Source organism: Actimicrobium sp. CCC2.4, assembly GCF_034347385.1.
GTDB lineage: Bacteria > Pseudomonadota > Gammaproteobacteria > Burkholderiales > Burkholderiaceae_D > Actimicrobium.
Map to the genome: position 1 here is coordinate 2238477 of NZ_CP133777.1, position 922746 is coordinate 3161222.

788 protein-coding genes, 10 tRNA genes, 3 rRNA genes, 11 pseudogenes and 2 riboswitches (2 of these 814 running past the window's edge) are annotated in these 922746 nt (G+C 59.4%); of the genes and pseudogenes, 383 read left to right on the top strand and 429 right to left on the bottom strand.

Annotated features, from left to right (window positions below; genetic code table 11):
* Window positions 1–6, bottom strand: partial view of a hypothetical protein gene (locus RHM62_RS10470; RefSeq protein ID WP_009666822.1) — the 5' end (the start) only. 243 nt of this gene lie to the left of the window's left edge; only the first 6 of its 249 coding nucleotides appear in the window; the start codon lies at window positions 4–6; its stop codon lies beyond the left edge, outside the window.
* A gap of 42 nt (window positions 7–48) precedes the next feature.
* Here RHM62_RS10470 and RHM62_RS10475 point away from each other — a divergent pair, with 42 nt between their 5' ends.
* On the top strand, window positions 49–765 hold the full coding sequence (locus tag RHM62_RS10475; protein ID WP_322122051.1) for a glutathione S-transferase: 717 nt from the start codon (window positions 49–51) through the stop codon (window positions 763–765).
* Window positions 766–827: 62 nt separating this feature from the next.
* Window positions 828–2066, top strand: coding sequence for an ArgE/DapE family deacylase (locus RHM62_RS10480; protein WP_322122052.1), 1239 nt, complete (start codon window positions 828–830; stop codon window positions 2064–2066).
* 108 nt (window positions 2067–2174) lie between these two features.
* On the opposite strand, the gene RHM62_RS10485 is transcribed toward RHM62_RS10480, so the two are convergent.
* The 8 genes from RHM62_RS10485 to RHM62_RS10520 all read right to left on the bottom strand — a co-directional run bounded on the left by RHM62_RS10485 (window position 2175) and on the right by RHM62_RS10520 (window position 15932).
* Window positions 2175–4151, bottom strand: a complete 1977-nt coding sequence (locus RHM62_RS10485) for a response regulator (RefSeq protein ID WP_322122053.1) — start codon at window positions 4149–4151, stop codon at window positions 2175–2177.
* The gene (locus RHM62_RS10490; RefSeq protein WP_322122054.1) at window positions 4148–4288 is read right to left on the bottom strand and encodes a hypothetical protein; all 141 of its coding nucleotides are present in this window, start codon (window positions 4286–4288) and stop codon (window positions 4148–4150) included. The genes RHM62_RS10485 and RHM62_RS10490 overlap by 4 nt, the downstream gene beginning before the upstream one ends.
* Entirely contained in the window at window positions 4285–6663 is a 2379-nt protein-coding gene (locus RHM62_RS10495; protein WP_322122055.1) for an ATP-binding protein, read from the bottom strand. The genes RHM62_RS10490 and RHM62_RS10495 overlap by 4 nt, the downstream gene beginning before the upstream one ends.
* Window positions 6660–7151 carry a hypothetical protein gene (locus RHM62_RS10500; protein ID WP_322122056.1) on the bottom strand — a complete coding sequence of 164 codons (492 nt, stop codon included), beginning with the start codon at window positions 7149–7151 and terminating at the stop codon, window positions 6660–6662. Before RHM62_RS10500 ends, RHM62_RS10495 begins: the two co-directional genes overlap by 4 nt.
* A 117-nt stretch (window positions 7152–7268) precedes the next feature.
* Window positions 7269–8678 (bottom strand): hypothetical protein, encoded by a 1410-nt coding sequence (locus tag RHM62_RS10505; RefSeq protein WP_322122057.1) that lies wholly within the window; start codon window positions 8676–8678, stop codon window positions 7269–7271.
* A gap of 1063 nt (window positions 8679–9741) precedes the next feature.
* On the bottom strand, window positions 9742–10101 hold the full coding sequence (locus RHM62_RS10510; RefSeq protein WP_322122058.1) for a hypothetical protein: 360 nt from the start codon (window positions 10099–10101) through the stop codon (window positions 9742–9744).
* The gene (locus RHM62_RS10515; RefSeq protein ID WP_322122059.1) at window positions 10095–14732 is read right to left on the bottom strand and encodes an RHS repeat-associated core domain-containing protein; all 4638 of its coding nucleotides are present in this window, start codon (window positions 14730–14732) and stop codon (window positions 10095–10097) included. The genes RHM62_RS10510 and RHM62_RS10515 overlap by 7 nt, the downstream gene beginning before the upstream one ends.
* Before the next feature lie 9 nt (window positions 14733–14741).
* Window positions 14742–15932, bottom strand: a complete 1191-nt coding sequence (locus tag RHM62_RS10520; RefSeq protein ID WP_322122060.1) for an OmpA family protein — start codon at window positions 15930–15932, stop codon at window positions 14742–14744.
* A gap of 432 nt (window positions 15933–16364) precedes the next feature.
* Here RHM62_RS10520 and RHM62_RS10525 point away from each other — a divergent pair, with 432 nt between their 5' ends.
* From RHM62_RS10525 to RHM62_RS10545, 5 genes are all read left to right on the top strand, one after another.
* Window positions 16365–16607, top strand: a complete 243-nt coding sequence (locus RHM62_RS10525; protein ID WP_322122061.1) for a hypothetical protein — start codon at window positions 16365–16367, stop codon at window positions 16605–16607.
* A 194-nt stretch (window positions 16608–16801) separates the two neighbouring features.
* Window positions 16802–17287, top strand: coding sequence for a hypothetical protein (locus tag RHM62_RS10530; protein WP_322122062.1), 486 nt, complete (start codon window positions 16802–16804; stop codon window positions 17285–17287).
* A gap of 121 nt (window positions 17288–17408) precedes the next feature.
* Window positions 17409–17663: a hypothetical protein gene (locus RHM62_RS10535; RefSeq protein WP_322122063.1), complete on the top strand. Its 255-nt coding sequence runs from the start codon at window positions 17409–17411 to the stop codon at window positions 17661–17663.
* 560 nt (window positions 17664–18223) lie between these two features.
* A complete protein-coding gene (locus tag RHM62_RS10540) occupies window positions 18224–18640 on the top strand; it encodes a hypothetical protein (RefSeq protein ID WP_322122064.1) in 417 nt (138 codons plus the stop codon).
* Complete coding sequence (locus RHM62_RS10545) at window positions 18550–19512, top strand: site-specific integrase (protein ID WP_322125383.1); 963 nt, start codon at window positions 18550–18552, stop codon at window positions 19510–19512. The genes RHM62_RS10540 and RHM62_RS10545 overlap by 91 nt, the downstream gene beginning before the upstream one ends.
* A gap of 70 nt (window positions 19513–19582) precedes the next feature.
* On the opposite strand, the gene RHM62_RS10550 is transcribed toward RHM62_RS10545, so the two are convergent.
* Window positions 19583–19658, bottom strand: a tRNA-Asn gene (locus tag RHM62_RS10550).
* 122 nt (window positions 19659–19780) lie between these two features.
* The gene (locus RHM62_RS10555; RefSeq protein WP_322122065.1) at window positions 19781–20995 is read right to left on the bottom strand and encodes an amino acid aminotransferase; all 1215 of its coding nucleotides are present in this window, start codon (window positions 20993–20995) and stop codon (window positions 19781–19783) included.
* A gap of 117 nt (window positions 20996–21112) precedes the next feature.
* On the opposite strand from RHM62_RS10555, the gene uvrB reads away from it, so the two are divergent.
* From uvrB to RHM62_RS10610, 11 genes are all read left to right on the top strand, one after another.
* Window positions 21113–23206, top strand: a complete 2094-nt coding sequence (gene uvrB / locus RHM62_RS10560) for an excinuclease ABC subunit UvrB (protein WP_322122066.1) — start codon at window positions 21113–21115, stop codon at window positions 23204–23206.
* A 1-nt stretch (window position 23207) separates the two neighbouring features.
* A complete protein-coding gene (locus RHM62_RS10565; protein ID WP_322122067.1) occupies window positions 23208–23993 on the top strand; it encodes a uracil-DNA glycosylase in 786 nt (261 codons plus the stop codon).
* Window positions 23994–24092: 99 nt separating this feature from the next.
* Window positions 24093–24566, top strand: a complete 474-nt coding sequence (gene iscR, locus RHM62_RS10570; protein ID WP_322122068.1) for a Fe-S cluster assembly transcriptional regulator IscR — start codon at window positions 24093–24095, stop codon at window positions 24564–24566.
* Between the two features lie 15 nt (window positions 24567–24581).
* Entirely contained in the window at window positions 24582–25835 is a 1254-nt protein-coding gene (locus RHM62_RS10575; RefSeq protein ID WP_322122069.1) for an IscS subfamily cysteine desulfurase, read from the top strand.
* Between the two features lie 55 nt (window positions 25836–25890).
* A complete protein-coding gene (gene iscU / locus RHM62_RS10580; protein ID WP_009665433.1) occupies window positions 25891–26298 on the top strand; it encodes a Fe-S cluster assembly scaffold IscU in 408 nt (135 codons plus the stop codon).
* A gap of 26 nt (window positions 26299–26324) precedes the next feature.
* Window positions 26325–26648 carry an iron-sulfur cluster assembly protein IscA gene (gene iscA, locus RHM62_RS10585; protein WP_322122070.1) on the top strand — a complete coding sequence of 108 codons (324 nt, stop codon included), beginning with the start codon at window positions 26325–26327 and terminating at the stop codon, window positions 26646–26648.
* A 91-nt stretch (window positions 26649–26739) separates the two neighbouring features.
* Window positions 26740–27255 carry a Fe-S protein assembly co-chaperone HscB gene (gene hscB / locus RHM62_RS10590; RefSeq protein WP_322122071.1) on the top strand — a complete coding sequence of 172 codons (516 nt, stop codon included), beginning with the start codon at window positions 26740–26742 and terminating at the stop codon, window positions 27253–27255.
* A gap of 66 nt (window positions 27256–27321) precedes the next feature.
* On the top strand, window positions 27322–29187 hold the full coding sequence (hscA, locus tag RHM62_RS10595; RefSeq protein WP_322122072.1) for a Fe-S protein assembly chaperone HscA: 1866 nt from the start codon (window positions 27322–27324) through the stop codon (window positions 29185–29187).
* 30 nt (window positions 29188–29217) lie between these two features.
* Window positions 29218–29556 carry an ISC system 2Fe-2S type ferredoxin gene (fdx, locus tag RHM62_RS10600; RefSeq protein ID WP_009665437.1) on the top strand — a complete coding sequence of 113 codons (339 nt, stop codon included), beginning with the start codon at window positions 29218–29220 and terminating at the stop codon, window positions 29554–29556.
* A 21-nt stretch (window positions 29557–29577) separates the two neighbouring features.
* Window positions 29578–29772, top strand: coding sequence for a Fe-S cluster assembly protein IscX (gene iscX / locus RHM62_RS10605; protein ID WP_322122073.1), 195 nt, complete (start codon window positions 29578–29580; stop codon window positions 29770–29772).
* A 102-nt stretch (window positions 29773–29874) separates the two neighbouring features.
* Window positions 29875–31056 carry a nitronate monooxygenase family protein gene (locus RHM62_RS10610; RefSeq protein WP_322122074.1) on the top strand — a complete coding sequence of 394 codons (1182 nt, stop codon included), beginning with the start codon at window positions 29875–29877 and terminating at the stop codon, window positions 31054–31056.
* Between the two features lie 36 nt (window positions 31057–31092).
* On the opposite strand, the gene fabI is transcribed toward RHM62_RS10610, so the two are convergent.
* The 11 genes from fabI to katG form a co-directional block, all read right to left on the bottom strand.
* Complete coding sequence (fabI, locus tag RHM62_RS10615) at window positions 31093–31878, bottom strand: enoyl-ACP reductase FabI (RefSeq protein ID WP_322122075.1); 786 nt, start codon at window positions 31876–31878, stop codon at window positions 31093–31095.
* Between the two features lie 71 nt (window positions 31879–31949).
* A complete protein-coding gene (locus RHM62_RS10620) occupies window positions 31950–32387 on the bottom strand; it encodes a universal stress protein (protein WP_322122076.1) in 438 nt (145 codons plus the stop codon).
* 205 nt (window positions 32388–32592) lie between these two features.
* Window positions 32593–33219, bottom strand: a complete 627-nt coding sequence (locus RHM62_RS10625) for a glycine zipper 2TM domain-containing protein (RefSeq protein WP_322122077.1) — start codon at window positions 33217–33219, stop codon at window positions 32593–32595.
* A 156-nt stretch (window positions 33220–33375) separates the two neighbouring features.
* Window positions 33376–34908: a lysine--tRNA ligase gene (gene lysS, locus RHM62_RS10630; RefSeq protein ID WP_322122078.1), complete on the bottom strand. Its 1533-nt coding sequence runs from the start codon at window positions 34906–34908 to the stop codon at window positions 33376–33378.
* A gap of 26 nt (window positions 34909–34934) precedes the next feature.
* Window positions 34935–36039 (bottom strand): peptide chain release factor 2 gene (prfB, locus tag RHM62_RS10635; protein ID WP_322122079.1). Its coding sequence is split into 2 segments (ribosomal slippage): window positions 34935–35957 and window positions 35959–36039, totalling 1104 coding nucleotides; the frame shifts between segments, so codons are not numbered across the junction.
* 57 nt (window positions 36040–36096) lie between these two features.
* Window positions 36097–37416, bottom strand: a complete 1320-nt coding sequence (locus RHM62_RS10640) for a TAXI family TRAP transporter solute-binding subunit (RefSeq protein ID WP_322122080.1) — start codon at window positions 37414–37416, stop codon at window positions 36097–36099.
* 44 nt (window positions 37417–37460) lie between these two features.
* Window positions 37461–37715 carry a hypothetical protein gene (locus RHM62_RS10645; RefSeq protein WP_322122081.1) on the bottom strand — a complete coding sequence of 85 codons (255 nt, stop codon included), beginning with the start codon at window positions 37713–37715 and terminating at the stop codon, window positions 37461–37463.
* Between the two features lie 222 nt (window positions 37716–37937).
* Complete coding sequence (locus RHM62_RS10650) at window positions 37938–40268, bottom strand: hypothetical protein (RefSeq protein ID WP_322122082.1); 2331 nt, start codon at window positions 40266–40268, stop codon at window positions 37938–37940.
* Window positions 40269–40503: 235 nt separating this feature from the next.
* Window positions 40504–42198 (bottom strand): single-stranded-DNA-specific exonuclease RecJ, encoded by a 1695-nt coding sequence (recJ, locus tag RHM62_RS10655; RefSeq protein ID WP_322122083.1) that lies wholly within the window; start codon window positions 42196–42198, stop codon window positions 40504–40506.
* Window positions 42195–43235 carry a hypothetical protein gene (locus RHM62_RS10660; protein WP_322122084.1) on the bottom strand — a complete coding sequence of 347 codons (1041 nt, stop codon included), beginning with the start codon at window positions 43233–43235 and terminating at the stop codon, window positions 42195–42197. Before RHM62_RS10660 ends, recJ begins: the two co-directional genes overlap by 4 nt.
* 204 nt (window positions 43236–43439) lie before the next feature.
* Window positions 43440–45638, bottom strand: coding sequence for a catalase/peroxidase HPI (gene katG / locus RHM62_RS10665; protein WP_322122085.1), 2199 nt, complete (start codon window positions 45636–45638; stop codon window positions 43440–43442).
* Window positions 45639–45893: 255 nt separating this feature from the next.
* Between katG and RHM62_RS10670 the strand changes: the two genes are divergently transcribed.
* The 10 genes from RHM62_RS10670 to ftsB all read left to right on the top strand — a co-directional run bounded on the left by RHM62_RS10670 (window position 45894) and on the right by ftsB (window position 57182).
* On the top strand, window positions 45894–47159 hold the full coding sequence (locus RHM62_RS10670) for a lipoprotein-releasing ABC transporter permease subunit (protein WP_322122086.1): 1266 nt from the start codon (window positions 45894–45896) through the stop codon (window positions 47157–47159).
* Window positions 47152–47850 (top strand): lipoprotein-releasing ABC transporter ATP-binding protein LolD, encoded by a 699-nt coding sequence (gene lolD / locus RHM62_RS10675; protein WP_322122087.1) that lies wholly within the window; start codon window positions 47152–47154, stop codon window positions 47848–47850. The genes RHM62_RS10670 and lolD overlap by 8 nt, the downstream gene beginning before the upstream one ends.
* Before the next feature lie 12 nt (window positions 47851–47862).
* Entirely contained in the window at window positions 47863–48660 is a 798-nt protein-coding gene (locus RHM62_RS10680) for a TatD family hydrolase (RefSeq protein WP_322122088.1), read from the top strand.
* A 6-nt stretch (window positions 48661–48666) separates the two neighbouring features.
* Window positions 48667–51093, top strand: a complete 2427-nt coding sequence (locus RHM62_RS10685; protein WP_322122089.1) for a DNA internalization-related competence protein ComEC/Rec2 — start codon at window positions 48667–48669, stop codon at window positions 51091–51093.
* 13 nt (window positions 51094–51106) lie between these two features.
* Window positions 51107–51910: an alpha/beta hydrolase gene (locus tag RHM62_RS10690; protein WP_322122090.1), complete on the top strand. Its 804-nt coding sequence runs from the start codon at window positions 51107–51109 to the stop codon at window positions 51908–51910.
* The gene (locus RHM62_RS10695) at window positions 51907–52821 is read left to right on the top strand and encodes a lipid A deacylase LpxR family protein (protein WP_322122091.1); all 915 of its coding nucleotides are present in this window, start codon (window positions 51907–51909) and stop codon (window positions 52819–52821) included. Before RHM62_RS10690 ends, RHM62_RS10695 begins: the two co-directional genes overlap by 4 nt.
* Before the next feature lie 107 nt (window positions 52822–52928).
* The gene (locus RHM62_RS10700; RefSeq protein WP_322122092.1) at window positions 52929–54593 is read left to right on the top strand and encodes a CTP synthase; all 1665 of its coding nucleotides are present in this window, start codon (window positions 52929–52931) and stop codon (window positions 54591–54593) included.
* Entirely contained in the window at window positions 54590–55444 is an 855-nt protein-coding gene (gene kdsA / locus RHM62_RS10705) for a 3-deoxy-8-phosphooctulonate synthase (RefSeq protein ID WP_322122093.1), read from the top strand. The genes RHM62_RS10700 and kdsA overlap by 4 nt, the downstream gene beginning before the upstream one ends.
* A 46-nt stretch (window positions 55445–55490) precedes the next feature.
* Window positions 55491–56777: a phosphopyruvate hydratase gene (gene eno, locus RHM62_RS10710; protein ID WP_322122094.1), complete on the top strand. Its 1287-nt coding sequence runs from the start codon at window positions 55491–55493 to the stop codon at window positions 56775–56777.
* A 57-nt stretch (window positions 56778–56834) separates the two neighbouring features.
* Window positions 56835–57182 carry a cell division protein FtsB gene (gene ftsB / locus RHM62_RS10715; protein ID WP_322122095.1) on the top strand — a complete coding sequence of 116 codons (348 nt, stop codon included), beginning with the start codon at window positions 56835–56837 and terminating at the stop codon, window positions 57180–57182.
* Window positions 57183–57226: 44 nt separating this feature from the next.
* On the opposite strand, the gene RHM62_RS10720 is transcribed toward ftsB, so the two are convergent.
* The 6 genes from RHM62_RS10720 to RHM62_RS10745 all read right to left on the bottom strand — a co-directional run bounded on the left by RHM62_RS10720 (window position 57227) and on the right by RHM62_RS10745 (window position 67036).
* Complete coding sequence (locus RHM62_RS10720; protein WP_322122096.1) at window positions 57227–59191, bottom strand: ATP-binding protein; 1965 nt, start codon at window positions 59189–59191, stop codon at window positions 57227–57229.
* Window positions 59188–60150 (bottom strand): diguanylate cyclase domain-containing protein, encoded by a 963-nt coding sequence (locus tag RHM62_RS10725; protein ID WP_322122097.1) that lies wholly within the window; start codon window positions 60148–60150, stop codon window positions 59188–59190. The genes RHM62_RS10720 and RHM62_RS10725 overlap by 4 nt, the downstream gene beginning before the upstream one ends.
* Before the next feature lie 165 nt (window positions 60151–60315).
* Window positions 60316–63825 carry an EAL domain-containing protein gene (locus RHM62_RS10730; RefSeq protein WP_322122098.1) on the bottom strand — a complete coding sequence of 1170 codons (3510 nt, stop codon included), beginning with the start codon at window positions 63823–63825 and terminating at the stop codon, window positions 60316–60318.
* A gap of 1 nt (window position 63826) precedes the next feature.
* Window positions 63827–64885 carry an AI-2E family transporter gene (locus RHM62_RS10735; RefSeq protein ID WP_322122099.1) on the bottom strand — a complete coding sequence of 353 codons (1059 nt, stop codon included), beginning with the start codon at window positions 64883–64885 and terminating at the stop codon, window positions 63827–63829.
* A gap of 73 nt (window positions 64886–64958) precedes the next feature.
* The gene (locus RHM62_RS10740) at window positions 64959–66371 is read right to left on the bottom strand and encodes an MATE family efflux transporter (protein ID WP_322122100.1); all 1413 of its coding nucleotides are present in this window, start codon (window positions 66369–66371) and stop codon (window positions 64959–64961) included.
* Between the two features lie 56 nt (window positions 66372–66427).
* Window positions 66428–67036: a tRNA-uridine aminocarboxypropyltransferase gene (locus RHM62_RS10745; protein WP_322122101.1), complete on the bottom strand. Its 609-nt coding sequence runs from the start codon at window positions 67034–67036 to the stop codon at window positions 66428–66430.
* A gap of 30 nt (window positions 67037–67066) precedes the next feature.
* Here RHM62_RS10745 and RHM62_RS10750 point away from each other — a divergent pair, with 30 nt between their 5' ends.
* A complete protein-coding gene (locus RHM62_RS10750) occupies window positions 67067–68257 on the top strand; it encodes a DUF2863 family protein (RefSeq protein ID WP_322122102.1) in 1191 nt (396 codons plus the stop codon).
* Between the two features lie 149 nt (window positions 68258–68406).
* Here the strand turns inward: RHM62_RS10750 and RHM62_RS10755 are convergent, their stop codons facing one another.
* Genes RHM62_RS10755 through RHM62_RS10770 form a run of 4 tightly spaced genes read right to left on the bottom strand, consistent with a single transcriptional unit; the run spans window position 68407 to window position 70277 of the window.
* Entirely contained in the window at window positions 68407–68868 is a 462-nt protein-coding gene (locus RHM62_RS10755; protein ID WP_322122103.1) for a DMT family transporter, read from the bottom strand.
* 4 nt (window positions 68869–68872) lie between these two features.
* Window positions 68873–69352, bottom strand: coding sequence for an HAD domain-containing protein (locus tag RHM62_RS10760; protein WP_322122104.1), 480 nt, complete (start codon window positions 69350–69352; stop codon window positions 68873–68875).
* On the bottom strand, window positions 69349–69945 hold the full coding sequence (locus tag RHM62_RS10765) for a gamma-glutamylcyclotransferase (RefSeq protein ID WP_322122105.1): 597 nt from the start codon (window positions 69943–69945) through the stop codon (window positions 69349–69351). The genes RHM62_RS10760 and RHM62_RS10765 overlap by 4 nt, the downstream gene beginning before the upstream one ends.
* Before the next feature lie 14 nt (window positions 69946–69959).
* Window positions 69960–70277 (bottom strand): alkylphosphonate utilization protein, encoded by a 318-nt coding sequence (locus RHM62_RS10770; RefSeq protein WP_416172252.1) that lies wholly within the window; start codon window positions 70275–70277, stop codon window positions 69960–69962.
* Between the two features lie 51 nt (window positions 70278–70328).
* Here RHM62_RS10770 and RHM62_RS10775 point away from each other — a divergent pair, with 51 nt between their 5' ends.
* Window positions 70329–71345, top strand: a complete 1017-nt coding sequence (locus RHM62_RS10775; protein WP_322122106.1) for a Fe(3+) ABC transporter substrate-binding protein — start codon at window positions 70329–70331, stop codon at window positions 71343–71345.
* 139 nt (window positions 71346–71484) lie between these two features.
* On the opposite strand, the gene RHM62_RS10780 is transcribed toward RHM62_RS10775, so the two are convergent.
* The gene (locus RHM62_RS10780; RefSeq protein ID WP_322122107.1) at window positions 71485–71874 is read right to left on the bottom strand and encodes a YkvA family protein; all 390 of its coding nucleotides are present in this window, start codon (window positions 71872–71874) and stop codon (window positions 71485–71487) included.
* A 132-nt stretch (window positions 71875–72006) separates the two neighbouring features.
* Window positions 72007–73674: an iron ABC transporter permease gene (locus RHM62_RS10785; RefSeq protein WP_322122108.1), complete on the bottom strand. Its 1668-nt coding sequence runs from the start codon at window positions 73672–73674 to the stop codon at window positions 72007–72009.
* Between the two features lie 68 nt (window positions 73675–73742).
* Here RHM62_RS10785 and RHM62_RS10790 point away from each other — a divergent pair, with 68 nt between their 5' ends.
* On the top strand, window positions 73743–74810 hold the full coding sequence (locus RHM62_RS10790) for an ABC transporter ATP-binding protein (protein ID WP_322122109.1): 1068 nt from the start codon (window positions 73743–73745) through the stop codon (window positions 74808–74810).
* 15 nt (window positions 74811–74825) lie between these two features.
* Here the strand turns inward: RHM62_RS10790 and RHM62_RS10795 are convergent, their stop codons facing one another.
* Genes RHM62_RS10795 through RHM62_RS10805 form a run of 3 tightly spaced genes read right to left on the bottom strand, consistent with a single transcriptional unit; the run spans window position 74826 to window position 78404 of the window.
* A complete protein-coding gene (locus RHM62_RS10795; protein ID WP_322122110.1) occupies window positions 74826–76445 on the bottom strand; it encodes an ATP-dependent DNA ligase in 1620 nt (539 codons plus the stop codon).
* Window positions 76438–77460: a ligase-associated DNA damage response exonuclease gene (locus tag RHM62_RS10800; protein WP_322122111.1), complete on the bottom strand. Its 1023-nt coding sequence runs from the start codon at window positions 77458–77460 to the stop codon at window positions 76438–76440. Before RHM62_RS10800 ends, RHM62_RS10795 begins: the two co-directional genes overlap by 8 nt.
* Before the next feature lie 59 nt (window positions 77461–77519).
* Window positions 77520–78404, bottom strand: coding sequence for an EamA family transporter (locus tag RHM62_RS10805; protein WP_322122112.1), 885 nt, complete (start codon window positions 78402–78404; stop codon window positions 77520–77522).
* A 233-nt stretch (window positions 78405–78637) separates the two neighbouring features.
* Here RHM62_RS10805 and RHM62_RS10810 point away from each other — a divergent pair, with 233 nt between their 5' ends.
* Window positions 78638–80185, top strand: coding sequence for an HDOD domain-containing protein (locus RHM62_RS10810; RefSeq protein ID WP_322122113.1), 1548 nt, complete (start codon window positions 78638–78640; stop codon window positions 80183–80185).
* Between the two features lie 19 nt (window positions 80186–80204).
* Here RHM62_RS10810 and RHM62_RS10815 read toward each other — a convergent pair whose 3' ends face one another.
* Window positions 80205–81221, bottom strand: a complete 1017-nt coding sequence (locus RHM62_RS10815; RefSeq protein WP_322122114.1) for a serine/threonine-protein kinase — start codon at window positions 81219–81221, stop codon at window positions 80205–80207.
* Window positions 81222–81248: 27 nt separating this feature from the next.
* Entirely contained in the window at window positions 81249–82451 is a 1203-nt protein-coding gene (locus tag RHM62_RS10820) for a GNAT family N-acetyltransferase (RefSeq protein ID WP_322122115.1), read from the bottom strand.
* A 124-nt stretch (window positions 82452–82575) separates the two neighbouring features.
* Between RHM62_RS10820 and RHM62_RS10825 the strand changes: the two genes are divergently transcribed.
* Together RHM62_RS10825 and RHM62_RS10830 are read left to right on the top strand one after the other, a co-directional pair.
* Window positions 82576–84189 (top strand): NAD+ synthase, encoded by a 1614-nt coding sequence (locus RHM62_RS10825; protein WP_322122116.1) that lies wholly within the window; start codon window positions 82576–82578, stop codon window positions 84187–84189.
* Between the two features lie 57 nt (window positions 84190–84246).
* Window positions 84247–84585 (top strand): P-II family nitrogen regulator, encoded by a 339-nt coding sequence (locus RHM62_RS10830; RefSeq protein WP_322122117.1) that lies wholly within the window; start codon window positions 84247–84249, stop codon window positions 84583–84585.
* Window positions 84586–84627: 42 nt separating this feature from the next.
* On the opposite strand, the gene cls is transcribed toward RHM62_RS10830, so the two are convergent.
* Window positions 84628–86013 (bottom strand): cardiolipin synthase, encoded by a 1386-nt coding sequence (cls, locus tag RHM62_RS10835; RefSeq protein ID WP_322125384.1) that lies wholly within the window; start codon window positions 86011–86013, stop codon window positions 84628–84630.
* A 166-nt stretch (window positions 86014–86179) separates the two neighbouring features.
* Here cls and RHM62_RS10840 point away from each other — a divergent pair, with 166 nt between their 5' ends.
* Entirely contained in the window at window positions 86180–87085 is a 906-nt protein-coding gene (locus RHM62_RS10840; RefSeq protein WP_322125385.1) for a methyltransferase domain-containing protein, read from the top strand.
* A gap of 10 nt (window positions 87086–87095) precedes the next feature.
* Here the strand turns inward: RHM62_RS10840 and mnmH are convergent, their stop codons facing one another.
* Both mnmH and RHM62_RS10850 read right to left on the bottom strand, forming a co-directional pair.
* Window positions 87096–88154: a tRNA 2-selenouridine(34) synthase MnmH gene (mnmH, locus tag RHM62_RS10845; protein ID WP_322122118.1), complete on the bottom strand. Its 1059-nt coding sequence runs from the start codon at window positions 88152–88154 to the stop codon at window positions 87096–87098.
* Between the two features lie 4 nt (window positions 88155–88158).
* Window positions 88159–88809 (bottom strand): arylesterase, encoded by a 651-nt coding sequence (locus tag RHM62_RS10850; RefSeq protein WP_416172253.1) that lies wholly within the window; start codon window positions 88807–88809, stop codon window positions 88159–88161.
* Window positions 88810–88825: 16 nt separating this feature from the next.
* Here RHM62_RS10850 and RHM62_RS10855 point away from each other — a divergent pair, with 16 nt between their 5' ends.
* On the top strand, window positions 88826–89536 hold the full coding sequence (locus tag RHM62_RS10855) for an ABC transporter ATP-binding protein (RefSeq protein ID WP_322125387.1): 711 nt from the start codon (window positions 88826–88828) through the stop codon (window positions 89534–89536).
* Here the strand turns inward: RHM62_RS10855 and RHM62_RS10860 are convergent.
* The 7 genes from RHM62_RS10860 to RHM62_RS10890 form a co-directional block, all read right to left on the bottom strand.
* A complete protein-coding gene (locus tag RHM62_RS10860) occupies window positions 89493–91025 on the bottom strand; it encodes an NAD(P)H-hydrate dehydratase (protein WP_322122119.1) in 1533 nt (510 codons plus the stop codon). The genes RHM62_RS10855 and RHM62_RS10860 overlap by 44 nt on opposite strands.
* A 3-nt stretch (window positions 91026–91028) precedes the next feature.
* The gene (locus tag RHM62_RS10865) at window positions 91029–92273 is read right to left on the bottom strand and encodes a D-amino acid dehydrogenase (protein ID WP_322122120.1); all 1245 of its coding nucleotides are present in this window, start codon (window positions 92271–92273) and stop codon (window positions 91029–91031) included.
* 31 nt (window positions 92274–92304) lie between these two features.
* On the bottom strand, window positions 92305–94338 hold the full coding sequence (locus tag RHM62_RS10870) for a site-specific recombinase (RefSeq protein WP_322122121.1): 2034 nt from the start codon (window positions 94336–94338) through the stop codon (window positions 92305–92307).
* A gap of 131 nt (window positions 94339–94469) precedes the next feature.
* Entirely contained in the window at window positions 94470–95153 is a 684-nt protein-coding gene (locus RHM62_RS10875; RefSeq protein ID WP_322125388.1) for an OmpA family protein, read from the bottom strand.
* A gap of 47 nt (window positions 95154–95200) precedes the next feature.
* Entirely contained in the window at window positions 95201–95686 is a 486-nt protein-coding gene (locus RHM62_RS10880; protein WP_322122122.1) for a pyridoxamine 5'-phosphate oxidase family protein, read from the bottom strand.
* Window positions 95687–95721: 35 nt separating this feature from the next.
* Window positions 95722–96267 carry a ferritin-like domain-containing protein gene (locus RHM62_RS10885; RefSeq protein ID WP_322122123.1) on the bottom strand — a complete coding sequence of 182 codons (546 nt, stop codon included), beginning with the start codon at window positions 96265–96267 and terminating at the stop codon, window positions 95722–95724.
* A 143-nt stretch (window positions 96268–96410) separates the two neighbouring features.
* Window positions 96411–96560 carry a lmo0937 family membrane protein gene (locus RHM62_RS10890; protein WP_322122124.1) on the bottom strand — a complete coding sequence of 50 codons (150 nt, stop codon included), beginning with the start codon at window positions 96558–96560 and terminating at the stop codon, window positions 96411–96413.
* A gap of 446 nt (window positions 96561–97006) precedes the next feature.
* Here RHM62_RS10890 and RHM62_RS10895 point away from each other — a divergent pair, with 446 nt between their 5' ends.
* Both RHM62_RS10895 and RHM62_RS10900 read left to right on the top strand, forming a co-directional pair.
* Window positions 97007–97318 (top strand): BON domain-containing protein, encoded by a 312-nt coding sequence (locus tag RHM62_RS10895; RefSeq protein WP_322122125.1) that lies wholly within the window; start codon window positions 97007–97009, stop codon window positions 97316–97318.
* A gap of 102 nt (window positions 97319–97420) precedes the next feature.
* Window positions 97421–98581 carry an AI-2E family transporter gene (locus RHM62_RS10900; RefSeq protein WP_416172327.1) on the top strand — a complete coding sequence of 387 codons (1161 nt, stop codon included), beginning with the start codon at window positions 97421–97423 and terminating at the stop codon, window positions 98579–98581.
* Between the two features lie 56 nt (window positions 98582–98637).
* Here RHM62_RS10900 and RHM62_RS10905 read toward each other — a convergent pair whose 3' ends face one another.
* From RHM62_RS10905 to RHM62_RS10930, 6 genes are all read right to left on the bottom strand, one after another.
* Complete coding sequence (locus RHM62_RS10905; RefSeq protein ID WP_322122126.1) at window positions 98638–99981, bottom strand: DUF3422 domain-containing protein; 1344 nt, start codon at window positions 99979–99981, stop codon at window positions 98638–98640.
* Between the two features lie 103 nt (window positions 99982–100084).
* Window positions 100085–101038, bottom strand: a complete 954-nt coding sequence (locus RHM62_RS10910; RefSeq protein WP_322122127.1) for a chemotaxis protein — start codon at window positions 101036–101038, stop codon at window positions 100085–100087.
* Between the two features lie 69 nt (window positions 101039–101107).
* A complete protein-coding gene (locus RHM62_RS10915) occupies window positions 101108–101800 on the bottom strand; it encodes a glutathione binding-like protein (protein ID WP_322122128.1) in 693 nt (230 codons plus the stop codon).
* A gap of 113 nt (window positions 101801–101913) precedes the next feature.
* Window positions 101914–103176, bottom strand: a complete 1263-nt coding sequence (locus tag RHM62_RS10920) for an acyl-CoA dehydrogenase family protein (RefSeq protein ID WP_322122129.1) — start codon at window positions 103174–103176, stop codon at window positions 101914–101916.
* 43 nt (window positions 103177–103219) lie between these two features.
* Window positions 103220–104278, bottom strand: a complete 1059-nt coding sequence (locus RHM62_RS10925) for a phosphotransferase (RefSeq protein ID WP_322122130.1) — start codon at window positions 104276–104278, stop codon at window positions 103220–103222.
* A 96-nt stretch (window positions 104279–104374) separates the two neighbouring features.
* Window positions 104375–105154: an oxepin-CoA hydrolase, alternative type gene (locus RHM62_RS10930; protein WP_322122131.1), complete on the bottom strand. Its 780-nt coding sequence runs from the start codon at window positions 105152–105154 to the stop codon at window positions 104375–104377.
* Window positions 105155–105561: 407 nt separating this feature from the next.
* On the opposite strand from RHM62_RS10930, the gene RHM62_RS10935 reads away from it, so the two are divergent.
* Both RHM62_RS10935 and RHM62_RS10940 read left to right on the top strand, forming a co-directional pair.
* Window positions 105562–107385, top strand: coding sequence for a hypothetical protein (locus tag RHM62_RS10935; RefSeq protein ID WP_322122132.1), 1824 nt, complete (start codon window positions 105562–105564; stop codon window positions 107383–107385).
* Window positions 107386–107416: 31 nt separating this feature from the next.
* The gene (locus tag RHM62_RS10940; protein WP_322122133.1) at window positions 107417–108073 is read left to right on the top strand and encodes a glutathione S-transferase; all 657 of its coding nucleotides are present in this window, start codon (window positions 107417–107419) and stop codon (window positions 108071–108073) included.
* Window position 108074: 1 nt separating this feature from the next.
* On the opposite strand, the gene RHM62_RS10945 is transcribed toward RHM62_RS10940, so the two are convergent.
* Window positions 108075–109211 (bottom strand): HD-GYP domain-containing protein, encoded by a 1137-nt coding sequence (locus RHM62_RS10945; RefSeq protein WP_322122134.1) that lies wholly within the window; start codon window positions 109209–109211, stop codon window positions 108075–108077.
* Between the two features lie 132 nt (window positions 109212–109343).
* Window positions 109344–109817 carry a putative toxin-antitoxin system toxin component, PIN family gene (locus tag RHM62_RS10950; RefSeq protein ID WP_322122135.1) on the bottom strand — a complete coding sequence of 158 codons (474 nt, stop codon included), beginning with the start codon at window positions 109815–109817 and terminating at the stop codon, window positions 109344–109346.
* Between the two features lie 33 nt (window positions 109818–109850).
* Between RHM62_RS10950 and yaaA the strand changes: the two genes are divergently transcribed.
* Window positions 109851–110627 (top strand): peroxide stress protein YaaA, encoded by a 777-nt coding sequence (gene yaaA, locus RHM62_RS10955; protein WP_322122136.1) that lies wholly within the window; start codon window positions 109851–109853, stop codon window positions 110625–110627.
* A gap of 37 nt (window positions 110628–110664) precedes the next feature.
* On the opposite strand, the gene RHM62_RS10960 is transcribed toward yaaA, so the two are convergent.
* The gene (locus RHM62_RS10960) at window positions 110665–111462 is read right to left on the bottom strand and encodes an outer membrane protein assembly factor BamD (RefSeq protein ID WP_322122137.1); all 798 of its coding nucleotides are present in this window, start codon (window positions 111460–111462) and stop codon (window positions 110665–110667) included.
* A gap of 109 nt (window positions 111463–111571) precedes the next feature.
* Here RHM62_RS10960 and RHM62_RS10965 point away from each other — a divergent pair, with 109 nt between their 5' ends.
* Both RHM62_RS10965 and pgeF read left to right on the top strand, forming a co-directional pair.
* Complete coding sequence (locus tag RHM62_RS10965; protein ID WP_322122138.1) at window positions 111572–112639, top strand: RluA family pseudouridine synthase; 1068 nt, start codon at window positions 111572–111574, stop codon at window positions 112637–112639.
* 4 nt (window positions 112640–112643) lie between these two features.
* Window positions 112644–113399, top strand: coding sequence for a peptidoglycan editing factor PgeF (pgeF, locus tag RHM62_RS10970; RefSeq protein ID WP_322122139.1), 756 nt, complete (start codon window positions 112644–112646; stop codon window positions 113397–113399).
* 7 nt (window positions 113400–113406) lie between these two features.
* Here the strand turns inward: pgeF and RHM62_RS10975 are convergent, their stop codons facing one another.
* Window positions 113407–113640 (bottom strand): hypothetical protein, encoded by a 234-nt coding sequence (locus tag RHM62_RS10975; protein ID WP_322122140.1) that lies wholly within the window; start codon window positions 113638–113640, stop codon window positions 113407–113409.
* A gap of 56 nt (window positions 113641–113696) precedes the next feature.
* Between RHM62_RS10975 and phaC the strand changes: the two genes are divergently transcribed.
* From phaC to RHM62_RS11000, 5 genes are all read left to right on the top strand, one after another.
* Window positions 113697–115415 (top strand): class I poly(R)-hydroxyalkanoic acid synthase, encoded by a 1719-nt coding sequence (phaC, locus tag RHM62_RS10980; RefSeq protein WP_322122141.1) that lies wholly within the window; start codon window positions 113697–113699, stop codon window positions 115413–115415.
* Between the two features lie 15 nt (window positions 115416–115430).
* Entirely contained in the window at window positions 115431–116171 is a 741-nt protein-coding gene (gene phbB / locus RHM62_RS10985; protein WP_322122142.1) for an acetoacetyl-CoA reductase, read from the top strand.
* A gap of 178 nt (window positions 116172–116349) precedes the next feature.
* A complete protein-coding gene (phaR, locus tag RHM62_RS10990; RefSeq protein WP_322122143.1) occupies window positions 116350–116910 on the top strand; it encodes a polyhydroxyalkanoate synthesis repressor PhaR in 561 nt (186 codons plus the stop codon).
* An 86-nt stretch (window positions 116911–116996) separates the two neighbouring features.
* Complete coding sequence (gene rimO, locus RHM62_RS10995) at window positions 116997–118388, top strand: 30S ribosomal protein S12 methylthiotransferase RimO (protein WP_322122144.1); 1392 nt, start codon at window positions 116997–116999, stop codon at window positions 118386–118388.
* Between the two features lie 26 nt (window positions 118389–118414).
* The gene (locus RHM62_RS11000; protein ID WP_322122145.1) at window positions 118415–119587 is read left to right on the top strand and encodes a cystathionine beta-lyase; all 1173 of its coding nucleotides are present in this window, start codon (window positions 118415–118417) and stop codon (window positions 119585–119587) included.
* A gap of 17 nt (window positions 119588–119604) precedes the next feature.
* On the opposite strand, the gene RHM62_RS11005 is transcribed toward RHM62_RS11000, so the two are convergent.
* Together RHM62_RS11005 and RHM62_RS11010 are read right to left on the bottom strand one after the other, a co-directional pair.
* Window positions 119605–119967, bottom strand: a complete 363-nt coding sequence (locus RHM62_RS11005) for a hypothetical protein (protein ID WP_322122146.1) — start codon at window positions 119965–119967, stop codon at window positions 119605–119607.
* Between the two features lie 68 nt (window positions 119968–120035).
* The gene (locus RHM62_RS11010) at window positions 120036–121043 is read right to left on the bottom strand and encodes an AraC family transcriptional regulator (RefSeq protein ID WP_322122147.1); all 1008 of its coding nucleotides are present in this window, start codon (window positions 121041–121043) and stop codon (window positions 120036–120038) included.
* Between the two features lie 189 nt (window positions 121044–121232).
* Between RHM62_RS11010 and icmF the strand changes: the two genes are divergently transcribed.
* Window positions 121233–124511: a fused isobutyryl-CoA mutase/GTPase IcmF gene (gene icmF / locus RHM62_RS11015; protein WP_322122148.1), complete on the top strand. Its 3279-nt coding sequence runs from the start codon at window positions 121233–121235 to the stop codon at window positions 124509–124511.
* A gap of 233 nt (window positions 124512–124744) precedes the next feature.
* Here icmF and RHM62_RS11020 read toward each other — a convergent pair whose 3' ends face one another.
* Together RHM62_RS11020 and RHM62_RS11025 are read right to left on the bottom strand one after the other, a co-directional pair.
* On the bottom strand, window positions 124745–125146 hold the full coding sequence (locus RHM62_RS11020; RefSeq protein WP_322122149.1) for a type II toxin-antitoxin system VapC family toxin: 402 nt from the start codon (window positions 125144–125146) through the stop codon (window positions 124745–124747).
* On the bottom strand, window positions 125143–125382 hold the full coding sequence (locus RHM62_RS11025) for a type II toxin-antitoxin system Phd/YefM family antitoxin (protein ID WP_322122150.1): 240 nt from the start codon (window positions 125380–125382) through the stop codon (window positions 125143–125145). Before RHM62_RS11025 ends, RHM62_RS11020 begins: the two co-directional genes overlap by 4 nt.
* Before the next feature lie 337 nt (window positions 125383–125719).
* On the opposite strand from RHM62_RS11025, the gene RHM62_RS11030 reads away from it, so the two are divergent.
* The 3 genes from RHM62_RS11030 (at window position 125720) to RHM62_RS11040 (ending at window position 128829) form a co-directional block, all read left to right on the top strand.
* The gene (locus RHM62_RS11030) at window positions 125720–126907 is read left to right on the top strand and encodes an acyl-CoA dehydrogenase family protein (protein WP_322122151.1); all 1188 of its coding nucleotides are present in this window, start codon (window positions 125720–125722) and stop codon (window positions 126905–126907) included.
* Window positions 126904–127572, top strand: coding sequence for a histidine phosphatase family protein (locus RHM62_RS11035; RefSeq protein WP_322122152.1), 669 nt, complete (start codon window positions 126904–126906; stop codon window positions 127570–127572). The genes RHM62_RS11030 and RHM62_RS11035 overlap by 4 nt, the downstream gene beginning before the upstream one ends.
* Before the next feature lie 72 nt (window positions 127573–127644).
* Window positions 127645–128829, top strand: a complete 1185-nt coding sequence (locus tag RHM62_RS11040; protein WP_322122153.1) for an acetyl-CoA C-acyltransferase family protein — start codon at window positions 127645–127647, stop codon at window positions 128827–128829.
* Window positions 128830–128962: 133 nt separating this feature from the next.
* Here RHM62_RS11040 and RHM62_RS11045 read toward each other — a convergent pair whose 3' ends face one another.
* The 3 genes from RHM62_RS11045 to mfd form a co-directional block, all read right to left on the bottom strand.
* On the bottom strand, window positions 128963–131020 hold the full coding sequence (locus RHM62_RS11045; protein WP_322122154.1) for a hypothetical protein: 2058 nt from the start codon (window positions 131018–131020) through the stop codon (window positions 128963–128965).
* Between the two features lie 88 nt (window positions 131021–131108).
* A complete protein-coding gene (gene serB / locus RHM62_RS11050) occupies window positions 131109–131951 on the bottom strand; it encodes a phosphoserine phosphatase SerB (protein ID WP_322122155.1) in 843 nt (280 codons plus the stop codon).
* A gap of 34 nt (window positions 131952–131985) precedes the next feature.
* On the bottom strand, window positions 131986–135432 hold the full coding sequence (gene mfd, locus RHM62_RS11055) for a transcription-repair coupling factor (protein ID WP_322122156.1): 3447 nt from the start codon (window positions 135430–135432) through the stop codon (window positions 131986–131988).
* 145 nt (window positions 135433–135577) lie between these two features.
* Here mfd and ispD point away from each other — a divergent pair, with 145 nt between their 5' ends.
* Both ispD and ispF read left to right on the top strand, forming a co-directional pair.
* Window positions 135578–136291 carry a 2-C-methyl-D-erythritol 4-phosphate cytidylyltransferase gene (ispD, locus tag RHM62_RS11060; protein WP_322125390.1) on the top strand — a complete coding sequence of 238 codons (714 nt, stop codon included), beginning with the start codon at window positions 135578–135580 and terminating at the stop codon, window positions 136289–136291.
* Window positions 136288–136779 (top strand): 2-C-methyl-D-erythritol 2,4-cyclodiphosphate synthase, encoded by a 492-nt coding sequence (gene ispF, locus RHM62_RS11065; protein ID WP_322122157.1) that lies wholly within the window; start codon window positions 136288–136290, stop codon window positions 136777–136779. Before ispD ends, ispF begins: the two co-directional genes overlap by 4 nt.
* A 304-nt stretch (window positions 136780–137083) precedes the next feature.
* Here ispF and hepT read toward each other — a convergent pair whose 3' ends face one another.
* From hepT to ompR, 6 genes are all read right to left on the bottom strand, one after another.
* Window positions 137084–137512, bottom strand: a complete 429-nt coding sequence (gene hepT, locus RHM62_RS11070; protein ID WP_322122158.1) for a type VII toxin-antitoxin system HepT family RNase toxin — start codon at window positions 137510–137512, stop codon at window positions 137084–137086.
* A complete protein-coding gene (mntA, locus tag RHM62_RS11075; protein ID WP_322125391.1) occupies window positions 137472–137915 on the bottom strand; it encodes a type VII toxin-antitoxin system MntA family adenylyltransferase antitoxin in 444 nt (147 codons plus the stop codon). Before mntA ends, hepT begins: the two co-directional genes overlap by 41 nt.
* 81 nt (window positions 137916–137996) lie before the next feature.
* The gene (locus tag RHM62_RS11080; protein ID WP_322122159.1) at window positions 137997–139154 is read right to left on the bottom strand and encodes an iron-containing alcohol dehydrogenase; all 1158 of its coding nucleotides are present in this window, start codon (window positions 139152–139154) and stop codon (window positions 137997–137999) included.
* 72 nt (window positions 139155–139226) lie between these two features.
* Window positions 139227–139790 carry an MSMEG_1061 family FMN-dependent PPOX-type flavoprotein gene (locus tag RHM62_RS11085; RefSeq protein WP_322122160.1) on the bottom strand — a complete coding sequence of 188 codons (564 nt, stop codon included), beginning with the start codon at window positions 139788–139790 and terminating at the stop codon, window positions 139227–139229.
* A 38-nt stretch (window positions 139791–139828) separates the two neighbouring features.
* Window positions 139829–141190, bottom strand: coding sequence for a sensor histidine kinase (locus RHM62_RS11090; RefSeq protein ID WP_322122161.1), 1362 nt, complete (start codon window positions 141188–141190; stop codon window positions 139829–139831).
* Between the two features lie 7 nt (window positions 141191–141197).
* Window positions 141198–141959, bottom strand: coding sequence for a two-component system response regulator OmpR (gene ompR, locus RHM62_RS11095; protein ID WP_322122162.1), 762 nt, complete (start codon window positions 141957–141959; stop codon window positions 141198–141200).
* Window positions 141960–142120: 161 nt separating this feature from the next.
* Here ompR and RHM62_RS11100 point away from each other — a divergent pair, with 161 nt between their 5' ends.
* From RHM62_RS11100 to RHM62_RS11110, 3 genes are read left to right on the top strand one after another with little or no spacing between them, the layout of a single operon-like run.
* Window positions 142121–142408: a hypothetical protein gene (locus RHM62_RS11100; RefSeq protein WP_322122163.1), complete on the top strand. Its 288-nt coding sequence runs from the start codon at window positions 142121–142123 to the stop codon at window positions 142406–142408.
* A gap of 49 nt (window positions 142409–142457) precedes the next feature.
* Window positions 142458–143933: a DUF1800 domain-containing protein gene (locus RHM62_RS11105; protein WP_322122164.1), complete on the top strand. Its 1476-nt coding sequence runs from the start codon at window positions 142458–142460 to the stop codon at window positions 143931–143933.
* A gap of 20 nt (window positions 143934–143953) precedes the next feature.
* On the top strand, window positions 143954–145123 hold the full coding sequence (locus RHM62_RS11110; RefSeq protein ID WP_416172254.1) for a DUF1501 domain-containing protein: 1170 nt from the start codon (window positions 143954–143956) through the stop codon (window positions 145121–145123).
* Here the strand turns inward: RHM62_RS11110 and RHM62_RS11115 are convergent.
* Genes RHM62_RS11115 through RHM62_RS11125 form a run of 3 tightly spaced genes read right to left on the bottom strand, consistent with a single transcriptional unit; the run spans window position 145094 to window position 146859 of the window.
* Window positions 145094–145612, bottom strand: a complete 519-nt coding sequence (locus RHM62_RS11115; RefSeq protein WP_322122165.1) for a hypothetical protein — start codon at window positions 145610–145612, stop codon at window positions 145094–145096. The genes RHM62_RS11110 and RHM62_RS11115 overlap by 30 nt on opposite strands.
* Complete coding sequence (gene arfB, locus RHM62_RS11120; protein ID WP_322122166.1) at window positions 145609–146025, bottom strand: alternative ribosome rescue aminoacyl-tRNA hydrolase ArfB; 417 nt, start codon at window positions 146023–146025, stop codon at window positions 145609–145611. Before arfB ends, RHM62_RS11115 begins: the two co-directional genes overlap by 4 nt.
* A gap of 24 nt (window positions 146026–146049) precedes the next feature.
* Window positions 146050–146859, bottom strand: coding sequence for a Rossmann-like and DUF2520 domain-containing protein (locus RHM62_RS11125; protein WP_322125393.1), 810 nt, complete (start codon window positions 146857–146859; stop codon window positions 146050–146052).
* Between the two features lie 331 nt (window positions 146860–147190).
* Between RHM62_RS11125 and RHM62_RS11130 the strand changes: the two genes are divergently transcribed.
* Window positions 147191–147436, top strand: coding sequence for a hypothetical protein (locus RHM62_RS11130; protein WP_322122167.1), 246 nt, complete (start codon window positions 147191–147193; stop codon window positions 147434–147436).
* 146 nt (window positions 147437–147582) lie between these two features.
* Window positions 147583–148050 carry a hypothetical protein gene (locus tag RHM62_RS11135; protein ID WP_322122168.1) on the top strand — a complete coding sequence of 156 codons (468 nt, stop codon included), beginning with the start codon at window positions 147583–147585 and terminating at the stop codon, window positions 148048–148050.
* A gap of 328 nt (window positions 148051–148378) precedes the next feature.
* On the opposite strand, the gene RHM62_RS11140 is transcribed toward RHM62_RS11135, so the two are convergent.
* From RHM62_RS11140 to dapC, 8 genes are all read right to left on the bottom strand, one after another.
* On the bottom strand, window positions 148379–149431 hold the full coding sequence (locus tag RHM62_RS11140) for a CaiB/BaiF CoA-transferase family protein (protein WP_322122169.1): 1053 nt from the start codon (window positions 149429–149431) through the stop codon (window positions 148379–148381).
* Between the two features lie 2 nt (window positions 149432–149433).
* The gene (gene abc-f, locus RHM62_RS11145; protein WP_322122170.1) at window positions 149434–151419 is read right to left on the bottom strand and encodes a ribosomal protection-like ABC-F family protein; all 1986 of its coding nucleotides are present in this window, start codon (window positions 151417–151419) and stop codon (window positions 149434–149436) included.
* A 109-nt stretch (window positions 151420–151528) separates the two neighbouring features.
* On the bottom strand, window positions 151529–152407 hold the full coding sequence (gene prmB / locus RHM62_RS11150) for a 50S ribosomal protein L3 N(5)-glutamine methyltransferase (protein WP_322122171.1): 879 nt from the start codon (window positions 152405–152407) through the stop codon (window positions 151529–151531).
* 72 nt (window positions 152408–152479) lie between these two features.
* A complete protein-coding gene (gene dapE / locus RHM62_RS11155; RefSeq protein ID WP_322122172.1) occupies window positions 152480–153607 on the bottom strand; it encodes a succinyl-diaminopimelate desuccinylase in 1128 nt (375 codons plus the stop codon).
* Window positions 153608–153611: 4 nt separating this feature from the next.
* A complete protein-coding gene (locus tag RHM62_RS11160) occupies window positions 153612–153965 on the bottom strand; it encodes an ArsC family reductase (RefSeq protein WP_322122173.1) in 354 nt (117 codons plus the stop codon).
* A complete protein-coding gene (locus RHM62_RS11165) occupies window positions 153962–155098 on the bottom strand; it encodes a PilT/PilU family type 4a pilus ATPase (RefSeq protein ID WP_322122174.1) in 1137 nt (378 codons plus the stop codon). Before RHM62_RS11165 ends, RHM62_RS11160 begins: the two co-directional genes overlap by 4 nt.
* Before the next feature lie 29 nt (window positions 155099–155127).
* Window positions 155128–155952 carry a 2,3,4,5-tetrahydropyridine-2,6-dicarboxylate N-succinyltransferase gene (gene dapD / locus RHM62_RS11170; protein ID WP_322122175.1) on the bottom strand — a complete coding sequence of 275 codons (825 nt, stop codon included), beginning with the start codon at window positions 155950–155952 and terminating at the stop codon, window positions 155128–155130.
* A gap of 47 nt (window positions 155953–155999) precedes the next feature.
* Window positions 156000–157199, bottom strand: a complete 1200-nt coding sequence (dapC, locus tag RHM62_RS11175; protein WP_322122176.1) for a succinyldiaminopimelate transaminase — start codon at window positions 157197–157199, stop codon at window positions 156000–156002.
* Window positions 157200–157400: 201 nt separating this feature from the next.
* On the opposite strand from dapC, the gene smc reads away from it, so the two are divergent.
* Together smc and RHM62_RS11185 are read left to right on the top strand one after the other, a co-directional pair.
* On the top strand, window positions 157401–160931 hold the full coding sequence (smc, locus tag RHM62_RS11180; RefSeq protein WP_322122177.1) for a chromosome segregation protein SMC: 3531 nt from the start codon (window positions 157401–157403) through the stop codon (window positions 160929–160931).
* Between the two features lie 94 nt (window positions 160932–161025).
* Window positions 161026–161337: a PsiF family protein gene (locus RHM62_RS11185; RefSeq protein WP_322122178.1), complete on the top strand. Its 312-nt coding sequence runs from the start codon at window positions 161026–161028 to the stop codon at window positions 161335–161337.
* A gap of 90 nt (window positions 161338–161427) precedes the next feature.
* On the opposite strand, the gene RHM62_RS11190 is transcribed toward RHM62_RS11185, so the two are convergent.
* From RHM62_RS11190 to RHM62_RS11200, 3 genes are all read right to left on the bottom strand, one after another.
* Window positions 161428–162738 carry a serine hydrolase domain-containing protein gene (locus RHM62_RS11190; protein WP_322122179.1) on the bottom strand — a complete coding sequence of 437 codons (1311 nt, stop codon included), beginning with the start codon at window positions 162736–162738 and terminating at the stop codon, window positions 161428–161430.
* 139 nt (window positions 162739–162877) lie between these two features.
* Window positions 162878–163765 (bottom strand): transglutaminase family protein, encoded by an 888-nt coding sequence (locus RHM62_RS11195; RefSeq protein WP_322122180.1) that lies wholly within the window; start codon window positions 163763–163765, stop codon window positions 162878–162880.
* Window positions 163762–166278, bottom strand: coding sequence for a circularly permuted type 2 ATP-grasp protein (locus RHM62_RS11200; RefSeq protein ID WP_322122181.1), 2517 nt, complete (start codon window positions 166276–166278; stop codon window positions 163762–163764). Before RHM62_RS11200 ends, RHM62_RS11195 begins: the two co-directional genes overlap by 4 nt.
* Window positions 166279–166490: 212 nt before the next feature.
* On the opposite strand from RHM62_RS11200, the gene RHM62_RS11205 reads away from it, so the two are divergent.
* The gene (locus RHM62_RS11205) at window positions 166491–167357 is read left to right on the top strand and encodes a transglutaminase family protein (RefSeq protein ID WP_322122182.1); all 867 of its coding nucleotides are present in this window, start codon (window positions 166491–166493) and stop codon (window positions 167355–167357) included.
* Here RHM62_RS11205 and RHM62_RS11210 read toward each other — a convergent pair.
* Window positions 167330–169417, bottom strand: coding sequence for a DUF1631 family protein (locus RHM62_RS11210; RefSeq protein ID WP_322122183.1), 2088 nt, complete (start codon window positions 169415–169417; stop codon window positions 167330–167332). The genes RHM62_RS11205 and RHM62_RS11210 overlap by 28 nt on opposite strands.
* Before the next feature lie 188 nt (window positions 169418–169605).
* Here RHM62_RS11210 and pnuC point away from each other — a divergent pair, with 188 nt between their 5' ends.
* The 3 genes from pnuC (at window position 169606) to RHM62_RS11225 (ending at window position 172716) form a co-directional block, all read left to right on the top strand.
* Window positions 169606–170190, top strand: a complete 585-nt coding sequence (gene pnuC, locus RHM62_RS11215; protein ID WP_322122184.1) for a nicotinamide riboside transporter PnuC — start codon at window positions 169606–169608, stop codon at window positions 170188–170190.
* Window positions 170187–170708 (top strand): ATP-binding protein, encoded by a 522-nt coding sequence (locus tag RHM62_RS11220; protein WP_322122185.1) that lies wholly within the window; start codon window positions 170187–170189, stop codon window positions 170706–170708. Before pnuC ends, RHM62_RS11220 begins: the two co-directional genes overlap by 4 nt.
* Before the next feature lie 229 nt (window positions 170709–170937).
* Window positions 170938–172716: a putative bifunctional diguanylate cyclase/phosphodiesterase gene (locus RHM62_RS11225; RefSeq protein ID WP_322122186.1), complete on the top strand. Its 1779-nt coding sequence runs from the start codon at window positions 170938–170940 to the stop codon at window positions 172714–172716.
* Window positions 172717–172800: 84 nt separating this feature from the next.
* Here the strand turns inward: RHM62_RS11225 and RHM62_RS11230 are convergent, their stop codons facing one another.
* A complete protein-coding gene (locus RHM62_RS11230) occupies window positions 172801–173439 on the bottom strand; it encodes an NAD(P)H-dependent oxidoreductase (RefSeq protein WP_322122187.1) in 639 nt (212 codons plus the stop codon).
* A gap of 156 nt (window positions 173440–173595) precedes the next feature.
* Here RHM62_RS11230 and RHM62_RS11235 point away from each other — a divergent pair, with 156 nt between their 5' ends.
* A complete protein-coding gene (locus RHM62_RS11235; protein ID WP_322122188.1) occupies window positions 173596–175095 on the top strand; it encodes a lyase family protein in 1500 nt (499 codons plus the stop codon).
* A 10-nt stretch (window positions 175096–175105) separates the two neighbouring features.
* Here the strand turns inward: RHM62_RS11235 and RHM62_RS11240 are convergent, their stop codons facing one another.
* Window positions 175106–177202, bottom strand: coding sequence for a TonB-dependent siderophore receptor (locus tag RHM62_RS11240; RefSeq protein ID WP_322122189.1), 2097 nt, complete (start codon window positions 177200–177202; stop codon window positions 175106–175108).
* Between the two features lie 55 nt (window positions 177203–177257).
* Window positions 177258–177366: riboswitch (TPP riboswitch) on the bottom strand.
* 202 nt (window positions 177367–177568) lie between these two features.
* Here RHM62_RS11240 and RHM62_RS11245 point away from each other — a divergent pair.
* Genes RHM62_RS11245 through RHM62_RS11255 form a run of 3 tightly spaced genes read left to right on the top strand, consistent with a single transcriptional unit; the run spans window position 177569 to window position 182768 of the window.
* Window positions 177569–178999 carry a PAS domain S-box protein gene (locus tag RHM62_RS11245; RefSeq protein WP_322122190.1) on the top strand — a complete coding sequence of 477 codons (1431 nt, stop codon included), beginning with the start codon at window positions 177569–177571 and terminating at the stop codon, window positions 178997–178999.
* 3 nt (window positions 179000–179002) lie between these two features.
* Window positions 179003–179428, top strand: coding sequence for a response regulator (locus RHM62_RS11250; RefSeq protein WP_322122191.1), 426 nt, complete (start codon window positions 179003–179005; stop codon window positions 179426–179428).
* A complete protein-coding gene (locus RHM62_RS11255) occupies window positions 179406–182768 on the top strand; it encodes an EAL domain-containing protein (protein WP_322122192.1) in 3363 nt (1120 codons plus the stop codon). The genes RHM62_RS11250 and RHM62_RS11255 overlap by 23 nt, the downstream gene beginning before the upstream one ends.
* Before the next feature lie 120 nt (window positions 182769–182888).
* Here RHM62_RS11255 and RHM62_RS11260 read toward each other — a convergent pair whose 3' ends face one another.
* The 5 genes and pseudogenes from RHM62_RS11260 to RHM62_RS11280 form a co-directional block, all read right to left on the bottom strand.
* A complete protein-coding gene (locus RHM62_RS11260) occupies window positions 182889–183596 on the bottom strand; it encodes an MIP/aquaporin family protein (protein ID WP_322122193.1) in 708 nt (235 codons plus the stop codon).
* A gap of 85 nt (window positions 183597–183681) precedes the next feature.
* A complete protein-coding gene (glpK, locus tag RHM62_RS11265) occupies window positions 183682–185196 on the bottom strand; it encodes a glycerol kinase GlpK (protein WP_322122194.1) in 1515 nt (504 codons plus the stop codon).
* 483 nt (window positions 185197–185679) lie between these two features.
* Window positions 185680–186222, bottom strand: coding sequence for a TolC family protein (locus tag RHM62_RS11270; RefSeq protein ID WP_322122195.1), 543 nt, complete (start codon window positions 186220–186222; stop codon window positions 185680–185682).
* 49 nt (window positions 186223–186271) lie between these two features.
* Window positions 186272–186466 (bottom strand): annotated as a pseudogene (locus tag RHM62_RS11275) (efflux RND transporter permease subunit); the annotation flags it as partial.
* The gene (locus RHM62_RS11280) at window positions 186466–187581 is read right to left on the bottom strand and encodes an efflux RND transporter periplasmic adaptor subunit (RefSeq protein WP_322122197.1); all 1116 of its coding nucleotides are present in this window, start codon (window positions 187579–187581) and stop codon (window positions 186466–186468) included. The gene RHM62_RS11280 and the pseudogene RHM62_RS11275, both read right to left, overlap by 1 nt.
* Window positions 187582–187775: 194 nt before the next feature.
* On the opposite strand from RHM62_RS11280, the gene RHM62_RS11285 reads away from it, so the two are divergent.
* Window positions 187776–188036: a hypothetical protein gene (locus RHM62_RS11285; protein ID WP_322122198.1), complete on the top strand. Its 261-nt coding sequence runs from the start codon at window positions 187776–187778 to the stop codon at window positions 188034–188036.
* A gap of 103 nt (window positions 188037–188139) precedes the next feature.
* Here the strand turns inward: RHM62_RS11285 and RHM62_RS11290 are convergent, their stop codons facing one another.
* Window positions 188140–189993 carry a hypothetical protein gene (locus RHM62_RS11290; protein ID WP_322122199.1) on the bottom strand — a complete coding sequence of 618 codons (1854 nt, stop codon included), beginning with the start codon at window positions 189991–189993 and terminating at the stop codon, window positions 188140–188142.
* A gap of 493 nt (window positions 189994–190486) precedes the next feature.
* Between RHM62_RS11290 and RHM62_RS11295 the strand changes: the two genes are divergently transcribed.
* The 11 genes from RHM62_RS11295 to RHM62_RS11345 all read left to right on the top strand — a co-directional run bounded on the left by RHM62_RS11295 (window position 190487) and on the right by RHM62_RS11345 (window position 202676).
* Window positions 190487–190723, top strand: coding sequence for a helix-turn-helix transcriptional regulator (locus tag RHM62_RS11295; protein WP_322122200.1), 237 nt, complete (start codon window positions 190487–190489; stop codon window positions 190721–190723).
* 2 nt (window positions 190724–190725) lie between these two features.
* A complete protein-coding gene (locus tag RHM62_RS11300) occupies window positions 190726–192204 on the top strand; it encodes a HipA domain-containing protein (RefSeq protein ID WP_322122201.1) in 1479 nt (492 codons plus the stop codon).
* Between the two features lie 220 nt (window positions 192205–192424).
* Window positions 192425–192955 (top strand): REP-associated tyrosine transposase, encoded by a 531-nt coding sequence (locus RHM62_RS11305; protein WP_322122202.1) that lies wholly within the window; start codon window positions 192425–192427, stop codon window positions 192953–192955.
* A 127-nt stretch (window positions 192956–193082) separates the two neighbouring features.
* Window positions 193083–194435 (top strand): GMC family oxidoreductase, encoded by a 1353-nt coding sequence (locus RHM62_RS11310; protein WP_322122203.1) that lies wholly within the window; start codon window positions 193083–193085, stop codon window positions 194433–194435.
* A gap of 116 nt (window positions 194436–194551) precedes the next feature.
* Window positions 194552–195241 (top strand): VIT family protein, encoded by a 690-nt coding sequence (locus tag RHM62_RS11315; RefSeq protein ID WP_322122204.1) that lies wholly within the window; start codon window positions 194552–194554, stop codon window positions 195239–195241.
* A gap of 179 nt (window positions 195242–195420) precedes the next feature.
* Entirely contained in the window at window positions 195421–196581 is a 1161-nt protein-coding gene (gene nhaA, locus RHM62_RS11320) for a Na+/H+ antiporter NhaA (RefSeq protein ID WP_322122205.1), read from the top strand.
* A 2-nt stretch (window positions 196582–196583) separates the two neighbouring features.
* Window positions 196584–198056, top strand: coding sequence for an ATP-binding protein (locus tag RHM62_RS11325; RefSeq protein ID WP_322122206.1), 1473 nt, complete (start codon window positions 196584–196586; stop codon window positions 198054–198056).
* Between the two features lie 6 nt (window positions 198057–198062).
* Window positions 198063–198734: a response regulator transcription factor gene (locus RHM62_RS11330; RefSeq protein WP_322122207.1), complete on the top strand. Its 672-nt coding sequence runs from the start codon at window positions 198063–198065 to the stop codon at window positions 198732–198734.
* Between the two features lie 267 nt (window positions 198735–199001).
* On the top strand, window positions 199002–200168 hold the full coding sequence (locus RHM62_RS11335) for a sensor histidine kinase (protein WP_322122208.1): 1167 nt from the start codon (window positions 199002–199004) through the stop codon (window positions 200166–200168).
* Window positions 200152–200619 (top strand): response regulator, encoded by a 468-nt coding sequence (locus RHM62_RS11340; RefSeq protein ID WP_322122209.1) that lies wholly within the window; start codon window positions 200152–200154, stop codon window positions 200617–200619. The genes RHM62_RS11335 and RHM62_RS11340 overlap by 17 nt, the downstream gene beginning before the upstream one ends.
* Entirely contained in the window at window positions 200616–202676 is a 2061-nt protein-coding gene (locus RHM62_RS11345; protein WP_322122210.1) for a putative bifunctional diguanylate cyclase/phosphodiesterase, read from the top strand. The genes RHM62_RS11340 and RHM62_RS11345 overlap by 4 nt, the downstream gene beginning before the upstream one ends.
* 323 nt (window positions 202677–202999) lie before the next feature.
* On the opposite strand, the gene RHM62_RS11350 is transcribed toward RHM62_RS11345, so the two are convergent.
* The 14 genes from RHM62_RS11350 to RHM62_RS11415 form a co-directional block, all read right to left on the bottom strand.
* Window positions 203000–204064 (bottom strand): alcohol dehydrogenase family protein, encoded by a 1065-nt coding sequence (locus RHM62_RS11350; RefSeq protein WP_322122211.1) that lies wholly within the window; start codon window positions 204062–204064, stop codon window positions 203000–203002.
* 185 nt (window positions 204065–204249) lie between these two features.
* Window positions 204250–205005: a GntR family transcriptional regulator gene (locus tag RHM62_RS11355; protein ID WP_322122212.1), complete on the bottom strand. Its 756-nt coding sequence runs from the start codon at window positions 205003–205005 to the stop codon at window positions 204250–204252.
* A gap of 20 nt (window positions 205006–205025) precedes the next feature.
* Window positions 205026–206636, bottom strand: a complete 1611-nt coding sequence (locus tag RHM62_RS11360; RefSeq protein ID WP_322122213.1) for a gamma-glutamyltransferase family protein — start codon at window positions 206634–206636, stop codon at window positions 205026–205028.
* Between the two features lie 23 nt (window positions 206637–206659).
* Complete coding sequence (locus RHM62_RS11365) at window positions 206660–207622, bottom strand: oligopeptide/dipeptide ABC transporter ATP-binding protein (protein ID WP_322122214.1); 963 nt, start codon at window positions 207620–207622, stop codon at window positions 206660–206662.
* Window positions 207623–207654: 32 nt separating this feature from the next.
* Window positions 207655–208629: an ABC transporter ATP-binding protein gene (locus tag RHM62_RS11370; protein ID WP_322122215.1), complete on the bottom strand. Its 975-nt coding sequence runs from the start codon at window positions 208627–208629 to the stop codon at window positions 207655–207657.
* Between the two features lie 2 nt (window positions 208630–208631).
* A complete protein-coding gene (locus RHM62_RS11375; RefSeq protein WP_322122216.1) occupies window positions 208632–209510 on the bottom strand; it encodes an ABC transporter permease in 879 nt (292 codons plus the stop codon).
* 10 nt (window positions 209511–209520) lie between these two features.
* Window positions 209521–210459, bottom strand: coding sequence for an ABC transporter permease (locus tag RHM62_RS11380; RefSeq protein ID WP_322122217.1), 939 nt, complete (start codon window positions 210457–210459; stop codon window positions 209521–209523).
* A 7-nt stretch (window positions 210460–210466) separates the two neighbouring features.
* Complete coding sequence (locus RHM62_RS11385) at window positions 210467–211954, bottom strand: ABC transporter substrate-binding protein (protein ID WP_322122218.1); 1488 nt, start codon at window positions 211952–211954, stop codon at window positions 210467–210469.
* Window positions 211955–212406: 452 nt separating this feature from the next.
* A complete protein-coding gene (locus tag RHM62_RS11390; RefSeq protein ID WP_322122219.1) occupies window positions 212407–215712 on the bottom strand; it encodes a DEAD/DEAH box helicase in 3306 nt (1101 codons plus the stop codon).
* Window positions 215713–215800: 88 nt separating this feature from the next.
* On the bottom strand, window positions 215801–215989 hold the full coding sequence (locus tag RHM62_RS11395) for a hypothetical protein (RefSeq protein WP_322122220.1): 189 nt from the start codon (window positions 215987–215989) through the stop codon (window positions 215801–215803).
* On the bottom strand, window positions 215986–216993 hold the full coding sequence (locus tag RHM62_RS11400) for an HD domain-containing phosphohydrolase (RefSeq protein ID WP_322122221.1): 1008 nt from the start codon (window positions 216991–216993) through the stop codon (window positions 215986–215988). The genes RHM62_RS11395 and RHM62_RS11400 overlap by 4 nt, the downstream gene beginning before the upstream one ends.
* A 2-nt stretch (window positions 216994–216995) precedes the next feature.
* Window positions 216996–218813, bottom strand: coding sequence for a response regulator (locus RHM62_RS11405; RefSeq protein ID WP_322122222.1), 1818 nt, complete (start codon window positions 218811–218813; stop codon window positions 216996–216998).
* Entirely contained in the window at window positions 218810–221806 is a 2997-nt protein-coding gene (locus tag RHM62_RS11410; protein WP_322122223.1) for a hybrid sensor histidine kinase/response regulator, read from the bottom strand. Before RHM62_RS11410 ends, RHM62_RS11405 begins: the two co-directional genes overlap by 4 nt.
* A gap of 47 nt (window positions 221807–221853) precedes the next feature.
* Window positions 221854–222603, bottom strand: coding sequence for a cache domain-containing protein (locus RHM62_RS11415; RefSeq protein ID WP_322122224.1), 750 nt, complete (start codon window positions 222601–222603; stop codon window positions 221854–221856).
* A gap of 307 nt (window positions 222604–222910) precedes the next feature.
* Between RHM62_RS11415 and RHM62_RS11420 the strand changes: the two genes are divergently transcribed.
* The gene (locus RHM62_RS11420; RefSeq protein WP_322122225.1) at window positions 222911–223072 is read left to right on the top strand and encodes a hypothetical protein; all 162 of its coding nucleotides are present in this window, start codon (window positions 222911–222913) and stop codon (window positions 223070–223072) included.
* Window positions 223069–224388, top strand: a complete 1320-nt coding sequence (locus tag RHM62_RS11425; RefSeq protein ID WP_322122226.1) for an AarF/ABC1/UbiB kinase family protein — start codon at window positions 223069–223071, stop codon at window positions 224386–224388. The genes RHM62_RS11420 and RHM62_RS11425 overlap by 4 nt, the downstream gene beginning before the upstream one ends.
* A gap of 125 nt (window positions 224389–224513) precedes the next feature.
* Here RHM62_RS11425 and RHM62_RS11430 read toward each other — a convergent pair whose 3' ends face one another.
* The 4 genes from RHM62_RS11430 to RHM62_RS11445 all read right to left on the bottom strand — a co-directional run bounded on the left by RHM62_RS11430 (window position 224514) and on the right by RHM62_RS11445 (window position 230875).
* On the bottom strand, window positions 224514–225392 hold the full coding sequence (locus RHM62_RS11430) for a phosphate/phosphite/phosphonate ABC transporter substrate-binding protein (RefSeq protein WP_322122227.1): 879 nt from the start codon (window positions 225390–225392) through the stop codon (window positions 224514–224516).
* The gene (locus RHM62_RS11435) at window positions 225382–227751 is read right to left on the bottom strand and encodes a putative bifunctional diguanylate cyclase/phosphodiesterase (protein WP_322122228.1); all 2370 of its coding nucleotides are present in this window, start codon (window positions 227749–227751) and stop codon (window positions 225382–225384) included. The genes RHM62_RS11430 and RHM62_RS11435 overlap by 11 nt, the downstream gene beginning before the upstream one ends.
* 63 nt (window positions 227752–227814) lie before the next feature.
* Window positions 227815–229137, bottom strand: coding sequence for a nitrate/sulfonate/bicarbonate ABC transporter ATP-binding protein (locus RHM62_RS11440; RefSeq protein WP_416172255.1), 1323 nt, complete (start codon window positions 229135–229137; stop codon window positions 227815–227817).
* A 4-nt stretch (window positions 229138–229141) separates the two neighbouring features.
* Complete coding sequence (locus RHM62_RS11445) at window positions 229142–230875, bottom strand: ABC transporter permease subunit (RefSeq protein WP_322122229.1); 1734 nt, start codon at window positions 230873–230875, stop codon at window positions 229142–229144.
* Window positions 230876–231164: 289 nt separating this feature from the next.
* Between RHM62_RS11445 and RHM62_RS11450 the strand changes: the two genes are divergently transcribed.
* Window positions 231165–232286: an alkene reductase gene (locus RHM62_RS11450; protein ID WP_322122230.1), complete on the top strand. Its 1122-nt coding sequence runs from the start codon at window positions 231165–231167 to the stop codon at window positions 232284–232286.
* 346 nt (window positions 232287–232632) lie between these two features.
* Here RHM62_RS11450 and RHM62_RS11455 read toward each other — a convergent pair whose 3' ends face one another.
* The 5 genes from RHM62_RS11455 to proV all read right to left on the bottom strand — a co-directional run bounded on the left by RHM62_RS11455 (window position 232633) and on the right by proV (window position 239363).
* A complete protein-coding gene (locus RHM62_RS11455; protein WP_322122231.1) occupies window positions 232633–234594 on the bottom strand; it encodes a PhoX family protein in 1962 nt (653 codons plus the stop codon).
* A 219-nt stretch (window positions 234595–234813) separates the two neighbouring features.
* Window positions 234814–235791 carry a porin gene (locus tag RHM62_RS11460; RefSeq protein ID WP_322122232.1) on the bottom strand — a complete coding sequence of 326 codons (978 nt, stop codon included), beginning with the start codon at window positions 235789–235791 and terminating at the stop codon, window positions 234814–234816.
* A 17-nt stretch (window positions 235792–235808) separates the two neighbouring features.
* Window positions 235809–236771 (bottom strand): glycine betaine/L-proline ABC transporter substrate-binding protein ProX, encoded by a 963-nt coding sequence (proX, locus tag RHM62_RS11465; RefSeq protein ID WP_322125395.1) that lies wholly within the window; start codon window positions 236769–236771, stop codon window positions 235809–235811.
* A 115-nt stretch (window positions 236772–236886) separates the two neighbouring features.
* Window positions 236887–238125, bottom strand: a complete 1239-nt coding sequence (gene proW / locus RHM62_RS11470; RefSeq protein ID WP_322122233.1) for a glycine betaine/L-proline ABC transporter permease ProW — start codon at window positions 238123–238125, stop codon at window positions 236887–236889.
* A gap of 23 nt (window positions 238126–238148) precedes the next feature.
* Window positions 238149–239363, bottom strand: a complete 1215-nt coding sequence (proV, locus tag RHM62_RS11475; RefSeq protein WP_322122234.1) for a glycine betaine/L-proline ABC transporter ATP-binding protein ProV — start codon at window positions 239361–239363, stop codon at window positions 238149–238151.
* A gap of 513 nt (window positions 239364–239876) precedes the next feature.
* Between proV and RHM62_RS11480 the strand changes: the two genes are divergently transcribed.
* From RHM62_RS11480 to RHM62_RS11495, 4 genes are all read left to right on the top strand, one after another.
* The gene (locus RHM62_RS11480) at window positions 239877–241271 is read left to right on the top strand and encodes a chloride channel protein (RefSeq protein WP_322122235.1); all 1395 of its coding nucleotides are present in this window, start codon (window positions 239877–239879) and stop codon (window positions 241269–241271) included.
* A 327-nt stretch (window positions 241272–241598) separates the two neighbouring features.
* Window positions 241599–242048, top strand: a complete 450-nt coding sequence (locus tag RHM62_RS11485; protein ID WP_322122236.1) for an Hsp20/alpha crystallin family protein — start codon at window positions 241599–241601, stop codon at window positions 242046–242048.
* A 144-nt stretch (window positions 242049–242192) separates the two neighbouring features.
* The gene (locus RHM62_RS11490) at window positions 242193–243011 is read left to right on the top strand and encodes an ABC transporter substrate-binding protein (RefSeq protein WP_322122237.1); all 819 of its coding nucleotides are present in this window, start codon (window positions 242193–242195) and stop codon (window positions 243009–243011) included.
* The gene (locus tag RHM62_RS11495; RefSeq protein ID WP_322122238.1) at window positions 243008–244519 is read left to right on the top strand and encodes a cobyric acid synthase; all 1512 of its coding nucleotides are present in this window, start codon (window positions 243008–243010) and stop codon (window positions 244517–244519) included. The genes RHM62_RS11490 and RHM62_RS11495 overlap by 4 nt, the downstream gene beginning before the upstream one ends.
* A 12-nt stretch (window positions 244520–244531) precedes the next feature.
* Here RHM62_RS11495 and RHM62_RS11500 read toward each other — a convergent pair whose 3' ends face one another.
* From RHM62_RS11500 to RHM62_RS11520, 5 genes and pseudogenes are all read right to left on the bottom strand, one after another.
* Complete coding sequence (locus RHM62_RS11500) at window positions 244532–245863, bottom strand: leucine-rich repeat-containing protein kinase family protein (protein WP_322122239.1); 1332 nt, start codon at window positions 245861–245863, stop codon at window positions 244532–244534.
* A 68-nt stretch (window positions 245864–245931) separates the two neighbouring features.
* Window positions 245932–247014, bottom strand: coding sequence for an ACR3 family arsenite efflux transporter (gene arsB / locus RHM62_RS11505; protein WP_322122240.1), 1083 nt, complete (start codon window positions 247012–247014; stop codon window positions 245932–245934).
* Between the two features lie 646 nt (window positions 247015–247660).
* Complete coding sequence (locus RHM62_RS11510) at window positions 247661–250141, bottom strand: G8 domain-containing protein (protein WP_322122241.1); 2481 nt, start codon at window positions 250139–250141, stop codon at window positions 247661–247663.
* A gap of 168 nt (window positions 250142–250309) precedes the next feature.
* Window positions 250310–250627 (bottom strand): annotated as a pseudogene (locus RHM62_RS11515) (ATP-binding protein).
* 13 nt (window positions 250628–250640) lie between these two features.
* On the bottom strand, window positions 250641–250766 hold the full coding sequence (locus tag RHM62_RS11520) for a hypothetical protein (protein ID WP_322125452.1): 126 nt from the start codon (window positions 250764–250766) through the stop codon (window positions 250641–250643).
* A gap of 488 nt (window positions 250767–251254) precedes the next feature.
* Between RHM62_RS11520 and RHM62_RS11525 the strand changes: the two genes are divergently transcribed.
* Together RHM62_RS11525 and RHM62_RS11530 are read left to right on the top strand one after the other, a co-directional pair.
* Window positions 251255–252781: a cryptochrome/deoxyribodipyrimidine photo-lyase family protein gene (locus RHM62_RS11525; protein WP_322122242.1), complete on the top strand. Its 1527-nt coding sequence runs from the start codon at window positions 251255–251257 to the stop codon at window positions 252779–252781.
* A 329-nt stretch (window positions 252782–253110) separates the two neighbouring features.
* Window positions 253111–253941, top strand: coding sequence for an outer membrane protein (locus RHM62_RS11530; protein ID WP_322122243.1), 831 nt, complete (start codon window positions 253111–253113; stop codon window positions 253939–253941).
* Between the two features lie 158 nt (window positions 253942–254099).
* Here the strand turns inward: RHM62_RS11530 and RHM62_RS11535 are convergent, their stop codons facing one another.
* Window positions 254100–255173 carry a DNA-binding protein gene (locus RHM62_RS11535; RefSeq protein ID WP_322122244.1) on the bottom strand — a complete coding sequence of 358 codons (1074 nt, stop codon included), beginning with the start codon at window positions 255171–255173 and terminating at the stop codon, window positions 254100–254102.
* 186 nt (window positions 255174–255359) lie between these two features.
* On the opposite strand from RHM62_RS11535, the gene RHM62_RS11540 reads away from it, so the two are divergent.
* Window positions 255360–256352, top strand: coding sequence for a tyrosine-type recombinase/integrase (locus RHM62_RS11540; protein WP_416172328.1), 993 nt, complete (start codon window positions 255360–255362; stop codon window positions 256350–256352).
* Window positions 256353–256361: 9 nt separating this feature from the next.
* Here the strand turns inward: RHM62_RS11540 and RHM62_RS11545 are convergent, their stop codons facing one another.
* Window positions 256362–257672, bottom strand: coding sequence for a voltage-gated chloride channel family protein (locus RHM62_RS11545; RefSeq protein ID WP_322122246.1), 1311 nt, complete (start codon window positions 257670–257672; stop codon window positions 256362–256364).
* Window positions 257673–258043: 371 nt separating this feature from the next.
* Here RHM62_RS11545 and RHM62_RS11550 point away from each other — a divergent pair, with 371 nt between their 5' ends.
* The 3 genes from RHM62_RS11550 to RHM62_RS11560 are packed head-to-tail and all read left to right on the top strand — an operon-like array spanning window position 258044 to window position 263981.
* Window positions 258044–259222 carry an OmpA family protein gene (locus tag RHM62_RS11550; RefSeq protein WP_322122247.1) on the top strand — a complete coding sequence of 393 codons (1179 nt, stop codon included), beginning with the start codon at window positions 258044–258046 and terminating at the stop codon, window positions 259220–259222.
* An 11-nt stretch (window positions 259223–259233) separates the two neighbouring features.
* On the top strand, window positions 259234–263745 hold the full coding sequence (locus RHM62_RS11555; protein WP_322122248.1) for an RHS repeat-associated core domain-containing protein: 4512 nt from the start codon (window positions 259234–259236) through the stop codon (window positions 263743–263745).
* Window positions 263742–263981, top strand: a complete 240-nt coding sequence (locus RHM62_RS11560; RefSeq protein WP_322122249.1) for a hypothetical protein — start codon at window positions 263742–263744, stop codon at window positions 263979–263981. Before RHM62_RS11555 ends, RHM62_RS11560 begins: the two co-directional genes overlap by 4 nt.
* Window positions 263982–264066: 85 nt before the next feature.
* Here RHM62_RS11560 and RHM62_RS11565 read toward each other — a convergent pair whose 3' ends face one another.
* Entirely contained in the window at window positions 264067–265719 is a 1653-nt protein-coding gene (locus tag RHM62_RS11565) for a P-loop ATPase, Sll1717 family (RefSeq protein ID WP_322122250.1), read from the bottom strand.
* A 371-nt stretch (window positions 265720–266090) separates the two neighbouring features.
* Between RHM62_RS11565 and RHM62_RS11570 the strand changes: the two genes are divergently transcribed.
* The 4 genes from RHM62_RS11570 to RHM62_RS11585 all read left to right on the top strand — a co-directional run bounded on the left by RHM62_RS11570 (window position 266091) and on the right by RHM62_RS11585 (window position 268696).
* Window positions 266091–266972: an RHS repeat-associated core domain-containing protein gene (locus RHM62_RS11570; RefSeq protein WP_322122251.1), complete on the top strand. Its 882-nt coding sequence runs from the start codon at window positions 266091–266093 to the stop codon at window positions 266970–266972.
* A gap of 170 nt (window positions 266973–267142) precedes the next feature.
* On the top strand, window positions 267143–267382 hold the full coding sequence (locus tag RHM62_RS11575) for a hypothetical protein (RefSeq protein WP_322122252.1): 240 nt from the start codon (window positions 267143–267145) through the stop codon (window positions 267380–267382).
* A 230-nt stretch (window positions 267383–267612) separates the two neighbouring features.
* On the top strand, window positions 267613–267909 hold the full coding sequence (locus RHM62_RS11580) for a hypothetical protein (RefSeq protein ID WP_322122253.1): 297 nt from the start codon (window positions 267613–267615) through the stop codon (window positions 267907–267909).
* A gap of 298 nt (window positions 267910–268207) precedes the next feature.
* Window positions 268208–268696, top strand: a complete 489-nt coding sequence (locus RHM62_RS11585; RefSeq protein ID WP_322122254.1) for a hypothetical protein — start codon at window positions 268208–268210, stop codon at window positions 268694–268696.
* A gap of 249 nt (window positions 268697–268945) precedes the next feature.
* Here RHM62_RS11585 and RHM62_RS11590 read toward each other — a convergent pair whose 3' ends face one another.
* Complete coding sequence (locus tag RHM62_RS11590; RefSeq protein WP_322122255.1) at window positions 268946–270550, bottom strand: ABC transporter substrate-binding protein; 1605 nt, start codon at window positions 270548–270550, stop codon at window positions 268946–268948.
* A gap of 221 nt (window positions 270551–270771) precedes the next feature.
* Here RHM62_RS11590 and RHM62_RS11595 point away from each other — a divergent pair, with 221 nt between their 5' ends.
* A complete protein-coding gene (locus tag RHM62_RS11595) occupies window positions 270772–271692 on the top strand; it encodes a DUF3014 domain-containing protein (RefSeq protein ID WP_322122256.1) in 921 nt (306 codons plus the stop codon).
* A 67-nt stretch (window positions 271693–271759) separates the two neighbouring features.
* Here RHM62_RS11595 and RHM62_RS11600 read toward each other — a convergent pair whose 3' ends face one another.
* The 8 genes and pseudogenes from RHM62_RS11600 to RHM62_RS11635 all read right to left on the bottom strand — a co-directional run bounded on the left by RHM62_RS11600 (window position 271760) and on the right by RHM62_RS11635 (window position 282959).
* Window positions 271760–272332, bottom strand: coding sequence for a manganese efflux pump MntP family protein (locus tag RHM62_RS11600; RefSeq protein WP_322122257.1), 573 nt, complete (start codon window positions 272330–272332; stop codon window positions 271760–271762).
* A 12-nt stretch (window positions 272333–272344) separates the two neighbouring features.
* Window positions 272345–272515, bottom strand: a riboswitch (yybP-ykoY riboswitch).
* Between the two features lie 46 nt (window positions 272516–272561).
* Window positions 272562–273653: pseudogene (locus RHM62_RS11605) on the bottom strand (PDDEXK nuclease domain-containing protein).
* Between the two features lie 147 nt (window positions 273654–273800).
* Complete coding sequence (locus tag RHM62_RS11610) at window positions 273801–275228, bottom strand: hypothetical protein (RefSeq protein WP_322122258.1); 1428 nt, start codon at window positions 275226–275228, stop codon at window positions 273801–273803.
* A 1-nt stretch (window position 275229) separates the two neighbouring features.
* Window positions 275230–276444 (bottom strand): RimK family alpha-L-glutamate ligase, encoded by a 1215-nt coding sequence (locus RHM62_RS11615; RefSeq protein ID WP_322122259.1) that lies wholly within the window; start codon window positions 276442–276444, stop codon window positions 275230–275232.
* 6 nt (window positions 276445–276450) lie between these two features.
* A complete protein-coding gene (locus tag RHM62_RS11620) occupies window positions 276451–277878 on the bottom strand; it encodes a pyridoxal phosphate-dependent decarboxylase family protein (protein WP_322122260.1) in 1428 nt (475 codons plus the stop codon).
* Between the two features lie 125 nt (window positions 277879–278003).
* The gene (locus tag RHM62_RS11625) at window positions 278004–279305 is read right to left on the bottom strand and encodes an HD domain-containing phosphohydrolase (protein ID WP_322122261.1); all 1302 of its coding nucleotides are present in this window, start codon (window positions 279303–279305) and stop codon (window positions 278004–278006) included.
* A gap of 13 nt (window positions 279306–279318) precedes the next feature.
* Window positions 279319–280713 (bottom strand): ATP-binding protein, encoded by a 1395-nt coding sequence (locus tag RHM62_RS11630; RefSeq protein ID WP_322122262.1) that lies wholly within the window; start codon window positions 280711–280713, stop codon window positions 279319–279321.
* A gap of 8 nt (window positions 280714–280721) precedes the next feature.
* On the bottom strand, window positions 280722–282959 hold the full coding sequence (locus RHM62_RS11635; protein WP_322122263.1) for an EAL domain-containing protein: 2238 nt from the start codon (window positions 282957–282959) through the stop codon (window positions 280722–280724).
* 548 nt (window positions 282960–283507) lie between these two features.
* Between RHM62_RS11635 and RHM62_RS11640 the strand changes: the two genes are divergently transcribed.
* A complete protein-coding gene (locus RHM62_RS11640) occupies window positions 283508–285811 on the top strand; it encodes a diguanylate cyclase domain-containing protein (protein WP_322122264.1) in 2304 nt (767 codons plus the stop codon).
* Here the strand turns inward: RHM62_RS11640 and phnF are convergent.
* The 8 genes and pseudogenes from phnF to RHM62_RS11680 all read right to left on the bottom strand — a co-directional run bounded on the left by phnF (window position 285808) and on the right by RHM62_RS11680 (window position 293941).
* A complete protein-coding gene (gene phnF, locus RHM62_RS11645; RefSeq protein ID WP_322122265.1) occupies window positions 285808–286542 on the bottom strand; it encodes a phosphonate metabolism transcriptional regulator PhnF in 735 nt (244 codons plus the stop codon). The genes RHM62_RS11640 and phnF overlap by 4 nt on opposite strands.
* On the bottom strand, window positions 286539–287648 hold the full coding sequence (locus RHM62_RS11650; RefSeq protein ID WP_322122266.1) for a TIGR03364 family FAD-dependent oxidoreductase: 1110 nt from the start codon (window positions 287646–287648) through the stop codon (window positions 286539–286541). The genes phnF and RHM62_RS11650 overlap by 4 nt, the downstream gene beginning before the upstream one ends.
* Window positions 287645–288490, bottom strand: coding sequence for a phosphonoacetaldehyde hydrolase (gene phnX, locus RHM62_RS11655; RefSeq protein WP_322125396.1), 846 nt, complete (start codon window positions 288488–288490; stop codon window positions 287645–287647). Before phnX ends, RHM62_RS11650 begins: the two co-directional genes overlap by 4 nt.
* A pseudogene (locus RHM62_RS11660) lies at window positions 288482–289573 on the bottom strand (2-aminoethylphosphonate--pyruvate transaminase); the annotation flags it as partial. The pseudogene RHM62_RS11660 and the gene phnX, both read right to left, overlap by 9 nt.
* Before the next feature lie 26 nt (window positions 289574–289599).
* Window positions 289600–291267, bottom strand: coding sequence for a putative 2-aminoethylphosphonate ABC transporter permease subunit (locus RHM62_RS11665; RefSeq protein ID WP_322122267.1), 1668 nt, complete (start codon window positions 291265–291267; stop codon window positions 289600–289602).
* Window positions 291264–292334, bottom strand: coding sequence for a putative 2-aminoethylphosphonate ABC transporter ATP-binding protein (locus RHM62_RS11670; RefSeq protein WP_322122268.1), 1071 nt, complete (start codon window positions 292332–292334; stop codon window positions 291264–291266). The genes RHM62_RS11665 and RHM62_RS11670 overlap by 4 nt, the downstream gene beginning before the upstream one ends.
* Window positions 292331–292891, bottom strand: coding sequence for an HD domain-containing protein (locus RHM62_RS11675; RefSeq protein ID WP_322125397.1), 561 nt, complete (start codon window positions 292889–292891; stop codon window positions 292331–292333). Before RHM62_RS11675 ends, RHM62_RS11670 begins: the two co-directional genes overlap by 4 nt.
* Window positions 292892–292912: 21 nt before the next feature.
* Complete coding sequence (locus tag RHM62_RS11680) at window positions 292913–293941, bottom strand: putative 2-aminoethylphosphonate ABC transporter substrate-binding protein (protein ID WP_322125398.1); 1029 nt, start codon at window positions 293939–293941, stop codon at window positions 292913–292915.
* A gap of 193 nt (window positions 293942–294134) precedes the next feature.
* Between RHM62_RS11680 and RHM62_RS11685 the strand changes: the two genes are divergently transcribed.
* The 6 genes from RHM62_RS11685 to RHM62_RS11715 all read left to right on the top strand — a co-directional run bounded on the left by RHM62_RS11685 (window position 294135) and on the right by RHM62_RS11715 (window position 299203).
* Window positions 294135–294530 carry a hypothetical protein gene (locus tag RHM62_RS11685; protein ID WP_322122269.1) on the top strand — a complete coding sequence of 132 codons (396 nt, stop codon included), beginning with the start codon at window positions 294135–294137 and terminating at the stop codon, window positions 294528–294530.
* Entirely contained in the window at window positions 294530–295111 is a 582-nt protein-coding gene (locus tag RHM62_RS11690; protein ID WP_322122270.1) for a GNAT family protein, read from the top strand. Before RHM62_RS11685 ends, RHM62_RS11690 begins: the two co-directional genes overlap by 1 nt.
* A gap of 424 nt (window positions 295112–295535) precedes the next feature.
* On the top strand, window positions 295536–296327 hold the full coding sequence (locus RHM62_RS11700) for a hypothetical protein (protein ID WP_322122271.1): 792 nt from the start codon (window positions 295536–295538) through the stop codon (window positions 296325–296327).
* A 47-nt stretch (window positions 296328–296374) separates the two neighbouring features.
* On the top strand, window positions 296375–297133 hold the full coding sequence (locus RHM62_RS11705; RefSeq protein ID WP_322122272.1) for a hypothetical protein: 759 nt from the start codon (window positions 296375–296377) through the stop codon (window positions 297131–297133).
* A 25-nt stretch (window positions 297134–297158) separates the two neighbouring features.
* On the top strand, window positions 297159–297824 hold the full coding sequence (locus RHM62_RS11710) for a response regulator (RefSeq protein WP_322122273.1): 666 nt from the start codon (window positions 297159–297161) through the stop codon (window positions 297822–297824).
* On the top strand, window positions 297800–299203 hold the full coding sequence (locus RHM62_RS11715) for a sensor histidine kinase (protein ID WP_322122274.1): 1404 nt from the start codon (window positions 297800–297802) through the stop codon (window positions 299201–299203). The genes RHM62_RS11710 and RHM62_RS11715 overlap by 25 nt, the downstream gene beginning before the upstream one ends.
* A 57-nt stretch (window positions 299204–299260) precedes the next feature.
* Here RHM62_RS11715 and RHM62_RS11720 read toward each other — a convergent pair whose 3' ends face one another.
* From RHM62_RS11720 to RHM62_RS11730, 3 genes are all read right to left on the bottom strand, one after another.
* The gene (locus tag RHM62_RS11720; protein ID WP_322122275.1) at window positions 299261–299506 is read right to left on the bottom strand and encodes an SHOCT domain-containing protein; all 246 of its coding nucleotides are present in this window, start codon (window positions 299504–299506) and stop codon (window positions 299261–299263) included.
* Between the two features lie 449 nt (window positions 299507–299955).
* Window positions 299956–300321: a copper-binding protein gene (locus RHM62_RS11725; RefSeq protein ID WP_322122276.1), complete on the bottom strand. Its 366-nt coding sequence runs from the start codon at window positions 300319–300321 to the stop codon at window positions 299956–299958.
* A gap of 167 nt (window positions 300322–300488) precedes the next feature.
* Window positions 300489–300818 (bottom strand): DUF4148 domain-containing protein, encoded by a 330-nt coding sequence (locus RHM62_RS11730; RefSeq protein ID WP_322122277.1) that lies wholly within the window; start codon window positions 300816–300818, stop codon window positions 300489–300491.
* A gap of 873 nt (window positions 300819–301691) precedes the next feature.
* On the opposite strand from RHM62_RS11730, the gene RHM62_RS11735 reads away from it, so the two are divergent.
* The 3 genes from RHM62_RS11735 to gfa (RHM62_RS11745) all read left to right on the top strand — a co-directional run bounded on the left by RHM62_RS11735 (window position 301692) and on the right by gfa (RHM62_RS11745) (window position 305307).
* Complete coding sequence (locus tag RHM62_RS11735) at window positions 301692–303614, top strand: AAA domain-containing protein (protein WP_322122278.1); 1923 nt, start codon at window positions 301692–301694, stop codon at window positions 303612–303614.
* Window positions 303615–304128: 514 nt separating this feature from the next.
* Window positions 304129–304389: a chorismate mutase gene (locus RHM62_RS11740; RefSeq protein ID WP_322122279.1), complete on the top strand. Its 261-nt coding sequence runs from the start codon at window positions 304129–304131 to the stop codon at window positions 304387–304389.
* A 360-nt stretch (window positions 304390–304749) separates the two neighbouring features.
* Window positions 304750–305307 (top strand): S-(hydroxymethyl)glutathione synthase, encoded by a 558-nt coding sequence (gene gfa, locus RHM62_RS11745; RefSeq protein ID WP_322122280.1) that lies wholly within the window; start codon window positions 304750–304752, stop codon window positions 305305–305307.
* Between the two features lie 7 nt (window positions 305308–305314).
* On the opposite strand, the gene RHM62_RS11750 is transcribed toward gfa (RHM62_RS11745), so the two are convergent.
* A complete protein-coding gene (locus tag RHM62_RS11750) occupies window positions 305315–305929 on the bottom strand; it encodes a glutathione S-transferase family protein (RefSeq protein WP_322122281.1) in 615 nt (204 codons plus the stop codon).
* Window positions 305930–306246: 317 nt separating this feature from the next.
* On the opposite strand from RHM62_RS11750, the gene RHM62_RS11755 reads away from it, so the two are divergent.
* Window positions 306247–306783 (top strand): FxDxF family PEP-CTERM protein, encoded by a 537-nt coding sequence (locus tag RHM62_RS11755; RefSeq protein ID WP_322122282.1) that lies wholly within the window; start codon window positions 306247–306249, stop codon window positions 306781–306783.
* A 76-nt stretch (window positions 306784–306859) separates the two neighbouring features.
* On the opposite strand, the gene RHM62_RS11760 is transcribed toward RHM62_RS11755, so the two are convergent.
* From RHM62_RS11760 to RHM62_RS11775, 4 genes are all read right to left on the bottom strand, one after another.
* The gene (locus tag RHM62_RS11760; RefSeq protein ID WP_322122283.1) at window positions 306860–308074 is read right to left on the bottom strand and encodes a YeeE/YedE family protein; all 1215 of its coding nucleotides are present in this window, start codon (window positions 308072–308074) and stop codon (window positions 306860–306862) included.
* Between the two features lie 34 nt (window positions 308075–308108).
* Complete coding sequence (locus RHM62_RS11765; protein ID WP_322122284.1) at window positions 308109–310427, bottom strand: xanthine dehydrogenase family protein molybdopterin-binding subunit; 2319 nt, start codon at window positions 310425–310427, stop codon at window positions 308109–308111.
* Entirely contained in the window at window positions 310424–310888 is a 465-nt protein-coding gene (locus RHM62_RS11770; RefSeq protein WP_322122285.1) for a (2Fe-2S)-binding protein, read from the bottom strand. The genes RHM62_RS11765 and RHM62_RS11770 overlap by 4 nt, the downstream gene beginning before the upstream one ends.
* 201 nt (window positions 310889–311089) lie before the next feature.
* Window positions 311090–316108, bottom strand: a complete 5019-nt coding sequence (locus RHM62_RS11775; protein ID WP_322122286.1) for a diguanylate cyclase — start codon at window positions 316106–316108, stop codon at window positions 311090–311092.
* Window positions 316109–316376: 268 nt separating this feature from the next.
* On the opposite strand from RHM62_RS11775, the gene RHM62_RS11780 reads away from it, so the two are divergent.
* Window positions 316377–318455, top strand: a complete 2079-nt coding sequence (locus tag RHM62_RS11780) for a beta strand repeat-containing protein (protein WP_322122287.1) — start codon at window positions 316377–316379, stop codon at window positions 318453–318455.
* A gap of 16 nt (window positions 318456–318471) precedes the next feature.
* Here the strand turns inward: RHM62_RS11780 and RHM62_RS11785 are convergent, their stop codons facing one another.
* Window positions 318472–319914: a sensor histidine kinase gene (locus tag RHM62_RS11785; protein WP_322122288.1), complete on the bottom strand. Its 1443-nt coding sequence runs from the start codon at window positions 319912–319914 to the stop codon at window positions 318472–318474.
* Entirely contained in the window at window positions 319901–320596 is a 696-nt protein-coding gene (locus RHM62_RS11790) for a response regulator (RefSeq protein ID WP_322122289.1), read from the bottom strand. Before RHM62_RS11790 ends, RHM62_RS11785 begins: the two co-directional genes overlap by 14 nt.
* 214 nt (window positions 320597–320810) lie before the next feature.
* On the opposite strand from RHM62_RS11790, the gene RHM62_RS11795 reads away from it, so the two are divergent.
* The 4 genes from RHM62_RS11795 (at window position 320811) to RHM62_RS11810 (ending at window position 325763) form a co-directional block, all read left to right on the top strand.
* Window positions 320811–321725, top strand: coding sequence for a Bug family tripartite tricarboxylate transporter substrate binding protein (locus RHM62_RS11795; protein ID WP_322125399.1), 915 nt, complete (start codon window positions 320811–320813; stop codon window positions 321723–321725).
* Window positions 321726–321750: 25 nt separating this feature from the next.
* Window positions 321751–322839, top strand: a complete 1089-nt coding sequence (locus tag RHM62_RS11800; RefSeq protein ID WP_322122290.1) for an ABC transporter substrate-binding protein — start codon at window positions 321751–321753, stop codon at window positions 322837–322839.
* A 65-nt stretch (window positions 322840–322904) separates the two neighbouring features.
* Window positions 322905–324665, top strand: a complete 1761-nt coding sequence (locus RHM62_RS11805; RefSeq protein ID WP_322122291.1) for an iron ABC transporter permease — start codon at window positions 322905–322907, stop codon at window positions 324663–324665.
* Window positions 324666–324689: 24 nt separating this feature from the next.
* Window positions 324690–325763 (top strand): ABC transporter ATP-binding protein, encoded by a 1074-nt coding sequence (locus RHM62_RS11810; RefSeq protein ID WP_322122292.1) that lies wholly within the window; start codon window positions 324690–324692, stop codon window positions 325761–325763.
* Between the two features lie 183 nt (window positions 325764–325946).
* On the opposite strand, the gene RHM62_RS11815 is transcribed toward RHM62_RS11810, so the two are convergent.
* The 8 genes from RHM62_RS11815 to RHM62_RS11850 form a co-directional block, all read right to left on the bottom strand.
* Window positions 325947–326381, bottom strand: coding sequence for an EamA family transporter (locus RHM62_RS11815; RefSeq protein ID WP_009665860.1), 435 nt, complete (start codon window positions 326379–326381; stop codon window positions 325947–325949).
* Window positions 326382–326578: 197 nt separating this feature from the next.
* On the bottom strand, window positions 326579–327157 hold the full coding sequence (locus RHM62_RS11820; protein ID WP_322122293.1) for a hypothetical protein: 579 nt from the start codon (window positions 327155–327157) through the stop codon (window positions 326579–326581).
* Complete coding sequence (locus RHM62_RS11825) at window positions 327154–327813, bottom strand: SCO family protein (RefSeq protein WP_322122294.1); 660 nt, start codon at window positions 327811–327813, stop codon at window positions 327154–327156. The genes RHM62_RS11820 and RHM62_RS11825 overlap by 4 nt, the downstream gene beginning before the upstream one ends.
* Window positions 327788–328396 (bottom strand): cytochrome c, encoded by a 609-nt coding sequence (locus RHM62_RS11830; protein ID WP_322122295.1) that lies wholly within the window; start codon window positions 328394–328396, stop codon window positions 327788–327790. Before RHM62_RS11830 ends, RHM62_RS11825 begins: the two co-directional genes overlap by 26 nt.
* On the bottom strand, window positions 328393–329034 hold the full coding sequence (locus RHM62_RS11835) for a cbb3-type cytochrome c oxidase subunit II (protein ID WP_322122296.1): 642 nt from the start codon (window positions 329032–329034) through the stop codon (window positions 328393–328395). The genes RHM62_RS11830 and RHM62_RS11835 overlap by 4 nt, the downstream gene beginning before the upstream one ends.
* Window positions 329031–330683 (bottom strand): cbb3-type cytochrome c oxidase subunit I, encoded by a 1653-nt coding sequence (locus RHM62_RS11840; protein ID WP_322122297.1) that lies wholly within the window; start codon window positions 330681–330683, stop codon window positions 329031–329033. Before RHM62_RS11840 ends, RHM62_RS11835 begins: the two co-directional genes overlap by 4 nt.
* 179 nt (window positions 330684–330862) lie before the next feature.
* Window positions 330863–331663: a sulfite exporter TauE/SafE family protein gene (locus RHM62_RS11845; RefSeq protein ID WP_322122298.1), complete on the bottom strand. Its 801-nt coding sequence runs from the start codon at window positions 331661–331663 to the stop codon at window positions 330863–330865.
* Window positions 331660–331788: a hypothetical protein gene (locus RHM62_RS11850; protein ID WP_322122299.1), complete on the bottom strand. Its 129-nt coding sequence runs from the start codon at window positions 331786–331788 to the stop codon at window positions 331660–331662. The genes RHM62_RS11845 and RHM62_RS11850 overlap by 4 nt, the downstream gene beginning before the upstream one ends.
* Window positions 331789–331974: 186 nt before the next feature.
* Here RHM62_RS11850 and RHM62_RS11855 point away from each other — a divergent pair, with 186 nt between their 5' ends.
* From RHM62_RS11855 to RHM62_RS11865, 3 genes are all read left to right on the top strand, one after another.
* Entirely contained in the window at window positions 331975–333288 is a 1314-nt protein-coding gene (locus RHM62_RS11855) for a sigma-54 interaction domain-containing protein (RefSeq protein WP_322122300.1), read from the top strand.
* An 84-nt stretch (window positions 333289–333372) separates the two neighbouring features.
* Entirely contained in the window at window positions 333373–333753 is a 381-nt protein-coding gene (locus tag RHM62_RS11860) for a rhodanese-like domain-containing protein (RefSeq protein WP_322122301.1), read from the top strand.
* A 66-nt stretch (window positions 333754–333819) separates the two neighbouring features.
* On the top strand, window positions 333820–334638 hold the full coding sequence (locus tag RHM62_RS11865) for a TlpA disulfide reductase family protein (protein ID WP_322122302.1): 819 nt from the start codon (window positions 333820–333822) through the stop codon (window positions 334636–334638).
* 48 nt (window positions 334639–334686) lie between these two features.
* Here the strand turns inward: RHM62_RS11865 and RHM62_RS11870 are convergent, their stop codons facing one another.
* Entirely contained in the window at window positions 334687–335574 is an 888-nt protein-coding gene (locus RHM62_RS11870; protein ID WP_322122303.1) for an MBL fold metallo-hydrolase, read from the bottom strand.
* A 303-nt stretch (window positions 335575–335877) separates the two neighbouring features.
* On the opposite strand from RHM62_RS11870, the gene corA reads away from it, so the two are divergent.
* Window positions 335878–336843 carry a magnesium/cobalt transporter CorA gene (corA, locus tag RHM62_RS11875; RefSeq protein ID WP_322122304.1) on the top strand — a complete coding sequence of 322 codons (966 nt, stop codon included), beginning with the start codon at window positions 335878–335880 and terminating at the stop codon, window positions 336841–336843.
* A gap of 108 nt (window positions 336844–336951) precedes the next feature.
* Here the strand turns inward: corA and RHM62_RS11880 are convergent, their stop codons facing one another.
* Window positions 336952–337710 carry an RNA methyltransferase gene (locus tag RHM62_RS11880; protein WP_322122305.1) on the bottom strand — a complete coding sequence of 253 codons (759 nt, stop codon included), beginning with the start codon at window positions 337708–337710 and terminating at the stop codon, window positions 336952–336954.
* A 115-nt stretch (window positions 337711–337825) separates the two neighbouring features.
* Here RHM62_RS11880 and RHM62_RS11885 point away from each other — a divergent pair, with 115 nt between their 5' ends.
* The 3 genes from RHM62_RS11885 (at window position 337826) to RHM62_RS11895 (ending at window position 343362) form a co-directional block, all read left to right on the top strand.
* Window positions 337826–338620, top strand: coding sequence for an inositol monophosphatase family protein (locus tag RHM62_RS11885; RefSeq protein ID WP_322122306.1), 795 nt, complete (start codon window positions 337826–337828; stop codon window positions 338618–338620).
* 177 nt (window positions 338621–338797) lie between these two features.
* Window positions 338798–340138 carry a DEAD/DEAH box helicase gene (locus RHM62_RS11890; protein WP_322122307.1) on the top strand — a complete coding sequence of 447 codons (1341 nt, stop codon included), beginning with the start codon at window positions 338798–338800 and terminating at the stop codon, window positions 340136–340138.
* A gap of 209 nt (window positions 340139–340347) precedes the next feature.
* Window positions 340348–343362, top strand: coding sequence for a PAS domain S-box protein (locus tag RHM62_RS11895; protein WP_322122308.1), 3015 nt, complete (start codon window positions 340348–340350; stop codon window positions 343360–343362).
* Here RHM62_RS11895 and RHM62_RS11900 read toward each other — a convergent pair.
* From RHM62_RS11900 to RHM62_RS11955, 12 genes are all read right to left on the bottom strand, one after another.
* The gene (locus RHM62_RS11900; protein WP_322122309.1) at window positions 343347–344270 is read right to left on the bottom strand and encodes a radical SAM protein; all 924 of its coding nucleotides are present in this window, start codon (window positions 344268–344270) and stop codon (window positions 343347–343349) included. The two genes, RHM62_RS11895 and RHM62_RS11900, sit on opposite strands and share 16 nt — an antisense overlap.
* A gap of 30 nt (window positions 344271–344300) precedes the next feature.
* Window positions 344301–345173: a hypothetical protein gene (locus RHM62_RS11905; protein ID WP_322122310.1), complete on the bottom strand. Its 873-nt coding sequence runs from the start codon at window positions 345171–345173 to the stop codon at window positions 344301–344303.
* Window positions 345170–346186, bottom strand: coding sequence for a methyltransferase (locus RHM62_RS11910; protein ID WP_322122311.1), 1017 nt, complete (start codon window positions 346184–346186; stop codon window positions 345170–345172). Before RHM62_RS11910 ends, RHM62_RS11905 begins: the two co-directional genes overlap by 4 nt.
* Window positions 346183–346743 (bottom strand): hypothetical protein, encoded by a 561-nt coding sequence (locus RHM62_RS11915; RefSeq protein ID WP_322122312.1) that lies wholly within the window; start codon window positions 346741–346743, stop codon window positions 346183–346185. The genes RHM62_RS11910 and RHM62_RS11915 overlap by 4 nt, the downstream gene beginning before the upstream one ends.
* Entirely contained in the window at window positions 346743–347576 is an 834-nt protein-coding gene (locus RHM62_RS11920) for an efflux RND transporter periplasmic adaptor subunit (protein ID WP_322122313.1), read from the bottom strand. The genes RHM62_RS11915 and RHM62_RS11920 overlap by 1 nt, the downstream gene beginning before the upstream one ends.
* Before the next feature lie 46 nt (window positions 347577–347622).
* Window positions 347623–349605 carry a preprotein translocase subunit SecA gene (locus tag RHM62_RS11925; RefSeq protein WP_322122314.1) on the bottom strand — a complete coding sequence of 661 codons (1983 nt, stop codon included), beginning with the start codon at window positions 349603–349605 and terminating at the stop codon, window positions 347623–347625.
* Window positions 349598–351745, bottom strand: a complete 2148-nt coding sequence (locus RHM62_RS11930) for an HlyD family efflux transporter periplasmic adaptor subunit (protein ID WP_322122315.1) — start codon at window positions 351743–351745, stop codon at window positions 349598–349600. Before RHM62_RS11930 ends, RHM62_RS11925 begins: the two co-directional genes overlap by 8 nt.
* Before the next feature lie 10 nt (window positions 351746–351755).
* Window positions 351756–353582: an HlyD family efflux transporter periplasmic adaptor subunit gene (locus RHM62_RS11935; RefSeq protein ID WP_322122316.1), complete on the bottom strand. Its 1827-nt coding sequence runs from the start codon at window positions 353580–353582 to the stop codon at window positions 351756–351758.
* Window positions 353583–353599: 17 nt separating this feature from the next.
* On the bottom strand, window positions 353600–353845 hold the full coding sequence (locus RHM62_RS11940; RefSeq protein WP_322122317.1) for a hypothetical protein: 246 nt from the start codon (window positions 353843–353845) through the stop codon (window positions 353600–353602).
* Window positions 353842–380676: a DUF4347 domain-containing protein gene (locus RHM62_RS11945; RefSeq protein ID WP_322122318.1), complete on the bottom strand. Its 26835-nt coding sequence runs from the start codon at window positions 380674–380676 to the stop codon at window positions 353842–353844. The genes RHM62_RS11940 and RHM62_RS11945 overlap by 4 nt, the downstream gene beginning before the upstream one ends.
* Window positions 380677–380759: 83 nt before the next feature.
* Window positions 380760–381365, bottom strand: a complete 606-nt coding sequence (locus tag RHM62_RS11950; RefSeq protein ID WP_322125400.1) for a TolC family protein — start codon at window positions 381363–381365, stop codon at window positions 380760–380762.
* Window positions 381302–382108, bottom strand: a complete 807-nt coding sequence (locus RHM62_RS11955) for a TolC family protein (RefSeq protein WP_322122319.1) — start codon at window positions 382106–382108, stop codon at window positions 381302–381304. The genes RHM62_RS11950 and RHM62_RS11955 overlap by 64 nt, the downstream gene beginning before the upstream one ends.
* Window positions 382109–382340: 232 nt before the next feature.
* On the opposite strand from RHM62_RS11955, the gene RHM62_RS11960 reads away from it, so the two are divergent.
* Window positions 382341–383324, top strand: a complete 984-nt coding sequence (locus tag RHM62_RS11960; RefSeq protein WP_322122320.1) for a hypothetical protein — start codon at window positions 382341–382343, stop codon at window positions 383322–383324.
* A gap of 10 nt (window positions 383325–383334) precedes the next feature.
* Here the strand turns inward: RHM62_RS11960 and RHM62_RS11965 are convergent, their stop codons facing one another.
* Window positions 383335–384108, bottom strand: a complete 774-nt coding sequence (locus tag RHM62_RS11965) for a SapC family protein (RefSeq protein WP_322122321.1) — start codon at window positions 384106–384108, stop codon at window positions 383335–383337.
* 242 nt (window positions 384109–384350) lie between these two features.
* Here RHM62_RS11965 and mutS point away from each other — a divergent pair, with 242 nt between their 5' ends.
* Window positions 384351–387020, top strand: coding sequence for a DNA mismatch repair protein MutS (mutS, locus tag RHM62_RS11970; RefSeq protein WP_322122322.1), 2670 nt, complete (start codon window positions 384351–384353; stop codon window positions 387018–387020).
* Window positions 387017–387925: a hypothetical protein gene (locus tag RHM62_RS11975; protein WP_322122323.1), complete on the top strand. Its 909-nt coding sequence runs from the start codon at window positions 387017–387019 to the stop codon at window positions 387923–387925. Before mutS ends, RHM62_RS11975 begins: the two co-directional genes overlap by 4 nt.
* A 27-nt stretch (window positions 387926–387952) precedes the next feature.
* On the opposite strand, the gene RHM62_RS11980 is transcribed toward RHM62_RS11975, so the two are convergent.
* Window positions 387953–388489: an FKBP-type peptidyl-prolyl cis-trans isomerase gene (locus tag RHM62_RS11980; protein ID WP_009665549.1), complete on the bottom strand. Its 537-nt coding sequence runs from the start codon at window positions 388487–388489 to the stop codon at window positions 387953–387955.
* 124 nt (window positions 388490–388613) lie between these two features.
* Between RHM62_RS11980 and RHM62_RS11985 the strand changes: the two genes are divergently transcribed.
* Together RHM62_RS11985 and RHM62_RS11990 are read left to right on the top strand one after the other, a co-directional pair.
* Entirely contained in the window at window positions 388614–389738 is a 1125-nt protein-coding gene (locus RHM62_RS11985) for a cupin domain-containing protein (protein WP_322122324.1), read from the top strand.
* Between the two features lie 247 nt (window positions 389739–389985).
* Window positions 389986–390213: a hypothetical protein gene (locus RHM62_RS11990; RefSeq protein ID WP_322122325.1), complete on the top strand. Its 228-nt coding sequence runs from the start codon at window positions 389986–389988 to the stop codon at window positions 390211–390213.
* Window positions 390214–390271: 58 nt separating this feature from the next.
* On the opposite strand, the gene RHM62_RS11995 is transcribed toward RHM62_RS11990, so the two are convergent.
* The 10 genes from RHM62_RS11995 to RHM62_RS12040 all read right to left on the bottom strand — a co-directional run bounded on the left by RHM62_RS11995 (window position 390272) and on the right by RHM62_RS12040 (window position 399212).
* A complete protein-coding gene (locus tag RHM62_RS11995) occupies window positions 390272–391048 on the bottom strand; it encodes an MBL fold metallo-hydrolase (protein ID WP_322122326.1) in 777 nt (258 codons plus the stop codon).
* Between the two features lie 26 nt (window positions 391049–391074).
* Window positions 391075–392241, bottom strand: a complete 1167-nt coding sequence (bamC, locus tag RHM62_RS12000) for an outer membrane protein assembly factor BamC (RefSeq protein ID WP_322122327.1) — start codon at window positions 392239–392241, stop codon at window positions 391075–391077.
* Window positions 392242–392308: 67 nt separating this feature from the next.
* Entirely contained in the window at window positions 392309–393187 is an 879-nt protein-coding gene (gene dapA, locus RHM62_RS12005; protein ID WP_322122328.1) for a 4-hydroxy-tetrahydrodipicolinate synthase, read from the bottom strand.
* 89 nt (window positions 393188–393276) lie between these two features.
* The gene (locus RHM62_RS12010; protein ID WP_322122329.1) at window positions 393277–393846 is read right to left on the bottom strand and encodes a class I SAM-dependent methyltransferase; all 570 of its coding nucleotides are present in this window, start codon (window positions 393844–393846) and stop codon (window positions 393277–393279) included.
* The gene (locus RHM62_RS12015; protein WP_322122330.1) at window positions 393846–395048 is read right to left on the bottom strand and encodes a tryptophan--tRNA ligase; all 1203 of its coding nucleotides are present in this window, start codon (window positions 395046–395048) and stop codon (window positions 393846–393848) included. Before RHM62_RS12015 ends, RHM62_RS12010 begins: the two co-directional genes overlap by 1 nt.
* A 6-nt stretch (window positions 395049–395054) precedes the next feature.
* The gene (locus tag RHM62_RS12020) at window positions 395055–395717 is read right to left on the bottom strand and encodes a site-2 protease family protein (protein WP_322122331.1); all 663 of its coding nucleotides are present in this window, start codon (window positions 395715–395717) and stop codon (window positions 395055–395057) included.
* A gap of 77 nt (window positions 395718–395794) precedes the next feature.
* A complete protein-coding gene (locus tag RHM62_RS12025) occupies window positions 395795–396418 on the bottom strand; it encodes an L-threonylcarbamoyladenylate synthase (RefSeq protein ID WP_322122332.1) in 624 nt (207 codons plus the stop codon).
* Between the two features lie 49 nt (window positions 396419–396467).
* A complete protein-coding gene (gene htpX / locus RHM62_RS12030) occupies window positions 396468–397343 on the bottom strand; it encodes a protease HtpX (RefSeq protein WP_322122333.1) in 876 nt (291 codons plus the stop codon).
* A gap of 61 nt (window positions 397344–397404) precedes the next feature.
* Complete coding sequence (locus tag RHM62_RS12035; protein ID WP_322122334.1) at window positions 397405–398253, bottom strand: 3',5'-nucleoside bisphosphate phosphatase; 849 nt, start codon at window positions 398251–398253, stop codon at window positions 397405–397407.
* A gap of 83 nt (window positions 398254–398336) precedes the next feature.
* A complete protein-coding gene (locus RHM62_RS12040; RefSeq protein WP_322122335.1) occupies window positions 398337–399212 on the bottom strand; it encodes an alpha/beta hydrolase in 876 nt (291 codons plus the stop codon).
* An 83-nt stretch (window positions 399213–399295) separates the two neighbouring features.
* Between RHM62_RS12040 and RHM62_RS12045 the strand changes: the two genes are divergently transcribed.
* From RHM62_RS12045 to hslO, 3 genes are read left to right on the top strand one after another with little or no spacing between them, the layout of a single operon-like run.
* The gene (locus tag RHM62_RS12045; protein ID WP_322122336.1) at window positions 399296–400978 is read left to right on the top strand and encodes an acyl-CoA synthetase; all 1683 of its coding nucleotides are present in this window, start codon (window positions 399296–399298) and stop codon (window positions 400976–400978) included.
* A 56-nt stretch (window positions 400979–401034) separates the two neighbouring features.
* On the top strand, window positions 401035–401562 hold the full coding sequence (locus RHM62_RS12050; protein WP_322122337.1) for a gamma carbonic anhydrase family protein: 528 nt from the start codon (window positions 401035–401037) through the stop codon (window positions 401560–401562).
* Entirely contained in the window at window positions 401559–402491 is a 933-nt protein-coding gene (gene hslO / locus RHM62_RS12055; RefSeq protein ID WP_322122338.1) for an Hsp33 family molecular chaperone HslO, read from the top strand. The genes RHM62_RS12050 and hslO overlap by 4 nt, the downstream gene beginning before the upstream one ends.
* Window positions 402492–402607: 116 nt before the next feature.
* On the opposite strand, the gene RHM62_RS12060 is transcribed toward hslO, so the two are convergent.
* The 3 genes from RHM62_RS12060 to RHM62_RS12070 form a co-directional block, all read right to left on the bottom strand.
* Window positions 402608–403717, bottom strand: a complete 1110-nt coding sequence (locus RHM62_RS12060; RefSeq protein ID WP_322122339.1) for a hypothetical protein — start codon at window positions 403715–403717, stop codon at window positions 402608–402610.
* Between the two features lie 81 nt (window positions 403718–403798).
* On the bottom strand, window positions 403799–406042 hold the full coding sequence (locus RHM62_RS12065) for a hypothetical protein (RefSeq protein ID WP_322122340.1): 2244 nt from the start codon (window positions 406040–406042) through the stop codon (window positions 403799–403801).
* Window positions 406043–406312: 270 nt separating this feature from the next.
* On the bottom strand, window positions 406313–407449 hold the full coding sequence (locus RHM62_RS12070; RefSeq protein ID WP_322122341.1) for an alpha-hydroxy acid oxidase: 1137 nt from the start codon (window positions 407447–407449) through the stop codon (window positions 406313–406315).
* Window positions 407450–407594: 145 nt separating this feature from the next.
* On the opposite strand from RHM62_RS12070, the gene RHM62_RS12075 reads away from it, so the two are divergent.
* On the top strand, window positions 407595–408608 hold the full coding sequence (locus tag RHM62_RS12075; RefSeq protein WP_322122342.1) for a DUF6352 family protein: 1014 nt from the start codon (window positions 407595–407597) through the stop codon (window positions 408606–408608).
* Between the two features lie 21 nt (window positions 408609–408629).
* On the opposite strand, the gene RHM62_RS12080 is transcribed toward RHM62_RS12075, so the two are convergent.
* From RHM62_RS12080 to RHM62_RS12170, 19 genes and pseudogenes are all read right to left on the bottom strand, one after another.
* On the bottom strand, window positions 408630–410090 hold the full coding sequence (locus tag RHM62_RS12080; RefSeq protein ID WP_322122343.1) for a DUF1501 domain-containing protein: 1461 nt from the start codon (window positions 410088–410090) through the stop codon (window positions 408630–408632).
* Window positions 410091–410103: 13 nt separating this feature from the next.
* Window positions 410104–411831: pseudogene (locus tag RHM62_RS12085) on the bottom strand (DUF1800 domain-containing protein).
* A 171-nt stretch (window positions 411832–412002) separates the two neighbouring features.
* On the bottom strand, window positions 412003–412971 hold the full coding sequence (locus RHM62_RS12090) for a bile acid:sodium symporter family protein (RefSeq protein WP_322125401.1): 969 nt from the start codon (window positions 412969–412971) through the stop codon (window positions 412003–412005).
* A gap of 17 nt (window positions 412972–412988) precedes the next feature.
* Entirely contained in the window at window positions 412989–414584 is a 1596-nt protein-coding gene (locus RHM62_RS12095) for a gamma-glutamyltransferase family protein (RefSeq protein WP_322122344.1), read from the bottom strand.
* 47 nt (window positions 414585–414631) lie between these two features.
* On the bottom strand, window positions 414632–415312 hold the full coding sequence (locus RHM62_RS12100) for a GntR family transcriptional regulator (protein ID WP_322122345.1): 681 nt from the start codon (window positions 415310–415312) through the stop codon (window positions 414632–414634).
* On the bottom strand, window positions 415309–416277 hold the full coding sequence (locus RHM62_RS12105; protein ID WP_322122346.1) for an ABC transporter ATP-binding protein: 969 nt from the start codon (window positions 416275–416277) through the stop codon (window positions 415309–415311). The genes RHM62_RS12100 and RHM62_RS12105 overlap by 4 nt, the downstream gene beginning before the upstream one ends.
* Window positions 416274–417326, bottom strand: a complete 1053-nt coding sequence (locus RHM62_RS12110) for an oligopeptide/dipeptide ABC transporter ATP-binding protein (protein ID WP_322122347.1) — start codon at window positions 417324–417326, stop codon at window positions 416274–416276. The genes RHM62_RS12105 and RHM62_RS12110 overlap by 4 nt, the downstream gene beginning before the upstream one ends.
* The gene (locus RHM62_RS12115) at window positions 417323–418219 is read right to left on the bottom strand and encodes an ABC transporter permease (RefSeq protein WP_322122348.1); all 897 of its coding nucleotides are present in this window, start codon (window positions 418217–418219) and stop codon (window positions 417323–417325) included. The genes RHM62_RS12110 and RHM62_RS12115 overlap by 4 nt, the downstream gene beginning before the upstream one ends.
* The gene (locus tag RHM62_RS12120) at window positions 418220–419173 is read right to left on the bottom strand and encodes an ABC transporter permease (protein WP_322122349.1); all 954 of its coding nucleotides are present in this window, start codon (window positions 419171–419173) and stop codon (window positions 418220–418222) included.
* 68 nt (window positions 419174–419241) lie between these two features.
* Window positions 419242–420873, bottom strand: a complete 1632-nt coding sequence (locus tag RHM62_RS12125; RefSeq protein ID WP_322122350.1) for an ABC transporter substrate-binding protein — start codon at window positions 420871–420873, stop codon at window positions 419242–419244.
* A gap of 256 nt (window positions 420874–421129) precedes the next feature.
* Complete coding sequence (locus RHM62_RS12130) at window positions 421130–421864, bottom strand: glutaredoxin family protein (RefSeq protein ID WP_322122351.1); 735 nt, start codon at window positions 421862–421864, stop codon at window positions 421130–421132.
* 14 nt (window positions 421865–421878) lie between these two features.
* Window positions 421879–422265 carry a DUF192 domain-containing protein gene (locus tag RHM62_RS12135; RefSeq protein WP_322122352.1) on the bottom strand — a complete coding sequence of 129 codons (387 nt, stop codon included), beginning with the start codon at window positions 422263–422265 and terminating at the stop codon, window positions 421879–421881.
* On the bottom strand, window positions 422262–422444 hold the full coding sequence (locus RHM62_RS12140) for a hypothetical protein (RefSeq protein ID WP_322122353.1): 183 nt from the start codon (window positions 422442–422444) through the stop codon (window positions 422262–422264). The genes RHM62_RS12135 and RHM62_RS12140 overlap by 4 nt, the downstream gene beginning before the upstream one ends.
* Entirely contained in the window at window positions 422441–423169 is a 729-nt protein-coding gene (locus RHM62_RS12145; RefSeq protein WP_322122354.1) for a hypothetical protein, read from the bottom strand. The genes RHM62_RS12140 and RHM62_RS12145 overlap by 4 nt, the downstream gene beginning before the upstream one ends.
* Window positions 423170–423183: 14 nt before the next feature.
* A complete protein-coding gene (locus tag RHM62_RS12150; RefSeq protein WP_322122355.1) occupies window positions 423184–423999 on the bottom strand; it encodes a hypothetical protein in 816 nt (271 codons plus the stop codon).
* Complete coding sequence (locus tag RHM62_RS12155; protein ID WP_322122356.1) at window positions 423996–424790, bottom strand: hypothetical protein; 795 nt, start codon at window positions 424788–424790, stop codon at window positions 423996–423998. The genes RHM62_RS12150 and RHM62_RS12155 overlap by 4 nt, the downstream gene beginning before the upstream one ends.
* Window positions 424791–424853: 63 nt before the next feature.
* The gene (locus RHM62_RS12160) at window positions 424854–426293 is read right to left on the bottom strand and encodes a pilus assembly protein TadG-related protein (protein ID WP_322122357.1); all 1440 of its coding nucleotides are present in this window, start codon (window positions 426291–426293) and stop codon (window positions 424854–424856) included.
* A gap of 227 nt (window positions 426294–426520) precedes the next feature.
* Window positions 426521–428257 (bottom strand): ABC transporter ATP-binding protein, encoded by a 1737-nt coding sequence (locus RHM62_RS12165; RefSeq protein ID WP_322122358.1) that lies wholly within the window; start codon window positions 428255–428257, stop codon window positions 426521–426523.
* A complete protein-coding gene (locus tag RHM62_RS12170; RefSeq protein ID WP_322122359.1) occupies window positions 428247–429989 on the bottom strand; it encodes an ABC transporter transmembrane domain-containing protein in 1743 nt (580 codons plus the stop codon). Before RHM62_RS12170 ends, RHM62_RS12165 begins: the two co-directional genes overlap by 11 nt.
* Window positions 429990–430288: 299 nt before the next feature.
* On the opposite strand from RHM62_RS12170, the gene RHM62_RS12175 reads away from it, so the two are divergent.
* From RHM62_RS12175 to RHM62_RS12185, 3 genes are all read left to right on the top strand, one after another.
* Window positions 430289–432133 (top strand): hypothetical protein, encoded by a 1845-nt coding sequence (locus RHM62_RS12175; protein ID WP_322122360.1) that lies wholly within the window; start codon window positions 430289–430291, stop codon window positions 432131–432133.
* A 336-nt stretch (window positions 432134–432469) separates the two neighbouring features.
* A complete protein-coding gene (locus RHM62_RS12180) occupies window positions 432470–432772 on the top strand; it encodes a DUF1778 domain-containing protein (RefSeq protein WP_322122361.1) in 303 nt (100 codons plus the stop codon).
* Between the two features lie 35 nt (window positions 432773–432807).
* Entirely contained in the window at window positions 432808–433017 is a 210-nt protein-coding gene (locus RHM62_RS12185; protein WP_322122362.1) for a hypothetical protein, read from the top strand.
* A gap of 38 nt (window positions 433018–433055) precedes the next feature.
* Here the strand turns inward: RHM62_RS12185 and RHM62_RS12190 are convergent, their stop codons facing one another.
* Both RHM62_RS12190 and RHM62_RS12195 read right to left on the bottom strand, forming a co-directional pair.
* Window positions 433056–433241 carry a hypothetical protein gene (locus RHM62_RS12190; protein WP_322122363.1) on the bottom strand — a complete coding sequence of 62 codons (186 nt, stop codon included), beginning with the start codon at window positions 433239–433241 and terminating at the stop codon, window positions 433056–433058.
* Window positions 433242–433342: 101 nt separating this feature from the next.
* Window positions 433343–433501, bottom strand: a complete 159-nt coding sequence (locus RHM62_RS12195) for a DUF3047 domain-containing protein (protein WP_322125402.1) — start codon at window positions 433499–433501, stop codon at window positions 433343–433345.
* A 188-nt stretch (window positions 433502–433689) separates the two neighbouring features.
* Here RHM62_RS12195 and RHM62_RS12200 point away from each other — a divergent pair, with 188 nt between their 5' ends.
* Window positions 433690–434685 carry a hypothetical protein gene (locus RHM62_RS12200; RefSeq protein ID WP_322122364.1) on the top strand — a complete coding sequence of 332 codons (996 nt, stop codon included), beginning with the start codon at window positions 433690–433692 and terminating at the stop codon, window positions 434683–434685.
* 53 nt (window positions 434686–434738) lie between these two features.
* Here the strand turns inward: RHM62_RS12200 and RHM62_RS12205 are convergent, their stop codons facing one another.
* Both RHM62_RS12205 and RHM62_RS12210 read right to left on the bottom strand, forming a co-directional pair.
* Window positions 434739–435449 (bottom strand): DUF3047 domain-containing protein, encoded by a 711-nt coding sequence (locus RHM62_RS12205; RefSeq protein WP_322122365.1) that lies wholly within the window; start codon window positions 435447–435449, stop codon window positions 434739–434741.
* Window positions 435449–436837 (bottom strand): 3'-5' exonuclease family protein, encoded by a 1389-nt coding sequence (locus tag RHM62_RS12210; protein ID WP_322122366.1) that lies wholly within the window; start codon window positions 436835–436837, stop codon window positions 435449–435451. The genes RHM62_RS12205 and RHM62_RS12210 overlap by 1 nt, the downstream gene beginning before the upstream one ends.
* A 195-nt stretch (window positions 436838–437032) precedes the next feature.
* Between RHM62_RS12210 and imuA the strand changes: the two genes are divergently transcribed.
* Window positions 437033–437830, top strand: a complete 798-nt coding sequence (gene imuA, locus RHM62_RS12215; protein WP_322122367.1) for a translesion DNA synthesis-associated protein ImuA — start codon at window positions 437033–437035, stop codon at window positions 437828–437830.
* Entirely contained in the window at window positions 437766–439232 is a 1467-nt protein-coding gene (locus RHM62_RS12220) for a DNA polymerase Y family protein (RefSeq protein ID WP_322122368.1), read from the top strand. The genes imuA and RHM62_RS12220 overlap by 65 nt, the downstream gene beginning before the upstream one ends.
* 100 nt (window positions 439233–439332) lie before the next feature.
* Here RHM62_RS12220 and RHM62_RS12225 read toward each other — a convergent pair whose 3' ends face one another.
* Both RHM62_RS12225 and fliE read right to left on the bottom strand, forming a co-directional pair.
* On the bottom strand, window positions 439333–440403 hold the full coding sequence (locus RHM62_RS12225; RefSeq protein WP_322125403.1) for a porin: 1071 nt from the start codon (window positions 440401–440403) through the stop codon (window positions 439333–439335).
* A gap of 457 nt (window positions 440404–440860) precedes the next feature.
* Window positions 440861–441205: a flagellar hook-basal body complex protein FliE gene (gene fliE, locus RHM62_RS12230; protein WP_322122369.1), complete on the bottom strand. Its 345-nt coding sequence runs from the start codon at window positions 441203–441205 to the stop codon at window positions 440861–440863.
* A gap of 246 nt (window positions 441206–441451) precedes the next feature.
* On the opposite strand from fliE, the gene fliF reads away from it, so the two are divergent.
* The 14 genes from fliF to RHM62_RS12300 all read left to right on the top strand — a co-directional run bounded on the left by fliF (window position 441452) and on the right by RHM62_RS12300 (window position 452678).
* Window positions 441452–443134, top strand: coding sequence for a flagellar basal-body MS-ring/collar protein FliF (fliF, locus tag RHM62_RS12235; RefSeq protein WP_322122370.1), 1683 nt, complete (start codon window positions 441452–441454; stop codon window positions 443132–443134).
* Window positions 443127–444122 (top strand): flagellar motor switch protein FliG, encoded by a 996-nt coding sequence (gene fliG, locus RHM62_RS12240; protein ID WP_322122371.1) that lies wholly within the window; start codon window positions 443127–443129, stop codon window positions 444120–444122. The genes fliF and fliG overlap by 8 nt, the downstream gene beginning before the upstream one ends.
* Window positions 444115–444774: a flagellar assembly protein FliH gene (locus RHM62_RS12245; protein WP_322122372.1), complete on the top strand. Its 660-nt coding sequence runs from the start codon at window positions 444115–444117 to the stop codon at window positions 444772–444774. Before fliG ends, RHM62_RS12245 begins: the two co-directional genes overlap by 8 nt.
* Window positions 444775–444776: 2 nt before the next feature.
* Complete coding sequence (gene fliI, locus RHM62_RS12250; protein WP_322122373.1) at window positions 444777–446177, top strand: flagellar protein export ATPase FliI; 1401 nt, start codon at window positions 444777–444779, stop codon at window positions 446175–446177.
* Window positions 446178–446206: 29 nt separating this feature from the next.
* A complete protein-coding gene (gene fliJ, locus RHM62_RS12255; RefSeq protein WP_322122374.1) occupies window positions 446207–446647 on the top strand; it encodes a flagellar export protein FliJ in 441 nt (146 codons plus the stop codon).
* A gap of 18 nt (window positions 446648–446665) precedes the next feature.
* Window positions 446666–447826 carry a flagellar hook-length control protein FliK gene (locus tag RHM62_RS12260; protein WP_322122375.1) on the top strand — a complete coding sequence of 387 codons (1161 nt, stop codon included), beginning with the start codon at window positions 446666–446668 and terminating at the stop codon, window positions 447824–447826.
* A gap of 196 nt (window positions 447827–448022) precedes the next feature.
* On the top strand, window positions 448023–448535 hold the full coding sequence (gene fliL, locus RHM62_RS12265; RefSeq protein WP_322122376.1) for a flagellar basal body-associated protein FliL: 513 nt from the start codon (window positions 448023–448025) through the stop codon (window positions 448533–448535).
* A gap of 6 nt (window positions 448536–448541) precedes the next feature.
* The gene (fliM, locus tag RHM62_RS12270) at window positions 448542–449543 is read left to right on the top strand and encodes a flagellar motor switch protein FliM (protein ID WP_322122377.1); all 1002 of its coding nucleotides are present in this window, start codon (window positions 448542–448544) and stop codon (window positions 449541–449543) included.
* Window positions 449536–449949 (top strand): flagellar motor switch protein FliN, encoded by a 414-nt coding sequence (fliN, locus tag RHM62_RS12275; RefSeq protein WP_322122378.1) that lies wholly within the window; start codon window positions 449536–449538, stop codon window positions 449947–449949. Before fliM ends, fliN begins: the two co-directional genes overlap by 8 nt.
* Window positions 449946–450440 (top strand): flagellar biosynthetic protein FliO, encoded by a 495-nt coding sequence (fliO, locus tag RHM62_RS12280; RefSeq protein ID WP_322122379.1) that lies wholly within the window; start codon window positions 449946–449948, stop codon window positions 450438–450440. The genes fliN and fliO overlap by 4 nt, the downstream gene beginning before the upstream one ends.
* The gene (gene fliP / locus RHM62_RS12285) at window positions 450430–451185 is read left to right on the top strand and encodes a flagellar type III secretion system pore protein FliP (RefSeq protein WP_322122380.1); all 756 of its coding nucleotides are present in this window, start codon (window positions 450430–450432) and stop codon (window positions 451183–451185) included. Before fliO ends, fliP begins: the two co-directional genes overlap by 11 nt.
* Window positions 451186–451194: 9 nt before the next feature.
* On the top strand, window positions 451195–451464 hold the full coding sequence (gene fliQ / locus RHM62_RS12290) for a flagellar biosynthesis protein FliQ (protein ID WP_322122381.1): 270 nt from the start codon (window positions 451195–451197) through the stop codon (window positions 451462–451464).
* An 18-nt stretch (window positions 451465–451482) separates the two neighbouring features.
* Window positions 451483–452259, top strand: a complete 777-nt coding sequence (gene fliR, locus RHM62_RS12295; RefSeq protein WP_322122382.1) for a flagellar biosynthetic protein FliR — start codon at window positions 451483–451485, stop codon at window positions 452257–452259.
* 17 nt (window positions 452260–452276) lie between these two features.
* A complete protein-coding gene (locus RHM62_RS12300) occupies window positions 452277–452678 on the top strand; it encodes a hypothetical protein (protein WP_322122383.1) in 402 nt (133 codons plus the stop codon).
* Window positions 452679–452692: 14 nt separating this feature from the next.
* On the opposite strand, the gene flgL is transcribed toward RHM62_RS12300, so the two are convergent.
* The 11 genes from flgL to flgB form a co-directional block, all read right to left on the bottom strand.
* The gene (gene flgL / locus RHM62_RS12305; protein WP_322122384.1) at window positions 452693–453925 is read right to left on the bottom strand and encodes a flagellar hook-associated protein FlgL; all 1233 of its coding nucleotides are present in this window, start codon (window positions 453923–453925) and stop codon (window positions 452693–452695) included.
* Between the two features lie 11 nt (window positions 453926–453936).
* On the bottom strand, window positions 453937–455871 hold the full coding sequence (flgK, locus tag RHM62_RS12310) for a flagellar hook-associated protein FlgK (RefSeq protein WP_322122385.1): 1935 nt from the start codon (window positions 455869–455871) through the stop codon (window positions 453937–453939).
* A gap of 69 nt (window positions 455872–455940) precedes the next feature.
* Complete coding sequence (flgJ, locus tag RHM62_RS12315; RefSeq protein WP_322122386.1) at window positions 455941–456849, bottom strand: flagellar assembly peptidoglycan hydrolase FlgJ; 909 nt, start codon at window positions 456847–456849, stop codon at window positions 455941–455943.
* Window positions 456850–456860: 11 nt separating this feature from the next.
* Window positions 456861–457967 (bottom strand): flagellar basal body P-ring protein FlgI, encoded by a 1107-nt coding sequence (locus RHM62_RS12320; RefSeq protein ID WP_322125404.1) that lies wholly within the window; start codon window positions 457965–457967, stop codon window positions 456861–456863.
* A gap of 22 nt (window positions 457968–457989) precedes the next feature.
* On the bottom strand, window positions 457990–458658 hold the full coding sequence (locus RHM62_RS12325) for a flagellar basal body L-ring protein FlgH (protein WP_416172329.1): 669 nt from the start codon (window positions 458656–458658) through the stop codon (window positions 457990–457992).
* Between the two features lie 25 nt (window positions 458659–458683).
* Entirely contained in the window at window positions 458684–459466 is a 783-nt protein-coding gene (flgG, locus tag RHM62_RS12330) for a flagellar basal-body rod protein FlgG (RefSeq protein WP_322122388.1), read from the bottom strand.
* A 179-nt stretch (window positions 459467–459645) separates the two neighbouring features.
* Window positions 459646–460383 carry a flagellar basal-body rod protein FlgF gene (gene flgF / locus RHM62_RS12335; protein WP_322122389.1) on the bottom strand — a complete coding sequence of 246 codons (738 nt, stop codon included), beginning with the start codon at window positions 460381–460383 and terminating at the stop codon, window positions 459646–459648.
* A 25-nt stretch (window positions 460384–460408) separates the two neighbouring features.
* Window positions 460409–461632, bottom strand: a complete 1224-nt coding sequence (gene flgE / locus RHM62_RS12340; RefSeq protein ID WP_322122390.1) for a flagellar hook protein FlgE — start codon at window positions 461630–461632, stop codon at window positions 460409–460411.
* 33 nt (window positions 461633–461665) lie between these two features.
* Window positions 461666–462340 carry a flagellar hook assembly protein FlgD gene (locus RHM62_RS12345; protein WP_322122391.1) on the bottom strand — a complete coding sequence of 225 codons (675 nt, stop codon included), beginning with the start codon at window positions 462338–462340 and terminating at the stop codon, window positions 461666–461668.
* 17 nt (window positions 462341–462357) lie between these two features.
* Window positions 462358–462765 carry a flagellar basal body rod protein FlgC gene (flgC, locus tag RHM62_RS12350; RefSeq protein WP_322122392.1) on the bottom strand — a complete coding sequence of 136 codons (408 nt, stop codon included), beginning with the start codon at window positions 462763–462765 and terminating at the stop codon, window positions 462358–462360.
* A gap of 5 nt (window positions 462766–462770) precedes the next feature.
* The gene (gene flgB / locus RHM62_RS12355; RefSeq protein WP_322122393.1) at window positions 462771–463223 is read right to left on the bottom strand and encodes a flagellar basal body rod protein FlgB; all 453 of its coding nucleotides are present in this window, start codon (window positions 463221–463223) and stop codon (window positions 462771–462773) included.
* Between the two features lie 171 nt (window positions 463224–463394).
* Between flgB and flgA the strand changes: the two genes are divergently transcribed.
* The 3 genes from flgA (at window position 463395) to RHM62_RS12370 (ending at window position 464964) form a co-directional block, all read left to right on the top strand.
* Window positions 463395–464087 (top strand): flagellar basal body P-ring formation chaperone FlgA, encoded by a 693-nt coding sequence (gene flgA / locus RHM62_RS12360; RefSeq protein WP_322122394.1) that lies wholly within the window; start codon window positions 463395–463397, stop codon window positions 464085–464087.
* Between the two features lie 107 nt (window positions 464088–464194).
* Complete coding sequence (flgM, locus tag RHM62_RS12365; protein WP_322122395.1) at window positions 464195–464494, top strand: flagellar biosynthesis anti-sigma factor FlgM; 300 nt, start codon at window positions 464195–464197, stop codon at window positions 464492–464494.
* 2 nt (window positions 464495–464496) lie between these two features.
* On the top strand, window positions 464497–464964 hold the full coding sequence (locus RHM62_RS12370) for a flagellar protein FlgN (protein ID WP_322122396.1): 468 nt from the start codon (window positions 464497–464499) through the stop codon (window positions 464962–464964).
* Window positions 464965–465022: 58 nt separating this feature from the next.
* Here RHM62_RS12370 and RHM62_RS12375 read toward each other — a convergent pair whose 3' ends face one another.
* Together RHM62_RS12375 and RHM62_RS12380 are read right to left on the bottom strand one after the other, a co-directional pair.
* Window positions 465023–465598, bottom strand: a complete 576-nt coding sequence (locus RHM62_RS12375) for a c-type cytochrome (protein ID WP_322122397.1) — start codon at window positions 465596–465598, stop codon at window positions 465023–465025.
* Between the two features lie 78 nt (window positions 465599–465676).
* Window positions 465677–467401, bottom strand: a complete 1725-nt coding sequence (locus RHM62_RS12380) for a pyrroloquinoline quinone-dependent dehydrogenase (RefSeq protein ID WP_322122398.1) — start codon at window positions 467399–467401, stop codon at window positions 465677–465679.
* 312 nt (window positions 467402–467713) lie between these two features.
* On the opposite strand from RHM62_RS12380, the gene RHM62_RS12385 reads away from it, so the two are divergent.
* Together RHM62_RS12385 and RHM62_RS12390 are read left to right on the top strand one after the other, a co-directional pair.
* Window positions 467714–468367, top strand: a complete 654-nt coding sequence (locus tag RHM62_RS12385) for an ankyrin repeat domain-containing protein (protein WP_322122399.1) — start codon at window positions 467714–467716, stop codon at window positions 468365–468367.
* Window positions 468368–468550: 183 nt separating this feature from the next.
* On the top strand, window positions 468551–468853 hold the full coding sequence (locus RHM62_RS12390) for a hypothetical protein (protein WP_322122400.1): 303 nt from the start codon (window positions 468551–468553) through the stop codon (window positions 468851–468853).
* A 132-nt stretch (window positions 468854–468985) separates the two neighbouring features.
* Here the strand turns inward: RHM62_RS12390 and RHM62_RS12395 are convergent, their stop codons facing one another.
* Complete coding sequence (locus RHM62_RS12395; protein WP_322125405.1) at window positions 468986–469510, bottom strand: PaaI family thioesterase; 525 nt, start codon at window positions 469508–469510, stop codon at window positions 468986–468988.
* A gap of 130 nt (window positions 469511–469640) precedes the next feature.
* Between RHM62_RS12395 and RHM62_RS12400 the strand changes: the two genes are divergently transcribed.
* The 4 genes from RHM62_RS12400 to RHM62_RS12415 all read left to right on the top strand — a co-directional run bounded on the left by RHM62_RS12400 (window position 469641) and on the right by RHM62_RS12415 (window position 472296).
* On the top strand, window positions 469641–470099 hold the full coding sequence (locus tag RHM62_RS12400) for a MarR family winged helix-turn-helix transcriptional regulator (protein ID WP_322122401.1): 459 nt from the start codon (window positions 469641–469643) through the stop codon (window positions 470097–470099).
* On the top strand, window positions 470083–471306 hold the full coding sequence (locus RHM62_RS12405; RefSeq protein ID WP_322122402.1) for an MFS transporter: 1224 nt from the start codon (window positions 470083–470085) through the stop codon (window positions 471304–471306). The genes RHM62_RS12400 and RHM62_RS12405 overlap by 17 nt, the downstream gene beginning before the upstream one ends.
* Window positions 471307–471406: 100 nt before the next feature.
* Window positions 471407–471721, top strand: a complete 315-nt coding sequence (locus RHM62_RS12410) for a hypothetical protein (RefSeq protein ID WP_322122403.1) — start codon at window positions 471407–471409, stop codon at window positions 471719–471721.
* Between the two features lie 167 nt (window positions 471722–471888).
* Window positions 471889–472296 (top strand): hypothetical protein, encoded by a 408-nt coding sequence (locus tag RHM62_RS12415; RefSeq protein WP_322122404.1) that lies wholly within the window; start codon window positions 471889–471891, stop codon window positions 472294–472296.
* Window positions 472297–472321: 25 nt separating this feature from the next.
* On the opposite strand, the gene RHM62_RS12420 is transcribed toward RHM62_RS12415, so the two are convergent.
* From RHM62_RS12420 to RHM62_RS12430, 3 genes are all read right to left on the bottom strand, one after another.
* Window positions 472322–472771 carry a YXWGXW repeat-containing protein gene (locus RHM62_RS12420; RefSeq protein ID WP_322122405.1) on the bottom strand — a complete coding sequence of 150 codons (450 nt, stop codon included), beginning with the start codon at window positions 472769–472771 and terminating at the stop codon, window positions 472322–472324.
* Between the two features lie 86 nt (window positions 472772–472857).
* Entirely contained in the window at window positions 472858–473517 is a 660-nt protein-coding gene (locus RHM62_RS12425) for an amino acid ABC transporter permease (protein ID WP_322122406.1), read from the bottom strand.
* Window positions 473518–473596: 79 nt separating this feature from the next.
* The gene (locus RHM62_RS12430; RefSeq protein ID WP_322122407.1) at window positions 473597–474403 is read right to left on the bottom strand and encodes a transporter substrate-binding domain-containing protein; all 807 of its coding nucleotides are present in this window, start codon (window positions 474401–474403) and stop codon (window positions 473597–473599) included.
* Between the two features lie 278 nt (window positions 474404–474681).
* Between RHM62_RS12430 and RHM62_RS12435 the strand changes: the two genes are divergently transcribed.
* The 6 genes from RHM62_RS12435 (at window position 474682) to RHM62_RS12460 (ending at window position 484103) form a co-directional block, all read left to right on the top strand.
* Complete coding sequence (locus RHM62_RS12435) at window positions 474682–475956, top strand: porin (protein ID WP_322122408.1); 1275 nt, start codon at window positions 474682–474684, stop codon at window positions 475954–475956.
* Window positions 475956–476399, top strand: a complete 444-nt coding sequence (locus tag RHM62_RS12440) for a phosphate ABC transporter substrate-binding protein (RefSeq protein WP_322122409.1) — start codon at window positions 475956–475958, stop codon at window positions 476397–476399. Before RHM62_RS12435 ends, RHM62_RS12440 begins: the two co-directional genes overlap by 1 nt.
* On the top strand, window positions 476396–479149 hold the full coding sequence (locus RHM62_RS12445) for an EAL domain-containing protein (protein WP_322122410.1): 2754 nt from the start codon (window positions 476396–476398) through the stop codon (window positions 479147–479149). Before RHM62_RS12440 ends, RHM62_RS12445 begins: the two co-directional genes overlap by 4 nt.
* A gap of 296 nt (window positions 479150–479445) precedes the next feature.
* The gene (locus RHM62_RS12450) at window positions 479446–480669 is read left to right on the top strand and encodes an NEL-type E3 ubiquitin ligase domain-containing protein (protein ID WP_322122411.1); all 1224 of its coding nucleotides are present in this window, start codon (window positions 479446–479448) and stop codon (window positions 480667–480669) included.
* 2 nt (window positions 480670–480671) lie between these two features.
* A complete protein-coding gene (locus RHM62_RS12455) occupies window positions 480672–482969 on the top strand; it encodes a hypothetical protein (protein ID WP_322122412.1) in 2298 nt (765 codons plus the stop codon).
* 141 nt (window positions 482970–483110) lie between these two features.
* Complete coding sequence (locus RHM62_RS12460; RefSeq protein WP_322122413.1) at window positions 483111–484103, top strand: hypothetical protein; 993 nt, start codon at window positions 483111–483113, stop codon at window positions 484101–484103.
* Window positions 484104–484114: 11 nt separating this feature from the next.
* Here RHM62_RS12460 and RHM62_RS12465 read toward each other — a convergent pair whose 3' ends face one another.
* Window positions 484115–485173 carry a DMT family transporter gene (locus tag RHM62_RS12465; RefSeq protein ID WP_322122414.1) on the bottom strand — a complete coding sequence of 353 codons (1059 nt, stop codon included), beginning with the start codon at window positions 485171–485173 and terminating at the stop codon, window positions 484115–484117.
* A gap of 168 nt (window positions 485174–485341) precedes the next feature.
* Here RHM62_RS12465 and RHM62_RS12470 point away from each other — a divergent pair, with 168 nt between their 5' ends.
* Window positions 485342–488605, top strand: a complete 3264-nt coding sequence (locus RHM62_RS12470) for a hypothetical protein (protein ID WP_322122415.1) — start codon at window positions 485342–485344, stop codon at window positions 488603–488605.
* Window positions 488606–488665: 60 nt separating this feature from the next.
* The gene (locus RHM62_RS12475; RefSeq protein ID WP_322122416.1) at window positions 488666–489589 is read left to right on the top strand and encodes a cupin-like domain-containing protein; all 924 of its coding nucleotides are present in this window, start codon (window positions 488666–488668) and stop codon (window positions 489587–489589) included.
* Here the strand turns inward: RHM62_RS12475 and RHM62_RS12480 are convergent.
* The gene (locus RHM62_RS12480; protein ID WP_322122417.1) at window positions 489577–491304 is read right to left on the bottom strand and encodes an alkaline phosphatase D family protein; all 1728 of its coding nucleotides are present in this window, start codon (window positions 491302–491304) and stop codon (window positions 489577–489579) included. The two genes, RHM62_RS12475 and RHM62_RS12480, sit on opposite strands and share 13 nt — an antisense overlap.
* A 100-nt stretch (window positions 491305–491404) precedes the next feature.
* On the bottom strand, window positions 491405–492307 hold the full coding sequence (locus tag RHM62_RS12485; RefSeq protein WP_322122418.1) for a LysR family transcriptional regulator: 903 nt from the start codon (window positions 492305–492307) through the stop codon (window positions 491405–491407).
* A 98-nt stretch (window positions 492308–492405) separates the two neighbouring features.
* Here RHM62_RS12485 and RHM62_RS12490 point away from each other — a divergent pair, with 98 nt between their 5' ends.
* The 3 genes from RHM62_RS12490 to RHM62_RS12500 are packed head-to-tail and all read left to right on the top strand — an operon-like array spanning window position 492406 to window position 497358.
* Complete coding sequence (locus RHM62_RS12490; RefSeq protein ID WP_322122419.1) at window positions 492406–493965, top strand: NADH-quinone oxidoreductase subunit L; 1560 nt, start codon at window positions 492406–492408, stop codon at window positions 493963–493965.
* A gap of 22 nt (window positions 493966–493987) precedes the next feature.
* Entirely contained in the window at window positions 493988–496516 is a 2529-nt protein-coding gene (locus tag RHM62_RS12495; protein WP_322122420.1) for a DUF2309 domain-containing protein, read from the top strand.
* On the top strand, window positions 496516–497358 hold the full coding sequence (locus RHM62_RS12500) for a DUF6671 family protein (RefSeq protein WP_322122421.1): 843 nt from the start codon (window positions 496516–496518) through the stop codon (window positions 497356–497358). Before RHM62_RS12495 ends, RHM62_RS12500 begins: the two co-directional genes overlap by 1 nt.
* Before the next feature lie 22 nt (window positions 497359–497380).
* On the opposite strand, the gene RHM62_RS12505 is transcribed toward RHM62_RS12500, so the two are convergent.
* The 5 genes from RHM62_RS12505 to RHM62_RS12525 form a co-directional block, all read right to left on the bottom strand.
* Complete coding sequence (locus tag RHM62_RS12505) at window positions 497381–497716, bottom strand: hypothetical protein (protein WP_322122422.1); 336 nt, start codon at window positions 497714–497716, stop codon at window positions 497381–497383.
* 130 nt (window positions 497717–497846) lie between these two features.
* The gene (locus tag RHM62_RS12510; RefSeq protein WP_322122423.1) at window positions 497847–498362 is read right to left on the bottom strand and encodes a YgjP-like metallopeptidase domain-containing protein; all 516 of its coding nucleotides are present in this window, start codon (window positions 498360–498362) and stop codon (window positions 497847–497849) included.
* A gap of 59 nt (window positions 498363–498421) precedes the next feature.
* Window positions 498422–498997, bottom strand: coding sequence for a YceI family protein (locus tag RHM62_RS12515; protein ID WP_322122424.1), 576 nt, complete (start codon window positions 498995–498997; stop codon window positions 498422–498424).
* Between the two features lie 32 nt (window positions 498998–499029).
* Complete coding sequence (locus RHM62_RS12520; protein WP_322122425.1) at window positions 499030–499584, bottom strand: YceI family protein; 555 nt, start codon at window positions 499582–499584, stop codon at window positions 499030–499032.
* A 50-nt stretch (window positions 499585–499634) separates the two neighbouring features.
* Window positions 499635–500177, bottom strand: a complete 543-nt coding sequence (locus tag RHM62_RS12525; RefSeq protein ID WP_322122426.1) for a cytochrome b — start codon at window positions 500175–500177, stop codon at window positions 499635–499637.
* Window positions 500178–500390: 213 nt separating this feature from the next.
* Here RHM62_RS12525 and RHM62_RS12530 point away from each other — a divergent pair, with 213 nt between their 5' ends.
* The 19 genes and pseudogenes from RHM62_RS12530 to RHM62_RS12615 all read left to right on the top strand — a co-directional run bounded on the left by RHM62_RS12530 (window position 500391) and on the right by RHM62_RS12615 (window position 519120).
* The gene (locus tag RHM62_RS12530) at window positions 500391–502142 is read left to right on the top strand and encodes an IlvD/Edd family dehydratase (protein WP_322122427.1); all 1752 of its coding nucleotides are present in this window, start codon (window positions 500391–500393) and stop codon (window positions 502140–502142) included.
* Window positions 502143–502295: 153 nt separating this feature from the next.
* Window positions 502296–502355, top strand: a pseudogene (locus RHM62_RS19060) (hypothetical protein); the annotation flags it as partial.
* Between the two features lie 116 nt (window positions 502356–502471).
* Entirely contained in the window at window positions 502472–502915 is a 444-nt protein-coding gene (locus RHM62_RS12535; protein ID WP_416172256.1) for a GntR family transcriptional regulator, read from the top strand.
* Between the two features lie 39 nt (window positions 502916–502954).
* Entirely contained in the window at window positions 502955–503869 is a 915-nt protein-coding gene (locus tag RHM62_RS12540) for an amidohydrolase family protein (RefSeq protein WP_322122428.1), read from the top strand.
* Between the two features lie 135 nt (window positions 503870–504004).
* Complete coding sequence (locus tag RHM62_RS12545) at window positions 504005–505261, top strand: MFS transporter (protein ID WP_322122429.1); 1257 nt, start codon at window positions 504005–504007, stop codon at window positions 505259–505261.
* Window positions 505262–505413: 152 nt separating this feature from the next.
* Window positions 505414–506580 (top strand): NAD(P)/FAD-dependent oxidoreductase, encoded by a 1167-nt coding sequence (locus tag RHM62_RS12550; protein WP_322122430.1) that lies wholly within the window; start codon window positions 505414–505416, stop codon window positions 506578–506580.
* A gap of 84 nt (window positions 506581–506664) precedes the next feature.
* Window positions 506665–507738 (top strand): flavin monoamine oxidase family protein, encoded by a 1074-nt coding sequence (locus RHM62_RS12555; RefSeq protein ID WP_322125406.1) that lies wholly within the window; start codon window positions 506665–506667, stop codon window positions 507736–507738.
* Window positions 507739–507970: 232 nt separating this feature from the next.
* Entirely contained in the window at window positions 507971–508984 is a 1014-nt protein-coding gene (locus RHM62_RS12560) for a MoxR family ATPase (protein ID WP_322122431.1), read from the top strand.
* Window positions 508981–509865: an MxaS protein gene (locus tag RHM62_RS12565; RefSeq protein ID WP_322122432.1), complete on the top strand. Its 885-nt coding sequence runs from the start codon at window positions 508981–508983 to the stop codon at window positions 509863–509865. The genes RHM62_RS12560 and RHM62_RS12565 overlap by 4 nt, the downstream gene beginning before the upstream one ends.
* On the top strand, window positions 509862–510728 hold the full coding sequence (locus tag RHM62_RS12570; RefSeq protein ID WP_322122433.1) for a calcium incorporation protein MxaA: 867 nt from the start codon (window positions 509862–509864) through the stop codon (window positions 510726–510728). Before RHM62_RS12565 ends, RHM62_RS12570 begins: the two co-directional genes overlap by 4 nt.
* Entirely contained in the window at window positions 510725–511741 is a 1017-nt protein-coding gene (locus RHM62_RS12575) for a vWA domain-containing protein (RefSeq protein ID WP_322122434.1), read from the top strand. Before RHM62_RS12570 ends, RHM62_RS12575 begins: the two co-directional genes overlap by 4 nt.
* Entirely contained in the window at window positions 511738–512316 is a 579-nt protein-coding gene (locus RHM62_RS12580) for a hypothetical protein (RefSeq protein ID WP_322122435.1), read from the top strand. The genes RHM62_RS12575 and RHM62_RS12580 overlap by 4 nt, the downstream gene beginning before the upstream one ends.
* Window positions 512313–513224 (top strand): vWA domain-containing protein, encoded by a 912-nt coding sequence (locus RHM62_RS12585; protein ID WP_322122436.1) that lies wholly within the window; start codon window positions 512313–512315, stop codon window positions 513222–513224. Before RHM62_RS12580 ends, RHM62_RS12585 begins: the two co-directional genes overlap by 4 nt.
* Window positions 513225–513326: 102 nt before the next feature.
* Entirely contained in the window at window positions 513327–513683 is a 357-nt protein-coding gene (locus tag RHM62_RS12590) for a hypothetical protein (protein ID WP_322122437.1), read from the top strand.
* Window positions 513684–513947: 264 nt separating this feature from the next.
* Window positions 513948–515777: a methanol/ethanol family PQQ-dependent dehydrogenase gene (locus RHM62_RS12595; protein ID WP_322122438.1), complete on the top strand. Its 1830-nt coding sequence runs from the start codon at window positions 513948–513950 to the stop codon at window positions 515775–515777.
* Window positions 515778–515854: 77 nt separating this feature from the next.
* The gene (locus RHM62_RS12600) at window positions 515855–516292 is read left to right on the top strand and encodes a cytochrome c (RefSeq protein ID WP_322122439.1); all 438 of its coding nucleotides are present in this window, start codon (window positions 515855–515857) and stop codon (window positions 516290–516292) included.
* A gap of 108 nt (window positions 516293–516400) precedes the next feature.
* Entirely contained in the window at window positions 516401–517261 is an 861-nt protein-coding gene (locus RHM62_RS12605) for a quinoprotein dehydrogenase-associated putative ABC transporter substrate-binding protein (RefSeq protein WP_322122440.1), read from the top strand.
* A gap of 45 nt (window positions 517262–517306) precedes the next feature.
* Window positions 517307–518020 carry a hypothetical protein gene (locus RHM62_RS12610; RefSeq protein WP_322122441.1) on the top strand — a complete coding sequence of 238 codons (714 nt, stop codon included), beginning with the start codon at window positions 517307–517309 and terminating at the stop codon, window positions 518018–518020.
* A 128-nt stretch (window positions 518021–518148) separates the two neighbouring features.
* Window positions 518149–519120, top strand: coding sequence for an ATP-grasp domain-containing protein (locus tag RHM62_RS12615; protein WP_322122442.1), 972 nt, complete (start codon window positions 518149–518151; stop codon window positions 519118–519120).
* Window positions 519121–519143: 23 nt separating this feature from the next.
* Here RHM62_RS12615 and RHM62_RS12620 read toward each other — a convergent pair whose 3' ends face one another.
* Entirely contained in the window at window positions 519144–521129 is a 1986-nt protein-coding gene (locus tag RHM62_RS12620) for a sigma-54-dependent Fis family transcriptional regulator (protein ID WP_322122443.1), read from the bottom strand.
* A gap of 314 nt (window positions 521130–521443) precedes the next feature.
* Here RHM62_RS12620 and RHM62_RS12625 point away from each other — a divergent pair, with 314 nt between their 5' ends.
* A complete protein-coding gene (locus RHM62_RS12625; protein ID WP_322122444.1) occupies window positions 521444–522553 on the top strand; it encodes an S-(hydroxymethyl)glutathione dehydrogenase/class III alcohol dehydrogenase in 1110 nt (369 codons plus the stop codon).
* 230 nt (window positions 522554–522783) lie between these two features.
* Window positions 522784–523341 (top strand): S-(hydroxymethyl)glutathione synthase, encoded by a 558-nt coding sequence (gene gfa / locus RHM62_RS12630; RefSeq protein WP_322122445.1) that lies wholly within the window; start codon window positions 522784–522786, stop codon window positions 523339–523341.
* 182 nt (window positions 523342–523523) lie between these two features.
* On the opposite strand, the gene RHM62_RS12635 is transcribed toward gfa (RHM62_RS12630), so the two are convergent.
* From RHM62_RS12635 to RHM62_RS12655, 5 genes are all read right to left on the bottom strand, one after another.
* Window positions 523524–524387, bottom strand: coding sequence for an amino acid ABC transporter substrate-binding protein (locus RHM62_RS12635; protein ID WP_416172257.1), 864 nt, complete (start codon window positions 524385–524387; stop codon window positions 523524–523526).
* A 431-nt stretch (window positions 524388–524818) separates the two neighbouring features.
* Complete coding sequence (gene def, locus RHM62_RS12640; RefSeq protein WP_322122447.1) at window positions 524819–525355, bottom strand: peptide deformylase; 537 nt, start codon at window positions 525353–525355, stop codon at window positions 524819–524821.
* Window positions 525352–526227 (bottom strand): UTP--glucose-1-phosphate uridylyltransferase GalU, encoded by an 876-nt coding sequence (gene galU, locus RHM62_RS12645; protein WP_322125407.1) that lies wholly within the window; start codon window positions 526225–526227, stop codon window positions 525352–525354. Before galU ends, def begins: the two co-directional genes overlap by 4 nt.
* The gene (gene ligA / locus RHM62_RS12650; RefSeq protein WP_322122448.1) at window positions 526220–528259 is read right to left on the bottom strand and encodes an NAD-dependent DNA ligase LigA; all 2040 of its coding nucleotides are present in this window, start codon (window positions 528257–528259) and stop codon (window positions 526220–526222) included. The genes galU and ligA overlap by 8 nt, the downstream gene beginning before the upstream one ends.
* Window positions 528260–528261: 2 nt before the next feature.
* Window positions 528262–529362 carry a cell division protein ZipA C-terminal FtsZ-binding domain-containing protein gene (locus tag RHM62_RS12655; protein WP_322122449.1) on the bottom strand — a complete coding sequence of 367 codons (1101 nt, stop codon included), beginning with the start codon at window positions 529360–529362 and terminating at the stop codon, window positions 528262–528264.
* Between the two features lie 448 nt (window positions 529363–529810).
* On the opposite strand from RHM62_RS12655, the gene RHM62_RS12660 reads away from it, so the two are divergent.
* The 11 genes from RHM62_RS12660 (at window position 529811) to RHM62_RS12710 (ending at window position 545696) form a co-directional block, all read left to right on the top strand.
* A complete protein-coding gene (locus RHM62_RS12660; protein WP_322122450.1) occupies window positions 529811–530602 on the top strand; it encodes a hypothetical protein in 792 nt (263 codons plus the stop codon).
* Between the two features lie 16 nt (window positions 530603–530618).
* Window positions 530619–532334, top strand: coding sequence for a GspE/PulE family protein (locus RHM62_RS12665; RefSeq protein ID WP_322122451.1), 1716 nt, complete (start codon window positions 530619–530621; stop codon window positions 532332–532334).
* 1 nt (window position 532335) lies between these two features.
* Entirely contained in the window at window positions 532336–533586 is a 1251-nt protein-coding gene (locus RHM62_RS12670; RefSeq protein ID WP_322122452.1) for a type II secretion system F family protein, read from the top strand.
* Between the two features lie 12 nt (window positions 533587–533598).
* On the top strand, window positions 533599–534522 hold the full coding sequence (locus RHM62_RS12675) for a hypothetical protein (protein ID WP_322122453.1): 924 nt from the start codon (window positions 533599–533601) through the stop codon (window positions 534520–534522).
* The gene (locus RHM62_RS12680; protein WP_322122454.1) at window positions 534523–535095 is read left to right on the top strand and encodes a hypothetical protein; all 573 of its coding nucleotides are present in this window, start codon (window positions 534523–534525) and stop codon (window positions 535093–535095) included. It abuts the gene before it with no gap.
* A 34-nt stretch (window positions 535096–535129) separates the two neighbouring features.
* Window positions 535130–535957, top strand: coding sequence for a peptidylprolyl isomerase (locus tag RHM62_RS12685; RefSeq protein WP_322122455.1), 828 nt, complete (start codon window positions 535130–535132; stop codon window positions 535955–535957).
* A 52-nt stretch (window positions 535958–536009) separates the two neighbouring features.
* A complete protein-coding gene (locus tag RHM62_RS12690) occupies window positions 536010–536633 on the top strand; it encodes a hypothetical protein (protein WP_322122456.1) in 624 nt (207 codons plus the stop codon).
* Window positions 536634–536639: 6 nt separating this feature from the next.
* Window positions 536640–537071 (top strand): hemerythrin domain-containing protein, encoded by a 432-nt coding sequence (locus RHM62_RS12695; RefSeq protein ID WP_322122457.1) that lies wholly within the window; start codon window positions 536640–536642, stop codon window positions 537069–537071.
* An 11-nt stretch (window positions 537072–537082) separates the two neighbouring features.
* Entirely contained in the window at window positions 537083–537610 is a 528-nt protein-coding gene (locus tag RHM62_RS12700) for a hypothetical protein (RefSeq protein ID WP_322122458.1), read from the top strand.
* 40 nt (window positions 537611–537650) lie between these two features.
* Entirely contained in the window at window positions 537651–543968 is a 6318-nt protein-coding gene (locus RHM62_RS12705; protein WP_322122459.1) for a tail fiber domain-containing protein, read from the top strand.
* A gap of 81 nt (window positions 543969–544049) precedes the next feature.
* Entirely contained in the window at window positions 544050–545696 is a 1647-nt protein-coding gene (locus RHM62_RS12710) for a hypothetical protein (protein WP_322122460.1), read from the top strand.
* A 167-nt stretch (window positions 545697–545863) separates the two neighbouring features.
* On the opposite strand, the gene RHM62_RS12715 is transcribed toward RHM62_RS12710, so the two are convergent.
* From RHM62_RS12715 to RHM62_RS12755, 9 genes are all read right to left on the bottom strand, one after another.
* Window positions 545864–547342 (bottom strand): DUF3943 domain-containing protein, encoded by a 1479-nt coding sequence (locus RHM62_RS12715; protein ID WP_322122461.1) that lies wholly within the window; start codon window positions 547340–547342, stop codon window positions 545864–545866.
* Between the two features lie 157 nt (window positions 547343–547499).
* Complete coding sequence (locus RHM62_RS12720) at window positions 547500–549227, bottom strand: alkaline phosphatase D family protein (protein ID WP_322122462.1); 1728 nt, start codon at window positions 549225–549227, stop codon at window positions 547500–547502.
* Window positions 549228–549362: 135 nt separating this feature from the next.
* Window positions 549363–549695 (bottom strand): thioredoxin family protein, encoded by a 333-nt coding sequence (locus tag RHM62_RS12725; protein ID WP_322122463.1) that lies wholly within the window; start codon window positions 549693–549695, stop codon window positions 549363–549365.
* Entirely contained in the window at window positions 549682–550746 is a 1065-nt protein-coding gene (locus tag RHM62_RS12730) for an AI-2E family transporter (protein ID WP_322122464.1), read from the bottom strand. The genes RHM62_RS12725 and RHM62_RS12730 overlap by 14 nt, the downstream gene beginning before the upstream one ends.
* Window positions 550747–550793: 47 nt before the next feature.
* The gene (locus RHM62_RS12735) at window positions 550794–551441 is read right to left on the bottom strand and encodes a DUF1345 domain-containing protein (RefSeq protein ID WP_322122465.1); all 648 of its coding nucleotides are present in this window, start codon (window positions 551439–551441) and stop codon (window positions 550794–550796) included.
* 147 nt (window positions 551442–551588) lie between these two features.
* The gene (locus tag RHM62_RS12740) at window positions 551589–552383 is read right to left on the bottom strand and encodes an SDR family oxidoreductase (protein ID WP_322122466.1); all 795 of its coding nucleotides are present in this window, start codon (window positions 552381–552383) and stop codon (window positions 551589–551591) included.
* Window positions 552384–552477: 94 nt separating this feature from the next.
* Window positions 552478–553068, bottom strand: a complete 591-nt coding sequence (locus tag RHM62_RS12745; RefSeq protein ID WP_322122467.1) for a histidine phosphatase family protein — start codon at window positions 553066–553068, stop codon at window positions 552478–552480.
* 99 nt (window positions 553069–553167) lie between these two features.
* Window positions 553168–554898 carry a methyl-accepting chemotaxis protein gene (locus RHM62_RS12750; protein WP_322122468.1) on the bottom strand — a complete coding sequence of 577 codons (1731 nt, stop codon included), beginning with the start codon at window positions 554896–554898 and terminating at the stop codon, window positions 553168–553170.
* A 401-nt stretch (window positions 554899–555299) separates the two neighbouring features.
* A complete protein-coding gene (locus RHM62_RS12755) occupies window positions 555300–555572 on the bottom strand; it encodes a WGR domain-containing protein (RefSeq protein ID WP_322122469.1) in 273 nt (90 codons plus the stop codon).
* Between the two features lie 274 nt (window positions 555573–555846).
* Here RHM62_RS12755 and RHM62_RS12760 point away from each other — a divergent pair, with 274 nt between their 5' ends.
* The 7 genes from RHM62_RS12760 (at window position 555847) to RHM62_RS12790 (ending at window position 565109) form a co-directional block, all read left to right on the top strand.
* Window positions 555847–556620 carry a DNA/RNA non-specific endonuclease gene (locus RHM62_RS12760; protein ID WP_322122470.1) on the top strand — a complete coding sequence of 258 codons (774 nt, stop codon included), beginning with the start codon at window positions 555847–555849 and terminating at the stop codon, window positions 556618–556620.
* Window positions 556617–556979, top strand: coding sequence for a translation initiation factor Sui1 (locus RHM62_RS12765; protein WP_322122471.1), 363 nt, complete (start codon window positions 556617–556619; stop codon window positions 556977–556979). The genes RHM62_RS12760 and RHM62_RS12765 overlap by 4 nt, the downstream gene beginning before the upstream one ends.
* A gap of 114 nt (window positions 556980–557093) precedes the next feature.
* Complete coding sequence (locus tag RHM62_RS12770; protein WP_322122472.1) at window positions 557094–559268, top strand: carboxy terminal-processing peptidase; 2175 nt, start codon at window positions 557094–557096, stop codon at window positions 559266–559268.
* A 166-nt stretch (window positions 559269–559434) separates the two neighbouring features.
* The gene (locus tag RHM62_RS12775) at window positions 559435–562113 is read left to right on the top strand and encodes a M1 family metallopeptidase (RefSeq protein ID WP_322122473.1); all 2679 of its coding nucleotides are present in this window, start codon (window positions 559435–559437) and stop codon (window positions 562111–562113) included.
* Window positions 562114–562221: 108 nt separating this feature from the next.
* Window positions 562222–562767 (top strand): pyridoxamine 5'-phosphate oxidase family protein, encoded by a 546-nt coding sequence (locus RHM62_RS12780; RefSeq protein ID WP_322122474.1) that lies wholly within the window; start codon window positions 562222–562224, stop codon window positions 562765–562767.
* A 92-nt stretch (window positions 562768–562859) separates the two neighbouring features.
* Window positions 562860–563906 (top strand): NAD(P)-dependent alcohol dehydrogenase, encoded by a 1047-nt coding sequence (locus tag RHM62_RS12785; RefSeq protein ID WP_322122475.1) that lies wholly within the window; start codon window positions 562860–562862, stop codon window positions 563904–563906.
* Between the two features lie 195 nt (window positions 563907–564101).
* Window positions 564102–565109 (top strand): NAD(P)-dependent alcohol dehydrogenase, encoded by a 1008-nt coding sequence (locus tag RHM62_RS12790; RefSeq protein ID WP_322122476.1) that lies wholly within the window; start codon window positions 564102–564104, stop codon window positions 565107–565109.
* An 83-nt stretch (window positions 565110–565192) separates the two neighbouring features.
* On the opposite strand, the gene RHM62_RS12795 is transcribed toward RHM62_RS12790, so the two are convergent.
* The 6 genes from RHM62_RS12795 to RHM62_RS12820 all read right to left on the bottom strand — a co-directional run bounded on the left by RHM62_RS12795 (window position 565193) and on the right by RHM62_RS12820 (window position 572668).
* Window positions 565193–566908, bottom strand: a complete 1716-nt coding sequence (locus tag RHM62_RS12795) for an L-lactate permease (protein WP_322122477.1) — start codon at window positions 566906–566908, stop codon at window positions 565193–565195.
* 373 nt (window positions 566909–567281) lie between these two features.
* Window positions 567282–567394, bottom strand: a 5S ribosomal RNA gene (rrf, locus tag RHM62_RS12800).
* A gap of 178 nt (window positions 567395–567572) precedes the next feature.
* A 23S ribosomal RNA gene (locus tag RHM62_RS12805) occupies window positions 567573–570458 on the bottom strand.
* A 346-nt stretch (window positions 570459–570804) separates the two neighbouring features.
* Window positions 570805–570879: transfer RNA gene (locus RHM62_RS12810), tRNA-Ala, on the bottom strand.
* 34 nt (window positions 570880–570913) lie between these two features.
* A tRNA-Ile gene (locus tag RHM62_RS12815) sits at window positions 570914–570990 on the bottom strand.
* Window positions 570991–571135: 145 nt separating this feature from the next.
* Window positions 571136–572668, bottom strand: a 16S ribosomal RNA gene (locus tag RHM62_RS12820).
* Together the 16S, 23S and 5S rRNA genes with 2 tRNA genes alongside form the textbook arrangement of a ribosomal RNA operon.
* A gap of 756 nt (window positions 572669–573424) precedes the next feature.
* Here RHM62_RS12820 and RHM62_RS12825 point away from each other — a divergent pair.
* Together RHM62_RS12825 and RHM62_RS12830 are read left to right on the top strand one after the other, a co-directional pair.
* Window positions 573425–573727, top strand: coding sequence for a hypothetical protein (locus tag RHM62_RS12825; RefSeq protein ID WP_322122478.1), 303 nt, complete (start codon window positions 573425–573427; stop codon window positions 573725–573727).
* Window positions 573728–573988: 261 nt separating this feature from the next.
* Complete coding sequence (locus tag RHM62_RS12830; RefSeq protein WP_322122479.1) at window positions 573989–574435, top strand: GFA family protein; 447 nt, start codon at window positions 573989–573991, stop codon at window positions 574433–574435.
* 32 nt (window positions 574436–574467) lie between these two features.
* Here the strand turns inward: RHM62_RS12830 and RHM62_RS12835 are convergent, their stop codons facing one another.
* From RHM62_RS12835 to hemC, 10 genes are all read right to left on the bottom strand, one after another.
* Window positions 574468–574716: a hypothetical protein gene (locus tag RHM62_RS12835; protein ID WP_009665305.1), complete on the bottom strand. Its 249-nt coding sequence runs from the start codon at window positions 574714–574716 to the stop codon at window positions 574468–574470.
* Window positions 574717–575063: 347 nt separating this feature from the next.
* Entirely contained in the window at window positions 575064–575717 is a 654-nt protein-coding gene (locus RHM62_RS12840; protein ID WP_322122480.1) for a hypothetical protein, read from the bottom strand.
* Window positions 575714–576646 carry an MlaD family protein gene (locus RHM62_RS12845; protein ID WP_322122481.1) on the bottom strand — a complete coding sequence of 311 codons (933 nt, stop codon included), beginning with the start codon at window positions 576644–576646 and terminating at the stop codon, window positions 575714–575716. The genes RHM62_RS12840 and RHM62_RS12845 overlap by 4 nt, the downstream gene beginning before the upstream one ends.
* A gap of 19 nt (window positions 576647–576665) precedes the next feature.
* Window positions 576666–577442: an MlaE family ABC transporter permease gene (locus RHM62_RS12850; protein WP_322122482.1), complete on the bottom strand. Its 777-nt coding sequence runs from the start codon at window positions 577440–577442 to the stop codon at window positions 576666–576668.
* Window positions 577443–577560: 118 nt separating this feature from the next.
* The gene (locus tag RHM62_RS12855; RefSeq protein WP_322122483.1) at window positions 577561–577950 is read right to left on the bottom strand and encodes a collagen-like protein; all 390 of its coding nucleotides are present in this window, start codon (window positions 577948–577950) and stop codon (window positions 577561–577563) included.
* A 455-nt stretch (window positions 577951–578405) separates the two neighbouring features.
* A complete protein-coding gene (gene ppa / locus RHM62_RS12860) occupies window positions 578406–578954 on the bottom strand; it encodes an inorganic diphosphatase (RefSeq protein WP_322122484.1) in 549 nt (182 codons plus the stop codon).
* Between the two features lie 50 nt (window positions 578955–579004).
* Entirely contained in the window at window positions 579005–580234 is a 1230-nt protein-coding gene (locus RHM62_RS12865; protein WP_322122485.1) for a heme biosynthesis HemY N-terminal domain-containing protein, read from the bottom strand.
* Complete coding sequence (locus tag RHM62_RS12870; protein WP_322122486.1) at window positions 580234–581346, bottom strand: uroporphyrinogen-III C-methyltransferase; 1113 nt, start codon at window positions 581344–581346, stop codon at window positions 580234–580236. The genes RHM62_RS12865 and RHM62_RS12870 overlap by 1 nt, the downstream gene beginning before the upstream one ends.
* 32 nt (window positions 581347–581378) lie before the next feature.
* Window positions 581379–582149, bottom strand: a complete 771-nt coding sequence (locus RHM62_RS12875; protein WP_322122487.1) for a uroporphyrinogen-III synthase — start codon at window positions 582147–582149, stop codon at window positions 581379–581381.
* On the bottom strand, window positions 582149–583093 hold the full coding sequence (gene hemC, locus RHM62_RS12880; RefSeq protein ID WP_322122488.1) for a hydroxymethylbilane synthase: 945 nt from the start codon (window positions 583091–583093) through the stop codon (window positions 582149–582151). The genes RHM62_RS12875 and hemC overlap by 1 nt, the downstream gene beginning before the upstream one ends.
* A 181-nt stretch (window positions 583094–583274) precedes the next feature.
* Here hemC and ppc point away from each other — a divergent pair, with 181 nt between their 5' ends.
* The 4 genes from ppc (at window position 583275) to RHM62_RS12900 (ending at window position 589851) form a co-directional block, all read left to right on the top strand.
* Complete coding sequence (gene ppc / locus RHM62_RS12885; RefSeq protein ID WP_322125408.1) at window positions 583275–586109, top strand: phosphoenolpyruvate carboxylase; 2835 nt, start codon at window positions 583275–583277, stop codon at window positions 586107–586109.
* A gap of 440 nt (window positions 586110–586549) precedes the next feature.
* A complete protein-coding gene (locus tag RHM62_RS12890; RefSeq protein ID WP_322122489.1) occupies window positions 586550–587875 on the top strand; it encodes a hybrid sensor histidine kinase/response regulator in 1326 nt (441 codons plus the stop codon).
* Between the two features lie 108 nt (window positions 587876–587983).
* The gene (locus RHM62_RS12895; RefSeq protein ID WP_322122490.1) at window positions 587984–588403 is read left to right on the top strand and encodes a hypothetical protein; all 420 of its coding nucleotides are present in this window, start codon (window positions 587984–587986) and stop codon (window positions 588401–588403) included.
* On the top strand, window positions 588400–589851 hold the full coding sequence (locus tag RHM62_RS12900) for an ATPase domain-containing protein (RefSeq protein ID WP_322122491.1): 1452 nt from the start codon (window positions 588400–588402) through the stop codon (window positions 589849–589851). The genes RHM62_RS12895 and RHM62_RS12900 overlap by 4 nt, the downstream gene beginning before the upstream one ends.
* A gap of 38 nt (window positions 589852–589889) precedes the next feature.
* Here the strand turns inward: RHM62_RS12900 and RHM62_RS12905 are convergent, their stop codons facing one another.
* Window positions 589890–590702 (bottom strand): LytTR family DNA-binding domain-containing protein, encoded by an 813-nt coding sequence (locus RHM62_RS12905; protein ID WP_322122492.1) that lies wholly within the window; start codon window positions 590700–590702, stop codon window positions 589890–589892.
* Window positions 590699–591763, bottom strand: coding sequence for a sensor histidine kinase (locus RHM62_RS12910; protein WP_322122493.1), 1065 nt, complete (start codon window positions 591761–591763; stop codon window positions 590699–590701). Before RHM62_RS12910 ends, RHM62_RS12905 begins: the two co-directional genes overlap by 4 nt.
* Before the next feature lie 81 nt (window positions 591764–591844).
* Here RHM62_RS12910 and argH point away from each other — a divergent pair, with 81 nt between their 5' ends.
* From argH to RHM62_RS12950, 8 genes are all read left to right on the top strand, one after another.
* Window positions 591845–593242 carry an argininosuccinate lyase gene (gene argH / locus RHM62_RS12915; protein WP_322122494.1) on the top strand — a complete coding sequence of 466 codons (1398 nt, stop codon included), beginning with the start codon at window positions 591845–591847 and terminating at the stop codon, window positions 593240–593242.
* A 184-nt stretch (window positions 593243–593426) separates the two neighbouring features.
* Window positions 593427–594923 carry a DUF4331 domain-containing protein gene (locus tag RHM62_RS12920; protein ID WP_322122495.1) on the top strand — a complete coding sequence of 499 codons (1497 nt, stop codon included), beginning with the start codon at window positions 593427–593429 and terminating at the stop codon, window positions 594921–594923.
* 40 nt (window positions 594924–594963) lie between these two features.
* Window positions 594964–595203: a hypothetical protein gene (locus RHM62_RS12925; RefSeq protein WP_322122496.1), complete on the top strand. Its 240-nt coding sequence runs from the start codon at window positions 594964–594966 to the stop codon at window positions 595201–595203.
* 232 nt (window positions 595204–595435) lie between these two features.
* Window positions 595436–596593, top strand: coding sequence for an ABC transporter substrate-binding protein (locus RHM62_RS12930; protein WP_322122497.1), 1158 nt, complete (start codon window positions 595436–595438; stop codon window positions 596591–596593).
* A 99-nt stretch (window positions 596594–596692) separates the two neighbouring features.
* Entirely contained in the window at window positions 596693–597574 is an 882-nt protein-coding gene (locus tag RHM62_RS12935) for a branched-chain amino acid ABC transporter permease (RefSeq protein ID WP_322122498.1), read from the top strand.
* A 4-nt stretch (window positions 597575–597578) separates the two neighbouring features.
* Window positions 597579–598445, top strand: a complete 867-nt coding sequence (locus tag RHM62_RS12940; protein WP_322125409.1) for a branched-chain amino acid ABC transporter permease — start codon at window positions 597579–597581, stop codon at window positions 598443–598445.
* Window positions 598445–599203, top strand: coding sequence for an ABC transporter ATP-binding protein (locus RHM62_RS12945; protein ID WP_322122499.1), 759 nt, complete (start codon window positions 598445–598447; stop codon window positions 599201–599203). Before RHM62_RS12940 ends, RHM62_RS12945 begins: the two co-directional genes overlap by 1 nt.
* Window positions 599200–599913: an ABC transporter ATP-binding protein gene (locus tag RHM62_RS12950; protein ID WP_322122500.1), complete on the top strand. Its 714-nt coding sequence runs from the start codon at window positions 599200–599202 to the stop codon at window positions 599911–599913. The genes RHM62_RS12945 and RHM62_RS12950 overlap by 4 nt, the downstream gene beginning before the upstream one ends.
* Before the next feature lie 159 nt (window positions 599914–600072).
* Here RHM62_RS12950 and serA read toward each other — a convergent pair whose 3' ends face one another.
* From serA to RHM62_RS12970, 4 genes are all read right to left on the bottom strand, one after another.
* Window positions 600073–601305, bottom strand: coding sequence for a phosphoglycerate dehydrogenase (serA, locus tag RHM62_RS12955; RefSeq protein WP_322122501.1), 1233 nt, complete (start codon window positions 601303–601305; stop codon window positions 600073–600075).
* A 31-nt stretch (window positions 601306–601336) separates the two neighbouring features.
* The gene (locus RHM62_RS12960) at window positions 601337–601579 is read right to left on the bottom strand and encodes a hypothetical protein (protein WP_322122502.1); all 243 of its coding nucleotides are present in this window, start codon (window positions 601577–601579) and stop codon (window positions 601337–601339) included.
* Window positions 601576–604308 carry an aconitate hydratase AcnA gene (acnA, locus tag RHM62_RS12965; RefSeq protein ID WP_322122503.1) on the bottom strand — a complete coding sequence of 911 codons (2733 nt, stop codon included), beginning with the start codon at window positions 604306–604308 and terminating at the stop codon, window positions 601576–601578. Before acnA ends, RHM62_RS12960 begins: the two co-directional genes overlap by 4 nt.
* Window positions 604309–604561: 253 nt before the next feature.
* Window positions 604562–604993, bottom strand: a complete 432-nt coding sequence (locus RHM62_RS12970) for a helix-turn-helix domain-containing protein (RefSeq protein WP_322122504.1) — start codon at window positions 604991–604993, stop codon at window positions 604562–604564.
* Window positions 604994–605310: 317 nt separating this feature from the next.
* Here RHM62_RS12970 and RHM62_RS12975 point away from each other — a divergent pair, with 317 nt between their 5' ends.
* From RHM62_RS12975 to RHM62_RS13015, 9 genes are all read left to right on the top strand, one after another.
* The gene (locus tag RHM62_RS12975; protein ID WP_322122505.1) at window positions 605311–606018 is read left to right on the top strand and encodes a response regulator transcription factor; all 708 of its coding nucleotides are present in this window, start codon (window positions 605311–605313) and stop codon (window positions 606016–606018) included.
* Window positions 606019–606488: 470 nt separating this feature from the next.
* Complete coding sequence (locus RHM62_RS19065) at window positions 606489–607181, top strand: methyl-accepting chemotaxis protein (RefSeq protein ID WP_416172330.1); 693 nt, start codon at window positions 606489–606491, stop codon at window positions 607179–607181.
* Between the two features lie 8 nt (window positions 607182–607189).
* The gene (locus RHM62_RS12985) at window positions 607190–607558 is read left to right on the top strand and encodes a response regulator (RefSeq protein ID WP_322122507.1); all 369 of its coding nucleotides are present in this window, start codon (window positions 607190–607192) and stop codon (window positions 607556–607558) included.
* Window positions 607555–607878, top strand: a complete 324-nt coding sequence (locus tag RHM62_RS12990; RefSeq protein WP_322122508.1) for an STAS domain-containing protein — start codon at window positions 607555–607557, stop codon at window positions 607876–607878. The genes RHM62_RS12985 and RHM62_RS12990 overlap by 4 nt, the downstream gene beginning before the upstream one ends.
* Complete coding sequence (locus tag RHM62_RS12995) at window positions 607875–610022, top strand: chemotaxis protein CheA (protein WP_322122509.1); 2148 nt, start codon at window positions 607875–607877, stop codon at window positions 610020–610022. The genes RHM62_RS12990 and RHM62_RS12995 overlap by 4 nt, the downstream gene beginning before the upstream one ends.
* Before the next feature lie 49 nt (window positions 610023–610071).
* Window positions 610072–611727 carry a methyl-accepting chemotaxis protein gene (locus RHM62_RS13000; protein ID WP_322122510.1) on the top strand — a complete coding sequence of 552 codons (1656 nt, stop codon included), beginning with the start codon at window positions 610072–610074 and terminating at the stop codon, window positions 611725–611727.
* A gap of 11 nt (window positions 611728–611738) precedes the next feature.
* On the top strand, window positions 611739–612314 hold the full coding sequence (locus tag RHM62_RS13005) for a chemotaxis protein CheW (protein WP_322122511.1): 576 nt from the start codon (window positions 611739–611741) through the stop codon (window positions 612312–612314).
* Between the two features lie 6 nt (window positions 612315–612320).
* Window positions 612321–613127: a protein-glutamate O-methyltransferase CheR gene (locus RHM62_RS13010; RefSeq protein WP_322122512.1), complete on the top strand. Its 807-nt coding sequence runs from the start codon at window positions 612321–612323 to the stop codon at window positions 613125–613127.
* Window positions 613128–613161: 34 nt separating this feature from the next.
* Window positions 613162–614211 carry a chemotaxis response regulator protein-glutamate methylesterase gene (locus RHM62_RS13015; protein ID WP_322122513.1) on the top strand — a complete coding sequence of 350 codons (1050 nt, stop codon included), beginning with the start codon at window positions 613162–613164 and terminating at the stop codon, window positions 614209–614211.
* A gap of 12 nt (window positions 614212–614223) precedes the next feature.
* Here RHM62_RS13015 and pmbA read toward each other — a convergent pair whose 3' ends face one another.
* Window positions 614224–615588: a metalloprotease PmbA gene (gene pmbA / locus RHM62_RS13020; RefSeq protein WP_322122514.1), complete on the bottom strand. Its 1365-nt coding sequence runs from the start codon at window positions 615586–615588 to the stop codon at window positions 614224–614226.
* Window positions 615589–615669: 81 nt separating this feature from the next.
* On the opposite strand from pmbA, the gene yjgA reads away from it, so the two are divergent.
* The 5 genes from yjgA to RHM62_RS13045 all read left to right on the top strand — a co-directional run bounded on the left by yjgA (window position 615670) and on the right by RHM62_RS13045 (window position 619216).
* Window positions 615670–616254, top strand: a complete 585-nt coding sequence (gene yjgA / locus RHM62_RS13025) for a ribosome biogenesis factor YjgA (protein ID WP_322122515.1) — start codon at window positions 615670–615672, stop codon at window positions 616252–616254.
* Window positions 616232–616855, top strand: a complete 624-nt coding sequence (gene mog / locus RHM62_RS13030) for a molybdopterin adenylyltransferase (protein ID WP_322125410.1) — start codon at window positions 616232–616234, stop codon at window positions 616853–616855. The genes yjgA and mog overlap by 23 nt, the downstream gene beginning before the upstream one ends.
* Window positions 616856–616874: 19 nt before the next feature.
* Window positions 616875–617552 (top strand): alpha/beta hydrolase, encoded by a 678-nt coding sequence (locus RHM62_RS13035; RefSeq protein WP_322122516.1) that lies wholly within the window; start codon window positions 616875–616877, stop codon window positions 617550–617552.
* A gap of 37 nt (window positions 617553–617589) precedes the next feature.
* Window positions 617590–618681 (top strand): HAMP domain-containing sensor histidine kinase, encoded by a 1092-nt coding sequence (locus tag RHM62_RS13040; RefSeq protein WP_322122517.1) that lies wholly within the window; start codon window positions 617590–617592, stop codon window positions 618679–618681.
* Window positions 618682–618781: 100 nt separating this feature from the next.
* A complete protein-coding gene (locus tag RHM62_RS13045) occupies window positions 618782–619216 on the top strand; it encodes a hypothetical protein (protein WP_322122518.1) in 435 nt (144 codons plus the stop codon).
* A gap of 26 nt (window positions 619217–619242) precedes the next feature.
* Here RHM62_RS13045 and purU read toward each other — a convergent pair whose 3' ends face one another.
* Both purU and RHM62_RS13055 read right to left on the bottom strand, forming a co-directional pair.
* A complete protein-coding gene (purU, locus tag RHM62_RS13050) occupies window positions 619243–620112 on the bottom strand; it encodes a formyltetrahydrofolate deformylase (RefSeq protein ID WP_322122519.1) in 870 nt (289 codons plus the stop codon).
* Window positions 620113–620385: 273 nt separating this feature from the next.
* Window positions 620386–620949, bottom strand: coding sequence for a polymer-forming cytoskeletal protein (locus tag RHM62_RS13055; protein ID WP_322122520.1), 564 nt, complete (start codon window positions 620947–620949; stop codon window positions 620386–620388).
* A gap of 313 nt (window positions 620950–621262) precedes the next feature.
* Between RHM62_RS13055 and RHM62_RS13060 the strand changes: the two genes are divergently transcribed.
* Window positions 621263–622309, top strand: coding sequence for an NADP-dependent oxidoreductase (locus RHM62_RS13060; RefSeq protein ID WP_322122521.1), 1047 nt, complete (start codon window positions 621263–621265; stop codon window positions 622307–622309).
* A 23-nt stretch (window positions 622310–622332) separates the two neighbouring features.
* On the opposite strand, the gene RHM62_RS13065 is transcribed toward RHM62_RS13060, so the two are convergent.
* From RHM62_RS13065 to RHM62_RS13075, 3 genes are all read right to left on the bottom strand, one after another.
* Window positions 622333–623151, bottom strand: a complete 819-nt coding sequence (locus RHM62_RS13065; protein WP_322122522.1) for a DUF4198 domain-containing protein — start codon at window positions 623149–623151, stop codon at window positions 622333–622335.
* 112 nt (window positions 623152–623263) lie between these two features.
* Complete coding sequence (locus tag RHM62_RS13070; protein ID WP_322125411.1) at window positions 623264–624628, bottom strand: sensor histidine kinase; 1365 nt, start codon at window positions 624626–624628, stop codon at window positions 623264–623266.
* Window positions 624628–625296, bottom strand: a complete 669-nt coding sequence (locus RHM62_RS13075) for a response regulator transcription factor (RefSeq protein WP_322122523.1) — start codon at window positions 625294–625296, stop codon at window positions 624628–624630. The genes RHM62_RS13070 and RHM62_RS13075 overlap by 1 nt, the downstream gene beginning before the upstream one ends.
* A gap of 140 nt (window positions 625297–625436) precedes the next feature.
* Here RHM62_RS13075 and RHM62_RS13080 point away from each other — a divergent pair, with 140 nt between their 5' ends.
* From RHM62_RS13080 to RHM62_RS13105, 6 genes are all read left to right on the top strand, one after another.
* A complete protein-coding gene (locus RHM62_RS13080) occupies window positions 625437–625805 on the top strand; it encodes a hypothetical protein (protein ID WP_322122524.1) in 369 nt (122 codons plus the stop codon).
* A gap of 11 nt (window positions 625806–625816) precedes the next feature.
* A complete protein-coding gene (locus tag RHM62_RS13085; RefSeq protein ID WP_322122525.1) occupies window positions 625817–627094 on the top strand; it encodes a TolC family protein in 1278 nt (425 codons plus the stop codon).
* Window positions 627091–628248: an efflux RND transporter periplasmic adaptor subunit gene (locus tag RHM62_RS13090; protein ID WP_322122526.1), complete on the top strand. Its 1158-nt coding sequence runs from the start codon at window positions 627091–627093 to the stop codon at window positions 628246–628248. The genes RHM62_RS13085 and RHM62_RS13090 overlap by 4 nt, the downstream gene beginning before the upstream one ends.
* Window positions 628238–631351 carry a CusA/CzcA family heavy metal efflux RND transporter gene (locus tag RHM62_RS13095; RefSeq protein WP_322122527.1) on the top strand — a complete coding sequence of 1038 codons (3114 nt, stop codon included), beginning with the start codon at window positions 628238–628240 and terminating at the stop codon, window positions 631349–631351. The genes RHM62_RS13090 and RHM62_RS13095 overlap by 11 nt, the downstream gene beginning before the upstream one ends.
* A 60-nt stretch (window positions 631352–631411) precedes the next feature.
* Entirely contained in the window at window positions 631412–631858 is a 447-nt protein-coding gene (locus RHM62_RS13100; protein ID WP_322122528.1) for an Rrf2 family transcriptional regulator, read from the top strand.
* A gap of 79 nt (window positions 631859–631937) precedes the next feature.
* Complete coding sequence (locus tag RHM62_RS13105) at window positions 631938–633128, top strand: globin domain-containing protein (protein ID WP_322122529.1); 1191 nt, start codon at window positions 631938–631940, stop codon at window positions 633126–633128.
* 110 nt (window positions 633129–633238) lie between these two features.
* Here RHM62_RS13105 and RHM62_RS13110 read toward each other — a convergent pair whose 3' ends face one another.
* The gene (locus RHM62_RS13110; RefSeq protein WP_322122530.1) at window positions 633239–633814 is read right to left on the bottom strand and encodes an elongation factor P; all 576 of its coding nucleotides are present in this window, start codon (window positions 633812–633814) and stop codon (window positions 633239–633241) included.
* 89 nt (window positions 633815–633903) lie between these two features.
* A complete protein-coding gene (gene earP / locus RHM62_RS13115; RefSeq protein ID WP_322122531.1) occupies window positions 633904–635109 on the bottom strand; it encodes an elongation factor P maturation arginine rhamnosyltransferase EarP in 1206 nt (401 codons plus the stop codon).
* 113 nt (window positions 635110–635222) lie between these two features.
* Here earP and RHM62_RS13120 point away from each other — a divergent pair, with 113 nt between their 5' ends.
* A complete protein-coding gene (locus RHM62_RS13120) occupies window positions 635223–636068 on the top strand; it encodes an SAM-dependent methyltransferase (protein ID WP_322122532.1) in 846 nt (281 codons plus the stop codon).
* Here the strand turns inward: RHM62_RS13120 and RHM62_RS13125 are convergent, their stop codons facing one another.
* Both RHM62_RS13125 and RHM62_RS13130 read right to left on the bottom strand, forming a co-directional pair.
* Complete coding sequence (locus RHM62_RS13125; RefSeq protein ID WP_322122533.1) at window positions 636069–638768, bottom strand: diguanylate cyclase domain-containing protein; 2700 nt, start codon at window positions 638766–638768, stop codon at window positions 636069–636071.
* Between the two features lie 281 nt (window positions 638769–639049).
* A complete protein-coding gene (locus RHM62_RS13130) occupies window positions 639050–639949 on the bottom strand; it encodes a recombination-associated protein RdgC (RefSeq protein WP_322122534.1) in 900 nt (299 codons plus the stop codon).
* A 195-nt stretch (window positions 639950–640144) separates the two neighbouring features.
* Here RHM62_RS13130 and minC point away from each other — a divergent pair, with 195 nt between their 5' ends.
* The 7 genes from minC (at window position 640145) to RHM62_RS13165 (ending at window position 645527) form a co-directional block, all read left to right on the top strand.
* A complete protein-coding gene (minC, locus tag RHM62_RS13135; protein WP_322122535.1) occupies window positions 640145–640876 on the top strand; it encodes a septum site-determining protein MinC in 732 nt (243 codons plus the stop codon).
* Window positions 640877–640905: 29 nt separating this feature from the next.
* Window positions 640906–641721: a septum site-determining protein MinD gene (gene minD, locus RHM62_RS13140; protein ID WP_009664616.1), complete on the top strand. Its 816-nt coding sequence runs from the start codon at window positions 640906–640908 to the stop codon at window positions 641719–641721.
* Window positions 641722–641973 carry a cell division topological specificity factor MinE gene (minE, locus tag RHM62_RS13145; RefSeq protein ID WP_009664615.1) on the top strand — a complete coding sequence of 84 codons (252 nt, stop codon included), beginning with the start codon at window positions 641722–641724 and terminating at the stop codon, window positions 641971–641973.
* Between the two features lie 427 nt (window positions 641974–642400).
* Window positions 642401–643390, top strand: coding sequence for a porin (locus RHM62_RS13150; RefSeq protein WP_322122536.1), 990 nt, complete (start codon window positions 642401–642403; stop codon window positions 643388–643390).
* 108 nt (window positions 643391–643498) lie between these two features.
* Window positions 643499–644323: a DUF429 domain-containing protein gene (locus tag RHM62_RS13155; RefSeq protein ID WP_322122537.1), complete on the top strand. Its 825-nt coding sequence runs from the start codon at window positions 643499–643501 to the stop codon at window positions 644321–644323.
* 39 nt (window positions 644324–644362) lie between these two features.
* Complete coding sequence (locus RHM62_RS13160; RefSeq protein WP_322122538.1) at window positions 644363–645349, top strand: 2-dehydropantoate 2-reductase; 987 nt, start codon at window positions 644363–644365, stop codon at window positions 645347–645349.
* 19 nt (window positions 645350–645368) lie between these two features.
* On the top strand, window positions 645369–645527 hold the full coding sequence (locus RHM62_RS13165; protein WP_322122539.1) for a hypothetical protein: 159 nt from the start codon (window positions 645369–645371) through the stop codon (window positions 645525–645527).
* A 75-nt stretch (window positions 645528–645602) separates the two neighbouring features.
* On the opposite strand, the gene RHM62_RS13170 is transcribed toward RHM62_RS13165, so the two are convergent.
* Both RHM62_RS13170 and folE read right to left on the bottom strand, forming a co-directional pair.
* The gene (locus RHM62_RS13170) at window positions 645603–646028 is read right to left on the bottom strand and encodes a BLUF domain-containing protein (RefSeq protein WP_322122540.1); all 426 of its coding nucleotides are present in this window, start codon (window positions 646026–646028) and stop codon (window positions 645603–645605) included.
* Between the two features lie 13 nt (window positions 646029–646041).
* Window positions 646042–646761, bottom strand: coding sequence for a GTP cyclohydrolase I (gene folE, locus RHM62_RS13175; protein WP_322122541.1), 720 nt, complete (start codon window positions 646759–646761; stop codon window positions 646042–646044).
* Window positions 646762–647205: 444 nt separating this feature from the next.
* Here folE and RHM62_RS13180 point away from each other — a divergent pair, with 444 nt between their 5' ends.
* On the top strand, window positions 647206–652005 hold the full coding sequence (locus RHM62_RS13180; RefSeq protein WP_322122542.1) for a hypothetical protein: 4800 nt from the start codon (window positions 647206–647208) through the stop codon (window positions 652003–652005).
* A 113-nt stretch (window positions 652006–652118) separates the two neighbouring features.
* On the opposite strand, the gene sctU is transcribed toward RHM62_RS13180, so the two are convergent.
* The 14 genes from sctU to RHM62_RS13250 all read right to left on the bottom strand — a co-directional run bounded on the left by sctU (window position 652119) and on the right by RHM62_RS13250 (window position 664289).
* A complete protein-coding gene (sctU, locus tag RHM62_RS13185) occupies window positions 652119–653216 on the bottom strand; it encodes a type III secretion system export apparatus subunit SctU (RefSeq protein WP_322122543.1) in 1098 nt (365 codons plus the stop codon).
* Window positions 653213–654016, bottom strand: a complete 804-nt coding sequence (gene sctT / locus RHM62_RS13190; RefSeq protein WP_322122544.1) for a type III secretion system export apparatus subunit SctT — start codon at window positions 654014–654016, stop codon at window positions 653213–653215. The genes sctU and sctT overlap by 4 nt, the downstream gene beginning before the upstream one ends.
* Window positions 654017–654031: 15 nt before the next feature.
* The gene (gene sctS, locus RHM62_RS13195; RefSeq protein WP_322122545.1) at window positions 654032–654295 is read right to left on the bottom strand and encodes a type III secretion system export apparatus subunit SctS; all 264 of its coding nucleotides are present in this window, start codon (window positions 654293–654295) and stop codon (window positions 654032–654034) included.
* A gap of 43 nt (window positions 654296–654338) precedes the next feature.
* The gene (sctR, locus tag RHM62_RS13200) at window positions 654339–654992 is read right to left on the bottom strand and encodes a type III secretion system export apparatus subunit SctR (protein ID WP_322122546.1); all 654 of its coding nucleotides are present in this window, start codon (window positions 654990–654992) and stop codon (window positions 654339–654341) included.
* A 2-nt stretch (window positions 654993–654994) separates the two neighbouring features.
* Window positions 654995–656281 (bottom strand): FliM/FliN family flagellar motor switch protein, encoded by a 1287-nt coding sequence (locus RHM62_RS13205; protein WP_322122547.1) that lies wholly within the window; start codon window positions 656279–656281, stop codon window positions 654995–654997.
* A 24-nt stretch (window positions 656282–656305) separates the two neighbouring features.
* Window positions 656306–656869: a hypothetical protein gene (locus tag RHM62_RS13210; protein WP_322122548.1), complete on the bottom strand. Its 564-nt coding sequence runs from the start codon at window positions 656867–656869 to the stop codon at window positions 656306–656308.
* A gap of 3 nt (window positions 656870–656872) precedes the next feature.
* Window positions 656873–657367, bottom strand: a complete 495-nt coding sequence (locus RHM62_RS13215) for a hypothetical protein (protein ID WP_322122549.1) — start codon at window positions 657365–657367, stop codon at window positions 656873–656875.
* A 2-nt stretch (window positions 657368–657369) separates the two neighbouring features.
* On the bottom strand, window positions 657370–658752 hold the full coding sequence (locus RHM62_RS13220) for a FliI/YscN family ATPase (protein WP_322122550.1): 1383 nt from the start codon (window positions 658750–658752) through the stop codon (window positions 657370–657372).
* Window positions 658749–659897: an FHA domain-containing protein gene (locus RHM62_RS13225; RefSeq protein WP_322122551.1), complete on the bottom strand. Its 1149-nt coding sequence runs from the start codon at window positions 659895–659897 to the stop codon at window positions 658749–658751. The genes RHM62_RS13220 and RHM62_RS13225 overlap by 4 nt, the downstream gene beginning before the upstream one ends.
* A gap of 64 nt (window positions 659898–659961) precedes the next feature.
* Window positions 659962–662058 (bottom strand): type III secretion system export apparatus subunit SctV, encoded by a 2097-nt coding sequence (gene sctV, locus RHM62_RS13230; protein ID WP_322122552.1) that lies wholly within the window; start codon window positions 662056–662058, stop codon window positions 659962–659964.
* A complete protein-coding gene (locus RHM62_RS13235) occupies window positions 662051–662359 on the bottom strand; it encodes a hypothetical protein (protein ID WP_322122553.1) in 309 nt (102 codons plus the stop codon). The genes sctV and RHM62_RS13235 overlap by 8 nt, the downstream gene beginning before the upstream one ends.
* The gene (locus RHM62_RS13240) at window positions 662356–662787 is read right to left on the bottom strand and encodes a hypothetical protein (protein WP_322122554.1); all 432 of its coding nucleotides are present in this window, start codon (window positions 662785–662787) and stop codon (window positions 662356–662358) included. Before RHM62_RS13240 ends, RHM62_RS13235 begins: the two co-directional genes overlap by 4 nt.
* Window positions 662784–663146 (bottom strand): hypothetical protein, encoded by a 363-nt coding sequence (locus RHM62_RS13245; protein ID WP_322122555.1) that lies wholly within the window; start codon window positions 663144–663146, stop codon window positions 662784–662786. The genes RHM62_RS13240 and RHM62_RS13245 overlap by 4 nt, the downstream gene beginning before the upstream one ends.
* A 21-nt stretch (window positions 663147–663167) precedes the next feature.
* Window positions 663168–664289: a hypothetical protein gene (locus RHM62_RS13250; protein ID WP_322122556.1), complete on the bottom strand. Its 1122-nt coding sequence runs from the start codon at window positions 664287–664289 to the stop codon at window positions 663168–663170.
* Window positions 664290–664502: 213 nt separating this feature from the next.
* Between RHM62_RS13250 and RHM62_RS13255 the strand changes: the two genes are divergently transcribed.
* From RHM62_RS13255 to RHM62_RS13270, 4 genes are all read left to right on the top strand, one after another.
* Window positions 664503–665072 carry an RNA polymerase sigma factor gene (locus tag RHM62_RS13255; protein WP_322122557.1) on the top strand — a complete coding sequence of 190 codons (570 nt, stop codon included), beginning with the start codon at window positions 664503–664505 and terminating at the stop codon, window positions 665070–665072.
* A gap of 251 nt (window positions 665073–665323) precedes the next feature.
* Complete coding sequence (locus RHM62_RS13260; RefSeq protein ID WP_322122558.1) at window positions 665324–665896, top strand: RNA polymerase sigma factor; 573 nt, start codon at window positions 665324–665326, stop codon at window positions 665894–665896.
* Between the two features lie 162 nt (window positions 665897–666058).
* Window positions 666059–666148, top strand: a tRNA-Ser gene (locus RHM62_RS13265).
* Window positions 666121–666363 carry a hypothetical protein gene (locus RHM62_RS13270; protein WP_322122559.1) on the top strand — a complete coding sequence of 81 codons (243 nt, stop codon included), beginning with the start codon at window positions 666121–666123 and terminating at the stop codon, window positions 666361–666363. Before RHM62_RS13265 ends, RHM62_RS13270 begins: the two co-directional genes overlap by 28 nt.
* A 157-nt stretch (window positions 666364–666520) precedes the next feature.
* Here the strand turns inward: RHM62_RS13270 and RHM62_RS13275 are convergent.
* A tRNA-Leu gene (locus RHM62_RS13275) sits at window positions 666521–666610 on the bottom strand.
* A gap of 136 nt (window positions 666611–666746) precedes the next feature.
* A complete protein-coding gene (locus RHM62_RS13280; protein WP_322122560.1) occupies window positions 666747–667553 on the bottom strand; it encodes a hypothetical protein in 807 nt (268 codons plus the stop codon).
* A 209-nt stretch (window positions 667554–667762) separates the two neighbouring features.
* Between RHM62_RS13280 and RHM62_RS13285 the strand changes: the two genes are divergently transcribed.
* Both RHM62_RS13285 and RHM62_RS13290 read left to right on the top strand, forming a co-directional pair.
* Complete coding sequence (locus RHM62_RS13285) at window positions 667763–668449, top strand: haloacid dehalogenase type II (protein WP_322122561.1); 687 nt, start codon at window positions 667763–667765, stop codon at window positions 668447–668449.
* A gap of 81 nt (window positions 668450–668530) precedes the next feature.
* On the top strand, window positions 668531–670750 hold the full coding sequence (locus tag RHM62_RS13290) for a malate synthase G (RefSeq protein WP_322122562.1): 2220 nt from the start codon (window positions 668531–668533) through the stop codon (window positions 670748–670750).
* 65 nt (window positions 670751–670815) lie between these two features.
* Here RHM62_RS13290 and RHM62_RS13295 read toward each other — a convergent pair whose 3' ends face one another.
* On the bottom strand, window positions 670816–672102 hold the full coding sequence (locus RHM62_RS13295; protein WP_322122563.1) for an O-acetylhomoserine aminocarboxypropyltransferase/cysteine synthase family protein: 1287 nt from the start codon (window positions 672100–672102) through the stop codon (window positions 670816–670818).
* A gap of 470 nt (window positions 672103–672572) precedes the next feature.
* On the opposite strand from RHM62_RS13295, the gene RHM62_RS13300 reads away from it, so the two are divergent.
* Window positions 672573–673505 carry an EamA family transporter gene (locus RHM62_RS13300; protein ID WP_322122564.1) on the top strand — a complete coding sequence of 311 codons (933 nt, stop codon included), beginning with the start codon at window positions 672573–672575 and terminating at the stop codon, window positions 673503–673505.
* A 3-nt stretch (window positions 673506–673508) separates the two neighbouring features.
* On the opposite strand, the gene RHM62_RS13305 is transcribed toward RHM62_RS13300, so the two are convergent.
* From RHM62_RS13305 to RHM62_RS13315, 3 genes are all read right to left on the bottom strand, one after another.
* Window positions 673509–674957, bottom strand: coding sequence for a Do family serine endopeptidase (locus tag RHM62_RS13305; RefSeq protein ID WP_322122565.1), 1449 nt, complete (start codon window positions 674955–674957; stop codon window positions 673509–673511).
* Window positions 674958–675024: 67 nt separating this feature from the next.
* Window positions 675025–676380 (bottom strand): ATP-binding protein, encoded by a 1356-nt coding sequence (locus tag RHM62_RS13310; protein WP_322122566.1) that lies wholly within the window; start codon window positions 676378–676380, stop codon window positions 675025–675027.
* Window positions 676377–677039 carry a response regulator gene (locus RHM62_RS13315; protein WP_322122567.1) on the bottom strand — a complete coding sequence of 221 codons (663 nt, stop codon included), beginning with the start codon at window positions 677037–677039 and terminating at the stop codon, window positions 676377–676379. Before RHM62_RS13315 ends, RHM62_RS13310 begins: the two co-directional genes overlap by 4 nt.
* Window positions 677040–677234: 195 nt before the next feature.
* On the opposite strand from RHM62_RS13315, the gene RHM62_RS13320 reads away from it, so the two are divergent.
* Window positions 677235–678296 carry a hypothetical protein gene (locus RHM62_RS13320; RefSeq protein WP_322122568.1) on the top strand — a complete coding sequence of 354 codons (1062 nt, stop codon included), beginning with the start codon at window positions 677235–677237 and terminating at the stop codon, window positions 678294–678296.
* 97 nt (window positions 678297–678393) lie between these two features.
* Here the strand turns inward: RHM62_RS13320 and RHM62_RS13325 are convergent, their stop codons facing one another.
* Entirely contained in the window at window positions 678394–678744 is a 351-nt protein-coding gene (locus RHM62_RS13325) for a YnfA family protein (protein ID WP_322122569.1), read from the bottom strand.
* Between the two features lie 184 nt (window positions 678745–678928).
* Here RHM62_RS13325 and RHM62_RS13330 point away from each other — a divergent pair, with 184 nt between their 5' ends.
* Window positions 678929–679570 carry a glutathione S-transferase family protein gene (locus tag RHM62_RS13330; protein ID WP_322122570.1) on the top strand — a complete coding sequence of 214 codons (642 nt, stop codon included), beginning with the start codon at window positions 678929–678931 and terminating at the stop codon, window positions 679568–679570.
* A 24-nt stretch (window positions 679571–679594) separates the two neighbouring features.
* Here the strand turns inward: RHM62_RS13330 and RHM62_RS19070 are convergent, their stop codons facing one another.
* From RHM62_RS19070 to RHM62_RS13340, 3 genes and pseudogenes are all read right to left on the bottom strand, one after another.
* Window positions 679595–680413, bottom strand: a complete 819-nt coding sequence (locus RHM62_RS19070) for an ATP-binding protein (RefSeq protein ID WP_416172331.1) — start codon at window positions 680411–680413, stop codon at window positions 679595–679597.
* 147 nt (window positions 680414–680560) lie between these two features.
* Window positions 680561–681964 (bottom strand): annotated as a pseudogene (locus RHM62_RS19075) (MHYT domain-containing protein); the annotation flags it as partial.
* Between the two features lie 433 nt (window positions 681965–682397).
* A pseudogene (locus RHM62_RS13340) lies at window positions 682398–682736 on the bottom strand (GntP family permease); the annotation flags it as partial.
* A 243-nt stretch (window positions 682737–682979) separates the two neighbouring features.
* On the opposite strand from RHM62_RS13340, the gene RHM62_RS13345 reads away from it, so the two are divergent.
* The 9 genes from RHM62_RS13345 (at window position 682980) to RHM62_RS13385 (ending at window position 691556) form a co-directional block, all read left to right on the top strand.
* Entirely contained in the window at window positions 682980–683708 is a 729-nt protein-coding gene (locus RHM62_RS13345) for a hypothetical protein (RefSeq protein ID WP_322122572.1), read from the top strand.
* Between the two features lie 635 nt (window positions 683709–684343).
* On the top strand, window positions 684344–685834 hold the full coding sequence (locus RHM62_RS13350; protein ID WP_322122573.1) for a flagellin: 1491 nt from the start codon (window positions 684344–684346) through the stop codon (window positions 685832–685834).
* Between the two features lie 100 nt (window positions 685835–685934).
* Entirely contained in the window at window positions 685935–686318 is a 384-nt protein-coding gene (locus RHM62_RS13355) for a flagellar protein FlaG (RefSeq protein ID WP_322122574.1), read from the top strand.
* A gap of 21 nt (window positions 686319–686339) precedes the next feature.
* Window positions 686340–688679, top strand: a complete 2340-nt coding sequence (gene fliD / locus RHM62_RS13360; protein WP_322122575.1) for a flagellar filament capping protein FliD — start codon at window positions 686340–686342, stop codon at window positions 688677–688679.
* 12 nt (window positions 688680–688691) lie between these two features.
* Complete coding sequence (fliS, locus tag RHM62_RS13365; RefSeq protein ID WP_322122576.1) at window positions 688692–689168, top strand: flagellar export chaperone FliS; 477 nt, start codon at window positions 688692–688694, stop codon at window positions 689166–689168.
* Window positions 689169–689174: 6 nt separating this feature from the next.
* Window positions 689175–689510, top strand: a complete 336-nt coding sequence (locus RHM62_RS13370; RefSeq protein WP_322122577.1) for a flagellar protein FliT — start codon at window positions 689175–689177, stop codon at window positions 689508–689510.
* Between the two features lie 2 nt (window positions 689511–689512).
* Complete coding sequence (locus RHM62_RS13375; protein WP_322122578.1) at window positions 689513–690466, top strand: flagellar hook-length control protein FliK; 954 nt, start codon at window positions 689513–689515, stop codon at window positions 690464–690466.
* Window positions 690466–690759 carry an EscU/YscU/HrcU family type III secretion system export apparatus switch protein gene (locus RHM62_RS13380; RefSeq protein WP_322122579.1) on the top strand — a complete coding sequence of 98 codons (294 nt, stop codon included), beginning with the start codon at window positions 690466–690468 and terminating at the stop codon, window positions 690757–690759. Before RHM62_RS13375 ends, RHM62_RS13380 begins: the two co-directional genes overlap by 1 nt.
* 29 nt (window positions 690760–690788) lie before the next feature.
* A complete protein-coding gene (locus RHM62_RS13385) occupies window positions 690789–691556 on the top strand; it encodes a flagellar brake protein (protein WP_322122580.1) in 768 nt (255 codons plus the stop codon).
* Between the two features lie 116 nt (window positions 691557–691672).
* On the opposite strand, the gene RHM62_RS13390 is transcribed toward RHM62_RS13385, so the two are convergent.
* The gene (locus RHM62_RS13390) at window positions 691673–692311 is read right to left on the bottom strand and encodes a CDP-alcohol phosphatidyltransferase family protein (protein ID WP_322122581.1); all 639 of its coding nucleotides are present in this window, start codon (window positions 692309–692311) and stop codon (window positions 691673–691675) included.
* A 16-nt stretch (window positions 692312–692327) separates the two neighbouring features.
* Window positions 692328–692708, bottom strand: a complete 381-nt coding sequence (locus RHM62_RS13395; RefSeq protein ID WP_322122582.1) for a hypothetical protein — start codon at window positions 692706–692708, stop codon at window positions 692328–692330.
* Window positions 692709–692985: 277 nt separating this feature from the next.
* On the opposite strand from RHM62_RS13395, the gene RHM62_RS13400 reads away from it, so the two are divergent.
* Entirely contained in the window at window positions 692986–693351 is a 366-nt protein-coding gene (locus tag RHM62_RS13400) for a hypothetical protein (RefSeq protein WP_009666570.1), read from the top strand.
* Between the two features lie 5 nt (window positions 693352–693356).
* Here the strand turns inward: RHM62_RS13400 and RHM62_RS13405 are convergent, their stop codons facing one another.
* A complete protein-coding gene (locus RHM62_RS13405) occupies window positions 693357–693983 on the bottom strand; it encodes an SAM-dependent methyltransferase (protein ID WP_322122583.1) in 627 nt (208 codons plus the stop codon).
* Between the two features lie 148 nt (window positions 693984–694131).
* Between RHM62_RS13405 and RHM62_RS13410 the strand changes: the two genes are divergently transcribed.
* The 5 genes from RHM62_RS13410 to RHM62_RS13430 all read left to right on the top strand — a co-directional run bounded on the left by RHM62_RS13410 (window position 694132) and on the right by RHM62_RS13430 (window position 701847).
* The gene (locus RHM62_RS13410) at window positions 694132–696777 is read left to right on the top strand and encodes a bifunctional acetate--CoA ligase family protein/GNAT family N-acetyltransferase (protein WP_322122584.1); all 2646 of its coding nucleotides are present in this window, start codon (window positions 694132–694134) and stop codon (window positions 696775–696777) included.
* 83 nt (window positions 696778–696860) lie between these two features.
* Window positions 696861–697286 carry an OsmC family protein gene (locus tag RHM62_RS13415; RefSeq protein ID WP_322122585.1) on the top strand — a complete coding sequence of 142 codons (426 nt, stop codon included), beginning with the start codon at window positions 696861–696863 and terminating at the stop codon, window positions 697284–697286.
* A gap of 113 nt (window positions 697287–697399) precedes the next feature.
* Entirely contained in the window at window positions 697400–697909 is a 510-nt protein-coding gene (locus RHM62_RS13420; protein ID WP_322122586.1) for a hypothetical protein, read from the top strand.
* A 2-nt stretch (window positions 697910–697911) separates the two neighbouring features.
* Window positions 697912–700179, top strand: coding sequence for an ATP-dependent DNA helicase (locus RHM62_RS13425; RefSeq protein ID WP_322122587.1), 2268 nt, complete (start codon window positions 697912–697914; stop codon window positions 700177–700179).
* A gap of 129 nt (window positions 700180–700308) precedes the next feature.
* Window positions 700309–701847, top strand: coding sequence for a class I SAM-dependent methyltransferase (locus tag RHM62_RS13430; protein WP_322122588.1), 1539 nt, complete (start codon window positions 700309–700311; stop codon window positions 701845–701847).
* A 51-nt stretch (window positions 701848–701898) separates the two neighbouring features.
* Here RHM62_RS13430 and RHM62_RS13435 read toward each other — a convergent pair whose 3' ends face one another.
* The 7 genes from RHM62_RS13435 to RHM62_RS13465 form a co-directional block, all read right to left on the bottom strand.
* Window positions 701899–702399, bottom strand: a complete 501-nt coding sequence (locus tag RHM62_RS13435; RefSeq protein WP_322122589.1) for a hypothetical protein — start codon at window positions 702397–702399, stop codon at window positions 701899–701901.
* Between the two features lie 135 nt (window positions 702400–702534).
* Window positions 702535–703761 (bottom strand): hypothetical protein, encoded by a 1227-nt coding sequence (locus tag RHM62_RS13440; protein WP_322122590.1) that lies wholly within the window; start codon window positions 703759–703761, stop codon window positions 702535–702537.
* A gap of 4 nt (window positions 703762–703765) precedes the next feature.
* Entirely contained in the window at window positions 703766–704521 is a 756-nt protein-coding gene (locus RHM62_RS13445) for a hypothetical protein (protein ID WP_322122591.1), read from the bottom strand.
* 72 nt (window positions 704522–704593) lie between these two features.
* Window positions 704594–705121 (bottom strand): hypothetical protein, encoded by a 528-nt coding sequence (locus RHM62_RS13450; protein WP_009666559.1) that lies wholly within the window; start codon window positions 705119–705121, stop codon window positions 704594–704596.
* Window positions 705118–705396 (bottom strand): DnaJ domain-containing protein, encoded by a 279-nt coding sequence (locus RHM62_RS13455; protein WP_322122592.1) that lies wholly within the window; start codon window positions 705394–705396, stop codon window positions 705118–705120. The genes RHM62_RS13450 and RHM62_RS13455 overlap by 4 nt, the downstream gene beginning before the upstream one ends.
* A 183-nt stretch (window positions 705397–705579) precedes the next feature.
* Window positions 705580–707682, bottom strand: coding sequence for an NHL repeat-containing protein (locus RHM62_RS13460; protein WP_322122593.1), 2103 nt, complete (start codon window positions 707680–707682; stop codon window positions 705580–705582).
* A gap of 182 nt (window positions 707683–707864) precedes the next feature.
* A complete protein-coding gene (locus tag RHM62_RS13465) occupies window positions 707865–710039 on the bottom strand; it encodes an NHL repeat-containing protein (protein WP_322122594.1) in 2175 nt (724 codons plus the stop codon).
* Window positions 710040–710446: 407 nt separating this feature from the next.
* Here RHM62_RS13465 and putP point away from each other — a divergent pair, with 407 nt between their 5' ends.
* Window positions 710447–711931: a sodium/proline symporter PutP gene (gene putP, locus RHM62_RS13470; protein ID WP_322122595.1), complete on the top strand. Its 1485-nt coding sequence runs from the start codon at window positions 710447–710449 to the stop codon at window positions 711929–711931.
* Between the two features lie 24 nt (window positions 711932–711955).
* On the opposite strand, the gene RHM62_RS13475 is transcribed toward putP, so the two are convergent.
* From RHM62_RS13475 to RHM62_RS13485, 3 genes are all read right to left on the bottom strand, one after another.
* Window positions 711956–712558: a hypothetical protein gene (locus tag RHM62_RS13475; RefSeq protein WP_322122596.1), complete on the bottom strand. Its 603-nt coding sequence runs from the start codon at window positions 712556–712558 to the stop codon at window positions 711956–711958.
* Between the two features lie 226 nt (window positions 712559–712784).
* Window positions 712785–716798, bottom strand: a complete 4014-nt coding sequence (gene purL, locus RHM62_RS13480; RefSeq protein WP_322122597.1) for a phosphoribosylformylglycinamidine synthase — start codon at window positions 716796–716798, stop codon at window positions 712785–712787.
* Window positions 716799–717337: 539 nt separating this feature from the next.
* Complete coding sequence (locus RHM62_RS13485; protein WP_322122598.1) at window positions 717338–717880, bottom strand: hypothetical protein; 543 nt, start codon at window positions 717878–717880, stop codon at window positions 717338–717340.
* Between the two features lies 1 nt (window position 717881).
* Here RHM62_RS13485 and RHM62_RS13490 point away from each other — a divergent pair, with 1 nt between their 5' ends.
* Window positions 717882–718106 (top strand): hypothetical protein, encoded by a 225-nt coding sequence (locus RHM62_RS13490; protein WP_322122599.1) that lies wholly within the window; start codon window positions 717882–717884, stop codon window positions 718104–718106.
* A gap of 118 nt (window positions 718107–718224) precedes the next feature.
* On the opposite strand, the gene RHM62_RS13495 is transcribed toward RHM62_RS13490, so the two are convergent.
* Genes RHM62_RS13495 through RHM62_RS13515 form a run of 5 tightly spaced genes read right to left on the bottom strand, consistent with a single transcriptional unit; the run spans window position 718225 to window position 724148 of the window.
* Window positions 718225–719262 carry an HD-GYP domain-containing protein gene (locus tag RHM62_RS13495; protein ID WP_322122600.1) on the bottom strand — a complete coding sequence of 346 codons (1038 nt, stop codon included), beginning with the start codon at window positions 719260–719262 and terminating at the stop codon, window positions 718225–718227.
* On the bottom strand, window positions 719259–722255 hold the full coding sequence (locus RHM62_RS13500; protein WP_322122601.1) for a response regulator: 2997 nt from the start codon (window positions 722253–722255) through the stop codon (window positions 719259–719261). The genes RHM62_RS13495 and RHM62_RS13500 overlap by 4 nt, the downstream gene beginning before the upstream one ends.
* Before the next feature lie 6 nt (window positions 722256–722261).
* Window positions 722262–723095, bottom strand: a complete 834-nt coding sequence (locus RHM62_RS13505) for an ABC transporter substrate-binding protein (protein WP_322122602.1) — start codon at window positions 723093–723095, stop codon at window positions 722262–722264.
* A gap of 1 nt (window position 723096) precedes the next feature.
* Window positions 723097–723744: a protein phosphatase CheZ gene (locus RHM62_RS13510; RefSeq protein ID WP_322122603.1), complete on the bottom strand. Its 648-nt coding sequence runs from the start codon at window positions 723742–723744 to the stop codon at window positions 723097–723099.
* Window positions 723741–724148: a response regulator gene (locus RHM62_RS13515; RefSeq protein ID WP_322125412.1), complete on the bottom strand. Its 408-nt coding sequence runs from the start codon at window positions 724146–724148 to the stop codon at window positions 723741–723743. The genes RHM62_RS13510 and RHM62_RS13515 overlap by 4 nt, the downstream gene beginning before the upstream one ends.
* Window positions 724149–724554: 406 nt before the next feature.
* Here RHM62_RS13515 and RHM62_RS13520 point away from each other — a divergent pair, with 406 nt between their 5' ends.
* From RHM62_RS13520 to RHM62_RS13635, 24 genes are all read left to right on the top strand, one after another.
* Entirely contained in the window at window positions 724555–724719 is a 165-nt protein-coding gene (locus tag RHM62_RS13520; protein ID WP_322122604.1) for a hypothetical protein, read from the top strand.
* 285 nt (window positions 724720–725004) lie between these two features.
* On the top strand, window positions 725005–726924 hold the full coding sequence (locus RHM62_RS13525; protein ID WP_322122605.1) for a methyl-accepting chemotaxis protein: 1920 nt from the start codon (window positions 725005–725007) through the stop codon (window positions 726922–726924).
* Between the two features lie 11 nt (window positions 726925–726935).
* Window positions 726936–728522, top strand: a complete 1587-nt coding sequence (locus tag RHM62_RS13530; protein WP_322122606.1) for a chemotaxis protein CheW — start codon at window positions 726936–726938, stop codon at window positions 728520–728522.
* A gap of 19 nt (window positions 728523–728541) precedes the next feature.
* Complete coding sequence (gene cheB / locus RHM62_RS13535; RefSeq protein ID WP_322122607.1) at window positions 728542–729585, top strand: chemotaxis-specific protein-glutamate methyltransferase CheB; 1044 nt, start codon at window positions 728542–728544, stop codon at window positions 729583–729585.
* A 13-nt stretch (window positions 729586–729598) separates the two neighbouring features.
* Window positions 729599–730222, top strand: coding sequence for a HEAT repeat domain-containing protein (locus RHM62_RS13540; protein WP_322122608.1), 624 nt, complete (start codon window positions 729599–729601; stop codon window positions 730220–730222).
* 7 nt (window positions 730223–730229) lie between these two features.
* A complete protein-coding gene (locus RHM62_RS13545; protein WP_322122609.1) occupies window positions 730230–731072 on the top strand; it encodes a protein-glutamate O-methyltransferase CheR in 843 nt (280 codons plus the stop codon).
* On the top strand, window positions 731069–731443 hold the full coding sequence (locus RHM62_RS13550) for a response regulator (RefSeq protein WP_322122610.1): 375 nt from the start codon (window positions 731069–731071) through the stop codon (window positions 731441–731443). The genes RHM62_RS13545 and RHM62_RS13550 overlap by 4 nt, the downstream gene beginning before the upstream one ends.
* Entirely contained in the window at window positions 731440–734052 is a 2613-nt protein-coding gene (locus RHM62_RS13555; protein ID WP_322122611.1) for a chemotaxis protein CheA, read from the top strand. Before RHM62_RS13550 ends, RHM62_RS13555 begins: the two co-directional genes overlap by 4 nt.
* Complete coding sequence (locus tag RHM62_RS13560) at window positions 734052–734288, top strand: hypothetical protein (RefSeq protein WP_009666376.1); 237 nt, start codon at window positions 734052–734054, stop codon at window positions 734286–734288. Before RHM62_RS13555 ends, RHM62_RS13560 begins: the two co-directional genes overlap by 1 nt.
* 27 nt (window positions 734289–734315) lie before the next feature.
* The gene (locus RHM62_RS13565) at window positions 734316–734690 is read left to right on the top strand and encodes a response regulator (protein WP_322122612.1); all 375 of its coding nucleotides are present in this window, start codon (window positions 734316–734318) and stop codon (window positions 734688–734690) included.
* Entirely contained in the window at window positions 734687–735928 is a 1242-nt protein-coding gene (locus RHM62_RS13570) for a methyl-accepting chemotaxis protein (RefSeq protein WP_322122613.1), read from the top strand. The genes RHM62_RS13565 and RHM62_RS13570 overlap by 4 nt, the downstream gene beginning before the upstream one ends.
* Before the next feature lie 9 nt (window positions 735929–735937).
* Window positions 735938–736333 carry a hypothetical protein gene (locus tag RHM62_RS13575; RefSeq protein ID WP_322122614.1) on the top strand — a complete coding sequence of 132 codons (396 nt, stop codon included), beginning with the start codon at window positions 735938–735940 and terminating at the stop codon, window positions 736331–736333.
* Between the two features lie 419 nt (window positions 736334–736752).
* Window positions 736753–737631 carry an STAS domain-containing protein gene (locus RHM62_RS13580; protein WP_322122615.1) on the top strand — a complete coding sequence of 293 codons (879 nt, stop codon included), beginning with the start codon at window positions 736753–736755 and terminating at the stop codon, window positions 737629–737631.
* Entirely contained in the window at window positions 737628–738029 is a 402-nt protein-coding gene (locus RHM62_RS13585; protein WP_322122616.1) for an STAS domain-containing protein, read from the top strand. The genes RHM62_RS13580 and RHM62_RS13585 overlap by 4 nt, the downstream gene beginning before the upstream one ends.
* Complete coding sequence (locus RHM62_RS13590; RefSeq protein ID WP_322122617.1) at window positions 738013–738435, top strand: anti-sigma regulatory factor; 423 nt, start codon at window positions 738013–738015, stop codon at window positions 738433–738435. Before RHM62_RS13585 ends, RHM62_RS13590 begins: the two co-directional genes overlap by 17 nt.
* On the top strand, window positions 738435–738827 hold the full coding sequence (locus RHM62_RS13595; RefSeq protein ID WP_322125413.1) for an anti-sigma regulatory factor: 393 nt from the start codon (window positions 738435–738437) through the stop codon (window positions 738825–738827). Before RHM62_RS13590 ends, RHM62_RS13595 begins: the two co-directional genes overlap by 1 nt.
* Window positions 738818–739417: a SpoIIE family protein phosphatase gene (locus RHM62_RS13600; protein ID WP_322122618.1), complete on the top strand. Its 600-nt coding sequence runs from the start codon at window positions 738818–738820 to the stop codon at window positions 739415–739417. The genes RHM62_RS13595 and RHM62_RS13600 overlap by 10 nt, the downstream gene beginning before the upstream one ends.
* Window positions 739414–740463, top strand: coding sequence for a sensor histidine kinase (locus RHM62_RS13605; protein WP_322122619.1), 1050 nt, complete (start codon window positions 739414–739416; stop codon window positions 740461–740463). Before RHM62_RS13600 ends, RHM62_RS13605 begins: the two co-directional genes overlap by 4 nt.
* 25 nt (window positions 740464–740488) lie before the next feature.
* A complete protein-coding gene (locus tag RHM62_RS13610; protein ID WP_322122620.1) occupies window positions 740489–740857 on the top strand; it encodes a response regulator in 369 nt (122 codons plus the stop codon).
* A complete protein-coding gene (locus RHM62_RS13615) occupies window positions 740854–741663 on the top strand; it encodes a ParA family protein (protein WP_322122621.1) in 810 nt (269 codons plus the stop codon). Before RHM62_RS13610 ends, RHM62_RS13615 begins: the two co-directional genes overlap by 4 nt.
* Before the next feature lie 214 nt (window positions 741664–741877).
* Window positions 741878–742489, top strand: a complete 612-nt coding sequence (locus tag RHM62_RS13620) for a response regulator (protein ID WP_322122622.1) — start codon at window positions 741878–741880, stop codon at window positions 742487–742489.
* Window positions 742490–742511: 22 nt separating this feature from the next.
* Window positions 742512–744140, top strand: a complete 1629-nt coding sequence (locus RHM62_RS13625) for an ATP-binding protein (protein ID WP_322122623.1) — start codon at window positions 742512–742514, stop codon at window positions 744138–744140.
* Window positions 744141–744174: 34 nt separating this feature from the next.
* Window positions 744175–744570 (top strand): Hpt domain-containing protein, encoded by a 396-nt coding sequence (locus RHM62_RS13630; RefSeq protein ID WP_322122624.1) that lies wholly within the window; start codon window positions 744175–744177, stop codon window positions 744568–744570.
* The gene (locus RHM62_RS13635) at window positions 744570–746768 is read left to right on the top strand and encodes a hybrid sensor histidine kinase/response regulator (protein WP_322122625.1); all 2199 of its coding nucleotides are present in this window, start codon (window positions 744570–744572) and stop codon (window positions 746766–746768) included. The genes RHM62_RS13630 and RHM62_RS13635 overlap by 1 nt, the downstream gene beginning before the upstream one ends.
* 28 nt (window positions 746769–746796) lie before the next feature.
* On the opposite strand, the gene RHM62_RS13640 is transcribed toward RHM62_RS13635, so the two are convergent.
* From RHM62_RS13640 to RHM62_RS13655, 4 genes are all read right to left on the bottom strand, one after another.
* Complete coding sequence (locus RHM62_RS13640) at window positions 746797–747252, bottom strand: MaoC family dehydratase (protein WP_322122626.1); 456 nt, start codon at window positions 747250–747252, stop codon at window positions 746797–746799.
* An 18-nt stretch (window positions 747253–747270) separates the two neighbouring features.
* Window positions 747271–747729 (bottom strand): MaoC family dehydratase, encoded by a 459-nt coding sequence (locus tag RHM62_RS13645; RefSeq protein WP_322122627.1) that lies wholly within the window; start codon window positions 747727–747729, stop codon window positions 747271–747273.
* Between the two features lie 144 nt (window positions 747730–747873).
* Window positions 747874–749013 carry an acyl-CoA dehydrogenase family protein gene (locus tag RHM62_RS13650; RefSeq protein WP_322122628.1) on the bottom strand — a complete coding sequence of 380 codons (1140 nt, stop codon included), beginning with the start codon at window positions 749011–749013 and terminating at the stop codon, window positions 747874–747876.
* A gap of 7 nt (window positions 749014–749020) precedes the next feature.
* Window positions 749021–750217 carry an acyl-CoA dehydrogenase family protein gene (locus RHM62_RS13655; protein WP_322122629.1) on the bottom strand — a complete coding sequence of 399 codons (1197 nt, stop codon included), beginning with the start codon at window positions 750215–750217 and terminating at the stop codon, window positions 749021–749023.
* Between the two features lie 284 nt (window positions 750218–750501).
* On the opposite strand from RHM62_RS13655, the gene RHM62_RS13660 reads away from it, so the two are divergent.
* Together RHM62_RS13660 and RHM62_RS13665 are read left to right on the top strand one after the other, a co-directional pair.
* Window positions 750502–751563: a PEP-CTERM sorting domain-containing protein gene (locus RHM62_RS13660; RefSeq protein WP_322122630.1), complete on the top strand. Its 1062-nt coding sequence runs from the start codon at window positions 750502–750504 to the stop codon at window positions 751561–751563.
* Window positions 751564–751639: 76 nt separating this feature from the next.
* Window positions 751640–753145: a glycine betaine ABC transporter substrate-binding protein gene (locus tag RHM62_RS13665; RefSeq protein WP_322122631.1), complete on the top strand. Its 1506-nt coding sequence runs from the start codon at window positions 751640–751642 to the stop codon at window positions 753143–753145.
* Window positions 753146–753175: 30 nt separating this feature from the next.
* Here RHM62_RS13665 and RHM62_RS13670 read toward each other — a convergent pair whose 3' ends face one another.
* A complete protein-coding gene (locus RHM62_RS13670) occupies window positions 753176–754366 on the bottom strand; it encodes an ATP-binding protein (RefSeq protein ID WP_322122632.1) in 1191 nt (396 codons plus the stop codon).
* A gap of 630 nt (window positions 754367–754996) precedes the next feature.
* On the opposite strand from RHM62_RS13670, the gene gshA reads away from it, so the two are divergent.
* Window positions 754997–756592 carry a glutamate--cysteine ligase gene (gene gshA / locus RHM62_RS13675; RefSeq protein WP_322122633.1) on the top strand — a complete coding sequence of 532 codons (1596 nt, stop codon included), beginning with the start codon at window positions 754997–754999 and terminating at the stop codon, window positions 756590–756592.
* A 54-nt stretch (window positions 756593–756646) separates the two neighbouring features.
* Here gshA and RHM62_RS13680 read toward each other — a convergent pair whose 3' ends face one another.
* Complete coding sequence (locus tag RHM62_RS13680) at window positions 756647–757510, bottom strand: acyl-CoA thioesterase II (protein ID WP_322122634.1); 864 nt, start codon at window positions 757508–757510, stop codon at window positions 756647–756649.
* Window positions 757511–757716: 206 nt separating this feature from the next.
* Between RHM62_RS13680 and RHM62_RS13685 the strand changes: the two genes are divergently transcribed.
* From RHM62_RS13685 to RHM62_RS13695, 4 genes are all read left to right on the top strand, one after another.
* A complete protein-coding gene (locus tag RHM62_RS13685; protein WP_322122635.1) occupies window positions 757717–759198 on the top strand; it encodes an HD-GYP domain-containing protein in 1482 nt (493 codons plus the stop codon).
* On the top strand, window positions 759198–760502 hold the full coding sequence (locus RHM62_RS13690; protein ID WP_322122636.1) for an EAL domain-containing protein: 1305 nt from the start codon (window positions 759198–759200) through the stop codon (window positions 760500–760502). Before RHM62_RS13685 ends, RHM62_RS13690 begins: the two co-directional genes overlap by 1 nt.
* A gap of 207 nt (window positions 760503–760709) precedes the next feature.
* Window positions 760710–761570, top strand: a complete 861-nt coding sequence (locus RHM62_RS19080) for a hypothetical protein (protein ID WP_416172259.1) — start codon at window positions 760710–760712, stop codon at window positions 761568–761570.
* A 55-nt stretch (window positions 761571–761625) separates the two neighbouring features.
* Complete coding sequence (locus tag RHM62_RS13695; RefSeq protein ID WP_416172260.1) at window positions 761626–762324, top strand: methyl-accepting chemotaxis protein; 699 nt, start codon at window positions 761626–761628, stop codon at window positions 762322–762324.
* A gap of 303 nt (window positions 762325–762627) precedes the next feature.
* On the opposite strand, the gene RHM62_RS13700 is transcribed toward RHM62_RS13695, so the two are convergent.
* Window positions 762628–763164: a DUF2058 domain-containing protein gene (locus RHM62_RS13700; RefSeq protein WP_322122637.1), complete on the bottom strand. Its 537-nt coding sequence runs from the start codon at window positions 763162–763164 to the stop codon at window positions 762628–762630.
* Window positions 763165–763634: 470 nt separating this feature from the next.
* Between RHM62_RS13700 and RHM62_RS13705 the strand changes: the two genes are divergently transcribed.
* Complete coding sequence (locus RHM62_RS13705; protein ID WP_322122638.1) at window positions 763635–765215, top strand: isocitrate lyase; 1581 nt, start codon at window positions 763635–763637, stop codon at window positions 765213–765215.
* Between the two features lie 173 nt (window positions 765216–765388).
* Here RHM62_RS13705 and RHM62_RS13710 read toward each other — a convergent pair whose 3' ends face one another.
* Window positions 765389–765691 carry a DUF6172 family protein gene (locus tag RHM62_RS13710; protein ID WP_009665356.1) on the bottom strand — a complete coding sequence of 101 codons (303 nt, stop codon included), beginning with the start codon at window positions 765689–765691 and terminating at the stop codon, window positions 765389–765391.
* Window positions 765692–765769: 78 nt separating this feature from the next.
* Here RHM62_RS13710 and RHM62_RS13715 point away from each other — a divergent pair, with 78 nt between their 5' ends.
* From RHM62_RS13715 to RHM62_RS13725, 3 genes are read left to right on the top strand one after another with little or no spacing between them, the layout of a single operon-like run.
* Window positions 765770–766375 (top strand): 3'-5' exonuclease, encoded by a 606-nt coding sequence (locus tag RHM62_RS13715; RefSeq protein WP_322122639.1) that lies wholly within the window; start codon window positions 765770–765772, stop codon window positions 766373–766375.
* Window positions 766375–767142 (top strand): 2-keto-4-pentenoate hydratase, encoded by a 768-nt coding sequence (locus tag RHM62_RS13720; RefSeq protein WP_322122640.1) that lies wholly within the window; start codon window positions 766375–766377, stop codon window positions 767140–767142. The genes RHM62_RS13715 and RHM62_RS13720 overlap by 1 nt, the downstream gene beginning before the upstream one ends.
* The gene (locus RHM62_RS13725; protein WP_322122641.1) at window positions 767135–769609 is read left to right on the top strand and encodes a DEAD/DEAH box helicase; all 2475 of its coding nucleotides are present in this window, start codon (window positions 767135–767137) and stop codon (window positions 769607–769609) included. The genes RHM62_RS13720 and RHM62_RS13725 overlap by 8 nt, the downstream gene beginning before the upstream one ends.
* A 12-nt stretch (window positions 769610–769621) precedes the next feature.
* Here RHM62_RS13725 and RHM62_RS13730 read toward each other — a convergent pair whose 3' ends face one another.
* The 6 genes from RHM62_RS13730 to RHM62_RS13755 form a co-directional block, all read right to left on the bottom strand.
* Window positions 769622–770422: an HDOD domain-containing protein gene (locus tag RHM62_RS13730; protein WP_322122642.1), complete on the bottom strand. Its 801-nt coding sequence runs from the start codon at window positions 770420–770422 to the stop codon at window positions 769622–769624.
* A 185-nt stretch (window positions 770423–770607) separates the two neighbouring features.
* The gene (locus tag RHM62_RS13735) at window positions 770608–772191 is read right to left on the bottom strand and encodes a GGDEF domain-containing protein (protein WP_322122643.1); all 1584 of its coding nucleotides are present in this window, start codon (window positions 772189–772191) and stop codon (window positions 770608–770610) included.
* A gap of 123 nt (window positions 772192–772314) precedes the next feature.
* Window positions 772315–772962, bottom strand: a complete 648-nt coding sequence (locus RHM62_RS13740; RefSeq protein WP_322122644.1) for a response regulator transcription factor — start codon at window positions 772960–772962, stop codon at window positions 772315–772317.
* 4 nt (window positions 772963–772966) lie between these two features.
* Window positions 772967–774460 (bottom strand): histidine kinase, encoded by a 1494-nt coding sequence (locus RHM62_RS13745; RefSeq protein WP_322122645.1) that lies wholly within the window; start codon window positions 774458–774460, stop codon window positions 772967–772969.
* Between the two features lies 1 nt (window position 774461).
* Window positions 774462–776858 carry a putative bifunctional diguanylate cyclase/phosphodiesterase gene (locus RHM62_RS13750; RefSeq protein ID WP_322122646.1) on the bottom strand — a complete coding sequence of 799 codons (2397 nt, stop codon included), beginning with the start codon at window positions 776856–776858 and terminating at the stop codon, window positions 774462–774464.
* 1 nt (window position 776859) lies between these two features.
* Window positions 776860–777471 carry a methylamine utilization protein gene (locus RHM62_RS13755; RefSeq protein ID WP_322122647.1) on the bottom strand — a complete coding sequence of 204 codons (612 nt, stop codon included), beginning with the start codon at window positions 777469–777471 and terminating at the stop codon, window positions 776860–776862.
* A 417-nt stretch (window positions 777472–777888) separates the two neighbouring features.
* On the opposite strand from RHM62_RS13755, the gene RHM62_RS13760 reads away from it, so the two are divergent.
* Window positions 777889–777965, top strand: a tRNA-Arg gene (locus RHM62_RS13760).
* Window positions 777966–779179: 1214 nt separating this feature from the next.
* Here RHM62_RS13760 and RHM62_RS13765 read toward each other — a convergent pair.
* The 3 genes from RHM62_RS13765 to RHM62_RS13775 all read right to left on the bottom strand — a co-directional run bounded on the left by RHM62_RS13765 (window position 779180) and on the right by RHM62_RS13775 (window position 780870).
* Window positions 779180–779536, bottom strand: a complete 357-nt coding sequence (locus tag RHM62_RS13765; protein ID WP_322122648.1) for an MGMT family protein — start codon at window positions 779534–779536, stop codon at window positions 779180–779182.
* The gene (locus tag RHM62_RS13770) at window positions 779533–780168 is read right to left on the bottom strand and encodes a LysE family transporter (protein ID WP_322122649.1); all 636 of its coding nucleotides are present in this window, start codon (window positions 780166–780168) and stop codon (window positions 779533–779535) included. The genes RHM62_RS13765 and RHM62_RS13770 overlap by 4 nt, the downstream gene beginning before the upstream one ends.
* Before the next feature lie 174 nt (window positions 780169–780342).
* Entirely contained in the window at window positions 780343–780870 is a 528-nt protein-coding gene (locus RHM62_RS13775) for a pyridoxamine 5'-phosphate oxidase family protein (protein WP_322125414.1), read from the bottom strand.
* Between the two features lie 580 nt (window positions 780871–781450).
* On the opposite strand from RHM62_RS13775, the gene RHM62_RS13780 reads away from it, so the two are divergent.
* Window positions 781451–783003, top strand: a protein-coding gene (locus RHM62_RS13780; RefSeq protein ID WP_322122650.1) for an IS3 family transposase whose coding sequence is annotated in 2 segments (ribosomal slippage) — window positions 781451–781913 and window positions 781913–783003 — 1554 coding nt in all. Because the reading frame shifts where the segments join, the coding sequence is not laid out codon by codon here.
* Between the two features lie 524 nt (window positions 783004–783527).
* On the opposite strand, the gene RHM62_RS13785 is transcribed toward RHM62_RS13780, so the two are convergent.
* The 39 genes and pseudogenes from RHM62_RS13785 to RHM62_RS13970 form a co-directional block, all read right to left on the bottom strand.
* A complete protein-coding gene (locus RHM62_RS13785) occupies window positions 783528–783983 on the bottom strand; it encodes a hypothetical protein (RefSeq protein WP_322122651.1) in 456 nt (151 codons plus the stop codon).
* Complete coding sequence (locus RHM62_RS13790; protein ID WP_322122652.1) at window positions 783980–784462, bottom strand: glycoside hydrolase family 104 protein; 483 nt, start codon at window positions 784460–784462, stop codon at window positions 783980–783982. The genes RHM62_RS13785 and RHM62_RS13790 overlap by 4 nt, the downstream gene beginning before the upstream one ends.
* Entirely contained in the window at window positions 784459–784887 is a 429-nt protein-coding gene (locus RHM62_RS13795; RefSeq protein ID WP_322122653.1) for a hypothetical protein, read from the bottom strand. Before RHM62_RS13795 ends, RHM62_RS13790 begins: the two co-directional genes overlap by 4 nt.
* A 47-nt stretch (window positions 784888–784934) precedes the next feature.
* Entirely contained in the window at window positions 784935–785219 is a 285-nt protein-coding gene (locus tag RHM62_RS13800) for a hypothetical protein (RefSeq protein WP_322122654.1), read from the bottom strand.
* Window positions 785207–785779, bottom strand: a complete 573-nt coding sequence (locus tag RHM62_RS13805; RefSeq protein WP_322122655.1) for a hypothetical protein — start codon at window positions 785777–785779, stop codon at window positions 785207–785209. The genes RHM62_RS13800 and RHM62_RS13805 overlap by 13 nt, the downstream gene beginning before the upstream one ends.
* The gene (locus RHM62_RS13810; protein WP_322122656.1) at window positions 785776–789171 is read right to left on the bottom strand and encodes a hypothetical protein; all 3396 of its coding nucleotides are present in this window, start codon (window positions 789169–789171) and stop codon (window positions 785776–785778) included. Before RHM62_RS13810 ends, RHM62_RS13805 begins: the two co-directional genes overlap by 4 nt.
* Window positions 789147–789506 carry a DUF6950 family protein gene (locus RHM62_RS13815; protein ID WP_322122657.1) on the bottom strand — a complete coding sequence of 120 codons (360 nt, stop codon included), beginning with the start codon at window positions 789504–789506 and terminating at the stop codon, window positions 789147–789149. Before RHM62_RS13815 ends, RHM62_RS13810 begins: the two co-directional genes overlap by 25 nt.
* A complete protein-coding gene (locus RHM62_RS13820; protein ID WP_322122658.1) occupies window positions 789507–790082 on the bottom strand; it encodes a hypothetical protein in 576 nt (191 codons plus the stop codon).
* The gene (locus tag RHM62_RS13825; RefSeq protein ID WP_322122659.1) at window positions 790079–790690 is read right to left on the bottom strand and encodes a hypothetical protein; all 612 of its coding nucleotides are present in this window, start codon (window positions 790688–790690) and stop codon (window positions 790079–790081) included. Before RHM62_RS13825 ends, RHM62_RS13820 begins: the two co-directional genes overlap by 4 nt.
* The gene (locus RHM62_RS13830) at window positions 790687–793857 is read right to left on the bottom strand and encodes a tape measure protein (protein ID WP_322122660.1); all 3171 of its coding nucleotides are present in this window, start codon (window positions 793855–793857) and stop codon (window positions 790687–790689) included. The genes RHM62_RS13825 and RHM62_RS13830 overlap by 4 nt, the downstream gene beginning before the upstream one ends.
* 69 nt (window positions 793858–793926) lie before the next feature.
* Entirely contained in the window at window positions 793927–794265 is a 339-nt protein-coding gene (locus RHM62_RS13835) for a hypothetical protein (RefSeq protein ID WP_322122661.1), read from the bottom strand.
* Between the two features lie 75 nt (window positions 794266–794340).
* Window positions 794341–794535, bottom strand: a complete 195-nt coding sequence (locus RHM62_RS13840) for a hypothetical protein (protein ID WP_322122662.1) — start codon at window positions 794533–794535, stop codon at window positions 794341–794343.
* A gap of 125 nt (window positions 794536–794660) precedes the next feature.
* On the bottom strand, window positions 794661–795356 hold the full coding sequence (locus RHM62_RS13845; protein WP_322122663.1) for a hypothetical protein: 696 nt from the start codon (window positions 795354–795356) through the stop codon (window positions 794661–794663).
* 176 nt (window positions 795357–795532) lie between these two features.
* Complete coding sequence (locus RHM62_RS13850) at window positions 795533–795865, bottom strand: hypothetical protein (RefSeq protein ID WP_322122664.1); 333 nt, start codon at window positions 795863–795865, stop codon at window positions 795533–795535.
* 80 nt (window positions 795866–795945) lie between these two features.
* Window positions 795946–796362: a hypothetical protein gene (locus tag RHM62_RS13855; RefSeq protein ID WP_322122665.1), complete on the bottom strand. Its 417-nt coding sequence runs from the start codon at window positions 796360–796362 to the stop codon at window positions 795946–795948.
* Window positions 796363–796469: 107 nt separating this feature from the next.
* Window positions 796470–796913, bottom strand: coding sequence for a hypothetical protein (locus tag RHM62_RS13860; protein WP_322122666.1), 444 nt, complete (start codon window positions 796911–796913; stop codon window positions 796470–796472).
* Between the two features lie 75 nt (window positions 796914–796988).
* Window positions 796989–797393, bottom strand: coding sequence for a tail completion protein gp17 (gene gp17 / locus RHM62_RS13865; RefSeq protein ID WP_322122667.1), 405 nt, complete (start codon window positions 797391–797393; stop codon window positions 796989–796991).
* On the bottom strand, window positions 797390–797884 hold the full coding sequence (locus tag RHM62_RS13870; RefSeq protein ID WP_322122668.1) for an HK97-gp10 family putative phage morphogenesis protein: 495 nt from the start codon (window positions 797882–797884) through the stop codon (window positions 797390–797392). The genes gp17 and RHM62_RS13870 overlap by 4 nt, the downstream gene beginning before the upstream one ends.
* Complete coding sequence (locus tag RHM62_RS13875) at window positions 797884–798228, bottom strand: phage head closure protein (protein WP_322122669.1); 345 nt, start codon at window positions 798226–798228, stop codon at window positions 797884–797886. Before RHM62_RS13875 ends, RHM62_RS13870 begins: the two co-directional genes overlap by 1 nt.
* The gene (locus RHM62_RS13880) at window positions 798228–798551 is read right to left on the bottom strand and encodes a head-tail connector protein (protein ID WP_322122670.1); all 324 of its coding nucleotides are present in this window, start codon (window positions 798549–798551) and stop codon (window positions 798228–798230) included. Before RHM62_RS13880 ends, RHM62_RS13875 begins: the two co-directional genes overlap by 1 nt.
* Window positions 798551–798721, bottom strand: a complete 171-nt coding sequence (locus RHM62_RS13885; RefSeq protein ID WP_322122671.1) for a hypothetical protein — start codon at window positions 798719–798721, stop codon at window positions 798551–798553. Before RHM62_RS13885 ends, RHM62_RS13880 begins: the two co-directional genes overlap by 1 nt.
* A gap of 47 nt (window positions 798722–798768) precedes the next feature.
* Window positions 798769–799971: a phage major capsid protein gene (locus tag RHM62_RS13890; RefSeq protein ID WP_322122672.1), complete on the bottom strand. Its 1203-nt coding sequence runs from the start codon at window positions 799969–799971 to the stop codon at window positions 798769–798771.
* 83 nt (window positions 799972–800054) lie between these two features.
* The gene (locus tag RHM62_RS13895; protein ID WP_322122673.1) at window positions 800055–800780 is read right to left on the bottom strand and encodes a head maturation protease, ClpP-related; all 726 of its coding nucleotides are present in this window, start codon (window positions 800778–800780) and stop codon (window positions 800055–800057) included.
* Window positions 800777–802033 (bottom strand): phage portal protein, encoded by a 1257-nt coding sequence (locus RHM62_RS13900; protein ID WP_322122674.1) that lies wholly within the window; start codon window positions 802031–802033, stop codon window positions 800777–800779. Before RHM62_RS13900 ends, RHM62_RS13895 begins: the two co-directional genes overlap by 4 nt.
* Window positions 802030–803751: a terminase large subunit gene (locus tag RHM62_RS13905; RefSeq protein ID WP_322122675.1), complete on the bottom strand. Its 1722-nt coding sequence runs from the start codon at window positions 803749–803751 to the stop codon at window positions 802030–802032. Before RHM62_RS13905 ends, RHM62_RS13900 begins: the two co-directional genes overlap by 4 nt.
* Window positions 803708–804175, bottom strand: a complete 468-nt coding sequence (locus RHM62_RS13910; RefSeq protein WP_322122676.1) for a phage terminase small subunit P27 family — start codon at window positions 804173–804175, stop codon at window positions 803708–803710. Before RHM62_RS13910 ends, RHM62_RS13905 begins: the two co-directional genes overlap by 44 nt.
* A gap of 101 nt (window positions 804176–804276) precedes the next feature.
* Window positions 804277–804507, bottom strand: a complete 231-nt coding sequence (locus RHM62_RS13915) for an HNH endonuclease signature motif containing protein (RefSeq protein ID WP_322122677.1) — start codon at window positions 804505–804507, stop codon at window positions 804277–804279.
* A gap of 445 nt (window positions 804508–804952) precedes the next feature.
* Complete coding sequence (locus RHM62_RS13920) at window positions 804953–805405, bottom strand: hypothetical protein (protein WP_322122678.1); 453 nt, start codon at window positions 805403–805405, stop codon at window positions 804953–804955.
* A gap of 190 nt (window positions 805406–805595) precedes the next feature.
* A complete protein-coding gene (locus tag RHM62_RS13925) occupies window positions 805596–806276 on the bottom strand; it encodes a hypothetical protein (protein WP_322122679.1) in 681 nt (226 codons plus the stop codon).
* A 196-nt stretch (window positions 806277–806472) separates the two neighbouring features.
* Window positions 806473–806967, bottom strand: a complete 495-nt coding sequence (locus RHM62_RS13930) for a hypothetical protein (protein ID WP_322122680.1) — start codon at window positions 806965–806967, stop codon at window positions 806473–806475.
* On the bottom strand, window positions 806943–807143 hold the full coding sequence (locus tag RHM62_RS13935; protein ID WP_322122681.1) for a hypothetical protein: 201 nt from the start codon (window positions 807141–807143) through the stop codon (window positions 806943–806945). The genes RHM62_RS13930 and RHM62_RS13935 overlap by 25 nt, the downstream gene beginning before the upstream one ends.
* Window positions 807140–807871, bottom strand: coding sequence for a replication protein P (locus RHM62_RS13940; RefSeq protein ID WP_322122682.1), 732 nt, complete (start codon window positions 807869–807871; stop codon window positions 807140–807142). Before RHM62_RS13940 ends, RHM62_RS13935 begins: the two co-directional genes overlap by 4 nt.
* Complete coding sequence (locus tag RHM62_RS13945) at window positions 807828–808649, bottom strand: hypothetical protein (protein WP_322122683.1); 822 nt, start codon at window positions 808647–808649, stop codon at window positions 807828–807830. The genes RHM62_RS13940 and RHM62_RS13945 overlap by 44 nt, the downstream gene beginning before the upstream one ends.
* Window positions 808649–808837, bottom strand: coding sequence for a recombination protein NinG (locus tag RHM62_RS19085; RefSeq protein WP_416172261.1), 189 nt, complete (start codon window positions 808835–808837; stop codon window positions 808649–808651). Before RHM62_RS19085 ends, RHM62_RS13945 begins: the two co-directional genes overlap by 1 nt.
* Window positions 808798–809244, bottom strand: a pseudogene (locus tag RHM62_RS13950) (recombination protein NinG); the annotation flags it as partial. The gene RHM62_RS19085 and the pseudogene RHM62_RS13950, both read right to left, overlap by 40 nt.
* Entirely contained in the window at window positions 809241–809687 is a 447-nt protein-coding gene (locus tag RHM62_RS13955) for a recombinase (RefSeq protein ID WP_322122685.1), read from the bottom strand. The gene RHM62_RS13955 and the pseudogene RHM62_RS13950, both read right to left, overlap by 4 nt.
* Entirely contained in the window at window positions 809672–809992 is a 321-nt protein-coding gene (locus tag RHM62_RS13960) for a hypothetical protein (protein WP_322122686.1), read from the bottom strand. Before RHM62_RS13960 ends, RHM62_RS13955 begins: the two co-directional genes overlap by 16 nt.
* Complete coding sequence (locus tag RHM62_RS13965) at window positions 809989–810351, bottom strand: XRE family transcriptional regulator (protein WP_322122687.1); 363 nt, start codon at window positions 810349–810351, stop codon at window positions 809989–809991. Before RHM62_RS13965 ends, RHM62_RS13960 begins: the two co-directional genes overlap by 4 nt.
* A 93-nt stretch (window positions 810352–810444) precedes the next feature.
* Window positions 810445–810678, bottom strand: coding sequence for a hypothetical protein (locus RHM62_RS13970; protein ID WP_322122688.1), 234 nt, complete (start codon window positions 810676–810678; stop codon window positions 810445–810447).
* A gap of 82 nt (window positions 810679–810760) precedes the next feature.
* Here RHM62_RS13970 and RHM62_RS13975 point away from each other — a divergent pair, with 82 nt between their 5' ends.
* From RHM62_RS13975 to RHM62_RS14065, 20 genes and pseudogenes are all read left to right on the top strand, one after another.
* A complete protein-coding gene (locus RHM62_RS13975; protein WP_322122689.1) occupies window positions 810761–811561 on the top strand; it encodes a LexA family transcriptional regulator in 801 nt (266 codons plus the stop codon).
* Between the two features lie 315 nt (window positions 811562–811876).
* On the top strand, window positions 811877–812185 hold the full coding sequence (locus RHM62_RS13980; RefSeq protein ID WP_322122690.1) for a hypothetical protein: 309 nt from the start codon (window positions 811877–811879) through the stop codon (window positions 812183–812185).
* Window positions 812182–812742 (top strand): hypothetical protein, encoded by a 561-nt coding sequence (locus RHM62_RS13985; RefSeq protein WP_322122691.1) that lies wholly within the window; start codon window positions 812182–812184, stop codon window positions 812740–812742. Before RHM62_RS13980 ends, RHM62_RS13985 begins: the two co-directional genes overlap by 4 nt.
* A gap of 155 nt (window positions 812743–812897) precedes the next feature.
* Window positions 812898–813896 (top strand): P63C domain-containing protein, encoded by a 999-nt coding sequence (locus RHM62_RS13990; RefSeq protein WP_322122692.1) that lies wholly within the window; start codon window positions 812898–812900, stop codon window positions 813894–813896.
* 269 nt (window positions 813897–814165) lie between these two features.
* On the top strand, window positions 814166–814396 hold the full coding sequence (locus tag RHM62_RS13995; RefSeq protein ID WP_322122693.1) for a hypothetical protein: 231 nt from the start codon (window positions 814166–814168) through the stop codon (window positions 814394–814396).
* Window positions 814397–814421: 25 nt separating this feature from the next.
* Entirely contained in the window at window positions 814422–814679 is a 258-nt protein-coding gene (locus RHM62_RS14000; RefSeq protein ID WP_322122694.1) for a hypothetical protein, read from the top strand.
* A complete protein-coding gene (locus RHM62_RS14005) occupies window positions 814676–814822 on the top strand; it encodes a hypothetical protein (RefSeq protein ID WP_322122695.1) in 147 nt (48 codons plus the stop codon). Before RHM62_RS14000 ends, RHM62_RS14005 begins: the two co-directional genes overlap by 4 nt.
* A gap of 51 nt (window positions 814823–814873) precedes the next feature.
* Window positions 814874–815665 (top strand): recombinase RecT, encoded by a 792-nt coding sequence (locus RHM62_RS14010; RefSeq protein WP_322122696.1) that lies wholly within the window; start codon window positions 814874–814876, stop codon window positions 815663–815665.
* Window positions 815658–816305, top strand: coding sequence for a lambda exonuclease family protein (locus RHM62_RS14015; RefSeq protein ID WP_322122697.1), 648 nt, complete (start codon window positions 815658–815660; stop codon window positions 816303–816305). The genes RHM62_RS14010 and RHM62_RS14015 overlap by 8 nt, the downstream gene beginning before the upstream one ends.
* Window positions 816302–817366: a hypothetical protein gene (locus RHM62_RS14020; RefSeq protein WP_322122698.1), complete on the top strand. Its 1065-nt coding sequence runs from the start codon at window positions 816302–816304 to the stop codon at window positions 817364–817366. The genes RHM62_RS14015 and RHM62_RS14020 overlap by 4 nt, the downstream gene beginning before the upstream one ends.
* 27 nt (window positions 817367–817393) lie before the next feature.
* Window positions 817394–818293 (top strand): annotated as a pseudogene (locus tag RHM62_RS14025) (recombination-associated protein RdgC); the annotation flags it as partial.
* Window positions 818276–818530: a DNA translocase FtsK gene (locus RHM62_RS14030; RefSeq protein WP_322125415.1), complete on the top strand. Its 255-nt coding sequence runs from the start codon at window positions 818276–818278 to the stop codon at window positions 818528–818530. The pseudogene RHM62_RS14025 and the gene RHM62_RS14030, both read left to right, overlap by 18 nt.
* Window positions 818527–818811, top strand: coding sequence for a hypothetical protein (locus RHM62_RS14035; protein ID WP_322122699.1), 285 nt, complete (start codon window positions 818527–818529; stop codon window positions 818809–818811). The genes RHM62_RS14030 and RHM62_RS14035 overlap by 4 nt, the downstream gene beginning before the upstream one ends.
* A complete protein-coding gene (locus tag RHM62_RS14040) occupies window positions 818808–819554 on the top strand; it encodes a DNA cytosine methyltransferase (RefSeq protein ID WP_322122700.1) in 747 nt (248 codons plus the stop codon). Before RHM62_RS14035 ends, RHM62_RS14040 begins: the two co-directional genes overlap by 4 nt.
* A 10-nt stretch (window positions 819555–819564) precedes the next feature.
* On the top strand, window positions 819565–819723 hold the full coding sequence (locus RHM62_RS14045; protein ID WP_322122701.1) for a DNA cytosine methyltransferase: 159 nt from the start codon (window positions 819565–819567) through the stop codon (window positions 819721–819723).
* A gap of 240 nt (window positions 819724–819963) precedes the next feature.
* A complete protein-coding gene (locus tag RHM62_RS14050) occupies window positions 819964–820464 on the top strand; it encodes a hypothetical protein (RefSeq protein WP_322122702.1) in 501 nt (166 codons plus the stop codon).
* A gap of 105 nt (window positions 820465–820569) precedes the next feature.
* Window positions 820570–820926 carry a Lar family restriction alleviation protein gene (locus RHM62_RS14055; protein WP_322122703.1) on the top strand — a complete coding sequence of 119 codons (357 nt, stop codon included), beginning with the start codon at window positions 820570–820572 and terminating at the stop codon, window positions 820924–820926.
* Window positions 820923–821273 (top strand): hypothetical protein, encoded by a 351-nt coding sequence (locus tag RHM62_RS14060; RefSeq protein WP_322122704.1) that lies wholly within the window; start codon window positions 820923–820925, stop codon window positions 821271–821273. The genes RHM62_RS14055 and RHM62_RS14060 overlap by 4 nt, the downstream gene beginning before the upstream one ends.
* A 47-nt stretch (window positions 821274–821320) precedes the next feature.
* A pseudogene (locus RHM62_RS19090) lies at window positions 821321–821365 on the top strand (hypothetical protein); the annotation flags it as partial.
* A 56-nt stretch (window positions 821366–821421) separates the two neighbouring features.
* Entirely contained in the window at window positions 821422–822369 is a 948-nt protein-coding gene (locus tag RHM62_RS14065) for a site-specific integrase (protein WP_322122705.1), read from the top strand.
* 93 nt (window positions 822370–822462) lie between these two features.
* Here the strand turns inward: RHM62_RS14065 and RHM62_RS14070 are convergent.
* A tRNA-Ser gene (locus RHM62_RS14070) sits at window positions 822463–822552 on the bottom strand.
* Between the two features lie 180 nt (window positions 822553–822732).
* Between RHM62_RS14070 and RHM62_RS14075 the strand changes: the two genes are divergently transcribed.
* Together RHM62_RS14075 and RHM62_RS14080 are read left to right on the top strand one after the other, a co-directional pair.
* Window positions 822733–823158 (top strand): response regulator, encoded by a 426-nt coding sequence (locus tag RHM62_RS14075; RefSeq protein ID WP_322122706.1) that lies wholly within the window; start codon window positions 822733–822735, stop codon window positions 823156–823158.
* 7 nt (window positions 823159–823165) lie between these two features.
* Window positions 823166–823585, top strand: a complete 420-nt coding sequence (locus RHM62_RS14080; protein ID WP_322122707.1) for a DUF2177 family protein — start codon at window positions 823166–823168, stop codon at window positions 823583–823585.
* A gap of 93 nt (window positions 823586–823678) precedes the next feature.
* Here RHM62_RS14080 and RHM62_RS14085 read toward each other — a convergent pair whose 3' ends face one another.
* Window positions 823679–824278, bottom strand: a complete 600-nt coding sequence (locus RHM62_RS14085) for a porin family protein (RefSeq protein ID WP_322122708.1) — start codon at window positions 824276–824278, stop codon at window positions 823679–823681.
* Between the two features lie 281 nt (window positions 824279–824559).
* Here RHM62_RS14085 and RHM62_RS14090 point away from each other — a divergent pair, with 281 nt between their 5' ends.
* Window positions 824560–825291, top strand: a complete 732-nt coding sequence (locus RHM62_RS14090; RefSeq protein ID WP_322122709.1) for an SDR family oxidoreductase — start codon at window positions 824560–824562, stop codon at window positions 825289–825291.
* A 65-nt stretch (window positions 825292–825356) separates the two neighbouring features.
* On the opposite strand, the gene serS is transcribed toward RHM62_RS14090, so the two are convergent.
* The 4 genes from serS to RHM62_RS14110 all read right to left on the bottom strand — a co-directional run bounded on the left by serS (window position 825357) and on the right by RHM62_RS14110 (window position 831054).
* Window positions 825357–826652: a serine--tRNA ligase gene (gene serS, locus RHM62_RS14095; protein ID WP_322122710.1), complete on the bottom strand. Its 1296-nt coding sequence runs from the start codon at window positions 826650–826652 to the stop codon at window positions 825357–825359.
* A 61-nt stretch (window positions 826653–826713) separates the two neighbouring features.
* Entirely contained in the window at window positions 826714–828009 is a 1296-nt protein-coding gene (locus tag RHM62_RS14100) for a replication-associated recombination protein A (protein ID WP_322122711.1), read from the bottom strand.
* Window positions 828010–828030: 21 nt separating this feature from the next.
* Window positions 828031–828711 carry an outer membrane lipoprotein chaperone LolA gene (lolA, locus tag RHM62_RS14105; protein ID WP_322122712.1) on the bottom strand — a complete coding sequence of 227 codons (681 nt, stop codon included), beginning with the start codon at window positions 828709–828711 and terminating at the stop codon, window positions 828031–828033.
* Window positions 828712–828717: 6 nt separating this feature from the next.
* Window positions 828718–831054 (bottom strand): DNA translocase FtsK, encoded by a 2337-nt coding sequence (locus tag RHM62_RS14110; protein WP_322122713.1) that lies wholly within the window; start codon window positions 831052–831054, stop codon window positions 828718–828720.
* 239 nt (window positions 831055–831293) lie between these two features.
* Here RHM62_RS14110 and trxB point away from each other — a divergent pair, with 239 nt between their 5' ends.
* Both trxB and RHM62_RS14120 read left to right on the top strand, forming a co-directional pair.
* On the top strand, window positions 831294–832250 hold the full coding sequence (trxB, locus tag RHM62_RS14115; protein ID WP_322122714.1) for a thioredoxin-disulfide reductase: 957 nt from the start codon (window positions 831294–831296) through the stop codon (window positions 832248–832250).
* Window positions 832251–832277: 27 nt separating this feature from the next.
* On the top strand, window positions 832278–832922 hold the full coding sequence (locus RHM62_RS14120) for a Smr/MutS family protein (RefSeq protein WP_322122715.1): 645 nt from the start codon (window positions 832278–832280) through the stop codon (window positions 832920–832922).
* Window positions 832923–833067: 145 nt separating this feature from the next.
* Here RHM62_RS14120 and RHM62_RS14125 read toward each other — a convergent pair whose 3' ends face one another.
* A complete protein-coding gene (locus RHM62_RS14125) occupies window positions 833068–834276 on the bottom strand; it encodes an ABC transporter substrate-binding protein (RefSeq protein WP_322122716.1) in 1209 nt (402 codons plus the stop codon).
* 289 nt (window positions 834277–834565) lie between these two features.
* Here RHM62_RS14125 and RHM62_RS14130 point away from each other — a divergent pair, with 289 nt between their 5' ends.
* The 5 genes from RHM62_RS14130 (at window position 834566) to RHM62_RS14150 (ending at window position 838303) form a co-directional block, all read left to right on the top strand.
* Complete coding sequence (locus RHM62_RS14130; RefSeq protein WP_322122717.1) at window positions 834566–835162, top strand: hypothetical protein; 597 nt, start codon at window positions 834566–834568, stop codon at window positions 835160–835162.
* A gap of 80 nt (window positions 835163–835242) precedes the next feature.
* The gene (locus RHM62_RS14135) at window positions 835243–835908 is read left to right on the top strand and encodes a hypothetical protein (protein ID WP_322122718.1); all 666 of its coding nucleotides are present in this window, start codon (window positions 835243–835245) and stop codon (window positions 835906–835908) included.
* An 18-nt stretch (window positions 835909–835926) separates the two neighbouring features.
* A complete protein-coding gene (locus RHM62_RS14140; protein WP_322122719.1) occupies window positions 835927–836358 on the top strand; it encodes a MauE/DoxX family redox-associated membrane protein in 432 nt (143 codons plus the stop codon).
* A complete protein-coding gene (locus tag RHM62_RS14145; protein WP_322122720.1) occupies window positions 836355–837314 on the top strand; it encodes a hypothetical protein in 960 nt (319 codons plus the stop codon). The genes RHM62_RS14140 and RHM62_RS14145 overlap by 4 nt, the downstream gene beginning before the upstream one ends.
* Window positions 837269–838303, top strand: coding sequence for a prenyltransferase/squalene oxidase repeat-containing protein (locus RHM62_RS14150; protein ID WP_322122721.1), 1035 nt, complete (start codon window positions 837269–837271; stop codon window positions 838301–838303). The genes RHM62_RS14145 and RHM62_RS14150 overlap by 46 nt, the downstream gene beginning before the upstream one ends.
* A 167-nt stretch (window positions 838304–838470) precedes the next feature.
* Here the strand turns inward: RHM62_RS14150 and RHM62_RS14155 are convergent, their stop codons facing one another.
* The 7 genes from RHM62_RS14155 to RHM62_RS14185 form a co-directional block, all read right to left on the bottom strand.
* Window positions 838471–839172, bottom strand: coding sequence for an ABC transporter ATP-binding protein (locus RHM62_RS14155; RefSeq protein ID WP_322122722.1), 702 nt, complete (start codon window positions 839170–839172; stop codon window positions 838471–838473).
* Window positions 839169–839936: an ABC transporter ATP-binding protein gene (locus RHM62_RS14160; protein ID WP_322122723.1), complete on the bottom strand. Its 768-nt coding sequence runs from the start codon at window positions 839934–839936 to the stop codon at window positions 839169–839171. The genes RHM62_RS14155 and RHM62_RS14160 overlap by 4 nt, the downstream gene beginning before the upstream one ends.
* Entirely contained in the window at window positions 839933–841210 is a 1278-nt protein-coding gene (locus RHM62_RS14165; RefSeq protein WP_322122724.1) for a branched-chain amino acid ABC transporter permease, read from the bottom strand. The genes RHM62_RS14160 and RHM62_RS14165 overlap by 4 nt, the downstream gene beginning before the upstream one ends.
* A complete protein-coding gene (locus RHM62_RS14170) occupies window positions 841207–842211 on the bottom strand; it encodes a branched-chain amino acid ABC transporter permease (protein ID WP_416172263.1) in 1005 nt (334 codons plus the stop codon). Before RHM62_RS14170 ends, RHM62_RS14165 begins: the two co-directional genes overlap by 4 nt.
* A 132-nt stretch (window positions 842212–842343) precedes the next feature.
* Complete coding sequence (locus RHM62_RS14175) at window positions 842344–843594, bottom strand: branched-chain amino acid ABC transporter substrate-binding protein (RefSeq protein WP_322122726.1); 1251 nt, start codon at window positions 843592–843594, stop codon at window positions 842344–842346.
* Window positions 843595–843660: 66 nt separating this feature from the next.
* Window positions 843661–845313, bottom strand: a complete 1653-nt coding sequence (locus RHM62_RS14180) for a 3-(methylthio)propionyl-CoA ligase (protein ID WP_322122727.1) — start codon at window positions 845311–845313, stop codon at window positions 843661–843663.
* A 108-nt stretch (window positions 845314–845421) separates the two neighbouring features.
* Window positions 845422–846177, bottom strand: a complete 756-nt coding sequence (locus RHM62_RS14185; protein WP_416172264.1) for a class II aldolase/adducin family protein — start codon at window positions 846175–846177, stop codon at window positions 845422–845424.
* Window positions 846178–846315: 138 nt separating this feature from the next.
* On the opposite strand from RHM62_RS14185, the gene RHM62_RS14190 reads away from it, so the two are divergent.
* The 7 genes from RHM62_RS14190 to RHM62_RS14220 all read left to right on the top strand — a co-directional run bounded on the left by RHM62_RS14190 (window position 846316) and on the right by RHM62_RS14220 (window position 854943).
* The gene (locus RHM62_RS14190) at window positions 846316–847518 is read left to right on the top strand and encodes a serine hydrolase domain-containing protein (protein WP_322122729.1); all 1203 of its coding nucleotides are present in this window, start codon (window positions 846316–846318) and stop codon (window positions 847516–847518) included.
* 40 nt (window positions 847519–847558) lie between these two features.
* Window positions 847559–849040, top strand: a complete 1482-nt coding sequence (locus tag RHM62_RS14195; RefSeq protein ID WP_322122730.1) for a protein adenylyltransferase SelO — start codon at window positions 847559–847561, stop codon at window positions 849038–849040.
* The gene (gene msrB, locus RHM62_RS14200) at window positions 849037–849459 is read left to right on the top strand and encodes a peptide-methionine (R)-S-oxide reductase MsrB (protein WP_322122731.1); all 423 of its coding nucleotides are present in this window, start codon (window positions 849037–849039) and stop codon (window positions 849457–849459) included. The genes RHM62_RS14195 and msrB overlap by 4 nt, the downstream gene beginning before the upstream one ends.
* A complete protein-coding gene (locus RHM62_RS14205) occupies window positions 849456–850076 on the top strand; it encodes a septation protein A (RefSeq protein ID WP_322122732.1) in 621 nt (206 codons plus the stop codon). Before msrB ends, RHM62_RS14205 begins: the two co-directional genes overlap by 4 nt.
* Window positions 850073–850354, top strand: coding sequence for a BolA family protein (locus RHM62_RS14210; protein WP_322122733.1), 282 nt, complete (start codon window positions 850073–850075; stop codon window positions 850352–850354). The genes RHM62_RS14205 and RHM62_RS14210 overlap by 4 nt, the downstream gene beginning before the upstream one ends.
* Before the next feature lie 48 nt (window positions 850355–850402).
* Complete coding sequence (locus tag RHM62_RS14215) at window positions 850403–851179, top strand: peptidylprolyl isomerase (protein WP_322122734.1); 777 nt, start codon at window positions 850403–850405, stop codon at window positions 851177–851179.
* Window positions 851180–851574: 395 nt separating this feature from the next.
* Entirely contained in the window at window positions 851575–854943 is a 3369-nt protein-coding gene (locus tag RHM62_RS14220; protein WP_322122735.1) for an NEL-type E3 ubiquitin ligase domain-containing protein, read from the top strand.
* 42 nt (window positions 854944–854985) lie between these two features.
* Here the strand turns inward: RHM62_RS14220 and RHM62_RS14225 are convergent, their stop codons facing one another.
* Window positions 854986–855906 carry a LysR family transcriptional regulator gene (locus tag RHM62_RS14225; RefSeq protein ID WP_322125416.1) on the bottom strand — a complete coding sequence of 307 codons (921 nt, stop codon included), beginning with the start codon at window positions 855904–855906 and terminating at the stop codon, window positions 854986–854988.
* A 100-nt stretch (window positions 855907–856006) separates the two neighbouring features.
* Between RHM62_RS14225 and metE the strand changes: the two genes are divergently transcribed.
* Complete coding sequence (gene metE, locus RHM62_RS14230; RefSeq protein WP_322122736.1) at window positions 856007–858280, top strand: 5-methyltetrahydropteroyltriglutamate--homocysteine S-methyltransferase; 2274 nt, start codon at window positions 856007–856009, stop codon at window positions 858278–858280.
* A 7-nt stretch (window positions 858281–858287) separates the two neighbouring features.
* Here the strand turns inward: metE and RHM62_RS14235 are convergent, their stop codons facing one another.
* Window positions 858288–859133 carry an SEL1-like repeat protein gene (locus RHM62_RS14235; RefSeq protein ID WP_322122737.1) on the bottom strand — a complete coding sequence of 282 codons (846 nt, stop codon included), beginning with the start codon at window positions 859131–859133 and terminating at the stop codon, window positions 858288–858290.
* Window positions 859134–859236: 103 nt separating this feature from the next.
* Window positions 859237–860973 (bottom strand): methyl-accepting chemotaxis protein, encoded by a 1737-nt coding sequence (locus RHM62_RS14240; protein WP_322122738.1) that lies wholly within the window; start codon window positions 860971–860973, stop codon window positions 859237–859239.
* Between the two features lie 407 nt (window positions 860974–861380).
* Here RHM62_RS14240 and RHM62_RS14245 point away from each other — a divergent pair, with 407 nt between their 5' ends.
* Window positions 861381–863090: a methyl-accepting chemotaxis protein gene (locus tag RHM62_RS14245; protein ID WP_322122739.1), complete on the top strand. Its 1710-nt coding sequence runs from the start codon at window positions 861381–861383 to the stop codon at window positions 863088–863090.
* Between the two features lie 51 nt (window positions 863091–863141).
* Here RHM62_RS14245 and RHM62_RS14250 read toward each other — a convergent pair whose 3' ends face one another.
* On the bottom strand, window positions 863142–865766 hold the full coding sequence (locus RHM62_RS14250; RefSeq protein ID WP_322122740.1) for a chemotaxis protein CheW: 2625 nt from the start codon (window positions 865764–865766) through the stop codon (window positions 863142–863144).
* Between the two features lie 305 nt (window positions 865767–866071).
* Between RHM62_RS14250 and RHM62_RS14255 the strand changes: the two genes are divergently transcribed.
* Together RHM62_RS14255 and RHM62_RS14260 are read left to right on the top strand one after the other, a co-directional pair.
* The gene (locus tag RHM62_RS14255) at window positions 866072–869191 is read left to right on the top strand and encodes an error-prone DNA polymerase (protein WP_322122741.1); all 3120 of its coding nucleotides are present in this window, start codon (window positions 866072–866074) and stop codon (window positions 869189–869191) included.
* Window positions 869192–869315: 124 nt separating this feature from the next.
* Entirely contained in the window at window positions 869316–869987 is a 672-nt protein-coding gene (locus RHM62_RS14260; RefSeq protein WP_322122742.1) for a carboxymuconolactone decarboxylase family protein, read from the top strand.
* Window positions 869988–870119: 132 nt separating this feature from the next.
* Here the strand turns inward: RHM62_RS14260 and hpaR are convergent, their stop codons facing one another.
* Window positions 870120–870626, bottom strand: coding sequence for a homoprotocatechuate degradation operon regulator HpaR (gene hpaR / locus RHM62_RS14265; RefSeq protein ID WP_322122743.1), 507 nt, complete (start codon window positions 870624–870626; stop codon window positions 870120–870122).
* A gap of 137 nt (window positions 870627–870763) precedes the next feature.
* Between hpaR and RHM62_RS14270 the strand changes: the two genes are divergently transcribed.
* Both RHM62_RS14270 and RHM62_RS14275 read left to right on the top strand, forming a co-directional pair.
* A complete protein-coding gene (locus RHM62_RS14270; protein ID WP_322122744.1) occupies window positions 870764–871705 on the top strand; it encodes a bestrophin family protein in 942 nt (313 codons plus the stop codon).
* A 12-nt stretch (window positions 871706–871717) separates the two neighbouring features.
* A complete protein-coding gene (locus tag RHM62_RS14275; RefSeq protein WP_322122745.1) occupies window positions 871718–873250 on the top strand; it encodes an acetyl-CoA hydrolase/transferase family protein in 1533 nt (510 codons plus the stop codon).
* Window positions 873251–873258: 8 nt separating this feature from the next.
* Here RHM62_RS14275 and RHM62_RS14280 read toward each other — a convergent pair whose 3' ends face one another.
* Window positions 873259–873573, bottom strand: coding sequence for an EthD family reductase (locus RHM62_RS14280; RefSeq protein ID WP_322122746.1), 315 nt, complete (start codon window positions 873571–873573; stop codon window positions 873259–873261).
* Between the two features lie 146 nt (window positions 873574–873719).
* Here RHM62_RS14280 and RHM62_RS14285 point away from each other — a divergent pair, with 146 nt between their 5' ends.
* The 5 genes from RHM62_RS14285 to RHM62_RS14305 all read left to right on the top strand — a co-directional run bounded on the left by RHM62_RS14285 (window position 873720) and on the right by RHM62_RS14305 (window position 879085).
* The gene (locus RHM62_RS14285; RefSeq protein WP_322122747.1) at window positions 873720–874406 is read left to right on the top strand and encodes a glutathione S-transferase family protein; all 687 of its coding nucleotides are present in this window, start codon (window positions 873720–873722) and stop codon (window positions 874404–874406) included.
* Window positions 874407–874435: 29 nt separating this feature from the next.
* A complete protein-coding gene (locus RHM62_RS14290) occupies window positions 874436–875752 on the top strand; it encodes a phospholipase D-like domain-containing protein (RefSeq protein WP_322122748.1) in 1317 nt (438 codons plus the stop codon).
* 60 nt (window positions 875753–875812) lie between these two features.
* Window positions 875813–876751, top strand: a complete 939-nt coding sequence (locus RHM62_RS14295; RefSeq protein ID WP_322122749.1) for a cation diffusion facilitator family transporter — start codon at window positions 875813–875815, stop codon at window positions 876749–876751.
* Complete coding sequence (gene ltaE, locus RHM62_RS14300; protein ID WP_322122750.1) at window positions 876748–877770, top strand: low-specificity L-threonine aldolase; 1023 nt, start codon at window positions 876748–876750, stop codon at window positions 877768–877770. The genes RHM62_RS14295 and ltaE overlap by 4 nt, the downstream gene beginning before the upstream one ends.
* 238 nt (window positions 877771–878008) lie before the next feature.
* Window positions 878009–879085, top strand: a complete 1077-nt coding sequence (locus tag RHM62_RS14305) for a hypothetical protein (protein WP_322122751.1) — start codon at window positions 878009–878011, stop codon at window positions 879083–879085.
* 5 nt (window positions 879086–879090) lie between these two features.
* Here RHM62_RS14305 and RHM62_RS14310 read toward each other — a convergent pair whose 3' ends face one another.
* The 10 genes from RHM62_RS14310 to RHM62_RS14355 all read right to left on the bottom strand — a co-directional run bounded on the left by RHM62_RS14310 (window position 879091) and on the right by RHM62_RS14355 (window position 892329).
* Complete coding sequence (locus RHM62_RS14310; RefSeq protein ID WP_322122752.1) at window positions 879091–881019, bottom strand: SurA N-terminal domain-containing protein; 1929 nt, start codon at window positions 881017–881019, stop codon at window positions 879091–879093.
* A 204-nt stretch (window positions 881020–881223) separates the two neighbouring features.
* A tRNA-Asp gene (locus tag RHM62_RS14315) sits at window positions 881224–881300 on the bottom strand.
* An 82-nt stretch (window positions 881301–881382) separates the two neighbouring features.
* Window positions 881383–881458 (bottom strand) — tRNA-Val (locus RHM62_RS14320).
* A 257-nt stretch (window positions 881459–881715) separates the two neighbouring features.
* Complete coding sequence (lon, locus tag RHM62_RS14325; protein ID WP_322122753.1) at window positions 881716–884127, bottom strand: endopeptidase La; 2412 nt, start codon at window positions 884125–884127, stop codon at window positions 881716–881718.
* A gap of 228 nt (window positions 884128–884355) precedes the next feature.
* Window positions 884356–885624, bottom strand: coding sequence for an ATP-dependent Clp protease ATP-binding subunit ClpX (gene clpX / locus RHM62_RS14330; RefSeq protein WP_322122754.1), 1269 nt, complete (start codon window positions 885622–885624; stop codon window positions 884356–884358).
* A gap of 163 nt (window positions 885625–885787) precedes the next feature.
* Window positions 885788–886408 carry an ATP-dependent Clp endopeptidase proteolytic subunit ClpP gene (gene clpP, locus RHM62_RS14335; RefSeq protein ID WP_322122755.1) on the bottom strand — a complete coding sequence of 207 codons (621 nt, stop codon included), beginning with the start codon at window positions 886406–886408 and terminating at the stop codon, window positions 885788–885790.
* A 38-nt stretch (window positions 886409–886446) separates the two neighbouring features.
* Window positions 886447–887799: a trigger factor gene (gene tig, locus RHM62_RS14340; protein ID WP_322122756.1), complete on the bottom strand. Its 1353-nt coding sequence runs from the start codon at window positions 887797–887799 to the stop codon at window positions 886447–886449.
* Window positions 887800–887831: 32 nt separating this feature from the next.
* Window positions 887832–887918: transfer RNA gene (locus tag RHM62_RS14345), tRNA-Leu, on the bottom strand.
* Window positions 887919–888091: 173 nt separating this feature from the next.
* A complete protein-coding gene (locus tag RHM62_RS14350) occupies window positions 888092–891181 on the bottom strand; it encodes an efflux RND transporter permease subunit (RefSeq protein WP_322122757.1) in 3090 nt (1029 codons plus the stop codon).
* Complete coding sequence (locus tag RHM62_RS14355; RefSeq protein WP_322122758.1) at window positions 891178–892329, bottom strand: efflux RND transporter periplasmic adaptor subunit; 1152 nt, start codon at window positions 892327–892329, stop codon at window positions 891178–891180. Before RHM62_RS14355 ends, RHM62_RS14350 begins: the two co-directional genes overlap by 4 nt.
* Window positions 892330–892500: 171 nt before the next feature.
* Between RHM62_RS14355 and hpnC the strand changes: the two genes are divergently transcribed.
* The 10 genes from hpnC to RHM62_RS14405 all read left to right on the top strand — a co-directional run bounded on the left by hpnC (window position 892501) and on the right by RHM62_RS14405 (window position 904501).
* Window positions 892501–893310, top strand: a complete 810-nt coding sequence (hpnC, locus tag RHM62_RS14360; protein WP_322122759.1) for a squalene synthase HpnC — start codon at window positions 892501–892503, stop codon at window positions 893308–893310.
* 82 nt (window positions 893311–893392) lie between these two features.
* Window positions 893393–894226: a presqualene diphosphate synthase HpnD gene (hpnD, locus tag RHM62_RS14365; RefSeq protein WP_322122760.1), complete on the top strand. Its 834-nt coding sequence runs from the start codon at window positions 893393–893395 to the stop codon at window positions 894224–894226.
* Window positions 894223–895542, top strand: a complete 1320-nt coding sequence (hpnE, locus tag RHM62_RS14370; protein WP_322122761.1) for a hydroxysqualene dehydroxylase HpnE — start codon at window positions 894223–894225, stop codon at window positions 895540–895542. Before hpnD ends, hpnE begins: the two co-directional genes overlap by 4 nt.
* A gap of 220 nt (window positions 895543–895762) precedes the next feature.
* The gene (locus RHM62_RS14375) at window positions 895763–897340 is read left to right on the top strand and encodes a glycosyltransferase family 2 protein (protein ID WP_322122762.1); all 1578 of its coding nucleotides are present in this window, start codon (window positions 895763–895765) and stop codon (window positions 897338–897340) included.
* Window positions 897341–897342: 2 nt separating this feature from the next.
* A complete protein-coding gene (locus tag RHM62_RS14380; protein ID WP_322122763.1) occupies window positions 897343–898371 on the top strand; it encodes a polymer-forming cytoskeletal protein in 1029 nt (342 codons plus the stop codon).
* On the top strand, window positions 898368–899345 hold the full coding sequence (locus RHM62_RS14385) for a hypothetical protein (RefSeq protein ID WP_322122764.1): 978 nt from the start codon (window positions 898368–898370) through the stop codon (window positions 899343–899345). Before RHM62_RS14380 ends, RHM62_RS14385 begins: the two co-directional genes overlap by 4 nt.
* 276 nt (window positions 899346–899621) lie before the next feature.
* A complete protein-coding gene (gene wecB, locus RHM62_RS14390; protein WP_322122765.1) occupies window positions 899622–900797 on the top strand; it encodes a non-hydrolyzing UDP-N-acetylglucosamine 2-epimerase in 1176 nt (391 codons plus the stop codon).
* Window positions 900787–901608 carry a YaiO family outer membrane beta-barrel protein gene (locus tag RHM62_RS14395; protein ID WP_322122766.1) on the top strand — a complete coding sequence of 274 codons (822 nt, stop codon included), beginning with the start codon at window positions 900787–900789 and terminating at the stop codon, window positions 901606–901608. Before wecB ends, RHM62_RS14395 begins: the two co-directional genes overlap by 11 nt.
* A 5-nt stretch (window positions 901609–901613) precedes the next feature.
* Entirely contained in the window at window positions 901614–902453 is an 840-nt protein-coding gene (locus RHM62_RS14400; RefSeq protein WP_322122767.1) for a hypothetical protein, read from the top strand.
* Window positions 902454–902656: 203 nt separating this feature from the next.
* Window positions 902657–904501 (top strand): polysaccharide deacetylase family protein, encoded by a 1845-nt coding sequence (locus RHM62_RS14405; RefSeq protein WP_322122768.1) that lies wholly within the window; start codon window positions 902657–902659, stop codon window positions 904499–904501.
* Between the two features lie 81 nt (window positions 904502–904582).
* On the opposite strand, the gene radA is transcribed toward RHM62_RS14405, so the two are convergent.
* Together radA and alr are read right to left on the bottom strand one after the other, a co-directional pair.
* Window positions 904583–905965: a DNA repair protein RadA gene (gene radA, locus RHM62_RS14410; protein ID WP_322122769.1), complete on the bottom strand. Its 1383-nt coding sequence runs from the start codon at window positions 905963–905965 to the stop codon at window positions 904583–904585.
* A gap of 20 nt (window positions 905966–905985) precedes the next feature.
* The gene (gene alr, locus RHM62_RS14415) at window positions 905986–907071 is read right to left on the bottom strand and encodes an alanine racemase (RefSeq protein WP_322122770.1); all 1086 of its coding nucleotides are present in this window, start codon (window positions 907069–907071) and stop codon (window positions 905986–905988) included.
* A gap of 179 nt (window positions 907072–907250) precedes the next feature.
* Between alr and lplT the strand changes: the two genes are divergently transcribed.
* Window positions 907251–908513, top strand: a complete 1263-nt coding sequence (gene lplT, locus RHM62_RS14420) for a lysophospholipid transporter LplT (protein WP_322122771.1) — start codon at window positions 907251–907253, stop codon at window positions 908511–908513.
* Window positions 908514–908517: 4 nt separating this feature from the next.
* On the opposite strand, the gene RHM62_RS14425 is transcribed toward lplT, so the two are convergent.
* The 4 genes from RHM62_RS14425 to tsaB are packed head-to-tail and all read right to left on the bottom strand — an operon-like array spanning window position 908518 to window position 911531.
* Window positions 908518–909489 carry a DUF1853 family protein gene (locus RHM62_RS14425; RefSeq protein ID WP_322122772.1) on the bottom strand — a complete coding sequence of 324 codons (972 nt, stop codon included), beginning with the start codon at window positions 909487–909489 and terminating at the stop codon, window positions 908518–908520.
* Entirely contained in the window at window positions 909461–910336 is an 876-nt protein-coding gene (locus tag RHM62_RS14430; RefSeq protein WP_322122773.1) for a uracil-DNA glycosylase, read from the bottom strand. The genes RHM62_RS14425 and RHM62_RS14430 overlap by 29 nt, the downstream gene beginning before the upstream one ends.
* The gene (gene rimI / locus RHM62_RS14435; RefSeq protein WP_322122774.1) at window positions 910333–910824 is read right to left on the bottom strand and encodes a ribosomal protein S18-alanine N-acetyltransferase; all 492 of its coding nucleotides are present in this window, start codon (window positions 910822–910824) and stop codon (window positions 910333–910335) included. The genes RHM62_RS14430 and rimI overlap by 4 nt, the downstream gene beginning before the upstream one ends.
* Window positions 910821–911531, bottom strand: coding sequence for a tRNA (adenosine(37)-N6)-threonylcarbamoyltransferase complex dimerization subunit type 1 TsaB (gene tsaB, locus RHM62_RS14440; RefSeq protein ID WP_322125417.1), 711 nt, complete (start codon window positions 911529–911531; stop codon window positions 910821–910823). Before tsaB ends, rimI begins: the two co-directional genes overlap by 4 nt.
* Before the next feature lie 127 nt (window positions 911532–911658).
* On the opposite strand from tsaB, the gene RHM62_RS14445 reads away from it, so the two are divergent.
* Entirely contained in the window at window positions 911659–912075 is a 417-nt protein-coding gene (locus RHM62_RS14445; protein WP_322122775.1) for a thioredoxin family protein, read from the top strand.
* Here the strand turns inward: RHM62_RS14445 and RHM62_RS14450 are convergent, their stop codons facing one another.
* Window positions 912076–914334 carry a xanthine dehydrogenase family protein molybdopterin-binding subunit gene (locus RHM62_RS14450; RefSeq protein WP_322122776.1) on the bottom strand — a complete coding sequence of 753 codons (2259 nt, stop codon included), beginning with the start codon at window positions 914332–914334 and terminating at the stop codon, window positions 912076–912078.
* Between the two features lie 123 nt (window positions 914335–914457).
* On the opposite strand from RHM62_RS14450, the gene RHM62_RS14455 reads away from it, so the two are divergent.
* Complete coding sequence (locus RHM62_RS14455) at window positions 914458–914964, top strand: DUF1993 domain-containing protein (protein WP_322122777.1); 507 nt, start codon at window positions 914458–914460, stop codon at window positions 914962–914964.
* 73 nt (window positions 914965–915037) lie between these two features.
* Here the strand turns inward: RHM62_RS14455 and RHM62_RS14460 are convergent, their stop codons facing one another.
* Window positions 915038–916036 (bottom strand): CapA family protein, encoded by a 999-nt coding sequence (locus RHM62_RS14460; RefSeq protein ID WP_322122778.1) that lies wholly within the window; start codon window positions 916034–916036, stop codon window positions 915038–915040.
* Complete coding sequence (locus RHM62_RS14465; protein ID WP_322122779.1) at window positions 916033–916392, bottom strand: hypothetical protein; 360 nt, start codon at window positions 916390–916392, stop codon at window positions 916033–916035. The genes RHM62_RS14460 and RHM62_RS14465 overlap by 4 nt, the downstream gene beginning before the upstream one ends.
* Before the next feature lie 252 nt (window positions 916393–916644).
* Here RHM62_RS14465 and RHM62_RS14470 point away from each other — a divergent pair, with 252 nt between their 5' ends.
* Complete coding sequence (locus RHM62_RS14470; protein ID WP_322122780.1) at window positions 916645–917643, top strand: restriction endonuclease; 999 nt, start codon at window positions 916645–916647, stop codon at window positions 917641–917643.
* Between the two features lie 56 nt (window positions 917644–917699).
* Complete coding sequence (locus RHM62_RS14475) at window positions 917700–918299, top strand: MarC family protein (RefSeq protein ID WP_009666853.1); 600 nt, start codon at window positions 917700–917702, stop codon at window positions 918297–918299.
* On the opposite strand, the gene nhaR is transcribed toward RHM62_RS14475, so the two are convergent.
* Window positions 918281–919207: a transcriptional activator NhaR gene (gene nhaR, locus RHM62_RS14480; RefSeq protein WP_322122781.1), complete on the bottom strand. Its 927-nt coding sequence runs from the start codon at window positions 919205–919207 to the stop codon at window positions 918281–918283. The genes RHM62_RS14475 and nhaR overlap by 19 nt on opposite strands.
* A gap of 125 nt (window positions 919208–919332) precedes the next feature.
* On the opposite strand from nhaR, the gene RHM62_RS14485 reads away from it, so the two are divergent.
* From RHM62_RS14485 to RHM62_RS14495, 3 genes are all read left to right on the top strand, one after another.
* The gene (locus tag RHM62_RS14485; protein ID WP_322122782.1) at window positions 919333–920025 is read left to right on the top strand and encodes a Bax inhibitor-1/YccA family protein; all 693 of its coding nucleotides are present in this window, start codon (window positions 919333–919335) and stop codon (window positions 920023–920025) included.
* Between the two features lie 30 nt (window positions 920026–920055).
* The gene (locus RHM62_RS14490; protein ID WP_322122783.1) at window positions 920056–920829 is read left to right on the top strand and encodes a TerC family protein; all 774 of its coding nucleotides are present in this window, start codon (window positions 920056–920058) and stop codon (window positions 920827–920829) included.
* Between the two features lie 122 nt (window positions 920830–920951).
* Window positions 920952–921869, top strand: a complete 918-nt coding sequence (locus tag RHM62_RS14495) for a LysR family transcriptional regulator (RefSeq protein WP_322122784.1) — start codon at window positions 920952–920954, stop codon at window positions 921867–921869.
* Window positions 921870–921944: 75 nt separating this feature from the next.
* Here the strand turns inward: RHM62_RS14495 and RHM62_RS14500 are convergent, their stop codons facing one another.
* Window positions 921945–922673 carry an ABC transporter ATP-binding protein gene (locus RHM62_RS14500; protein ID WP_322122785.1) on the bottom strand — a complete coding sequence of 243 codons (729 nt, stop codon included), beginning with the start codon at window positions 922671–922673 and terminating at the stop codon, window positions 921945–921947.
* 1 nt (window position 922674) lies between these two features.
* Window positions 922675–922746 carry the end of a branched-chain amino acid ABC transporter ATP-binding protein/permease gene (locus RHM62_RS14505; protein ID WP_322122786.1) on the bottom strand. Its footprint extends 1893 nt past the window's final position, so 72 of the gene's 1965 nt are visible here — the last part of the coding sequence; the start codon falls outside the window, past its right edge; its stop codon occupies window positions 922675–922677.

Here is a 922746-nt window from a genome sequence, read left to right on the forward strand (position 1 = left end):
TTCCATGGAATGCTCATGCAGGAATTGAAAACACGAAGGATACAAGACATGCAGATCGAACTCTACTACTGGCCCGACATCCAGGGCCGCGGCGAATTCATCCGGCTGGTACTCGAAGCGGCCGATGCCGACTACATCGATGTGGCGCGCGGCGAAGAGGGCATGACGCAGCTGCTCGAGACTTTGCAAAGTACCGCCATCACCCATCCGCCCTTTGCGCCGCCGTTCATCCGCGTTGATGGCGCGGTCATCGCGCAGGTCGCAAGTATCCTGCAGGCGCTCGGAGCGCAACTGGAGCTGGTGCCGTCCGACGAGGCCGGCCGGGCCTGGGTGCATCAATGCCAACTGACCATTGCCGACTTCGTCGGCGAAGTCCATGACACCCATCATCCGGTCGGCGGCAGTGCGTATTACGAGGATCAGAAACCGGAGGCGCTGCGTCGTTCGACTGAATTCCGGCGCGAACGGCTGAGCAAATTCCTGCACTACTTCGAGAGCATCCTCGAGCGCAATCCGGCCGGCGACACCTGGCTGGTAGGGGATACGCTGACCTATGTCGACCTGTCGATGTTCCAGATGCTGGCCGGACTGGGCTATGCCTTTCCGAAGGCGATGGCGCGGGTCGGTGCCGAGGTGCCGCGCCTGCTGGCATTGCAGCAGCGGGTTGCGCAGGTGCCCACCGTGGCGCGCTATCTGCGCTCGAAAAGACGGCTGGCTTTTAATAATGATGATATCTGGCGGCATTACCCGGAGCTCGATGATTGAGGTAGGGTGCGGGGGAACCGATTGATTTCTTCCACTGCCTGATTACCGGATACGGACATTGCATGACAACACCACCTCCTGACCACAGCCAAGCCCTCGATGCCTGGATCGATCAGCACTTCGACGACGAAGTCCGCTTCCTGCAAGCGCTGGTGCGTATCCCGACCGACACGCCGCCCGGCGACAACGCCCCGCATGCCGAACACACCGCCGGCCTGCTGCAGGGTTTCGGTTTCGAGGTCGAACAGTATCCGGTACCTCAGGCCGAGGTCGTTGCCGTCGGCATGGCCTCGATCACCAACCTGATCGTGCGGCGTCGCTACGGCGACGGCAAGACCATCGCCCTCAATGCTCACGGTGACGTGGTGCCGCCGGGCGAGGGCTGGAGCGTCGGTCCGTATGACGGCACCGTCATCGATGGCAAGCTGTATGGCCGTGCCTCGGCGGTCAGCAAGAGCGACTTCGCCAGTTACACCTTCGCGATGCGGGCACTCGATGCGTTGGGCGTGGCGTTCAACGGCAGCGTCGAACTGCACTTTACGTACGACGAAGAATTCGGCGGCGAGCTCGGCCCCGGCTATCTGTTGCGTCACCAGCTGACCCGCCCCGATTACCTGATCGCCGCCGGTTTCAGCTACCAGGTTATCAACGCGCACAACGGTTGCCTGCAGATGGAAGTGACGGTGCACGGCAAGATGGCGCATGCGGCGATTCCCGACTCCGGCATCGATGCACTGCAAGGTGCGAATACGATTCTCACTGCCCTGTACGCGCAGAACCAGCGCTACAAGGCGATTCGTTCAGGGGTCACCGGGATCACCCATCCCTACCTCAATGTCGGCCGCATCGAAGGAGGGACCAATACCAACGTCGTACCGGGCAAGGTCGTGTTCAAGCTCGATCGCCGCATGATCCCCGAAGAAAATCCGGTCGAAGTCGAAGCCGACGTGCGTGGCGTGATCGCTGAAGCTGCTGCCTCGGTGCCCGGCATCCAGGTCGACATCAAGCGTCTGCTGCTGGCCGAGGCGTGGCAGCCGCAGTCGGGCAATGCTGGGTTAGTCGACGCGTTACAGCGGCATGGCGAAGCCGTTTTTGGCGAACCGATCCCGACCTCGGGGACGCCGCTGTATACCGATGTCCGGCTGTACGGCGCAGCCGGTATTCCGGCTGCGATTTATGGTGCTGGACCGCGCACGGTGCTGGAGTCGAACGCCAAGCGTGCAGATGAACATCTGGTGCTTGATGACTTGCGACGTGCCACCAAGGTTATTGCGCGTACGTTGGCGGAGCTGTTGGGCTGACGCAATCCGTCAGACGATGTACCACCGGCTGGACATGGCTTCGATGCATTCAATCACGCTGGTATTTTTCGATCTGTCACTGGCGATATTACGCTTACTGTATTGCGCTCACTGTATTGCATTCAGTAGTTCCAGCAGTCTGGACAGATCAGCCGGCTTCTCAATGTGGTGGTTAAATCCTGCTAAACGCGACCTTTCGCAGTCTTGAGGTTGTCCATAACCACTGATTGCGACCAGGAGCGCTTTGGATGTTCTAAGGTCATCGCGTAGCCTTCTGGCTAACTCGTATCCGTCTATCCCCGGCAAACCGATATCGAGAAAAAATGCTTGTGGCGGGTTGGGGGTATCAGCAAATGCCAGATGAAGAGCCTGTTCGCCTGTATAGCCCACTGATACCGTGTGACCTTCCAACTCCAGCAATATTGCCAACGTGGTCGCTGCATCGATGTTGTCATCCACCAGCACAACATGTTTTCCCCTTAGGTTGCCGGCCACTGCAGTGACTGCCTTGTCCGTAGCCACTGGCGCATAGTCAAATAAGGGAAGAGTCACCACAAAGGTGCTACCCGTTGATGGACCATCGCTGTGTGCCGTTACGGTACCGCCCATCAAACCAACCAGACGTTTCACCAGCGACAAGCCCAGCCCCAAACCACCGTCCATGCGATCTGACGTTCGATGGGCCTGCGTAAAAATATCAAATACATGTGGCAACAGGCTCTCGCTCATACCGATGCCGTTATCGCGCACCGTCGCACAGACACGGTTTCCATCGATGGAGAGTTCAACGCCAATTTCACCGTTTTTCGGTGTGTATTTGGTGGCATTCGTAAAAATATTCGCAAAGACTTGAACCAGCCGAACCCGATCACCGACGACATACATCGCATTGCCAGTCATGTGAATGGAGAGCTTGTGTTCCTTTTTATCTATCAATGAGCGTACCTGCTCGATCGCGTTTGCCACGATATCGTTGAGATCAAGCACGTCGTGATTCAGCGTGACCAGGCCTTTGTTGATGCGCGATACATCGAGTAAATCATCCACCAGGCAAGTCATGTGTTCGGCTTGCCGGGACACGATGGCACTGACTTCACGCAGCGTTATCGGGTCAATGCCCGCTCGCTGCAACACGCTGGCGGCCATGGTAATCGGGGCCAGCGGATTACGTAGCTCGTGTGCCAGCATAGCCAGAAACTCATCTTTACGACTATCCTGATCGCGCAGTGTTTGCGCCAGCTTCAACAGTTTCCGCTCTGACTCCTTGCGCTGCGTGATGTCATTGCGGATGAGAACAAGCTTTCTTGCGGTCGGCTCACCGATGTTGAACGCGCGCACCTCAATATCCCGCGACTCTGCGGGTATGGTGCTTTCGAAATGGGCCGGAAAGCCAGTCGACCAAACCTGATCATAGATGTTGAACCAGTCCTCGGAATCATTCGGCAGTATCTGCCGCAAGGTTTTTCCGGCCACGCTAGATACACCGTAACTTGCCGCGAAAGCCGGATTTGTTGCCACGCAGCGAAAGTCCAACGCCGTGCCCGGTTGGTTCTCGATTTTTTCCAGTACACACATGCAATCGCTGATGGAGTCGAACAGATTGCGATAGCGTCCCTCCGACTCGCTGAGGGCACGCACCTCGACACTGCGCTGCGTCATCAAGTCGAAGCGCTCTATCGCGTTTTCAATGGCGCGCGTAATGCTCTCCGGGGTGGTCCAGCTCTTGCCAATATAGTCTTGGGCCCCGGCACGCAAAAGTTTGCCGCCAACTGTGCTGTCCACGCTGTTCCAGCCAGTGATGACCACTACCGGGCAAGGAGGCAGTGTATTTTCAGCGCACAGCTCCAGCAGCACTCTGTGCGCATCGATATCGGGCAGATTGAAGTCGAGCAGGATGCAATCAAACGGCAGCTTGTCAGGCGCCGCATGTCGCGCATCGGCGATCAACTTCAGTCCTTTCAAGCCGAGTTCGGCATCGGTGAATCGATAGCGCCGCTCCGACCCGCGCAGCAGCATTTGCCGCAGATTGGCGCGGTCGTCAGCGCTGTCGTCGATGATCAGAATGTGACAGGCTTTGCTGCTCATTGTGTGAATTCCCGTCCGGAGGGTAATAGCGTCCCCGTCAACCCGCAGATGACGATCGTTGTCGAGGGTTGCAGGCGCGTGTCATGGCGATCGACGTTGCCATCGTCGGCAACCAACATCTGTCCAGACTGGCTCATAAAGTTATCCTGCCCTTCTTCAACCCATCGTCGGTAAAACAGGGCAGGGTGAAATAAAAAGTACTGCCGCCATGTGGAACTGAATCCAGCCAGATGTCGCCGCCGTGGCGGCTGACCACTTTCTTGACTACCGTCAGCCCGGCACCGACACCGCCACCGAATTCGTCGCTCCCGTGCAGGCGCTTGAACATACGGAAAATTTGTTCGAAGTGGCGTTCTTCGATACCTATGCCATCGTCGCGCACAAAATAGATGGAATGCCCGTCGGCTGTCGCTGGCGCTTTCGGTCGATGATTGATTTCATCGACAGTGATGAAGCCGATCTCGATGCGCGGCACCTTTTTTTGAGTGTACTTTAGCGCGTTGCTAATGAGGTTACTGAACACTTCCCGTACTCTGATCATGTCGCACAGCGCCGTCGGCAACGGCCGCGTGAAAACGACCTGGCAGGTTTTTTCATTGGGCCGTACGCCGACCATCTCGAGTGCTTCATTTACCACTTCGTTCAGATCTGTCGGCGCGAATTCCAGCGACGTGCGGCCGACGCGCGAGTAATGCAGCAGCGAGTCAAGCAGACTGTCCATGCGCAGTGTGAGTCGCATCAAACTCTCCAGCCGCTGACGGTGCTCGCTGCCCCATCCCTCCATATTTTCCATTAACTGGTGCGCGTAGCGGTGTATGCCACGCAGCGGCTCTTTCAGATCATGCGAGGCGACATACGCGAACGCATCAAGCTCTTCATTGCTACTCGTCAGATCGACATTCAAATCGGCTATCTGCTCGCCAGATGAGATGACGAGGTCCATGATCAGTAGCCGTAATCGCAAGGCGCAATCGACTTCCAGCTCCGACCACGGCCGCGAGCGCGCACGGACCGATTCGACAAACACCTCAAACGAGCGACGCGGGGTCAGGCGCATGCCGTGCGGTCCGGGCACCAGTGGCTTGTCGTCCGGGTTACCGGCCCAGTTGACCTTGCGTATCGTCTCGGTACGAAACCACATGATCAAATCCTGTCGGGTGCGCGAAATCTGCACCGCCAGCAAGCCGCTAGCGACGTCGACGAATTGGGCTGCAGGCGGATAGGCACGACTCAGCTGGTCAGTCACATAGGCCGGCCGGGTGAGCGAATCGAACTCCGGACGTTGGTTGATCCAGTCCGATAAGGCGTCGAGCTGCGTCTCGTCCGGCGTCTTTCCGGCGCACCACCAGCGGTTCATGTGATAGAGCGCCGCACCCTCGACGTCCATCGCATCACGCAGCGAAGGCTGTCGGTCCGATAACGCCAGCAGATCGCCTTCCCGCGCCGCTTTCATCACTAATTTCTGATGGATCTCCTCGACCTTCAAGCGGTAAGTCATTTGGTCGATGGAGTCACTGGACTTGAGCTGCAAGGACGCTACCTGCGCCAGTAGCTCGCAGGCGCCGCGCACCTGGTGCGGAAAAGTAGTTGGTGACTGGTTGTGGCAGGCGATCAGGCCCCACAGCTCGCCGTCGATTAGGATCGGCATCGTTAGCGATGCGGCCACCTTCATATTGGCGAGGTATTCGGTGTACATCACTGACGCACCGCGCAAGGTACAGTGCGTCATATCCAGCGGCTGGCCGCTATCCGGCTCGGCCAACGGCACCATTTCCACCAGCGCGCCAGCGGCGTCTGGTACCGGGCGAATCCAGATGCGCTTGTACAAATCGCGCGCCTGCCTGGGAATATCGGCTTCCGGATAGTGCAACCCCAACCAGGGTGCAAGCTCATCGAGCTTGCTCTCAGCCACCACCTCGCCGTGCATGTCTGCATGAAAACGATAGACCATCACACGGTCTAGCCCTGTAATAGCGCGCACTTCGTGCGCAATCCGGTCGCAGTAGTTAAGGAGTCCTGTGATGTTTTGCAGCCTACTGACTGCCGCTCGCACCAGCGCAAAAAAATCACCGTCCGGGTGTACCAGATGACTGACGCTGCGTCCGGTTGCCTCACACTCAAGCACAACGACGCCGTTGGTGGTGTGTACGCTGACGTCGAGCGGAGGCACGCTGCCATTCGCCGCTAACGTAAAAGCAAACAAGGCGTTACGTTCGATAGAACCCGTCGCCAGCATTTCCAGCAAGCGTGCCTCCTGCCGCACATCGAGCAGGGAACGTAATGGCTGGCCAAGAAGTTGTTCAGGGGATTTTCCAAGGAAGTCAGCACTATTTTCGCTGACCTGCAGGATCGTCAAGTCCGCGCGGCGTACCGTCAGCAAAACCCCGTGCGCCTGAATGCAGCCGGGCGCCTGAACTGGCTCGGTTTCGCACACAGTCAAACTGGTGCCATGGCGCTTGATACTGTAGGGACCGCCTGCCCGCGGCAGCATTGTGTCGGCAGCGCTACTCATCGGTGGGCCGGACGTGCCGGGTGGTCGGTTCCGACTTTTTGCATTCTGCGCACGTGTTTGATGATGATCTCGCTCCTTGATGCGGCATCTTTGATCACGTAGTGGCAGCGCAAGAGCGACGCCCCGTTGATCAACGGCGGTAAATGATGACGACGCGGCAGGGCAGCGATGGTCGTCCCGGTATCAGCCGATACCAGCAGGTTCTGATTAAGCTGCCAGTAGCTGGCAATTGACATGTCCGGATCGCGTAAATGCAATCGGGGTTTTAGTGCTGGATGCCGACGTTCCGTCGGTGCTTTAAGAACTCTCAACATATTGATTGCCTGAACATTAACCTGTGAGATTGTCATCGGATATTGTGCTGGCCGTGTGTTTTTTATATCAACGTTGGTCTGTTTTGTACAAAAAACTGATAACCGGGCAGAAACTGGAGCGGCGGCCGTCGTTGACTTGGACGGATAAAAAAAATCGATGACAGTAACGCGCATCTATTTGAGTTTTGCTGCACTTCAGTTTGAAGACCGCATTGCCTTGAAAAATAGATCCAAATCGACCAACCGGTAGTCTACATGACTGACACGCTGGTTCGGCAGCTGCGACAGAATCTACAAATCTGTAAACACCTCCGGAGCAGACACCGTACGGTGATGACCGGCATTGTTGAATAAATCCACGCGCAGTAACGTTGAGCACTTTACATCGGGGAACGAGCACAGGTGACGATGTGCATTGATTTTTATGGAGGTCTTTTGATGACAAGCTACCTTCGGCGAAATCGCCGCGAACGCTGCGGGATGGAGTGGATGCAAAACGGAGCTGTTCCCGGCGAGGTACCCATGTTGGGCAGGGTGGTGTTTGTGTTCACGATTGTGTTTCCCAATAAAGCGGACGTTGGTGGGGCTGGCGGATTCCAGGATGCGGTTTTGTCTGGCAATGGTGTCGTCGGTGGTGATTGCATTCGTCGAAGGAGGTGGTGCTGGGGGTGCTTGTGCCGGTTCCGGAGGTGCTTCAGCGACCAACTGGGTATCGCCTTTGCCTTCAAGGATTTCGGCCGAACGGGCTGCATCCGCGATGGCCAAGGTGTCGTCGTCGCCATGCAGTAGTGCCGTTACGTCACAGGGCGCCTCAATGGCGATGAGCCATTGGGCCACGCGCACGGGCCGGCCATCGTCGTCGATGCGGGTAATCTCGGTGAGTTTCTTGGTGAAATAGAACGGCGTGCGCTTGTCGTCGAGGAAGCCGGAAATACGCCCACCGCGCAGAAATGCCATGGTCTGAAAGGTCTGCATCGCGGTGTTCATCGCATAAAAACTGTTCGTTGGCAGCTCGAACGCATCTGCCGACGGGATGCCCGGGACGAAGAAGACGAAGCGACCGGACAGCTTGCATTGCCGGTGCTGGTATTCCGGGCAATGTTCGGGGTCGCAGAGGCCGCCATTGTCTGCGCGCGGAATCGCCTTGCGTCCGCCGAAAATGCGGATGACGCGCTTGCTGTCGGGATCCCTGGGCACTGGTGCATACGTCATGCAGTGCCGCACTTGCCCATCGGGCGAGTATTGCGACCAGTAGCGCCGGTCATTCGCACCCCACGCAACAAACCCGTGCGGCATCACGGTGTGCCAGTCATCCGACGGAAAAATGGCAGGAAAGCGATACAGGCGTCGGATGCCGTCACCCCGTTCTTCACCGAATGCGTCGAGCAGTTGTGCCGCGGTAGCCGGATTGGGAAAGTCACCTGGTCGCACCGTGAAATAAGGCACGTTCTTCGGCACCAGGGGCACCGTCAGATTGGGAACGGCCTGCGTGATGTCGCACGCGATGTCGTCGAAAGAACGGTTGGTTTGCACACCATGTTCATACAACGATTTGGCGCGCGGTTTGGCGGCTGCGTTTTTGGTGAGGACCTTGATGCCGGCGCGGATTTTACCGGCGGTGCGCAGGGCGGTGGTGCGTTGCCCGAGAAGGGATGGCGGCTGACTGGTAGCGCCGCTAACCGTGATGTTGGGGGTTGCCATGGTTGGCTCCTGTGGGGTGGGTATGGTTACAGGATGCCTGGGGAGGTGTGTTGTTCAAGGGGGCTGGTACAAGATTGGTGAACGTGAAACCGAAGCCGACTGCCGACGGTGTCAAAGCTTCAAACGTGATTCGGGGACGGAGTCGCGAACTGCCGCGGGTGATCAAACAGGTCGTAGTCCTAGCGCTTCGTTGCTGGTGGGGATGCAGTTCGGTCAGATTGTTTCAGAGAATGCCAGGGAGGTATGGCTGAGGCAGTTTAATGCGTGGAAGTGAACGCGGATGTTTGAGCCCATTGATTAGCTAGGCGTTATCGATGTTTAGTGGAAACGGAATGGAGCTCACGGATGTCTGCTCATACGAACCAAGCGAGCATTTTTCGCAAGAATAGAAAATGCATCCGCGAGAATTTTTTTCTGATCAGATTTCGTATTTAGTTAGCTTTGCTAAAACTGTAAAAAAAGTAGCAGTAATTTATATGCAATAACCGGCATAACATGCTCCTAGAGCATATAAAAACCATCCAACAATCCAAGTTGAAAATAAAAGCGCTAATGCAATTATCAACATAAAAGTACGCTTCTCTGGAAAGATTGTTAGAGAAATAAAAATTGGTGAGAGGCTGGATAGCCCGATAATTGCCCACGGGTGAAGATAAATCCATTCAAGTAAATCAGATGATAATTTCGTAGGTCGTGCAAGAGCTAACGTATATGTTGCAAAAAAAACTAAAATAAATGGGCTTGCTATGAAAAGAGTTGTGATTAATATGGGCGTAACTTTTCTTGTTAATTTCATTTTATAAACACGCAATCAATTAAAAATTTCATTGATCTACTAGTAGTTGTCAGGGTTCGCTGGAGTTCAGCTGTTTAAAGTATTCAATTAAAAAGATAAGTCAGTCTATATAGTTCATCAAAAGTATTCCGTAACTCCCCTCCAGCATAGACCTAAAAAAATTTTAATAATCAATTCACGGCGCATACTTTTAGGTGTTAAAAAAATGGACTGTTTGATGAAATTGTATTGCCTATCCTATTAATGATCACAGACGGGTGATGCTGTTTAGTCTCCAGACTCTATGCGCTCTGCTTCACTTTCTCTCCGATGCTTGCCGATAATCAAATAAGCTGCAGTAGCTCCGATTAACCAGTACTGAATGACGCCCGCCATCCCTAAAAGAAGCCACTCGGCTATTCTGCGTGATACTGCTCCGAACGGCCCCACCCACTCCAAAAATGGATGAAATATCAAATAGAAAAGCCAAGTAAGGGGAAAGCCAAAAAACGCTAGCACTAACTGAGGTTCACTATCATTTCGTACGAAAGCGTTTGCGAGAGAGATAAAAAAAATAACCAGATAGAAAACTGAAGAAATCGCACCCCAATTTACAAGGCGCAAAGATTTAAATGATAAATTCACCATGGTGCCGCCGGTAATTTAGTTACTTGTTTGCCGAACCATGAAGCGATTGTTAAGTCCGTATTCATCCAATTTGGCCAAGCCGAGCTCGCTGAAGAAATGCCGATGACCCCACCAGCCTTTAGAGCACTGTTGGATGCGTTTGTGCAGTTTGTTGATGTCGTTCCGTTCGGAAATGCAGACCATCTTGGGAGTCCTCTAGCCACCGCGGCAGCGGCATCAAATGCGTTATCGTCCAACACGGTAACTTGATAAACAGAATCCGGCAATCTTCCCTCCGCGGCAACGGTATCAAGCCAGGACTTAGTCGTGTTGGCACCTTCAATGCCATGAGGAGTCGGGAATTGGCTAGTGATCGTAGTGCCATTCATCTCACCCACAAAAACATGCCCGACCGAACCACTTGGGATCTGTGAAGTCCACACAGCAACGATTACATCGCGTAATCCCAGTGGATCCACGAATGACAATGGATTTCCACCTACGTAGCTGTAAGTATTAAAACCACCTTTCAATCCAATCGGATCACTCGTCAAATACCGCCCCACCAGCGGATCGTAATCCCGATGCAGGTTGTAATGCTTGTCCGTTTCGACATCAAAGTGCTGACCGGGCAACCTCAAATTCAGCATGATTTTTTCTGTCGACACCTTGGCTTTGCCGAACGCGGAGTAACTGGCTTGCCAGACCGGATGCTGCTGCGCATCGGTGACTAATTGCGGCGTGCCAAGATGGTCGGTGTGGATTGCGTAGACCTGGCTATCGGTGGACTTGTCATGCAAGCCGAGCCAGCGTCGGAGGGTGGCGAGGAGGCCGGTTTCGGCAGGCGTGTTGCCATACGCAAGCTTTGCCACCGGCATCTGGTCGACGTACAGATACTGCGCAGTGATGCGACCTGCCTCGTCGGCTTCGGCGTCGAGTCGATTGCCCTGATAGAGGAAATACGTGGTGTGGGCGATACCTTCTGCATTGGTCACGGTCTTGCTGACGCGCTCGCCGTGGGCGTTGTAGGCGTAACGAGCGACGATTTTTTTGCCGTCGCTGACCTGCTGCAGGCGGCCTATGACGTCGTACACGTAGGACTTGTCGCCGATGGTTGTCGGGTTGCCTGCCGGGTCATACGTGTAGGCGGTGCGTTTGTCAGCGTCTCTGATGCCGACTAGACGGTTACTGGCGGGCTGATAGGTGAGCGCTTGATCCGTGTTTTCCGACAGACGGTTGCCGACGGCGTCGTGGCGCCATGCGACCTGCTCGGTCGGCGTGTTCACCTTGCTCAGCCGATCCTGATGGTCGTAATCGTATTGTTCACTCTCCGGTGCTGCCTGGCCGATCCGGGTGCGGGCAATGGCGGTGATGCGACCGATGACGTCGTAGTCAAGGCGCTGGGCGTAGAGCAGATTGCGCAGTTGCTGGCCGGTGGCGCGGTCCTTGGCACTGGCCGCTGCCTTGTCGTTGGCGGCCTGCGCGTCAGGCAGCAAGGTCAACAGTGCCTGTGTGACAGGATTGCCTTGTGCAGGCACACCCACTTTCAGCGCGACCAGCCGCCCGGTAATGGGATTGCGCTCGTAGCGCGTCCTCACGCCATTGCCATGCGTGAAGCCAGCCAGTCCGGTGAACGGATGCAATTCGATATCGGTCGCGAGCGCTCGAGTGAACTTGCCGTCGGCGCTGACCAGGTCGATGCGTTGCGGTCGACTGGCCGGGCCGTAGGTGATACGGACCGTTTCACCCGAGGCGAGCGTGGTTGCCTCCAACCGGTTCAGTGCGTCGTAGCGATAGCGGGTTGTGAAAGCCAGCGCCGGCTTGTCGCGTTCGATGGCACGGGTGAGATGATCAGTTCTTTCGACGACATGGCCGTTGGCGTCGTAATGCAATGTGGTGATTTGCTGCGGATCGGTCACGGCAATCAGGCGGTTGCCCTGATAGCGGTAAGTGATTCGCTGCTCCGTCGGCTGGCCACTGCTGTCATGGCCGCTGACACGGCGGGTAATCATCTGGCCGGCCATGTCCCACGTGAGGTCAGTGCGGTTGCCGTTGGCGTCAACGCGGGCAATCAGGCGATCGGCGGCATCGTACTGCGCAATTTGCCGGCCACTGTCGGGACTGTCGATGACCAGCGTGCGACCGAAGTCGTCGGTCAGGTTGCTGGTTGTTGCACCATTGGCGGCGATGAGGCTACTGAGCGCGGACGTGTCTTGCAGGTAGGTCGCGCGCGTGATCGCGGCAAGGTCGGTGCCGGCGTTCTGGGTCACCGCCGTCATCCGGCCGATCGGGTCGTAGGCGAATGCCGTAGTGCGTTGCAGGGCATCGGTACTGGTCGCCAGCTGGCCGGTCGCTTCTGCATAGGCGTACTGCGTGACGGCACCGGCCGGATCGGTCTGTTGGGTCAGGCGGTTGCGGACATCGTACTGGTAGGAAGTGCTGGCATCGAGCGGCGCATTGATCGCACTGCTATGCAGTAGCGTCGTCAGCAACCGGCTTTCGCTGTCGAGTGTTCGGTCAATGCGATGGCCATCCTGGTCGGTCAGGCCAATTGGCCGGCCTGCCTGGTCGGCGCGGACGGCCAGCCAGCTGCCATCGGGGCGGGTCAGGCGTTGCGGGTGTCCCTGTGCGTCATAGGTAATGTGGGTGATCAGCCGGGTTGACTTGGTGCTGTCTTCGTCCTTGTTGCGTGCGAACCAGGGGCGCCAACTGCTTTGGTCTGCCTGCCGTGCCGGGCTGTCTGCGCGCTCCCGCACGATGCGGACCGGCTGACCTTGCAGGTTGCTGGTGATGACCGTACGTTGCGCCGGATTGCTGCCATCACCGGATTCGATGACGGTGGGGCGGCCGGTTTCCTCGTCGCGCGTTACGCGGGTAAGGCGGTTACCGGGGGCGACGGTGTCGGTCAGGAAGCTGCCACGCATGTCGTAGTGAAACAGGGTGATGTCAGAGTCAGCGGGTGTGCCGGCCGGTCCGTTGGCCAGTGGGCCATCGACTTGCACCAGCAGGCTGCGGCGGTTGATGCGGTCGTAGCGGTAATTTGTCTTGCGGGTGATTGGCTGCGGAGTAACGCTGTCGATGGCTGGAGCCCAGCCGGTTTCGGTCACCGAGAGCGGCTGGCCGACGTCGTTATAGGCGATGTCCGTGATTGCTTCGCGACCCGGCACCATGCTCGGACGGGCTACCCGAACCGGTGCCGGCAGCGCGCCCGGTGCGTATTCATACCGCACCTGTGCCCGCGCCGGTCCTGCCGCGCCATTCCGATAAGTGCGTTCGCTGATCGCGAGCGGCCGGCCGTAATAATCGCGCTGTGTCTGCGTCGTACGTACCGGCATGCCTTGGTCATCGAGCTGGGTCGCGGTGATTTCGCGCGCCAGCGCGTCATAGCTGAAGCGGACATTGGTGGGACTGCACAAGCGGCAGCCGGGACCGCGGGATTCCAGGATGCGGTTTTCTCCGGCGATGCTGGCGTGCTGGTAGACGGTGGTCTGGCCGAGGCTGTTGGTCAGCACGGTGGTACCGGCGGCCGGGTAGGCGAGCGTGACGCGGTCGACATCGTTGGCATGTGTGGTCAGGATGGCGCGGCCGTCTGCTTGATAGCCGAAGGTGGACAGGCGCTGGGTGACGACCTGACCGTTAGTTTTGCCGACGACGCTGATGCCGGTCAGGCGGGTCGGATGCTGCGGGTCTTCGTAATGGTACTGGCGTGCGATGGGGCCATCCGGTGCAGTGGATGGATTTCGCGAAGCGTCCGGTTTGGCCGCTTTATCGCGGACCTTGTCATCCCCACCCGGAAAGTCGACACCCACCAGATTGGCCGCCAGCATGATCGGGGCGACCGTCGCGCCTGCTGGCAGGGTGCTGCCGTAGTGGTAACGGAAGCGGCCGACCGGGCTGTCAATATTCTCCACGCCGGAAAATTGCGTCTTGCTGCGCGTCTTCCGGTCCGGCCGATGCAGGCGCAGTTGCCGGTTCTGCGGATCGGTCACCTGCATGAGCTGGCCGTCGCCGTCATAGAGCAGGCTGACGAACTCCCCGCCTGGCGCGACGATCTGGATCAGATTGCCACTACTGTCGAACATATAGGCCGTGCCATCGGTGCGGTGCCAGAGGTATTCGTCGCCATCGCGCGGTGTCCGGCGGATCGTCACAGTGCCGTTGGCCGGATCGGCCGGCTGGCACAGCGCACGGTTGAGCGGGTCGCGACCAAACATCAGGCGCGTGCCGTCGGCCATCACAATCTGAATGCTGTTGCCGATGGCGAATAGCGCCGTTTCGTAAGACAGTTTCCAGCCGCGTCCGACCAGGCCGTTGGGGGCACCCGGAATGCTGTAGGCGCTGTTGTAGTGCCGGACGATTTCCAGACCGAACACCCCGGGCAGGGCGGCCATATCCACTTCCCGCTGGTATTTGTTACCCGTGATCAGGTTGATCGGATTGCCCGCGCCAGCGCAGTTAATACTCGGGTCCCCGGTCTGTTTTTTTGTGCACTCGATGACGCCCGGGGCGCCGGTGCCGGGCGCGGCCGTGGATTGCTGGGCATGCAGTGGTGAGGCTGATACGAGCAGCAGTGCGAGGAGCAGGGCGTAACGGCGAACGGAAGAAGGGATCGGCATGGTCGGGTGTCGGTCAGGGTCAGGGACGGTGGTCATGGTTGTCGATCACGGAATCAGCGTGACTTCAACGCGGCGGTTATCGGCGAGGCAGGCTTGCAGTGCTGCACCGGTCTTGCCGCTGCACTGCGCCAGTTCCACTTTCAGATTTGTCGCACCGGCACCGGTCGCGGTGATCGGCCGGTCGGTGAGTCCATGCGCGATCAGGTATTGCCTGACCGTTTGCGCCCGTGCTTGCGACAGCGCCAGATTCTCGGCGGCGCTGCCGATCTGGTCGGTGTAGCCGGTGATGGCGACGGCGGCATAGTTGCCGGCCCGGGCACTGACGATCAAGGCATCGAGCTGCTGCATGCCGGCGGCCGTCAATGTTGACTGGCCGAACGCAAAGTTGATGTCGCCGGGCAGGGTGGTGGTGACTGGTACCGTCTTGGGACACACCTCGCAATAGCCGTTCGGACAGAGACCGCCCGGATCCGTTGGCGTAGGTGCCGGATCGGACGGCGGTTGGGTACACAAAGCGGTCGCACAGGCGGACGGCGGGCTGGTGGGGCCCGGTGGCATACCCGGGTCCGTCGGGTTGCCGCCATTGCCCATCCCGGGGAAGGTCACCGTCGGACCTTCGATGGCGTCCGACTGCATCTGCACCGTGACATGCATGACCACGGGGATCCTCCCGGCGACGAGCAGCGCAGTACGCGCTGTGCTGGTCCCGTCATCTGCCCATTTCAAGTAGTTTGCATACATCGCTCCGACGAGCGGCACTTGTGGTCGGTAGCCGGTCGTGATGCGCAGTTTTAGCAGATTGGCATCCTGGATGTTTTGTCCCGACAGCGGGGAGATCACGCTGGCCGGCCGGAGGGCTTGACCGCTGTTCGGAATCACGTGCTTGCTGTCGGGCAGGTTGTAGCGGGCCTGGAGCAGCGGGCTGTTGAAATCGCGATAACTCTCTGATGTGGGGTTGAGCAATTCGATGCGGGACTGTGCCTTGACGTCAGCCAGCGCGCGTTGGTAGGACGCCTCCAACTTGGCCGGGTCGGTGCCGCCACCGTAGAGGGGAACCAGCGCTCGCGCATAAGCATTCTCGATCGTGCCGATATCAGCGTGGCCGGTGCTGCCGGCGCGTGCCGCCATGAAGCTGGCGTGGTTGTGTTGATTTTTGGTGAAGTAGAGCAGACCGTATTGCAGCATCGCCAGCCCGAGTAGCGTGATGAGGGGGCCGATGACGGTGAATTCGACCATGGCGGAGCCGCTGTTGTGCCGCCACTTTGCCGCACGCGGGAGCGGGGTCAGGTGACTGACGGCAGCGCAATGGGATGGCGAGCTCGGGCAGGTGGATTGCATTAGTGGTATCTGCAGAGGACTGTTGGTAGTCGATAGTAGCAAGTTGCTAATGGAAGACTGGCCGTCCGCGCTGATTCGTTGATGAGCAATGCGCATCGAAACAACGTTCCAAGTTGATTACCAAAGACGGTGAAGTTACGACGATCAATGGCGAGACGGGAGCCTCAGCAGATGTTGCTTAAATAAAAGGCATTGCTGCGATGCCTTGTCATAACTGGCTTGCGGAGGTGTTCAGCAGGGTTATGCACAATGTTGTTCACAGAATACGGGCATAAGTTTCAAGATGAATGCCGTTCAGTCGTCAGATCGATTCGGCAGGATTGTGCAGCCATGTCGCCATTGACGCTGCATTGCGGGAAACAATTTTCGAATGCTATTCCTACGTTTGATGCCCGGCGGGTTACCGCTTTCTGTTTTGTTGTTCCTTGCAGAAATAATCAGCAGGTGACATTTCGATATAAACCTTTTATTGCCCTCTCCTTTGATAAATTCCCCTGCTTCGATGGCAGATCAATGCGCATGGTCATGACGTTTCCATTTAAGAAATTTATCCATGCGATCGCCATCACCTGAATATTGTTCCGGAACGCCGAGGCCATTGACCGGTTTTAGCCAAGCCGCAGCGGATTGTCGCTGAGGCCCGTTCATTAACATCTTGCAACACGGCTTACGGCTTCGTCGTCTTCGCCGGTGCACCTGGTCACGTTGTGAGAGGCATGCCGCAGCGACGGTCCTACCGCACCTTCATTTGAACTGGAATGCTGATCATGAAAACCTCCTCCCTACTCGTCGCTACCCTGTTGTCAGTCCTCGGTACATCCGCCTTCGCCCAAAGCCCGGCGGTGGCACAAGTCAAGCAAGACAATGCCGCCATCCGCCAGGAAACCCGCGAGATCCGCGCCGACAACCATGCCATCCGCCAGGACACGGTGGCTGTTCTGCATCAGAAGCAGGACGTGCGGAAGGACCGGCAGGTATTGCAGGCTGACCGGCATGCCCGCAACGTCGACCAGCATCGTGAAAACGTTGCCTTGTCGCGCGGCGATCTGGCCGGTGCACAGCGCGCCAATAGCGCCCGCCTGCAGGACCAGCGCGCCATCAACAGCCAAAAAAGAGACCTGCACCAGGATCGTCGTGCCTTGTCCCACGCCCGCCATGTCCGTCATGATGCGGTGGTGGCGCGCAACGAGGACCGGCACGAGCGGCATGTCGACGTGATCAACCGCAACGTCGCCGCCAGCAATCTCCGATAACCGCGACGCGGTCCCCGGTAGCGTACCGCGACCCTATCGACTTGATTGACCTGCAGTCCGGGATACGGTGTGGTCTGCGTGAAGCACCGTTGTCCATTGAAATCACTTCTGAAGGCTGTCCATGAACGTTTCTAAATTGTCGCTGGTTGTGTTCGCTTGTGCTGCGCTGTTGGCCGGAGAGGCTAGTGCCAAGGGTTGTCTTGCCGGTGCGGCGGTCGGTGGCGTGGCTGGTCACGTCGCTGGCAAGCACGCGGTCATCGGTGCTGGTGTCGGCTGTGTCGTTGGTCGCCATCAGGCGAACAAGAAGGACCGCGCGGCGGCGGCGAGCCAGGCGGCGGCAACACCGGCGACGGGTGCGTCGGTGCCCGCGAAGTAACGCGTCGCAGCCAACATCGGCGCATTGACTGCCCACGCCGGCGGCGACCACCTCGTAAGCACGCTGAAAAGGTGGGCTTTCCGGGTGGTGGTTCCTGCCTGACGCAGCTAGTCTGGTATCCACGGGTTTGGCGCTCTCCGAGTTGGTTGCTCGACGCCAGGTTGCAGACGATACCTGCCTTGTTGCTGACGCGGTCTTGCATTCAGTGCGGCCGTACGGATTGCTCCCGGCGTGGTCGTTTCACGCTGCGGGGGCATCCTTTCTTTACTGGCAACGCGATCGGCTGATCGCCATCTTGCTGGCACCTCGTCATTTTTTCTGGAGATCGCGGTGAAGTCCCTGCCGACTGAGACTTGCCCATGCCGTGTTGCCGGCATGAGCGCGAGATGCGCTGACGCGCGCGGTTGATCCACCGACCGCATCCATGTTGCCCGGGATGCCGGCGGTCTTTTCTGAGCGATTGGCGCCGCTTGCCTTCCCACGTGAACGACAACCCGCGCCGATCAGCAATAGGGCAACGCACGACCAACAAACACCATCAACGACCTATGGAGAATTTCATGCATACGCCGCATCACGCTCTCCTGCCGACGGCGAAGAACCGCCACGCCACGCAGGAAGCGTTGGCGGACGAGACGGGCCTGCCTTTGCTGCTGGCACGTTGTCTGTCGCGCGAACACGCCGCGAGTTACCTCGGTATCGGGGTCACGCTGCTGGCCACCCTGGCGATTCCCTGCGTGCGTTTCGGGCGCCGCAGCGTGTACGACCGGCTTGACCTGGACGCGTGGCTGGACAACCATAAGCAGCGAGGGCGGGCCGAAAACGAGAAAGGATTATGGCCCGAGAAATTGGTATTTACCGGAGGAACGATTCCCGACACTTCTGGATTAGCGTCACCCTCCCCAACGGCAAGCGCGTACGCAAAAGCGCTGGGACTGAAAGCCGCGAAGAGGCCGAAGCCTACCTCGCCAAGCTGACCCTTGATGCGTATCGCGAGGCCCATTTCGGCATTCGGCCGGAACGATCCTGGCGTGACGCGGTGGTTCGGTATCTCGAACTGAAAGCGAGTTTGCGCAGCTTTCGGGACGTGCAACGCATTTGCCGCGGTCTCGACCCGTATGTGGGGCGTCTGACGTTGAACCAGATCACCGGTGATGTGGTGTGGTCTATCGCGCAAGGGGAACTTAAGCGTGGTAACAAGCCGGCGACCGTCAACCGCTATCTGGCGTTGGTGCGCAACTTGTTGCACATGGCGCGGGACGAATGGCAGTGGATTGATACGTTCCCGAAAATTCGCATGCTGGCGGGGGAGGTCGAAAGGGACCGCTGGCTGACCCGCAGCGAAGCGGACCGCTTGATCGCGGCTTGCCCGGTGCATCTGGCGGCACTGGTCCGCTTTGCCTTGGCAACCGGGTTGCGGGCGCGGGAAATCACCGGCCTGGAATGGAGCAGGGTGGATCTGGAGCGGCAGACGGCCTGGTTGAACCGGACCAAGAACGGCACGCCGCGCGGGGTACCGCTCAATGAGGATGCGGTGACGGTGTTGCAAGAGCAGCTTGGTCGGCATCCGCAAGCGTGTTTTACGTACAAGGGCAACCCGATACGGTGGGACGTGACGAATACCGCGTGGCACAACGCGATCAGGAAGGCGGAATTGAGCGATTTCCGATTTCACGATCTGCGGCATACGTGGGCGTCGTGGCACCGGCAGGCGGGCACGTCCTGCGATGAGCTGAAAGACTTGGGTGGCTGGAAATCCCGGGTGATGGTGGACCGCTACGCCAAATACGCGACGGCGCACTTGCAGGTGGCGGCGTCGCGCATTGCAGGGAAAAAGGAAGGGGGCTAGCGTGTCACGTTTTTGTCACGTTGGACAAAACGAAAAGGGCCAGCGCTTGCGCACCGGCCCTTCAGTATTCTGGCTCCCCGACCTGGACTCGAACCAGGGACCTGCGGATTAACAGTCCGTCGCTCTACCAACTGAGCTATCAGGGAAAAGATGCCGCATTATGGCGGATCAGATGCTGCCTGTCAAAAGTTTCAAAACCAAGAAGCTACCCACATTTGACAGTGCTGTGAGAGGAGAAACCTGTACCGTCTCACAGCGAGGCCGAAGTCTACAATACTTTCGCGATGGCCTCAACCACCTTGTCAATATTGGTGGAATTTAATGCGGCAACGCAGATGCGGCCGGTGTCGACAGCGTAAATCGCGTGCTCGCTGGCGAGGAGGGCGACTTGGTCTTTGGTTAGGCCTGAGTAAGAAAACATACCGCGTTGCTTGATGACGAAATCGAAATCATGGCCCGGTGCTTTCTCTTTCAATTTGGTGACGAACAGCTGTCGCATTTCACGGATACGTACGCGCATGCCAGCTAGTTCTTCTTCCCATAACTCGCGCAGTTCCGGGGTCGCCAATGCCAGAGCAACGACTTGCCCACCATGGACTGGCGGATTCGAATAGTTGGTGCGGATCACACGTTTGAGTTGTGACAGCAAGCGGCTAGCTTCTTCGCTGCTGACAGCAACGATGCTCAGTGCGCCGACACGTTCACCGTACAAAGAGAAAGACTTGGAAAACGAGTTCGAGACGAACAGTGGACCGCCGGCTGCAGCGAACTGGCGCACGACTTTGCCGTCGGCTTCGATACCGTCGCCGAATCCCTGGTAGGCCATGTCGAGGAACGGCACCAAACCGCGTTCTGTCACGACCTTGATCACTTCCAGCCATTGCGCATCGGTCAGGTCCGCACCGGTCGGGTTGTGGCAACACGCGTGCAACAGGACAATCGATCCTGCTGGCATGGTCTGCAAGGCTTCGAGCATGCCGGTAAAATTTACGCCGCGTGTGGCGGGATCGTAGTAGGGATAATTGTTGACTACGAAGCCGGCCGATTCGAACAGCGCGCGGTGGTTCTCCCAGCTTGGATCGCTGATCCAGACCTGGGCGTCAGGCGCGAAGCGCTGGAGGAAATCTGCACCAAGCTTCAGGGCGCCGGTACCGCCGACTGCTTGCGCAGTGACCGCGCGCTTTTCCGTGATGACGGCACTGCCGGCACCGAATACCAATTCCTGGACCGCTTTGTCGTACGCAGCCAGGCCGTCGATGGGCAGGTAAGTGCGCGGCGCGGCTTTTTCCATCATGAGGGCTTCGGCTTTTTTGACGCAGTCCAGCAGGGGAACCTTGCCGTTATTGTCGTAGTAGACGCCGACGCCAAGGTTGATTTTGGCGGGATTTTTATCGGCATTGAATGCTTCGGTGATGCCCAGAATCGGATCACGGGGAGCCATCTCAATGGCGGTGAATAGGGATGCTGAAAGGGGTGCGTTCATCGTGATAACATCAAAAGTTAGCTGCACAAGATCGCTTGCAGTCGGGTTGGAGACAGCGTCACAAGAAATTGTCGACGCCAGTTTGCAGCTCGCAATTTTACCAAAGGTCGTCGCCACATGGCTGAATTAACTCAAGTTACCAGTAGCATCGACGAATCGAAGATCATCACCTTTCCGGATTCGCCGTTTCAGTTGCTCCAGCCGTTCGAACCTGCCGGCGACCAGCCGACGGCGATTGCCAAGCTGGTCGAGGGCATCGAAGATGGCTTGTCCTATCAGACTTTGCTCGGGGTAACTGGTTCAGGGAAAACCTACACGATGGCCAACGTGATTGCGAGGATGGGCCGTCCGGCCATTATCTTTGCACCAAACAAGACGCTGGCTGCGCAGCTCTACAGCGAGTTCCGTGAATTTTTCCCGCGCAACGCGGTGGAGTATTTCGTCAGCTATTACGATTACTACCAACCGGAAGCGTATGTGCCGCAGCGCGACTTGTTCATCGAGAAAGATTCTTCGATCAACGAGCATATCGAGCAGATGCGGCTATCGTGCACCAAGTCGCTGATGGAGCGACGCGACGTGATCATCGTCGCGACGGTGTCGGCGATCTATGGTATCGGCAACCCGAACGAATATCACCAGATGATCCTGACCTTGCGGGCCAAGGATAAAGTGAGTCAGCGTGACGTGATCGCGCGCCTGATTCAAATGCAATACACCCGCAATGAAATCGATTTCGGTCGCGGTACGTTCCGGGTTCGCGGCGATACGATCGACATTTTTCCGGCCGAGCATGCCGAATTGGCTGTGCGTCTCGAGATGTTCGATGATGAGATCGAAAGCATCCAGCTGTTCGATCCGCTGACAGGGCGTGTACGCCAAAAAATCCCGCGATTTACTGTGTATCCGGGTTCGCATTACGTGACTCCGCGTGCCACTGTATTGCGTGCAATTGAAACCATCAAAGAGGAATTGCGCGACAGGCTGGAATTTTTTCGCAAGGAAAACAAGCTGATCGAAGAGCAGCGTATCGAGCAGCGCACCCGTTTCGACCTCGAAATGATGCAGGAAATCGGCTTCACCAAAGGCATTGAAAATTACTCGCGTCATCTCAGCGGTGCCAAGGCTGGAGAACCGCCGCCAACGCTGATCGATTACTTGCCGCCGGATGCGCTGATGTTTCTTGACGAGTCGCATGTGCTGCTTGGCCAGCTCAGCGGCATGTATAACGGCGACCGGTCGCGCAAGACCAATCTGGTGGACTACGGCTTTCGTTTGCCGTCGGCGCTGGATAACCGGCCGCTACGATTCGATGAATTCGAAGGCAAGATGCGCCAGACCGTGTTCGTCTCGGCCACCCCAGCCGAATATGAAAAGACCCACGCCGGGCAGGTCGTCGAACAAGTGGTCAGGCCAACCGGACTGGTCGATCCTGCCATCGAAGTCCGTCCGGCCAGCACCCAGGTCGATGATCTGATGGGCGAGATCCAGCTGCGGGTGGCGCAGAACGAGCGCGTGCTGGTGACGACGTTGACCAAGCGGATGTCGGAGCAGCTCACGGAATTCCTCAGTGATCATGGCGTCAAGGTCCGTTACCTGCACAGCGACATTGATACGGTCGAGCGGGTCGAGATCTTGCGCGACTTGCGTCTGGGGACCTTCGATGTACTGGTCGGTATTAACTTGCTACGCGAAGGTCTCGACTTGCCGGAGGTATCGCTGGTGGCGATCCTCGATGCCGACAAGGAAGGCTTTCTGCGATCCGAGCGTAGCCTGATCCAGACCATCGGTCGCGCGGCGCGTAACCTCAACGGTAAAGCGATTCTGTATGGCGACAAGGTCACCGATTCGATGCGTCGCGCAATCGACGAGACCGAGCGTCGCCGCAACAAGCAGGTTGAATTCAACCTGGCCAATAACATCACGCCGATCGGCATCAAAAAACAGATCAAGGACTTGATCGACGGTGTCTACAGCCCGCAGGAAGCGCGCGAGGAATTGCAGGTCGCACAAGAAACCGCCAAGTATGAATCGATGAGCGAGAAGCAAATCAGCAAGGAAATCAAACGACTTGAGAAGCTGATGCTCGATCACGCAAAGAACTTGGAATTCGAGAAGGCTGCACAGGTCCGCGATCAGTTGCGCGTGTTGAAGGAGCAATTATTTGGGGCCAGCGGATCGGACAATATTGCATCGATGCTGAGTAAATAACATGATTCCTGCAGCAATCCTTGCCACCATCGAACGCGCTGATCCGTCGTGGCAGCCGATACTGATGGCAGGGCTAAAAGCCGTCGATCTGGCCGACCCGGCGTACTTGCCGGCGCTCGCGCAGGATGACTATCTGCCGACCGAAGGCCGCTTGTTGTCGGCATTCGTCCAACCATTTGAGTCAGTGCGTTACGTGCTGGTCGGGGAGGGGCCTTATCCCCGTGCCGCCAGCGCAACCGGCGTGTGCTTCATGGATGGCGCAGTCGATTTGCTGTGGTCTGACAAGGGCTTGTCAAAACCCGTCAATCGCGCCACGTCCCTGCGTAACTTTATGAAAATGCTGCTGGTGGCCGACGGTACGCTGGCATCCGGACAGACTTCAGGCGAAGCGATGATGGTGGCCGGTGCACAAGCGCTTCAGCCCGGAGCCGATCGCATCCGGACCTTGGCGCAGTTGCAGCAGAATCTGACGCAACAAGGGTTTTTGTTGCTCAACGCAGCGCTGGTATTCCGACCTCATGTGCCGCCTCTGCGTGATGCACGCGCCTGGTTACCATTCCTGACGACGGTATTCGCCGCGCTCGCCGATCAGGTTGACCCGCCAACGCTGGTGCTGTGGGGGAAGATTGCAGCGCAGCTCGACAACTTGCCCGGCATCGACGCTTTTCCGCGTTTGGCGGCCGAGCATCCCTACAATTTGTCCTTCATTGAAAACAGCACCATGCAGAAATTGTTCGCTCCGATGCAATTGTTGCAGTTGCCAGCGAGAAATCCAGCGAGCCGTTAGAATGGATACCTGACGAAAACGGTCAACCTTGTTATACTCGACAAAATTGATCAACTACTCAGGATTTTCCTGTATGGCTGACTTCGGGGACTACGAAACATGAGATTAACTACTAAAGGCCGCTTCGCGGTGACTGCAATGATTGATCTGGCCCTGCGGCAGAGCGGCGGTCCGGTGACACTCTCGGGCATCAGCCAGCGCCAGGAAATTTCGCTGTCGTACCTCGAACAATTGTTCGGCAAGCTGCGTCGACACGAAATCGTCGAATCAGTGCGCGGTCCAGGCGGGGGCTACAATCTGGCGCGTCGGGCCGAAGACGTGACAGTAGCGGACATCATCATTGCAGTCGATGAACCGCTGGATTCAACGCAGTGCGGTGGCAAAGAAAATTGCCGCAGCTCAACTGCTGAAAATGGTACGCGGTGCATGACCCATGATTTATGGTCGACCCTGAATTCAAAGATGGTGGAGTACCTCGATTCTGTTTCACTGAAAGATCTGGTGGATCAGCAGCGACAAAAAAATATTGAACAAAACGTAGTGGTGCTACATCGGTCCCACGTTGTTTCTTGATTGGAGCGTAAGACAATGAATGCCCCCCTGGAAAAAAGCCTGATTGACACTCTCAAGGCACCGCACTTCCCGATTTATCTTGACTATTCATCGACCACGCCGATCGATCCGCGCGTGGCCGACAAGATGATTCCCTACCTGCGCGAGCAGTTCGGTAATCCCGCATCCCGCAGCCACATGTATGGCTGGACCGCCGAAAAAGCGGTCGAGGAAGCCCGTGCTGAAGTCGCTAAACTGGTCAATGCCGATCCGCGCGAAATCGTCTGGACCTCGGGCGCCACCGAGAGCAACAACCTTGCGATCAAAGGTGCAGCCCACTTTTACAAGACCAAAGGCAAGCACATCATCACCGTCAAGACCGAGCACAAGGCAGTGCTCGACACGGTGCGTGATCTGGAACGTGAAGGCTACGAAGCCACTTATTTGCAACCACAGGACAACGGCTTGATCACGATCGAGCAGCTTGCTGCGGCGATCCGCCCGGACACCATCCTGGTCTCGGTCATGCTGGTCAACAATGAAATCGGCGTGATTCAGCCAGTCGACGAAATCGGTGAACTGTGCCGCTCGAAAGGCATTGTGTTCCACTGCGACGCCGCCCAAGCTACTGGCAAAATGAAGATCGATCTTGAGAAAACCAAGATTGACCTGATGACATTTACGGCGCACAAATCCTACGGTCCGAAAGGCATAGGCGCACTGTATGTCCGCCGTAAGCCCCGCATCCGTATCGAGCCGCAAATGCACGGCGGCGGTCACGAACGCGGCATGCGTTCAGGCACGTTGCCAACGCATCAGATCGTCGGCATGGGCGAGGCATTCAAGATCGCCCGTGAAGAAATGGATGAAGAAATCATCCGTATCACCGCACTGCGGGATCGTCTGGCCAAAGGCCTGTCGGAGATGGAAGAGGTCTACATTAACGGTGACATGGCGCATCGCGTGCCGCACAACCTCAATGTCAGCTTCAACTATGTCGAAGGCGAGTCCCTGATCATGGCGATCAAGGATATTGCGGTCTCGTCCGGCTCGGCCTGTACTTCGGCCAGTCTGGAGCCATCGTATGTGTTGCGTGCTCTCGGACGCAGCGACGAACTGGCGCATAGTTCGATCCGCTTCACGTTCGGGCGCTTCACGACCAATGAAGACATCGACTTCACGATCAACCTGATCAAGGAAAAAGTCGCCAAGTTGCGTGATCTCTCGCCGTTGTGGGACATGCACAAGGAAGGGATCGACATTAGCTCGATTCAGTGGGCGGCACACTAATCACTCATCGCTTGCGGGATCACCCGCAAGCGGCGTAATTTCAAGGAGCATCAAAATGGCATACTCAGAAAAAGTCCTGGATCACTACGAAAATCCACGCAATGTCGGCGCGTTCGACAAGGGTGATGACACCATCGGTACCGGCATGGTCGGCGCACCGGCTTGCGGCGACGTCATGAAACTGCAGATCAAGGTCGGCGCCGACGGCATCATCCAGGACGCCAAGTTCAAGACCTACGGCTGCGGTTCGGCGATTGCATCGTCATCGCTGGTCACCGAATGGGTCAAGGGCAAGACACTCGACGAAGCGATGTCGATCAAGAATACCCAGATCGCCGAAGAGCTGGCATTGCCGCCAGTGAAAATTCACTGCTCGATTCTGGCCGAAGATGCGATCAAGGCAGCCGTACTGGATTACAAGACCCGTCACGCCGCCGAAGCAACGATTGCATCAGCAGCCTGAATCAGGTCAACCAGCGAGAAAACATCATGGCAATCACACTGACTGAAAAAGCAGCCAAGCACATCAGCCGCTACATGGAACGTCGCGGCAAGGGAATCGGTTTGCGCTTTGGCGTTCGCACAACCGGCTGTTCAGGGTTGGCGTACAAGCTGGAATACGTCGATGAGAGCGCTACGGAAGACAGTATCTTCGAATCGCATGGCGTGACGCTGTTTGTCGATCCGAAGAGCCTGCCATATATCGATGGTACCGAGCTGGACTTCGCCCGCGAAGGCTTGAACGAAGGGTTCAAGTTCTACAATCCGAACGTGAAAGATGCGTGCGGCTGCGGCGAAAGTTTCCGGATTTGAGAGTGCGTGGGTGCGCTGCCTGAAGCAGACTGCCCGCGCATGATTTGAACAAGCCTGTTGCAGCTCGAACAGGCTTTTGTTTTGAGCGTTCATGCAAAACCATTACCAGTTATTCCACTTGTCCCAGCGATTCGGTATCGATATGGCCGCACTCGATCAGGCCTATCGCGACGTGCAGGGTCAGGTGCATCCGGACAAATTTGTCAATGGTTCCGATGCCGAAAAGCGTGTCGCAATGCAATGGGCCACGCGGGCCAACGAGGCGTATCAAACCTTGCGCCATCCGCTCAAGCGCGCTGCCTATCTGTGCGAACTCAATGGTGTCGATCTTCAGGTCGAATCCAGTACGGCGATGCCGATGGCGTTCCTGATGCAGCAGATGGAATGGCGCGAGGCACTCGAAGACGTACGCGCAGCGCGCGATCTGGCTGCCCTTGAACGCCTGGATGACGAACTCCGGCAAGCCTGGAACGGCCAAGTCGATCGCATCGCCGCTCTGCTTGACGGTGGCGATTTCGAGGCTGCTGCACAGGTGGTGCGCGAACTGATGTTCCTCGATAAATTCCGCGCCGAGATCGCCGATTACTACGAAGTGCTGGACCAATAACGGTCTCGCCGATGCGCTTGCCGTTACACTCCGCCTGAACCAATAACAGGATAAACAGACACTCCCATGGCACTACTCCAGATTTCAGAACCCGGCATGTCGACCGCGCCGCACCAGCACCGGCTGGCCGTCGGCATTGACCTTGGTACCACCAACTCGCTGGTGGCAACTGTCCGCAACAGCATCCCTGAAGTGCTGACCGATGAAGATGGTCGTGCGCTGCTGCCATCGATCGTGCGCTATCTGCCGGATGGCCATGCCAACATCGGCTACGCGGCGCAAGCGATGCAGGTTGCCGATCCACGCAATACCGTCTCGTCGGTCAAGCGCTTGATGGGTCGTGGCCTGAAGGACATCGCCCACGCCGAGAACCTGCCTTACGATTTCGTTGATTCGCCCGGGATGGTGCAACTGAAAACCGTCGCCGGCGTCAAGAGTCCGGTCGAAGTCTCGGCACAGATACTCGCGACCTTGCGCCAGCGCGCTGAAGATGCACTCGGTGACGAGCTGGTCGGCGCCGTCATTACCGTGCCCGCCTACTTCGACGATGCCCAGCGCCAAGCCACCAAAGATGCGGCAACACTCGCCGGGCTCAACGTACTGCGCTTGCTCAACGAGCCGACTGCGGCCGCGATTGCCTACGGTCTCGACAATGCCTCCGAAGGCATTTTCGCGGTCTATGACCTCGGCGGCGGCACTTTCGACATTTCCATCCTGAAGCTGACCAAGGGCGTCTTCGAAGTCCTATCGACCGGCGGCGATTCTGCGCTCGGTGGCGACGACTTCGATCATCGCCTGCTGTGCTGGATCATTGAGCACGCCAAACTGTCACCACTGTCGATCGAAGACACCAGTCTGCTGATGGTCAAGGCGCGCGAAGCCAAGGAATTGTTGTCGACTAAGGCCGAGACATCCATCGATGCCGCCCTTAAATCCGGCGAAGAAGTACACCTGACCTTGAGCGCCACCGAGTTCGTCAAGCTGACACAGCACCTGGTTGCCAAGACGCTCACGCCAAGCCGTAAGGCTCTGCGCGATGCCAGCCTGACGGTCGATGATATCGATGGTGTGGTGTTGGTCGGCGGTGCCACGCGCATGCCGCAGGTACGCAAAAGTGTCGGCGACTTTTTCCAGTCGACACCGCTGGCCAATATCGATCCCGACAAAGTCGTCGCCCTTGGTGCTGCCATCCAGGCCAATCTGCTAGCGGGTAATCGCGCCTCTGGTGATGACTGGCTGCTGCTCGATGTGATTCCGCTGTCGCTTGGTATCGAAACCATGGGTGGCCTGGTCGAAAAAGTCATCCCGCGCAACTCGACGATCCCATGCGCCCGCGCCCAGGAATTCACCACCTTCAAGGATGGCCAGACTGCACTCGCCGTGCACATCGTGCAGGGCGAACGCGAGCTGGTCACTGATTGCCGCTCGCTGGCGCGCTTCGAATTGCGCGGTATCCCGCCGATGGCAGCCGGTGCCGCACGTATCCGGGTGACTTATCAGGTCGATGCTGATGGCTTGCTATCGGTGTCCGCGCGCGAATTGCGCTCCGGCGTCGAGGCATCGATTGCCGTCAAGCCCTCCTACGGGCTGGCTGACGAGCAGGTTGCCCGGATGCTGCAGGACTCGTTCCAGTCCGCCGAGATCGACATGAAGCTGCGCGCATTGCGCGAAGAGCAGGTCGATGCTGAACGGATCGTGCTCGCCACCGAATCGGCGCTGGCAGCCGATGCCGGGCTGTTGTCCGACGCCGAGCTGGCCGAGGTGCGCGAGCTGATCGTCGCGGTGCGCGCCGTCGCCGCCGGCGACGATCCGGATGTGATCAAGCGCAGCGTCGAGGCGCTCGCCAAAGGCACCGATGAATTCGCCGCGCGTCGCATGGATCGTAGCGTCCGTGTGGCATTGTCCGGCAAGACGCTGGACCAGGTTTCCTGACCCACCCTGTTTATTTTTGAGGTAATTACCGTGGCACAAATCGTCATACTCCCGCATCCCGTCCTGTGTCCTGAAGGCGCTGTCATCGATGCACCCAAAGGCAAATCGCTGTGCGACGTTCTGCTCGATAGCGACATCGACATCGAACACGCCTGCGAGAAATCCTGCGCCTGCACCACCTGCCATATCGTGATCCGTGAAGGCTTCCGTTCACTCGGCGAGCCGGGCGAGAAAGAAGAAGACTTGCTCGACATGGCGTGGGGCCTCGAAGCGAATTCGCGCCTGTCGTGCCAGGCCCTGGTCGGCGACGTAGACCTGGTCATCGAAATCCCGAAATACACGATCAACCAGGTCAGCGAAAATCATTGATTCACCGTCAAGGAGCACGCCATGAAATGGACTGACACGATCCGCATTGCTGAAGAGCTGTGCGACAAATATCCGGACATCGATCCGCTGACCGTGCGCTTCACGGATCTGCATCAATGGGTCTGCGGGCTCGACGGCTTCGACGACGAACCGGACCGGTCCGGCGAGAAAATCCTCGAGTCGATCCAGATGGCGTGGATAGACGAAATCCAGTAGAGCGGTCGGGGTCTCCATCCGGCACCGGTTGATCCACATCAAGGGAACGACAGCTTCGATTTGCTACTTTGGCGCATCACTTACCGCCAACGGACAATCACCATGCTGCAGTTACCCTCCCGCCCGCTCCCCCGTTTTATCTTGAAGGGAAAGTCCCTGCTGCCTATTGTTCAGGGCGGAATGGGTGTGGGCATTTCAGCGCATCGGCTGGCCGGCACGGTGGCCAGTCTCGGTGCGATCGGTACCATTTCCAGCGTGGACTTGCGTCGTCGTCACGCCGACCTGATGGCACAAACCGGCAAGTCACGCGACAAGGAGTTGATCAATAGTGTCAACCTGATCGCCCTGGATCGAGAGATCACCGCTGCCCGCGCCATCGCCGGTGGCAATGGCATGGTCGCCGTCAATACGATGCGTGCCGTGGCCGAGTACGCGGCTCAGGTGCGCCAGTCCTGCGAGAGCGGTGCCGAAGCCATCGTAGTCGGTGCCGGCTTGCCGCTGGACTTGCCCGAGCTGACGGCCGGTTATCCCGATGTGGCCCTCATTCCTATCCTGTCGGATACGCGCGGCATTGCCCTCGTCATCAAGAAATGGATGCGCAAGAACCGGCTTCCGGACGCGATCGTCATCGAAAGCCCGCGCTACGCCGGCGGTCATCTGGGGGCGATGAGTATCGAGGGCGTCGATGACCCGCACTTTGCGTTTCCGACCGTGCTGGAAGGAAAACTGGAATTATTCCGGCAGCTCGGCATCGAGCGTGAAAACATCCCGCTGATTGTCGCCGGTGGTATTCACACCCATCAGCAGATCAGCGCGTTGCTGGCGCTGGGCGCGAGCGCAGCGCAGCTCGGCTCGCCGTTCGCCGTGACCGAGGAGGGTGATGCGCATAGCAACTTCAAGAAAGTCCTCGTCGAGGCAGGTCCTGACGATATCGTCACTTTCATGAGCGTAGCCGGTTTGCCGGCGCGGGCGGTACTTACGCCTTGGCTAATCAATTATCTGGAGAAGGAATCAAAGCTGATGGCCAAGGCCGGCCCCAAGGCATGCACGGTCGGCTTCGATTGCCTGCAACAATGCGGGCTGCGCGATGGCAATGGCAAGGCGGGGCAGTTCTGTATCGATACGCAACTGGCGTTTGCGATGAACGGAGATATGAAGCGGGGGCTGTTTTTCCGTGGCTCTGAAAGCCTGCCGTTCGGGCGTGAAATCCGTCCGGTGCGGGAGTTGATGGATTACCTGTTGACCGGTGTGCGGCAACAACTGTGGCAGGCAATAGTCGCCTGAGTCGAACCGGCCACACGGGATGTGGCTGGACACAGATCAGTCGGTGCGTTCGCACGTCATTCCATGCGAGAACCCGCCATCGACATACGTGATTTCGCTGGTAATCCCAGCTGCCAGATCCGATAACAGGAAGGCCGCAACATTGCCGACATCTTCGATCGTGACATTGCGTCGCAGCGGCGCGCCACGCGACGCCATTGCCAGCAGCTTGCCAAAATCCTTGATGCCGCTGGCCGCCAGCGTCTTGATCGGACCTGCCGAAATGCCATTGACGCGTATCCCTTTCGGCCCCAGAGATTCCGCCAGATAACGCACGCTGGCCTCAAGCGACGCCTTGGCCAGGCCCATCGTGTTGTAGTGCGGTGCGATGCGCACGGCACCCAGATAACTCAGGGTCAGCAATGCCGAATTGGGTCGCAGCATCGGCAGTGCCGCCTTGGCCATCGCCGGAAAACTGTAAGCCGACACATCGTGCGCAATCTGGAACGCCTCGCGAGACAGGCCATCCAGAAAGTCGCCGCTGATCGCCTCGGCAGGCGCAAAGGCAATCGCATGCACCAGGCCGTCAAGCTGTTGCCAGTGCTGCGACAGATCGGTAAAAGTAGCGTTGATTTTGTCATCGCTGGTGACATCGCAATCAAAAATCAACTCGCTGCCGAACTCCTTGGCGAACTCGCCGAGCCGATCCCGAAAACGCGCTCCGACGTAAGTGAACGCGAGGTCAGCGCCTTCGCGCCGGCAGGCCTGGGCGATACCGTACGCGATGGAGCGGCGGGACAGCAGTCCCGTGATCAGGATTTTTTTGCCTTGGAGGAAAGCCATCGTGGTCCGATTGTTGTGGATAGGAAGAAGTGATCCGGCGACCGTGTTGCCGCCGGCAGGACACGCGCTGTCTAGCGGAACACCAGGACCGGCAGCGTCGAATGGGCCAGCACTTTCTGGGTCTCGCTACCGACGAACAGCTTGTTCAATCCCTTGCGTCCATGCGACGCCATGAACACCACGTCGCATCCGTGCAGGTCGGCGACGCTGACGATTTCTTCGTAGGGGCTGAAAGATTCACGCACGTGCGTTTCACAGGTGACATTGGCGGCACTGGCCGCATCGGCGATCTGCCGGACGTTACTGCGCGCGATCTCCAGCATTTTTTCCTGATAGGCGGTCGAGTCGATAGTGATGGCGCCTTCTGACAGCGGCGAGTACGGATACGGTTCCGCAACCGACAAACCGACGATGCGGGCACCGGTCAATTGGGCGAATTCGATAGCGGCGTGGATGGCTTTGTCCGATAGCGCAGAACCGTCTGTGGGGACGAGGATGATCTTGAACATGATGTTTCCTTTCGGGTAGTGGGTACCGACGTGACGAGCAGTCGATGCTAGGGAGTGTGCACCCGAAATTCGTTGATGCACCTCAAAAACGACTTGATTCGCCAATGGCGATCCTGAACGCTGACGGCTGCGCCTGTCGCAGGCAAAAAAAAGACGGCGCGCCGGCCGTCTTTCTTATCGATAGCCGCTCTCGCGGATCAACACATTAATTGCGGGCGGTCAGCGCCCCATTGACGACACGCACTTCGTCACCGGCACGCCAGCCGTCCGGACTGTCGCTCGGGAATGTCTGCAACTGGCCGTCATCCATGCGGACCCGGACCTGATAGCTGGTGGTACCGCGCGAGCGCTTCTCGACTTCGTTGCCGGCATAACCGCCACCGACGGCACCAGCCACGGTAGCTAGCGTACGGCCATTTCCGCCACCGACCTGATTGCCCAGCAAGCCACCGAGGACTGCACCGACACCGACGCCGACGCCGCTAGGCTGGGCCGCAGATTGGATGGTCTTGACGGATTCGACCCTGCCGCAGTTGTAGCAGGACGCAGCGGCTTGCTGCTGATAGTTGTCGGTCGCCGGACGGGGTGCGTGTTTGGCAGGACTGGCGTGTTTGACGACCGGTTCGGAGGCTGCGGACTTCTGCGTGTTTTCGGAAGCCAGCATTGGCGCTGGTGAAGATGTCTTTGCCGTTGCTTCGGCAGATTGGTTGGCGGTCGAGTTGGGCAGGAGACCGGTGATTGCGGCGACCCCGACCAGGCTGACCAGGATGACGGCAGCTGCAGCAGCGGCCATCAGTGGATGGATTCCGCCTGACATGTGTTTGTTCTTCATGGATTCTCCTGAAAGTGCGGGCGACCGTGTTGCAGTCGGGTAGGACGAGTATGGCGATAGATACCAAACGAGGCCAGCAAGTTCCTGTGTCAAACGTAATGTGATGTAACCATTACATGATCCATTTGACGCAGGGGTAGTCGTCCGCGCTCTGGCTCAATCCTCCCGGCGCAGATGTGGAAACAAAATCACGTCGCGAATATTCGGCGAGTCGGTAATGAGCATCACCAGCCGGTCGATACCGATACCGCAACCACCGGCCGGCGGCATGCCATATTCGAGTGCGCGGATATAGTCGGCGTCGTAGAACATCGCCTCTTCATCGCCCGCATCCTTGGCCGCGACCTGCGCCTGAAAGCGCGCGGCCTGGTCTTCGGCATCGTTCAATTCCGAGAAACCGTTGGCCAGTTCGCGCCCGCAAATGAACAGCTCGAAACGCTCGGTGATACCGGGCACCGTGTCGGAGGCGCGCGCCAGCGGCGAGACCTCGGCCGGGTAATCGACGATGTAGGTCGGTTCCCACAATTGCGCTTCGGCGGTCTCTTCGAACAGCGCCAGTTGCAGTGCGCCCAGGCCGGCCGTAGCAAACGGCTTGACGCCGAATTTTTTTAGTTCAGTCTTGATGAAATCGGCATCGGCCAGTTGTTCGGCGCTGTACTGCGGTGCGTAATGATTGATCGCACCGAGGATAGTGAAGCGGCGGAACGGCTGGCTCAGGTCCAGCGCGCGACCTTGATACGTCAGCTCGGCGGTGCCGTGCGCATCAATGGCAGCCTGACGAATCACGGCTTCGGTGAAGTCCATCAGCCAGTGATAATCGACATACGCCGCATAGAATTCCATCATCGTGAATTCCGGATTGTGGCGCGGCGACACACCCTCATTGCGGAAGTTGCGATTGACTTCAAAAACGCGCTCGAAGCCGCCGACCACCAAGCGCTTCAGATACAGCTCGGGCGCAATGCGCAGGAACATCTGCATGTCGAGCGCATTGTGGTGCGTGATGAAAGGCTTGGCGGCGGCACCACCGGGAATGGTGTGCAGCATCGGCGTTTCGACTTCCATGAACTCGTGTTCATTCATGAAGCGTCGGATCGACGACATCGTCGCCGTGCGCGCCTTGAACGTGCGACGTGTTTCTTCGCTCATGATCAGGTCGACGTAACGCTGGCGGTACTTCATTTCCTGATCGGCCAGGCCATGGAATTTGTCCGGCAACGGCCTCAGCGATTTGGTGATCAGACGCAGCGCCGTGACCTTGATCGACAGCTCGCCGGTCTTGGTCTTGAACAAGTGGCCTTCGGCACCGAGGATGTCGCCCAGATCGTAATGCTTGAACGCGTCGTGCGCGTCGGCACCGACGTTGTCAGTGGTGATGTAGAGCTGGATGCGACCATCGGCGCGCACGCCCGAGGCATCCTGCAAGGTCGCGAACGAGGCCTTGCCCATCACGCGCTTGAGCATCATGCGACCGGCCACGACGACCTTGACCGGCGTCGCTTCGAGCGCCTCGTTATCGAGTTCGTCGTATTGCACATGCAGCGCGGCGGCCTTGTGCTGCGGCCGGAAATCATTCGGGAAAGCGATACCGGCAGCGCGGATCGCAGCGAGCTTGCCGCGTCGTTCCGCCAGGATCGAATGTTCGTCGGGAGCTGGCAGGCCAGCGGCGACTTCAGTGTTGGTGGTCATAAAGTGGGCAATCAAAAAGGGAAAAACTACACGCCTTGCTTGAGCGAGGCCGCAATGAATTCGTCGATATCACCATCGAGCACCGCCTTGGTATTGCCGGTCTCGAAGCTGGTGCGCAAATCCTTGATGCGCGACTGGTCCAGTACGTACGAGCGGATCTGGTGGCCCCAGCCGATATCGGTCTTGGAGTCTTCCAGCTTTTGCTGGTCGCTCATACGCTTGCGCATTTCATGCTCGTACAGCCGCGACTTCAGCATGGCCCACGCTTCGGCGCGGTTGCGGTGCTGGCTGCGGTCGTTCTGGCATTGCACGACGATGCCGGTCGGGCCGTGGGTCAGGCGCACTGCGGAATCGGTCTTGTTGATGTGCTGTCCGCCGGCACCGGAGGCGCGGTAGGTGTCGACGCGCACGTCGGCGGGATTGATGTCGATCTCCAGCGAGTCATCGACTTCCGGGTACACGAACAGGCTTGAGAACGAGGTGTGACGGCCGTTTGCCGAATCGAATGGCGACTTGCGCACGAGGCGGTGGACGCCGGTTTCGGTACGCAAAAAACCGTAGGCATAATCGCCTTCGACCTTGATCGTGACGGTCTTGATACCGGCGATTTCGCCATCGGACTGTTCGAGGATTTCGGTCTTGAAGCCCTTGCGTTCGCAGTAGCGCAAATACTGGCGCATCAGCATCGAGGCCCAGTCCTGTGCTTCGGTGCCGCCGGCACCGGCCTGGATATCGATGAAGCAGTTATTGGGGTCCATCGGATTGCTGAACATGCGGCGAAATTCCATGCCTTCGACCAGCTTTTGCAAACCTTGTGTATCGTCTTCTACGGCCTGGACGGTATCGTAATCTTTTTCTTCGCGCGCCATCACGAACAGGTCGCTGGCATCACGCAATTCGGCGTCGATCTTGATGAGCGACAGCACGACGGATTCGAGGGATTTCTTTTCTTTGCCGAGATCCTGCGCGCGTTTCTGGTCGTCCCAGACGGTCGGATCTTCGAGTTCGGCGTTGACCTGGTCTAGCTTCTCTGACTTGTTATCGAAGTCAAAGATACCTCCGGAGTTCGTTGGCGCGGATGGTCAGGTCTGCGAGCAGCCCTTCCAGAGAATTGAGTTGTTCTGCTTCCATGATGGTTTCTTTTGTCTTGGCGGGGAAAGGCGAAATTATACGCGAGCAGCTCGGGCATTACGTGCGGACCGCCTCGTCATTATGCTCATGCAGCAGGTTGCGTACGATCTGGATCGATAGTTTCAGTGCGTAGAGCTGGTTGAAGTAACGGGGCGACAAAACAAGCTGGTGGACATCGGCATCAAGTTGCGCCAGTTGCTCCTGCCATTGATCGCGTTGCGTGGGGGTGGTGTCGGGCGTGGTGCGCATGGCGTTTTCTAGTGCGTTGAGGTCACGGTACCAATGTGACAGGCGCGTGCGCACGCGGTAGGCCAGTATGCGCGGCACCGTTTGCAGCAGCGCAAACAGCATCGCCAGCAAGGGCACCACGATCACGAAGCGTTGTTCTATAAAATTGGCCAACCAGAACGGCAGGTAATTCTGCAGGAACGGGCGGCCCGAACGGAAGTAGCGGCGGGCTTCTTCGGACATCGGAAAATCATCGGCATGCTGGTTGGGAAATTCATTGCGTACCGAAAAAAACCCAGGCTCGGCATGGACTTCGACAGCGCTGTCGAGAAGCGCATAGATCAGTAACGGATGCAGCCGGTTCTTGGCGACCAGCATGGCCGTGGCCGACAGCAGCGTCACGTCCTGTGCCGGCAGATCCCGCTGCAAGTCGATGGCGCCACGCGGGAAGACCACTTTGGACAATGACGGGAACTTGCGCACGATCGCATCGGCCTGGCTGAAACTCATCAGTTTCAGGTCGGTACGCAGCAATGAGGCAATGAGTGGTGTTTCTGGAATGCCGACGAAGAATCCGGCATCGATGTCGCCGGCAAGCAGTTGTGCCTCGGCTTGCCGGGAAGTCATTTCGATTAGCGTCGTGTTGCTGGCATTGATGCCATAGGCGGCCAGTAACTCGATGGTGATCCTGCGCAAGCCGCTGCCGGCACGTCCGATGGCGAGGCGTTTTCCGGTGAGCCGGGCGATCTGGTCGATGCGGGTTGTGCCGTTGTAGAACAGCCAGATCGGCTCGTAGGACACCGCAGCCAATGCTTCCAGATTGGGTGCATTGCGCGCATCACCAATGCCGGATTGCATCAATGCTAGATCGATGTCGCTGGCGGGGTCTTTCAGGCGTTGATAATTTTCTACCGAACCGGATGATTTTCGTAATTCCAGATGGATTCCCTTGCGCGCCAGTATGTCAGCGTACTTAAGCGCAAAGGCCTGATAAATTCCTCCGTCATTGCCAACGCTCATGACAATGGTCTTGTTAGGAGAGGGTTGCCATAGGAGCCAGCCTAGCCAGATCAGCGCGACAACGAAGGTACACAGCGCCGGAACGAACCGGCGGTGTCGCCAGAATGCAGTGAGGGAGGGCTGTGACATGGACGAGTGCCGGTGCGTCGGATCGGAAGAGCCGGGAAACTGGCTCAGTTTTTCTTTTTTTGCTGGACCCGTTGCTGCTGCTTTTTTTGTGTTTGCTGCTTGTTCTGCTTTTGCTCGAACAACTTGACCGCATCCAGTTTGGCTTGTTCTGCGGTGCACATCGCGGGGACATCATCGTGCACGCTAAAAAATTCAGCTTCCTGGGCATCCATCACTATCTTGATGGCGGCAACGTCATCCAGATCATACAGTTCAGTGAGGAGGGTGGTCACTTCATCGAGAAACTCTTCGTACGTCATGCATAACTTTCATGGTTTTTAGTTCAAAAAAGTATACGTCGAAAACGCCTGATTGCCTTTTTTAAAACGACTTATTTGTTGTGGCAAGTAATACAGGCCGTCGCCACCTGTTTCCGATGACCGGTATTGACTGCAATACCAAATCGGGACTGGTCATGGCTTGACTCGACGGGACAACCTTGATTCTGACGGCATTGCCACCAGCGATACTACTGCTGGCAGTCAATACTTATTTGCGATGCCTGTGCCGTTGGTTCCACTGTAGGGATCTTCTGATAATTTACTGTTCGTCTCGATCTCATGCATGTAATGAAGCACATTGTTGACATAGCCTGAACTGCCTGCCCCGTTGATGTCGCCGGTATTGTAGTAACGCAGGCCGGCCTTCAAGTCGCCGCCCTTCGCATCGATCATGAACTTGACGTGGAAGCCGCCTGCAATGAGGTTATCTAGCGGTAATGTGACGTCTAACTCTTTTGCATCCTTGCCGGTGGCGGCTTTGATCAGGGACTTTTCTGCCTCACCAAGTTTCGGATACACATCGCGGAGCCAGCGTTCCTGACCAATCTGGATCAATCCATAGTCGGTGGTGCCATCGGCGTTTTGAGTGCGGGTATCCGATCGACCTCTTGATTCTGCCCATATTTGTGCGGCAATTTGCGTCGGCGACAAGCCCGTAGTCCTCGATCCGGTCATGATCTCTTTCGACCATCGCGCGACTTCCGGGTTGGCAGAAAGATTGAGGGTTGTTTGTGCACCAAAGGGAGCAAGCCCTTTTATGTCACCGTTTGTCAGTGTTTCGGTTGAGCCATTGCCGGCCTCACTGCCCGGGTGTCGACTTGTATCGCTTCCGCCCGTTCCGTTGCTACGGCGGGAACCTGTTGTGCCATTGGCCAGGGCGACCGTGATGTCATTGGTCGAAATAATATCGTCATCTCTGGCGGAAGCGGATTGCAACAGGCTGTCGTTAGCCGTTTCTATGGTGTTGTAGGCACTGTCATTGCTGAGCAGCGTTTGAAGCGCTGCCCGGGTGTTGGCGTTGGTCCCGGGATCGTCGGCCAGTATTCGCAATTGCGCGCGCGTATAAATGCGGTATTGCCCGTAATTCATGAATGACGGATCGTCGGCGAGTGTTTGCGCGGCCTCCATGAAATCAGCGTCGTCGCTGCACGCATCTCCAGTGGTGACCCCGGACGTTGCGGTCGAGCCAGTCGTGCTGCTCGCTGCGGAGTTGTTGCGCTGGCTGGTGCCGGGACGGGAAGCCGGGCTGATACTGTCGTCATATCGGTCGCTACTGTCGCTAGAGATATCAATCGCATTGGTAAAACGTTTGGCGGCCTCGAACCAGCCCCCTTGCGGATATTCGCCCTTGTCGTTGTAGCCGCCCTGGACAGCACTGATCCCGTCATTGCCGTTCATGTCACTGGTGGATAACGAAAATGCATGGCTACTGTTGAACAGGTCGCTGCCTGACGAACCGGCTGGCGAACCACCGCTGATGTGGTGCAGATATTCGTGCTCGTTGACGTTATAAAGTTGTACCAGTTCGGCATCGCTCAGTCCGTGCCGGTCGCCGTACTGATCGACCAGTTTGCCGAGACTGGCAGCATCTCCCTTCACTGCGAGCGATTTTGCCTGTCCGTACACACGACTGGCGGTAGCTTCGTCGGCAAAGTTATTCGGACGCATTATTGCGAATTTGCTCGCCATGTTAGTCGCCAGGTAAGTTCCGGATTCTCTCTCCTGCGCAGTTTGTCCTTGATTAAAAAATTGATTATCAACGGTCCAGCGACGCATTTTGTCGACGAAGCCGGTGCCATTTCCGCCAAAAATCCTTCCTGCAATGGCGGTTTGTTCGCCGGAATCCAGCAAGGCGCCAAAGGTACTGCCGTTGTGATGGCTGGACTCGCCGTGATTCAATGCCATGATCTGATGTCCGTCGGAAATAGGCATGGGTCCCGAGCCTGGTGCGCTGCCGCTATCGCCAGTATGACCATGCTTGGGACTTGAACCGGGCATGGGACTGTCGGTTTCCGATGCATGAATTGTCGGTCCGTGGCTCGCCGGTGTTACGTTTCGTTCCGCACGACATGCTGCACAGTTTGGGTCTGAACAAGTGTCTTCATGGCTGTCGTTGCCGGGGTCCTTGATGTCGCCCGAGTCATACGGAGCCGACATGTTGCCCGGCAAAATACCGCTATCAGCGGCTGATCCGGACGCCTGCACCTTGCTCTGCTGACCGAAGGCCAGCCGCTGCGCCTGATTGGCATGACCAAATAACCTGGAAAAAAAAGCATTCAATGAAGTCGGATCTTTTTTCTCGAAATCATCGTCGGTCGTGGCGGTTTTTTTGCCACTACCGCGATCACCGATCACGTATGCACTCACGCCGTCGCTGTTGACGATCATGGTTGTACGTGTGTTGTCGTCAAAAAGAATGTCGCCTGCCTCAAGAACAAATGCCGGAGTATGGTCGTCGATAACCTTGCGTGTACCGTCAGTACGATACACAACGTCAAAAGTACTCAGCCTTGGTAAATTGATGTTTGCCATGCTTCTTTCCTAATTGTGACGCGGTCATGCGCATGGGTGCGGGATGCCGCAGAGCATGGCAATGAACATGCCGGACGCCGTTTGGTTCCTGCAGCGATCAGCGATTGCGCTCACGACTTGTCGAGCGCATCCACCCTCATGGAACGTCGTTGCCCGTATCGATCGGGCACTCGAGTCCGTGGTGTTACGTGGTTTATTACGGAATAAGGGTTCCAGTAAAAAACACGCCTGTGCACTACATGACTTCCGCGTGCTCGACCATCAACTGCACGCGCGTCACACCGTTGTACTCGTTTGCATCGAGCCGGTAGGCCACCCGTGCGCGACTCCCGAGATCGTCGGTATGACCGAACCAGATCGCATCAAAACGCTGGCCATTGCGCTCAAGCTGCAGCTTCAGGTGGCGTTCCTTGAGGATGCGCTGGCTGATCACGCGGAACTCGTCGCAGAACACCGGTGGCGCAAAGCCCTGACCCCAGACCTGTGCGTCGAGCAGGTCGATGAACTGCGTCGTGAAGAACGCATCTTCCAGCGAACCATCGTTTTCGAGTACCCGTTCGAGCTGGTTTTGCGTCAGCCAGCTGCGTCCGACAGCTTCGAAGGCTGCGGCGAAGGCATCGAAATTTTCGGCGCGCAAGGTCAGGCCGGCGGCCATTGCATGACCGCCGAACTTGTCGATCAGGGTAGGGGCATGCTTGGACACCAGATCCAGCGCATCGCGCAAATGAAAACCCGGGATCGAGCGTCCCGAGCCCTTGATCCAGCCATCGCCAGCCGGCGCAAAAGTGATTGTCGGCCGGTAGAACTTGTCCTTCAGGCGGGATGCAACGATGCCGATGACGCCCTGGTGCCAGCCGGCGTCGAACACGCTGATCGTCGAATTGTCTTGCGGGTTGAAACTGTCGAGTAATTCCAGCGCGGTGTCCTGCATGTCGGCCTCAATATCGCGCCGCTCGCGGTTGATCGCATCGAGCTGCTGGGCAATGGCCCAGGCGCGACCTTCATCGTCGGTGGTCAGGCATTCGATGCCAAGCGACATGTCGGCCAGCCGGCCGGCGGCATTCAGACGCGGACCCAGCGCAAAACCGAGGTCGAACGGACTGGCCTTGCGCGCCTCGCGGGCCGACGCCCGGAACAGCGCTGCGACGCCCGCATGCATGCGACCGGCGCGCATCCGCTTCAAGCCCTGCGCGACGAGGATGCGGTTGTTGGCATCGAGCTTGACGACGTCGGCGACCGTGCCGAGCGCGACCAGATCAAGCAGCACATCAAGCTTGGGCTGGCTGTGCTGATCGAAGATGCCACGCTTGCGCAGCTCGGCGCGCAAGGCCAGCAGCACATAAAACATCACGCCGACGCCGGCCAGGTTCTTGCTCGGGAAGCCACATTCGGGCTGGTTCGGATTGACGATCACGCGCGCCGCCGGCAGCGTATCGGCCGGCAGGTGGTGATCGGTCACGACCACGTCGATGCCACGCCGGTTGGCTTCGGCCACGCCGTCGATACTGGCAATGCCGTTATCGACGGTGACGATAATGTCGGGCGTTTTTTCGGCTTGCGCCAGCGCGACGATTTCGGGTGTCAGGCCATAGCCATATTCGAACCGGTTCGGCACGATGAAGTCGACTTCCGCGCCCAGCATGCGCAGTCCGCGCAAGCCGACCGCGCATGCGGTAGCACCATCGCAATCGTAATCAGCGACGATGACCATGCGTTTTTTTGCCGCGATCGCATCGGCCAGAAATACCGCTGCGGCATCAATGTGCAGCAAACCGGAAGGGGCGATCATCGACGACAGCTCGCTCGACAGTTCGCGCACATCGAGCAAGCCACGCGCCACATACAGGCGCGCCAGCACCGGATGGATGCCGTCCTGGATCAGGCGTTCGGTATCGCGCGGAGACGCCGCACGGGTCGCGAGACGGGTCATTGCAGCAATCCCTTGAGCGATGGCTTCAACCAGAATTTGCGCAGCGTCGTGCGCGTGATCAGGTGCCCGGTGACCAGGCTGCCATGGGTCAGGATCAGACGGCATGAGCCGAGGGCACCATCTTTCAAGGCCTGCAGCAGCGGCGCAAACCAGGGTGCCTCGAGGGCATTGACGCGCATCAGCCATTCCGACAAATCTTCGCCCAGCGCCGGTTCGATCAGCATGTCGAGCAATAGCAAACCATGCACCGGTTTTGCGGCGAGCACGTCGGCGATGGTGGCACTGTCAGCATGCTTGACGGTTTCGCCACGCCAGTTGGCGAGATTGAAGACATCGGTATAGGGCGAGTCCCGTACGTCTTGTTTGGCTGGCGTGCCAGCCCACAGCCACAGCGAATTAACCGGATCGAGACCTTGCTGCTCGCGTGACTGGTTGACCGTGCAGTCATGCCAGTGCATCTGGATTTCATTCTGGACCTTGCGCCAGTCGCGCTCGGACGGACCTTTCGGCATCCAGATATCGATGTTGTGGCCGCAGGCCGCGTCCGGTGTCGCGGTCTGCATCGCCGTCCAGTCGTCGGCGCGCAGGAACCAGGTAGCCGCATCGCCGTACACCAGTTGCTGGCCGATCTCTTCGAACAGCGGCGCTGCCAGCGCGAATAGCGTGCGCGAGTCGGCGTCCGCCAGCGCGAGCCGGCGCGGATCCGTCAGCACCAGATGATCGCGGGCGATATGGATATGCACCGGATTGAGCACGAACCAGACCCCGGATTCGGGCGCAAAGCCGCGTCTGTGCATGGCGCGCAAGGCAAGCGGCGGACTGCCGTCTGTGGCCTTGTCGGGTGACAAACCGAAGGCAGCAGCGAGCCAGGATTCATGCGGTAGCGCGTGGGCGAAGGCGTCATGTGCGACCGCCGGTGCCGGCTTGCTGCGCGCCAGCAGTACGGCCAGTGACGGCGTTTCCATCGCACGCAGCAGATCAGGACCCATGGCGGTGGGGGGGAGGGCGAAAGGCAAAAGAATATCGAGATGGCTCATGGGCGGGGATTGTAGGTCAATTCGATCAGGCGAACCGGCGAGGTCCTTCGCAACCGTCTTTAGGTCAGCGCGCAAACTACCCCGCCGGCGGCAAAAAAAAACGACCCGGTCGCCAAGGCGTTCGGGTCGTTCAGTTACCGATATGTGGCTCGGTAATTTGCGCTGCACGGCCTGTCGATGTGAATCGACAGGGCCGCGCCGGCATCAGGTCAGATCGAAACGATCCAGGTCCATCACCTTGGTCCAGACCGCGATGAAGTTATGCACGAACATCTCTTGGGCATCGCTGCTGCCATAGACTTCGGTAATTGCCCGCAGCTGCGAGTTCGAACCGAACACCAGATCCACGACAGTACCGGTCCACTTGACATTGCCGCTGGCAACATCGCGCCCTTCCATCAGTCCTTCCGACGCGGTCGACTTCTCCCACTTGGTTTTCATATCGAGCAGATTGACGAAGTAGTCATTGCTCAAAGTGCCAGGCCGGTCGGTGAAAACACCGTGTTTGACGTCGCCGAAGTTGGTATCGAGGGCGCGCATGCCGCCGACCAGTACCGTCATCTCAGGGCCGCTCAAGGTCATCAGGTTGGCGCGATCCAGCAGCAGTTCGGCTGCAGTACCCACACTTTCCTTGCTCAGGAAGTTGCGGAAGCCATCAGCAACCGGCTCCAGTGCAGCGAACGACTCGACGTCGGTCTGCGCCTGGGTGGCATCGGTACGACCCGGCGAGAACGGCACGATGGTATCGATACCGCCTTTTTTTGCCGCCGCTTCAACGGCAGCGCTACCGGCCAGCACGATCAAGTCAGCCATCGAGATCTTCTTGCCGCCGGATTGCGCGCCGTTGAAGTCTTTCTGGATAGCCTCGAGTGCGGTCAAGACGACGGCCAGTTTGGCTGGTTCGTTGGCTTCCCAATCCTTTTGCGGTGCCAGGCGGATACGGCCACCGTTGGCACCACCGCGCTTGTCGCTACCGCGGAAAGTCGAGGCTGAAGCCCAGGCTGTAGTCACCAGTTGTGCGGTCGACAAACCGGAGGCCAGCACTTTGGCTTTCAAGGCGGCGACGTCCTGCTCATTGACCAATGGATGGTCAACATCGGGAACCACGTCCTGCCACAGTTCGGTCTTCGCCGGCACCATCGAACCCAGATAGCGTGACAACGGACCCATGTCGCGGTGCATCAGCTTGTACCACGCCTTGGCGAATACCTCGGCAAATTCCTGCGGATTCTGGTGAAAGTGGCGCGAGATTTTTTCGTAGGCAGGATCGGCGCGCAGGGCGATATCGGTCGTTGCCATCATCGGTGCATGGCGGATAGCCGGATCATGTGCGTCCGGCACGGTGTTGGCACCGCCACCGTTTTTCGGGGTCCACTGGTGGGCACCGGCCGGGCTCTTGGTCAGTTCCCATTCATAACCGAACAGCGTATCGAAATAGCTGTTGTCCCAGGTGATCGGGGTCGGTGTCCATGCGCCTTCGAGGCCGCTGGAAATCGTGTGGACACCTTTGCCCGTGCCGAACGTATTTCTCCAACCGAGACCTTGCTCTTCGAGCGGTGCGCCTTCGGGTGCAGGACCGACGTATTTGGCCGGATCAGCAGCGCCGTGGACCTTGCCGAAGGTATGACCGCCGGCGCACAAGGCCACGGTTTCTTCGTCATTCATGGCCATGCGCAGGAAAGTTTCGCGGATATCGTGTGCCGACAGCAGCGGGTCAGGATTGCCGTTCGGGCCTTCCGGATTCACGTAGATCAAGCCCATCTGCACTGCACCGAGCGGGTTTTCAAGGACGCGCTCTTTGCTGTAGCGCTTGTCGCCCAGCCATTCGGCTTCCGGACCCCAATAGATGTCTTCCTGCGGTTCCCAGACATCGGCGCGACCACCGGCGAAGCCGACGGTTTTCAGGCCCATCGACTCGAGTGCGACGGTGCCGGTCAGGACAATCAGATCAGCCCATGAAATTTTGCGGCCGTATTTTTGCTTCAGCGGCAACAGCAGGCGACGTGCCTTGTCCAGGTTGACGTTATCCGGCCAGCTGTTCAGTGGGGCAAAACGTTGGGTGCCGAAACCGGCACCGCCGCGACCATCGGCAATCCGGTAGGTGCCTGATGCATGCCAGGCCATACGAATGAAGAAAGGACCGTAGTGACCATAGTCGGCCGGCCACCATTCCTGTGAATCGGTCATCAGCGCTGTTACGTCCTTGACGAGCGCGTCAAGGTCCAGGCTTTTGAATTCTTCGGCGTAGTTAAAATCCTTGCCCATCGGATTGGACAACGACGAATTTTGTTGGAGGATTTTGAGGTTTAACTGATTCGGCCACCAGTCCGCATTCGTGGTACCTGCGTTGACGGTAGGCTTGGGTGCACCGCTTAAAAACGGGCATTTTGTTTCGTTCGACAAGGCGTTCTCCTATGAATGTTTGGCATTTCCAGCGATTGCCAGTATAGATTTTTGCCAAACATTGTCCTACAAAATATTCTTAATGAGTCCGATAGTGCATCCTGATGCAGGCAGGAAATCTTGTCGATGCAATCCTTGGTTGCCACGTCACCACGACCGGCACGCAAGTGCTGAACTACCATGAAGCCAGCCTACCGCGTTTGGAGATGATTTGTTTTGTGTGGCAAGATGCCGGACGAATTCAGGAGCCCACCATTGAGTATTCTAAAAAATCTGCCGTTCGAATGGCTGGTCGGCATCCGCTACACGCGCGCCGGTCGTCGCAGCGGCCGCAACAGTTTCATTTCATTCATCTCGCTGATCTCGATGGCCGGCATCGCGCTGGGTGTCGCCGCACTGATCGTCGTGCTGTCGGTGATGAATGGCTTCCAGAAAGAAGTGCGCGACCGCATGCTGTCGGTCTTGCCGCACATCGAAGTGTTCGATCCGGTCAACGGCCTGGTTGACTGGAAAGCCACCGCCAAAGAAGCATTCCTGGACAAGGAAGTCAAAGGCGCAGCACCGTATGTCGCTGGTCAGGCCATGATGACGCGCGACGGTACCCTGCGCGGCGTGATTGTACGTGGCGTGCTGCCGGGCGAAGAATCGAATGTCTCCGAAGTTGCCGCGCAAGTGCGGCAAGGTAAGTTCACCGATCTGCGTCCCGGCGAATTCAATATCGTGCTCGGTGGCGAACTGGCGCGTGCGCTGTCGGCCGGCATCGGCGACCGTGTCACGCTGGTCTCGCCCGAAGGGCAGGTCACACCGGCCGGCGTGGTGCCGCGCTACAAGGCTTTTACAGTGGTCGGGATTTTTGAAGCCGGCCACTATGAATATGATTCGACACTGGCCTTCATGCACATCGATGATGCCGAAAAAATGTTCCGGCTCAATGCGCCGACAGGCGTGCGCTTGCGCATCGACGACATGCAGCGGGCACCGCTGGTGGCACGTGACCTGTCGCGCATCATGACCGGCAATGTCCTCATCAGCGACTGGTCAAAGCAGAACAAGACCTGGTTTGCCGCTGTACAAACCGAAAAACGCATGATGTTCATCATCCTCACGCTGATCATTGCAGTAGCTGCTTTTAATCTGGTGTCGACGCTGGTCATGACCGTCACCGACAAGCAGGCCGACATTGCCATCCTGCGTACGCTGGGTGCGTCACCGCGGTCGATCATGAAGATCTTCATGATCCAGGGTGCACTGGTGGGCTTGATCGGCACGGCCATCGGCATCACCGGGGGGGTGCTGGTGGCGCTCAATGTCGATGTCATCGTACCCGTCATCGAACGTCTGCTCGGCGTGCAATTCCTGCCGCGCGATATTTACCTGATCAGTGCCTTGCCGTCCGATCTGCGCTGGCCGGATGTCGGCACCATAGGCGCTGTCGCCGTGGTGCTGGCCTTTCTGGCGACGCTGTATCCGAGCTGGTGGGCGGCCCGTGTCAAACCTGCCGAGGCCTTGCGCTATGAGTAACACCACCGATAACACTGTCCTGTCCTGCGTTGGTCTGGGCAAGACCTTCACGCAAGGAAAGTACGCCGTCAAGGTGCTTGCCGGCATCGACTTCCAGGTGCAAAAAGGCGAGCGGGTGGCCATCGTCGGCGCGTCCGGTTCCGGCAAATCGACGCTGCTGCATTTGCTCGGCGGACTCGATACCCCCAGCACCGGCAACGTGACCTTGCTTGGCCGCGAGATGGCCAGCATGGGCGAAAAAGAACGCGGCGACGTGCGCAATCACTCGCTCGGTTTTGTCTATCAATTCCATCACCTGTTGCCGGAATTTTCAGCACTCGATAACGTGGCGATGCCGCTGATGATCCGTCGGGTCGACCGGATCACCGCGCAGGAAGCCGCGCGCAAGGTACTGGCCCGCGTCGGTCTGGCCGATCGCGTTACGCACGTGCCGGGCGAATTGTCCGGCGGCGAGCGACAGCGTGTCGCGCTGGCGCGCGCGCTGGTGACGCTGCCTGCCTGCGTACTGGCCGATGAGCCGACCGGCAATCTCGACCGTGCGACGGCGCACCGGACCTTCGACCTGATGCTGGAATTGTCGCGCACGCTAGGCACCTCGTTCGTCATCGTCACCCACGATGTCGAACTGGCGCGCCATTGCGATCGCATCCTGCGGCTTTCCGAGCGCGGGCTGGAACCCTACGTCGAATAACGGGGCACGCCGATGTGGATCGATACCCACTGCCATCTGGATGCCGCCGAATTCGCCGGCGAACACGAGGCCGTGGCGTCCGATGCGCAACGGGCAGGGGTGTCCCGCATCGTTATTCCGGCGATTGGTCGCGCCAATTTCGGCACCGTCGCCGCACTGGCTGCGGCTTGCCAGAACGGTGCCTACGCGCTAGGCATCCACCCGATGTTCGTGCCGCAAGCCGATGAAGCCGATCTGGTGCTGCTGCGCGCATCGATCCCTGCAGCTCTGCAGGACCCGCGCTTTCTGGCCATCGGCGAGATCGGCCTCGACTTCTTCATTCCTGAACTGACTGTCCCGCCCTTGCGCGAAAAGCAGGAACACTTCTACGTCGAACAGCTGAAGATCGCGCGCGATTTTGACTTGCCGGTGCTGCTGCATGTGCGGCGTTCGCAAGAAACGTTGCTCAAGCATTTGCGGCGCATCCGTGTGCGCGGTGGTTGCGCGCATGCGTTCAATGGCAGCTTCCAGCAGGCGCACCAGTTCATTGAGCTCGGCTTCAAATTGGGACTGGGCGGCGCGATGACGTTCACGCGCGCATTGCAAATCCGCCGGCTCGCTACCGAGCTGCCGCTCGCGGCACTGGTGCTCGAAACCGATGCACCCGATCTGTCGCCGGCATGGCTGCATCCGGCCCGCAACAGCCCGGCCCAGATCCCGCAGATCGGTGCCGCGCTGGCGCACTTGCGCGATCTGCCGGTCGAGGCGATTGCCACCGCCACGACAGCCAACGCGCTGGTCGCCATGCCGCGACTGGCGTCACTTTACTGAACTCGCATGCGCGCGGCCTTGCTCGGGTTTTCAGCGGGAGTCGGCGTGCTGCAATTGCAAGCGGCGCTGCTGCCGATGACGTGGGCGGCGGCATTGCTGGTGGCTGCGGTGGCGCTGCTCGTGGCGTTCAAGTCGATACCGCGCAGAGCAATACGACTTCCGCTGGTCGCCAGCATCGCCGCCGTACTCGGCTTTGCCTGGGCCACGCTATTTGCACAGTACTACTTGCAGCAGTCGCTGCCCGCCGCCCTCGAAGGTCGCGACATCACGGTCGTCGGCACGATCGACAGCTTACCGGCTAGTGCCGAACAGGGCGTGCGTTTCAACTTCGCCGTCGAGCGCGTGCTGCCGCTTGACGGCATCACGCCGGTCCTGCCGCGCCGGTTGGCGCTGGCATGGTCATCCGGATTTTTCGGCCAGATCACGCAAACGGTCGGCGACGTGCAACCCGGCGAGCGCTGGCAATTGACGGTGCGCCTGGCGCGTCCGCATGGCAATGCCAACCCGTTCGGATTCGATTATGAAGCCTGGCTGCTCGAACAAAATCTGCGCGCCACCGGCTATGTCCGGCCCGATACCGGCGCCGCATTGAAGAACGTCCGGCTCGCGTCGTTTGTGCTCAGCCCCGGCAATCTGGTCGAACGCAGCCGCGCCTGGCTGCGCGCGCGCATCCTTGCCGCCTTGCCTGACAAACCCTACGCCGGCGTGCTGGTCGCGCTGGTGGTCGGTGACCAGCGTGGTGTCGCGCAAACCGATTGGAATATCTTTACGCGCACCGGTATCGGCCATCTGATATCGATTTCAGGCTTGCACATCACGATGGTGGCCGGCTTGTTTGCGCTGCTCGGCAAGGCCTTGTGGCGACGTTCGTTTTTCACTGATGCGGCCTTGCCGTTGCGGCTACCGGCGCAGCAATTCGGCGTACTGGTCGGTGTGGCGGTGGCGCTGCTGTACGTTTTACTGGCAGGTTTTGGCGTGCCGGCGCAACGCACCCTGTACATGCTGTCGGTGGTCGCATTGGCACTCTGGTGCGGGCGGCTCACGCGCGTCTCGTCGGTGCTGTGCATTGCGCTGGCGGTCGTGCTGCTGCTCGATCCGTGGGCCGTGCTGGCACCCGGATTCTGGCTGTCGTTCGGCGCGGTGGCAGTGATCCTGTACGCCTCGGTCGGCCGCATGCCGGCTGCGCCGCTGCCGCCGTCAAGCTCGCGCTGGCGGCGCTGGCGTGCCACGCTGGCACCGGCAAGCCGTACGCAATATGTCGTCTCGATCGGACTGGTGCCGCTGACCCTGCTGCTGTTCGGACAGGTCTCGCTGATCAGTCCGCTGGCCAATGCGGTGGCGATTCCACTGGTCAGTTTTGTGGTCACGCCGCTGGCCTTGCTCGGCAGTGTCGCGCCCGCGCCGCTCAATGGCTGGTTGCTGCTGGCGGGGCATGCCGGCATAGCCTGGCTCGCGCAAGCATTGGCGTGGTTGAGCGGTTTGTCATGGGCGGTCTGGTCCGCACCGATACCATCCTGGTGGGCCTTCGCCGCCGCGGCCATCGGCACCTTGTGGTGGCTGGCACCGCGCGGCTGGCCGGTGCGCTGGGCCGGGCTGGCCGGCTGGTTGCCCTTGCTGGCGACGATGCCGACCCATCCGGCGGTGGGGCAATTCGATGTCATCGCCTTTGATGTCGGGCAGGGCATGGCCTTGCTGGTCGAAACCGCCGGCCACCGTTTGCTGTACGACACGGGGCCGGCCTATTCGCCCGATTCCGATGGTGCCAACCGCGTGCTGCTGCCCTACCTGAAAGCACGGGGCATCAACGCGCTTGATGCGGTCGTCATTTCGCACAGCGATAGCGATCACTCCGGCGGGGCGCTGTCCTTGCTGGCGGCGATGCCGGTCGGCTGGTTGTCGAGCTCGCTGCCGCCGGACCACCGCATCGTGCGCGCCGCGGCCGAACACCGGCGCTGCTTCGCCGGTCAGCAGTGGGATTGGGATGGCGTGCATTTCGAGATGCTGCATCCGACCACGGTCAGCTACACCAGCGACAAATGGAAACCCAATGCGCGCAGCTGCACCCTGAAAATTTCCGCCGGTGGCCTGTCCAACCTGCTGCCTGGTGATATCGAAGCCACCTCCGAAATCGAACTGGTCAACAGCATTCCCGCCCGATTGCGCAGCACCGTGCTGCTGGCACCGCATCACGGCAGCGGCACGTCGTCCACCGAGGGTTTTCTTGAGGCGGTCGCGCCATCGCTGGCGCTGTTCCAGGTCGGCTACCGTAACCGTTACCGTCATCCGAAGCCGGAGGTCTATGAGCGCTACGCCGAACATGGCATCACGCGTCTGCGAACAGATAGTGCCGGAGCAATCACATTACAATTCGCCCGAGATTTGACTTTCAGCACAGTGCGCCGCGACCATCCGCGATATTGGTATGACCGATAGGAACCCACAGAAGATGACCAAACCCTTGCTGCATTTTGCCCATGCCAACAGCTATCCGGCCGATACCTACCGCGCTTTTTTTCGTGCGCTCGAGCCGCATTACGCAGTCAGTGCGCTATCGATGCACGCGCACAATCCCGACTACCCGGTGCGCGATGGCTGGGATGCGTTGCGGCGCGAATTGCAGGACGAGCTGCTGCAGCGCTACGACCAGCCGGTGATCCTGGTCGGTCATTCGCTGGGCGGCATGCTGTGCATGATGGTGGCCAAGCAGCGGCCCGACCTGGTGCGCGCCGTCGTGATGCTGGACTCGCCGGTGGTGGCCGGCTGGCGTGCGCTGGCGCTGCGGGTCTCGAAGCTGACCGGACTCGACATGAAATTTTCGCCGGCGCGTTTTTCGCAGCGTCGCCGCAAGGTCTGGCCGGATCTCGAAGCGGCTTACGCACACTACGCCTCGAAGGCGATGTTCGCGATCTGGCCCGAAGAAGTCTTGCGCGATTACATCCAGTACGGCATGCAGCCGCACGAAGACGGCGTCACGCTGCGCTTCACGCGCGAGATCGAAACGGCGGTCTATCGCGGCTTGCCGCATGACCTCGGGGCGCTGGCGCGCGGCACGTTTCCGGTGCCGATCGGCTTTGTCGGCGGGGTCGATTCGATCGAATGCCAGCAAGCCGGGCTCGATGCGACACGGCGTCTGGTCGGTTCCCATTTTGCCCAGATCCCCGGCGGTCACCTGTTCCCGATGGCTTCACCCGAGGCCGCGGCCAGTGCCACTCATTCGATGATTACGTCCCTGCTCGGAGAAACCGCATGATCAAATTCCTCACGCTGATGCTGTGCGCGCTGGCGGGTACCGTCCACGCCGCCGACTTGCCCGATGTCGCACGGATGCGCGCTGAAGGCAGCGCCAGCGTCACACTCGAGATCGATAACGACAGCCTGCTACTGAATCGGGATGACGGCTTCTACACCAGCGGCGCTCGCATCGGCCAGCGCATCGATCTGCGCAGTGCAGGCCGGCTCGATAGCATCGGCTGGCGCATCGGGCAGGACATGTACACCGCGTCCGACACGCGTTTGTCGCCGGCGCAGATCGGCCCGCCCGACCATCCGTATGCGGGCTGGCTGTTCGGCGGTGTCTACCGGCAGCAGGCGCTGGCCGATGGCACGCGCTGGAAGCTCGGCATCGACCTCGGTTGCCTCGGTCCCTGTGCCGGTGGCGAGTGGACCCAGACCCATCTGCACCGGCTGATCGGCCAGCAACTACCGCAGGGCTGGGCCAAGCAGGTACGCAATGAATTCGGTGCCGTGCTGGCCGGCGAGCTCACGCCGGTGCGCTGGCAACTCGGTAGCGCGGTCGATCTTGCGCCAACGCTGCAGGCGCGCTTCGGCAATATCTTCACCGATGCCAGCGCCAGCTTGCTGCTGCGCGCCGGGCAACTCAATGTGCTGCCGGACCAGCCGACGCTGCACGGATTTGCCCGAGCCGAGGCGCGCGCAATCGGCTATAACGCGACGCTGCAAGGCGGTTATTTTTCGACCGGTAATCCGCATACGGTCGATCCGAAGCGGCTGGTTGGCGAAGCCGAAATCGGCGCGGTCTGGCAGCGTTCGCCGTGGAGTATCAGCGCTTCGGTGGTCCGGCGCGGCAATGAAATCCGCGAACTGCCCAACAGCATCGGCACCCAGAACTTTGTGCGGCTGCTGTTTTCCTATGCGCTGTAATCGGCTCTGCCGGCGGTGGCGATAATTTTCCCGGCATTAGTCCGGCCGGCTAATCGTCGTGCGGTATAATTCCGATTTCTCGCACGTGCCGTTCGGCACTATCTGCAATGACCAAATTTGTATTCGTAACCGGTGGCGTCGTCTCTTCCCTTGGCAAAGGGATTGCAGCAGCCTCTCTCGCAGCGATCCTCGAATCGCGCGGCCTCAAAGTCACCATGCTCAAGCTCGATCCCTACATCAATGTCGACCCCGGCACGATGAGCCCGTTCCAGCATGGCGAAGTGTTTGTTACCGATGACGGCGCCGAGACCGATCTCGACCTCGGCCACTACGAGCGCTTCATCACCACCAGAATGCGCAAGGTCAACAACTTCACGACCGGCCAGATTTATGAATCGGTCATCCGCAAGGAGCGTCGTGGCGAATACCTCGGCAAGACCGTTCAGGTCATCCCGCACATCACCAATGAAATCCAGGATTACATCCATCGCGGTGCCGAAGGCTATGACGTCGCGCTGGTTGAAATCGGCGGCACTGTCGGCGATATCGAATCGCTGCCCTTCCTCGAAGCAGCCCGCCAGCTGAGCTTGCGCGCCGGCCGCAATGCGGCTGCGTTCGTGCACCTGACGCTGGTGCCGTTTCTGGTGTCGGCCGGTGAACTCAAGACCAAGCCGACCCAGCACAGCGTCCAGAAATTGCGTGAGATCGGGATCTTCCCGGATGCGCTGCTATGCCGTGCCGACCGGCCTATCCCGGATGACGAGCGCTCGAAGATTTCGCTGTTCTCGAACGTGCCGGAAGACGCCGTGATCTCGGTGTGGGATGCCGACACGATCTATAAGATTCCGCAAATGCTGTTCGACCAGGGCCTCGACAAGATCGTCTGCGACAAGCTCGCGCTGTCACCAAAACCGGCCGATCTGTCGATGTGGACCCGTCTGGTTCATGCGCTCGAAAATCCGAAGTTCGAAGTCACCATCGGCATGGTCGGCAAGTATGTTGACCTGACCGAGTCGTACAAATCGCTGACCGAAGCCTTGCGTCACGCCGGTATTCATACCGAATGCCGCGTCAATATCGAATATCTTGATTCCGAAGATATCGAGGCCACCGGTCCCGACAGCCTCGCCAAATACGATGCCGTGCTGGTGCCGGGCGGATTCGGCAAGCGCGGTGTCGAAGGCAAGATCGCATCAGCCCGCTATGCCCGCGAACACCAGATTCCATACCTGGGCATTTGCCTCGGCATGCAGGTCGCCTTGCTCGAATATGCGCGCAACGTGGCCGGCCTGACCAAAGCCAATTCGACCGAATTCGACAACGAGACCGAGCAACCGGTGGTTGCCCTGATCAACGAATGGCAGAACCACGACGGCAAGGTCGAGAAGCGTGACATCAATTCCGACCTCGGCGGCACGATGCGCCTGGGCGCGCAAACCTGCGCGGTCAAACCAGGCACGCTGGCTGCCGAAATTTACGGCAACGTCGTCACCGAACGTCATCGTCATCGCTATGAAGCCAACAACCATTACCTGAGCCGCGTCGAAGAAGCTGGTCTGATCGTGTCGGCCCGAACGCCATCGGAAGACTTGTGCGAGATCATGGAATTGCCACGTACCGGTGCACATGCCCACCCGTGGTACCTTGGCGTGCAATATCATCCCGAATTCAAATCGACACCGCGTGATGGCCATCCCTTGTTCATCTCGTTCGTCAAGGCAGCACTGGCGCACAAGCAGGCCGCGGCCGCCACACTCAAGGATGCAGCATGAAACTCTGCGGTTTTGACATCGGCCTCGACCAGCCGTTTTTCCTGATCGCCGGTCCGTGCGTGATCGAGTCGCGCCAGATGGCTTTCGATACCGCCGGTCAGTTGAAGGAAATCACCGCCGCACTCGGTATCCCGTTCATCTACAAGTCCTCGTTCGACAAGGCCAACCGCTCGTCGGGTACTTCTTTCCGTGGCCTCGGCATGGACAAGGGTCTGGAGATTCTGGCCGACGTCAAGCGCGAGCTGGGCGTGCCGGTACTTACCGACATCCATGCAATCGAAGAAATCAAGCCTGTTTCGGCGGTCGTCGACGTGCTGCAAACGCCGGCTTTTTTGTGCCGCCAGACCGATTTCATTCACGCTTGCGCGCAGTCCGGCCGGCCGGTCAATATCAAGAAGGGCCAGTTCCTGGCGCCGCACGATATGGTCAATGTGATCAACAAGGCGCGCGCGGCAGCAAAAGAAGCCGGCCTGCCCGAAGACAATTTCATGGCTTGCGAGCGCGGTGTTTCGTTCGGCTACAACAACCTGGTATCCGACATGCGCTCGCTGGCGATCATGCGCGAAACCGGTTGCCCGATTGTTTTCGATGCGACGCACTCGGTGCAATTACCGGGCGGGCAGGGCAGTTCTTCCGGTGGCCAGCGCGAATTCGTGCCGGTGCTGGCGCGGGCTGCGGTGGCTGTTGGTATTGCCGGCCTGTTTATGGAAACCCATCCGAACCCGGCCGAAGCGATGTCTGACGGCCCCAACGCGGTGCCGCTGGCGCGCATGCGCGAACTGCTCTCGACGCTCATCGAGCTCGATCGTGTCGTCAAGAAAAACGGTTTCCTCGAAACTGATTTCGCTTGAGCGTTCCCTTTACCCCAATTCAAAACTGCAAGATCCAGGAGAAATCATGAGTGCCATCGTTGACATCATCGCCCGCGAAATCATCGACTCGCGCGGCAATCCGACCGTCGAATGCGACGTCCTGCTGGAATCCGGCGTCATGGGCCGTGCCTCGGTGCCGTCCGGCGCATCGACCGGTTCGCGCGAAGCCATCGAATTGCGCGATGGCGACATGAGCCGCTACTTCGGCAAGGGTGTCTTGAAGGCCTGCGAATTCATCAACACCGAGATCGCCGAAGCCATCATGGGCCTTGATGCCAACGAGCAGGCTTTCCTGGATCGCACCCTGATCGACCTCGACGGTACCGAGAACAAGGCACGCATCGGCGCCAACGCCACGCTGGCCGTCTCGATGGCGGTAGCCAAAGCCGCTGCCGAAGAATCGGGCCTGCCGCTGTATCGCTACTTCGGTGGCAGCGGCGCGATGCAGATGCCGGTGCCGATGATGAACGTCATCAACGGTGGCGCGCATGCCGACAACAACCTGGATATCCAGGAATTCATGATCATCCCGATTGGCGCACCGAGCTTCAAGGAAGCCATCCGCTATGGCGCAGAAGTCTTCCACACGCTGAAAAAAATCCTCAAGAGCAAAGGCCTGGCGACCTCGGTTGGCGATGAAGGCGGTTTTGCCCCGAACGTCGACAACCACGAAATGGCGATCAAGCTGATCATCCAGGCCATCGAAGAAGCCGGCTACGAGCCGGGCACGCAGATCGCACTTGGTCTGGATTGCGCTGCCAGCGAGTTCTACAAGGACAGCAAATACCAGCTGGCCGGCGAAGGCGGACTGGCATTGAGCTCGACCGATTTCACCAACCTGCTGGCGACCTGGTGCGACAAGTACCCGATCATTTCGATCGAAGACGGCATGGCCGAAAACGACTGGGAAGGCTGGGCCATCCTGACCGAATCCCTCGGCAAGAAAATCCAGCTGGTCGGCGACGACCTGTTCGTCACCAACACCAAGATCCTGCGCGAAGGTATCGACAAGAACATCGCCAATTCGATCCTGATCAAGATCAATCAGATCGGTACGCTAACCGAAACTTTTGCCGCCATTGAAATGGCCAAGCGTGCCGGTTACACCGCCGTGATTTCACACCGTTCCGGCGAGACCGAAGATTCGACGATTGCCGATATTGCTGTTGGTACCAACGCACTGCAGATCAAGACCGGCTCGATGTCGCGTTCGGACCGCATGGCCAAGTACAACCAGTTGCTGCGCATCGAAGAAGACCTCGGCGACATCGCCAGCTACCCTGGTCGTCAAGCCTTTTACAACTTGCGCTAACCTCTGGCTGCACGGACCGATGCCGGTCCGTGCGCGCCTGTTCACGTCCTCTTCCTCATGCGCCTGATCCTGACTTGCCTCGCTGCCTTGCTGTTGCTGATCCAGTACCCGCTGTGGTTTGGCAAGGGGGGCTGGCTGCGCGTGGCCGAACTCGATCAGCAAGTCACAGCGGCTGTCAAGAAAACCGAAGACCTTAAAGCTCGTAACGCCAAGCTCGGCTCCGAAGTGCAGGACTTAAAAACCGGCACTGGCGCGGTCGAGGAGCGCGCGCGCTACGAGCTCGGTATGGTCAAGGAAAACGAAGTGTTCGTCCAGGTGCTCCCGGCAGGAACGGCGGCACCCGAGCTGGCAGTCAAGCCGGTGCCTGCTGCGGAGCCCTTGCCGCCGGTGCGAAGTACGCCGTAGCATCTGGCCCGTAGGGTGGGCTCGATACAGCCGTGCCCACACTGCTATTCTTTTCCGGCGATGCGGCTCGGGCGGCGAACGGCTAGTCTGGCGGCGGTGACCAGGTCGGCTGATTCAACCGGCTTGGCAAGGTGGATCAGGTAGCCGGCGTCGATGGCGCGGCGCTTGTCTTCCGGGCGGGCGAAGGCCGTCAGGGCAATCGCCGGCAGCGGACGCACCCCGGGGGGTTCCTGTTGTCGCGCCAGTTCGAGCAACTGGTAACCATCAATGTGCGGCATGCCGATGTCACTGATGAGCAAGTCGGGACGGTGTTCGCGGATCAGTGCCAGTGCTTCGGTAGCCGAGCTGGCCAGCCGTACCGTGGCACCGGCGTTTTGCAGGATTTCGCGGATCACCGCACCCGTGTCGGGTTCGTCATCGACGACGACGATGTCGGCAAACCAACTGGTGCCGGACTCGCCGTGGATTTTTGCTTCCGGCTGGTCTGCGGCCGGCAGGTGCAGGCCCGGCTGCAGAGCGGGCAATTCGACCGTGAACGTGGCGCCGCGGGCAAGTCCGCGGCTGTTCGCGCTGACGATTCCGCCGTGCAGTTCGATGAGTGATTTGACAATCGATAGCCCAAGTCCGAGTCCCATGTGGCTGCGCGTGATGCTGCCATCGGCTTGCGAAAAGCGCGCAAACAGCGAGGGCAGGAACGCCGGCGCAATGCCTTGGCCGCTGTCGGTGATCGTGATGATGACGCGGTTGTTGCTGGTCATCTGGCGAATCGTTACGGTGCTGTCGTTAGGACTGAACTTGATCGCGTTGGAGAGCAGGCGACACAGGATCTGCTGCAGCCTTGACTGGTCAGCTTCGATGGCCATGCCCGGCTCGTCGATGCGGACATCGAGCTGGATATTGCGGCTCGCTGCCAGCGGTGCCGACAAGGCCACGCTGGCACTGATGACGTCGTTACAGCGTACCGGTTGCAGGTTCAGGTGGATCTTGCCGGCCATGATGGCACTGGCATCAAGCAAGTCATCGATCAGTCTTGCCTGCTGACGCGCACTGCGTTCAATGGTGGCCAGTGCTGTGATGGCCTTGTCGGACATGCTGGTGCTGCCGCGTTGCAGGACCTGGGTCCAGCCCAGGATCGAGTTGAGCGGCGTGCGCAATTCGTGTGACAGCGTCGAAAGAAATTCGTCCTTGATCAGGCTGGCATGTTCGGCGGCAGCGCGCGCCATATGGGATGCTTCGGCACTATCGCTGTGGTCTTCTTCGATCTGCTTGCTTGCCGTGATATCGAGCGTGATGCCATTGAAGCTGCGCGTGCCCAGCGCGGCATTGCCGGTCACGCATCCCTTCGCGCGTAACCAGCGTACCCGGCCGTCAGCTGCCCGCACCCGGTATTGCAAGTCATACGGCGTGCCATCGCGGATTGCGGCCGTGATCGCGGCGCGGCTGCGCGGACTGTCTTCCGGATGCAGCGACTGCAGGAATTGCTCCAGCGTCAGCGGGGTGTCCGGAGCCAGGAACAGATGGGACAGGAACGTGGGGTTGCCAACAATCAGGTCGCCATCGAGCTGGTATTCGAAGGTGCCCAGTTCGGCAGCATCGGCGCAGCGTGCCAGCCGGCTGCTATCCGCGCCGGCGCTGGCATGCAGGATGGCGATATCCTGCAACTGCAGGATGATCGCTTCGAGTTCGCTGTTGGCATTCAATACCGGATGCAGCGCGGGATGCCATTGCAGACCTGCCGTCACCTGGCGCGGCGAGGCAGGCAGCGCAGTGGCAACGCGGCTTTCGCAGAGTGCTTCGAGGCTGCTGCGCAGTGCACCGGCATCGGCGTCGGTCGTATCGGGAAAGACGTCGAAGTAGGCGTGTCCGACCACCTCCTTGCGTGCTTTGTCGCTGGCCTCGAGAAAGCTGTCGGAGGCAGCAACGATGGTGTACTGCCGGTCGGGTAGCAGGACAAGGACGCGGCCCGGCAACGCTTGCATGACATGAGAAAAATCGAACCTGGCGATCATTGCAGATTCCTTTGTAAAGGTGCCTCCGTGGCGCAGGGTGGTGCGTCGACATGGTAGCGGTTCTTGCCATTGCGCTTGGCCTGGTACAGCGCCGCGTCCGCCAGCCGGATCAAGCTGTCGGCGGGCGTCGTGCTCGATAGTGCGATGCCGATGCTGGCAGTGATGCTGAGTTCGGTGTCGCATAGCGTGTACGGACTGGCGACGGCATCGATCATCTTCTGGGCGATTGCACGGACATCCTGCAAGCTCGCCAGGTCGCCGACGACCAGAATGAATTCGTCGCCGCCGATGCGCGCCACCGTATCTTCGCGACGGGCCGCCGACAGCAGACGTTGCGACACCAGCTGCAGCAGCTGGTCGCCGCAGTCATGACCCCAGGTGTCATTGACCTCCTTGAAACCGTCCAGATCCATGTACATCAACGCCACCAGTGTCTGGCCGCGCTGTGCATGCGCCAGGGCGACGCCGAGCCGGTCGTCGAGCAGGCGCCGGTTCGGCAAGCCGGTCAGCGGATCGTGCAGCGCCAGATGGTGCATCGCGGCGCTGTTGTGGGTGGCTTTATTGAACAGCAGGCGTACTTCCAGCATCTTGTGGATACGCTGCAGGATTTCATCGAGTACGAAGGGCTTGACCATGAAATCCATCGCGCCGGCTTCGAGCGCGGTGATCTTGTGATCGGGATGGGCTGTGATGGCCAGCACGGGCAACCATGCGTCTTGCGCCAGATGGTGCAGGGCGTCCATCACTTTGAAGCCATCCATCACGGGCATCTGTATATCGAGCAGGATTAGGTCAAATTGCCGGGCACTATGCAGCCCGGCGACTTCCTGCGGCTGGGTTGTCGCAGTGACATTGACGTAGCCCTCCTGGTCGAGGATGGCGAGCAACAGGAGAATATTGTCCGGGCTATCGTCGACGATCAGGATCTTTGCTGCATAGATGTCTTCTGCGCTGAGCATGGTGTGTGCGATGTGTACTGAAGAAAGCGGCGGGGGCGGAGCCGGTGGCCGGGGTTTTTCAGACAGGAGTTGCCAATCCCTCAGGGTAACGAAAGAGCCGCTGAAAGATTGTGCGGCAACGCGCTTAAGGACGTGGGTGCAACGGTCACACTGCCGGTGTTTGGCTTATCGGCCGGCCGGCACCGGATTGCGCACGAAGGCAATGAATGCGGCGGCCGGTACCGGCCGGCTGAAGTAGTAGCCCTGGAATGAAAAGCAGCCCAGCGCAGTCAGGCGGGCTTTCTGTTCCAACGTTTCGACCCCTTCGGCAATCACCGCCAGCCCAAGGCTGTTGCCGAGCGCGACGATGGTGCCGGCGATGGCTTCATCGTTCGGGTCGGTCAGGATATCGCGCACGAACGACTGGTCAATTTTCAGTTGGTCGAGCGGCAGGCGTTTCAGGTACGACAGCGACGAATACCCGATGCCGAAATCATCGAGCGAAAAACCGACTCCCTGCACCTTCAGTTGCGACATGGTCAGGATGGTTTGTTCGACGTCGTCGATCAGCAGGCTTTCGGTCAGCTCGAGTTTCAGGCGGCGCGGGTTGGCACCGGTGCGCTGCAGGATGGCCAGTACCTCGTCGACGAAGCCGCTGCGGCGGAACTGGCGGGCGCTGACATTGACTGCCAGATGGAGTCCGGCCAGGACCGGATCGGCGGCCCAGCCGGCCAGTTCGCGACAGGCGGTTTCGAGCACCCAGCTGCCCAACTCGATAATCAGGCCGGTTTCTTCGGCCAGCGGGATGAAGGCAAACGGCGGCACCATGCCGCGCTGCGGATGGTTCCAGCGCACCAGCGCTTCGGCACCGGTGGGCTGGCCGGCCGCATCGACCTGCGGCTGGTAATGCAGCAGGAACTGGCCCAGCCGCAGCGCGCTGCGCAATTCGGTCTCGAGCACGATGCGCGCACTGATGGCGGCTTGCATGTCCGGATCAAAAAACCGCATTGTGTTGCGACCGGCCGATTTGGCCTGGTACATCGCCAGGTCGGCGCGGCGCAGCAGCTCGTCGATGCTGTCGGCGGCGGTCGAGAACAGCGTGATACCGATGCTCGGGGTAGTGCAAGGTTCGTCGGTGCCGAGCTGGAACGGATCGGTGAACGCGTCGAGGATTTTCTCGGCGACCATCTTGGCACCCGAGGCCGCTTCGCCGGGCAGCTCGCCCAGATCGGCCAGCAGGATGACGAATTCGTCGCCGCCAATACGGGCCACGGTATCGCTGGCGCGCAGGCAGTAGCTCAGACGCACTGCCACCAGTTGCAGCAGCAGGTCGCCCATGTCATGGCCGAGCATGTCATTGAGGTGCTTGAAATTGTCGAGATTGATGCACAGCAGCGCACCCGTGCGGCCGCTGCGCTCGTTGGCATCGAGGGCGTGTTGCAGCCGGTCGCGCAGCAGCAAGCGGTTGGGCAGGTCAGTGAGGCGATCATAGAACGCCATATGTTCGATTTCGCTGGCGGCCGACTTGCGTTGCGTGATGTCGGTTTCGATGGCCAGGATTGACAGCGGTGCGCCATCGTCGCCACGGATCAGGGTCCAGCGTGCTTCGACGGCGACGGCACCGCCATCCTGGCGTCGCTGCAGCAGTTCGCCGCGCCATGCGCCGTCCTGCACGACGCGCTCCATCGGCTCCTGCAGTTCCAGTGTTTCGGCGTGGCTGCGGCTGAGCATGGCCGGTCCCTGCGCTTCGTCACTGCTCCAGCCGTAAAGTCGCTGTGCGCCGTGATTCCAGAACGTCACCGCACCCTGCATGTCGCGCACGATGATGGCATCGGTGGCCAGGTCGAGCAGCGCAGCCTGGTCGCGCAGACGCAGGTCGGCGCTCTGGCGTTCCAGTTCAGCGCTGGCGCGGGCACCGAAAATGCGCAAGGTCGAGCAGGTGTGATCGCGACGTTCCAGACGCTCCTGAAACAGCACGAACAGCATGCCGATCGCTTGCCCGTCGGCACGGTCGAGTCGCAGTCCGACGCAGCTGCGCATGCCATCGATCAGGAACGTGGACGGGCCGGGAAAGCCGCCGGCGAGCTCGTCTTCGATCTCGCATTCGCCGTGCGCCAGCAACTGCGCGCACGACCTGACATCGAGCGGGCAGGCAAAGTTCGGATGGGTGTCGGTACCGATGATCGCCGCCACGGTCCAGGCGGATCCTCCGGTGCCGGGGTCCAGCCGGGCAATGAAACCGGCGCTGGCATCGACGGCATCGACCATGTTGCGGGTGAGTTGCTCGAAGAACTGCGCCGCTTTGCTGGTCGAGGTGGACGACACGGCGGCAGCGACTTTTTCGACCGTGACTTGCAGGCGCCGGCGTTCTTCCTGTACCCGCCGGTTTTCAATGCCGAAGGCAAGGTTGTCGGCCAGTTCGCACAGCAGCGTCATTTCTTCCGGCGGCACCGAGCGCACTTCGTCCGAGTACAGCGTGACGATGCCGAAGGTCTTGGTTGCATCGCGTAGCGGCAGACTGATCACCGTCGAAAATTGCATCGCTTCAACGTGCGACCACCAGGCCGAAAAGCGTGCATCCTGACCCACGTTTTCCATCACGACGGGCTGACCGCTGCGGATGGCCTGGCCTGATGGACCCTGGCCTGTCGGCAGGTCTGCCGACCAGCTGACCGTAATGCTGTTGAGCAGGCCGATGCCGATGCCCGCATGTGCCACCTGACGGATGCTCGATTGCGCGTCGTCGCACGCATAGCCGACCCAGGCCATCCGGTAGCCGCCTATCGTGTAGGCGATCTGGCAGATATTGTCCAGCAGCTCCTGTTCGGAGCCGGCGCGGATGAGCATCTGGTTGCCGGCACTGAGCATGCGCAGCGCACGATTGAGGCGATCGAGCAGCCGGACCGATTCGTGGTGCGCGCTGACATCGCTGATACCGCCGACCATGCGCACAGGGCGCTGCGCGGTATCGCGGATCACGAGACCGCGGTCGGCCACGAAAGCGTAGCTGGTGTCTTGCCGGCGAAAGCGATAAGTGTCGGCCCAGTCGTTGCGCTCGCTGTCAATCACCGCGTGGATGCCGGTGACTACCCGTTCGACGTCGTCGGGATGAATGCAACTGGTCCAGAAGGTGCTGTGCGGCGCGATATCGGCGGCGTGATAGCCGAACTGGCTTTGCATGCCATCGCTCCACCAGATGGTATCGCTGCCGAAATCCCACTCCCAGATGGTGTCGGTGGTGACGCGGGCCACATTGCTAAAGCGTTCATTGGTGATGCGTTGCAGCTCGGCCGCTGCCGCCTCGCGCGTGATGTCTTTGGCGATACCATAGATGCCGACGGCGATGCCATCGATCATGATCGGCAGATTGGTCACTTGCAGCAGGATCGCGGCACCTGATTTCACGTGTGCCTGCATGTCGTAGGTGGTACAGGTGCCCGATAGCGCGAGCAGGAAGTTGTCGAAGACGACTTGCTGGTGGCTGGCGGCGATCAGTGCCAGATACGCGGTGCCGATCAGCGCATCCGCGCTGTAGCCAAGCAGTTTTTCGGCGGCCGGATTGAGCGAGACAAAATTACCGCGCACATCGAACGACGCGACCGCATCCGGATGCTGGTCGAACAGCGAACGGTAATGCTGGCTGGTGGCAGGCATGTCTGGCGCGGCGGGTGCTGATGGCTGCTCGGGAAGCGTCATGTCAGGACATGGCCTGGTCTTTTTCGCGGTCCAGCAGCGTCCAGGCTGCCATGAACATCGCGGCAATCGAGGGACCGACCACGAAGCCGCTCAGCCCGAATACGGAAATCCCGCCTATGGTCGAAATGAGCACCACGTAATCCGGCATCTGCGTGTCCTTGCCGACCAGCACCGGACGCAGGATATTGTCGACCAGGCCGATCACCAGCACGCCAAACGCGATCAGCGTGACACCTTGCCAGATCGCACCGGTCAGCAGAAAGTAGATGGCAACCGGTCCCCAGATCAGGGCGGCACCGATGGCCGGCAGCAGCGACAGCACCGCCATCAGCACTCCCCACAGCAGCGCGCCCTGGATGCCGAGAAACCAGAACATCAGTCCGCCCAGCGTGCCCTGGCTGGCGGCGACAACGATGTTGCCTTTGACGGTAGCGCGGATGACGGTGGCGAATTTGGCGACCAACTGTTTTTTCTGGTCGCGTTCCAGCGGGATCGCATGCCGGATGCGGGCCGACAGCGCCGCGCCATCACGCAGCAGGAAGAACAGCAAGTACAACATCATGCCGAAACCGATGACGAAGTCGAAGGTGTTCTGGGTGATATTGAGGACCTGGCTGGCGATGGTCTGGCTGCCTTGCCGGATTACCTGCGAGACTTTGTCCTGCAGTTCGGTAAAGTCCGCCATGCCGACGCGTTGCAATTGCGTGACCAGCCACTGCGGTAGTGCGGCGAGAATTTGCTGGAAGTAGGTGCCGAAGTCGAGCGAGCCGGTGCGGATCTTTTGATACACCAGGGCACCTTCCTGTGCCAGCGAGACGCCGATCAGCGACAGCGGCAGGATCACGATGAACAGCACCACCAGCAGCGTGGCCAGTGCCGACAGCGTGTGGCGTTGGCCGAAACGGTTCAGCAGCCGACGGTGTAACGGCGCGAACAGCAGCGCCAGCACGGCAGCCCAGAACACGGCACCAATGAAGGGCAGCAAAATCAAGCCGAAGGCAATAGTGACAACGGCCAGCAAAAGCAGGAAAAATTTTTGATGCAGTTCGGGATGCGTCATGGGCGCTCCTGGGATAAATGGCAAAAAGATGTGGAGCATCGTACCTGATGCGGGCGCGGACTCCGGAAATGGCTCATGCGGGTAGCGCGCTGGCACGCCAAAGGGTAATCCGGTGGCTCGATAATCGATGCAGGTACCACACCAGCAGGACCGCTGCGATCGACAGGCCCAGCGTCAGGCCAATCCAGAATCCGGTAGCCGACATGGGTTGCGCCGGTCCCCACGGCAGCCAGGCCGGTGCGAGCCCCAGCACGCAACCGAGCGGAATCGAAAACCCCCAGAACGCCACCAGATGGATCAGCATCGGGGTCCGGGTTACCTTGTAACCGCGGATCGCACAGGACGCGGCGACCTGGGTGGCATCTGATAACTGGAACAGCGCTGCCAGCAACAGCAGGTGCACGGTGAGTTCCTGTACTGCCGGATCGGACGTGTAGGCCGCTGCGATCTGGTAACGAAACAGCGTAATAAAGGCCGCCGAGACCACCGCAAAGGCCAGCGACAAACCGACGCCGACCCAGGACACGAAGCGGGCCCGTTCCGGGTCGCCTTCGCCGGCGGCCTGGCCGACACGCGTTAGCAGCGCAATGCCCAAGCCCAGCGGCACCATGAACACCAGGGATGAAAAATTCAAGGCAATCTGGTGCGCTGACACCGTCACCGCACCGAAGCGTGCGACCAGCAAACCGATCACGCAGAAGGCGCTAACCTCGGCAAAGTAGGTCACGCCGATGGGCAATCCCATCTTGAGAAGGCGCTTGATTTCATGCCAGTCAGGACGTTCCCACTGCGTGAAAGGCGTGCTGTCGCGGTACACCGGTGCATGGTTGATCCACCAGATAATCGCTGCCAGCATCAGCCACAGGCCAAGCGCGGTGGCCCATGCGCAACCGATGGCACCGAGCTGCGGGAAACCCCAGTTACCAAATACGAGCAACCAGTTGACAAAGATATTGAACAGCAAACCGAGCAGCGCGATCACCATCACCGGCTTGGTCTGGTTCAGGCTGGCACTGTAGCCGTACAGGACCCGGTAGGCGGCAAATGGCAGCACGCCGATGCTGATCACATGGACGAACATGGTTGCCTTGTCGCGCACCAGCGGCTCCAACCCGAGATGACCGAACACCAGCGTCGACCAATTGGCCAGCACCGTGGCAATCAGGCCGATGCCGACGGCTTTCCACAGCGACTGGCGCACCGCCGGGGCAATCCGCGCGCGCGTGCCGGCACCGACCTCATGCGCGACGACCGCATTGATGGCCATCATGATGCCCATCACGGTGACGATCACGATGGTCCAGATCGATGCACCCAGCGATACCGCTGCCAGGTCGTCGGCACTGACGTGGCCGGTCATGGCGACATCGGCAACCGACATGCCGACGGTGGCCAGCTGCCCGATGACGACGGGCCAGGCCAATTGCCACAAGCTGGTGATTTCAGTGAGAACGGCGGCGCGGCGGTCAGGGAAAGTGGTTGGCATCGGGAATCAGGGGGAAGTCACATTTTGGAGTGCGGATTTTACTCTTGGCAACACCGTCATGGGGGTGTGCAGGACGTGTTTTTATAGCGCGCCTGTTGTGCCACGAAACCATCGAAGGCCAGCAGCAGGCATTGCAGGCCGGCGGCCGGTTCACCGAGTTGCAGCAGCGCGTGGCAGGTGGCTTCCAGTGTGGACAGCTGGTCAGCGCGATGCGCTTTGCGGATGTGATACTGCGATGCGGGTACCTCGTGCAGGGCCAGGCGCGGCAATTGCCGCAGCTGCGGATTGAGGTGCAGCATTTTTCGGCTCTTGCGCCAGGTGCCATCCAGTACAATCACGCGCAAATGCGCCAGGTCGCAACCTGCCAGCGGCGGTGACGCTGGTGTGCCAGGCGTGTCCGGATACAGCAGTACCGTGTGGCGCTCGCTCTGTAGCGCTTGCCAGTGTGCGTCGGTGAAAGTTTCGCCGTGCACGAGTTGGCTGCCGGTCAGGCTCAGGTGCAGCAATCGTGCGCTGCCCTTGGCGTTGTCGGTTTCCAGCGGATGCTGCAAGATGACGACCTCGGTCGCCACGGCCACCGGCGTGATCCATGCGCAGATGCAGCTCGTCTGCGGACGCAGGCAGCGCGCACACTGCGCGCGCCGCGAATGAAGTACCGATTCCATTAATGTGCAGACCTTACCCTGAAGAACACCATGCCAAAAAATAAAAAGCCCGCTCCCCGCAAATCCGCCGAATCGCCGGAGCAAAAAGACGAAGCGATGACGCGGCAATTGTGCGCGCTGTCGGCCTACCTGGCGGGCAGCCCGGCGAAGAATGCCACGACGGTCCAGAACGAGGCGGACTTTTACAAAATCATCAAGAAATGCCTGCATCAAAAGAAAGACGACATCCTCTACGAAGCACTGGAGTGGACTCGCCATGACGCGATGCGCGCGCATGTGCTGCTCAAGGAAACCATGGAAGAAGTCGCCGAAGTCGTCGTCATCGGCCGCGAGGGTGCTGCCGCCACCGAGATCAATGCTTTCGTCATTCCGCTGTTTTTGCACACCACCGGTGGCCTGAAAGGCGCGCAGTGTTTTCAGGATCAGGACGCGTACGAACTGTTGACCCGCAGCCTGCAGGAAGCCGGGCTGGAAAGTCCGGATGCCACCGTCGTACTGGTCAATCACGCGTATCAGCTCGATGAAATCGACAGCATCACGTTCAGCCATCTGCATGAGATGGTGCGCGACGCGCATGCCGCGATGCACGATATGCGCGCGGCCACTGCAACGGCGATTTCACGCAGCTTTGCCGAGCCGGTCGATGAGCCGTTCGCTGAAGATGACCTGGCTGTCGAGCTGCGCTTCCTGCTCGGTTTTTCCATGAAATCGGTGGACGACAAGTTCTATCAGGCACCCGCCGACGAGCTGGCCGCCGATGCGTGGTACGCCGCCCGCGAGAGCCGTTTCCAGCAATGGACCGAACAGGTTACGCCGCTGGTGCGACGCTGCTTCGGTCCGGCCGATCGGGACATCGAGGTGCACTTCCTGTATCAAGACCTGTTCCACGGTGGCAAAGAGCGCGGTATTGCCGAGTACTTCATGTTGCAGATGATGTCGGATCTGAATCATGCGCTCAGCGAGCAGGGCCTGGAGGCGGTGTCAACGCGCGCCGTGGTGGGGCCGGCCGAGGTCGGCGATGAAAAAGTCCTGCGCGTGAATCTGTATGCGATCAGCGATGCGGCATTGGTAGCATCGTCAGAAAAGCCGCTGTTGCAGACGGCTGATCTCGGCAGCGAACTGGCTGATATGCGTGATGCGCTAGGCATGATCGGCATCGTGACGATCTCGGTCGCGCAGGGTTTTGACGAGGAAGGTGCGCCGGTGGGCATCGCCGCTTGACGATCCAGCCCGCAGGATGGGCACAGAGTTATTGTGCCCGCCCGAGCGTGCTGCAAGCCGCTGGAATTGGCAACGGTTTGTGACGCGCGCGCGTGGGTACGATGAGGCCGTGCCCAACCTTGTACGCTACGGATCGGTTTTTGCTGAGCCTACTTGCCGATGCGGTCGCCGAACAAGGTCAGCAGCACCCCGCCTAGCACCACAATCACACCGATCAGACGCACTGGCGATACCGGTCGCAAGTCCGAGCCGAACAAACCGAAATGATCGACCGTGATCGACATCAGCAATTGCCCGGCGATGATCAGCACCAGCATGCTGGTCAGGCCAATGCGGGGAGCGAGGAAGGCGGTCGTGAACAAAAAACCTGCACCCAGCACGCCACCGGCAAAAACCCACGGTGGCTGGCCGGGCAGGGCGGCGAGGCTATTGCCGATGCCACCCCGGGACACTGCCGCAAAGGTCAGTATCAGCGTACCGATGCAAAACGAAATCAGTGCCGCCATCACCGTATTGCCGCCGATGTTGAGCGCCAGCCGGCCATTGATCGCTGCCTGCATCGAGATCGCTGCACCGGCGAAAAATGCCAGCCCATAGAGCAAGCTGTTCATGGTCTTACAGCGCCGCCAGCATGGCGCGTACCGCTTCCTGCGCAGCCGGGTCACTCAAGCCCAGATCCGGCTTGGTCTCGACGAGTTTGTTGCGATGTGCGACCGGCCAGCCGAAGGCATCGTCATCGATGGCGAACCAGTTGGCGGGCTTGCGCCGCTCGACATCGCCAAGTACCTGCAAGCCGCGCGACATGGTGTCGAACGCGGTTTGCGACAGACCCGGATGATGGAACGTCGACCCGATCACGCGTTCCTGCAAGGCCGGCGACAAGTCGTATTTGGCGGTGTCGAAACTGACAGCGCGCACCCAGCTCGTCGACAGCACAATTTTCAGGTCCGGATACGGCGCCAGCAGGTCGTCGAGTATGGGCATCCACTCAAAAAAACTCCGTTCTGCCTTCGCGAGGTAAAGGCCGCGCTTGCGGTTGCGCATGACCATGCTGTCGTGCAGCACGCCGTTAAAATCAAGATAAAGAAGTTTCATCGGGAATCGGTTATGTCGGTTGTTTCAGTTGAGGAATCAGGGGGCAGGCAAGCCACAAGGGCTTGTACATGCAGGTCAGTTGTGCCGAGTGCGGCTAGCGCATCAGCCAGTTCGGTCAGGTAATCCCGGTTACGACCACTTGGTCCGGTGGCTGCCGCAATCTGGCGGGCGATCTCGCGATCGGTTGCCGGACCGAGGTAAGCCGCATTATCCGGATCGGCAATATACACCAGCCCTTGCGCCTGGCTGCCGTCGTCGAACGCCAGCGTCGTACTGAAACGCAGATAGCCGTTTTTTTCGCGATGATCGAGGTAATTAAAAACATCCGGGCGGATCAGGTAAGCCATGCCGGCACAGGTGGCATCGGATTGCGGTGTCAATGTCACCACACGCCCCGGAAAACCAGGTGTGCCGCGATGATCGTGCGAACCTTGCCAAAAGCGTCGTACATGGCCGCGTATGGTGGCCGGTTTGCGTTCAAGGTAAGGAAAATCGGCCTTGAAGATCAGCGAGCCGTAGCCAAACAACCAGACTTGCTCGTGCTCACCAAAGCGGTGTCGTTGCTGATTGATGGCCGTCGTGTCGATGTCCATGGCGAGCGTGACAGTCAGACTTTTTTCAGAAAACAGGTTTTCAGGACCAGTCCTTTGACCTTGTCGACGTTGCATTCGACTTCTTCCGGATCATCGGTCAGCCGGATGTTTTTCGCCACCGTGCCGCGTTTGAGCGTGACCGAGGTGCCCTTGACCTTCAAGTCCTTGATGAGACTGACTGAATCACCGTCCGCCAGCAGGTTGCCATTGCTATCTTTAACGTCCACAAAAATATCCTTGTCTTGGTGAAGCGTCGCATTATAAGCGACGCCACTGCCGTCTCCGGCGGGTTCCCCGATGGTCGAATCCGCGCAGATGCGAGTGGTTTGCATTCGCAGGCAATCTTTGCTACGCTAGGCTTCCTATCATTAACGGCGGGCTCCATGAATTCAATTGGCACAGCAGTAGCATCCTTGTTCCTCCTGGCGGCGATTCCCGCCACCGCGCAGGAAAATATCGTCAACGTGTATTCGGCGCGGCACTACCAGACCGACGAAGCGTTGTACGCGAATTTCACGAAGCAAACCGGTATCAAGATCAACCGTATCGAAGCCGGCGAAAACGAATTGCTGGAGCGGATCAAGAACGAAGGCATTAACAGTCCGGCCGACGTTTTCATTACCGTCGATGCGGCGCGTCTGGCGAAAGCCGATGATCTCGGCCTGTTCGCTCCAACCGGTTCGACGCTGCTGGCAGAGCGCATTCCGGCCAACCTGCGCACCGAAGACTGGTATGCGTTTTCTACCCGCGCTCGCGTCATCGTCTATAACAAGGCCGCCATGAATCCGGCTGACTTCCCGACGTACGCACATCTGGCTAATCCGAAGCTGAAGGGCAAGGTGTGCGTGCGTTCCGGTTCGCATCCTTACAACTTGTCCCTGGGCGCCTCATTCCTGGCCCATCAGGGCGAAGAAAAAACCAGCGCCTGGGCCAAGGGCATGGTGAATAATTTTGCCCGTTCACCCAAAGGCGGTGATACCGACCAGATCAAAGCGGTTGCTGCCGGCGAATGCGGCGTGGCACTGGCCAATTCGTATTACGTTGCACGTCTGATGCGCTCGGACAAGCCGGAAGACCGCAAGGTCATGGCGTCAGTTGGCATAGTCTGGCCGAATCAGGCGACGACTGGCACGCATGTCAATATTTCCGGTGGCGGCATGCTGAAAAACGCGCCGCACAAGGAAGCTGCGGTGAAGTTCCTCGAATACCTCTCCTCGGATCAGGCACAAGTCTATTTTGCTGATGGCAACAATGAATGGCCGGTCGTCACCAGTGTCAAGGTGAGCAATCCTGCCCTTGAGCAGATGGGCAAGTTCAAACCGGAGACGCTCAATGTCGGGGTGCTGGCGAAGAACCAGAATGAAGTACAGAAGATTTACGATCGGGCCGGCTGGCAGTAAAGCCGGCTAGCTCGAATTAGCAGGACTCCGGTCAAGCCTCGTCGAGGATTTACGAAGAGCGATGCGGATGTCCTTATGCCCCGAAGTCACAACGACTTGCGGGGCATTTTGGTGTCCGGCACGGTCACTTGCGCCGGGTTCAGTGTCGAAAGACATACCACCAGCACCAATACAGGCCAGCCAGCCAAATGGCGACGATGACGACCGCGCCCGCACGACTGGTCGGCTTCGCATTTTCGCGCGCCATCCACGCTTCTGCCAGCCGGCGACAATCGCAAACAACCTGCCCGGGCAGCAACTTGACCGCCAGCCATATCAGCGCTGGCAGAAGGATTGCGTCATCGACATAGCCGAGGATCGGGATAAAGTCCGGAATCAGGTCTATCGGACTCAGCGCGTACGCTACCGTCAGGAGGCAGATCGCTTTGACCAGCAAGGGCGTGTCCGGATGCCGTCGGGCAAACCAGAGCATCACGGCATCCTGCTTGATGCGTCGGGCCCAGACCTTGATGGATTCGATGACGGACACGCGGTCGGCACTTTCTCTGTAGTCAAAGTTTTCCAGAACGTGGCCACCGCGGGTGGCGCGGTGGCGGCAGCGGTGTTTGTCCTTGTACCGGCAAGCACCGGTCAATGGAGAGTGTGCTCCGCCGGAGGGTTTTTATCCGCCTTTTTTACTCCGCGTAATTTGCCACGACACTAGCACCAGCGGTAACACACCCACTGCAACGATCGCCAGCGAAGCCGTCGAGGCCTCGGCCAGCCGCTCGTCGGAGGCCAGTGTGAAGGCCTGCGTAGCCAGCGTATCGAAGTTGAACGGCCGCATCACCAGCGTAGCCGGCAGTTCCTTCATCACATCGACAAATACCAGCAAGCCAGCCGTGAGCAGCGAGCCGCGCAGCAGCGGCAGATGGATGTGCCACAGCGTACCGGTCTGGCCGTAGCCGAGCGAGCGGGCAGCATCGTCCATCGACGGCGTGATCTTGCTCAGGCTGGTTTCGACTGTTTGTAGCGACACCGTCAGGAAGCGCACCAGGTAGGCATAAATCAGCGCCGAAATCCCGCCGGTCAGCAGCAAGCCGGGATTTTGCCCGGTCCACGACAGGATGCTGGCGGCCATCCACGCATCCAGCCGGGTTACCGGAATGAGCACACCGACGGCAATCACCGAACCAGGAAATGCATAGCCAAGACCGACCGTGCGGTTGAGCAGCACCGGCCAGGCCCGGCGCGACAGCCGTGCGCTGTAGGCCAGCAAGACGGCGATCAGCACCGCGATCAGCGCCGTGACGGTGGCAAGGATGAAACTGTTGCGCGCCAGAACCAGGAAGCGCGCGCCAAACTGGGCGTCGCCACTGTTGAGCGCCATGCGCAGCAACAAGCCCGCTGGTAACAGGAAACCGAGCGTGAGCGGCACCACGCAGAACAGCATTGCGCCAATTCCTTTCCAGCCCTGCAGACGCCTGCCCGCATGCGGTCGATTGCGGCCGGTCGTGTTATTGAAGCGCGCACGGCCGCGCGAAAATCGTTCGATAAACAGAATTAGCGCCACAAAACACAGCAAGCCGGTCGCCAGTTGCGCCGCGGCGATATGGTCGCCCAACGAAAACCACGCGCGGTAAATACCGGTCGTGAAGGTGGGTACGCCGAAGTACGATACGGCGCCGTAATCAGCCAGCGTTTCCATGAGCGCCAGCGAGGCTCCGGCGGCAATCGCCGGCCGGGCCAGTGGCAGCGAGATGCGGAAAAAGCTTTGCCAGGCTCCCAGTCCGAGCGAGCGGCCAACCTCGAGCATGCCGCTGGCGCGTTCGATGAAAGCGGCACGGGCCAGCAGATAGACATACGGATACAGCACGAAAATGAAGACGGCAATTGCACCACCCAGGGTGCGCACATCGGGAAACCAGTATTGCCCCGGTTGCCAGCCCAGACCATCGCGCAGCCAGGTTTGTACTGGTCCGACAAATTGCAGGAAATCGGTATAGGTGTATGCCATCACGTAGGCCGGCACGGCCATCGGCAGAACCAGGGCCCACTCAAAAATGCGTCGCCCCGGAAAGGTATGCACGCTGACCAGCCAGGCCGTGGAGACGCCGACGAGCATCACGCCGATCGATACACCGACGCAGAGGATCAGCGTGTTGGCAATGTAAGTCGGCAGGACCGTCGAGGCAAGATGCTCCCAGGTATCCGAGCCGTCACCGGCGGCGAACAGGTTGGCCACGACGCTAAGGATGGGTAATGCCACCAGTGCCGCGATGATGACCGCCAGCACGACTAATAGTGACCACTGCCGACGGGGTGCGACAGGCGCAATAGTTGACGTCATGGTCTGCAAAATAAGCCTGTATTAAAAGACGAATTATAATTGACGCTCTCTATTACCCGGGCGGCACGATGGCTTTGCTGGAATTGCAGGACGTGACTTACGCCTATGGCGCGCAAAAAGTGGTCGAAGAATTGTCCTTGCGACTTGCCCCCGGTGCGATCGGTTGTCTGCTCGGTCCATCCGGTTGCGGCAAGACGACCGTGCTGCGTTGCATCGCCGGATTCGAGACGGTCAGTGGCGGCACAATCCGCGTAGCCGGCGAAGTCCTCAGCGGTCCCGCTTCGCACGTGCCTGCCGAGCAGCGCCGTATCGGCATGGTGTTCCAGGATTACGCGCTATTTCCGCATCTGACCGTGGCGGCCAATATCGGGTTCGGCTTACGTGGTCTTTCTGCTTCCGCGCGACAGGCGCGGGTGCTGTCGCTGCTAGGCACCGTCGGATTGGCCGGCCAGGACAATAAATTCCCGCATGAATTGTCAGGTGGTCAGCAACAACGGGTCGCGCTGGCGCGAGCGCTGGCACCGCGTCCGCGACTGCTGCTGCTCGACGAGCCATTCTCTAACCTAGACGTGGAATTGCGTGAGCGGCTGGCGCTGGAAGTACGCAGTATCCTTGCCGCCGAGGGCACCACTGCCATCCTGGTCACGCACGACCAGCACGAGGCATTCACCATCGCCGACGAGATCGGCATCATGCACGAAGGCCGTATCCAGCAATGGGATACGCCGTACAACCTTTACCACCAGCCGGCTAACCGCTTTGTCGCTGATTTCGTGGGGCAGGGCGTGTTCTTGCCGGGCGAGGTCATCAGCGCCAGCCGGATCGAGATCGAGTTGGGTATTCTGTCAAGCGAGATGCTGGCAGGCGGTAATGCTGACGCTATCGCGCGCAAGGTAGGCAAGCGCGTCACGGTGCTGCTGCGTCCCGATGATGTCGTGCATGACGATGCCAGCCTGCTGCAGGCAGAAGTACTGGCCAAGGCATTTCGCGGCGCTGAATTTCTCTACACCCTCCGGCTTGCCAGTGGTGCGCAGGTGCTCTCGCTGGTGCCCAGCCACCACGATCACGCCATTGGCGAGCGCATCGGTATCCGGCTTGATGTTGATCACGTGGTGGTGTTCCGGGCAGAGCAATAAGCGCTGCCACTGCCGTCAGCCCAGCAAGCCGATCAGCGTCTGCAAGGTATCGGCCTCGTCGACCGGCTTGTCATCGCGTATCCGCAGCAACCTCGGAAAACGCACCGCGATACCGGATTTGTGGCGCGGTGAACGGGCAATACCTTCGAAGCCGATCTCGAAGACCATCGTCGGCGTGACGCTGCGTACCGGGCCGAATTTCTCGATGGTGGTCTTGCGGATGCGGGCATCGATCAATGCAATCTCGGCATCGGTCAGGCCTGAATACGCTTTTGCAAACGGCACCAGCGTGCGGCTGCCATCGTCTGCCACATCCCACACCGCAAAGGTGTAATCGGTGTAGAGCGACGCGCGCCGGCCGTGCCCGCTTTGTGCGTAGATCAGGACTGCATCGACGCTGTAGGGATCGACTTTCCATTTCCACCAGATACCGACCTCCCTGGTCCGGCCGACGCCATACTGCGCGTTGACTGCCTTGAGCATCATCCCCTCGACGGCGCGTGCACGCGATTGCGTGCGTATCGCAGCCAATGCTTCCCAGCCGGCAGCGACGATCAGCGGCGACAATTTCAGCTGGTCCGAACCGGCGCCGGCGACGACCTGCTCAAGCAAGGTGCGGCGCACCGATTGCGGCTGCTGGCGCAGGTCGATGCCGTCATGTTCGAGCACGTCATAGGCGATCAGCACCGCCGGCAATTCCGCCAGCAATTTGGGACTGAGCGTCTTGCGGCCGATGCGCTTTTGCAGTTCGGAGAAGGAGGCATGGGTGTCGCTGCCCCAGATCAGGATTTCGCCATCGATGACGGTGCCGTCGGGCAGGGCGATGGCGGCGATTTCCGGGAAGCCTTCGCTGATCAATTCTTCGCCGCGCGACCAGAGCCAGCTCTGGCCATCGCGGCGTACCAGCTGTGCGCGGATGCCATCGTATTTCCATTCGACTTGCCAGCCGGTGATCGGACCAAGCGTCACCGGTTCGGCCTGCAGCGGATGCGCCAGGAAAAACGGGAACGGCTGGCCGCCGCGCAGTGCCTGTTCCTGATCCGAGGTCGGCGCCACCAATGCGAGAAAGCGCGCGGCGTCAGGCCGCTGGCGGGCGTCGGTCCAGCCCATCAGCCGTTGCGCGATCAGCTTGCTGTCGAGCGCGGCCACTCCGGCCAGCGCGCGCGTGACCAGCAACTTCGACACGCCGACCCGGAAACCGCCACCGATCAGTTTGACCAGCAGGAAGCGTTCGCGCGGGGTCAGTTCATCCCAGTACGCCAGCATCGCGCTGCGGATCGTCTCCGGTGCCGCACCGCGCAATGGCGTGATGCGTTCGGCCATCCATTGGGCGAGGCCAAGATCGCTGCGGCGCTGCGGTGCCGGCAGGATGTGGGCGATGGTCTCAGCCAGATCGCCGACGGCGTGATAGCACTCGTCGAACAGCCAGTCATCGAGGCCGGCCGCTTCGGTCGCATAGTGCCGTAACAGCTTGGTCGGCACCGCCTGGCGCGGCTTGCCACCGGCCAGGAAGTAGACGGCCCAGGCCGCGTTCTCCGGCGCGGCTACCTGGAAATATGCGACCAGTTCCGCCAGCTTGCGGTTTGTCGAGGTGGTCGCATCGAGGGCGTCGTACAGCTTGGCAAATTCACGCATGGCCCACCGCCGGTTCCGGTTTGGCATCGTCTTCCTCGATGCCGTATTCGGTCTGGAAGGCACCGGCTTGCAAGCCGTTTTGCTGCAGCCAGCGCACCATCACGGCAACCTGTCCGTGCGTGACGATGACGCGCTGCGCACCGGTCTCCTTGATCGCCTGCATTAGACCGGGCCAGTCGGCATGGTCCGACAAGACGAAGCCGCGATCGACCGCGCGCCGTCGTCGTGCGCCGCGCAACAGCATCCAGCCGCTGGCAAAGGCATCGCTATAGTCGCCAAAGCGCTTCAGCCAGGGCGAGCCTGCGGTCGCCGGCGGGGCCAGTACCAATGCGCGTTTCAGGTCGGATTTATCGGCAACTTCGGTCACCAGCAGCGAGTCGGGCAGGGCGACGCCGGCTTCGCGGTAGACACGGTTTAGCGGTTCGGCGGCGCTATGACAAATGATCGGTCCGATGCCCGGATCGACGCCACTGAGCAGGCGCTGCGCCTTGCCGAATGAGTAGCAGAACAGCACGCTGGCGCGGCCATCGGCGGCGTTGTCGCGCCACCAGTGGTTGATCTCGTCAAAGATCTCCTGCTGCGCCTGCCAGCGATAGATCGGCAGGCCGAATGTCGATTCGGTAATGAAGGTGTCGCAACGAACCGGTTCGAAGGCCGCGCAGGTGGCATCGGCCTCGACCTTGTAATCGCCCGAGGCAACCCAGACTTCGCCGCGGTATTCGAGCCGCACTTGCGCCGAGCCGAGCACATGGCCGGCCGGATGCAGCGAAATTGTCACGCCGTTGTGCAGCAGTGTTTCGCCATACGCCAGCGTCTGCAGATTGATTTTGCCGAGCCGGCTGTGCAGGATGCCGGCACCAGCTGCCGTCGCCAGATAGTGGCCATGCCCGGTGCGTGAATGGTCGGCATGGCCATGCGTGATGACGGCGCGATCGACCGCGCGCCACGGGTCGATATAGAACTGCCCCGGCACGCAATACAGGCCCTCGGGACGGGCAACGATCAGGTCAGCCATGAAGAATTGTCAGGTACGAAAGGCGCTAGTCTCGCGCAGATCGGCAAAGCCTGCCGGCGTCAAGGTATTTGCAGCTTCAGCCACCGCACGGCGCGACCGCCGAACAGGTTGACGCCCAGACCACCCAGCACCATTGCGCCGGCGACGATCTTCCACCACTGCATCGGTTCGCCCAGCAGGATGGTCGCGCTGAGCATGCCGGTGACCGGCACCAGCAAGGCAAACGGGGCGATCGTCGAGGTCGGATATTTGCGCATCAGGATCGACCAGATGGCGAAGCCGAGCAGCGTGTTCGGATACGACTGGAATAGGATGGCGCCGGCCGAGGTCCAGTTCAACTGGTTAGCCGCCTTGACCCAGGCATCGAACCCTTCGATCAGCAGCGAAGCGACGACCAGTGGTGGTACCGCCAGCAGCGAGGCCCAGACCACCAGTTCAATGGCATTGACCTTGCCCATCTGCTTTGAAAAAATGTTCGCCGTAGCCCACGATATTCCGGCGGCAATCACCATCAAGAAACCGATCACGGTCGGTTTCGCATCGAGCTGCGATGCCACCAGGACCATGCCGGCCAGCGCAATCAGGGCACCGGCGATTTGCGGCAAGTGCGGTCGCTCGCCGAGCAGCAGGACCGCCAGACCGATCGTGAAAAAGACTTGCAGCTGGATGACCAGCGACGCCAGTCCCGGCGGGAAACCCAGCTCGATCCCCGAGTACAGCAAGGTGAACTGAAGCGCGAACTGGAACAGCGCGAAGCCCGCCAGCAAACGAAACGGCAGTGCCGGTCGTTTGACAAAAAACACCAGCGGCAGTGCCGCGAACAGAAAACGCAGCGTCGTGAACAGAATGGGCGGCAAGCCTTGCAGGCCGAGCTTGATGACGACGAAGTTCGATCCCCAGATGATGACGACGGCAAGGGCAAGCAGGATATCGGTGGGTTGCATGACGGTAGCCGTGTGATTGAAGGATAGATTGTACGGTGTGCCAACGGACCGCCCTGAAAAGCGTCACCGGCGACATCGGCACTTTTGGCTTGTTGCGCAACGGAAATGAAACACTCGCTGCAGATTGCCGTGCAGTATCGACAATCCTGAGCGGATACGGCATCATCAAATCCCGGCAGGAGTCGCCTCGCGCGGCCGTGCCCTCCATTGAACCGCTACCGGTGACTGCGTCCATGACCGCTGTTTATCCTGCTATTGCCCGTATCGACACGACCCGGGTTCGTGAAGACCTATTGCAAAAGATCGCCAGTAACCCTAGCTTGCCGGCACTCGGAAGCTCCATTTCGCAAGTCGTCCAGCTGGCGTCTTCCGGCGATGAAGCGGTGCGTAACCTGGCCCATTTCGTGTTGTCCGATGCGGGGCTGACCCAGAAGATACTGCGCCTTGCCAATACGGTCGGGTATCGCGCCGCGGCCGGCGGGCAGGTGACGACGATCTCGCGGGCGATTTTTATGCTCGGCTTCGATGCCGTCAAAACCAGTGCGCTGGCGATGCTGCTGGTCGAAGGCATGTCCGGCAAACATGCACAGGATGTGCGTGCCGAACTGGCGCAGGCCCTGTGCGCCAGCATCGTCGGCCGCGAATTGGCGCGACGCAGTCATTTCAAGGATTCCGAAGAAGCCGCCGTTGCCGCCCTGTTCAAGAACATGGGCCGCTTGCTGGTGGCGTCGCACGACCACGCGTTGTACAAGGAGATCCTTGTGCTGATGGGTGCCGATAAGCTGTCGGCGGGTCGGGCATCGATGGCCTGCATGGGGTGCAGTTTTGAAGCGCTGGCCGAAGTCGTGCTGCACGATTGGCAGATACCGGACAGCATCGTCAAGGCGCTGGCACCGTTACCATCCGGTCCGGTGAAAGTCGCAAAAAGCCGGCCTGAATGGTTGCAACAAGTGGCTGCGTTCAGCACTAGCGCTGCGTCGTTGATTTTCCAGCAGCGTGATCCGGCCGGCGACACGGCCAGTCGCCTGTTGCTGGAACAGTTCGGCCCGGCGCTGGGACTGGATCAGGCCGCGATGGTGGCGTTGTACAAAACGGTCACAGAGCAGAGCCACGCACTGATCGACGCGAATGTCTGCACGCCAGTACCCGCAGCGCGACCTGCCGCCGTGCTGTCAGACTCGATACTGCCGGCCGACATCATGATGCACGCCGGGCCGGAACTGGAGATGTCCGCCGAGACCTGTCACCCCAGCGGAAAGCCGCACAATTCACGGGACTTGTTGCTCGCTGGCGTGAAAGATGTGACCGAAATGATGGCGTCGGGCCGCTGCAAGGTTAATGATCTGATGCTGCTGGTGCTGGAGACGCTGCACCACAGTCTGGGTTTCCGTTTCGCGACCATCTGCGTGCGCGACCCGCGCAGCGGTCAATACCGCGCGCGTTTATCGCTGGGAAATTTGCCGGTGTCGGCCCGGTCCGACTTCCTGTTTTCACTCAGTGATGGCCGTGATCTGTTTGGTCTGGCACTGGCTAATGATGCTGATTTACTGATTTCCGATGCCAGCGCAGCCAACATTGCCGCTCTTATTCCTGCCTGGCATCGCAGTTTGTTGCCGGATGCCCGCAGCTTCATTGTCTTGCCCTTGCTGATCACGGGAAAGTCATTCGGCCTGGTCTATGCCGACCGGATCCATGTTGCGCCGGAGGGGGTTCCTCCGGACGAAACTGCGTTGATCAAGATGCTCAAGGGACAGGTCATCACCGCATTGACGCCGCACTGAGCCGGGTCGGCCAGTGAGCTTAGCGCAATAGCAGCACTGCTACCGCGCCGGTCAGCGCCGCGCAGGACGCCAGCAGCGCGCTTTGCAGTAGTCGCGTGCGCCGGTGGGTCGTGCCATCGCCCGACTCGCTCAGCCCCATGCGTAGTCGTCGCCGCGTGCGTTTGCCATAGACCAGGTAGCGCTTGAGATCGCGGGCCAGTTCGCCGGCATCCTGATAGCGCTTGTCTGCCTGCTTGTGCATGGCCTTCATGGCGATGCGCGACAATGTTCTCGGTATTGACGTATTGAGCGCGTGCGGCCGGGCTGGCGTGGCGCTGGCAATGAGCTGCAACAGCGCGGCAGTCTCGACGGCCTGAAAAGGTGTCTGTCCGGTCAGCATCTGGTACATGACGACACCCAGCGAATACAGATCGGTGCGGTGGTCGACCTGCTGACCGCTGGCCTGTTCGGGCGACATGTAATTCGGCGTGCCGAGCAGATTGTGGCAAAACAGTGTCTCGGGATTGTCGCTGGAACCAGCCCGGTCCGGTACCCGTGCAATACCAAAATCGACCAGTTTGGGCTGATGATCGCCGACCAGAAAAATGTTGGCTGGCTTGATGTCCCTATGCACGACATCGTGGTGATGGGCGTGGTCGAGGGCATCAGCCAGTTTCCAGCAGATGGTGGCAATCGCGTCGAATTCGAAGCGGTGGCCGGCTGCCAGCAGGGTGCTCAGCGCGCTGCCCTTCAGATACTCCATGGCGATGTAGGTATCCGGACCCTCGCTGGAGGCTTCGAAGATGGTCACGATGTGCGGATGCGACAGCCTGCCCGTGGCACGCGCTTCATTGATCAGCTGGCTTTCCTGTCTGCGGCGGCCGGGCGAGGCCGGTGCGTGATGGAGTGCCTTGATCGCCACGGCACGATCGATGACCGGATCATGACCGAGATACACGGTGCTCAGTGTTCCGCGCCCCAGTTCACGGGTGAGGTGGTAGCGGCCGATCCGGTGACGGGATGGCATTGGCGGGCGCGCGGTATCGGACAGGCTCATGGCGGGGCATTGCAGAGTAGACGTAACTTACGCTACCTGTGCAGGCGGGCCGCCGTCAATCTGCTTGTCCGGTTCAGAGCCATTTGTTGTACGGAACGGATTACGTTCGTGCAGTTCGTCCATGTAGGACTCGATACCGCCGGTTTCGCGTTCCAGAAAGCGTTCGATGGCGTCCGAAAACGAGGGATGCGCCAGCCAGTGCGCCGACCAGGTTTTTTGCGGCAGGAAGCCACGCGCCATCTTGTGCTCGCCTTGCGCTCCGCCTTCGAAACAGGCCAGTCCGTTGGCGATGCAGTATTCCAGCGGCTGGTAATACGCGGTCTCGAAATGCAGGCAGGGCACGTCGGCAATGGCCCCCCAGTAGCGGCCGTACAGCGTATGGCCATCGTGGATGACCAGCGATGCCGCGATCGGTACGCCGGCGCGTTGGGCGATGATCAGCAGGATGTTGTGTCCCATCGTTGCCCCGATGCGCAGGAAGAAGTCGAGGCACAGATACGGCGTCGAATGATGCTCGACATAGGTCTGCGCGTAGCAGCGATTGAAAAACTCCCAGTCGGCGGCCGTGGCATCGTTGCCGGCCACCTGGCGAAAAATAATGCCATGCTCGGCGACCTTGCGGCGCTCGGCGCGGATGTTCTTGCGCTTCTTGCGCTCCAGCGTGTCGAGGAAGGCATCAAAGCTGGCATAGCCCGGATTGAGCCAATGAAACTGCACACCTGCCCGCAACATGAAACCGGCTTCCTTGAGCTGGCTTGCCTGTGCCTCGGGCGGATACAGCACATGGGTTGACGAGACCTGACTGTTGACTTGTATCGCACATAAAGCCTCGACCAGCGCCGCTCGCGCACCGTCATCGCGCGCCAGCAGGCGGCCGCCGGTGACCGGCGTGAAAGGGATCGATGACAGCAGTTTCGGATAATAGTCGAGCCCATGGCGCTGGTAGGCATCGGCCCAGGCCCAGTCGAACACGTATTCGCCGTAGGAATGCATCTTCGCGTAGAGCGGCATTGCGGCAACCAGTACCGGCAGCGCGTCCGTGTCATCCCATAGCGTCAGGAATTGTGGCTGCCAGCCGGAGTCGATCGAGGCGCAGCCGGTCTCATGCAAGGCGTCGAGAAATGCATACGACAGGAACGGGTTGGCATCGCCCTGTAGTGCCAGCAAGCCATCCCATGCAGGCTGGCCGACGGTACTCAGGGAAGAGATGATTTGCGTGCGATAATTCACGGGTTCCCCTATGTGATCTTTGTTTCAAATGAATGTAGCCAGCTGATCCGGATGTCACAATCAGCGATCCCCTAGTGATCACGTTGCCTATCCGCTTGAATTTTTTGCCAGAAGAATCGACCTCATGACAGTCAAAGTTGCCATCGCACAAATTAACAGTACCGTCGGCGACCTCAGCGGCAATCGCGCAAGAATTTTTGCGTTTGCCGAACGTGCGGCCGGACAGGGTGCCGATATCGTTATCACGCCAGAAATGTCGCTGGTTGGTTATCCGCCTGAAGATCTGTTACTGCGCGATGCATTTTACGCACAATCGGCTGAGCAAGTCGCCGGGCTGGCTGCCGACCTGGCGGTGTTCGCCGGACTGCATGTGCTGGTCGGATTGCCGCTGCTGAAAGACGGCGTACGGTTCAATGCCGTCGTCGTGCTTGCCGATGGCCGGATCGTAGCGACTTACTGCAAGTCGGAACTGCCCAACGATGCGGTGTTCGACGAGAAACGGTATTTTTCCAGCGGCGATCAAGCCTGTGTCCTGACAATCAAGGGCGTGACTTTCGGCATCAATATTTGCGAAGATACCTGGTTCGATCGGGCCCCGGCCCTGGCTCGCGCCGCTGGTGCACAAGTGCTGCTGGTGCCGAATGGCTCGCCGTATCACATGAACAAGCTGCACTTGCGCTACGACATCATGCGCGCCAATGTCTGTGCGCAGGGACTGTCGCTGGTGTACGTCAATCTGGTTGGCGGCCAGGACGAGCTGATCTTTGATGGCAATTCGTTCGTGATGGACCAGAGCGGCCAGCTGCAAGCGCAGCTCAGCCATGTCGACGAAGACCTGCAACTCGTCGAGTTCGACGGCGCCACGCCATTACCTGGCAAGTTCGCACCTCGCTTGTCGGTCGAGGCGCAGGTGTATCAGGCACTGGTTCTCGGAGTGCGCGATTACATAGGCAAAAATGGTTTTCCGGGGGTGCTGCTGGGCTTGTCGGGTGGTGTCGATTCGGCACTGACGCTGGCCGTTGCGGTCGATGCGCTCGGTGCCGACAAGGTGCGTACCGTCATGATGCCGTCGCCGTACACGGCAGAAATCTCCTGGATCGATTCGCGCGACATGGCGCAGCGCACCGGCGTGCGCTACGATGAAATTGCCATCGGCAACTGCTTTGATGCCTTCCTTGCCACGCTCGCTGACGACTTCGCCGGATTACCGCTGGATGCCACCGAAGAAAATATCCAGGCGCGCATCCGCGGCACGATTCTGATGGCGCTGTCGAACAAGCACGGAGCGATCGTCCTGACTACCGGCAACAAGAGCGAAATGGCGGTCGGTTATTGCACGCTGTACGGCGACATGGCCGGCGGTTTTGCGGTGCTCAAGGACATCGCCAAGACGCTGGTCTACCGGCTCTGTGCGTACCGTAATGCGATTTCTCCGGTGATTCCCGAGCGCATCCTGACCCGCGCACCGTCGGCCGAATTGCGGCCCGACCAGACCGACCAGGATTCGCTGCCGCCGTACGAGGTACTCGACGGTATCATGCAGCTGTTCATGGAAGAAAATCGCAGCGTCGACGACGTTATCGCCGCCGGTTTTCAGGCCGAAGATGTCCGCCGCATCACGCATTTAATCAAAATCAACGAATACAAGCGCCGCCAATCGCCGGTCGGTATCCGCGTCACGCACCGTGCGTTCGGGCGCGACTGGCGCTATCCGATCACCTCGACATTTCGCGGCTAGTTTAAAATCAAATCACCATTGTTACCGTCATCGCGTCAGCCCATTTAAGGACCTACCATGAAACAGATTACCGCCATCATCAAGCCATTCAAGCTCGACGAAGTGCGCGAAGCGCTTGCCGAGGTCGGTGTTACCGGCCTGACCGTGACCGAAGTCAAGGGTTTCGGCCGGCAAAAAGGCCATACCGAGTTGTATCGCGGTGCAGAGTACGTGGTCGATTTTCTGCCCAAGGTAAAAGTCGAGGCAATTGTCGATGACGGCGCCATGGAAGCGGCGGTTGATGCGATCATCAAGGCAGCGCGCACGGGCAAGATTGGCGACGGCAAAATCTTTGTCCAGAATGTCGAGCAGGTAGTGCGTATCCGTACCGGCGAAACCGGCTCGGACGCGGTCTAAAAAGTCACACTACGGCGGGCGGGCAACATGCCAGCCCGCCCGTCACAACCAGTACTCCAGCGTCCGCGCTGCAAACTCCTTGATCCGGTCCGACAAGGGCCGCTGTCCCCAACTCTCGATGGTCACTTCTGTCGAACCGCGCAAGTCCTCCGCAAAAGCGCTTTCCATGCTCGCGCCAAATTCGTCGCCCAGCACGATCACATTGATTTCATTGTTATGCAGAAAGCTGCGGGTATCGAGATTGGTCGAGCCAACCGTCGACCAGACGCCGTCGATGACCGCAGTCTTGGCATGCAGTACCGACACCTTGAGCTGATAAAGCTTGACGCCCGCTGCCAGTAATTGCGCATAAAACGACTGCCCCGCATGGCGCACCAGCCCGCTATCGGTCGCGCCCGACAAGACCAGCTTGACATCAACGCCGCGTGCCGCCGCATTTTTGAGCGCTTCGACAATCTGTACGTCCGGAACAAAATAGGCCGCCGTCAGATGGATCGATGTCGTGGCTTGCTGCATCGCCATGACATAGGCGCGGTAAATCGCATGATTGCTGTCGGGGCTACTGGCCAGTACCCGCACGATGCGCTCGCCGGCCGGGGCCAATCGTGGAAAATAATTCCGGTCAATCAGTTCGCCGGCATGCTGACTTTCCCACCCGTCAATGAACACCATCTGCAGCGCTGCCACGGCCGGTCCTTCGATACGGATATGCGTGTCGCGCCAGCCGGTTTGCTGACCGGCACGCGATTTCGAGCGAAACAGGGAGCTGCGCGAATAGGTGTTGCTGATGTTGACACCGCCGGTGAAGCCTATCCGGCCATCGACCACCAGTATCTTGCGATGATCGCGGTTGTTGGGTTCCCAGCTGCCGGATCGCGCCAGCGGATTGACAGGGTTAAATTCCAGCAGACGGATGCCCGCCAGCCGCATCCGTTCAAAAAATTCCCGGGGTGTGTTGATCGTGCCGATGCTGTCGTACAGGATGTTGACGGTCACGCCTTCGATCTGCTTGGCGATCAGCAGGTCGGCAAATCGCAGGCCTAGCTCATCCTGATCAAAGATATAGGTTTCGAGGTTGATGCTGTTCTTCGCATCTTTGATGGCGGCCATCATGGCCGTCATTGTTTGCGGGCCGTCATACAGCAGCGTCACCTGGTTGCCGGCGATGAGCGGACTGCCGGTGGCGGCTTCTTCGAGCGCCGCCCTGGCTTGCAGGTCGACATCGGAATGACGCAGGCGCCGGTCCAGCATCGCCTTGACATTGGCTTGCGAAAGATTGTTGCCGCGCGAATTCTCGATGCTGACGGTGCGCGGCGCAGTCAGTGCCGGATCGAGGTAGTGCACGCTGGGCAGGCTGGCACAAGCGCTGAGCGTCAGCACGCTTGCGCAGGCGAAAAGGTCGACAAGCAAGGAGCGCGCGGTAGCCATCATGGTCTGGTCAGTAGCAGGGGCGAAGAAACGAATTGTACATTTGGGCAACTTTAGCTAATGTTCGGTCCATAACAAATACCTGCAGAAAAACAGCTCTGCTCACAAAATCGATTCAGGGGCAGACATGGATACTCGCAGCGAGACGATCAACCAGGAAACACCGATGCTTGCCGAACGTGACATCGAGAGCTGCTACCTCGGACAATTCATCCCGCTGCACTACCATCACAACATGCTGATGGATCAGCGCCGGATGAAGAGCTTCAAGGAGGCGATCAGCCAGGTCGTCTTTCCCGGCGCGAAAGTCCTGGAGCTGGGTGGCGGCACTGGCGTTCTGTCATTTTTTGCCGCCGCGACGGCAGAAAAAGTCTGGTGCGTCGAATTCAATCCGGACATGGTCGACGAGGCGCGTCGTTTGCTGTCGCGTAACGCCCATGGCCACAAGATCGAGGTGGTTCAGGCAGACGCGTTCGAGTATCTGCCGCCGGAGCCGGTCGATGTCGTGATTTGCGAAATGATCCATGTCGGCATGCTGCGCGAAAAACAGGTCGACGTAATGGCCTCATTCAAGCAGCGCTACCTGGCCCGCTTTGGCGGACCGCTACCCTTGTTTGTGCCGGATGCCGTCATCATGGCGGTGCAGCCCTTGCAGCTGGACTATGACTTCGAGGGTTTCAATGCGCCTATCGTGCAATTTCGCGAGCTGACACGTGAAGCCGATGACACCCTTGAAATGGCCGGACCGCAGGTCTACAGCACGATGGATTTCCAGACTGACGTCGATCCGGAGATCCGCTGGTGCGGCGATTTCATGATGGCGCACAGCGGCACCGTGACTTCGCTGCGCTTCATCACCAAGAACATTCTGGCGGTGCTGGTGGATCAGCAGACCACGATCGACTGGCTTAATAATTTCATGATTTTGCCGCTCGATGCACCGGTCGAGGTTCTCGCCGGCGACGTGCTGCAGGTCAGTTTTAATTACCGCGCCGGTGGGTCGTTGCCGTCGCTGCAATTGACGATGACGGCATCCGTCGCCGCGCGCGGGTCTGACCGGACACTCGCCTGAGTAGGAGCGATCAGGCCGGATGCAACTGCCGCGCCGCCGCGTCAAATGCCTCCGGCGAGATATCCGGCAATTCCAGCGCAAAGGCTTGCGTGTACTGGCTGAAGTTGCGCTCTATCGATTTCAGATAGGCCGGATCGTAATGCTGGACCAGCAATTCATCGACCAGCAACGGCAACTTGCCCTCGCGCGCCATTGCCTGCCAGACGCCGATGCGCTCCTTGCCATACATCGTCACCAGGCATTCGAGTTGGGCCGCCAGCGTCTCGGGCGCATCAACGAAGTTGTCATATTCCTGCATCAGCAATTGCACCCGATGAGGTTGCGATAATCCCAGCGCGATGCAGGGCGACGCACGGATGCGCTCCATCAACTGCTCCGGCACACGCACATTGCCGACCTTCTTGCTTTCGGATTCAACGAAGACCTCGCGCGCCGGGTCGAAGGCGCTGAGCGCCTGCCACAGCCGGGTTTCGAACATTTTCTGGCTGGGTTGCGGTGCGCTGGGCCAGCCACCGAGGACCGAGCCACGGTGTTCGGCCAGCTGCTCCAGATCAAGTACTTGCGCGCCACGGGCGGCCAGTGTCTGCAGCAAGCGGCTCTTGCCACTGCCGGTGGTGCCGCAAACGACCCGATAGGAAAACCGTGCCGCCAGTTCCGGCAGGCTGGTGTTGACATGCCGGCGGAATTCCCGGTAGCCGCCATCGAGCTGGATCGCCGGCCAGCCGATCTTGGCCAGGATGTGTGCCAGCGCACCGCTGCGGTTTCCACCACGCCAGCAATAGACCAGCGGTTGCCAGTCTTTCGGCTTGTCGGCAAAGACGGTCTCGATGTGCGTGCCGATATTGCGGGCGACCAGCGCGGCACCGACTTTCTTGGCCTCGAACGCATTGATCTGTTTGTACATGGTGCCGATGCGGATGCGCTCGGCGTCATCGAGGACCGGACAATTGATCGCGCCGGGCAAATGGTCTTCGGCAAATTCACCGGGACTGCGGACATCGATGATGGCATCGAATTCGGCCAGTCGCGGCAGCAGTTCAGCAAAGGGGAGCAGGGCAGGATACTTCATGGGTTCATTTGCTTAAAAGCGGCTTGAGTTGCGGCCAGATGTTGTCGAGGATGATCGGATGGGCTTGCGCGGTCGGATGGATGCGGTCGGCCTGGAACAGCTGCGGCTGACTGACCACGCCATCGAGCATGAACGGCACCAGCGACGATCTGGTTTCTTTGGCCAGCGTTGGAAAGATCGCTGCAAAGCGCTTGGTGTAATCGGTACCGTAATTCGGCGGCAGCTGCATGCCAACCAGCACGACACGGGCCTTGGATTTTTTGGAGGCGTTGATGATGTCGCGCAGGTTTTTTTGGGTATCGCCGAGAGCCAGCCCGCGCAAGCCATCGTTGGCACCGAGTTCGACGACAACGACGTCCGGTTGGTTCTTGCTTAGCAGGGCCGCCAAGCGTGTTTTTCCACCGCTGGTGGTTTCGCCGCTGATGCTGGCGTTGATCAGGGTGACATCGATGCCAGACTCTTTGAGACGTTGTTCGAGCAACGCAACCCAGCCTTCGCCACGCGCCAGTCCGTACTCGGCAGACAGGCTGTCACCGAGCACAAGCACTGCTTTTGATGCAGAATAAGCGCTCGTTGTACACATCGCCACGGCAACCAACACTGCCACGCGCGCCCACTGCCTCAATCCCCGATTTCTTACTGACTCTATACGCATGCCTGAACTTTCCAATATGAATGTTGATCCGAATCTTGCATTTGCCGTGCCACTTGCCATTGAAGCCAGACGGCTGACCAAACGCGTCACTGATGCGACCGGTGAATTGACGATACTGGACAGCATCGATTTTACCGTGCCGGCAGGTGCCACACTGGCCATTGTCGGTGCCTCCGGTTCGGGCAAATCGACGCTACTCGGTTTGATGGCCGGGCTCGATACACCCACCAGCGGCACCATTTTGCTCGATGGCGTCGATCTGTTCGCCCTCAATGAAGATGGCCGTGCCGGTTTGCGCATGGCCAAGCTGGGTTTCGTGTTCCAGTCCTTCCAGTTGCTCGGCCATCTGACTGCACTCGAAAACGTCATGCTGCCACTGGAGCTACGTGGTGACGATAACGCCAGGGACAAGGCAGCAGCCATGCTCGGCCGGGTCGGGCTGGAAAGCCGGGTCAGGCACTATCCCAAATTCATGTCGGGCGGCGAACAGCAACGCGTCGCGCTGGCACGCGCTTTCGTGACCGAACCACCGCTGCTGTTTGCCGACGAGCCCACCGGGAGTCTGGACGCCGCCACCGGCGAGGCCGTCATCGACCTGATGTTCGAACTCAATCGCGAGCGTAAATCGACGCTGGTGCTGGTGACGCATGATCGACTGATTGCAGCGCGCTGCGGTAGCACGATCACCATTGCGGCGGGCCGGCTGGTTCAACCCGCAACGGCATGAACGTGTTCTGACGGAGTGGCTTGAGCAGATTGAGTTCACGGCGTATCTGCAATAGCAATTCACCGGCGTTCAGTCCGATCGGGCCGTGGCCGTCGCGCACCAGTACATCGGCTGCATGACCATGCAGCCAGGTTGCTCCGGTTGCGGCTTCCCAGGCCGGCCACCCCTGCGCCAGCAGCGCCCCGCATAAACCGGCCAGCACATCACCGGTACCGCCACTGGCCAGCGCCGGATTGCCGCTCGGATTGATCGCCATGTGACCATCGGGCCGCGCAATGATGCTGCCTGATCCCTTCAGAATTACCACCGCCTGCAAGCGTACCGCCAGCGCCGCAGCGGCGGCAGTGCGGTCGGCCTGCACCCGTCCGACCGTGCAACCGAGCAAGCGCGCTGCCTCCAGCGGATGCGGCGTCAGCAGCACCGTCGCCGGATGGCGCGCAACCCGTTGCTGCAAGGCCGGATCGGCGGCAACCAGATTGAGGGCATCGGCGTCCAGCACCAGTGGCTGGCTGCTCTGCAAGATCCGCAGCAGCAACGCGGCGGCCATCGTGCCGGTACCCAGACCCGGACCCGCGACCAGCACGGCCTTGCCAAAATCGATGTTGCCGGCGCTGCGGCACATCAGTTCCGGATGCAGCGGATCGAAGGCCGGTACGCTGCCGATGAATGCGGCATGCACCTTGCCGGCGCCCGCGTGCAGCGCGCAGCGCGCAGCAAGAATGGTCGCGCCAGTCATTCCGTCCGCGCCACCGAGCACCATCACGTCGCCATAACTGCCTTTGTGGGAAGCATGCGAGCGCGTGTGGACGGCAGATGCAAACAAGGCCGGGCCGGACAATTCCAGCGCGCAGGATTCGTACAGCGCAGCATCGATACCGAGTGGTTCGACGAAGATGGTGCCGGCCTGTTCGCGTCCGGCCAGCGTGTGCAGACCCGGCTTGTCGCCAATGAACGTGATCGTGTGGCTGGCGCGGATGGCGACGTCGCCGACCAGTGCGCCATTGTCGGCATCGAGCCCGCTGGGCACATCGATGGCCAGCACGGTGAGGTCGAGCCGGTTGATCATGCGGATCAGGTCGGCCATCGCGCCAGCTATCGGCCGGGCCAGACCGATGCCGAACAAGCCGTCGATCACCAGCGACCAGTGCACCGGCGGGAGCGCGTCGACGAAGACGGCCGTCGACTGGCGTGCCCGCTGCAAGGCGTCTTGCGCGTCAGCGGGCAAGCGCTCCGGATCGGCGCACAGGTGAATGCTGACACTCGCGCCCGCTTCGGCCAGTCGGGCCGCGGCATCGAGCGCATCGCCGCCATTGTTGCCCGGGCCTGCCAGAACCAGAATGCTGGCCGCAACCGGTGTCACCGTCAGCAGCGCCAGCGCGGCCGAACTGGTCGCCAGGCCGGCGCGCTGCATCAGCGTGCCGGCAGGTACTTGCTGCAGCGCTGCCTGTTCAATCCGGCGCAGCGCGGCGACGCTGTAAAGGGCGTGCATAAATCAGCCGAACCGCGATAGCGTCAAGCCATCGAGATCGATATCCGGCGTGCGGCCCGATACGAGATCCGACAGGATTTTGCCGGTGCCGAGCGCGGTGGTCCAGCCACTGGCACCGTCATCGAGACCGACATAGACGTTACGAACCGGCGTGGCGCCCATGACCGGCACGCCATCGGGCAGCATCGTGCGCAAGCCGCTCCAGAGCGTGGCGTTGTTGTAGTTGCTGGCATTCGGAAACCAGTCGGTGGCGACCTTGCGCAAGGTACGCTGTGCGGCTTCCGGCACCTCCGGTGAACGTGCGCCAGGATCGAGTACGCCGGCGATCCGCACGCGGTTGCCGAAGCGTGTGATGGTGGTCTTGTAGGTATCGTCCGTCAGCGACGCCAGCGGTGCTTCATCAAAATCACGGATGCTGCAGGTAGCGCTGTAGCCCTGTACCGGCAACGCGGGCAAGCGTACGCCGAGCTCATTGAGCAAGGTGGGATTTTCGATGCCGGCTGTCAGTACGACCGCATCGGCAGTGAAGCTGTTGCCCTCCATGTGCAAGGCGACGCGGTTGTCGATGCGCTCTATGCGGTCGACCGATTTGCCGAACAGGAAGGTCACGCCGAGCGACTGGGCGATGGTTTTCAGTTGCTTGGCAAACAGCGCGCAGTTGCCGGCTTCGTCCTGCGGAAACTGCAGGGCGGCAGTCAGTGGCGTGGCGGCGCACAGCGCGGGTTCCAGCAGCCGCGCGGCATCGGCATCGAGCACGTTGTGAGGAACCTCCATTTCAGCCAGCAAGGTCAGCAGCGGTTGCGCCAGCAGGACATCGCGGGCACCACGAAACAGCTGCAAATGACCGACGGTCTGCTCGTAATCCATGTTGTAGTGCAGGCGTAATTGTTCGAGTACGTCGCGGCTGTAGAAGCCGATGCGCTGCAGGCGCAGCTTGTTGATGCGGAAGCGTTCTGCATCGCATTCGGTCATCCAGCGCCGCGCCCAGCGCCACAGCGCCGGGTCGAGCCGGCGACGCAATACGATCGGCGACTCCTGCCGGAACCACTGCGCAAAGAGTTTTCCCGGCATGCCGGGCATGGCCCACGGGGCCGACAGGGCGGGTGCCACCAGGCCGGAATTGCCAAAGCTGGCTTCCTCGGCGACATTGCTGCGTCGCTCAATGAGTGCCACTTCATGGCCGGCGGCCGCCAGGAAATACGCTGTGCTGACCCCCAAAACACCGCCGCCTATCACTGCTACTTGCATGTATTGCATCCTTTGTGTGAGCTAACCACTGTCATTGCGGCGTTGTCCTTTTTTTCGGGGGAATGAAGAAATCAAGCGGGCGCTGCACCATTCTTGCCAGCAGCGCCCTGACCAGTGCGCCGCCCCGGCTGAACCGGACCTGGCGCGAACGCAGTGCCACGAACAGGGCGAGGCCAAAGCTTACCAGCAGATTCGTGATGCCTATGCAAACGATGCCGAACAACGAGGTCAGTAGCACTGGCACACTCACCTGGAAATCCAGTCCGACCAGCGCAATGGCCAGATTGGCCGCAGAAAAAGTAACGTGGCGTATATCCACCGGCAAGCCGATCAGCTGGCCGAAGGTGCCGATCGAGCCCAGCAGCACACCGAAAAACAGGTTGCCCATCAGCCCGCCCAGATTTTTTTCGAGATAGGCCGCCACCCGCGTATGGCGGGCCGGCCCGAAGACGCGACGCCAGCTGCGCAATTGCAGTATTCGCTGCGCCATCCGGGTATAGACCGCGCGGTTATCGAAATAGCCCGAGATCATGCCGGCCAAAAACAGGCAGACACCGGCAATCGCCGCATGGAACAGAGCCAGACTGGTGAACGGGTTGATGTCATGCAGCAGATGCTGCGCCTTGTCGGCCGACACCAGCTGGTGGTCGTTGAGCGCGAAGCACACCATGGCGATGGTCAGCGCGGTCGGAAAGACTGTCATCAGGTTGCCGAGAACGGCAATGAATTGCGTGCGCAGCACCTTCACGATCAGGTCCGCCAGGCTATCGATGCCAATCGTGCGGTTGTCGTTGGCGTGCAGGTCGGCGGCGATGCGTGCGGCGGTCATGGCCGGTTGCTTGGTGGCGACCGTGAAGTGCAGCAGGTGGATCAGCATGAAGCCGAGCGAGTAATTCAGGCTGAACAGGAAGGCTTCGACCAGCGGCGCGCTGCGCAGGGTCGCCAGTAAAATCTTGATCAGTGCCATGAAAGCGATGACGAAGCCGGCACCTGCCGACGACCGGAACATCGTGCCGTAAGCCACACGATCATCGGCGATGTAATGCTCCCCGGTGTGGCTGGCGTTCTCGGTAACATTGCGCGCCAGCAGGTGGATGTTGGCGGAAAACAGTTCGCGCACGGCGTACTTGCGGTTGTGTCCTTGCGCCATATCCAGCGCCAGATCGAGCGCCAGTTGCCGCCGTTCGGCGCTCCAGGGCAGCTGACCATCGGCCGGTTTCAGGTCGACCAGCATCAGCAGGCGACGCAGCCGGTCTATGCTCTGAGTCAGGCGCACCAGCAGATAAGTCAGCGCCACGCTAGTACCGCGATGCAGCGCGTTCTTGCGGATGCGCGCAATGATGTTGTCGCACTGATCGAGCATGACCAGCAAATGGCCGGCATCACCGGCGGGAGCAATCGCCCCATCGGTCTGCTGCATTGCGCTGGCCAGGAAGGCATGGACTTCGGCGTTCTGCACCAGGAAAGGCGATTCGAATTTTTCGAGATCAGGATGGATGCGCACAAGTGCCGGCTCCAGCCCCATGGCGCTGATCCGGTGCGACAGGGTCTGTATGGCTTCGAGCAATTCGACGTGCGCAAGGCGACGGTCGATGCGGTCGCTGCGCAGGGCGGTGTCGGTGGAGGCGACATCGCTGGCGACGATCACATCAAACAGCATCAACCAGTCGGCCGGCGCGATCAGGCGCAACCATTGATAGTCGGTCTTGACGCACAGGATGCGGTCGAGGCAGTCGCTCAGGTAGAGCGTATCGATCGCCGGCGGCAGCACGCGGAACGACAAGCGGCGGAACAGTTCGGTGAAAAAACCGTCACTCGGCAGGATGCCGGTATCGGTGTAGAGCGTCGTGTGGCGGCGCTGCGAAAGCACATGCAACAGGTAATGGCGCAATGCCGCGCCGTGCGCCGGGTTGCCTTTGATGAGCTGGGTCAGCATGCGCAGCCGGGCGGTTGCGACTGCGCCCTGGTCGGGTTCGGGCGGACGGATCAGGGCGACCAGTTCGGCCAGCGCGCCCATGTCATCGCTGACAGGATGGGCGGTAATACGTTCAAGTAGAGTCAGCATGCAATCGGATCAATGGAGCGGGCGGGAAAGCTGGCCCGCAGTGTGTCATGCCACTACGGCTTGCGTGCAAAAGAACGGCGGGTATTGCAGGTATTGCCGGCATCGTTGATCAAGTCGATGCCGGCAAGTCTCTATTGCTGCCGTTCTGCCACGAAAATTTCTACGCGCCGGTTGCGTGCGCGCCCGGTGCTGTCGTTGTTGGAGGCGATCGGATCATTTTCGCCGCGGCCTTCGATGGTGAAGCGGTACGGTGCGACGCCACGGCTGATCAGATAGTCGCGGGTCCTGCCGGCGCGGTCGACCGACAACGGATCGTTGATGGCGGCACTGCCGGTGTTATCGGTGTGGCCGATGATGGTCACGACGGTCGATGGGTTGTCATTGAGGCTGTTGCCGAAGCGGTCCAGCACCGGACGGAAATCGGGCTTGATATCCGAGCGGTTGGTGTCGAACGAAATATCGCTCGGAATGGCCAGCTTGAGCCGGTTATCGGCCGTCTGGGTGACCTGCACGCCGGTGCCCCTGGTCGCCTGTTCCATCGCCTGCTTCTGGTTTTCCATGCGGGTCGACCAGACGTTGCCGATCGCGGCCCCTGCCGCTGCACCGAGTACGGCACCGCCTGCAGTGCGGCCACCGCCGCCGCCACCAGTCGAGGCGCCGAGGATGGCGCCAAGTCCGGCACCGATGCCGGCACCGGTGGCGGTACCGCGCTGCGTGCCGGACATGTCGGCACAGCCGCCCAGCACGGTGGCACCGGCGATGACGGCGATGGCAATAAGGCGGGATCGTTGCGTGGGTTGGATTGTCGTGCTCATCATGATTCCTTTGGGTGTGGGTACCTGAACAGTCAGTGGGCGCGTGCTTATTTTTTCAGCACGCTATGCTTGCCCAGGTCGTCCTTGTCAATGTCGATACCGACGGCGGCCTTGGCCATCGTCAGCATTTGTTCCATCTTTGATTTTCCCGAATCCCAGATATCGGCTTTCACGATATCGACCCGCAGCAAGGTCAGCGCCGGATCGTCCAGACCCTGCGGGAAAAACAGCTTGAACGCCGGCTTCCAGAGTTCTTCCATCAGCGCACGATCCTGCACCAGCGATGCGGTGCCGGATGACGAAATGAAACGGTGCTCTGCCGAATCAGCGTAGCAGAGCAGAACCGTCGGGTTTTGACGAATGTCGGCAACGGCTTCGGAATCGGTCGCCGTGAAAAACCAGACCGCGCCGTCGCGGCCTGCCGCCTGGGTGGTGAACGGACGTGCCTCCATCAAGCCGTCGGCATCGTGCGTGACGAGCATGGCAAATTTGATGGCGCTGATTTTTTCGTAAAAGGTGGTCCAGTCTTGCATGCCAGTCTCCGTAAGGTCCGTTAAAAAAGGATTGTTTAGTCCTGCATGCCGTGATGCAGCGAAGCCAGTTCGTCGGCATGCTCTTCTTCGACTTCAAGGATCTCGATGAGCATGCGCCGCGTGGTCGGGTCGGTATCGCCGAGGGCGGCGATCATTTCGCGGTAGCTGTCGATGGCGATGCGTTCGGCCACCAGGTTTTCACGGATCATGTCTTCAAGCGTGCTGCCTTCGACGTATTCGGCATGGCTGCGGGCCGACAGGCTGTCCGGCGAAAAATCGGGTGCGCCGCCTAGCTGCACGATGCGCTTGGCCAGCCGGTCGGCATGGCCGGATTCTTCATTGGCATGGTCCAGGAATTCGGCCGCGACGGCTGAAGCATGGATGCCTTCGGCCATGAAATGGTGGCGCTTGTAACGCAGCACGCAGACCAGTTCGGTCGCCAGTGCGTCATTGAGCATGGCCAGTACCGCGGCGCGGTCGCCGTCGTAGCCACTGGTGACGGCACCGTCTTCAATGTGCTTGCGGGCGCGCAGACGCAGCGTCGCAGTATCGGTGAGGGCAGGGCGTGAATTGGTGGTCATGGTGAATTCCTTATGATCAGGTGGATGGCGCTATGTCGCTGCAAATGCGGGGTATGGGGCGCTGCATACCCGCCACAGCTGCTGTCCTGCAGTGAAACAGGTTCGGGAAAGAGCCCGCCGGCGCAGCACCGGGGGCGCAGGACTTATAGCGGCTTGCGTCCCGAAATAATGCGCAAGAGGATAACGACAACGGCGATTACCAGCAGGATGTGGACGAAGCCACCCAAGGTGTACGACGTGACAATGCCCAGCAGCCAGAGAATGATGAGGACCACAGCAATTGTGTACAACATGATCGGGTACTCCTTGTTTATTGAGTGTTGAAATCCGGACCGGCCACGATCAAGCATGCGACCGGTCGATGCGATGCACTTGCATCCTGCCGCCTGTGCATGGTGCCGGGTCATCGGCCTACCGCCTGTCGATGGCACGTGCCGATTGTGGGTGGGCGGCTGCCTTATTTCTGTGCGACAGCGTACATACTCCGGCACATTTCCCGACTGACAGGTCAGCGCGTTTCGCGGAGTGCGAGCCCGATGACGTACGAAAGATTTGTTTTATGTACGGTGCCGCACAGAACATCAGTGACCGGCTCGTTACAGTGCGGTGTCTTTCAGGCGGTTTCGCCAAACGCCAATGTCGCAGCTTGCTGCAGATAGCCCTGGCGGTGGCGCAGGTCTGCGTAATCCACACACGGTTTATCTGTTATTCGATTCATTCATTTTTCAGGGAGCTCACTATGATTTTTTCCAAACGCATCAGTACATTTTTCCTCGCCGCTGCCTTGATCGCTGTCGCCGGTTGCGCCTCAACGAGCACCAAAGAAGGCACGGGCGAGTATGTCGATGACACCGTCATCACCACCAAGGTCAAGGCTGCGCTGCTCAATGAGCCAACCCTGAAGTCCCGCGAAATCAACGTCGAGACCTTCAAGGGCGTGGTACAACTGAGCGGCTTTGTTGTTAACCAGGCAGATGCGACGATGGCAGCGACGCTGGCACGCGGTGTCAAGGGCGTCATGTCAGTCAAGAACGATATCCGCATGAAGTAATCATGCGCTGACCGCAGCACATCGCTGCGGCATCGTTGATCAATCGGCCCGGCATGATTTGCCGGGCCGTTTTGCGTCTACCCCACCATTGAGAGCTTGATGATGACACCTACCCCTGAATCCGCAGCCGACGCTGATGCCGCCATTCTGCTACCCGCAGCGCCGCCGGAAAAGCCGGTTTTGCTGCAGCGGATTCACGTCGATGCGCGCGGATTGTCGCTCGCGATCATCGCCGTGGTGGCGGCAATATTTGCGCTGCAGAGCGCGCAAAAATTCCTGATTCCGCTGCTGTGCGGGATCTTTCTTGCTTACACGCTCAATCCGCTGGTGGCGTGGCTGGAGCGCTGCCGCGTGTCGCGCGTGTTCGGCACCGTGCTGGTGATGCTGATGCTGACGGGCAGTATCACGGCGGTCGCCACGACGCTGGCCGATGAATTCCAGTCCATCATGCAAACGCTGCCCGACGCGTCGCACAAAGTGGCACGCGCGATGCTGCGCAACGAGTCCGGCCAGCCTAGCGTCATTCAGCGCATGCAGGCGGCGGCTAGCGAAATCGAATCCGCCACGTCAGGCAATCGATCCAGCGCGCGGTCGCTGCCGTCCAAGGAGCCGACGTTTCGGGTGAGCGATCTGCTGCTGGCCGGTTCGATGGGGGCGATGGGCTTGGTCGGGGAAGCCGTCGTCGTACTTTTTCTGGTGTTCTTTTTACTGCTGTCGGGCGATACCTTCAAGCGCAAGCTGGTCAGACTGACCGGACCGTCGTTGTCAAACAAGCGGATCACGGTCCATATCCTCGATGCCATCAACAGCTCGATCCAGAAGTACATGTCGATGCTGCTGGTAACGAATTCGCTGTTGGCGGTGCTGATGTGGATTGCCTTTCGAACGATCGGTCTCGAAAATGCCGGTGCGTGGGCGGTGGCCGCCGGATTACTGCATGTGATTCCGTATTTCGGACCATTGCTGCTCACGGTGGCCGCCGGCCTGATGGCCTTTCTGCAGTTCGGAACGCTGGGCCCGGTGTTGCTGGTGATCGGCAGCTCGCTTGGCGTATCGACGCTGGTCGGTACGCTGGTGACGACGTGGATGACCGGTCGCATCGCCAAAATGAATCCGGCGGCGGTATTCATTGCGCTGCTGTTCTGGGGCTGGTTGTGGGGTGTATGGGGCTTGCTGCTGGGCGTGCCGGTGGTCGTGATCATCCGCGTCGTAGCCGCCCACGTTGAAGGCATGCAGGCGGTGGCCGAATTGCTTGGCGAGTAGGCTAGCGACAGGCGTGAACGACCGGCACACCCCTTTTTCGGCTCAGGGGCAGTCGTTCAATGCTTAATCTGTCCGTGCAGGCGACGCAAGCCCAGCCAGACCACCAGCACGATCAGCGGCACCATCAGTCCGGTTGCCAGATCGGTATTAATCGGCAAGCCCGCCGACTTGGCGGCCTTGGCGGCATAGCCGCATAAGCCGACCATGTAGTACGACACTGCCACCACCGACAGGCCCTCGACCGCTTGTTGCAGGCGTAACTGCTGCGCGGCGCGCGCATTCATTGATTGCAGGATCTGGCGGTTATGCAGCTCTTGGGCGATGCCCACCCGGGTACTGAGCAAGTCATTTGAATGCGCTATGCGCTCAGCCAGCGCCGCTTGCCGCCGGACTGTGGCGGCGCAGGTGCTCATGGCCGGTGAGAGCCGGCGTTCCATGAATTCACGTAGTGTCGGTAAGCCATCGATACGGACTTCACGCAGCTCTTCGATGCGTGCCTTGACCAGCTGGAAATACGCCTGCGACGCCGAGAAGCGGTAGCTGTTGTCGAGGGCAAGTTTTTCACTGCGGGCGGCCAGGCCGGTAATGCTGCGCAAAAGCGCGCGTTCGCCATCATCCGGTTCGCCGGTAGCGTCGACCGAACCGGCCGCGCTAGTATCGTCATCGCTGTCGACCATCTCTTCCGTCAGTCGCGCCAGTTCGGCCTCGATCGTATTGAGCGTGGTGGTCGAGGCGAGCGCATGGGGCAGGCCAAGCAGCGCCATCATCCGGTAGGTTTCGATTTCGAGTACGCGCTGAACCAGCCGTCCGAGCTGATACTCGCGCAGGCCCAGATCGCGCACCACGAAGCGGCTGAAACCATCGCTCTGGATCAGAAAATCACTCCAGACTTCGGCGTCCTGCAGAACGACACTGGCGGCCAGCGAGAGGCCTTCGAAGACCGCGCGGATTTCGCGCGCATCGGGATCTTTGCCGGGGCCGGATTTTTCCATCACGACGTGGGCAGCGACCAGAATTTTTCCTTTCAGTCCGTGCAGCCACTGCTGCGGGACATGCATCAACGGTATGCGTTCGAATGCTTGTGCCAACGGCGCGCTGTCGGCATGGCGCATTGCAAACGTGAAGGTGGCGAATTCGGTATGGCATTCCCATTTGAGGCGGAAGCGACCGAAGTCATGATAAAAATATTTGGCATCGGCAGCCGGGCCCGCCACGCCAAAACAGCCGCACAGGTCGACCAGTTTGCGTAGGTGCCAGTCAGGCGTGGCATCGAGTTCGGCATACAGGGCCAGATGGGTCACGCTTTCAGGGGCGTCCAGTTGCAGGAAGGGCCGGGAATGGGCTTCGGCCGCCAGCGTCATGCGCAGCGGGTGATTCAGGACAGGGGAGGTGATCGGCATGGGGCAGACAATAGCAGAGTGGAACAAAAACAAGGCCTGATGTCAGGGTCAGGCTACAAAAAGTGCCGCCGACAAGCGCCGGCGGCACCGTCACAACGGTCGATCAGGCGAGGACTTTACGGATCGCAGCAGCCAGTTCTTCGGCAACGAACTTGGCCACATACGCATCGGCACCGACGCTCTTGACATGGTCTTCATTGGTCGTGCCCGACAGTGACGAATGAATCACGACCGGCAAACCGGCAAAGCGCGGGTTTTGCTTGATGTTACGGGTCAGCGTAAAACCATCCATCTCCGGCATTTCGAGGTCGGTTAGCACCATCGCCACTTTATCGCGGATGGTCTGGCCTTCGGCTTCGGCGGCACTGGCCATCGCTTGCAGCTTGTCCCAGGCCTCCTTGCCGGTCTTGGTCATGATGTATTGCGCACCGATCGCTTCGAGTCCGGCCTCGATCAGCGAACGCGCTACCTGCGAGTCGTCGGCGGCGAGGATGACGCTGCCGGGCTTGAGCAGTAACTTCGGACCGATGGTCTCGGGATCAACATCCTTGCCGCTGGTCGGCATGATGTGACGCAGAATTTGTTCGACATCAAGCACCTGCGCAAGCCGGGTCGGTTCGTTCGGGACTTCGAGCCGGGCGATGCTGGTGATCATCCCCCCGACGCCGCTGGCCTCGGCCGACAATACCTGGCGCCATTCGAGCCTGACGATTTCTTCCACCGCTTCGACCGCAAAGGCCTGGGTCGAGCGCGCGTATTCGGTCACCAGCATGATGTTCAGTCCGGTCTTCGGAACGCAGCCGACCAGGGCGGGCAGGTCGATGACGGGGATGATCTGACCGCGCAGATTGACGACGCCCAGCAGGTTCGGATGGGCCCCGGCGACTGCAGTGAGTTCGGGCATCGCAACGATTTCACGGACCTTGAACACATTGATGCCGTACAGCTCCGAGCGATCCCCGTTGGCGTCGCCGCCTAAACGAAACAGTAATAACTCGAACTGGTTGGAGCCGGTCAGGTTGGTACGTTCATCGACTTCTTGCTGGACTGATTTCATGAGTGGCCTCGGTAACGAAGGGAGCAGGATGCTGTAGTGATTATCGGTTGTTATTGAGCAATACGGAATTTATCGTTTCGCATATTGTGACGTGCCAAACAACACCTCCCTGGCCTTGTCGTCCGTCAGCGGCTTGCGCAGATCGGCCAATACCTTGACGCCGCGCTGCACGGCAGGGCGTGCGGCGATGTCATCGAACCAGCGCTGCACCTGCGGAAAGTCGCTCAGTGTAATGCCCTGGTTCTGCCATGAGCGGACCCACGGAAAGGTCGCGATATCGGCGATCGTGTAGTCGCTGCCGGCCAGCCAGGTCTGCCCGCTCAGACGGCGTTCCAGTACGCCGTACAAACGGTGCGCCTCGTTGGTGTAGCGGTCGACTGCATAGGCAATTTTTTCGGGTGCGTAGATGCGGAAGTGATGGGCTTGTCCCAGCATCGGACCGACGCCGCCCATCTGGAACATCAGCCATTGCAGCGTCGTGAATTTTTCGCGATCGGTGTTACCCAGGAAGCGGCCGCTCTTGCCGGCGAGATACAGCAGGATGGCACCGGACTCGAACAGCGAGATCGGTTTGTCATCGGGACCATCGGCATCGACAATCGCGGGAATCTTGTTATTCGGGGAAATGGCCAGAAAATCCGGCTTGAATTGGTCGCCCGCGCCGATATCGATGTGATGCACGCGGTAGGGCAGGCCAAGCTCTTCGAGCAGGATGTGGACCTTGTGGCCGTTCGGGGTAGCGGTGGAATAGACATCGATCATGAAAGCTCCGTCACATGAAAACTGCGTGAACACTGCGAGCCGTGATTATGCCGTTGTTTGACGCGCCGGTGCAGCCCATCTGGCAGCACCGGCGGTCGTTCAGGAATGCCGACTCAGGAACGCGTGATCGGCAGTTCCAGGTCCTCGCCGGGGAGTCCCATGTGCTTCGACAATTCCAGCTTGGCGATGGCATTGCGATGCACCTCGTCCGGACCATCAGCGATGCGCAGCGTGCGATTGCCTGCCCACATTGAGGCCAGCGGGAAATCATCCGACACGCCGCCTGCACCGTGCGCCTGGATAGCCCAATCGAGTACTTGCTGGGCCACGTTCGGGGCCAGCACCTTGATCATGGCGATCTCGGCCTTGGCGTGCTTGTTGCCGACGGTGTCCATCATCCAGGCCGCTTTGAGTGTCAGCAAGCGGGCGCTGTCGATCTGGATGCGTGACTCGGCAATACGTTCGCGCCAGATGCTTTGCTCAGAAATCTTGCGACCGAAGGCGACCCGTTCGTTGAGCCGTTTGCACATCAGTTCGAGCGCCCGTTCTGCCACGCCGATGGCGCGCATGCAGTGGTGAATGCGGCCAGGTCCGAGCCGGCCCTGGGCGATTTCAAAGCCACGGCCTTCGCCGAGCAGAATGTTCGAGACCGGGACGCGAACATTCTCGAAGCGGATTTCGCAATGGCCGTGCGGCGCATCGTCATAACCGAACACCGGCAGTGGCCGCACGATAGTGACGCCTTTGGTGGCAACCGGTACCAGAATCATCGATTGCTGGGAATGGCGGGCGGCTTCGGGATCGGTCTTGCCCATCAGGATGAAGATCTTGCAGCGCGGATCGCCGGCGCCGGAAATCCACCACTTGTGACCGTTGATGACGTACTCGTCGCCATCGCGTTCGATGCGGGTGGCGATGTTGGTGGCGTCCGACGAGGCGACGGCCGGTTCGGTCATGGCAAACGCGGAACGGATTTCGCCGCGCAGCAGTGGCTCCAGCCATTCGACCTTGTGCGCCTCGACGCCATAGCGTTCGATGGTTTCCATGTTGCCTGTATCGGGCGCGCTGCAATTAAAGACTTCCGGCGCCCAGCCGACGCGACCCATGATTTCGCACAACGGGGCGTAGTCCAGGTTGGACAAGCCTTCCGGTGCGCGCTCTGATTTTGGCAGGAACAGGTTCCACAGGCCTTGTTCACGCGCCAGCGGCTTGAGTCGTTCCATTAATTCGGTGGCCAGCCAGCGGTTCCCTTTTTCGGTGCCGTTGCGGTCGATTTCCTGCTTGTAGGCTTTTTCGTTCGGATAGATATGCTCGTCCATAAAAGCCAGTAACTTCGTCTGAAGCGTCTTGCATCGTTCCGAATACGCGAATTCCATCTTGTCTCCTGTTGGTTTGTTGTGGATGGTGTGAGGGCAAAATTTATTGCTTGCAGGCGTATTGCCAGCCCATCTCGGCCATCGCACGGGCAGCCTGGCCGGCTTTCAAGGCCTGGGCGCTGGCAGCGGTGCCGTCGACGAAACGCTTCATGATTCCTTGCAGGATGCCGGCCATGCGGAACATGTTGTAGGCCAGGTAGAAATTGAAGTCTTCGGGGCGGATGGTCTTGCCGGTACGGGCGCAATACGTGGCGATGTATTCGGCTTCGGTCGGAATGCCGAGAGCCGGCAAGTCCAGCCCGCCGATGCCGCGGAACTGGCCGGGAGGAATGTGCCAGCTCATGCAGTGATACGAAAAATCTGCCAGCGGATGGCCCAGCGTCGATAGCTCCCAGTCGAGGATCGCGAGGATGCGTGGCTCGGTCGGATGGAACATCATATTGTCGAGGCGGAAGTCACCGTGGACGATACTGGTTTCGTCGCCGGGCGGGATGTTCTTCGGCAGCCATTCCATCAAGTGATCCATGGCGTCGATTTTTTCGGTCTCGGAAGCCTTGTACTGGCGGGTCCAGCGATCGATCTGGCGACCGAAGTAGTTGCCGGGTTTGCCGTACTCGGCCAGGCCGATGGCGGCGTAATCGATGGTGTGCAATTGCGCGATGACACGGTTCATTTCATCGTAGTGGGCCGCGCGTTCGGCCTTGTCCATGCCCGGCAGCGACTGGTCCCACAAGACCCGGCCGTCGACAAATTCCATCAAATAGAAGGCGCGGCCGATGACGGCTTCGTCGGTGCACAGCGTGTATTGTTTTGCGGCTGGAAAGCCTGCCTTGTTCAGTGCATCCATGACGCGGTATTCGCGGTCGATGGCATGTGCCGATGGCAGCAGTTTGGCGGCCGGTCCGGGCTTGGTGCGCAGCACGTAATGCTGGCCGTTCGCATTGATTTTGAAGGTCGGATTCGACTGCCCGCCTTTGAACTGCTCGATCGTGAGCGGTCCCGAGAAGCCGTCGACGTGACGCGACAGGTATTCCTGCAGCGCTACGAGGTCGAATTGCTGGCGTTCGGCGACGGGCATGGTGCCCATGAATTCTTCAAACATCTGGTCTCCTGAGTGCTTTGGTTTTGTATTCTACATTAACGAATCGTACGACCGTACTATTTAAGTCCGGCTTGATTGCGAAGTCAACAATGCGGGTCAACGGTAGTGCGGTGTGCGTTTTTCCAGGAAAGCACCGATGCCTTCCTGAGCGTCACGATGGTGGAGAGATTCGACAAAACTGTGTTTTTCAGCATCGGCATGTTCGGCAAGTGTGCTGGTTGCAGCCTCGCGCACCAAAGCCTTGATGCGTTGGACCGCATTCGGTGAGCGACCGGCCAGCTGGTCAGCCCATTCGAGAGCGGCATCGAGCGCGCTGCCGTCGGGCACAATGCGGTTGACCAGGCCTAATTGGAAGAGTCGTTCAGCGCTGACCGGCCTGCCATCCATCAGCAATTCGGTAACAAGCTGGCGCGGTAGTGCCTGGTGCAGGAACCATGAACCGCCGCCGTCAGGTGTCAGGCCGACATTGACATACGCCATCAGGAATTTTGCCGACGCACCGGCCACAATCAGGTCGCAAGCGAGCGCTAGCGAAAAGCCGGCACCGGCGGCAGCACCGTCGACGGCCGCGATGACCGGCTTCGGACAATCCCGTAACGCATCGACCCAGCCATTGAGCAGGTCGATCGAACCGGCCTGCACGGCGCGTGGTAGCGCACGATTTTCCATTAGGCGGGTTAGATCGCCGCCGGCACAAAAAAAGTTGTCGGCGCCAGTCAGGACAACCATGCGGATGGAATCGTCGCGCCCGGCGGTGGCTAAGGTTTCAATGGCCGCTGCCGTCATATCTGGATGTAGTGCGTTGCGCTTGCCCGGATTAGACATGGTGACAATGAGTGTGGCGTTGTGGCGGGTGGCCAGTAATTCTGCTGACATAGTCGGTAGTTGACAATAGTGACGAAAAGAGCGGCAATGATGCATGATTTGTGTGCGCTTGGGGCGGGGCGGGCAACTTGCAACTTGAACATAAATCCCCGAGAATGCGGCCTGCTATGCCCGATGAAGCCTCATAGCGTCACGACACGGAAACCCGGAGTCGCCGAAAAGCCCATCTGCTGGGTTCAGCGTTGAAATCAAATGATCTGTCACCGCATGTCTTAAGTTCGATGCGCGGCGGTGCCATTTTTTGACTGTTGGTAGGAGTTTCAGAAGTTGCAATTGCGGGAATCCTTGACAATCAGGCTGATTTCGCTTTTTTGTGCTGAAAATTTTGTATATGATCAATCTTGGTTATGGGTAACTGTTAGTGGCTGCAGAGGCCTTTTGTGAGGAAATTCAAAACGATGACGCGCCTAAAGCTGAATCCGGCATTGCACCGGATTGCAATCGCAGCAATCACCTTGTGCGCCGGTTCTGCCCACGCTGTCGGCATCGGGACAGTTCAGGTCCAATCCGGTCTTGGTCAAGTGCTCCAGTTATCCGTTCCAGTGATCGGTGCCGATAGTGCCGAACTAATTGCCTCCTGCGTCAAAGCCCGCCTTGAATCATCGGACGGCGTCTTTATCGCGTCTCCCGTGGTTTCCATCAACAAATCGTCCCAGGGATCGACCTCCATTCAGATCACAACCCGACAGCCTGTCTACGAGCCAGCGATGTCCGTATCAATCGACCTGACTTGCGGGGCACGGGTTCATCGTGATTTCCAGATTTTGCTTGATCCCATCAGTACATTTATTGATGTGCCCGGTGCGACGGCACTACGCAATGCACCGCCCAAGACCGTTGGTGGACCACGCGTCCTTGCTGGTAATTCCTCGTCCGCACTGGTGCCTGGCCGCGCCAGTGACAACCAGACTACGACAGTCGATGGCAACAAAAGACGGGACCTTACTGCGGCAGAAGGAAAACGTGTCGCCGTTAATCTGGCACCTTTAGCGCCAATACCGCGTAGCGCTTCATCCCGCAATGTCCTGAAACTGTCATCGCAGGAGTTGACAGCGGCAGAACTTGCTTCATTGGGGCAACTCAAGCTCACCAGCCAATTGGCTGAGCCGGTCTCTGGCGCAGGTGCGCCGTCCGGTGACGATCTTGCCGCGGCCCGGCGGCGCTACGCAATGGTGTTACGTGGCGAAGATCCAATTAAATCGGCTGATCAGGAAAGTCTCACACAACAAAATCAAATCACTACGCTCAAGCAGCAATCCGACGCCGGCAATGCGCGGCATGTTGCTGACCAGGCTGCTTTTGATGACTTGCAAAAAAATTCCATGTCGCTCGGATGGTTTGCCGGCCTTGCGGCATTGCTGCTAGGGAGTATTGGTGTTGCGGGATGGTTGGGTTGGCGGCTGAAGAACTTGTACAAGCAGCCATCCGCGATACCCTGGGACGTGAGTATTCTGCGTAACGAGACCGGAACTGCGGCGGGTGCGACCGAATCCGCTGACCGGGCGGATCAAGCAGGACCCGTGCCATTTGGCTTGTTCGGTGCCGGCAGGAACCCGGTACGTACTGTGTCGGCTGAACCGGAATTCCTGCAGGTCCGCGACGAACCGGAAGAGAGTCATTCTGCGGGTGGTATAGCGGAGACCACCGGTGCCGCGATCGGCAAAACCGATTCTCCGGTTTCAGTCGTCCATGAAACATTGCAATTTTATCCGGCTAGAGTCGAACACTTGAAGGTCGAAGAAATTTCGGATGTGATGCAGGAAGCAGAATTCTGGGTGTCGCTCAACGATCCCGGTCGCGCCATCGAAATCCTCGAGCCTTATGGCAATCTGGAGCAGCCCGAATCACCGATGCCCTGGCTATTTTTGCTGGACCTGTACCGCGATTGCGATAATCAGACCAGCTACGAAGCGCTGCGCGAACGGACCATCCGTATCTTCAATACCCGTATTCCCGGCTGGGATGAAGTTCCGGACGTCGCTCCGGCGGCCAGTCTAGAAAATTTTCCGCATGTCGTCGAACAGATCTCCGCGTTGTGGGAAACCGAACAAATCCTGCCGTATCTCGAGAGTCTTGTACTCGACAAACGTGATGGTATCCGGCGCGGCTTCGACATTGAGGTTTATCAAGAAATCATGTTGCTGTTATCGATTGCGCGGGGTTTTGGTCCGGCCCGGCGAGCTGGTGCCGTCAAGGACATGCCTGATCTGACACTGGAATAGCTATTCGGTTTTACCCTGGAGACTAAAAACAATGATCAAACTCGCCGGCTTTGCGTTAAGCAACTACTACAACAAAGCCAAACTTGTTTTGCTGGAAAAAAATATCCCGTTTCAGGAAGAACTTGTCTGGACGGACAAATCAGCCGCCTTGCTCGTCAAGTCACCCTTCGGGAAAATTCCGTATATTGAGACCGCAGACGGGCCGTTGTGCGAGTCGCAAGTGATCGTCGATTACCTCGAGCAGTGTTATCCGCTCATGCCCTTGTTGCCGTCTGACCTGTTTGCCGCTGCCAAACTGAAAGAATTGATCACGGTAATTGAGTTGCACCTTGAACTGGTGGCACGCGAATTGTACGCAGAAGCTTTTTTTGGCGGAAAAGTCAGCGAAGAGACTAAAGCGCGAACTTACAAACTGCTCAAGCGCAACGTCAGTGCCTTCGCGCGTTTGGCCAGGTTTGAACCCTATGTGGGAGGCGCCGAGTTCAGCTTGGCGGACTGCGCCGCGCTGGTTCACCTGCCGCTGGTCTCCATCGCTTCAAGGAACGTACTTGGCGAGGATGTCCTTGCCGGCCTGCCTGTACGTGACTACCTGACGATGCTGGGCCAGCGACCGCACGTGCAGCGCATCAATACTGACCGCAAGATCAATCAGGACCTGATGGCAAAGCGTTCTGTTAAGCCAGCCTGATTTACAGGTTGGCGTCGCTACCCCATAGCTGATGCATGTTGAATCGGACCGAGGCAGCATCGGCGTGTAAGACTTCGCGTATTTTCGTCAGTGCCCGTGCCGTATCGCGCTTGATCGGAAACGCCAGGGGTGCGCCGTGGGGGCCAAGCAGCGCATGCACGATCGGCGTCGTAGAACTCACTCCCTGGCTGGTCACTACCCCGACTTCCCCGTTTTCCAGTTTGACGAAGGTGCCGCAAGGATAGATTCCGAGCTCACGCAAGAAGCTGGCCGCGAGGAGGGCATCGATCTTGTTTTTTTCGTTCAGTAAAATGTCGCGCAGGGCCGCATTGGGTAACATTTTCTTGCGATAAGTACGCGCAACTACCCGCGCACAATAGCGGTCGGTCAGCATCAGCAGTTTGGCATTGCTCATCATTTCGCCGCCGCGCTTGCCGGAAGAATAGCCGCTACCGTCTTCGTTTTCATGATGCTGCAGGATGCAGTTCAACCAGTCTTCATCTTTGACGCCTGCTTCGCGCAAGAGCCTGACGCTTTCCGCCGGATGCCGGTAAATGACTTTGCGTTCGCCGTCGGTAAGTTGATTGCCGTTGGTTTGCAAGTGGCCATGTTCGCGCAGCATGCCAAGATTCATTGTCAGTGCGGCAGCTGTGACCGATACAAGTTCCGCCTCGGATTTACCGTTTTGGTTGCCGACGTGCGCCACCAGAATGGCGGTGTCGATGCAATGCCGGACCGCATATTCGCCGACATCCTGATTCAATAAAATTGTCGCCACTGCCACATCACTGTTAATGGAAACCGCATAGCGAATGGCTTTTGCGACTTCGATGATCTTGGATTGGACCTCGGTTTCATTGCCGATATTGAACAACAGTCGTTCAAGTCGCTTGATGGCTTGATTAATGATGCGCAAGGCAGAGGCCTGCTCGGGCTTGACGACGGGAGGATTTTCTTTTTTTGACGGGCCGGCAGTCCCACTGATGAACAAGCCGCGTTCGATCAGACGCTCAATCTGTAGTCCGCTGTGGACGATCTGGCCCTGTCTCAATAATAAATGACCGGCCAGATCGGTGATGTCCCAAGGGAGAGCTTGTCCGGAGACGATATCGGCCAGATTGATGCGGCGTTGTTCCATGCTTGCCCCCGGAAGTGCGCCATGTTGGCTGGCGTCTTCATCTGACGCTGCTGTTTGACGCTGCAAAAATTACTCTTGGGAATAAATGTTTATAAGAAACATGATTGCACGGAAACGATCTTCGGTATGTTGTTAATTATTACTATTGGTCGTTATACCTTTGAATAATGGTGCTGGAATGATCCATGACTCTGGCTTGAGGATCAGGAACAAGCCAGACCGGCGTGTTTTCGAGGCCAACTTCAACAGTGCTTTATCTTTCGTGATGAGGACCGATGCCTTGGCATCACGGGCCAGTTCGAGGAATTTCTGATCATCGCGGTCCTTGCAAACGGGCAAACGTACTGTCGCCGTATCCGTAGCGATGTCCGGCAAGCAGCGGATCGCTGCATCGAATTCGGCCATGCTGCGCTGCCGTTCGGTGTCATCGAGTTTCAACTGTGCATAGCCGAGCACGATCAGCCATTCCATCCTGCAATCGGCACGGGTGACTGCCTCGACGGTGCCATCCCGCAGCGCCGTGACCAGGCTATCCCAGCGCGGATCCCTGAACACAAACAGGTCAAGGCAGACGTTGGTGTCGATAACGATACGGTTGGGTATCATTGAGCCTGCCCATTATTTTTACGACTGCAATTCATGCTCATCGTTTTATCCCCTGCCAAAACCCTCGACTATGCCACAGCGCCCGGTACGAAATTTTCTACTACAGCCGATTTCATTGACCATTCGGCCGCACTGATTGATGTTTTGCGAAAATTATCGCCTGCCGAGGTCGGCACATTGATGCACATTTCCGACCCGCTCGCGCAGCTCAACGCGACGCGCTATCTGAGCTGGGAAACAGTCGCCACGACTGCCAACGCCAAACAGGCCGTGCTCGCGTTCAATGGCGATGTGTATGAAGGGCTCGATGCGGCCTCGCTGAAACCAGCCGAACTCGATTACCTACAGGCGCATCTGCGCATTTTGTCCGGCTTGTACGGCGCGCTGCGCCCGCTCGACTTGATGCAGCCGTATCGGCTTGAAATGGGCACGCGGCTGGCAACTTCGCGCGGCAAGGATCTATACGCCTACTGGGGAGATACCGTGACCGAAGCGCTCAATGCACAGCTTGATGCACAAGACTCGGCCGCGCTCATCAATCTGGCGTCGGAAGAATATTTCAAGGTGGTCAGGCCGGCGCGGCTGAAGGTTCCCGTGATTACACCGATCTTTCAGGACTGGAAAGATGGTCGGTACAAAATCATTTCGTTTTACGCAAAACGGGCTCGGGGATTGATGACGCGTTATGCGGCAGAGCACCGGATTACCGGGGCGGATGGCTTGCGCGAGTTCAATCTTGGCGGGTATGCCTTCGATGCGGACGCCTCGGATGCGTCGCACTGGATGTTCCGGCGTCGTATTACGGCTTAAAAAAAAGACCTCGCAGCGAGGTCTTTTTTGATTCGAGTTACCAGATTTTCCACCATGGCGCGCTGTCTTTGGGACCGCCGCGATAATAGACGCTATTCGGAAAATTTTGCTTCATCACGCGACCGGCATCATCACGCAACTCCGGCATACCGAGTTCGTCATAGCTGCGTGTCATGACAAACAGCGCTTCTTCGGTGGCCGGCGCGGTCGGATATTGCTTGACCGCAAACTGGGCCCGGTTGACTGCTGCCACGTAGGCACCACGCCGGAAGTAGTATTTCGCGACATGAACCTCATGCTGTGCAATTGCGTTGACCAGGTATTTCATGCGCAGGCGCGCATCGGCTGCGTAGATACTGTCCGGAAAACGTTCAACCAGAAGCTTGAATGACTCGAAGGCTTCGTGGGCGGCTTTCGGATCGCGCTCGGTCGCATCCTGGCGGGAGACAAAATCAAACAGGCCGAGCTTGTCATTGAAATTGACCAGCCCGCGCAAGTAGTACATGTAATCGACGTTCGGATGATTCGGATGCAGCTTGATGAAGCGCTCGACGGCGGCTAGCGCCTGTGCCTGGTCGCTCTGGCGGTAATAGGCGTAGGCCACTTCCATCTGGGCTTGCTGGGCGAAGGTACCGAACGGATAACGCGATTCGAGTCGCTCGTAATATTTGATTCCGGTTTCGTAGTTGCCGGTTGAGATTTCGTCGCGTGCCTCCGCGTATAATTTGGCCGCCGACCAGTTTTTGGTTTCGTCGATTTTCTCCGGCAACAGGCCACATGCCGAGATCGTGAATGCCAGCGCCAGTGCGGCGCATTTCAATAATTTGTTTCGCATAGTCTTTGCAAGAATCGCTTCGTGAATTATTTCGTGAATTATTGCGTCAATCGCTACGTGTATTTATTTGTGAATTTTTAGTACTAATTTAATGGGCTGATTATAGCCGATGGGACTTGCCGTGAGATTAACGCCACCGCTGAACGATGCGGAAAACCTGCCCGAACTCGATATTGACGAGCAGGAAGAATACACCGGCGGCTTGCCCGACATGCCGCCGATTGAACTGGACCTGACTCCCGGCGACTGCGGCGATCGGTTGGACAAAGTCGTTGCCCGACTGGTTCCGCAGTTTTCGCGCAGCCGCATGCAGCAATGGATAGACGACGGTTTTGTCACCGTCGACGGCAAGGTCGGACGTACGCGGATGACGGTGTACGGTGACGAACATATCGTCGTTCTGCCACAAGCTGCGCCGGAAGACACCGCCTTTGCCCCCGAAGAAATGGCGCTCAATATCGTCTATGAAGACGAGGCCATCATCGTCGTCAACAAGCCGGCCGGCCTGGTCGTGCATCCCGGCTCGGGCAACTGGTCCGGCACCTTGCTCAACGGCTTGCTGCACTACTGGCCGGCACTGATCGGCGTACCGCGTGCCGGTATCGTGCATCGCCTCGACAAGGACACCAGCGGTCTGATGGTCGTGGCCAAGACGCTCGAAGTGCACACCGATCTGGTTCGCCAACTGGCCGCCCGCACGGTCAAGCGTGAATACTTTGCGCTGGTCTGGGGCACGCCAAATCTCAGCGGCACGATCGATGCCTCAATGGGCCGTCATCCGCGTGACCGGATCCGGATGGCCGTGCTGGAAAGCATGTCCGCCAAGCCGGCGATCACGCATTTCGAACGGATTGAATCGGGCTTGCTGGATCGTCGTCCGGTCAGCCTGATGCGCTGCCGTCTCGAAACCGGTCGTACCCATCAGATTCGCGTTCATATGCAATCGATCGGCTTTGCGCTGGTCGGCGACACGCTCTACGGTAAGCAGCATCTGGCACCGGCGTTTCATCGCCAGGCCTTGCAGGCACGCCGGCTCGGACTGGTCCATCCGGTCACCGGCGAAGACGTCGAATGGCGCGTGCCGCTGGCCGACGACTTCGCGGCACTGATCGCCTCGGCGGATATTCCCGAGCCGGACATGATGGACGACTCCTACCTGGAATCCGACGAGGAGTAATGCCGTGTCGATACTGGCATTCGACTGGCCGGATATGCCGCGCGGTGTCCGAGCGATCAGCACAACGCGTGCCGGCGGCATCAGCTTGCCGCCTTTTGATGATGGCGTGCACGGTGGTGGCCTGAATCTCGGGACGCATGTCGGCGATGTGGTCGCGGCAGTTCAGCATAACCGCGAGCGCTTGCGCACTCTGTTGCCGTCTGATCCGGTGTGGCTGACCCAGGTCCATGGACATGACGTCATTGATGCCGGTCAGGTCGATGGCGTGCCGCAAGCCGACGCCAGCGTCACTGACTTGTCCGGCGTTGTGTGCGCAATCCTGACGGCAGACTGCTTGCCGGTATTGTTATGCGATGTGGCTGGCACTGTCGTTGGTGCGGTCCATGCGGGCTGGCGCGGACTGGCTGGCGGCGTGCTGCAAAACAGCGTGGCCGCGCTGCACAAAAAAGGCGCTGGCGAAATCCTCGCCTGGCTCGGTCCGGCCATCGGGCCGCAGCAATTTGAAGTCGGCAGCGAAGTGGTCGGGGCTTTCGTTGCCGGTAATCCGCTGGCGGCAACGGCCTTCACGGCCCGGCCGGGCATCGCCGGCAAATATCTGGCGGACCTGTACCAGCTTGCACGTCTGGTGCTGGCAGGGCAGGGCGTCTTGCGGGTGGCCGGTGGCTCGCATTGCACGATGACTGGGCGCGGGCAATTTTATTCGTTCAGGCGCGATGGTCAGACCGGCAGGATGGCGTCGCTGATCTGGCTGGAGCGATAGGGCGGTTTTACGGCACGGACGAGTTGTCGTTCGCCGCTTCTGCGTCGGCAAGACGTTTGGCTTTCTCTGCAGCATGCCGTTTTCGCTTGCGTTGAGGCGTCCCCATCACGTATAAAATGATCGACAACGGAAAAGCACAATAGAAAAAAAAGGTCATCAATCCAGCGATAAAAGAACCTTCCGTCATTGCCATCAGCAGGACGACATACACCCAGGCGATGGCCACCAGATACAAATACATGTTGATTCCGTTCGATACCGATAAACCGTAACGATACCCGAAACGATGAGGCCCGCATGACCCGACCAGATCCGCTTGCCGCAATGCCCGCCTGGATGGCCCAGTTGGCCGACACGACCCAGTGGCAGAATTTGCTGAAGCCCATGCAGTTTCCTTCCGCACCTGCGGGCCAACCAGCGATTCCCGGGGTGCCTGCCGCAGAGTTCGATCCGGCCGTGATGGCCTCCTTGCAGGCCAAGTACATGCAGGAGCTGGGGTCGTTATGGACAAGCACGATGAGTGCGCCGGCAGCGGCGATTGCCGACAAGCGCTTTGGCGCACCGGCATGGCAAGCCAATCCGATGGGCAGTTTCAATGCCTCGGCCTACTTGCTCAATGCGAAGTTCCTCAATGCGATGACCGATGCCGTCAAGGCCACACCCAAGGTCAAGGAAAAAATCCGCTTCAATGTGCAGCAAATGATCGATGCGATGTCGCCGGCAAATTTTCTGGTCACCAATCCCGAAGCACAGCAATTGCTGCTGGAGACCAAAGGCGAAAGCCTGTCGCGCGGCCTGACCCAGCTGCTGGCCGACATGCGCAAGGGCCGCATTTCGCAGACCGATGAAACCGCCTTCGAGGTCGGCAAGAACGTCGCCACCACCGAAGGTGCCGTGGTCTTCGAAAACGAACTGTTCCAGCTGCTGCAATACAAGCCGCTGACCAAGACGGTATTCGAACGGCCGCTACTGATCATGCCGCCGTGTATCAACAAGTACTACATCCTCGACCTGCAACCGGAGAACTCGCTGGTGCGCTACGCAGTCGAGCAGGGCCATACCGTATTTCTGATTTCATGGCGTAATCCGGATGCGTCGCTGGCGCATCTGACCTGGGATGACTACATCGGACTGGGTGCTTTTGAGGCGATCGCTGTCACGCAGCAAATTTCCGGGCAGGAGCAAATCAACGCGCTCGGGTTTTGCGTCGGCGGCACCATCCTCTCGACGGCGCTGGCGCTGCTGTTTGCGCGCGGCGAAAAACCGGTGTCCAGCCTGACCTTGCTGACGGCCTTCCTCGACTTCACCGATACCGGCATCATCGATGTGTTCGTCGATGAAGAAGCGGTCGTTAAGCGCGAGCAGGCGATCGGCCAGGGCGGTCTGATGGAGGGCAAGGAGTTCGCCCAGACATTTTCCAGTCTGCGCTCCAATGACCTGGTCTGGAGCTACGTCAAATCCAACTACCTGAAAGGCGAAGCGCCGCCGGCGTTCGACCTGCTGTACTGGAATTCTGACAGCACTAATCTGCCGGGGCCGATGTTCTGTTGGTACCTGCGTAATACCTATCTCGAGGACGGCCTCAAGCATCCGGGCAAGGTCAGCGTGCTAGGCGAGCCGGTCGACTTCGGACAGATTGCCGCACCCACTTTTTTGTACGCATCGCGCGAAGACCATATCGTGCCGTGGACCTCAGCGTATGCCTCGATGGCGCTGCTCAATCCCAAGCATCCGAAACTGAACCAGTTTGTCGTCGGTGCCTCCGGCCATATCGCCGGCGTCATCAACGCGCCAGCCAAGAACAAGCGCAGTTTCTGGAGCAACGACAAGGTCGCCAAATCGGCCGCAGAGTGGATGGAAAAATCCACCGAGCAGCCCGGCAGCTGGTGGCCGTCATGGGCGGCATTCCTGCAAAAGCACGCGGGTAAACAGGTCAAGCCGCGCGCCTATGGCAATGCCGATTTCCCGGTCATTGAACCTGCACCGGGTCGCTACGTCAAAGCCAAGTCCAGCTAACTTTACGGAGGAGTCATGGCACAACATATCGCTTACGTGACCGGTGGCATGGGGGGAATCGGTACGCCGATTTGCCGGCGGCTCTGCAAGGAGGGCTACACGGTCATCGCCGGTTGCGGTCCGAATTCGCCGCGCAAGGACAAGTGGCTGGCTGACATGCGCAGTCAGGGCTGCATGGTCCACGCCTCGGAAGGCAATGTGGCTGACTGGGATTCCACGGTGGCCGCGTTCGAGAAAGTCCGGGCCGAAGTCGGCGTGGTCGATATCCTGGTCAACAACGCCGGCATCACCCGCGACGGCCAGTTCCGCAAGATGCTGAAGTCGGACTGGGATGCGGTCATCGATACCAATCTCAATTCGCTGTTCAACGTCACCAAGCAAGTCATCGAAGGCATGATTGCGCAGGGCTGGGGCCGCATCATCAATATCTCGTCGGTCAATGGCCAGAAAGGGCAGTTCGGCCAGACCAATTATTCGACCGCCAAGGCCGGCTTGCACGGCTTCACCATGGCGCTGGCACAGGAAGTCGCCACCAAGGGCGTCACCGTCAACACGGTCTCGCCCGGCTATATCGGAACCGACATGGTGCGGGCCATCCGCGCCGACGTGCTCGACAAGATCGTCGCCGGCATTCCGGTCAAGCGGCTCGGAGAGCCCGATGAGATCGCCTCGATCGTGGCCTGGATCGCTTCCGACGAAGGCGGCTATGCAACCGGCTCCGACTTTTCACTCAATGGCGGCTTGCATATGGGCTGACGGATTGCCGGCAGTTTTTTTTGCAGTGCAGAGGCTTATTCCCGAAAGACAAGAAACTCCGGTGACTGCGGCGGTAGCTGGGTGGTTTGACCCTATAATGAAGATCCCGAAAAGAACGAACGTTCAATTCGGTAGTGATTAACGATGATGCGTTGCGACGCAATAAGTGGAAGTTTCTATGAACAGTGTTAAAAAAGTAGCCGAGCGACTGATCAAGAAATACCCGAATCGCCGTTTGTATGACACCCAGACCAGTTCCTACATCACGTTGGTCGATGTCAAGCAGCTGGTCCTGGACAATGAAGTTTTCATGGTCATCGACGCCAAGACGAACGACGATCTGACCCGCGCAATCCTGCTGCAGATCATCCTTGAAGAAGAGTCGAATGGCTCGCCGATGTTTTCCAGTGAAGCGCTGTCGCAGATCATCCGTTACTACGGGCATGCGATGCAGGGAATGATGGGCAACTACCTCGAGAAAAACATCCAGGCTTTCATCGATATCCAGAACAAGCTGACTGAAAACTCGAAGGGCATGTACGAAGGCAAACCCTTCAGTCCCGAAATGTGGACCCAGTTCATGAATGTCCAGGGGCCGATGATGCAAGGCATCACCAGCAATTACATCGAACAGAGCAAGAGCCTGTTCGTGCAGATGCAGGAGCAGATGCAATCCCAGACCAAATCGATGTTCGGTGCATTCCCGTTCAATCCGCTGGATCCGGCGAACAAGAAGTAAGTCGTCAAGAACCCGTCCGGTTCGGGGCGGCGCAGAGGGTACAATGGCGGCTTCGCTTTTTGTGCCTTTTTTTACGCCCCTATTCCATGTCCAGCTCCTCCGTCGTCATTCCTGTTGCCGTTGTTCCCGCCACCGCTCCCAAAGTCGGTTTTGTCTCGCTCGGTTGTCCCAAAGCGCTGGTCGACTCCGAACAAATCCTGACGCAACTGCGCGCCGAAGGCTACGAGACCGCCAAGTCCTACGATGGTGCCGACCTGGTCATCGTCAATACCTGCGGCTTCATTGATGCCGCCGTCCAGGAATCGCTGGACGCCATCGGCGAGGCGCTGCACGAAAACGGCAAGGTCATCGTCACCGGTTGCCTCGGTGCGAAGAAGGATGCCAACGGCGAGGACATCATCCTCAAAGTCCATCCGAAAGTGCTGGCCGTGACCGGTCCGCATGCGCTCGGCGAAGTCATGGATGCAGTCCACATTCATCTGCCAAAACCGCATGCGCCATTCCTGGATCTGGTGCCACCGCAAGGCGTCAAGCTGACGCCCAAGCATTTTGCGTATCTGAAGATTTCCGAAGGCTGTAACCACCGCTGCAGTTTCTGCATCATCCCATCGATGCGCGGCGACCTCGTGTCGCGCCCGATCGCCGAAGTCATGCTCGAAGCCGAAAACCTGTTCAAGGCCGGCGTGCGCGAACTGCTGGTGATCTCGCAAGACACCAGCGCGTATGGCGTCGATGTCAAATTCCGCATGGGATTCTGGAATGGCCGTCCGGTCAAGACCCACATGACGCAGCTGGTCGAAGCGCTCGGCGAACTGGCCAAGCAATATGGCGCGTGGGTGCGCCTGCATTACGTCTACCCGTATCCGCATGTCGACGCGATCATCCCGCTGATGAACGAAGGGCACATCCTGCCGTACCTCGACGTGCCATTGCAGCATGCGCATCCCGATGTCCTCAAGCGCATGAAGCGTCCTGCCAACGGCGAAAAAAACATCGAGCGCATCCAGGCCTGGCGCGCGATGTGTCCCGACATCACGATCCGGTCGACCTTCATCGCCGGTTTTCCGGGCGAGACCGACGCCGAGTTCGAGTACCTGCTGGACTTCCTGAAAGAAGCCGAGATTGACCGGCTGGGTTGCTTTGCCTACTCGCCGGTCGAAGGCGCGACCGCCAATGCGCTTGATAATCCGGTGCCGGAAGAACTGCGCGAAGAACGCCGCGGCCGCGTGATGCTGCTGCAGGAACAGATTTCGACGAAGCGTCTCAAGGCCAAGGTGGGCAAGACCCTGCGCGTGCTCATCGATGCACTCGACGGCAGTGGCGGAGTTGGTCGCTCGTCGGCCGATGCGCCTGAAATCGATGGCGTCGTGTACGTCAAGCCCCCGTTCGAGCCGCATCGCAAACTCAAGGTCGGCGACTTTGTCGAGGTCGAGATCACTGCCTCTGACGCGCATGACTTGTGGGGCGAAGCACAATAATTTCAACTGTTCAAGGAGAGCACGGCGTGACCCATTCGAAATCCCTGCAAACCCTGCTGAGCCATAGCAACTACATCGCACCGGAGGGCTTCGCGGCTTTCCCGGTGCCCATTCACCATGCCTCCACGGTGGTCTTCAAGGATGTTGCCGCGATGCGTTCGCGCAGCTGGCAACACAAGAACGCGTACACCTACGGCTTGCACGGCACACCGACCTCGTTCACGCTCGAAGCCCGTCTAGCCGAAATCGAAGACGCGCATCAATGCCTGCTGGCACCGAGCGGGCTGGCCGCGATTGCACTGGTCAATCTCGGGCTGCTGAAATCCGGCGACGACGTGCTGTTGCCGGACAATGTCTACGGGCCGAATCGCGAGATGGCGCAATGGCTGGCGCAGGATTACGGTATCAGCGTGCGACTCTACGATCCGATGATCGGTGCCGGCATCGCGGAGCTGATCGAGCCTCATACCCGCTTGCTGTGGACCGAAGCACCCGGCTCGATCACGATGGAAGTGCCGGATATCCCGGCCTTGTGCGCGGCGGCCCATGCGCGCGGCGTGCTGGTGGCGATCGACAATACCTGGTCAGCCGGACTCGCTTTTCGCGCCTTCGACCACGGCGTCGACATCATCATGCAGGCGCTGACCAAGTACCAGTCAGGTGGCGCCGACGTGCTGATGGGCGCCGTGCTCACCCGTGATGACGCGCTTGCCCAGCAACTCGGACGGGCCCACATGCGGCTCGGCATGGGTGTCGGCATGGATGACGTGTACATGGTGCTGCGCAGCTTGCCATCGATGCCCTTGCGGTTCCACGCGCACGATATGGCGGCGCGGCAGATTGCCGGCTGGCTCAAGAGCCGTCCCGAAATCACCACCGTGTTACATCCGGCGTTGGAGGATTGCCCTGGGCACGCCCACTGGAAACGCGACTTCACCGGCGCCGGCGGCTTGTTCTCGGTGATCTTCGATGCGCGCTTCACGGAAGCGCAGACCGACCGCTTCGTCAACGCGCTGCAGTTGTTCCGCATCGGCTTCAGTTGGGGCGGCAGCAACAGCCTGTGCGTGCCTTACCGCATCGGCAGCATGCGTGACAGCTGGCAGCATGCCGGTCAGCTGGTGCGCTTCAATATCGGTCTTGAAAATCCGCTGGATCTGATCGCTGATATTGAACGTGCCCTCGCAACGTTGTCTGCCTGAGCCGGGCCTGTGCCGCCTCAAGCCGGCATCGGCCGGTTGTTATTCAGACCAATGAACCCGCGTATCAGCCGGTACGCCTTCCAAGCCCAAGCCCCAAACCAGATCAGGTAAGCCAGCGGAATCCCGATGATGGTAATGAAGCACAAACCGCCGGCAATAATCCAGAACAGGTACCACCAGAACGACGCAATCTGCCAGTTGTGATGGCTATAGACAAAGGTGCCGGCCGCATCACTGCGCTGGATATAGCTGATGATCAGCGGGATCCACGAGAACGCACCCAGCGCAAACACCAGACTCAGTGCATGAAAAATATACAGCCACCAGGCGACGTTCTTGATGGACTCGGTTTTCTGGTCGAACACGATTTCTTGGGACATGAATTGACTTCCTCGTTGGATGGACGGTTCAGGTTGATATGCCGCCACGGTCGGCAAAATTCAAGGGTTCAGGGCGCATGCACCCGCTGCCGGTATTGCCCCGGACTTGCACCAGTCCACTTCTTGAAGGCCCGATGAAACGCGCTGGCTTCCGCAAAGCCGAGATCGCCGGCGATGTCTGACATGCTGCGGTCGGTGTGACATAAATAATCCACCGCCATATCGCGCCGCAGTTGATCCTTGATGGCTTGGAACGATTGACCTTCTTCGTCCAGTCGCCGGCGCAGTGTCGACGGCGTCATGTGCAGGCTGTCGGCGACGACGTCAAAATCAGGCCATTCGGTGCGCGCCGCTGCCCGCAGCCGACGCCGGATTTGCGCGGCCAGGCCGGCCGTGTTCTTGTATTTCAGGACGATGTTGGCCGGTGCGCCGCGCAGGAAATCCTTCAGGCTGTCGCCGTTCTGAATCACCGGCAAATCCAGATGCGCCAGGTCAAACGAGAGCCGGGTTGCATCCGCATCAAAGCACAACTGTTCGCTGTACATGCGCTGGTATTCGGCACTGCGCGACGGTTCCGGATACGCAAACGTCGCCGACCGGATCGCGATGCGCCTGCCCACCAGCCAGCACGCGACGCCATGCTGCATCATCAGCAGCGTCTCGATACCGAACACATGGGGCGCTCGTCCTGCTGTTTCGCGGATGGCCAGATGGGCATGGCGATCATCGACTTCCAGCGCGCACTGGAAATCATCAAGTATCAGATTGAAAAACCGCGCCATCTGCAGCAGCGCCAGCCGCAGCGTCGGACAATGAATCAGGCCGCGGCTGAGCATCGCAAAGGTGCCCGGCTTCATGCGGCGGCTGTCCTGACCGAACAGTTCGTCATCGAGCGCCAGCGCGACGCCGCGCCACAGGGTGCTGAAATTTTGTGCAGTCACGCGACTTTGCGATGACTGCAGCAGCACCGGCGCGATGCCCGCCTTGCGCAACAGCGCAGCCGGATCGATGCCGCGCGCAATGACCGCTTCAAGGGCCGAGCGCACGAAGTAAATCGAGACGTTACCTTTGTCCATAGAAGTGCGGGAAATGACCGGTCGGAAACAAGCAGCGAGTGTAGCGCGAAGCACCGTGCCTGCCATGGCCCGTTGACCATTCCAACCAATTAGTTTGCTTTTTTTCGGCATGGCTATCGGTGGCCGATTTTCCTATACTGAAAAAATTGTCTTTCGTCCCCGATCACCCTTTCCGTGAAGCGACCCGCCATGACCGATCTCTCCGTTGTCCAGAAACTGACCGAATACAAAGTCGTCAACAAGGTTCGCTTCGTCACGGCCGCGTCGCTCTTCGATGGCCACGATGCGTCGATCAACATCATGCGCCGCATCCTGATGGCCAATGGCGTCGAGGTGATCCATCTCGGGCATAACCGCTCGGTCGACGACATCGTCACCGCCGCCTTGCAGGAAGACGTACAGGGCATTGCGATCTCGAGTTATCAGGGCGGTCACGTCGAATACTTCAAGTACATGATCGACCTGCTGCGCGAACGCGGCGGCGCGCATATCAAGGTCTTTGGCGGCGGTGGCGGCGTAATTGTCCCCACTGAAATCGCCGACCTGCACGCGTATGGCGTGTCGCGTATTTTCAGTCCCGAAGACGGCCAGCGCCTTGGCCTCGTCGGCATGATCCTGTCGATGATCCAGGCTTGCGATATCGACCTGTCGACCTACGCACCGACCACGCTCGCACCGCTGCAAAACGGCTCGCTGATCGAGCGTCAGCGGCCGCTGTCACAACTCATCACCGCACTGGAAAACGATCACGTTTCTGCTGCCCTCAGAACCGGATTGCATACCGCTGCCGACGTCATCAAGGTGCCGGTACTCGGCATCACCGGCACCGGTGGCGCGGGTAAATCGTCGCTCACTGACGAGCTGATCCGCCGCATCCGGCTCGACCAGGATGATGCGTTGAACATCGCCGTGATCTCGATCGATCCGTCACGCCGCAAGTCCGGTGGCGCGCTGCTCGGCGATCGTATTCGCATGAACGCCATCAGTCCCTGGGGCGGTATCAGCCGCGTCTTCATGCGCTCGCTGGCCACGCGCGAAGCCGGTTCCGAAATCTCGCAGGCGCTGCCCGATGTGATTGCTGCCTGCAAGGTGGCCGGCTTTGATCTGGTCATCGTCGAGACCTCCGGCATCGGCCAGGGCGACGCCGCCATCGTCCAGCATGTCGACCTGTCGATGTACGTGATGACGCCGGAATTCGGCGCGGCCTCGCAGCTCGAAAAAATCGACATGCTCGACTTCGCCGACTTCGTCACCATCAACAAATTTGACCGCAAGGGCTCGCTCGATGCACTGCGCGATGTCGCCAAGCAGTACCAGCGCAACCGCGAACTGTGGAGCCTGAAGCCGGAGCAGATGCCGGTGTTCGGCACGCAGGCATCGCGCTTTAATGACGATGGCGTCACGGCCTTGTATCAAGGCTTGCTGCCACGGCTGGCTGACTGCGGTTTGCCGGTCAAGGCCGGCAAGCTCGCAGCGGTTGACGTGCGCCACTCGTCGGGCAAGAACGCCATCGTGCCACCGGCCCGCAGCCGCTATCTGGCCGAGATCGCCGACACCGTGCGCGGTTATCACGTCTTCACCGCCAAGAATGTCAAGCTGGCGCGCGAACGCCAGCAATTGCAGGAATCGAAACGCATGCTGACCGAAGCCGGCAGGGTCGTCGACATGGACGACCTGATCACTGATCGCGACAACCGGCTCGACGCTGGTGCCAAGCAACTCATCGCCGGCTGGCCCGCGATGCAGGTGGCCTACGCCGGTGACGAGTACGTGGTCAAGATTCGCGACAAGGAAATCCGCACTCGCCTGGTCGCCACCACGCTGTCTGGCACCAAGATCCGCAAGGTCGCCTTGCCGCGCTTTGAAGACCACGGCGAGATACTGCGTTTTCTGATGCTGGAAAACGTGCCGGGGTCGTTTCCGTACACCGCCGGCGTGTTCCCGTTCAAGCGTGAAAACGAAGACCCTACCCGCATGTTTGCCGGTGAGGGCGATGCCTTCCGCACCAACCGCCGTTTCAAGCTGGTCTCTGAAGGGATGGAGGCGAAGCGCCTGTCGACCGCGTTTGACTCGGTTACCTTGTACGGTGCCGATCCGGCGGTGCGTCCTGACATCTACGGCAAAGTCGGCAATTCGGGCGTCTCGATTGCGACGCTCGACGACATGAAAGTGCTTTATAGCGGCTTCGAATTGTGCGACCCGACCACCTCGGTCTCAATGACCATCAATGGTCCCGCACCGTCGATTCTGGCGATGTTCATGAACACCGCGATCGACCAGCAACTCGACAAGTTCCGCGCCGAAAAGTCACGCGAGCCGACTGCCGACGAAGCCGCCAAGGTCCGCGCGTGGGTCTTGCAGAATGTGCGTGGCACGGTGCAGGCCGACATCCTGAAAGAAGACCAGGGCCAGAACACCTGCATCTTCTCGACCGAATTTTCATTGAAGGTGATGGGCGACATCCAGCAGTATTTTGTCCAGCATCTGGTGCGCAATTTTTACTCGGTATCGATCTCCGGTTATCACATCGCCGAAGCCGGCGCGAACCCGATTTCGCAGCTTGGTTTCACGCTGTCGAATGGCTTCACGTTTGTCGAAGCCTACCTGGCGCGCGGCATGAAGATCGATGATTTCTCGCCGAATCTGTCGTTCTTCTTCAGCAATGGCATGGACCCGGAATACACGGTGCTGGGCCGCGTCGCCCGCCGCATCTGGGCGGTGGCGATGCGCGAAAAATACGGTGCCAACGAACGTTCACAAAAGCTCAAGTACCACATCCAGACCTCGGGTCGTTCGCTGCATGCGCAGGAAATCGACTTCAACGATATCCGCACCACGCTGCAAGCCTTGATCGCGATCTACGACAACTGCAACTCGCTGCACACCAACGCCTACGACGAAGCCATCACCACGCCGACCGATGAATCGGTGCGCCGTGCACTGGCAATCCAGCTGATCATCAACCGCGAATGGGGTCTGGCCAAGAACGAGAATCCGAACCAGGGCAGCTTTATCATCGATGAGCTGACCGACCTGGTTGAAGAAGCAGTGCTGCAGGAATTCGAGCGTATTGCCGAACGCGGTGGTGTACTCGGTGCTATGGAAACCGGCTACCAGCGCGGCAAGATCCAGGAAGAGTCGATGCTCTACGAGCACCAGAAACACGACGGCACGCTGCCCATCATCGGCGTCAATACCTTCCGCAATCCGAAGGCCAGTGACACGCCGCAAATCATCGAACTGGCCCGTTCCAGCGATGAAGAAAAGCAGTCGCAGCTGGCGCGCCTGGCGGCCTTTCATGCACTGCATGCCGATGAATCACCGGCCATGCTGGCCGCGCTGCAGCAAGCGGTGATCGAGGACGGCAACGTGTTCGAGAAGCTCATGGATGCGGTGCGGGTCTGCTCGCTCGGGCAGATTACCGATGCGCTGTTCGAGGTGGGCGGGCAGTATCGGCGCAGCATGTGATGGGGGTAACGAGGCCGGTCGAGGGCCGCCTGTTGTCTGCGAAAGTTCGCAGCAACAGAGCGGTATTGATCGGTTAAGAACGGATTCGAGGATTATCGACATAACAGATCAATATTGCTCTTTTAGTGGATTTTTGATGCGTTGGCGCGCGTAACGGAGCGATTTCGCTCCGTTACGCGACGCTGCGTTGAAGATATCCAGACCCGAATTTGGTCTTCGGCATTTTCTTTCGCTCACCAGATCGACTTGACGTGTTCGTATGCTCGAATTTTTTCATCTTTCGTCACGAGCGGTGCGGCGAGCTTCCGCGCAGTCGCGACAATCATCCTGTCTGCGGGATCTTTGTGAAACTCCCCAGGCAGATCAACCGACTTCAATGCAAGCGCAACATCTACCGGCCAGAATTTCACCGTATCGATTTCAGCCACCGCATCGAGCCAGCCCGCAACATCCATCGAAAGGATGAGTCGTCCTTTTTCTACGAGCATTGCAATTTCCCAGGCGGATATTGCCGAGACAATAATTTGACCGCCAGGAACAGACATTTCCGATTCAATGGTTTTTTTCGCCTGGTCGCTCAACATCTTGTCACCAGTAACCCACCAGATTAGTGAGTGCGTATCCCGCACAATCATTGCGCCGACTCCCAATCGACATCGATGGGAGAAGTCGGGTCAACGTAACTGACGACCGAGCCCCGGAGAACATCGAGCGGATTGCGTTTTTGGTCGATATTGCGGTACGGACGGACTTCAAGGGCTGGCCTTCCGTGGTCGGTGACGATCACACTCTGACCGGATGACTCGACCTGCCGAAAATATTCCAACGCCTTCGATTTGAACTCAGACTTAGAAACTTGCTTGTTTTCCATAAATTCTCCAGGCACCAGTATTTGACTATGGGCAGATGACTATAGCCGCCCAACTATAGTAAAAATGACTAGCAAAACAAGTCATTTTATCGTCGCATAGGTTGGAAAACACGCTTGGAACATGAACGCACCTAGGAAATCATGACAGCTAATTTCCAAGGTGTGAACGATGGCAAACCAGCCTCGGAAAGACTGAATTCGCGTCCGTCTGCCTTCTGCACATCGCGCTGATTGCGCTGCCGGCGATCGACCACGCTGGTCTCTTTACCAGCACTTGAGAGCAACACGGCAATGCTTGTTATGCTGGCGCACTTCATTCAAATAACCAAAGAGACTCATGGACTTTTCACTGTCATCTGAAATCAAGGATCTGCAGGAACGCACCCGCCGTTTCATCGCCGACGTCGTCATCCCGTTCGAAAATGATCCGCGTCAAACCGGCCACGGTCCTACCGAATCGCTGCGTGAAGAACTGGTCGCTGCCGGTCGCGCGGCCGGTTTGCTGACGCCGCATGCGTCGGTCGAACTGGGGGGGCTGGGCTTGTCCCATGTCGCCAAGGCGGCCGTGTTTGAAGCCGCCGGTTACTCGCCGCTCGGTCCGGTTGCGCTGAACATCCACGCGCCGGACGAAGGAAATATCCATTTGATGGAACACGTCGCGTCGCCCGCGCAAAAAGAGCGTTGGTTGCGACCGCTGGTCGAAGGCCGGATCCGCTCGTGCTTTGCGATGACCGAACCGGCACCCGGTGCCGGCTCCGACCCGTCGATGATGCAAACCATTGCTATCCAGGATGGCGACGACTACCTGATCAGCGGCACCAAGTGGTTCATCACCGGTGCCGAAGGCGCGAGCTTTGCGATCATCATGGCGCGCATGGAAGACGGTTCGGCGACGATGTTCCTGTCCGATATGAATCGTCCGGGCATCGTGCTGGAACGCTTGATGGAGTCGCTCGATTCCTGTTTTGCGGGTGGCCATGGCGTGCTGCGTTTTGATAATGTGCGGGTGCCGGCCACCGATGTACTTGGTGAAATCGGCAAGGGTTTTCGCTATGCGCAGATTCGTCTGGCACCGGCACGGTTGACGCACTGCATGCGCTGGCTCGGGCAGGCACAGCGCGCGCATGACGTTGCGCTGGACTATGCCAGCGAGCGCCAGGCGTTCGGCAAAGCGCTGGGTGAACACGAAGGCGTCGGCTTCATGCTGGCTGATAACGCGATGGACTTGCATACGGCACGGCTCAATATTCTGCATACCGCATGGGTGCTCGACGAAGGCGGTCGCGGCAATATCGAATCGAGCATGACCAAGGTGATCTGTTCGGAAGCGATCTGGCGCGTGGTTGATCGCTGCGTCCAGATCCTGGGCGGACGCGGTGTGACCGCTGAGACCATCGTCATGCGGATCTTCAAGGATGTGCGCGGGTTCCGCATTTATGACGGCCCGAGCGAAGTGCACCGCTGGAGCATCGCCAACAAACTTGTCGGGGCACGCAAAAAAGAGCAGGGCACCGCAACCTCATGAGCCAGCTGACTTTGCTGCGCCACGGCCAGGCCGCGTTCGGTGCCAGCGACTACGATCAGCTGTCATCGCTGGGGCAGTTGCAGGCGCAAGCGACCGGCGAATTTTTTTATCAGCGCGGGACCACCTTTGACCGTGTCTGGATCGGACCGCGCCGGCGTCATCGCTTTACTGCCCAGCTGGCATTAGCTGAGATCGGCGGGGCGATTCCGGTCATCGACGATGGCCTCGATGAGTTCGCCGAAGGATCGCAATTACTGGCCGGTGCAGAGCAACGTACCGGCATGCAGGTCCTGTCCGATGCCAGCGTCCCGGCAGCAACGCGGCTGCGCCTGTATGCCGAAGAAATCCGCCTGTGGGCTGACGGCAGCATCGTTGTCGATGGTGTCGCGCCCGCTGCGCAATTTCGTGCCACGGTGGCAGACTGGTTGCGCCGCGCCACGGCCGACACGGCACCGGGACAGAAGGTGCTGGCAGTGACTTCTGCCGGCGTCATTGCCGCTGTACTGTGCGAAGTCGCCGGCTTGCCGGACAGCGCACTGGCGCACTTTATCGGCGTGATCGGCAATGCCTCGTTGACCGGCGTGGTGTTTTCGGGGAAGGGCACGGGGCTGACTTATTTCAATGGCACCGGACATCTGGCCGGCGATCTGTTGAGCGGGATCTGAAACCACGCGGCCCCTGGCGGCCGCTTTGGTTTATCCTGCGCCTCCACACAAATAATTATTCAGGGGATCTCCATGTCACAACGCGAAGTCGTCGTCGTCGGTCTGGCCAGAACGGCCATCGGCACTTTTGGCGGTTCACTCAAGGATGTACCGCTGTGTACGCTGGCAACCACCGCCGTGCGCGCCGCGCTGGAGCGCTCAGGCGTCGATGCTGCAGCGGTCGGCCATGTCGTGATGGGTAATGTGGTCCCGACAGAACCGCGGGACGCCTACCTGAGCCGGGTCGCATCAATGGATGCCGGCATTCCGCAGGAAACGCCTGCCTTCAACGTCAACCGCCTGTGCGGTTCGGGCCTGCAAGCGATCATCTCGGCGGCGCAGACCATCATGCTGGGCGATGCTGAGGTTGCCATCGGCGGCGGTGCCGAATCGATGAGCCGGGGGATTTACATCATGCCGTCGGCGCGCTGGGGTAACCGGATGGGGGATACCGGCGTGGTCGATTATGTCGCCGGCATCCTGCATGATCCGTGGCAACCGGTGCACATGGGCGTGACCGCCGAAAATGTCGCCGAGCGCTTTCACATCACGCGCGAGATGCAGGACGCACTGGCTCTTGAGAGCCAGCGCCGGGCCGCCCACGCCATCGCTGCCGGTTACTTCAAGGACCAGATCGTGCCGGTCGAAGTCAAGACCCGCAAAGGTATCGTGCTGTTCGATACCGATGAACATGTACGCGTGGAGACCTCGGCCGAATCACTGGCCAAAATGAAGCCGGTCTTCAAGAAAGACGGCATGGTCACGGTCGGCAATGCGTCCGGTCTGAACGATGGCGCTGGTGCGGTGGTGCTGGCCGACGCGCAACGTGCGGCAGCGCTCGGCCTCAAGCCGCTGGCCCGGTTGGTTGCTTATGCCCACGCCGGTGTCGAACCGCTGTACATGGGCATTGGGCCGGTGCCGGCGACGCGTCTGGCCTTGCAGCGCGCCGGCTTGCGGGTTGAAGACCTTGATGTAATTGAGTCCAATGAAGCCTTTGCTGCGCAGGCGTGCGCGGTCATTCAGGAACTGGGCTTTGACCCGGCCAAGGTCAATCCGAATGGTTCGGGCATTTCGCTCGGTCATCCGGTCGGCGCAACCGGCGCGATCATCACCGTCAAGGCGATCAACGAACTGCATCGCATCGGCGGCCGCTATGCATTGGTGACGATGTGTATTGGTGGCGGGCAGGGGATTGCAGCGATTTTCGAACGGATGTGAGTCAACGCAAGACGTGCTTCCCGGCCGGATGAGCATTGCGTTGGCTCCTCCGGTCCACCCGGCAAGACTAAGGCATCACGTTTTTGTGTAAAAAAAGCATACTGCATACAGTTGCGGTGCACTTGCCGCGGGCTTACTCGAGACGAGGCAATCCTGCCGCACGAAGTCCTGCCGGCGTGATCCGTGGGCAGTCTATAACTTCGAGTTGCCGCAAGGGCATGCTGCTTAAATGTCTGAGCATGGCATCGGTAAGCAGATGGCAAGCCTCCAGAGATAACTTCTGCAATGGCAGTTCCTGCAAGTGAGCGATGCCCTCATCGGTGATGCGGTTGCAGTTGAACAGACTTAATTGTTGAAGCGTCCGTCTGTCGGCGAGATGCGCAAGACCGTCATCGCTGATGTGGACGCAATTATTCAGGTGCAGTTCTTGTATCGGCATTCGTGCGACATGGGCGAGTCCGGCATCCGTGATCCGGTGGCAGTTTGTTAGACCAAGGTGCGTCAGGGGTAATACCGCCAGGTGCTTCATACCGGTATCGTCGATCAGCGTTGACCGGGACAGGTCCAGCTCTTTCAGGGGGAGGTGCTTCACGTGCTGCAGCGACGCATTGTTCAGTTGATGGCAATCTGCCAGCGTCAAGTGTCGCAATGACGTGCTGGTCACGTGACCCAGTCCGCTACCCTCGATATTGGGACATCCCGCCAGTTCCAGCGTCGTCAATGGCATGCCTTGCAAACATTCAAGTCCCCGATCCGTGAGTTCCTGCCATCCGTTCAGGCTCAGTGTTTTGAGTGGTAATCCCTGCAGATGCATTGCACCGGCATCCGTAAAATGGGGATTGAATGACAGATCCAATGACCGCAAGGCTGTCATACCGCTCAGATGCGCAAGGCCTGCATCCCTAAGCCCTGCACAGCCACTCAAATTCAAGTCCTGTAACGTGGCAACAGCGCTTGGTAATGCCGCCAGCGCGGCATCCGTCAACCCCGTGCAATTGGCCAGTCTCAGTTTCTGCAATGGCAAATGGTGCAACAGGCTCAGGCCGACCCCTGTGATTCTGTTACTGCCACTAAGGTCCAGATTGCGTAGCGATGAAATGGTAGTCAGGCCTAGCAGGGCGTTATCGGTGAGGAAGGGCGTATTTGCCAGATTCAGCGATTGCAATGGCAGGTAGCGCAGCGGAATCAGACTACCGCCACCGAGGCCGGAGCAACCCGCCATATCCAGATGCTGCAGCCGCGACAGCCGCTCCAGGCTGGACGTGGCACCCCAGACAAGTTGTCTGCACTCCTTCAGTGACAAACAGGTCAGGGTGCCACGGTTTAAATGGATCAAGCCTTCATTTGTGAAGCCGGTACAGCGGGACAAATCCAGATTACGTACTGGAACTGCCGCCAGATGCTTGAGTCCTGCATCGCCGAAGCCCTCGCAGCCGCTCAGAGACAGGTGGGACAAGCCGTGCCCGCCGAGATGTTTGAGCGCTGCATCGCTTATGCCTGGGCAGTCTGCCAGGCTGAGCTGCTTTAGCGGCAATTGTTTTAAGTGAGCCAGTCCCGCAGCCGTGATGCCGGTACAACCCTGCAGGTTCAAGCGCATCAGGGACGGCAGGTTGGCGAGATGCTGGAGACCTGCATCTGAGACACCTGTGCAGTATCGTAAATCCAGTTGCGTCAATGACTTCATGTTGGCGAAGTGCGCTAGTGCGGCATCACCAATTCCGGTGCAATGTCCCATATCGATTTTTGTCAGCCCAGTCAGGGGCGCCAGCGCGGCGAGTCCCGCCGCGGTGAGATGGCTGTTGTTGCTTAAGTCCAGATGTTGGATGCGCTGCAGGAACGTCGGCAACTCGGTTTGAATCAGACGCAAGTCGTGATCATTAAAATTACCGTTCGCCAAGTCCAGACCGGTCAGGCCACCGGCACGGAAAGCCCGCAGTGCGTCGCGCAGATCGACCGGAACCCGGACCGCAATCGCTTTGCAGGCTTCAGCGCCGATTGTTCTGAAGGTTCTTGAGATAAGTCGAAAATTGCTGCGATCAGCGGCATGCAGGCGCCCGGCAATCTGGATTAGCATCGGTGCGTCGAGACTGTGAATATCGATGGTGGGCGCTAATGCAGCTTCAACAGCGGTCGCATTGCGTTGTATGGCGCATGCTGACATGCACGGTATTTTTTGAAGAAAATTGCCCATCTCGATGTCTCTCGTGCTGGTTGATCTGGGCATGAGTGACTGTGCGAATGGTTCGGTTCCTTGATGTGGCAATACATGCAGTAAAGAATTACCTAAACAGATTCAGTATCCCGTCAAGCCCCACAAAATTGAGTGCCACATCCGCCTGCGCCCGCACCACCGGCTTGGCACGAAACGCCACCGACATCCCGGCAATACCCATCATCTGCAAGTCATTGGCACCATCACCCATGACGATGGCGTTCGCTGGCGTGGTGCCGAGTTCGGCGCAGAGGTGCGCAACGGTCAGTTTTTTTTGTTCGGCATTGACGATACCGCCGACTACACGGCCGGTCAGTTTGCCATCGACGATTTCCAGCACGTTTGAATGGGCGTAGTCCAATCCGAGCTGCTGTTTGATACGGTCGGTGAAAAAAGTAAACCCGCCCGACACCAGCAAGGTTTTCAAGCCCGCCACCTTGGCTGCTGCCAGCATGTTTTCGGCACCCGGCGACAACTGCAGGCGCTCATCGAACACCCGTTGCAGTGCCGACGCATCCAGCCCGGCCAGCAGCGCCACGCGGCGCGTGAGGCTGTCGTTGAATTCGATCTCCCCGCGCATCGCTGCTTCGGTGATGGCCGACACTTGCGGTTTAAGGCCTTGCATGTCGGCGATCTCGTCGATGCATTCGATTGTGATCAACGTCGAATCCATGTCCATTGCCAGCAGCTTGAAGTCTGCCAGTTGCAGGCTGGCTTTGACGAAGGCGTAATCGAGTTGCGCAGCCAGGCAGGCAGCATCGACGGCAGCCTTGATGTCGGCCGTTTGCGTCACGCCTTCGCAGCGAAACGCGGTGGCAGTGAGTGCGACGATGCCGGTTGCACCAGCCAGTGCGGCGATGCGGTCGATGACGTTGCGTTCGGCGGTAAGGCCTTGAAGGATTAGATTCATTGTGTGCAATTAAATGGTGTGTCAGCCTGCTGGTTCAGCCAACCAGCGCGCGGATGGTGGTCTTGATCTGCAAAACGCGTGCGGCAAGGTCAGGCATGCTGGCGGTGATGCGCAGCTTGTCCTGGCCATTGAGCTTGATGTGCCGGTTCTTCTGGATCAGTGAAATGATGCGCATCGCATCGATCGGCGGATTCGGCTCGAACACCAGTTGCGCGGCTTCGCCGTGGGCATCGATCTTGATGATGCCGATCGGCTTGGCCAGCACGCGCAGCCGGTGCGTTTCTACCAGCGCTTTGGCCGGTTCGGGCAACTTGCCGAAGCGGTCGATCATCTCTTCCTGCAGGTCGTCGATCTTGTCGGCGTCGTTGCAGCTGGCCAGGCGCTTGTAGAGCGACAACCGCTCATGCACATCGCCGCAATACTCGGCCGGCAACAGTGCCGGCACATGCAGATTGATTTCTGTGGTCGAGGCCAGCGGTGCGGCCAGGTCGGGTTCCTTACCATTACGCAGCGAGCGCACCGCCAGGTTGAGCATGTCCGAATACATCTGGAAACCGATCTCGGTCATCTCGCCGGACTGGTTGTCGCCGAGGACTTCGCCGGCACCGCGGATTTCGAGGTCGTGCATCGCCAGATAGAAACCGCTGCCGAGTTCTTCCATCTGCTGGATCGCGTCCAGCCGGCGTTGCGCCAGCTTGGTCAGGCCGGCCACGTCATGCACCAGCAGATACGCATACGCTTGATGATGCGATCGACCGACGCGGCCGCGCAGTTGATGCAGCTGCGCCAGGCCGAACTTGTCGGCCCTGTGCATGATGATGGTGTTAGCGGTCGGCACATCAATGCCGGTTTCGATGATGGTGGTGCAAAGCAGGATATTGAAGCGCTGAGCCACAAAGTCGCGCATGACTTTTTCGAGTTCTCGCTCGTGCATCTGGCCGTGGGCGACACCGATGCGAGCCTCCGGCAGCAGCGCTTCTAGCATCTGCTTGCGGTTCTCGATGGTGTCGACTTCATTGTGCAGAAAGTACACCTGGCCGCCGCGCTTGAGTTCGCGCAGGCAGGCTTCGCGGATCACGGATTCGCCTTCGCTGCGCACGAAGGTCTTGATCGCCAGCCGCTTTTGCGGCGCGGTCGCGATGATCGAGAAATCGCGCAAGCCTTCGAGCGCCATCCCGAGCGTGCGCGGGATCGGCGTGGCCGTCAGCGTCAGCACATCAACTTCGGCGCGCAAGGCTTTCAGCGCTTCTTTTTGCCGCACGCCGAAGCGGTGTTCTTCATCGATGATGACCAGTCCCAGGCGCTCGAACTTGACGTCGTCCGACAGCAGCTTGTGCGTGCCGATGACGATGTCGAGCGTGCCATCGGCCATTCCTTTCATGGCAGTGTTTATCTCCTTGCCGGAGCGGAAACGCGACAGCTCGGCGATCTTCACGGGCCAGTCTGCGAAGCGGTCGGCGAAGGTCTGCGCATGCTGCTCTGCCAGCAGCGTGGTCGGTGCCAGGATGGCGACCTGCTTGCCACCGAGGACGGCGACGAAGGTTGCGCGCAATGCGACTTCGGTCTTGCCGAAACCGACGTCGCCGCAGATCAGGCGATCCATCGGTTTGCCGCTGGTCATATCACCGATGACGGCGTTGATCGCGGCGGCCTGGTCGACGGTTTCCTCGAAGCCGAAGCTGTCGGCAAAGTTGGCGTAGTCATGGGCCGAAAACTCGAATGCATGACCCTTGCGCAGTGCGCGGCGTGCGTACAAGTTCAGCAGTTCGGCAGCGGTGTCACGGATTTGCTGGGCCGCGCGGCGCTTGGCTTTTTCCCATTGGCCGGAGCCCAGCGAATGCAGTGGTGCGTCTTCCGGCGAGGCACCCGAATAGCGCGAGATCACGTGCAGTTGCGACACCGGCACATAGAGTTTGGCTTCCTTTGCATAGTCCAGATACAGGAATTCGGTTTCGCCTTCGCCGAGGTCCATGCTGACCAGTCCCATGTAGCGGCCGATGCCGTGGTTGCTGTGCACGACCGGGTCGCCGATTTTCAATTCGGACAGGTCGCGCACCATCGACTCGACCTGGGTGGCGGCTTCCTGTTTCTTGTGGCCGACGCGGCGACCCGATCCGGCGTAGAGCTCGGTTTCGGTGATGAAGACCACATTGCCAAGTGCCTCGCCCAGCTCGAAGCCGGCATGCATCGGCGCCACGCCCAGCATCAGTTTGGCCGAGCCTGCGACGAAGCCGGCATAGCCTTCGCACGGCGTCAGTTCGAGCTGGTATTCATTGAAATACTGCTGCAGCGTTTCGCGCCGGCCATTGGTTTCGGCGCAGATCATCACGCGCTTCGCGCTGTACAGCAGATAGCTGCGCAGGTTGATCAGCGGGTCATCGCTGCGGCGATTGACGGCGATGTTGGGCAGTGGCGCCGACAGCTCGGATGGCTCGTCATCAGTGCGCAAAATCCAGCGTCCAAAGGACTTGGTGCGCGTAAAAAATTCTTCGTCGGTCAGGAATAACTGGTCCGGCGGCAGGATCGGCCGTTCGCGGTCGGACTTCAGAAAGTTGTGGCGCGAGCGCGTGTCATTCCAGAAGCGACCGATCGCGCCATCGATGTCGCCGCTCAGTGCAAACGTGGTGTCTTCGGGCAGGTAATCGAACAGCGTGCGGGTGTCTTCGAAAAACAGCGGCAGGTAGTACTCGATACCGGCGGCAGCGATGCCGTTGCCGATGTCCTTGTAGACCGACGAGCGCGACGGATCGCCTTCGAAGATTTCGCGCCAGCGACCGCGAAATGCGGTACGGGCGAGGTCATCCATCGGGAATTCGCGGCCCGGCAGCAGACGCACTTCGCGCACCGGATACAGCGAACGCTGGGTATCGGCGTCGAAGGTGCGGATGGTGTCGATGGTGTCACCGAACAGGTCGATCCGGTAGGGCAACGCCGAGCCCATCGGGAACAGGTCGATCAGGCCGCCGCGCACCGAGTATTCGCCGGGCGACATCACTTGCGACACCGGTGTGTAGCCGGCGAGGCTCAGCTGGGTTTTCAGGCGGGCTTCATCGAGCACTTCGCCCTGCTTGAAAAAGAAGGTATACGCCGCCAGGAACGACGGCGGTGCCATCCGTACCAGTGCCGTGGTGGCCGGCACGATCAACACATCGCACTGGCCGTTCTGCACTTCGTATAGTGTCGCCAGCCGTTCCGAGACCAGGTCCTGATGCGGCGAGAATGCGTCGTAGGGCAGCGTCTCCCAGTCCGGCAGCAAGTGGCAGCGCAGCGCGGCTTCGCCTTCTTGCGCGAACCACGGGATCTCGGTCAGCAGGCGCTGCGCATCGGCGGCGTTAGCCACGACGACGGCCAGCATTTTGTTCTGGGCTTTGAGTGCCGCGCCGGCTTGCGCCAGCACGCATGCATCGGAAGAACCGTGCAAGCCGGGCAGGACGAAGCGGTGGCCCGGTTTCGGAAGGGATTGAATCAGCTGGAATGCCATCGGGGGAGGTGAGTTATTAGCCGGAAAATGGCTCGCCGGCATGGAATTGACACTAAAAAAGTAAGTTGCGATTATAGTCGATGCGTAGTCGAACCGTTTCCACACCGCCGATACCGGCGGCGAACTCTTCCCATAGTGAGTAGCCATCATTACAGTCCGAACTTCTCCTTGTTTTTCGTCACGTTATTTTGCCCTGATCCCCGCCGCCGGCATCGGTGCCCGCATGGGTGGCACGTGTCCCAAACAGTATCTTCAGCTGGGTGCGTTGCCGATGCTGCGCCATGTACTCGATACCTTTGCCGGTGCCGCGGTGATCGCGCACACGTATCTGGTAGTGAGTCCGGACGACGGTTATATCGATGCGTTGCTGGCCGATGCGCCGCACTTGTACGACCGCGTTACGCTGTTGCGGGCGGGCGGCGCGACGCGCCAGCAATCGGTGCTCAATGGCTTGCAGCTTGTGCCGGCCGACGCGCAGGACTGGGTGCTCGTGCATGATGCGGCGCGGCCCGGCCTGACTGGTGCAATGATCGATCAGTTGATCGCTGCGGTGGGCGAGGATGCCGTCGGCGGGTTGCTGGCCCTGCCGGTGGCCGACACGCTCAAGCGCAGCGACGGCGAGCGCGTCGGGCAGACCGTCGCACGGTCGGGTTTGTGGGCCGCGCAAACACCGCAGATGTTCCGTCATGAATTACTGAAAACCGCACTCACTCTGGCGCAGGACGTCACCGACGAAGCCAGCGCCATCGAAGCGCTCGGCCTGCAGCCGCTGCTGGTGCCGGGCAGTACTCGTAATTTCAAGGTAACGCTGGCCGAAGACGCCGCGCTCGCCACTCTCATTTTGAATGGAACACCATGAACACTCCTCCTCCGTTTCGTATCGGTCAGGGCTACGACTGCCATCAGCTCGTCGCCGGCCGCAAGCTCATTGTCGGCGGCGTGCTGATTCCGCACCCGACCGGTTTGATGGGGCATTCCGATGCCGACGTGCTGCTGCATGCCATCACCGACGCACTGATCGGCGCTGCCGCGCTGGGCGACATCGGCAAGCATTTTCCGGATACGGATAAGGCCTTTGCCGGTGCCAATTCGATTGCGCTGCTGCGCGAGATCGCGTTGCGGGTGCATCAGTCCGGCTACGCGGTCGGCAACGTCGATGCCACGATCATTGCGCAGGCACCGAAGATGGCACCGCACATCCCGCAGATGGTGACGATCATCGCCGAAGCCATTGGCATTCCGGCAGGGCGGATCAACGTGAAAGCCAAGACCAATGAGCGGATGGGGTTTGTAGGGCGCGAGGAGGGGATGGCGGCGGAGGCGGTGGTGTTGATTTATCACCGGTAGGGCGGTGTTTCAGCGGCCTTCCGTCAAGTTTCCGAAATGCTTGCTGAAGGCGCATCGGTTTAGCAGGGTGCGGATTTTCTGTTGAAGACCGGAGGTTTAATGTCAGCACTACTTCAATATCTGGCGTATCACCCCGGCAAGGACACGATCCGCAACTTCGCCCCGCTGGTGTCGATGGCGTCGCCGTTGTCGTTGTCGTTGTCGTTGTCGTTGATTTCACTCGAGCGTCAAGGCGTTCCGGTTCAACTGCTTACGGACCTGCTAATGGAAATCGGACTGACTGCCTCCCGCATGAGCGAGCTGCTTAACTTCCCGCTGGCGCTGCATCCCGTAAAAGTACAGTGCTGCTGTAATCCAGAAGTTCATGCAAATGCGTCGTGATGATGCTGACGGTGATGGGTAGTTGCAGAGTCTGATAGTCATGCACGGCGATATCGCGAAAACCAACCATCCGCTTCAGATTATCGGCCAGCGCTGCGTCAATCCAGTTACCTTGCGCCAGCAGCGTAAAAACATCCCGCGCGCTTTGCGGGACGCCTAATTTTTCGCGCCGTATCAGGTGTTGGCCCATGTCTAGCGCCGCTTCGCAGGCGCGCTGAATATTGAGGATGGCGGCATCCTGCCGGGTAAAATCGATCGCAAAGCTGGCGGGATCGCGGGAATATTCCTCGCGTGCCCGCGCCACGCACCGCTCAATGGTGGCGGCTTTGTTGATCAGCACGGCATCGACCATACACTGTTCCTCTTTGTTGTATGTCGGCCAGCAAGCCGGCACGGGCGCTGTCGAGCTCGGTTTTGTCGCTCAGTACGGCCGTTTCGTACAGGGCGCCCTGGCTATCCTTGGACCACCAGCGCACGCCGGTGGTCAGTATCTGGTGTTGCATGACAGTTGACGCTGCACGTAGGTCGAGTAGATCGACTGGACAACCTGCAATGTCGGCCAGGTCACCGGCCAAATCGAACAAGGTCAATGCATCGGCATAGCCGGAGACCAGCATTGCCAGATCGAGGTCGCCTCCCGCTCCTGCAGTATTCTGAGCACGGCTCCCGAAGACATAGACCGCTAGCAGGTCTGGCACTTGGGATTGAAGGGTCCGGACTACGGCTTCACGATGCGTGTTAGTACCTGAATGGATATCTTGTCTGCGGCGAATCAGTTTAAGCGTCGCAGACAAGCTCGGGCAAGACCGTCCGTTGGTCACGCCGAACACTCCAATCTACAAGCTCAGTTCCAGCACCTTCCGGCTCACTTCCAATGTCACATCACGGCGCTCGCCCAGCGTTGTCATCTTGTGCGCGCCGAGTTGCGCCAGCACTTCCTCAACGACTTCGGCCTTCAGGTCATAGTCCGACAAGCGCGTTTTAACACCCATCTGCTCGAAAAATTCCTGGGTCCTGGCGATGGCCGCTTCGATGCGGGTGTCTTCGTCGCCTTCGGTGATTTGCCAGACGCGTGCTGCATATTGCAGCAGCTTGGCGCGCTTGCCTTCCTTGCGCACGCGTAGCATCGACGGCAGCACGATAGCTAGGGTCTGGGCGTGGTCGAGGTTGTAGAGCGCGGTCAGTTCATGGCCGACCATGTGGGTGGACCAGTCTTGTGGGACGCCGGCACCGATCAGGCCGTTCAGGGCCAGCGTGGCGCACCACATGATGTTGGCGCGCACGTCGTAATCATCCGGCGTGGCGAGTGCTTTCGGGCCTTCTTCGATCAGGGTTTGCAAGATACCTTCGGCGAAGCGGTCCTGGACCGGCGCGTTGGCCGGATAGGTCATGTACTGTTCCATCACGTGCGCGAACGCATCGACGACACCATTGCCGATCTGGCGGGTGGGCAGCGTGAAGGTCTTGGTCGGGTCGAGGATGGAAAACAGCGGGAAGCAATGCTTGCTCGAAAACGCCATTTTGGCCTTGATCGATTTGCGCGTGACCACGCTGCCACTGTTCATTTCCGAGCCGGTAGCCGGCAGGGTCAGTACCGCGCCAAAGGGCAGGGCGCTGCTGACGTTGCGACCGCCTTTTTCGAGGATGGCCCATGGTTCTCCCTCAAAGTTCGCTGCCGCTGCGATGAACTTGGTGCCATCGATGACGGAGCCACCGCCGACGGCGAGCAGGAAGGTGATTTTTTCATTGCGCACCAGTTCGACGGCTTGCATCAGATTTTCGTAGCTCGGGTTAGGTTCGATGCCGGAAAATTCATGGAATGTGCGGCCAGCCAGCGCGGCATGCACTTCATCGAGGACGCCATTGTTGCGGATGCTGCCGCCGCCGAACAGCAGCAGAACGCGCGCATCGGCAGGAACAACTTTGGCGAGGTCGGCAATGCGGCCTTTGCCGAACAGGATCTGGGTTGGATTGGCGTAGTCAAAATTTTGCATGCAGGATTCCTTCGAGTGAGTGAACCGCGCGGTCTTCCTGCGCGGTGACAGCTGGCATCATAGACTGGTCGATCACTCTTTGCTGCCGATTTGCGCCTGCAGCAGGTCCGATAGTCCCGGCACCTGCGTGGCGTCGACCGGCCACAGACCGCCGCGCAGAATCGCGCGTGAACACTGCACGAAGGCTTGCTCGACGCGGACCACCAGCACGCTCGTGGGTGGCACACCGTCCAGCGCGAATCGTGCCAGCAAGGCCGGGTCGAGACTGATGCGCGCAGTGCCATTGACGCGCAGGCACTGGTGCACGCCGGGGATCAGAAATAGCAGGCCGATCATTGGATTGGCGATCAGATTGCGCAGGCTGTCAATGCGGTTATTGCCGCGCCGGTCCGGTAGCAGCAGCGTGTGGGCATCGTCGATACCGACAAAGCCGGGCTGGTCGCCGCGCGGCGAACAATCCATGCCGGTCGCACCGCACGTCGCCACCAGCAGGAACGGTGCAGCGGCAATGAAACGCTGGCACACGGCATCGAGATGATTGATCTGCTTGAGGCTGGCGCGCTCACCGGGCAGGCCGTAGAGCGCTTCGAGCTCGGCTATCGTGCTGAGGGTGTGATCGGCGTGAGGATGTGTCATGGATTTTTTCGGTCGAGTCGGTCTGATAAGGCAACGGGTCAGGCGGTTGGTAGCGTGATTTCAATAATCAGGCCGTGGTCATGGCGATTGCGCAGATGCAGTTTACCCGAGTGGCGACGAATCACGCGTTCGACGATGGCTAAGCCGAGTCCCGAACCATTGGCCTGGCCACGCGCGACATCTAGACGCGTGAACGGACGACGCAGCCGGTCCATTTCGGACTCGGGAATCCCTTCGCCATGGTCACCGATTTCAATGAGGACCTTGCCGCCTTCGATGCAGCAGATGATGTCAACATCAGTAAATTCGCCATTGTCCGTTCTGCCGTAGCGGCGGGCATTTTCGATTACGTTGTTAATGACGCGTTTGAGTTCGATCGGGTTGCCCATGGCCGTGATGCCGGCATCGAGATGCGTGGTCACGCGCACGTCGGGCAAGCGGCCGGCTTCCTGTGCCGCGAGTTCCAGTAATTGCGACAGGTCGATTTGTACGAAACTGGCCGTGTCGGTGGGCTTGGCGTAATCGAGGAACTGGCCGATGATGCCGTCCATCTGGGCCAGGTCGGATTGCATGCCGATGCGCGCCTCGTCGCTCAATCTGGCCATTTCGACTTCCAGCAGCATGCGTGAAATCGGCGTGCGCAAATCGTGTGAAATACCGGCCAGTATGACCGCACGATCGGACTCGATCCGGTTCAGGTCATCGACCATGTGGTTAAAACTTTGATTGGCTTCACGTACTTCGAGCGGACCCCGTTCAGGCAGCGGCTCCGGTTGCTGACCCTTGGCAATCGCGCGTGCAGCAGCACTCAGGCGCGCCAGTGGCTGGTTGATCAGGCGCGAAATGAACCCTGCACCGAGCAGCGCCAGCAGCACCGTCACGGCGGCCCAGCCCAGCCACTGGATGCCGGGAGTGCGGTCGATGCGATCGCGGTCGAGCATCAGCCAGTAGTCATCACCGTCGATTTTGAAGCTGACCCAGAATCCGGCGACCTCGTTGACCTTGCGTGCGAAGCGCGTATCCGGTCCCAGTTTGTTGCGGATACGGGTCTGCAGCAAAGGCATCAGCGTGCTGTCGCGCGGCGGCACGATGAGGTCATCGTCTTCCAGCGGATAGACGCGGATGCCCTCGTTGCTGGCGAGGTCAAACAGCAATTCGATGCGCAGATCGGGGGCAGAATGGGTTAGCGCGGCGCGCGTAATCGTGACGACAGAGATGATCTGATTGGCCAGTTGTTCGGCGCGCGGTTCCCGCTCGACCATCCGTAAACTGGCTACCCATGCCGCCATACTGATCATGATCAGAAAAGCCAGTAACACGAAGGTGCGCCAGAATAATCCGCTGCGAAACCAGACCAGCCGGGCCTGATTGTTATCGGGGCGATGCAGGGCGGTGGTCACGGCTGGATCAACGCGGCTGTCCCTCGGGGATAAAGACATAACCGAGGCCCCACACTGTCTGTATATAGAGCGGGCTCGACGGATCGGGTTCGATCAATTTGCGCAGGCGGGAGATCTGGACATCGAGGCTGCGGTCATACACTTCGTATTCGCGACCGCGCGCCATTTCCATTAATTTTTCACGGGAGAGTGGCTGGCGGGCATGGCGGGCGAACACCTTGAGGACGGAAAACTCACCGGTGGTCAGGGCCACGCTGACGCCGCTTTTCTTGAGCGTACGGGTACCGAGGTCAAGCACGAATTCGCCGAACTCGAATGATTGTGGCCGCTCCGATGGCGCACCGGGCAATTCATCCGGTGCCTTGCGCCGCAGAACAGCGCTGATGCGTGCGACCAGTTCGCGGGGGTTGAACGGTTTTGGGAGGTAGTCGTCGGCCCCCATTTCGAGGCCGACGATGCGGTCGACGTCTTCGCCTCTCGCAGTCAGCATGATGATTGGCGTCATATCGCCGGCACCACGCAGGCGGCGGCAAATCGATAGACCGTCTTCACCAGGCAGCATCAGGTCGAGCACCAGCAAGTCATAGCGTTCGCGCAGCCAGAGCTTGTTCATGGTTTGGGAGTTTTCGGCGGTGATGACATTGAAACCTTGTTCGGCTAGATATCGCCGTAGCAGGTCTCGCAAGCGGATGTCGTCGTCGACGACTAGGATTTTGGGCTGATGGCCAGTCGGGGTGGTAGGCGTGGCGGAATTGGGAGTCGTATTCATGGGGGTATGGTAACGTCAGAAATCCGTTTAAAAACCACGAGTTGTGGCGCATTACAAAATATTACACACTTTACGGAATGCACCGGCGATCTACTTGCAAAGCCGCATAGACTTCAGCGTCGTTCCGGCCAGTCTTGCCGGTCCGCCTCTAGGGAAATCAAATGAAAACCGTCCTCGGTACCTGCATTATCAGTCTTGTCCTGGCGCTTAGCGCGACCTTCGCCCACAGCAACGATCGCGAAGACAGCCGCCTGCGTCGAGACATCCGTGGCGAGCAACGTCGGGCGGATCGTGTCGAGCCGCAGGTGCGCGAGGCTCCCCCTCAAGACTCCGCCACACAAGGCGACCAGTCGCGCCGTCGCGGCGAACGCATGAGTGCCGATGACCGTCGGGCACTACGCCGCCAGATCGGCGAAGCCAATAACGACATTACTTCCAAGAAACGCTAATCGCGATACGACCATGCCCGCGTCGACTCGATCTTCCCAAAAACTCCTGATGCTGGCATTGCTCTGGCTTGCCACAGGCCTTGCCTCGGCGCAGCAGCTCGACGACGCGGATGCCCGGTTTTTTCTGCTTCGCACCGGCTTCGCGCCGGACGCTGCCGAGGTCGCGCGCTACAACGGATTGACCCGACGCCAGGCCGTCGAACAAGTGCTGGCCGGCACCCGCACCATCGCCTTGTCGCCTGCGCCGGACTGGACCGACGAAGCGCTCATCCCGTACTCCGAATTCAAAGACAAATCCGACGACGAGAAAAAAGCGCTGCGCGAACTCGAGCAGCGCCATGCGTTTGCGCTGCGCGGATGGTGGTTGCGCGAGATGCTGTCGACGCCGGCACCGCTCACCGAGCGCATGACGTTGTTCTGGCATAACCACTTCACGTCCAGCCAGCAAAAGGTGCGCGCCACCCGGCTCATGTATCGCCAGAATGTGCTGTTGCGCCAGCAGGCACTGGGCAACTTCGGTACCTTGCTGCACGCAATCGCCCGGGATCCGGCGATGCTGCTGTACCTCGATAATTCCAGTAACCGCAAAGGCGCACCAAACGAAAATTTTGCGCGTGAAGTGATGGAGTTGTTCACGCTAGGCGAGGGCCATTACAACGAGCAGGATGTCAAGGAAGCCGCCCGTGCGCTGACCGGTTGGAGTGTCGAGCGCGATACAGGCGAGTTCAGGGCCAGGCCCGGTGCTCATGACAATGGCAGCAAGACGGTCCTCGGCATCAGCGGCAATCTTGATGGTGATGCCATGCTCGACATCCTGCTGGCGCAACCGGCCTGTGCCGAGTATCTGGTCGACAAGCTCTGGCGCGAATTTATCTCTCCAACGCCTGATCCGCGTGAAGTTAAACGCATCGCCCTGCAATTTCGCGATAGTCATTACGAGATCAAGGTCGCCTTGCGCGAACTTTTTCTTGCGCCGGCTTTCTGGGATGTCGCCAATCGCGCCACGCTAGTCAAGTCGCCGGTCGAACTGGTGGTCGGCACGATACGTCAGTTCCATTTCAGTTACGACGATCCGTTGCCATTCACTTTTGCGGTGGGACAGTTGGGCCAGAACCTGTTCAGCCCGCCCAACGTCAAAGGCTGGCCAGGTGGCGATGCGTGGATCAACAGCACGACGCTGCTGGCGCGCAAGTCGGTGCTGGAACGGTTATTTCGCGCCACTGATCCGCAACCGGCGATGGCTTCCGTACGGATGCAGGACGGTGCCAAGCTACCCGGGCAGCAAGCGCTCGGGCGGGAGGGCAGGATCCAGTTCGCCAGCGCCGTGACGATGATCGGTTTCGATCCGCATGCCTGGCTGTCCCAGTTCGCCAGTGACGACATGGCCATTCCCGATGTGCGGCAGCGACTGGCCATCCAGCGTGTCGTGCTGGCGCGGGAGCCGAGCGCGCCAACCAATGCGGCGTTGCGCGGCTCGGCCTATTTGCGCAGTCTGGTGATGGATCCGGTCTACCAATTGAAATAAGAAGTTATCGAAAGCCTGCGATGCAACGACGCGAATTTCTGCACTTTTCTGCCGGTCTGGGTGCTGCCATGCTGGTGCCGCGGTTGGCGCTGGCCGACAGTGCCGCGGCATTTCGCAACCTGTTGATCCTGATTGAACTCAAAGGTGGCAATGACGGCCTGAACATGGTGGTGCCGTATGCCGATCCAGCCTACTACGCGCTGCGCCCGCGCATTGCAATCAAGCGTGATGAGGTCTTGCAACTCGATGCCGCGACCGGATTGCATCCCGCTCTGCAGCCGTTGATGCCGCTGTGGCAGGAGCGGCAACTGGCCGTATTGCAGGGTGTCGGTTATCCGCAGCCGAATCTGTCGCACTTTCGCTCGATTGAAATCTGGGATACGGCGTCGCGCTCTGACCAGTATTTGCAGCAAGGCTGGCTGACGCGCGTGTTTGCCGGCCATCCGACACCGGCGGCGTTCAGCGCCGATGGCGTCATCATCGGTAGCCAGGAACTGGGGCCATTGGCCGGTGGCGCGCGCGCGGTGGCCTTGTCGAGTACCGACCAGTTCCTTGGCAATGCCCGCCTCGCAATGCCGGCCAACACGCATGGCAATGCCGCACTGGATCACCTGATGAAAGTCGAAACCGATATCGTCAAGGCTGCCGATGGAATGAGACCGACCCAGGGTAAGGTCGCCTTCCGGACTGCGTTTCCGAAAGGTGCGTTCGGCGATGTCGTCAGGACCGCCGCGCAAGTAATCGGCAACGGCGAACAAACGGGCAAACCGGTGGCGGTGCTGCGCCTGACATTGGGTAATTTTGATACCCACCAGAACCAGAACGGGACACAGGCCGGTTTGCTGACCCAGCTCGCCGACGGCCTGGTGGCATTGAAATCGGCGCTGGTCGAATTGAACCGATGGGATACAACCGTCATCTCGACCTATTCGGAATTTGGACGCCGTCCGCGCGAAAACCAGTCCGGCGGTACCGACCACGGCACGGCAGCAGCGCATTTTGTGCTGGGAGGGCGGGTCAACGGCGGGCTGCTGGGGGCAGCACCTCAGCTGACCCGGCTCGACGGCAGTGGCAATATCGGGCATGCGATTGATTTCCGGAATGTCTACGCCAGCCTGCTGCGTCAATGCTGGTCGATTGATGGCAGCGACGTGGGGAGTTCAGGTTTTCTCGACCTGGTCCGGGCCTGACGGACGCCGGCCGGCACGGGCTTGTGCGACGGTCACATCGCTTGTTTCGACATGGCCGGGGTCCCAGCCGAGCTTGACCGCGGCATGCCAGTCGCTGGCGGCGACGGCGCGGTCGATTGCCTGCGCCAGCGCCCGTGGCAAACCCCAACGGATGCCGGTGCGCAAACCCGCTTGTTCGGCTGCGGCGGCAAGCTGCAACAGAAAGACCGGTGACGCCGACTCCGGCGCATCATCATCGAGCACATCGACTGCCAGCGCCGCAGGGTTGCCGTCGGCATCGGTGACATTATGAAAACCGAATTTCAGCTTGGAATACCCATTGCGCCAGGCCCGCAGTTGCTGCTCCGGCGAGCGCCAGGCATCCTGGCAGCGCGGATGCCAACCGGCCGCCTCCAGTGCGGTCAGCATCGTGTGTACGCGCAACCGGAATCCCGGATGCAGTTGCTGCAGCCGTTCGGCATTGCGCTGTTGCCGCGCCTCTTTGTTCACTCCCGCACTTTCCCGCGCAAGGCTTTGACTGCGCCACGTCCGGTCTTTGCATCGACGCGTTTGCGCTGCGAACTGCGCGTCGGTTTGGTTGCGCGGCGCAAGGTCTGCACGACCAGCGCTTGCTGGATCAGTTCCTGCAACCGGCGCAAGGCTTCGGCCTTGCTTTGCTGCTGGCTGCGTCCGTGTTGTGCCTTGATGATGATGACGCCGTCGCGGGTGATGCGCTGGTCGTTGAGTACCAGCAAGCGCTCGCGGCAATATTCCGGCAGCGATGACGCGGTGATATTGAAGCGCAAATGAATCGCTGTGGCGACCTTGTTCACGTTTTGTCCGCCCGGACCTTGAGCACGGATCGCGGTCAGTTCGATCTCGCTCAAGGGCAGACTCAGGTAATCAGTAATTTCCAGCAGCATGGCGCTCAGTTCGTTTCGGTATCGTCATCGTGTTGCGGCCAGTCTTGTCGTGGCGGCGGCAAGTTGTTCGTAAAGCTGACCGTAGCCGGTATCCCACTGTTGCACTGCGTCCAGTTGCCGCGCCACCGTGGCGACGTCGCCGCGGGCGATGGGGCCGGTGAGGGCGGCGGCCGGTCCGAGCCGGAACACGTTTTCAGCCGACTCGCGCGCCAGCGGCGTGAGTAGTTCCAGCGCCACCCCGGCCGGGATACCCGCAGCGACATAGGCTTGTTGCGCCACCGCCAGCACACTCACCAGATAGTTCGAAGCGAACACGGCTGCCGCGTGATATAGCGTTTTTGATTCTGCGCGTATCGGAATCAGGCGCGCACCAATGCGCTGCAAAAGCGGTGTCAGCAATGCTAACGCCACGGCGTCTCCTTCGACCCCGCAACAGGTGCCATCAAAGCCCGCCGCGACCGCCGCCGGATCAGCAAAGCTGCGGATCGGATGCACGCTCGCCACCGCCGCACCCGTTGCAGCCACTGCATGCAACACGTTTGACGCTAGCGCACCGCTGCAGTGGATCACGACGCTGTCCGGCCCGGTCAGTCTGCTCGCCGCCAGGCGCTTGCTGCATGCGGCGATCTGGTCGTCCGGTACGGCCAGTACAAATAACCGGGCCGGCGCGAGTTGTTCGATCGCCTCCACCGGCCTGCCGGCACCGACGAAATCTACTGCCTCCTGTGCGCTGCGGATTGTGCGGCTGAGTAGGTCTGTAATGACGGCGGCACTCTTGTCGTGGCAGACACGGGCCAGCGTTTTGCCGACGCGGCCTGCGCCGATGATGGTCATCGATATGGGGGGAAGTGCGTTCAATCCGGTTCCTGAAAAAAGAGGTATTGCGCAGTGTAGCCCAGCAAGGTGGAACCGCCGTTCTGTCACGAACAGCTACCTGCAAGAGCATCACTCTCCATTCGGACCTGAAAATCGAACTGCCACTGCGTCATCCGACGCTATTCGCAGCGTATCGTGCGCGACATCCAGCGCCAGGATGCTGTCCTATCCGGTTTTTTTCATCGCGTCCCAATTCAAATCCCCACGCTAAGTCGCGGCGTGGAACCAGCACTTCGCAGACAACACCCATAGACAATAAAGTTAATCAGTTGATATTCAGGGGAAAGTCATGGCAATAGTTTTTAATCTTACTTCTCAGACGTCCAGTCCAACTATTCAAACCACAATTGGTGATGTGTCTGTACCGCACCTGAATGACTGGAATAACACATCCTTTTCCCAACTATGCCTTGGAAAATCCGAATCTGAATTATTAATGTTGTCAAAAAGCGGAGATCTTTCCGCGGACAAAAGGGCTATTGCCGGGCACTTGTTTGAGCAGAATTTTCAGGAAAAAAAAAGCGCTCAGGTCTGATCTGAAATCGTAATTAAAGATTAAAAAAGAGTAGTAATCGGGCATTCGGATTTTAGCTGCGCAGTTTAAATGAACGCCTGGAGCAATCTGCGTGGACGCAATAAAGTGAGTTATTTCATCGATATAGAAAGTTATAGGAGAAAATCATGGCAATTACGAATGTAAGCGGTTCAGGTAGCGTAGCCGGTTCAACGGCATACCAATCCGGTGGTGCTGCTGGTGGCACTAATGCCGCAGTAACGCAAGCAAACGGGATGTCGACGGGCGAGTTTGGAACCAAGATGTCCACGATGTCGAACAAGGACCTGACGACGATGCTGGGTTCGCCCGGTTTAAGCGATGCCCGCAAATCAGAAATCGCTGCCGAACTGTTGAGGCGTATTGATGCAGCTAAGGCTGAGTCGACCTCCAGTCATGCGCCTACTGCGCCAAAGGATCCGGCAGCAACGGAGGAAACCGACGATGAAAAGAGACTCAAAGAGCTACTCAAAAAACTGAAGGAGGGAAAAATCACACCAGAGGAAATGAAGGAACTTACCGGTATGTTGGCAAAAGATAAGACTGCCACGGATGACAAGCCGGGTGGTTCTACGATGACACCTCGAACGATCTAAAACCGTTGAGACAATTCATCACACCGGTACGATATTCGGGAGGGTATGGCCGGTACCTGGTCCAGACCGTGTAAAAAAACAGGCAGTCAGTGGTGAGGGATCGCGTAATTGACTGCCTGGATTTGATTGCGGGGATCAGATTATTTATCGATATCGCATTTAACCTAGGAAGGAATCGGTCTCAAGAAAATACGATGTTTCATTTCAAGGGATTTAGATCGGACCGGGCAGTTTCTGCCCACTCCATTCAAAATACAGCACACCCGGATATCCTGCAGCACGGGGTTGCCGCCAGGTGTCACTGCCCCAATGCCTTGGGATCCTGCATTTAATACAGAAAACTGACCGGGCTGCGAATCACCTCCAGGCCCGGGTTTTTTAACAGCGCAGACTCCATCGCTTCATCCATCCGCAACACCGCCGACACGCAGCAATCGACGCCTTCAAAATGCGCCATCGCTGCATCGAGATCGAGGCCTGAAAAGTACCCGGCCACCGCATCGATCAACGCCAGCGCGTCATCGCACCCCACCACTTGACCGAGCGCCCAATGCTGCGTTGCCCAGTCCGGCCGTCCGGCCGTGGCGCAGAACAACTCCCAGAATTTCAGTTCCAGCGCGCCAACCGCCACGTACCGTGCATCGCTAGTGCGATAGACGTTGTAGCAAGCCACACCGCCCGTGAGCAAGTCGCGCCCGGGTTGGGCCGGTACGCCAAAATTCTTCACTGCCACCAGCGGCATGACATTGTTGGCGAAGACTGCGTGCGTCATCGAGACATCGACATAACGTCCCGGTCCACCCATCTTCACCGCCAGCAGCGCCGCCAGGATACCTTGCACGGCGGTCTGTGATCCACCCAGCAAATCGGCGACCTGCAAGTTCGCCAGCGCCGGTTTGCCATCGCTGCCGGCGTTCTGTTCCAGCATGCCGGCACTGGCCAGATAGTTGACGTCATGGCCGGCCATCAGCGCCATCGGCCCCGCCTGTCCGTAGCCGGAAATCGCACACACCACCAGCGTCGGATTGCGCGCTTTCAGCACCTCCCAGCCCAAGCCCAGACGCGCCATCACGCCCGGTCGAAAACTCTCGACGAGGACGTCTGCGGTTTCGACCATCGTGAGTAATTGCTCGCGCTGGTCGGCGTTTTTCAGATCCAGCCGCACAAGTTGCTTACCCCGATTGACGACCTGAAAAAACTGCGACAGCTCGCCCGGGAACGGTCCCATCGCGCGGGCCGGATCACCGGCTCCGGGCTCTTCGATCTTGATGACGTCGGCACCCATGTCGGCCAGTTGCAGCGTCGCCATCGGACCCGGCAGCAAACGTGTCAGGTCGAGGATGCGAATGCCGCGCAGCGGCTGGTCGACAGGCGTCGGCATCGTCAGACCACCTGTTCCAGCGCTTCCTGCTGCTCGATCCATTGCGCTTCAAGTTCGGCCAGTTCTTTCTTGAAGTAGGCCTGATCGGTCAGCAGCGTTTTCAGATCTTTCTTGTTGGCGCTATCGTAGATTTCCGGATTGGCCAGCCGCTCGTCGATTACCGCTTTTTGCGCAGTGCGCTTGGCAATTTGTTCTTCGAGTTTCTTCAGCTTGTTCTCGATCGGTTTCTTGCGTGTCGCCAGTTTCTGGCGTTCTTCGGCTTCGGCGCGCTTCTGGTCCTTGCTCGGTGCGGCCACGCTGGGCGGCTCGATAATGCTGGCGGACTTGGTGGTCACTTTCGGCAGTGCCGTCCCGATGGCATTGGTCTTGGTGGCCAGCTTGGTCTTGAAGAGCCAGTCTTTGTAATCGTCGAGGTCGCCATCGAACGGCTGCAACTTGCCATCGGCGACGATGATGAATTCGTCGGTGGTGGCGCGCAGCAAATGCCGGTCATGCGAGACCACCACCAGCGTGCCTTCGAACTGCGCCAGCGCCATCGTCAGCGCTTCGCGCGTTTCCAGGTCCAGATGGTTGGTCGGTTCATCGAGCAGCAGCAGGTTAGGGCGTTGCCAGACGATCAGCGCCAGGGCAAGACGGGCTTTTTCGCCACCGGAAAACGGCGCGATCTTGCTAGTCACCATCGGGCCGTTGAAGTTGAAGCTGCCGAGGAAGTTGCGCAGTTCCTGCTCGCGCACCGTCGGTGCAATGTGCGCCAGATGCCAGAGCGGCGATTCTTCGTGGCGCAGCATTTCGACCTGATGCTGGGCGAAGTAACCGATGGCCAGGCCTTTGCCGAACTGGGCATCGCCCGACAGCGGCATCAGCTCGCCGGCGATAGTCTTGATCAGCGTCGATTTGCCGGCGCCGTTGACACCGAGCAGACCGATACGCTGGCCGATCTGCAATGAGAACTTGATGTCCGAGACGATGGTCTTGACCTCGACGCTATGGTCGGTCTGGCTCTCGACGCGATAACCGGCATTGACGTTTTCCATCGTCAGCAACGGGTTTGGCGCGCTGGCCGGCTCGCGGAATTCGAACGAAAATTCGGCTGCAGCGCGCAATGGCGCGAGCTCATCCATCTTGGCCAGTGCCTTCATCCGGCTCTGTGCCTGACGCGCCTTGCTAGCTTGCGCCTTGAAGCGGTTGATGAAAGATTCCAGGTGCGAACGCTGGCGCTGCTGCTTTTCGAGCGTGCCGGCGGCGAGGATCATTTGCGCGGCGCGCTGGCGCTCGAACGAACTGTAATTGCCCGAGTAACGCTTGAGCTTGCGTTCGTCGATATGCACGATCACGTTGACCACGCCGTCGAGGAAGTCGCGGTCATGCGAAATGATGATCAGCGTACCGGCGTAGCGCTTGAGCCAGTCTTCGAGCCAGATGATGGCGTCCAGATCCAGATGGTTGGTCGGTTCATCGAGCAGCAGCAAATCCGACGGGCACATCAGCGCTTGCGCCAGGTTCAGCCGCATGCGCCAGCCGCCGGAAAAACTCGCGACCGGCTGGTTCATCTGCGCCATTGAGAAGCCGAGGCCAGTGAGCAACTGCTCGCCGCGCGAGCGCACGGTGTAGGCATCGGCGTCCGCCAGTGCGCTGTACAGGTCGCCGATCAGCAAGCCATTGGCCGAGCTTTCGGGTTCGCTTTCGAGGAAGGCCAGCTCGTCTTCCAGCCGGCGCAAGGTGATGTCGCCATCGATCGCGTAATCCAGCGCAGCGCGGTCCAGCGCCGGTGTTTCCTGTGCCACGTAGGCCATGCGCCACTTGGTCGGGAAGTCGATGCTGCCGAGGTCGGCATGCAGTTCGCCGCGCAACAGGCCGAACAGGCTGGACTTGCCGGCGCCATTGGCACCGATCAGGCCGATCTTGTCGCCGGGATTGAGGGTGAGGTCGACATTGTCGAGCAACGGCTTGATGCCGCGCATCATGGAAACTTGCTGGAAACGAATCATGGTTAATGCACTTGCGGGAGCGCGGTGGCGCTCCCCTTTCTTGGTGTCGGGGGGAAGGAAAGTCAGTTCGGCGAACGCGCAGTATACGCGATGCGGTTCGCCGCTAGCATCAAAGCTTGTCGGCGGTGGCCAGAAATACCATGTCGTCGCCGGCGCTGGTGGTCATCCAGGTCAGCTCCAGAGTCGGGAAAGCCAGTTCGGCGTGTGCGCGTTCGTTGCCGATTTCGACCACCAGCAAGCCGCCACGGGTCAGGCGCTCGCGTGCACCGGCGACGATGTTGCGCACCAGGTCCATGCCATCAGTGCCGCCGGCCAGCGCAATACGCGGTTCGATCTGGTATTCCTTCGGCAACTTGTCCATCGAGGCACTGTTGACATACGGCGGGTTGGAGATGATCAGGTCGTATTTCTTGACGGGCACGGCGGCGTACAGGTTCGATTCGATCAGCGTGATGCGGTCTTGCAGTTCGTAGTCGTCGACATTGCGGCGGGCCACGGCCAGCGCATCGGCGGAGATGTCGATCGCATCGACATGGGCATTCGGAAAAGCATCGGCCAGCATGATCGCCAGGCAGCCGGAACCGGTGCACAGCTCCAGAATGTTGAGCACACCATCGGCATCGCTGACCCACGGCGAAAACTGGTCCGGGATCAGCTCCGCGATGAACGAACGCGGCACCAGCACACGCTCGTCGACATAAAAATGGTAGTCGCCCAGCCAGGCCTGCTGCGTGATGTAGGCGGCCGGTTGACGTTCGACGGCACGGCGGCGGATCACCTCGAGCAAGGCGTTGATTTCATCGGGCAGCAGGTGTGCATCGAGAAAGGGATCGAGCTTGTCGAGCGGCAGGTGCAGCGTATGCAGAATCAGGTAGGCCGCTTCGTCGAGGGCGTTGCTGCTGCCATGACCGAAGAACAGCTTGGCTTCATTGAAACGGGTCACTGCATAGCGCAGCATGTCGCGGATGGTCGAAAAATGAGTCGTCATGGGAAGTGGTCGATCAGGAAAAAGGAGAGGAGGAGGTCGCGCCCAAGGAGGGCATGGGCGCAACCGGTAAGATCAGGTCAGCAGATTTTCCAGCGTTTTGCGGTAGATGTTTTTCAGCGGATCGATATAGCGCACTTCAACGTGTTCATCGATTTTATGGATGCTGCCGTTGGGCGGACCGACCTCGATGACTTGCGGGCAGATTTGCGCAATGAAGCGGCCATCCGAGGTGCCGCCGGTGGTCGACAGGTCGGTCTCAAGCCCGGTCTCGGACTTGATCGCTGCACTGATCGCATCGCTGAGCTCACCGCGCGGTGTCAGGAACGGCAGCCCGCTGACGGTCCATTTCAGGCTGTATTCGAGACCATGACGCGACAGGATTTCCTGCACGCGCTGCTGCAATCCTTCGACCGTGCTGGCGGTCGAAAAACGGAAATTGAAATCGATCACCAGCTCGCCCGGAATCACGTTCGAGACACCGGCGCCGGCATGGATGTTCGAGACCTGCCACGACGTCGGCAGGTAATACTCGTTGGCCTCGTCCCACTGCTCGGCGACCAGTTCGGCGATCGCCGGTGCCGCCTGATGGATCGGATTGCGCGCAAGCTGCGGATAGGCGATGTGGCCCTGGATGCCGCGCACCACCAGCCGGCCGGACATCGACCCGCGCCGGCCATTCTTGATGGTGTCGCCCAGCTGTTCGGTTGCAGTCGGTTCACCGACGATGCAGTAGTCGAGCTGCTCGCCACGTTCCTTCAGCAAATTGCAGACCACGATGGTGCCGTCGGTGGCCGGGCCTTCCTCATCACTGGTAATCAGGAAACCGATCGATCCCTTGTGATCCGGGTGGCTGGCAGTGAATTCCTCGACTGCGATCACCATCGCGGCGATCGAGGTTTTCATGTCGGCCGAGCCACGCCCATACAGCTTGCCATCGCGGTGGGTCGGCAAGAACGGCGGCGAGGTCCACTGGTCGAGCGGGCCGGTCGGCACGACGTCGGTGTGGCCGGCAAACACCAGCAATGGTTGTGCGCTGCCCTTGCGCGCCCACAGATTGGTGACATTGCCGGACTGGATGGCTTCGCAATGGAAGCCCAATGGTGCCAGCAAGGCGATCAGATGTTGTTGGCAACCGTTGTCTTCGGGAGTCACGGAAGAGAGCGCGATCAGTTTTTCTGTCAGCGCCAGCGTTTTGCTCATGGAGTCATTTCTTGAAAATCTGTTGATAGGTGTCGTCGGAAAAGCCAACGACGGTCTGCGTGTCCGTGACCAGCACCGGACGCTTGATGATAGAGGGATTTTCCAGCATTAGCACGGTGGCTTGCTCTGCATCGACGATGGTCGCCTTGCGCGCCTCGTCGAGCGCACGCCAGGTCGTGCCCTTGCGGTTGACCAGCACTTCCCAGTCGACGCGTTGCAACCAGCCCTCGACCGTCGCGCGGTCAAGGCCGGCTTTCTTGAAGTCGTGGAAAACCACTTCGTGCTGCCGGTCAGTGAGCCAGGTGCGGGCTTTCTTGACCGTGTCGCAATTTGGGATGCCGTAGAGCAGGGTGGTCATGTATTGAGTGTGAATTCGGTAAAGGTCGGACCGTCCGTAACCGCACTATCCGGTGCTGCAGCTGCGGGCTTGCCATTGACCGTGTTGTTGATCATCCAGAACAGATTGCTGGCCGAATCGGCATTGGCCATGGCGGCGTCCTGCGTGACCTTGCCATCGCGAATCAATTGCAACAATGCCTGTTCAAAAGTTTGTGATCCCGGTGACAGGCTTTTTTCGATGGCTTCACGGATCTGGCCGATTTCGCCTTGTTCGATCAGGTCGGCCACATGGCGCGTGTTGAGCAACACCTCGACGGCAGGGATGCGTCCGCCATCAATGGCGGGCACCAGTCGCTGCGAGACAATTCCGGTGAGCGTCGACGCCAGGTCCTGCAGCAGCGCCGGACGATTCTCGATCGGAAAGAAACCGATGATGCGATTGAGGGCGCGGTAGCTGTTACTGGCATGCAGCGTCGAGACAACCAGGTGTCCGGATTGCGCATACGCCATCGCTGCCGCCATGGTGTCGCGGTCACGAATTTCGCCGATCAGGATGCAGTCGGGAGCCTGGCGCAGCGCGTTTTTCAGGGCAATCGCCAGCGTCTCGGTGTCAACGCCGACTTCACGCTGATTGACGATGGAGCGCTTGTTCCGGAACAGGAACTCGATGGGTTCTTCCAGCGTCAGGATGTGTCCGGAGGCGTTTGCGTTACGATGATCCAGCATCGACGCAATCGTGGTTGATTTGCCTGACCCGGTTGCTCCGACGATCAGCAGCAAACCACGCTTGGCCATGATCAGTTCGTTAAGCAGTGGCGGCACATTGAGCGTCGAGAGCTCCGGAATGTTGTGCGGGATATAGCGCAGCACGGCCGAAACACTGCTGCGCTGACGGAACGCTGACAAACGAAAGCTGCCGACACCGGATACCGGAATGCCGATGTTGAGTTCGTTGTCGCGTTCGAGTTCCTGCAGGCGACTGGCGGGCACGACTTCACCGAGCAAGCTCATGATGGTGGCGTGATCCATCTTTTGCTGATTGATGGGCACCAGATTGCCGTTGATTTTCAGATGGATTGCGGAGTTGACGGACAAGAACATATCCGACGCTTCTTTTTCCTTCATCAATGCAAACAGTCGATCCATCGCCATGCCTGTCTCCTGAAAAATTAGTCGTGCAATCAGTCTCGTAGCAACTCATTGATTCCTGTCTTGGCACGCGTCTTGGCATCGACCCGCTTGACGATGACGGCGCAATACAGGCTGTATTTGCCATCGGCTGACGGCAAATTGCCGGCGACAACGACGGAGCCCGAAGGAATCCGGCCGTAGGTCACTTCACCGGTAGCACGGTCATAAATCTTGGTCGACTGGCCGATATAGACGCCCATCGAAATGACCGAGTTTTCTTCGACGATGACGCCTTCGACGATTTCCGAACGGGCACCGATGAAGCAGTTATCTTCGATGATGGTCGGGTTGGCCTGCATCGGTTCGAGCACGCCGCCGATACCGACGCCGCCGGACAGATGGACGTTCTTGCCGATCTGCGCGCACGAACCGACGGTGGCCCAGGCATCAACCATGGTGCCTTCGTCGACGTAGGCGCCGATGTTGACGAACGACGGCATCATGATCACGTTCCTGCCGATGAAGCTGCCGCGACGGGCAACCGCCGGCGGCACCACGCGGAAACCGCCTTTGGCGAAATCCTCGGCGGTGTAGTTCGCGAACTTGGTCGGCACCTTGTCGTAAAACTGCATGTGATCGCCGGACGGCATCACGATGTTGTCTTCGAGACGGAACGACAGCAGCACGGCTTTCTTGACCCACTGGTTGACGACCCAGCTGCCGCTGTCTTTTTGCGCCACGCGCAACGTGCCGTCATTGAGTTGTTCGAGTACATGGGCAACGGCTTCGCGGATGGCGGCAGGTGCGGCTTGCGGTGACAGGCTGGCGCGGTCTTCCCATGCCTGGTCGATGATGTTCTGGAGTGCTTGGGTCATGGTCTTGGTCAGTCTTTAAGTATAAAAATCAGAGGAGGAAATGCCGCTCAAAGCGTGCGGGTAAACGCAACGAGTCGCGCGGCTGCTTCCAGGCATTCATCGGCTTCGGCGACCAGCGCCATGCGGATGCGGTTGCGACCCGGATTGCTGCCGTGGGCTTCGCGGCCGAGGTAGCTGCCGGGCAAAACGGTCACATTATATTCGGCATACAAACGCCGGGCGAAGTCGACATCGCTGATGCCGGCATAGCGATCCACGCCCGCCCACAGGTAGAAACCGGCGTCGGGAAGTTCGACGTCAAGCACTTCCTGCAGCATCGGCGTGACCCGCGAAAACTTGTCGAGATATTTGGCGCGGTTCTCGACCACATGCTGTTCGTCATTCCAGGCGGCGATCGACGCAGCCTGCACCGTCGGGCTCATCGCGCCGCCCTGATAGGTCCGGTACAGCAGGAATTGTTTCAGGATCGCGGCATCGCCGGCGACAAAGCCGGAGCGCATGCCCGGCACATTCGAGCGCTTCGACAGACTCGAAAACGCGATCAGGTTGCGGTAATCGGCACGACCGAGCAGGCTGGCTGCCTGCAACGACCCGAGCGGCGCTTCCGGCTTGAAGTAAATCTCGGAGTAGCACTCGTCGGCCGCGATCACGAAACCGTACTTGTCCGACAGGTCGAACAGCAGCTTCCAGTCGGCCAGCGTCATCACGGACCCGGTCGGATTGCCCGGCGTGCACAAGTACAGCAAGCGCACGCGCTGCCAGACATCAGCCGGAACCGTGTCGTAGTCAGGCGCAAAATTGCGCGCCGGATCGGCATTGACGAAATAGGGCGTGGCACCGGCGAGGTAGGTCGCGCCTTCGTAGATCTGATAAAACGGGTTCGGACAGAGCACTAGCGCATCGCCGGCCGGATCGATCACCGTTTGTGCCAGCGCAAACAAGGCTTCGCGCGAACCATTGACCGGCAGCACTTGCGTACCGGCGTCGAGCTTCGCTAATCCATAGCGCCGTTCCAGCCAGGCCGCGATGGTGCCGCGCAGCGCGTCGCTACCGGCGGTGGTCGGATAGCTGGCCAGTCCGCCCAGATGGTCGGCCATGGCTTGCTTGATGAAGGCGGGGGTCGGGTGTTTCGGCTCGCCGATGCCCAGGCTAATCGGGGCGAAGGCCGGATTCGGCGTCGCGTCCGCAAATAACTGGCGGAGCTTTTCGAATGGATAGGGTTGCAGCTGGTTCAGATGTGGATTCACGGGCGCTAGCGGAAGGTTGACGAGGCGGCAAATGGAGAACAAAAGTAGCCATTATAACGTCGCGTCACTGTTGCACCGTTGTTGTTTGGCATGGCTAAAGCCGGCAGGGCGGCAAAGCGCCGATGTTATGATGGTGCCCATTTTCGCGGTGCCGTTGCGGTGTTCGCTTCCTCTACTGATCGTCTACTGACTGCTGACTTCGTGCGCTTATCCTCCATTAAACTCTCCGGCTTCAAATCGTTTGTTGACCCGACCAATTTCCAGGTACCGGGCCAGCTGGTCGGCGTGGTCGGACCGAATGGCTGCGGCAAATCCAACATCATCGATGCCGTGCGCTGGGTACTCGGAGAATCGAAAGCCTCGGAGTTGCGTGGCGAATCGATGCAGGACGTGATCTTCAACGGCACCACGCACCGCAAGCCGGCCGGACGTGCCTCGGTCGAACTGCTGTTCGATAACTCGGATGGCAAGGCCGCCGGGCAATGGGGCCAGTACGCCGAAATCGCTGTCAAGCGCACGCTGACCCGCGACGGCACCTCGACCTACTACATCAACAATCAGGCCGTCCGGCGGCGCGATATCCAGGATATTTTCCTCGGCACCGGCCTTGGTCCGCGCGCCTACGCGATCATCGGGCAGGGCATGATTTCGCGCATCATCGAAGCGCGGCCCGAAGAGTTGCGCATCTTTCTGGAAGAAGCCGCCGGCGTCTCGAAGTACAAGGAACGCCGGCGCGAAACCGAAAACCGGCTGCACGACACGCGTGAAAACCTGCTGCGGGTTGAAGACATCCTGCGCGAACTCAATACCAACCTCGAAAAGCTCGACGCCCAGGCCGCCGTCGCTATGCGTTTTCGCGATATGCAGGACGATCAGGACGAAAAACAAAAACTGCTCTGGCTGGTGCGCAAGAACGAAGCGAAGACCGAGCAGCACAAGTTTTTCATGGAGATCGAAAAAGCCCAGACCGCCCTCGAGCAGGAAACCGCCAAGTTGCGCCATGTCGAGCTGGAACTCGAGCACATGCGGCAGGCCCATTTCGGTGCCGGCGACCGCCTGCATCAGGCGCAGGGCGCGCTGTACCAGACCAATACCGAAATCGGCAGCCTCGAAGCCCAGATCAAGTTTGTCATCGAATCGCGCAGCCGCCTGCAAGCGCAGCTCGACACGCTGACCACCCAGCGTGATCACTGGCAGCGCCAACAAAGCCAGTTTGCCGAAGAGCAGGCCGAAGCCGAATTGCTGCTCGAAGAGCAGGGCGAACGCGTCGAACAGTCCCAGCAAGTGCTGCAACAGCATGGCGAACAACTGCCATCGCTGGAGCAAGCCTGGCGCGATGCGCAACAGCGCAGCACCGAATCGCGCAGCCAGATCATGCAGATCCAGCAGCAGATCGAACTGGAAGCAGCGCAGCAGCGCAATGCCTCGAATATCCTGAATGGCCTGGCGGTGCGACGCGAGCGCCTGCACCAGGAAAAGACCGGCCTGAACCTGCCCGATAACGCCTGTCTGGTCGAGGCGACGTTGCAGCTCGACGAGAAGCGTGCCGAACTCGAAGAAGCCACGATGCTGCTCGATGAAGCGCAAGACCAGCAGCCGCGTCTCGAGGAAGAACGCCGTGCCGCGCAAGCCGCGGTCAATGAAGAGAGTGCCAGCAATGCACGTCTCGATGCGCGGCTGGGCGCGCTCAAGCAATTGCAGGAGCGGGTGCAAAGCCAGGGCAAGGTGCAGCCGTGGCTGAACCGGCACGAGCTCGATGGCTTGCCGCGACTCTGGCAAAAATTGCATATCGAAGCCGGCTGGGAAACCGCCCTCGAATCGGTGCTGCGCGAGCGCACTTCGGCACTTGAGCTGTCCAATCTCGACTGGGCCAAGGCGTTTTTCAGTGATGCGCCGCCAGCCAAGCTGGCGCTGTTTTCGGCCAGCGCCGCTGCTGCCGGTCCGCTCACCGAGTCAATCCAGGGTTTGCAACCGCTGCAGAACCTGCTGCTGCAAAACGATCCCGGCATCCGCCAGCTGATGCAGGACTGGCTGTGCAATTTGTATGCGGCCGAGGACGTCGAGGCGGCCTTTGCCGCGCGCGACAAGCTGCCCGCCGGCGCCAGTTTCGTGACGCGCCAGGGTCACTTGATCGGCAAGTCCAGCGTGCGTTTTTATGCCGCCGATTCCGAGCAGGACGGCATGCTGGCGCGCCAGCAGGAAATCGATAATCTGACGCGGCAGGTGCGCGCCCAGTACCTGCTGGCCGACGCCGCACGTAACCGCTCGGTGCAAGCCGAGGCGGCATTGACACAGGCGGTGCAGCGCGTGCAGGAATACCGCCTGCGCGCAACCGGTCTGACGCAGGCCGTTCATGCGCTGCAGATCGACGTGATGAAAATGGCCGAAGTGCAGGCGCGCTTCAATCAGCGCAGTGGCCAGATCGCCACCGACCTCGCTGAAATCGCCACGCAGGAAACCGAACAGCAGCAAGCGCGCGCCGAGTCCGAAGCCAAGTTCGAGCAGCTCGATGGCGAACTGGCCGAACGGCAGGAAGCGCACGAGGATGGCCAGACCGATTATCTGCACAAGGAACAGCAGCTCAATGAGGCGCGCCAGCGCTTGCGCGACCTCGAACGTTCGGCGCAGGAAATCGACTACGCCGAGAAAAGCCAGCGCAGCAAGATCGACGAATTACGCCGCAATATCGCCACTGCGCAGCAGCAGGTCGCGCAACTGACCGACAGCCTGGAGCAGGGTTTGCAGGAACAGACCGGGCTGGAAGAGCAGACCGCGCAGACCGGTTTGCAAACCTTGCTGGACCAGCGCACCAGCCAGGAACGCGCGCTCTCGGATGCGCGTCACGAGCTCGACCAGTTATCGCAGAACCTGCGCCAGCACGAAGACGCCCGTATGCAATCCGAACGCAGCCTGCAGCCGCAGCGCGACCGCATCATGGAATGGCAATTGAAGGAACAGGCGGCGCGCCTGAATCAGGAGCAGTTCGCGCAGCAATTGATCGACGCGCAAGCCGATGAAGTCGCGCTATCGGCCAAGCTGCATGACGATTTGCGGCCCTCGTATCTGCAGGGCGAAGTCACGCGGCTCGGCAATGCGATCATCGCGCTCGGCGCGGTCAATCTGGCAGCGCTCGACGAACTCGCCGTGGCGTCCGAGCGCAAGAATTTTCTGGATGCGCAAAACGCCGACCTGACCGAAGCCATCGATACGCTGCAGGATGCGATCCACCGCATCGACAAGGAAACCCGTGAACTCCTGCAGGACACCTTCGACAAGGTCAACGAGCATTTCGCCGAACTGTTTCCTATCCTGTTCGGTGGCGGCCAGGCCCGGCTGGTGATGACCGGCGACGAGATCCTCGACGCCGGCGTGCAAGTCATGGCGCAACCACCCGGCAAGAAAAACGCCACCATCCACCTGCTGTCGGGCGGCGAAAAAGCATTGACTGCGACGGCGCTGGTGTTTTCGATGTTTCAGCTCAATCCGGCCCCGTTCTGCCTGCTCGACGAGGTCGATGCGCCGCTCGACGATTCGAATACCGAGCGCCTGTGCAACATGGTCAGGCGCATGGCCGTGAAGACCCAGTTCCTGTTCATCTCGCATAACAAGATCGCGATGGAAATGGCGCAGCAACTGATCGGCGTGACGATGCAGGAGCAGGGCGTATCGCGCATCGTCGCGGTCGATATGGAATCAGCACTGGGCTTTGCCACCGATGCGCAGTCGGCGTGAGCACTTTTTGATACACAGGGTGGCGCGTTCATGCTGTAATTCCGCCAGCCGCCCATTCCGCTGGCGGCGACCCTTTTCCTTGAGGAGAACAACCATGAAACACATCCTTGCCATCCTGCTGCTTGCCGTCCCGTTCTGCTTCAATTCCGCGCTAGCGGCCACGGACCAGCAAACCAAAATGGGTACCTGCAACAAGGAAGCCACCGGTAAAAAAGGCGATGAGCGCAAGGCGTTCATGAAGCAATGCCTGAGCGCCAAACCGGCCGCTGATGCACCGGCAGCCGCCACCGCTGCGGCACCCGCCACCCAGCAAGGCAAAATGAAAACCTGCAACACCGAAGCCACCGGTAAAAAAGGCGACGAACGCAAGGCCTTCATGAAAGAGTGCCTGAAAAAAGCAGCCTGATTCCGCCTCACGCCAGACCATAAAAAAAGACCGCCGGACTTACCGGACGGTCTTTTTTTTATCTTGACGCAGTGATCGTCGTGCCGACCTTTATTTTTCTATGGCAGCGTAGACCATCTGCTTGATCATCCGGCGATAACCGGGCCGGCTCGGACCGGGTGCCTGCATCATTGCAACGACGGCCAGGTTCTGTTTTGGATCTATCCAGAAAAATGTTCCCGCGGCACCGGCCCACATGTACTCGCCCTCGGAGCCCGGCACCCCGGCGATGCCCGGACCCTGTCGCACCATGAAACCCAGGCCGAAGGTGTAGCCCGGCACGCCCATCAGCAATTCGCCGGGACTGGGCGACGCGACGACCTTGCTGCCGAGGTGGTCCGAGGTCATCAGGCTGATTGTGGTCGGGCTGAGGATGCGCTGTCCGTCCAGTTCGCCGCCGCGCAACAGCATCACGGCAAAGCGCAGGTAATCGCTGGCGGTCGAGACTGCCCCGGCACCGCCTGATGCGTTGGCCGGAGCGATCGTCACGTCAAGAACTTTGTTCGGTGCGCCGGTTGCCGGATCGATGGCAAGGGGTTCGGCGATACGGCCGATCTCTTTTGCCGGAACCTGAAAGCCGGTATCGACCATTTTTAATGGCTTGAACAGGCGCTCGTCGAGGTAGGTTGCCAACGGTTTGCCACTGGCACTTTCGACAACGCGACCGAGGATGTCGACCGACAAGCCGTATTCCCAGGTGCTGCCGGGCTGCGTGGACAACGGAGCCTTGGCGACACCGCTCACTTGCAACGCCGGCGCGCCTTTGCGGTGGTCGTAGTCGGTCCCTTTGTCTTCGTAGACGCCTGCTTCGATATAGGCTTTGCGGATGACCGGATTACGCGTGATTTCGCCATAGGCGATGCCCGACGTGTGGCGCAGCAAATCCTGCACCGTGATCTGGCGGGTCGCCGGCACGATGCTATAGCTGACTACGCCGCTGGCATCGGTCTGCGCGACGCTCACGCCCATCCTGGAAAATTCGGGGAGGTATTTCGAGATCGGATCGGTCAGCTGTATCTTGCCGTCTTCAACCAGCATCATTGCACCCACCGAGGCCAGCGGCTTGGTCATCGAGTAGATACGGAAAATGGCGTCCTGACGCAGCGCCTTGCCGGCCGGCTTGTCCTGGAAACCGATGGTTTCCGAATAGGCCAGCTTGCCGTTACGCACGATCATCACGATCGCCCCGGGGATTTTTCCGTTATCGACCTCGGCTTGCAGGCTGGTCTTCATGGCGGCAAGCCGTGCTGAGGACAGGCCGACCTCTTCGGGCCGGGCAGTCGGCAAACCCTGGCCCATCGCCATGCCGGTCGCTGCTGCCAGCAAGAGTCCTACCGCGCTGTTGAGTAGCTGTTTGTTCATCCGTGTCTCCATCATTGTTGTTTTGAAAGAACGGCCACTATAGCGGCAGTCCTCCTTTCATGTAGCAATATGTTGTCGACCAGGAATAACAAGGCATCACGGAAAAATACGCAGGGCGAGCCGGCGCGACGTCACGACGTCACGACGTCAGCGGCGTCACTGTCACGGCTACCCGCAACTCCTGCCCGCCACCACCCAGCACGATGCCGCGCATCGGCGTGACATCGCTAAAATCCCGTCCCCATCCGACCGTGATGTGTTCATGCTGGACCAGGCAACGGTTGGTCGGATCAAAATCGATCCAGCCCAGTCCTTCGCTGTACACCGAGGCCCAGGCATGCGAGGCATCGGCGCCGACCAGGCGGGGCTGGCCTTCCGGCGGCATCGTCAGGATGTAGCCGCTCACATAGCGGCACGACAGGCCAAGCGAGCGCAGGCACCCGATCATCACATGCGCAAAATCCTGGCAGACGCCACGCCGGCCACGCAATACCTCGAGTAGCGGCGTGGCGATGGTGGTGGCTTCCGGATCGTATTTGAAATCACTGTGAATGCGCTCGGTCAATTCCATGGACGCTTCCAGCAACGGCCGGCCGGCGCTAAAGCTCGGCCGGGCATAGTCGGCCAGTTCGGTACCGCAGGCGATGTGCGGCGAGTCGAACAGGAAGGCGTATGGGTCCATCGTGCTCGCGTCGAGCGTGCTGCGCAGGCGTGACCGCTGATCTTCCCAGGCCGGTGATTCGCCGAGTCGTGAGCGGTCCGGACGCGGCGACAGGGTCACGACAGAGTCCGACACGACCGTCAGTGCCGGATGCGGTCCGGACAGCGTCAGCAAGCGGGTCGCGTTGCCGAAATAATCGATCCGGTTGGACCAGTCATGCGGTACCGGCGTGATGCTCAGCTGATGTGATTCGGTGCTCTGGTAATCGAATGACCGGGGCGTCATATGCAAAAACTGCTGCGATAGCGTGACCGGACGGTGATAGGTCGTCACGGTTTCGTGGAGGACGTGATAGCGGATGCTCATGGTGCGAATGTGCCTCGGTTGACTTCGCCGGTATGACTGAAAAATTGCAGGCCGATCTGGTCCGACAACGCGATGCTGGCGACATTGAGTTTGACCAGCAATGCCAGCAAGGGCTTGCTGCCGAAACAGAGGTCGCGTTCAGTCCGGATGGCTTGCAGTTCGACCAGCAGCGGCACGAACAGCGCGGCACCGCACGGCCCATGACTGGCGGCCAGCTTGTCGAGGTATTTGATGAGTCCTTGCAGCTGGAACATGACCGACCGGGGATTACTTTCGTCGAGTACCAGCAAGTCCAGCAAAGGCAGAATTTCGGGTTGTGCAACATAGCGCGACCGGTAGGTGACGATACTGTCGGCCACTTCCAGCAGCCAGTCGAGGCTGCTATCGGGCGGCATGTTGATGCCGTGCTGAAGTACGGTGCTCATGAACTGCAGGCGCTCGAGGCGCCGGCCGATCGTCATGAAGCGCCAGCCGTTATCGCGTGTCATGCCGTCCAGCGCAAAGCCGGACAAGGTCATGAGGGCGATGGCAGCACTGTCGAGCCGGGCGATGGCACCAGCCAGATTGAGCGGCTGGCCCAGTCCGCTGTTTTGCTGGACTACCTGATTGAGCGTGCGCCAGTTGTCCAGCGACAGCCGTTCGCGCAGGTGCCCCGCGACCCGGTACAGTTGCTGGAAATTATTGGTCAGGCCGGCACCGCTGCGGGTGACCAGCGATTGCAACAGCTCGGTCTCGATGTCGGCATCGTCCTGCAGGTCATCGTTGAGCAGACCAAAATGCTGACACAGGTCCTGCACGGTCTGCCATTCGCCGCCGCGGTATTCGGGCGACACGCTGAGCAGAAAATCGAGAGCACTGCGCAACAGTCGCGTGCTGTTGTCGCAGCGCTCGGTCAGCCGGCCGAACCAGAACAGGTTCTCGACCACGCGACTCGACAAGTGGGTGTCGCCACGCACCAGTTCATGGGCGGCGGTCGAGGTCGGCAGCAGGCTGAGCTGGCTGACGCGGCCTCGCGCTTGCACCCAGGTGTCCTTGCTGGCACCACCGCGCTGCATCGTGGTGACACGTGCATCGGCACCGGTGGCAACGCGCGACAGGCCGCCCGGCATGACGATGTAGCCGTCCGGTGTCGCACAGACGAACACGCGCAGCCCGACCGCAGACGCACTCAGGCCGGGTTCGGGACCATCGCGCCAGACCGGCGTCTGCGAAATCTTTACCAGTTCCTGAGCAACGTAATTGTGCGGCTGAGCCCGCATCGCGGCGATCAGTCCGGCACGCGCCTGATCATCGAGGTCCTGGCCAAAGACAGGTTCCAGGCGCAATTGCGGAAAGGCTGGTTTGACCACCAGATTGTCGAGCTGGTCGATGGCTTGCTTGAGCGCGGCCGGTTCGCCGCACCACCAGGTGCCGACCGAAGGCATCTTCAATTCTTCGCCCAGCAGCCGGCGCGCAATAGCGGGCAGGTAGCCGAGCAGCGCGCCGGATTCGAGCAGGTTGGAGCCGAGCCCGTTGGCCAGCAGCACGGTACCGCGTCGCGCTGCTTCGGTCAGTCCGGCCACGCCCAGCGCGGAGTCGGAGCGCAGTTCCAGCGGATCGCAGAATTCGTCGTCGACACGGCGCAGGATCACGTGCACACGGCGCGGCCCGGCGAGTGTCTTGAGCCAGACCAGCCCGTTGCGCACGGTCAGGTCGCCACCTTCAACCAGCGGAAAACCGAGATAGCGCGCGAGGTAGGTTTGTTCGTAATAGGTTTCGTTGTACGCGCCCGGTGTCAGCAGCACGATCAGTGGTTGTTCGCTGTCGCGCAAGGGCGGGCTGTCGTCGTTGCCGTCACCGCGGTTGGCCGCGCAAATGCGGCCCCAGTGCGTCAGGCTATCGCGCAGGCGGGCAAAAAAGCTGGCCAGGTGCTCGACCTTGAGGTCACGAAACAGCTCCGGGAATGCGCGTGAAATCACGATCCGGTTTTCAAGCGCATAGCCGGCACCGGACGGTGCCTGGGTACGGTCGCCGACCACCCACCAGCGCCCATCGGGTGCCCGGGCCAGATCGACCGCATAAAAATGTAGCGAGATATCGTCACTCTGGCGGATCCCGTGGCAGGGCCGCAAAAAACCGGCATTGCCATGGATCAGACCGGCCGGCAGCAAGCCTTCCTTGAGCAGCGTCTGATCGCCGTACACATCGCCGAGGATGCGGTTGAGCAGGGTGGCCCGCTGGATCACGGCAGCTTCGATACCGGCCCATTCGTCGCGCGGCAGGATGAAGGGCAGCACGCTCAGGTCCCAGGGGCGGGCGATGCCTTTCGGGTCGGCGTAGATGTTGTAGGTAACGCCGTTTTCACGCACCTGGCGTTGCAGCGACTCGAGCCGGTGGCGCATTTGTTCCGGCGGTTCGCGGCCGAGGAAATCAAGCATCTTGCGCCAGTGGGGGCGCGGTTTGCCATCGGTTTCGAACATTTCGTCGTAGCGCTGGTGCGCTGCCGGATACCCGGTAAGCAGGGAATTGGTCATAGTAATGAGGTCAGTAGCCAGTGCAGGTCATGCAGGAAAGCGGAGTAAATGGCGGCGCCGGCAGCAGGTCCCGGCAGCCGATCGGAGGCTATCATACGCGCCACCGTCGATAAGTTCGATAACGCGCATATTGGCGGCCGGTTGTGCCGGATACTTGATAGACTTCGCCTCCCGCGTACATGGCGCCATCCTTCTCTCTCGAGTTACCTGCAATGATCCGGCTGAATTTTTCCATCGAACTGAACTACGACATTTACGACAACGGTAGCGATTTCATTTTCAATATTCATGCGGCGACCACTCCGCATCAGAACGTCGTGCACGAACAGTTGCACGTCAGCCAGGATGTCCGCTCCAGTATGTTCACGGTGCCGGAAACCGGGTCGCGCTATCTGCGGTTGCAGGCCGGGAATGGCCCGTTGTGCGTGCGCTATGAAGCCGCCGTCGAGATCACCCATCACACCGAAGACCCTGCAAACCTGCAGGAAATGCCGATCGATCAGGTGCCGCCACACGCGCTGGCTTACATTTATCCGAGCCGTTACTGCCAGTCCGATCGCCTGCACAATCTGGCGATCCGGGAATTTGGTGGCTGGCAGCGCGGTTACCAGCGGGTACTGGCAATCCAATACTGGATCCGCCAGCGCGTGATGTTTCAGTCAGGCAGTACCAATGCCAGCACGTCGGCGCTCGACACCATCCTCGAACAGGTCGGTGTCTGTCGCGACTATGCCCACCTGATGATTGCGCTGTGCCGCGCCGTCAATTTACCGGCGCGTTTCGTGACCGGCATCGATTACGGCGTCGACCAGACCAAGCGGGCGCTGGATTTTCATGCCTACGTGGAAGTGATGCTCAGTGGTCGCTGGTATCTGTTCGATCCTAGCGGTGTGTCGCCACCGATGGGGCTGGTGCGCATCGGCACCGGCCGTGATGCGGTTGACGTGCCGTTTGCCACCGTCTTCGGCGCCGTCAATCCGGCGCTGCCGCTCATTACGATCAACGCCGTCAATGACGCTGCGCAGGGACTGGTGTTGCCCTTTCACACCGATCAGGCGCTGTCCTCGGCCATCGTCTGATCGCTCTGGTCGAGCGCGCGCACCAGCGCCCGTTCGACCATGCCGTCCTGCGCCAGCACGCTCACGCGGGCTTCGCGGAACTGGCTGGCCAGCACATCGGCCGGCATCGAAAACGCTTCTTCGCGCCGGTCATTCGTAAAGATATACAACGTGCGCAAGGGGCTGACCCAGGCTAGCCTGACTTTGCGCGCCTCCCCCGACTCCGACACAAACGCCAGCCACGCACCGCGCTGCAACTGGTCGACCGTCGCGACGAACTGATCCGGCACCGGTTCCGGTACCGCGCGCGCTTCCAGATCAAGCCGGTGTTCGGCTGCCTTGCGGGCGACCTCCACGGCGATTTCGACTTGCCGTTCGGGTGAAAGATCGATAGGCGCACGCACAATCGACGCATGGCACTCGGCCAGATCGGCGAAAAAACGCAGCCGCTCAGCATCGTCCCACTTGATCACCGTAAGCCATTTATTGAGCATCGCCAGGATCATCGGCAGGCGCGCGATCAGTTCGCGGCGCTGCTCTGGAATCAATTTTGGCTTGATGCTCCACAGCAGGTCGTCCATGGTGCGGATGGCATTGGTCAGTACATCGGGGTTTTCATCACGGATGCTGTGGGCCAGCGTCAGCACCGTGACCCAGCGACTTTCAAGGAAGGCTTCGACAAACGCACTGACTTCGCCGGTTCGGATGCGTACGGCCACATCGTTGCGGGCAGAGCGACCCGCCATACGGATTTTTTCTGCCTGCAGTGCTTTCGTGATCGGTGCTTCCAGCGCGCTGGCGGCGGCTTTTTCTTCGGTATGGATAAACGATTCCAGCTCGCCCAGCGCAGCTGAAAAGTGCTGACCCGGGTCGCCGCCTTCCTCGTTACGGACCCGGTCGACGCCTTGTTTTATCGTGCGGTACAGCGGATCGTCGGTCCCCTTGCCGGGATCCCAGCCGATTCCGGCGCGGGCCAGCAGATCGATCAACTTGCGGGCCGGATGGGCATCGCTGTAAAAAAATTTCTGATCAACCAGGGCCGCCTTGAGCACCGGCATCTGCAGGAAGCCGATCAACTCCTTGATCTCTTGCGGGATATGCGGGTCATCGAACACCGCATCAAAGACTTGCGACAGCAAGTCGATCGTCGTTTCATCGACACGACTCAGCGAGCCCGGCGCCATGCCGGAACGCAGCCGGGCCAGCTGATTGATCGCCGGCGAATCGACCTGCAGGGCGTCGACCTGGCCGAGCAAGCCCGGCCCGTTGTGCATGCTGGCATTGCCATCGCCAGTCGTGGCCTCGAAGCGCTGGCGTAACTGTTCGCGCAGCGCCTGCTGACCGGCTTCACGGGTGGCTGCGCTCAGATTGCCGCTGGATTTGCAGATCCGGTATGCGCTAACCAGTTCCGGCAGGACGCCATGAGCAATCAGGTCATCGTTGAGTGCTTGCAGGACCGGGGCTAGCGCCAGAAAAATTGCCGGCCGCAGCAGCGGAAGAATCAGAGGATGGGCCTCGGCATCCGGCGTAAAAACACACCAGGCCGCATGGATGGCGGACAGAAACACTTCCGGACGGAACGGATTTTGCGCCACGCTGAGCGTATCGCGCTGCAGCAGGCAAGCCAACCTGCTGTTAAGCGCCGCCAGTTGTTCGGCCTGCTCGATATCGAACAGGCGGGCACTCGCGCCCATCAATACCTTGTTGTCCATTTCGGCAAACGGCACCAGCGCGAGATCGCTGGCACGTCGCGAAGCAGGGCGCGCCGCGCCGTGCTCGAGCAACTGGATTTCGTGGAGCAGCGCTTTTTCCAGACCTTCATTGGCCAGTAGCAAAAAGGGATAGCCGTGGTTTTTGAGCAGATTGCCGAGATTGAAACTGAGGTTGGCTTGCCTGGCGTCGCCGCTGCTGTCCGAATACTGCAGCAGTGCCGCAGACAGTCGCGCCGAAAATTCGGCAAACTGGCGTTCAACCTGCTGCAGCGCGATGCCGGCCAGCTGCTGCAGCACGTCACTGCGCCGCCGGCGGAACACCGGAGCAGGCGTCGTGTTATTCGGAACAGGTAGAGAAATCATCGTCATGCAATTCCGGCAGGCGGTACGTGCATCAGTCGGCAGGAGACAACCGCATCGGCTTATTATGCATCACTCACGGCGGCATTTCCATGTGGAAATAAATGCACTCACCTATCTCGTTACTGCCCTGGTGAACCGGCTATCGCTTGTTGCGCCGTGCCCTATACTGTCTCGTTCCATTTCAGGCGTGCTCCATGAACGATCCGCTGCAGTTATTCGGTTTTACGACGGCACCGCTGGAACTGGTTTCGTTTGTCCTTGCCCTGATCACGGTCTTCCTGAACATCCGCCAGAATCACTGGGGCTGGCTGTTCTCTATTGTTTCATCGGCGACCTATGCCGGCGTGTTCGTGCAGGCCCGGTTGTACGGCGACAGCGGCTTGCAAGTTGTCTTTATCCTGCTGTCGGTCTGGGGCTGGCATCAGTGGTTGCGCGGCAGCAATACCGGATCGACACTGACCGTTAGCCGCCTGTCACAGCGCGGCTGGCTGCTCGCGGCACTGGCCTGGCTGGGCGGATTTGCCGTGCTGTCTTTATTCCTGAAGCACTACACCGATACCGATGTCCCCTATGCCGATGGCCTGCTGACCGCCGGCAGCCTGCTGGGGCAGTGGCTGCTGTCGCGCAAAAAACGCGAAAACTGGCTGGTCTGGATTGTCGTCGATCTGCTCTACATCGGCTTGTATCTCTACAAAGGCTTGACCCTGACCGCCGTGCTGTACGGCGTGTTCGTGCTGATGGCGCTAGCGGGCTGGCGTGCCTGGCGCAAGACATCATGACCGGCAGGTCAGTCGCGATTCTTGGTGCCGAGTCCACCGGCAAGTCAACGCTGGCAGCGGCGCTGGCGCACCGGCACGGCACGGTGTGGGTGCCGGAGTATCTGCGCGAATTTGTCGACGTGCATCAGCGCACCCCGCACGAGCACGAGCAACTCGGGATTGCACAGATGCAGGTGGCGCGTGAAGCCGACGCGGCAACGCACCACGCCGGCTGGCTATTTTGTGACACGACGCCGCTGATGACAGCGCTCTACAGTGAATTCTATTTTGGCCGCGTCGATGCGGTTCTGGCCACGCTGGCCGCAACGCGGTGTTATGCACTGACGCTAGTGACTGCTCCTGATACGCCATGGATAGCCGATGGCCTGCAGCGCGAATCGGCCAGTGTCCGGCTGAGTGTGCATGCCCGTCTGATCTGTTTGCTGAAACAACTTGACTGTGACTATCAGTTGCTAACAGGTGATTTTCCCGAGCGACTGCAGCAAGTTGACCATGCCCTGCGTAGGTTGATCGACTGACAATGCGATGCGCCCGCCTCAGCAGTGTTGCGGGTCCGGCCCGCGGATGGGAACAGTCGCGGCCTGTGGTCTTGTGGATCATCCATCACGATAAATTCAAAATTACCTGTTTTTAGTTTGCGAATAATTGTTACTTCAGGTTACCTTTAGTCCACTGCTTTAGTTCTTGAATGCAAGGTTGTCTGCACAAGGCGGGGAAGACAGGATATCTATAAGGAGGGAAACAATCATGAACAAGGCTATCGACACGTCTTGCCCGCTCGCTCGTCATCCCTTCACGATGAGTTTTGACCATTTCGGCAACCACCTCGGCTTTCCGGTGGCCGTATTCGATCAAGATTTGCACCTGCGCTACATCAATGAGGCAGGATTGGGGGGATTCGGCCTGACACCGGCCCATGCCGATCAGCATGTCAGTTGCCTGCCGCTGCCGCGCGGCCTCGATGGTGCTGTCGCTCTTTTCGAGATGCTGCTAGCCAGCGGCGGTGCAGAAGCGCTTTCACTGCTGATCGACGGACGGCCTTGCCACGCTGAACTCACCTCGTTACGCGGACCGGATGGGATCACTCAGGGGCTCATGCTGGTCGTGTTCGACAATCTCCGTGTTGCACCCCTGCATGGCGTCGGCGGCCGGACTGCCGACGAGGAGGCTGCCAGTAGCCTGGCGCACCATCAGCGCATCGCATTTCTCGCCACCCATGACAACCTGACCGGATTGCCTAACCGCAGCTTGCTGGCAGACCGCCTCAAGCAGGCCATCTCCCAGGCCAAACGCACCAAGCAAAAAGTCGCGGTGCTGTTCATCGATCTCGATGATTTCAAGAACGTCAACGACAGCCTCGGCCATGCAATTGGCGACCGCATCCTCAAGCAGGCGGCCGCGCGACTGCTACGCTGCGTGCGCGACGCCGACACGCTGGCACGGCTGGGTGGTGACGAGTTCGTGGCAGTCCTTGGTAACGTCGATCTGCCGGATGTCATCCGCGTAGCCAACCGGATAGTGTCTGCCATGTCGAGCGCCTTTTCGATCAACAGCAGCAAGCTGACGTTGAGCGCCAGTGTCGGCATTGCGGTCTTCCCGGAAGATGGCAATGACAGCGCCAGTCTGCTCGGTGTCGCTGACAGCGCCATGTATCTGGCCAAGCAATACGGTCGCAACCAATACCAGTTCTTCGCCAGTGAAATGAAGCAACAGGCACTCCAGCGCAACCAGCTGGAAGTCGATTTGCGACACGCCGTCGTGGCCGGCCAGTTGCGCATGGTGTACCAGCCCAAAGTCGATATGGTCAGCGGTCGCATTGTCGGTGCCGAGGCCTTGTTGCGCTGGTGCGATCCGGTGCTGGGCGACATTCCGCCGTCCTGTTTCATTCCGATTGCCGAACATTGCGGCTTGATGGGTGAAATCGGGAGCCTGGTGTTCGGGCAGGTGCTGACACAAATCGCGCTCTGGCGCGGCCGCGGCATCGTGGTACCGCGCATTGCCATTAATGTTTCGAGCTACCAGCTGCGCGATGTCGATTTTGTCGACAAGATCGCCGGCATGATCACGCAGGCGAGGGTGCCGGCCGAAAGCATCGGCATCGAACTGACGGAAAGCGCATTGATGGACCGGCTTGACCAGGCGCTAGAGCACGTGCTGCAGCTCGAAAAAATCGGCGTTACGCTGAGCATAGATGACTTCGGCATCGGCTATTCGTCACTGGCGGTCCTGCACAAATTGCCGATCCGCGAATTGAAAGTCGACCGCAGCTTCATCGAAGGCATTACCGATCAGCCGGAGCTCCGCTCGATCGCACGCACCGTCATCGGGATGGGACACGCGCTCGGCGTACGGGTAGTCGCCGAAGGGGTCGAGACCACCGCGCAGCGGCAACTGCTGAGCGAGGACGGCTGTGACAGCGCACAAGGATTCCTGTTTTATCCGCCGCTGGAAGCGGAGGATTTTGTCAGTGCACTAGCGGGGAGCGCCATAGAGAGTCGAGCGCATCGCAACGCCTCGATATCGTAGCGTGGGCACAGCTTGACCGTGACCACGCGTACGTGCCGGATTGCGCGATTGGTCCGGCTTTATCGCTGGCGGCACAAAAAAAAGTTACTTCATTTCGGTGACGAAGGTCTCCTGTGGCCGACGGATTTTTTTCAGATTGACGAGCCAGTCCTGCGCCTCTTCCCGATAGCCCAACGGTAACAGGACGACGCTGCGCAGGTTCCGTGCAGTCAAGTCAAGAATCTCATCGACAGCTGCCGGATTGAAGCCTTCCATCGGGGTACTGTCGACCTCTTCATACGCGGCGGCGATCAGCGCTGAACCAAGGCCGATATAGGCTTGCCTGGCCGCGTGCTCATAGTTGACATCGGCGTCACGCTGCGGATAGCTGTTGAGCAAGGACTGACGATAACTTTCCCAGCCTTCGTTCTTGAAGCCGCGCACTTCGTTGGTCAGGTCAAACATCATGTTGATGCGCTCTGCCGTGTAGTTGTCCCACGCGGCGAAGACCAGCAGATGGGAGCAATCGGTGACCTGTGCCTGGTTCCATGCGACGGCCTTGATTTGTTCGAGCAAGGCCGGATTCGTGACGACAAAAAGTTGATACGGTTGCAGGCCGCTTGAGCTGGCGGTCAGACGCACTGCTTCGATAATGCGGTCTACCTTTTCCTGTGGAACCTTTTTAGCCGGGTTCAGTTTTTTTGCCGCATAGCGCCAATGCAGTTTCTGGATTAAATCGGTCATGGTTGTCTTTCTGGTGAAGGCGGTCAGAGCGGAGGGTGTGCCCGGGATAGGACGACCGGCCGGAGTATAAAGGCGATGCGCTATCCGCGTCGGTGCGACACGACGGCGCGCCTATAATCGACGCACCCTCTGCCCAACCGATTCCGACAGGACCCCATGCCACCATTGCCCACCTTCGCCCTTGCCCTGATCCTCTCTGTTCAGATCGCCCCCGTCCTGGCCGCAACGACAGAGCGTCGCGATGAATTTTTCTGGCTCGGAGAGATGAACAAGGCCACCGCCGTCATCAATGCGGACGAGGGCTTGCTGGATAAAGCGATGGTGCCGCGGGTTGCCGGCGGCATTGCCAAAGTGCTGGCTGACGGCAGTCTGCCGGGAGCAAAACGGCCGTCCAGTGTCATTACCTTCGAGCCCTTGCTCATTGCTGCCGCAGGGCCTGAGGTCACGCTGCTGCATGCCGGACGGTCCAGCCAGGACATGCATGCCACCTACCGTGCGGCGATACTGCGCGACGATCTGCTCAACCTGGCCGATCAATTGAACCGGACCTCCGCGTCGCTGGTCAGGCTGGCCGCAAAGCACCGCGCCACTATCGTGCCCAACTACACCAATGGTGTGGCGGCCCAACCGAATAGCTTCGGCCATTACCTGCTCGGTCATGCCGCCGGCCTGGAACGCGATGCGCAACGCATCCGTGAAACTTACGTTCGTATTGATCGCAGTGCGATGGGGACCACAGTCCTCAACGGCACCAGCTGGCCGCTCAATCGTCCCCGCATGGCGAGCTATCTTGGCTTTGCGGCGATTGTCGACAATGCTTACGACGCCGCGCAGATATCGTCAACCGAACAACCGGTCGAGGTTGGTGCCGTCGTCACCAGCATCGCGCTGCACGCCGGTAATTTCATTGAGGACGTGATGACGCAGTACGCGCAACCGCGCCCATGGATTTTGTTGCAGGAGGGGGGCGGCAACACCTATGTCTCAAGTGCGATGCCGCAAAAGCGCAATCCGGGTTTGCTCAATGCAACCCGTCGTGATGCGTCGACTGCCATCACGCTGGCGATGGGAACGATCATCCAGGCGCACAACATCACGCCCGGCATGGGCGATGCCAAGGAAGTCAGCGCCAACAGTGCAATGGTCAACAGCGCCATCGTGTTTCTCAAAGGCTGGGACAAGATTCTCAATGCGCTGGTCATCGATCCGCAGCGCTCGCTGGAAGAATTGAATAGCGACTGGACCGCGTCGCAGGAACTGGCCGATGTGCTGATGCGTAAATACAAACTGCCGTTCCGGCTCGGCCATCATTTTGCGTCGGAGATTGTCGACTACGCCAAGGAACACAACATCAAGCCGCTCGACTTTCCGTACGATCAGGCGCAGCGGATCTATCGCGATGCCGTGAAAGATCAGGGTGGCGAACTGCCGATGAGTGAGCAGGAATTCCGTTCGACCCTTGACCCTGTCGCGATCGTCAACAACCGCGCCACCACAGGTGGTCCGCAACCCGTCGAGATGGAGCGCATGCTCAAGGGTGCCCGCTTATCCCTGTCGCAGCAGGAGGACTGGATCAAGGAACGGCGGGTCCGGATTGATGTGGCGCTGACCAGGCTGGACAGCGATTTCAACCGTCTGTTGAGCACCGCCCGCTGATTTTCATCCGTTAAAAATCAAGCTGCGCCGAGATCTTGAAGGTCCGCGGCGCACCCGGCAGCAAATACCCGCCCAGTGCCGTCGAGGCATCGCGCCAGTAGAACTTGTCGAAGACGTTGTCGATATTGGCCCGCAGCGTCGTGGCAACACCATTGACGGTGGTGACATAGCGCGCGCCCAGGTCGACCACGTGGTACGACGGAATGGTCGCGCGGACCACGCTGTCCGGACTGAATATCTTGTCGCTGGAATATACCCACGCGCCATTGAGCTTGACGCCGGCCAGTTGCGGCACCGCGTAATCGAGCGTCACGCCGGACTTGAAGGCCGGCACGTTGGTCACGCGCTGATTGTCCTGCACCGCATCGCCGGTATTGCGCTGGCGTGCCTGCAAGGCCATCGCCGTCAGACCCAGTGTCAGGTCACGCGTCAGCTTGCCCTGCGCCGCCAGCTCCAGGCCGCGATGGACCGCATCGCCATTGCGCACGTAGTCGTAATTGGCGTTCGTGTATTCGAGCGGCTTGCTGATCTGGAACAGCGCGGCCGTCATTTGCCAGCCCGGAATCAAGGCTGTCTTGATGCCGATTTCCTGCTGGCGCGACGTGCCCGGATCCAGAATCCGGTTCACGTTGTTGGTACCGAACGGTGCCACGCCGCCATGCTCGAGTCCCTGCGAATACGATCCATACAGGCTCAGGCTCGCCATCGGGTTGTAGACCAGCGCCAGCGAAGGCAGCACGTAAGTGCGGTTGAAGGTGCTGCCAAGCTGCACGCGTTCCAGTTCGGCGCGGCGCAGTCCGGCATGCAGCTGGACCTGCCCGGTCAGGCTGATGATGTCCTGCACGAAGACGGCCTGCTCGTTGCCCTTGCGTTGCAGCGACACCGGTCCGGTGGTCAGCGGCGACGGCGATACCGCCATCGATTGATAGATGTTGCTGGTGCCGCGATAGTCGTACACGTAGTCGCCGTATTCATCGCGCCGGCGCAGCGTGTCCGCTCCCAGCGTGAGCTGGTGGCGCAGGCTGCCGGTGGCGAATTTGCCTTGCAACAGCGCCTGCGTCGACAGCAGCGTCTTGACCTCGCCGGTGCTCTGGTAATCGTAGACGTCATAGTCGCCATTGGCACAGAAGCCGGCAGCAAATCCGCAGCCGAACGGGAAGGCGGCAAAGTCATCGCGCTTGAGCTTGTACTTGTTGGCCGCGACCGTGCTGGTCCAGTCAGCATTCCATTGATAGGCAAAGCGCAAGCCGATATTGCTGCTATCGGTGACCACCGGTTTACTCCACGGCTGGTCATTGAGCAGCGTGCGGGCCGACACGCCCGCCGGCAAACCGGTGCCGCCGATGAGCTGATAACCGGGCGCGGTGATCTGTGATTTGTGCTGGTTATCGAGGTCGATCTGCAGCAAGGCCTTGGGCGAAATCTGCCAGTCGAAGGCGCCGGAAACGAACTGTCGCTGGCCATCGGCACCCTTGACATACGAGCGCAATTGCTCGGCCGCAGCATTGATCCGGTAGCCGAAACGCCGGTCCTCGAAGCGACCGCCCAGATCGACCGAACCGAGCACGGTGCCGCGTTCGCTGACCTCGAACAGTATCGATCGCAACGGTGCCGCCGTCGGGCGCTTGGTCACAAAATCAATCAGCCCGCCCGGTGTCGAGACGCCGCCTTGCAAACCGCTCAAGCCTTTCAGGATGTCGATGCGTTCCTTGTTTTCAAGGGGGATCGAAGCGTCAGACGCAATCGGCAAACCATCCTTGCGATAGCTCGATGCATTGTCGAGCGGGAAGCCGCGCAACGAAAACTGCTCGGCATAACCGACCGCGTTATAGGCTTCATTGAGGCTGGCATCGAGCTTGATGACATCGGCGATGCGCCGCACGCGCCAGTCCTGCAACTGCTCCTGGCCGATCACGTTGATGGCAGCCGGGGTCTGCAGCAGCGCGGCATCGCCGAAACCGCCAACGGATGACGCGGCGTCGCGCTTCGGTGTGGTGTCGGTGACGATCACCTGCTGACTGGTTTGCGCATGCGCGACCGCGATGCTGGCGAGAGCCTGGGCGATAACAAAAGAAATACGGGTCAGGGAAAAATTTGGTGCCGTCATGGTGTGCTCTGTCAGGTGGAAAAACACTGGAGGCAACGCAGAGGCGATCAAAGAGACGTAGTACTTTGCGCTTCCCTACGCTGGCATGATCCAGATCAGGTTCGAAGGGTGAATCTCACCTGCAGACCATCAAACAATGGCGTGCGGGACCCCTAGCAGCGCGGATGGTAGCACAGCAGCAATGAGGCTCGTGACCGACTGACAAAAACGCCGGATGAGCGAGATTTCAGGGCGACCTAGGATCACCTTTGCAATGCAGGAACCCGCTCTATACTCATGCCACTTTGTGTCCAATACCCTCTGTTGCCGGAGGGTGCCGGCACCGGAGCGCAGTCCCGATTAGCCGTATCGGCAGCGAAAGCATGCATGACGACAGACTTCGACAGGACCACCCGTGATGAAACGCCCGACGCGATCATCATCGTCTCGCTGCAGGGGGTGGTGCAGCATTGGTCGCCCGGTGCGCAGGCGCTGTTCGGCTACACCGGCAGCGAGGCCGTCGGCCAGGCCATGCATGACCTGATCGTGCCGTCTGAGCGCGCCGACGAAGAATCCCGCATACGCCAGACCATCGCCGCCAGCGGCCTCAGCAAACACGAATCGCTGCGCCGGAAAAAAGATGGCGCTCTCATTTACGTCGACGTCACCGGCAAGGCCGTGCGGTCCGCGCAGGGCGTTTGCGACGCCATCGTGTTCTGCGACAAGGACATCACGCTGTTGAAGGCAGAGCGCGATGCCAGGCTACTTGATGCCCGCTTCGGCAAGCTGCTCGAGTCCATGCCGGACGGGCTCGTGATCGTCAATGCGACCGGTCGTATCGTACTGGTCAACTCACGGGCGGCGTGCCTTTTTGGCTATGCCCCGGCAGAACTGTGCGGCGTGCCGGTCGACAACCTGCTGCCGCCGCGCGACCACGTCATCGCTGCCGGGCCGGGCCTGTCCGGCGTGCGCAAGGACGGCACCGAATTCCCGGTCGAGATCAGTCGCAGTCCGCTCGACACCGGGGAGGGCTTGCTGGTGGCAACTGCTATTCGCGACATGAGCGAGCGCAAGCGCAGCGAGCGGACACTGCAAGAAAAAAACGCCGCGCTGGAAAACGCCAATCTGGCCAAGGACCGTTTCCTGACCGGCATGTCACATGAATTGCGCACGCCGCTCAATGCCATCATCGGCTTTACCGGCACGCTATTGATGCGCCTGCCGGGACCACTGACGGGCGATCAGGACCGGCAACTCAAGACCATACAAGCCAGCGCACGGCATTTGCTGTCGCTCATCAACGACTTGCTGGACCTTGCAAAAATTGAATCCGGCAAGCTCGACATGCTCATCGAGCCGGTCATCTGCCAGCACATCATCGGCCAGCTCGCCGACACGCTGGGCCCGATGGCGACACAAAAAGGGCTGTCTTTGCGCAGTGACTTGCCGGCTGCCGAGATCACCGTGCACACCGACCTGCGTGCGCTACGCCAGATCCTCATCAACCTGATCAACAACGCGATCAAATTTACCGAGACCGGCGGGATCGTGATCCGCTTGTCGGCGCGTGAAACCGGGGGCAGCCGCTGGCTTGATTTCTGTGTCTCCGATAGCGGCATCGGCATCCGGCCGGCCGAGCAGGTCAAGTTGTTCCGGGCGTTTTCGCAAATCGATGCGGGGTCAACGCGGCATGTCGACGGCACCGGTCTGGGCTTATACCTGAGCCGCAAACTGACCGGACTGATCGGTGGCGAACTCGATTGCGATAGCGAGTTCGGTGCCGGCAGCCGGTTCACGCTGTCCTTACGTGCGGCCTGAGCGATGCCGGCCCGCATCCTCATCATCGAAGACAACCCGGCCGGTATGGAATTGATGAGCTACCTGCTGCAGGCGTATGGCCACACGGTGCTGCTCGCGCCGGACGGCCCGGCCGGCGTGGCACTGGCAGCCAGCGCCTTGCCGGACCTGATCGTCTGTGATGTGTACTTGCCCGGCATGGACGGTTATGGCGTCGTGCGCCACCTGAAAGCCCACCCTGCGCTGGCAGACATCCCGATCATCGCTGTCACCGCACTGGCCATGGCCGGTGACCGTGACAAGCTGCTGTCGGCAGGCTTCAACGGTTATATCGGCAAGCCGATCGAACCGACCAGCTTCATTTCGCAGCTCGACGTGTTTCTGCCCATCGATCTGCACGCGCTCATTGACCCGACTGCGAGGACGCATGGCGACCATCCTGATTGTTGACGATCACGTACTGAACAGGGAATTCCTGAGTACATTGCTGGGCTACGGCGGCCATCAGCTGCTCGAAGCGCGCGACGGCGTTGAAGGCATGAAGGTCATGCGCGCCGCGCGGCCCGACCTCGTCATTGTCGACATCGTGATGCCCAACATGGACGGCTACGAGTTCGTCACGGCGATGCAGAACGATCCCGACATTGCGCAGACGCCGGCGATTTTTTACACGGCCAGCTACCGCGAGCGCGAAGCCACGATCATGGCGCAAGCCTGCAACGTGCGCTGGGTCTTGCCCAAGCCGTCCGAACCGGGCGTGATTCTGAAAACCGTCCACGAAGCACTCGGCCTGCCGATGCAGATTGCCAATTACGTCACGGCCGGTATCACGCCCGGCGAGCGTGCCGGTTTTGCCCGCGTCGACAACCAGCTGGTCGATTACCTTGTCGACCTCGAAATCAGCAGCAACCTGATTGCCAGGCTGGCACAGGATGACGTCGTACTGCTGCTGGAAGCAAAAGAAATCCGCGAGGTCGCGGAGCGCCTGTCGGTGTCACTGGCCAGCCTGCAGGAGGTCAGCCTGCACCTGACTGCGCTGGTTGACCTCGGCATCGAGCTGGCCGCCGAGCGCAAGCCGCTGAGCCTGCTCGAATCCGGTTGTCGCGTTGCTGTCAATATTTGCCGCGCCCGTTCGGCCGTCGTCGCGATGTATGAGCTCAACGCGACCATTCCGTGCCATCTGGTGACGCGCGGTATTGATGCCTCGGTAAAGAGGATGCTGACATTTGCGCCGGCCAGCGGCACGCTGGCGGCCTTGATGGCCGGCGGCCCCGTGGTCTGTCTGGCCGGGTTGTCAGGTAATCCGCAGGAAGCCGGTCTGCCCGACTGGCATAGCCCGGTCCACTCCTTTCTTGGTGTGCCGGTGGCCTCGCGGGACCACATCCATGGCTGGCTGTACCTGCTCGACAAAGTCGATAGCGTCGGCTTCAGCGAAGGCGACCGGCAAGCCGCTGCGACGGTTGCGGCCCAGCTCGCCGTGTCCTATGAAAACCTGCAGCTCTATGCACAGATTCAGGCCCAGCACCAGTTACTGACGGCCGAGATGGCGCAACGTCTACAGGCCCAGGAATCGCTCAGTGCCAGCCTGCGGGCACGGACGGTGATGGCGCGCTGCAACCAGGTCATGGTGCGGGCTATCGATGAAGCCAACATGCTCGACCAGATGTGTCAGACCGTGGTCGACACCGGCGGCTACCGGATGGCCTGGATTGCCTACGCCGGACCGGATGGCGAGTTGTATCCGGTGGCGCAGTCCGGTGCCCATGATGTCAAGCTAAAATATTTTCCGTCCGACTGGATACGCGATGAACAGGCTTGGACGCCGGCGGCTACAGCTTTACGCACCGGCGTGACAGGCGTTGTCAGTGACGTGATGGCGATCCTGCCGTTACAGGCCTGGCAGGAGCAAGCGTCCGGGCGCGGTTATCGCTGTGCGATTTCAATGCCGCTGCTCGACGACGGTGTGGTGTTCGGCGTGGTAACGATTTGCGCCGGTCATGCCCATGCCTTCGACGCCAGCCAGATCGACATGTTCGAGGAGCTCGCTTGCGATATCGCCTACGGTGTCATTCACCTTCGCAACAAGGATCGAAGAGTCACTGCCGAGCGCTCGTTGCTGGCTTCCGAAGAAAAACTCTCCGAGATCATGGGGTCGATCGACAACGTGGTGTGGTCGCACTCCGGTACCCACTTGCTCTACCTTAGTCCGATCGTCAAACAGGTCTACGGCCGTCCGGCCGAGGATTTTTTTGCCGATGCCAAGTTGTGGTACTCGGTGATACACCCGGACGATGCCGCGCGGGTACGCAACCGCCGCGGCAAATTACTGCTCAACGGCAGTGTCACGCAGGAATTCCGTATTCTTCGCCCGGATGGATCGATCCGCTGGATCGAGGACCGGGCCAAGGCGGTATGCGATGCCAGCGGTGCGGTGGTACGTTTCGATGGTGTCGAAATCGACATCACCGGCCGCAAGGAAGACGAGGCGCGCTTCGTCCATATGGCCAACCACGATGCGCTGACCGGCCTGGCCAATCGCAATTTGCTCAGTGACCGGCTGGCGCAGGCAATGTTGCAGGCCCGCCGCACCCATGGCTTGCTGGCCCTGCTGTTCATGGATCTGGACCACTTCAAGGAAATCAATGATAACGGCGGTCACTTGCTCGGCGACTTGCTGCTCAAAGCCGTCGCTGCGCGGCTGCTCGATACCATTCGCGACAATGACACGGTGGCGCGGCAGGGCGGTGATGAATTTATTGTGCTGCTGGCGAACCTGCATACGCAGGCTGAAGTGGTGGTGGTGGTTGACAAGATCCTGGCCGCCTTCATCCCGCCGTTCCAGGTCGAGGGACATAATCTGGTGATCTCGGTCAGTGTCGGTGTCACGGTATTTCCGAGTGATAGCGATGACATGCCAGCGCTGTTGCGCAATGCGGATACGGCGATGTATCGCGCCAAATCCCAGGACGGTATCTCGGTCCAGTACTACTCGAAGGAAATGGGCGCGCTGTCGGTCGAGCGCTCCGACCTCGAAGCACGTTTGCGACTGGCCACCGAGCACCGCGAGTTCACGGTGTTTTACCAGCCCAAGGTGAACATCGACAGCCAATGCATCATCGGCGTTGAGGCGCTGATTCGCTGGCCGCAGGCCGACGGCTCGATGATCAGTCCGGCACTATTCATTCCGGTGGCCGAAGAGATCGGCCTGATCACCCAAATCGGCGAGTGGGTCTTGCGCACTGCCTGTATCCAGAACAAGGCCTGGCAGGATGCCGGCCTGCCGCGCATCTGCGTGGCCGTCAATTTGTCGGCGCGCCAGTTCATGCAGCCGGGATTACTCGAATCGGTCAGCCGGGCGCTGCGCGACAGCGGGCTTGATGCCTGCCATCTTGAGCTCGAACTAACGGAAAGCATCATGATGAACAGCGCCGAACATTTCATCACGACGCTGCATGCGCTCAAGTCGCTGGGGGTGCAATTGTCGATTGATGATTTCGGGACCGGCTATTCGAGCCTGAGTTATCTGAAGCGTTTCCCGATTGACCGGCTAAAGATCGACCAATCCTTCATCCGCGACATCGCCACCGATCCGGGCGACGCCACCATCACCCGCGCGGTCATCGCACTGGGACACAGCCTGAATTTGAAGGTGATTGCCGAAGGCGTCGAGACGGCCGAGCAGCTCGCCTTCCTGCGTGCCAATCAGTGCGACGAGATCCAGGGATACTATTTCAGCCGTCCGGTAGCAGCGGCGGCGTTGGCGGGGTTGCTGGAGATGGGGGCTGGTTAGCGGGAGCATTTACTGTTCGTCCCTGGTTTGTCGACAGCACACCGGCCACCAAGCCCTGCGTTTGGCTCAGGATGAACCGGACAGACGTTCTGTACACATCGAAAGGTGAGTAGTTCGCTCTCAGAAGTTCGCGTTGTACAACAGCGCAGCCAAGCCAGCCCCGATCAATGGCCCGATCACCGGCACCCACGCATAGCCCCAGTCACTGTCGCGCTTACCGGGAATCGGCAACAGGGCGTGCATGATGCGCGGGCCCAGGTCGCGTGCTGCATTCATCGCATAGCCGGTCGTGCCACCAAGCGAGACACCAATACCGACCACCAGCAGACCGACCGGCAACGCATTCATCGCGCCCAGTCCGAAACGCGGTGCCGCCATGTTCAGGACCGCAAACACCAGCACGAAGGTGGCGACGATTTCCGAGATCAGGCTGCCCCAGGCGCCGCGGATCGCCGGCCCGGTGCAGAACACCGCGAGCTTGACATCGGCGTCCGCCGTCACGGAAAAATGCTTCTGGTAGACCGCCCACACCAAAAAAGCGCCCGCCATCCCGCCGGCCATCTGCGCGGCGATATAGCCTGCCACCTGGTCCCACGGGAATTTGTCGGCCAGCGCCAGCGCCACCGTAACGCTCGGATTCAGATGGGCGCCGCTGGCCGCGGCGGTGCACAGCACGCCGACAAATACCGCCATACCCCAGCCGAGGGCAATGACGATCAGACCGCTGTCGTGACCCTTGGTTTTGTTCAGCAGGACATTGGCGACGACGCCGTCGCCCAGCAGGACCAGCAGCGCGGTGCCGGTAAATTCAGCAAATAAAGGACTCATCACGATAGGGTTCCGGTCGCTAGTAAAAAAGGATCAGGCGCGTCGGTGCCCGCCGGACCATCTTGTCCGGATAACAGCCGGCGTCTCAGAGCGTATCGGCCCAGACCTTGCTGGCGTGGATCGCCCGCTTCCAGCCCTTGAGTCCCTGCTTTGCTTCGGTGCTATCGGTCGCCGGCGTGAAGCGCTGGTCGAGCGCCCACTGGCCCTGGATTTCGTCGATGTCTTTCCAGTAGCCGACCGCGAGGCCGGCCAGATACGCAGCACCGAGTGCCGTGGTTTCGGTGATCTTCGGCCGCACCACCTCGACGCCAAGAATGTCCGACTGAAACTGCATCAGCAGGTCGTTGGCGACCGCGCCGCCGTCGACGCGCAACTCGGTGATCTTGCATTCCATGTCGGCTTCCATGGCCCTGAGCACATCGTGCGACTGGTAGGCGATGCTGTCGAGACCGGCACGGGCTACGTGGGCGGCGGTACTGCCGCGCGTCAGGCCGAACATGGTGCCGCGCGCACGTGCATTCCAGTGCGGCGCGCCGAGACCGACGAAGGCCGGCACCAGATACACGCCGTCGCTGTCGGGCACCGAACGCGCCAGCGCTTCGATCTGCGCCGCATTGTTGACGATGCCCAGGCCATCGCGCAGCCATTGCACGACAGCGCCGCCGATGAAGATGCTGCCCTCCAGCGCGTAGTTGACCTGGTCGCCGATTTTCCAGGCGATCGTGGTGATCAGGTCGTTCTTCGATTCGACCGGCTTGTCACCGGTATTCATCACCAGGAAGCAGCCGGTGCCGTAAGTATTCTTGACCATGCCGGGTTGCGTGCACATCTGACCGAACAGTGCTGCGTGCTGGTCGCCGGCGATTCCGGCCAGCGGGATCGCGGTCGCAAAGACGGTGGTCTTGGTCTTGCCGTAGATTTCGGACGACGAGCGTACTTCCGGCAGCATACTGCGCGGGATATCGAGCATCTCGAGCAGTTCGTCATCCCACTCCAGCGTATGAATATTGAACAGCATGGTACGCGCCGCATTGGTGACATCGGTGACGTGCAGTGCATGCTTGGTGAAGTTCCACACCAGCCAGCTGTCGACCGTGCCGAAGCAGAGCTTGCCCTCGTTGGCGCGCGCGCGCGCACCGTCGACGTTATCGAGAATCCAGCGGATCTTGGTGCCCGAAAAGTACGAATCAATCGGCAGACCGGTCTTGGACCTGACCATTTTTTCGAGGCCGCGCTCTTTGAGCTCATCGCAAAATGCAGCGGTGCGTCGGTCCTGCCAGACGATCGCGTTGTACAACGGCCGGCCGGTCTCACGGTCCCAGACGATGGTGGTTTCGCGCTGGTTGCTGATGCCGATGGCGGCAATGGAGGTGCCGTTCAAACCGGCATGGGTGACCGCCTCGGCAGCGACGCCGGCCTGGGTCGACCAGATTTCCTGCGGATCATGTTCGACCCAGCCTGGCTGGGGATAAATTTGCCGGAATTCTTTTTGTGCGACCGAGACGATGTCGCCGGCATGGTTGAACAGCACGGCGCGCGAGCTGGTGGTGCCCTGGTCGAGCGAAAGAATGTACTGGTCGGGTTTGGTGGTCGTGGTCATCTGTCTCACCTTATAAAAGATTGTCGGGTACGCCGGTCATTGTTCCATCCGGAACAAGCTGCGCGGGGCCGGCAGAAATGGGCGTTCGAACGGTTATCGTCGAGGCAATGCCGGCACGAAGCGCCCGCAGGCCAGGCACATGCGGCGTTACGCAACACAGCGGCCTAATGAGGTGGATGTCGATATCGCGAATCGACTCCGCGATAGGAAAACGATACAACTTCAGCTCTGCGCGGGTCTGTACGGTGGGGCGCTTAACAACTTTTGGGCAATGACTTTGGAAAACAGGTGGCCGGTGGTGGTGGTGGGGGGCGTGCTGCAAAAGCCTTTCCGAAGGGTGGGCACGGCATGATCGTGCCCATACGAATGCACCATACACGGTCGGTATTGACAGGTGTCTTTGAGGCGCGCACGTGGGCACGATGAGGCTGTGCTCACCCTACGATATTTACGGGGAAGGTTATCGCTTATGCGTGCCGTCCCTCAATCAATCGCCCACAACAAATGCGCATCCAGCTCCAAGCGCGCCTGCGCTGCCAGCGCATCGATCTGCGCCGATTCTGCCGCCAGCGCTGCTTCCATCGCCATGCGCCGGTTCATCAAGGCATCGGTCAGCGTCGCTTCGCCCAGGGTGTAGGCGCGCATCATCGTCACGGATTGCTGCGCGCTCTGGTCGGCGATGCGCTGCATGGTTTGCCAGATGGCGAGGCTGCGCTCGCTGTCGGTGACGACACGCTGCGCGGCGGCGCTGACTTTCTGCTGTGTCTGGAGCGCACGCTGGCTCGCCATGCCGGCCTTGACGGCAGCGCCATGTTGATCGGCGTTGCGGCCCGCACCCGGCAGCGTGAAGGCGATGCTGATGCCGACCAGCCGTTCCTGCCCGTCGCGTTCACGACCGGCCCGCACGGCTAGGGTCGGGTCAGGCATGCGTTCGCTCGACAGGCGCGCGGCCTGCAAACCGATCAGGTCAGCTTCGGCTTGCGCCAGTTCCAGTTCGTGATTGTCACTGGTGATCTTGCTGCGCATTCGCGCCGCGCCCTGCGTGCCGCCAGCGCCTCGACGTTCGGTACGACTTCATGCGCATCTCGACTTCTTCCGGCGTCATGCCGGGCGCTTTCAGGATCAGCTTGACCTGCGTGCTCGAGACATCCGGAAAGGCATCGATAGGCAGGTTGCGAAAGGCCTGGATGCCGGCACCGATCATGACCAGCGTGAGCACCAGCACCAGCAGGCGCTGGGCCAGCGAAAAAGTAATCAGTCGGGCCAGCATCATGGTGCTCCGTCAGCGCCGAGGCCGATCCACGCACCCTTGAGCGCGGCCAGTCCCTTGACTGCAACCGGGTTGCCGGCCACCAGCTTGCCGGTGACGGCGACCGGATCCGCGCCTCCCGCCGCGACGACTACCTTGACCGCAGCGAAGCCGGTCGCATTGCGCACGAACACGAACGCCGCATCGCCATGGCGCACGATCGCACCGGCCGGAACACGGATGCCGGCCGCGCCGGCGACACCCTGATGGGTCGCTTCGATAAATTCATAGAGCTTCAGGCAGTCATCGCTGACGATGGGGACGGCGCGCACCAGCGTGCTCTGGTTGGCGCTGGTGATCTGGCCCGAAATCGCGATGACTTTGGCGCTGCCGCAGTGGGCGAGTTGCAGCAGGTCGCGGGTGCGGATCAAGGCGGCTTGCTGGCGCGATGCCTGGAATTCGATCCAGCGCGCGCCATCCTTGCTGACGATGGCCAGCAGCATGCCGGCTTCGATGCGCTGGCCCGGTGTCATCGTGATTTCCTGCAAGGTGCCGCGCACGCCGGCGACCACCGTCACGGTCGGCGACAGCGTATTGCTACTGATCAGTGCGCGGATTGCCGCTTCACTGACACCGGCTGCGCGCAATGCCTGATGGCGTTCCTTCGCGGCGATGCCGGCTTGCTGCGCCGCGCCGCGACTGTCCTGCACGCGCGACAAGGCCATGATGCCCTCCTTGAGCAGGTTTTCATCGCGCGCCAGCTTGTCTTGCGCCAGCCGCGCCGCGATCGCCAGGTGCAGATAATCGCGCTGCATCTCCATCAATGGCTGGCTGAACAGTGTTACCACCGGCGTGCGGGCCTGCACTTGCTGCAGCGACTGCACATGGATCTGCCGGACCACGGCGCTGACCACGGCGCTGACGACGGTGATTGCATTGGTCGGCGCGACCACGGTGCCGGCCAGCACCGTGCCGCCGCTGCCGCTGGTGGTGCTCGCGGCGGGCAGCGTCTCGATGCCGGCGCTCCTTATCTGTTCGGTAGTCAGCGTGATCTGGTCGGGTGTGGCGGCTTGTGCGGACAGCACCAGCAGGGCAGTGACGACGAGCGCCGGGAGGTGACGTACTTGCAGGGACATGGCATCGCTCATCAGGGTTTTGGATGGGATGCAGTGTGGGGGGGGAGAAATTAAGGAGTTCTTAACAGATGGCGCAGGGGATTGAATGGATATCCATTCGGGTAAATGGATACCCATCACGGTAAGGCCTGATCACCGAACGCGTGGCTGATGTCCGGAGGCGCGACCCTTCACCCGATTCAAGGAGACACCGTATGTTCCGCATCATCAGCAAGACCGTCATTCAGCATGGTGGCAAGTTCGCGGCAGATTTTGCGCAAGGGGCCATTGAAGATCAGGTGAAATCCACCTTCAAGATGAATTACGTGCAAACCGGCAAACCAACTGCCGGTGCTGCGGCGGCCAGCATCCTGCGTGCGCACTATGCGAGCATGATGGCGACCAAAGTTGCTGCGCCGGGTGAACTTGCGGGCGGGGCGGCTGGGTCGCCGGGGACGAAAAAAATGGATAAGTGAGGTGATGCGGGTGCAGGACTGGTGTCTTGCTGGTCATTTTTTTCTGAATTCATCAGCCTAGATGGGGTTGGCAGCGCGTGCCTCGCCGTCGATTTGTGGCACTTCATTTTTCTGGCAAGAACAGCTCATAGTGGATGCCTGTCAGCTTGATGACGAACTCGTGTTTGAATGCAGACATGACCTCGGTGATGCTTTGTTGAGTTAGTTCGTCGCTTTGTGTCAAGGCATTTGCGTGGTCTATGTATTTCACGTCATCTCTGGTAACCCGCAGCAATCCGATAGCGTCTCTCTTTTCGACAACAACGACCGGCACATTAAACGCGCGGTGTAGCGTTACAGGCAAATCGCTAGTGGCAAGATCGTAATGGGTCGACAGCTTAGCAACCTCTTCCATCAGACTGTAACGTTTTTCACCCTGTGCTACCGGCATAGTAATTTTTTCTCTAAAGGCGGCGGCAATATTTAACTGAAGCTCCCTAAGAAAGCTTTCGATCGTCTGGTCGGGATGGCTCGGGACAAAATTCTTAGGCAAGTTCGGCAGGGCATCGGTCAATTTAGAAGAGGGTCCAAGAACGGCATCCGTTTCCAGCGCACTTCTAAGGGAAGCTACGGATAGATTCCTGCTTTTTGGCTTTTCGCCTTTCATGAATGCGGCCGGATCTTGCCGGTATTGAGTGGCAATAGCGCGCAGCACTGGAATGATCTGTGTTTTGGAATGCCCATGCAATGCCGACGGCGTAATTTTGAGTAATCGTTCCTCCAGCTGGTTCGGCGTCAATGCGGCAAACAGGGGTAGCCAGGAACTGCGTAGCCAGCATAAAAGATTGCCCCCGCTGATCTTTTGAATATCACGCGACTTCTTAAGATTTTGGTAGACGTCGTCTACGAGACTCTTCGCTTTAAGCGGTGGAAGCCAGCTCTCCTTGGTTTCTGCGCTTCCCAAAGAAATGCACACGTCTTTCATCTGTTCGCTCACGTCCCGGTTGTAATGACCGCAAAAAGGCAACTGCGCGATTTCGTTCACATCCGCGGCTTTACAGCGCTCCTCGTCTGACATGATCACTTCCCGTGGGATGTTCTTCGTGTTCGGATTGGATGGGTATGGGTCTGCAGGCGGCGTTCTGGGTAACGATAAACTCCTTGGTCGAGAACGACTCTGAACCACTGGATGCAGACTAGCGGCTGTTGCGGTCGTGCCGACATTTGCGGGTTGCCGCATTTTTTGTTCGAGCGCGTCATGCAACGCCTCCAACTGCTTTTCGGAATGGATAAAGCCGGGTCCGCGATCACGACGACCGTCTTTGACGGCAACTTCAATTTCCTCTAACAGGTCAGCAGAATTCAGTCCGCTTCCCATGCGGGCAAGGACTTGCCGGTAGGTGATCAGGGTGGCATTGCGGCCGATACCGCCGGTACTGACGATCATCGGGTCTGGTGCGGCGGTGTCGCACTGCCCAAGTCGGTTCCGGTGCTGATCCAGCAATACATTTGCCCGCTCGATGTCATCGGGCTCAAGCACCCGCTGGTCAAACCTGAGGCCGGCTTGGGTTAAGGGCACCGTTATGTGTTTGTTATCGACCGTATCGAACACAGTCAGTTGATAACAGGAGTGATCTGTGGCGTTGCCGGATATTTTGTCGAGCGCTATCACATCGTAACGGCCTGCCAGCCTCACGTTCCCGGTTGTGCAGTCCTTAATTGCCTTGTCCAACTGATCGATGATCGGAGTGACTTTACTCGGCTTTTCGCGTGATTCGTTCGACACGCGGAGCGCACGCGGGGAGATAAATTGGAATAACCCGCGTCCCGATTCCAGTCCCTGTACGAGAAATTTTTCGTACTCTGCGTGCATTCTGGGGGACCGGCCTGCGATAGCTTGCCGGACATTAGCTGGTGCGTTGGCCGGTGCTGCCGAGCCAACGCGCACGCTGTCAAAAGTAATCGTGTTGGCATGCATCGGTACACTGGCGCTTCCGATCTTGACACGGACAACGGTCGCCGCCGGACAGGGGACTGTGAGTTCGCTCTCGTTGCTAATCAGTCTCGCGTTGACATAGTTGCTGATGCCGCTAATGCAAGTACGCAAGCGCTCCCACAGGTCGCTTACCGGCGAGCGTTGGAGCCGACTGCGTGGAGAAGAGAGAGGTGTTGCACTCGACGGACGGACTGGGCGAAACATGGGATGACTTTCAAAAAGTAGGAGGATCGTTTCAGTCTGGGCAAGTACCCGTTACCGCAACCCGATTGAACAGACAGTGCCATCGCCGGCAAGACCACCTGTCCAGTCACATGAATCCGAACTGCTGTGTGTGTCCATGGAGCAGCAGCAGTTCCAATCGATCCCCTGATACCGGCCCGGCATCCTCATCCCACAGACTTCCTTGTTTTTTAATTAGCGTATATGATAATAAATCTATTTTTCTCATCATAAATTAACGTAAAAGCTAATTATGTTACTCCAGCCCGTACTCGATCAAATCTTCGCTGCTGGTAAAGCCCTGGGCATGTCGCAGGCGGCAATTGCCCGGCGCGCCGGCCTGCATCCGGTCAGCGTGTCGCGCATGGCGGGTAGTGGCAATGCACGTTTCGATAACGTCGCCTTGCTGGCGCAAGCCGTCGGCCTGAAGATCACGCTGGTGGCTGACAACCATGTCGCCGAAGGTCTGCTCAACGGCGACCTTTTTTAAAGATGACGATGGATCGCTATGCCGTCATCTGGACCCGCACGACCGGCCAGCCCGTCAAGCTGGCGGACATGCTGCTCAACGATCAGCAATTGCGCATCACCCGTACCGATGAAGCAATGGCGGCCCGCATTCCCGGCGTGAGCATGCTGCACGACCTGGCAGGGCTACAGCAGATCGTCTATGCGCGCGGTGACACGCAGCGCTTGCCACCGCAATTGCAGGCCCTGATTCCGCCGCGCGATCCACATAATCTACAGCGCTTGATCCTCGGGAAATTGCTGGCGCGCGAGGTGCAGATCGCCGGCATGAAGCCGCTCGACCAGGAATGGCACATGCTGACCTTCGCCGGTCATGGCGGGATCGGCCACCTTGATGTCTTTAAATCTGATGCGCATGCGCTGCAGTATTACGGGCAAGTGGCACGACCGGCCATTGATGCACAGAGCGGCGCGGCAATGTGGTCGGCGTTTCGCCGTCTTGCCCTCGACATCGCCAGCGAACAGGATGAAGACCTGGTCATGGACACGCTAGGGCCAACACCTGCCGTCTCCGGCTTCGTCCCCAAACTGGTGGTGCCGATCCGGCTGGTTGATGGCATGTGGGAAGGCGCGATAGGTGATGCCGCCGCCGGTGCCACGCCGGCAGTGGTCAAGCTGGAAACCTATCCGGGACTGGTGGCGCTCGAAGAGCTGGCGTATGCAATACATCGCAAAGCAGAAATAGCCACGCCGAAGACCTGGGCGGTCACGCTTACCCATGCGCAGGAACCGGTCCGGATGCTGGCTGTCGAGCGCTTTGACCGTATCGGCGATGGTCGCCCCATTCCGGTCGAAAGCCTGTTCAGCCTGCTGCGCACCGGCAATCCGCGTGCCTACGGTTCGACCACCGATGGCAGCATGGAAAAGCTGGGCGAAGTGCTGTCCTTGCCCGGTTTGCTGAGCGACCCCGTCGCCGCGAAGCGCGACCTGTACCGGCGCTTCGTGCTCGCAATCCTCACCGGCAATGGCGACCTGCATACCGAAAACATCGCCCTGCAAGGCGGTGCCGGCAGTGCCGTACTGACGCCGGTATTCGATCCGGCGCCGATGCGCGCTTACCGCCACTTTCGCAAGAACCACAACCGGCTGTCGGCGCTACCTTTCGGTGGCATCGGCGGTGTTTTTCAGCGCGGCGAAGCGGGCTACAACGACTACGTCGACGGTAAATTGACGCCGCCGGATTTAGGAAAGCGACTGGTTGATTTTGGTGTGATGCTCGGTTTGTCGAGACCATCCTGCAAGGACGAGTTGACGCAGTTGCTGGCTTGTACAGCCGATTACGCGGATGAGGTCCGGCAAATTCTTGACGTGATACCGACGGCCGAACGCAAGCCAATGCAGCCGGATAGTGCCGGCTTCCTGCGCACGCTGGGCGACGTGCGACTCGCCGTGGCGGCGTCGTATGGATTGCCGGGGCCGGGGCGAAAGCGTAGGGTGCAATAACCGCAGGGCATTGCACCATGCAGCGCGCGCTGCATGACAAGCGGTGCAATGCCCGCTGGTTATTGCACCCTACCTTGAATGAGCCTGCCGTCGGCAATGCGGTCGTCAAACGAACAACTTTGTCTCTGCAACGCCTGCTTCGGTATCCGTCCGCCACAAGACACGCTGCAAGAATGCGCGGTGCATTGCACCAATTACCAGGCTCTGGCACCTTGCGTCGATGCCTGACTACCGACGCGCCTGGCAACAGGGCGGCACCTATTTTTTTACTGTTGTTCTCCATCAGCGCCGCGGTAGCGATTTGCTGACGCGGCATATCGCGCTGCTGCGCCAGGCCGTCCGTGAAGTCAGACACAGCCATCCTTTCGTGATTCACGCAGGAGTTGTGTTGCCCGAGCACCTGCATTGCATCATTGAACTGCCTGCTGGCGACACCGACTTCGCTGTGCGCTGGCGACTGATCAAGATGAAATTTTCAAAAGGGATTCCTGCCCGCGAATCACGCAATGCGTCGCGCATCAAGCGGGGAGAGCGCGGAATTTGGCAACGCCGTTACTGGGAGCACTTGATTCGTGACGCCGACGACTATGCCGCACACATGGACTATGCCCATCTCAATCCGTTGAAGCACGGACTCGTGACGCGGGTCCGCGACTGGCCGTATTCGACCTTTCACAAGCTGGTGGCGGTCGGCGTGTATCCCGCGAATTGGGCAGGCGGATTTGAAGATGCGATCGCGATACCGGACTAGCCTGCTAACGCAACAATCGTAAGGTGCAATAACCGAAGGGCATTGCACCATGCAGCGACACCATCGCGCGATCCCGGCACCACCAATGCGGTAGCATCGTCCCCTCCAAAGCCCACACCCCGATCCCATGTCCCCATCAACCCCATCCCCCGCCACCGATTCATTCGACGCCATCATCGTCGGCAGCGGTCCCGGCGGCGCGACCGTAGCGCGCGAACTGGCGCGCGGCGGCATGCGCGTGCTGGTGCTGGAGCAGGGCAGTGCCGCGCCGATTCGCGGCACGCTGGGCCAGATGGCGCGCATGGCCGCGGTGCCGGGCAAAGGCGCGTTCGTGCATCGCGATGCGTCGCTGCTGGTGCAGGGAATTACCGCCGGTGGCAGTTCGATGGTCAATTTCGCCACCGCGATGCCGCCACCGCTGGCGATGTTCGCCGGGCACGGGATCGACCTTGCACCGGCCTTGCAGTCACTGCGCGAAGAGCTGCCGATGGCACCGCTACCCGACAATCTGGTCGGCCCGATGGCGACCCGCATCATGGCCGGTGCGCTGTCGCTCGGACTGCCGTGGCACAAGCTCGACAAGATGATCCGGCCGCAAATCTGTCGCAGCGGTTGCTGGCGCTGTGTCTACGGTTGCCCGTTCGGCGCGAAGTGGACCGCGCGCGATTTTCTGGACGAGGCGGTCGGGCAGGGCGCGCTGGTGCGCGATGGTGCGAAGGTGCTGCGGGTGCTGGTGCAGGACGGCCGCGCCACCGGTGTTGAGTTCGTCCGCAATGGCATCACCGCGACAGCGATGGCCCCGCTCGTGGTGCTGGCCGGCGGCGGCATTGGTAGTCCGAAGTTGCTGGAGGCGTCCGGCTTGCAGCGCGGACCGAGCGCTTTTTTCAGTGATCCGGTGGTGGCGGTGATGGGCAGCGTCGATGATCTCGATGGCGGTGCCGAGGTGCCGATGGCAGCCGGCATGCATCTCGACGCCGATGGCATCATCCTGTCCGATCTGACCTTGCCCGCGCCGATGTATCAGGCGTTTGCGACGCAGGTCGGTCGCGTTGACCGGCTGTTCGCGCATCACAAAACGCTGTGCGTGATGGTCAAGATTCGCGATGCGATCGGCGGGCGCGTCGGTGCGCACTGGGTCGACAAGACCTTGCAGCCGGCCGACCGGGCCAAGTTCAAGCAGGGCATCGCGCTGGCGCGCAAGGTGCTCGGTGCCAGCGGTGCCACGCACGTGTTCAAGAGCTGGCATTTTGCCGCGCATCCGGGTGGCAGCGTGCGGATCGGCGAAGGCGTCGATAGCGATCTGCAGACGGCGACGGCGGGATTGTTTGTCTGCGACGCGTCGGTGATCCCCGAGCCGTGGGGCTTGCCGCCTACGCTGACGGTGCTGTGCCTGGGCAAGCGATTGGGCGCGCAGTTGCTCGCGCGACGACCTGAACAAGCCACTCGACGCGGTCCAAAGCGCCCGCCTGGTACTGATTGACGTAGTACAACAGCAGTGCAAGAGGCAGGGGGACTTGCCTACTATGTTTTCTGGTTTTGGCGTGCTCTCGATACAGCCGATCCCGGCATTCCGCGTTACCAATGGAAGGAGTTGTCATGCGCCATCACGAACGTCACCGCAACCAGCACACCGGCTGGCTGCGCGCCGCTGTCCTCGGTGCCAATGACGGCATCGTCTCGACTGCCAGCCTGCTCGTCGGCGTGGCCGCTGCCAATGCCAGCCACGCCAGTATCCTCACCACCGGCGTTGCCGCGCTGGTGGCCGGCGCGATGTCGATGGCGGCCGGCGAATACGTATCGGTGTATTCGCAGGCCGATACCGAAAACGCTGATCTGGAGCGCGAACGTGCCGAACTGCTGGCCGATCCCGAGGCCGAGCGGCGCGAGCTGACCGCGATCTATGTCGGCCGTGGCATCGAACACGGGCTGGCCGAACAGGTGGCCGCTCAGCTGATGCAGCACGACGATCTCGGTGCGCACGCACGCGACGAACTGGGCATGTCCAGCGAGGTCAATGCCCAGCCGGTGCAGGCCGCGCTGTCCTCGGCGGCCAGTTTTGCGGTCGGTGCCGCGCTGCCGCTGGCGGTGCTGCTGCTGGTGCCGGAAACCACGCTGATCTGGTGGATCGCCGGCACCTCGCTGCTTTTTCTGGCGCTGCTGGGTGGCGCTGCTGCCCGTGTCGGGGGTGCCCCGATACTGGCAGGCGCATGGCGCGTGACGTTCTGGGGCGCGCTGGCCATGGCGATTACGGCGGGGGTGGGGTCGCTGTTCGGTACGGCAGTATGAAATAGGTACTTGTTGGTATCGTCTCTGCGGGTGACCCGAAATAGTGATGCCGCAATCAGAGGCATCTTTGGTTTTGTACTGTATAAACGCTGGGAAATCCGGCGTTTGTTGCCGGCGTACTTCACGCCGGTAGCCTTGCACCATTCCTCTTTCCGCTCCGCAAAGGCCCCGTTCCGTACATGAAATCACGTCAGCCCGCTTCTCCGCTTGTCCGCTTTTTCCAATCCGATGCCGCCGGCGGTGTCGTACTGATGGCTGCCGCCGTGGCCGCGATGGTGGTGGCCAATTCACCGCTGCAATCGACCTACGCCTCGACGCTGCAAGCCAAAGTCCTGGGATTGTCGGTCGAGCACTGGGTCAACGATGCATTGATGGCGGTGTTTTTTCTGATGGTCGGGCTGGAGATCAAGCGCGAACTGCTTATCGGCGCCTTGTCGAGCTGGTCACAACGGGCCTTGCCCGGGTTTGCCGCATTGGGCGGCATGGTCGTGCCGGCGCTGATCTATGTCGGCTTCAACTGGAACAGTCCCGACACGATGGCCGGTTGGGCTATCCCCGCGGCGACCGACATCGCCTTTGCGCTAGGCGTACTGGCGCTGCTCGGGCCGCGTGTGCCGGTCTCGCTGAAAATCTTTCTGGCGGCGCTGGCCATTCTTGATGACCTCGGTGCCGTCGTCATCATCACGCTGTTCTATACCTCGGGCCTGTCCCTGACTATGTTGGGCGCGGCACTGGCGGTGCTGGCGGTGCTGTTCGTGATGAACAAGATGGGCGTCAAGCATCTTGCCTTTTATGTGGTCGGCGGCATCGTGCTGTGGTTCTTCGTGTACCGGTCCGGCGTGCACGCCACGCTGGCCGGCGTTGCGCTGGCCTTCTGCATTCCGTTGCGTAATCCGGCCATCAGCGCGCGCAAGTCGCCACTGGTCAAGCTCGAACACGGGCTGCATCCGTGGGTCGCGTTCCTGGTCGTGCCAGTGTTCGGTTTTGCCAATGCCGGTGTGTCGCTGGCCGGCTTTGATCCGCAGCATCTGCTCGATCCGGTCCCGCTGGGCGTTGCGCTGGGCCTGTTCATCGGCAAGCAGATCGGCGTTGTCGGTATGTGCGCACTGGCCATCAAGGCCGGTATCGCGCAACTGCCCAAGAACAGTAACTGGATACAGCTATATGGCGTGGCGCTGCTGTGCGGTATCGGGTTCACGATGAGCCTGTTCATCGGATCGCTGGCGTTTGCGGGTTCGGACCTGCTGATCGATGAAGTCAAGATCGGCGTGCTGATCGGTTCCATCCTCGCCGGCGTGACCGGTGCAATCGTGGTACTGGCCGGTAGCCGGAAAACCTGACCATGCCCGCCGGCCGTCATACCGTGCTGCTGGTCGGTGCCGGAGCCGACCCGCGCGACCTGTTACTACAGCAAGGGTACCGTGTGCTGCTGGCGGCTACCCATGAACAGGCACGCGGGATGGTGGTGCAAGACGCGCCGCGCCTGGTGGTGATCGACCTGGCCGGCATCGGGCCGGATGGCCCGGGCCTGCTGGCCTGGCTCAAAGCCACGCCGGGCAGCGCCGGCGTGCCGGTTATCCTGCTGGCCGCAACGGACCGGCACGACGACCGACTGGCGGGACTTGCCGCCGGTGCCGACGAGGTGCTGGCGCACCCGCTCGATGGCGACGAGCTGTGTCTGCGCGTGCGTAACCTGCTGCGCCTGAGTACCGCGTCGTCGCCGGGCCTGGCCGGCATGGCGCAGCAGGTCGCTATCCTCGATGCAGTACCGGCCAACATCGCGCTGATCGATTTGCAAGGCGTGCTGGTGTCGGTCAACGAGACCTGGCGCCGGCATGCTGCGCAGAACGGCATGGCCGACGAACAGGATGCCGGCGTCGGCCGCAATTACCTGTCAGTCTGCGACGCGCCCACCGGCCCCGGGTCAATCGAAAGCCGGCGCATCGGTGCCGGTATCCGTGCCGTGCTGGACGGCCGCCAGGACCATTTCTCGATCGAGTACGCGTGCGACAAGCCTGCCGGCCGGTGCTGGTATCTGCTCAGTGTGGCTCCGCTGGGCGAGGCCGAACGCGTCGGGGCTATCGTGATGCACCTCGACGTCACCGAACAGCGACGCGCGGCCCGAAAAATCCTCGATCTCAATGCCACGTTGGAAAAACTCTCGATCCAGTTGATCCAGGCGCAGGAACAGGAGCGCATCAGCCTGGCGCGCGAACTGCATGATGAACTCGGCCAGCGACTGGCCCTGCTCAAGCTCAACCTGCATCAACTCAATCGCTTGCTGGTCATGCCGCAGGCGCGCACGCTGTGGACCAGCATTGATGCCGACGTAGGCACGCTGATCACCCAGATCCGCGTGATCTCGGTCTCGCTACGGCCGCCGGTGCTGGATTATCTGGGTCTCGAAGCGGCAATCGGCCAGCTACTCGAGCGCCAGTTCGCCAGCAGCACGACCAGCTGCGGGTTTGATTACGCCGGCGTGCCGGCAGCCCTCGCGCCATCGGTCGAAATCGCCTTGTATCGCATCGTTCAGGAATGCATTACCAACGTGGTCCGGCATGCCGACGCCAGCCGCGTCGTGGTCGAAGTCAACGGCGGCGAATCGGGCCACGAACTGGAACTGATCATCCGCGACAACGGCAAGGGCTTTGATCCTGCCACACTGGCAGGCAGCATACTGCCCGACGGCAGTCGTAGCGGACTGCCTGGCATGAAAGAGCGCATGGCGCTGCTGGGCGGCAGTCTTGTAATCACGACGGCGCCGGGGCAGGGCACCCGCATCGTCGCTTCGCTGGCGCTGGCCAAACATGAGTGAGCACCTATGAACAACCTGGGCAACTGTACCAAGGCCACCATCCTGCTGGTCGACGATCATGCGCTGGTGCGAGCCGGCATCCGCAGCCTGATCGATCAGCTCAATGATTTTGTCGTCATTGCAGAAGCCTCCGATCCGGTCGAGGCGCTGGCCTGGGTTGCGCAGCGCGTGCCGGATATCGTCGTTACCGATATCACGATGGGCAGCCACAGCGGCCTCGATCTGGTGCGCCGCTTGCGCGAGCAGCATCCGCAGATGGCCATCGTCATTCTCAGCATGCATGCGTCCGAAGAGCTGGTGACCGAAGCGCTCAGGCTGGGGGCATCAGCTTATCTGCTCAAGGAAGCCGCGCCGGCCGAGCTGGAGATTGCGCTGCAGGCGATCCGGCGCAACGAGACGTACCTGAGCCCGGCGGTATCGACCAAAATGATCGAGCGCTTCCTCCGCGCGCCGGTAGTCGCGGTCAATCCGCTGGATGCGCTGACCACCCGGCAATTGCAGGTACTGACGATGATCGCCGGTCGCAAGGGCACCAAGGAAATCGCCTTCGAACTTGACCTGAGCGAAAAAACCGTCGCGGCGCACCGGGCGCAAATCATGGAGCGGCTGGGGGTGCGGGATATCGTCGGGCTGGTGTTGCTGGCGGTGCGGCATGGGTTGGTGAGTGCCGGGGAGTGATGGGGTTTGACGGGATGCGGCGGTGCGCCCGGTGCAATAACATTGCACCAAGCGCACCGGCAAACCCCCGACAGCGCGCTACACCACAAGGAATTTCCTCGTTGCTGCTAGGCAAAACACGTGCTTTGCCGGTGACCGGTCACTTGATAATTTGCACTTGATGGCGCTCGCCGTCCCTTTACCGCTCGCCGGAGACTGATAGTCGCGCCGACCTGTCATATTCTGCCGTTCCTGCTTGGACCGGATGCTGCCGCTTTCTAGGACTCCATGAACAACCCGATCACCCGGTTTTTTTCGACCGATAATTTCATGCCGCACGGTCATTGCTACTTGTGGGAGCCGGTGCTGCTGTGGCTGCATGTGGTGTCCGACTCGCTCATCGCGATCGCCTATTTCTCGATTCCGGTGACCTTGCTGTTCTTCGTGCGTAAGCGCAAGGACTTGCAGTTTCACTGGATGTTCATCTGCTTTGCGATCTTCATTCTGGCTTGCGGTGCCAGCCACGTGATGGAAGTCTGGACCGTCTGGACCCCGGCGTACTGGCTCTCCGGCGGCATCAAGGCCATCACGGCGCTGGTGTCGATTCCGACCGCCTTCCTGCTGGTCAAGCTGATCCCGCTGGCGCTGGCCTTGCCCAGTCCTGCCGCACTGGCCGCCAGCAACGAACAGCTGCGCCAGGAAATCGCCGACCGCACCCGCATCGAAGCCGCCTTGAGCAAAAAGAACCTGGAGCTGGCCTCGCTCAATGAAGAACTCCGGGCCTTCAGTTACTCGGTCTCGCATGACTTGCGCACGCCGCTGCGCAGTCTCGATGGTTTTTCGCTGGCGCTGCTGGAGGATTACAGCGACAAGCTCGATGCCGACGGACAGGATGCACTGCGTCGTATCCGCATGGCCAGCCAGCGTATGGGACGGCTGATCGATGACATGCTGCGGCTGTCGCAGGTGACCCGCAGCGAAATCCGTCCCGAGCCGATTGACCTCAGCGCGCTGTGCAACGGCATCGTCGCTACGCTCTCTGAAGCACAGCCGCAGCGCAGCGTGCAGTGGCAGGTCGATCCCGGCATGCAGCTGCAAGCTGACAAAGGACTGATCGGCATCGTGATGCAAAACCTGATCGAGAATGCCTGGAAATTTACCGGACGCACCGACCAGCCGGCCATTCACATCGGCGCCAGGAACATCGACGGCAACCAGGTGTTCTTTGTCGCCGACAACGGCGCCGGATTCGACATGCTGCATGCCGAAAAACTGTTCGGCACCTTCGAACGGCTGCATGCGGTCAGCGACTTCACGGGCACCGGTATCGGCCTGGCACTGGTCAAACGCATCATCCGCCGCCACGAAGGCGAGATCTGGGCCGAAGCCCGGGTCGGTCTTGGCGCGACATTCTATTTCTGCATGAAAGAAGACCGCGATGTCCTATCTGCCTGATCCCATCCTGCTGGTCGAAGACAATCCCGACGATGCCGCGCTGACGCAGCGCGCGTTCAAGCGCAACGACGTCATCAACCCGATTGTCGTGGCGCGCGACGGTATCGAAGCGCTGGATTTCTTGTTTGCGCGGGACGCGTTTGCCGACCGTGCCGGCCAGCCATTGCCCCGGCTGATCCTGCTTGACCTGAAATTGCCGCGTCTCGATGGTATCGGCGTATTGCGTGAAATCCGTGCCGATCCGCGCACGCGACTGGTGCCGGTGATTATGCTGACCTCGTCGCTGCTCGAGCAAGACCTGGAGGCCTGCTATGCGCTGGGTGCCAACAGTTATCTGGTCAAGCCGATCGACTACAGCGAATTCGTCGAGATGACACGCATCATCGCGACCTATTGGCTTGCGTTGAACCGGCCGCCACCGGTGAGCACCGCGGAGCACAACCCGACATGATGACTGCACTGCGGGTACTGCTGATCGAAGATTGCGAAGACGATGCCCTGCTCATCCTGCGTGCGTTGCGGCGGGCCGGCATGGAACTGGACTCGCTGCGCGTGCAGGACGCCACCGGCCTGGCGGCGGCGCTGGACCAATCGTGGGATGTCATCATTTCGGACTTCTCGCTGCCCGGTTTTTCGGGCATGAAAGCGCTGGCGATGTGCCGCGCCTGCGATCCCCGGGTGCCGTTCATCCTGCTATCGGGCACCGTCGGTGAAGAAATTGCGGTTGCGGCCATGAAAGCCGGCGCCAATGACTATGTGATGAAAGACAACATGGCGCGGCTGGCACCGGCCCTGCTGCGCGAATTGCAGGACGCGGCCACCCGCGCCGAATTGCGCCACACCGAACTCAAGCTGATCGAAAGCGAGCGCCGCTTTCATGCCTTCATGGATGCCAGTCCGATCATCGCGTCGATCCGTGATGACAGCGGACGCACCGTGTACGGCAACCGCGTCTGGAACGATACGGTGGGCCACGCTGCCGCTATCCCGGCCGCGCGCACGGCCAGCGATCAGGTCGTGCGCGCCAGTGGATTCGCCGCCGAAAGCGTCGAAGAAATCACGCTACCCGGCAGCGCGCCGACCTACTGGAAAAATATCCGCTTTCCGTTTATCGGTGCCTCCGGCCAGCCCTTGATCGGCGAACTGTCGACCGACATCACGACGCTCAAGCAATCGGAAGACACCATCCGCAAGCTGGCTTATCTGGATGCGCTGACCGGCCTGCCGAACCGGCGCCTGATGATGGACCGGCTGACCCACGCGATGGCCGGTTGTGCGCGACGCGGGATTTACGGTGCGCTGCTGCTGCTGAACCTGGACGATTTCAAGCTGCTCAATGATGCCCACGGTCACGCCGTCGGTGACCTGGTACTGCAGCAGGCCGGCCGGCGCATCAGCGGGTGCGTGCGCGAACAGGATACGGTGGCGCGCATCGGCGGGGATGAATTTGTCATCATCCTCGAAGGGCTGGGCAAGGAGGCCGCCGGGGTGGCAGTTGGCGTCGATGCGATCGGGCGCGAGATCCTGGCCGCGATTGCGCGGCCTTACGACGCCGGTGCGGCGTCTTCCAAACCGGCCCCCGAGCTGACCGGCAGCATCGGCATTGCCTTCTTTTCGGACCAGCAGCACAGCCCTGACGAACTACTCAGGCGGGCCGATATGGCACTGGGCAATGTGAAAGCGGCAGAGCGCAATCACCAGCTATTTTTTGATCCGGCGATGCAGGCCAGGATCACGCTACGCAACACGCTGAAAGCCGACCTGCGCGAGGGCCTGAAAAAAAACTGGTTCGAGCTGCACTACCAGCCGCAGGTCGACAGTGACGGCACGCTGACCGGCGTCGAGGCGCTGCTGCGGCTGGCGCATCCGGTGAAGGGCATGATGATGCCGGACACCTTCATCCCGCTGGCCGAAGAAACCGGCCTGATCATCGATCTGGGTTACTGGGCGTTGGAGACGGCCTGCCTGCAATTGCAGTTGTGGGCGACCGGGCCTGCCACCCGGCACCTGACGCTATCGGTGAACCTGAGCGCGCGCCAATTCGGCGACGCCGCCTTCGTGCCGCGCCTGCTGGCAATAGTGGCATCGCGCGGGATTGATCCGTCGCGCTTGCTGCTGGAGCTGACCGAGAGCCTGCTGCTAGACGAGCTCGAACTGACCATCGAAAAAATGACCACGCTGCGGCAGGCCGGCTTGCGTTTTTCACTGGACGATTTCGGGACCGGCTATTCGTCGCTGGCCTACCTCAAGCGGCTACCGCTGCACGAGGTCAAGATCGACCGCTCGTTCGTGCGCGATCTGATGGGCGACGTCAACGATGCCGTCATCGTGCGCGCGATTCTGGCGATGGGAAGCAGCTTTGGCTTATCGGTCATCGCCGAAGGTGTCGAGACGATTGCGCAGCGCGATTTTCTGATCGCCTCCGGCTGCGGGCGGTTTCAGGGCTATCTGTTCGGGCGGCCGGTGCCGGTGGGGATGCTAGCGTTGGGGAGCGCGGTGGCACACTGAGCTTGCGGTTGATGACGCGGGCTGGCGCGCCGTCGGCAAGCGCCCTTCGACAGGCTCAGGGTGAACGGGTTTTTTGGCGCGCGGCGAGAAGGCACGGGCTGTGCGCGTCGGTCTGCGCCCCCCATCACCCGTTCGTCCTGAGCCTGTCGAAGGAAGCCTGTCGAAGGCGCGCAAGCCGATGCGCAATAGGCATGCACCCTTCGACAAACTCAGGGTGAACGGTTGCCGGGATATCAGAGCAAATTGCCGTAGACGTAATCGGGCAGCGAACTGCTTTTCGGCGGCGGGCCGACATTGGCCGGATTGTTGATCATGGCGTTGTCTTATGGCGGAATCAGCACGAACTTTCCGACATGGTTTTTTTCGAGGAATTCGCGCTGTGCCTGCACGATGTGGTCCAGCGGAAAACATTTGGCCACCAGCGGACGCAGTTCTCCCCGCTCGATGTAGCCAATCAGGTTGGGGAATACCGGTTCTTCCCAGGCCGTGCAGCCAAATAGTGTCAGTCCTTTCAGATAAAAAGTACGCATGTCCATTTCCACCAGCGGCCCGCCGATGGCACCGGACGAGGCATAGCGCCCACCGCGTTTGAGCACCTTGAGCAGATCACCAAAGGCGGGTCCGGCGACGTTATCGACGACGACATCGACGCTGTCCTCACCGAGACTTGCCAGCAGATCGTCGTGCCGGTCGATCACGTGATCTGCGCCTATCAAGCGCACTTGCGCCATCTTGGTTTTTCCGGCGATGGCGGTAATCCGCGCACCACGTCGCTTGGCCAGTTGCACTGCCGCCGAACCGACCCCGCCTGACGCTCCGGTAATCAGCACATGCTCGCCCGCGCGCACAGCGGCCCGATGCAGCATGTTTTCGGCAGTGCCGTAGGCACACGGCATCGAGCCGAGTTCGGCGTCGCTCCAGTCGGACTGCACGGCAAACACCTCGGATGCGGGTACTTTGACGAACTGCGCGAAGGCACCATCGAAATCAGAGCCCATCCAGACGTTGTTCATCGAAGCGAAACCGTCCGGCCGCATGCAGGACCGCACCAGTATGCGCGAGCCGATCAGGCAAGCGTCGCCTTCCGGGGCCACCGCGACAACCCGGCCACAGCAATCCGTTCCCTGAATGAGCGGAAACGGTGTGGCGGCATTCCAGCCGCCATCGGTCTTGTGTTCGGCCGAGGCTTGCTGTGCCGTGGCGCTGCCAGCAGTGTCGGTCGTCACGGATGCGGAATACCAGCCGAGGCGTGTGTTGATCTCGGTATTGTTGATGCCGGCGGCCAGCACCTGTACCAGCACTTCACCGGGATTGAGCGTCGGGACCGCAACGTCGCCGTAATGCAGCTGTTCGTAACCGCCATTGCCGATGGTGACGACGGCTTTCATGCCCGTTGCGGCACTGGCGAATGGCGGCCGGGCCAAAGGTTGGGAATGTTCGTTAGCGTGTTTCATTGGTTACCTGGGTACATTTTCGGCGCGGGTAGTGCGTTGCGACAGTCTACTGCAGGGTAGGGCGCAATCCCGGCAGGATATTGGATCGACAGCGAGACAAACATGTCTGGCGCCGATGCCTACGACAAGCGCTGCATCTTCACCGGCAAATAAGCCAACCTCTCCGCACTCGCTCCAACCCGCACAGTATGCAAATGATGCAGCGTCAGTTGCCTGACACTGACATGGCTGTCTTCGATGTGCGCGGTCATCAGGCGCAACGCAGAAGCGCCGTCACGCGCCGCAATGCCGGCGAGGATCGCTGCGTGTTCGTCGTAGGTCAGCTGCACGCAGTCGCCATACAAAAAATCCAGCCGGCGCACGATCCGCACGCGATCGGTCAGCCGATCAAAGGTGGTCGCCATTTCGAGGTTGCCGGTGGCCCGCACCAGCGTCTGGTGGAACGCTTCATCGAGAGCGGCGACCTGCAGGCCGTCGACCAGTCGCTGCTCGACCGGACAACACCAGGCGGTGTGCAAGCCATCAATGAGCGACTGATCGATGCCGGCTCCGTCCTGGCAAAGTCGCGTAACGGCGAACAGTTCGATGACCCGGCGCATCTCGTACAGGTCTTCGTAGCGCTTGAAATCAACCGGCACCACTTCCCAGCCGCCGCGCACATAGCCCTGCATCAGGCCGTCGCGCTGCAAGCGCTGCAGCGCTTCACGCACCGGCGTGCGCGAGACATCGAAGTACGCCGCAATATCGCTTTCGGTGACCTGGTCGCCGGGCAGCAGTCGCAACGCAAAAATGTCATCCCGCAAATTGCCGTAGACGTAGTCGGGCAGCGAACTGTTTTTCGGCGGCGGGCCGACATTGGCCGGATTCTTGATCATGGCGTTGTCCTGTGGCGGGGTTACCAGGCAGCGATGCTGCCGTCGGAGCGCGGTTCGGTGCCGCCGCACAGCACACCGTGCGCGTCGCGCCAGATGATCTGGCCGCGTCCGAAGCCAAGCTGGTTGCCCGACCACGCGACCTCATGCCCGAGCCCGGCCAGCGATCGGAACAGATGTTCCGGCGCAGTGTGCTCCAGATTGACCTTGTTCCCCTGCAGCCATTCCCAGCGCGGCGCGTCGAGTGCGGCTTGCGGGTTGAGCGCGAAGTCGACCGTGTTCATCACCATCTGCACATGGCCCTGCGGTTGCATGAATCCCCCCATTACGCCGAACGGTCCGATCGCTGCACCGTCTTTCGTCATGAAGCCGGGGATGATGGTGTGATACGGCCGCTTACCCGGCGCAAGGCAGTTCGGATGGTCTGCATCGAGCGTGAAATTGTTGCCGCGGTTGTGCAGCGCGATGCCGGTGCCCGGCACCACCAGCCCCGAACCGAAGCCCATGTAATTGCTCTGGATGAGCGACACCATGTTGCCTTCGCTATCGGCGGTGCTCAGATACACGGTGCCGCCGCGCGGCGGTTCGCCGGCTAGCGGCAAGGTCGCGCGCGCCCCGATGAGCCGACGGCGCTCGTCGGCATACGCGTCCGACAGCAGGTCGCTGACCGATACGCGCATCGCGCTGGCTTCGGCGATGTGCGCATGGCCATCGGCGAAGGCCAGCTTGATCGCTTCGATCTGGCGGTGATGGGTCAGGGCGCTGTCGCGCTCGCTGAAATCGAATCCCTTGAGGATGTTGAGCGCCATCAGGGCGACCAGTCCGTGGCCGTTCGGCGGGATTTCCCAGACGTCGTAGCCACGGTAATTGACGCTGATTGGATCGACCCATTGCGGCTGGTACGCCGCCAGGTCGGCCACATCCAGATAGCCACCGGCACCCTGCACGCAGGCGGCGATTTTTTCGGCCAGCGCACCGCGATAAAAGCTCGCGGCATGGTCCGAGGCGATCGATTGCAGTGTCTGTGCATGGCCTGCCGGGCGCCAGATTTCACCGGCGCGCGGTGCCCGTCCTTCCGCGCCGAAAGTGTCGAACCACGGCTGGAAATGCTCCGCCTTGAGTTCGTTGAGGAAGGTTTTGTGCGCCGCCTGCCACGCATAAGCCACCATCGGCGAAACCGGAAAACCCTCTTGCGCCAGCGTGATCGCGCCGGCCATCGACTGGCTCAGCGGCAGCTTGCCGAAGCGCTCGGCCATGCTGGCCCACGCGCCCGGCGTCCCCGGCACGGTGACCGGCAGCGCGCCGTATTTGGGCATGCTGGTATGGCCGGCTTCTTTCAGCGCGGCCAATGAAATGCGCTGCGGTGCGGCTCCGCTGGCATTGAGTCCGTGCAGTTTGCCGCCATGCCAGATCAGCGCGAACGCATCACCGCCTATGCCATTGGCGGTCGGCTCGACCACCGACAGCGCGGCCGCTGCCGCGATCGCCGCATCGATCGCATTGCCGCCGGCCTGCAGCACTTGCAGGCCGGCTTGCGCCGCCAGCGGCTGCGCTGTCGCGACCATGCCGCGCCGGGCGTACACGACGCTGCGACGCGAGGCATAGGGATAGTGATTGCTGTCGAGGTTCATCATCGGGTGTCCTGTTCTAAAAATGGTTAGCGATGCGGTGAGCGATACAGATGGCAAGTCACGAACTGTCCCGGAGCGATTTCGACCGGTGCCGGTGCGACGGTTTTGCAGACCTCCATGCAGCTGGTGCAGCGCGGATGGAAATGACAGCCGGTCGGTGGTGCGGCCGGATTCGGAATGCTGCCTTGCAGGACGATGCGTTGTCGCAGTTCGTCCGGATGTTCGCGCGGGATGGCCGATAACAGTGCCTGCGTGTACGGATGTTTCGGGTCGCGGTAGATGCTGTCGCACGGACCGGTTTCGACCAGCCGCCCGAGGTACATCACGCCGATGCGCTCGCTGACATGCCGGATCACGGCGAGGTCATGCGAGATGAACAGGTAGGTCAGGCCGAGTTCTTTTTGCAGGTCCTTGAGCAGGTTCAGGATTTGCGCCTGGATCGACACATCGAGTGCCGACACGGCTTCGTCGGCGACCACCAGTTTCGGTTGCGTGATGATGGCGCGGGCGATGCCGACGCGCTGGCGCTGGCCACCGGAAAATTCATGCGGATGACGGCTGGCGTAGGACTGGCTCAGGCCGACCCGCTCCAATATGTCGGCCACTTTGCGCTTGCGCGTGGGCCGGTCGAACAGCTCATGCACGATCAGCGGTTCTTCGAGGACGTCGCCGATGGTCATGCGCGGATTGAGCGAGGCGAACGGATCCTGGAACACCATCTGCATGTTGCGACGCATGCGCCGCAGCGGTTCGGCACGCAGCGCCATCAAGTCCTGGCCCATGAATTCGACCGTGCCGGCACTCGGTTCGATCAGGCGCAGCACGCTGCGTCCGGTGGTCGATTTGCCGCAGCCGGATTCGCCGACCAGCCCGAGTGTCTGGCCTTCGGCGATCTCGAACGAGACATCGTCGACGGCTTTTACGGGCGTGCCGGCGCGACCGGCAAAGTGCTTTTTCAGGCCGCTGACTTTGAGCAGGGGAGGGGTCATGGCATTGGCTCCGGTCGAGTGTGAAGGGGATGTCATCCGGGATACCAGCAGCGGGCCAGATGCCCCGCAGCGACTTCGATCAGGTCGGGCATCTGCGCGCGACACTGCGCATCGGCCTTCGGGCAGCGCGCCGCAAAACGGCAACCGCTGTCGACCGAACCGGGCGGCGGCACCATGCCGGGAATCGCCCGCAAGGGTTGGCCGGGTGTCGCCGCCAGCGTCGGGCGCGCCTGCATCAGGGCCGTGGTGTACGGATGGGCGGGTGCATCGAACAGGTCGCGCACGCTGCTTTCCTCGACCACCTGGCCGGCATACATGACAACGACGCGTTCGCACATCTCGGCGACCACGCCGAGGTCATGCGTGATCATCAGGATGGCCGTGCCTTGCTGCTCCTTGAGGTCGCGCATCAGGTCGAGGATCTGGGCCTGAATCGTCACGTCCAGCGCGGTGGTCGGCTCGTCGCAGATCAGTACGCCGGGATGGCACAGCAGCGCCATCGCAATCATCACGCGCTGGCGCATGCCGCCGGACAGACTGTGCGGGTAGTCGTCGATCAGCTGTTCGGCGCGCGGCAGGCCGACCTGCTTGAGCATCGCGATGCTCTGTTCAGTGATCTGCTTGCGGTCCAGTTTGGTGTGCATGCGCAGCATCTCGCCGAGCTGGTCGCCGATCCGGTGCAGCGGATTGAGCGAAGTCATCGGCTCCTGAAAAATCATCGCGATGTCCTTGCCGCGCAAGGCCCGCAAGCTGGCCTCACCGGCCTGCAGCAGGTCTTGTCCGCGAAAGCGCACGCTGCCGCTCAGTCTGGCTTTGCTGGCCATCGGAAACAGCCGCAGGATGGATAGCGCCGTGACGCTCTTGCCGCAACCGGATTCGCCGAGCAGACCGAGGGTCTGGTTGGCGTGCAGCGTGAACGACACGCTGTCGACCGGCGCAACCGGTTTGCCGTTGCGCAGGAACTCGACCTTCAGATCGCGCACTTCGAGCAGGGGAGAGGTGGTCATGGTCATCGGTTCAGTTTCGGGTCGAATACTTCGCGGATGCCATCGCCAAGCAGGTTAAAGCCGAGCACTACCACGAAGATCGCGATGCCCGGCCACAGCACCAGCGTCGGATTGGTATTGAGGTAGCCCTGGGCGATATGCAGCATCGAGCCCCAGCTCGGATCTTCGGGTTTGGCACCGAGGCCGAGATACGACAAGCCTGCTTCGGCGATGATGGCCGAGCCCATCGCAAACGAGGCCTGGATTACCAGCGGAGCCATCGCATTGGGCAGCACGTAGCGCCACATGATGCGCAGATCGCCGGCACCGACCGAGCGCGCCGCCATCACGTAATCGAGGTTGCGGATCGTCATGGCCTGGCCGCGCGCCAGTCGCACAAAAGCCGGTGTGAAGCCGATACCGACCGCCACCATCGCGTTATAAAAACCGCCGCCCAGTGCCGCCGAAATGGCCAGCGCCAGGATCAGCGACGGGAAGGCCTGCAACGCATCGACGAGTCGCATCACGACCCAGTCATCCCAGAAACCACGGTAGTAACCGGTGGCGATACCGATCGGTACGCCGACCGCAAACGCCAGCCCGACCGCGATCAGTGCGGCCTGCAGCGAGATGCGCGCGCCGTACACCATGCGTGAAAAAATATCGCGGCCCAGATCATCGGTGCCCATCCAGTGCAGCCGGCTCGGGTCGCCGAGGATGTTGCCGTAATCCTGATCGAACACAGGATGGAACGGTGCCAGCAGCGGCGCAGCGATGGCGACGAGGATCAGCAGCACGATGATCAAGGCGCCGGCCACGGCCATGCGGTTGCGGGCAAAGCGGCGCAAGCCGGCGTAGCGGACCGCTTGCGGCAAGGCGAGTGCGGGGAGCGGAGACGTCATGCGGGCTTCCTCATTTGGCGATGCGCGGATCGATCACGCCATACAGCAAATCGACGGCCAGATTGACCAGCACCACCATCAGCGCGGCAGCCAGCACGCCGGCCTGGACCAGCACATAATCGCGCTGGAAAATCGCGTCGACAATCATCTTGCCCATGCCCGGGATCCCAAAAATGCTTTCGGTGATGACCAGTCCGCCCAGCATGCCGGAGACCATCAGTCCGCTGGCGGTCACGACCGGAATCATCGCGTTGCGCAGGCCGTGACCGAGCACGACTTGCCAGTCCTTCAGGCCTTTCGAAAACGCGGTGCGGATGTAATCTTCATTGAGCACTTCGAGCAGACTGCTGCGGATCATCCGCATCAGGATGGCCGATTCACGCAGGCCGGTGGCGACCATCGGCATGATCATCGCCAGCAGGTTGCCGCGCCAGTCCTCCGAAAACGGCACATAGCCGGATGCCGGCAACCAGCCCAGATTGACCGCGAACAGCACGATGAACATCATGCCCAGCCAGAAATGCGGCACCGACATGCCGAACAGCGCGATGAAGGTACTGACACTGTTGGCGATGCCGTTCGGCCGCGCCGCCGCGAGGATGCCGGTCGGCAGCGCGATCAGCAGCGCCACCACGAAGCTGCCGACAGCCAGCTCCATCGTCACCGGCAAGCGTTGCAGCAGGCTGTCGATGACCGGCGTGTTATCGATGAACGAGCGACCGAGGTCGCCATGCAGTACTGCCCACAGCCAGCGGCCGTATTGCACCACCAGCGGATCATCGAGGCCGAGCCGCAAGCGCATCGCCAGTGCCGCCTCGGGCGTGGCTTCGAGGCCGAGGATGGCAGTGACCGGGTCACCCGGCAGGATCGCCAGCAGTGAAAAAATCACCATGCTCACCAGCAGCAGGGTCGGTATCACCAGCAGGATGCGCTTGAGCAGATTCGGCATCGGGTGCTTATTTGTCCAGCGTCGCGGTTCTGATCACGCCATCGGGCACGAAGCGAAAACCGGTGACCGCTTTCGAGACGCCGAACAGCACGTTGTCATGGTTCAGGTAGACGTAGGGCACCTCGTTGACGAGGATTTGCATGACCTGCGAATACAGGACTTTGCGCTTGGCTTCGTTGCCTTCGACGCGGGCTTGCAGCAGTACCGCATCAAGCTCCGGATTGGCCAGGTGCGAGTAATTCAGCGAGCCATTGCTGACCGTGAAATCGTAGATGTTCTGGTCCGGATCAGGCCGTCCGCTCCAGCCGATCATGACCGCATCGAAGGTGCCGGCCTTGCCCGCCTCGATCTGCGCGGCCAGCTCGGCTTTTTCCAGCGACACGGTGATGCCGGCAGGACGCAGCATGCCCTGAATCATTTGCCCGACCTGCAATTCTTCGGGGGTGGTCGGCAGCGTCAGCCGGAAGCTGAAACCGGCTTCCTTGCCGGCGCTTTTGAGCAGGGCCTTGGCCTTGGCGAGGTCGGGCTTGGGCGGGATGTCCGTCGCATCGTTGGCAAAATGGGCCTTGCTGAAGGGCGAATGGCCGACCGCCACGGCACCGTTATAAACCACCTTGGCGATGGCGTCGCGGTTGATCAGCAGGTCGATCGCCTGGCGCACTTCCTTGCGATCGAACGGTGCTCGCGTGGTATTGAAGTAAAAGCCGCGAAAGCCCAGCGATGGCTTGTTGATCACCAAATACTTGGCGTTGGCCAGCGGATTACTCAGTTCCTTGTACGGAAAGCGGTTGGTGATATCGACCTGGCCGCTGCGCAGGTTGTTGAAGGCGACATTGACGTCGCTCATGATCTTGTAGACGACCTGGTCGGCCTTGGGCAAACCGGCTTGCCAGTAATTCGGGTTTTTATCGAGCGTCAGCGACGCGCCTTTCAAGCGACCCTTGTAGATGAACGGACCGGTACCGACCGGATTGTTGACGTAATCCTCGCCGTATTTTTTGACGGCTTCCGGCGACGACATCATGCCGGCGCGGTCGGTCAGGATAGACAGGAAGGGTGCGAACGGCGTGCTCAGCTCGATCCGCACGGTGGCGTCATCGACGACGGTAATCTGGCGGATGGTCTTGAGGTCATTGCGGCGCAACGAGGATTTTTCCTGGCCGCGCAGCAGGTTGAATTCGACAGCCCTGGCATTGAACGGCGTGCCATCCTGGAACTTGACGTCCTTGCGCAGAAACAGCGTGTAGGTTTTCTGGTCGTCCGAAACGGTCCAGCGTTCGGCCAGCATCGGCACGATCGCGCCCTGTTCGTTGAGGTCGAGCAGCTTGTCGAAGATGCTCTGATAGACCATGCGCTCCGCGATCATTGACGACTGGGTCGGGTCAAGCTTGCCGGGATCATTGTCGAGCGAAATATTGATCGTCGTCGCGCTGGCAGACCAGCTGATACCGGTCAGTAGCGTTGCCAGCAGGAGTCGGGGGAAGGGCGTGCGCATGCGTGATCCTCTCGGGTGGTCGTTCCGGCTGCGCAGTGACGGGCAGCTGGCGGTACAGGGGGAATGAACGGTTTACCCGACCCGTTGTGTCCCGGGCTAAAGCAGGCAATCGACTATAGCGGCATTATTTTTTAATGTATACAACGCCGTATACCTAAAATCAGGCGCGTCGAAAATGCCCGGAAAGGGGCGTGGGAAGTCAGGAAAACGGGCGGAGATTGCACCGTCGGGGGTACCGGTGGGTGTTGGCGGTGCGTTGGATTGAGGGCTTGATTCGACAAGCGCCGTTCGACAGGCTCAGGGTGACCGGTTTCTTTGGGGCGCGGCGGGAGCGCACGGTCTGCGCCCCGCTAACCGTCGATTGGGCAAAGCCTCATCGTGCCCATCCTACGGCGACGAATTAGCGCCAAGGTGCAATCAGCGCAGGACATTGCACCGCCGCCAGCACAAGTTTATTTATCCATCGCCGGCATAGGCGCAAACAGCGCTTCCAGGTCTTCCCCGGAAAACTTCACCGCAGCCGCCCCATCCTCCGACAAGATGCCTTCGGCCAGCGCAGCTTTCTTGTCCTGCAGCGCGACGATTTTTTCTTCGATGCTGCCGGCGACGATGAGCTTGTAGACGAACACCGGTTTTTCCTGACCAAGCCGATGCGCGCGGTCGGTGGCCTGATTCTCCGCCGCCGGATTCCACCACGGGTCGTAGTGGATCACGGTGTCGGCCGCCGTCAGGTTCAGTCCGACACCGCCGGCCTTCAGACTGATCAGGAACAGCGGTACTTCGCCTTCCTGAAAACGCCGTACCGGCGTGGCCCGGTCGGTGGTGTCGCCGGTCAGCAGTACGTACGGGATGCCGGCTTTTTCGACCGCTTTGGCGACTAACGCAAGCATGCCGGTGAACTGCGAGAACAGCAGCACTTTGCGGCCCTCTTCAATCATGTCCGGCAGCATCGACAGCAGCAGTTCTAGCTTGGCCGATTCCTTGACGTTGGTGGCCTGGTCGAGCTTGACCAGACGCGGATCGCAACAGACCTGGCGCAGTTTGAGCAGCGCATCAAGCACCACGATATGACTGCGCGCCAGCCCCATTTCGGCGATCACCGCGCGCACCTTGTCGTGCATCGCGGTGCGGACGATTTCATACAGGTCGCGCTGGCCGCCTTCGAGTTCGACCTGGCGCACCACCAGCGTTTTCGGCGGCAGTTCGGTAGCGACTTCGTTCTTGCGTCGACGCAGCATGAACGGCCGGATCCGGCGCGCCAGCAGATCGCGGCGCACCGTGTCTCCGGCTTTTTCGATGGGCGTGCGCCAGCGCTTGGTGAAGTCCTTTTGCGCACCCAGAAAACCGGGCAGCAGGAAGTCGAACATCGACCACAGTTCACCGAGGTGGTTTTCCATCGGCGTGCCGGTCAGGCAAAGCCGGTGGCTGGCCTTGATGCTGCGGATCGCAACAGCAGCGCGGGTGCTGGCGTTCTTGACGAACTGCGCTTCATCGAGGATCAGCAGGTGATAATTGTGCAGCGATAGCACGTCATGGTCGCGCCACAGCAAGGCATACGTCGTCAGGATCAGGTCGTGTTCGTCGATCCGGTCGAACTGGTCCTTGCGACCGGCACCATGCAGCACCAGCACGCGCAGGCTGGGCGCAAAACGCCGTGCTTCATCGCACCAGTTGTGCACCAGCGAAGTCGGCACCACGACCAGCGCGGGCCGCAGCAGCCGGCCGGCTTCCTGTTCGACCAGCAGGTGCGCCAGCGTTTGGATGGTTTTGCCCAGGCCCATGTCGTCGGCCAATACGCCCGACAGGCTGTGCTCGCGCAAAAACTGCATCCACGACACGCCCTGCAACTGGTAGGTCCGCAGTTCGGCCTTCAGGCTGGCCGGCACCGCCACATCGCTGATGCCGCCACCGGCCTTGAGCCGCTGCGCCAGTTGCCGGATCGAGTCCTCGCTATTGAATTGCCAGCGACCGGTATCGTTCAATGCCTCCAGCCGGCCGGCATCGAAGCGCGAGACCCGCAGCGGCTCGCCGGTGTTGCCGTCGAACAGATCGATCAACACCCGCACCACCGGTTTGAGCCGGTCGGCGCGCAGGCGCAAGCGTTCGCCGCGATCGGTCTTCAGTTCGATCGGTTCGTCATCGCTTATGCTGTCGAGGCCACCTTTTAGCCAGCGCGCATCGCGCTGGAATAGCTCTGCCAGCAGCGGCTCAAGGCGCACCTTGCGCTCACCGACCAGGATGCCCATGTCGAGATCGAACCAGCCATCAGCGGCCTGATGCATTGCGCCGTCGATGCCATCGATGTCGATCACATTGAAACGGAAGTCAGCCCCCATGTCGATGCGCCAGCCTTTGTCGCGCAGCACCGGAAGGTCGTCTTCGACGAAGCCCGGCCAGGCGTCCGGATCAAGAAAGCCCCACATCGACGGTGGCAGCGGTGTGCTGGCAAAAATGCGGCCCGATGGCACATGGTCGATACCGGTTTTGCGTAATTCGGCCAGACGGGCTTTTTCGACCAGCGGCTGACGCTTGACCTGCACCAGTTCCTGCGTAGCGGTCTTGACCAGCGTGGTGGTGCTGCCGAGATCGAAGGCGACGCCCTCGTAGTCGAAGCGCACGCTACCGAGATCGAATTCCTTGCCATACGGTCCGTAGCTGCCGACATGCGCGGCATGCACTGCAATCGTGTCGAGCTGCAGCACCGGTTGCGGCACGCAATCGATGATGCGGATCGCAGCCATCTGTTCGACCGGCGGCACCGGCATCTCGGGCGCGATCTGGCGCAGCACGGCAGCGACCATCGGCACTTCGGCCAGCGTGATCGGCGGCATCGTCAGGTATTCGGCAATCTGGTTGGCGGGGCAGGACAGGTTCACCAGTCCGGCTTCGGCCGTGACGGCATCGGCATACCAGAGCGGGTCGACCAGGATCACGCTGGTGGCGGCAGGGCTGGTTTGCAGCAACGGCTGCAAGCGGTCGGCGTGTCCCGGTTGCCAGGCGATCAGGCCATCACGCGGCTCGCCCGGTTTGAGCGCGACGACGGCGATGGTGCCGTGTTCGTCCTGGGCAAACAGGCGTCCGGTGGCGAGCATTTTTTCGATGGCGGTGGCACCGTTGCTGCCGGCCAGGCCGAAGCCGCTGCCGTAGCCGGCGCGCGAGCGTCCCATCCACAGCAGACGCAGGATGGCGAGGTCGTCTTCGCTAATGAATTGCGGCGCATTGAGCAGCGCGCTTTCGACATTGTTCCAGGGCGCACCGATGGCACTGATCGTGCCGTCGCGCTTGACGCCGGCCTTGAAGAACAGCACCTCGAAATTACGGTGATAGCGCGAAAACGCCAGTACGTAAACCAGCGCTGTATTGGGCCGCGTGACGCGCGGTTTTTTCGGGTCCAGTGTCGACACCCGGGCGCGCAATTGTTCCAGCCAGTGGATCAGTTCCGGTCGCACTTCGGTGCGGACGGCGTCGCTATGCTCGAGGCTGGCCATCATCAGCGCGGCCACATGCTTGCAGTCAAAGCCGACCGGACAACTGCAGGTCGACTGGATCACCAGTTCCTTGCCGGCCTGACGGAACGCCACAGTGCTTTGATACGGCGTCAGTTCGGAACCCTGAACCTCGCCGCGCAGCAGGTTGTTATTCCATTCGAGTTGGCTAACGCGCCGCACGTACGGGCGTGCCTTGGCCAGCGTGGCAGGGCCGAGCCAGCGCAGTAGTTGCGCGTGGTCGAACGGAAAAGCATGGGATGTCATGGTCATGAGGAATCGAAAGTCGGCGGCAAGTACCCTCGATTATAAGTTGCCTGTCTGTTATTCGGCGGCAACGTGAAAAACGACCCGGACCGTTCTACGAGTTCTGGTGCAGGCCTGCTCCTTGCTGCCCTGATTCTATCCAGATGCACTGGTGTGGCAGCAGTTTGCTGAAGTAGGTTTTCCAGTGATCGGCAGAGGCACGATCCACCAGCCACGGACCGCGTTCGATGATCAGGCGTTTGTCTAGCGGATGCTGCGATTCAAATACCACGCGGTACATCATGCCGGTGCAGGCTGGATGCTGTCTTCGTCACGCCAGCGGATATGAATATCCATCAGTTCCGGCAGCACGTCGGCAAACACGGTCACCAGGTCCGGATCGAAATGCGCGCCGGACCCGGCGTGGATGTGGGCGACGATACGGTCCAGCGGCCACGGTTCCTTGTACGGCCGTTTCATGCTGAGCGCATCGAATACGTCGGCCAATGCAATGATGCGGGCCGACTCCGGAATCTCCTTGCCGCCCAGCTTGCCCGGATAGCCGCTGCCATCCCATTTTTCGTGGTGGCGCAAGGCGATTTCGGCGGCCAGCTGGAATACCGGCGCCTTGCTTTTGCCGAGGATGTCGCTGCCGATTTGCGGATGGGTGCGCATGATGATCCACTCATCCTCGTCGAGGGGCCCCGGCTTGCGCAGGATGGCCTGCGGAATGCCTAGCTTGCCGGTGTCATGCATCGGTGCGGCCAGTATCAGCCGCTGGCATTGCTCGGGATTCCAGCCGACGCCGTGCGCCAGCGCACCGGCATACGCGGCCATGCGCCAGATATGCGAACCGGTGTCGTTGTCGTTGTAATGGCAGGCGTGGCCCAGCATCAGGATGGCATCGTGGTAGCTCTGCTCGAGCACCGTGGCCCGAACCAGCGACAAATGGGCGCCGACGCGGGCGCGCACGATTTGCGGTGACACCGGCTTGGTAATGTAATCGACGCCACCCGCGTCGAAGCCGGCGGCTTCGTGCGCGATATCGGTGTAGGCGGTGATGAAGATGACCTTGACCTGGCCGCTGGCATCGAGCTGGCGGATTTGCCGGCACAGGTCGTAGCCGTTGATGTCGGGCAGGCCGACATCGAGCAGCACCATGGCAGGCAGATGCTTGGCCATCGCAGCCAGCGCTTCGCTGCCGTTACGGGCAAATACCAGCCGGTAACTGTCCTGCAGGATTTCACGCATGATGGCCAGGTTGGCCGGTTCGTCATCGACGATCAGGATGGTGTGTAGCGAGAGCATGGCTAGACCTTCAATTCAAGTTCGTGCTGGCGCGCCAGCAGGCGGACAGCGGCTTCGGCAGCGCGAAAATCAAAGCCGTGGACGTATTCGCGCAGCGGTGCCAGCGCCGCGCGTGGCAGCCGGGTGGCCAGCGCGGCCAGCAAGGGTTCGACAGGTGCAGGACTGTCGCTGTCAAGAGCGATCAGCAAATTACGGAGCAGGCTTTGCAGGTCGGACCGGTCGGGTTCCAGCAGCGCGACGGACCGCACCTCCGGCTTATCGGGTTGCGGCGCAAGGGCAGGGGCGTAGCGCGCAATCGCCTGCAGCGTCAATGTCAGCGCCGCGTGCAACTGCTGCAGTGCCGGACCGGTGTCCTGACCGTCCGACAGGATCCGTTCGGCCAGTCCGCCCAGCCGGTGCAGTTCGGGCAGGCCGAGGTTGGCTGCATCGCCCGACAGTTTGTGGCTCAGTGCGGCGGCGCGGCGGCGGTCACCGGCGAGCAACAGGCCCTGCAGCCGCCCGATCACATCGGCATGGCTGCGTGCAAAGCGTTGCAGGTAATCGCGGTAGGTCCGGATATCGGGCCACAGCTGCAGGCCGCGTGCGACATCCATGGTCATGGCGGCGGAGGTCGTCACCGCTGAACCGGTCCGGGACTGACGGTGCAAGCGCTGCACCAGGGCGATGATGGCCGGGACATCGAATGGCTTGCTGACGAAATCATTCATGCCGGCGGCGCTGGCCTCGTCGCGCTGCATCTTGAATGCGCCGGCGCTCAGCGCGATGACGGGCAGATCATCGAACTGCGGCAGGCGCCGCAACTGGCGCGTCGCCTCCAGGCCATCCATGACCGGCATCTGCACATCCATCAGCACCAGGTCAACGTCGTCGGGATGCGCCAGCAACCAGTCCAGTGCGGCGCGGCCATCGACGGCCAGCGTGACGTGCGCGCCCTGGTCGGTCAGGATGCGTTGCGCGATGTCGCGGTTGATGTCGCTGTCGTCGACGATCAGCAAACGCACGCCATCCAGCGCCAATGCCCTCACCGGGGCGGGCGCGATCGTGCCGATCAGGGACACATCGATGCAGGTCGACGCACTGTCAGCGGCGACCGTCGCGGGCGCGGCGGCTGCATCAGTCTGCGGTAGCAGGGGGTGCCGCATCGGTTCACCGTCGGCATGGTTGAGCGCTGCACCAGCGTGCCGCTTGCGACCGATATCGCGATAGGCATAGAGCAGCAGCAGGCCTATCGTCATAAACAGCAGCCCCATGAGCAGCACAAAACTGACCCGGGCTGTGTGGCCGCTGCTGGCTTCATCGGCGATGCGCGTCGCCAGCAGATCGTCTTCGGTTCTTTGAATGCCATCGGTCTGATCTTCGAGCGCATTCCAGGTGCGCGTACCGTTGGAAAAGTAGGCATCCTGACGTGATAACCGGCCCGGTTGCAGCTGCAGCCGGGCCTCGGCAAACACCGCGTTCTGGTCGACGAACAGCCTGCGCAGGTTGGTGATGCGCTCGCCTTGCGCGGGATTGTCGCGAGTTAGCCGTTCGATCGTGACGATGCCCGCCCACACGGCATCAAGCGCGGCTTCGCGGTCACTCAGGAACGATGGCTGCTGCTGCAAAAAATAGCCGCGTTGGGCTGATTCGGCTTGCGCCATATGGCTCTTGATCTGCTCCAGCGTGGTCAGCACTTCGAGCGTATGCGCGACCAGACCGGTGGCGGATGCCAGCTGTTTGTCCGCATGCCATGAACTGGCACCGAGCAGACCGAGGCTGGTCATGACCAGGACGAATCCCATGATCACCAGCGGTCGTGCCGGCATGGCGCGCGCCATCATCGATCCGCTCCCTGCACAAACCGGTCGATTGCAGCAAAAGCCCGCTGCAGCGCGTTGTCGAGCTTCACCAGCGCGACGGTCGGGTCACGCCGTTCGATCAGGATGCGTTCGGTTTTACCCGCCAGTCTGTGAGTATCGGGCAGTGCCAGGTTGGCGGCATCGCCAGCCAGTTTGTGCGCCAGCGCGGCAGCCGCAGCGTGGTCATCGGTGGCCAGGCTGGTGTTAATACTGTCGATCGCACCGGCATAGCTGCCGGCAAAGCGTTGCAGGTAATCGCGATACGCCGGCGCGGTGGACCACAGTTGCAAACCACGTGCGACATCCATCACCGCGAACACGACCTGCGCCACGGGCAGAACCGCAGCAGGCGACACGCCAGCCGTCAAAGGCCGGGGACGATGCATACGCCGTATCAGCGCCACCGTACCGGGCACATCGAATGGCTTGCTGATGAAGTGATTCATGCCGGCCGCTTGCGCGGCTTCCTGCTGGGATTTGAACGCGCCAGCCGTCAGCGCGACCACCGGCAGGTCGTCGAATTGCGGCAGGCGACGCAGGCGGCGCGTCGCTTCGATGCCATCCATGACCGGCATCTGAACATCCATCAGCACCAGATCGACGTCGTCGGGATGCGCCATCAGCCAATCCAGTGCGGCTTTCCCATCGACGGCCAGCGTGACCAGTGCACCCTGATCCGACAGGATGCGCTGGGCAACATCGCGGTTGATCTCGCTGTCATCGACGATCAGCACGCGGATGCCGGCCAGCTCATGCAGCATTGACAGCCGGGCAGTGTCCTGCAGCGTCTTGCCGGTGCCACGCTTGTGCTGCGCTTCGGTGACGGCGTTGTAGAGCGTCGATGCCGTGACTGGCTTGGACAGGATGGCATCGACCAGGTCGGTACCGGCGATGCTGACCAGTCCGCGCAGCGAGTAGGCCGTGGCCATGATCACGATCGGGCAGCGCTCCGGTGGCAGTGCGGCGCGGATGGCGCGCGCGGTGGCCAGGCCGTCCATCGCACCGGGCATTTTCCAGTCCAGCACGATGACTTCCGGCAGCAGGTCTTCGCGCTGTGCCAGCAGTTGCGCGAGGACGGCGTCGCCGGACTTGCGGGTGGTGACATCCCAGCCCAGGCCGGTGGCGATGTCGTCGAGGTTTTTAAGGGCGATGTCGCTGTCATCGGCGATCAGCGCATTGAGCCGGTGCGGATTTGTGATGTCGGGCGCGCTGTGGTCCTGCTGCAATGGCACCGTGAACCAGAATTCACTGCCGGTGCCGGGCGTACTGCGCATGCCGATCTCACCGCCCATCAGGCGCACCAGTTGGCGGCAGATGGTCAGACCCAGACCGGTCCCGCCGAAGCGCCGCGTGGTCGAACTGTCGGCCTGGATGAACGCAGAAAACACGTCATCCTGCAGTCCGGCAGCGATGCCGATGCCGGTGTCGAGTACCGAAAAACGCAGTGTCAGCCGGTCGTCGCTGCGCCCGTCCACCACGACACGCAATTCGACCCGCCCGGCCGCCGTGAACTTGATCGCGTTGCTGGTCAGGTTGACCAGCACCTGTTCGAGTCGCAAGGCGTCACCGGTCAGCAACGTGATGCCGGCGGGCAACAGCCGGATCAGCAGTTCGAGCTGCTTGTCGCCGGCGGCGATGCCCATGCTGCCGGCCAGGTTGTCGATGACATCGGCCAGCCGGAACTGTGCGTGCTCGATGACCATGTGGCCGGCATCGATTTTCGAGACATCGAGGATGTCGTTGATGATCCCGAGCAGCATGCGACCGGAGGTGCGGATCTTTGCCACCATCGCGCCGGCATCGCGCTCCAGCGCGGACTGTTCGAGCAGATAAGCCAGACCGAGGATGGCATTGAGCGGCGAGCGGATTTCGTGGCTCATGTTGGCCAGAAAATCGGCCTTGCTGCGGCTGGCGTTCTCGGCCACGTCGAGCGCCTGCAGCACGGCCGCTTCGGCCTGCTTCTGGGCCGAGATATCCTGCGCAAAAATCAGCGTCGCCGCGCCGTCGGCCAGCATCACGCGGGTGGTGGTTTTGTAGACCGGCACCCGGCACGCGTCCCTGCCGAGGCCGATGGCCTCGAACTTCAGCTCGGTCGGACTGTCGAGGTTGATCAGGGCTTCCTGTTCGTGCAGCAGGTCGCTCGACTCCGGCGCAATCATCGCGCGCCACGGCAAGCCGGTCAGGTCGTCGGTGATGGCATAGCCGTGCAGCGCGCGATAGCGCGGATTGGAGTATACCAGCAATCCACGGCGCAGGATTGCGATGGCCAGCGGCGCATCTTCGATCAGTGTGCGAAAGCGGCTTTCGCTGTCGCGCAGCGCACGGCTTAATTGATGCGCGGACACGTCCCTGACTGTCACGACCAGCATGTCCAGCTTGCCATCTGCCGAGCGGACCGGTGCAGTACTGCATTCAAATGAGCGCTGTTGGCCGTTATCGATACGCTGCACATCGAGCGGATAGTCGTGCACGAAATCGCCCCGCAAACCGCGTGCGATGGGCCACTGGTCGGCAGGCAGGTGCAGGCCACCGGCATCGCGCACTGCGATGCCGGCAATGACCGTATCGAACGGCGTGTCCGGATCCATCAGACCGTGGAGGCTGCGACCGGCATCGTTGATGCGCAGCATCACGCCATGCCGGTCGAGCACGAAGATGGCTTCATTCATGTTGTCGAATACGGCCTGCAGCGCATTACGGCTACGCAGCAGTTCGTCCTCGGCGGTTTGCGTGCGCAGACCGGCTTGTTCGCGCTCGTGCTCGCGTTCTTCCTGCACGGCCGTCAGTGCGCGCCGGCGCCACTGCACGCAGGCCAGCGCGCCGCAGCAAACCAGCGCCAGTGCCGCGCAGAACAGGACGACCCATATCGCTTGTCGCCGCATCGGTAGCGTCATCGCCTCGACACTGCGACTGATACCGATGATCAGCGGCTTGTCCATGACCAGCGCTGCCGGCGCGATCGTCCGCAGCGCCATCACGCGCTCCTCGCCGGTGCGCGACGGGCCGGTTTGCAGGCTGTCTGTCAGGCCGCTCTGGCGATGCCGGTTGAACAGGCTGCCGGTTGTTCGGGCACGGAATAGTCAATGTCGGACGTGGCCGGATAACTGAGGAACATCCGGCCATCGCCATGAATGACGACGGTACGCAAGTCAGGTGCGTAGACGATATGCCGGAAAACGCCGGTGAAGTACCCGGGGTCTAAAGTCGCGAGGACGAGGCCGCCAAAACTGCCGTCCGACTTTGGCAGCATGCGCGCCAAGGTGATGATCAGGTCTTTTTTGATGGATTCGAACGGCGCCGAAACAAACAGCCTGGTCGCATCGGGACTGGCCTTTACGGTCTGGAAGTACGCGCGCTGCGACAAGTCCATATCGGTCAGTACGGGGTTGGAACTGGCGATCACCTTGCCGCTGGCATCGACAATGACCAGCGCACGGACACCGGGCATCGCCGCTTCCAGTCGCTGCAGGTGATTGGTCATGCCACGTCCGGGGGCTGTCGCATCCGCGTCGCTGCGGCTGTCCTGGATCAGGTTGGCCAGTACGCTATTAATGACGGTCAGATTTCCCTCAATATCGTTGGCCAGGACACCGGCGAATACCTGTATCCGCTCGCGTTCACTGGCACGCAGTTGCGCTACCGATGCGTAGTGCAGCGCGGCGGCAAACACCGTCACGACGAGTAATGCGACGATCAGTGCCAGCCACTCCAGTGGCTGCCGTCTGGTGATGCCGTGCATGCCGGATCGCGTGATGAGCTTGCTTGTTCGCATGTGAACCAATCCCGGTATGAATACATCGCAGCTTGTGCGGAAGATGGCTCGCTTGCGGTTCCAAGCGGATCAGGGTCGGAAAAAAATGATGCCGGTGATCAAGTTGTATCGGAGGGTAGCATCGTTCGCAACGGTACTTTAAGTAACTTTTTTACTGATAATTATTGTCGGTCTACAAAGCATCGCAACCAATCAGCCGAGCCGCCACACTCGCGTTTGCGCAAACTTTGCTACAGTGACCTGCCTTGGTTTGTTTGCACCCGCAGCCAGATCTCTCCAGGCGATCAACCGATAGCAGGAATCCCCGATGACAAACGACCCGCGCTGCTGTGGCACCGACACCTGCATGATTAACGCCGAAGGCCAATGCTGGTGCGGCCAGCAATGGGATGGCGAAAAAATGTGCCATCCCACCCTTGATCAGAGCGCTGCGGAGGACAGCCCCAAGGATGACGAGGAAGCGCAATGACATCAACGCCGCGTGACAACGGCACGGCAGTACCGGCCGGACGCTGGTCGCGCATGGCCCGCCTGGGCACGCTGGCCACCGGCATCGCCGGCGGTATGCTGGCCGAAGGCGCACGACAGTTGGCACAGGGCAAGCGCCCGGCAATGGGTGACTTGCTGCTGACACCGGCCAACGCGCATCGCGTCGCCGAGCAGCTCTCGCGCTTGCGTGGCGCGGCCATGAAGGTCGGGCAGTTGTTGTCGATGGATGCTGGCAATTTATTGCCGCCCGAGATAGCCGCGATCCTCGCGCGCTTGCGGGAAGATGCCACGCCGATGCCGATGAGCCAGGTCGTCGCTGTCGTCGATGCGGGCTGGGGCGAGGGCTGGCGGCACCAGTTCCGCCAGTTCTCATTCACGCCGGTGGCGGCAGCTTCGATCGGCCAGGTGCATTTTGCACAATTAAAAGATGGCCGCCACGTCGCCATCAAGATCCAGTATCCGGGCGTACGTCAAAGTATTGACAGTGATGTCGACAATGTCGCCGGGCTGTTGCGCCTGTCCGGGCTGCTGCCGGCCACACTGGATATTGCACCGCTGCTGGCGGATGCCAAGCGCCAGCTGCACGACGAAGCAGACTATTTGTGTGAAGGCGCTTACATGACGCGCTACGGCGAGTTGCTGGCGGGGGAATCCGACTATGCGGTGCCTGCGCTGGTACCGGAACTGACCAGCGCCAGCGTGCTGACGATGACGCGCATGGACGGCGTGCCGGTGGAATCGATGACGGGTGCAACGCAAGAAGTGCGTGACCGCATTGCGAGCTTGCTGATCGGCTTGTTGCTGCGCGAACTGTTCGAATTCCAGCTGATCCAGACCGATCCGAATTTTGCCAACTACCGCTACGACACGGCGAGCCGGCAAGTGATCCTGCTCGACTTTGGCGCCACCCGGGAATATCCCGCCGGGCTGGTCACCCGGTTCCGCGCGATCTTGCGTGGCGCGATCGACGGTGACCATGCGGCGATGGACGAAGCGGCGTGCGCGATCGGCTACTACGACGACCAGACCGCCGCGCATCACCGGCAGGCGGTGCTGGCGCTGTTTGTGCAGGCCTGCGAACCACTGCGTACGGACGGGCCTTATGACTTCGGCCAGTCCGATCTGCCATCCCGGATCCGCGACGCCGGTCTCGCGCTTGGCCGCGAACGTGATTTCTGGCACACACCACCGACCGATGCGCTTTTTTTGCATCGCAAGCTGGGCGGGATTTATTTGCTGGCGGCGCGGCTGGGCGCGCGGGTGGATGTGGCGGCGCTGGCGCGGGGGATTTTGTAGGGGGGGCTTCAGCATGATCACGATGGACGGGCGGTGGGTACAACACACCGCTCGCTATCCCCGCAACGCGCGGCGCGCCATCAGACGGTGGTTTTCAAGCGCAGAAAAAGCGATCAATCGACAACTCAGCGCAACTCGTCCAGCACCCGGTAATCCCTGTCCTGAATCGGCAAAAACCGGATCGCATTCATCCCGTCCAAAACCGGTGCTTCAGTCAATCCGTGACGACCGAGAAACACCGCGCGGATCTTGTCGGTGATGTCGGGACAGAGCGTGCCGCGGTACACGAACGGATCCATCGGCAGCGGTGCCGAGCGCCATAGCACGCGCACATCCTGCGGACGCAGTTTGCCTTCATTACTCATCGTCGACAGCTGGAAACTCGATACGAAAGCGGCGCTGGCGCGTCCGTCCATTACCGCCGCCACGGCACCGGTGTGGGTACCGGCATACGAGACACGGCCGAACCAGTTCTCCAGCGACATGCGCATCACCTGGCTGTAAAAATAACGTGGCACCTTGTTGCCCGACGTACTGTCCGGATCGACCAGCGCCAGCGACACCCCGCGCAGGCTGGCTGGCTGTTTCAGCGGTCCATCAGCCCGCACGATCAGCAGCGACTGGTAAAACGGTCCGGCCGGCTGAAACGCGCCCGTCGGTTGCGAGAAGGTGGCGAACGGGATGATCGCCGGATCGGCTTTTCTGGCAGACAGGTACGAAGACGGACCCAGCCGTGCCAGGTCGACCGCTCCGGCCAGCAAGCCCTCGATGACCGCCCCGTAGGACGCCGGCGTGACCACTTCGACCGGCATGCCCAGCGTCGCCTGCAAGCGATCCAGTAGCGGCCGGAAACGCGCCAGGTCGGATTTCACATCGCCTTCGGGCACCATCGAGTAACGTAGCCGTACCGGTCGCTCGCAGTCGGCCGCCAACCCCGGCAAGGCGCTGGCCAGCACGGCCAGCAGGACCACGGCCGACCCCCACCAGTGCCGGTTAACCGGCATAAGCGGTCGGATTGCGCAGCAGTGCCGTGATCTCGGCGGCGGCGGCGGGGCGGTGAAAATAGTAGCCCTGCAACTCGTCGCAGCCGGCGGTTTTCAGGTGTACAACCTGGTCACGCGTTTCGACGCCTTCGGCAACGACTTTCAGGCCGAGGTTGTGCGACAGCGAAATTGTCGATGACACGATGACGGCGTCGCTGTTGTCGTTGCGGATGTCGCGGATGAACGAGCGGTCGATCTTGACGGTGCTGATCGGCAGGCGCTTGAGGTGGCTCAGGCCGGAGAAACCGGTGCCGTAGTCGTCCAGCGAGATCCGGATACCGAGCGCATGCAGCGTATCGAGCACCCGCTCGGCCAGTTCGGGCTGGTCGATGAAACAGCTTTCGGTGACTTCGATCTCGATCAGGCTGGCCGACACCGCGTACTTCGCCAGACAGCCGGTGATTACGCCGGGCAAGGTGTCGTCGCGCAATTGGCGGGCCGAAATATTGATCGCCACCGGCAGCACGGCCAGGCCCGATTGCTGCCACGCGGCGACCTGCGCGCAGGCCATGTCGATGACGTGGTTGCCCAGCGCAACGATGTAGTCATGCTGTTCGGCCAGCTCAATGAATTCACCCGGGTAGATCAGGCCATGCTCGGGATGCTGCCAGCGCACCAGCGCTTCGAGGCCGACCGGCCGGAAGTCGAGGCAGGCGACGCGCTGCTGGTAATGCAAACAGAATTCGCCGTCGCGGATGGCGCGCCGGAAGCGGGCAATCAATTCGGCACTGCGCGCCGAGGTAGCGTTGAGCGAAGCTTCATAAAACCGGTAGCAACCGCGCCCGCTTTGCTTGGCCAGGTACATCGCGCGGTCGGCACGCGAGAGCAGCGTGTCGATTTCTTCGCCATCGCCCGGATACAGCGCAATGCCGATGCTGGGCGTGACGTCAAGATCATGGCCGTCGAGCTTGAGGTAGGTCGAGGACAAGGCCGCAACCAGTTTGGTGGCAACGCTAGCGACGGCCTCGTCGCTATCGAGGTCTGAAACCAGTACGGCGAATTCATCTCCTCCCAGACGGGCCGCCAGATCATAGCCACGTAACGAGTGGCGCAAACGCATGGCAACCTGTTGCAACAGCAGGTCGCCGACAGCATGGCCGTGGGTGTCGTTGATGACCTTGAACTTGTCGAGGTCGAGAAAGAAAACCGCCGTCAGCTTGCGGCTGCGGCGCGCGCGCACCAGTTCGATCGCCGCCAGTTCATAGAACTTCATGCGGTTCGGTATGCCGGTCAAAAAGTCCAGCGAGGCAAGCTGGAAGGCGCGGGTTTTTTCGGTTTCCAGCTGTTTGATCAAGGTCTGGTTACGCAATTCCGAGTCGGTCAGGTCGAGGTTCAGGCGACGCTGGCGCTGCGCCAGCACGAGTAGGCCGGCACTGGCCAACACAATGAGTAGCGACAATAGCGTGGCACGGATCCGGTAGGCGCGATGGCGCGGCTGCAGTTCGTCGAGTACCGCGCTGCGGTCGCGGGTGACCGTGACGACTAACGGAAAGTGGTCGAGCCGGCGATACACGCCGATGCTGGCGCCACTGTCGCCCGGACGCGCCATGTCGATGGCACCCGCCGGCTCGGTACGACCGATGAAGCGGGCGTAGCCGGACCGTTCCAGGTCGCGCCCTGCGGAGAGCGTACCGCCGACTAATTCGACCAGCTGGATGCCACGGGCATCGATGACTTCGATGCGACTGCGCGTGCCGAAACTGGCTTCCTTGTAGAGCGCCAGCACATAGCCGAGATCAATGTAGCCGGCGAACACACCGATGCGGCGCTGTCCGGACAGCAGCGGCGCGGCTACCGGAATGCGCCACGCCGCATGCGGGTCATCGGCACGGGTGTGGCCGATGACGATGGGCGGCGGTGCTTCGGCAAACAGGGTGGTGCGGGCAAACAGTTGCAGATCCGGTTCGACCGCACGGCGCGATGACGAATAGGCCAGCTTGCCATCCCCGCCGAAAATAGCCATGCGCAGGAACGCCGTGTCGCCGACCGACAAGGCATTGAACGAGTCGGGATGTTCGGCAGGCTGTTCGAGGAAGGCGGTGCTCAGGCGCGCGTAGATGGCGGTGCGGCCGAACACTTCGTCGAGGTTGGCAGCAACGATGGAGGCGACGTTGCGGCTGGAATTGACCGATTTCTCGAGCGCCTCGTCGCGTTCATCGTGGATACGTGAACTGGTCAGGAACCAGATGACAGCAAGGAGCAACACCGCCATCAATCCGATACCCGCAACCAGACCCTTGCCATTGCGCAGGAAAGCTTTGGTTGATGATGTGTGCTGCGGTGTAACAGAGACCAAGTGAGCGACCCGTTTGTCTGACATTTAACGCGCCCGATAGTACTCGTCAAATGTGACACCAGGAATAAAAAAATATCTTCAGGGAATTTATTCTTCTTCCTGATCAGGTAATTTTAAACGGCCGGTATGAAAATCATACTCGTAGACTTCGCCGTAGCGACCCCATTCGACGGCGACTTCGAGCACGCGTTTGGCTTCATCGGCTTTCAGGAATTCTTCCAGCAGTTCGATGAACGGACCTTCCGGCGAACTGCCGCTCGGTTCGCGTTCGAGCTGGCGGCGGATGCGTGCTGCCAGCGGCACGTGCATCAGCACCTGCTGGCCGAACAGTTCCTGGCGCAAGGTCTGGTCGGCATCGGCGTAGCGCTGGCCCAGCGGCGTCAGCGTGATGTCGCCCTTGTCGACATGCGCCAGCCCGAGCAGGCCGAGCGCCTCGTAGGTATGGAACAATTCATCGTCGGCCAGTTCGGTTTCTTCGGCCAGTTGCGGCAGGTCGGCACGGCCATTGAACGGCGCACCGGCGAGCAGGTCGAGCACACCTTCGATGTGGCTGACGTCGGTTTCCGGCAAGCGGTAGCCGAGGTGCATGGCGGTGGCTTCGCCGGGGATGGTGCCTTGCTGCGGACGCATCGTCATCAGTCCGTAGACTTCATCGATCAGGCCGCGCACTTCGGCCGAATCGGCACTGCGCGGACGCGGCAGGTCGATGTGGATTTCGCTGCGGATGCGGCCCGGGTCGCTCGACAGAATGATGATGCGGTCGGCCATCATCACGGCTTCTTCGATATTGTGCGAGACGATCAGAATGCCCTTGGTCAGGATGCGGTCGCTATCCCACAGGTCGAGGATGTCGTTGCGCAGCGTTTCGCCGGTGAGTACGTCGAGTGCCGAAAAAGCCTCGTCCATCAGCAGCACGTCGGGGTTGGTGACCAGCGCGCGGGCAATACCGACACGCTGGCGCATGCCACCCGACAGCTCGCGCGGCAGCGCGCCGCCAAAGCCGGCCAGGCCCATCAGTTCGAGCATGGCGTCGGCGCGTTTTTCGCGGTCGGCCGGCGCGACACCTTGTGCTTCCAGACCGAGCTCGACGTTCTGCTGGACTGTCAGCCACGGAAATAGCGCAAACGACTGGAACACCATCGCCACCCCGGTGGCCGGCCCGACGATGGGCTGGCCGCGATAGATGGCGCTGCCGGCATCGGCCGGAATCAGGCCGGCGATGATGCGCAACAGCGTCGATTTGCCGGAGCCGGATTTGCCGAGCAGGGCGACGATCTCGCCTTCGGCCAGCGCAAAATCGACACCATCGAGGATCAGTCGCGGTGCGCCATCGGCACTGCGAAACGACTTGGCGACACCGGCCAGTTCCATCAATCCAGGTTTGTTCGTGGACATTTTGTTCATGTTCATTTCTCTATCGGCTGCGGTCTTCGGCGAGCGAGTACAACTTGCGCCAGAAGAACCGGTTCAACAACATCACAAAAATACACATCACGCCGATGCCGAGCGCGATCCGGTGGAAGTCGCCGGCGTCGGTCATCTGTTTGATATAGCTGCCCAATCCATCGGCGATCAGCGTGGTCTTGCCCCAGGTGACGTACTCGGCCACGATACTGGCGTTCCATGAACCGCCGCTGGCGGTGATCGCACCGGTCACGTAGGCCGGAAAGATCGCCGGCAGATAGACGCGTTTCCATTTCAGCCAGCCCTTCAGGCCGAGGTTATCCGCCGCCAGTCGCAGTTCATTCGGAATCGTCGAGGCACCGGCGACCACGTTGAACAGGATGTACCACTGGGTGCCGAACACCATCAGCGGACTGAGCCAGATATTCGCATTGAGCTTGAAGGTGACCAGCACGAATACCACGATCGGGAACATCAGGTTGACCGGGAAGGCAGCAAGGAATTGCGCCAGTGCCTGCACCCGCTGCGAGTATTGCGGCCGCAATCCGATCCACACCGCAATCGGCACCCAGACCAGCGAGGCCAGCGCAATGAGCAGCATCACGCGCGCCAGCGTGATGAGTCCCAGGCCGACCACGTGCGCCGATTCGCGCCAGCCGACATCGCTGTGTACGAAGGTCACCAGCCAGTACACCGCTGCCAGCGACAGCAGCACGATGGTCGCATCCCAGGCGCGGGCGATCGACTTGCTGCGCGCTTCCGAGCGCACCGTCGGTGCCACAGTGACCGGGCGCAGACTGAACCAGCCCAGCGTGCTGCTCATCATCCGCCAGAAACGACCGGTCAGTTCGCGTATCCAGACACTGCGCCGGCCCCAGTCGAGCAACCACGAGCGTTGGGCGCTGTCGCCTTGCGATTCCTCGAAACGGAATTTGTCGGCCCAAGCCAGCAGCGGCCGGAAAAACAGCTGGTCGTACGCCATGATCCCGAACAGCATCGCGCCGATGGCATAGGCAATCGCGCGGCCGTTTTCGGCTTCGATGGCCATCGCGATATAGGCACCGATGCCGGGCAATTTGATGTCCTGACCGCCGACCGAAATCGCCTCGGCGGCGACCAGGAAAAACCAGCCGCCCGACATCGACATCATCATGTTCCACAACAGGCCGGGCATGGCGAACGGCAGTTCCAGTCGCCAGAAACGCTGCCAGCCGGACAGCCGGAATACTTGTGCCGCCTCGCTCAGTTCCGGCGGCACCGTGCGCATCGACTGGTACAGGCTGAACGCCATGTTCCATGCCTGCGACGTGAAGATCGCGAAGATCGCAGCGCATTCGACGCCGAGCAGGTTGCCGGGAAAAAGCAGGATGAATGGCGCGATGGCGATGGCCTGAAAGCCGAGGATGGGGACCGACTGCAGGATGTCGAGCATCGGCACCATGACTTTTTCAGCGGCGCGGTACTTCACGGCGATGGCGGCAAACGCAAAGCTGAACAGCAGCGAACAGGCCAGTGCCGTGAACATGCGCAGCATCGTGCGCAACAGGTAGTAAGGCAGGTACTGCGGGTCGAGCGAAATCGGGGTTGGCTCGCCGACGATGAACGGGCGAGACATTTGCATCGCTCCGAAGGCAAGGCCGGCTATCACGGCCAGTACCAGCGGCAACAGGATCCAGTCCCAGCGGTTAGGACCGGCCGCCAATACCGATTGCCCGGCCCGACGCGGGGTGAAGAGTTCAAACATGGTGCGCGTTCCTGTCAGTGAAGCGGGTACTTGATACGGGTACAGCCCGTCCGGGCGACCGCATTTGAGGTCACAGGCGAGACGATGGTGTGCTGGTTGCTTCCGGGCGCAGCGGGACGTGTCGCGTCCGCGAAAAAAGCTCGTCATTATGGATCAAACAGATGACCGTTGAGTTACAAAATTGCGGTTCGCTGCGGTTACCTGACAGGGCAGTACCCGGTTGCTTTTGAAGGGCCACTGCGAGCAATGCGTATTTCTGCGACCATGCACCCTTTCATAAAGGAACACCATGCCGACATCCACGCAATCCACCGCCGCCAATCTTGATTCGCGCCTGTTTGAAGCAGTGCAACTCGGCCCGCTCCGTCTGCCAAATCGCATCGTCATGGCGCCATTGACGCGCAGCCGTGCACTCGAAGGCGACGTCCCGAGCGAACTGGCCATCGAGTACTACACACAGCGTTCGACAGCCGGCCTGATCATCGCAGAAGCAACCCAGATTTCACCGCAGGGCAAGGGCTATATCCTGACCCCGGGTATTTATAACGATAGCCAGGTAGCTGCGTGGAAGCGTATTACCGACGCCGTGCATGCCAAGGGCGGTCACATTTTCCTGCAGCTCTGGCACGTCGGCCGCATCTCGCATCCATCGATCCAGCCTGATGGCGCATTGCCGGTTGCGCCATCGGCGATCAAGCCGGAAGGCCAGTCGTACACCGCTGACGGTTTTGTACCGATGGTCACGCCGCGCGCGCTGGAGACATCCGAAATGGCGGGTCTGGTCGAGCAATACCGCACCGCTGCTCTGAATGCCAAGGCCGCCGGTTTCGATGGTGTTGAAGTGCATGCCGCCAATGGCTACCTGCTTGACCAATTCCTGCGCGACAAGACCAACCAGCGCACCGACGAATACGGCGGCGCGATCGAGAACCGTGTCCGCCTGCTGCTGGAAGTCATGACCACGGTGGTCGATGTCTGGGGTGGCGATCGCGTTGGTATCCGCTTGTCGCCACTGAGCAAGTTCGGCGACATCGACGACAGCAATCCGGAGCCGCTGTTCACCTACCTGGTCGAGCAGCTCAATGCGTTTAAGCTGGCCTACCTGCATGTCATCGAAGGCGACACCGGCGGCACGCGTGAAGTCGCTGGCGGCTTCGACCTGCAAATTCTGCGTCGCCTGTTCAATGGTGCTTACATGGCCAATAACGGCTACGACAAGGCCATGGCCAGCGGCGCGATCGCGTCTGAGCACGCCGACCTGATCTGTTTCGGACGTCCGTTCATTGGCAATCCGGACCTGGTCGAGCGCATGCGTACCAACGCCCCGTTGAACGAAGCCGATCCGGCGACGATGTACGGCGGTGGCGCTGGCGGGTATATCGACTATCCGTTTCTGGGTGCAAAAAAGTAAGTTGACTGCGGGTTGATTTTAGAGAACGCCAGGTTATTGCCCGGCGTTTTTTTTGGGGGCTGTCTTGGGTTTTCAGGATGGTTGATCACGCTGAACGGGACGCTTTGGGATAGCGGGGAATTTGGGAGGGTTGTAGTGGCGATCCTTCGACAGGCTTCTTTCGACAGGCTTCCTTCGACAGGCTCAGGACGAACGGTTGGTGGTGCGCTGGTGCTGATTGTTGATACTCGGCGTGCCTTCGGCAGGCTTCCTTCGCCAAACTCAGCACAAACAGCATCCGCTACATTGGCGTCGGCACAGGTCAGCGATCATAACGACCGCTTCCCTAAACCGACGCCAGCGCGCCTTAGCCCTTCGACAATTTCATGTTCAGCGGATCTGCAGTCAGGTACCCCACAGCCGCGCCATAACGATCCTTGTAATTGGCGCGTACCAGCGGGTCCAGCGTTGGCTGCACTTTCGCATGCAGCGAACTCCAGTCACCGGCGTGCTGGAAATTGCTCATGATGTAGGTCCAGCCATTGATGTTGTCGGCTACATGCAGACCGGTCGCTTCGGCGCCGGAAGGCATCGACATCAGTCGTGACAGGATCTTCGTATCGATGTGGTAGGCCCAGAGAAAATTGTTGATGTGGGTGCTGCTGTCTTCGCCGATGAACAGCGTACGCATCGCCTCCGAAAATTTGATGTTGTCCGGATTGCCGATCTTGTCCGGGTTGGATTTGTTACCCAACGCATCGGCGGGGATGTCCTCGCCCATGAGCAAGGCCTTGATCTGTACCGGCATCCATTCGCTGTTGATGGCAGCACCACCCAAGTCCTTCTGCCCCCCGCTGAGCGTGTGGGCCATGATCCCGCCTGCGACCAGTGCCTTGTCGAGCGCGATCCCGCTGGCAGCATTCCAGCCCTTGCCCGTCTTAATCATCGAATCCTGGATGTTCTGCAGCGCAGAGTAGGCAATCTTGTCCCGGACATTGACGGTCGTCCCTTCCATTTTTGAGAAGCCCATGCTGCCACCCACCAGATACGCATACCGGTGGGTTTCCAGGAAGGCCGCCGCTTTTTCCATGCCGGGCTTGAGCTTGATCCAGTTGGCCGTGCCGTTGATGAAGACCTTGGAAAAGGTGGCGTCGGCCGGATCTGCCGTCACCACGGTCAGGATGTCAGTCGACTTCAGGGTATTGGCCATCGCTTCAATCTCGGCGCTGGTGGCATGGCCGAGATTGATCCAGGTGATTGCAGCACCGGCTGCAGCCGGATCGATTGAAAAACCGCTGCCGAGCTTGCCGACATACAGCGTGCCGGCCGACAGGTCTTTTTCACGGTCGGCGACAAACACGAACAAGCCGCTGTTGGTGGCGTCGTCGCCCATCAGGACGGTGCGATTGTCAGGCATTACCTGCACCAGCTCATGCGAGATACGGCCGAGGCAGTAATGCTTTTTGATGGTGCCGGTGCCGTCCGGATTCACGGTCACTTCGGGCAGGTGGCCGTAGTGGTAAGGGTTGGCAGTGGTCTCGTTGCCGAACAGGTTTCTGCTGAATGCCTTGAACTGGGTATTGGTCGCGGCCGTGGTCGCGTCCGGCTCGTATTCTTCGCTCGACAGATGGGTATTCCAGGGTGACAGGCTCGAGCCACAGGTGATCCACAGGCCATGCACGCCGGCGGTATTGACGTTGTGGTACTTGACCAGCGTGAGCTTGCCGGTGACCTGGTCCTGATCCAGCGTCAGTACGGCGATCGGGGAGGGCAGCGTTCCGTAGGCACTGTTGCCCGCCTGATCGTTGGTCGTGTACTCGAACTGCACCACAGCGAACACGGCCTTGCCCTTGAGGCCTGTGACCGTCGGACTGGCCAGCGACAACAGCGACGTACCATCCGGCGCATCCGAAAAAAACTGCCGTTCCTTGCCCGCGACCGAGCGGTCGATGATCGGCTGGTTATTGATGTCGACGTAACCGCCGCTGAGGATGGTCGCGCCAGCGACGCCGGTGGGTACCGGATCGCCAGTGATGAAGAACGGCTGATACGCCAGCTTGAAACTGACCGTTGTGTTGTCTGCGTAGAGCACGTTCATGCTGGAGCCGACGGTCGTGGTGGCCATGGCAGCGGCATTGGCGAGAGTCGGTGCCGGCATGGATGAAAACGAGACCGACAGAAATTGCGAGACCGATGGCGCTACCGATGAACCGGTGCCGCCGCAACCTGCGAGCAACGAGGTGGAGGCGAAAGCGCCGAGTGGCAGCATGGGAGCGCAACCCAGAAACTTGAGCAGCTGGCGACGGGAAGCTTGCGGCAGATCGGACATGTGATGTTTTCCACGGTGAATTGCGATGGCAGCCGGTGGATACCGGCAGCTCAGGTAAAGCCTGAATACCGGCGAGTATAAAAATCGAATGTGACCGTGGCATGAAGTGTCATGAATTTGTCAGGCGGACTCATTGGCACGCCCATAAAAAATGCCAGGCATCAAGCCTGGCATTGCGGGTACTGCGCGCCCCGCGGTCGGGGCCGTCGCATGACTGTTTTAGAACGTGTGGTTGATGCCCAGTGCGACACCGGTGCTGCCATCAACGTCGACCAATTTTTCACGGTACAGATCGGCGTAAAGGTTGGTGCGCTTCGACAGCGGATGGTTGACACCGACGGTGAACTTGTCGTTGCCGCTTTCCTTGATCTTGCCGTAACCGCCACGGATCGTATCGATCCCGACCATATAGGTCGCCGCCAGCATCATGCTGGTGAGCTTGTCATTGACGCGGGCAAACTTGGTTTCGGAGTACGAACCGAGCAGCGTGAATGCACCCATCGTATAGCCACCGGCGACGTAGACGATGTCGCTGTCGATATGATTCTTTTCATAGGCCAGCATCGTATTGAGTCCGCCATTGGCGTAGTTCAGCGAGATCCCTTTCTGGCGTGTTTCGGCAATCGTGCGCGCTGCATCGTCACCGACCGCACGTTCGATTTCGGCGTCGGCATGAACCGAGAAACCGGCCATGTCCGGCGAGCTGTAATAGACCGCATTGCTGGCGCGCGAATAGTTGTGGTAATCGACCGTGACCAGCCCGTCGCTATTGAAGTCACCGTTGTAGTTGGCCAGCGAACCCATCAGGGCGCTGTCGTACCACGGATCGTAAATCCATTTTTTAGCCCACAGCGGCGTCAGTGCGCGGCCCAGACGGACCGTGCCAAAACGGGTGCTGGCGAGTCCGACCGTGGTTTCGCCCTGAAAAAATGCTGTCGATTTTTCGGCGCCGCCGGTGTCCGGATTAAAGCGCATCTGGACATTGAAGATGGCTGCCAGGTCACCGCCGAGCTGCTCGGTGCCCTTGAAGCCCAGCCAGTTGTTCTGGCCACGATCCATGCGCGGTGTCTTGCCCGATTCCTTGACCAGGCCGAGGTCGATGTAGCCGTATATCTGCACGTTGGAGCTTTGTGCGCTGGCGCTGCCGGACAAGCCGGCGAGGGCGCCAAGCGCCAGAATGCTGAGGGTTTTTTTCATGTCTCTGATCTCCTAGGTTATTTTTTTGCCGCGGCGAGTGACTGGGCAATCCAGCTATCAAACAAGGCCTGATGTGCGTTGATCCAGCCGTCGGTGTGGCGTTCAATGTCAGCTGGCGAGCCTTCACCTTTGCTCATGCGCATGTTTTCGGCGCTGATATCGGTCATTGGTAATTTCATCAACGAGAACAACTTGGCTGCGGCCGGGTTGGCGTCGACGAACGCTTTGTTAGCAACAATTTGCTGCTGGTTCACGACGAAACCGTAGTTCTTGCCGTTCGACAGCTTGGTATCAATCTTGGCTTGCTCGCCTGGCAGTGAGGAGAACGGCACTTGCAGCCAGACCACATCGCGCCCCGGCACCATCACGCCGCTGACCCAGTACGGGGTCCAGGTGTAATAGAAAATCGGCTTGCCTTCCTTGTGGCGGGTAATCGTGTCGGCGATCAGCGCCGAATAGCTGCCTTGTTTGTGGGTGACCGTATCGCGCAGCTTGAACGCGGTGAGCTGATGCTCGATCACGGCTTCGCAGCCCCATCCCGGATCACAACCGGTCAGGTCCGCTTTGCCATCGCCATCGGTATCGAACAGCTTGGCAATTTTCGGATCCTTGAACTGGCCGATGTTGGTGATCTTGTATTTGGTCGCGGTGGCCTTGTCGATCAGGTAGCCCTGTGCCGAGTTGTCCGAATACACCCCGGTGCGCGACAGCTTGGCATCACCACCGGCGTTGCGATAAAAGTCAGCATGCAGCGGGTTCCAGTGATCGGCCATGAAGGTGGCATCGCCATTGGCGATCGCGATGTGCGCGGTCGGCGGTGCGATTTCTTTGGTCGACTGGACGTCGTAGCCCAGTTTTTGTAATCCCTTGGCCACGAGCAGGGTCTGGAAAGTTGCCTCGGCGATGGTGTTCTGTAAAGGCTGGACCTTGATGCCTTTGCCCGGCAGGTCAGCGGCGGATGCCGGTGTCACGAAGCTCATTGCCAGCAGCACGGTGCCGAGGAAATAGCTTGGGGTGGAAAATCTCATGCGTTGATTCCTTTTTTTAATGGGGTGGTTCATGGCTGTCACCCATGGGCGTTACTCAATAAATCATTTACGTCGCCATGCCGGAATTGACCGGCGTCGATAACTTGTCGGCGTCTTTGCCGGTGGTGTCAGGCGGGGTAGCCGGCTTGGCTTTCGGGGCAGGGCGCAAGCGGTACAGCAAACCGAGCGGGCCGGTTTCATACCAGTGGTGCACACCGCGGCTTGATTGACCGGCGGCTTGCGTGATCCGGTCCAGTGAAATCGCCAGCAGCACGATGCCCAGGCCGCCGACTGTCGCCAGTCCCATGTCCAGACGGCCGATGCCGCGCAAGACCATTTGTCCCAGTCCGCCCACGGCGATCATCGATGCGATCACGACCATCGACAGCGATAGCATCAGCGTCTGGTTGACGCCGGCCATGATCGACGGCAGGGCCAGCGGCAACTGCACCTTGAACAGCATCTGGGCGGGCGACGCGCCATAAGCACGGGCCGCTTCGATCAGGTCGGGACGCACCTGGCGAATCCCCAGGTTGGTCAGTCGTACCAGCGGTGGCAGCGCAAACACGATGGTGACGATGACGCCAGGCACATTGCCGATACCGAACAGCATCACGACCGGTACGAGGTAGACGAAGGCCGGTGTGGTCTGCATCGCATCGAGCAGTGGTCGCGTCAGGCGCTGGGCGCGGTCGCTACCGGCCAGCAGCACGCCGAGCGGCAAGCCGATCACCAGACAGAATGCGAGCGAGGTCAGCACCAGCGACAGTGTCACCATGGCTTCCGGCCAGATGCCCAGGACGACCACCACCAGCAGTGAAATGACGGTGCCGATCGCTACGCCGCGACCGGCAAATTGCCAGGCCAGCAAACCGAAAATGGTCACCATGGCCAGCGACGGTACGCTTTGCAGCAAATCCTGCACCCACATCAGCGTGCCATCGATCGGTGCCCGCACGGTCTGGAAGAACGGCCGGAACTGCGTTACGAACCAGTCGAGTCCGTTGTTGATCCAGCTTTCGACCGGCATCGAGCCGTCGAAAAAATCGCGGATTTGTGCGAAGAATCCGGTAGGCGCATCGGCCGGTACGGCGCTGACCGGTGCATCGAGCCAGCTACCGGCACCGGCGGGAGTGACGGCGTCCACGTTACCCGTGCCCCAGGGATCGGCCGGTACGGCGGCGTCCACGGGGCCGGTAGCCCACGGGTCGACCGGCGCGGCGGCCGTGACTGCGGCAGGCGGGGTGTCCCAGGCGCTCGCTACACCGGCATTCGAAGGTGCCTGGGCTGTGATGATGTCGGACATGGCGGGATCTTTCAGAGTCGTTGTCATAGCGCAGGTACCAGTGGCGTATCGCGATCAAGAAATTTCAATAGGGTGGTCTTGCTGATGGAGCCGCAGTAGTGGCCATCGTCGGCGACCACCGGCATCGGGTAGGGCGATTGGGCAACTTGCCCGAACAGATCACTGACCGAGGCTTCGCCGGAGATCTTTTGCGAGTGCGGCAAAAAGGCGTGCTGCAGTCCGAGCGGTCCGTCGTGTTCATGCAAGGCTGCCCGCAATGATTCGACCGACACCATGCCCAGGTAATGCTGGCCGGGACTGATCACGTAAGCGTATTCGCGGTCGTTGTCCTCGAGCATCTTGAGCGCAGCGCGGGCACCACGGCTCGGGTGTTCCGAGACGACGATCTGGGATTTACGGGCGATGTCGGCGGCCTTGAAGACGGCAGCAGCATCGACGCCATGGACGAAGCTGCGGACGTAGTCATCAGCCGGATTGCGCAGGATTTCATCGGGCGTGCCGACCTGGACGACCATGCCGTCTTTCATGATGGCGATGCGATCGCCGATACGCATGGCTTCGTCGAGGTCATGTGAAATGAAGACGACGGTGCGACGGCGTACCTGTTGCAGGCGCAGGATTTCGGACTGCATTTCGGTACGGATGATCGGGTCCAGCGCCGAAAAGGCTTCATCCATCAACAGGATGGACGGGTCCGACGCGAGCGCGCGGGCCAGGCCGACGCGCTGTTGCATGCCCCCGGACAGTTCATCCGGAAAACTCGCGCCCCAGCCGCTCAGGCCAACCTGGTCCAGCGCCTTCAGCGCCTGCTCGTTGCGGGTGGCGCGGTCGACACCGGCCAGTTCCAGACCGAATGCGGTGTTGTCGAGTACCGTCATGTGCGGCATCAACGCAAAGGACTGGAACACCATGCTGATGTCCTTGCGGCGCAGCGCCCGCATGTCCTTGGCCGAGAGCTTGTTGATATCGACGCCGCCGATCTCGATGGTGCCCGCAGTCGGCGTAATGAGCCGGTTGAGCATGCGCACCAGTGTCGATTTGCCCGAGCCGGACAAACCCATGATGACGAAAATTTCGCCGGCTTCGATCGTGAAACTGGCATCGAACACACCGATCGAATTGCCGGTACGGGCCAGGATGTCTTGTTTGCTGACACCTTGATTGACGAGGTCGAGCGCCTTTTCCGGCGCTTCGCCAAACACTTTAAATACGTGATTGACGCTGATTTGCTTGGCCATGATGGTCCCTTTATTTTTGTTGGCAGAGTGAGTGGCTAAGGCTTGCGACATGTGCAAGCTGCGATCCCGGCGCGCAGACAACGAACATCAAGCAAAAACGCGGCATGGATAATTCCCGCCATCGTTTTGCGCGTTATGTGTCTGCCCGACGGGCAACTGGGATAAAACTGTTTGCTGTACTTCGTGGCGAATCGCTGTCACTGCATCGCGAAAATCTTGAATAACGCGAGCAGATGAAGCCGAAGTAAATGGAGTGCCTGGAAGAGATGGAGCGTCCTACTTGGTAGTGCTGAATTCTCTAAAGTCAGTCAACTACTGTTAAGTTGACGCTAAAAGATGCCCTATTGTAGTTAATCTATATCTCAAAGTCAACTTTTGATTGACTTCGCCTATCGGTAGCGGAGGATGGTCGACTCTGGTTTCGTTGTCAGAAGGTGTATCGTTTCGCACCGGCGCGTCTGCTCTGCCGGCAAAAACTTGTGCATATCGTTACCTCACTGATCGGATTTGACCATGCAAGAACCCACCGGGTTGCGCAAGCTTCCGTCATCGAAAGCCGCACGTCGCCGTGGTCGCATTTCCAGAACGACGCTCACCTACGCGGTATTTCTCGGCGGCGCATCCTGTGTTGCCTTGATCTCGCTGGCATTCGCCATGCTGGCGGAATTCATGCTTTCGCTGAACGTCAAGGTCATCTCTGCGTATTCATGGAGCGCCTTCCTGCTTCTGCCATTCGGTTTTGCCGGTTTGCGCTGGCTCACGATCCGCCATGCCCAGCAAGCGCGCGGTAGCGGTATTCCGCAAGTCATTGCTGCGATGTCGCTGCCGGCCAGTAGCGGCGCCCAGCAAACGCTGGTGTCGCTGCGCCAATCCCTCTGGAAGATCGGCCTCACCGCTACCAGCCTGCTGTTCGGTGCCTCCAGCGGTCGCGAGGGTCCGTCGGTACAGGTCGGCGCGGCCGTGATGCTGTCGTGGGGACGGTGGTGGCATGAAAAACTCGGCTTGCGTCTGGGCTTCCGCCCGGAAGCGCTGATTGCTGCCGGTGCGGCCGGCGGTCTTGCCGCCGCGTTCAACACGCCGCTTGCCGGTATCGTCTTCGCGATTGAAGAACTGGGCCGCAACAGTGCGATTCGCTGGGACCGGATTGTGCTGTCCGGCGTGCTGACGGCAGGATTTTTATCGCTTGCCCTGCTCGGCGGGCAATCCTATTTCCGCATCGATGAGTCAGTACTGATCCTGCGCGAATCATGGAAAGGTGTTCTGTTGTGCGCCTTGATCAATGGGGTGCTGGGCGGCTTGTTTTCCAAAATATTGCTGATGGGACCGACCGGCATGCTACCCGCACGCTGGCGTCATATTCCAATGCAACGTCCACTCCTCATTGCCTTTGCCTGTGGCCTCGTGGTGGCCATTGTCGGATGGTCAGTCAACGGTTCCATTTATGGCACCGGTTACTCGCAAACCGCAGCACTGCTCAATGGCCGGTCGACTGACGGCCAGTGGTTCGGAATGGCGAAATGGCTGGCAACGGTCGCGACGTATTTTGCGGGCATACCGGGCGGTATTTTCACGCCATGCCTGGCCATCGGTGCGGGTATCGGGGAAAACATTGCACTCCTGTTCGGCGGGCTCATGGAGCCAAGAATATTCGCGCTGATGTCGATGGCGGCTTTCCTGGCGGCCGCTACGCAAGCCCCCATTACGGCCAGCGTGATCGTGATGGAAATGACGAAAAGCCATGACGCCACGCTATACCTGCTCGCGGCGACCCTGATCGCTTCATTTGTTGCGCGACAACTCAGTCCGCATGCTTTTTATCATTCCGTGGCACGACAATTCCGGCGCGAAGCACTTGCACTTGAACATACGCCGGTTTCCGCACCGCCGGCTCCGACCGGCAAGCATTGAGACTGTCGGCAACCGAATGCAGGTCAACCGTTTCAAGATTTTTTCTTGTGAATCGTCAACGATTTTATTTCAACTTAATGAATAGAAAATATGTCGCCAAAGAATAAAGAGGAAAGCTATTTCAGCGTTGATCTTGATCAATTTTAAAGTGCTCCCATTGCCTTGATTAGCGATTACATTACCGTTTAATTATTCGTTATTGGCATGTCAGGATATATGCAAAATAAGTGATTTTATTCGCCTTCAGTTTCAGAGCAAGCTCGAATATTCCTGCATCCGATAAATCTATAATGACGTTTTTTATCGCCATCAATCAGGAGGTCAATCATGATTCAGAGCTCGGCACATTTCGCGCCATTTAACGCAATCAGCCTGCCCAAGCGGCTTCGGGATGTTGATGATCCTTGTCGGGAGTTCCAATTAGCTCCTGTTGCCGGGGATGGTAATGTCAGGCCGACGATAAAAATAAACATATCAGAAAATGAATATTCTTATTACATCAAGGCTGAACTTATTGGATTAAAAAAAGAAGATATCAGGATTGAAATTAATAACAATCAGGTATCAATTATGACGGATGCAACAGGAGAGCATGCCGGGAATGAAGTCGGAATGCCGTCGCATGATGAGCATTATTTCTCAAAAGAACATCACAAATTTATATTGGCATCCGATATTAATGAAGCGCATATCGTTGCCAAGTATCAGGATGGCATATTGGATCTGACGCTGCCGAAGAAGCCGGGCGGGTGCGGAAAACAAATAACCGTGATCTGAATTCCGGGATGGCGCTCCGGTTGCCGGAGAAGTTCTTGCCGGTAGAGCGAGGCCTGTGCCAGGCAAGTGACACCGGCATGGTTTCCGTTACCATCGCGGTGCCCGACCAATCCAAGGGCGAGCGATTAACCGGAAAGCCCAGTCATGAGTCATTACCAACGCATAGCCTGCCTGTGCACCGAGTCTGTCGAAACCTTGTACGCACTGGGTGCCGAGGACTGCATCGCCGGTATTTCGGGCTTTACCGTGCGTCCGCCAAGAGCGCGCAAGGAAAAGCCGAAAATCAGCGGATTTTCATCAATGAAAATCGACCGTATTCTGGCAGTCAAACCAGACCTGGTGATCGGCTTTTGCGACCTGCAGGCCGACATGTGCCGGGACCTCGCGCTGGCAGGTATCGAAGTGCACCTGTTCAATCAGCGCAGCATAAGCGGCATCCTGCACATGGTGCGGGTACTGGCTGCGTTGGTCGGGCGCGAAGAGGCCGGACGCCTGCTGGTGGCTGATTTGCAGTCACAGGTGGCCTCTGTGGTCGCGCGGGCAGCGCAGGGCCGAGGACAAGACCAGGGACAGCGCCGGCCGGTGATCTATTTTGAAGAATGGAACGAGCCGCTGATGAGCGGTATCGGCTGGGCTGCCGAAGCCATCGTGCTGGCGGGCGGCGAGGATGCCTTTCCGGAATTATCGGCGCACGCAGGTGCCCGCGAGCGCATCATCACCGATCCGATGGAGGTTGCGCGGCGGGCACCGGACATCATCATTGCGTCATGGTGTGGCAAAAAATTCCAGCCGGAGTCAATGCGCTCGCGTCCGGGATGGCACGACATTCCGGCCATACGCAACAATATGTTGTTCGAGATCAAGTCGCCGGACATCCTCTCGCCGGGACCAGCAGTCATCACCGAAGGATTGCGCCAGATTAGCGACATGGTGGCGCAGTGGCAGCAAGCGCAGTTGGCATGATCTTTCCGTTTCACACAGTGATGGTGCAGGGCACGACATCGGATGCCGGCAAAACCACCGTGGTCGCCGCTCTGTGCCGTTTGCTGGCGCGCGAAGGCATCCGCGTGGTGCCCTTCAAGCCGCAAAATATGGCGCTCAACAGCGCGGTCACCGAAGACGGCGGCGAGATCGGTCGGGCCCAGGCCTTGCAGGCCCTGGCCGCCGGTGTGGTTCCGCATACCGACATGAATCCGGTGCTGTTAAAGCCGTTCAGCAACACGGGTGCGCAAGTCATCATTCATGGCAAAGTCCGCGCCGGGATGCGGGCCAGCGAGTACCACGCGTACAAGACCGTGGCGATGCAGGCTGTGCTGGCGTCCTATGGCCGGCTGCGCAAACGCTATCAAACAGTGGTCGTCGAAGGGGCCGGCAGCCCTGCCGAAATTAATTTACGTGACAGGGATATTGCCAACATGGGCTTCGCGGAGGCGGTCGATTGCCCGGTCATCCTGGTTGCCGACATCGATCGTGGCGGCATCTTTGCCCACTTCGTCGGTACGCTGGCGTGCCTGTCGGACAGTGAACGCGCCCGCATTCTCGGCTTTGTTATCAATCGCTTCCGCGGCGACATTGCCTTGCTGGTGCCGGGGCTGGAGTGGCTTGAGCAGCAGACCGGCAAGCCGGTGCTGGCGGTGCTGCCGTATCTGCATGGTCTGGTCCTCGATGCCGAAGATGCGATCGATCAGGGACAGCCGGTGAAGGGTGCCTTCAAGATCATCGTGCCGGTCCTGCCGCGCATCAGCAACCATACCGATTTCGATGTACTCCGCGCCCATCCCGATGTTGATTTGCAGTTTATCGGGCCGGGCCGGATGATTCCGCCAGCCGACCTGATCATTCTTCCCGGCAGCAAAAACACACGGGATGACCTGGCCTGGCTGAAACACCATCGCTGGGACGCAGCGCTGAAACGGCATGTGCGATTCGGTGGCAAGGTCATCGGTATTTGTGGCGGGTTCCAGATGCTGGGCCACAGCGTGGCGGATCCGGCAGGCATCGAAGGTGCGCCGGGGACATCCGCCGGTTTCGGCCTGTTCGACATGACGACCACGCTGGTCGCCGACAAGCGACTGCTCGAGGTCAGCGGCCATTGCACGTTTGCCAGTGCCGCACTGCGTGGCTATGAAATCCACATGGGGATATCGCAAGGGAGTGCACTGGAAACGCCGGCGTTCCGCATTGATGGTCGTGCAGAGGGTGCGCTGTCGACCGATAACCAACTGCTGGGAACCTATCTGCACGGGCTATTCGATGACCCGCAGGCAGGCAGGGCCTTGCTGGCCTGGGCCGGACTCGAGAGTGCCGCGGCGGTCGACCTGGCAGCGCTGCGCGACGCCAGCCTGGACCGGATTGCCGACGCAACAAAGCCATTGCTGGCATCGCTGATCGCATTGGGCGAAGGCAGGAAGGTTGGCGCGGCACCGTGGGTCGACCATTGCGGTCACGCGGTCGCGCCGGCCACACCGTGATCGCAGGCGGGACTACGCCGTTGCCGTAGCGGCAGGGGCGTCTGTCAGGGACGACAGCACGCGCTCTATCTCATTGAACAAAGGGCGGGATCGGCTGTCATCGACAAGACAGGCGCGGGCCAAACCGGCCAGCACGGGCGGCAGCGACGCAGGACAAAGACGGATCAATTCCTCGAGCAGCACGCCATACGCGCGCACGTCAATTTGCTGTAGCGCCGTGGCACAAGATGCGTGCGGAGCGAACAGCGAAGCGGCTCCGAAGTCGCCCAGCAGCACGCGCCCGTCACCGGTATGGAGCAGGTTATGGCCATACAGGTCGCCATGCAGAATGCCGCAGCGGTGCAAATGCGCTACCGCCGAAGCGATGCCCCGGGCCATTGCGATGACCGCCGTGCCATCGAGCAGCAGGGCGTCGTCGTAGATATCGCGGGTGCAGGATGCCAGGCTTGGCGGACCGGCCAGGGTGCGAAACTGCGGGGCAATCAGCGGCATGACCAGCCCCTCGGCCTGCTCAGGATGTCCGGACAGCGTGCCAAGTATCGGAATCAGGTTCGGATGGCGACCCGCCGCGATGCAGGCCGCCATCTCGCTGCGCGGCAAGCCGTCGCTGGTCAGCGCGCCCTTGAATATTTTCAGTGCCAGCGGTCTCGCCTCTTCGTGGTCCCGACGAGCGACGCGGTGGATCACGCCGGACGCGCCTTCGCCGAGTTGCGCCTGGAGTTGCAAGTCATCCCAACGGATCACCGGTATGGCCGCATTGTCCAGCGCCGCCAGTTCGCGCGTATCGCCCACCGGGTTGCCGGCGTAAGCCAGCCAGGACAAGCGCGGCATCGACAGCAGCCAGTCGGGTAATTCAGTGAAGCGGTTGGCCGCGATCCGCAGCAGTTCAAGACGGGAACAGTGGGCCAGTCGGGCAGGCAGCGCGCTGAGCCAGTTACCGGCCAGCATCAGTTTCTGGAGCTGCTTGCATTCACCGATTTCGGCAGGAAGGTCTTCGATTCGGTTATCGGTCAGGATTAGCCAGCGCAATGCCGTTGGCAAGGCACCAGCCGGGACTGTGTCGATGCGGTTGGCCTTGAAGCCGATCATGCTCAACTGTAGACATTTTCCGAGGACAGGTGGCAGCACGGTGAACTGGTTGTCGGAACAAAAAAGAACGCGCAGCTTGTGCAGCCGGGGCAGGTCATCCGGTAGCGCGGACAAGGCATTACCGGACAGATCGAGGATTTCCAGCGAGTCGGCCAGATCGAATATTTCAGCAGGAAATATCGTGAGGCCGCAGGCCAGTTTCAGGCGGGTAGCGCCAGCCAATGCGCCAGTGCGTAGCTGTTCCAGAGTGTGCATCACCGGGATCCTGCGGATTTGAAGAATCGCGAAGCTTAACAGGTGGCGTGCAACGCTCCGGCTGGCGGTTAAGCCGACTTCCGCAAACCCGCCTCGTACCAGGGCTTGCTCGCATTCACCACTTTCACTACCAGCAACATCACCGGTACTTCGATCAATACCCCGACCACCGTTGCCAGCGCCGCGCCGGATTCAAAACCGAAAATACTGATCGCCGCCGCCACCGCCAGCTCGAAAAAATTGGATGCCCCTATCAGTGCCGACGGGCACGCCACCGAATGCTTTTCGCCTAGCTTGCGATTGAGCCAATAGGCCAGCGAGGACGTGAATAGCACCTGGATCAGGATCGGCACGGCCAGCAACAGGATCACCAGCGGCTGGCCGATGATGGCGTCGCCCTGGAACGCAAACAGCAAGACCAGCGTGGCGAGCAGTGCGGCGATCGACAGCGGCTGGAGCTTGTCCATCAGCGCATCAAAGCTGTCCTGCCCGCGCACCAGCATCAGCTTGCGCAGAACCTGCGCGATCACCACCGGCACCAGGATGTACAGCACGACCGAGGTAACCAGCGTATCCCACGGCACCGTGATGCTCGATACCCCCAGCAAAAACGCCACCAGTGGCGCAAACGCAAACACCATGATCAGGTCGTTCATCGCCACTTGCGACAAGGTGAAATACGGATCGCCGCCAGTCAGCCGGCTCCAGACGAACACCATCGCCGTGCAGGGTGCGGCAGCGAGCAGGATCAGGCCGCCGATGTAACTGTCGAGCTGGTCGGCCGGCAGTAGCGGGGCGAACAGTACGCGGATGAATACGTAGCCGAGCAATGCCATCGAGAACGGCTTGACCAGCCAGTTGATGAACAGCGTCACACCGATGCCGCGCAGGTGGCCACGAACCTGACTCATTGCGCTGAAGTCGATCTTCAGCAGCATCGGAATCACCATCACCCAGATCAACAGACCGACCGGCAAATTAACCTTGGCGACTTCCATCGCACCGATGGCCCTGAAGACGCCTGGCAGCCACTGGCCCAGCGCAATGCCCACCACAATGCACAGACCGACCCACACGCTGAGGTAGCGCTCGAAAAATGACATCGGTGCGGCTGCGGCACGTTTGGCGGTGACTTCACATTGTGCGGACATGGGGAATTCCTTAATTGGATAACGGGTTAGGGTCTGTGTCGGGTCCATTGCCACTATCGCTTGCTGCAGGCCGGATCTTGCTCTTGCAGCGGCTATGGCCCGGTGTGGGTGTGGTACCCCGCCGCCAAATGACAGCTCACCGGTTGACTGCGTCAGTGCGGTCTAACTTCGCAATCAGCGTTGTCGCCGACGGTGATGACAAAATCTATCTGCGCGGCCTCCAGCCGGCATCGTAGACTGCGCCAGTCGAACAAAATTTCGATCATTCGATAATTGTCGAATTATAAGCTACTAACTGAGTTTTTGGTATGAACCTTTATTGTTCAAAAACAGGGAGTGATCCTGGAATCGCTACGTTTTTTCTGACTTCTGTCGTTACCCCGGCAGTGTTCAGGCGGGGTATTTGACAGGGCAGAACATCTTGCTGGGTTGGGGACCTATCCGGAGAAGTTGAAGCAACAGTCGCACGAGCCGCTAGGCGCAGATCCAATATTAAGCGTGGGCCAGACCCGGCCCGAAGGAAGTGCGTCTGCGGATTAGTGCCGGTACTTGGTTGTTTCCCGGGTGCGCCGCGGGCTTGCGGACCGCCGCTTGAACATTACGGACACCGCGGGAGCAGACCGCGGAAATAATTGGCTTTCGAGCCTCACTTGTTGACGATCTGCACCCAGCTCACACCTTGCCATTGTGGAATGGTCGCCGGTGCCGTGAATTTGATGTGCAATCTGTCGCCGGAGCGGAACCAAACGGAACCACTGGCGCTGTCAAATTCAGTGGCAGTGCCCACTTGACTGAAATTGGCGCTGCTTACCGACGCATTGGCACGCATTCCACGCAGCTCATAGCGCATGGTGTCGTTGGGCCAGTACCCTCCGAACAAGATGCCGAAATCGGTCCCGGGGTCGGTCTCAAACTGAGCACCGTAGTGGTAAGGCTGGTTTGGCGCAGAAAACGCTTGGAAGAAGTTGAAGGCCGGGTGGGCAGGGCTGAAGTGCTGGGTGACTTCCCCGTTGGGTCCGGTTCGAAACATGGTGTACGAAGCGCCAATGAATGGGACGCCTCCATCGATGCGGGTTCGGATGATGCGCGTCTTGCAAAGTATTCCGAAGGAGCCGGCTTCAATCCTGCCCGAATTGGCGCAGTCCAATCCCGCGTGGATGGGCGCAGTGGTCACGAGGGTCATGTTCGGACCGGCACCCAAGCTGCCATCGATGTCAAACACGACCGCCCCCACATTGACATCGATTCCTCCTGCGCCCCCGGCATCGTCAAAAAAGGCGGCAAATTTGGCGGGCGAGAAGGTCACGCCCTCCACGTAATTCCAAGTCTTTTTCACGGCGCCGCCGCCGTGGGCCATCCACGAACTTGCGTCGGTTTTGGTGTAGCCGACGAAATGCGTGTTTTTGATGTTGAAACCTTGATCGTAGAAGCCGATGGCCACGCGCCCGACCTTGGTTCGGTTGCCTATTGCACTCATCGCGCTGTTGGCGACGAACAGGGACTCTTCGACGAGCATGGGCGTCGGAGCGGTGAGCGCCGCGCCTTGCCCGATTCCCCCAACATCCAACACCCGCAGGTTGTTGAAGGTCTGACGCCTGAGCCCACAGGGCCAGACAGCGGTGTTACGGGTTTGGAACACCGTCAAGTTGGTCCAAGTGGGCTCATTCGGAGTTTCCATCCCCTTTTCTCCCCCGCCTTGGCAGGTCGAAAAACCGAGCAGCATGCTGCTGGCGGTGTTGTTCTCGAACCGCTCGAAGTGGGAGACACGTGGATTGACCGCCGTTCCACCGATCCGGGAAATGAGCCGGTCATCCAAGTTGTACCAAAAGCCCGAGCCATCGCTGCCCACCGCATGGTTGCCCACGACGGTGTTATTGGGGTTGGAGATCCAGAAGGTGGCCGGTCCTATTGAGGCCGCGTCAATTTTCGAGTCGGATTCCAGCACGCCTTCACCAGGCTTCGGCCGAACGGTCAACACACCCAAGTTGTTTTGGATGGTGTTGCCTTGCTCGGTGCCGTCTTCCAGGAAATAACCATGGCCGAGGTGGTCATAGCAAACGTTGCCCTCGACCACTGTGTTGTCGGTGCCATGCACGGTGACGCAGCGGTTGTAGCTTTCCCAGATCGAGCTATTGCTGATGAACTGGCCGCGCACATCACCAGCCAAGTGCCAATGGAAGGGATACCGGCCGAGCCGGCTCTTCTGGCCCACGCGGTTAAAACCGATGTCCGAGACGTACGCTTTGGCTCCGGCCATGGTCATCATGTGTGCACCGAATTGCGTGGCCTGGCTGTCGCCGCCGCCTCGCAAAGTAATGTTGCGGCTGAGCAGTCCCACCGCCGCACGCGTGTCGGCCGTGAAGGTTTTGCTGCCGTTGTTGTAGCTTTGCTGGAGGCCGAAATGGTCGTAGGTCAGGGCTGCGTTGAGCGTGATCGATGTGCCGCTGATGCTCAGGATGCGCCTGACCTCGGCTTCGTGCGGGTCTTCGCTGCTCGAGCCGATCACGATGTCCATGCCGGCACGCCAGTTCTTCGGGCTGTCTGCAAGCGTCAGCGTAGTGCTGCCTTTGAGGGCGGTGGCATTGAGTTTGGTCCATCCGGCGCGCGGCTCTCCAAACATCTCGACGGTGCCGCCGTCCATGGCGCCGAGTACGCGAGCGCCCATGCCCATGATGTCGTCGGTCTGCGGGCCGCTCAGCGTCATATCGAACTTGCCCATGTAAGGTTGCGCTTTGGTGCCGCACGACAGTTTGGACTGCGCCCCCACCACCATGGCCCAATCCGCTTCGATGGCAATATCGGTTCCACCACAAACCAAGGTGCCCTTCACCATCAAGCTTTTGACTTTCACTTTGGTGTCCAACACCACGGTTTTACCGGCCGGTATTTCCACCGCAGTGTTCGCCGAAGGCACGGTGCCGCCCCAAGTTGCCGGGTTACTCCAATCATTGTTGACCGTTGTAGAAGAAGGCTCGCTATTGACCGCTGTAATAGAAAGCTCGCTATTGACCGCTGTAGACGTAGGCTTGCTGGCGATGTCGCCAGACCGTTCGCCCCCGCACCCGGAGAGGAGCAAGGCCGTTGTAAGCAACGTGAGGGCTAGTTCGGGGTGGCGGTTGAAATGCATGGTGCTACCTTTTCAAAATAGAGCGTCCACCTGCTGGTAGCTCTGAGCCAATGGAAATTGTCAACAACGACTTAAAAGTGATACGGTTTTGATGCCGCCAGCGATATAAATTCGACTCACCCAGTGGTACGGCGGTAACCGGGTTTGCTGCTTCTCCATTGATGTCAATTACTCTGCACCATCGTTTCTGTCCCGCTGCGCTACCCCGACATGACGCTGATGTTCGAGCCGATAGTTGTCGCCGTCGATGGGTACGATATGAGCACGATGGCGTAGCCGATCCAGCATTGCTGCCGTCAAGGTCGTGTCCTGCGCAAACGTCGTATCCCATTGTCGAAATGACTAGCTACTAGTGACGATCAGGCTGCCACGTTCGTACAGCGCCGCGATCACCTGGAAGAACAGGTTGGCCTGCTCGCGATTCATCCGCAAGTAACCAACTCTGTTAATGATAGGCAGGCGACAAGCCTTGTTAGTGCGATACATCAACGCCTTCAAATTATTCTGCACATGCGCCGTGGTCAGTGTCAGCAATAAGCACGCGCGCACTCACCATGAACAGGTTCATGCGGTCATGCATGGATAGGTTGTAGGTAGGATTGCCGTGCGAAACGGCGGCAGTCATGCCGGTTTTGCTTGTACCTATGGCCGGGGGTATGCCGGGTCGCTGGCTGGTTGATGCCATCCCTGCATTCGCGATGGCATTGCTCTGCGCGATGACACTACTTTGTTTGTTCGTTCGTGGGCACCGAAGCGCCTTCGCTGTTATTGCTTTTCCCACCACAGTGGACGCGTCCGACGTTTGCGCTTCCGGCAACCGAGGATGGCAACATTTACGGGGTTCAGTCAAAAAGCCTTACGACCGACTGCCATGCTGTTGCCTCAGTTGCGCCGATCCGAATTACAGATCCCACAACAGCAAGTGACAAAGCGTGTTTTGGTCAGCCCATCCGGCTGGAAAACAGGACTGGGTAGAGAAATCTGAGCGGCAGTGCGACATTGCCTCCCTGTCTGTTTGCTGCTGTGACGAAAATACAATCGACATGGCTTGCCAAAATGGATTTCTGAAAGCCTGTCAAACTGAATGCCCATCCACCACCGCGAATACCCACGATGACACCCAGCCTGGTCTGGTTCAAACGCGACTTACGACTGCACGATCATGCCGCGCTCACGTATGCCGCCGCGCAAGGTCCCGTACTTTGCCTCTACGTGATCGAACCTGATGTCTGGGCCGCAGAGGACGCCGCCAACCAGCACTATCAGTTCTTGCTGGAAAGCCTGACCGAACTGGATGCAGCGTTGCAACGGCGGGGAGGACGCCTGCATATTGCTTTTGGCGAGGTCACCGCTATCCTCGGTGAACTGTTTGAACATAGTCCGCTTACCCATATGTATTCCCATGAGGAAACAGGAAACAACGTGACCTATCAGCGTGACCTGGCCGTCGGAAAATGGTGCAGGGAACACGGTGTGACATGGCATGAGAGTCGACAATTCGGCGTCGTACGGCGGTTATCGAGCCGCAACAAGTGGCAGCGCCAATGGGAGGAGCACGTGCGCCTGCCATGTCTGCCCGTACCGCAGTTGGAGTTTGCCGCGTGGCCCTTGCAGCAATCGCGAGCGCCCACGTGGGAATGCCTCGGACTGACGCCGCACGATCCGCCACAACGTCAGCGCGGTGGTCGCCGGCAAGGTATCGCGGTGCTACAAAGTTTTTTGCTGGACCGGAGTGGCAAATACCGTGGCGGGATATCGTCGCCGCTGTCTGCGCCGACGGCCTGTTCCCGACTCTCGCCGTATCTGGCAATGGGTTCACTGAGCATGCGTGAAATCGTTCACGCGACGCGCAAGCAATTGGCCACGATGCCGGCAACAGAGAGTCGCCGCAAGGCGGGATTGACCGGCTTCACCAGCCGCCTGTACTGGCATTGTCACTTCATCCAGAAGCTCGAAAGCGAACCGGCGCTGGAGTATCGCAACCTGCATCGGGGCTATGACGGCTTGCGCGAAGGCGACTGGAACCAGCAGCATTTCGATGCGCTGATGGCGGGTCGCACCGGTTGGCCGCTGGTGGACGCCTGCGTCGAAATGCTGCGTCAGACCGGCTGGCTCAATTTCCGGATGCGCGCCATGCTGGTGTCGGTGGCAGCTTATCCGCTCTGGTTGCACTGGCGTCCGGTCGGCCTGTGGCTGGCGCGTCAGTTCCTGGATTACGAACCCGGCATCCACTGGAGCCAGCTACAAATGCAATCCGGCACCACCGGCATCAATGTTCCACGCATCTATAACCCGATCAAGCAAGCGCATGACCATGATCCGCACGGGCATTTTGTAAGGCGCTGGCTGCCGGCGATGCGCAAGGTGCCGGATGCCTGGCTGTTCGAACCGTGGCGCATGCCGGCTGAGCTGCAAGCGCGCTACGGAGTCGTGGTCGGACACGATATCGCGATGCCACTGGTCGATCTGGAGCAGGCGACGCGTTTGGCCAAGGACAAGCTGTTCGGGCTGCGGGCGCAACCGGCAGTGCGGGACGGACAAGCCGCGATTGTCGAGAAACACGGTTCGCGGCGGCGGGGCAGGGATAAGACGGACGGCAAGACGGCGGTCGATACGGGGCAGATGACGCTGGGGTTTTGACTTCCCAGGGATTGAATAACTCTGATTTATTAATGGCATATTAAATATTGAAAAGTCGATCCGCCATTCCCTCTCGGTTTTAAAGTGTGCATATCGCGGTTTATTTCTGATTCCTTACTGGAAATTGAATGTGGTGATTATGTTGTGTCTTTCTGAATATTAAAAACTACATTACTGAGATACCAGGCCGGTAAAAACAAAATTATTTGTTCTCTGATAAGCTTAACTACGCCAGATTCAAGAAAGTCAATAGTGGCGTAAAGCATTCAGTTATAAAGTAATTGTTGATTATTACATCCCAGTTTAATTTTTAATTTTGAAAGAAAAAAATGATCGATAAGTTAAACAGCAGGAGCGTTTTGCTGACGGTATTGTTATTGTCTTTTGCCAGTGCACAGGCAGCCGGTACGGAAACGTCGCCAACAACGGCGGTGCACGCATGGGCGGGCTATCACCTTGGGATCGATCTGGGCGTTCAAACCCGCGCGGCGAATCAGGCGCTGACTGTCAATGATCCGCAGCAATCGCTCAGCGGACAAGGCGCGAATGCGGATCAGGCGGCGCTGTTGGCAGGCAACGTCAAGTCAGCAAAAAACATCGCCATTGGCGGGATACATGCCGGCTATCTTTTGCAAAAAGATAGCTTGGTATATGGCGTCGAGGCCGAATTGATGGCCGGTAATTGCAACCGCAGCGCGTCCGGCAATGCCTCGTTGAACGACCCTACCAAAGCACCGTTCCCGGATTATTCTTCTACCGTCAGCAATAAAAGTTGCCTGAGTTATTTGTCGGCGATTAAAGGTAAAGCAGGGTACGCCGTCGGTAATGTGCTGGTGTATGTCGATGCTGGACTTGCGTTTGGCCGGGCTCGTTCGAGTACCGTCGCGACGATTACCAATACCGGAAATCCACCTTCCGATGTCTGGTCAGGCAGCAGCGCAAAAACAATGACGGGTTATATCATCGGCACCGGCACGGACATCGCCCTGGAGAAAAACATCTCACTGGGACTGGGATTGTCTCATTACGATTTAGGAAAAATGTCATATGCCACAAAGCCTGATTCGTTCACGGCAGGAGATCAGCCAGGTGTTGATCAATCCATTAGCGGTCGTGCCAAAGGTAATCTGGTCAAGGTGTCACTGAATTACCAGTATTGATTTTGCGAATAATCCCGGGCTGGCATGCCAAACGGAATACTATTATCTTGCCGTTTTCATATTCAGGCGTAAATCGCCGGTTATTTTCCTTGATCGGCTGATTTATCCCGGGCATGTTCTTATGTTTGTGGTGCAGATAATGCGCTTGGATTGACACATCAAGTTTGTACAGAACCATCCTGCTTTGCTTGCTCCCGTTGCTCGCAGTGCGCCAACCGTGCCTGCAATCCCGCCCGCTCCTCGATCAGCTTCAAGTGCAACTGGTCCGATTCTTCGAGATTGCTATCGCTCCGTGCCAGCTGTCCGGTCACCACTTCCATTTGTCCCGCTTGGGATGCCATCGCAATGCGTAATTGCGTTACCGCCTCCTGCGCCTGCACCACTTTCTGTAACAGTACCGGTCGATCAGCTGACATATCAGCAAGCTGATAAGCCAGCAGATCACGCTCCGTGCGGCATGCTTCACGTGATTTTTCCGCATCCTGCAGTTGCAAACTCAGCTGGCTATTGTTGTCTTGCAGTTGCGAAATGCGAGTCTCGTACCGCGAAAGGGCAACTTGCTGCTGGAGATGCTGCTGTCGCAATCCGGCCAGCTCTTGCTCCACACGCAGAACGCGTTGCTCGGCAGCCTGTCGTTCTTGCGCGCGCTGTTCGGCGGCAGCGTCGAGATAGTGGTCGAATTGCGTCCGCGCCTGGGTTAGCTGATCGTTCAACGCGGTGACTTCGGCAGCGCGATCAAGAAGACGCTGTTGCGTACCATCCTGCTCCGCCTGCAAAGCTGCCTGCCGGATAGCCATAGCCTGATATTGCGCGTCCAGCTTGGTGCGGCTTTCCCGAACCTGATCCAGCTCGGTCGATAACGCCGCCTTGCCCTCCTGCAAAACACGCTTCTCGTCTTCAGCCTGCTGCGTCGCATCGTGAGCGGCCAGCAATGCCACGTGATGCGCGTCGCGTGCCTGCTCCAGCTGCTGCTGCACGTCATCCTGCAGTTTTTCGTGGATCCCCTTCATCGCCTGCAACAGCGGCCCAGGTAATCCGAGTCCCTGCGCGATATCGACAACCGCGTCCTGATGTTCGACCTTCCAGCGCTTGAGCAGCGGCGCAATCGTACTTTTGCTACCAGTGCTACCAAGTGCGACGCGGACGCTGTCGACGGTCGGATTCTTGCCCTCGGCGACCAGCCGGGCGGCGGCGTTAGCCAGATCGGAATACAGGATGCCTGCGCGTGCCATGATGACTCCAGTGAATTTAATAATGTATTACATGATACGTAATTACGATTTAAATTACGATATAAAGCGACACTGATTATTTGCAAAATGACCTACGATAAGATGACTTATCGAATGTCATAAGCTGGTACGGGGTGATATCCTGCGATATTCCCGTTACACCTCGATTGTTGATCCATGCCTGACATGATTCCCGCCGCTCACCCTGATTCCCAGCAAACCGGGTCGCTTGTACCGCTGCGCAGTACCGAGACCGTGGAGGCCGAATTAGCCGCACGGCATCGGGTTTTTCTAGCTGCAGCGACCTCCGACAACACGCGGCGTGCGTATCGCGCAGCGATCCGGCATTTCCTGCTGTGGGGCGGCGTGCTGCCAGCCGACGAGGCCATCGTGATTCGCTATTTGCTGGCCTATGCCGGTACGCTCAATGCCCGCACGCTGGCGTTGCGCATCACCGCCTTGTCGCAATGGCACCGGCATCAGGGTTTTCCGGATGCAGCGTCGACGCCAACGGTGCGCAAGACGCTGACCGGCATCACCCGCCTGCACGGCACACCAAAACAAAAAGCCAAAGCCTTGTCGCTGGAAGACCTCGAACGCATCGTCCGGCAGTTAGCCAGCGTGGCATCGCTGGTAGCGCGGCGCGACAGCGCTCTCTTGCAACTCGGGTTTTTCGGGGGGTATCGCCGCAGCGAGCTGGTCAGCTTGCGGGTGGAAGACCTGGCCTGGGAACCGCAAGGGTTGGTGCTGACGCTGGTACGCTCGAAGACCGACCAGCAGGGCGAGGGCATCATCAAGGCGATTCCATACGGAGACGGCACCTGTTGCCCGGCCAGTGCGCTGCGCGACTGGCTGGCGCAGGCCGGTATCACGACGGGTCCGCTATTTCGGCCGATTAGCAAATGGCAGGCTGTCGGTGCCGGTGCGCTGCACGCCAGCAGTGTCAACACCATTCTTGCGCAGTGCGCGACAGCGGCCGGATTAAGCAGCGTTCCTGACCTGAGCAGCCACAGCTTGCGCCGCGGCATGGCCACCAGTGCGCATCGCGCCGGAGCGGATTTCCAGGACATCAAACGGCAAGGCGGCTGGCGCCATGACGGCACGGTGCAGGGTTACATCGAAGAGGCAGGGCGCTTCGAGGGCAATGCAGCGGGAGCGTTGTTGCGCCAGAAACGCTAACCGGGTGGTTTAGCGCCTGTCGCTGTCGCTGTCCGCTGCCGGATGCGCCTTGCGATACGCCGCCAGATCGCCCAGGCGCAGGTCTTCCGGTGCCTCGTCGTGCTTGCCGTTGCCCATCCGCTGCGAGCGATAAATCCCGGTATGCCCGGAAAACAGATAGCTGACCACGCAGGCCAGCGCCGCATAGATGCCGACTTCGGCACCAAACATTTCCATGGCCATCAGTGTCGACGCGATTGGCGTATTGGCGGCCCCGGCGAAGACGGCTACCAGGCCGATCCCGGCCAGCATCGGCATCGGCAAATGGAGTAGCGGTGCCAGCGCATTGCCCAGCGTGGCACCGATATAGAACAGCGGCGTGACTTCGCCGCCCTTGAAGCCGCTGCCGAGGGAGGCCACCGTGAAGGCTATCTTGGCCAGGAAGTCATAGGCCGGCAGCGGTTGCTCGAACGCAGCCATGATGGTCGGCAGCCCCAGTCCGATATACCGGTCGGCACCGAGAAACCAGGCGGCTGAAGCAATGGCGATCCCGCCAACGAAAGGGCGCAGCGGGGCATAGCGAAACCATTTTTTCATGCGGGCGGCGAGTGCATGGGTGGCATCGGCAAACAGCATGCCGGTCACGCCGAACAGTGCACCGGCAATGACGACGGCGCTCAGGGTCCAGACGGTCACCGGCGGGATAAACGGAATGACGTAGTGCAGATGGTGTGCACCCAACAGTTTGCTGACCTCGTCAGCGACGATCGCGGCCACCACGCACGGCAGCAGCGCGTCGTAGCGCAACCGTCCGATGGCCAGCACTTCCAGTCCGAAGATGGCACCGGCCAGCGGCGTGCCGAAGACCGATGCAAAGCCGGCGCTGATACCTGCCATCAGGATGATGCGGCGGTCTCCCGGCTGCAACTTGAACACGCGTGTGAGCTGGTCGGCGAGCGCGCCCCCCATCTGCACGGCTGTGCCTTCGCGGCCGACCGAAGCGCCGAACAGATGCGACACCACGGTACCGCCAAGAACCAGCGGCACCATGCGTAAGGGGATGATTTTGCGGGGATCGTGAATTTCATCGATCAGCAAGTTGTTGCCGGCTTCGACGCTTTGGCCAAAGCGCAGATAGAGCCAGCCGACCACGAAACCGGCCACCGGCAGCAACCAGATCAACCAGCGATAGGTGACCCGCGTCGCGGTCGCCCACTGCATCAGGAACAGAAAAAATGCCGAGGCGGAGCCGGCAAGTACCGCCACTGCGCAAGCGAGCAACAGCCACTTGCCGAAGTAGCGCAACTGGTCGATCAATGCGGAACGTCCCGGGAATGTCATGCAGATCCTGATGATGGTGTCGTGGCTCACCCGTCGCGTCGGGGCGGGCAGGGCGGTCTGGCACGAAATGGGTGTGCATCGCCGGCGGCCGATTGTAGCAAGGATACCGGCTGGAAAAATGCCAGGTGTCGCTCAGCCACAGCGGTGAATTGCATCCCGCAGCAGCCGTTACTTGGCTATCCGGTACGCAGTGTTGTGCACCGGATTACACCGCGTCGACAATTCATCGGTCAAGGTGCCGGATTGGCAGTGACACCGGTAGCATTCAACGACTAATAGTTGACGCCGTCGGCTACCAAAACATCCCGCGCCCGCTGGCGTGACATTCGTCCAGACCCATGACACTCCTGACATCCCATCGCGGTTCCGCCATGATCGAATTTGTTGTGATCGGCCCCATCCTCACACTGATCGGTCTGGCATTACTCCAGTACGGCCTGCTGTACTTCGCCAAAAACCACTACAACCACGCCAGTTTCATGGCAGCGCGCGCCGGCAGCACCGGCCACGCCAGCCGGGACACCATCGAACAAGCTTATGCCACGACACTCGCACCGATCTATGGCGGTGGCACCAACCCGGCAGCGGTTGCCGCCTCGACCGACCGGGCACTGAACGACATCCGCGCTCACGGCCAGATCGAACTGCGCAATCCCACCACCGAAAGCTTCGACGACTTCAATGTCCCCGCCTTGCAGCAGACCGTTGGCAATGGCAAGCGCGTCATTCCGAACAGCGGCCAGCAAGCGCGTTCATCGGCAGTCGGGCCGCAATCCGGCCAGAGCATCCAGGATGCCAACCTGCTCAAGCTGCGCATCACGACCGGCTACCGGCCGCAAGTGCCGCTGGCCGGATCGCTCTTTCTCGGCTACCTGAAACTGCAAGACGACGGCACGAACGACCGTCGCACCGCGATGCTGCGCGACGGCCGGATTCCGGTCGTGACCGAAGCCACGGTGCAGATGCAATCGGACGCCATCGAAGACAACAACGTCTCGGTTCCGGGACAAGGAAACGGCGGCAATCCAGGCGATACCGGCAATCCGGCTACCGGGTCCGGACAGCCAGCGGCGTGCGCCAACCCGCCTTGTGCCACGCCGGCACCGGGCAAGCCGGGCCCGACCGAGCCGGGTGGCATCTGTACCGGCGGCATCTGTCCGGCCTGCCCGGATCCGGTGCCGGTCACGGTGGTGGTCCCCGGCGACATCACGTTCGCCTTCGGACAAGCAACGCTGACAGCCGCCGGCAAGACGCAGCTCGACATGCTCATTACCGCCGCCAACGCAGGTGGCTATGGCTCGGTCAGTGTCGATGGCTATACCGACCAGATCGGCAGCGACAAGGTCAACCTCGCGCTCTCGACGGCACGGGCCACGACCATCCGTGATTACCTGCTCGCCCATGGCTTGTCGGCTTTGCCGGTCCGTGCCGCCGGACATGGCGCCACCAGCCTGAAAGTCGAACTGGCGCAATGCGCCGGCAGCACCGGGGCGGCGCTACAAACCTGCCTTGCGCCAAACCGTCGGGTTGACGTGACCCTCAATCCCTGATGACGACTGCCATGACTTCGATTTTTAATCTGCTGCGCATGCTGCTGACGGTGGCACTGCTGTCAGCCCTACCGGCCCATGCCCAGACCCCACTCCTTCAAAGCAAACCGGCCTGCACCGCCCCCGCCGCCGGCAATCCCGGCAACGCCTGCGCCGGCAACCCGATCAATCTGATCACCGGTAACAAGTACCAGCGCGATACCGATATGGCCGCTTTGCCCGGCGTGCTCGGCCTTGAAATCGTCCGCCATTACAACAGCGTTTTTAGCGTACCCGCCGTCCCCAATGGCCTGGTCGGCCGCGGCTGGCGCTTGTCGTATGAAGTCGAACTGATCGCCGTCGGCAACACGCTACAGCTGATCGAAGCCGACGGTCACCGGATCATTTTCAACCGTAATCCGCTGAATCGCGCGCTGTGCAGCACCACCGATCCGGCCAACGGCACCCTTGAAATACTGCGCAGCGCGCGCGGCGATGAATACGCCTGGCAACGCACCGACGGTCAGGTCTGGCGCTTCAACGCCCAGCGCAAGCTCGAACAAATCGTCGCGCCGACCGGCGAATTCGTCAGCCTGATTTACGACAACACGGGCTTGCTGATGCAGGTCACCGATCCACAGGGCCGGCAACTGCACCTGATCTATCCGGACCGCAAGAGCGCGCGTAGCGGCACCAGTTTTAATGGCGTGCGCGCCATCGACAGCCCGGCCGGACGGTTCGAGTACGACTACGGCAGCACCGCGCCGGCCGGTGCCGGCATCACGCCGTCGTCGCTGCTGGCCAATCTGATCCGGGTACGCCTGCCGACCAAGGCCGAACGCCAGTACCACTACGAAGATCCGCTGCATCCGACGCTGCTGACCGGCATCAGCCTGCGTGAAGGTGCAACCACCGCCCAGCGTATTTCCACGTTTGGCTATCAGGCCGATGGCAAGGCGATCCTGTCGACCCATGCCGACGGCGTCGACAAAGTCACGCTGTCTTATCAGCCTGGCGGCGTCACGGTACTGACTAACAGCCTCGGCCAGGTCACCACTTACCGCCACGCCGACATCGCCCGCGAGAATCGCCTGCTCGAAGCCCGTGGTCCCGGTTGCGCGTTGTGCAGTGCCAGCAACCTGCGCTACGGCTACGACACGCGCGGGCGCGAAGTCACGCGCACCCGGCTCGATGACCACGGCAATCCCGTCGAGACCATCCTCACCGAACGCGATGACATCGGCCGGCCGCTGATGATCAGCCAGCAGCGCTATCAGGATGGCAAGCCCGGTGCGGCGCAATGGCAACTGCGTTATGAATATGCCGCTGCCGTTGGTACCGGCGCTGGTCCGACATTGATCGCCCGTCCGAGCATCGTTGCCGGCAAGGACCACCTGACCCGGGTCACCTACAACGCGGTCGGGCAAGCGCTCACGCTGACCGAAAGCGGCTGGTCGCCGGCCACCGACCCCGCCACCGCCATCGAACGCACGACTCGCTACCGCTACAGCCGCATCAACGGCCGCAGCCTGCTGGCAGAAATCGACGGTCCGCTGCCGAACGGTCGGACCGGCACGCCGGCGGATTCGGACATCACCCGGTTTCGTCACGATGGTCGCGGCGATTATCTGGTCGAAGTCGTCGCACCGGGCAATCAGGTCACGCGCGTCATCGGGCGCGACCTGTCCGGTCGTCCGCAAAAAATCGTCACCGCTACCGGCAACGTGCTCGGGGTTGACTACGATCCGGCCGGCCATGCCACCCGCGTCACCAGCGCCGGTAGTAGCGAATTTTTCAGCTGCAACGCCCTCGGCCAGTTGTCCGGCGTGGTCCGCGCGAGCGGCCAGCGACTGGCGATGCGTTACGGCCCTGATGGCCGCATTGCCGAGTTGTCGGATGCGCAGGGCAACCGCATCCGCATGCAGCGCGATACCGAAGGCACGTTGAGCGCGCGCAGTCTGCTCAATCCCGATGGCAGCATCGCGCAGCAAACCAGCTTGTCGCTGCTTGATATCGATACCGACCGCAAGACCGATGCCGTACCCGAGATCCTCTTTGCCGTCGGCGATGCCGTCACGCGGTTTCAGTACGAGCAAGAGGCTCGGCTGGCCCGCATCACCGATGCCCGCCACCACCAGACCGGCCAGTTGCACGATGACTTTGGTCGCCTGGTCCGGGTCGACAGTCCCGATGGCGGCGTCACCGTGCTGGCTTACGATGCCGCCGACCATCTGGTCAGCAAGACCAGCGGGCAGGGCAGCACCGTGCTGTACCGCCACGACATCGCCGGTCGCCTGACCGGCCAGAGCACCCGCGAAGGCGAGACCCGCATCGTCTACGGCCAGCAGGGACGGCCGGTGCGGATCAGCTATCCGGCCGGTGAAGAACACTTCAGCTACGACCAGGCCGCGCGCCTGACCAGCCATGTCCGCCTGATCGACGGCCAGCGCATCACGACGCGCACCGCCTACGACAGCCGCGGCCAGCTCAGCAAAAAAATCCTGCCCGACGGCCAGATCCTGCATTACCGCTACCACGGTGCGGTCCACCCGAAAGCCGGTTTGCTCGCTGCCATCACGCGCGAAGATCTGTTCGGCAATACCGTCCTGCTCGACGGCCTCAACGACGCCGCCGACGGCTATGCAAACCAGCACTTCCAGCTGGCCAACGGCGTCGGCTACCAGCGCCAGCTCGATCAGCGCGGCCACATCACACGCCTCGGCAGCACCGGCTACTGGGAAGAAAACCACCAGCGCGACGCCATCGGCCAGCTCACGCAACGCAACACGACGACTCCGACCGGCCTGAAAAACACCCGCTACAACTACGACGATGCCGGCCGCATGACCGCCATCCTGCAAGCCGGTGGCGATCATAGCTACCGCTACGACCCGACCGGTAACTTGCTGGCCGACCAGCGCGGCCAGCTATCCACCGGCTACACCATCGACCCGGCCAGCAACCGGATTACTTCCGCACAGGCCGGTGACCGGCGCATCAACTACGCCTACAACGCCGCCGGCAGCGTCACCCGCATCGGCGACACCGCCTATGCGTGGGACAGCCAGCAACGCCTGATCCGCGTCAGCCAACGCGACCAGCCGGTCGCCGATTACGCCTACAACGCCTTCGGCGAGCGCATCAAAAAAATCAGCTACGCCGGCAACCAGAGCAAGGTCACCTACTACTTCTACGACGGCAGCGAGCTCGTCGCCGAAGCGCACGCCAGCGCCAAAGACGGGGGTAACGCCAGCATCACGCGCCAGTACGTCTGGCTCAATGACCAGGGCGGCAGCCGTCCCATCGCGATGCTCCAGGCCCGCGACAGCGGCATCAAGTCCATCGCCGCCAAAACCCTAGCCAGCATCCCGACCGACACTACGCGCGCTGCTGGCCAGGCCAGCCGCAACGACGTCTTCGCCCTGATCGCTGACCACACCGGCGCGCCTCGGGCGCTGGTCGATGAACGCAAACAAGTGGTCTGGCGCGCCAGCGTCACCGGCTTTGGCGAACTACTCCCCGACGCCAGCAACCTGATGACCCTCAACCTGCGCGGCTCGCACCAGTACTACGATGCCGAAACGCAGCTGCACTACAACCACCATCGCTACCTCGACCCGCGTAGTGGCCGCTACCTGAGTACCGACCCGAGCGGAGTCGCCGGCGGGCTGAACCTGTATGCATTCGCCGCGAATAATCCGATCGCCAACATTGATCCGCTCGGATTACAGGCCAAGCCGGCGGGGGACATCTCTGATTGGGATATGCAGCGGCGGGTTGAGTACGTGCTTTTGCGGGCGGGTGGGCAGATACCGGGCGTGATTGGGGACGCGCTGCGGGAGTTGGTCAGTCCGGCTTCATTGGCGACGACGGCGGTGGTGTTTGGGATATGGGCAGGTTCGCAATTGACTCCCGCAGGCCCGTTTGTTGATGGTGCCATCGTCATTGCCGGCTACTTTATCGCCGGCACCGGTGCGGTCATCGCAGCCAAGGAAATATTTAAAGTCGCGCTTTTAATGGCGAGTGCAAAATGTGAAGCAGATTTGCAAAAGGCTGGAGATACGCTGGCCAATGGGTTGGTGACTGCGCTTGGGGCTGGAGCGGCGTTGGCAGGTACTCCGCAGTTGTCGGGGGCGGCGCAGGCGTTGCGGACGGAGCGGGTGCAGGGGTTAATCAATCGAGTTTTTAAAAGAAGCCGTGCCAGCCCAACTTCAACAGAAAAACTTGGTTTTGAGACTTCTAATTTGCAAAATAAACTAGAAGGATATTTACTCAATCCTGACCACCCCCAAAACCAAACTAAGGCAAATTGGTTTCAGCAAGCGTTGGGTTTTAATAGGAACAACTGGAAAGACTTGGCCGCACAATTGAAATTTGATGAAAATACAGCAGTTTTAACAAAGGCTAATCAATTTGGTAAAACTTTCGAACAAACAATTCCAATTACTGGTGCTAACGGAAAAATAATCAATACGAGATTTGTATTCATTAAAAATGATGACGGTATAGTACGATTGGTCACAGGGATACCAACAAAAAAATGAATTTATTTAAAGAAAATGATTGTGTGGCCATTACCAGGCCAGTCTTGGCAGAAGTTATTGGCGAAGGCCGTAAGGTTGTTTTGCCGGCGGGCACTGTCGCAACAATAGTCTTTGTGTACGAAAAGGATTGCCAACATGCCGCTTATGAAATTGAGGCCTACTTGGGTGATCAAGATGTATTCACTTTGGCAACGGTAAAATTAATTGATATTGGGTTAGGATATCCCTGCACCTGAGTTATGAAAATCAATTAGATCTGAACTTTCATAAAGCAGTTGAAGTAAATTTGGGGTGAAATAATCAATTAGGGGGGGGCGCTGATTAAACTATATCTATTATTGATTCACTTACTAATAATCCGGATCTTCTTTTTTCTTGCAACTTAGCAACTTCTTTTAGTCCTGCATGAACTTTGAAGCCTGTTGAATTACTGTCCCACCCAGAATCCGGATGCGTATAATGAAAGATCCATGATGAGCCTCCATAACCACTTCGCCGCTCATAGCCTATAACTGAAAACTCATATAACTTTTTCAATGCATCGTCAGCGTCAACCAGATTTTCAGATGATTTTAATTGTTCATAAGCCGTTTTGAAATGCTCAAGTTTGAATGTTACTTGAGCAAGTTTTGACAAGGCTTTTAACGCATCAGTCCAGTGCAGCCAGTGCGGTCCAATCTCGTCTTCTAATTCCTTTTTCAAATAGGATGAATATTTCTCGCGCGCCTCGACAGTATCTCGATTTTCAATTATTAATGGTTCATTACTCACAGCATCACGGCGTTTAGCAATCCCTAGTGCAACGTTTAAGTAACTGATAACGTCTCTTGGTCGCAAAAATGTTCGGGCAAGAATATGAGCCCATTTCGATTGAGACCCTCGCATGAGATTAGGAGAAGAAATTGTGCCCCAACTTGCCTCCGTCCCTAATGCAGCCTTAATGCGCTCGTTTACTAAATCATTCAGCGACGTGGCATTCCATTCAAGGTTAAGAGTTTTTCCTTGAGTAATTTTATTTTTATCTGAAAATTTCAATTCGTCCCATAAATCAGTTCGCAAGTAAACAATCGGTATGCATCGCATAGATTGATTCACAGAAGATCTCGAAACATCAAGAGATGCCAGCACAAGGCCTATAAGTAAATTCTTACGTGGCTTATCTAATGATACAAGTCCTCGGTCAAGTTCGTCGAAATGCAAATAAATATTTTTTATACCAGCTTTAGAAGCTAGAGAATAGACTTTTTCAAATATTGAATTTGTTATAGCTTTTAATTCTCTTCCAACTTGAGGGTTTTCATTTTCAAACGTAACGCTTCCAAGTTTGTTTCCCATGACTTGAGGTTCAAAAGATGCTTTAGATAGTTCAAGCTTTTTCGGTCGCACAATATCGCCTAAGTCCGGGGTAAATCCTCCATAATTAGTAAGGAAAAACTCAGATAAAGCTAAAGCATCTTGTGACACAAGATCAGTATTAGAACTAGTCAATACAAAAGAGGCAACTTGCATTGCAATTAAATAACGCCATGATTCAATGAAAGATTCGACATCATTTACAGATGGATCAGATTTTCGTTCATGTAACTTCCATGGATATTGCCCAAGTGAAACTGCGCGCGCATTGACTCGATTACTACCTTCGGTAAAATGACGAACCAATGCAGTTTTTCCGGACCCTTTCCTACCTGAAACCAAAAGTACTTTTCCGTCCAATATCTCCTGTACGGCTGGGGTTTTGAGAAAATATTCAAGAACAGCATCGTCTTCAGCTGCAACGCCCCCAAATGTTTCAAGCTCTCTAGCACACAGTGGATTAAGTCTAGCTATAACATTAGGCAGTTCTGGCCAATCTGATATGGAGGCACTTCCTATTGGGTGACCGCTTATTTGCCATTTATAAAGTTGATCTTGTTCGCTTTGATTTAAATTGACTTTAGTCCAGTCGAAAATCTCGGAACGGTCCGAAAGTGCCATATAAGCGAGTCCTTATAATTAAAGTGAATTTTTTTTATAAATCGATGAGCTAAAATTAAACGGCAAAAGAGAATAATTTTTGAAAATCTTATCATAGTTGTAAAACATTGCTATTTGTTGATATTACTATCAAAACAGGGTTAAAGATTAGTGAACCGCTGATTTATTCGTCTATTTGTCGGCGTTAAAATTTTGCTGGCATTCAATTTTAACGAGACAGCAATAGCCCTGAAGAAAACAAGTTTTTCGAGTACTGAATTTGCCGCGAGGGAGCGCATTACGCGTCGCGAGCAGTTTCTGGCGGACATGGAGCAAGTTGTAACTTCGACTAAACTTGAGACGGTGATTGCTCCTGCCTACCCCGAAGCGCATTGCACCGTCTGCATGCGGTGCAATGCCCTGCGGTTATTGCATCCTACTTGCTGCCGGACACCAGCAGCACGGTGACCCTCAACCTGCGCGGCTCGCACCAGTACTACGATGCCGAAACGCAGCTGCAGTACAACCACCATCGCTACCTCAGCACCGACCCGAGCGGTATTGCTGGTGGCTTGAACCTGTATGCATTCGCCGCGAATAATCCGATCGCCAACATTGATCCGCTCGGATTACAGGCCAAGCCGGCGGGGGACATCTCTGATTGGGATATGCAGCGGCGGGTTGAGTACGTGCTTTTGCGGGCGGGTGGGCAGATACCGGGCGTGATTGGGGACGCGCTGCGGGAGTTGGTCAGTCCGGCTTCATTGGCGACGACGGCGGTGGTGTTTGGGATATGGGCAGGTTCGCAATTGACTCCCGCAGGCCCGTTTGTTGATGGTGCCATCGTCATTGCCGGCTACTTTATCGCCGGCACCGGTGCGGTCATCGCAGCCAAGGAAATATTTAAAGCCGCGATGTTAACGGCAAGTGCAAAATGTGAAGCAGATTTGCAAAAGGCTGGAGATACGCTGGCCAATGGGTTGGTGACTGCACTTGGGGCCGGGGCGGCGTTGGCAGGTACTCCGCAGTTGTCGGGGGCGGCGCAGGCGTTGCGGACGGAGAGGGTGCAGGGGTTAATTAACCGGGTTTTTAAGTCCGACATTACAGCAACAGGAGTAGGATTTACTGCCGTTGACCTCTCGCAGCATCGCAATTACCGTTCAAAGGTCAAACAATTACCAACGCAGGGAGAGCCGCAACCAAGCACCCGGAATACTTTGGCTTCCAATCAACTCAAGCGCTTCGGCAGGTATATAGCACTGACGCACAGCTGAATAATTTAGCATCAAATGCAGTTCGGGAAATTTTGGAAAAAGGGATCAGGACTACAGGGGCAGGCGGCAGGTATCCAAATGGTTGGATAACTTATAGCTTGCCGGATGGGAGTGCAGCAAGTTGGAGCGTATCTGGTGATTTTATTGGATTTCGTGGAGTGATAAAATAAATGAGCGAGTTAATTTTTGAAAAAGTAGGGGATATAAATAATATTTATCCATATTTATGTGTTTATTTAAAGGGGCATGCTAATCCATTTATGGATATAACTATTAACAATAAAAATCTAGTAGAATTTTTTATATATAAAAACGAAGTAAGTATTACTCTTGAAATGGGGCAATGGAATGAAATTTTGAAGAGGGCAGAGAAATTTTTGCCAGAAGCTCTTGAAAACGTTAGCGCGTAGGGTGCAATAACCGAAGGGCATTGCACCGCATACAGACGGTGCAATGCCCTCCGGTTATCACACCCTACTTGCTGTTGTTATGCAAGCTCTTAGTCAAGGAAAAGTCGTAGGGTATCAAGGAGCAGGTACGGGTCGCCCAATCTACGAAATTTTAATTAAAGGCTAGCCGCAGAAGATTGCAATGACAGTTTCTGATAACGGATACGTGGTCGGAGCAAATCCTAGGGGTAGTGGAAAATGAAAAAATCGAACTTATGGCTGATTATGGATGTTTCCCACTTTGGTCAGTTGGTTCAGATGAAGTTGGGGATATCAATCCAAACGACTTACCACTTTCGCCTGAATTGAAACAACTTCTTGCAAACTGGACTCGCACATTCGACCAGACTCTCAACCAGAATTATCCACCTGACTCAGGGTTCAAAAGTGAAATGGAGGAGATTGAATTCAGTCAACAAGCGCTGGAATTAGCAAAACAGCTCAGGAAAGAGCTTGGCGCAGAATACGAGGTGATATTTCAGATCTAGTTTATGTCAGGATAATCACCAGATACGCGCTTGATTTAATTAGCACGTAGGGCGCAATAAAAAAAGGGCATTGCACCGCATGCAGCGCGTAGGGTGCAATAACCGAAGGGCATTGCACCATCTGCATGCGGTGCAATGCCCTTCGGTTATTGCACCCTACCTGCTTATTAAGGCTGCAGAAAACAATGGAAAATTATGATGGAATCAAAAAAAATCAGCCTACTTGTCCATCAATATCAAAATATATTTTCAGCCAATTCATTGGTAAAAGAATAGTTGACTTAATACGCTACAGCTGGTGGAAAAAGAAAAAGTACCCAATGAGTGCCAAATAAAAAAAGAGCAGTCATTTTCTCTTACCGCTGGACCACTTGCTGTTGTCTTCGAGGACGGCAGTATTTTAGGTGTTGCTAGTGATCCTAGAATCAATAGCGTAATTGTTTGGTTAGATCAATCTGGCGACCGAACCAATACGACTCAGATGCTGAGCGAGGATCCTGAGCTATTTCCGATTCGCGCTAGCGATCATGATTATTCGGAACCATCGTGGGGTAAATTTTACCAGCACACTTTGATCGGATTTTCAATTATCAAAAGTAAAAACATGTCAGTAGCCGAAAATGAATTACCAAGTGAGCTGGGACTACGTATTTATTTTGATAATACTGAGAATTTTATTGCTTCGCATGGATTACATAACGGCTCCGACGATTTTTCTGTTCTGATGGAGTGCAAAATAAATCCGGTCATCAGGCAGGATTTAGAGGAGTTACCGTTATTGAAATAATCTAGGAGTAAAAGAATCTCCAATCACTACGTACTCAATTGCTGCGTAAAAGTGAACACATTCACCGGTTCTGCATACCGCAGCGCGTAAGGTGCAACAACCGAAGGGCATTGCACCGTCTGCATGCGGTGCAATGCCCTTCGGTTATTGCGCCCTACGTGTTAAAAAATTATCAAATAAATCCGACCATCAATCGGATTCAAAGTAAATATCGTTATTGAATTAATAGACGAATAATAGAATCCCGTATCACTCCGCCCTGAACTGCTGCGCAAACGTAAACTCATCCACCCGCGCTGCATACTTCAATCCCCGGCGCATTGCCCACGTAGCAATTTGATGATGCATAGGAATCACCGCATTGTCCTGCAGCGCAATACCAGCCGCCTGCCGCGCATAGTTCTCGCGTTCTGCCGGCTCAACTGCCGATAGCGATGAGCGGATCAGCGTGTCGACTTTTGGATTGCTGTAGTTACCCCAGTTCCACGAGCCCCAGCCCGTTTGCGGATTGGTCGTCCCCACCAGCGAGCGCAGGCCAAAATCTCCGGCCAGCGTGCCCCAGCCCAGCAGTGCCATGCTGAATTCGCTGGCTTTGGCGCGACCGAAATAGACGGCCAGCGGCAGGGTCTGGACCTTGGCGCGGATGCCGATACGGCTCAGGAATTGCGCGACGGTCTGGATGATTTGTTCGTCATTGATGTAGCGGTTGTTCGGGCCGTGCAGGGTCAGAGCGAAGCCGTTCGGGTAACCGGCTTCGGCCAGTAATTTTTTGGCACCGGCGGGATCGTAGCCCTCGACTTTGAGGTCGTCGTTGTAGCCGAGGATGCCGGGAGCGACCAGGTTCGAGGCCGGTTGCGCCAGGCCTTCCATGATGCGTGAGACCAGTGCCGGACGATTGATGGACTTCGAGATGGCCAGCCGGACGCGGGGGTCGCGCAGCGGGTTTTTTGCCAGTGGCTTGCCGGACAGGTCAGTGATGAACGGTGACGAATGCTCGGCCTGATCCAGGGTCCAGAAAATCGTCCGCCACGACACGCGCTGCTCGAGCCGGAAATCGGCGTTGCCCTTGATGCGGGCAATATCGGCCGTCGGGACGGCTTCGATGGCATCGACGTCGCCGGCCAGCAGGGCGGCCGTGCGCGAGGCGTTGTTGGCAATCACGCGCAGCGTGACCTTGTCCCAGGTCGCCTTTTCACCCCAGTAATCGGCGTTGCGCGCCAGCTCGATGCGGTCGCCACGCAGGAAGCTCACGAACTTGAACGGTCCGGTGCCGACCACCGCGCGGCCGCTGTTGAAGTCATCGGTGCTGGCGTTCTGTGCAGCTTTTTTCGAGACGATGAAAATGGTCGACATGTCCAGCGGCAACGGGCCATACGGTGCCGCCGTCGTCAGGCGCAAGGTCAGTGGATCGACCGCCTGCTTGTCGACGATCTGGCGGGTGTAAGTCGTGAAAGGGCCGGGGCTGTTGGTCAGCGTTGCCGGGCGGTCGAGGGAAAAAATCACATCCTCGGCCGTGAAGGGCGAGCCGTCATGGAACTTCACGCCGGGACGCAGCTTGAATTCCCAGGTGGTGGCATTGACCGCGCGCCACGACAGCGCCAGTCCCGGGATCAACTTGCCGCTGGCATCGACATTGACCAGCGCATCGAACAGATGCGACGACAGCGCGATGTTCGGGGCGATGTTGAGGTAGTGGGGATCCAGCGAGGACACATCGGCGGCCAGGCCGAGTTTCAGTTCGGTGGCGTGCGTCACAGTGGCGCCGGTCGCCACCAGCACAAAAAATAGCCGGGCAAGTGTCGTCAGTACGGTGCGCATCGGGGTGGCTGAGCGTGCAAGAAGAAGCGAGGTCATGGAATCCTTAAGGTGCGGGAATGGCGAGCGCGCCATTATCCACCGACTTGCGAAAAACCGGATGCGTGCTGCCGCGCACAGTATCGACAGGCCGCACGGGAATTCACATCGACGCGGCGGGAAACTGCGCGACAGTCACCGGTACGGCAGCCGCAAATCCGCGCCATCACGCATCAGATGGTAAGGTAGATCGCTCTACTCACCCGTATAGAGAAGAATCCATGAAGAAAAAACCCTCCCGGCTACTCATTGCGCTGATCGTCGTTGCTGTTGGCGCCGGCGCGTTATACCTCTGGACCCAAAGCCGTCGTGTCGACACCGTACAGGAAGTGCCCGCACCGCCGCCTATCCCGCCGCTGTCCAGCACTGCACCCGCGCCGCCGGAGGCGGCTGATGCGGCCAAGCCGGTCGAGCCCCTCGTCAAATTTCCACTGACGCCCCCCGAGGTCGCAGCAACAGCAGCGCCCGCAGCGGTGCCGGCTCAGGCATTGCCCACACTGGCTGATTCCGACCCGCTGGTGAGCAAGGAATTGCAAGGACTTTTCCAGCGCAAGGACTTCGTGACCTGGGTGATTCCTGCGAGTTTTGTGCGCCATGTGGTGGCGACTGTCGATAACCTCGGCCGGGCGCAAGCACCGAAGGCGGTCTGGCCGGTGCATCCGGCACCAGGTAAATTCACCACCGTCACCACGGCAACCGGCGAGGCCATCGCTGCCGATAACGGTGCGCGCTACAGTGCTTTTGTTTCGTTCGTCGAAGCGGTTGATAGCCGCAAGGCCGTGGCCGTCTACGTGCGCTTGTATCCGTTATTCCAGCAGGCGTATGTCGACCTCGGTTTTCCGAAGCGCTATTTTAATGACCGGCTCGTGGCCGTCATCGATCAGCTGTTGGCGACACCCAAACCGACAGGCGAGCTGTCGGTCAGCCTGCTGGAAGTGAAGGGACCTATCCCGTCGCTGCGGCCGTGGGTACGTTACGAGTTCACCGATCCGGAACTGAGAGCGCTGTCGTCCGGCCAGAAAATCATGTTGCGCATGGGGTCGCAGCATCAGCGACGGTTAGATGTCAAGCTGGCTGAGTTGCGCAAGGAGCTGGTCGCCGCGTCGCAGCGTGGACCGGGCCGGGATGTGCCGGGTAACTGATACGGCACGTTTCACCGTCGCAGGGACAAGACCTCAGGCTTAGTCTCTGCGTATTCCCGTCAGGCGCTTACTTCGCCAGATGTTCGACCAGAATTGTTGCACCGACGACGATCAGCACGACGCCACCGAGCACCTCTGCGCGCTTGCCGATCGCATCACCCAGGCGGCGGCCGATCAGCACACCCATCGTCACCATGACGGTGGTCGCCGTTCCGATTGCTGCAGCAACCACCCAGATATTGATATCAATAAAAGCCAAGCCAATACCAATCACGAGCGCATCGATGCTGGTCGCCACCGCCGTCAGCGCAAGCATCAGGACGGACTTGCTTTTGGGCGGCTCAGGTACTTCGGTGTCGCTGTCTTTCAGTCCGACGACGATCATCCGGCCACCCAGCACCAGCAGCAAGCCGAAAGCAATCCAGTGATCCCATTCGGAAAACCAGCTCACATCAGCTGCCAATGAACCAACGGTCCAACCGATGAGGGGGGTGATGGTCTCGATAATGCCGAACAACATGCCGATTCTGAACGCCTGCATGAAGCGGATTTTTCCAAGCGCAGCACCTTTGCCGACCGCAGCAGCAAACGCGTCTGTTGACATGGCAAGTGCGAGAAAAACGATGGCAATAACATTCATGTGAGATTTTTTCTTCAGGCCGGGCGCAGGATCAAAGACATCACCGCGCGCCCAACCCCAACGCGGAAATGTCTCTGGTCTCGCCAACCGAAAGGTGCGCACGCCACGGTAGGAGTACCGAGTATGTTGACGTGAGCGCTATTGTCTGTCGACAACAGCAGGCTACTCCCCAAAGAGTGGCCGGATACTAGCGCAGATCGTCGTGACTGGACAGACAATTTATGCCGGATCAGCCTCCGTCTTTTGAATAAAATCGCTCAGTGCTAGTTGATCCGGGCCGATTGTCGAGACGCGCTTTCGAGAGCGTGACTGCCTCGTGCAGTTTTTGCTCCAGCAATTGCCGGGACGGCAAACCGGTCAGGTACTCGGCAACGTGAATGCCGCTCTGGCCCAGTTCTAGCAGTTAGATCTGCTCACTGTTCTTGCCGGTGCAAAGGATTATCCCCAGCGGCGGTGCTTCGCCCGGTTCCTGCTCGTGCTTGGCAAGCCAGCGAAGATACAGCTCCATCTGGCCTTTGTAGGCCGCCTTGAATTCACCCAGCTTCAGTTCAATCGCCACCAGGCGCCGCAAGCGACGGTTGTAGAACAGCAAGTCGATATAGAAATCGTCATTGTCAATTTGCAGCCGTTTCTGGCGGGCGACAAAGCTGAAGCCGGCCCCCAGCTCTAGCAGGAAATTTTCTAGTTCACGCAGGATGGCGTCTTCCAGGTCTTTCTCAAGATAGCGGTCCTGCAATCCCAGAAAATCCAGGATGTAGGGATCCTTCAGCACGAGACTTGGTCCGAGCACTCCCTCATCGCGTAAGGTCGCCAGTTCGCTTGTCAGCAATTCATCCGGTTTGCGCGACAATGCCGTGCGCTCAAACAGCATTGAGTCGAGCCGCCCCTGCAAGGTACGGGTACTCCAGCCCTCGCTGCGACACATTTCCAGATAAAACTCCCGCTTGAGCGGATCGTCGATGTAGATCAGGCACCGCAAATGGGTCCAGCTCAATTGTCTACTCAGTGCGTAGACAATGTCCTCGCTCCCGAACACCTCGCCAAAGCGCAGCATGTGACGCAGGTTCTTGGTGCCAAAGCCACGACCATGTTCGGCTTCCAGTTGGCCTGCCACCGCAGCGACGATCTGCTCACCGTAACCGGCGCGCACCCCCTGAAGTACATCGCTGCGTATGCGCCTACCGATGCGCCAGTACAGCAGCGTCAATGCCGAATTGACCGTAGCCGCCAGCCCCGTCCGCGCGTCCCCGATCAGAATGCGGATGTCGCAGACGAGGTCATTTGTCGGGGCGGTCAGTTCCGTTGCTGCGGTTGCTGTCATGTGTTGCGGTTCCATTCGTTTGCTCCTTGATGCGCTGCTGCTTCGATTGATGCGACACAAGCCGGTTGCCAGTGGTATTTACCATGCAATACGTTTATGCATCTTGTGAATGCCCAACGCGCTCGTATTTTCGTGGGCATCCCTGCTTCATCCGACTGCTTCGACTGTCCGCCTGTGCGCCGCGATAACCTCAAGCGCCGCCAACACATCCTCCGTCATGCTCGTCCCGGCCGCTCCCGCGTTCACCATCGGCGCGCTGGCACACAGCCGCAACGCCATCACCGGCCTGCCGTCGCGCTCGCCACACGCCACCGCTTGCCCCAGCTGATAGCGGTGCTCTCCGTGCATCAATGCCCGATGCACCGCGCGTGTTTGCACCGCAGTAAAGTAGCTGCCGTCGGCATGACGAAGCAGGAACGGGAACACCGTTTGCAAGCTATCCCATCCGGCATCGGCCCGGCTCAGCGATGCCACCGGCAAGGCTTCCAGCAGCGGATCTGAGGCGATACGTGCCTGGACCGCGCGGCCAAACGTCGTCAGCAGGGCGCTGACCTGTGCAGCCGGCAAGCGATGAAATTGCTGTAATCCGGGCAGCGCTGCCTGCCAGCGCAGCAGCAGTCCGAAGTTGGTCGACACCGGCAATGACTGCCCGCAGTGCCACTGTGCAGGCCAGTCTGCCGCGCACGAATAGGCACCGAGCGCCGCGCTCAATCGACGATTCCGGTAACGTTCGGCCAGCACGCCGGGCACCAGCAGCACGCCGCAAAAAGTCGGACCGCCAGCGAATTTGGAGCCGGTCAGCGCAACCAGAAATCCGCAGGCCAGATAGTCGCGCACACTCGTCGCCGACAACCTGAACTGGCAGGCATCGACCAGCACCGTGACCAGTGCCGGCCAGCGTTGCTGCAGCGCCAGCACGGTCGCGCGACCGGGCACCAGCAAACCGGTCTTGCTGAGATCGGTCAGGACCAGCAACACGCGCTGGCCGGCTTCGGCCGCCTGCGTGACGGCCGCCACGCAATCGGCATCGACCTGTTCCGGATCGCGCAAGCGGCCATCAGTGGTACGTGGCGAGAGCATTACCAGCGCCGGTTGCCAGTCACTCAATGGCGCGCCGGCCGGAACCAGCGTGCTATGGGCGGCGCAACTGCTGTAGTGATGGCCGCGCAAGGCAGCAGGCAGTCCGCTGCCGGTTTCGGCGCCGTCTATCATGACGACGCAATCCGGTTGCAGCCAGTGGCCGGCCAGCAAATGCAGGTCGGTGCCGGAGGCCCCCAGCACCGCGCCGGTATCGGGCCAGCCGCACAGCGCGACCAGTGCATCGCGTACGCGCCCGGCTTCGCTGGCGTAAACCGCTGCGGCCGGTTGCCGGCGCAAGAGCGTATTGCAGCGCGCATGCAATGCCCCGGCTGCCGCGTAGCCAGGTACCGAAATCACCGATGCCGTCGAGGATCCCAAGGCCACCAGCGTGGGATCGGGGCAGGGCGGGCAGCCGTAGCGGGAACGCCCGCCGGCGTCGAGGAGCTGCCGGTCATCACCACCGGACAACAGCACATCCTGCAGGGCAGGCAGCATGTCAGTTCGTTGCGCGGGTCTTTTCCAGCAAGCTGCGGAAGGCGGCGAAGACCTTGTGCATCACTGGTTTTTTGTACGGGAACATGCCCTCGGGGTCCATGTCATGCACGATCATCGCGTTGTCGACTTCAAAGATCAGCAGCTTGCCATCCGGCGTTTCGGCGCAATCGATGCCGACATAGGCCAGCCCGAGACGCGTGAAGATGGTCTGTATCGCCGCTGCATGGCGCAGCGCAAACTGCGTGTCGAAGTGCGCCATGCAGTCGGCTTCTTCATCGCGCTTGGCCTGGCTTTCCGTCATGCCGGCGTTGAGGTAATGGATCATCCAGTGCGATGAAATCGCGTAGTGGCAAATGAACGGCTCGCCATCAACCAGCGTGATCCGGTATTTGCGGAACTGGCCATCGGTATTGCGGTAATCGACAAAGCGCGACAGATAAAAGCGCGCCGCATCGACGCGCTCGAGATAGCCGGCCACGTCGGCAGGCGTCATCAGCTTGTCGAGATGTTGTCCGGCATGCGATCCGGTGGGCCGCACGATGACCGGAAAATCGCCATCCGGCAGCAGTGCCGTTGCCGCCAGCGTTCTGTCGCCGATCGCCTGCAGCTGTGCCCGGTCAATGCGCACCGTGGCCGGCATCTCGACGCCGGCTATCCCTGCCAGCGCCGCGCAGGCTCCATCGCGCGACAGCACGGCGATCCGTTCGGGACGGTTGATGACAGGGCGCGGCCAGTCCTGCAAGTCGTCGGCCAGACGCTGCAACAGCCGCTGGTTCCGGTCGGACTCAGCCACCCCGACCAGCAGCACATCATGCTCGGGAATCGTCAGCGGCCAGTCCGATTCGGTCGTCATGTACAGCATCGTCAGCGCTACATCGCTGTCCTCGATCAAAAATTCGACCGGCGTATTGGCCATCAGATCGCCCGGTCCCATGATCACCAGCAGGCGGATGCCGGGTCCGGGTCCGCGCGCCGGCAAGTGATACAGCTGCCGGATGGCGATTGCTTCGCCTTGCACGGCCAGCGCGTCGGCACGGTTGCCGGTCAGTTGCAGCACCGTCGAAAAATCCAGGTACGCATGCGCGTCGGCCGGATTCTGCTGGGCGCGGAGCAGTAAATCCTGGCCCTCCTGCGCCAGACTGTCGCCGGCAAACGCGCGACGCATCAGGGGGGCAACACCAATCAGTGGCGGCAAACCGGGTGCGGAAGTGGGCATGGCGGTTCAGCTTTCAGAGGAGGTACAACGGGCGGCACCGAACGACACGGTGGCGTGGATCAGAGCATCGACATCGGCGGCGGTGGTGCGGTGATTGACGATCGCGGCGCGCAGCACCAGCTGGCCATGCACTGTCGTGATCGACGGCGCGGCAATGCCGGACTCCTGCAGGTCGACCGCGATGGCGGCATTGATCCGGTCCGGATCGGCGCAGCGATAGCGGAAGCAGACGATGTTCAGCGCCACCGGCGCCATCAGTTCGAGTACCGGATGCAAGGCGATTTGCTGCACCAGATAGCGCGCCAGCGCGCAGGTATCGGCGATCATGCGACCGAGCTGGTCGCTGCCGTAGACGGTCAGCGTGAACCAGGTCTTGAGCGCCCGGAATCCGCGCGACAGGTCCGGTCCGAAATCGCACGGCCACGGTGAACCGGCCGCCATGCCACGGGTCTCGCGGCGCAAATAGGCGGCCGGCGACGCAAAGGTATCGAGATGCTGCCGGCCATCGCGCACGATGACAAAGCCGGCGTCGTAAGGCACTTGTCCCCACTTGTGAAAATCAAAGGCAATCGAATCGGCCAGCTCGATACCGGCCAGTTGCGGCGCGATCTCCGGCGACAACATGCCGAGTGCGCCATATGCGCCATCGACATGAAACCAGATGCCGTGCCGGGCAGCGATACCGGCAATCGCCGCCAGGTCATCGACTGCGCCGACATCGACGGTCCCGGCGGTCCCGGCAATAAAAAACGGTTGCAGGCCGGCGGCGATGTCGGCGTCGATGGCGCGTTCGAGGAGCGCGATATCCATCTCGAAGTTGGCGTTTTCGGGAATGCGGCGCAGCGCATCGAAGCCGATGCCCGTCAGATCCATGGCCTGCGCGATGCAGCCGTGCGCGCCGGCCGAGGTGTAAGCAACGAGTCGGTGTCCGTGGACGCCGCGCTCGCGCACCGGGGCGCCCAGCGCCCGCGTGCGCGCCACCAGCAATGCAATCATGTTCGCCATCGAGGCACCGGTGACAAACAGACCGCTGGCATCGGCCGGAAAACCGAACAGCTCGCGCACCCATTGCAGCACCTGCTGCTCGACCACGATCGGCATCTGGTCGCGCCCGCCGAGGTTGGCATTGAGCCCCGCTGCCAGCAGCTCGGCCATCATCCCGACCGGTGTGCCGCCGCCTTGTACCCATCCAAAAAATCCCGGATGGGAATTCCCCGGACCATACGGCAATATGGATTGCAGGAAGGTCGCATGCGCATCGGCCAGCGTTCCGGGAGCATGCGGCAGCGCCGCCTTGAACGCCTCGCGTGCGCTGGCCGGAATCGGTTGCCAGACCGGCCGCTCGCGCAGGTGCTGCTGATAGTCGAGCATGTCATCGAGCATGCGATGGCTTTGTGCTCTGAAGTCTTGCCAGTTGTCGGGGTCTAGGGTCACGTGTGCAGTTGTCCGGAAAGCCTGCTCCAGGGTTTGGAGCCATGACTCGGGATGATGCGTGTTCTGCGATGAAAACAGAAGCGTGAGCAGGCGCTGTTTTTACCGGCTATTTGCCGGATGACGCGTCAACCCGGCGACGCATCGCCGTACACACTCAGCATCAGCGGCTGGGCCAGCGTCGTATCGAAATGGATGATCTGCCGGCACATGCCGCTGTCGATGAAGTGACCGGCCGACAGCAACAGCGATCCGTTCGGCAAGAGCAGATCACAGGCCAGCGTGACGCCCGGCTGGACCATGGCGGCAGCGATTTGCACGACGATGCGTTCCGGGGACGCCGTGCCGGCAAGGCCATCGAGCAGCCGGAACAAGGCCGTGACGAGCTCCGGATCGTACTGCTTGCCACGGTCCTGCAACAGCATCTCCCGGACTTCTTCCGGCCAGATCTTGCGCGGCAGGATCATGCCGTTTTGCAGGTTGTCGTAATCGCTGACCAGCGCCAGGATGCGCGCGCCCAGCGGGATCCCGGCCCCATTGAGCTGATCCGGATAGCCATTGCCGTCAAAGCGTTCCTGATGCGCGCGCACCAGCTTGGCCGCATTGCGCAGCTCGGCGATCGGCATCAGCAATTGCTCGCCTTCGGTCGGCACCTTGCGGTAGGCGGCACTTTGTTCGCGGCTCATGACCGCCCGCGGCACCTTGAGCATGTCATCGCTCAGTCCGATCTTGCCGATGTCGTGCATCATCGCCGCCAGAAAAATATCCGTCGTACTCGCCTCGTCGCAGCCTAGTTGCACTGCCAGCTTGCGGGACAGATCGGCGACGCGTAGCGAATGACCGGCCAGATTACCGCCACGCATCTCAATCAGATTGGAGAAGACCTTGATCGAAAGCAGGAAGTTGGTTTTGAGCTGGCCATTGAGTTCAACCAGGCCATCGCGCGCCTGTTCCAGTTCGGCAGTTCGTTCGCGCACCTTGTTTTCGAGGCTGGCATTGAGCGCGGCCAGCTCGGCATTCTGTGACAGCGTCAGCGCTTCCAGTCGCTTGCGCTCCTGCTCCAGCACGTGGCGTTCGAGGGCATGGCGCACCGTCAGGACGATGTCGTTATCGTCCCATGGCTTCGTGATGTAGCGATAGATTTCACCCCGGTTGATGGCATCGAGGATGGTGGCAATATCGGCATGACCGGTCAGCAGCAGACGCACCGTATCAGGCCATCTGCTACGTACCTCTTCCAGAAATTGCGCGCCACTCATCCCGGGCATGCGCATGTCGGAGATCACCAGATCGACCGGATGTTGCGCCATGATCTCGAGACCGGCGGCACCGCTCTCAGCGACCAGTATCTCGACATGTTCTTTGCGAAACAGACGACACAACGCGGACAGAATGTTGGGCTCGTCATCAACCAGCAAAATCAGGGGCATATCGGGACTCTCGTTAAAGGGGTTGTCGCAGCGGCAGGGTGATGCGGAACGTGGTGCCGACGCCGACCGTGCTATCGACATCGATCCGGCCATGGTGCTTGCTGACGATGCCATACGACATCGACAGACCCAGACCCGTACCGGTGCCGATCGGCTTGGTAGTATAAAAAGGATCAAAAATGCGCGCGGTGTTTTCTGCACTGATGCCGCAACCATCGTCGGCTACCTCGATCCAGGCGGTCTGTGACGTGCAACCGGTGCGGATCGTGATGGTGCCGCGTACCGCACCCATCGCCTGGACGGCATTGATGATGAGGTTCATGACCACCTGATTGATTTGCGAGGGCAGGCATTCGACATCCGGCAGGACGCCGAAAACGAGGATCACATCGGCTTTGTAACGCACTTCATTATTGACAATATTGAGCGTCGAATGGATCCCCGGGTGCAGGTCAACGAGCTGCCATTGCATCGCATTGTCGACCCGTGAAAAATCTTTCAGATCCTGCACGATCTGGCGCACCCGGACTATGCCCTCCAGCGACTCGCGCATCAGCACAGGGATATCGGCCTTCAGGTAATCGAGCTCGATGCGCTCGCGCAGCGCACCCAGATCATGGCGGACCACTGCCTGGCTAATCAGCGGCTCGGCTTTTTCAAAGGCGTCCAGCATCTCCATCAATTGCGACAAGTACTGACCCAGCGTGCCGAAATTGGAAAAAATATAGCCAATCGGATTGTTGATTTCGTGCGCTACACCCGCGGCAAGCAGACCGATCGAGGAGAGTTTTTCGGCTTGCACCAGTTGTTGTTGCAGGCTTGTCAGCTGCTCATTGGCCAGCGTCAGTTCAACATTGCGTCGCATCAGCTCGGCGGTGCGTTCGATGACCAATTGCTCAAGATCGGCGCGGCCTTTTTGAAGCGCTTCCTCGGCGTGTTTTTGCGCGCTCATATCCTGCAGCATCGCAATCGCACCAACCACCTTGCCTGACCTGTCGTACATCGGCCCTGCGGAGAACTGAATCCACTTACCGCCATGAATCATGCGCGGAAAAAAATCTTCCCCGACAAAAGTGCCGGGCATCTGCAATGAGCAAATGACCTTGCCCGGGTAATAGTGCTGGATCGGCCCGCATAAACCGCCATCAACAACCAGATCAGCCAGGACCGGCCGCTGCCTATCGTAAAAAGGTTGCCATTGATTTCGCGTGCCGAGCATCGTCGACGCCGGCATCCCCGTCAGGATTGCGCACGCCCGGTTCCACTGCGTGATGACGTGATCCGTATCGATCGCGTACGCCGGAATCGGCGAATCCGTCAGGTGACCGACACCGTTGAAGAAGTCGCTCTGTTCGACGGCGCTCGAACTGAGGGAACAATCACACGTAGATTTGGGCAGTAATGGCATGGTGGTGCTCAGGGTTGTGAACCGACATGGTGGTGGTGCTGCTGCTGATATTTAAGCTGGCGGATTGCCCCTGCCAGCTCAAGATTGGTGGCATAGACCGCACGCGTCAGGCGATGGTTTTCATCGGCCAGTTCCTTGCGCTGAAACGCCTCGTCGATATGGCCACGCAATTTGGTATCGTCCCAGGGCTTGGTCAAAAATTTGTAGATATCGCCTTCATTGACGGCGTCCGTCACCGACTGCAATTCGGTGTAGCCGGACAGCACAATGCGGACTGTTTCCGGAAAACGGGTTTTTGCAATACTCAGGAATTCGACGCCTGTCATGCCCGGCATGCGCTGGTCGGACAAGATGACATCCACCGGATGTTGTGCCAGTAGCGCAAGACCTTCGGCGCCGCTATGGGCAGTCAGAATATGGAGATCGTCGCGCCGCAACAGGCGTTTCAAGGATGCGACGATATTGACTTCGTCGTCGACCAGCAGCAAGGTGCGCCTGGCTTTTTTGGCGGTCAGCAACGAGGGTGGCAATGTCGTTCCAGCCTGCAAGAGCTCAACGAATGCGCTGGATGCCACCGGCTTTGAAAACAGAAAGCCCTGCATTTCATCACACAGGTTGTGGCTCAAAAACCGGCATTGCTCTTCGGTTTCGACACCCTCGGCCAGCACCCTGAGTCCGAGCGTGTGCGCCATCGAAATGATCGCCTTGATGATCGCCGCATCGTCCGAATTGTCGACCAGGTCCTTGACGAAGGAACGATCGATGATGACTTTTTTGAAGGGGAAGCGCTTCAGATAACTGATGGACGAATAACCGGTACCGAAGTCGTCAAGCGAAAAACCAATGCCCGCGTGATGCAATTGATTCAGCGTCGCGCGTGCCGTGTTGGTGTCGTCCATCAGGACCGCTTCGGTAATTTCGAGCGTCAGCATGGATGGATCACATCCCGATACATTGAGCAGCATCATGATCTGATCGCCCAGCAGCGGATTGCGAAACTGTGCCGCCGATACATTCACGGCCACCGGAACGACCGGCAGGCCGTCTTCGCGCCAGGCCGCCATGTCAGTGCACACCTGTTCAATTACCCACAGGCCGATATCGTCGATCAAGCCATTTTTTTCAGCCAACGGAATAAAACGATCCGGCGCTATCTGACCCAGTTCAGGATGATTCCAGCGCGCCAGTGCTTCGACGCCAATAACCTGCCTGGTTTGTAAATTGACCTGCGCTTGATAATGGACTTCCAGTTCGCTGTTCAACATTGCGTTGCGCAGTGCCGACTCCAGGGTAATCTCTTCGTGCAGTCGCACCGACATCGCCTCGAAGTAGAAAAGGATGGTGTTGCGACTGGTTTCCCGCGCATGTGACAAGGCCATGCCAGCGCAATGGAGTAAGGACCGCGCCGTGCGGCTATCGTCCGGAAACCTCGCCAATCCGAACGCACAGGTCAAATGAATATGTTGATCGGCCAGCGGGATGGCTTGTGCCAGCGAACGCTGGATCGCCTGACAGCGCATTACCGCATCGCTGCGCGAGTCGGCACGCAGCATGAATGCATAGCTGCCATTGCCGTCATGACTCAGGATTTCATCGGTCTGCAGACAAGTCCCGAGTCGCTCTGCAGCCACCTGCACCAGAAAATTTTGCGAATGACCGTCCATCGAGCCGGACGCGTGCTGATGCTGGTCAATATCGATGGCGGCCACGTACAGTGTTCCCGGACTGAAGGTGGACGCTAGTATCGTTTTGTCGAGGGTGTCGCAGAATCCAAGGTGGTCGGTCAATCCGGTCAAACTTGCATGACGGGATGGCTGCGACGATAACTCTTCGTCATTCTTGCGCGTTGTGATGTCGGACAGCATGCCGATGAAATGCGAAACGTAGCCTTCATGATTACGAAATGGCGTGATGCCCAGTTCGCACCAGCGCAAGGAACCGTCCTTGCGATAATTGCGCATTTCTATCGATATGGGTTGGGCGGCACTCAAGGCCGCCCGTAATTTTTTCCGTTGTGGCTCGTCGCCTGCATCGCCCTGAACGTACCAGTCAATGCGACCGGCCAGTTCCACTTCGGTGTAGCCGGTCATGCTTAAAAAGGCCGTATTGGCGTACAGGACGCGATAGTTTTCGGCGACATTCGATAAAATCAGGACGCCACAATGGCTGACATCCAAGGCCATGTAGCTGATGTCCTGCTTGATGCGAAAGCCCGTTTCATTGAGCGATTCTGCGAAACGAATCATGGCCCCGCCTATCAAATGAAGGTTCAAGTGCAACCGCATCAATTGTTACCTGCGGGAAACTTTATCTTACATTAAGTAGATCTTTTTTACGACGACCATTTGTTGTTACTTACGGTTGATGGCGTTAATTGTCTTTGGGTTTGCCATTGTCATTCGCCATGTCCGGATTAAACGTCTACGAAACAGACGGATGGCATCGGTCCGCCAACAGACAAGTTGACGCACCCAAGCCATCAGTTGGTAAACCATTATTTTGTTTTCCATGCCAACCCTAAGTAGATTAAGCTCCTGCCAAGAATATTTCTGCAACGAAACCTCATCGTGAAGGCACCCGTTTTTCAAAAAATTCCCGGTGACGGCTTATCACCGGCTTTCCGGAATCATGAATCGCTACGCCATGTATTACGAAAGATTGTTTTATTGACGCGGTTACGCCCTGTTGACGCACGGCGCAAAGTGACGGTGTGTCAGCACGATAGCCCACACATTTTTTAGGCACCGCCGAACCACCGATGAAAATACCAGTACCCGCAGATCAACAAGCCAGCATGCAAGCACTGAATCTGCGTTCGCTCTGGCAAGCTTTTTTTGTAGGTATGCTTGCACTGGTCTGCCTGCTTGGCGCGGATATCGTTGCGGAACATGCGCAGATCGACACCGAGGAGCGCAAGCAACTGACGACGCAAGCGACAGTGGTCGATCAAAATCTGACCCGTAGCCTGCTGTCGGTCAAAGCGGCCATCGATACGCTCGACCATGACTTGCCATGGATGTTGGGCCAACACGATGGCAGTCTCCTGGTGAACAACCGCTTGCAGTCGCTGGTCAATGTTCTGATCGGTGCACGGACCTTGCTCATCATGAATGCAGATGGCGCAGTCATTGCCAGCAATCAGAGCGCGCTGATCGGACAGAATTTTCAGGAGGGGGAGCGCTTTCGTGCGATTCGTCAGGAGAGTGATCCGGCCAGGCTCGTGATCTCGTCACCATTCAGGACGCCGCTGGGGGTGTATGCGATTGGTGTCGGTAAAAAAATGGTGGATGACAAAGGCCGGTTTGCGGGTGCGATTCTGGCCATTATCGACCCTGAGTTTTTCGATATCCTGATGAATTCGGTACGCTATTCCGATGACATGCGGGCTTCGGTGATACACGGCGATGGCAAGGTGATTTTTTCGACTAACGCCTCGCTCGATACGGTTAAAACCGATCTGCACGGTCAGCCCGCCGCGTTCTTCAACCGGCATCTGGACAGTGGCCGGACGATCAGCGTTTTTTCCGGCATCGCGACCACAACGCAGGACGAGCGACTGGCAGTCGTGCGCACGGTCGGAGCGGCTTCCGTATCGATGGACAAGCCATTGGTGATCATTATTAGCCGGGCGCACCAGATCCTTTATGCGTCATGGCGTCATCGGGCGCTCGTTAAATCGGGTTCGCTCGGTGTGTTGATTTTTCTCGGGGCAGTGGCCATCCTGTTCCATGGACGGCGTCAACGCGAGTTTGTCCGTATGGTCGCTGCGAGAGAAGCCGGGCGCCTGCATGCACAGCGCTCCGCCAGCAGCGAGCGGTTTATCCGCACCATTACGGATGCGATGCCTGGCCTCGTGGCCTACTTTGACCTCGACCTGCGCTGCCAATTCGCCAACAAAGCGTATCAGGCGTGGTATCAACAACCGGCGCAATCCATCCTTGGTCAATCCCTCCAGTCATTACTGGGAGCGACCCTGTTCGCGGCCAACGAGCGTCTCGTCAGCGCAGCCCTCGCAGGACAACATCAACAGTTCGAGCGCTTCCTGACGCGGCCGGACGGCAGTGTCGGTCATGTCCTGGCCAACTACATCCCCGACATCGATGCGGACGGTCGGATACTCGGCTTTATTATCGTGGTAGCCGACATCAAGGCCATCAAAATGGCAGAAAGCGAACTCAAGCTGGCCGCCAAAGTGTTTGCCTGCATCTCGGAAGCCATCATGGTCACCGATAGCAAAGACGTGATTTTGTCGGTCAATCCGGCTTTTACCGGTATCACCGGTTACAGCGCGCAGGAAGCCGTCGGGCAAACCCCGGGCTTGTTGCGCTCCCCGCGTCAGTCGGCGCAGTTTTACGCCGCCAAGCAAGGTCAGATCAGGGACACGGGGCTGTGGCAGGGCGAAATATGGAGCCGGAAAAAATCAGGAGAACTTTTTCTGGAGAGGCAAACGACCACGCGGATTGCTGGCGCCCACGCCGACGAAGATCGCTATGTAGCGGTATTTCAAGACATCACCGCTACCTGGGAAAAAAATGAACACATCCGGCAACTGGCGTTTCATGACGGATTGACCAATCTGCCAAACCGGCGCTTGCTGATGGAACGCATCGAACGGCACATCGTCGCTGCAGGACGCCGCGCGCGTGGTCTGGCGGTCCTGTTCCTGGACCTCGATCGCTTCAAGGTAATCAACGATGACTTCGGACACGCGGCCGGTGACGAACTGCTCGTTACGGTTGCACGCAGATTACAGGGGCTGCTGCGGGAAGCGGACACCGTGGCGCGGCTGGGCGGCGATGAATTCGTCGTCCTGCTGGACAATCCGGTCAACCGGATCGAGATCGAGCGCGTCGTCCAGCTCATCATTGCCGTCGTCAATGAACCGATGGTGTCTCAGGACAAAACGGCGCGGGTCGGTACGTCGGTCGGTATTGCCGTGTATCCGGACGACGGCGCGAAGGCAACGACCTTGCTCAAGAACGCCGACCTGGCCATGTACGAGGCAAAGAACGCCGGCCGGAATACTTTCCGTTTTTTTATGCCTGTTGAAGAATCACTTCTCGCGGTCCCTACGGGCGACGCTGGACACCGCCCCTAATCCGGCGCAATCACCACCTGCACCGCCGCACTGCAAAACTGCGAAATCCCATATTCGATGGCAATCCCGTCGCCATCGACATACACGCTAGCCACATGCAGGATAGGCAGGCTGACCGGTTGGCCCAGTTGCCCGGCCAGCTGTTTGTCGGGCAAACGCGCCGTGACCCGGCTCATGCGCCGCTGGAATTGCAGTACGCCGAACTGTGCCAGCGCCAGATGCGTCACGCCCGTCTGCGCATACAGTTCGCCCAGACCGGCGAATCGTGGCAACGGAAAATACTGGCTGCACACGCCGATGATTTTGCTGTCGACGATATCGAGCGATTCGATGCAGAGCACCTGATCACCGGCACGCAGATCGAGCAAGCGGGCGATCTCCGGCGTGGCCGGTTCGGCCTGCCACGACAGCACGCGGCTGGTGCCCAGCCGCTGCGCATGCGCGACGCTGTGCGCCAGCCGGCTGCGACGGCCGACCTGGTAGTCGATCATGTCGTCGCGCACGAAGGTGCCGCTGCCATGCCGGATATCGACCAGGCCGTGATCGGCCAGCGCCTTGACCGCCTGTCGTACCGTATGCCGGTTCACGCTGAAGCGTTCGGCCAGTGCGGTCTCGTTGGGCAAGCGGTGCTGCAACTGGCCGGACAGGATGTCGGCGCGCAAGGCCTGTTCGATCTGTCGCCAGATCGTGATGCCGGTGCGACGGTCCAGCGGCGGATGCTGTGCGGTCATTGCGCCAGCTGGCGTCGGGCCAGCGCAAACGCGATGCTCATACCGATGCCGCTGGTGATCACCACGGCCTGCACCTGCGGCGCCGGGTACAGCACTTCAAGCGCGCGCCGGCCGCTGGCGTAAATGCCTTGCCAGCGTTCGCGCACCTGCAGGGGCCGCTGCAGCAGGCGTTGCGCCAGGTCGAGGATCAGCGTGTCGACGCTCTCATCGTTAAACGGCGCGACGGTCTCGCCGATGGCGTGCGAGTCGCCGATGATCAGGTCGCCCTCGTCGCCGACCTGCTGGACGATCAGGTGGATGCCATGTTCGAGTAGCGCCGGTTGCTGCTGCGCGACTTCATCGCGCAGCGCCGCCAGCGGCCCGGCCAGTGCCGCGCATTCAGTAAAGGCGCCGTAATGCAATGTCGACAGGCCGGTCATCATCGTCGGTCCGAGTCGCACGCCGGGGTTGGCCAGGCGCTGCATTTGCAAGGCGCAGCGACGGATGCCGAGCGCGGCAAAATGCTGCGGGTACAGCGACTGCACATCATGACCGGAACACAGCACGACTTCGTCGGCACTGCGCTGGCCGCGGCTGGTATCGAGCCGGGGCAGGTCGATGGCGTTGACCTGCACGCTGAACTCGAAGGTGACACCGTGGCGCTCGGCCAGCCAGCGCGTCAGCACGGCGATGACCTGGCGCGCATCCATGGCGATTTCGGACGGACTGAACAAGGCACCGAAGCCGCTGACCTGCTGTGCCGCGACCTCGTCGCGAACGAGCAGACGGGTGCCGTATTGCGCGCCGCGGGCTTCCTGGAAGGCTTCGAGCACGCGCAGTTCGGTGGCGCTACGAGCCACCACCAGACTGCCTTCGGCCTTGTGCCAGCAACCCGTATCGGCAAAAAAATCCAGCCACATCGCGCGCGATTGCTGCGCCAGTTCGACCAGTTCGCCGGCCGGTTGACCGAGCACCAGCCCGAGTCCGAAGTTGCGCACCGATGCACCGCTGGCCTGCGTGTCGCGTTCGTAGACAGTGACGCTATCGCCGCGCAAACTGGCCGCCCAGGCATGGGCCAGACCGACGATGCCGGCACCGATGACGGCAGTGCGATGGCCGCTCGTCATGGCTGTTCGCCGCGTGCCAGGCGCGCTTCAATGGCATCAACAATGGCCGGCAATCCGGCGATGGTATCGATCACGTAATGGGCACCGGCCGCGTTCAGTTTGGCTGCTGCGCGATCACGGAATACAGCGGTTTCGGCAGGCGACAAGGCCGCCAGTTCCGCCAGCGACAAACCGGTTTCATTGCCCGACAAGGACAGCCCGACAGTCCACATGCCCGCCGCGAGGCCTTCGGTGATGCCGGGTACGGTATCGTCGATCTTGATACAGGCGCGCACATCGGTGATGCCCAGTTCGAGCACATTGGCCAGTGCCATCCACGGTCCCGGCCGGCCACCGGCGGCGAGGTCATCGGTGGCGACGGCATGGTCGACGCGTATGCCTTGCGACACCGCATGTGGCAGCAATTTGTCCATCACCACGCGCGGATAACCGGAGCACGAACCGATGCGGATTGTGCGCGCACGCAGCGTGGCCAGTACCTCGATCGCTCCTGGAATCGGATCGGAATACGCCGCGACCCGTTCGATCTGCAGCGGCAGGAAAGTGGCGTATAGCGTATCGACATCGGCGTCCGACATGGCGCGGCCGTGCTGCTGTTGCCAGCGTCGCGCGACACCGTCCTGCCGGCCCAGCGCCTGGATGTGATCCCACTTGGCCAGTCCCATCGGCAGGCGCGCTTCGGCCATCGACACCGTGATGCCGAAGCCGGCAAAAGCGTCGATCAGCACCTGGGTCGGTGCGAACGAACCGAAGTCGACCAGCGTGCCGGCCCAGTCGAAGACGACTGCTTGTACCTGGCCCCGATAAGGTTGTGGCGCGGCCGGCTGCGGCGTGATTTCCATCTGGCGCAGCGCGTCGGCAATGACCTCGACGGCGATCAGCAGATCGGCACTGCCGATGGCACCGATGCAGCCGACGCGGAAGGTCTCAGCGTGGGTCAGCTTGCCCGGATACAGCACCACGCCGCGTGCCTTGGCCAGTGCGTAGAAGGTGCTGAAGTTCCAGTTCGGATGGGCAGGCGCATGGACCGTGACGATGATGGGCGCCTGGATGTCCGGTGTCAGGAACACCCGCAGGCCGAGCGCTTCCAGACCGCTGACCAGTGTGCGACAGTTGTCTTCGTAGCGCGCAAGCCGGGCCGGCTGGCCGCCTTCGCGCTCGAACTGATCGAGCGCGACTGCCAACGCAGCCATCACGTGCGTCGGTGGCGTGTAGCGCCACTGGCCGGTCTGTTCCATGTAGCGCCATTGCGCATACAGGTCCAGCGACAGCGAATGGGCGCGGCCGGCGCATTGCTCCAATACGGTGGTACGGATGATCGCAAAACCCATGCCGGGCACGCCTTCGAGGCACTTGTTGCCGGAGGCAATGACGGCATCGTAGGTCAGCATTTGCACCGGCATCGGCAGCGCGCCGAAAGCGCTCATCGCATCGATGATCAGCGACTTGCCGGCGGCGGCCACGATGTCCGAGATGGCGACCATCGGATTGAGGATGCCGGTGCTGGTTTCGCAATACACGACGGCGACATGAGTGATCGCCGGATCACGCGCGAGGGCGCTTTCCAGCATCACCGGATCGACCGGCGCGGACTCGCCGAAGTCCAGCACACTGACTTGCCGGCCCATCACTTCAGTCAGCTGGGCGATGCGCTTGCCGTACGCGCCATTGATCAGGCACAGCAGTTTGCCGTCACGCGGCAGCAGGGTGCCGATCGCTGCTTCGACGGCGAAGGTGCCGGAGCCTTGCAGCGGCACGCAGCTAAAGTCAGCGGCACCGTCGACGATGGCCAGCAGGCGGCGTCGCACATCGGCGGTGAGGATGTTAAAGCTGCTGTCCCACGAGCCCCAGTCATGCAGCATCGCGGTCTTGGTGGCCAGGCTGGTGGTCAGCGGGCCGGGAGTAAGTAGCAGGGGATCGCGCATCGGGTTCCTTGGTCTGTCAACAAAATTCAGGGGGCGCGCCAGGCTTGCGCGCGCCGGTTCAGCCACCAGCCGGCGGCGTTCATCAGCAAGGTGACGGCCAGCGACGAGGCAACAATCAAGGTCGCCATCGCCGCCGCAGCTGCGGTATCGCCGGCGTCGTCCATGTTCAGGATGGCAACGGCAGCCAGCTCGGTATCGGGCGTGTACAGAAAAATCACGCAGCTCACGGTGGTCATGGATGACACGAACAGATAGCGCGCCACATCCAGCAAGGCCGGCAAATTGATCGGCAAGGTCACGCGCCGGAAGGTGTGCCACCACGGTCGCTGCAGGCTGCGCGCGACCGCTTCGATTTCGGTATCGAGCTGGCGCAGCGAGGTGGTCAGCGTCAGATGCGCGGTCGTATAAAAATGCGCGATGGTGGCAATTACCAGCAAACTCATCGTGCCGTACAAACCATTGAGCGGATTGCCGGGTGCATTAAAAAACAGCACATAGCCCAGGCCCAGCACCAGTCCCGGGACCGCCATCGGCAACAGCGCGAGGCTGCGGATGGTGGCACCGAGCGCGCGCGGCACGGGCGATTTTTCAAGCAGGTAGGCGGTCAGGAAAATGAAGCTGGTGCCGAATACAGTGACCAGCGCTGCCATGCGCGCACTGTTGCGGAAGGATTGCCAGCCACCGCCATCGAGATGCTGAAAATCGAAATGCGCCAGCGTCAGGCTCATGTTGTACGGCCACATCTTGATGAAGGCCGCGAAGCAGCCGACGCCGAGCAGCGCCAGCAGGAATACCGAGGTGGCAGCGCACAGCAGCCCGAGCAGGCCATCGCGCCACGCATTGCGACCGGCCTGATAAACCACCGAGCGACCACTGAGCTGGCCGCTCTGGCGTTTGGACAGCCAGCGTTCGACCATGAAGCTGAGCACCGCCGGCAGCAGCAACAGCACGCCGATGATCGCGCCCTTGCTGAAATTTTGTTGGCCGATGACCTGCTTGTAGGCTTCGAGTGCCAGCACATTGGTTTGCCCGCCGATGACTTTCGGAATCCCGAAGTCGGTCACCACCAGCGTGAACACCACCATTGCCGCGGCCACCACGCCGTAGCGCGCGTTCGGCAGGGTCACGGTCATGAAGCGGCGCAGCTTGCTTGCGCCCAGTGTTTCGGCGGCTTCGTAGAGCCGCGCATCGGCCACGCTCAGTGCGGCCACGAGGATCAGCAACGCATGCGGAAAGGTGTAGAACACTTCGCCCAGCACGATGCCGATCGGGCCGTAGATCGAGGCCTCGCCGAGCCAGCTTTTCAGCAAGCCCTGATTGCCGAACAGGTAGACCAGCGAGATCGCCGGCATCAGCGACGGTGCCAGCATCGGTGCTAAGGCGATGACGCGCAGCACGCGCCGGCCGGGCAGGCGGGTGCGGGTCAGTGCAAACGCAAAGGCCAATGCCAGCGGCAGCACGATGGCGACCGTGCCGAGCGCAACCATCAGGCTATTAGCGGTAGCGACATGCAGGCGCGGTTCGGATAGCAGGGCGGTCCAGTTGGCCAGTCCGACATAACTGCCGTCGCGCGCCTCGGTGGTCATGCCGAACAGGCTCAGTAATGGCCACGCCAGAAAGGCCAGCATCAGCAGGCCGATGGCGATGGTCAGGCCGAGTGCGACCCGGTCGTCGCGACTGCGCAAAGCGCTCATCGTGCCGGCTGGGCGAACAGGCGCACCTTGTCCGGTAGCAGCGTCAGCGGCACGCGCCGGCCGGCTTCGAGCGAGTCGTAGCCGGCGTCGTTCGGGCCGACATCGGCGAAGATGGACAAGGCCCGGTCGACGCACAGCGACAGCGTGGCGCGCCGGATGCCGCGATGGAATTCGACGGCGTCGACCACGGCCATCATCGAGGTTGCACCGGCATGCCATTGCGTTTCGATGCGAACATCTTCGGGACGGCAGAACAGCATGGCCTGTTCGGATGGCAGCGACATGTCGAGCGGCAAACCGGATAGCGTGGCGCGACCGTCCGCATCGCGCTGCAGCGTCAGCCAGTTGGCGCGACCGACAAAATCGGCCACGAAGCGCGACGCCGGATGGCGATAAATCTGCTCGGCGCTGCCGCGCTGTTCGATGCGGCCCTGGCTCATGACGACGACGGTATCGGCGATTTCCATCGCTTCGTCCTGATCGTGCGTGACCATGATGGTGGTAATACCGAGCTTGCGTTGCAGATTGCGCAGCTCCTGGCGCAGCCGCTCGCGCACCTTGGCGTCCAGCGCCGACAGCGGCTCGTCGAGCAGTAGCAAGCTCGGCGATGTTGCCAATGCGCGCGCCAGTGCGACACGCTGTTGCTGGCCACCGGACAGCTGCGCCGGATAGCGATCTTCGGTGCCGGAGAGGCCGACCAGATCGAGCAATTCATCGACGCGGCGGATTTTTTCGGCGCGGCCGGTGCGCAAGGCATAGCCGATGTTTTGCGCCACGGTCAGGTTCGGGAACAACGCATACGACTGGAACACGATGCCGTAATTGCGTTGCGCCGGCGGCAAGCGGCCGATGTCGCGACCTGCCATCAGCAGGCTGCCGCGATCCTGTTGTTCGAGGCCGGCGATGATGCGCAACAGCGTGGTCTTGCCGCAGCCGGAGGGTCCGAGCAGGCAGACGAATTCGCCTTTGCGGACATCGAGGGCGATGTCTTGCAGCGCCGTGAAAGCGCCGAACTGTTTGCCGACACCGGCGATGCGCAGCCAGTAGTCGTCGGGTGGTGTGGTCATGAGGCGGTTGCTCTTTCGGACTGGGCTATGAGGCGGGGCAGGTAGTGCGCAAAGGGCGGCACCACGAGGTCGGCGATCTTGGCCGCGTCGTCATGCCGGCGCAGCGCGATGGCGCGCGCGGCATGCGGATGACTGATAAAACGCGCAGCGGCGGCAGTGTCCATCACGCCGCCTTGCAGCGCCAGGCTCAGGCGGGACGCGTCGGACAACGCCGCAAAATAGGGGGCTTCGGTGAAACATAAATAGCGCTTGGCATCGACATGCAGCCGGATCGCATCGATCACGTCGGCTGGCATCAGGCCGCGCAGGAAAGGCACGATCTTGACCTGATGCAGGTCGTCCTTGCCGTCGGCAAGGTCCTGATCATTTTGTTCGAACAGCATGTGGCCGAGGTCATGCAGCAGGCAGGCGATGATGAGGGCATCGTCATCGCCTGCCTGTTCGGCCAGCCAGGCACTTTGCAGTGCATGGTCGCGCTGGGTGATGGCCTCGCCGCCGTAGAGACTGGCACCGGCCTGGTCGAACAGGGCCGCGATATGCGTGAGCGTGAGGCGCATCGTCATGCTTGGTTTCCTGACTTACTTGGCCGGCTTTGGCTCTGACTTTCCGTCGTAGCGACGGGTCCATTCGGCCAGAATGCGGTCACGATTGGTGGCGGCCCATTTCAGGTCCTGCTTGATCAGCAGCTGCTCGTAATTGGCCGGGATCAGCGGGTTCGGTTTGGCCACGCCCGGATAGGCGACGATGGCGAAGTTATTGGCAAACTGTTCGTTGCCGGACTTCGAGGCGGACCAGTCGGCCAGCTTGCGGGCGGCCTCGAGGTTCTTGGTGCCTTTCATGATGGCAGTGGCTTCGACATCCCAGCCCAGGCCTTCTTTCGGGAACACCAGGTCGATCGGTGCGCCGGCTTCCTTGAGCTTGGCAGCACGGTATTCAAAGGCGATGCCGATCGGAAATTCACCGGCGGCGGCTTGCTTGCACGGCTTGGATCCGGAGTGGGTGTACTGGGCGATATTGTTGTGCAGCTGATCCATGTAGGCCCAGCCGTCTTTCTCGCCGAAGGTGCTCAGCCAGCCGCTGACATCGAAGTAGCCGGTGCCGCTGGAGGCGGGATTGGGCATCACGATCTTGCCTTTGTATTCGGCCTTAAGCAGGTCTTTCCAGCTCTCCGGTTTGGTCAGGCCCTGCTTGGCGGCTTCGACGGTATTGAAGCAGATCGTCGCACCCCAGACATCCATGCCGACCCAGCTTGGCGGCTTGGTGTCGTCGACAAAACGCTGGTTGAGTTTCTCGACGCCCTTCGGTGCGTAGGCTTGCAGCATGCCTTCTTTTTCGAGTACCAGCAGCGAGGTGGCGGCAACGCCCATGACGACGTCGGCTTGCGGGGCGGCTTTTTCAGCCAGCAATTTGGCGGTGATGATGCCGGTCGAATCGCGCACCCAGCGCAATTTGATATCCGGATATTCGGTTTCGAATTTGGTCTGATAGGCCTTGAGCTGGTCGGCTTCGAGGGCGGTATAGACAGTCAATGTGGATTCGGCAAAGGCGCTGGCACTGAACAGGCAGAGCAGGGCGGGCAAGGTCTTCAATAGCGGGCGGATCTGCATTTCATACTCCAGAAGGTTTAGCGTCATGGAGACACCGGAGCTTCGGAGTGTAGGGAGGCAATATGACCTCATCGTGACGTCTATACGACTTGGTAGCGCGATTAGCTTGTACGCGATCGACTTGCACGTGATCTTGTTGCGCATGCGCTTGTGGTACGGTCTCGGCTAACTCAATGACGCAAGGAATCCTCGTATGGCCATCGGCTGGTTCACCGTACTTCAGGCAGTTCCGTGGGCAGATGTGATCAGCAACGCACCCAAGGTCGCCGAAGGCGCCAAAAAATTATGGAAGTCGGTCGGCAAGAAATCCGCGCCGCCTGTCACCGCAAGCGCGACCACGACTACCGGTCTGACGCCGGCGGCGCTGGTCGATGCCCGCCTGTCTGCAACCGAAATCGCGGTCGTTGCCCTCAACGAACAGATGCTGGCCTCGTCGGTGCTGATCCGCGATCTGGCCGAACAGAACGAACAGCTGATGCGCCGGGTCGATGCGAACTGGCGCAAGGCGCGCTGGCTGTGTCTGGCTTCCGGCATTGTCGGTGCAGTGCTGGCGGTGAGCGTGGTGGTGATGCGGACGGCGGCGATGTGATGGCAGGCACAGTACCCTTGCCAACGTTCGCTGAAAAAATCATCGCTACAGATCGCCTGATCCTGACCCCGCTGACGGTCGCACACGCGGTGCCGATGTTCGAAGGATTGCATGACGCCAGCAGCTATGCGTTTCTGCCGGACGAGCCGTTTGAAGATGTCGCTGCACTGGCGGCCCGTTACGCAAGGCTGGAGCGCCGCTGCTCGCCGGATGGCAGGGAAGTGTGGCTGAACTGGGTGATCGGTATTGCCGGTACGCCCGGCCTGTGCGGTTACGTGCAGTTCACGGTGCAGCCTTACGCGCAACGCGCACTGGTGGCGTACTTCGTGTTTGCCGCGCATCGCCAGCAAGGGATCGCACGCGAAGCCGTGGCTGCCGCACTGTCTGAAGTGATCGCGCATTTCCGGCTGGCGCATGTGGATGCCGAGATCGATACCCGCAACGCTGCCTCGATTGCACTGGTTGAACGGTTGGGATTTACGTATATGCGGCATGTGCCGAACGCGGACCGGTTCAAGGGGGCGGTAAGTGATGAGGTGCACTATGCGTATTTTGCCGGTGCTGAGCCAACCTGCCTCTGACCATTTCAAGACACCACGCCCGAGTAAGTCGCTGATATCGCGCAGCGCCGTATCCACCGAGCACTGTGCGATCCCCGCCAACTTGCTGCCGGTGCGCTTGCCATCAAAGCCATCCAGTCGTCGGGCGCAATGCCCCCCGGTTATTGCATCCTACGAGTTTGGTCATGACGGGGTCGTAGCGAAATCAGCAAGCGCGGTACGGCGAACAGGACGACTAAGCGCCGGGGTTGGCGCACCGGATCCGCGCGACGATGCCGGCTTGGCGATGGGGAGCGATAACCGGTTTGGCAACTGCACCGCGTGGGCAGGATGATCCTGTGCCCATCCTACGATACTGTCGAGGAACGATCGTCCCTATGACTGGGCTAAGTTTGTCCGGCAATACTGGTGCCAACACCAATAGATTCCGAACGGAGAAAACGCCATGTCCACGCTGACCAGCACTTCCAACTCATCCACCGCACACTGGCTCAGTAAGGTCCCGCAAGTGACGCTCGCTTTCTGGGTCATCAAAATACTGTCCACCACAGTCGGCGAAACCGGTGCCGATTATCTGGCAGTTGACGCGGGTCTCGGCCATGGTGTCACGCGCGTGATGATGGCCGTACTACTGGCAATTGCACTGTTCTTACAATTACGGACACGACGTCATACTCCCTGGACTTACTGGCTCACCGTTGTTCTGGTCAGCATAGTCGGTACCCAGATTACCGATCTGCTCACCGATGGACTGGGCGTCAGCCTCACTGTCAGTACGTCTGCCTTTACCGTGCTGCTTGCGGTGATTTTTGCGACCTGGTTCCGGGTCGAACGCAGCTTGTCCATGCACGACATCGTGAGCCGTCGCAGGGAATTGTTTTACTGGGCAGCCATCCTCTGCACGTTTGCCTTGGGCACGGCCGCCGGTGATTTGGCAACCGAAGCCGTCGGACTTGGTTTCGCCCGCGGCGTCGTGTCGTTCGGCATGCTCATCCTGATCACCTATGCCACATGGCGTCTCGGCGGCAATGCCGTGCTCACCTTCTGGATTGGCTACATCCTGACTCGCCCGTTCGGTGCTGCACTCGGTGACCTGCTGACGCAGGCCAGGACCGATGGCGGGCTAGGCATGGGCACCATGTGGACCAGTGCCTTGTTTCTGAGCGTCATTGTGATGCTGGTCGCCGTCGCGCAGATTGGCACCGGCAGCCGCCGGAGTGCACGAGTTTCCGAATAACGCCACCATCTTTCAAGCAACGCGCTGACCTGCGGACAGGAACCACCATGAATGCATCACTAGCAAAATCCCTGGCCAAAGTGCCGGAAGTCACGCTCGTCTTCTGGGTAATCAAAATTGCCGCCACCACATTGGGCGAAACCGGCGGCGATGCCGTGTCGATGTCAATGAATCTGGGCTATCTCGTTGGGACGATCATTTTCCTGGCAGTATTTTTGCTGGCAGTGTTTGCCCAAATCAGGGCCAGGACCTTCCAGCCCTTGCTGTATTGGACCACCATCATCGCCACTACCACCGTCGGCACGACACTCGCGGATTTTGCTGACCGCTCCCTTGGCATCGGCTACGCGGGTGGCTCGGCCTTGTTAATGGCTTTATTGTTTGGCTCCTTGCTTCTCTGGCACAGGACACTCGGCTCGGTCTCGGTCAGTACGGTCAGTTCACCGAAAGCCGAGCTGTTTTACTGGGTGACCATCATGTTTTCCCAGACGCTGGGAACGGCACTGGGTGATTGGACTGCCGGCACCGCCGGACTGGGGTATACCGGTGCTGCCATCGTATTTGGCGCGTTGCTGGCGCTGGTCGTTGCCCTCTACTACTGGACCACGGTGTCGCGCACTCTGCTATTTTGGGCGGCGTTCATCCTGACGCGTCCTCTCGGTGCCGTAGTAGGGGATTTTCTGGACAAGCCACTCAACGCCGGTGGTCTGGCACTGAGTCGTTATTCGGCATCGGCGGCCTTGTTTGCTTTTATCCTGATCAGCATTCTGCTATTCAAGCAAAACGCGGCCAGAACGGCGCATTGATCGATCGTTATTTGATGGAGTAGGCATGCGCGTGTTACTGGTCGAAGACGACATCATGATTGGGGAAGCCATTCAGGGCGCGCTGAAAGACGCGTCGTACGCGGCCGACTGGGTCACGAATGGTCAAACAGCCCTCACGACGCTGGCTTGCCAGCACTATGACCTGGTGTTACTCGACCTTGGACTTCCCGGCAAGGATGGTCTGGAGGTACTGACCAGCATTCGTGCCAGCGGCAATCCGGTCCCACTTCTCATCATCACCGCCCGCGACGGCCTTGATGATCGCGTGCGGGGTCTGGATGGGGGTGCCGATGACTACTTGCTCAAGCCCTTCGAGATCGCCGAACTGCTGGCACGCATGCGTGCCGTACTTCGGCGCAAGGGGGGCAGCGCAACAACGATGCTCGGCAATGGTGTCGTGTCACTCGATCCGGCAACCCGTGAGGTCGCTGTCAACGACGGTGAACCGGTACAACTATCCAATCGTGAATTTGGCTTGCTGCAAGCCTTGCTGATACGCCCCGGCGCAATCCTCTCCCGCCGTGATCTGGAAGACCGTCTGTACGGCTGGGGGGAAGAGGTTGAGAGCAACGCCGTCGAATTCCTGATCCATGCGTTGCGACGCAAGCTAGGCAGCGACGTCATTAAAAATGTCAGGGGAGTCGGATGGATGGTTTCAAAAAACGTCTGAACGAATCGGTTCAGTTCAAGCTGTCCTTTTCGCTATCGCTGGCTATTTTGGTCATTGCGATACTGGCGGGATCATTTTCCTTCGTGTCGGCATTTGACGAAGCGCATGAGTTGCAAGACGACATGCTGCGGCAGGTTGCGGCACTCTTCGACCGGCAACACCTCCCGCTGGCCCATCTCGGGGACGATGGCCGCGCCAAAGACAGCGATGAGGAGTCCCGTGTCATCGTTCAATATCTTGACGATGGCAGCAAGGCTGCCGCCACAGGAGACATTGGCGCACCGCTACCTTTGCCGGCAACTCTCTCCGACGGCTTGCATACGCTGGACGTCAGCGGCGAGACGTTTCGTGTGCTGGTCAAAACGACGTCCAATCACGAACGGATCGCCGTCGCGCAGGAAACGGGTATCCGCGATGAGATTGCACGCGCCAGTGCCGTGCATACCCTGATGCCGCTGTTGATTCTGGTGCCCATCCTGCTGCTGATCGTGGCTGACCTGGTGCGTAAGCTGTTTTTACCGATCGCTGCGTTGTCTGCAGAAATTGACCGGCGATCCGAACAGGAATTACATCCCATCGAAGAAATCCATCTTCCCGCCGAAGTACGCCCGTTCGTGGTGGCGATCAACCGCCTGCTCGTACGCGTTGAGCAATCGATGGAAACGCAGCGCCGGTTTGTCGCGGATGCCGCCCATGAGCTACGCTCTCCAATGACCGCGTTGTCGCTGCAATCAGAGCGACTGGCCCGGGCGGAAATGTCCGAGCAGGCACATGAGCGCTTAGTCACCCTGCGTCTAGGCATAGAGCGCGGTCGCAACCTGCTGGATCAACTCCTCAGCTTGGCCAGGGCACAGACTGTTTCCACTGCACCCGAAGCGCCGGTATCGGTGCAGCACGTCTACCGCCGTGTGCTGGAAGACATCCTGCCATTGGCAGAAGCCAGGCATATCGATATCTGTGTCGACGGCGAGCAAGACGCCACAGTCTGGGTCAGCGAGCCAGATCTGATTGCCGTGATCAGGAATTTAGTCGATAACGCCATTCGCTACACGCCAGAGGGCGGAACAGTCGATCTTTCTGTCACCACTGAAGACGGCCAGGCTATCTTGCGCATCCAGGATTCGGGGCCAGGCATTCAAGCCGCCGAGCGACAACGGGTATTTGACCCGTTCTATCGCACACTCGGGAGTGATCAAGCTGGATCAGGTCTGGGTCTTGCCATCGTCAAGGCAATCACTGACCGGATTGGCGCGAAGATTCAGTTAGCGTTTGCAGATGAGGTGAGGCATTCAGGCTTGCGTGTCTGCGTATGCGTTTCGCTGGTTAATCCGTCTCATCGCGATCCTGTGAGAATGAACACTGAAGTCGTGGTTGTTTAGTTTTTAGTGCCGGAGACGGCAAATCGGACGGAAATCTCTTTCCGCGATCCGTCGGCCTCAGTTGTCAAGACTGCTTTTTTTCTGCTCATATTCGTCACGTTGAATTTCGCCGGCGGCGTAGCGATCCTGAAGGATGTCCAGCGCAGTTTTCTGCGGCTTCTTGTCGGCTCTGCCACCGAAACCGAGCATTCGTGCTACCAGCACGACGATCAAGACAATAATCAACATACAGAAAATCGCCATCCCGATCATGCCGATACCCATTCCTGCTCCCATACCGGCCCAGCTTTGTCCATTCATCATGTTTGCCCGCCTTACTGTTCTTTTTTGAAATTTGTTGCGAAGAGAGCGCTGATTAAATCAGCGCCTTCTTAAGGAAATTTTTAAAAAAACGACATAGATCTCCATCGGAATGCGGAAATTATCCGTTTTTTTCTTTCACTGATATTGCGCCCCTACGAGGCACCAGGTCGTTTAATACAGCGTGTTTGAAGAAGACATATATCGTGTGGCGTTAATTCCGTGTTACGGACTTGCGGTGCAGTACAACGGTTATGCTCAGCGGAATGCAACTGCTCCATTGCACTCTATACCCCTGCTAAAGGTATCAGACCCAAATGGCACAGCCCACGCCCGGGCGCGGTTGATTGATGTTGCTGACAGATCAGCTATTTGATGATCTGGCGCATAGCTACGGCCCTGAGAAGCAGGAAGGGCAGAGCAGGGCGACGGCAAGTTTATTGCGCGACTTATTACTTCGGTAAGCTAGTTTCAATCGCCACGACGGTCAAAGCACCGTTCATTTTTTCTGCGCTAAAACGAATTTTATCGGTGGGTTTGACTTTATCCAACATGGCCGGATCCTTGACCCGAAACACCATCGTCATGCCCGGCATGCCAAGATTTAACAACGGCCCATGCTTGATAGTAATTCTTCCGGTATTTTTATCGATTTTTTGAACTTCTCCCTGAGTCATAGGGTTGGTGTCCGGCGTCGGTTTGGCGGCAACAGCGGCAGTAGCGGAGGTTGTGCTGGCGCCGGTGGACGTTTGTGCTAACGCAAAAGGGACTGTCAGTGACATCAGCAGCGCGGCGGCGAGCAGGGAAATTGGTTTCATGGTGCGTTCCTTTTCGGTGCTTTGCATTGTAGTAGTTTTGTATTGGTGCCCATGAAGAACGGATGCAGGGCGTAATACACCCTGAAAGACGATCCGGTTTTATTTGTCGGCACTCTTGACCTGGCCCTTCATTCCCACCTCAGCTACGCGTTAAGCCGGTCTCGCTATTAGCCACCAGTGTAGAGGTCAGAAGTTTGGCCGTTCTGTACCGACTGAATTGCTTCGGCGTGAACAGCAGAACGGGTCCGCGGCGTTGCGTTCGATGCCGCCCTCACAGGGTAAGTCGTATTGCTGATGGCGAGCGTGCCTTGCTGGCGGGCCATGAGAACCTGGTTTTTTATTTCTGCGCGGGTCACGGTCGATGGGGTGTTCCTGACTTCTTTCAGCCATTGCGAACCGGTTTCATCGAAGCCCGTATTGGCAGCCATAGCGCCGACCGAAGCGGCGGTCATCAGGGTACCCAGGGCGATTGTCATTACGAATTTTTTGGTGTTCATCAGGTTTCTCCAGAAATTAAATTGATCGGTGCTTGCCTGGCAAACTTCTCCGTCTGCCTGACCATGGAGCAAAGTTTAGTCTCCGGGCCCGCACACCAAAGTGACGGCGGCATTACAAAACCGTAATGCGAAGCACCGGTCTCCCAACGCATAAAAAAACACTCTGACATCGGACGATGTCAGGTAAGCGGGTGCCCAACGGCAGGATTACGCCGTTTCGTGATGTCGTATAAACCAGAGGGTCGGCTGAGATTGAATGCAGGTCGATGCAGTTCTAAAATTGCAGGTCGCTACATGTAGGGCTGAGACGCAAACCTTGGCGTGCTGCCAAGGATGAGACTATTGCGTAGCTGCTTTGGTATCACCGGGCTCGGGTGCATTCGACGCTGGCCTCTATCAGCCCGGTGCATTTCGAGTAAAACTGGCTTGCCAATCCCCGACGGGTGGCACCCTCGCGTGACGCGATAGACTAATTTTTGATCACCATGCCCACACCTGTTCGATCCCGTATCAAAGCTTGCGAAACCTGCAAAGCCGTAAGTTCAACTCTTTACCGGGTGGTGCAAGACGACACCGCTGTTTGGACCCTGATTTGCCAAGCATGCCGGACCCAAGTGGAGCGACACCCCAGCTACCGCTATGGCGGCACGTGGAAGGCCAACAAGCGGCACTGATCGTCACCCCACGTCAAAGCAAGTCACGACATCTCCCTGATTGATGAAGCCTCAGCTGCCTGAGTTAAACTCTTGCTTATTACCAAAACTGCGAGCGCTTGAATCCCCGCTCCTTGCCTTTGTCCTTTCCCCCTTTCCTTTGGCTGACCAAGACCCCACCCCCTCCGCCCCCTGCGCTGTTCAACATGAGTTACGCCATGTGCGTGCACTCTTACAACTTGAACAAAAGGAAGACCAAGCACAGTTCAAACTGAACAATGCCAGTGCAACCATCAAGGAACGCCGTCGGCGTGGCTTGACCTGGTACCCCGTCACCATCACCCGGGAAGACATCGGTTTTGGTGGCAAAGTGGTCCTGGAGCTAGAGCGCCCTGCGCATCGGCAAGACCTGCACTTGTTTCAGGTAGGCAAAAATGCTTCGTTGTTCAGTGACGCGCCAGGCAACTCAGGGCATGACCGACCAGTACTGAGCGGCGTCGTGACGGGCGTGCGGCGCAACAAGCTGCTGCTGGCCACCACCAAAGAAGTGCTGCCCGACTGGGCATTGGACGGCAGCACACTGGGCATTGACCTCACCTTTGACGAGGTGAGCTACCGCGAGATGAACCAGGCCCTGAGCGCGGTCATGCTTGCCCACGGCAACCGCCTAGCCGTACTGCGCGACGTGCTGCTGGGTGCCAGGCCGGCCAGCTTTCGCGAGCACAAAGCCGACGACCTTTTTTACCCCAGTGCGCTCAATGACTCGCAGCTGGCGGCTGTGCGCCATGTGGTTTCGGCCCAAGACGTGGCCATCATCCATGGCCCGCCCGGCACGGGGAAAACCACCACGCTGGTACAAGCCATTCTGGAAACCATCCGGCGCGAGCGGCGCGTGCTGGTGAGCGCCTCTTCCAACACTGCCGTGGACCTGCTGACCGAAAAGTTGGCCGAGCGCGGTGTCAACGTGATCCGCATTGGCAACCCCAGCCGCGTGTCGGACTTGCTGCTCCAGCACACCCTCGATGCACGCGTGATGGCCCATGCCAGCTACAGCAAGATGCATGCGATGCGCCAAACAGCTGAGCAGCACCGCCAAACTGCCAACGAACACGTACGCCACTTTGGTGTCGAGGAGCGTCAGCATCGCCAATGGCTGAGGGAAGAAGCGCGCACGCTGCGCCAAGCCGCCGACGATTTGGAGCGCTTTATCACCGAGGACGTGCTCGAATCGGTGCAAGTGATTACCTGCACGCTGGTCGGTGCCAGCAACCGCCACTTTCGCCACCTGATCTTTGAAACCGTCTTCATTGACGAAGCCGCCCAGGCCCTGGAGCCGGGTTGCTGGATTCCCATTGCCAGGGGCCAGCGCATTGTTTTGGCAGGCGATCACCACCAGCTACCGCCCACGGTGAAAAGCGAAAAAGCCGCCCGCGAAGGCTTGCGCGAAACCTTGTTTGAAAAGTGTATCCAGCGACAGCCGCAGACGGCCCGCATGCTCACCGTGCAATACCGCATGCACGAGCAGATCATGGGCTTCAGCTCGGAGAAGTTCTACGGAAGCCAACTGGTGCCGCACCCGACCGTACGCCATGCAGGTTTAGCCGCTTACGACCCGCGTTTTGCACCCGACCTGCCGATGGAATTCATCGACACGGCCGGTTATGGCTTTCTGGAGGTCACTATTCCCGAAAGCCGTTCAACGGCCAACCCCAAAGAAGCCGACTTGCTGCTGCAGCGCCTTGCGCAACTGCTTGAACCCTACGCCGCAACTGAACCCCAACAGACCCCGCTCACCATCGGCGTGATTGCACCGTACCGCGCCCAAATCAACTACTTGAAGGACGCTATCGAAGACAACGCCGCGCTCAATGATTTGCTGCTGCAACGCAGGCTCAGCGTGGGCACCGTCGATTCGTTTCAGGGCCAGGAGCGCGACATCATTGCCATTTCATTGACACGCAGCAATACCCAGGGCGAGATCGGCTTCCTCTCCGACATCCGCCGCATGAACGTGGGCATGACCCGCGCACGGCGCAAGCTGTTGCTGGTCGGCGACTCTTCCACGCTCTGTCGCCATCCGTTTTTTATGGACTTGTTGACCTATGTCAAGCGCATAGGAGGCTATTTCAAAGTCGCTGGATGATGTCGTGCTGGCGATAGCCCCCGGCGTCAGCGTAATTGTTGTCTCTAAAATTTTCTGATGTATCCCATAGAGGCCACAATAAAGTCGTCGTAGGTTGGCGCAACTGGCTCAAAGTATAGTGGTCAAGTAAATTCAGACACAGCGATAGGTTTTTTTGCTGTCATTTTCCGCTCGAAGACGGAGGGCGACAGGTTTCCCGATACGGAATGCAATCTGGTCATGCAAGATGCCTTGATCAGACAGTTGCTAAGCTGCGATCCAGGGGTGTTGTCGTTCACACAACCACTCCTTGATTAACCATGGCTGTGGAGGGAAGCACGCTTGGTCGATCCGATCGGGAATCGCATCTAGCTGTAATGGGCGGGCAACAATTGCATGAATCCGCTACGGCAAATACAGCAAGTTAGCTGATGAACTTCTTGGAGTCTCTGCACGCTAGTAGCAAAGATGGCTTTCAGCCAGAAGTAGACATCGCCTCAATAAAATACGGCAATCGTGGAGCGAGATGGAATAGTTGAAAAAATATCGTGAAGAAATAGACCGAATCGACGATGCGCTTTTTAGCGCCCTTGCGATGCGATTTCAAATAACGGATAAGGTTGGGGCGCTAAAAAAAGCGGAAAAACTACCTCCGGTTGACCCACAGCGAGAGGCCGAGCAAGAAAAAAGACTGCTAGAGATCGCGAAGAGAGCAGGACTGCGGGAGGACATAGCGCGCTCATTCCTCCGTTTCATCATTGACACCGTTGTGGAAGACCACAAGAAGGCTAAATAACAACGTCTTTCTCCGTAACTTGACGGTTGGCACGGATGCAATAAAAATTCCTCTTTTGCAAACATCGAGTTTGGGGATTGAGGTGCAGTGGCACGATTGCTTCGCCGAACACAGTTCTGTTAAGGCTAGATCCAAATGCCTAGGTTGGGGGTGCTGCGTAAAACTTGGACTGGTTTATACAGCGATGCCAAGGCTTTCTCGATATCCTCGATCGCAAGTTGTAGCAATTAAATTTCGTATAATTATCGTTATGTAAAATACGATATCCCAGATATTCACATCAGTACGCGCAGCAACTAACAGACGATTACTCCGGATCCGCCTAGACTCGAACTCCCGTCACTCCTGCAGGAGCAATCAATGTCTGTTCAAATCCACCCCGCCGTAGATCACGGCATCAAGCCTGCACTCGCGGGGTTTTCCGGTGGCAAGCTGGTGTGCGCTTGCGTCGATCATCCGGTCGAGGTCACCATCACCTCGCAAACCGCCCATAACCACGTCTGCGGATGCTCCAAATGCTGGAAGCCGGACGGTTCGCTGTTCGCACAGATCGCCGTTGTGTCGCGTGACGCGGTCTCCGTGACTGCCAATGCCGACAAGCTGGAGATCATTGACTCTTCGATGACCATCCAGCGCCATGCCTGTAAAGGTTGCGGCGTGCACATGATCGGTCGCATCGAAAATACCGCCCATGCGTTTTTCGGTCTGGATTTTGTGCATACGGAACGCTCACCCGAAACCGGTTGGGCCGCCCCAGGCTTCGCCGCCTTTGTCTCGTCGATTATCGAGTCCGGTGCCGCTCCCGATCAGATGGAAACCGTTCGTGGTCGTCTCGTAGAACTTGATTTGCCGCCGTATGACTGCCTGTCACCCGCACTGATGGATGTCATTGCGACCCACGCCGCCAAGTCCAGATAAGCTCAATTCAGGCACTTGGGCGCTGCGCTATCCGGTCACGGTAGGCTTGCAAATGCACCAGTCCCTGCTCGCCCGGATTGAATTTCATCAAGCCGCGGGCGAATTCAAGTGCACAGAATGCCGTGATATCGGCGATCGTAAAGCGGGCACCGGCAACATAGTCGGTATCCGCCAGATGCTGGTCCAGCCAACGCGCGACGACCAGCATTTTTTCGCCCTGCGAATGACCGAAGTCCTGAAACTGCGGTTGCTCCAGCGCCATTAATCCGGGATGGGTATGACGGATGCAATTGGCGATGGTACCGAACAGTGACAACTCCATGCGCCTGTCGGCCATCTCGATGAATGCGCGCTCTTCAAACGTGCTTCCCATCAGGTTGGGCTCCGGATGCAAACCTTCGAGGTAGGTGCAAATCGCCCTGCTTTCACTCAATACCCGACCATCATCAAGTTCCAGTGCCGGCACACCGGCAAGCGGATTCCTCTCGAGATAGGCCGCGCCCTTGTGTTCGTTGGCGGACAAATTGACCGTGACTTCCTCGATACCGGCGATGCCTTTTTCGGCAATGAACATCGTTACGCGGCGCGGGTTCGGGGCTCTCGGGGATAGATACAATTTCATCGGGTGTCTCCTTGTGATGGAAATCATGGACGGGTGTGCCCTGCCCTGTCGCAGCTTAAGTCGATAGCCGCTGTACGACTGAGCTGGTTGGCAATTGCTTATGACAACATATTTTTGCTTCCGCGCAGTGTTAAATTTTGGATTGCATTTGGATGCGTAGTTTTGGATGAAGAACTGGATAAAAAGAGCGGTACTACAAAGTTATTTAAATGCCATTGATGATAACTTTCGGTTGCAACGGTCATTCCTGATTCACGTTTTGTGTCTGTTGCGACCGACATCACTCGTCCTTCCATCTTTTATCCATGAGGCTTCCTATGATCAACCATATCCTGACCGGCACCCTACTGCTCGCTGGTATCGCTTTCGCTCCGTTAGCCAATGCAATTGCCACGTCAAGCAGCGAACCGCTGGTCCTGACCCACGGCACGACCGCCTTTGGCAAAACCTTTGCTGCCAACACCAAGGGCAACACATTTACCAACGACTACACCTTCAGTACCAGCGCCGCATCAAGTCTGACCGGTGCTGTTATCTCGATCAAGGGCTTGAGCACGGACCTTAACATTACCGGATTCAATTTGATCCCCACCGTCGGTGCCACCATCACCGGCCTGGCTTTTTCGAGCGGCTATGTCGATGCATGGCTGATCACCGCACCAAACCTACTGCCTGGAAATTACACGTTGGAAGTCACCGGTAAAGTCCTGGGCGACGGCGGCAGTTATGGCGGCAATGTCAACGTCAGTGCCGTTCCGGAACCGGAAACCTGGGGCATGATGATTGGTGGTCTGGGCTTGATCGGTATGGCAATCGGTCGTCGCACCAAGCGCACGCCGACGTTCACGGCCTGATTGAAAACCATAAAAAAATCCGCCATCCGGTATGCCCGGGTGGTGGATTTTTTTTAGGCAAGCGGTAGCGCCGGACTTAGCAAGCGCTGGCGCGTACCGGTACCGGCAAATTGAATAGCGGCCGCAGATACAGCCCCGCCCAATTGCCGATCAAGGCAAACACAATCCACATCCAGCCGTGCAAACTGCCCGAGGCAATTCCACTAAAAAATGCGCCGATGTTGCAGCCATAGGCCAATCGCGCGCCATATCCCAGCAGCAGACCGCCAATCGCCGATGCCAGCAAATGCTTTCCCGAGATCGACCATTCAGGTTTAAATTTACAGGCCAGACCAGCCGCCAGCAGCGCGCCCAGCATGATGCCAACATCCATTACCGACGTCGTATCCGCAAGAACCGGCGCTGCCAGTGCCTGTTGCATCGCCGGCGACGAATAGCCCGACCAGGTCTCGACCGGCACCTGCATTGCCTGCAATGCCATCCCGCCCCACAGACCGAATGCCGACGTGATGCCCCATGGCCGACCAGCCAGATACAAGGTCACGAAGTTGAGCACGGCAAGGCCGATGGCACCGGCCAGTAATGGCCATGGACCACGCAGCCACGAGGCACCACGGATTGTCAAAACCGGTGCGACCGCGCCATGACGTGCGCGCTCGATGCGCGCCACGACCCGATACGCAATGACAAAGACGGCGATGTTCATCGCCAGCGCAAGCGGCCAGCCGAATGACTGGACTAGCGACACCGGTGCATGAGCCGGCAGTGTTTGCCACCAGCCCAGGTGCGTGATGCCGATGACCGAGCCCACAATAAAAAACAGCAAGGTCACGAACATCCGTGTATTACCGCCACCCGCCGCGAACAGCGTTCCCGACGCGCAGCCGCCGCCCATCTGCATGCCGACGCCAAACAGAAAGGCACCCACGGCCACCGACACGCTCAATGGCGAAACAAAGCCGGTGACTGCCTGACCAAACAGCGAGCCATTGGCCAGCGCCGGAAAAATCAGCAGGCAGGCCACGCCCAGCATCACCATCTGCGCCCGGAAACCGGCACTGCGGCCATCGGCCAGCAACACGCGAAAGGCCGATGTGAAACCGAACATCGCGTGATACAGCACGATACCCAGCGCGCTACCGGTGGCAAACAGCAATGCCATTCTGGTCGAGACGGTCTGACTGATGACCGCCGCGAGCAGCAGCATCGCTGCCAGCGCGGCGATAACGACACGGTTTTGTGCCGGGGGTTTTGCCTCTTTCTGCGGGCTCACCAATGTGCTCGTGGTCATGCTGGTATCCCCTGATGCCTGAAGTGCCGCAACATCACGTCGCAATCAACTGATTGCGGATCGGCAAATTCCGGATTCGCTTGCCGGTCGCCGCAAAGATCGCATTGCACAGTGCCGGCGCGACCGGTGGCAGCGGCGGTTCGCCGACACCACCGGGGGCCAGCGTATAGTCGGGCGCGACCATGTGCACGCGGATTTCACGTGGCACTTCGTTTTGCCGCAACAGCTCGAAGTTATGGAAGTTCGATTGTTCGACCCGTCCGGCCTTGAACGAGATTTCGCCCTTCATCGCCAGCGTCATGCCCATGACCACGGCTCCCTCGACTTGCGAGCGGATACGTTCCGGATTGACTTGCGGGCCGCAATCGATCGCCATGTCGACGCCGACGACTTGCATCACGCCCTTGTCGTCGACCGCCACTTCGATCACGGCAGCCGTGTAACTCATGAACGAATAGGCCATCGCAATGCCCAGTCCGTGCCCTTTGGGCAGCTTGCGGCCCCAGCGTGCCTTGCCCGCCGCCAGTTCGACCACACCACGCATGCGGCCGGTATCGATCGGATAAATTTCAGGTGATTCGCCGTAGTTGCTGGTGTCGCCCATCGCGGTCGGATTCAGTTTGCGCGCCGGGCCGATCAGTTCGAGCAGATAGTCTTTCGGATCGCGCTTGGCTGCAGCGGCCAGCTCGGCGATGAATGACTGCACGCCAAACGCATGCGGAATGTTGTAGACCGAACGGAACCAGCCGATACGCGCATGGGCCGCGACTTCCGGCGTCTCGATGCGGATGTTCGGAATCGCGTACGGAATATTGATCGCCGTATGGCTCATCTCGTTGACGCCGAGTGCCATCGCACCGGGTACAAAGGTCGAGCGGATGGTCGGTGCTGCCGAACGATGCAGCCAGACCGTCGGCTTGCCGGTAGCGTCGAGCGCCGCCTCGAAATGTTCGACCGATACCGCATGCAGGTAGTCATGATGAATATCGTCTTCGCGGGTCCATTGCAGCTTGACCGGCTTACCGTCCATGGCTTTCGACAGCAGCGCTGCCTCGGCCGCAAAGTCAGGCTTGGATTTGCGACCGAAGCCGCCACCGAGCAGCGTAATGTTGACCGTCACCATTTCTGGCTTGATGCCCAGGTGTTTGGCGACGATATCGACGGTGGCTTGAGGTGCCTGCACCGGTGCCCATATGTCGCATTTGCCATCGACAATGCGCGCGGTGGCCACCGGTGGCTCCATCGTTGCGTGGGCCAGATGTGGCAAATAGTATTCGGCGCTGATGGTTTTTTTGGAGGCGGCCAGCACGTCCATGGTCTTGCCTTCATCGCGCACGGCTTTGGCTGGTGTGCGCGCGGCGACTTCCATGGTCTTGCGAAATTCCACCGAATCGTAGCTTGCATTCGGACCATCTTCCCAGACGATGGTCAGCGCTTGCCGGCCCTGCATGGCGGCCCAGGTATTAGTCGCAATGACGGCCACGCCGCCCAATGGATTGAAGAGTACCGGTCCTGGCGTGCCCTTGATTTCGACCACGCGCAGCACGCCTGGCAACGCCAATGCTTTGGCGGCATCGAAACTGACGACTTTGCCGCCCAGCACCGGCGGACGCGCGACCACGGCGTAGACCATGCCGTCGAGCCGCACATCGATGCCGAACCTGGCGCGGCCATGAACAATATCAGCCGCATCGATGAGCTTGGTCGTGCTCTTGCCGATGTAGCGAAATTGCGCCGGGGCTTTCAGTTTCAGCGTCCCGGTAGCGGGAATCGGCAATGCGGCAGCCGCCGCAGCAACCTTGCCGAAACCGATTTTGCGGCCGGTCGGGATGTGGATCAGTTCGTGATTACGGGCCTGCACTTCGCTGACCGGCACCTTCCATTCGGCAGCGGCGGCGGCTTCGAGCATCATCCGCGCGGCGGCGCCGACGCGGCGCAACGGCGCCAGCGAATGGCGCAGGCTGCGTGAGCCATCGGTATTCTGGTTGCCGTAGAGCGCCTCGTTGGCCTGCGCCTGCACGACCCGGACCTGCTTGAGATCGGCCTCGAGTTCTTCGGCCACCACCAGCGGAAAACTGGTGCGTACGCCCTGCCCCATCTCGGACCGGTGACAAATCACCGACACCACGCCATCGGCAGCGATCGAAACAAACACCAGCGGATTGTCGACCAGCCCGCCCGGCATGCCATCACCACCAAATTTTTTGGCCGCAGGTGGCTGTGTCATGGTCTGCGCAAACAGATTGCCGGACTGCGTCACGGCGATCAGGAAGCCGGTGACACCGGCGCTCTTGAGCAGGCGACGGCGTGCCGGATCGCCCAGCGGGCCGAGTGCATTGTCGTTATTTGTCATGCTTTTACTCCTTGTGCGGCCACCGTCTTGATGGCGGCGCGAATACGGGTGTAGGTGCCGCAGCGGCACAGGTTGCCGCTCATGGCGTCATCGATGTCGCTGTCGGCCGGCTTCGGCGTGCGCTTGAGCAAAGCAATGGCCGACATGATTTGTCCGCCCTGGCAATACCCGCATTGCGGCACGCCGGCGTCGATCCAGGCCGCCTGCAACGCCGCGCCCAGCTTGTCGTTCTCGACTTGTTCGATGGTGGTGATCTGCTTGCCGACAGCAGCAGAAATGGGCGTGATACAGGAACGGATGGCGACGCCATCAAGGTGAATGGTGCAGGAGCCGCACAGGCCCATGCCGCAACCGAACTTGGTACCGGTCAGGCCCAACTCGTCGCGCAGGGTCCAGAGGATGGGGGTGTCTTGCGGTACGGTGACGGTATGAGCACGTCCGTTAATGGTGAGCGAAGTCATGATGGGTGTCCCGGAAAAAATGGAAAAGCACATCGGCATCGTGCAGCGTGCAATCGATACCGGTCGTCAGACGGAACAGTAGTTCGAAAAATATACACTTCAGTATTTACTCTATACCAGTGAGTATTACCCCGCTCGATACCGATCTGTGTTACCGAACAGTGTAGTTGCACGCATTACCAGAAAAATGGGCAAGGTGGCTCAAGCTGCAGCAAGATGCACCCGGTTCCGCCCTGCATCCTTGGCGAGATACAGCGCATCGTCTGCTGCGCGCAGCAGCCCGGCCATACTGCCGTGATTGCCGGCCTCGCAAATCGCCACACCGATACTGATCGTCACCAAGCCTGACGAGGCGCGCGCATGCGGCATCGCAAGCTGTTCGATGGAAAGGCGGACGAGATCTGCCAGTTGCCATGCGGTGCTGCCATCGGTGTTGGGCAGCACGATAGAAAATTCCTCGCCGCCATAGCGCGCCGCCAGATCAGTGCTGCGCCGCGTGCCCGCCTGCAGCGCCGCAGCGATGCGGCGCAGGCAGGCGTCACCGGCCTGATGACCGTAGCAATCATTGAATTTTTTAAAGTGATCGACGTCGATCATCAGCACTGCCAGCGGCATGCCGGTGCGGCTGGCGCGGCCCCATTCACTGGCCAGGATCTCGTCGAAATGACGCCGGTTGGCCAGTCCCGTGAGGCCATCGGTGGCTGACAGCGTGGCCAGTTTGTCGTTGGCATCTTCAAGCTGGGCGGTGCGCTCGGCCACGCGCAATTCCAGGCTGTCGACCATGCGGGCATGGGCAATCGAAATCATCGCCTGCCCGCCCAGCGTGCGCAGGAACTCGGCGCGCTCGGCGGTAAAGGATGATTCGGTCAGGTTGTTTTCGAGGTAGAGCACGCACGCCACCCGTCCGCCCTGCCGGATCGGCAGGCACAGCACCGAGCGTGGTTGCTGGCGCTGCACATACGGATCGCTTGAAAAGCGCGGCGACAGCGTCAGGTTGTCGTCGATCAGCGCCTCGCCGGTACGCACCACATAACGCAGCAGCGTCAGCGGAAATTGCGGATCCGCGCTGCCATCGAGCGCCACGCTACGTGACTGCAAGACGGTCAGCTGACTGCCATCCATCTCGGCTTCGACGCGCCACGCGCCGGCATCGAACAGCAGCAGACGCGCGACCTGCGCGCCGGAATTTTCGCGCACGATGGCAATCAGGTGCTGCAGCACGTTGCGCAAGCCGACTTCGTCAGCCAGCGCTTGCGAGGCCTTGATGATCGATGCCAGGTCGAGCGCGGCATTGCCCATCATGCCGGTCGTGGCGGTCACCGGGTTCGATGCCGGGATCGCGGCCGGCACGCCGGCATGCATCAGATTGCCGTGCTGCTCCAGCAAATGCGCCACCTTGCCATCGGCACCCCAGCGCCGGTACAGCGCCACCGCATCCTGCAGGAACGTGACGGCCACACGGGGCTGGTCCTGCTCGAGCCAGAACTGAGCGCACAGTTCGTTGGCCAGCGCCTCGATATGAAGATACCCGCTAGCATGCGCCGCGTCGATCGCTTGCCGGTAACAGCGCAGTGCCAGCGGCATGTCATGCCGGTAGCGCGCCAGTTCGGCCTGCACCAGCGAGTCATTGGCACCATGGTTGGCCGGGTTGAGCTGTGCCCAGCCGGCCAGTAGCAGATGATGCGCGCTGATCCGGACCAGCAAGGCGTCGGCATCGGCGCGCTGCGGCTGCCGCTGCAACGCACGCAGCCAGATCAACGCGACATAGAAAGTAGTTTCCGGCACCTTGGCCTGGCCACGCAAAATCTGCACGACCAGGCCCATCTGTCCGGCCAGCTCTTCGGCGTCCGTCGTATCGAACAGGTAGGCATTGCGGATTTTGCCCTGGTAAAAATAAGCCTGGTACAAGCGCGAACTGCCATAGCGTTCGAGGAATCCAGCCTCGCTGAAATCGCCATCGTCGTAACTGTCGGCGCGGCGGGTCAGGCCCATCAGGCACCGCGCGGGCTGCAGCGCACCGGCAATCGTGCACTCGACCATGTCAAGCTGGCCGTTGCTGCGCATGATGGCCAGATCCCTTGTGCTGGCTTGCAGCAGGTCGGGCAAATAGTGGCCGAGGATGAGCCGGTCGGTGGCCCGCACCGCCGCCACCACGCCGACATTGACGAAGTCGCCGCTGTCGCGGGCATCGCGGAAGGCGTCATCGTAGAGCCCGATCGAACGGGCCAGCGGCCGCGTCCAATGACTGATCATCGCGCCGAACATCAGGCCGGTCAGCACGCGCGCCTGCATGTTGGTGCCGCGATTGGCCAGTTCCATCGCCATCGCGCCGAAGCGATAACTGCGCTCGTCGTGATAGGCATCGGCCAGAAAAAAAGCAAACGCGACATACGCCACCGGCGTGAACTCGCTATTGCCCTTCTGGTGCGACAGGCGCGTCATCGACACCACCATCGTCATGCTCAGATCCTGCTGGCCGGCGTAATAACTGGCTTGCCACAGGCGCTGCATCAGCTGCATCGTGGCGCGTGCGCGCGGATCGTCCATCGCGCCGGCATCAAGCAGCGCGTTCACATCGCTGTCGCCGAAGTGCTTCTTGATATCGGCAACAATGTCGGCGATACCGGCTTTGAGCAAGATACTGTCGTCCCCGAATGTCAGGCCGAGCAAAGCCAGTCCTTCGCGCAGCAGGTCGATTGCTTCGGACAGGCGTCCCTGCAGCTGGTACTGGCCGGCCTGCTGGGTGATGCAACGAATGGCCTGTAATGCATCGGTGCAGTGGGCCCGCACCAGCGGATAGATCGCTTCGGCCTGCGCGAACTGGTTGCACAGGCAGGCGGTTTCGGCGGCGCCGAGCTGCAGGTCAAGCATTAATGCGGGATGGCGTTGCCAGGCATGGTCGGGCAGCAGCGTGATGCCGATATCCATGTGGCGGGAGGCGGCCTCGAAAGCCGCTGCACCGCGCGCCTTGATGCCGGCGCGGTAATTGAGTCCGGCCAGGTGCAACGATTCGGACGCATCGAGGATGCCGTCGCGTCCGGCATTGAGCTGGGCGACGATGGCGAACAGGCGCGTGTCGAGATCGGCGTCGGTCGTGTGGCGCAGCAGCTCCCGGCCGATCTGCAAATGACTGGCCGCGCGTGCGGCACTATCGGCGCTGGCATAGGCGGCCTGCTGCACCCGATCATGCAGGAATCGATAGCGCACCTGCGTGTCGCCCTCCTCCCGGTTGACGCTCTTGTACTGCTGGCCCAGCGGGTGCACCAGACCCGCCTGCAAGGCCGGCCACAGATCCTGCTGCGTCTGCCAGCCCGACTGCGCGCTGACCACCGCCAGCGTATCGAGGTCGAACTGGTTGCCGATGCAGGCTGCCAACTCCAGCAAATGCCGCGCCGGCAGCGGCAGGCGGCGGATCCGCTCCAGCATCAGATCGATCACGTTATCGGTGTAATCGGCATTGGCAATGGCGGCCTGATCCCAATCCCAGCTATTGGTCTCGTGGCGATAATGCAGGTGGCCGGCGTCATGGATCGCGTGCAGGAACTGGTTCAGGAAAAACGGATTGCCCCGGGTTTTCTGAAAACACAGCGTGATCAATGCCGCGCCGTGATCCGGCATCACCCGCAAGGTGTCGGTCACCACCCGTCCGACCTGAATCCCGTCGAGCGGCATCAGCGTCAGCACGTCCACTGGAAAGCCGTCCTTTTCCAGGCGCTCGCGCAGCGCCGTCAGCGGATGCAAAGCATCGACTTCGTGATCGCGGTAGGCACCCACACACAACAGATAGCGCTCCTGCGGTGTGCGCATCAGCAGTTCCAGCATCGCCAGCGTTGGCGTATCGACCCATTGCAGATCGTCGAGAAAAATCACCATCGGCCGGTTTGCCGCTGAAAACACGCCGACGAAACAGCGGAACAGCCGGTTCAGCCGGTGCTGCGATTCCACCGGCGGCAAGGCAATCACCGCGTCGGTCGGCCCGACGATCAGCGCCAGTTCGGGGATCAGCGCGACGATCACGCCGATCTGCGTGCCGAGTGCGTCATGCAAGGCGTTGGCCCACTGGCGCAGTTGCAGTTCCGGTTCGCACAACAGTTGCCGCACCAGCTCCTGGAAGGCCTGCACCAGCGACGCATACGGCACATCGCGCCGGAACTGGTCACATTTACCGGCAATGAAAAATCCGCCCTGCGCGACGATGGGCTGATGCACTTCGTGGATCAGTACCGACTTGCCGACACCCGAGTAACCCGCCACCAGCAGCAGTTCTGCCGGACCGGCGCTGGCGCGTGCAAAGGCGCTCAGCAGCGCCGCCGTCTCCGGCTCACGTCCGACTAAAGTTTGCGGTATCAAAAAATGACCGCTCTGATCCGACAGTGTGAACGCCGTGGCGGGCAGCGCTGAATGCGCGATGCTACGGCACTGCGTCAGGTCGCGGATCAGTCCCGGCAATCCCTGATAACGCTGATCGGCATTTTTTTGCAGCAGACGCTGGACAATCGTCAGCAAGGGTCCGGGCAGTGCGGCCAGCGCCGGCAACGACCAGTCGGGTTCGAGCGCGATGTGGCTGTGTACCAGTTCCATCGCATCGGTGGCCGCGAACGCCGGCTGCCCGCTCAGCAGTTCGTAAAAGGTCGCGCCCAGCGCGTAATAGTCAGCGCGGTAGTCAACCAGGCGGTTCATCCGGCCGGTCTGTTCCGGTGCCATGTAGCGCAAGGTGCCTTCGAGCGAGGCCGGATGATCGACCCGCGCCAGTTCCTGTCCCAGCTCGCTGGCGATGCCAAAATCGATCAGCTGCAACAAGCCGCATTGCGGGTTCCAGATCAGATTGGAGGGATTGATATCCTTGTGCACGATACCGTTGCCATGCACGACCTGAAGAGCCGCACAGAGCTGCAAGGCGATCTCAAAAAAATCATCGAGCGTGAGCGGATCGCCGTCCTGCGTGCGTTTGTCGAGCGAATCGCCGCCGCTATCCTGCAGCAGCATGGTCCAGTAACCCGCATCGAATTGCAGCGCCAGCGGGCGCGCAATGCCGGGGTGCAGGCAGCGCGCCGCAATCGCGTATTCGCGCTTGTAACGGGCAACTTCCTGGAACGAAACCGCGGTCCTGTTGAGGACCTTGACAATGACCGCCTGCGGCCCCTGCAGCGCCCGATAAACCCGCGAGTTCGCACTCACGTGCAAGCTGTCGGTGATCTCGTAGGCGAAGGGATGGCTCAATGTTTTCCTTGTTACCGTGACGTGTCGCGCCGCAGATAAATTGCGTGCAATCGGATTGCGCGCAATCATGCTGCAGCGCATCTTACCTCTACTCGTTGGTATATAACGTATTACGACAAAGTAGCGATCTTTGTCGCATGGGAAGTAATGGTTAGTGGTGGTGCCGGAGGTCGCGCGGGCAGGGGCAAGGTGTTGTCCTGTCGTTGTCATGTCGTTGTCATAACGAAAGTTTATATTGATTTTTTAATATGACTTTCAGGATACCTAAATGCCGATCCGCATGAACCCGCCAGAGCTGTTCCCTCTCGCCGCACACCGCACCCTGGGTGTCCTGCTGGTCGCCGCCATCCTGCCAATGAGCATCGGCACCGCATCGGCAGCCGGTTTTAATCTGATCGCAAACAGCACGACTGCGCAAACACTGGGCAACGGCGACAGCGGCGCACTTGCCACGGGCAAATCACTGACCGTCAACGGCACTGCAGTCGCCGTCACCGTCAATGGCAATAACGCCACCATCAACAATGCCGGCACGATGTCGCAAACCGGAACCGGACGCGTGGTGCGTGACAACACCGGTGTGACCGGCCTGACCATCAACAACGGCTCGTCCAGCAATGCCGCTGCAGTGATGCAGTCTGCCGATGCCGATGTGATCCAGCTGGCCAAGCCGGGTGCCACGGTCATCCTCAACAACTACGGCTCGCTGATCTCGAACAACGCCTCCGCAGGCGGCGCACAAGCGGTCGATTTTGCCGCCCTCGTCACCGGTGCCAGCACCATCAACAATTTCGCCGGCGGGCTGATGCAGGCACGCGAGGCCGATGCCGTGCGGGCAGGCAGCAACGGGATCGTGTTCAATGCCGGCACGATCCGCTCGTCTACCCTTCTCGGCAATAGCAGCGACGGGATCGACGGTCAGGACAACACGGGCATCCTCATCACCAATGCAGCCACCGGCCTGGTCGACGGCGGCCGTCATGGCATCACCGGTGGCGCAAAAGACAGCACGGTGTCGTTCACGATGGGCGTGATCAACGACGCCGGCGGCATCATCCGGGGCAACAATGGATCGGGCATCAACCTTGACGGCTTCAATGCGCGGCAACTGGTCACCATCACCAACCGGGGCACGATTGCCGGCAACGGGGTCACCGGCGATGGCGACGGTGTCGATGTTGACGGCCTCGCCAACATCACCAACAGCGGCATCATCCGTTCAGTCAATGCGTTCAGCGCGGCAGGCAGCGGTCCGGCCTTCAGCGAAGGCATCACCGTCGGTGGCGGCACGATCACCAATTCCGGACTGATCGAAGGTCTGGTCGGTGCCGGCAATACCAATGCGGTGGGTCGCGGCATCACGCTGTCGGGCAATGACATTACCAGCGGTGTGCTGGCCGGACAGCGCGAAGGCATCTACGGCAATGCCGTCATCCTCAATCAGGCGGGCGGCGTGATCCGTGGCCAAACCGATTCAGCCATCATCGCCACCGGTCTGGCCAGCGGCAAGCGCGTGAGCATCACCAACAATGCCGGCGCGACCATCCTCGGCGGTGGCACGGCGAATGCCGCGATCGTCACCGGTGCCGACCGCACCGACCTCATCAATGCCGGCATCATCAATGGTGCCAGCAGCGGCAAGGCGATCGAACTCGGCAGCGCCGGCAATTCGGTCGTCATCAGCGGCGGTAGCGCGTCGGTCATCGGCAGTATCAATGGTGGCGCTGGCAGCATCGGCAACACCATGCAGATCGATCCGGGTACCGGTAACCGTTTCGCGTATGACGGCACGATCTCCAACTTTGCCAATGTCGACATCGCCAGTGGCAAGGTCACGCTGTCGGGCGTCAATACCTACACCGGCACCACGCAACTGAGCGGCGGCACGCTGACGCTCGATGGTGCCAACCGCCTTGCATCCGGCAGTGCGCTGGCGCTCGACGGCGGCATGCTGCAACTGGTCAATGCGGGCGGCGCGAACGGTCAAACCTTTGCCAGCCTGTCGCTGGGCGGGAACTCGGCAATTGCTCTCGGCGGGTCGTCGCTGACCTTCAATGGACTTGGCAGCATCGTCGCCGGCAAGACACTGACTTTCACTGAATACGTCGCCGCCAATTCCGGCTACGCGTTTCGCTTCCTCGGCGACTATTCGACCAACGCCAGTTTCCAGGCGCTGCTCGGCGGCACCCGCATCAATGGCGTGGGCACGGCCTACCGGTTTGACGGGGTCTACACCGATGTCTCGGCAGTACCGGAGCCATCGACTTACGGGATGCTGCTGGCCGGTCTGGGTCTGATGGGCGTGATGGGCGTGATGGGACGTCGCCGCCGGAAGCCGGCGCGCTGAGCTGCGGGCTCAGCCATTACGCCGGTAGCGGAAAGCTCACCCGGACCAATAATCCGCTGTCCGCGCGGGCAGCGGCCAGCGTGACCCGGGCACCGTGCAACAGTGCAATATCGTGAACAATCGCCAGCCCCAGCCCTGTCCCGCCCGGATGACAATCCAGCGCCGACGTACTGCGATAAAACGGCGCAAACACCTTGTCGCGCTCGTCGGCGGCAATACCGCAGCCGGTGTCTTCGACTTCGAGCAGCGCGCCGCGACCATCCGCTGCGGCGCTGATCCGTACCGCGATACTGCCCCCTGCCGGTGTGTAGTCGAGCGCATTGCCGACCAGATTGGCGATCAACTCATGCAGCAATAACGGTTGCCCGTGCACGATCACGTCCGGCCCTTCATCGAGCGACAGGTCGAGTTGTTTGCGCACTGCCGGCAGCGCCATCTCGAGCCCGACCTGACCGGCAATGGCGCGCAGCGAGACCGCTTCGAAGGCCCAGTCGCCGTTGCCATGGTCGATGCGCGCCAGCGTCAGCAGCCGGTTGGCCAGTTGCACGGTGGCGTCGGTGGTGCCGGCAACGCCGTGCACGATGGCGCGCAACGCGCTGATGTCGGCCGGTTGGCGGTCGATCTCGCGCAGTGCCAGTGCGGCCTGGGTTTTGAGTAGCGTCAGCGGGGTGCGCAGCTGGTGCGAGGCATCGGCAATGAAGCGGCGCTGGCTGGCGATCAGTTGCTGCAGGCGCGCCGTTGCACCATTCATCGCAATGACCAGCGGCTGCATTTCGCGGTGCACCAGCGCCGGGTCGACGTCCGACAGATCCGACACGGCGCGCGTCTCAAGCTCGGTTTTCAGGCGCATCAGCGGACGCAGCACCAGTCGCACGGCGAACCAGACCAGCGTCGCCACGGCCAGCACCATGCCGGCCTGCCACAGCAAGGTATCGAACAGGATCTGGTTCGACAGACCACGTCGCGCTTCCAGCGTTTCGCCAACCTGGATGAGCGTGATGCCGCGCATCGAATCGTCATACACCGGTTGCAGCAGTGCGGCGATACGCACCGGTTCGCCGTGATAGGTGGCGTGATAAAACCGCACCAGCGCCGGATAATTTTCAGAGCGCGGGACATCAGCGGGCACTGGCGGCAGGTCGGCATAACCGGACACCGATTCGCCGTGCAGGCCGGTGACTTTGTAATACATCCGGCCCAGCGTATCGGTCTCGAAACTATCCAGCGCCACATACGGCACGTCGGCGACGACCTTGCCATCAACGATGGCGACGCGTTCGGCCAGCGCCCGCGTCGACGCCAGCAGCGAGCGGTCATAGGCCATGTCGGCCGCATCGAGCGCATTGCGGTAGACCGAAAGCGCATCGATCACCATCAGGATGGCCAGCGGAATGAGCAGCCAGCGCAGCAGCTGATGACGCAAACTGCCCAGCGGCACCGTAGCGTCAGTGCGCGGCATCGCGTGCCTGCAGCAAGTAGCCGATACCGCGCAAGGTGGTGATGGCGGCGGCATCGGCGGCAGCGCTATCGAGCTTTTTGCGGACCCGGTGGATGACCAGATCCAGCGCATCCGGATTGACGTCGTCGTCGAGCGCGAAGACCGCGCCGAACAGCGTGTCTTTCGAGATCGCGCGACCGGCACGACCGATCAGCGCCTCGAGCGCGGCATGTTCACGCGGGGTCAGCGCCAGTGCCGTGCCGCCATACGTGAACATCCGCGTGACGGTGTCGAAGTGCAAGGCACCACAACGCAGCACCAGCGCCTCATTGCCCTGACTGCGGCGCAGCAGCGCTTTCACGCGTGCTTCGAGTTCGGCCAGTTCGAACGGCTTGGCGAGGTAGTCGTCGGCTCCCAGATTGAGCCCCTGCACCCTATCGTCGAGACCGCCGCGCGCGGTCAGGATCATCACCGGCGTCTTGCCGCGCGCACCGCCGCGTGCGCGCAAACGTCGCAGCACATCCAGCCCATCCATCTTCGGCAGCGTCAGGTCGAGCAGCACCAGCGCGTAGTCCTGCGTGTGCAGCAGCGCATCGGCATCGGCACCATTGCTGGCGCACTCGACCGTCATGTGCACATCCTGCAAGGCTCTGGACAACCAGCGCGACAGTTCCAGATGATCTTCGACCAATAAAATCCGCATCGCATCTGCCTGCCCGTTAAAAGACCGCAGTGTAATCCGGCGCGCTTGAAAGCCAATTGAAAGATTGCGGTTTTATAGTGACCGTTGATTCAGCACGGGGATCATAGATTTCTCCGGCAACCATCACAACGGAGGCGGCATGACAACACATCAACAAGCATCTTCAAGCGCTCGCGTCGTCATGCGCGCGCTGTTGGCTGCACTGCTGATTCTCATGTTGCCGGTGCGGGCCACCGCCGCCGAATGCATCGTTCCGTCCAAGCCCGGCGGTGCCATGGACCTGACCTGCAAGCTGGCGCGCAAGGGCTTGCAGGAACTACCTGTCGACCTGCAAATCAGCTATCTGCCGGGTGGCATCGGTGCGGTGGCCTGGCATACGCTGGTATCGCAACGGCGTGCCGAGCCGGACACGCTGGTGGTGTTTTCAGGGGGCTCGCTACTCAATCTGGCCGAAGGAAAATTCGGTGATGCACAGACCCGCGACGTGCGCTGGGTCGCGGCACTCGGCCTCGATTACGGCATGATCGCGGTGCGCGCCGACTCGCCGTACCAGACGCTGGCCGACCTCGTTACGGCGCTCAAAAACCACCCCGACAAAGTCCTAATCGGTGCCTCCGGCACCATCGGCAGCCAGGACTGGCTCAAGATGGCGCTGCTGGCAAAGCAGGCCGGCATCAATCCGAAAGTGCTGCGCTTTGTCGCGCTCGAAGGCGGCGGCGAATCGTTTATTGCGATGCAGGCCGGCCACGTGCAAGTGGTCTCGGGCGATGCCTCCGAAGCGACCTTGTATGCCCGCGCCGGCAATACCCGCGTGCTGGCGGTGCTGGCCGAGCAGCGCTTGCCGGGTGCGCTGGCGGCTGTGCCGACCGCCCGCGAACAAGGCGTCGACCTGATCTGGCCCGTAATCCGCGGCGTCTGGATGGGACCGCAAGTGAGCGATGCCGATTACCTGAAATGGGTCGCCACGTTTGACCGGATGATGGCGGCACCGGCGTTTGCCGCCACCCGTGCGCATTACGGGCTGTATCCGTTTTCACTGACGGGTGCGGCCTTGACCGGGTATGTGGCCAAGGCCGTCACCGCTTACCGCCAGCGCGCCGCCGAACTCGGCCTGCTGCGCGAATTTTAAAAAAACCACAACAATGGAGACCACCATGTTTGCCAAGAAGACCCTCGCTGCCATCCTGTCCACCCTGTGCGCCGGCGCAGCATTTGCGCAAGTGCCCGCCGGCTATCCGGCCGACTATCAGAAAATCATCGATGGTGCCAAAAAAGAAGGCAAGGTCGTGATCTATTCGGCCACCGACAGCAAGGCCGCGACCTTCCTCGTGAAGGATTTCAATGCGCTGTATCCGGGCATTTCGGTCGAATACAACGACATGAATTCGACGGAGGTCTACAACCGCTTCATTTCCGAAGTCGCCGCCGGTGGCACCACGGCCGATGTGATGTGGTCGTCGGCGATGGACCTGCAAATGAAACTGGCCTCCGAAGGCTACGCGCTGAAATACCGCTCGGTTGAAGTCAGCAAGATACCGGCCTGGGCGGTCTGGGACGATACGGCTTACGGCACCACGTTCGAGCCGGCGGCGATCGTCTACAACAAGCGCCTGGTCGATGCGAAGGAAGTGCCGCAGACCCATGCCGACTTCGCCAGGCTGATCACGCAACCCAAATTCAAGGACAAGGTCACGACCTACGACATCGAGAAATCCGGTCTGGGCTTCATGTTCATGACGCAAGACGCCAAAGAAAACCCGCAGTTCGCGGCCCTCGAAGCCGGCTTCGGCGTGGCCAAGGTGCGGGTGCAATCATCGACCGGCACGATGCTGGAACGGATTTCGTCCGGTGAGAATCTGCTGGGTTACAACATGTTGGGTTCGTACGCACTGGTCCGCGCAAAAACCGATCCGTCGATCGGCGTCGTACTGCCGAGGGATTACACCCTGATCCTGTCGCGCGTGCAGTTCATCAACAAGACCGCAAAGAACGTCAATGCGGCCAAACTCTGGATCGATTACCTGCTGTCGCAGCGCGGCCAGACTGTCGTGGCCAATGGCGCCAAGCTGTTTGCGATTCGCGCCGATGTCACCGGCGAGACCACGTCGGCGGACCTGATCAAGCAGATCGGTGCGGCCAACGTCAAGCCGATCCCGGTGCATCCGGTGATCCTGCAATACCTCGAGCCGACCAAGCGCATGGCCTTCCTCAAAAACTGGAAAGACACTGCCGGCAAGAAGTAACACCCTCCGGTCGGGATGCTGCGTAGACGGCACCCGGCCCGCCCTCCATTCACCGGAATTTGTTTATGTCTCTTGCCTCCCTGCGACGCCTGAACTGGCCGCGCGGCGTTGTGGTCACGCTCACTTGCGTCGCCATTTTCGTGCCGCTGCTGCTGATTTTTTATCAGAGTTTTTTGAATGCGCCGTTCTTTATGCCGACGAAGCAACTGGGCTTCGGTGCCTACCGGTTCATTTTTGACGATCCCGATTTTTCGCAGGCATTCTGGAATGCGATGATCCTCGCCGGCGGTCTGGCGGTGATTGCCGTGCCGCTCGGCGGCGCATTGGCTTTCGTGATGGTGCGCACCGATTTGCCCGGACGCGGCTGGATCGCGCCGCTGCTGCTGGTGCCGATTTTTGTGTCGCCGATGGTGATGGGATTCGGCTACGTGGTGTCGATGGGGCCGGTCGGGTTTTACTCGGTCTGGGTCAAGCAATTGATTGGCTTCATTCCGTGGAATATCTATTCGTTCACCAGCATCGTCATCATCGCCGGCCTGACGCACGTGCCGCATGTGTACCTGTACGCGTCGTCGGCGCTCAAGAGCCTGGGCTCGGATGTCGAGGAAGCCGCCCGCGTGGCCGGGGCCTCGCCCTTGCAGGTGATGCTCAATGTCTCGCTGCCGATGATCATGCCGGCGCTGGCCTATGCCGGCGTGCTGGTGTTTTTTCTGGGCTTCGAAGTGTTCGGACTGGTGCTGGTGCTGGGTGATCCCGAAGGCCATCTGGTACTGGCAACCTATCTGTACAAGCTGACCAACAAGCTCGGCACGCCTTCGTATCATTTGATGGCCGCCGTTGCGGTGTGCCTGGTGATGGTGACGATGCCGCTGGTGATGCTGCAGCGCTGGTTGCTCAAGTCGGCCAACAAGTATGTCTCGATCAAGGGCAAGGGCGCGCGCAGCAAGGCCATGCCGCTGGGTCGCTGGAAATGGGTGGCGTTTGCGCTGCTGGCCGGTTGGCTGCTGTTCACGATCGTGTTCCCGATCTCCGGCATCGTGCTGCGCGCCTTCGTGCAGTACTGGGGTGAAGGCGTCAATCTGGTTGACGTGCTGACGCTGCAGCACTTCCGCGACATCCTCGACCAGCCATCGCTGATGCGCGGCATCCTCAATACCATCCTGATCGGCGTCATCGGTGGCGCGCTGGCCGTGGTCTGTTATTGCGGTATCGCGCTGGCCATGCATCGCAAGCCCGATGGCATCACGCGCCTGCTCGATTACAGCGTGCTGGTGCCGCGCGCGATTCCGGGTTTGCTGGCCGGCCTGTCCTTCCTGTGGGTGTTCCTGTTCGTGCCGGCCTGGCTCGATGGCTTGCTGAAAATGACCGATAACAGCGTCGCGGTCTGGCTCAGCGCGCATCTGATTCCGGTCCTGCGCGAAGTGCGCTCGACCATTTTTGCATTGTGGCTGGCGTACTCGGTGGTCTGGCTGGCCTATGGCATGCGGCTGATTTCGACGGCCCTGTTGCAGGTTGGTCCGGAACTCGAAGAAGCCGCCCGCGCCGTCGGTGCCCGGCGCGGCCAAGTCACCCGTGACGTCACGCTGCCACTGGTCAAGTACGGTTTGCTGGGCGCGTGGCTGATGGTGTTCCTGATCTTCGAACGCGAATATTCGACCGGCGTGTATTTGCTTTCGCCCGGCACCGAAGTGATAGGCGCGATGCTGGTGTCGCTGTGGGCTGGCGGCGCGACCGACCTGGTCGCTGCGCTGTCGTTCATCAACATTACCTTGGTCGCCATCGGCCTTGGCATTGCGCTGCGCTTTGGCGTGAAGCTCAATCACTAATCACAAAATTACAGAGACCCGACCATGAACGAACTTTCCGTCAACGATCTTTACCTCGACTATGGCACTGGCTCCAGCGCAAACCCGATTCTCAAGGGCGTGTCGATGCACCTCGAAAAAGGCGAAGTCGTCGCCCTGCTCGGCCCGTCCGGCAGCGGCAAGACCACCCTGCTGCGCGCCGTCGCCGGACTCGAAAGCCCGAAGGCCGGCACCATCCACATCGGCGAGCGCAGCGTCTTCGATGGTGCCAGCGGCGTCGAGATGCCGGCCGAACAGCGCAACCTCGGACTGGTGTTCCAGTCCTACGCGCTGTGGCCGCACAAGACCGTGTTCGACAATGTCGCCTATGGCTTGAAGCTGCGAAAAATGAACAGCAGCGACATCGCCGCCAAGGTCAAGGAAGTGCTGACGCAACTCGGGCTCGGGCATCTCGGCGAACGCTTTCCGCACCAGCTTTCCGGCGGCCAGCAACAGCGCGTCGCCATCGCCCGCGCGCTGGTCTACAACCCGCCTGTGATTCTGCTCGACGAACCGCTGTCGAACCTCGACGCCAAGCTGCGCGAGGAAGCCCGCGCCTTTTTGCGCGAACTGATCGTGCGACTCGGTTTGTCGGCGCTGATGGTCACGCATGACCAGGGCGAAGCGATGGCGATTTCGGACCGTATCCTGCTGCTCAACAACGGCAGGATCGAACAGCAAGGCTCGCCGCAAAGCATGTACGAAACACCGGACAGCCTGTTCACCGCCGAATTCATGGGCAGTAACAACCGCATGCAGGGCAAGGTCGTGCAGCGCGACGGGCAAGCGCTGCGACTCGAGATCGATGGCGTGCAACTTGATGGCACGGCGCGCGGTGACAATGCCGGCGGCGACGCCACCGTGATGATCCGCGTCGAGGAAGTCCGCATCAGCGCCACGCCGGTCGATAATGCGATTGCGCTGCCGCTGGCGACGTGCATGTATCTGGGGGATCGCTGGGAGTGTTTGTTCCAGCGGGCGGGGGGGACGGATGGACACCTGCGGGCTTACTCAAAGCATCGGCTGGAGGCGGGGAATTACTGGTTGCAGATGCCGGCGGAGAAGTTGTGGGGGTTTTGATTGGTTATCGCATCAGATACCGTGCGCCCTGAGCCTGTCGAAGAGAGCCTGTCGAAGGAAGCTTGTCGAAGGCGCTTCGGACGGTGCGCCTTCGACAGGCTCAGGACGAACGGTTTGCGGGTCGTGTGCGTTGCTGAGGATCGCAGCCGTGAAACAAGTCAGGCGACAACCCGAACTAACCCTTCAGCGCTTAAACGCCAGCAAAAGCACACCACCAGCCACCATGGCGATACCTGACCACTCCCGCAGCGATGGCCGTTCGCCCAGAAACGCGAAGGCAAATACCGCGACCAGGACCAGACTGAGCTTATCCACCGGGGCGACCTTCGAGGCTTCGCCGAGCTTCAGCGCCCTGAAATAACAGACCCACGAAGCACCCGTCGCCAGCCCTGACAAGGTCAGAAACAACCACGTTTTTGGTGATAGCGCGAACGGATCGGACCACTTGCCCGTGGCGGCGACGAATACCGACAGGACCACAATAATGATGGCCGTCCGGATCAAGGTGGCGAGGTCGGAATCGACACCCTGAATTCCTATCTTGGCAAAGATGGCGGTCAGTGCCGCAAAAACGGCAGACAGAATTGCCCAATAAAACCAGCCCGTTGTTGTCGTCATCTGTTTTTCCTTTTTGTGGGTGCCTGTATTTTTTCGGATCAGGATCAGATCACATCCGGCCTACCCTGCCTAGCCTGCATTGCCGTGCCGGTCACCGTTCTACGTCGCAAACCTCGCCGCTACCCTGCCGGCGCTCTTCCCCATCGACAATCGCTATGGTGCCATGGGCCAAACATCAGAGCATCAGGCTTGTCGATTCAACCGGCAAGCGGATCGACGCACCGCCCCCGACCCAACGCAAACCCCACCCACAACGCCCCCAGCCCGACCCCGATCGCCGCAATGCCCCATCCGGTTTGCACCTGCGTCTCCAGCGAATACGCATTGCACAAGCGCAGATCGGTGGTAATGAAATAGCTGCCCAGCCACGTCATCATCGATACCAGATAACCCACAAAAAACAGTTGCAGCGCCAATGGCGAGCAGGCAAACGAATGCTGCAGCAGCAGGCCGGCAATGAATAGCGTGAGCAGTTTGAGCAAGTCGGCTTGCGGCAAAACGACGGCCCGGTCAATCGCCAGCGGCAGCATCCAGTAAGCGAGGATCACCAGCGCCGTGACGAATCCGGTCAGGCCATAGCGATTCCACGGTGCCAGCCACGGCAGCGTGCGGCCGCGCGAGACGGCGCGCATCACCCACCAGCCGGCCAGCACCAGCAGCGGCATCTGAATCGCCATGTGCCAGACCATGCTCTGCTCGATCAGATAGCGCCACGGTGGCGCGGACAAGCCGACAGCCACGGCCGTGGCAACGAGTGCCGGCAGCACGCGCCTCATCGCGGCGTGGCCAGGGCGATATCGAGAACCTGGTCAATCGCGGCGTAATCGACGATGCGCACCAGCCGGCCGGCCGGATCGATGATGTGCAGCGCCGCGTTGTGTTCGAATTCGCCGAGTGGTGCCGGCACGATCATGATGCCGAAGGCATCGAGCAGGCGGCGGCGGTCAGCCACGTTGGCCAGCGTGACGACCTGCCACGCCGCCGGATCCATGCGCAGACGCGCGGCATACGCCTGCAGCGCGGCGGCATCATCATTGACCGGATCGAAGCTAATGGTCAGCAAGCCGACCTTGTCCTGCAGACCGCGGGCCAGCAACTGCTGCTGCAGGCGCTGGTAGACCGAGCCAAGCGCGCTGCAAACCGTCTGGCAACGGGTATAGACGAAGTCGACGATCTGTACCCGGCCATCGCCGGCCAGCAACTGGCCCAGCATGACCGGCTGGTCGGTACGATCGCGCAGGCTGAAGTCAGGAAGTGGTTGCGGGGCGCGCGCAACCTGCCCGCGCCGCAACGCTTCGGTGGTGAAGGCATGGCCGCCATCGGTGGCCAGCAGGATCGCGGCCAGTCCGAGCAGTAGCGCGCACAGGCTGGCGGCAAACGTCTGCAGCAAACCTGCGGTGGGCGTCTCAGGACGCCGGCTTGAGTTCGGCACCGCCCTGGTACGGCGTTGTACGCGCCTTGGTCGCTTCGCGTTCGGCCTTGACCGTATCGGCCGTGATCGGTGCAGCCTTGTTACCCCACTCGCCGCGGATGTAGGTCATCACGCCGGCCAGTTCGGCATCGCTCATCATTTGCCACGCCGGCATCACGCCCTTGTAGACCACGCCCTTGACTTCAATCTCGCCTTCGATGCCGTGCAGCAGAATGTGGGTCAGGATTTTTTCATCGCCGGTGACCCATTCGGACGCCGCCAATGGCGGGAACACGCCAGCCACGCCCATACCGGTAGCCTGATGGCAGGCTGCGCATTTACCGCCGTAGATCAGCTTGCCGTCGACCAGCGCGGTGCCGCCACCGGCAACCGGCACCGGTGGCCGCAAGGTTTCCATGGTGCGTTGGTCGCCATAGGCCGAATCTTCGCCGGAAGGCGTGATGTAGATATAGAAACCGCCCCACATCGCCATCGCGCCGAGGAACATCACCAGAAACCACGGCAATGGCCGCACGCTTTCGTCGGGATCGGCATTTTCGCGCTGACGTTGCAAGCTGTCATCCGGAGGAGTTGGTTTGCTCATGGTGTTTCCTTCGCGGCAGGCACAGGCACGGGCAGTGGTGGCAGAGCCGGATAGGTCCGGTCCAGCGATTGCAGGTAATTCACCAGCGCCACCGCTTCCGGTTTTGCGATGACAACCTGGCCTTTTTTAGTCAGGTCGGGCGGCAAATTGAGGACCGTTTCACCGGGCTTGGCGACACCCTGGCGCACTTCAAACAGGTACGGATACGAGGGCATGATCGACCCCCGCGTGTAGGCGCGCGGTTGATACAGATGGCCAAGATGCCAGTCCATGCTGGGCTGGCGCGCGCCGATATTGAGCAGGTCCGGACCGGTGCGCATGGTGCCCAGCAGATGCGGCGTGTCGTACGCGTAATCGGCGGCGACCGAGGCCCGGCCCCAGCCGCGCGTGGCATCCGGTGCCTGCTTGATGTCGCGCGGTTGCTGCGAATGACAATACACGCAGCCATTGGCAATATAGGTCTGGCGGCCCAGCCATTGCTGGTCGGTGTAAGGTTTCAAGCCGGCCGGCGGTCGCACGTCTTCAAGCAGCAGATACGGCAGCACGACGAGGATGCCGGTGGCACCGCCGAGGATCACCATGGCACCGACGATCAGGCGCAGTTCGTCCATTTCCCAGAAACTTTTACCGGCGCTCATGCGGTGGCTCCTTTGCCGGTCAGGCGTGACAACAATCGATTACTCAGCAAGGCTGCACCAAGCCGCTTCGGCCCGAATTTCCAGCCCATCGCAAAGAAGTGCGCGGCAAACACCAGATGGCCGAGCGTCATCAGGCCACCGCCTATCGAGCGCGCCTCGAGGTAAGGCAGCGTGATCGCCACCGATTGCATGAAAGTGGTGTCCTTGTCGAGCATCGCCAGTCCCTGCAGCCAGCCGCCTATCGACAGCCAGATAAAGTAAATCGCAAAGCCGATCAGCACCAGCCAGAAATGCAGCGAGATCAGTTTCGGATACGGCCACTCCCAGTTCATCACGCGCGGCATGATGAAGTAGATCGATCCGAACATCACCATCGAGAAAAAGCCGTATAGCCCGAGGTGGGCATGGGCCACCGTGTAATGCGTGAAATGGGTAATCGTGTTGACGGCGCGCAGTGCCTCCATCGAACCCTGAATCGAGGCCGCGGTGTACATCATTGCGCCCAGCACAATGAAGCGCAGTGTCGGCGAGTACGCCAGTGCCCGGAAATTGCCCAGCACCGTCATGTGCTGGTTGACCGCCACCGCAAACACCGGAATCGCCATCATCATGCTTTGCACAATCGAGATCGTCACCAGCCAGGACGGAATCGGCCCGCCGATCAGGTGATGACCACCAACCTGGCTATAAAAAAACGCCAGCGACCAGAAACCCAGCAGCGACAGATTGTACGAATGGATAGGCTTGCCCAGCACTTTCGGAATGAAGTAATACGATGCCGCCAGCCCGAGCGGTGTGAACCACAGGCCCAGCACGTTATGGCCGAACCACCAGTTCATCGTGGCCTGTTGCACGCCAAAGTGCAGGCCCGGCCAGTTCGCCACCAGGAACAGGATAGGAAACCATAGCAAGCCGGCACCGATGTACCACACCGAGACATACAGATGATCGACTTTGCGCTGCAGCAGTGTCAGCCACAGCGGACAACCGACCAGCGCGCCACCGGCCACCAGCAGGATATCGATCTGCCACGGAAATTCCAGCCATTCGAGGCCATCCGAATAGCCCATCGCGATGGCCACCACGCCGGCGAACACGCCGACGGTCCACAGTGCGCCGCCGACCAGCGCGTATTTCGCACCGACCAGTTCGGTCTTGAGCAGGCGCGGAATCAGCCAGATCGCGACACCGATACCGGCCAGCGAACACCAGCCGTAGGCAATCAAATTCAGGTGGATAGGCCGGATGCGGCCAAACGTCAGCCAGGCGTATTGCACCAGCCAGTCGGGCGAATGCAATTTGATCGACGAAATCAGCCCGGCCAGCGATGCCAGCACCAGCCACATCACGGCCAGCGTCAGGCAGACGCCTACTACCAGAGAGGTCGAGCGGTCAGCGCGGGCACGGATTTCCTCTTCCTCGTCACTCATGTGCTCGTCGACGGCACCCATGGCGCGTTGCAAGTCGCCCTTCTGCAGTGCCGTTGCAGCAGGATCTTCGACCGTGCCTAGTTCGTTCTTGCCGAAGATTTCGGTGGCGGCAGCGACGCCATCACCGAACAATCCTTTCGACATCGACCAGATAAAAATGAACAGCGCTGCGATCGACAACAGAAACGTCCCCAGCAAGACGCTTACGGTGAAATCCATATATTTTTTTCCTGTCCTTGTGGCGTCGATAATTACGAACCTTACCTGTGACGCGGACAGGGTCGTATGGTTCCATCCGGACGCCAGCCACTTGATCGCTCCAGTCGCATACGCCCTATGGCGCAAACATCATAATGCAGGAGCACTTGTCACTTTTGACGGGTAACTTCAGAAGTGAATCAGGCCAGGGCGCGCACCAGCAAGGCCAGCGCCACCACCGCCGAGACGAGCGCAAAACTGCGCTGCAATTGCGGTCCCGCCAGTCGCGCCGCAAGCTGCCGGCCAGCCAGCATGCCCAGCACCGCACCAACCGAAAACGGAATCGCGACAGCCCATTGCAGATGCCCGGTCACGGCGCTGGCAATCACGCCCGACATCGACACCAGCGAGATCACTGCCAGCGAGGTGGCGACTACCGATTGCGCGCTCAGGTTGGTGTAACGCTGCAAGGCCGGCACCATCACGAAGCCGCCGCCCACGCCCAGCAGTCCCGACAACAATCCGGCCGCCATGCCCGACAGGGCCAGCGACCAGGCGCACGGTGCCGTCCAGCTCAGCTTGCCGCGCGTGTCATCGAGCATGCAGGGCGGCACCGGCGTGGTGAGGGGAACGCGGGTCGATGTCGCCGGTCGTGTTTTCATAAATGTCCGGAAAGCGACATACAGCAATACCGCAGCAAACACGATGGTCAGCGGCCGGTTCGGCGTGCGCTGCGCCAGCCACAGGCCAAACGGCGAGCAGACGATGCCGACACCGGCAATGAGCAGCGCCGCCTTGTAGCGCACGGTCTTGTTGCGCAAGCCGAGGAGCGCGCCCAACGTTGCGGCCAGGCCGACCGCCAGCAGCCCGATCGGTCCGGTCTCGGCCATGCCCAGTCCGGCACCGAACACCAGCAACGGCACCGCGAGGATGCCGCCGCCGGCACCGGTGAGGGCCAGGATGATGCCCACCGTAATGCCGAGCAGCAGGATGGTGATCACAGGCCGGCCAGTTCGGGCCTGGCCATCCACTCGCGCCCTTCGGGCATGCGTTTAAAAAACAGCGACTGGTCGATGCAACCACCATCAGGTCGATTGCAAAGCGTGGTAACGCTGTTGACTTGCATGCGTGTTCTCCTTGAAGGTCCCTGAGCTACCGCAATAAGCGTACCAAGCAAAAAATCGTCCATTGAACGGCTTTGTCCGTTGATTTCATGCGGCTTTTTTCAGGGGGAGCGTATTTTTTCCGGACGTCGACTGCCAGATGGCAGTCCGCCTTGACAGTCATGGCAGCACCAGCACATAGTCTGCCCATGCCAAATACTCCCTCCAGCAAAGACGACACGCCCCTGCCGCGCGTGTCCCAGGTCCAGTCACTGGTCTCCTTCCTCGAACACGAGCCGCATCCGATGATCGTGCTCGACCCCGACTACAACATCCTCGCCGCCAACACCGCTTACCAGCGCCAGTTCGCCAGCGTCGGCAAGCCCTTCATCGGCCACAAGTGCTATCAGGTCTCGCATCACTACGACGTACCGTGCGACCAGGCCGGCGAACATTGCCCGATGAAAAAAGCGCAGGAGTTGCGCGGCCCTGATCGTGTCCTGCACATCCACCACACACCGCGCGGCCCCGAACATGTCGATGTCGAATTACGCCCCATCCTCGACGGGGACGGCGTCATCACCGCCTACGTCGAACGGCTGGCGGTGGTGCGCAGCGTCTCGGCACAGCCCAGCGACGATGGTCTGGTCGGACGTTCGCCGGCTTTTAATGCTGCGCTGTCGGCATTGCAGCGGGTCGCGCCATCGATGCTGCCGGTGCTGTTGCTCGGCGAATCCGGCACCGGCAAGGAACTGTTTGCACGCGCCGTCCATGAAGCCAGCGAACGCGCCAGCGGCCCGTTCGTGGTCGTCGATTGCTCGGGACTGACCGAGACGCTGTTCGAGAGCGAACTGTTCGGCCACGAAAAAGGTGCATTCACCGGTGCCACCGCACGCAAGCCGGGGCTGGTCGAAACCGCGCAAGACGGCACGCTGTTTCTCGATGAAATCGGCGACGTCCCGCTGGGCATGCAGGTCAAGCTGCTGCGGCTGATCGAGTCCGGCACCTATCGCCGCGTCGGCAGCATCGACACGTTGCACGCCAATTTCCGGCTGGTCGCGGCGACCCACAAGCCGCTTGAAGCCATGATGACGCGCGGCGAATTCCGCCAGGATTTGTACTACCGCATCAGCGCATTTCCGATCGTGCTGCCACCGTTGCGCGAGCGCGCCGACGATATCGCGCTGCTGGTCAATTCCTTCCTGCAGCGCGCGGAGGCCGGCAAGCGCACGCTGACCATCGAACCGGATGCGCTGGTCCAGCTGCAGCAGCGCGACTGGCCCGGCAACATCCGCGAATTACGCAATGTGCTGGAGCGCGCACGCCTGTTTGCCGACGATGGCGTGATCCGGTCGACGTATCTGCCGGATGCGCCGCGTTCGCCGGCCGTGGTGGCGGACGGCGGGGCCACGCTGGCAACCCTGCTGGCGAGCTTCAAGGGAACCCGCAGTGAACTCGCCGCCAGCCTGCGCATCAGCGAACGGACTTTATACCGGCGTCTGAAGGAACAAGGTCTGGCCTGAGCCGACCCTCGCCATCGCACGGAACGCTCAGGCTCTCATGACCTGTTAGCCTGACCACCCCTACACCTTGAAAATGGAACGCCAATGAAAACCGCTCATGAACTGGTCGCTGCCGCAAAAACCCGCATCCGCGAAGTCGCCCTCGATGACGCCGAACCGGCTGTTCGCGCTGCCGATGTGGTCCTCGATGTACGCGAAGTCGATGAATACGCTGCCGGTCATATCCCGGGTGCGCTGGCGATCTCGCGCGGGATGATGGAATTCACGATGAGCAGCAAACCCGAGTTTGCCAGGCCCGACCTGAATATCGTCCTGTACTGCAAAACCGGCGGTCGTGCCGCACTGGCCGCGTCGGCCCTGCTCGACATGGGCTACCGCAACGTGCAATCGATCGCCGGTGGCTACGATGGCTGGCGTGATGCCGGCAAAGCGGTCACGACGACGGCCCTGCCCGACTTCGACTGACTGCATACACATTCTTTTTAAAACTTCCTCCCCCGGCATGCTCGCCGGAAAGCCGGCAGCCGCCTGATGCTCAACGTCAGCCTCGGCCCCTTGACGATGCAGGTCAGTCACCTGCAGCTGGCGCTGTCGTTGCTGATCGCCGCCGGCGTCGGTCATCTGGTCGGCCGTCGCCAGCGTGTCGGCATCGTCGATACGCTGACCGCGATGTTGCTGGTGGCGCTGCTGGCCGCACGGCTGGTGTTCGTACTGATGTGGTTTGAGCAGTACCGGCAAGCGCCTTGGACCATTCTCGATATCCGGGATGGCGGCTTCGAGCGCTGGACTGGTGTCGCTGTCGCGCTGCTATTCGTGCTGTGGCGCGGCTGGCGCGCGCCGGTCTTGCGCCGTCCGCTGGCGCTGGGCTTGCTCGCGGGGGTGCTGGCATGGAGCACGTCCGGCGCGCCGGGCATGTTGCGCATGACGACGCGGGCACCGCTGCCGGACGTGGCGCTGACCACACTGGCAGGCACGCCGACCACGCTGGCGGCACTGGCCGGTGGCAAACCGATGGTGGTTAATTTGTGGGCCAGCTGGTGTCCGCCCTGCCGGCGTGAAATGCCGGTGCTGTCAGCGGCGCAGCAGCGCGAACCCGGCATCACCTTTGTCTTCGTCAATCAGGGCGAAAACGCCGGCATCGCCGCCAGTTATCTGGCTGCCGAATCGTTCGTGCTGACCAATATCGTGCTCGACCGCGGCACCTTGCTGGGCAAGGCCATCGGCTCGACCGCCCTGCCGACCACGCTGTTCTACGATGCCGGCGGACGGCTGGTCGATACGCATCTGGGGGCGCTGTCGGCGGCTTCGCTGGCGAGCAAATTGCAACGGCTGCAGGACAACGATTTGTAGGGTGCGCACGGTCTCTTGTGCTCGCGCGCGCCCCGGATACGTGGCCAATCAACCCACCACGTTGAGCGGGATTTTCAGGTAGCGCACACCGTTGGCTTCCGGCTCCGGCAAATGACCGGCGCGCATGTTGACCTGCACCGATGGCAGGATCAGCGTCGGCATCGCCAGCGTCGCGTCGCGTGCAGTACGCATCGTCACGAACGCCGCTTCGGTGATGCCGTTGCGCACATGGATGTTGTGGGCGCGCTGGTCCGCCACGGTGCTGACGAAGCGGACCTCGCGTCCGCCCGGCAGATAGTCGTGGCACATGTATAGCAGCGTGTCGGCCGGCAAGCTGAGTACCTTGTTGATCGACTTGAACAAGGTGCGCGCATCGCCACCCGGAAAATCGCAGCGCGCAGTGCCGTAGTCGGGCATGAACAGCGTATCGCCGACGAAGGCCGCGCGTTGACCGGCCTCGCCGGTCACGTAAGTCATGCAGGCCGGCGTATGACCCGGCGTATGCATCGCACGGCACGGGATGGTCCCGATCAGGAAACTTTCTTCATCGTCGAACAAATGGTCGAACTGGCTACCGTCGCGGGCGAAGTCGGCGCCGGCATGAAACAGTTCGCCGAATACTTGCTGGACGGCGGTGATCGGCGCCCCGATGCCGATCTTGCCGCCCAGTTGGCGCTGCAGATACGGTGCGGCGGACAGGTGATCTGCATGGGCATGGGTTTCAAGAATCCATTGCACGCCGGCGTCCAGTTCGCGTACCCGGGCGATCAGTTTGTCAGCTGACCGGGTACTGGTGCGGCCGGATTTGGGATCGTAATCGAGCACGCTGTCGATCAGCGCGCATTGGCGGCTCGATGGGTCAAAGGCCAGATAGCTGACGGTCCAGGTGTCGGGATCGAAGTGGCCTTCGATATGCAGTCGTGCGGGAATGGTCATGGCATGGCTCCGGAAAAAGCGGGTTCGGCTAAGGATGGATCAAGTATTTCAAGTATTTGCAATAACCATACCAGTCCGTCCGCCCTGACAGCGCAGGTAGTTTCCGGCGGAAACAGGCCGATCCGCCGGCGACTCCCGGCTATGCCGGTGCGCACACGACTGCCAATGGCAGTCGGCGCTGTCGCCGGTGGCAGTGCATTGGCTGAAGTACGCGACGAATCCGTCAGCACCACCGGTTACACTCAGCGTCCGTTCGAGGATATCCGTCACCACAAAACCGCCCTACTCCGGAGATAAATTTTCATGCTCATCAATTGCGTCGCCTACCAGGAAGGCAAGAAGCTGCGCGACGTTCCCGTCGAAGACATCAGCGAACACATCAAAATTCCGGATTGCATGGTCTGGGTCGCATTGAAAGAGGCGGAACCGGCGGAACTCGAACAGATGCGCCACGAATTCGGCTTGCATGAGTTGGCCGTAGAAGATGCGCTATCCGGACATCAACGACCGAAAATTGAAGAGTACGGTGACTCGCTCTTTGCGGTCATGCATTCCATCGAACTGGTGGAGGGGAAATTGCATGTCGGTGAAGTCGATGTGTTTGTCGGGGAAAACTATGTCCTTTCCACGCGCAGCCGCTCTCAATTGGGGTTCCTCGGTGTCCGCGAGCGCTGCGAGCGCGAACCGCACCAGCTCAAGCAAGGTCCGGCCTTCGTCTTGTATGCCTTGATGGACGCGGTAGTTGATCGCTACTTCCCGGTCCTTGAGGCGCTGGAAGCAGAACTCGAAACGATAGAAGAAAACATCTTCATCAAAGGCGCGCAGCGCGCCAATGTCGAACGGCTCTATGAACTCAAACGCAAGGTGGTCACGCTCAGGCACGCGGTCGCGCCATTGATGGAAGCGGTCGGAAAACTGGACGGCGGCCGGGTGCCGCCGATTTGCGTGAATTCAAAAGAATACTTCCGCGATGTCCATGATCATCTTTCGCGGATCAACATGTCGATCGATGCGATCCGCGACACCATCGGCATTGCCATCCAGGTCAACCTGGCCATGGTGAGCATCGATGAAAGTGAAGTGAACAAACGGCTCGCAGGATGGGCGGCGATTTTTGCGGTGGCCACGGCCTTTTTCGGTGTCTGGGGCATGAATTTCCAGCACATGCCCGAGCTGCAATGGACCTACGGGTATCCGGTCGCGCTGGCTATCGTGGCGACCGTGTGCGGCTACTTGTATTACCGCTTCAAGAAATCGGGTTGGCTGTAGCTGACGACGCCTGGTCGGGGCGGAGCACAGGCAGTTTCATCAACCGCAGCCGGTGCATTCGGTGCATTGCCCTGCGGTTATTGCACTCTACGAATGCTGTGCGTCGCGTTAGCTGCAACGCGCCAGAATCTGCTTGGCAATACCGCGCAGGATGTTGACTTCTTCTGTCTCGAGGCCGGTGCGGGCAAATAGCCGCTTGAGGCGTGGCATCAGTTTTTTCGGGCTGTCGGGTTTCAGGAAATCGATCGCCACCAATGCCTGTTCCAGATGCTGGTACATGCCTTCGACTTGCGTCAGGCTGGCGGCGTCGCCCTGAAAACCGACCCCGCTGGCGACTTGCCCGTCATCGCCCAGCGCCGCCATCCGGCATTCATACGCCAGCACCTGCACGGCCTGTCCGAGGTTCAGTGACGAGTACGCCGGATTGGCCGGAATATTGATCAGCACATTGCACTTCTCGACGATTTCGTTGGGCAAGCCGAAGCGCTCGTTGCCCAGCACCAGCGCGACGCGCAGCGCGGCGTTGCCCGCAACCTCATCAGCAAACCTGCGCGGCCCGGTCACCGGCGGCGAAAACTCGCGCAGGCGGGCACTGACCGCTGCGGCGTAATTGCAATCGACCAGTGCCTCCTCGATCGAGCCGACGATGCGCGCATTGGCCAGCACATCCTGTGCGCCACTGGCAAAGGCAACCGCCTCGTCCTGCTGCGCGGCGTCCGCAAAACGCGGATTGACAAGCACCAGATCCGTGAATCCCATGGTCTTCATGGCCCGTGCGGCAGCACCGATATTGCCGGGCCGGCTGGTCTCGACCAGGACAAAACGCAGGCGAGTAAAAAGAGACGTGTCGATTTGGGCAGTGTTCATTTAAAATGGCGCCATTCGCGGCACGTTAGAGGGTTAGACGATGCTGCATCGCTCATTAATTTCAATTTAGGTGGTCCGTCCGATGGTGGCGGCTCGCCATTTTAACGGAACCGCTATGAATCCCTTCCTCAATACCGCGATCAAGGCCGCGCGTCGCGCCGCTGCGGTCATCAACCGTGCTTCCTTCGACCTCGACCGCGTCAAGTACGTCGAAAAAGCCCCGAACGATTTCGTCACCGAAGTCGACCAGGCCGCCGAGCAAACGATCATAGAGATTCTGACCAACGCCTATCCGACTCACGCCATCCTCGCCGAAGAGTCCGGCGCTTCCGACAATCTGCACGACGACAACGAAAACGTCTGGATCATCGATCCGCTCGACGGCACTACCAATTTTATCCACGGCTTCCCGCAATACTGCGTCTCGATCGCGCTGCAGCAGCGCGGCGTCATCACGCAAGCGGTGATCTACGACCCGACCCGCAACGACCTGTTCACCGCCTCCAAGGGCGCAGGGGCCTACCTCAACGACAAGCGCCTGCGCGTCGGCAAACGTGACCGGCTGCAGGATGCGCTGATCGGCACCGGCTTCCCGTTCCGCAACATGCAAGGCCTCGAAGAGTACATCGACATGTTCCGCATCATGACCCAGAAGTGCGCCGGTTTGCGTCGCCCGGGTGCCGCTGCGCTGGACCTGGCGTATGTCGCCGCCGGCCGTCTGGATGGCTTTTTCGAGAAGGGTTTAAAGCCATGGGACATGGCAGCCGGCTCACTGATGGTGACCGAGTCCGGCGGCATCGTCGGCACCTTCGCCGGCGAATCCGACTACCTGTACAAGGATGAAGTCATCGCCGGTTCGCCGAAGATCTTCGCGCAAATGGTCGCCGCACTGGGCCCGTTCGCCAAGTAGAAATTTGTCGCTGCGTGACCGGTCAGTGCCGGTCCCGTCCGCAAGCACTGCTATACTCCGGCCACGCGGCACATCGTCCAGTCTACTTGCCGCTGTCTATCCGACCCACGCATCCTAATCCGTTTGCCTGCGACTGGCGCCGCTGTGGCGACAGGCCAATTTCTCTATAAAGTCCTTATGTCATTTGCTCAACTCGGCCTGTCGGCCGATATCGTGCGCGCCGTCACCGAACACGGCTATACCATTCCGACCCCGATTCAGGCACAGGCGATTCCCGCCGTCCTGCTCGGTGGCGACCTGCTCGCCGGTGCGCAAACCGGTACCGGCAAAACCGCCGGTTTCACGCTGCCGCTGCTGCACCGCCTGTCGACCAGCACGACGGCACCGACCACCAACACCGCTACCCGCCCTATCCGCGCACTGATCCTGGCCCCGACGCGCGAACTCGCTGCGCAGGTCGAGGAAAGCGTCCGCACCTACGGCAAATACCTGAAACTGACCTCGACCGTGATCTTCGGCGGCGTCGGCATCAACCCGCAAATCAAGATGCTCAAGCACGGCGTTGACATCCTCGTCGCCACGCCGGGCCGCTTGCTCGACCACATGGGCCAGGGCACGGTCAATCTGTCGCAGGTCGAAATCCTGATCCTCGACGAAGCCGACCGCATGCTCGACATGGGCTTCATCAAGGACATCAAGAAAGTCCTCGCCGTGCTGCCGAAAAAGCGCCAGAACCTGCTGTTCTCGGCCACTTTTTCGGAAGAGATCAAGACGCTGGCCGATGGCTTGCTGAATGCGCCAAAGATGATCGAAGTCGCGCGCCGCAATTCGACGGTCGAAATCATCGCCCAGAAAATTTATCCGGTCGACCGCGACAAGAAACACCCGCTGCTGGCGCACCTGATCAAGACCAACAACTGGCCGCAAGTGCTGGTGTTTACGCGCACCAAGCACGGTGCCAACAAGCTCGTCGAGCAACTCGAAAAAGACGGCATCAGCGGCATGGCGATCCACGGTAACAAGAGCCAGTCGGCCCGTACCAAGGCACTTGCCGAGTTCAAGGATGGCAAGCTGCAAGTGCTGGTCGCCACCGACATCGCCGCGCGCGGTATCGACATCGACCAGTTGCCACACGTGGTCAACTACGACTTGCCGAACGTCCCGGAAGATTACGTCCATCGCATCGGCCGTACCGGTCGTGCCGGCGCCACCGGCGAAGCGGTCTCGCTGGTCTGCGTCGACGAACACGAAATGCTGCGTGACATCGAAAAACTGATCAAGCGCGAATTGCCAAAAGAAGTCGTGCCCGGCTTCGAGCCGGACCCGAATGCCCGCGCCCAGCCGATCCAGCTGCGCAGCGGCAATGGCGGCGGCGGACGCGGTCAGCCGCAAGGCCGTACTGCTGTCGTCAAGACGCGTGTTTCGCCAACGGCCAAGCCACAAGGCGGCGGTCCATCGAAGAGCTTCGGTACGACCAAGACATCGGCACCGCGTCGTTCCGGTGGTCGTGGCCGCTAAAAACCACGCCAGCAAAACAGCCTGACCGGGTGAAGGCGCAAGCCTTCACCTGACTGCAGCACCGGATTTTTCGCTACACTGCCCGCACCAGAGGACCAGACACTTCCGTTTATCATGCGACCAAGCGCACCGCCTTCCCCGTTTTCGCCCGGCACACCACGCAGCGTTCGTGGCCGCGCGCTCACGTGCTGCTGGCAGCGAGGCGCGGCATGATTTATCGTCCCGGACAATTCACGCGCCTGCTGGCGCGTTTTCATTTGCAGTTGCTGTTGCCGGTATCGGGCTTGCTGATGCTGACCCTGCTCTGGACCGTGGTGTATTTCCAGGTCCAGGACAGCCGCGCCATCGCCCTTGATGAAGCCAGCAGCCGCGCCGAAACACTCAGCCAGGAATACGCCGACTACAGCGCGCGCCTGTTGCGCCAGGTCGATCAGGCCACGCAGTTCATCAAGTTTGCCTACGAGCAGCAGCAACAGAGCTTCCATCTGGATGAACTGGTGCAGCGCAAAGGGGTGCTGCCCGCCGACCTGATGCTGGGCGTCGCGATTTCCGATGCCAACGGCGATGGTGTCACCGGCGTCCACACGCCCAGTCTGGAGAACATCGCCGACCGCGATTACTTCAAGGTGCATGCACAGCGCGATGACGACCGCCTGTTCGTCAGCCGGCCCTTGCTCGAACCGTATTCCACCCAATGGTCCATCATCGTCAGCCGGCGCCTGAACCGGGCCGATGGCCGCTTTGCCGGCGTCGTCGCGGTGGCGTTAAAGCAATCGCTGCTAACCGACTATTCGCCCAACCGGACCGGCGCAAAAAGCTTTGTCGGCCTGGTCGGCGATGACGGCATCTTTCGCGCCAGCCGGATCGGACGGACACCGTTTCCCGGCGACGATCAATCCTTTGCAAGCTGGATCAAGCCGGAATCAAAAAACCGCTCGCAAGCCATCATCCGTGACAGCCCGAATGACAATGTGCGGCGCATTTTCAGCTTCCAGCAACTCAATGATTTTCCGCTTGTGGCGGTGGTCGGTATCGACGAACACAACGCGCTGGCACGGTATGACCGCAACCGCAACGCGACCATCTGGTCAGGCGTCGCCGGCTCGGTCGCACTACTGGTGTTCATCGCGATCCTGATGCGCCAGAGCGCCCGCTTGCGCATGAGCGAACTGGCGGCAGCGCAAGCGCAGGCGGTGTTCCGTGCCGCTGCCGAAGGCAGCCTCGATGCGCTGACAATCCTGCAAAGCGAAGCCGACAGCAACGGCACCATTACCGGCTTCACGATTTCGGCCATCAATGAGCGCGGTGCCGGTTTGCTCAATCGTGACCGCAACGCGCTGATCGGCCAGTCGCTGTGCGATGTCGTACCGATGACGCGTAGCAGCGGTTTTCTTAACAAGTACCTGCGCGTCGTCAGTACCGGCACGCCAATGGAAGAAGAATTCCAGTTCACGACCAGCAACGGCAAGCTGCGCTGGCTGCGCCAGCAAGTCGTTGCCATCGACGGCGGCATTGCGATCACCACACGCGATATTTCGGCGCGCAAGGAAGCCGAGCTCGAGACCCGCAACAGCCGTGCCTTCCTGCAGTCGCTGATCGACAATTTGCCGCTGGTGGTCTACGCGCGTGACATGCGCGGCACCACGCCCAGAACCATCGTCTGGAACGAGACCGCCGAAATCGTCACCGGCTATCCGTCTGCGCTGGTACTCGGCAATACCGACGAGTCAATCTTTCCGACCATTACGCAAACCATCTTTACCGAGTTCGAAACGCGCATGACCGCCGATCCGATGGTGATCAATTTGCCGGAGGTGCCGTTCCGCAGTCGCAGTGGCGAGCTGCATTGTCTGCGCATCGTGGCCGTGCCGCTGCTCGACGACAATGGCGCGCTTGAATACATCATCGGCATCGCCGAAGACATCACGGTGCGCCGCCGGCAGGAACTGGACCTGCGCAGCAAGCAGGCTGAGCTGGCCGCGGCCAACGATGCTTCGCCGCTGGGCCTGTTCCGCACCGACCCGGTCGGCAATTGCACCTACGTCAATCGCACCTACGAAGAAATGTCCGGCCTGGCCGCCACGCAAGCCATGGGCGATGGCTGGGTCCAGGCCATCCATCCGGAAGACCGCCTGAAAGTGTTCCAGGCGTGGGGACATGCGAGCGGCGAACACGCGTCGTATCAGGGCGCCTACCGCTTCAAGCATGACAATGGCCGCATCGTCTGGGTCTCGATGAAGACCGCGCCCATCGTCGTCGATGGTGCGGTCGAAGGCTATGTCGGCAGCGTCGATGACATCACCGTCAGGCGCGAATCCGAACAAGCGCTCAGCAAGAGCGAACAGCGCCTGCGCACCATCACCGACACGCTGCCGGCGCTGGTGGCCTTTGTCGATGCCGAGCAGCGCTACCGCTTCAACAACCTCGCCTACGAGCGCGCGTTCGGCATCAACCGCGACGACATCCGCTACAAGACCATCCGCGAATTCGTCGGCGACGAGCAATACGCTTTCATTGCGCCCTATCTGGAACGCGCCCTGCACGGCGAGCGCGTCACCTTCGAGCATCAGGAAAACAGCGAGGGCAACGCGCGCTGGGTCGAATCGACCTACATCCCGCAAATCGGCGACGACGCGAAGGAAGTCGTTGGCATCCACATCATGATCCACGACATCACCGACAAAAAAAACGAACAGAGCCGCTTGCGGCAACTGGCCCAGGTCGACAGCCTGACCGGTTTGCTCAACCGCGCCGGCTTCGAGCAAAAACTGGCGCAGGCGCTCTCGACTGCCCGCAACGAGCGCAGCCTGATGGCGCTGCTGTTTCTCGACATCGATCATTTCAAGAGCATCAACGACACGCACGGCCATCCGGTCGGCGACGCATTACTGAGAGCTTTTTCCGGCCGCCTGTCGCGCGCCTTGCGTTCGGTTGATACCATCGCGCGCCTGGGTGGCGACGAGTTTACCGTGATCATGGAAGGCATCACGCATACCGGCGATGCCGAAAAAACCGCCGCCAAGATCGTCGATTCGATGCGCGCCCTGTTCAAGCTCGACAGCTTGCCGCTGTCGATCACGGCCAGCATCGGGGTGGCCTTCTGCAATGGCAAGGCGATGGAGGCAAAGGAGTTGATCCGCCAGGCCGATGACATGCTGTATCAGGCCAAGGCCGGCGGGCGCAATCAGTATTGCGTGCAGTTGCCGGATCAGCCGGCCGGCTGAAGCTTAGTTAGCGGTGGCAGCGGTGTCAGCACATCGGCATGCCAGCCGAATTTTTTGACGTAAGCGGTATTGAGCCCGAGACATTGCGTCGAGCCGCACTGCGCCCGATGCACGCACTGGTGGAAGCCATTGCGCATGAATTCGGTCCAGAAGGCATCGTCGATGTAGAGCTCGGGCTGGTCGTTGTAGAGCGCGGCGCGATCGCTGCCGAGCAGGCATTCCGGAAAATTCTTGACCTCGATGCCGCGCCCGATCGCCCGTGCCGCATCGATTGCTTCACGCAGCAAGGGCAAGGCATCGAGGTGCGACGCGATCAGGTTCTTGTCGTCCTGCTCGCGCATCGGAAAATAAAACCAGAACTCCATTTGCGCCAGCCGTGTCAGGTGTTTCAGGCGCTCGACCAGTTGCGGCAATTGCCGGTAACTGCGTTCGGTCACCACCGTGTTGGTGATGGTCACCACGCCCGGTGACTGATCCAGAATCTCCAGCCCGCGCAAGGTCTTGTCGAAGGACCCCGGCACTGTCGTGATGCCGTCATGCGTGGCGGCGTCGGCACCGGCGACACTGATAAAAAATTCATTCACGCCGGCCTCGATCAGTTCGGCGCAATAGCTTTCGCTGCCCAGGCGCATGCCGTGGGTCTGGATGCGCACCTTGTCAAAACCGGACTGACGCGCCATCCGCACCCACTCCGGCAAGTCGCGATGCAAAGTGATTTCTGAGCCGGTCAGAATCAGTCCGCTCCACTTGCGGTGCATGCCGTTGTGCGCCAGCAGTGCGTGCAACTGCTCTTCGGTTTGCGGCTTGAGCCGGTCCATCGTGTCTTCGATCATGCAATGCACGCACTTCAGGTTGCACCTGAATTCCATCGTCATCGACACATACTGGTGGTGATTGAAGCAGCCCATGACGGCCTCCTGTTGAACGAATCGCTCGATTTAAAACACGCCGTAATAGGCACTCTTGAGGATGCGCAGCACGCCGTCTTCCATGCGGTAATCGAATCCCACGTCATACAGCAAATGATCGAGCTGCGCACGCTGTTGTGCGATGGTCGCCACCAGCGCCGCCGGATAATCGAGCCGGCGCAAAAAGAACAACAGCTGGTCTATCGTGATCCGCGAAAAATACACGCCGTCGTGATGGCGCTTGTTGGCTAGCACGATGGTCTGGCACTCACGCAGTTCGGGCCACAACACGCGGTCAAGCTCGAAGCGCGACAAGTCCAGATAAGCCGATGAACGCACCTTGTCGATGATCTGCCGGACCTGCGTGCGCGCATCAAAAAAGAAATAGAAATTTTTCAGCGTCATCGCCTGCGCCTTCACGTCGTAACAGATGCCCGACGACACGGTGCTGCCGACATTGCCGATGTAGAGCTGCAGCAGTTCCAGCGGCCGGCCCTGCTCCAGCACGGTGCGATCAAGGTCGATCGAAAACATGAAATAGTCACGCGCCTCATTGACCTGCAAGGTCGATGCCATCCACGGCCGGATCACGTCCAGCAAGCGCGTCACCGAGCGCGTGCGCTGCTGCCGGTCGTAATCGTAAAAGTACAGTTCCCAGCTCAGGCGTCCGCCCTCGAACTTGACACCCCAGACCGTGCGCGATGGTCCGAAGGCCTGCCGGATCGCCTCGACCAGTGCGAATGCCGGCGCGCCCATCTCTGCATACGCAAAGCTGTCGCGCAGCAGATTGACCGAACGCCATTTGCCCACCGGCGCGGCCACCGGTATGTAATCCCACAGGCAGTAATCAACGTAGCGCTCGTCGGCGGTGGTGATCTCAGGCTCGAAGGCAAACATGGTCATGGTCCGTTGATGGCGGTGATCAGGATGAAGGGCATGTCGAGCTGCACCTGCCGCACCGTGATGTCCGTGAAGCCAAGCCGATTCAATTGCGCGCAATACGCTTCGGGTGTGCGGTACGAGCGGAAGAACAGCATCAGCGGCAGCTGGCCATAGCCGAGCTGGGCGGCACCGATCTGCACCTGCCCGCGCTCGAAAATCATCAGCGTGCCGCCTGGCTCCAGCGCGACCTGCGCGCGCTGCAAAAAGTCCGCCATCGCGGCATCCGGCCAGTCATGCAGCATCGATTTGAAGGTGATCAGGTCATGCCCGCGCGGCAGCGCGACCGGCTCGACCGGCGCTTTGACGAAGGCCATCCGTGCGGCTTCCGGTTCGCGGCCGACATGCTGGCGACCGATGTCGCACACCAGCGGCAGGTCGAACACGGTCGCCTGCAAACGCTCGTGCGCACGACAGACCCGCAGCGCGAACTCGCCGCTATTGCCGCCGACATCGAGCATGCGCCGGTAGCCCGAAAAATCATGTTCCGCGATACATGCCTGCGCTTCGTACCTAGTCAGCGCCGTGGTCAGCCGCATCCAGCGCGCGGTCTGCGCCAGATTGTCCGGCGTCGACTCGAAACAGTTCTGATACGAAAACAGCTTGAACAGCCGTGCCTGTTCCACAAACTGCTGCGGTGCCATCAGCAGCGCCGTGAACAGATGCAAAAAATCCGGCGCAACCAGATTGGCAAATTGCAGCTTGGCTTCGAGCAGGTCGCGGTACGCCAGCGCAGCGACGAAAGCGGCACTCAGGCGCAAGCCTTCCGGCTCCAGCACGCGATGCGCCCGCAACATGCCGAGCAACAGATGTAGGCCGGACGCGTCGATCCGCACATCGGCCTGCAATGCCGCCAGGTCGCAGGGTGCCGCCAGCATCCGGTCGATCAAGCCGATTTCAAAGGCGCTGGCCAGCGCGCGTGCACCGACCATGTCGACCAGGAAGGCATCGACCCGCAAATAGTCGCGCGCAGTCATGGCGTCTTCCCGAGAAAATCCAGCACTTGTCGCACCAGCACGGCCGGCTCGGCGCGACCATCGAGGATCAGATCGGCACGCGGTCGCACCACCCGCAACTGTTCGGCCAGCACGCCGTGGATGGTGCCAGTGTAATGCGCCAGATACGCAGTGAGCCAGTCCAGCGTCTGCGCCGGATTCTGCACCGTGGCCGTGATCTCGCGCAGCCGCCGCGCCAGCGCCAGGTCGAGCGGCACATCGATCCAGACCAGCACATCAATCGCGCCGGCAGTGGCCGGCCAGGCGCGCCCGAGCGGCATCTCGAACACCAGCTCGGGTGTGGCGGCCAGCGTGCGCAGGCGCGTCAGTTCGGCGGCCAGTCCCGGCGCTTCCAGCTGATCGAAGTCGGCACCCGCGGCCAGCCACACTGACAGGTGCGACACCGGTTGCCGGGTCGCGGTTTCGTAATCATCAAAGCACAGCGTCGTGCTGCCCAGCGTGCGCGCCAGCGCCTCGGCCAGCGCCGATTTGCCGCCGCCAATCGGGGCGGCAATCGCAATGACGCGCGACGCCGGCATTAGCTGACGAACTTGACGTTGCAGCGCATGCCGGCCGGAATCTTGTTGCCGGGGTTGCGCAATTCCAGCCGCACGCCGAAGGTGCCGCTGGCCGCATCGATCACGCGATCGACCACCGTGACTTTGGCGCTGTAACTGCCGCTCATCATCGGGTCGAGCCGGACCTGGCCGGTCATGCCGGTCCGGATCGTGCCGAACAGTTCGACCGGTGCGATCACTTCGACGTACAGCGGATCGATCTGGACCAGCTTGAGGATTTTTTCTTGCGCGACATGGTCGCCCGGTGCCAGGTAGCGCTCGACCACCACGCCATTGATCGGGCTGGTGATGGTGCGCAGGGCCAGCACTTCCTGCTGCTGCTTGCGCTCCAGTCCGGCCAGCCGGGTTTGGGTTTCGAGCTCGTCCTTGTCGCTGGCCGAAATCAAATCCTTCTTGAACAGCTCTTCATTGCGCATGACCTTGCGCTGGCCGTAGGCTTCCTGCGCCTGGCGCAAGACCACCGTAGCCGCTTCCACCGACGAATTCAGGCGCGCCACAACCTGCCCCCTGCGCACATCGGCGCCGCGGTCCACCAGCACCTGCGCCAGCGTCCCTTCGACCGGACTGCCGACATTGGCCACCAGCGAGGGTTCGAGCAGGCATTCCATATCGTCGCCCATCTTGCGGCTGCGATTGCCGCTCTGGGCAGTGGCCGGTTTGACGGCCGCGCGTGGCGCGCCGGCCGGTGCCAGGTTCGGTACCGGTGCCGGTTGCGGCGGCACGAAGGCGGGTTTGTCGGCGGCGCTGGCGGACACGCTCATCAGCATCAGCGCAGCGAAACGGAAGGTGTTCATAAAATTCCTTTGGTTGACTTCAATTCAATGACCGGTACGGCAAACACTATTCGGCCCGCCCTGAAAACGACAGGATGCTGCCCATCTGCCGGTCGGCCTTCAGCAAACTGCGGCGCAGCACGGACTGGTTGCGCTCGGTGCGGCGTTGCGCGTGGCGGATCCAGCAACTGCGGCTGCGCTCCGAGCGCAGCAGGCGCGCTGCCAGCCATCCCGACAGTCCGCCGGTGTACGGCGCGAGCAGCGCATCCTGCAGCGACAGGATCGCCTCGACATGGCCGGGATCGCCCTGGCGCGCACAGCGACCGGCGATCTGGCGGTCGATGCGGCCGGCTTCGTGGCGCTCCGACAGGATCACGTGCAAACCGCCCGATGCGATGGCGTCGGCTGCCAGCTTGATATCGGTGCCGCGACCGGCCATGTTGGTGGCGATGGTGATGCAGCCGGGCTGGCCGGCACCGGCGACGATGGCGGCTTCGGCATCGTCCTGCTTGGCATTCAACACGCTGTGCGCGACGCCGCGCGCCTGCAGCAAATCGCTGAGCCATTCCGACGCCGCCACCGAGCGCGTACCGACCAGCACCGGCGCACCGCGTGCGTGGTGACGCAAGATGACGGCGACGATTTCCTGCCATTTTTCGCCGTCGCTGGCGAACACGCGGTCGGCCTGCTGCACACGCCGGCTGTCGCGGTTGGTCGGCACCTTCACCACTGCCAATCCATAAATGCTGCCGAGTTCGCCGGCCACTTCCGAAGCGGTCCCGCTCATGCCCGACAAGTGCTGGTAGCGCCGGAAAAAACGCTGGTAACTGATGCGTGCGAGCGGTTCCTTGCGCGGCGTGATGGCGCAGTTTTCCTTCAGTTCGATCAGCTGGTGCAGACCCTGTCCCCACGAGCGGTCGGCCATCACGCGACCGGTGAATTCATCGATGACCTGGATGGTGCCGTCGCGCACCAGATAGTGTTCGTCGCGCCGGAACAGCTGCAGCGCGGTCAGCGCCTGCAGCACCACTTCTTCGCGCCGCAAGGTCATCGTCCAGACCCCGCCCAGCGAGCTGCACAGGTCCAGCACCCGTGCGTGCCCCGGCTCGGTCATCTCGATGCGGCGCTCGCCGGCCAGCTGGCGGTAATGCGTGCCCTCGACCAGCTGGCGCGCCAGCGTGATGGCTTGCAGCGCCAGCTCCGCTTCGCCGGGCGAGAACACTTCGGCCGAGATGATCAGCGGCGTGCCGGCTTCATCGGCCAGCACGCTGTCGGCTTCATCGACGATGGCAAAACCGAGGCCGCGTAACAGCAAACGGCTGCTGCGGGTGTCGCCGCCGGAGAGTTTTTCCAGCCGCAGATGCAGCGTGTCGGCCTGGCTGCCGAGCACGATGCGGTCGCGCAGATAATCGAAGACCACGGTCTTGTTGGTGCAATAGACGACGTCGCAGGCATAGGCCAGCTGGCGCTGTTCATGCGTCATCTCCGAGGTCACCGCCGCCGACGTGATGCCCAGCGCCGCGTACACCGGCTGCATCTGCGCATGGTCGCGCGCGACCAGGTAATCGTTGACCGTGATGACATGTACCAGCCGGCCGGCCAGTGCCGCCGTGCAGGCCGGCAGCGTCGCGGTCAGGGTCTTGCCTTCGCCGGTTTCCATCTCGGCGACCATGCCATCGAGCAGCAGCCGGCCGCCTATCAGCTGGACATCAAAATGACGCATCCCCAGCACGCGGTCGGCCGCCTCGCGCACCAGCGCAAAGGACTGTGCCACCAGCGCATCGCGCAAGCCTTCGCGGCGCAACTGCTGCGCCAGCACGCGCGCCAGTGCGTGCAAGCCATCGGCATCGAGTGCGCGCAGCGGTGCCTCGAACGGCGCGACCTGCTGCACGATCGCCCGCACCCGCGACCTGCGCGAGCGCCAGGTCCGGTCCAGCCAGCCGGTGATGGCGCTGCCGGCGCGCTCGAGCAGGCTTTCGTCGTGCACTTCCTCGCGCTCGGGATAGAGCTGGTCGAAGCGGCCTGGCTTGTGGCGCATGACATTAGACATTGAATTTTTTCAGGAAAACGCGGCGTACCGCATGGAACCACTGCCGGCCCAAGGGCTCGGACGGATGCTCGAACCGCACATAAACACGGCTGCCGAGTTTGTCGAGCCGGGTGCCGGGCGGCAGTTGCAGGTCGAGCACGAACAGCTTTTCCAGCGTGCGTGCATCGCCTGACTTGTTCGGATCAAGCCCGATCCTGCCGCCGCCCTGAAAGCTCAGCGCCATGCCGGGCAGCTGGTCGGTCGCGCCCGGCACTTCGCGCAGCACCTGCGCTGCCATCACCACGGCGGGCTGGTCGACGGTACGGACTTCGATCGCGCGCATGCCCTGGCGCACCTTGTCGGCATCCGATTGCGGGATCACCACGCGCACGCTGCCCAGCGCGTCACTGGTCACGTAGCCGAGCAATTCGCCGCGCTGGACAAAGCGTCCCGCCAGGTTCTGTACGTCGGCAATGACGAAGGTGCCGGTGCCGGGACTGCGCACGTCGATCGAGGCCAGCCGCTGCTGCGCCAGTGCCAGCGCAACGCGGGCATGTGCGGTTTGCTGCTGCAGGATGTCGGCTTGCACGCGGCTGCTGGTGACCGCGGCGTTGTAGCGCGCTTCCAGCCCCGCCAGTTCGGCCGCCTGCACGGCCACCCGCGCCACCAGTTCCGGATCTTCGCAGCGGATCAGCAGATCCCCCTTGCGCACCAGCTGCCCCGGCTGCGCCATCACCCGCGTGACAAAACCATCAACGCTGGCGCGCACCTGCGCTTCGTCCGGCGCCCACACCACGCCTTCGCTGCGCGTGAACGACGGCGCCGGCAGCCAGAACAGCACCAGCAGCAGCAATGCCACCAGCGCACTGCTCAGGCCCACCGCACGGATGCGATTGCGCCGCAGCGCGGGGCTGGTGAAGACGTAGCTGATCTTCTTCAACACCGGTTGCACCAGCATGTTGAAGAAGGACCAGAGCGCCATCAGGATGCCGAAAATAAAAAATTTGCTCGCCACCAGCAGCACGATGGTGATCATCATCAGCATCCGGTAGACGAAGGACGTGATGCTATAAAAAACGAACCAGCGCCCTTCCCCGTGCGCTACCACCGGCGAGCGCGCGTCGGCCAGCCCGAACACATGGCGGTTCACCAGATAGCCCAGATGCTCGTTGGCACGCTGCCCGAGATTCGGGATTTCGAGGTAGTCCGACAGGATGTAATAACCGTCGTAGCGCAGGAACGGATTGCCATTGAACAGCAGCGTCGAGACACCGGTAATGAGGATGATGTTGTACGCAATCGCGCGGTCGGTGCCGGGGTCCAGCCAGACCCACAGGATCATCGCGATGGCGGCGATGAAGAGCTCGGTCAGCATGCCGGCGGCACCGACCAGCATGCGCCAGCGCTTGTCTTCGAAGGCTGACGCCGACGAGGCATCGACATACGGAATCGGCATCATCAGCAGCAGCATCACGCCCATCTCGTGGACTTCGCCGCCGCGCGCCTTGACCGCAAAACCGTGGCCCAGCTCGTGCAGGATTTTCACCAGCGGGAACAGGATCCAGATCAGCAGCAGGTTATCGACCGAGAACACCCGGTCCAGCATCCCATCCGAAAATTCGCGCCAGTGCACACCGGCCAGCAGGATCGCCGACAGGACCGTCAGGCACCACAGTGCGGCACCGAACTTGCCGAACAGCGGGCGCACCAGCGGCATCGCCCGTTGCAGCATCCGGTCGGGATCGAACAGCGGAAAGCGCAGCGACATCGGATTGCCGACGTATTGTTTGACCTTCATGCGCAGGTGCTTGCCGCGCCGCTCGTGCTGCTCGCGGATGTCGGGCGGCGCGTCGCTTTGCAGTACGTCGGCGCGGTGCAGGTCCGACATCAGCTTGATCATTTCGGATTGCGACGGCACCTCGTCACCAAGGCGCTCGCAAGCGATATCCCAGATTTGCTGCATGCTGCGTTCGCCATCCATCAGACCGATCACCAGATTGGCCACCGGCGTGAAGCGATGAAAACGTCCGCTCGCGTGATCCTGCAGCACATACCAGAGCCCGCCGCGATACACGTGGCGGTGGATTTGCGCATGGTTGCGCAGGCGCGGCTTGACGCTGGCGACGCGATACCACGATTCGCTGAACAGGGATTCGCTCATCGGGACGTTGTCAGATCCATGACCACACGCTCAGCCGCAACCAATCGACCAGCTTGTGCGTCCATTGCCAGATCAGCTTGCGCTGGCCGATGGCGATCTTGCCGATGCCTTCCATGCCGGGGCGCAGCTTGTCGCTGACCTGTTCGACATTGGCCTCGACGCGGAAAAAACTGCGTCCTTCGCGCGAACTGGTCACCGGCGTCAGATGCGAAATCACCAGCGGAAACACCTGACCCGGCAATGCCGTCAGCATCAGTTCGCCACGCAGTCCTTCGCGGATGCCGGTGATGTCGCTTTCATCGACCTCGAGGATGACCCGATACGCGTTGAGCGGCGCAACCTCGAACAAGGTCTGGCCGCGCTTGACCGCACTGCCCAGCGCTTGCGACAGGTCGCCGCTAACAACAATGCCATCGAGCGGCGCCGTGATGCTGGCACGCGCGAGCTGCTCGGCCAGCAAATCCATTTGCGCGCGCGCCTGCTGCACTTGCGCCAGCGAGATATTGAGCTGCACGCGGTCGGCCTTGGCCATCGCTTCCTGATACTGCTTGCTGTATTGCTCGGCCTGGCTGGCCCAGCGCAAATACTCCAGTTGCAGGTCGCGCTGGTCGAGCGTGGCCAGCACGGTGCCGGCCTTGATGACATCGCCGGCGCGCTGGCTGGCGGTGGCGACATAGCCATCGAAGGGTGCCACCAGCACGCGCCGGATTGCGCCTTCGAGTGCGGCATTGGCACCCACCGTGTAAGTGCTGCTGGCGATGCTGAAGAACAGCACCGCCAGCATCAGCAAGCCGGCGGCGAGCTTGCGGCCATAAAAGCGCGGGCCGGTAAATTTGATCAGCTGATCGCGGCCGAGGTCCTTGATGCGGGCCACCAGCAGCCGGTCATTGAGGCGTTTTTCTTCGAGGATGCGGCTGCACAGCGCCACCACTGCCTGGCACAGTTCGATCTCGGTGGGCGTGAACGGGCGCGCACCGGAACGCTCGAACGTGAAGCCGCCAACGACCAGGTTGCCGGTCGCGCCGACCACGAACGGGATCGTCAGCACATTGTCGCTACCATGCTGGCGCGCCAGCGCGGCGTGATCGCGCGTGACCAGCAACTGCGCCGCCGGGGCCGGCAATTGCAGCAGCGATTGCTGGTCGATGGCTTCGTCGATGGCGCTGCCGATGGCGCGGATCAGGTTCATGCGCTTGCCGATCTGAGCGCTGTGCGAAACCGCATCGACGCCGGTGTGATCGGTACGGCGAAACCCGACACTGACGCGGTCGCAATCGAAACGGATCGCCAGATCGGTCACCAGCGCGTGCGCAGCCGGCGTGAATTTTTGCTCGGTCATGGCAGAGGCAACCAGGTCCAGCGTCGTCATCAGGCGCTCGCGGGTGGTTTGCTCGTGACCGGATTGCTGACGCAGCAAGGCCGCCTCGATGCCTTGCAAACCCCATTGCAACTGGCGCGTCAGATCCTGCATGCCGGCGTCGCTGCGCAGCTGGGTTTGCACTGCGACCAACCCGTGCAGATGACCTTCGAGGATCACCGGATAAGCCAGCGCCGCCTGCGTGGCATCGGCCAGCAAGGTCGGCTGGCGCGACTCCAGCGCCAGCCCGGCGACCTCGGTCAGCAAACTGCCGGGCGCTTGCTGCGGCGGCCAGAAAGCCACCGGCAAAAACGGGCCGGTGTCAGGCGGACCGAGCACCATCACGGCACCGGTGGCGCCCTCGATCATCGCGCATTGCAATGCCAGCCAGGCACTGCCGAACTGGCGTGTATCGATAGGCGCAGCGAACGATTGCCAGAGCGATTGCGGCGTGCCGGCGAGGTCTGCGGATTCGGACAAAAGCAATCTTTCAGTAGTCAATTAAAACCGGGCAAGCCGGACCGTAGCGCGGCGTGCTCCTGCAGACCGCGTTCGAGCAGTTGCGCCAGCCGCTTTGCAGTATAGGGCGTGAGCACCACGGCGGGCGCACCATCGCCGTCGAACTGCAGCGTGATCGCGTCCTCCGTGCCGCGCACTGCGCAGGAGGGCGCCATCGCCGCCGGCAGCTCGCGCTCGTCCCACTGCGGCACCAGCGCGATGCTCATCGGCAGGTCCCGGCTCATGCCGTGGTCTCCGGTTCCCGATCGGTCAGGCTGTCACCCCAGTCGATCGCCACCGCACGACGGGCCGGTGCGGCGGCCTGCAACTCGACAATCGCCACACCGGCGAGGTCGTGGCTGGCGGCGGCAAGCGGTGCCGTCGCGCTCGCGACCTGCGGCCCGGCTTGCTGCAAGTCCAGACGCACGCCGGTGCGACCGGCAACGGCGGTGGCGAGCCACTTGCCGCTGCGCGCATCGAACTGGCGCGCGACACCGGAGCGCGCCTGCAGAGCTTGCGCGCCGACCAGTCCGGCAAGGGCGATGTTGAGTTCGCCACTGCTTTCCTGCGCGGTGACCGGTGCCGCTGGTGCCACTGGTACCACCGGTGCCTCCGGTGTGACAGGTGCCGCACAAGGCACCACCAGCTCGCCATCAGCAGCAACAGGATTCGCGGGAACACAGTCCGGATCGGCTTGCGGCCGGGCCGGACCGGCACCGGTTGCCGGACCGGTATCAAAATCGCCCGGCTGTGCCGGTGCGACCGCGGCCACGGCCTGCATCTCGCCGCCACGGCTATGCGTGACCACGGTTACCGGCTGCGTGCTGGCATCGACCACGGCGGCTTTATATCCCGGTGCGGCGATGCTGGCCAGCAGCTGCTCCATACGTCGCGCTGCCGCCAGCATGCCGGGCCGGCTGGTGTCGCGGGTATCGCTCGCCGGCGGTGCAGCGGCAAACACCACGTCTTGGGCACTGGCGATCAAGTCAGGCGAATTGGTGGCCGAACCGAAGCGCACCAGCGACACGGCCCTGCCATCGATGAAGGTGATCGCACCGTAATCGCCGACCATCACGTCCTGCGTGAACAGGCCGTACAGCAAGTCGTTGCCGACGCCGCCGAACAGCACGCTCAGGCCGCTGCCGCCATGCAGGATGTCATCGCCGCCTTCGTACAGGTCGATGGTCTGGGCCAGGCGCAGCACGCCGGCGACATACGTCACCTGCGCGTTGTCGCCGATGACGATGTTGGTGCCGTCACTGCCGAACAGTTCATCGTTGCCATTGCCGCCCAGCAGAACATCGTCGCCGATGCCGCTGCGACCGATGTCGTTACCGCCTATAGTCGGGCTGATCGTGATGAGTTCGATCAGGTCGCCGTTGGCGGCCAGCGTGACCTGGCCGTTGTCACCAAAAATCACGTTGCCGCCATCGCCCGCCACCAGCGTGTCGTCGCCGGCACCGCCAACCAGTACGTTGCGGCCTGCGCCGGCCCGCAGCGCGTCATTGCCGCCTGTGCCGGTATCGGTACTGACAATCAGCGTGACCACGCCGGCATCGTTGCTGACGATTCTGCCGTTGTCGCCGAACGCGATATCGCGACCATTGCCCAGCGTGATGCGGTCATTGCCGATGCCGCCGAGCGCGACCTTGTCGCCATCGCCGGCGACAATGACATCGTCGCCACCGCTGCCGGCGGTATCGGTCGCCGACACAATCAGCGTGGCGATCCCGGCCGCATTGAAGACGATGCGACCGTTATCACCGAACAGCACGTCGCGGCCGTTGCCGGCCATGATGCTGTCGTTGCCCAGACCACCGAAAATGACGTGGTCGCCATTGCCGGCACGGATGGTGTCATTGCCGCCTATGCCCTCAAAATAATCCGCTGACTGGATCAGCAAAGTCGTCACGCCAGCCGCATCGAGCGTGATGCTGCCGTTATCGCCCAGCACCGTCGCCTTGCCATTGCCCAGCGTGATGCGGTCGTTGCCGGTGCCGCCGAGGACGGACTTGCTGCCGTCGGCGGCGATGATGACATCGGCACCGCCACTGCTGTTGGTACCGGAAAAAGTAGCGATCAGCACCGGCACACCAGCCGCATTGAGCACCACCCGGCCATCGTCGCCGAACAACACGTCGGTGCCATTGGCGGTAGTGATGCTGTCGCTGCCGAAGCCGCCGAAGATGATGTGATCGCCATCGCCGGTGACGATGGTGTCGTCGCCGCCCAGGCCTTCCAGGAAGCCGCTGGTCATCACCAGCAAGGGTTGCACGCCAACCGCATCGAGCGTGATGCTGCCGTTATCTCCCAGCACGATCGCATTGCCGGACCCCAGCGTGATGGCATCGCTGCCGACGCCGCCGAAGACGCGCTTGGTGCCGCTCTGAGTGACGATGGTGTCGTTGCCGCCGGTGCCGTTACTGGTATCGGTGGTGGCAAGCAGGATGGCTTTGCCGGTAATGCCGAAGCCGACGCTGCCGTTGTCGCCGAAGACGATGTCGTCACCGCGATCGCTGTAGATCGTGTCGGCACCGACCCCGCCGAACAGCAGGTTGCTGCCGTCATGCGCGGTGATGCTGTCGTTACCGCCAACCGTGAAGTCGCGTGTCGAGACGTTCACCATCAACTGCGCGGCAGCGTCGAACTGCACCGTGCCGTTGTCGCCGAGGACGATGTTGTTGCCGCTGACTTCGACGGTGTCCGCGCCATTGCCGGCGATGACAATGTTGCGGCCGGACAGGTCGGTGATGACGTCATTACCGCCTGCGGTATCGGCAAAGCTGGTGACCTGCACCACGCTGCCGCTATCGCGCAGGCGGATGGTGCCGGTGATTTGCGTGATGACGCCGTGGTCGCCGAGCAGGATGTCGTTGCCCAGTCCACCGTCGAGGATGTCATTGCCGGTGGCGAGATTGTCGCGGGTGGCCGGTGTGTCGCTGCCGGCAGCAAGGTTGACCACCGAAAGCAGGTCGACCGTAGCCCGGGTCAGGCGCTTTGACACGTCGAGGTTGAAGCCGGCATCGCCATAAATATGGTCGTCGCCGTCACCGCCGAAGATCGTGTCATTGCCGGAGCCGCCGGCCAGCTGGTCATTGCCGCTGCCACCGTAAATCGTGTCATCGCCCTGCCCGCCGTACAGCGTGACGCCGGCCGTGGCATTGCGTGCATCGAGGATGTCATTGCCGCCTGCACTGAACGCGAAGGCGCGGCCGGTGATGGCGCTGGCGGTTGAATTGTAGAAGCTGCCATCCTGACTGGTATCGCCAAATACCACCAGCGGCGCGGCCGCACCACCGCCGCCATTGACGATGAGGGTGTCGTTGCCGGCACCGCCCTGCACCAGGGTCAGCACGTCATTGACGGTGGCATTGACCGTGAAATGGTCATCACCCAGGCCCAGCATCACGTCGACCACTTCGACCCCGTGGAAGGTGATGCCGGCATCGAACCGGCGCAGGTCGGGATTGGCCGGCGTGCCGAGATTGAGCGTCAGGGCGTTGCCCATGCCGAGGCCGCTCAGATTGCCGAAGCTGGCGAGGCTGACATCGGACGCGCCGGCCAGGCCATACAGCGAAGCGATGCCCGAGGCGTTGCCGGCATGGCCGAGCACGCCGGTGTCGTTCGACAGGCTGCCGTCATTGAAGACATTGAGCGTATCGGTGTTGCTGCTCTCGGCCGATGGCAGGCTCAGGACCGGCCGGTTGCCATCGGTTTCGGTCGGCAGCATGATCACGGCCTGCAGCGAGCGATCGCGTCCTTCGATGACGCTGCCTTCGATGAACAGCGGTCCCTGGATACGGCTGACCAGATGCTGCTGGACCGGGAAGGTCTGCACCGTGACATTGCCGACCGCGCTGGCCGCAGCCGGATTAGCCGCGACCCTGACCGTGAACGGGATGTTCCAGTTAGCCGCCGTGAAGGTTACGGACGGCACGCCATTGACCAGCGCAAAGCGGTCATCGAGGGCGCGGTTGTTGACGAAGTCCGACAGCGTGGTCTTGCCGTCCGACAGCAGCTGCACCGTGACCGGCGCAGCAGGTTGTTTCGACAGGCTGATGGTGTAGCTGTCGTCGGCAGTGGCCGAGACCAGCGTGCTGCCATCGCTCTGCGTGACGAGCAGACTGCCGATGTCGTTGTCGCGAATATCGACTGTCAGGTCTTGTGCCGACACGCTGGCATAGGCCTGGCCGTTGCCGCCATCGATGCTGCTGATGGTGTGGGTGATGACGCGCGAGGTGCGGTTTTCAGGGACGCTGTCATCGACGGCGGTGAGCTTGACGATGAAGTCCTGATTCCAGTTACCGGCATCGAAAGTGATGGTGCCGAGGGCGACATTGATGCGGCCGGCTTGCGCCGGATTGTCGGCGGCGATCAGCAATTGCGCAGCATCGAACTGCAGCGCGACCGTGACAATTTCGCCGGCCAGTGGCGCTTTGGTCAGCGACAGCGCATAGGTATCGCTGCTGCCGCCTTCGACGACCTGCGTGGCTCCGTCGGTCTGGCGCACGATCAGGCCGGCCATGTCGTCGTCGACCACATGCACTTGCACGCTGGCGATGGCGAGGTGATTGAAGGCGGCATTGCTACTCAGGACCGAGTGGCTGACCAGGGCGATCCGTTCGCCTTCGGCAGCGCTATCGCCGACGGCGCGCACATAAATCTTTTGCTGGCGGCCCCAGGCGTTCGCGCCGCTGCCGGCGCTGGAATCAAAGGTCAGCACCAGTGCTTGCGTGTAGGTGATGCCATCGACAGAGACTTCGATGCTGGCACCGCCGATTGCGCGGTCCTTGCTGCTGGCCTGCGTGGCCGAGACGGTCAGGTAAGCCAGCGTGCCGGTGACCGGTGGCGGCACGTTCATGCCGATGGAATACCACTCGGTGTCGCTGCCGTTCAGGCCGTTTTCGACCAGTTGCAGGTCGCCCTTGTTTTGCTGGCTGATGCCGATGGTGCCGGCACTTTGTCCTGCCACATTGAGCTTGATGCCGTCGGCATAGATACCGTTATAGGCCGGATCGCTGCTGCTCAGCGCGTGGTTGACAAAGCCGCTGCCGCCTTCGACTTCGCTGGCCACGATGGTGGCAGTGACGTCGCCGCCGATGTCGATGGTGTCATTGCCCAGCCCGCCGATGAGGGTTGTGACCACGCCGGCGGAGGTGCCCAGCACAAAGAAATGGTCATCGCCTTCGAGTCCGTCGACTTCGAGTTTTTCGGTATTGCTGAAGTCGACATTGAGGCCTGCACCCTGCACGCCGCGTTCGGTGATGACGAAGTTATCCGCCAGTTCGGTACCGAGCACGACCACCGAATCGACGCCGCTGCCGCCGTCGATGCTGACCGGGGCGTTGATGTTGTATTCGATATGGTCGTCGCCGCTGCCGCCGCTGACCAGGGTGTTGGCTACCGACAGGCTGCCGGCACCGTCCTTGATCGCAAAGGCGCGCACGATGAACTGGTCGTTGCCGTCTTCGCCAAACAGTTTCAGTGGTGCCTTGTTGCTGTAGACCGAGAAGCTGTCATCGCCATCGCCGCCGAACACAGTGGTGGCAAAACTGATGCCGCGCGTCAGGAAACCGAGCGTGGTTTCGATGGTGCCGACTTCATCGCCGGCGGCGACTTGCGGCGCGACGCGGTCCTTGCCGAATACCTGGCCGAACTGGAAGGTGTCGGCACCACTGCCGCCATCGAGCGTGGTCAGCGTGGCATTGTCATCGACGTAGAACGCGTCGTTGCCGTCGAGCCCATTGACCAGCAGTCGGCCATTGATGGTGTCGTTGTAGTTGATCCGTTCGACCAGCGGGCTGCCGGTATGCAGCAGTGCGACAAAATTGGCGCGCAGCAGGAACAGGTCGGCTTGCGCGGTGCCGTTGATGGTCAGCTGATCGGCACCATCGTCGGGCGCGCCGCTGTCATTGACGTTGATGATGAGGTCGGCATTGCCATTGACATCGACCGTGAACAGGTCGGTGCCACCGTTGCCATCGAGCCAGACCTGGTCGCGCACACCGCCATGCACCGAGCTGAGCGAGCCCAGATGACTGACCGTGATGCGGTCTTCGCCGGCACCGCCGTTGATGAAGGTATTGGCTGTCAGTGCCAGGTGATAGGTGGCATTGAAGCCCGGTGTGCTGCTGTCCGGATTGAGCGCAATCACGTCGTCGCCGTCATTGCCGGCGATCGTGAAGGTGGTGGCGCTGACCGTGCCCCAGACCTTGATCGTGTCGTTGCCGGCTGCGCCGGAGACGCTGATCAGCGGCGCGCTCAGCGTGCCTTGCAGGGTGATGATGTCGGCCTGCGATTCGCCGAGGATGGTGATGCTCTGCGCCGAGATCACGTTGCCGCTGACGGTGATGGTGCTGCCGGCAGCGTCGATGTTGGGCTGGCCGGTGGCATTGCCATCGCCGTCGCCCTGGTAGTCGCCGGCCAGCGTGATGTCGCCTTGCGCCTGCACCAGCGCACCGGCTTCGATCAGCAAGTCGTCGCCGGCCAGCAGGCGCACCGTCGAACCGGTGCTGCGAATGGTCACGCCGGAAGTGACGATCAGGTTGTCGGCTTTAGCATCGTTCTTGTCATGCGCGACCAGCACGATCTCGCCGCCGGCAATCATGTCGCGGCTGACCGTCAGCGGACTCATCGTAGCAATCCGGATTGATCCGCCGGCGACCAATGCCGCACCGCTGCCGCCATCAATCGTGCTGGCGATCATCGCGCCGGTGTTGGTCAGCCAGGTGCTGCCCCGTGTCGACTGACCCTGCAGCGTGCCGACGGCAGTTTGCAGGATGTTGTTGGCGGCACCGATATCGTTTTTGGCGAACAGGTAGGTTTTGCCGCCGGTGACATTGCCACCCGCCAGAGCGCTGCTACGACCATTGAGGATGCTGCCGTCGGGCGCGGCAATGAAGGCCGTGTAGCTGTTGCCGGTGCCGACCTGGTTGATCAGCAGGTCGCCGGTCAGTTCGATCAGGTGAGTGCCGAGCGCGCTGTCCGAGGTCAGCGTGCCGCTGCTGCCGGCGTAACTGGTGTCGATATCGACGTCATTGCCGGATGCACCGATGGCACCGAAGTCGGTCGCCAGCGTGATGTTGCGGGCGCGGATATCGACACCCGGACGCGATGGCAAATTACTGCCGTCGTTGCCGGCGTCGACAATCGACACATGCGCGCGCAGGCTGACGTCGCCTGTGTCGGACGTGATGCCATTGAGGTTCATGTCGCCCAATGTCTCGTGCAGCCAGATGCTGCTGACGGCATGCGCGGTGATGGTGCCGGTGCTGCTGAGGTCGGTTTCGAGCACGTTGCCGGCGCTGCCGATGGTGCCGCCGGCTTGCAGTTCGATGCGCTTGCCGGCGATCTTCGGCGTGTCGCTGTTGGCGATGCCGTCGAGGAGGGAGCCGGCCGATGTCAGGTGCACGATGCCCTGCACCGACGAGACACCTTCGACCAGCATGTCGCCGCTGGTTTCGCTGATGGTCAAGTCGTATAGGGCGCGCGCGGTCAGCGTCGCGTTGGTTCTCAGGTCCAGCGTGAACGGTGTCGCCACGCTGCCGATCGCACCGCGTCCGGCTTCCAGAATCAGGTTGCCGCTGACGACATTGACGCCGCTGGTGGCGGCATTGACGATGCCGTTCTTGCCTTTGATGCGGGCATCGGTGGCGGCGACGATGTGCTCGATATTGAGCGTCAGGGCCGAGCTGCCGGAACCCAGATACACGCTGCTGGTGTCGGAGGTGACATTGATCTTGCCGCTGGCGTCGACATTGATGTCGTCGCGCTGGTCGATCATCACTGCGGTGATGGCCGGTCCGGATGAACGGCCAGGGTCGAGCACGATCGGCGTGATCTTGACGGTCCGGCCGAATTCGGTGAACAGCGCGACGTTCGCGGCCAGCGTGATGGTGCTGGTGTAACGACTGCCATCGAAGGTTTCGGTGTAGCCGCTGACCTGATAGGCCACGCCCTTGGCGGTGACGTTGTTGCTGGCACCGGCGATCTGGATATGCATGCCGACCTGCAGGCCGGTAGGCGTCGCACTGCTAAAGCTGATGGTATCGCCGGCCGCGCCGTTGTCATGAAAATCCGCATCGGCCGTGATCACTGCACCGGCCAGATAGGTCACGTCGATGCGGTCGGCTGCCGCGAATGCCAGTTGCTCTTCATCGCTCAGGACCCGCTTGGTGCCGTCGGTCGGCAATACGATCAGAACCGGCTGGCCGGTGCTGCCGACGGACTTGCTGGCCCACAGCGTCACGTTGTGACCGGCGATGTTAGGCGCTTCGATATTGATCTGCGTATCGGCCACCGGCTTGAGCAGGCCGGCGCTCATGGTGTTGAGCAATTCCTCCTGTGTCCAGATCTTGATGCTGCCTTTGAGCGCATCGATCTCCAGCCTGTTAGCCGCGGTGTCGAAGTTGTGTTTTGCGTTGAAGGCGATCTCCTTCGTGCTCCGATACAACCCGTCAAGGCGCGCATAATCCGCCGCGATCTGGTTGTTGAGCGTGGTGATGCCGGCCGTATCGTAGTTCAGCGTAGTGCGGTAATAAACTTCCTGTTCGGCCGTCATCGTCGGCACGGTCTTGCTGCCGATGAGCTGGTTGCGGTAGTCCCAGTAAGTGCGATATTCCTGCACTTTGGCGGCCTCGAACGCTTTGACGGTTTCGGTGACCTTGTCGGCGGCATCGGTGCCGGTCAGGCGCAAATCTTTCCAGACGCCTTCGAGTAATTCCTTGACCGTGCGCTCGTCGCGCTGCTGGATGTTGTTGGCATCGATCAGTGCGCCGTCATTGACGCGGATTGAAATCGTGCCGGTTTCCGAGGTCGAGACGATGCTGTTGACACGCAGGTTGCCAGTGGGCGCGACCAGATAAATGTCATCCGCCGCCAGGGCGCTGACGCTGTTGTTGAGCGCCGTGCCGGCATACAGCGTGATGGCCTGGCCGGCCTTGCCGATGCTGCCGCTGGCTGCATTAAGGCTGATCGAGCCGCCGGCCTGGCTGGCCTTGCCGATCGCGCTGGAGGCATTTTTGGCGACGATCGAACCCTGTGCGGTGAGCGTCACATCCTGCCCGGCGGCGGCGACGATGGTGGCAATCGTCAGGTCGCCGATGATCTCGTTGATCTGGATCTTGCCGTTGACCGAAGTGGCCGTCAGGCCCGGGGTCGAGGCGACCAGCGCCCACTTGCTGGTGTCGTTGTAATTCTGTGCCGACAAGTCCATCTTGGCGGGCGTACCGGTGTAGCTGTAGACCGCACCCGCCTTGCCGTAGCCGGGCGTGTAGTCGTTACCGATCAGCACACGCTGACCGTGGATCACCGGACTGCTGTTGGTGGCGATGTAATTGAAGCTGTTCGGACTGGCCGATGTGCCGGCTCCGGCCAGCACCCATTTCGCGGCATTGGCAAAATTCTGCACACCCAGTTCGACCGAGGCCGCGCTGCCGGTGTAGACATACACCTTGCCGGCGACGCCGCCACCCAGATAGCCGGCACCGATCTTGACTTGCGTGCCGGTGACCAGTGCGGTCAGTCCGCCGCCGGTGGTGAAGTCATGCACTGGCGTGTCGACCAGGTCGACGTTGAGGCCGATGGTCGGTATCAGCGCATTGCTGGTCTGTAGCAGGCCGATGCTGCCGTTGGCAGTGAGCACGATGTTGACGCCGCTGATGTAGGCGTTGTCGGTCAGTTGCTCGATGCCTTTTCCGGCGATCAGCGTGGTGGTGCCGGTGCTGTTGAGGATAGGCCCCTTCAGCAGGATCGCGCCCAGCGACTTCACTGTCACATTGCTGCTCGAACTGCCAATGAATTCAATGCCGATGACATGCGACGCATTGATCGAGTTGGTATGGGTATCGGTGAATTTCTGCTCGTTGACGAACGTAGTCCACTGGGTTTCCTTGCCATACCAGGTACTGGTGGTGTGCTGGTCGGTCTGGTAGTTCTCCGAGGTCGGATCATTGAGGCGGTTGTACGAATACAGGTAGTCGACACCGGCTATGCTCGCGTCGGGCTCGACGTAGTAGTAGGCTGCATCGCCGACCAGCGTCGGCGTGCCCAGCGCTTCGGTATTTTGCCATTCGATGGTGCTCGGATCCTTGGCGAAGGCATCGATGCCCAGCCATGAGCTACTACCAAATGTCGCGGTTTTGCGCTCTGCGGCCCGCTGTGCTACTGCCCAGCCATAGCGCTGTCCGGTCAACGGATCGTAGTTGGACAAATCACCGACGGTCGAAAATACCGGTGCCGTCCCGCCGCCGGTATCGACGGTTTTGGTGACGACATCGCCGGCCTTCTGGTACAGCGTGGCGGTGAAGGCGCTACCGGCGGAGGTCTTCGAACGATCAACGATCAACAAGGTGCCGATGCCGCGTTGCGAGGCATCGATCCGTTTGATCTCCATGTCATAGCCGGTCTGGTTATCGATGGTGACGTTGGCGTAACCGCCCAGCACATTGATCTTGCCGGTACCGGTATTGGTGATGTGGCCATCGAGTTCGATAAAGCCGCCGCTGATACGCACTTCCTCGACCTGGATGTGGCCGGTGGCATTGTTGTAATAGACCGTGAAGTCGGCAGTCGACACCGACGCCAGCTTGACCAGCCCGCCGATCCGCTTGGCGAAGTCGATCTCAAGGGCGGCCGTCGTACCGATGGTCAGCGTGTAATCGGCACGACCGCTCTGCATCACACCGTTGAGGTTGATGTACTGCGCATTGACGTGGATGCGGTCAGCGATCAGGGTGATGGCGTTGGCATTGGCGAGTTCCTGCGCAGCGATCTTGGCCTTTTCTGCGACGATACCAGTGACACCGGCACCGGGCCCCGTGGAGCCAGGGCTATTGCCCATCGCCAGGTTGCTGACAGTTTTCCAGGTGCCGTAGGCTTCGCCGCCGAGCGAGTAAGACGTCACGCCATCGATGTAGAAATTGCCGCCGGCGATGATCGCCATGTTCTTTGCGCGCACTTGCGCGGTGATCCGGATATCGCCCTTGCCGCCGGTGATTTCCAGCCGCAGGCTGCCGGACAGGTTGCTGATGGCACCGATGACGGTGATGTCCGGGGTCGGATCGTTGACCGTGGCACTGAAGGTATTGCGCACGATAATGGCCGGTGCGGCGCTGGTGCCAGGCTGGGTGATGCCGGCGAAATACGCTACCGTGCCGTCCTGATTGAATCCGGTCAGGTCGGCATTGTTATTGACCAGCACGCCGTTCATGTACAAGCCGCCGTTGGTATCAGGAATCGTGATGCCTTCGAGCTTCAGGAAGGCTTTTGAATTGTTGATGATGGTCACCGTGGCATCGCCCGGCGTATCGAAGATACCGCTGCCCTTGAGGACATCAGCGCGGATATCGATCAGGCCGGCCTGCGCCCAGATCGGATTGACGTAGACCGTCAGCACGGTTTTGCGGATCTCGGCACCGGCAACGATGGTGCCATCGGCGGTGGTGCGCGTTGCACCGAGCAAGCCATCAGCGGCCAGTGCCGCGCGGATGCGCGTGATTTCATTGGTATAAAACGTGATCAGCGTGTTATTGCCCGACGAGGCGTAATTATTGAGCTGCGCTTGCGCATTGACCAGTTGCTTGGACAGGTCGCTTTGCAAGTCTTCCTGCACCACGCTGTAGCTGATGCCACCGGTTCGGGTGGCGGCCTGCAACGCATCGGCCGGGCTTGCGCCGGCGCTGCTGGTCTTGTCGTTCAGTATCAGTGTCTGGTTGCGGGCGATACCGGTGCGTATCGTGCCATCCATCGTGACGGTGCCGATCGCGTCGCTCGACAGCGATCCGCTGAACGATTCCGAACCGTTGATCGCGTCGGCAATCGCACTGGCCCAGTTGGTGGCCTTGGCGCGACTGGTCATGTTGGCATAGCCGAGGCGCTCGGCATGCAGCTTGGCGTCGCGCGCGGTTTCGAGAATCGCGCCGGCGGCGACCGTGATGTTATTGACCTGGGCCAGCGTGGCGGTCGAATCCACAAAGTTGATCGGAATGGCGCTACCGGCAAAGGTATCGGTGCGGGCGTTGAGCGTGTACTGGTCGCGGTCAAACGTGATGCTGGTGCCGGCCGAAATATTGAGGTTGCCATCGGCATGCACGACGGCATTGGCATCGATCAGGATCTCGTTGACGGGCCGGATATCGACCACGGTCTTGGCGACTGCGACGGTGGCGACACCGTAGGTTTCGGCCGAGACAGTGGCCGAGCCGGTGCCCTGCCCGCGTGCCGACAGATTGACCGTGCCCACGCCGGTCAGCGCTGCGCCCTGGCCGATATGGACCCGCGCGACATCGCTGAGCGTCCTGATGGTCGAGAACGCGCCGGCACCGGCCAGCGCGCCGCCGGTGGTCAGCGAGACCTTGTCGTAGACGACCAGATCATTGAGCGCGGCAAGATGCAAATCGCCGGCGGTCGCAGCCAGTCCGCGCACGTTGAGCAGCGCATTGGCACCGACATTGACGACGGTATTGAGCGTCATCAGCACGCTGCTGGTAGCCCCTGCCGCTGACGCCAGACCACCGGTGACGCCGATGATATTGGCGCTTTGCTGATAGGCCTTGAGGACATGGCTGGTCGCATCGATGGCGATCTCTTTGGCATGCACGATGACATTGGCGCCGACACCGGCCGTGGTGCTGGCAGTAACGACATGATTGGCCACCGCACCGGCACCGGCAATGACGCCGCCGGCGATGGCTTTCTGGTTGCTGTTGAACGCGGCCATGTGATCGGCCGACATGGTCAGTTTGCCGGTGCCGTCGAGGATGCCGATGGCGCTCCAGTACCTGGTATTGCTGAAATCTTCGGTAGCCAGATTGATCGCGGCGGTGGCTGACCGGCCCGGACCGACCCGCACCCAGCGCGTGGTGTCGGTGTAATCCTGGGTCGCCAGGCTGACGCCGGCGGTTTGCCACAGGCTGGTGTCGCTGTAGACGGCGGCACTCAGATCGACCCCTCTGACGGACGCGCCGATGTATTTGTAGGACTTCGGCGTGATACCTGTTTTGACCGAGACCGTGTCACCGGCATTGAGCGTGTCGACTATCTGCGTTGACGCGTAACCGGCCCCGACCGGACCGACATAGCGATAGCGCGCACCGATCTCGCCGGCACCGGCACCGGCAAAGCCGATGAAGACGTCGACAGTGGTACCGGTTTGCGGCGTCTGGATGCCGCTGTTGGTGGTGTAGGTGGCAGCGGCATCGGTACCGAGATACTGATAGCGGGTGCCGATATCGCCACCGCCCGTGTGGGCCGGATCGACATCGACGGTCTGATCGCGACGGACTTCCTGCAAGCCGTCGCCGGTGCCGAAAGTGGCGTGCGAGCTCGACACCAGAATCGGTAACTGGTTGTCGGCACCCAGCACGATGCGGCGACTATTCGCGCCGTCATGGATGGTCGCGCTGGTCGTGCTGATGTTGTCGGTGTCGGCACGCGCACCGGCACCGGCCAGCACGCCGCCACTACCGGCCACCGTATTGGCGACGTTGTTGTCATTACCCAGCGCGGTGATCCGCAAGCTGGCACCGGCAAGGCTGACGCCGCTGCCCAGGTACGCGGTCGTGACGGTATTTGATTCGGCTTTGCTGCCGGCACTGCCGGCAGCAATCAGGCCACCGACGGCGCTGAGCGCCTCGGCGTTTTGCTGCGACCGGCTGTTGGCCGTGACGCTGGTGGCACCACGGATGACCAGCGTGGCGTTGTCGGCGACGTAACTGCTGACGCTCGATGGACGTAGGCTGTTGCCATTGCCGGCATGGGAATAGGTCGACGCAACGCCGATCAGCGCACCGCTTGATGCTCTGGCATAGGCCTTGGCAGAATCATCGCTGCCGGCTAACAATTGCGCGGCGCTGACCGTCAGCGTGCCGGTCGTGATGCTGCCGCCGGCATGGGCCGTGACGGTTGGGGCGACGCTGGCATCGGCCGACGAGATACCGACGGCGATACCGCCGACGGCAATCCCGAAGGCATTGGCGATCGCCTTGGGCGTGGCACTGGCCGTGACCGTGACCGCGTTGCTGGTGACGATGCTGTGCAGCGCGGACCCGGCGGCGGCATCGACGACCGAGCCGACCGTGGCGTTGGCAACTGCGCCGCCGGCAGCCAGTAAGCCCCCGGCCGCAGAGTAGGCACTGGCAGTGGCCTTGTCACTGGCATGCGCCGTGACGATCAGGTCCTGCGCACCAGTGATATTGCCGTCGACATGCGCGCTGACTGCGCTGGCGGCGCTGGCGTTGGCAGTGCTCACGCCGATCGACACCAGGCCGCCGGCCACGCCGACCGTCTTGCTTTCAGCGGAACCGGTCGCCGTGGCTGACAACGTGATCTTGCCCTTGGCCGATAGGATGGCGGCGCTGCCGACGCGCACTTCCAGCGTCGGCCTGACGGTCGAGGTGGCGCTCGCGCCCGCACCGGCACCGCCGATGGCGACGGCCACTGCCGTGGCGATGGCCTCGGTGAAAACGGTATCGCTGGCAGTACTGGCAAGGTCGATGGCGCCATTGGTCGAGCTCACTGTGGCACTGTCGATCGTCGCACTCACGCTGCTGGAGACCGTGTTGCTGGACAGCGAGACGCCGATCGAGGCACCGCCAACCGAGCCGGCGAGCGCACCGGCACCCACACGCGCCGTGATGCTGGCGGCTTCATTGGCGCTCAACGCAATCCGGCCATCTGCCGTGGCGCTGCCGCCCCGTATGAAACTGGCGATGGTGCTGTGGACGGTATTGAACGAATTGGCACCGGCACCGGCGAACGAAGCACCGTCGGCACCGGCTGCGATGGACACTGCAGCGGCCACGGAGAGGGCCACGATCTCGGCCGAGGCACTGGTCGACAGCCCAATCTCGCCGGCCGAACTCAGCACCGCATTGTCACTGTACGCGCGCACGGTGTTGCCGATATCGTTCTTGGCGATGGCCACGCCGATAGACATGGCCTTGGCGTCGGCACCACTGGCAATCGAGACCGCCGCGGCGATGGTCTTGGCATGGATGCTGCCGGCATCGGTGGCACCCAGACTGATCTTGCCGCTGCCACTGGTGGTGATGACCGAGCCGCCACTGACGAAGGCTTCGACCGTATTGGTCAGTGTGCCGGTGGCCGAGCCGCCGGCACCCGCCGCCGCCGTGCCACTGCCACCGGCTGCAATAGCGATCGCACCACCGAACGACAGCGTATCGATGCTGGCTGTTTCGCTGGCAGCGAGAACGATATCGTGGTTTTGCGCAGTCGCGGTCGATGCGGTGATGCTGGCACGGACCGTGTTGCCGATGGTGTTGGTGGCCGTCGCGAAACCGATCGCGCCGGCTGCGGCGACCCCGCCACCGGCGATACTGATGGCGACGCCACCCGCATTGGACAGGATAGTCGAGGTATCGGTGGCGGTCAGGGTCAGGGTGCCGCCATTGGCGCGCACGCCTTTGCCGCCAGCGCTGCTGTTACTGATCGTTGCCAGGACCTGGTTGCCGATCGTGTTCCCGGAAGTCGCGCCTGCTGCTGCGACGGCACCGGCGACCACGCCAGCTCCGACGGCCAATGCACCGCCAAGGCTGAAGCTCTGGATGGTCGCGTTTTCGGTGGCTGTCAGACTGACTGCGCCACTCGAGATGACGGTCGCCGCATCGATCTTCGCCTCAACGAGATCGTGGATCGTATTTTCGGCAATCGCCACACCCAGCGATACGGCACCACCGACCATGCCGGCACCGAGCGCCAGACTGACACCGCCGGCATCAGCCTTGATGGCAGCGCTGTCGGTTGCAGACAGCACGACGCCGCCACTGACCATGGTGCTGACAATGCTGCCATTGCCGATCACGGCGCTGACGCTGTTGCCGATCGTGTTGCCGGAGTAAGCACCGGCGGCGCCGATACTCACACCGCCACCGCCACCCGCCGCACCCGCCAACGCGCCGCCTATCGACAGCGCCTTGATGACAGCAGTTTCATCGGCACTGACAGTGATGGCGCCTCTGGTGGCCGTCACGCTGGCGCTGTCGATGCTTGCCAGCACGGTGTCGGCAATGTCATTGATCGCGACCGAAACGCCGATCGAGGCGGCCACGCCATCACCGGCCACCACGGCCAATGCCAGCGCCCCGGCACCGGCCAGGATTTTCGCGTTATCGGTAGCCACCAGCTCGATCGCACCCGAGGCCTCGATACCCCTGCCGTTGGCGGCAAGGCTGTTGCGGATGCTGGCCGAGACATTGTTCTTGACGGTATTGCCGGAGCCGGAACCCGCAAACGAGCCGCTCAGACCCGAGCCGCCCGAGCCGACGCTGAGCGCCACGCCGATGGTCAGCGCTTCGATGACGGCCTGTTCATTGGCGCTCAATTTCACACCGCCGGCCGAGGTGACCTTGGCGTTGTCGATGCTGGTAGTGGTGGTATTTTCAATCTCGTTAGACGCGACTGAGACACCGGCGGCCAGCGCCGGTCCGCTCTTGGCCAGCGCGATGCCGATACCACCGGCCAGCACGCGGATCGTGGCGTCATCGCTGGCATGCAGATAAACACTGTCGGCGGCGGTGCCGGTCGTGCTGATCGCACTGGCATTGAGGATACGGGCGTCGGTGGTATTGCGGATGCGATTGATCGAGATGGCGCCACCGAGCGCGAAGTTGCCCGAACCGGCACCGGCGACGGTGATGTTATTGATCTGGGCGTTGTAAGTCGCGCCGACGTCGACGGTGCCGGCGCTGATGCTGCCGGTGACGTTCTCGATCGAGGCGCGCACCACGTTGTTGGTGCGGGAAGTCGGATCGTTGGGGTCACCGCCCAGATAGTTGTACGACACCGACGCACCGATCGCGCCGGATGCAGCGGACGCACCGATGCCCGAAATCGCAATCGCACCGGCCAGCGAACTGATGGTCGAATGGTCTGATGCGGTTACGCCGAGTTTGCCGGCCGCATTGATGCCATTGAGTGCGCCGATGTTGGATACTTTTGCAGTGACGCTGTTGCGGATGAAGTTCAAGGCGACCGAACCGGCACCGGCCACCGCGCCGGCACCGGCACCGCTGACCGCCATCGCGGCAATCTGCACGTCCAGTCCGGCAGGCAGGCTGGTCGGCTTGGCAAAAGTGGCGTCGACCGTGATGTCGCCGGTCGTGGTGCGCACGACAGAACTGTCGATCAGGGCGCTGATGGTGTCCTGCACGCTATTGACGGCAAACGCAAAACCAACCGCAAAACTGCCGCCGAAGCTGGCGCTGATATTGCCGGCCAGCGTGGCAATCGAGGCGGTGTCTTTGGCCAGGACAGCGACATCGCTGCCGGCGACGACGGTCGAGCCGGAGACGATGCCGGCATCGATACGGTTGCCGATCAGGTTGACTGCAAACGAGCCGCTGAGCGCAGCACTGTCGCCCGAGATTGCGCCACCAATAACGACGTTGATGATGCGGGCCGCTTCTTCGGCGCTGACAATGACATCGCCGGAGAGCGCGCTGACCTTGGCCGCCGTGATGTTGGCGGAGATGAGGTTGGCGATGTCGTTGACGCCAAGCGAAGCACCTACCGCCGCGCCGCTGAACGAAATGCCCAATGCGCCTGTGCCCGAGTTGACTTGCGAGACATCGTGCGCCATCACGCGCACGTCGCCGGTCGTCGCGACGACTTCATGCAAGGCACCGGTATTGCTGATGTAAGCGCTGATGTTCATGCGCACGTAATTGAGCGTCACGGCACCCGCGCCGGAGGCCTTCGCACCGCCAGCGCCTGCCAGCGTGACGCTGGTAATTTGCGTACCGACCGACGACGGCAGCGCCAGGTTCACGCCGCCCGCATTGATGGCGCTTTTCTTGATGACCAGGCGATGGTCAAATCCGCTGCCTGCCGAGGTCAGGAAAATGGCCTTGGCCGTGGTGGCCATTGCATCGGCATAGCTTGACGCCAGACGTACATGGTTGGCATCGACATTGATGACGAAATAAGTCGCGCCATCGATCAGCCCGCCAATGGCGGCATTGCCGGTCGCGCCCGTGCGATAGACCAGTGCGTCGCCGCTGTGCAGGCCATGCGCAGTCAGCAGGACCGTGTCGCCCAGTGCCTCGGCCAGTTTCACGGCAGATGCGTTAAAGATTTTTGCCTGTGCGCCAAGGTTGGCTGTTTGCTTGAAGTCGACGCCGACGATGCCGTTGCTGGTCAGCGTAATGGCTGTCCCCGCCGTGGCATCCGCCGCGGTGGCAGCGAGCTTGATGGTGCTGGCATCGACGCGAATGACATAAAACTGCGCGCGCGGATCGCTACCGAGTCCTCCGGGACGTTGCCCTGCCGTGACGCTGTAAGTGATCAGGTCCCCGGTGTTATAGCCGTGTGCGTTCTTGAAGTGAATGCTGCTGGTGGCGGTGTCCACGTTATCGACCGCAGCGGCCGGACCAGCGACGGTGACTGTCTGGTTGAACTTACTATTGGCGGTGCCGTCGCTGGTCAGCGTAATGGCTGTCCCCGCCGTGGGTGTCCACGCCTTGGCATCAGCGAAGGTGGCAGCGAGCATGATGGTGCTGGCATCGACACGAATGACATAAAACTGTGCGAGCGGATCGCTACCGAGTCCTCCGGGACGTTCCCCTTCCGTGACGTCGTAGGTGACCAGGTCCCCGGTGTTGTAGCCGTGTTCGTTCTTGAAGTGAATGCTGCTGGTGGCGATGTCCACGTTATCGACCGCGGCGGCCTTGCCAGCGACGGTGGCGGTGAGGGAATGATCTGCGCCGCTGTCCTTCGCGCTCAGCGCGATGGCGTTCCCGCCCAGTGCATCGGCGTGCGTGGCGGCGAGCTTGAGGGTGGTGGCATCGATGCGGATGACATAAAACTTCGTCAGCGCGTTGCTGCCAAGTCCGCCAAGCCGTGTGCCGGTACCGGCGCTGTAAGTGACCTCGTCGCCGGTATTGTAGCCATGCGCACTACCAAACTTGATGGTGCTGGCGGTGGTGTTCACGTCCGTGGCTGGCGCGATGGTCTTGATGCCGTCCACCAGCGGATTCGATTCCAGCGTGGCCGATGGATCATCGAAACCCGCCAGCACCAGCACGCTGCCGTCGGCTTTCACGGTCGACGCGTCAATGTAGGCCACGACGCTGGCCGGGATGACCAGCGTCAAGCCCGCTATCGAGACCGACTTGCTGCCTGCGGCTGCGGTTGCAGGCGCATCGGCCAGGCTGATCCGGTTCGGATCGGCGGCGTTACTCACCGCACCGACGTAGTTATAAGCGACCATCGCGCCGATGGCCGATCCTTGTCCCGATGCCGCTATCGACAGGGCTGCCGAGTACAAGGTGGCGGCCTCGCTGGCCGTCACGGTGACGTCGCCGTTGGCCGTGACGATGGCTTGATTGCTGATATGGGCATCGACGGCGTCGGCAATCGAATTGATCGAAAAGCCGCCGGCGCCGGCCGTGCCGCTGGCACCACTGCCAGCGATACCGACGCCGATCAGCAGTGCCGTCGAACGGGCCAGCAGGGTCACCGATGCGTCACTGTCGACAATGGCGTTGTTGATATAAGCCGTAATCCCGTTGCTGACACGGTTCCAGCCGAGCGACAGGCCGAGCGCGCCGCCTTGCAGCGAGACGCCCACACCACCCACCACTGAAACGATCGTCGACTTGTCGAGCGCATCGAGGGCGATGAGGCCGTTGGCGTGAATATTGGATCCGCTGCTGATGTGGGCATCCGTCGCATTGGTGATGATGTTCGCGCCAAAGGATGCGGAAGCCGCCGTGTTGGTGGCACCGGCCAAGGAGGCGGCGATGCCGATGATGCTGGCGTTTTCATGGGCAGTGACGGCCACCGTGCCGCTGGTCACCAGGGCCGAATTTTCGATCGACGCTGTGGTGTGATTGCCGACCACATTGACGCTGGCGGCTATTCCGAAAGCGCTGCCGCGACCGAGCGCAAAACCACCGGTGAAAGCAAAGATATCGGTGCCGTCGGTGGCGGCAACGTCGATGACACCGCTCGACGACGTACCGGTGCTGCTGTTGAGGATGCCGGCCGTGATCTCGTTGCTGACGATGTTGACGGCCAAGGTACCGCCGAGGGCCACGCCTTTGCCACCCGCACCGCCGGCGGCAATCCCGAGCGAAGCCGCGACCGAAACGATCGTGGCATCCGAACCGGCATGTACCGACAGGCCGCCCACCTTGACAAGATGCGCGTCATCAATGGTCGAGGTGATGTCGTTGTCGATCAGCGTAAAGCCGAGTCCGATGCCGTAACCACCCTTGCCGCCATAAGCGACCGCGCCGGCCACGCTAACGAGGTCCGCATCATCCCGGGCGTCGAGTTTTATTAAGCCGGCAACGCTGCCGTCCATTTTATGCACCCAGGTGCGCGTGGTGTTGGTGGTGGCAGTCACGGCGAGCGATCCGGCCACGGCGCTGCCCGTCGCGCCAACCGCCCCGCCGATACCGGCAGCCAGCGAGACGATCGAACCGCTGCGTTTTGCCTCGAGCGTGACCGTGTTCGCCGACAGGCTGGTGACACCATCAATGAAAGCTTCGGTCGTGCCCTTTGAAAAATTGAAACCGAACGCGCCGGCGACAGCGGTAGCATCCTTGTCCGGCGTCGAGGTTTTGGCAAACGAGGCCGAGCCGGCCAGCGACGCGATCAGGGTCGTGTCGAGCGCAGTGAGCTTCAGGTCCTGTACCGTCAGCGTGCCGAGTTGATGCATATAGGCGCTTGCATTGCCGGTCAACAGATTGAGCGTGACCGCGCCGGATACCGCGGTGCTGCCTTTGGCCTCGGCCGGTTTATCCGGCATGTCAGCGCCGGCGGACACGGCCTTGTCCAGATTGCCGCTGAGTTCCTTCATTGCGGCACCCCATTGCCCCTGAAATACGATCAGGTTTGCATCCCCTTGCGGTGTGCCATCGGAGCCCCCGGTGCCGCCGGTGCCGCCGGCAGGCGGCTTTTTCTCAACCGCCGGTTTGCTCGATGCACTGGCACCGGCGGCAGCAAGGCTGCCGACAAAGCCGATATTTTTAGCAGTGATGTCGACCGATCCGCCGGCGTTAAAACTGCCGGGCGTACCGACCACGATGGCATCCATGTCGTTGCCGACAAGGGCTTCGGTATGACGGGTCACGACATTGGTGGCCAGCGAAATCCCGACCCCGGTATTCTCTCCGCTAGCGACCGCGCCGGCGACGGCAAACGCATAGGTTTTGTCGAGTGCGTCGACAGTGACACTGCCAACGACGTCGATGATCGCGCCATTATCAATCTGTGCGACGGTGGTGTTGTCCACCAGGTTCACAACCAGTACGCCGTTGCCGGCGGTGGCACCACCGCTGCTGCCGGACGCGCCCAGCACGATCGCCATCACGCTAGTGCTGGCGGTCACATCGAGCTTGTCTGCGTACAGCTTGACACTGTCTTCGATCTTGGCGTTGACCGCATTCTGATAAACATAGAAACCCGCCGACGCGCCGACCGAGGTACCGCCGCTGGCCGCCTCGACTCCGCCGCCGGGACCGTTGGGGCTCACTTGCAAGTTGAAGGTTTTTTCCTTGTTAAAATTCAGACCGGGCACACCGGGAACTTTGATATTGCCAACCAGGTTAACTGTTTGCGCGATGCTTTCGGCATGTACCAGGACCTTTTGGTTACCGGTACGCTTCAGTGGATCCGAATCCTGGTTCACCTTTGCGCCACTGGCAATGACCGCATTCGCCGTATGGTTCATCACCAGCGTCGTGAACGAGATCGCGCCCGCCTTGACCTGGCCGGAGGCAGTGGTATTGGTCCAGGTGTCGATCAGGTGATCATTCAGCCCCAGGTTATTGTTGAGGTAGCCACCAATACCCGATATCAGGTTCTTGGCCGCAGCCGTTGCAGGTTTGCCGAGGTCTTCCCATACGCTTGAATCAGAGAAGTCGGTCGTGCTGAGGTTGGCTCCGCTCAGTGGCTCCACATCCTTGAATTTGTAGCGACTGCCAACATCGCCACCGGCGGTATGGCCGGTGACGATGTCGACGGTTTCACCAGTGCCAACGCGAACCGGCGCGGTCGCGTTGCTCTGGAACGTGGCCGGTGCCTGGTCGGCGCTGAACTGCTTGACCAGTTCGATGCCCCACGCCGATTCTGGAAGGATCTGGCTGTGCGTCAGTGCATTGACGCTCAGTTTGCCGATGGCATCGACAGTGGCATCGCCGGCGATACGCGCATCGGTAACGTTGTTGTAGATCCCGATGGAAAACGCCAGCGATAAGCCCAGGTCGGCCACTTTTTGCGCCGCCTTGGTGGTTTCATTTTTGGTCGATGAGCTGGCAGAGATATCCGGCCGCATCTCGATATTGGCAGTGACATTGATGTCGCCGCCGGCACTGACGACGGCGTTGTCAGGACTATCCGCGCCGTCGCCGATGCGTGCCGTTACGCTGTTGGTGTTGAGCACGAATGCGATTGCGCCGCCGATATCGGACGTGTTCGTGTCCGGCGAATCGATCAGTTTTTTCAGGCCATCGAAACGTTTGAGAAAGTTGATGAAACCACCCTTGGCACCTGCTATGAATGACAATTTAGCTGAGACGGCACTCACTGCACTGCCCTTCGCGTCATCGATCAGGTTGCCATTGGCCGGATCGCCAACGGTGCTGCTGGCACCGGTGCCGCTGAGATATCTGTTGATCCGCAATCCGGGAACGAGGGTGCTGGTGATGACCTCTTGCTTGTGTGTTGCTTTTACTGTGATGGTGCCGTCTGCATTCGCCACCTTGCTATCTAGCGAGGCATTGGTTTTGGTATTAGAAACATTCACTGCGAACGCCACTGCCAACTTGCCGTCCGGGCCGGCAAATGCCTGCGCCAGCGTCCGGTTGCGATCAATGGTGTCCGCGACAATCGACAGGTAGCCTCCGCTCGTCAGGGTTGAGGTACTGGTGGCGCTTGCAATCGACTGCGAGTTCTCGATGCTCACCGCAATAGATACTGCGCGGCCGGTGAAGGTGTCCGGTTTTACCAGCACATTCAATGTGTTGTCAGCCGTCGAGTGCAGACTGATCGAGCCGGTCGCGCGGATTGTTCCGGCAACGCTGACGATGGCCGTAGTATCAATAATCCCCACCCCGACACCAACCAAGAGCGCCGTCGGGCTAGGGCTGGCAATGTTTTTGGCGGTCGCTTCGGCCGTGAAATTATGGGCGGTGATGATGCTCGTTGCATCAATCGTGATGCTGGCCCTGGCTGTCGACATCGAAACACCGGCCATCAGCGAAGCGTTGGACAGTGCGCCCAGTAAGCCATTGGCCGTATCCACCAGCAGCTTATCGAATTCCTTGCTGCCCGAGTTAGGCGAATCGACGTCAAAGCGTATCGCCGAGGCCGTCGCCAACATGGCGACGTTCCTCCCCGCAATCGTCGAATTGACTATGGTGATATCGGCTGCATTGAAGTCAATATCCGCAAAACCGAGTCCGGCAGACAGAGCGTTGGTAAGGTCTGCCGCTGTGATGCTGATGTCACCATTTTCGGCAGCGGACTTAACTTTTCCTTCAGCGTCATATTCAACATAGCCGAGGGCAAGCAGCTTGGCATTAGTGAGATTGATGTGCTCGCCGCGCAGTGTGATGTTGCCTGCAGCTTCGTGAGGCCCGGCAAGGCCGCTGGTATCGATCGTGTAGCCATTGAGATTGATCGTGTCGTATTCGAATGACACGTTGGTTCCGTTTGCAACGAAGTTACGGTCGAAATTGAGGGTGTCGCCGTTCCCGCCCTTGAACGTGGTTTCGTTAATATTCGATGGCTGGGTAATGGTGACCCGCGCAAGATCTGCAGCGGTAACAGAGCCGGTCCCGAGCTGGTAAAGCTTGTTGAACAACCCGCCACCGTCACTGACCGTGACGCGATCGGTCAGCGCGAGATTGCTGACATCGACGTAAAACACGTCATTACCGGACCCACCCTTGAGCACGTCCAGGCCGCCTTCGCTGAACAGCGTGGCGCGACCGGTGAACGCCGAAGCGTCCAGCGTGTTGGCGCTAATACCACCATGCAGGACGGCAATCGTGATGCCGGTCAGGGTATCGACTTCGACGTCGTTTTGTGTCGAGATGGTCAACTTGCTGTTGGTCAAAACCATGTCAGCGTCGCGCGTCTCCAGCAGCGTGTCGGTGCTGTCACCGATGATGAAGTCGTCACCACTTCCGCCGGTGAAGGTATCTGCACCGGTCGTGCCGGTCAACCTGTCATTAGCAGCGCCGCCGTCTAGCGTGACAGCATTGAGGCCGGTCACATTGACATCGTCGGATGCGCCTGAAAAGCCGCTTGCGTCGATCACGTTATTGTCACTGCCGCCCGTCAGGATCGCCCGCTCGAAGCCGTCGATGGTATCGACCTCGATATCCATGGTCAGGGTGGCCCGGGTCAGGACGATGCTGGTGGCATTTCTTGTTTCGGAGACGGTATCAATGAAACCGCCGTCGCCACCATGGAGGATGTCGTCGCCGGCACCGCCGGTGAGGATGTCGCTTCCCTCGCCGCCGTCGAGGGTGTCGTTACCGGTGCCGCCTATAAGGACGTCGTCACCAGCACCGCCGTTGAGGATAACTGCGTGCCCGAAGCCGGAAGCGTCGATCAGGTTGTTGCTTCTGCCGCCTGTCAGCCTGGCAGACTGGATGCTGGTGAGCATTGAGTACGCCACTGCGCCGGTGACGGTTTGCGTGACGGCGACGCTACCGCCCACCAGCGCCGGAGTCGCCGATAGCGCACCGACATCGATGCCGCCAAGGTTTCCGGTGAACGTGACGATCCACGGACCAGTATCAGCAGGCTTCTTGACCACGACATCGCTGTCGCCGATAGCGGCCAGCCCGGTTAGTGCGGTGCGTACTTCCAATGCACTGGCATCAAAACGGATCGCCTTCGTGCGTTCGCCGTTCAGGGTCAGGGTGAACGTGCCGTCGGAGACAGTCCCGGTCAAACTGATGGTCTGGACCGAACTGACACCCTGCCCCATGTCGAGTCGGGTTGCGGTCAGCACCAAACGACTGTCGGATTGTTCGACCAGCGTGTTGAGCGTGCCGCCGCCGCCGTTGATGCTGTCGATACCACCACCGCCAGTGAGGATGTCGTTACCGGCACCACCCGTCAGGGTGTCGTTGCCAAGACCGCCGATGAGGGTGCCGCCAAGCGTGCCGCCAATCAGGATGTCGTTACCCGCACCACCATCGAGCGTGACGGTGATGCTGGTCGTCGCTGACGCATCCAGCGTATTGGCACTCGCACCACCGGTCAGGATGGCCTTGCTGATGCCGGTCAGCGTGTCGGTATCGGCCCCATCGAACAGCGTCGTATTGGTGAGCGTGAAACTGACATCGCGTGATTCGACCAGCGTATCGATGCCACCGCCGCCAGTGATGATGTCGGCACCCGCGCCGCCTGTAAGCAGGTTATTACCTGCATTGCCGGTGATGCGGTCGTTGAAAGCCGACCCGATGACGTGGTCGAAGTTACTGATGCTGGTAAAACCGCTGCCCGTACCGAGAGACAGGTCAACCGCGATAGCGCTTGCGTACGCCGAATAATCGACCGTATCGGCTTGCGTGCCACCGGTGAGGATCTGGAAATTTTCGAAGGCGAAGTAGCCACCGATGTTGCCCTTACCTGCTGCCGTGATACTCCACAGATTATCTTCATCGGCACCGACCAGCGTACTGGTCTTGCCCGTCACAGTTGTGCCGATCACCTTGGTGAGATTGACGACCCCACCCGTCGCCGTGGCGAAACCGGTGTTCAGATTGACGAGCACGTTGCCGGCATAACCGGCGTAATCGAGCACGTTGCTGCCGCCAACCGTACCGGTGAGGGTACCGGTCAGCGCGCCGGCAAACGTAAAGGTATTGACGCCGATACCGCCGATGAGATTTTCGATGCCGGTGGCTGACACCGTATTGGCCGTGCCGGAGCCGTAGCTGACGGTAACGCTACCGCCGCCGTTGATCGTGAAATGCAAATCCTGTGTGACCAGCGAAAAGTCGAGCGTGTCGGTGCCGGACGAACCGGTGACGGTGTCGTGCGCAAAATCATCGGCGAACTTATAGCTGTCGTTGCCGCCACCGCCGGTGATCACGTCGTTGGCGAGCGTGCCGATGAGGACATCGTCGCCCGAGGTCCCGGTCAATGCATCGAGCACGTACGCATACGCATCAAGCCGGATGGTGCTGGTATCGATGGTGCCCGTGGCGTATTCGAGCGTCCAGTCGCCACCGAGCGCGGCACTACCGGTCAGGTCGGTCGAGGCGGCCACGTCGGCACCGGTCAGGCGCGCCAGACTTTGCACGAAGTTGATGCCGTAGCTGCCCTGGCCGACATCGCACCCGTACAGCAGGATATCGCTGCCGGCGTGCAGCGCCCGGCCCCAGCTGGCGATGGATTGCTGGTACTGGTCGAGGTTGCTGCCATCGAGCTGGGTGCTGCCAAGTCGCAAGCTGCCGCTACCGCCATGCGACAGGATTTGTACGGCATCGAGACCCTGATCCTTGTAGGCGCCCAGAATGGCGGTGATCTGTTCGACGCCATCAAAGCGCGCATCGAGCATGACCAGATCGACATCGCCGCGATGCACCACTTGCAGAGACGGACCTGTGGTGGCTGGCGTTGCCGATGCCGATGCCGATGCCGGTTCCTTGGCATTGGCAGCGCCCGGCGCGAGCGCATCGAGCACGCCGTTGATCAGCGTGGCCACATGCGGAATCGCTGCATCGACGATGACCAGCTGGCTGCCGGCCGGACGCGATTGCAGGTAAGCGGCAAAGTCGGAGACCGCAATCGTGACACCCGGCAGCGCGGCACTGGCATCGGTCAGCGTGGCCTGCACCGCGTGCGCGGCCGGCGGGGTTTGCACCGCCATCGACAACACCACCGGTCCGGGCTGGTTGATCAGCAATGGCGCATCCAGCACGGCTTGCTGCACCGGCGGCGGCGGCACCACCAGGTCCGCTGACAGCAAAAAACGCTGTTCGAGTGCTTCGAACAGCGTTTTGCGCGGCATCGACGGGCGGGGAGCCCCTGAACGCCGAAGTGAACGTGCGACGCGACCGGTCAGTGCTGCCAGATTTTTCGTTGCCATGCCAACTCCCGTGATTCCGTTTTTCGTCTGCATTGCAGCCCGTGGTCGAGCGGCTGCGCGCAGTCAGTTACCTTGCAGTAGCCTTAATTACCGGCTGCCCTGCCGACTTGCTCCAGATCGACTTCGCTGAGCGTGCCGGCCGCTTGCTTGAGGCGCAGCGCATTGAGCTGGAAGTCGTAGCGCGACTGCGCTGCATCCCGCCGTGCGGCGTACAGATCGCGCTCGGCATCGAGCACGCCCAGCAGCGTCGAGACGCCTGCCTTGTAGCCTTCTTCTTTCAGGTGCTGCGCGCTCTCGAAGGCAATCACTGACTTGTCGAGTGCCCGTACCCGCACCATGCCGCTGACCACGCCGCGATAGGCGGCACGGGTCTGGCGCTCGACCTGGCGTCGATCGCGCTCCAGATCCTGCAAGGCGGTATCGAGATGCTTGACGGCCTGCCCGGTCTGGGCCGAGGTGGCACCGCCTTCGTAAATCGGGATGTTCAGGCGCACGGCGACATCGTTGGTATTGACGCTGCTGCCGCCGCCAAACAGGCTGCCGCCGGTGGTGCGCTGGTTGCGCGAGATCGCCAGGTCGACGGTCGGGTAATAGCCGGCCTTGCGCTTGGCGATTTCCTGACGCGCTACCTCGACGGCTTGCAGGCGCGCTTCCAGCAGCAGGTTTTTTCGAGCGCGGACATCACCCAGGCATCGGCATCGAGCGGGTCCGGCGAAGTCATGCGAATTGCTACCGGCAAGGGCATCAGGTCGGCTGTGACGGTGCCGGTCATTTCGCGCAGGGCCTGGACCTTGTCGGCCAGGTCGTTGCCGGCCGCGATGACATCGGATTCCTTAAGTGCGTTGCGGGCCTGGGCGTCATACAGGTTGGCCTTGATGGCCTGGCCGCTGGAGTATTTGGTGCTTGCCAGGTCGAGCTGGCGCTTGATCGATTCATTTTCGCTGCGCGCAAATGCCAGCGCATCGCCGGCCGCCAGCACGGCCATGTAGGCGGTGGCGGTGCGCAGGATCAGGTCTTGCTCGGCAGCGGCGTAGGCGGCGGCGGCCTGTTTTTCGGTGGATTCGGATTGCTTCCAGTTGCGCCACGAGGCCAGCCGGAAAATCGGCTGCGTGATCGACAGCGTCTTATCATTGGTCGGATACGACGCGCTGCCGGTGGCGAACACGGCGTTGTCGCTACTGAGGATGTTTTGCGAGGTGTTCGTGCGCCCGTACTGGAAACCGATATTGGGCAGCAGCGCCGCCCGCGCTTCCTTGACCGCAAAGCCGGTCGCTTCGAATTCGGATCGCATCGCCAGGAACTTGGGGTCATTGTTGCGCGAGAGCGCATAGATGTCGGTCAGGTTTTCGGCCAACGCCGGTCCGGCGGAGACGCAACCCAGCAAGGCAAGAACGAGGAGCGGCTTCAATTGGGGCAAGGTGCTAGGGGTCATGGTACTTTTCTCGCGTGACGGAGTGAGTGAGCGGTCTTTTCGGAGGGCATTGCCAAGTACAACAGCTGCACCATCGAGCGCTAAGCATGAGCGACTGACTGTGCGGTAAGAAAGTGCGGCGAGTATGAAACGCTGTGAACTAATACACAACAGAAATGTTGCCTAAAATTTAATTGAAATAAAGAAAACTTAATACCCACCAATAATTGCCTCCCGTTTGCAGGAAATCGTCATGAATATGGATCGTTGGGGCGTGCACTGGTCGCATCGCCGCGTACTTTTGCGTTTTGCGCGCGGCAATAACGGAGTCGCTATTGCACTGCAATACGCGGCCGTCAGGCAACTCGCCCGCCGGCTGGACCATGCCGTGCTCGCCTATGAACACACCCACGGCACGCTCTGGTGCGAACAGCACCGGTCACATGGACAACGGTCCGACTTTTTCCTGGATGGCGCGGAGTTGCTGGCTGGCGATGGCGCGAGTCGCCGTTGTTATCAACTGGTGCGCAATCTGCCGTTGAGCGGCTTCGAGCGCTCGTTCAAGATGCGTGCCGGCCAACTCATCAGCAGACGTTTTCTGGTGGGCTTGCCGGTCGCTGCGATGGCGGCTGCGGATGTCGATTTCCTCGCGTCGCGGCTGGAGGCGCCAGCGCCGTATCGGGCGGCAATCGGTGCGGCGCTGGCGCAAGCGCAGTACCTGCATGTCGGTTTCGAGCCGGATGACGGGCACGCCACCTGCAAGCTATATCTGGAATTTGCGGACGGGAACAGGGATCGCCAGCCACTTTACGTCGGCTACAAATGGGATCCGGCGGATGCGCAGCAACGGGCCATCTCGCACTACGTGTCTGCGCCTTTGCCGGACACGCTGGCACTGGCCGACGATGTCGCACGCACGGGGCTGGAGGACATCATCGCGCTGGCGACGCGCCGGGTGCCGCGGTCGGCGCTACGGTATGTGGATGTGACGGACCTTGATACGCAGCGCGTGTCGTTTGATATCAACCTGTATCCGGCCGGGCTGCGGGTGCGCGACGTGCAGCCGGTACTGCTGGCGATGCAGCGATATTTTTCGATTCCGGAAAAAGAGATGGCAGCGCTGATCGCGCGCACGGCCGACGCGGTGGTCGGCCATGTTGCCGGCGGCACGGATCGCCACGGACGTGCGTTCGTGACGATTTACCACGCCCATCCGGCGTCGCTGATGGCGGCCTGAGCCGGACGGTTTAATGCACGACGTCGCTGGTCACCGCCGGCATGATGGCTGGTGCATCAGTGCGACGTGCATCCAGACGTCTGGCCAGGCGGGCCACATTGCTCAGCGACAGCAGATGGGCATAAATCCAGCCCATGTAACCGCACCGCACCAGCTCCAGCGTGCTGGCATCATCAAGCGCATTGAGCTTGGCTTCATCGACAACCCACAAGCCTTCGAGGGTCTGCTTCTTGCCGTCACGTTCTATCGTGATGACCTTCGAAGTCAGCACACCAAGTTCGGCCAGCCGCGCCGCAAAAAGACTGGTGCGCTTCATTTCGCTATGGAACAGGCGCAGGAATTCGATGACGTTGGCGAGGTAATCGGTTTGACCGCCCTCGGCGGCAAACAGCGCCTGGCCGTCTTCGTCATTGAGGCCACTGTAGGCTTCATCGACGCACACGGTCAGCGTTTCGGCGTCATCGGTACCGGCCAGCACGAACGGATAACGGCGGATGAAGGCAGGGATATAGGTGCTGGTTTCCCAGTTGCCGGCGTCGGACACCATCAAATTTTGCTTGTCGCCGAGGCCCACCAGGGCTGCCAGTGTGAAGGGTCCCCCTTCCTTGCCGACAAATACGATCGGGTAATCCCGCGCCGCTTCGACAAACTCGCTGCCAGCCAGCAGCACTGAATTGGTATTGGTGGCAAAAGAAAAGTGATCCGGCTTTAGCTGGATCTTGAGGTTCTGGTGGCGTTCGCGATTGAGTGCGACGGCGCGCTCGTAAAAAATCATGGTGGTCATGGATATCTTTCAGGCGGCAGTACGGTGAGACGGCACGATGCAGAAACCCGCAGTAGTGAATGTAAAGCCGCTCGATTATAGGGCGATAAGTCTGCACGGCATTATTTTTTTGACATCACCTGACCAGCTGTCGCACCGCACTACCGGTGTGGCTAATGTATTGGCCGATGCCGGCATCTGGTATCCTTTTCGCCCGGCGGCTTGCCCGTCCCGACGATCTTCCTGAACTGAACCTATCCCCCATGGCTGTCGAATCAAACGCTGTTGATCCCAAAAAAATCCTGGACGCCCCCAAGGACAACCACACGCCGATGATGGTCCAATACCTGCGCCTGAAGGCCGATCATCCTGCCATCCTGCTGTTTTACCGGATGGGCGATTTTTACGAATTGTTTTTTGACGATGCGGTCAAGGCGGCGCGTCTGCTCGGTATCACGCTGACCCAGCGCGGCAATTCGAACGGCGTGCCGATCAAGATGTGCGGCGTGCCCTTCCATGCCGCTGACCAGTATCTGGCCAAGCTGGTCCGGCTCGGTGAATCGGTCGCACTGTGTGAACAGATCGGCGACCCGGCCACCAGCAAGGGACCGGTCGAACGCAAGGTGGTGCGGGTGATTACGCCGGGCACGCTGAGCGACGCCGACCTGCTGCCGGAAAAATCCGAGCGCTGTCTGCTGGCGCTGTCCATCGTCAACCAGCGCAAGAGCATCACGGTCGGACTGGCGTGGCTGTCGATGGCCAGCGGCGCGCTGCGCATGATGGAGTTCGTCAGCGATGCCAAGAACCTTGACACCCGGCTCAGGCAGGAAATCGAGCGCATCGCGCCGGCCGAAATCCTGATCTCCGATGGTACTGATGACTGGCTCAATGACGCCGCGCTGACCGCACGCACGCCGGTACCGCACTGGCATTTTGATGCGGCCAACGGCCACAAGGCGCTGCTCGAACAGCTCGGCCTGGCAACGTTGCAAGGTCATGGGATAGACGACCATAGCGCCGTCAGTGGCGCGGCAGGTGCCTTGCTGTGGTACGCGCAATCGACCCAAGGCAAGGGCTTGCAGCATGTGCGCACGCTGACTGTCGAGAACGAAAACGAATTCATCGGACTCGATGCCTCGACCCGGCGCAACCTCGAGCTGACCGAAACCATCCGCGGACAGGATGCCAGCGCAGCGGCACCGACGCTGTTTTCGCTGCTGGACCATTGCCGCACGACGATGGGCTCGCGGTTGCTGCGCCACTGGCTGCATCACGCCCGGCGCGACCAGCAGGTGGCGCGCAACCGTCACGCGGCGATCGATGCCCTGATCCGTTCGGACCAGGCCGCCGACCTGCATCGCACGCTGGGTGCGGTGCCGGATATCGAACGCATCACGACCCGTATTGCGCTGCTGTCGGCCCGTCCGCGCGACCTGGCCGGCGTGCGTGGCGGCTTGCAGCAATTGCCGGCACTGCGCGAGAGCCTCCTCGCTTGCCAGCGCACGGAGCCGGTGGCGCTGCTGCAATCGATACACGATGCGATGGCTACGCCAAGCGCTTGCCTGGATCTGATCGAGCGCGCCATCGCGCCCGAACCGGCGGCGATGGTGCGCGATGGTGGCGTGATTGCGCGCGGCTTTGATGCGGCGCTCGATGAATTGCGTAGCCTGTCGGAAAACGCCGGCCAGTATCTGGTCGATCTCGAGACCCGCGAACGGGCCCGCACCGGCATCGCCAATCTGCGCGTCGAGTACAACAAGGTGCATGGCTTTTACATCGAAGTGACGCACGGTCAGACCGACAAGGTGCCCGATGATTACCGCCGTCGCCAGACCCTCAAAAACGCCGAGCGCTACATCACGCCGGAACTGAAAGCCTTCGAGGACAAGGCGCTGTCGGCACAGGACCGCGCCCTGTCGCGCGAAAAAATCCTGTACGAACAGCTGCTGCTGGACCTCGCACCGCACATCGGCACGCTGCAGGAAATCGCCCGCGCGCTGGCACAGCTCGATACGTTGGCGGCACTGGCCGACCATGCCAAGCGCCATGACTGGTGCGCACCGCAGCTGGTGGCCGAACCGGCGATCAGCATCCTGCAAGGTCGCCATCCGGTGGTCGAAAACATGATCGAGCGCTTCATCGCCAACGATTGCCTGCTCGACGACGAACATCGCCTGCTGCTGATCACCGGTCCCAACATGGGCGGCAAATCCACCTACATGCGCCAGGTCGCCCTGATCACGCTGCTCGCTTACGTCGGCAGCTATGTGCCGGCCGCCAGCGCGACGATCGGGCCGATCGACCGCATCTTCACGCGCATCGGTGCGGCCGATGATCTGGCCGGTGGTCGTTCGACCTTCATGGTCGAGATGACCGAGTCGGCCGCCATCCTCAATGGCGCCACCGCGCAGTCGCTGGTGCTGATGGATGAAGTCGGACGCGGCACCTCGACCTTCGACGGACTCGCGCTGGCCTGGGCCATCGCGCGCCATCTGATCGATACGACCCGCAGCTTCACGCTGTTTGCGACCCACTACTTCGAACTGACGCAACTGCCGGATGTGCACGCCAGCGCGACCAATGTCCATTTGTCGGCCATCGAGCACAAGGACCGCATCGTGTTCCTGCATGCGGTTCAGGAAGGACCGGCCTCGCAAAGTTACGGTTTGCAGGTGGCACAACTGGCCGGCGTGCCGCAACCGGTGATCCGGGCTGCGCGCAAGCATCTGGCGCTGCTGGAAGCGCAATCAGTGCAATCGACACCGCAGTTCGATCTGTTTGCTGCGGCTCCACCTGTCGATCTGCCAGCCACGGCGGAGCCGGACTTGCTGCGCGATGCGCTAGAGCAGATCGATCCGGACAGCCTGACACCGCGCGATGCGCTGGCACAGCTGTACGAACTCAAGCGCCTGGCCGGCAACGCGCTGCCGTGAGATGCCAACTCACTGGCCTGCTGCTAGGCTTCGCGCTGATCGCGCCGGTGCAAGCCGCCGGCGACAGCTTCCGTATCGCCGTCCTCGCAACGATCGGTGACAACGCGCTAGAACGGGCCATCGCCGACACCGATGACGACAACCTCGCCTTCGTTGTCGTCAATGGCATCAAGGCAGCCGATGCGGCGTGCAGCGATGCGGTTTACCTGGAGCGCAAGATCCTGCTGGACTCAGCCAAGAACGGCGTGATCCTGTCGATGGCCGGATCGGACTGGACGGCGTGCCGCAACACGGCCGGACAGTCGATCGCGATGGAGCGCCTGACGCGCTTGCGCGATCTGTTTTTTACGGGTGAATTTTCATTCGGTGCCAGCAGGATTCCGCTGCTGCGCCAGTCCGGCACCCCCAAGTTTCGCAGCTATGCCGAGAACGCCCATTGGGAAGTCGGCACCATCCAGTTCGCGACCATCAATCTGCCGGCTGACAATAATCATTTTCTGGCAGCGGCCGGACGCAACAGCGAGTTTGAAGACCGGCAGATTGCCAATCACGCGTGGCTGCAGCGACTCATCGCCAATGCCACGCATCGCAAGCTCGCCGCGCTGGTTTTGTTTTGTGACGGCAACCTGATGCTGCCGAAAAAGAATCCGCCACCAAGGGACGGGTTTGCCCAATTGCGCGGCCAGCTGACACAGCTCGCCGCAGGCTACCCGGGCAAGGTCTTGCTGGTCCATGACGGTGCCGGCGCTACCGGCGATATTCGCTGGCGTGACAAGGTCGGCACGCTGGCCGTCGGAGCCGCCGGGGTCCGCCTGACCATCGCGCCGGACGGGCCGGCCCTGTTTGTTGTCAGCGATGGCGCAGATCGCAGCGGCAATAAAAAAGCCGCCGTCACGATCAAGTGACGACGGCTTTGACTGGTCCCGGTAGGATCAGTGGATAGGATGGCTGCGGAACTGGTCGCCTGATTCATCATCCGGTTCGTCGTGATGATGGCCGTGGTCACCATGCACATGACCATGAACGATTTCTTCATCGGTGGCAGCGCGCACTTCACTGACCTTCAGCGCGAATCGCAGTGCCATGCCGGCGAGCGGGTGATTGCCGTCGAGGACGACCTTGTCATCAGCGATATCGGTAACAGTAAAGATCACCGAATCATCATCTTCGCCGCCGTCGGGCAAGCCTTCAAATTGCATGCCGACTTCGAGTGGTGTCGGCAGACGGTCACGCGGCTCGACCTTGACCAGGGCGGGATCGTACTCACCAAAGGCATCGTCCGGTTCGACTTGCAGGTTAGTCTCGAAACCGGTGTCCTTGCCATCGAGCGCTTCTTCGATTTTTGGCAGCGTGTTTTCGTAACCCCCGTGCAGATACACCATCGGATCCCGGCTTTCTTCGATCAGGTTGCCCTGGGCGTCCGACAACGTGTAATGGACCGTCACTACGGTATTTTTGGCAATGATCATCATGCATCCTTTCGTTTGGGAGTTTGCCGGATTATACCTGCCCGAATCACGCCGGGTCAGCCCTGGCGACAAAATCAGCTGCATTCGAGACAACCCGGTTTGCCCCGCCAGCTATAATGCGGGCATGAAAAAACGCACACTCCTGGGTGATCTGACACCCGCACAATTCCTCAAGGATTACTGGCACAAAAAACCGTGCGTGATCCGTCAGGCGCTTCCCGGCTTCGGCCCCTTACTGGAGCGCGACGCCCTCTTCGAGATGGCCGCACGCGAGGACGTCGAATCGCGCCTCGTGACCCAGTTCAAGCAAAAGTGGGAGATGCAGTCCGGCCCGCAAACCGCCCTGCCCGCCCTGACCAAGAAGAACTGGACGCTGCTGGTACAAGGCGTCAATTTGCACGACGATGCCGCCGACGCGCTGCTGCGCCAATTCAATTTCCTGCCGGATGCCCGCCTTGATGATCTGATGATCAGCTATGCCAGCGATAACGGCGGAGTCGGTCCGCATTTCGATTCGTATGATGTTTTCCTGCTGCAGGCACAAGGCACGCGGCGCTGGCGCATCGGTGCCCAGACCGATCTGACCCTGCAGCAAGGCGTGCCACTCAAGATCCTCAAGCATTTCGCACCAACCGAAGAGTTCGACCTGGAACCCGGCGACATGCTGTATCTGCCACCGCACTACGCCCACGAGGGTGTCGCTATCGGTGAATGCATGACCTACTCGATCGGCTTTCGCGCACCGTCTTTCCAGGAACTTGGTGAAGCCTTCCTGACCTTCATGACGGATTCGATCGACCTGCCAGGCCGATATGCCGATCCGGCCCTGACAGCGACGACGCGTCCTGCCGAAATCAGCAGCGCGATGCTGGCGCAAGTATCGGCCGAACTCAACAAGGTCCAGTTCACCAAGGACGACATCGCGATCTTCCTTGGTGAATATCTGTCCGAGCCAAAGGCCAGCGTGTTTTTTGAAGGCCCCAAACGTCCGCTGACACTGGACAAGTTCATGGCTCTGGCCGGCAAGCGCGGGGTCGCACTGTCCCGCAAGACGCAAATGCTGTATCGCGGCGAATTGATCTTTATTAACGGCGAATCGTTTGAAGTCGACGCTGCCGATAAGGCCTTGCTCAGCGTGCTGGCCGACAGTCGCGTGCTGTCCGCTGTACTGACCGCGACTGCGTCACAGGACGTCGCCGAAGCGCTGCACGACTGGTACCGGCAAGGCTGGTTGAACGTGATCAAATAGATACTTCCGGGCAGTCTATTTATTAGTTTTTTAGTAACACCTGCTGTTGCAAAGAGTTACTTACCATTAAGCAAAGGATACGTGCCGTGACGCACAAAAAGCCGCTATAATCGGCCGCTTAGAAAAAACCTTTCTGGCGTCCACTGCGCGGTTGGCTCGGATTCTTTGTTGGCTATTTCTATAGAGCGATAATTACCGGTAATTATTCATCGCATAACTTTGAACCATTTGAATTAAAGGAAACACCATGAAAAAAGCACTGCTGATCGCCTCCCTGTTCGCCCTGACACTCGCTGCTTGCGGCAAAAAAGAAGAAGTCGTTGTCGTTCCTCCAGTCGTCGAGGCACCAGCTCCTGCTCCTGCTGCTACACCAGCTCCTGACGCAGCCGCTCCAGCCGCTGCTCCAGCTGCAGATGCTCCTGCCGCTCCTGCCGCAGATGCCAAGCCATCCGAAATGGCACCAGCACCTAAGTAATTTTAGGCTGATGCAAAAAACCGACCTTCAGGTCGGTTTTTTTTCGTCTGCAGAATGCTCAATCCAGGTCAATCCAGTCAAAGCCATCCGCTTGACTGGCAATCATGACTTGCACGGCATCGCCATCTAAACCAAGTGTCAATGCTGCTGCCGCCAGCGCTGCCGTATTGTTTTGCTGACTCAGGTGGGCACCGATCACCATGCGCAAGCGGGAGCGGTCGAGCGCCGCCAGAATTTGCGTGCTGCTATCGTTGGACAGATGGCCATAAATGCCGCCGATGCGGCGTTTCAGCGAGGGCGGATAGACCGAGTTCGCCAGCATATGCTTGTCGTGATTGCACTCGAGCACGAGCGCATCGCAACCGCCCAGTGCGCCCACCAGATGCGGGGTGGAATGACCGGCATCGGTCAGCACACCAAGTCGCACGCGCCCATCGCTGGCCACATACTGCACAGGTTCCCGCGCATCGTGCGGCACGGTGTAGGGCATGAGTTCCAGATCACCAATCGGGACCGCCACGCCATCGCGGCAAAACCGGATATCAACGCCTTTGCAATCGTCCCGCACTGCCTGGAAAGTACCGTAGCTGAGCCAGACCGGAACGTGGTAACGGCGCGCAAATTTGAGCGCGCCGCTGACGTGGTCAGAATGTTCGTGGGTGATGACGATGGCGCTCAATTCGGCCGCCGCCATGCCGATGCGTGCCATGCGACGCTCGGTCTCCTTGACGGAAAAACCGCAGTCCAGCATGACGGTGGTGCGCGTCATGCCGGAAGCTGCGGTGATCAGCAGCGCGTTTCCTTCGCTGCCGCTGCCCAGACTGGCAAACTTCAATGGAGCAAGTTAAGCAAATCCGGCGATTACTTGAGCTGCTCGTTGAGCAAAGTCAGAATACGATCGGCCGTACTCGACATCTCCGGCTTGCCGTCGGCATTGAGTACCGTGATCCGGCTGATGGTACCGAGTTGTTTCACTGAGACGCGGTATTTCTGGGCTGTCTTGGCCTTGTCGTCAGAGCTGCTGAACAGCCGTGAGAAGAAGCCTTTTTCGCCATTCGGCTTGCTCTTCGCATCCTGCCCGAGGTCGATATAGCGCACGAAATACATGCCCTGGACCCGATCACGATCTTCGACAGTAAACCCTACGCGGTCCAGCGACAGGCCAACCCGGCGCCAGGCGCGGTCAAACCCTTCATCCACTTCAACATAGGGACCGCCCGCATCCTTGCCGAGCTTGGCACGGTTTGGCTGTTGCACGGCCTGCGCGACAATGCTCTTAGCCTTGACTTCCTCGACACCCAGACGCGCCATCAGACGCGACAGGAATTCGGCTTCGAGGCCCGGATCGGCCGGACGGGGTGTCCAGACCGTGCCATCTTTTTGCGCACCGGTCAGCACTTCCTCGGCACCACGGTGGCTGATATACACCTCGGTCGACCCATCGGCCCCGCGCTCGAGACGGGTGCGGAACTTGTCACGCTCGCCCGTCGAGTACAGCGAATCGACCACCTTGCCCAAGGTCTTGCGCAAGAAGTCCTGAGGAATTTTTGCGCGATTTTCTGCCCAGTCGGTTTCCATCACGCCGGCTTCCGGCCTTTCGATATTGATCAGAAAACCCGACTCCTGCCAGAAGTCCTTGATCTGCGGCCACAGTACCTCCGGGCTTTGCTTGACCACCAGCCAGCGCTCGTTACCGTCGCGCACAACGCGCGCTTCCGGCGTGACTGCCGGCGCTACCACCGCCGGCGCGGCGCTGGTCGCTACCGGCAGCGTACCGGTCTGCGCGGTATAGCTCGATGCCGTAGCGGTTCCTCGGTTACTTTCGGGGATTGCATAGCGGCTGTCTTTTTGCAATTGAGTCAGGTCGGGTGGCACTTCCAGATTGGTCGTGGAAGCCTTGCTGGCGCTTTTGTAATCCAGCCGATCCGGCTCCATGATCGAATTGAGCGAACTGCAGCCAGCCAGTCCGGTAAGGGCAACCGCCAGAAGGAGGCTGCGGGCTGTTTCAGGGTTGGAGCGTAGGGTCATGTCGATGCGATATAAGAGTCGGATGGAAGTCGAAAAAATTTCGAGCAGGGACGCTTGTCGAAGCGGCTTATTGTAGTACGCCCGATTCGCGCATCGCCGCGCGAACCACCGCGTGGAATTCAGCGGCAAGGGGGACAAGCGGCAAACGCATGCCCGCTTCGATCAGGCCGATTTCCTGCATCGCCCATTTCAGCGGTACCGGGTTCGGTTCGATAAACAGCTTGTTATTGAGCGGCATCATGCGATTGTTAATCCGGATAGCCTCGGCCAGGTTGCCGGCGATCGCGGCGGCGCACAGTTCGTGCATGGCACGCGGCGCAATATTAGCCGTGACAGAAATATTGCCTTTACCGCCGCACAACATCAATGCCATTGCCGTTGCATCGTCGCCGGAATACACCGCAAACGTGGGTGGCAGCAATCTCAGCAGGTCAATGCCACGACCGATATTACCGGTCGCATCCTTGACCCCGACGATGCCTGGTACGCCAGCCAGGCGCACGATGGTGTCGTTGCTCATGTCTGCCACGGTACGACCGGGCACGTTGTACAGGATCGCCGGCAAGTCGACCGATTCGGCGATCTTTTTGAAATGCTGGTAGATGCCTTCTTGCGTAGGCCGGTTGTAATACGGCACCACCAGTAGCGAGGCATCGGCACCGGCGCTCTTGGCATAACGGGTCAGTTCGATCGCTTCGGCGGTGGAGTTGCCACCGGTGCCGGCGATAATTGGAATGCGCCGATCGGTGTGTTCGACCGCAATCTTGATCAATTCACAATGTTCATCGACGGTGACGGTCGGCGATTCGCCGGTGGTCCCGACGATCACGATACCGTCAGTTCCTTCTGCGATATGCCAGTCGATCAACTTGCGCAATCCCGGTAAATCGAGACTGCCATCGGTGTGCATCGGTGTAACGATTGCGACTAAGCTTCCCTGAATCATGATTATTGAATCGCCAGATAATGAGGTGGGTAATTGTAGCGGATAGCCGGAGGCTACGGGAAGGTGTCGGTACGCGTCTCTACAAACAATTACCTGTCCTCTGACAGCCGCAATAGCTCGGCCGGCATTTCGCTACACAATTTAATTGCACACAATTTTTGTCGCATGGCAGGCGTGGGAAAGGCGTGATAGCCGTCTTCAAAAGCCAGTACATGAACTTGGGCAGCCAGTGCCGCCGCCAGCAGTTCGCCGGGTTGCAGCAGGAAAGCCGGACTGGATGGCTTGCCGAACGCGCCATTGCCCTGCGCAAAAGTTTCGTAGATCAATACGCCGCCATCGACCAGGCTGGCGAACAGCAGCGGTAACAATGGCCGATGCAAATAATTGGTCACGATGATGCCGGCGAAACGACCAGCTTGCAGCAGTTGCGCCGCACCATCACCGTTTTCCAGATCGATGCAAGCCGTGTCGATATGCGGGCCTGCCGTGGCGGCGAGCGCTTCGGCCATGCGGTCCACTGCCAGCACCGGATGGCCGGCATCCGCCAGCAAGCGCGCATGACGGCCGCTGCCGCAGGCAAGATCGAGCACCAGGCCCGACGGAATGCGGGTGGCGAAGCGCTGTACCCACGCCGATGGCGCATCGGTCTGATGAAGCATCAGCTGTACGACAAGCCCATCGCGTCGCGCACGTCACGCATGGTTTCCTGTGCCAGCTTGCGTGCCGTATCGCGGCCATCGGCGACGATCGCCCGCACCAGCGACGGATCATCCAGATAGACTTGCGCGCGCTCGCGCATCGGCTCCTGCTCTTTCAGGATCGCGTCGATCACTGGTTGCTTGCATTCGAGGCAACCGATGCCTGCCGACTTGCAACCCTTCATGACCCACTCATGCGTGCTGGTATTGGTGTACACCTGATGTAACTGCCAGACCGGGCACTTCTCGGGATCACCCGGATCGGTGCGGCGCACGCGTGCCGGATCGGTCGGCATCGTGCGGATCTTTTTGGTCAGGCTGTCCTTGTCTTCGCGCAGCGCAATGGAATTGCCATAGCTCTTGGACATTTTCTGGCCATCGAGACCGGGCAGACGGGACGATTCGGTGAGCCGGCATTGCGGCTCGACCAGAATCAGTTTGCCGCTGCCTTCGAGATAGCCGAACAGGCGCTCGCGGTCAATCATGCTGAGGTTTTGGGTATCGTCGAGCATCGCCTTGGCTTGCTGTAGCGCCTCGTCTTTGCCTTGCTCCTGATACGCCTTGCGCAGTTCGGCATAAATCTTGGCGCGTTTGCCACCGAGCTTTTTGACCGCATCACGGGCTTTTTCTTCGAAGCCTTTTTCCTTCCCGTACAGATGATTAAACCGCCGCGCAATTTCGCGCATCATCTCGATGTGCGGCACCTGATCGGCACCGACCGGCACCTGGCTGGCGCGATAGATCAGCACATCGGCGGCCTGCAACAGCGGGTAACCAAGGAAGCCATAGGTTGCGAGATCGCGATCAGCGAGTTTTTCCTGCTGATCCTTGTAAGTCGGCACCCGTTCGAGCCAGCCCAACGGCGTAGCCATCGACAGCAACAAATGCAGCTCGGCGTGCTCCGGCACTTGCGACTGGATGAACAGCGTCGATTGCGATGGATCGACACCGGCGGCAAGCCAGTCGATCAACATGTCCCAGGTACTGGTTTCAATGATGCTCGGATCGTCATAATGCGTGGTCAGCGCATGCCAGTCGGCGACAAAAAACAGGCAGGGCAATTCGGATTGCAGCCGGATCCAGTTTTTCAGGGCGCCGTGGTAATGGCCGAGGTGCATCGCACCAGTAGGCCGCATGCCGGAGACTACACGATCAGGATACATAGTCGATCAGTTCAAAAGGAAGTGGAAAGGAGTGAGCAGCAGCGTCAGGAAACCGCGACCCAAGGCCATCACCGGCAGCACCCAGATCGGGTACAGGATTTTGGTCAGCGCCAGGCCCAGCACGATGAAGAAACCATACGGTTCGAGCTTGGCGTACTGGTTGGCGATCTTGTCCGGTAGCAGACTGTACATGACACGTCCGCCATCGAGCGGCGGAATCGGAAACAGGTTGAACGCAAACACGACCAGGTTGACCATCACGCCGGCCTGCACCATATCGTAGAAAAAGGGCTCTTGCACGCCGACGGCGGCCATGATAATCCCGAGCATGGCCCAGACAAATCCCATGAACAAATTGGACGCCGGTCCGGCAAAGGCCACCCAACGCATGTTGCGCTTCGGATTGCGCAAGCGCCCGAAGTCTACCGGCACCGGCTTGGCATAGCCGAACAGGAACGCGCCACCCGTCGAAAAGTACAGCAGGATAGGTACCAGAATGGTGCCGACCGGGTCGATGTGGACGATCGGATTGAGCGTCATCCGGCCCTGGGCATAAGCGGTGTTGTCGCCGAAATAGCGCGCCGCATAAGCATGTGCCGCCTCATGCAGGGTGATGGCGAACAGCACGGGTAAGGCATAGACCGCAACGGTCTGGATCAAATCATTCATGGGCGGAGTTTAGCAGAGGGAACAGGGCGTCCTGCGAAATGCAGCAGAACCGGCGGGGAACAGGCAGCGTTACCAAATCAGAAACCGAACAGCGCCAGCGGTCCGCGTCCGGCCCGGATCAGCACCGGCTCGTCGCCGCTGAGGTCGACCACGGTGGTGGGTTCGAGGCTACAAGCGCCACCATCGATAATCAGGTCGACTTGCTTTTCAATGCGATCACGCACACTGTCAGCGTCGGTGAGCGGATGCTCATCGCCGGGCAGAATCAATGTGGTGCCCAGCAGTGGCTGGCCGAGTTGTTCGAGCAAGGCCAGCGCAATCTTGTTCTCCGGCACGCGCAGACCGATGGTCTTGCGTGACGGATGACTGACCCGGCGCGGCACTTCCTTGGTCGCTTCCAGGATCATTGTGTAGGACCCGGGCGTGGCTGCTTTCAGCAAGCGGTATTGCTTGTTGTCGACCTTCGCATACAGCGCGATCTCGGCGAGGTCACGGCATAGCAAGGTCAGCAGATGCTTGTCATCGACGCCGCGCAAGCGGCGCAAGCGCGTCACGGCATCCTTGTCATCGAGATGGCAGACCAGCGCATAGCTGGAGTCCGTTGGCATCGCAACGATGCCGCCGCGATGGATAATTTCTGCCGCCTGATTGATCAGGCGTTGCTGCGGATTGTCGGCATGAATCTGAAAAAATTGGCTCATCAAACAAAACGGCGGCCACTACGGCCGCCGTCCCCAAATAAAATAACGGTTAGCGCTGGCCGCGCAGCGCGGCAATGCGTTGCTCCATCGGCGGATGCGTCGAAAACAGTTCCATGAATCCGGGCTTGTCGCTGATACCCATCGAGGCCATCGACTGCGGTAGCGCGTTCGGGGTCATGCCACTGAGGCGTTGCAGTGCGCGCACCATCGGTTCGGACGAGCCCAGCAGTTTGGCCGAGCCGGCGTCGGCGCGGAATTCGCGGTGACGGGAGAACCAGGCGACGATGATGGAGGCACCGATACCAAGAACAATTTGCGCCACGATCACCGTCACCATATAGCCGATGCCGGGGCCGCTATTGCTGTCGCCGCGGGACAGAGCGCGATCGACTGCATAGCCGATCACGCGCGACAGGAACACCACAAAGGTATTCACGACACCCTGGATCAGCATCATGGTCACCATGTCGCCATTGGCAACGTGGGCGATTTCGTGGGCCAGAACGGCTTCGATTTCTTCCTTGTTCATCGATTCGAGCAAGCCGGTCGAGACCGCCACCAGCGCCGAATTTTTGAAGGCACCGGTCGCGAACGCATTGGCCTCGCCGTCGTAGATGGCCACTTCCGGCATCGTGATTCCGGCCCGCATCGCGAGCTTCTCGACGGTGCTGATCAGCCAGAGTTCAGTTGAATTACTTGGTGATTCAATGACCCGGGCACCGGTGGAACGCTTGGCCATCCACTTGCTGATAAGCAGCGAGAAAATCGAACCGGCAAAGCCGACGATCAGCGAGAACACCATCAACATCGGTAAGTTCAGTCCGGCCTGCGTAATGAAGCGGTCGACGCCCAGCACCGACAGCACGACGGACAGGACGAGCATCACCGCAATATTGGTGGCCAGGAACAGGAAAATTCGTTTCATACAAGACACTCCGGAGTGGGGTTGGCACGTGGAGCGCAGATGCGGCCGTCGGCCCCGGATTTCAAGACCTGCGCTGCAGGTCCCAATCAGCCCAGACCGGCGTGACCGATGGTGGCAACGGCGGCAAGGCTCCGAGATCGACACGCGACTCGCCGGGACCATGAAAATCGGAACCCCGTGAGGCCCGCAAGCCGTAACGCGTGGCCATCCGGGCGAAGGTATCGTACTGATCGACCGTGTGGCTGCCGGTCATGACTTCGATGGCGCTGCCGCCGTAGCTGATGAATTCATCCAGGAAGGCACCCAGCTGCAGATCACTGAAATCATACCGTCCGGGATGGGCGACGACCGCCGTGCCGCCGGCCCCGCGTATCCACTGAACCGCCTGCTTCAGTGTGGCCCAGCGATGTGGCACGTAGCCGGGACGGCCTTCGATCAGGTACTTGCTGAAGACATCCGGCACGTCGCGACATTCGCCGATTTCAATCAGGTAGCGCGCGAAATGGGTACGTGAAATCAAGTCCGGATTACCGACAAAATTGAGGGCACCCTCGAACGCATCGGGTATGCCTACCATCGCCAGTTGATCCGCCATGTCGTGCGCGCGTTGTTCGCGCCCCGAGCGCGTAGAGTCCAGGCCCAGCACCAGTTGCGGATTGGTTTCGTCGATTTGCAGACCGACGATGTGGACGGTTTCGCCAGCCCAGGTAATCGAGATTTCGACGCCGGCAATGAATTGCAGATCGAGCGCGTGTGCGGCATGGCGCGCCTCGGCAATGCCACTGACTTCGTCATGGTCGGTCAAGGCCCAGACATCGACGCCGTTGGCCTTGGCACGCGCAGCGACTTGCGCCGGCGCCAGCAAACCGTCAGAAAAAGTGGAATGGCAATGCAGATCGATATTCAGCACGGGGACGACGCAGTTCAAACAATTGGGGAGACCAATTGTAGCGTGATGCAGGCCTTCGCATCGCCGCGTGGCCCGGCGGCCCGTTACAGCAGGAAATCCTCCACCAATTGCGCCAGTTGTTCGGGCTGGTCGTGATGCAGCATGTGCCCGGCCTGATCGATCATCGCGGTCTGCACCGAGGGCAGGAAGGCGATGCGCCTGTCGATCTCGACACGTGCCTGTTCCTTCGGCCCCATCCAGCGCCAGACATCGGTCTGCGCCGCTTCGACCCACAGCACCGGCGCAGTGATGCGCTGCCAGCAGGCCATCGCTTCGTCGACCTGGTAGAGCAGCGGACTCGATTGCTTGTGGGCGGCGTCGCCGAGGATGCGCCAGCTGCCATCATCCTGCTGCGCCGCCCAATGGCCGGACAGGAACGCAGCGCGGGCATTCGACAGGCGCGGATTGGTTTTTTGCAGCCGGGCCGCGACTTCGGCTTGCGATGCGTAGGGTCGCAACGGACTTGATACCGCCAGCTCTTCCAGCCATTTTTCATAGCGGCGCGGTGCCTGTTCCGGACGGGTCACCGGCATGCCGAAGCCTTCGAGGTTGATCAGTTTTGCGACGCGTTCAGGACGGATACCCGCATACAGCGTCGCGACATTGGCACCCATGCTATGACCCAGCAGATTGACTGCCTGCGCCGGTGCGTAATGGTTCAGGATGGCATCGAGGTCACCAAGGTAATCGGCAAACCAGTAGCTGTCCGCACCGGAATTTTCGGTCAGGCCGAAGCCGCGCCAGTCCGGCGCAATCACATGCCAGTCGCGCGCCAGATGATCGACGACAAACTGGAACGACGCCGAGACATCCATCCAGCCATGCACCATGAATAACAGCGGCGCGTCCGGATTACCCCAATGGCGAATGTGGTAACGCAGACCGCGTACCGTGATAAATTCCGAGCGGGAAGCTTTCATGTTTTCCTGTATGCGAGATGTAGAGCAAAGTGCAAGCGATGCGACCGAATAGAACGACCGTGCAAAATTATACCGGAGTACACATGCCTGCAGTCAGCAAGACCCCCGTCCAAGACCAGTACCAAAGCCTGTATGACGACTTCGTCTGGCATGTCCCGACCCGCTTCAACATCGCTGAGGTATGCAGCCGGCGCTGGGCCAAGGACCCCGAACGCATCGCGCTGCTGTGCGATGACGAGTCCGGCGAGCACAGCGCGCTGACCTATCAGGAATTGCATGACGAAGCCAATCGCCTGTCCAACGCGCTGCGCTACCTCGGCATCGGCCAGCAGCACTGCGTGGCCATCATCCTGCCGCAGCGCGCCGAGACCGCGATCGCGCACATGGCCTGCTATCAGCTCGGCGCAGTGGCCATGCCGATGTCCATCCTGTTCGGCCCTGACGCACTCGAGTACCGCTTGCAGGACAGCGCCGCCAGCGTCGCCATCGTCGACCAGGCCGGACTTGACAACCTGCTGGCCAGTCGGGCGCACTGCCCTGCCCTCAAGCACCTCATTTACGTCGACGGCGAGCATGTCGATTGCCTTGACTGGCACGAATTGCTGGCCGAGGCATCGACGGTCTTTACACCCGTCGATACGCTGGCGACCGATCCCGCCATCCTGATTTACACCAGCGGCACGACAGGCGCACCGAAAGGCGCATTGCTGCCGCACGCCGCCGTGATCGGCAACCTGACAGGCTTCGTCGCATCGCAAAACTGGTTTCCTAAAAAAGGCGATGTGTTCTGGTCGCCGGCCGATTGGGCCTGGACCGGCGGCCTGATGGATGCGCTGCTGCCGACGCTGTACTTCGGTCAGGCCATCGTCGGCTATCAGGGCCGCTTCAGTGCCGAGGTCGCCTTCCGGCTGATGGAAAAACACGCAGTCACCAATACCTTCCTGTTCCCGACCGCCCTGAAGATGATGATGAAAGCGGTGCCCTTGCCGCGCAAAACTTACAAGCTGAAACTGCGCGCCATCATGAGCGCCGGCGAAGCGGTCGGCGATGCGGTGTTCCACTGGGGCCAAAAAGCGCTTGGCGTGACCATCAATGAAATGTTCGGCCAGACCGAAATGAACTACATCGTCGGCAATAGCGCCGCCAAATGGCCGGCGCGTCCGGGCAGCATGGGTCGTCCGTATCCCGGTCACCGGGTTGCCGTCGTCGACGCTGACGGCAAGGTACTGCCGGCCGGCAGCATCGGCGATGTCGCGCTCAACCGTACCGACCGGCATGGCATGCCGGACCCGATTTTCTTCCTCGGCTACTGGAACAATCCGCAAGCCACCGCCGACAAGTTTCGCGGCGACTGGTGCTGCACCGGCGACCTGGCACTGATGGATGAGGATGGCTACCTGTGGTACCAGGGCCGTGCCGATGACATGTTCAAAGCGGCGGGCTATCGCATCGGGCCGTCCGAAATCGAGAACTGCCTGGTCAAGCATGCGGCCGTCGCCAATGCCGCCGTGGTGCCCAAGCCGGACGCCGAGCGTGGCAATCTGGTTAAGGCCTTCGTGGTGCTGGTCGATAGTGTCGCGCGCAATCCGCTGGCCGATGCAGCACTGAAGACTGAGTTGCAAGCGCACGTGAAATCACAGCTGGCACCGTACGAATATCCGAAAGAGATCGAGTTCATCGATGCGCTGCCGATGACCACCACCGGCAAGGTGCAGCGGCGCGTGCTGCGCGAACTGGAGCGCGACCGCGCCGGCACGCCATCCTGATTCTGCGGCGGCAGTAAAATGCCGCCTTTACCGCATTCATTGACAGGATATTTTTCATGGCCATCTACCAGTACGGCGAGCACACGCCGCAAATTGATCCGTCGGCCTACGTCACCGACGAAGCCACACTGATCGGCAAGGTGCGCCTCGCCGCTAACAGCAGCGTGTGGTTCCATGTCACGCTGCGCGGCGACAACGAGCTCATCAGCGTCGGCGAAAACAGCAACGTCCAGGAAGGCGCGGTCTGCCATACCGACATCGGCTATCCGCTGACCATCGGCGACAACGTCACCGTCGGTCATCAAGCGATGCTGCATGGTTGCACCATCGGCGAAGGATCGCTGATCGGCATCCAGGCCATTATCCTCAACGGCGCAAAAATCGGCCGTCACTGCCTGGTCGGTGCCGGTGCACTGGTCACCGAGGGCAAGGAATTTCCGGACCATTCACTGATCATCGGCTCGCCCGCAAAAGCCGTACGCACGCTGACCGCCGACGAAATCACCAAGCTCAGCGGCAGCGCTGCCAGCTACGTGGCGCGCGCGCAATCGTTCAAGACCACGCTGACAAAGGTGCTGGCATGAGCGATACCAAGAGCCCCGATACGCTGCAAAAATTCATGTTCGAAGGTGCTCCGGTACGCGGCGAACTGGTCGAGTTATCGGCCACCTGGCGACAGGTGCAGCAACGGCGTGACTATCCGCCCGCCGTCAAGACACTGCTCGGCGAGATGATGGCAGCAGCAGCCCTGCTATCAGCCAACCTGAAGTTCAATGGCGCGATCGTCATGCAGATTTACGGCGATGGTCCGGTACGCCTGCTGGTGGTCGAATGCGATGGCGACCTGCACATGCGCGCCACCGCCAAGTTCGATGCCGACGCCATCATCAGCGAAGCATCGATGCTGCCCGACCTGGTGAACCTGAACGGCAAGGGCCGTTTTGTCATCACGCTGGACCCGAAAGACAAGCTGCCCGGCCAGCAAGCCTACCAGGGCGTCGTGCCACTCGACGGCGACTCGATTGCCACCGTCATCGAACACTACATGCTGCGTTCGGAACAGCTCGATACGCGCTTGTGGCTGGCCGCCGATGCCAATGTCTCGCGCGGTCTGCTGCTACAAAAACTGCCGAGCACGGGCGGTATCGATGCACCTGTCGATGATGACCTTGCCACCTGGGATCGCAGCGTGATGCTGGGCTCGACACTGCGCAATGCCGAACTGCTGGAGACGGATATCGAGACGCTGATGCGCCGTCTGTTCTGGGAAGAAACCATCCGCGTCTTCGACCCGCAGCATCCGAGCTTCCGCTGCACCTGCAGCCGCGACCGGGTCGGCAACATGCTCAAGATGCTGGGCGAAGAAGAAGTCAATTCGGCACTCGCCGAAATGGGCAAGATGTCGGTCGATTGCGATTTTTGCGGACAGCATTACGCGTTCGACAAAGTCGATTGCGCGCAATTGTTCGTCGCCACCGAGGTGCTGGCGAGCGACAGCAAGGTTAAGCATTAAAAACAATAAGCACTCCGCGAGTGCCGGGTTCGCGCGAAATATTCGTAGGGTGGGCACAGCCTTTCGTGCCCACGCGCGCCCCCCGCAAAAGCTGGTCAAGTCCGCCAGCGTGCACCTCAAAACCCGTAACGCACCCCCGCATTCAATCCCAGCGAAGTCGCCCGCGACACCGACCATGCATTCCCGCGAAGCTGCACATAAAACGGTCCGGCACCATAGCCCAGCCCAACCGTCTTGAAACGACTTTCATAGCTACCCGTGAATGCGCCCAGCGTGCTGTGATACGTCACCGCGACTGCAGGGATCGTGGTTGCTGCGAGGTGGTCAGCACCCAGCTTCACCAGCCACTGATCCTGCCGGTACGACAGACTGGCCGATCGCGTGGCACCTATCGTGCCGGATTTGCTGATCAGGCTATTTTGCCCGGTCAGCAACGGCTGGTAATTCACGTAACCGTTCTGGTCCGTGCTGGTGACGTCCGAGTGAATGCTTTTCTGCACCGTCGGCAAGTTCGACCAGCGCAGGCGGCTCCACAGATCATCGACCGCAAGGTTCGCGGTCCAGCGTGCATCCAGCGGCAATTGCAGTGCCACCGACAGGCTTGCACCGGACGATGCCTGGGACGCCGCCGGCATGAACGGGTAGCGATACCGGCTATCCGATTCCAGTGACTGCGCATTGAAACCGTAAGCACCCGCCCCCTGATAACTGGCATTGCCAACGACGGCAGTATCGCGGTGACGCAGTGTTCCGTACAGCGCACCGGACAAGCTCACCTGCACGCCATACGCAAGGACAACCGTCCGGGCCACACGCAGGCCGGAGGCCGACCACGATTGGAAACGCGCATCGAGATCGAACCTGCGCGCCGCATCCGGACGCTGGCGCTGCTGATACAGATGATAAAAATCCACCGTATCGCGACTGGCATCAAGCGCGCCTTCCTGGCGGACTTCGACGCCTACCCGCCAACCCTCCTTCTCGACGCCGATGCTGGCGCGATTACGCTGCAAGAATACATTGCGGCCATTGCGCGGCGCGTAGCCCTCGCCCCACTTGCCGCCGAATTCGTCGACCGGAATTGCATCGTAAGCGGCCCACGCACTGATGTCGGCATAGGCTTGCCAGCCGGTTGCCGGTGCCTGCCATGGTGACAATTGCAGGGCCATCACCTCAGGACTGGCGATCGACGATGCCAGCACAGTGAAAAATAAAAAACGTTGCATGAGTAAGCACCTGTCCGGTTCGGAAAATAAAAAACCTGACGGCATGCCGTCAGGTCCGGAAACACCCGTGATGAGCGGTGCTTACTTCACGGTTTCAAGCGAGCCATCGTTGTAGTTGATGACACCGCTATTGCGCGTGTAGGTGGCAATCTTGCTGCTGTTTTTGAACACGTCAGTAACATTGACTCCATCGCTGAGGACCATCGACAAGCCCTTTGCACTGGACAAGCGAAGCACGCCCGGCTGCGCCTTTGTGCTACTGATCAGGATCAGGTTGGTGCCGTCATCGAACTGGCCTGTCAAAGAATCAGCGTTGTAGGCCGACACGCTACTGGCCAGGCTGACCGATACGTCAGGACGCGACGCGATCTTGACGATCCCGACGAACGATGCCGAGCCTTTCAGGAAGTTGCTCGACGAGTCGGCGACGCTACTCTGGTAGGTCGCGTAGTTTGTGGCTTTGGCGGTCAGCGTACCGTTGAAGAATTCCGCACTGGCATTCGTAAAATTACCGGAGAACTTCACGTCAGTCGGTGAATACGCCAGACCGGAACCGTCCAGTGAAAAATCCTTCATCACGAGGGTACCGGTAACGCTGCTGCTGATGCCGGTGGCGGCGAGAACCAGATTGACTTCCTTGAGCCCTTGCGCGGAAACAGTCTGCCCATCCATCACGGCCCGCACAAACGAACCCGCCTTCAACGTCAGCGCACCGACGCCGGTACCCGCCTTGTACGCCGTAATATCCCCGGTAAAAGCGACTTTGGTCGTCACGTTGTCGGCTTCAAGCGCTCTGGTGGCGTTGACGTTCCAGGTTTCGTGATCAGTAATCTTCACACCGGTAGACGTATTGCGGGCAGGCATGTCACCGGCAATCACGATGCTGGTCAGTACACCGGCAGATTCCGTGTAGGACACGGTGCCGGTCACAATGTCGCCTATCGTCGCCAACACCACCGGCGGATTGACACTGACATTGTCCACTCGCGCGCGGGCTTTGTACGTATAACTAGTGAGCGAACTGCCCACCGGGGTCAGCGTGATGCCTTTCGTATAGGCCTTGGTGGCGTCGCCAACAATGCCTTTCCTGTTCAGGCGGCACCCGACATTGATCGCCTGCGCGCCGGTAGTAACCGGGTTGGTGGTGTCTGCATCCGAGTACAGGAAGCACTTGCCCACTCCGGCGTCATAGCCATTGGTGGAAAAGACTAGCGTCGGATTTTCTTTTGCGTATTTGAAATGTGCAATGCCACTATCCATCAGCAGCACCCAGTTCGCCAGGTCCTTGTCGACCGGCGCGGTTGCCGCCTCAAAATCGGCTTGCAACGTGGTGACTTGCAGGTTGAGCGAACCTGTTTTTTCGGCATTCAACAGGGCCAGGAAATTGCTGCGTATGCTGGCAAAGAACGACTTGGCCGCCGCCACCGGGTTATCGTCGGCTGACCCGGTCGTCACCGATGCCTGCGAAAATCCATTGACGCCATCGAGCGAGATCAGTTTCGTCCTGTTGATCGTTGTGTTCGCAGCGACTGACTCGGAGGCCGCACGAACCGCAACTTGCGCCTTGAGCGAAATACTCAGGTTGCCGCCGGTCAGCACGACGGTGCCGGTCGTGGCGTCCACCACGCACTTGATTTTTTCGCTGACGCTACCCGAACAACCGAGGTCGTTGCTGGTGTCGTTGGCAATCTTGGAAATCGCGGCCAGCAAGACGCTTTGCAGCTTCTCGGATGCATCGGTGGAATTGCTGGCGGCGTCACTGTTGGCATTGAATGGCTTGGTGGTCAGCGGGTCGAAACCCAGTAACTTGACCACGCCGGCCTGCGCCAGCGACACATTGGCCGTCGTCAGACCGCCAGTAGCCTTGGCCGCTGCGCTGACCAGCATTTCGGAAAACGGCGTGACATAGCCCTTGATGGTTGTGCTGGCGGCACTATCGAGTTGCACCAGACTGCGCAAGGTCATGCCAGCCGGCATCGCGATATCGCCCAGGAATTCATCAGCCATCGTGGTGGCGGCGTCGGCACTGACTTCGACGGTGAACAGACCCACATTGCTGCCCAGGCTGACCGAGTAACTGCCATCGACCGATGAGGTGCGACTTTCGACCAGAGGAGTGGCCGATTTGACACCATCTGCTCCGTAGACATAGACCTTCACGACCCCGTTCTTGATCAAGCCTTTTGCGGCCACGCCTTCCAGTGTTCGCGTTGCCGCGACTGTCGTGCCGCCATTATTGGGCGAGCTGCTACTGCTACCGCCACCACCACAAGCGACCAAGGTCATCGCCAACGAACAAGCTACGGCCATTTTTGTCAATTTCATCACATTACCCCTGAAAAAAATTTCTCTGCGAAAGGTTATCTGGCATTTGTAACTCAATGTAGCGGCAGCGATATTAGCCCTGTAAGAAGCATTTTGTATGCAGTATTTTCTTTTTAATAATTAATTTTTTACTTTACTTCCTGCGACTCCTGGTTGTCACGCGCGCGGACCCTCGCTCCATTTTTTCCAGGTCCCCAATTAAAATCCGGACAAAAAAAAACCGCGTCAGCCACAACGCGGTTTTTCAAACCCACAGAAAACAGGGAGAACTCAGCTACGCGGCAACAAAATCTGCCGTCCGACTTTGCGGATATCGGTCTGGCCGCACAGGGCCATCGTGATGTCGAGCTCCTTGTGAATCAACTCCAGGCATTTGCTGACGCCCTCGCCCCCCATGGCACCCAAGCCGTACAGCACAGGCCGGCCGATGTACACACCGCGCGCACCCAGCGCCACCGCCCGCAGCACATCCTGCCCCGAACGCACGCCACCATCCATGTGCACTTCGATGCCATCACCAACGGCTTCGATCACACCCGGCAAAGCGGCGATCGACGAGGCCGCACCGTCGAGCTGGCGACCACCGTGGTTAGAGACGATCAACGCATCGGCGCCACTGCGCATGGCCAGCTGGGCATCTTCGGGATCCATGATGCCTTTGAGGATCAGCTTGCCGCCCCATTTGTCCTTGATCCACTGGACGTCATCCCACGACAGCGCCGGATCGAATTGCTGCGCGGTCCAGGCCGACAGCGACGACATGTTTTCGACGCCTTTGACGTGGCCGACGATGTTGCCGAAGGTGCGCCGCCTGGTGCCCAGCATGCCCATGCACCAACCCGGCTTGGTCATCATGTTGACGATGTTCGGCAGAGTCAGTTTCGGTGGTGCCGACAGGCCGTTCTTCAGATCCTTGTGGCGCTGTCCGAGGATTTGCAGGTCCAGCGTCAGCACCAGCGCCGAACACTTGGCGGCCTTGGCGCGGTCGATCAGGTCATTGACAAAGCCGCGGTCTTTCATCACGTAGAGCTGGAACCAGAACGGCTTGCTGGTGTTGGCCGCGACATCCTCGATCGAGGCGATGCTCATCGTCGACAGCGTGAACGGCACACCGAACTGCTCGGCGGCACGCGCGGCGAGGATCTCGCCATCGGCACGCTGCATGCCGGTCATGCCGCACGGTGCAATGGCCACCGGCATCGCCGCATCCTGCCCTGCCATCGTGGTTTTCAGCGAGCGGTTTTCCATGTTGATGGCGACCCGCTGGCGGAATTTCAGGTCATTGAAATCGCTGACATTGGCGCGGTACGTCGTTTCGCTCCAGGAGCCGGAATCGGCGTAGTCATAAAACATGCGTGGTACGCGACGTTCGGCAAGGACACGCAGGTCTTCAATGTTCGTAATCATGGAATGAGGCCGGAAAGGTTGGACAAGGCGTTAATGTACGCGCGATGAAGCGTGCTCTGCTTGAAAGTTCTTCATCGATGCCCGCGGCGGCGCGGCCCGGTGTGGGATACTCGCGGCTTTCGACACGCGCATTGCGCCCCGACCCATGCATGATTTCTGGCCCCACTCCGGCTTCAACCTGACCGAACGCGACGGCGACGGCAAACTCCTCGCCAGTGACGCGCTGCTGCACGCCTGGTGGCTGCGGCCGGAAGTCGCGCCGGTACCGGAATCCTGTCCGGCCGAACTGGTGCTGCATCAGGCACTGCTGGCAGCGCCGCGACGGCCCGTACCGGCAGCCGAACTGGCGGCATTGCTCGACCCCGATGCGCGCGAAAACTATGGCGTGATGCTGGCGTTTCGCGATCGCCTGCTGGCGGCACCGACACTGGAAGCGGCTTACTTCGACATCTTCCGTTCGGGTGATGTGACGGTGCCACCGTTGTTCATCGACCAGCTGGCGCAACTGATCCTGCGCGGCATACTGGCCGGCACCGACGATGCGGTACTGGCGCGCACCGCCGAACTATTTTTCAGGCCGCAGAAAGTGGCGCTGGAAGACGGCGCAATCATGCTGGCCGATGCCGCCACCGTCGAACTGCATGAGTCCGGCAGCAACTACGGCGACCTCGGTCGCTTGCTGGTCGAATCCAAAACCAAGCCGCGCCGGGTCGATCTGGATGTGCTGGAACAAGGCAACGCGGCACGCTACTGGCAGCGCAATGAAGCCCACGATACGGTGCTGGCATTCGGCCAGGATCGTCCGGCGCTGACGGCGTTTTGTCAGCTGATCGAACGTTGGGTGCAGCATTTTTTCGGGGCGAGTGTGACAGTCGAACCGGTGCCCCGGATCGAAGACAAAAAATGGGCCTGGCACATCGGACTCGATGCGCAGGCCACGGCCATCCTGAACGACCTGTATCAGGGCAAGGCACTCGATGCAACGCGTAACCGGCGCATCCTGTCGCTGTTCAGGATGACGTTTGCCGATCGCTCGCTGGTCCGGCCGGACGTTGCCGGCCGGCCGGTGTACCTCGCCTGTGCGATGGATGGCAAGGATGTGCTGCGCATCAAGCCGCAAAACCTGCTGCTCAATTTGCCGCTGGCGTCGATCTCCTGACGGTCTTGCGGTGGCGGCAGCTCAGGTCATGAAGCCGAGGTTCTTGTTGGTGAAGTTGGCGATACCAGGGAATACCCCGGCGATCTGCGTGGGGCTGAGGCCAAACCAGCTGGCCAGCGTCGCACCGTACTGATCGACCGAGAATTGCGGCAGCAGGCTGCCGCCGCCTACCTCCTGGGCGTGACCAAGACCGGTCACCGGTATCGCACCGACGATATCCTGCCCGCGCACTGCACCGCCCATGACGAAGTGGTGTCCACCCCAGCCATGGTCAGTGCCATCGCCATTGCTGGTGAAAGTGCGCCCGAAGTCGGACGCCGTGAACAAGGTGACCTGGTTGCGCAGATTGGCTCCCTGCAGATTGCCGAGCACGCCATCGAAATACGCCATCGCATGACTCACGCGCGCCATCAGATCGGCATGCCGTGCCAGCTGATCATCATGTGTGTCGAAGCCCCCGATATTGACAAAAAACACTTGCCGTTTGGTCCCGAGCGCGCCGCGACTGGCGATCACGCGCGCCACCGTCTGCAATTGCACGGCCAGCGAATTGTTCGCCAGTGCGCCCCGCTGCGGACTGTTGTACTGGGTCGGATTGAGAATGCCCGTCGCACCAGCCGGCACGAGCCCGGTCGCCAGTAAGCTCTGCGCAGCAATTGAACGTCGCACCACGGCCGCGTGTTCTTTTTCGAACAGGTTGCTGCGATCGCTGCTGATGATGGCTTGCAACGGATTAGCCGCAGAACTCGACCCGAACAGCGAACCACTGAGGCCGTCGATCGATACCGCGCCGGCACCGGTGATCTGGTACTGGTTGATGGTCTGGCCCGACAGGAAAACCGCGTTACCCGACACCGAGATAGCCGTAAAGATCGGCGTCGAATTGCTCGCGACCACCAGGTCTCCCATGCGTCCGCCCCAGCCGGACCGGGCCCCTTCGGGCATCGACGATTGCCAGAGCGATTGCTGATCGTTATGCGAGAACAGCTTTGGTGGCAATGGCACGCTGCGCGCCAGATATTGCTCGCGCGTGGTCGGCACCACCAGTGGTCCGACATTGGACACCACAGCGACGCGGCCGGCATCAAACAGACCCTTGAGCTCCGGCAGGTTCGGATGTAGCGCAAAGCTGCGTCCGGCCTGTGCCGTCTTTGGCACGATCGGCAAGACACCGCCGGCGCTGCCAACGGCCGGCAACGCAATCGCGCCGTTATCGGTCGAGCCGCGCAGGCGCAGGTACTCGGCCCAGGACGTCGGATCGGTCGCCAGCACGGTATTGAAGCTGTCATTGCCGCCGCTCATGAACAAGCACACCAGTGCCTTGTAATCGGACGGCGCGGTTTGCGCGGCAGCCGCACCGATGGTCGCCAGGTTCAACGCGAACGGCGTGGCGGCAGTGCCAGCCAGCGAAAGCAGTGACGCCGTGCGCAGGAAGGCACGACGTGATGCACAGAGGTGATTCATCTGAGTTTTATTCGTCATCAGTAACTCCGGGTTATTTCTGGACAAGGTATTCGGGAGACGCAAGCGCCAGGAAAACCGCCAGCCAGACGCGATTTTTTCTGGCAGTGGCGGCAGCGGTGACATTGGTGGCCGGGACGGTTACCGAATTGACGGCAGCCAGGATCTGGGTGCGCAAGGCGGGACTCATCTGATTGGCCAGCAACAGCAGATTGACGCGGTCAACGAGCTTGTCGGGCGACTCTGCCAGGTTGATTTCAGTGGCGTAATCACTCTTGATGTCGTTGGCATTGCCGATCCCTTGCGAGACCGCATCGTGCATCGTATTGAGGTAACCGACTACCGTGGTGTCACCGGTGATCTGCATCTCGGGCGCCACCAGGTTGGCGTTGGCGATCGCGGTGTTCGGCGGTACATAACCGGGCCGGTAGAAATTAAAGACCGAGGGTGCCCGCAGTGGTGTCTGGCCGATCGAATTCAGCGGATCGTCCGTGTTGCCGATCAAAAACCGTCCCGACGCCGAGCGCGCGCCGAAGGCACGCATCCAGCCTGCCATCCGCAATACCGGTTCACGCAACTTGCCGGTATCGACGGCGGCGACCTTGCTGTCGCTGATGGCTTCCGGGTCGAGCAGGATGGCGCGGATCATGGCTTTCATGTCACCCCGCACGCCCTGCCCGTTGTCGGCAAATGCAGCAGACACCCTGCCTACATAGGCGGGACTGGGATTGCTGGTGACGAGTCGCTGGATCAATTGCCGGCCAATGAATGGGCCGACATTCGGATGCATGAACAAGCGGTCGAGGGCGACCTTCAGGCTGGCTTCGGGGTCGGCGCTTCCCTGTGCCGGTACGCTGCTACCCAGGAAATTCTTGACGGAAGTCGAATGAAATTGCGGGTAACTTTGCATCGGCCGCCATTCACGGTCCGGGTCGGCAAGGCCCCCGAAAAAGCGATTGCGGGACTTGTCGGGGCCATACCAGCTTCAGCCGGTAAACACCTTGGCCATGCCGCCGATATCGGTACTGGTGTAGGTGTCAACGGGTGCGCCGTTGACTTTTTTCTGCGTGCCATCGGGATTAAGTTCGACCAGACCAATCGACATCAGCTGCATGATTTCACGGGCATAGTTCTGGTCGGGTTCGCGGGTCTCCGATTCTTTCTGGTTACGCAGCGAACTCAGGTAGGTGCCCATCGCCGGGTGCAGCGAAACGGCTTCGAGCAAATTACGGAAATTGCCGAACACGTTAGCGCCCAGCATGTCGAGATAACTGGCAGCGAGAATGGGATGATCGCCGATATCGCTTTCCTGCAGCGAGATCACGAAGATCTGCGAGAGCGCGTAAGAGCTTCTCTGTCGTAACTGGTCTTCGCCCTCGATGGCCTGCTTCCAGAAGGACTCGTAGAAATTGTTTTCGTTGAGCGCACCGCCCGCTCCCAGTCCGGCCTTGATGCCGTTGAGTGTGTCCCGATGGGAAGTCTGGGGGAGGGAAAACTGTTCGTTGATCCAGGCGCTGGTGCCGCTGGTCATGACTTTGCTGATGGTGGTGCTGTTGGCGCCGAACGATGCCTGGCCGAGAAAACGTGCGGCCTGAGCATCGGTCGGCAGCGCCGCCACGGTGATCGGCACGGGTGCCGGGGCAGTCCCGGGTGGGTCGCCGGAACCGGCACTACCGACAGCCCCGGGGGTCAGTCCGTCACCGCATGCACCAAGCAGAAGGGCCGAGAAAGCAATGGCGGCCCGGAAATTTCTTGTAGGCATAAATTTTCTCCAGTACAAAAAAAAGACAAAGTAAATTTGTCCCGGAAAAAAAATAGCATGGCCTGCCGCCGTTTTAGAAAAAGTGGTTTTGGCGGAGACAGACTTTTTTGTAACTGTGCCTGTGGGGCGTCGCGATCTGAGTTTTGGCTACAAAAACGTTTGTGCAATACGTTATATTTGTGCGCGACGGGCATACCGTTGCGCCAAAACCGCACACACCATCAGCTGTAGCTGATGAAACAGCATCAGCGGCAGCACCACCGCCCCCAACGCATGACCGGCAAACAGAATCTTGGCCATCGGAATGCCGCTGGCCAGACTCTTTTTCGAGCCACAAAAAACGATGGTGATTTCGTCTTCCTTGCTGAAGCCGAGCCAGCGGCTGCCGTAGGTCGCGATCAGCATGATCAGGCCCAGTAACAGCGCATCGATAAGCAGCAAACCGAGCAGCGAGTGGCTAGGCAATTGCTGCCACAAACCCTGGTTGACCGCTTCGCTGAAGGCGGTGTACACCACCAGCAGAATCGAGCCTTGATCGACAAATTTCAGCATCGGTTTGTGACTGTCGACCCAGCCGCCTATCCAGCGCCGGCAGACCTGGCCGGCGATAAACGGCAACAGCAATTGCAGCGCGATATTGCGGATCGCATCGAACGAAGCCAGCCCGCCGCTGTGCGCCACCACGACCAGCCCGACCAGCACCGGCGTGAGAAAAATTCCCAGCAGGTTGGAGGCCGATGCCGCCACCACCGCCGCCGGTAAATTGCCGCGCGCCACCGACGTGAAGGCGATCGACGATTGCACCGTCGACGGCAACACGCAGACGAACAGGATGCCCAGATACAGGTCCGGCGTCACCAGCGGTGACACCAGCGGTTTGAGTGCCAGCCCGAGCAACGGCAACAACACGAAAGTGCAGGCCAGTATCACCAGATGCAAGCGCCAGTGGGTAGCTCCGGCGACGACCGCCTGACGTGGCAGCTTCGCGCCGTGCAAAAAAAACAGCAGACAGATCGCCGCATTCGTGACGCCGTTGAAGATGCCGGCCGTGGTGCCGGAACCCGGCAACACGGTGGCCACCACCAGTGTCGCCAGCATCATCAGCATGAAGTTATCGGGTAAAAAACGCGGGCGCTTCATCATGCTCAGCTTCATCCTCAGTACCCCGCCACGCCACCGTCGGAGCGCGGATCGCTGGCCCCTTCCAGCATGCCGTCAGGATGACGTACCAGCGCGCCGGCATGGCCCATGGTTTCATCGAACGGCAGCAGCACTTCGACGTCATGGCCGCGTGCGGCGAGCGCATCGATCACTGCTTGCGGAAAACGCTGTTCGAGCTTGAGTGTGTCGGTGCTCTGACCCCAGGTGCGACCGAGCAGCCAGCGCGGTGCAGTCACTGCGGTTTGCAGCGGCTGGCCGAACACGACATGGCGCGTAAACACCGCTGCCTGGGTTTGCGGCTGACCATCGCCGCCCATCGTGCCGTAGACCATCGTACGGCCGTCGTTGAGGCGGGCTGCTGCGGGATTGAGCGTATGGAACGGTTTCTTGCCTGGCTTGAGTGCCAGCAGTTTGTCGCCATCAAGACTGAACGACGCGCCGCGGTTCTGCCAGTTGATGCCGGTGTTAGGCAGCACCACGCCGCTGCCGAACTCGTGATAAATGCTCTGGATGAACGACACCGCCAGACCCGATTCATCGATGGTACCCATCCAGATCGTGTCGCCCGGCCCTTTGCCGTTGCCCCATGGCGCGGCCTTGTCGAGGCTGATTGTCGCGGCCAGCGCATCGAGTCGTTCCGGTGCCAGCAGTGATTGCGGATCGACCGTCATGTCAGCCGGATCGGTGATGAACTGGTCACGCAAGCCAAAGGCCCGCTTGGTCGCCTCGACCACGAGATGGACATGGTCGGCGCTGTCGGCGTCGACCTGCGCCAGACCGGCGCGATCAAGCAGGCCAAGGATCGCCAGCGACACCGCGCCTTGCGTCGGCGGCGTCATGTTGTAGACGGTGCCGGCCGAATGCGCGAGGCGCAATGGCGTCTTGCGTTGCGCACGGCAAGCGGCCAGATCGGCGGCACCGAGCAGCGTGCCGACGGTCTCCAGATCAGCGGCGATTTCGGTGGCGAGTGCGCCGCGATAAAAACTATCGAGCCCGTCGCGCACCAGCATGCCCAGCGTGCGTGCCATGCGTGCTTGGACGAAGCGCTGGCCGGCCAGCGGCAATACGCCATCGATCAGGAAGGTGTCAGCAAAACCCGGTTGCGTGGCCAGTTCCGGCAGCTTCGAGGCGGTTGCGTTTTGCTGGCTCAATGTGACCGGCACGCCGTCTTGCGCATAGCCGATTGCGTCACGTAGCAAGCGCGCCAACGGCATGGTTCCACCCAGTTCTGCGGCGACTTCCAGCGCCGCGTTCCAGCCGCCGATGGTGCCGGCTACCGTGTTGGCAGCCAGCGGCCCGCGAATCGGGATGGCCGCCAGACCGCGACTGCGATACGCCTCGATGGTCGCAGCCAGCGCGGCCTGGCCGCAGGCATCAATGGCAATCGGCTCGCCCACCGGCGGCACGATCACCCAGAACGAATCGCCACCGATGCCATTCATGTGCGGATAGACCACGGCGATGGTGGCGGCGGCGGCGACCATCGCCTCGATCGCATTACCGCCGTCGCGCATCACGGCGAGGGCGGATTGTGCAGCGAGGTGATGCGGGGCGACGGCGATGGCGTGGGTAGCGCGGGCGGTGTTCAACATGGTGGTCCCTGTTCTTGTGTGTTGGTGTTATCTCGGAGCGAAAAGTATCACGTTGGCGCAGGTTTGCCGGTATCGGAACCAACCACCCGCGCCGTCGCGCTGCGCGCCGACACGAGGTGCGCGCGCATCTGGCGCTGGGCGGTGGTGACGTCGTGCGCCAGCAGCGCTTCGATGATCACCGCATGTTCTTCATAGGACGCGCTCATCCGCTCGACATTGCGAAACTGTGAGCGCCGGAAAGGCGCGATCCGGTGCCGCAAGCCGAGCGTCATCTCGATCAGCACCGGGTTACCGCAACCGCGAATAATGACCTGATGCCACGCGTGATTGAGCTGGTCGTACAGGTCGACATCGCCGGCCCGCATCGCGTCGCGCGATTGCGCATGCAGCGCGCTGAGCTGTTCGCGCTCGGCGGCCGACATGCGGATCGCCGCATACCGCGCGCACGATGCTTCGAGTTCGCCGATCGCTTCGAACATGCGGTCGCGCTGGTCCGGCGTCAGTTCGGCAACCACCGAGCCGCGATTGGGCCGGCTCACGACCAGTCCCTGGATCGCCAATTGTTTGAGCGCTTCGCGCACCGGCGTGCGCGAGACACCGAACAAGCCGGCCAGCATTACTTCATCAAGCCGCGCGCCGGGTTCGAAGCGACCGAGCACGATGTCGTCGGCGATCTGCTTGCTGATCTGGTCGGCACGCGCACCGCGCAGACGTTCGGGTACGTTCATGCCGGCACCAGCGGATGCCAGCACGCCAGTCGCGTTGCGCCGTCGGCCAGTACCGGTGGGATCTCGCGGTGGCAGCGGTCGCTGGCCTGCGTGCAGCGCGGCGCAAAACTGCAACCGGGCGGCAGCGCAGCGAGGTTGGGCGGTGCGCCCGGAATGGCGATCAATGGCTGGCCGCGATCCTCGGCGGAGACCGTCGAGGCCAGCAAGCCGGCGCTGTACGGATGACGCGGCGCCTGCACGATGCCGGCCACGGTGTTGTCCTCGACGATGCGACCGGCGTACATGACGGCGATGCGGTCGGCCACTTCGACGGCCGCGCCGATGTCGTGGGTGACGAAGATCACGGCCATGCCGGTCTCGCGCTGCAGCTCGCGCAGCAGCAGCAGGATCTGGATTTGCACGGTCGCGTCGAGGGCGGTCGTGGGTTCGTCGGCCAGCAGCAATTTCGGTTTGCAGGCCAGCGCCAGCGCAATCATCGCGCGCTGGCGCATGCCGCCGGACAGCTCGTGCGGATACGCATCGAAGCGTCGCCGCGCCTGCGGAATCTGCACCCGTTCGAGCATCTGCAACGCTTGTGCGCGGGCGCTGGCCTCGGTGATTTTTTCATGCGCGCGGATGGCCTCGGTGATTTGCTGGCCTATCGTGTAGACCGGATCGAAGGCCAGTCCCGGCTCCTGGAACACCATCGAGGCAACCCCGCCGCGATACGCGTCCAGCGCCTTGCCTTGCAAGGCCAGCACGTCCTGGCCATCGACATGGATGCTGCCGCTGATGCGGGTAGTGCGCGCTGCGTGCAGGCGCAGCAAGGTGCGCAAGGTGACGCTCTTGCCGGAGCCGGATTCGCCGAGCAGGCCGAGCACTTCGCCGGGCTGCAAATCGAAGCTGACATTATTCAGGGCGCTGGCGATGCGGCTGCCGTGGAATTGGACGCCGAGGTCTTTGACGCTGACGAGAGGCGCGCTCATGCTGGCTGCTCCAGCGCGATGGCACTATGGCCGGACTGCGGATCGTTGATGTGGCAGGCGACCTGATGGCCGGGCAGATTGCGCGCCGGCATAAGTAACGGCGATTGTGCGCAGACCGCTTCGGCATGCGGACAGCGATCGCGGAAACGGCATCCCGGCGCCGGGTTGATCGGGTTCGGCGGGTCGCCGGCCAGTGGCGGTTTTTCGGTGCGATGGGCCGGGTCCATCGATGGCACTGCCGACAGCAAGGCGCGCGTGTACGGATGCGCGGCCTGGCCATAGATCTGTTCGACCGGGCCGATCTCGACCACCTGCCCGAGGTACATCACCATCACTTCATCGCACAGGTAATGCACGACATGCAGGTCGTGCGAAATGAACAGATAGGTCAGCTGGTGCTCGGCCTTCAGTTCCTGCAGCAGGTTCAGCACTTGCGCCTGCACCGATTTGTCGAGTGCGGCGACGGCTTCATCAAGGATCACCAGGCGCGGATTGAAGGCCAGCGCGCGCGCAATATTGACGCGCTGGCGCTGGCCGCCGGACAGCTCGTGCGGATAACGCGAACCGAACTGGTCCGGCTCCAGCCCGACCCGTGCCAGCAAGGCGCGGGCGCGTTCGGTAGCGTCGGCCGTGGTCAGGCCGTGCGCTTTCGGACCGTAGGCGATTGTCTCGACAATGGTCAGGCGCGGGTTCAACGAGGCAAATGAATCCTGGAACACCATCTGCAGACTTTGCCGGAAGCTTTTTAGTTCGAGTCCGCGAAATTCACCGACGCCTTCGCCATCGAAAATCATCGTGCCGCTGTCGGGATCCATCAGCTTGGCGATCAGCCGTGCGGTGGTCGATTTGCCGCAACCGGATTCGCCGACGATACCCAGCGTCGTGCCTTTGGCGATCGAAAAACTGACGCCATCGACGGCATGGACGAACTTGCGTTCGCGCTCCAGCACGCCACGGCGGACCGGGAAATATTTTTTCAGGTTACGTACGATCAGCAGCGGTTGCGCGGGTCCGCCGCGGTCGGGGCTGGCAGGAATGGTGGTCGTCATTTGCGGATATCCATGGCCGAGCGCACGCCATCGGCGAGCAGGTTGAAAGCAATCGAGGTAATAAATATCATCGCGCCGGGCAATGCAGCTACCAGCGGGTTGAGAAAAATCGCCGAGCGTAAGGTGTTGAGCATCAGGCCCCATTCCGGCTCCGGTGGTTTCACGCCGAGGCCGAGAAAGGACAAGCCGGAACCGAGGATCATGCTCACACTCAGCAGTCCGGTCGCGTACACGAACACCGGCCCCAGCACATTGCCGAGCACATGCACGCGGATGATCGAGAAGGCCGATGCGCCGCTCATGCGCGCCGCTTCGATGTAATCGAGCCGGCGCACTTGCGTGGTCACGCTTTCGGCCACGCGCACCATTTGCGGCACGAACACCAGCGTCAGCGCGATCAGGCTGTTGCTCATACCAGGGCCGAGCGCACCGGCAATCGCGACGGCCAGCAGCACCGATGGAAACGCATAGAACACGTCGAGCATGCGCATCGTGATCATGTTGGCGCGACCGCCGACATAACCGGCGAACAGGCCGATCGAGGTACCGATGACGAACGCGGCCAGCACTGGCACCACGCCCATCAGCAGCGACAAGCGACCGCCGTACATCAGGCGCGTCAGCAGGTCGCGGCCGAGTTCATCGGTGCCGAGCCAGTGGCCGGGCGAACCGACCGGCAGCAGACGGCGCAGCATGCTGGCCTTGAACGGATCGGCCGGTGCCAGCCAGGGTGCGAAGACAGCAGCACCGATGATCAGCAACAGCACGACGGCGCTGATCATCGCGACCGGATCACGGCGCAACTGGCGGCCGACGACCATCCAGAAACTGCGGCTCGGGGCGGCAGGAATGGTGTTGGAAAGAGTGACGGGAAGTGTTTGAGCAAGTGTCATTTAAGCGCGTCCCATCCGTGGATCGATCAGCGGTTGCAGGATATCGACCAGCAAATTGAGGGCGACGAAGAACAGGCACAGCACGAGTATCGTGCCTTGCAGCAGCGGGATGTCGCGCTGGAAGATCGCGGTGTTGAGCAGGAAGCCGGTGCCGGGCCAGGCGAACACGGTTTCGACCAGGATCGAGCCACCCATCAAATAGCCGAGCTGCAGACCGGCGACCGCAAGAATGGTCGGCGCGGTGTTCTTGGCGACATGGCGGAAGATCGCGCGATTGCTCAAGCCTCTGGCACGCAAGGCAATCACGAACTCCTGTTCCAGCATATCGGCCACCAGCGCACGCACGGTGCGGGTGATGATGCCGAGCGGGATCACCGACAGCGTCAGCGCCGGCAGGACCAGGTAGCGCATGTGCTCGAGATCCCACAACCATTCGGACGAGCCGCCCGGACCGGCACCCATTGCCGGGAACCAGGCCAGCTTGGTCGAGAAAATAATCGTCAGCACCAAGCCCAGCCAGTAGTGCGGAATGCTCACGCCGATGACGGACAGGACGGTGGCGATGCGGTCGATCCAGCCGCCGTGCCAGTAGCCGGCCAGCGCGCCGAGGAGGCAACCGGCCAGCACACCGGCCAGTCCCGCGACACCGGCCAGCAGCAATGTATTGCTGACTGCGCCGAGGACTTCGGTGACAACTTCGCGGCCGGAGGCGATCGACTTGCCGAGGTCGCCTTGCACGGCGCGCAGCAGCCATTTTCCGTACTGGATAGGGATAGGCTGATCGAGACCGTAGGCCGCTTTCAGGGCGGTGATCACTTCGGCCGGCGCATCGGCCGGGGCGATGGCATTGAGCGGATCACCAGGGGCCAGATAGACCAGCATGAACGACACCAGCGTGACGCTGAGTGCGATCGGAAGGGTGTAGAGCAGGCGTTTCAGAATGTAGGAAAACATCGGGGTCTTTCAACAGGACAGCATCATTCGCAGGGAGCGTGGGCCGTGGCCCAGACTCCCTGCGCGGACTACATCTTCAACGTCGTCAAATCCTGGAACCAGTGCTGCGCCTGGATAAAACCCTTGACCTTCGGTGACAGAGCATGCGGATTGACATCGTGCACAACCCACAGCATCAGCGCTTCATCGACCATGGTCTGGTGCACCTGGGCCAGCAAGCCGTCCTGCACTTTCGGATCGAAGCTGGTCTTGATCTGGTCGATCAGGGCATCGACTTTCGGGTTGTTGTAGCCACCCCAGTTGACGCCATTCGGTGCGATCGCACGGCTATCGACAAAGCGCGTGATGCCATAAAACGGATCCGACGTGACGTAACCGAGGTTGATCGCGCTGATGCCCTTACCCGCATTCATGTCTGCCTTGACGCCACTGCGCCAGTGCAGGTAGAGCGTCTCCAGTTCGACCACTTCAAACTCAAGCTGGATGCCGACTTCGGCCAGGCTTTGCTGGATGTATTCGTTCATCGGCAAGGACAGCATCTGACCGGTACCGCCCTGCGCGATGATGACCTTGGCTTTCAGTGGCTTGGCCTGGCTATAGCCGGCTTGTGCCATCAACGCACGGGCAGCGGCGATGTCGTAAGTCAGCTTGAAAGTCGGCTTGCCGAACCACGGACTAGTGCTGTCGACCTGACCTTTGGCCGGGATGGCCAGGCCATTCATCAGCTTGACGATGCCTTCGCGATCGATCGCCAGATTGGCGGCCTTGCGCACACGGATATCAGTCCACGGCGAGCCGGGCTGGGTACTGAAGTGATACGGCCAGACATGCGGCGTGACATTCGTGACCAGCTTGAAACCGGCACTCTTGAGTTGCGGCACGACGTCCGGCGGCGGCGATTCGATCAGGTCGACCTGGCCGCTGAGCAGCGCGTTCGAGCGTGTCAGCGCATCAGGAATCGGGATCAGCACGATGCGGTCGGTTTGCGCCATCCGGGTCTTGTCCCAGTAAGCGGCATTCTTGACCAGGTCAGCGCGCTCGCGCGGCACCAGCTTGTCGAGCTTGAACGGACCGGTGCCGGATGGTTGCGAGGCGAACTTGTTCCAGTCGCGCCCGAGCTTTTCCCATTGCGCCGGGCTGGAAATCAGGAACCATGGCAGCTGGTACGGGAACAGTGCATCGACGCTCTTGGTGGTGATTTCGACGGTGTATTCATTGACCTTTGCATACGTCGCAATCGATGGAATCCGGGGCCGCACTTGCGCGCTTTGCTTGGCATCGAATTGCGGCGACTTGTCATTGAGAACTTTGTCCAGATTCCAGATCACCGCATCGGCCTTGAACTCGGAACCGTCATGGAACAGCGCACCCTTGCGCAGCGTGAAGGTCCATTTCTTGTTGTCTTTCGGATCGACTTTCCAGCTGCTGGCCAGGCCGGCGATCAGCTTGCCCGGGCGGGTGGCGATGTTCGATTCCCATGCCACCAGCGGATCATAAATCGTGTGACCGGTGAACTGGTAGGCACCGGCGCCGCGATCGGGTTGACCGGTCGTCAGCGGAATATCGGCCATCGAAATACCGTAGCGGGCGACGGTTTCAGCGAAGGCACTGGCGTGCAGTGCCAATGCAAACGGAACGGCAATCAGACAGCGGAGGGGAAATAACTTCGGTAACTTGGGTAAGGTGAACAAGGGGTGCATGCAAATCTCCGGGAAGTGGGCGGGGCCCTCTCCCTATTGCATGCAACGTGCCAGCTTTTGCTTTTTTACATTGTTTTTTTCAAGCACTTGTTTTTACGGACTTAACCGGAAGTTGTCTGGTTCGACAAATCAAAACAGTCGTTATGGCGGACCCGCCTGCACGAAAAATGGCATGCAATTGCACCATCGAAAGGCGCGTACACACAACCGTGCATTCAATGTGGGCTCGCCTTCGGCTGCGACTTCGACGGCATGACTAGCCGGATTTTTTCACCAGTAGCTTGTCAACCCATCCTTCCCCGCGGGAAGTCGTGACGCGATACAGTCCGTCGTGTTCGTCACCCATGTAAATCACTTCCTCGCCCCTGCCCAGGGTCAGTAATTTCGGACTGCCTTTGCTGGACTGGCGATAGACGTCGATACCGCCAATCTTACCGACGAGGGCATCACCGGATTGCAAGCGGGACTCTGCCGGAACGCTGCGGTAGCCCCCCATACCGGCGTCCGGCGCGGGGCTGGCGCTACCGCTACCGCCTTGCGTACTCTTGAACGCCGCGTAGTTCTGGTCGATGGCCGACTCGCTAAAACCATTCAGCGTCTTACTGCCAAAAACAATGAACGGTACGCCTCCCTTGCCACCAAGTTGTTTCATTTCAGCCTGGTAGCTCTTGTTGGCTTCGATATCGCGTTCGACGAAGGGGATATTTTTTTGCTGCATATAGGAAGCTGCTTTCTTGCAGTAGCCGCACCACGAGGTCCGGTACAGGATGACTTTTCCTTGTGCGTCTTGCGGCACTTGCGTACCGCTGGCAATTTGTCCGGACGAGACCTCGGTAATCGAGCGGATCGTGTCGAACAGCACATCACCGGATCGCCCCTGCATCAAGCCCTTGAGCATGTTGCCGTAATCCTGTGCTCCGGCCGGTTGCATTGCTGCGCCGCTCATCAGCGATACCGTGAGGATCGTCAGCGAGCTCGTTTTTTTGATCATGATGGATTCCTGGTTCAGGTGAATTGTCCGTCGCTCGACTGATGCACGGCATCAAAGCGTATTGCCGTGTCGGGTGACGCCAGCCGTTGTCCGATCGCCAGTCCATACCGTTCGGCCGCACCGCCACAGAGTTCAAGGCAGGCATACGCGCCCGGTGCCACGGCAATGCCGAACGGTCGCAAGCGCGGATAGATCGCCACCACCGTCCCGGTCAGATCGATGAAGACGACATCAATGGCGAAGCACATGAAAGCCGTGTGGATGTTGTTGCAAGGGACCAGCAACAAGGCGCTGTCGTAGGCAAGGCGGCGCTTGCCGAGCAAGCCGACCAGACGTTGCCAGAAGGTGCTGGCTACGGCGACGCGCAAACCGGGGATGCCGGCAATTTCGATGATGTTCATTCTGGTAGCGATAGTGAGTAACTGTAATTTTGGTAGGCGGTCCGGAAAGCGTTCATCAGTTCAAGCAGGCTGCTATCCGGGCCCAGGCCGATGCCAAGTGCCAGCACCAGAGCACCGCACACAACCAGATATTCAACCATCGACTGGCCTGACGGCCGACGATACGACAGCTTTTTCATTGGCGTCCTTGCAAGGTTGTTGTCGTGTTCAACACGATCGAGGTTAGCTCGCCACTGCGGCTGATGACGGCCATCGCGTCTTTGCCTGGCGACTTGAAATACAGCGTGCGGGCATCCGCAAGTTGCGCCGGCAGGCTGCGCTGCGCTGCGGCACCGGCACCGATTTCGCGCTCGAACTGGTAGCCATCGGTTGTCATCAGGCGCAGCAAGGCATCCCGATTAACGGACTCGGCATGACGGTTGAGGATCACCATGTGGTGCGCCTGCCGGCCATTTTCCTGCGAGCTCATCTGGCTGCTGATGACCGAGCCGGCCGGCAGGCGATCAAGCCAGCGTGCATCTGCCCCCTGCCCTTGCCCATGGTCCCTGACCATCGTCGCCAGGTCGGTCACGGCGACGATGCCTTTGCTGCCGGCACCGGCGGCTTCAACTTGTACCGTGATGTAAAAGCCGCCCTCGGCCCGACCCAGCACCTGCTTGCCGGCCGCGGCACTTTCGACCAGCGGCTGGCCGAGCGAGCGCCGGAATGCATCAAGCAAATCGGCGGGACGGCGCGACGACACGAAACCTTTCACGCGCATCGGCAAGCCGTTGACCGTCATCTGATCAGCGATAGCAAAGGTGTCAAGCCCGGCGGGCAGCGTCGGACTTGGCCATAGTGTGGCAGCCAATGCCGTGGCGCTGGCAAAGAGCCAGGCCAGGATCGAAAGCAAGCAGTAGCGCATGGTGTGGGCATGATTCACTCGACCGGTTTCAGACGGTCCTGCGGGACGGCATCGCGCCACTTTTGCAGGTTGCCGAATTCGGGTGGACGGACTTTGAACATGTCAACCAGGCCCACCCCCAAGTCAATGATCGGCGACAGGGCCGACACCGCGGTCGGGACAGGTGCCAGCCTGCCAAAGCGGTTTTCGGTTTCTTGCGGCGATGGCGAACTCCATGGCTCGAACAGCAAGCTGGTATGCCGCTGCATCGATAAATCAATCGTATCGAAAGGAACGACGCTCTTGATCCCTGCCGGCAGGTTGGCCAATTTCACCGAGACATTGGCGGTGTAGATACCAGGAGTTTGCAAGCCCGCCCTTGCGGAATTTGCCAATGGCACGCGATTGAATGGTGCGCTGTCCGACGCGCCGCTGAAGCCGCCGGCATGCGTGCTGCTGCCATTGCCAAAAGACAGACCGACATCGCTGAATCGCGCAATCAGCGGATTGTTGTACGGATCACGCCAGGCCAGGTTGCGGTTGGCATCGACGTCACCGGCGACATCATTGGTCTTGATAGGCGCATCGCTGTTACTGAAAAAGCGCCGCCGTACTTCATCAGCCAGTTGCGCTTCCGGCTTCCAGCCATCGACGCTCTGAATATCGTTGCGCGTGGTCGCATCAAAGGCCGCATAGCGACTCGCCATCTGGGTCGCGTGACGGATGTCCTGATATTTGCCGATCATCGGGAATAGCAGGAAGAGCGGGATGAACGCGACGGAAAGGACGAGGAATTCGACGACGGATTGACCGCGCTGGGAGGCGGTTGCGGATGTGGTGGGGCGATTCATTGCGGTGAATCCGTCGGTGGAAGCTTTTGAGAAATGACGCGGTATTTTCCGGACAACTGCGGCAGCAATGTAGTGATCGGTATCATCACATTCGTATGGATTTCGATCGCTTCCTCAGTAAGCGAATTCCCCGTACTGACCTGCGCTAACTTGGACTCCCTTTTTAAAATTACTCCTAGTGGCGTATCCGAAAAGGACAAGTTGGTCACTTTTGAAAAGGCCCCGTCTCTTGCCACACAAACGCGACGCGACGCGACAGCTGAGTTCTCGTAAAAGGTACAAGCATGTCCGGCGATCATTGTCGATGCGCCTTTTAATTCAGTCTGATTCCGTTTGAATTTTTGATCCGGAAATTGCCCCAGCGATGCGAAGTCAACATCGCAATAACCTGCGGATAAATTTCTTTCCGGTTTGGTGGTGCAGGCACCCAGGGAGGTCCAGGCGGTGATTTCATGCGTCTCTCTTTGCTTAAGTTTGCAATCCACAGTCGCTTCGTAGTAGATGTTTGTTGTAGCAATGGTTGTTGCGCCTGGGGTGTAATAGACATCCTTGATGATCGAGGCGGGTGGCGCCTCTGGAAGACGCATGCCATGTAATGCGCAACTTTCGGCATTTGCTTTAATTGTTTTATTTGCCATCGTCTGAAGAAAATGACTCACCAATCTCACATGCTGAACCTCAATCATCCGTTCGCTCTCTGGAGACCCGAACGCCGGCCGATCGATGGATAAGGCGCTCAGCAATAACGTTGCCAACGCTGTCCATTTGATTGTGTTGATTGCATCCTGCATCACTACTCCGAAGAATTTATTTGACGAGCTCTCAAGCCCATGGAGGTGGTTATTTGAATGCGGCTACGGCGTACTTTGCTGAAGCCGAACCTGCCAGTAAGGATTGAACAGGCTACCGATTTCACGCTTTTCGTGACTGCCAATTTTTTCTGCATACTGGTTGTAATTGCCTTGTGTCAGATCATTAGGAACTGTCAGTGGGCGTTCGAAATACACTTCGCCTCCTGCTACGGCAGTCATCACGCCATCGGCGAAATTATTCTGAAAGTTGTTCAGGCGCGGTGTGCTGGCGATGGTCGACGTGCCTGCAGAGGTTCGTGTATTGGCCGCGTTGCGGGTCAGCCGGACGCGAAATTGCATGACCGGATCACCGACAGCGGGATCGAGGGCGGAAATATCATAAAACGAAGGCAAGCCGGTGTAGGCCGTCCACTCCGACGAGGAAGCAGCACGACTGGCTCGCGGGTTGGTTGCAGGAGACCCCCCGAGCCGCGCCCCGGATTCATCCTGATCCTTGTCGGAGGGATGGGCTTGTTGTTCACCGTAGCCGATGACATGCTCTCTTATGTTGCAATCTAAATTAATTCCACCGGCATTGGTAACTCGCCAAAAGGATTCTGTATCTTCTGCCTTCCATTCGTCCAGGTTGATCAATTCAGTGCCGCCGCGTCTCTTAACGGAATTTTTAAGATTTTTCCCGACACACTTCCATTCTTTAGGGGGTGGCGCCAATGCCTCCGAAGTCCAGTTACGCTCACGAACAAACTCATCCGAGTAAGCAGCAAGCTTGGCGACTTCGGCAAACCGCACCCGTGCAGCACCGGAATATTGCGTCGTAAAACCATTGAGTACATCTGTCGCTCCGGCGGTGGTGGCCGAAGGTTCTCCAGCGAAAGCAGCAACAGTCACGGCACCATCGCCAGCATAGTTACGATCAGCGACTTCCTGCATCACGCGCATGCTGGCATTCTGCAAATAGGCCGGGGCATGCAACAGTGCCTGAGAGGACAGGATTGCTCTTTTGCTGGCTTCAATAGGGGAAATCGCTGCGGCTGAAACTCGCGTCACATCTTGACCTGCCAAATCAATTATGTCGGTACCGAAGAACGATGCGGCGTAGCAGAAAATACCGTAAAGCGGGTCATAGTTGAATACGGCGGCAGACACTGCAGAAAAGGGATTCTGACATTCAAGAAACTGAGGTATCAGATTATTCGCATGCCTCGACACATACTGCCCCCAGGAAGACAAACTCACCATCTGCGCCACCAGCACCTCATTAGCCACCAGCGCCCGATTACTGTAAGCATCAAAATTAAGCGCCCTGGCCTGCATCACGCCGGCACTGTAGGCGACTGCGTCGGCGGTGTTGACGAGCTTGGTTTTTTCACTGCTGAGCTGGCCGGTGTTGAACAGGAAGAACAGCGCCGTCAATCCGCCCATCAGGACGAATATGCCGTAGATCAGCGCTTGTCCGCGCTGGAACTGACTACCTCGGTACATGGATGCTCCAGCCGGGTTGAGATTAAGTAAAGGGGTGATTGAACAGGTGCGACAACAAAGAGAGTTGGCTTTTTTTAAACCAATCGCGCCATCGTAGCGAAGCGCAGCGTGTCGGCAAAAAGAGTGTTTTGGAAGAGGTGATATTTTTGAAGTCGGTCAACATTCAACCGATTCAGTTGTAAAAATACAAACTCGCAGCGAGCGCTGCGCATTTTTCTTGCGCCAGTTTAATCCGTCAATTGCTGCAACAAATACAGCTTCTGGTAAATCCCGTTGTCGATCGCCATCAGCTCGTCGTGCGTGCCCTGCTCGTCGATACGACCGTGGTTCAGCACGATGATGCGGTCGGCATCACGGATGGTCGACAGCCGGTGCGCGATGGCGATCAGCGTGACGCTGCCGCGCAATTCATCGAGTGCGGCCTGCACCACTTGCTCGGTTTCGCTGTCGATGTGCGAGGTGGCTTCGTCCAGAAACAGGATGCGCGGCTGGCCGGCCAGTGCACGGGCCACGGCGATCAGCTGCTTCTGGCCGGTTGACAGGCGCGCGCCGCCTTCGCCGAGCGACGTGTCGTAGCCCTCTTCGAGTGCCAGGATGAAGTCGTGGGCCTTGGCAGCGCGGGCGGCGATTTCTATCTGGTCCTGGCTGTAGCCGCGGCCCATGTCGATATTCTCGCGCGCGCTGGCGGCCAGCAGGAATGGCTCTTGCGGCACCAGTCCGACATCTTCCCGGAAGGCTTCGTCGCCGATCGCGCCCAGTGGAATCCGGTCGATGGCGATGCTGCCGTGTTGCGCGGTATAAAAGCGCAGCAGCAGACTGAGCAGCGTCGACTTGCCGCTGCCGGTGTGGCCGACGATGCCATAGAACGCACCGGCCGGAATTTCCAGGCTGAGGTCGTGCAGCACGTCCTGACCGGGCGCGTAGCCAAATCGCAGATTGCGTATCGAGACCGCCCCCGCGCTGATGCGCTCATTACTGCGGCTGGGAACTACCTGACGTTCATTGAGCAGCGTGTTGACCCGCGCTGCCGCCACCACCGATTGCTGCAACTGGCTGAACTGCAGCGTGATCTGGATCAGCGGATCGACCACGCGGGCGATGTAGCTGACGAACGCATACAGCACACCGACTTCCAGCCCGCTGAACTGGCGCTGGCCGAAGCTGTAAATCACGCCGACCAGCAACAGCACATTGAGCAAATCCAGCGCCGGACGCAGCAGCCACGCATTGGCGCGCAGCTCGGCCACGCGGGCGTGGTATTGCAATTGATTGGTGGCGCGGAAACGGTCGCCAAAACGCAGCGCCGCATTGCTGGCCTGCAGCACCGGCATGCCGCCGATCGATTCGGCCACCTGCGCATTGATCTCGCTACGCAGTTCGCGTGCCCGGGTCACGGCCGGCGCACTCATGCGCTGGTAAAACCAGACGATCACGATCACCGCCGGGAACAGCATCAGCACTACCAGCATCAGGCGCCAGTCGAGCCAGGCCATCGCCAACATCGCGCCGGTCAGCACGATGCTGCTGTCGAGGATCACGAACAGGACCTGGATGTACAGGTTCTTGACCGCCTCGGTATCGTTGGTCACGCGGCTGACCAGCTGGCCGGTGATGGCCTTGTCGAAGAACGCCATCGGCAGGCGCAGCACATGGCCGTAGACCGATTCGCGCAGGCGCCGCACCGAGCGCATCGCCAGTCCCGACAAACGCGCCAGCTGAAAATAACGGACGATGCTGGCGACCCAGCCGGTGACGAGGATGCCGGCCAGCAGCGCGATCATGCGCGGCCAGTCGAGCTGGTGCGGCAGCAGGTGATTGTCGATCAGCGACTTGCCCAGCAGCGGGCCGAGCACTTCGAGGCCGGCGGCCAGCACCAGCCAGGCAGTGCCGATGAACAGGTGACGCCGGTCCGGCGCGGCCGAGGTGCGCAGCAGCGCAATGGCCTGGCGGGTTTCAGAGCGCATCGAGACTGGCCTCCAGTTGCTGGTAACGCCACTGGCTGGCGTACCAGCCATCACCATCGAGCAATTGCTGATGGTTACCCCGTTCGGTGATGCGGCCTTCGCGCAAGACCAGGATCTGGTCGGCGTCGGCCACGGCACTAAGCCGGTGGCTGGCAATGATGACGGTACGGCCGTTGCGGGCCACGCGCAGATGTTGCAGGATGCTCGCCTCGGTGCCGGTATCGACGGCCGACAGCGCATCGTCGAGCAGCAGCAGCGGACTGTCCGCCAGCAGCGCGCGGGCGATCGCGACACGCTGGCGCTGGCCGCCGGACAGGGTCACGCCGCGTTCACCGACCGGGGTCTCGTAGCTTTGCGCAAAACGCAGGATATCGTCGTGCACTGCCGCCAACCCGGCCGCATGTTCGACCTCGGCACGGCTGGCACCGGGGCGCGCCAGCGCGATGTTGTCGGCAATCGAGGATGAAAACAGAAACGATTCCTGCGGCACCCAGCTCACTGCATTACGCAAGGATTCAAGCGAATACGCATCGAGCGCATGCGCGCCCCACACGACGTTGCCGTGCAGCGGCCGGAACTGGCGCAACAGCATGCGCAGCAAGGTCGACTTGCCGGCACCGGTCGGGCCGACCAGACCCAGCGTCTGGCCGGGTTCGAGCCGCAGCGAAATATCCTGCAAGGCCAGCGCGCCCTGCCCCGGATAAGAAAAGTCGATCTTGTCGACGACCAGCAAGCCGGGCTCGACACGGGCGATCGTGCCATGGTCATCGACCGACAGCGGCAAGGCCAGCACCGGTGCCAGCCGCTCCCACGCCGCGCGTCCGCGCTCGATCAGCGACAGCACCCAGCCGGCCGCAAACATCGGCCAGATCAGCTGGCCCAGATACATCGTGAAGCTGGTCAGCCCGCCGATAGTCAGTGCGTTATTCCAGACCAGATAACCACCGAGCGACAGCGTCAGCACGCCGGCCGTTGACAACGTAATACCTACTGCCGGTTCGTAGGCCGCTTCCCAGCGTTGCGCACGCAGGTTGGCGGCGGCGGCATGTTCGGCCAGCTCGGCAAAGCGGACAGCGCTGCGCTGCTCCAGCCCGAGCGCGCGCAAGGTGCGCACGCCGGACAGCGTTTCTTGCACATGGTCATTGAGGTCGCTGAAGCGTTTCAGGGAATCGGTCGAAGCGTGATGGATCTGGTTCGAGATGCGCCAGAACGCAAACGCCATGAACGGAAACGGCACCAGCGCAATCAGCGTCAGGCGCCAGTCGACGCCAATCAACATCATCGCCAGCACCATCAGCAAGGTCAGCGAGCCATCAAAGCCGGCCAGCATCGCTTCGCCGGCGGCCATCTCGACCGCATCGATATCGTTGGTGGCCAGCGCCATCAGGTCGCCGGTACGCTGCTTCTGGTAAAACGCCGGGCCTTGCAGCGCCAGCCGCGCATACAGCCGGGTGCGCAATTCGACGCCGAACTGGTACGCCGCCTTGAACAGCTGCAAGCGCCAGCCCACCCGCAGGAAATAAATTCCTATGCCGATCGCCACCAGCACGGCCAGTTCCTGCAGCAGCGCCATCCCGCCCAGCTGACCGGCGACCAGCGCATCGATGATATGGCCAACCTTGCGCGGCACCCAGACGGTCAGCAGCGCCACCAGCCCCAGCATGATGCCGGCGGCAACATAGGACCGCCAGTGGCCGCGCACGAAGGTACCGATGAGTCGGGACAAGGTCATTCGAACTGCCTTTGCAAGGGATGGCTGGAAAGTAAATCGGCGGGCCGGCGGATCGCGCCGGGGGCGAATTTTACCGCAAGTGGCGGGATCAGATTGACGGGCCATCGTGTTGCCGTCGTGCTGCCCTGCACACCATGGAACCTTCGCAAGGTCGTCCCCACTCAAGTACCAGACAGCGCCAGGCCAACCCGCCATGCCGATTGTCGATCCCTCGGCTGACACGCCTGCCACGGCAAGCATCCGCATTTCTCAACTTGGCCCGGCTAACGGGCATTTTTTACAGGTCTTGATCCGTCATTATGCAAATTCCAAAAACCTCCTCGTACTTCCAGGCATCCAACGGCGCGAATGCCGGCGACAACGGCGCCATTCAGCAACCAGTCAACCCGCCAGCGGCTGGTGGCGGCAGTCCAACGCTCTTTGGCGCGCAGGGTGTTCGCACGGGCAATGCAGCACGCAACCGGCTGAGCGGCAATCTGCCGGGTTCTCCGAGGGCGGAACTGCGGATTTGTATCGAAGCGGTGCGCAGCAATCCGGAGTCGGCAACGGCGTTCGTCCACCTCGGCTTCAAAATGACCGCGACCGAGCGTGTCGATGTCGATGGCAATTCGATGACCAAGCGCGACTGCTACCTGAAGGCGGCTGTACTCGATCCTCGGAATGCCTTAGCTTTCTACAACCTCGGTAACACGCTGGCTGCGAACGAGCGCATCACTGTCAATAACGTATCCATGACCCAGCGCGACTGCTACCTGAAGGCGGCTGCACTCGATCCTCGGTATGCCTCTGCTTTCTACAACCTCGGCACCACGCTGGCTGCGAACGAGAGCATCACTGTCAATAACGTATCCATGACCAAGCGCGACTGCTACCTGAAGGCGGCTGTACTCGATCCTCGGTATGCCTCTGCTTTCTACAACCTCGGCACCACGCTGGCTGCGAACGAGCGCATCACTGTCAATAACGTATCCATGACCCAGCGCGACTGCTACCAGAAAGCATTGGAAATCGAACCGGGCAACACCTATGCACAAGCTGCATTGCAACGCCTCGACCATGCAGAAGCCGTCACTGCCGCATCCACCGCCATCGTCACGCAGCAGCACAGCACATCGGCCGCACACGCTCCCAATCTGGCAACCCTTGCGGAGACTGTCGCCAGCCACGGCGTCCAGCTGGCCAGCCAAGGTGCCCGGCTGACCAGCGTCGAGCGGCGCCTCGACACCCACGACCGCATGCTCACCCATTTGCAAAACGACATCGCCCGCCAGCTCGATGCGCCCGCGCTACCGGGCCGGTCAGCCTTGCCTGACAATCCGCACCTGCTGGCCTACCACCTGACCTTCCGCAAATCGATGGCGCTGCTGTACACGACCACGCAGATGATCAGCAACCAGGTGGTGCGGCGCGATGATCCGCTTCTGGCGTCGGCGTTGAAAGCGATTGCGCAGTCGATACCGGTACCGTTCCTGGGAGCGGCAGTCGGTGCGCTGGCCGGCGCGGTGAACTGGAGCGCCCACAACCGGGCGGGCACGATGGCCACGCGCACGCAGTCGCGGCTCGGCGAGGCCTCGGCCTTCACCCACCTTGCCCACGATGTCGCCAGCACCTTGTGCAACGATCCCCAGTACCGGCAACGTTTGCTGGACCTGGTGCCGGACCGGGAGCTGGCCGTCACCCCGGCGTCGGGCAACAGCATGCTGCAACGACTGGGCCTGACCCGCCTGAATCCGGCCGAAACGCTGGTGCAAAGCCAGGCCGAAAGCGATGTAAAACGGTTATCGCGGGCACTGCAGGCAGACCACAACAGTCCAGCCTTGCAGGACGCCACCCGCGCGCTGCATGCCGACGATATCGCACCGATGTCGCAATGGATGAGCGCGCATGTGCTGGGGCGCACTGCCACGGCGCTGATCGCACCGATGGCGCAGCTGAGCGTGCGTACGGTCAGCAACCCGCATCATCCGGCACTGATCGCGGAGCTGGTCGAAGATGGATTTCTGCACCGGGGCGGGACGACGCCGGACAGTCCGCCTAGTCTGCGCAACCTGCGCATCATGGGTCGGTCGACGAATCCTGAGGAGATCACTGCGGCAGCCACGGCCTTTTATGAACGGACGGTGGCGAAGGGGTTGCAGGCGTAAGGGGTGCGGGCTAGCGCTGGATTGATCAGGTCGCCGGTGCGTTGCTTCCGGTTAAACGCCGGTCTTGCAGCCGTGTGTAGAAGCTCGGGTTTTCTGTACAGGTTGGGCCGGATATACGTAGAAGGTAGGCTGTATACGTATGTCCAGGTTTGCCTTTCCAAGGGATGACTGGAAAGTAAATCGGCGGGCCGGCGGCAGCGCTGGTCGCTGCGACTCATTGCGTTGAGAGCCGGTTAGTCAGAGGCAAGGTCTGAACCCGAGTCCCAACAACTTGTATTGACCTCGAACACACAGAAACATAAGGTGACTTTCAGCTCCAGCTACTTTGGAAAACATATGGACATCTCCACCACGGCAACAATCACTGTTCGTATGTCTGTTGACGTGCGTGAGCTCATTGACCGCGCCGCCGCCTTGCAAAATAAAATCCGAACCGATTTCATGCTTGACGCAAGTTGTATTGCAGCGAGGCAAGTTCTTCTTGCTCAAGTGTTTTTTCAAATTTCCGAAGAACAAATGAAAGCGTTCGATGCAGTCACGGCCGAACCCATGTCGAAGAATGCCGCAATCCAAAAACTACTGGCGTCCAGATCGCCCTGGGAGCGATCAAACGCAATCAGCCAAGTCCGATTCCAGTGATCGTCCTCGGTCGTCTCGCTGTCCACCAAGACTGGATGGGTGCAGGTATTGGCGTTGGTTTGTTGAAAGACGCCCTGCTCAGATCGCTGCAAGCCTCCGCCATCATTGGTGGTCGCGCCCTGCTATGCCATGCCATCGATACGGAGGCAAAGAACTGGTATCTAAAATGGGGTTTTGTTCAATCGCCAACGGAGGCGTTTTCAGTGATGGTTAAGTTGGATTCAGCGAGTGAACCGCTGATTTAATCGTGTTTGAACGTCAAGTAGGTGCTAAGTCGTTGATTTTACTGAGTCAGATGATCCGCCAGCGTGACCGCCGGTTTGAATTGCACTCCGTAGGTTTCATGCAGGAAGCCGTCAACACTGGCGGTCTGGCGCGTGGCACCCAGTTCGCTGATCGTGCGAAACGGGTGCACCGGCACAATCCCGTAGGTGAAGGACAGCCATTTAAAACCGATGAAGTTATTCACATTTCGTTTACAAGGAATATATTTCTTGTAAATTGCCACGCCAAACAAATAAAACGTTTAATTTCCACCTAGTTCTTGCTCTCAGCCAAGCACCGTCCAGCTCATCGCGCCAGAAACTGCAAATCCCCATACCAGGCTGTCGCCTGCTCGCCCGTGTTGTCGGTATCCGTCGCCAGTGCCACCACGACGACGTCCGGCGCTTCTTCGCCGAAGGCGGTCCTGAAATCGGTACCCGCTCCACGGAACCATACCGGAGCGATCCCTACTCACGTTGCAGACAGCCGGGACAATACCGGTCGTTATTCCAATGGCTGAGGCTTGCAACGGCAACCATCAGCATTCGTCCATCACGGCCCGGCTATCGGGCTTTTTCTACAGGTCTTGATCCGTCATCATGCAAATTTCAAATACCGCATCGCGATATCAGACATCCACTGGCAGAGACGCATTGCAGCAATCTGCCAGCACGTCCACCGCTGGCAGCGGCAGTCCGTCGTCCTCCATCGTACAAGCCGCCCGCCAACGGCTGTCCGGTGATCAACCGGGATCGCCGAGAGCGGAGCTGCGAGGCTACCTTGACGCAGTGCGCAGCAGTCCCGGTTCGGCTGCGGCATTCGTTGAACTCGGCGTCAGGTTGACGGCGACCGAGCGTATCGATGTCAATGGCGAGTCGATGAGCAAACTACAGTGTTATCTCAAGGCGGCCGCACTCGATCCACGCAATGCGCGCATTTTTCACCACATCGGTACTACGCTGAACGCAACCGATCGCGCTAAGGTCAATGACGTGTCGATGAACAGTCAACAGTGTTATCTCAAGGCGGCCGCACTCGATCCGCAGCTGGCGCTGGCGTTCTCCGGTCTGGCCACCACTCTGAATGCAACCAGGCGCATCGTCGTCAATGGCGTACCCATGAACCGGCGAGACTGCTTCCAAAAGGCGGCCAAGCTCGATCCGCGATGTGCGGGACCGATCTACGGCCGGGGTAGCACGCTGTCCACGACCGGGCGCAGCGACGTCGATGCGGGGCCTATGACACAGCGCCACGGCGACCAGAAAGCGTTGGAAATCGAACCGCCTGACCGCTTTGCGCCAACGTCATCGCAGCGCCGTGATCAACAACAAGCCGCCACTGCGGTGCCCGCCACCATCGTTGCACAGCAGTCAAGCACTCCAGCCGGCCCGCCTCCCGATTTGGCGACCCTCGCCGCCGCCATCGCCACACAAGGCCGGCAAATCGCCAGCCAAGGCACCCGGATCAGCCGTATCGAACAGCGTCTCGACGACCATGATGCCTTCCTCAACCGCCGTCACAGCGGAATCAGCAATCAACCTAATGCCCCTGAAATACCGCGCCAGCCTGGCCAGACAATCCGCACCTGCCTGCCTGTCAGGTCACCTTCTGCAGATCGATGGCTCTGCTTTGCACGACCGCGCAGGTAATTAAGCAGCGACAACGTCCGGTACGAAGACCTGCATCATCGATATCGCCAGCTTTATCGCGCCAGAAACTGCAAGTCCCCATACCAGGCCGTGGCCTGCTCGCCCGTGTTGTCGGTATCCGTCGCCAGTGCCACCACGACCACATCCGGCGCTTCTTCGCCGAAGGCGGTCCTGAAATCCGCCGCGACGTCACGTGTTTCGGTGATCCACTGGCCGGCCTTGTCGCTGCCGCTTTCGACCACCAGCATGCGGGCGCGGTCGGTGTAGGTGTTGTCTTGCCAGGTGCCTACCGGCTGGCGGTTATCCCACAGGTAATTGATCGCGGCGGTCGGGATTTTCATGCCGTAGAGGGCTTCGCCGATCTTCAGTTTGGCGCGGGTGGCGAAACTGAGTTTCTCGACCGGATAGTCGAACAGCACATAGATGCGGCCGGCATAATCGTCGCCGGATTTTTTGGTCATGTCGGCACCCTTCACGGGAGCGGCGATCTTCCAGCGCCAGCGCAACAGCGGGGTTTTTTTCAGGTCGATGCGTACCGTGTGCGCCATGATCGACATCGAGTGATCGGCCTCAGCCTTGAGCACGGTCTGGCCTTCGTCGCGCACCAGCGTGTAGATGGTATCCGGCACTTTGGCGGCCGGCTTGACAACACTCCAGCCAATGACCGGCGCGCCGGCTTGCATTTGCGAGAACGCCGGAATATCCACTGCCTGCGCGCTGGCAGACGCCAGCAAGCACAACAGACTGGAGGCAATTTTTTTCATCAGGGTACGCCTCGATAAAGTGGGGTGATCTGGTCCGGCATGGACGCCAGTTTTTTATGCAAAAGCTGGTAGACGTCGCGGTCAAAGCGCGGCGGTGCCTGTTCGGTCAGTTGCCGCGCTTCGGCTTCACTGGCAGCCGTGCCCAGATAGCTCCAGTTGTCGATGACATGCAGGGCCGCTTCTTCACGGATGCCGATCGGCCCGGCATAGGGCCACGGATGCAGGCGGCTGGTTTCGAGTGCCATGCGCAAGCGCGCGGTATGCGACGCGAGGCTTTCACGCGCGCAGCACGCGCCCTTGCACTGACCGACCTGGCTGGCAAAACACGGCTTGCCGGCAGCGACTTTTTCCAATCCGAGCAAGACCAGGCAAAGCTGGTGCGCAGTGGCGATGGCCGTGAGCGCGGTGGTGGCCTTGCGGTGGGTGGCAAACGGACCGAACAGCTCGGCCTCGTCGGCGGCGGGCAAGTCGTCGGTCTTGACCAGCGTGATCTGCGATTGCGCATCAAGACGCCAGAGGCAGGCGGCACTCGAACGGCGCAATTGCCGGTTATGCGATGGCGACAGTTGCTTGACCAGCATCGCTTCCTTGAGCAGCGCACCCAGCTCGCCGGCGGTGGCAATCCATTCGATGCGGCGGATTTGCTGCGATAGTTCCAGCTCCTTGGCGGAAAGATGGTCGCCACTGAAATGCGACAGCACGCGCCGGCGCAAGTTGTTGGCCTTGCCGACATACAAGGGCAGCGCGCCCTCGCCAAAAAACAGGTACACGCCGTGTGTGGACGGCAAGTCATCGACCATCGCGGCATCGAGCTGCGAGGGCAAATTCGGCCGTGCGGTCAGTTCCTTGATGGCGGCATTGATCTGTGCATGCGGGAAGGTGGCGTGGATGGTTTCCCAGAATTGCCAGATCAGCTGGGCGTCGCCGAGCGCGCGATGGCGTTCGGTCACCTGCAACTGATGGCGCTCGGCCAGTGTATCGAGATTGTGCTTGGCAAATTCGGGATAGAGCTTGCGCGAGAGTTTGACGGTACACAGCACGGTCGGCCGGAAGTCGATGCCGACGCGCTTGAATTCGTTCTTCAGAAAGCCGTGGTCGAAACGCGCATTGTGCGCCAGAAAAATACGCCCTTCGAGCCGCTGATGGATCTCGGCTGCCAGCTCGTCGAAGCCCGGGGCATCGGCCACCATCGCATTCGAAATTCCGGTCAGACCTTCGATGAATTCGGGAATATGCCGATGCGGATTGACCAGACTGCTCCAGTGCCGCACGCCATCTTCATCGACTTCAACGATGCCGACTTCGGTGATCCGGTCAATGACGGCGGTGGCGCCGGTGGTTTCTAGGTCGACAAAGGCGAGGCGGGGATGGACCGGGTTATAGGCCATTGGGAAAGTCTTTCACTACAGCAGCTCCAGGCGGAAAAATCCTCGCCAGAGTAGCGGTTCACGCATTGCTGCTCAAGAAATATTTATCGAAAAACGCCTTGACGGCACGTACCCAAAATCACATATACTGTTCATCCATACAGTGTTTTACGAAACACCTGGAAAATTGCCTTGCTCATCATAACGGAGATTCCCATGCTCGCATCCACCACCCGCTTTGCCACCCCTGCCGTCGCCAATGCCCTGCTGGCGACCATGCCGGACACTGTCTGGCGCGGCAACCAGATGGGATCGCAGCGGGCGGTGACGACGCCGTCGGGGTTCAGCGCGCTGGATCGGGAGTTGCCCAATGGTGGCTGGCCGGCGTCAGTGCTGATCGAGTTGCTGCTGGCACAGCCGGGCATCGGCGAATTGCGTTTGCTGGCACCGCTGATCGCATCACTCACGCAGGCCAAAAAAACCGTGATCCTGATGGCACCGCCGCATATTCCATTCGCGGCTGCACTGGCCGAACTGGGTATCGACCTGACGCACATCCTGCTGGTCGAGGCTGAAAAGCCGGCCGACCGCATCTGGGCCATCGAGCAAGCACTCAAGAGTGCCAGTTTCGGCGCGCTATTGTGCTGGTTGCCGCAATGCCGCGCGGATCATTTGCGCCGGTTGCAACTGGCTGCCGGCGGCGGCGAAGGGTTGACTTTCGTGTTCCGCCCGGCGGCGGCGCAACACGAATCCTCGCCGGCACCGCTGCGCATGGTGTGCCGGGCGGCAGCATCGGGCCAGTTGTCGGTCGAGGTGATCAAACGCCGCGGCCCGGTACACAGCCAGCCCGTGATCCTGCCGCTGGCGGTGCCGGCGGTACTGGATCAGCCTTTTGCCGAGCGCCGCGTCGCTGATATTCTTCCCTTCACCTTACCGGTCAACTCACGCCATGCTGTGGATCGCCCTGCACTTTCCGCAACTGCCACTCGATACCGTACTGCGCTGCCGGCCTGAGGCCGCGACCACGCCGGTCGTGGTGGTCGAACGCAAACGGGTCATCGGGGCAAACCAGCCAGCTACCGGGTGCGGAATCGCAGCAGGCATGTCGGAGGCGAACGCCTGGAGCATGCGCGCCGGCTTGCTGTCTCTTCCGCGCACGCCGGCACAAGAGCTGGAAGCCCTGCACGAAGCGGCGCTGTGGGCCTTGCATTTCACGCCGCAAGTGGTGGTGCGGGATGCCGGCTTGTTGCTTGACATCACTGCCAGTCTGCGACTGTTCGGTGGTTTCGACAATCTGTTGGCACAACTCACCGGCGGCATCGATGACCTTGGCTTGCACGCCCACATGGCGTGCGCACCGACGGCTAGCGCAGCGCAACTGCTGGCGCACAGCGCCGGCGTCTGGCAAGACAAAACCCTGGACGGGATGCTGGCACCGGTGCCATTGGCGGCAATTGCTTCGGCGCGCCCGCATCTTGATACGCTTCTTGGCATCGGTTGCCACACGCTGGGCCAGTTGCGCCGGATGCCGCGTACCGGTATTGGACGACGCTTCGGCAATGAGCTGCTGCGCGAGATAGACCGTGCCTACGGTGACGAAGCCGAGGTCCACGCCTGGTTCACGGCACCAGTAAGTTTTGATGTCCGTCTGGAATTACCTGCGCAAGTCAGCCATACCGATGCGCTGCTGTTTGCCGCGCGCCGTCTGCTATTGCAACTGACCGGCTGGCTCAATGCCCATCAGTCGGCCATCAGCAGTATCACGCTATGGCTGCACCATGAACCGACCCGCCAGCGCGATCATCGCAGCACGCCAGTCCATATCCAGCTCGCCAGCGCCAGCCGCGATCCGGCCCACCTGACGCTATTGCTGCGCGAACGGCTCGGGCAAGTCGCATTAATTGCACCTGTCATCGAACTGTCGCTGGCAGCCGACGAGATCGTTGCGCTGGCAGCGCCGAACACTGAACTGTTTCCGACCGCAGCATCGCAAAACGAAAGCATAGGTTTGCTGGTCGAGCGCCTGCAGAGCCGTCTTGGCAACGATGCGGTACGCCGGCTCTCACTGGTCGCGGATCACCGGCCTGAAAAAAGTTATGCCTTGCTACCGGTACGACAATCGTCTGCGCGGCTTGTCAGCCCTTCTTTGCAAGCTATCTTGCCGCGTCCAACCTGGTTGCTGGCCCGGCCGCTGGCTTTGATTACGCGCCAGCACAAACCGTTTTATCAAAGCCCGCTGACTTTGCTGGCTGGTCCGGAGCGGATCGAATCCGGTTGGTGGGACGATGCACTGGCACTGCGTGATTACTTCATTGCCGAAAATGAACATCATGCGTTGTTGTGGATATTCAGACAGCGCACCACCGGGGATAAAAGATCAGAGTGCGGCTGGTTTTTGCATGGTTACTTCGGATGACAACAGACGACACGTCGCAGGGGCAATATCGCAAAAATGCAGCCGTTCAGCTTAAAGCTGAACGGCTGCAGAAATTGCCTTGATTACCTGTCACGCAAGATCAGAAGGTATGACGGATGCCCAGATTGAATGCCTTGTCGCCCGAACCGGCCTCGATGGCGCTGCCGACCGTGTATCCGGCACCATTGTCATTTTTGATGCGGGCATAGGCCGCGTACAAGTCCGTGCGTTTGGAGAATGCATAGCGGTATCCCAGTGCCCACTGATTGGCATCCTGATTGACAGCATTCTTGTCATCCTTGCGAATATAGGATCCCAGAATAGTGTGGGCGCCGAACGGGACAGTCACCCCAAGCAACAGGTCGCGACTGTCGGTGGATGCCGTCGGTGCCACCAGGCTGCCATAAGGATTGGTGGTGTTACGCAATGGCGAACTGTTGACGCCCTTGTTGATCCCGTAACCCAAATGCAACTTGGCAACATTCAAATCATAGGTCAGCGCCAGCAAAGTATCTTTTGCGCTGGAGGTATTTTTAACTGTCGCCGTGTCGTTATTGCGATTGTGATATCCAAGACGGACAGCCAGCGGTCCATTGGCATAAGCAATCGCTGCACCGTACTGGCGGGATGCTGACGTATCACCGGCCACTTCACCGAATCCGTAAGCCAGTTCACCGGTAAATCCCTGCAAATTAGGTGAGACGTACTTGACTGCATTATTCATCCGGCTGGCGGCATCACCGGTATTCGGCATCAGGTTCGCGGCAGTGCCGGCCAGTCCGGTAGCGAACGGATCTGCGAGTACCAGCGTGACATATTGGGGGGTGTACTGGCGACCAAAGGTAACGCCACCAAATCCACCAGACAAGCCAACGAAAGCTTGACGACCGAAAGCCGTACTGGACTGGTTGAAGCCGCCGGTGTCCATCGCGATGCCGGTTTCAAGTACGAAATTAGCGGCGAGACCACCGCCCAGGTCCTCGGTACCGCGAAAACCGAGCCGGGATCCCGATGCGACGCCACTGGTTAATTTGGTGACCGAGCCGGCAGAGCCGCCGCGCTCAGCAACCATACCAACATCAGCGATCCCATAAATGGTGACATTTGTTTGCGCCACAGCAGAACCAGCGGCAGTTCCCAACAGCATCAATAGCAATGATGATTTTTTCATTGAGATTTCCTTAAAGAAATAAATAGAAAGATAAAACAGCGAACCAACATCAACCTTTTGCCGCTGACCTGACACTCAGGACTCTTTTGGTTCAGCCGCTCATGGCCCGAAAAATGAAATGAAAAGTCCGACATCAGGTAGACGAAACAAGCACGGCTATTGTTCAAAAAGACAAATCGCTACCCAGGACTTGAACGCATTATTGTCTGACCAATTTAACAACGTCAATTATTTATCTTATTTGTGTCATTGAAACATCGATAAATCGTCGTTAAAAAGACACAGTATGGCTCCTGAAAAATAGGGACCAGACCTATGAAGAAGAAAGATGTAGGGCCGGAAACAATCATGCCTGTTTGAAAACGACGACACCAATACCCGCGAACAAGCACAAAAAAGGCGAAAAAAAAGCGCGGAAGATCCGCGCAAATTGGTTAATTCACCGTACTGACGCCGATCAAATCTGCATATTCATGATGTCCTGATAAGCGGAAACCAACTTGTTACGCACCTGAACCGTGGCCTGGAAACCGATATTCGCTTTTTGCGATGAAATCATCACATCGGACAAGCTCACCTTGTCATCGCCAAGGGCAAAGCGCGAGCCGAGTCCTTCTGCCGTTTTCTGCGAGGCATTGACCCCATCCAGCGAGGCCTTCAGTGCATCGGCAAATCCTGTTTTTGGCACGGCGGTCGGATCAGCGGCGACCGCCGGCACCCCGCCCTGCGGACGCGTTGCCGCCGCCTTGAGCTGGCTGATCATCGCTTCGATCCGGCCGGAATCTATCATTGAAGTTTTCATGCGGTTTCCCTTCCTGTCATCGTCAAACCGCCGATGCCGGACTAAGCCGATCAATATTACGGTTTTTTCACCATCGCACAGTAGCATCCGGAAAGACCTGCAGCAGGACGAGAACCTAGGCAAATCCTGTTCTGTTCACCTGATTGAATCAGGTCAACTGGACGACAATCGAGTCACAAGTAATAATTGTAACTAGGAAATCATGACGCGCGTCCACACCAATCGCAGCACCCGGGGAGTTTCATCATGGCTGTAGCCGCCGACGGTAGCGCCGTACCGAATCCGCTCATCAGTTTTGCGGAGTCCCAGGGCGGCCGCAATTTGTTGCTGATGCTTGGTGCGGCTATCGTGATCGCCGTAATGGCCGGTGTCTGGATGTGGAGTCAGCAACCCGACTACCGCGTCCTGTTTTCAAATTTTACGGACCGTGATGGCGGTGCCATCGTCACCCAGCTGCAGCAAATGAATGTGCCGTACAAGTTTGCCGAAGGCGGCGGTGCGATTCTGGTCCCTGCCAATCAGGTCCACGATGCACGCCTGCGCATTGCCGCAATGGGCTTGCCCAAAGGCGGCAATGTCGGTTTTGAGTTGATGGAAAACCAGAAACTGGGTGTATCCCAGTTCCTGGAACAGGTCAATTTCCAGCGCGCGCTGGAGGGCGAACTGGCGCGTTCGGTCCAGTCAATCGGTGCCGTTGAATCGGCACGGGTACACCTGGCGATGCCGAAAGCGTCGGTCTTCGTACGCGACCAGCAAAAACCGACCGCTTCGGTCGTGCTCAACCTCAATCCCGGTCGCTCGCTAAGCGAACAGCAGGTGAGTGCCATCGTCCATCTGGTCGCCAGCAGTGTGCCTGAGCTGCCACCAGGCAACATCAGCGTCATCGACCAGAATGGCAATCTGCTCTCGGATACCAGCAAGGCCGCCAAGGCAACCGGCCTGGATCCGACCCAGCTGAAATACATTCAGGAAGTCCAGCAAAACATCGTCCGCCGGATCGAATCGATCATTACGCCCATCGTCGGACCGAACAATGTACGTGCCGAAGCAACTGCCGATATCGATTTCTCGACCAGCGAGCAAGCGGCCGAAACCTACAAGCCAAACAGCCCGCCGAACCAATCCACGATGCGCAGCCAGCAAAGTAGCGAATCCCAGGGCAGCAATCCGGGTGCCGGTGGCGTGCCGGGTGCGTTATCGAATCAGCCCGCTGCCAACGCGACTGCACCGATCAATCCACCGGCTCCTGCGGCCGGCCAAGGTGTGAGCACCGGAGCGGCCGCGACGGCTGCAGTACCGTCACAAAAAGACATGACCGTCAATTATGAAGTCGACAAAACGGTACGCTACATCCAGCAACCGATGGGCGGCGTGAAACGGATTTCGGTGGCGGTGGTCGTGAATTACAAGCAAGTCACTGACAAGGCTGGTAAGGTCACCGCCACGCCGTTGACCGAGGCGGAGCGGGCGCAAATTACCGATCTGGTCAAGGAAGCAATGGGATTCAACAAGGACCGCGGCGATACGCTCAACGTCGTCAACAGTGCATTCGCCGGCGTGCCCAAGGAAGTATTTCCTGAGGTGCCGATCTGGAAACGGCCGGAAATGATTCAACTGGCCATGGAACTGGGTAAATATTTGCTGGGCGGTATCGCGTTGCTCTACCTTTTCTTTGGCGTGCTGCGGCCGATGCTGAAAAAACTCAACACGCCGCCACCGAAAATCCATGCCGTAGTCGACGACCAGGACGACGAAGCCGAAACGCCGGAAATGCGGGCCATGCATGCAGCCGAACGGTCGGTCGAAGTCCCGACTGAAAGTGCCAGCATGGCGTACCAGCAAAACCTGGAACTGGCCAAACAACTGGCCAAGGACGACCCGAAAGTCGTCGCCAACATAGTCAAGAACTGGGTGAGCGGAAATGAGTGACGATGGTGTTCATAAAGGGGCTGTGCTGATGCTCGCCCTCGGTGAAGACGAAGCTGCAGAAGTAATGAAATTCCTCAGTCCGCGCGAGGTGCAGAAACTTGGCGCGGCCATGTCGACCATGAAAGCCATCAGCCATGAAGAACTCGATACGGTTCTGAAAAGCTTCCGGCAGGAGACCGAATCCAGCTCTGCGCTGGGCCTCGATTCCGATGAATACATCCGCACCGTCCTGACGAAGGCACTCGGCGACGACAAGGCTTCGTCTTTGCTCAACCGTATTCTGGGTGCCCGCGACGCCAGCGGCATCGAGAGTCTCAAATGGATGGACTCGCAATCGGTTGCCGAACTGATCCGCAACGAGCATCCGCAAATCATCGCCACCATCCTGGTCCATCTGGAGCGCTATCACGCCTGCGAAGTACTGGATCACTTTACCGAGCGCCTGCGCAACGATGTCGTGCTGCGCATCGCCACGCTCGATGGCGTCCAGCCGGCCGCTTTGCGCGAATTGAATGAAGTGCTGACCAAGTTACTGACCGGCAACGAAAGCCTGAAGAAAAAACCGATGGGCGGGATCCGCGCTGCGGCCGAAATTCTCAACTTCCTGTCCGGCGAAAACGAACAATCGGTCATCGCCAACCTGAAAAACTACGACAGCGACATGGCGCAAAAAATCATGGACGAGATGTTCGTCTTCGACAACATCATGGACATCGACGACCGCGGCATCCAGGTCATCCTGCGCGAAGTCCAGTCCGAATCGCTGATCGTCGCCCTCAAAGGTGCCAACGTCGACCTGCGCGAAAAGATCTTCAAGAACATGTCCAGCCGCGCCGCCGATATGATGCGCGAAGACCTCGAATCAAAAGGTCCGGTGCGCCTGTCCGAAGTCGAAGCCCAGCAAAAGGAAATCCTCCAGGTTGTGCGTCGCCTGTCCGACGAAGGCCAGATCCAGCTAGGCGCGAAAGGCGACGACGCGTATGTCTGACGCCATCATCCCGAAGGAACGGCAATCGGCCTACCAGCGCTGGGAAATGGATTCGTTCGGCGACAACCGGCCGAGCGCACAGCCGCAGACACCCGCAGCGCCACCGATACCGCGCGTAACAATAGAAGAACAAGCCGCCATACGCGAAGCCGCGCAAATCAAAGGCTATGCAACCGGTCTCGCTGACGGCCGCACCGAAGGCTTGCGTCTCGGTCGCGAAGAAGCCCATGCCGACATCGACCACCTGCGCCAGATCGCCGTCGCGCTTGGCAGCGAAGCCGCGATTGCCGACGAGCTGATTTCGGTCGATGTGATGCGCCTGGCGCTCGACCTGGCCCAGGCCATGCTGAAAACGGCGCTCGATATCAAGCCCGAGCTGGTCCTGCCGATCGTCGCCGAAGCGATACGCTACTTGCCGAACGTTCAGCAACCGGCGCTGCTGTACCTCCATCCGGACGATGCCCGGCTGGTGCGCGAAGAAATGCATGACGAACTCGACAAGGCTGGCTGGCGCGTCGCGGACGACAGCCAGATGCAACGCGGCGGCTGCCGCATCGACACCGCCAGCAATCAGATTGATGCCAGCATCGAAACACGCTGGCAGCGCCTGACCGACGCCCTCGGACAAACACCCGGCTGGCTCAAGGACTAGCGATGCCGCAAGCACGCAGCCAGCGCTGGCAGGCTTATCTGCGCGATTGCAGCGAATTGCTGCAGATCGTCGAACCGATGCAGGTCTCGGGTCGGGTCACCCGCGTGGCCGGACTGGTCATGGAGGCCATCGGCTTGCGACTCGCGGTCGGCAGCGCCTGTACCGTGCCGCTACCCAATGGATCCCGCATCGAAGCCGAAGTGGTTGGGTTCGACAATGACCGTCTGTTCCTGATGCCGCAAAGCGATGTCGAGGGCGTGATTCCCGGCACCCGCGTGTTTCCGGTCGAGGCGGTGCATTCGTTGCCGCGCGCCGGTTCGGTCAATCATCCGCGTCGCCGTCCGAGCGACCGCGGTCGCCATTTGCCGGTCGGTGACGAACTGCTGGGCCGGGTTCTTGACGGGGCCGGCCGGCCACTCGATACGCTGGGCCCGCTCAATGCCAGTTCCGCTGCGCCGCTCAATGTGCGCGCCGCCAATCCGCTGACGCGCGCACCGATCGTCGACGTGCTCGATGTGGGTGTACGCGCCATCAACAGCATGCTGACCGTCGGACGTGGCCAGCGCATGGGCCTGTTCGCCGGTTCCGGCGTCGGCAAAAGCGTGTTGCTCGGCATGATGGCGCGCTACACCACGGCCGATGTGATCGTCGTCGGCCTGATCGGTGAACGTGGCCGCGAGGTCAAGGAATTCATCGAACAGATCCTTGGTCCGGAAGGCCTGGCACGCTCGGTCGTAGTCGCCGCACCGGCCGACACGCCACCGCTGATGCGGCTGCAAGGCGCGGCCTACACGACGGCCATCGCGGAGCATTTTCGTGACCAGGGCAAGCACGTGCTGATGATCATGGATTCGCTGACGCGGTATGCGATGGCCCAGCGCGAAATCGCCCTGGCCATCGGCGAACCACCAGCCACCAAAGGCTATCCGCCATCGGTCTTTGCGAAGCTGCCGGCACTGGTTGAACGGGCCGGCAATGGCCGCGAAGGTGGCGGCTCGATCACCGCGTTCTACACCGTGCTGACCGAAGGCGATGACCAGCAGGATCCGATCGCCGATGCCGCCCGCGCGATTCTCGACGGGCATATCGTGCTCAACCGACAGCTGGCAGAAGCCGGTCACTACCCGGCCATCGACATCGAACAATCGATCAGCCGCGCGATGCACAGCATCACCACGCCGGAACACCAGAAACTGACGCGCCGGCTCAAGCAGTTGTATTCACGCTACCAGCGCAACCGCGATCTCATCAGCGTCGGTGCCTACAGCGCCGGTTCCGATCCGGTGCTCGACGAAGCCATCCTGCTCAATACCCGGATCGAAGATTTTTTGCAGCAAGGCATCCAGGAGCAGGCCACCATAAGCGAAAGCACGGACCAACTTGCCAGCCTGTTCGGTGGATGAGTCCTTTGATACCGGGCAGATAATTCATCATGGCTACTCCTTCTGCAATCGACACCCTCATCGAACTCGCCGTCAAGGACACTGACGAGGCGGCCAAACGTCTTGGCCTGACTATCCGCGCCTGCGAAGAAGTCGAACAGAAAATGGCCTTGCTGGTGCAATACCGCGAGGATTACGCCGACCGTTTCCAGCACAGCCTGTCGGTAGGGCTGAGTCCGTCCGGTTATCGCAATTTCCAGCTCTTCATCGACAAGCTCGACGGCGCCATCGCCAGCCAGCAACTGGTGCTGCTCGATGCCAAACGCCGCATCGAAGAAGCCCGGACCGCATGGCAATCGAGCGAACGCAAGCGCATGTCGTACGGCACGCTGGCCAGCCGCGCGCTCAAGGTGGCACAACAAAAAGAAGCCAAGCGCGACCAGAAGGCCATGGATGAACATGCCGCGCGCGCCCTCCTCTACAAACGATAAATACTCCGGGTAGCCATCATGCAAAACAACTCGATCGTCAATACCCTGGCTCCGTCTGGCAGCACCGCTGCGGCCAAGCCGCGCGCACCGGAAAGCAAGGCACCGGATCAACAGTTCACGCACATGCTGACGCGCCAGATGAATGACCGCGCCGCTCCGAAACCGGCAGGCAAACCAGTCGATGCGCCTAAACCGGTCGCTGTCAAAACCCCTGAAGCAGCAAAAAAAACCGATGACAGCACACCGGTCCCGGCTACCGCAACCGCGGACAAGCCCGCATCCGAACCCGCTCCGGTCGCCGAAAAAAAGGCTGACGAATCCAAGGATAAACCGGACACCAGCGTAACCGCCCTGCCCGTCACCAGCACCGATGCGGCGCTCAGTGCGTCGGCAGCGATCATGGCGCTGGTCGCCAATGCCGGTGTCACTGCCGGTGTCACTGCCGCACAAACGCCCGCTGCAACAGCGGCCACGACAGCCAAAGCCGGACCCGATCCGACGGCACCCGCCGGCGGTACACGTCCGGACCTGCGCGCCGCTCCTGAGCGCGGGCCGACCGATGCCGTGGTCAAAGAACTCGCTGCCAAGGGTGCGGGCGAATTTGCCAATGCATTGCAATCGGCCGCCACGGCCACGCCCGACAAGGACGTCACTCTGGCGCGACTCGTCGAGCAACCGGTCGCCGGCAGTGCATTGCAACCGATGCAGCAAACGACACTGGTCATGGCCGCCCCCGCCGGCGTCCATCCCGGCAATAGCCTCGCGCCGCAAGTCAACAACAGCGCCTGGGACCAGGCTCTGGGACAGCGCATGGTGTGGATGGTGGCCGGTGCCGAACAGTCCGCTACGCTGACCCTGAATCCGCCCGACCTCGGTCCGCTGCAGGTCGTGCTCAATGTCAGCAATGGCCAGGCCGATGCCAGCTTCTTTGCCGCCCAGCCCGAAGTGCGCCAGGCACTCGAAGCGGCGCTGCCGAAATTGCGCGAGATGCTCGGTGACGCCGGCATATCGCTGGGCCAGGCCAATGTCAGTTCCGGCAGTCCGAATCCGCACAGCGGTTCGGGCCAGGGCGATAACGGCGCGCGCCGCAATACACCGTCGGGCGCATCCGGCAGCACGAGCGTGAGCGCACGCCGGATTACCTCCAGCGGCAATGGCATGGTTGACACCTTCGCCTGAAGCCCGGCGCACCACGCAAATGCTTCCCTTGTGAGGTCGTCACGTAACCATTTCTCGCGTACCATGGCGAGGCAAAAAAAACACCCCGGCATACGATGATCTGCACTGTGTTCAGTGCTCTTTTCGATGCATCTGCCAAGGCCTTTTTTTTTAATAATGGTTACTGAAAGTTCAGACCAGTTCACAAGGAAACGAGATGGCGACCGCACCCAAACCAGCCGCTCCGGCAGCCGCAGACGATGCCACCGGCGGCAAAAAGAAATCGAAACTCAAGCTCATCATCATTGCCGTTGTGGTCCTGGCATTGGCTGGTGGCGGAGCAGGCTATTTCCTGATGGGGAAAAAAGCCAAGCCGGCCGGTGAGCATGCCGAAGAACCGCATGAAGTCGCCAAGGCGCCGGTGTTCCTGGTGCTCGATCCCTTCACGGTCAACCTGCAACAGGAAGCTGGTGACCAGTACCTGCAGATCGCCATGACGGTCCAGGTCGCTGATGACAAGCAGTCCGAAGAAATCAAAGTCTACCTGCCGCAAATCCGCAGTCGGGTCCTGATGGTCCTGTCGAGCAAAAAAGCCTCCGAAATCAATACGCCCGACGGCAAGAAGGAATTGGCCGATGACATCATCGCCGCAATCAAGAAGCCTTTCTCGGAGCGCGGCAAAGCGCAAAAAGTCAACGACGTGTTTTTCACTTCTTTCGTGATCCAGTAAGCGGCCATGGCTGACAATTTCCTTTCGCAAGAAGAAGTCGATGCGCTGCTCAAGGGCGTCAATGGCGACCAGGAAGACGCGCATGCGCCGGAAGACCAGTCCGGTGTGCGACCCTACAATCTGGCCACGCAGGAACGTATCGTGCGCGGCCGCATGCCGACGCTGGAAATCATCAATGAACGGTTTGCCCGCTTGCTGCGGATCGGGCTGTTCAACTTCTTGCGACGCAGCGCCGAAGTCTCGATCGGTCCGGTGCGGGTGTCGAAGTACAGCGAATTCATCCGCAATCTGGTGGTGCCGACCAACCTGAATCTGGTGCACATGAAGCCGCTGCGCGGCACCGTGCTGATGGTGTTCGATCCGAACCTGGTGTTCCTGATCGTCGATAACCTGTTCGGTGGCGACGGCCGTTTCCATACGCGCGTCGAAGGACGCGACTTTACCCAGACCGAGCAGCGCATCATCCAGCGCATCCTGGCCATCGTGTTCGAGAATTATGCGAAGTCGTGGGAGCCGGTCTATCCGGTCGAGTTCGAGTACATCCGTTCCGAAATGAACACCCAGTTCGCCAACATCGCCACCCCGAACGAAGTCGTGATCTGCACCACCTTCACGATCGAACTCGGGCCGGTCAGCGGCGAAATGCACTTCTGTATTCCGTACTCCACGATCGAGCCGATCCGCGACATACTCACCAGTAGCCTGCAAGGCGAGACGCTGGAAGTCGACAAGCGCTGGATCCGGCTGATGACACAACAGATCCAGACCGCCGAGGTCGAAATCATCGCCGATTTTGGTGTCGCCCGAAGTAACTTCGGGGCTATCCTCAACATGAAGGTCGGCGACATCATTCCGCTGGCCGTGCCGGAAGTAGTCCTGGCAAAAGTCGATGGCGTGCCGGTGATGGAATGCACATACGGCAAATTCAACGGGCAATACGCATTACGGGTCGAGAAGTTACTGGCCCAGAGTTCAACCGACGCACTGCATGGAGATGACAATGGCTGACAACGACGAGCAACAGGCAGCAGAGGACGATTGGGGCGCCGCCATTGCGGAACAGGAGCAAGCCGAAAAAGCCGCGCTCAATGCGCAGCAGGCGACACCGACCGTGTTCCAGGAATTTGCGGGAAGTAGCAAGCTCGCGACCCATAACGATATCGATTTCATTCTCGATATTCCGGTCCAGCTGACAGTCGAACTGGGACGGACCAAGATCGCCATCAAGAATCTGCTGCAACTGGCACAGGGTTCCGTCGTCGAGCTCGATGGACTGGCAGGTGAACCGATGGATGTGCTGGTCAACGGCTGCCTGATTGCCCAGGGCGAGGTCGTGGTGGTCAATGACAAATTCGGTATCCGCCTGACCGACATCATTTCGCCGGCCGAACGCATCAAGAAGCTCAACCGATGAAGCGGGCCGGGATACTGTTCCCGGCGCTGCTGGCAGCGCCGCAGATTTTCGCGCAGGCGGTGACGACGGCTGCACCCGTGGCCGTGGCCGCGCCGGCATCCGCATCGACCTCGCCAGGCAGCATGCTGCAAGTGATGATCGGGCTGCTGCTGGTACTGGGATTGCTGATTGCCGTCGCCTGGTCAATGAAAAAAATGGGTGCCGGCAAGCACGCTGCTGCAGGCGCACTAAAAATTGTCGGCGGCGTCAGCGTCGGCAATCGCGAACGCATTCTGGTGGTTGAAGTAGCCGACCAGTGGATCGTCGTCGGTGTCACGCCAACGTCGATCAATGCCTTGTCGACAATGCCAAAACAGGAAGGCGTCGAACTCTCTGCGGTCGCACCGCTGGCCAAAAATTTCTCTGACTGGCTCAAGCAGACCATCGACAAACGCAAGGCCGATCACATCAACAACAAGCCGAACACTCCTGGAATGGACAATGCACATTAAGTTGTCGACCTGCCTGCGCTGGAGCGCAGTTGCCCTGGTCGTCGTGCCGCTGGCCGCCTACGCCCAGCAAGCCGGCCTGCCGGCGCTGACCAGTACCCCGACCGCCGGCGGCGGACAGAATTACACGCTGAGCCTGCAAACGCTGCTGCTGCTGACGGCGCTGTCGTTCCTGCCGGCAGCATTGCTGATGATGACCAGCTTCACGCGCATCATCATCGTGCTGTCACTGCTGCGGCAGGCACTCGGCACGCAATCGGCTCCGCCCAATCAGGTCATGGTCGGGCTGGCGCTATTTTTGACCCTGTTCGTCATGGGCCCGGTGTTCGACAAAATCTATGCCGATGCCTACTTGCCGCTGCAGGAAAACAAAATCAACATGACCCAGGCAATGGAGCGCGGTGTCGCCCCGCTGAAGACCTTCATGATGAAACAGACGCGCCAGGCTGACCTCGCGCTGTACGTCAAGATGTCTAACAGCCCGGCGCTGCAGGGCCCCGAAGACGTGCCGCTACGGATTCTGGTACCGGCTTTCATCACCAGCGAACTGAAGACGGCCTTCCAGATCAGCTTCGCCATCTTCATTCCGTTCCTGATCATCGACATGGTGGTCGCCAGCGTGCTGATGTCGATGGGGATGATGATGGTGTCGCCGTCAATCGTGTCGCTGCCGTTCAAGCTGATGCTGTTCGTGCTGGTCGATGGCTGGCAATTGCTGATCGGCTCGCTGGCGCAGAGTTTTTACTAGGAGCGCGCGATGACACCCGAAAGCGTCATGGTGATGGGCCGACATGCGATGGAAGTCACGCTGATGGTCGCCGCACCGCTGCTGCTGGTGGCGCTCATCATCGGTCTGGTTGTCAGCATTTTCCAGGCCGCGACCCAGATCAATGAACAGACCCTGTCCTTCATCCCGAAACTGGTCGGCATCTTCATTGCACTGGTCATCGCCGGTCCATGGATGCTGTCGATCATGCTCGACTACATGCGCGAAATGTTCAGCGGCATTCCGTCGATGATCGGCTAGCGCCGATCCCGCGCCCGCATGCTCAACTTCAGCTCCGCCGAACTCAATGCCCTGATCACCGGATTCCTGTGGCCGCTGACGCGCATCCTCGGCTTGATTGCGGTGGCGCCCGTGTTCGGCAATGCCAGCGTGCCACGTCGCGTCAAGGTCGGACTGGGCATCCTGATTGCGATGATTGTCGCCCCGCTGGTGCAGGTGCCGTCCGGACTGGAACCGATGTCGATGCAAGGATTGCTGATCCTGGTGCAGCAGCTGCTCATCGGGATTGCGATGGGCTTTTCGATGCGGATCATTTTTTCGGCTGTCGAAATGGCCGGCGAGGTCGCCAGCATGACCATGGGCCTCGGCTTTGCGACCTTCTTTGATCCGCAGTCGCGCGGTCGCTCGAATGCAGTCAGCCAGTTCCTTAGCTTGATCGTGCTGATGGTGTATCTGGCGGCGAATGTCCATCTGGCCTTGCTATCAACGCTGGTCGACAGCTTTGCCACGATGCCGATCACGGTCGGTCCCCTGACCGGCAATATTGCCGAACAAGTGGTGCGCTGGGCCAGCCGGCTGTTCAGTGCCGGACTGCAGCTGTCACTGCCGATCGTCGCGGCTCTGCTGATCACCAATGTCGCCCTCGGCATTTTGACCCGTGCGGCACCGTCGCTGAACCTGTTCGGGATCGGTTTTCCGATCACGCTGGCCATCGGATTTACGATGCTTGGTCTGACCTTGCCCTATCTGGCAACGCCGATGGCCAAGCTGTTCGAAGAAACCATCAACACGATCCGCCAGCTCACCGGCGGTTAATCTGCAAGGAATCCGTCATGAAAATAGTCTCCCGCCTGTGCGCCCTTCTGCTCGGCGCCAGCACATTATCCGCCGCCGCCACGACACCGCTGGTGGCGGCGCACATGAACGTCATCGAAGAAAAACGCAACGTCATTGTCAATCTGGATGCCGGCAGCGCCGCCGAGCTGGGACGCGGGCGCGACCTCAATGGACTGCAGGGACGGACCAGGGATTTTCAGGGACAGAGTGTGCCGCTGTATGCGATTTCAGACGGATCGATTTCGGCCGGTCGCTTTTTGCGGCTGGTGCAGTTCGACGGCCAACTGGCCGGCATGCTGCAATGCCAGCTGGTCCAGCTTGGCAATAGTCCCGACATGCCCGGCGTGAAGCTGGTGGTGCTGGCGCAGCAATGTGCGATCGTGCGGCTCAATCATTGAAGCGCATGACGGGTTTAGTTGATGTAATTGAACAGCGACAGATTGGCAATCTTCACGAACGATTGCTGGGCCGCCTGCAAGGTCAGCTGGTTCTGGGTCAATTCACTGACTGCCTTGGCGTAGTCGAGATCCTGCAGGTTCGACAAGGTCGATGCGTATTGCAGGCTGCGGTTATCGCCTTCGTTGTCGAGCGTATCGAGTTCCTGCAAGCGCGCACCGCCGGCGGCGCGCACGTTCAATGCCGTATCCAGTGCCGCAGTAATGTTGTTGTTGGCCGCACTGAGACTGGCTGTCAGTGCGGCTTTACCGGTCGCGCCGGTGGCCGGCGTGTTGAGTGCCGTCACCAGGTCGCCGATGGTCTTGAAAATGCTCTGCGCATTCGGATTGATGTTGTACTTGTTGCCGCTGGCGGGTGCGCCGCTGGCCGTGAATTGCAAGCCATCGAAGGCAATGGTTTGCGGGTTAGTCGTGTAGTTTGCCGAAGTCAGCGGCGCGCTGGCCTTGCCGGGATCCTTGCTCAGGTCATAGACCTTGTAGCTGGTCACGCCGGCAGTCGTCGTGAAGTCGATGCTGTAATTGTGATGTGTCAGCAGCGTCGCATCCGTCACGGTAGCCCCGCTGATCGCGCCGGCACCGGTGGCGCTGTTGCCGGCATCGGGCGTCACCGACACGCTGTCGTCGCCGCTCTTGATGTTCTGGAAGATCGCACTGCCTGCATCGTTAATCGATAACTGGCGCGACGTACTGACCTGCAACAGCCGCTGCCCCTGGTCACCGTTATAGGTGGCCGTGGTGCCCGCCACATCGGTGAATGGTGCCACCGTATTCTTGAAGCCGCCAAAAATATAGTTACCGGTACTGTCGCGGCTATTGGCGATACCCATCAGTTCCTGATAGCGACCAGCCAGTTCGCTGGCCATGTATTGGCGCTGGCTGTCGTCGAGCGCACCGTTGCCGGCCGCGATGGTCAGCGTCTTGACGTTCTGCAGCAGCGTCGTGTAATTGCTCAGGACGCTTTCCTGCAGCGACAAGGCATCCTTCGCGGTCCCGCGATTGGCAGCGAATTGGGTATTGACGTCGATCGCTTGCGACACCGTCAGCGCGGCAGCTGCCGCCACCGGATCATCAGCCGGCGTCAGGATCCGCTTACCGGACGCAATTTGCGTCTGCTTTTGCGCCGCGGCTGATTGCAGATCGCTAATCCTGGTGCTGGCATTGTCATAAAAAGCGGCGGTACTGATACGCATGATCCGGACTCCTATCGGCCGAGGCTGAGCAAGACATCAAACAGCGTGCTGGCGGTTTGCATGATTTTTCCGGCAGCCTGATAGGCCTGCTGGTAGCGCAGCAGATTGCTGGCTTCTTCGTCGAGATTGACACCGGATTGCGATTGCTGGATCGCCAGTACGCTATCAACCAGCTTGCCTTCCGACGCCGCATTGGCCATCACTTCACGCGTCTTGTTGCCGACGTTGTTGACCATCAGGCCGAACGCACCTGCCAGTGTCGTACTCGGCGTGTTCGTGGTGCCGACGCCGACCAGCAGCTTTTTGGTCTGCAATGCACCCAGCGCCACCGCATTGCGGTTGTCGCCGGTCGCCACGCCCGTCGTGTTGGCATTGATGGTGAAAGTGTCGCCTTCAAGCGGCGCGCCGGTGATGCTAAAGCTGACACCATTGAGAGTGACATTCGCGCCCGACACATACGTGATCGGTGTCGTCAGCGAGGCAGGCACGGTATCAAACGTGCCATTGCTGAACTTGAGTTTCAGCGGCAGGGTCGGTGGCGCTGTCAAAAACGAGGCATCGACACTACCGGCGCTGATCTTGCCATTGCCGCCGTTGGTCCCTGAGGCGGCCAGTACCACGGGCGCGGCGGCGGCGATTTCGCTGGTATCGGTCAGATTGACGGCGATGCTGCCGGCCGCGCTGATGGTCGGACGGACCAGGAAACTGCTATTGGCCACCATCGTTCCGGCCCCGACCGAGAACGTGATGCCATCGACCGGCCCGACTGTAGGCGGGAATACGCCCTGGTAGGCCTTCACGTTATCGCTCAGGCGGGTGATCGTGTAGTTGGTGCCATCGTAGGCAACGCTGTAATCGCTGGCCGTCAGCGACGCCGCATCGGTCGAGGACGCAATCGTCGCACTGAGGGCCGGATTGGTGGACGCATTGAGTTTATTTGGCGCGACCAGCGGTCCGGCCACAGTGAAAAAATTCTTGCCCGGATTGCCGTTCTGATCGACCCCGAGTTTTGATTGTTCATTGAAACTGGCCGCCAGCCCGATCGCCACGCGACCGAGTTCATTGCGGGCAGGATCGAGCGAATTGGTCCGGAAGTCCAGCAAGCCACCCAGCGTGCCGCCGCTAATTGAAGAGTCCGGCAAGTTCAGCAAGGTGCTGCCGCTCTGGTAAGCGACGACCAGCTTGCTGGCATCGGTCTGCGAGGTCGCAATGCTCAGGGCAAAGGTAGTGGTGCCAACCACGATAGGCTGGCCATTGCCGATACTGACGTTGTAGCCGCTGCCGGGCTGGTTATCGACAGAGACCTTGACCAGCTTGCTGAGCTCGGAAACGATCTGGTCGCGCTGATCGAGCAAGTCATTCGGCGGCGCACCGCCGGCACCGGAGGTGGCTTTTTCGATCGCGTCATTGAGCTTCGCAATCTGCTGTCCGTAGGCATTGATCGAGCCGACATTGCTGACGATCTGCGCATTGACGCCTTCGCCGATCTGGGACAACTGGCTGTCAAGGCTCTGGAAACGCGCAGCCAGTGACTCGCCGGCAGACAGCAAGGTCTGGCGCTGGGCCGAACCGTTCGGTGCTGCCGCCAGTCCCTGCACGTTATTGAAAAAATTGCTCAATGTAGGTGACAGACCTGTCGATGAATCGGCAAGCAGGTTATTGATATGGGAAACCTGGGTGGAATACGCATCCAGACTGGCTTTGCTGGTCTGCGCAGCATTGACGCGGGTCGCGGTGTAGGCATCATAAATCCGCTGGATCGATGCCACCGTCGTGCCCTGGCCGACAAAGCCATCGCCAGAACTCTGACCACCGGCCGAGGTCTGAATCACGACTTGCCGGCTGTAGCCCGGCGTGGCCGCGTTGGCGATGTTGTGCCCGGTCGTGGTGACCCCGAGCTGGGCTGCCAGCAAGCCGCTTTGTCCGACGCTAAGTATGTTGCCCATGATAGTTATCTTCTTTCCGGTGACATGACCGTTGACGGCAGCGCCGCCGGAAACTTGAGCGAGGGCAAGTTACGCCAGCAATGAATTCTTGATGATGCTGGCCAGCTTGGTCGCGTACAGCGGATCGGTGGCATAGCCGGCGCGTTGCAGGCCTTGTGCGAAACCGGTCGCGTCGGTGACATTGGCCATCACGTTTTTGTAGCGCGGATTGTTGGTGATCAGGCGGCCATAATCCTTGAAAGCATCGGCGTAGGAATCATAGGCACGGAATTTTTCGATCCGGCTTTGTGCCACGCCATTGACGTACTCGGTAGTCCTGGCCTCGACCACCTGGCCGGTCCAGCCCGCGCCGGCCTTGATGCCGAACAGGTTGTGACTGGTTTTGCCATCGGTGGCGATGATTTCCTTCTTGCCCCAGCCGGTTTCCAGCGCAGCCTGACCGAGCATGAACTTGGCCGGGATACCGGTAGCGCGGCTGGCTTCTTCGGCATGCGCACCGAGCTTGTCCTGGAACGCTTTCACGTGTGCCGGCTGGGCCGGATAACTTTTGCGGACCGGCACTGTCATTGCCGGCAAGCCTGCTTCGAATGAATTCTTCAGCGGCGTGGCGGGTTTCATCATTGACGGATCCAGCGTCGATTCGTTGAGTGCACCACTGGCCGGCGTCGACGTCACCACCGACAATTGCCGGAACAGCACGTCGGCCAGGCCGACGCCGCGCTTGGCCAGATTTTCGCTGACCTTCTGGTCCATCATCGCCGTATAGGTCTTGGTTTCGGAGTTATCGAACAGGCCATCCTGCGGCGTCGCATCGCGCATGCTCTTCATGATCATGTTCATGAAGAGTGCCTCGAACTGCTTGGCCGAGGCCTTGATCGCCTCCGGTGAATTCTGCTTGGCACCCTGCTGCAGCTTGCCGATTTCTTTTGCATCGAAGGCAAGCTGATCTGCAGACAAGCCGATTTGATTGATGGCCATCGTGGCTCCGGTCAGATGATTTCAAGCTCGGCACGCAGCGCGCCCGATGCTTTCATGGCTTGCAGGATTGCCAGCAAGTCTTGCGGCGTCGCACCGATCGCATTGAGTGCCTTGACGACTTCGGCAAGCGACGCGCCAGCCTTCAGTAACAGCACTTTTCCCGGCTCTTTGGTGATGTCGATCTGCGAGCTTGCCGTCACCACGGTCTGCCCGGCGGCCAGCGCATTGGGCTGACTCACTGAAGCATCCGTATTGATGACTACCGACAGGTTGCCATGCGCTACCGCGCAGGCTTCCAATGTTACCGCCTGGTTCATGACGATCGACCCGGTGCGGCCATTGAGGATGATTTTGGCGCTGCCTTGCGCCGGTGTCAGTGCCAGGCTTTCGAGCGCACCCAAAAAGGCCACCCGCTCATCCGTGCCCATGGGCGCGTTGACCTTGATGACGCGGCCATCCTGCGCTGCTGCCGTATTTGGTCCGAAGCGCTTGTTGACCGCATCGACCACCAGACTGGCCGTCGAAAAATCGGATTCTTTCAATTCGAGAAAAATCGCCGACCCCTCCTGCAGGCTGTTGGCGACCGCGCGTTCTACCGTCGCGCCGGCCGACACCCGGCCGACGCTGAGGTGGTTGATCTGCGCTTTCGCGCCTGGTGCGGCAGCACCGACGCCACCGACAATCAGGCTGCCTTGGGCCATCGCATAGATCTGGCCATCGGCACCTTTGAGCGGCGTCATCAGCAAGGTGCCGCCGCGCAGGCTTTTGGCATTGCCCATCGAGGACACCGTGATGTCGAGTGTCTGGCCGGGCCGGGCAAAGGCCGGCAAGGACGTGGTCACCATCACCGCCGCGACATTCTTTAACTGCAATGTGGTCGCCGCCGGCAAATTGACGCCCATTCCCTGCAACATGCTGATTACGCTTTGCACCGTGAACGGCGTCTGCGTGGTCTGGTCGCCGCTGCCATCAAGACCCACCACCAGCCCATAGCCGAGCAGCTGATTCTGCCGCACGCCCTGGATACTGGCGAGATCCTTCAGCCGTTCGGCATGGGCCGCCGGCGCACTGCACAAGCTGGCAGCACACGTCAGCACAAGGAAAATCCGGGCCAGCATCGGGGTGTTCATGATGTTCCTTTTAAAGCGGTATGACGCTCAGGAAAAAGCGTGTCAGCAAGCCCATCATCTCGGCCGGATCGATGTGGGTATTGGTGCGGTATTCGACGCGGGCATCGGCTACCTGGGTCGAGGCGACGTTATTGCCGCCGACGATGAAGTCGGGATTGACAACGCCGGAGAAGCGGATGAATTCGGTGCCGCGATCGAGGCCGACCTGTTTCTCGCCGCTGACCACCAGATAGCCGTTGGCCAGCACATCGACGACAGTCACGCCGATGGTGCCGTTGAAATTGTTGTTCGAGGTGGCCGCCGCTTTGTCGTCGAATTTGTTGCCGCCACTGGCTGTCAGGTTGAGCTCTGCAGTAGTGGTCGCCGGTACGCCGAAGAGTTTCGGTACGGCCAGGCTGGCGCTGCCGGTTTTACTGGAAGACGCCGCTCCCGCTTTGCCGGCAGTGGTTTTTTCGTTGATCGTGATGGTCAGGGTGTCGCCGACCAGACGGGCCCGGCGATCTTCGAACAGCGGCCGGTAGGCCGCGGTCTGGAAAATCGCCCCATTGCTGCCGGCAAGCGGTAACTGCTTCGGCGCGACCGGTATCGCCGGGCGGGACACGATCGTGGTCGGTGTCACGGCGCAAGCGCTCAATACACTGACCAGCAGCACGGCACACAAACGCATCATCACAGTCATCATGGTCTCCCGGAGATCGGCGTTATCAGAGCTGCGACAGCTTGGCCAGCATCTGGTCGGACGTCGAAATCGCCTTGCTGTTGATTTCGTAGGCGCGCTGAGTCTGAATCATGTTGACCAGTTCTTCGACCACGCTGACGTTGGAGGTCTCGACATAGCCTTGTGACAGGATGCCGGCGCCGTTGGTCCCCGGCGTGTTGGTGTTGGCGGTGCCGGATGCGCCGGTCTCGACGTACAGGTTTTCGCCTTTACTTTCGAGTCCGGCCGGATTGATGAAGGTCGCCAGTTGCAAGGCGCCGATCTGGGTGGCTGCTGCCGTACCTTGCAGCGTGACCGAGATGGTGCCGTCGCGCCCGACCGTCAGCGACTGTGCCGCCGCCGGAATCGTGATCGCCGGCTGGATCACAAAGCCACTCGAGGTCACCATCTGGCCCTGGCTATCGATCTGGAACGAGCCGTCACGGGTATAGGCGGTGGTGCCATCGGGCAGCAGCACCTGGAAAAATCCCTGGCCCTGAATCGCGACGTCCTTGTCATTGCTGGTTTGCTGCAGGTTACCCTGCGTGAAGATGCGTTCGGTGGCCACGGGCCGCACGCCGGTGCCGAGCTGCAGGCCGGACGGCAACTGGGTCTGCTGCGACGATTGCGCGCCGGGCTGGCGCAGGGTCTGGTAGAGCAAGTCTTCGAACACCGCGCGCGAGCGCTTGAAGCCACTCGTACTGACGTTGGCCAGGTTGTTCGAAATGACGTCCATCTGCGTCTGTTGCGCCTCCAGGCCGGTCTTGGAAATCCACAGTGAACGTATCATTTTCTTGCTCCACGAAGGCAGTCATCACGGGAACCGCCGCCGGTATCGGCGTGCAGTCAGTGGAAACATTGTGCGTGAAGGAGGAAGAAATCGATGCGCGGAGATGGGACGGTTTTCGGGGCTTGATCGCGCTTTGCCGCTTTGCAACTAACCAACTTTGCTGCGCGGCCCCGGTCCGGTTACAGCGCCAGAATCTGCGCTGCCTTGGTCGAATTGGTTTCGGCGTTCTTGAGCAAGCTCATGTGCATCTCGAACTGGCGCGACAGGCTGATCATGTTGACCATCGCGTCGACGACGTTGACATTGCTGCTTTCCAGCGCACCTCCGGCCAGCGTCACGCCGGGATCGGCTTCGACGCCACCGGGCGTCTTGACCCGGAACAGCGTGTCATCGCCGCGGGTCATCGTCTCTTCGGGCGGATTGACCAGCTTGATGCGACCGATGATGACCGCCTGCCCCGGCTTGGAACCGGATTCAACCGACGACACTGTGCCGTCCTTGGCGATCGTCACGCTGACATCGGGAGGAATCGTGATCGGTCCGCTGTCGCCGACGATATTGAAGCCGCTCTGGGTTTGCAGGAGGCCGTTTTCGTTGATCTTCAAGCTGCCATGGCGGGTATAGGCTTCGGTACCATCCGGCATGTCAACCGCCAGCCAGCCCTTGCCCTGAATCGCGACATCGAGCGCACGGCCGGTTTGCTGCAAAGCGCCTTGCGAAAAATCGGCACCCACGGTCGAATCGACCACAAAGGCCCGTGTCGCCAGTCCCGGCCCGAGCACCGGCACCGCCCGGAACGAATCGAGCTGGGCCCGGAATCCGACCGTGGTGGCATTGGCCAGATTGTTGGCGGTAGTGCTTTGCTGCTCCATCACATGCTTGGCACCGGTCATCGCGGTGTAAATCATCCGGTCCATTACGACTCCTTGTGGTGGCTATCGATTAGCGCAAGTTGACCAGCGTCTGCAGGACCTGATCCTGGGTCTTGATGGTTTGCGCGTTGGCCTGGTAAAAGCGCTGGGCGGTAATCATGTTGACCAGCTCGGCGGTCAGGTCGACGTTCGAATCCTCGACCGCCGACGATTGCAGCACGCCAAGGTTGCCGGAGTTCGGCGTACCGACCAGCGGTCCGCCCGACGCTGCAGTCTCGGTCCAGACGTTGTTGCCGAGGTTTTGCAAGCCATTCGGGTTGGTGAAGTTCGACAGCACGACTTGTCCCAGCGTGGCCGATTTGCCGTTGGTGTAGCGACCGGTGATGACGCCGTCGGCGCCGGTGGCGAAACCGGACAGTTTGCCTGAGGTATAGCCGTTCTGGCTCTGGGTATTGAGACCAAAGGTCGAGCCGAATTGGGTTGTACCGGTCAAGTCAAAATTGAACGACAGCGAACTGGCACCCGGCGTGGTCGCGGGTGTGAGAACGGCAACAAACGGCTGCGGCGTCGTCAACCCGCCATCGGTATTGAATGTCAGCGCCCCCACCAGCGGCGTCACCAGCGGATTGCCGTCCGCCGTGCCATACACATCCCAGGTACTGGCCGTCGGCGACGATTTCACGAAATACGATTGCACCACATGCGAATTGCCCAGCGAATCGAACACCGACACCGACGTCGAGCGGTTGTAGGTGAGCGGATCGGTCGCGCTAAAAGGCGATTTTGTTGGTACCGTCTCACGCGAATCCAGATTCACCAGCAACTTGACTTCGGTCGTCATCTTCGGTGCCAGGTCAGCCGTATTGATAACCAGGTTCGAGGGGGTACCGGTGGCCAGCACGCCGGCTGCCGAGACGCCGAAGCCGGTCAGATGCGATCCCTTCGAATTGACAATGCCGCCATCTTTATCAAGTTGAAACTGACCATTGCGGCTGTAGGTAATCGCGCCGCCGGTGCTGAGCCGGAAAAAGCCGCCGCCGTTGATGGCCAGATCGAGCGGATTATTCGATGCCGTGACGTTACCTTGCGTGAATTGCTGCGCCACGGTCGCCACGCTGGTGCCGATGCCGACTTGCGATGCACCACCGCCGGTGAGCGAACTGGCATACACATCGGCGAACTGGGCTTGCGCGCTCTTGAAGCCGACGGTACTGGAATTGGCCACGTTGTTGCCGGTAACTTCGAGACTCTTGGAAGCGGCGTTCAGACCGCTCAAACCTTGCTGGAAACCCATGTTGTACTCCCTGAAATTGGTTTGAACGACTGATTAAAGAATCTGGCGCACATCGGTCATGCCGATTGCGCCCAGGTTCGTGACATTGAGCTTGACGCCGGCGGCACTGGTCGAGACGCTCGATACCTGGCCAAACGCGAGTGCGGTGGCGCTGACCGCAGCGGTGCCGGCAGAGGCGGCAACATCAAAGGTATACGCGCCATCGGCGGCCTTGCTGCCGTCGTCTTTCACGCCATCCCAGGCCAGTGCCAGTGTGCCGGCATCTTTGGCACCAAGGTCAATGGTATGCACTGCCACGCCATTGATATCACGAACCGTGACCTTGACTTTTTCGGCCGGGGCCGCCAGGTCAACACCAAAGACGGCATTGCCGGACGCCAGTGCCATCTGCTTGCCCGGTGCCAGCACGCCATGACCGATCATGCCGGCAGCCTGCACGGCCGAGCCGGATTGCTGGCTGGCGATCATCGATTCAAGCGTGGTGTTCATTTTGTCGATACCGCTGACGGTCGACAGTTGCGCCAACTGGCTGGTGACCTGCGCGTTATCGAGCGGATTGAGCGGATCCTGGTTTTTCATTTGCGTGACCAGCAATTTCATGAAGCGGTCTTGCGTCGCGCTGGCGCTGGTGCTGGCGGCGGACGCCGCAGACGGATTCATGGCGGCCAGCAAGGCTGGGGAAGCGACATTATTGGCGATGGTGGTCATCTGGTATCCCGGGAAGTTTACTGACCGATGGTCAGGGTTTTCAACAGCAGCGTCTTGGCTGCATTCATGGTTTCGACATTGGTCTGGTAAGAGCGCGAGGCCGAGATCATGTTGACCATTTCCTCGACCACATTGACGTTGGGCATGGCGACGTAGCCCTTTTCATCGGCCTGCGGATGTTTCGGGTCGTACACCAGCCGCGGTGCCGCCGTGTCTTCGAGTACCTTGTCGACCTTGACGCCGCTGGCGGCAGCATCGCCACCCACCGGCACTGCACTGAACACGACCTGCTTGGCCTTGTAGACCTGGCCGGTCGAACTGGTGGTGCTGTCGGCGTTGGCGATGTTCGAGGCCACCACATTGAGTCGCTGGGCCTGGGCACTCATGGCCGATCCGGCCACATTAAAAATACTGAACAAAGACATGATAATTACCCTTGTATGGCGCTAAGCATGCTCTTGATCTGGCCGCTGATCATCGTAATACCGGCTTCGTAACGGATCGCGTTATCGGCGAAAGCGTTGCGCTCGGCATCCATGTCGACGGTATTGCCATCGACCGCACCTTGCTGGATATTTCGATAAAGCAACGGTACGCCGTTCACGCCGCTGTTGCCACCATGGCCTGATTTGGCAGACAAATGCGTCGTCGAGGTGCGTGCCAGCTCGGCCGGCTGCACCGCTGCCGTCGCCATCGCTGTCCCGGTGGCGGCGCCGCTGCGGGCCAGTGCGGATTTCATGGCGCTATTGAAGTCGATGTCGCGCGCCTTGTAATTCGGCGTGTCCGCGTTGGCGATGTTTGATGCAATTAATTGCTGTCGCTGTCCGCGCAGGTTCAGGGCGGTTTCGTTGAAGCGCAGGTAGTCGTCCAGTTTTCCGATCATGGCACTCTCCGTTATGCAGGCCGATTCGATACAGGTCTTTCACACATTCGATAATACGGACGCCGCAGTGGTACTAATCAGGCGATCAGATCAACGAAATCTGCTCTGTTTGGCGCTTGGCACATCTTGCTGGTCGTTACTATCAAGGCTGATCTCAACACACTGATTGCCATGAAAACCCTGCTCGTTGCACTCGCCTGCCTGCTATCACTGCCTGCTACCGCGCAGATCCTGGCCCCGCGCCAGGATCCGGCCACCATCCGCACGACGGTCGAGCAGTTCCTGCGCGGCCAGTCGGCCGGATCACCCGGTGAAGTCACGATCACGGTCGGCCAGCTTGATGCCCGCATGAATCTGCCAGCCTGCCCGGTTCCTGAAGCCTTCCTGCCGGCAGGCAGCCGGGTCTGGGGCAAGACCAGTGTTGGCGTGCGCTGTCTGGCACCATCGCCGTGGACCGTCTATGTGACTGCGCAGGTGAAGGTCATTGCCGACTATGTCGCCAGTGCCGCGCCGCTATCGCAAGGACAACTGGTCGGCCCCAATGACGTGATCCGCATGCGCGGCGACCTGACCGTGCTGCCGGCAGGTATCCTGACCGATCCGGCCCAGGCCATTGGCCGTACGATGGCGATGTCGGTTGGCATGGGCAGTCCGTTACGCACCGATGCACTGCGCATCCAGCAAGTCGTGCAGCAGGGACAGGCTGTCCGGCTGGTGTCGAGCGGGCCGGGTTTTTCGGTTGCCACCGAAGGACGGGCTCTCAACAATGCGGCAGAAGGCCAGATTGCGCAGGCAAGGACGGCGGCAGGACAAGTCGTCAGCGGAGTGGCACGGGCCGGCGGCTACGTGGATGTGACCTATTGATCATTTTTTTATGGCCACCAGCAAATAAAACACTCAAGTAATTTTTGCTTCTGCCGTAACAAGGTCATGACACGGGGTGATGTGCCCCGACCCACCAAGGAAACATCGTGAAAATAGATGACTCTTTCAAGAAAACCGGCGCTGTCGGTGTCTCGACGACACCTGCCAAGGCCAGTTCAAGCAAAGGCGCTGAAAAAACTGAGGCAGTGAACACCGCTGCCACGTCGGACAGCGTAAAAATTTCAGCACAAGCGCAGGCATTGGGCGGTACGAGTACGTTCGATGTCAAGAAAGTCAATGAAATCAAGGCAGCCATCGCCAGCGGTACTTTTCAGGTCAATCCTGAAAAGGTCGCCAACGGCCTGATCGATACCGTCAAGGATCTGCTGTCATCACGCAAGGGATAATCATGGTTACGCTCGCTTCGGATCCTTCCACCAGCCTGGCCGAGGAGCAGCAAGTGACAAGCGCACTGCTGCTCCTGCTGCAGCAGGAGCAGGGAAAGCTGATCGAAGCCAGCATCGTCGGATTACCGGAACTGATCCAGGCCAAGGCAGAGGCGGTGACGCGACTGACTATCCTGACCAGGGCACGCCATGCACTGCTCGCCGTCGCCGGCTTTACCGCCAGCGAGAGTGGCATGCGCGACTGGGTCGCTGCGCAACAGCCGGCAGACACGCGATGGACCACCTTGCTGGCACTCGGTGCCGAAGCACGCGAAATGAATCGCATCAATGGCATGCTAATCGGGCGCCACATGATGCGCAACCAGACCGAACTCAATATCCTGCAAGGCAAGACGCAGCGCAACAACCTGTATGGTGCCGACGGTCAGTCAACCGGCATGGGCCGGGGTCGCGGTCTCGCGGTCGGATAAAAACCGCGGCAAACACCCGATAAAAAAAACGATGCGCCAGACGCATCGTTTTTTTTGATCAGTTCAAATTAGTCAGGTAGTGACCAAGGTTGATGATGTCTTCTGCGTTGAGCGACTTCGATACCGCAGACATGTTGCCCGCATCGTTGGTCCGCGTGTGCGCCTTGAAATCCGTCAATTGCTTGACCAGATAATCGTAGTGCTGGCCACTGAGTTTCGGAATCTCGTTCTGCCCTTTCATGCCACCCAGATGACACATCGAACAGAGGTTTTCTTCTGCCTTGATGAAGCCCAGCTTGACCCGCTCCGGATCTGGCTTGAAGTCAATGAGCACCGGCTTTTGTGCCGCAAAGTAAGCCGACAGGTTCTGCATGTCTTCCTTCGACAGGTTCGCTGCCATCGGTGACATCATCGGGTTGCTGCGCGCGCCCTCTTTGTAGTCCCGCAATTGCAAATACAGATAGCGGGCCGACTGGCCGGCCAGTACCGGGAACATCGACACCGTTGAGTTGCCGTTGACGCCGTGGCATGCCACGCAGGTCTGGGCCTTTTCCTGACCGGCGGCGATGTCGGCCGCCTGCACAGGCAATACGGCAGCGGTAAAAAGTACTAGCAGTAACTGCTTTAACGTCATGGTAATTCCTGTCCAAAATAGAAAAAGAGGCCGCGCAGTGCGACCTCTTTCATGTCCATCGATGTTCGCTACGTCAGATTACAGACCGAACACGAACACGCTATTGCCACGCTTGAAGTCCATTTGCGAATTGCCACCGACAGCCACGGCAATGTACTGCTTGCCATTGACGGCGTAGGACACCGGCGGTGCATTGACACCGGCACCGCACTGGAAGCGCCACAGCACTTTGCCTGTCTTGGCATCGTAGGCGTTGAACCAGCCATTGCCTTCACCGGCGAAGACCAGGTTGCCGGCTGTCGCCAGCGCGCCACCGATCATTGGCTGCGGTGTCTTGGTTTGCCAGGCGATCTTGCCGGTATCGATATTAACGGCGGTCACATTGCCCCATTGCTCTTCGCCGACAGCGTTCTTGAACGCGCCGCCCAGCCACAATTTACCGTTCGGATACTTGGACTCTTCGACGTGGTACGTCATTGGCTGATGCAAGTTCAACGCATACGACATGCGGTTACTGGCGCTGTAAGCCATTGGCGACCATTCGACACCACCATTGGCACCCGGCAGCATGCGTGCACCGGTTGCCGTTGGCAGAACCCACATGTTTTCTTGCGGGACCATGGCTTCCGAGAAGCGGATCAGTTCGCCGTTGCTGCGGTCATGCACGTACACATGGCCGGTTTTTCCACCGTGGATCACGCCCGGAATCATCTTGCCGTTCTTGTCCTTGACGTCGACCAGGATAGGCGGGCTCACGGCATCGAGGTCCCAGACATCATGGGCGATGTACTGGTAATGCCATTTGTACTTACCGGTATCGAGGTCGATGGCGACCATCGAGTCAGTGTAGAGGTTGTCGCCGGGACGCTCGGCACCGTACAGGTCAGGTGATGGATTGCCGACCACGAAAAATGCCGTCTTGGTTGCGCGATCAATCGATGGAGCCATCCAGACGCCACCGCCAAGGGTATTGTAGAAATCGGATTTTTTGGCGAACGCTGCTTTTTCGGCAGGGATGTCACGGTGCATGTCGCGACCGGTGGCATCCTTGGTTGCCCAGACGCCTTCATGGCCTTTTTCAGGAATTGTATTGAAGGTCCAGACCAGCTTGCCGCTCTCGGCATCGAAGGCTTTGACGAAACCACGGATACCGTATTCGCCACCGTTGGTGCCGATCAGAACCTTACCGTCAACGACAACCGGTGCCATCGTTTCGCTGTAGCCTTTTTCAGGATCAGCGATTTCGGTTTCCCACAGCAGTTTGCCGGTCTTGGCATCGAGCGCAACCATCTTGGCATCGAGCGTACCCATGAAGACCTTGCCGCCGGAGACAGCCACACCCTTGTTGTTCGGTCCGCAGCAGAACGTCGTGACCGGACCCATTTTGTGCTTGAAGTGCCAGTACTCGATACCGGTGATGGCATCGATGGCGTAGACGTGGTTATACGAAGTGGTCAGGAACATGACGCCATTGACTACCACCGGCGCGGTTTCCATCGACTCGACAACAGCGGTCTGAAACACGAACTTCGGCTTGAGCGTGGCAACGTTCTTGGTGTTGATCTGGGCTGACGGGTAGAAACGGGTCTGGCCGTAATCGCCATTGGTCTGCAGCCAGTTCGCCGTGTCCTTGGCCGCGCCATCGAGCATGGCCTGCGTGACCGGACCGAGCGCTTTCGACATGTCAGGCGCCTTGATGCCGGCCCCGCCCTGAATTTCCTGTGCATTGCCGGCGGTGCTGGCTGCCAGCGTGAACGCTGCAATTGCCAGATGGCCGATCAATTTATTGCCTTGAATTGCCATTGTCTCTCTCCGTGTAGGGTTGCCTGGGGCAACCGATTCGTACCGTTTATTGTTCTATGGTGTTATCCCGGGAACCGGAGACATGTTTTATATTAAAAAGTTCCCTACTCATTGGTAGCGCAATCGCATAGTATCTCGTTGGCACGAATTTGCAACATAACAAACCATAAATTTATTCGCCGGGAATAGCTGCTTCCCGCATGCCACATAGCCTGAGCCGGTATTTACGATCGCGACTAAGCAAGTCGACGCCTTCCAAATATTGGCACAACAGAACCATAACTATTCACCATTAGTCACCTGAGACCGGCCATGTCCACACTCCGCACTGTTTGTTTTCCCTTCATTTTTGCAGCCTTGTGCTGCAGCGCCCAAGCCGCTGACAACCGCGCCGAACTCAACTTGCAGACGCTGACTGCCGCCCGCACCGGCAATCTGAAACTGTTCCAGCAACTGATCGACCAGGGTGCATCGCCCGATACACGTAACCGCATCGGCGATTCGATCCTGATCACCGCGATCAAGAACGACCGGTTCGATATCGTCAAACGGGCCATCGAACTGGGTGCCAATATCGACCTGGCCAATACCGCCAAAGTCACGCCCTTGATGGCGGCGGCGTTCCATGGTCGTGCAGATGCTGCCCGTTTGCTGCTCGATAAAAATGCCGACATCAACGCCGTTGACCGGCTCAATAAGACCGCAATGGTCTATGCCGCCGGCAATGGTCAGACCGCGATCGTTGACATGCTGCTGGCCAAGGGCATCCAGCCGAACGCCACCTACCCGAACCAGTTGACCGCACTGATGTGGGCCGGTGCCTTCGGCCATCTCGCAACCGTGAAAATGCTGATGGAACATGGTGCGGATGCGAACCTGCTCGACAATCGCGGCAAATCGGTGCTGGTGATGGCGCAGGAAAACGACCATCCGGAAGTCGTGAAATTGTTGCAAGGCACTCGCTAACCGAACGAGCGGGCGCGGCACGGCACGGCCGGCAGCGCCCGGCACCAGAGAGGTGATTGGAAAATATCAACGGTTTGCCAGATAAATGAAAACTACCGCACCTCTAAGTGATGTGGCGCACATTCGGGTGTTGACGAACTGGGCAGACTATAGTTGTTTCAACAACTGAAGGATATTTACCTCATGAGTGCTCACGCTTCCAACGCCGCCAATTTTCAGGATCAATCCTACAATCCGGACAATTTGCTCAATACGCTGATCCAGAAACTCGAGATCAAGAATGATGCTGCGCTGTCACGCGCACTCGAGGTCGCACCGCCCGTCATCAGCAAGATCCGCCATCGTCGCTTGCCGGTCGGCGCATCGCTACTGATTCGTATGCATGAAGTCGCCGATCTGTCGATTGCCGAACTGCGCGCACTGATGGGAGATCGCCGCAGCAAGTACCGGGTAAGCGGTGTGCGGATGCCGTCAGCGCGAGGCTAAAAAGTAGAGATACCCGGAGGGCCGACGCAACGATCGGCCTCTCAATGCATCACCACGATCGTAAGGGGAGGCGCAACTTACTCCTCAGACTTCGTTCGTCTCCTCCCCGTCACCTGCCCCACCTCTTCTGATTCAGATCGCAAATACCAGACAAGTCGTCGTCGCAAACGCATACAACCTGCCCTGTGCATCGGTAATGCGTCCCTCGGCAATCGCGGTCTGGCCGCCGACATGGACCGTCTTGCCTTCGGCCCGCACCGGACCGATCTTGTCGGTGATGGCGCGGATGTAATTGATCTTCAACTCCAGCGTCGTGTAACCCTTACCGGCCGGCAGCATCGAATGCACCGCACAGCCAACGCAGGAGTCAAGCAAGGTCGCGGCATAGCCACCATGCACACTGCCCAGCGGATTGTAATGCTGCGCGCCGGGCGTGCCCTGGAAGACCATCCGGCCCGGCTCCCAGCAAATCGGCACAAAACCCATCAGTGCCCCGATCGGTACTGACGGCAATACGCCATCACCGATCGCCTGCAAAAATTCCAGGCCACTACGTTCGCGCAACTGCGCCATGCTCGAGACGCCGGGGCCGGCAAGTCGAACCCGCGCGGCCTGTTCATCCTCCAGCCAGGAGTGCAGGAGGCTGTCGTTACTCATCATGTTGTTCCTTGAAATAGATCGTCGATAGTCAGTTGCCCTGCCAGATACCACTGGCAGTTTATGTGCATATGCACTATATTCGATTCCGTCCGCTCAACGGCATAAAAATTCACAACCGGCACTCCCGATGACACTCCTCTCCGCTCCAGGCTGCACCTGCTTCGCGCTGCGTCGACTGACCCGCACGGTATCGCGGCTCTACGATTTGCACATGGCCGGCGTTGGCCTGAAGACCACGCAATTCTCCCTGCTTAAACATGTCGCTGCCGGTTCGCAGCCGATGGCGCAACTGGCCCTGCACCTGTCGACCGATCGCACGACGCTGACCCGTAACCTGAAACCCCTGCTCGAAGCCGGCTGGGTAACGCTGACGCCAGGTGCCGATGCCCGCCAGCGCATCGTGACCCTGACCGAGTCGGGTCAGGCCAAAGTCATCGGTGCCAAACTGGCCTGGCAAGCCGCGCAACTTGAGCTCGAACGCACGCTCGGCCCCGAACTGATCCACGCATTGCACGGCGATACCGCCAGTGCCATGCAGTTACTGACGCCATTGCTCGAAGAAAAATCCCATGCCAACCACGCCTGACATGTCACCCCGCGGTGCCTGGATCCTGATGCTGGCCGCCAGCGCCATCCTGATGATTACGATGGGCGCGCGCCTGACGACCGGCCTGTTCATGTCGCCGATCAATACGTCGACCGGACTGGGCATCGTCTCGATCAGTTTCGCGCTGGCCATCGGCCAGTTCGTCTGGGGCGCGGCACAACCGGTGTTTGGCATCATCGCCGACAAATACGGTACACCCAAGGTGATCATTGCCGGTGCGCTGATGCTGGCAACCGGCCTGGCCATCACACCGTTCATGTCAAGCCAGTGGGGCCTGATGTTGAGCATGGGATTACTCAGTGCGGCCGGCGCCGGTGCCGGCAGTTTCTCTATCCTGATCGGTGCCACTGCACAGTCGCTGCCGCCACAACGGCGCGCCTTTGCCGCCGGCTTCATCAATGCCGGCGGGTCGCTGGGGCAGTTTATTTTTGCCCCGCTGATGCAAGCAATCATCAGCTCGGCCGGCTGGGTGATGGCCATGTTCACGATGGCCGCAACCACGCTGCTGACGATTCCATTGGCTATCCCTTTGCGGAAAAAAAAGGTGATCAACGCGACAGCCAGCGCGCCCATCACCGAGATCGGACTGGGCCGGCAAGTGCGACTGGCCATGCGCGACCGCAGCTACCTGTGCCTGCATGCGGGCTTTTTTACCTGCGGCTTCCACATCGCGTTCCTCGTCACCCATTTGCCGGGGGAAGTTGCGCTCTGCAACCTGGCAGCCGGTGTCTCGGCAACGGCGCTGGCGCTGATCGGCCTGTTCAATATTGTCGGCAGCCTGTCGGCGGGTGCACTGGGGTCGCGTTTCCGGATGAAGTACCTGCTGGTGGCGATGTATGCCAGCCGCGCGGTGATCATCGCGGTCTATTTGCTGGCACCCAAGAATGCCTGGACCTTCTATATTTTTGCCGCTGCACTTGGCCTGACCTGGCTGGCCACCGTGCCACCAACCGCCGGACTGGTTGGCAAACTGTTCGGCATGCGTTACCTGGCAACGCTGTTCGGCCTGACGCTGCTGTCACATCAGATCGGCGGTTTTTTTGGCGCATGGCTGGGCGGCCTGGCCATGGAGCGCTTCGGCAATTACAACTGGATGTGGTACGCCGATATCGTACTGGCGCTGGCGGCCGCGCTGGTCAACCTGCCGATACGGGAAGCCCCGCTGTCAGTACCCGTTCCGGTGTAAGCAGGAATTGTTGACTGTTGGTGACTTGCTGCTTGAATATCAGCTGTCATCGACGCTATTATCGAATCCTCTTCGCACGGTACGAACTCGATCGGACACCATGAATTTACTTCACCACCTGCGCACGCTGTTCAACATCCGGAAACAACGCCAGGAACCACCGGTGGGCACCAAGCCACCAGTTGGCGGTAGCTTGATCCTGCACAATGTCAGGATCAAGATCAAAGTCGCCCTCGACGATGAGCAGTGGCAGTGGCTTACGCTGATGGGCTGGCGACGGGTCGACATGCGAACCAACCGGCGTAGTTATCAATTATTGTCGGATGTGACGACCCGCAAGTTGCTGGACAAGACCGAGCGCGACCAGGCGCACACAAAAATTACCGCTCAGAACGAACGCAAAAAACGCAAATAAAGTTCGTCGCTTTTCCTCAGATGAGAACCGTTCTCATCTATAATCAACCAACGCCAGCGCACCATGTGCATTCGGCCACCATTCGACGCCAGCCAGCCCGATTCCTGTCCCGCCAGCCAGCCTTGTCCGGCAAGGACTTTTCCTTGCACTCACAGAACTGGAATGTCATGAACTTATCTCAGACCAACACTGCAGCCTTGCACCTTGTCGGTGTGACGCCGGCAGAGGACACGGCCTTGGAACAATCCGATGGAATTTCTCTCTACGCCGGGGATATCGATCCCCTGTTAAGCGAGCCGGGCGTCGTCTCGACGCGACCGGAATTGCTGGTAGCAGCCGTATTGCACCTGATGTCGCACTACACCACGCATCGCCAGGAAGGGGCCTGCATCAAGCTGGCGTCCGTCATCGAGCGTCACCTGAAAATACTCGGCAACCTGCACACGATGGCACCGGTACTTCGTGCGACTTGCCTGCAATTGTCCGGGCAATGGGCTGACATCGTCGACCAAGCCATCGCCAAGCCCAAAAAGCGCGGGCTGATGACGCGCTTATTGGCCGGCGCGCACGACTGATCAATCCGCCTGCTGCCGGTAAGGATCAGCAATTACCTTTTTTTGCCTGCCCGGGCGGACAGTGGCCACCGTCGTGCCGGTTATCGCGGTCATCCCGATCGTCATAGCGATCGTCATAACGGTCTTTTTTGTCCTTCTTGTCCTTCTTGTATTTTTTGCCGTCCTCTTTCCAGCCGCCGCGATCGAGTCGCCAGCCGTTGCCTTCCTGGTGCCATTGCGGCTGGTCGTAACGATAGTCGATCCGGTTGCGTTCCCAATGACCGGTCGACCAGACGTGCTGGTTGCCGTTCCAATTCCAGTAACCGGGGGCCCACAGATAGCCGTTACGGGGCGACGGAACAACTTCATAACGCACTGGTGGTGGCGCATCGCCAAGGATGATATTGACGCTGACCTGAGCCATGGCCCGGGTCGGCAGGAGGGTGGCAGAACTGAAGGCGAGCATGGCGGCCGCAGCGCAAAGTATTTTTTTCATTCTTTGCTCCCGATAAGTTGAACTGTTGTCGACTATACCCAGAAATAGACAACAATCCGCATTAAACAAACCCGCTTACACCTTAGTTATTGCTGGTGGGCGCGCTGCAGGCGTTTTTCAAGCCGCCGCTGGACAACTTCGAACAGCATGCTCAGGCACCAATACAGTAAAGCCGCCGTCACATACAGCGGTAATGGCCGGAACGTCGTGGCGATCACCTCCTTGGTTGCCAGCATCAGTTCGGTGACGGTGATGACCGATACCAGCGACGTATCCTTGATCAGGCTGATCAGCGTATTGCCCATTGAGGGAACAGCAATACGCAATGCTTGCGGGGCGACCACGAACCGCAAGGTTTGCACCCATGTCAAACCAAGGCTGTAACTAGCCGACCACTGCCCTGCGCTGACACCCTGGACCGCGCCACGCAAGCTCTCCGACAGAAAGGCGCCGGCGTTCAGACTGAGTGCGAGGATGCCGGCACTGACGGGCGAAAACTCAACGCCGATACTGGGCAATCCGTAATAAATCAGAAAGACCTGCACCAGCAGTGGCGTGCCGCGAATCAGGCTGACATACACCGCTGCCGGCCATTGCAAGACGCGCCACGGCTGCAGCCGCGCCATCGCCAGCAGCGCCCCCAGCAGCAATCCGCCCACCATCGAGGCAAGCGCAAACAGCACCGTGTACAGCACGCCCTGAAGCATGATCGGTGCAGCCAGCGTCAGTAATTCGGTCAGGTTCATTGTGTGTCCAGCCTATCCAGTAGCAAAAAAAATCCCCGCATCATTGTGCGGGGACGCTCACAGCACCATCCACACGCGGCTACTTCGCCGCAGGTGCCTTGCTTACATCGATACCGAACCATTGCATGGAGACCTTGGCAAAACTGCCATCGGCAATGATGGCCGCCAGCGCGGTATTCAAGGCTGCCTTGAATTGCGGATTGCCCTTGACGAACGGAATTCCCATCTGCGCGACTTCGCCGATAGGCGCACCGGCCTTGATCGGCAATGGCGACGCTTTCAGCAGATACGACACCATCAGGCTGTCGTTCAGCGCTGCATCGACGCGACCGGCAGCCAGATCCTGCAAGTATTCGGGTGCGCCCGGATAGCTCTTGACGTCGACCCCGGCGACCGCTTTGGCACGCTCTTCGTAATTGGTGCCCTGCCCGACCCCGAGTTTTTTACCCTTGAGGTCGTCAAGACTGGTGAACTGGCGCTGCTCGTTCTTGCGCACAATCAATTGCGCACTCGAGCGGGTGTACGGATCAGAAAAATCAAAGCTGGCCTCGCGCTGCGGCGTGATGCCCACCTGATTGAGGATGACATCGTACTTGCCGGCCGACAGCCCCGCCAGAATGCCGCTCCACTCGATGGTCGTGAACTCCGGCTTGAGCCCCATCTTCGCCGCCAGCAATCGGGCCACGTCAATTTCAAAACCGCTCAGTGCGCGGGTTGTGGTGTCCCTGAAATTAAACGGCGGGTAGGTGCCTTCCACCCCGACTTTCAGCGTGCCGCGCGCTTGCACGGTGGCCAGCAGATCGGCCGCGTGGGCATGGACTACCAGGCTGGAGAAGAGCAATGCTGTCATCAAGCCAGCCAGTTTTTTTGCAGGTGCTGCACGCATGAATTTCCTTGTGTTCGATGGCGAACATAATCGCAAGAGGCAGAGTGTAAAGACATGCAGCGACATTACCAACAACTTAAACGGCATGATCTTAGAGGGTGCGTCGGGATGAAAACTCTACGGAACGGCTATTTTTCACACAAACTCACTGGTAATTAGAAACATATACCAACTAGTAGCCTTCCATACGTAAATAACCTGCTATGTTTCCGTAGGAATTATTCCGCCACCGCCGGCCAGCTTGACTGCCTCTTATTGAACCGCAAAGACCGACGCCCATGTCAAGCAGCACCGATACGATTTTCCCGACACGCCTGACATCAATTGCACTGTCCGCGCTCCTGCTGGCTGCCTCCTCCGCCCGCGCCGACGATAGCGCGACCAGCACGCTGCCGACCTTTATGATCAGCGGTTTCGGCACTATCGGCATGGCCCGCTCCAGCGAACACCGGGCCGATTACACCAACAGTCCATCGACTAAACCCAACGGCACCGGGATAAGCCGCAACTGGAGTCCCGACCTCGACACCCGGCTCGGCCTGCAAATTGCGGCGACCATCACACCGAGCCTGTCGGCGGTCTTTCAGGTCATCTCGCAGCAGCAGTACGACAACAGCTACCGGCCTACCGTTGAGTGGGCCAACATCAAGTACGCCATCACGCCCGACCTCACGGTCCGGGTCGGCCGCATCGCCTTTCCGACCTTCCTTGCAGGTGATTACCGAAACGTCGGTTATGCAATGCCCTGGGTTCGGCCACCGGTCGAACTGTATAGCCGCATGATTCCGATGACGGCCAACGATGGCATTGATGCGAGTTACCGCAGCTATATCGGCGAAGCCACCAACACGCTGCAACTGAGCTACGGCAGCGACGTGCTCCGCAGTCCCGGTCTGTCGTCACCAAGCAAAGTTCAAAATATCGCCGGCCTGTTCAATACCTTCAGTAGCGGACCGGCCACCTTGCGCGTGTCGTACCAGCGCGGCAGGATCATTGTCCCCAGCAGTGATGCCTTCTTCAACCTGTACCGCCAATTCGGTCCGGCCGGCACAGTCATTGCGGATAACTACAGTTTCGACCACAAGCCGATTTCATTCCTGTCGCTGGGTGCCAGTTACGATCCAGGCGACTGGTTCCTGATGAGCGAATGGGGCAGCGGTAAATTCTCGTCGGTCCTCGGTAACCAGACCGCCTGGTATGCCAGCGGTGGTTACCGGCTAGGGACGTGGACCCCGTATCTGACCTATTCGACCTCAAAAAAACACAGCCCGACAAGCGACCCGGGACTCGATCCGGCGGGCCTGCCTGCCTTTGCAGCAGGCAGCGCCGGTGCGCTCAATGGTGCCCTCAATGCGCTGCTCAGACCGAGCACCAGTGCCACGATTTCGCTGGGAACACGCTGGGATGTTGGCAGCAACGTCGCGCTCAAGCTGCAACTTGACCATACGCGACCAACGGCGGGCTCTTCGGCCGGACTGATCCACATCACCCCTGGCTACCGGCCGGATGCCGGCTTCAATGTACTGAGCCTCACCGTCGATTTCGTCTTCTGATGAAGACCCGCGCGCGCAAATCCTGCTGCCTGGCAATGCTGGCCACCAGCCTTGTGCTCAGCCTGTCCTGTGCCGGGGCAGTGGCCGATGTCGTGGCCGTCGTCTCGGCCAAAAGCCCGCTAACCGAACTGAGCAGGAACCAGATCGCCAACCTGTTCCTCGGCAACGCCAGCATGCTGGTCAATGGCGAACCGGTGATCCCGATCGACCTGGCTGTCGGCACGCCGCTGCGTGACGAGTTCTATGCGAGCTATGCCGCGAAGTCGCCGGCGCAAATCAGGGCGCACTGGTCGAAGCTGATTTTTACCGGCCGCGGCCAGCCCCCCAAAGAAGCCGCCAGCACCAGCGACCTGAAAAAACTGATCGCCAATAATCCGCGCGCAATCGGCTACCTCGATCCCGGAATGATCGACGCCAGCATGCGAGCCCTGCCATCGCCATGAACGGATTCTGGCGGCGCGCCCTGCCCGTGCCGTTGGTCGCGGTCCGGCACAGTCCGGCTGCGCGCTTGCGCGCGTGGCTCTATACCGTGCCCGAATCGACGATGCTGTTCCCGGCGTTTTCACTCTGCTTCCTGGCCTTGCTCTGGATGGCAACACTGCACTTCATCAGCATTGAGCGCAGCAATGCCGAACAAGCCATTTCGGTGCTCAGTCGCGAACTGGTAACGACTTATGAAGCACAGGTATTACGTGCCCTGCGTGACATCGACCAAACCTTAAACCTGGTCAAGTACGCCTATGAACTCAGCGGGCAACACACGGTACTACAGGAACTGAAAGCCAAGGCCATGCTGCCATCGGAGCTACTGTTCGTCATCCGCATCGCCGATCAGGATGGCAAGATCGTGGCCGACACCCGCTCCGCGCGGCCATCGAACATCAGCGACGATCCGCAATTCAGCGCCACCCGTGCCACCGGCCGGTTATCGATCAGCCAGCCCCAGTACGACCCCATCACCGGCGAAGCCAGCTTGCTATTCAGTCGCCGGCTCATCAATGCCAATGGCAACTTTGCCGGCATCGTCACGCTGTCAGTGGCCACCGATCACTTCGTGAGCGGTTACGAAGAAAGCAAATTCGGCCAGCAGGGACTGCTCGGTATCGTCGGCGATGACGGCCGCTTCCGGGTCCGGCGCAGCGGCGACCTGCTCTCGGATGGCGAAGCGGTCGATCCGGCATTCCTGATGGCTGGTGCCGCCGACGCTCATAGTGCCGTCCTCGCCTCCGCAGACAGTGATGGTGTTGCGCGCCAGGTCAGCGCGCGCAAGCTGGTCGATTTTCCGCTGGTCGTCATCGCCGGTTTGTCAGATCACGAGCAACTGGCAAACTTTGTACGCACCCGTAGTGACTATCTGCGTGGTGCCACGGCGGGTACTGTGCTGCTGATTCTGGTGACGCTGCTACTGTGGAGCATGAGCTGGCAATTGCGGTCCAGTCGCCGGCACGACATTGCCGAACGTAAGCGTACCGAACAATCATTACGCATCGCCGCCACCGCCTTCGATTCCCAAGAAGCGATGCTCATTACCGATGCCAACAGGATGATCCTGCAAGCCAACCGGGCCTTCGCCAGCAACACCGGGCATCAGGCCGACCATCTGGTGGGAAAAAGTCTAGACCGTTTGATGTCGAACCACCACGATGCCGATTTCTATCTGGCGATGTGGCGCAGCGTGAATCACAGCGGCATCTGGCAAGGCGAGATCTGGCAAACCCATGCCGACGGCAACGCGTTCCAGAAATGGCTGACCATCTCGGCGGTCAGGGACGACGACGGTGTGCTGGTCAATTATGTTGGCTCGCAGTACGACATCACCGAGCGCAAGCAGGCTGAAAACAAGATCCATGAGCTCGCCTTTTTTGACCCGCTGACCGGCTTGCCGAACCGGACACTGCTGCAGGACCTGTTGCGCCAGCTCATCGCAACCAGTGCCGCCGGTAACCAGCATGCCGCCTTGCTGCTCATCGACCTCGACTACTTCAAGGCGATCAACGATACCCTCGGCCACGACATGGGCGACGCACTGCTGGTACAGGTCGCACAACGAATCGTTGCGTGTATCGGTGCCGGCAATAGCGTGTCCCGTCTCGGCGGCGATGAGTTCGTCGTGCTGCTGGCAGGCCTCGGCAGTGACGGCCCGGCTGCCATGGCCCGGGTCAAGAGCATCAGCCAGCAGATCCTGTCTGCACTCGATCATCCTTACCTGCTCAACGACGTCGCCTATCGCAGCACGGCCAGCATCGGCGTGACGCTGCTCAACGACCGGCGATTCTCGAGCGAGGTATTGATGAAGCAAGCCGATCTGGCCATGTATAAATCGAAAGCTGGAGGTCGCAACGCGGTGCGTTTTTTCGATCCTGCGATGGAAGCGGCGGCCACAACGCGTGCCACGCTGGAGCGCGACTTGCATGCCGCCATCGAGCAGCAGCAGTTTGTGCTGCACTATCAGGCACAAATCGCCGATGGCGATCAGCTGAGCGGTGCCGAAGTGCTGGTGCGCTGGCAGCATCCGCAACGCGGCATGGTCTCGCCGATGGAGTTCATCCCGGTAGCCGAGGACACCGGCCTGATCCTGCCAATCGGCACCTGGGTCATGGAAACCGCCTGCCGGCAGCTGGCGTGCTGGGCCACTGTGCCCTCGATGGAAGCATTGACGATTGCCGTCAATGTCAGCGCCCGGCAATTCCAGCAAAGCGACTTTGTCGCGCAGGTCATTGCGGTACTCGACCGCACCGGTGCGCGGCCGCAGCGGCTCAAGCTCGAACTGACCGAAAGCCTGCTGGCGGCCAACCTCGACCAGATTATCGAGAAAATGCAGGCGCTCAAGGAAACCGGCATCCATTTTTCGCTGGACGATTTTGGCACCGGCTTTTCATCGCTGTCGTACCTGAAGCTGCTGCCGCTGGACCAGCTCAAGATCGACCAGTCCTTCGTGCGCAATATCCTGACTGATCCGAACGACGCCGCCATCGTCCGCACCGTCATCGCGCTGGCCAATACGCTGGGCCTGGGCATCATCGCCGAAGGCGTCGAGACGGATGCGCAGCGCAGCTACCTCGCCGACGCCGGCTGCCATGCGTATCAGGGCTACCTGTTCAGCCGGCCATTGCCGGTAGCGGAGTTCGAGGTGTTTGCGGGGCAGCGGCCATCTGCATCACCGGTACGGATGCTGACCGAAGACGCTGGTTAATTGCACACAATTAAATAGCGTCCACAAGCCATCAGGCCAAGCTCCGTCCAGACGGATTCTTCAAGCGCCACCTCTCTGAACCATTTCCCCCCGACGCCGCGACCGCTGCTTAAAATAATTTGGAACCGATCCGGGCCATGGCGCACTCACGGACAGTTTCGGCATCTTCCAGCCCGATCCGGCCGGGCAGTGTCAGAAACGACAGGTCTTTAATCAGGACTACGAACTCAGAACCCGAGCACGATCACCGTCATCGATCCTGGCTCATTCCGAATAACCTTGTTCAAACGTCCGCCATGTCAAACACCATCAACAATGCCTCGATCAACCGACTCGTCAATCAGGATGCGTCGCCTCGCACTAGCCCGTCTTCCCCTTCACAGGACATCGCCTCTACATCACATGCCGCACAGTCCGGTTCCGGTGATAGCGCATCAAGGTCACTCGCAGGGTCGCGCCGTCATAGTAATCAAGCCACGCTTGAGCGACTCTGCCGCGATCTGACGCTGACAGATCTACGCATCAATGACGAGCAGGATCACGAGCTCGTCACCGTGCCGTCCATGCAAAACCGGCGCAGCCGTCCGGCGCAAGCGGAAGTTGAAGCCGATCCCGCCGTGGCTGCGTTGTCCGGACGCGCGTATCTGGAACATTTATCGACAAACGATCTCAGGATTCCGTCCGAGCTCAGGACGCTGATAAAAAGCCGGAAAATTTTGCGCTTGCCTGACATCACCACTGCAAAGCTCAACGAGATCTCGGCGCGACTGCACACCGTGACCAGGAACATCCATCTTGATCCGGAGCTACGCAGCGAAGTCGCCCGTCTCGCGATGGAAGGCCTGACCAACTGTACGGACCGGACGGATTTTTGCCTGGGACAGATGGAAGACGCCGCTTTGCTCTCCCGCCTGACACGCGGCGAGATTGACCAGGTTGACCTGTACAACCATGGCATCAGTTTTTTCAGACTCAATGAAGTGCATGCGCAGACGGGCATGTTGAGCCGGCACATGGGAGGGATACGACTTGAAGGCATTCAGGACTATCTGGCCGCGACCTATTATTTGCAGGGAGAACTTCAATTGCCCAACCATCAGCCGCGTCCCCGATTCCTTGACTCCAGTTTTATCACCAGACAGATCGCGACCCATATTGCAGACGCCGTAAAAGAGCGAACGATTGCCAACGATGGCGAGCATGTTGTCGACTTCATGAGCACGTGGAAACCTTGGGTGAAGCATGTCAAGCAGCAGCCGGAACACCAGCCGGATTTTGCTCTGCTCACTCAGCTTTATCAGGATGCCTTGAGCGATCGGGAAGATGCGCGCGAGCGCGAAGGAAGCTTGGAACACGGAATGAATGAAGAGCGTTACCGGGCCACGGTCGATGGCCTGATGCATCAATTAGCCGATTGGGAAAGCCAGTTGGTCGGCCAGAAAACCCGTGAATTTCTGGTCAACCATCGCGCTGATTTCATAGCGGAATCAGCTCAGCCTCTACCTGCGTATTTTGGTTAATCATGGAAAATTTAATCCACTCATTTTCTCGCCTGGTTATTTCGCATCCGTTGTCGGGGACAGACTCACTCAATTCGGACATGTCTGAAAGCCGGTCAGATAGTTTGCCTTCGTCGAGTTCAAACACCGCCGCTGAAGCAGAACAGAATGCGGCGATATGTTCTGCGCCTAGCCAGTTACCGGCAGCACTACGCAGCAACCCTTCTGTACGCGAACGCATCGCTAATCTGCTTGTATCGCAAGCGGATCAACAACCGTTGCCGATGCTGGAAAACCTGAGCCGTGGCAATCGGCAACTTGCCGCACGCGCTGCAGTGCTTGCCTCACAAGCCAGCACCAATCTGTTTCTAGAGCACAAGCTACCGCCGGAATTCAGGAATCCAGCTCAGGAAAATCAGCACCTGCTCAAGACCGGCTTAGCTTTGGTAGTAAGAGAAAGCGTAATGAATGCCTTCAGCGAACCGGTATTTCGGATCGCAATGTTGCCAGCAAAAAATCCCGATGCGTCCTGTATCGACCCCGCAGCATTCGCTGGTTATCGCACCAAAGCGGAAGTCGTAGTCAACGAGCTGTTGTCAGTGCTTTCGGATGATCAAACTAACGGGGCAGCGAACAACGCCGTCAAAGTCGACTTGCTAAATTATCAGGTGTGGAATGATTCAACTTGCACGCCAAATCAATCTCGCAACATCCCAATAGATATTGATCCGGGCACCTCACCGCGATCGCATCAGACGCCAGAAAAAATTATTGAATTGGCCTCACTGGTAGAAACTTACATCGACCTACCGTATGAAAATTTCATTAAAGTAATTGCAAATCACAGCCCTGAACTGGCGACGTTTTTTAGCTTTAGCGAGCACGCGTTATTGATCAAGGACAGCTTGCAAGAAGCACCGACTTCACGATACCCCTACATTACTGATGAAGCACCATTAGCCGGGCACATCGCGCAATCCGGTGATGACTTCGTCCCCACGTTTCTGGAAGGTGTAAAGCGCGACTTCTATTCGACGGAAGAAGATACGCAAGCCTGGAAAATTCAGGTGGATGGGAAATGGCAGATTGCAGACACCAAGCGCGAGGTAGTGAATCACGTCTTCATGCAGGCCCTGGAACACCTGCAAGCCAAACAAGTTGCCGATCCTGCAATGCCGATCTACCCGCTGGTATGTTACGAATTGCTGGCTGATGCAATTGATATACCGGTTCCCGATTATCTGAAAAATCATGAGCAAGAACTACTCGTCGCAGTGACCAAAAATCAGATTAACAAAGAAAACCGCCAGCAGGAAATCTCCCAACTGCAGAAGAAAAGAAAAATCGATTTGCAAGAAATTGAACTGGCGCAGCAAAAAACATTTACAGAACACAACGTCAGCAATATTTCGCAACTGCTGATGTGCGTTCGAGGATTTTCGAATCGATTGCCTGCCTCTTCCGTCGAAATGTCTGTTCCACTATTCGGGCAATCCAATCAACCGGACGCCATCAATGAACTACGCCATCGACTCATGCAGACCCATTGCCTGCAAGATATCAGCGCACGGGCTCATCATGGCAGCCACGACAATGCATGCTGGTTGCGTGCCTCATGGCTATCCGTTTTTGCTTGTGCTGCGCCTGAATTTCTTGAAGCCAGATTACGGTCCATTTCTGATCCGGACAACACGCTGATACCAATCAAAGCGAACCTTCTCAAACACCTTGCGCAGCTTTATCAACAGGATGTGCGCGCCTTCATGCAGGGTCTTCCGCCTGGCGATACGGCACTGTCAACTGCCGCTGCGCGCCTTGGCCCAGCCGGAAAAATAGAGAATCTCCTGCCTGCTGGCGACTACGGCATATTTTCCGGTCGCAGTATCGAATCCTTCCTGCGCCAACTGCAATTACATTTGGCGGCACCGTTTCGCGGCACTGACCGCGCATTCATGAGCGAGATTGAAGGGCTGACCATGCCAGGCTCACCCGCAAGCAGCAACTTGCCGGTCACACTACATCGGGCACTTGGCCTGCCGGTACTGGTCATCGAAACCGGTTCCAGCGTCTCGTATGGAGAAGCGGGCAGACAGCTCAATGTATCCGGTGAACTGCGTATTGCCGCACCAAGCGGATCGGCACTGGCGCAAGAAATCGAACACGCATTACAACAAGATGCGGCGTGCGCCTTGCATCCGGTCCATATCATCGACAGGTTCAGCCATTGGCCGATTCTCTGGCTATCGCAAAATCATTACGACCTCCACCTGCCTAAATCGGGACGCGACGAATCCCCGATCTGTGATCACCATTTGAATTGATTACCCAATCTCACTCTCAGAAAACTCATCATGTCTGGAATATCTCCTGTCAGTCCCCGACCAGTCCGATCGTCAATTGAACGCACGGCGTCCCAACAATTTCGTCGCTCAACAAACTCAATAACAGAGCGTTGCCGTACCTTGTGGAATAACTTACTAGATAGACAAAACCGGGTCGGACTAACGCTTGGCAAAGAAGATGTCGGCGAAAATGTTGCAGACGTTATTTGTCCGTTTAAAGGCGCCGTTAACGTAGAGGTCGGCACCAATATACAAATCGGCTCCAATGAAAAAAAAAATACCGTGTTTGTACATGCCAATCAAATTCAATTTGCTCGGCCACATGGCCGATTGGCGGACAACAGCCAGGATCGACCTGTCGTACGAACTGCCATTGCAGGTCAATCGCCACAAGAATTTCGCTTTTGTGAAAGATTCCTGATACACGGCCTTGAATCCGGAAATGGTCTTTTCCAATTTGTTTCCCGTAAGGCGCATGCCTATACGAAAAACCCATCAAAAGAACGCTCCAGAGAAAGTAGCATTCTTGACCAGCTGCTTGGTGCGTGGAAAAACAAAAAAGGTGCGGCCCTGTTAATAGCGAACCGATTCGATTTATACCGTCTAGAAAAAATTACACTTGATGAGGACAGTGACCACTGCTGCTACGAGCTCTACGCGAGGGACTGTATGACAGGGGAATCCAAAACAATGCTGATCACGCAAGCTGGGTTAAAGTTCACCGAAAAGTTACTCAAGCCGAGGGAAATACAGCGTGCCAGCACATTGATGAACATGCACAAACAAAGGCAAAGCGAGTACAACCAGAGAATCTTCTCCACACCGCAACTGTCATCAGACAGGCAACCCGATCCCACGGTCATCAGCTACGCCGGCATCGGCCGCAACGCCACCCTGATTGCCTACCGCGAGGCGCTGTTACGAACTGGTGAGAGCACCGACAATGCGCTAGCCGATATCATCAGCCGGGGCCGCCGCGATCGCGGTCCGCGCTTCGTCCATTCCGCAGCCCAGTTGCAGGCCCTGCAAGAAGCCGTGGACCTGGCCAAAGACGCCAACCGACCGACGCGCCCGACCGCGGCACAATTCGCTGCCAGTCGACTCATACCCTGATGCAGCCACCCTCACCCATGCCCATGCCGATGATGCACATCCGGAAAATGCGCATGCGCGTGCAGCAGTTCATCATGCCGGTGCGGATGGCTATGACTGCCGTCAGCGTAGACATCCTCATCGCCTTCGTGCTCATGCTGATGATGCAGATCATGCGTATGACGATGCGCATGCGCCATCACTTCATGATGATGGACATGGGCGTGCCGCTCGGTCAGATGCAGCACGACGCCGATAGCCATCAGCGCACCGGCCGCCAGCAAGGTCGGCGTGACGGTCTCGCCACCCAGCACCGCCAGTAGCGCGCCAAAAAACGGTGCTACCGAAAAATAAGCTCCTGTGCGCGCACTGCCCAGATGGCGCAGCGCCACGACAAACCAGCTCAGGCTGACGCCATACGCCAGTAATCCCAACAGCATCGCCGCGGCAGTGACCGTCACTGACGGCAATGGCGCACCAAGGCCGAAGGCGATGCCGAGGTTGACCGGTCCGGCTACCAATCCCTTGACGCCGGCGATCCAGGTTGCGTCGGTTAGCGACACCTTGCGCGTGAGGTTGTTGTCGATGCCCCAGGCCAGGCAGGCACCAAGCACGGCCAGCGCCGGCCAGAGGTCGGGCAAGCCACCCGTGCCGGACCAGCTCAGCAGCAAGGCGCCGGCAAGAATCACGGCCATGCCGAAGGCGATGCGGCGGTCGACGTTTTCACGGAACACGCACCATGCCAGCAGCGCGGTGAACACCGTTTCGGCATTGAGCATCAGCGACACCGTCGCGCCCGGCAAGCGCGTCAATCCCAGCATCAGCAAGGCCGGACCGATGACGCCGCCGGCCAGAATCGCGCCGGCAAACCAGCGCCGTTCAGCCGCCGGCAGCTGCACGCGTGGCGCACGGACCAGTCGACGCCACAGCATCAGGCCGAGCCCGGAGCCGAGATACAGCAAGCCGGCCAGCATCCACGGACCGACGCTGCCAAGCAGCCACTTCGCCAGCGGCGTGGCCGCGCCGAACAGCAAGGCCGCGCCGAGGGCAGCAGCAATGCCGTTGCGTGGAACAGGATGGGACAAGTCCATGGTGTGACTCCTTCAGAGGGATCGCCATGATGCCACCGGCGCGTCGTTCCGGCCACCGTCCAACGGGCGAACAAGCCGGTTTTTTGCCCTCTGATCGACTGCTCGATTTTTGGTGCATACGGCAATAATCACATCGTCGGCATTTACGCAATCAGGACCGGAGATGACATGGAACACAATCAGGCAATGCACAAGAACCTCTCGCAACGCGGCGGCACCCTGCATGATGATCATCCGGTCAGCGACGATCTGATCATGCAGGATCCGGAGCTGATCGGCAGTGGCTTCGACCTGCGCTCGATCCGCGAAGCGATCAGCCGCGTCGAAGCCGAAACCGCCGCCACTGTCGCTGCCGAAAACCGCATCCGTGCCGAAACCCGCGCCCGTCTTCAGGCCGCTGATCGTGCCAGTCTCGACGCTGCCGCCAGCGCCGAAGCGCACGCCAGTGCACGCGCCGATGCGCTGGCCATCAACGCCAGCCGCAGTCTGCTCGAGGCCGAACGCGCCGCGCGCGTGGCCAGCGACGCCAGCACCGCCGCCGCCAATCATGAAATCAGCGAACTGCGCGCCCGCGCCGATGCCGACAGCCGCGCCGGTGCCGCCGCCGAACTGCGCAGCCGCGCCGAACGCGATGCCTGTGAACGTGCCGCCGAACAAGCGCAAGCCGACACCCTGCTGACCGACAATGCGCTGGCCGCCGCCGAAAAACTGGCCGACATCACCGAGACCACGCGTCGCCTCGCGTCTGAGCGCCAGATCGCCCAGTACGGCGCGCAGCTCGAAGCCGAAGGCCGCGCCCGCGCCGATGTCCGCATCACCGAACTGGCGCGCGAACTTGAACAGCGCGAACGCAGCGCCCGCCTGACCACCGAAATGCTGGTCGCGGCCCGCAGCGAAGCGATCGAACTGGTCAACCAGCGCGAGCGTGCCGAAGCCGAAGAACTGGCTGCGACCTTGCGCCGCGCTCCCGTCGAAGTCCAGGCGCGCGAAGAATCGCGGATGCGCGCTGCCGCCGAAATCGAACACCATGCCACCGCAGTCGCGCGAACCGAATCCGAGCAGCGCGCCCTGGCATCCCTGCAATTACGCCTGCAGGCCGAGCTCGACATGCACGACGCCGCCTTGCGCCGCGAGCACGCCGAAGGACTGGCGCTGGCCTCGGCCCAGGCCCGTCGCGATGCCGAAGAACAGATTCGTGCCGCTACCGAAAACCGGCTGCACGTCGAACGCGAATTACAAAACGTCGCCATCGCCCGGGTCGAAGCCGAACATCACGCCGATGCCCAGGCACGCCAGCGACTGGCCGCCGAAGCCCGTGCCGGCGACGAAGCGCGCCAGCGTGCCGAAGCCGACAAGCTGGCCACCCAAGCGGCGGTCGAACGCAGCAGTGAAGAACAGCGCGCCTTCGCTCTCGCTGCCCGTCGCATCGAAAGCGAACAAGCCGCCAGCGTCATTGCCGCGAACTTCAGCGCCGCCGAAGAACAGCGCCTCGCCGCTCTGGCCGACTATGCCGACCTGCAGCAGCAAAGTGCTGACGTTGCCGCACTCAAAGCAAGCGAAGCGGCCGAACTGATCCGCATCGAACAGGCCCGCCTTGACGCCGAGGAACGGGCCGTTGATGCGATCCGCGAAAAGCGCGACGCCGCTGCCGCCGCGCAGGCACAAGCCGATGCGCTGGCGCAGGCCGAACTGACCGAAGCCGACTGCCTGCGTCTGCAAGAGCAAGCCAGCCACGCCGCGCGCGAAGTGACCGAAACCACAATACGCGCCGGCCAACTGGCGCTCGAACAGGAACTGGCGCAAGCCGACTTGCGCAGCCAGGCGGCCGCCGCCGCACTCGCCACTGCCCACGATGCGGTCGAGCTGACGCGACTGGCGCAGGATCGGGCCAACACCGAGCAGCAAGCGCTGGCGCTCATGCAGGAACAACTGGATACCGAGCGCCGCAGCAGCGACACCATCGCGCAAACGATGCTGGTAACACGCCACAAACTGGCCGCTGCCCGCCAGGCCGACGATGCCGCGCAAGTACGCCTGTGCGCCGAACAGCAACAGGCCAGCCTGCTGCAGGAACAAGCTGAGTCAGAGCGCCAGTTGCGCCAGGCCACCGATGCCGAATCCAATGCCACCCGGCATGCGCTGGAACAACTCGCCACCAGCACGCAATTGCAACGCAGCGCTGCACGCATCGCGCTGCAAAGCGCACGCGATGCGGTCGCGCTGACCAGCGTCCAGCGTCAGCGCGCCGCCATCGAACAACAGGCATTGGACGTGATCCGCCGGAAACAGGAAACCGCACGCCAGCGCCACTTGTCCAGCCAGCGCCTGCTCGACGTCTCGCAAGAAACGCTGGCAGCCGAACAAGCCGCGCAAGCCGATATCGAAGCCGGCTTGCTAGCTGTTGCCGAGCGGCGCGAACTGGCGACCGCCTGCCAGCACGCCGAACAGCAAACCCGTATCGCCGCCGAAGCCGAGCGCGATGCCTGTCAGCAATTGCTGGTCGAAGCCGACGCGGTCGCGCAAGCGCGCACCGCAGCCGCCGGAGCGCTGCAGCAGCAAGCCGCGACCGCCGCCGAACTGACCCGCCTCGAATCCGAACGCGCAACGATGGAACAGCAAGCCAGCGACTGCCTGCAGCAACAGCATCGCGTCGAGCTGGAGCGTCACGCTGCCGCCAATCTGGCACTGGCAGCCGCACAGGACAAAGCCAACGCCGAGCAGCAGGCCTGCAGCGAAGCCCGCGCCCGCGCCACTTTGTTGCAGGAGCAAGCCGAGCTGGCGCGTCTGCACGAACAGGTCGAACGCGAATTGCGTCAGGCCAGCGCGGCCGAACAGCACGCTGCCAGCACCGCGCTGCAGCAGCGGCAACGGGCATTCGTCCAGCAACAGGCACAGCTGGCCTTGCAGGAAAAAATCCGCACTGAAGAAATCGCACTGCAGAAGAACGCTGCGCGTGATGCACTGGCGAGTCAGTCCAGCGCACTGGCACGGCAACTGGCCGGGGCAGAAGCCGCGCGTCTCGACGCCGAACGCAGCGCCAGCGCCGTTGCAAAACAGGCCTGCGACGCGCAGCTTGATGCACAGCGCCGGCATGCCGAATCGGAAGACCTGGCGCGCGCGCTGCTGGCGCGGCTGTCGGCCGGACAGCCGGGACAGGATGACTGGCGCCTGCGTGCCAGCGCCGTATTGTCAGACGACGCCGCGCCGGCGCTGCCGCAAGTGTGGCGGCGCGTGCGCAGCACGATGGTTGCCGTCGTCGTGGTCTGCGCTGGTGCGGGTGCATGGTCGCTAATGGGATCGCCGCAAACTGTCGCCGCAACCGTTACGCTGGCGGCTCCTGCCAACCACCTGAAGGTTTCGGTTGACCTGGCAGAGAAGGAACCTGCTGCCACGCCGCCAATCGATGGCTTGAAAGTCGCTTCGCGGCGCTAGCCCATCCGGGAGGCCGGTAATGGCAAGGCCTCCCTGCCGACTCAGATTTCACGAACAGTCATGTCCAGCAATAAAACCCCGCAACACCCGCAGCTGCTACCTTCATCGCGGTTGCCGCCCAGAGCCGCATCAACCTCCTTATCCGTCGACGATGCCCTCGCTTTGCGCCAGACGCGCGAGCGCAAGGATGCGCTGGTGCGTGGCGTGCCATCGATCGATGCGATGCGTGAGGCGATCCGGCGTGCCGGCTGCGACGCGCCCGCCATGACCGAGATACCGCGTATCGGCCGGCTTGATGTCGCTGCGTTTCGAGCGCGCGCCGCGCACGGCTTGCCATTTCTGATGACGGGGCTGGTCACGCGCTGGCCGCTGTTCGCGCTGGAGCCACAGATACTGCGGGACCGCTTTGGCGACCTGCCGGTGCGGGCGCGGATCGGTGACTACATCAACACCGCCTTCGCCGCCGACCGGGCGATGCAGGATATGTCGATGCGTGCCTATCTTGATCTGGTCGCGACGGGCACGCAGGAGCTGCCGCCGTATCTGGGCAATCTGGAATTGCGGGCCTTGAACAGTCTGTGCAACTGGCCGTCGTATTTCGAAAAAATGGGCCCGCCGCGCTTCTGGCTGGGCCCGGCAGGCACCGTGACGCCGCTGCATTGCGACTATGACGACAACATGTTTGCGCAGCTATGGGGACGCAAGCGCATCGTCCTGTCGCCGCCGCATCATGACGAATTCCTGTACCCGCGCGAAGCCAATGCCATGCTGTTCGGCTCGCCGTTCAATCCGGAAGCACCGGATTTCGCGCAATTTCCGCTGGCGCGCCAGGCCACCATGATCGCGTGCATTGTCGAGCCCGGCGAGCTGCTGTATGTGCCTGCCGGGTGGTATCACCATGTGCGCGCGCTGACGTTTTCGCTGTCATCGAACCGCTGGGCCAGGGCGATGCCGCTGGCGTTGGCGGGCGATCAACCAGCGTAAGTAAAACTCTCCGTGGTGGTCGTGTAACTTGAACTGGTGACGGTGCTGACATAGACGTAGTCCGTCTTCACCTGTGCGGGCGTGACGGTGACCAGCAGGTAACCACGGCGCGAGGTGTCGATATAGCTGATGTCATCGACCAGTGCCTTGATGGTCGCCGCCAGCGTCACCGGCGGGAACGCGGCCGGCGGGAAAAACGACTCGAATCCCGATGACGTCACCGCCATGCCGGCAAACTCGGCCCCGACCTGAGTGCCATCGGCCAGCGTCAGCTTGTTGAACCAGGCGTTGTGGCTATCGCCGGACAGGACCGCGAATTTTTTCCCGGACGCCTTGAGTTTTGCGGCGGATGCCAGCACCGCATCACGGGCATCGGGATAGCCTTCCCAGTTATCGAAGGTGTACGAAATTTTCGGGTTTTTGGCCGGATTGAGCAGGTCTTTCTGGGTTGGCGTCTGTAGCGCTACCGGTGTCGCTTTGGCGGTCAGGTAGGCGGTCACGGAGGCGACACTCAAATTTGCTGCCAGCACCGAGGCGGCAATTTTGATGCGCCCCATCACCGTCTGGTTACCGAGGATTTGCCAGGTCGCTGTGGAAGTGCTCATCTGTGTATCCAGCCAGGCTTGCTGGGTGGTGCCCAATAACTGCTTTTTGGTGTTGAAGGCATACGGCAAAAATGCCGGGTCGGCCACGTCACGTCCGGACGCATCGACGGTGCGGTCCGGCTGGTGTTCTCTGCCGATGATGCGGGTGTCGAGCATGTGCAGCGACAGCAGATTGCCGAAATCGAAGGAGCGATAAATCTTCAGCAGATTGCCCGCATCCGGCGAACGGATCGGCATCCACTCGTGATAGGTCGCGCTGGCGGCAGCTTTTCTGGCAGCCCATGGACCCTGCGTGACCGGATCGTGATTTTCGGCGCCATCCATCCACGCATTGTTGGCGAATTCATGGTCATCCCAGATGGCGATCATCGGCATGCGGGCATGCAGCGCCTTGGCATACGGATCGGCCTTGTGCAACGCATGACGGGCCCGGTAGTCGGCCTGGGTCACCACTTCATTGGCCGGTGCCGACACCCGTGCAGCCACCGCGGAAGCGGCCGGCGGATACACGCCATCCTTGTATTCGTAGATGTAGTCGCCGAGGTGCAGCGCAAACTGCGCGCCGGACGACACCGCCGCATCGTAAGCGTTGAAATAACCGGCCGGATAGTCGCTGCAGGAGAACACCGCCAGCTTGACTTCGGCGACGCTGCCGACCGGCAGGGTCCGGGTCCGTCCGACGCCGGAGATACTGTTGTTCGGTGCCATGAAACGGTAGTAGTACTCGGTGTCGGACTTCAGGCCGGTGGCATCGACCTTGGCGGTGAAGCCGGTCGCGACGCTGGCGACGACTTTGCCGGATGCCAGCAGCGTGGCAAAGGTGGCGTCGGTAGCGACCTGCCAGATCAGCGTCACGGCGTCGTCGGTCGATATTTTGGCGTGCGTCCACAGGATCACGCGGTCGGCCAGTGGGTCGCCACTGGCAACGCCGTACTTGAAAGCGGCAAGTTCGCCGTTGAGTTCGGTACTCGAACCGCCACAGGCAGTCATTGCGCCGCCCGAGGCCAGCACTGCTGCGACCGACGACATGCGAATGACGAATTGGCGGCGGGCCGGATCACGTGGCGTGGACAACAGCGATTGTTCTTCTTGTTTCTTCGGTGCATTCATTGGGTTCCCCTTTTTAAAGAAACCAAGTGTAGCGACGCTCAATGTAAGCAGGATGACCGGATCGCTTCAGTTCTGTGACGGATCAATCATCCCCGAATACTCAGCCAACAACGCCCGTTTCAGAAGCCCCGGCGAGCAAGCGGTCCAGCAGTTCGACATGATGGCGATGCGGCGTGGTGATCGCATAAAAACGCTCTTCCAGCCCGGTGGAGCGCGCCACGCACACCAGCGAGCCGGCCTGCAATTCGTCCTGCACCACCACTTCCGGCAGCACCGTGACCCAGCCGCTGTCGCGCGCGATCAGGCGCAGCATGGCCATGTCGTCGACTTCGGCACGCACGCGCGGCGTCACGTTGGCCGAGGCGCACAGCGCATCGAACTGCGCCCGGATCGCGCTGCGCGGTCCTGGCAGCGCGATATCGAGGCCGTCCAGCCCCTGCGGAATCGGCAGGCCCAGCGGCTTCCAGAGCCGGGCCGGGCCGACAAATGAAATCGCCTGACTGCCCAGGAAGTGGCAATGCAAGGGACGGTTTGCCGCTGACGGCACGGTTTCGTTGGCCAGTACCACATCGAGTTGATGCTGGATCAGGCGGGTCAGCAGATCGTCGAGCAATCCTGATTCGAGCGTCAGCATCACCGTCGAATCTTCCAGCAAGGGGCGAATCCGGTTTTCCTGGTAATTTCTTGACAGCGTTGCGACGCTACCGATGCGCAAACGGGTCACGCCTTCGCTGCGCCCTTGCAGGCGGCCCAGCATTTCCTGGCTCAGACCAAAAATGTCTTCGGCGTAGGCCAGCACCAGCTGCCCGGTATCGGTCAGCACCAGCCGGCGTCCTTCGCGCGTAAACAAGACCTGCCCGAGGCGCTCCTCAAGCTGACGGATCTGCGCCGATAAGGCAGACTGCGACGTGTGTAGTTCCTGTGCCGCGCGCGTCAGATGACCGACCTTGGCAACGCTCCAGAAATAAAAGAGATGATGGAAGTTCAGTTGATCCAGCTTCATTGTTCTGTTTTAAGTATCTATAAGATCGTATAAAAATATTTTACAGAACAATCAGCGATCGACATACTCTGCCGGTTATTCAACCAAGAGGATTTTGCATGAAACATCTTCTTTTTACGATTGGCGCGCTCATGCCCGCCATGCTGATGCTGACGGGGATGCTGCTATCCCTGCTGCCGGCGCTATCGGTCGGACGACTCTGGCGGGTCTTCATGGGACTGTCCGGCGTAGCGCTGGCTTGTGCGCTGGTGTCGGCCGTCGCCGGGCAGCGCTTTCCCGAATTCCATCCCTGGTTCCAGGCCAGCACCTTCGGTTTCGTGATGGCATTGCTGGTGCAACTGCTGTGCAGCATCATCGCGGCCTTCTCTGCCCGTTATCTGGAAGGCGAAGCCGGACAACGCCGTTTCGTGACCGGACTCGCCGGCGTGATGACCGCCGTACATCTGCTCCTGATGGCCGATCACTGGGTCATCCTGATCGCCGCGTGGGCGCTGGTGGGTGTCGCGCTGCAGCAGTTGCTATGCTTTTATCCGGACCGCCCTTTTGCCCTGCTCGCCGCGCACAAAAAGCACATCGCGGACCGGATCGCCGATGTACTGCTAATCAGTGCCGCAGCGCTGGCATGGAGCAGTGTCGGCAGCGGCTCCCTGTCGGCCCTGTGGGTGCATCTGGCTCTCCATGGGATGTCGATCACCTTGCAGCTCAGCGCGATCTGCCTCGTCCTGGCCGTCATCCTGCGCACGGCGCTGCTGCCGGTGCATGGCTGGCTGATTCAAGTCATGGAAGCGCCGACGCCGGTTTCAGCGCTATTGCATGCCGGCGTGGTGAACCTGGGCGGCTTCGTACTGATCCGCTTTGCACCCTTGCTGGAGCAGGCGATGCCGGCGCGTACGCTGCTAATGGTGTTCGGACTGGTCAGCGCGGTGCTGGCCGGACTGGTGATGCTGACCCGCATCAGTATCAAGGTGCGACTAGCCTGGTCGACCACGGCGCAAATGGGCTTCATGGTGCTCGAATGCGGTCTTGGCCTGTACTCGCTGGCGGCGCTGCATCTGATCGGACATTCGCTGTACAAGGCCCATTCTTTCCTGTCGGCCTCGACGGTGGTGCGGCAAACCCGCTTGCAGGCAATGCACGGCGCCGAGTCACCGATACCGCTGAGCCTCTTGCTGGCACCGGCGATGGCCGTGCCGACGGTGCTGCTGATCCAGTCGTCGTTCGGCAATGGCGCGTGGCCGTGGTGGTGGAGCGTTATCCTCGGACTAGCCTGGGCCCCCTTGCTATGGCTGCCGGCGCAACGCAGCAGTGTGCGGGCGATCTGCCTGCACGCCAGCGCCGGTGTGCTGATGGTGGCTGGCCTCACCGGAGCGACCTTGCTGGCCCATGCCGTGCCGCTCGGTATCCGCGACACGCCGAACCACCTGCTGGGCGTGATCGCACTGATCGGCATGGCCGAGCTCTACCTCAGCCTGGTGGTCCTGCAACTGCGACCGCACACGCTGCGCGGTTGGCGACGCTGGAGCTATGCCGGCTTTTATCTGGACGAGATCACCACCAGGCTGGCCCTGCAATACTGGCCCGCCAGCTGGATTCCGCTGGCACTGAAACACAACCGTATGCGCGTACCCTCGCTGCCGGCAGATGATGGCAAGCGCTGAACAAGACAAGGAAAATTCCCCGATGGCTACAACGATACCCCCTGCGCAAACCGCCGACGACGCCGAACATGCTGCGCTGAGCCTGCAAATGGAGATGGCCTGCGACAAAGCCTGCCAGTCGATTGCACCGGCCTGGCCGCTCGACCGCGCCATTGCCGTGAACCCACACTGGTCGCGCACCGGCATGCCCGTGCGGCGCGTGGCGGCGCGGATGGCGGTGCTCGGCAACATCCAGGTTTTTCCGACACGCAATGCCCAGCAGCGTGCGTGGACCGAAGGCCGGATCAGCCAGGCTGATCTCGACCTTGCCCTGGCCCAGGTTCCTGCCGCGAAGCTGGCCGGACTGACCGCAGCGCAATGCGTAGATGCGCTAGGCAGCGCCCCGCGGGTGCAGCAACTGCCGCTGCTCATCGACGTACTCGATAACGATCCTCAACGCCATACACGGCTGTCCTGGCGGCAAGCCGTCACGCATCAGGTCAGTCAGACCTGCGCCGCCTACTTTGACAAACACCAGGCCGACTGGCAACCCGAGCGCTCGCAAGGCTTGTATGCGTTCTGGCGTAACACGCTGCAATACGACCACGGCATCGGCACCTTGATGGGCTTGCCTGATCTGGGCCGGGCGCTCGCTGCGCTGCCGGCGACCCGGCAGGATGCCGAACGCTGGGTCTTGCAGCGCCTCGGCCTGCCGCAGGCGGTGTGGGCCGATTACATCGAAGCGCTGATGCTGACCCTCAACGGCTGGGCGTCGTGGTGCGCCTATCTGGGCTGGGAAGCCCGTCTCGCCGGCGGCGACGATGCCCATCTGCGCGAACTGCTGGCGATCCGGCTGGGCTGGAGTGCGATCCTGCTGCAAGGCAAGGATAACGTCGCCACCAGCGCGGCATTCACGGCCTTGCAGCAGGAATGGCAACAGGCCCCGCGCTTGCTGCAGGAGGCCGAAGCGGCACTGTTGATCGACGAAGTCTGGCAAGTCGCGCTGGAGATCGGTTTTCAGCGCCCGCTGGCGCAACAGCTTTTACTGCCTGCCGGACCGGCCGGCGCAGCAGCAGACATCGCCGTGCAGGCCGCCTTCTGCATCGATGTGCGTAGCGAGCCATTGCGCCGTGCGCTTGAAGCCGCGTCGCCAGCCATCCAGACGCTGGGCTTTGCCGGCTTCTTCGGCTTGCCGGTGGCCTATACACCGATGGCCACGCCGGCACGGCGACCGCAACTGCCGGGTCTGCTCGCGCCAGCCATGGAAGTGAGCGACTGCATGGTGCCGGCGGTAACGAATGGCAAGGCATCCGATGCCGGCTTGCAGGCTTCTGCCGGCACGTCGCGCGCGGCACATTTTGCGCTGACGGATCAATGGCACGCCGCCAGTCGCTGGCCGGGTGCCGCATTTTCTTTCGTGGAAGCGGCCGGATTGGGTTATCTCGGCAAGCTCGCACAATGGCTGCGACCAACCGGAAAAGCCAGCGTGCGCGATGATCTGGCCGGTTTGTCTACCCGCTATCGCGCCCTCTGCCGGCCGCAGATCGTTGGTCAGAGTCTGGCTGCCCGGGTCGTGCTGGCGGCACGCGTTCTGCACGCCATGGGTCTGGACAAGCAGCTTGCACCGCTGGTGCTGCTGGTCGGACACGGCAGCCAATCGGCCAATAACGCGCACGCGGCTGCGCTGGACTGCGGTGCCTGCGGCGGACAAACCGGCGAAGTCAATGCGCGCAGCCTGGCACACTTGCTCAACGAACCGGCCGTGCGCGCCGGACTGCGCGATCAGGGGATCACGATCCCCGTCGCCACCTGCTTCGTCGCAGCGCTGCACAACACCACCACTGACGATATCGACGGCTTCGACCTCGATCTTTTGCCGGTTGCGGCACGCGCCGCTTGGGACAAGCTGCAGACCGTCATCGTACGAGCGGGCGATCAGGTCCGGCGCGAGCGTGCGCCAGCGCTGGGAGTGAGCCCTGACCTGGCGCATGATGCGCTGCTGGAACAATTGCGCCGGCGTGCCAATGACGGTGCGCAAACCCGTCCCGAGTGGGGCCTGGTCGGCAACGCGGCTTTCCTGATCGCACCGCGGCAACGCACACGCGGCATGGCACTGGACGGCCGCAGCTTTCTGCATGATTACGATGCCAGTGAGGATGCCGATGGCAGCGTGCTGGAATTACTGATGACCGCGCCCATGCTGGTGACGCACTGGATCAACTGGCAATACCACGCCTCGACCTGCGATCCGACCCATCTGGGTAGCGGCAACAAACTGCTGCACAACGTGGTCGGCGGGAATATCGGCGTATTCGAAGGCAATGGCGGCGATCTACGTATCGGCCTGTCGCGCCAGTCATTGCATGACGGTGAGCGCTGGATGCACGAACCGGTGCGCCTCACCGTGGTCATCGACGCGCCACAGCACGCCATCGATGCCATCATCGGCAAGCACGCGGTGGTGCGGCAATTGCTGGACAATGGCTGGCTACATCTGTGGCGCTTCGATCAGACGCGCTTGCAGCGCTATGACGCGGGCAACTGGGAGGCACTAACGTGGGAGACCGTCTGATGTCTATTTATGCAGGTCAAAAAATCGCCTTGCTGACCCAACATGGCAAGGAGCAGGTCATCGCCCCCGTGCTGGAACCGGCGCTAGGCTGCACGATAGAACATGTCACCGGATTCGACACCGACCAGCTCGGCACCTTCACGCGCGACATTCCCCGTCCGGGTACGCAGCTCGATGCCGTACGTCACAAGGCGCGCATGGGGATGCGCTTGTCAGGATTACCGCTGGGAATAGCCAGTGAAGGCAGCTTCGTTCCGGATCCTTACACCGGCATGTTCCCCTGGAATATTGAGCTGTTGGTGTTGATCGATGACAATCTGGGAATTGAAGTGGTCGGCATGGCAGAAGGCACCGGGCACAGCGCCCATGTCGATGCACGGGATTGGCCGGCGCTTGAATCGTTCGCCACTGCGCAGGACTTTCCGCAGCACCAGCTGGTAATACGTCCTCAGAGCCAGGATGATCCGCGCGTACGCAAAGGTATTGCCGATTGGGCCGGACTTAGGTCGGGTTTCGACGTCTGCATGGCGCAGTCCGACAACCAGCAGGTATTCGTCGAAACCGACTTGCGCGCCTTCGCCAATCCGGATCGCATGGCGCATATCCGGCAAGCGGCGGTCGACCTGTTGCATCGCCTGGCGTCGCTATGTCCCGTCTGCGACGCTCCCGGCTATTGGGTGACCGAACGACAGCCGGGCTTGCCATGTTCGGTGTGTTGCCTGCCGACATCCAGCTATCGCAGCGAGGTCTGGACCTGCGTGCGGTGCCGGCATCAATCAGTCAAAAAAAGAACCGACATGACCGAGGCAGACCCGAGGCATTGCGCGTACTGCAATCGTTAATGGACGCGGCCTGCCGGCGCAGTCATACCGGCTCGAGTTCGCCTTCCCACGGCTCGATCGCAAAGTCGAGCATCATTCCTTCACCGCACGCAGCGCTACGCTCCACATCGAATACGCCTTCGATGGCCGCCTGGGCAATGGCAATGCGGCAAAATGTCTCGACATTCGGCAGGGCAAACTGATGAAACAATTCAGGATTGACTTCAATGTCGGCGACGACTCCGGCCGCGGGCGGGTTGTTCCAGATCGATAGCTTGGTGAGCTGGCCATCATCCGTAAGGACCGGGCTGACCAGATACTGCGTGCTGGTGCCATCGACAGAATGCGCAAATTCAAAGGCGGAGGTAGTGGTGGTCATGAGATTCTCCAGGGACGCGTTAGACAAGAGGCGAATGGGATGCACCGGATGTTATGGATCAATTCCAGCTGCAACGCCATAGTACATTTATTGTCCCTGCTCACCATCTCAATTGTAAAAAAGCGTTAATTCAACCGTGCCGCCAGAGTTGCTTGCCGGACAGATCCATGTAGGTCATGTAGAGCCGCAGGTCGAATTCGTACTGGTGATAGTTCGGCTCCATGTGGCAGCACAGCTTGTAGAACGCCTTGTCATGTTCGCGCTCTTTCACGTGGGCCAGTTCATGCACGGTGATCATGCGCAGGAATTCAATCGGCACTTCCTTGAAAATCGTCGCGACACGGATCTCGCGCTTGGCCTTGAGCTTGCCACCCTGCACCCGTGAAATCGTGGTGTGCGTGCCGAGCGCATGCTTGAGCACCTGGATCTTGCTGTCGAAGGCGACCTTGTCGATCGCATCGGCATTGCGCAGGCTGGTATTTTTGAGCTCGAGCACGTACTGATACAGCGCCTTGTCGGTGCGGATATCGTGCGGCTGTGCGTATTTTTTCAGCAGGACTTCAGCGAGCTTGTCGCGCTCGATCAGGCTGTGAACTTGCGTGCGGAGTTCGTCGGAATAACCGGCGAGGTATTTCATGTCATTCATAATGGATCCTTGAAGAGCAGCCGGACTCACCGGCCGCTTCCGGACACGCTGCTGCGTGCTTAGTCGGCCTTGACGCCTTCGACCTGGATCGCCAGTTTGACTTCCTGCTTGAAGCCAAACGACTTGCCGTAGTCGACACCGAAATCATCGCGGTTGAAGGTAGCCGACGCATCGGCACCGCAGACTTCGCGCTTGAGCATCGGATGCATGATGCATTTGAATTCCGAGATCACCAGCTTGACCGGCTTGGTCACGCCATGCAGTGTCAGCGCGCCCTCGACTTCGGTCGGCTTCTCGCCGTCAAACCTGGAGAACTTGCCGGCATAGGTCGCGGTCGGGAATTTTTCGGTGTTGAACATTTCGGCCGAGGTGGCGTGCTGGTTCATTTTTTTCATGCCGAAATCGATCGTGTCCATGTCCATCGTGACGTCGACCGTACCGGTCTTGGCTTCGCGATCGAGCACGACCTTGCCGCTCGATTTGGCAATCTTGCCGCGCCATTTTGACAGGCCGCCAAAATGGTCCGCTTCAAAGCTCGGATAGGTATGCGACGGATCGAGGTTATAGGTGGCCGGTGCGGCAACGGCGGAGGCGGCGACCAGCGAAGCGATGGCGGCGAAGACGACGGATTTCATGGGGAATCCTTTCAGGGGTAGGAGAACAATAATCACTTGGCAGCGGCGACGACCAGATGGAACTTGATGGCAACTTCATCAGCGACCACAGAGGTATCCATCCATTCGCCGTCACCGATATTGAAGACGGTGCGCTTGATCGGCAGCACCCCATCGAACACTTGCATCGCACCGTCCGGCTTGACGCTGAACGGAATCACGACATCGACCGTCTTGCCCTTGAGCGTGAGCTTACCGGCGACATTGTATTTGCCGGTACCGGCGGCGGTAATGGATCCGGAGACGAAGGTCGCCTTCGGGAACTGCGCCGCATTGAACCAGTCCTTACCGACGACTTCCTTGTTGTACTCGGCCGATCCCATGTCATAGCTGGCGACATCGATCTCGACTTTCGCGCTCGACTGGGCCAATTGGGCAGGATTGAATTTGATCGTCGCACTGAGCTTCTTGAACTTGCCTTCGATCGGCACGCCGATCTGTTTGGCGGTCGCCGAGACAGTGCTTTTGGCGAGGTCGACCTGTGCCATGGCCGACGTCGACAGCAGCGCCAGCACCAGACCGATTGTGGACAATTCAATTGCACGCATAAGAATTCCTGTTGGTTGAAGTGAGAGAGTGAGTGAGTGAGTGGGCGGACTTATTTGAGGAACGGCAGCATCCGTGCCAGCGTGCCATCGCGATCAAAGAACTGATGCTTCAGCGCCGCCAAACTGTGAATGCCCACCAGTGCGGCCATCGTGTAATTGAGCGTCACGTGCACCAGCTGCAAAATATCCCTGAGCGCCTCATTCTTCTCGATCAGCACCGGCAGCGGAATCACGCCGAAGTAGACCACCGGAACGCCCGCCGCAAGACTATAAAAATAACCGGACAGCGGTACCGCAAAAATCAGGAAATACAGCAGCCAGTGCGTGACCAGCGCGGCCTTCTCCTGCCACGCCGGCATCAACGCCTGCGTCGCCGGCGGCGCCTGCCAGCTGCGCCATGCCACCCGGACAATCGCCAGCATGAACACCGTCACGCCTAGCCATTTATGCCACGAGTAGTACTTCAGCTTGGTCATCGTCAAGCCCGCAATATCAGTCATGACCAGACCGAGAATGAAACCGGCAATGATCAGCAAAGCGATCAGCCAGTGCAGCAGGATGGCGGTACGGGTATAGCGAGGGGCAAAGTTCATGGACTGAGGCGCGGGTGGAGTTTCTGGCAAGTTACCGGATGGACGAATTCTACGGGGTATCTTTTGAGTGTGCTGGCCGTCGTGGGGTTGGCTGCCGGTGTTGGTGCTGGCTGAAGTGGTCCGCTCTCCGGCGTTCCCGACTTCCCCTTGCGTGCCGTAGCCGGGACGACTACTATTATTGAAAATATTATCAATAATCCTTCCGAGGCAGGTATGAGTTCAACGAGCGACCACGACAAGAAAAAATCCGATCCAAGCGGGCTACGCAAAGGACTGACCAGTTATGGCGACAGTGGCTTTTCCTTGTTTCTGCGCAAGGCTTTTATCAAGGGTGCCGGCTACAGCGACACGGCGCTTGATCGTCCCGTCATCGGTATCGCCAACACGGGCAGCGCATTCAATCCCTGTCATGGAAACATGCCGCAATTGATCGAGGCAGTAAAACGGGGCGTGATGCTGGCGGGAGGATTGCCGATGGACTTTCCGACTATCTCTATCCATGAAAGCTTTGCCTCACCGACCTCGATGTATCTGCGTAACCTGATGTCGATGGATACCGAGGAAATGATACGGGCGCAGCCGATGGATGCCGTGATCCTGATTGGCGGCTGTGACAAGACTGTGCCGGCGCAATTGATGGGCGCTGCGTCGGCAGGCATCCCCGCCATTCAGCTGGTGACCGGATCGATGCTGACCGGCTCCCATCGCTCCGAAAGAGTCGGCGCATGTACCGACTGCCGCCGTTTCTGGGGAAAATATCGCGCCGATGAAATCGATCACGACGAGATCAGTGCGGTCAATAGCCGGCTCGTCGCCAGCGTCGGGACGTGTTCGGTGATGGGAACCGCCAGCACCATGGCCTGTGTGACGGAAGCCTTGGGAATGATGCTGCCGGGTGGAGCCTCTCCGCCAGCGGTCACCGCCGACCGTATCCGCATCGCAGAGCACACCGGTGCGACAGCCGTGGCGATGGCAATCAATGGCCTCACGCCCGACAAGATCATGACGCCAAAAGCGTTCGAAAACGCCCTGCGCGTTTTGCTGGCGATTGGCGGCTCGACCAACGGCATCATTCATTTGACCGCGATCGCCGGACGCATGGGCATTGCTCTTGAACTCGACAGGCTCGATGCGATTGGCCGCGAGACGCCCGTGCTGATCGATTTGAAGCCGTCGGGCCAGTACTACATGGAAGATTTCCATGCCTCGGGCGGCATGCACGCGCTACTGCGTGAGCTCAAACCGCTGATGCACATGGATGCGCTAACAGTGACCGGCCGCACGCTAGGCGAAGAGCTGGATATCGCCGGACCGGGATTCCCGCAATCCGTCATCCGGCCCTTCTCGGACCCGATCTATCCTCAGGGTGGCATTGCCGTGTTGCGCGGCAATCTTGCGCCTGGCGGCGCCATCATCAAGCAATCTGCCGCCGATGCCAGTTTGATGGAGCACGAAGGCCGCGCAGTGGTCTTCGAAAACATCGAAGACATGGCGCTGCGGATCGACGATGACGCCCTCGATGTCCATGCCGACGATGTATTGGTGCTCAAGCACATCGGTCCGACCGGCGCGAGCATGCCCGAGGCGGGTTACCTGCCGATTCCCAAAAAGCTGGCACGTGCCGGCGTCAAGGATATGGTGCGGGTTTCTGACGGGCGCATGAGTGGCACCGCCAGTGGCACGATCGTGCTGCACGTCACGCCGGAATCGGCCATCGGCGGTCCGCTGGCCTATGTCAAAAATGGCGATCGTATCCGCCTGTCAGTCAAGGAACGGTCGATTAACTTGCTGATTTCGGACGCCGAGCTAGCGCAGCGGACACGCGAAAACCCGATTGTCCGGCCGACTGCAGAGCGCGGTTACCGCCATTTATTTCTGAAAACGGTAACTCAGGCGGACAAAGGAGTTGACTTCGATTTTTTGCGACCGGCTGATGCAAGGCCGGACAGTGAATCTAACGAATAGCGAATGCCTTCAATCCATCCCGTGTCTCAGTGAAATTCATAGACTATGCAAAAACCACTTAAACCAGAATCCCTCCTGATCAAGGATATCGATACCGCATCACAAGTGCGCAAAGCGATCGAAACACTGGAAGAAGATATCGCGTTCGGTTATATGCATCCGCGTGAACGATTGGTCGAAGACGAACTGCTTGAACGCTTTGGTTTAAAACGCCATGTCGTGCGGCAGGTACTCGCTGAGCTGGAACAGATGGGACTCGTCGAACGGAAAAAAATGCCGGTGCCCTGGTTAAGTCCTATACCGTCAAGGAAGTCATCGATCTTTATATCGTGCGCGATATTCTGGAAACCAACTGCGCCCGACAAATCACCCTGCCGGTGCCACCGGAAAAACTGGCAGCACTGGAAGATATTCAACGACAGCATGACGCCGCAGTCATCGACGGCAATCTCCATGTGGCGTTCAGAATGAATCTGGCTTTTCACAAGACCTTATTTGCGCTATCCGATAATTCCATATTGACCGAACTCATTGCACTGGCGGCGCAACGCACGCATGTTATTCGCTCATTGACAATAGTTATTCCACAAATTCTGGAGCAAGCACGCCAGGATCATCATCAGATGATCGATGCCTTGCGAACCGGGAATCAGGATCGCTTAGTGGAATTATGTCGCGGCCATCTTTTACCTTCGCGGGATGCTTATATCGAACAGCATCGCCGCTTGGCGTATTCCGACGAACGTGCCGGCTTGAAACCGCAACCCGGCTAATCAGCACCAATCACACCAATTGGCATTCTGGAGAATTAGATGATTAACAGTATTGAGAAACCAAACGCATTAACCCGTTTTTCAGAAACGACGGATGATACTGAGCGCTGTCTCGCGCCCTTGCCTGATATTGAATCACCGTTATTTACTATACCAGTCGGCGCTTGCGATACGCATGCGCATGTAGTTATCCACGATCCTGCTCATCCGATGGCGCCTAACCGCAGTTACACGCCACCCGCCGCCCCGGAAGACAGCTATCTGGCCATGTTGAATGCCATGCGGATATCGCGCGGCGTGCTCATTCAGATTAGCGTCATGGGCACGGATAACAGTTATATGTTGAAAGTACTGCGCAATAATCCGGATCGACTTCGTGGCGTGGCGGTAGTTGATACCAGTATTACCGATAAGGAGTTACTCGACATGCACGAAGCGGGTGTGCGTGGATTACGCATCAATACACTCTTCGGTGGTGGCGTCAATTTCGATGCGCTGGAAAAACTCGCACCCCGGGTGGAAGAAATGGGATGGAATATGCAATTCCTGATGGATGCGCGGCAGTTACCGGAATTAATGCCCAGAATGCGCGCCCTGCCATGCACCTGTGTGATCGATCACATGGGACATATGCCAATGCCCGCCGGACTCGATGACCCGGGAACCCGGGCACTTTTCAGTCTGGTAAAAGACCATGGCTTTTGGGTCAAATTATCCGGCGCTTACCGGATGTCCGAGCTTTATCCCGAATTTCCGGATGTCACACCATTGGCCAGAGCATTGATTGATCTAGCCCCGGATCGCATGGTGTGGGGAAGTGATTGGCCACACGTCGCCATCAAACATATGCCGGATACCGGCCATATGCTAAACCTTTTGCAAACATGGGCCCCGGATGAAAAAGTAAGAAATAAAATTTTAGTAGATAACCCCGCAGTTTTATATGGCTTTTAATTATCAAACCTCACTAAAAGGAAAACCATAACCTTTCTTTTGAATATTTATTGCACATTCCAGAAATTAATAAATATTCAGGCCCTTACAATTAAATAAAGAAGTACACAATTAAAATAATATACTGGAGATAATATGAGTTGGTATTCGGATCTTAATCGCACGGAAAAGCGGACTTTTATTGCTGCCTTTGGAGGATGGGCATTAGATGCACTTGACTTCATGGTATTTACTTTTGTGATTGCCACATTGATGCACCTGTGGGGAATCAGCAAGGCAGAAGCCGGCATGCTTGGTACCGTGACGCTATTATTTTCTGCCATTGGCGGTTGGGGCGCAGGGATGCTTGCCGATCGCTATGGCCGCGTAAAAATTTTACAGATTACTATTCTCTGGTTCACGGTTTGTACCGTGTTAATCGGATTCGCACAGAATGTGGAACAAATCTTCGTACTGCGCGCACTTCAAGGATTAGGTTTCGGCGGCGAATGGGCAGTCGGTTCAGTGTTGATGGGTGAAATAATCCGCTCGGAGCATCGCGGTAAAGCCGTCGGTACCGTGCAGAGTGGTTGGGCGGTTGGCTGGGGAATTGCGGCCTTGCTTTATACGGCAGCATTTTCGTTTTTACCCGAGAATTATGCATGGCGTGCCATGTTCTGGGTCGGGATCATTCCTGCGCTGCTGGTCGTCTATATTCGAAAGCATGTTCCCGAGCCTGAAGTCTTCAAAAGAACGCAGGCCATCCAGGCGAATTCTGCCGACAAGATATCCGCATGGGCGATATTTTCTCCAAAAATGATCAAAACCACTTTGCTGGCTGCCGTTTTATGCAGTGGAATTCAAGGTGGCTATTATGCAATTACCACCTGGCTACCTACTTTCTTAAAAACAGAGCGTCACTTATCGGTGATTGGTACTGGTGGATATTTGATTGTCATTATCACGGGTTCCTTCATCGGTTATCTGATCGGTGCATATCTGACAGACCGCATCGGCCGGAGAGCGAATATTCTGATATTTACTGTCCTGTCAGGTATCAGTGTCTATCTTTACACACAGATTGAATTAACGAATACCCAGATGTTATTCATGGGTTTCCCACTTGGTATTGCGGCATCCGGCATTTTCAGCGGAGTCGGCGCTTATCTGACCGAGTTATTCCCGACCGCAATTCGCGCAACCGGACAAGGATTTGCCTATAACTTCGGACGCGGAGTTGGTGCTTTATTTCCAACCTTGGTCGGATATATCAGTCAATCGCATAATCTGGCTTATGCAATCGGATTATTTGCCGGAAGTGCCTATCTGGTTGTTTTCTTTACCGCTCTTTTGCTGCCGGAAACCAAAGGGCGCGATCTGGATTGGGGGGATGATTTATTTAAAAAGAACTGATTTTTTAAGCTATATATTGTCATTATTTGAACGTAACTGAACGTCAATAAGCTGCCTCGCCTTTTGTGCCCAAAGGCAGCTTATTGATTTATTGATGCAACCGTCTCATTGCGTATTACACGAACTAGTCAATACCGGATTTTGGAGAAGTCATGGATCGTGTCGACTGTATTGTCATCGGTGCCGGCGTCATTGGATTGGCCATTGCGCGCGCGATGGCCATGGCCGGGCGCGATGTCATCATTATTGAAGCCGAAAACGATATCGGCAGCGGCACCAGTTCCCGCAACAGTGAAGTCATTCATGCGGGCATCTATTACCCGCCCGCCTCATTGAAGGCACGATTTTGTGTGGAAGGCCGCGAGCGGCTTTATCGCTACTGTGAACAACATGCGATTGCGCATCGACGCTGCGGCAAACTCATCGTGGCCACAAACAGCGCACAACATGCAGGCCTTGACCGCATCGCCGCGCGTGCACAAGCCAATGGTGTCGGCGATGTGCAGCACTTGACTGGCGCGCAGGCGCAAGCGATGGAGCCGCAACTGCATTGCACTGCGGCGCTATTTTCACCGTCAACCGGCATCATCGACAGCCACGGGCTGATGACACAGCTATTGGCGGATGCCGAGGCAGCAGGCGCATCGATTGCCTTTCAAAGCGAAATCGTCGCTGCCCGCGTTGGTAGCGGGGAACTTGTTCTGGACGTGGTGACCCGCGATGGCGAGGCCGTGAGCCTCTTGGCCAGCCTGGTCATCAACGCGGCAGGATTGGCGGCACCGCGCATTGCGCGCCACTTCAAGGGATTGCCGGAGCGCTTTGTCCCGACAGCTTTTTACTCCAAGGGGAATTATTTTTCGCTTGCCGCCAAAGCGCCCTTTTCGACGCTGATCTATCCGCTGCCGGAAGCCGGTGGTCTGGGCGTGCACCTGACGCTCGACATGGCAGGCCAGGCACGCTTCGGACCGGATGTCGAATGGCTGGCTATTGCCGACGACAGGGAGATTGATTTTTCAGTCGACAGTCATCGTGCCGACGGGTTTTATGACTCGATCCGGCATTACTGGCCGGCCTTGGCGGATGGCGCGCTGCAGCCAAGTTATGCCGGCGTACGCCCGAAACTGACGGACGGAAAAGACGACGTGGACTTTTGCATTCAAGGTCCGGCGACGCACGGCATTCCCGGCTTGATCAATCTGTTCGGCATCGAGTCGCCCGGACTGACCGCATCGCTGGCGATAGCCTCGCACGTGTGCGATCTGGCTGGCGTGGTCGATATCGGTCCGGCAAGGGAAGGCAGCAGACGGGAGGTAAAATAGCTGCCCGCGCAAACAGGCCGACCGGCTCCATGCACAGACCAGGGGAAAGCCATCACTTCGACGATTCACACCACGCAAGTTCTCATTGCCGGCGGCGGGCTGGCCGGCATGGCGGCGGCCCTGCGGCTGGAGCAGGCCGGTATTGCGTACTTGTTGCTCGAAGCCCAGGAGCGCTTGGGCGGGCGCATTTTTTCGCAGCCGGTGGCAGCCGATGACGGATCCGGTGTCGATCTGGGACCGACCTGGTTCTGGCCGCATCAGCAGCGCATGCGACGGCTATGCGCCGAACTGAGATGCAAGGTCTTTGAACAGCATGTCGCAGGTGATGTGCTGTACCAGCAGGGCAGCGCACAGCCGGTGCAACGCAGCGATGCCGGACAAGGCATGCTGTCGTACCGGGTCGAAGGCGGGACGCAGTCGCTGATTGCGGCGCTCGCAGCGCGACTCGATCCGGCCGGCGTGCAGCGCAGCTGCCCGATCACGAATATCGCCCCTGGCGAGGACGGCTGGAGTGTCAGCGCAACCGCCGCCGATGGCAGCGAACCACGGCAGTTCCGGGCCCAGCATCTGGTGCTGGCCGCGCCACCCCGCAAGTTACTGCAGATTGCCGGCCTGTCGTCGTGCCTGCCGGCAGGCTTGTCCACTGCGCTGGCGGCGACGCCGACCTGGATGGCAGCGCAGGCCAAGTTCGTGGCGGTCTATCCGGCACCGTTCTGGCGACAGGCTGGCTTGTCCGGACAAGCCTTCAGCCGGGTCGGCCCGATGGTCGAAATCCATGACGCGTCGGCCACCACCGACACCGGCTTCGCCCTGTTCGGTTTTATCGGCGTGCCCGCCGGCGTGCGCAGCCGGCATGCCGCCGGGGTGCTGCAGGATGCCTGCCTGCGCCAGCTGGTCAGTCTATTCGGCGCACAGGCGGCGACACCGGAGGTGTCCTACCTGAAAGACTGGGCGCAGGATGCGTGGATCGTCAGCGAGCAGGATATCGACGAATCGCCGCGTCATCCCGAGCTCGACCTGTCGCGCTGGCTGCCGCAGTTGCGGCGCATGCAGCTGCATCTGGTGGGCAGTGAAGTCGCGCCGCAAGAAGGTGGCTACCTTGAGGGGGCGCTGGGTTCGGTCGAGGTGCTCATGCGTAGCCCGGAGCTGTTTTCCTGACGATGCACCCTACGGCTGATGCACGTTAAGTTGATGCATAGGCCGGTTGTGCCCACGCGTGCAAACCGCAAACGCCCGCCAATTCCAACCGCTTGCCGGTGGCTTCGCGTGGGCGCGATACACCCGGGCGCGGCGATGTCGCGTGCAAGCTGGCACGTCCCATGCTGTAACGCATCCACAAGGCCAGGGATGAGCAGACCGGCTCTTCCGCCTCATGGAAAGATGTCCCGACATGGATGCACTGCTACAGGATTGGCGCACCCGTGCGCTGCAAGTGGAACAGGAAGCCGGGCGTGCCGTCATCGGCCAGCCGGAGACTCTGCGACTGATCAACGTGGCGCTGTTTGCGCGCGGGCATGTGCTGCTCGAAGGCGATGTCGGGGTCGGCAAGACCACGGTACTGCGGGCTTTTTCGCGGGCCATTGGTGGTGCGTTCGAGCGCGTCGAAGGCACCGTCGACCTGATGCCGGGCGACCTGATTTATCACACCTTCGTCGATGCCGAAGGCCGGCCGCGTATCGAGCCGGGCCCCCTGCTGCGGCAGGGCGAAGCGTTGACTACCTTCTTTTTCAATGAGATCAACCGCGCCCGTCCGCAAGTGCAATCGCTGCTGTTGCGGGCCATGGCGGAACGTTCGGTGTCGGCCTTCAACCGCGAATACCGCTTTCCGCACATGACGGTATTCGCCGACCGCAACCGCATCGAGCGCGAAGAAACCTTCGAGCTGGCCTCGGCGGCGCGCGACCGCTTCATGTTCGAGTTGCGCATGCTCACGCCGGTCGATCGCGAAGTACGCCGAGCGCTGGCGCTGGATCCCGCCTATCACGATGCCGACCTGCTGCTCGAGCAGGTTGCGCCGGCGATCCTGCCGTGGCAGGAACTCAACCTGATCGCCGCGGCCATCCAAACCGGTGTCACGGCCAGCCCGGCACTGCAGGACTACGTGCTCGACCTCTGGCAGGCCACCCACACGCCACAGCAATTCGGCCTAGCCATCGATGGCGTCGACATGCAGCGACTGGTGCTGGCCGGTGCCAGCCCGCGTGGCATCAGCAGCCTGCTGCGGGCGGCACGGGTAGTGGCCTGGCTCGATGAACGCACGTACCTGATCCCCGAAGATATCGCCGCAGTCCTGCCTGCCGCGCTGGGGCACCGGATCTTTTTTACGCCGGTCTACGAGATCCGGCATGCCGCGATTGCCGATGCCTTCGTTGCGCAATTGATGGCGCGGATTGCTGCGCCATGAGCGCCGGCGCGCACGATCCGGCCCCGCCTGCAATCGACGAGATCACCTTCCATTACCGCGTCGATGGTCGCGCCGGCGGCCGTCGTCCGGGCGCGCACGCCGGTCGCACCGGCGGCACCGGTAATGTCTTCCTTGACCATGCGCGGCTGTTCGACCATCCCGATCCGCGCCGGCTGGATTTGCGGGCCTCGCTGCGCGCCGGTGCCGGCGAATGGCTGGTGCGCACCTACCGGCAACGCGCTGCCATCACGCTGCTGGCGGTGGTCGACGTGTCGGCATCGATGGCTTGCGGAGCGCCGCGCAAGCGCGATGTCGCGGCTGATTTTGTCACGGCGATGGGCGACAGTGCATTCAGTGCCGGCGACACCGCAGGCCTGCTGGCCTTCGATGGCGAAACCCGTGACGACCTGTTCCAGCCGCCTCGACATAGCCGTGTAATCGGCCAAGCCATGGGCGCGCAACTGCGTGCCGCCCAGCCTGGCAGCACAGCGGGTTACGGCGCACTGGCAACGCTGCAGCCACTGGCCGGGCGCGAGGCAATGGTGTTTCTGGTCTCTGATTTTCATTGGCCGTTGGAACAGGTTGCCGCAGCGCTGGACCTGCTGGGGCGGGCATGGGTGGTGCCGCTGGTGCTGTGGGGTGAGCAGGAAATGCAGCCACCGCCAGGGCAAAATTTTGTCCGATTGCGCGACGCCGAAAGTGGCCGCTTGCGCTCGCTCTGGCTAACGCCACGGCTGCGTCGCCAGTGGCAGGAACACCTGGCCGAACGCCGTCGCCAGCTTGACGCGGTGTTTGCCGCGCGCCAGATCCGCCCGCTGTACCTGAGCGGTCAATACGATCCGGCGCGGCTGTCGCAGTACTTCCTGGATGGCCAGCGATGAGCCGGCTGCTGTTGATATTGCTGTTGTCGGCGAGCTGCCACGCTAGCGCGACGGTGCCACTCGTGCGTGCCGAACTGTCGCGCAATTACGGCCTGGTCATCGGTGACCTGCTACAGCAGCGCATTGCGCTCGGCACGCCGGCGACGCCGCTGGTGCTGAGCGGATTGCCACCCGGCGGACGCATCGGTAACTCGCTGTGGCGACGCAGCGCGATGGTCGACATCGACGCCGCCGGTCAGCACTGGCTGCAACTGGATTACCAGATCATCAATACGCCGCAAACGCTCACTGTTTGGAGCCTGCCCGCCCTGACGCTGACCGCTGGCACCGACAGGCTGGCCGTGGCAGGCATGCCGTTTTCGATTGCGCCGTTCACGCCATTGCAAGCGTTGAATGCCGTGGCGCTGCCGGCGCTACAACCGGACCAGGCACCGGCACCGGTGGCCCTGGCCCCGATCACGCTGCGCATCCAACTGGCGGCAAGCGCTTTACTGGCGACGCTGCTGGTATGGGGCAGCATGGCCGGCTGGCGGTATCTGCGGCGTGGCCGGCATCTGCCCTTCGCGCGCGCCATGCGTGACTTGCAGGCGCTGCACACGCACGCCGACACGAGCGATCCGCTGGCGGCACAACGCCGGCTACACCATGCGCTCAACGATGCTGCCGGTGAAGTCGTGCGCCCGGCGACCCTCGCCCGCCTGCTGGCAAGTTCGCCGTATCTGTTGTCCGAAAAAAAGGCATTGGCGGATTTTCTGGACCAGTCGCAAGCCGTGTTTTTCGGCAGCCGGCCGGTACCCGATGCGACCACCGTCACCGCACTGGCGCGCCGCCTGCGGCGGCTTGAACAGCGCCACGCCGCATGAGCGGCCTCGCCTTGACGGAGCTGATCGTCGCGCAGCCGTGGTGGCTGTCGGGACTGCTACTGGCCGCCTTGCCGCTGTGCCGGCAGCGCGATGACGAACAGGTCTTCGGCTGGACCGGCTGGTTGCCACCGGATCCATTGGGATTGTGGCGCGCCCGCCTGGAAATCGCGCTCGGCATGCTGGCCATCGTGGCCACCGTGCTCGGTCTGGCCGGCCTCGTCTCGCCCGCCACCACCATCGAAAAAACCGGCAGCGGCGCCGAGATCCTGGTGCTGCTCGACCGCAGTGCCAGCATGGATGCCGCCCTGCAAGAGAAGGGCGCAAAGACGCCGCTGACCGATAAATATGCCGAGCCCAAAAAGCGCAAGATTGCCCGCACCGCGCTGGCCGGGTTTGCCGCCGGCCGGCCGCACGATGCCATCGGCCTGATGATGTTCAGCGAAAACCAGTTTCAGGTGATGCCGTTCAACATGCGCCCCGACATGATCCAGGCTGCGATCCAGGCCGGTGGCGTCGGTTCGGGATTGGGCAATACCGATGTCGGTAGCGCGATGCTGGCGGCACTGCGCACTTTTGATGACCGGCCCGACAGCGGCAGCCGGATCATCATGCTGGTGTCGGATGGCGGCGCGCAGATTGCACCGGCGGTGCGGCTGCAGATCGCCGATGGTCTCAAGCGCAATCGCATCGCGCTGTACTGGATCTATTTGCGCTCGTACAACCAGCCGGCGCTGGCCGATAGCGACAGCGCCGAATTCGATGGCGTGGTCGAGGTGGCGATGCACCGTTACTTCCGTTCCTTGTCGACACCGTATCGCGCTTTCGAAGCCGAGGACCAGGCCTCGATGCAGCGCGCCATCGAAGCCGTAGGCCGCCAGCAAATGCTGCCGATCACCTATCAGTTGCCAGTGCCGCAGGTCGACCGGGCCGCGCTGTGCTACCTGATCGCCGCCCTCGCCTGCGCGGTGTTATGGCTACTGCGACGCAGCACCCGCTCCGGAGTTCCGACATGAAATCACGCACACTCCACATCACGGGCAGCGCGCTGGCCGGCGTCTTTCTGGTGGCCCTCGGGATGGCTCTGGCAGAGCGGCATGCCGCACTGGCATTGAACCGCGATCTGCTTGCGCCACCTGCGATTGCTGCTGCCATCGAAGATCCACGTATCAGCGCCGCGCGCGGTGTGCGACTGGCCGGCACCGGCGACGCCGACGACGCCAGGCAGAACCTGCAGCTAGCCATGCAGTCCGGCGATGCACGGGTCAGCAATCAGGCACGCTTCAACCTTGGCAACCTGGCGCTGCGTCAGGCCATCGCCATGGGCAGCGACGACGAAAAACGCCCGGGCCTGCTGGCGCTGGCGAAGCAGCACTATCGCGAGGTCTTGCTCCGCGAGCCGCAACAGTGGGCCGCGCGCCATAACCTCGAACGGGCGCTCTGGCTGGCCCCGGAAGAAGCGATAGCGGCCACCGTCGACGGCATCAATACATCAAAAGAACTGGAAGGCTCGACGAACAACAACGACACGAACGATGGCAGGGAAGGCGCCGCCACGACCATGCAACCCGAAAGCGGGGGCCTGCCGTGAAACTGCCCGCGCTACGACTTGCGTGGCGCGACCGGCTTCTGCTGGGCGCGGCCGTGCTGCTGGTCGTCGCCAGTGTCCTGCCGCCTATTCCACTGGCACGTACGGTGGTCAATCATCTGGTGGTGTTCGATATTACGCAGAGCATGTATGTGACCGACCAGCTGCGCGATGGTCGCGCCGTCAGCCGGCTTGACGCTGCCCGCGAGGCGCTGGTGCAGGCGCTGGCACAACTGCCTTGCGGATCGCAAATCGGGCTGGGGATTTTTTCCAGCCGGCGCACCTTGCTGTTGCTGGCACCGCTGGAAGTGTGCAGCAACCGGAGCGGGCTGACGCAAGCGGTCCGCCAGATCGATGCACGCATGGCATGGGAAGACGCCAGCGTCATCGCACGCGGCGTCACCAGCGCCACCGATGTGGCCTTCGAATTGCCGCAACATCCATCGCTCATCTTCATGACCGATGGTCAGGAGTCGCCGCCGATGGCAAGCATTCCCGACTTCGACCGGCCCGAAGGACGCATCGCCGGCATGCTGGTAGGCGTAGGCGGCGACGTGGCGCAACCGATTCCGCGCCTCGACAGGCAGGCCCGACAGGTGGGCTGGTGGTCGGCCAGCGACGTGGTGCAGCGGCGAGGGGCGGTCAAGAGCCAGGAACATTTATCAGTGCTGCATGCCGGTTATTTGCAGGCATTGGCACAAGCCAGCGGCTTGCACTACGGGCGACTCGATAGCGACGCCGCGCTGCTGCGGATGCTGACCGATCAGCGCTTTGATCGCGCGCTGGTGGTGGCGACCGATGTGCGCTGGCTGCCCGCCGCGTTGGCGGCATTACTGCTGGCCGGCGGGTTCCTGCCCGCGCCGCGATGGATCGCGCGCTGGCGACTGCGCAGAAACCGGCACACCTTGTAGCGCTGCTGTGTCAGTTACGGACGACCTGTCCGCAGTATTGCGGGCCGCATCGGCAGTGGCATTGATCTTGCGAAGGAGATGTTTTCTGAACCGGAAAACACCATGACCTGTTTATCGCCACGCCTTGCTTCTTGCACCCTGCTCCTGCTGGTGATTGCTGCGCCGATGACGGCGCAGGCACACGATTTTCCGACCTCGTCGCGGGTCGAGTACGTGTTCGAATGCATGAAAAATCACGATAGCAAATACGAGTATCTGTACAAGTGCTCCTGCGCGATCGACACCATTGCGAAGCAGTTGCCGTTCGATGATTACGCCGAGCTGTCCACCGCAAAACGCCATCAGGGGCTGGGCGGCGAGCGCGGTGCCGAATTCCGTGACCCTACCCTCGTCAAGGAAATGGTCAGGAAATACCGGCAGGTGGAACAGGTCGCGGCCGATGCCTGCTTCATCAAATAAGGTGTGCAGCAGGCCAGCGCTTGCTGTCTGGCATTGCCCGCCATCGCGGAACACATCGCCCTGCCCTTGTTCAGCAAACAGCACACCTGCCAACCGTCGCGACCAATGCGCTGCCCGCCATCGCCAACTGGCATGGTAAGTGCTGAAGCTTGCAGACGACACCTTGTCGATTACGGAAATCTTTGGAGAGTTTTCCGCACATTCAGAAAGGCATACCGCATCACCGCAGCACGACGGTCATCACAATAATTCATGGAGGTAGACATGTCTTCGAAGGTAATCCTGAAACACCTGCTGGTCATCGCAGGCACCCTGGCAGTGAGCAATTCTGCACTCGCCGACGAACAACTCAACAAGGCCATGGCCAGTCCGAAAAACTGGGCGACCCAAGCCGGCGACAACGCCAACCGTCGTTACAGCGAGCTCAACCAGATCACCAGTGCCAACGTCAAGGAGTTGCAAGTGGCGTGGACGTTTTCGACCGGCGTGTTGCGCGGGCATGAAGGCGGACCGCTGGTCATCGGCGACACTATGTATGTCCACAGCCCATTCCCGAACAAGGTGTATGCGATCAACCTCGAAGACCAGAGCATGCGCTGGAAATACGAGCCGCGGCAGGACGCCGGGGTGATTCCGGTCATGTGCTGTGACACCGTCAATCGCGGCGTGGCGTATGGCGATGGCAAGATCATCCTGCAACAGGCCGACACCACGATGGTGGCGCTTGATGCAAAGACCGGCAAGGAAGTCTGGAAGGTCAAGGTCGGCAATCCGAAGGTCGGCGAATCCAATACCAATGCACCGCACATCTTCAAGAACATGGTCATCACCGGCATTAGCGGCGGCGAGTTCGGCGTGCGCGGCCGGCTCACCGCGCATGACCTGAAGACCGGCAAGCAACTGTGGAAAGCCTATAGCGTCGGACCTGACGCCGACATGCTGATGGATCCGGCCAAGACCATGACCTGGACCAACGGCAAGATGGCACCGGTAGGCAAGGATTCCTCGCTCAAGACCTGGTCCGGCGATCAATGGAAAATCGGCGGCGGCACGACCTGGGGCTGGTACAGCTACGACGCGGCCACCAATCTGCTGTACTACGGCACCGGCAATCCGTCGACCTGGAATCCCTCGCAGCGACCCGGCGACAACAAGTGGGCGATGACGATTTTTGCGCGCGACCTCGATACCGGCAAAGCCAAGTGGGTCTATCAAATGACACCGCATGACGAATGGGATTATGACGGCGTTAATGAAATGATCCTGGCCGACATCAAGGTCGCCGGCAAGCCACGCAAGACGCTGGTGCATCTGGACCGTAACGGCTTCGGCTACACGCTGGACCGCGTCACCGGCGAATTGCTGGTCGCCGAAAAGTTTGATCCCAAGGTCAACTGGGCCACCCACATCGACATGAAAACCGGCCGTCCCGCCGTCGTCGCCAAGTACAGCACCAGCCAGGGCGGTGAAGACGTCAACATCAAGGGTATCTGTCCGGCTGCACTGGGCAGCAAGGATCAGCAGCCTGCCGCGTTCTCGCCGAAGACCGGATTGTTCTACGTGCCGACCAACCATGTCTGCATGGACTATGAACCGTACAAGGTCGACTTCACTGCCGGCCAGCCGTATGTGGGTGCCACCGTCTCGATGTATCCGACGCCCGATAGCCATGGCGGCATGGGTAATTTCATTGCCTGGGATGCCGGTACCGGAAAAATTGTCTGGTCAAAGCCGGAGAAATTTTCGGTCTGGAGCGGCGCACTGGCCACTGCCGGTGACGTGAATTTCTACGGCACGCTGGAAGGCTTCATCAAGGCCGTCGATAACAATGGCAAGGAACTGTGGAAGTTCAAGACGCCATCCGGCATCGTCGGCAACGTCAACACCTGGGAATACAAGGGCAAGCAGTACATCGGCGTACTGTCGGGTATCGGTGGCTGGGCAGGGATCGGCATGGCAGCCGGTCTGACCAAACCCAACGAAGGCCTGGGTGCCGTCGGCGGCTACAAGGAACTGTCGAATTACACCGAGCTCGGTGGTGTCCTGACCGTGTTTGCCATCCCCGGCAATGTCACGGTGGCGTCGGCAAAGTAGTCCGTCGTTGTTCATCGCCACAACGCCGGCCGGATCGATCCTGATCCGGTCCGGCGTGTCACTTTCAAGGAGAATTCATGGCCCTGCCCATCACACTACGAAGCACACTATTGACGGCTGGCCTGGCTCTTACCGTTTTCTGTCACCAGAATGCGCTGGGCACAACGACTGCGCCCGACAAGGCCGCAAGCACCAAACTCTATACCGTTGTCGACAAGAACAAGGTCGACCCGAACACCCTGATCGGCTGGAAAGTCTGGCGCGCCCAATCCTGCAGCCGCTGCCACGGCGCCGCCCAGGAAGGACTGGTCGGACCATCGCTGATCGACAGCATGAAGGTGCTGACCAAAGAGCAGTTCGTGACGACACTGAAAAAAGGCCGCATTGAAAAAGGCATGCCCAATTTCGGTGGCGTGCCTTTTGTGGCCGACCATCTCGATGAGCTGTACGCGTATCTGAAGGGACGTTCCGAAGGCGATATTGCTGCCGGTCGCCTCCAGGTCATCGTGAAATAAACCAGGCCGACGCCGGTGACCGCATCACTGAAGTGAGTCTTAATTTCTGCATAAAGGAGTCGCCCCATGGTCCCAGTTACCCGCCCTAGAAACGTGCCGCTCCGCCGCATGGCCATCAGCCTGTGTGCCGGCTTGCTGGCACTGTCGGCACCCGCGAAGGCACAGGATGGCGCAAGTGCACAAAAAATACTGCGGGTCTGCCAGGACCCCAACAATTTGCCGATGTCGGACCGGCAGGATCGCGGCTATGAAAACAAGATCGCCGAGCTGTTTGCCGGCAAGCTCGGCTGGAAGCTCGAACATAGCTGGTACCCGCAGCGCATGGGCTTTATCCGCAATAGCCTGAAAGCAAAGATTGATGGTACCGACACCTTCAAGTGCGACGTCGTCACCGGCGTGTCGACCGATTTCGAAATGGGACTGGTGACGCAACCCTACCTGGCATCGACCTATGCGATGGCCTTTATCAAAGGCAAGGGACTCGATGCCATCAAGACGCCCGCTGACTTGCTGGCGCTGCCAAGAGCGGTCCGTGACAAGCTGAAGATCGGTATTTTTGCGCGCTCTCCTGCCTCGGACTGGTTGCTGAAAAACGGCCTGATCGCGCAGATGGTGTCGTACTCGCCGCAGACCGGCGATCCGGATCAATACCCGGGCCAGCTGATTGACCGCGACCTCGCCAACGGCACCGTCGATGTGGCCATTGCATGGGGGCCTATCGTCGGGTATTTCGCCAGACAGGCCACGGGCGCGCCTATTACGGTCGTGCCCTTCAAGCCGAGTGAGGACGGCATCCGCTACGGCTTCAGTATTGCGATGGGCGTGCGTTACGGCGATAACAAGCTGCGCGACCAGCTCAATGCCTTGATCGCCTCCAGCCAGCCCGAGATCGCCCAAATTTTCAGGGACTACGGCGTACCGGTGACTGCACTGCCCGCACCGATAGCGGTAGTAGCGGCCCCCTCCTGAGCCGGAACGCCGCCTTCACATTCATCACCGCCAGGGAGACTCACGATGCCACTTTCACCGACACTGCGCGCAGGCCTCATCCTGCTGGCAAGCTCCGCATTGATGGCAACGGGTGCCAGTGCCGGCCTTGCGCAGGAGATCTCGCAACCCGAAAAAATCCTGTTCCAAAGCAAGCACTTCGGCAGCATTAAAAAGCCCACCCGGATTGCGTATGCCTATCACCAGGAAAGCGCCGCACCGGATACCTTCGACGATGCCGTAACGCTCACCGTTACCCATCCCAATGCCGACGGTACGGCCTCCGTGGCCGCGCAATTTCTGACGGGCAGCCATGCGATTCCGATCGCACCGATAGATCATGCGCAAGGCAATCCGGCCATCCTCGGTTTCCTGGAGCGTGACATCGCCGAAATGAAGCGCCTGACCGGCGGCTCGACGAACTATTTCCGCAAGCGACTCCGGCTTGCGCTGGCGGCTCCCGATGCCGCCATCAAGACCATTACCGTCAATTACGCCGGACGTTCCGTTGCCGCGCAGCAGATTACGGTGCATCCGTATGTCGACGACCCGCTCAAGGACCGCTTCCTGCAATTTGCCGGCAAGGGCTATGTGTTTGTCATCAGCGATGCCGTGCCGGGGACCGTTTTTCAGGTCTATACGACCTTGCCCACGGATCAATCTGCTGCTGCGATTGCCACCACGATGACGATCGTCCGGTCAGATCCGGTACCAAAGAAAAATACCGGACCCGGGACATAAGCAGCCATCCGGCGGCGGCAATGCAAGCTGGCCCACCGCGGGAACCTGCAGTTGATTGCCTATAAATTCAGCACTCACAATTGGACGCTATTGTGAAAATTTTTATATGTGAACACGCTTGTCAGCCCATGTCTTCTGACCTTACCCGGTCGTCATCGTCCGATTTTCGCGGCGACATGCTGTTGACTGCCCTGCTGGCCGACCTGTCGCGTATCGATGACTTGTCGGTTACCGTGTTGCGCCTGTCCAGCCAGGGTTTGCACAACCTGCCTGATAACGTGAGCGTGGTCATGAGCGGGAGCGACGACTGCGCCGCGGCGCTCGTGCAATGTATCGCCGATGCCGATGCCGTGTGGCCGCTGGCACCGGAATCAGATGGGCTGCTCGAATCGATTTCCAGAATGGCGCTGCAGAACGGCAAGCTGCTGATCGGCAGTTCTCCTGATGCCGTGCATCTGGCCGGCAGCAAATACCTGACATCGCAAGTGCTGCGCGGTGCCGGCATCACGACGGTGGCGACGTATTTTTCAACGGACACGCTGCCGCCCAATGCACAGGCGTGGATTGTCAAACCGGATGACGGCGCCGGTTGCTCGGATACCCATCTGTTTTCGCATGCGGCTCTGGCCAGGCAATGGATTGCCGCCAGGCCGGCATGCGCCGTGGTGCTGCAACCGTATGTGGCCGGTCGGCCTTGCAGCTTGTCATTGCTGTGCGGCAGCAGCGAGCTCTTCCTGCTCGGCTGCAGCGAGCAGCGCATCGCGGCGGCGGATCACCGGATTCATTACCTGGGCAGCACCGTCAACAGCATCAGCGACACCGATGGCCAACTGGAACGGCTGGCACGCCGGGTCGTGGCGGCCATTCCCGGCCTATGGGGCTATGTCGGCATCGACATCATTTTGACCGAGCAAGGCCCGGTCGTGCTGGCCGTTAATCCGCGCATGACCATGTGTCACGCCGGCTTGCATGACTCCATCGGTGCCAATCCCGCCGGCATGCTGGTCGAGATACTGCGCAGCGGTCGCTGCAGCGAACCACGCCGCCAGAAAAACCGGCAAGTCAGTATCGATGTCGATGGCGGTCTGCCGCGCCACTGAGGCGGGCCCGGCCGCCGGCGCCATCAATAGGTGTCGCGCGCGGCAATTGTGATGTCCAGCCGGCCCAGCTTGCGATACAGCGTGTTGCGACTGAGATTGAGCTGGCGCGCGACTTTGCTGAGGTTCCAGCGCGACAGTTTCAATTGCCGGATCAGGGCGTCGCGCTCGGCCAGCTCGAGCGGATTGAGCAAGGCCAGCGGTCCCGGGGCGAGTTCCGGCAGTACTACGGCGATGTCCTCCTTCGCGCTGCCGGCAGGCACAAAAAAATCCGGCGGCAGGCAATCAAGGTGCAGTGCATCGCCATCCCGCAAGGCCACCATGGTGCGCAGGACATTGCGTAATTGACGGATATTGCCGGGCCAGGGATGACGATCCAGCGCCGCCATCAGCGGGTCGTCTATCGTCACGAGGGCGTCGTCCGGCATTTCCTGTTGCAGCACGAAGCGGATCAATTCCTGCCGGTCGCCGCGTTCGCGCAGCGGTGGCAAGGTCAGGGTCAGTCCCTGGATCCGGTAGTACAGATCTTCGCGGAATTCCCCGCTGGCGATCTTGGCCGGCAAATCACAATGGGTCGCACTGATGAGCCGGATGTCGAGCTTGATCGCGGTTTCGCTGCCGAGCGGGACGACCTCGCGCTCTTCCAGCACACGCAGCAATCTGGCTTGCAGCGCCATGGGCATGTCGCCGATTTCATCGAGGAACAAGGTGCCGCCGTTGGCCTGGAATAGTTTGCCGCGCTGGCCGTCTTTGCTCGCGCCGGTAAATGCACCGGACTTGTAACCGAACAGTTCGCTTTCGATCAGTGACTCGGGGATAGACGCGCAATTGATCGCGACATAGGGCTGGTGCGCCCGCTTGCTCGACAAATGGATGCCCTTGGCAAAGAGCTCCTTGCCGGTGCCGGTTTCACCGTACAACAGGATGGCCACGTCGCGTTCGATGATGCGCAGCGCAGTGCGGATATTGTGTTCCATCACCGCATCCGGACCGCACTGCAGGCGTTCCAGCGGCGCGCGGGATTTGGCACCGACCTCGCCCATGGTGACCGGCGCTGCCGCGCCGCCAAAAGTTTGCAGGACCGGATTTTCAGCGCTGGCACCGGCCAGCGCACAGGCAAAAAAGCGCCGTCCGTGGCGCGCATCGAAGACGACAGCCGGGGTCGGTCCGTGCTTGATGCTCGCGCGCAGCAAGGACTCGAATGACACATTAAAAAAAGCATCCAGCGCTTGGCCGACGATATCCTCAGGGGCGATGCCCAGTTGCGCCAGCGCATTACGGCTGGCCCCGAGCACGCGACAATCGGCATCGACCGCGATGAGGCCTTTGCTGAGCGTTGCCACAAACTCCGGCCGGGGATGGAAAACGAACAGCCGCGCGCCCGCGAATTCGGTCATGAAAATCCTGTTTTCAATTTCCTGCACCGACATTTTTACCAGCTCGAGCACGTGGCGCGGTGCCCGGTGTACTTCCCCCGAGGCATCCAGCACCGCCAGCAACTGGCCACGCCAGTCGAGGATAGGCGCGCCGGCGCACGTCAGGCCGGTATTGCGATACAGAAAATGGTCACCCTGATGAATCATGATGGGCCGCTGTTCCTGCAGGCAGGTTCCCATGCCGTTGGTCCCCTGAAAACGCTCGGACCAGACAGCACCGGCGACCAGGCCGGATCGGGAGGCCGCATGGGTGAACCCCGGATCGCCGAAATAGTTCAGCAGCACGCCGTCGCCATCGGTGAGCATGATCGCGTAATCCGACTTGGCGATTTGCTGGAACAGGTTGGTCATTTCGCTACGGGCGGCGCGTAGCACCACCGATGACGTCTCCTGCCGCGCAAGCAGTTCCTGACGTTCCACCACATACAGCTCGCGTGCCAATGCCGGGTCGAGCTGGTAGTCGTTGGAACAGCGTATCCATGAATCGGTAATGTGACCCGGCACGTGCGCCGACGGCGATAACGGCGAGCGGACGACGCCGCGTATGCGAGTGCAATGACTGTGCACGCTGATCATGCTGTCTCCTTGCCCGGCATGCCGTCTTGCCGGGAATGGTTGGTGTGTTCCGGACTGGAACGTGACCTCTGGCGGGTCGGTTGGCCATCGTGGCTCGGTTATTGCTGACTATTGCTGACTATTGCTGATGCAGACGCTATCCATGTCAGCTCGTCGTGACTTGTGACAAAAAAGCGATTGCTTCTAATGATAGGAAAGAACCTACCGGCCAGAATACACCGAATACACAGCAGTACCTAAATTGACGCCGACGAATTATCAGCAACCGTCATTGCACGCCGGCGCAGATCGCACTTAACCAGGAGGAATGACCCATGGATGTTCGCGCAGCAGTAGCCACCAAAGCAGGTGCCCCGCTCACCATTGAAACCGTACAACTGGACGGTCCCCGCGCCGGGGAAGTCCTGGTCGAGATCAAGGCCTCCGGCGTGTGTCATACCGATCTGTTCACGCTCTCGGGCGATGATCCCGAAGGTCTTTTTCCGGCCATCCTGGGCCACGAAGGTGCCGGCGTGGTCATCGAAGTCGGCGCGGGAGTGCGCTCGCTCAAGCCGGGCGACCATGTGATTCCGCTGTACACGCCGGAGTGTCGCGAGTGCGAATATTGCCTCTCGCGCAAAACTAATCTGTGCCAGGCGATCCGCTCCACGCAAGGCCGTGGCGTGATGCCGGATGGCACCAGCCGCTTCCGCCACAACGGCAAGGAAGTGTTCCATTACATGGGCACCTCGACCTTTGCGAACTACACCGTTGTACCGGAAATCGCACTAGCCAAAATCCGCGAGGACGCGCCCTTCGAAAAAATTTGCTATGTCGGTTGCGGTGTGACCACCGGCATCGGTGCTGTGATCTATACCGCCAAGGTACAACCGGGCGAGAACGTGATCGTTTTCGGTCTGGGCGGGATCGGGCTCAATGTGGTCCAGGGAGCGCGGCTGGCAGGTGCCAACATGATCATTGGCGTGGACATCAATCCGGAGCGCGAAGCGCTGGCCAGAAAATTCGGACTGACCCACTTCGTCAATCCGAAAGTCGTCGAAGGCGACATCGTGCCGTATCTGGTGAGCCTGACCAAAGGCGGTGCCGACCACAGCTTCGAATGCATCGGCAATGTCACGCTGATGCGGCAGGCGCTGGAGTGCTGCCATAAAGGCTGGGGCAAATGCACCATCATCGGCGTGGCCGGTGCCGGCCAGGAAATCTCGACCCGGCCGTTCCAGTTGGTGACCGGCCGGGTCTGGCAAGGCTCGGCCTTCGGCGGCGCGCGCGGCCGCACCGATGTACCGAAGATCGTCGACTGGTACATGGACGGCAAGATCAACATCGACGACCTGATTACCCACGTCATGCCGATCGAAAAGATCAACCATGCGTTTGACCTGATGAAGGCCGGCACCTCGATCCGTTCGGTGGTGACGTTCTGAGGATCGTGTGCTGTTACCTGCTCCATTGTTGACCAGCTTGTTGCGCAGGTCGCTTCACTATCGGTACTACCAGTCCTTGCGTATCAGGCCTATCCGCAGCGGCCAAGGCTGCCGGAAATAGGCGCGGTTTTTGCTGCGTTGATAGGGCAAGGAAATTACTCAAGTTCAACAACGGGTTTGGCTAAGGCTGCTGATGCAGCGCTATCCGGCCCCCTTTTCAGGAGAACTATATGACTGTTCACATCCACCCCGCCGTCGACAACGGCGTCAAGCCGGCACTGGCAGGATTTTCCGGCGGCACCTTGCTGTGCGACTGCGCCGATCACAAGGTTGAAGTCACCATCACCTCGCAGACCGTCCACAATCACGTCTGCGGTTGCTCGAAATGCTGGAAGCCGGCCGGCGCGCTGTTTTCGCAAATTGCCGTGGTCTCGAAAGACGCCGTCAGCATCACGGCCAATGGCGACAAGCTGAAGATCGTCGATGCGACGGCTGCCATTCAGCGGCATGCCTGCACCGCCTGTGGCGTGCACATGCTGGGCCGTATCGAACATACCGGCCATCCTTTTTTTGGGCTTGATTTTGTCCACACCGAACGGTCACCGCAAAGCGGCTGGGCACCGGCTGGCTTTGCGGCCTTCGTCTCATCGATCCTGGAAGCCGGTGCGCCTGCCGACCAGATGGGTGCCGTGCGGGCGCGCCTGGTCGAACTGGGCCTGCCGCCCTACGATTGCCTGTCGCCGCCGTTGATGGATGCCATCGCCTCGCACATCGCCAAGTCGCGGTAAATGCAGTGCCGGCTGCGGGTAGTCGCCATCAGCGCCCACCGTGTCAGCAGAGCTGTCGCCACCTGACTGCAGCCGGAGGTTGACCGCCAACCCGACCGCCACCCGCGCATCCTGAGCTTATCGAAGGCGCGAGCTCAGGACGAACGGTGTGGGGGACACGGCCAGCAATGGTTTGTATCTTCCTAGTCACCAACGCTGTCGGACGGATACTGCAAGGTCCCGCGAAACAGGTTGTGCATCGGCATCTTCATGTTGATGCCCCGGGGCGAAATGGGCCGCTCGAACCACTTTTGATAGAGCGCCTGCAGTTGGCCGTCATGGATAAGACGTGCCATCTCAAGGTCGACCACACGCTTGAAGGCAGGATCATCTTTGCGCAGCATGATGGCGTACGGCTCGGCGGACAGCGAAGCTCCCGTCACCGTAAATTTTTCCGGTGTGCGGGCGCTGGCGCGCAAACCGAACAGCAGCGCGTCATCCATCGGAAACGCCTCTGCGGTGCCCGCCTCCAGTAGCGCGAATGATGCAGCGTGATCCGTTCCTTCGACGATTTTCAGGTCCAGTGCACGGACCTTGTCGCGATCCGTCAGTAACTTGATGGTGGTGGTGCCCTTGGTCGTCACGACGGTCTTGCCACGCAGGTCAACCCAGTTCTGAATACCCGAATCCACCCGCACCAGCATGCGTACGGTCGCAATAAAGTGTGGAATCGTGAATGCGACCTGCTTTCTGCGCTCGGCATTATTGGTCGTCGATCCGCATTCGAGATCGGCCTTGCCTTCCACGATTGCCGGGATACGGGTCACCGAACTCACCGGCACGTAGACCACCTCAAGACGCGGCAATTTCAGTTGACGCTGCACCGCTTCGGCAATTTTTTTACACAGGTCGACGGCATAGCCGACCGGAACACGGTTCTCGTCAAGATACGAAAATGGCAGGGACGATTCGCGATGGGCAATGCGGATCGTGCGCGTCTGGCGAATCGTATCGAGAGTGCCGGTCGCCTGCGCGCCTATCGGCGATCCGCAAGATAGTCCTGACATCAATGCCAGCACGGCAAGTCTTCTGGTTAATCGTCGCATCAAAAATTTCCCTTCCCCTGGAGTTTGACAATCGTCCTTTGGTCGCAATGCCGCGATCTGACCGGGGACTGTTCTTAGCTTAAACACGTTGGTGCGATTACTACCGTTGATCGCTGCGCTATCGACGACTTTTTAGTCGTGCCAATCAATGAACATGCCGCGCAACATCAACGTGTTGTGAAGAGACATACTCCAACGCCTCGCCGGAGGAAGCGATACGGTAAAGCGTCGGCCCGTGGAGAATATCTTAAAAGCAACTCAGCGATACATTATCTGGTGCAACATCAGCGGCCACGATGAAAAAAACAGTCGCGACACCGGACCGCCAGACAACAAAAAGCCCATTCAGCTATGACGCCTGAACGGGCTTTTCGACGGCAACTTCAACGGGGTCAATCGTCCTCATCACCCTCGAGCTCGGGGAACAGCACACTCGTATAACCAAAGCGGCTGAAGTCCGTCACCCGCATCGGGTACAACACGCCGATCAGGTGATCGCATTCATGTTGCACGACGCGCGCATGGAAGCCATCGACATCGCGGCTGATGACGGCGCCAAACTGATCAACGCCTTCGTAATGCAAGGCATGCCAGCGCGGCACCACGCCGCGCAAACCAGGTACCGACAGACAGCCTTCCCAGTTCTCGACGACCTCGTCCGACAGCGGTGTCAGTACCGGGTTGATGAGGATGGTTTCCGGTACTTCGGGTGCCTCGGGATAGCGTGCGTTATTGCGCGAACCGTAGATCACCAGTTGCAGATTGACACCGATCTGTGGCGCGGCCAGGCCGGCACCGTTGACCGCATGCATGGTCTCGAACATGTCGGCGATCAGCCGGCGCATGGCCGGTGTATCGAATTCGGTCACCGGTTCGGCGATGCGCAGCAGACGCGGATCACCCATTTTTAAAATCTCGCGGACAGTCATCGTAAGCTCGCCAGGTAGTCAGTAAAAGCCTTGCCGGTTTCCGGATGCTTGAGGCCCATCGCCATCGAGGCTTTCAGGTAACCCAGCTTGGAACCGCAATCGTAACGCTGGCCTTCGTAGCGATAGGCCAGCACGCGTTCGGACTCGATCATCGCCGAAATGCCATCGGTCAGTTGCAGTTCGCCGCCGGCACCCTGTTCGAGCTTTTCGAGATAATCAAAAATCCCGTTGGTCAGCACGTAGCGACCAACCACCGCCAGCGTCGACGGGGCCACATCGGCCGCCGGTTTTTCGACGATGGCGTTGACTTGCTCGAGCATTTTTGCAAACGGCGAAACACTGACGATGCCGTACTGCCGGGTCTCGGCGCGGGGCACGTCCTGCACCGCCAGCAGGCTCGATCCCTGGCGCGAAAAAATATCCGTCATCTGCGCCAGCACCGGCGCGGTGCCGTCCGGCACGTCCATGAAGTCGTCGGCCAGCAAGACCGCAAACGGTTCGCTGCCCACCACCGGCCGCGCGCACAGCACCGCATGACCGAGGCCGAGCGCCGCGGACTGGCGGATGTAGATACACGAAATATGCTTGGGGATCACGTTCTGCACCAGCTCGAGCAACTGTTGCTTGCCGGCTGCTTCGAGTTCGGCTTCGAGTTCGTAGGCCTTATCGAAATGGTCTTCGATGGCGCGCTTGTTGCGGCCGGTGATGAAGATCATTTCGGTGATGCCGGCCGCGACCGCTTCTTCGACCGCGTACTGGATCAGCGGCTTGTCGACGATGGGCAGCATTTCTTTCGGCTGCGCCTTGGTGGCGGGCAGAAAGCGGCTGCCGAGACCGGCCACCGGGAACACGGCTTTCTTGATTTTACGCATTGGCATCTGCTTTCAAAAGTTGAAGTAATCCGGCTTCGTCGAGGATGGCCAGGCCGAGTTCCTGCGCCTTGGCGAGCTTGCTACCGGCATCGCTGCCGGCGACCACGTAGCTGGTTTTTTTCGAGACCGAGCCGGCCACCTTGCCGCCGGCCGCCTCGATGAGCGCTGCGGCTTCATCGCGTCCTAGCGTCGGCAAGGTGCCGGTCAGCACGAAGGTCTTGCCGCTCTGCGGGAGGCTGACGACCTGGCGGCCGGTATGCTCGGTCCAGTGCACGCCGGCTGCACGCAATTGCTCGACCAGTTCGACGTTAAGCGGATCGGCAAAAAATTCAACGATGGACCGTGCGACCACCGGACCGACATCGGCCACTTCCAGCAACTGCTCTTCGGTCGCAGCCAGCACGATGTCAAGCTGGCCAAAATGTGCTGCCAGTTCTTTCGCGGTGGCTTCGCCGACATGGCGGATACCGAGCGCGTAAATGAAGCGCGCCAGCGTGGTCGACTTCGATTTCTCGAGCGCGGCCAGCACGTTGCGCGCCGACTTGTCGGCCATGCGCGCCAGCTCCGACAAACCGACCAGTCCGAGTTTGTACAGGTCGGCCGGCGTGCGAATGACGTCGCGATCGACCAGTTGCACGACCAGTTGCTCGCCGAGGCCTTCAATATCCATCGCCCGGCGCGACACGAAATGCAGCAAGCCGCCCTTGCGTTGCGCGGCGCATTTGATCCAGCCGCCGGAACAGCGCGCGATGGCTTCGTCCTCGAGCCGGACGATGGCCGAACCGCACACCGGACACGCGGTCGGCATGACGAACTCCTGCACATCCGGGCCGCGCAAATCAGCGATGAACGCCACGACTTCGGGAATCACATCGCCGGCGCGGCGCACGATGACGGTGTCGCCGATACGGATGTCCTTGCGCCGGACTTCATCTTCGTTGTGCAGTGTTGCGTTGGTGACGATCACGCCGCCCACCGCCACCGGAGCCAGTCGCGCCACCGGCGTGATGGCACCGGTGCGGCCGACCTGAACATCGATGCCCTGCACCACGGTGCTGGCTTCTTCGGCCGGAAACTTGTGCGCCAGCGCGTAGCGCGGAGCCCTTGCTACAAAACCGAGTTGCTGTTGCAGGGCGGCGGCGTCGACCTTGTAGACCACGCCATCGATTTCGTAGGGCAAGGACGCCCGCTTGGCACCGGTCTCGCGATAGAAATCGAGCAGGCCGGCCGCACCGTGCACGATCTTGCGCTCGTCGCACACCGGGATGCCGAGTGCGCGATACCAGTCCAGCAGGCCCGAGTGCGTGTCCGGCATCGCCACGCCGTCGAGCGCACCGATGCCATACGCAAAAAAGCGCAGCGCGCGCTGCGCCGTGATGCGCGAATCGAGCTGACGCAGACTGCCGGCCGCGGCATTGCGCGGATTGGCGAACTCCTTGAGACCGGCCGCACGCTGACGCGCATTGAGGCTGGCGAAGTCGGCCTTGTAGAGCAGCACTTCGCCGCGCACGTCGATGAGCGCCGGCGGCGTATCCGTGTGCAGGCGCAGCGGAATGCCGCGTATCGTACGGATGTTGACGGTGACGTTTTCACCGGTGCTGCCGTCGCCACGGGTGGCTGCTTCGACCAGTACGCCATGTTCGTAGCGCAAGTTGATGGCCAGGCCGTCGTACTTGAGTTCGGTGGCATAGGCCACTTCGCCGACAACCTGCAGACCATCACGCACGCGCCGGTCGAAGCCGATGACATCCTCGTCGGCAAACCCGTTCGACAGCGACAGCATCGGCACCGAATGGCGCACCTGCACGAACTCCGGCAGGGGCGGCGCACCGACGCGGCGGGTAGGCGAATCGACCGTCACCAGTTCGGGATGGGCCGCTTCGAGGGCTTCGAGCTCGCGGAACAGGACGTCGTAATCAACGTCCGCAATGACCGGACTATCGAGCACGTAATACGCATGCGCGTGGCGATCGAGCAGCCTGCGCAAAGCCGCTGCGCGCGCCGCAGGATCAATCGATGCAACCTCGGTCATGATCAGCTGAACAAGCGTAACGCACGCGACGAGCCGGCCGGAATATCGGCCGCCATCATGTTCGCGTAAAACTCATCGACTTGAACGGCGATGTCGGACAGGGCCTGCTCCGGCAAGGGTTGGTTGCCGTCGTCAACGACCGTGCCGTCCATGCGCAGCGACAGCGAGCGGGCGCAGGCAATCAGCGCCCCGAAACCGTTGTGGGCCTGAGCCACGCGCGGCACATCGAGCAGCAGTGTCAGGCGCGAAGTGGTGTCGGCCGCCAGCGTGACGTTGGTCGACAGCGAAAACAGCACGTCGCCTTCGCCATCCGGCATCACCAGCCGGCCTTCGGGACGCAGGTCGAAACCCTGTTTTTCGAGGGCGATGAGCAAGGTGCTGATCAACCACGGTTCGCCATTGGACTGGATATTGACGCTCAGTTGCGCGTCGAATTCGGTGATGAACTGGTACAGCGCGCGGGCGCTTTGCATCACATGCTTCATGTCCGGAATATCCGGCTCGGCACCGAGCTCTTCGGCCACGGCACGCAGTGCCATGACCAGCTCGGAATATTCGATTTCATTGAGCGACGAAGAACGGTTGGCCAGTTGCACGCCGACCTGCAGCGCGCTGTATTGCGCGCCATGGGCAATCGCTTCCCAGTGGGTGCCATCGCGCAAGCCGATGGTGTGCAAGGGTTTGCTGCCGGCCTGGCGCAAGTCGCGGAAAGCGGCCATGATTTTTTCACCGCGCAAGGGACCGTCGAGGGCCAGCGGGATCAGGCAATCGACCAGTTCATCGACCGGCAGGTCCTGCGCCGTCGTCGGGGTACCGGCCTGGACCGCGGAGTCACCATCGGCCGCTGCATCGGCTGCCGGCAGCGATTGACCATCCGTGTCCGGCGGCGTTTCGCCAGCGGCAAAAAACCCGGGCTCCTGCCGCACGGCAGGCGGCGTCGCGTCGTCGCGCGATGGCGGCGTCATCAGCACATCGTCCCGGGTCGAGGCGAAGGCCCGTTCAACACTTTTTTTGGCTTTGAATTCCTGCCACTTGTTGTAGCCGATAACGGCGATGACGATGGTGCCGCCAATGGCGATGAGGCTGGCTTGTAGGTCGGTCATGCCGCGGTTGCCTCGCTGGCCGGCTGGCGCAAAGCGCCGCCTTGCCTGAATGTTAAGTCGGAAGTTGATATTGCTCTGGAAAAAAATGGCACGGGTGTCTTTGGAAGTCAGGGCAAACAGTGAAGGAAAAGCAAGCTGGCTAGCACTACCAGGGTGCGAACAAACGTCTTCCAGAATGGCGCTTAGGGTAAGTGTGGATACCTGAAGTTGTCAAGCCAGCCCGGGCATGAGGTCAAGAAATAGTGATCCGGCGTAAGCCTCGCTCACTGTGGCTCCTGCCAGCAAGTCGATAAAAATTCGGATAGCAATGGAACCACTAGTTTCCAAACAACAAAATTTCTTAAAAGTACTTTCAACAATAACTACTAATGGTTACCATCAGGGAACTAAAGCGACTTTTGATCGCCATGTTCCCTTCTCAGTTGGCTGCTACACCGCAAAAGGAACCATGATGCATGCAGGCATGTTCACCGTCCGGAGATCCGGGCACCTGGCCGGACTGGTACTGGTTGCCGTCAGTTGCTGCACCAGTCTCATCGCCTCTGCGCAAATGCAAATTCCGAATCCGCTCATTCGTCCGCGTGGACTGATCAATCCGGCCACGGGCGACGTCCCTCCATTGCCGGGGGCGACCGGAACATCCCCGCGCACCACGATACCGGCAGGCTACCCGCCCACTGGAGCGGTCACCGATAACCCGCTGCAACGCGAACTGACCGAACAAAAAGAGCGGTTTGCAGGATTTTATGTCTCCGCCATTGTCGGCAAGCAAGCCGTACTGCGTCGCTCGGCCGCGCAGCGCGTCAGTACCAGCACACAGCCAGCGCCTGCGGTCGGTACCAGCATGGCACCAGTGCCCCTTGGTGCGCAGTCGCAGGCCATGAGCGCCCGCAACGATGCCCTGATGCTCACTGATGGCGAATCGTTCGATGCGACCGGCAATGTCGGCAGCCTCTATGCGCGGGTCAGTAACCGGCAAGTGGTGATTTTCCACGTCGCCGACGGCAGTACGGCAATACCGAAACCGGGCACGCGCTACCCGATCGTGTTCGTCGGCGAACTCGAAACCTCCGGCAATCCGGCCCAGCCGGCCATCGTGCTGGAACGTCCGGACCCGCTCTACAAACGCAGCATTACCGTTGAAGTCAAGGCACGCAGTGCATCGGCTCCGGTCAACGATGCCCAGAATCAAAATCAGAACCAGTCGCTGCCGGGTGCCTTGCCGGCACCCCTGCAGTGAGCCGGGAAGCGCGCTGATGAATACCATCCTGTCTCCTGACAATAGCCTGCAAAGCCAGGTCGGCAGCTTCCTCGTAGCAACCGGGGTAATGACAGCGCAACAACTCGACGTCTGCCTGCGCCAGCAAAAATCCACCCGCGAAGGTGGCCAGCAAGCGCTGCTCGTCGAAATTATCGTCCGCAACAAATTTGCCAGCCAGGCGCAAATCGGCTTTGCGGTCAAACGACTCGACGGCGAAAACGACTCGCTGTTATTCCGTCAGCTGCTGCCGCTGGCGCTGTGCAAGTTGCATAGCGTCTTTCCGGTGCAGGTAGAAAGCGGTGTGTTGCAACTGAAAGCCGCACGCATCCTGCCGGGGAACGCCCGTCGAAGCCTGATCGAGGCCTGCGAGGTCAAGGTAACCGGCCTGCGTATCGAACCCACTGATATCGGCGATATCCGCCGCTCGATCGATAGCGTCTACAGCGCCGCCCACAGCTTTGAGGCGATCGCGCTGCGCTTGCGCAGCGAAGAAATCAACGGCTTGCTGCTCAAGCAAGCACTTGAAGCGATGCTGGCCGAAGCCATCATGCTGCGTGCCTCCGATATCCATCTGGATAAACTGCGCGACCCCGGCGCCTGGATCAGCTACCGCGTCGATGGCAAGCTCAGGCCGACCCATCTGGTACCGGAGCGCACCATGGCCGCGCTGTTCTCGCGCATCAAGAACGAGTCCGGCATGGATGCGTCGGACACCCGGCGCGCCCAGGATGGCCGGCTGTCACTGGCAGGCGCCGGCACCGGCGTCGAATTCCGCGTCGCCACGCAACCGATCGCCGGCGGTGAAACCATCGCCATCCGGGTGCTCGATCCCTCCGCGATGATCGGACTCGATGCGCTGTTCCCGTACCAGCTGCAGATGACCGACCTGTTCCGCCAACTCGCGGACGTGCGCGGCAAGACCGGCGGACTGGTGCTCATTTCCGGTCCGACCGGCTCCGGCAAGACCACCACGCTGTATGCACTGGCACAGAACTTCGGGCGCGACCGTATCAACGTCATCACGGTCGAGGAACCGGTCGAATACATCCTGCCGTTCGCCCGCCAGATTCAGCTGAACCAGCTCCTCAACGAAAAATCGGTCGACCTCGAACGCTCGGTGCTGCGCCAGGATCCGGACGTGCTGATCCTCGGCGAGATCCGCGACAACGACACCATGCGGGCCGCGCTCAAGTTCGCCGAATCCGGCCATCTGGTGCTGGCCACCGTGCATGCCAAGGATGTCGCCCAGACCTTCGAGCGCGTACTGTCGTTCTGCGATCCCGCCACCAAGCAGGAGGCGCTATACATTCTGGCCAACCAGCTCAGCGTGGTGGTCAACCAGGGCCTGATCCCGAAGCTATGCACTTGCGCCAGCGAGATCGACCGCGAATCGGCCGTCGAACTGAGCAGCACACGGGGTCTGACCTTTCATGGCCATGCGCGATTCCTGCATCGCGGCGGATGTGCCGCGTGCAACCAGACCGGCTACCGCGGCCGGGTCGCGATCCACGAGACCGTCGTCATTCCGAACGGCGATGCGCTACGCATGGACATCACGCGTCTGCTATTCGAATCGATCCACAACTTCCAGGCCGTATTTGCGATGGAAGCCGTCACGCATATCAGCAAGCACCAGGTCATGGCCCAGCTGCTCGAATGCCATGTGATCGACGCCGACACGGTTACCCAAGCAATCAAGGCGGGCTTCTGACATGGATAGCCTGAAAAACTTCAGCGTCACCTACCTGCTGCCGTTCGCCGCCGATGCCGATGCGGTGCGCGACCGCAGCGCGCGCAAGCACTTCCGCCACAACCGCATCATGGTCGCCGCCAGCCGCGAGCAGATCGTGCATGACGTGCGCAAAACCGGCGGCGTACCGATTGAGATCCGCATCATCAAGCCGGCCATGAACTGGCTCAATCCGGTCTCGCGCGATTACAAACAGCAGTTCCTGCTGGCGATTTATTTCAATACGCAGGCGGGTCTGAGCGCCGGCCGCGCCCTCAAGCTGGTGATCGATGCCGAGAACGGTCCGCTGCGCCAGCGCCTCAATTTTGCCAACCTGATCCTCGATGGCGGCGGTAGCTTTCTGGATGCAATGGAGGCGCTGGACTTCTTCGACCAGACCACGCTAGCCATCCTCGAAGCCGGTGAAAAAACCGGCACGCTGTCGAGCGCCATCAACACCGCCATCGACTATTACCAGGCCCGCGCCGGCACCCTGAAAATCCTGATGGGTACGGCCATTTTTACGGGCATCGAAGTAGCGTTCTCGGTGCTCTCGCTGATCGGCAACCGGGTTGCGGTGCTGCCTGCCATTGAAAAGGAAATCGGCGAGAACAACACGCCCGAAAAAATCGCCAGCATCAAGCGCGGCATTGCGGTGGCCTATTTTGCCAACGACCTGATGCTGGTGGTGTCGCTGGCGCTGATCGTTTTCGCCGCGGTCTGCACCTGGGGCTACTTCAATGGCAGCAGCGATTTCCGCAAGAAAGTCGATGACCTCATCCTGCGTATCCCGCAGGTCAAGGACATCATCCTGCACGGCGCACTGGCCAACAGCACCAAGGTGGCGGTCTCGCTGATCCGCGGCGGCGTCGACCTGATGGCGTCGTTTGCGATTGCCGAAAAAGCCTCGCGGGTGCCGCGCGTACTAGGCTACTGGCGCGCTGCGGTCAGACGCATCGAAGACCGCGAAGACATCGCCCACGCGCTGGCGCAAACGCCGCTGGAAAACTCCGAGCGCACCCTGATCCGTTCGCACACCGATCGCCATCAACTGGCGCGCGCCTTTGAAGTCATCGCCGAACGCCGGGAAGTGTTTGCGCAACGCGCTGCCAAAAAATTCCAGGTGCTTTCATTCATTGCCACGCTGGCTTTTTCGCTGGTGGCGGTGCTGATTGCCCTCTTCGTTGCGCTGATCCAGAGCGAGGGCAGCCTCGCCTCGATGACTTCGTTATAGGACAAGCGAACCATGGCCATCCTCAGCCCCGCCCTTTTCGACAGCGCCTACGCCGGCATGATCGCCGGCGCGATCCCGCTGCACAGCGGCGACATCGACAAGAGCGTCTTTATGGTGGCGCAAGACGTACTGGGTACAGCACGCATGCACTTGCTGGTGGCGGTTGACCGCGACAACGCTACGGTGTTTTACTTTGCCGCGCCATCGAGCGCCTTCACCTCGATTCCCGCCTTCAGCACGCCGCTGGCAGCGGCACTGCCTGGCCATCCGCAACATCGCGGCGACGGCATCTATTTTTTACCCGATGTCAGCCTCTCAGTGGCGGTCGAAAAAACCCGCGATCATATCCGCCTGATCGCCAATACCCCTGAAGTCATGGCCGACTGGCTGGCCGGACAAACCGAGTCCGCCGTGTATCCGGTCGAGGACGACGAAGCCTGGACGATGGAATCGATCCCTGCAGCCTATCGCCGCATCGCCGACGGCATTTCGCTGAGCGCCAGCCGGTATTGCGTGGTGGTCGCCGCCATTGCGCTACTGGTGTATGTCGGCGCAGCCATCGGCATCTCGGTGCTCAATGCCTCGGCCGACAAGTCCAGCCAGGCCCACATGAAAGCCATCAATAATGCGGTCACCCGGATTGACTTCGTGTCGCCACTCTCCCAGCAACTCGCACGGATGCAAAAAGTCTCGGCGCTAGTGGTACGCGCAGGCGGGTGGATCGATGAGTACAGAGTCAAGGATGGCAATGAAAAATTCATTCTGATGATGCCGGCCTGGATCACCCGGGACTATGTCGATGCGCTCGGACCGAGCGTCGTTGCCGACCAGACCAGCGACGACAACCTGATCCGCATCGCACAAGGGGCGCCGCTCTCCGGAACGACTGCCACACCGCGTGGACTGACAAACAAACCGGTCGTCGTACCGCGCTAAATGATGAAAAATCCTTTTTCCTCCAAGCCCGCGAACCCGGACGCCCCGCCGGAAAATCGCCACCTGCCGCGTGCGCATGCGTTCGGCAAGCCGACCAGCCATGTGGGCCCTTTCCTGAGCGCGGCGTTGCAGAATTTTTCGCTGATCGCGCCATTGGTGTTTGTGGCCGCGGTTGTACTTTGCGTGATGGCTGCGAACCAGACTGCGCTCTTCATTACCGCCGTCACCCGTGACATCAAGAGCACCGAAGCCAACAAGATTGCGCCACTGCTCGACAAGAAGCCGCTCACGGCAGCCGACTACAAAAGCGCGGCCAACATCATGGCCAAAAACAATTCAGCGGTCGTGATCGCGGTCAACGCCAACAGCAGCACCTTGCTGGTCAGCATCAAGGATCCCGCACTGCTGCCTGAGTTCATGTACGCATTGGCGACGCTGCAGTCGTTTCGCCAGGGCGTGGCGTGGGACGGGCGCGAACTCTGCATGGCCAAGTGCGAGGGCGGCATGGCGGCAACAGCCGAAATTAGTGGTTATACCCAGGGCATTTCCTTTGATGGTCTTGCCGCCAAATGACGATCTCTTCATTCACTTACAACAAGGAGCCATCATGATCCCCACTACCGGCAGTCGCAAGACACTCCTCGCCAGCATTGTTGTCGCGACCATGGTGTTGGGTGGCGCTGCCTATTTTGGTCTCGACATCCTGCGCTCGGCCGCGGCAAACGAGTCACGCTCCGACATCGGCAATGTCAAGCAGAGCGCGAACCGCATCGTTGCCGTCGTCGATGGTGCCGAAATCGCCGAGGCCGAACTGCTGCCGTTTCTGAATGCCGGACTCGACAAAGCCGTTGCCGTCGACCGCGCGATCAACAAGGTGGTCGCCGCCAACAGCGCCGACAAGCTGTACCGGCAAGTCGCAAAAACGGCCCTGCAGAGTGCCCGCAACGAAGTTCTCGCCAGTGTCTTCATCAACCAGCGCTCGCAAGAAGTACGCAACAGCGTGACTGAGAAGGACATCAAGACCTTCTACGAAAACCGCGTCAAGGCCGATGACTTCACCACCTTCAAGCTGAAATTCTTTGTCTCGGTCGATGGCAAGGAAGCGCAGGACGTGTTCGATGGCGTCGGACGCGGCGAAAAAGAAGCCATGGCAAAGCTGACCTGGGTCCGCAAGGATGGCGAGCATTACCTGACTGCAGCCGAAGTGCCCTACGGACTCGGTGTCGCGGTCAAGAAACTGAAAGCCGGACAGCGTCTGCAACCGGTCACCGTGCGCGAAGGCACGCTGGTGCTGTACGTCGACGATATCAAAAGCAACCCGAAACCCGAACTGGCTAAGGTCGAAGGTGAAATCAAGGATTTACTGGTAGCAGAACGTTTCAATGAAGACATGAAAGCCCGCAGGGCAGCAGCAAAAATCGAATTGCGCAGTTAATCCCGGCACCCCGTTTTTAAACTGACATTGCACTCATAACCGGAGCACGTTCATGATCACCTCATTTCGTCGGCAACACCTTTCCAGACAGCGCGGCATGGGCGCGACCATCATTTTGTTTACCATCGCGCTGATCGTCCTGGTCGGGGCTGCGCTGGCCTACGGCAGCCGGGGCAATTCGCGGGCCTTTTCGGCAGAGAGCTCCAAAGTATTCAGCTCGGTCTTGCTCAAGCAAAGTGCCGAATATCGCGATGCATATAACCGCTACATCTTCGATGGTGGCATCGCCTCCAGCATGACATTCGACACCACCTCCGGAACCGGATTATTCAATAGCACCAAACAATACGGCATCGAGCAAGACCCGCCAGTCAAGGCTTTCGTGACGCCCTCGCTCTGGCTCTACAACAAGAATGCGGTGGTCACCGGAATCGGCACGACCACAGCCGATAGCATCGTGTACGTAACCGGTCTCGCTAAGGAAGTATGCGAGCAGGTCAATACGCAGATGTATGGCGTCACCACTGTACCGATCGAAACCGTCCTTGCCAACGCGGCAGCACTAGCCGGCGCCAGCCCGGCGATTCTGTCACCAACATTTACTGGCAGAGCTACGGGCTGCATACAACTAGTTGATGCGACTTATGCTTTTTATAGCACTCTGGCCGAAAACTAACCCGCCATGACCTGCTCCCTCACGTCCCTCTGGAGCCCCGACCTCGCTGTCGGCAGCGTCGCCCTCGACCGCCGCAACCGCGACGTCTTCGAGCAGCTCGCCGCCGCCGGCAGCCAGATCGAGCGTCTCGACGCCGCCAACCTGACGCGCTGGCTGCGCGCGACTTACACGCAGTTCGAGACCCTGCTGCTGGAAGAAGAAGCCGAGCTGGCCGAAATCGCCTATCCGGAACTGGACTTCCACCGGAAATTGCATGAACAGGCGCGCGCCATCATCCGTACTGCCCGCCTGCAACTGGCCCGTCCGGACAGCGCAGAACTGGTCGCAGTGCTGGCGCGCGACAGCTGTGCTGCGCTGTCGTTCTGGCTGATGCGCCATGTAATCGACGTCGATAAATTGTTTTTTCCGTATATCGATGCCCGTTACCGGGTGGCCTGAAAAGTACTCCCATGCGCCGCCTCCCGCCCCCACCCGCACACGGTTTTGCCGCTGCCACGGCATTGTTTGCGATCGCGCTGTTCGTGCTGCTCGGCTTCGTCGCATCAAGTACCGCGCGCGACGGCGCACGGGCGGAATTTTTTCACAGCACCAAGGACCAGATGGTGGCGCAGCGCGATCTGATCGCCAACATGCTGGTGCTATGCCGGGCCGTCTATCCGGATGGCGACAACGGCACGCCCTTCCGAATTTCGTATCCGGCAACACCAGCCGATGGCTTCGTCACCTCGCTGTTGTGTCCCAAACCTGCCTTGTCGATCTGGTCCGGTGATGCCAGCGCGATGAAGCCACGCCCGATGGCCGGATTTACGCCGTGGAGCTACATCAACGACGCCGTCAGTATTCGCATTTTTATCGACGCCAACGAAACCGGTTCGCTGTTTTACCGCAACCTGCTGGACGCCGTGATCGCCAAGGTCGGCAGTACGCAAGCCGTGCGCAGTGGCGACAGGCTGACCATTACGCTGGTAAGCCCATGACCCCGCTACCGACATGCCCGACGCCTTCGAGGAATCCGCCATGAAACCGCCCCGCCTGCTCGTCATCACCACGCTGCTGCTGGCACTGCCTGCCGAGGCGGTGCGCACCAATGAACTGGTCGGCTCGTTCAAGGTCGCCGCCGACCTGGCGCGTCGCGCGTCGCAGGAGATGGCCGTCAGGCAGGCTGCGAACATCATCACCACCGTGATCGCCTCGACACCCGACCCGGATGGAGACGCTTTCCCGGAACCGCCGGCCTTCCTGACCGGTGCCGGGCCGGCCGGTGGCGGCCTGGTGCCCACGGGACTGGGGGCACCGATCAGCGATGGCTACGGCGGCAAGCTGGGGTACTGCGCGTGGGATAACGGCAGCATCACGGGTAGCGCCAACCGTCTCAATGGCAGCGCCAGCGATACCGGCGCGGTCACCTTCGCCGTCGTATCCGCAGGACTCGACGGCGTGTTCAACCGCAGCTGTGCGCAAATTGCCAGTGGCGCAGTCACCACCGATGACGACTTTGTCGTCAGCTACAACACCGCGCAAATCCGCCAGGGCGTCGGCGGCACCGTCTATTTTGGCGATCCGGTGGCCGACATGACGGCGCTGGGCTTGCTGACGTCAGGCATCAAAGATGGCGAACTGCGCCTGGTGAAATCGGATAACACCTTGTGGCGCTGGAATACGGCAGGCAGTAACTGGACCAGCGCCAGCAACACCTACACCGCCAGCAATGTCCTCATCACCGGCGGCACCATCAATGGCACGGCGATCGGCAATGTGACTCCCTCCTCGGGGTCCTTCACTACCCTCGCTGCCAGCGGCGGCATTACCGGCAACCTGACCGGCAATGTCACCGGCAACCTGACCGGAAACGTCACCGGTAGCGTCACCGGCAATGCCGGTACGGCGACCCGCCTGGCCGTCGCCCGCACCATCGAAATGACCGGAGACGGCAACTGGTCAGTCTTGTTCGATGGTTCCGGCACCGCCACGGGCGCACTGGTACTGGCCAGTACGGGCGTGGGCGCCGGCAGCTACGGATCAAACGTGTCCGTACCCACTTTCACGGTCGACGCAAAGGGTCGCCTGACCGCCGCCGCCAACGTCGTTATCACACCGTCGCTGTCGTCACTGACGGGAGCGGCAGCGGCCAACACGATCGGCAATGGCGCGTATGCGCAAAGCTGGAACTGGCAACTGGCGGGGAACACGAGTGCGTTCTCAATCGGGGAAACAGCGGCATCGAGCGGTGGCAGCGGCGCGCAAACACTACTGAACATTGGCACGCTGGCCGGGTCGACGGCGGTGCCATTGCGGGTACTCAGTCGGGGTGTCGAAGCATTCCGGGTCGACAGCATTAACCCGCAAATTGTGGCGAACAACGGCTCGGCCGCCGCGCCCAGCTACACCTTTACGGGAGATCAATCGACCGGTCTTTATTTACTTGCCGCCGGGCAGCTTGCTGCCAGCGTGGCGGGCACGCGGGGCCTGTGGATCAGCGCAGGCAATACCGCCATCGGCAGTCGGGCGCTAGGCAACAATACCGTCGGCATCGATAACGCCGCGCTCGGCAATGGTGCCCTGTTCAGCAACACGACCGGCTCGTACAACACCGCGAGCGGTGCGAGCGCCTTGCAGTACAACACCACAGGAGGTGGAAATTCTGCCTTTGGTACGAATGCGCTAAATGGTAATTCCACCGGGTATAACAACGTCGCTATCGGCATAAATTCGCTGCTGAGTAACACCACTGGCATAAATAACGTCGCTACTGGTGCCGTAGCTTTACGAAACAACGCGACCGGAAGTTATAACTCCGCTCTTGGCGCGAATGCGCTTGAAGGCAATACCACCGGCTCGTCTAACACCGCGAGCGGCGCGAGCGCCTTGCAGTACAACACCACAGGATCTCAAAATTCTGCCTTTGGCGTTAATGCGCTGAACAGCAATACCACCGGCTTGTACAACACCGCAAGCGGTACGAGCGCCTTACAGTACAACTCCACAGGAAATGGAAATTCTGCCTTTGGTGGGAATGCGCTAATTAGTAATTCCAGCGGGTATGACAATGTCGCTATCGGCGCCAATACTCTTTACTCCAACACAATAGGACGTTACAACGTCGCTGTTGGCAGAGATGCCCTGATCACGAACACAACCGGTGTTTGGAACGTCGCCAACGGTGCCTTTGCGCTCTATAGCAACAACGGGACAGGCAACACCGCGACAGGGAATGCCACACTCGGGAAGAGTGTGTCGGGTAACTACAATACGGCAACGGGGTTTGGCGCAGGAGATACGGCGTTCTCTTACCTCAGCGGCAGCAATTCCACATTCATCGGCGCCGGTGCCACCATCGCCGATAACGCGCAAATGGCCTCGGCATCGAATATCACGTTACTGGGTGCGAATACGCTGGCGTCGGGGCTCGGCGCGCTGAACCTGGATGCTTACATGACGGCCATCGGTGCAGGCGCATCGGTTGCGAGCGTCAATACGGTGGTGCTTGGGCGCACCAACGACCGCACCGTCATCGGTGCGACGGGAGATGACTTATCCGGTAACAAATTGCAGGTCACCGGCGGTATCCAGTCCAAAATCAACAGCAGCGGCACCGGTCTTAATCTCGTCAACACGCTGGGTGGTGCCGGTTCCTTTATCGACATCGGCGCGGCAAATTATGGGTATGCAAGCAACGGCTATCCGGCCACCATTCGTTTCGTTGATAGCGGTTATTCAAGTCACATTACCTTCCGGACAAAAAACTCCGGGGCGTCGACCAACATTGATGCAGAGCGCATGCGCCTCACCACCGACGGCAAGCTACTGATCGGGTCGAGTACCGATAACGGCAGTGGCGATTTGCTACAGGTCGCCGGCGGCATGACGGTCTCGGGCGGTGCCAAAATATCAGTCCAGAATAATCAAGACGGTGGCAACACACGCGGCATCTTCTTGTGGGATGTGGCTGATTCAGCCTGGGGGATGTACATGGGAACCTCCGGTGCAGGCAAGTCGCTGTCTGGCGGGATCGCACCCGCCTCTCTGGATGGCCGCATCGGGTATGCCGTGCGCATGCGTGCATACGCCAGTCCCAACAACAGCTTCCTCTGGGAAAACACCAGCGAACTAGCCTTGATGAGCCTGAGTACCGATACCGGCGATCTGTATACCAGGGGGAATATATCGCTCGCAGCGTTGAAGGTGGCAGGTCTCTCGCCTATCAACACGCAAGGCGCTCACCTGCAATGGAACAAAAATTGTTGCGAAGGCAAAACCTATCTGATCAACCAACGCGGTTTCGGATTTGGTGGTATTTCCTTTGGCGAATCAACCCTGACCGATGTCTACACCGAGAACATGGCGCTCAGTGCCAGCGGCGCATTGACCGTGGTCGGCAGCGTGACAGCACCGTCGTTCATTGGCAGCGGCGCGGGATTGACCGGCCTGAGTGCCACTAGCATCACCACCGGCACGCTGGCCGTGGCAAACGGCGGCACCGGACTAAGCACCACGCCAGCCAATGGCCAGCTACTGATCGGCAATGGCAGCGGCTACACACTGGCCGGGCTGACCGGCACGCCCAGCCAGATCACTGTCACGCCCGGCAGCGGCAGCATCACGCTCTCGCTACCGCAAGACATTGCCACCGCCAGCAGCCCGACTTTTGCCGGCCTGACATTGACGGGTGCATTGGGTGGCACCACGGCCACATTCACCAATGTAAAAACCGGCGATGGCACGGTTGGTGCACCGGCCTTCGCGTTCACGGCGGAGCCCAATACCGGCCTGTATCGTCCTGCGGCCAGCCAGCTTGCTGCCAGCGTGGCGGGAACGCGCAGCCTGTGGATTTCTACCGGCAGCGTTGCAGTAGGTCGGAATGCGCTAATCGCCAATACTGGAGGTTCTTACAACATTGCCTTTGGTTACGAAACGCTCCTCAAAAATACCGACGGAGTTGACAACAGCGCCAGCGGTGCATTCGCATTGCGCAAAAACACGGTTGGAAACTTTAACACCGGCACCGGCAAGTCTGCGTTATACGAAAACACCATTGGCAGCTATAACACCAGCACCGGCGCCTATGCGTTATTCCAAAACACCAGCGGCAGCTATAACGCTGCCAACGGCTCGAATGCCCTGTACTCAAATACCACGGGAGCAAACAACACGGCGATGGGCTATGCCGCAGGAACTCCGGCAACCCTGTCCACCACCGGCAGTTATTCGACGTTTGTTGGTGCCAATGCCACCGTCGCCGATACGGCGCAGATGGCATCGGCCAGTTACATCACCCTTCTTGGCGCTGGTGCGACCGCCTCGGGAATCACGGGTGCGAGCAATCAGAGCGTCTATATGACCGCGATCGGTGCAGGGGCATCGGTGACGACGGCGAATACCGTCGTGCTGGGCCGGACGACATCCGATGTGACCGTCATCGGTGCCACTGGCGACGACGGAACAGGAGCAACGAACAGGCTGCAAGTCACCGGCGGCATCAAATCCACCGGCACCGTGACGGCGGCGACATTTTCCGGTAGCGGCAGCGGATTGACCGCGCTACCGGCGGGTGTGCTTAGCGGTACGATTCCATCGGCGGTGCTGGGTGCGTCGACCGTGTACATCGGCACCACGGCCGTCGCGTTGAACCGGGCTTCGGGCGCGCTGGCGCTGACCGGCACCAGCATCGACGGGAATGCCGGCACCGTAACCACGACGCTGGATGCGGCCACCAACGCAACCCGGTACGTCGCGTTTGCCAATGCCTCTACCGGACCTCAGAGCCTGAGCCTCAATACCGCACTGACGTACAACCCGAGTACCGATACCCTGTCGGCAGGTAACCTGAAAACCGGCGATGGCACGGTTACCGCACCGGCCTTCGCGTTCACGACGGAGACCAATACCGGCCTGTATCGTCCTGCGGCCAGCCAGCTTGCTGCCAGCGTGGCGGGCGCACGCGGTCTATGGATTACTACCGGCAGCCTTGGCCTCGGAAGCGGTGCCCTCGCCTCGAACACGTCGGTCATCAATAACAATGTTGCGGTGGGTCAGAATGCACTGACCGCCAATGCGAACGGTTATGAAAACACTGCCTCCGGTTCCAACACGCTCGTCACTAATACCGATGGATATCGAAACAGTGCCAGCGGTGCCTATGCATTGAACAAGAACACGATCGGCAATTCAAACTCCGGTACCGGCGCCTATGCGTTATTCCAAAACACCACCGGCAGCTATAACGCTGCCAACGGTGGCTATGCCCTGCGGCGGAATAACACGGGAGCTAGCAATACAGCGATGGGCTATGCCGCAGGAAATACGACAACCCAGTTCATCACCGGCAATTATTCGACGTTTGTTGGTGCCAATGCCACCGTCGCCGATACGGCGCAGATGGCATCGGCCAGTTACATCACCCTTCTTGGCGCTGGTGCGACCGCCTCGGGAATCACGGGTGCGAACGATCAGCTTGTCTATATGACCGCGATCGGTGCAGGAGCATCGGTGACGACGGCGAATACCGTCGTGCTGGGCCGCGTGGGCGATAGCGTGGCCATTGGCCAGACGAATTCCGATGGGAGCTACAAATTTTTTGTAGCGGGTACGGCCGGTGGCACCTCGGGCTTTGTCAATACCTCAGACGCGCGCTACAAAATGAATGTGACACCCGTCATCAATGCCATCTCAACCATCAAGAATCTGAACGGCGTGCACTACGAATTCAATCGTGCGGCCTTCCCGGAAAAGAATTTCGAGAACGGTCGTCAGCTCGGCTTCATTGCCCAGCAAATCGAACCGTTCGTACCCGAGGTCGTGCGGACCGATCGCGATGGATACAAAGGTGTCCAGTACTCGCAACTGGTACCGCTGCTGGTCGAAGGCATCAAGGAACAGCAGCAGATCCTGCAGCACCTGATCAAGAAAGATCCCGCCACGCTGCTGGTCGATATCAAGACTTTCCAGGGCAACGACGCGGTGTTCGAAAACATCAAGTCGACCAACATCAAGACCGCCAATTTCGAAGCCGAAACCGCCCGCATCAAGAAGCTGGAAGCCGATCGCATCGATACCAAATACCTGCGCTCGGACGTGATGAAGACCGGCGAGACCGAGGTGTTTGTCAGCCTTGGCGCGTTCCAGCCGATCTTCGCGCCGCTGGCCGATGCGCAGTACATCGTCAATGCCACGGCCGAGGATGGCAGCAGTGCGTTTGCGTCGGTGGCCTTCATGGCGGGCAGGATCACGGTGACGCCGATCAGCGGCAAGGGCGTGGATGTGACGACGATGGGCTCGCAGGTCGGGCTGGTGGCGGCCAGCAAAAAGGTCAAGGCGACCTGGATACGGATGAGTTGACGGCAGCGGAAATCGGTTGAAGCAGCGCGGTCGCGTTGGTTTATGTGCAGGTTGGCAAGCAGGTTCGCTACAGGAAAAATCATGAAAGTTCCATCACGTCGTTCCGTATTTCATTCCCCTGTTCATTCGGCACCGCGTCCGGCTGCGCTGGCAATGGCTCTGCTGCTGGCCTTGAATGGCTGCGCCAGTTTTCCAAGACCGCTGGCGAAACCGCAAGAAGCCATGATCAAGGCAGCAGACAGTCGCACCATCGACGATGACGGCACCGATGCCAGCCTCGATATCGATGCCGGTTTCGGCAGTGACGAAGTGTTCATGCTGAAACCCATCGTCGAGAGTTCCCGCCTCCCGAACATCGCGTTGCGCGGTCTGAGTGTGACCGAATCGGGGGTCTACGATGCGCTGCGTCTGGTGCTGAAAGACACCGGCATTGCGCTCAATATCGAAGGCGGCAGCAAGGGCAGCGAACGCTTCGGGCCGATCTCGGCCTTCGATGTCAAGGGCAGCCTGGCCGAGGTGCTGGACAACCTGTCGGAATCGATCGGCTTTTTTTACCAGTACCGCAAGAACACGCTGTTCATCCAGCCCGAGCAGCAATTCGTCGTCGAGTTGCCGCCGGCGCTGTCCGAGGACAATGCGGCCGGCCTGACCAACACGCTGCAATTTCTGGGTGCGAAAGATCCGTACATCGATCGCTTGAATCGCTCGCTGGTGTTCCGCACCAACCGGCCTTCGCTGGCCAAGATCGAAAGCTATCTGCAAAAGATCCGCGAGACGCGCTCGCTGATTATCTACGACGTCAATATTTTCCAGGTCGACCTGAAGGACAACTCGGATACCGGCATCCAGTGGAACAAGCTGGCCTGGGCCGGTACGCCGGGACTGGCAGCCAATCCGGTGAGCACGGCGACGACGGCGGTCACGCCAGCGGTAGCCGGTGCCACTGCCGCGACCACCGCAAGCAAGAATATCGGCAACGCGATCAGCGGCGGGATAGCCGGACTCGGGCTGGGACTGGTGCTGTCGTCGTCGCGTTTTTCGGTCGACATGCTGATTAATTTTTTGCAGACGCAGGGCAACGTCAAGGCGATTTCGCGACCACGGCTGGCGGTGATTTCCGGCACCAAAGGCAGCTTGCGGGTCGGGCAATCGACGACGTATGTATCGAAGGTGGGCACTAATTTTTCGACCTCGGTGAACCAGGTCACGACCGAAACCAGCGACCTCAAGACCGGCCTTGACCTCGCGTTATTTGGCGACTTCAGCGACAACACGGTCTACACCCGCATCGGCCTGTCGATCTCGGAAATCGTCAGCCTCAACAAGTTCACCGCACTCGGCACCGACCTGACTTTGCCGACCACGGCTGACCGCGAAATCAATACCGTGATCCGGGCGCGTCCCGGCGACATGATTCTGTTGGGCGGCATCACGATCAACCGCGATGCCAGCGATGTCCGGCGCGGGGTCACGCAGAACGGCAGCAGCGACACGGTGACCCGCTCCGAGCTGGTGCTGGCACTGAAATCGAAGGTGGTGTACTTCCGCAGCAAGGGCTATCAGCAGGCGATGCCGAAGGTGCCGGCAGTGCTGCCTGTATTGCCTGGCAGCGGTGCCGTTGATCCGGTGGGCCCGACCGAGACGGCGGCGCAGTCGGCGTTATCCGGATTGCGATTGACTTATGCGCTACCGGTCGACTGGAATACGCCGGCGCTGGCCAAAAAATAGCGGCTGATGGGGTGAGCGGTGCAATGCCCTGCGGTTATTGCACCCTACCTGGTGGGTAATGGGGCTGGCTTATTGGCAGGCAAACTTGCCCGTCGCCTCCTCATGAAAGCCGCGACGGCCTTTCGCGTAGGGTGCAATAACCGAAGGGCATTGCACCGAATGTCCTGTCAGCGCCAGTCAACACTACCGAAGCCATCCTTGGCCAGCAGCGTGTAATACAGGCCAACCGTGGCGCGGCTCTGGGTCTGGTTGCTCAATCCCGGATAAGACGCATCGCGGTGCGACCACAAATACTTGAGCGCGAGCGCATGCTGCCGGTGGACACGCCAGGTCACCGACGCATCCGCACGGATGATGTTTTCATGACCGCCACGACTGGCGGCGGCGACATTGCTGACGAAGTATTCCCGGGCGGTGAACGATACCGCCGCCGCATCCGCCAGGATCATGCGCAGCGACACCAGCGCTTGCGGCGCCACGCCGTAGTTGTAGTCGCGCTCGCCGGCCGTGCGCACACTGCCGGCAGCGGCATAGCCGATACCGGCGGTGGCGGTACCCTGCATCGAAATGGCATTGGAGAGCCACCATTGCGCGGTCGAACCGAGCGATAACGCCGTGCTCGATACCCGGAACAGTTGCGGCGCGATGTAATCGTAGCTGCCATACAGGCCCCAGATACCGCGGTAATCGTTGCCGAATTCGACCTTCCGGCCGATCAGCAGGCCGCGGTTATGGATGCTTTCGACCCCGCTGCCGCTTGAGCCGGTGACCTCGAGATTGAAGTAATCAAATGGCCGGTCGTAGCGATAGCCGCTCTTGCCCGGCAAGCCATAATCGATGGCGAAATTGGCAACGACTTCAGTGCGCTTGTCCTGAGCAGAAGGACCGAGCACGACCTGGGTGGCGTTGCTGACCCCAAGCTGCAAGCGGCCGTAGTACGCCGGATTGTTACTGGCAAAAATCTTGTCGAAGCGATTGCCGAAGGCCAGCCGGTTGAACCCGGTCGGTGGCGAAATGGCCGCTGCCGCCACTTCGCGCAAGTTTGATGGCAGTCCGCTGCCGTTCTCCAGTACCAGGCTCGATAAGCGGAACAGCGACTCGCCGAGGAAGCTGCCGGCGATCCCGCTGGCAATCTGGTCGTTGCGCGAAGGTCGGGTCGCTTCGCCGAAGACTTCCCAGAAAGCGCTGCCGGCAAAGGTGTAGCCCAGCGATTCCCAGTAATTCATGCCGGTCGAACGGGCAAAGCCGTGATACATCGCGCCCTGGTACGGATGCCAAATCTGGTTGGTGTTGTAGGGGTCGTTGTCGACTACCCAGCTGCTGCTGATGTTGCGCTTGATGGTCGGGACGGTGACGTTGTAGTCGGTGGTGGTCTTGTCGAAGCGATGGTTCAGGCGATTCAGGATGACATCGAAACCGATGATTTCAAGGGCCGGCAAGACGTAGTCTTTGGACTGTGCAGCGCTGGCGTCGGACTTCACTGTACTGCCCAGGTCGGGCAAGTCGGACCGCATCATCCCGCCCTGCCCGCTCGTGCGATCAATCATTTGCGCGGAAGCGCCGGACGCGCCGGCCAGTGTCAGGGTTAGTACGGCACTGCCACGGCGGAGCAATCGGCCTGCAGGAAAAAACGGGGATGTCGTCATGAGCGCTTATCGGAGAGGATGCCGGCGCACAAAGGACGCCAAGTCTGCACGACATGATCTCCCGCGCGCACGACAACCTGTGTTCGCTGGCACTCATACGTTTCAATCCAGAAAGCTTAGTGTCGCAACGACCACATTCCGGCAAGCGCCGGCCACACTAACCAAGCGCTTGCAGATGATTCGAAAACCCCTGCTCCTGTTCACAGCGCCACGTGAACCAGAGCTTGCCATCGCTGGCCGGATCGACCTCGACGGCGAGCCAGTTGCGCGCGGCCATCATGAATTGGCTGTGTCCGGGAAAACGCATCATCTCGACCTGATGCTGGGCATCGATCAGCTGAATCTTGCCGGCGGCGTTGTTCAGGTAACCGAGGAAGAGCTTGTCCAGCAATCCCGACAACGACGGATGCACCACGGCCGAAGACGTGAACTGGTAGATCCGGCTCCAGTTGTCGACCGGGGCGATGTCGCGCCGATAGGCGATGCCCCAGGCGGCGACGTGGACATCGCCGGACAGGATCGCGACCCGTATCTTGTGCGCTTCGGCCAGGTCGGTCAGGGTTTGCAGCAAGCGCTTGCGTTCGCCTTCGTGGTCGTCGTCGGACCACTGGTCCTTGAGGTCATCGGTGCTGCTGTCGAGGACATTGTCCCCGCCCAGCAAGTTGCTCAGTCCCGCTGCCAGCGTCAGTTTTGGATGCACCACTGGCACCGACGACATCAATAGCAAATGCAGGCAGGCAGGTGTGGCACTGCCAAGCACACCCAGCCAGCGCTGCAAAGCCTGCCAGGTGGCCGGCCCCATGACTTGCGTACGCGAGCGTTCGCTGCGCAAATCCGGCACCACGAGAGCGACTGGCCCAAGACGGAACGCCATCGAAAAACCCGGCTGCCCATCGAGCAGCGGCAAGGCCAGCGCATCGTGCTGCAGTTGTTTGCTCCAGCTTACCGGGGCATACAACGGGTCGCGGGACGCGACCGCTGGCTCGGGCAAGGCCGGCAAATCCGTCAGCACGTGCTGCAACTGGCAGACCCAGAAGGCACGCCGGGCACTGCACAACAGCGCACGAAACACCGGACTTTGCTGCATCTGCGGACTGTACGAACCCCAGCCGTCCACAATATCGTGGTCATCCCACATCATCACGGTGGGGATGCGGGCCAGCGCATCGGCGCAATCGCGGTTCGGCTGCGCAGCGTCCCAGGGCCGGCGCGAGGGCGGTAACCAGCGTGCGCCGTACAGGTTGAAATAATAATTATCGATATCGCGTTCGAGCGCCTTGCCGACCGGGAAGCGCAATTGCTCATCGCGCGACAGGCTGACCCATGCCCGCAGCGCCGGCAAGTCTTGCCAGATCGAATCGCAATACAACTGGTCGCCGCCCATCAGCAGCAGATGAAAGCGCTGCACCTGATGTTGCTGCAAACGGGTCTCGTGCCACAACTGTTCCTTGTCGAGCACGGTGTCCTTGTTGCGGATCGCCGGATCATGGCTCTCGAGCAGGTCGGCCCAGACCGCGCCGGCCGGACGCACCAGCTTGCGCATGCCGTTCGGGTCCGAAAAGCCGTTGCACGAGACATAGGCCATATGCGGCACCTGCCCTGCCCCGGGCACCGTGAAATGCCAGCGTACTGTGCCATCGGCAAGTCCGAAAGAGACGGTGCGCTCTTGGGGCTGCAACGGGCAGCTGAGGTCATAGCGCAGGAATTGGTGCCGGGCGTTTTTGACCAGCAACACCGGCGGCGGGCAAGCTTGCTGATCGCGCTGAAAGGTGGGGACCGGATCATCAGCAGCCAGGCCGATCAGCGCAGTGACGCGCCATTGCCCGTCATCACCGCAACCGCAAAACGACAGGACCGGACCAAGTGTAAAGCGTGGTGTGGACAAAGTACCTCCTCGATGCCAAAGGAAAATCACAGTGAGTGAAGTGGCAAAACCAAAGGAGTGTAGAGGGACAGCGACGACAGCTAGCCGCAATATCGCTGCGGTTTAAGCAGCATCAATAACGCGCCTGCGCGGTGTTCAGGGCAACGGGTTCACCAGCGCGAGCGCGCGGGAAATGTCGTCTACTTGCAGTGGCCGAACCAGTCGGGCGACTTCGATACCATCGCTCAGAAAAATCAGCGTCGGCCACAAGGTCACGCGGTAGGAGCGGCCCAATTTGCGGCCCTTGCCATCTTCGACCTTGAGCAGGCGAACCTGCGCGTGACGGGTCAGCGCGTCGGCCAGCAAGGGTTCGGCGGCCTGGCAATGGCCGCACCAGTCGGTACCGAACTCAATGACGGCGGCACCGGCCAGCTGGTCGATGTCGCTGCGCGGCAGCTCGGCGGGATTGAATTTATCAGTGGCTTGCATCGGCAGTTCCTTCGATGAGCGGGCGCGGCAAGCGCACCCGGACAATCAGAATCTTGATCGCTGCCAGCACCGGTACCGACAGGAAAATCCCGATCACGCCGGCCAGTTCGTCACCGGCCAGCAAACCGACGATGACCAGCAAGGGCGACACCTCCACGCCTTCGCTCATCAGCATCGGACTGAGCACGTAATCCTGGAACATCCGGTACGCAATGATGAAGACCAGCAGCCAGAGCAAGTGCGGAAAACCGCTGAAGGCCGAGACGCACAGAATGATGACCACAGCCGACAGCGGTCCGACGAACGGGATCACTTCGAGCAGTCCGGCGACACCGGCCAGCAGCAGCGAATAGGGCACGCCCAGCGCCGAAAAGACCAGGCTGTAGACGACGAAAGTGGCCATCGACAGCAAGAGCAGCGCGCGGACATATTTGGATAGCAGCACGTCGAGGTCTTCGAGGATACCGCGCCACAGCGGCGCGCTGGCGGTGCCGAGCGAGGACAGGAATGCGGCACGCAGCAACGGTGCTTCCTTGATCAGCAAAAAACTCAGCACCGGGATCAGGATCAGATAAATCAGGTTGGTCGCCACATGCATCACTTCCATGCCCAGCCGCTGTGCCATCGGCAGCGCCTGGCCGGTACCGTGTTGCACCTGCTCGGTCACGAAGGCGAGGATACGGCCGCGTTGCGCTTCCAGAAAACCCGGCAGTGGTATCCGCGCCGAGATGTTGGCCGGATCAAGGAGTGTCGGCAGTTGCTGGCTCAGGCGCATCGCCTCGTCGGTGATGGTCGCGCCGAACAGTGCGCCGGTAGCGCCGAATACGAGGATGGCAAAGATGAAGACGATCGCAATCGACACGGTGCGCGGCACCCGTACCGGCTTGAAGCGCTCGATCAATCCGACCAGCGGATAGAGCAGATAACTGAAAAAGATGGCGAACACCACGACCAGCAAGGTCGAGCGCACCGAATAGGCGACGAACAGGAAAAACGCCACCAGCGAGCCGGTCCAGACGACACGGGCGATACGCACATCGAAACCGAACATGGCTTTTTCCGATTCATTAAAAAGGGTGCATGGATCACCCGGGAAACTCAGTTACCCACCAGGCCTGCCGCAATATTGATCGACAAGCCGATGATGGCCGCATTGAACAGGAAACTCAGCACCGACTGCGCCAGCACCGCCTTGCGGATTGACGGCGACATCACCAGCACGTCCGAGGTCTGCGCCGCGACCGCAATCGTAAAAGAAAAATACAGAAAATCCGCATAGCCGGGATGCAGTTCGTCCTCCGGAAAACGCAAGGCGCGCTGCTTGACCGGAGACAGGTAAAACAGCCGCGCATAGTGCACGGTGTAGGTCGTCGCTACCAGCAACCATGAGCCCAGCACGGTGATCGCCGTGAACACGTAGTGCAGCACCTTTTGCGTGTCCGGCATCCCCTTGGACGACGACAGTTCCAGTACGATTGCCACCAGGCTGAATGCCGCAGCAATCGACAGGATCGCCAGCACCACCACCGCGTTATTGTCCTCGCGCTCGGCAATCTCGCGCACCCGCGTGCTGGTGGCGGTCGCCATCAACCAGGCCATCTGCGCGAGATACAGCCAGACGATCACGTTCCATCCGGCCAGCACACGCGTAACCGGCCGCCAGGATTGCGGCACCACCGCCCCCACCACCAGCCCGGCCACCACGGCAAGTATCAACCGCGGATGAGAATGAAATAAATGGCGCATTAGCTAAACAGACAGTAAATAGGGTCAGAGTCGAATTAAATTAATTAGGGTCAGAGTCAAATTAAATCTTCTCGTCGGCCGGACACGATGAGTTCGCGCCCACCGTGAGCCGCTTTGTCGAGCCGGTTGCCATAGTACCAGCACCAATCAGGCGATCGTATCGACCGTGCCGCCATCAACCCGCAACGCCGCGCCGGTGGTGGCCGAGGCTTGCATCGAGCAGACATAGACGACCATGTTGGCGACTTCGTCGACCGTTGCCATGCGACCGATGATGGAGCTGGGGCGCTTGGCCTTGACGAAGGCGGTGGTGACCTGTTCCATGGTCTGGCCGGTGTCGGCAATGGTCTTGCCGAACATGCCGGTCAATCCATCCGACAAGGTGGGTCCCGGCAAGACCGCGTTGACGGTCACGCCGCTGCCGGCAAGGCGCTTGGCCAGTCCGCGCGAGACCGACAGGTTGGCGGTTTTGGTGAAGCCGTAATGCATCATGTCGGGCGGGATATTGAGCCCGGACTCCGATGAAATAAACACGATGCGACCCCAGCCCTGCTCTACCATCGCCGGTGCGTAGGCGCGCGACAGGCGCACGCCGGATAGCACATTGACTTCATAGAAGCGGGTCCATTCGTCATCGCCAAGCTCGAAAAAATCCTTGACGCCATAGATGCCCAGATTGTTGACGAGGATGTCGGCTCGCGGTTCGGCGGCGAACAGGGCGCTACATCCTTCGGCAGTACCCAGGTCGGCAGCGACGCCACGCACGATGGCAGCAGGAAAGCGTGCCTTGATAGCCGCGATGGCCGCGTCGACCGCCGCTTGCGTGCGGCCGTTGACAATGACAGCCGCGCCGGCATCGGCCAGGCCGGCGGCAATGGCAAAACCGATGCCGCTGGTGGAGCCCGATACCAGCGCGGTTTTATGGGTCAGGTCGATATGCATGAATGAAGTTCTCCGGAATCAGATGAAAGAGATGGCGCGGTCGTGCCGCTGCCCGACCATAACGCAAACGCACCGACCAGGTTGGTCACTGCAATCAGTCGACCTGCAGCCGCCCGCGCACCGCAAACTTGCCATCGGCACCGATCTGGCCCGTCAGCACCACCATCTCGCCCATGCGCGGCACGACGCCGGTCAGCTCGGTGATGTTGACCTGGTGCGTGACCATCACGACATTACCGTCACCGGTGCGATCGCGAATGGCCGCGCTCACCGCGCGCGATTTCAGGCTGAACGCATCGGCGCTGTCTTCGAAACCTGAATCAAGCATCGCCATCGGCGTGACCCGGCCGAAGGCGAGCCGGGCGGTCTCGGTGCAACGGCACCAGCGGCTGGACCAGACTTGCGCGACCGGAATGCTGCGGGCACGAAAGGCATCGCCCAACCGTTGCGCCTGGGCGCGCCCGGCGGCCGATAACTGGCGCTGCGAGCTGCAATCGGCCAGCGTAAAACCGGGCGGGTCGCCGATGCCGGATTCGGTGCTGGCATGGCGCAGCAGGACGATCTGCCCGCCGCCTTGCAGCGCCGTCCAGACGGCCGCTTCATCAGCACGAGCGAGCGGCAACAGCGTGGTCAGCGCGAGCAGTGCAAGCGTACAGCGCAGAGCAAATTGAGAGGTCAGTATCACGATTCCTTGATATGAGAGCGCCCTGCATGATAGCCATGACGGGTACAGGAAGCAAAAAGGCCGCTCGCGCGGCCTTTCTAAACAGTCAAGACGAGGCTATCAGAACTCTTCCCAATCGCTGTCCGACCGCGCGGCCGCAGCAGAAGCCGGCTTGCGCGCCGGTGCCGGCAAGGTCGAACGTGCAGCAATCGGCTTCTTGACTAACGCCCGCGCCGTCAGGCGAACCGGCGCCGGCTTCGTGGCGACGACGCTGCCACCCTCGAACTTGAACACCGCAACAGTACGCTCGAGCTCCCCGGCCTGCTCCTGCAGCGACTCGGCGGCCGCGGCGGCCTCCTCGACCAGCGCGGCATTTTGTTGCGTGACCTGGTCCATCTGGCCGATGGCCAGGTTGACCTGTTCGATACCGGCGCTTTGCTCGACGCTGGCGGACATGATTTCGGCCATGATGTCGGTCACGCGGCGCACGCTGTCGACAATCTCACCCATGGTCGAACCGGCTTCGAGCACCAGTTTGCTGCCCGTATCGACCTTGTCGACCGAATCGCCGATCAAGGTCTTGATTTCCTTGGCGGCAGCGGCCGAGCGCTGCGCCAGATTACGCACTTCGGTGGCGACCACGGCAAAACCGCGACCCTGTTCACCGGCACGAGCGGCTTCAACGGCGGCATTGAGCGCCAGAATATTGGTCTGGAAAGCGATGCCATCGATCACGCCGATGATGTCGGAAATCTTGCGCGACGACGCATTGATCGATTCCATCGTGTCGACTACCTGTGACACGACACTGCCGCCCTTGACTGCTACCGACGATGCCGAGACTGCCAGCTGGTTGGCTTGTCGCGCATTGTCGGCGTTCTGCTTGACGGTGGCGGTCAGCTGTTCCATCGAGGCAGCGGTTTCGGCCAGCGAACTGGCTTGCTGCTCGGTGCGTGCAGACAGGTCCTGATTGCCGGAGGCGATTTCGGCCGAACCCGTCGCAATCGTTGCGGTGCTGGTGCGTACCCGCGAGACGATCTCGACGAGGCTGTCGCGCATTTCTTTCATCGCAAACAGGACGCTGGAGCGATCCCCGGTCCGCACCGCAATCGCCACACCGAGGTCGCCGGCGGCGATGCTACGGGCCACGTTGCTGGCTTCGGCCGGCTCACTGCCCATGGTGTACAGCACGCCACGGGTGATCAGCATGGCAATCACTGCACCAATGACCAAGGCCGCAATACAGGCAATGAGCATCAGCACACTAAAGCTGCTGGCGAGGCCGCGGGACATGGCGGACTCGGTCCGGTTCAGGGATTCCTGGTAATCGATGAACTTGTTGATCCGCGCCAGCCATTCGATGTACGCCGGCCGGCCTTCCTTGAGCATCAAGGCTTTGGCCTCATCGGTATTGCCGGCCTGCTGCAGTTCAATGATCTTCGTGGTGATCGGTACCGTACGGCTGCCAATTTCCTTGATGCTGGCCAGGATCTCGCGTTCTTCCGGACTGATGTCGGTGCGTGTGCTGAACATCCCATCGAGCAGCACTTCGGCTTTCTCGTAGTCGCCACGCAGTTGCGCAATCTTCGCCTGAGTGGCCGGCAGCTCTTCGGTACCGGCAAGAATCACGTCGCGCGTGGCGATCGCCCGGTCGTGCACGCTGCCCCGAAAATTGATTGCATGTCGCTGCTTGACGCTGTTGACATCATTGATCGTCGTCAGGCTGTCCGAGATTTTATAGACGCGCATCGTGCTGATGATGGCGAGGATGATGATGAGCGACAGGATGGCGGCAAAGCCGAGCGCAATGCGCGCCTTGACTGTCAGACCGGCGATACGGGTGGGGTTCATGAGTGCCCTAAAAGAGAATAACTAGCAGTGGCTAAATGTATTTCCTGGCAAGTACCGGAGCGCCCGACCAATCAGTATCGAGCATCGCAGCGTATCAGGAAAACACGAAATGGGAACGCGAAAAACCATTGCTTGGTAAAAAGCAATAATTGTCTGGAAACATTATATGAGAGTTTAAGGCGAATGGCGTACACGCTGGTATGTAGCCTGAGGAAGGCTATTTTTCTAGGCTACTTCAACGAAAGATTGCCCGCTATAAAATAGGGGCAACCTTCATTGCCAACGATTTAATTGCACGCAATGCGAGCTGCTTTGGCATGCATCGATAGCAACCAACAAGCGATATCGCTCATCTTGCCCATCGACTCGAGGCACTCAGGCGAGCCACCTCATTGGTCGACTCAGTCGACCAGCTGGTACCCGCGCTCCTGCCGCACCCGACCCAGTGCCGACAAGGCCGCAAGTCCGGCTTCGAAGCTGTCGAATGCACGACTCTTGCCACCGCCATGCTTGTTGACGCGACTACCCCAGGTTTGCATCAGTACCCAATCGCCCAGCAGATCCCGGCTCAGCATCAGCGAGTAAGTGCGATCGGCAGCGACAAAGCGACGCCGGATCGGGCTATCCGAATGCACAGGCAAGCCCTGTGTCACACCATCGACTTCATCAATCATGCCGTACCTTTTTTTATTTTTTAGCTTGCGCAAGACGAACCGTATCGCCGCCGCAAAAGGAGCCGAACGATAGCAGAGAACCCGCCGCCCGAGAAAGCCTGCGAGCGCATAAATCGAACATTAAATTGCTGATCCTGACATTGACAATAATCAGAAAAAAAGTCACCTGATCAGCCACAACGCTTTATCCTTGCTCCTCCTCAAAACCAACAGCCACGATGCTGCTGGTAGCGCCCTCTTCTGCTGTTGATTATTTCTGATTGCGCTCCCTTTGATGCCGTTAAAAACCCTACTCGCTGCGGCGTGCCTGGCCTTGGCATCGCTGTCCTCTGCGTTTGCTGCCGATGCCGCCGATGCCGACTTTTCTGCATGCCGCCAGTTCTTTGCCGGTGCGCGCCTGCCCGTGTTGCCGGCCCGCGCGATGCGGCCTCGGGCCCTGTGCTACGACAATTTTGCCGTCCTGCATTCGGGCACGAGCCGCACGCCGATCTATGTTGCCGAGCGTCTCAATAAGGACCAGCTGGCCTTGAAGATAGAACGCGGCTCGCGCTTTTTTGCCGATGCCCGCCTGCCGCGCGCCGAGCGTTCCGAACTGGCCGACTACAAACGCTCCGGCTTCGATCGCGGCCACATGGCACCGGCGGCCGACATGGTGAGCGATGCGTCGATGGCGCAAAGTTTTTCGCTGGCCAACATGGTGCCGCAAGCGTCGATCAATAACCGCAAACCGTGGGCCGGGATCGAACAGGCAACGCGCCGGTATGCGTCGCGGGCGCAAGGCGATGTGTATGTCATCACCGGTCCGGTGTTCGATGCCAAACCGCCGACCATAGGCGCGAACCGGGTCTGGGTACCGCAGCATCTGTTCAAGCTGGTCTACGATCCGGCCACGCAGCGCGCGTGGGCGCACTGGATCGACAATACCGATGCAGCGCGCGCCGGCGCGCCGATCAGTTATGCCGAACTGGTGCGTCGTACCGGTGTCGAATGGCTGCCGGTGCGACAACAGCTAGAATTACCGCTTTCCTCTTCCCGGCTAACGCAATGAAAAAACCTTCTTCCAGCAGCGGCCTGGTCTATTCCACCGAAACCGGACGGATGTGCCCGGACTGCCGCCAGCCCGTGGCCAGCTGTACCTGCAGCAGCGCCAAGCCCGCGCCGGTCACCGATGGCGTGGTGCGGGTCTCGCGCGAAACCAAGGGACGCGCCGGCAAAGGCGTGACGCTGGTCAAGGGGCTGGCACTTGAACCGGTCGCGCTGGCGGCACTGGCAAAACAGCTACGCAATGCCTGTGGCGCAGGCGGAACCGTAAAAGATGGCATCATCGAAGTCCAGGGAGACCATTGCGAGCGCGTTGCGCAAGCACTGAAATTGCAGGGATATACCGTGAAGCGCTCGGGCGGCTGACCAGATTACCGGATACATGGGTGCTCAATCCGACATAGTCGCGCAACACCCGGCCGGCACACTGCGTGTCAATGCCGCAGCGCCTATCGTCCACTTACTTGTTAGCAGGCTCATATGAAAAAACAGTTACTCCATCTTTTAATCGCGGCAACGCTGGCGTTTTCTGCCGCTACCGCGATGGCCGTCCCGACCGCCCTGGCCCCGACGCTGGAGCAATCACAGGCAGCGCATCTGTCGGCCGAAGTGGTCTCGCGTTTTCATTACCGGGCCCAGCCGCTCGATGCGGCAATGTCCGACAAGATCTTCACGCGGTATCTGAAATCGCTCGATCCTGAAAAATTCTTTTTCACGCAGGCTGATATCGATGTCATGTCGAAGCAGCGCAGTACGCTGGCCAGGGCCATCCTGGGCGAAAACCTCAGTGCGCCGTTTGCGATCTTTAACCTGTACGCGCAGCGCGTATCGGAACGCTTTACGTTTGCGCGCGCCATGACAAAGGAAAAGTTTGATTTCAGTACCCAGGAAAGCTTCATGGTGGACCGCGAGAAAGAAGCCTGGCCGGCCTCGGTCGACGAGCTGCACACGCTCTGGCGCAAGCAAGTCAAGAATGACTGGCTGCGCCTGAAGCTGGCCGGTGTTGCCGCGCCGCAGATCGCGCAGACGCTCAACAAGCGCTACGACAGCGCGCTGCAGGAAGTCACCCGCGTGACGCCGGAGGAAGCTTTCGAGACCTTCATGAATGCGTACACGATGGCCATCGATCCGCATACCAATTACATGGGACCGCGCGCGACCCAGGAATTCGATATCGCAATGAGCCTGTCGCTCGAAGGCATAGGCGCGACGATGTCGCAAAAAGGCGGCTACAACACGATCCGCGAAATGGTGCCCGGCGGGCCGGCGATCCGTTCCGGCAAGCTGCGCGTCGGTGACCGTATCGTCGCTGTCGGCCAGGGTGCCGATGGCGCCATGGTCGATGTAGAAGGATGGCGGCTCAATGAAACTATCGGCCTCATTCGCGGACCGGCGGATTCGACCGTGCTGCTTGATGTGCTGCCTGCCGGTGCTTTACCGGATGCCGGCCGACGCCGCGTTGCCATTGTGCGCAAGAAAATCGACCTGGCCGAGGCGGCTGCCAAGAAGACCATGATCAGCGTCCCGGACGGCACTAAAACGCGGCAGATTGGCGTGATCACCCTGCCGACGTTCTATCGTGATTTTGAAGCCGAGCAAAGTGGTGAAAAAGACTTCCGCAGCGTGACCCGCGATGTTGCTGTCCTGCTGGCTGAACTCAAGGCCGCGAAAGCCGACGGCGTCGTGATCGACTTGCGTAATAACGGCGGCGGCTCGCTCACCGAAGCGATCGGGCTGACCGGCCTGTTCACCGGCAAGGGACCGGTATTGCAGCAACGCGATGCGCGCGGCAAAATTATCGTCGACAGTTATACCGGCGCTGCGGCGGCCTGGGATGGTCCGGTGGGTGTGCTGATCAATCGGGGTTCGGCCTCGGCGTCGGAAATCTTTGCAGCAGCGATCCAGGATTACGGTCGTGGCACGGTTATCGGTGAGCGCAGTTTTGGCAAAGGCACTGTGCAAAGCACGGTCAATCTCGATCAGTTGGTGAAGCAATCCAAGCCGCAATTCGGTGAGCTGAAAATGACGACTGCGCAATTTTTCCGCATCAACGGCGGCACCACGCAGTTGCGTGGCGTGAAACCGGATATCACGTTTCCGACCGACCTCGATGCCGAGGACCGCGGCGAATCGGGCTTCGATAATGCGCTGCCATGGAGCCAGATCAAGCCGGCCACGTACGCTGTATCAGGTCTCTTGAAACCGGTGATCCCGGTGCTGATGAAGCGCAGCGAAGCACGTATCAAGGCCAATCAGGAGTTCACCAATATCGAAGCTGACATGACGCGCTTCATGCTGAAGAAAAAAGCCAATGTGATCTCGCTGAACGAAGCCGACCGGCGCAAGGAACGCGACGATCAACTGACCCGCATGACCGCACGACTAACCTCGGCGCGTCCCGGCATGACCCGCATCGAATCGGCCAGGGCCATGCTCGATGATGGGCTTGATTCGAACGAGCGGGATCTGGGCGTCGAACTGGCGGCCGGACTGGCACAAAAAGAAGTGAAGGACGTCTTCCTGCAGGAGGCCGCTCGCATTGTCAGCGATCAGGCCGGCCTGCTGAAGACAACTACCGAGGCGGCCATCGCGGCCAGGGCGGCGGGCAAACAGCTGCAGGCAAAACCGCTGGCCGAAGCCATGACACCAGGTTGACGCTTGTGTCTTCATGATGACAAGACAGAGCAATGGCCGGCTCCGGCCATTGCTCTGTAACTTGCCTGGCAAACAATCGCCAACCATGTCTTAATACCGCCTCGTTTGTTCAGGTTCCAGTTGCCCTATCCGGGCCATGCCTGTTTCACGCTATCGGAGCCTTCCCATGAATCGCCTTCCTATCCGGAATATGGCCGCCTGTCCTGTCACCCGCACCTCGTCCCGACCACACACGCTGATGCGCACCTTGCTGGCCTCTGCGCTGCTGTGCGCCGGCCAGGCCATGGCAACGGCACCATTGGTGACGACCCAGTTGCCGCGCACGGTACGCCCCGAGCACTATCAGGTATCGATCACGCCGGACGCCGCCAAGGCCCGTTTCAGTGCGCGCGTGGCGATCAGTATTACGGTGCTGCAGCCGACTGCCAGCATGACGCTCAATGCGGCCGAACTGGATTTCAGTAGCGTGCGCCTGCTCGCGATGGACAGCGACAAGGTGCTGGCGACTGCCCGCGTAACGCTCGATAGCGGCAGGCAGACCGCGACCTTCCGTTTTCCGCAAGCGGTGACGCCCGGAAAATACCGGCTGGCATTGGCTTATACCGGCGTGATCGGCACCCAATCGAGCGGCCTGTTCTCGCTCGACTATGACAGCGCGACCGGCCCGCAACGCGCCCTTTATACCCAGTTCGAAAACTCCGATGCACGCCGCATGATTGCGTCGTGGGACGAGCCGGCCTACAAGGCAACCTTCTCGCTGGAAGCCATCGTGCCGGCCGATCAGATGGCCGTCAGTAACATGCCGGTGCAGACTTCGACGCTGCGCTCCGATGGCCGCCGGGCGGTGCAGTTCGCGCCCTCGCCGAAGATGTCGACTTACCTGCTGTTCTTCGGGCTCGGTGATTTCGAACGCGCCACGACACAGGTCGATGGCACTGAACTGGGCGTCATCACCAAGAAAGGCGCGCTTGCCCAGGCGCAGTTTTCGCTCGACGCATCCGCCGCGATCCTGCGCGAGTACAACGCTTATTTCGGCACGCCGTACCCGCTCCCGAAGCTCGACAACATTGCCGCGCCGGGACGCAGCCAGTTTTTTGGTGCGATGGAAAACTGGGGTGCGATCTTTACCTTCGAACATGTGATGCTGCTCGATCCGGCGGTCTCGACCCAGAACGACAAGCAACGTGTCTTCAGCATCGCCGCCCATGAAATGGCGCATCAATGGTTTGGCGATCTGGTCACGATGGCTTGGTGGGATGACCTCTGGCTCAATGAAGGTTTTGCGTCATGGATGGAAAGCCGCACGACCATGCGCCTGCATCCGGAATGGCATACCGCGCTGGGTGTTGTTGATGATCGCGAGCGGGCCATGAATCTTGATTCGCTGGCGACGACCCATCCGGTGGTCCAGCATATTGCCACCGTCGAACAGGCCAGCCAGGCCTTCGATGCGATCACGTACAGCAAAGGCGAAGCCGTCATCCGCATGCTGGAAAACCATGTCGGCGAAACCGCCTGGCGCGAGGGTGTGCGCGCGTACATGAAGCAGCATGCGTATCGCAACACGGTCAGCGATGACCTGTGGCGGAAGATCGAACAAGCGGCCGGCCAGCCGGTCACCGCGATCGCTCATGACTTCACGCTGCAAGCGGGCATCCCGCTGATCCGCGTCGAGCAGGTTGTGTGCAAGGACGGGCAATCGACCGTCACGCTGACGCAGGGTGAGTTCAGCCGCAGCCAGCCCGACAAAAAACCGCTCACGTGGCGCGTGCCGGTGACGCTGCAATCGGGGACGGCGGGCGCACTGACGCGCACGCTGGTCAGTGGCGGCAAGGCCAGCGTGACGGTGCCCGGATGTGAACCGGTGCTGGTCAATGCCGGACAGGCAGGCTATTACCGCACGCTGTATGCGCCGCGGGAATTTGCCCGGCTGGCTGGCAGCTTTGGCACGCTCAAGCCAGTCGATCAGCTCGGGATGCTGGCCGATAGCGCCCGGCTCGGGCTGGCCGGATTGCAGCCGATGGCAGACTTCCTGGGATTGGCCAGCGCGACACCGCTGTCGGCCGAACCGCGGGTCTGGAGTGCGATCGCCAGCCTGTTTGTCGAACTGCATCGTTACTACGAGGATGACAGCGCCGGCCAGCAGCGCTTCGCCGGCGTTGCCATTGCCCGCCTCGCGCCGGTGATGGCACAGCTGGGCTGGGAAGCGCGCGCCGGAGAATCCGAAGCGATCGCTCCCGTGCGCGAACAACTGGTCAATGCACTGAGTGCATTGGGCGATCCGGTCACCATCGCCGAGGCGTCCCGACGCGTTGCTGCTGCGGCCATGCAGACCGCTGCATTGCGCAAGCTGACGCTATCGGTGCAGGCGGACCATGCCGACACGGCCAGCTGGAATGCGATGCTGCAATCGGCACGCGATGCCAGCTCATCGCTGGTGAAGCAGCAGCTCTACGACTTGCTGGCTACCAGCCGGGACGCGTCGCTGGCGCAGCGTGCGCTTGATCTGGCGCTGACCGATGAACCGGGCCTGACGACCAGCGCCGGCATGATCCGTCGTGTGGCTGACGACCATCCGGACCTGGCGTTTGACTTCGCCTTGGCCCATCTGGAGCGCACCAGCGCGCTGATCGACAGCTCGTCGAGCAGCCGGTATTTTCCCGGACTGGCAAGTAATTCTGCCGACCCGGCGATGCGCGACAAATTGCAGGCGTATGCCGATGCCCATCTCAATGGCGATGCACGGCGTGATGTCAATACCGCCCGCGCACGGATCGCGGACCGGATCCGGATTCGCGCCAGCCAGCTGGCGGCGGTCGATGCGTGGCTGGCGGTGCAGCGCTGATTACTGACCCACTTTCACTTACAGGAGAACCACCCCGACATGCCTATCATTGCGTACCCTCAAGAGCCTTTTCCGAACTTTTACAATGACCTTCACGGGTCATTGCAGATGGCATGGAGAATGCTCGGACGGGCCACCAAAGACCGCAAGGCCGCATTCCGTACGCCGGTGCTGGCGTCGGTTTCCGACGCCGGACCGCAAGCGCGGGTGCTGGTCTTGCGCGCTGTCGATGCCGACCGGCGCCAGCTAATTTTTCATACGGATACCCGCAGCGGCAAAGCCGGCCAGCTCGGTGCGGACGACCGCGTGGCCGCCACTTTTTATGATGCCCATCGCAAGATTCAGCTGCGTATCAATGGCGTCGCGCAGCTGCACACTGACGATGCGCTGGCCGATCAGCAGTGGCGCGATGCCTCGCCGAATGCGTTGCGCTGCTTTTCAGGGCCCGTGCCGGCAGCGCCTTGCGCACTGCCTTCGGACCACGACGGCATCGAAGCGACCCGCACGACGGTGGCGGCCGGACGCGAATTTTTTGCCGTGCTGTCGGTCGATATCGGACAACTGGAATGGCTGTATCTGCATACGCACGGACAGCGTCGCGCGCTATTTTGCTGGCACGAAGAGCAATGGAAAATGCAATGGCTTAACCCCTAGACACCCGAAAAAGTGACGTTCCGGTCGTGTACGTGGTCAGCGTTAAGCGCGTATGCTCGGCCGCTCACTCTCCACTGAAACGGATCAGACAGATGACAATTACCCGCGGATATGCAGCCACTGCAGCCAAAGCACCCCTGACACCCACCACGTTCGAACGCCGCGCTCCGCGCGAAGACGACGTATCGATCGACATCAAATTCTGTGGCGTGTGCCACTCCGATATCCACCAGGCCCGTGACGAATGGGGCGGCGCAGCCTTCCCGATGGTGCCCGGCCATGAAGTCGCCGGCATCGTCAGCGCGGTCGGCAGCAAGGTCACCAAATTCAAGGTCGGCGATCATGTCGGCGTCGGCTGCTTTGTGGATTCCTGCACTCAGTGCGCGACCCGCAATGTCGACCTCGAGCAATACATGCCAGGCCTGGTACAGACCTACAACGGCGTCGAAGGCGACGGCGTCACACCAACCATGGGCGGCTACTCGGAGCACATGGTCGTCAAGGAAGGTTATGTCCTGTCGATCCCGGACAACCTGCCACTCGACGCTGCCGCGCCTCTGCTGTGCGCCGGTATCACCCTGTATTCGCCACTGCACCACTGGAAAGCCGGTCCCGGCAAAAAAGTGGCCATCATTGGCATGGGCGGCCTCGGCCACATGGGCGTCAAGCTGGCCCACGCGATGGGTGCTGATGTGACGGTATTGAGCCAGAGTTTGTCGAAGCAGGAAGACGGCATGCGCTTTGGCGCGGCGCATTATTATGCGACCAGCGACGCTGCCACCTTCGACAAATTACAGGGCGAGTTCGACCTGATCATCAATACCGTCGGTGCGAATATCGACTGGAACGCTTACATCAATCTGCTCAAGGTCGATGGCACGATGGTACTGATCGGCGTACCGGAAAAGCCGGTTCCGGTGATGGCGCACGTGCTCATAGGCGGGCGTCGTACGCTGGCCGGCTCGATGATCGGCTCGATCAAAGAGACCCAGGAAATGCTCGACTTCTGCGGCAAGCACGACATCGTTGCCGACATCGAACTGATCAAGATTCAAGATATCAATGACGCCTACGACCGGGTCATCAAGAGCGATGTGCGCTATCGCTTCGTGATCGATATCGCTTCGCTGGCAGCGTAAGTTCTGTTGGCCAAGCCGGATGAGTTGTCCGGTTGGCCGGCATCGCCGGGCCGCACTGGTTGACGTCCCGACGTCGATTGGTGCGGCCCGATTTGTTTCCGGAAGACGAATGCCTGTCACCGGCAAACGTGATTCTGCCGGCCGCATTACCGCATTCGTTAGTTCTTTTTTTCACCTCTTATTCAGGACCTTTCCATGAAATCCATTACCTTGCGTTCTCCCGGCGGCCTCGCCAATCTTCTCGTTGTTGATGGCGAGTCACCTGCTGCGCCGGCGGCCGGACAAATTCGCGTCCGCATCCACGCCAGCTCTCTCAATTACCACGACTACAGTGTCGTCACCCGTGCCGGTTGGGAAGCCGATGGCCGGATTCCGATGTCCGATGGTGCCGGTGTGGTCGATGCTGTTGGCGCGGGTGTCACCGAGTTCAAGGTGGGCGATCATGTTGTGTCGTGCTTTTTCCCGAGCTGGGCCAATGGCACGGCCACGATCGGTAATTTCAGCACCGTGCCGGGCGATGGCATTGATGGCTTCGCGCGGGAGATGGTGACCACAGCGGCCACTTCATTCACGCTGGCACCGAAGGGATTTACGCATGCTGAAGCAGCCACACTAACAACCGCCGGACTCACTGCCTGGCGCGCGCTGGTCGTTGAAGGGAATCTCAAGGCGGGCGATACAGTACTGGCATTGGGTACCGGCGGGGTCTCGATTTTTGCGTTGCAATTCGCGAAGATGATGGGCGCTACAGTGATCATCACGTCGTCGTCGGATGAAAAACTGGAGCGGGCCCGTGCACTCGGCGCGGACCAGACAATCAACTACAAGACACACACGAACTGGGGTGCCAAAGTCCGCGAACTGACCGGTGGACTGGGCGTCGATCATGTCATCGAAGTCGGTGGACCGGGCACGCTACCGCAATCAATCGATGCGGTACGTGTCGGTGGAAAAATCATGCTTATCGGTGTGCTGACCGGCTACACCGGCGATGTGCCGACCGCTGCGATGATGGCCAAGCAGGCGCGCCTGCAAGGCTTGATCGTCGGTAGCCGGCAGGAGCAAATGGACATGGTTCGCGCCATCGATGCGACCGGATTCCGTCCGGTCATCGACCGCTCTTTCGGCCTGACCGAGATCGCCGATGCATTTCGCTACCAGGCCAGCGGCGCACACTTTGGCAAGATCTGCCTCGAGTTTTAAGAGACCTTTTCTGCCCGGTGACGGCGGCTGGCAAGCCGTCGTCACGCGACATTCAGGACATTCCAGTTCCGGGCTAGAACGGCTCAGGGAGCAACGGCAACGAGTGCCGTCAACGGATCGCTGATACCGATCACGTAGACGGCAATGACGGTAATCAGGCCCGTCATGACCAGATAGTAGATTGTCGGAATAATCGTCATTCTGATCACTTGCCCTTCGCGTCCCAACATACCTACTGTTGCTGAGGCAGCCACCACATTATGAATGGCGATCATGTTCCCGGCAGCCGCGCCGACGGCTTGCGATGCGACCAGCATCGCACCGGATACACCGATCAACTGCGCGGTGTCGAACTGAAATTGCGCCATCATCAGATTCGATACTGTATTGGAGCCGGCAATGAAGGCACCCAGTGCACCCACCGACGGTGCGAAGAACGGATAAATACTGCCGACACTGCTGGCTACCAACTCGGCCATCGCTCTGGGCATCGAAGGCAGGTCTGCAAGATTGACACCGGAGTTGATCAGGATACGCACCATTGGAATCGTGAAGATCAGTACAAAGCCGGCACCTAACAGAGTTCGTGAGGACTCCGATACCGCTGCAGTGATCTGGCTTATTTTCATGCGTTGCAGCAGAAAAGTCGCCAGAACCACCATGACCATGATGCCGCCAGGCAGATAAAGCAGTTCAATACTGCCGGAGATCCCGGTCTCGCCAAGAATGTTGCTCCAGCCGAGCGAGAGATAAGTAGTAAAGAACGCTTTGACATCGCCGTTCACGCGGGACAGGACCAGCAGGCCGGCCAGCAGCACATATGGGAACCAGGCCAGACCAATTGACATCGGCATGGCACTCGAAAGCCGGTCTATTTTCATTTCTATGCTACCCATCCATGACTCAGGCCACTCCTTGGCATCGGCGAAATCCCATGTGTTCTCGGGAATCAGGAATCCGGCTTTCGCGGCAGGCACCACGATGAGCAGTCCAACCAGCGCGCCTATCATTGACGGAAACTCGGGGCCGAGGAAGATGCCGGCTGCGGCATAGGGAATTACAAAAGCTAGTCCGGCGAAAATGGCGAAAGGCGCGATCGTGATTCCTTCCAGCCAGGATTTGTTGCGGCCAAAAAACCGCGTCATCATGATGCACATGAAGAGCGGCATCAGGATGCCGATAATGGCGTGCGTGATGGCCACTTCCGACGTAATCAGCCGATAAAAAACATCCCAGTCAGAGCCGTTGGCAATCAACTGCGCCGTGATACCGCTCTTATCCAGCCCGCCAGTGACACCCACCACGATAGGAGTGCCAACAGCGCCGAAGGACACCGGGGTGGACTGGACCATCATCCCCAGCATGACAGCGCCAAGCGCTGGAAAACCGAGAGCCATCAATAACGGGGCAGCCACTGCTGCAGGCGTGCCAAATCCGGAAGCTCCTTCGATGAAACAGCCGAAGAGCCAGGCAACAATAATTACCTGAACGCGTCGATCCGGACTGATATTGGCAAAACCTCCGCGTATCGCGGTGATCGCGCCGGAATGTTTTAAGGTGTTTAGTAGCAGAATTGCGCCGAAGATAATCCAGAGAATGGCTCCGGTCAGGATTAACCCTTGCAGGCTGGAAGCCAGAACGCGGTTAAAAGACATGCCCCAACTAGTCAATGCGATGAGGACAGCCACCAGATAAACCACGGGCATGGCACGTTTGGCGGGCCAGCTCAATCCGACCAGCAGGACAGCGGCGAGAACCAGGGGGACGAAGGCCAATAGAGAAAGTGCAATTGTGTTCAAACTGGATTCCTTTTTTCAGTACTTATCGGTCAAGTCATGCGCGCAGGACTTTGATCACATCTGGTCAGGCCAGATGTGAGGATAACCAGTGACAGGAAATTGAAGCGCGGAAGTTTCCGGCGGGGAGGAGCCGGTGTCTCACTTTCCGTCGCTCAACGAAAACCACTAAAAAGTGGGTCGTAAGATGTTATTTCAACAAGAATTACACATCCTGACAACTTCAAGACAGTGCCCGATGCGGTTGCAGAGCGTCAATCCTGGGGGTATTAACCGTATGAATCCTCCTGCTTTTCGAGCGTGCGCAGATTTCATTGCCCCGAACGCAAAAAGGCCCTTCTTTCGAAGGGCCTTCTTTTTTGCTGCATGTAACTGAGCCTGACGATGACCTACTTTCACACGTGTTGACGCACTATCATCGGCGCAACGTCGTTTCACGGTCCTGTTCGGGATGGGAAGGGGTGGTACCGACGCGCTATGGTCATCAGGCTTAACTTGTAGAATCCTCTGTGGGGGCCGTTGATCTGGCTCCCTCAGGGGACGCAATTCGGAAGAAGTAAAGAAGTACAACACACACCTTGAAATCATCTTCAGTGTGCAGTTAGCGGGCGTGATGCATCAACAATCGCATACGCCATACTCGTCGTCTCTAACCCATCAAGGTTATAGGGACAAGCCTTACGGGCAATTAGTACTGGTTAGCTTAATGCATTACTGCACTTCCACACCCAGCCTATCAACGTCCTGGTCTCGAACGACCCTTCAAAGGAATCAAGTTCCTGGGAAATCTCATCTCAAGGCAAGTTTCCCGCTTAGATGCTTTCAGCGGTTATCTCTTCCGAACTTAGCTACCCGGCAATGCCACTGGCGTGACAACCGGTACACCAGAGGTTCGTCCACTCCGGTCCTCTCGTACTAGGAGCAGCCCCCTTCAAATTTCCAACGCCCACGGCAGATAGGGACCAAACTGTCTCACGACGTTTTAAACCCAGCTCACGTACCACTTTAAATGGCGAACAGCCATACCCTTGGGACCGGCTACAGCCCCAGGATGTGATGAGCCGACATCGAGGTGCCAAACTCCCCCGTCGATATGAACTCTTGGGAGGAATCAGCCTGTTATCCCCAGAGTACCTTTTATCCGTTGAGCGATGGCCCTTCCATACAGAACCACCGGATCACTATGTCCTACTTTCGTACCTGCTCGACTTGTCAGTCTCGCAGTTAAGCACGCTTATGCCATTGCACTATCATCACGATGTCCGACCGTAATTAGCGTACCTTCGAACTCCTCCGTTACACTTTGGGAGGAGACCGCCCCAGTCAAACTGCCTACCATGCACTGTCCCCGATCCGGATAACGGACCAAGGTTAGAACCTCAAACAAACCAGGGTGGTATTTCAAGGTTGGCTCCACGAGAACTAGCGTCCCCGCTTCAAAGCCTCCCACCTATCCTACACAGATTGGTTCAAAGTCCAATGCAAAGCTACAGTAAAGGTTCATGGGGTCTTTCCGTCTAGCCGCGGGTAGATTGCATCATCACAAACATTTCAACTTCGCTGAGTCTCGGGAGGAGACAGTGTGGCCATCGTTACGCCATTCGTGCAGGTCGGAACTTACCCGACAAGGAATTTCGCTACCTTAGGACCGTTATAGTTACGGCCGCCGTTTACTGGGACTTCAATCAAGAGCTTGCACCCCATCATTTAATCTTCCAGCACCGGGCAGGCGTCACACCCTATACGTCCACTTTCGTGTTTGCAGAGTGCTGTGTTTTTATTAAACAGTCGCAGCCACCAGTTTATTGCAACCCTTTCGTCCTTCCTCCGCAGGGAGGTCAAACTACAAGGGCGTACCTTATCCCGAAGTTACGGTACCAATTTGCCGAGTTCCTTCTCCCGAGTTCTCTCAAGCGCCTTAGAATACTCATCTCGCCCACCTGTGTCGGTTTGCGGTACGGTCTCGTATGACTGAAGCTTAGAGGCTTTTCTTGGAACCACTTCCGATTGCTTCGCTTATAAATAAGCTGGCCTCAACCCCTTGAATTACGCACCCGGATTTACCTAGATGCCTTCTACAAGTCAAGGACCGGGACTTCCAACACCCGGACAACCTTCCGCGATCCGTCCCCCCATCGCATCATACGACGGTGCAGGAATATTAACCTGCTTCCCATCAGCTACGCATCTCTGCCTCGCCTTAGGGGCCGACTCACCCTGCTCCGATGAACGTTGAACAGGAAACCTTGGGCTTACGGCGTGGAGGCTTTTCACCCCCATTATCGCTACTCATGTCAGCATTCGCACTTCTGATACCTCCAGCATCCTTTACAAGACACCTTCGCAGGCTTACAGAACGCTCTCCTACCATATCGACGTCATAAATGACGTTAATATCCGCAGCTTCGGTGACTGGCTTAGCCCCGTTACATCTTCCGCGCAGGACGACTCGATCAGTGAGCTATTACGCTTTCTTTAAATGATGGCTGCTTCTAAGCCAACATCCTGACTGTTTTAGCCTTCCCACTTCGTTTTCCACTTAGCCAATCTTTGGGACCTTAGCTGGCGGTCTGGGTTGTTTCCCTCTTGACGCCGGACGTTAGCACCCGACGTCTGTCTCCCTTGCTCGCACTCATCGGTATTCGGAGTTTGCAATGGGTTGGTAAGTCGCGATGACCCCCTAGCCATAACAGTGCTCTACCCCCGATGGTGATACAAGAGGCACTACCTAAATAGTTTTCGGAGAGAACCAGCTATCTCCAAGTTTGTTTAGCCTTTCACCCCTACCCACAGCTCATCCCCTAATTTTTCAACATTAGTGGGTTCGGACCTCCAGTGCGTGTTACCGCACCTTCATCCTGGCCATGAGTAGATCACTTGGTTTCGGGTCTACACCCAGCGACTGAACGCCCTATTCGGACTCGATTTCTCTACGGCTACCCTATACGGTTAACCTTGCCACTGAATGTAAGTCGCTGACCCATTATACAAAAGGTACGCAGTCACGGATCAAGTCCGCTCCTACTGTTTGTATGCACACGGTTTCAGGATCTATTTCACTCCCCTTCCGGGGTTCTTTTCGCCTTTCCCTCACGGTACTGGTTCACTATCGGTCGATATCGAGTATTTAGCCTTGGAGGATGGTCCCCCCATCTTCAGACAGGATTTCGCGTGTCCCGCCCTACTTGTCGCAAGCCCAGTTCCACACCAGATATTTCGTGTACGGGGCTATCACCCACTATGGCGCCAATTTCCAGTGGCTTCCACTATATCCGATGCTAAATCTTGCAGGCTCTTCCCATTTCGCTCGCCGCTACTTTGGGAATCTCGGTTGATTTCTTTTCCTGCAGCTACTTAGATGTTTCAGTTCGCCGCGTTCGCTTTGCAACCCTATGTATTCAGGTTGCAATGACCATTAAGGCCGGGTTACCCCATTCGGAAATCTGCGGATCACAGCGTGTTTGCTCGCTCCCCGCAGCTTATCGCAAGCTACTACGTCCTTCATCGCCTGATATCGCCTAGGCATCCACCATGTGCACTTAGTCACTTGTCCCTATAACGTTGACCTCTGATCCTCCATTACGCTCCGTGAAGAGTGCCGTGGAGAACCAAAGACGGTATAGAATCAACTGAGTACTACGTATGCACTTGCACCTTTGTAACCGCTTGCGCGGTCCAGCTAGATGCAAGCATGTTGAATCCATGTTTGTTGATTACAATCACTACCCACCAGCGCCTTTAATTCTCGCTTTCACGAGTCTCATCGACACTGATAAATCTTTACTTCTTCCAAATTGTTAAAGAGCGAACAGCTCATGGTTTCTTGTTATAAAAAACCAAACCTAAAGACCTTGTGGCGCTGCGCGCCACCTGTACTTAGGTTTGCATTTTTATGTCTCTGGTGGAGGTTGACGGGATCGAACCGACGACCCCCTGCTTGCAAAGCAGGTGCTCTCCCAGCTGAGCTAACCCCCCCAGGGTTCTACTGCACTTCTTTACTCTGCTTCTTGGTGGGTCTGGTTGGGCTCGAACCAACGACCCCCGCGTTATCAACACGGTGCTCTAACCAACTGAGCTACAGACCCGCTTGAACCCGCGCCACTTCACCACGACATATCACCACACTCTCGTGCACTTCCTTATCATCGCTTGCTTGTTTTTACTGCTTGCTGTTCTTCTCTCGACTAACAGCTGATAAGTGTGGACACAGGGCTTCCGCGCATGCTCTAGAAAGGAGGTGATCCAGCCGCACCTTCCGATACGGCTACCTTGTTACGACTTCACCCCAGTCACGAATCCCACCGTGGTAAGCGCCCTCCTTGCGGTTAAGCTACCTACTTCTGGTGAAACCCGCTCCCATGGTGTGACGGGCGGTGTGTACAAGACCCGGGAACGTATTCACCGCGACATGCTGATCCGCGATTACTAGCGATTCCAACTTCATGCAGTCGAGTTGCAGACTACAATCCGGACTACGATACACTTTCTGGGATTAGCTCCCCCTCGCGGGTTGGCGGCCCTCTGTATGTACCATTGTATGACGTGTGAAGCCCTACCCATAAGGGCCATGAGGACTTGACGTCATCCCCACCTTCCTCCGGTTTGTCACCGGCAGTCTCATTAGAGTGCCCTTTCGTAGCAACTAATGACAAGGGTTGCGCTCGTTGCGGGACTTAACCCAACATCTCACGACACGAGCTGACGACAGCCATGCAGCACCTGTGTACTGGTTCTCTTGCGAGCACACTCTGATCTCTCAAAGCTTCCAGCCATGTCAAGGGTAGGTAAGGTTTTTCGCGTTGCATCGAATTAATCCACATCATCCACCGCTTGTGCGGGTCCCCGTCAATTCCTTTGAGTTTTAATCTTGCGACCGTACTCCCCAGGCGGTCTACTTCACGCGTTAGCTGCGTTACCAAGTCAATTAAGACCCGACAACTAGTAGACATCGTTTAGGGCGTGGACTACCAGGGTATCTAATCCTGTTTGCTCCCCACGCTTTCGTGCATGAGCGTCAGTGTTATCCCAGGGGGCTGCCTTCGCCATCGGTATTCCTCCACATCTCTACGCATTTCACTGCTACACGTGGAATTCTACCCCCCTCTGACACACTCTAGCCATGCAGTCACAAATGCAGTTCCCAGGTTGAGCCCGGGCATTTCACATCTGTCTTACATAACCGCCTGCGCACGCTTTACGCCCAGTAATTCCGATTAACGCTTGCACCCTACGTATTACCGCGGCTGCTGGCACGTAGTTAGCCGGTGCTTATTCTTCGGGTACCGTCATTAGCCCACCGTATTAAGATGAACCGTTTCTTCCCCGACAAAAGAGCTTTACAACCCGAAGGCCTTCTTCACTCACGCGGCATTGCTGGATCAGGGTTGCCCCCATTGTCCAAAATTCCCCACTGCTGCCTCCCGTAGGAGTCTGGACCGTGTCTCAGTTCCAGTGTGGCTGGTCGTCCTCTCAGACCAGCTACTGATCGTCGCCTTGGTAGGCTTTTACCCTACCAACTAGCTAATCAGATATCGGCCGCTCCACGAGCATGAGGTCCTTGCGGATCCCCCACTTTCATCCGTAGATCGTATGCGGTATTAGCGCAACTTTCGCTGCGTTATCCCCCACTCCAGGGCACGTTCCGATATATTACTCACCCGTTCGCCACTCGCCACCAGGGTTGCCCCCGTGCTGCCGTTCGACTTGCATGTGTAAGGCATGCCGCCAGCGTTCAATCTGAGCCAGGATCAAACTCTTCAGTTTAATCTCTGTGTTTTATGTCCTCTCGGACATGGTCATTGCTGACCGGTCGCTCACTCAAAATACTGACAGGATCAATCTTTCAATCTTTCCTATATTTCTTCGTGAGCACTTGCTATATGTAAAGACTCCGTAGCAACCTAAGCCACCACAGTGCACTTCCACCAAGTGCCCACACTTATCAACTGTTAATTGTTAAAGAACTTACCGCACCATCCACAACACTTCGATTACCCTCACCGACCGTGCCGTCTTCTGTGCTGCTGACAAAGCGTTTTGTTTGTCTGCGCTTCGATGTCGCTGAAGCAGGAGGCGAACTATAGCCAATCCGCCCTCGGCGTGCAAGTTATACGGGTAAATAATTTAGATGATTGCGTAGGGCGGGTCTAACTTGAGTCTCTGCGCAGGATTGAATCTCTGCGCAGGAAGCAAAATCGCTCGATACCCACCCCAAGCAACAAAGAGCCCAGACTTGATTTTCGCGGTGAGCGAGGATTTTGCCGACCTAAACAATAAGGTGCACCTGCACGTTTATGTTTTCTACCGTACCGTTCGCTCCCTGTACTAAATTGGCCTGTCTTGGGTATTGCCATCGAATACGGAGCAGAACAAACGAGATTTACGGCATGAACTGCAACAACTGCGTAACGCTGGAATCCTGCTGGCACTGGCGACCACCGTTCTGTTTGCCTTATTTACGATATCGCGCCGCTGTTAGGAGGAGTTACAGGAGTCGGTCCGCGAGGCCTGACGCGGACCTTGTTCCTGATCGGATTGGACCCGACAATCGGCAATTACATCGGGGGACGATTAGCTGACTGGCGTCTGGGTACAGCAGTTGCCGGCATCTTGGCCGTCATGGCACAAGCCTCAGCCGCCATCAATTGGACTAGTTCGGCAATAACCCCCGTCGAAATCAATTTGTTCGTATGGGCAATGGCTGGCTTCGCTACCGTACCGGCACTACAAATCAACATGATGAAATTCGGCAAAGTAGCGTCCAATCTGGCATCAACTCTCAACATTGCGACTTTTAATGTTGGAAATGCAGTAGGTGCCTGAATAGGCGGAATAGTTATTGCCAAAGGGCTGGGACTTCCTGCCGTCCCGCTAGCGGCGGCTGTATTGGCGCTGGCCGCGTTGTTGCATACACTGATCGCCAACCACTTGGATCAGCAACCTGAACCAGTCAACAAAATATTGCCTGCAACTACTTAAGATTTTGTGGAATATCAACAAGATGAGGACTCACCATTGATTGACGAGTCCGACTGACAACAAAGTCTGGCAGGCGGGATACTCAGCACGATGGCAGGCTGTCACATGCGGGACACCATTCACGAAACGGAGAAAAAATTGACGTACACCGGTGCATGTCTATGTGGTGGGATTCAGTTTGAGATACAGGCAGAACTCAATCCGGTCCAGGTTTGTCATTGTTTGCAATGTCGCAAAGCACAGGGGGGGCCGTTTGCCACCAACATACCGGTAGCAAAGGCGACCTTCGTACTTAACAGCGGCAGCGAATTACTTCATCAATACGAATCCTCCACTGGCAAATTCCGGCATTTTTGCAAGAATTGCGGCTCACCAGTCTATAGTTCGCGGGAAACACTCCCGGACTTAGTGCGCGTTCGCGCCGGGCTAATTAACGAATCGATCACCGCCGGGGTCGCATTTCATGCACATGTCAGCTCAAAATGTGAATGGTTCCCCATCGATGACGATCTACCGCAGTTTCAGGAAGCCTCTGTTCCGGCACCCGATTAACGACCTCTAAGCTGACGCCGAAAATCAAATACTCAGTGCGTCACCAATTCGTAAATCACATCTTCGCTGTCAATCATGTCGAGGATGTCATTCAGCACATCATCGCTTTGCGTACTCGTCCATGTTTCTTCCGGGTCGCTGGCGAACATCGGCTCGATGGCGATATCAAGAAATTGACCGTCAGGAAGCTTAATTACCTGACCTCCAGTCGACGTTTTTACAAGCTCCCAGCCCTCGGGAATAGACATTTCCAGTTTGATCGTCACGTTTAATTTTTTCATTTGGTTCTCTTTGTTCTTGACCCGTCGAGAGTCGTTAAAGCCATCCAGTGCCATCTATGCGACTGATTCGATGTCACAGATGGAAGTTGCCGGAGTTTGCCTGATTAATCTCGTGCCGTCCGGACAAATTACCGGCGCAAATGAATGTGCTGTCACTGCGAACGGCATGTCGACTCCATGCCGCTCAGCACCATGCTCGCAGTAATACTGTTATGCAAAATCAACTGCGCAGAATAATTTCTATCTGTACGCCCGCAACAACTTTGTTGTAATGATTACTAAGGAAAATTAATTTTCTGATCAAAAAACTACGGGTATCAACCTGACTTTGACCGGGGCAGCAACCGCTACAACGACGTCGATACCAGATCAATGCGTCGCTGCAAGCGCGCTATCCCTACCGCATCGCCATGCTCCCGCGCACCCTTTATCTGCACTCCTAACCATGCCAGCAGAGGTCGTCGCCAGCCTTGTGCAGACGCAACCTCAGTGGCGGCAATCATGTCTGCCTGCGTCAACCGACCATTTTGTAACAACACGCCTGCCGCAATCAGCAGTGCCAATGGATCCTCGATAGTACTGACCGCCGTACCCGACGAAGCGAGCATTGCGCGATGCTGCACGGGCAACAGCGCCACATCAATGTCTTGCCAATGCGCTGTCAGATAGGCGGCATAAGTGCGCTCGACCTTACTCGCACTGGTCGCTAGCGCTTGATAACCGGCACACTGATCGAACTCAAGACTGGCGACCCGCACGGCGCATCGCACCAACTCAGCACGTGCCAGTAAATCGGGCCGCCCGGTGCTGCTGATTTCGGTCCGGGCGCGTGCAAAATCCAGATCCGCAGTTCTGGTATTTCCCTTCAGATAAGTTGAGGTGAAACTGTCGATAGCGCTGTAGGCGTTGCCTTGCCAGTCCGGTGTCACAGGCTTGCTGGCACAGCCGGCGAGTATCAGAGAGAACAACAGGAGCGATGAGGCTGGGGAAAGTATTTTCATGGGAGCTTGATTTGTGTGTCACGGGCGAATGGCCACTTGCGGTTGATCTCGTCGACCAGGCTGGTCACCTTGCGCAGACTGTTGTCGACCTCGGCACGCAAGCTGCCCAGGTCGTTGGTGGCAACCCGCGCGTTAGCTCCGACAGCCTGTGCTTCTGCCAATACTGCATCGACTTTTTTGAGACTGGAGCGAGCATCGGCAAGTACCGCGTTGAGTTGGACGATGGTCGCCTGGGCATCGTCCATGACGCCCTGCTTGCCGAAGACGCGCTGATCGGTTTTAGCCAGCAGCGTATTGACGTTGTCGAGCGTACCGACCAGCTTCCTGGCGTTTTCGTCGCTGCCTAGCGCACCACCCAGTAAACCATATTTGCCAGACAAATTTGCGGTCGCGCCCTGAACATTGGCCAGACTGGCATTGAGCGGCGAATCATCGGCAGTCATCTTGCCGAGGTTATCGAGGAGATTGCGCGCCGCAGCGACCAATCGCGGGATTTCAGCCGCCGTATCACCACGCAACACCGTACGTACCGCGTCGGGTGGCAACGGCGGATCAGAAAATATTCCGGTGAAAGCACGAATACGGGTATCGCCCACCATACCGCGTTCCATCGTGAAAATACTGGAAGTGCGTAGCCAATGGGCGTCTGTGTGCGGGACATCGACCAGAATGCGCGCCTTGCCGTCTGGCGATAATTCGATGCGCTGCACCCGTCCTACCGGAAATCCTGAAAATGTGAGGTCCATGCCGACGATGACGCCTTCCGAATCGTCCGACACCAGCACCAGACGTTGGGTGCTTTCGAATACGCCACGCGCATACATGACGTACAACAAAAAGCTGGCGACAAGTGTCGTCATGACAACGAGCAAGATCACCGCCTTGAATTCTACGTGCGTGGCGGGAGTGGTTTCCGGTTGATTTTCCATGAGCTCCGTAAGATTGAAATCAGATGTATTTGATGGCAAGAGATCCTGCTTCGATCAGTAACAGCACAGTCAGAAGCCGGATCGCCCCGGGCTGGACCGTCGATGAGGACGGTCTCTGCAGACGCGACGCCTCAAGAAGCGCCGCCATGGGTATCACGGCGACAGCCATACCGAAGAGCAGGGTTTTTAGTGCAAAACCAATCGTGACAATGGGATCAAACACGCGCCCAACTGTCCTGGTGTAGTCGGCCAAACCCCACGGCAGCAAACCGTACACATTGACATAAGCAAGCACCAGCACGATGACGCTGCTGACCATAGCCAAGCTGACAACAGCAAAAGCGCTTGCGATGACTTGCGGCACCACTTCGCTGCGCAAGCGCTTGAGGTCAACGCGCGTCAGGTTATCCGGCTCGAAACGACCTGGCAACGCTGAGCTCGCATTAAAGGCCAGGCCGGCACGCAACGCAACGAACATTGCCGCTGACAGCGGAATCAATTCCAGCACTAATACCCGCACCACCATTTCGAGCGCATATTGGGACAATCCGTAACTGATGGCAGTCACGACAACGATCCGGATCACGACCTGGCAGACCAGCGCGCTGAGCATCGTGAACCAGAGCAGGACTTGCCAGGTGCTGGCGTAGATATACCTGGAAGTGGTCGCCCTGTTGGCCCTGTAATACGTGGATGGCGAGAACGCCATCACCAGCGTAATCGCGCCGAGATGAAACATCGCCCACCAACTCAGGGCCATCCCCAGCAGGCCCTGCCCCCACATTGCAGGTTTCATGGTCAGAAATGAATTTATTCGCATCGCTGCATCATAACGCACCCACTTCACGAAAAAATCACCGACAGGGGCGAGAGCCCTGCCGGTGATTCTATTGGACCCGCGGTCGACCAGTCGATTAACGTTGACCAGGCACGATCACGACGGTGTCGCCAGATGGGGTGGCGCGCGCGCCAGCGGCACCGCGTGCACCGGCACTACCCGTTGCGCCCGTGTTACCGGTTGCACCGGTGTAACCGGTCGCGCCAGTCGCACCGGTATCCCCGGTGTAACCGGTCGCTCCAGTATTGCCGGTAGCGCCGGTGTAGCCTGTAGCGCCGGTGTAGCCGGTGGCTCCGGTCGCTCCGGTGCTACCGGTCGCACCGGTATAACCGGTTGAGCCGGTATTTCCGGTGGCGCCAGTGTAGCCCGGCTCCCCCTGCGGACCAGCGGGACCGGCCGGCAACGTGATACATCCACCAAGTGCGAGCAGTGCGGCAATTGCAACGAGCTGTTTTGAATACATCATGATGATTTCCTTTTTTGCTAACGGGAACTACGCACGATATTGTGGGCAGCCAGCCAGAAATGATCGGTCTCCGGCAACAGCGATCAACTTTGGCCGATCAAGCCATCACTATTGCGAGGCAAAGCGACCGGTTTGACACCCGGTGCCTGCCTGCCTTGAAGTGCAGACTACCCCCATCGCTCGCGTTGCTTGGTTCGGTACCGCGCATACCAGGGACTTGTTACGAACTCTTACGGGTCTAACTCCCGCACAGCCATAACGGAGTCTGATGACTTGAAAAACCCGCACCTTGGCATACCTGAACGGCGCCAGGCCGACAGAGCGACAACGCCGGCTCATACGGTCTGATGCATTACAGCATTGGCAACCAGCGCGACTGGCAAAAAAAAAGCCCCGTGGTCAAGGCGACCGCGGGGCATCGTGAGTTACCGTTGGACCGGCCGCAGCCGGTTCAATCAGGCAGCCGGCGCTTCAAGTGATTTCTGATAGGCGGCAACGCCCGACATGATTTCTTCCTTGGCTTCTTCCGGCCCTGCCCAACCCTCGATCTTTACCCACTTGCCTTTTTCCAGATCCTTGTAGTGCTCAAAGAAATGCTGGATCTGTTGCAGGCGCAAATCATTCATGTCTTCCGGCTTTTGCCAGTGGGTATAAATCGACAGCACCTTGTCGACAGGCACGGCCAGTACCTTGGCATCGCCGCCGGCTTCGTCGGACATTTTCAGAACGCCAATCGCACGGCAGCGCACGACAACGCCTGGAAACAGCGGGAACGGCGTGATTACCAGAACGTCGACCGGATCGCCGTCATCGGAAATGGTACGCGGGACGTAACCGTAGTTGCACGGATAGTGCATCGCCGTACCCATGAAGCGATCAACGAAAATAGCACCGGATTCCTTGTCGACTTCGTATTTAATCGGATCGGCATTCATCGGGATTTCGATGATGACGTTGAAGTCATTCGGTAAGTCGCGTCCGGCAGATACGTTATTCAAACTCATGATGCTCTCTCAGTGGTAGGGAAATTCGTTTGGAAAATGGGGGCGACCAGTCAGGAGAGCCGGCGCACTGACGGGTGGACCTGATCGAGCAGTCCGGCGAGCGCACACTGCCGGTAATGTGCGCTGGCTTGTTCAGCTTGATTCAGTGACTCGTGCAATTGCGCCAGCTTCAGATGGATAGCGCGCAGGGTCTCGGTCTCGCTGGCATCCGACAGCGCATGCTCCAGATGTCGCTGGGCCTTGCCCCAGAGCTTTTGCTTCAGACAGAGCGTCGCCAGCGTCAGGGCTAGCTCAGGATCAGTCGGGCGCTGCATCAGCCAGGCTTCGCAATGCTCGATCTGGGCCAGCAACGCAGCACTTCCTTCTGCAGCAGCGACGCCGCGATAAGCCATGATCAAACGGTCATCCCATTCGACGGCCAGCGCGCGCTCCACGATAGAGCGCGCTTCATCGGCCAGACCACGACTACCAAAGGCTTCGGCTGCACGGACAGCCACAAGCGGCGTGGTCCGATCCGATATCGGCACGCCAGCCCACACCCGACGGATCGATTCAGCATCATTGCTGCGATCAGAGAGTAATGCGTCGTAAGCAAGCTCACGCAAGCGGCGCGAAGCAGCCGGATGCATGGCGTTGTTCTTGTCCAGCGTGCGCACCAGCCGCAGCACTTCCGACCAGTGACGCGCCTGGTAACTTGCTTTGAGCGCCAGACGCAACACATGGATATGCCGTGTTCCACTGGCGTTTAACTCGTCGACCGCGGTCAGCGCCCGTTCAGGCTGGTGGTCATCTACCAGTAATTCCAGTGCCGTCATCAGGCGCGCCGTACGCAAACCACTGTCCTCAGCGGCAATATTGAGCCAGTCGTCGCGGCGCGCGGTCTGTTGCATGCGATGCGCGGCGCGCGCGCCGATGAGCGCTGCCAAACCCGTATTATCAGGCGATACACCAGCCCTGGTCGCGGCCTTTTCCGCATGGCCAAAACGGCCCTCGAACAAGGCTTTCAAAGAATCGCGCAATGCCCGGTTGCCTTCCCGCTCGCGTTTGTCACGCCGGTAAGCGGCCACCCGTGACGGCATTTTCTGGGTAATTGACAAGGCATTAATCAGCAGGAAGCAAAGCCAGAAGAGCACGGCCAGCAATAACAAGAAAAAATTCAGCGACAGATCAATCCGGTAAGGCGGATAGAAAAACACCACGTTGCCAGGATTGAAACGCGATGCCACGGCCAGACCAACGGCGATCGCGAACAGGAGCAGGAGACGAAGTAGGAGTCGCACTATGGTTTGGCTTTGTAATTACGCACGGCGTTGAGGCTTTCGGACAAAGTCGGCATCTCGATCGACAGATTGCTGGCCTGGATTTGCTTGAGCAAAGCCTGGGTAACCTGGGTCTGGCGTGCACGGGTATCGAAGTACTTGGTGATCGCATCCTGTGACGCAATCATGTCGCTGCGAAACGCACTTTCATTGCGTGACAGCAGTGCCAGACGGGCATTGAGCAAACGCAGCTTGAGATTCTCGCGGGCATAGTAAGCCTGCGTCGGCGACAGCAGCAGCGCATCGGATGTGTCGACACTGCGCACCCGGATCAGCTGGCTGACCTCGGTCCACATCTCGCTGCTCAAACTATTCCATTTGTTACGCAGTTCGTCCGGCCAATCGCTGGGCGGGTTGCCATGCCCTGCTGCAGGCTTGGCAATTTGCTCGGCCCGAACCGGTGTACGCCGGCTGTTCTTCGGCGCAGCGGCAAGCACGGCAGGCTTTTCATCCGACAACAAGGGCATGCCATCGATCTGGCTGATTACGCTATCAAGCCGCAGTGCGATCCCTGTCAGGTCCAGCGACGGCAATGACTTCAGCCGATCGATGTCCCGGGCAATGGCCCGGCGGATGGTAATGAATTGGGGTTTGTCCGAGCGCGACAGGCTGCGGTCAGCGTTTTGCAAGGCAATCAGTGCGCCCTGCACATTGCCGGCAAGCTGCAATTGCTGGCTCGCGGTCGACAAGACCTGTTCAATTTCTGCCAACGCCCAGTCATCGCGATTTTTCGACAAGTCCTGATACAGCTGCTCCAGCGACAATTGCTGGCTCTGCGCTTCGGTCTGCCGATTTTCGAGGACGCCCACTTTGCTCTGCAATTCGCGGGTGCCATCCTGCAGTGACTTGACGATGCCTTTGGTTTCGCTATTGCTGTTGTCACCAGCTTGCAGCCGCTGCGCCGCTTCGGTCCGCAGGTTGTGCATCTCGGAACGCCAGGACCACCATTGGGCCACAAGCAGAACTGCCAGCAAAGTAATGAGCGCATACAGCAGCCATTGCGAGGAAGCAGGCCGCGCCAACGGCAAATGGGAAGGGTCGGAGCGCTCGTCTACGGCAGGAGCAGTTGGCATAACGCCGGAATTTGGGAGGGGTGGCGTATCGTTCATGGCGTGGATTGTAACGCGGTAAGTAGCCCTTCGTCGCCCGATCCTGTCAGGGTAACAGTGCGAAAACCCAATGAAAGCGCTGTTTCAGCGATCCTGCGGTGCGGTACAAAGAGCGTCATGCGTTGTATTTTATCCACACCTGATTCGGCATCAACTTGTTGCACCAAATGCATTAGGACCTGTAATGCCTCGGAGCTGGTAACCACCCAGTCGCCTTCCAGTTCCAACAGATCAGTCAGTCGTTGCCGCAGCACGTCGTCGAGCATCGGTGCGGCGCGGCGATAGGCCGCGACCTGCTGCACTGAAATGCCAGCATCGCGCAGCGCGTCAGCGAGCAATTCACGGCCACTTTCACCGCGCACAATCAACACCTGTTGTCCCTGCAGCCGGGACAAGTCCAGCGCCTCCAGCAGGGTTTGCGAATCAGTGCGTTGCGTATCAAGCGGGCTGGTAATCCGGTACGGACCATCGACCACGCCATGCCGGGCCAGTGCGCGCCGGCTACCCTCGCCCATCACCGCCAGCGGCACGGATGGCGGCCACGATGCAATCCGGGCAAACGTCGCATCGATGGCGTTCGGGCTGACGAATGCCACCAGCGCAAATGACTCCAGTTGCGCCAGCACCGCTTGCAATGCCGACGTATCCGGCAACGGGAGAATCTCCAGCAAAGGCAGGATGACGACCTCGCGATCCCCGTCGCGCAATTGCTGCGCCAGAGCCAGCGATTGCGCCAGCGGACGGGTGATGACGAGCGGGCGCGGCATCAGGGTACGATCAGTTCGCTGCCTTCGACAGCGGCTTCGGCCTTGCAGATCGCGAGGATGGTTTCCGCATCCTGGCCGCGCAGTGCATCGGCCACTTGCCGGCCAACGGCTTCCGGGTTATCGGCCGGACCACGTGCTTCGGCGCTCGCCACGCGCACGCCGTCGGGTGTCGCCACCATCGCCCGTAAATGCAACTGGTCACCGTCGACGATCGCAAAAGCGGCCAACGGAATCTGGCAGCTACCACCAAAAGCACGTGACAAGGTGCGCTCTGCCTGCACGGCACGCGCCGTCGCAAGGTGATCGAGCGGTGCCAGCAGCGCTGCCAGATCAGACCGGCCGGACTTGATCTCGATGGCCATCGCGCCTTGCCCCGGTGCCGGCAAACTGTGCTCCGGCTCCAGCGCCATGCGGATACGCTCCGGCACGCCAAGTCGTTTCAGTCCCGCCGCGGCCAGGATGATGGCCGCGTATTCACCGCGATCGAGCTTGCCCAGACGGGTATCGAGATTGCCGCGCAAGGGCCGGATCACCAGATGCGGGAAGCGCGCCGCAATCAATGCCTGCCGACGCAGGCTGCTGGTGCCGACCACGGCACCGGCCGGCAACGCCTCCAGCGAGGCGTACTCGTTCGACACAAAGGCGTCGCGCGGATCTTCGCGCTCAAGAAAGGCCGCCAGCATGAATCCGTCTGGCAACTCCATCGGCACATCCTTGAGCGAATGCACCGCCAGATCGGCACGGCCTTCGGCGATCGCTACTTCGAGTTCCTTGACGAACAGTCCCTTGCCGCCAACCTTGGACAAGGTGCGATCGAGTATCTGGTCACCACGGGTGGTCATACCGAGAATTTCGACAACACACTGCGGATATAATGCGGCGAGCCGATCGCGGACATGTTCGGCCTGCCACATGGCCAGCCGGCTTTCACGAGAGGCGATCACGAGCTTTGCTGGAATCGAGACTATTGACACGTTTTCTTTCAGTTGTTGGCAGCACCGCAGTACCTGTCGCTGTACCGGTTCGGGCTGATTCGAAGGCGCAAAGCTTATCATGCGTCGTTCGCACTTCCTGCTGCCGGCCAGCCCATTCACCGCAGCACCAACCACGCCGACCGACTCCACTATGGCCAAACACGCCCGCACTGCCCTGCCTGATGACGACAAAGACGCCCCCCTGAAAGAAGATATCCGCCTGCTCGGCCGCTTGCTCGGCGATGTCTTGCGCAGCCAGGAAGGCGATGCCGTCTTCGAGGTTGTCGAAGGTGTGCGCCAGACCGCCGTGCGTTTTCGCCGCGACGATGAACCGCAATCCGGTGCAGACCTGAACAAGATGCTCAAAAAGCTGACGCGCGAGCAAACCATCTCGGTGGTGCGCGCGTTTTCCTATTTTTCGCACCTGGCCAATATTGCCGAAGACCAGCATCGCAACCGCCGACGCCGCGCCCACCAGATGGCCGGTTCGGCAGCGCAGCAAGGCACTGTCAGCTGCGCGCTGGCACGGCTCGATCACGCGGGCGTCACCGGCGCAACCGTGCGCGAGTTTTTCAAGGAAGCGTTGATTTCACCGGTCCTGACCGCGCATCCGACCGAAGTCCAGCGCAAGAGCATTCTTGATGCCGAGCACGATATCGCCCGCTTGCTGGCCCAGCGCGATCAGCCGCTGACACCGCGCGAGAGCACCCGCAATACCGAATTGCTACACGCCCGCATTGCAACGCTGTGGCAAACCCGCATGCTGCGCTATTCCAAACTGACAGTAGCCGACGAAATCGACAACGCGCTGTCGTATTACCGGATCACCTTCCTGCGCGAACTGCCGGGCCTGTACGACGACATCGATGAAGAAGTAGCACGGCAATTCCCCGCCAAGGCAGGCGAAAAGTCGAGCCCGTCCACTTACGTACAAATGGGCAGCTGGATAGGCGGCGACCGCGACGGCAATCCGAACGTCAACGCCGGCACGATGGAACACGCGCTCAAGCGCCAATCCACCACCATCCTCGATTTTTATCTCGAAGAAGCCCACGCACTCGGTGCCGAACTGTCGATCTCGACCTTGCTGGTCGATGTCAGCCCGGCCTTGCAGGCGCTTGCCGATGCCTCGCCGGACCGGTCGGTCCATCGCACCGACGAGCCGTACCGGCGCGCACTGGTAGCCATCTATGCCCGCCTGGCGGCAACGGCACGCTCGCTGGGCGCGACCAACATCCTGCGCAAGGAAGTCGCGTTGGCGATCCCGTACGCCGCCGCCGGCGATTTCGCTGCCGACCTGCAAGTGCTGGCCGATTCACTGGCCAGCCACCATGGCGAATTCCTGATCAAGCCACGGCTGGCAGTCCTGAAACGCGCAGCCGATATCTTCGGCTTCCATCTGGCCACACTAGACATGCGCCAGAGTTCCGACGTCCATGAACGCGTGCTGGCCGAGCTGTTCGCCAGCGCTCGCGTCGAAACCGACTACGCCGCGCTCGACGAAGTCCGGAAGATCGCCTTACTGCAGGCAGAACTGGCGCAACCGCGCCTGCTGACGTCGCCGTACCAAACCTACAGCGCCGAGACCAGTTCCGAACTGACCATCCTGCGCACGGCCCGCACGATCCGCGAACGCTACGGCGCGCGCGCCATCCGCAACTACATCATTTCGCACACCGAAACCGTCTCCGACTTGCTCGAGCTGTTGTTACTACAAAAAGAAACCGGCCTGTTGCGCATCGGTGCCGATGGCGTCGATGGAGCCGAACTCGACCTGATGGTCATCCCGCTCTTCGAAACCATTCCCGACCTGCGCCTGGCGGCGAGCATCATGGAACAGTGGATGGCGCTGCCGATCATGACCGGACTGATTGCGCGCCAGCACCAGATCCAGGAAGTGATGCTGGGCTATTCCGACTCCAACAAGGACGGTGGTTTCCTGACCTCGACGTGGGAGCTGTACAAGACCGAAACCCAGCTGGTGCAGGTGTTCGATCGGGCCGGCGTCAAACTGCGCCTGTTCCATGGCCGCGGCGGCACCGTCGGTCGCGGCGGCGGCCCGAGCTACGAAGCAATCCTCGCGCAACCGGCCGGCACCGTGAACGGCCAGATCCGGCTCACCGAGCAAGGCGAAATCATTGCCTCGAAGTTTTCCAATCCCGAAATCGGCCGGCGCAATCTGGAGCTGCTGGTCGCGGCGACGCTCGAAGCGAGCCTGATGCCGCAGATTGTCGATGCCAAACGCGCCAAGAAAAGTGCCGGCTTTGAAGCGGTCATGGAGCAATTGTCGGAGCGTGCCTACCGCGCCTATCGCCATCTGGTCTACGAAACGCCGGGCTTCACGGATTACTTCTTCGAAGCCACGCCGATTGCCGAAATCGCCGAACTCAACATCGGTTCGCGCCCGGCCTCGCGCAAGGCCACCCGCCGGATCGAAGATTTGCGGGCGATTCCGTGGGGCTTCTCGTGGGGACAATGCCGTTTGCTGCTGCCGGGGTGGTACGGTTTTGGCAGCGCGATTTCCGAATGGCTCGATGACGCCAGCGAAGGCAAGAGCCGCGCGGCAAAACTGACCACGTTGCGGGCGATGGAACGTGACTGGCCGTTCTTCAATACGCTGCTGTCGAACATGGATATGGTGCTCTCGAAAACCGATCTGGCAATGGCATCGCGCTATGCCGAACTGGTGGTCGACAAAAAACTGCGCACCAGCATTTTCAAGCGCATCACCGATGAACACGCGCGCACGATCGCCTGCCTGTCCGACATCACCGGCACCAGTGAAAGACTGGCCGGCAATCCGTTACTGGCGCGGTCGATCAAAAACCGTTTCGCCTACCTCGATCCGCTCAATCACTTGCAAGTCGAACTGATCAAGCGCCACCGTGCCGCGACCCAGGGCGAGCAAGCACAGGACGAGCGAGTCCGGCGCGGCATTCACCTCTCCATCAACGGTATCGCTGCGGGCTTACGTAACACCGGCTGATCACGGTGGCAGGGAAAAGGCCGCGGTCGCCATCACCGACTCCCTGCCCGGTGAGCGCAACAGCCATCGTGACGTGTTTTGATTTTGATGCGGATCAACTGGAAAAATGACGCTTCTTTTGTCTTTAAGGCCTGCACAACCTCCGACCAGCCTGGCACGTACCCCGCAGAAAAATAACACCTACCTAAAGTCGATGCTTACTAGGGAGGAAGTGTTCAATTTACTTACCACCAACTTGGCGCATAATCTTTGCGATCAACAAGCCAACGTAAGTTTGACAACTCCTTTTTGACTTCGCACGATCTGTCCATGCGCCTGCAAAATAAAACACGACATCCCTCCGAATACGGTGCCTGCGAGCCCGGCGAACTGATGCACCTGATGTCATCAGGCCAATCCGTGCATCGGAACACAACGTCATTCGCACTAAAACGCGTGCCATGACGCCATTACCGGATGCCAGCGATGCAACCGCAGTCCTGCAAGCCGAGACGGCCGCATTACGCGAGCAGGTCATGAGCTTGCAGGCAGAAATCCGCCACTTGCGCACGGTCGTGAGTCAAAACGAATCGCGCGACGAAAACATGGTGCAACTGCGCGAAGCCAACGAGAACCTGGTTCTGGCCACCTTTGGCGCACAAGACCTGCAAGCCAGTGCCGAAGCCGACAATCACGCAAAAGAAGAATTCCTGTCAATGCTCGCGCATGAATTGCGTAACCCGCTGGCACCCATCGTGATGGCCAACGCCTTGATCGGCAAGCTTCTGTCTGCCCATCCGATGCTACCCAGGCTGCATGGCATTATCGACCGCCAGGCACGGCATCTGAAGCGACTGGTTGAAGACCTGCTCGATGCCTCCCGGATCAATAGCGGACGAATCACGCTGCAACGACGACCGGTAGCGCTGTCCGAAATCATCGACAGTGCCATCGAAACCAGCCAGCCGGTGTTCAGTTCGCGCAATCAGAAACTTCATCTCGCCATGACGACGGAAGCGATCACGCTGGATGGCGATGCCGTCCGCCTGGCCCAGGTTTTTTCAAATCTCCTGATTAATGCTGCGAAATTTTCTGCTATCGATGCAGCGATTCACGTCGTTGTCAGCAGTCATGCCGAGACAGTAAAAATCGTTGTCAGGGACACCGGTGTCGGCATTGCCGCTGCCTTCCAGCCCTTCATTTTTGACCTGTTCAAGCAGGGGCCGAACACGCTGGACCGGGCCCAGGGCGGACTCGGCATCGGCCTGTCACTGGTGCGGTCTATCGTTGGCATGCATGACGGCAGCGTCAGCGTCTACAGTGCCGGACTTGGCCACGGCAGTGTGTTCACCGTGATCCTGCCCACGTGCGCGGGCAGCCTGCCGGCCGACAGCATCACCACGCCGGTCAGCGCTCGCGCAGGCCGCAGTCGCATCCTTCTGATGGAAGACAATGCCGATGCCAACGACACCCTGACGCGCCTGCTGACGCTCGAAGGCTATACAGTCGACTCCGCACTTGATGGCCGTGACGGCATGCTGATGGCAACCGCAACGCCGTACGACATCCTCATTTGCGATATCGGATTGCCGACGATGAACGGCTACGAGGTCATCGCGACGCTGCGCGCATCGCTGAAGACGATGCCCTTCATCATTGCACTAAGCGGCTACGATCAGGCCCATGACCGACAGCGCGCGGTTGATGCCGGCTTCGATCACTTTTTGGTCAAGCCAGCCTCCATTGACGTCCTGCTCGACCTGATTTCTTCGGCCTCCGCGCGCTAATGCCGCTCGTTTTACGCACGCGGCCCCGCGCTAACCTCTATCATCAGGAACACTCAGGTCACATCCTGGCTTTTTCTTGTTTTATTGCATCACAATCAGACATTAACTATGGCAACAATCAACGCTGATCGGCACGAGATGATCCGGAGCGCCGTCCTGCAGCGGCCTGACGAGTTCCTCGACATTACCGTGCAATTGTGGGAACAACTCGCGACGAAACTGATTTCGCTTATCGGCGAAAACGGCTTTCAGTCGCTCTATGTACGCAGCGTGCACCTGACCCGGGCGACCTATCCGTGGATCGTCGAAGGTAATCCTGCACAACCATCGGACAACCGCTTCGCCGGACTGCAAAACAGTCTCGCCGGACACGAACTCGAGGTCGCCAGTGCGGCAAGCATTTTATTGCTGACCACTCTGGTCGATATCATCTCGCTACTCATCGGCGACCTATTAATGACCCGAATTTTATGCTCTGCGTGGGATAACGACGCGATCGATACCGCTGGCAAGGAACTGGAAGAATGAAAAATAAAGTCAGCATCAAACGTCTTCCCACCGGCGTCCCCGGACTCGATAATCTGCTCGGTGGCGGCCTGCCCGAATTCTCGTTCAACCTGATCGCCGGCACGCCCGGCAGCGGCAAGACAACGCTGGCGCACCAGATCATGTTTTCCCTGGCTAATCCAGATCGGCGCGCGCTGTTTTTTACCGTGCTCGGCGAACCGCCACTGAAGATGCTGCGCTATCAGCAGCAGTTTCCGTTTTTTGACATCGATAAAATCAACAACTCGATCAAATTCGTCAACCTGGCGGCCGATCTGCTCGGTGGTAATTTTGACCGTGTGCTGGCGCGCATCGATGAAGAGGTCCAGAGCTTCGGGCCAAGCCTCGTTTTCGTTGACTCGTTCCGTTCGGTGGTGCAATCGGCCAGGACAATGGAGGGCGGCGCTTTCGGGCTGCAGCATTTTGTCCAGCAGCTCGGCATGCAAATGACCAGCTGGCAAGCCACCACCTTCCTGATCGGCGAGTACCTCGCCCCGGAAGCAGAATCGAGCTCGGTCTTCACGGTCGCCGACGGCATCCTGTGGATGTCCCAGCTGGTGCATCGTGACGCGATGATCCGCAAGATCCAGGTCGTCAAGATGCGCGGGCAGGCCCAGAGTCCCGGCGTCCACACCTTCCGGATCAACGATAACGGCGTCGAAGTCTTCCCCCGCGCGATGATCCAGTCCAATTTGCCTAACGATATCGTGATCACCGGAGACCGGCGACTGTCGACCGGCGTGACCGAACTGGACCACATGATGGGTGGCGGCCTGCCGGCCGGCTACTCGTGCTTGCTGGTGGGGCCGTCCGGTTCCGGCAAGACCATCCTGGCCACGCAATTCCTGGCCGAAGGCGTCCGCAATGGCGAGCCCGGTGTCGTCGCTGCTTTCGAAAAAAGTCCGAACCAGTTGCTCAGCCATCAGCTCAACCTGATGGTCGAACGCGGTGAAGTCGGCTACATCAATACCCGCACGCTGGACCTGTCGATCGATGAAATCCTGCATGATCTGGTCACCATGATCACGCGCATGCAAGCCAAACGGGTGGTGATCGATTCGCTGTCAGGGTTTGAACTGGCGCTGGCCTCGGTCTTTCGCGAAGACTTCCGCGAAGCGCTGTACCGGATGGTCGCGGTACTGACCGGTATGGGTGTGACGGTGCTGATGACGGCCGAACTCGAAGACCACTACGATTTTCTGCGCTTCAGTTCTTATGGCAATGCCTTCCTGGCCGATGCCATCGTGATGCAGCGTTACGTCGAAATCGCTGGTGAATTCAAGCGCGTGATGTCGGTCGTCAAGGTGCGTGGCAGCGCGCACAGCAAGGCAATCCGTTTCTTTGACATCGTCGGCGATGACCTGGTCATCGGCGGCAACACCAGCGAATATCAGGGCATCCTGTCAAACCAGTTGCACAACCAGCACTGACGCTGATCAGCAAGGTCGGCAAGGCCCCGCTTCACAAGCTACTTCACCAGCGCCTTGATGGTAGCCCACTGCCGGCGTGAAATCGGCAGGCGCTGGCTGGTACCGGACAAGATCACTTGCCAGGTATCGAGGCTGCGTCCGGCACCGTCCTCCCCCTGCACCGGCAAGTCCAGCTGGACCCGCTCGACCCCGGTAATCGCCGCGCGCGCCACCAGCGCATTGCGGTGTACCCGCACGAAGACTTGCGCCAGTTCTTCCTCGATCGACAGCAGCGATTCTTCGATCAGGTATTCGCGGCTACCGGTGCGCAGCGTGACGTACTTGGTTTCGGCCTTCAGATAAAGCACATCGGTCACCGGCACCAGCAACAGCCGGCTCCGTTCGTGCACCGGAAAATGCTGGCGCGTCGTACGCAATTCGTGCGCCGTCGCCGCGATCGCTTCCTGCTGATGACGATGCAGGCCGGCGGCGCGCAGCAGCGCTTCGGCCAGTCGTTCCGCGCGGACCGGCTTGAGCAAATAATCGAGCGCGTGAACCTCGAACGCCTTGAGCGCAAAGTCATCAAAAGCGCTGATAAAAATGATCGCCGGCGACGTCGCCAGGTGCGTGCCCAGCAACGCCGCCAGTGCAATGCCGGACATGCCCGGCATCTGTACATCCAGCAGCACGATGTCGGGACATTGTGCCGGTGCCAGTGCCGCCAGCCCGTCCAGCGCCGACTGCGCATCGACCGCCTCGCCGACCACCTCGCACGGACACTGCTGCGCGATATCGGACAGCACATCACGCAAGCGCGCACGGGCCGGCGCTTCATCATCGACAATAAACAAACGTAATAGACGCAGGCTCATCGCGGGACTTTCTTGTAAGGGATTAGCAGCCGGACTTCAAAATTGCTACCGACGATACCGGCGCTCAACTGCGATTCGAGGTCGTAGAGCAAACGCAAACGGCCACGGATATTGTCCAGCGCCATGTGATTGCCATGCGCTATCGGCTTGTTGCCGTGCCACGGATTGCTGATCACGACCGTGATGCTGTCACGCACGCGGCGCAGCTCGACCCGGATCAACGCTGGCGTAGTGCTTTGCTCGACACCGTAATGCACGGCGTTTTCAAACAGCGGTTGCAAGAGCAGCGACGGTATCTGCGCCTGCTGCAAGACATCGGCATGGATGGCGCTGGTGTCCCACTGCACTTGCAGGCGCTCACCGAGGCGGATTTTTTCCAGCGACAGATACTGCTCGCACAAGCGGATTTCATCGGCCATCGAAGTCATGTCGCGGCCATCGCGCATCAGGACCCGAAACAGATCCGCCAGATCTTCGAGGGCGGTTTCGGCGCGACGCGGTTCACTGCGGATCAGCGCCAGCACGGCATTGAGACTATTGAACAAAAAATGTGGCCGGATGCGCGCCTGCAGCGCCTGCAAGCGCGCCTCGCCCAGCGCCGGTGAAAACGCCCGCGCCCGCAATTCCAGATAGTGCTGCAGCGCCGCGCCAAACAAGGCGGCCAATAGCACGCTGTCAAGCACCGACAAGTCAGGAAAACTATGGTGAAACCATTCCAGCCGCAGCAAGAGCCGCGCGATCAGCGCAGCGACCAGCGCCGGCACCAGCGCGCACAGCGAACGTTGCTGCCAGTGCAGCAGCACGCTGGCACGCCGCCGCAATCCGCACAGACACACCAGCGACAGCATGCAGACCAGTTCGATCAGCAGCGAACATTCGATGAAGGCCAGCATTCCGGCACGACCACTGGTTGCCGGCAGCATGATGGCGGCCAGCATCACGAGGTTGACCAGGCCCAGTACCCGCAGGATAACGCCGGTATTGCAGTAATCCGGGATCACGCTGGCGGCGGGGTCGGCAGTCCTGGCAGGCACGATGGGCGCATTAGGCACAATAGGCATCGATGACTCTATTCTGAAGATCGGGGAGGGGCTTGTTTTATAATCGGCCGGTTCAGACACCCACTTTCCGGAAATCCAATTATGACAGCACAATTCTCCAAAAAAAGCGAAGCCTGGTCGGCCCGTTTTTCAGAACCGGTTTCCGATCTGGTGAAACGCTACACCGCCTCGGTCTTCTTCGACAAGCGACTGGCCGAAGTCGACATCCAGGGCTCGCTGGCACACGCCCAGATGCTGGCACAGCAAAACATCATCACCAGCGATGACCTCGCGGCGATCCGTGGTGGCCTGCAACAGATCGGCAGCGAAATCGCCGAAGGCCGTTTCGAGTGGTTGCTGGATCTGGAAGACGTCCATCTGAATATCGAAAAACGCCTGACCGAACTGGTTGGCGATGCCGGCAAACGGCTCCACACCGGCCGTTCGCGCAATGACCAGGTCGCCACCGATATCCGCCTGTATTTGCGCGGTGCGATCGACGACCTGACCATCCTGCTGGGTGATTTGCGCCTGGCGCTGGTCGACCTGGCCGAGCAGCACGCCGACACCATCCTGCCCGGCTTCACCCACATGCAGGTGGCGCAACCGGTCACCTTCGGTCACCACTTGCTGGCCTATGTCGAAATGTTCGGCCGCGATGCCGAACGACTGGCCGATTGCCGCAAGCGCGTCAACCGCCTGCCACTGGGCGCGGCCGCGCTGGCCGGCACCACCTTCCCGATCGACCGTGAACTGGTCGCGCAATTGCTGGGCTTCGATGAAGTCTGTTTCAATTCGCTCGATGCGGTGTCGGACCGCGACTTCGCGATCGAATTCTGCGCCGCTGCGGCGCTGGTGATGACGCACGTCTCGCGGATGTCGGAAGAACTGGTGATCTGGATGAGCCCGCGCGTTGGATTCATCGATATCGCCGACCGCTTCTGCACCGGCTCGTCGATCATGCCGCAAAAGAAAAATCCCGACGTGCCCGAACTGGCGCGCGGCAAGACCGGTCGCGTCACCGGCCACCTGATCAGCCTGCTGACCCTGATGAAAGGCCAGCCGCTGGCCTACAACAAGGACAACCAGGAAGACAAGGAACCGCTGTTCGATACCGTCGACACCCTCACCGACACACTGCGCATTTTTGCCGACATGGCGCGCGGTATCACCGTCAAGCCGGAAGCGATGCGCGCGGCCGCCTTGCAAGGCTATGCCACCGCGACTGACCTGGCCGATTATCTGGTCAAGAAAGGCCTGCCATTCCGCGATGCGCATGAAGCTGTTGCGCATGCCGTGCGGGTCTGTGTCGACAAGGGCTGTGATCTGTCCGATCTGACGCTGGATCAATTGCAGGCGTTTTCGCCGCTGGTCGAAGACGACATCTATCAGGTGCTGACGCTCGAAGGCTCGGTTGCGGCGCGCGATCATGTTGGTGGGACGGCGCCACGGCAAGTGCGACTGGCGATTGCCCGGGTGCGGGCGCAACTGGCGGGGTGATGGTTTAACCGGTATCGGTGCATCCGGTGCACTGGCCGAATAATGCAACGAGTACACCCCGACACAGTCCGATTCAAAATAAATGCGAACTTTTTGAAATAGTTGAATCCGATCCGGATTCCCCTTCGTAAAGTGTTTGGTAACTCAGGCTCAACCGGGCAAAACACTTTTGAAGGAGACCGCAATGAAGTCATCGATCGCCAAAACCACCTGCTGTGCAGCGCTTGTTGCCAGTGCCCTAGCCACCATGTTTTCGGTTCCCGCCATGGCGTCCAGCCATCGCGAAGCACCGTTCATTACCCGCATGCCAAAAGTCGATGGCACCGATCTGTACATGTTCCGCAGCTACGAAGCCAACCGCGCTGCGTACACCACGCTGATCGCCAACTATGCACCACTGCAGGATGCCTACGGCGGCCCGAACTACTTTGCGTTGGATTCCGATGCGCTCTATGAAATCCACATCAACAACAACGGTAACGGCAAAGAACAACTGACCTTCCAGTTCCGCTTCAATAACACCAACAAAGACACCCAACTCACTGTCGGCGGCAAGAAAGTCTCGATCCCGCTGGTCATCAATGGCGGTGCGATCAACGCGCCCAACGCCGCTGGTGCAAATGTCCGTGAAACCTACTCCGTCACGCTGGTCACCGGCGATCGCCGCACCGGCACCAAAGCGGCCGTGACCAACGCCGTTGGCGGTTCTGCCACCTTCGACAAGCCACTCGACAACATCGGCAACAAATCGATTCCCGACTACGCGGCCTATGCGGCACAGCACGTTGTCTCGATCAACATTCCCGGCTGCGCCATGCCCGGCAAAATGTTCGTCGGCCAGCGCAAGGATCCGTTCGTCGTCAACCTCGGCGAAACCTTCGACCTGATCAACATCAAGGCTCCTGCCACCGCGTTCGATCCGAATGCCGAGAAAGCCGGTCATGATGATCTGGCCGACAAGAACGTCACCTCGATCGAACTCGAAGTCCCGACCGTCTGCCTGACCAATGGTACCGAGCCGGTCATCGGCGCCTGGACCACTGCCAGCGTGCGTCAGGGTCGTTTGATCAACCCGACGCCGAACTCCGGCAAGCCATCGAAAGAAGGCGGCGCGTGGACCCAGGTATCGCGTCTTGGCGCACCGCTGGTCAATGAGGTCGTTATCGGTCTGAAAGACAAGGACCAGTTCAACCACAGCATGCCAAGCGGCGATGGTCAGTTCATTGATTACGTCACCAACCCAACCCTGCCTGCACTGGTAGAAATCCTGTTCGGTTCGGCCGGCGTCAAGGCACCAACCAACTTCCCGCGTAACGATCTGGTCGCCGCCTTCCTGACCGGTGTGAAGGGTGTCAACCAGCCTGCCAACGTGGTCGGTTCCGAAATGCTGCGTCTCAATACCTCGACCGCAGCGACCGCACCTGCCGCACAAAGCCGCCTCGGTGTCATCGGTGGTGATAACGCTGGCTTCCCGAACGGTCGTCGTCCCGGCGATGACGTCGTCGACATCGCGCTGCGCGTGGTCATGGGTCGCTTGTGCACACTCAATATCGGTTGCGCTCCTGCCGATGCGCCGTCCGGTGCGATCGACTTTACCGATGGTGCTTTCGTCGACTACACGTTCTTCGACAATGCGTTCCCTTACCTGAAAACGCCCATCGCTGGCTCGTTGAAGCATTAAGACCCGCCAACCCTAAAGGCAATTTGATCAGGAGAGCACCATGAGAAAAATCTTACTTTTATGCGCGATGGCAGCAGCGGTTTCGCTGTCAGCCTGCGGCGGCGGCAGCGGCGGCGGTTCGGAAGTTGTCACGCCCCCGGCCGGCACCACCTTCCTTGATGGCTTCATCACCTTCTTGACAGACCTGGTGAGCACTGCACCGGACAACATACCCGCCCGTGAAATTGACAGCATCGGCGTGACCTCGCCGGAAGAGTCAGGTCCCGCACCGGTCAAGTAATCCGACCAGGCAGTACCGTCAGCAACCGTCACCGGCTGCCCGCTCGCAAGAGCCGGCAGCCGGTTTTTTTTTGGGCAGCATTGATGCTGCTGCGCGAATGCGGTTCGCCACAGTTGATGCCATGCGCAGACCCTGCTACCCTCTCGACCGTTCGTTACAAAAAAATCAAAACACTGCCAGCAATGACGCAGTGATCAACAACACCAGAGACACGCCACTTCCCGGAGCCCCCATGCACACCACACTGACCATCAAGAAACTTACCCTGGCCCTGATCGCTGCCGGCGTCGGCTGTTCCGCCTTCGCTGCCGACATCAAACTCGGTGCCGCCGAAGCACTGACCGGCCCGGCAGCCAAGTACGGTAGCGCCATCAAGAATGGCCTGACGCTGGCCGCTGACGAAATCAATGCCAAGGGCGGCGTCGGTGGCAACAAGCTGGTACTGATCATCGAAGACGAGCAAGGCAAAAAAGAAGAAGCGATCAACGTCTTCAAGAAACTGATTTTCCAGGACAAGGTGCTGATGGTGTTCGGCCCGACGCTGTCGAACTCAGCCTTCGCCGCCGATCCGATCGCGGTCGCCACCAAGGTGGTCGTTTTCGGCACCAGCAATACCGCCGATGGCATCAGTTCAATGGGCCCGACCGTGTTCCGCAATTCAGTCATGGAAGCAGACGTATTGCCGGTCACCACAGCGGCCGCGGTCAAGCATTTCGGCCTGAAGAAAGTCGCGGTTGTCTACGGCAATGACGACGCCTTCACCAAGAGCGGCTACGACGTCTTCAAGACCACGCTCGATGCCCAGAAAATCCAGATCACCACAACTGAAACCTATGCCAAGGGCGACGTCGATTTCAAGGCTCAGCTGACCAAGATCAAGGCCACCAATCCGGATGCCATCGTCTGTTCGTGCCTGGCCGAAGAAGCCGCCAACATCATTTTGCAAACCCGCACGCTGGGCATGAAGCAGCCGTTCATCGGCGGCAACGGCTTCAATTCTCCCAAGCTTTTCGAGATCGCCAAGGAGGCGGCCGACAACACCATCATGGGCAGCCCATGGTCGTCCGAAAACATGACACCGGCCAACAAGGCCTTCATCGCTGCCTACAAAACCAAGTTCAATGCCGAGCCGGACCAGTTCGCCGCGCAAGCGTATGACGCGATCTACATCGTCGCCGACGCGCTCAAAAACGTGAAGCTGACCGGCGCGCTCGACAAGGATCGCCTGGCGCTGGCCGATGCGCTGCCTGCCGTCAAACTCAATGGCGCGACCGGCGCGTTCTCGTTTCGCCGTGCCACCGGCAAGGATGGCAAGCCGGCCGGTTACGATGCCGACCAGGATGCGATCGTCAATATCGCCAAGGGCGGCAAGTTCGTTCTGCTGAAATAAATCACGCATTAAATTTTCGTCACGACAGTTTTACCTGCGGCATTTCCGGCTCACGCCGGCCATGTCGCAGCTTCCGCATTTTTATTACATGCAGGGACTATGCTCGAACAACAACTGATTAATGCCCTGTCGCTGGGCAGCGTGTATGCGCTGTTCGCCCTCGGCTTCACGCTGGTTTTCGGCGTGCTTGGCGTCATCAATTTATCGCATGGCGCAATCTTCATGCTGGGCAGTTACACCGCCCTGCTGCTGGTCGAAAAAATGGCGCTGCCGCTCTGGCTGGCGCTGCTTGCGGCGATGCTGGTTGCCGGTCTGATCGGATTACTGGTCGACTATCTGGTGCTGCGGCCGCTGCGCAAACGCAAGGCACCGCATCTGTCACCGATGATCGCGTCGATCGGCGTGGCGATCATGCTGACCAATCTTGCGCAAGGCCTGTTCGGTGCCGAGAACAAGCGCTTCCCGGTCGGCACGATTCCCGAACAGAGCATCAGCTTTGGTGACCTGCACGTGACGGCAGTCCAGATCGGCATCGTCGCGATTTCATTCCTGCTGATGATCGTGTTGCTGGTCGTGATGCGGCGCACGCAACTCGGTCGCGCCCTGCGCGCGATTGCCGAATCCCCGAAAGCCGCCGCACTGCTCGGCATCAATGTCGAAGGCCTGTTCCTGCTGACGTCATTTACGGCAGCAGCGCTCGGCGGTGTCGCCGGCGTGCTGGTCGGGCTGTCGTTCAATGCGATCTCGCCGTTCATGGGACAACCGATGCTGCACAAAGGCATCGCCGTCATCATCCTCGGCGGCATGGGCGATATCCGCGGCGCGATGATAGGCGGGCTGTTCCTCGGCTTTGCCGAAGTCATGAGCGTGGCTTATCTGTCGAGTGATTTCCGCGATGCGGTTGCCTTCGGCCTGCTGTTCGTGATCCTGCTGGTACGGCCCTCCGGCATGTTCGGCAAAGTGCTGGAAAGGAAGGCCTGACATGATGGAATGGTGGCAAGCTTTCTGGTCGACCTACAACACCGTCATCTTCAGCATCGGCGTCAATGCGATGCTGGCGCTGTCGATCTACCTCACGCTGTCCTGCGGATTACTGTCGCTGGCCAATGCCGCGTTCATGGGCATTGGTGCGTATGCCGCAGCAATGCTGACGATGCAGGCCGACATCGCATTCCCGCTGGCCTTGCTGGCCGCCGGCGTTTTGCCGGCGCTGGTCGCGCTGATCATCGGCATCCCGACACTGCGTTTGTCCGGCGTGTATCTGGCAATGGCGACACTTGGCTTTGGCGAAGTGGTGCGCGTGATCGTCCTGAACCTCGATGTCACCGGCGGCCCGATGGGCCTCAACGGCATTCCATTGAAGACCGAGTTCTGGCACATCCTGCTGTTGCTGGCAGTCACGCTGTATGTGCTGGCGCGCATGCGCCGCTCGAAGATCGGGCGCGCCTTCGAAGCCATCAAGGCCGATGAAGTCGCGGCACAGCTGATGGGCATCAACGTCGCCGGCTACAAGTTGCTGGCCTTCGTCAGCGGCGCGGTGATTGCCGGCGTCGCCGGTGGACTCAATGCGCATTACACGTTCACGATCGGTCCCGGCAATTACGCGTTCGAGAATGCCGTCGACATCCTGACCATGGCCGTCTTCGGCGGCACCGCCAACCTGATCGGCCCGACGCTGGGCGCGACCATCCTGACGCTGTTACCCGAAGTGCTGCGCGAGTTCAAGCATTTCCGGCTGGCCTTCAACGGCCTGATCCTGATCGTCGTCATCCTGTATCTGCCGAAGGGCATCTGGGATCCGGCACGCCTGCGCGCGCTGTTCAAACGCACCGCAATCAAGAAGGAAATCTGATGCTGCAAATGAATCAGATCAGCAAGCAGTTCGGCGGCCTCAAGGTGCTGCAGGATGTCAGCTTCACGGTGCCGCAGGGCGGCATCTTCGGCATGATCGGACCGAACGGCGCAGGCAAGACCACGGTCTTCAACCTGCTGACCGGACTGCTGCAGCCGAGCGGTGGCAGCATTGTCTTCAATGGCAAGAATCTCGGTGCGATCGCGCCGCACAAGATCACCGAACTGGGGATCGCGCGCACCTTCCAGAACATCCGCATCTTCAAGGAAATGACGCTGCTCGAAAACGTCATCGTCGGCATGCACGATCATCTCGATTACGGCTTTGCCGGCCTGCTGCTGAACCTCGCGACTTTCCGCAACGCCGAAGCAAAAGCACGCGAGCGCGCGCGTGAATTGCTGTCCTGGGTGCGGCTGGACCACAAGGCCGGCATGCTGGCTGAAAGCCTGTCGTACGGCGAACAGCGCCGGCTCGAATTCGCCCGTGCGCTGGCGACCGAACCGAAACTGCTGCTGCTTGACGAACCGGTGGCCGGCATGAACCCGTCCGAAAAAACCGAGCTGATGGCCGAGATCGTCAACATCAAACAGCGCGGCTACACGATCTTTTTGATCGAGCACGACATGCGTTTTGTGATGGGTCTATGCGACCGCATCGCGGTGCTCAACTTCGGCCGCATCATCGCCGAAGGCACGCCGTCCGAGATCAAGAACAACCCCGAAGTCATCGAAGCCTACCTCGGCAAGGAAGAAGCATGAGCGCGATCCTGCAGATCAGCGACCTGGCCGTCTCGTACGGACAGATCGCCGCCGTCAAGGGCATTGATCTGGTCCTGCATGAAGGCGAAATCACCGCGCTGGTCGGTGCCAATGGTGCCGGCAAAAGCACTGCGTTGCTGGCGATATCGGGCTTGCTGAAAACCGTGGGCGGCAAGGTGATGTTCGACGGCGCTGACCTCACGAAGCTCGCACCCCACCAGATCGTCGGTCGCGGCGTCGTGCAAGTCGCCGAAGGCCGCGCCATCCTGACCACGCTGACCGTCGGCGAAAACCTCGCGCTGGGCACCTATGCGCGCAAGGACAAGAGCGGTGTAGCCTACGACCTCGAATGGGTCTACACGCTATTTCCGGTCCTGAAAAACCGACGTGACGGGCTGGCCGGTAACCTCTCCGGCGGCGAACAGCAAATGCTGGCGATCGGCCGCGCGCTGATGGCCAAGCCGCGCGTACTGCTGCTTGATGAACCGTCGATGGGACTGGCACCGCTGATGGTGCAGGAGATTTTCCGCATCCTCAAAGAGATCAACCTGACCGGGCTGACTATCCTGCTGGTAGAGCAGAACGTGCGCCAGGCCTTACGCATCGCGCATCGCGGCTACGTGCTAGAGACCGGCAAGATCGTGTTGACCGGTACGGGGCGGGAATTGCTGGATGATCCGAAGGTGGTCGAGGCGTATCTGGGCGGGTGATGGCGTGTAGTCGGTGCAATGCCCTTCGGTTATTGCACCAAATGCATTGATCACGGTCGCCAGGACCAGTCGTAGGGTGCAATAACCGCAGGGCATTGCACCAAATGCATTGATCACGGTCGCCAGGACCAGCGACTTGTCACCCTCAGCCTCCCATCATCAATACAGCACCCGCGTCCGGATCGTCCCCTCGATCTCGTGCAGCTTCTCCATCGCCACCGTCGAGCATCCCATCGGCACATCCATCACCAGATACCCGATCGATTCATTGGTCATCAGACTTTGCGCCGAAATATTGATGCCGTTCTCGGCAAAGATGCGGTTGATTGCCGACAGCACGCCCGGCACGTTGCGATGGATGTGCAGCAGACGATGCTTGCCGCCAAACAGCGGCACCACCACCTCCGGAAAATTAACCGCCGACAGCGTCGAGCCGGTATCCGAATAGCGAGCGAATTTCTCGGCGACTTCGAGGCCGATATTGGCTTGCGCTTCCAGCGTCGAGCCACCGATATGCGGGGTCAGGATCACGTTATCGAACTTGCGCAACGGCGACAGGAATTCTTCGCTGTTGGCCTTCGGCTCGGACGGGAACACGTCGACTGCCGCGCCACCCAGATGCTTGCGCTCCAGCATGCCGGCCAGCGCGTCGATGTCGACACAGGTGCCGCGCGCGGCATTGATGAAGATGCTGCCGATCTTCATCTTCGCGAACTGTTCGGCACCCATCATGTTTTTGGTCGACTCATTTTCGGGCACATGCAGCGTCACCACGTCGGCCTGAGCCAGCAGGTCATCGAGTGTATCCATCTGACGGGCATTGCCGATCGGCAGTTTGGTGATGACGTCGTAATACACGACCGTCATGCCAAGCGATTCAGCCAGCACCGAGAGCTGGGTGCCGATGTTGCCGTAACCGACGATACCGAGGGTCTTGCCGCGGGTCTCGAACGAGCCTTCGGCCGACTTCGACCAGCCGCCGCGATGGACCAGCGCATTTTTTTCAGGGATGCCGCGCAGCAGCAGGATGGTTTCGGCCAGCACCAGTTCGGCGACCGAGCGGGTATTCGAATACGGCGCATTGAAGACAGGGATACCGCGCTGCATGGCTGCGCGCAAATCTACCTGGTTGGTGCCGATACAGAAGCAGCCGACGGCGATCAACTTCTCGGCGGCGGCCAGCACGTTCGCCGTCAGCTGGGTGCGCGACCGGATTCCGACGAAATGCGCATCGCGGATCTTGTCGATCAGCAGCGCTTCGTCGAGCGCCGTCGGCAGCGATTCGATATTGGTGTAGCCGTTGCGGCCCAGAACGTCGAGGGCGTTCTTGTGTACGCCTTCGAGTAACAGGAAACGGATTTTGTCTTTTTCTAGCGATAGATGGTGGCTCATGCGGGGTCCCTGGTTCGTCGATCATTGCCCCCTATATGGGGACGAGCAAGGCATTGACCAGAGCAATGTCAGGAAATGCCAGCACAGTATTATGCCGGTCGGTCAGCGGTCCCCAACCCGGCATGACTGCGCCGCGTGCATCGTAGCCGATCGCCTTGAACTTCCACACGCCCTGGCTGCGCTTGAGGTTGCCGACATGCGCGCCCTGGCCGGTCAGCACGCGATAAGCCTCGCTGCTGACCGGCTCCAGCACCAGCTGCATCGCTACGGTCATGCTGCCTTGCGACTGGCGAGCTGTCGCAACACGTAATGCAGGATGCCGCCGTGACGGAAGTACTCGACTTCTTTCGGTGTCAGCAACAGAACCTGAACCTGAAAGCCGGTGACGCGGCCATCGGTGCCGGTCGCCATCACTTCGGCAATCCGGCTTGCGCCATCCTGGAGACCCGTGATATCGAAGCGGTCATCAGCACGCAAGCCCAGCACGGCAGCGTTCTGGCCATCCATGAACTGCAGCGGCAGCACGCCCATGCCGACCAGATTGGAACGATGGATGCGCTCGAAACTTTCGGCAATCACCGCCTTCACGCCAAGCATCATCGTGCCCTTGGCAGCCCAGTCACGCGATGAACCGGTGCCGTACTCCTTGCCGGCAATGACCACCAGCGGCACGCCGTCGGCCTTGTACTGCATCGCGGCATCGTAAATGGCGAGCTTGCGCTTTGACGGAAAGTGCATCGTATTGCCGCCCTCTTCGCCATCGAGCATCAGGTTGCGAATCCGGATATTGGCAAAGGTACCGCGCACCATCACGTCATCATTGCCGCGCCGCGAGCCGTACGAATTGAAATCAGCCGGCAGCACGTCGAGCGATTGCAGGAACAAGCCGGCCGGTGAATCGGCCTTGATATTGCCGGCCGGCGAAATATGGTCGGTCGTGATGGAGTCGCCAAACAAGCCCAGCAAGCCGGCACCGTGGATGTCGGCGATGCTGCCGACAGCCATCTCCATGCCATCGAAGTACGGTGGATTCTTGATGTAAGTCGAGGCCTTGTCCCACGCAAACGCGGTGCCGTCAGGCGACGCGATCTGGTTCCAGCGGCTATCACCGGCGAACACGCTGGCGTAATTGCGGGTGAACATTTCCGGTCCGATGCTGGCCACGATGAGGTCGCCGATTTCCTTGTTCGAGGGCCAGATATCGCGCAGGAAGACCGGCTCGCCATCGCTGCCGGTGCCTAGCGATTCGGTCGCCATGTCGATATCGACTGTGCCGGCCAGTGCGTACGCCACCACCAGCGGCGGCGATCCGAGGTAATTCATCTTGACCTCGGGATGAACCCGGCCCTCGAAGTTGCGGTTGCCCGACAAGACTGCCGCCACCACCAGATCGTCGGCGGCGATATCGCGCGAGACCGCCTCGGGCAGTGGTCCCGAATTACCGATGCAGGTCGTGCAGCCATAGCCGACGATGAAAAATCCGAGCTGCTCCAGCGCCGGCAGCAAGCCGGCGCGGGTCAGGTAATCGGTCACCACCAGCGAGCCCGGCGCCATCGATGTTTTCACCCACGGGGCGGACGTCAGCCCACGCGCCACAGCATTGCGCGCGAGCAGGCCGGCAGCCAGCATCACAGCCGGATTGGAGGTATTGGTGCACGACGTGATCGCGGCAATCACGACCGCGCCATCGCGCAAGGCGAAGTCATCCGGAGCAATCGTTGTGACCGCCGCACTTTCCGGCGACGCGGTAGCCGTATTGCCGCCCTCGCCTTCCAGCCGCTGCAACGACACTTCAAAGGGCTTGCGATTGGTGACCATGCCGATCAGGTTCTCATGCACGTTGGCCTTCATGTCCGACAGCAGCACCCGATCCTGTGGCCGCTTCGGCCCGGCCAGCGACGGCAGGACGGTGGCCATGTCGAGGATCAGCGTGTCGCTGTACACCGCCTCGACATCGGATCGCCACAATCCCTGGGCACGGGCATAGGCTTCGACCAGCGAGACCTGCCCGGCACTGCGACCGGACAAGCGCAGGTAAGCGAGCGATTCCTCATCAATCGGAAAGATGCCGCAGGTGGCGCCGTATTCCGGTGCCATGTTGGCAATCGTTGCGCGGTCCGCCAGCGGTAATGCCGACAAGCCGTCACCATAGAACTCGACGAACTTCCCGACCACGCCGAATGAACGCAGCATTTGCGTCACGGTCAGCACCAGATCGGTGGCAGTGACGCCCTCCGGCAGTTTGCCTGTCAGCTTGAAACCCACCACTTGCGGGATCAGCATTGAACTCGGCTGGCCCAGCATCGCAGCTTCGGCCTCGATGCCGCCCACGCCCCAGCCCAGCACGCCCAGGCCATTGACCATCGTCGTGTGTGAATCAGTACCGAACACGGTGTCCGGAAACGCATACGCCACGCCATCGATGTCGCGGGTCATCACCACCCTGGCCAGGTTTTCCAGATTGACCTGATGGACGATGCCGGTGTTCGGCGGCACCACCTTGAAATTATCGAAGGCTTTCTGGCCCCAGCGCAGGAAGCTGTAGCGCTCGCGGTTGCGGCTGAATTCGATGCGACCGTTGATGTCGAGCGAGTCGCGCTGACCGAACGAATCAACCTGTACCGAATGGTCGATGACCAGCTCGGCCGGGATCAGCGGATTGATATTGTCGACCGACCCGCCCAGCCGCACCACTGCATCGCGCATCGCTGCCAGGTCGACCATGCAAGGCACGCCGGTAAAATCCTGCAGCACCACGCGCGAAGGCATGAAGGCGATTTCAACAGCCGGTTCAGCTTTTGCATCCCAGTTCGCGACGGCCTCGATGGATGCCCGTGTAACGGCCACGCCATCTTCGCAGCGCAACAGGTTTTCGAGCAATATCTTCATCGAAAACGGCAGATGGGTCAGGTCAAATTGCTTGCCCAGCAAGGCCAGGCTGAAAATCGTGTATCCGGTGCCGTTGACGGCAAGCGTGTCGCGGATGGCAAATGAATCGGTCATGACAATTCCTTCTCAATATCGATCCCGCCTGGCGGGATCCGTATGCTGCAGCCGGGAATCCGGCTACGGCGAATGCCGTAATCGAAAAACAAAAATAACAACGGGAAATAATTTATTTTCAAAAAATAATATCCGGATAATCTGAAGGCATTATCCGCTTTTCAAAAAAATAAAACAAAACTAACCCTGCATTCGCACTACCAGTTAGGACAGTTTTAGTGGTGCAAACCGACATCCTGAAATACGTCGTTAGTCACTTGATGATATCGATTCGATGACGTTTCATGGTGAACCCCATTTTTTTCAAATGCCGTGCCAGAGTCGCTTCATGTACCGGCAAATCGATAGACTGATCGCTTAATCGCTGGCGCAACTGTTCGATACTGCCGCCATAAGCTTGCACGTCGACCCGCACCCGCTCCAGCAGCTCGGGTGCCAACTTGGCTGGCCTGCCGGAATAGATTGCCTGCACCAGGCTGCCCGGACCGTCGCGTTCCCAGCGCCGGATCCACTCGGCCACCGTACTCATGTGCACGCCGAAATCGGCTGCCACTGCCTTATACGTCGACCCTTGCGCAACACGAACGATTGCTTGAGCGCGTTGCCGCACCCGCGCATCCTCGTTGAAAATACCGATATCGCGCAAAATTTTCTGTTGCTGTTCACTTAATAAAAGACGCTTCATAACAAAATTTCCTCATCGTCACCGCATGACAAGTCGGACACCGGGATATGCCAAACATTCAGTTTTATTAAAATAGCATTATGTGGCTTTATTTTGTTTAGCTAAATTGATATGTCCTAATTTAAAGAAGGTCTATTCTTGCGAGCCCATCAAAATTTAATAGATAGTTATAATTCGAGAGTATATATTGGTATTCGTTGTATTAACATGGAGAAACTAATCCGAAAAATGCAGATTATTCATAATTAATTAAGAGTCACTTACTTAATTAGAATGACCAACAAGTAATTTAAATTTGATAATTCGATTGCACCTTAATGGCCCACATCCTTCTGTTTGAAGATAATCTGTCTATTCCCTATAGTAACAAGGGTTTTATTGACGAGGCTATTAATGACCACGACCTCGTGATTGTCGGTGACGCCCCTGCGATGTGGACCGCGCTGCAGCACCGGCAGGCCGATATCCTGATTGTCGATCTCGGCACGCCGGATGATTACGGACAGGGCATCGTCACGCACATGCAGGAAAACTATCCCGGTACCGGTTTACTGGTACTGACCCATGGCGATCAGCAAGATCTGCGCAGTCAGGGTTTGCTGCTCGGGGCCGACCAGATACTGACCAAGCCGGTGTCTGCGTCGAAGCTGGCTGCCCATGTGGTTGCGCTGTACCGGCGAATCAAACGCCATCGCAACATCGTGGCCGTGCCATCGCCGCAATGGCGCTTGCGTACAACCGAGCGGCAACTGCAGGTCAACGAATCGCTGCCGGTCGACCTGACCGAAAAGGAATTTAACTTTCTGCAATTACTCACCAGCAGCAGCCACCCGATTGCGCGTGACACGCTCAACAGGGAGATGCGTATCGATATCACCGGCGACGAGCGCCGCGACACCAAAAAGATCGACATGCTGATTTACCGCCTGCGGCGCAAAGTAAAAAAATCTCTGCGTGTCGACCTGCCGGTACGTAATGCCTATGGCACCGGCTACAGCCTGACCGCCAAGCTCAAACAGATCTGATCATGCCCACCTCATCAAGACTGACCGCATCCCGCCTGCACTGGATGCCTGCCGGACTGGGCGCGACCGGTGCCATCGCTGTTGCAATCACTGGCACCATGAGTGCACCGGCCATCGCGCTGATGGTGCTGCTTGTCAGCGCCGGCATTGCCATCAGCTTTGCGGCAGTGGCCCGCGAGCGCACCGGCCGGCAGAATATCCACGCTTATCTGGACAGCCAGCAACAATTCGGTGCCACCATCGCGCCGGTCTGGAGCGCCCACATCGAATCCTCGCGCGCCCAGATGGACAGCGCCATCGACGACCTCTCGCAACGTTTTTCGGGCATCGTCGACAAGCTCGACGAGGCGGTGCATGCCTCCAGCCTGGCCACTGATGCGATCAGCGACAACGGCCTGGTTGCGGTCTTTGCGCGCAGCCAGCAGCAGCTCGGCACCGTCGTCGCCTCGCAAAAAGCGGCGATGCACAGCATGACCGGCATGCTCTCCCAGGTGCAGGCACTGGACCGTTTTGTTGTCGAATTGCAGGAGATGGCCACCGACGTCGCCCAGATCGCGGCGCAGTCCAACCTGCTGGCCTTGAACGCTGCCATCGAAGCGGCCAGGGCCGGAGAAACGGGGCGCGGCTTCACGGTCGTGGCACGCGAATTCCGCCTGCTGTCGCGCCAGTCCGGCGAGACCGGCCAGCACATCGCCAGCAAGGTCAACATCATCAGCGATGCCATCACCGCCGCCGTGCGCTCGGTGAGCGCGTCGGTGCAGCAGGAAGAAATCACGCTGCGCTCGGCCGAAGCCACCATCGACAACGTGCTGGGCGACTTTCGCACGATCACCAATGCGCTGGCGCAGTCAAGTGCACTGATGCAGGAAGAAAGCATCGGCATCAAGGCCGAAGTCGGCGCGGCGCTGGTGCAACTACAGTTCCAGGACCGTGTGAGCCAGATCATGAACCACGTCAAGGGCAACATCGAACAGCTGCCCGTCTACCTGGACGCGCACCGCCAGGACATCGCCAGCACCGGCAACTTGCAAGCGCTCGACGCCCGCATCCTGCTCGACGAACTCAAGGGAACCTACGTGATGGCCGACCAGCACGCGATTCACAGCGGCACCGGGGTCGACCACAGCAGCCGCAGCACCAATACCGACATCACTTTTTTTTAGGAACCACCATGGCCAAGACCATCATGATCGTCGATGACTCCGCATCGATGCGGCAAGTCGTGGGCATCGCCCTCAAAGGTGCCGGCTACGACGTGCTCGAAGGACGCGACGGCAAGGACGCGCTGGCCAAACTCACCGGCCAGAAAGTCCACTTGATCATCAGCGACGTCAACATGCCCAACATGGATGGCATCGCTTTCGTCAGCGCGGTCAAGCTGCTGCCGGCCTACCGCTTCACGCCGGTGATCATGCTCACCACCGAGACCGACATCGACAAGAAAAATGCCAGCCGCGCCGCCGGTGCCAAAGCCTGGGTGGTCAAGCCATTCAAGCCCGAACAATTGCTCGACGCCGTGCAAAAGCTCTGCCTGCCATGAGCACCCGCGTCCTGCGTATCGATGGTGAACTGACCATCTATCGTGTCGATGAAATCAAGGCGCTGCTGCTGGCCGCACTGGCCGAACCAAGCGACCTCGAACTCGACCTGTCCGGCGTCAGCGAGCTCGATACGGCCGGTTTGCAGCTACTGATGCTGGCCAAGAAAACCGCCCTCGCAGGATCCCATGCGCTGCACCTCGTGGCCCACAGCACGGCGGTCACCGGCGTCTTTGAACTGCTCGATCTGGCCGGCTATTTTGGCGATCCGCTGGTCCTGCCGCACGCACCGCAACCGGCCATCACAGGACAATCCGCATGAACCTCGACGATGCACTGCAAACCTTTTTTGCCGAATGCCGCGAACTGCTGATCGAGATGGAAGACGCGCTGCTGGTGGTCTTGCAGAGCGAACCCAAAGAGGAACTGGTCAACGCGATTTTTCGCGCGGCGCACACGATCAAGGGTTCGGCCGGCCTGTTCGGACTGGACCATATCGTGGCCTTCACGCATGTGGTCGAAAGCGTGCTGGACCGGGTCCGCGACGGCAAGCTACCGGTGACCGAATCGCTGGTGAGTCTGTTGCTGGGCTGTTGCGACCAGATCGGCCGGCTGGTCGAAGCGGTCGCCGCCGGCCACGACGGCATCGATGAGCAACTGCAATCGCAGGGCGCACCGCTGATCGCGCAACTGTCGGCCTATCTCGACAGTCCGGCACCGAAGGCTCTGCCGGTAACGGCCGTCACCGTGTCCGTCGATCCGGTCGAACGTATCGCCCATGCCGGTATCGATGCCGACCACTGGCATATCTCGATTCGCTTCGGTGCCGACGTGCTGCGCAATGGCATGGACCCGCTGTCGTTCCTGCGCTACCTCGCCACGATGGGCAGCATCGTCGGCATCGCCACGCTGGCCGATGGCATTCCGGACGCCGGCAACATGAATCCGGAGACCTGCTATCTCGGGTTTGAAATTGCCTTTCGTACCGACGCCGACAAGGCCACCATCGAAAGCGTCTTCGAGTTCGTGCATGACGATTGCCAGCTGCGCATCCTGCCGCCACACAGCCTGATTGCCGATTACGTACGCCTGTTGCACGAAGGGCCGGGACAAGCGGCCATGCTGGGTGAATTGCTGATGCGCTGCGGGACCTTGACCGCGCGCGAACTGGACCTTGCCCTGACGACCCAAAGCCACAGTCCAGCCACACCAATCGGCGTCATTCTGGTCGAACAATTGCTGGTGCAACCGGCCGTCGTCGATGCCGCGCTGACCCGCCAGCAGCAAGTCCGCGAGGCCGGTGCGCAGGAAAACCGTTCGATCCGCGTCGATGCCGACAAGCTCGACCAGCTCATCAATCTGGTCGGCGAATTGATCATCGCCGGTGCCGGCGTGAACCTGATTGCACGGCGCGCGCAGAACAGCGAACTGCAGGAAAGCAGCTCCAAGCTATCAAGCCTGGTGCAGGAAGTACGCGACAGCGCGCTGCAACTGCGGATGGTCAAAATCGGCGCGACCTTCAACCGCTTCCAGCGCGTCGTGCACGATGTCTCGCGCGAAATCGGCAAGGACATCGCCCTCGCCATCCACGGCGAAGACACCGAACTCGACAAGACCGTGGTCGAAAAAATCGGCGACCCGCTGCTGCATCTGGTGCGCAACGCGATCGATCATGGCATCGAACCGGCTGCCGTGCGACTGGCCAGCGGCAAGCCGGCGCGCGGTCGCGTCACGCTCGATGCCTGCCATGATTCCGGTGCTATCGTCATCACCGTCAGCGACGACGGCGGCGGACTCAAGCGCGAGCGCATCCTGGCCAAGGCGATCGAACGCGGACTGGTCGACGCCGGCCGCGAACTGAGCGATGGCGAGATTTACGACCTGATCTTTGAACCGGGCTTTTCGACCGCCGCCGAAGTGACCAACCTGTCCGGCCGCGGTGTCGGCATGGATGTCGTCAAGCGCAACATTACCGCGCTGCGCGGCAGCGTCAGCGTCAGCAGCGCCGAAGGTGTCGGCACCACTGTCACGGTGCGTCTGCCGCTGACGCTGGCCATCATCGATGGCTTCATGGTCGAGATCGGCAAATCAGTGTTTGCGATCCCGCTCGACATGATCGAGGAATGCATCGAATACAGCGCCGAACCCGGCCACGATTACACCGACCTGCGCGGCAGCGTGTTGCCCTTCATCCGGCTGCGCAATTTGTTCAGTGTCGGCGGTGTGCCGGCGCGGCGCGAAAACATCGTCGTCCTGAAGCACGCCGGACAACGCGCCGGCCTGGTTGTCGACACCTTGCTCGGCGAATTCCAGACCGTCATCAAGCCGCTTGGCCAGTTGTTCAGCCAGGTTGATTGCATCAGCGGGTCGACCATTCTGGGCAGCGGCGATGTCGCGCTGATCCTCGATGTGCCGGCCCTGGTGCGACAGGCCAGCCTTACTCGCAGCACGCCGATTCCCGGATAACTTTTTTTAACCCGCCACGCCACTGCTCTGCTCACTCACAGGAACCATCATGTTTTCAAATATCAAAATCGGCGTACGACTGCTAGTCGGCTTCATCCTTGTTGCTGCCATCAGCATTGTGGTGGGCGGGATAGGCATCAATAGCGCCAACCGGATCAACGATATGGCTGATGCGATGTACCAGCAGGAACTGATGGGGGTATCGCTCGTCAAGGAAGCCAATATCAACCTGATCTACATCGGCCGCGCGCGCTCGAATTATCTGTTGTCGACGACCCAGGAAGAACGCGCCCTCAATCTGGCGTCCATCACCAAGAGCAGCGCGGCCGTCAAGGACTTGCTGGCAAAATCGCGGCCCTTGTTCAGCTCGGCGCGCGCAAAGGAAATCTTTGTGACCTTCGACAAGACCTGGGAGGAGTACCAGCGCGACATGCAGCAAGTGCTGACATTGGCCGGTGCCGAACCCTTGCAACAACGCAGCGAAGCATTGACGAAGGTGTTGGTCGAGTCCCGCGCGAAAGCCAACATCATCGATGACCAGATGACCGAACTGACGGTGATCAAGGAAAACCGCGCCAAGGATGCCTCGGCCGAAACCACTGCGCTGTATGAAAGCAGCCGTCTGCTGATGATGATCGCCATTGCTGTCGGCGTATTGCTCGGTATCGCACTGGGCGTACTCATCAGCCGCAGCGTGACAATCCCGTTGAACAAAGCCCGTGATGCCGCCAACCGGCTGGCCGAAGGCGACCTGACAGTGCGGATCGAATCAACGGCAACGGACGAAACCGGCCAGATGCTGCGCTCGATGCAGGCGATGATTACGAAGCTGTCGCAGGTCGTGTCGGACGTCAACAGCGGTGCGCAGGCCCTGGCCAGCGCCTCCGAAGAAGTCAGCGCGACTTCGCTGTCGCTGTCGCAAGCCTCCAGCGAGCAAGCCGCCAGCGTCGAAGAAACCAGCGCCTCGATCGAGCAGATGTCGTCATCGATTGCGCAAAATACCGAGAACGCCAAAGTCACCGATGGCATGGCCAGCAAAGCGGCGCGTGAAGCTGCCGAAGGGGGTGTGTCGGTCAATGCCACGGTCGCTGCGATGAAGCAGATCGCCCGCAAGATCGGCATCATCGACGACATCGCGTACCAGACCAATTTGCTGGCCTTGAATGCCGCCATCGAAGCAGCCCGTGCCGGCGAACACGGCAAGGGTTTTGCGGTCGTCGCGGCCGAAGTGCGCAAGCTGGCCGAACGCAGCCAGATCGCCGCACAAGAGATCGGCGAAGTCGCCAGCAGCAGCGTCGAGCTGGCCGAAAAAGCCGGCAAGCTGCTCGACGAGATGGTGCCTAGCATCCGCAAGACCTCGGATCTGGTGCAGGAAATTGTGGCCGCCTCGAGCGAGCAATCGTCCGGCGTCAGCCAGATCAATGCCGCCGTGATGCAGCTGAGCCAGACCACGCAACAGAACGCATCGAGCTCCGAAGAACTGGCCGCGACGGCCGAAGAAATGAGCAGCCAGGCCGAGCAACTGCAAGCGACGATGGCCTTCTTCAAGCTCGACGGCATCGCCCGCAGCGGCGCGCAACCGGCACCGAAGCGCAACTATAGCGGCACCAGCGCCGGCCCGAAAGCCGGTAGCAACAAGCCTTCCGTCGCGCTGGCCCGGGCCGGTGGTGGTGAGCTCGACGAATCCCAGTTCACCCGTTTTTGAAGGCCGTCACCATGAACGCACTTGTGCAGACCGACAGCAAGGGACTGGTGCACGCGACAGCTGCGCCGGTGGCTAGCGGACCGAAGCAATACCTGACCTTTTTGCTCGGTGGCGAGATGTTTGCCATCGGCATTCTGGGCATCAAGGAAATCATCGAATACGACGGCCTGACGCGCGTGCCGATGATGCCCGAGTGCATACTCGGCGTGATCAACCTGCGCGGCGCGGTGGTGCCGGTGATGGACCTGGCGGCGCGCTTCGGCAAGCCGCCGACGACGATCACCAAGCGCACCTGCACCGTCATTGTCGAAGTCGCGGCCGCCGATGGCGAGCGTCAGGACATCACCCACGACATGGGACTGGTGGTCGATGCGGTCAATGCAGTGCTTGATATTCCGGATGCCGACATCGAACCGGCACCGGCCTTCGGCGCACGCATCCGCACCGACTTCATCGATGGCATGGGCAAGGTCAATGGCAAGTTCGTGATCCTGCTCAACATCAGCCGCGTGCTGTCTATCCAGGAGCTAGGCGCGCTGGCGCAACTGGCTGATGCACCAGCGGCACCGGCGGCATTGGCATCCTGAGCAACGATGAGCCTGCCCGTTATTACCGACCATGAGTTCGGCCAGTTCCAGCGCTTCATTTTCGAGGCCGCCGGCATCACGCTGTCGTCCTCGAAAAAAGCGCTGGTCAGCGGCCGGCTGGCCAAGCGACTCGCGCATTACCAGCTTGACAGTTACAGCGCCTATTTCCGGCTACTCGGCAGCCGCGAAAAGCCCGGCGAAGTGCAGACCGCGATCGACCTGCTGACGACTAACGAAACCTATTTTTTTCGCGAGCCGGCGCATTTCGATTTTTTGCGCGCGCGTGCGCTGGGGGCGGTCGGACGCGGCCAGCCGTTCCGGGTCTGGAGTGCCGCCAGCTCGACTGGCGAGGAAGCCTACAGCATCGCGATGGTGCTGGCCGACAGCCTCGGCAGCACGCCGTGGGAAGTGTTCGGCTCCGACATCAGCAGCAGCGTGCTGGCCGGTGCGCGCAGCGGCCACTACTCGATGCAGCGTACCGACCATATCCCGCAAGCCTATCTGACGCGCTACTGCCTCAAGGGTGGCGGTGACCACGCAGGCACCTTGCTGATCGACCGCGCCCTCCGCAACAAGGTGCGCTTTGCGCAAGTCAATCTGAACGACCGGCTGCCGGAAATGGGCCAGTTCGATGTGATTTTCCTGCGCAATGTGATGATCTATTTCAGCGACGACACCAAGCGCGACGTGGTGGCACGCGTGCTGTCGAAACTCAAGCCGGGCGGGCACTTTTGCATCGGCCATTCGGAAAGCCTGAACGACATCACGACCGACGTCGAGACGCTGTCGCCGTCGATTTATCGCAAGTCATAGCAGGAATGCCATCCTCATTTTCTGAGTATCAGCCATGAAGCGGATCAAGGTGATGCTGATCGATGGGTCGGCATTGGTGCGTCAGGTATTGGGTGAGGTGCTGGCGACCGATCCGCAGATCGACGTCATCAGCGCAGTCGCCAGTCCGCTGCTGGCAACGGCGCGCATGAAGATACAGTGGCCCGACGTGATCGTGCTCGACATCGACATGCCCGGCATGGAGGGTCTGCCATTTTTACGCCAGATCATGCGTGAGCGACCGACGCCTATCGTGGTCTGCTCGTCACGGACCGACGCCGGTGACCGCACGGCGAGCGAAGCGCTGGCTGCCGGTGCCGTCGCCTTCATCGCCAAGCCCACGCTGGGCATCAAACAATTCCTCGGCGACCACGCGAGTGAACTGCTCAGCGCCGTCAGGACGGCCGCAAAAGTCCGTATCAAGCCATTGATCGTGGTCGAAAAATTCAGTGCCGACGCGATCCTGCCAGCCGCCGCCGGTCACGGCGCGATGATCCAGACTACCCGGCACATCGTCGCGCTGGGCACCTCGACCGGCGGTACGCAGGCACTCGAAAAAGTACTGATGAGCTTGCCGCGCGTATCGCCCGGCATCGTCATCGTCCAGCACATGCCGGAAAAATTTACCGCCGAATTCGCTGCCCGCCTGAACATGCTGTGCCAGATCGAAGTGCGCGAAGCGCGTCACAAGGACCGCGTCGTGCAGGGCGTGGCATTGATCGCGCCGGGCGGCAAGCACCTGCTGCTGCGCCGCGTCGGCACGCAGTATTTTGTCGATGTCATCGATGGTCCGCTGGTCAACCGGCACCGGCCATCGGTCGACGTGCTGTTCCGGTCGGTGGCCAGGAGTGCGGGTGCCAACGCGCTCGGCGTCATCATGACCGGCATGGGTGACGACGGCGCGCTGGGCTTGCTGGAAATGCGCCGCGCCGGCGCCCGCACACTCGCGCAGGACGAAGAAAGCTGTGTCGTCTTTGGCATGCCGAAAGAAGCCATCAAGCTCGATGCGGTTGACAAGATCGTGCCGCTGGGCGCGATCGGACGCGAGATCCTGCAGCAGTTGTAAAGGAAAGCGTGGTCAGTCGCCGGCGATCGTCATGCTCTCGATGAGCACCGATCCGGTTTGCTTGGTGCCGCGCAGATGGGTGTCGGCACCGATCGCGACGATCTGCTTGAACATGGTTTGCATGTTGCCGGCGATGGTGATTTCTTCGACCGGATACTGAATTACGCCACCCTCGACCCAGAAGCCGGAGGCACCGCGTGAGTAATCGCCGGTGACGTAATTGGTACCCTCGCCCATCAGTTCGGTGACCAGCAAGCCGGTACCGAGCTGCCTGAGCATGGCCTTGAAGTCATCGGTCGGCTTGGTCCGGCTGGACGACATCGTCAGGTTGTGCGAGCCACCGGCATTGCCTGTACCCGCCATCCCCAGCTTACGCGCCGAATACGTCGACAGAAAATAGCCTTGCACTATCCCATCGACCACCACGTCGCGCGCGACCGTGCGGCAACCTTCATCATCGAACGGTGCCGATCCGACCGCACCAAGGACGTACGGGTCTTCGGCAATACGGATGTGACCGGACAAGGCCTGCTTGCCGAGCGAGTCGAGCAGGAAGGTGGATTTGCGATACAGCGCGCCGCCCGAGACGGCTTGCACGAACGTGCCCAGCAAGCCGACGGCTAGCGGGGCTTCGAACAGTACGGCACATTTGCGGGTCGATAGCTGGCGTGCGCGCAGTCGTGCCAGCGCACGCTCGGCGGCATAGCGGCCGATGGCTTCGGGACTGGCCAGGCGTTGCGGATCGCGCTGCGACGAATACCAGTCATCGCGCTGCATGCCGTTGCCGCGACCGGTGATCGGCGAGACCGACAGCGTGTGCCGCGAAAATGCATAGCCGCCCATGAAACCACGCGAGTTCGCCATCACGAATTGTGAGTGCTGCGCGTAGACGCCGGCCCCCTCGCTATTGTTGACGCGCGGATCGACCGCGAACGCGGCTGCTTCGCAGCGCTGCGCCAGCGCGATTGCTTGGGCGGCATCGATATCCCAGTGGTGATACAGCTGCAGGTCGCGCGGATTTTTTTCGTACTGATCGGTATCCGGCAGACCGGCGCAATTGTCTTCGGCCGTGAAACGGGCGATGTTCCAGGCCGCTTCGACGGTGGACTTGAGTGCCTGTTGGGAGAAGTCGGAGGTATCGGCGTTACCACTACGCATATGGCCTTCGCTACCGAGATACAGCGTCACCGAGACGCCCTTGTCCTTGTTCTGTTCGATAGTTTCAACCCGCCCCTTGCGCACGGTGACCGACAGTCCCTGGCCTTCATTGACTTCGACTGAGGCGTCCGAGGCACCGCGCTGGCGGGCGTAGCGCAGGACATCCTGAGTGAGTTGCTGCATTTGTTCGGGGGTATGGCTGAAGACGGCTGCGCTCATGGGCGGATTTGGGGAGAAAGGCGGTAAAGCGGTTATCATAGCAGCCGTTTATAGAATGGCTTTACGCCTCATCACTTCATCATGCCTAATCCCAATCGCGGTAACTGCGGCTTCCAATCGACCGAATTCGAACAGGAATACGAACGCCCTTCCAAGTCCCAACTCAAGCGCGACATGACTGCGCTGCAAAAGCTCGGTGCCGAGCTGGTCGCCGAAGCACGTGACCGCGTCAAGCGCGTACCGATGCCTGAAGATGTGCGCGAAGCCATCCTCGAATGCCAGCTGATCAAAGATCACGAAGGTCGTCGCCGTCAGTTGCAATATGTCGGCAAAAAAATGCGCACGCTCAATGACGACGAACTCGCTGCCATCCAGCGCACACTCGATAGCTGGCGCGGCCTGTCGAAAGCCGACACCAATGCGATGCACGCACTGGAACGGCGGCGCGATAAATTGCTCACCGATGAAAAAGTCCTGACCGACTTGCTCGACCAGAATCCTGAACTCGATGCCCAGCATCTGCGCGGCCTGATCCGTAACGCCCGCAAGGAGCAGGCGGAAAACAAGCCGCCGAAGGCGTATCGCGAGCTGTTCCAGATCCTCAAGCAGGTTGCTGCCAAGGCCAAGCCCGATGACGACGCTAATGACGACCACGACGAAGACTGACGCCGACGTGCTGCGCATCGGCCTGATCTCGGTCTCCGACCGCGCGTCGGCCGGCATTTACGAAGACCAGGGCATACCGGCCCTGCGTGCGTGGTTCACCAGCGCGCTGACCAGTCCCTGGGTCATCGTCACCCGTCTGATTCCGGATGAACGCCCTGCCATCGAAGCGGCACTGATCGACCTGGTGGATAACGAGCGCTGCCATCTGGTGCTGACCACCGGCGGCACAGGCCCGGCCCGTCGCGATGTGACACCGGAAGCCACGCTGGCGATCGCCACCAAGGAAATGCCCGGATTTGGCGAACAGATGCGCCAGATCAGTTTGCGCTTTGTGGCGACCGCTATCCTGTCACGACAGGTTGCCGTCATTCGCGAGACCAGCGACCATGCCGCGCTGATCATGAATTTGCCCGGTCAGCCGAAGTCGATCCGCGAAACGCTCGAAGGCCTGAAAGATACCGACGGCAAGCAACTGGTGGCCGGCATATTTGCCGCCGTGCCGTATTGCATCGATCTGATCGGTGGTCCGTACATCGAGACAGAGCCGGCTGTTTGCACCGTGTTCCGGCCCAAATCCGCGTTGCGGGTCAAGCCGGCCTGAAGCCTTTTTTCTATTCGCCATGACTCCTCCTCTGCTTGACTGCATCATCCTTGATACCTCGCCCGCGCCAACCGCCGCTGTCATCTGGCTGCATGGACTCGGTGCTGACGGCAATGACTTTGCGCCCGTCGTGGAGGAACTTGACCTGACCGGTTGCCCAGGCATCCGCTTCGTCTTTCCGCACGCGCCGACGATGCCGGTAACGGTCAACAACGGCTACGTGATGCGCGCGTGGTACGACATCCTCGGTACCGATCTGGTCCGGCGCGAAGACGAGGCCGGCTTGCGCAAGTCGCAAGCCGCTATTGAGCAATTGATCGCACAGCAAACCGCAGCGGGCATTCCCGCCAGCCGTATTGTGCTGGCAGGGTTTTCGCAAGGCTGCGCAATGACACTACAAACCGGCTTGCGTCATCCTAAGCAATTGGCCGGCTTGCTGTGCTTGTCCGGCTACGTGCCGCTCAACGCTAAGCTGGCTGAAGAACGGCATCCGGCCAACCAGCACACGCCGATCTTCCTGGCCCATGGCCGCAGTGATCCGGTGATCCCTTTTGCGCGTGCCGAGCAGTCGCGCGACCTGCTGCTGTCGCTCGGTTATGCCGTCGACTGGCAAGCGTATCCGATGCAACATTCACTCTGCCCGCAAGAGATCAAGGATATCGGTGCCTGGTTCCAAAAAACACTGACTACTAACTGATCGTCCATTCGGGAGCATCATCATTAACCGGCTCAACTTGCTCGCCAGCCTGATCGTTGACCAGCGCGTCGTGCTGATGGAGAGTTGGCGCGACCGGCTCCGGCAACTCGACTCGGCCCGGCATCTCGACCAGCCGACACTCAACGACCATATCCCCTTGTTGCTCGACGAGCTGGCCAGTGCGTTTCGACGCAATATGAGCGACAGCCGAATTGAATCGCACATTACGACGCCGCCGGAACACGGCCTGCAACGGCTCGAAGATGGCTTTGCCATTGATGAAGTGGTGGCCGAATACAACATCCTGCGCGCTTGCATCCACGACCTGGCCGACGACAATGGCTTGAGCTTGCAAGGCAAGCCATTCCATATTCTGAATCAGGTACTTGACGGGGCAATCGGCGCCGCCGTGCAAAGTTATGCAACGCAACGTGCGCTGGATGTGCAGACGCGCCGCGAAGATTATCTGGCGTTTGTTGCGCATGATTTGCGTACGCCGCTCAGTGCGATTTCTCTGGCGGCACGCGTGCTGGAGTTGTCAGTGCATGATCCGGCAAAAGCGAAGCAGACCGGCCAGATGCTCAAGACCTTGCATCGCAACGTGCAGCACTTGTCCTCGCTCGTCGCCAACATCCTTGATGAAAGTACCAATCTGCAAACCGGGAGTGGCGTCACGCTGAAGTGCCGCCACTTCGACCTGTGGCCACTGGTGGAAGCCTTGATCATCGACCTCCATCCGGTGGCAGGCACGGGCAGCACCCGCCTGCTCAACGAAGTGCCCGAAGACCAGACAATCTATGCCGATGCCAACCTGCTACGACGCGTCCTGCAAAATCTGATCGCCAACGCGATCCATTACACCCCGCACGGCGACGTCACGATTTCGGCCGGTCCGGCCGGCGATGGTCTAGGCATCGAATGCACCGTCAGCGATACCGGGTCCGGCATCGCTGCCGACCTGCTCGACAAGGTCTTCGACAAGTTCGAAAGCGATCCTGCCAACGGCAGCGGCATGGGACTGGGTCTGGCTATCGTCAAGACCTTTGTCGAAGCGCATGGTGGCCTGGTGGGTGTTGACAGCGTGCCGGGCCGGGGATCGGTGTTTCGGATTACCTTGCCGAATCACTGAAAATCGCGGCCCCGGCGACGTGGAACCGAACTTCGTTACGCCTCCACCAACCTGTAAGTATTCGTTTTTTAATCAACGATGTATTTACAGGAGAACAACCATGAGCAAAATAAGTCACTTCTTTGACAGTATTGGCAAGGCAATCTGTTCCATCAGTAAAGATTTATTCGGCATGCTGAAAGGGGTCATGGATACCCTGACATCCCTGGCAAAAGCCGTAGCAACCGGCGACATGAAGGAAATAGCAAAAAATCTCGCACAACTGGCGACGCAACTGGCAAACCTTCCGGCCGACCTTGCCACGACCGCAGTGATGGATGCCGTGAAGGAAGGGATGAAACTGGCAGGAGATGTGCTCGGATGCGCCGATAAACCCTGGATGCATAAAGTCATGGAGACAATACAGACTGCGGAATCGTTGACCGCACTGGCGAGCCCGGTTGGGATGCTCGCCGACGAGGCCGCTGCCATGGTTACCGGCAAACCGAGTCCTGCCGAAGATCTCTTCAAACAAGTCAAAAACACGGTGAGCTAAGCGGGACAAACGTCACGCCCACCGATTTACTTGAACACCACCGTCTTCGACCCGTTCAACAAAATCCGGTGTTCGACAAACCACTTCACCGCACGCGCCAGCACCACGCATTCAACATCACGGCCAATGGCCGTGAGTGTCTCGGGGTCCATCGCGTGATCGACCCGTTCGACATCCTGCTCGATGATCGGACCTTCATCCAAATCCCCGGTAACAAAATGCGCGGTCGCACCGATCAGCTTGACGCCGCGCTCGTGCGCCTGCGCATAAGGTTTCGCGCCCTTGAAACTGGGCAGAAACGAGTGATGAATATTGATGGCGCGGCCGCGGAACGCATAGCATAGCTCGGGCGACAGGATTTGCATGTAGCGCGCCAGCACGATCAGGTCGATGTCGTGGGTCGCTACCAGATCGAGGATTTTTTGTTCCTGCTTGCGTTTGTCATCCGGCGAAGCACCGGCGGCCAGCGGCAAATGATGGAAGGGAATGTTGTAGCTCGCTGCTAACTGATAAAACTCGGTGTGGTTCGAAACAATGGCTGGGATCTCGACTGGCAACAGGCCGCTGCGATAGCGAAACAGCAGGTCATTGAGGCAATGTCCGATCTTCGACACCATCAGCATCATCTTCGGCTTCTTGCGCGCGTCGTTGAGTTGCGCCGTCATTTGCATCGTCGCTGCCAGCGCCGCTATCCCGGCGTGCAATTGCTGATCACTCACGGCAGCATCTTCCGCAGAAAAATGAACCCGCATGAAAAACAGCTTTGACTGCGCATCGCCAAACTGGGCTGAGTCAATGATGTTGCAACCATGTTCGGCCAGGAAGCCGGAGACGCGATGCACGATGCCGCGCTGGTCGAGGCAGGAGAGAGTCAGGATATATTCGGGATGCATCATCGGGAAGGGAGCAGTTCGCAGGCAAAAAAGAGCCGCTATTGTCGCATGCTGCACTGGACCACGAACCGTAAACTGCTCTTTGGCGATCTTGAAAATACAGATCGACTGGACTGGCACTGTGCGGGTCCGGGCTTGCCGGACCCGATCCTCACCACACAACCCGGCCACTATGTGCCCAGGAGAGACCGGCCGCAGTAGAGCCAGGCCGGCTGTACTTCGAGACGTCAGGAGGACCGAACCGGCATCATTGATGCCGGTTCGGTCCTGCCACGATCACACCACCGATTTCGCTACTGACAAATTGCGCGGTGCGCCTATGGTGCCGACTTGCACGTCGCCGGATAACTGGCCACCCTCTTCGATGACGACCTTGCCGTAGCGGATCTTGCCCGATACCTTGCCGGTAGAATAAATGACCAGCTTTTGACGCACGGTCAGTTCACCATCAAACTCGCCGCGGATTTCGGCGATGTCAATTTCTGCCGAACCCTTGAATGCGCCACTTTCGGCGATCTGGATCACACGCGAATCCATCGTGGCCTCGACCCTGCCCTCGACCACAAGCGTGTCGCAATCGGTGATCTCGACGCCTTTGAGCTTGATGTTCGGACCGACGATGAGCTTGCTGCCGACTTCGTTGGTGCTCGACATTTCGGAAGGAGCAGGTGCTACCGGAGCAGCCGTCGTCGACGCAGGCGGAGCCGTGGTGCTGCCACCCGCAGGCGATGACTTCGAGATGCTTGAACCGCTACCTAAAGTGCTGCTGCCACTGCTGCTGAATGGCGAGGCTGGCGTGGCGGTGTCGCGTTTGCCAAAAAGTGTTTCTGATCGAAGCATGATATCTCCTGAGAATGCAATCCTGAAAAATGCATAGGTTGTAAAAGTGGTGATGTGAAATTCGCCAGGCCGGAACAATACGGAGCGCCCGACAGTCTCACCTCTGTTTTACCGAGCCATCGTGATTGAAGCATCTGCTTACGTATTGACGTAGAACATGGCGAGGAAAAAATGCAGGCGGGCTCTCGCCTGAACTCAGCATTTTGGCCGGTGCCATTTGAATAAGTTCCAGAATTGTTACACTTCAGAGAAAAAAGCACGACCGTTCCAAACTAAGCTATATTGCATGGCCACCAACAACCCGGAGACCACCATGTCCGCAACACCCAACATAGCGACTTTGATCAACCAGCAGTATCGCCTCGCCGCCCGCCCTGTCGGCCTTCCGGTCGACAGCGACTGGCATTTTACGACCGGACCCGTGCGCGAGATTGCCGACAATGAAGTGCTGGTGCAAACCATCTATCTGTCACTCGATCCGGCGATGCGCGGCTGGATGAATGACGGCAAATCTTACATCCGTCCGGTCGCCATCGATGAAGTCATGCGCGCCGGCGGCATCGGCAAAGTGCTGGCCTCGACATCACCGGCATTCGCGGTCGGCGACTTTGTCTCCGGCGGGTTGGGTGTACAAAGTTACTGGACCGGCGCGGCAGACGACAAGGTCGCCGGCTTGTTCAAGGTCGATCGTACCGTGGCACCGTTACCCAAATATCTCAATGCGCTCGGCATGCCCGGCATGACAGCGTATTTTGGTCTGCTTGAAGTCGGCCAGCCGAAAGCCGGCGAGACCGTGGTGGTCTCGGGCGCTGCCGGTGCGGTCGGGCAAACCGTCGGACAGGTCGCCAAACAGCGCGGATGCCGGGTGGTCGGCATCGCCGGCGGAGCAGAAAAATGCGCCTTCGTCGTCGATGAACTGGGCTTCGACGCCTGCATCGATTACAAAAATGGATCCGTCCGGGACGGACTGAAAGAGCATTGCCCGAAAGGCGTCGACGTCTATTTTGATAATGTCGGCGGCGACATCCTCGATACCGTGCTGACCCGCATCAATCTGAAAGCCCGCATTGTGATTTGCGGTGCGATCTCTCAGTACAACAACACGACCGCAGTCAAAGGACCGGCCAATTATCTGTCGCTGCTGGTGAACCGCGCGCGCATGGAAGGCATTGTGGTATTCGATTATGCCGACCGGTATCAACAAGGCGTCACGGCGATGGCGCAATGGATGCAGGAAGGCACGTTCAAGACGCGCGAAGATATCGTTGTCGGCCTGGAGAAATTTCCGGAAGCGCTGCTGATGCTGTTCAATGGCGGCAATTTCGGCAAGTTGATCCTGCAAGTGGCTGACGAAGGCTAGCTCCGACGGCCCGGATTGCACCATCATTTCCGGGCGGGCACCTCGAACATCAGGCTGCCCCAGAAGCTATCCCAATCCACCCCGGGCGCGTCGGTCGCAGCGATCATGTGGACGGTGCTGATCATCCATGTGCCGGCATACGGAAAGGTGTAAGTCACATCGCCGTTGCTGTCGCTGATCGCGCGAATCGAGACGGTCTGTTGACGGTTGTGATGCCATGCACGCAACAGGGCGTCAGGCAGCGGCTTGCCATCGAACAGCAACTTGAAGCGCAGCGGCGCGCCCGGTGGCGGCGAGAGCGGATCATCGAGTGGCACCAGTTCCAGCCGCTGCCCGGTACGCATCGCGTACGTGGCATCGGAGGTGCCGCCGGCGCGCATCAAGGTCTTGGTATGGCGACGAAAGCGTTCGCGCCCTTCCCGCCCCAGCGTGCCGGCCGCCTCGCGCTCGCGCACGATGCTGTCGAGACCTTCATCATGCAAATACGCATTGAACTTGTCGGCCGGGAGCGTGATCTGTGCGGTATGGCTATCGAACGCGACCAGATGGGTACCGGCGCGTCCGATGCGCACCGGCACCTGGCCGATCGCATCGACCGATGGCACCAGGCCCATCAAGTCTTCGCTACCCCCGACGGAGTAATGACGTAGCGCAGCCGAGTGACTGGTTAGGAAACCGGCTTGCGTGCCTTCAAAATACTCTCCGAAATAAATGAACAGTTGCGCACTTGTCCCCACCCGTGGCGACAGTGGTTCGGCACGCAACCAGAACTCGTGGGCGCCGGCCCAGCCGGACACCATCATCAGCAAAGTGGCAAAAACAGTCGTAATCCAGTGGCGCATGCAGGCTCGATTCGTCAGAGTAAAGGGTAGGCGGAGAGCGCCCGTTCCTCTTGTACGAAAGATGCGCTGGATCGGATGCACACCTGCCGGGCCGTACCGCAGTCGTGATCGGCTAGCCGGCTGCAAAGCGCACCGAAAACGTCGTCCCCTTGCCGCCGGGCCCGGTACTCAATTGCATCTCGGCGTCATGCGCGAGCACGATATCGCGCACGATGGCCAGTCCCAGGCCGCTGCCGGCGACAGTATCGTCAAGCCGGTAAAAACGATTAAAGATCAGTTCGCGCCGGGCCTCGGCGATACCAGGTCCGGAATCCTCGACCAGTAACAGCACGAGCGCATCTTCACGCCGGCAACTAACGGTCACGGTGCTACCGGGCGGCGAGTAGCGGATCGCGTTGTCGATCAGATTATCGATCAGGTCGCGCAACAGAAACGGGTCGGCATGCAGCGGTGCCGGCTGCAAATCGAAACCCAGATCGATTTGCTTGCGCACCGCCTGCTCGACAAACACCTGCACCGTATCCTCGATCAGACGGCACAGATCAACCTCCTCGAAGCGGTCTTTTTCAAGCCGACTCGGCTCGGCCCGCGCCAATGCCAGCAACTGGTTGGTATGGCGAATCATCCGCGCGGTAGCGCTCAGCATCAGCGTCGCCGAGTGCGCGGTTTCGTGCCCTTCCGGATGGCGCTGCTGCAACCATTCGAGCTGCATCTGCAAGGCCGCCAGCGGCGTGCGCAACTGGTGGGCGACGTTGGCCAGGAAGGCTTGCTGCGCCGCCGCGCCCGCCTGCACCTTGCCAAGCAGCGTATTGATCGCATCGACCAGCGGGCGCAGTTCGCGCGGCAGATGCACATCGCTGACAGGTGCCAGCGTGTCGTGGCTGCGCGCATCGAGATCCGCCTGCATTTTTTTCAGCGGCAGCAAACCCCGCGTGACAGCCAGCCACACCAGCGCAATCGAGATCGCCGTCAGCAAGCCTTCCAGCACGACGAGCCCGGCGAAAATTTCGGTCCGGATCAGACTGCGCTTACGCAAGGTTTCACTGACGCTGATCGACACGACCTGCGTGCCGACACGCGCCTTGAGCACGATCATGCGGATCGCCTCGCCGCGCATCATGCCGGAATAGGCGACCGGATCGTTGAGCTCTGCCGGTGCCGGCAACGAGGGAAAATCTTTGTCGCCGGCGACCACCTGTCCCGATTGATCACGCACGATGAAATAGATTTCATCGACATGATCAAGCCGCAGCACCTGTTCGGCCTGCTGCGGCAAGTCGACCAGTATCGCGCCGTCGTTATCGCGCAAGCGCGGCACCAGCGCCCAGGCCGCGTCGGCAAGGCTCTGGTCAAATGCCATTTGCGCCGGCACCCAGGCCAGCCGGTACGTCAGCGCGGCACCAATCAGGTTGATCGCCAGCAGCGGTGCAATCAGCCACTTCAGCAGGTTGATGCGGATACTGCCGACGTGAGCCATCACGGCGCGACCGGCTCCAGCAGATAGCCGAAGCCGCGAATAGTGCGGATGACGATGTTCGATGGCGCGATTTTCAGGCGAATGCGCGAGACATAGACTTCGACCGCATTGAGCGTCAAGTCCTCGCCCCACGGCAGGATCGCGTCGATGATCTGCTGCTTCGACACCACCCGCGATGCTTGCTGCATCAGGTATTCAAGCACCGCCCACTCGCGTACCGAAAACTCGATCGATTGAGTGCCGATGTGCGCGCGCCGGGCAAAGGTGTCGAGCGTCAGACCACCAATAGTGAGTTCGATCGGCTTGGGCGCACTGCGCCGCACCAGCGCTTTCAGACGCGCCACCAGTTCCAGTGTAGAGAACGGCTTGACCAGATAATCATCGGCACCGAGCTCAAAGCCGTGCACCCGATCCTGGATCGCATCGCGCGCGGTTAGCAGCAATACCGGGACCTGCATGCCATGCAGCCGCAAGCGCCGCACGACTTCAAACCCATCGATGCCGGGCAGGCCGATATCGAGTACCAGCACAGCGATTTCGGCATGCTTGATGGCCAATTCAACCGCACTGCCGTTGTCGACCACATCGACCACCATGCCATGCGAGCGCAAGGCCCGCGCAATGCCATCGGCCAGTACCGAATCATCTTCTGCCAGCAAAACATGCATCGCCGTGTCACTTCAAAAAAAGGAAATTGTCAGCTTGCCGTCAGCTTGCCGTCATGGTCCCGACAGGACCGGTCGCTAGTCTACGGCTACCAGTTAAACACCGCGAATTTTATTTCCGCGCCACCCGATCCAGGACTTTTATGTACCCGACACCACTTCTCGTTGCGACACTGACCGCCGTGCTGCTGAGCGCCTGCGCAACGCCGGCGCATCACGTGCCGGCCGCCCCGTCGCATCGTACCGTACAAGGCACGGTCGTCAGTTTCTATTTTGCCGGGACACCTGCGCAGGAATTACCACCCTGCCTGGCCATGCGTTCGCCGGCCGAACGCGCTGAGCATCGCTATGTCCGCATCAGCTATCCGTCGCTGCGCCAGACACAAAGCACCGTCGCCGAATGGCCCGATGCCGTGCAACTGGTACTCAACCAGCCGGTCGATGTCTGGCCCGAAAACTGCGCTGCCGGCCGCCTCGGCCGTCTGGCCCGCGTGCTGCCGCTGCAGCAATGAGGGACATGATCATGCGTACCCTGAACGGATTACTCGTCGCGTTGCTGATGCAGGCGTCGGTCAGCTTTGCCGGCAATGGCAACCTGACACTGGACGATGCACTGCAAAGCGCGCACCGTCAAAACCACGACCTGCGTCTGGCCGGCATCGCCATTGCCAGCGCACATGCTGCCAGCATAATGGCGGCGGCTGCCCCGAACCCGATGCTGACTTTGCAGACCTTCGGCATCAATCCGCATACCGGCATCGGTGCCGGCGGCTTGCGTGACAAGACCGTCGACAGCGCCGTGCGCGTCGACCAGTTGATCGAGCGCGGCGACAAGCGCGCCTTGCGCACCCAAAATGCGATGCAGCTGGAAGTCGCTGCGCAGCGCGACCTCGATGACGTACAGCGCCAGCTTGGCATTGCTGTCAGCCAGGCCTATTACGACGTGCTGGCCGCGCTGGAAAAACAGACGCTCACGCGCCAGAGTGCCACGCTCTACGACGCCACCGTCGCCGCCGCCCGAAAACGCTTGAAGGCCGGCGACCTGGCCAGTGCCGATGTCGCGCGTCTGCAGATCGATGCGCTGCGTGCACAAAATGATGTGGTCCAGAGCGGTGCCGATCTGGCCCGTGCACGTGAAGTGCTGGCGCTGCTGCTGGGCACCCGCGACGCGCCGGCCAGCCTGACACCGACCGATCCATGGCCAACGCTGGCATTCGACGGTAGCCTGTCGCCGCAGTCACTCGATGCACTGCTGGCGCGTCGCGCTGATGTGCTCGCTGCACAGGCGCGGGTCGATGCCGCCGTCACCGCGCACAAGCAGGCGCTGGCCTTGCGCACCCGTGATGTCTCGGTCGGCGTGCAGTTCGATCACTATCCGGTCAGTGCGACCAACACGCAGGGTAGCGGCAACACCTTCGGCATCGCGCTGCAGATCCCGCTGTTCGTGCGCTATCAGTACGACGGCGAAATCCGCCTGGCCGACAGCCTGCGCGACAGCGCCGAAGAAAACCTGGCGCGCATCCGCGACCTAGCCCGCAGCGACCTGGCGCGCAGCCGCGCCGATGCGCAAGCCGCCTTCGAACGCATCGCCCGCTACGACGATGGCTTGCTGGCTGCGGCCCGCAAATCGGTCGACGCTACCGAATTCGCTTTTGCCCATGGCGCCCTCGGCGTGATGGACGTCCTCGATGCACGCCGGACCTGGCGCGCCACGCAGCTCGATGCGCTGGCGGCACGGGCCGACTACGCCAAATCCCTGGCGGCCTGGCAGGCTGCCACCAACGAAAGAATCACACCATGATGCAGCCAACCCGCTTATTCAAGGCCGGCCTGCTGGCCGCCGCCATCGCCGCTGCCTTCGCTGGCTATCGTTACGTCAACGCCGCCGCAGAACCCATACCCGTCGTCGCGCCGGTCGCGCAAAAAACCCCAGGCCTGATCGAACTCGGTGCAGCCGCACCGCAGCTCTCGTCACTGCGCATCAGCACCGTCCAGGCCGAAGCCTTGCCGCTATCCGAACCGCTGACCGGACGCATCACCTACGATGAAAACCGCACCACCCGCGTCAGCTCGCCGGTGGCCGGACGGGTCACCGGCCTGCATGCCGAGGTCGGCGACATGGTCGCGCGCGGTGCCTTGCTGGCCACGCTAGATGCGCCCGACCTGGCCACGGCCGACGCTGACTGGCGCAAGGCGCAAGCCGACGAGGTACGCAAGAAGCTCGCGCTGGACCGCGCCCGCACCTTGTTCGACGGCGAAGTCATCGCCCGCAAGGACGTCGAATCGGCGCTGGCCGACCAGCAGCAAGCCAGCGCCGAAACCCGTCGCGCCGGTTTGCGCATGAAGAGCTTGCACGCCACCGGCAGCGAGAATGGCCAGTTCCGCCTGAGCGCGCCGCTGGCCGGCGTGGTGGCCGATCGCCAGATCAATCCGGGCCTGGAAGTACGACCCGATTTGCCGAACCCGCTGTTCGTCATCACCGACCTGAACCGGTTGTGGGTCATCGTCGATGTGCCCGACCGCAGTGCCGCCGGCTTGAAGCCGGGCCAGGCCGTCACGCTCGATACCGATGCCTGGCCAGGCGAACACTTTGCGGCCCGCATCGACCGCGTCGGCCTGACGCTGGACCCCGGCACGCGCCGTGTGCAGGTGCGCTGCGCAGTCAATAATCCCGACCACAAGCTCAAGCCGGAGATGTTTGCCCGCGTCGCTTTCCTGTCCGGCGATGGCGCGCAACAGGCCATCCCGCTGCCCAACACCAGCCTGTTCGCCGATGGCGTGGCCAGCTATGTGTTCGTCGAAAAACAAGTTGGTACGTTCGAGAAGCGCCGCGTCAATGTGCGTCTGCGCGGGCGCGATACCAGTTATGTCGACACCGGCCTGGCCAGCGGTGAGCGGGTCGTCACTGATGGCGCTTTCCTGCTGAACGCCGAAGGAGCCGGCGATGCTCGATAAGCTGATTGATTTCGTGCTGGCGCAGCGCGTGTTCGTGCTGATCCTGACGCTGGCGCTGACGCTGTTCGGCTATCGCGCGCTGACCAATCTGCCGATCGAAGCCTTCCCCGACGTGCAGGATGTGCAGGTCCAGATCGTCACGCAATTTCCGGGACAGGCGCCGGAAGAAGTCGAGCGCGCAATCACGCTGCCGATCGAACGCGAGATGAGCGGCGTGCCGCACCAGACCCAGTTGCGCTCGGTCACGCTGACCGGCCTGTCGGTGGTGACGCTGACCTTTGCCGATGGCACCGACGATTATTTCGCTCGCCAGCAGGTGCTGGAAAAGCTCGGTAACGTCACGCTGCCGACCGGCATCCAGCCCAGCCTCGCGCCACTGACCACCGCCGTCGGTGAAATCTTCCGCTACATCGTCGATGCGCCGGCCGGCATGGATGCCAATGCGGTGCGGGCCTTGCAGGACTGGGTGATCCGGCCCGGCCTGCGCATCGTGCCGGGCGTAGCCGACGTCGTCAGCTTCGGCGGCACGGTCAAGGAATACCAGGTGCAGATCGACCCGGCCGCACTCAAGCGCTACAACGTCACGCTCGATCAGGTCAGCCAGGCGCTGACCAACAACAGCGCGAACGTCGGCGGCGGACTGGTGCGGCGCGGCGACGAAGCACTGGTGGTGCGCGGCATCGGCATCTTCAACCGGCTCGATGACATCGGTCGCGTGATGGTCAGCGCAAAGAACGGCAACACGGTGCTGGTGTCGGATGTGGCCACCGTCACCACGGGCTTCCGGCCGCGCTCCGGCGTGGTCGCGTACAACGACAACGACAGCGTGGTCGAGGGCATCGTCCAGATGACCAAGGGCAGCAACGCCGCCAAGGTGGTAGCCGACGTCAAGCTGCGCATCGCTGCGATCAATGCCAAGCTGCCGTCGGGCGTGCGTCTGAAAACCATCTATGACCGCACCGAGCTGATCGATCACACGGTCAAGACCGTGGCTGAAAACCTGCTGGTCGGCGCGGGACTGGTGATCGCCATCCTGATGCTGTTCCTCGGGAACTGGCGCGCCGCACTGATCGTCGCGACCGTGATTCCGCTGTCGCTGCTGTGCGCGTTCATCATGCTCGATGCGCGCGGCATTCCGGCTAATCTGATCTCGCTGGGCGCGGTCGACTTCGGCATCATCATCGACAGTGCGGTGGTGCTGGTCGAGGCGCTGATGGTGCGACTGGCACTGCAAACCTATGATCCGGCCAGCGGCCTGTCGGCCACCGCGTGGCGCACCCGCACGCTCAAGGAAACCGTGGTCCAGCTCGGCCATCCGATCCTGTTTGCGAAGGCCATCATCATCCTCGCCTTCATCCCGATCTATACCTTCCAGCGGGTCGAGGGCAAGATTTTTTCGCCGGTCGCTTTCACGATCAGTTTCGCGATGGTCGGCGCCATCATCCTGACAATGACGCTGGTACCGACGCTGCTGGCGTGGACCATGCAGCGTCATCCGATGGCCGAAAAACACAGCCACTGGATGACGGCGATCCAGTCCTGGTACCGGCGCATGCTGAACGGCGCACAGCAGCGCCGCAAGCTGGTGTTCGGGTGCGCTGCCGTCGCGCTGGTGCTGACGATGGGACTGGCACCGATGCTGGGCAGCGAGTTTTTGCCCAAGCTCGACGAAGGCAATATCTGGCTGACCATCAGCCTGCCGAACTCCAGCTCGCTGGAAAAAACCCGTGCGATGGAACAGCAGGTACGCGCCATCCTGAAGAGCTATCCGGAAGTCAATAACGTGCTCTCGCACATCGGCCGGCCCGATGACGGTACCGATCCGAAAGGCCCGAACAACATGGAAATCCTGGCCGACCTGAAGCCGCATGCGAGCTGGAACTTCAAGGACAAAGAGGCGCTGGTGGCCGACATGACCGAAAAAATCCATCACCTGCCCGGCTTGCCGACCAATTTTTCGCAAGTCATCCAGGACAACGTCGAAGAAGCATTGTCCGGTGTGAAGGGCGAAATCGCGATCAAGATCTTTGGTCCGGACCTGGCCATCCTGTCGCAAAAAAGCGAGCAGGTCGCGGCCATCCTGTCGACCATTCAGGGTGCCGCCGATGTCGCTGCGGTCAAGATCGGTGGCCAGAGCGAACTCGATATCGTAATGGACCGCGAACGCATCGCCCGGCTCGGCATCAATGTCGCCGATGTCAACACGGCGATCCAGACTGCGCTGGCGGGCAATGCCGTCAATGTCTATTACGAAGGCGATCGCCGCTTCGATATCGTGATCCGCCTGCAGGAAGAGTCGCGTAATTCGGTCGACGATATCGCCGCGCTGCAGATCAGCTTGCCGGGTGCCACAGGCACCGTCGCACTGGGCGATCTGGCGCGTATCGATATCCGTCAGGGACCGGCCCGCATCAGCCGCGAAGCCGGCGAACGCAATGCGTCGGTCAAGGCCAATCTGCTGGGTCGCGACCAGGGTAGCTTTGTCGCTGAAGCGCAGCAGAAAGTCGCTGCTCAAGTGCATCTGCCACCCGGTTACCAGATCAGCTGGGGCGGTCAGTTCGAGAACCAGCAGCGCGCCGTCAAGCGGCTCGAAGTGATCGTGCCGATCACCGGCCTGCTGATTTTTTCATTACTGTTCTGGGCCTTTAAGTCGGTACCGAAAGCCTTGCTGGTACTGGCCATCGTGCCGTTCGCGCTGATCGGCGGCATCGTCGGACTGGCGCTGGCGGGCCTGCATTTTTCGGTGTCGGCAGCGGTCGGTTTCATTGCCGTGGCCGGGATCTCGGTACAGAACGGCGTGATCATGGTCGAGCAGATGGTCGAGAACGGCCGGACTGACAAGAATGGATTCGCCAGTTCGGTCGAGGGTGCGGTATCGCGCTTGCGACCCATCCTGATGACGGCGCTGATGGCTGGTCTTGGCTTGCTGCCAGCGGCGCTGTCGCATGGCATCGGCTCCGAAACCCAGCGTCCGTTCGCGGTCGTCATCGTCGGCGGCATTGTGTCGGCAACTTTCTTTACGCTGCTGTTGCTGCCGCTGGCCTATGCGTGGTTCTCTGACAAACAAAACAAACAAGACAAACAATCCAATGAGGAAATTTAATATGCATTTAAAAAGCGTCTTTGGTAGAATGCTGCCACTTTCATTCATCCGGCAAACGTCATGCGTCTGACCCGCTACTCGGACATCGGCCTGCGCGTCCTGATTTATCTCGCCCGCGCAGGGACGCGCGAAAGCCCCGTGACGGTGGCCGAAATCGCCGCCCAATTCGACATCCCGATCAATCACCTGATCAAGGTTGCCGGCCATCTGGCGCGGACCCATTGGGTCGATGCGACGCGTGGGCGCAACGGCGGCCTGCGCCTGGCGGTCGATGCGTCAACGCTGCAGGTCGGCATCATCTTGCTTGAACTGGAAGGCAAGGACGAACTGATCGATTGCGATGGACTGGCCTGTCACTTGCGCAAGGATTGTATTTTGCGCGATGCGTTAAAGATCGGCTTGCAGGCGTTTTACGATGCGATGAATACCTACACACTGGCCGACCTCTGCAAGGGCAAGACAGGTGAACAGATCGTGCAGATGCATCGCACTTTCCTCGCGCAATAATTCCTGCCGGCAGTGTGTTGCACTGTCGGTTTTTTTTTGATTTTTAATATGCATTTTAAATACTTGATTGGAGCAAGCCATGATTTCTACTGCTGCACGCCCCTACATCGATGCCAGCGTTCCCGTGCTGCGCGCCCATGGCCTGGCGATTACGACGACGTTCTACCGCAACATGTTTGTCGCGCACCCGGAACTGACCCACCTGTTTAACATGGGCAACCAGGCCAGCGGCGCGCAACAGCAATCACTGGCCGCCGCTGTGTTCGCGTATGCAGTCGATATCGGCAAACCCGACGCACTCGGCCCGGTTATCGAACGCATCGTGCAAAAGCACATGTCGGTGGGTATCCGCGCCGGACACTACCCGATCGTCGGCCGGTACCTGATCGCGGCGATCAAGGAAATTCTCGGTGATGCGGCTACCGCCCCGTTGCTGGGGGCGTGGGTCGAGGCCTACGATAGTCTGGCCAATGTGTTTATCGCCGCCGAGAAAAAAGGCTATGCCGAGGCCGGCATCACGCCTGGCGCATTGCGTGCCTTGCGGGTCATTCAACGGCACACTGAAAGTGCCGATGTCGATGCCTTCACGCTGGAACCGGTCGATGGCCTGCCATTGGCCGCGTGCAAGCCGGGCCAGTACATCAGCATCGCCGTCGATTTCGCCGATGGCCGTCACCAATTGCGCCAGTACAGTCTGTCGGACGCCCCGACTGACACGCAGTGGCGCATCACGGTCAAGCGCGACCATGCCAGTGAAGTGACTCCGGCGGGCGAGGTGTCGAACTGGATCCATGATCACGTGCTCGTCGGCAGCACCGTACTGGCCTCTCATCCATTCGGTGAATTCGTGCCCGAGACCGATTCTGCCGACCCTATCGTGCTGCTGTCTGCAGGCGTTGGCATCACGCCGATGATCGCGACATTGAACCGGATTGTGCAAGTCCGGCCGGAACGTCGCGTCATCTTTGCGCACGCTGCGCGAGACCCTGCCCATCATGCGCACCAGCGCGATATCGTGGCGGCGCAGGCACTAATGCCACACCTGAGCGTGGTGACGTTTTATGAAATGCCGACGGACGACAACGCTCGCCCCGGCCTGATGGACATCGCGGCTCTCCCCGACTGGCCGCATGCGAACGCCAATGTGTACCTATGCGGGCCGATCGACTTCATGAAAGCCCAATGGCTGGCATTGGTCGATGCCGGCGTACCGGTAACGCGCTTGCACCGCGAGGTGTTCGGTCCGGATTTGCTCGATATGCTGAACTGACATGCTGCCGGAACTCGCTGCCCAAAAATCAGGCGAAAAAAAACGCTGCCGGAAAGGCAGCGTTTTTTATTGCGTACAACTTAATTGCATCAAACTTAATTGCATCAAACTTAGTTGCGCACGATTTTTTTGTACTCGTTGGTCCGTGTATCGAGTTCGATTACATCGTCCTGGCTGACAAACAGCGGTACCTGAATCGTGTGCTGTTTGGCTTCGATGACGTTTTCCAGACGGGCTTCTTTCAGGACGTTGCCTGAGGTGTTGCCCTTGACGGCTGGCTCGGCATAGATGATCTGGCGTGCGATGGTGATCGGCAGTTCAACCGAAATGGCCTTGCCATCATAAAAAACGGCTTCGCATTCCATGCCGTCCTTCAGGTAGTTCAGTGCATCGCCGAGGTTCTCTTCTTCGATTTCATACTGGTTGTATTCCTCGTCCATGAAGACGAACAAGGGATCAGCGAAATACGAAAACGTGACTGGTTTCTTGTCGAGGACAACCACTTCGAACTTGTCGTCACCGCGGAAAACGTTTTCCATCGGCGCGCCGGTCAGCAGATTTTTGGTTTTCCATTTGTAGGTGAAGCCGGTGCGGCTTGACCCGTTGACATCGGAGCGCAGCACGATGAATGGCTTGCTATCGACCATGATGATGTTGCCAACGCGAATTTCTTTTGCAGGTTTCATAGGGAATGTACGTAAAAATTAAGTGGTATGAAAATCATCAGTCGCCACAAGAAGTCCGGCGCCGTAGGCTCACGATTGATTGAAAACAGTTATCGGGCAGCCGCAGATTGTACCTTGTTTTCAGCGCTGGAAGACCGAAGAGCAGTGGCAAAGTTCAGCACATTGGCAGCAAGATCGCCGTGCAATCGCATTTGTCGCTGCCAACCGGTGGCCTCGCGGGCGATTGCCGGCAGGTCCGCCAACAGACGCAGCCACAGCACGGACCAGTCTTGCGCAGGCGATGTCTGCACGCCGTTCCAGCACAGCGCTGCTGCCGTCAGGCTGTCGGTACCGGCGGCATAGCGCTGCAGAAATGCGCGCAGTTTGACGTGATGCAGGTTTTCATCCTGCGGATAGATATGCCAGAGAAAAGCCCTGCCCGCCCACTGGGCACGGACAAAAGAATCCTCGCCACGCACGAGGTTGAAATCGCAGGCCCACAGCAACTTGTCGTAGTCCGGCTGTGCGACGAACGGCAGTACGCGCACCGTCAATGCACCGACTGTGCGGACCGCACCCGGGACGGCTGGCTCGCCAAGAAACGTACTGACCGCATCAGTGGCCACCCCATCCGGAACCAGGCAAGTCAGTGCGCAGCCGGCACGCTGCCAGACCTCGAACAGCGCCGTCACCGGCGCATGCGGATAGCAAAATAGCGAGACTTTCAGCGCAGCCATCTCGGCCGGGGTGACGCCCAGCGCAGCAAGAAAGATCGCACTGGCAGTCGGGTCGTGCTGGAATTGCAGGCGCTGTTCCAGTAGTCCGCCTTCGTGCAGCAGGCCACCGGTTTGCGCCGTGAAGCCCGGAAAAAAGAAATGTTTGGTCAGCGGCAGACGCGGATGGGGAGATGGCAAGGTATGACACCCTTCGACCCATGCTTCGGCACTCAGCCCTTCGAGGTTCAACCAGACCGGCCGGGGGGTGCATTGCGCCATCGCAGCGACGTAAGCCGGCGGCAGTTCGCAGCCAAAGAATTCGATGACGATGTCTGGCACGTCGTCCGGCACGAACGTCCCCTCCTGATCGCGCCAAAAGCACACCGTCACGCCGGCGACCTGCTGCACATCGACATCGATCTGCACCGGCGGACAGAGTCGCCGGAAGCTGACCAGATCATCGACCCACAAGGTGACAGCGATGCCGTGCTCGTGCTGCAGTTGCCTGGCAAGGCGCCAGCAAATGCCGATGTCGCCGAAGTTGTCGACGACTTTGCAGAACAGGGCCAGTGACCTGGCCGGCGATGGCGGAAGATTCATGGGGTCGGACGCGCTTCAATAGGTAACTAGCGGCCGGAAAATACCGGACGTACTGCGCGCATTATGCCTGTGCGACGGCGTACACTTCGGCCTCGCTCAACAAGGAAGCTGCCATGCACACCATCCCGGAAATCCGTCCCGGTCAATCGATCGAACTGCTCAAGGAGCTGCACATCCTGACCCGCGATGGCAAACTGAACCAGGACAGCCGGCGCAAGCTCAAGCAGGTTTATCATTTATATCAATTCATCGAACCGCTGATGAAGGCGGACCAGCAGGCCTGCGGCGAACGCGGACTCAGGCTGGTTGACCATGGTGCCGGCAAATCGTATCTGGGCTTCATTCTGTACGACCTGTTCTTCAAGGCGCTGACCGATGGCTCGCATATTTATGGCATCGAGACCCGCGACGAGCTGGTCCGCAAATCCGAAGAACTGGCACAGCGATTGCACTTTCCCGGTATGTCCTTCCTGAACCTGTCGGTGGCCGACTCGATCGATTCACCGTTGCTGCCGGCGCAAATCGATATCGTCACCGCCCTCCATGCCTGCAATACCGCGACCGACGATGCGATCCATTTCGGCCTGAAAAAGCAAGCCCGGCACATGGTGCTGGTGCCGTGCTGCCAGGCCGAAGTCGCGTCGGTCCTGAATCGACTGAAAGGCAAGGCGCTGGGCAAGAGCGCGTTGACCGAACTGTGGCGTCATCCGCTGCACACACGCGAGTTCGGTAGCCAGCTCACCAACGTGCTGCGCTGTCTGCAGCTCGAAGCGCATGGTTATCAGGTCAGTGTGACCGAGCTGGTCGGCTGGGAGCATTCGATGAAGAACGAACTGATCATCGCGACGTACAAGGATTTGCCGCGTCGCCGGCCGGCCGAACGTTTGCAGGAAGTGCTGGAATCGGTCGGCCTGGAAGAGATGACCGAACGTTTTTTTGTGGCACCTGCCACCGCCTGATCAGGGCACATCGACGCTGATGGCGCGACCATCAAAGAACTGGTGGCTGTTGCGACCGAGTTCCTTGACCCGGTACATGGCGACATCAGCGCTGCGGATCAGCGCATGGATATCTTCGCCATCATTCGGATAGGTACTGATACCGATGCTGGCCGTGACATGGCAATCCTGCTGGTCGAGAACCATCGGCAAGGCGATTTGCTCGATCAGTTTGCGCGCGATGCCGGTCAGCACCGTGCTATCGGAAAAATCTTCGGCCATGACCACGAATTCGTCGCCGCCCAGACGCGCCACCATGTCGACTTCGCGCACGTTAGCGCGCAGCCGGTTGGCCACTTCCCGCAAGACCGCATCGCCCACATGGTGGCCCAGCGTGTCATTGATTTCCTTGAAGCGATCCAGATCCAGAAACAGTAATCCGACCTGATGACCGCTGCGCGCTGCGCGTGCCAGCGCCAGCGATAGCTCCTGCAAAAAGCGCATGCGATTGGGCAGACCTGTGAGGTCATCGTGATGGGCAAGGTAGCGGATGCGCTCGTCGGAGCGCTTGTTTTCGATGGCCAGCCCGGCCAGATCCAGTACCGATGGCAACAGAAAATACTCCAGCCCGGACGGTCCGCGCGGACGTCGGTAGTACAACGCCAGCGTGGCCATCGGATAGTCCTGCCGGCCACGTATCGGCCAGAAACTGCAGGCCCGGATTTTTTGTTCGCGTGCCATCGCCAGACAACCGGCGTAGGCCGGATCGATCTCCAGATCGGTGACCGTCATTGGCATTCGCCAATCAGGCAGCGAGATCGTGTTAGCCGCGAGCGCATCGCGCAGTATGGCGCGACTGACACTGTCCGGGACGGCGGTGCTGACATGCCAGGCAGGCATGCCCCCGCTATCCGGCAATCCCCCGATAACACACAGGACGTCGCCCGACTGTTCTTCGATCATCTGGTTGATCGCAGCAAGCGTTACTTCGAGGTCCGCACCGGCGGAAATCAATTTCAGGATGCCGTTCTGCCCCTTGACCAGATCGTGATTGCGCTTGCGTTCGGTGATGTCGCGCATGAAGCCGATGAACAACTGCTCGCCATCGATACAGGCTTCGCTGAAGGCAATTTCGAGCGGAAATTCATGACCGTCGGCGTGCAGTCCGACCACATTGGAACCGCGCCAGTTCAGGTGCTGCTGCCCGGTTTGGACATAACGCCGGATGCCCTCGTCGTGCGCTGCATGCAGGCGCTGCGGTTGCAGCATGCCCAGATGCTGGCCGACGACTTCCGCGGGCCGGTAGCCGAACAAATCTTGCAAGGCGGGATTGGCATAACGGATCACTGACCCGTGGGTCATCATCAGAATCGCATCGGTGCTGGTCTCCCATAGTGTGCGAAAGCGTGCCTCGTTATTCGACAGCGCGATGTCGCGCTGCATGTTGTCGAGTCCGAACGAGATATCCCGCGCGATTTCGGCCAGCAAGTCGACCAGTTGCGCATCGAAGTAATCCTTCTCGGACGCATATAGCACCAGCGCGCCTATGGTCGCATTGCTTTGCTGCAGAGGAAAAATAGCAATCGCGCGAAAGCCATGCTGTGCGGCCAGATCGCGCCACGGCAGCGCGGACGGATCCTCGAGAAAGTCATTGCTAATGATGTTCTTGCCCTGCCGGACCGACCGTCCCAACGGACCCTGTCCGGCCGGAGTATCGGGGTCGACGCTGATCAATGCGTGATCGAGGTAAGCGCGTTGTACCCCCTCGGCACAGGCAGACTTGAGCTGCCTGCTCAGCGGGTCGATCAATGCGATCCAGGCAAGCCCGAATTCGGCACACTCGACAACAATCTTGCAGACGGCGGCGAACAATGCCTGCGGCGTCCTGCTTTCGATGATGGCGTGATTGCAGCGACTGCGGGCATCGTAGAGGCTGGTCAGGCGCTGTAATTTGCGCTCGGTGGCGCGGGTCTCGGTGACATCCTGCAAAACCACGTTGGTGTTCAGGCAGCCTGCATGATTGACAAAAATGGACGACGACAGGGCCACCTCGATCAGCGCGCGGTCCTTGCGGATCATCCTGAGATGACCGTGGCAGCGACCGGTGCGCCTGCGTTGTTCCAGTAATTCGCTGGCGCGTGGATCAGTCAGATCCAGCAGACCCGCCCGGTCAATCTGCAGGAGCTCAGCCTCCAGATACCCGGTGATATGACAGGCCGCCGGGTTGACTGACAGGATGATGCCATCGAGCGACGCCACAATAATGCCGTGCTGACTGGTAGTAAAGATCGAGCGGTAGCGTTGCTCACTCTCGGTGAGAACCTGCTCGGCAACTTTGCGCTGGCTCACATCCATGAAGGTTGCCACCATGCGCACTGCCCGATGCGCCGCATCGCGCTCGGTGACCCGCCCGCGCGCTGCCAGCCAGATCCATTGACCACTGGCGCCGCGAACGCGCACTTCGGCATCGTAAAATTTATTCACGCCCTTGACGCAGAGCAGAATCGTCGCGTTCAGCTTGGGCAGATCGTCGACATGCATCATCGCCCGCAACCCGGCAGACGTCAGACTGGGCGTGGCAGTGATGCTGCCAGTGAGCACATCCCATTGATCACTGAGGTAAATCCTGTCGTGCTCCAGTTCCCACACCATGACGATCAGGCCGACCGATTCGGCCACGGTGCTGAACACGGAATCCGAGCCGAAAGAAAATGACGACATCTGGCGGTGTCCATAACAAAGGGCAACTAAAAAACCGGATAACGATAACCGGCAAGAAAGTACGGCAAGGCGTCAATCCGAGGCGACTACGAAGTCGCTATTCTTACTTTCGGGTGAATCGAAGAATGCGCTCATGTATTTCTAACGTCAAGCAACAAGCGCAGTACTTTTTGGTCACCATATTCAACGAGCATTCGCTCTATGCGGATGTCGTAACTTGCTCAAAAAAAAAGGCAGACCCGCGCTGCGGTCCGCCTTTTTTTGTTGACTGCTGCCGCGCTTTATTTCGGCTGCATCTGCCCGCCCAAAGCGAACACCAGATCATCAAGCATCTTGGCCAGCTCGCCCGTCATCAGCATCATGTCGCCATCGAAACGCTCGTCATCGTCACGCGCACCGGTGTCGGCACTTTCTTTGATCACGTCGAGCGGCGTGATGCGCTTGATCGTCAGCGATTCGGTCAGTACAAACGAAATACGGTCGTTCCAGGTCATGGCCAGGCGGGTACATTGCTTGCCATCCGCGATGTGGCGCTGGACATCGACCGGTTCGATGGTTTGCTTGACGTAGCGCACCGTAGCTTTGCTGTCGCCACCGGCCCGCAACTCGGTATCCTGGTCAACCGTGAAGCCCTTCGGTGCATCGGCCATCAGCCATTCCGTCATGGCGGCTACCGGAGACTGCACGACATGCAGGCTCTCCATCGGTAATTTTTCGATACCCTTGATCAGCAGTTTGAGCACTTCATCGGCCTTGCCTGCGGTGCCGGCATCAATCACCAGCCAGCCATTGACCGGATCGATCCAGGTCCACGTCGTGCGATTGATGCTGAATGCGCGCGGCAGCAATTCATCGGTGACCTGTTCCTTGATCTCCTTCATTTGCTTGCGGCCCGGCTTGAAACCCTGCTGCTCTTCGATGTCGGTGGCGCGCGCTTTCGCGACTTGATTGATCACGCTGGCCGGCAGCAATTTTTTTTCAGTGCCGAGGGCGATGAGCAATTGCTTGTTCACCGTGTGCACCAACATGCCGTTTTCACGCGGTGAAATCCAGCCCTGGGTTTGCATGTCGAGACTTGTGCACGGCTGAAAAGTGTGCGGCGCTAGCGCGGCTTCAAGCCGCTCGGCATCCATATCCCACGGCGCAGGAAGACGATAAATCTGTAGATTCTTGAACCACATGGCAGCCTGACGAAAAAGGACATGATTCTACACGCGGACCAAAATCTGCCGGCCGGTTTTCATGAAATTGGCGATCGCGCACAGTCCCTGCGATTAGGCAGAAATCTGCAAAAACGAGACGGTATAATGCGGGCTTCGAACCTGCCAGATGCATTTTCTGAGCAGCAACAATGCGTTGTTTCCACCACTTTCCCCATGCAAAAAAATCAGACTGGCAAACCGATAGACATCAAGATTTCGACCGTCGTCGCCATCTCGGCGATCCTGCATCAGACCGACCCTGCGAAGCTCGACGCCGCCATGCGCGACATGACCGGTGGCGAAGCCGATTTCTTCGACGATGAATTGGCTGTTATCGACGTCGGCGACCTTGATCTGACCGGCCCGCCGCCGGACTGGACGGTCCTCGTGAGCTTGCTCAGATCGTATCGCTTGCATGCCGTGGCGGTTCGCAATGCACCGCCAAAGATGGAAGCCGACATTCTGGCCCACGGCCTGACCCTTGATCGCAGCGCCAAACCGCGCGCAACCGCCGCACCGGAACCGGTGCGCCCGGTTGTGGCAGCACCTGTCGCGCCAGCCGCGATCGCAGCGGGAACGATGATCGTCGACACGCCGGTGCGCGCCGGACAACGCGTGTACGCGCGCGGTTGCGACCTGATCATTACAGCGGCCGTCAACAACGGTGCCGAAGTCATCGCCGACGGCAGTATTCATGTGTATGCGCCATTGCGCGGACGCGCGCTGGCCGGTGCCAGCGGCAATGCCGATGCGCGTATTTTTACTTCGCTGATGGAAGCGGAGCTGGTATCGATTGCAGGTATCTATCGCACCTTCGAACACGGCTATCCGCAAGGACTTGCCAATCACGCCGTACAAATTCGGCTTGTCGGTGACCGTCTCGACGTACTATCGGTTAATTCTTAAATTCATATCATTCTGAAAGGAGCCCATTTGTGGCAAAAGTTATTGTTGTAACGTCCGGCAAAGGTGGTGTCGGCAAGACCACGTCCAGCGCAAGTTTTGCCTCCGGGCTCGCCCTGCGGGGTCATAAAACGGCAGTCCTCGATTTTGATGTCGGTTTGCGTAATCTCGATTTGATTATGGGCTGCGAACGCCGCGTGGTGTATGACCTGATCAATGTCATCAACGGCGAGGCAACGTTGAACCAGGCCTTAATCAAGGACAAGCATTGCGAGAACCTGTTTGTATTGCCTGCATCGCAGACGCGCGACAAGGACGCCCTGACTGAAGACGGCGTCGAACGCGTCCTCAAAGACCTTGATGCAATGGGATTCGAATACATCATCTGCGACTCCCCTGCAGGTATCGAGCGCGGTGCGGTGATGGCACTGACGTTCGCCGACGAAGCCATCATTGTCACCAATCCTGAGGTCTCCTCGGTACGTGACTCGGACCGCATCCTCGGCATCATTCAGGCCAAGTCGCGTCGCGCCCAGAACGGCGGCGAGCCGGTCAAGGAGCATTTGCTGATCACCCGGTACGTACCAAAGCGTGTCGAATCCGGCGAAATGTTGTCCTACACCGACGTGCAGGAAATCCTGCGTATCCCGCTGGTCGGCATCATCCCGGAATCCGAATCGGTACTTGCCGCCTCGAACCAGGGCAACCCGGCGATTCATATCGAAGGCAGCGACGTCTCACAGGCCTATCAGGATCTGGTCTCGCGCTTCCTAGGCGAAGACGTGCCGCTGAAGTTCACGACCTACGAAAAACCGGGTTTCCTGCAGCGCATTTTCAGGGGAAAGTAAATGGCTCTTTTATCCTTCTTATTTGCCAGCAAGCCAAAAACGGCCAGTGCAGCCAAAGAACGATTGCAAATCATCATTGCGCGCGAACGCAATGGTCGATCCGGGCCCGACTTCCTGCCTGCACTGCACAAGGAATTAATTGCAGTGATCTCGAAGTACACCAAGGTCAACGCGGATGACATCAAAATTTCCCTGGATAGACAGGGCAATCTTGAGGTGCTGGACGTCAACGTGGTGCTGCCTGACGCCTGATATTGCTGCTGTCTGATTCTCTAAATTGCATCGGGACAAGCTGAAACCTTGTCCCGAAATTATTTGCGGCGCGCCAAATCACGCCTGCAAATAACTTTGTGCCCACGACGATAGGGGTAGCAATGAAAAGTCAATGCGTTGTAAAACAGAGACACACTTACCCTTTGGGCATGAACACTGCGCACCAACATGCGCTAAACTCCGCTTTGTTGATTGATGCACTGCCGCAAAGCAGGACATGCCAATCAGAAAAACAATTTCGATAGCAAGGCAACTTTCTGAAATAACGGCAGTCTTAACGGGCGGAATGGTTGCACAGATATCCAGCCATTTAGTCATCAAGATGTCATTTAAAGCTTGTATCTTGCCGTCGGATTGTTTAAGTACTTCCCAACAACTTTTCTTTTCACAACCAGGAAATTGCACAATGAAAAAATCGCTACTCGCACTCGCCATTCTTGGCACCATCGCCGGCTCGGCAGCAGCCCAGTCATCCGTGACCGTCTATGGTGTTGTCGACATGGGTATCTCCCGTGATGACAATGGCGCAACGACCACGACCGCTCTGAATAGCGGTATTCAGTCGGGCAGCCGTCTGGGTTTCAAAGGCGTCGAAGATCTGGGTAACGGTCTGAAAGCACTGTTCGTTCTGGAAACAGGTATCAACGCTGACACCGGCGGCTTCGCTCAAAGCAACACCGCTTTCGGTCGTCAATCGTACCTTGGCCTGCAAGGCAACTTCGGTACCGTCAAACTGGGTCGTCAAACCACCCTGCTGTACAACACACTGTCAGCGATTGATCCATTCGCGATCGGCCTGGCCGGCGATGCAACACGTTTCTTCAACCCAGCTGGCAACCGTATGAACAATACCATTGCCTATGAATCGCCAAATGTTAGCGGTTTCAAGGGTGCCGTTCAGTACGGTTTCGGCGAAGTCGCCGGCAACAACTCGGCTAGCCGCCAAATCACCGGCATGCTGCAATATGCAAACGGTCCAGTTCTGGTTGCTCTGACTCACCACAATGCAAAAAATGCACTTGACACCGCTAGCGACAAAACAACGCTGCTGGCTGGTACTTACGACTTCTCCGTTGTCAAAGCGCACGTTGCTTATGACCAGCGCAAAGTCGACAATTCGACCGTCGACATCCGCGACATGATGGTTGGCGTTAGCGTTCCTTTCGGCGCCAGCACCTTCCTGGTGGACTACACCAAGCGTAAGAACAAGTTCGTCAGCAATGCTGATGCAGATCAAGTTGCTCTGGGTTACACCTACGCGTTGTCGAAGCGTACCAACCTGTACACGTCGTACTCCCGTCTGTCGAATGACGGCGCATCGAACGTTGGTGGCTTCGCTGCTGCAAACGGCGAAACCGACAACCTGTTCAACGTCGGCGTTCGTCACACGTTCTAATTGCTTGCAGGCGCAAGCCTGCTGCAATGCATGACTTATTGAAAGGCACCTTCGGGTGCCTTTTTTATTGCCCGTTAAAATAGCTGCACTTTCATTTAATTGCACACAATGCCTATCGATCCGGAATCAAGCTGGCTACTGCATGGCATTGACTTCACCTCTGCACCCACGCGTCGCAAAACCATCACCATCGCCTCCGGATATCTGACTGCCGGGACCTGGCACCTCGATGCCCTGCAAGCGCTCCCCGACTTCACCAGCTTCGCGCAGTGGCTGCGGCAACCCGGACCATGGCTGGGTGCCTTCGATTTTCCGTTCTCATTGCCGCGTGAACTGGTAGAACACCTGCATTGGCCTGTCACGTGGCCCGCATTGATGACGCATCTGGCATCACTGTCCCGATCTGAGATGCGTCATACGTTCAAGGCATTCTGCGATGCCCGTCCCGTGGGCGGAAAATTTGCCCATCGCGCAACGGATATTCCCGCCGGATCGTCATCTTCGATGAAATGGGTCAACCCGCCGGTGGCCTACATGCTGCACGCCGGGGTACCGCTGTTGCGCGCTGCCGGTGTGACGCTACCAGGAATCGATGCCGGTGATCCGCAGCGCATTGCGCTTGAAGGCTACCCGGGCATGCTGGCACGTTCAATTACCCGCGCTTCGTACAAGAATGATGACCGCGCAAAGCAAACACCCGAGCGTCATGCCGCACGTGCGATGATTCTTGATCATCTTGAACGCGGCGATCATCGCTTTGCGGTCCGGCTGGAGGCAGGACCGCATCGTGCCGCGTTACTCGAAGACGCCAGCGGCGATCTGCTCGATGCCGCCTTGTGCGGTGTGCTGGCCGCCTGGGCCTGGCAGCGTCGCGATACCCGTTTCGGCTTGCCGGACTTTGATCCGCTCGAGGGCTGGATCGTGGGTGCCTGACCGGAAACAAACAGAAAAACGAACTGAAGGGAATCCGAAGTGAAAATAGCAATTTATGGTGCAGGTGCAGTCGGAGGACTCATTGCTGCGCGACTGGCGCAACAAGAAGATGGCCATCAGCTCAGCCTTGTTGCCCGTGGGCGGACGTTGGCCGCGATCCGTCAACACGGACTGCGTATCGAGGACAGCACCGGTATCCGCCATCTCAATATCTCGGTGGACGACACGCCTTCCCGGATCGGGGTTCAGGATGTCGTGATCGTCGCCGTAAAGTCGACGACGCTTGCCGACGTTGCGACCCGGATTGCTCCCCTTTTAGGGCCTGAGACCTGCATCGTTACCGCAATGAACGGCGTGCCGTGGTGGTTCTTTGAACAGCCGGAACGCCCGTTCTCAGGCCTGCGCCTGCAATCGCTGGATCCCGACGGTGTCCTCGCACAAGCGATGCCCGCACATCAACTGATCGGCTGCGTCGTGCATCTGTCGAGCAGTTCACCGGAGCCCGGCTTGATCCGTCCCGGGTTTGGCAACCGGCTGATCCTCGGCGAAGCTATCGCGGGCCAACCGGCACGCTTGTCGGCTCTGGTCAGTTTGCTCGCAGCAGCCGGTTTCGATGCCGAAGCCAGTGCCGATATCCGACGCGATATCTGGTACAAATTGTGGGGCAATATGACGATGAACCCGCTTTCAGCGATGACTGGCGCAAGCGCCGACAAAGTGCTTGATGATCCGCTGGTTAGAGATTTTTGTTTAAAAGCGATGGCCGAGGCCGCTGCCATCGGGAATCAGATCGGCTGCCACATTGCACAAAGCGGAGAAGAAAGAATGCGGCTGACACGCCAGCTAGGCGCGTTCAAGACATCGATGCTGCAGGATGCTGAAGCCGGACGAGCGCTCGAAATCGATGCACTGGTTGGTGCGGTCCGGGAAATCGGCCTGAAAGTCGATGTCCCGACCCCGACCATCGATGCTTTGCTGGGATTGGTGCGTTTGTACGCCAGGAGCCACGCACTCTATCCGCAGTAACTACTCGGCCGGGTACGAGATGTCCACCGGCAAACCTTCTCCATCCATGATCCAGTTCGTGATCAACGCGGTACCTGCTGCAAAACAGAGCAAAACAAGCGTCGCCGTTGCTATGAACGACACGACCGAGCGGGTTTTCGCCGATGGCTTCATGAAATTATTCTCCGGGAGAGGGTGATCAACTACGTTAATGATCTGTCATCCCGAAGTACTGCGCTGTACGCCAACCAACATTGCCGCTAAAAAATTTCACTCAGGCACGACCGACGATGGAGGCAGTAGCAATCAGCTCGTCGAGCAATGCCATTGAAACCAGACCCGACACCGCAAAAGGATTAAGTTCAGGCAACTCGGAATACTTCAGCAAGACCGAGGTATTGAGCTTCGCCAGATTGACCTGTCCCATCGTCCAACCGGCAAAACGACGTTCGGTGATTTCTTCGAAGTGCAGGATCTGGACACCCGTGTGGCGCGGGTCTTTGAGGATGTGGCCATATAAGGCATTGACAGCGGTACGACTGCCCTCGAGTACCTGGATAAAGATATCTCCACTGAAGCACAGAATGCCGGTCAGACCTTGTGACGGATTGTTCAGACGCGACTGCGCCATGATGGAATTGACCAGTTCGGTCGAGTTCTTGTCGACCGAGCGGCTTGCATACAATAAGCGGACTAACATAACGATTCCTCGATTATTTTTTGACGTTACGGAGCGACAGGAATTCACGGCGCAAGTTCGGATCCTTCAGGAATGATCCGCGCATGACGCTGTTGATCATTTTGGAATCCATATCCTTCACGCCACGCCAGTGCATGCAAAAGTGATCGGCTTCCATCACGATGGCCAATCCGTCCGGCTGAATCTTGTCTTGCAAGATGTCGGCAAGTTGCACGACGGCTTCTTCCTGAATCTGCGGCCGGCTCATGATCCAGTCGGCTATCCGGGCGTACTTGGACAAGCCGATCAGGTTCGAATGCTCGTTGGGCATCACACCGATCCAGATACGTCCGATGATCGGACACAAATGATGCGAGCAGGCGCTGCGCACCGTGATCGGACCGATGATCATCAGCTCATTGAGATGCGCGGCGTTCGGAAATTCGGTCAGCGCCGGCATGGACACATAACGACCTCGAAACACTTCATGGATGAACATCTTCGCCACACGGCGACCGGTATCCTGCGTATTGTGATCGCTGTCGGTATCGATGACCAGGCTCTGCAAGACGCTATGCATCTTGCCCTGAACTTCTTCCAGTAACGCGTCGAGCTCACCCGGCTTGATAAATTCAGCGATATTGTCGTTGGCGTGGAAGCGGGTCTTGCTGGCGAGGATGCGCTGACGAATGGACTGCGACACAGGGATCGCGACGCTGCCGTCCGTTTCTTTAGGGGGGGTCTTTGGGTTCATTATTAGCGGAATGAAAAAAAGGGAAACCCGGCCCGGAAGCGATTGCGCCCGGTGCCGGAGTCGGCACATGGTATCCGAATTGGGCGAAACGCGCGCCTAACGCGACTTCGGTTTCATGACATGGAACTATCACCGGACTTTGGCGCACTTAACGTCAGCCGGTGGAGCCGGCTAGCGTCTAATGTCCTGTGTGCTCGGCCCAGATACAGCGGGAGTCCAGCAATTCTTTGTAGAGTGTTGACGATGTCTCCTCGGTCTACCGCTCACCGCGCCAGAACACCCGCGATTCCGCTGGCCCGACAGGAAGGTCTGTCTCAACCGCTGCTAGCGACTGACCTGCGAATATCAAGTTCTGCCGGCGCGATCGACCGACCACTCACCTCCCGTTCGCGGCATCACTCCGAGGCATGGCCATTCGCCGCGAGGCACATCAGCGCGGACCTGATGACCGAACTAATAAGTCGCCATAACGCGCCCGTCGATCTGGTTGCACTGGCAACCAGCATCGCACTGGTCGAAGAAATCCGAGGTTTTCACACCACGCCGCCAAAGGACAGAGTACCGGGGCGCAAGCGGAATTTTCCGGAACTGACCACCCGCTCCGCGCTGGAAGAAGCCGCCATTACGGCCTACCTGAAGGCGGTCGGCACGCCGGCGAACCAGTCCGGTTCGCCCAGTGTCACCGAAGATCAATCCGGTTTGCGTTCCGCAACAGCGGATGCTCGTCGCCTGCAACGTGACCTGAAAGCACTCTCCTGTGCGACGCGGCCACCGACGATGCTCGGTCTCCTGTTGTCGACGAGAGAGATGTCCGGCAGCAGGGCGGCAGCCGGTGCACTGCGCACTGCGATCGCCGAGGCCAGGATGATGCCACCCGTCAGCCGTCAGGATTGGCAGCACCTGCGTGAAGCAGCAGGCAAAGCGCAATCCCTGCTCCGTGTTGAACAGTCGTTCAAGCACGCAGCTCGGAACGCAGGCGTCGAACGAACAGGCATGGTTGGCGATGCGCGCCAAAAATTCCGTGCCGGTGTGCTGGGAGCGATCAAATCGGAGAGTCTGGTCGTGCAGCAAGCAACGACTCGGCGGCATATCGCCATCATGATTGGCGAATACAAGCGGGCCCTTCACGACGCGACGGCCATCGGTGCTAATGCAGCGCATGCCGCACGACGACAACTACAACATCAGCTATCCAAAACGCTTCAACCACCTGTTCGACGCGACCGCGTGCTCTCGCCAACAAGCACACGCCTTGTCAACGCCCAGGCCCTGCTTGCCGGAAAACTGGCACGCGCTATCGACGTCGCTCAACAAGCAAGACAGGCATGCAATTTTTCGTCCGCCAACCCTGGCGAGAGCCTGTCTTCCCTACAGCGGAAAATCGAAAACCTGCTGCTGGATTTAGGTAATTTGACTCTTGCGATGCAAGGGCTGGAAGTCACGGAACGCCAATCGCCAACATTGAGCTCGGACCGCCAACAACACCTGGATGCGGCCGTCGCCACGGCGGCCGACAAACTGGCTGCAATTGCGGATCAGGACGTAATCCGGTTATTGAATGGCAATCTCCAGCAACAGCGCCATGCCACGGCCACTGTGCGCGACGACCATATACGCAGCCGCTGGCGCTACGCCGGACCACTGGCAACCGCGTCGGCTCGCCCCGAACGCATCGAGTCCTATGCCGGCGTTTCGGTCAACACAGGAAGCCTAATCCGCCTGTTCGATTCCGCGCCTGCCAATCGCGTTCTTGTCAGAACAGACCTCAACAAGCTGAGCATCCGGCAACTACTCGACCATCACCAGGTGCCAAAGGAAGTGCCATTATTCGACGCGACAGGAGACGAAGTTCGCGACGCCATCGATCTATCGAGGACTAGGGGATATCACGCCAGGATCGATCGCAGCAGAACATGGGTAGGTACGAATAGTCGGCCTGGTGCGCTCTGGAACCGGTTGATATCGTCAGGTCACCAGCTCGCCAGTTCGGTACTGAGACATCCCGTTCGCCTCGCCTACGTGAACAGCCTGATGAAGCGGACCCGCACAGCGCGCCGACAAATGCATGAAGACCTGTTCGTCGCCAGAAAAATGCTGGCGCAGGGCGGGTACACCGAACTAACGATCCCGCAGTCAGGAACAAAGTCGACGTTTTGGCAGCGGATGAAGGCGAGGGGATTTGGTCGATCCAGCTTTAGTACCGCGCTCGGATTACCCTTCATGCTGAGCCGGCAAAAAACTCCGGCTGCAATCAATGCGCGCAAAGTCATCAAGCCGGAAGATGGCTGGCCATCCGACAATCCGGCCGGCCTGCCTCCGTTGAAGGGACCCGTCGACCTCGATCAGTTCAACACGTCAATCCTCTTGCCAGCAGATCACCCGATCTCCGGCATGCTCCGCAAAGACTATTTGCTGCAGCTGATCAGGAACCCGGGTTTATTTCCAGGCGATGCCTCTGCCACAGAGCACGCGCAACTGATGCAGCAACTGCAGCATGTCGAACAACAGCTTCGGCCACACGCCGACAAGCAAGCCTCGCCTCAAGTTCCGCAGGAAATGGCCTTGCTCGCGCGCGCGCTCTCGGCAGCGTGTGTGCACACTGGTGCCGAAGCAATGCCGGCCCGGCGCCATGCCGCGCGCGCCCTCGCCTGCCTGCGCAATATCGACCTGACAGATAGTCTGCGCAGACCGGCTGCACATCGCACTCCCCCGTCACGCGCCTCGCTCGGAGAATCGTTTGTTGCACCAGACGATGGTGCCTTCACCGAGAGCGACCATGCGCTGGCCTGGCGTACCGCACAAATGCTGGCAGAAACGCCGTCAGGCATGGCGCTGCTCACGACACTGACCCGGCCGGTAGCGCGTTCGCGCAGTGCATCCGTCATCGAGCAGGAAACACTGATGCTCAAACTATTCCTCACCGCGGGTGCCGCACTTGATGCCGAATTGAAGAGCACCGACCTGGCCAGCAAGCCGTCACCGGTTCCGGCAGCACTGCTCGCGTATGCCGAACGCAGCATCAGTCAATTGCAGCCGGGTCAAAATAGCGTACTAGTCAAGGCCCTCAATGCCATTCCGGCGCATCTGCGACATAGCGAACAATTCACTGACAACGATCCCCTGCAGCCTATCGCCCCGGACACCCACCGGCATGATTGGGCCATCGGGGTAGTCCGCAATGGCATGACCAGCGATGTCGCCGGCTCCCCCTTCTCTTGCATCGAAGATCGCCTGATACGAAAAATTGCCGGTAAATGGGTCGACCTCGCCACCAGCAAAGCAACGACGCGCTGGCAGCGCGTTACCCAACGGATCAATCCGTTGCGCTACAAGTCGCCATTCAATGCGTTCAACAAAACGGATGGATCCTTCAAAAACACGACGCAGGGGGCAACGCTGGACCGGCGTCACATGCGTCATGCATCCGATATCGTCGAAGCAATTCTTGATCGCCCTGCGCCATCTGACCCCAGCCAGGAGACCGCATTACGCACGATGGTCCGTCTCGCCTTCCTCCGGAAATGGAAAACCAAACGCTTTCCGACGTTACTGGAAGGAGATCATTTTGATCAGGAACAATTGGAGGCCATAGCAGCCTCGCTTGCGGCAAACCCTGCCGTGACAGCGAACCCGGTTGCCTTGAAACAAATGCTGGAAACGGAAAACAAGCCCTACCTGCCCGAACTGCTGGACCAGTGGATGAGCGAGGCAATTACCATCGGCGGAGCGCCGACCAAGGAGCAACAGGATCGCTACGCGGTATCAATCGCGCGGGTAAAGGGCGCGACCACGGAATGTCAGGTGGGACCGATAACGCGCGAGAACCTGGCCAACAATCTTGCCAACCTGGTTCGTGACGAACTTGAACTGGGCGCGGGTATTACCTTGACCAATGGCGGTACGTTAGGCTTCGGGACCAAGGGCATGAGCGCAACCGTCTTGGGCATATTGACCGCCTGGACAATGCGAGGCAGGATAAATTTTCGGATGCGTCGTTTGCGCCATGCGGCATTGGAAATCAAGTTATCCAACAGTGGCGTGGAACTGCGTGCCGGAAGCCAAGCCATCAACAGCAAGGCTGCAGGTATCGGATTCTTTTCAGGGGTGAAGGCCAACTTCCTGAACCTTGTCCGGCTACGTTTAGGGGTTGGTATGGATGCCGAGATCGGACGGGAAAACGAACATTTTTCCGGGGTAGTGCTGCGCCTGCCGCGCGGTCACAATGGCGTCGAGGATGAGCCGGCCATGCGGTCGAGGTTCGCCGAAGTGATCCGTCGCCTGCTGTTACGAGACGCAACGAACGAGGTCAGTGTCAATGCACCCGGCAGCGATGGTGCCTCACCTCTGAAAAATCTGCTGCAGCAATTCAGCGATCTTTCGGTCAATCTTGTCGGAAAATCGCTGGGAAATACCAGGCACATGCAAGCCAATACGGAAGCCGCTGCCGCCGCCTTTATCGGTCCTGCAGCGATTGGCCCGACCGCTGCAGTAACCGCAGACCGCATCGTTCATCGGGAAACCTACCAGGAAGCCCAAGGCAGGGTAAGAGTCGAGAGAACCACCCGGGAAACCGGCCACAAAATCAATCTGAACGCGCGCCTTGTCAGCGGCATTCCGATGGCTCCAGTCCCGTTGACCAGATCAACGTTTTCACCGCCGGCAACGATACTCGGTGAGGTTAATACCGATGTGTGGAAAATCGGGAGTGCGATCAAACACACATTGGTTTTCCAGGATGGGCAGATCGATCCCAAATCGTTCGCCATTGAAACACATCGCAATCTAAATGGATTCATCGATGACATTGTCAACAACCTGGATGTCTGGTGCGCCGTACGCGCCCGAAAATTTTATCCGGACGAATATCATGGCGGCCCGGAGCGGCAGCGAAAGGCCATCGAAGAAGAACATAGACGCATCAGTCATTTCATTTTCCGGGCGCGCAACCGGGTCGCGACGACTCAGACTTTTTACGGCAACCTTGAGCTCAAACCCGTTATTGCAGCCGAAATCAACCGCTTGCTGGCAACGTCAACGATGATGGCGCTCAATGGGGATATCGAAAATAGCAAAAAGATTCAGACCTATTGCCAACTACGTCTGATGGAAAAGGTCGCCTGGGAAGAAACCAATCTCGTGTGTCGTGAAACCGTCGCCGAACAGGTCATTCGTCCCTTTCAAGCCGGCGTAAGCATGCGTGCGGTCAGCAACGTAGTGACGACCAACCTGCTCGACGTGATCTGAACTGAATCGGGCAATCTCTCTGGTATGAAGATAGTTGTGCGAGGTGCCGGTTTGACGGTGCTCGGGTATCGCCGCGTCAGTGTCGAGGCCGATACGCGATTGCTTCAGCCCGGTCATTCATCGCCGGGCGCATCGCCGTATTTCTCGAGTTCCGTCAGCGGCTTGAAGTCGCCGCTATCCCGCATTTCCTGAATCACCGCATAAACGTGCGCAACCGACTCGTAGCTCGCTTTCGGAATCGGATGGTCGGGCTTTGCCGTCGCGTACAAGGTTCGGGCCAGCCAGACATGACGGATTACGGGAATATTGTATTGATGCGCGCGCGCAATCATCGCCTGGGCGGTTTCATCCTTGCCCTTGGCTAACACCATCGGTACTGACGGCGCATCAAAATCGTAAAACAGTGCCACGGCAAAATGCGTCGGGTTGACCACCACCGCATTCGCATCCTGGGTGCGCGAGGCCGGCTCTTCATTGGCCCATTCCTGCGCCAGCTGCTTGCGCGTCCCTTTGACCAGCGGGTCTCCTTCGGACTCTTTATATTCACGCTTGATTTCATCCATGCTCATCATCAGCGACTTGGTATGAAAATGGCGCTGGCTAACCAGATCCACCAGGGAGAAAGCGAAGCAGATCCCTACCGCGATCTTGAAAATCGAGAATAGCATCTCGACAAAACCGTAATACACATCGTGGGGCGTACCACCCGACAGCTTCAGGATGGTCGGCAACTGGTCGAGGATAACCAGATACAGCACGTAACCAATCAAGATGGCCTTGGCTATCGAGACCACCAGTTCAACGAGCTTCCTCTTGGAAAATAATTGCATCATGCCCTGTACCGGATTGAGCTTATCCAGTTTCGGCTCAAGCGCCTTAGCCGACAGCAAGATGCCAAACTGCCCCCAGAATGCCATGATGGCAACGACCGTGCCGGTGATCGCAATGGCACCGAAGATCACCAGCAATAGCTTGCCGGCAGCCGTGACCATTTCCAGCATGGCCGGCAGGAATGGCGCACCGATACGCAGGAAAGCCAGTTCGAACAGGCTATCGATACTCGCGTGCCAGAGCTTTTCAGTGACAAAGGAGAGCAAGCCGATCACAAAAAAAGTAGCCAGTCGCGCCATGTCACGACTGACCGGCACCTGGCCTTTCTCACGCGCATCTTCGAGTTTTTTATCGGTGGGTTGTTCGGTTTTTTCGCTCATTTATTCCCCGCGGGCGCTGCTTGCAACAGCAACGGGAGCAAGTCGAGTACACGCGCAAAATCATACGAAATGTAATGTGCCAGCGTCGGCCAGTACACCAGCAAAATGAACAGTCCGAGCAGGCTTTTGATCGGTGACGAGATTGCCGACACTTGCAGGTTGGATGCAAAAATACCGATTACCGCAATCGTAAAATCGACCAGCACAAGGGGAATAAGCACCGGCCCGCCATAGACGGCAAGGTGCCAGAAAAATTCGCCAAAGCGTTTCAGGACGACATCCATTTGACCGAGTTCGAACGGCGGCATCAGACTGAACGCCGGCCACAAGCCATAGCTTTCGATCATGATCCGCACCAGTGCCGTCATCAGTCCGGCCTGGATCATGACCAGCACGACAGCCTGCACCAGCATCGCCCCGAGCGCGCTGGCATCGGCATCAAACGACGCATTGTCGGACATCACCTGAGTCGATGCACGCTGAGTATCGAGGATGGAACCGAGCGATTGCAAAGCCCAGATGGGTAGCGCCATCAACACCCCGAGCATCAGGCCAATCCCTGCCTCCTTAAACCCCAGCATCACCGCCAACATGTAATCGACCTGACCTGTCTTGACAAAATAATAGGTTGGCAACCAGGCGGGTAAGGCGATCGCCAGTGCAATTGAATTGCGGGCAATGCCGACCAGCGTGCGGGTACCGAAACCCGGAAGAATCGCCAGTACAACAAAGGAACGGGGCATCACCAGAGCCATTGCGACCATGGTGTTTTGCAAATCAATGAGCAGTGATGCCTCCATCAGGAATGCACGCGGCTATCGACCGGCAACCGGTATCAACACGAATGCCGCATTGATCATTTGGATGAGTTCACTACCGATCCAGCGCCCCATCAAGGTCAGCGTGATTGATACGCCCATCAACTTGACGACGTAAGGCAGCGTCTGGTCCTGGATTTGCGTCACCGCTTGAATGAGCGAGATGGCGGTGCCGCACAACACTGCCACCAGCAGCGGCGGTGCCGACAGCACGATGATCATCCATAAACCCTGCTGAAAGAAATTAATCGTATCGGCCATGCTGGAGACTCCTCGGTGACTAACAGGACTGGCGGGAACGCACTTACGCGTAAGACATCGCGAGCGCATTTAACAGCTTGCCCCAGCCATCCACCATCACGAACAGCAGCAGCTTCAATGGCACCGTGATGGTTTGCGGACTGACCTGCTGCATGCCTAATGCCATCAGCAAATTCGACACCAGCAAATCAATGACAACGAACGGGATGTAAATGAGGAACGCGACTTCGTAGCCCGTCTGGAGCTCTGACACGACGAAGGCCGGCACCAGTACCAGCACATCCGTCGACTTGGCTTCGGCGGCAAATTCCTTGGGCCAGAGTTTTTTTGCGCTGGCAAGGAAAATTTCCCGCTGCTCGGGCTTGCAGTGTTTCAGCATGAACGTGCGTAGCGGCTCGAAAGCGATCTGGGCATCGGCTATCCCACGCTTGGTCGTAGTTTGTTCCGCCTCCATCGCCGCCACGTGATTGCCGATTTCCTGCACCGTGGGCGACATGACGAACAAGGTCAGTGCCAACGCGATGCCATAGATCGCCAGCGTCGGCGGCACCTGTTGCACGCCCAGCGCGTTGCGGGTGACCAGCATCACCAATGCAATTTTCAGAAAAGACGTGGTCGTGACGACGATCAGCGGCACCAATGCCAGCATCGCCAGCAGGATGGAAAATGAGACGATATCAAACTTGCCGGCACCCATGCTCAGCTCCAGTGAATGATGCGAATCGCCAGCTTTCCATTGACTTCGACCAGTTCCCCCCGGCCCAGAGTGCAGCCACCGGCAGTGATGCCGATTGCCGCCGGCGAGCCACCTTCGATGGGCAACACGCTACCCGCCACCAATGTGCGCAAGCCACCCAAGGTGGTGTGGCAACACCCCATATCGAAATGCAATTGCAAGGGCAAGGTATCGAGCCCACCCGCATCGTGAGTGCCAGCAAGCGTCGGGCTGACGACAAGGGAGTCGGTATCAACGATGGTGCCAAGGGAATCCATGCGGGTCTCCAGACTGAGTAAAGTCATGCCCGCCGGTGCGGTGTACACGACGGATAATTGCCAGCTACCGATACGCACCCGGCCCGTTCCGCTGCAGTCAAACCAGCAGGTATCCGGCAGGACGATATCGCCAGCGACCAGGCCAGCGATGACGGATCGGTCCAGCGTATGACTGCCGATACGCCACTGAAATGTCAGCGGCAAATCAAGCTGATGTTCAATCACCCTTCCGCTGTGCTGCCAGCCGGTGCGTGACAGGAAGTCCAGCCAGACAGAGGCACTTGCCTTTGCCATGATGGAAAAGGCATGCAAGCCGCCGCGCAGGTTCAGGCACAACGTAATGTTGTCGGGACCGGGTGCAAGACAACCCCGGCTCAGCGAAGTAATGCCTTGCAACGGTGTGCCGGCGAGGCGGCCCAGCACTGATGCCGTGAGCCATTGCGATTCAGGGATATCGACTGCGCTTTCACCAAGGTCAATGCCAGTGAGCGCCATCAATAGTCGTACGCCATCACCAAACTCGATCTCGCCAGCCGGACCATGCAACACCAATGCACGGTAAGGATCCGCATCCGTCACGGCCAGGTCGGTCGATTGCAAGACAAGCCGTCCATCGGGGCCGAGCTGTGGCAACGGGGCATAACGTCCGGCTCCGAGCACTCGACTCAGGACTGCTTGTGTGAGGCTGATGCGGGCAACTGCAGGACTGTCAACAACGTGAACTATCGATGGCACGTCGATATCGTTAGCGGGAAAGATGGGCTGGACCGGCACGGAGATGTCTGATGCCAGCGCGACCTGCTGCTTGCGGACGGCACGCTTGCGCGGTTTTGTTTGAAGCACCAGCGGGTCTGCCGGGGTTTCCACCGGCGCGACATCGATAACGGCAGCACTGGCACGCGGTTTTCGTCGGGATTTGGGTTTTGGTACTGGTATTGGTTGAACTGGTGCCGGATCGGCTACTGGTGTCGCTGCAAGTTCGCTTGGAGGCATGGGAATGTCTTTCAGGCAGCGGGGTTACAGGACAGACAGAACAACGTCCTTTCCTGTTCGTCGTGCAATACCTTGCTCCAGTTCCTTTTTTCTTCGCTTTAATTGCGCGCTCAAATCGTCCGCCTCGCAGGTCAGCAAAATGCGCAACCTGTTCGCTGTTGTGGTCATGGCAACCGACAGCTTTTTCCCGTTGGGCAGTAATACTTCAAACAGGCCGTCATTTACTGAGAGTGGGGCCAGTTGCCCGGCCAAGGTATCCGCATCGAATTCGTCGATTCCTTCCGATAGGCCGACTGCATCCCAGCCGCTATCGGTTTGTCGGTCTTGTCCGTCGTGCTGTCGCTGCGCGGCAGCGGTCACCACAGTGAGGCCTTGTGCCATCGTGACCTGATCGCTACCGCTGCACGACGCACCGATGTTCAGCCTCTCGTCATCACGGCGGCCGGAGCGAACATTTTTACCCTGCTCCGCATTGGTTTTTTTCATGCGTGCAGCAAAGGCCGCATTCTCCTGGGTCGACGTCGGGGCCGCTGCCGGCTTGGGCACCGGTGCGGTTGCCGGCTTGCGCTGAATACTGTCCGTGCTCATCGATTACTCCGGTGGATTATTTTTTTCGTGCAGTATTTTTTGCAAAATATCAAGCTTTTCGCTGCGCAAATGGCCGGCACGTACTTGTTGCTTGAGCAGGAAATACGCTTGCCCGGCTTGCCGTGCCCACTGCGCCGCTTCCCGTGCGCGGATGTGGACTTGCTCGGCTTCGAGCTTCTTGCGCTCGTACGCCCCTTTGGCAGTGCGAAATTTTCCACTGGAAATTTCCATCCGAAAAAATTCGGCGCGCGCATCCGCCCAGAAATCGCGGGCATGCTGTTGGGCGTCGCGCCATTCCTGCTTGACGGTCCTCACTTCCACCCGCAACTCGCGCCAGGCATCACGCGCCTGCAGGCACTCCCACTCCATCCGTTCCAAGCGGCGTTTGTGCATACCGATGAGCTTGGGCAGATTTTTATCCTGTCGCTTTGGCTCCAGAAGATCAACCGGCTCACGCCGCAATCCGGTCAGCTCGAACAAACCGGCGGCGTCGTCCATGCCTACTCGGCCAACACGTCAAGTTGCTTCAGCATCTGATCGAACGGAGTCAGATGGCGGGTATCCTGCCGCAGGAATTTCAACTGTTCGGGTCGCAGACGCACTGCCACATCCGCGACCGGATCGCCGCCGGGCTTGTACTCGCCAAGCCGGATCAACAATTCCATTTCATCGTACCGGGCCATCAGTTCCCGAAAGCGGGAGGCCGACTTGCGCTGTCCGCTGGTGGCGACGTTGCCCATTACGCGACTAATACTGGCCAGTACATCGATGGCCGGATAGTGGCCTTGTTCGGCCAGCTTTTTGGTCAGGACGATATGTCCATCAAGCAGTGAACGCGCCTCGTCGCCGATCGGATCCGAGGTGGTCTCGCCGTCGACCAGGACCGTGTACATCGCCGTGATGGAGCCTTCCGTTGTACTACCGGCGCGCTCGATAAGTCGCGGAAGCATCGTGTAGACCGACGGCGTGAACCCGCCGCGGGCCGGTGGTTCCCCGGCAGCCAGTCCGATCTCGCGCTGGGCACGGGCGAAGCGGGTCAGTGAATCGATCAGCAGCAGGACGTTCTTGCCGCGCGCACGGAATGCCTCGGCAATCGCTGTGGCACTGAACGCTGCGCGCGAACGCTCCATTGATGTCTTGTCCGAAGTCGCACACACGATGATGGTCTTGCGCACCAGTTCATCGTCGAGTTCATGCTGCAGGAATTCATTGAGCTCGCGACCCCGTTCGCCGATCAGGCCAAAGATGATGACGTCGGCAGCACAGCCGCGCGCAATCGATGCCATCAACGTCGTCTTGCCGCAACCGGGACCGGCGAATACGCCGATACGCTGGCCTCTCCCCATTGTCAGCATGCCATCGATGGCGCGTACGCCGGTTGGCAGGACCGTCGTAATGCGTGGCCGGTCGGTCGCCTTGGGCGCATCGCGTATCACTGGCACCGTCACGCGCCAGCCCGGTTGTTCGGGTGGCATGATCGCTGTACGAAACTGCATGCGGCCGAAGCCATCGAGCACGCATCCCAGCAAATGCTCACCGACTTCTATCGAATGGCTACAGCGCAGTGGCGTGATCCGGGTGCGATTCGAGACGCCTTCGAGAGGACTCAAGGCCGACAACAGTGCCGCATGATTATTGAAACCGACCACCTCGGCCAGCAATTCGACGGCCGATCCAGGATTTGACAGACTGCATAATTCGCCTATCTGGACCGGCGGCATGTGTGCTTCGATGACGGTGCCGAGTACGCGCGCAACTTTTCCGCAACTGGTGAATCCCGGCTTGGCGGGTAAGTCCGCCAACCACCTGGCACTATCGGCAGACAGACTGACAATGGCACGGTCCATCTCTGCCAGTTCGGCACTGTCGGGGCCGGCCGTCACCAGATCACCTCGATCTTGCGCTTGCCCATGAAAGTCAGGCGGTTATCGCTCACGGCTACCAACCGGACACCGAGGAATTCATCGCCAATGTAAAACCGATCGCCGTCGCCGGTGACGATACCGGCATTGGTGCCGCTGACGACCTGGCGTATTTTGAAAGGCAACATCGATTCGGCGCTACCGACCTTGGCATTAATTGGAAAAATGATTTTGTGCTCGACCACGAAGGCTTTCAGGATGCGCTCGAAACGGGCACTTTCCGCATCGTCCAGATGTGCACGCATCGACCATCCTGACTCATTGAGATCCATGTCGAACTGGGCAAACAGGTCGGCATCTTTCATGCGCTTGCGAAAAGCCGCAGCGAGCCCTTCCGGCGACAACTTGACACTGACGGGCGAGATTTGAGCAGGATTTTCGAGGCTACCGGCTGGCGGCCGACGGTCGGTGTTGTTCGCAATAGTGGTGCTGATCTGTAGCGAACGCAAAGCCGGCAACGAAGGCTTGGTCGAATACGCATAACCGGCAACAAGAGTCAGCAGCATCACCAGTCCGGCAGGAGCAACCATCCACTTGCGCCAGCGCCTTGAGACCACGGTACTGACTGGCGCAGCTGTTTCGGCCCCGATAACGATCGGCACAGCATCGGGATCGGCTGCCGGTATTGCGGCAAGGTCCTCGTCATCGAGGGCACTGCTTGCCTCTGTACTAGCGTCGAAAAGATCTTCCGCCATGTATTCAGGGGTTACTTCGGCATCGGCGTCGGAGTCAGAGTCAGAGTCAGAGTCAGAGTCAGAGTCAGGATAGGTATTTGGGCCGGCTTGCGGCATCGGTGGCAAGGGCTGCCACGCCGCATCACTTGCCGAAATCACCATCCAGGTCTCACCAAGCCGGAAAAAAGACCCTGTCCACAGATCTAGAAGCGCCTGCGGCACCAGACTGTCGGCACTAAAAATCTGCCCTGTATCAGCAGTCAGCAACCAGCCACCGTCACGCTCCTGCAGACTGGCGTGGTGCGCAAAGATACCCGGGTCAACAATCACGACATCGGCATCTTCATGCGCGCCAAGCAAGAGCGTCGCATCGTCCAGCGGCAGCGCAGCACCACGGTGCAAACCATTCAGAATGCGAAGTTCACTGTCCATGATCTTGCTCTCATCAATAGTGTTTGGTTGTTCATAAGTGCTGTCGCAATACTGTTGGTTCCTTTCATAACTCGATCATTCCCAATGGCTGGACACGCGCGTGCTGCGTCAGCTCCGAAAACGAAAATACCGGCACCGAAAAGAACTCTTCTTCGATCAGCTTGCGCACCGAACGCCGGATATCGGCGGCGGTCACCAGGACCGGCGGCATGGCTGCCGAGCCACCTGTGCCGATCAATTCACCCAGCCGGTCCAGAATGGCTTGCTCGGTCTCGACTTCGAGTTCGAGGTAGCTACCCTGACTGGTCTGCCGGATCGCCCCCCGTAACAAGTCCTCTATTTCGGGCGACATCAGGATGACTTCGATCAAACCGTTCTGGGCGACTTCAAAGCAGAGCTGCCGCTTCAGCGCGAGCCGCACGTAATCCGCCAGGATATCCGGATCGCGTTCCTTGCTGGACCAATCCAGTACGGTTTCGAGGATCAAGCGCGCATTGCGCAGCGATACGCCTTCGCGTGCGAGACGTTGCATTACTTCGGTCAGGCGCGGCAACGTCACGGTGCGCGCCAGTTCTTTGCCCAGCTCAGGAAAACGTCGATCAGCAAAACGCATGAACCGTTGTACTTCGTGAACTCCCATGAACATCTGGCAGTTGCGCATCATCTCGACTTCGATATCGGAGGCCAATACGGTTTCCCAGCTCTGATAGACCACACCCGCCGTCTGCAGCGAATCATCATCGGGGACTTTTACCCAGGTGCGATGCCGGCGCGTACCGGCCACGCCATCATCACGCGCCTCGAAGCCGAGCTCGGTCAGGCGGTCCAGTGTTTCTATGGTCGCACCCCAGCCCTGGCGGATTTCAACATCCACAAGAGGCACTTCGGCCATCAGAAAATGAATGCGGCCTTCGGGCATGCTGTCGCGGTATTCGAAATCAATCGTATGCATATCGGGAATCCCGCGCGAGCCCATGACGGTATTGCGCATGATGCGGATGGCATCGGTAATGGCTTCGGCTTCCGGCTTGCCCTCCATGCCCTTGTGCATGCGCACGATGAAGGGCTTGGTTGATTCGAAGGTGGTCAGATCCACCACTTTCGGCTTGCCCACCACACGATTCATTTCCGCGGCGCGTTTCTTGGCTGCCTCGGCACGAGGCTTGAGTAGCGCAAGTGCCCCGCCGGAGCAAAGCAAGGCCGCCAGCCCCAGAAAAATCATCGTCGGCATTCCCGGAATCATGCCAAACAGGACCATGATGACACTCGCCGTCACCATGGCCTTGGGCTCGGCAAACATCTCCGACACGATATCTTGTCCGATGTTGCTCTTGCCTCCACCGTCGTGCTCGCGATTATCGTCAGACACGCGTGTGGTGATCATGCCTGCGGTCAGCGAAATCAGCAGCGCAGGGATCTGTGCAATCAACGCATCGCCAATACTGAGGATCGAATACAACTTGCTGGCATCGCCAACCGTCATGCCGCGCTGGAAGATACCAATTGAAATTCCACCGATCAAGTTCACCATCACGATAAAAATACCCGCGATGGCATCGCCCTTGACGAATTTCATCGCGCCATCCATTGCGCCGTGCAGCTGGCTTTCCTTGGCCAGTTCGGCACGTTTTCGCCGCGCATCGTCGGCGGTGAGGAAGCCGGCGCGCAAATCGCTATCAATCGACATTTGCTTGCCGGGCATGGCATCCAGTGTGAAGCGCGCCGCCACTTCAGAAACCCGTTCCGAACCTTTCGTAATCACAATGAACTGCACTACAGTCAAGATCAGGAAGACGACCAGACCCACGACAAGATTGCCGCCAACGACAAAATTGCCGAACGTCTCGACAATATGTCCGGCGTTTCCTTCCAGCAGAATCTGCCGTGTGGTAGCGACTTCCAGCGCCAACCGGAACAAGGTGGTCAACAACAAGACAGCAGGAAAAGTCGAAAATGCCGTTGGTCCTGCCATGTACATCGACACCACCACCATCAGCCCGGCCACACATAAATTGACAGCGATCAGGATGTCGAGGAGCCAGATCGGCATTGGCAATACGAGCATGAATACGATGGCGATGATCAACGCCGCAGCGAATAGCTCGGCGCGTTTCGCGGCCTTCGCCGCAAAATCATTCAGGACGAGGACGAGATTATTCATGGTCGACACCTGCAGCAGGATTTCCAGGACAGAAGGCGCGACGCCAGATCAGCTTCGTCCAGGGCGTGCTCCCGGTATTTTTCAAGGCATCCAGCATGAAGTCCTCCAGTGGCGCAGCCAACTCCACGGCGGCATACGATGCCATCAATGCAAAACGTGAATCGTCCGGCCATAGCGCCGCACAACCACATGCCAGCTGATAGGCATCCTCCATCTGGCGCGCATTAAGATGCCCCCAGATCAATCCGATTGCCAATGCGATTTCAGACGGAAAAGACACGCGTTTTTTTCGGAACATCATGATGTTGATACCTCCCTGTCACTGGCCAGCTGCAAATCAGACATATGCAGCTGATGCAGCCGCAGGCGCAAATGAATGTTTTTTTCAACGACCGAAATGGCTGCCAGCGCTCGCTCCCGCTGCGCTCCTTCACACGCCATTCCATGCTCAAGAAACTTTTTTTGCAGCGCGCGCATTTTAGGTACCGGATCACCACTCCAGGCAACGCTGCCCGCCGTCAGCGGCAATCCCAGTAGCGTCGTCAAGACTTCGACACCCCTCCCGGCCCAACGACCGGCGAGGTTGATGGATACTTTTCGTTCGACTTCTATTAACTGAGACGCCGATAAATTCGGCAAGGAAAGTGGCGGTCCAGGGGTAAAAATTTCACCACTATCCAACGCAGGCTGGGATGCACCTCCTGATCCACTTGTGCGGGAAATACTCATGATGAGAGCAACGCAATTGCGTCTTCCAATGCGGCTTCCGAGGGGACATTTGCAATATTTTTCGCACTGTTTGGTACCCGCAGAAGGATAAAAAAGCTGCCATCAGCAAACTGTGCAGGTAGCCATTGTGCAAAACGCGCGGGCATTTGGTAGCGGCGTTTGAGTATATTTTCGATCATCCCCGGACGTAAGCTGTCCCGCGGATAGCCGATACCAACAAGTACAAATTCAACCTCCGGATAAGCAAATACGGCCAAGCCGCTGTCCAATGCCAATCGGGCGACGGCATGGGAACTGAGCGCACTGGAGATAAGAGAAAAGGCGATCTTTTCGAGTTCGGTGGCCGACACGGACGTCATCACTTCCTCCTTGGGGTCGATTTACTTGATCAGATTGGCAATGCGGGCGCGTTCGCGGCTTTCAGTACGTAACTGCAGACTTGATCCGCCGTGTTCTTGCGACGGTGCGTGGAAGGACAATGTATCGAGCTTGCTCAGAGCAAGCTGTCGTTGCGAAAGTGATTCGAGCGGCCACATCGTCGTGGGTAGCGTGCTCACCGCAGTACGCACGATGCGGTAAACCGCGGGCCTCTTGCTTGGACTCACATTTTCCATGTCGAACAGCTTGGCGACGAACGGCTCTGCAGTGCGATCATCCAACAAGGGTGCCTTCAGCATCAATCGGCTTGTTTCATTCACGGATGCCTTTGGCTGGATGCCGAGGCCGGATATCTTGCCGCGCATATCCGACCCGATCGCACGACTCGAAATCAATGCGTGATAAGCAGCAGCAAGTGAAAAACTGCGCCAGCTTTGTGGCCCGGGTCCATCGCCGGGACGCTTGCGCGCTTCGGCACCAACTGCTTTTTTAACATCGAGCAAAGCGACATCGACACGATCTTTCCCGAACTGCTGTTCCAGATTGTCAAGCAGCGTGATGGGATCGATTGCCTTGCCTTTGCTGCCAAATTTAAAGCCCGTGATCAGTGCCGTCTCTTCACTAAGCTGGCGCCGGCTATCACCGGGTGATTCGCGCAGCAACTCGGCAACATCAAGCCCCCCGTTAATCGATTCTGCGTGTTTCTTTTTTAACTCTGCCAGGTCTTCTTCAGATGAAGGACCACGACCGCTCCGGCTCAAATGTCGCCGCAATCGCTCCATTTCCGCATGCTCGAACTCTGTCCGTGTCGCCGGTAAACGGTCTTTCGACGAATCACCATCCACATCCGTGAAGGAACGAACTTCCTTCTCATCCGGCTCAGTTCCGGGGACATCCGCGCCGAAGCCCTTGCGCTCGCGGCTCGCAGCCAACCGTTGAGCTAAGGTGCGATGACCGCCACCAGCCTGATGGCGCGCCATATGCGTTGCCATGGCCAACTGTTGAAACGCCGCGATATCGGTCATTTCTTCGGTAGCGCGGGTACTACGAACCGGCTGAACAACATTGACCTCGGCACTAACTGCCGGCTGGCGTACTGGCTGCAATTGAGTGATGGCTACCATGTTTCTAAGTGGTGCCTTCTCCTACAGGGGTTCCCTGGTAATTTGAGTTTCTTCAAGTAAATATTTTTGTGTTTTGGACGGTTTCTATTTTCTATTGATGTCTTCCAAAAAAATCGCAGTCCTTACAAGCACTTGACTGAAAGCAATATTTGGCATGGCTGTTGCTATGGATGTTCGAAGTAATTCATCGATTGAACACTTCGGGAAATAGTGATGAACGTATTTATAAAAGACCAAGAAAACACGCTCTCAAACGACACCATCGAGCCGGACGTATCGCCTCCAATACCCGGCATCCACATTGACCAGTTATTCAAAAAACATCACGTTAGCCTCATTCGTTTTACGCAACGCTACGTGCGGAACATCGACGACGCCAAGGATGTCGTACAGGCAACATACATTGAGGCGATACGTTGCGCTAATCGCTACAACGGCAGCTCGCAACCATCCACGTGGTTATTCGGCATCGCACTGAACCTGGCAAGAAATCACGCGCGTCAGCACTATGTGAAATCGCTCAGGAACGCAGATGAAAGTCTTCTCTATGACATGGTGGACATGTCGGCGGATCCTGCTGACTTGGCTCAAAATCAGCAGCTGGCCAATAGTGTCGAAAAAATGCTGTCGAAAATGCCGCAGCGCCTACGCGAAACATTTGAACTGGTGCTGGAACACGAAGCCAACTATGCCGAGGCAGCTGAAAAAATGCGAATTCCGATAGGGACGGTCCGCTCTCGGATCTCACGGATAAGGCAACATATTCATGCAATCGTCGACTGACTAACATTGCATCGATACAAATGTCACCCAAGACGGCGCTGAAAAGACTCCCTAACAAACAAGTCGGCACAACAGATGAAATTTTCAAATACAACGGCCGCTATTTTTAGAGTGTTTCTTTGACAATAAATGTTATTTAGACAAAATATCCTTTCTTTATAGTCACTTAGCAAAAAAACAATTATTGGCACAGCAGTTGCAACAGATCTCTTATCCGTGTCCTTTGCCGGCACGTAATTCGGGAGATGGCGATGATTACATTACTGGAGCAACAACTGCCCGCAATTGAACAATCTGAAACTGAAACCAAGAAACCCTTCCAATGCCTCACCGTTGAGGACATTGACCAATTATTCAAACAGCACTACTCCCACCTGGTTCGCTTCGTACAGCGCTATGTACGAAACATCGAAGATGCAAAAGACGTTGTACAAAATACTTTTGTTGAAAGCGTACGATGCGCCGACCGCTTCACCGGTGCCTCAAAACCATCAACCTGGCTATTCGGCATCGCCCTAAATCTTGCGCGCAACCATGTCCGCCGCAACTATGCCGCCATTACCAAACACGCTGACGAAAGCATGATCGACGATATGGTCGACATGTCGGGTGATCCGGCTGACCTGATCGAAAATCAGCAACTTGCCGACCGCGTCGAACAAATGTTGTCCGCACTTCCTGATCGCATCAGAGAAACATTCGAATCCGTTCTCGAACACGAATCCAGTTACGCTGTCGCCGCTGAGAAAATGCATATACCAATCGGTACGGTGCGATCCCGGGTATCGCGCGTCAGGGAACAAATTCGATTGATCATTAACTAATTGCACACAATTTATTTGTCGAAGTGCGGCACACAACACCAAGAGCCGGTGCATACAAATAGGAATGGGTGACGAAATGTCCATGCATGGCAAAAATTATCGTCGGACATGCAATTACAATTGGTCCCGGAGAAGATCAAATGGCATAATGCGGCTGCAGTTGGAGGTGTGGCCGAGCGGTTGAAGGCACCAGTCTTGAAAACTGGCGAGGGTGTGAGCCCTTCGTGAGTTCGAATCTCACCGCCTCCGCCAATCAAATTCTAAAAGCCCGCATAACTTATTGGTATGCGGGTTTTTTTATTGCTCAAAATATCAGCACAGCAATCCGCTGTAGGAACCATTCTTTAATGCGGTATTCGACACATCAATTTCTTGATCGTCTGCAAGCAAATCTACTGATATGGAGCGTGACGCTGTTGCTGGTGCTGGAAGAAGATGTCGCGATGATTGCGTTTATGCTGAGCTAACCGATCCATCTTTTTGTGGAACAGCCATTTTGCCAAACTCTTTGGTAAATTTCGGCAAAGGATTGCAGCAAGAGTAGCTATTAGCAGCGATGAACCAGTTAGATTCTTTAGGATTCCCCTATGCAAAGGGGTTAAAAGGGAGTTACTGCGGAGTACTTGGTGCCCGAGGCCGGAATCGAACCGGCACGGCCCTTGCGGAACCGAGAGATTTTAAGTCTCTTACGTCTACCTGTTTCGTCACTCGGGCAACGTTGGGCGGTGAGCCATCAAAGATTTTTGACGGGGGTCTGCCTGTGAAACGGTGCCGAATGGTATCACAATCATTTTGTCGCTAAGTGCCTGAAACGTGATCCATTCGTGATTTTGTCACGGTAAAGACATCATCAAAACCGATAATTAAATCCTGCACGCAAAACCGGATAAGCCCGGAAACGCCTGAGATTATCATTTAGCCGTTCATTTTCTACCGCCATCAAACTAGAGACAACTTCACAGGTGCGACCCGGTAAGGTGCAATTCTCCATGCTCAAACGCGATACCGGAGCCCCCTGAAACAAAACACCGAGATCGGTTGAAAAGCCCCACCCTTTGCCATCGTTGAGCGAGGTGCCCCAGCCAATTCCCAAGTAGGGAGAGATCGGCTGAAAATCGATTTTCCCTTTCAGTTTTCCCAACTGGTTCAAGTTGTAATTCACTCCCTGATAAGAAAAAGAATTAAAAGACAGCCCCTGAATCACGATAGCCTCACTTCCCGCATACGTGCCGCGCGCCTCGATGGCATTGCGGTTCAAGACCAGCCCCGTCGTAAAACGAAAACCGGAATTACCCGGAAACCAGTCAAGCAACAAATCGAATGTCCGCATTTTTAGCCGGAGGTCCCAGTTAATGTAGCGGGTCGAAGTCGAGAAATCGTAATTACTCAAGTAATTGATTCCGGCCCGTACATTCATTTGCGGGTTGACCGCCCCAACTGCGTGTGCCGATAAGCCTGTCGAACCTAATTGCACGCTGATAGCACCGTCAGCGCGATCCGGAGTGTGGGCCAATGACATCGTGCTGAAAAAACATCCTGCAAAAACAACTGAACATAGACAAATTCGCATCCGGACTCCTTGATGACAAAAAATCGGGCTGCACCAACAGCGCAACCAACGCAGTCTGATAAAAATCGCGACCACATGAGGACTCATTATTTTTCCTTGATGTTTTCCGGAGTGAATTGACGATGCTCATTCATTGGGGTGATCTGACCGGATACATGACAAACTTCGCTAGGCAGTCACCTTAGTCACATTCAATCTATGACTAAAACACACAGATAAAATGACTAATCGACGCCTATGCGCTGTTTTTGTTTGCTTATACTGAAGCCCCTATTTCGAATCAAAAGGCGGGCTCCATGACTATCAAAGCAATCGTGTTCGATGCCTACGGCACCCTGTTCGATGTGTATTCAATGAGCACCGAAGCGGAGCGACTTTTCCCTGGCAAGGGCGATGCACTCGCTGCGATGTGGCGTGACAAGCAGATCGAGTACACCCGCCTGCGGTCCATGTGTGCGATGTACAAGCCCTTCTGGGAAGTGACCCAGGACGCGCTGATCTTTTGCTGCAAGAAAATGAAACTGGACCTGGACGTCACGGCGCAGCAAAGCCTGATGGGCCAATATGCCAAGTTGCCGCTGTTTCCCGAGAATCGCACTGTGCTGGAGTCCTTGCAGCAGCAAGGCTACAAGCTGGCGGTCCTGTCGAATGCCAACACCCAGATGCTGGATGGCGTCATCAAATCAGCCGGCATGCAGTCACTATTGCCGCACTTGCTGTCTGCCGATAGCGTGCAAAAATTCAAGACGGCGCCAGAGGTGTACCAGCTAGGCACCGACCTGTTCGGCCTGCCAGCCAAAGACATCCTGTTTGTTTCCGGAAATTGTTGGGATGTCTGCGGTGCCACCTGGTTTGGCTACGCCAGTTTCTGGGTCAATCGACAGGGAGCGCCGCTGGAAGAACTGGGTGTAACGCCACACGGACAAGGCCAATCACTGACTGACTTGCTCGCCTTTGTGGCGCAACAATCCGACAAGGATTAATGCCGGACAGGCAGCGCAACAGCGCGCCTGCCCGCTTTTCAAATGATTTTTTAATTTTGCCAACCTGTGAGGTTTCCTACCATGACTGCACGTACCGCCTGCCATCAGCTACAAGTCGCCACCGTTCTATATCGCTTTATCGAAGACAAGGTTTTGCCGGGCACCGGCGTCGACAGCGCCAGTTTCTGGCAAGGTTTCGACGCACTGGTCCATGATCTCGCGCCAAAAAATGCCGCCCTGCTGGCAGAACGCGATCGCCTGCAAACTGCGCTGGACCAGTGGCACCACGCCCATCCGGGCCCGATCAGCGACATGACTGCCTACCGCGCCGAGCTGACCGCCCTCGGCTATCTGGTGCCGCGCCCGGCCGATGTCACCATCACCACCGCCAATGTCGATGCCGAACTCGCCCTGCAAGCCGGCCCGCAACTGGTCGTGCCGGTGCTCAATGCCCGCTACGCACTCAACGCCGCCAACGCGCGCTGGGGTTCCTTGTACGACGCGCTGTACGGCACCGATGCCTTGCCGGAAACCGACGGTGCAACCAAGGTCGGCGCCTCCGGCCAGGGCTACAACCCGATCCGTGGTGCCAAGGTCATTGCCTTCGCCCGCAACTTTCTTGATAGCGCCGCGCCACTGGCCAAGGGTTCGCACAAGGATTCGACCGGCTATCGCGTCGACGACGGCCAGCTCGCCGTCACACTGAGCGATGGCAGCGTCACCGGCCTGGCCGATGTCAGCCAGTTCGCCGGCTACCAGGGTGCAGCGGCAACGCCGTCCTCAGTACTGCTGAAGAACAATGGCTTGCACATCGACATCCAGATCGATAACAGCAAGGGCATCGGCAAGGAAGATCCAGCCGGCGTCAATGATCTGGTGATCGAGTCGGCCTTGTCGACCATCCTGGATCTGGAAGATTCAGTCGCCGTCGTTGATGCAGACGACAAGGTGCTGGCCTATGACAACTGGCTCGGTTTGCTCAAGGGCACGCTGGTCGAAGAAATCACCCGCAACGGCAAGACCTTCACCCGTAGCCTCAATCCCGATCGCGAATACACGGCCGCCGGCACCGCCGGTGGTGTGGTCACGCTGCACGGCCGCTCGCTGCTGTTCCTGCGCAATGTCGGCCACCTGATGACCAACCCGGCCATCCTGTTCGGCAACAACCAGGAAATCCCGGAAGGTATTCTGGACGCCGTCGTCACCGTCACCATCGCCCTGCACGACCTGCGGCGCCAGGCCGGCCAGAAGATCGGCAACTCGCGCACCGGTTCGGTCTACATCGTCAAGCCGAAGATGCATGGTCCTGCCGAGGTTGCTTTCGCCAGCGAACTGTTCGGTCGCGTCGAAACCCTGCTGGGCCTGCCGGCCAACACGGTCAAGCTCGGCATCATGGATGAAGAGCGTCGCACCAGCGTCAACCTGAAAGCCTGCATCAACGAAGCCGGTGCCCGCGTGGCCTTCATCAACACGGGCTTTCTGGATCGCACCGGCGACGAGATGCACACCGCGATGCAGGCAGGTCCGATGATGCGCAAAGGCGACATGAAAACCAGCCCCTGGCTGATCGCCTACGAGCGCAGCAATGTGCTGGTTGGCCTGTCCTGCGGTTTGCGCGGTCGCGCCCAGATCGGCAAAGGTATGTGGGCCATGCCGGACCTGATGGCCGCGATGATGGAACAAAAAATCGGTCATCCGAAAGCCGGTGCCAACACCGCCTGGGTGCCATCGCCGACCGCCGCGACGCTGCATGCGCTGCATTATCACCAGGTCAACGTGACAGCAATCCAGAAGGAACTGGAAAAAATCGACGCCAACGCCGAGACCGATCGCCTGCTCAATGACTTGCTGCAAATCCCGGTCGTGGCCAAGCCAAGCTGGTCTGCCAGCGAGATCCAGCAGGAACTCGACAACAACGCCCAGGGCATCCTCGGCTATGTGGTGCGCTGGATCGACCAGGGCGTCGGTTGCTCGAAAGTGCCCGACATCCACAACATCGGCCTGATGGAAGACCGCGCCACCTTGCGCATCTCCAGCCAGCACATCGCCAACTGGCTACTACACGGTATCGTCAGCGCCGCCCAGGTACAGGAAACCCTGCAACGGATGGCAAAAGTCGTCGATGGCCAGAACGCCGGCGATGCGCTGTACCAGCCGATGGCACCGGCCTTCGAGCAATCGGATGCCTACTGCGCAGCCCGCGATCTGGTCATGAAAGGTCTCGAGCAGCCAAGCGGCTACACCGAACCGCTGCTGCACGCCTGGCGTCTGAAGGTCAAGGCCAAGGCAGCCGCGAAGTAATTTGCCACTGCGCTCCATAAAAAACGCCGCGAAATTCGCGGCGTTTTTTTATGGCAGAAGCCCGCTCAAGAAGCCGCCAGCGCCTGATCCAGATCCGCCAGCAAGTCATCGATATGCTCGATCCCGACCGACAGGCGCAGCATGTCTTCGGACACGCCGGCCTTCTGCAACTCGGCCGGATCCAGCTGCCGGTGCGTGGTCGAGGCCGGATGCGTGGCCAGCGATTTGGCATCACCGATATTGACCAGGCGCGTGAACAGCTGCAAGGCATCAAGCACGCGGGCACCCGCCTCGCGCGGCGCACCCTGGTCGGCACTGCGCAAGCCGAATGACAAGATGCCGGAAGCCCGGCCGTTCATGTACTTGACGGTCAGCGCGTGATCCGGATGATCTTCCAGTCCGGCGTAATTGACCCACGCCACTTTCGGATGCTGCTTCAGATGTCTGGCGATGGCCAGCGCGTTGTCGCAAATCCGGTCCATCCGCAAGGCCAGCGTTTCGATGCCTTGCAGGATCAGGAATGCATTCATCGGTGAGATCGCCGCGCCCATGTTTCGCAGTGGCACGACCCGCGCGCGTCCGATGAAGGCAGCTGCGCCCAGCGCTTCGGTGTAGACCACGCCGTGATACGACACGTCCGGTTCATTGAGCCGCTTGAAACGCACCTTGTGCTGCGCCCACGGAAACGTGCCGCTATCGACAATCGCGCCACCGACACTGGTGCCATGGCCACCCAGATACTTGGTCAGCGAATGCACGACGATGTCGGCACCATGCTCTATCGGCCGGCACAGGTAAGGACTCGGCACCGTGTTGTCGACGATCAGCGGAATCCCGTGTGCGTGGGCGATCTCGGCGAGGCGGGCAAAGTCAGTCACGTTGCCCAGCGGATTGCCGATCGACTCGCAAAAAATCGCCTTCGTGCGATCGTCGATCAGCGCCGCAAAAGTGTCCGGCTGGCGCGCATCGGCAAAACGCACCTCGATGCCCATCTGCGGCAGTGTGTGGGCAAACAGATTGTACGTACCGCCATACAGCTGGCTGGCCGAAATGAAGTTATCGCCGGCTTCGGTGATGGTCTGGATTGCATACGTGATCGCCGCCATGCCGGAGGCGACCGCCAGCGCAGCGATGCCGCCTTCGAGCGCCGCGACGCGTTTTTCGAGCACGTCCTGGGTCGGATTCATGATGCGGGTGTAGATATTGCCCGGCACTTTCAGGTCGAACAGGTCGGCCCCGTGCTGGGCATTATCGAAGGCATAGGCGACCGTCTGATAGATCGGCACAGCAGCCGATTTGGTGGTGGGGTCCGGACTGTAGCCGGCGTGGACGGCGAGGGTTTCGAGTTTCATGACGTTCCTGACAAAGTTCGGGGAGTATCGGGATAGCAGGCAATGCGGCCGGCTGCAATCATGGTACGTGATCCGCACATCTTCCATCCAGCCCAACCCGAAGACACCTTGAGCTGGCAAAACGGGCTCCCGCGCGGGAATGTTCATCGCCAGCAAACAGTAAAAAGTTGTACACCAAAATTGTGGACAACTGTGGGGACAACTACTGCGCAGCGTTCGCGAACGGCATTGCACATGGCCTGCGCGGTACTGCCTTAATTTCAGGCAGTCGCAACAGGCCACAAAAAAGCAGATCAACAAGCAGACTAACAAGCAGGCCGGAGAAGAAACCGTAGACCCGCTGACGCAGTTATCGGCTATGCTGGCACCGGCAAAATTGCGGTGAATTTTTCCGCACCTCGCACCGATGCACAAACCCTGGTGCCCTCCACAAGGTACCGCCACGGCGGGAACCTTCACTTCCATACTCCATGACCCACACCCGTTTTGGCGCCCGCGACCTCACTGCGGCGCTCTGCATCATCCTGATCTGGGGCACCAACTTTGTCGCCATGAAATTCGCGCTGCGCGGTTTCACGCCCTTCCAGCTCGGCGCGCTGCGCTACGTCTTTGCCACGCTGCCGCTGCTGCTGTTCATCAAGCCGCCGCGCATGCACTGGAAATGGCTGGTCTCGTATGGTCTGCTGCAAGGCGTCGGCCAGTTCGGCTTGCTGTTCGTGGCGCTCAATGTCGGCATGACTGCGGCACTCGCCTCGGTGCTGCTGCAGACGCAGGTGTTCTTCACCGCCCTGTTCGGGTTCATCCTGCTCAATGAAAGCATCGGTCGCTCGCTGCGCGTCGGCCTGCTGCTGGCCGCACTGGGGCTGGGCTGTTTCGCGATGAACTACCTGCTACCCGATAGCGCCACGGCCGCCGCCAGCACGCCGCTGGGATTCGTGCTGTGCCTCGCCGCCGCGGCCATGTGGGCCGGCTCCAATATCGTCGTGCGCAAGGCCCAGCGAAGCACCGCGCATTTCGACGTGGTGGCATTTATGGTCTGGACCAGCCTGATGCCTATCCTGCCCTTCATTGCGCTATCGATCCTCTTCGACCCGCCATCGCAGCACTGGCAATGGCTCAATGCGCCATCGAGCAGCTGGATGTCCGCCGCCTACCTCGGCTGGATCGGCACCATCCTCGGCTACACCTTGTGGACCGGCCTGCTCACACGCCACCCGGTCAACCGGGTCGCGCCGTTCAGCCTCGGCGTACCTATCGTCGGACTGGCAACCGGCATGATCGTGCTCGACGAAGTCATCACCCGCTGGCAGTGGAGCGGGATTGTCCTGATCGTCGCCGCGCTAGTCTGCGTGCTGTTCGGTGAGCGCCTCTCCAGAAAAATCCCGGCGCTGTTCCGGGCCTGACGGCTAGCCAAGGTCGACCGGCACGAAGATGCGGACATCGTCACGCTGCACCAGCAAAGCCATCTTCTTGCCGGATTTGGCGACCATCTGTTGCAACTGCTCGCCGCTCGTCACCGCCGCACCATTAACCGCCACGATCACATCGCCCGGTTCGATGCCGGCTCTGGCGGCCGCGCCGCTGACCTGCTCGACCAGCACGCCGGACGCAACACCGGCCTGACGCTGCGCATCTCCGGCCAGTTCCCTGACCATCACACCGAGCTTGCCGCTGGACGGCGCGGCCTCCTGCGTCATCGCTACTTGCTTGTCGTTCATCGCCCCTATCGTCACGTCGACCGACAGCGACTGTCCCTTGCGCAGTACCGCGAGCTTGGCGGCGGTGCCGGGCTTCATCAGCGCAATCTGCACCGGCAAGTCACTCGAATAATTGACGTCATGATCGTCGACCCGGGTGATCACATCGCCCGACTGCAGCCCTGCCCGCCCGGCCGGACCCTTTTTGTCAACCGAGCTGACCAGCGCGCCGTGAACCGATTTCAGGCCGAAGGATTCGACCAGCGCCGGATTCAATTCCTGCACGGCGATTCCGAGATGACCGCGGCTGACCTTGCCTGTAGTAGCCAGCTGCCGCTCGACATTGCTGGCGACATCAATCGGAATGGCAAACGACAAGCCCTGATAGCCACCGGTACGGCTGTAAATTTGCGAATTCATGCCGATCACTTCACCTTGCAGATTGAACAGCGGACCGCCCGAATTACCGGGGTTGAGTGCCACGTCTGTTTGCAGGAACGGCACATAGCTGCCGTCCGGCAACGAGCGCGCCTTGGCGCTGATGATGCCGGAGGTTGCCGTATTTTCGAAACCATAGGGAGAACCGATGGCAAGCACCGGATCGCCGACCCGCGTGGCCGACGGATTACCGAATTTCACGACCGGCAGATCGGTCGCGTCGATCTGCAGTACCGCGACGTCACTCAAGCGGTCTGCTCCTAACACCTTGGCCTTGAATTCACGACGATCCGTCAGCTTGACGACGACTTCCCGCGCACCCTCGACAACGTGGGCGTTGGTCAGGATGAGACCGCTGGCATTGATGATGAAGCCTGAGCCAAGCGCATGAACCGGCTCTGTCTCAGCACTCCGGGGAGCTTGAAAACCCCGAAAAAACTGACTCAGGTCAGGTGCTTGCCCGTCGTCTGACTGGTCTGCCAGTGCCACCTGGTGGCCGCTTCCGGTGACGCTGATATTGACCACAGCCGGTCCGTAGCGATCCACGATGCCGGAAAAATTGGTGACAGGGCCGGGCATTACGGGCACCGCCACCGATACGGCTGCCGTAGTAGCGTGCGCCGGATCGGAATGGCCGATTCCGAAACCGGCATAGGCGCTCACTAGCGCGGCAAACACGCCACTAGCGATCGCAGTACGGACAATGTTTTTGGGTTTCATCAGGTTCTCCATCAAGGTTGATCGTTACATCGATGAAGCATCGTAGAACGCGCAACTTAATTGAGACTTAAACCCCGGGAGGTATCACGCTGTCGCTGTCCGGCCTGCACAGTGCCATCTCGATACGCACCAGCAAACCGCCGGTAACCGGATTGTTGGCCAGTACGACACGGGCGCCGTACATGTCGGCAATACGCCGGACGATCGCCAGACCCAGACCGCTACCGCCAACGGGTGCATCCGCACCACGATAAAAGCGATCGAACACGCGTGGCAGGTCCGCCGAGCCGATACCGGGTCCGCTGTCCTGTACGGTGAGCACGGCGTGCTTGCCGTCCTGCCGGACCACGACATCAATACAACCGCCGTCCGGTGTCGCGCCCAGGGCATTGATCAGGATATTGTTGAGCAGGATGTACAAGGCATCGGCATCGCCGGCAACCCGGCTGGGTAACGCGTCGGCGACACCGAGATCAATACCCCGCTGGCTGGCACGCGGCGCGAGGTCGGCAACGGCATCGCGTGCGACTGCGGCCAGATCAACCACCGACAGTCTGGGCGCAACGGCCTCGGGTTCCTGGCGCGCCAACGTCAGCAATTGATGGACCAGCCGGCTGGCACGATCCAGCCCGGCGCGCAGCGCCGCAAAAGCCGCTTCGCGCGATGGCTGGTCGGTCGCGCGCCGTGCCAAATCGAGCTGCAACGTCAGCGCGGTCAGAGGCGTACGCAATTCATGGGCCGCATCGTCCACAAAAATCTGCTGGATGGCGGCAGCCCGCGCCAGCCGTGCCAGCAAGTCGTTGACGGCATCGGTCAGCGGCCGTATTTCATCGGGCAGGCCGGCATCGGAGACCGGCGCCAGTTGCCCTGCATCGCGTGAGGCCAACTGTGCCACGACGCCCCTTATCGGCGCCAATCCACGACGGACAGCAAGCCAGATCAGGCAGCCGAGAAATGGCACCAGCAGCAGCAACGGCGCAATGGTGTTGAGTGCCGAACGCGCGGCCATGTCGCTGCGTACGCGCAGTGGTTGCGCGATCTGCACCACGGTTGGCCCCTGCTGCGCGCTATAGACCCGCCATACTTCGCCGCGGGTCTCGATGTTCGCGAAGCCGAGCACTGCCAGCTGCGGCAGATCGGTGTAGTCATGGGAAAAATAGAGCCGCACGCCTGTCGGATCCCAGATCTGGATGACCACCGCCGGCACGCTGTCGAATACAGCCCCCGTGCCCGGCTCCGGCAGCGACAGAAAACGGCTGGGCAGCGCGCTGGCAACTTGCTGCATCTGGAAGTCGAACAGATGATTGGCTTCGTCGCGCGCCTGCCGGTACAGCAGCAGTGCCGTCAATGACATCGCCACAATCAGCCCGGCGGCCAGCCATACCAGCATGGTGCGTCGTATTGAAGTACGTCCGGCTGTCATGGCAACGTCGCCATCATGTAACCGACACCGCGGACATTGCGGATCATTCCGGCACCGAGTTTCTTGCGCAGCGCGTGGATGTAGACCTCGACCGTATTACTGCCGACTTCATCGCCCCAGCCATAGATTTTTTCTTCCAGCTGCGACACCGACAGGACTGCACCGGGACGTTCCAGTAACGCGTGCAGGACCGCGAATTCCCGCGCCGACAGCGCAATGCAGGCTTCATCCAGCGTTACAGCGTGGGTCGTCGTATTGAGTACCAGACTGCCATGGCGCACCAGGGCATCGGTGCGCCCGGCGCGCCGGCGCAGCAGCGCCTGCACCCGGGCAGCCAGTTCCTGCAGGTCAAACGGCTTGACCAGGTAATCGTCGGCGCCGGCATTCAATCCGCGCACCCGGTCGGCGATCGCATCACGCGCAGTCAGGATCAACACCGGGATGGAGTCGCCACGCTGGCGCAGCGTCGCCAGCACGGTACTACCATTAACGCGCGGCAACCCGAGGTCAAGCAACAGCAAATCGTAAGAATGCGTGGTCAGGGCCAGCAGTCCGCTATTGCCGTCTGCAACGACATCGACCGTATGGCCCTCGTGTTGCAATCCTTGCGCGACACTATCGCGCAGCATCGCATCGTCTTCGATATAGAGCAGGCGCACTTAATCATTCCCGGTGAATGGATCCATAACCCGCTAAATTTTAGCCCCCACGTCGTGTCTGGCTGCGTGCGCTGGCACCCGTAACAACATTTAGTTACGCGATAGTAGCGTTACTTGTATTCAAGTTCTCGATCGTGCACGTTAGTTACCCGCCCCCTGCCAATCGACAGTCACTGTCCCTATCGAAAGCGTCCCTTGAAAACCCTCTTGTTTGCCATCGCCGTATTGCTAACCGGATGCGCGACCGCACCGACCTACGTGAGCCGACAGCCGCCACAAGTCATCTACCAGGTGCCGCTGCCGCAGCAAGTTAGCACCGTCTACCTTGATCCGCCGCTCTATCAGCCTCCGCCGGTCAGGGTGCTATGGGCACCGCCGCCGATGCGAGTTGACATCATCCCCTTTCAGCCCAACCCCGAGGCAATCTGGACCGGTGGTTACTGGGTCTGGCAAGGCAACTGGGTCTGGGCCCACGGACGCTGGGCTGCGCCACCGCAACCGGGCTACGGCTGGATCAATCCGTACTACGAAAACCGGGGCGGCTCCGTTATCTTTATCAATGGCTTCTGGGCCGCGCCGGGCGTGACGTTCGTACAGCCAGCTCCCACTCTTTTTATCGATATGGCCGTGATCGGCCGCGGCGTCATTGCCGGTCCGCGACCGATCGGTCCGCAAGGCATCTTTGTGCCGCCGCCACCGGGTTCGCGCATCGGCCTGATCGTGCCGGCACCACTGGGCACTGCCCCGGCTGTCGTCATCAATGCACCCGCGGTCATCAATGAAGGCATGCGTATCCATACCAACACGACGAACGTCAATAATGTCAACAACAGCGTCAATAACAGCGTCACCAATGTCAGGAATGTGACCAACATCAGCAACATCATCGTCGCTCCCGCCAGTGCAACGGCCAACGGCCAGGCCGTCAATACGACCGTTGCCCCCCAAGCACATCTGGTAGCGGCAATGCCAGCCCCGACCCGACCGCTGCCACTGGTTCCGGCGATGCCTCCTGCCGCCGTCCGCCAGCCCAATCCGTTCCAGTCGCCCGTGCAGATGCCGCCACCGGTGATGCAAGTCCGCACGCCGGCGCTACCGCAATCAGTGGCTCCGCCGGTGCCGCAAGCTATCGAGAAACATGTCCCGCGTGCCCGCCCGGATGATCATCCGACGCAGGCCGCACCGGTGCCGAAGCGGGACTACGACAAAAAAGAACACAAAAATCGCGAAGATGGCAAGCCGAACGACCGGAGTTAGGCACTGGTGCCGGGTGACTATGCTTAGATGTAATCCGCACTTCCCGGGCATATGGACCGGGCGCGGCGCTGACTCACTGGAGCCTGAGGTAGTCCTGTCAAGCTAGAGGTGGGGTCGGAAGCTGCGGCTGCAGCGCGATGACAGCCATGCCGAGCAGCGCAATCGCTGCGCCGGCGATATCCCAGCGCGTGAGCGCAACGCCATCGACGAAGCGCAGCCAGAGCAACGCCACGGCGATATACATGCCGCCGTAGGCGGCATAAGTGCGTCCTGCGGCTGCCGGATGCCAGGTTAGCAGCCAGGCAAATAGCGCCAGCGACATCGCGGCCGGCACCAGTAGCCAAGCCGTGCGGTCTTGCCTGACGACCAGCCACGGCAAATAGCAGCCGACGATTTCGGCCACGGCGGTAACGGCGAACAGCGCCACGATGTTGAAGAAGGGCAGCATGGCGTCCTGAAAAAGTAAGCACCCGTTGACGGGACAACAGGCTGGATCAAGCGGACTCAAGCGGCATCGCCAGACCACGGTCAGGCCAATGAAAACCGCTTACCGTACACTGAGCGACCTGTCTGCCGGCACCAACCCGGTCGCACCGCCCCGCGATCATGCATCATAACCTGCGAGTCACGCCATGCTAACGATCCACCACCTCGGCAAATCCCAATCGGAGCGCATCATCTGGCTCTGCGAAGAACTCGGCCTGCCCTACCAACTCCAGCATTACCAGCGCGATACCGTCACCATGCTGGCACCGCCGGAACTGGCCCGACTCCATCCGCTCGGTGCCGCGCCGGTGATCACCGAAGGCGAGCTGGTGCTGGCCGAATCGGGAGCCATCATGCAATACCTGCTGGCGCGGCATGACAACCAAGGCCTCGCACTAGCGCCGACCGATCCGGCATTTGCCGATTACCTGTACTGGCTAAACTTCGCCAACGGTAACCTGCAACCAAACATGGGGCGCTCGATGTTGCTGCGCAAACTGGACCTGGCGACCGACAACCCGGTTTTGGCTGCGCAAAATGGCCGGCTCGGACGCGTGCTTGATCTCGTCGAAATCCGCCTCGGTAGCAACGACTATCTTGCCGGCAGTGCGTTCAGCGCGGCCGATATCATGCTGGTGTTTTCGCTGACCACGATGCGCATCTTCCTGCCCTACACCTTGTCACCCTACCCGCGCATCCTCGCCTACCTGCAACGGATAGGCGCACGCGCGGCCTACCAGCGGGCAATGCACCGGGGCGATCCGGGCATGGTACCGATGCTGACCTGACCGGTCCGGCTCGCTGACACCGGATTAACGGCCCTCACCGGTGCTGTCGTCGCGCCCGGCAATGCACCGGGCCATGATCTGCTTGAGTTCTTCGAAGAGGATGGGCTTGGACAGGTAGTCATCCATCCCGACCGCCAGGCAGCGCTCGCGGTCACCCTGCATCGCATTGGCGGTCATCGCCACAATCGTCATCCGGTGCGCACTCGCCTGCTCGCCGGCACGGATCAGGCGCGTCGCCTCAAAACCATCCATCACCGGCATCTGGCAATCCATCAGAACAACGGCGTAACGATGCAGCGCCAGCATCGACAATGCTTCCTTGCCGTGGCACGCGATGTGCGTGGCGTATCCGAGCCGCGCCAACTGCCGCGTCGCCACGGCCTGGTTGATCGGATTATCCTCGACCACCAGCACCCGTTCGCCGGGACGACACTGCACGACAGGCGCGGGCGTCTGCAGCGGCTGCGCCGAACGCGGCAAGTCGGGCGCGGTGTCGAGCGGCAGCTCCGTCCAGAACGTCGAGCCCTGACCGGGAATGCTCTCGAAGCCAATCGATCCGCCCATCAGGACGACCAGCCGTTTCGTGATCGACAGACCCAGACCGGTGCCGCCATATTTGCGCGTGATCGAGCCATCGATCTGGTGAAACGGAATGAACAGATCGGCGGCATTTTTTTTGTCGATGCCGATCCCGCTATCGCGCACGGCAAAACGGATCCCTGTCTGCACGCCACCCGACAACACCGGCCTGACGCACAGGGTAACCGTCCCAGTGGCCGTGAATTTGATCGCATTGCCCAGCAAGTTCAGCAGGATCTGGCGCAGCCTGCCTGCATCCCCCATGACCCGCACCGGCAACGCCGGATCGATCGTGCAGGTCAGCACCAGGCCTTTGTCACTCGCCTTGGTGGCGAGCACCTCGATGCATCCGGTCACGGTGGCGGGCAGCGCAAACGCCATTGATTCGACGGTCAGCTTGCCCGCTTCGATGCGGGAAAAATCGAGAATGTCATTGATCACGTTGAGCAGCGAATCGGCTGATGTCTCGATGATCCTGGCGAACTCGCGTTGCCGGGCATCGAGCCGCGTGTCGATCAACAGCGACGTCATGCCGATGATGCCGTTCATCGGCGTGCGGATCTCGTGACTCATTGTCGACAGGAACACGCTCTTGGCCGCATTGGCTTGCTCGGCGACGGTCTTTGCGGCGCGCAGCTCTTCCTTGATCCGGTGCCGCTGGCTGATGTCAAAAATCACGCCATCGACCCAGATGTCGTCGCTTTCATCGGCATGCAGGACACTGCCGCTTTCCCACACCTGCAGGAAGCTGCCGTTACGCTGCATCATCCGGTACTCGATTGTGTACCGTCCGGCGTTGGCAATAGCCTCACGCCAGGCCGAGATCACGTCCGGCTGATCATCCGGATGCACCAGCTCCAGCAAGTCATGCTGGCCCGCGAAAAATGTCGCGACCGGCCAGCCGCTCAGTGTTTCGATCCCATCGCTGACGAACAGCATGCTGCCACCCACCTGACGACGGAATGCCGCACCCGGCAGGTTGGTCATGAACGACCGGTACTGGCGCTCGCGGTCGCGCAGGGTGTTGTGGAATAGCTGGCGGTAGCGCAGTAGTCCGTTGGCGATCAGGACAATGAGCGTCAGCGTGACCGTACCCAATGTGACCGCCACCGAAATGAAACCCGCCGATGCAGCCAGCAAGGGTTCATCCGAGACGGCAACGCCAATAAAGCGCGCCGCGAACATCCCCAACGTATGCATGCCGGCTATGGCCATACCCATCACCGTGCCGCTGATCAGCAGGTTGTGCCAGTTGCGCAGGCCGGTCGCGTTTTGCAGGCCAAAACGCACCCATAACGCGATCATCGCCAGCAGCACCGCGATCAGGATTGACGCTCCGAACCACCACGGATCGTAGCGCAGCAGTGGTGCCATCTGCATCGCCGCCATGCCGCTGTAATGCATCGTGCCGATGCCGGTGCCAACAAGGACGCCGCCGGCGATCAATTGCGACCCGTGGAGCGTGCGCTGCACGAGCAATTGCAGCGCGACCCACGACGCCGCAAGGCTTGGCAGTACCGACAGCAGCGTGAGCCGGACATCGTAGCTGACCGGCACGCACAGCCGGAACGCCAGCATGCCAATAAAATGCATGGCCCAGATACCGCCGCCCAACGCCAGCGCCCCCGAAAAAATGGCAACCTGGCGCTGCAGCGGCCGGTGCGACAGGCGGCCGATGCCGGCAATCTGCAACGCCATCGTCGACGTGAACACGGCAATCATCCACGACAGCCCGATGCGCCAGGGATCGTAGACGCCGTACAGCAACAGCGGCAGGTCGGTCACGTCGATCGTGAAGAAGGACAGGAAGTTCATGGCAGCGTCACGCGATGACGGAAACGACAGTGATTCCCGATCCGGCGCAACCGAAAAAGGTGACAACAAGGGATGGCACGCAAGATCATCGTTCAACGCAGGGACGAAATAGCATCATCGGAAAATCAGGCATGCGGTGACGCGCACACCATGAGCATTCCGAACAGTAGCAGCAAGCTTGCTGCCACTTTTTGTAGCATTTTTTATCGACTGCGGGCACCGCAACGCGCGACTTATCAAGGCGTTTCCCGGACGACAACCCTGCCCTGGCAATCACAACTCCAGCCATTGCGGGAGCAAGCCGCTCAGTCGCTGTCCAGCACCTGCAATATCAGACGATTCCGAACAGGTAATACGCGCCGATCACCACGAAGACTGCCGAAGTGGTAATCACCACCGTGACCATGAACACCATCCCGATCAGCCCCAGTCATGGCGCAGCCCGCGTGGTCGTCTTGAAGAAGGTGGTTGGAATGATGTTCTGGATTTGCGGCGTACCGGGCGGCGTGGCCATCGTGAACGTGAACGCCCTCAGTGCGATGATGGTGGCCGGTATCAGCCGTTTCGGGATATCGCCCTGACGGACCATCCCGGCAGCAAACGAATAGACGGCTACCACGACGACGAACAATGACACGTCGCCATAAGCCAGCAACGCGCAAACCATCACGATCGACAGGATGGTGCGCTGACGGCCGACCAGAGCAATGACGGCGGTGACAATGGATGTTGAAAAACCCGACAGCCCAATAACCTTGCCGAACACGACGGCGAACATGAGCAAAAGCAACGGAGACAATACGATCAAAAAATCCGGGTAAGGCGAACGGAACGGAGCGTCACGGGCCGCCAGACCACACCGCAGATTGACCAGGAAAAACCGGATAAGCGCAGAGCCGGTCCGTGACACTCCTTGCCCCCATGCGCAAGCCTGCACGATAATCGGCTCCCGATGAAGTCTTGCGGACCGGCATGTGGACCACCTGCAAGCGAGCTCTCGCAACAAAGGACATGAATGACCATCACCGAACTCCCGTTCCGGGCAAGCACCACGCAGGCCAGTCACTGGATGGCACAGCAAACCGGCACTCCCTGGGACTTGCCGCGCCTGCTTGAAAATGGCCTGATTCCGTACGTCTGGCTCGACTACGACGCCAGCCTGCCGGCGCTGTTCGGCGACGCCAACGGCGGCTACCCGGCACCGATCTTTTTTGAAGACGACACCCGCCGCCTCGCCGCCGGCAGCGACGATGTGCTGATCACCATCACCAAAGACGTCTACCGCATCGTCGCGCAGTTGCCGCCACCGGGACTGCGGCGTGAACTGCATGAACTGCGCTTTCTGAAGAAGGACCTGGAGCGACTGGCCGGCAAGCTCGAACGCGCCGCCGCTGCCGCGCTGCTGCCGCCACCGGAACCGGTCGCCTCCGCTGGCGCACAGGAATCGCAAGCCGGCATCTGCAAGGATCAAGTGCTGATTGCGTTTGCCAGTCTGCTGAAGATCAATCTGGAGCAGGCGCTGGATGGCGCCGGCGGGATATTTGGCGACGAGGGCGCGCGGGTCAAGGCCAGCACGAAAAAATCAAAGAAGAACGCAGTGTGGAATCCGGTCACGCTGGCGCTGGGCTTGAACGATGTGTACCGGGTGCCGATGGCCCAGCTGAAGCGGGCGTTCGGGACGCATGATTTTTTGCGGGAGTGGGACGAGGATTGGAAGCGGACGTTGGGGTTGCTGGGGAAGTAAATATCGGTGGTTGATGCCTCCCGATTACCGGGTATCGAAGCCGCAGAACACATCGAGGAAGCAGCCCGTAGGGTGCAATAACCGCAGGGCATTGCACCGGAAGGCTCCACGGAGTAGGGCATGTGCTAGCTAGCCTTGGCGATAGCAACCAGTCCATTCGGTGCAATGCCCTTCGGTTATTGCACCCTACGCGACTCGACAAAATAGCCTGCCCCAACGCCTCAAAGACCAGAGCAGAGCGACCGAAACCCCCTTCAACCTCGTTTTAAACGCCCTGCAGGTCAAATAAACTACGCCCATCGAAAAAAACGAAATAATTTTCGATAAATCTGCAAAGAACCACAGAACAACTTTCAAGCAATTGATTTGATACAGTTTTTTTTAAAAAAATGTGCGCCGTGCCAGTGGTAAAAATTATATTAAAGTTTTGACGAATCCAGCCGAAGGGGCGAACAGAAAAAAAGGGCGTTACCGGGCGAGCAGCATTTTTATCGTTGCCTACATTAAACTTTTTGGAGCACCTACCGATAAAGATTACAACAGCGGTTTGCATCCCTCCCACAGAGGGGAAACCAAAGTTGACCGGGCCTTCAAATAGCCAGCAGTCATCGACCCCTTAACTCAGGAGCACTACCATGGCCTCATTCATCAATACCAACCTTGCATCATTGAACGCTCAACGTAACCTGACCACCTCGCAATCCGGTCTGGCTACTTCGCTGCAACGCTTGTCGTCCGGTCTGCGGATCAACTCCGCAAAAGACGACGCCGCCGGCCTGGCAATTTCCGAGCGTCTGACTTCGCAGATCAATGGTTCCGATCAAGCTGGCCGCAACGCGAACGATGGCATCTCGCTGGCGCAAACCGCTGAGGGCGACCTGGCACAGATCGGTAACAACTTGCAGCGTATTCGTGAACTGGCTGTCCAGTCAGCCAACGGTTCGAACTCGGCATCGGATCGTGCTTCGATCAATAACGAATCCAAGTCACTGATTGCTGAAATCGACCGGGTCGCGTCCAACTCCTCGTTCAACGGCAACAAACTGCTCGATGGTTCGTTCACGTCCCAATCGTTTCAAATCGGCGCGAACGGTACCGCCAACGACCGTATTTCAATTGCATCAATTTCCAGCGCAAAAGCTAGCAGCCTGGGTGTCGGCTCAAGCTCAAGCTACTCGACAACACCCACCGCATCCGGCGCAGTGTCAAACAGCGCGGCGCTTACGCAAGGTGAACTGGCGTTGAACGGTTTCTCGGTAGGCGCTTCAGCGACCGATGGTGTTTCATTCACTTCCGGTACTTCGAGTGGCATAGCAATCGCAGCGGCAATCAATGCGATCAGTGGCGCAAGTGGTGTTACCGCATCGGTCGGCGCAACGACGACTACCGGCACTACAGTCACAGCTGCAGGCTTTGCCACAGCTATTGCCGATAATGACATTACGCTTAACGGAGTTAATCTGGGGCCGATCGCAGCTGCAGGGTCGATCGCAGAGCGTGGTGGTCAAGTTGCTGCGGCAGTGAATTCGAAATCATCGCAGACCGGAGTAACAGCAACATTCGATACAGCGACTGGCGCAGTTGCACTAAAGGCAACCGACGGACGAAACGTTACTCTTACAACAACCGCTAATGCAGCTGCAGTAGCAACAGGTTTGGGCAGCGGGGGAGCGACTACTGTAACCACGGGCTCAACAGTTTCGCTAAGCTCATCGAGTTCTGCAGGTATTACTGTGTCGGCACTTTCCGCAACCGCCGCAGCAAAGGCTGGTCAAACGATTGGCTTTACAGCTGCAACCGCAACAGCAGGTGCCGGCATTTCGTCCCTGAACCTCGATACAGCAGCGGGCGCGCAATCGGCACTGGCGACCATCGATTCGGCCCTTGCATCAATCAGCTCATCACGCGCTTCACTCGGTGCTGTGCAAAACCGGTTTGCTTCGGTTGTTTCGAGCCTGCAAACCACGTCGGAAAACTTGTCAGCTTCCCGTAGCCGGATTCAGGATACCGACTTCGCTTCGGAAACCGCCAAGCTGACCCGCGGCCAGATTCTGCAACAAGCTGGTACGGCCATGCTGGCCCAGGCCAATTCGCTGCCGAACGGTGTACTCTCGTTGCTGCGTTAAGCCACTGAGAGACGGTAAAAGTAGCGGTCCTTAGGGACCGCACTATCAGGACGGAAACCGGGAAACCGCTTTCCGTCTTCTAACTGAGAAGGGGAAAAAAATGGACATCACCGGACTATCGAGCGCACGACCAGCAGCGCCAGTCAGTGTTGATCAAACCCGTCTGGCAGCGCCGAGATCACCCGCCGTATCTGCCCCCGTTGTGGCAGACAATGGCATCAATGTGACGGCAACTACCACTGTCAAACCGGTGCCGCCTAGCGACATTGAGGTCGAACAATCGATCAAGGAAGTCAATAAATACCTGAAAGAGACGCTGAACGGCATCGAATTCAGCCAGGACAAAGACACCGGCCAGACACTGGTCAAAATCGTCGATACCACCAGCGGCAAGGTGATCCGGCAAATCCCGACAGCGCAAGCCGTCGAGATATCCAAAGACATCGGCAAGCTGCAAGGCCTGCTGATCAAAGACAAGGCATAACCTCGGACGAGGGCACACACCATGGCTATTTCCGCACCCGGTATTGGATCAAGTCTCGACGTCAATTCGATCGTCAGTCAGCTTGTAGCGATCGACCGCCAGCCGCTGACGACACTGGCGAAAAAACAGGCAAGTTTCCAGGCCAAGCTGTCAGCCATGGGCAGTGTCAAGAGTTCCCTTTCGTCTTTCCAGAGTGCGGTCAACGGGCTATCGGACATCACCAAGTTTCAGGCTGCTACCGTCAGTTCGTCAGATGCGACCGTAGCCTCGGCCAGCGGCAGTTCGATTGCCGTGCCGGGCACTTATTCATTGCAAGTGACTAGTCTGGCGCAGGCACAAAAACTGGTCGCGCCGGGTCAGCTCACTAGCAATACCGCCATCGGCAGCGGCACGCTGACGTTTGATTTCGGCACCATCAGCGGTGGTACTTCAGCTAGCGGTAAATATACCGGGTCGAGTTTCACAAGCAATGCCGCCGGGGTCAAAACCGTCACCATCGATGCGGGTAACAATACGCTGACCGGCATCCGCGATGCCATCAACGGTGCCAGCATCGGCGTGACGGCGACCATTCTCAATGATGGTGGCACGTCGCCTTACCGGTTGGTGCTGACCCAGGGCAGCACCGGGGTGAGCAACAGCATGAAGATTTCGGTCGGTGGCGATGCCGCCCTGTCGGCGTTGCTCGGCCAGGATCCTGCCGGCACGCAAGCGATGACCGAAAACCAGACCGCTGCCAATGCCTTGTTCTCGATTGACGGCATCGCCGTGTCGAAGACCTCGAATACCGTTACCGACGTGCTGCCGGGCGTGACGCTCAATTTGCTCGCCAAGACCGCAGCGGGCGCCAACGTGAACCTGACCGTGGCGCGCGATACCGCCGCCATCACCAATTCAGTCACGCAGTTTGTCAATGCCTTCAACCAGATTACGCAAACGCTGAACAATGTTTCGGCCTTCGATGCGACCACCAACACGGCGGCCGTGCTGAACGGCGATTCGTCGATCCGTTCGATCCAGTCCCAGATCCGCAATGTGCTCAATGCGCCTGTCGCCGGCGGCAACAGCGCGTATTCGATCCTGTCCGAGATCGGTGTCTCGCTACAAAAAACCGGTGGGCTGACGCTTGACAACACCAAGCTGCAGGCGGCTGTCAAGGACCACTATGCCGATATCGCCGGCCTGTTCGCTGCAGTCGGCAAGAGCACCGATAGCCAGGTGACCTACACGGCGGCAACCGCCAACACCAAGCCGGGCGCGTATGCAGTGAACATATCGCAGCTGGCCCGCCAGGGCAGCGCCGTCGGATTGAGCGCCGTCACCGGTGCCGGCAGCGCAAAAACGACCGGCTCGGCCGCCGCCAACCTTGTTGTCGATGGCAGCAATGATTCACTGACCGTCTTGCTTGATGGCGTCAGCACCAGTATTTCGCTGACGCAGCAAACCTATGCCACCGCCGCCGACCTGGCCACCGAAGTCCAGACCCGCATCAACGCGGCGTCCGCCTTCACAACGGCCGGATCCAGCGCGACGGTGACCAACAACGCCGGCGTGCTGACGATCACGTCGAACAAGACCGGCTCGGCATCGGCTGCCAGCGTCACTGGCGGCAATGGCAAAACCGGTCTGCTGGGATCGGCACCGACGGTCACGGCCGGCTACGACACAGCGATCACGACCGGTTCGAACGACACGCTGAGCGTGCAGCTCGATGGCGTGACCAAGACCATCACGCTGGCCGCAGGCAATTACAGCTTCACGTCGCTGGCCGCTGAATTGCAGGGCAAGATCAACGGCGCGACCGAGTTCTCGTCGGTCGGCAGTGCGGTCAAGGTGACCCAGAATGCCGGCGTGCTGTCGATCCTGTCGAATAGCTACGGTGCCAAATCCAGTGCGACGGTGACCAGCGGCACGGCATTGGCCGCCCTGTTCGGCGGCACGCCAACACCCACTGCCGGACGCGATGTGATCGGCACCATCAATGGTGCGGCGGCGGTCGGCGTCGGCCAATTGCTTACAGGCGCCACCGGTGACGCCTCGGAAGGTCTGACCCTGGTCGCCGAAGGCGTGGCACTAGGTGCGCGCGGCACGATCAATTATTCACAAGGCTATGCCTTCCAGCTCAACAAATTATTGACCGGATTGCTGGGCGCAAACGGGCCGGTCACGTCGCGCACCGATGGCCTCGCCGAATCGATAAAATCGAATAACAAGAGCCAGGTCGCACTTAGCGCAACCATCGCCGCCAACGAAAAACGCTATCGCGCCCAGTACACCGCGCTCGACAGCGTCATCAGCAAACTCAACACAACAAGCACCTACCTGACACAGCAACTGGCTGCGATCGCCAAGAATTCTTAACGGAGAACTGCCATGTTCGGAAAATCTTCAAAAGGCGCGAATGCCTACGCCACCGTCAGCATGGAAACCGGCGTCACTTCCGCGTCACCGCACAAGCTGATCGTGATGCTGTTCGACGGCGCGCTGGTTGCCGTCGCGATTGCTGAACAACAAATGAAAGACGGGAACATTCAGGCCAAAGGCAAGTCCATTTCGAAAGCCATCTCGATCATCGACAACGGACTGCGTGCCAGCCTCGATAAAAAAGTCGGTGGCCAGATTGCCGAGAGCCTTGATGCGCTGTATGCCTACATGAGCAATCGCCTGCTGGTAGCGAACCTGAAAAACCAGCCGGAGATTTTGCAGGAAGTGCATACCTTGCTGATGGACCTGAAGTCGGCCTGGGATGCGATCGGACAGCAGGCTGAAGCGCTACCAGCGGCAACCGCCGCACCGGTCAAGGCAGCACCCGACATGTCCACCTATGCACCTACCATGATGAAAGCCTGACTGACGATGAATAGCCAAGAAGTTCTGTCGCTGTACGAAACGGTTTCCGACATCACAGGCGAGATGCTGGTCGCTGCGCAAAAGCGCGACTGGGAACAACTGGTGGTGCTGGAGTCACGCGTGGCCGGGCATGTCAGTTCGCTGAAAACCGGTGAAGAGCCGACCGCGCTGACCGGCGCGACACGACTGCGCAAGGTCCAGATCATCCAGAAAATCCTGGCCCACGACCGGCTGATCCGCGACATCACCCAGCCATGGATGGCCGAACTGGCGATTCTGATGAATAGCGCCGGCACCGAGCGCAAGCTGTCGCAGGCTTACGGCGGGAAGCAAGCCGGCTAGGCATGGTCGCCCCGATCGATATCCAGGGAACCCGTTCGCTGGTTCCGCTCGAGTCGCTGTATCCGACCGCGCGTATCGGCGATGCACGCGAAGACGCCAACGCCCGCTTGTCCCAACTGGCGCTGGGTCAGAAAGTCCAGGGCACGGTGGCGTCGCTGCTCGATGATGGATCGTTCATCGTCAAGCTGGCCGATACTGCCGTGCGCGCCAACCTGCCGCAGGGCAGCAAGGTCGGTGACCAGTTGCAAATGACGCTGATGGGGACCGAACCGCGTGCGACCTTTTTGCTGGACGGCGAAGCAGGTGCCGCACCGGCCACCTTCAGCCCGACCGCGCGCCTGATCGACAGCCTGCAGCAACACTCCACCGCCACCGCCCTGCTCGGCAAGACACCACTGGTCAGCACCGGTGCAGCACCGCCGGCACAGATCGCCGCCGCCTTGCAGGGCGCGCTTGGCAACAGCGGCATTTTTTACGAATCGCATGTCCAGCAGTGGGCCAATGGTGAACGGCCGCTGGCCGACGTGCTGCGCGAACCGCAAAACATCAACGCCCGCACGGCCAGTCCCGATGCGGTGCTCAATCCCGATACGGCACGCATCGTCAACCTCCAGCTCAACACGCTCGACATCCCCCGCGTGCAATGGCAAGGCGAAGTCTGGCCCGGCCAGACGATGCAGTGGGAAGTCAGCGAACAGCCACAGCAACAGCAAACGCCGGACGACGAAGCGCCCGAGCGCAGCTGGCAGAGCGTGGTGCGGTTTGACTTGCCGACACTGGGTCGGGTCGCCGCGACGATCACGCTGGTCGGCGACCATGTGCAAGTGCAGGTGCGTACGGCCGATCCGGCCAGCGCGCAGACGCTGCGACTGCACGGCGCGCAGTTGTCGGAGGCACTCGCCGCCGCCGGCTCGATGCTCGACTTGCTGACGGTGCGGCAGGATGAACAAACCTGATGGATAAGCCGGATTCGCCGCTCAAGAACGCCGTCGCCCTGGCCTACCAGAGCGGCGATGCCGCGCCGAAAATTGTTGCCAAGGGGCGCGGGCTGATCGCGGCGCAGATCATCGAGCGTGCGAAAGAACACGGCGTCTTTGTGCATGAATCGAAGGAACTGGTGGCGCTACTGATGCAGGTCGACCTCGATGGCCAGATTCCGCCGGCGTTGTACCGCGCGATTGCCGAACTGCTGGCATGGCTTTATCACATCGAAGCGGCAAAAGCGGCAGGTGGCGAGGTATCATCGTGACTTTCCGCCTCCCAACACACGAGCAACCGATGCCCACATCCCAAGAAGATCGCGGAGACGCCGACCTTGACCTCAGTCCATTTAAAGTCAGTTCCCGCCGCGAAATCACGGCGCTGATGCGCGCACTGTGCGACCAGCGCCAGCTGATCCGCCTGCTGGTCGAAGACTCGGGCGACGCCGCCGTAACCTCGGTGCTGCATATCGATGAAGTCAACGGCAACGTGATCCTCGACGTACCGGCCGATACCAGCGTCACCAGACGCTTGCTCGACAGTGAAAACATATCGTTCGAGACGGTCCTCGAACGCATCCGCATCCTGTTCTTCGCCACCCGGATCGAGGAATGCGAATACGGCGGCCTGCCAGCCCTGCGCATTGCGCTGCCCGCCAGCATGATCCGGCTGCAGCGACGCGAGTTTTATCGTGTCGCCACGCCGCTGTCGACACCCCTGCGCTGCACAATACAGATCGTCGATGGCGAAACCGTGCAACCGGTGACGCTCTCGCTGCTCAATGTCAGCGGCGGCGGCATCACGATCATCGATGACCAGCATCAACTGGATCACACGGTCGGCCGTATTTATCAAGGTTGCCAGATCTATCTGCCTGGCAGCACCGTCGTCGTCACCTCACTTGAAATCCGTAACTCGGTCGATGTGCGCCTTGAAAATGGCAAGCACACGCGCCGGCTAGGCTGTCTGTTTCATGACTTGCCGAAGGCGATGCTGGCGGTCATCCAGCGCTATATCACCCGTCTGGAGCGGGAGCAGAATGCGCGGAATAACGGAATACGCTGATCCGCTAGGAGGCTCTGCACTGCGGCAATTGCATGCCGCTTTCCAGGGCGGATTCAACGTCGGCTAGCACTTTAGTAACTGTGGTCGTGCCTTGATGCGCGCTTGCACCGACCGCACTACAACTTGGGTATCCGCACCGTCTTGCTGATCATCAGCGACCCCGACAGCACAAACAGCAATGCCAGTGGATGCAGCGCCCAGTTGCCGGCGTTCCAGACACCACCCAGCATGTTGCTACCGATCTGCCCGCTCCATCCCATCCAGGCCAGTACGGCCGTGATCAGCACACTGGTCGGGATCGGTGTGCCCTCGAAGTACGCGACCTTGTCGGCACCGTCGGACAGGTCTTCGGCAGTGACGTTGTAGCGCGCGAGACGGCTCACGCCGCAACAGACGAAAAACACCAGTGCGATCACGTCAAGCCCGCCGCGCAGGCCGGCAGCAAAGGCCAGCGCGGCGGGTGCCAGGCCGAACGAAATGATATCGGCCAGCGAATCGAGTTCGCGTCCCAGCGCCGAATGCTGCTGGCGCCAGCGCGCAATGCGGCCATCGAGGACATCGAACAGGAAGGCGGCCGGTGCCATTGCTGCTGCCCACATGAACTGGACGATCGAGCCGCTGGCCATGTAGAGCATCGATAAAAAAACCGCACCGACCCCACAGGCGGCATTGCCCAACGTAAAAAAGTCGGCCAGATGGAATTCGCGCAGCATCGAAAAATGCCGTGGCTTGCCTGCATCGGGGTTATCGCGCATCGGTGATTCCTTGAAGTTATCTGGCCGAATCGGCCGGCACGATGGTGGTGGTTTCGCGGATCAGCCCGCCGTCCCGCACGCTGCCGCTGACGCTGCCTTCGCCGCGTATCCGGCTCTCGCAATCGCGCTTGTCAGCCGGCGGCAGCGCGGCGCAACGGCGCATGGCGTTGGCGTCGTAGGAGGCGTTGCCATCACCAAGCTGATGACGAAGGGCTTCATCGCGGGCAGCACCGGCTTCCTTGAGGCAAGTCGCCTCGCTCTGGTTAGACTGGCCGGACAGGCAGACCGCACGTTCGGCTTGGTAGCGGTCTCCGGCGCTGGTAGCCGATGATTCGGCAGCGCTGGCAGTGCCGCTCAAACTTGCCGCCAGCACGACGGCGGTCAGACAAATGGGCATCCTGGACATCATTTCTCCCGATCAAAAACCTTAAGCTAATCCGCCCGTCCGGGCCAGTCTGTTCGCTGGCAGACATACGCAAACTGATCGTCGCCTGATGTCTTCTGCAATAGTCTGCGCCGCATGGACGCCCTCCTTTTTCCTGACCCGCCGGTGCCTGCCAAAATCGTATCAGTGTGGTCGACGATCGCTGGCTCGAATGGCGCAGCGCGACCTTGCTGCCGGACGACGCGGCGCGTACCATGCGCGCACACGACAATACTTAACAGGAAACACCATGGACGACCGCTTGACTACCGACGAATACGATGCGCTGACCCAGATCGGCAATGCCGCCCGCGGTGAGCGACAGAGCGCCTGCGTTGCCCGCAACTCAAAAAAACTCAATGGCTTGAAATTCATCAGCCACGCCCGCGACGGCCAATTGACGCTGACCGAAAAAGGTCAGCAAACCCTGTTCCTGAAACAATGCATCGAAGGCTTGCGCGCCGTATCGACCGACGCGCTGGCCCATCTGTCGGCTGATGTTGCGCTGTTCCTCGGCAAGAAGGGTCACATCACCCGCGCCGATGACGGCACCTTTGCGATCACGCAGCGCGGCAGTGAATCACTGGCCGATATTGATGCGGCCAGCAAGCATTAACGGACTTACCGGAACTTGTCCCTGCGGCCGGTCCTGATGTCGATCGAAAACTTCACGCCTTTTTCGGTCAGTTCGATCGCCTCAGGCGGTTCGTCGCCGGCCAGCACGCCGGACAATACCGGCAAGCCCTCGCCCTTGCGCAGCAGCGCGTCGGCCCGCTCATAGACATTCTTGCAGCCGGTCTCGGCCATCAGGCTTTGGACAATCGGCACCTTCCAGGCCTCGACGCCGGCGGCCTGGAATTCGCACACCAGGTAGCCTTTGAGCCCGCCGTACCATTCGACCAGCAAGCCCGACAAGCCATCCTCGTCACCACTGACCAGCACCACCGGCTTGGTGGTGGCGCCACTGCGCTTGGCCACGGCGGCCTTGACGCGGCGCTTGATCAACGCGTGATCGACCGGTTCGTCGGCGTCGTAGCTCCAGATCCGCGCGCGGATTTGCGACTTGGAATTGTAGGCCGCGCGGGCGATGAACTGACCTGACGAGGTATGCACCAGCGCCGTGATGCCGGCGGTCATTTTTTCTTGCGGACGGCCGTCGACCCGTTCGACCGCCGACGCGTAAATCCACGGCTGGCGTTCTTCGAGCAGGCTTTTTTCCTTGCCTTGTTTGATGGTGATGATGAGCATGAGGTGATTCCGGATAAGGTAACGCGACGGATGAGGTAACGCGACAAGAAGTGCCGAAGGTTCCGGCGAGACTGCGCAGTGTAATAAGATTTGGCGCGGACATCCATGCAATCATCCGACAATTGATTTTCCGCGCCGAAAGCGACCGATGAGTATCCGACACCTGCAAGCCCTGTTCAATCCAGCCTCGGTGGCCCTGATCGGTGCCACCAACCGTCCCGGCAGCATCGGTAACGCGGTCCTGCACAATCTGGTGGCCGGTGGATTTGCCGGTCGCATCATGCCGGTCAATCCGAAACATCAGGTGCTGGCCGGTCTGATCGTCCGGGACGATGTCGCCAGCCTGCCTGTCATCCCCGACCTGGCCATCATCTGCACGCCGCCGGCGTCGGTGCCCGGACTGATCGCGGCACTCGGCGAGCGCGGCTGCAAGGCGGTCATCGTGATGAGCGCCGTGAACAGCGATCAGCGCGAGGCGATGCTGCTGGCAGCCAAGCCGCATCTGCTGCGCATACTCGGCGATATCAGCGCCGGTTTGCTGGTGCCCGCCATCGGCCTCAATGCCAGTTTTTCGTCCGGCCCCGCCCTGCCCGGCAAGCTGGCTTTCGTGTCGCAATCCGGTGGACTGATGAATGGCGTGCTGGACTGGGCCACCACGCGCGGCCTTGGCTTTTCGAAGTTCATTTCGCTGGGCGATGGTGCCGATATCGATTTTGGCGACCTGCTCGATTTTCTGGCCGGCGATCCGGCCACGCACGCGATCCTGCTGTTCCTGGAAGATATCCGGCTGGCGCGCAAGTTCATGTCGGCCGCCCGCAGTGCGGCCCGCGGCAAACCGATACTCGTGATCCGGGCCGGCCGCTCCGGCGAAGGCCTGCGCGCCGGCGCGTCGCACACTGGCATGCTGGCCAGTCCGGACAGTATTTACGATGCGGCGATCCGCCGCGCCGGCATGCTGCGGGTGAATTCGACCGAAGCGCTCTTCGGTGCAGTCGAAACCCTCGCACGGGCCAAGCCGATGCATGGCGAATGCCTGACCATCCTGACCAACGGCGGCGGTCCCGGCATCATGGCCAACGACGCATTGCTCGGCTTGAACGGCAGGCTGGCGACGCTGACACCAAAGACCGTCACCGCACTGGCGCAGGTGTTGCCGGCGTCCTGGTCGCAGGCCAATCCGGTCGACCTCGGCGGCGATGCACCGGTCGAACGCTACCGCGACGCGCTGGCGGTCCTGCTCAACGATGCCAACTCGGACGCGATTGTGTTTATCCATGCCCCCGGCGCACTCGTCGCCAGCACCGACATTGCGCGTGCGCTGGTGCCGCTCATGAAGCAATCATCGCGCAATGTGCTGACCTGCTGGCTGGGTGGCGCAGCCGTGTCCGAAGCGCGCCAGCTCTGTTCAGCCGCCGGCATCGCGACCTATGACACGCCCGAAGAAGCCGTGCGCGGCTTCATGCAGATCATCGATTTCCGGCATAACCAGCAATTGCTGATGCAGGTGCCGCCGGCGCTGCCCGAACACGGCACCAGCGGACGCCTGCGCGCGCAGGCACTGGTGCGCGCGGCGCTGGCCGATGGCCGCACGCTGCTTTCGGAGCCGGAGACCAAAATCATCCTGGCCGCGTATGGCATCCCGGTGGTCGACACCAGCACCGCTGCAACTGTCGATGAAGCCGTCCTGCAGGCGCTGCGGATCGGCTTTCCGGTCGCCATCAAGATTCTGTCGCCGCAGATCTGGCACAAGTCCGATGTCGGCGGTGTCGCGCTCGACCTTGAGGACGCCGATGCGGTGCGCCACGCGGCCCGTGCGATGCACAAGCGCCTGTGCGAACTGCAGCCGGACGCCGAACTACAAGGCTTTGCAGTGCAGGCGATGGCACGCCGGCCACAGGCGCATGAACTGATTGTGGGCGTGAGCACCGATCCGGTCTTCGGTCCGGTGATCCTGTTCGGCCAGGGCGGCATCGCCGTCGAAGTGCTCGATGACCATGCGGTCGGCCTGCCGCCGCTGAACTCGGTGCTGGCCGGCGACATGATTGCGCGCACCCGCGTGGCCCGGCTGCTGGCCGGTTACCGCAACCGTCCGGCGGCTGACCTCGAAGCCATCAACCGTACGCTGATCCAGATCTCGAGCCTGGTCGAAGACTTACCGGAACTGGTCGAACTCGACATCAATCCGCTACTGGCCGATCGTCACGGCGTCATCGCCCTCGATGCCCGCATGCGGGTGGCCAGGCCGCAGCGCAGCTCGCGCCTGGCCATCCGGCCCTATCCGCAATCGCTCGAACAGGTAACCGACTGGCATGGCGAAGCGCTGACCATCCGTCCAATCAAGCCCGAGGATGGCGAGGCCCATGTGATTTTTTTCAATCAGCTCAGTGCCGGCGATGTGCGCTATCGCGCCTTCTCGAGCATCCGCCAGTTGCAGGAGCCGCAGGTGGCACGGCTGACGCAGATCGACTATGACCGCGAGATGGCCTTCATCGCCACGCGCGTCGGCGCCGATGGCCAGCGCGAAACGCTCGGCGTGGCGCGCGCCGTGGCCGATGCCGACAACCATGAAGCCGAATTCGCCATCATCGTGCGCTCCGACATGAAAGGTCGCGGCCTCGGTCGCCTGCTGATGCAGCGCCTGATCGATTACTGCCGCAGCCGCGGCACCCATTTCATCATTGGCGAGACCATGTCCGACAACAAGGGCTTGCTGACACTGACGCAAAAACTCGGCTTCGTTGCAAAACCGGTGCCCGAAGAACACATCATGTCGCTACGCCTGGACCTCGGCTAACGGGTGGACTTTGTGCGGCTGCGCACAGACCTTGCCAGCCCCGGCGCGCACAGTGACCGCTCCCCATTTTGAAAGGAAACACCATGATCAAGAATGCATCGGCAGTCTGGCAAGGCGGTATCAAGGACGGTGGCGGCACGATTTCAACCGAAAGCGGCGTGCTCAAGGAAGCCCCGTACGGATTCAATGCGCGCTTCGAAGGCGGCAAGGGAACCAACCCCGAAGAGCTGATCGGTGCAGCGCATGCGGGCTGCTTTTCGATGGCGCTGTCGTTGATGCTGGGCGACGCCGGCATGGTGGCCGAGCGTATCGATACCAAGGCTGCCGTCACACTCGAAAAGAAAGACGACGGCTTCGAGATCACCGCCAGTCACCTGACGGTGGTTGTGAAGATGCCGGGTGCAGATGCTGCAAAATTTGCGGAGATCGCCGCCAAGGCCAAGGCGGGTTGTCCTGTCTCGAAATTGTTGACGGCGACGATTACGATGGATGCGCGGCTGGAGGCTTAAGTAATAGTGAACCGACGGACGGCGGACCGCTTCCGCCCTGCGTCCCGTCCTTCGCGCTGCAGGGTAAAATGTGGGCCCGATCGTGCACGCGATCCCACCCCACCCTGATGGCAATGTCCGACACTCCCGACCAGCAAGACCTCCCCGACATCGATCCCGATGCCGATATCAATGAACCGCGCCTGTGGCGCAGCGTCGGCTGGACCGCGCGCGTGATCAAGAACGATGACGATGAAGGCTGGGCCGTCGCGATGATCAAGGATGGCGAAGCCGAACCGGCGCTGATCGGTCCGTGGACGATGGGCCGCAACAAGAAAGACCCGAAACCGCTCGATACGAACGCCTTCAACACGCTGGTCAAGACCGCCTCCGAAGTCTTGCGCCGGCACGAGCAGCAACTGCACGCGCAATTGCACAAGAGCGTGATGGTCAGCACTGATACCGCCGAGTTCGAGGTCCTACTCGATATCGTTCCCGACGAAGACGATCCGTACGCGATGCTGACCGCCCGTGATGGCTATGGCGAACAACTCGCGCAAGTGCGCGTGGCACCGAACTTCAAGCTCACGCGAGCCACCGCCAGTACATGGATAGCCAACGACTTCCGCAAACCGAACCAGTAAGCATGAGCACCGCTGACACGCCGCGCTATGTGGTGGCGGTGCGCGCGCTGTGCGAATTCACGGCCAAACAGGGCGACCTCGACCTGCGCTTCACGCCGTCGCCGACGGCGCAGGAAGGCATCGCCGGCCATGTGCTGGTGGCGGCGCGACGTTCCGACAATTACGAATCTGAAATCAGCCTGAACGGCGAGCACGGCCTGCTGCGCGTGCGCGGTCGCGCCGATGGCTATGACCCGACGCTGCATCGGCTGGAAGAGATCAAGACTTTCCGCGGTGACCTGGGCCGCATGCCGGAAAACCACCGCGCGCTGCATTGGGCGCAAGCACGCATCTACGGTTGGCTGATGTGCCGCGAGCGCGGCTGGGCGGAACTGACGCTGGCGCTGGTGTATTTCGACATCGCCAGTCAGCAGGAAACCGTGTTCACCGAGGTCATGACGGCAGACGAACTGGAACAGTTTTTTGTGCAGCAGTGCGCGCGTTTCCTGGCATGGGCCGAACAGGAACTGGCGCACCGGCAAGCCCGCGACGCGGCATGGAGCGCGCTGGCATTCCCGCATCCGGCCTTCCGGACCGGCCAACGCGAGCTGGCGCAAGCGGTGTATCAGGGTGTGACCAGCGCACGCTGCGTACTGGCACAAGCACCGACCGGCATCGGCAAGACCATCGGCACGCTGTTTCCGCTGCTCAAGGCGGCACCGGCGCAGCAGCTCGACAAGCTGTTTTTCCTGACCGCGAAAACCTCCGGCCGCAGCCTTGCGCTGGGTGCCGTCGCGCTGCTAAAACAGGCCACGCCGACGCTGCCCTTGCGCGTGCTTGAACTGGTGGCGCGCGACAAGGCCTGCGAACATCCGGACAAAGCCTGCCATGGCGATTCCTGCCCGCTCGCCAAGGGCTTTTATGATCGCCTGCCGCAAGCGCGCGCCGCTGCCGTACTCGACGGTGCCAGCGGCAGCGCCGCGCTGCGCACGGTGGCGCTGGAGCACGCCGTCTGTCCGTATTACCTCGCGCAAGATCTGGTGCGCTGGAGCGATCTGGTCATCGGCGACTACAACTATTATTTCGACAGCAGCGCGATGCTCTACAGCATGACGCTGGCAAACCAGTGGCGCGTCGCGGTGCTGGTCGATGAAGCCCACAACCTGATCGAACGCGGCCGAAAGATGTACAGCGCCGAACTGGATCACGGCAGTTTCATGCGGATGCGCCTGCTGGCACCGGCCAGCGTGCGCAAAAATATCGACAAGCTCAGTCGCTGCTGGACTGCGCTGCTCAAGGAAAACGCCGAGCCGTACCAGGTGCTGCCCGCCCTGCCCGACAAATTCGTGACCGCGCTGCAGCTCTGCATCACCGGTATCGGTGAATTTTTCAGTGAGCATCCGACCCGCATCGACGCCGACTTGCAGCGCTTTTATTTTGATGCGATCCATTTTGCACGGATGGCCGAGGCCTTCGGTGACCACTCGCTGTGCGACATCAGCCGGCAAGACGGCCGCGATGCCGTGCTGTGCCTGCGCAATGTGATTCCGGCACCGTTCCTCGCGCCCCGGTTTGCCGCAACGCGCTCGACCACGCTGTTTTCGGCCACGCTCAGTCCCTGGCATTTTTATAGCGATACGCTGGGCTTGCCGGCGACGACGGCGTGGATCGATGTGGCGTCGCCATTCACGGCGGCGCAATTGACGGTACGTCTGGTGAGCACGATTTCGACGCGCTTTCGTCAGCGTGCCGGATCGATCGATCCGATCATCGACCTGATGGTCCGGCAGTACCGCGAACGGCCGGGTAACTACCTGACTTTTTTCAGTAGCTTTGATTACCTGCAGGCGGTCACCGCCCGGCTGATTACGCTGCATCCGGAGTTGCCAATCTGGCAGCAAGCGCGGCGTATGGATGACGCCGGCCGCGAAGACTTCCTGGCGCGCTTCGCCCCCGGCGGACGCGGCATCGGTTTTGCGGTACTCGGCGGCTCGTTCGGCGAAGGCATCGACTTGCCGGGCGACCGCCTGATCGGGGCTTTCATTGCGACGCTGGGCTTGCCGCAAATGAATCCGGTCAACGAGCAAATCATGCAGCGCATGCAACAGCGCTTCGGCAGCGGCTACGGCTACGACTACACCTACCTGTTCCCCGGTCTGCAGAAAGTCGTACAGGCGGCCGGCCGCGTCATACGCACGCCGTCGGATCGCGGCATCGTGGTGCTGATCGACGACCGCTACCCGCGTCCGCAAATACGGGCCTTGCTGCCGCGCTGGTGGCAGCCGGAATAATTTCCTGCGAACAATGAACTAATTGAATGAACTAAGTGAAAGGCAGCGTCATACACAGTATGGCCGGTGCCAAGCCGGCCACGCCGCGAGGCTTCCTCAATCCGAACTTCACGATGACTGGATATCACCATGCAATGGTCACAAGGCTATGTAGCGGATCTCGATTACCCGGCAGGTTTCTATCAAGAGCAAGGACCTGACTATCTCAATATCGCTTGCGTACTCAACGAAGTCGAGCCGGTCCGTACCGACCGGCCTTACACCTATCTCGAGCTGGGTTGCGGCATGGGCAATACGCTGGCCATCCTGGCTGCCGGCCATCCGATGGGAACCTTCTACGGCATTGACTTCATGCCCTCCCACATCAGCACCGCGCGCCGGATCGCCGGGGCGACGCACCTTGAAAACCTGCACTATCTGGAACACAGTTTTAGCGACCTGGTCGATGGCTCCGCGCCAGCCTTGCCGCAATGCGATTTCATTACCCTGCATGGTGTCTACGCCTGGATCAGCCGGGAGAGTCAGCAACACCTCATCACGATCCTGAAGCGCCACCTCAAACCTGGCGGCATCGTCTACATCAGCTACAACGCGCTCCCCGGATGGAATGCCGACAGGACCCTGATGCGACTCATGCGGGAGTTTGCCGACGGGGAGCGCGGCGACAGCGCGTCGCGCTTGCGTAGTGCAACCCGTTTCATGGAACAGTTCGATCTGGAACAAGGCGGTGGCTTCAGTGAAACACCCGCCCTGAAAAATTTGCTGGATACCTTAAACAAAGGCAATGCTGCCTACCTCGCGCATGAATACCTGCACCAGTTCGCAGAACCGCTCTATCACCTCGACGTGGCACGCGATCTTGCTGCCGCCAAGCTCGATTTCATTGGCTCATCGGACCTGTGCGAGATGCTGCCGCGGCTTTACCTCAATGACGAGAAGCAGGCGGTACTGGAGAAGATTACCGATCCGGCCCTGCGCGAGACCGCGAAGGACTTTTTTCTGAATCGCAAATTCCGGCGCGATGTGTTTGTCCGCGGTGCCCGGAAAATGACTCCGACCCGGCAGGCAGAATGGCTGCAGACCTTGTCGGTGGCGTTGCTGAAACCGCATCGGCACGTCAACTTGAACAAGCTCCCGGCAGGCCTCATGGAGGTCTGCATCGACCAAGCCGGTTTCGCTCCAACGCTGGAAAAACTCGCTGCAGGCCCTTGTACGCTGGCACACCTGCTTGGCGCCGATGCCATGAAAAACCGGCCATTCCCGGCCGCTTTCGGCGTAATCCTGATGCTGACGGGGTCCTCACAAGCAGCCCTGTACGTGCCACGAACCGTCAATCCTGACGCGGCACAAAGGCTCAACGCTGTTCTGGCAGACGAGGGTCACCACAATGATCACTACCGGACCCTGGCGTCGCCGTTGACGGGCAGTGGCGTCGTCGTCAATCCGGTGGAGTTGCTGGTGGTCGGCGTGTTACGACAGCGACCGGAGGAAATCCTCAGTACCGTGATTGCGCAAGCCCGGGCCAGCCTGGCGCGACGCGGACGGCGTCTGCGCCGGGATGGCGTAATGCTGGAATCGGATGAAGAAAATCAGAACGAAATTGCGTTGTATGCGCGCACTGCGATGGAAGACAAACTGCCGCTCTGGCGGCAGCTCGGCATGCTGTGAGACCGGCCTGCGCAGGCCACGCGCAGCGTGCAAATACACAGGCCGGACAGCTCAGAAGTGGCGCTTGACCACTTCGCCGAAGGCATCGTCGGCCGACATGCCATTGCGCATCAGCGTGGTGATTTCATCGGAATAATCACCGATGGCCGCTGGCAGTGACTGGCGATTTTCCTTGTAGTACGCGTACTTGGCCGCATCGACCATGTCGGTCGCCTTGATGGTAGCTGCCGTATTGCGCACGCTGCGTTTGACGTTGCTGGTCTTGCCGACGTTGGCCTTGGCCTCCTTGATCTTGTCGAGCGAGAACGCCGCAGTGGCATTGACACCCTCGAATTCGTCGGCCTTCGGATGCAGCAAGTGGTGATTGCTGTCAAACGCCATTTTCTTGTCGGAGCTGTTCCAGACCTGGTAGTTCGGTCGCTGTCCGGGTGTGGTCAGGGCAAATTGCACCCGATCTCCGTAAGCGGCCATCTGGGCCATCACATCGTTGAGGAATTCAGTCGAGAGAGTATCGAGCTTGCCGTTCCAGCGTTTGCTTCTTGTCGTAGTCAAAGTACGTAGTTCCAAAAATAGGAGCAGGAACAAGTCACGGTATGCGCTGACCTGCAACTACTGGTTTCATGATCGGTTGAACTAAATCCGTATGGCGCTATTATCGCCCGTCAGGATTCCAGCCGTAAGAAAAAGTTACTTTGCTGATTTCGGTTTGGGTTTGACATTCAGGTTTTCGGTCAAAAACATCATCGCCCGCTGCAGGCTGATGTCGGTTTCATCGATCAGCCGTTCACGTGCTTCCGGCAAAAATTCTTCATTCCACAAGGCCAGCAAATTGTCCTTGATCTCGAAGGGCGCGGCGGCATTGACAAAGTCCGCCACCGCTGTGCTGTTAAAGCCCGCCTTGCGCACTTGCCGCACCATCGTGCGGGCTTCGGCATCGGTAACCATGGTCTTCGGCTTGGCACCGGTGGCCAGGCACATGAACAGGGTCAGGCGCGAATACGGATCATCCTTGCCCTTCATCGCAGCCTGCCATTGCTCCGACACAAAGCCGGCAAAACTGTCGATATCGTCGAGATCGGCATCACGCAGAAAATAGCGCTCGACGATGATATTGAGCACGACATCGATGGCATTGGCCGTATTGAGAATCAGCGGGCCATCGAGTTTTTCGATATCGCGCCGGATGGTCTCGGCGATTGCATGGTGCGGATCGGGCACGTCGTCCAGCAAGGTCCTGGCGATCTTGAGCTTGCCGCCGGGCTGTGGCTGGTTGCGGATCGCGGTAACCAGCTTGGCAAACTCAGCGTGATCGGGGGCTTTGTCGAGACCGGCATGGCGCGCCAGGATGGCCGTGCGGATGATCGATTCGACCGAGAGATAATCGAGTGCCGCAGGCGGCACGCGCAGGTCGTCACGAAACCAGTGCGCCGCTGCGGTGATGTCGACGGCTTCCTGCCGGCGCTTGAGTTCCTTGCGATAAGCCGCCAGCGAAGTCGGCTTGAGCAAGGTGCGCTCGTTCTGGAAATCGATCAGCGACTGGCTCTTGATGTCGCCACTCATCACGGTTTCCGGCATCGCGTACAAACGCTTGAGCATGTCATTGCCACCACGCGAATGGGACAGGAAACTGTTTTCCTGCAGCGAGCGGGCAGCCGCATCAAGGTCACCACCGCTGGCCTCTTCGAGGTACAGGCTGACCAGCGTGACGATGCGCTTGCGCGCGTTATCCAGTTCGGCCTGCAAATGCGGCGTAGCGAAGTGCGTCGCAACCTGCACGGTGCCTTTGGCGCCATCGGCGATGATCACATTGCAACGACTGACATCGATGATTCCCTTGGCCAGACCATGGGTCAGCGCCTTTTCAAAAAAGGGTCGCTTGTCGACTAAGGCGACAGCTTGCTTGGGTGTCGTCATGGCCTTACAACGCTGATTCTTCGTCGGGTCCGGCGACCGGCTTGCTGACCACGGGCGCGTCACGGCGCACCGGCACGGCAGTCGGATCGAGTTCCATCCGCTCCAGATCGGCTTCGGCCTGCAGGCGTTTTTTCAGGTGGGTTTTGATTTGCGGCAGGATCTGCTCGAACATGTCCGGATGGTGATTGCGCAGCAGCCAGGTCACTTCTTTCCAGTCACGGTCGCTGGCCTCGGACTTGTCGATGACATCGTCTTCTTCGGCATGGACATCCTGTGCGAGGCCTTCGGCGTCTTCGTCTTCGACGACCGCCTTGCGGGAGTGCAGATGGTTGAAGGTCCCGTAATTGGCGAAGTGAACAATCATCTCGTCGTGATCGCGCAGGTAATCGATCAGAGCTTCGCAACCGCCGTCGATGTCGCCAATCGCCTCAAGGAAGTCGTCGGTATCGCTGCCTTCGCGAAACAGCACCGCATTGATCATGCCGCGCAAATGCGTGTGGGTATGGTCACCGTAGAGCCGCTCCATGACCAGCGCGCGGGCGAACTGTTCGGGCGTCACCACCAGGTTGACCACTGATTCGTGCGACGAATCGAATTCGCGGATCACGGCCAGCAAATCCTTGGGAGGCATTTGTTCGAGGACCGCCACCAGGGCGAAATCGCCCTCGGCTTCGGCCAGCGAGACCAGCGCGAATTCGGCGCCGGCGATATCGCCAGCCCGGATCAGGCTGGCGGCTTTCAGTACGAGTGCATTGGACATGGGCGTTCTAATCAGGAAAAAGGTCGAGCGGACACGCGGTCCGCGTTATCGCAAGTGGCAGTCTGGCGACGCCTATTCGCGCCGGTCGAAACCCTGCTCGGACATCCATTCGGAGCCGGCTTCATCGAGATCGCGCTCATCGTCGTCATCGTCGCGACCGTTTTCACCTTCGTCATGCTCTTCGTCATCGGCGGCGGCGCGATGGCTGTTGCCACCCTTGCCATGCAGGTATTCGAGGCAGATCGTCGTGATCAGGAAGCGTTCACCGCCGGTTTCCAGCAGCACGTCATCGGCCAGCTTTTGCGTGTCGACCGAAAACTGCACTGCATCGACCAGCTCGCTCCACGCCGGAAAATCTTCCGGGTCCGTGGTCGACAGCAGGTATAGCGCCTGCAGGTTGACGAAGTTGATGTCGCCATGAAACGCCACGGCGACCATCTCCGGCGCGGTCTCTATCATCGGCATCAGCAGCTTGAACTGGGAGCGCTTGTCCTTGAGGCGCTTGGCCAGGATATCGTTGCCTTCGGAATCGCTTTGCAGGTCTTCCAGTTCGGCCTTGTAGGCCTTCGACAGGTCTTCGAAATAATAGGACAGGCTCATTGCAGTACCTTGTTCATGTAGGTTCTCCAGATTTCTTCGGCGGTTTCCAGCGGTCGTTCCAGCAGGCTGCGACGGCGACTCTCATCGTAGGAATGGCGTTTTGCGTCATCGGCAAGCAAGTCGTAGGCTTCCTGCACGGCGCGAAATTGTTCAGGTGCATCGACCGCCGTATTTCTATCCGGATGGAATTCGGATGCTTTTTTGCGGTAAGCGCTTTTGATGGCGCTAGCCGTTGCATCGCTGTCCAGGCCGAGCACGGCGTAGTAGTTTTTCATGGGTGAGGATGTGTGTTGCGTGACAAAAGTCAGGCACTGCCGGAGGCGATCAGTGGCGTCGCGCCGGCGTTGCCATCATGGAGGTGCAAGGATACACCACCGGGGGACGGCAGAGTGGGTCCGCCCGCGCGCGGACCTGTTTTATGGCGGGCCGGGCCAGCCCGCCCGACGATGGCTTGCCGGCTATTTTGGCAGCACCAGACGCAGCACGGCGTTCTCGTTGATGACTGCCAGCGTAGTCGCACCGGCCAGCGCCAGCGCCATCGGTTGCGCCAGACTGCCGGGCAAGGCACCGGTGCGGATACCGACTGATCCCGGCACGCCCGCGACAGTGCTCACTTGTCCCGATGGCGTTATCCTGCGGATCGTATTGTTCCCGGCATCGGCAACATAGACGTTGCCGGCGTTGTCCGCCGCCAGACCTTGCGGGTTGAAGAAACGCGCGGCGTCGCCCGCACCGTCCAGCGCACCCGTCTCCAGCACCCGGCCCGCCAGGGTTGTGACGACGCCGCCCGGCGTGATCTTGCGGATGGTGCCGTAGGCCGGCTGGCTGACAACCACATTACCGGATGGATCGACCGCAATGCCGGGCGGTTTCAGGAAGCGCGCCGCCGCACCGGTGCCATCATCGCTGCCGTACTTGCCGGCGCTACCTGCCAGCGTCGAGACCACGCCGGCCACCGTGATCTTGCGCACCGTGTGATTGCCGGTATCGGCGACGAACAGGTTACGGGCCGCATCAATGGCAATGGCTTCCGGCTCGAAAAAACGCGCAACGTTGCCGGGTCCATCGGCGCTACCCGGCGACGAACCCGCGCCGGCGATGGTGGTGACCACGCCGGCCGGCGTGATTTTGCGAATCGTCGAATTGAACGTATCGGCGACGAACAGGTTACCGAGCGCGTCGGCCACAATGCCGCGCGGATAGTTGAAGCTCGCTGCGGCACCGGTGCCATCGACCCCACCCGGCTTGCCATTGCCGGCCAACTGGCTGACCACACCGGCCGGCGTGATCTTGCGGATCATGTGATGCGGCGTATCGACGACATACCAGTTACCGGAGGCATCGCTGGTCACGCCTTGCAGGCTGCCAAACCGCGCCTTCGCCCCGCTGCCGTTGACGATACCCCGCACCAGCTCTTTGCCTGCCAACGTCTTGAGCGTAGTACCACCCGTGATCACGTGCACGCCGTATTGCCCGGTCACCGAGAGCGCGCCGGATGGATCAACCGCAATGCCTAGCGGCATCGTCACTTGCGGATGGATGGCGGCCAGCGCATTGACCGGCAAGGTGGTCACCACGCCTTGTGGCGTGATCCGGCGTATCCGGCGCGCGTACTGGTCAGCACCGTACAGGATGCCGGCACTATCAATGGCCAGGTTAGAGAGGCCTTCAAAACCGGCTGCTGCACCGGTCCCATCCTTGAGCTCGAAATTGGCCAGCGAGCCGGCCAGCGTCGTCACGATGCCGGCCGGCGTGATCTTGCGTAGCAAGCCGCTGCCGGCATCAGCCACATAAATATTGCGCGCCGCATCCGTCACCAATCCCTGCGGATTACTGAAGCGCGCGGCGCTGCGCACGCCATCGAGGACACCAAAATTGCCCGCGCTGCCGGCCAGCGTGGCCACCATTCCGCCCGGGCTGATCGTGCGTACGGTGTGGTTGTAGGTGTCACTGACCAGCACGGTCCCGGCGACATCGATCGCGATCCCCTGCGGATACGAAAAGCGCGCGGCGTTAGCGCGTCCGTCCGTGCTGCCATCGACCCCGACGCGTCCGGCGATGGTCGTGACGACGCCCTGCGCAGTGACTTTGCGGATGGTCTGGTTATTCGTATCTGCCACGTACAGCGTGCCGGCGCGATCAATCGCAATACTTTGCGGATAGTTGAAGCGCGCCGCCGCGCCAGTGCCATCCGCCGCACCTGGTATCGACATCGCCCCGGCCAGCGTACTGACGCTACCATCCGCACTGACCTTGCGGATCACGTGATTCTGCCAGTCCGCGACGTAGCGGTTACCGGCGCCATCGACGGCAATTCCGACCGGAAAATTAAACCGCGCCTGACTACCGCTGCCGCTTAAATTGCCGGCACCACCGGTTGAACCGGCGACAAAGAATAGTCCGGGCTGCGCAGAGGGTGCCGACGCCGGCATCGTTGCCGCGATGGCGCTTTGCCTCAATACCGGCGTGGTCTCACTGGCGAGAAGTGCGAGCGGATCAAAATCGGCACTGCACGCCAACAGCAACAAGCACAACAGGACAGGCGGGAGCGACCGTGCCACAAGAGGGGCACGACGAACAAGACTAAGGGGGGACATGTTTCCACCAAGGTGAAGTTGACAGCAATCGGCTGCAGGCGGCAAAAATACACCGCCCGGCAGGCGGCGTTCATGGCATCTGCCTGCGCATTGATCTTGCTCATTGTGGTGAACATCATGGTCACCGGCGCCGTGTTGAGTGCCGGTTATTTCGGCAGAACCAGCCGTAGTACCGCGTTCTCGTCAATGACTGCCAGCGTGGCCGGTCCGGTCACCGCGAGTGCTGACGGGAACGCGAAGCTGGCGGGTAAAACCCCGGTCCGTATGCCGATCGATCCCGGCAAACCGGCAACCGTGGTGACGCGCCGCCACGGATCAATCTTGCGGATCGTAGTGGCAGCGGTATCCGACACATAGACATTGCCGGCGGCATCTGCGGTCAGCGCCAGCAGGTAACCGAAGCGCGCATCTTCACCCACCGCATCGACATTGCCGAACGCCAGCGCCTGGCCGGCCCAGGTCGTCACGACGCCCGCCGGCGTGATCCTGCGCACCGCCCGATAGGAAATCACATAGACATTGCCGGCCTGATCGACCGACATCGAGCGTGGCGAAGCCAGGCGTGCCGCGGCACCGGTCCCGTCCTCGCTGCCGTATCTGCCCGGGCTGCCTGCGAGTGTCGACACCACGCCGCTGGTCGATATCTTGCGGATCGTATGGTTGCCGGTATCGCCGACATACAAGTTACGCTGCGCATCGATGGCAATGCCTTCCGGACTCGAGAAGCGCGCGAGATTGCCGGGACCATCGGTACTGCCGGTCGATGACGGCGCGCCGGCAATCGTGGTGACCACGCCGGCGGGCGTAATTTTGCGGATCGTCGAATTGGTGGTGTCGGCAACAAACACGTTACCCAGCGGATCGGCAACAATCCCCTTGGGCGCCTTGAAACTGGCCTCTGTACCAGTGCCATCGACGTTGCCCCACTTGCCACTGCCGGCCAGTTGACTGACCACGCCGGCCGGTGTGATTTTGCGGATCATGGAATTGCCGGCATCGGCGACATACCAGTTACCGGTGGCGTCGCTCGTCACGGCCCACGGCAGGTTAAAGCGCGCCTGTGCACCGGCCCCATTCACCAGCGCCAGTTCCGGTGGCAATCCGGCCAGTCGCTTGAAGGTGGTGCCGTTCGTGACGACATACACACTGTATTGCCCGGTCACAGACAGCGTGCCGGACGGATCGACGGCAATCCCGAGCGGCATGATTTCCCGCGGCTGCCCCGGTGGTCGCGCATCGAATGGCAGCGTCGTCACCACGCCTTGTCGCGTAATCCGATGGATCTTGCCGGCAGACTGGTCGGCCCCGTACAAGATGCCGTTGGCATCAATGGCCAGACCGGCCAGGTCGACATAGCCCTTCACCGTCCCCGTGATGTCCTTGAAGTTCACACCGTTGACCCCGCTGGCGAGGGTTGTCACGATGCCGGCCGGCGTGATCTTGCGCAGCAAACCGTTGCCGCGATCGACCACATAGACATTGCGGGCGGCATCCGTGACCAGCGCCTCCGGATAGGAGAAACGCGCCGCGCTGCGTATGCCATCGAGGGCACCGACATTGTTGGCGCTGCCGGCCAGTGTCGTTACATTCCCGTCCGGACTGATCTTGCGTATCGTCTGATTGGCGCTATCGCTGACGAGCACGTTACCGGCAACATCGACCGCGACACCCTTCGGGTCAAAAAACCGCGCCGCACTGCCCCGGCCATCCGCACTACCGGGGTCACCGGCGCGGCCGGCCAAGGTCGTGACGACGCCTTGCGGGCTTACCTTGCGGATCGTATGGTTGACCGAGTCGGCCACGTACAGCATGCCGGCGCGATCAATCGCGATACTTACCGGCGAGTAGAAACGGGCTGCGGCACCGCGGCCATCGGCAGCACCCGGTGTCGACGCGCTTGCTCCGGCCAGCGTACTGACACTGCCATCCGGCCGCACCTTGCGGATCTGGTTATTGTTCTGATCGGCGATATACCGATTCCCGGCAGTATCGACCGCCATGCTGCCCGGATAAGCGAAGCGCGCCAGACTGCCGACGCCATTGAGATTGCCGGCTCCACCCGGTGATCCTGCCACCAGTGACAGCCCGGGCTGCGTGGCACTCGCGGACGTCGCGGCTGCAACGGCAACGGCTGGTGCCGCTGATGCCGGCACGGTAGCAACGAACGGCGAAATCCGCATCGCTACCGGCGGCAACCCGGCACCGGCAAGTGCGAACGGATCAAGGCCGGCATCGCAGCCCCACAGGGTCAGACACAACAGGACAGACGCCATCGTGCGCGCCACATCCGGCGCACGTTTGCCAACAGTTAATAGGGACATGGTTCCGCCAGGGTGAGGTGAACAGCACGCGGCTGCAACCACAAAAAGGTACACCGCCCGATGGGCAGCGTTCACGCTACCTGCCTGGACGTTGATGTGGCTCATCCCATGAAACAAGCCGGTGGGCGGCGCGAGCGATAACGATGGTACTTAAGCAATAATTACTTACATTCAATCACCAATTGAAGATGATCAACTTATTCGGAACACACCTCCCCGATATCGCGGAGCGGACGTTCCGGTCGCAGGCGGCAGATCGACATCCGCAGCATTACTGCAAGCGAAACTGCCCGATGCCACCTTCCCCGAAACACGTTAATGCCCTGCGGCCGGACCGGCACATCTTGCGCGTGCATCTGACCTGCATCCAACATTAAAACAGCCTGCCCACCATCAAGGAGACCCCCATGAACTTTACCGATCCCACCGTGATCATGTTCAGCATCTACCTGTTCGCCATGCTCTTCATCGGCGTGCTGGGCTACCGCCGGACCAATAATCTGGACGACTACATCCTCGGCGGACGCAGTCTGGGCAGTTTTGTCACGGCGCTGTCGGCCGGTGCCTCGGATATGAGCGGCTGGCTGCTGATGGGTTTGCCCGGAGCGATTTATCTGTCGGGGGTCAGCGAAGCCTGGATTGGCGTGGGCCTGGCCATGGGGGCCTATCTCAACTGGCGTTTTGTCGCCGCCCGGCTGCGCCTGTACACCGAGCGGGCCAACAATGCACTGACGCTGCCGGACTACTTTTCGAATCGCTTTGAAGACAAGCAAAACCTGCTGCGCATCCTGACCACCGTGGTGATCCTGGTGTTCTTCACGATCTATTGCGCCTCCGGCGTGGTGGCGGGCGCGCGCCTGTTCGAGAACATGTTCGGCCTGCCCTACCAGACCGCATTGTGGGTCGGCGCCGCCTGCACGATTGCCTATGTATTCATCGGTGGTTTTCTGGCGGTCAGCTGGACCGACACCATCCAGGCTTCGCTGATTTTCACGGCACTCATCGTGGCACCCGTGGTGGCGTATTTCGCCGTCACGACCGGTCTGGCACCGGCGCAATCGATGGCCGATCTGATGACGCCTGCCAAGTCCGACGTCCTGCAAGGCGCGTCCTTCGTCGGCATCGTCTCGCTGCTGGCATGGGGCCTGGGCTACTTCGGCCAGCCCCATATTCTGGTGCGCTTCATGGCAGCCGAATCGGCCAAGACCATCCCCGCCGCGCGCCGCATCAGCATGACCTGGATGATTCTGTGTCTGGGCGGCGCAGTCGCCGTGGGCTATATCGGTATCCCGTATTTCCTGATGCATCCGGAAGGTGCGATGGCCGTCAATGCCAACTCGGAAACCGTGTTCATCGAACTGACCAAGCAATTGTTCAATCCGTGGATAGGCGGCGTGCTGCTGGCCGCGATCCTGGCCGCCGTGATGAGCACCTTGTCGTGCCAGTTGCTGGTCTGTTCGAGCGCGCTGACCGAAGACATTTATCACACCTTCATCCGCAAGGAAGCCGGTCATAGCGAACTGGTCTGGGTGGGTCGCGGCATGGTCATGGCCATTGCGCTGGTGGCCATTGTCATCGCCGGCGATCCCGAGTCGAAAGTCCTCGGTATGGTCAGCTACGCCTGGGCCGGTTTTGGCGCGGCGTTCGGACCGGCCATCATCCTCTCGCTGTTCTGGTCGCACATGACGCGTAACGGTGCGCTGGCCGGTATTCTGGTCGGTGCAGTGACGGTGCTGGTCTGGAAGCAGTTTGGCTGGCTGGGCCTGTACGAAATCGTCCCCGGCTTCCTGTTTGCCTGGATTGCCACGATGGTCGTGAGCCGGTTGGGCACACCATCAACGACGATGCTGAGCAGGCATGAAGCGGTGGAACTGGAGTTAAGCAAGCTCTGATCACCGGGGCCGGCCAGGCTGCATTCAATCGAGCTCAGCGCGCAGGAACATGAGCAAGACGTCGCCATTGCCTTTGCTGCGCGACAGACGGGGAACATACGCGGCCATCAGCTTGGTCTTGCGGGTGCCGGCCGATACCACGGGCAAGATGCACGGGAAAGGTTTGCCGGAAAAATAATCGGCTCTGCTAATGAGCAGACCGGTCAACCCGACACCGGCTTCGTAGCCATGACCGAGAGGCTGCATCCATTGATGCAGATAGCCGGCCATCAGCTGCGGCTTGTAGTGAGAGTCGGAGATGGCCAGTCCGTACAGCGACTCTTCATTGTCGCTGGTGGTCCGGACTATCTTGCTATAGCCAAGTCCCCATGCTTTTTCATTGAGTTCGCGGATCCGTTCGGCCGTATAGGTATGGCGGCCATGGCGGGCGTAGCCGGACAGAACGATGGACGCGACACCGTCATCGACAATATGTCGCAGCTTGTCGTCGTCCCGGCTCCACCAGGAGGCATCGGTACTGCTTGTCGAGAGGGGTGTGTCGTCGGCCGGCATGGCCTGAGCGGCGCGGTGTGCGCCCGACGGCAAGGTGATGATGAGCATGACCAGAACAGCACTTGAGTAATTCATCGAGGACATTGAATCGTCGAAAAAAAATTTATTGTGCTGTATTTCCGCAGTGTTGAAGCGATTTCCGGAGCAACTGCATCCTCCCCGCCACAGTCGCGCAAGATGGTTTACCCGAAGTTAACAGTAACCAGGAGTCGCGAAGCGGCTACCCGTCGACCCCTGTTACTACTACCGGGTACGCAAACCGACTGCGCCCCGGCACGTAGAAAACGGGATCACTGCCGGGCTAGCCCACCCACTTGCGCGCATTGCGGAACATCCGCATCCACGGCGCGTCCTCGCCCCATTGCTCCGGATGCCACGAATGCAGCGTGCTGCGGAAGACCCGCTCGGCATGCGGCATCAGCACCGTGAAGCGACCATCCGGCGTGGTTACCGAACTGATGCCATCAGGCGATCCGTTCGGGTTATACGGATAATTTTCGGTGACATTGCCCTGATTATCGACATAGCGCAGTGCCACCAGCGCGGCATCGATATCACCGGTCAGCGCGAAGTCGGCATAGCCTTCGCCATGCGCCACCGCGATCGGGGTGCGGGTGCCGGCCATGCCATCAAAGAAGATTGACGGCGAAGCAGCGATCTCGACCATGCCGAAACGCGCCTCGAATTGTTCCGACTTGTTGCGGGTGAATTTCGGCCAGGCTTGTGCGCCGGGGATGATGGATTTCAGATTGCTCATCATCTGGCAACCGTTGCAGATACCCAGGCCGAAGGTATCGGTGCGCTGGAAAAACGCCGCAAACTGTTCGGCCAGTGCCGGGTTGAACAGGATGGTCTTGGCCCAGCCTTCGCCGGCACCGAGCACATCGCCATACGAGAAGCCGCCGACCGCAATCACGCCCTTGAAATCCGCCAGCCGCGCGCGACCAGCAATCAGGTCGCTCATGTGCACGTCGATCGCCGTGAAGCCGGCCTTGTGCATAACGTAGGCGGTTTCGATATGCGAATTGACGCCCTGCTCGCGCAGGATCGCGACCTTGGGCCGCACGCCGGTGGCAATGAAGGGTGCGGCGATGTCTTCCTGCGGGTCGAAAGTCAGCACCGGCGAGATGCCCGGATCAGCCTTGTCGAGGATGCGGGCATATTCGGCATCGGCGCATTCCGGATTGTCGCGCAGACGCGCGATGCGCCAGCTGGTCTCGCTCCAGAAGTGATGCAGGTCAATGCGTGGCGGCTGATAAATTACCTTGGCGTCGCGCGTAAATTCGATCGTGCCGCGCTCGTTGAGCTTGCCGATGATATGACTGCAGGCACCCAGATTGAAGCTGCGCAGCACGTTCATGACGTCGGATTTTTCGTCGGCCCGAACCTGGATCACGGCACCGAGTTCTTCGCAGAACAAGGCGCGCAAGGTCAGTTCGTTGCGTCGCTCGCTGACTTGCGAAGCCCAGTTTTTGGAATCGCCCCAGTCGGCCGCGTGCTCGCTTTCCATTGCAATGATGTCGAGGTTGACGGTCACGCCGGCACGACCGGCAAAGGCCATTTCGCACAGGGTTGCAAACAGGCCGCCGTCGGAACGGTCGTGGTACGCGAGCAAGCGTTGTTCGGTATTGAGTTGCTGGATTGCCGCAAAAAATGCCTTGAGGTCATCGGCACTATCGAGGTCCGGTGCGGTGTCGCCAATCTGCTGGAACACCTGCGCCAGCGCTGATGCGCCGATACGGTTTTTGCCACGGCCCAGGTCGATCAGGATCAGTGCCGTCTCGCCCATGTCGGACCGCAATTGCGGCGTCAGCGAGCGGCGGATATCCGTCACCGGCGCGAACGCAGAGACGATCAGCGAGACCGGCGACATCACCGATTTGTCGGCGGCATCTTCTTTCCAGGTAGTGCGCATCGACAGCGAATCCTTGCCGACCGGGATGCTGATGCCCAGCGCCGGACACAGCTCCATGCCGATCGCCTTGACGGTATCGAACAGTGCAGCGTCCTGCCCCGGCTGACCGCAGGCCGCCATCCAGTTGGCCGACAGCTTGATGTCCGAGATGTCGGCAATCGCCGCGGCAGCGATGTTGGTGATCGCTTCGCCGACCGCCATCCGGCCCGAGGCGGCGGCATTGATGACGGCCAGCGGCGTGCGCTCGCCCATCGCCATCGCTTCGCCCAGATACCCCTCGAAACTCATGGCAGTAACGGCGCAATCGGCTACCGGCACTTGCCACGGTCCGACCATCTGGTCGCGCACGCTGGTGGCACCGACGGTACGGTCCCCGATCGTGATCAGGAAGGATTTGTCGCCGACCGTCGGCAGACGCAGCACGCGCTGACCGGCATCGGCCAGGTCGATGCCGGTCAGGTCGATCGGCGGGAATTGCTGGATCAGGTGACTGGCTTCGCGGTGCATTTTCGGCGGTTTGCCGAGCAGGACATTCATCGGCATGTCGACCGGCGTGTTGCCGTGGGCCGGATCGACCACCTTCAGCTGGCGCTCTTCGGTTGCGGTACCGACGACGGCAAACAGGCAGCGCTCGCGCTGGCAAAAATACGTGAACAGCGGCAGGCTGTCGGGATCAATCGCCAGCACGTAACGCTCTTGCGATTCATTACTCCAGATTTCTTTTGGTGCCATGCCGCTCTCTTCCAGCGGCACCTTGCGCAGGTCGAAGATCGCCCCGCGTTTTGCATCGTTGGTGATTTCCGGGAAGGCATTCGACAAGCCGCCGGCACCGACGTCATGAATCGACAGCACAGGATTGTCTTCACCCATCTGCCAGCAGCAATTGATGACTTCCTGCGCACGTCGCTCCATCTCCGGATTGCCGCGCTGGACCGAATCAAAATCAAGGTCGGCGGTATTGGACCCGGTCGCCATTGACGAGGCGGCGCTGCCGCCCATGCCGATGCGCATGCCCGGACCACCCAACTGGATCAGCAGGCTTCCTACCGGCAGGTCATTCTTTTTGGTGTGCTGGTCGGCGATGCTACCGATACCGCCGGCGATCATGATCGGCTTGTGATAGCCGAACACGGTACCGCTGACATGCTGTTCGTAGGTGCGGAAATAGCCGCTCAGAATAGGCCGGCCGAATTCATTGTTGAACGCGGCGGCACCGATCGGACCATCGATCATGATGTGCAATGCCGAGGCAATCCGGTCCGGTTTGCCGTAGACCAGTCCCGGGACTTTTGCGCTGGCGACCGGAGTCGTCACGTCGTGGGCGTTTTCCCAGCCGTGCACGGCACCGGGCAACATCAGGTTCGATACCGTGAAGCCGCACAGGCCGGCCTTCGGCTTGGCACCGCGACCGGTCGCACCTTCATCGCGGATCTCGCCGCCGGCACCGGTGGCAGCACCCGGAAATGGCGCAATCGCGGTCGGATGGTTGTGCGTCTCGACCTTCATCAGGATATGGGTCAGTTCCTGCGACGGCGCGTACTCGTTGCCGGCGGCACCGCCACGCGGATAAAAGCGCATCACGCTGGCGCCTTCGATGATCGACGAATTGTCGCTGTAGGCCACGATGGTGCCTTGCGGGTGCAGCTCATGGGTATTGCGGATCATGCCGAACAGGGTCTTGTCCTGTGCGACGCCATCGATGGTCCAGTCGGCATTGAAGATCTTGTGGCGGCAGTGTTCGGAATTGGCTTGCGCGAACATCATCAGTTCGACATCGGTCGGATTGCGTCCGGCTTGAGTGAAGGCATCGGCCAGGTACGTAATCTCATCGGGCGACAGCGCCAGTCCGAGTTCGGTATTAGCCATCACCAGCGCGGCCTTGCCGCCACCGATCAGGTCGATCGCCGCCAGCGGCTTGGCATCGAGTTCGCGGAACAGCGCTGCCGCATCGCTGGCCTGGCGCAACACCATCTCGGTCATGCGGTCGTGCAGCGCATCGGCGACGCCGTGCACGCTGGCATCGGCCAGGTGCTTGACGCCGCGCAGCAGGCCCGCCTTGACGCGCACGTGATAAACGATGCCGCGCTCGATGCGGCGGATTGGCGTCATACCGCAATTGTGGGCGATGTCGGTGGCCTTGCTGGCCCACGGCGAGATCGTTCCAAAACGCGGAATGACGACAAATTCATCGCCATCGGCAGCACCGGAAAACGGCTCGCCGTAGGTCAGCAAACCCTCCAGCCGATCCAGCTCGGGCTGGGTCAGCGTGGTGCTGGTATCGACAAAATGCAGGTAGCGACCCGTGACAGAAATGATCGCGTGATCGACCTTCTGCAGTTGCGCTAACAGGCGTTGGGAACGGAAAGCGGAGAGCGCGTTGGAGCCCGGCAAAATCAACATGGCGAGAGGAAGGTTGGTGTGACGCCGACGACGGGGCCACGGGTTGGATCGGAAAGGCCGGATTATACCGTGCCGGCACGCGCTCCGCGGAGGCAATGGCGGGTGCGGTGTGTGACGGCCTGCCGTGGCGGGCCGCGCACTTATGCCCGTATTTTGTGAATAACTTTGTGCATAACCGTGCTGGACACGCTCGCAGGCCAGACCTGGCCTGGCCTCGCACAGCTGCCTTTTATTTGGGCAGGCTGATGTAACGGGAAGATGGGTGAGGATTGATCGGGTTCTTCGTTGCGGGTGGAGGATGATTGGTGCACGACAGTGGGTCGGGTTTGGGGTTTGGGGTTTGGGGTTTGGGGTTTGGGGTTTGGTCGCCCCCCACGAACCGTTCGGCCTGAGCTTGTCGAAGGCTCGCCGGACTGTCTAGTATGGCTGCGGGGGTGCTAAAACTACCAGCGCTCCGCCACGGCCTAGCCGGGAGCGGCCCGCATAAGCGCTAACGTTCCTGGACAGCACGCTTCGCAAGTTGGGTTGGGTTGCGAAGCTCAGCATTCATGCGGGTTACGGTCGCCGGTAGCTTGGTTTTTTTGTGCTTCGCCACGACCAAGCCGGGAGCGGCCCGGCAGCCGGTCACTTCTTTTTGCTTCGCCAAAAAGTAAGTAACCAAGAAAAAGGCGACCGCGATGCGGCTGCCCTGCGGGTTCCCAAAAACGGTAGTCAGGCAAGGGGAGTGCCGCAAACTCGCTGCGCTCAGACAGTGCGGCCCTCTTATCCCTTGCCTGACTACCGTTTTTGGCAGCTGCCTCAATGCGGAACAAGTCAAGGTCAACAACCACGGCAAAAGCAACCGCAACTTCCAAAGCAACTTCAAAAACAACTTCAACTTCAACTTCAACTTCAACGACACGGGGTTGCCGTTGCCGTTGCCGTTGCCGTTGCCGTTGCCGTTGCCGTTGCTGTTGAAGTGGTCGTTGACGTTGACCTGTTCCGCATTGAGATAGCTGCCAAAAGCCGGAGCCAGTCAGGGGGAAGGCCGCAAACTCGCTACGCTCAGACAGTGCGGCCTTCTGATCCCCTGCCTGACTCACCTTGTTGGCAGCAGTCTTTTATGCGGAATTCAACACCAAACACAGCCTTGATATTTGGATGATGGTCGGGCTCGCTTTGCGCGAGCGTGATGGCTGGAAGACGGCGGTGGTCTGGTTTTGGGTTTTGGGTTTTGGGTTTTGGGTTTTGGGTTTTGATGGCGGCCCACAAACCGTTCGTCCTGAGCTTGTCGAACGCACGTCAGGCACTTATGCCCGTATTTTGTGAATAACTTTGTGCATAACCGTACTGGACACGCTCCCGAGCCAGTAGCTGCCTGGCTTGACGCGAGCGCCTTTTATTTAGGCAGCGAACGAATGCGCTGCACATTCACCCTTGGCCTAACTCAATCCCCATCGCGGAAAGCATGATAAATCTCCAGCACCGCATCCCAGTCCTCAAAAAAAGCATCGACGCAGACCGGATCAAAATGACTGCCCGACCCTTCGAGAATCAGCGCGACGGCACGATCGAGTTCCCATGCCGGCTTGTACGGCCGCGCAGAAGTCAGCGCATCGAACACGTCAGCCACCGCGATGATGCGGCCGTACAGCGGAATCTGTTCGCCGGCGAGGCCGTTCGGGTAGCCGCTGCCATCGAATTTTTCATGGTGCGTCAGGGCGATCGCGGCAGCGACCTGCAGCAGCGGCGACGCGCTGCCGCGCAGGATGTCGGCACCGATCTGGGCGTGGGTACGCATGATCTCCATCTCGGCCGCATCGAGCCGGCCCGGTTTAAGCAGGATGTTGTCCGGAATCCCGACCTTGCCGATATCGTGCATCGGTGCCGCGTCGCCCAGCAGATCCTGTTCGGCCGGGCCGAGTCCCATGTTGGCCGCCAGCAGTCGGGCATATTTACTCAGGCGTACCAGATGCGCACCGGTTTCCGGATCGCGGTATTCGGCGGCGCGCGACAGGCGCAGGATCGCTTCGCGTTCGCGCGCAACGATTTCGCGGGTCGCCTTGGCGACCTCTCCGGCCAGCCACTCGGCGCGACTAGCCAGCTGTTGCTGCGCGACGCGCAAGGCCAGCAGGTTCGAGACACGCGCGCGCAATTCAGTCTTGTTGATCGGCTTGGTCAAAAAATCATTGGCCCCCAGTTGCAATGCCTTGTGCCGCACTTCGGTCTGGATATCGGCCGTCACCATGACGATAGGCACATCGCCCCTGCCAGGCAATTGCCGGAATACCTGCAAAAATTCCAGACCATCCATCTCCGGCATCATGTAGTCGACCAGCAGCAAATCCGGCGCGTTATCCCGGCACCATGCCAGCGCCTTGAGCGGTTCGTCCATCCTGACCGGCGTCACCTCGGGGATCGCCTGCAGCATGTGAGAAAACAGGGCTAGGTTGGTGAGGTCATCGTCGACGATCAGGACAATCATGGCGTTTCTTTCATTCGTTGGACCAGGTCAACCAGGCGGATAAAGGCGGGCTGCATCGCCTCATGGAGTTGTTTGAGTCTGGGCAGGTCGCCCGCGTGGCTGGCGCGGTCGGCACTGCGCGCCAGACCGGCCAGCTCATCCATGCCCAGCGTCGCGCTCGATCCGACCAGCCGATGGCACAGCGCACCCGCCTGCCGGAAATCCGCGCTCGCAATGGCGCTGCCGAGCTGGCTAAAAATCGGCGGCGTGGTCGACAGAAAAAGGTCGAGCATGCCGTGCTGCGCGTCGACATCGTCCTCGAACATATCGTGCAAGCGGCGCATATCGAGCAGCAAGGGCGCACTGACACTGACCGCCGCGGCTTCCAGCACCGGGGTCGCTGCACCTGCCGCGGCAACCGGCAAACGCTGCGCCAGCATGTCAGCCAGCAGCTCGCGCCGGATCGGCTTGGACAGGTAATCATCCATGCCGGCTTCCAGGCAGCGTTCGCGATCGCCCTGCATCGCGTTGGCCGTCATCGCGACAATCTGGATGTGGCCGCCACCGGCTTGCTCGGACTGCCGGATCCGGCGCGTTGCCTCGAAGCCGTCCATGACCGGCATCTGGCAATCCATCAGCACCAGCGCATACGGCACGGTGGCCAGCGCATCGAGGGCCTCCTGCCCGTTCGACGCGACATCAACGGCATAGCCCATCTGGCTTAGCTGATGCACGGCGAGCTTTTGATTGATCAGGTTGTCTTCGACCAGCAGGAGCAGCCGATGATCGCCCCGATCATGTTCCGTCCTGACCGGTACCGGTGCTTCGCGCCTGTCGACAACGACCGGCACGACGGCCTGACGCCGCTCCAGCGCATCGCTGAGCGCATCGAAGAGGGTCGACTGGCGCAGCGGTTGCTGCAGGCTGGCATGGAAGCCCTGCGCGGGGGCCCGTTCGCGCGCCGCATCGCTGTCGGCCAGCAAAATGAAGCGGCTCTCCGGCGCACTGTCGGCCAGCGCCGAGCGCAATACCCCGGCCGTCATGTCCGGTAGCGCCGAATCAATCAGCACCACTTGCTTGAGACTGCCCGCCAGATGACGTTTTTGCTGCGCCAGCGCCTGCGCCGCAGAATCGACCACCAGTACGGGCATGCCCCACGACTTCATATAAGCGCTCAGGATGTGGGCCTGAATACGGTGGGGCTGCACCACCAGTACTGCAGTGCGGGCATGTTCCGTCAACACCACTTTCGCGGCGCTGCCGGCAACCACTGTCACCGGCAACTCGAACCAGAAGGTCGAACCGACACCGGGCTTGCTGTCGACCCCGATATGCCCGCCCATCAATTCCACCAGCCGCTTGCAGATCGACAGCCCCAGTCCTGTGCCGCCGTATTTACGCGTCACCGATCCATCGGCCTGGACAAACGGATTGAACAGCATGGCGATCACCGGTGCGGTGATACCGATGCCGGTATCGGCGACCTCGAAGCGCACCGTGCACAGATCATGCTGACGGTCGACCTGCCGGACCAGGATCCGGACTTCGCCGGCGGGCGTGAACTTGACCGCATTGCCGATCAGGTTGAGCAGGACCTGGCGCAAGCGGCCGGCATCGACCGACACGGTCACCGGCAGGTCCGGTTCGACAAAGCACAGCAGGCGCAAACCCTGTTTGCGCGCTTTTACCGCGAGTGCGTCGACACTGCCTTCGACCAATGACAGCAAATGACAATCGGTCGCCTCGATGGTCAACTTGCCGGCATCGATACGTGAAAAATCCAGGATCTCGTCGATGATGACCATCAGCGCATTGGCTGAATCCTCGATCGCCACGGTGAATTCTTCCTGCTGCGCATCGAGCGCCGTTTCGCGCAGCAATCCGGACATCCCGATCACGGCATTCATCGGCGTACGGATCTCGTGACTGACCGTCGAGAGGAACTCACCGCGTGCAGCGTTGGCTTGCTCGGCGACGATTTTTGCGCTCTTGAGCGCCACTTCGACGACCTCACGGTGACGCATCACGCGCCACAGCACCGCCGTATACACCAGCACCACGACAGTAAGCAGCGCACCCAGCCAGTTCAGATTGCCGGCACCGGCCGACCAGCGCTGCACGGCATGCGCCTCGGACATGCCGACCATGGCCACCAGCGGAAATTTGCGGGCCGCCTGGAAGTTAACGATGTAAGCATCCTCCTCGCCCATCGTGTAACGGAACTGGCCATGCTCGATATGGCGGGCCAGATCGGCGAACAGCGGCAGGCGGATATGGTTCTGGTTGACCGCGAACCCGACCGCGGCCGTTCCTGCCAGCACGTTGCCCTGGTAATCGAGCAGCGTCGCATTGGTCACTTCGGCACCGAGAACGGCACGATAGTGCGGGAACAGTGAACCCGGATTGACCGCCAACAGCATCCTCACCGGCATACCGCGCAATGTCGCGTTGCGCACGAACGGAATCACGTAAGCCTGCGCCAGGCCCGCTCCGGGGGCCGGCTGTGTGCCATCGATTTCATCAAAGTCACGCACGAATTGCGGCCGTCCCGGCGTCATCGTGTCACCCTGCGGCCCCGTCAATCCGAGTTGGGCAAGATCAAGCTGGCGTCCCGCCAGACTCCGGTTGGAACTGAACAGTACCTTGCCGCCGGCGTCCAGCACCGAGATCGAGCGCAGCCGGGTTGAACTGTGCAGTGCGGCTTCGATCAGTGAGGTGGTACGCATTGCGCCGTCGTCCGGACTCTGCTGGTCGATGGCAAGCATGAGCACCTGCAGCGCACTGTCGATAGCCGCCAGCGCTTCGGAAACATGACTCTCGAGCGCACTGACATACAGCCTGCCATGCTCGGCTTCTGCCGCTAGTGCGAGGGTGCGCGTGTGCCGCCCGAACAGGGCCATGCCGAGCAAAATGATGCAGGCAAACAGGACACCCGACCCCATGAAAAAATAGCTGGCATTCCAGCCGGGCAGGATTTTTTTCAGCCAGGGAGATTGCTGAAAAGAGGCGCGCATCGACACTCAGTTCCCGGACACGACCGGCTTGCGACGCTCGCCGTCAGCCAGCAGGATGGCATCGAGCCGGTATTTTTGCGCGAACTGCAACAAGCGCTTGTCGGCCCGGATCACCTGCATGAAACGATCGACCCGCGTCAGCAGCGAGGCATCACCGGGCGCCAGCGCATACGCATAATCGGTTTGATGGAACGGCTGCGGCGAGGCAATCACGCGGGCCCAGGTGGTCAGGTCCAGCATGCGCTGGCTGTACGGAAAGTCGGTCATGAAGGCATCGACGCGACCGGATTCGACTTCGTTTTCACGCGACACCGGCGGCTTGACCACCAGCAGCGTGGCCTGGCGCAAGGCGCGCTGCATGATGGGCTCCATCACCGTGCCGGCTTGTACCGCGATCACGCGACCGGGCTGATCAAGGTCGGCCCAGTTCTTGATCGACGGGTTGTTGGCGGCAGTAACCGCATAGATATCGCTGCGCAAATACGGCTGCGTGAATGCCAGTTGCGCACTGCGCGCCGGCGTAATACCGACCGCATGCATCGCAATATCGCACTGGTCAGTGAGCAGCTTGTCGACCAGCAGGCCGAACGAACTGTCGATATAGCGCACCCGCACGCCCAGTTCCTTGCCCAGTGCATTGGCGATATCGATATCGATACCGACCAGCTGGCCGGTTTTTGAATTGCGGTAGGTAATGCCGTAGTACTCGGGCCAGATACAGACGCGCAATTCGCCGGCATCGAGCACGCGTTGCAGGCGATCGGGCGCAGCAGCCACCGCGCACGGACCAAGCGACAAGGCGACCGCAGCGGCAAACAGGAAGGAGCGCAAAGAAATCATGTCAGAACCCCAGATCAGCCAGCAAGTCATCGACGCTGGACTGATCCAGCGTGCCGCTGCCCGGCCCACCCGGACCGGCGGTGACTTCAATGCGCTGCACCTGGACCATGGTGCCCGGTGGCGCGGCGTCGATGAGCAGCTTGAGCAAATCATTTTCGGTGTGCTCCATCAGCGTGACGACTTTCTTGATCAGCTGTCCGGTCAGGTCCTGGAAATCCTGCGCCATCATGATGTCTGACAGCGCGGTCCGCGTACCACCGCAACCGCTTTGTACCTGTGCCAGAAATGCCCGCGTGCCGGCAACCAGTTCATCCGGATTGGCGCTGCTGCCATCGTTGGCCGCCTCGCTCCAGGACTGCTCCAGCGTCGTCGCGCCACGCACCAGTTGCTCTTGCACCGGGATGTTTTCCTCGACCTTGAGCAACACGATATTGGCGGCGTTCTCGGTCAGGTCGGCGATATGCAGCAAGCGCTCGCGCGCCGATGGAAATTCACTGGCGGCGTTTTCCAGCACGCCGTCGGCACCCAGCTCGCACAGGGTATCGTGCAGTGCCCGCACGATCATGCCCAGCCGTTCGAACACGGGCAAAGGGCTACCGGTCTCCGGCAGCACCAGCGCAGCCGGTAAGGGCTCGATAAAGGTCGTCATGCCGGCACACCTTTTTTGAGCATGATTTTGTCGAGTTTCTCCTTCAGTGTCGCCGCGGTGAAGGGCTTGACGATGTAGCCGTCGGCACCGGCGTGGGCTGCTGCGATGATGTTTTCTTTCTTTGATTCGGCGGTCACCATCAGCACCGGCAAATGGTTCAGCGCCGGATCCAGCCGGATCTGCTTGAGTAATTCCAGCCCGTCCATGACCGGCATATTCCAGTCGGTAATGACGAAATCGATCGGCACGCCGTGGGTCTGGGCGGACTGCAACAGGCGCAGTGCCGCCGCGCCATCTTCGGCTTCGTGAATTTTTGAATGACCGATCTCCTTGAGCAGGCCGGAAATAATGCGGCGCATCGTGGAAAAATCATCAACAACAAGAAAATTGAGTTCGTTAGCCATCGTCATCTCGAATAAGGAAAAAGCGCGCTGCGGCAGTTGTGTCAACTGCCTCCAATACCGTAGCGCCCCGCCAGAAATCACCGTTATCGCCGGCACGGTTCCTGGCGTTGTTGCAAGCGCTAGTTTTCACCAGAACATGCCTGCGGGCATGAGTTTAACAACATCTGGCCACCCCGACCAATTTGTTTTATTCGTTATAAACAAAATTATTGAAAATAAATTCAATTATCGGCGGTCGTGCGGATTACCTCCGGATAAGCGCTAACTTTTCTTGTCAGCACGGCACGCCGGGGCGGTTGCTAAGTGTCACATTCATGCGGCTTGCGGTCGCCGGTAGCTTGTGTTGTCTGTGCTCCGCCCTGATCCAGCCGGGGGCCGGTCACTTTTTTTTGCCTCGCCAACAAGAATGGCACCAGTAAGAAGCGACCGCGAGATTGCGGCTACCCGCACATCATTCATCCTGAGCTTGTCGAAGGCGCAGCGGCTTGTGCGCCTTCGACAAGCTCAGGATGAACCGGTGGCGGCTGTGTTGGCCATCGCCATCAACATCAATGTCAACGTGACCCTCTGACAGCAATCAGGCGGCATCTGCAACAGCCAACCCAAAAGCCCTCACAACTGAAACAACCTGAAGTCATATATTTAAACTATAAAAAAGGTTTTAATTACTTTTAAAAACAAATTCATATTATTTGTCGTAATTGCTGATAAGCTTGTTTTCAACAATTTTACCTAATGATTTATGTGAAATTGATGGAAGAAAAACGCCTATTGCGTGTCCTTCCGAAGGTTGTGCTCTGTCAGCCAGTCACGGCTGTCGGGTCTGGTTGGTTAATCCACTTAAAAGGAGCGCACGATGGCGCTTGTCAAAAAGTTTTCCTCCGCAGCCGCTGCGCCCGGAGCCGAGAGCAGCAAGGGTTCCACCGCTTCCAACCGCGACGCCGAAGCCCAGCGCAAGAAAGCCCGCACACTGGCCAAGCAGCAGCAAGCCGCTGAGCGGATTGCTGCCGCCACCGCGCAACTGTCATCCGGCATCAACGAAGCCTCTTCCGCCGCAGAGTTATTAAAACGCGCTGCAGACCAGATCGCCACCGGTGCCGAGGAAGCCTCCGGCGCAGCGCAGGAATCGCTGGCGGCGCTGCAGCAAGTCGAAGGCGCGATCTCCCGCCAGTTACAAAATGCGGACATCAGCCAGACCAAGGCCGAGGCCGTACAAACACTGATCTCGCAGATTAATGGCGAAGTCACGACCCTGATTGCCAACATCAGCGTCGCCGCCGATCGCCAGGGTGCGTCGGTCACGATGGTCGTCGAACTCGAAAAACAGGCAGCCAACATTGGCGACATCGTCAAGGCAGTCGCCCGCATCGCCGACCAGACCAACTTGCTGGCGCTAAACGCCGCCATCGAAGCGGCCCGCGCCGGCCAACATGGCAAGGGCTTTGCGGTAGTGGCCGACGAAGTGCGTACGTTGGCAGAAACCTCCGAAAAAAGTGCCAAGCAAATCCAGGATCTGGTCGGCCAGATCCAGCAGGAGGTCAAGGTCATCGCCGATGGCATGGGCTCGTCGGTCGAACGCGTACTCAAGGAAGTCGAGAACGGCAAGCGCATTACCGAACAGCTCGAGCAGATCCGCATTGACTCGATAGAAATCTCCAGCGGCATCCGTGAAATCGCCACCGGCGCGCTGCAATCAACCAACGCCGCCAAGCAATCGCTGAAGGGTTCCGAAGACATCGCCGCCGCCGCCGAAGAGCAATCTGCCGCTGCCGAAGAAGGTGCCAAGACCGTGGCACAGCAAAGCCAGGCGCTGACCGAATGCGAACAGACCTCGCAAACCCTGGCCGAGCTGGCCGAAGACCTGAAGAACTCGACCGATGTCGCCAAGAGCGCCGAAGAAGTCGCGGCCGCTGCCGAACAGCTGTCGTCCGCCGTGCAGGAAATCAGCCAGTCCGGCACCCAGATCATGGCCGCGCTCGAGCAGATCCTGAAAGGCGCGCAAGTGCAATCAGCCGGTACCGAAGAAGTCGCTGCCGCGATTTCGCAAATCGAAAAAGGCGTCGAAGTCGCGCAGGTGCGCGGCAAGGCCAGCGGCGAAAAAGTCATCGCCATCAAGAGCCTGCTCGACGTCAACAAGACCAGCATCGATGGCCTGATCACGGGGATCTCGTCGTCGGTCGATGCCTCGCGTGGCAGCCTCAAGCAGATCAAGGAACTCGAACTGGTGTCGCGCCGGATCGACAAGATCGTCGATGCCATCACCACCGTCTCGATCCAGACCAACATGCTGGCGGTCAATGGCTCGATCGAAGCCGCCCGTGCCGGCGAATTCGGCAAGGGCTTTGTCGTCGTCGCCACCGACATCCGCAATCTGGCGCATGACTCGGCCGAAAACGCCGACCGCATCAAGGATCTGGTACGCGCCGTGCAGGACCAGATCGGCATCGTCGGTCGTGACCTCGATGAAATCATGGCCACCGCCTCCGGTGCCGCCGACAAGGCCAAAACCATTACCTCGAGCCTGGTCTCGATCGAATCGGACATCCTCGCAGTCGACACCGGCACCCGCGAAATCCTTACCGCCGCCAATGAAATCGCGAATGCGATCGCGCAGGTCAAGACCGGCGTCGACCAGATTTCTGCCGCGGCCCAGCAAGCTGACAAGGCCGCCAGCGAAGCCTCCACAGTCGCGCAGCAGCAATCGAAAGCGGCCGAACAGCTCTCATCGGCCGTCGAGGAAATTGCCTCGCTGGCTGACGAACTTCAAAGTGCCTGACGGAGACCGTGATGACCGCTGAAAAGAACGATTCCAACGCGGTCGCTTTGCAGGAAGCGACCAGAGCCGAAGTCGAAGCCACCACGGATATCCGTCAGTTCGTCACCTTCATCGTCGGCGACGAAGTGTTCGCCGTCGACATGGCCCCGGTACAGGAAATCATCCGCGTGCCCGAAGTGGTCAAGGTACCGCTGGCACCGCGCACGCTGGACGGACTGGCCAACCTGCGCGGCAAGGTCCTGCCCATCATCAGCCTGCGGCGCATCTTCGGTTTTGACGAACGCGTCGCCGACGATGCCAGCCGTGCTGTCGTGATCGACCAGGGCCGCCAGCCACTGGGCTTCGTGGTTGACCGCGTGGTCAGCGTGGTCGGTGTCGACCCGCGCCACATTGAAGGCACGGCCGCCATCAGTTCGACGGTCAACACCGAACTGGTGTCGGGCCTGCTCAAGGATGTCGGCGGGTATCCGATGATCATGGTGCTCGATTTCGGCAAGCTGATCGCCAATGAATTTGCCGACATTGCCGTCAAGGCCGGCAACCACACCGAGATCGCCACGCAGGCAGCTGCGCGTCCGGACGCGCAGCAGGACAAGATCAATGACGAACTGCATCTGGTCAATTTCGAGGTCGCCGACCAGGAATACGCGATCGTCATCGACGATGTTCAGGAGATCGTCCAGGTGCCGGAGCTGATCGTTCACGTGCCGCATTCGGAGTCGCATGTACTCGGTGTGATGACCTTGCGCAACCGGCTGTTGCCGCTGGTATCGCTGCGCCGGATGTTCGGTTTGCCGACCCGCGAAGCCGACGAAAACAGCCGCATCGTGGTGGTCTCGCTAGGCACGGCGTCGGTCGGCGTGGTGATGGACAGCGTCAATGAAGTGCTGCGCGTGGCGCGCACCGATGTCGATGCGATGCCGGCCATGCTGTCGAAGGAAGGCAACCTCTCGGACATCTCGCAGATTTGCCGGCTCGACAGCGGCAAGCGCCTGGTGTCGATTCTTTCGGTGGGCAATATGTTTCGCCACACCGCCATCAAGGAAGCACTCGCTACGGTGGACAACATGGCAGATCAGGATGCACAACAAGGCACTGCCGTGAGCGCCAAGCGCAGCGACGACGACCGCAGCGATGACGAAGAACAGGTCGTCGTCTTCGTGCTCGGCAAGGAAGAATTCGGCGTGCCGATCGACAGCGTGCAGGAAATTGTGCGCGTCGCCGAAGCCATGACGCGCGTGCCGAAAGCGCCACCGGCAGTCGAAGGCGTGATCAACCTGCGCGGTGCGGTGTTGCCGGTGATGGACTTGCGCCGTCGCCTCGGCCTCGAACAGATCGCGCGCAGCGACCGCCAGCGCATCATGGTGTTTCTCATTGATGGCGTACGCACCGGCTTCATCGTCGATTCGGTGGTCGAAGTCCTCAAGGTCCACAAGACCACCATCGAGCCGGCACCGCACCTGTCCGGCGAACAGTCGATGCTGCTGGCGCGCATGGCCAACCTCGAAAAGCAAAAGCGCATGGTGCAGCTGCTTGATCCGTCCTATCTGATCGAAAAGCAGGAGCTGCAGGCACTGGCACAACTGGCTGCGGCCTAGGTCACCACGGAGTACGCGGATGATCAAATTGCTTATCGTCGATGACTCGGCCCTGATGCGGCGACAACTGTCGTCGCTGTTCGAGGCCGAACAGGATTTTACGATCCGGCTGGCGCGCAACGGCAAAGAAGCAGTCGCCGAGAATCTGGCCTTCGAGCCCGATGTCGTCACCCTCGACATCAACATGCCGGAGATGGATGGCCTCACGGCGCTGTCGCTGATGATGGCCGGCCGGCCGGTGCCTATCGTGATGATTTCGTCGCTGACCGAGAAAGGCGCACTGGCAACCTTCGAGGCACTCAACCTCGGCGCGGTCGATTACATCGTCAAGCCGGGCGGTACGATTTCGCTGTCGATCGATGCCATCCGTGACGCCGTGGTCAACAAGGTGCGCACTGCCGCCAGGGCGCGCATGCGGCTGCCGCGCAAAGCCATCGAGAAAGCGCCGCCACCGCTCAAGGCCACCGTCGCGCCCGTCAGCAAAGTCGGCGAAGGCATTGTCATGATCGGTGTCTCGACCGGCGGACCGAGCACGCTGGAACTGGTGTTGCCGCACTTGCCGGCCCATTTTCCGTATCCGGTGCTGGTGGCGCAGCACATGCCGGCCAGCTTCACGCTGTCGTTTGCCCAGCGCATGAATACATTGTGTGCAATGCAAGTCGTCGAGGTCAGCCGGCCGATGACACTGGAAGCGGGCACGGTCTACATCGCCAAGGGCGGCGCCGACCTGCAAGTGGTGCGCCGCGTCGGCAAGCTCACCGCCATTGCCCGGCCCGAAAGCAGCGAACACCTGTGGCATCCATCGGTCGATCTGATGGCGCGCTCGGCACTCGAACAGCTCGATGCCAAACAAGTCATGGCCGTCATGCTGACCGGCATGGGCAATGACGGTGCGGCCGCTTTTACCGAGGTCAAACGCCAGGGCGGTCGCACGATTGCCGAATCCAGGGAGTCCGCCGTGGTGTTCGGCATGCCTGCCGAACTGATCAGGCTAGGGGGCGCTTCCGTCACCCTGCCTGCCGAAAAAATCGCCCGCCAGCTCAATGCCTGGCTCGGCTGCTGACCAAGGAATCGTTATGGCTTTCATCAAAAAATCGACTGATGCAGCGTCCACCGGCGCAGACCGTGTAGCAGAACGCGATTTCGCCGGACTGATCGCCCAGCTCGACGATGCCGATCCGGCCACGCGACGCTGGGCCGCGCGCGACTTGCTGGTATTTCCGGCCGCGACGGCGGCGCTGGTGGCGCGCCTGAAACGCGAAGACGACCGCTCGGTGCGCGAATTCATCCTGACCAGCCTGACCCGTCTGGGTGACGAGATCGCCGTGGCCGGTCTGGTCGAATGGCTGCGCAGCGAAGACGCGGTGATGCGCAACGAAGCCATCGAGGCCATGAAAGCCTTGCCCGACGAAGTCGCGCCCATCATGGGCGGCCTGTTGTCGGACCCCGATCCGGACGTGCGCATCATGGCCGTCAACGTACTCGAATCGCTGCGCCATCCGCACGTCGAAGACTGGCTCATCGATGTCATCGACAACGACAGCGTCATCAATGTCTGCGGCACCGCCGTCGACCTGCTCGGTGAAGTCGGATCACCGGCGGCACGGGCATCACTACTGCGACTGCGTGAGCGTTTTCCCGCCGAACCTTACATCCGGTTTGCCACCGACCTGGCACTGAAACGTATCGGGGAGGCCTGAGCGCACCATGCGAAAAATCACCATCAGCGACGACGACTTCCTGAAATTCCAGGAATTTTTCTATCGCAAGACCGGTATCCAGTTCGAAACCTCGAAGCGCTACTTCGTCGACAAGCGGCTGGTCGAGCGCATCGAAGCGACCGAGAACGACAGCTTTCGCGGGTATTTCACGATGCTGCGGTTCCAGAGTTCGGGCAACGAATTGCAGGCGCTGGTGAACCTGATGACGATCAACGAAACGTATTTTTTTCGTGAGGAATATCAGTTTCATTGCCTGGTCAATTCGATCCTGCCGGACCTGGTCGCACGCAAGAAAGACAAGTCGCCGATCCGCATCTGGGTGATCCCGTCGTCGTCCGGCGAAGAAGCCTATTCGATCGCGATGTGCCTGGTCGAACGCTGGCCGGATATCAACGACTGGGATGTCGAAATCATCTCGTCGGACATCGATACCAAGATCCTGAACCAGGCTCGCGCCGGCGTGTATTCGGAACGCTCGGTCAAGCATGTGCCGCGCAATTACCTGCAAAAGTATTTTCGCGAAACCCCGGCCGGCTTCCAGCTCAACGATGACTTGCGCAGCGCCGTCGAGTTCACCCGTGTGAACCTGATGGAAGCAGCCGACGTGCGCAGCTACCGCAATTTTGACGTGATCTTTTGCCGCAACCTGCTGATCTATTTTGATGACATCTCGCGCAAGCAGGCGGCCGAAACCTTCTACGACGCGCTGCATCCGGGCGGCTTCATTTGCCTTGGCCATTCGGAATCGATGAGCCGTATTTCGTCCCTCTACAAGATCCGTAAATTTCCAGAGGCAATCGTGTACCAAAAACCCGGGGATCGAAAATGAAACGCATCCTGATCGTTGACGACGCCGCCACCGTGCGCATGTACCACCGCAGCATTCTCGAAGAGGCCGGCTATGAAGTTGATGAAGCCATCAATGGCATCGAGGCCCTCGAAAAAGCCCTGAACGCAACCTACGATCTGTACCTGGTCGACGTCAACATGCCCAAGCTCGATGGCTATTCCTTCGTGCGCGAACTGCGCGGCCACGCGATGATTCCGCAAGCGCCGGCGGTGATGATTTCGACCGAAGCCAAGACCAGCGACCAGACCAAGGCCTTCGAAGCCGGTGCCAACCTGTACATCATCAAGCCGACCCGCCCTGACCTGCTGGTGGCCCATGTGCGTCTGCTGCTTGGCGACACCAGCACATGACACCGTTACTGCAGCAGTTCCTGGCCGAGGCGCGCGAATTCTTGCAAGGCATCAGCGAGAAGCTGATGCAGCTCGAAAACACGCCCGACGATGGCGCGCTGATGGGCGAACTGTTCCGGCTGGTGCATACGCTCAAGGGCAATTGCGGCCTGTTCGACTATCCGGAAATGTTGCGCGTGCTGCATGCCGCCGAAGACCTGATGGTGGTGGTGCGCGATGGCGACCTGCCCTACAGCCAGACGCTGGCCGACCGGCTGCTCGATGCGATGGATTTTGTCAGCCTGCTGCTCGATGAGATCGATGCCGGTAACGACAGCGCGGCAGCCCATGCACCGGCCGCCGTAGCGATGGCAGCGGCGTTGCGCCAGCTGATCGCCGCACCGCAAGGTATCGATGACACGTGCGGCGAGGCGGCAACAGCAACAGACGGCACCGCCGGCCTGCCGCTGCAGCAGGTGCCGGAAGCGCTGCGCATGGCCTGGTACCGGACCGGCACGGCGCTGCTGTGGATCCGCTACACGCCGGAGGCCGAGTGCTTTTTCAAGGGGGAAGATCCGTTCTTCCTGGCGCGCAATGTGCCCGACATTGCCTGGCAACGCGTCGGTGCCGCCAGTGCCTGGCCGGCCCTCGACGACCTCGATGCCTACCATGCCAACCTGCAGCTCGATCTGGTCAGCAGCGCCAGCCGCGCCGCGCTCGATGAACATTTCCGCTATGTGCCGGAACAGATCACGATCACGCCGCTGACGGCACTCGCGCTGGTCCAGCCGCAGGGCGATGAAAACGGTGGCCCGGTCTACGAGGATTTCGTGCTGGCCGCGCTGGCCCATCTGGAGCGCGGCGATCTGGTGACGCTCGAGCGCGCTGCCCGCTCGATGCTGGAACTGTCGGCCGCCGGCTTGTGGCTGGCCTCAGCCTTGCGCTGGTTGCTGGTCATCCTCGAGACCGAACCGGCCAACCGCGCGGCACTGCATGCGGTGATCGTCTCGCTGCGCACCTTTGCACCGCCCCGGCTGTCGGCGCAACCTCTTGCCATCGTCACCGAAGCGGTGGCCGCGCCGGCACCGGCGACCTCACCGGCCCACGACATCGCCGCCACCGTCATCGCCACCCAGCTGATGATCCTGCGCATGCCGGATCAGGTGAACTGGTTGCCGGGACGATTGAAGGCGGTCGCCTCGACGCTGGCGGCCTGCTTTGCCAGCATCGGCCGGTCCGATCTGCTGCCCGGGCTCGATGCCGCGCTCGCCGGCGCGATGGCGCAATCGGCTTCGGGTCCGCTGCTAGCCTGGCTGCTTGCGTATGCCGAAGCGCCGGCAGAAGCGGCCGACACCGTTCCGGTTGAGGCCCCCTTGGCCAGCAGCGAGCCACCCGTTGCGCTCGCCGACGGCGACATCAAATTCAACCGGCGCGCTGAAGACAGCAGCACTGCGAGCGCCAGAACACTGCGCGTCGACCAGGACAAAATCGATCGCCTGATGAACCTGATCGGCGAAATGGTGGTCGCTAAAAATGGCCTTCCCTATCTGGCCGGCCGCGCCGAAAGCGTCTTCGGCGTGCGCGAGCTGTCGCGTGAAATTAAGACCCAGTACGCGGTCATCAACCGCATTGCCGAAGAAATGCAGGGCGCCATCATGCAGGTGCGGATGATGCCGGTGTCCTTCGTGTTCCAGCGCTTTCCGCGACTGGTGCGCGACATCTCGCGCAAGCTCGGCAAGGAAGTCAGTCTGGTGCTGATCGGCGAAGACACCGAGGCCGACAAGAACATCATCGAGGCGCTGGCTGATCCGCTGATCCACATCGTGCGTAACAGCCTCGACCACGGCCTCGAATCACCCGAGGTGCGCCGTGCTGCCGGCAAGCCGGCCGAAGGCAAACTCGAAATCCGCGCCACGCAGGAAGCCGGTCGCGTGATCATCGACATCATTGACGATGGCAAGGGTATCGACCCGCTCATCATCAAACGCAAGGCCTACGAAAAAGGCTTGATCGACGAAGCCACGCTGGAACGCATCAGCGATCAGGACGCCATCAACCTGGTGTTCGCGGCCGGCTTCTCGACGGCTGAAGTGGTGTCGGATTTGTCCGGTCGCGGGGTCGGCATGGACGTCGTACGCGCCGCCGTCGAACAGGTCAATGGCATCGTCACGCTGGAAAGTACGGTCGGTGCCGGCACCCGTTTGCGCCTGTCGCTGCCGCTGTCGATTGCCGTAACCAACGTGATGATCATCGAATCGAACCGGCAGATTTTTGGTGTGCCGATGGACATGGTGGTCGAGACCGTACGCGTGCCGCGTACTGCCATCCACGCGATCAAGAACCACCAGACCGCCGTGCTGCGCGGACGCGTGGTGCCGCTGCGTTCGCTCAACTCCTTGCTGGCGACGGATGAAGAGCAACTGGCCAACGACGAGGATGAACTGGCCACGCTGGTGGTGCGCCTCAATGGCGAGCACGTCGGCATCGTCGTCGACGACTTCCGCGAAGTGGTCGACATCATCCTCAAGCCGATGGGCGGCATTCTCGGCGGGCTGTCCGGCTACACAGGTTCGGCCTTGCTCGGCGATGGCTCGGTGCTGATGGTGCTTAACCTCAAGGAGCTGGTCTGATGCCTGTCCACTACAAAAAAAATCTGGCCACGTTTGATGACGTGGTCAGTGTCGAAGAAGCAGAAGACCTGCTGCAGTGGTGCCAGAAAAATCCGACAGCGAAGGTCGATCTGTCGGACTGTCTTCATCTGCATGCAGCCAACCTGCAAGTGCTGATGGCAGCCCGCGTGACGGTTACTGCCTGGCCACAGGATCACCCGCTGGCGACATGGCTGCACGCAGCCCTGGACGCCTGAACCACGCACCAGTAACAGGGAACCACCATGGCAAAAACAATTCTCGTCGTCGACGATTCGGCGACGATGCTGATGAGTCTGAAGAACAGCCTGGAGATCACCGGCTTCACGGTGATCACCGCGGCCGACGGCGTCATCGCGCTCGGCAAATTACAGAAAGGATCCAAGCCTGACCTGATCATCACCGACATCAACATGCCCAACATGGGCGGCATCGAGTTCATCGGCAAGGCGCGCGCCCTGCCCGGCTTTCGCTTCATTCCGATTCTGGCGCTGACCACCGAAAGCCAGCAGGCCCGCCGCGACGAAGCCAAGAAACTCGGCGCCACCGGCTGGCTGGTCAAGCCGGTCGGGGGAGCCGATCTGATCAAGATCATCAAGCAGGTTTTACCCGGAGCATGACGATGGTGCACGCGCCCGGCGATCTGCAGGAATCGGCACAACAGGCATGGCGCTGGTGTCAGCGTCTTACCGTTGCGCTGACGCCGGCATGGTCAGTGGTTGCCGCCGCATTGGCCACGATGCTGCTGGGCCGGCTGCTGCCGGCCGGCGCGCTGCAAGGAAGTGATCTCTGGCTGGGCCGCCCCGGTGACAGCCTGCTGCTGGCCAGCGCGCTGGTGCTGGTGGCGGGCAATGTGATCGTCGCGCGCAACAGCACCGGCCAGCCGGCTGCGGTGGTCGTCGACAGTCCCCCGCATGCGGCCCATGCGCTGCTGGCTGCGCATCTCCGGCTCGACCAGGCCATCGATAGCAAGCTCACTGAAATTGTCAGCGACACCGAAGGCTCGGCACTGGCCATCATCGGCGACGTGCGGCGTCTGTACGATTCAGCCAGCACGCTAGTGACCTATCTGGACGGCTCCAGCCTGAAGGCTACCGACCTCGGCAAGGAGATTTCGGACAGCGTCAACTTTCTGGTCGGGATCGGCACCTTCATCGAGCAGTTACCGGTGACGATGGCGCGTGACCTGGCCAGCGTCGAAGACGTCGCCACCGAAATCCGCGCGATGAGCGGACTGGTCGCAGCGGTCCACGCGATCAGCATGCAATCGCATCTGCTAGCGATCAACGCCGCCATCGAAGCCACCCGCGCCGGATCATCCGGTGCCGCCTTCAAGGTCATCGCCGAAGAAATGCGCGCGCTCGCTGCCAACTCCGGCACCGTCGCCAGCCAGATCGATAAGGGTCTTGCGCGCGCCCGCTTCGTCGTTGAAGACGGCATGGCCGCGGGGATTGCCGACTCATCGAGCCGGCTCACGGAAGTCTCCAAGGCGGCGGTATCGATCCTGAAGTTGCAGGAAAATTTCGAAGACATGACGCAGTACTACAAGACGCGTTTCGTCGTTGTCACCAAATACAACGTCGACCTCGCCCGCGAAATCGCCGACGTGCTGGGGCAGATCCAGTATCAGGACGTGGTGCGGCAAGCGGTCGAACGACTGCAATTTGCCACGGCGCGACGCAACGCTTTTTTTAGCGAAACGGTCGAACAGATCGCGCAAGGCAGTGTTGACGTCGAGCGGCTACCGGCGAGTCTGGAAGGCATTACCGACGAGTACGTCAGCGAAGAAGAAAAGCACAAGCACTCGGGAAGGCATGACGTGGTGGCGAGCGGGGAATTGAAGATTGAATTGTTTTGAGGGGGGCGCGTGACTGGTGAAGTTGATCTGCCTCGCAGTGAGATAGCTGGCAAAACCGGAGTCAGTACATTCGGTGCAATGCCCTGCGGTTATTGCACCCTACGACTGAGCTTGTCGAAGGCGCTGCGGACGGTGCGCCTTCGACAAGCTCAGGACGAACGGTTTGTGAGGGGAGGCCTACAAAGCAGGATTGCAGCTGTTGCTGTTGAAGTGGCGGTTGAAGTGGCGGTTGAAGTGGCGGTTGAAGTGGCTGTTGAAGTGGCGGTTGAAGTGGCGGTTGAAGTGGTTTTTGAAGTACCCCGCATTGAGGCAGCTGCCAAAAACGGTAGTCAGGCAGGGGATAAGAGGGCCGCACTGTCTGAGGTGAAGCAGGGGTTTCGGATCGCATGCGATCCGCCTGCGTAACGGGATTCGCTTGCAAGCGAATCTGCGCCCTGCAAGGGAAGCGAGTTTGCGGCACTCCCCCTGACTGGCTACCGTTTTTGGGAACCCGAAGGGCAGCAGTCTCGCGGTCGCCTTTTTCTTGGTTACTTCTTTTTGGCGAAGCAAAAAGAAGGGACCGGCTGCCGGGCCGCCCCCGGCTTGGTCATGACGGAGCACAGACCGTTTCATCAACCGCTAGCGGTGCATTCGGTGCAATGCCCTTTGGTTATTGCACCCTACGTTACCTGGCGATGGCGAGTAATAACCGACCAAGCAACCGCACCGCGAGAACACAAAAAAAGAGCAACTCCGAACAAGCACGACCAACACCAGGCACAGCAAAACAGCAAGCACCGCATTTATCCGGACACATCAACTTATTCACACCAAAGGAATTCACCATGCCCATGCACCACCTAGCCGCCCTCGACCGATTGCTCTCCGAGCAGCGCACCGTCCTGCACGAAAAATGGGTCGCCGAAATTCTCACCAGCTGGTCGTCACTGCTGCCCAACACCTTCAACGTCGGCGAGATGCGCCAGCACACCGCGCACCTGCTCGAAGAAATCGCCAAGATCTTTGCGGCCTATCCCGAATCCGGCCTGTGGGAGTTCGGCGAAACCCATCCGCTGGTGCGTGCCATGAGCGAGTTCAGCGCCAGTCGCGCCATCTCCGGCTTCACGCCGACCGAAACCGCGCAATACGTGATGTGCCTCAAAAGCGTGCTGACACTGGCCCTGATCCATGAACTGATGAGCTCGCCGGTCGAGATGAAGGTCAATCTGGCCGCGGTCGAAGACGTCATCGGCCGCCTCACGCTGGTGACTTTCTCGGCCTTCGTCGAAACCCGCGAGCGCGTGATCCTGCAGCAAAGCGCCTCGCTGGTCGAACTCTCGACGCCGGTGATCCGGCTCTGGGACCATGTGCTACTGCTGCCGCTGGTGGGCGTCATCGATACCGCGCGCGCGCGCAAGTTCACCGAAAACCTGCTCGAAGCGATCACCCGCTACGAAGCCAGCGTCACCGTCATCGACGTCACCGGCGTACCGGTCTTCGATATTTCGGTCGCGCGTCACCTGATGAAAACGGTGGACGCAGCCCAGCTGCTCGGCACCCGCGTCGTGATGACCGGACTCAATCCCGAGGGCGCGCTGACCCTGACCAAACTGGGCATCAGCCTGCCCAACATGATCACCCGCGCGACGCTGCGTTCCGGTGTGGCCGAGGCGCTCTCGCTGATCAACCGGCGCATCGTGCCGGTGGCATCGAGCCGCGCATGAAGATCGCGATCCCGCGTCTCGGACGCATCCTGCTGGTGGCGATCCAGCAGGATCTCAGTGATGACGAAGCGTTGGCGTTCCAGTCGAACCTGCTCGGCACGATCGCCGAAATCGAAGCGCTCGGTGTGGTCGTCGATATCTCGGCGCTCGATGTGGTCGACTCGTTCATGGCGCGTGTCATCAACGACACTGCCAACATGGCACGGCTGCTCGGTGCCGAAGTCATCGTTTGCGGCATCCAGCCTTTCGTCGCCTTCACGCTGGTTGAAATGGGACGCGGCCTGCTCAGTGCCGACTGCACGTTCAACCTCGAACAGGGACTGAAAACCCTGCAATCACGGATCGCCTCGCGCGGCGATTACAGCCTGCCGGATGAACACGATGACCTCATTATCTGAACCCGATGCAGTCGTCGATATCTGCACCACGGCCGACATCGTGGTGGCCCGCCGGCTCACGCGCCAGCTTGCGGCCTGCCTCGATTTCGGCAGTGCCGACCAGACCCGGCTGGCCACCGCCGTGTCCGAACTGACGCGCAACGTGATCGAATATGCGGGCCGCGGTACATGCCATATCTCGGACGCGTCCGATGCCGGCTTTAACAGCATCATGGTCGTCGTCGAGGACCACGGGCCGGGTATTGCCAACGTGGCGCAAGCCATGCAGGACGGCTACAGCACCAGCGGCAGCCTCGGTGCCGGACTGCCGGGAACGCGCCGTCTGGTCGACAGCTTCATGATCGAATCCCGGCCCGGCCTGACCCGCGTGACCATCAGCATGTCGATGCGCAAGGACCGGCCGTGATGACCGGCACCGGATCGATCCGCATTGCAATCGACTCCGATGTCGCTACCGCCTGCCGCGCCGCGCGCTTGGCGGCCGAACAGAGCGGCTTCGATCGCAAGCGCAGCTATCAGATCGCGACGGCGGCATCGGAACTGGCACGCAACGTACTGGTTCACGGCGGCGGCGGCACGGTCACGGTCAGCACGCCGGGCCATCGCAACGGCATCGAACTGCTGGCCATCGACCATGGTCCCGGCATCGCCGATCTGGCGCTGGCGATGCAGGAGGGTTTTAGCACCACGGGTAGCCTCGGTGGCGGGTTACCCGGTGTCGAACGCCTGATGGATGAAGTCGTCATCGAGACCGCTGTAGGACTCGGTACCACGATACGGGCCTCCAAATGGCTATGACCTTCGGCTATGCGCAACAGGCCTGCCGGGGCGATCCGGTGTGTGGCGATATCGGCACCTGGTGGGAAGGTCCGCACCGGTATGTGCTGGCACTGGCCGACGGGCTCGGCCACGGTGCGCCGGCGCATCGTGCCGCCAGCGCAGCGATGCAGTGCATTGCCGAACACCTCGATGCCAGTTGCGCCGTGATGTTTGCGGCGTGCAATGAACGCCTGCTCGATACCCGTGGTGCGGTGCTGGCCATCGCCATCATCGACCGCGATAGCAACCTGCTGACGCTGGGCGTCATCGGCAATATCGGGGTACGGGTGTTCGGCATCAACAGCGCAGTGCGGCTTGGCGCAGGACGCGGCTTTGTCGGTGCCGGCTATGCGCTGCCGGCACCGGACCAGTTACGTCTCGACGATGGCGACCGGCTCATCATGGTCACTGACGGCATCGACGAATCAGACGGCATGCGAACCTGCATGGAACGCAGTGACGAAAGCTCGCAGCAGCTGGCTGACGATGTCTTGCAGGGCTGGGGCAACCAGGATGACGATGCGGCAGTGCTGGTGTACCAGCATCGCCATACAGGGAGTGGGCGATGAGCGACATGCATGATATTTACTATGCGCTGCTGTACAAATCGGTCTTCAACGAAGATCCGGAGGAGGCACTGGTGGCAGCGGCTGACTTTGGCCGTGACCTGATGAAGCACGGCATCCCGCCGGAAGGAGTAATCGAAATCCACCAGAAAGCCGTCTTGCGATTGGCCGGCGCGTATCCGGAACTGACGCTGCAACAGGTCGCCGCGCCGCTGATGGCACCGCTGATGGAAGCATCGATGGCGTTCAGCTTTGCCTTTCGCAAGCAGCGTGAAACCCGCGACGTGCTGGAGATGCAGCTGGCCCGCGCCGGCCGGCTCGAGGCGATCGGCACGATGGCCGCCGGTATCGCGCACGACTTCAACACCATCATCGGGATCGTCAATGGCTACGCTGAATTGCTGATCGAGGACTATCCGGATACCAGCAATACGATGGAATACACGCAGCAGATCGTCACCGCCAGCCTGCGCGCACGCGACCTGGTCGTGCGCATGCTGGCGTTTGCGCGCCAGACACCGATCGCGCCATGCAGCGTCGATGCGGTGGCACTGGTGCGTAACGTCCTGAAGATGATCCGCATGACCCTGCCGCCGGCGATCAACGTGACCTTCCGGCCCGAGATGGAAACCGCCTACACGGTGGCCGATCCGCTGCAGGTCGAACAGGTAGTCATGAACCTGTGCATGAACGCCGCCGACGCCATGGAGGGTTCCGGCAACCTCGAACTGCAGATCGCGCCGGCACCGCCTGTGCTGCACGTCGACGGCTCGCTGATCCCGCGCTTTGCCCTGATCGTCGATGACAATGGTTGCGGCATGTCGGCCGATGTGCAGCAGCGTGCGCTCGATCCGTTCTACACAACCAAAGCGCCGGGTAAAGGCAGCGGGCTGGGCCTGTCGGTGGTGTACGGCATCATCAGCGATCTCGGTGGACAGCTCGATATTCATAGCGAAGTCGGCATGGGCAGCAGCTTCCGGATTTACCTGCGGCTGGCCGGCCGGACGCCGCCGGAGCCGACGACAAGCGCTTTACCCGAGATTCACTAACCAACCACTGCAAAGGAACTCCGCCATGGCACATATCCTGGTCGTCGAAGACGATATCCAGTTCCGGCAAATGCTGGTTCACATGCTGCAAAAAGATCAGCACAAGATCACGATGGCCTCGGACGGCATGGAAGCGATGCAATTACTCAGGAACCTGGAACCGGATCTGATCCTGACCGATATCCTGATGCCGCACATGGACGGCGTCGAAATCATTCTGGCCTTATCGCAGCAGAGCAATACCATCCCGATCATCGCGATGTCGGGCGGCAGGCGTGCGATCAGCTCGGATTTCAATCTCGAGTCGGCCTCGCTGCTGGGGGTCAAGGCGGTGCTGGCGAAACCGTTTTCGCATGCCGATCTGCGTCGCGTGATCGGCGAGATGCTGGCATGAGCGCGCGGCCGGGCCCGTGTGTCATTGCGGTCTGCAACCGCAAAGGCGGTGCCGGCAAGACCACCACCGCCGTCAACCTCGCCGCGGAACTGGCGGCGCTGGGCCAACGCGTGTTGCTGGTCGACCTGGATTCGCAAGGACATTGTGCGGTCGGACTGGGCCTCAAGGTGACGCCGGGCAGCGCCACAGTGCATGCGCTGTTTGGTACAGCCGGTGCCGGCATCCGGCTCATGGATGTGGTGCAAGCCAGTGCGATCGAGCGGCTCTGGCTGGCACCGGCCGACCAGCTGTTCGAACACGGTAGCGGTGCGCGCGATCCGATGCTGCTCGCGCAAGCGCTGACCGATCACGCGCTGACCAGCCACTTCGATCTGGTGATCCTCGACACGCCGCCATCGCTCGATATCCTGCTGCTCAATGCGCTCTCGGCCGCGCACTGGGTACTGGTGCCGTATATCCCGCATCCGCTGTCGTTCGAAGGCGTGCGGCAACTGATGCGCATCCTGTTCAAGGTCATGTCAGTCCAGAATCCGGGACTGAAAATTCTGGGCTTTCTGCCGATGACGGCGGCCGAACATATCCGCCAGCATCGCAGCATCAGCGTTGATGTCTCACGCCAGTTCGGTGCGCACCGGGTGCTGGGCGGTATCCGCAACGACATCAAGCTGGCTGAATCCTTCGCCGCCGGCAAACCGGTGCGCTATTACGCGCCCGGCAGCCGCGGCGCGCAGGATTTTGCAGCACTGGCGGCCAGCTTGCTGCCCACACTGGCGGGTAGCGATACCGTTGCCAGGATGACTACTTGAAATCCTGATTCTGTCATTTTTACCGTATTAAAACGCCACTAACACTCCGATCCGGCAACCAACAAAGTCGCACTACCTGGTGCAAATACCGCACGCTCATTCGAGAGATCACGATCCGGCCACGAATGCTCCGGATCGCTGACACAAAATGTTCTTTATTCAAAATGTTTAAATTGGTTAAAATGGCTTCTTTTAAACAATTAAAGGACGGCATATGCCTGCTGCTGAAATTTGTACCACCCAGAATGCCGCGCGAATCCTCGGCATTTCGGTGACCTCGGTACAGCAACTGGTGGAAGCCGGCGTCATTGAAGCCTGGAAGACCAAAGGCGGCCATCGCCGCATTCCACTGGCGGCTATCCAGGCTTACAAAGTTGCCCAAACCACGGTGTCCGAGCACGGCAGCGCGCGTGCCATGCCGGGCCGCAAACCGGCCATCCTGGTGATCGAGGACAACCTGATGCAGCGCGAGATTTACCAGAAACAGATCCAGTCATGGGACCTCGACGCGACACTGACTTTTTGCGAAAACGGCTACCAGGCGCTGATCGAAATCGCCCGCAACAAGCCTAATGTCCTGCTGGCCGACATCATGATGGATGGCATCGACGGCTATGAAGTCGTCACCACGATCCTGGGCTATCCCGATCTGTCGGACATGCATATCGCGATCCTGTCTAGCCTGACCAGAGAAGAACTGGGCGAGCGTGGCGGCATCCCGAACGGCGTCGTGTACTTCGGCAAGCCGGTCAACTATGACGAACTGCGCGGCTATCTGCGCGCCTGCTGCGCCCAGCAACATCGCAACTTATCGATTGCTTCCTGACCCCACACGGCGCCACACCATCATGCTGAAAAAAATCGATGCCCGCATCCTGCTGTGCGTATTTGCCGCCGTGCTGGTGGCCGGACTCTGGACAATAACGCTGCTGCAGTTGCGCACAACCCGGCAAGTCATCATCGACAACACGCAGCGCGACGTGCGTAGTCTGGCGCGACTGTTCAACGAACACGCCAACCGCACCGTCGAGTCGGCCGACCAGGCCGTGACGTATCTGCGTTTCCGGTACAACACGCTGGGTACCGGGCTCGATATTGCGCAGGACTTGAAGGTTGGCCTCAACCCGGACAGCATCTACAACCTGTTTTCCATCGTCGATGAACACGGCGATGTGGTGCTGTCGAGCCAGCCGTTCAAGCCAATCAACCTGTCCGATCGCGAGCATGTGAAAGTACATGCCGGTGCCGACAGCGGCGAACTATTCATCAGCCGCCCGGTACTCGGCCGGGTCTCGAAAAAATGGTCGATCCAGATGACCCGCCGTATCAATTACCCGGATGGCCGCTTCAAGGGTGTCGTCGTGGTGTCAATGGATCCGCAATACTTCATCCGCTTGTATAACGACATCGATGTCGGCAAATACGACGTGATCACGCTGGTCGGCACCGACGGCGTGGTCCGCGTGCGCCGGGTCGGCGACCAGGTTTCGATGGGCATGGATGTGTCGGCGAGTCCGTTCTTCCAGCTCATGCAAAAAACCGGCCGCGGCGTGACCACGGCGGTCAGCACAATCGATGGTCGCGAGCGCATCCAGGCCTACGAAACGCTGCAGCACTATCCACTGGTGGTCACGGTGGGAGCCGATATCGAGGAACGGCTGGCACCGTATTACGTCGACCGCAACCAGTCCCTGCTCATCGCTGCCGTGATCAGTGCGGTGATCGCCTTGTTCACGGCCAGCATCATCATTCTGGTCGGCCGGCTGATGGCCAGCCGCGAAAAAGCCATCGCGGCCAGCCTGGCCAAGTCGCGCTTCCTGTCGAACATGTCGCACGAGTTGCGCACGCCGCTCAACGGTATCCTGGGCTTTTCGGAGGTGATGGTCGAGGAGCTCGGCAGCCAATCCCTGCATGGCGGCTTCGCGCAAGCGATTCATGGCAGCGGCGTGCGTTTGCTGGCGCTGGTCGATGCAACGCTGGAATTGAGTGCGCTCGAATCCGGCACCATCGTGCTGGCACCGCAACCCGAAAACCTGGCACTGCTGTTGCAGCACGCCACCGCGCCCTACCTGGCAGCGGCTGCCGCCAAGCAGCTTGCGCTGGACATCGAGATCGATCCGGCCACGCCTGCCACGCTGGTGTGCGACCGGGTCCGCTTGCTGATGGTGCTCGACAAACTGCTCGACAATGCGATGCGCCACACCGATGCCGGCACCATCCTTGTCAGCGCCCGCCCGGGCGGGACCGGTCTCGAGCTGACCGTGCGTGATTCCGGTTGCGGCGTGCCGGCGCACTTGCAGGAGCAGATTTTCGAACGTTTTTCGCAAGCCGACGATTCGGCAGCACGCAGCAGCGAAGGTGCCGGACTGGGATTGGCGATCGCCCGGCATCTGGTCGAACTGATGGATGGAGAACTCACGCTGAAATCTTTTTCCGGACAAGGTGCGCAATTTTCAGTTACTCTTCGGCAACATTAACGGTAGTCATTATTTAGCGACAAAAGGTAAGCCGATGTCAGAACACTCCTATTGCGTCATCGATCCGCACTTCCTGCTACAGACCGCCGGTGCCGACATCGAGCTCTTCCGCGAACTGTCGGCGATGTTCGTGACACTGGCCGGTCCGGTCCATGCACGGCTGGCACTGGCCATGCAAAACGGCGACACCAAGGCAACGCATTTTGAGAGCCATTCGCTCAAAGGCAGCACGGCACTGGTCGGTGCACGGGAACTGAGTACCCTGCTCGGCGAGATCGAAGCCCATGCACGCCGGGAACGCAATGATTTGATCTTGCCCTGCCTGCCGGAATTGAACCGTCTGTTTGCGCTGGTGGTGGAAGAGGTCAACTTCAGCCTTGACCACTTCGACGGCCGGCCCGGTGCCGGTGTGATGCCGGACGCGCCGTAATGACGCAATCCCTGACACCCCGTAAAAGTTCGTCGGCAAGACATGCCACGGCCATCATCGGCAGCCTGCTGATCATCCTGCTGGTGGCGGCTACCGTGGCATCAAGCTGGGTGCTGCGTGATCGCGCCATCGAAGACTGGCGTCGGGACCTTGGCAACCTGTCCCTGGTGATGGCAGAAAATACCTCGCAAACTATGGCCTCTGCTTACCTGGTGCTCGACAGCATCGGCGAACTGGTCGAGAACACCAGCATCAGCAACCAGGCGGAGCTGATCAAGACTTTCCACAACGCGGCCACCTATCAAATGATGCGTGACAAGGTCAGCGGCTTGCCGCAGATCGACGTGGTCACCATCGTCGGCGCGAACGGTGACGTGATCAACTTCACCCGGGCTTTTCCGGCACCGGCGATCAATCTGGCCAACCGGGATTATTTTGCCCATCATCGCGACAATGTCGACCCGGCCGTTTTCCTCAGCACGCCCGTCAAGAACAAGGGCAATGGCAAATGGACGTTCTACATCAGCCGTCGCGTCAACAGTAACGAGGGCCAATTCCTTGGCATGGTGCGGGTGGGTATTTCGTGTGATTTTTTTGCGGATTTTTTCAAGAACGTGAGCCTGGGCGAAGAAGCGTCGGTGTCGCTGCTGCGACGCGACTACACCTTGCTGGCACGCTGGCCGGATGCCGACAAGCTGATGGGCAATCGCAATCTGCTGGGTGCGACCCATACGGTACTTGAAGCCGGCAAGACCCACGATGTCATCCTCACGAACGCGCCGCGGCCGATTGACGGCATGCAGCAAACGCCGCGCATGGGTGCGGTGCGACTGGTGCGCGGCTATCCGCTGGCCGTCAACATCACCATTACCGAAGACCTGTACCTGAGCAGCTGGCGCAGCACGGTGCGCCTGCTGGGTGGCATCGGCCTGGTCAGTCTGCTGGCGCTGTGCGGAGCCTTCATCCTGATGGCGATCATCCTGAAGCGGCGCGAACTGGACGCCGAGCAGGCCCTCACGCTGAAACGCGAGGCCGAGGAAGCCAATACCGCCAAGTCCAGCTTCCTGGCGATGATGAGCCATGAAATCCGCACGCCGATGAACGGCATACTCGGCATGGCGGAACTGATGCTCGACACGCCGCTCGATGCCAGCCAGCGCACGTATGCCGGTAATGTCTACAACGGCGCGCACCACCTGATGCGGATCATCAACGAGATTCTGGATTTTTCAAAAGTCGAGTCGGGCCACATGGAAATCGACCTGACCACGTTTGATCCGACCCGCCTGATTGGCGAAGTGATCGGCCTGCATCGCAACGGCGCAACGGCCAAACAGCTGCAGATCAGGACCGAGATCGCACCGGCAGCCGCGCTGCTGGTCAGTGCCGACGCCAGCCGGATCCGTCAGGTGCTGGGCAACCTGATCAACAATGCGATCAAGTTCACGCCAGCCGGAGCGATCACGGTGCGCTTCGTGGGTCTGCCCGATCCCGCCGATGCGACCCTGGTGCAACTCGAGTACAGCGTCACCGACAGCGGGATCGGCATCAGCGCCGAGGCGCAGCAACGCTTGTTCGAACCCTTCGTCCAGGCCGACAATACGATCAGCCGCAAGTATGGTGGCACCGGCCTGGGCCTGGCCATTTGCAAGCGACTGGTTGAACTGATGCGCGGCGACATCCGCTGCGAAAGCGATATCGGTGCCGGCACGCGGTTTTCATTTCGCATCCCGGCCAGGGTCATTGAGCAACCGGTGATCATCACGTCGCCGCCGGTGCCCGTCACCGCGGCGGTGCCATCGCAGGAGAACAGCGTGCAGGCATTACGCGTACTGGTAGTTGAAGACACTGAAATGAACCGGCAGCTGGTACGCATACTGCTCGGCAAGCGCGGCTGCATTGTTGAAGAAGCCGTTAATGGTCAGCTCGCGCTGGAAGCGCTGGCCATGAAGCAGTACGACCTGGTCCTGATGGATTGCATGATGCCGGTGATGGATGGCTACGAAGCCACCCGGCGCCTGCGCGAGCGCGAAGCCGCGAATGGCGCTGCGCGCATGCCCGTCATTGCGCTGACCGCCAGCGCCATCGAAGGCGATCGGGAGCGCTGCCTCGACGCCGGCATGGATGACTATCTGGCCAAGCCGTTCTCTGCGGCGCAGCTCACTACGATCATCGAAAAATGGCGCAAGGCCGGTTAAGCGGTGGCAGGAACGGCCCTGCGTGGCCTCAACTGTAGCGGCGTGAAATCAGTTCGGCCACACAGACCGGCTTGTCATTGCCCTCACGTTCGACCGTGATCTGCCAGACGACCTGCGCACCGCCGGCGATATCCTCGACACCCAGCACGCTGATGCGTCCGCGCAAGCGGCTGCCCACCAGCACCGGTGCCATGAAGCGCACCTTGTTGAGTCCGTAATTGACGGCCATTTTTACGTCGCTCATCGTGACCGCGCTTTCCATCAGCGACGGTAACAGCGACAGTGTCAGGAAGCCGTGCGCGACGGTGCCGCCGAACGGCGACTCGGCGCGGCTGCGCTCGACATCGGTGTGTATCCATTGCTGGTCGCCGGTGGCGTCGGCGAATTGCTGCACGCGCTCCTGACTGATGCTGGTCCAGTCCGAGACGGCGATTTCCTGGCCGGTCAGGGTCTTCAGTTCGGCGAGTGAGGCGATGATGCGCATGGCATTCCTTCTACAAAATCAGACAGGTGATCGACGCAAAAACAAGCCACGCCCCTTGATGGTGACGGCCAGTTCGCCGTGCTGGTTGTGCGCTTCCCAGAGCGTGTTGATGACACCGCGGTCGGGCTTGCTTTTTGATGGCACGACATCGAGCACGGTGCTGGTGACGCGCAGCACATCACCCGGACGCACCGGCTTGAGCCAGCGCACTTCATCGATGCCGGGCGAACCCATGCTGGTCGAATCGCGCAGGTAATTGTCGACCACCAGCCGCATCATCATGCTGCAGGTGTGCCAGCCACTGGCGATGACGCCGCCGAAGATGGAGTTGGCGGCGGCGGCGGGGTCAACATGGAAAGGCTGGGGGTCGTAGCGGGTCGCGAAGTCATGGACTTCAGCGGCGTCGACGGTGATGCTGCCGACTTCAAAGCAGTGACCGGCTTCGAAGTCTTCGAAACACCAGGTGGGTTGGGACATGGGGGATCCTTTGTGTGGATGACCGGCTTGGATGCTTGCCGGTTCGGTGCTTCGTGGAGGGTTCCGGTGCAATGTTATTGCACCCTACAGGGAATGGTGGGTGCAATAACCGGAGAGCATTGCACCGGACAACCTGCAACTACCTCACGCTGCTTGCCGAAACCCCGGCTGTGCGACAAACCTGGCCAGATGATGGTCAGTGTCACCCAGCGTCAGCTCGATGATGGTCAATCGCTTGAAGTGATGCGCGGCCGGCAGTTCGTTGGTGACGCCCATGCCGCCGTGCAGCTGGACTGCTTGCTGGCCGACGTATTTCATGGCCTGGCCGATGCGGGCCTTGGCGGCCGACACCGTGCGACGCCGTTCGGCCGGATCGGTCGCAGTGACCTTGACCGCTGCCAGCGTGGCCATAGAACGGGCCTGCTCCAGATGCATGAACATGTCGGCCATCCGGTGCTGCAGCGCCTGGAATTTACCGATCGGTACACCGAACTGCTGGCGGGTCTTCAGGTATTCCAGCGTGGCATTGTTGAGCGATTCCATCACGCCCACCGCTTCGGCACATAACAACGCGATACCGTAGTCGGTCGCCGCATCAAGAATGTCCCAGCCTTCGCCGGCCGTGCCAAGCAATGCGCTGGCAGGCACTTTCACATCGGTGAAGGTGACGTCCGCCGCGCGCTGGCAATCAATGGTGCGGTAGTCGCGCACCGCGATGCCGTCCGTGGTCGCCGGCAGCACGAACAATGAAATCCCGGCCGTATCGCGCCGCGTACCAGCACTGCGTGCCGACACCACCAGCATGCCGGCCTGCGCGCCATGAATCACGACCGTCTTGGTGCCGTTGAGGACAAAGCCGTCACCGTGCGGCGTTGCCGTCGTGGCGATGTCGAACAGATCGTAGCGCGCCTGCTTTTCGCCCAGCGCGCACGCCAGTTTCAATGCACCGCTGGCGACCTGTTCGAGCAGGCTGTCGTGACCGCCGGCCAGCTTCAGGAATTGCGCTCCCAGCATCGTCGACCAGTACGGCTCGATCACCAGGCCGCGGCCGATTTCATGCATCACCACTTGCATGTCGATGGCCGAACCATTGAAACCGCCCTGCTCTTCGGCCACCGGCAACGCGGTCATGCCCAGTTCGGTCAGCGTGGTCCAGGCGATGTCGGACGTGCCGCTGTCGGACAGGACGATCTTCTTGCGCTGGTCGAACGTGTAGTCCTTGTCGACCCAGCGGCGCAGGGCATCGGAAAATTGCTGCTGTTCTTGCGTAAAGGTAAAGTCCATGTCGTCCTCACAGTCCCAGAATCATTTGGGTGATGATGTTTTTTTGAATTTCATTCGAGCCGCCGTAGATCGAGGTCTTGCGGTAATTGAAGTAGTACGACGCCAGCGGTGCGGCATCATCATCTTCGGCCAGGCTGTGCTCGCTGCTGCCGTGCAGGAAGTCGGGGTCAAACGGCAAGCCGTACGGACCGACCGCTTCGAGCATCAGCTCGGTCAGCGCTTGCTGGACTTCGGTGCCCTTGATCTTCAGCATCGAGGCTTCCGGGCCGGGTCCGCGTTTGGCGTTGTCCAGCGAAATCACGCGCAGCACCGTCACTTCCAGTGCCATCAATTCGATTTCGAGCGAGGCCACTTTGGCCGCAAACACCGCATCATCGAGCAGCGGCGCACCGTTTTTCTGCTGGTCCAGCGCGATGCGCTTTAGAAATTCCATTTCACGCTTGGCACGGCCGACCGCAGCGATGTTGGTGCGCTCGTGACCCAGCAAATACTTGGCGTAGGTCCAGCCCTTGTTCTCTTCGCCGATCAGGTTTTGCACCGGGACCGAGACGTTATCAAAGAACACTTCGTTCACTTCGTGGTCTTCGTCGAGCATGATGATAGGCCGCACCGTGATGCCGGGCGACTTCATGTCGATCAGCAGGAATGAAATTCCTTCCTGCTTGCGCCCGCCACTGTCGGTACGTACCAGACAGAAAATCATGTCGGCATGCTGGCCCAGCGTGGTCCAGGTTTTCTGGCCATTGACGATGTAGTTGTCGCCTTCGCGCTCGGCGCGAGTTTTCAGCGACGCCAGATCGGACCCGGAGCCCGGCTCCGAATACCCCTGGCACCACCAGTCTTCGCAACTGAGAATGCGCGGCAGGTAGTGTGCTTTTTGTGCGGCATTGCCGAAGGCCATGATGACCGGAGCCACCATGTTCACGCCGAACGGCAGGATGGGCGGGGTGCCGGCGTGGGCACATTCTTCTTCCCAGATGTGGCGCTGGACCGGGCTCCAGCCGGTGCCGCCGTATTCGACCGGCCAGCCGGTGCCGACCCAGCCTTGTTGCGCAACGATCTTGTGCCAGCGCACCAGATCGTCTTTCGACAGGCGCTTGTGATTGAGAACTTTCTGCTGCAAATCGGCCGGCAGATGCTGCTCCAGATAACTGCGGACCATCAGGCGAAAAGCCTCGTCGTCGGTGGTGTAAGTCAAGTCCATGCTGTCTCCTCCTGTTATTTCGGGCGTGCATCATCATGCACGGTTTTGCGGAGAATAGCACGACCGTGCAATAAAGATTTTTCCAGGCTTTTATTAACCAGATCTCAAATAAACAGATGACTATTTACCAATGGTTTTGTTTTACTTGTGAATACAAGTTTTTATTTTTTACATGATGAAAATAGCAATTTATTTAACATCTATTAACAAAATATAAATATTTACTGCCGTATATTCCTTTCACCGAAATATCAATTCATCAATTTTTTACCCGGGGAAAAATCATGACGCCATCGAACAGCATTCGCCTGACACTGACTGCGGCCGCAGTCAGCCTTTTGATGGCGCACCCTGCAGCACACGCCAAGACCGCGACCATTGAAACGGCCAGCGGCAATGGCGCAGGCCTGATTCTCTCCGCGACCTTACTGGGAACCTCAGTCGCTACAGCTTCCCTGCCGGGCAGCATCACCGTGCTGGGCAACACCGTGCCGGTCAACGCCGGCACTGCTGCTGTTGGCAGCACGACCAGCGGCACGCCTTACAACGTGACGGGCAGTGTCGCCAATCTGAACCTGACCGGAACGACTGCGCTGGCCATACCGGCCCATTTGCTGCCGGTCACCCCTAGCCCGCTGAGTTCAACAGTGGTCAATGCAAAAACGAGCTTGTCAGCTAGCGTACTCAATGCCGATACCAGCTTCAGTGACGGCACGCTGGTCAAGAGTTACGGCGGTGTGGAGAAGTTGAACCTCGGCTCGAGCTTGTCGGCTACAACGGGGATAGCGGGTATCACCCTCAAAAAAATTCCGTTGTTTTCACTAGGCCTGACCGCCGACGCCCTGCAAAGTAGCTCGCAGATCAGCATGATCAATGGTTTGCTGTACGGCACGAATACGCTGAACAGCTTCACCAATGTTTCCCTTAACCTGTCATCGCTCGTATCGCTGAGTTCATTGAGTTTGCTTGGCTCGACATTGAGCAAATCGATCAACCTATCCGCGATTGCAGGTGCCACGCCGATGGCCAACACCACGCTCAGTGGCGCCACCGGTTCCTTCCTGACCAGCCTTGGTATCAGGCTGACTCTCAACGAACAGTTCAATACCTGCACGTCGCTGCTGACATCCTGCTCCGTCGAAACCAATGCGCTGCATCTGATGATCGATCCGGCCGTTGCCGGACTGGCAGCAATGGACCTGAAACTGGGCCACTCGTATGCGGCAGCCACGGCATCGGCCGTCAGCGCCGTGCCGGAACCGGAAACCTACGCAATGCTGGGCCTGGGCCTGGTCGCCGTGATGTTCGGTGCGCGCCGTCAGCGCCGTGCGTCAGGACAGGCGTAAGCCGAACCGGACAGCATCGGCACGACTTCCGCCAGCGCCACTACAATGGCGTTCCCATTTAGCGCGAGTCCTGTCGATGCCCTCCCTCAAATCTCTGTTGCTAGTGCTCGGCTTGCTGCTTTCCTGTGTGCAGGCCCATGCTGCCGATCCGGTCTTGCAAGTCGGCTCGAAACGCTTCACCGAATCCTATGTGCTGGGCGAGATCATCACCCGCACCGCCGCCACCGCCGGAACGGTGCGCCACCAGCAAGGACTGGGCAATACGGCCATCGTGTTCAATGCGCTCAAGGCCGGCAGCATCGATCTGTATCCGGAGTACCTCGGCACCATCAATAGCGAAATCCTCAAGCACGACACCCCGTCTACGCTCGAACAACTACGCGCCGAACTGGCACCGCTAGGCCTTGGCATTGGCGTGCCGCTCGGCTTTGACAATACCTATGCACTGGCGATGCGCGGCACGCCGGACGGCGGTCCGGCCACGCTGGCCGAACTGGCCGCGCTGCCGCAATTGCGGCTGGGGCTGTCGCATGAATTCCTCGGTCGCGTCGATGGCTGGCCCGGATTGGCGCAGCAATACCGTTTGCCGCAACGGCCGACCGGACTCGATCACGGTATCGCCTATGAAGCGCTGATGGCCAAGCAGGTCGATGTCATCGATATCTATTCGACCGATGCCAAGATCGGCAAGCTGGGCTTGCGCGTACTGAAGGACAACAACCATTTTTTTCCGGGTTACGAAGCGGTCCTGCTGTACCGGCTGGACCTGCCGCAGCGCTTTCCTGCCGCCTGGGCCGCCATCGGCACGCTCGAAGGCCGGATCGACAACACGCGCATGATCGCAATGAATGCCGCCGTCGAAATCGATGGCCAGTCCTTTGCCGCCGTCGCCACGCAATTTGTCACGCCGGCGACGACCGCGCCGGCAGTGCGCAACGGCTTCATGAACAAACTGTTCGGTGAGGACTTCTGGCGTCTGACGCGCCAGCATGTGGTACTGGTTGCGGTGGCCATCCTCGGCGCCAGCCTGATCGGTATTCCGCTCGGCGTGCTGGCGGCATTCGTGCGGCCGTTGCGGCAAGCGGTGATGGCGCTGGTGGGCGTGCTGCAAACGATTCCGGCGCTGGCTTTACTGGCGATGCTGATTCCGCTGCTCGGTCGCATCGGCACGACGCCGGCGCTGATCGCGCTCTTTCTGTATGCGTTGCTGCCTATCGTGCGCAATACCTGTACCGGTGTGCTGCAAGTACCGGCCGGCCTGCGCATGGCAGCGCTGGCGCTGGGACTGTCGCGCCGCGACCGTCTGTTGCACATTGACCTGCCGCTGGCCTTGCCGGTGATTCTGGCCGGCCTGAAAACCGCCGCCGTGATGAGCGTCGGCACCGCGACCATCGCCGCTTTCATTGGCGCGGGTGGCTATGGCGAACGCATTGCGATTGGCCTCGCGCTCAACGACAACGTGATGCTGCTGGCCGGCGCGATCCCGGCGGCGGCGCTGGCGCTGCTGACGCAAGCGGTGTTTGATTTGCTGGAGCGGGTACTGGTGCGCGACAGCGGACGCGTGATTGACTTGTCCCTCTAACCCCGCCGCTGCGGCATGCCGTGCTGCCGGTCAGTCGTCCTCGGGCAGGATGGGAATCGTTATCCGCAGCGTGGTGCCGCGCCCGCGCGTGCTGTCGATGGTCAGTTCGCCATTGAGGTAGTGGATCCGTTCGGTGATGCCGACCAGCCCGAAGGAATTGGCCTTGCGCCGGCAACCGGGACGGATGCCGATGCCGTTGTCGGCAATCGACAGCGAGAGCCGGTTGCCGCTGCGCGTGAGCGCGATGCTGACGCGGCCGGCCTGGGCGTGACGGTTGATGTTGGTGAGCGACTCTTGCAGGATACGGAACAGCGCGGTGGCACGGTGGTCGTCGAGTTCGAATTCGGCATGATCAAAATGCAGGTCACACACGACCAGGCTGCGGCGCTGGAATTCCCTGACCTGCCATTCGATGGCCGCATGCAGGCCGAAGTCCAGCACCCCCGGTCGCAGGTTATTGATGATGACCCGTACCGAGGCCATGATGGCATCGATCTGGCCAAGTGCGCCGGCGGCTTTCCGGCTCAGGTGCGGATGACGGCTGCCGCAGCGGACCATCAGCATCGAGACATCGAGCCGCAGTGCCAGCAGGTTCTGGCCCAGTTCGTCGTGGATTTCGCGGGCGATGCGCTTGCGCTCGGCTTCCTTGATCTGGTCCTGATGCGCCGCCAGTTCGCGCAGCAGGCTTTGCAACTGCAGTAGTTCATGTTCGATGCGACGGCGTTCGGCGACTTCGGATTGCAGCATCGTGATGGCCTGTACCAGTGCGTTGGTACTGCCGGCATCGGCGGCGCTGGCCGGCAGCGCCGAGCCATCGTCGGCACTGCCGTGCAGGATTAGGCCGTAACCGAGCAACTCGCGACGGCCGTCGAGCAGCCGGCGCAGCGTGCCACTGACCCGTACCGGCGAACCGTTCTTGCGCATGCGCCAGCCGTCGTAGCGGATTTTGTCGCGGCAGCGGGCTTGCTTGAGATCGGATTCAGGCACGCCATCGGCGATATGCAAGGGCGGATACAGACAGCTGACATGCCGGCCGAGGATCTCGTCGTCGCGATAACCGGTCAGCAACCGGGCACCCCGGTTCCAGCTGACGATCAGACCGGCGGCATCGAGCGTGACCAAGGCCTGCTCGTCGAGTTCGGCGACCAGCAGACCGACCAGGTCGGGGGTGCCGGCATGACGGCTATCGGGCAAAGAACTCGGCACGTGGGTAGTTGGCATCTGGCGGGCGCGCAGCAGAATTTTTCTGAGCGGAGAGTGTAGCCCAGGCCGATCCGGACGGGCGCGCCGTGAGCGCTGCTGAGTACGATAACGGCATTGCGGCGTCTATGGAGTACATCAGGGAAATTTAGAGGCGATAACTAGGCTGCCACAGAGGGATTCGGTGTGCCTCACCCACCGTTCGGCCTGAGCTTGTCGAAGGCGCACAGTCGGACGCGCCTTCGACAGGCTCAGAACGAATGGGTTTTTAAACTTGCCGCGCCCTCGACAAGCTAAGGAGGTACGGATTGCGGCGATATCGGCCGTCAACGTCAGACTGAAGCCAGTTGGCAGCAGCCACAGCAACATCTGCAAACCGCACGAATGTAAAGTTATGCAACCTGCCCGCAGAGCGTGCTGACGATGAACAGTGGCGCTCATGACAGGTGCCCCGATGTCATTGCGCGGTCATTCTCGAACGCTAGAATTCGGCCAGCGTTTCCTAGGGTTTTGCCCGCACACCGACTGGTGTGCGGGCTTTTTTTTAGATGCGACAAGAGTCCCTGCGAAAACCTGCGACACTAATTTCGGTTATTCTCTGCGACCTTGGCGCGCCGGATCGGCAGCGCCTCCGATTTTAAGGACACTCCATTGAACGATCTTCTTCACCAACGCCTGGCCTTGCTGTCGACCGATGCGCACCGCGCATTGCTGTCCCAGGGCCGGCGCGGCATCGAACGGGAAACCTTGCGGGTCGACGCAAACGGCGCACTGGCGCTGACGCCACATCCGATCGCCCTCGGCGCTGCCCTGACCCATCCGACCATCACCACCGATTACTCTGAATCCCTGCTTGAATTCATCACCCCGGCCGAGCATGACATCGCCGAAGCGCTGACCGGGCTCGATACCGCGCATCGCTATTTTTATACAGTCAGTCCCGACGAACTGCTATGGAGCGAGTCGATGCCCTGCCATCTGCCCGACGAGGCGACGATCCCGATCGCCTGGTACGGTAGCTCGCACATCGGCATGCTCAAGCATGTGTACCGGCGCGGGTTGGCGCTGCGCTATGGCAAGGCGATGCAGTGTATCGCCGGCATCCACTACAATTTTTCCTTGTCGGAAGCGCTATGGCCGGTGCTGCAGAACGCCGAAAACACGCCCGGCACAGCCACCGATTACCAGTCCGAAAGCTACATCGCGCTGATCCGTAATTTCCGGCGCTACAGCTGGCTGCTGATGTATCTGTTCGGTGCCTCACCGGCGCTGGCCAGCGACTTTTTGCGCGGCAAACCGCATCAGCTCGACGTGCTGTCCGACGACACGCTGTACCTGCCCCATGCCACCAGCCTGCGCATGAGCGACCTCGGTTACCAGAACAATGCCCAGGCCGGACTGGTCCCTCCGTACAACGACCTGACCAGCTACATGCAAAACCTGGTGCGCGCGGTGAAGCAACCGTTTCCGGCCTATGTCGCGCTGGGTACCCGACGTGATGGCGATGGCGAGTGGATACAGATCAGCACCAACGTGCTGCAGATCGAAAACGAGTTCTACTCGACGATCCGCCCCAAGCGCGTCATCAACAGCGGCGAACGGCCGGTCGAAGCGCTGTGTGCGCGCGGCGTGCAATACATTGAAGTGCGCTGCCTAGACATCGATCCGTTCGAAGCGATGGGCCTGAACCTCGACACCGGCCGCTTCATGGATGCCTTCCTGATGTTCTGTGCGCTCGACGATAGCCCGCTGACCAGCGCCGAAGAAGGCCACGAAAACACAGCCAATTTTGCCGATACCGTCAAGCGCGGTCGCTTGCCCGGCCTGACCTTGCAGCGCGACGGCGCTGCGGTGCCGCTGCAGGACTGGGGTCTGGAATTGCTGGACCGGATCGAAGCCGCCGCCACGCTGCTTGATGCCCGGCGCGACGACGGCGCGCACCACGCCTCGCTCGACAAGCAGCGCGCCAAGTTGCGGGACCCGGATTGCACGCCATCGGCGCGGGTACTCGATGCGCTGCGCGCGCATGACAATTCGTTCATGAAGTTTTCGCTGGCGCAAAGCCGGGCGCATGCGGCGCACTTCAAGGCGCGGCCACTGACACCCGCCCAGTGCGACGACTTCGCCCGGCTGGCGCGCAATTCGATCGACGAACAGGCCCGTATCGAGCAGGATCAGAGCGGCAGTTTCGATGACTTCATCGAAGCCTACCGGGCGCGCTCGCTGACGCCCACCAGTTGTGACTGAATGAGCGCTGACAGGCCGAGCCGACCTGTCAGCACTTCCCTACCGCCAAGCCAGTCAGCCTTTCTTCTCGCGCAGCCGCATTAATCCCTCCTGCGCCATCGTTGCCACCAACTGTCCCTGCTGGTCATACACCGATGCCAGTACCAGCCCGCGTCCGCCGGACGCATTCGGACTGTCCATGCACAGCAGCAGCCATTGATCCATGCGCAACGGCCGATGGAACCAGATCGTGTGGTCGAGACTGGCAATCTGCAGTCGCGGATCGCCCAGCATCACACCGTGCGGTTGCAGGGCGGTCACCAGAAAGCTGTAATCGGACAGGTAGGCAAACAGCGCTTCGTGCACCAGCGGCGCATCAGGGAGCGGCATCGGTGCGCGTACCCACATCTGCTTGCCGGTATCGCGTGAGGGATTGCCGTACAGATCGGCACCACCGACTACCCGAAAATCCGCCGGTGCCTGCACAAATTGCCGGCCACCCGCTTCGGCCCGCGCTTTCCAGCCGGCAATCGCCGATGGCAAGGTATCGGGGCCGGGTACTTGCGGCATCGGCTTCTGGTGCGACAAGCCGACTTCGTCATCCTGAAACGACGCCGACATCACAAAAATGCGCTTGCCTTCCTGGAGGGCGACCACACGGCGGGTGCTGAAGCTGCCGCCGTCGCGCACGCGCTCGACCTCGAACTCGATCGGCAAACGATGATTGCCCGGCAGGATGAACAATGAATGCAGCGAGTGCGCGCGCCGCAGCGGCACGGTCTGCGCCGCTGCATGCAGGGCCTGGCCCAGCACCTGACCACCGAACACGTTCGGGCTGCCCATGAAATGACTCTGGCCGATAAAACGGTCGGTGCCGTCGGGCACCAGCGTGAGCAGGTCGAGGATTTCAGACGTGTTGTAGAGCGAAGTATCGAACATGGTGCCTGGCAATCGAATGAAAAACGCGATTATCCAGCAGCGGCAAGATTTTCCCTAGGTGCCATTGATCCGCTGTCATCCTTGATGGCAAACAAATAAAACCATTCAAAGCAAGCTGCCGGTATTAAACTCCGCCATCACCCACCAGAATTCTCCGGCAACGCTGGCAAACTGGCCCCAGCAATGATCAGGAAAGCAAGCCGATCTTGAACGACCTTTCTTCCAGCCTCACCCCGCCGCCCGCCGGTACGCTCAAGTCTGCCCTGATCGTGCCGGTCGAGGCACTACGCGCCGGCATGTACGTCGCAGACCTCGACTGCGGTTGGGCGGCCACTCCCTTCCTGCTGCATGGCCTGCTGCTCGATGACCCTGAAGATATCGGCACGATGGCACTGCTGGCGCAGCGCGTGACGATCGACCCGGGTCGCAGCCTGCCCGCCGCGCTGACCGGACTGGACCAGGCAACGCTCTACGACACTACCGGTAATGTTGCCGCCAGCGGCACACCCGGTGACCAGCGCCTCCAGCAATACCGCGACCAGGTGCAACGCAACGATGGCGATCATGCCAGCCGCGCCGATCGCCTGGCGCTAGGCTGGCGCGAATGGAAACAGGCCTTGTCGGCCTGGCTGGGCCGCCTGTTTAGTAGCGCGGGAACGCGCCCCTTGCCCGCAGCGCAACGGCCCGATTACATGCCGGACGATATCGTGCTGGTGGTGCATCCGCTGCCGGAACCCACGCAAACCGCGCTACCACAAGCGATCGCGGCGTGCGAACTGGCTGAAACCGCGCTGGAGCGCGTAGCCCGGGATCTGGCAGCGCATCGCGATACCGATATTGCAGCGCTGCAGGCCGCCTCGGAAACCCTCGCCGAAAACATGATCCGCCGGCCCGGCACGATGATCTGGGCGGCCAAGATGCGCGACAAGAGCAACCGGATGTATCACCACGGCCTTGGCGTGGCAATTTATCTGACGGCACTGGGACGGCAACTCGGTTTTCAGCGCGAACAGCTGGCCGACCTGGCCACCGTCGGTTTGCTACTCGACCTCGGCAAGATGGAAATCGATCACGCCCTGCTGGACAAACCGGGCAGGCTCGATGACATCGAGCTGCTCGAAATGCAGACCCATGTCCATCGCGGTATCGAAATGCTGATGGCCACCGGCGTGACCTCGACCCTGATTCTGCGCGCCATCGCCGAGCACCACGAGCGTGTTGACGGCACCGGCTACCCGGCACGCTTGCCAGGCGCCGCACTGACTATTTTCGGCAAGATGGCGGCGATTGCCGATGCGTATGCCGCGATGGTCAATCCGCGTCCGTACGCGCCGGCATTCGCGCCCTACGAAGCCATGAAGCAGCTGTTTGCCGAGAGCGAATCGCGCTGGTTCGCGCCGCTGGTCGAACAATTTGTCCAGGCCATCGGCATCTTCCCGGTCGGTTCGCTAGTCGAACTGTCCACCGGCGAAGTGGCCATCGTGGTCCAGCACAATCCGTATCGCCGCCTCGAACCGCTGATCCTGATCCTGACAGACGCCGGCAAGATGACACTGCCGGCACCGCGCGAGCTGGATATGCTGAAACATAATTTTAATGTCGCGCCCGACGTGCTGCGTATTTCGACCGGCCTGGCCGATGGTGCACATGGCATCGTCATGCAGGACTTTTACCTCAGGCAAGCCTGATGCCTACCGTCGGCCTGGCCGCCCGCCTGTTCGGTGCGCCGCCGGTGGCACCGGCACAAACCCTGTTGCGCCGGCTGACCGGCGATCTGCAGGGACCGCGTGGCACCTCCACGCTGGCCGTGCTGGCCGTGTCGCTGTCGCGCAGCGATGCGGTTGGTGCGATGCTCGAACTGCCCGACTCGATGCTGGTCAATACCGCCCTGCTCGAACGCCTCACAGGCACGCTGCACGCCGATGATTACCTGGCGCTGGCCGGCCCCGACGAAGTCTGGATCGTGCTGCAGGCGCTGACCTCGCCGACCGTGGCCAGTCTGGCCGCAACCAATATTGCGCGTGCGCTGGAAGCGCCATTCCAGGCGGGCACACTGACGGTGACAATGCGTCCGTGCATAGGCATCGCCGTCACCGCGGTCTCGCCGGGCACCGCGCTGGGCTTACTGGAGGCAGCCAGTGAAGCCCGCAAGCGGGCCGGCAGCCTGAACCGTCTGTATGTGGTCGCGACCGAAACCGAAGGCATCGACCTGCATCACAAGGATTTGATCGTCGCCGTAACCCGTGCGCTGGCAGAAAACCGGCTGACGATGGCCTACCAGCCGAAAGTCGACCTGGCCACGCAGCGCGTCGTCAGTGTCGAGGCGCTGATCCGCTGGCCGGCCGATCTGGTGCCGGTGATCAGCCCGATGGTACTGGTCGAGATTGCCGAACGCTTCGGCATGATCGAGGCGCTGACCCGCCATGTGCTGCATACAGTCTTGCGCGAGCACGCCACGCTGCTGGCACCGACCGGCCTGCAGCGCATCTGGATCAACCTGTCGGCAGGCATGCTGGCCGATCCGGGACTGCCGGAATTCCTGCAGCAGGGACTCGATATCTGGTCGGCCGGCCCGCCTCTGATCGGCCTCGAGATTACCGAAAGCGCCGTCATCGGCGATATCGAGCAATCGATCGCGATGATGCATGCGCTGACCACGCGCGGCTTCGAACTAGCCATCGATGACTTCGGCACCGGCTATTCGTCGCTGGCTTATTTGCGCCGGTTTCCGATCAGCGAACTCAAGATCGACAAGATGTTCGTGCAGCACATGACCAGCTCCGACACCGATGCCCGACTGGTGCGTACCATCATCGACCTGGCACATAACTTCAAGCTCAAGGTGGTCGCCGAGGGTGTCGAAGACGCAGCGACGCTGGAGTTGCTGGCACAGATGGACTGCGATCAGATCCAGGGTTACGTCTACGCAAAACCGATGCCGGCGGCGGAACTGGTGCGCTGGATGGCGAATTTTCATGTCGGTATTGCCTAGTCGTCGCTGAACGCGCAGCACGGATTTCAGGCCACCATTTACGCCACAACTGCCGACACACTTCTTGCCCAATAGTATTTTCCTGTCTATAACCAATAGTAACTATTGGTGACAGATGACCGCGTGATTGTCCTGTCCCAGTCCATGCGACTTAACGGCCAGGCAGCACGCGATGCACGGAACGGCCGGTACTCACCCGGAGACCTCATGCCCACGTCCCTGCCCCACCGACTGACCTTGTCCAGTCGCTTTATTGTCCTGATCGGCGTCTTCGCGCTGGGTTTTCTGGTGTACGGCGGCTGGTCCTTCCGGACCCTGGACGAACTCAAGGTCAACGGCAAGCTCTATCAGCGCATCGTGCAAGGCAAGGATTTGATCGCCGATATCCTGCCTCCCCCCGAATACATCATTGAATCGTATCTGGTGTGCCTGCAGATCGGTAGCGCCACGACCGATGCCGAACGGGCTGCGCTAACCGGGCGCCTGAAGGTGCTGCAGACGGATTACCAGACCCGTCACACCTTCTGGGCCGGACAGTCCCTTGATCAGGATATCGCCACGCTGCTGTTGCAGCAGGCGCATGAGCCGGCCGAGGCGTTCTACAAAATAGCTTTCGATGCCTATCTGCCGGCATTACAAAAAAAAGATGCCGCCGCTGGAGCGGCCGCCATGCAACGCATGAAGCCACTCTATGAAACGCACCGCCAGGCCATCGACCAGATTGTGCAACTGGCCACCAAACGCGGCGAAGCCGATGAAGCCGGTGCCGCCAGGCAGATCAGCGGTGCGACTTTATGGCTCCTCGCGATCCTGCTGCTGGCCCTGGGCGCCAGCATCGCCATCGCCATCGGTACCATGCGCAGCCTCATGAAAAGCCTGGGCGGCGAGCCTGGCTATGCGGCCGACATCAGCAACCGGATTGCCAGCGGTGACCTGTCGATGGAGATCGCCCTGAAACCCGGCGACCAGTCGAGCATGCTGTTTGCGATGAAGACGATGCAGGAGGTGCTGTCGACTATCGTCGTCGATCAGCACCGGCTCGTCGCAAATTGCCAGTGGCAATCTTGATCTGTCAGCCCGCACCGAAGCACAGGCCGGTGCGCTGGAAGAAACCGCCTCGGCGATGGAACAGCTCACCACCACGGTCCGCCGGAATGCGGACAATTCGCGTGCCGCCAGCGCACTGGCGAGTTCGGCATCGACGATCGCCTCGAAAGGCGGCGCCATGGTGGTCGACGTGGTGCACACGATGGAGGCGATCAGCGCGGCATCGCACCGGATTGCCGACATTATCGGCACCATCGACGGTATCGCTTTCCAGACCAACATCCTGGCACTCAATGCCGCCGTCGAGGCCGCCCGCGCCGGCGAACAGGGACGCGGCTTTGCTGTCGTGGCCACCGAAGTGCGCAACCTCGCGCAGCGCTCGGCATCCGCCGCCCGCGAAATCAAGGAATTGATTGGCGATGCCGTCAGCCAGGTCGAGCGCGGTGCGCAACTGGTCAACCAGACCGGCAACACAATGCAAGACATCGTCGACAGCGTGCAGCGGGTTACCGAAGTCATCGGCCAGATCACCCAATCGAGCATCGAACAGGCGACCGGCATCGAACGCATCAATCTGGCCATTGTCGAGATGGACCAGGGCACCCAGGAAAATGCCGCGCTGGTCGAGGAAGCGGCGGCCGCCGCCAGTGCGCTGCGCGATCAGGCCGGCAACCTGACGATGGTGACCGGCGCGTTCAGACTGGGGGGAAGCGCCACCGGCAGTCAGGTCGGATTGACTACCGATGGACGCCAGCGGTTGGCGCTGGAGCGATGACTCACGCGAAAAGTAGCGTTAGGTGGAACGCTAACAATACTCACCAGTACTGACTGTAGGGTCGGCACAGGGTCATCGTGCCCACGCGAATGCCCCGGACAACGGTTGGACTTGACGTTGGTTTTTGGTGCGCACGCTTGGGCACGGTGAGGCTATGCCCACGCGACGATACTTATACCCGTTTTATGTGCACAACTTTGTGCATAACCATGGGGAGCGCCCCTGCAAGCCAGCACCGGCTTGGGTCCGCAAGACTGCCTTTTTTTTACGCAGCCCGACGCATCAGCCCCGGCAAGCAACGGCTCACCACATCAAGTCGTCCGGAATCTGGAACGCCGCATACGGATCGTCGGTATCGACCTCTGCGCTGGCCTTGTTCACCCGCACTACCAGCGAGGCGTCGCGCTCGGCAATCTTGTCGGCGATGATGCGCGGGACCAGTTCGACGGCCGCGCCCTGGCAGACGATAACCAAGCGCCCTGCCATCAAATGTCCCTGTACCGCGGCCGAGACATACAGCCGCTCGATTTTGTTGCCATGCGTGAAGTTGTAGGCAATGTCGCCGGCGCCCTTGCCCTGGCGGTTTTGTTGTACCAATTGGGCAATCTGCGCGAGGATCGCCTTTTGCGTGGCGGCGGCGTCGCGCTGTGCATTGAGTTCGCGGGCGCGCCCGGCATTCTTGCGTTGTGTCTCGAGCGCCGCGACGCGGGATTCATCGACACTTTGCGTACCGGTCCTGCGCTCGACCTTCTTCTGTTTGTTCTTGTCCTGGTTAGCCAGTTTGGCTTTGTTCTTGTCAACCAGGCCGGCTTTCAAAAACTGTTCTTGCAACGAGGCCATATCTGCTGATCCGTAAGTGGGAGATGGGCCGGCGGGACTTACCCGATCACCGGCGGAGAGTGCGAGCATAACAAACATGCGCACGCCCGGCCGACAAAATCAGGCGGAAATGACCGCGTTGCGTTGACTACACCAGCGCTGCCGCAACCGCCCTTTGGCCGACCAATTTCTCACGATACGAAATGCCGATTTCATATTGCGCGATATCGCCTTAGGATAAACGCGCCAATCCATTTCATTTATTGAAAGCTCATTTCGCATTAGAAAATTCACTGCATAAGCCATTGTAAATAAACAGATTAATTTTAGTCATCTGTCTTATATAAGACCTATGCGACTTGAAAAAAAGCCGCTATTATTCTTGCAAGCAGTCTGGCTTCGACGTCACGTTACTGCTGTCAGTACGTGCTACCTCGAACGCATTTTTTTCAGCACCTTTTTCTCAATCTCTTCACTATTTAGGAAATGCCATGTCACAGTACCAAGACGACATCAAAAACATTGCAGGCTTGAAAGAAAAAGAAGGCAGCGCCTGGAACGCGATCAATCCCGAATCGGCGGCACGCATGCGCACGCAGAATCGCTTCAAGACGGGTCTCGATATCGCCAAGTACACGGCCAAAATCATGCGCGATGACATGGCTGCCTACGATGCCGATTCCTCCAAGTACACCCAGTCGCTGGGCTGCTGGCACGGTTTTATCGGCCAGCAAAAAATGATTTCGATCAAGAAGCACTTCAATAGCACCGAGCGTCGCTACCTGTATCTGTCAGGCTGGATGATTGCGGCGCTGCGCTCCGAGTTCGGCCCGTTGCCTGACCAGTCGATGCACGAGAAGACTGCCGTCGCCGACCTGATCCGCGAGCTCTACACCTTCCTGCGCCAGGCCGATGCGCGTGAACTGGGCGGCCTGTTCCGCCAGCTCGATAGTGCCGAAGGCGCTGCCAAGCAAGCGATCCAGAGCCAGATCGACAACTTCATCACCCACGTCGTGCCTATCATTGCCGACATCGATGCCGGTTTCGGCAATGCCGAAGCAACCTACCTGATGGCCAAGCAATTGATCGAAGCCGGTGCCTGCTGCATCCAGATCGAAAATCAGGTCTCCGACGAAAAGCAATGCGGACATCAAGACGGCAAAGTCACGGTGCCACACGAAGACTTCCTCGCCAAAATCCGCGCTGTGCGTTACGCCTTCCTTGAGCTGGGCATCGACGACGGTATCATCGTCGCCCGTACCGACTCGCTCGGCGCCGGCCTGACCAAGCAGATCGCTGTCACCCGCGAGCCGGGCGATCTGGGCGATCAGTACAATTCCTTCCTCGATGCTGACGAAATCTCGCTCGACCAAATGAGCAATGGCGATGTGGTCATCAAACGCGATGGCAAGCTGGTGCGTCCGAAGCGTTTGCCAAGCAACTTGTTCCAGTTCCGCGCCGGCACGGGCGAAGAGCGTTGCGTGCTCGATTCCATCACCTCGCTGCAAAACGGTGCCGACCTGCTCTGGATCGAAACCGAAAAGCCGCATATCGCCCAGATCGGCGGCATGGTCAGCGCGATTCGCAAAGTGATTCCAAACGCCAAGCTGGTCTACAACAATAGCCCGTCGTTCAACTGGACCCTGAATTTCCGCCAGCAGATTTTCGACGGCATGAAAGCCGCCGGCAAGGATGTCTCGGCCTATGATCGCGCCAAGCTGATGAGCGTCGACTACGACACCACCGAGCTGGCATTGGCTGCCGATGAAAAAATCCGCACTTTCCAGGCTGACTCAGCCCGCGAAGCCGGCATTTTCCATCACCTGATCACGCTGCCGACCTACCACACCGCTGCCCTGTCGACCGACAACCTGGCCAAGGACTATTTTGGCGAACAAGGCATGCTCGGTTATGTGGCCGGTGTTCAGCGCAAGGAAATTCGTCAGGGAATCGCTTGTGTCAAGCATCAGAACATGTCCGGTTCGGACATTGGCGATGATCACAAGGAGTATTTCAGCGGCGAAGCAGCACTGAAAGCCTCCGGCAAAGACAACACGATGAACCAGTTCTGATTCTCGTTCGACCCTGCCGGAAAAAGCGGGCGGTGGCGTTCTCCGGTACGGAAACTCCCTGATCCGCCAGCTCTGTCAAAACACCCCGATTGCTTGCGCAACCGGGGTGTTTTTTATTGGGCGGAGCGATTGCAATCCGGACCGCCGGTATCAGGCGATACCGGACCGTTCTATCAGGAGCGCTTGCCGGTAGGACGGGCTTGCCGGAAACCCGGCTTGGAGAGAATTTCGACGTAGGCTTCGGTAGCACCTGCGCCGGCAACGATGTCGAGTTGTGCCGTCAGGGCCGACAGATGAACCGACGCGGCGGTTTCCTTGCTGGCACCGACGCGGCAATCGAAGTCGATGAAGTCGACACCGTCAGGCAATTCACGACGCTGTTCGCGCTTGATGTACTTGCGGATGTCGTGTTTGACGGCATCGAGCACGCGGTCGCGGTGCAGACCTTCTTGGGTCAGTGGAAAGATTTTTCTCATGGCGATTCGGGAACGCTTGCGGCGCATACAGTGGATTGAAGGGCGCGATTATACGCGACGGGTTATCCTGAGCGCCTTATGACGACACCCCGCGAACCCCACCCCGTACCGAGCAAGGAAGACATTGCCTTGCTTGCACCTTTTGACCGTCTCGGGCTCGATCAAATCGTGCTGGTCAGGACGGCCGGCCAGGCCCGCGAGGCCTGCGCTGCCCTGCTCGACAGCCCGGTCTGGGGCTTCGATACCGAGTCACGACCAACCTTTTTCAAGGATCAGGTATCCGACGGTCCGCACATCGTCCAGCTCGCAACGCGGCACCGGGCCTGGGTATTCCAGCTGAGCGATCCGGACTGCGTGGCGCAAGTTTCGGCGCTGCTGGCCAGCCCCAAACATGTGAAAGCCGGCTTCGGACTAGGCGACGATACCCGCCGCATTCTCTCGAAACTGGGCGTTACGCCGGCTGCGGTGCTGGACCTGAACAGCATCTTTCGGGCGCGCGGTTATCGCAAGGATATGGGTGTCAAGGGAGCGGTAGCGGTCCTGTTCAACCGACGCTTCATGAAGTCAAAAAAAGCCGCGACCTCGAACTGGGCCAACCCTAAGCTGACCGATGCACAAGTGCTCTACGCGGCCAATGATGCGTATGGCGCGGCCCGTGTGCACGATGCGCTGGGCCTGGACTGATGCCCTCCCCTGCAGCAATGACGATGGCGGCGATCGACTTGGCGGCAACCGAACTGGTGAATCGCCGGCGCGCTAACCGGCAAGGCGACGCGCTACCGGAGCACTGCCGTCCGGCCGATGTCGCCGCAGCGCTGGCAATCCAGCGCGCCGTCACGCGCCAGCTCGGCGCGGTAATCGGCGGGTGGAAATGTGCATTGCCCTCGCCCGGAAAACTGGTGCTGGCACCGCTCTACCGGCATGCCATCCACACGATCAGTCCCTGTCCGGTGCGGGTGCGCGGCGATGGCATCGTGCGCGTCGAACCAGAACTGGCCTATGTTCTTGGCCGCGACTTGCCGGTGCGCGATCAACCGTATGCGCCGGCAGAGATCGACAGCGCCATCGCGCACACGCACCTGGCACTCGAACTGCTCGAGAGCCGCTACACCGACCATCACGCCGTCGGCTTCCTCGACAATCTTGCTGACGGACTGGTCAACTTTGGACTGTTCCTCGGCCCGCTCGTTGATGACGATGCCGGCAGCGGCGAACTGGCACTGCAGGTTGACGGCACCCTCGTGCCCGGCCGCCATCCCGACGGCAATCCGCGCCTGCCACTGTGCTGGCTGGCGAACGCGCTGCACAGCCAGGGCGACTACTTGCGCGCCGGGCAAGTGGTGATCACCGGCTCGTATGCCGGCAGCGTGCCGCTGGCGACCGGCGTGCCGGTGCAGATTCGCTACGGCGCACTCGGTACCTTGTCGGTTTCCTTTGCGGCGGATGACTGAGCCCGCCGCTGTCGCCGGTGTGTTCCGTCCCCGGCTGACGCTGCACACACTGACCCGCGGCGATGGCTTGCTGGGAATGCGGCCGACCGGCCTGTTCGGTCCGCGCGGCGGCAGCGTGACGGTGGCGCGGATCGACTGGACCTATGCAACGGCGTCCGGCCTGCGCTGGCAGATCGCCGCCCCCACCGCACTGCTGAATCGTCGTCCGGCCGGCATGCCGCCGGTATTTGACGAGACCGGTCAGCATATCGTGCTACTGCGCGACTTTGATGCCGAGGCCGATGCGCTGGACCGCATTCTCGAACTGGGTTTTCATGCCCTGCCGGCCAGAGCGTTGCAATGGCGCAGCGATAGCACGCTACCCGCCAGCGAGCCGCTGTGGAGCCTGCTGCAGGAGTCGTTCTTTGGCGATTTCTGGGCCGAGCAATTGCCGGGATTGCAGGAATTGGGCTGGCGCGTGGTCGTCATGCCGGGCTTCGCGCACGAAAGCGTCCCTGTCGAGGCATGGCATCTGGTGGTCAATCCGGCCAACGGCGACGTGCTCGGCAAGGAAGTCGCGGCGCCGCTGCGACGCCGCGCCAATGGCGTCGTCGCGCTGGCCGGGCCGGCCAATGCCGGTTCGTGGCTGCTGTCGCTGGGCGTCGAGATCAATGGCGAACTGCTCGACCTCGTGCCAATGCTAGCGCTGCTGCTCAAGCAGGACCGGCGCTGGCTCAATGCCGCACTGATCGCCCGGATCGACGATGCGGCGCTGATCCGCTTGCGCGCACCGGGCGGCAAGCGCATCGATGCGCTGGCCGCGCCACTCAAGGCCATCGTCAGCAGCATGCTCGATTTGCTGACCGATCCGCGCCGCAAGGAAGGACCGCTGCCGCTGTCATCGTGGGATGCCGAACGGCTGGAGCAATTGCGCACCAGCCTGCTGGAATCGCAAGCCGAGCGCGCCGGTCCGCATGGCGTCTGGCAATTGCAGGGTCGCGACGGCTTGCAACAACTGGTGCAGCGCTTGTCGGCAGTCGGCGGCGTCGCACCGGTGAGCGCACCGGCAGGCCTGGGCGTGACCTTGCGGCCGTATCAATTGCATGGCGTCGCGTGGCTACAATACCTGCGCGCCCACGACCTTGCCGGCATCCTGGCCGACGACATGGGACTGGGCAAAACCGCCCAGGCGCTGGCGCATTTGCTGATCGAAAAGCAGGCCGGCCGGCTGGTCAATCCGGCGCTGGTGGTGCTGCCGACGTCGCTGCTGTTCAACTGGCAAGCGGAAGCCGCGCGGATGGCACCGGACCTGCGCGTGCTGACCTTGCAAGGACCGCAGCGCGATGACGACTTCGGGCGGATGGCCGGGGTCGACATCGTGCTGACCACGTATCCGCTGGTGTGGCGCGACCTCGATCGCTTGCGGGTGCAAGCCTTCCATTTGCTGATCCTCGATGAAGCACAAAGCGTCAAGAATCCGGCCGGACGCAGCGCCAATGCGATCCGCCGGCTGCAGGCGCGACATCGCCTGTGCATCACCGGCACACCGCTTGAAAACCATCTGGGCGAACTCTGGACCCAGTTCGATTTTCTGCTGCCGGGTTTTCTGGGTAACCAGCGCACTTTCCAGCGGCTGTGGCGCAAGCCCATCGAAATCAATGGCGAGACCATCCGGGCGCAATTGCTGGCGCAGCGCGTGCGTCCGTTCATCCTGCGCCGGTGCAAAAGCGACGTCGCCACCGAGCTGCCCCCACGCATCGACATCATCAAGCGCGTGCAATTGCAGGGACATCAGCGCGACCTGTACGAGAGCGTGCGGGTGGCCTGCGACGAACAGGTGCGCCGGGTACTGGCCCGCAAGGGCTTTCGCAGCGGACAGATCACGATCCTCGATGCCTTGCTGAAGTTGCGCCAGGTGTGCTGCGATCCCTATCTGCTGAAAGGTCCGGCAATGGTGCCGGCCATGGAGCGCGCCAAGCTCGAATTGCTGCGCGACCTGATGCCGGGACTGGTGGCCGAAGGACGCCGCATGCTGGTGTTTTCGCAGTTCACCGAATTGCTGGCGCTGGTGCAAACCGAACTCGATGCGCTGGACTTGCCGTGGCTGGCCCTGACCGGTGCTACGCCGGTCGGGCAGCGCGGTGCAGTCGTCGCCGCCTTTCAGGAGCGACAAGTGCCGATTCTGCTGATCAGCCTGAAAGCCGGCGGTGTCGGCCTGAATCTGACAGCGGCCGACACCGTGATCCATCTCGATCCGTGGTGGAATCCGGCGGTGGAAGAACAAGCCACAGCACGCGCGCACCGCATCGGCCAGACGCAGACGGTGCTGGTCTACAAGCTGATCGTCGAAGGCAGCATTGAGGAACGCATCCTGGCCTTACAGGCCCGCAAGGCGGCGCTGGCCGACGGCGTCATCGGCAGCGATGCGGCATTTACGGCCAAGTTTAATGACGTTGATTTGCAGGCCTTGCTGGCACCGCTGGCCTGACGGCAGCGGCGCTTATTGCATCCGGATGAAGGCATCTTCGGCCGGAAATTTGGCGCGCAGCCATTCACCATCCATCAGCAAGGCGTGCACCAGATCTTCCGGCAAATCATCGAGTGCCTCGACGGTCGCATGCGGGGTATCGGCCAGCAATCCAGACAGATGGACAATCGCCGCGAGACGCGAAAACGGCCTGTGCGACAAGGGATCGAATGATTGCTGCAGCGCCGTCACGATCTCGACGGGGAAGTTCCAGCGCCGCGCCAGTTCACCGGTAATCTGGCCTTCGGAAAAACCGGACAAGTCTTTTTCGCGCTCCCAGCGACCACCGGGGATATGCGGCATTTTTTCGATTTCTTTCAAGATGACCGGATCGGCCTGGCCGATCAGTAATTCGCCCAGACGCAGCATCATGCCGGTGAGCCAGGCTTGCTGCGGATCGGCACCGATGCCTTTTGCCATCCATTGCGCATAGCCGGCAGTAGCCATGCTGGTGCTCCAGAATTCACGCGGATCCAGACCCGGCAGCAACGGAAATGCGTCGCACAGGCACGATGCCATCGAGAGTGTGCGCACCTTGGCCATTCCCACCAGCGAAATTGCGTCATCGATCGAACTGACGCCGCGCGGCAAACCGAATGCCGCGCTATTGGCCAGTCGCAGCAGCTTGGCCGTTAGCGCCGGATCGCGGGCGATGATGTCACTGACTTGCTGAACTGAACTGTTGTCGTTATTCAGGGTGTTGATCAGTGCATGGGCCACCTCGGACAGCGTGGGCAACTTGACGTTGGAAAAAAAGAAATCGAGCGTAGGCATGATCGTTCCCTGATGACTTCATTGGCGGCACCCGGCCGCGTTCCGGCACAACACCAGCTTAAGGTCGTCGAGCTTCACCGTGCGGGCGCGAAGAGTCAGTAAAGGTCTTCGGAAAACTATTCATTGGTGGATGCCGGAGCGTGCGCGGGGCAGCGAGGTGCCTGGCAGGCGAGGCAGGAAGCCCCTTATTCGGCGCTGACGACGCGGTTCTTTCCTGCGCGCTTGGCTTGATACAACGCCGTATCTGCCCGCTTGAGCATGCCGACCTGATCTTCATTTCCTTTGCGCAGCGCCACCCCGGCGCTGAACGTGATCAGGATGCGCTCGTTGTTATGCATAAAAATCCGCTTCGTGAGTTCGCGCTGCAGCCGGGTCACGGTCTGGGTGGCGGCATCCATCGTGGTATCGGGCAACAGAATCAGAAACTCTTCGCCGCCAAAGCGGGCCAGCACATCCATCGTGCGCAGCGTGTCCTTGATCACACGCACCAGATACACCAGCGCTTCATCGCCGGCAACATGGCCATGGGTATCGTTGAGTCGCTTGAAATCGTCCAGATCGAGCATGGCAATGCACAGCGGCGACTTGCGCCTGTCGGCACGGGCCAGTTCGCGATCGAAGACATCATCGAGGCCGCGCCGGTTCAGGCTGCCGGTCAACTGGTCTTCCCGGACCAGTTCGCTCATCGCCGCCAGCTGTGATTCAAGATCATGGATGCGCTGTTCGGCCGCTTCGCCCGCCTGCCGCGCAACAATCATGTCATCGCGTGACTGCAAGGCATCGTATTGCGCCTGGCGGGTATCGCGCATCACGTCCTCGAGGATCGCATTGAGTGTCGTGATGTCGCTGGCCTGGCTGATTTTCTGGGAATAGGCGTCGATTTTTTCGTGATAATCACCGGTGCTGGTGGCCAGTACGCCAAGGCGGTCGATGAAGGTGATCATCATGTTTTTGACGGTGACCTTGGCTTCGGTCAGGCTGTGTCTGAGCGTGCCTTGCTTGTAGATCACATCCTTCATGTCGCGCGTGGCATCCTGCAGCGCGTGATGGTTGATCGGCCCCGACAACAACTGGTGCACGCTATCGATCTGGCCATGCAACCAGCTGTCTTCTTCTGTCAGTCCGCTGATATTTTCCAGCAATAGCCGGAACAGACGCAGCAGCAGTTCCTGTTCTTCGGCGACGTCGCCGGCGCGCATTTCGATCTTGAAGCACAGCTGGCGCAACCGGATCCCGATTTCATCGAGGCTATCCTCGCTCTGTGCGTCCTTGACCGCACGTCCTAGCAATTCGGCTTCGTCGGCCAATTCCGGCGAGGTGCTGAGCAACGCCGCCACTGCCAGCAACAAAGTGCGCGACAGCAGATCGCGCAGCAGGCGCGGCTGGCGATCATCCGGCACGACGCTGGCAACTGCGATGGCAGCAGGCGCCGCTTGCGTGCGATCAAAACGGGTCAGGTGCGCGGTGGTCAGCGCGGACAGGGCGCTGGTGTAGGCAGTCCAGTCACGCGCGCTGGCGGCCAGTTCAAAACGCTTGCCAAAACCGTTGATGTCATCGAGTTCGGTAGCAAGCAGGTGCAAGGCGCTGGCAAATTGAATCAAGGTATTTTCGGCGCTCGGTCCGGCACCGGTGCCGGCGATTTCTTCGTAGACCTGACGATAGGCATCCGGCGTTGGTGCCATCTTGCGCACCGCTAGCTGCCGGAAGGCTTCGCGCGCCAGCTCGGCGGGATTAGCCACCGCGGGTTCGGGATTGTCTTTGGGTTTCATGGAGGCGATCCTGCTCGAAAGTCATGTCATGGTGCCCCGATCTTACACTGAGTAAAAGTTTCCATTCCATTGATTAATGGTTTGTTTTTTTGTTGTGCCGTCTTTTTCAGGTAGACGGCATGGTCAATCGACCAGATGATTTCTGATCGCATAGTGCGTCAGCTCGGCGTTATGGCGCAGTTTCATTTTCTGCAACAGACGCGACCGGTACATGCTGATGGTCTTGACCGACAGGACCAGTTCGCTGGCAATATCCGACACGGTTTTGCCGGAGGCGATCATGGTCAGCGTCTGGTATTCGCGGTCGGACAGGGTTTCGTGCGGCGGGATCTCACGGTCATCGCCGACCTGGTTGGCCAGTTCCTGCGCCAGTTCGGTACTGATGTACTTGCGCCCCGCTGCCACCTGGCGAATCGCATTGACCAGTTCAGCCGGTGCGCTTTGCTTGTTGAGATAGCCGGAAGCACCGGCTTTCAGGGAGCGGATCGCGTACTGGTCTTCGCGGTGCATCGACAGCATCAGCACTGCGATGGCAGGACATTCCTTGCGAATCTGCTTGAGCACCTCGATACCGCTGCGGTCCGGCATCGAAATGTCGAGCAACAGCACATGCGCCTCCCCGGCCCGCGCCAGCTTGACGGCATCGAGACCGTTTTCGGCGGCACCGGCGACGACGATGTCCCTGGTGTCGGCGAGAATCTGCTTGAGCCCTTCACGCACGATGGCGTGATCGTCCGCGATCAGCACGCGTATCGTTTCTTTTTTATTCATGACGTCATTTCTTTGCCTGCTTGATCGCTGTAATCAATCGTCCGGACGCTGCCGGCAGCGGAATGCGGATGGCCACCACGCTGCCGCCCTTGGGCACATTGCTGACGGACAGACTGCCGCCCAGCGCGTTGGCGCGTTCGATCATTCCGCGGATGCCGAATGAAGCCGGTTTTTGCCGGTCACGCGCCGCGATACCGGTGCCATTGTCGCTGATTTCCATACGGATACCGCGCTGGTTGCGTATCAGGCGCACCTGAACACTGCTGGCACGGGCGTGCTTGCTGATGTTGTTGAGCGATTCCTGAAATATCCTGAACAGCGCACTGGCCTGTTCCGGTGGCAGGTCGATATCGCTGTCGCTGCTGGCGACATGGCACGGGATACCGAGCTGCTTCTCGAATTCGGCCGCTTGCCATTCGATGGCTGCCACGATGCCGAAGTCGAGAATGCTGGGCCGCAGGTCGACCGAAATGCGGTGAATCGATTCGATGGTCCGATCGACCAGAGAGTCGACATAATCGGCCTTGTCGGTGAGTGCAGGATCGTCAGGCAAACGGCGTCGCAGCAAGGCCAGCGCCATTTTTATGGCGGTCAGGTTACCGCCCAGGTCGTCGTGGATTTCGCGGGCAATCCGCGTCCTCTCTTCTTCCTTGACACGTTCGATATGCGCTGACAATTCGGCCAGTTGCTCACGGGAACGCGTAATTTCAGTCTGTTCCAACTTGCTCTGCGTAATGTTAGTCATGATGCCTTCCCACTGTATGGCGCCATCAGGCAGCACGCGCGGCATCGCACGCAAATTGATCCATTTAATGTCTTTCCATTCCTCTATCCATAGCCGGCCATCCCAGTTCCAGCTGCGCACCTCCTCTGCCGAGGCTTGCATCGATGCCAGATACGAAGCATGGTCGGCAGGCAGGATCAGCGCCATGAACAGGCCCGGATCCGCATGCAGCCGCTCGGGACGGATACCAAGCAGGGCATGACAAGCGTCGCTCAGATACGGAAAGGCCATCGCGTTGTCCGGCATCCGCCGGAATTGATAGACCAGCCCCGGCGTATTCGAGACGATTGCATGAAAACGCGCCTCGATCTGCCCGAAAGCCGCAGACGCCGCCTGCCCTGCGCTCTGATCCTTGCAGATCATCAGCAGCGCCGGCTGCTCCTGGTCGTCGCACAGCACAAACCGCACTTGCACCGGATAAATACTACCGTCCTTGCGGACAAGCCTTGTTTCAAGGTTGACCGCACCGCCCGCTTTCGTGCGCAAGCCATCCAGCAACAGCTGCATTCGTCCGGCATCGAGATCGGGAGCGATGTCGAACAGCTGCATGAGGAACAGGTCTTGCGGGCAATACTGAAGGTTGTCTTGCGCCGCCCGGTTGATCTCGATGAACCCGAAGTTCTGTACGTCGAGCACGCTGATTTCGTCGAAGCACTCCTGCATGGCGACACGCAGCCAGTGCCCGTCACGATCGGCTTGTCGCGCAGGTGACACGTCAGGACTCCTGCTGCAGGGTGTTGATCGGTGTAACGCTTCTGCTTGAGGGCACCCAGCGGTCAATCCAGTCTGCCAGTTGCTCGGCCGGCATCGGCCTGCTGATCAGGTAGCCTTGCCCGTGATCGCACCCCATCGCATCGAGCAAACTCCAGGCTTCCTTGCTTTCGATACCTTCGGCCACGACGCGCAGTCCCATGTTGTGACCCAGGTCGATGGTCGAGCGCACGATCTGGGCGTCATCGATGTCATGTTCCATATTCATCACGAAGGATTTGTCGATTTTGAGTTCATCGACGGGCAAGCGTTTCAGGTAAGCCAGCGACGAGTACCCGGTGCCGAAGTCATCGATCGATAGCTCGACTCCCATCACATGCAAGCGTTCCAGCGTCTGTAAGGCCCGCACCGGATCATCCATGATGGCGCTCTCGGTAATTTCGAGGCAAAACGACTGCGGAATCACCTGATGTCGTTGCAGGATCGCGGCAAATTTGTTGGGTAGATCCTGGTCGAGCAAGTCGCGGGTCGACAGATTGATCGAGATTTTAAGATGCAGGCCACGGGCGGCTAATTGACTGCAAAGCGCCGCTGACTGCTCCAGCACCCAGAGCGTCATGACGCGGATAAAACCGGATTGCTCAGCAAATGGAATGAAGTCATCCGGAAAAATCATGCCGCGCTCGGGATGAATCCAGCGTATCAAAGCCTCTGCACCGATTACCTCCCCGGAACCAAGCAATATCTTGGGCTGCATTTGCAGACGGAATTCATTGTGTTCGACGGCACGCCGCAACTCGCCCAGCAGGGACAGATTCTGTGCACTGCTCTTGTCGATTGCAGGATGGTAGACCACGGCAACATTGCCACTTTTTTTGGCCGAGTACATGGCGGTACCGGCGTGGCTCAGTAGCGATTCGGCGTCGGTGCCATGCTCCGGAAAACCGGCGATACCGATGCCGGCACCGAGGTCGACCGTTTGATCTTCCAGTGAAATCGGTTGCTCCAGCGATTTCAGGATTTTTTCCGCCATGATCTGGCTGGCGCGCATGCTGGTCAGCGGCAGGATAATGGCAAATTCGTCGCCGCCCAGACGCGCCACCTGACCCAGGCTGCCGTCGAGCTGCTGCTTCAGGCGCTCGGCAACCTTGCGCAACAAGCCGTCGCCGACCTGATGGCCAAGCACGTCATTGACGTTTTTGAAGCGGTCCAGATTGAGCATCATGACGTAGCAATGTTCGCCCGTCCTGTCGGCTTGCTCGACAGCGGCACTGATCATCTTGACGAATTGGGAACGGTTGGGCAGGTTGGTCAGCGTGTCCCAATAGGCCAACCGGGTTGTTTCAAATTCCCGCCGCGAGATATCGTCGCGCATGCTGTCGAACGCCCGGGCAAGCTCGCCGATTTCGTCCTTGCGGCGGATCTCGAGCCGGCCGTCGTAATCACCTTTACCCAGTTGAATGGCGATATCGGTCAGCGTACGCAGTGGTCCGGTAATGCGCCGTGCCGCGACCTTGCTGAAAATAACAGCCAGCAAAGTACAGATGGCCGTCAGGATCAGCAAGGTCAGTTGCAACTGATCATACGGTGCCACAGCTTCATTGAGCGACTGCAGCAGGATCACGTTGGCCGCATGTTGCTCATTGGCGGCAAGCGCCATGCTGCGATAGCTGTATTGATTTCCTGTGACGCGCAGGACGCCGGAGAGCCCGGGAACGAGCGGAAAATCCAGTAGCCGCTGGTCAAGATTGACCGCATCATCAGCAGGAAATGTTGACTCCCTGGCAACCCATCTACCCGACTGATTGCGACTCACGATAGCAACCTGCAACGATGACAACGCATGCATGTCATTGATCAGCCGTTGGTCAATCGGGAAGGCCATCGCCACCCAGCCGATGGTCTCGGGCGCCTTCACGGGAATCACAACGATCTGATAAGGGTCGTCTTCAACCAGACTGACGCCGTTCGCGGTACCGGCACGATCAGCTTCCTCGACCAGTGCGAGGATGGATTGCTTGAATCCGTTGCTGGTCATGGTCGCCGTGGTCGCCTTGATTTCACGATTAATGCCGATCAGCATGGTCAACGTTGCGCCTATCCTCGCGCCATGATTTTCCAGTACGGAGGTAATCGTCTCGTTGTCATTGCTGCCGACTGCCTGACGAAACCCGTAATCGAGCGCCAGCACGCGCGCACCGGTGACCAGATTGTCCGCATTTTGTTGCATCAAGCGACGAAATACCCGCTCGCCGATCACCAGCTCACTGGCCACCGCTGTGCGGGCATTTTGGTTGATGCCAATACGGATCGCAACGAATCCGGCCAATTGGACAATCAGTACCAGCACCAGGAACAGCACGACAATCCGGCTTTCAAGACTGCGCAAGCGCATGGCCATCCTATTTCTTGTTCAGTGAAAACGTGGTCGCGGCATCGGTACCGGCGAACGTGACCGCCTGTTCCGGAATCGGCGTGCCGGGTGCAATTGTCCGGTACCAGACTTTCAGGTTGTATTTCCCTGCGGGCAGATTGTCTATGACGGCCTTTCCAGTGGTGTCTGTCTTCGCAAAGTAAGGCGTGTCGACCACCTGGATGTAGGCCGACATCTTGTCGTGGATGTTGCATCCGATGATCACTGTCCCGGGTTTGTCAAACAACAGCGGTTCTCCGCCTGCACCGGAATACAGCTTCAATTCAAATACCTTGGCGGGCGAAAATGAATAAACCTGATGGCGCACTGAGTCGTTGTTCGGAAATGAAATTGATGCACCCGTCTGCACAACCGTGACGAGCGGCATGAATGCCCTGCCTTTTTGCTCGATTTGCGCCGGCCGACCCAGCTTCGGAAGTGTCTGCCCGGCCCCGGACTCAAGATAGACCACGGCATCGGTTGCCGCTGCACTATCGCTGGCGGTGACCTGGACGGTCAGTGAAGCTGCTGCCGCTGCTGTCGTTCCAAACACAATGCTGGCAAGCGCGAGCCGCTTTGCGGCAAAAAAGACTGTATTCATCGGGAAGTTGCAAACAGGTAGAAGGATTAGTGAAAACTGCCATGATCGTGACATGCCAAATTGGCATGCTCCCGATGCAAGCCCCTGATCGGATTGCCCCTGAAGTTACTTGGAGCAAGAGACACCGTTCGCGCGAAGGGAACTCTAGCATAAGTTTTTTTGAATCCAGCTTCGCGAACTATTGCTTTCTCTGAAATTCCCCCCTTTCTGTGCCCGCTGGTTTGATTTCTGATGGCATCCCTCTTAATAAGCGCAAAGACTACCCGCCACACACGGTCTCATCACGACCTACACGTCGAACGACGCCCAAACCCAGGCGACGTTTCGACTGCAGTGGGAGCGCCCGCAAAAAAAACAGCAAGTTTCCAGCCTCAGGACTTCCATAAAGAAGTGAGGTCGGCTATAGTTCGGTTCTGCGCGGCTGTAGCTCAGCTGGATAGAGTACTTGGCTACGAACCAAGGGGTCGTGGGTTCGATTCCTGCCAGCCGCACCAGTAAATTCCGGGGGATTACAAGTTTAGGCTTGTAATCCCTTTCTGGTTTTTGGGTCAGTGGTGACATTTATGATGACATTTGCGCAGAGGCTAAGCCACAAATCCCCCATCTATCTACAGCTTCCCCGCCAGTTGGAATGCCTTAACAATCGCCTTCGGCTGATACTTCGCAACAAGCAGCAGTAACCGTGTCGCCCCTTCTTAGGCGTTTGGTGCACTTCAAACGTGAAGACCACAGTTCCGCGCCCTTGTCCCGATTATGCTGCCACTTTTCGACTACGAATGGACGATGGCAGCGTCGGTTTGTTGCGCAGCGAACCCTCGTGAACGTAGCCAAGGGCCAATTCAAGATTTGTAGCGGACCATGGTTGTCTCGGCCAAGGCAGGCTGTTCGTAGCCCGTGGTTTTTTGCCAGGCTAACCGGTCCTCTGTATTGATCCATTGAAGATGACGATCACGCTGATTAGGCGTAAGCGCCTCATCAAGCTTTCAATTACCCATATCTTTCTGAGGCAGGATTAAAACCGAATTGCATATTTGCCAGCAGACGCATGCCTCGCCACATAACAATATTCCCTGGCGGTGAATCATTGGCCCCTGCGAGATAACCGCCCAGTTGGGCAATTTTTTCAAGATAGCGCGACAGCATAGCGATATTGCAAATTTTTACGGACTGAGGAACATTCCCAATGATCCTGATTTGGCAATAGAGGTTGGGACACACTTATGTACAGAACTGCTCGAACCTCTTAATGCTACTTTTGGCCGGATTTCGGTGCGTTCTGCATGCCGGTCAATTGCAGTAAATGACATAGGAAATTTACACCATCATTCATGTGGTTCAAGTGAGCGTAATCGCGGGCGCCACATTTGGGATCAGAAAGACAGCGACGGACTAAAGGAAGCAAGTGCTTGTATTGTCATTCCGTGGTTTGCAGACCGCTACGCAGAGGATTTGGACTGGCGGTCGCTCGCATATTGGATACATAACCATCTGCCCTACAGTGAACTGGAGTTCTTCCCAAGGCTTGCTGCGTTCAATATTTGCTGGCACGAAAAGCCAAAGCGAACGATTTTTAGTTACATCCAACCTAGAGGTATGTTGAAACGAGGTGGGGGGCCGGATCCACAATTGTCAATTTTTTATGCAGATTTCCCCACTCTACGTTGTCGCTAACATGAACGTGGTAATGAGTCCACAAGTGAGGCTTTCCTCACTCCCAAAGATCAGTCTGCTTTTTTTCCTCGCAATCACCATCAGGATTCCATCCAAAAGTATTGAGACAAACACGACCACGTTCATCAAACTGGACACCTTCTAGCTCCAAACGATGGCGCTGTCCGAGTTCTGCACCGAACTCACTACGTTGGCTGATCTCACCACGCGCATTGATGACGCGATGCCAAGGTATCGTGCTATTACTCGGCACATCGAACAAGACGTACCCAACTTGTCGAGCCATCCCTCGCATCCCGGAAAGTGTCGCAATCTGGCCATAGGTAGCGACCCGCCCCAATGGAATGCTGCACACAGTTGCATAGACACGCTGATCTCGCTCACCTAAGCTCATAAATTGCTCGCTAACCAAGCCAACTTAACGCCCAAAAACGCCATTACTGCGCCTGCTGCCCGGTCTAGCCAAGCCTTGTAGCGCAGGTAAAAATTCTGCGGTCCTTTCGATGACAATGCAAGCGCTACGATGATGTACCAGCCAGCTTCGACTGCAAAAACAAGTACGACCAGTATTAAGGCCAAACTTAGTGGAAAAACTGGAGGCAGGAATGCAGTGAAGACGCTCGCGTAGACAATCGCAGTTTTCGGATTACTCAACTGCGTCACTAAACCGATACGGAACGAACGGAAGATCGTTCGAGATAAGGAAACAGCACTGGGTATTGACATCGACAAGGGCTTATTAGCACCGCGCCAGATGCAGTAACCTAAATACATCAGATAGAGACCTCCAACAACTTTCATCACTACATATAACCATGGTATTGCTGTTAATAAGACGTGCAAGCCGAGTAGCGCAATAACGGCAAATATGACGCCACCGACTCCCATGCCGAGAGCGGTTGCTACACCGTCAATTCTTGACGAGCTAACTGCCGTACGTGCCACCAACAGAAAACTAGGGCCTGGGCTCATCGCGCCCAAGCCTAGTGTGCCAACAATACCAAGTATTAATGGAATAGTATTCATGACGCCTGCTCCTACAAGGAAATGAGTATATTTAATCGGAAATATTAATGATTAATTAAAATAAAGGATTAATAAAACTATCTGTCTTGCTTAATAAGTGAAAGCTATTTAGTTTTCTTTGTTAATCGTTTGTGAAAGCGTCTTCAGCGTAAAATTGATTACGTTCCGATTTTTTTAACGGATTGAGCCGAAGTTTTTTTCGAGAATGTTTGTTGTTATTCCATCGATGCTCTTTTGGTTTTTTAATGCCCAATAAGCTTTCCAATCATCGGAATTTTTTGTCTTCGCCCAATCACTCAGAATCGTTCGTTCCTCTACATAAGAAAGTATTGACACTGCCCAACCACACGATGTCTGTACGAAATCGACAGAAACATCGAATATCTGACGTACACCAGGAATTGGTTCAAAAAGAAAAAAGAGCGAATCCCATTCGGGGTCCGTTTGGTGGATTACTTTGGCTGATCCGTACAGCCTTAAAATTAGTGGGTCACCCTCGAACGCACAGAACATGAGCGTCATCCGTGGGCTAATCTGTACATGCGCGGCAGTTTCGTTTCCGCTACCACTTACATTGAGCCAGGCGATACGGTTCTTATCAATCACTCTTAGGGAGTCCATGCCTTTCGGTGACATGTTAATTTTGCTATCAGCAGTTGCGGTAGCAACAAAAAATATCTTTTGCTCGGCGATAAACTGGATAAGTCATTCGGGCATATCTATGAACTGTTCCATTATATCTTTCAGTGAAATGTTATTTGACAACCAAAAGCAGCAAAATAAGCTTTTGACATAAGATCAACAGATAGTAAATCTTCAATCAAAATTACATCTTGCGATAGCACAAAAAAGCCTAAAACCTATCAATCTTCCTGTTGTCGAGCAACGGTGTTATTTTTATCCTCTACAATCTATCCAATCGTCCTAGCACACGAATCTTCTCAGCTCATTCCATCGAAGTGATAAAAGTAATATTGATTTTATAAGGACAATAATCCTCTGTAACTAGAATTAACTTTGCATTGATTTAGTCGTATTACTTAAGATTTGAATACTGTTCGGAAAATGTATCAATCTGCTTGAACATATTACTAACGTGTGACTCCGTTAGGTGAGGATTGAGTAGAACCGCACGTAGCCATTTCTTTTCATTCAATGTAGGAAGCGAGAAAAAAGCAGCACATTGCTTACTTAAATGGTTTTGCACCCCCCCCTGTGTCAGGGTAGTTGTCGTGTCATCTGATTAATCATCATCACAGAGGGGGCGGAGCAAAGACAGGCAGTGAAGCATTACTCAGCAGAACGCAAGGAATCGATCCTACGGCAGATGATGCCGCCGACGAACAAGCTGGTATCGGCGTTGGCGCGGGAACATGGCATCTCGGAACAGACTCTTTATACTTGGCGACGAACGTTAAAAGCCCAGGGGTTGCCAGTGCCAGGAAATGGAAAGAATGCCGAGGAGTGGTCGTCGAAGGACAAGTTCGGTGTCGTGCTGGAGACGGCCGGCTTGAACGAAGCTGACCTGGCCGAATACTGCCGGCGCAAAGGACTGTTCGTCGAACAGATCACAGCGTGGCGGCAAACGTGCCAGGATGCCAATGCCCATGCTACCGAACGCACGCAGGAGCAGCGCGAGCAAGGCAAGACGGACCGCAAACGGATCAAACAGCTCGAGAAGGAGTTACTGCGTAAGGACAAGGCATTGGCGGAGGCAGCTGCGCTGATCATTCTCAGAAAAAAAGCCCAGGCGATCTGGGGGGATGCCGAGGACGACTGACCGGCACCCCGGATCGCCAGCTGGTGAAGGGCTTGATTGAAGAAGCGGCGAGCAACGGTTGTCGTCTGGCCCCGGCCTGTGCCGAACTGGAGATCAGCCTGCGCACGTATCAGCGCTGGACGCGTGAAGACGGCAATGGCATGGCGGACGGGCGCCGTGGTGCACCCCGTGCGGCACCCGCCAACAAGTTGAGCGAGGCCGAGCGAGCGCACATTCTTGCCTTGGTCAACAGTGCGGAATTTGCCAGTCAACCGCCGAGCCAGATCGTGCCGACGCTGGTCGACCGTGGCGACTATGTTGCGTCGGAATCGACGATGTACCGGGTGATGAAAGCGGCAGCGCAACAGCATCACCGGGGCCGGGCGAAAAGACCGAGCACGCGGGTGGTCACCAGCCATTGTGCGACCGAACTGAATCGATTGTGGTCGTGGGACATTACGTGGTTGCCGACGGCCGTGAAAGGTCTGTATTTTTACTGGTACATGGTGCTCGACGTGTACAGCCGAAAAATTGTCGGCCATGAAGTGCACATTGCTGAGTCGGCAGATCTGGCCGCCCTGTTGATGCGCAAGGCGAGCCTGGCTGAAGGTTTGGCGGGGCGCAAGGTCGTCCTGCATTCGGACAATGGCAGCGCGATGAAGGGCGCAACGATGCTGGCCACGCTGGAAAAGCTGGGGATCATGCCGTCGTTTAGCAGGCCGCGCGTTAGTAACGACAACCCGTATGCCGAGTCGTTGTTCCGCACTTGCAAATATCGACCGAATTACCCGCGCCGGCCGTTCGAAACCGTCGACCAGGCTCGGCAATGGGTGCAGCAGTTCGTGCAGCGGTACAACCATCAGCACAAGCACAGCGGGCTGAAATTCGTGACGCCGGCGCAGCGCCATGCCGGACAGGCCGACGCAATCCTGCGGCGGCGTGAGCAGGTCTATGAAACAGCCAAGCAACGCTGCCCCGAGCGCTGGTCAGGCGCGACACGGAACTGGCACTTGAAGAACGAGGTTTGGCTCAATCCTGAACGAGCTGATCCTGCATTATTGAAACTTGCTGCTTGAAGTGACGCGACAACTACGTTGACAACTACCGTTAACGGGCTTCATGCCGGAATCCGCAAAAATGTTGTCAAAGGACTCGTTAGATCCAGTTTTTAGCTTCTTCGCCCAAACCAATACTATTTACCGTAAAGATTTCTACCTGACCTCATCATGATTTCAGGTAACTAATCGCTGGCATCAACAAAATAAAGTAAGGCGGCGCTCACCGAATTCAGACACGCCAGCGAAGCAAAACGAACCAAAATTCCGCACATTTCGCCCCACAAGTCAAAAAAATAGCCCCGAATTCGGGGCTTCTTTTATGCAACAGCATCGTGTAAGTTCTTGATTCTATTGCGAATATTGGCGGAGAGGGTCGGATTCGAACTCACGGTTGGCCTAAACCAACACTGGATTTCGAGTATCGTGCGCAGGGTAGGCACCACCCCGCAACCCGCATGGATGCTAGGGTTTGCTTGTGCGCAACATGCGAAAAATGCCTGTTTTGCGGGGCGAGTGGCAGATTTTTACCAGAGTAAATTCGATCATTTCGGCCATGCATCAATCAAGGTTTTGACGTCGCTGGCATGTCGATCAGCTGTTGCCGCCATGCCTGCATATTCTCTTGAGCAGTCAGCGAGTACGCTTGCGACGGCATCGGCTCGCTGACGGACGGCATCGTCGGCAAGGCCGGGCAGACTACGCCGGAGGGTGGCAATTTCGTCGCGCAAGCTGACAGCGACAGCGCCAGCACTGGCAGCAGCAACCTGCAAAGTTTTGTTGCGGAGCGTTGCAGCATTCTGGGCCTCGATGATGTTGGATTGACGGCGGGATTCGATGACACGGTTTTCTCGGTTAGCGTCGGCATCGGCGGTAGCCTGGGCCACTTTCGCAGCCGACCAGTCAGCCTGGATGTTCTTAGCCCCCAGGTGCCAGCCGAGCAGGAACAGGCCAAGGGCAAACAGCGCGGCGCCAACAATGGCAATCAGTCGCGTGTTCATGCCAGCGACCCACCGGCAGAGAGATACGCCACCTGCAATTTGCGCAGCGAGTTTTCGAACTGCCCGTAACCAGCACCAGGCAGCGATGCCCAAAGGTTCGCGCACTTGGCCACCGCCGCGCCAAAATTCCCCGCATCGATGTCCGGCAGCGCCCGGCGCTCTTTGATCAGTTGCAGCGCCCACTTGTCCTGCGATGATGGGCCGAAGTCTGGCAGCGCCAGCAGATCCCGGTAATGCACCCAATCGCGCAACATGAACTGGTACCGGCCGCTGGCGTTCGACGTCAGGCCCTTGCTGTTGATGACCTTCGACTTGCGGCCGGCGGCGAACGGGTGCGCCCTGAAATCGGTGAATATCTCGGGCCGGCCATCGATGCCGGTCACGATGACGTCATAGCCATGATCCTTGGTTGCCGAACTGGTCGACGTGCCTTCGGAGACGGCCAGCATGTCCAAGAAAGCAGACTGGTTCGGAGTCATAGCCCACCCCGCACGTTGCGCACGACAGCTGCGGCATCCTCAGCGATCTGGCCGATGTCTTTGTCGCGCCGCGCATCGAGCCAGCGCACAATGCCGCCGAGCAGCCACCATGCTGGCAAGCCGGCCATGACCATCAGCGGACCGGCAATGAACAGGAATCCCAGCGCTGGCTCGCTGCCGTAAAGCTCAGCGACGTACTTCGCCGACTCGAACAAGTCCGGCCACCAGCTGCGCACTGCGACCACCAGCACCGGCCCGAAGATCGCGGATGAAAAAATCGTGCAGGTGAAGCGGATGAACGCCTCCTTTTTGGTATGTGGCCACATGAACATAAATCCGAGTGAGGTTGCGATTGCGCCGGCCATGACCGGTAGCCCGAAAATCTTGATAAGTGCGCCGCCGGCGGCGGTTGTTTCGATTGCCATGTGTTTCCTCTGGGCGTAAAAAAACCAGCGCGTGGCTGGTTGGTTAGTCAATATCCTGCTGATTTTTTACAGTGGTCCGGATCAAGCCGGTCGAGTAATCGGCAAAGGATGCACCACCCTCGCCTGCCTTCGATCGTGCCGCGATTTGCCCGGCTGCTGATGGTCTCGGTATCCAGTCCACCGGTCGCGGCATTACCGACACGGTCGTAAGCAATGATGATCCGCAGCGCGCGCGGGCTACCGGTAACGATCGCCACCAGCGCCCAGGCCGATGCAACCAGGTGCGCGAACTGGCAGGCGACGAATAGCGCAAGCAGGATTAAGCGGTCCATGTGATCGCCTCTACTTCCTCGGTGGTCTGCGCCGCTTTGATCTCATCCTCGCACCGCTGCCGGTTGCCGATAGTCTGTCCGGATGCCACCGCGAATGCGTCGGCCTTGGCGATGATCCTGCCGATTAGATCCGCGAGTGTCACACCACGCGCCGCCGACAACGCCTCGATCAGCGGCCCGCCACCCGCCCGAGCCTCTTGCTCCTGCTTGCTCCACGATTGCATCTCATCAGCAGGATAGCTCGCGGTGATCTGTCCGAGCGTCGATGTGCATTGCGAATTGATCAGCGCCAGTTTTGAGGCCTTGTGGTCGGCCAGTGTTGGCACGTAGAGCCACCGTTTTGTGTCGGCGTCCCACGCGTGATCCGGCGATGGCTGCTCCGGCTGGTAGTCGATGACGAGACCGGTGACCAGGTCAATCCGCTGCGAGAGCGCGTCGTATTCGCCGAGTATGCAGCTGCACTCTGGCTCTATATTCATGTCCAGGTAATCACCGCTGCACGTCACCGTTACGCCAGTGAACATGCCATCGGCGAGGCTATATTTGCTCCATGTGCTCATTTTTTGATTGCCTCCATGCGTAGCGTTGCAGAATTAATCAACGTGTCGTTGTAATTCGTCCGGTTATAAATCAGCGCCGAAAATGTATAGGTTGTCCCCGCCACCAAGTCGAATACGTACTCAGCTGAAATCGGCAAAATCTGCGCATTATTCGCTGTTGCCGAGTTGTCATTAAAGGCGATTGACGGAGAAGAAATTCCGGTTACTGACTGGGCGAGTCGTATGCTGTTACCGTAAAAATAATACGGGCCTCCACCGCCACTTACCGAGCGATACGTGTTGGTAAGACCTCCGGTAATCGACAGTAATGCCGGGCCGGAAACTTTCGCCGTGTATGTAAGTGATGCGAATGTCTGTTCTGCGGCATTCCCATATGTCACAGCAAAATTTGCCACTCCAGTGGACAGAACATCCGTGGCAGCGTAGTTCGCAATCTGAGGTGTCCCGACCGTCAACGGTTCTATTCCACCGCCGTGCATCCGATCCAGTCCGGAGTCGATCCATGGTGTCGGAGATTGCCGAGATGCCAAAGGGAATGCACTGCTATCGCAAAGCATTATCCGGTTCCACCATGCAAACGACTGCGACTGACCGGCGACTGTCGGCGTTTTCCGCAGAAGAACATAAATATAGGCGGTGCCAGCGGGAGCCACCCCCTTGCACCATAGCTGAGGCATGTTCGGTGGAGTTGGCGTTCCTATTGTTCGACCGTCATAAATATCTGTGATGTCACCGATTGCCCCGCGAGCCGAATTCATAAAAATGAGCGTGATTAGAACCTGGCATCTGCTGGCACCAAAAAACGCAGATAGCTCATAGCTAGCCCCTGCGGATGCAGGAATATAGCCCTGCCACATTTGAGCCTCTATTGGAAAAGATGACTCGGTGCCAGTGGCAACCCAAGCTCCACCGATGCCGGAGTTGTATGAACCATATTTACGACCCCAGTTTCCCCCTGCTGTGGCGTACCAACCGTACAAAGCACCGATACCGTCGTTGGTACCGGTGGAGATAACGAAATCCGAATTCGTCAGCAGGTTGGTGGCAGCGCCGTACCGGACCGGCTCGTTGCCAAGCACGGCATTCGCCACAAATGCAGGCGTGGCACTCTCAAGCTGCGACGTATCGACCGCGACAATGGCGAAATCATAGGTGCCAGCCGGTGGCGAATTGGTGTCGAAGGGTGAGCCTGTAATTGATCCGCTATTTAATGCGGTCATCGAGGCCCATACCGTGCCTGATCCACTCATGCGATATTTGATGCGGAAGCTACCGCCCGATAGAACATCGACCGGCTGGTCAGTAGTTCCGAATGTGAATCGCCGTGTTCCGTCTGCCAGCACCGAGACTGCGAACAGCGAGACATTCGGTGGACGCTGAGTTTTGCCGACCACCTTGTGAATGCTGTAGACCCAATTCGACACGGTATTGAAATACGGATTACGGCATCGTGCCCGGATAATGTAGATCGTGCCATCGCGTACCGTTGAAATATAGGCTTGTAGCGAACTGCCCGACACAGTGTCACGCTCCCATGCAATGGTGCCGATTTGCTGCCACTCAAACTCAATCACGCCGCTCGTGAACACCGCTTGCGTGCGTGCGGCAGGCCACTGCAGGAGGATGCGCGAAACGATTGTTCCGTCACCCATCCGAAGCAGTGATGCGCTGCCTGACGTCGTATAAATGGATTCAAGCGGGAGGATTGCAAACGGGTTCTGTAGGTCAGTATTCGGCGTGCTGTCTGGCTCGGTTGCGTCCGCCTCGTCCCAGATGCTCGCGGCATCTTCCTTGAGCGTCAGATCGACCGGTGAGCCGGGCGAATAGGATTTGTCAGTGACGCGGAATACCTTGGCATTCCATCCAAAGAATGGACTCGTGAGCGTCACGCGCTGGCCGATCTTGACCGCCCATGCCTTCATCGAGAACTGCGCTTTTACCGTATAACCATTGCGCTGATCCTCGGTAAAAATTCGGGCGAGATTATGCAGCCTCTGCTTGTAGTTGGTGAATGGAAAGTCGATATTCGTCCACAACTCACGGCCATCGGCAATCACATACGCTGGATTTTGATACGGCCCGAAGTCGGTGGCCACGTAACTATTATCTGCACCGACATACTGACCACGCACGCCGTTGAACAGATCAGCATCGGATGCGCCTGGAGTAACCGCAATCGACCCGATGATATCGGACTGATCGAGCGCGAGAACCGGCGCAATGTATTTACCGGCGAACATGTCCCATGTGGTGGCGACGATCCCGCCAGCCATTGCCTGCGCCATCTTTTCCAGCACGCCGGATTGTGTTTGATCCGATGTAATCGTGCCGTTCATCGTGTAGCGCTCACCGATGGTCAGCGACTCATCACAGACGTTTGCCGCTGCAATGACCTGCGCGACAGGAATATCACCCTGCGATACGCCGCACATTTCAGACGTCAGATACCAGTAAATCGCCAGTGCTGGGTTCTGGCTCCATGTCATCGTATCGGTGCGGACGTCATACAGTTTTTTGCCACGCAAAAGGACTTCGACACTTTGAATGCCGCCCTGAAATTCAGGATGATTCAGATCGAGCGTGATGACGGTGTAGCAGTAGCCGCGCAGCACGCTGGTGGAGGTCCATTTGTCCGGGACCGCCGCCATCAATCCAGCATCAGCCGCATCACCAGCGCCGCCCAAATGCTTGCTTACTTTGACCCGCGACACGCCGTCGGTGTATTGATAACTGGCGATTACATTCGCGCCGCTTGGATTTGAGAACGAAATTGTATTGCCTGATTTAGTGAATTCGATAAATGAACCATTGCCGCTGTCGTTGCCATCCATAACCACCACAATCGAACTGGCGATTGCATTGCTTGGCAAGAATATAGAGCCGCCTCTAGTCTGCTGGCTGGTAGTTTCGGTCGTGCCGCTGAAATAGTCGCCGTGCGTGACATTGCCACCCGCATCAAGCGTGCCGAGCGCCTTGCCAGCGATATAGACTTCCTCGATGCCATCGCATTCGTGTGCGGCATGAACGCAAACGAGGTGTTTGAACTGGTCCTTGTCACCGCTTGTGAAAATGGCGACGATAGCGGACCCGACGCGGGCGCGACCAAGCACGAAAACGTGCGGTGCTTCGGCAGCGACTTTGGTAACGGTGCGATCCTGAAGATTGGCGTTGTACGCATCGCGCTGCGCTCTCGCTGCCCTGCGCTGCTGTGCCGCTCCATAGACAGCCATGCCGACTGTCAGCGCGATCTGAGACACGGCCAAGCCGACAGCGAACGCGGTTGCAGCAGATGCGCCAAGCGCCGATCCAACAGCCACTAAAAACGACACCGGATCGGCATGCGCCGCTATCGGGGTGAGAATGAAAATCAGTAATGCCAGGCGAGCAAACATAGGGACCGATCAATGAATTCTAATTTTTGGATGCCGGGGCAGATGAGATGTGCCCCGCTGAAAATGCCGGTCGTGCGTTGATACAAGCCGATAGCGCCATCCTGCGCAAGGTTTGGATGTACCGCCTTGAATCGTTCGTCATATGCCCGCTGCAGGCCGCCCACAGCTTTGACAGTGCGTATCGCTTGCCGCTCGGTTGTCCACTTGTCGAACTCGTCCAAATGGTCGACCGCAGTCGCTAGATTGACCCATCCGATGGCGAATAAAACGCAGTCGTGACTACCCCACGCGAACGGTCTTTCGAGGTTTGCGGCAATGTATTCGGGGAGTGTCATCTAAACTTGCTGAAACTTTTTACTCAACCAAGACTGCGGATTTGCAATCAGGTCGGTCAGGTAATCGAACCCGGTATCGCTTGGATACTTTGTTTTATGTTGTGCGGCGTTGAGGCGTAGCGTTGGCCGGCGCTTCAATCCATATGCAGACGTTTCACACTTCAACGAGATTGATCCGCTGTCGCCGTCTACGCCGATTGAAATCATGTCCATCAGCCCGCGCCAGCAAATTTCAGGCGTGCCGATTAACTGGAATCCCTCATCAAGCGGGCACATAAACATGCGGATGGAGTTGCCCCGATATTCCTCGGTCGGACCCGCTGCGATTGCAATCCATGAAGGCTGCGCAGCATTGATTGAGAAATTAAGCGCCGTCGCTTCTAGACCGTCAGATTCGCCGACCGAGCCGATCCCGACAATGGTACCGAGTCCCAGCCACTCATTCCCGCCCCAGGTGACCGGCTGGTTGAATGTTGAGATGCGTTGAATGCCGCTGGTGAAATACATTTCGACAAAATAAGCGACTCGGACGGCACTGGATTCAAGAGCGGATTGTTGAGTGTTTGAAATTGTCACGGTCTAAAATCCTCGATTAGTGAGAGCGTCCACGGCTGGCCGATGACCGCCTGGTATTCGATGCCGGTGTTTAACTCCTTTTGCCGGAATAGCGCTTTAGGTTGATTCCATCGAACCTCTGTACCGGCTGGATAGGCATACCGCAGCGGCGTGCCAATCGTCACATTGATGATGCCCGACGCATTCGATAGCGCGTCAGCCATGACCCGCACAACTTGCTGACCAAGGCCCGAACCGATGCCGATTAAATCACCAGCAAGCAATGTTTTCAGATACTGGTCGGACGTCGTAATTTGCAGCGTTATCGCTCCCGATAATGAAGAGGCATTCGTCGTCATCGCCCCGCGCATCGTGCCAAGCGGAACCGGCTGCGCAAGATTCCAAAGCGCAATCTGATTCGCAAATCCGTTCAGCGATTCAAGGAAGGCCACAGTCCTGTTCGCCGCCGAGTAATACTGGGGTACGCCAGTCAGATCGACCTCCCACAATGGCGAAGCGCCTTCAGTAGATTGCGATCCACCGAAAGCGCCACGGCTGACGATGGCCTGATTCACTTTCTGCCAGCGGAATGTTGCCGCATCAAGATTCGGCCACTGAATCACGCTCATAGACGCCCCGCTCTCTGTAATGTATCGACCAGCTCGGCATTGCCTTGTTTGACAGCACGGTTAACCTCGGCGGCAACCTGGGCGCGATCCGACCGGGAATCAATGTTGATGGTTGGCGAGTAGTTGACCGACACGCTGCCGCCAGACAGTTGATTGTTCGGTGTGACCGTGCCGCCCTGACTGCCCATCATCAAATAATCTTTACCAGCAACACTGAGCAATTCCGGGCCTAGTTCATTGACAGGATGAAGCGAGCCAGCAGACACGGAGCCACCAACAGCGCGACCAGCACCAAGGCCGTTGCTTACAAGACTGCCGGTTACGGCATTGGTAATTCCCGTTGTACTTGGGCTGAATAAACTTCCAACCAATCCGAACAGGCTGGAAATTCCACTTGATCCACCTGACTTGCCGCCCATGAGACTCGAAATCAGGCTCTTCGCCTCGATCCGCGCAATGTCGGCAATGATTGAATTCACCAGTCCGCTAAACGACAGTTTCCCGGTTGAGATAAACGTCGTCAGTGCATCTTCCATGCCTTGGAAGGCATTGGAAAACGCCGCCTCGGATTGCCCTGCCATGTTCTCGGCACTGGTCTTGTAGTTGGCGAATGCTTCCGTTGCACCATTAAGCCAATCTGCTTGCATGGCTTTTATATCATCCGTTTTTTTCCCGTATGCAGCCACTTCTTTGGCATAGGTATCGTTAGCGATTGCAAGGCCAGCGTCGTATTGCGCGCGCGTTATCTGATTGCGCGCCAGATCACCCTCAAGACCCTGCCGTGCGGTCGTCTGCTTGTCCTCGATCCGGCTGATACCGGACTGCGTATCTCGGAATTGCGTACCCTTGCCAATGCCTGATATTTCACGCGCATTTTGCAATGCAACCGTGTCGAGGTACGTTTTAGCAGCGACTTGCGCATCAATATAGGACTGCTCGATGCGCTTGATTGCAGCGGCTTCCTGAATGCTATTGATCGTTCTTGCAACCACAGCATCAGCTCGCGCCTTGTCGAGTTCGGCCCCGGCAATCATGATCTTGCGGTCGTTGTCGATTCTGTCCTTACCGATCAATGTCTCTTGCTGAAGTCGTGCAATTTCATCCTGCAATGCTTTTTCCTGAGCACTTGCTGTCAGATTGATGAACCCTAGTTTCGAGGTGTAATAATCCTCTTCGCTAATCAGGCCAGCGCCACGCACTGCTTCCATGATTTGTTCCGCGCTGGTGTAGACAGAAATGGCGGCAGCCGATGAGCGCTTGATTTCCTCGACGTCATACGATAACTGGCCCTTGCCGATCTGCTTTTCCTGCGACTTTGGTGCTTTTTCCTCGAACTGCTTTCTGATTCGGGCTTCTAATTCGGGCGTAAATGCTGCGCCAAGTTCCTTTTGGGCTTTCTTCAATTCAGCCGTCATTTTTTCTGATTTTGTGGAATAGCTAACCATCCACTCGCCATAATTTTTGTTGCTTTTGTTTTGTGCATCCTTGGCTGTCTCGGTATTGAAGATACCGATCTTTTCCGTCAGTGCGCCGTACTGCTTGCCGAGACTAGCGAGGATTGCCTGCCGTGAGACCATGCTCATTCCGGCATATTCCCCGGTGCCTGAATTCGCTTTGTCGATGTCCGAAACCACCTTTGCCAGACGGTCTACTGCCGGGCTATTTGACTTGCTTTCAGGAATTCCAAGGCGAGCAAGGTTATTCCGGTCTTTCAGTTTTTCGATTTGCTTATCAAGGCTTGCGAGGATTTCATCGGTGCTGGCATCGGTCGATTTCAAGGCCATATCGTTGCCCTCTTTTGCCTTATTGCCGAATACCAGCCATGCAGTAGCTGCCGCACCAAGCAGGGTAATAATTAAGCCGATTGGACCACCAAAGAACGCCATTACGCCGCTTAGAATGCCCATTGCACGCGCCGCAAATGTCGCCGCTACCGCCTGGGCATCTAGTGCCGCAGTTGCCGCAACAGCCGTGCGCGTTGCCGTAGTTGATGCCACCGCTTGAGCCGATAGCGCAATAGCGTGTAATTCTGCTGCCGCCGCCGCCCGCGCTTGAGCCGGAATCAATCCGTTGGTCACGATAGCCAGTGCCGCCGCACCCTCTGCCGCCAGAACAGCCGAGCGCAATTCATTGACGCGAGCGGTTGCTAATGTCAGCGAGCTAGCCATTGCTCCGGTATTTGCGCGGGTCTCGGCCAGCTTTGCGGCTGCGATCACAGCCGCCGCCTCGGTCGAGGTAACCGCTGCTTGCAATGATGATGCTGCAAGGACGGCATTAGCCGCGCTTAATCTGTAAGTTGACGCTATCCATCCTTCCAAAAATACCGCGATCTTTGCCGCGGTCAGTGTGCTGACCACCCCCATTAGCAAAGTGAGATTTTTCGCAAGCAAATCAATCCCGCCGATCAGCAATGAAACCGTGCCATTGGATTGCGCCTGTACTGCAGTGAATTCCATCACATTGTTTTTCAGCACAGTGAAAGCGCCGCTTACTGTCTGCACTTGCTTGCCTTCCTCGCGTAGCTTTTCAAGCGCTTTCGGCAAAACATCAGCCATAATTTTTGACGTAATGAGGCCATCGGTCGCCATTTGCTTCAGTGCGCCGACCGGAACCCCGATCCCATCCGCAAGCGCCAGCATCAGACGCGGAGCCGCTTCATTGACCGCGTTAAATTCCTCGCCGCGCAATGTGCCGGATGCGAATGATTGCGACAGTTGAAGCATTGCCGACCCCGCCTCTGCCGCCGTCGCCCCGGATACTTTGAGAGCAAGATTTACTGTTTCGGTAATGTCGGCAACCTGCGTCTGCGACACACCGAGTTCCCTCGTACCGTTTGCGATCCGCGCATAGAGGACGCCAGTTGCGCCAAGATCGACTTGTGCAGTAGTAGCGATCCGCTTTACATCAGCCAGTGCAATGTTGTACTCGCGAGTCGAAAGGGTCGCCAGTTTTAACTGCGCGGTGAATTTTGCATACTCGTCCGACATTTTTATTATTTGCGACAGGCCAGCGCCAAGGCCAATTGAAGCCAATGCGACTTTGGCGACATCGGCTGCGCGACTAATACCTGCCGTAGTATTGTTAACTACACGACGAGCGCCATCCATGTCCCTTTGCAATCGGGCGATGTCACCGCGAAGGCGGATCTCAAGGTCTCCAACGATCATGCAACCCCCAATAAAAAACCACCCAAAGGTGGCTATATTTTTTGAAATTTCTATTTCCTACTGCGAAAACTACCTACACATTTTTGTCCATGTAGTGTCGAAATCACCCGCTGGCATATCTGCTTTTAAAACTGTAAGTTCAGTTCCAACTGAGATATACCGCTGAAATCCAACGAATCCACCGAAGCTATTTTTTGAATTTACTTCGCCGCATGGCGCGCCAGCTTTTCCAATAAATTGATTCCTAAATTCTGCCGAATCCGGGTCTTTCAGCTTTGCTTTAACGTAGCGCTCGCCAAGCATTTTCAGATTTGCGTTAAGTTCATTTTCCTTTTGCGCATCTGATTTTCCACATCCAGAAATGAATATGGCAGCTACTACTGCAATCAATAAAAATGGTCTGCGCAAGATGATTCCCCTTTGTTGTCATTTGGAAACCATACACCATCAATCCAAAAAATACGTAAATCTTGCGCTGCAACTCTACCCAACTACCGTCATGCCGGTTCCAGCAAGCGGAAACTTTCCGGCCTTCTCAAATGCAAAGATGCCGATATCGAACATCGAAACTACATTTTCAGGTGTTAAGTTATGCTCGATGGCGTAGTTTTTAATCATTGCTGCCGCGCACTCTAAATTTTTTGGAGTGAAGTCATCCGAAGTAATATTTTTAATCATGAAAGCACCTTATGGCTAATACAAAAATAGAAGAAACCGGTATCTGCATCATGCAAATCATGACGCAGAAACGAGCGATCCTGACGAGGCCCAAGACCCCTTCTATGCGCGGGAGTATTTAGTGACTACTGCTCATCCTTGGGTACGAAGCGCATCCAGTAAGGTATCGGCCAACTAAATACAAGATCGCGCCATGCGTTGTTCAGCCCGTAGCGCCATGCATGTTGCAGGAATCCAATGATTAAAGTTGCAATCAAGCCTACAAAAAAATAGCCCGCCAAAGTCCACAAGGATTTGTAATGCTCGAAAAAATCGATCTGCTTGCCATCGCGCACCCATGGCTTTTGTCCTTGGCTTTCCTTGTTCTCGGTGCCCTGCTCGGGTCGCAACTCAATTACTGGCGCGGATTGATGTTGGCCAGAAGGACTGAATTCAACAATGTCGCCGACCCACTGCGTGCCGGGCTGCTGGCTGAGCGTCGCAGCATCAAGGTCGGACACAGTCGCCCTGATGCCGATAAGCTCGATTTGCTGGGTTGCATTATGAGCAAGCAGTACCGGAAAGGCTACAACGCTGCCCGTGCCAAATATCAGCAGGCACGCAAGGAGTGCGTGATGCAAGAGCCTGAATATGGCAGCCTCAGTTATTCCGAAACCGCGCATATCGAAGCGGCTATTGACGGACTGTTGAGGTATATGGTTCGACGGTAATTTCATATCACCCCTTTGTAGTAAATGATTTTTCAGCAAAAAATCGGAATACGACCCTGGACGGCTGCCTACCACCAGCGCACCGCATTGAGAATATTGGCCGCTTGCCATATCAAAATACAACTCGTGACTAGTGCCCATATCAGCACTAGGCGGGAAGTTGGAATCTGCATAATCAAGTCCTTCACTGCCTGTATGGCTAGGCTATAATTCATTCATGTTCTTTCGTATTCCTGTACGACTGAAATAAAAAAGCCCTGACGTTTGCTGCGTTCAGGGCTTTTTGCTTAATTCAAAAAAGTATCGATCTTGCGCTGCAACTCAGCCTGGTGGATATTTGCAGCATCTCTCGAATCACCCCACGGCGCCGGGCAATTCGGCTTTTCAGCCTGCTGCGATGAATGCAGATACTCCCGCGAGAGTCGGCGCAATAATCGCGCTTCCCATGCGGTCAAGACAGTGCCGGTATTGTCCTGCCACGCCCTGATTTCAGAATGCGACAGTGGAGAGTCACCCATGCCACCAGACATAATCGGCCCTGCTTCGTACAAGTAGCCGATGAGGTAATCACATGCCGTAATCGTCGGATAGCTCGGTGTTACTCCACTGTCGAGGACCACCTGAATCCGTGTTTTCTGACGTTTGCCAGCGGCATCCTCCGGTGCTGCATGAAGCCATGCGACGTGCCGGATATAGAGCGCTAAACTTTCGCCGGCTTCAACGTAAAATTTGCGAGGTCTTCCGATGCTTTGAGGATTTGCTCACGGATCGGCGGGTTAATTGTACAAAGCCGGATTGCACCCGCTGCGGTGAAATCGTCGCTGATGCCGCGCCAGCCGATGACGCGGATCGCCACCAGTTCGGTGCTGAAATCAATGTCTTCCTCGATGCTACGCGATACCGATTTCTTGCCGCGCTTTTCGTTCATCTCATCAAAGACGCGCCGCGCATTCAATGATTTACGCGTGAAGTCCATCACTGCGGCAGCGTGTGCGCCGATGACGGTCAAGAAAATGCCAGTGCATTTTCCGGTCGCGTAGTCGGTCACCTCAAATTCGAAGCCAGCCTCGCAGTTTTTGGTAACGTCCAGGTCGTTGAGTGAAAATAATTTAGTCATGATTGTTCTTTCGCGGAGTTAAAAATGCCCGTGTCCAGCCCGCCCGCCCCGCGAAAGGCGAAGCGTGCCGGATCGGTGCTAGGTAGTGGCCGAGGCCGTGTTTAGAGTTAAGCGCCGGTGATCGAATCGGTCTGGCGCAGCAATGTGAATGCGCCTTGGACAATGTTATCCACCGTCCCGTTGTTCTCGACGTACTGCATCACTTGGGCGGTGAAATAGCGGATTGTGCCGTCCTGCTTGAGCAGTTTGAAGGCATAAATATCGTAGCTTTTGGCACCAGTGTTGATGATGATCTGACCAGCATCTACCTCATCCCATCCGCAGACGAATTCGGCATTTGACAAGGTGTACGATGCTTTTTTCTGTGTCTGCTGCTGTGCGCCGATTGGTGCATGAGTGGCGGTGTTATAGGCGCGACCGAGAACGCTGCCGATGTCCGTAACTTCTCCGACCTCAGCCCATGTAAGTGCGGCAAAACCGGTGCTGTCCATCGTCGTTGGCAATGCTGCCGATACAAAAATCTTGCTACCGGCGACTGTATGTGTAGACATTGTGTTTCCTTTTTGACGTAAAAAAGCCCGCTCGCGGATGCGATACGGGCGGGCTGATGAATCTGTGGGTTGCGGTTAATTCGGCTCGGTGAAAATCACTTTGAAATCACGCGACTGTTCGTAAATCTCCGTTTCCGGGTCAGACATATCCGGTCCGACTAGATCTCGTGTAACGGCCCGTACAGGCACGCCAGCGATCACGCCGGTATGTGCGCCAGCGCCAAGTCGTGCGGCCTGTAGAAGCGCTTTCTGCGACCCGTAGGTTTTGGTTAATGCGGTTACCTGAACGCGGGTAGTGACAAGCACCGTCGATTCGGTGAGGCCGGTCGTCAATCGCTCGACGCGGCTGACCTCGGAGAGTTGGAGTAGCGGTAACGCTGAACCCTGCGGCACGATCCCGGCAAAGACGCGCTGACCGACAATTGCAGTAACGGCGGCATCAGCCAGCAGTAATGCGCGAATGACTTTGATTGCGCTCATTCGACTGGCTCCGGATCTGGCGTATTGATACCGGCAAGCGTCAGCTTTTTGCGTATTTGCGCAGTCACGGCGAGGATTGCGGCAGGAACTTTGGTATCCAGTGCGGGGCGTATGAACGGTTTCGCGGGAAAGCCGGGGTGAGGATTAGCCGATGGGTTGCGCCCACTGCGAACCGACGCGCCTTTTCTGGTGCTGTGCGCCTGAACGCCGAATTCGATCATGTGCGCGTAGAACGCTTTCTTGTTGCCGACTCGCAGCGAGCTGGTAACTGTGCCGCCCTTGGCATTGGTCGAGACTTTCACGCTGCGCCGTAGGTCGCCACTGTCGCGCAGACCTTGTGCGTCAATATTTTGGCGAACCTCATCGCGGAATACGTTGGCACCCTGACGCAATGCCGAACGCATGATATTTTTTTCAACCTTGGCGCTCAATGTTTGCAGGAATGCGTCTAGCTCACGACCGCCGCGAATATTCTCGTTATCCGTCGCCATTACGCGCCTCCTGTTGAGTATTCTTCGACCATCAGTTCAATCCCCTCGCGCCGTCCAATTTCAGCAGGACCGGCAATAACCTGCATGGTCATGCCCCGCTCGATGATGATGACGCGCATGTCACTGGTAATCCCGGAGCGATAACGCATCCGAATACGTGCTGGTCGTGTGGCTGTACGGATAACGTCTGATTGTGTTTCTGACTTGCTCGGCAATACGTCCTGCACTTCAGCCCAGACTGTCGCAACCTCGACCCACGTTATTTCCCCGCCCCCGTAGCCGTCATCCGCGCCGACCTGCTTACGCTCGATACGGATTCGTCGGTCCAGTATTCCGGCAATCATTAGATAGCCATCCCAAGCCGGTATTGCTGCATCAGCATGCGGGAGCCGCTCGGCATATCAGCGACACGCATGACGGTTGTTACATCCTCGCGGTGCGCGTAGAGGTGTCCGGTAATAAGCAGGATCGCAGCGGTGATGCCGTCATTGATAACGATGCCGGTCGTGTCAGTGCCTTGCGCGGTAGCGTCGGCATAAATAGCCCGCTCCATAAAATTTGATGCCGTCAGTTCTGCGGCGCCGAGATAAACGGCAATAATGGAATCCTCATCCGACCCGTCAACACGCAGATGGATTTTTGCGGCGTCCAGAGTCGTGATTGTCATTATTCAGCCCTAGCGGATTTAACCGCGTCGATATTCAAATCCAGCATACCGTTAGAAAATCCAATTTCTGCGTCAGACAACGGCAGCACGACTACCTCGCCAGCCTTGCCGAAGCCACAGTCACAAAGCACAAGTGCCTCGACTGATTCACTCTGTTTTTTAGTCGCCATAATTTCCTCAATGAAAAACGGCGAGCCGAAGCCCGCCGCTGGTTACTTTAGGTCGAAGAGTTGGTGTAGACCTTGACTGCGGCAGGCTCCATCAGGTTGCCGCCTGAGCGAGTCCACCCACAAAAACCTACTTGATTTTTCAATGCAAAATTCGAATCATCAAAGCGGCGAAGGGTAGTCGTGCCTGCAACGTCACGGATCATGTATTGGCTGAAATCACCAAACGCGATTGATTTAGCATTTGCCGCCATAACTGGTACGTCATCGTTGATGGTGTATGCATAGCCGCACAGAGTCGATGGCACGCCCTCTGCAATGCCTTCCATGTCGCCTGGATTCCAAATCGGACGGCCGGTGGTGTCTTTGAGCTTACGTACAACTGCCAGTGAAAAATCGTTCATCATGAATCGGCCTGCACCACGATAGGCACGGTTGACCGAGTGAATCAAATCAATCAGGTCGTCGTAAGTCGCGGTCAATGTTTGACCGGAAACGCCGACCTTGCCAACACCAGCGCGAGGAATCACGCCGTCCGGCAGCGTCGTGCCAGCGCCGACTGTGAAGTGAGTATTTTGGATACGTGCAATACGGGTTGCCAGGCGAGCAACGACGAAACCGACCACATCAATTGCGCTGTCTTGGATCAACTCAAGTGGCAAGGCGATTTGATTCGATGTGTAGTAAAACGGATTCAGCGAAATCGTCCCGAAGGTCACATCAGCGGAATTGACGACCGTATTCTGGCCGACGATTGCGCCGACCTCTGCGGTGCCGTCGCTGGTAGGCCAGTTCATTGAGTTACCGCCAGCAGTAGACATTGCTGTAGCGACATCGCGCATACCACCGAATGCCTTCATTTTTTCGACGACCATCGTGGCGATTTCAGCCGGAACAGTGAAGCCACCCTCTGCCGCTGTCGTTGTAGACATGGCGTTACGGATTGCAAGCGCCTGCTCGTGCGTGACATTGGCACCATTGCGCAGATACAGCGCTACGGCCGACATTGCATCAATCGTATGCTCATCTTCTTTTTTTGCAGGGGCGGCATTGAAGAACGAATCAGCGTCGATTTCACGCATCTTCTCAGCTGCTTTGATCTGGCCTTTGGTCAAGTCGATTTCGTTGGTGTAACCGTCAAAAGTCGCTTGCTCTTCCTTTGACCAAGTTTGATCGCCCTTTTCGGCAAGCAGGTGGTTAGCTGATTTGGCGAGTGCGGCAATTTTCTCGCGCTGTGCTGTGATTGTTTTCATTTGTTTTTTCCATAAAAAAAGGGAGCCGAGGCTCCCTAGTGGGTGAGGTAGACCGACCTCGGCGGATGTAGCGCGAGAGAGCGTTACAAAATCTGAATTAGCGACAATCTGTTGGCGTTTGCTGAGGACATAAAAAAACCCGCGACAGGGGCGGGCTCTGGTTCTGGTTCTGGTTGAGGATCTGGAGTGGGTGCATTTTTGTATGCCCCGAGATTCCATGTGTTTTTCGTTTTGCTCTTCGCTGGAATCACGTTGTCGATGAAGCCATTCGCAAGCGCTTCGTCGGCAGTCATCCAAGTCTCCGAGTCCATAAGCGCGATGATTTCCGCGTCTGGTTTGCCGGTCTTGTTCGTGTAATCCGCGATGATCGAGAGTTCGATTTTTTGCAGAATGTCAGCGGTGTCGCGCATGGCCTTCTTATCACCAAAGGCCATGCCGCTAGCGTTGTGGATCATAAAAAGCGCCCCTTGGCTCATGTTGATCTCGTTGCAAGCCAAGGCGATGCTTGTGGCTGCACTGGCGCATAGGCTGTCAATATGCGCAACTGTCTTGCCTGGGAAGCGATCCAGTGCCGCCATGATTGCCCGACCCTCAAACACATCGCCGCCAGGGGAATTCAGATATACATTCAGCACTGGCGCGTCACCAGCCTGATTGATCGCATCGATTACCTGCGCCGCACTGACGCCCCAATCTGCGGAAATCACATCGTAGATATAGAGCGAAGCGCCATCAGCGTTTTGCACCAGATTGACGGCCTGCGGAGTGCGTGCCAAGTTGTCGATGTGCAGTTGAAATAAGTTGTTCATAGTGTCCCTGTATTTGGTTGATCGCGTGGTGCGCGGTATAGCTCGTCACCGCCTTCTACTGGTGGCATCCGCTTAATTTTTCGGACCTCGTTAACAGTCAAATGTCCGTCACCCGCGCCAGGGCCGCCGAGTGCAGACCGGAAATAGGCAGCTTGAGCGCCGCTGTCGCCCTCGATCAGTGCATCACGGTAAAACTCGACAAACTTGCCGGTATCACGTGGAAACAGTTTGCGGTTTAACTCCTGCTCAATTTTGCGCAGCCACGGCTGTAACGTGTACGTCACGAAAGCACGGCCCATTGATTCGATGCCGCTACCCCATGAGGTTGCGCCGGTTGATTCGTTAATCATGTAGCCAGGCACACCGAAAGCACGGGCAACATCGAGAACTTGGAACTTGCGGGCTTCGAGCAGCTGAGCATCTTCGGCGCTGAGACTGATTTCCTTAGCGGCCAGTCCTTCAGTAAGAACTAGCGGGACTTTGTGAAAATTGACGGAGCCAGCGTACTTACTCACGAAAGCGGCTTGCAGCTTGTCAATTTGCTCCTGCTTCATCACGTTTGGCGTGCTGAGAATGATCGAAGGATGCGCGCCATTCTCAAAAAACTTGCCGCTGTATTCGTCCATCGCCAGTGCGTTACCAATTGCCGACCGTGCGCCGTACTGAATTACAGACATTGACCGCAAAGTTAATTCATCGAAGCCAAGGCCGGGGAAGTGGAGGATTTCGGATGGCTCAAACCATGTGGATATTCCGTGTGACGGTAGGTTGACGTAGTAGCGCACCGAGTTATCCATGGGATTACGCATTGGAGAGACTGCACCCCACGGCAAGGGAAGGATTTCGCGAATCGAATTGTTCATGCCGCGACGAATCAGCGAGTACGCATCACCGCGCAGCAGTTGCGCCATGCTGACGCCCTCCCAATGGCTCGCCGCCGTAAATTGGCTCGACGGCTGCTCATTGAGCTTGTACCAGAGGTCATCACGCGGGAGCCGCTCGGGAATGTCGTCGCCGTTGAGTCGGTAGACATGGATCGGCATCGAGACGATCGCTCCGGATATTTTGGCAACACATGCGGCGACGGCTGATACGCGCATCGCTGACGTAGCGGTGACAGACTGACCCGCAGCGCTTAGGCCAAGCCCGAATGCGTTGTTCACATCGTCGCTATAGGCCACGTTCTTAATCTCAGGGCGTAACGATGCCTGCCGCCCCTTAAATAGCGCGGCAATTGCATCGGTTATTTTCATATGTTCACGAATCCTTGAGTAATTTCGTTATTTTGAATCGTGGAATTTATTATTCCGCAAGCCATTACCGCGCAGAGAATCAAGTCGATTCGCCCCGTTGCTTTTTGCTTGCTCAATTTTCTATTTGCTGCGGCGTCAATCTCAGTTACCGCATTACCGGCACACATTGTCAAAACCTTGTGGCCATTGTGTGCAATCTCGCCGTTCAATAGCATTCGCTCGAACGTCTCAATTGCAGGGCTAAGGTCTTTATACCCCTGTCCGAATGGCTTCATTTCCGGCAAGCTAATTCCGTCATCTGCCGCCATTGCAATCAAGTCCTCGATACGCCAGCGGTCATAAGCGACAGCGATAATCTCGAAGAAATCACACATGGCAGAGAGTTTTTGCAGAATGATCCGCTTGCTAATTGCGCGGCCTGGAGTCGTATCAAGTAGCCCCGCGGCCTTCCATTCGACATACGGCACGCGGTCTGTATCGGCCTTGCGCTGCAAGTCTGCATCGGGAAGCCACGCATAAGGAACGATCTTCCACGGCTCACCTTCCATTATCGGCTCCACCATAAACACAAGGCCGGTCAAGTCTGTCGTAGAGCTAAGGTCCAAGCCTGCTACTGCGCGACGGCCTCGCAATTCCTCAACATCGAAATCAAGATAAGCCTCTTTCCATATTTCATGACTGATCCAAGGCGATTCAGCGTCAGTCCACTGGCAAAAGTTTAGCCGCCTGACTAGCGCTTCTTTCGACGGCATGCCCTTTGCTTCGGTCACTTGCTCGCGGATGTACTTGTATCCGGGCAGATCGGCGTCCTGCAATGACGGGTTAGCTTTCGGCCAGCACGCTTCATCAGCGAACGGGTCATCGTCCTCATCCAGCCCGCAGATGTAAGTGAAGAAACTGTCGTCAACCACATCACCAGCCGCGACTCGTGCGCCGTATTCGTGATACGCCCAACATGGCCCATTCTTTCCCGATCCCGCGTTCGTGATCATGAATATCAGCGCTTGCCGCCGTGACTTCGTACCGGCCCGCAGCATTTCGACTACTGTATTCGTCTTGTGTTCGTGTAGCTCGTCGATCAGAGCGATGTGCGGTCGCGGTCCTGACTGACCGTCATCGCTACTGATAGGCCGAAAGAACGCGCCCTGCGCCATGTAAGCGAGGTTCCAGCACCGCTCCCCTGTTCCCGACTTTTGCAGCCGCTTGGACAGTTCTGGCGATTGATCAACCATCGCCACCGCATCGCGGAAAAGAATCATTGCCTGATCTTTTTTGGTCGCGGCGCTGTAAATCTCGGCGCGTGACTCGCTATCAGCGACAAGCCCCTTCATGCCGATACCAGCAGCCAATGGAGACTTACCGGAACCCTTTGCAGTCTCGACATAGGCCACGCGGAAGCGCCTGTAACCATCTTTCCCGTACCAGCCAAATATCGAACCGACTACAAACTTTTGCCACGGAAGGAGATTGAACGGCACACCTTCGAAGTCGCCGCCGTTCAGTTTCAGGACGTTGCTGTAAAAACGCTGCGCCTTGTTCGATTCCTCAACATTCCAGACTAGACCGCGCTTCTTGCCTTCCTTCAGGTCAGCAAGGTGACGCGCACATTGCATACGCACATGCGGACCCGCGATCCTGACCCCATCTACGACAGATTGCGCGTAAGCCGTTACCTCATCCGAAGAATTCGGCAAGCGGGTCTTTTTTGTCGTCGTCATCAGGGGAGGCATGCACTTTCGAGCGTGCAGCCGGGGTTAGCCCAAACTCCACCAGGTAGGATTTAAATTGAGAGTCGGCAGCGCGTAGCTGGTTGACTGCGGGATTTGCTTTAATCAGCGTGCCACCCTGTGATTCAGCGGTGTATGTGCGACCGTCGCGTTCAATCAGTTTCCGGCATTCCAGAATGTCGGTGTAGCAGTCGGCCAATCTTTCCAGTGCGAAGCTGTCGGCTTCGGTCAGTACGCCCATGCGATCCAGTAGCACTGACAAGCGGCCCCACGCAACTTTTCCAGAATCGTCCAAATGAGCCGGACACGATGGAATCTCGCGGCGTGGCTTCGGTTCCTTCTTGTTGATCGGGCGCTTTCCTGCATTGCCCGTAACCAGCTTTAAAGCGGTCGGTTTTGGTCTGCGCCCTGCCATTATTCTTTCCTCTGAAAATTATTGCCATTTCGCGGCTCTGCAAATAGAGGGCCGAGACGGTCCTAGGCGGCAGAGGTCGTAGACTTTTTCCCCGCCCCTGCCTATTTTTTCATCACAGGCCAGCCATCCTCTGAAATCTCAACCTTGACCCTGAGCGTCTTGCCCTGCTCCTCTTGCGTCTTGGTGTCATGGCATGGATTGCACAAGCATTGCAGATTATCCAGGTCGTCCGTGCCGCCCTTTGCCTTGCTGATGATGTGGTCCACTGCTTGCGCTATCGTTGCGCGCCCTTGCTTGCGGCATGTCTGACAGATGCCGCAGTCGCGTTGCATGACTTGCTTGCGTAGCTTGTCCCATGCTGTGCCATAGCCGCGTTTATGTCGTGACTCCGCGCCCCACGTCATTAATGTGGGCTAATACGACCAGTGCCGACTGTGTGCAGCTGTTTCGCTGCGATGAGTCGCTGCATTGTCGCCAATTGAATCATTACGATTAGCCAACGTCTTTCTGCGTTATTCATCAAGCTCCCCAATAAGAAAGGCGCGACCCACAACCGAATGTTGTTATAGCGCTGAAGATGCTGAAGCACCAGAAGAACATTTAGTCGTGGAGATAATTGCACCTCCTTCCGAGTTAAGGCTCGAACGTTTTTACGTGTGGCGCCTCACGCTTGTCCTGCCGTAGCGGACGAAATCTTGATCATAAAAAAACCCGCCACTAATAAAAGCAGCGGGCTTAACCATTTAGCGGCTGTCATTACCGCGTCTATATTTAATATTAATTCACTTGCAATGCCGCTTGAACAGCACTTGCGATGCTGTAAATCGCATCATAGTTAGTTTGGTCGTTAATTAGTGCAGACTTACACTGCATATCGTTACCCCCTAACTTACCAGCTCCACGTTCATCGAACTGAAATTCCCAAATGGCTGTTTCTTTTAACTGCTGTGTACCAAACGTTGGACGAGCAAATAGAAAAGCCTGAAAAATACCCATGAGCTGCTTATCTTTTACAACGTGCGAGAACTTCACATAACAAATTTCATGATGAACACGAGCCAAAAAATCTGGACTACTGCCCTCGACAACCTCGAAACTTATTTGCTCCTGTAACCGGCTATCAATATTGGATGAATCAGTAATTTTTTTTAAGAAACTATTGGCGTGCTCATCAATATATTGCATTTTTTTCAAAATTTCTTTTACGGTATGCTGCTCGAGCTGTTCCATGTTATCTCTCGTTATTGAAAAAGAAATATTACATGACGAAAGATCTTTTAGGTATCAAATTTACTACATCAATAAAAACGCTGCTAACTATCGGAAATCAACTTTAAAAATGCAAAAAGCCCGCAGCAAGCGGGCTTAACATATAGGAGTTCTACACTAGACAAAATCATAGGTCTCCGTAACAGAAACGTCAACAGGTTTCTGTCACCCTAGCAATTAAACCCGTGCGCTGAAACAAAGGCATCAGGCGCATCAGTGCTTGGAGCTCTATCGACTGAAGGTGCGCCGCTACTTTCGGATGTAAGCGCGCATAAGTCATGTGGTTACCGCCAAGGCGATCGGCAAGGTCCCTGAACGTATGCCGCACTTCCCGCCGCTCTGCAAACGTGCGCGTGACCAGGTGATCCAGCAGGAAGCGATTAATACCAGCGAAGTTCGGGGCGATCCATTGCGACAGCCACATCAGTGAGTTAACACGATCCTGCGAAAAATAGTATCGGTACACCGGTCGGCCATCGTCTCGACCAATTTCTTCCATTGCGGTCGGAATGAACCGTGCGCGGATGGCGTGCATTTCCGGTTCGGTCAGGTGATCCTTGACGATCTGGGTCACCATCGCGCACTGGCCGTGAATTTCATCGGCAGTCAGCCCGCTGAAATCGACAGTTCCTTCTGACTTTTCCCCGATCAACTGGTTCATCCAATCCCGCTGGTTGGAGGTCAATGTGCGCTGCTGGTCCATCATCTGAATCAGCGCCTTGCGTAGCGGGCCACCCTGACGGGCCTCGTTAGCCGTTACCATGAATGAAACATGCAGGGCCTGCCCAATGCTTTCGAAAACGGGGCTTTCGTCATTCCGTGCAATCGTCATACAGTTTTTTCCTCGTAGGCTTTGCAGCGTTGTCCGTAGTTGCGGCGCTTGTGGTGTTGGTCCTTCTTCGTGCAGATTCAGGCGTCCAAGGTGAAAGCTAACGCCTTTAGCTCATGCTTACAGCCCTTGCAGGTTTTTCTCTCATCACCCAGTAGCGCATCAAGTGGGTTGCGGTACCAGTGTTTCTCCAGAATGGTCATGCCGCGACCTTTTGCAGCTCTTCCATCAACTGGAAATCCATGATGAGTTGCTTGGCATAGCCGGCAGTCATCTGGACCGTCTCCGCCTTCATGCGCAGGAGGCACGCGCGGCAGGCCCGAGTTTCATCGGAAAATATCGGCATGTCGTATTTGAGTTTGTTCGCCAGTTTGGCCAGCGCAGCAAGGTCAATCGTTCTACCGGTGCGGCGCTCGTGGATTTCGTAGGCATCAACAACACCCATCAGCGCAACGCTGCTGTCATACCAGTGGCCGTCGATCGCATCCTTGAAGATCGCAACGCCGGAGGGCGTGGCGTCGATCGTCCCTTGCTGCTCGAGCTGATCGAGGATGGCTTCCAGAGGATTGAAGACAGCGGCCATTTTCCATGGCTGCGCCTTGAGTTTGATGCCATCACCGTTCCAGCGCGCTTGGTGTGGCTTGTGCCTTGGCTTCTTGTTTGCTGCCATTACGATCCCCTCTTCTTGTTCCATGCTTCGCGTTTTTGAATGACGTCCGCCGGTGCACGCTCGAACTTGCTGCAGGACCGGTCCCGCTCGATGGACTGGAACACGCCCGGCAGGATATGCTCGGCACAAGGTGCGAAACCGCTTGCCGTGTGGCGCGGGCTCGCTTGCAGCTTGATGTGGTGGCAGTCGAGGCATTTCATGTGGCCATCGCCTCACGCGCCATACGGATCTGAATCGACATCAGCGTCTTGTCGCCCCGCTTCTCGCGATCCAAAATCTTGCTTGCCCAGCGCAGATGCTCGACCTTCGGCTTCAGCACGCCGGATGCGCCCAGCTCGTTGAGCATCGCCGCCGCCTTCTCGCGCGACAGATCGGCCCGGCCTGGTGCTGGCAGCGCGACCATCGGTGCCGGAATGGCTGGCCACTCGCCGCGGTCCATTTGCTCGTCAAGCGCTTGCTCCCAGCGCCCTTTGATCTGCGAGTACGTTTGCGCACCCAGGTCGAACGCCATCGGCATCGCGGCCCAGAAGATGGCCGGATGTGACCAGCGCCCCATGTCGCCTTTGCTGCGCGCCTGGACGCCGGCGACGGCTTCGTAGTACGCGGCCATCTTGTCGACCGGTGGGCGGCAGGCCTTCATGAATTCGGCGCAGGATGGTGGCCAGTCGAACCGGGTGCGGCATGCCTTCAGTCCGGCCTTGATGTCGGCCGGCGTGATGCCCTCGTCATGGAATGCTTCAGCCCATGAGGTTTTCCAGTTGTCGATTGCGTCCTGTCCCGGGAAGTTCGAACGCCACTTGTGCGGGTAGGCACCGTCGAGGCGGTTGAACAGGTGGTCCATCATCGACAGGCCGACCAGCTTGGCATGCGGCGTGAACCAGACGTCAAACGGGTTCGCCGTGCTCGTTAAATTCAATGGTGCGTTCATCGGAGACTTTCGTTCGGTTGCGGTTCACGTAGGCGGAGGGGTCGAACTTTTCGGGGCGGGCGGTGCCTGGGGATGCTCGGGCTTGCGCCTGACTGCCCAGCTTCGCCCAGTCGTCGGCAATTGCGTTTTGGAACGCGGCATCCCAGTCGGCGTAGACGTAGCCCTTGGCTCGCACCTTGACCAGGAACGATTCGAGGTGTCGCTCGATGTGGTTATGGCCCTTTTCCTCAGCCCATGCCCGCACGCTCTCGGAGATTTGAAAATCGGTTGGCAAAGGAACCTTGCTGGGCCGGCGGGATTTTTTCGGCGCAGCCGGTGCCGCTTGCGGCGCACTATCGTTCACTCTGGATTCAGGAATCAATGAATCAGGAATCAGAGAATCAGGAATCAGCCCGATTGCCACGGTGCTTGACTCGTCCTCGCATGGTGCTTGCACAGTGCTTGCACAGTGCTCACATGGGGCTGGTATCACGCTTTCTTTTTCATCCCTGTGCGGGTTCTGGTGTTTAGCGAATGCCAGCACTTGGATATACCGTGCTCCACTGATGTCGTAGCGGGTCAGGAACCCGGATTCCTGCAGTTCATCCAGTGCGCCATCGACATCGAAATTGTCGGCAGGGAACAAGGCCATCTTGATCCGCTTCGGCTTGTCTTCCATGCGGCCTTCGCGATCTGCGATGGTCCACAGGCCAATGAACAGCAAGCGGGTTGCAAAGGACAGTTCAACCAGTTCTTCGTTTGCAAAGAAGCCTGGTTTGATATTTCGTGCGCGTGCCATTACTTCCCCGCCTTCAGTTTGCGTTTGAACTCAGCCTCAATTGCCTGGCATTGCTCAATCGTGGATTTGACTGGCGCGTGCCATGCCTCCAGCGCGTCAACCCGCTCTTGCCCAATTTTGGCAAGCAAGTTGGTACGGTACGGTACGGGCCGACGTTGCCGCCCTTGTGGTGATTGCAAACGACGCATTGAAGGTGGATGTTGTCTTCCAGGTAGCGCAGGGTGCTATTCGCGCCGACGGCGATGTAATGGCCGGCCTGCCAGACAGTCGAGTACGTGATACCGCAAGAAATGCAGCCATTGCCCTCGTCACGCGCTCTGATATACGCGTTGACCGCATGCTGCGCGCGACCCTCCCAGTAGCTCAAGCCCTTGAGTGCTTGCAGTTTGATTTTGGTTTCTTTGCGGTCCGCCTTCACTGCCCTGGCCTCTGCGCTGGCACGCGCTGCCTGCGCCTTCGCAATGTGCTGCTTGCTCAGGATGATTTCGCACCCCTCGCAGCACGCAATGGCAAATGGATGCCTTGCCAACACCTCGAACTTATTCCGGCATGCGCGGTTTTTGCAGGTGCGGCGCGTTTGATTGGTGGTGATCATGCAAGGCCCCGCGTATCCTCAAACACGACGCCCAGCTCCTGTCCGGCATAAGCCTCGACCTCAAGCAAGAACACGTTCATTTTCTTGATGCTGATTTTTCCGCGTGAAAGGGAGCCGCGCTTGATGACGATCTCGCCGTCGGGCATGGTCAGTTCGGTGAATGGCAGGAACAGCTTGGCGAAGTGTTCGTGCCAGACCTCTTTCGAAAACTGCCGCCCCTCAATCCATGACTGGGCACAAACCTGCTTCATCAGCGGACCGAAGTAATAGGCGATCTGGTCGTCTAACCGGTCCATTTCCTCTTCGGTGACGATCACGCGCAGCGGTGTGCCACGGTCAAGGAAGGCGGGAGCATTTGATTTCAGAAAATTGACCAGGATGACGCCGACGGACGGGCCGGTCAGGACGAACTCGCGGTAAAGGGATGTCACAGCGACCGCCATACGAGAGCCGGATGTCCGTGCGTCTTAGCACTGGTCGTTGCCCGATACTGGCCGGTCGACTCGATCAGGCCCAGCTTGACGCCGGCGCGCGGCAGTGAGCCCCACACCTTCGGGCTGGCGGCGTACAGGCCGCGTGATTCGGCATACTCGCGGAACTCTTCGAACAGGAATTCAGACTGGCCATTGAACTTACGCGTATCGCAAAACAATTCCAGGCGCTCCATCGCAGTTTGAATCCACGCCGAACCGTGATTAAACAATGCAAGCTGTTGGCCGGCGACCTTCAGTTGTTGAGCGGTATTCATGCTGCCTTCCTCTCTGCAATAAGTGATTCCAGCACCGTCAAGCCCGACTGCAGCGCCAGCCACTGGCTCACATACGTGTTGCCAGTAACGGACTCAAACGCGGCGATTTTCGATGCGGGTAGGTCGCGGCGAGCCTTCCCATGCTTATCGGTGTCGCACTGGTTCAGATAGTCGGTAACGTGTGATGGATAGAGCCCCGAGACTTCGGCCAGCGTGCGCAGCGTCATGCCATGAACGCGGCGGTGCATCCACGACATGCGGCAGGCATCACGGAACGTTTCGACGGCGAGGATATGGCTATGCGGCACAGCTTTTGCGCCATCAACCAGCCCGAGTAACCCTTTGATTTCCTGTTGCATAAGTGGCTCATTTAAAAAAATAATCGGGTTACCGCTTGAATTACCAGTTGATGGGCGGCAAAAATTAAGGCGTCGGGTTAGGACGCCTGGCGGTTACAAAATTACGGATGCTTGTTCTAATGGCGATGCCTTGAACATGGCTGCGCAATCAGTAGGCGAAACAGTGCCATTTGATAGGGCGTCAATTTGCAGGGCGTAATCCAGCGTGATCCGCGTGGTTCCACGAATCCACTGGCTCATCTGCCCCTGTGTTACCGGCGGGGTGAGCAATTGCCCGAAACTGCGCTGTGAAGTGCCACTGTCGTTGAGGTATTTGCCGAGGGCCATTTCGATTCCATTTTAAAAGGGGCTTAGCTGATGTCTCACTAATAATAGTCCGACTATTACGCATGGTCAATAGGAAGACTATTTGATTTATTCTCAACTCACCGTTATTTTTCCCCCCATGCCAGCTAAACCACTTACCCAATCTCAACTGTCAGATGCGCAACGCTTGCGCCAGGCATTCGCGCAAGCTCAGGCGATCGATCCGGGATTGACTCAGGAAAAATTGGCGCATCTATGCGGCTGGAAGACGCAAGGCACTGTGAATCAGTATTTGAATGGGCGCATACCGCTGAACCTTAGTTCGCTACATAAATTTGCCGATGTGATGGGCGTCGGTCCGGAAGTGATAAGCCCGGACCTAGCAGCTCAAGCTCGTGGCATTTCTGTGCGGTACGCTTACACGCCGGGGGCCCCAACCATTACCGCAACCCATCCGGATGATGAGCCACGCGACGACAGCGTGTACATTCCTGAGTCGCGAATCGAATTCAGCGCTGGCAATGGCAGAACGGCCCAATATGAATTGGTCGAGGAACAAGAGCCGGCAACCTACCGTCTGAGCTGGTTTCAAAAATACGGAATCAATCCTGATCACGTGCGTCGATTCCGCGTGTCGGGCGATAGCATGGAGCCGATGCTTTTTGCCAAAGATACGATCCTGGTGAATCTCGACGAGACGAAAATTGTCGACAACAAGCTGTATGCGATCCGGTATGGAGACGAATTGCGCGTTAAGTATCTGCGCCGTCTGATCGACGGAACGCTTGTTCTGCGCAGTGTTAACCCGGCTTATGATGATGAAAAGATATCCGCCGAGCTGGTGGATGAGCATATTTCTATTATTGGTAGGGTTCGCGATCGCAGCGGAACTGGCGGGCTATAAAGGCAACAAATGCCAGCAGAATCAGTCGGGCGGCCGGGGTTAGGAATTTAGCCAATGGAGTACGAAAATGGTAAAGGTCAGATCGATACTCAAGACTCCCTACGGGGAGCATGGGACTACTACCAAGAACTTGGTCGGAAGACCAAATCGCCGCAACTGGTGAAGCATCGAGGCGAAGATGTTTGCTCAAAATTCCGAAGTCCCACAGCGAGCTAATCTAAATTCAGTCAGGCCAGCGGGATATCCAAGCGGCGGATTGCAATGGTAGGCCGCACGTTACTAAACCCAAAATGCTTCTATGAAAATGAATAACTAATGAGCGATGAATTGAGAGTGCCGACAATATCGGACCTTGCATCAATTACGATAGAGGACGTGAATAAGTTTCTTTCAGAAAAAATAAAAGATGCTTCATGCCCTGCATGCACAGAAAGATCATGGTCTGTGATCCATGATCAAACTCAACTTTTATCACTTATTGGCATGCCAACAAATGGAAGTTTCAGTGTTCCTCCACCCGCAATACCGGTTATTGCAACTGTTTGCGTTAATTGCGGTTACGCAAGAGTACATGTGCTGGGGGTTATTTTCCAATGGAAATTAGATCAATCGGTAGCACAATGACTAGCCCTGACGGTAATGGCCAATATATTGGATTTGTGTCTCGTATAGCTGACCATCCTAACTTTGCGCCGCCTAATCGCGTATACTTCACAGAAAATGAATCATCTCAACCAAGCCAAAGCGACGACAGCATGAATGCGCCAACCCGCGAAGAATTTAATTCAAAACTTGAAACCATGGAAGTTAAGATGGATGGTCGCGTCACATCTATCGAGGCAAAGATTGATGGTTTCATGGGGCGTCTTGAGGAAAAATTCGGGCGCATGGATGATCGGATGACGCGAATAGAGTCAGACCTGTCGTCTACAAGGTCAGACTTCAAAAGTCTAAAGACAACAATTGTGATCACTGCAATCGCGTCAGTCATTGGGCTGTTTGCAGCCAACGTCACGATGGTCCAGACTATGCTTGCCTCGTTCGAGTCAGGAAGGAATGTAAGTTCAGCGCAGGCAGGTATTGTTTCGGCACAATCAGACATAAAGCGTCAAACAGAAGAAACCAGCGCCCTTCTAAAGCAGTTACAAAAAGATCACCCTTCCGCTCCGAGTCGACCGTGACTTTACCCTAGTAACTAGCCCGCCGCGAGCGGGCTTTTTTACGTCTCATCCTGCCAAGCTAAATGGATAGTATTTCTCCGTGCAAAAATATATTTGCTAGTTGAATACTAGCAATGTGCTATATTGCAAGTTCTTTCCAACTAAAGGATTTCGCTATGACTGATAAAAAGCCAGTGGGTAGAGCTATTGGCGGAGCCGCACGCGCTGCAAAAATGACTCCTGATGAGCGCAAAGCCGCATCGAAGAAAGCCGTTGAGGCTAAACGCGAGATGGCAAAGTTGCCTCGCGCTACCCACTTCGGTGTTTTGAAAATTGGTTCTGATGAGGTTGCCTGCTTCGTTCTTGATGATGGTAGGCGCGTTATTTCAGGGCGCGGTCTTACTACTGCAATCGGCATGAAGGGGCGTGGCCAAGGCGTGAGTAGAATTTCATCCCATAAACTTATAAAACACAATGAAAACAATGCGTTGGCTCTGGCCATCGAAACAGGTATTAAATTCGTTGGCAAGTCTCCAAAGGGGGTAAATATCCCAAGCGATGGATTTGAAGCAGTTGTCCTTCAGGAGGTTTGTGAGTCAATTTTAAGTGCGCGAGACAAAGGGCTGCTGGTAACTGAGCAGGATCACCGCTACGCGCAGCAGGCCGACGCGCTAATTCGAGGATTCGCTCGCGTCGGCATCATCGCGCTTGTGGATGAGGCGACGGGCTACCAAAAAGACCGCCAGAAAGATGAGCTTGCAAAGATTCTTCGGGACTTCGTTGCCAAAGAGTTGCAGCCCTACATGCAGGCATTCCCTGCTGCGTACTATGAGCATCTTTTCCGTCTGCGTGGGCTCGACTACCCTCCTGCCAAGGCGAATTACCGTCCACAATATTTCGGTTTATTGACCAATGACATTGTGTACGAGCGACTTGCACCAGGATTGCTTGTCGAACTCAAAAAACTGGCACTGAAGGATGAAAAGAAAGCGCATCTCCACCGGCGGTTAACGCAAGAAGTCGGCCATCCAAAATTGCGAGAGCACCTTGCTTCCGTGGTGACTGTCATGAAACTGTCGAGAGACTACGATGATTTCATTGGCAAGTTGAACACGGTGCATCAAAGGTTTGGCGAAAGTCTCCACCTCAACCTGGAAGTTCGGGACCGAGGCTAGACCCAATATCAAAATTGACCCCTCCAGACGGGGTTGCTTGCACCAACCCGCTCCGAGCGGGTTTTTTTACGCCTTTCCCCAACACTACAGCCGGCCACGCCGGTTTTTTTACGCTTATCAAGCATGCTTCAATAAAAAATATTTTGACTATTAATAGTCGGGCTATTGATATTTTAAATTAGTCGGACTATTATTTCTCGTCGACTGCAAAACACCGCACCCGACGCATCAGGGACTTGGAGGTTGGCCCAGTCACGAACTTTTCCCTGATGGCAGCGAAGCCGCCGCGCTCAATCGGCGGCACCAAACAACGGGAGCAGGCCATGGTTGCAAAGACATATCAGGTAACGATCAAGCCGCCGAAAGGCGCGGCACATTTCGTGATGAAGATCACCGCCGCGAACAAGGGGGCTGCAATACAGGCTGCAGTTGCGTTTGCGAAAGAGTGCGGCGAAGTGGTCCTTGGTGGAAAACTGACCGTGATCGAGGTGGCGGCATGACTCTCGAGCGCTTCATGACCAGCGGATGCGCAGTAACGACCATCGTTATTTTGCTGCTTCTGATCGCCGCAACGAACTACGTGGAAGGCGTTCTGTGAGCGCCGCCGACCTGCTGTTTATCGCTTCCGCCGAACTGGCCGCTGTCCGTGCCGAGAACCGCATGTTGCGCGATGCCCTTGAAGCAATCGAAGACATGGCGCAATTCAAAGCCGATTCCGCTTATTGGCTGCCAGTCATCCGTGCGCTGGCCCAAAAAATACTTGAAAAAGTGAGTGCGAAATGACCCTGACCAATCAAGCGCGCTGCCTTTTCCGCGACCGCCGCATGCAATGCAAGTGGGTTCTTGCGCAGCGCTACCTGATTCAACGCCAATTGCAGCCATATCGGTACATGCCGATGGCCGCACGGATTGTTTGGAATAACTGATTTCTGCAACACCAACACAACGCCGGCACAGTCTCGGCAGGAAGGCATCACATGAGCGACATCACACCAGCAGCAACGACGAAATCATTTTCACTCGCCCCGCAGGATCTGGCGCAGGCAATGCAGTTCGCCGACATCATGAGCAAGTCCAGCATCGTGCCGAAAGAGTTCACCGGTAACCCCGGCAACATTCTGGTGGCGATCCAGTGGGGCTTAGAACTGGGATTGCAGCCACTGCAGGCCATGCAAAATATCGCAGTCATCAACGGTCGGCCATCGCTGTGGGGTGATGCAGTAATCGCCCTGGTACGCGGATCCAGCCTCTGCGAGTATGTCCGTGAAGAGTCGGCCGACGACCGCGCTACCTGCTTCGTAAAACGACGCGGCGAAGATGAGCAGTCACGCGTCTTCACAAAGGCCGATGCAGAAAAGGCCGGACTGTGGGGCAAGTCCGGACCGTGGACGCAGTACCCGAAACGGATGCTGCAAATGCGCGCCCGATCATGGGCAATGCGCGACGTGTTCCCTGACGTCCTGCGCGGCATGCCGATTGCCGAGGAAGTGCAGGACATCGAGCCACGCGATATCACGCCAGCCCGCCCAGTTCGCCAGAACGCCACGCAGATCGCACAAACGGCCATCGCAGCCGAGCCAACCATGAGCGACGACGCGCTGCAAAGCTTGCTCGCCGACCTTGAGGCCACTGCCGACAACGGTCGGGCCGCGCTCGAGGCTGCTTGGAATGCCATGTCCGGCGACGTGCGCCGTCAGGTAAAGCCGCACATGCTTAGCATCGGCAAGCGCGCAGACCTCGCTGACAGCGCAGAGGTGCCAAATGCTTGAGCGCCAATCCAATCAGGGAAGCGCCGACTGGCTGCGCGATCGTGCTGGCTGCGCCACGGCATCGTGTTTTGCCGACATCCTCGCCGTCAGCAAGCGCGACGGCAAGCCGCTGAAGGCCCGCGACGATTACCTGATGCGCATCGTCGTTGAGCGCATCACCGGTGAGCCGACCGAGAGCGCCAGCAGCTTCGCCATGAACTGGGGCACCGATGCTGAGCCCTATGCCCGCGCCGAGTACGAAATCCAGACCGGCAACATGGTCCGTGAAGCTGGGTTCGTTCGGCATCCGGTACTTGCATGGATTGGCGCATCGTCTGACGGACTCGTTGGCGACGAGGGCGGAATCGAAATCAAGTGTCCCTACAACTCGGCGGTCCACCTCGACACATGGCGCAATGGCATGCCAGAGCACCACATGGCGCAAGTGCAGGGGCAAATGTGGGTCCTCGGGCTGGGATGGATCGACTTCTGCTCATTCGATCCGCGCATGCAGAACGGTGCCGAGCATCTGAAGCTGTACCGGCAGCGTATCGAACGCAACGACAAATACATCAGCGAATTGGAATCTGCTGTGCTGCAGTTTTTGGCAGAAGCGCAGGTTGAAATCAACGCATTTTTGGCATTGAAGGAAGCAGCATGACAACCACCATCGAATCCCCGTCAGTCGCACTCACCCTACCCCAGCGCGCCGCTGTAGCACTTGGCACCACCGGCCACGAGGTCACACTGCGCGCCCTGCTCTCGAACTCGGCCGGCATCACATCGGTGACGAATGCAGATGGCCGCGAGGAAGCCCACCGTGCCGGCATGACACTGCGCGGCGCCCGCACCAGCATCCAGAAGGTCGGCAAGCTGGCCAGAGAAGATGCAACGGCATTCAGCAAGGCAGTTATCGCAGAAGAGGCCCGATTGATCGCGATGGTCTCGCCGGAAGAGGATCGCGTCCTTGGCCTGCGTGACGGATGGGATACCGTGATCGCTGCAGAGAAGGCCGCAAAGATCGCTGCAGAGCGTGCCCGCACTGATGCGATCCGGGTGCGAATTTCGGCAATGCGCGACCTACCCCTTCAAGCGTTCGGAAAATCATCTGCAGAAATTAGCGAGTTGATTTCCGGCTTGGTGCGCGCACCCATTGATGAGTCATTCGAAGAGTTTGCGGAACAAGCTGGCGTAGCCCGACTGGAATCACTCGACAAGATGGCCAAGGCCGAGACAATCCAGCGGGGCATTGAGATCGAGGCTGAATCCCGTCGCCAGGAGGAGGCCCGCCAGCAGGCCGAGCGCGCTGACGAAGCAATGCGCCAAGCCGCCGAGCGCGAGGCACTTGCTGCCGAGCGTGCCGCACTGGCCGCAACGCAGGCCGCTGCCAATGCCGAAATAAAGGCCGCGCAGGACCGGCTGAATGCCGAGCAGGCCGCGTTCGTCAAAGAGAAGGCCGACCGACTCGCTGCCGATATCGCCCGGGTCGAGCAGATCGCCAAAGATGAAGCACAGCGCGTCGCCGACGAAGCAAAGGTCGCGGAGCCTGTCGCAGTAGTAGCCCCGGCCGCCGCCCTGACCATCGTCAGCATGATCGACCCGACCGACAACGAAATCATCGAAGCCGTCGCCGCCGAGTTTTGCATGACACCGCTCGAAGCAATCGACCGGATGGCCCGGATTGATTTCCTCCGCGCACTGCTGGCTGCCGAAGCCGCCTGACCCTCACAACAATAAAAGGACATCGCCATGTGGTTCAAAAATCTCCAGTTGTACCGTCTGCCGGCCGGCTACGCACTCACCGCCGACCAGCTCGCGGAAATGATCGCTCCCCAGGCATTCACGCCGGCCACGAGCCTCGACATGCAAAGCCAAGGCTGGACCTCGCCACGCGAAAACGGGTTGCTGGTGCACGGCGTCAATCGCCAGCTGCTGCTGTCGCTGAAAACTGAAAGCAAGCTGCTGCCGTCCAGCGTGATAAATGAAGTGGCCAAGGCCCGGGCCAGCGAAATAGAAGAGCAACAAGGCTTCAAGCCGAGCCGCAAGCAGATGAAGGAAATCAAGGAGCAGGTCACCGACGAGTTGCTGCCGCGCGCCTTCAGCGTGATCCGGATCACCAACGTCTGGATCGATCCGATCAATGGCTGGATGGCTGTCGACAGCGCCACGCCGAGCAAAGCCGACGAAGTAATCAAGCTACTACTGAAGTCCGTCGACGCACTCCCTTGGCAATTCCTACGAGTCAAGCAATCACCGGTTTCCGCGATGTCGCAATGGCTCATGCAGGACGAAGCGCCAGCCGGCTTCACGATTGACCAAGACGCCGAACTGCGGGCCAGCGGCGAAGGTCGCGGCGCGATCCGCTACGTGCACCAGTCGATCGATACCGAAGACGTCCAGCGCCACATCGGCGGCGGGAAGCAGTGCACCAGCCTGGCCATGACGTGGGCGGATCGCATTTCTTTCGTGTTGACCGAATCGCTGACGATCAAGCGCGTGTCTCCCCTGGACGTGATCAAGGAAAGTGCCAGTGGCGAAGATGATGACGAGCGTTTCGACAGCGACATGGCGCTGATGACCGGCGAACTGGCGAAGATGCTGGACGACTTGGTTTATGCGCTGGGCGGCGAGATGAACGAGCAGGCCGGCTTGGCGCAGGCTTTGGCGGCAGTCGCAGGTTACGAAGAACCGCAGGATGAAGACCTGTATGCGGTCGCTGTGAAAGTCACTTTAGCGAATAGTTGCGCCTCGATATCGCTGCTGCAGCGCCACCTGCACATCGGCTACAACCGCGCGGCGCGCCTGATTGATCAGATGGAAGCGGGCGGCGTGATTAGCGCAATGAACGGCAGTGGCCAGCGCACTGTGCTTCGGGCGGCAGCATGACTCCCTTCGAGCACTTCATGATTCAAAACGCGATCCATCCACTGGCGATGACGGACGTAATCCCTCGCTCGGAAATCCCTTCAATGATCCTCGGGCAGCGCGACAAGGTGATCGCTGCCAAGCTGCGCGCCGGTCGCAAAACGGCTTACCAGATTGCCGACATCACCGGCCTGACAGTTGAGCTTGTGCGGTGCGCGCTGCGCCGGCTGGCTGAAGAAGATGGATTCCGGCAGGCGAAGATCGTTGATAGCCCGCTGACTGAGTATTGGATTGAGTTATGAACGCCATCGACTTGTTCGCCGGAGCTGGTGGCTTCTCAACCGGCGCAACAATGGCCGGATGCAATGTGGTGTGGGCCGCAAACCACTGGCAGTCAGCTGTCGACACGCACGCCGCCAATCACCCAGGCACTGCACACGCATGCCAAGATTTGCATCAAGCAGTTTGGGCGGACGTTCCGGCACATGACCTGCTGCTTGCCTCGCCCTGCTGCCAAGGACATAGCAAGGCACGCGGCAAGCTGTCGGGAAATCCACAGCATGATGCCAGCCGATCTACTGCATGGGCGGTAGTATCCGCTGCCGAGCATCACAGGCCCGCGTTTGCCGTAATTGAAAACGTGCCGGAATTTATATCATGGTCGCTGTATCCAGCTTGGCGCATGGCGATGGAAGCGCTTGGCTACTGTCTGGCGCCACACATCCTCGACGCAGCGGACCACGGCGTACCGCAGCACCGAGAGCGCCTGTTTATCGTCGCTACCCGCAGCAAGCACCCGCTGATGCTTCGATTCCCGATCCGGGACCGTGTACCGGCCAGCTCGTTCATCGACTTCGATGCGGGTAAGTGGCAGCCGATCGTCAAGCCTGGTCGGGCTGCAGCAACGTTGGCTCGCATCGAGTCCGGCCGGCGTGTGCACGGCGCTCGCTTCGTCAGTAGCTATTACGGCAGCGAGCTGCGGTGGACGATCAATTGCTCGGCCATCCGGCACGATCACCACCCGCGACCGGCATGCCATTGTTGATGGCGACCGCATGCGCATGTTCAGTGCGCAGGAATGCCGCGCTGCCATGGGGTTCCCGGTCGATTACAAGCTGCCTGCGCAGCACAAGCTGGCCGTGCACTTACTCGGCAATGCCGTGTCGCCGCCTGTCGCGCGCGACGTCATCAACGCACTGAGGACTTCAGCATGAAAACGATCATCACCCTCACGCTACTACTCGCCGGCTGCGGCGGCAGCGCCCCAGTACCACAACCAACAGTCCTGCCGCCGCCAGTCGTATGCGTCGTCACGCCGCCGATGGGCGAGGTGTGTCGATGATGGACCACCGCAACGACCTCCCGCCGCGCGGAGGCTGGACACTTGCCGCAATCGTCACCGGCATAATTTTCTACGCAGCGATTGCCACGCTGGTTATCACACTGGAGTTGGTATGAGCCGCAGCGGATACACCGATGAATGTGATGACAACTGGGGGCTGATTCGGTGGCGCGGAGCGGTCAACTCGTCGATCAAAGGAAAACGTGGGCAGGCGATGTTGCGCGAGATAGCAGCCGCTATGGATGCGATGCCGGACAAGGAACTTGTGACAAATAACCTGCAGGTGGACGGCAGCTTTTGCACTCTCGGTGTTGTCGGTGCGGCGCGTGGCATTGATATGTCGAAAGTCGATTCTGAAGACCGAGAGGCGGTCGCCAAAATGTTCGGAATTTCTGAGGCACTTGCCGCTGAAATCATGCACGAAAATGACGAGTCGTATGACGATAGTAAGTTCGTCGAAGTTGAGATATGCGGCCCAGTTCGTCCCTTCTGGCCTTATTTTGGAAAGCACAAATCCTTCGTTCGCGTTCCGGACCAACATGCAGCCGAAAAGCGGTGGAGGTACATGCGCGAATGGGTTCGCAATCATATCGCCACAGGAGGCCAGCAATGAGCGCCGCAGCGTACCTTTTTTTCACCGTCTGCGTTGTCTGCGTATTTGGCATCGTGGCACTGCGCATGTGGATTGATTACAAACTTGATTCTTGGGGGTGTGACGATGAGTGAACTATTAGCGTGCCCATTCTGCGATGCGGATCACCAGTCCGTGGGCTACAACATTTCAGAGATGGTTATCGAATGCGGATGCTGTGGCGCAATTGGGCCGGATACCATGTTCGGCGCGAACAATCGGGCATCAGCTATTGCAGCATGGAACACCCGCGTCGAACCTGCCGACCTGACCGATGAGCAGATAGTAAAAATAATTACCGATGCAAACCTGAATTTTGAATGTATCTGGCCAATACCGATTAGTAGGGATGGCGTAATGTTTTATGTAAGTCGTGAGGCATCACTCGGAATTCACGGGGACATATTGAAAATAGCGAGACTGTTTTTGAGGGAGAGGCAATGAGCTACGACACCAACCTACGCGCTGCCGTTGCTGCACTGATTAAGGCCAAAGGCCGGCACCATTCCGAGCAATCGTATAAGGATCTGGTCGAGGCGTTCAATGCGCCAAAGATCACACCAGAGATGCGCGAGGCAATGGATAAAGCCCTGGCTGCAGGATCACTCATTGCGGAACTGCCAGACGGTCACCTGATGTTTATGAACATGGGCGATCATTGCGAAGAAGCCGAGGACTTACTGAATTGCCCGACATGCGGAGGCTGCGGTTACGTCGATGAGGCAAAGCCCGACCCGCGCTACGACGCCCGATGTGCGCTGATGGATAAAACGGATTGGAGTGCGGCATGATCACAGCGCAGCAGGGAGCCGATATCCTCGGAATTAGCAAGCGCATGATGTACGACCTGGCTGCGCCTTCAGGCCCTGTGCCGTGCGTGCGGTACAGTGCAAAGTGCGTCCGATTTCACTCTCATGACGTAGAAGCTTACGCAAAACAATGTCTGCATATTTCGATAGCCGTAGCGGTCGCTGGATCTTTGAGTTCTCGAAAACTATCAACGGGTCAAGGGTCCGAGCTACTAAGACTCTTCCGAAAGGCTGGAACAGAACCAAGGCCGAAGCCTACGACAAAGCCGAAACCGACCGACTCTACGGGGTTGCAACTGGTGCGATAAAGGAGCGGGCGCTGATTACTGATGCGGTTGCACAGTACATCAAGCATCGGTGTCCGGACCTCGACAATGGTAATGGCGTCATCAAGGAGCTGGCCCGCATGCACTGGTGCTATGAGGGCCGCTACATTGATGAGCTTGGCGATGTGGCGCGGGAGTTTGTGGACGCGGAGCGCGAGAGGCTGGCACCAGGCAGCATCCGGAATCGCTTGTCCTACCTACGATCCGCTTGCCGGTATGCGCAGAAGCATCACGGGATTGGTTCCGATATCGCCCTGACGATATCGATGCCGGTCGTCAAAAATGAGCGCAAGTTTTATCCTGGTCGTGATGTGATGCTGGCGATTGCACGAAAGACGCCCGACCGCCATGCCCGTGCCGTGATCCGGATCGGGTTCTACAGCGGGATGCGGATCAGCGAGATTATCGATGCGACTCTGCAAGACGGCTCATTTGGGCTGGTCGATACGAAGAATGGCGATGACCGGACGGTTCCGATGCACCCGCGCCTATTCGTGCTGCGCAAGTACTTCCCGCTACCGTATAAGAAGCGATGGTTTCAAAGATTATGGGAGCGCGCACGCGATGCGGCAGGATTCAGCCATCTTCACTTCCATGATTTGCGGCATTCAACGGCATCGGCGATGGTGAACAGCGGCGTGAGTTTGCACACCGTTGGCCAGGTACTTGGACATAAAGATAGCAGGAGTACGCAGCGCTACGCCCACCTCGCGCAAGAAACGCTTCAGGCAGCGATTAGAAAAATTCGTTGACGGCTGGCAGATTTTTACCAGAGTAGAAAAAATAAAGCCCCGATTAAGGGGCTTTTTGAGGCAAGGAAATATGTTCTAAGTCCTTGATTATATTGGCGGAGAGGGTGAGATTCGAACTCACGGTTGGCCTAAACCAACACTGGATTTCGAGTCCAGCGCATTCGACCACTCTGCCACCTCTCCTGATTCAGTCGTCGCCAAGGGTCTGCACCCCGGCGAGGCCGAAGTGTAGCAGAAGTTTTTCGGAAGAGGAACCCGCAAAGTCGCGATATCTTACAGAAGACTGGCGGCTGGTCCTATAGTCACTACTTGCCTGAATGACTACACTGTGCGTCCATATGACACCGCAATAGGGACTCCCGAATGCACTACCTGGCGACTGCTCACTCCGATTTACATTTCTTGCTGACAAGCGACAGCGAGCCCACCAGTCGACTGATCGTGCAATTGCTCAAGGAACTCGGATACATGAAAGTGTCGGAGGCCACCAATGGGGCAATGGCAATGCGCACGTTCGCGAACGCGCGCACTATCGGCGCACCGGTCAACTTTCTGATTACTGATTGTGCGATGCCGCTGATGGATGGGTTGGCGCTAATGCGGGAGGTGCGTGCCGACGCGCAATTGCGTGCAGTCCCCATGCTGATGGTGACGGCTGATGCCACGCGGGAGCATATTCTGGCGGCTGCCAGTGCCGGTGCGGATGACTATCTGGTCAAGCCGTTCAATGCCGCCAAACTGAAGCAGAAAATCGATCTGCTGGCAACCAAGTACGCAATCACAAGCTAAGGCAACAATGACCAAATATCTGACTACTTATTTTTCGACCGGCATCGTCTTCTGGATATTGGATTTCGTCTGGCTGGGTTTTGTGATCAAAGGCTTTTACATGCGCGAACTCGACGGCTTACTGCTGCCGACACCACTCATGACACCCGCAATCGTGTTCTATCTGCTGTATGTCGTCGGGATTGTGGTCTTCGCCGTGCTGCCCGCGCTGGACAGCAATTCCTGGACTAAGGCTCTCATGCTCGGTGCCTTGCTGGGATTAATGGCATACGGTACTTACGACTTGAGTAATCTGGCAACGCTGGACGGATGGTCGCCGCATTTTGCCATGATCGATATTGCCTGGGGGACGAGCGTTACGGCGATCTCTGCGACATTGGGTTTCTGGATTACTCGTGCAATCAATAACTACTTTTCCGGTAGCTGACCCGGGAACGGAAGTATGCCGATTAACTGAATTGATTTATTTTCAGTCATAAAAAAACCGCACCCGTAGGTGCGGTTTTTAATCCATCGCTAATTAAAACTTGTAGCCGACACCAATAGTACCCACTGTCTGCTTCGGTTCTATCTCGATGCCACGAACCGATTCGGAACCATAATCGAGCTCCGACAATTCGGCCTGTACATAGAATTTGTTGCTGATCATCGAACGTACACCCACCCCGATACCGTAACCGTCAAATGTGTCGCTGGCAGAAGTACCGGCACCGGACAACTCGCCTTTCATTCTCTGATACGACAACTTGCCATACACCAGTGTCGAGTTTGTCATCTTGTAACCCGGCTCAACATAAACCGAGACCATGTCTTTCGCCTTGACCGAAACACCATTGAATGAGCCGGCGTCCAGGTCCCCGAAACCGGCGGTAGCGCCGACACCCATGACGAACTTGTCATTCAAAGCAAAACCGTAAGCACCCTGGACACTGCCGTTAGTCGACGTGTCGTCGGAACTGCCGGATTGGTTACCGAAGCGGGCCGTGGCACGCGTTTTGGCGTAGTTGGCATTAATGCCGGCGCTAAAACCCTCAAAGTTTCTCGCTTGAGTAGTTTGCGCAAATGCCTGAGGAGCGGCACAAGTGGCAGCTACAGCAGTAGCGATTAGTAATTTTTTCACGATTGACCTATCTTATTTAATTAATGAATGGAAATATTTCAACAAAATCTGATTTTGTTTCGAATATCGACCAAATGAAATTACCTGAATTTCATTACTCAATTATCGTAGCACGCATTGAATTTCTTCACCTGCAACCGAAACAATACGTTACCTTCCTCATTATTTATTTATTGAACTTTATGGAAATTAATAACTCGTAGGACTTTATTTATTAATTATTTTTTCATCCATTTTTAAAAATATTAATAAGCACTTAATAACACCACGGAGAACGAATAATGAAAATGCAGAATCTGAACGGAAAAATCGCTATCGTCACCGGCGCCTCAAGCGGTATTGGCGCAGCCGCCGCCCGCTTGCTGGTGCAGGAAGGCGTGCATGTCGTGCTGGCGGCCCGCCGCCTGGAAAGACTGGATGAACTCGCGATCGAACTGGGCAAAGCGGTCACCGTCGTCGAAACCGATGTCGCGGATGCAGCGCAAGTCAGGGCCTTGTTCACGCTGGTACGCGAACGCTTCGGCGGACTTGATCTGCTATTCAATAATGCGGGTTTAGGAATCAGTGCGAAATTCGAAAACAGCGATCCGGAAGACTGGAAGCAAATGATCGATGCCAATCTCTATGGCGTCCTGAACTGTAGTCAGGCAGCCATTCCGCTGCTACGGGGCCGCGAAGGGGCGATGATTTGTTCGGTATCGAGCGTTGGCGGCCGATACGGTGTCGAAAACTGGTCGGTCTACAGCGCCACCAAGTTTGCTGTCGGTGGTTTCCACGATGCACTGCGCAAGGAGCTCGGCCCGGAACGCATCCGCGTCACTATCATCGAGCCGGGTGCGGTCTGGACCGAATTCGGACACAACGTCAATGAAGCGCTGGATGCCCGACGCCAGCAACTCGATGCGCTGACGTCCGAGAACGTTGCCCAGGCACTGGTGTATGCCTTTGCCCAGCCAGCCAATGTGCTGGTAGAAGAAATCCTGATGCGACCTGTACTACAAGTGGCCCCCTGAGCCGAAATAGATTCGGCTCCCCCGCGCACTCCGGGCGAGCATCCCTGCAGCGAACGCGATTACGATTAGCGGGCAGCAACCAGCCGCTTCAGTCCACCCATGTAATTCCACAGCACTTCCGGAATATCGACGCTGCCATCGGCCTGCTGGAAGTTCTCCAGCACGGCCACCAGCGTGCGTCCTACCGCCAGGCCGGAACCGTTCAAGGTATGCAGCAACTCCGGCTTGCCCTGCGCATTACGGAAACGGGTTTGCATCCGGCGCGCCTGAAAGCTGTCGCAATTTGATAGCGATGAAATCTCACGGTAGGTTTTTTGTGCCGGCAACCAGACTTCGATGTCGTAGGTCTTGGTCGCTGAAAAGCCGATGTCGCCAGTGCACAGGCTGACCACGCGGTACGGCAAGCCGAGCTTTTGCAGGATGACCTCGGCGTGGCCGACCATCTCTTCGAGCACGGCGAACGATTGCTCCGGATGCACAACTTGCACTAACTCAACTTTATCGAACTGATGCTGGCGGATCATGCCGCGCGTATCGCGACCGTAGCTGCCGGCTTCAGACCGAAAGCATGGCGTGTGGGCAGTCATTTTGATCGGCAAGTCATCGAGCGCAATGATCTGGTCGCGCACGATATTGGTCAGCGAGACTTCCGAGGTCGGGATCAGATACAAGGTCTCGCCCTCGCCTTCCTGGCCGCCTTTTTTTACCGCAAACAGATCCGCTTCGAACTTCGGCAACTGGCCGGTACCACGCAGCGAATCGGCATTGACAATGTACGGGGTGTAGCACTCGGTGTAGCCATGCTCGCCGGTATGGGTGTCGAGCATGAACTGCGCAAGCGCGCGATGCAGGCGGGCAATGCCGCCTTTCATCACAGAAAAACGCGAGCCGGTCAGCTTGACGGCCACATCAAAATCCAGTCCCAGCGGTGCGCCGATATCGACATGGTCCTGCACTGTGAAATCAACATTGCGCGGGACACCAACACGACGCACTTCGACGTTGTCGGCTTCTTCCTTGCCGACCGGTGTGGACTCGTGCGGCAGGTTCGGGATCTGCAGCATGAACTCGCTGAGTTGCAACTGGACGGCTTCAAGGCGGTCAGCCGACGACTTCAGTTCGTCGGCAATGCCGGCGACTTCGGCCATCACGGCGCTGCTGTCTTCGCCCTTGCCCTTGAGAATGCCGATCTGCTTCGATAGCGCATTGCGCTTGCCCTGCAAGTCCTCGGCACGAATCTGGATTTGCTTGCGCTCGCCTTCGAGCAAATTGAAGCCGGCTACATCAAGCACGAACTTGCGGGTGGCGAGGCGGGCTGCAACGCTGTCGATGTCTTTGCGGAGGAGTTGGATGTCGATCATGTGGGGTGCCGGAGTCGGATTTTAGTGGCGACATTGTACCAACAGGCACGCCTGCGACAGCTCACATCTTGTCGTGCTTACGCGCTTGCTGATCGAGGTTCTTCAAAAAATTGAGCTTCTCCGAAATTTTGCCTTCGAGGCCGCGCGGCGTCGGCTTGTACCACTGCGTCCCCTCCATGCCCTCGGGCAGGTAGGTTTCGCCGGCGGCAAAGGCGTCCGGTTCGTCGTGCGCGTAGCGATACAGCTTGCCGTAGCCGAGTTCCTTCATCAGCTTGGTCGGCGCATTGCGCAAGTGCTCCGGTACCGGGCGCGACTTGTCCTTGGCAATGAAGGCGCGGGCCGCGTTGTAGGCGTTATAAACCGCGTTCGACTTGGCTGCACAGGCCAGATAAATCACCGCTTCGGCCAGCGCCAGTTCGCCTTCCGGCGAGCCGAGTCGCTCATAGGTTTCGGTCGCATCGAGGGTCAGGCGCAGCGCGCGCGGGTCGGCCAGGCCGATGTCTTCGCTGGCCATACGGATCAGCCGGCGCGCCAGATAGCGCGGATCGGCGCCGCCATCGAGCATGCGCACCAGCCAGTACAGCGACGCATCCGGGTTCGAGCCACGCACCGATTTATGCAAGGCCGAGATCTGGTCATAAAAGGTATCGCCGCCTTTGTCGAAGCGCCGCAGCGCATCGCCGAGGCACTCCGACAGCAAGGCTGCATCGACCAGCACGACGCCTTTGGCCGCTGCCGCACGGGCCACGATTTCGAGATTATTGAGCAGCTTGCGACCATCGCCATCGGCGCTGGCTACCAGCGTGGTTTTAGCGTCATTGGCAAATTGCAAACCATCGAGCAGGTCATGACAGGCGCGATCGAGCAGCTGGCCAAGGTCGTCTTCCGTCAGCGACTTGAGCACGTACACGGCGGCCCGCGAGAGCAGCGCGCCATTGACTTCGAAGCTGGGATTTTCGGTGGTGGCACCGATGAAGGTAAACAAACCGCTTTCAACATGCGGCAGGAAGGCATCCTGCTGGCTCTTATTGAAGCGATGCACTTCATCGACAAACAGGATGGTGCGCCGGCCCATCGCGCCGCGCGACAGTTGCGCCCGCTCGACGGCCTCACGGATATCCTTGACGCCTGACAGTACTGCCGACAGCGCAATGAAATCGGCCGCAAAACTGTCGGCCATCAGCCGCGCCAGCGTGGTCTTGCCAACGCCCGGCGGGCCCCACAGAATCATCGAATGCGGTTCACCCGATTCGAACGCGACCCGCAGCGGTTTGCCGGGACCGAGTAAATGCTGTTGACCGATGACCTGATCCAGCGTGGTCGGACGCAGCCGTTCGGCCAGTGGTGCGGCGCTCATGGCTGGCTCCGTTGCCAAACCTTACTGCTGGTTGACATCAGCACCCTTGGGAACGACGAACTTGAACTGGTCGGCGGCAAGCACCGGATTGCGCTCGAAGCGCGTAAAAGTCAGCACCGAGGTCTGGCCGAACGTATCGCGCAATTCCATCGCCACCGGCACGCCGTCGCGCAAGCCGATACCGATGTGTTCGAACGTCGTGTCCTTGGATTTCGGGATCGCATCCAGCCATTCGACGCCTTCGCGGGTGCCGGCTTCTTTTAGTGTGAAATTCTTTTCCAGGTCATTGCTGCCGAACAGGATGGCTGCCGGCGAGGAACCGATCGCATTGCCGAGCTTGCGCGATGTGACCTGATTGAGGTCCTTGTCGTAAATGAACAGCTTGTCGCCATCGGCTTGCAGCACTTGCTCGTAAGGCTTCAGGTAGGTCCAGATGAACTTGCCAGGTCGGGCGAAAACAAAGGTGCCGGTCGATGGTGTCGAGACTTTGACGGCAGGCGCTGTCGTCGCGCCGGTTTTTGCGACCGACTCCGACCTGACCAGACGCTGGCTGAATTCGCCTTTGGCAGACTGCGTACCGGCAACGAAGGATTTGAACTGATCGAGGGCGGCTGCGTGTAATGCCAGTGGTGCGGCCAGTGGTGCAGCGAGTACGCCGGCGAGGATGACAAGGCGGCTAAAGCTGGGGAAAGAGAGATGCATGGTGTCCTATTCTGCGGCAGCCCCGGCCGGAACCAGGATTTCGCGATTGCCGTTCGATTGCATGGTGGAAACCAGGCCGCTCTGCTCCATTTGTTCGAGCAGGCGGGCGGCCCGATTGTAGCCGATCCGCAAATGGCGCTGCACCAGCGAGATCGAGGCGCGGCGATTCTTCAGGACGATGGCGACTGCCTGATCGTACATCGGATCGGCTTCGGCGCTGGCCGCACCCTCGCCGCTGGCCGCACCGTCGCCGCCCTCTTCCATCACGCCACCCTCGAGAATGCCCTCGATATAGTTCGGTTCGCCCTGCGCTTTCAGGTGATCGACCACGCGATGGACTTCTTCATCCGAGACGAACGCGCCGTGCACCCGAATCGGCAAACCGGTGCCGGGCGGCATGTACAGCATGTCGCCCATGCCGAGCAAGGCTTCGGCACCCATCTGGTCGAGAATCGTGCGCGAGTCGATCTTGCTGCTGACCTGGAACGCGATGCGGGTCGGGATGTTGGCCTTGATCAGGCCTGTGATGACATCGACCGATGGCCGCTGCGTCGCGAGGATCAAATGAATACCGGCGGCACGGGCTTTCTGGGCGATGCGGGCGATCAGCTCCTCGACTTTCTTGCCGACGACCATCATCAGGTCGGCCAGCTCGTCGATGATGATGACGATGGTCGGCAGCTTCTCGAGCGGCTCGGGCGCGTCCGGCGTCAGGCTGAACGGGTTAGGGATTTTTTCTTCGCGCTTGTCGGCATCGATGATCTTCTGGTTGTAGCCGGCCAGGTTGCGCACGCCGAGCTTGCTCATCAGTTTGTAGCGCCGTTCCATTTCGCCCACCGCCCAGTTCAGCGCATGGCCGGCCTGGCGCATGTCGGTCACCACCGGTGCCAGCAAATGCGGAATGCCTTCGTAGATCGACAGTTCCAGCATCTTCGGATCGATCAGAATCAGGCGTACCTGGTTCGGATCGGACTTGTACAGCAGCGACAGGATGGTGGCGTTGATGCCGACCGATTTACCGGAACCGGTCGTACCCGCGACCAGCAGATGCGGCATTTTGGCCAGGTCGGCCACCACCGGATTGCCGGCGATATCCTTGCCCAGCGCAATCGTCAGGCTGGAGACACCATCGTTGTAGACCTTCGAACTGATGATCTCGGTCAGGCGCACGATCTGGCGTTTCGGGTTCGGCAGCTCGAGCCCCATGTAATTCTTGCCGGGGATGGTTTCGACCACGCGGATCGAGGTTAGCGACAGCGAACGTGCCAGGTCGCGCGCGAGGCCGACGATCTGGCTGCCCTTGACGCCGGTGGCCGGTTCGATTTCGTAGCGCGTGATGACCGGACCGGGATGGGCTGCCACCACCTTGGCGACAACGCCGAAGTCGGATAATTTCTTTTCAATCAGGCGGCTGGTGAATTCCAGTGTCTCGACACTGACCGTCACCTGCGCCGGCGGCGCATCATCGAGCAGCGAAATCGGCGGCAGATTGGAGTCCGGATGATCGACGAACAGCGATACCTGGCGCTCCTTTTCGGCGCGCTCCGAGCGCGGTATGGCGACGACCTGCGGTTCGATGCGTACCGGTGGCGCATCGACGACGCGAGTGCGTTCCTGCACCACGACGGTCTCGCGCTTGACCACGGCGACTTCGCCGAGCTTGCGGTCCTGGCGTGCCGCGATCAGATTACGCAAGCTGTCGATCAGCATTTCAATGCCGGTGCCGATACGTTCGGCCACAGCCAGCCACGACAACTGGAAGAACAGGCTGAAACCCAAGCCGAACAGCAGCAGCAAAAACAGCGTCGCACCGGTGAAACCTAAGGATTGCTGCGCACTGCCGCCAATCAATTCACCCAGCACCCCACCAGGTCCATGCGGCAACTGGGCCCGAAACGAATACATGCGCAGGTGTTCGATGGCCACGCTGCCGGCCAGCAGCAACGCAAAGCCGGCACCGCGGATCAGGCTGTCATGGCGATATTCCGGCTCGGGTTCGCGTTGCAGCAGGTATTTGCGCGAGAGCCGGCGATAACCGCTCAAGACCTGGCGCAACAGCAGCACGCACCACCAATAGGCCGACAGCCCGAAAATGTATAACAGCAGATCGGATGTCCAGGCACCAATCGGCCCGCCCCAGTTGCGCAGGTTGGCCACCGCATTCGACTGCGACCAGGCCGGATCGGTACTTGAATAAGACAACAGGATCAGGACCAGATAGATGCCCACGACACTGAGCACCAGCCAGCGCGCTTCGGACAGCAAGCGCACCAACCGGCTCGGCAGCGGCGCGGTGGGACGGGGAGTTGGACTGCGGGTATAGGCTTGGCTTGGTTTACTCATAAATCCTGACTGCTTTTGGCATGAAATAGCGGCGCGTCGGACTGGCGGCGGGAAGTGACCCACGGCAAAGCCGGATCGTCATGTTCGTCTATAATTCGACTCAGATTCATGGCACGAGGCGCACCGTAAGACCATCCATCGTGTTGTGATTGCAATTACGCAAAACGCCATTATATAAGCCCAACAGACGCTGCCACGTCGCGCAGTCCGAAACTTCCCTTTTCGATCGATAAAATTTCATGACTACCGTCAAACATGCACACGTTCTCATCCTTGGTTCCGGTCCTGCCGGTTACAGTGCTGCCGTCTATGCAGCGCGCGCCAACCTCAACCCGGTCCTGATAACCGGTATGGAACAAGGCGGTCAACTGATGACCACCACCGATGTCGAAAACTGGCCTGGCGATCCGATGGGCGTGCAAGGTCCGGAACTGATGCAGCGCTTGCTGCAACATGCCGAGCGCTTCAAGACCGAAGTCATCTTCGACCATATCCACACCGCCATGCTGACCGAAAAGCCGATCCGGCTGATCGGCGACTCCGGCGAATACACCTGCGATGCGTTGATCATTGCCACCGGTGCGTCGGCGCAATACCTGGGCATCCCTTCCGAGCAAGCCTTCATGGGCAAAGGCGTCTCGGCCTGCGCCACCTGCGATGGCTTCTTCTATCGCGGTCAGGAAGTCGCCGTCATCGGTGGTGGCAACACCGCCGTCGAAGAAGCCCTGTACCTGTCGAACATCGCCTCCAAAGTCACCGTCATCCATCGCCGCGACAAGTTCCGCGCCGAAGCTATCCTGATCGACCGCCTGATGGCCAAGGTTGCCGAAGGCAAGATCGACGTCAAATGGAATAGCACGCTAGACGAAGTGCTCGGCGACGACAGTGGCGTCACCGGCTTGCGCATCAAGTCGGCGATCGACGACAGCCTGACCGACATCACCGTCCATGGCATCTTCGTTGCCATCGGCCACAAGCCCAACACCAGCCTGTTTGAAGGCCAGTTGACGATGAAGAATGGCTACATTAAGACGTTGACCGGACTCGAAGGCATGGCCACCGCCACCAACCTGCCAGGAGTATTTGCTGCCGGCGACGTGCAGGATCACGTGTATCGCCAGGCCATCACCAGCTCCGGCACCGGTTGCATGGCGGCGCTCGATGCCCAGCGCTTCCTCGAATCGTTGAACGACTGACGTCCGGCTCCGGTTTGCCCCGCGACGATGCCTTCTCCGCTCAAGGATTTTGCCTCCCTGACCGTGCTGCGCCAGCAACTCAAGGTGCAGCAGGAAGCGCGCGCCGCCGCCGAACTCGAACAACAGCGGCGGGCAAAAGTAGCGGCCATCGAAGCCGACCTGTTCCGCCATAGCATCGGCCAGGTCGCCCCGTTGGTGGTACCCGACAAAGCCTTTTTGCAAGCACCCCGTCCCGAGCCGATCGCGCGCCAGCATCTGGCCGACGAACAAGCCGCGCTAGCCGAATCGCTGTCGGACGATTTCAGTGTCGAAACCCTGCTCGACACCGACGCCGAACTGAGCTACGCCCGCGCCAGCATCACCGCCGACACGGTACGCAAATTACGGCGCGGCCACTGGGTCATCCAGAGCCAACTCGATTTGCACGGCATGCGGACCGACGAAGCACGCGAAGCGCTGGCCGACTACCTGCGCTCGGTCTGCCGGCGCGGACTGCGCTGCGTGCGCATCATCCATGGCAAGGGACTAGGCTCGATCAACAAGGAACCGGTACTCAAGGGGAAGGTGCGTAACTGGCTGGTACAGAAGGACGAAGTCATCGCCTTTTGCCAAGCCAAGGCTTCCGATGGCGGTAGCGGTGCGCTGGTGGTGTTACTCAAGGCACAGACCTGAGCGTCGTTACAGACGTGGCCAGGCTACTTCACTGGCTATCCATAACTGCAATAAATACCAGAGAATTTTAGCCGGCAAGGTGCTTGGCGTAGCCGATTTTTTAGCGCACTACATGCCATCGGCAACAGCCTGATCTGCCGCCGCATCAAGGGGTTTTCAAGCGCAATAGCGCATCGCGACGCTGGTCTTCGCTGTTGGCATAGTCGATCCGGCCGCCAACGATACGGCCTATCCACAGCATGTTGAGCGTGATCGCGTCATGGTCGGCGGGCGAATACGGCTTGCTGTAGCTGGTGATGACGCCCTGGTAGCGGCTCTCCAGATTTTCCAGTGCGCTACGGATCAGGCTACCGTCGCCGGAGTTAGCCTGGCGTATCGCGCGGTAGAGCAGATGCATGCCGTCATACCCCTGGGCGGCACTCATCGGCGAGGCGATTGTCTCGGTCTTGAACATACGCCGATACGCCAGCAGGAAGCCGTTCTTGGTGGTCGATCCCAAGTCCTGAATAAAGGTTTGCGGCATCAGTACGCCCTCGCCTGCCGGACCGGCAGCATCAATGAAATTGCGACTGGCAAACGTCCAGCTGCCCAGCATCGGCACGCCCCACCCTGCCGCCATCTTGTTACGCGCAATTACCGCCAACTCCGGTCCGATACCCCAGACCACCAGCGCCTGCGACCCGCTCTGCATGGCCCGTGACACTTGTGGGTGCATGTCGGTATCGCCGACCTGGAAACGCTCGTCGGACAGCAAGGTAATTCCGCCGACGCGACATTCTTCGCGGAACGCCCGCGCCCCGGCATCGCCATACGGTGTGGCATCAGCGAGAAACGAAACCGCGCGGACCTTGCGTCGTTTGAGTTCGAGTACCAACGCGCGCGCCTCCAGATCCAGCGTGGGCGAGATACGGAAGATGTAATTTTCAGGGACTAGCGGCGGTGCGAATTTGCGGGTCAGCGTGGTGCCGGTCGAAACCGCTACCAGCAACGGCAATCGCGCCTTCTGGTAAGCATCGATCGATGCCATTCCAACACCGGTATTGACGATGCCGATCACGGCGGTGACTTTCTCGCGGACGAATTCGTCGGCGATTTTTGCCCCCATCGGTACCGTCGCCTGATCATCCCGTTCGAGCAGTTCGAACTGCTGACCGCCAATGCCGCCGATCTGGTTGATCTCGCTAATCGCCAGCCGTACGCCATTGCGCATGCTTTCACCGAGTGCACTCGAACCACCCGAGAACGGTCCCGACAAACCGATCCGTATCGTTGGTGCGGGTCCGATACCAGCCTGCACCGGCACCACCCACAGGAAGGCCAACACCTGAAGCACTGCACCAAAAAACTGTCTCATGAGGATCTCTGTTGTTGTTATCAATGTGAGCCAGTGTAAGCAATAGTCACCCGTTCCGGACGCAAAAAGGCTACCGATCCCATCAAAGATAGCGCCATATCAACACCCGTCTCGCTGCACAAGCAACGGGGCATGCAAGAGCTTGATTACTGCGATCCGGCAGAAGCAATCACAGAAAATTGACATCCGTCAAAAGCAGCCCGTCTCGACCTGTTAACTTCTAGACGCAGTAATTGCGGAGTTCCGACGGCGTCAACCACGCCAGAAAAATCATCCAATGGAGATAGACATGCCACAACAAACGTTCGAGGAACGCCTGAAGAATTTCAACATCGATCCGGCCAGCATCAAGCTGACCGATCTGGATGTCGCCACCAATCAGACCATGCTACTGACCACTACCGATTCCGCCTACCAGGACAGCGTCGCTTTCCTCGAACCCCAGTCAATCACCGATCTCAAGCGCTGGATCGGCATTCCTGACCAGGCTTTTTCACCGGGCCATCCTCCACCATCGATCGGCCCGGTGGTCATCCACCCGACGATACGGCCTAGCCCGGCAAGTCGCATGCGCATCGTTATCCCGGCGCTGCCGGCATTCCATCCTGAACAGATCGTCACGCTCAAGAACCTGGCGCGCGATTTCATTTACGGTCACAGCGAACACATCAGCACAACGCAACTACCGGCGCTGAATAAATGGCTGGACCTGCAAAAAATCCGTATGCCGATGTTCGTTTTCCGTGACATCCACGTTGCCTCCGGTGCCGTCCTCAACGTCAAGGGCAAGATCCTGTTTGCCAACCACATCACGATCGACAAAGGCGGACTGATCAAGCTCGGCAACCAGAGTGCCATTCATGCGGCCGGCATTCAGGGCCTGTAATCCTGACCGGCCACGGCAAGGACAAGGACAAGGACAAGGACAACGCAATTACCTACTGACTGACTGACAGGAGATGAATCATGCCAAATTACAATATTGACGTACATGGAAATGCAGGCGGCGACGGCCATGGCGGCACCGCAGGACAGACCGGTGGTGCCGGCGGACAGGGACAGGATGCGGTCTGCCATTGGGATGGCGACGACGCCGGTACCGCCGGTGGTGGCGGTAACGACGGCACGGTCGCCTCGAATGGCACCAATGGTTTTGCCGGGCAGGACGGCGGCTCTCTGACGGTTTCGGTCACTGAATTCATCACTGGCGTTAATGTCGACGCGCATGGTGGCAACGGTGGTTCCGGCGGTCCCGGCGGTCCCGGTGGACAGGGCGGTCCAGGCGGCCATGGCGGTAACGGCAGCGGCTGCGAGAACGATGAGAACGGTGGTCGCGGCGGCAATGGCGGCAACGGCGGCCGCGGCGGTGACGGTGCCGGTGGCGGCAACGGCGGCAACGTCACGATCCAGTACGTGCATGGCATCCCGACGCCGTCCTATGCCGCCAATACCGGCGGTGGTCAGGGTGGTGTCGGCGGTGCCGGCGGTCCCGGCGGTTTGCCCGGCGTCGGCGGCAAGCGTGGCGGCACAGGCAATTCGGCCGCGCAAGGCAATCCCGGTGCGCCGGGTGCACCGGGTATCAACGGCCAGAACGGATCGGTCGGCAACGTCATCGTCGTCGAGATTCCTTAACCGCCGCTGGCCTTGACCATGACCGATGCACCCGCCCTGCTGACTGCCTTATTGCGTGGCGCTTACGGTCTGTTGTTCCTGGCTTCAGGTATCTCGAAATACCTGAGGCAGTCCTCGATCAACTACACCATTGCCCGCTATCGACTGGTACCGGTGCGTCTGGTGCCGGTTTTTTCGGCTTGCCTGGCGACGCTGGAAATCGTCGCCGGCGCGCTATTGCTGCTCTCCCCGGTATTGCCCACTTATCAGCTCGCATGGGCGATGACCACCGGCTTGCTGGGGCTGTTCTGCATTGCGATCGCTTTGGCGCTGGTGCGGGGTTTGCGCATTCCGTGCGGCTGCAACTGGCTGCTCAACGGCCATACGCTAACGCTGGCAACGCTGCTGCGAAATCTGCTTTTATTGCTGCCGATGCTGTCGCCGCCGCTGTTGCCATCGGCACTGCCGTGAGCGGAGATAGCCTGCTCGCGCTCGCCGCCCGCCTGACCGGCCGCTCGCCGGATGACCTCGCGCGTCAGGCTGTGAGTATGCTCGGTCCGTCTGCCGCCCAAGCCGGTCCGTGGTGCTCGACGCTCAACAACGACGGCTCGCCGCTGCAACTGTGCATCGGTTTGTCAGCCGGCGCGACCCCTGTCGTGCGCTTGCTGGCCGACCCGGCTGCAAAGACCAGCGACGTCCGGCAACGCCAACAGGAGCTTGGACAAGCGGTACAAACAGTACTCGAGCGACAAGCTCCCGGGCTGCACACATCGTGCGCGACCTTGCTGGCTGCCATGCTGCCCGCCGACATGCTGGCGCAAGCTGCATTGCCAACGAGCGGGGCATGGCTGGCCGCCAATCTGTCCGGACCGGGCATGGCACTTTATGTCAGCACCAAATGGGGCGATCCTTCCGCCCGCTGGCGAAGGGCACAACGCTGGCTGGGACGTCCCGTCCCGGATCCGCTGGTCCGGCATGCCGATCTGGTCAGCGCCGGTATCGAAGGAAGTTCGGCGGCAAACGTCCGCGCAAAGCTGTACTGGCGGCTCGGCACCAGAGCTGCGCTGGCAGACCTCGGTCTGTCGCTCGCCAGGACCACCGAAGTGCGGGATTTTTTAGGTATCGTCATCGGCGAGCGGCACATTGCGCGCAACGCCATCGTCGGCAGCATCGGCATGGACCTGGCCACCACTACCCGCAAGGACGCGCCGGCCGACCTCAAGCTGGACGTTTGTGCCCATTGCGTACCGCGTTCGCGGGACGAGTGGCTCTCGATCATTGACGTCTGCTGCAGACGATTCGGTCTGACGCCATCGACAGAAATCGCCCGCATGGACCCGCTGACCGAACTGGCCTTCATCGGTTTCGGCCTGGATCAGGCATGCCGTCCCCGGCTCAATGTCTACCTGAAATCCGTACCGTCATGAACCGGACGGATGACGCGATACTGCGCGGTGCGATGGACCGGGCGATCGCGTACCTGCTGTCGCGCCAGGCCGCTGATGGTCACTGGGAGGATTACTGTTTGCCCGTCGGCAGCTCAGATGCATGGGTGACCGGCTATGTCGGTGTGGCGCTGGCCGAATCAGACGACCGCATGGCGGTCCGGCGCAGCACCGACGCGGCGGCTTGTTGGCTAGAAACCCGACGCCCTTATCCGCAAGGCTGGGGCTACAACAACCGCACCGGACCCGACGCCGATTCCAGCGCGTTCGCCCTGATGCTGTTGCAACGTACCGGCAAGACACCGTTACCGGCCGACCTGGATTGGTTGCGCCGGTACCGGCATGCCGGCGGCGGCTTCGCCACTTACCTGCGCGATGATGCGTGGGGCATACCGCACAGCGACGTCACCGCGACAGCTCTGCTGGCGCTGGAGGCCGGCACCAGCGACGACGCGCGTCAAGACGTACTCGACCTGATTGCACGAACACGCGATGCAGACGGCACCTGGCCTTCGTACTGGTGGCGCACCTGCCACTACGCGACATGGTGGACCCTGCGTTTGCTACGCGCAGCCGGTGCCGCACCGGAAGGCCGGGTACCCGTGGTCGATACCATCGAACAGCGCGCCATCCACGGCGCGTTCGACCTGGCGCTCGTGACGGGCATCGCTAGCCTGCAACAGGCATCGAACACACTGATCGCCACACTGGTCAACGAACTAACCGGATTACAACGACCGGACGGCGCGTGGACAGGAAGCGCGCACTTGCGGGTGACCGATCCGGACTGCGCCCGGCCCTGGACAGCCGAAGTGGCTTGCGGGCACTTGTATATTGATGAGGATCATTTGATATCAACCGCGACAGCGCTGCGTGTGCTGGCGCAGGTGGGTGAAAGCGCGTCGGTGCCGCTCGGCGACAGACCATTGCCATCCCGGCTCGCCACCCTGCGTTTGCCCCGGGCTTGTTGAAAGGAACTGGTCGAAGACGCACCAGATTGCGCGCCTTCGACAAGCTCAGGATGAATGGGGACCAGGAACCGCAGACCGGCAAACTACGTTAGCGACCACTAAAGGATTTGCCCGCAGCAAATATCCCGACCCTTATCCTGCTACGCGCAAGAACGCATCCGCCGCGATTACACCTCGAGCCACTCCTTGCGCACCGCGTCATTCTCACGCAGCTGCGCCGGGGTCCCCTCGAACACGATAGAGCCGTGCCCCATCACGTACACCCGCTGCGAAATCTCCAGCGCGATGGCCAGTTTCTGCTCGACCAGCAAGATGGAGATGCCGCGGTTTTTCAGGGCGCTCAGGTACTCGGCAACCAGGTCGACGATCTTTGGTGCCAGCCCTTCGGTCGGCTCGTCGATCATGATCAGATCCGGGTCGCCCATCAGCGTGCGACACAAGGTCAGCATCTGCTGTTCGCCACCCGACATCACGCCGGCCGGGGTGTGCTGGCGCTCACGCAAGCGCGGGAATAGTTGGTACATGTCGTTGAGCGTCCAGCGTGACTTGCGACCTTTCTTTTCGCCGAGGATCAGGTTTTGCTCGACCGTCAGCGTTGGAAAAATATCCCGGTTCTCGGGCACGTAACCCAATCCCTTGTGGGCAATCTGGAAGGCTTTCAGGCCAATCATTTCCTCGCCCTTGAACAGGATGGAACCGGTCGCATTGACCTGCCCCATCGTGGCCTTGACGGTGGTCGAACGACCCACGCCATTACGGCCCAGCAGGCTGACGATCTCGCCTTCATTGACCACCAGATCGACACCATGCAACACGTGGCTCTTGCCGTAATACGCATGCAGGTTCTTCAGTTCGAGCAGGGCCGTCATGATGCTGTCTCCTCTGGCGCGTGGGTGCCCAGATAGGCTTCCTGTACTTTTGCGTTGCCGCGAATATTGGCCGGCGTGTCGCAGGCAATCATCTCGCCGTAGACCAGCACCGCGATCTTGTCGGCCAGGCCGAACACCACGCTCATGTCGTGCTCGACCATCAGCAGCGTCTTGCCGACCGTGACCTTGCGGATCAGTTCGACAGCGGCATCGCTTTCGGAACGGCTCATGCCGGCGGTCGGCTCATCGAGCAAAATCACATCGGCACCGCCGGCGATCGTGATGCCGATTTCGAGCGCACGCTGTTCTGCATAGGTCAGCAATCCGGCCGCCGTGGACCGGCGACGGGTCAGACCGATCTGCTCGAGCACCGCTTCAGCCCGTTCATGTGCATCCCGCAGACCATTGAGACGATGCCAGAACGAGTACTTGTAACCGAGTGACCAGAGCACCGAACAGCGCAAATTTTCATACACGCTGAGCCGATGAAAGATGTTCGTGATCTGGAAGCTGCGCGACAGGCCGAGCCGGTTGATCTCGAACGGCCGCAGGCCGACCGTGCTCGCCCCATTGAGCAGGATGTCACCACTGCTGATACCAAAACGGCCCGACACCAGGTTAAACAGCGTCGACTTGCCGGCACCGTTCGGACCGATCACGGCGAAGCGTTCGCCTTTCGGCACTTGCAGACTGGTACCGCGGATGATTTCGGACTTGCCGAAACTCTTGCGGACATCCTTCAGTTCGAGGGAAAACGCGCTCATGTTTGTGCCCTCCGGTTAGCTTCTTCAATATCGGTGTTGACGTCATCCCAGACGTGACGGAAAGGTATCTTGATTTTTTGAAACGCGATGCCGCCGATCACGACCAGAGCAGCACCAAGCAGCCATGCCGTCAGCGAGTCAGTGTCGATCGATACACGGAACAGCGTCATCAGCGGACCTGCGCCGGCATCGAGCGTGACGTGATACAGCATCTCGATCAGGATCACGGCACCCGCAAAGATCACCAGTCCCGCACCGCAGATCGCGCCCAATAACGGTGCCACGCGGCTAAATTGCCGGTGCACCACCAGCCGCACAATCATCATCAGCAAGCTGGCAATGCCACCCGGCGCATACAACACGATGATGATAAAAAACACCCCCAGGTATAACTGCCAGGCCTTGGTGAAATCAGACAGCATCACAGTCAGGAACACACCGACCACTGCACCGATCATCGGTCCGAAAAAGAAGCCGATACCGCCGATAAACGTGAACAGCAACACGGCGCCGGAACGCAACGCACTGACGTTTTCGGCACTGACAATTTCAAAGTTGATGGCCGACAGTCCACCGGAAATCCCGGCAAAAAAGGCCGACAGGATCAGTGTCATGTAGCGCACCCATTGCGTGTCGTAGCCGATGAACTCGACCCGTTCCGGGTTGTCGCGTACCGCGTTGGCCAGACGTCCCAGCGGCGTCTGCGTAAAGGCATACATGCCGATCGTGGTGACGAACAACCAGAACGCGATCAGGTAATACACCTGGATCTGCGGCCCGAAGGTAATCCCCATGAATGGTTCGCCGATGACGCGATTGGTCGAAATACCGCCTTCGCCACCGAAGAATTCCGGGAACATCAGCGACGCCGCGAACACCAGTTCAACCAGCCCGAGCGTAATCATCGAAAACGTCGTGCCGCTTTTTTTGGTGGTGACGTAACCGAACAGGATGCCGAAACCCATGCCGGCCACGCCGCCGATCAGCGGCACCAGTACTACCGGAATGGGCGCACCGGCCGTAGCGATATTGAGCGCATGGATCGCAAAAAACGCGCCCAGTCCGGAGTACACCGCATGACCGAACGACAGCATGCCGCCCTGCCCCAGCAGCATGTTGAACGACAACGCAAAGATCGTCAGCGTGCCGACTTGCGACAGCAGTGATAGCGAAGCACCCTTGTGGAAAATCAGTGGTGCCACGATCAGTGTCACAGCGAAGCAGCACCAGATGACCCAGCGCACAAGATTAAGAGGTCGATAAGTCATGGTCATCCTTCCCGAGTACCCATCAGACCCTTGGGCCTGAAGATCAGGATGAGTACCAGCAGCAGGTAGGGCATGATCGGTGCCACCTGCGAGATGGTCAATTTGAGAACCGCATAGCCCGGCGTCATCGCCGTGACCTGTGCGCCGAACAGGGCCAGTACGCTGATCATCGAATAGTCGATCGCCACGGCAAAGGTTTGCAGCACGCCAATGAGCAGCGATGCCATCAATGCACCGACCAGCGAGCCCATGCCGCCGACAACCACCACCACAAAAATGATGCTGCCGACGGTGCCGGCCATCGCCGGTTCGGTCACGAACGCATTACCGCCAATGACGCCGGCCAGTCCGGCCAGTGCACAGCCACCGCCGAACACCAGCATCAGCACGCGTGGCACGTTGTGGCCGAGTGCTTCGACCGTATCGGGATGGGTCAAGGCTGCCTGGATCACCAGGCCGATGCGGGTGCGGGTGAGCACCAGGTAAATCGCCAGCAGCATCAGCAAGGCGATCAGCATCATGAAGCCGCGATAAATCGGGAAAGTCGTTGTGTACAGCGTGAACAGCGCGCCATCGAGTTCGGCCGGAATCTTGTAGGGCACCGTCGCGCGGCCCCAGATCAGTTGCACCACTTCGAGAATCACGTAGGACAGGCCGAACGTAAAGAGCAATTCGGGAATGTGGCCGTACTTGTGTACCGAGCGCAAGCCGTAGCGTTCGACCAGCGCACCGAGTGCACCGACGAGCAGGGGCGCAACGAGCAGGGCCGGCCAGAAACCCAGCACGGAAGAAATCGTGTAAGCAAAGTAAGCACCCAGCATATAGAAGCTGGCGTGCGCAAAATTGAGGACGCCCATCATGCTGAAGATCAGCGTCAGGCCGGCGGAAAGCATGAACAGCAAGAGCCCGTAGCTCAAACCGTTGAGCAAAGTAATTAGCGTGAACTCCACGGGAAAACCTTTATGTGAGGGATGGTGCAGCAGCACGGTGCGCAGGACAACGCACATCGGGGCGAACCGCCGCTTCTCGGGCTGCATCGCAGTCCAATTCGCGGTCCGGTTAAAAAGCTTGCACGAGAACATGGCAACCGCCGGGGATCACCCGACGGTCGCTTGTCCTGCCTCAAGCATCACGACAAATTACGACGGCTTCGGTGGCCGTTTCATCTGGCATGACGTCGGCTGTGTGGCCACGTAGGTCTCGACTTTCTGATCGGTCTTCCAGCCGTAGCCGGTATTTTCCTGATCGTACTTGACGGTCTTGCCATCTACCTTGGACCAGGTCGCGATGTACAGCGGTTGCTGCAGCTGATGATCCGCGACGCGCATTTCGTTTTCGCCGTTGAGACTCTTGAACTTCATCCCTTCGAGGGCGTAGGCCACCTTGATCGGATCGGTCGACTTGGCATTTTTGATGGCCCGCGACAGCATCTCGACAATGTTGTAGGTCGCCAGCGTGTAGAAGTCGTCGTCGTACTTCTTCTTGTACGCCTCGACGATTTCCTTGCCGGAGAAGGTCTCGTTGTTCGGATGCCAGTAAGCGACCATCTTGACATGCTCGGCACCGGCCGAACCCATGGCCGTTGGGACGCCCGTGGTACCGCCGTAATACGTATAGAAGTTGGCCTTCAGGTCAGCGTCTTTGCCGGCCTTGATCAGCAACGCGAGGTCGGCGCCCCAGTTACCGGTGATGACGGTGTCCGCACCGGAAGCTTTAATTTTCGCAATGTAAGGCGAGAAATCCTTGACCTGCCCGATCGGGTGGAGATCGTCACCAACGACCTGGATATCAGGCCGCTTGCGCTTGAGGTATTCCTTGGCCGCGCGTGTGACCTGGTGGCCGTGGGCGTAGTTCTGGCCAATGATGTAGACCTTCTTGATCGACATGTCCTTGGCCATGAAGCTGGTCAGGGCTTCCATTTTCATGTCGGAATTGGCATCGAACCGGAAGTGCCAGAAACTGCATTTGCTGTTGGTCAGGTCAGGGTCAATCGCGGCGTGGTTCAGGAACACGACTTCCTTGCCGGGATTGCGTTCGTTGTGTTTGTTGACCGCATCGATCAGCGCCAGCGCCACGCCGGAGCCATTGCCTTGCGTGATGTAGCGGTAGCCCTGGTCGATCACGGTCTTGAGCTGGGTCAACGATTCCTGCGGGCTGCCCTTGTTGTCAAAGCCAACGAATTCCAGCGTATTCGCACCGGCCAGCTTTTGCTGGTTGGCGGTCTCGGCAAACATCTGGAAACTCTTCAGCTGGTTCTGGCCGATAGGCGCGAACGAGCCCGACAGCGTTTCGATCAGGGCGACCTTGACGTTTTCGGCGTGGGCAACCGGAGCAGCAAAAGCAGCTGCGACGGACAGGGCAATCAATAACGGGCGGAACTGGTTTGTCATTTGTCTCTTCCTTATGGATTTTATGGGTATGGCTAAATGCAATGACCAACTACGAACTGCAACCCCTCAGGCGGTGGGCAATTTGTACTCCTTAAACTGTTCACGCATTTTGTTCTTCAAAAATTTGCCGGTCGCACCGATCGGCAAGGCATCGACGAACGCCACGTCATCCGGGGTCCACCACTTCGCGATCTTGCCGTCATAAAACGCCAGCAATTCTTCGCGCGTGAGCTCGGCGTTGGCACGCTTGACCACAACCAGCAAAGGCCGCTCATCCCACTTCGGATGAAACACCCCGATGCAGGCTGCCTGCAGGACGGCCGGATGCGCCATCGCAATATTTTCGAGATCGATGGTACCTATCCATTCGCCGCCGGACTTGATGACGTCCTTGCTGCGGTCGGTGATCTGCATGTAGCCATCGCCATCGATGGTGGCAACGTCGCCGGTCGGGAACCAGCCATCTTCGAGCACGCTGGCTTCTTCCTGTTTGTAATAGCTGCTGATGATCCACGGTCCCTTGACCAGCAGATTGCCGTAGGTCTTGCCATCCCACGGCAGTTCGAGCCCGGCATCATCAACGATCTTGATGTCGACACCAAAAATCGCATGCCCCTGCTTTTCCAGCAGCGATTGGCGGGCGTCTTCGGTCAGGCCGCTGTGTTTGGCCTGCAGCGTGCAGGACGTTCCCAGCGGCGACATTTCGGTCATGCCCCAGGCGTGGATGACTTCGATGCCGTACTTGTGGCGCAGCGTCTTCATCATCGCCGGCGGACAGGCCGAACCGCCGATGACGGTGCGCTTGAAGCTGGTGAAAGTCAGGTTGTTTTCGGCCATGTAATTGAGCAGGCCAAACCAGACTGTCGGCACGCCTGCCGAGAACGTCACCTGCTCCTGCTCGAACAGTTCGTAGAGCGATTTGCCATCGAGCGCCGGTCCGGGAAAAACCATTTTCGCGCCGGTCAGCAAGACCGAATACGGCAGGCCCCAGGCGTTCACATGGAACATCGGCACGACCGGCAGCACGGCATCGCGGGCCGACACGTTCAGGCTGTCAGGCATCGTCGAGGCAAATGAATGCAGCACCGTCGACCGATGCGAATACAGCGCACCTTTCGGATTGCCGGTCGTGCCCGACGTGTAGCACAGGCTGGAAGCCGAATTCTCGTCGAACAGCGGCCAGGTGTAATCAGGGGATGCCGCGTCGATCAGTTCTTCGTAGCACAGCAGGTTTGGAATCTTGCTATTGGCAGGCATGTGATCACGGTCACACAAGGCAATGAAACCCTTGACCGTGGTGCAGTGCGCTGCGAACGCTTCAACCAGCGGCAGGAAGGTCATGTCGAACATCAGGTACTGGTCTTCGGCATGGTTGACGATGTAGGCAACCTGCTCGGGATGCAGACGCGGATTGACCGTGTGCAGCACGGCTCCGGAACCGGACACACCGTAATACGCTTCAAGATGGCGGTAGCCATTCCAAGCCAGTGTCGCCACGCGGTCGCCCATCGTCACGCCCAGCGTCGCCAGCGCATTGGCAAGCCGGCGCGAACGGGTATGGCAGTCATGGTAGGTGTAGCGGTGGATATCACCTTCGACCCGGCGCGAGACGATTTCGTTATCGCCGAAGTGGCGGTCTGCATGTTCGATAATGCTGGAGATCAACAATGGCTGATCCATCATCTGGCCCATCAACGGGCTCTTCGGGTACGACGCCATCTTTTCTCCTGTGTGCTATTTAAATCGGTCGCGGTGATTTTCGTACGACCGTGCGGAAAGCGTCAATGCCTTTCGATGCTGCGCTGCGGCATGCTGCTAAGCATCCTGTTAATCGCGATAGGACGTATCCGCGCGATCCAGTCGTCGCAGCAAGCCCGGCCATGCCAACATGCCACCGAGTGACTTGGTCGCTTCGCGCGCCTGCGCCTGGGCGGTGCTGATGATGGCGTCCGGAATCGTGATCAGTTCGCCGCCGCCGGCTTGCGCCCGGATCTGGATATTGCAGGCGGTCTCGAAGGTGTACATGTTCAAAAAGGCGTCGGCGATGGTGGAACCGAGTGTCAGCAAACCGTGGTTGCGCAGCATGAAATAGGTCTTGTGACCAAGGTCGGCGACCAGCCGCGCTTTCTCGTCTTCACGCAGGGCGACGCCTTCGTAGTCGTGGTACGCCAGGCTGGCCAGGATAAAAATCGATTGCTGCGACAAGGCCAGCAAACCTTGTTTTTGCGCCGATACCGCCACGCCATTGAGGCTATGCACATGCAGCACGCACTGCGCATCGGGGCGCGCGGCGTGCACGGCGCTGTGAATCGTAAAGCCGGCCGGGTTGACCGGGAACGGCGAATCATCGAGCTTGTTACCAGCGAGATCGATTTTCACCAGCGACGATGCAGTAATCTCGTCGAACATCATGCCGTAGGGATTGATCAGAAACTGGTCATGGATCCCTGGCACGCGGGCGGTGATGTGCGTAAAGACCAGATCACTCCAGCCATAGTCGGCCACCAGCCGGTAGCAGGCGGCAAGATCGACGCGGGTTTGCCATTCTTCAGGCGAAACCTTGTTCTTCAGGGAGGGGATCATCAACGAATCGTTCATACTTGCTTGTCTCCTGTCTGAGGGATGTGCTGGCAACATGCACAACGTAATTGTCAATGCTGTTGCCTATTTTCTTGTCAACGGCCCGTGACAAACTGATCAACGAACCATTTACGGATAACCATGCCACAAGCCAACGATTCCATCAATGCGCCTTTCTACCTATCCGGCCTGGCGCGGCTCGATCAGACGATCCAGCGCGAGATCGATGCCGGACATATTCCCGGTGCCACGCTGCTGCTCGAACGTGGTGGCGTGGTCGCCCATGAAAAAGCCTATGGCCGGCAGAGTCCTGACAGCACGACACCGATGGCAACCGATACTATTTTCCGCATCTATTCGATGACCAAGCCGATTGTCTCGGTGGCGATCATGATGCTGGCCGAACAGGGCCGGCTACTCATTTCGGATCCGGTCTCGCGCTACTTCCCGGAACTGGCCAGGCTGCAGGTCGCTACCGAACACCTTGCTGCCGACGGTAGCCGGAGCCTGACGCTAGCACCCTGCACGCGTGAAATGACGATCCAGGATCTGCTGCGCCACACTGCTGGCCTGACCTACGGGATCTTCGGCGAGTCGACGCTGGTCAAGCAAGCCTATCTGGACAGCGGCATCGAAGGCCGCCAAATCACCAATGCCGGACTGGTCGATTGCCTGTCACGCTTGCCGCTGGCGTTCCAGCCGGGTAGCAACTGGGACTACAGCCGTGCCACCGACCTGCTCGGTGCCTTGCTGGAAAAAATCTCCGGCCAGTCGCTCGATGTCCATTTGCAGGAGCAGATTTTTGCGCCGCTGCAGATGCCCGACACAGGCTTCTGGGTCGCCGCCGATCAGCAGCACCGGATGGCACAACCGTTCCCGATTGATCCTGTCACGCAGCAAGCGGTGCGATTGCTCGATGGCCGCAGCCGTCCGGAATTCCTGTCCGGCGGTGGCGGCTTGCTATCGACTGCGCGCGATTACCTGCGCTTTGCACGCTTGCTACGCAATGGCGGCGAACTCGATGGCGTGCGCCTGCTGTCGCGCAAGACCATCGCCTTCATGACCAGCGACCATCTGGCCGGCATCCCCGGTGCCACTTCAGGTGCGGCGTACCTGCCCGGTGCCGGCTATGGCTTCGGACTGGGCTTTGCAGTGCGCAACACGGTTGGCGGTGCGCCAACGCCCGGCTCGGTCGGGGATTTTTTGTGGAGCGGACTGGCAGGAACGTATTTCTGGATCGATCCGCAAGAAGACTTGATCGCAATCTGGCTGATGCAAGCGCCCGAGCAGCGTGACCGCTTCCGGCAACTGGTGCGCAACCTGGTCCATGCCAGCCTGACCTGATTGATTTACACTGCACGCTCGCTGTCCACCACGGAATTCCATGACTTCACCCACGCTCAAGCGCACCGGCACGATGGACATCGGCAATACTTTTGCCGCCCTGCCCGATGCGTTTTCCACCCGCCTGCTGCCAACGCCATTGGCGCAACCGTACCTGGTCTGCGCCAGCCCGACGGCGGCAGCGCTGATTCACCTCGATCCGGCTGAATTCACCACCGACAATTTCATCGAGACCTTCACCGGCAACCGCCTTCCGGCCGACTCGACGCCGCTGGCGGCGGTGTACTCCGGCCACCAGTTCGGCGTCTGGGCCGGCCAGCTCGGCGACGGTCGCGCGATCCTGCTGGGCGATGTGCCGTCGGTGGCGGGTCGCATGGAATTGCAGCTCAAGGGAGCCGGTCCGACGCCGTATTCGCGCGGTGGCGATGGTCGTGCGGTGCTGCGTTCGTCGATCCGCGAATTCCTGTGTTCGGAGGCGATGGCCGGTCTCGGCATTCCGACCACGCGGGCGCTGTGCGTGACCGGCTCCGACCAGCGCGCGATGCGCGAAGCGCCCGAAACCACGGCCGTGACAACGCGCATGGCACCGAGCTTCATCCGCTTCGGTTCGTTCGAGCACTGGTACCAGAAAGACCGGCCCGATCTGCTGCGCGCACTGGCCGACCATGTGATCGACCAGCACTACCCGCAAGCCCGCGCCGATGCCAATCCGTATGCGGCGCTACTGACCAGTGTGACGCGCCGCACCGCACAGATGGTGGCGCACTGGCAGGCGGTCGGCTTCATGCATGGCGTGATGAACACCGACAACATGTCCATTCTCGGACTGACGCTGGACTATGGTCCGTTCGGTTTCATGGATGGCTTCGACCCGTCCCACATCTGCAATCACACCGACCAGCAGGGGCGTTATGCGTATGCAATGCAACCGCAGATCGCGCACTGGAATTGCTATGCGCTCGGCCAGGCACTGCTGCCGCTGATCGGCACGGTCGAGGACACCGAGGCGGCGCTGGCCAATTTCAAGCCTGACTACGACAGCATGATGGCCGGACTGCTGCAGGCCAAACTTGGACTGACCACGGTCCTGCCGGACGACACGGCGCTGGTCGACAGCCTGTTCGCGATCCTGCAAGCCGGACGGGTCGATTTCACGCTGTTTTTCCGCCGCCTCGGCGACCTGCAGACCGACCGGCCCGACACCGATGCGCCGTTGCGCGACCTGTTCATCGACCGTCCGGCCTTCGATGCCTGGGCCGCGGCCTACCGGCAACGTCTGCAACAAGAGCTACGCGGCGATGCCGAACGGCGTCTTGCAATGCATGCGGTCAACCCCAAATACGTACTTCGCAATCATCTGGCGCAAGTGGCCATCGAAAAAGCCCAGGACCGGGATTTCTCCGAAGTCGCGCGCTTGCTGGCCATCCTCGAAAAGCCATTTGACGATCAGCCTGAATTCGACAACTATGCGGCCCTGCCACCCGACTGGGCCAGCCAACTGGAAGTGAGTTGCTCATCATGACAAACAAGATCACCAAGACCGACGCCGAATGGCGTGCCGCACTCGACCCGATGGATTACGAAGTCACCCGTCATGCTGCCACCGAGCGCGCCTTCACCGGCCGCTACTGGGATCACCATGAACACGGCATTTATACCTGCGTCTGCTGCAACACGCCGCTGTTTGCGTCGGATGCCAAGTTCGACTCCGGTTGCGGCTGGCCGAGCTATTTCACCGCGCTCAACGAAGACAACGTAAAAGAGCTGGTTGACCGCAGCCATGGCATGGCCCGCACCGAAATTATTTGCGCAGTCTGCGATGCCCATCTGGGTCACGTGTTCCCGGACGGCCCGAAACCAACCGGCCTGCGCTATTGCATCAATTCCGCGTCGCTCAGTTTTGCGCCACCGGCCCTTTCCGATGAAGAGACCCCGACATGAAGTTCCTGTTCGACCTGTTCCCCGTCATCCTTTTCTTTGCGATGTTCAAGTGGGGTGAAGGCAATGTCGTCGCCGCCCAGGAACTGGCCGGTCGCTATTTGTCCGGACTGGTCTCGGGCGGCGTCGTCACGGCCGCACAGGCTCCCATCCTGCTGGCCACTACCGTGGTGATCGTCGCCACGCTGGCCCAGATCGGCTGGTTGCTGGCAAGACGCAAGAAGATCGATGCAATGCTCTGGGTGTCCCTGCTGATCGTCGGCGTGTTTGGCGGTGCCACCATCTACTTTCACAACGAAACCTTCATCAAGTGGAAACCGACCGTGTTGTACTGGGCCTTCGCTGCCGTCTTCGTGATCAGCCAGTTCGTCCTGAAAAAAAACCTGATCAAGAAAATGATGGGGGAACAGATTGATTTGCCGGCGGCACTCTGGAGCAGGCTGGGTGTATCGTGGTCGATCTTTTTTGTGCTCATGGGCTTCTTGAATCTGTACGTGGCATTCAATTACTCGACCGCCACCTGGGTCAATTTCAAGCTGTTCGGCGGGATGGGCCTGATGCTGGTGTTTGTTCTAGGCCAAAGTTTGTTCTTGTCCAAGCACATGCAGGAGCCAAAATGAGCGATCGTGAAAAACGCATTCTCGCCAGCCTGAACGCCACTTTCGCACCGACCGCTTGTCTTCTCGAAGACGAGTCCGCAGCACATGCCGGTCACGCGGGTGCGGCAACCGGTGGCAGCCACTTCCGGCTGCATCTGGTGTCGGCGTGTTTCGAGGGCCAGTCACGCGTGAACCGTCATCGGCTCGTGTATGATTGCCTCCGCGATATGATGCAGGCTGAAATCCACGCACTTGCACTGAGCACGGCAGCGCCTTCCGAGGTCGCCGCCATCTCCTGAATTCCATTCGATGTGCTTTTATTTTATTTTCGACCCTAGGAACAAATAATGACATTCAAACCTGCTCGCTTGCTCGTAGTCTTACTCGCCATGGCAGCCTTGCCAGCCGTGGCACAGAACCTCGCCGTCGTCAACGGCAAGTCCATTCCTTCCAGCCGTGCCGACCTGATGGTCAAGCAAGCCGCGACCCAGGGACAAGCCGACACACCGGAACTGCGCAAGATGGTCAAGGAAGAATTGATCAACCGCGAAGTGCTGGTCCAGGAAGCCGACAAGCTTGGCCTGGGCAACTCCGCCGACGTCAAATCCCAGCTCGAAATCGCCCGTCAATCGCTGGTCATCCGCGCACTGGTTGGTGATTACGTCAAGAAGCACCCGGTCAGCGACGCCGACATCAAGGCCGAATACGACAAGTTCAAGGCCACGGCCGGCGACAAGGAATACCGCGCCCGCCATATCCTGGTTGAAAAAGAAGACGAAGCCAAAGCCATCATCATCAAGCTGAAAGCCGGCGCCAAGTTCGAAGACCTGGCCAAGGCATCGAAAGATCCCGGTTCGGCCGCCAACGGTGGCGACCTCGACTGGGCTTCACCTGCCTCGTTCGTCAAGCCATTCTCGGATGCCATGGTTGCACTGGCCAAGGGTTCGTACACCGAAGTCCCGGTCAAGACCCAGTTCGGCTACCACGTGATCAAACTGGAAGACACCCGCGCCGCCAAAGTGCCGACGCTGGAAGAAGTCAAGCCACAGATCAGCGAAAGCCTGCAACAGAAAAAACTGCAGGAATACCAGCAGGAACTGCGCGCCAAAGCCAAGGTGCAGTAAGCATTCATCAGGCAACACCCGCACCATGAAAGCGCTCTTTGGAGCGCTTTTTTTTATCTGTTGGCGGAGTAAATTTGCTGGCGATTTACCCAACATGCCTGGCATCCAGACACGCCGTCCCCACTAACCACCGCGCAGTAGCATTTTCGTTACTCCCATCCTGCTGACCTGACATACCAGGCAGCTTGGCGCCTACGCGCCGCTACGACGACAACGCCACCGGAAGCTGTCGGTCAGTATTCTACAAAATGCATTTCTTCACCCCGCGATTAGACACCAGCGAATATGCCTAATTGGTATTCGATTCCCGGAACGAAAAACTTTTTTCGGACCGATGGAACCGAGTGCATTAGACAGTCACTCAAGGTCAGTTTTGAAAAGAGCCCGGATATAAATTGCCGGTATTTGTCGCCACAATATTTTCCCTCAAAGCATTTTCTATGTCGCCACCAATAAGCCCCCGCTCGCCAAATATCGCATCCACGTCTCATCAAATGAATGTTTTTGAACCACATGGATTACTGACTTTACCTTCGAAATTGTGGAATGCATTACGTAACATTGTGGTTCCTCCAAACAAACAGGAATTCAATCGAGAGATTCCAACGACTGTCACCGGTGTGGGTTGCCCTGCCCACACAGCGGTCAATGTACTCATTGGCCATCCATCCCAGATTAACGCTTCCATTCATGCCAATGTCATCAATCTCGATTCCCAACGCTTCAAACGATCTGCTAGCGCAGCGATAGGTACTGCTCGAATTGCAATGGCTGGTCAATCACCGCAGGATTTTAATCTTTGCGAAAGATTTCTTGCGCAGTCACTCATTTCTGGAAAGGGTTTATTTCAGTTCGTTTCACCAAGAGCCAATAAAACCACGTTAGGGATTTCATCGAAGCGCAGTAAAGAAAGTAAAGCAATTCCAATCATCGATCAACTGAAATATCAATGGGAACGATCCCTTTTGATGAATGAAACAATTTACCTTGCTGGTCAACGTTTTGAAGTCACTGGACTGGAACCGAAAATCTTACAGGAAAATAGCCCATCAGAAGATCATTGCAGCTATGAGCTTACGGCAATTGATAGGTCTGACGGGAGTACAAAAAAAATACTATTGACGCAAGCGGGCTTTTCATTTTCAGACAGGGTACTGAGTATGGGCGATATTGAGAGAGCTAATGACTTAATGAATCTTCAAGTCGAAAAAGAACTTAATTTTCCGACGTGCAGCAAGGCGACACAACAGTCAATACAGGCTGATCCTTTGGTTGTCAGCTATGCCGGTATCGGACGCAATGCAACACTGATCACTTATCGCGAGACGCTATCACGCATGAAAGCTGAACCTGATGAGAAGATATTGGACGAAAAGTGGCTGGACGATACGCTCTTTGATATTGTTCGGGCGGGACGTGAAGATCGCGGTCTGAATTTCATTCATTCGGATGCGCAATTGCAGGCTTTACGGTCGGCGTTAATGCACAAAATTGAATCACGTACAGTGCACACTATTCCTGGCCCCTCGAAGCGAGATGAGGCGATGAGAAGCTCCGTCTCGCTGGCAATGCTTCCAATACAGCTGCCTCTGTCACCACAATCCATTCTACCCGCTTCAGCGATTATCGATACAAATCACGATATTCCATTTACAAGCTTAACTATTCAAGAAAAAACCTTAAATGACTTATATAATGAATGGCATATTTGGGAAAGGCAGATTCCGGGAGGAAGTCAGGAAGACCGCAAAACAGCGGTCGAAAACATGAAACTTTGGATCGATAAGAATGACACGAATGCCAAGCTTAAATTAAACGACCTACGATTAACCAGCCTTCCCGACAATCTGCCACCGGGGGTGCGCCATTTGGAAATTTTTCTTAACCGACTTACGTGCTTACCTGAAAATTTACCAGACAGTCTCGCCTATATGGATGCTGGTGATAATTGCCTAACCAAATTACCTGCAAAATTACCATTAAATTTAAAATCTCTAATAATATCAAACAATGAACTGACTCAACTGACGGGCTCTCTCCCGGCTGAGTTGGAAATAATTAATGCAAGCTTCAATAGTATTAGTAAATTGCCCGATTATTTACCAACTAGTTTGAAGTCACTGCAGTTGACTAGAAACCGTATTACCACTTTACCCGAAACACTACCAGATAGCATTGAAAATCTTATGCTGAATTGCAATGAACTGGTCGGCTTTCCGGATAAATTACCTGACGCACTCAAAGAACTGTCCGTAGGATCTAATTATTTGACTGTATTGCCAGAAAATTTCCCCCAATATTTGGAAAAATTAGATTTGAGTAGCAACAGTATTGAAATACTTCCATATAATTTACCTGCAACGATCACGACACTTACAGTTGTTCAAAATAATTTGACCGGCTTACCAGAAACTCTACCGGAAAGTCTTGAAAAACTTTCTGCATTTAATAATCACATTACTAAAGTACCGGATACCTTACCGTCAGGGCTAAAGAAATTGTTACTTTCAGATAATGAGTTGACTGACATATCCAATTCTCTGCCAACTAGATTGGAAGAAATTGACGTCTCTAATAACCGATTAACAGGACTAGTCTCTCTCGCTCGTTTTCAGGAATTAAAAAGATTAAATCTGCTCAATAATTCACTCACTAACTTACCTGATGACATCTTTCATTTAAATCGAAACTGCGAGATTCAACTTGAAACAAGTGGATTCTCGGACGGAGTATTTAATAGACTCGCTTTTATTGCTCAGGATGTGAATTATGCGGGTCCGCGAATTATTTTTCAAACGCGTGCGGCGCGCGATCCTCTGCTGACTCGTCCACTAAATGAAGAAGTTTGTTCTTGGCGTGAAGAACTAACCGGTACGCAATTCAATCAGTGGAACAGCGTCTGGAACGATGACCTCACGCGTGAGACCACAATAGCATTTTCAACGTTTCTTTCCCGTGCAAGACAAATTAGTGATTATACAAACGGGGAGTCAAGGCCGGCTACAGTACAGCGCATTAACTTATTACTCGATCAATTACAGTCCAACTCGAACTCACGCGTAGATTGCTATAACATCGCCGTCGAAGCCATTGGAAGCTGCAACGACCGTATCGCCTTGCGGTTAATCGACATGGAAATACAGTGCCGAATTGATATTACCGGCAAAGAAATCGACGAAGGTGGTTTTGATTCGGCACCGCAAGCGCTGATTACTCTCTGCAAAGGCATATACCGACTGAAAATTCTGGCCAGGGCGGCCGAACGTAAGGCCAACAGTCTGAATCTGGTTGATCCCATTGAGGTACATCTCGGATATATTCTGCGCTTTGCCGAAGAATTTTCGCTGCCTGTTCAGATTAAATCGATGCAGTTTCCACGCCTTGCCGACCTCACGCAGGAGGACTTGCTAAGCGCAAGACGCGAGCTTTCCAGTAGCGATTTGCCTGACGAAGAAAAAATAACCAGTAATGCCGAATATCTGTTATTTCTTTCGACCTATCCCTTGATGGTCAAAATGTTGCGAAGAATTGTTCCAGATCGGATGGAAACAGCGATGCGAGAAGTTGAGCCGTCTATTGAAGCAAGGAAGGCCGAAATCTATAAAAAACTGGAGCAACTTGATGATAATGCCGACGATTATCAACTCCGCGCTGTCGAGTTAAATGAGGATTTCCGGCGTGTAGATATTGAAGCACCCGGGCAAGCCATCCGTCCTGTATTGCTTGACTTTCTCGCGCAGAACAAAATCTCCGCAACTTTCTAGCGCGCTAACGCGTATCCGGGTAGCCCTGCCATTCAATGCCGCCTACAACAACGCCACCCCCTCCAAACTCAAATAACAGCTCTCCCGCGTCGTCCTGACAAAATCCGCCAGATACGGCCGCGCCGACAGCTCCGGCAAGCAGGCCGCATACAAGCGCCCGGTCAGCCCCTGCGGGGTGATCGGGCGGGACAGCACGTAGTCGCGTTTTAAGTAGTTTTGTGCCGCCCAGATCGGTAGCGTCGCGATACCGCGCCGGCTGGCGACCAGTTGCAGCATCGCTACGGTCAACTCGGTGGTGCGCCGATCGGTGTCGATGCCGGCCGGTTTCATCACTTGCCGGACCACGTCGAGCATGTCGTCCGGCACCGGATAAGTGATCAGCGTGTCGGTCGCAAAATCGGCGGCCACCAGATACGGCCGCCCGGACAGCGGATGCTCGTGCGCCAGCAGCGCGACGATCTCGAAACTGAACAGCGGGTGGTAATCGACGGTTTCGGCGGGATCAGTCTCGGCGACGATCGCGATGTCGGCGCGATGGCCGTACAGCAAGCCGACCGGGTCGGCATGGAAGCCGGAAACGATGTCGAGCTCGACTTCCGGCCAGCGCGAGCGGAACACATCCATCGCCGGCATCAGCCAGTCAAAACAGGTGTGGCATTCGACGGCGATGCGCAGTTGGCCGGCGGTGCCCTGCGCCATCCGGACCAGGTCGCGCGCGGCGCCATCCATGTGCGGCAAGACCACGTCGGCCAGTTTGAGCAGGCGCTCGCCGGCCGGCGTGAAGCGTACCGGCTGCGATTTACGCTCGAATAGTGCGCTGCCGTGATGGTCTTCGAGCTGGCGCAACTGGTGTGATAGCGCCGACTGGGTCAGGTTGAGCAAGGCGGCAGCGCGCAACAGGCTGCCGGCTTCGCGCAGGGCGATCAGGGTTTTCAGGTGGCGTATTTCGAGGATGGATTGCATATGAATTTGGCTCATGTTGATCGGTACATTTTAGCGTTTGAATCATACGGCAAGTCCGGTCACCATGGCTCTCCCTGATTAACCGCACACGGAGTACTGCATGGCCCTCGCTCACACCCTTGGATTTCCCCGCATAGGCGCACAGCGCGAACTGAAATTCGCGCTCGAATCCTTTTGGCGCAACGACAGCACGGAGGCGCAATTGCGCCAGAGCGGCCGCGATCTGCGCCAGCGCCACTGGCAGCAACAGGCCGATGCCGGGATGGACCTGGTCACGGTCGGCGATTTCGCCTGGTACGACCAGGTTCTCGGCACGCTGGCACTGCTGGGCGCGATCCCGTCGCGCTTCGGCATCGTACCGACGACGCTGACCTTGTCGCAGTACTTCACGATGGCGCGCGGCGACCAGACGCATTTTGCGATGGAGATGACAAAATGGTTTGACACGAACTACCACTATCTGGTGCCGGAATGGACTGCCGACACGCGCTTCGATGGCGGTGTCGACTGGCTGTTCGAGGAAGTCGCCGAAGCGCGCGCTGCCGGTCATCGGGTCAAGGTCGCACTGATCGGTCCGCTAACGCTGCTCCATCGCGGCAAGGTCAAGTCCGGACTCGACCATCCGCTCGACCTGTTGCCGGCAGCGATTGCCGGTTACCAGGCACTGCTGACGCGACTGCAATATGCCGGCGTCGACTGGGTGCAGATCGATGAACCGATTCTGGCGCTGGACCTCGATGCACGCTGGTGCGCCGCGTTCGAACCGACCTATGCGGCACTCGCCGTCGATGCGCCTCCTCTCCTGCTGGCAACCTACTTCGATGACGTGCTCCGGCACGCAACATTGCTGCGACGCCTGCCGGTGGCCGGCGTGCATCTGGACCTGGTGCGCGCACCACAGCAACTCGATGCGTTGCTGGCCGACTGGCCGGCCGGCCGCGTGCTATCAGCCGGTATCGTCGATGGTCGCAACATCTGGCGCTGCGATCTCGATGCGGCGCTGGTGCGCTTGCAAGCGTTGCAGACGCGGCTCGGCGACAAGCTGTGGATTGCACCTAGCTGTTCGCTGCTGCATGTGCCGGTCGACCTGGCGCAGGAAGACAAACTCGATCCGGAACTGCGCGGCTGGCTCGCCTTCGCCGTCCAGAAACTCGATGAAGTCGCGCTGCTCAAGCAGGCACTGGCAGGCAACATCGGCGCGGCATTCGACAGCGCCCGCGCCGCACAACGCGGCCGGGCCAGTTCGCCGCGCATCCACAATGCCGCCGTCCAGAAGCGCCTGGGCAAGGTCACCGCTGCGCTGGCCGAACGCACGGCACCCTTCGCGACCCGCATCGCGATCCAGCAGGAACGCTGGCAGTTACCGCCCTTCCCGACCACGACCATCGGCTCGTTCCCGCAAACCACCTCAATCCGCCAAACCCGCGCCGCCTACAAGCGTGCCGAGATCACCCATCTGGATTACCTGGAACAGATGCGTGCCGAAATCCGCCATGTCGTCGCGCAGCAGGAACAGCTCGGGCTCGACGTGCTGGTGCATGGCGAAGCCGAACGCAATGACATGGTCGAATATTTTGGCGAACAGCTGTGGGGCTATGCCTTCACCGCCAATGGTTGGGTCCAGAGCTATGGCTCGCGCTGCGTCAAGCCGCCGCTGATTTATGGCGATGTCTGCCGTCCGGAAGCCATGACGGTCGGCTGGAGTCGCTATGCCCAGAGCCTGACCGACAAGCCAATGAAAGGCATGCTGACGGGACCGGTGACGATGCTGCAATGGTCGTTCGTGCGCGATGACCAGCCGCGCGCGACGACGACGCTGCAAATTGCGCTGGCATTGCGCGATGAAGTGGGCGACCTCGAACAGGCCGGCATCGGCATGATCCAGATTGACGAGCCGGCCTTGCGCGAAGGCTTGCCGCTGAAGGCACGCGACTGGCCGGCCTACCTCGACCAAGCGGTGCGGGCATTTCGCATCAGCGCCGCCGGCGTGGCCGACCAGACGCAGATCCACACGCACATGTGCTATGCCGAATTCAACGACATCCTGCCGTGGATCGCGGCGATGGATGCCGATGTCATCACGATAGAAACCTCGCGTTCGGACATGGAATTGCTGGATGGATTCGGGAAATTTTCCTACCCGAACGATATCGGACCGGGGGTCTATGACATCCACGCACCGCGCATTCCGCAAGTGGCCGAGATGACGCGGCTGTTGCGCAAGGCACGTGGCGTAATCCCGGACGCGCGGCTGTGGGTCAATCCGGATTGTGGATTGAAGACGCGCGGCTGGCCGGAGACATTGGAAGCCTTGGGCAACATGGTGCAGGCGGCGCGGGTGCTGCGGGCGGAAGTGCTGCTGGAAGCAAACTAGCCGCGACTCAAAAAGCTGCCGCCTTTTTGAGTGCGGCGGTGGCCGGCTTGTGTCCCTGCTCGGCAGCGCGATGCATCCAGGTATCGGCCTCGATCGGATTACGCGCTTGGCCCTTGCCGGTCTGCAGCATCACGGCCAGCGCGTACTGCGCATCGGCGTCCCCGTGCCCGGCTGCTTGCCGGAACAGTACGGCCGCCTTGTCCAGATCGCGTGGCACGCCCTGCCCGGCCTCGAACATCCAGCCCAGCCGCGATTGCGAGCGTACATCGCCGGCCTGCGCGAGGCGCGTCAGGATCGCGGCTGCATCGGCGTACTTGCCGGACGCATGCAGCGTTTCGGCTTGCTGGAAATCGGTATCGCGCTGAGTGTTGACGACGCCCCGGCGCAGCGCCAGGCGCGCTGCCGCATCGCTATCGCCCTGCTCTGCAGCAGCGGTGAACCATTGATCAGAGCGGGCATCGTCTTTCGGCACTTTCACACCGGTGGCATACAGCAAACCCAAGCGGTACTGGGCCCGGCTGCTACCGGCTTCGGCGGCGGTTTCATAGTGACGCAGGGCCGACGCCATGTCGGGGGTTACGCCCAATCCATCCTCATCGAGAATCCCGAGATTGAAATTAGCTTCGGCATTGCCCCGCTGCGCCAGTGCTTCCCAGATCGCGCGGGCATTGTCGTAATGCGCCATCTTGAATTCCGCGTAGCCCTTGTAGTTGCCAATGACGGGGTTACGGACAATCTCGGCGAGGTCGGGCGCGTCGGCATGGGCGCGTGGCCCGGCAAGAGTCAGCAGAATCAGCAGAATCAGCAAACAAGCGGCGGGGAAAAAACGGCAGCGTTCGGCGGGACGGGGCATTGTGGTCCTTGTTCAGAGGAAAAATTTATGAACACGATCATAAAGGGTTCTTTTGGTAACCACATCCCGACGAACTCGCACAATGCCAGTGCGGCACGATTTATTAAAACTCTTCCCATTCACCACCCGCAGCAGCCACCGGTGCCGGGGCGATTTTTCTGGTCACCGCAGCGGTACGGGAAGCAGGTGCTGTCCGGGCAAGCACAGAAGGTTTTTTGACCTGGCTTTGTTTGCCTGCGGCGGAAGCGGCTGGCAGGCGCGTCATCGCCATGCCGGCCATACCCTGGTTGTCCAGCTTGAACGCGCTGACCGTATGTGCCAGATTGCCGGATTGGTCCTGCAGGGACTCGGCAGCAGCTGCAGCCTGCTCGACCAGGGCGGCATTTTGCTGGGTGACTTCGTCCATCTGGCTGATGGCCTGATTGACTTGTTCAATGCCCGCAGTTTGCTCTTCGCTAGCAGCGGCGATCTCGCTGATGATGTCGGTCACACGCCGCACGCTATCAACGATTTCACTCATCGAGGCGCCGGCCTGGTCAACCAGCTTGGTGCCGGCATCGACTTTTTCGACCGAATCATTGATCAAGCCTTTGATGTCTTTTGCTGCCGCCGCCGAACGCTGGGCCAGGCTGCGCACCTCGCTGGCGACGACCGCAAACCCGCGCCCCTGCTCGCCGGCACGGGCCGCTTCGACCGCCGCGTTCAAGGCCAGGATATTGGTCTGGAAAGCAATCCCGTCGATGACGCCGATGATGTCGGCAATCTTTTTGGCCGATTCGTTGATGGACCCCATCGTACTGACCACCTGCGACACAACTGCGCCGCCCTTGACCGCCACTTCGGAGGCGGACGAAGCCAGCTTGTTGGCCTGGCGCGCATTGTCGGCGTTTTGCTTGGACGTGCCGGTCAGCTCTTCCATCGATGACGCGGTTTCTTCGAGCGAACTGGCTTGCTGCTCGGTGCGGGAAGACAAGTCCATGTTGCCGGCCGCAATCTCGGCGGACGCAGTCGCGATGGTATCGGTCCCCTGACGCACCTGGCCGACTATCCCGGTCAGGCTATCGTTCATGTCTTTTAACGCATTGAGCAACTGGCCGGTCTCATCGTTTGATGTCACCACGATCCGGCTGGTCAGATCACCGGCAGCAACGCGCTTAGCAATATCAACAGCAGCAGTCAACGGTCCGGTAATCGACATGTTGATGCGCCAGCCAAGCAGTGTCCCCGCTACCAGCGAAAAGGCGCTGATGATCAGCAGCGTCCAGACGGCCGTTTGCGATGCCGTTTTTGCTTCGTTCGCGGCAGCCCCGGTTTCCTCCTTCAGTGATTTTCCAAACGCAACAATGTGAGCATGGACCTGTATCAGGACAGGCATGCAATCCTGCGTAATGGCCTTGATAGCCAACTCGGTTTTTTGAGTCGTTGCCAGGGTAACGACGTTATTGGCAATGGGCAGATAGATGGCTTCGAGTGCCCGCAGTTTCTCGAGCATCTGGCGACTTTTATCGCTGGTAATCGCAGGATCTTTCATCAGTTCGCTCAACCGGATAAAGCCCTTGTTGATGTCGCTCTGGCTTTCTTTGACCAATGTCACATCGGCTTGCTGTTTGGACGGATCAGGCAGCAGCGCAAGGTTACGGGCCGCGATGGCGCGCTGGCCTATGGCAGAGTCAATCTCGTTGAGCGCATCGATGCGGGTATTCCCTACATCAAGGATGAAGCTCAAACGATCAGACAGTCCGCCGATCTGGTGCAGGCCCACGCCGGTGACAATCAACTGCAGCAACAGCAAGGCAGCGAATGCGATCCCTAAACGGCTACCAATTTTCAAATTTTTCATTTTTAGCTATCCGGTAAATAAGCTGAGATGGCGTCTTAGTGAACCCCAGACGACCGCTTTGCTGCGTTAGCTCGATAGAAGAAATCAAATTTTTAGTGCTTTTTAGAAATTAAATAGTAACTTTTTGTATTTATTTATCAAACTAAATTTTTCGTCATGTTGTTTTAAATAAGCTTTTTTGACGCGGGCAAATGCGATAAGCAATCGCACTCCGGGACGACGAATAACTTAGGGCATCATTTTTTAGTTGACTGACCGAAACAAATAAACGCTGACTTTCAAGTAAAAATTCCAACTACTAAGTTTATTTCAGGCATCATTCTGTGCGATTTCGATAAAAGCCCGGCCCTCCCGCGCTGATACCAGCTGCCGCTCCCACACTGCAATTAGCCAACGAAAGAACGATCATGAAAAACTGGAAAATCGGCACCCGCCTGGGGCTGGGATTTTTAACGTTGTTGCTGCTGATGCTGATCATCACCGCCGTCGGGGTGCAGCAAATGCATGCGTTATCGGACCGGATCAGTTTCGTCACTGACGTGGGTGACGTCAGGGTCGCTACGCTCAACAGCGTCCAGTCAGCCATCGATCAGCGTGCCATCGCTGCGCGCAACCTGGCGCTGGTCGATGATCCGGTTGCCCAGAAGGTCGATGTCGACCTGGTCAAAAGCAGCCAGATCAAGGTTGACCAGGGACTGGCCTTGTTAGGAACGCTATTGAGCGATCAGGCCACCGCCACCGATGAAGATCGCCAGATGCTGGAAAAATTGCGGACATTGGAGGCACGCTACCTGCCAATAGCGAACAATATTGTGATGCTGGCCACAACCCAGAGAACCGCCGAGGCGGTCAAGAACATTACGCAGGAGTGCATGCCATTGCTGATTCAGGTCAGCGCCCATGTCATGGCATTCGAAAAAGTTCTGGCAACCGAAACCAGCGCCACTGCCGCTGCTGCAAAGGCCGCCGCTCAGAGCGCAAGAATGACCTTGATACTGATCAGTGCAGTAGCACTACTGATCGGCATCGCGCTGGCCTGGCACCTGACCCGCTCGATTACTGCCCCACTGAATGTTGCCGTCACGGTAGCCCGGCGCGTTGCCTCCGGTGATCTCACAAGCATCATCCATGTCGCCGCCAAAGACGAGACCGGACAGCTGATGCAGGCCCTGAAAGACATGAACGACAGCCTGGTCAAGATCGTCGGCGAAGTGCGGCACGGGACCGACACGATTGCAACGGCCTCCAGCGAAATCGCCGCCGGCAACCTGGATCTGTCGACCCGCACCGAACAGCAAGCCAGCTCACTCGAAGAAACCGCCTCGTCGATGGAAGAACTGACCAGTACCGTCAAGCAGAATGCCGACAATGCCCGCCAGGCCAACCAGCTCGCGGTGAGCGCGTCGCAGGTGGCGCTCAAAGGTCGCGAGGTCGTGGAACAGGTCGTCGATACGATGGGATCGATCAATACGTCGGCACGCAAGATCGTCGACATCATCGGCGTCATCGACGGCATTGCGTTCCAGACCAACATCCTGGCCTTGAATGCGGCCGTCGAAGCGGCACGTGCCGGCGAACAAGGGCGCGGTTTTGCGGTGGTTGCCAGCGAAGTGCGCAGCCTGGCGCAACGTTCGGCCGCGGCAGCAAAAGAAATCAAGGGACTCATCACGGACTCGGTCGAGAAGGTCGATGCCGGGGCAAAGCTGGTCGACCAGGCGGGTGGCACGATGACCGACATCGTCACCAGTGTGCGTCGCGTCACTGATGTCATCAGTGAGATTTCAGCAGCCAGCCAGGAACAGACGACTGGCATCGAGCAGATCAACATGGCCATCACACAAATGGATGAGGTCACGCAGCAAAATGCCGCGCTGGTCGAACAAGCCGCAGCAGCGGCCGATTCGCTGCGCGAGCAAGCCGGTCAACTGACACAAGTCATCAGCATCTTCAAGCTGGATGCGCGCAGTGTGATCACCGCGGTACCATCCCGGGTGGCAAAGCCGATGGCCGCGCCCGCTCCAACGCGCCGCACTTTATCCGGGACGAAGGCGGCTCCCCGGCGAATCGCTGCAGCCGCACCGGCAGCGAAAAATGACAATGACTGGGAAGAGTTCTGATCCTGCCGCGCTGATTGCGCAGGCGCGCGGAGCCAACAGCGGTCCGCGATGTCAACTACTCCTGGCATGACAACGACTCCCGTCAGCCAGCGCAAACACATTCGACGGTGCCGCCGGTGTGCTGTCAGCCGGCGCCATCAGCAAGCCGAACAGATAGGGCACGTCAAGCACCTGGATCAGCAGCTTGCCCTCGTTGGCCTGAATGACCTGCTGCACCAGCAAACCATTGCCATTGACATGGCCACCCATCGGCGTGTCGGCAACCTGCCTCTGATCGACCCGCCCGACACCATGCAACTGGTCGACCAGCAGACCGATCGAACGCTTGCCGGAACGCAGCACCACGACCTGGCTACGGCTGTCGCGCCGGCTCGGTGTGCCTGACAGGACCGCCCCGAGGTCAAAGACCCAGACAAAATCATCGGCCATGCCCGGCTGGCTGCCGGCAATCGGGATGATGCCGATGCACCCGCTGCCATCGCCAACACCGATCGAGATCGATGTCACGCTGCTCGCGGGCAGCGCTTCCCGGACCAGCTCGGCACCGATGGCCAGCAGCGCCGGTCCGACAAAAAATGTTGCCAGCTCCGGCCCTGCGGCCTCGCCACCGGCCGGTGCGAACAGGGCGACGGTGTCGATCCCGCCGGTTCCCTGTGCGCTCACGTCGCCGACTGCTGACAGGACAACGGCAATCACATCGGAACGGTAGCCATCGCTAACCTTGAACTCGCGGTAACCATGCGACACCGTGCAGCCCAGCAGCGCATAGCGACCCTGATCGATGACGACGCGTGAAGCGCTGGCGCCGTTCTCCAGCGCGAGCAGATGGCTGTCGATGGCCAGCGTGCTGCCGACCGGCCGGGCCGGATCGGTGCTGGCGATGATGGTGCCGCGCCGGTCCACAAAAAACGCCTGCGTGGCGGGCTTGTCGCCGATGCCGCCGCGCAGCATCGCCGCAAATTCCGGTGCGGCGTCGAACACGATGCCGATGCCGCCTATGACTTGCGATGGCTGTCCGGGATGACGGATCGCCGCGTGATAAACGTAGGTTGGCAGCTCGCCATACAGTGCCGACGAGGCAAATGGCGAGACGTGATAATCCTGCGCACTGCGCAATCCGAGCACCTGCTGCAGCGTCGCCGCATCGACCTCCGTGCCGATGCCGGGCCCGGTACCGGCCAGTATCCGGCCGCTGCGGTCGTACACGAACAGGCAGGCATACACGGTGTAGAGCCCATTGATGGTCGTGAGGATGTGCGTCATCGCCGCGAGCTCCTGCGCGCCCGGTTGAGGCATCGCCAGCAGGCGCTGCAGGTCCGGCGACAGCGCCCACCAGCGGCAATCATTGGCGCGCTCGTACAAGTTGCGGTCGAGCAGATCGACCAGCAAGTGCGTGACGTATCCGGCGTCGCGCAGACCGGCCGCCAGCACGGTATCGAACAGGCTGCGAATCGATTCGGCGAACAGCGCATTGCTGCGCGCACCGGTCTCGCTGATCTGTTCGAGCACCGTCTTCAGGCTGGTCGATCCAGCCCCCTGCCCGCTGACGACCTGACCATTCCAGACCACCCGGCGTATCGTCCCGGCGGTGCTATCGGCCGCGCCCATGATGTCGAACAAGGCAGGACAAAACGCGCGCGCATGCGCCAGCAAGCCATTTGCCATGCCGGCATCCAGTCCTGCCAGCAAGCTATCCTGCGCGCCACCAAATGCGATATCGAGTGGAATCATCACCTGGCCCTGCCAGCCCTGCGGCCCCGGATAGCCCTGATAACCGGCCGAACCGGTGGTGCAGACCAGGTATTCGCGACCACCCGACATCATCATGCGGGGCGTGCTGTCATGGCTCACGGGAACCCGCGTACCGAGCGGCATCCAGGCCGGATCGGCGCTGGCGATGACGTTGCCGCCGGCATCGAGCAACAGCATGGCCGAGCGTCCGGCCGGATCGCGATGGGTGGCGAATATCCGCGCCATCTCTTCTTCGAAGGCAAAGCACAGGCATAGCACGCCGACCACCGCGCCGGTATCGGGATGGCACAGCCGGCGCGAATAGATCAGCGCCTCGCGCTTGCCGGGACACAGGTCGCTGGCGCGGAAGGTTTCGACGTAGGTATCACTGGCCAGCGACTGCGCAATCAGTGCATCGTCACTGCGGCTCACCGGCAGCGACTGGTCGAGCTGGACCAGCACTTGCCCGGCCAGGTCAAGCACGATGATCTGGTCGTAGACGGTGTACTTGTCGCGGTAGGCGCGCAGTCGCCGGCGCGTCGCCGCAATGTCGGCATCAAGGCCGGCGGCGAACGCGCACAGTGCGCCATCGGTCGCCAGAAAGCCCACATCGGCGGTGCGCTCGAACAGGTTGCGCACCACGATCTCGATCACGTAGGCCGACTTGGTTGCCAGCGCGGCATGCGCGTTGCGCAGCTTTTCACGCGCCAGATTGATGATCAGTTCCACCTCGAGCTGCTGAAAACGCGCACGGGTCGCGGCCATTATCGGCAGGATCGCGCCGGCCTCGCGCGGACAATTCATCCGCGCGGAAGACTCGATCAAGCGCCACATCAGGTTCAGTTCATGCAAGGCCTGCTCGCAGCGCGCGACATCGCGCATGTACGGCAGGAAGGCATCCACCGGGAAAGAAGGCGTGGCTAATTTAGGCGTATTGACAGGCATGACTGGCTCGCACGGGTTGGTATCCGATCATCAGAAAGCAGACGACTTTGCAGCGCCTGAATCTACTTTTGGTAACTATTAAGTAACTGACTATAAGCGGGCGAAATACCGTGCAGCAAGATAAAAAGTGCCTCCAAGAAAATTATTTGAATGACTTGGTGAAACGCCCCGACCGGCACCAAACCGGGGCGCGGTTGACCGCCCGCCTGCGCGATAACAGTGCACAGCAATGCGCCGCCACCCGAATTCCCGCGCGTTACAAAACCTTGCTTCGCCACTGTTTTTATATACAGTACTATTAGCCAATGTCACAGCAACTCCCTCCCTACGCCGAACTCCACTGCCTGTCGAACTACACGTTCCTGCGCGGTGCCTCGCATCCCGAAGAACTGATCGAACGCGCCGCCGGCCTCGGCTATGCGGCGTTGGCCATCACCGACGAGTGCTCGCTCGCCGGTGTCGTGCGCGCGCACATCGAAGCTAAAAAACACGGGCTGGCACTGCTGATCGGCACCGAAGTCACGCTGCGCTGCGGCATGAAATTGCTGCTGCTGGCGACCAACCGACACGGCTACGGCAATCTGTCGCAACTGATCACGAATGGCCGGCGACGCGCCGACAAGGGTTGCTACCAGCTTTCCATCGATGATTTCGTCACGCCGGAATTGGCCGGCCTGGCCGATTGCCTGGCGATCCTGTTGCCCGAACGCGCGCACGGCGACGACCAGCGGCAACAGCAGGCGCAATGGCTCGCGCATGTTTTCGAGGCACGCGCCTGGATCGCCGTCGAACTGTTGCACCGTCTTGATGATGATGTCTGGTTGCAACGCCTGGCTATGTTGTCGCAGCAAACCGGCCTGCCGCTGGTGGCCAGTGGCGATGTCCACATGCATCTGCGCTCGCGCAAACCGCTGCAGGACACGGTCACCGCAATCCGGCTCGGCAAGCCGATTGCCGAGTGCGGACTGGCCTTGCACCCCAATGCCGAGCAGCACCTGCGCTCGCGCTTGCGGCTGGCGCAACTGTATCCGCGCGCCCTGCTCGAACAGACGCTGGTGGTAGCGCAACGTTGCACGTTTTCGTTGGATGAACTGCGTTATGAATATCCGCTCGAAATCGTCCCGGCCGGTGCCACGCTGGACGGACACCTGCGCAGCCTGACCTACGAAGGCGCGGCGCGCCGCTTCATCGCCGGTATCCCGGCCAAGGTGCAGGAACAGATCGAACATGAGCTCGCACTGATCCACGACCTGGCCTATGAACCCTACTTCCTCACCGTGCATGACATCGTGCGCTTTGCCCGCAGCCGGGACATCCTGTGCCAGGGACGCGGTTCGGCGGCCAATTCGGTGGTCTGTTATTGCCTCGGGATTACCGAGGTGGATCCGGAACGCATGTCGATGCTGTTCGAGCGCTTCATCTCGAAAGAGCGCAACGAGCCGCCCGATATCGATGTCGATTTCGAGCATCAGCGGCGCGAAGAAGTGATCCAGTACATCTATCGCAAATACGGCCGCCATCGCGCCGCGCTGACCGGTGTACACATCACCTACCGGCCGCGCTCGGCGCTCAAGGATGTCGGCAAGGCGCTCGGCATCGACTTCGACCAGATCAACCGGCTGTCGCACTCGCATCAATGGTGGGAAGACGGCCAGGTCAGTGACGAACGGCTACGCGAAAGCGGCTTCGATCCCGACGCGTCGCTGGTCCAGAAGCTGCTGGAACTGACCCGCACGCTGGTCGGTTTTCCGCGCCATCTGTCGCAGCATCCGGGCGGCTTCGTGATCGCACGCGACAACCTGGCGCGACTGGTGCCGATCGAAAATGCGGCGATGCCGGAGCGCAGCATGATCGAGTGGGACAAGAACGACCTCGATGCGCTCGGCATTCTGAAGATCGACGTGCTGGCGCTGGGCATGTTGTCGGCGATCCGGCGCGCGCTCGACCTGATCGGCCTGCGTCGTGGCGATATCTTCACGATGCAGGATGTGCCGGCCGAAGATCCGGCCACCTACGACATGATTTGTGCGGCCGATACGGTCGGTGTGTTCCAGATCGAATCGCGTGCACAGATGTCGATGCTGCCGCGCCTGCGCCCCGAGAAGTTTTATCACCTCGTGATCGAAGTGGCGATCGTGCGGCCGGGGCCGATTCAGGGCGGTATGGTGCATCCGTATCTGCGCCGGCGGCAGGGACTGGAGCAAGCCACTTATGCCAATGCCGACATGAAGCTGGCGCTGGAACGCACGCTAGGCGTGCCGATTTTTCAGGAACAGGTGATGCAGGTGGTCATGCTGGCGGCCGGTTTTACGCCGGGCCAGGCCGATGATTTGCGGCGCTCGATGGCGGCCTGGAAGCGCAAGGGCGGGCTGCAAAAATTCCGCGAACCGGTCATCGAAGGCATGCTCGCGCGGGGCTATACGCTGGAATTTGCCGAGGGGCTGTTCAGCCAGATCGAAGGCTTCGGCGAATACGGTTTTCCGGAGTCGCATGCGGCCAGTTTTGCGCTGCTGGTATATGTCTCGGCCTGGATCAAGCGGCATGAACCGGCGGCTTTTCTGGCGGCGCTGCTGAACTCGCAACCGATGGGATTTTACGGTCCTTCGCAGCTGGTGCAGGACGCCCGTCGCCATGGCGTGCGCGTGTTGCCGGTCGACGTGATGATCAGCGAAGTCGAGTGCACGCTGGAAGAACACGCCGCAGAACTGAACGCCGCGCAGCCCGATGTCCGGCTTGGCCTGTGCCTGGTACGCGGGCTGTCGGGCCAGGCCGCGCAGCGCGTGATCGAGGTACGCGCGATGCGTCCGTTCGACAGCGTCGACGACATGGCGCGCCGGGCCGAACTGGACCAGCACGACCTGAAAGCACTGGCCGCCGCCAACGCGCTATTTGCGCTGGCCGGACACCGTCGCCAAGCCAACTGGGAAGTCGCGGCCATGCTGCCGGTGACGCCGCTGCTGCGCCATGCACCGATCACTGAAGCCGCGCTGACCTTGCCGGCCGCCAGCGAGGGCCATGACATCGTCGCCGATTACCGCAGTACCGGACTGACACTGAACCGCCATCCGCTGGCCCTGCTTCGTCCCCGGCTGCGCAAAATGAAGTTATCGACCGCACTCGAACTGAAGGGCTATGGCAACGGCAAGCTGGTCCGCACCAGCGGGCTGGTGACGATGCGCCAGCGCCCCGGCACCGCCAAGGGCACGATGTTCATCACGCTAGAAGATGAAACCGGCGTCATCAACGTGATCCTCTGGAAACAGGTGCAGGAGCAGGACCGCTCCGCCATTCTGCAAGCGAGCCTGATGACGGTATATGGCGTCTGGCAATGCGTCGGCGAAGTGCGTCACCTGGTCGCCCGAAAAGTACTCGACGATTCCGCACTACTGGGGCAACTGCAGATCGAAAGTCGCAATTTCCATTGAACCGGCACGTTAGGATTTTGTGCAGGTCTCTGCTACTGTAGGCGGGATTTCTTCGAGGCAATAGCTCTTGTCTCGACGCACAATCATCACAATAAAAAACCCTTGCTATCCACGGAGAGAGACCATGTCCCGAACAACCCTGCCGCAGCGTTCGCTGCTCAATCGCACCTTCATCGCCTTACTGCTATGCGGTGCCGGTACAGTAGCTTTTGCCCAAACTGCAGTTGAGGTCAAGCCGAAGCGCTTCCCGCAATTGACGATGGAGAACCTGCCGCCGCAATCGATCCCGCTGGCCAAGGAGATCGTCGCGATATCCAGTGTCGGCCTGGCCGGTCCGTACAACGTGATGCTGCGCAGTCCGGTGTTTGCCGATCGCATGAAACGCTTGCTCGACTACCTGCGTTTCGAGACCTCGCTGCCGAAGCGGCTCAATGAATTTGCCATCCTGATCCAGGGTCGTTTGTGGACCTCGCAAGTGGAGTGGTACGCGCACTATCCGCTGGCACTGAAAGCCGGCTTGCCGGCCGCGGTAGCCGACGACCTGAAGGCCAATATCCGACCGCGCAACATGCAGCCCGATGAAGCCGCCGTGTACGACGTCAGCATGGCGATGAGCACCCGGCACGAGATCAGCGATGAATTATTCAACAGTGCCAAGGCCGCGCTCGGCGAACAGCAACTGGTCGACCTGATCGCCGTCAGCGGCACCTATGTCACGGTGGCGATGCTGTTGAGCCTGGGAGAAGAATCGTCGCCGGCAGATAAGCCGTTACCGTTTCCGGAAAAAGGTCGCTGAGCCGACGGACTTTCTCCGTGGGTGCGGTGCAATGCACTGCGGTCATTGCACCCCTCGCGGCACCAGTCGCTGCCCACGCCATCAACCCTCGGACTCCACGCCCGCCAGCCGCGACACGCCACAACAATCACCTCACCCGGCCACCTCTTTGACAGCCCGCCGCCGCGCCACCACCCGCGCCCGCGCCGGCAGGACAATGCGCTCGACCGGCTGGCTGTCTGCCGCAATGAAGGCTTCCAGCGCCATCGACAGATCGGCGAATAATTGCGAGCCCAGCGCGCGCTCGATCTCGCGGTATTGCGCCTCGACCAGCGGGGCCAGCTCGGCCATCAGCTGATCGCCTTTTTTGGCCAGCTGCACCAGCACGCGACGCTGGTCACCCTCGACCCGGCTGCGCCGCACCAGCTGCATGGTTTCCATACGCGCCAGTACGCCGGTCATGCTCGGACTCTGAATCTGGCATAAGGTGCAGATCTCACGTGGTTCGAGCGGGCCGTGTTCATCGAGCGACCGCAGGATGCGCCATTGCTGTTCGGTCAGGCCGAAATGGTTCAGGATGGGCCGGAAGTGCGCCATCAGGCAGTCGCGCGCTTTCAGGAAAACCTGTGGCAGGTTGCGATGGGCGATGCGTTTTTTCATCGTGTGCTCCGGATCCGGCGGTTAATAGCGATCATGAAATTTCTCATGACCTTGGCTTGACTCACTCACATCTTAGCAATTAATATCGCTCACCTCATTATCGCTCACATGTTAATGAATTCACCTGAAAGTCCATCATGATCATCAGAGACCGGCCGACCGGACTCACGCTCTTTCTGTTGCTGCGCGGTTCGGTCCTGCCGCGCATCCTGCCGACGCTGATCGTCAACATCGTCATCGCCACGCTGGTGACGGTGTCGCATGGCGATCTGTACACCTTGAAGATCACGCTGACCACCATCCCGTTCACACTGATCGGTTTGCCGATTGCGATCTTTCTGGGCTTTCGCAATAACGCCGCTTATGACCGCTTCTGGGAAGGCCGCAAACTGTGGGGCGAGCTGGTGCTGCGCTGTCGCAATCTGTCGCGCCAATGCCAGAGCCTGATCGACTATTCCGAACCGGCCGTGGCCAGTCTGGGTCTGTCGGACTTGCGGGTACGGATGATTTATCGTGCCATCGTTTTTTCGCATGCGTTGCGCGACTTGCTGCGCAATCAGCCGATGACCACCGAGCTGCAGACACTGCTGCTGCCAGACGAATGGACGCAACTGGCCAAAGCCGGCAACAAGCCGGACTTTCTGATGCTACGCATGGGACAGGACTTGCGCTTGAGCCTGAAGCAAGGCCGCATCGATCCCTGCCTGGCCGTCGCGATCGACACCACGCTGTCGGCGATGACGGCCGCATCGGCTTCGTGCGAACGCATCCGCAATACGCCGATCCCGTTCTCGTACACGCTGCTGCTGCATCGTACTGCTTATATTTATTGCTTCCTGCTGCCGTTCGGCCTGGTTGATTCGATCGGTTTCATGACGCCGTTCGTGGTCGCGGTGGTGGCCTATACTTTCTTCGGTCTCGATGCGCTCGGTGATGAAATCGAAGAACCGTTCGGCACCGAATCGAATGACTTGCCGCTCAATGCGATTTGCCGCGCCATTGAGATTGACTTGCGCGCGTCGCTGCAGGATGCGTTTGTTCCGCCACCGATAGTGCCGATTAATTTTTGTCTGACCTGATCCGGAGTCCCCATGCAAGACCAGTTCCCGCACCACGACCGCATCCGTCTGCCCGCTCTGCACGAACGCATCACCACGGCCGCCGCTGCTGCCGCGCTGATCCAGGACGGCATGACCGTCGGCATGAGCGGCTTCACCAAGTCGGGCGATGCCAAGGAAGTGCCGCTGGCGATGGCCGAGCGGGCCCGCCAGCGGCCATTCAAGATCACGCTGATGACCGGTGCGTCGCTCGGCAATGACGTCGACAAGCTGCTGACCGAAGCCGGCGTGCTGGCGCGACGCCTGCCGTTCCAGGCCGATCCGGTGCTGCGCGCGGCGATCAATCGGGGCGAGGTCATGTATGTCGACCAGCACCTCTCCGAGACCGTCGAGATGCTGCGCACCCGCCAGCTTGGCCCGATCGACATCGCCATCGTCGAAGCCATCGCGATCACTGAAACCGGCGCGATCATTCCGTCGACATCGATCGGCAACAGCGCCAGCTTCGCGATCCTGGCCGACAAGGTCATCGTCGAAATCAACCTGAACCAGTCGCTCGAACTCGAAGGCCTGCACGATATCTTCATCCCCAAGCACCGGCCGCAACGCGAGCCGATGCCGCTGATCACGCCGAGCGACCGGGTCGGTACCACCGCGATCCATATCCCACCGGAAAAAATTGTCGCCATCGTCATCACCGAAAAGAACGACAGCTCGTCGACCATCCTGCCGCCGGACGCCGACACCGATGCGATCGCCGCGCATCTGGTGGATTTTTTCAAGGAAGAAGTCCGGATCGGGCGCCTGACCAACCAGCTGCTGCCGCTGCAGGCCGGCATCGGCACGATCGCCAATGCCGTCATGACGGGCTTCATCAACAGCCCGTTCGCGGGACTGACGATGTATTCGGAAGTGCTACAGGATTCGACCTTCGACCTGTTCGATGCGGGCAAGCTCGACTTCGCCTCCGGCTCGTCGATCACGCTGTCGGCGGACAAGGGCAAGCAGGTCTTCGGCGAACTGGCGCGCTACAAGGAACGGCTGGTGTTACGACCGCAGGAAGTGAGCAACCATCCCGAAATCATCCGCCGGCTCGGCATCATCGCGATCAATACCGCGCTGGAAGCCGATATCTACGGCAACGTCAATTCGACCCATACGCTGGGCACGCATGTGATGAACGGCATCGGTGGCTCGGGCGATTTTGCGCGCAATGCGTATCTGGCAGTGTTTGCGACCAAGTCGCTGGCCAAGGGCGGCAGGATTTCGAGCATCGTGCCGATGGTGTCGCATGTCGACCATAACGAACACGACGTCGACATCCTCGTCACTGAAATCGGCCTGGCCGACTTGCGCGGACTGGCACCGCGCGAACGGGCCCGGGTGATCATCGACTATTGCGTGGCCGAGCCGTACCGGCAACTGCTGCGGGACTACGTGGCCGAAGCCGGCGAGCGCGGCGGCCATACGCCGCATGTGCTGGAAAAAGCGCTGTCCTGGCACACCCGTTATCGCGACACCGGCACGATGTTGCCGCCGCCGGTCACGCTGGCGGCAACGACCTGACCGTCTGATTAACCGACCACCACTTCGCTGATCTGCATTATCGGCGCGAGGTCGGTGTAGTTCGGAATGTCGCCGAGGATTTCGGCTGCATGCGGGCCGAAGCCAGCCTGGAAGCTCTCGACCGAATCGCTAAAAATATGGCACATGCCGATGTAGGTCGCCGGCGTGCCGGGTGCGCCACCGGACAAACCTTTGTCGACCGTGTAGAACTTGCAGGCATCGCCCATGCGTGCCTTAACCATCGGCATGTGCTTGTCGCGGTAGTACTCGTGATTGAAACGGGCACCGGGGGTGTTCGGGTACAGCACGCTCACTTTGATCATGGTTTGTCTCCTGAGAAGGATTTTTTGTTAGCCCACCAACATGGGGTGGTCGAGTGTGCCAGAAATATTTCGGGGATGCCTGTACCATCGCAGCGGCATGGCCCCCTGATTTCCGTTAGCACGCACTTACCCGAGAAGGATTTCCCATGATCAAATTCTATTTTCATCCGTCACCGAACCCGCTGAAAATCGCCCTCTTCCTTGAAGAAGCCGGCCTGCCCTACGAGACCATTCCGGTCGATACCCGCAAAGGCGAACAGCACTTGGCGGACTTCCTGAAAATCAATCCAAATGCGAAGACCCCGGCGCTGGTCGATGGTGATGCGATCGTCTTCGACAGCAATGCGATCCTGCTGTACCTGGCCGAAAAAACCGGCCTGTTCCTGCCCGAGAACACCCCCGCTGCGCGCGCCCAACTGTATTCGTGGCTGATGTTTGTCGCCAGCGGCATCGGTCCGTATTCGGGTCAGGCAGTGCACTTCAAGCACTTCGCGCCCGAGCCGAAAGAATACGCCGTCAACCGCTATACCTTCGAAGCCGAACGCCATTACGCCATCCTCGATGCGCAACTGGCCAAGCACCGCTACATGCTGGGCGAGACCTACACGCTGGTCGATATGGCGGTCTGGGGCTGGGCCCGCGCACTACCGTTCATCCTTGGTCCCAAGGCATGGGACAAGCTGCCCAACCTCAAGCGCCTGTTCGATGAAATCAATGCCCGGCCGGCCGCGCATCGCGCCGAAGCACTGAAGTCGCAGTTCACCTTCAAGGCTGAAATGGACGACGCGGCCAAGGCCGCCATGTTCCCGCAAAACGCCCGCCTCGGAACCTGACACCGATCGCGCCCGGGCGGCTCCACGCGATGTACAGGCTGCGGCGCTTGCTGCGCTTGCGCAATCTGCTGCGCTTCACCATCGGCGTGTCCACCACGCTGATGATGGCGCTGGTGTTCGTGGTGCTGTTCGAGCCGGGCCTGACCTATCACACCAGTGCGCCGGTGCCGTCAACGCGCTCGCCGGCACTGCTCGATGTGCTCGGCAGTGCGGTCGAACAGGCACCGCTGGCACTGGCTGATGTCACGCTCTATCCCGAAGGGAAAAATTTCTATCCGGCCGAACTGGCACTGATTCGGAGTGCCACGAGCTCGATCGATGTCGAAGCCTTTATCTTTCATGCCACGCCGATCGGCCAGCGCTTCATCGATGCGCTGGCTGAACGCGCGCGCGCCGGCGTCAAGGTCCGCGTGGTGGTCGATGCCGTCGGCAGCCTGCCGACGCCGGATCATTTCTTTGATACGCTGCGTGCGGCCGGCGCGCAGGTGGCGTGGTACCAGCCGTTTCGCTGGTACACCCTGAAACGCTGGAACAATCGCACGCACCGCGAACTGCTGATCGTCGATGGACAGACCGCCTTCATTGGCGGTGCCGGCATCGGTGCGGCCTGGGATAGCGGCACCGTTGACTCGCCGCCATGGCGCGATCTGATGGCGCGGGTTACCGGCGCGCCGGCGCGTGGCTTGCAGGCGGTATTTGCGCAAAGCTGGCTGGAAAGCCATGGCGAAATTCTTGTCGGTCCCTACATCACATCGGGTCGTACCACGCTACCTGCCGTGATTGGCATCGACGAGCCGGTTGCCATAGTGGTCGGCAGCACCCCGACCGGCGGTCGCTCGACCCGCGCCCGCGTGCTGTTCCAGGTGCTGGTGGGTGCGGCGCGTCAGGAGTTGCTGATCACGTCGCCGTATTTCGTGCCGGACCGGTCGATGCGCAATGCGCTGCTCGACGCAGTCGCACGGGGCGTGCGCGTGACGATCATGACCAATGGCGAACACAACAACCATACGATTGCACGACTGGCCAGCCGGCGCTCGTACGGCGAACTGATCGCCGGCGGCGTACAGATTCACGAGTATCAGCCCGGCATGCTGCATGCCAAAATCATGCTGGTCGATGGCCTCTGGTCGGTGCTGGGATCGACCAATTTCGACAACCGCTCATTCGGGCTGAACAATGAGGTCAACCTGGCGCTGCGGGATGCGACAATTGCGACCGGATTGCACAGCACGGTTGCCAGCTATCTCGACCGGAGCCGACGCATTACGCTCACGGAGTGGGCCGACCGCTCATTGGGCGAGCGGGCGCTGGCGGCACTGGGATCGGTACTGGAACGGCAGGAATAACGGCAGCAATAACATCCCCTCACCAGGTCCGGCGAGGGTAAAAAAAGACAGGGAAATTACATGCAAGCCATCGACGAGCTGGACGAACACGACGACGAGAATACGCCGTCGCGCCAGGAGGCTGCCAAGCGCAGCACCCTGGTCAGCGTGTTCGTCAACATCGGTCTGACCATCGGTCAGGTCACCACGGGCATCCTGGCCAATTCGGCCGGACTGATCGCTGACGGCATTCATTCGCTGTCGGACCTGATCGCTGATTTCGTCGTACTGTTTGCCAATCACCATAGCCAGAAAGCGCCGGACGATGATCATCACTACGGTCACCAGCGCTACGAAAATGCCGCCTCGCTGACACTGGGCCTACTGCTGCTGGCTGTTGGCGCCGGCATGTTGTGGGGCGCGTTTCACAAGATCGAACAACCGGGCGCCCTGCAGCCGGTCAAGTCAGTCGCGATCTGGGTCGCGCTGGCCGCACTGCTGGCCAAGGAATCGCTGTTTCGCTACATGCTCAACGTCGCACAGAAAGTCCGCTCCAGCATGCTCATTGCCAATGCCTGGCACGCCCGCTCGGATGCGGCCGCATCACTGGTCGTGGCCGTCGGCATCGCCGGCAGCCTGTTGGGCTATCCGATGCTCGATCCGCTGGCCGCCATGATCGTCGGTTTCATGGTCACGAAAATGGGCTGGGGCTTTGCCTGGGACGCCTTGCATGACCTGATGGATCGCGCGGTCGATGACGACACCGTGCAGGCGATCCGCACAACCCTGACCAACACGCCGGGCGTGCTGGGCTGGCACGACCTTAAAACCCGCAAGGCCGGTGACCTGATCCTGGCCGATGTCCATCTCGAAATCGATGCCGATATGACCGTCGAGCAAGGCCATGACATCGCCCTCGAAGCCCGCCGCCGCGTCATGGAACGGCACGCCGTACTGAACCTGATGACCCATGTCGATCCACTCCGGATCAAGCCATCCCCACCACAAGGAGTCGTATGAATCACCAGATCGATTTGCGCAGCGATACCGTCACCCGTCCCGGTCCCGCCATGCGGGCCGCCATGGCGGCAGCCGAAGTGGGCGACGATGTGTATGGCGACGATCCGACCGTGAACCGCTTGCAGCAGGTGACCGCTGAACTGTTCGGCTACGAAGCCGCGCTGTTTGCGCCGTCAGGCACGCAAAGCAACCTCATCGGCCTGATGGCACATTGCGGTCGCGGCGATGAATACCTGGTCGGTCAGGAAGCTCATACCTTCAAGTACGAGGCCGGCGGTGCCGCCGTGCTGGGCAGCATTCAGCCCCAGCCGCTGCCGCAGCAGGCCGATGGCTCGCTGGCGCTGGTCGACATCGCCAACGCCATCAAGCCCGACGATATCCACTTCGCGCGGACGCGCTTGCTGGCACTCGAAAACACCATCGGTGGCCGGGTGCTATCACGCGACTATCTGGATGCGGCGACCACGCTGGCACACCAGCACGGGCTGATCACGCATCTGGATGGCGCGCGGATTTTCAATGCTGCTGTCAAACAAGGCATCAGCCTGCAAGCTGCCACGGCGGGTTTTGATTCGGTCTCGGTGTGTCTGTCAAAAGGGTTGGGCGCGCCGATCGGCTCGGTGCTGTGCGGCAGCCGCGACGTGGTACAGCGGGCGCTGCGCTGGCGCAAGATGCTGGGCGGCGGCTTGCGTCAGGTCGGCATCCTGGCCGCAGCGGGGCTGTATGCGCTTGAGCATCACGTCGACCGGTTAGCCGATGACCATGACAATGCGGCCCTGCTGGCGGCAGGCCTCGCCGGTATCGATGAGTTGACCGTGAGCAAGCCGCAGACGAACATCCTGTACGCCGATATGGCAGCGGCGCATTGCGCACCGCTGGAGCGCCACTTGCAGGAACACGGCATCAACGCGCGGGTTACGCCGCACATGCGCCTGGTCACGCATCTGGATGTCTCGCGCGAGGATGTGACACGCACGGTGGAGGCGTTCAAGGGGTATTTTCAGGTGGCCGGTCGATAGATAACGGGTGGGTACGGCACGGCGCGCTCATCACGGTAAATTGTGCCCGGCCTGATGGAACCAGTCTGGCAAGCGGGTCACTTAACGGTTCATTTCCAATCCGGAGTGACTCTGCCACCCCACTATCCATCGAGCTACCGTGCCTCCCCGAATTCCACCCGCTCCGTTCTTTACATTGTTATCGAGAATCACCGAAGATGGCTCCGCGAGAAGCACTGCATCGACGGTCAGCTCGAGAATGTTCTCTCTCGAAAGAAGCAGCAGCAGTGACAGTGCCAGAAGCGTTGACACGGATGCTTCCCCGGTGTGTGACAGTACCGGCTCGGCGCGCAGCACGGGCAGCGAAGGCAGCACGACGGCACGGTCAGGATCATGTGCCTCCTGGCCACGAGGCCTATTCAAACTGATTCGAAAAATTCGCCTGTCACTAACGCAATCACGTTTCCGCGAAACCGACGACATTTCAACCCAACGTATCGTAAAAGTCAGTACCGGTATCGGCGATAACGCCAAGGAATACGCTCTCGACGCAAGCCTGATCAAGGTGCCTGCCAGCGTCGGCAAAGAAGCCTGCTTTCCGGCTGGCAGATCTCCCGTATCGACCCCGGCCTCAATATCGCCCACTTGCGAAAGATTTGTCTTGCAAGGCATTGTCTCCGGCAAGGGAACCTATCAATTCGTTTCAAGAAAAGCGCACTACGCACCTGCTGACAGCACGGAATCTCCTGTCATCGCGCAATTGGCAAAGGCATGGGCAGCCAGCCAGGAGACAGCGTCCGACTTCATCATCGCGGAGCGCTATCTGGTTGTCGGGATCGCACCTTGGGTAGCCGCTCCCGGTGCTGCATCCTCCGCCGATGCCTTGCAATGCCGGCTGGTTGTAAAGGACGTGAATAAACACCACGAAGAACTCGTTATTCCAATGACGCAGGTTGGTTTGAAATTCACGGACAAGTTATTGCTCCCGGCGCAAATCCGCCGTGCTCACGATCTGTTGAACCAACATCTCTTGCATACCCACGGTGACTCAACCGTAAAACCGATGATTGCCAGCCGCGAAGGAATCGGCAGAAACGCGACCTTGATTACCTATGCGACGATCAACGAAGCAATCACGGCAGGCACGATTACCGATACCGCACAACTGGACGAGGCACTGCATGCGATGGTAGTGGAAGGCCGCCAGGCACGCCGGCAGGGATACATCCATTCGGAGGAACAGTTAGCGCAATTACGCGCCACGCCGCTAGCAGATTTTTTTGATGAGGCCGCGCCGGACGCGATGCCGGCGGGCCCTTCACGACAGAATACTTAGGTCAATTACAGGCGCTCATCAGGGACCACCGGCGACCGTGCTACCGGCTTGATCATTTTTACCTTGGCTTTTTCTTTGAGGACATTGAGGTAAGCAATCATTTCCTGCTGGGCCAGCGCGCTAGCGATTTGCTGCTGTTCTTCAAGCCGGCGCGGTGCGTCAATTTTCTCTGCCTGAGCGACCTTGCTGATCCGGTAAATCGCGTAACCCTGGCGGCTCAGATCCGCGCCGGCAATGGCTGGCAACTTGCTCACATCGGCTTTCATGACACTGTCGAAGCCAGGGCCGTTGAGGCCGTCATTCTTCGAGCGCGACACGACTTTCGCGACACCAAAACCGGTGGCGTCATCCGCCGTTTTCAATGCTGCCAGCTTCGCCTCACCGGCTTTTTTAGCCAGCACGGCCGACTCTTCGGCGATCACTTTTTCACGCACGACCGCTTCAACTTCGGTAAATGGACGCTTGCTGACGGGTTTGTAATCAACGATACGACCAGCCATCAGCGTGCTCGGTGCGACTTCGATCGCTTCGGTGTTGTGCTTGCTCTTCAGGGCGTCGTCGGCAAAAACGGCATTGAGGAATTTCGGGTTGTTGAACAATGCCGTCGGCGGTGCCAGCGGATTTGGTGTGCGGGTCAGGCCGGAGACGGTTTCGATCTTCAGCTTGAGCTTGTCCGCCACCGGCTTGAGACTGTCTGCCTGTTCGTAGACGGTATTACCGAAGGACTCTGCAGCTTCCGAATACTGCTTAGCGGCTTTCTGTCGCTTGATATCGGCGACAATTTGCGGCTTGACCTGATCGAGCGTCCGGAACGAAGCTGGTTTGATCGCTGTGACTTCGATGATATGGAAACCAAAATCAGATTCAACCAGGCCACTGATTTCATTGAGCTTGAGTTTGAATACCGCCTCTTCAAATGGCGGCGTCATCGCGCCCTTGCCAAAGAAATCGAGGTCGCCACCATCCGGCGCACTGCCCTGATCTTCCGAGCTGGCCATAGCAATTTTCGCAAAATCTCCCGGTGTCTTGCGCACTTGAGCCAGCACCTGCTCTGCCTTGGCTTTTGCAGCGGACTTTTCAGTTGCTGAAGCACCTTTTTTCAGATTAATCAGGATATGACTTGCACGGCGCTGCTCGTCCACGCCGAAACTTTTCTTGTTCTGTTCGTAGAAATCCGCGACTTCCTGATCGGTCACGGCAATCTGGGACGCCAACGCATCGCTGCTCAGCACCACGTATTCAATCGTGGCTTGCTCGGGCAGTTCAAATTGGCGGCCGTTCTTGTCGTAGTACGCTTTCAGCATCTCAGGTGTGACGTTGACTTTAGCCGCGTAATCTGTCGGCTTGAACAGCAGTTCCTGCACCGTGCGCTCCTGATCATTGATGTCAGAGAGGCGCGTGGCCACCGTTTTCGGCGCAAAGGCCGTTGACTGGATCGCCGAATTCAATTGCTGTACCGCCATGTCCTGGCGCAAGCGCTGCTCGTACATCGCTGGCGTCATCCCCTGCATTGCAAGCAGGGAGCGATACCGTTCGCCGTCAAACTTGCCATCGGGACCGACCAGACCGGCAATGCCGGTGATGCTTTGTTGAAGGGCTGCATCAGCCACACTCAGGTGCTGCCGGACTGCTTCGACCGACAATGCCCGTTGGGCGATCAGATTGTCGAGAATGCCCTGACGGGCTTCTGGTGTATCGAACATCTTCGGGTCAAATTGCGCACCAAACATTTGCTTGAACCGTGCCATTTGCTCGCGCTGCGCGGCATCGTACTCAACTTGCGTGATGGGTTGACCGCCGACTTTGGCGATCACGTTTTCCGCATCACCGAAACTTTGGTAACTGCCTAAACCAACCAATGCAAACGACGGGACAATAATTAGCAGCAGCAGAAACTGCATCAGACGTTTATGAGTACGGACAAATTCAAACATGGTCAACCATTCAAAGGCAAGTTGCGACCGATTCTATCGCAGTAACGCATATGAAAAAAGGCGAACTCGCGTTCGCCTTTTCGGATTTTCTGGCGGAGTGGACGGGACTCGCCTACATACTGCAGGCCGCGGAATCGCTTGCAAGCGATTCCATTCGAGTCCCGACGTGATTCCTAGGGAATCACTACTACGTCGTTATTGTTCTGGCGGAGTGGACGGGACTCGAACCCGCGACCCCCGGCGTGACAGGCCGGTATTCTAACCAGCTGAACTACCACTCCTGATTACTGATTCTTCTCACAATCAAATTGCTTGCAATTCAATGGTGCACAACCGGAATACCGTTGTACTGCAGACGACTTGTGGTGGGTGCTGAGGGGCTCGAACCCCCGACCTACGCCTTGTAAGGGCGCCGCTCTACCAACTGAGCTAAGCACCCTGATTGCGGCTTCGGGCTGCCAGTCGACTACAGGTTGCTACTTTTCCGGCGTTTGTCACCACACCGAAGGCAACGATCTTAACCGATACGAGGCTGCATTGCCATGCCTAATTGCGCGAGCGACCGGACAATCATCGCCACCAATCAGGATTCACCGGATTCCCCGCGGTATCTGAATCGCACCAGCAAGTACACACTTGCAGCGGATGTGAATATGGCGCTCCGGAGAGCGCCATATTGTGATCAACAAACCGTGATTAGTGCTTCACGACCAGCGGATCAATCGGCTCTTTCTTTTGCGCCGCCAGTGCACTCAACGCGACCTCTTCATCGGTCAATGGCACAGGCATTCTTTCCAGCGCAACTTCAAGCGCCTTGTCGATCCAGCGTACCGGGACGATCTCGAGCTTGTTCTTGACGTTGTCCGGAATCTCGGCCAGGTCCTTCACGTTTTGCTCGGGAATCATCACGGTCTTGATGCCACCGCGATGCGCCGCCAGCAGCTTTTCTTTTAAGCCACCGATGGGCAGGACTTCACCACGCAAGGTGATTTCGCCTGTCATCGCCACATCGGCACGCACCGGTATCCCGGTAAAGGACGACACCATCGCAATCGTCATCGCGACACCAGCGGACGGGCCGTCTTTTGGCGTTGCACCTTCCGGCACATGGATATGAATGTCGTTCTTTTCGAACGCATCGAGCTTGATGCCGAGGTTACGGGCGCGGCTGCGGACGACGGTACGCGCTGCCTCGATCGACTCCTTCATCACGTCGCCGAGTGTTCCGGTACGGATGATCTGACCCTTGCCCGGCATCGTCACTGCTTCGATCGTCAGCAGATCGCCACCGACTTCCGTCCAGGCCAGACCGACGACTTGGCCGATCTGGTTTTCTTTTTCAGCGACACCGAAATCATAGCGACGCACGCCGAGGAACTTGTCGACATTCTTGCCGGTGACCGCGACTTTTTTCTCCTGCTTTTTGAGCAGCAGCATCTTCACGACCTTGCGGCAGATCTTCGAGATTTCGCGTTCCAGTGCCCGCACACCTGCTTCACGGGTGTAGTAGCGAATGATGTCGCGAATCGCCGATTCGGCCACGCTGATTTCGCCTTCCAGCAAGCCGTTGTTCTTGATTTGCTTCGGTAGCAAATAGCGTTGTGCGATGCTGGTTTTTTCGTCTTCGGTGTAACCCGACAAGCGGATGACTTCCATCCGGTCGAGCAGCGCCGGCGGAATATTGTACGAATTCGACGTCGCCACAAACATCACATCGGACAAGTCGAAATCAACTTCGACGTAGTGGTCTGCAAATGTATGGTTCTGCTCCGGATCCAGCACTTCGAGTAATGCCGACGAGGGATCACCGCGGAAATCCATGCCCAGCTTGTCGATTTCATCAAGCAGGAACAAAGGATTGCGGACACCGGTTTTCGCCAGACTTTGCAATATCTTGCCAGGCATCGAACCGATGTACGTGCGCCGATGGCCGCGAATCTCGGCTTCATCACGCACGCCACCCAGTGCCATGCGCACGAACTTACGGTTCGTTGCACGGGCAATCGACTGGCCTAGCGATGTTTTACCAACGCCCGGAGGACCGACGAAACACAGGATAGGCGCTTTGAGCTTATCGACGCGTTGCTGTACGGCGAGGTATTCCAGAATGCGTTCCTTGACCTTGTCGAGACCGAAATGATCGTCTTCAAGGACTTTCTCGGCATTGGTCAGGTCATTGTTGACCTTGGATTTTTTGCGCCATGGCAGACCAACGAGCGTATCGATATAGTTGCGCACAACAGTTGCTTCGGCCGACATCGGCGACATCAGCTTCAGCTTCTTGAGCTCGCTGGTGGCCTTGGCTAGCGCCTCTTTCGGCATCTTGGCAGCAACGATTTTTTTCTCGAGTTCTTCGAGATCGGCACCCTCTTCGCCTTCGCCCAGCTCTTTCTGGATCGCCTTGACTTGCTCGTTGAGGTAGTACTCGCGCTGCGACTTCTCCATCTGGCGCTTGACGCGACCACGGATACGCTTTTCTACCTGCAGGATGTCCAGCTCGCCTTCAAGCTGGCCCAGCAAATGTTCATGGCGCTTGGCCACATTGAAAATTTCGAGGATGACCTGTTTCTGCTCGAGCTTCAACGGCAGATGGGCAGCAATGGTGTCGGCCAGACGGCCGGCATCATCGATTCCCGCCAGCGAGGTCAGGATTTCAGGGGGAATTTTCTTGTTGAGTTTGACGTACTGGTCGAACTGTTGAACGATCGCACGACGCATCGCCTCGACTTCCGATTCGTCACCGGCTTCAGATTCGACCGGCGTCAGGTCCGCGATGAAATGCGTGTCGAGCTCGCTAATGTGATGGATGCGTGCGCGCTGAGTGCCTTCTACGAGTACCTTGACGGTGCCATCGGGCAGCTTCAGCATCTGCAGGATATTGGCAATGCAACCAATTTCATAAATGTCGTCGGCGGAGGGCTCATCTTTGGCAGCGGCTTTTTGCGCTGCCAGCATGATGCTCTTGCCTTGCTCCATCGCAGCTTCGAGAGCTTTGATGGATTTGGGGCGACCGACGAATAGCGGTATAACCATGTGCGGGAAAACTACAACATCACGCAAAGGCAATAGCGGCAACTGGGTATGTTCAGTAAAAGTGGGAGTCGTCATGGCGAGCCTTATCAAAAACGTGTAATTGATGTTGGCGCGAGAGCGGAAAACACAAGGCCGTTCACGAACAAATATCAGTGGACTAAAAAGTCCCGCAAAAAACCAGCCAGTATCTAGCACGACTGGAGTCTCAACGGATTGTCACTGGTCCGTATTTTTTTATGCTACTGCGTTCGCCCGAAAAAACCGATGGCAGCACGGTATTTTCGGACGGTAAAACTCAAGAATTTACTTCGAACCGGCCACTTTCGGCTGATCGTGATAAATCATTAACGGCTTGGCACCGTTGGTGATGGTGTTTTCATCAATAACTACTTTTGAAACATTTTGCTGGTTTGGCAGTTCAAACATGACATCCAGCAGAGCGTGCTCCAGAATGGACCGCAAACCACGGGCACCGGTCTTGCGCTGCAAGGCTTTACGGGCAATCGCCTGCAATGCGGCCGGACGGACTTCAAGCTCGGCGCCTTCCATTTGCAGCAAGCGGGCGTACTGCTTGATCAGCGCATTTTTTGGTTCGAGCAAGATCTGGATCATCGCGTCTTCGGTCAGTTCGCTTAATGTCGCAACGACAGGCAAACGGCCGACCAGTTCCGGAATCAGACCAAACTTGATCAGGTCTTCCGGCTCGGCTTCGAGCAACATTTCACTGGCGCTCCGCTCGCTCTGGCTTTTTACGCTGGCCGAGAAACCGATGCCGCTCTTTTCGGAACGGTTGCTGACAATCTTGGCCAGGCCATCGAAAGCACCACCGCAGATAAACATGATGTTGGTCGTATCGATCTGCACAAAATCCTGGTTCGGATGCTTGCGACCGCCTTGTGGAGGCACCGATGCCATCGTACCTTCGATCAGCTTCAGCAAGGCTTGCTGCACGCCTTCACCGGACACATCGCGGGTGATTGACGGGTTGTCCGACTTACGTGAAATTTTGTCGATTTCATCGATATAAACAATGCCCTTCTGGGCTTTTTCAACATCGTAATTACAGGCTTGCAAAAGCTTCTGGATAATGTTTTCAACGTCTTCGCCAACGTAACCTGCTTCGGTCAACGTAGTCGCATCGGCGATCACGAACGGCACATTGAGCATGCGCGCCAGCGTTTGCGCCAGCAGCGTCTTGCCGGAACCCGTTGGTCCCACCAGAAGAATGTTGCTCTTGGCCAGTTCGACATCGTCTTTTTTACCAAGGTGACGCAGACGCTTGTAGTGGTTGTAGACGGCCACGGACAGGATGCGCTTGGCACCATCCTGACCGATCACATACTGACCAAGCAATTCGCAAATTTCCTGTGGCGTCGGTAGCTCGGATTTGGGACCAGCGACGGTTTCAACCGTGGAGGCTTCGTCGCGGATGATGTCATTGCAGAGGTCGATGCACTCGTCGCAGATGAATACTGATGGTCCGGCGATCAGTTTTTTGACCTCATGCTGGCTCTTGCCACAAAATGAGCAATACAGCAATTTCTCGCTGGTAGTAGATTTTTTATCGGACATGGAGGACTTGAATGTGGTGGGGTTTGCTTGATATTACCTGCGAAATCAGGATCCGTCACGGCAGCGCGTCAGAATATCGCCGGACTGAGACCATCACCTGAAAACAAAACGCCCGGACGGTTATTTGTCCGGGCGTTCCGTATTGAGCAGTACGATCCGCCGATTACTCGCGAGTAGTCAGGACTTTATCGATCATGCCGTACTTCTCTGCCTCGTCGGCCGACATGAAGTTGTCACGCTCGGTGTCCCGGCGAATTTCTTCGATCGTTCGTCCGGTCTTGTTAGCAAGAATGCCGTTAAGACGTTCGCGCAAATAAAGAATTTCCTTGGCCTGGATCTCGATGTCGGTTGCCTGTCCTTGCGCACCACCTGATGGCTGGTGAATCATGATGCGCGAATTTGGCAGCGAGAACCGCTTACCTTTAGCACCAGCTGCCAGCAGGAAAGCGCCCATTGAAGCGGCCAGTCCCGTACACAACGTTGACACGTTCGGCTTGATGAACTGCATCGTGTCGAAAATTGCCATGCCGGCTGAGACCGAACCGCCCGGTGAGTTGATGTACAGCGAAATATCTTTGTCCGGATTTTCGCTCTCCAGGAACAGCAGCTGCGCAACGATCAGGTTGGCCACGCCATCATTGACCGGACCCACCAGAAAAATGACGCGTTCTTTCAGCAAGCGCGAATAAATATCGTAGGAGCGTTCCCCGCGTCCGCTTTGCTCGATCACCATCGGGATCATGCCGAGCATCTGTGGTTCCATCGCGAAATTTCTTGTCATCATGAATAGTTGCTTTCCTTTGGAGAGCACACGGCGTTGTTTTATGCCTGTGCGTTGTTGCCCATCAATTCATCGAACGCGACCAGCTTCTCTGTCACTTTCGATTTTCCCAAGACGTAATTGACGACGTTTTCTTCCAATACAAGGGCTTCCACCTCAGCGAGACGATTGCGATCGCTGAAATAGTACTGCATCACTTGCTGAGGATCTTCGTAGCTCTTGGCGAAGTCTTCGACCTGCGCCTTAACCTGGTCTGCAGTGGCTTGCAGGCTATTTGTCTTGACCACTTCGGCCAGGATCAGCCCAAGGCGGACGCGGCGCTCAGCCTGGGCAGTGAACAGCTCAGGAGGAAACGGCATGCTCTTGACGTCCATGCCACGCTGCTGCATATCCTTGCGGGTCAGCTCGACCAGGCGCTCGACGTCTTGCTCGACCAATGCGTTTGGCACATCGAGTTGAGCGGACTTGATCAGCGCATCCATCACGCTATCCTTGGTCTTGGCTTTGGTACGACCGCCCACTTCACGTTCGAGATTGAGTTTGATATCAGCGCGCATCTTGGTAATGTCACCGTCTTCGACACCCAGCGTGATAGCAAACTCGGCGTCGACTTCAGGCATGTGCGCCCACTCGAGTTTTTTCAGTGTGATCGTGAATTCAGCGGTTTTGCCGGCAACATCCTTGCCGTGGTAATCGGCAGGGAACGCCAGCGGGAAAGTTTTTGCCTCGCCGACCTTGAGGCCGGTAATGGCGGCTTCGAATTCCGGCAGCATGCGACCTTCGCCGAGCACGAAGGCGTAGTCATCAGCCTTACCACCCGGGAATTCAACACCGTCGATCATGCCGGTGAAATCGACCGTCACGCGATTATCTTTTTGGGCGGTCTGGTCCGGACCACCGTCGCCATGGGCATCTTGCTCGCCCTTGACGTGGAAGTGGGCACGCTGCTTGCGCAGGATAGCGATGGTTTTGTCGATTTCTGCGTCGGTGACTTCGGTGACGGTTTTTTCAACTTCGGTCACGCTCAGGTCACCGACGATGACTTCCGGATAGATTTCGAAAGTGGCTTCGAAAAGAATGGAGCCTTCGACGGCATCTTCGCCAGCTGCTTTCGGTTCGATGCGCGGGTAACCGGCGACGCGCAAACTGTTTTCGTTGGCGGCATCATTAAAAGCGCGACCAACCTTGTCGTTCAATACTTCGGTTTCGACTTGGTAGCCAAATTGGGCTGCGACCATTTTCATTGGCACTTTGCCAGGACGGAAGCCAGGTGCCTTGGCGGATTTAGCGCGTACCTTCAGGCGTTTTTCGACTTCTGCCTGGACATCTGCCAAAGGGACCGTGATGGTGATACGGCGCTCAAGTTTTTCGAGGGTTTCGACAGCAGTTGCCATGTGAATCGTCCAAATAATGAAAAAGAATTCTGTGGTGCGAGGAGGGGGACTCGAACCCCCACACCATTACTGGCGTCAGGACCTAAACCTGGTGCGTCTACCAATTTCGCCATCCTCGCGGGAAAGTGCACCTGCCAAAAGCAAAAAGCGACCCTGAGGTAAATACGGTCGCCTTGCACTGCCTTTGCCAGAGGCCGTTCTGCATCAGCGCTCGATTTTACTGGATTTTATTCCCGTCCGTCGTGATTTTTGGCGCGGTGCCGGCAGACGCCACTGCGCCAAGCCCTTGCCATCAAGTCACCGACGGTTTTTTTACGCGGAACCACGCCGCATACAGCGCCGGCAGGAACAGCAGCGTGAGCGCTGTGGCGACAATCAACCCGCCCATGATAGCTACCGCCATGGGTCCCCAGAAGACCGACCGTGACAAGGGAATCATCGCCAATACGGCAGCGGCAGCCGTGAGAATAATGGGACGGCAACGTCGCACTGCGGACTCGACAATGGCATCCCACGGCGCGGCACCGGCAGCAATATCCTGCTCGATCTGGTCGATCAGGATCACCGAGTTGCGGATGATCATGCCGAACAGCGCAATCACGCCGAGCTGCGCGACAAAGCCGAATGGCCGGTTCAGTAGCAGCAAGGCCATCGCTGCGCCTGCCACGCCGAGCGGCCCGGTCAGGAAGACCAGCAGCGAGCGCGAGAAGCTATGCAGCTGCAACATCAGTAACGTGAAAATAATGAAGATCACCAGCGGCACATTGGCCGCGATCGATTCCTGTGCCTTGCCGCTATCGGCAGCGGCACCGGCCAGATCAATCTTGTAACCCGCAGGCAAACTGGCCCGCAGCACGTCGAGCTTCGGATTGATCTGACCCGATACCGTCGGTCCCTGAATACCATCGGCCACATCCGATTGCACGGTCACGGCCCATTCGCGGCCTTCACGCCAGATCACGCCCGGCTCCCAGACAAACCGGGCCCGTGCCAGCTGCGACAGCGGCACCGATTTGCCACTGGCCGTCGGAATATTGGCCTGATCCAATGCGGAAATCGTCGAGCGTTCCTCGACGGGCTGACGGACGACGATATCGATGAGGCGATTGCCATCGCGATACTGGCCGACCGTCGAGCCGGTCAGTATCGTATTGGCGGCGCGCATCACGGCCTGCGACGTCACGCCAACCGCGCGCATTTTTTCCTGGTCCAGATCGATCCGCAAGACCTTGACCGATTCGTTCCAGTTATCGTTGACACCGATCGCATTCGGGTTGGTACGCATGATGTCCTTGACCTGATCGGCGATCGCCCGCACCTTCGTCACTTCGGTACCGGTGACACGGAACTGCACCGGATAAGGCACTGGCGGCCCGTTCGGCAACAGCTTGACGCGGCCGCGCACCTCCGGAAAATCCGTCTTGAAAATCGCGACTATCTTCAGGCGCAAGGCCTCGCGCGCTTTCAGGTCTTTGGCCAGCACAACGATTTGCGAGACATTGGTCTGCGGAAAAATCTGGTCCAGCGGCAGATAAAAACGCGGGCTGCCGGTGCCGACATAGCTGGTCACGCTCTCGACACCGTCCTGTTTCTGGATAAAGGCCTCGAACTTTTTCGCCTGCGCTTCGGTGGCCTTGAAGGCGGAGCCTTCCGGCAGCCACAGCTCCACCATCAGTTCGGTACGACTGGAATCCGGAAAAAATTGCTGCTCGATAAACTTGAAGCCGAACACGCCCAGACCGAATGCCGCCAGCGTCAGCAAGATCGTGGTCTTGCGCCACTCGACGCACCAGTTGACCGTCTTGCGAAACCGGTTGTACATCGGCGTGTTGAACAATTCATGATGGGCATCAGCGCCGGCAGCAGGCTTGACCTTGAGCAGCAGGTAGCCGAGATAGGGCGTGAAAATCACGGCCACCAGCCAGGAAATAATCAGGGCCAGGGCATTGACTGAAAACATCGAGAACGTGTACTCGCCGGCGGCCGACTTGGCCAGGCCGATCGGCAGAAAACCCGCGGCGGTGATGAGCGTGCCGGTCAGCATCGGCATCGCCGTCGACGTGTAGGCAAATGTGGCGGCATCAAAGCGCGACAGCCCTTCTTCCATTTTCCGCACCATCATTTCGACGGCGATGATGGCATCGTCGACCAGCAGGCCAAGCGCGATGATCAGCGCACCCAGCGAAATCTTGTGCAGGTCAATGTCCAGGATGCGCATGAACAGGAAGGTGATGGCCAGCACCAGCGGGATCGTCAGGCCGACCACCAGGCCGGGACGGATATCGAGACGGAATGGTTTGGTATGCAGGCCCAGCGCCAGAAAACTGACTGCCAGCACAATCAGCACGGCTTCGACCAGCGTGTGCAGGAATTCGCTGACCGAGGCAATCACGGCTTTCGGCTGGTCGGCCACGCGCGACAATTCGACCCCGACCGGCAACTTGGCCTTGATCGTCGCCAGCGTACTGTCCAGGCTCTTGCCGAGTTCAATGATGTTGCCGCCCTTCTCCATCGAAATGCCGAGACCGATGACCTCCTTGCCATTGAAGCGCATCTTATCCTGCGGTGGATCGCGATACTCGCGTCGCACCGTGGCAAAGTCACCAAGCTTGAAACTGGTGCCATTGGCGCGCAGGTCGAGGTTCTGTAAGTCCTTGACGGTCAATAACGCGCCGCTCACGCGCACCTGCAAGTTATCGGTCTGCGTGACCAGCACGCCGGTGCCCTCGACCGGGTTTTGTGCGGCCAGTTGCGCGATGATGCTGTCGAGCGTGATGCCGAGCTGGGCAAATTTCTTTTGTGAAAATTCGATCGTGATGCGCTCATCCTGCACCCCGAACAGCTCAACCTTGGCGACTGACTTCGCGCGCAATAATTGCTGGCGCACAAAATCGGCATAATCCTTCACTTCGGCATACGTGAATCCGTCGCCCGACAACGCCACGATCGAGCCGTAGGTATCACCAAATTCATCGTTGAAGTAAGGTCCATTGACGCCGGCAGGCAAGGTGGCGCGGATATCGCCGATTTTCTTGCGCACCTGGTACCAGGAGGCGGCGGTTTCCTTGGGCGGCGTCGACTCGCGCAATTGCAGGATGATGGTTGTTTCACCGGGCTTCGAATAGCTGCGGATCTTGTCGATGTACGGTGTTTCCTGCAGCTTTTTTTCGAGCTTGTCGGCGACTTGCTCGGCCATCTGCAATGCTGTCGCGCCAGGCCAGGTTGCCCGCACCACCATCGCCCGGAACGTGAACGGCGGGTCCTCGTCCTGACCCAGGCGGGCGTAACTGAGCATGCCGCCTATCAGCAGCACGGCCATCAAATAACGGGTCAGCGGAATGTGTTCCAGTGCCCAACGCGACAGGTTGAATCCGCCCTTCATTTGCTTGCTCCGCCCGATTTGCCAGCCGATTGCAGGGCCGCGTCGCGGACCGCGAGGTCATCGTTGAGGATGGTGACTTTCTGCCCGGGCTTGAGCAAGTTGACGCCGGCGGTGACGATGGTCTGGCCGGGCGCCACGCCACCGGAGAGCAAAATATCATTACCGGCCGGGCCGGAAATCTGTACTGGCACGAGCTTGACGACACCGCCTTCGATGACCCAGACCGCGGTCGCCGACTTGTCGCGCACCAGCGCGTTGAGCGGAACCCGGATCATCGCGCGCGGGATGCTGCTGACAAAACTAACGTAAGCCGTCATGCCAAGTCGCACCTGCGTCGCCTCGGCCGGCAACGCAATCCGTGCAGTGAAAGTACGCGAGACCGGATCTGCCATCGGCGACAGCTCGCGCAGCTTGCCCTGAATGATGGTGCCCGGATCGGCCCAGACATGGACACGGATATCCGTCACCTGGCGCAACAGGTCCACCTGGTCTTCGGGAATACCGATGACGACATCCTTCTCGCGCGTCTGCGCCACGCGCACCACCGGCGTACCGGCTGCAACGACCTGACCGGCTTCGGCATCGATGCCGGTAACCACGCCATCGACATCGGCAACCAGCGTGGCATAGCCGGTCTGGTTCGATTGATTACGCGCCGCGGCAGTGGCCTGATCGAAGCTGGCTTGCGCTGCCTGAAACGCGGTTTGCTTGGCGTCCAGCACAGCCTGACTGACAAAATTACGCGCCCGTAAATCTTCATAGCGCTGTTGCTCGGCCCTGGCCAGATCACGATTGCTCTGCGCCGCTTTCAATACCGCCGCCGTTTGCAATTGCGCCAGCTGCAAATCCTGCGGATCGAGCTGCATCAGCACCTGGCCACGCTTGACCAGACTACCGACCTCTACCTTGCGCGCGACGATCTTGCCACCGACCCGGAATCCGAGGCGCGATTCGATGCGCGGTCGCACATCGCCGGAAAATTCCGCCTTCGCCTCCGTATCCGCCGCAGCCAGCGTCATGGCCCGGACAGGGCGGATATCTTCAGCTTTTTCGACTGGTTTGGAACAGGCAGCGAGCAATGCTAGCGTCAGCACGAGCGAAGTCGTCGACGCAACAGGGAAACGGGAGGAATTGAGACGGGAGGCCAAGGTGCTTTCCTTTATGATGCGGGCTGAAAAAGAAGTACTGGAAACGGGAATTTCTGCCCGTACTTCTTGTACCGCTGCGAGCTTAAAACAATTACTGACCAATCAGTTAGTAATTATTACAAAAGTCCGTCTGAATTTTTAAACCGCCCTTCTGGCCCGGAGAAAACCTGCATGGCCGTCGATCATTACGAAAATTTTCCGGTTGCCTCCATCCTGCTGCCAGCGCGGCTTCGCCCGGCCGTCGAAGCCATTTATGCGTTCGCCCGCAGCGCCGATGACATCGCCGACGAAGGCGATGCGAGACCGGACCAGCGCATCGCGGCACTCGATGCCTACGAAGCGCAACTTGACCTGATCGCCGCCGGAGGCGTACCGACCGAAGCGCTGTTTCGCAAGCTCCATGGCATTGTGCAGGCGTGGCAATTGCCACTGACGCCGCTGCGGGACTTGCTGTCAGCGTTCCGGCAAGATGTCGTGACGACCCGCTACGCCGATTTCACGACGCTGCTTGATTACTGTCGACGCTCGGCCAACCCGGTCGGGGCGCTGATGCTACATCTGTACGGCGCGGCCGACGTGCGCAATCTGGCGCAATCGGACGCCATCTGCAGCGCGCTACAGCTGATCAACTTCTGGCAGGACGTCGCCATCGACTGGCAGAAATCGCGCATCTATTTGCCGATGGAGGATCTGGCCCGTTTCGGGGTGGACGAAACCCGGCTCGACGAACAGCGCGTTGATGGCGCCTGGCGTCAATTGATGGCCTTCGAAGTCGAGCGCGCCCGCGCGCTGCTGCTGGCCGGCGCGCCGCTCGCCCTGCGCCTGCCGGGACGGATAGGCTGGGAATTGCGGCTGGTGGTGCAAGGCGGATTGCATATCCTCGCCGCCATCGAAGCCGCGGATTACGACGTCTTCCGGCAGCGTCCCACGCTGCGCAAGGCAGACTATCTGCGCCTGCTGTGGCGGGCGCTGCGGATGTAAATACCAGCGGTATCGACATAAGATTTGTCGGTATCGCCACTGTCGGCTAGCATAGCGGCTTCGATTCCTGCCCGGCGCATCCATGTCCCCAGACGAGTACTGTCAACAAAAAGCCGCCCAGAGCGGCTCCAGTTTTTATTACAGCTTTTTGTTCCTGCCGGCCGAGCGCCGGCGCGCCATCACCGCCCTGTATGCGTTTTGCCGCGAGGTCGATGACACCGTCGACGAATGCACCGATGTCGGCATTGCCCGCACCAAACTGCACTGGTGGCGCAGCGAAATCGGCGCGATGCTGACCGGCACGCCGACCCATCCGGTGACGCTGGCATTGCAACCCCACATGGCGACCTACCAGCTCGATGGCCAGCATTTGCTCGCCATCATCGATGGTATGGAAATGGACCTGGACCAGACCCGGTACCTCGATTACATCGGACTGCAGCGCTATTGCTGGCATGTCGCCGGCGTGGTCGGCATCCTGTCGGCCAGCATCTTCGGCTATACCGACAAGCAAACTTTGCAGTACGCCGAAAAACTCGGGCTGGCATTTCAGCTGACCAACATCATCCGCGACGTCGGCGAAGACGCCCGTATCGGCCGGATCTACCTTCCCGTCAATGAACTACAGCAGTTCGGCGTGACCGCCGCGGACTTGCTCGCGGCCCGGCATAACGACCAGTTCGAGAACCTGATGCGCTTCCAGGTACGCCGCGCCCAGGCCGCCTACGACGAAGCCTTCGCGCTACTGCCGGCGGCCGACCGACGCAGCCAGCGACCGGGTCTGATGATGTCGGCGATCTACCGCGCCCTGCTCTCGGAAATCGAACTCGATGGCTTCCATGTCCTGAACCAGCGTATTTCGCTGACGCCCATCCGCAAATTGTGGCTGGCCTGGCGTACCTACATTCGCGGATGACAGCCGCCGCGAGACACACCGCCGTCATTGGTGCCGGCTGGGCCGGCTGCGCTGCGGCCGTCGAACTGGCTGCGGCTGGTCGCGTGGTCACGCTCTTCGAAGCGGCACGAACGCCGGGGGGTCGAGCGCGTCAGGTCACCTTCCACGGCTTATCACTCGATAATGGCCAGCACATCCTGCTGGGCGCCTATCGCGAGACGCTGCGCCTGATGCATCAGGTCGGCATCGATCCCGATACCGCGATGCTGCGCCTGCCACTGCAAATGCGCTATCCGCCGGGAACCGGCATGAACTTCGTTGCGCCGGCCTTGCCGGCCCCATGGCATCTGGTCGTCGCGCTGTGGCGTGCCAGCGGCCTGACCCGCACCGACAAGCTCGCGCTGATGCGTTTTTCGTCGGCCGCACGCTGGATGGACTGGCACCTCAATACCGATTGCAGCGTCACGGAACTGCTGGCGCGTTTCGACCAAACGGCAACGCTGGTGCAGCTGATGTGGCGGCCACTATGCATCGCCGCACTCAATACCCCACCGGAACGGGCTTCGGCGCAAGTGTTCCTCAATGTGCTGAAAGACAGCCTCGGTGCGCGCCGCGCCAGCTCCGACATGCTGCTGCCACGCTGCGATCTGAGCAGTCTGTTTCCGCACCAGGCCGCACAGTACGTCGAACAGCGCCATGGCCGGCTCCTGGCCGGCACCCGTATCACCGGTATCGTGCGGCAAGACCATGGCTGGCAACTGACCAGCGCCGGAGCCACGCACAATGCCGATGAGATCGTGCTGGCCACCGACAGCGGGAATGCCGCCACATTGCTTGCGCCGCTGGCAGACATCAGCGTGCTGCAGGCGCTGAACCATGAGCCGATCACGACCTGCTATCTGCAATATCCTCCCGACCGACGTCTGCCCGAGCCATTCCATGCCCTCGTCGATGATCCTCAACAGCAGCACTGGGGTCAGTTCGTCTTCGATCGCGGTCAGCTCGATGCCCGCCATGACGGCCTGTTTGCTGTCGTGGTCAGTGCCTCGACCGAGGCCATTGCGGCCGGCCAGACCACGCTGGCAGCGGCGATCGCGCAGCAACTGGCGCAGGCGTTTTCCCGTCCCGAACTGACAGTGCCGATATGGAGCCAGGTGATTTCCGAAAAACGTGCCACGTTCAGTTGCACACCCGGCTTGCTACGCCCGGATAACCGAACCGCATTCGCCAACCTGATGCTGGCCGGTGATTACACTGCCAGTGCGTATCCATCCACGATCGAATCCGCCGTACGCAGTGGCGTGGCCGCCGCCGGGGCGTTGCTGGCACGCGACTAATGGCCGCCAGCAGGCCTGCCCTCTACTAGCTTGCAGGCGACGTCTTCGCGACGCGTCTAGCCCCTTCTTCTCTTTTGAGTTCATTTGTTGATTGTCAAGGAATGCGGTCATCTGCCGCATACACTTTTCGCATGTTTTGGCCTTGCATCAAGTAGTCCGTCATGCACGCGGACAGGAGCCAAAGCCCGTCCTATCAAAAAATACTCAGGGAAGCGCACACATGCACCAACACTCCGATGCTGTCCGGGTCTTATTTGCGCGCGCGCTCATTGTGCTCGCAGCACTGCTGATCGCCTTGCCATTGCAGGCACAAACGACATCCTCACCAGCGAACGACACACCGTCTCCTGTTCAGATCGAGATTCCGAGCACAGCGCAGCTCGGTGCGGTCACTGATGGTCCGGTTGGGCTGACTCTGCCAGAGTCGCAAGATCCGGGACGGCTCGAAGGCGGTATCGCCCAGGTCGACAATCTTGACAACTTGCCCGCTCGCACGATCAACATCGGCGACGCCATGCCAACCCTGAGCGACAGGCCGCTCGTCGCGATGATGGCGGCATTGCTGTTCATGATCGTGCTGATCATGGCGCTGTACGGCGTTCGCCATTTCATCTTCACGATCAGCAGACTGTTTGGAAAGCAACGCCATCCTTACATCGATATCGACCAGGCGGACTGGCCGATGATTACGGTATTCATCGCTGCCCACAACGAAGAAAAAGTCATTGCCGGCTGCATCGAAGCACTCCTCGACACCAACTATCCGGCCGACCGGCTCAAAATCGTACCGGTCAACGACCGCTCGCTGGACCGTACCCGTGAAATTATTGACGGTTATGTTGCGCGCTATCCCGGACGCATCACGCCATTCCACCGACTGACCGGCAAGGCCGGCAAAGCCGCTGCACTGAAGGATGCACTGGCCTATGTCGAAGGCGACATCGTCATCATCTTCGATGCCGATTACGTCCCCGGTCGCGGCTTGCTCAAACAACTGGTGGCACCTTTTTTTGACCCCGAGGTCGGTGCCGTGATGGGTCGGGTCGTGCCGATGAACGCCGGTACCAACCTGCTCACCCGCATGCTGGACCTCGAACGTGCGGGCGGCTACCAGGTCGATCAGCAAGCCCGCATGAACTTGCGCCTGTTGCCACAATATGGCGGCACCGTCGGCGGGGTGCGCTGCTCTGCCGTGCACGCAGTCGGTGGCTGGCACGACGACATCCTCGCCGAGGATACCGACATTACCTACCGCCTGATGCTCAACGGCTGGAAGACGGTCTACACCAACCGCTCCGAATGCTACGAAGAAGTCCCTGAGGACTGGGGCGTACGCATCAAGCAAGTCAAGCGCTGGTCCAAAGGGCATAACCAGGTCATGGTGCGGTACTGGTACAGCTTCCTCACCAGTCCGTATCTGAGCTTGCGCGAGCGTGTTGACGGCATGCTGTTGCTGCTGGTTTTTATCGTTCCGCTGCTACTGCTGTGCGGCTGGTTCATCGTCCTGGCCTTGTACTTCGCCAATGCCGGCTCGCTGCTCAATCGACTGATCCCCGCCTTTGCCTTGATGACCTTCAGCACGCTCGGTAATTTCGCCGCCTTTTTTGAAATCGCGATCGCGGTGCTACTCGACGGTAATCGCAAGCGCTTGCGCCTGCTGCCATTCAATCTACTGTGTTTCTTCATTAGCCTGTTTGCCATCTCCCACGCCTCATGGAGCCTGTTCGTTGACTGGCTCTTCAAGCGTGAAATGGTGTGGGACAAGACCGTTCGCTACCGCCAACCACCGGTGCCTTGATCATGAATTCCACTCTCGCCCTATTGCTTTTCTGCCTGTTGTGTCTCGCCATGCTCATGCTGCCGTTCATCCCTGCAGTCAGTGAATGGCGCACTCCCAGAGATCATTCGCCGCTGCCGATTTCACGTCAGTACGCCAATGAAATCGACTATTTCACACATCAATTTCGCAACGACGCACTTGCTGACATCGCCGGCGCGCGCGCCGACGGCAAATTCGATTACGTCAATGGCCCGCCGGAACAAATGTCCTGGATGGATGGCACCCGGCCGCTGATCGGACTAGAGGTAGTCCACTCCGCTGCCGGGATTCGCTGCAACCGGCCACTTTATTTGCATGCCGATCTCGACTGCGGTGACAACAGCAGCCTGACCAGTGTCCTGTCAAACGGAACGATACAGCTCGGCAGTAACGGCGAAATCCTTGAATGGGGTCATGCCGACGGATCGATCACGCTTGGTGCGGGGTGTGTCGCGTTGCGTCGACTGTCCTCGGAAGTGAGCATCGAACTCGGCGGCCGCTGCTGCTTCGAAAGGCTCAGTGCGCCAACGATACGCCTGGGAAAAACAACGGCAACGGCACCAAAAAAACTGGTCAGCCATATGCCGGCCAGCCTCAATGATTTGCCCGGCGCGATACGCCGGACCGACACGCTCACCCTGGTCAAAGGAAACTGCCGACTGGCCGATGGCCATCACTACACCGGATCGCTCATTGTCACCGGCAATCTCACCATCGGTCATCACACAGTCGTCAACGGTAACGTCAAGGTGCGCAATGCGGTACAGGTCGGCCGATCTGCCTGCATTACCGGGTCTCTGATCTGTGAAAACCGTATCGATCTGCGCGACAACGCTACCGTTGCCGGACCGCTGATCTCCGAAACCGACATCGTTCTCGGTAGTGGCACCACCATAGGACGCGTCGATGCGCCCACCACAATCAGTGCCGACAATCTAGTCGCAAAAACCGGCGCGATTGTGCATGGTGCCATCTGGGCAAGGAAAGTCGGCGTCGTGTGGGAGCCATGATCCGTCGCTGGCTGATATCTGCGCTGCTGTTGCCATTTCTGTCGTCGCCGATCGTATTGCAGGCAGCACCGGGATTGGAGTTGAGGGGATTTGCGGAAGGATCGGGGGCCATCATGATCCTCGAAACGGGGAGCGTCATTGATCCGTATTTCACGCTGCAGGCGTTGTTGCTGGCCCATGAAAATGGCCTGGACATCTCTGCCTATGCGTCGCAATGGGTCAACTGGCTGATTGCACGACAGCGTCTTGATGGCAGTTTCGATCGCTACTGCCGCATCGGTCCGGTCTGGCTGGCTTGCCGGGGAGCCGATGCAGACGACGCATTGCTGGCGATCTGGCTCAAGTTCCTCGACACGATGCCAGCGCAACTCAATAGCCAACCGGCATGGCGCAAGAGTCACGACGCCGCTAGCAAGACGCTGGCCACGCTGCTCGACCGGAAACGCGGCATCTATCTGGTATCGCCAACTTTCCAGCAGGGGCTGTTCATGGACAACCTCGAGGTCTGGTCCTACCAGACTGCGCGCACCGGACTGGCTGCAAGCGTGGGCGCACGTGAGTTCGCTAGAGCAATCCGCAATACCTTCTGGTACGCACCTTCAGGGCGCTTTCTCGTGTCGACCCAACCGGAACAAAAAACCATGTTGCCCGGATTCTATCCGGACTACGTCGCTCAACTATTCCCGCTGCTGGTGGACTATCCGCTGCTACCCGACGAGACCGGCAGCTATTACCGCGCGTGGATGAAGCAACACCGCACGCTCTGGCTTAGCCAGGTCAGCCATGACTATGCATGGGGATTGATCGCCTACGTCGCCCTGAAACAAAACGACAAACCCTCAGCGCAATGCTGGCTGCGCGAAGCACTGCCGTATCAACAAACCGGCCACTGGACCGTGACTGACGAAGTCATTGCGCAGATTTTGCAAAAAAAGGGATTGCTGCCAGCGGCCGCGAATGTTGGCTGCAACTGACGGTGTTTCCGGCTAACCATGACGTAGCACCAGCTCCATCTACACAACTTAAGTGGATAGATAGTCACCATGACTTTTATCAAATAGAGCCAAAAACTCAAATGCTATAAAAGCGCAACGCTTAAAAAGAGTCAGGTTTTTCACCAGTCCCGACCCGAAAATCAGCCCTGCGACTTCTGCCCATGCGCCGCGCAACAAGGATAGAAGGTCGGCCGGAATCGATCCATCGAACAACGACTATCCATCGCAACCCAACCCATCAACTTTCCTTCACTCATGCAAAAAAAAACTTTTCTTACTTGCCTAGGAACACGGCCGGAAATCATCAAGATGGCCCCCGTTTATAAGGCACTGCAAGCTCGCGGACAACACGTACAAATCATTCATACCGGACAACATGAGGCCGTTGCCCACGAACTGTACCGCTTCTTCGATATGCCCCCGGATATCGTCATCAACCTGCAGCGCAAGTCGTCCGCACTGGCGCATCTGACGTCGGCACTGACTGACGGACTTGCGGACGCCGTACGGTCGCTGCAACCCGATGTCATCCTGGTCCAAGGCGATACCAGTTCCGCATTCGTCGGTGCCCTGACCGGCTATTACGACGACATCCCCGTCGCCCATGTCGAAGCCGGCCTGCGTACCCATCAGCGCGATCCCTTCCCCGAAGAAAAAAATCGCGAGTTGATCGGCCGACTGGCGCGCTGGCATTTCCCGCCAACCAAACAGGCCAGGGACAACCTGCGTGCAGAAAATATCGCCAACGACAATATCTTCATGGTGGGCAACACGGTGATCGATGCGGCCCTCTGGACCCGTGACCGTTTGCAACATGCCGCGGGCGAAAACAACCCGGCTATCCCGGAAAATGCACGGACATTCCTGCGCCAGTATCGCGACGATCGACTCATCCTGATCACGGCACACCGACGCGAAAACTGGGGTGCACCAATACGCCAGATCGCGCAAGCGGCAGCGGCCATCGTCGCCCGACATGATGGTGTGGTTGCACTGTGGCCAGTCCACCCGAATCCGGCGGTGCGTAGCGATGTCGAACGTGAAATCTCGGCACTTCCACCGAACGTCAGAGAACGCATCTGCCTGACTGACCCGCTCGACTATCCGGCGCTCATTGATTTGCTGGTGCGCTGTCATTTCACGCTGACGGATTCCGGCGGTATCCAGGAAGAAGCCTCGGCCTTTGCAAAGCCGGTTTTGATCGCCCGCACGAGCACCGAACGCCAGGAACTCGTCGAGGCCGGAGGTGCTTTGCTGGTTGGCACTGACATTGCCTTCATCTGCGAACAGGCGCGTCTATTGCTCGATGACAGCGCGACCTACCGACGCATGCAAGTCCATCAAAGCCCCTTCGGAGACGGCCATGCGGCACAGCGAATCGCTGCGATTCTGGCACCGGCCCCTTCTCACGGAGCCGAAATTGCCAGCTAACTTTTACCGGAGTTGCCACGCCATCGCCTTGTTTGGACTAGTAGCACTGCCAGTCCACGCCGAAACAAGCCAGACTGCGCCGCCGGATGTGCTGTTGCGACCGGCACTGCGCGCATTCGAAGTCACCACTGGCACCCAGCAACTGACTGGCGGTTATTCGTCGTGGCACCACCTCACCGTCCGGGGCGTAATGGAACAGGGCAGGCACTTACTGCAAGGGGAACTGTCAAGCAAGCGCGAATACGATACCGGCGGCACCTTCGCGGGTCTGACCGACACCATCACCCTGGACGACCGGTGGTTTGCCAGTGCATCGATCGGGCTTGGCGATGGTGCTTTCTACTTACCCCGCTATCGCGTTGATGGCTTTCTCTACAAAAAATGGTTACCTGAAAAAAACTTCATCAGTTCGATCGGACTTGGCTATTACGACGCACCCGACGGTCATGTCGACCGCAGCCTCAGCTTGGGCGGAGCGTGGTATTTCGAACAGCCGCTGGTGCTGGAAGCCGGGGTGCGCTTCAATCGCAGCAGTCCCGGCGCTGTGATGACGCGTCAGCAGTTTATCGCCACCAGCTACAACCCCGATCCACGTAATGCACTGTCGGCACGCGTAGCCTGGGGCAATGAAGGCTATCTACCATTGACGCCGGACACCAGCCTGGTGAACTTCAATAGCCAGGAGGCCAGTCTGGCGTGGCGCCGCCGGATCAATCAGAACTGGGGGGGCAGCATCAGCATTAGTCATTACCGCAACCCGACCTACGAACGTAGCGGCATTGATATCGGCTTGTCGCGACATTTCGATTGAGTAATATGCAAAATCAAAAAGACTCCCTTTCCGCACCACTACAAATGCGCAACGCGGCCATCGTATCCGCCGCGCGCGCTATCCAGGAAGCCCGCCAGCACCACGCGACGGCGGGCCAGCATCGTGCTCTGCGCCGACTCACCGCCGGTCCGTCCGTGATTGCGCAGGCGCTTTTGCTACCGACCGTAGTTTGTACGTTGCTGCTGCTTGGCGAGCCATTCATCCTGAACTTCTGGCGTGGCTGCATCCAATTCTGGCTGACACGCCTCGATATCCCGCTCTATGCCGAACAGCAGACGATGGCAATGAAGACCTTGAATTTTGAGTGGATAGGTGCGGCCAACGCATCGTACATGCCGAGTTTCACGACCAAGCTCGCGTCAGCAATGACCACCTTCGTCGTGTTTGCGCTGACTTCAAACATGCACAAAGACAAGTTACCGTTGCAGTACCTGTTACGCATCGTCTGTGTCGTCCAGGCGCTTGCCCTGCTGTTTTTCTGGTACGCACCATCACAATTCCCGTATTCGATTCCGGATCACATGCGCGACATCGTCAGCATGGGAAGCATGCTGATGCTGGCGATACCGGTAATGCTGGCAATCGGCTATTACCTGCTGGACTTGAGCCTGACCGCCAAAATCACCCACACAATGTTCATCCTGAGCTACTTCATCCTGATGATTCCGCACAAGGTCGTCTTGCATACGCTGATTCTCTACAAGATGTCGCTGCTCTACATGCCCGTGCTCTACATCTGCCTCGGTGCTGTCTTCGACATGCTGTTGTTCGTCGCGCTGTATTCCTGGACCGTCAGCATGGTGCCGGAGGAGATCACCCGATAGCCGGAGGATTCCGGATATTTATAGTCAGACCAGCGTCGAGTACCACGCTGATCTCCCACCCGGAATTGCGACGCCGAATCGCGATCGAGATGCCAATTCACCCGCCGATCACTCCGGAAATAGTCTGGTCGATATGCCGGCAAGGAGGCGCACAGCGTCTGCGTAAGCCAGGCAGCCTCATTAATTAAGACAAGGAATTTCGCTTGAAAATCACTAAAAACGGCTGGATATTGCTCGTCATCGCAGCGCTTGCCAGCAGCACGCTGGCCTATGCCATTTGGCCGTCATTCGATCAAAAACGCACATTGGCCTTGCTGGTGGCGGACGGAACCGATGCCGATATCGAAAAAATCTGGCAGCAGGCCGCGCTGGAAGAAGGCATCAAGCTCGAAATCGTCACGGCCAGCCAATTCCTGCGAGCCCGTCCATCCGATCAGAAAAACTATGCGGGGATCGTCGTGCCGGACAAACTACACCGGCGTGCTTCCGCGTATCTGACCGACACGCTGCGGGATTATGTTCGCCAGGGCGGCAAACTCATGCTGGTCTTTGACGCGCTGACCTATGACCTCAGCGGGGCCTATGCTCCTGTCAGTGCGCGACTGTCTGATGTCGCCGGCGTGGAATATGCCATGTACGAAAAATTCGGCAAGGCAGTCGTGCGGGCCAGTCCGGTGATTGGTACCAGCGAGTCCGTCTTAAGCATTGGCATCCCGCCCGGCCGGACCCAGGTGGAGCAGCCGGTCTCGTGGAACAATCAGAAATTCGATCACTGGATGACCACCTATCGCTACGACGAACTGAAATATCCGCTATTCCAGACAGGGATCGTCTCTCCTGATACCAAGGTGCTGATGCTGACACCGGAGGCTCATGTGGTTGCTGCCAGACATCGGCTTGGCAAGGGCGAAACCCTTTTCATTAACCTGCCGCTCGGCTTGCTCAAGAACAGTACCGATGGCTTGCTGATGCACGCATTTTTGCGTTATTTTTCGGATGACTTTGTCGGTCTGCCACGTTTGTTACCCGCACCGGATGGGGTTGGCGGACTCATCTTGAATATTCACGTGGATAATGGTTCTGCCATCAAGAGCCTTGCGACGCTGCAAAAAATGGGAATCTTCGATCAGGGGCCCTACTCGATCCACTTCACGGCCGGCCCCGACGTCAACCAGTTTGGTGATGGCTTCGGCATGGATGTCGTACACAACGAGAAGACCCAGCAGTGGATACGGTATTTGCAGGCGCGCGGCAATGCCATCGGCAATCATGGAGGCTGGATCCATAATTATTTCGGCACGCGCATCAACGATACGAACAGCAACGAATATGAAAAATATCTCGTCTACAACAATGATGCGATGCGCACTGTCACCGGTCGGCCCATTACCGAATATTCGGCACCGATCGGCAACCACCCGCGTTGGGTCACCGACTGGATCGGCCAACATGGCGTCGAAACCTACTACACCACGTCCAACCTGGGCATGGGCCCGACGCGCATGTTCCAGAATAATGCGCTCATCGACAAACACACCTGGTCGATCCCGATCACACCGTTCGGTCGCATTGCGTCGTTCGAAGAAGCTATGTTCGCCAAGCAGCCCGCCGGTCCGATGACCGACTGGCTCGTGGCACTCACCCGATTTGTAGCGTCCAACAACACCATCCGCCAGATTTATTGCCACCCGATCGGTGTGCCGTATTACGCCGACTCGATGCATGCGTTGCTCGATACGGCAAAGTCGCTTCAGGAGCAACACAAGTTCAAATGGCGCACGATGACCGATGTCGCGCGCTTCATGACGCGCAGGGAGGACGTGGAATGGAAGTTAAGCGATCAGGGTAGCGGCCTTGAATTGAAAGCCAGCCATCCCACCTCATTGGCACAAATGGCCTGGCGGCTTCCGGCAGCCATCTGCCACAAGCCGCAAGTTACCCGCGGCAAAGGCAGCGTCAGCAAACAAGCCGATGGCAACTGGCAGGCCACTGCAGAAGATGGCCGGGAGTTTACCGTGACTTGCGCCAAAGAGAGCAGTGCCAGCTAGCAGGCGGCACCATCGCGACGGTACAAGAAAGGTAGTTACGTGCGCGACTGCCGGCAAGACAGAAATGGATTGCCGCAGCGGTCAAAGGGCAGCATCGCGAATTTTTTCCAGCGCCTCGTCAATGCGCTCGACGGCGATGATGGTCAAGCCTTCGACCTTGCCTTTCGGCGCATTCGCCTTCGGGATCATCGCGATTGAAAATCCCAGCTTGGCGGCTTCGCGCAAGCGCTCCTGTCCGCGCGGCGCCGGACGGATTTCACCGGCCAGACCGACCTCGCCAAATACCACCAGACCGCGTGGCAAGGGCTTGTTGCGCAATGAGGACTGGATCGCCAGCATCACGGCCAGGTCAGCCGCCGGTTCGGTGATCTTGACGCCACCGACGGCGTTGATGAAGACATCCTGATCGAAGGCTGCCACGCCGGCATGTCGATGCAGCACGGCGAGTAACATCGCCAGCCGGTTTTGATCAAGTCCCACCGACAGACGCCGGGCATTCGGCGCATGCGAAGTATCGACCAGCGCCTGTATCTCGACCAGCAAGGGCCGCGTTCCCTCTTGCGTCACCATCACGCAAGAGCCCGGAACCTGGTTATCGTGCTGCGACAAGAACAGGGCCGAGGGGTTGGACACACCCTTCAAGCCCTTCTCGGTCATCGCAAACACGCCCAGTTCATTGACCGCGCCGAAACGATTTTTAACCGCGCGGACCAGCCGGAAACTGGAGTGGGTATCGCCCTCGAAATACAGCACCGTATCCACGATGTGCTCCAGTACACGCGGCCCTGCCAGTGCACCCTCCTTGGTGACATGCCCGACCATGATGATGGTCACGCCGGTCTGCTTGGCAGTACGCGTGAGTTGCGCCGCACATTCACGCACCTGCGCCACCGACCCCGGTGCCGAACTGAGTGCATCCGAATACACCGTTTGAATCGAATCGATCACGGCGACGTCGGGCTTGTGTTCGGCCAGCGTGTACAGGATTTTTTCGAGCTGGATTTCGGCCTGCAACTGCAGGTCTTTGGCGTCAACCGCCAGTCGCTTGGCGCGCAACGCAATCTGTGCACCCGATTCCTCGCCACTGACATACAGCACCTTCTTGCTGCGCGAGAGATTGGCCAGCGCCTGCAATAACAGCGTCGATTTGCCGATGCCCGGATCGCCTCCGATCAGCACCACACCGCCCGGCACCAGGCCGCCGCCAAGCACACGATCGAATTCTTCGATACCGGTGCCAAAGCGTGGCACCTCGACAGCCTCGATATCGGCCAGCGACAGCACCGGGGCAGTCTGCGCCAGGCTCACGGGCGCGGCCTGCTGCGACAAGCGGTTGATGCCGGCGCTTTCGATCTGGGTTTCAACGAGCGCATTCCATTGCCCGCAGGACGGACACTGGCCCGTCCACTTGTTGCTGATGCCACCGCATTCGCTGCAGGTGAAATTGGTTTTTGCTTTTGCCATGGGACCCGTATTAGAAAGTGTTAGCGCTCGGTGACGCGCACGCGTGGCGCGATGGCGCACATCAATTCGTAACCAATGGTACCGGCCGCTTGCGCCACCTCGTCAATCGGCAAGCCGTCTCCCCAGAGCGTGACGCAACTGCCGTGGTGAGCCGTCGGGATAGGCGTGAGGTCGACGGTCAGCATGTCCATCGACACATTGCCGACCAGTCGGGTACGCACACCATCGACCAGCACCGGCGTGCCGCTCGGTGCATGCCGCGGATAGCCATCGGCATAACCGCAAGCCACCACGCCAATGGTCATCGGTGTTTCTGCGATGAACCGGCTACCGTAGCCAACCGCATCACCTGGATGAATTTGCTGGACGGCGATCAGTTCGCTTTGCAACGTCATCGCAGAACGCAAGCCGAAAGCACCGGCCGGTGTCGAGGTGTGCGTACCGGGTGTGCCACCGTACAGCATGATGCCGGGGCGAACTTCGTGGCTGCGCATGTCGGCGTGCAGCAATGTCGCTGCAGAATTCGAAATATTCCATGGCGCATCGATTCCGGCGCTGCCGAGCTGGAATCGGCGGACCTGTTCGACGAGGGTCATGGCCGGTGTGTCTGCTGCATCGGCATTGGCAAAGTGCGTCATCAGCGCAATCTTGCCCACCCGGGGATTCGATCGCAGGCGCTGGTAAGCCGCAGCAAAATCCTGCGGCATAAACCCAAGCCGATTCATGCCGCTGTTCATTTTCAGGTGGACGTTCACGGGCGCATCGAAACGGGTTTGCTCCAGCCAGCCGATTTGCTGCGGACAATGGATCGTCAGTTCAAGCCGATGTTGCGCTGCCAACCGGAAATCGATCAGATCAAAACAGCCTTCCAGTAGCAGGATGGGCTTACACCAGCCGAGCTCGCGCAACGCGACGGCGGCCTCGGGCTCCACCAGCGCCAGGCCGTCCGCCGCGCCGAAAGCACGCATGCCGCGCTCCAACCCGTGGCCGTAAGCATTCGCCTTGACGACTGCCCAGGTGATCGCTGCGGGCATGCGCCGGCGCGCTTCCGCCAGATTATGCTGCAACGCAGAAATATCAATAATGGAAACGAGTGGTCTAGGCATACATCCGATAAACAGTGATAAAAATAGTCGAATAAAAGTAGCGTTGATAGCGCTTTAATAAGGCCCTCTCATTTTACCGGAGCCGACCCTCCAAACACTGCCGCAAATTCAGAGTTGCCAACTATTTTCATGGTATAAAGCAAGCCGACATAACCACCATAGCGCCCCTGAGCATGCGTATGAATCGCGGTTTTTACACCATCATGGCAGCGCAGTTTTTCTCCTCGCTGGCCGACAACGCGTTACTGATAGCCGCGATAGCACTCCTGACGGAAATGCACTCCCCGCAATGGATGACACCATTGCTGAAACTGTTTTTTGCGCTCTCCTACATCCTGCTGGCGGCCTTCGTCGGCGCCTTCGCCGACGCGTTACCCAAAGGACGCGTCATGTTCGTCACGAACCTGGTCAAAGTCTTCGGCTGCAGCCTGATGTTTTTCAAGGTGCATCCGCTGCTGGCGTATGCCGTCGTTGGCCTCGGGGCGGCCGCCTATTCTCCGGCCAAATACGGCATCCTGACCGAGTTGCTGCCGGCAGAAAAACTGGTCGCCGCCAACGGCTGGATCGAAGGGCTAACGATTGCCTCAATCATTTTCGGCACAGTGCTGGGCGGATCGCTGGTCAATCCGTCGATTGCCGCCACGCTGCTGGAATTCGACATGCCGCTCATCGATACGGGCATCAACACACCCATCGAGGCGGCGCTCTCGGTCATCGTTCTGTCCTACCTGCTGGCGGCGGTATTCAACCTGAAAATCCCCGATACCGGCGCACGCTACGCCCATCAGGAACGTAACCCCTTCCGTTTGATCGGCGATTTTGCACAGTGCTACCGCTTGCTCTGGAAAGACAAATTGGGCCAGATCTCGCTAGGCGTGACGACCTTGTTCTGGGGAGCCGGTGCGACGCTGCAATTCATTGTTCTGAAATGGGCCGAGAAATCGCTGCATATTCCGCTCGACCAGGCTGCCATCCTGCAAGGTGTGGTAGCCGTGGGCGTCGCTTTCGGCGCTGTCGCGGCCGCGCGTTTTGTCCCGCTGAAAAAGTCGCTGTCAGTCATGCCGCTGGGCGTGGTGATGGGACTGGTGGTGGTGTCGATGACCATGGTGACGACAGTCTGGATTGCCTACCCGCTGCTGATCCTGATCGGTGCATTGTCCGGGTTTTTCGTGGTGCCGATGAACGCTCTGCTGCAACATCGCGGCCATGTGCTAATGAGCGCCGGCCACTCTATCGCCGTCCAGAATTTCAACGAGAACCTGTCGGTCCTGGGCATGCTGGTCCTGTATGCCATCATGATCAAGATGAACCTGAACGTGAACATCGTCATCCTGATGTTTGGCTTGTTTGTCGCCGGCATGATGCTGGTCGTGATGCGCAAGCACAAGCGCAACCAGCAGGAATTCGACTCACTCGCGCTGATCGGCGAGCACAAGCATTGATCGGTCAATCATCGCGATGGCTGGCAATGAAAGCGCGCTGGGCGCGTTGACCTGCACGCTCGCGCCAGTCATCCGGCACGATGAATCCGCGGGAAAATTCCTGAGCAAAGCCGTTGGCCGCGTGCAATAACGACACCAGGACCGGCATCGGATTCTGCGCAAAATGCGCCGCCAGCGCGCTGATCATCTCTGCCTTGTTCAACGGCTGATCCAAGCCGACCTGCAGCGGTGCCAGCCAGGACAACCTCGGCAGCACCATAAAACCATCAGCAGCCAATTGGCCTGCCTCGGCCTGTGCGCACCAGAAACCGCGACAGTGATCCGGACGCACCCCGAGCGCCTGCGCGGGCTGGTCGTTACCGTGATAAAACAGCCAACCTTTGATCAGTGCACAGGCGCGGTCTATCGGTGCCGGCAAATGCACCTGGGCGTCCGGATGCCGGCCAAGCGCGAGCTGGCGCTCGAGGATCTTGCGCATCTTGGTTCCCAGCGTATCGGCCAGGTTGGGTCCGACAAAATAATCGCCGTCAGCACTGCCTTCAAGCAAATACAGCTTGGTCGCAAATTCCCAATGCTCAAGCTGTCCGGCATGGCGCAGCAGATAGTCGAACTCGCCGATGGTCTGATTTTTTCCGGCCTGCACCTGCACGCCATGCGCGACCAGCACGCCTTGCCGGGCAAAGTAAAACGCCAGCAGCTTTTCGGCATAGCGACCGAGTCGTTCGTAAGGCCGCAACGCCAGGTACGCATGTAACTCGTCGGGTGCGCGATCGAGCGCGGCCAACCATGGCGCGAGATCGTCCGCCACTGTCAGCGTGGCGATCTTGCCATGCCATTGCGCGGCGGCCGGGTCAAGCAAGTCGGGTGCATCGAGCAACCAGGCCAGCGCCCGCACGTGCGGGTCGTGCAAGCCCGACCAGCGCGCATGGAAGACTGCCTGGAACCGGTCAGACTGCAAGTTTGCCGTCACTCGCATAGGCCTGCGTGGCCAGGCACAGGTCGCGCCATGACTTGGCCTTGTCCAGTGGTTTGCGTAGCAGGTAGGCGGGATGATAGGTCACTACGACGGGGATGCTGCCGTAGCGGTGGGTGTGTTCGCGCAAGGCAGCAACGGCGATCTTCGGATCGCCACCTAGCAGTGACAGGGCGGCCACCTTGCCCAGCGCGACGATGACGGCAGGCTGGAGCAAGGCGATCTGGCGTTCCAGGTACGGCCGGCAGGCGGCGCTTTCGTCGACACTTGGCGGACGGTCCTTGCCGTCAGCACCAACCGGACGGCATTTGACGGCATTGGCCAGATAATTGTTTTCGCCGCGCGGCAGCTCCAGTGCCAGCAACATATTGTCGAGCAGCTTGCCCGCAGGACCGACGAATGGCTCGCCTTGCTGGTCCTCGACATGCCCCGGACCTTCGCCTACGAACAACCAACCGGGCTTTTGATCACCGGCACCGAGCACTGCCTGCTTGCGGTTCCTGCAAAGCGGACAGCGGGTGCAACTGGCGACAGCGAGTTCGAGTTCCTGCCAGGACATGCGGGCGATGGCGACAGCGCCTTCATCGGCCGGCATTACAAGGATCGGTGCAGCCGCAGCGGCGGCACGCACAGGGACCGATGCATCATCCCAAGCCGAAACGGCTTTATCCTGTTTCGACACCACTGGCGCGGCAACCCCGGCAACCGGTGGCGCCGCCGGCACCGCGATGGCGACCGGCAACGGCACGTCGTCCGACACCACCGTATCCCGTTGCACCCAGACCGGACCAATCCCCAATGCCTGCAAGAACCTGGTACGGCGCGTCAGCCCGCCCGCTGCCGGCGTCATGGCACGAACCGCATCACGATGGCATCTTCGCGTGCGCCGGTATCGGCCGGGTAGTAATTCTTGCGTAGCCCGATCCGCACGAAGCCATAGCGCTCGTACACCACCAATGCACGATGATTCGACGGCCTTACCTCAAGCAGCACCGAGAGCATGCCGAGCTGCTTCGCCAGCGTGATGATTTCAGCCAGTAACAGGCGACCAAGGCCGCGCCCGTGCAAGTCAATCCGCACCGAAATATTGAGCAAATGCGCTTCATCAACCGACAGCATCAGCAAAAAATAACCCAGCAGCACGCCTTGCCCGTCACGCAGCACGCGGGCCTGATAACCGCTGCGGATTGAATCGCTGAAATTACCGCGCGACCACGGGTGCGGATACACCACGTCTTCGATCGCCACGACCTCGTCCAGATCCTGTTCGGTCATTGAACGGAACTGCAGCGACGGATCCTGATAGGGCATCTGCAGCGGGCGGGCGACCAGATTCATGCCGACACCTGCTGGCTTTTCAGCAGGCGCTCGGCGGTGGTCAGTGCAATCTTGTTGCGCAGGTAAATAGGTTGGGCGTCACGGGCGGCGACTTGTGCGCCCGCTACCAGTGCCAGCCGTGCCAGCGAAGCGACCTGCGCAGCATGCGGCATCAGGTCCGCATGGGCATCCTGCATGAACGGCCGGCCGGCAAACGCCTCTGCATAGGCAGACAGTCCATTGCCGCAGGCAGTGACGATACCGATCGGCTGGACGCCATCGGGTGCCGACAGGCAAGGAGCGATGACGACCTCGAGAGTCGGGGTGAGAGTCGGGGTAAAGCGGTATTGCGCCCAGTAGACTTCGCCCATCCTGGCATCCAGCAAGGCCAGTACCGCGCTGGCACCGGTGCTCTCGTGGCAGGCTTGCGCCATCGCTTCGAGCGTGCTGATCGCCACCACCGGACGGTCGGCGCCGAAAGCCAATCCTTGCGCGACACCGCAAGCCGTACGAACACCCGTGAAGGAGCCGGGACCGGCACCAAAGGCAATGGCCGCGCAATCGGCCAGACTGATGCCGGCCTCCTGCAGCACTTGCTGCACCATCGGCAGCAGCGTTTGAGAATGCGTTTGCGCACCGCTGGCAAGCCGGCTCAGGACGGTATCGCCGTGCAGCAGCGCGACGGAGGCAAATTCGGAAGAGGTATCGATGGCGAGTATGGAGGGCATGGCGCGTATTTTACCGCGCACGCCGGCGGGATCGGGCGAATCACTCAATTGCCGATCAGGCCGGCATGCTGGTGACAATGCCCCGACATGCATTACGATGTCGCTTTCGTTATTCGCTTTGTGCTCCATGCCCATCCTGACTCTGAACGCCGATACCCTCCCCCGATTGCAGCAATGGCTGCGCGGCGATGACCTGCTGGTCGCCTGCCTATGTGCCGCCTGGTGCGATGTCTGTCGCGAGTACCGCCCGCAATTCGAGGAACTGGCGGCACTCCACCCCGACAAGCATTTCCTGTGGATCGATATCGAAGACCAGTCCGACTTGCTGGGTGATATCGACGTCGAAAATTTTCCGACCTTGCTGGTCCAGCGTAGTGCGTATGTGGCCTTCTTTGGTAGTGTCCAGCCGGGCATGCAACTGGCGGACCGGCTGGTGCAGGCGCAAGCAGCGCTGTCAGGCGATGAGCTGGCCCGCTTCGCGACCAGCCACGCGCACGAACAGCAATTCCACTTGCAGCGACGTCTGGACGACGCCGCCGCCTGATCAGGTCAAGCGCAGTGGCAAGCTACGCAAGCGGGTGCCGGTCAGCTTGAAAATGGCATTCGCCACAGCCGGTGCAATCGGCGGCAGGCCGGGCTCGCCGATGCCTTCGGGCGCTTCGTTGCTGGCAATGATCACCGTCTCGACCAGCGGTGCCTGATGCATCCGTACGACCGGGTAATTGCTGAAATTATCCTGCTGCACCTTGCCGTCCTGCAGCGTGATTTCGCCGAACAGCGCGGCGCTCAAACCAAAAATCACGGCCGATTCCATCTGCTGGGCGATCAGGTTCGGATTGACCGCGATACCGCAATCGACGGCGCAAACTACCCGGTGCACGACGATATCGCGGGCATTAATCGAGACTTCAGCCACCTCGGCAACGATGCTGCCAAATGACTGATGCAGTGCCACGCCATGCGCGCGACCGCGTGGCGCGGCACCCGCTTTGGCCAGCGCAGCATCCAGCACGGCCAGATGACGCGGATGGTTTTTCAGCAGCTCGCGGCGGAACACGACTTCATCCTTGCCGGCGGCAAGGGCGATTTCATCAATGAAACTCTCGGTAAAAAAAGCATTATGCGAATGCCCGACCGAACGCCAATAACCAAGCGGGACCGGCGTCGGCGCGATCACGTGGGCAATGCGCTGATTCGGGAATTCGTAGGGTAGATCAAATTCACCCTCGACCGTTGTCTTGTCGGGCCCACCGGACGGCAACCCGAAAGTCCGCTTGAGTACCTGCTGCGTAATTGACCCCGATGCCGACTTACAGTCGTAGCCGATCACCTGACCGTTACCGTCAAGTGATGCTGAAAACCGCGCCAGCGCTGCCGGGCGATACATGTCATGCGTGGTGTCTTCTTCGCGCGACCAGATCACCTGTACCGGCGCCCCCGCTGCCGTCATGGCGATCGCTACCGCCTGCGCTACCATGTCGATTTCCAGCCGGCGACCGAAGCCGCCGCCCAGATAAGTGACATGCACGGTAACGTGTTCCTTGCCGACACCCGCCACCTTGGCCGCTGCCGCCACGGCGATACTCGGGACCTGGGTCGATGCCCACACGGTGACCTTGCCATCACGGACCTGAGCAGTGCAATTGATGGGTTCCATCGTCGCGTGCGCCAGCAATGGCGCGCGGTATTCGACCTGTAAAGTCTTGGCCGCCTTACCGGCCAATGCCATGTCGCCGATCGCGTAATACACATAGCCCGGTTCGCTATCGATTTTAGCCACGAGATCATCAAATACATCGGCTGTCTTGAGCGCCGCATTGGGACCGGCGACCCACTTCAGTGGTAACGCCGTGACTGCCTGCTGCGCTTGCCAGAACGATTTGGCAATTACCGCAACGCCAGCCACACCGCCGGCGGCAGCCGAAAAATCCACCACCTGCAGCACGCCCGGCATGGCCCTGACGGCTCCATCGACGAACTGACCGACGCTGCCGCCGATGGTCGGCGACATCCGCACGGCGGCGTAGACCATCCCGGGCGGTCGCACATCAAGCCCGAAGACGGCGCTGCCATCGACCTTGACGGCTGAGTCGCGCCGGGGCTGCGGAGTGCCGATCAATTTGAATTGCGCCGGCTGTCGCAGCGAAATCGTTCCGGGTTTGCTGTGCACGGCCGCTGCGGCCAGCTCGCCGTAAGTTGCCCGCTTGCCATCCGGATGGGTAACCACGCCAGCATCGGTGAGGCACTCGGTAGCCGGCACCTTCCATTGCTGCGCAGCGGCAGCGACCAGCATCGCCCGGGCAGTGGCACCGGCTTCGCGCATCGGGCCCCACGAATCCTTGACGCTGGATGAACCGCCGGTAACCATCAAGCCAAGCTCGCGCGCCACCTTCGCCGTCAACCGTTGGGCACTGCGCTTGATGAGTCCGTGATCATCCGGATGAAAAGGCAAGCCGTCGGCCAGCATCGTGACATTGCCGTAAATTTTGTCGACCGGCGCTTGGATGATGCGCACCATCGACAACGGCACATCGAGCTCTTCGGCCACCAGCATCGGCAGCGCGGTATGCACGCCCTGCCCCATTTCGCTGCGATGCACTGCCACCGTGACGCTGCCATCCCGGCCGATCTTGATCCAGCCATTGAGCGCGATTTCCCCGTCGACGACGGGCAGCGGCGCGCTACCGTCCTGGCGCTGGCGCGGTGGCATCAGGCCCCACCCGACCGTCAGCGCCCCCGTCACACCGAGGGCACCGAGCAGGAAGTAACGACGGGATTTCTTTTTCGGCGGGGTGATCGGCATGGGCTCTCTGTGGTGGTTGTCCGGCCGCCTATCGTACCGCACAATATCGCGCGGCAAGGCACGCCGGTAACGTCACTGCGGCGTCACTGCGTTATGATCCGCAGACTTTTACAGGAGATCAGAATGACTATGTCGATGTACGCCGCTTCCGTTCCGGTTTTCACGCAAATGCTCAACAGTTTGAGCGACTTGCTCGGCAAGGCCGAAGCGCATGCCAACGAGAAGAAAATCGACCCGAATGCCCTGTTACAGGCGCGCCTGTTTCCGGACATGTTTGCGCTGACCCGGCAGGTGCTGATCGCCGCAGATTTTGCCAAGGGCAGTTGCGCGCGACTGGCCGGAGTCGAGGTGCCGAAATACGAAGATACAGAGCAGAGTTTTGCTGACCTCAAGGCACGGATTGCCACAACGCTGGCCTTCATCGGCTCGCTTCCGCAAGCACAGATCGATGGCAGCGAGGAGCGTGACATCACGACCAGCTCGGGTCCGAACAGCAAGTCCTTCAAGGGTCAGACTTACCTGCTGCATTACGCATTGCCGCAATTTTTCTTTCACGTCACCACGGCCTACGCCATCCTGCGGCACAACGGCATTGAAGTCGGCAAACGTGATTTCATTGGTAAATATTGAGCAGGCAAAGATGCAGTGGCTATTGTTCAAACTCACGCCTTGACCCGCACCGGACGGTGTTTGCAACGGATAACTAATCCGGCGCGGACTTCGGGATCATCGTCTTGACACAGGCACTTGCTACAAGTTGTCCCCGCTCCCAGCACGACCCGGCAGCCTTGCGTGCCGGGTACGGTATCCCTTCGGAATTTATCGTGGCGACCACCGTGCGCCAATTGCGCACACCCTGCCGGTCCAGGTCCATCAGCAATAGCCAGCCGGTGTTGTTATCCCGGTCACTGAAACCGTCAAAGACGAAATTGCCAAGACTATAGATGATCGGTTTGTTGCGGTATTGCCCGGTGTCCTGCGTCACATGCGGATGACCGCCGATCACCGCATCGGCACCGGCATCGATCATCAGACGCGCCAGTTCACGCTGACGCTTGCTGGCTGTCGGTTCATGCTCCCAGCCCCAGTGCATGACAGGAATCACCAAGTCGGCATGGTCATGCGTGCGGGCCCGCACAATGTCAAGCCGGACCTGGTCATCGTCACTCCAGGCTATCCCGGGCTTGTCGGTATCGGCTTCAAAACTGCGCGGGAAAAATTCGTTGTAGCTCAGGAAGGCAATGCGCAAACCCTTGCGTTCGACGATCCATGGTCGATGCGCCTGCGCCAGGTCGCGCCCGCCGCCAAAATAGCCGATTTCCTGTCGCTCCAGTAGTCCCAGCATGTCCGCAAATGCCAGCGGGCCGAAATCTCCCGAATGGTTATTGGCCAATGCAACCGCGTCGAAATGGCGTTTGATTACCGGTAACGTGCGGGGATGCGCACGAAAGGTGTAGGGCTTCTCCGGCTGCGGCGACCCCCTGGTGCTGATCACGCATTCGAGGTTACCGATGCGGATATCTGCCGCGGCGAGGATGGCGGCAAATGGCCCGAATGGATCCCGTCCGCTACGGACTACCTTACCCGGTGTTTCGGCAAGCATGATGTCGCCAACAACGGCCACGGAAACCACTGGTTCGGTCGCCTGCGCGCCAGAAGCCAGGCACAGCACGCACAAGAGGATAGCTGCCAGGCGTTTCATGGTGTGATCTCCATCAACATGCACTGGTATTGCATCTCGCGCTCCAGGTAGGGGGCATAGACGTAATTGACACCTGTCTGAAACGTCGGTGGCATTGCCGCTACCGGCGTGCTGTAACGCGCTTCGTGCAACAGTCGAGGCTGACGGGCCGACTGGTCGTAAACATACAGCTTGATGTAATCGATATGCGTTGCATCGCCAACCATCACCGCCTTGAACCGGAAGCGACCGTTGATGTCGATCGCCCGAACCTGGTACGGATTGGCGGTCGGTGTCGCTTCCACCACACGCGTGCTCCCTCCCTGTTCGATCTGGCAGCGCAGCAACGTATTCGCTGATGCTGCAGGTGGAAGCATCAAAGCCGTCATTACTGACACCAGACTGCCATACCGGCCAAAAAAAGAGTCCATACTTGCCTCGCACGAGAGAAAAAGATTCAGCAACACACTTCCGATGCACCGCGTGTTCAAGGGTAACCGAAGCTCGTAGCCATTCGGCAATAAGACCACTTCCTGCACCACAGATTACTTTTTAATAACTTTTTTCACGCCACAGAACAGCAAGCTGTTGGATAATCAGACTCTGTCACTTCCGCCGGAGACAATCCCATGAATCAGGGCAGCCAACGCAATACCGCCTTCCAGATCATTACCCTGTTGATGTTTCTTGTCGGTCTCGCCTATGTCGTGACGCGACTCAAAGTGACCTCGTTGTTCCCGGCACTCACACCGGAACAAATTACCGAGATAGAACAAGCGCTCCTGATCCTCTGGTTGATCTCGTTAGGACTATGGCTTGTCCTGCTAGTGACGCGTCTGCGCAGCAGACGGCCCAGCCGTCGGGGGCGAACCACATCCCTGCGGCAAACCCGCGAATCAACGATGCAGGGACAGTGGCGACAACCGGACATCAATAGCACGTGGGCCAGTACCCACCATGACACGCGCGAACGCATCACCAGCAGCGAACGCCACCCTAGCCTGGTCATGCCGGTGCCAGCGATCGCCATTGAACCTCACCGTCATCACGTCAGCGTGACTACTTCTTTCACAGACTGGAGCGTGGACTTGCTGCAGGAACTGGAATGGCGGCGCTTCGAAGATCTGTGTCGCAGTTATTTCGATACTGTCGGACTGGATGCCCGCCCACTTGACAGCGCGCCTGACAGCGCAGCCAGCCTTCAACTCTGGAAACCGGGATCGACGGCGATGAACGCGATCGCCTGCACCATCGGGGGCCCGGCTGCCATTCAGGTCAACCGGATCCGCGCTTTGCAAGAGGCACGGCAGCGCCACCAGGTTCAGCAGGCATTCCTCGTCGGAGCAGGCAAGTTCAGCAGCGACGCCATTGCAGCCGGAAAAGACCTTGGCATGATTCTGATGGATGGCCCCACCCTGCTCAAGCGCATCCTGACATTACCGCCAGATCAACAGGAAGCGCTGCTGCAACTTGCCGTGAAAGGAGACTTCCGCAGTCCGACTTGTCCGGTGTGCTCGCGCAAGATGAGCTTGCGCAGCGGCGATTTCAAATCCTTCTGGCGCTGCACCGGTTATCCGGAATGCCGCTGCCGCATGACGCCGGACGGTGACGGAATGCTGCGCTCCTGACGCATTGTCGTAACATGCGGCCTGACTCGGCCCTTGACTCTTTTCGTACTGACTTCATGTCCAATACTTTTTTTCAGGCATTTATTCTTCTGTTGCTGGTCACTGACCCGTTTGGCAATGTTCCCTTGTTCGTCAGTGCGCTGCGGGTTGTGCCACGTGAACGTCGCTGGCGCGTCGTGGTTCGTGAATGCCTGATCGCGTTCCTGTTGCTCTTGCTATTCATGTTCTTTGGCCGGCACTTTCTTAATGCATTGCAATTGTCAGAGATTGCACTGCGCATTGGCGGTGGCGTCATCCTGTTTCTGATCGCTTTGCGGATGGTGTTCCCGCAACCGGGTGGCGTGCTCGGTGATAGCGACAGCAGCGGCGAACCCTTTATTGTGCCGCTCGCCATTCCTGCGCTAGCTGGACCTTCTGCGCTGGCGACGGTACTGCTGTTTTCCTCGGACACCACCGCTGATGTCTTGCTGCATGTGGCAGCACTGTCGGCCGTCGCTGTCGTCTGGCTGGCAGTGCTGCTGGGTGCCGAGCGCATGCAGCAAGTACTCGGGGTGCGTGCGATGCTGGCATTTGAACGCTTGATGGGCTTGATCCTGACCGCGATGGCCGTCGAAATGTTGCTAGCCGGGATACGCGCCTACGTGCGCTCCTTGTGACCACCCGTAAGATCCTTGCCGTGGATGGCTGACAGGATGGCCTCAACGGCCGGATGTTTGATCTTGCGTTCGTTTGAGATCGCGTAGAACTGCTCCTTGACGCCCTGCAGCGGACCCACCGGAACCGCACCGAACTGCGCTGCTACATCATCGGCCAGCGCTGACGGTGCCGGAAACAAGCCCAGCCCGTTACGACCGAAAGTATTGAGTAAAGCATTGTCATCGAACTCACCCACCACATCAGCGCGCAGATCCTGCGCCTCAAGCCAGTGATCGATTCTGCCGCGTATCGCATTATTGCGTGTCGGCAGCAACAGCGGCGCGCCTTGCAAACTGGCCGGAAAACCAGCCTCGTATTGCTTTGCCAGCGCCGGCACACCGAACAGCATCAGTTCGCTTTCTCCCAACAAATGACTGAACACCCGCAAGACCGTACCGGCGTGCACCGGGCGATCCGTTAGCACGACATCGAGCTTGTGGACCTTGAGTTCACCGAGCAATGCTTCAAAACGATCCTCGTAGCACACCAGCTTGACCCGCTCCGGCAAGGCCAATGCCGCTGCCAGAAGGCGCGAGGCAATGAGTTTTGGCAACGAATCCGAAATCCCGACTGTCAGGCGCATTGTCCGGCCGACATCGAGGTCAGCCAGCGCATCTTCCATCTGCTCGCCCAACGCAAAAATCTGCTCGGCGTAGCGCATCGCGATGCGTCCGGCCTCGGTCAATACCAGACGCCTGCCCTGCGGTGCGAATAGCGACTTGCCGATAGACTTCTCCAGTAGCCCAAGCTGGGTGCTAATGGTCTGGATAGCCACGCCGAGCCGTTCGGCAGCGCGTGTAATGCTATCCTCCTTGGCAACTACCCAAAAATAGTAAAGATGTCGGAAATTCAGTCCGGTGTTTTTCATGATTCCGCTTTATCGAAGTAAGGCTTCTATTATCTGCGCTTTTTAAATAAAGAAAATCGACTACCCTCAGACAGCCGGTTATTTTTTTACCGGCGTCAGTTTTTTAACATCGGAAGGAACACACCATGAACGATCGCAACTCACTCTTCGGTCGTAGTGCGACGAATGCCGAGCCGGCCAGCAATGTCATCGATAGCGATGCGCGTCGCGTACTACGCAATACCTACATGCTGTTGTCGGCCTGCCTGGCCTTCAGCGCCGTGGCAGCGGGCGCGACAGCAGCGCTCGGCCTGCCTGGACCGGGCATCATCATCACGCTAGTTGGTTACTTCGGCTTGCTGTTTGCAATTACCAAGTACCGCGACCAGGCGCTCGGTGTCGGTTTGCTGTTCGCGCTGACCGGCTTCATGGGATACACGCTAGGGCCGATCATCAGTCGCTATTTGAGCATGCCCAACGGCACGGAAACCGTCATGCTGGCGTTCGGCGGCACCGCATCGATCTTCGTCGCTCTCTCGGCCTACGCCAGAGTTACCAAGCGAGACCTTTCCATGATGGGGGGCTTTCTGACAATCGGTATCCTGGTTGCCTTCCTCGCATCGCTGGCAGGTATTTTCCTGCAAATCCCTGCCTTGTCGCTGACGGTGTCAGCTGCCTTCGTAGTATTGATGTCGGGGATGATCTTGTACGAAACTAACAATATCATCCGGGGTGGCGAAACCAATTATGTGATGGCAACGCTGACTCTGTTTATCTCGATTTTTAACCTGTTCACCAGTCTGTTGCACATCCTCGGATTCGTGAATCGCGAAGACTAAGCCGGCCAATTTTAATCGGGACTTTTATCAATGCTTGAACTTCTTGCCGATCCGCAGATCTGGGTGGCATTTGCCACCCTGACTGCGCTTGAACTGGTGCTGGGTATCGACAACATCATTTTCATCGCCATTCTGGTCGACAAGTTGCCATTGGCCCAGCGAGAGTTTGCCCGCCGTCTGGGCCTATTCCTGGCCATGTTCATGCGTATCGGCTTGCTGATGGTCTTATCCTGGTTGGTTGGATTAACGTCGCCGGTCTTCTCAGTCCTGGATCATGCCGTCTCAGGCCGGGATCTGATCTTGTTATCAGGCGGACTATTCCTGCTCTGGAAAAGTATCGGAGAAATTCATCAATCACTAGAAGGTACCGAAGGTGTCGAATCGTCAGCCGTCAAAGCGACTCTCCAAGCCGTCATCATCCAGATCATCCTGGTCGATATCGTCTTTTCACTGGACTCTATTATCACGGCCGTCGGGATGGTCGATGAAGTCGCCGTAATGATCGCCGCTGTCGTCGCCTCGGTCAGCCTGATGATGTTTTTTGCCGGTCCGATCGGGCGGTTCGTGTCAGCCCATCCGACCATCAAGATGCTTGCGCTGGCATTCCTGGTGGTGATCTCAGTGGTACTGATTGCTGAAGGCTTCGGTCATCACATACCTCGCGGCTATGTCTATAGTGCAATGGTTTTTGCCGTGATGGTCGAGACGCTGAACATCCGTATGAGGCGCAACGCGGCAAAGCCAGTCGAACTGCACGCGTCTTACACAGCAGAAAAAAATTCGGGCCAATCACCGTCGACGTGATTACCGGCACGGGAACAAAGCGGTATACCTATAGCCTGGTATGTCGCTTTTTTTTGTGTGAGCAGTGAAACGAACTACCATCATGCTGCGGCAAGTTTGCACGCAATCACACTACGGATTCCATGGATCAATTCAAGCAACTCTCTACTTTCGTTGAAATCATTGCTAAAGGAAGCTTTTCTGCAGCGGCACGCGCAGAAGGGATCGCCCCCGCAATGATAGGCCGTCGTCTCGATGCGCTAGAAGAACGATTAGGTGTCAAATTGTTGCAGCGCACTACGCGCAAAATTGCATTGACGGCAGAAGGCAGCAGTTTTCTGGAAGACTGCCAGCGCATTCTGGCTGAGCTGGAACAGGCCGAACTGGCGGTCTCGGCAGGCGCACGCGCTGCCAATGGCCACCTGACCATATCTGCACCGGCAGGTTTCGGACGTCAGCACGTGGCTCCGTTACTCCCGTCATTTCTGACAGAACATCGGGAAGTCAGCCTGACACTTAGCCTCAATGACCGCATCGCTGACTTGCTCGTTGAAGGTATCGATGTTGCCATCCGGATCGCAGCGCTAACTGATTCCAGCATGATTGGGGTGAAGCTCGCCGAGAACAAGCGTGTAGTGGTGGCAACGCCAGCGTATTTGAAACGCCATGGAACACCGCAGGCACTGGATCAGTTGACCGGACACAATTGCCTCGCCATCAGCAGCGATGGCAGCCAGCGAGGTTGGACATTTCGCCAACACGGCAAAAACGTAACGATCAAGGTCGCAGGAAACATGGCTTGCAATGACGGCGAAGTACTCCACGACTGGGCTCTCGCTGGAAAGGGATTGTCGTGGCGATCGATGTGGGAAGTTGGAAGCGAAATAGAAGCTGGGCGGCTAGTTACGGTACTTGATGAATTCGCGGCACCCGGCAATGACATCTATGCGGTCTTTGCGCAGCGCCGTCACCTGCCGTTGCGCATACGGGTGTTCATCGATTTCTTGCGGCATGCGTACCAGCGCCCCGATTACTGGCGCATTGCAAGAAACAGCATATAAAAAAGCCCGCATCACCTAGGCAACATGCCAGAGTGAGACGGGCTGATCTTATAGTGCTGAGTTGCTACATTGTTATCAGTGCTGCTGACCTCCCCCGAGGTAGGCTGCCTGCACAGCCGGATCGTTCTTGAGTTTATTGGCTGGACCGTGCACTGAAATACGACCGTTTTCCATCACATAGCCATAGTCCGCGACATTTAACGCAGCCGCCGCAAACTGTTCGACCAACAACATGGTTACTCCACGCTCTTTCAGACTCAAAATAATGCGAAATACTTCTTCAACGAGAATCGGCGCAAGTCCCATCGAGGGTTCGTCGAGCAGGATGACCTCCGGATTCAGCATTACCGCACGTGCCATCGCCAACATTTGCTGCTCACCACCGGACAGCGTACCGGCCAGTTGATGCTGGCGCTCTTTCAACCGAGGAAAAAGTTCAAGTGCTTTTTCAAGATCCTCCTTGATATCACCCCGCGGACGCGCTCCGGTGTAGCGTGGAAATGCCCCCAACAACAGGTTGTCCGTAATACTCATCGTCGAGAATACCCGACGACCTTCCGGGGAATGGGCTAAACCCGCGCGAGCAATCCTGTGCGATTCGAGACCGGTGACATCCTTGCCGGCAAGTTTGACGCTGCCGGATTTCGGTTTGATCATGCCGGAGATGGCGCGCATCGTCGTGGTTTTTCCAGCGCCGTTAGACCCGATTAGTGTGACAACCTTGCCCTTCGGCACTTCAAGTGAAATACCGTGCAGCACTTCCACTTTGCCGTAGGCTGCGTGCAGATTAGAGATGATAAGCATGTCAGTTTCCTGCAAGAGTAGGCGTGGATGAGGCATCGTCGCCGATGCTTCCTCCCAGATAAGCTTCGATTAC

What these genes read in the sequence shown, in the direction of transcription:
- RHM62_RS10475 (WP_322122051.1), top strand. Translation starts at nt 49, where the DNA reads ATGCAGATCGAACTCTACTACTGGCCCGACATCCAGGGCCGCGGCGAA.
- RHM62_RS10480 (WP_322122052.1), top strand. Translation starts at nt 828, where the DNA reads ATGACAACACCACCTCCTGACCACAGCCAAGCCCTCGATGCCTGGATC.
- RHM62_RS10485 (WP_322122053.1), bottom strand. Translation starts at nt 4,151, where the DNA reads ATGAGCAGCAAAGCCTGTCACATTCTGATCATCGACGACAGCGCTGAC.
- RHM62_RS10490 (WP_322122054.1), bottom strand. Translation starts at nt 4,288, where the DNA reads ATGAGCCAGTCTGGACAGATGTTGGTTGCCGACGATGGCAACGTCGAT.
- RHM62_RS10495 (WP_322122055.1), bottom strand. Translation starts at nt 6,663, where the DNA reads ATGAGTAGCGCTGCCGACACAATGCTGCCGCGGGCAGGCGGTCCCTAC.
- RHM62_RS10500 (WP_322122056.1), bottom strand. Translation starts at nt 7,151, where the DNA reads ATGCGCGTTACTGTCATCGATTTTTTTTATCCGTCCAAGTCAACGACG.
- RHM62_RS10505 (WP_322122057.1), bottom strand. Translation starts at nt 8,678, where the DNA reads ATGGCAACCCCCAACATCACGGTTAGCGGCGCTACCAGTCAGCCGCCA.
- RHM62_RS10510 (WP_322122058.1), bottom strand. Translation starts at nt 10,101, where the DNA reads ATGGTGAATTTATCATTTAAATCTTTGCGCCTTGTAAATTGGGGTGCG.
- RHM62_RS10515 (WP_322122059.1), bottom strand. Translation starts at nt 14,732, where the DNA reads ATGACCACCGTCCCTGACCCTGACCGACACCCGACCATGCCGATCCCT.
- RHM62_RS10520 (WP_322122060.1), bottom strand. Translation starts at nt 15,932, where the DNA reads ATGGTCGAATTCACCGTCATCGGCCCCCTCATCACGCTACTCGGGCTG.
- RHM62_RS10525 (WP_322122061.1), top strand. Translation starts at nt 16,365, where the DNA reads ATGTCGCCATTGACGCTGCATTGCGGGAAACAATTTTCGAATGCTATT.
- RHM62_RS10530 (WP_322122062.1), top strand. Translation starts at nt 16,802, where the DNA reads ATGAAAACCTCCTCCCTACTCGTCGCTACCCTGTTGTCAGTCCTCGGT.
- RHM62_RS10535 (WP_322122063.1), top strand. Translation starts at nt 17,409, where the DNA reads ATGAACGTTTCTAAATTGTCGCTGGTTGTGTTCGCTTGTGCTGCGCTG.
- RHM62_RS10540 (WP_322122064.1), top strand. Translation starts at nt 18,224, where the DNA reads ATGCATACGCCGCATCACGCTCTCCTGCCGACGGCGAAGAACCGCCAC.
- RHM62_RS10555 (WP_322122065.1), bottom strand. Translation starts at nt 20,995, where the DNA reads ATGAACGCACCCCTTTCAGCATCCCTATTCACCGCCATTGAGATGGCT.
- uvrB (WP_322122066.1), top strand. Translation starts at nt 21,113, where the DNA reads ATGGCTGAATTAACTCAAGTTACCAGTAGCATCGACGAATCGAAGATC.
- RHM62_RS10565 (WP_322122067.1), top strand. Translation starts at nt 23,208, where the DNA reads ATGATTCCTGCAGCAATCCTTGCCACCATCGAACGCGCTGATCCGTCG.
- iscR (WP_322122068.1), top strand. Translation starts at nt 24,093, where the DNA reads ATGAGATTAACTACTAAAGGCCGCTTCGCGGTGACTGCAATGATTGAT.
- RHM62_RS10575 (WP_322122069.1), top strand. Translation starts at nt 24,582, where the DNA reads ATGAATGCCCCCCTGGAAAAAAGCCTGATTGACACTCTCAAGGCACCG.
- iscU (WP_009665433.1), top strand. Translation starts at nt 25,891, where the DNA reads ATGGCATACTCAGAAAAAGTCCTGGATCACTACGAAAATCCACGCAAT.
- iscA (WP_322122070.1), top strand. Translation starts at nt 26,325, where the DNA reads ATGGCAATCACACTGACTGAAAAAGCAGCCAAGCACATCAGCCGCTAC.
- hscB (WP_322122071.1), top strand. Translation starts at nt 26,740, where the DNA reads ATGCAAAACCATTACCAGTTATTCCACTTGTCCCAGCGATTCGGTATC.
- hscA (WP_322122072.1), top strand. Translation starts at nt 27,322, where the DNA reads ATGGCACTACTCCAGATTTCAGAACCCGGCATGTCGACCGCGCCGCAC.
- iscX (WP_322122073.1), top strand. Translation starts at nt 29,578, where the DNA reads ATGAAATGGACTGACACGATCCGCATTGCTGAAGAGCTGTGCGACAAA.
- RHM62_RS10610 (WP_322122074.1), top strand. Translation starts at nt 29,875, where the DNA reads ATGCTGCAGTTACCCTCCCGCCCGCTCCCCCGTTTTATCTTGAAGGGA.
- fabI (WP_322122075.1), bottom strand. Translation starts at nt 31,878, where the DNA reads ATGGCTTTCCTCCAAGGCAAAAAAATCCTGATCACGGGACTGCTGTCC.
- RHM62_RS10620 (WP_322122076.1), bottom strand. Translation starts at nt 32,387, where the DNA reads ATGTTCAAGATCATCCTCGTCCCCACAGACGGTTCTGCGCTATCGGAC.
- RHM62_RS10625 (WP_322122077.1), bottom strand. Translation starts at nt 33,219, where the DNA reads ATGAAGAACAAACACATGTCAGGCGGAATCCATCCACTGATGGCCGCT.
- lysS (WP_322122078.1), bottom strand. Translation starts at nt 34,908, where the DNA reads ATGACCACCAACACTGAAGTCGCCGCTGGCCTGCCAGCTCCCGACGAA.
- RHM62_RS10640 (WP_322122080.1), bottom strand. Translation starts at nt 37,416, where the DNA reads ATGTCACAGCCCTCCCTCACTGCATTCTGGCGACACCGCCGGTTCGTT.
- RHM62_RS10645 (WP_322122081.1), bottom strand. Translation starts at nt 37,715, where the DNA reads ATGACGTACGAAGAGTTTCTCGATGAAGTGACCACCCTCCTCACTGAA.
- RHM62_RS10650 (WP_322122082.1), bottom strand. Translation starts at nt 40,268, where the DNA reads ATGGCAAACATCAATTTACCAAGGCTGAGTACTTTTGACGTTGTGTAT.
- recJ (WP_322122083.1), bottom strand. Translation starts at nt 42,198, where the DNA reads ATGACCCGTCTCGCGACCCGTGCGGCGTCTCCGCGCGATACCGAACGC.
- RHM62_RS10660 (WP_322122084.1), bottom strand. Translation starts at nt 43,235, where the DNA reads ATGAGCCATCTCGATATTCTTTTGCCTTTCGCCCTCCCCCCCACCGCC.
- lolD (WP_322122087.1), top strand. Translation starts at nt 47,152, where the DNA reads ATGAGTAACACCACCGATAACACTGTCCTGTCCTGCGTTGGTCTGGGC.
- RHM62_RS10680 (WP_322122088.1), top strand. Translation starts at nt 47,863, where the DNA reads ATGTGGATCGATACCCACTGCCATCTGGATGCCGCCGAATTCGCCGGC.
- RHM62_RS10685 (WP_322122089.1), top strand. Translation starts at nt 48,667, where the DNA reads ATGCGCGCGGCCTTGCTCGGGTTTTCAGCGGGAGTCGGCGTGCTGCAA.
- RHM62_RS10690 (WP_322122090.1), top strand. Translation starts at nt 51,107, where the DNA reads ATGACCAAACCCTTGCTGCATTTTGCCCATGCCAACAGCTATCCGGCC.
- RHM62_RS10695 (WP_322122091.1), top strand. Translation starts at nt 51,907, where the DNA reads ATGATCAAATTCCTCACGCTGATGCTGTGCGCGCTGGCGGGTACCGTC.
- RHM62_RS10700 (WP_322122092.1), top strand. Translation starts at nt 52,929, where the DNA reads ATGACCAAATTTGTATTCGTAACCGGTGGCGTCGTCTCTTCCCTTGGC.
- kdsA (WP_322122093.1), top strand. Translation starts at nt 54,590, where the DNA reads ATGAAACTCTGCGGTTTTGACATCGGCCTCGACCAGCCGTTTTTCCTG.
- eno (WP_322122094.1), top strand. Translation starts at nt 55,491, where the DNA reads ATGAGTGCCATCGTTGACATCATCGCCCGCGAAATCATCGACTCGCGC.
- ftsB (WP_322122095.1), top strand. Translation starts at nt 56,835, where the DNA reads ATGCGCCTGATCCTGACTTGCCTCGCTGCCTTGCTGTTGCTGATCCAG.
- RHM62_RS10720 (WP_322122096.1), bottom strand. Translation starts at nt 59,191, where the DNA reads ATGATCGCCAGGTTCGATTTTTCTCATGTCATGCAAGCGTTGCCGGGC.
- RHM62_RS10725 (WP_322122097.1), bottom strand. Translation starts at nt 60,150, where the DNA reads ATGCTCAGCGCAGAAGACATCTATGCAGCAAAGATCCTGATCGTCGAC.
- RHM62_RS10730 (WP_322122098.1), bottom strand. Translation starts at nt 63,825, where the DNA reads ATGACGCTTCCCGAGCAGCCATCAGCACCCGCCGCGCCAGACATGCCT.
- RHM62_RS10735 (WP_322122099.1), bottom strand. Translation starts at nt 64,885, where the DNA reads ATGACGCATCCCGAACTGCATCAAAAATTTTTCCTGCTTTTGCTGGCC.
- RHM62_RS10740 (WP_322122100.1), bottom strand. Translation starts at nt 66,371, where the DNA reads ATGCCAACCACTTTCCCTGACCGCCGCGCCGCCGTTCTCACTGAAATC.
- RHM62_RS10745 (WP_322122101.1), bottom strand. Translation starts at nt 67,036, where the DNA reads ATGGAATCGGTACTTCATTCGCGGCGCGCGCAGTGTGCGCGCTGCCTG.
- RHM62_RS10750 (WP_322122102.1), top strand. Translation starts at nt 67,067, where the DNA reads ATGCCAAAAAATAAAAAGCCCGCTCCCCGCAAATCCGCCGAATCGCCG.
- RHM62_RS10755 (WP_322122103.1), bottom strand. Translation starts at nt 68,868, where the DNA reads ATGAACAGCTTGCTCTATGGGCTGGCATTTTTCGCCGGTGCAGCGATC.
- RHM62_RS10760 (WP_322122104.1), bottom strand. Translation starts at nt 69,352, where the DNA reads ATGAAACTTCTTTATCTTGATTTTAACGGCGTGCTGCACGACAGCATG.
- RHM62_RS10765 (WP_322122105.1), bottom strand. Translation starts at nt 69,945, where the DNA reads ATGGACATCGACACGACGGCCATCAATCAGCAACGACACCGCTTTGGT.
- RHM62_RS10770 (WP_416172252.1), bottom strand. Translation starts at nt 70,277, where the DNA reads ATGCAAACCACTCGCATCTGCGCGGATTCGACCATCGGGGAACCCGCC.
- RHM62_RS10775 (WP_322122106.1), top strand. Translation starts at nt 70,329, where the DNA reads ATGAATTCAATTGGCACAGCAGTAGCATCCTTGTTCCTCCTGGCGGCG.
- RHM62_RS10785 (WP_322122108.1), bottom strand. Translation starts at nt 73,674, where the DNA reads ATGACGTCAACTATTGCGCCTGTCGCACCCCGTCGGCAGTGGTCACTA.
- RHM62_RS10790 (WP_322122109.1), top strand. Translation starts at nt 73,743, where the DNA reads ATGGCTTTGCTGGAATTGCAGGACGTGACTTACGCCTATGGCGCGCAA.
- RHM62_RS10795 (WP_322122110.1), bottom strand. Translation starts at nt 76,445, where the DNA reads ATGCGTGAATTTGCCAAGCTGTACGACGCCCTCGATGCGACCACCTCG.
- RHM62_RS10800 (WP_322122111.1), bottom strand. Translation starts at nt 77,460, where the DNA reads ATGGCTGACCTGATCGTTGCCCGTCCCGAGGGCCTGTATTGCGTGCCG.
- RHM62_RS10805 (WP_322122112.1), bottom strand. Translation starts at nt 78,404, where the DNA reads ATGCAACCCACCGATATCCTGCTTGCCCTTGCCGTCGTCATCATCTGG.
- RHM62_RS10810 (WP_322122113.1), top strand. Translation starts at nt 78,638, where the DNA reads ATGACCGCTGTTTATCCTGCTATTGCCCGTATCGACACGACCCGGGTT.
- RHM62_RS10815 (WP_322122114.1), bottom strand. Translation starts at nt 81,221, where the DNA reads ATGAGCCTGTCCGATACCGCGCGCCCGCCAATGCCATCCCGTCACCGG.
- RHM62_RS10825 (WP_322122116.1), top strand. Translation starts at nt 82,576, where the DNA reads ATGACAGTCAAAGTTGCCATCGCACAAATTAACAGTACCGTCGGCGAC.
- RHM62_RS10830 (WP_322122117.1), top strand. Translation starts at nt 84,247, where the DNA reads ATGAAACAGATTACCGCCATCATCAAGCCATTCAAGCTCGACGAAGTG.
- cls (WP_322125384.1), bottom strand. Translation starts at nt 86,013, where the DNA reads ATGGCTACCGCGCGCTCCTTGCTTGTCGACCTTTTCGCCTGCGCAAGC.
- RHM62_RS10840 (WP_322125385.1), top strand. Translation starts at nt 86,180, where the DNA reads ATGCTTGCCGAACGTGACATCGAGAGCTGCTACCTCGGACAATTCATC.
- mnmH (WP_322122118.1), bottom strand. Translation starts at nt 88,154, where the DNA reads ATGAAGTATCCTGCCCTGCTCCCCTTTGCTGAACTGCTGCCGCGACTG.
- RHM62_RS10850 (WP_416172253.1), bottom strand. Translation starts at nt 88,809, where the DNA reads ATGCGTATAGAGTCAGTAAGAAATCGGGGATTGAGGCAGTGGGCGCGC.
- RHM62_RS10855 (WP_322125387.1), top strand. Translation starts at nt 88,826, where the DNA reads ATGAATGTTGATCCGAATCTTGCATTTGCCGTGCCACTTGCCATTGAA.
- RHM62_RS10860 (WP_322122119.1), bottom strand. Translation starts at nt 91,025, where the DNA reads ATGCACGCCCTTTACAGCGTCGCCGCGCTGCGCCGGATTGAACAGGCA.
- RHM62_RS10865 (WP_322122120.1), bottom strand. Translation starts at nt 92,273, where the DNA reads ATGCAAGTAGCAGTGATAGGCGGCGGTGTTTTGGGGGTCAGCACAGCG.
- RHM62_RS10870 (WP_322122121.1), bottom strand. Translation starts at nt 94,338, where the DNA reads ATGCTGACTCTACTTGAACGTATTACCGCCCATCCTGTCAGCGATGAC.
- RHM62_RS10875 (WP_322125388.1), bottom strand. Translation starts at nt 95,153, where the DNA reads ATGAGCACGACAATCCAACCCACGCAACGATCCCGCCTTATTGCCATC.
- RHM62_RS10880 (WP_322122122.1), bottom strand. Translation starts at nt 95,686, where the DNA reads ATGCAAGACTGGACCACCTTTTACGAAAAAATCAGCGCCATCAAATTT.
- RHM62_RS10885 (WP_322122123.1), bottom strand. Translation starts at nt 96,267, where the DNA reads ATGACCACCAATTCACGCCCTGCCCTCACCGATACTGCGACGCTGCGT.
- RHM62_RS10890 (WP_322122124.1), bottom strand. Translation starts at nt 96,560, where the DNA reads ATGTTGTACACAATTGCTGTGGTCCTCATCATTCTCTGGCTGCTGGGC.
- RHM62_RS10895 (WP_322122125.1), top strand. Translation starts at nt 97,007, where the DNA reads ATGATTTTTTCCAAACGCATCAGTACATTTTTCCTCGCCGCTGCCTTG.
- RHM62_RS10900 (WP_416172327.1), top strand. Translation starts at nt 97,421, where the DNA reads ATGACACCTACCCCTGAATCCGCAGCCGACGCTGATGCCGCCATTCTG.
- RHM62_RS10905 (WP_322122126.1), bottom strand. Translation starts at nt 99,981, where the DNA reads ATGCCGATCACCTCCCCTGTCCTGAATCACCCGCTGCGCATGACGCTG.
- RHM62_RS10910 (WP_322122127.1), bottom strand. Translation starts at nt 101,038, where the DNA reads ATGAAATCAGTCCAGCAAGAAGTCGATGAACGTACCAACCTGACCGGC.
- RHM62_RS10915 (WP_322122128.1), bottom strand. Translation starts at nt 101,800, where the DNA reads ATGATCGATGTCTATTCCACCGCTACCCCGAACGGCCACAAGGTCCAC.
- RHM62_RS10920 (WP_322122129.1), bottom strand. Translation starts at nt 103,176, where the DNA reads ATGGAATTCGCGTATTCGGAACGATGCAAGACGCTTCAGACGAAGTTA.
- RHM62_RS10925 (WP_322122130.1), bottom strand. Translation starts at nt 104,278, where the DNA reads ATGTTTGAAGAATTCATGGGCACCATGCCCGTCGCCGAACGCCAGCAA.
- RHM62_RS10930 (WP_322122131.1), bottom strand. Translation starts at nt 105,154, where the DNA reads ATGTCAGCAGAATTACTGGCCACCCGCCACAACGCCACACTCATTGTC.
- RHM62_RS10935 (WP_322122132.1), top strand. Translation starts at nt 105,562, where the DNA reads ATGACGCGCCTAAAGCTGAATCCGGCATTGCACCGGATTGCAATCGCA.
- RHM62_RS10940 (WP_322122133.1), top strand. Translation starts at nt 107,417, where the DNA reads ATGATCAAACTCGCCGGCTTTGCGTTAAGCAACTACTACAACAAAGCC.
- RHM62_RS10945 (WP_322122134.1), bottom strand. Translation starts at nt 109,211, where the DNA reads ATGGAACAACGCCGCATCAATCTGGCCGATATCGTCTCCGGACAAGCT.
- RHM62_RS10950 (WP_322122135.1), bottom strand. Translation starts at nt 109,817, where the DNA reads ATGATACCCAACCGTATCGTTATCGACACCAACGTCTGCCTTGACCTG.
- yaaA (WP_322122136.1), top strand. Translation starts at nt 109,851, where the DNA reads ATGCTCATCGTTTTATCCCCTGCCAAAACCCTCGACTATGCCACAGCG.
- RHM62_RS10960 (WP_322122137.1), bottom strand. Translation starts at nt 111,462, where the DNA reads ATGCGAAACAAATTATTGAAATGCGCCGCACTGGCGCTGGCATTCACG.
- RHM62_RS10965 (WP_322122138.1), top strand. Translation starts at nt 111,572, where the DNA reads ATGGGACTTGCCGTGAGATTAACGCCACCGCTGAACGATGCGGAAAAC.
- RHM62_RS10975 (WP_322122140.1), bottom strand. Translation starts at nt 113,640, where the DNA reads ATGTATTTGTATCTGGTGGCCATCGCCTGGGTGTATGTCGTCCTGCTG.
- phaC (WP_322122141.1), top strand. Translation starts at nt 113,697, where the DNA reads ATGACCCGACCAGATCCGCTTGCCGCAATGCCCGCCTGGATGGCCCAG.
- phbB (WP_322122142.1), top strand. Translation starts at nt 115,431, where the DNA reads ATGGCACAACATATCGCTTACGTGACCGGTGGCATGGGGGGAATCGGT.
- phaR (WP_322122143.1), top strand. Translation starts at nt 116,350, where the DNA reads ATGAACAGTGTTAAAAAAGTAGCCGAGCGACTGATCAAGAAATACCCG.
- rimO (WP_322122144.1), top strand. Translation starts at nt 116,997, where the DNA reads ATGTCCAGCTCCTCCGTCGTCATTCCTGTTGCCGTTGTTCCCGCCACC.
- RHM62_RS11005 (WP_322122146.1), bottom strand. Translation starts at nt 119,967, where the DNA reads ATGTCCCAAGAAATCGTGTTCGACCAGAAAACCGAGTCCATCAAGAAC.
- RHM62_RS11010 (WP_322122147.1), bottom strand. Translation starts at nt 121,043, where the DNA reads ATGGACAAAGGTAACGTCTCGATTTACTTCGTGCGCTCGGCCCTTGAA.
- icmF (WP_322122148.1), top strand. Translation starts at nt 121,233, where the DNA reads ATGACCGATCTCTCCGTTGTCCAGAAACTGACCGAATACAAAGTCGTC.
- RHM62_RS11020 (WP_322122149.1), bottom strand. Translation starts at nt 125,146, where the DNA reads ATGATTGTGCGGGATACGCACTCACTAATCTGGTGGGTTACTGGTGAC.
- RHM62_RS11025 (WP_322122150.1), bottom strand. Translation starts at nt 125,382, where the DNA reads ATGGAAAACAAGCAAGTTTCTAAGTCTGAGTTCAAATCGAAGGCGTTG.
- RHM62_RS11030 (WP_322122151.1), top strand. Translation starts at nt 125,720, where the DNA reads ATGGACTTTTCACTGTCATCTGAAATCAAGGATCTGCAGGAACGCACC.
- RHM62_RS11035 (WP_322122152.1), top strand. Translation starts at nt 126,904, where the DNA reads ATGAGCCAGCTGACTTTGCTGCGCCACGGCCAGGCCGCGTTCGGTGCC.
- RHM62_RS11040 (WP_322122153.1), top strand. Translation starts at nt 127,645, where the DNA reads ATGTCACAACGCGAAGTCGTCGTCGTCGGTCTGGCCAGAACGGCCATC.
- RHM62_RS11045 (WP_322122154.1), bottom strand. Translation starts at nt 131,020, where the DNA reads ATGGGCAATTTTCTTCAAAAAATACCGTGCATGTCAGCATGCGCCATA.
- serB (WP_322122155.1), bottom strand. Translation starts at nt 131,951, where the DNA reads ATGAATCTAATCCTTCAAGGCCTTACCGCCGAACGCAACGTCATCGAC.
- mfd (WP_322122156.1), bottom strand. Translation starts at nt 135,432, where the DNA reads ATGGCATTCCAGCTGATTCAATCCCTTCCGAAACCGGGCCACCGCTTC.
- ispF (WP_322122157.1), top strand. Translation starts at nt 136,288, where the DNA reads ATGAACACTCCTCCTCCGTTTCGTATCGGTCAGGGCTACGACTGCCAT.
- hepT (WP_322122158.1), bottom strand. Translation starts at nt 137,512, where the DNA reads ATGGTCGATGCCGTGCTGATCAACAAAGCCGCCACCATTGAGCGGTGC.
- RHM62_RS11080 (WP_322122159.1), bottom strand. Translation starts at nt 139,154, where the DNA reads ATGCAAAATTTTGACTACGCCAATCCAACCCAGATCCTGTTCGGCAAA.
- RHM62_RS11085 (WP_322122160.1), bottom strand. Translation starts at nt 139,790, where the DNA reads ATGACACATCCTCACGCCGATCACACCCTCAGCACGATAGCCGAGCTC.
- ompR (WP_322122162.1), bottom strand. Translation starts at nt 141,959, where the DNA reads ATGAATACGACTCCCAATTCCGCCACGCCTACCACCCCGACTGGCCAT.
- RHM62_RS11100 (WP_322122163.1), top strand. Translation starts at nt 142,121, where the DNA reads ATGAAAACCGTCCTCGGTACCTGCATTATCAGTCTTGTCCTGGCGCTT.
- RHM62_RS11105 (WP_322122164.1), top strand. Translation starts at nt 142,458, where the DNA reads ATGCTGGCATTGCTCTGGCTTGCCACAGGCCTTGCCTCGGCGCAGCAG.
- RHM62_RS11110 (WP_416172254.1), top strand. Translation starts at nt 143,954, where the DNA reads ATGCAACGACGCGAATTTCTGCACTTTTCTGCCGGTCTGGGTGCTGCC.
- arfB (WP_322122166.1), bottom strand. Translation starts at nt 146,025, where the DNA reads ATGCTGCTGGAAATTACTGATTACCTGAGTCTGCCCTTGAGCGAGATC.
- RHM62_RS11125 (WP_322125393.1), bottom strand. Translation starts at nt 146,859, where the DNA reads ATGACCATCATCGGCGCAGGCCGCGTCGGCAAAACGCTGGCCCGTGTC.
- RHM62_RS11130 (WP_322122167.1), top strand. Translation starts at nt 147,191, where the DNA reads ATGGCAATAGTTTTTAATCTTACTTCTCAGACGTCCAGTCCAACTATT.
- RHM62_RS11135 (WP_322122168.1), top strand. Translation starts at nt 147,583, where the DNA reads ATGGCAATTACGAATGTAAGCGGTTCAGGTAGCGTAGCCGGTTCAACG.
- RHM62_RS11140 (WP_322122169.1), bottom strand. Translation starts at nt 149,431, where the DNA reads ATGCCGACGCCTGTCGACCAGCCGCTGCGCGGCATTCGCATCCTCGAC.
- abc-f (WP_322122170.1), bottom strand. Translation starts at nt 151,419, where the DNA reads ATGATTCGTTTCCAGCAAGTTTCCATGATGCGCGGCATCAAGCCGTTG.
- prmB (WP_322122171.1), bottom strand. Translation starts at nt 152,407, where the DNA reads ATGACGACTCATTTTTCGACCATCCGCGACATGCTGCGCTATGCAGTG.
- dapE (WP_322122172.1), bottom strand. Translation starts at nt 153,607, where the DNA reads ATGAGCAAAACGCTGGCGCTGACAGAAAAACTGATCGCGCTCTCTTCC.
- RHM62_RS11160 (WP_322122173.1), bottom strand. Translation starts at nt 153,965, where the DNA reads ATGACCACCCTGCTCTACGGCATCCCAAATTGCGACACGGTCAAGAAA.
- RHM62_RS11165 (WP_322122174.1), bottom strand. Translation starts at nt 155,098, where the DNA reads ATGGCGATGGATCGACTGTTTGCATTGATGAAGGAAAAAGAAGCGTCG.
- dapD (WP_322122175.1), bottom strand. Translation starts at nt 155,952, where the DNA reads ATGACCCAAGCACTCCAGAACATCATCGACCAGGCATGGGAAGACCGC.
- RHM62_RS11185 (WP_322122178.1), top strand. Translation starts at nt 161,026, where the DNA reads ATGAAACACATCCTTGCCATCCTGCTGCTTGCCGTCCCGTTCTGCTTC.
- RHM62_RS11190 (WP_322122179.1), bottom strand. Translation starts at nt 162,738, where the DNA reads ATGAACAAACAGCTACTCAACAGCGCGGTAGGACTCTTGCTGGCAGCA.
- RHM62_RS11195 (WP_322122180.1), bottom strand. Translation starts at nt 163,765, where the DNA reads ATGAGCATCCGCTATCACGTCCTCCACGAAACCGTGACGACCTATCAC.
- RHM62_RS11200 (WP_322122181.1), bottom strand. Translation starts at nt 166,278, where the DNA reads ATGACCAATTCCCTGCTTACCGGGTATCCGGCAGCGCACCAGCGCTAC.
- RHM62_RS11205 (WP_322122182.1), top strand. Translation starts at nt 166,491, where the DNA reads ATGATCCGGCTGAATTTTTCCATCGAACTGAACTACGACATTTACGAC.
- RHM62_RS11210 (WP_322122183.1), bottom strand. Translation starts at nt 169,417, where the DNA reads ATGACGATGATTTCTCTACCTGTTCCGAATAACACGACGCCTGCTCCG.
- pnuC (WP_322122184.1), top strand. Translation starts at nt 169,606, where the DNA reads ATGAACGATCCGCTGCAGTTATTCGGTTTTACGACGGCACCGCTGGAA.
- RHM62_RS11220 (WP_322122185.1), top strand. Translation starts at nt 170,187, where the DNA reads ATGACCGGCAGGTCAGTCGCGATTCTTGGTGCCGAGTCCACCGGCAAG.
- RHM62_RS11225 (WP_322122186.1), top strand. Translation starts at nt 170,938, where the DNA reads ATGAACAAGGCTATCGACACGTCTTGCCCGCTCGCTCGTCATCCCTTC.
- RHM62_RS11230 (WP_322122187.1), bottom strand. Translation starts at nt 173,439, where the DNA reads ATGACCGATTTAATCCAGAAACTGCATTGGCGCTATGCGGCAAAAAAA.
- RHM62_RS11235 (WP_322122188.1), top strand. Translation starts at nt 173,596, where the DNA reads ATGCCACCATTGCCCACCTTCGCCCTTGCCCTGATCCTCTCTGTTCAG.
- RHM62_RS11240 (WP_322122189.1), bottom strand. Translation starts at nt 177,202, where the DNA reads ATGACGGCACCAAATTTTTCCCTGACCCGTATTTCTTTTGTTATCGCC.
- RHM62_RS11245 (WP_322122190.1), top strand. Translation starts at nt 177,569, where the DNA reads ATGACGACAGACTTCGACAGGACCACCCGTGATGAAACGCCCGACGCG.
- RHM62_RS11250 (WP_322122191.1), top strand. Translation starts at nt 179,003, where the DNA reads ATGCCGGCCCGCATCCTCATCATCGAAGACAACCCGGCCGGTATGGAA.
- RHM62_RS11255 (WP_322122192.1), top strand. Translation starts at nt 179,406, where the DNA reads ATGGCGACCATCCTGATTGTTGACGATCACGTACTGAACAGGGAATTC.
- RHM62_RS11260 (WP_322122193.1), bottom strand. Translation starts at nt 183,596, where the DNA reads ATGAGTCCTTTATTTGCTGAATTTACCGGCACCGCGCTGCTGGTCCTG.
- glpK (WP_322122194.1), bottom strand. Translation starts at nt 185,196, where the DNA reads ATGACCACGACCACCAAACCCGACCAGTACATTCTTTCGCTCGACCAG.
- RHM62_RS11270 (WP_322122195.1), bottom strand. Translation starts at nt 186,222, where the DNA reads ATGCGCAGCAAGATCACCAGTGACAATCACGAACTGGAACTGGCGCAA.
- RHM62_RS11280 (WP_322122197.1), bottom strand. Translation starts at nt 187,581, where the DNA reads ATGTCCCTGCAAGTACGTCACCTCCCGGCGCTCGTCGTCACTGCCCTG.
- RHM62_RS11285 (WP_322122198.1), top strand. Translation starts at nt 187,776, where the DNA reads ATGTTCCGCATCATCAGCAAGACCGTCATTCAGCATGGTGGCAAGTTC.
- RHM62_RS11290 (WP_322122199.1), bottom strand. Translation starts at nt 189,993, where the DNA reads ATGCATGCCAACACGATTACTTTTGACAGCGTGCGCGTTGGCTCGGCA.
- RHM62_RS11295 (WP_322122200.1), top strand. Translation starts at nt 190,487, where the DNA reads ATGTTACTCCAGCCCGTACTCGATCAAATCTTCGCTGCTGGTAAAGCC.
- RHM62_RS11300 (WP_322122201.1), top strand. Translation starts at nt 190,726, where the DNA reads ATGACGATGGATCGCTATGCCGTCATCTGGACCCGCACGACCGGCCAG.
- RHM62_RS11305 (WP_322122202.1), top strand. Translation starts at nt 192,425, where the DNA reads ATGCCTGACTACCGACGCGCCTGGCAACAGGGCGGCACCTATTTTTTT.
- RHM62_RS11310 (WP_322122203.1), top strand. Translation starts at nt 193,083, where the DNA reads ATGTCCCCATCAACCCCATCCCCCGCCACCGATTCATTCGACGCCATC.
- RHM62_RS11315 (WP_322122204.1), top strand. Translation starts at nt 194,552, where the DNA reads ATGCGCCATCACGAACGTCACCGCAACCAGCACACCGGCTGGCTGCGC.
- nhaA (WP_322122205.1), top strand. Translation starts at nt 195,421, where the DNA reads ATGAAATCACGTCAGCCCGCTTCTCCGCTTGTCCGCTTTTTCCAATCC.
- RHM62_RS11325 (WP_322122206.1), top strand. Translation starts at nt 196,584, where the DNA reads ATGCCCGCCGGCCGTCATACCGTGCTGCTGGTCGGTGCCGGAGCCGAC.
- RHM62_RS11330 (WP_322122207.1), top strand. Translation starts at nt 198,063, where the DNA reads ATGAACAACCTGGGCAACTGTACCAAGGCCACCATCCTGCTGGTCGAC.
- RHM62_RS11335 (WP_322122208.1), top strand. Translation starts at nt 199,002, where the DNA reads ATGAACAACCCGATCACCCGGTTTTTTTCGACCGATAATTTCATGCCG.
- RHM62_RS11340 (WP_322122209.1), top strand. Translation starts at nt 200,152, where the DNA reads ATGTCCTATCTGCCTGATCCCATCCTGCTGGTCGAAGACAATCCCGAC.
- RHM62_RS11345 (WP_322122210.1), top strand. Translation starts at nt 200,616, where the DNA reads ATGATGACTGCACTGCGGGTACTGCTGATCGAAGATTGCGAAGACGAT.
- RHM62_RS11350 (WP_322122211.1), bottom strand. Translation starts at nt 204,064, where the DNA reads ATGAAAGCCGTCGTCACCATCGGCAATGGCGGTTACGAACAGCTGCAT.
- RHM62_RS11355 (WP_322122212.1), bottom strand. Translation starts at nt 205,005, where the DNA reads ATGATCAAGAATCCGGCCAATGTCGGCCCGCCGCCGAAAAACAGTTCG.
- RHM62_RS11360 (WP_322122213.1), bottom strand. Translation starts at nt 206,636, where the DNA reads ATGATGAACCTCGACAGCAATCACTATCCCTATGCCTCGCGTCGCAGC.
- RHM62_RS11365 (WP_322122214.1), bottom strand. Translation starts at nt 207,622, where the DNA reads ATGACCCCTCCCCTGCTCAAAGTCAGCGGCCTGAAAAAGCACTTTGCC.
- RHM62_RS11370 (WP_322122215.1), bottom strand. Translation starts at nt 208,629, where the DNA reads ATGACCACCTCTCCCCTGCTCGAAGTGCGCGATCTGAAGGTCGAGTTC.
- RHM62_RS11375 (WP_322122216.1), bottom strand. Translation starts at nt 209,510, where the DNA reads ATGACGTCTCCGCTCCCCGCACTCGCCTTGCCGCAAGCGGTCCGCTAC.
- RHM62_RS11380 (WP_322122217.1), bottom strand. Translation starts at nt 210,459, where the DNA reads ATGCCGAATCTGCTCAAGCGCATCCTGCTGGTGATACCGACCCTGCTG.
- RHM62_RS11385 (WP_322122218.1), bottom strand. Translation starts at nt 211,954, where the DNA reads ATGCGCACGCCCTTCCCCCGACTCCTGCTGGCAACGCTACTGACCGGT.
- RHM62_RS11390 (WP_322122219.1), bottom strand. Translation starts at nt 215,712, where the DNA reads ATGACCATGACATCCCATGCTTTTCCGTTCGACCACGCGCAACTACTG.
- RHM62_RS11395 (WP_322122220.1), bottom strand. Translation starts at nt 215,989, where the DNA reads ATGATGTACCGCGTGGTATTTGAATCGCAGCATCCGCTAGACAAACGC.
- RHM62_RS11400 (WP_322122221.1), bottom strand. Translation starts at nt 216,993, where the DNA reads ATGCTCTCGCTACACACCATCCTGATCGTCGATGACGAACCGGCCAAC.
- RHM62_RS11405 (WP_322122222.1), bottom strand. Translation starts at nt 218,813, where the DNA reads ATGATGGCGCGCGCCATGCCGGCACGACCGCTGGTGATCATGGGATTC.
- RHM62_RS11410 (WP_322122223.1), bottom strand. Translation starts at nt 221,806, where the DNA reads ATGGCGCTGCGGACGATCGCGCCGGCAGCGCTGGTCATGGACAAGCCG.
- RHM62_RS11415 (WP_322122224.1), bottom strand. Translation starts at nt 222,603, where the DNA reads ATGCGAACAAGCAAGCTCATCACGCGATCCGGCATGCACGGCATCACC.
- RHM62_RS11420 (WP_322122225.1), top strand. Translation starts at nt 222,911, where the DNA reads ATGACAAACGACCCGCGCTGCTGTGGCACCGACACCTGCATGATTAAC.
- RHM62_RS11425 (WP_322122226.1), top strand. Translation starts at nt 223,069, where the DNA reads ATGACATCAACGCCGCGTGACAACGGCACGGCAGTACCGGCCGGACGC.
- RHM62_RS11430 (WP_322122227.1), bottom strand. Translation starts at nt 225,392, where the DNA reads ATGCCGGTTAACCGGCACTGGTGGGGGTCGGCCGTGGTCCTGCTGGCC.
- RHM62_RS11435 (WP_322122228.1), bottom strand. Translation starts at nt 227,751, where the DNA reads ATGTCAGACAAACGGGTCGCTCACTTGGTCTCTGTTACACCGCAGCAC.
- RHM62_RS11440 (WP_416172255.1), bottom strand. Translation starts at nt 229,137, where the DNA reads ATGAACATGAACAAAATGTCCACGAACAAACCTGGATTGATGGAACTG.
- RHM62_RS11445 (WP_322122229.1), bottom strand. Translation starts at nt 230,875, where the DNA reads ATGTTTGAACTCTTCACCCCGCGTCGGGCCGGGCAATCGGTATTGGCG.
- RHM62_RS11450 (WP_322122230.1), top strand. Translation starts at nt 231,165, where the DNA reads ATGCCGACATCCACGCAATCCACCGCCGCCAATCTTGATTCGCGCCTG.
- RHM62_RS11455 (WP_322122231.1), bottom strand. Translation starts at nt 234,594, where the DNA reads ATGTCCGATCTGCCGCAAGCTTCCCGTCGCCAGCTGCTCAAGTTTCTG.
- RHM62_RS11460 (WP_322122232.1), bottom strand. Translation starts at nt 235,791, where the DNA reads ATGAAAAAAACCCTCAGCATTCTGGCGCTTGGCGCCCTCGCCGGCTTG.
- proX (WP_322125395.1), bottom strand. Translation starts at nt 236,771, where the DNA reads ATGAGCTTCGTGACACCGGCATCCGCCGCTGACCTGCCGGGCAAAGGC.
- proW (WP_322122233.1), bottom strand. Translation starts at nt 238,125, where the DNA reads ATGTCCGACATCATCACAGCCCAGGCACCTTCGAATGCCGGTGTAGCG.
- proV (WP_322122234.1), bottom strand. Translation starts at nt 239,363, where the DNA reads ATGGCCAAGCAAATCAGCGTCAATCACGTATTTAAAGTGTTTGGCGAA.
- RHM62_RS11480 (WP_322122235.1), top strand. Translation starts at nt 239,877, where the DNA reads ATGCAAGAACCCACCGGGTTGCGCAAGCTTCCGTCATCGAAAGCCGCA.
- RHM62_RS11485 (WP_322122236.1), top strand. Translation starts at nt 241,599, where the DNA reads ATGATTCAGAGCTCGGCACATTTCGCGCCATTTAACGCAATCAGCCTG.
- RHM62_RS11490 (WP_322122237.1), top strand. Translation starts at nt 242,193, where the DNA reads ATGAGTCATTACCAACGCATAGCCTGCCTGTGCACCGAGTCTGTCGAA.
- RHM62_RS11495 (WP_322122238.1), top strand. Translation starts at nt 243,008, where the DNA reads ATGATCTTTCCGTTTCACACAGTGATGGTGCAGGGCACGACATCGGAT.
- RHM62_RS11500 (WP_322122239.1), bottom strand. Translation starts at nt 245,863, where the DNA reads ATGCACACTCTGGAACAGCTACGCACTGGCGCATTGGCTGGCGCTACC.
- arsB (WP_322122240.1), bottom strand. Translation starts at nt 247,014, where the DNA reads ATGTCCGCACAATGTGAAGTCACCGCCAAACGTGCCGCAGCCGCACCG.
- RHM62_RS11510 (WP_322122241.1), bottom strand. Translation starts at nt 250,141, where the DNA reads ATGCATTTCAACCGCCACCCCGAACTAGCCCTCACGTTGCTTACAACG.
- RHM62_RS11520 (WP_322125452.1), bottom strand. Translation starts at nt 250,766, where the DNA reads ATGACTGCCGCCGTTTCGCACGGCAATCCTACCTACAACCTATCCATG.
- RHM62_RS11525 (WP_322122242.1), top strand. Translation starts at nt 251,255, where the DNA reads ATGACACCCAGCCTGGTCTGGTTCAAACGCGACTTACGACTGCACGAT.
- RHM62_RS11530 (WP_322122243.1), top strand. Translation starts at nt 253,111, where the DNA reads ATGATCGATAAGTTAAACAGCAGGAGCGTTTTGCTGACGGTATTGTTA.
- RHM62_RS11535 (WP_322122244.1), bottom strand. Translation starts at nt 255,173, where the DNA reads ATGGCACGCGCAGGCATCCTGTATTCCGATCTGGCTAACGCCGCCGCC.
- RHM62_RS11540 (WP_416172328.1), top strand. Translation starts at nt 255,360, where the DNA reads ATGATTCCCGCCGCTCACCCTGATTCCCAGCAAACCGGGTCGCTTGTA.
- RHM62_RS11545 (WP_322122246.1), bottom strand. Translation starts at nt 257,672, where the DNA reads ATGACATTCCCGGGACGTTCCGCATTGATCGACCAGTTGCGCTACTTC.
- RHM62_RS11550 (WP_322122247.1), top strand. Translation starts at nt 258,044, where the DNA reads ATGATCGAATTTGTTGTGATCGGCCCCATCCTCACACTGATCGGTCTG.
- RHM62_RS11555 (WP_322122248.1), top strand. Translation starts at nt 259,234, where the DNA reads ATGACTTCGATTTTTAATCTGCTGCGCATGCTGCTGACGGTGGCACTG.
- RHM62_RS11560 (WP_322122249.1), top strand. Translation starts at nt 263,742, where the DNA reads ATGAATTTATTTAAAGAAAATGATTGTGTGGCCATTACCAGGCCAGTC.
- RHM62_RS11565 (WP_322122250.1), bottom strand. Translation starts at nt 265,719, where the DNA reads ATGGCACTTTCGGACCGTTCCGAGATTTTCGACTGGACTAAAGTCAAT.
- RHM62_RS11575 (WP_322122252.1), top strand. Translation starts at nt 267,143, where the DNA reads ATGAGCGAGTTAATTTTTGAAAAAGTAGGGGATATAAATAATATTTAT.
- RHM62_RS11590 (WP_322122255.1), bottom strand. Translation starts at nt 270,550, where the DNA reads ATGACCTCGCTTCTTCTTGCACGCTCAGCCACCCCGATGCGCACCGTA.
- RHM62_RS11595 (WP_322122256.1), top strand. Translation starts at nt 270,772, where the DNA reads ATGAAGAAAAAACCCTCCCGGCTACTCATTGCGCTGATCGTCGTTGCT.
- RHM62_RS11600 (WP_322122257.1), bottom strand. Translation starts at nt 272,332, where the DNA reads ATGAATGTTATTGCCATCGTTTTTCTCGCACTTGCCATGTCAACAGAC.
- RHM62_RS11610 (WP_322122258.1), bottom strand. Translation starts at nt 275,228, where the DNA reads ATGCTGCCTGCCCTGCAGGATGTGCTGTTGTCCGGTGGTGATGACCGG.
- RHM62_RS11615 (WP_322122259.1), bottom strand. Translation starts at nt 276,444, where the DNA reads ATGCCCACTTCCGCACCCGGTTTGCCGCCACTGATTGGTGTTGCCCCC.
- RHM62_RS11625 (WP_322122261.1), bottom strand. Translation starts at nt 279,305, where the DNA reads ATGCCCCTGATTTTGCTGGTTGATGACGAGCCCAACATTCTGTCCGCG.
- RHM62_RS11630 (WP_322122262.1), bottom strand. Translation starts at nt 280,713, where the DNA reads ATGCCATTACTGCCCAAATCTACGTGTGATTGTTCCCTCAGTTCGAGC.
- RHM62_RS11635 (WP_322122263.1), bottom strand. Translation starts at nt 282,959, where the DNA reads ATGATTCGTTTCGCAGAATCGCTCAATGAAACGGGCTTTCGCATCAAG.
- RHM62_RS11640 (WP_322122264.1), top strand. Translation starts at nt 283,508, where the DNA reads ATGCAAGCACTGAATCTGCGTTCGCTCTGGCAAGCTTTTTTTGTAGGT.
- phnF (WP_322122265.1), bottom strand. Translation starts at nt 286,542, where the DNA reads ATGACCGCACAGCATCCGCCGCTGGACCGTCGCACCGGCATCACGATC.
- RHM62_RS11650 (WP_322122266.1), bottom strand. Translation starts at nt 287,648, where the DNA reads ATGACGAGCGGCCATCGCACTGCCGTCATCGGTGCCGGCATCGTCGGT.
- phnX (WP_322125396.1), bottom strand. Translation starts at nt 288,490, where the DNA reads ATGGAAATCACGCCGCAGCCGGCCGCGCCACAACCTTATCGGGGCCAG.
- RHM62_RS11665 (WP_322122267.1), bottom strand. Translation starts at nt 291,267, where the DNA reads ATGAGCGCTTTGCGCAGTCGCGACGACCGGGTCGCACTCGGCCTGACC.
- RHM62_RS11670 (WP_322122268.1), bottom strand. Translation starts at nt 292,334, where the DNA reads ATGACCACACCACCCGACGACTACTGGCTGCGCATCGCCGGTGTCGGC.
- RHM62_RS11675 (WP_322125397.1), bottom strand. Translation starts at nt 292,891, where the DNA reads ATGCGCCTCACGCTCACGCATATCGCGGCCCTGTTCGACCAGGCCGGT.
- RHM62_RS11680 (WP_322125398.1), bottom strand. Translation starts at nt 293,941, where the DNA reads ATGCAGATCCGCCCGCTATTGAAGACCTTGCCCGCCCTGCTCTGCCTG.
- RHM62_RS11685 (WP_322122269.1), top strand. Translation starts at nt 294,135, where the DNA reads ATGGCCATCGGCTGGTTCACCGTACTTCAGGCAGTTCCGTGGGCAGAT.
- RHM62_RS11690 (WP_322122270.1), top strand. Translation starts at nt 294,530, where the DNA reads ATGGCAGGCACAGTACCCTTGCCAACGTTCGCTGAAAAAATCATCGCT.
- RHM62_RS11700 (WP_322122271.1), top strand. Translation starts at nt 295,536, where the DNA reads ATGTCCACGCTGACCAGCACTTCCAACTCATCCACCGCACACTGGCTC.
- RHM62_RS11705 (WP_322122272.1), top strand. Translation starts at nt 296,375, where the DNA reads ATGAATGCATCACTAGCAAAATCCCTGGCCAAAGTGCCGGAAGTCACG.
- RHM62_RS11710 (WP_322122273.1), top strand. Translation starts at nt 297,159, where the DNA reads ATGCGCGTGTTACTGGTCGAAGACGACATCATGATTGGGGAAGCCATT.
- RHM62_RS11715 (WP_322122274.1), top strand. Translation starts at nt 297,800, where the DNA reads ATGGATGGTTTCAAAAAACGTCTGAACGAATCGGTTCAGTTCAAGCTG.
- RHM62_RS11720 (WP_322122275.1), bottom strand. Translation starts at nt 299,506, where the DNA reads ATGATGAATGGACAAAGCTGGGCCGGTATGGGAGCAGGAATGGGTATC.
- RHM62_RS11725 (WP_322122276.1), bottom strand. Translation starts at nt 300,321, where the DNA reads ATGAAACCAATTTCCCTGCTCGCCGCCGCGCTGCTGATGTCACTGACA.
- RHM62_RS11730 (WP_322122277.1), bottom strand. Translation starts at nt 300,818, where the DNA reads ATGAACACCAAAAAATTCGTAATGACAATCGCCCTGGGTACCCTGATG.
- gfa (WP_322122280.1), top strand. Translation starts at nt 304,750, where the DNA reads ATGTCTGTTCAAATCCACCCCGCCGTAGATCACGGCATCAAGCCTGCA.
- RHM62_RS11750 (WP_322122281.1), bottom strand. Translation starts at nt 305,929, where the DNA reads ATGAAATTGTATCTATCCCCGAGAGCCCCGAACCCGCGCCGCGTAACG.
- RHM62_RS11755 (WP_322122282.1), top strand. Translation starts at nt 306,247, where the DNA reads ATGATCAACCATATCCTGACCGGCACCCTACTGCTCGCTGGTATCGCT.
- RHM62_RS11760 (WP_322122283.1), bottom strand. Translation starts at nt 308,074, where the DNA reads ATGACCACGAGCACATTGGTGAGCCCGCAGAAAGAGGCAAAACCCCCG.
- RHM62_RS11765 (WP_322122284.1), bottom strand. Translation starts at nt 310,427, where the DNA reads ATGACAAATAACGACAATGCACTCGGCCCGCTGGGCGATCCGGCACGC.
- RHM62_RS11770 (WP_322122285.1), bottom strand. Translation starts at nt 310,888, where the DNA reads ATGACTTCGCTCACCATTAACGGACGTGCTCATACCGTCACCGTACCG.
- RHM62_RS11780 (WP_322122287.1), top strand. Translation starts at nt 316,377, where the DNA reads ATGCCGATCCGCATGAACCCGCCAGAGCTGTTCCCTCTCGCCGCACAC.
- RHM62_RS11785 (WP_322122288.1), bottom strand. Translation starts at nt 319,914, where the DNA reads ATGCCGCGCACTGACGCTACGGTGCCGCTGGGCAGTTTGCGTCATCAG.
- RHM62_RS11790 (WP_322122289.1), bottom strand. Translation starts at nt 320,596, where the DNA reads ATGCGGATTTTATTGGTCGAAGATCATCTGGAACTGTCGCGCTGGTTG.
- RHM62_RS11795 (WP_322125399.1), top strand. Translation starts at nt 320,811, where the DNA reads ATGTTGCCGGTGCGGGCCACCGCCGCCGAATGCATCGTTCCGTCCAAG.
- RHM62_RS11800 (WP_322122290.1), top strand. Translation starts at nt 321,751, where the DNA reads ATGTTTGCCAAGAAGACCCTCGCTGCCATCCTGTCCACCCTGTGCGCC.
- RHM62_RS11805 (WP_322122291.1), top strand. Translation starts at nt 322,905, where the DNA reads ATGTCTCTTGCCTCCCTGCGACGCCTGAACTGGCCGCGCGGCGTTGTG.
- RHM62_RS11810 (WP_322122292.1), top strand. Translation starts at nt 324,690, where the DNA reads ATGAACGAACTTTCCGTCAACGATCTTTACCTCGACTATGGCACTGGC.
- RHM62_RS11815 (WP_009665860.1), bottom strand. Translation starts at nt 326,381, where the DNA reads ATGACGACAACAACGGGCTGGTTTTATTGGGCAATTCTGTCTGCCGTT.
- RHM62_RS11820 (WP_322122293.1), bottom strand. Translation starts at nt 327,157, where the DNA reads ATGAGGCGCGTGCTGCCGGCACTCGTTGCCACGGCCGTGGCTGTCGGC.
- RHM62_RS11830 (WP_322122295.1), bottom strand. Translation starts at nt 328,396, where the DNA reads ATGAGCAAACCAACTCCTCCGGATGACAGCTTGCAACGTCAGCGCGAA.
- RHM62_RS11835 (WP_322122296.1), bottom strand. Translation starts at nt 329,034, where the DNA reads ATGAGCGCCGGTAAAAGTTTCTGGGAAATGGACGAACTGCGCCTGATC.
- RHM62_RS11840 (WP_322122297.1), bottom strand. Translation starts at nt 330,683, where the DNA reads ATGGATTTCACCGTAAGCGTCTTGCTGGGGACGTTTCTGTTGTCGATC.
- RHM62_RS11850 (WP_322122299.1), bottom strand. Translation starts at nt 331,788, where the DNA reads ATGCAAGTCAACAGCGTTACCACGCTTTGCAATCGACCTGATGGTGGT.
- RHM62_RS11855 (WP_322122300.1), top strand. Translation starts at nt 331,975, where the DNA reads ATGCCAAATACTCCCTCCAGCAAAGACGACACGCCCCTGCCGCGCGTG.
- RHM62_RS11860 (WP_322122301.1), top strand. Translation starts at nt 333,373, where the DNA reads ATGAAAACCGCTCATGAACTGGTCGCTGCCGCAAAAACCCGCATCCGC.
- RHM62_RS11865 (WP_322122302.1), top strand. Translation starts at nt 333,820, where the DNA reads ATGCTCAACGTCAGCCTCGGCCCCTTGACGATGCAGGTCAGTCACCTG.
- RHM62_RS11870 (WP_322122303.1), bottom strand. Translation starts at nt 335,574, where the DNA reads ATGACCATTCCCGCACGACTGCATATCGAAGGCCACTTCGATCCCGAC.
- corA (WP_322122304.1), top strand. Translation starts at nt 335,878, where the DNA reads ATGCTCATCAATTGCGTCGCCTACCAGGAAGGCAAGAAGCTGCGCGAC.
- RHM62_RS11880 (WP_322122305.1), bottom strand. Translation starts at nt 337,710, where the DNA reads ATGAACACTGCCCAAATCGACACGTCTCTTTTTACTCGCCTGCGTTTT.
- RHM62_RS11885 (WP_322122306.1), top strand. Translation starts at nt 337,826, where the DNA reads ATGAATCCCTTCCTCAATACCGCGATCAAGGCCGCGCGTCGCGCCGCT.
- RHM62_RS11890 (WP_322122307.1), top strand. Translation starts at nt 338,798, where the DNA reads ATGTCATTTGCTCAACTCGGCCTGTCGGCCGATATCGTGCGCGCCGTC.
- RHM62_RS11895 (WP_322122308.1), top strand. Translation starts at nt 340,348, where the DNA reads ATGATTTATCGTCCCGGACAATTCACGCGCCTGCTGGCGCGTTTTCAT.
- RHM62_RS11900 (WP_322122309.1), bottom strand. Translation starts at nt 344,270, where the DNA reads ATGGGCTGCTTCAATCACCACCAGTATGTGTCGATGACGATGGAATTC.
- RHM62_RS11905 (WP_322122310.1), bottom strand. Translation starts at nt 345,173, where the DNA reads ATGACCATGTTTGCCTTCGAGCCTGAGATCACCACCGCCGACGAGCGC.
- RHM62_RS11910 (WP_322122311.1), bottom strand. Translation starts at nt 346,186, where the DNA reads ATGACTGCGCGCGACTATTTGCGGGTCGATGCCTTCCTGGTCGACATG.
- RHM62_RS11915 (WP_322122312.1), bottom strand. Translation starts at nt 346,743, where the DNA reads ATGCCGGCGTCGCGCGTCATTGCGATTGCCGCCCCGATTGGCGGCGGC.
- RHM62_RS11920 (WP_322122313.1), bottom strand. Translation starts at nt 347,576, where the DNA reads ATGAACACCTTCCGTTTCGCTGCGCTGATGCTGATGAGCGTGTCCGCC.
- RHM62_RS11925 (WP_322122314.1), bottom strand. Translation starts at nt 349,605, where the DNA reads ATGTCTAATGTCATGCGCCACAAGCCAGGCCGCTTCGACCAGCTCTAT.
- RHM62_RS11930 (WP_322122315.1), bottom strand. Translation starts at nt 351,745, where the DNA reads ATGAGCGAATCCCTGTTCAGCGAATCGTGGTATCGCGTCGCCAGCGTC.
- RHM62_RS11940 (WP_322122317.1), bottom strand. Translation starts at nt 353,845, where the DNA reads ATGAGCCGGGACCTGCCGATGAGCATCGCGCTGGTGCCGCAGTGGGAC.
- RHM62_RS11945 (WP_322122318.1), bottom strand. Translation starts at nt 380,676, where the DNA reads ATGGCAACGAAAAATCTGGCAGCACTGACCGGTCGCGTCGCACGTTCA.
- RHM62_RS11955 (WP_322122319.1), bottom strand. Translation starts at nt 382,108, where the DNA reads ATGACCCCTAGCACCTTGCCCCAATTGAAGCCGCTCCTCGTTCTTGCC.
- RHM62_RS11960 (WP_322122320.1), top strand. Translation starts at nt 382,341, where the DNA reads ATGAATATGGATCGTTGGGGCGTGCACTGGTCGCATCGCCGCGTACTT.
- RHM62_RS11965 (WP_322122321.1), bottom strand. Translation starts at nt 384,108, where the DNA reads ATGACCACCATGATTTTTTACGAGCGCGCCGTCGCACTCAATCGCGAA.
- mutS (WP_322122322.1), top strand. Translation starts at nt 384,351, where the DNA reads ATGGCTGTCGAATCAAACGCTGTTGATCCCAAAAAAATCCTGGACGCC.
- RHM62_RS11980 (WP_009665549.1), bottom strand. Translation starts at nt 388,489, where the DNA reads ATGATCATTGCCAAAAATACCGTAGTGACGGTCCATTACACGTTGTCG.
- RHM62_RS11985 (WP_322122324.1), top strand. Translation starts at nt 388,614, where the DNA reads ATGAAAAAACGCACACTCCTGGGTGATCTGACACCCGCACAATTCCTC.
- RHM62_RS11990 (WP_322122325.1), top strand. Translation starts at nt 389,986, where the DNA reads ATGAAAAAAGCACTGCTGATCGCCTCCCTGTTCGCCCTGACACTCGCT.
- bamC (WP_322122327.1), bottom strand. Translation starts at nt 392,241, where the DNA reads ATGACCCTACGCTCCAACCCTGAAACAGCCCGCAGCCTCCTTCTGGCG.
- dapA (WP_322122328.1), bottom strand. Translation starts at nt 393,187, where the DNA reads ATGATTCAGGGAAGCTTAGTCGCAATCGTTACACCGATGCACACCGAT.
- RHM62_RS12010 (WP_322122329.1), bottom strand. Translation starts at nt 393,846, where the DNA reads ATGCTTCATCAGACCGATGCGCCATCGGCGTGGGTACAGCGCTTCGCC.
- RHM62_RS12015 (WP_322122330.1), bottom strand. Translation starts at nt 395,048, where the DNA reads ATGTATCCTGATCGTGTAGTCTCCGGCATGCGGCCTACTGGTGCGATG.
- RHM62_RS12020 (WP_322122331.1), bottom strand. Translation starts at nt 395,717, where the DNA reads ATGAATGATTTGATCCAGACCGTTGCGGTCTATGCCTTACCCGTGCTG.
- RHM62_RS12025 (WP_322122332.1), bottom strand. Translation starts at nt 396,418, where the DNA reads ATGAGCCAATTTTTTCAGATTCATGCCGACAATCCGCAGCAACGCCTG.
- htpX (WP_322122333.1), bottom strand. Translation starts at nt 397,343, where the DNA reads ATGAAACGAATTTTCCTGTTCCTGGCCACCAATATTGCGGTGATGCTC.
- RHM62_RS12040 (WP_322122335.1), bottom strand. Translation starts at nt 399,212, where the DNA reads ATGAAAGCTTCCCGCTCGGAATTTATCACGGTACGCGGTCTGCGTTAC.
- RHM62_RS12045 (WP_322122336.1), top strand. Translation starts at nt 399,296, where the DNA reads ATGCCTGCAGTCAGCAAGACCCCCGTCCAAGACCAGTACCAAAGCCTG.
- RHM62_RS12050 (WP_322122337.1), top strand. Translation starts at nt 401,035, where the DNA reads ATGGCCATCTACCAGTACGGCGAGCACACGCCGCAAATTGATCCGTCG.
- hslO (WP_322122338.1), top strand. Translation starts at nt 401,559, where the DNA reads ATGAGCGATACCAAGAGCCCCGATACGCTGCAAAAATTCATGTTCGAA.
- RHM62_RS12060 (WP_322122339.1), bottom strand. Translation starts at nt 403,717, where the DNA reads ATGCAACGTTTTTTATTTTTCACTGTGCTGGCATCGTCGATCGCCAGT.
- RHM62_RS12065 (WP_322122340.1), bottom strand. Translation starts at nt 406,042, where the DNA reads ATGAAATTGACAAAAATGGCCGTAGCTTGTTCGTTGGCGATGACCTTG.
- RHM62_RS12070 (WP_322122341.1), bottom strand. Translation starts at nt 407,449, where the DNA reads ATGATTACGAACATTGAAGACCTGCGTGTCCTTGCCGAACGTCGCGTA.
- RHM62_RS12075 (WP_322122342.1), top strand. Translation starts at nt 407,595, where the DNA reads ATGCATGATTTCTGGCCCCACTCCGGCTTCAACCTGACCGAACGCGAC.
- RHM62_RS12080 (WP_322122343.1), bottom strand. Translation starts at nt 410,090, where the DNA reads ATGACGAATAAAACTCAGATGAATCACCTCTGTGCATCACGTCGTGCC.
- RHM62_RS12090 (WP_322125401.1), bottom strand. Translation starts at nt 412,971, where the DNA reads ATGAAGCGCCCGCGTTTTTTACCCGATAACTTCATGCTGATGATGCTG.
- RHM62_RS12095 (WP_322122344.1), bottom strand. Translation starts at nt 414,584, where the DNA reads ATGTTGAACACCGCCCGCGCTACCCACGCCATCGCCGTCGCCCCGCAT.
- RHM62_RS12100 (WP_322122345.1), bottom strand. Translation starts at nt 415,312, where the DNA reads ATGAACGTACCCGAACGTCTGCGCGGTGCGCGTGCCGACCAGATCAGC.
- RHM62_RS12105 (WP_322122346.1), bottom strand. Translation starts at nt 416,277, where the DNA reads ATGAGCGCGCCTCTCGTCAGCGTCAAAGACCTCGGCGTCCAATTCCAC.
- RHM62_RS12110 (WP_322122347.1), bottom strand. Translation starts at nt 417,326, where the DNA reads ATGACGACCACCATTCCTGCCAGCCCCGACCGCGGCGGACCCGCGCAA.
- RHM62_RS12115 (WP_322122348.1), bottom strand. Translation starts at nt 418,219, where the DNA reads ATGACACTTGCTCAAACACTTCCCGTCACTCTTTCCAACACCATTCCT.
- RHM62_RS12120 (WP_322122349.1), bottom strand. Translation starts at nt 419,173, where the DNA reads ATGTTTTCCTACATTCTGAAACGCCTGCTCTACACCCTTCCGATCGCA.
- RHM62_RS12125 (WP_322122350.1), bottom strand. Translation starts at nt 420,873, where the DNA reads ATGCACCCCTTGTTCACCTTACCCAAGTTACCGAAGTTATTTCCCCTC.
- RHM62_RS12130 (WP_322122351.1), bottom strand. Translation starts at nt 421,864, where the DNA reads ATGATCAAAAAAACGAGCTCGCTGACGATCCTCACGGTATCGCTGATG.
- RHM62_RS12135 (WP_322122352.1), bottom strand. Translation starts at nt 422,265, where the DNA reads ATGAACATCATCGAAATTGCCGGCATCCCCGGTTTGCGCGTCGCCGTA.
- RHM62_RS12140 (WP_322122353.1), bottom strand. Translation starts at nt 422,444, where the DNA reads ATGAAAAAGCTGTCGTATCGTCGGCCGTCAGGCCAGTCGATGGTTGAA.
- RHM62_RS12145 (WP_322122354.1), bottom strand. Translation starts at nt 423,169, where the DNA reads ATGCGCTACTGCTTGCTTTCGATCCTGGCCTGGCTCTTTGCCAGCGCC.
- RHM62_RS12150 (WP_322122355.1), bottom strand. Translation starts at nt 423,999, where the DNA reads ATGAATCGCCCCACCACATCCGCAACCGCCTCCCAGCGCGGTCAATCC.
- RHM62_RS12155 (WP_322122356.1), bottom strand. Translation starts at nt 424,790, where the DNA reads ATGCAGGATGCAATCAACACAATCAAATGGACAGCGTTGGCAACGTTA.
- RHM62_RS12160 (WP_322122357.1), bottom strand. Translation starts at nt 426,293, where the DNA reads ATGTACCGAGGTAGTCAGTTCCAGCGCGGACAAGCGCTGATCTACGGC.
- RHM62_RS12165 (WP_322122358.1), bottom strand. Translation starts at nt 428,257, where the DNA reads ATGCGCTCTGAAACCCGCCAGGCCATTGCGCTGCTGCGCACCTCGGCC.
- RHM62_RS12170 (WP_322122359.1), bottom strand. Translation starts at nt 429,989, where the DNA reads ATGACCTTGTCCCGACTCATCGGTACCTTCGTGCGCGGCCACTGGCGG.
- RHM62_RS12175 (WP_322122360.1), top strand. Translation starts at nt 430,289, where the DNA reads ATGCAAATTCCAAAAACCTCCTCGTACTTCCAGGCATCCAACGGCGCG.
- RHM62_RS12180 (WP_322122361.1), top strand. Translation starts at nt 432,470, where the DNA reads ATGGACATCTCCACCACGGCAACAATCACTGTTCGTATGTCTGTTGAC.
- RHM62_RS12185 (WP_322122362.1), top strand. Translation starts at nt 432,808, where the DNA reads ATGGGTGCAGGTATTGGCGTTGGTTTGTTGAAAGACGCCCTGCTCAGA.
- RHM62_RS12205 (WP_322122365.1), bottom strand. Translation starts at nt 435,449, where the DNA reads ATGAAAAAAATTGCCTCCAGTCTGTTGTGCTTGCTGGCGTCTGCCAGC.
- RHM62_RS12210 (WP_322122366.1), bottom strand. Translation starts at nt 436,837, where the DNA reads ATGGCCTATAACCCGGTCCATCCCCGCCTCGCCTTTGTCGACCTAGAA.
- imuA (WP_322122367.1), top strand. Translation starts at nt 437,033, where the DNA reads ATGCTCGCATCCACCACCCGCTTTGCCACCCCTGCCGTCGCCAATGCC.
- RHM62_RS12220 (WP_322122368.1), top strand. Translation starts at nt 437,766, where the DNA reads ATGCTGTGGATCGCCCTGCACTTTCCGCAACTGCCACTCGATACCGTA.
- RHM62_RS12225 (WP_322125403.1), bottom strand. Translation starts at nt 440,403, where the DNA reads ATGAAAAAATCATCATTGCTATTGATGCTGTTGGGAACTGCCGCTGGT.
- fliE (WP_322122369.1), bottom strand. Translation starts at nt 441,205, where the DNA reads ATGAAAACTTCAATGATAGATTCCGGCCGGATCGAAGCGATGATCAGC.
- fliF (WP_322122370.1), top strand. Translation starts at nt 441,452, where the DNA reads ATGGCTGTAGCCGCCGACGGTAGCGCCGTACCGAATCCGCTCATCAGT.
- fliG (WP_322122371.1), top strand. Translation starts at nt 443,127, where the DNA reads ATGAGTGACGATGGTGTTCATAAAGGGGCTGTGCTGATGCTCGCCCTC.
- RHM62_RS12245 (WP_322122372.1), top strand. Translation starts at nt 444,115, where the DNA reads ATGTCTGACGCCATCATCCCGAAGGAACGGCAATCGGCCTACCAGCGC.
- fliI (WP_322122373.1), top strand. Translation starts at nt 444,777, where the DNA reads ATGCCGCAAGCACGCAGCCAGCGCTGGCAGGCTTATCTGCGCGATTGC.
- fliJ (WP_322122374.1), top strand. Translation starts at nt 446,207, where the DNA reads ATGGCTACTCCTTCTGCAATCGACACCCTCATCGAACTCGCCGTCAAG.
- RHM62_RS12260 (WP_322122375.1), top strand. Translation starts at nt 446,666, where the DNA reads ATGCAAAACAACTCGATCGTCAATACCCTGGCTCCGTCTGGCAGCACC.
- fliL (WP_322122376.1), top strand. Translation starts at nt 448,023, where the DNA reads ATGGCGACCGCACCCAAACCAGCCGCTCCGGCAGCCGCAGACGATGCC.
- fliM (WP_322122377.1), top strand. Translation starts at nt 448,542, where the DNA reads ATGGCTGACAATTTCCTTTCGCAAGAAGAAGTCGATGCGCTGCTCAAG.
- fliN (WP_322122378.1), top strand. Translation starts at nt 449,536, where the DNA reads ATGGCTGACAACGACGAGCAACAGGCAGCAGAGGACGATTGGGGCGCC.
- fliO (WP_322122379.1), top strand. Translation starts at nt 449,946, where the DNA reads ATGAAGCGGGCCGGGATACTGTTCCCGGCGCTGCTGGCAGCGCCGCAG.
- fliP (WP_322122380.1), top strand. Translation starts at nt 450,430, where the DNA reads ATGCACATTAAGTTGTCGACCTGCCTGCGCTGGAGCGCAGTTGCCCTG.
- fliQ (WP_322122381.1), top strand. Translation starts at nt 451,195, where the DNA reads ATGACACCCGAAAGCGTCATGGTGATGGGCCGACATGCGATGGAAGTC.
- fliR (WP_322122382.1), top strand. Translation starts at nt 451,483, where the DNA reads ATGCTCAACTTCAGCTCCGCCGAACTCAATGCCCTGATCACCGGATTC.
- RHM62_RS12300 (WP_322122383.1), top strand. Translation starts at nt 452,277, where the DNA reads ATGAAAATAGTCTCCCGCCTGTGCGCCCTTCTGCTCGGCGCCAGCACA.
- flgL (WP_322122384.1), bottom strand. Translation starts at nt 453,925, where the DNA reads ATGCGTATCAGTACCGCCGCTTTTTATGACAATGCCAGCACCAGGATT.
- flgK (WP_322122385.1), bottom strand. Translation starts at nt 455,871, where the DNA reads ATGGGCAACATACTTAGCGTCGGACAAAGCGGCTTGCTGGCAGCCCAG.
- flgJ (WP_322122386.1), bottom strand. Translation starts at nt 456,849, where the DNA reads ATGGCCATCAATCAAATCGGCTTGTCTGCAGATCAGCTTGCCTTCGAT.
- RHM62_RS12320 (WP_322125404.1), bottom strand. Translation starts at nt 457,967, where the DNA reads ATGCTGGCCCGGATTTTCCTTGTGCTGACGTGTGCTGCCAGCTTGTGC.
- RHM62_RS12325 (WP_416172329.1), bottom strand. Translation starts at nt 458,658, where the DNA reads ATGACTGTGATGATGCGTTTGTGTGCCGTGCTGCTGGTCAGTGTATTG.
- flgG (WP_322122388.1), bottom strand. Translation starts at nt 459,466, where the DNA reads ATGATACGTTCACTGTGGATTTCCAAGACCGGCCTGGAGGCGCAACAG.
- flgF (WP_322122389.1), bottom strand. Translation starts at nt 460,383, where the DNA reads ATGGACCGGATGATTTACACCGCGATGACCGGTGCCAAGCATGTGATG.
- flgE (WP_322122390.1), bottom strand. Translation starts at nt 461,632, where the DNA reads ATGGGTTTCCAGCAAGGTTTGAGCGGTCTGAACGCCGCTTCCAAGAGT.
- RHM62_RS12345 (WP_322122391.1), bottom strand. Translation starts at nt 462,340, where the DNA reads ATGACCACCATCGCCAATAATGTCGCTTCCCCAGCCTTGCTGGCCGCC.
- flgC (WP_322122392.1), bottom strand. Translation starts at nt 462,765, where the DNA reads ATGTCTTTGTTCAGTATTTTTAATGTGGCCGGATCGGCCATGAGTGCC.
- flgB (WP_322122393.1), bottom strand. Translation starts at nt 463,223, where the DNA reads ATGATCGGAAAACTGGACGACTACCTGCGCTTCAACGAAACCGCCCTG.
- flgA (WP_322122394.1), top strand. Translation starts at nt 463,395, where the DNA reads ATGAAAACCCTGCTCGTTGCACTCGCCTGCCTGCTATCACTGCCTGCT.
- RHM62_RS12370 (WP_322122396.1), top strand. Translation starts at nt 464,497, where the DNA reads ATGGTTACGCTCGCTTCGGATCCTTCCACCAGCCTGGCCGAGGAGCAG.
- RHM62_RS12375 (WP_322122397.1), bottom strand. Translation starts at nt 465,598, where the DNA reads ATGACGTTAAAGCAGTTACTGCTAGTACTTTTTACCGCTGCCGTATTG.
- RHM62_RS12380 (WP_322122398.1), bottom strand. Translation starts at nt 467,401, where the DNA reads ATGGCAATTCAAGGCAATAAATTGATCGGCCATCTGGCAATTGCAGCG.
- RHM62_RS12385 (WP_322122399.1), top strand. Translation starts at nt 467,714, where the DNA reads ATGTCCACACTCCGCACTGTTTGTTTTCCCTTCATTTTTGCAGCCTTG.
- RHM62_RS12390 (WP_322122400.1), top strand. Translation starts at nt 468,551, where the DNA reads ATGAGTGCTCACGCTTCCAACGCCGCCAATTTTCAGGATCAATCCTAC.
- RHM62_RS12395 (WP_322125405.1), bottom strand. Translation starts at nt 469,510, where the DNA reads ATGAGTAACGACAGCCTCCTGCACTCCTGGCTGGAGGATGAACAGGCC.
- RHM62_RS12400 (WP_322122401.1), top strand. Translation starts at nt 469,641, where the DNA reads ATGACACTCCTCTCCGCTCCAGGCTGCACCTGCTTCGCGCTGCGTCGA.
- RHM62_RS12405 (WP_322122402.1), top strand. Translation starts at nt 470,083, where the DNA reads ATGCCAACCACGCCTGACATGTCACCCCGCGGTGCCTGGATCCTGATG.
- RHM62_RS12410 (WP_322122403.1), top strand. Translation starts at nt 471,407, where the DNA reads ATGAATTTACTTCACCACCTGCGCACGCTGTTCAACATCCGGAAACAA.
- RHM62_RS12415 (WP_322122404.1), top strand. Translation starts at nt 471,889, where the DNA reads ATGAACTTATCTCAGACCAACACTGCAGCCTTGCACCTTGTCGGTGTG.
- RHM62_RS12420 (WP_322122405.1), bottom strand. Translation starts at nt 472,771, where the DNA reads ATGAAAAAAATACTTTGCGCTGCGGCCGCCATGCTCGCCTTCAGTTCT.
- RHM62_RS12425 (WP_322122406.1), bottom strand. Translation starts at nt 473,517, where the DNA reads ATGAACCTGACCGAATTACTGACGCTGGCTGCACCGATCATGCTTCAG.
- RHM62_RS12430 (WP_322122407.1), bottom strand. Translation starts at nt 474,403, where the DNA reads ATGCGTGCAGCACCTGCAAAAAAACTGGCTGGCTTGATGACAGCATTG.
- RHM62_RS12435 (WP_322122408.1), top strand. Translation starts at nt 474,682, where the DNA reads ATGTCAAGCAGCACCGATACGATTTTCCCGACACGCCTGACATCAATT.
- RHM62_RS12440 (WP_322122409.1), top strand. Translation starts at nt 475,956, where the DNA reads ATGAAGACCCGCGCGCGCAAATCCTGCTGCCTGGCAATGCTGGCCACC.
- RHM62_RS12445 (WP_322122410.1), top strand. Translation starts at nt 476,396, where the DNA reads ATGAACGGATTCTGGCGGCGCGCCCTGCCCGTGCCGTTGGTCGCGGTC.
- RHM62_RS12450 (WP_322122411.1), top strand. Translation starts at nt 479,446, where the DNA reads ATGTCAAACACCATCAACAATGCCTCGATCAACCGACTCGTCAATCAG.
- RHM62_RS12455 (WP_322122412.1), top strand. Translation starts at nt 480,672, where the DNA reads ATGGAAAATTTAATCCACTCATTTTCTCGCCTGGTTATTTCGCATCCG.
- RHM62_RS12465 (WP_322122414.1), bottom strand. Translation starts at nt 485,173, where the DNA reads ATGGACTTGTCCCATCCTGTTCCACGCAACGGCATTGCTGCTGCCCTC.
- RHM62_RS12470 (WP_322122415.1), top strand. Translation starts at nt 485,342, where the DNA reads ATGGAACACAATCAGGCAATGCACAAGAACCTCTCGCAACGCGGCGGC.
- RHM62_RS12475 (WP_322122416.1), top strand. Translation starts at nt 488,666, where the DNA reads ATGTCCAGCAATAAAACCCCGCAACACCCGCAGCTGCTACCTTCATCG.
- RHM62_RS12480 (WP_322122417.1), bottom strand. Translation starts at nt 491,304, where the DNA reads ATGAATGCACCGAAGAAACAAGAAGAACAATCGCTGTTGTCCACGCCA.
- RHM62_RS12485 (WP_322122418.1), bottom strand. Translation starts at nt 492,307, where the DNA reads ATGAAGCTGGATCAACTGAACTTCCATCATCTCTTTTATTTCTGGAGC.
- RHM62_RS12490 (WP_322122419.1), top strand. Translation starts at nt 492,406, where the DNA reads ATGAAACATCTTCTTTTTACGATTGGCGCGCTCATGCCCGCCATGCTG.
- RHM62_RS12495 (WP_322122420.1), top strand. Translation starts at nt 493,988, where the DNA reads ATGGCTACAACGATACCCCCTGCGCAAACCGCCGACGACGCCGAACAT.
- RHM62_RS12500 (WP_322122421.1), top strand. Translation starts at nt 496,516, where the DNA reads ATGTCTATTTATGCAGGTCAAAAAATCGCCTTGCTGACCCAACATGGC.
- RHM62_RS12505 (WP_322122422.1), bottom strand. Translation starts at nt 497,716, where the DNA reads ATGACCACCACTACCTCCGCCTTTGAATTTGCGCATTCTGTCGATGGC.
- RHM62_RS12510 (WP_322122423.1), bottom strand. Translation starts at nt 498,362, where the DNA reads ATGAATGACATGAAATACCTCGCCGGTTATTCCGACGAACTCCGCACG.
- RHM62_RS12515 (WP_322122424.1), bottom strand. Translation starts at nt 498,997, where the DNA reads ATGAAATCCGTCGTCTTCGCCGCCATCGCTTCGCTGGTCGCCGCCTCC.
- RHM62_RS12520 (WP_322122425.1), bottom strand. Translation starts at nt 499,584, where the DNA reads ATGCGTGCAATTGAATTGTCCACAATCGGTCTGGTGCTGGCGCTGCTG.
- RHM62_RS12525 (WP_322122426.1), bottom strand. Translation starts at nt 500,177, where the DNA reads ATGAACTTTGCCCCTCGCTATACCCGTACCGCCATCCTGCTGCACTGG.
- RHM62_RS12530 (WP_322122427.1), top strand. Translation starts at nt 500,391, where the DNA reads ATGAGTTCAACGAGCGACCACGACAAGAAAAAATCCGATCCAAGCGGG.
- RHM62_RS12540 (WP_322122428.1), top strand. Translation starts at nt 502,955, where the DNA reads ATGATTAACAGTATTGAGAAACCAAACGCATTAACCCGTTTTTCAGAA.
- RHM62_RS12545 (WP_322122429.1), top strand. Translation starts at nt 504,005, where the DNA reads ATGAGTTGGTATTCGGATCTTAATCGCACGGAAAAGCGGACTTTTATT.
- RHM62_RS12550 (WP_322122430.1), top strand. Translation starts at nt 505,414, where the DNA reads ATGGATCGTGTCGACTGTATTGTCATCGGTGCCGGCGTCATTGGATTG.
- RHM62_RS12560 (WP_322122431.1), top strand. Translation starts at nt 507,971, where the DNA reads ATGGATGCACTGCTACAGGATTGGCGCACCCGTGCGCTGCAAGTGGAA.
- RHM62_RS12565 (WP_322122432.1), top strand. Translation starts at nt 508,981, where the DNA reads ATGAGCGCCGGCGCGCACGATCCGGCCCCGCCTGCAATCGACGAGATC.
- RHM62_RS12570 (WP_322122433.1), top strand. Translation starts at nt 509,862, where the DNA reads ATGAGCCGGCTGCTGTTGATATTGCTGTTGTCGGCGAGCTGCCACGCT.
- RHM62_RS12575 (WP_322122434.1), top strand. Translation starts at nt 510,725, where the DNA reads ATGAGCGGCCTCGCCTTGACGGAGCTGATCGTCGCGCAGCCGTGGTGG.
- RHM62_RS12580 (WP_322122435.1), top strand. Translation starts at nt 511,738, where the DNA reads ATGAAATCACGCACACTCCACATCACGGGCAGCGCGCTGGCCGGCGTC.
- RHM62_RS12590 (WP_322122437.1), top strand. Translation starts at nt 513,327, where the DNA reads ATGACCTGTTTATCGCCACGCCTTGCTTCTTGCACCCTGCTCCTGCTG.
- RHM62_RS12595 (WP_322122438.1), top strand. Translation starts at nt 513,948, where the DNA reads ATGTCTTCGAAGGTAATCCTGAAACACCTGCTGGTCATCGCAGGCACC.
- RHM62_RS12600 (WP_322122439.1), top strand. Translation starts at nt 515,855, where the DNA reads ATGGCCCTGCCCATCACACTACGAAGCACACTATTGACGGCTGGCCTG.
- RHM62_RS12605 (WP_322122440.1), top strand. Translation starts at nt 516,401, where the DNA reads ATGGCCATCAGCCTGTGTGCCGGCTTGCTGGCACTGTCGGCACCCGCG.
- RHM62_RS12610 (WP_322122441.1), top strand. Translation starts at nt 517,307, where the DNA reads ATGCCACTTTCACCGACACTGCGCGCAGGCCTCATCCTGCTGGCAAGC.
- RHM62_RS12615 (WP_322122442.1), top strand. Translation starts at nt 518,149, where the DNA reads ATGTCTTCTGACCTTACCCGGTCGTCATCGTCCGATTTTCGCGGCGAC.
- RHM62_RS12620 (WP_322122443.1), bottom strand. Translation starts at nt 521,129, where the DNA reads ATGATCAGCGTGCACAGTCATTGCACTCGCATACGCGGCGTCGTCCGC.
- RHM62_RS12625 (WP_322122444.1), top strand. Translation starts at nt 521,444, where the DNA reads ATGGATGTTCGCGCAGCAGTAGCCACCAAAGCAGGTGCCCCGCTCACC.
- gfa (WP_322122445.1), top strand. Translation starts at nt 522,784, where the DNA reads ATGACTGTTCACATCCACCCCGCCGTCGACAACGGCGTCAAGCCGGCA.
- RHM62_RS12635 (WP_416172257.1), bottom strand. Translation starts at nt 524,387, where the DNA reads ATGTCAGGACTATCTTGCGGATCGCCGATAGGCGCGCAGGCGACCGGC.
- def (WP_322122447.1), bottom strand. Translation starts at nt 525,355, where the DNA reads ATGACTGTCCGCGAGATTTTAAAAATGGGTGATCCGCGTCTGCTGCGC.
- galU (WP_322125407.1), bottom strand. Translation starts at nt 526,227, where the DNA reads ATGCGTAAAATCAAGAAAGCCGTGTTCCCGGTGGCCGGTCTCGGCAGC.
- ligA (WP_322122448.1), bottom strand. Translation starts at nt 528,259, where the DNA reads ATGACCGAGGTTGCATCGATTGATCCTGCGGCGCGCGCAGCGGCTTTG.
- RHM62_RS12655 (WP_322122449.1), bottom strand. Translation starts at nt 529,362, where the DNA reads ATGACCGACCTACAAGCCAGCCTCATCGCCATTGGCGGCACCATCGTC.
- RHM62_RS12660 (WP_322122450.1), top strand. Translation starts at nt 529,811, where the DNA reads ATGATGCATGCAGGCATGTTCACCGTCCGGAGATCCGGGCACCTGGCC.
- RHM62_RS12665 (WP_322122451.1), top strand. Translation starts at nt 530,619, where the DNA reads ATGAATACCATCCTGTCTCCTGACAATAGCCTGCAAAGCCAGGTCGGC.
- RHM62_RS12670 (WP_322122452.1), top strand. Translation starts at nt 532,336, where the DNA reads ATGGATAGCCTGAAAAACTTCAGCGTCACCTACCTGCTGCCGTTCGCC.
- RHM62_RS12675 (WP_322122453.1), top strand. Translation starts at nt 533,599, where the DNA reads ATGGCCATCCTCAGCCCCGCCCTTTTCGACAGCGCCTACGCCGGCATG.
- RHM62_RS12680 (WP_322122454.1), top strand. Translation starts at nt 534,523, where the DNA reads ATGATGAAAAATCCTTTTTCCTCCAAGCCCGCGAACCCGGACGCCCCG.
- RHM62_RS12685 (WP_322122455.1), top strand. Translation starts at nt 535,130, where the DNA reads ATGATCCCCACTACCGGCAGTCGCAAGACACTCCTCGCCAGCATTGTT.
- RHM62_RS12690 (WP_322122456.1), top strand. Translation starts at nt 536,010, where the DNA reads ATGATCACCTCATTTCGTCGGCAACACCTTTCCAGACAGCGCGGCATG.
- RHM62_RS12695 (WP_322122457.1), top strand. Translation starts at nt 536,640, where the DNA reads ATGACCTGCTCCCTCACGTCCCTCTGGAGCCCCGACCTCGCTGTCGGC.
- RHM62_RS12700 (WP_322122458.1), top strand. Translation starts at nt 537,083, where the DNA reads ATGCGCCGCCTCCCGCCCCCACCCGCACACGGTTTTGCCGCTGCCACG.
- RHM62_RS12705 (WP_322122459.1), top strand. Translation starts at nt 537,651, where the DNA reads ATGAAACCGCCCCGCCTGCTCGTCATCACCACGCTGCTGCTGGCACTG.
- RHM62_RS12710 (WP_322122460.1), top strand. Translation starts at nt 544,050, where the DNA reads ATGAAAGTTCCATCACGTCGTTCCGTATTTCATTCCCCTGTTCATTCG.
- RHM62_RS12715 (WP_322122461.1), bottom strand. Translation starts at nt 547,342, where the DNA reads ATGACGACATCCCCGTTTTTTCCTGCAGGCCGATTGCTCCGCCGTGGC.
- RHM62_RS12725 (WP_322122463.1), bottom strand. Translation starts at nt 549,695, where the DNA reads ATGCAAGCCACTGATAAATTCAATCCCGCCGAGCTGCCGCGCAGCGAC.
- RHM62_RS12730 (WP_322122464.1), bottom strand. Translation starts at nt 550,746, where the DNA reads ATGTTCGGTTTCGATGTGCGTATCGCCCGTGTCGTCTGGACCGGCTCG.
- RHM62_RS12735 (WP_322122465.1), bottom strand. Translation starts at nt 551,441, where the DNA reads ATGCGCCATTTATTTCATTCTCATCCGCGGTTGATACTTGCCGTGGTG.
- RHM62_RS12740 (WP_322122466.1), bottom strand. Translation starts at nt 552,383, where the DNA reads ATGCATATCGACCTGACCCATAAAACCGCGCTGGTATCGGGCTCCACC.
- RHM62_RS12750 (WP_322122468.1), bottom strand. Translation starts at nt 554,898, where the DNA reads ATGAACCCCACCCGTATCGCCGGTCTGACAGTCAAGGCGCGCATTGCG.
- RHM62_RS12755 (WP_322122469.1), bottom strand. Translation starts at nt 555,572, where the DNA reads ATGATTGATGAAGTCGATGGTGTGACACAGGGCTTGCCTGTGCATTCG.
- RHM62_RS12760 (WP_322122470.1), top strand. Translation starts at nt 555,847, where the DNA reads ATGCCGTTAAAAACCCTACTCGCTGCGGCGTGCCTGGCCTTGGCATCG.
- RHM62_RS12765 (WP_322122471.1), top strand. Translation starts at nt 556,617, where the DNA reads ATGAAAAAACCTTCTTCCAGCAGCGGCCTGGTCTATTCCACCGAAACC.
- RHM62_RS12770 (WP_322122472.1), top strand. Translation starts at nt 557,094, where the DNA reads ATGAAAAAACAGTTACTCCATCTTTTAATCGCGGCAACGCTGGCGTTT.
- RHM62_RS12775 (WP_322122473.1), top strand. Translation starts at nt 559,435, where the DNA reads ATGAATCGCCTTCCTATCCGGAATATGGCCGCCTGTCCTGTCACCCGC.
- RHM62_RS12780 (WP_322122474.1), top strand. Translation starts at nt 562,222, where the DNA reads ATGGCATGGAGAATGCTCGGACGGGCCACCAAAGACCGCAAGGCCGCA.
- RHM62_RS12785 (WP_322122475.1), top strand. Translation starts at nt 562,860, where the DNA reads ATGACAATTACCCGCGGATATGCAGCCACTGCAGCCAAAGCACCCCTG.
- RHM62_RS12790 (WP_322122476.1), top strand. Translation starts at nt 564,102, where the DNA reads ATGAAATCCATTACCTTGCGTTCTCCCGGCGGCCTCGCCAATCTTCTC.
- RHM62_RS12830 (WP_322122479.1), top strand. Translation starts at nt 573,989, where the DNA reads ATGCGGGACACCATTCACGAAACGGAGAAAAAATTGACGTACACCGGT.
- RHM62_RS12835 (WP_009665305.1), bottom strand. Translation starts at nt 574,716, where the DNA reads ATGAAAAAATTAAACGTGACGATCAAACTGGAAATGTCTATTCCCGAG.
- RHM62_RS12840 (WP_322122480.1), bottom strand. Translation starts at nt 575,717, where the DNA reads ATGAAAATACTTTCCCCAGCCTCATCGCTCCTGTTGTTCTCTCTGATA.
- RHM62_RS12845 (WP_322122481.1), bottom strand. Translation starts at nt 576,646, where the DNA reads ATGGAAAATCAACCGGAAACCACTCCCGCCACGCACGTAGAATTCAAG.
- RHM62_RS12850 (WP_322122482.1), bottom strand. Translation starts at nt 577,442, where the DNA reads ATGAAACCTGCAATGTGGGGGCAGGGCCTGCTGGGGATGGCCCTGAGT.
- RHM62_RS12855 (WP_322122483.1), bottom strand. Translation starts at nt 577,950, where the DNA reads ATGATGTATTCAAAACAGCTCGTTGCAATTGCCGCACTGCTCGCACTT.
- ppa (WP_322122484.1), bottom strand. Translation starts at nt 578,954, where the DNA reads ATGAGTTTGAATAACGTATCTGCCGGACGCGACTTACCGAATGACTTC.
- RHM62_RS12870 (WP_322122486.1), bottom strand. Translation starts at nt 581,346, where the DNA reads ATGCCAACTGCTCCTGCCGTAGACGAGCGCTCCGACCCTTCCCATTTG.
- RHM62_RS12875 (WP_322122487.1), bottom strand. Translation starts at nt 582,149, where the DNA reads ATGCCGCGCCCGCTCGTCATCACCCGTCCGCTGGCGCAATCGCTGGCT.
- ppc (WP_322125408.1), top strand. Translation starts at nt 583,275, where the DNA reads ATGGCCAAACACGCCCGCACTGCCCTGCCTGATGACGACAAAGACGCC.
- RHM62_RS12890 (WP_322122489.1), top strand. Translation starts at nt 586,550, where the DNA reads ATGACGCCATTACCGGATGCCAGCGATGCAACCGCAGTCCTGCAAGCC.
- RHM62_RS12895 (WP_322122490.1), top strand. Translation starts at nt 587,984, where the DNA reads ATGGCAACAATCAACGCTGATCGGCACGAGATGATCCGGAGCGCCGTC.
- RHM62_RS12900 (WP_322122491.1), top strand. Translation starts at nt 588,400, where the DNA reads ATGAAAAATAAAGTCAGCATCAAACGTCTTCCCACCGGCGTCCCCGGA.
- RHM62_RS12905 (WP_322122492.1), bottom strand. Translation starts at nt 590,702, where the DNA reads ATGAGCCTGCGTCTATTACGTTTGTTTATTGTCGATGATGAAGCGCCG.
- RHM62_RS12910 (WP_322122493.1), bottom strand. Translation starts at nt 591,763, where the DNA reads ATGCCTATTGTGCCTAATGCGCCCATCGTGCCTGCCAGGACTGCCGAC.
- argH (WP_322122494.1), top strand. Translation starts at nt 591,845, where the DNA reads ATGACAGCACAATTCTCCAAAAAAAGCGAAGCCTGGTCGGCCCGTTTT.
- RHM62_RS12920 (WP_322122495.1), top strand. Translation starts at nt 593,427, where the DNA reads ATGAAGTCATCGATCGCCAAAACCACCTGCTGTGCAGCGCTTGTTGCC.
- RHM62_RS12925 (WP_322122496.1), top strand. Translation starts at nt 594,964, where the DNA reads ATGAGAAAAATCTTACTTTTATGCGCGATGGCAGCAGCGGTTTCGCTG.
- RHM62_RS12930 (WP_322122497.1), top strand. Translation starts at nt 595,436, where the DNA reads ATGCACACCACACTGACCATCAAGAAACTTACCCTGGCCCTGATCGCT.
- RHM62_RS12935 (WP_322122498.1), top strand. Translation starts at nt 596,693, where the DNA reads ATGCTCGAACAACAACTGATTAATGCCCTGTCGCTGGGCAGCGTGTAT.
- RHM62_RS12940 (WP_322125409.1), top strand. Translation starts at nt 597,579, where the DNA reads ATGGAATGGTGGCAAGCTTTCTGGTCGACCTACAACACCGTCATCTTC.
- RHM62_RS12945 (WP_322122499.1), top strand. Translation starts at nt 598,445, where the DNA reads ATGCTGCAAATGAATCAGATCAGCAAGCAGTTCGGCGGCCTCAAGGTG.
- RHM62_RS12950 (WP_322122500.1), top strand. Translation starts at nt 599,200, where the DNA reads ATGAGCGCGATCCTGCAGATCAGCGACCTGGCCGTCTCGTACGGACAG.
- serA (WP_322122501.1), bottom strand. Translation starts at nt 601,305, where the DNA reads ATGAGCCACCATCTATCGCTAGAAAAAGACAAAATCCGTTTCCTGTTA.
- RHM62_RS12960 (WP_322122502.1), bottom strand. Translation starts at nt 601,579, where the DNA reads ATGACCGTAGCGATGCAGCTGGTGCTGGAGCCGGTCAGCAGCGAGGCT.
- acnA (WP_322122503.1), bottom strand. Translation starts at nt 604,308, where the DNA reads ATGACCGATTCATTTGCCATCCGCGACACGCTTGCCGTCAACGGCACC.
- RHM62_RS12970 (WP_322122504.1), bottom strand. Translation starts at nt 604,993, where the DNA reads ATGAAGCGTCTTTTATTAAGTGAACAGCAACAGAAAATTTTGCGCGAT.
- RHM62_RS12975 (WP_322122505.1), top strand. Translation starts at nt 605,311, where the DNA reads ATGGCCCACATCCTTCTGTTTGAAGATAATCTGTCTATTCCCTATAGT.
- RHM62_RS19065 (WP_416172330.1), top strand. Translation starts at nt 606,489, where the DNA reads ATGACCGGCATGCTCTCCCAGGTGCAGGCACTGGACCGTTTTGTTGTC.
- RHM62_RS12985 (WP_322122507.1), top strand. Translation starts at nt 607,190, where the DNA reads ATGGCCAAGACCATCATGATCGTCGATGACTCCGCATCGATGCGGCAA.
- RHM62_RS12990 (WP_322122508.1), top strand. Translation starts at nt 607,555, where the DNA reads ATGAGCACCCGCGTCCTGCGTATCGATGGTGAACTGACCATCTATCGT.
- RHM62_RS12995 (WP_322122509.1), top strand. Translation starts at nt 607,875, where the DNA reads ATGAACCTCGACGATGCACTGCAAACCTTTTTTGCCGAATGCCGCGAA.
- RHM62_RS13000 (WP_322122510.1), top strand. Translation starts at nt 610,072, where the DNA reads ATGTTTTCAAATATCAAAATCGGCGTACGACTGCTAGTCGGCTTCATC.
- RHM62_RS13005 (WP_322122511.1), top strand. Translation starts at nt 611,739, where the DNA reads ATGAACGCACTTGTGCAGACCGACAGCAAGGGACTGGTGCACGCGACA.
- RHM62_RS13010 (WP_322122512.1), top strand. Translation starts at nt 612,321, where the DNA reads ATGAGCCTGCCCGTTATTACCGACCATGAGTTCGGCCAGTTCCAGCGC.
- RHM62_RS13015 (WP_322122513.1), top strand. Translation starts at nt 613,162, where the DNA reads ATGAAGCGGATCAAGGTGATGCTGATCGATGGGTCGGCATTGGTGCGT.
- pmbA (WP_322122514.1), bottom strand. Translation starts at nt 615,588, where the DNA reads ATGAGCGCAGCCGTCTTCAGCCATACCCCCGAACAAATGCAGCAACTC.
- yjgA (WP_322122515.1), top strand. Translation starts at nt 615,670, where the DNA reads ATGCCTAATCCCAATCGCGGTAACTGCGGCTTCCAATCGACCGAATTC.
- mog (WP_322125410.1), top strand. Translation starts at nt 616,232, where the DNA reads ATGACGACCACGACGAAGACTGACGCCGACGTGCTGCGCATCGGCCTG.
- RHM62_RS13035 (WP_322122516.1), top strand. Translation starts at nt 616,875, where the DNA reads ATGACTCCTCCTCTGCTTGACTGCATCATCCTTGATACCTCGCCCGCG.
- RHM62_RS13045 (WP_322122518.1), top strand. Translation starts at nt 618,782, where the DNA reads ATGAGCAAAATAAGTCACTTCTTTGACAGTATTGGCAAGGCAATCTGT.
- purU (WP_322122519.1), bottom strand. Translation starts at nt 620,112, where the DNA reads ATGATGCATCCCGAATATATCCTGACTCTCTCCTGCCTCGACCAGCGC.
- RHM62_RS13055 (WP_322122520.1), bottom strand. Translation starts at nt 620,949, where the DNA reads ATGCTTCGATCAGAAACACTTTTTGGCAAACGCGACACCGCCACGCCA.
- RHM62_RS13060 (WP_322122521.1), top strand. Translation starts at nt 621,263, where the DNA reads ATGTCCGCAACACCCAACATAGCGACTTTGATCAACCAGCAGTATCGC.
- RHM62_RS13065 (WP_322122522.1), bottom strand. Translation starts at nt 623,151, where the DNA reads ATGCGCCACTGGATTACGACTGTTTTTGCCACTTTGCTGATGATGGTG.
- RHM62_RS13070 (WP_322125411.1), bottom strand. Translation starts at nt 624,628, where the DNA reads ATGGCTCACGTCGGCAGTATCCGCATCAACCTGCTGAAGTGGCTGATT.
- RHM62_RS13075 (WP_322122523.1), bottom strand. Translation starts at nt 625,296, where the DNA reads ATGCATGTTTTGCTGGCAGAAGATGATTCGGTACTGGCCGATGGCATT.
- RHM62_RS13080 (WP_322122524.1), top strand. Translation starts at nt 625,437, where the DNA reads ATGTACCCGACACCACTTCTCGTTGCGACACTGACCGCCGTGCTGCTG.
- RHM62_RS13085 (WP_322122525.1), top strand. Translation starts at nt 625,817, where the DNA reads ATGCGTACCCTGAACGGATTACTCGTCGCGTTGCTGATGCAGGCGTCG.
- RHM62_RS13090 (WP_322122526.1), top strand. Translation starts at nt 627,091, where the DNA reads ATGATGCAGCCAACCCGCTTATTCAAGGCCGGCCTGCTGGCCGCCGCC.
- RHM62_RS13095 (WP_322122527.1), top strand. Translation starts at nt 628,238, where the DNA reads ATGCTCGATAAGCTGATTGATTTCGTGCTGGCGCAGCGCGTGTTCGTG.
- RHM62_RS13100 (WP_322122528.1), top strand. Translation starts at nt 631,412, where the DNA reads ATGCGTCTGACCCGCTACTCGGACATCGGCCTGCGCGTCCTGATTTAT.
- RHM62_RS13105 (WP_322122529.1), top strand. Translation starts at nt 631,938, where the DNA reads ATGATTTCTACTGCTGCACGCCCCTACATCGATGCCAGCGTTCCCGTG.
- RHM62_RS13110 (WP_322122530.1), bottom strand. Translation starts at nt 633,814, where the DNA reads ATGAAACCTGCAAAAGAAATTCGCGTTGGCAACATCATCATGGTCGAT.
- earP (WP_322122531.1), bottom strand. Translation starts at nt 635,109, where the DNA reads ATGAATCTTCCGCCATCGCCGGCCAGGTCACTGGCCCTGTTCTGCAAA.
- RHM62_RS13120 (WP_322122532.1), top strand. Translation starts at nt 635,223, where the DNA reads ATGCACACCATCCCGGAAATCCGTCCCGGTCAATCGATCGAACTGCTC.
- RHM62_RS13125 (WP_322122533.1), bottom strand. Translation starts at nt 638,768, where the DNA reads ATGTCGTCATTTTCTTTCGGCTCGGATTCCGTGTTCAGCACCGTGGCC.
- RHM62_RS13130 (WP_322122534.1), bottom strand. Translation starts at nt 639,949, where the DNA reads ATGTGGTTCAAGAATCTACAGATTTATCGTCTTCCTGCGCCGTGGGAT.
- minC (WP_322122535.1), top strand. Translation starts at nt 640,145, where the DNA reads ATGCAAAAAAATCAGACTGGCAAACCGATAGACATCAAGATTTCGACC.
- minE (WP_009664615.1), top strand. Translation starts at nt 641,722, where the DNA reads ATGGCTCTTTTATCCTTCTTATTTGCCAGCAAGCCAAAAACGGCCAGT.
- RHM62_RS13150 (WP_322122536.1), top strand. Translation starts at nt 642,401, where the DNA reads ATGAAAAAATCGCTACTCGCACTCGCCATTCTTGGCACCATCGCCGGC.
- RHM62_RS13155 (WP_322122537.1), top strand. Translation starts at nt 643,499, where the DNA reads ATGCCTATCGATCCGGAATCAAGCTGGCTACTGCATGGCATTGACTTC.
- RHM62_RS13165 (WP_322122539.1), top strand. Translation starts at nt 645,369, where the DNA reads ATGTCCACCGGCAAACCTTCTCCATCCATGATCCAGTTCGTGATCAAC.
- RHM62_RS13170 (WP_322122540.1), bottom strand. Translation starts at nt 646,028, where the DNA reads ATGTTAGTCCGCTTATTGTATGCAAGCCGCTCGGTCGACAAGAACTCG.
- folE (WP_322122541.1), bottom strand. Translation starts at nt 646,761, where the DNA reads ATGAACCCAAAGACCCCCCCTAAAGAAACGGACGGCAGCGTCGCGATC.
- RHM62_RS13180 (WP_322122542.1), top strand. Translation starts at nt 647,206, where the DNA reads ATGACCGAACTAATAAGTCGCCATAACGCGCCCGTCGATCTGGTTGCA.
- sctU (WP_322122543.1), bottom strand. Translation starts at nt 653,216, where the DNA reads ATGAGCGAAAAAACCGAACAACCCACCGATAAAAAACTCGAAGATGCG.
- sctT (WP_322122544.1), bottom strand. Translation starts at nt 654,016, where the DNA reads ATGGAGGCATCACTGCTCATTGATTTGCAAAACACCATGGTCGCAATG.
- sctS (WP_322122545.1), bottom strand. Translation starts at nt 654,295, where the DNA reads ATGGCCGATACGATTAATTTCTTTCAGCAGGGTTTATGGATGATCATC.
- sctR (WP_322122546.1), bottom strand. Translation starts at nt 654,992, where the DNA reads ATGGGTGCCGGCAAGTTTGATATCGTCTCATTTTCCATCCTGCTGGCG.
- RHM62_RS13205 (WP_322122547.1), bottom strand. Translation starts at nt 656,281, where the DNA reads ATGCCTCCAAGCGAACTTGCAGCGACACCAGTAGCCGATCCGGCACCA.
- RHM62_RS13210 (WP_322122548.1), bottom strand. Translation starts at nt 656,869, where the DNA reads ATGAGCACGGACAGTATTCAGCGCAAGCCGGCAACCGCACCGGTGCCC.
- RHM62_RS13215 (WP_322122549.1), bottom strand. Translation starts at nt 657,367, where the DNA reads ATGGACGACGCCGCCGGTTTGTTCGAGCTGACCGGATTGCGGCGTGAG.
- RHM62_RS13225 (WP_322122551.1), bottom strand. Translation starts at nt 659,897, where the DNA reads ATGGACAGTGAACTTCGCATTCTGAATGGTTTGCACCGTGGTGCTGCG.
- sctV (WP_322122552.1), bottom strand. Translation starts at nt 662,058, where the DNA reads ATGAATAATCTCGTCCTCGTCCTGAATGATTTTGCGGCGAAGGCCGCG.
- RHM62_RS13235 (WP_322122553.1), bottom strand. Translation starts at nt 662,359, where the DNA reads ATGATGTTCCGAAAAAAACGCGTGTCTTTTCCGTCTGAAATCGCATTG.
- RHM62_RS13240 (WP_322122554.1), bottom strand. Translation starts at nt 662,787, where the DNA reads ATGAGTATTTCCCGCACAAGTGGATCAGGAGGTGCATCCCAGCCTGCG.
- RHM62_RS13245 (WP_322122555.1), bottom strand. Translation starts at nt 663,146, where the DNA reads ATGACGTCCGTGTCGGCCACCGAACTCGAAAAGATCGCCTTTTCTCTT.
- RHM62_RS13250 (WP_322122556.1), bottom strand. Translation starts at nt 664,289, where the DNA reads ATGGTAGCCATCACTCAATTGCAGCCAGTACGCCAGCCGGCAGTTAGT.
- RHM62_RS13255 (WP_322122557.1), top strand. Translation starts at nt 664,503, where the DNA reads ATGAACGTATTTATAAAAGACCAAGAAAACACGCTCTCAAACGACACC.
- RHM62_RS13260 (WP_322122558.1), top strand. Translation starts at nt 665,324, where the DNA reads ATGATTACATTACTGGAGCAACAACTGCCCGCAATTGAACAATCTGAA.
- RHM62_RS13280 (WP_322122560.1), bottom strand. Translation starts at nt 667,553, where the DNA reads ATGAGTCCTCATGTGGTCGCGATTTTTATCAGACTGCGTTGGTTGCGC.
- RHM62_RS13285 (WP_322122561.1), top strand. Translation starts at nt 667,763, where the DNA reads ATGACTATCAAAGCAATCGTGTTCGATGCCTACGGCACCCTGTTCGAT.
- RHM62_RS13290 (WP_322122562.1), top strand. Translation starts at nt 668,531, where the DNA reads ATGACTGCACGTACCGCCTGCCATCAGCTACAAGTCGCCACCGTTCTA.
- RHM62_RS13295 (WP_322122563.1), bottom strand. Translation starts at nt 672,102, where the DNA reads ATGAAACTCGAAACCCTCGCCGTCCACGCCGGCTACAGTCCGGACCCC.
- RHM62_RS13300 (WP_322122564.1), top strand. Translation starts at nt 672,573, where the DNA reads ATGACCCACACCCGTTTTGGCGCCCGCGACCTCACTGCGGCGCTCTGC.
- RHM62_RS13305 (WP_322122565.1), bottom strand. Translation starts at nt 674,957, where the DNA reads ATGAAACCCAAAAACATTGTCCGTACTGCGATCGCTAGTGGCGTGTTT.
- RHM62_RS13310 (WP_322122566.1), bottom strand. Translation starts at nt 676,380, where the DNA reads ATGACAGCCGGACGTACTTCAATACGACGCACCATGCTGGTATGGCTG.
- RHM62_RS13325 (WP_322122569.1), bottom strand. Translation starts at nt 678,744, where the DNA reads ATGCTGCCCTTCTTCAACATCGTGGCGCTGTTCGCCGTTACCGCCGTG.
- RHM62_RS13330 (WP_322122570.1), top strand. Translation starts at nt 678,929, where the DNA reads ATGCTAACGATCCACCACCTCGGCAAATCCCAATCGGAGCGCATCATC.
- RHM62_RS19070 (WP_416172331.1), bottom strand. Translation starts at nt 680,413, where the DNA reads ATGGGGGATGCAGGCAGGCTGCGCCAGATCCTGCTGAACTTGCTGGGC.
- RHM62_RS13345 (WP_322122572.1), top strand. Translation starts at nt 682,980, where the DNA reads ATGACCATCACCGAACTCCCGTTCCGGGCAAGCACCACGCAGGCCAGT.
- RHM62_RS13350 (WP_322122573.1), top strand. Translation starts at nt 684,344, where the DNA reads ATGGCCTCATTCATCAATACCAACCTTGCATCATTGAACGCTCAACGT.
- RHM62_RS13355 (WP_322122574.1), top strand. Translation starts at nt 685,935, where the DNA reads ATGGACATCACCGGACTATCGAGCGCACGACCAGCAGCGCCAGTCAGT.
- fliD (WP_322122575.1), top strand. Translation starts at nt 686,340, where the DNA reads ATGGCTATTTCCGCACCCGGTATTGGATCAAGTCTCGACGTCAATTCG.
- fliS (WP_322122576.1), top strand. Translation starts at nt 688,692, where the DNA reads ATGTTCGGAAAATCTTCAAAAGGCGCGAATGCCTACGCCACCGTCAGC.
- RHM62_RS13370 (WP_322122577.1), top strand. Translation starts at nt 689,175, where the DNA reads ATGAATAGCCAAGAAGTTCTGTCGCTGTACGAAACGGTTTCCGACATC.
- RHM62_RS13375 (WP_322122578.1), top strand. Translation starts at nt 689,513, where the DNA reads ATGGTCGCCCCGATCGATATCCAGGGAACCCGTTCGCTGGTTCCGCTC.
- RHM62_RS13380 (WP_322122579.1), top strand. Translation starts at nt 690,466, where the DNA reads ATGGATAAGCCGGATTCGCCGCTCAAGAACGCCGTCGCCCTGGCCTAC.
- RHM62_RS13385 (WP_322122580.1), top strand. Translation starts at nt 690,789, where the DNA reads ATGCCCACATCCCAAGAAGATCGCGGAGACGCCGACCTTGACCTCAGT.
- RHM62_RS13390 (WP_322122581.1), bottom strand. Translation starts at nt 692,311, where the DNA reads ATGCGCGATAACCCCGATGCAGGCAAGCCACGGCATTTTTCGATGCTG.
- RHM62_RS13395 (WP_322122582.1), bottom strand. Translation starts at nt 692,708, where the DNA reads ATGCCCATTTGTCTGACCGCCGTCGTGCTGGCGGCAAGTTTGAGCGGC.
- RHM62_RS13400 (WP_009666570.1), top strand. Translation starts at nt 692,986, where the DNA reads ATGGACGACCGCTTGACTACCGACGAATACGATGCGCTGACCCAGATC.
- RHM62_RS13405 (WP_322122583.1), bottom strand. Translation starts at nt 693,983, where the DNA reads ATGCTCATCATCACCATCAAACAAGGCAAGGAAAAAAGCCTGCTCGAA.
- RHM62_RS13410 (WP_322122584.1), top strand. Translation starts at nt 694,132, where the DNA reads ATGAGTATCCGACACCTGCAAGCCCTGTTCAATCCAGCCTCGGTGGCC.
- RHM62_RS13415 (WP_322122585.1), top strand. Translation starts at nt 696,861, where the DNA reads ATGATCAAGAATGCATCGGCAGTCTGGCAAGGCGGTATCAAGGACGGT.
- RHM62_RS13420 (WP_322122586.1), top strand. Translation starts at nt 697,400, where the DNA reads ATGTCCGACACTCCCGACCAGCAAGACCTCCCCGACATCGATCCCGAT.
- RHM62_RS13425 (WP_322122587.1), top strand. Translation starts at nt 697,912, where the DNA reads ATGAGCACCGCTGACACGCCGCGCTATGTGGTGGCGGTGCGCGCGCTG.
- RHM62_RS13430 (WP_322122588.1), top strand. Translation starts at nt 700,309, where the DNA reads ATGCAATGGTCACAAGGCTATGTAGCGGATCTCGATTACCCGGCAGGT.
- RHM62_RS13440 (WP_322122590.1), bottom strand. Translation starts at nt 703,761, where the DNA reads ATGACGACACCCAAGCAAGCTGTCGCCTTAGTCGACAAGCGACCCTTT.
- RHM62_RS13445 (WP_322122591.1), bottom strand. Translation starts at nt 704,521, where the DNA reads ATGTCCAATGCACTCGTACTGAAAGCCGCCAGCCTGATCCGGGCTGGC.
- RHM62_RS13450 (WP_009666559.1), bottom strand. Translation starts at nt 705,121, where the DNA reads ATGAGCCTGTCCTATTATTTCGAAGACCTGTCGAAGGCCTACAAGGCC.
- RHM62_RS13455 (WP_322122592.1), bottom strand. Translation starts at nt 705,396, where the DNA reads ATGAAAAACTACTACGCCGTGCTCGGCCTGGACAGCGATGCAACGGCT.
- RHM62_RS13465 (WP_322122594.1), bottom strand. Translation starts at nt 710,039, where the DNA reads ATGTCCCTATTAACTGTTGGCAAACGTGCGCCGGATGTGGCGCGCACG.
- putP (WP_322122595.1), top strand. Translation starts at nt 710,447, where the DNA reads ATGAACTTTACCGATCCCACCGTGATCATGTTCAGCATCTACCTGTTC.
- RHM62_RS13475 (WP_322122596.1), bottom strand. Translation starts at nt 712,558, where the DNA reads ATGAATTACTCAAGTGCTGTTCTGGTCATGCTCATCATCACCTTGCCG.
- purL (WP_322122597.1), bottom strand. Translation starts at nt 716,798, where the DNA reads ATGTTGATTTTGCCGGGCTCCAACGCGCTCTCCGCTTTCCGTTCCCAA.
- RHM62_RS13495 (WP_322122600.1), bottom strand. Translation starts at nt 719,262, where the DNA reads ATGATTGTCCTGATCGTCGACGATGACCTCACCAACCTAGCCCTGTTT.
- RHM62_RS13500 (WP_322122601.1), bottom strand. Translation starts at nt 722,255, where the DNA reads ATGCGCGCCTCTTTTCAGCAATCTCCCTGGCTGAAAAAAATCCTGCCC.
- RHM62_RS13505 (WP_322122602.1), bottom strand. Translation starts at nt 723,095, where the DNA reads ATGATTTCTTTGCGCTCCTTCCTGTTTGCCGCTGCGGTCGCCTTGTCG.
- RHM62_RS13510 (WP_322122603.1), bottom strand. Translation starts at nt 723,744, where the DNA reads ATGACGACCTTTATCGAGCCCTTACCGGCTGCGCTGGTGCTGCCGGAG.
- RHM62_RS13515 (WP_322125412.1), bottom strand. Translation starts at nt 724,148, where the DNA reads ATGGCTAACGAACTCAATTTTCTTGTTGTTGATGATTTTTCCACGATG.
- RHM62_RS13520 (WP_322122604.1), top strand. Translation starts at nt 724,555, where the DNA reads ATGGCACCAGTAAGAAGCGACCGCGAGATTGCGGCTACCCGCACATCA.
- RHM62_RS13525 (WP_322122605.1), top strand. Translation starts at nt 725,005, where the DNA reads ATGGCGCTTGTCAAAAAGTTTTCCTCCGCAGCCGCTGCGCCCGGAGCC.
- RHM62_RS13530 (WP_322122606.1), top strand. Translation starts at nt 726,936, where the DNA reads ATGACCGCTGAAAAGAACGATTCCAACGCGGTCGCTTTGCAGGAAGCG.
- cheB (WP_322122607.1), top strand. Translation starts at nt 728,542, where the DNA reads ATGATCAAATTGCTTATCGTCGATGACTCGGCCCTGATGCGGCGACAA.
- RHM62_RS13540 (WP_322122608.1), top strand. Translation starts at nt 729,599, where the DNA reads ATGGCTTTCATCAAAAAATCGACTGATGCAGCGTCCACCGGCGCAGAC.
- RHM62_RS13545 (WP_322122609.1), top strand. Translation starts at nt 730,230, where the DNA reads ATGCGAAAAATCACCATCAGCGACGACGACTTCCTGAAATTCCAGGAA.
- RHM62_RS13550 (WP_322122610.1), top strand. Translation starts at nt 731,069, where the DNA reads ATGAAACGCATCCTGATCGTTGACGACGCCGCCACCGTGCGCATGTAC.
- RHM62_RS13555 (WP_322122611.1), top strand. Translation starts at nt 731,440, where the DNA reads ATGACACCGTTACTGCAGCAGTTCCTGGCCGAGGCGCGCGAATTCTTG.
- RHM62_RS13560 (WP_009666376.1), top strand. Translation starts at nt 734,052, where the DNA reads ATGCCTGTCCACTACAAAAAAAATCTGGCCACGTTTGATGACGTGGTC.
- RHM62_RS13565 (WP_322122612.1), top strand. Translation starts at nt 734,316, where the DNA reads ATGGCAAAAACAATTCTCGTCGTCGACGATTCGGCGACGATGCTGATG.
- RHM62_RS13570 (WP_322122613.1), top strand. Translation starts at nt 734,687, where the DNA reads ATGACGATGGTGCACGCGCCCGGCGATCTGCAGGAATCGGCACAACAG.
- RHM62_RS13580 (WP_322122615.1), top strand. Translation starts at nt 736,753, where the DNA reads ATGCCCATGCACCACCTAGCCGCCCTCGACCGATTGCTCTCCGAGCAG.
- RHM62_RS13585 (WP_322122616.1), top strand. Translation starts at nt 737,628, where the DNA reads ATGAAGATCGCGATCCCGCGTCTCGGACGCATCCTGCTGGTGGCGATC.
- RHM62_RS13590 (WP_322122617.1), top strand. Translation starts at nt 738,013, where the DNA reads ATGACCTCATTATCTGAACCCGATGCAGTCGTCGATATCTGCACCACG.
- RHM62_RS13595 (WP_322125413.1), top strand. Translation starts at nt 738,435, where the DNA reads ATGACCGGCACCGGATCGATCCGCATTGCAATCGACTCCGATGTCGCT.
- RHM62_RS13600 (WP_322122618.1), top strand. Translation starts at nt 738,818, where the DNA reads ATGGCTATGACCTTCGGCTATGCGCAACAGGCCTGCCGGGGCGATCCG.
- RHM62_RS13605 (WP_322122619.1), top strand. Translation starts at nt 739,414, where the DNA reads ATGAGCGACATGCATGATATTTACTATGCGCTGCTGTACAAATCGGTC.
- RHM62_RS13610 (WP_322122620.1), top strand. Translation starts at nt 740,489, where the DNA reads ATGGCACATATCCTGGTCGTCGAAGACGATATCCAGTTCCGGCAAATG.
- RHM62_RS13615 (WP_322122621.1), top strand. Translation starts at nt 740,854, where the DNA reads ATGAGCGCGCGGCCGGGCCCGTGTGTCATTGCGGTCTGCAACCGCAAA.
- RHM62_RS13620 (WP_322122622.1), top strand. Translation starts at nt 741,878, where the DNA reads ATGCCTGCTGCTGAAATTTGTACCACCCAGAATGCCGCGCGAATCCTC.
- RHM62_RS13625 (WP_322122623.1), top strand. Translation starts at nt 742,512, where the DNA reads ATGCTGAAAAAAATCGATGCCCGCATCCTGCTGTGCGTATTTGCCGCC.
- RHM62_RS13630 (WP_322122624.1), top strand. Translation starts at nt 744,175, where the DNA reads ATGTCAGAACACTCCTATTGCGTCATCGATCCGCACTTCCTGCTACAG.
- RHM62_RS13635 (WP_322122625.1), top strand. Translation starts at nt 744,570, where the DNA reads ATGACGCAATCCCTGACACCCCGTAAAAGTTCGTCGGCAAGACATGCC.
- RHM62_RS13640 (WP_322122626.1), bottom strand. Translation starts at nt 747,252, where the DNA reads ATGCGCATCATCGCCTCACTCGCCGAACTGAAGACCCTGACCGGCCAG.
- RHM62_RS13645 (WP_322122627.1), bottom strand. Translation starts at nt 747,729, where the DNA reads ATGTCCCAACCCACCTGGTGTTTCGAAGACTTCGAAGCCGGTCACTGC.
- RHM62_RS13650 (WP_322122628.1), bottom strand. Translation starts at nt 749,013, where the DNA reads ATGGACTTTACCTTTACGCAAGAACAGCAGCAATTTTCCGATGCCCTG.
- RHM62_RS13655 (WP_322122629.1), bottom strand. Translation starts at nt 750,217, where the DNA reads ATGGACTTGACTTACACCACCGACGACGAGGCTTTTCGCCTGATGGTC.
- RHM62_RS13660 (WP_322122630.1), top strand. Translation starts at nt 750,502, where the DNA reads ATGACGCCATCGAACAGCATTCGCCTGACACTGACTGCGGCCGCAGTC.
- RHM62_RS13665 (WP_322122631.1), top strand. Translation starts at nt 751,640, where the DNA reads ATGCCCTCCCTCAAATCTCTGTTGCTAGTGCTCGGCTTGCTGCTTTCC.
- RHM62_RS13670 (WP_322122632.1), bottom strand. Translation starts at nt 754,366, where the DNA reads ATGCCAACTACCCACGTGCCGAGTTCTTTGCCCGATAGCCGTCATGCC.
- RHM62_RS13680 (WP_322122634.1), bottom strand. Translation starts at nt 757,510, where the DNA reads ATGTTCGATACTTCGCTCTACAACACGTCTGAAATCCTCGACCTGCTC.
- RHM62_RS13690 (WP_322122636.1), top strand. Translation starts at nt 759,198, where the DNA reads ATGCCTACCGTCGGCCTGGCCGCCCGCCTGTTCGGTGCGCCGCCGGTG.
- RHM62_RS19080 (WP_416172259.1), top strand. Translation starts at nt 760,710, where the DNA reads ATGCCCACGTCCCTGCCCCACCGACTGACCTTGTCCAGTCGCTTTATT.
- RHM62_RS13695 (WP_416172260.1), top strand. Translation starts at nt 761,626, where the DNA reads ATGGAACAGCTCACCACCACGGTCCGCCGGAATGCGGACAATTCGCGT.
- RHM62_RS13700 (WP_322122637.1), bottom strand. Translation starts at nt 763,164, where the DNA reads ATGGCCTCGTTGCAAGAACAGTTTTTGAAAGCCGGCCTGGTTGACAAG.
- RHM62_RS13705 (WP_322122638.1), top strand. Translation starts at nt 763,635, where the DNA reads ATGTCACAGTACCAAGACGACATCAAAAACATTGCAGGCTTGAAAGAA.
- RHM62_RS13710 (WP_009665356.1), bottom strand. Translation starts at nt 765,691, where the DNA reads ATGAGAAAAATCTTTCCACTGACCCAAGAAGGTCTGCACCGCGACCGC.
- RHM62_RS13715 (WP_322122639.1), top strand. Translation starts at nt 765,770, where the DNA reads ATGACGACACCCCGCGAACCCCACCCCGTACCGAGCAAGGAAGACATT.
- RHM62_RS13720 (WP_322122640.1), top strand. Translation starts at nt 766,375, where the DNA reads ATGCCCTCCCCTGCAGCAATGACGATGGCGGCGATCGACTTGGCGGCA.
- RHM62_RS13725 (WP_322122641.1), top strand. Translation starts at nt 767,135, where the DNA reads ATGACTGAGCCCGCCGCTGTCGCCGGTGTGTTCCGTCCCCGGCTGACG.
- RHM62_RS13730 (WP_322122642.1), bottom strand. Translation starts at nt 770,422, where the DNA reads ATGCCTACGCTCGATTTCTTTTTTTCCAACGTCAAGTTGCCCACGCTG.
- RHM62_RS13735 (WP_322122643.1), bottom strand. Translation starts at nt 772,191, where the DNA reads ATGAAACCCAAAGACAATCCCGAACCCGCGGTGGCTAATCCCGCCGAG.
- RHM62_RS13740 (WP_322122644.1), bottom strand. Translation starts at nt 772,962, where the DNA reads ATGAATAAAAAAGAAACGATACGCGTGCTGATCGCGGACGATCACGCC.
- RHM62_RS13750 (WP_322122646.1), bottom strand. Translation starts at nt 776,858, where the DNA reads ATGGCCATGCGCTTGCGCAGTCTTGAAAGCCGGATTGTCGTGCTGTTC.
- RHM62_RS13755 (WP_322122647.1), bottom strand. Translation starts at nt 777,471, where the DNA reads ATGAATACAGTCTTTTTTGCCGCAAAGCGGCTCGCGCTTGCCAGCATT.
- RHM62_RS13765 (WP_322122648.1), bottom strand. Translation starts at nt 779,536, where the DNA reads ATGAGCTTAGGTGAGCGAGATCAGCGTGTCTATGCAACTGTGTGCAGC.
- RHM62_RS13770 (WP_322122649.1), bottom strand. Translation starts at nt 780,168, where the DNA reads ATGAATACTATTCCATTAATACTTGGTATTGTTGGCACACTAGGCTTG.
- RHM62_RS13785 (WP_322122651.1), bottom strand. Translation starts at nt 783,983, where the DNA reads ATGAACACGCGACTGATTGCCATTGTTGGCGCCGCGCTGTTTGCCCTT.
- RHM62_RS13790 (WP_322122652.1), bottom strand. Translation starts at nt 784,462, where the DNA reads ATGACTCCGAACCAGTCTGCTTTCTTGGACATGCTGGCCGTCTCCGAA.
- RHM62_RS13795 (WP_322122653.1), bottom strand. Translation starts at nt 784,887, where the DNA reads ATGGCAATCGAAACAACCGCCGCCGGCGGCGCACTTATCAAGATTTTC.
- RHM62_RS13800 (WP_322122654.1), bottom strand. Translation starts at nt 785,219, where the DNA reads ATGGACCGCTTAATCCTGCTTGCGCTATTCGTCGCCTGCCAGTTCGCG.
- RHM62_RS13805 (WP_322122655.1), bottom strand. Translation starts at nt 785,779, where the DNA reads ATGAGCACATGGAGCAAATATAGCCTCGCCGATGGCATGTTCACTGGC.
- RHM62_RS13810 (WP_322122656.1), bottom strand. Translation starts at nt 789,171, where the DNA reads ATGTTTGCTCGCCTGGCATTACTGATTTTCATTCTCACCCCGATAGCG.
- RHM62_RS13815 (WP_322122657.1), bottom strand. Translation starts at nt 789,506, where the DNA reads ATGACACTCCCCGAATACATTGCCGCAAACCTCGAAAGACCGTTCGCG.
- RHM62_RS13825 (WP_322122659.1), bottom strand. Translation starts at nt 790,690, where the DNA reads ATGAGCGTGATTCAGTGGCCGAATCTTGATGCGGCAACATTCCGCTGG.
- RHM62_RS13830 (WP_322122660.1), bottom strand. Translation starts at nt 793,857, where the DNA reads ATGATCGTTGGAGACCTTGAGATCCGCCTTCGCGGTGACATCGCCCGA.
- RHM62_RS13840 (WP_322122662.1), bottom strand. Translation starts at nt 794,535, where the DNA reads ATGATTAAAAATATTACTTCGGATGACTTCACTCCAAAAAATTTAGAG.
- RHM62_RS13845 (WP_322122663.1), bottom strand. Translation starts at nt 795,356, where the DNA reads ATGGCAAGCGGCCAATATTCTCAATGCGGTGCGCTGGTGGTAGGCAGC.
- RHM62_RS13855 (WP_322122665.1), bottom strand. Translation starts at nt 796,362, where the DNA reads ATGACTAAATTATTTTCACTCAACGACCTGGACGTTACCAAAAACTGC.
- RHM62_RS13860 (WP_322122666.1), bottom strand. Translation starts at nt 796,913, where the DNA reads ATGTCTACACATACAGTCGCCGGTAGCAAGATTTTTGTATCGGCAGCA.
- gp17 (WP_322122667.1), bottom strand. Translation starts at nt 797,393, where the DNA reads ATGAGCGCAATCAAAGTCATTCGCGCATTACTGCTGGCTGATGCCGCC.
- RHM62_RS13870 (WP_322122668.1), bottom strand. Translation starts at nt 797,884, where the DNA reads ATGGCGACGGATAACGAGAATATTCGCGGCGGTCGTGAGCTAGACGCA.
- RHM62_RS13875 (WP_322122669.1), bottom strand. Translation starts at nt 798,228, where the DNA reads ATGATTGCCGGAATACTGGACCGACGAATCCGTATCGAGCGTAAGCAG.
- RHM62_RS13880 (WP_322122670.1), bottom strand. Translation starts at nt 798,551, where the DNA reads ATGACAATCACGACTCTGGACGCCGCAAAAATCCATCTGCGTGTTGAC.
- RHM62_RS13885 (WP_322122671.1), bottom strand. Translation starts at nt 798,721, where the DNA reads ATGGCGACTAAAAAACAGAGTGAATCAGTCGAGGCACTTGTGCTTTGT.
- RHM62_RS13890 (WP_322122672.1), bottom strand. Translation starts at nt 799,971, where the DNA reads ATGAAAACAATCACAGCACAGCGCGAGAAAATTGCCGCACTCGCCAAA.
- RHM62_RS13895 (WP_322122673.1), bottom strand. Translation starts at nt 800,780, where the DNA reads ATGAACAACTTATTTCAACTGCACATCGACAACTTGGCACGCACTCCG.
- RHM62_RS13900 (WP_322122674.1), bottom strand. Translation starts at nt 802,033, where the DNA reads ATGAAAATAACCGATGCAATTGCCGCGCTATTTAAGGGGCGGCAGGCA.
- RHM62_RS13905 (WP_322122675.1), bottom strand. Translation starts at nt 803,751, where the DNA reads ATGACGACGACAAAAAAGACCCGCTTGCCGAATTCTTCGGATGAGGTA.
- RHM62_RS13910 (WP_322122676.1), bottom strand. Translation starts at nt 804,175, where the DNA reads ATGGCAGGGCGCAGACCAAAACCGACCGCTTTAAAGCTGGTTACGGGC.
- RHM62_RS13915 (WP_322122677.1), bottom strand. Translation starts at nt 804,507, where the DNA reads ATGCAACGCGACTGCGGCATCTGTCAGACATGCCGCAAGCAAGGGCGC.
- RHM62_RS13920 (WP_322122678.1), bottom strand. Translation starts at nt 805,405, where the DNA reads ATGGAACAGCTCGAGCAGCATACCGTAAAAGAAATTTTGAAAAAAATG.
- RHM62_RS13925 (WP_322122679.1), bottom strand. Translation starts at nt 806,276, where the DNA reads ATGACGATTGCACGGAATGACGAAAGCCCCGTTTTCGAAAGCATTGGG.
- RHM62_RS13930 (WP_322122680.1), bottom strand. Translation starts at nt 806,967, where the DNA reads ATGGAACAAGAAGAGGGGATCGTAATGGCAGCAAACAAGAAGCCAAGG.
- RHM62_RS13935 (WP_322122681.1), bottom strand. Translation starts at nt 807,143, where the DNA reads ATGAAATGCCTCGACTGCCACCACATCAAGCTGCAAGCGAGCCCGCGC.
- RHM62_RS13940 (WP_322122682.1), bottom strand. Translation starts at nt 807,871, where the DNA reads ATGAACGCACCATTGAATTTAACGAGCACGGCGAACCCGTTTGACGTC.
- RHM62_RS13945 (WP_322122683.1), bottom strand. Translation starts at nt 808,649, where the DNA reads ATGGCACGCGCACGAAATATCAAACCAGGCTTCTTTGCAAACGAAGAA.
- RHM62_RS19085 (WP_416172261.1), bottom strand. Translation starts at nt 808,837, where the DNA reads ATGCGTCGTTTGCAATCACCACAAGGGCGGCAACGTCGGCCCGTACCG.
- RHM62_RS13955 (WP_322122685.1), bottom strand. Translation starts at nt 809,687, where the DNA reads ATGGCGGTCGCTGTGACATCCCTTTACCGCGAGTTCGTCCTGACCGGC.
- RHM62_RS13960 (WP_322122686.1), bottom strand. Translation starts at nt 809,992, where the DNA reads ATGAATACCGCTCAACAACTGAAGGTCGCCGGCCAACAGCTTGCATTG.
- RHM62_RS13965 (WP_322122687.1), bottom strand. Translation starts at nt 810,351, where the DNA reads ATGCAACAGGAAATCAAAGGGTTACTCGGGCTGGTTGATGGCGCAAAA.
- RHM62_RS13970 (WP_322122688.1), bottom strand. Translation starts at nt 810,678, where the DNA reads ATGGCCCTCGGCAAATACCTCAACGACAGTGGCACTTCACAGCGCAGT.
- RHM62_RS13980 (WP_322122690.1), top strand. Translation starts at nt 811,877, where the DNA reads ATGAGCGATGAATTGAGAGTGCCGACAATATCGGACCTTGCATCAATT.
- RHM62_RS13985 (WP_322122691.1), top strand. Translation starts at nt 812,182, where the DNA reads ATGACTAGCCCTGACGGTAATGGCCAATATATTGGATTTGTGTCTCGT.
- RHM62_RS13990 (WP_322122692.1), top strand. Translation starts at nt 812,898, where the DNA reads ATGACTGATAAAAAGCCAGTGGGTAGAGCTATTGGCGGAGCCGCACGC.
- RHM62_RS13995 (WP_322122693.1), top strand. Translation starts at nt 814,166, where the DNA reads ATGGCAGCGAAGCCGCCGCGCTCAATCGGCGGCACCAAACAACGGGAG.
- RHM62_RS14000 (WP_322122694.1), top strand. Translation starts at nt 814,422, where the DNA reads ATGCGCAGTAACGACCATCGTTATTTTGCTGCTTCTGATCGCCGCAAC.
- RHM62_RS14005 (WP_322122695.1), top strand. Translation starts at nt 814,676, where the DNA reads ATGACCCTGACCAATCAAGCGCGCTGCCTTTTCCGCGACCGCCGCATG.
- RHM62_RS14010 (WP_322122696.1), top strand. Translation starts at nt 814,874, where the DNA reads ATGAGCGACATCACACCAGCAGCAACGACGAAATCATTTTCACTCGCC.
- RHM62_RS14015 (WP_322122697.1), top strand. Translation starts at nt 815,658, where the DNA reads ATGCTTGAGCGCCAATCCAATCAGGGAAGCGCCGACTGGCTGCGCGAT.
- RHM62_RS14020 (WP_322122698.1), top strand. Translation starts at nt 816,302, where the DNA reads ATGACAACCACCATCGAATCCCCGTCAGTCGCACTCACCCTACCCCAG.
- RHM62_RS14030 (WP_322125415.1), top strand. Translation starts at nt 818,276, where the DNA reads ATGAACGAGCAGGCCGGCTTGGCGCAGGCTTTGGCGGCAGTCGCAGGT.
- RHM62_RS14035 (WP_322122699.1), top strand. Translation starts at nt 818,527, where the DNA reads ATGACTCCCTTCGAGCACTTCATGATTCAAAACGCGATCCATCCACTG.
- RHM62_RS14040 (WP_322122700.1), top strand. Translation starts at nt 818,808, where the DNA reads ATGAACGCCATCGACTTGTTCGCCGGAGCTGGTGGCTTCTCAACCGGC.
- RHM62_RS14045 (WP_322122701.1), top strand. Translation starts at nt 819,565, where the DNA reads ATGCGCATGTTCAGTGCGCAGGAATGCCGCGCTGCCATGGGGTTCCCG.
- RHM62_RS14050 (WP_322122702.1), top strand. Translation starts at nt 819,964, where the DNA reads ATGAGCCGCAGCGGATACACCGATGAATGTGATGACAACTGGGGGCTG.
- RHM62_RS14055 (WP_322122703.1), top strand. Translation starts at nt 820,570, where the DNA reads ATGAGTGAACTATTAGCGTGCCCATTCTGCGATGCGGATCACCAGTCC.
- RHM62_RS14060 (WP_322122704.1), top strand. Translation starts at nt 820,923, where the DNA reads ATGAGCTACGACACCAACCTACGCGCTGCCGTTGCTGCACTGATTAAG.
- RHM62_RS14065 (WP_322122705.1), top strand. Translation starts at nt 821,422, where the DNA reads ATGTCTGCATATTTCGATAGCCGTAGCGGTCGCTGGATCTTTGAGTTC.
- RHM62_RS14075 (WP_322122706.1), top strand. Translation starts at nt 822,733, where the DNA reads ATGCACTACCTGGCGACTGCTCACTCCGATTTACATTTCTTGCTGACA.
- RHM62_RS14080 (WP_322122707.1), top strand. Translation starts at nt 823,166, where the DNA reads ATGACCAAATATCTGACTACTTATTTTTCGACCGGCATCGTCTTCTGG.
- RHM62_RS14090 (WP_322122709.1), top strand. Translation starts at nt 824,560, where the DNA reads ATGAAAATGCAGAATCTGAACGGAAAAATCGCTATCGTCACCGGCGCC.
- serS (WP_322122710.1), bottom strand. Translation starts at nt 826,652, where the DNA reads ATGATCGACATCCAACTCCTCCGCAAAGACATCGACAGCGTTGCAGCC.
- RHM62_RS14100 (WP_322122711.1), bottom strand. Translation starts at nt 828,009, where the DNA reads ATGAGCGCCGCACCACTGGCCGAACGGCTGCGTCCGACCACGCTGGAT.
- lolA (WP_322122712.1), bottom strand. Translation starts at nt 828,711, where the DNA reads ATGCATCTCTCTTTCCCCAGCTTTAGCCGCCTTGTCATCCTCGCCGGC.
- RHM62_RS14110 (WP_322122713.1), bottom strand. Translation starts at nt 831,054, where the DNA reads ATGAGTAAACCAAGCCAAGCCTATACCCGCAGTCCAACTCCCCGTCCC.
- trxB (WP_322122714.1), top strand. Translation starts at nt 831,294, where the DNA reads ATGACTACCGTCAAACATGCACACGTTCTCATCCTTGGTTCCGGTCCT.
- RHM62_RS14120 (WP_322122715.1), top strand. Translation starts at nt 832,278, where the DNA reads ATGCCTTCTCCGCTCAAGGATTTTGCCTCCCTGACCGTGCTGCGCCAG.
- RHM62_RS14125 (WP_322122716.1), bottom strand. Translation starts at nt 834,276, where the DNA reads ATGAGACAGTTTTTTGGTGCAGTGCTTCAGGTGTTGGCCTTCCTGTGG.
- RHM62_RS14130 (WP_322122717.1), top strand. Translation starts at nt 834,566, where the DNA reads ATGCCACAACAAACGTTCGAGGAACGCCTGAAGAATTTCAACATCGAT.
- RHM62_RS14135 (WP_322122718.1), top strand. Translation starts at nt 835,243, where the DNA reads ATGCCAAATTACAATATTGACGTACATGGAAATGCAGGCGGCGACGGC.
- RHM62_RS14140 (WP_322122719.1), top strand. Translation starts at nt 835,927, where the DNA reads ATGACCGATGCACCCGCCCTGCTGACTGCCTTATTGCGTGGCGCTTAC.
- RHM62_RS14150 (WP_322122721.1), top strand. Translation starts at nt 837,269, where the DNA reads ATGCCGTCCCCGGCTCAATGTCTACCTGAAATCCGTACCGTCATGAAC.
- RHM62_RS14155 (WP_322122722.1), bottom strand. Translation starts at nt 839,172, where the DNA reads ATGACGGCCCTGCTCGAACTGAAGAACCTGCATGCGTATTACGGCAAG.
- RHM62_RS14160 (WP_322122723.1), bottom strand. Translation starts at nt 839,936, where the DNA reads ATGAGCGCGTTTTCCCTCGAACTGAAGGATGTCCGCAAGAGTTTCGGC.
- RHM62_RS14165 (WP_322122724.1), bottom strand. Translation starts at nt 841,210, where the DNA reads ATGACCATGACTTATCGACCTCTTAATCTTGTGCGCTGGGTCATCTGG.
- RHM62_RS14170 (WP_416172263.1), bottom strand. Translation starts at nt 842,211, where the DNA reads ATGTGCGTTGTCCTGCGCACCGTGCTGCTGCACCATCCCTCACATAAA.
- RHM62_RS14175 (WP_322122726.1), bottom strand. Translation starts at nt 843,594, where the DNA reads ATGACAAACCAGTTCCGCCCGTTATTGATTGCCCTGTCCGTCGCAGCT.
- RHM62_RS14180 (WP_322122727.1), bottom strand. Translation starts at nt 845,313, where the DNA reads ATGGCGTCGTACCCGAAGAGCCCGTTGATGGGCCAGATGATGGATCAG.
- RHM62_RS14185 (WP_416172264.1), bottom strand. Translation starts at nt 846,177, where the DNA reads ATGATCCCCTCCCTGAAGAACAAGGTTTCGCCTGAAGAATGGCAAACC.
- RHM62_RS14190 (WP_322122729.1), top strand. Translation starts at nt 846,316, where the DNA reads ATGCCACAAGCCAACGATTCCATCAATGCGCCTTTCTACCTATCCGGC.
- RHM62_RS14195 (WP_322122730.1), top strand. Translation starts at nt 847,559, where the DNA reads ATGACTTCACCCACGCTCAAGCGCACCGGCACGATGGACATCGGCAAT.
- msrB (WP_322122731.1), top strand. Translation starts at nt 849,037, where the DNA reads ATGACAAACAAGATCACCAAGACCGACGCCGAATGGCGTGCCGCACTC.
- RHM62_RS14205 (WP_322122732.1), top strand. Translation starts at nt 849,456, where the DNA reads ATGAAGTTCCTGTTCGACCTGTTCCCCGTCATCCTTTTCTTTGCGATG.
- RHM62_RS14210 (WP_322122733.1), top strand. Translation starts at nt 850,073, where the DNA reads ATGAGCGATCGTGAAAAACGCATTCTCGCCAGCCTGAACGCCACTTTC.
- RHM62_RS14215 (WP_322122734.1), top strand. Translation starts at nt 850,403, where the DNA reads ATGACATTCAAACCTGCTCGCTTGCTCGTAGTCTTACTCGCCATGGCA.
- RHM62_RS14225 (WP_322125416.1), bottom strand. Translation starts at nt 855,906, where the DNA reads ATGCAATCCATCCTCGAAATACGCCACCTGAAAACCCTGATCGCCCTG.
- metE (WP_322122736.1), top strand. Translation starts at nt 856,007, where the DNA reads ATGGCCCTCGCTCACACCCTTGGATTTCCCCGCATAGGCGCACAGCGC.
- RHM62_RS14235 (WP_322122737.1), bottom strand. Translation starts at nt 859,133, where the DNA reads ATGCCCCGTCCCGCCGAACGCTGCCGTTTTTTCCCCGCCGCTTGTTTG.
- RHM62_RS14240 (WP_322122738.1), bottom strand. Translation starts at nt 860,973, where the DNA reads ATGAAAAATTTGAAAATTGGTAGCCGTTTAGGGATCGCATTCGCTGCC.
- RHM62_RS14245 (WP_322122739.1), top strand. Translation starts at nt 861,381, where the DNA reads ATGAAAAACTGGAAAATCGGCACCCGCCTGGGGCTGGGATTTTTAACG.
- RHM62_RS14250 (WP_322122740.1), bottom strand. Translation starts at nt 865,766, where the DNA reads ATGCCTGTCAATACGCCTAAATTAGCCACGCCTTCTTTCCCGGTGGAT.
- RHM62_RS14255 (WP_322122741.1), top strand. Translation starts at nt 866,072, where the DNA reads ATGTCACAGCAACTCCCTCCCTACGCCGAACTCCACTGCCTGTCGAAC.
- RHM62_RS14260 (WP_322122742.1), top strand. Translation starts at nt 869,316, where the DNA reads ATGTCCCGAACAACCCTGCCGCAGCGTTCGCTGCTCAATCGCACCTTC.
- hpaR (WP_322122743.1), bottom strand. Translation starts at nt 870,626, where the DNA reads ATGAAAAAACGCATCGCCCATCGCAACCTGCCACAGGTTTTCCTGAAA.
- RHM62_RS14270 (WP_322122744.1), top strand. Translation starts at nt 870,764, where the DNA reads ATGATCATCAGAGACCGGCCGACCGGACTCACGCTCTTTCTGTTGCTG.
- RHM62_RS14275 (WP_322122745.1), top strand. Translation starts at nt 871,718, where the DNA reads ATGCAAGACCAGTTCCCGCACCACGACCGCATCCGTCTGCCCGCTCTG.
- RHM62_RS14280 (WP_322122746.1), bottom strand. Translation starts at nt 873,573, where the DNA reads ATGATCAAAGTGAGCGTGCTGTACCCGAACACCCCCGGTGCCCGTTTC.
- RHM62_RS14285 (WP_322122747.1), top strand. Translation starts at nt 873,720, where the DNA reads ATGATCAAATTCTATTTTCATCCGTCACCGAACCCGCTGAAAATCGCC.
- RHM62_RS14290 (WP_322122748.1), top strand. Translation starts at nt 874,436, where the DNA reads ATGTACAGGCTGCGGCGCTTGCTGCGCTTGCGCAATCTGCTGCGCTTC.
- RHM62_RS14295 (WP_322122749.1), top strand. Translation starts at nt 875,813, where the DNA reads ATGCAAGCCATCGACGAGCTGGACGAACACGACGACGAGAATACGCCG.
- ltaE (WP_322122750.1), top strand. Translation starts at nt 876,748, where the DNA reads ATGAATCACCAGATCGATTTGCGCAGCGATACCGTCACCCGTCCCGGT.
- RHM62_RS14305 (WP_322122751.1), top strand. Translation starts at nt 878,009, where the DNA reads ATGTTCTCTCTCGAAAGAAGCAGCAGCAGTGACAGTGCCAGAAGCGTT.
- RHM62_RS14310 (WP_322122752.1), bottom strand. Translation starts at nt 881,019, where the DNA reads ATGTTTGAATTTGTCCGTACTCATAAACGTCTGATGCAGTTTCTGCTG.
- lon (WP_322122753.1), bottom strand. Translation starts at nt 884,127, where the DNA reads ATGACGACTCCCACTTTTACTGAACATACCCAGTTGCCGCTATTGCCT.
- clpX (WP_322122754.1), bottom strand. Translation starts at nt 885,624, where the DNA reads ATGTCCGATAAAAAATCTACTACCAGCGAGAAATTGCTGTATTGCTCA.
- clpP (WP_322122755.1), bottom strand. Translation starts at nt 886,408, where the DNA reads ATGATGACAAGAAATTTCGCGATGGAACCACAGATGCTCGGCATGATC.
- tig (WP_322122756.1), bottom strand. Translation starts at nt 887,799, where the DNA reads ATGGCAACTGCTGTCGAAACCCTCGAAAAACTTGAGCGCCGTATCACC.
- RHM62_RS14350 (WP_322122757.1), bottom strand. Translation starts at nt 891,181, where the DNA reads ATGAAGGGCGGATTCAACCTGTCGCGTTGGGCACTGGAACACATTCCG.
- hpnC (WP_322122759.1), top strand. Translation starts at nt 892,501, where the DNA reads ATGGCCGTCGATCATTACGAAAATTTTCCGGTTGCCTCCATCCTGCTG.
- hpnD (WP_322122760.1), top strand. Translation starts at nt 893,393, where the DNA reads ATGTCCCCAGACGAGTACTGTCAACAAAAAGCCGCCCAGAGCGGCTCC.
- hpnE (WP_322122761.1), top strand. Translation starts at nt 894,223, where the DNA reads ATGACAGCCGCCGCGAGACACACCGCCGTCATTGGTGCCGGCTGGGCC.
- RHM62_RS14375 (WP_322122762.1), top strand. Translation starts at nt 895,763, where the DNA reads ATGCACCAACACTCCGATGCTGTCCGGGTCTTATTTGCGCGCGCGCTC.
- RHM62_RS14380 (WP_322122763.1), top strand. Translation starts at nt 897,343, where the DNA reads ATGAATTCCACTCTCGCCCTATTGCTTTTCTGCCTGTTGTGTCTCGCC.
- RHM62_RS14385 (WP_322122764.1), top strand. Translation starts at nt 898,368, where the DNA reads ATGATCCGTCGCTGGCTGATATCTGCGCTGCTGTTGCCATTTCTGTCG.
- wecB (WP_322122765.1), top strand. Translation starts at nt 899,622, where the DNA reads ATGCAAAAAAAAACTTTTCTTACTTGCCTAGGAACACGGCCGGAAATC.
- RHM62_RS14400 (WP_322122767.1), top strand. Translation starts at nt 901,614, where the DNA reads ATGCAAAATCAAAAAGACTCCCTTTCCGCACCACTACAAATGCGCAAC.
- radA (WP_322122769.1), bottom strand. Translation starts at nt 905,965, where the DNA reads ATGGCAAAAGCAAAAACCAATTTCACCTGCAGCGAATGCGGTGGCATC.
- alr (WP_322122770.1), bottom strand. Translation starts at nt 907,071, where the DNA reads ATGCCTAGACCACTCGTTTCCATTATTGATATTTCTGCGTTGCAGCAT.
- lplT (WP_322122771.1), top strand. Translation starts at nt 907,251, where the DNA reads ATGAATCGCGGTTTTTACACCATCATGGCAGCGCAGTTTTTCTCCTCG.
- RHM62_RS14425 (WP_322122772.1), bottom strand. Translation starts at nt 909,489, where the DNA reads ATGCGAGTGACGGCAAACTTGCAGTCTGACCGGTTCCAGGCAGTCTTC.
- RHM62_RS14430 (WP_322122773.1), bottom strand. Translation starts at nt 910,336, where the DNA reads ATGACGCCGGCAGCGGGCGGGCTGACGCGCCGTACCAGGTTCTTGCAG.
- rimI (WP_322122774.1), bottom strand. Translation starts at nt 910,824, where the DNA reads ATGAATCTGGTCGCCCGCCCGCTGCAGATGCCCTATCAGGATCCGTCG.
- tsaB (WP_322125417.1), bottom strand. Translation starts at nt 911,531, where the DNA reads ATGCCCTCCATACTCGCCATCGATACCTCTTCCGAATTTGCCTCCGTC.
- RHM62_RS14445 (WP_322122775.1), top strand. Translation starts at nt 911,659, where the DNA reads ATGCCCATCCTGACTCTGAACGCCGATACCCTCCCCCGATTGCAGCAA.
- RHM62_RS14450 (WP_322122776.1), bottom strand. Translation starts at nt 914,334, where the DNA reads ATGCCGATCACCCCGCCGAAAAAGAAATCCCGTCGTTACTTCCTGCTC.
- RHM62_RS14455 (WP_322122777.1), top strand. Translation starts at nt 914,458, where the DNA reads ATGACTATGTCGATGTACGCCGCTTCCGTTCCGGTTTTCACGCAAATG.
- RHM62_RS14460 (WP_322122778.1), bottom strand. Translation starts at nt 916,036, where the DNA reads ATGAAACGCCTGGCAGCTATCCTCTTGTGCGTGCTGTGCCTGGCTTCT.
- RHM62_RS14465 (WP_322122779.1), bottom strand. Translation starts at nt 916,392, where the DNA reads ATGCTTCCACCTGCAGCATCAGCGAATACGTTGCTGCGCTGCCAGATC.
- RHM62_RS14470 (WP_322122780.1), top strand. Translation starts at nt 916,645, where the DNA reads ATGAATCAGGGCAGCCAACGCAATACCGCCTTCCAGATCATTACCCTG.
- RHM62_RS14475 (WP_009666853.1), top strand. Translation starts at nt 917,700, where the DNA reads ATGTCCAATACTTTTTTTCAGGCATTTATTCTTCTGTTGCTGGTCACT.
- nhaR (WP_322122781.1), bottom strand. Translation starts at nt 919,207, where the DNA reads ATGAAAAACACCGGACTGAATTTCCGACATCTTTACTATTTTTGGGTA.
- RHM62_RS14485 (WP_322122782.1), top strand. Translation starts at nt 919,333, where the DNA reads ATGAACGATCGCAACTCACTCTTCGGTCGTAGTGCGACGAATGCCGAG.
- RHM62_RS14490 (WP_322122783.1), top strand. Translation starts at nt 920,056, where the DNA reads ATGCTTGAACTTCTTGCCGATCCGCAGATCTGGGTGGCATTTGCCACC.
- RHM62_RS14495 (WP_322122784.1), top strand. Translation starts at nt 920,952, where the DNA reads ATGGATCAATTCAAGCAACTCTCTACTTTCGTTGAAATCATTGCTAAA.
- RHM62_RS14500 (WP_322122785.1), bottom strand. Translation starts at nt 922,673, where the DNA reads ATGCTTATCATCTCTAATCTGCACGCAGCCTACGGCAAAGTGGAAGTG.